948 protein-coding genes, 1 other RNA gene, 23 pseudogenes, 2 CRISPR repeat arrays, 15 riboswitches and 4 other annotated features (2 of these 993 only partly in view) are annotated in these 922746 nt (G+C 39.7%); of the genes and pseudogenes, 370 read left to right on the forward strand and 602 right to left on the reverse strand.

Annotated features, from left to right (window positions below; genetic code table 11):
• From pgsA to ACSVDJ_RS07380, 17 genes are all read left to right on the forward strand, one after another.
• Nucleotides 1–208, forward strand: the 3' end of a protein-coding gene (gene pgsA / locus ACSVDJ_RS07300; RefSeq protein ID WP_439169164.1) for a CDP-diacylglycerol--glycerol-3-phosphate 3-phosphatidyltransferase. The gene continues 371 nt to the left of window position 1, outside the view; the window shows 208 of its 579 coding nt (coding positions 372–579); its start codon lies off the left edge, out of view; the stop codon is at nucleotides 206–208.
• Nucleotides 209–343: 135 nt separating this feature from the next.
• Nucleotides 344–1588 carry a competence/damage-inducible protein A gene (locus ACSVDJ_RS07305; RefSeq protein ID WP_439169163.1) on the forward strand — a complete coding sequence of 415 codons (1245 nt, stop codon included), beginning with the start codon at nucleotides 344–346 and terminating at the stop codon, nucleotides 1586–1588.
• An 88-nt stretch (nucleotides 1589–1676) separates the two neighbouring features.
• Nucleotides 1677–1788, forward strand: a riboswitch (SAM riboswitch).
• 98 nt (nucleotides 1789–1886) lie between these two features.
• Nucleotides 1887–3185 (forward strand): O-acetylhomoserine aminocarboxypropyltransferase/cysteine synthase family protein, encoded by a 1299-nt coding sequence (locus tag ACSVDJ_RS07310; protein ID WP_439169162.1) that lies wholly within the window; start codon nucleotides 1887–1889, stop codon nucleotides 3183–3185.
• A 392-nt stretch (nucleotides 3186–3577) separates the two neighbouring features.
• A complete protein-coding gene (gene recA, locus ACSVDJ_RS07315; RefSeq protein ID WP_439169161.1) occupies nucleotides 3578–4624 on the forward strand; it encodes a recombinase RecA in 1047 nt (348 codons plus the stop codon).
• Nucleotides 4625–4863: 239 nt separating this feature from the next.
• Entirely contained in the window at nucleotides 4864–6423 is a 1560-nt protein-coding gene (gene rny / locus ACSVDJ_RS07320) for a ribonuclease Y (RefSeq protein WP_439169159.1), read from the forward strand.
• A 65-nt stretch (nucleotides 6424–6488) separates the two neighbouring features.
• On the forward strand, nucleotides 6489–7289 hold the full coding sequence (locus ACSVDJ_RS07325; protein ID WP_439169158.1) for a TIGR00282 family metallophosphoesterase: 801 nt from the start codon (nucleotides 6489–6491) through the stop codon (nucleotides 7287–7289).
• Nucleotides 7290–7421: 132 nt separating this feature from the next.
• Nucleotides 7422–7682, forward strand: a complete 261-nt coding sequence (gene spoVS / locus ACSVDJ_RS07330) for a stage V sporulation protein SpoVS (RefSeq protein ID WP_094835567.1) — start codon at nucleotides 7422–7424, stop codon at nucleotides 7680–7682.
• Nucleotides 7683–7854: 172 nt separating this feature from the next.
• Nucleotides 7855–8775 carry a dipeptidase gene (locus ACSVDJ_RS07335; RefSeq protein ID WP_439169157.1) on the forward strand — a complete coding sequence of 307 codons (921 nt, stop codon included), beginning with the start codon at nucleotides 7855–7857 and terminating at the stop codon, nucleotides 8773–8775.
• A gap of 89 nt (nucleotides 8776–8864) precedes the next feature.
• Nucleotides 8865–10601 carry a 2-oxoacid:acceptor oxidoreductase subunit alpha gene (locus ACSVDJ_RS07340; protein WP_439169156.1) on the forward strand — a complete coding sequence of 579 codons (1737 nt, stop codon included), beginning with the start codon at nucleotides 8865–8867 and terminating at the stop codon, nucleotides 10599–10601.
• Entirely contained in the window at nucleotides 10602–11468 is an 867-nt protein-coding gene (locus ACSVDJ_RS07345; protein WP_439169155.1) for a 2-oxoacid:ferredoxin oxidoreductase subunit beta, read from the forward strand. It abuts the gene before it with no gap.
• Nucleotides 11469–11702: 234 nt separating this feature from the next.
• The gene (gene miaB / locus ACSVDJ_RS07350; RefSeq protein WP_439169154.1) at nucleotides 11703–13247 is read left to right on the forward strand and encodes a tRNA (N6-isopentenyl adenosine(37)-C2)-methylthiotransferase MiaB; all 1545 of its coding nucleotides are present in this window, start codon (nucleotides 11703–11705) and stop codon (nucleotides 13245–13247) included.
• 1 nt (nucleotide 13248) lies between these two features.
• Nucleotides 13249–13680, forward strand: a complete 432-nt coding sequence (locus ACSVDJ_RS07355) for a YlbF/YmcA family competence regulator (RefSeq protein WP_439169153.1) — start codon at nucleotides 13249–13251, stop codon at nucleotides 13678–13680.
• Nucleotides 13681–13821: 141 nt separating this feature from the next.
• Entirely contained in the window at nucleotides 13822–14361 is a 540-nt protein-coding gene (locus ACSVDJ_RS07360; RefSeq protein ID WP_439169152.1) for an outer spore coat protein CotE, read from the forward strand.
• 115 nt (nucleotides 14362–14476) lie between these two features.
• Nucleotides 14477–17083, forward strand: coding sequence for a DNA mismatch repair protein MutS (gene mutS / locus ACSVDJ_RS07365; RefSeq protein ID WP_439169151.1), 2607 nt, complete (start codon nucleotides 14477–14479; stop codon nucleotides 17081–17083).
• A 22-nt stretch (nucleotides 17084–17105) separates the two neighbouring features.
• The gene (gene mutL, locus ACSVDJ_RS07370; protein ID WP_439169150.1) at nucleotides 17106–18977 is read left to right on the forward strand and encodes a DNA mismatch repair endonuclease MutL; all 1872 of its coding nucleotides are present in this window, start codon (nucleotides 17106–17108) and stop codon (nucleotides 18975–18977) included.
• A 310-nt stretch (nucleotides 18978–19287) separates the two neighbouring features.
• On the forward strand, nucleotides 19288–19452 hold the full coding sequence (locus ACSVDJ_RS07375; RefSeq protein WP_439169149.1) for a hypothetical protein: 165 nt from the start codon (nucleotides 19288–19290) through the stop codon (nucleotides 19450–19452).
• 142 nt (nucleotides 19453–19594) lie between these two features.
• Nucleotides 19595–20167, forward strand: a complete 573-nt coding sequence (locus ACSVDJ_RS07380; protein WP_439169148.1) for a YdcF family protein — start codon at nucleotides 19595–19597, stop codon at nucleotides 20165–20167.
• Between the two features lie 36 nt (nucleotides 20168–20203).
• Here the strand turns inward: ACSVDJ_RS07380 and ACSVDJ_RS07385 are convergent, their stop codons facing one another.
• Nucleotides 20204–21940, reverse strand: coding sequence for an ABC transporter ATP-binding protein (locus ACSVDJ_RS07385; RefSeq protein ID WP_439169146.1), 1737 nt, complete (start codon nucleotides 21938–21940; stop codon nucleotides 20204–20206).
• Nucleotides 21927–22682, reverse strand: a complete 756-nt coding sequence (locus ACSVDJ_RS07390; RefSeq protein WP_439169145.1) for a MerR family transcriptional regulator — start codon at nucleotides 22680–22682, stop codon at nucleotides 21927–21929. Before ACSVDJ_RS07390 ends, ACSVDJ_RS07385 begins: the two co-directional genes overlap by 14 nt.
• A 158-nt stretch (nucleotides 22683–22840) precedes the next feature.
• Here ACSVDJ_RS07390 and ACSVDJ_RS07395 point away from each other — a divergent pair, with 158 nt between their 5' ends.
• Both ACSVDJ_RS07395 and ACSVDJ_RS07400 read left to right on the forward strand, forming a co-directional pair.
• Complete coding sequence (locus tag ACSVDJ_RS07395; RefSeq protein ID WP_439169144.1) at nucleotides 22841–24028, forward strand: MFS transporter; 1188 nt, start codon at nucleotides 22841–22843, stop codon at nucleotides 24026–24028.
• Between the two features lie 16 nt (nucleotides 24029–24044).
• The gene (locus ACSVDJ_RS07400; RefSeq protein ID WP_439169143.1) at nucleotides 24045–24599 is read left to right on the forward strand and encodes a glycerol-3-phosphate responsive antiterminator; all 555 of its coding nucleotides are present in this window, start codon (nucleotides 24045–24047) and stop codon (nucleotides 24597–24599) included.
• Between the two features lie 55 nt (nucleotides 24600–24654).
• Here ACSVDJ_RS07400 and ACSVDJ_RS07405 read toward each other — a convergent pair whose 3' ends face one another.
• Nucleotides 24655–25413, reverse strand: a complete 759-nt coding sequence (locus tag ACSVDJ_RS07405; protein ID WP_439169142.1) for a polyphosphate kinase 2 family protein — start codon at nucleotides 25411–25413, stop codon at nucleotides 24655–24657.
• 237 nt (nucleotides 25414–25650) lie between these two features.
• On the opposite strand from ACSVDJ_RS07405, the pseudogene ACSVDJ_RS07410 reads away from it, so the two are divergent.
• The 17 genes and pseudogenes from ACSVDJ_RS07410 to ACSVDJ_RS07490 all read left to right on the forward strand — a co-directional run bounded on the left by ACSVDJ_RS07410 (nucleotide 25651) and on the right by ACSVDJ_RS07490 (nucleotide 43607).
• A pseudogene (locus ACSVDJ_RS07410) lies at nucleotides 25651–26482 on the forward strand (MIP/aquaporin family protein).
• A gap of 20 nt (nucleotides 26483–26502) precedes the next feature.
• On the forward strand, nucleotides 26503–27996 hold the full coding sequence (gene glpK / locus ACSVDJ_RS07415; protein ID WP_439169141.1) for a glycerol kinase GlpK: 1494 nt from the start codon (nucleotides 26503–26505) through the stop codon (nucleotides 27994–27996).
• 137 nt (nucleotides 27997–28133) lie between these two features.
• Nucleotides 28134–29786 carry a glycerol-3-phosphate dehydrogenase/oxidase gene (locus ACSVDJ_RS07420; RefSeq protein WP_439169140.1) on the forward strand — a complete coding sequence of 551 codons (1653 nt, stop codon included), beginning with the start codon at nucleotides 28134–28136 and terminating at the stop codon, nucleotides 29784–29786.
• 166 nt (nucleotides 29787–29952) lie between these two features.
• Complete coding sequence (gene miaA / locus ACSVDJ_RS07425) at nucleotides 29953–30897, forward strand: tRNA (adenosine(37)-N6)-dimethylallyltransferase MiaA (RefSeq protein ID WP_439169138.1); 945 nt, start codon at nucleotides 29953–29955, stop codon at nucleotides 30895–30897.
• A 39-nt stretch (nucleotides 30898–30936) separates the two neighbouring features.
• Nucleotides 30937–31170 carry an RNA chaperone Hfq gene (gene hfq / locus ACSVDJ_RS07430; RefSeq protein WP_094835547.1) on the forward strand — a complete coding sequence of 78 codons (234 nt, stop codon included), beginning with the start codon at nucleotides 30937–30939 and terminating at the stop codon, nucleotides 31168–31170.
• Between the two features lie 95 nt (nucleotides 31171–31265).
• Nucleotides 31266–32591, forward strand: coding sequence for an alanine/glycine:cation symporter family protein (locus tag ACSVDJ_RS07435; RefSeq protein WP_439169137.1), 1326 nt, complete (start codon nucleotides 31266–31268; stop codon nucleotides 32589–32591).
• A gap of 140 nt (nucleotides 32592–32731) precedes the next feature.
• Complete coding sequence (spoVK, locus tag ACSVDJ_RS07440; protein WP_439169135.1) at nucleotides 32732–33667, forward strand: stage V sporulation protein K; 936 nt, start codon at nucleotides 32732–32734, stop codon at nucleotides 33665–33667.
• A 189-nt stretch (nucleotides 33668–33856) separates the two neighbouring features.
• Nucleotides 33857–34492 carry a TetR/AcrR family transcriptional regulator gene (locus tag ACSVDJ_RS07445; protein ID WP_439169134.1) on the forward strand — a complete coding sequence of 212 codons (636 nt, stop codon included), beginning with the start codon at nucleotides 33857–33859 and terminating at the stop codon, nucleotides 34490–34492.
• A 78-nt stretch (nucleotides 34493–34570) separates the two neighbouring features.
• Nucleotides 34571–35713: an acyl-CoA dehydrogenase gene (locus tag ACSVDJ_RS07450; protein WP_439169133.1), complete on the forward strand. Its 1143-nt coding sequence runs from the start codon at nucleotides 34571–34573 to the stop codon at nucleotides 35711–35713.
• A 23-nt stretch (nucleotides 35714–35736) separates the two neighbouring features.
• A complete protein-coding gene (locus ACSVDJ_RS07455; protein WP_439169131.1) occupies nucleotides 35737–37371 on the forward strand; it encodes an AMP-binding protein in 1635 nt (544 codons plus the stop codon).
• Nucleotides 37372–37388: 17 nt separating this feature from the next.
• Nucleotides 37389–38747 carry an acetyl-CoA carboxylase biotin carboxylase subunit gene (locus ACSVDJ_RS07460; protein WP_439169130.1) on the forward strand — a complete coding sequence of 453 codons (1359 nt, stop codon included), beginning with the start codon at nucleotides 37389–37391 and terminating at the stop codon, nucleotides 38745–38747.
• Between the two features lie 13 nt (nucleotides 38748–38760).
• Entirely contained in the window at nucleotides 38761–38973 is a 213-nt protein-coding gene (locus tag ACSVDJ_RS07465) for an acetyl-CoA carboxylase biotin carboxyl carrier protein subunit (RefSeq protein WP_439169129.1), read from the forward strand.
• 12 nt (nucleotides 38974–38985) lie between these two features.
• On the forward strand, nucleotides 38986–39885 hold the full coding sequence (locus ACSVDJ_RS07470) for a hydroxymethylglutaryl-CoA lyase (RefSeq protein ID WP_439169127.1): 900 nt from the start codon (nucleotides 38986–38988) through the stop codon (nucleotides 39883–39885).
• Nucleotides 39886–39899: 14 nt separating this feature from the next.
• A complete protein-coding gene (locus ACSVDJ_RS07475; protein ID WP_439169125.1) occupies nucleotides 39900–40682 on the forward strand; it encodes an enoyl-CoA hydratase in 783 nt (260 codons plus the stop codon).
• A gap of 27 nt (nucleotides 40683–40709) precedes the next feature.
• Nucleotides 40710–42233: an acyl-CoA carboxylase subunit beta gene (locus ACSVDJ_RS07480; protein WP_439169310.1), complete on the forward strand. Its 1524-nt coding sequence runs from the start codon at nucleotides 40710–40712 to the stop codon at nucleotides 42231–42233.
• Nucleotides 42234–42251: 18 nt separating this feature from the next.
• A complete protein-coding gene (locus ACSVDJ_RS07485; RefSeq protein ID WP_439169124.1) occupies nucleotides 42252–42941 on the forward strand; it encodes a CoA transferase subunit A in 690 nt (229 codons plus the stop codon).
• Nucleotides 42942–42953: 12 nt separating this feature from the next.
• Nucleotides 42954–43607, forward strand: a complete 654-nt coding sequence (locus tag ACSVDJ_RS07490; protein ID WP_439169123.1) for a CoA transferase subunit B — start codon at nucleotides 42954–42956, stop codon at nucleotides 43605–43607.
• 46 nt (nucleotides 43608–43653) lie between these two features.
• Here ACSVDJ_RS07490 and ACSVDJ_RS07495 read toward each other — a convergent pair whose 3' ends face one another.
• On the reverse strand, nucleotides 43654–44256 hold the full coding sequence (locus ACSVDJ_RS07495; protein WP_439169309.1) for a trimeric intracellular cation channel family protein: 603 nt from the start codon (nucleotides 44254–44256) through the stop codon (nucleotides 43654–43656).
• A gap of 155 nt (nucleotides 44257–44411) precedes the next feature.
• On the opposite strand from ACSVDJ_RS07495, the gene hflX reads away from it, so the two are divergent.
• From hflX to ACSVDJ_RS07530, 7 genes are all read left to right on the forward strand, one after another.
• A complete protein-coding gene (hflX, locus tag ACSVDJ_RS07500) occupies nucleotides 44412–45692 on the forward strand; it encodes a GTPase HflX (RefSeq protein WP_439169122.1) in 1281 nt (426 codons plus the stop codon).
• Between the two features lie 11 nt (nucleotides 45693–45703).
• Entirely contained in the window at nucleotides 45704–46966 is a 1263-nt protein-coding gene (locus ACSVDJ_RS07505) for a methionine gamma-lyase family protein (protein WP_439169120.1), read from the forward strand.
• Between the two features lie 140 nt (nucleotides 46967–47106).
• The gene (locus ACSVDJ_RS07510) at nucleotides 47107–47511 is read left to right on the forward strand and encodes a MerR family transcriptional regulator (protein WP_439169119.1); all 405 of its coding nucleotides are present in this window, start codon (nucleotides 47107–47109) and stop codon (nucleotides 47509–47511) included.
• Nucleotides 47512–47558: 47 nt separating this feature from the next.
• Nucleotides 47559–48893 carry a type I glutamate--ammonia ligase gene (glnA, locus tag ACSVDJ_RS07515; protein WP_094835534.1) on the forward strand — a complete coding sequence of 445 codons (1335 nt, stop codon included), beginning with the start codon at nucleotides 47559–47561 and terminating at the stop codon, nucleotides 48891–48893.
• Nucleotides 48894–50115: 1222 nt separating this feature from the next.
• Nucleotides 50116–50697 carry an MptD family putative ECF transporter S component gene (locus ACSVDJ_RS07520; protein ID WP_439169117.1) on the forward strand — a complete coding sequence of 194 codons (582 nt, stop codon included), beginning with the start codon at nucleotides 50116–50118 and terminating at the stop codon, nucleotides 50695–50697.
• The gene (locus ACSVDJ_RS07525; protein WP_439169116.1) at nucleotides 50694–51386 is read left to right on the forward strand and encodes an energy-coupling factor transporter transmembrane component T family protein; all 693 of its coding nucleotides are present in this window, start codon (nucleotides 50694–50696) and stop codon (nucleotides 51384–51386) included. Before ACSVDJ_RS07520 ends, ACSVDJ_RS07525 begins: the two co-directional genes overlap by 4 nt.
• The gene (locus ACSVDJ_RS07530; RefSeq protein WP_439169114.1) at nucleotides 51371–51607 is read left to right on the forward strand and encodes an ATP-binding cassette domain-containing protein; all 237 of its coding nucleotides are present in this window, start codon (nucleotides 51371–51373) and stop codon (nucleotides 51605–51607) included. The genes ACSVDJ_RS07525 and ACSVDJ_RS07530 overlap by 16 nt, the downstream gene beginning before the upstream one ends.
• Here ACSVDJ_RS07530 and istB (ACSVDJ_RS07535) read toward each other — a convergent pair.
• The gene (gene istB, locus ACSVDJ_RS07535; RefSeq protein ID WP_439171295.1) at nucleotides 51562–52326 is read right to left on the reverse strand and encodes an IS21-like element IS643 family helper ATPase IstB; all 765 of its coding nucleotides are present in this window, start codon (nucleotides 52324–52326) and stop codon (nucleotides 51562–51564) included. The two genes, ACSVDJ_RS07530 and istB (ACSVDJ_RS07535), sit on opposite strands and share 46 nt — an antisense overlap.
• Nucleotides 52326–53870, reverse strand: a complete 1545-nt coding sequence (gene istA, locus ACSVDJ_RS07540; protein ID WP_439171296.1) for an IS21 family transposase — start codon at nucleotides 53868–53870, stop codon at nucleotides 52326–52328. Before istA (ACSVDJ_RS07540) ends, istB (ACSVDJ_RS07535) begins: the two co-directional genes overlap by 1 nt.
• A 140-nt stretch (nucleotides 53871–54010) precedes the next feature.
• Here istA (ACSVDJ_RS07540) and ACSVDJ_RS07545 point away from each other — a divergent pair, with 140 nt between their 5' ends.
• On the forward strand, nucleotides 54011–55309 hold the full coding sequence (locus ACSVDJ_RS07545; protein ID WP_518620371.1) for an ATP-binding cassette domain-containing protein: 1299 nt from the start codon (nucleotides 54011–54013) through the stop codon (nucleotides 55307–55309).
• Between the two features lie 493 nt (nucleotides 55310–55802).
• Here the strand turns inward: ACSVDJ_RS07545 and asnB are convergent, their stop codons facing one another.
• Both asnB and lexA read right to left on the reverse strand, forming a co-directional pair.
• Complete coding sequence (asnB, locus tag ACSVDJ_RS07550) at nucleotides 55803–57677, reverse strand: asparagine synthase (glutamine-hydrolyzing) (protein ID WP_439170887.1); 1875 nt, start codon at nucleotides 57675–57677, stop codon at nucleotides 55803–55805.
• Nucleotides 57678–57867: 190 nt separating this feature from the next.
• Entirely contained in the window at nucleotides 57868–58485 is a 618-nt protein-coding gene (lexA, locus tag ACSVDJ_RS07555) for a transcriptional repressor LexA (protein ID WP_439170889.1), read from the reverse strand.
• A gap of 155 nt (nucleotides 58486–58640) precedes the next feature.
• Here lexA and yneA point away from each other — a divergent pair, with 155 nt between their 5' ends.
• The 6 genes from yneA (at nucleotide 58641) to ACSVDJ_RS07585 (ending at nucleotide 62974) form a co-directional block, all read left to right on the forward strand.
• Complete coding sequence (gene yneA / locus ACSVDJ_RS07560; RefSeq protein ID WP_439170890.1) at nucleotides 58641–58964, forward strand: cell division suppressor protein YneA; 324 nt, start codon at nucleotides 58641–58643, stop codon at nucleotides 58962–58964.
• 6 nt (nucleotides 58965–58970) lie between these two features.
• On the forward strand, nucleotides 58971–59627 hold the full coding sequence (locus ACSVDJ_RS07565; protein ID WP_439170891.1) for a YneB family resolvase-like protein: 657 nt from the start codon (nucleotides 58971–58973) through the stop codon (nucleotides 59625–59627).
• A 71-nt stretch (nucleotides 59628–59698) separates the two neighbouring features.
• The gene (locus ACSVDJ_RS07570) at nucleotides 59699–59932 is read left to right on the forward strand and encodes a DUF896 domain-containing protein (protein ID WP_439170893.1); all 234 of its coding nucleotides are present in this window, start codon (nucleotides 59699–59701) and stop codon (nucleotides 59930–59932) included.
• A gap of 129 nt (nucleotides 59933–60061) precedes the next feature.
• Nucleotides 60062–62071, forward strand: coding sequence for a transketolase (tkt, locus tag ACSVDJ_RS07575; RefSeq protein WP_439170895.1), 2010 nt, complete (start codon nucleotides 60062–60064; stop codon nucleotides 62069–62071).
• Nucleotides 62072–62231: 160 nt separating this feature from the next.
• Nucleotides 62232–62678 (forward strand): sporulation inhibitor of replication protein SirA, encoded by a 447-nt coding sequence (gene sirA, locus ACSVDJ_RS07580; protein WP_439170896.1) that lies wholly within the window; start codon nucleotides 62232–62234, stop codon nucleotides 62676–62678.
• A gap of 80 nt (nucleotides 62679–62758) precedes the next feature.
• Nucleotides 62759–62974: a YneF family protein gene (locus ACSVDJ_RS07585; protein WP_439170898.1), complete on the forward strand. Its 216-nt coding sequence runs from the start codon at nucleotides 62759–62761 to the stop codon at nucleotides 62972–62974.
• Between the two features lie 246 nt (nucleotides 62975–63220).
• On the opposite strand, the gene ACSVDJ_RS07590 is transcribed toward ACSVDJ_RS07585, so the two are convergent.
• Nucleotides 63221–63424, reverse strand: a complete 204-nt coding sequence (locus ACSVDJ_RS07590; protein ID WP_439170899.1) for a Spo0E family sporulation regulatory protein-aspartic acid phosphatase — start codon at nucleotides 63422–63424, stop codon at nucleotides 63221–63223.
• Nucleotides 63425–63627: 203 nt separating this feature from the next.
• Between ACSVDJ_RS07590 and ACSVDJ_RS07595 the strand changes: the two genes are divergently transcribed.
• The 3 genes from ACSVDJ_RS07595 to ACSVDJ_RS07605 are packed head-to-tail and all read left to right on the forward strand — an operon-like array spanning nucleotide 63628 to nucleotide 65255.
• Nucleotides 63628–64335, forward strand: a complete 708-nt coding sequence (locus ACSVDJ_RS07595; RefSeq protein ID WP_439170900.1) for a cytochrome c biogenesis CcdA family protein — start codon at nucleotides 63628–63630, stop codon at nucleotides 64333–64335.
• Between the two features lie 43 nt (nucleotides 64336–64378).
• Nucleotides 64379–64738 (forward strand): response regulator, encoded by a 360-nt coding sequence (locus ACSVDJ_RS07600; RefSeq protein WP_439170901.1) that lies wholly within the window; start codon nucleotides 64379–64381, stop codon nucleotides 64736–64738.
• A gap of 52 nt (nucleotides 64739–64790) precedes the next feature.
• Complete coding sequence (locus tag ACSVDJ_RS07605; protein ID WP_439170946.1) at nucleotides 64791–65255, forward strand: CcdC family protein; 465 nt, start codon at nucleotides 64791–64793, stop codon at nucleotides 65253–65255.
• 63 nt (nucleotides 65256–65318) lie between these two features.
• Here ACSVDJ_RS07605 and ACSVDJ_RS07610 read toward each other — a convergent pair whose 3' ends face one another.
• Together ACSVDJ_RS07610 and ACSVDJ_RS07615 are read right to left on the reverse strand one after the other, a co-directional pair.
• The gene (locus tag ACSVDJ_RS07610; RefSeq protein ID WP_439170902.1) at nucleotides 65319–65744 is read right to left on the reverse strand and encodes a DUF2621 domain-containing protein; all 426 of its coding nucleotides are present in this window, start codon (nucleotides 65742–65744) and stop codon (nucleotides 65319–65321) included.
• A gap of 111 nt (nucleotides 65745–65855) precedes the next feature.
• On the reverse strand, nucleotides 65856–66941 hold the full coding sequence (locus ACSVDJ_RS07615) for an ion channel (protein WP_518620380.1): 1086 nt from the start codon (nucleotides 66939–66941) through the stop codon (nucleotides 65856–65858).
• Nucleotides 66942–67033: 92 nt separating this feature from the next.
• Here ACSVDJ_RS07615 and ACSVDJ_RS07620 point away from each other — a divergent pair, with 92 nt between their 5' ends.
• The 9 genes from ACSVDJ_RS07620 (at nucleotide 67034) to ACSVDJ_RS07660 (ending at nucleotide 78460) form a co-directional block, all read left to right on the forward strand.
• Nucleotides 67034–68179: an exonuclease SbcCD subunit D gene (locus tag ACSVDJ_RS07620; protein ID WP_439170947.1), complete on the forward strand. Its 1146-nt coding sequence runs from the start codon at nucleotides 67034–67036 to the stop codon at nucleotides 68177–68179.
• Complete coding sequence (locus ACSVDJ_RS07625) at nucleotides 68176–71292, forward strand: AAA family ATPase (protein ID WP_439170905.1); 3117 nt, start codon at nucleotides 68176–68178, stop codon at nucleotides 71290–71292. The genes ACSVDJ_RS07620 and ACSVDJ_RS07625 overlap by 4 nt, the downstream gene beginning before the upstream one ends.
• Before the next feature lie 146 nt (nucleotides 71293–71438).
• Nucleotides 71439–73538 (forward strand): heavy metal translocating P-type ATPase, encoded by a 2100-nt coding sequence (locus ACSVDJ_RS07630; protein WP_439170906.1) that lies wholly within the window; start codon nucleotides 71439–71441, stop codon nucleotides 73536–73538.
• 151 nt (nucleotides 73539–73689) lie between these two features.
• Entirely contained in the window at nucleotides 73690–74277 is a 588-nt protein-coding gene (locus ACSVDJ_RS07635) for an SCO family protein (protein WP_439170908.1), read from the forward strand.
• A gap of 183 nt (nucleotides 74278–74460) precedes the next feature.
• Nucleotides 74461–74640, forward strand: coding sequence for a hypothetical protein (locus ACSVDJ_RS07640; protein WP_094835296.1), 180 nt, complete (start codon nucleotides 74461–74463; stop codon nucleotides 74638–74640).
• Between the two features lie 186 nt (nucleotides 74641–74826).
• Nucleotides 74827–75252 carry a DUF1284 domain-containing protein gene (locus tag ACSVDJ_RS07645; protein WP_439170910.1) on the forward strand — a complete coding sequence of 142 codons (426 nt, stop codon included), beginning with the start codon at nucleotides 74827–74829 and terminating at the stop codon, nucleotides 75250–75252.
• A gap of 59 nt (nucleotides 75253–75311) precedes the next feature.
• Nucleotides 75312–76550, forward strand: coding sequence for a PucR family transcriptional regulator (locus ACSVDJ_RS07650; protein ID WP_439170911.1), 1239 nt, complete (start codon nucleotides 75312–75314; stop codon nucleotides 76548–76550).
• A 103-nt stretch (nucleotides 76551–76653) separates the two neighbouring features.
• The gene (gene ald / locus ACSVDJ_RS07655) at nucleotides 76654–77766 is read left to right on the forward strand and encodes an alanine dehydrogenase (protein ID WP_439170912.1); all 1113 of its coding nucleotides are present in this window, start codon (nucleotides 76654–76656) and stop codon (nucleotides 77764–77766) included.
• Nucleotides 77767–77962: 196 nt separating this feature from the next.
• On the forward strand, nucleotides 77963–78460 hold the full coding sequence (locus ACSVDJ_RS07660) for a hypothetical protein (protein ID WP_439170914.1): 498 nt from the start codon (nucleotides 77963–77965) through the stop codon (nucleotides 78458–78460).
• A 55-nt stretch (nucleotides 78461–78515) separates the two neighbouring features.
• Here the strand turns inward: ACSVDJ_RS07660 and ACSVDJ_RS07665 are convergent, their stop codons facing one another.
• Nucleotides 78516–80045: a solute symporter family protein gene (locus tag ACSVDJ_RS07665; protein WP_439170915.1), complete on the reverse strand. Its 1530-nt coding sequence runs from the start codon at nucleotides 80043–80045 to the stop codon at nucleotides 78516–78518.
• Nucleotides 80042–80398 carry a DUF485 domain-containing protein gene (locus ACSVDJ_RS07670; RefSeq protein WP_439170916.1) on the reverse strand — a complete coding sequence of 119 codons (357 nt, stop codon included), beginning with the start codon at nucleotides 80396–80398 and terminating at the stop codon, nucleotides 80042–80044. The genes ACSVDJ_RS07665 and ACSVDJ_RS07670 overlap by 4 nt, the downstream gene beginning before the upstream one ends.
• Nucleotides 80399–80614: 216 nt before the next feature.
• On the opposite strand from ACSVDJ_RS07670, the gene ACSVDJ_RS07675 reads away from it, so the two are divergent.
• The 6 genes from ACSVDJ_RS07675 (at nucleotide 80615) to ACSVDJ_RS07700 (ending at nucleotide 86210) form a co-directional block, all read left to right on the forward strand.
• Complete coding sequence (locus ACSVDJ_RS07675) at nucleotides 80615–82171, forward strand: hypothetical protein (protein ID WP_439170918.1); 1557 nt, start codon at nucleotides 80615–80617, stop codon at nucleotides 82169–82171.
• Nucleotides 82172–82351: 180 nt separating this feature from the next.
• Nucleotides 82352–83869 carry a glycine betaine uptake BCCT transporter gene (locus ACSVDJ_RS07680; protein ID WP_439170919.1) on the forward strand — a complete coding sequence of 506 codons (1518 nt, stop codon included), beginning with the start codon at nucleotides 82352–82354 and terminating at the stop codon, nucleotides 83867–83869.
• 130 nt (nucleotides 83870–83999) lie between these two features.
• Nucleotides 84000–84590 carry a lytic transglycosylase domain-containing protein gene (locus tag ACSVDJ_RS07685; RefSeq protein ID WP_439170920.1) on the forward strand — a complete coding sequence of 197 codons (591 nt, stop codon included), beginning with the start codon at nucleotides 84000–84002 and terminating at the stop codon, nucleotides 84588–84590.
• A 14-nt stretch (nucleotides 84591–84604) separates the two neighbouring features.
• The gene (locus ACSVDJ_RS07690; protein ID WP_439170921.1) at nucleotides 84605–85369 is read left to right on the forward strand and encodes a thermonuclease family protein; all 765 of its coding nucleotides are present in this window, start codon (nucleotides 84605–84607) and stop codon (nucleotides 85367–85369) included.
• Between the two features lie 70 nt (nucleotides 85370–85439).
• On the forward strand, nucleotides 85440–85571 hold the full coding sequence (locus ACSVDJ_RS07695) for a hypothetical protein (protein ID WP_439170922.1): 132 nt from the start codon (nucleotides 85440–85442) through the stop codon (nucleotides 85569–85571).
• Between the two features lie 183 nt (nucleotides 85572–85754).
• Nucleotides 85755–86210, forward strand: coding sequence for an OsmC family protein (locus ACSVDJ_RS07700; protein ID WP_439170923.1), 456 nt, complete (start codon nucleotides 85755–85757; stop codon nucleotides 86208–86210).
• 81 nt (nucleotides 86211–86291) lie between these two features.
• On the opposite strand, the gene yppF is transcribed toward ACSVDJ_RS07700, so the two are convergent.
• Nucleotides 86292–86513 carry a YppF family protein gene (gene yppF / locus ACSVDJ_RS07705; protein ID WP_439170925.1) on the reverse strand — a complete coding sequence of 74 codons (222 nt, stop codon included), beginning with the start codon at nucleotides 86511–86513 and terminating at the stop codon, nucleotides 86292–86294.
• Nucleotides 86514–86674: 161 nt separating this feature from the next.
• Between yppF and tlp the strand changes: the two genes are divergently transcribed.
• The 11 genes from tlp to ACSVDJ_RS07760 all read left to right on the forward strand — a co-directional run bounded on the left by tlp (nucleotide 86675) and on the right by ACSVDJ_RS07760 (nucleotide 98288).
• Entirely contained in the window at nucleotides 86675–86911 is a 237-nt protein-coding gene (gene tlp / locus ACSVDJ_RS07710) for a small acid-soluble spore protein Tlp (protein ID WP_439170926.1), read from the forward strand.
• A gap of 187 nt (nucleotides 86912–87098) precedes the next feature.
• Entirely contained in the window at nucleotides 87099–89252 is a 2154-nt protein-coding gene (locus ACSVDJ_RS07715) for a DNA topoisomerase III (protein ID WP_439170928.1), read from the forward strand.
• Between the two features lie 22 nt (nucleotides 89253–89274).
• The gene (ynzI, locus tag ACSVDJ_RS07720; RefSeq protein ID WP_439170929.1) at nucleotides 89275–89475 is read left to right on the forward strand and encodes a small membrane protein YnzI; all 201 of its coding nucleotides are present in this window, start codon (nucleotides 89275–89277) and stop codon (nucleotides 89473–89475) included.
• 53 nt (nucleotides 89476–89528) lie between these two features.
• A complete protein-coding gene (gene dhaK / locus ACSVDJ_RS07725) occupies nucleotides 89529–90521 on the forward strand; it encodes a dihydroxyacetone kinase subunit DhaK (protein WP_439170930.1) in 993 nt (330 codons plus the stop codon).
• Nucleotides 90522–90539: 18 nt separating this feature from the next.
• Complete coding sequence (gene dhaL, locus ACSVDJ_RS07730; RefSeq protein WP_439170931.1) at nucleotides 90540–91163, forward strand: dihydroxyacetone kinase subunit DhaL; 624 nt, start codon at nucleotides 90540–90542, stop codon at nucleotides 91161–91163.
• Complete coding sequence (gene dhaM / locus ACSVDJ_RS07735) at nucleotides 91160–91537, forward strand: dihydroxyacetone kinase phosphoryl donor subunit DhaM (protein WP_439170932.1); 378 nt, start codon at nucleotides 91160–91162, stop codon at nucleotides 91535–91537. Before dhaL ends, dhaM begins: the two co-directional genes overlap by 4 nt.
• Before the next feature lie 22 nt (nucleotides 91538–91559).
• Nucleotides 91560–94085 carry an AAA domain-containing protein gene (locus ACSVDJ_RS07740; RefSeq protein WP_439170933.1) on the forward strand — a complete coding sequence of 842 codons (2526 nt, stop codon included), beginning with the start codon at nucleotides 91560–91562 and terminating at the stop codon, nucleotides 94083–94085.
• 190 nt (nucleotides 94086–94275) lie between these two features.
• Nucleotides 94276–96996 (forward strand): aconitate hydratase AcnA, encoded by a 2721-nt coding sequence (gene acnA / locus ACSVDJ_RS07745; RefSeq protein ID WP_439170934.1) that lies wholly within the window; start codon nucleotides 94276–94278, stop codon nucleotides 96994–96996.
• A gap of 154 nt (nucleotides 96997–97150) precedes the next feature.
• Entirely contained in the window at nucleotides 97151–97294 is a 144-nt protein-coding gene (locus ACSVDJ_RS07750) for an FbpB family small basic protein (RefSeq protein ID WP_439170935.1), read from the forward strand.
• A gap of 251 nt (nucleotides 97295–97545) precedes the next feature.
• Nucleotides 97546–97986: an acyl-CoA thioesterase gene (locus ACSVDJ_RS07755; RefSeq protein WP_439170936.1), complete on the forward strand. Its 441-nt coding sequence runs from the start codon at nucleotides 97546–97548 to the stop codon at nucleotides 97984–97986.
• Nucleotides 97986–98288, forward strand: a complete 303-nt coding sequence (locus tag ACSVDJ_RS07760) for a hypothetical protein (RefSeq protein ID WP_439170937.1) — start codon at nucleotides 97986–97988, stop codon at nucleotides 98286–98288. Before ACSVDJ_RS07755 ends, ACSVDJ_RS07760 begins: the two co-directional genes overlap by 1 nt.
• 34 nt (nucleotides 98289–98322) lie before the next feature.
• On the opposite strand, the gene ACSVDJ_RS07765 is transcribed toward ACSVDJ_RS07760, so the two are convergent.
• Nucleotides 98323–98619: a HesB/YadR/YfhF family protein gene (locus ACSVDJ_RS07765; RefSeq protein WP_439170939.1), complete on the reverse strand. Its 297-nt coding sequence runs from the start codon at nucleotides 98617–98619 to the stop codon at nucleotides 98323–98325.
• Nucleotides 98620–98765: 146 nt separating this feature from the next.
• On the opposite strand from ACSVDJ_RS07765, the gene ACSVDJ_RS07770 reads away from it, so the two are divergent.
• A complete protein-coding gene (locus tag ACSVDJ_RS07770) occupies nucleotides 98766–100727 on the forward strand; it encodes a flagellar assembly protein A (RefSeq protein WP_439170940.1) in 1962 nt (653 codons plus the stop codon).
• A 52-nt stretch (nucleotides 100728–100779) separates the two neighbouring features.
• Here ACSVDJ_RS07770 and plsY read toward each other — a convergent pair whose 3' ends face one another.
• Entirely contained in the window at nucleotides 100780–101361 is a 582-nt protein-coding gene (gene plsY, locus ACSVDJ_RS07775) for a glycerol-3-phosphate 1-O-acyltransferase PlsY (RefSeq protein WP_439170941.1), read from the reverse strand.
• Between the two features lie 170 nt (nucleotides 101362–101531).
• Between plsY and ACSVDJ_RS07780 the strand changes: the two genes are divergently transcribed.
• On the forward strand, nucleotides 101532–102839 hold the full coding sequence (locus ACSVDJ_RS07780) for a purine/pyrimidine permease (protein WP_439170942.1): 1308 nt from the start codon (nucleotides 101532–101534) through the stop codon (nucleotides 102837–102839).
• 39 nt (nucleotides 102840–102878) lie between these two features.
• On the forward strand, nucleotides 102879–103289 hold the full coding sequence (locus ACSVDJ_RS07785) for a CoA-binding protein (RefSeq protein WP_439170943.1): 411 nt from the start codon (nucleotides 102879–102881) through the stop codon (nucleotides 103287–103289).
• Between the two features lie 1022 nt (nucleotides 103290–104311).
• Here the strand turns inward: ACSVDJ_RS07785 and ACSVDJ_RS07790 are convergent.
• Nucleotides 104312–106000 (reverse strand): GmrSD restriction endonuclease domain-containing protein, encoded by a 1689-nt coding sequence (locus ACSVDJ_RS07790; protein ID WP_518620394.1) that lies wholly within the window; start codon nucleotides 105998–106000, stop codon nucleotides 104312–104314.
• 322 nt (nucleotides 106001–106322) lie between these two features.
• On the opposite strand from ACSVDJ_RS07790, the gene istA (ACSVDJ_RS07795) reads away from it, so the two are divergent.
• Nucleotides 106323–107867, forward strand: coding sequence for an IS21 family transposase (istA, locus tag ACSVDJ_RS07795; protein WP_439171296.1), 1545 nt, complete (start codon nucleotides 106323–106325; stop codon nucleotides 107865–107867).
• On the forward strand, nucleotides 107867–108631 hold the full coding sequence (istB, locus tag ACSVDJ_RS07800; RefSeq protein ID WP_439171295.1) for an IS21-like element IS643 family helper ATPase IstB: 765 nt from the start codon (nucleotides 107867–107869) through the stop codon (nucleotides 108629–108631). Before istA (ACSVDJ_RS07795) ends, istB (ACSVDJ_RS07800) begins: the two co-directional genes overlap by 1 nt.
• A gap of 594 nt (nucleotides 108632–109225) precedes the next feature.
• Here istB (ACSVDJ_RS07800) and ACSVDJ_RS07805 read toward each other — a convergent pair.
• Complete coding sequence (locus ACSVDJ_RS07805) at nucleotides 109226–109435, reverse strand: hypothetical protein (protein ID WP_439170566.1); 210 nt, start codon at nucleotides 109433–109435, stop codon at nucleotides 109226–109228.
• 352 nt (nucleotides 109436–109787) lie between these two features.
• Here ACSVDJ_RS07805 and parE point away from each other — a divergent pair, with 352 nt between their 5' ends.
• From parE to ACSVDJ_RS07845, 8 genes are all read left to right on the forward strand, one after another.
• The gene (gene parE / locus ACSVDJ_RS07810) at nucleotides 109788–111740 is read left to right on the forward strand and encodes a DNA topoisomerase IV subunit B (RefSeq protein ID WP_439170574.1); all 1953 of its coding nucleotides are present in this window, start codon (nucleotides 109788–109790) and stop codon (nucleotides 111738–111740) included.
• A gap of 4 nt (nucleotides 111741–111744) precedes the next feature.
• Nucleotides 111745–114171, forward strand: a complete 2427-nt coding sequence (gene parC, locus ACSVDJ_RS07815; protein ID WP_439170565.1) for a DNA topoisomerase IV subunit A — start codon at nucleotides 111745–111747, stop codon at nucleotides 114169–114171.
• Nucleotides 114172–114319: 148 nt separating this feature from the next.
• Nucleotides 114320–115738, forward strand: coding sequence for an alanine/glycine:cation symporter family protein (locus ACSVDJ_RS07820; RefSeq protein ID WP_439170564.1), 1419 nt, complete (start codon nucleotides 114320–114322; stop codon nucleotides 115736–115738).
• Nucleotides 115739–115925: 187 nt separating this feature from the next.
• Nucleotides 115926–118133: a PAS domain S-box protein gene (locus ACSVDJ_RS07825; RefSeq protein ID WP_439170563.1), complete on the forward strand. Its 2208-nt coding sequence runs from the start codon at nucleotides 115926–115928 to the stop codon at nucleotides 118131–118133.
• On the forward strand, nucleotides 118130–118279 hold the full coding sequence (locus ACSVDJ_RS07830) for a hypothetical protein (protein ID WP_439170562.1): 150 nt from the start codon (nucleotides 118130–118132) through the stop codon (nucleotides 118277–118279). The genes ACSVDJ_RS07825 and ACSVDJ_RS07830 overlap by 4 nt, the downstream gene beginning before the upstream one ends.
• Nucleotides 118280–118557: 278 nt before the next feature.
• Nucleotides 118558–118941: a large conductance mechanosensitive channel protein MscL gene (mscL, locus tag ACSVDJ_RS07835; RefSeq protein WP_439170561.1), complete on the forward strand. Its 384-nt coding sequence runs from the start codon at nucleotides 118558–118560 to the stop codon at nucleotides 118939–118941.
• Nucleotides 118942–119129: 188 nt separating this feature from the next.
• The gene (locus tag ACSVDJ_RS07840; RefSeq protein ID WP_439170560.1) at nucleotides 119130–120998 is read left to right on the forward strand and encodes a sigma-54-dependent Fis family transcriptional regulator; all 1869 of its coding nucleotides are present in this window, start codon (nucleotides 119130–119132) and stop codon (nucleotides 120996–120998) included.
• A 199-nt stretch (nucleotides 120999–121197) separates the two neighbouring features.
• A complete protein-coding gene (locus ACSVDJ_RS07845) occupies nucleotides 121198–122682 on the forward strand; it encodes an aldehyde dehydrogenase family protein (protein WP_439170559.1) in 1485 nt (494 codons plus the stop codon).
• Nucleotides 122683–122730: 48 nt separating this feature from the next.
• On the opposite strand, the gene ACSVDJ_RS07850 is transcribed toward ACSVDJ_RS07845, so the two are convergent.
• A complete protein-coding gene (locus ACSVDJ_RS07850; protein ID WP_439170558.1) occupies nucleotides 122731–123471 on the reverse strand; it encodes a YwaF family protein in 741 nt (246 codons plus the stop codon).
• Between the two features lie 203 nt (nucleotides 123472–123674).
• Here ACSVDJ_RS07850 and ACSVDJ_RS07855 point away from each other — a divergent pair, with 203 nt between their 5' ends.
• The gene (locus tag ACSVDJ_RS07855; RefSeq protein ID WP_439170557.1) at nucleotides 123675–124313 is read left to right on the forward strand and encodes an HAD-IA family hydrolase; all 639 of its coding nucleotides are present in this window, start codon (nucleotides 123675–123677) and stop codon (nucleotides 124311–124313) included.
• A 47-nt stretch (nucleotides 124314–124360) separates the two neighbouring features.
• Here the strand turns inward: ACSVDJ_RS07855 and ACSVDJ_RS07860 are convergent, their stop codons facing one another.
• Entirely contained in the window at nucleotides 124361–125035 is a 675-nt protein-coding gene (locus ACSVDJ_RS07860) for a family 16 glycosylhydrolase (protein WP_518620402.1), read from the reverse strand.
• Between the two features lie 125 nt (nucleotides 125036–125160).
• Here ACSVDJ_RS07860 and map point away from each other — a divergent pair, with 125 nt between their 5' ends.
• From map to ACSVDJ_RS07880, 4 genes are all read left to right on the forward strand, one after another.
• The gene (gene map, locus ACSVDJ_RS07865) at nucleotides 125161–125904 is read left to right on the forward strand and encodes a type I methionyl aminopeptidase (RefSeq protein WP_439170555.1); all 744 of its coding nucleotides are present in this window, start codon (nucleotides 125161–125163) and stop codon (nucleotides 125902–125904) included.
• Nucleotides 125905–126020: 116 nt separating this feature from the next.
• Nucleotides 126021–126815, forward strand: coding sequence for an alpha/beta fold hydrolase (locus ACSVDJ_RS07870; protein ID WP_439170554.1), 795 nt, complete (start codon nucleotides 126021–126023; stop codon nucleotides 126813–126815).
• Nucleotides 126816–126954: 139 nt separating this feature from the next.
• Nucleotides 126955–127947 (forward strand): metal ABC transporter solute-binding protein, Zn/Mn family, encoded by a 993-nt coding sequence (locus ACSVDJ_RS07875; protein ID WP_439170553.1) that lies wholly within the window; start codon nucleotides 126955–126957, stop codon nucleotides 127945–127947.
• A gap of 129 nt (nucleotides 127948–128076) precedes the next feature.
• The gene (locus ACSVDJ_RS07880; RefSeq protein WP_439170552.1) at nucleotides 128077–129573 is read left to right on the forward strand and encodes an FAD-dependent oxidoreductase; all 1497 of its coding nucleotides are present in this window, start codon (nucleotides 128077–128079) and stop codon (nucleotides 129571–129573) included.
• 40 nt (nucleotides 129574–129613) lie between these two features.
• Here ACSVDJ_RS07880 and ACSVDJ_RS07885 read toward each other — a convergent pair whose 3' ends face one another.
• Nucleotides 129614–130951, reverse strand: a complete 1338-nt coding sequence (locus ACSVDJ_RS07885; RefSeq protein ID WP_439170550.1) for a sodium-dependent transporter — start codon at nucleotides 130949–130951, stop codon at nucleotides 129614–129616.
• A gap of 161 nt (nucleotides 130952–131112) precedes the next feature.
• On the opposite strand from ACSVDJ_RS07885, the gene ACSVDJ_RS07890 reads away from it, so the two are divergent.
• Both ACSVDJ_RS07890 and ACSVDJ_RS07895 read left to right on the forward strand, forming a co-directional pair.
• On the forward strand, nucleotides 131113–132495 hold the full coding sequence (locus ACSVDJ_RS07890) for an aldehyde dehydrogenase (RefSeq protein WP_439170549.1): 1383 nt from the start codon (nucleotides 131113–131115) through the stop codon (nucleotides 132493–132495).
• Nucleotides 132496–132516: 21 nt separating this feature from the next.
• Nucleotides 132517–133044: a hypothetical protein gene (locus ACSVDJ_RS07895; protein ID WP_518620407.1), complete on the forward strand. Its 528-nt coding sequence runs from the start codon at nucleotides 132517–132519 to the stop codon at nucleotides 133042–133044.
• A gap of 72 nt (nucleotides 133045–133116) precedes the next feature.
• Here ACSVDJ_RS07895 and yhfH read toward each other — a convergent pair whose 3' ends face one another.
• The gene (gene yhfH / locus ACSVDJ_RS07900) at nucleotides 133117–133248 is read right to left on the reverse strand and encodes a protein YhfH (protein ID WP_094834265.1); all 132 of its coding nucleotides are present in this window, start codon (nucleotides 133246–133248) and stop codon (nucleotides 133117–133119) included.
• Between the two features lie 354 nt (nucleotides 133249–133602).
• Here yhfH and cspD (ACSVDJ_RS07905) point away from each other — a divergent pair, with 354 nt between their 5' ends.
• The 10 genes from cspD (ACSVDJ_RS07905) (at nucleotide 133603) to ACSVDJ_RS07950 (ending at nucleotide 142176) form a co-directional block, all read left to right on the forward strand.
• Complete coding sequence (gene cspD / locus ACSVDJ_RS07905; protein WP_094834266.1) at nucleotides 133603–133803, forward strand: cold-shock protein CspD; 201 nt, start codon at nucleotides 133603–133605, stop codon at nucleotides 133801–133803.
• 206 nt (nucleotides 133804–134009) lie between these two features.
• Complete coding sequence (locus ACSVDJ_RS07910; RefSeq protein ID WP_439170545.1) at nucleotides 134010–134543, forward strand: DUF8052 family protein; 534 nt, start codon at nucleotides 134010–134012, stop codon at nucleotides 134541–134543.
• Nucleotides 134540–136153: a carbon starvation CstA family protein gene (locus tag ACSVDJ_RS07915; RefSeq protein ID WP_439170544.1), complete on the forward strand. Its 1614-nt coding sequence runs from the start codon at nucleotides 134540–134542 to the stop codon at nucleotides 136151–136153. Before ACSVDJ_RS07910 ends, ACSVDJ_RS07915 begins: the two co-directional genes overlap by 4 nt.
• Before the next feature lie 130 nt (nucleotides 136154–136283).
• Nucleotides 136284–137411, forward strand: a complete 1128-nt coding sequence (locus tag ACSVDJ_RS07920) for a pyridoxal-phosphate-dependent aminotransferase family protein (protein ID WP_439170542.1) — start codon at nucleotides 136284–136286, stop codon at nucleotides 137409–137411.
• 115 nt (nucleotides 137412–137526) lie between these two features.
• Nucleotides 137527–137832 (forward strand): hypothetical protein, encoded by a 306-nt coding sequence (locus ACSVDJ_RS07925; RefSeq protein ID WP_439170540.1) that lies wholly within the window; start codon nucleotides 137527–137529, stop codon nucleotides 137830–137832.
• A gap of 115 nt (nucleotides 137833–137947) precedes the next feature.
• Nucleotides 137948–138871, forward strand: a complete 924-nt coding sequence (locus tag ACSVDJ_RS07930) for a DMT family transporter (RefSeq protein WP_439170539.1) — start codon at nucleotides 137948–137950, stop codon at nucleotides 138869–138871.
• Nucleotides 138872–138960: 89 nt separating this feature from the next.
• On the forward strand, nucleotides 138961–139590 hold the full coding sequence (locus ACSVDJ_RS07935) for a metal-dependent hydrolase (RefSeq protein WP_439170538.1): 630 nt from the start codon (nucleotides 138961–138963) through the stop codon (nucleotides 139588–139590).
• 340 nt (nucleotides 139591–139930) lie between these two features.
• Nucleotides 139931–140338 carry a sporulation protein gene (locus ACSVDJ_RS07940; protein WP_439170537.1) on the forward strand — a complete coding sequence of 136 codons (408 nt, stop codon included), beginning with the start codon at nucleotides 139931–139933 and terminating at the stop codon, nucleotides 140336–140338.
• Between the two features lie 173 nt (nucleotides 140339–140511).
• Nucleotides 140512–141795, forward strand: coding sequence for an acetyl-CoA hydrolase/transferase family protein (locus ACSVDJ_RS07945; protein WP_439170535.1), 1284 nt, complete (start codon nucleotides 140512–140514; stop codon nucleotides 141793–141795).
• Nucleotides 141796–142038: 243 nt separating this feature from the next.
• Nucleotides 142039–142176, forward strand: coding sequence for a hypothetical protein (locus ACSVDJ_RS07950; RefSeq protein WP_176450823.1), 138 nt, complete (start codon nucleotides 142039–142041; stop codon nucleotides 142174–142176).
• A 100-nt stretch (nucleotides 142177–142276) separates the two neighbouring features.
• Here the strand turns inward: ACSVDJ_RS07950 and ACSVDJ_RS07955 are convergent, their stop codons facing one another.
• Complete coding sequence (locus ACSVDJ_RS07955) at nucleotides 142277–142576, reverse strand: DUF6509 family protein (RefSeq protein ID WP_439170533.1); 300 nt, start codon at nucleotides 142574–142576, stop codon at nucleotides 142277–142279.
• Between the two features lie 210 nt (nucleotides 142577–142786).
• Here ACSVDJ_RS07955 and ACSVDJ_RS07960 point away from each other — a divergent pair, with 210 nt between their 5' ends.
• From ACSVDJ_RS07960 to ACSVDJ_RS08030, 15 genes are all read left to right on the forward strand, one after another.
• Nucleotides 142787–143605, forward strand: a complete 819-nt coding sequence (locus ACSVDJ_RS07960; protein ID WP_439170532.1) for a GDSL-type esterase/lipase family protein — start codon at nucleotides 142787–142789, stop codon at nucleotides 143603–143605.
• A 211-nt stretch (nucleotides 143606–143816) separates the two neighbouring features.
• Nucleotides 143817–144806 (forward strand): helix-turn-helix domain-containing protein, encoded by a 990-nt coding sequence (locus tag ACSVDJ_RS07965; RefSeq protein WP_439170531.1) that lies wholly within the window; start codon nucleotides 143817–143819, stop codon nucleotides 144804–144806.
• Between the two features lie 132 nt (nucleotides 144807–144938).
• Complete coding sequence (locus tag ACSVDJ_RS07970) at nucleotides 144939–146684, forward strand: ABC transporter ATP-binding protein (RefSeq protein ID WP_439170529.1); 1746 nt, start codon at nucleotides 144939–144941, stop codon at nucleotides 146682–146684.
• Nucleotide 146685: 1 nt separating this feature from the next.
• Entirely contained in the window at nucleotides 146686–148410 is a 1725-nt protein-coding gene (locus ACSVDJ_RS07975) for an ABC transporter ATP-binding protein (RefSeq protein ID WP_439170528.1), read from the forward strand.
• A 216-nt stretch (nucleotides 148411–148626) separates the two neighbouring features.
• Nucleotides 148627–149262 (forward strand): transcriptional regulator CcpN, encoded by a 636-nt coding sequence (gene ccpN / locus ACSVDJ_RS07980; protein WP_439170527.1) that lies wholly within the window; start codon nucleotides 148627–148629, stop codon nucleotides 149260–149262.
• A 24-nt stretch (nucleotides 149263–149286) separates the two neighbouring features.
• Nucleotides 149287–150102: a pyruvate, water dikinase regulatory protein gene (locus ACSVDJ_RS07985; RefSeq protein ID WP_439170525.1), complete on the forward strand. Its 816-nt coding sequence runs from the start codon at nucleotides 149287–149289 to the stop codon at nucleotides 150100–150102.
• A 2-nt stretch (nucleotides 150103–150104) separates the two neighbouring features.
• Nucleotides 150105–152747: a pyruvate, phosphate dikinase gene (gene ppdK, locus ACSVDJ_RS07990; RefSeq protein WP_439170573.1), complete on the forward strand. Its 2643-nt coding sequence runs from the start codon at nucleotides 150105–150107 to the stop codon at nucleotides 152745–152747.
• A gap of 247 nt (nucleotides 152748–152994) precedes the next feature.
• Nucleotides 152995–156465, forward strand: coding sequence for a DUF4132 domain-containing protein (locus ACSVDJ_RS07995; protein WP_439170524.1), 3471 nt, complete (start codon nucleotides 152995–152997; stop codon nucleotides 156463–156465).
• 81 nt (nucleotides 156466–156546) lie between these two features.
• Nucleotides 156547–157665 carry an ATP-binding protein gene (locus ACSVDJ_RS08000; RefSeq protein WP_439170522.1) on the forward strand — a complete coding sequence of 373 codons (1119 nt, stop codon included), beginning with the start codon at nucleotides 156547–156549 and terminating at the stop codon, nucleotides 157663–157665.
• Complete coding sequence (locus ACSVDJ_RS08005) at nucleotides 157626–160031, forward strand: DUF5682 family protein (RefSeq protein ID WP_439170521.1); 2406 nt, start codon at nucleotides 157626–157628, stop codon at nucleotides 160029–160031. The genes ACSVDJ_RS08000 and ACSVDJ_RS08005 overlap by 40 nt, the downstream gene beginning before the upstream one ends.
• Before the next feature lie 11 nt (nucleotides 160032–160042).
• The gene (locus ACSVDJ_RS08010) at nucleotides 160043–161167 is read left to right on the forward strand and encodes a VWA domain-containing protein (protein ID WP_439170520.1); all 1125 of its coding nucleotides are present in this window, start codon (nucleotides 160043–160045) and stop codon (nucleotides 161165–161167) included.
• Entirely contained in the window at nucleotides 161143–162828 is a 1686-nt protein-coding gene (locus ACSVDJ_RS08015; protein ID WP_439170518.1) for a hypothetical protein, read from the forward strand. Before ACSVDJ_RS08010 ends, ACSVDJ_RS08015 begins: the two co-directional genes overlap by 25 nt.
• 12 nt (nucleotides 162829–162840) lie before the next feature.
• The gene (locus ACSVDJ_RS08020; protein WP_439170517.1) at nucleotides 162841–163125 is read left to right on the forward strand and encodes a hypothetical protein; all 285 of its coding nucleotides are present in this window, start codon (nucleotides 162841–162843) and stop codon (nucleotides 163123–163125) included.
• Between the two features lie 245 nt (nucleotides 163126–163370).
• A CRISPR array of direct repeats spans nucleotides 163371–163928; the repeat unit is 32 nt; unit sequence GTCGCACTCTATATGGGTGCGTGGATTGAAAT.
• 134 nt (nucleotides 163929–164062) lie between these two features.
• Entirely contained in the window at nucleotides 164063–164332 is a 270-nt protein-coding gene (locus ACSVDJ_RS08025; protein ID WP_439170516.1) for a hypothetical protein, read from the forward strand.
• 258 nt (nucleotides 164333–164590) lie between these two features.
• On the forward strand, nucleotides 164591–165706 hold the full coding sequence (locus ACSVDJ_RS08030; RefSeq protein WP_439170515.1) for an RNA-guided endonuclease InsQ/TnpB family protein: 1116 nt from the start codon (nucleotides 164591–164593) through the stop codon (nucleotides 165704–165706).
• A 221-nt stretch (nucleotides 165707–165927) separates the two neighbouring features.
• Here ACSVDJ_RS08030 and ACSVDJ_RS08035 read toward each other — a convergent pair whose 3' ends face one another.
• Nucleotides 165928–166200 carry a YgaP family membrane protein gene (locus ACSVDJ_RS08035; protein ID WP_439170514.1) on the reverse strand — a complete coding sequence of 91 codons (273 nt, stop codon included), beginning with the start codon at nucleotides 166198–166200 and terminating at the stop codon, nucleotides 165928–165930.
• Between the two features lie 127 nt (nucleotides 166201–166327).
• Nucleotides 166328–166873: a GNAT family N-acetyltransferase gene (locus ACSVDJ_RS08040; protein ID WP_439170513.1), complete on the reverse strand. Its 546-nt coding sequence runs from the start codon at nucleotides 166871–166873 to the stop codon at nucleotides 166328–166330.
• 301 nt (nucleotides 166874–167174) lie between these two features.
• Between ACSVDJ_RS08040 and ACSVDJ_RS08045 the strand changes: the two genes are divergently transcribed.
• The 9 genes and pseudogenes from ACSVDJ_RS08045 to ACSVDJ_RS08085 all read left to right on the forward strand — a co-directional run bounded on the left by ACSVDJ_RS08045 (nucleotide 167175) and on the right by ACSVDJ_RS08085 (nucleotide 175390).
• A complete protein-coding gene (locus ACSVDJ_RS08045; RefSeq protein ID WP_439170572.1) occupies nucleotides 167175–167489 on the forward strand; it encodes a DUF3870 domain-containing protein in 315 nt (104 codons plus the stop codon).
• A gap of 107 nt (nucleotides 167490–167596) precedes the next feature.
• Complete coding sequence (locus ACSVDJ_RS08050; RefSeq protein WP_439170512.1) at nucleotides 167597–168760, forward strand: DUF819 family protein; 1164 nt, start codon at nucleotides 167597–167599, stop codon at nucleotides 168758–168760.
• Between the two features lie 15 nt (nucleotides 168761–168775).
• A complete protein-coding gene (locus ACSVDJ_RS08055) occupies nucleotides 168776–169843 on the forward strand; it encodes a mandelate racemase/muconate lactonizing enzyme family protein (RefSeq protein ID WP_439170511.1) in 1068 nt (355 codons plus the stop codon).
• A gap of 49 nt (nucleotides 169844–169892) precedes the next feature.
• Nucleotides 169893–170300: pseudogene (locus ACSVDJ_RS08060) on the forward strand (C40 family peptidase); the annotation flags it as partial.
• Nucleotides 170301–170401: 101 nt separating this feature from the next.
• Nucleotides 170402–170779 carry a VOC family protein gene (locus tag ACSVDJ_RS08065; RefSeq protein ID WP_439170509.1) on the forward strand — a complete coding sequence of 126 codons (378 nt, stop codon included), beginning with the start codon at nucleotides 170402–170404 and terminating at the stop codon, nucleotides 170777–170779.
• On the forward strand, nucleotides 170776–171330 hold the full coding sequence (locus tag ACSVDJ_RS08070; protein ID WP_439170571.1) for a DinB family protein: 555 nt from the start codon (nucleotides 170776–170778) through the stop codon (nucleotides 171328–171330). Before ACSVDJ_RS08065 ends, ACSVDJ_RS08070 begins: the two co-directional genes overlap by 4 nt.
• Before the next feature lie 62 nt (nucleotides 171331–171392).
• Complete coding sequence (locus ACSVDJ_RS08075; RefSeq protein WP_439170507.1) at nucleotides 171393–173528, forward strand: ATP-dependent helicase; 2136 nt, start codon at nucleotides 171393–171395, stop codon at nucleotides 173526–173528.
• A 117-nt stretch (nucleotides 173529–173645) separates the two neighbouring features.
• Nucleotides 173646–173990, forward strand: a pseudogene (locus ACSVDJ_RS08080) (anti sigma factor C-terminal domain-containing protein); the annotation flags it as partial.
• A gap of 227 nt (nucleotides 173991–174217) precedes the next feature.
• A riboswitch (cyclic di-GMP riboswitch) is annotated at nucleotides 174218–174302 on the forward strand.
• A gap of 119 nt (nucleotides 174303–174421) precedes the next feature.
• A complete protein-coding gene (locus ACSVDJ_RS08085; protein WP_439170506.1) occupies nucleotides 174422–175390 on the forward strand; it encodes a sensor domain-containing diguanylate cyclase in 969 nt (322 codons plus the stop codon).
• A 151-nt stretch (nucleotides 175391–175541) separates the two neighbouring features.
• Here the strand turns inward: ACSVDJ_RS08085 and ACSVDJ_RS08090 are convergent, their stop codons facing one another.
• Nucleotides 175542–176612 (reverse strand): DUF3900 domain-containing protein, encoded by a 1071-nt coding sequence (locus tag ACSVDJ_RS08090; protein WP_439170505.1) that lies wholly within the window; start codon nucleotides 176610–176612, stop codon nucleotides 175542–175544.
• A 15-nt stretch (nucleotides 176613–176627) separates the two neighbouring features.
• Entirely contained in the window at nucleotides 176628–178043 is a 1416-nt protein-coding gene (gene pdxR, locus ACSVDJ_RS08095; RefSeq protein WP_439170504.1) for a MocR-like pyridoxine biosynthesis transcription factor PdxR, read from the reverse strand.
• A 207-nt stretch (nucleotides 178044–178250) separates the two neighbouring features.
• On the opposite strand from pdxR (ACSVDJ_RS08095), the gene ytvI reads away from it, so the two are divergent.
• The 5 genes and pseudogenes from ytvI to ACSVDJ_RS08120 all read left to right on the forward strand — a co-directional run bounded on the left by ytvI (nucleotide 178251) and on the right by ACSVDJ_RS08120 (nucleotide 183120).
• On the forward strand, nucleotides 178251–179282 hold the full coding sequence (gene ytvI, locus ACSVDJ_RS08100) for a sporulation integral membrane protein YtvI (protein ID WP_439170502.1): 1032 nt from the start codon (nucleotides 178251–178253) through the stop codon (nucleotides 179280–179282).
• 283 nt (nucleotides 179283–179565) lie between these two features.
• The gene (locus ACSVDJ_RS08105) at nucleotides 179566–180498 is read left to right on the forward strand and encodes a metal ABC transporter solute-binding protein, Zn/Mn family (RefSeq protein ID WP_439170501.1); all 933 of its coding nucleotides are present in this window, start codon (nucleotides 179566–179568) and stop codon (nucleotides 180496–180498) included.
• Nucleotides 180499–180517: 19 nt separating this feature from the next.
• On the forward strand, nucleotides 180518–181279 hold the full coding sequence (locus tag ACSVDJ_RS08110; protein WP_439170500.1) for a metal ABC transporter ATP-binding protein: 762 nt from the start codon (nucleotides 180518–180520) through the stop codon (nucleotides 181277–181279).
• A 1-nt stretch (nucleotide 181280) separates the two neighbouring features.
• Nucleotides 181281–182210 (forward strand): annotated as a pseudogene (locus ACSVDJ_RS08115) (metal ABC transporter permease); the annotation flags it as partial.
• A gap of 10 nt (nucleotides 182211–182220) precedes the next feature.
• Nucleotides 182221–183120: a metal ABC transporter permease gene (locus ACSVDJ_RS08120; RefSeq protein WP_439170499.1), complete on the forward strand. Its 900-nt coding sequence runs from the start codon at nucleotides 182221–182223 to the stop codon at nucleotides 183118–183120.
• Between the two features lie 39 nt (nucleotides 183121–183159).
• Here the strand turns inward: ACSVDJ_RS08120 and yfkAB are convergent, their stop codons facing one another.
• Nucleotides 183160–184266, reverse strand: coding sequence for a radical SAM/CxCxxxxC motif protein YfkAB (gene yfkAB, locus ACSVDJ_RS08125; RefSeq protein ID WP_439170497.1), 1107 nt, complete (start codon nucleotides 184264–184266; stop codon nucleotides 183160–183162).
• Between the two features lie 233 nt (nucleotides 184267–184499).
• Here yfkAB and ACSVDJ_RS08130 point away from each other — a divergent pair, with 233 nt between their 5' ends.
• Complete coding sequence (locus ACSVDJ_RS08130; RefSeq protein ID WP_439170496.1) at nucleotides 184500–185216, forward strand: LytA/YqiH family protein; 717 nt, start codon at nucleotides 184500–184502, stop codon at nucleotides 185214–185216.
• Nucleotides 185217–185442: 226 nt separating this feature from the next.
• On the opposite strand, the gene ACSVDJ_RS08135 is transcribed toward ACSVDJ_RS08130, so the two are convergent.
• The 5 genes from ACSVDJ_RS08135 to thiC all read right to left on the reverse strand — a co-directional run bounded on the left by ACSVDJ_RS08135 (nucleotide 185443) and on the right by thiC (nucleotide 190851).
• Entirely contained in the window at nucleotides 185443–186684 is a 1242-nt protein-coding gene (locus ACSVDJ_RS08135) for a glutamate-5-semialdehyde dehydrogenase (RefSeq protein WP_439170495.1), read from the reverse strand.
• A gap of 20 nt (nucleotides 186685–186704) precedes the next feature.
• Nucleotides 186705–187820 (reverse strand): glutamate 5-kinase, encoded by a 1116-nt coding sequence (gene proB / locus ACSVDJ_RS08140; protein WP_439170494.1) that lies wholly within the window; start codon nucleotides 187818–187820, stop codon nucleotides 186705–186707.
• 338 nt (nucleotides 187821–188158) lie between these two features.
• Nucleotides 188159–188776, reverse strand: coding sequence for an NUDIX hydrolase (locus ACSVDJ_RS08145; protein ID WP_439170493.1), 618 nt, complete (start codon nucleotides 188774–188776; stop codon nucleotides 188159–188161).
• Nucleotides 188777–188932: 156 nt separating this feature from the next.
• Nucleotides 188933–189109, reverse strand: a complete 177-nt coding sequence (locus ACSVDJ_RS08150; protein ID WP_439170491.1) for a serine protease — start codon at nucleotides 189107–189109, stop codon at nucleotides 188933–188935.
• Nucleotides 189106–190851 carry a phosphomethylpyrimidine synthase ThiC gene (gene thiC / locus ACSVDJ_RS08155; protein ID WP_439170490.1) on the reverse strand — a complete coding sequence of 582 codons (1746 nt, stop codon included), beginning with the start codon at nucleotides 190849–190851 and terminating at the stop codon, nucleotides 189106–189108. Before thiC ends, ACSVDJ_RS08150 begins: the two co-directional genes overlap by 4 nt.
• Nucleotides 190852–190974: 123 nt before the next feature.
• A riboswitch (TPP riboswitch) is annotated at nucleotides 190975–191090 on the reverse strand.
• Nucleotides 191091–191192: 102 nt separating this feature from the next.
• Between thiC and ACSVDJ_RS08160 the strand changes: the two genes are divergently transcribed.
• The 3 genes from ACSVDJ_RS08160 to ACSVDJ_RS08170 all read left to right on the forward strand — a co-directional run bounded on the left by ACSVDJ_RS08160 (nucleotide 191193) and on the right by ACSVDJ_RS08170 (nucleotide 195056).
• The gene (locus ACSVDJ_RS08160) at nucleotides 191193–191759 is read left to right on the forward strand and encodes a GNAT family N-acetyltransferase (protein WP_439170488.1); all 567 of its coding nucleotides are present in this window, start codon (nucleotides 191193–191195) and stop codon (nucleotides 191757–191759) included.
• A 19-nt stretch (nucleotides 191760–191778) separates the two neighbouring features.
• Nucleotides 191779–193704, forward strand: a complete 1926-nt coding sequence (locus tag ACSVDJ_RS08165; protein ID WP_518620439.1) for a PAS domain S-box protein — start codon at nucleotides 191779–191781, stop codon at nucleotides 193702–193704.
• 260 nt (nucleotides 193705–193964) lie between these two features.
• Nucleotides 193965–195056, forward strand: a complete 1092-nt coding sequence (locus ACSVDJ_RS08170; protein ID WP_439170487.1) for a branched-chain amino acid aminotransferase — start codon at nucleotides 193965–193967, stop codon at nucleotides 195054–195056.
• A gap of 47 nt (nucleotides 195057–195103) precedes the next feature.
• Here the strand turns inward: ACSVDJ_RS08170 and ACSVDJ_RS08175 are convergent, their stop codons facing one another.
• Together ACSVDJ_RS08175 and ACSVDJ_RS08180 are read right to left on the reverse strand one after the other, a co-directional pair.
• Nucleotides 195104–195598, reverse strand: a complete 495-nt coding sequence (locus ACSVDJ_RS08175) for a L,D-transpeptidase family protein (protein WP_439170569.1) — start codon at nucleotides 195596–195598, stop codon at nucleotides 195104–195106.
• Nucleotides 195599–195737: 139 nt separating this feature from the next.
• Complete coding sequence (locus tag ACSVDJ_RS08180) at nucleotides 195738–196661, reverse strand: LysR family transcriptional regulator (protein WP_439170486.1); 924 nt, start codon at nucleotides 196659–196661, stop codon at nucleotides 195738–195740.
• 133 nt (nucleotides 196662–196794) lie between these two features.
• Between ACSVDJ_RS08180 and gltS the strand changes: the two genes are divergently transcribed.
• The 27 genes and pseudogenes from gltS to ACSVDJ_RS08315 all read left to right on the forward strand — a co-directional run bounded on the left by gltS (nucleotide 196795) and on the right by ACSVDJ_RS08315 (nucleotide 218746).
• Nucleotides 196795–197985, forward strand: a complete 1191-nt coding sequence (gltS, locus tag ACSVDJ_RS08185; RefSeq protein ID WP_439170485.1) for a sodium/glutamate symporter — start codon at nucleotides 196795–196797, stop codon at nucleotides 197983–197985.
• 118 nt (nucleotides 197986–198103) lie between these two features.
• Nucleotides 198104–198204: riboswitch (TPP riboswitch) on the forward strand.
• Nucleotides 198205–198276: 72 nt separating this feature from the next.
• On the forward strand, nucleotides 198277–198849 hold the full coding sequence (gene thiT / locus ACSVDJ_RS08190) for an energy-coupled thiamine transporter ThiT (RefSeq protein WP_439170484.1): 573 nt from the start codon (nucleotides 198277–198279) through the stop codon (nucleotides 198847–198849).
• A 212-nt stretch (nucleotides 198850–199061) separates the two neighbouring features.
• A complete protein-coding gene (locus ACSVDJ_RS08195) occupies nucleotides 199062–200165 on the forward strand; it encodes an ABC transporter substrate-binding protein (RefSeq protein WP_439170482.1) in 1104 nt (367 codons plus the stop codon).
• The gene (locus ACSVDJ_RS08200) at nucleotides 200155–200985 is read left to right on the forward strand and encodes an alkaline phosphatase family protein (RefSeq protein ID WP_439170481.1); all 831 of its coding nucleotides are present in this window, start codon (nucleotides 200155–200157) and stop codon (nucleotides 200983–200985) included. The genes ACSVDJ_RS08195 and ACSVDJ_RS08200 overlap by 11 nt, the downstream gene beginning before the upstream one ends.
• Nucleotides 200986–201017: 32 nt before the next feature.
• The gene (locus ACSVDJ_RS08205; RefSeq protein WP_439170480.1) at nucleotides 201018–201863 is read left to right on the forward strand and encodes an ABC transporter permease; all 846 of its coding nucleotides are present in this window, start codon (nucleotides 201018–201020) and stop codon (nucleotides 201861–201863) included.
• Complete coding sequence (locus tag ACSVDJ_RS08210; protein ID WP_439170479.1) at nucleotides 201860–202639, forward strand: ABC transporter permease; 780 nt, start codon at nucleotides 201860–201862, stop codon at nucleotides 202637–202639. Before ACSVDJ_RS08205 ends, ACSVDJ_RS08210 begins: the two co-directional genes overlap by 4 nt.
• Before the next feature lie 3 nt (nucleotides 202640–202642).
• Nucleotides 202643–203647, forward strand: coding sequence for an ABC transporter ATP-binding protein (locus ACSVDJ_RS08215; protein WP_439170477.1), 1005 nt, complete (start codon nucleotides 202643–202645; stop codon nucleotides 203645–203647).
• The gene (locus tag ACSVDJ_RS08220; RefSeq protein ID WP_439170476.1) at nucleotides 203644–204441 is read left to right on the forward strand and encodes a DeoR/GlpR family DNA-binding transcription regulator; all 798 of its coding nucleotides are present in this window, start codon (nucleotides 203644–203646) and stop codon (nucleotides 204439–204441) included. Before ACSVDJ_RS08215 ends, ACSVDJ_RS08220 begins: the two co-directional genes overlap by 4 nt.
• On the forward strand, nucleotides 204438–205439 hold the full coding sequence (locus ACSVDJ_RS08225) for a histidinol phosphate phosphatase domain-containing protein (RefSeq protein ID WP_439170475.1): 1002 nt from the start codon (nucleotides 204438–204440) through the stop codon (nucleotides 205437–205439). Before ACSVDJ_RS08220 ends, ACSVDJ_RS08225 begins: the two co-directional genes overlap by 4 nt.
• Nucleotides 205440–205541: 102 nt before the next feature.
• Nucleotides 205542–206294, forward strand: a complete 753-nt coding sequence (locus tag ACSVDJ_RS08230) for an exodeoxyribonuclease III (protein ID WP_439170568.1) — start codon at nucleotides 205542–205544, stop codon at nucleotides 206292–206294.
• A gap of 178 nt (nucleotides 206295–206472) precedes the next feature.
• The gene (locus ACSVDJ_RS08235) at nucleotides 206473–206658 is read left to right on the forward strand and encodes a hypothetical protein (RefSeq protein WP_439170473.1); all 186 of its coding nucleotides are present in this window, start codon (nucleotides 206473–206475) and stop codon (nucleotides 206656–206658) included.
• A 131-nt stretch (nucleotides 206659–206789) separates the two neighbouring features.
• Nucleotides 206790–206880, forward strand: a riboswitch (cyclic di-GMP riboswitch).
• 22 nt (nucleotides 206881–206902) lie between these two features.
• Nucleotides 206903–207283, forward strand: a pseudogene (locus ACSVDJ_RS08240) (PAS domain-containing protein); the annotation flags it as partial.
• 57 nt (nucleotides 207284–207340) lie between these two features.
• Complete coding sequence (locus tag ACSVDJ_RS08245; protein WP_518620626.1) at nucleotides 207341–207721, forward strand: methyl-accepting chemotaxis protein; 381 nt, start codon at nucleotides 207341–207343, stop codon at nucleotides 207719–207721.
• 112 nt (nucleotides 207722–207833) lie between these two features.
• Nucleotides 207834–208331: a phage baseplate assembly protein V gene (locus ACSVDJ_RS08250; protein ID WP_439170472.1), complete on the forward strand. Its 498-nt coding sequence runs from the start codon at nucleotides 207834–207836 to the stop codon at nucleotides 208329–208331.
• Nucleotides 208332–208402: 71 nt separating this feature from the next.
• Nucleotides 208403–209526 (forward strand): IS3 family transposase gene (locus ACSVDJ_RS08255; RefSeq protein ID WP_518619624.1). Its coding sequence is split into 2 segments (ribosomal slippage): nucleotides 208403–208682 and nucleotides 208682–209526, totalling 1125 coding nucleotides; the frame shifts between segments, so codons are not numbered across the junction.
• Nucleotides 209527–209625: 99 nt separating this feature from the next.
• Complete coding sequence (locus tag ACSVDJ_RS08260; protein ID WP_518620447.1) at nucleotides 209626–209973, forward strand: hypothetical protein; 348 nt, start codon at nucleotides 209626–209628, stop codon at nucleotides 209971–209973.
• A gap of 135 nt (nucleotides 209974–210108) precedes the next feature.
• A complete protein-coding gene (locus tag ACSVDJ_RS08265) occupies nucleotides 210109–211260 on the forward strand; it encodes a pre-toxin TG domain-containing protein (protein WP_439171284.1) in 1152 nt (383 codons plus the stop codon).
• Complete coding sequence (locus ACSVDJ_RS08270) at nucleotides 211253–211729, forward strand: hypothetical protein (RefSeq protein WP_439171285.1); 477 nt, start codon at nucleotides 211253–211255, stop codon at nucleotides 211727–211729. The genes ACSVDJ_RS08265 and ACSVDJ_RS08270 overlap by 8 nt, the downstream gene beginning before the upstream one ends.
• A 401-nt stretch (nucleotides 211730–212130) precedes the next feature.
• A complete protein-coding gene (locus ACSVDJ_RS08275) occupies nucleotides 212131–213042 on the forward strand; it encodes a pre-toxin TG domain-containing protein (RefSeq protein WP_439171287.1) in 912 nt (303 codons plus the stop codon).
• A gap of 19 nt (nucleotides 213043–213061) precedes the next feature.
• Complete coding sequence (locus ACSVDJ_RS08280) at nucleotides 213062–213418, forward strand: hypothetical protein (protein ID WP_000041340.1); 357 nt, start codon at nucleotides 213062–213064, stop codon at nucleotides 213416–213418.
• A 300-nt stretch (nucleotides 213419–213718) separates the two neighbouring features.
• A complete protein-coding gene (locus ACSVDJ_RS08285) occupies nucleotides 213719–213925 on the forward strand; it encodes a hypothetical protein (RefSeq protein ID WP_098148070.1) in 207 nt (68 codons plus the stop codon).
• Nucleotides 213926–214126: 201 nt separating this feature from the next.
• Nucleotides 214127–214549, forward strand: a pseudogene (locus ACSVDJ_RS08290) (recombinase family protein); the annotation flags it as partial.
• Nucleotides 214550–214629: 80 nt separating this feature from the next.
• A protein-coding gene (locus tag ACSVDJ_RS08295) for an IS3 family transposase (protein ID WP_518619624.1) occupies nucleotides 214630–215753 on the forward strand; the annotation gives its coding sequence in 2 pieces (ribosomal slippage) (nucleotides 214630–214909 and nucleotides 214909–215753; 1125 coding nt in all).
• Nucleotides 215754–215768: 15 nt separating this feature from the next.
• Nucleotides 215769–216143: pseudogene (locus ACSVDJ_RS08300) on the forward strand (recombinase family protein); the annotation flags it as partial.
• A 158-nt stretch (nucleotides 216144–216301) separates the two neighbouring features.
• A pseudogene (locus ACSVDJ_RS08305) lies at nucleotides 216302–217474 on the forward strand (IS110 family RNA-guided transposase).
• Nucleotides 217475–217660: 186 nt separating this feature from the next.
• Complete coding sequence (locus ACSVDJ_RS08310) at nucleotides 217661–218026, forward strand: hypothetical protein (RefSeq protein ID WP_439171289.1); 366 nt, start codon at nucleotides 217661–217663, stop codon at nucleotides 218024–218026.
• Nucleotides 218027–218044: 18 nt separating this feature from the next.
• Entirely contained in the window at nucleotides 218045–218746 is a 702-nt protein-coding gene (locus ACSVDJ_RS08315) for an SMI1/KNR4 family protein (RefSeq protein ID WP_439171288.1), read from the forward strand.
• A 356-nt stretch (nucleotides 218747–219102) separates the two neighbouring features.
• Here the strand turns inward: ACSVDJ_RS08315 and ACSVDJ_RS08320 are convergent.
• A protein-coding gene (locus ACSVDJ_RS08320) for an IS3 family transposase (protein WP_518619624.1) occupies nucleotides 219103–220226 on the reverse strand; the annotation gives its coding sequence in 2 pieces (ribosomal slippage) (nucleotides 219103–219947 and nucleotides 219947–220226; 1125 coding nt in all).
• A gap of 181 nt (nucleotides 220227–220407) precedes the next feature.
• Here ACSVDJ_RS08320 and ACSVDJ_RS08325 point away from each other — a divergent pair.
• Entirely contained in the window at nucleotides 220408–220692 is a 285-nt protein-coding gene (locus ACSVDJ_RS08325) for a hypothetical protein (protein WP_439167965.1), read from the forward strand.
• A 52-nt stretch (nucleotides 220693–220744) separates the two neighbouring features.
• On the opposite strand, the gene ACSVDJ_RS08330 is transcribed toward ACSVDJ_RS08325, so the two are convergent.
• The 3 genes from ACSVDJ_RS08330 to fdhF are packed head-to-tail and all read right to left on the reverse strand — an operon-like array spanning nucleotide 220745 to nucleotide 225228.
• Complete coding sequence (locus tag ACSVDJ_RS08330; RefSeq protein WP_439167967.1) at nucleotides 220745–221791, reverse strand: P-loop NTPase; 1047 nt, start codon at nucleotides 221789–221791, stop codon at nucleotides 220745–220747.
• A gap of 15 nt (nucleotides 221792–221806) precedes the next feature.
• Nucleotides 221807–222283 carry a helical membrane plugin domain-containing protein gene (locus ACSVDJ_RS08335; RefSeq protein WP_439167969.1) on the reverse strand — a complete coding sequence of 159 codons (477 nt, stop codon included), beginning with the start codon at nucleotides 222281–222283 and terminating at the stop codon, nucleotides 221807–221809.
• Nucleotides 222284–222300: 17 nt separating this feature from the next.
• Nucleotides 222301–225228 carry a formate dehydrogenase subunit alpha gene (fdhF, locus tag ACSVDJ_RS08340; protein WP_439167971.1) on the reverse strand — a complete coding sequence of 976 codons (2928 nt, stop codon included), beginning with the start codon at nucleotides 225226–225228 and terminating at the stop codon, nucleotides 222301–222303.
• A gap of 371 nt (nucleotides 225229–225599) precedes the next feature.
• Here fdhF and ACSVDJ_RS08345 point away from each other — a divergent pair, with 371 nt between their 5' ends.
• From ACSVDJ_RS08345 to ACSVDJ_RS08360, 4 genes are read left to right on the forward strand one after another with little or no spacing between them, the layout of a single operon-like run.
• On the forward strand, nucleotides 225600–225944 hold the full coding sequence (locus tag ACSVDJ_RS08345; protein WP_439167973.1) for a Na-translocating system protein MpsC family protein: 345 nt from the start codon (nucleotides 225600–225602) through the stop codon (nucleotides 225942–225944).
• 10 nt (nucleotides 225945–225954) lie between these two features.
• On the forward strand, nucleotides 225955–226752 hold the full coding sequence (fdhD, locus tag ACSVDJ_RS08350) for a formate dehydrogenase accessory sulfurtransferase FdhD (protein WP_439167974.1): 798 nt from the start codon (nucleotides 225955–225957) through the stop codon (nucleotides 226750–226752).
• A gap of 55 nt (nucleotides 226753–226807) precedes the next feature.
• Nucleotides 226808–227824, forward strand: coding sequence for a GTP 3',8-cyclase MoaA (moaA, locus tag ACSVDJ_RS08355; protein WP_439167976.1), 1017 nt, complete (start codon nucleotides 226808–226810; stop codon nucleotides 227822–227824).
• A 43-nt stretch (nucleotides 227825–227867) separates the two neighbouring features.
• Nucleotides 227868–228668 carry a formate/nitrite transporter family protein gene (locus tag ACSVDJ_RS08360; RefSeq protein WP_439167977.1) on the forward strand — a complete coding sequence of 267 codons (801 nt, stop codon included), beginning with the start codon at nucleotides 227868–227870 and terminating at the stop codon, nucleotides 228666–228668.
• A 119-nt stretch (nucleotides 228669–228787) separates the two neighbouring features.
• Here ACSVDJ_RS08360 and moaC read toward each other — a convergent pair whose 3' ends face one another.
• From moaC to ACSVDJ_RS08375, 3 genes are read right to left on the reverse strand one after another with little or no spacing between them, the layout of a single operon-like run.
• The gene (gene moaC, locus ACSVDJ_RS08365) at nucleotides 228788–229276 is read right to left on the reverse strand and encodes a cyclic pyranopterin monophosphate synthase MoaC (RefSeq protein WP_439167979.1); all 489 of its coding nucleotides are present in this window, start codon (nucleotides 229274–229276) and stop codon (nucleotides 228788–228790) included.
• Nucleotides 229277–229297: 21 nt separating this feature from the next.
• Nucleotides 229298–229864 carry a molybdenum cofactor guanylyltransferase gene (gene mobA / locus ACSVDJ_RS08370; RefSeq protein WP_439167980.1) on the reverse strand — a complete coding sequence of 189 codons (567 nt, stop codon included), beginning with the start codon at nucleotides 229862–229864 and terminating at the stop codon, nucleotides 229298–229300.
• On the reverse strand, nucleotides 229861–230355 hold the full coding sequence (locus ACSVDJ_RS08375; protein WP_439167982.1) for a MogA/MoaB family molybdenum cofactor biosynthesis protein: 495 nt from the start codon (nucleotides 230353–230355) through the stop codon (nucleotides 229861–229863). The genes mobA and ACSVDJ_RS08375 overlap by 4 nt, the downstream gene beginning before the upstream one ends.
• Before the next feature lie 102 nt (nucleotides 230356–230457).
• On the opposite strand from ACSVDJ_RS08375, the gene ACSVDJ_RS08380 reads away from it, so the two are divergent.
• From ACSVDJ_RS08380 to ACSVDJ_RS08415, 8 genes are all read left to right on the forward strand, one after another.
• Nucleotides 230458–231474 (forward strand): thiazole biosynthesis adenylyltransferase ThiF, encoded by a 1017-nt coding sequence (locus ACSVDJ_RS08380; protein ID WP_439167984.1) that lies wholly within the window; start codon nucleotides 230458–230460, stop codon nucleotides 231472–231474.
• A gap of 14 nt (nucleotides 231475–231488) precedes the next feature.
• Complete coding sequence (locus ACSVDJ_RS08385; protein WP_439167986.1) at nucleotides 231489–232778, forward strand: molybdopterin molybdotransferase MoeA; 1290 nt, start codon at nucleotides 231489–231491, stop codon at nucleotides 232776–232778.
• On the forward strand, nucleotides 232742–233284 hold the full coding sequence (mobB, locus tag ACSVDJ_RS08390; RefSeq protein ID WP_439167987.1) for a molybdopterin-guanine dinucleotide biosynthesis protein B: 543 nt from the start codon (nucleotides 232742–232744) through the stop codon (nucleotides 233282–233284). The genes ACSVDJ_RS08385 and mobB overlap by 37 nt, the downstream gene beginning before the upstream one ends.
• On the forward strand, nucleotides 233265–233738 hold the full coding sequence (locus ACSVDJ_RS08395; RefSeq protein WP_439167988.1) for a molybdenum cofactor biosynthesis protein MoaE: 474 nt from the start codon (nucleotides 233265–233267) through the stop codon (nucleotides 233736–233738). The genes mobB and ACSVDJ_RS08395 overlap by 20 nt, the downstream gene beginning before the upstream one ends.
• Complete coding sequence (gene moaD / locus ACSVDJ_RS08400; protein WP_439167989.1) at nucleotides 233735–233968, forward strand: molybdopterin converting factor subunit 1; 234 nt, start codon at nucleotides 233735–233737, stop codon at nucleotides 233966–233968. The genes ACSVDJ_RS08395 and moaD overlap by 4 nt, the downstream gene beginning before the upstream one ends.
• 244 nt (nucleotides 233969–234212) lie before the next feature.
• The gene (locus ACSVDJ_RS08405) at nucleotides 234213–235298 is read left to right on the forward strand and encodes an SDR family oxidoreductase (protein ID WP_439167990.1); all 1086 of its coding nucleotides are present in this window, start codon (nucleotides 234213–234215) and stop codon (nucleotides 235296–235298) included.
• A gap of 409 nt (nucleotides 235299–235707) precedes the next feature.
• Nucleotides 235708–236415: a DNA alkylation repair protein gene (locus tag ACSVDJ_RS08410; RefSeq protein ID WP_439169047.1), complete on the forward strand. Its 708-nt coding sequence runs from the start codon at nucleotides 235708–235710 to the stop codon at nucleotides 236413–236415.
• Between the two features lie 95 nt (nucleotides 236416–236510).
• A complete protein-coding gene (locus tag ACSVDJ_RS08415) occupies nucleotides 236511–239075 on the forward strand; it encodes a helicase-related protein (RefSeq protein WP_439167992.1) in 2565 nt (854 codons plus the stop codon).
• Nucleotides 239076–239133: 58 nt separating this feature from the next.
• Here the strand turns inward: ACSVDJ_RS08415 and yxiS are convergent, their stop codons facing one another.
• Complete coding sequence (gene yxiS, locus ACSVDJ_RS08420) at nucleotides 239134–239439, reverse strand: protein YxiS (protein WP_439169048.1); 306 nt, start codon at nucleotides 239437–239439, stop codon at nucleotides 239134–239136.
• Nucleotides 239440–239563: 124 nt separating this feature from the next.
• Between yxiS and ACSVDJ_RS08425 the strand changes: the two genes are divergently transcribed.
• Nucleotides 239564–240046 (forward strand): DUF456 domain-containing protein, encoded by a 483-nt coding sequence (locus tag ACSVDJ_RS08425; protein ID WP_439167994.1) that lies wholly within the window; start codon nucleotides 239564–239566, stop codon nucleotides 240044–240046.
• A 46-nt stretch (nucleotides 240047–240092) separates the two neighbouring features.
• Here ACSVDJ_RS08425 and ACSVDJ_RS08430 read toward each other — a convergent pair whose 3' ends face one another.
• Nucleotides 240093–241019 carry a helix-turn-helix transcriptional regulator gene (locus ACSVDJ_RS08430; RefSeq protein ID WP_439167996.1) on the reverse strand — a complete coding sequence of 309 codons (927 nt, stop codon included), beginning with the start codon at nucleotides 241017–241019 and terminating at the stop codon, nucleotides 240093–240095.
• A 141-nt stretch (nucleotides 241020–241160) separates the two neighbouring features.
• Between ACSVDJ_RS08430 and modA the strand changes: the two genes are divergently transcribed.
• The 6 genes from modA (at nucleotide 241161) to ACSVDJ_RS08460 (ending at nucleotide 246713) form a co-directional block, all read left to right on the forward strand.
• Nucleotides 241161–241958 carry a molybdate ABC transporter substrate-binding protein gene (modA, locus tag ACSVDJ_RS08435; protein ID WP_439167998.1) on the forward strand — a complete coding sequence of 266 codons (798 nt, stop codon included), beginning with the start codon at nucleotides 241161–241163 and terminating at the stop codon, nucleotides 241956–241958.
• Between the two features lie 4 nt (nucleotides 241959–241962).
• Nucleotides 241963–242619, forward strand: coding sequence for a molybdate ABC transporter permease subunit (modB, locus tag ACSVDJ_RS08440; protein ID WP_439168000.1), 657 nt, complete (start codon nucleotides 241963–241965; stop codon nucleotides 242617–242619).
• 124 nt (nucleotides 242620–242743) lie between these two features.
• A complete protein-coding gene (locus ACSVDJ_RS08445; RefSeq protein ID WP_439168001.1) occupies nucleotides 242744–243481 on the forward strand; it encodes a MerR family transcriptional regulator in 738 nt (245 codons plus the stop codon).
• 313 nt (nucleotides 243482–243794) lie between these two features.
• Complete coding sequence (desA, locus tag ACSVDJ_RS08450; RefSeq protein WP_439168003.1) at nucleotides 243795–244835, forward strand: Delta(5) desaturase DesA; 1041 nt, start codon at nucleotides 243795–243797, stop codon at nucleotides 244833–244835.
• A gap of 145 nt (nucleotides 244836–244980) precedes the next feature.
• A complete protein-coding gene (locus ACSVDJ_RS08455; RefSeq protein ID WP_439168004.1) occupies nucleotides 244981–246117 on the forward strand; it encodes a sensor histidine kinase in 1137 nt (378 codons plus the stop codon).
• Complete coding sequence (locus tag ACSVDJ_RS08460) at nucleotides 246114–246713, forward strand: response regulator (RefSeq protein WP_439168006.1); 600 nt, start codon at nucleotides 246114–246116, stop codon at nucleotides 246711–246713. The genes ACSVDJ_RS08455 and ACSVDJ_RS08460 overlap by 4 nt, the downstream gene beginning before the upstream one ends.
• A 34-nt stretch (nucleotides 246714–246747) precedes the next feature.
• Here the strand turns inward: ACSVDJ_RS08460 and ACSVDJ_RS08465 are convergent, their stop codons facing one another.
• From ACSVDJ_RS08465 to ACSVDJ_RS08475, 3 genes are read right to left on the reverse strand one after another with little or no spacing between them, the layout of a single operon-like run.
• Nucleotides 246748–246873 (reverse strand): small acid-soluble spore protein P, encoded by a 126-nt coding sequence (locus tag ACSVDJ_RS08465; RefSeq protein WP_439168008.1) that lies wholly within the window; start codon nucleotides 246871–246873, stop codon nucleotides 246748–246750.
• Nucleotides 246874–246888: 15 nt separating this feature from the next.
• A complete protein-coding gene (locus ACSVDJ_RS08470; RefSeq protein ID WP_439168010.1) occupies nucleotides 246889–247086 on the reverse strand; it encodes a DUF3813 domain-containing protein in 198 nt (65 codons plus the stop codon).
• Nucleotides 247087–247251, reverse strand: coding sequence for a hypothetical protein (locus tag ACSVDJ_RS08475; RefSeq protein WP_198508054.1), 165 nt, complete (start codon nucleotides 247249–247251; stop codon nucleotides 247087–247089).
• Between the two features lie 661 nt (nucleotides 247252–247912).
• Here ACSVDJ_RS08475 and ACSVDJ_RS08480 point away from each other — a divergent pair.
• Together ACSVDJ_RS08480 and ACSVDJ_RS08485 are read left to right on the forward strand one after the other, a co-directional pair.
• Nucleotides 247913–248251, forward strand: a complete 339-nt coding sequence (locus ACSVDJ_RS08480; protein WP_439168011.1) for an ASCH domain-containing protein — start codon at nucleotides 247913–247915, stop codon at nucleotides 248249–248251.
• Nucleotides 248252–248257: 6 nt separating this feature from the next.
• A complete protein-coding gene (locus ACSVDJ_RS08485) occupies nucleotides 248258–248692 on the forward strand; it encodes a hypothetical protein (protein ID WP_439168013.1) in 435 nt (144 codons plus the stop codon).
• A 40-nt stretch (nucleotides 248693–248732) separates the two neighbouring features.
• Here ACSVDJ_RS08485 and ACSVDJ_RS08490 read toward each other — a convergent pair whose 3' ends face one another.
• Nucleotides 248733–249890, reverse strand: coding sequence for an MFS transporter (locus ACSVDJ_RS08490; RefSeq protein WP_439168014.1), 1158 nt, complete (start codon nucleotides 249888–249890; stop codon nucleotides 248733–248735).
• A 233-nt stretch (nucleotides 249891–250123) separates the two neighbouring features.
• Nucleotides 250124–250362: a binding site (T-box leader), on the forward strand.
• Nucleotides 250363–250416: 54 nt separating this feature from the next.
• Here ACSVDJ_RS08490 and ileS point away from each other — a divergent pair.
• A complete protein-coding gene (ileS, locus tag ACSVDJ_RS08495) occupies nucleotides 250417–253506 on the forward strand; it encodes an isoleucine--tRNA ligase (protein ID WP_439168015.1) in 3090 nt (1029 codons plus the stop codon).
• Between the two features lie 39 nt (nucleotides 253507–253545).
• Here the strand turns inward: ileS and ACSVDJ_RS08500 are convergent, their stop codons facing one another.
• From ACSVDJ_RS08500 to ACSVDJ_RS08520, 5 genes are all read right to left on the reverse strand, one after another.
• Nucleotides 253546–254322 (reverse strand): ABC transporter ATP-binding protein, encoded by a 777-nt coding sequence (locus tag ACSVDJ_RS08500; RefSeq protein ID WP_439168017.1) that lies wholly within the window; start codon nucleotides 254320–254322, stop codon nucleotides 253546–253548.
• Nucleotides 254323–254350: 28 nt separating this feature from the next.
• Entirely contained in the window at nucleotides 254351–255373 is a 1023-nt protein-coding gene (locus ACSVDJ_RS08505; RefSeq protein WP_439168019.1) for an ABC transporter substrate-binding protein, read from the reverse strand.
• A 16-nt stretch (nucleotides 255374–255389) separates the two neighbouring features.
• Nucleotides 255390–256199 (reverse strand): ABC transporter permease, encoded by an 810-nt coding sequence (locus tag ACSVDJ_RS08510; RefSeq protein ID WP_439168021.1) that lies wholly within the window; start codon nucleotides 256197–256199, stop codon nucleotides 255390–255392.
• The gene (locus ACSVDJ_RS08515; protein WP_439168023.1) at nucleotides 256171–256461 is read right to left on the reverse strand and encodes a thiamine-binding protein; all 291 of its coding nucleotides are present in this window, start codon (nucleotides 256459–256461) and stop codon (nucleotides 256171–256173) included. Before ACSVDJ_RS08515 ends, ACSVDJ_RS08510 begins: the two co-directional genes overlap by 29 nt.
• Before the next feature lie 104 nt (nucleotides 256462–256565).
• Nucleotides 256566–256675: riboswitch (TPP riboswitch) on the reverse strand.
• A gap of 68 nt (nucleotides 256676–256743) precedes the next feature.
• Entirely contained in the window at nucleotides 256744–257862 is a 1119-nt protein-coding gene (locus tag ACSVDJ_RS08520; protein ID WP_439168024.1) for a tyrosine-type recombinase/integrase, read from the reverse strand.
• Between the two features lie 308 nt (nucleotides 257863–258170).
• Between ACSVDJ_RS08520 and ACSVDJ_RS08525 the strand changes: the two genes are divergently transcribed.
• The 3 genes from ACSVDJ_RS08525 (at nucleotide 258171) to ACSVDJ_RS08535 (ending at nucleotide 261157) form a co-directional block, all read left to right on the forward strand.
• Complete coding sequence (locus tag ACSVDJ_RS08525) at nucleotides 258171–258890, forward strand: 3-ketoacyl-ACP reductase (RefSeq protein WP_439168025.1); 720 nt, start codon at nucleotides 258171–258173, stop codon at nucleotides 258888–258890.
• Nucleotides 258891–259039: 149 nt separating this feature from the next.
• On the forward strand, nucleotides 259040–260308 hold the full coding sequence (locus tag ACSVDJ_RS08530; RefSeq protein ID WP_439168027.1) for an ATP-binding protein: 1269 nt from the start codon (nucleotides 259040–259042) through the stop codon (nucleotides 260306–260308).
• A 72-nt stretch (nucleotides 260309–260380) separates the two neighbouring features.
• Nucleotides 260381–261157 carry a DUF3959 family protein gene (locus tag ACSVDJ_RS08535; RefSeq protein ID WP_439168028.1) on the forward strand — a complete coding sequence of 259 codons (777 nt, stop codon included), beginning with the start codon at nucleotides 260381–260383 and terminating at the stop codon, nucleotides 261155–261157.
• 71 nt (nucleotides 261158–261228) lie between these two features.
• On the opposite strand, the gene ACSVDJ_RS08540 is transcribed toward ACSVDJ_RS08535, so the two are convergent.
• The gene (locus ACSVDJ_RS08540; protein ID WP_439168030.1) at nucleotides 261229–261582 is read right to left on the reverse strand and encodes a YxeA family protein; all 354 of its coding nucleotides are present in this window, start codon (nucleotides 261580–261582) and stop codon (nucleotides 261229–261231) included.
• Nucleotides 261583–261759: 177 nt separating this feature from the next.
• On the opposite strand from ACSVDJ_RS08540, the gene ACSVDJ_RS08545 reads away from it, so the two are divergent.
• From ACSVDJ_RS08545 to ACSVDJ_RS08565, 5 genes are all read left to right on the forward strand, one after another.
• On the forward strand, nucleotides 261760–261888 hold the full coding sequence (locus ACSVDJ_RS08545) for a YuzL family protein (RefSeq protein ID WP_439168031.1): 129 nt from the start codon (nucleotides 261760–261762) through the stop codon (nucleotides 261886–261888).
• A 257-nt stretch (nucleotides 261889–262145) separates the two neighbouring features.
• The gene (locus tag ACSVDJ_RS08550; protein ID WP_439168032.1) at nucleotides 262146–262841 is read left to right on the forward strand and encodes a GNAT family N-acetyltransferase; all 696 of its coding nucleotides are present in this window, start codon (nucleotides 262146–262148) and stop codon (nucleotides 262839–262841) included.
• A complete protein-coding gene (locus ACSVDJ_RS08555) occupies nucleotides 262819–263238 on the forward strand; it encodes a helix-turn-helix domain-containing protein (RefSeq protein WP_518620483.1) in 420 nt (139 codons plus the stop codon). Before ACSVDJ_RS08550 ends, ACSVDJ_RS08555 begins: the two co-directional genes overlap by 23 nt.
• 42 nt (nucleotides 263239–263280) lie before the next feature.
• The gene (locus ACSVDJ_RS08560; RefSeq protein WP_439168036.1) at nucleotides 263281–263769 is read left to right on the forward strand and encodes an AraC family transcriptional regulator; all 489 of its coding nucleotides are present in this window, start codon (nucleotides 263281–263283) and stop codon (nucleotides 263767–263769) included.
• Between the two features lie 195 nt (nucleotides 263770–263964).
• Nucleotides 263965–264273, forward strand: a complete 309-nt coding sequence (locus ACSVDJ_RS08565; protein WP_439168037.1) for a hypothetical protein — start codon at nucleotides 263965–263967, stop codon at nucleotides 264271–264273.
• Between the two features lie 49 nt (nucleotides 264274–264322).
• Here ACSVDJ_RS08565 and ACSVDJ_RS08570 read toward each other — a convergent pair whose 3' ends face one another.
• Both ACSVDJ_RS08570 and ACSVDJ_RS08575 read right to left on the reverse strand, forming a co-directional pair.
• A complete protein-coding gene (locus tag ACSVDJ_RS08570) occupies nucleotides 264323–265483 on the reverse strand; it encodes an ISL3 family transposase (protein ID WP_439168039.1) in 1161 nt (386 codons plus the stop codon).
• A gap of 172 nt (nucleotides 265484–265655) precedes the next feature.
• A pseudogene (locus ACSVDJ_RS08575) lies at nucleotides 265656–265889 on the reverse strand (transposase family protein); the annotation flags it as partial.
• A gap of 611 nt (nucleotides 265890–266500) precedes the next feature.
• On the opposite strand from ACSVDJ_RS08575, the gene ACSVDJ_RS08580 reads away from it, so the two are divergent.
• Complete coding sequence (locus tag ACSVDJ_RS08580; protein WP_439168043.1) at nucleotides 266501–268261, forward strand: hypothetical protein; 1761 nt, start codon at nucleotides 266501–266503, stop codon at nucleotides 268259–268261.
• 186 nt (nucleotides 268262–268447) lie between these two features.
• On the opposite strand, the gene ACSVDJ_RS08585 is transcribed toward ACSVDJ_RS08580, so the two are convergent.
• Complete coding sequence (locus ACSVDJ_RS08585; RefSeq protein ID WP_439168045.1) at nucleotides 268448–268657, reverse strand: hypothetical protein; 210 nt, start codon at nucleotides 268655–268657, stop codon at nucleotides 268448–268450.
• 399 nt (nucleotides 268658–269056) lie between these two features.
• On the opposite strand from ACSVDJ_RS08585, the gene cas9 reads away from it, so the two are divergent.
• The 12 genes from cas9 (at nucleotide 269057) to ACSVDJ_RS08645 (ending at nucleotide 291352) form a co-directional block, all read left to right on the forward strand.
• Nucleotides 269057–272290 carry a type II CRISPR RNA-guided endonuclease Cas9 gene (gene cas9, locus ACSVDJ_RS08590; protein ID WP_439168047.1) on the forward strand — a complete coding sequence of 1078 codons (3234 nt, stop codon included), beginning with the start codon at nucleotides 269057–269059 and terminating at the stop codon, nucleotides 272288–272290.
• Nucleotides 272280–273182 carry a type II CRISPR-associated endonuclease Cas1 gene (gene cas1 / locus ACSVDJ_RS08595; protein WP_439168049.1) on the forward strand — a complete coding sequence of 301 codons (903 nt, stop codon included), beginning with the start codon at nucleotides 272280–272282 and terminating at the stop codon, nucleotides 273180–273182. Before cas9 ends, cas1 begins: the two co-directional genes overlap by 11 nt.
• A gap of 4 nt (nucleotides 273183–273186) precedes the next feature.
• A complete protein-coding gene (gene cas2, locus ACSVDJ_RS08600; RefSeq protein WP_439168051.1) occupies nucleotides 273187–273495 on the forward strand; it encodes a CRISPR-associated endonuclease Cas2 in 309 nt (102 codons plus the stop codon).
• Nucleotides 273496–273649: 154 nt separating this feature from the next.
• A CRISPR array of direct repeats spans nucleotides 273650–275995; the repeat unit is 36 nt; unit sequence ATCATACCATACCAAGATTTATAGAGGAATTATGGC.
• A gap of 273 nt (nucleotides 275996–276268) precedes the next feature.
• Entirely contained in the window at nucleotides 276269–276871 is a 603-nt protein-coding gene (gene brxA, locus ACSVDJ_RS08605) for a BREX-1 system RNA-binding protein BrxA (protein ID WP_439168053.1), read from the forward strand.
• Nucleotides 276872–276873: 2 nt separating this feature from the next.
• The gene (brxB, locus tag ACSVDJ_RS08610; RefSeq protein WP_439168055.1) at nucleotides 276874–277452 is read left to right on the forward strand and encodes a BREX-1 system protein BrxB; all 579 of its coding nucleotides are present in this window, start codon (nucleotides 276874–276876) and stop codon (nucleotides 277450–277452) included.
• A gap of 27 nt (nucleotides 277453–277479) precedes the next feature.
• Entirely contained in the window at nucleotides 277480–281049 is a 3570-nt protein-coding gene (gene brxC / locus ACSVDJ_RS08615; protein WP_439168056.1) for a BREX system P-loop protein BrxC, read from the forward strand.
• 92 nt (nucleotides 281050–281141) lie between these two features.
• Nucleotides 281142–284708 (forward strand): BREX-1 system adenine-specific DNA-methyltransferase PglX, encoded by a 3567-nt coding sequence (pglX, locus tag ACSVDJ_RS08620; protein ID WP_439168057.1) that lies wholly within the window; start codon nucleotides 281142–281144, stop codon nucleotides 284706–284708.
• Between the two features lie 179 nt (nucleotides 284709–284887).
• Nucleotides 284888–285124 carry a hypothetical protein gene (locus tag ACSVDJ_RS08625; RefSeq protein WP_439168059.1) on the forward strand — a complete coding sequence of 79 codons (237 nt, stop codon included), beginning with the start codon at nucleotides 284888–284890 and terminating at the stop codon, nucleotides 285122–285124.
• 118 nt (nucleotides 285125–285242) lie between these two features.
• Nucleotides 285243–287801, forward strand: coding sequence for a BREX-1 system phosphatase PglZ type A (gene pglZ / locus ACSVDJ_RS08630; RefSeq protein ID WP_439168060.1), 2559 nt, complete (start codon nucleotides 285243–285245; stop codon nucleotides 287799–287801).
• A gap of 200 nt (nucleotides 287802–288001) precedes the next feature.
• A complete protein-coding gene (locus ACSVDJ_RS08635; RefSeq protein ID WP_439168062.1) occupies nucleotides 288002–288781 on the forward strand; it encodes an LAGLIDADG family homing endonuclease in 780 nt (259 codons plus the stop codon).
• A gap of 25 nt (nucleotides 288782–288806) precedes the next feature.
• Nucleotides 288807–289178 (forward strand): rRNA methyltransferase, encoded by a 372-nt coding sequence (locus ACSVDJ_RS08640; RefSeq protein WP_439168064.1) that lies wholly within the window; start codon nucleotides 288807–288809, stop codon nucleotides 289176–289178.
• A gap of 551 nt (nucleotides 289179–289729) precedes the next feature.
• Nucleotides 289730–291352 carry a DUF2339 domain-containing protein gene (locus ACSVDJ_RS08645; protein ID WP_439168066.1) on the forward strand — a complete coding sequence of 541 codons (1623 nt, stop codon included), beginning with the start codon at nucleotides 289730–289732 and terminating at the stop codon, nucleotides 291350–291352.
• Nucleotides 291353–291375: 23 nt separating this feature from the next.
• On the opposite strand, the gene ACSVDJ_RS08650 is transcribed toward ACSVDJ_RS08645, so the two are convergent.
• The 8 genes from ACSVDJ_RS08650 to ACSVDJ_RS08685 are packed head-to-tail and all read right to left on the reverse strand — an operon-like array spanning nucleotide 291376 to nucleotide 298214.
• Nucleotides 291376–292272, reverse strand: a complete 897-nt coding sequence (locus tag ACSVDJ_RS08650) for a sulfite exporter TauE/SafE family protein (RefSeq protein WP_439168067.1) — start codon at nucleotides 292270–292272, stop codon at nucleotides 291376–291378.
• Between the two features lie 30 nt (nucleotides 292273–292302).
• Nucleotides 292303–293052, reverse strand: coding sequence for a sirohydrochlorin chelatase (locus ACSVDJ_RS08655; RefSeq protein ID WP_439168069.1), 750 nt, complete (start codon nucleotides 293050–293052; stop codon nucleotides 292303–292305).
• The gene (gene cobA, locus ACSVDJ_RS08660) at nucleotides 293049–293825 is read right to left on the reverse strand and encodes a uroporphyrinogen-III C-methyltransferase (RefSeq protein WP_439168071.1); all 777 of its coding nucleotides are present in this window, start codon (nucleotides 293823–293825) and stop codon (nucleotides 293049–293051) included. The genes ACSVDJ_RS08655 and cobA (ACSVDJ_RS08660) overlap by 4 nt, the downstream gene beginning before the upstream one ends.
• A gap of 16 nt (nucleotides 293826–293841) precedes the next feature.
• On the reverse strand, nucleotides 293842–294051 hold the full coding sequence (locus tag ACSVDJ_RS08665) for a DUF3906 family protein (protein ID WP_439168072.1): 210 nt from the start codon (nucleotides 294049–294051) through the stop codon (nucleotides 293842–293844).
• A gap of 15 nt (nucleotides 294052–294066) precedes the next feature.
• Entirely contained in the window at nucleotides 294067–295689 is a 1623-nt protein-coding gene (locus tag ACSVDJ_RS08670; RefSeq protein ID WP_439168073.1) for a nitrite/sulfite reductase, read from the reverse strand.
• Nucleotides 295679–296293 (reverse strand): adenylyl-sulfate kinase, encoded by a 615-nt coding sequence (gene cysC, locus ACSVDJ_RS08675; RefSeq protein WP_439168075.1) that lies wholly within the window; start codon nucleotides 296291–296293, stop codon nucleotides 295679–295681. Before cysC ends, ACSVDJ_RS08670 begins: the two co-directional genes overlap by 11 nt.
• Before the next feature lie 11 nt (nucleotides 296294–296304).
• Nucleotides 296305–297447: a sulfate adenylyltransferase gene (gene sat / locus ACSVDJ_RS08680; RefSeq protein ID WP_439169050.1), complete on the reverse strand. Its 1143-nt coding sequence runs from the start codon at nucleotides 297445–297447 to the stop codon at nucleotides 296305–296307.
• Between the two features lie 59 nt (nucleotides 297448–297506).
• Nucleotides 297507–298214 carry a phosphoadenylyl-sulfate reductase gene (locus ACSVDJ_RS08685; protein WP_439168076.1) on the reverse strand — a complete coding sequence of 236 codons (708 nt, stop codon included), beginning with the start codon at nucleotides 298212–298214 and terminating at the stop codon, nucleotides 297507–297509.
• A gap of 233 nt (nucleotides 298215–298447) precedes the next feature.
• Here ACSVDJ_RS08685 and ACSVDJ_RS08690 point away from each other — a divergent pair, with 233 nt between their 5' ends.
• The 3 genes from ACSVDJ_RS08690 to ACSVDJ_RS08700 all read left to right on the forward strand — a co-directional run bounded on the left by ACSVDJ_RS08690 (nucleotide 298448) and on the right by ACSVDJ_RS08700 (nucleotide 300551).
• A complete protein-coding gene (locus tag ACSVDJ_RS08690) occupies nucleotides 298448–298624 on the forward strand; it encodes a hypothetical protein (protein WP_439168077.1) in 177 nt (58 codons plus the stop codon).
• Between the two features lie 15 nt (nucleotides 298625–298639).
• Nucleotides 298640–298801: a hypothetical protein gene (locus tag ACSVDJ_RS08695; protein ID WP_439168078.1), complete on the forward strand. Its 162-nt coding sequence runs from the start codon at nucleotides 298640–298642 to the stop codon at nucleotides 298799–298801.
• Nucleotides 298802–298922: 121 nt separating this feature from the next.
• Entirely contained in the window at nucleotides 298923–300551 is a 1629-nt protein-coding gene (locus ACSVDJ_RS08700) for an ABC-F family ATP-binding cassette domain-containing protein (RefSeq protein ID WP_439168079.1), read from the forward strand.
• A gap of 35 nt (nucleotides 300552–300586) precedes the next feature.
• Here ACSVDJ_RS08700 and ACSVDJ_RS08705 read toward each other — a convergent pair whose 3' ends face one another.
• The 3 genes and pseudogenes from ACSVDJ_RS08705 to ACSVDJ_RS08715 all read right to left on the reverse strand — a co-directional run bounded on the left by ACSVDJ_RS08705 (nucleotide 300587) and on the right by ACSVDJ_RS08715 (nucleotide 302122).
• Nucleotides 300587–300862: a hypothetical protein gene (locus tag ACSVDJ_RS08705; protein ID WP_100402768.1), complete on the reverse strand. Its 276-nt coding sequence runs from the start codon at nucleotides 300860–300862 to the stop codon at nucleotides 300587–300589.
• A gap of 102 nt (nucleotides 300863–300964) precedes the next feature.
• Nucleotides 300965–301072: pseudogene (locus tag ACSVDJ_RS08710) on the reverse strand (GrpB family protein); the annotation flags it as partial.
• A gap of 51 nt (nucleotides 301073–301123) precedes the next feature.
• On the reverse strand, nucleotides 301124–302122 hold the full coding sequence (locus ACSVDJ_RS08715) for an NADP-dependent oxidoreductase (RefSeq protein WP_439169051.1): 999 nt from the start codon (nucleotides 302120–302122) through the stop codon (nucleotides 301124–301126).
• Nucleotides 302123–302298: 176 nt separating this feature from the next.
• On the opposite strand from ACSVDJ_RS08715, the gene ACSVDJ_RS08720 reads away from it, so the two are divergent.
• The gene (locus tag ACSVDJ_RS08720) at nucleotides 302299–302661 is read left to right on the forward strand and encodes an ArsR/SmtB family transcription factor (RefSeq protein WP_439168080.1); all 363 of its coding nucleotides are present in this window, start codon (nucleotides 302299–302301) and stop codon (nucleotides 302659–302661) included.
• Nucleotides 302633–303307, forward strand: a complete 675-nt coding sequence (locus ACSVDJ_RS08725) for a type 1 glutamine amidotransferase domain-containing protein (RefSeq protein ID WP_439168081.1) — start codon at nucleotides 302633–302635, stop codon at nucleotides 303305–303307. Before ACSVDJ_RS08720 ends, ACSVDJ_RS08725 begins: the two co-directional genes overlap by 29 nt.
• Before the next feature lie 131 nt (nucleotides 303308–303438).
• Here the strand turns inward: ACSVDJ_RS08725 and ACSVDJ_RS08730 are convergent, their stop codons facing one another.
• The 6 genes from ACSVDJ_RS08730 to ACSVDJ_RS08755 all read right to left on the reverse strand — a co-directional run bounded on the left by ACSVDJ_RS08730 (nucleotide 303439) and on the right by ACSVDJ_RS08755 (nucleotide 307809).
• Nucleotides 303439–304374: an SDR family NAD(P)-dependent oxidoreductase gene (locus tag ACSVDJ_RS08730; protein WP_439168082.1), complete on the reverse strand. Its 936-nt coding sequence runs from the start codon at nucleotides 304372–304374 to the stop codon at nucleotides 303439–303441.
• Nucleotides 304375–304425: 51 nt separating this feature from the next.
• Nucleotides 304426–305001, reverse strand: coding sequence for a TetR/AcrR family transcriptional regulator (locus tag ACSVDJ_RS08735; protein ID WP_439168083.1), 576 nt, complete (start codon nucleotides 304999–305001; stop codon nucleotides 304426–304428).
• Nucleotides 305002–305122: 121 nt separating this feature from the next.
• Nucleotides 305123–306262, reverse strand: a complete 1140-nt coding sequence (locus tag ACSVDJ_RS08740; protein ID WP_439168085.1) for an FAD-dependent oxidoreductase — start codon at nucleotides 306260–306262, stop codon at nucleotides 305123–305125.
• A 3-nt stretch (nucleotides 306263–306265) separates the two neighbouring features.
• Nucleotides 306266–306688 carry a DUF3995 domain-containing protein gene (locus ACSVDJ_RS08745; RefSeq protein ID WP_439169052.1) on the reverse strand — a complete coding sequence of 141 codons (423 nt, stop codon included), beginning with the start codon at nucleotides 306686–306688 and terminating at the stop codon, nucleotides 306266–306268.
• A gap of 13 nt (nucleotides 306689–306701) precedes the next feature.
• Nucleotides 306702–307292, reverse strand: a complete 591-nt coding sequence (locus tag ACSVDJ_RS08750; protein ID WP_439168087.1) for a TetR/AcrR family transcriptional regulator — start codon at nucleotides 307290–307292, stop codon at nucleotides 306702–306704.
• A 94-nt stretch (nucleotides 307293–307386) separates the two neighbouring features.
• On the reverse strand, nucleotides 307387–307809 hold the full coding sequence (locus tag ACSVDJ_RS08755) for a DUF2935 domain-containing protein (RefSeq protein WP_439168088.1): 423 nt from the start codon (nucleotides 307807–307809) through the stop codon (nucleotides 307387–307389).
• 133 nt (nucleotides 307810–307942) lie between these two features.
• Between ACSVDJ_RS08755 and ACSVDJ_RS08760 the strand changes: the two genes are divergently transcribed.
• Complete coding sequence (locus ACSVDJ_RS08760) at nucleotides 307943–308113, forward strand: DUF4025 domain-containing protein (protein ID WP_439168090.1); 171 nt, start codon at nucleotides 307943–307945, stop codon at nucleotides 308111–308113.
• Nucleotides 308114–308274: 161 nt separating this feature from the next.
• Here the strand turns inward: ACSVDJ_RS08760 and ACSVDJ_RS08765 are convergent, their stop codons facing one another.
• Nucleotides 308275–308619 carry a hypothetical protein gene (locus ACSVDJ_RS08765; RefSeq protein ID WP_518620507.1) on the reverse strand — a complete coding sequence of 115 codons (345 nt, stop codon included), beginning with the start codon at nucleotides 308617–308619 and terminating at the stop codon, nucleotides 308275–308277.
• Between the two features lie 255 nt (nucleotides 308620–308874).
• On the opposite strand from ACSVDJ_RS08765, the gene trhA reads away from it, so the two are divergent.
• Nucleotides 308875–309519: a PAQR family membrane homeostasis protein TrhA gene (trhA, locus tag ACSVDJ_RS08770; protein ID WP_439168094.1), complete on the forward strand. Its 645-nt coding sequence runs from the start codon at nucleotides 308875–308877 to the stop codon at nucleotides 309517–309519.
• Nucleotides 309520–309557: 38 nt separating this feature from the next.
• On the opposite strand, the gene relB is transcribed toward trhA, so the two are convergent.
• The gene (gene relB / locus ACSVDJ_RS08775; protein ID WP_439168096.1) at nucleotides 309558–310112 is read right to left on the reverse strand and encodes a type II toxin-antitoxin system RelB family anti-toxin; all 555 of its coding nucleotides are present in this window, start codon (nucleotides 310110–310112) and stop codon (nucleotides 309558–309560) included.
• Nucleotides 310113–310189: 77 nt separating this feature from the next.
• Between relB and ACSVDJ_RS08780 the strand changes: the two genes are divergently transcribed.
• From ACSVDJ_RS08780 to ACSVDJ_RS08795, 4 genes are all read left to right on the forward strand, one after another.
• On the forward strand, nucleotides 310190–310900 hold the full coding sequence (locus tag ACSVDJ_RS08780; RefSeq protein WP_439168098.1) for an AzlC family ABC transporter permease: 711 nt from the start codon (nucleotides 310190–310192) through the stop codon (nucleotides 310898–310900).
• Nucleotides 310897–311223, forward strand: a complete 327-nt coding sequence (locus ACSVDJ_RS08785) for a branched-chain amino acid transport AzlD family protein (protein WP_439168100.1) — start codon at nucleotides 310897–310899, stop codon at nucleotides 311221–311223. The genes ACSVDJ_RS08780 and ACSVDJ_RS08785 overlap by 4 nt, the downstream gene beginning before the upstream one ends.
• An 18-nt stretch (nucleotides 311224–311241) precedes the next feature.
• Nucleotides 311242–312534, forward strand: a complete 1293-nt coding sequence (locus ACSVDJ_RS08790; RefSeq protein WP_439168102.1) for an MFS transporter — start codon at nucleotides 311242–311244, stop codon at nucleotides 312532–312534.
• Between the two features lie 137 nt (nucleotides 312535–312671).
• The gene (locus ACSVDJ_RS08795) at nucleotides 312672–313892 is read left to right on the forward strand and encodes an MFS transporter (protein ID WP_439168104.1); all 1221 of its coding nucleotides are present in this window, start codon (nucleotides 312672–312674) and stop codon (nucleotides 313890–313892) included.
• Here the strand turns inward: ACSVDJ_RS08795 and ACSVDJ_RS08800 are convergent.
• Nucleotides 313889–314806, reverse strand: coding sequence for an AraC family transcriptional regulator (locus tag ACSVDJ_RS08800; protein ID WP_439168106.1), 918 nt, complete (start codon nucleotides 314804–314806; stop codon nucleotides 313889–313891). The genes ACSVDJ_RS08795 and ACSVDJ_RS08800 overlap by 4 nt on opposite strands.
• Before the next feature lie 232 nt (nucleotides 314807–315038).
• Here ACSVDJ_RS08800 and ACSVDJ_RS08805 point away from each other — a divergent pair, with 232 nt between their 5' ends.
• Nucleotides 315039–315608: a nucleotidyltransferase domain-containing protein gene (locus ACSVDJ_RS08805; RefSeq protein WP_439168108.1), complete on the forward strand. Its 570-nt coding sequence runs from the start codon at nucleotides 315039–315041 to the stop codon at nucleotides 315606–315608.
• Between the two features lie 96 nt (nucleotides 315609–315704).
• On the opposite strand, the gene ACSVDJ_RS08810 is transcribed toward ACSVDJ_RS08805, so the two are convergent.
• The 8 genes and pseudogenes from ACSVDJ_RS08810 to ACSVDJ_RS08845 all read right to left on the reverse strand — a co-directional run.
• Entirely contained in the window at nucleotides 315705–316814 is a 1110-nt protein-coding gene (locus ACSVDJ_RS08810; protein ID WP_439168110.1) for a mandelate racemase/muconate lactonizing enzyme family protein, read from the reverse strand.
• Nucleotides 316805–317971: a M20 metallopeptidase family protein gene (locus ACSVDJ_RS08815; RefSeq protein WP_439168112.1), complete on the reverse strand. Its 1167-nt coding sequence runs from the start codon at nucleotides 317969–317971 to the stop codon at nucleotides 316805–316807. The genes ACSVDJ_RS08810 and ACSVDJ_RS08815 overlap by 10 nt, the downstream gene beginning before the upstream one ends.
• 20 nt (nucleotides 317972–317991) lie before the next feature.
• Nucleotides 317992–319410, reverse strand: a complete 1419-nt coding sequence (locus tag ACSVDJ_RS08820) for a YfcC family protein (RefSeq protein WP_439168113.1) — start codon at nucleotides 319408–319410, stop codon at nucleotides 317992–317994.
• A 242-nt stretch (nucleotides 319411–319652) separates the two neighbouring features.
• A complete protein-coding gene (locus ACSVDJ_RS08825) occupies nucleotides 319653–320933 on the reverse strand; it encodes a hypothetical protein (protein ID WP_439168115.1) in 1281 nt (426 codons plus the stop codon).
• Nucleotides 320934–321033: 100 nt separating this feature from the next.
• Nucleotides 321034–321444: a GNAT family N-acetyltransferase gene (locus ACSVDJ_RS08830; RefSeq protein ID WP_439168117.1), complete on the reverse strand. Its 411-nt coding sequence runs from the start codon at nucleotides 321442–321444 to the stop codon at nucleotides 321034–321036.
• Between the two features lie 11 nt (nucleotides 321445–321455).
• A complete protein-coding gene (locus ACSVDJ_RS08835) occupies nucleotides 321456–322016 on the reverse strand; it encodes a cysteine hydrolase family protein (RefSeq protein WP_439168119.1) in 561 nt (186 codons plus the stop codon).
• Nucleotides 322017–322174: 158 nt separating this feature from the next.
• Nucleotides 322175–322807, reverse strand: a complete 633-nt coding sequence (locus ACSVDJ_RS08840; RefSeq protein WP_439168121.1) for a LysE family transporter — start codon at nucleotides 322805–322807, stop codon at nucleotides 322175–322177.
• A gap of 42 nt (nucleotides 322808–322849) precedes the next feature.
• Nucleotides 322850–323266 (reverse strand): annotated as a pseudogene (locus ACSVDJ_RS08845) (helix-turn-helix transcriptional regulator); the annotation flags it as partial.
• A 241-nt stretch (nucleotides 323267–323507) separates the two neighbouring features.
• On the opposite strand from ACSVDJ_RS08845, the gene ACSVDJ_RS08850 reads away from it, so the two are divergent.
• Nucleotides 323508–324698: an RNA-guided endonuclease InsQ/TnpB family protein gene (locus tag ACSVDJ_RS08850; RefSeq protein ID WP_439168123.1), complete on the forward strand. Its 1191-nt coding sequence runs from the start codon at nucleotides 323508–323510 to the stop codon at nucleotides 324696–324698.
• A gap of 398 nt (nucleotides 324699–325096) precedes the next feature.
• Here ACSVDJ_RS08850 and ACSVDJ_RS08855 read toward each other — a convergent pair whose 3' ends face one another.
• From ACSVDJ_RS08855 to ACSVDJ_RS08865, 3 genes are read right to left on the reverse strand one after another with little or no spacing between them, the layout of a single operon-like run.
• Complete coding sequence (locus ACSVDJ_RS08855) at nucleotides 325097–326362, reverse strand: erythromycin esterase family protein (protein ID WP_439168125.1); 1266 nt, start codon at nucleotides 326360–326362, stop codon at nucleotides 325097–325099.
• 16 nt (nucleotides 326363–326378) lie between these two features.
• A complete protein-coding gene (locus ACSVDJ_RS08860; protein ID WP_439168127.1) occupies nucleotides 326379–326948 on the reverse strand; it encodes a DUF2812 domain-containing protein in 570 nt (189 codons plus the stop codon).
• A complete protein-coding gene (locus tag ACSVDJ_RS08865; RefSeq protein ID WP_439168129.1) occupies nucleotides 326935–327252 on the reverse strand; it encodes a PadR family transcriptional regulator in 318 nt (105 codons plus the stop codon). The genes ACSVDJ_RS08860 and ACSVDJ_RS08865 overlap by 14 nt, the downstream gene beginning before the upstream one ends.
• Nucleotides 327253–327748: 496 nt before the next feature.
• On the opposite strand from ACSVDJ_RS08865, the gene ACSVDJ_RS08870 reads away from it, so the two are divergent.
• From ACSVDJ_RS08870 to ACSVDJ_RS08880, 3 genes are read left to right on the forward strand one after another with little or no spacing between them, the layout of a single operon-like run.
• Nucleotides 327749–328231 carry a DUF2975 domain-containing protein gene (locus tag ACSVDJ_RS08870; protein WP_439168131.1) on the forward strand — a complete coding sequence of 161 codons (483 nt, stop codon included), beginning with the start codon at nucleotides 327749–327751 and terminating at the stop codon, nucleotides 328229–328231.
• Nucleotides 328232–328242: 11 nt separating this feature from the next.
• Nucleotides 328243–328458, forward strand: a complete 216-nt coding sequence (locus ACSVDJ_RS08875) for a helix-turn-helix domain-containing protein (RefSeq protein ID WP_017153334.1) — start codon at nucleotides 328243–328245, stop codon at nucleotides 328456–328458.
• Between the two features lie 19 nt (nucleotides 328459–328477).
• Nucleotides 328478–329728 (forward strand): DUF4153 domain-containing protein, encoded by a 1251-nt coding sequence (locus tag ACSVDJ_RS08880; RefSeq protein ID WP_439168134.1) that lies wholly within the window; start codon nucleotides 328478–328480, stop codon nucleotides 329726–329728.
• Nucleotides 329729–329886: 158 nt separating this feature from the next.
• Here ACSVDJ_RS08880 and ACSVDJ_RS08885 read toward each other — a convergent pair whose 3' ends face one another.
• On the reverse strand, nucleotides 329887–330507 hold the full coding sequence (locus tag ACSVDJ_RS08885; RefSeq protein WP_439168135.1) for an FMN-binding negative transcriptional regulator: 621 nt from the start codon (nucleotides 330505–330507) through the stop codon (nucleotides 329887–329889).
• Between the two features lie 177 nt (nucleotides 330508–330684).
• Here ACSVDJ_RS08885 and pdxR (ACSVDJ_RS08890) point away from each other — a divergent pair, with 177 nt between their 5' ends.
• Nucleotides 330685–332064 (forward strand): MocR-like pyridoxine biosynthesis transcription factor PdxR, encoded by a 1380-nt coding sequence (gene pdxR / locus ACSVDJ_RS08890; protein ID WP_439168137.1) that lies wholly within the window; start codon nucleotides 330685–330687, stop codon nucleotides 332062–332064.
• A gap of 211 nt (nucleotides 332065–332275) precedes the next feature.
• On the opposite strand, the gene ACSVDJ_RS08895 is transcribed toward pdxR (ACSVDJ_RS08890), so the two are convergent.
• Nucleotides 332276–333493: an MFS transporter gene (locus ACSVDJ_RS08895; protein WP_439169053.1), complete on the reverse strand. Its 1218-nt coding sequence runs from the start codon at nucleotides 333491–333493 to the stop codon at nucleotides 332276–332278.
• 138 nt (nucleotides 333494–333631) lie between these two features.
• Here ACSVDJ_RS08895 and ACSVDJ_RS08900 point away from each other — a divergent pair, with 138 nt between their 5' ends.
• The 4 genes from ACSVDJ_RS08900 to ccmA are packed head-to-tail and all read left to right on the forward strand — an operon-like array spanning nucleotide 333632 to nucleotide 336895.
• Nucleotides 333632–334933, forward strand: coding sequence for a right-handed parallel beta-helix repeat-containing protein (locus ACSVDJ_RS08900; RefSeq protein WP_439168139.1), 1302 nt, complete (start codon nucleotides 333632–333634; stop codon nucleotides 334931–334933).
• Entirely contained in the window at nucleotides 334930–335385 is a 456-nt protein-coding gene (locus ACSVDJ_RS08905) for a nitrous oxide reductase accessory protein NosL (protein ID WP_439168140.1), read from the forward strand. Before ACSVDJ_RS08900 ends, ACSVDJ_RS08905 begins: the two co-directional genes overlap by 4 nt.
• Nucleotides 335382–336200 carry an ABC transporter permease gene (locus ACSVDJ_RS08910; RefSeq protein WP_439168142.1) on the forward strand — a complete coding sequence of 273 codons (819 nt, stop codon included), beginning with the start codon at nucleotides 335382–335384 and terminating at the stop codon, nucleotides 336198–336200. The genes ACSVDJ_RS08905 and ACSVDJ_RS08910 overlap by 4 nt, the downstream gene beginning before the upstream one ends.
• Nucleotides 336197–336895 (forward strand): heme ABC exporter ATP-binding protein CcmA, encoded by a 699-nt coding sequence (ccmA, locus tag ACSVDJ_RS08915; protein WP_439168144.1) that lies wholly within the window; start codon nucleotides 336197–336199, stop codon nucleotides 336893–336895. Before ACSVDJ_RS08910 ends, ccmA begins: the two co-directional genes overlap by 4 nt.
• A 35-nt stretch (nucleotides 336896–336930) precedes the next feature.
• Here ccmA and ACSVDJ_RS08920 read toward each other — a convergent pair whose 3' ends face one another.
• From ACSVDJ_RS08920 to ACSVDJ_RS08975, 12 genes are all read right to left on the reverse strand, one after another.
• Entirely contained in the window at nucleotides 336931–337560 is a 630-nt protein-coding gene (locus ACSVDJ_RS08920; RefSeq protein WP_439168146.1) for a nitrous oxide reductase accessory protein NosL, read from the reverse strand.
• A gap of 262 nt (nucleotides 337561–337822) precedes the next feature.
• Nucleotides 337823–337966: a YrzI family small protein gene (locus ACSVDJ_RS08925; protein WP_439168147.1), complete on the reverse strand. Its 144-nt coding sequence runs from the start codon at nucleotides 337964–337966 to the stop codon at nucleotides 337823–337825.
• 205 nt (nucleotides 337967–338171) lie between these two features.
• Entirely contained in the window at nucleotides 338172–340124 is a 1953-nt protein-coding gene (locus ACSVDJ_RS08930) for a DUF6449 domain-containing protein (protein WP_439168149.1), read from the reverse strand.
• Entirely contained in the window at nucleotides 340099–340998 is a 900-nt protein-coding gene (locus tag ACSVDJ_RS08935; protein WP_439168151.1) for an ABC transporter ATP-binding protein, read from the reverse strand. The genes ACSVDJ_RS08930 and ACSVDJ_RS08935 overlap by 26 nt, the downstream gene beginning before the upstream one ends.
• The gene (locus tag ACSVDJ_RS08940) at nucleotides 340991–341380 is read right to left on the reverse strand and encodes a GntR family transcriptional regulator (protein ID WP_094836892.1); all 390 of its coding nucleotides are present in this window, start codon (nucleotides 341378–341380) and stop codon (nucleotides 340991–340993) included. Before ACSVDJ_RS08940 ends, ACSVDJ_RS08935 begins: the two co-directional genes overlap by 8 nt.
• A gap of 212 nt (nucleotides 341381–341592) precedes the next feature.
• Nucleotides 341593–342603 carry an adenosine deaminase gene (add, locus tag ACSVDJ_RS08945; protein ID WP_439168153.1) on the reverse strand — a complete coding sequence of 337 codons (1011 nt, stop codon included), beginning with the start codon at nucleotides 342601–342603 and terminating at the stop codon, nucleotides 341593–341595.
• A gap of 68 nt (nucleotides 342604–342671) precedes the next feature.
• Nucleotides 342672–342771, reverse strand: a riboswitch (purine riboswitch).
• A gap of 97 nt (nucleotides 342772–342868) precedes the next feature.
• On the reverse strand, nucleotides 342869–343243 hold the full coding sequence (locus ACSVDJ_RS08950; protein WP_094836890.1) for a PH domain-containing protein: 375 nt from the start codon (nucleotides 343241–343243) through the stop codon (nucleotides 342869–342871).
• Between the two features lie 11 nt (nucleotides 343244–343254).
• Entirely contained in the window at nucleotides 343255–343614 is a 360-nt protein-coding gene (locus ACSVDJ_RS08955) for a replication termination protein (RefSeq protein ID WP_094836889.1), read from the reverse strand.
• 149 nt (nucleotides 343615–343763) lie between these two features.
• Entirely contained in the window at nucleotides 343764–344624 is an 861-nt protein-coding gene (locus ACSVDJ_RS08960) for a DUF421 domain-containing protein (protein ID WP_439168155.1), read from the reverse strand.
• Between the two features lie 17 nt (nucleotides 344625–344641).
• The gene (locus tag ACSVDJ_RS08965) at nucleotides 344642–344848 is read right to left on the reverse strand and encodes a DUF1657 domain-containing protein (protein WP_439168156.1); all 207 of its coding nucleotides are present in this window, start codon (nucleotides 344846–344848) and stop codon (nucleotides 344642–344644) included.
• A gap of 14 nt (nucleotides 344849–344862) precedes the next feature.
• Nucleotides 344863–345867, reverse strand: a complete 1005-nt coding sequence (gene spoVAD, locus ACSVDJ_RS08970; protein ID WP_439168158.1) for a stage V sporulation protein AD — start codon at nucleotides 345865–345867, stop codon at nucleotides 344863–344865.
• Between the two features lie 42 nt (nucleotides 345868–345909).
• Nucleotides 345910–346116, reverse strand: coding sequence for a DUF1657 domain-containing protein (locus tag ACSVDJ_RS08975; RefSeq protein WP_100402729.1), 207 nt, complete (start codon nucleotides 346114–346116; stop codon nucleotides 345910–345912).
• A 161-nt stretch (nucleotides 346117–346277) separates the two neighbouring features.
• On the opposite strand from ACSVDJ_RS08975, the gene ACSVDJ_RS08980 reads away from it, so the two are divergent.
• Nucleotides 346278–347456 (forward strand): LL-diaminopimelate aminotransferase, encoded by a 1179-nt coding sequence (locus ACSVDJ_RS08980; protein ID WP_439168159.1) that lies wholly within the window; start codon nucleotides 346278–346280, stop codon nucleotides 347454–347456.
• Between the two features lie 153 nt (nucleotides 347457–347609).
• Nucleotides 347610–348965, forward strand: coding sequence for a TrkH family potassium uptake protein (locus ACSVDJ_RS08985; RefSeq protein WP_439168160.1), 1356 nt, complete (start codon nucleotides 347610–347612; stop codon nucleotides 348963–348965).
• Between the two features lie 48 nt (nucleotides 348966–349013).
• On the opposite strand, the gene ACSVDJ_RS08990 is transcribed toward ACSVDJ_RS08985, so the two are convergent.
• The 6 genes from ACSVDJ_RS08990 to ACSVDJ_RS09015 form a co-directional block, all read right to left on the reverse strand.
• Complete coding sequence (locus tag ACSVDJ_RS08990; RefSeq protein WP_439168161.1) at nucleotides 349014–349694, reverse strand: LrgB family protein; 681 nt, start codon at nucleotides 349692–349694, stop codon at nucleotides 349014–349016.
• Complete coding sequence (locus tag ACSVDJ_RS08995; protein ID WP_439168163.1) at nucleotides 349672–350067, reverse strand: CidA/LrgA family protein; 396 nt, start codon at nucleotides 350065–350067, stop codon at nucleotides 349672–349674. Before ACSVDJ_RS08995 ends, ACSVDJ_RS08990 begins: the two co-directional genes overlap by 23 nt.
• A 27-nt stretch (nucleotides 350068–350094) precedes the next feature.
• A complete protein-coding gene (locus ACSVDJ_RS09000; RefSeq protein ID WP_439168165.1) occupies nucleotides 350095–351141 on the reverse strand; it encodes a CaiB/BaiF CoA transferase family protein in 1047 nt (348 codons plus the stop codon).
• A gap of 120 nt (nucleotides 351142–351261) precedes the next feature.
• Nucleotides 351262–352854 carry a long-chain-fatty-acid--CoA ligase gene (locus ACSVDJ_RS09005; RefSeq protein WP_439168166.1) on the reverse strand — a complete coding sequence of 531 codons (1593 nt, stop codon included), beginning with the start codon at nucleotides 352852–352854 and terminating at the stop codon, nucleotides 351262–351264.
• Nucleotides 352855–353008: 154 nt separating this feature from the next.
• Nucleotides 353009–354007 (reverse strand): biotin synthase BioB, encoded by a 999-nt coding sequence (bioB, locus tag ACSVDJ_RS09010; protein ID WP_439168167.1) that lies wholly within the window; start codon nucleotides 354005–354007, stop codon nucleotides 353009–353011.
• Between the two features lie 178 nt (nucleotides 354008–354185).
• Nucleotides 354186–354998, reverse strand: coding sequence for a GNAT family N-acetyltransferase (locus ACSVDJ_RS09015; RefSeq protein WP_439168168.1), 813 nt, complete (start codon nucleotides 354996–354998; stop codon nucleotides 354186–354188).
• Nucleotides 354999–355191: 193 nt separating this feature from the next.
• Here ACSVDJ_RS09015 and yidC point away from each other — a divergent pair, with 193 nt between their 5' ends.
• The 4 genes from yidC to ACSVDJ_RS09035 all read left to right on the forward strand — a co-directional run bounded on the left by yidC (nucleotide 355192) and on the right by ACSVDJ_RS09035 (nucleotide 359833).
• Nucleotides 355192–355953: a membrane protein insertase YidC gene (gene yidC, locus ACSVDJ_RS09020; RefSeq protein ID WP_439168170.1), complete on the forward strand. Its 762-nt coding sequence runs from the start codon at nucleotides 355192–355194 to the stop codon at nucleotides 355951–355953.
• A 176-nt stretch (nucleotides 355954–356129) separates the two neighbouring features.
• Nucleotides 356130–357845, forward strand: a complete 1716-nt coding sequence (locus ACSVDJ_RS09025; protein ID WP_439168171.1) for a methyl-accepting chemotaxis protein — start codon at nucleotides 356130–356132, stop codon at nucleotides 357843–357845.
• A gap of 150 nt (nucleotides 357846–357995) precedes the next feature.
• A complete protein-coding gene (locus tag ACSVDJ_RS09030; protein ID WP_439168173.1) occupies nucleotides 357996–358646 on the forward strand; it encodes a 5-bromo-4-chloroindolyl phosphate hydrolysis family protein in 651 nt (216 codons plus the stop codon).
• A 2-nt stretch (nucleotides 358647–358648) separates the two neighbouring features.
• Complete coding sequence (locus ACSVDJ_RS09035; protein WP_439168174.1) at nucleotides 358649–359833, forward strand: toxic anion resistance protein; 1185 nt, start codon at nucleotides 358649–358651, stop codon at nucleotides 359831–359833.
• 33 nt (nucleotides 359834–359866) lie between these two features.
• On the opposite strand, the gene brnQ is transcribed toward ACSVDJ_RS09035, so the two are convergent.
• The 6 genes from brnQ to ACSVDJ_RS09065 all read right to left on the reverse strand — a co-directional run bounded on the left by brnQ (nucleotide 359867) and on the right by ACSVDJ_RS09065 (nucleotide 365400).
• Nucleotides 359867–361162, reverse strand: coding sequence for a branched-chain amino acid transport system II carrier protein (gene brnQ, locus ACSVDJ_RS09040; protein ID WP_439169054.1), 1296 nt, complete (start codon nucleotides 361160–361162; stop codon nucleotides 359867–359869).
• A gap of 233 nt (nucleotides 361163–361395) precedes the next feature.
• Complete coding sequence (locus ACSVDJ_RS09045) at nucleotides 361396–363315, reverse strand: vWA domain-containing protein (RefSeq protein WP_439168176.1); 1920 nt, start codon at nucleotides 363313–363315, stop codon at nucleotides 361396–361398.
• Between the two features lie 9 nt (nucleotides 363316–363324).
• Nucleotides 363325–364197 carry an ATP-binding protein gene (locus ACSVDJ_RS09050; RefSeq protein ID WP_439168178.1) on the reverse strand — a complete coding sequence of 291 codons (873 nt, stop codon included), beginning with the start codon at nucleotides 364195–364197 and terminating at the stop codon, nucleotides 363325–363327.
• Nucleotides 364198–364311: 114 nt separating this feature from the next.
• A complete protein-coding gene (locus tag ACSVDJ_RS09055) occupies nucleotides 364312–364731 on the reverse strand; it encodes a Rok-like winged helix domain-containing protein (protein WP_439168179.1) in 420 nt (139 codons plus the stop codon).
• A gap of 223 nt (nucleotides 364732–364954) precedes the next feature.
• The gene (locus ACSVDJ_RS09060) at nucleotides 364955–365158 is read right to left on the reverse strand and encodes a DUF6501 family protein (protein ID WP_100402716.1); all 204 of its coding nucleotides are present in this window, start codon (nucleotides 365156–365158) and stop codon (nucleotides 364955–364957) included.
• Between the two features lie 65 nt (nucleotides 365159–365223).
• On the reverse strand, nucleotides 365224–365400 hold the full coding sequence (locus tag ACSVDJ_RS09065) for an NAD(P)H-hydrate dehydratase (protein WP_439168182.1): 177 nt from the start codon (nucleotides 365398–365400) through the stop codon (nucleotides 365224–365226).
• A 243-nt stretch (nucleotides 365401–365643) separates the two neighbouring features.
• Here ACSVDJ_RS09065 and sda point away from each other — a divergent pair, with 243 nt between their 5' ends.
• Complete coding sequence (gene sda / locus ACSVDJ_RS09070) at nucleotides 365644–365772, forward strand: sporulation histidine kinase inhibitor Sda (protein WP_094836103.1); 129 nt, start codon at nucleotides 365644–365646, stop codon at nucleotides 365770–365772.
• An 82-nt stretch (nucleotides 365773–365854) separates the two neighbouring features.
• Here sda and odhB read toward each other — a convergent pair whose 3' ends face one another.
• From odhB to trpE, 9 genes are all read right to left on the reverse strand, one after another.
• A complete protein-coding gene (odhB, locus tag ACSVDJ_RS09075; protein ID WP_439168184.1) occupies nucleotides 365855–367084 on the reverse strand; it encodes a 2-oxoglutarate dehydrogenase complex dihydrolipoyllysine-residue succinyltransferase in 1230 nt (409 codons plus the stop codon).
• Nucleotides 367085–367173: 89 nt separating this feature from the next.
• Nucleotides 367174–369993 (reverse strand): 2-oxoglutarate dehydrogenase E1 component, encoded by a 2820-nt coding sequence (locus ACSVDJ_RS09080; protein ID WP_439168186.1) that lies wholly within the window; start codon nucleotides 369991–369993, stop codon nucleotides 367174–367176.
• 565 nt (nucleotides 369994–370558) lie between these two features.
• On the reverse strand, nucleotides 370559–373012 hold the full coding sequence (locus ACSVDJ_RS09085; RefSeq protein ID WP_439168188.1) for an FAD-dependent oxidoreductase: 2454 nt from the start codon (nucleotides 373010–373012) through the stop codon (nucleotides 370559–370561).
• A 741-nt stretch (nucleotides 373013–373753) separates the two neighbouring features.
• On the reverse strand, nucleotides 373754–374542 hold the full coding sequence (gene trpA / locus ACSVDJ_RS09090) for a tryptophan synthase subunit alpha (RefSeq protein ID WP_439168189.1): 789 nt from the start codon (nucleotides 374540–374542) through the stop codon (nucleotides 373754–373756).
• Nucleotides 374535–375743, reverse strand: a complete 1209-nt coding sequence (trpB, locus tag ACSVDJ_RS09095) for a tryptophan synthase subunit beta (RefSeq protein WP_439168190.1) — start codon at nucleotides 375741–375743, stop codon at nucleotides 374535–374537. The genes trpA and trpB overlap by 8 nt, the downstream gene beginning before the upstream one ends.
• Nucleotides 375740–376351 (reverse strand): phosphoribosylanthranilate isomerase, encoded by a 612-nt coding sequence (locus ACSVDJ_RS09100; RefSeq protein ID WP_439168191.1) that lies wholly within the window; start codon nucleotides 376349–376351, stop codon nucleotides 375740–375742. Before ACSVDJ_RS09100 ends, trpB begins: the two co-directional genes overlap by 4 nt.
• Nucleotides 376352–376361: 10 nt before the next feature.
• Entirely contained in the window at nucleotides 376362–377141 is a 780-nt protein-coding gene (trpC, locus tag ACSVDJ_RS09105; protein WP_439168192.1) for an indole-3-glycerol phosphate synthase TrpC, read from the reverse strand.
• Nucleotides 377138–378751, reverse strand: a complete 1614-nt coding sequence (locus tag ACSVDJ_RS09110) for a bifunctional anthranilate synthase component II/anthranilate phosphoribosyltransferase (protein WP_439168193.1) — start codon at nucleotides 378749–378751, stop codon at nucleotides 377138–377140. Before ACSVDJ_RS09110 ends, trpC begins: the two co-directional genes overlap by 4 nt.
• Nucleotides 378748–380127 (reverse strand): anthranilate synthase component I, encoded by a 1380-nt coding sequence (gene trpE, locus ACSVDJ_RS09115; RefSeq protein ID WP_439168194.1) that lies wholly within the window; start codon nucleotides 380125–380127, stop codon nucleotides 378748–378750. The genes ACSVDJ_RS09110 and trpE overlap by 4 nt, the downstream gene beginning before the upstream one ends.
• 62 nt (nucleotides 380128–380189) lie before the next feature.
• Nucleotides 380190–380395: a binding site (T-box leader), on the reverse strand.
• Nucleotides 380396–380429: 34 nt separating this feature from the next.
• Nucleotides 380430–380677 (reverse strand) — a binding site (T-box leader).
• 173 nt (nucleotides 380678–380850) lie between these two features.
• On the opposite strand from trpE, the gene ACSVDJ_RS09120 reads away from it, so the two are divergent.
• Nucleotides 380851–382074 (forward strand): EAL and HDOD domain-containing protein, encoded by a 1224-nt coding sequence (locus tag ACSVDJ_RS09120; RefSeq protein WP_439168195.1) that lies wholly within the window; start codon nucleotides 380851–380853, stop codon nucleotides 382072–382074.
• Nucleotides 382075–382076: 2 nt separating this feature from the next.
• Here ACSVDJ_RS09120 and panF read toward each other — a convergent pair whose 3' ends face one another.
• From panF to ACSVDJ_RS09150, 6 genes are all read right to left on the reverse strand, one after another.
• Nucleotides 382077–383516 (reverse strand): sodium/pantothenate symporter, encoded by a 1440-nt coding sequence (gene panF, locus ACSVDJ_RS09125; RefSeq protein ID WP_439168197.1) that lies wholly within the window; start codon nucleotides 383514–383516, stop codon nucleotides 382077–382079.
• The gene (locus ACSVDJ_RS09130) at nucleotides 383513–383785 is read right to left on the reverse strand and encodes a YhdT family protein (protein WP_439168199.1); all 273 of its coding nucleotides are present in this window, start codon (nucleotides 383783–383785) and stop codon (nucleotides 383513–383515) included. Before ACSVDJ_RS09130 ends, panF begins: the two co-directional genes overlap by 4 nt.
• A 110-nt stretch (nucleotides 383786–383895) precedes the next feature.
• Nucleotides 383896–384654, reverse strand: a complete 759-nt coding sequence (locus ACSVDJ_RS09135; RefSeq protein ID WP_439168200.1) for an alpha/beta fold hydrolase — start codon at nucleotides 384652–384654, stop codon at nucleotides 383896–383898.
• A gap of 89 nt (nucleotides 384655–384743) precedes the next feature.
• Entirely contained in the window at nucleotides 384744–385637 is an 894-nt protein-coding gene (thrB, locus tag ACSVDJ_RS09140) for a homoserine kinase (protein ID WP_439168201.1), read from the reverse strand.
• Complete coding sequence (gene thrC / locus ACSVDJ_RS09145; protein ID WP_439169056.1) at nucleotides 385634–386692, reverse strand: threonine synthase; 1059 nt, start codon at nucleotides 386690–386692, stop codon at nucleotides 385634–385636. Before thrC ends, thrB begins: the two co-directional genes overlap by 4 nt.
• Nucleotides 386692–387993: a homoserine dehydrogenase gene (locus ACSVDJ_RS09150; protein ID WP_439168202.1), complete on the reverse strand. Its 1302-nt coding sequence runs from the start codon at nucleotides 387991–387993 to the stop codon at nucleotides 386692–386694. Before ACSVDJ_RS09150 ends, thrC begins: the two co-directional genes overlap by 1 nt.
• A gap of 292 nt (nucleotides 387994–388285) precedes the next feature.
• Here ACSVDJ_RS09150 and ACSVDJ_RS09155 point away from each other — a divergent pair, with 292 nt between their 5' ends.
• The 3 genes from ACSVDJ_RS09155 (at nucleotide 388286) to ACSVDJ_RS09165 (ending at nucleotide 391810) form a co-directional block, all read left to right on the forward strand.
• On the forward strand, nucleotides 388286–388510 hold the full coding sequence (locus tag ACSVDJ_RS09155; RefSeq protein ID WP_439168203.1) for a hypothetical protein: 225 nt from the start codon (nucleotides 388286–388288) through the stop codon (nucleotides 388508–388510).
• 392 nt (nucleotides 388511–388902) lie between these two features.
• Complete coding sequence (locus tag ACSVDJ_RS09160; protein WP_439168205.1) at nucleotides 388903–390453, forward strand: AbgT family transporter; 1551 nt, start codon at nucleotides 388903–388905, stop codon at nucleotides 390451–390453.
• Between the two features lie 184 nt (nucleotides 390454–390637).
• Nucleotides 390638–391810 (forward strand): M20 family metallopeptidase, encoded by a 1173-nt coding sequence (locus tag ACSVDJ_RS09165; RefSeq protein WP_439168207.1) that lies wholly within the window; start codon nucleotides 390638–390640, stop codon nucleotides 391808–391810.
• Nucleotides 391811–391858: 48 nt separating this feature from the next.
• Here ACSVDJ_RS09165 and ACSVDJ_RS09170 read toward each other — a convergent pair whose 3' ends face one another.
• On the reverse strand, nucleotides 391859–393631 hold the full coding sequence (locus ACSVDJ_RS09170) for a helix-turn-helix domain-containing protein (RefSeq protein ID WP_439168208.1): 1773 nt from the start codon (nucleotides 393629–393631) through the stop codon (nucleotides 391859–391861).
• Nucleotides 393632–393735: 104 nt separating this feature from the next.
• A complete protein-coding gene (locus ACSVDJ_RS09175; RefSeq protein ID WP_439168209.1) occupies nucleotides 393736–395175 on the reverse strand; it encodes an N-acetylmuramoyl-L-alanine amidase in 1440 nt (479 codons plus the stop codon).
• A 202-nt stretch (nucleotides 395176–395377) separates the two neighbouring features.
• On the opposite strand from ACSVDJ_RS09175, the gene ACSVDJ_RS09180 reads away from it, so the two are divergent.
• Nucleotides 395378–395557 carry a small acid-soluble spore protein H gene (locus tag ACSVDJ_RS09180; protein WP_439168210.1) on the forward strand — a complete coding sequence of 60 codons (180 nt, stop codon included), beginning with the start codon at nucleotides 395378–395380 and terminating at the stop codon, nucleotides 395555–395557.
• 52 nt (nucleotides 395558–395609) lie between these two features.
• Here ACSVDJ_RS09180 and ACSVDJ_RS09185 read toward each other — a convergent pair whose 3' ends face one another.
• Nucleotides 395610–396365, reverse strand: coding sequence for an ABC transporter permease (locus tag ACSVDJ_RS09185; RefSeq protein WP_439169058.1), 756 nt, complete (start codon nucleotides 396363–396365; stop codon nucleotides 395610–395612).
• Between the two features lie 25 nt (nucleotides 396366–396390).
• Entirely contained in the window at nucleotides 396391–397170 is a 780-nt protein-coding gene (locus tag ACSVDJ_RS09190; RefSeq protein WP_439168211.1) for an ABC transporter ATP-binding protein, read from the reverse strand.
• A gap of 128 nt (nucleotides 397171–397298) precedes the next feature.
• Here ACSVDJ_RS09190 and ACSVDJ_RS09195 point away from each other — a divergent pair, with 128 nt between their 5' ends.
• A complete protein-coding gene (locus tag ACSVDJ_RS09195; RefSeq protein WP_439168212.1) occupies nucleotides 397299–398306 on the forward strand; it encodes an ABC transporter substrate-binding protein in 1008 nt (335 codons plus the stop codon).
• A 54-nt stretch (nucleotides 398307–398360) separates the two neighbouring features.
• Here the strand turns inward: ACSVDJ_RS09195 and ACSVDJ_RS09200 are convergent, their stop codons facing one another.
• The 3 genes from ACSVDJ_RS09200 to ACSVDJ_RS09210 all read right to left on the reverse strand — a co-directional run bounded on the left by ACSVDJ_RS09200 (nucleotide 398361) and on the right by ACSVDJ_RS09210 (nucleotide 400741).
• Complete coding sequence (locus ACSVDJ_RS09200; protein WP_439168214.1) at nucleotides 398361–399089, reverse strand: YqcI/YcgG family protein; 729 nt, start codon at nucleotides 399087–399089, stop codon at nucleotides 398361–398363.
• A 142-nt stretch (nucleotides 399090–399231) separates the two neighbouring features.
• On the reverse strand, nucleotides 399232–400365 hold the full coding sequence (locus ACSVDJ_RS09205; protein WP_439168216.1) for a CapA family protein: 1134 nt from the start codon (nucleotides 400363–400365) through the stop codon (nucleotides 399232–399234).
• A 112-nt stretch (nucleotides 400366–400477) separates the two neighbouring features.
• The gene (locus tag ACSVDJ_RS09210; protein WP_439168218.1) at nucleotides 400478–400741 is read right to left on the reverse strand and encodes a transporter suffix domain-containing protein; all 264 of its coding nucleotides are present in this window, start codon (nucleotides 400739–400741) and stop codon (nucleotides 400478–400480) included.
• A gap of 366 nt (nucleotides 400742–401107) precedes the next feature.
• On the opposite strand from ACSVDJ_RS09210, the gene ACSVDJ_RS09215 reads away from it, so the two are divergent.
• On the forward strand, nucleotides 401108–402100 hold the full coding sequence (locus ACSVDJ_RS09215) for a polysaccharide deacetylase family protein (protein WP_439168219.1): 993 nt from the start codon (nucleotides 401108–401110) through the stop codon (nucleotides 402098–402100).
• A gap of 77 nt (nucleotides 402101–402177) precedes the next feature.
• Here ACSVDJ_RS09215 and ACSVDJ_RS09220 read toward each other — a convergent pair whose 3' ends face one another.
• On the reverse strand, nucleotides 402178–403845 hold the full coding sequence (locus ACSVDJ_RS09220; protein WP_439168220.1) for a glycosyl hydrolase family 28-related protein: 1668 nt from the start codon (nucleotides 403843–403845) through the stop codon (nucleotides 402178–402180).
• Between the two features lie 77 nt (nucleotides 403846–403922).
• Between ACSVDJ_RS09220 and ACSVDJ_RS09225 the strand changes: the two genes are divergently transcribed.
• The 4 genes from ACSVDJ_RS09225 (at nucleotide 403923) to ACSVDJ_RS09240 (ending at nucleotide 408858) form a co-directional block, all read left to right on the forward strand.
• Complete coding sequence (locus ACSVDJ_RS09225) at nucleotides 403923–404909, forward strand: glycosyltransferase family 2 protein (protein ID WP_439168222.1); 987 nt, start codon at nucleotides 403923–403925, stop codon at nucleotides 404907–404909.
• Nucleotides 404857–405246 carry a GtrA family protein gene (locus tag ACSVDJ_RS09230; RefSeq protein ID WP_439168223.1) on the forward strand — a complete coding sequence of 130 codons (390 nt, stop codon included), beginning with the start codon at nucleotides 404857–404859 and terminating at the stop codon, nucleotides 405244–405246. The genes ACSVDJ_RS09225 and ACSVDJ_RS09230 overlap by 53 nt, the downstream gene beginning before the upstream one ends.
• Entirely contained in the window at nucleotides 405243–407825 is a 2583-nt protein-coding gene (locus ACSVDJ_RS09235) for a YfhO family protein (RefSeq protein ID WP_439168225.1), read from the forward strand. The genes ACSVDJ_RS09230 and ACSVDJ_RS09235 overlap by 4 nt, the downstream gene beginning before the upstream one ends.
• Nucleotides 407826–408138: 313 nt before the next feature.
• Nucleotides 408139–408858 (forward strand): CBS domain-containing protein, encoded by a 720-nt coding sequence (locus ACSVDJ_RS09240; RefSeq protein WP_439168227.1) that lies wholly within the window; start codon nucleotides 408139–408141, stop codon nucleotides 408856–408858.
• Between the two features lie 63 nt (nucleotides 408859–408921).
• Here the strand turns inward: ACSVDJ_RS09240 and ACSVDJ_RS09245 are convergent, their stop codons facing one another.
• The 19 genes from ACSVDJ_RS09245 to ACSVDJ_RS09335 form a co-directional block, all read right to left on the reverse strand.
• Nucleotides 408922–409548 carry a hypothetical protein gene (locus ACSVDJ_RS09245; protein ID WP_439168228.1) on the reverse strand — a complete coding sequence of 209 codons (627 nt, stop codon included), beginning with the start codon at nucleotides 409546–409548 and terminating at the stop codon, nucleotides 408922–408924.
• 104 nt (nucleotides 409549–409652) lie between these two features.
• Entirely contained in the window at nucleotides 409653–410468 is an 816-nt protein-coding gene (locus tag ACSVDJ_RS09250; RefSeq protein WP_439168229.1) for an energy-coupling factor ABC transporter ATP-binding protein, read from the reverse strand.
• Between the two features lie 16 nt (nucleotides 410469–410484).
• Complete coding sequence (gene cbiQ / locus ACSVDJ_RS09255) at nucleotides 410485–411258, reverse strand: cobalt ECF transporter T component CbiQ (protein WP_439168230.1); 774 nt, start codon at nucleotides 411256–411258, stop codon at nucleotides 410485–410487.
• A complete protein-coding gene (locus tag ACSVDJ_RS09260; protein ID WP_439168231.1) occupies nucleotides 411258–411548 on the reverse strand; it encodes an energy-coupling factor ABC transporter substrate-binding protein in 291 nt (96 codons plus the stop codon). Before ACSVDJ_RS09260 ends, cbiQ begins: the two co-directional genes overlap by 1 nt.
• 2 nt (nucleotides 411549–411550) lie before the next feature.
• Nucleotides 411551–412273: an energy-coupling factor ABC transporter permease gene (locus tag ACSVDJ_RS09265; RefSeq protein WP_439169059.1), complete on the reverse strand. Its 723-nt coding sequence runs from the start codon at nucleotides 412271–412273 to the stop codon at nucleotides 411551–411553.
• A gap of 34 nt (nucleotides 412274–412307) precedes the next feature.
• Entirely contained in the window at nucleotides 412308–413093 is a 786-nt protein-coding gene (gene cobA / locus ACSVDJ_RS09270) for a uroporphyrinogen-III C-methyltransferase (RefSeq protein ID WP_439169060.1), read from the reverse strand.
• Between the two features lie 2 nt (nucleotides 413094–413095).
• Nucleotides 413096–413725 carry a siroheme synthase domain-containing protein gene (locus ACSVDJ_RS09275; RefSeq protein ID WP_518618679.1) on the reverse strand — a complete coding sequence of 210 codons (630 nt, stop codon included), beginning with the start codon at nucleotides 413723–413725 and terminating at the stop codon, nucleotides 413096–413098.
• A complete protein-coding gene (locus tag ACSVDJ_RS09280) occupies nucleotides 413703–415106 on the reverse strand; it encodes a cobyrinic acid a,c-diamide synthase CobB (RefSeq protein ID WP_439168234.1) in 1404 nt (467 codons plus the stop codon). Before ACSVDJ_RS09280 ends, ACSVDJ_RS09275 begins: the two co-directional genes overlap by 23 nt.
• A gap of 12 nt (nucleotides 415107–415118) precedes the next feature.
• Nucleotides 415119–416246 carry a cobalt-precorrin 5A hydrolase gene (locus tag ACSVDJ_RS09285; RefSeq protein WP_439168235.1) on the reverse strand — a complete coding sequence of 376 codons (1128 nt, stop codon included), beginning with the start codon at nucleotides 416244–416246 and terminating at the stop codon, nucleotides 415119–415121.
• Nucleotides 416243–417016 carry a precorrin-4 C(11)-methyltransferase gene (gene cobM, locus ACSVDJ_RS09290; RefSeq protein WP_439168237.1) on the reverse strand — a complete coding sequence of 258 codons (774 nt, stop codon included), beginning with the start codon at nucleotides 417014–417016 and terminating at the stop codon, nucleotides 416243–416245. Before cobM ends, ACSVDJ_RS09285 begins: the two co-directional genes overlap by 4 nt.
• Nucleotides 417013–417714: a precorrin-2 C(20)-methyltransferase gene (gene cobI, locus ACSVDJ_RS09295; RefSeq protein WP_439168239.1), complete on the reverse strand. Its 702-nt coding sequence runs from the start codon at nucleotides 417712–417714 to the stop codon at nucleotides 417013–417015. The genes cobM and cobI overlap by 4 nt, the downstream gene beginning before the upstream one ends.
• Nucleotides 417711–418919, reverse strand: coding sequence for a precorrin-6y C5,15-methyltransferase (decarboxylating) subunit CbiE (gene cbiE / locus ACSVDJ_RS09300; protein WP_439168241.1), 1209 nt, complete (start codon nucleotides 418917–418919; stop codon nucleotides 417711–417713). Before cbiE ends, cobI begins: the two co-directional genes overlap by 4 nt.
• Nucleotides 418912–420015, reverse strand: a complete 1104-nt coding sequence (locus tag ACSVDJ_RS09305; RefSeq protein ID WP_439169061.1) for a cobalt-precorrin-5B (C(1))-methyltransferase — start codon at nucleotides 420013–420015, stop codon at nucleotides 418912–418914. Before ACSVDJ_RS09305 ends, cbiE begins: the two co-directional genes overlap by 8 nt.
• Nucleotides 420016–420017: 2 nt before the next feature.
• The gene (locus tag ACSVDJ_RS09310; RefSeq protein WP_439168243.1) at nucleotides 420018–420665 is read right to left on the reverse strand and encodes a precorrin-8X methylmutase; all 648 of its coding nucleotides are present in this window, start codon (nucleotides 420663–420665) and stop codon (nucleotides 420018–420020) included.
• Between the two features lie 15 nt (nucleotides 420666–420680).
• On the reverse strand, nucleotides 420681–421448 hold the full coding sequence (gene cobK / locus ACSVDJ_RS09315) for a precorrin-6A reductase (RefSeq protein ID WP_439168245.1): 768 nt from the start codon (nucleotides 421446–421448) through the stop codon (nucleotides 420681–420683).
• The gene (locus tag ACSVDJ_RS09320; RefSeq protein WP_439168247.1) at nucleotides 421445–422311 is read right to left on the reverse strand and encodes a sirohydrochlorin chelatase; all 867 of its coding nucleotides are present in this window, start codon (nucleotides 422309–422311) and stop codon (nucleotides 421445–421447) included. The genes cobK and ACSVDJ_RS09320 overlap by 4 nt, the downstream gene beginning before the upstream one ends.
• A gap of 15 nt (nucleotides 422312–422326) precedes the next feature.
• Nucleotides 422327–423913, reverse strand: coding sequence for a precorrin-3B C(17)-methyltransferase (cobJ, locus tag ACSVDJ_RS09325; RefSeq protein ID WP_439168249.1), 1587 nt, complete (start codon nucleotides 423911–423913; stop codon nucleotides 422327–422329).
• 12 nt (nucleotides 423914–423925) lie between these two features.
• The gene (locus tag ACSVDJ_RS09330) at nucleotides 423926–424312 is read right to left on the reverse strand and encodes a (2Fe-2S) ferredoxin domain-containing protein (RefSeq protein WP_439168251.1); all 387 of its coding nucleotides are present in this window, start codon (nucleotides 424310–424312) and stop codon (nucleotides 423926–423928) included.
• A 131-nt stretch (nucleotides 424313–424443) separates the two neighbouring features.
• Nucleotides 424444–424638: riboswitch (cobalamin riboswitch) on the reverse strand.
• A 78-nt stretch (nucleotides 424639–424716) separates the two neighbouring features.
• Nucleotides 424717–425559 (reverse strand): GHMP family kinase ATP-binding protein, encoded by an 843-nt coding sequence (locus ACSVDJ_RS09335; protein WP_439168253.1) that lies wholly within the window; start codon nucleotides 425557–425559, stop codon nucleotides 424717–424719.
• 262 nt (nucleotides 425560–425821) lie between these two features.
• Here ACSVDJ_RS09335 and ACSVDJ_RS09340 point away from each other — a divergent pair, with 262 nt between their 5' ends.
• Entirely contained in the window at nucleotides 425822–426391 is a 570-nt protein-coding gene (locus ACSVDJ_RS09340; protein WP_439168255.1) for a biotin transporter BioY, read from the forward strand.
• Between the two features lie 14 nt (nucleotides 426392–426405).
• Here ACSVDJ_RS09340 and ACSVDJ_RS09345 read toward each other — a convergent pair whose 3' ends face one another.
• Nucleotides 426406–427194: an NRDE family protein gene (locus ACSVDJ_RS09345; protein ID WP_439168257.1), complete on the reverse strand. Its 789-nt coding sequence runs from the start codon at nucleotides 427192–427194 to the stop codon at nucleotides 426406–426408.
• A gap of 99 nt (nucleotides 427195–427293) precedes the next feature.
• On the opposite strand from ACSVDJ_RS09345, the gene ACSVDJ_RS09350 reads away from it, so the two are divergent.
• Genes ACSVDJ_RS09350 through ACSVDJ_RS09365 form a run of 4 tightly spaced genes read left to right on the forward strand, consistent with a single transcriptional unit; the run spans nucleotide 427294 to nucleotide 431548 of the window.
• Complete coding sequence (locus tag ACSVDJ_RS09350) at nucleotides 427294–428436, forward strand: iron-containing alcohol dehydrogenase (RefSeq protein WP_439168259.1); 1143 nt, start codon at nucleotides 427294–427296, stop codon at nucleotides 428434–428436.
• Between the two features lie 16 nt (nucleotides 428437–428452).
• Nucleotides 428453–430087: a sensor histidine kinase gene (locus ACSVDJ_RS09355; protein WP_439168261.1), complete on the forward strand. Its 1635-nt coding sequence runs from the start codon at nucleotides 428453–428455 to the stop codon at nucleotides 430085–430087.
• Nucleotides 430088–430120: 33 nt separating this feature from the next.
• Nucleotides 430121–431176, forward strand: a complete 1056-nt coding sequence (locus ACSVDJ_RS09360; RefSeq protein WP_439168263.1) for a sigma-54-dependent transcriptional regulator — start codon at nucleotides 430121–430123, stop codon at nucleotides 431174–431176.
• A gap of 48 nt (nucleotides 431177–431224) precedes the next feature.
• Nucleotides 431225–431548 (forward strand): helix-turn-helix domain-containing protein, encoded by a 324-nt coding sequence (locus ACSVDJ_RS09365; protein ID WP_439168265.1) that lies wholly within the window; start codon nucleotides 431225–431227, stop codon nucleotides 431546–431548.
• Nucleotides 431549–431621: 73 nt separating this feature from the next.
• On the opposite strand, the gene ACSVDJ_RS09370 is transcribed toward ACSVDJ_RS09365, so the two are convergent.
• On the reverse strand, nucleotides 431622–432224 hold the full coding sequence (locus ACSVDJ_RS09370; RefSeq protein WP_439168267.1) for a uracil-DNA glycosylase family protein: 603 nt from the start codon (nucleotides 432222–432224) through the stop codon (nucleotides 431622–431624).
• Between the two features lie 171 nt (nucleotides 432225–432395).
• Nucleotides 432396–432776: a VOC family protein gene (locus tag ACSVDJ_RS09375; RefSeq protein WP_439168268.1), complete on the reverse strand. Its 381-nt coding sequence runs from the start codon at nucleotides 432774–432776 to the stop codon at nucleotides 432396–432398.
• Nucleotides 432777–433091: 315 nt separating this feature from the next.
• Between ACSVDJ_RS09375 and ACSVDJ_RS09380 the strand changes: the two genes are divergently transcribed.
• Entirely contained in the window at nucleotides 433092–434132 is a 1041-nt protein-coding gene (locus tag ACSVDJ_RS09380) for a DUF2332 domain-containing protein (protein ID WP_439168270.1), read from the forward strand.
• The gene (locus ACSVDJ_RS09385; protein WP_439168272.1) at nucleotides 434122–434256 is read left to right on the forward strand and encodes a hypothetical protein; all 135 of its coding nucleotides are present in this window, start codon (nucleotides 434122–434124) and stop codon (nucleotides 434254–434256) included. Before ACSVDJ_RS09380 ends, ACSVDJ_RS09385 begins: the two co-directional genes overlap by 11 nt.
• A 190-nt stretch (nucleotides 434257–434446) precedes the next feature.
• On the opposite strand, the gene ACSVDJ_RS09390 is transcribed toward ACSVDJ_RS09385, so the two are convergent.
• The 8 genes from ACSVDJ_RS09390 to adhP form a co-directional block, all read right to left on the reverse strand.
• Nucleotides 434447–434785 (reverse strand): DUF4870 domain-containing protein, encoded by a 339-nt coding sequence (locus tag ACSVDJ_RS09390; protein WP_439168274.1) that lies wholly within the window; start codon nucleotides 434783–434785, stop codon nucleotides 434447–434449.
• A 107-nt stretch (nucleotides 434786–434892) separates the two neighbouring features.
• On the reverse strand, nucleotides 434893–435879 hold the full coding sequence (locus ACSVDJ_RS09395; protein ID WP_439168276.1) for an ABC transporter substrate-binding protein: 987 nt from the start codon (nucleotides 435877–435879) through the stop codon (nucleotides 434893–434895).
• Nucleotides 435880–435897: 18 nt separating this feature from the next.
• Nucleotides 435898–436929, reverse strand: a complete 1032-nt coding sequence (locus ACSVDJ_RS09400; RefSeq protein WP_439168278.1) for a methyltransferase domain-containing protein — start codon at nucleotides 436927–436929, stop codon at nucleotides 435898–435900.
• On the reverse strand, nucleotides 436929–437726 hold the full coding sequence (locus ACSVDJ_RS09405; protein ID WP_439168280.1) for an ABC transporter ATP-binding protein: 798 nt from the start codon (nucleotides 437724–437726) through the stop codon (nucleotides 436929–436931). The genes ACSVDJ_RS09400 and ACSVDJ_RS09405 overlap by 1 nt, the downstream gene beginning before the upstream one ends.
• A 1-nt stretch (nucleotide 437727) precedes the next feature.
• Nucleotides 437728–438762, reverse strand: coding sequence for an iron chelate uptake ABC transporter family permease subunit (locus ACSVDJ_RS09410; protein WP_518620635.1), 1035 nt, complete (start codon nucleotides 438760–438762; stop codon nucleotides 437728–437730).
• Nucleotides 438763–438982: 220 nt separating this feature from the next.
• Nucleotides 438983–439174, reverse strand: a riboswitch (cobalamin riboswitch).
• 136 nt (nucleotides 439175–439310) lie between these two features.
• On the reverse strand, nucleotides 439311–439667 hold the full coding sequence (locus tag ACSVDJ_RS09415; protein WP_439169062.1) for a DUF779 domain-containing protein: 357 nt from the start codon (nucleotides 439665–439667) through the stop codon (nucleotides 439311–439313).
• Between the two features lie 19 nt (nucleotides 439668–439686).
• Nucleotides 439687–441204, reverse strand: coding sequence for an aldehyde dehydrogenase (adh, locus tag ACSVDJ_RS09420; RefSeq protein ID WP_439168283.1), 1518 nt, complete (start codon nucleotides 441202–441204; stop codon nucleotides 439687–439689).
• Between the two features lie 59 nt (nucleotides 441205–441263).
• On the reverse strand, nucleotides 441264–442274 hold the full coding sequence (gene adhP / locus ACSVDJ_RS09425) for an alcohol dehydrogenase AdhP (protein WP_439168285.1): 1011 nt from the start codon (nucleotides 442272–442274) through the stop codon (nucleotides 441264–441266).
• A gap of 321 nt (nucleotides 442275–442595) precedes the next feature.
• On the opposite strand from adhP, the gene ACSVDJ_RS09430 reads away from it, so the two are divergent.
• Nucleotides 442596–443213, forward strand: a complete 618-nt coding sequence (locus ACSVDJ_RS09430) for a YkwD family sporulation-associated protein (RefSeq protein ID WP_439168287.1) — start codon at nucleotides 442596–442598, stop codon at nucleotides 443211–443213.
• A 55-nt stretch (nucleotides 443214–443268) separates the two neighbouring features.
• Here ACSVDJ_RS09430 and ACSVDJ_RS09435 read toward each other — a convergent pair whose 3' ends face one another.
• From ACSVDJ_RS09435 to ACSVDJ_RS09445, 3 genes are all read right to left on the reverse strand, one after another.
• Complete coding sequence (locus tag ACSVDJ_RS09435; protein WP_439168289.1) at nucleotides 443269–443955, reverse strand: phosphatase PAP2 family protein; 687 nt, start codon at nucleotides 443953–443955, stop codon at nucleotides 443269–443271.
• Nucleotides 443956–444012: 57 nt separating this feature from the next.
• Nucleotides 444013–445005 (reverse strand): diaminopimelate epimerase, encoded by a 993-nt coding sequence (dapF, locus tag ACSVDJ_RS09440; RefSeq protein WP_439168291.1) that lies wholly within the window; start codon nucleotides 445003–445005, stop codon nucleotides 444013–444015.
• Between the two features lie 125 nt (nucleotides 445006–445130).
• On the reverse strand, nucleotides 445131–446417 hold the full coding sequence (locus ACSVDJ_RS09445; protein ID WP_439168292.1) for an NCS2 family permease: 1287 nt from the start codon (nucleotides 446415–446417) through the stop codon (nucleotides 445131–445133).
• A gap of 270 nt (nucleotides 446418–446687) precedes the next feature.
• On the opposite strand from ACSVDJ_RS09445, the gene ACSVDJ_RS09450 reads away from it, so the two are divergent.
• Together ACSVDJ_RS09450 and ACSVDJ_RS09455 are read left to right on the forward strand one after the other, a co-directional pair.
• A complete protein-coding gene (locus tag ACSVDJ_RS09450; protein ID WP_439168294.1) occupies nucleotides 446688–447563 on the forward strand; it encodes a polysaccharide deacetylase family protein in 876 nt (291 codons plus the stop codon).
• 234 nt (nucleotides 447564–447797) lie between these two features.
• Entirely contained in the window at nucleotides 447798–448265 is a 468-nt protein-coding gene (locus ACSVDJ_RS09455) for a hypothetical protein (protein WP_439168296.1), read from the forward strand.
• Between the two features lie 121 nt (nucleotides 448266–448386).
• On the opposite strand, the gene ACSVDJ_RS09460 is transcribed toward ACSVDJ_RS09455, so the two are convergent.
• From ACSVDJ_RS09460 to ACSVDJ_RS09540, 17 genes and pseudogenes are all read right to left on the reverse strand, one after another.
• Entirely contained in the window at nucleotides 448387–449100 is a 714-nt protein-coding gene (locus ACSVDJ_RS09460; protein WP_439168298.1) for a hypothetical protein, read from the reverse strand.
• A 75-nt stretch (nucleotides 449101–449175) separates the two neighbouring features.
• Nucleotides 449176–452823 carry a copper oxidase gene (locus ACSVDJ_RS09465; RefSeq protein ID WP_439168300.1) on the reverse strand — a complete coding sequence of 1216 codons (3648 nt, stop codon included), beginning with the start codon at nucleotides 452821–452823 and terminating at the stop codon, nucleotides 449176–449178.
• 18 nt (nucleotides 452824–452841) lie between these two features.
• On the reverse strand, nucleotides 452842–453144 hold the full coding sequence (locus ACSVDJ_RS09470) for a hypothetical protein (RefSeq protein WP_439168302.1): 303 nt from the start codon (nucleotides 453142–453144) through the stop codon (nucleotides 452842–452844).
• An 18-nt stretch (nucleotides 453145–453162) separates the two neighbouring features.
• Nucleotides 453163–453453, reverse strand: coding sequence for a hypothetical protein (locus ACSVDJ_RS09475; protein ID WP_439168304.1), 291 nt, complete (start codon nucleotides 453451–453453; stop codon nucleotides 453163–453165).
• A 23-nt stretch (nucleotides 453454–453476) separates the two neighbouring features.
• Complete coding sequence (locus ACSVDJ_RS09480) at nucleotides 453477–454196, reverse strand: hypothetical protein (protein ID WP_439168306.1); 720 nt, start codon at nucleotides 454194–454196, stop codon at nucleotides 453477–453479.
• A 109-nt stretch (nucleotides 454197–454305) separates the two neighbouring features.
• Complete coding sequence (locus ACSVDJ_RS09485; RefSeq protein WP_439168308.1) at nucleotides 454306–454884, reverse strand: SCO family protein; 579 nt, start codon at nucleotides 454882–454884, stop codon at nucleotides 454306–454308.
• 30 nt (nucleotides 454885–454914) lie between these two features.
• Entirely contained in the window at nucleotides 454915–455316 is a 402-nt protein-coding gene (locus ACSVDJ_RS09490; protein ID WP_518618701.1) for a hypothetical protein, read from the reverse strand.
• Between the two features lie 66 nt (nucleotides 455317–455382).
• Entirely contained in the window at nucleotides 455383–455802 is a 420-nt protein-coding gene (locus ACSVDJ_RS09495) for a hypothetical protein (protein ID WP_439168312.1), read from the reverse strand.
• A 165-nt stretch (nucleotides 455803–455967) separates the two neighbouring features.
• Complete coding sequence (gene ribH / locus ACSVDJ_RS09500; RefSeq protein WP_439168313.1) at nucleotides 455968–456438, reverse strand: 6,7-dimethyl-8-ribityllumazine synthase; 471 nt, start codon at nucleotides 456436–456438, stop codon at nucleotides 455968–455970.
• Between the two features lie 150 nt (nucleotides 456439–456588).
• Nucleotides 456589–457791: a bifunctional 3,4-dihydroxy-2-butanone-4-phosphate synthase/GTP cyclohydrolase II gene (locus ACSVDJ_RS09505; RefSeq protein WP_439168315.1), complete on the reverse strand. Its 1203-nt coding sequence runs from the start codon at nucleotides 457789–457791 to the stop codon at nucleotides 456589–456591.
• 21 nt (nucleotides 457792–457812) lie between these two features.
• Nucleotides 457813–458460: a riboflavin synthase gene (ribE, locus tag ACSVDJ_RS09510; protein WP_439168317.1), complete on the reverse strand. Its 648-nt coding sequence runs from the start codon at nucleotides 458458–458460 to the stop codon at nucleotides 457813–457815.
• Nucleotides 458442–459557 carry a bifunctional diaminohydroxyphosphoribosylaminopyrimidine deaminase/5-amino-6-(5-phosphoribosylamino)uracil reductase RibD gene (gene ribD / locus ACSVDJ_RS09515; RefSeq protein ID WP_439169063.1) on the reverse strand — a complete coding sequence of 372 codons (1116 nt, stop codon included), beginning with the start codon at nucleotides 459555–459557 and terminating at the stop codon, nucleotides 458442–458444. The genes ribE and ribD overlap by 19 nt, the downstream gene beginning before the upstream one ends.
• Nucleotides 459558–459711: 154 nt before the next feature.
• Nucleotides 459712–459855, reverse strand: a riboswitch (FMN riboswitch).
• Nucleotides 459856–460038: 183 nt separating this feature from the next.
• On the reverse strand, nucleotides 460039–460269 hold the full coding sequence (locus tag ACSVDJ_RS09520; RefSeq protein ID WP_439168319.1) for a hypothetical protein: 231 nt from the start codon (nucleotides 460267–460269) through the stop codon (nucleotides 460039–460041).
• Nucleotides 460270–460333: 64 nt separating this feature from the next.
• Nucleotides 460334–461284, reverse strand: coding sequence for an AlbA family DNA-binding domain-containing protein (locus tag ACSVDJ_RS09525; RefSeq protein ID WP_439168320.1), 951 nt, complete (start codon nucleotides 461282–461284; stop codon nucleotides 460334–460336).
• A 679-nt stretch (nucleotides 461285–461963) separates the two neighbouring features.
• The gene (locus ACSVDJ_RS09530) at nucleotides 461964–462608 is read right to left on the reverse strand and encodes a hypothetical protein (protein ID WP_439168322.1); all 645 of its coding nucleotides are present in this window, start codon (nucleotides 462606–462608) and stop codon (nucleotides 461964–461966) included.
• Nucleotides 462609–462819: 211 nt separating this feature from the next.
• Nucleotides 462820–463599 carry a hypothetical protein gene (locus ACSVDJ_RS09535; RefSeq protein ID WP_439168324.1) on the reverse strand — a complete coding sequence of 260 codons (780 nt, stop codon included), beginning with the start codon at nucleotides 463597–463599 and terminating at the stop codon, nucleotides 462820–462822.
• Nucleotides 463596–463761, reverse strand: a pseudogene (locus ACSVDJ_RS09540) (XtrA/YqaO family protein). The gene ACSVDJ_RS09535 and the pseudogene ACSVDJ_RS09540 overlap by 4 nt, the downstream one beginning before the upstream one ends.
• 585 nt (nucleotides 463762–464346) lie before the next feature.
• Here ACSVDJ_RS09540 and ACSVDJ_RS09545 point away from each other — a divergent pair.
• Complete coding sequence (locus tag ACSVDJ_RS09545) at nucleotides 464347–464535, forward strand: hypothetical protein (RefSeq protein WP_439168326.1); 189 nt, start codon at nucleotides 464347–464349, stop codon at nucleotides 464533–464535.
• Between the two features lie 138 nt (nucleotides 464536–464673).
• Nucleotides 464674–464907, forward strand: a complete 234-nt coding sequence (locus ACSVDJ_RS09550; protein WP_439168327.1) for a hypothetical protein — start codon at nucleotides 464674–464676, stop codon at nucleotides 464905–464907.
• 376 nt (nucleotides 464908–465283) lie between these two features.
• Here the strand turns inward: ACSVDJ_RS09550 and ACSVDJ_RS09555 are convergent, their stop codons facing one another.
• The 3 genes and pseudogenes from ACSVDJ_RS09555 to ACSVDJ_RS09565 form a co-directional block, all read right to left on the reverse strand.
• Complete coding sequence (locus tag ACSVDJ_RS09555; RefSeq protein ID WP_439168328.1) at nucleotides 465284–466474, reverse strand: RNA-guided endonuclease InsQ/TnpB family protein; 1191 nt, start codon at nucleotides 466472–466474, stop codon at nucleotides 465284–465286.
• A gap of 206 nt (nucleotides 466475–466680) precedes the next feature.
• Nucleotides 466681–466857, reverse strand: a pseudogene (locus tag ACSVDJ_RS09560) (MFS transporter); the annotation flags it as partial.
• Between the two features lie 62 nt (nucleotides 466858–466919).
• Complete coding sequence (locus ACSVDJ_RS09565; RefSeq protein ID WP_439168330.1) at nucleotides 466920–467516, reverse strand: TetR/AcrR family transcriptional regulator; 597 nt, start codon at nucleotides 467514–467516, stop codon at nucleotides 466920–466922.
• A gap of 147 nt (nucleotides 467517–467663) precedes the next feature.
• Here ACSVDJ_RS09565 and ACSVDJ_RS09570 point away from each other — a divergent pair, with 147 nt between their 5' ends.
• Nucleotides 467664–468023 (forward strand): hypothetical protein, encoded by a 360-nt coding sequence (locus tag ACSVDJ_RS09570; protein WP_439168331.1) that lies wholly within the window; start codon nucleotides 467664–467666, stop codon nucleotides 468021–468023.
• A gap of 708 nt (nucleotides 468024–468731) precedes the next feature.
• Here the strand turns inward: ACSVDJ_RS09570 and ACSVDJ_RS09575 are convergent.
• Entirely contained in the window at nucleotides 468732–468872 is a 141-nt protein-coding gene (locus ACSVDJ_RS09575; protein ID WP_439168332.1) for a hypothetical protein, read from the reverse strand.
• A 272-nt stretch (nucleotides 468873–469144) separates the two neighbouring features.
• On the opposite strand from ACSVDJ_RS09575, the gene ACSVDJ_RS09580 reads away from it, so the two are divergent.
• Entirely contained in the window at nucleotides 469145–469411 is a 267-nt protein-coding gene (locus ACSVDJ_RS09580; RefSeq protein WP_439168334.1) for a hypothetical protein, read from the forward strand.
• Between the two features lie 171 nt (nucleotides 469412–469582).
• On the opposite strand, the gene ACSVDJ_RS09585 is transcribed toward ACSVDJ_RS09580, so the two are convergent.
• Nucleotides 469583–470467: a LysR family transcriptional regulator gene (locus tag ACSVDJ_RS09585; protein ID WP_439168336.1), complete on the reverse strand. Its 885-nt coding sequence runs from the start codon at nucleotides 470465–470467 to the stop codon at nucleotides 469583–469585.
• Nucleotides 470468–470578: 111 nt separating this feature from the next.
• On the opposite strand from ACSVDJ_RS09585, the gene ACSVDJ_RS09590 reads away from it, so the two are divergent.
• From ACSVDJ_RS09590 to ACSVDJ_RS09615, 6 genes are all read left to right on the forward strand, one after another.
• The gene (locus ACSVDJ_RS09590) at nucleotides 470579–471769 is read left to right on the forward strand and encodes a coenzyme F420-0:L-glutamate ligase (protein WP_439168338.1); all 1191 of its coding nucleotides are present in this window, start codon (nucleotides 470579–470581) and stop codon (nucleotides 471767–471769) included.
• Nucleotides 471770–471979: 210 nt separating this feature from the next.
• Nucleotides 471980–472249, forward strand: a complete 270-nt coding sequence (locus ACSVDJ_RS09595) for a hypothetical protein (RefSeq protein ID WP_439168340.1) — start codon at nucleotides 471980–471982, stop codon at nucleotides 472247–472249.
• 441 nt (nucleotides 472250–472690) lie between these two features.
• A complete protein-coding gene (locus ACSVDJ_RS09600; RefSeq protein WP_439168342.1) occupies nucleotides 472691–473194 on the forward strand; it encodes an HXXEE domain-containing protein in 504 nt (167 codons plus the stop codon).
• Entirely contained in the window at nucleotides 473191–474003 is an 813-nt protein-coding gene (locus ACSVDJ_RS09605; protein ID WP_439168344.1) for a nucleotidyltransferase domain-containing protein, read from the forward strand. The genes ACSVDJ_RS09600 and ACSVDJ_RS09605 overlap by 4 nt, the downstream gene beginning before the upstream one ends.
• A 71-nt stretch (nucleotides 474004–474074) precedes the next feature.
• Nucleotides 474075–474764 (forward strand): ankyrin repeat domain-containing protein, encoded by a 690-nt coding sequence (locus ACSVDJ_RS09610; protein ID WP_439168346.1) that lies wholly within the window; start codon nucleotides 474075–474077, stop codon nucleotides 474762–474764.
• Nucleotides 474761–476104, forward strand: a complete 1344-nt coding sequence (locus ACSVDJ_RS09615; RefSeq protein WP_439168348.1) for an SMI1/KNR4 family protein — start codon at nucleotides 474761–474763, stop codon at nucleotides 476102–476104. The genes ACSVDJ_RS09610 and ACSVDJ_RS09615 overlap by 4 nt, the downstream gene beginning before the upstream one ends.
• 52 nt (nucleotides 476105–476156) lie before the next feature.
• On the opposite strand, the gene ACSVDJ_RS09620 is transcribed toward ACSVDJ_RS09615, so the two are convergent.
• Nucleotides 476157–476402, reverse strand: coding sequence for a hypothetical protein (locus tag ACSVDJ_RS09620; protein WP_439168350.1), 246 nt, complete (start codon nucleotides 476400–476402; stop codon nucleotides 476157–476159).
• Nucleotides 476403–476623: 221 nt separating this feature from the next.
• Here ACSVDJ_RS09620 and ACSVDJ_RS09625 point away from each other — a divergent pair, with 221 nt between their 5' ends.
• The 5 genes from ACSVDJ_RS09625 (at nucleotide 476624) to ACSVDJ_RS09645 (ending at nucleotide 482811) form a co-directional block, all read left to right on the forward strand.
• Nucleotides 476624–476872, forward strand: coding sequence for a hypothetical protein (locus ACSVDJ_RS09625; RefSeq protein ID WP_439168352.1), 249 nt, complete (start codon nucleotides 476624–476626; stop codon nucleotides 476870–476872).
• A gap of 466 nt (nucleotides 476873–477338) precedes the next feature.
• Complete coding sequence (locus ACSVDJ_RS09630) at nucleotides 477339–477851, forward strand: DUF3231 family protein (protein ID WP_439168354.1); 513 nt, start codon at nucleotides 477339–477341, stop codon at nucleotides 477849–477851.
• A 246-nt stretch (nucleotides 477852–478097) separates the two neighbouring features.
• Nucleotides 478098–479504: a sigma-54 interaction domain-containing protein gene (locus ACSVDJ_RS09635; protein ID WP_439168356.1), complete on the forward strand. Its 1407-nt coding sequence runs from the start codon at nucleotides 478098–478100 to the stop codon at nucleotides 479502–479504.
• 216 nt (nucleotides 479505–479720) lie between these two features.
• A complete protein-coding gene (locus tag ACSVDJ_RS09640) occupies nucleotides 479721–481226 on the forward strand; it encodes an aminotransferase class I/II-fold pyridoxal phosphate-dependent enzyme (protein WP_439168358.1) in 1506 nt (501 codons plus the stop codon).
• 91 nt (nucleotides 481227–481317) lie between these two features.
• Complete coding sequence (locus ACSVDJ_RS09645; protein WP_439168360.1) at nucleotides 481318–482811, forward strand: amino acid permease; 1494 nt, start codon at nucleotides 481318–481320, stop codon at nucleotides 482809–482811.
• A 234-nt stretch (nucleotides 482812–483045) separates the two neighbouring features.
• Here ACSVDJ_RS09645 and ACSVDJ_RS09650 read toward each other — a convergent pair whose 3' ends face one another.
• Complete coding sequence (locus ACSVDJ_RS09650) at nucleotides 483046–483489, reverse strand: hypothetical protein (RefSeq protein WP_439168361.1); 444 nt, start codon at nucleotides 483487–483489, stop codon at nucleotides 483046–483048.
• The gene (locus ACSVDJ_RS09655) at nucleotides 483486–483791 is read right to left on the reverse strand and encodes a PadR family transcriptional regulator (protein WP_439168363.1); all 306 of its coding nucleotides are present in this window, start codon (nucleotides 483789–483791) and stop codon (nucleotides 483486–483488) included. The genes ACSVDJ_RS09650 and ACSVDJ_RS09655 overlap by 4 nt, the downstream gene beginning before the upstream one ends.
• Before the next feature lie 151 nt (nucleotides 483792–483942).
• Between ACSVDJ_RS09655 and ACSVDJ_RS09660 the strand changes: the two genes are divergently transcribed.
• Nucleotides 483943–484080, forward strand: a complete 138-nt coding sequence (locus ACSVDJ_RS09660; RefSeq protein ID WP_439168364.1) for a hypothetical protein — start codon at nucleotides 483943–483945, stop codon at nucleotides 484078–484080.
• Nucleotides 484081–484170: 90 nt separating this feature from the next.
• Here the strand turns inward: ACSVDJ_RS09660 and ACSVDJ_RS09665 are convergent, their stop codons facing one another.
• The 4 genes from ACSVDJ_RS09665 to ACSVDJ_RS09680 all read right to left on the reverse strand — a co-directional run bounded on the left by ACSVDJ_RS09665 (nucleotide 484171) and on the right by ACSVDJ_RS09680 (nucleotide 486243).
• The gene (locus tag ACSVDJ_RS09665) at nucleotides 484171–484488 is read right to left on the reverse strand and encodes a hypothetical protein (protein ID WP_439168365.1); all 318 of its coding nucleotides are present in this window, start codon (nucleotides 484486–484488) and stop codon (nucleotides 484171–484173) included.
• Nucleotides 484489–484554: 66 nt separating this feature from the next.
• Entirely contained in the window at nucleotides 484555–484887 is a 333-nt protein-coding gene (locus ACSVDJ_RS09670; RefSeq protein WP_439168367.1) for a hypothetical protein, read from the reverse strand.
• Nucleotides 484888–484984: 97 nt separating this feature from the next.
• Entirely contained in the window at nucleotides 484985–485641 is a 657-nt protein-coding gene (locus tag ACSVDJ_RS09675) for a CPBP family intramembrane glutamic endopeptidase (protein ID WP_439168369.1), read from the reverse strand.
• A gap of 2 nt (nucleotides 485642–485643) precedes the next feature.
• Entirely contained in the window at nucleotides 485644–486243 is a 600-nt protein-coding gene (locus tag ACSVDJ_RS09680) for a TetR/AcrR family transcriptional regulator (RefSeq protein ID WP_439168370.1), read from the reverse strand.
• 215 nt (nucleotides 486244–486458) lie between these two features.
• On the opposite strand from ACSVDJ_RS09680, the gene ACSVDJ_RS09685 reads away from it, so the two are divergent.
• The gene (locus ACSVDJ_RS09685) at nucleotides 486459–486884 is read left to right on the forward strand and encodes a hypothetical protein (protein WP_439168372.1); all 426 of its coding nucleotides are present in this window, start codon (nucleotides 486459–486461) and stop codon (nucleotides 486882–486884) included.
• A 99-nt stretch (nucleotides 486885–486983) separates the two neighbouring features.
• On the opposite strand, the gene bluB is transcribed toward ACSVDJ_RS09685, so the two are convergent.
• Nucleotides 486984–487628, reverse strand: coding sequence for a 5,6-dimethylbenzimidazole synthase (bluB, locus tag ACSVDJ_RS09690; protein WP_439168374.1), 645 nt, complete (start codon nucleotides 487626–487628; stop codon nucleotides 486984–486986).
• A 75-nt stretch (nucleotides 487629–487703) separates the two neighbouring features.
• Entirely contained in the window at nucleotides 487704–487979 is a 276-nt protein-coding gene (locus tag ACSVDJ_RS09695; RefSeq protein WP_439168376.1) for a hypothetical protein, read from the reverse strand.
• A 172-nt stretch (nucleotides 487980–488151) separates the two neighbouring features.
• Between ACSVDJ_RS09695 and ACSVDJ_RS09700 the strand changes: the two genes are divergently transcribed.
• Entirely contained in the window at nucleotides 488152–488358 is a 207-nt protein-coding gene (locus ACSVDJ_RS09700; RefSeq protein ID WP_439168378.1) for a hypothetical protein, read from the forward strand.
• A 146-nt stretch (nucleotides 488359–488504) separates the two neighbouring features.
• Here the strand turns inward: ACSVDJ_RS09700 and ACSVDJ_RS09705 are convergent, their stop codons facing one another.
• From ACSVDJ_RS09705 to ACSVDJ_RS09720, 4 genes and pseudogenes are all read right to left on the reverse strand, one after another.
• Nucleotides 488505–489230 (reverse strand): N-acetylmuramoyl-L-alanine amidase, encoded by a 726-nt coding sequence (locus ACSVDJ_RS09705; RefSeq protein WP_439168379.1) that lies wholly within the window; start codon nucleotides 489228–489230, stop codon nucleotides 488505–488507.
• Between the two features lie 196 nt (nucleotides 489231–489426).
• Entirely contained in the window at nucleotides 489427–490374 is a 948-nt protein-coding gene (locus ACSVDJ_RS09710; protein WP_439169064.1) for a methyl-accepting chemotaxis protein, read from the reverse strand.
• A pseudogene (locus ACSVDJ_RS09715) lies at nucleotides 490369–491388 on the reverse strand (HAMP domain-containing protein); the annotation flags it as partial. The gene ACSVDJ_RS09710 and the pseudogene ACSVDJ_RS09715, both read right to left, overlap by 6 nt.
• An 84-nt stretch (nucleotides 491389–491472) precedes the next feature.
• Nucleotides 491473–491715 (reverse strand): hypothetical protein, encoded by a 243-nt coding sequence (locus tag ACSVDJ_RS09720; protein ID WP_439168381.1) that lies wholly within the window; start codon nucleotides 491713–491715, stop codon nucleotides 491473–491475.
• Between the two features lie 118 nt (nucleotides 491716–491833).
• On the opposite strand from ACSVDJ_RS09720, the gene ACSVDJ_RS09725 reads away from it, so the two are divergent.
• Nucleotides 491834–492703, forward strand: a complete 870-nt coding sequence (locus ACSVDJ_RS09725) for a YitT family protein (RefSeq protein ID WP_439168383.1) — start codon at nucleotides 491834–491836, stop codon at nucleotides 492701–492703.
• A 76-nt stretch (nucleotides 492704–492779) separates the two neighbouring features.
• Here ACSVDJ_RS09725 and ACSVDJ_RS09730 read toward each other — a convergent pair whose 3' ends face one another.
• The 5 genes and pseudogenes from ACSVDJ_RS09730 to ACSVDJ_RS09750 all read right to left on the reverse strand — a co-directional run bounded on the left by ACSVDJ_RS09730 (nucleotide 492780) and on the right by ACSVDJ_RS09750 (nucleotide 497353).
• Nucleotides 492780–493325 carry a GNAT family N-acetyltransferase gene (locus tag ACSVDJ_RS09730; RefSeq protein WP_439168384.1) on the reverse strand — a complete coding sequence of 182 codons (546 nt, stop codon included), beginning with the start codon at nucleotides 493323–493325 and terminating at the stop codon, nucleotides 492780–492782.
• 81 nt (nucleotides 493326–493406) lie between these two features.
• Nucleotides 493407–494354 carry a methyl-accepting chemotaxis protein gene (locus ACSVDJ_RS09735; RefSeq protein ID WP_439169066.1) on the reverse strand — a complete coding sequence of 316 codons (948 nt, stop codon included), beginning with the start codon at nucleotides 494352–494354 and terminating at the stop codon, nucleotides 493407–493409.
• Nucleotides 494349–495371 (reverse strand): annotated as a pseudogene (locus tag ACSVDJ_RS09740) (HAMP domain-containing protein); the annotation flags it as partial. The pseudogene ACSVDJ_RS09740 and the gene ACSVDJ_RS09735, both read right to left, overlap by 6 nt.
• Before the next feature lie 130 nt (nucleotides 495372–495501).
• Complete coding sequence (locus tag ACSVDJ_RS09745; RefSeq protein WP_439168386.1) at nucleotides 495502–496647, reverse strand: ABC transporter permease; 1146 nt, start codon at nucleotides 496645–496647, stop codon at nucleotides 495502–495504.
• Nucleotides 496640–497353, reverse strand: coding sequence for an ABC transporter ATP-binding protein (locus tag ACSVDJ_RS09750; RefSeq protein ID WP_439168388.1), 714 nt, complete (start codon nucleotides 497351–497353; stop codon nucleotides 496640–496642). The genes ACSVDJ_RS09745 and ACSVDJ_RS09750 overlap by 8 nt, the downstream gene beginning before the upstream one ends.
• 144 nt (nucleotides 497354–497497) lie before the next feature.
• On the opposite strand from ACSVDJ_RS09750, the gene ACSVDJ_RS09755 reads away from it, so the two are divergent.
• From ACSVDJ_RS09755 to ACSVDJ_RS09775, 5 genes are all read left to right on the forward strand, one after another.
• The gene (locus ACSVDJ_RS09755; protein WP_439168390.1) at nucleotides 497498–498097 is read left to right on the forward strand and encodes a TetR/AcrR family transcriptional regulator; all 600 of its coding nucleotides are present in this window, start codon (nucleotides 497498–497500) and stop codon (nucleotides 498095–498097) included.
• Nucleotides 498094–498948: an ABC transporter ATP-binding protein gene (locus tag ACSVDJ_RS09760; RefSeq protein ID WP_439168392.1), complete on the forward strand. Its 855-nt coding sequence runs from the start codon at nucleotides 498094–498096 to the stop codon at nucleotides 498946–498948. The genes ACSVDJ_RS09755 and ACSVDJ_RS09760 overlap by 4 nt, the downstream gene beginning before the upstream one ends.
• Nucleotides 498945–499646 carry a fluoroquinolone export ABC transporter permease subunit gene (locus ACSVDJ_RS09765; RefSeq protein ID WP_439168394.1) on the forward strand — a complete coding sequence of 234 codons (702 nt, stop codon included), beginning with the start codon at nucleotides 498945–498947 and terminating at the stop codon, nucleotides 499644–499646. Before ACSVDJ_RS09760 ends, ACSVDJ_RS09765 begins: the two co-directional genes overlap by 4 nt.
• A 2-nt stretch (nucleotides 499647–499648) precedes the next feature.
• Nucleotides 499649–500377, forward strand: a complete 729-nt coding sequence (locus ACSVDJ_RS09770; protein WP_439168396.1) for an Rv2686c family ABC transporter permease subunit — start codon at nucleotides 499649–499651, stop codon at nucleotides 500375–500377.
• Between the two features lie 69 nt (nucleotides 500378–500446).
• Nucleotides 500447–500764: a DUF3784 domain-containing protein gene (locus ACSVDJ_RS09775; protein ID WP_439168398.1), complete on the forward strand. Its 318-nt coding sequence runs from the start codon at nucleotides 500447–500449 to the stop codon at nucleotides 500762–500764.
• Between the two features lie 285 nt (nucleotides 500765–501049).
• On the opposite strand, the gene ACSVDJ_RS09780 is transcribed toward ACSVDJ_RS09775, so the two are convergent.
• On the reverse strand, nucleotides 501050–501478 hold the full coding sequence (locus ACSVDJ_RS09780; RefSeq protein WP_439168400.1) for a hypothetical protein: 429 nt from the start codon (nucleotides 501476–501478) through the stop codon (nucleotides 501050–501052).
• A gap of 288 nt (nucleotides 501479–501766) precedes the next feature.
• Here ACSVDJ_RS09780 and ACSVDJ_RS09785 point away from each other — a divergent pair, with 288 nt between their 5' ends.
• From ACSVDJ_RS09785 to ACSVDJ_RS09795, 3 genes are read left to right on the forward strand one after another with little or no spacing between them, the layout of a single operon-like run.
• A complete protein-coding gene (locus tag ACSVDJ_RS09785; protein ID WP_439168402.1) occupies nucleotides 501767–502216 on the forward strand; it encodes an AraC family transcriptional regulator in 450 nt (149 codons plus the stop codon).
• Between the two features lie 17 nt (nucleotides 502217–502233).
• Nucleotides 502234–503706: a M20 family metallopeptidase gene (locus ACSVDJ_RS09790; RefSeq protein WP_439168404.1), complete on the forward strand. Its 1473-nt coding sequence runs from the start codon at nucleotides 502234–502236 to the stop codon at nucleotides 503704–503706.
• Nucleotides 503707–503745: 39 nt separating this feature from the next.
• Nucleotides 503746–504177, forward strand: a complete 432-nt coding sequence (locus tag ACSVDJ_RS09795) for an oligosaccharide flippase family protein (RefSeq protein WP_439168405.1) — start codon at nucleotides 503746–503748, stop codon at nucleotides 504175–504177.
• A 250-nt stretch (nucleotides 504178–504427) separates the two neighbouring features.
• Here ACSVDJ_RS09795 and ACSVDJ_RS09800 read toward each other — a convergent pair whose 3' ends face one another.
• The 7 genes from ACSVDJ_RS09800 to ACSVDJ_RS09830 all read right to left on the reverse strand — a co-directional run bounded on the left by ACSVDJ_RS09800 (nucleotide 504428) and on the right by ACSVDJ_RS09830 (nucleotide 511611).
• The gene (locus tag ACSVDJ_RS09800; RefSeq protein ID WP_518618726.1) at nucleotides 504428–504688 is read right to left on the reverse strand and encodes a hypothetical protein; all 261 of its coding nucleotides are present in this window, start codon (nucleotides 504686–504688) and stop codon (nucleotides 504428–504430) included.
• A gap of 265 nt (nucleotides 504689–504953) precedes the next feature.
• On the reverse strand, nucleotides 504954–505523 hold the full coding sequence (locus tag ACSVDJ_RS09805; protein WP_439168409.1) for a maltose acetyltransferase domain-containing protein: 570 nt from the start codon (nucleotides 505521–505523) through the stop codon (nucleotides 504954–504956).
• 153 nt (nucleotides 505524–505676) lie between these two features.
• A complete protein-coding gene (locus tag ACSVDJ_RS09810) occupies nucleotides 505677–505952 on the reverse strand; it encodes an FmdB family zinc ribbon protein (protein WP_439168411.1) in 276 nt (91 codons plus the stop codon).
• A gap of 20 nt (nucleotides 505953–505972) precedes the next feature.
• Complete coding sequence (fmdA, locus tag ACSVDJ_RS09815; RefSeq protein ID WP_439168413.1) at nucleotides 505973–507151, reverse strand: formamidase; 1179 nt, start codon at nucleotides 507149–507151, stop codon at nucleotides 505973–505975.
• A gap of 362 nt (nucleotides 507152–507513) precedes the next feature.
• Nucleotides 507514–509007: a serine hydrolase domain-containing protein gene (locus ACSVDJ_RS09820; protein WP_439168414.1), complete on the reverse strand. Its 1494-nt coding sequence runs from the start codon at nucleotides 509005–509007 to the stop codon at nucleotides 507514–507516.
• 212 nt (nucleotides 509008–509219) lie between these two features.
• Nucleotides 509220–509978 carry a hypothetical protein gene (locus ACSVDJ_RS09825; RefSeq protein WP_439168415.1) on the reverse strand — a complete coding sequence of 253 codons (759 nt, stop codon included), beginning with the start codon at nucleotides 509976–509978 and terminating at the stop codon, nucleotides 509220–509222.
• 724 nt (nucleotides 509979–510702) lie between these two features.
• Nucleotides 510703–511611 (reverse strand): ABC transporter ATP-binding protein, encoded by a 909-nt coding sequence (locus ACSVDJ_RS09830; protein WP_439168417.1) that lies wholly within the window; start codon nucleotides 511609–511611, stop codon nucleotides 510703–510705.
• A gap of 465 nt (nucleotides 511612–512076) precedes the next feature.
• Between ACSVDJ_RS09830 and ACSVDJ_RS09835 the strand changes: the two genes are divergently transcribed.
• Complete coding sequence (locus ACSVDJ_RS09835) at nucleotides 512077–512889, forward strand: nucleotidyltransferase domain-containing protein (RefSeq protein ID WP_439168419.1); 813 nt, start codon at nucleotides 512077–512079, stop codon at nucleotides 512887–512889.
• Nucleotides 512890–513061: 172 nt separating this feature from the next.
• Here the strand turns inward: ACSVDJ_RS09835 and gerQ are convergent, their stop codons facing one another.
• The 4 genes from gerQ to ACSVDJ_RS09855 all read right to left on the reverse strand — a co-directional run bounded on the left by gerQ (nucleotide 513062) and on the right by ACSVDJ_RS09855 (nucleotide 515019).
• Nucleotides 513062–513529, reverse strand: coding sequence for a spore coat protein GerQ (gerQ, locus tag ACSVDJ_RS09840; protein WP_439168420.1), 468 nt, complete (start codon nucleotides 513527–513529; stop codon nucleotides 513062–513064).
• A gap of 23 nt (nucleotides 513530–513552) precedes the next feature.
• On the reverse strand, nucleotides 513553–514029 hold the full coding sequence (locus ACSVDJ_RS09845) for a cell wall hydrolase (RefSeq protein ID WP_439168422.1): 477 nt from the start codon (nucleotides 514027–514029) through the stop codon (nucleotides 513553–513555).
• Nucleotides 514030–514140: 111 nt separating this feature from the next.
• Nucleotides 514141–514581, reverse strand: a complete 441-nt coding sequence (locus ACSVDJ_RS09850; RefSeq protein ID WP_439168424.1) for a YhfM domain-containing protein — start codon at nucleotides 514579–514581, stop codon at nucleotides 514141–514143.
• A 339-nt stretch (nucleotides 514582–514920) separates the two neighbouring features.
• Nucleotides 514921–515019 (reverse strand): putative holin-like toxin, encoded by a 99-nt coding sequence (locus ACSVDJ_RS09855; protein ID WP_439168426.1) that lies wholly within the window; start codon nucleotides 515017–515019, stop codon nucleotides 514921–514923.
• A 457-nt stretch (nucleotides 515020–515476) separates the two neighbouring features.
• Here ACSVDJ_RS09855 and ACSVDJ_RS09860 point away from each other — a divergent pair, with 457 nt between their 5' ends.
• Nucleotides 515477–515953, forward strand: coding sequence for a DUF4306 domain-containing protein (locus ACSVDJ_RS09860; protein ID WP_439168427.1), 477 nt, complete (start codon nucleotides 515477–515479; stop codon nucleotides 515951–515953).
• Nucleotides 515954–516080: 127 nt separating this feature from the next.
• Here the strand turns inward: ACSVDJ_RS09860 and ACSVDJ_RS09865 are convergent, their stop codons facing one another.
• Nucleotides 516081–516587: an SMI1/KNR4 family protein gene (locus ACSVDJ_RS09865; RefSeq protein WP_439168429.1), complete on the reverse strand. Its 507-nt coding sequence runs from the start codon at nucleotides 516585–516587 to the stop codon at nucleotides 516081–516083.
• 177 nt (nucleotides 516588–516764) lie between these two features.
• Here ACSVDJ_RS09865 and ACSVDJ_RS09870 point away from each other — a divergent pair, with 177 nt between their 5' ends.
• Both ACSVDJ_RS09870 and ACSVDJ_RS09875 read left to right on the forward strand, forming a co-directional pair.
• Entirely contained in the window at nucleotides 516765–516974 is a 210-nt protein-coding gene (locus tag ACSVDJ_RS09870) for a helix-turn-helix transcriptional regulator (protein ID WP_095480659.1), read from the forward strand.
• Nucleotides 516967–517269 (forward strand): hypothetical protein, encoded by a 303-nt coding sequence (locus ACSVDJ_RS09875; RefSeq protein ID WP_439168431.1) that lies wholly within the window; start codon nucleotides 516967–516969, stop codon nucleotides 517267–517269. The genes ACSVDJ_RS09870 and ACSVDJ_RS09875 overlap by 8 nt, the downstream gene beginning before the upstream one ends.
• Nucleotides 517270–517317: 48 nt before the next feature.
• Here ACSVDJ_RS09875 and ltaS read toward each other — a convergent pair whose 3' ends face one another.
• The 3 genes from ltaS to thrS all read right to left on the reverse strand — a co-directional run bounded on the left by ltaS (nucleotide 517318) and on the right by thrS (nucleotide 521914).
• Nucleotides 517318–519258: a lipoteichoic acid synthase gene (gene ltaS / locus ACSVDJ_RS09880; RefSeq protein WP_439168432.1), complete on the reverse strand. Its 1941-nt coding sequence runs from the start codon at nucleotides 519256–519258 to the stop codon at nucleotides 517318–517320.
• A gap of 255 nt (nucleotides 519259–519513) precedes the next feature.
• Nucleotides 519514–519840, reverse strand: a complete 327-nt coding sequence (locus tag ACSVDJ_RS09885) for a hypothetical protein (RefSeq protein WP_439168433.1) — start codon at nucleotides 519838–519840, stop codon at nucleotides 519514–519516.
• A 157-nt stretch (nucleotides 519841–519997) separates the two neighbouring features.
• On the reverse strand, nucleotides 519998–521914 hold the full coding sequence (gene thrS, locus ACSVDJ_RS09890) for a threonine--tRNA ligase (RefSeq protein ID WP_439168434.1): 1917 nt from the start codon (nucleotides 521912–521914) through the stop codon (nucleotides 519998–520000).
• Nucleotides 521915–521967: 53 nt separating this feature from the next.
• Nucleotides 521968–522195: a binding site (T-box leader), on the reverse strand.
• Between the two features lie 502 nt (nucleotides 522196–522697).
• On the opposite strand from thrS, the gene ACSVDJ_RS09895 reads away from it, so the two are divergent.
• Complete coding sequence (locus tag ACSVDJ_RS09895; RefSeq protein ID WP_439168436.1) at nucleotides 522698–523204, forward strand: ferritin; 507 nt, start codon at nucleotides 522698–522700, stop codon at nucleotides 523202–523204.
• Nucleotides 523205–523264: 60 nt separating this feature from the next.
• On the opposite strand, the gene arsC is transcribed toward ACSVDJ_RS09895, so the two are convergent.
• The 7 genes from arsC to ACSVDJ_RS09930 all read right to left on the reverse strand — a co-directional run bounded on the left by arsC (nucleotide 523265) and on the right by ACSVDJ_RS09930 (nucleotide 529994).
• Nucleotides 523265–523681, reverse strand: coding sequence for an arsenate reductase (thioredoxin) (gene arsC / locus ACSVDJ_RS09900; protein ID WP_439168437.1), 417 nt, complete (start codon nucleotides 523679–523681; stop codon nucleotides 523265–523267).
• Nucleotides 523682–523696: 15 nt separating this feature from the next.
• Nucleotides 523697–524992 carry an arsenic transporter gene (locus tag ACSVDJ_RS09905; protein ID WP_439168438.1) on the reverse strand — a complete coding sequence of 432 codons (1296 nt, stop codon included), beginning with the start codon at nucleotides 524990–524992 and terminating at the stop codon, nucleotides 523697–523699.
• A 14-nt stretch (nucleotides 524993–525006) separates the two neighbouring features.
• A complete protein-coding gene (locus tag ACSVDJ_RS09910) occupies nucleotides 525007–525351 on the reverse strand; it encodes an ArsR/SmtB family transcription factor (protein WP_439168440.1) in 345 nt (114 codons plus the stop codon).
• 440 nt (nucleotides 525352–525791) lie between these two features.
• On the reverse strand, nucleotides 525792–526982 hold the full coding sequence (locus ACSVDJ_RS09915) for an RNA-guided endonuclease InsQ/TnpB family protein (RefSeq protein WP_439168442.1): 1191 nt from the start codon (nucleotides 526980–526982) through the stop codon (nucleotides 525792–525794).
• 361 nt (nucleotides 526983–527343) lie between these two features.
• Nucleotides 527344–527544, reverse strand: coding sequence for a hypothetical protein (locus tag ACSVDJ_RS09920; RefSeq protein WP_439168443.1), 201 nt, complete (start codon nucleotides 527542–527544; stop codon nucleotides 527344–527346).
• A gap of 132 nt (nucleotides 527545–527676) precedes the next feature.
• Entirely contained in the window at nucleotides 527677–527901 is a 225-nt protein-coding gene (locus tag ACSVDJ_RS09925) for a hypothetical protein (RefSeq protein WP_439168444.1), read from the reverse strand.
• A 113-nt stretch (nucleotides 527902–528014) separates the two neighbouring features.
• Nucleotides 528015–529994 (reverse strand): methyl-accepting chemotaxis protein, encoded by a 1980-nt coding sequence (locus ACSVDJ_RS09930; protein WP_439168446.1) that lies wholly within the window; start codon nucleotides 529992–529994, stop codon nucleotides 528015–528017.
• Between the two features lie 312 nt (nucleotides 529995–530306).
• Here ACSVDJ_RS09930 and ACSVDJ_RS09935 point away from each other — a divergent pair, with 312 nt between their 5' ends.
• A complete protein-coding gene (locus ACSVDJ_RS09935; protein WP_439168448.1) occupies nucleotides 530307–531440 on the forward strand; it encodes an FIST signal transduction protein in 1134 nt (377 codons plus the stop codon).
• Between the two features lie 382 nt (nucleotides 531441–531822).
• Nucleotides 531823–532470 carry a methyl-accepting chemotaxis protein gene (locus tag ACSVDJ_RS09940; protein WP_439169067.1) on the forward strand — a complete coding sequence of 216 codons (648 nt, stop codon included), beginning with the start codon at nucleotides 531823–531825 and terminating at the stop codon, nucleotides 532468–532470.
• Nucleotides 532471–532516: 46 nt separating this feature from the next.
• On the opposite strand, the gene ACSVDJ_RS09945 is transcribed toward ACSVDJ_RS09940, so the two are convergent.
• The 6 genes and pseudogenes from ACSVDJ_RS09945 to ACSVDJ_RS09970 form a co-directional block, all read right to left on the reverse strand.
• Nucleotides 532517–533080 carry a hypothetical protein gene (locus ACSVDJ_RS09945; protein WP_439168450.1) on the reverse strand — a complete coding sequence of 188 codons (564 nt, stop codon included), beginning with the start codon at nucleotides 533078–533080 and terminating at the stop codon, nucleotides 532517–532519.
• Between the two features lie 353 nt (nucleotides 533081–533433).
• Nucleotides 533434–534057: a hypothetical protein gene (locus ACSVDJ_RS09950; protein ID WP_439168451.1), complete on the reverse strand. Its 624-nt coding sequence runs from the start codon at nucleotides 534055–534057 to the stop codon at nucleotides 533434–533436.
• Nucleotides 534058–534123: 66 nt separating this feature from the next.
• Nucleotides 534124–534327 (reverse strand): annotated as a pseudogene (locus tag ACSVDJ_RS09955) (hypothetical protein); the annotation flags it as partial.
• Between the two features lie 40 nt (nucleotides 534328–534367).
• Nucleotides 534368–534943, reverse strand: coding sequence for a GNAT family N-acetyltransferase (locus ACSVDJ_RS09960; RefSeq protein WP_439168453.1), 576 nt, complete (start codon nucleotides 534941–534943; stop codon nucleotides 534368–534370).
• Between the two features lie 124 nt (nucleotides 534944–535067).
• A riboswitch (cobalamin riboswitch) is annotated at nucleotides 535068–535251 on the reverse strand.
• Between the two features lie 75 nt (nucleotides 535252–535326).
• Nucleotides 535327–535995: a DUF975 family protein gene (locus tag ACSVDJ_RS09965; protein ID WP_439168455.1), complete on the reverse strand. Its 669-nt coding sequence runs from the start codon at nucleotides 535993–535995 to the stop codon at nucleotides 535327–535329.
• 79 nt (nucleotides 535996–536074) lie between these two features.
• Nucleotides 536075–536806, reverse strand: a complete 732-nt coding sequence (locus ACSVDJ_RS09970) for a YybI family spore inner coat protein (RefSeq protein ID WP_439168457.1) — start codon at nucleotides 536804–536806, stop codon at nucleotides 536075–536077.
• 114 nt (nucleotides 536807–536920) lie between these two features.
• Between ACSVDJ_RS09970 and ACSVDJ_RS09975 the strand changes: the two genes are divergently transcribed.
• The gene (locus ACSVDJ_RS09975; protein ID WP_439168458.1) at nucleotides 536921–538021 is read left to right on the forward strand and encodes an NAD(P)/FAD-dependent oxidoreductase; all 1101 of its coding nucleotides are present in this window, start codon (nucleotides 536921–536923) and stop codon (nucleotides 538019–538021) included.
• Nucleotides 538022–538154: 133 nt separating this feature from the next.
• On the opposite strand, the gene ACSVDJ_RS09980 is transcribed toward ACSVDJ_RS09975, so the two are convergent.
• From ACSVDJ_RS09980 to ACSVDJ_RS10025, 10 genes are all read right to left on the reverse strand, one after another.
• A complete protein-coding gene (locus ACSVDJ_RS09980) occupies nucleotides 538155–538763 on the reverse strand; it encodes a DedA family protein (protein ID WP_439168460.1) in 609 nt (202 codons plus the stop codon).
• Nucleotides 538764–538889: 126 nt separating this feature from the next.
• Nucleotides 538890–539111 carry a hypothetical protein gene (locus ACSVDJ_RS09985; RefSeq protein ID WP_439168462.1) on the reverse strand — a complete coding sequence of 74 codons (222 nt, stop codon included), beginning with the start codon at nucleotides 539109–539111 and terminating at the stop codon, nucleotides 538890–538892.
• Between the two features lie 265 nt (nucleotides 539112–539376).
• Nucleotides 539377–541374, reverse strand: coding sequence for an ABC transporter ATP-binding protein (locus ACSVDJ_RS09990; RefSeq protein ID WP_439168463.1), 1998 nt, complete (start codon nucleotides 541372–541374; stop codon nucleotides 539377–539379).
• Nucleotides 541375–541386: 12 nt separating this feature from the next.
• Entirely contained in the window at nucleotides 541387–543126 is a 1740-nt protein-coding gene (locus tag ACSVDJ_RS09995) for an ABC transporter ATP-binding protein (RefSeq protein WP_439168464.1), read from the reverse strand.
• 316 nt (nucleotides 543127–543442) lie between these two features.
• Nucleotides 543443–543850, reverse strand: a complete 408-nt coding sequence (locus ACSVDJ_RS10000; protein ID WP_439168466.1) for a DUF3139 domain-containing protein — start codon at nucleotides 543848–543850, stop codon at nucleotides 543443–543445.
• 126 nt (nucleotides 543851–543976) lie between these two features.
• Nucleotides 543977–545596, reverse strand: coding sequence for a long-chain fatty acid--CoA ligase (locus ACSVDJ_RS10005; RefSeq protein ID WP_439168467.1), 1620 nt, complete (start codon nucleotides 545594–545596; stop codon nucleotides 543977–543979).
• 23 nt (nucleotides 545597–545619) lie between these two features.
• Complete coding sequence (locus ACSVDJ_RS10010) at nucleotides 545620–547179, reverse strand: fatty acid--CoA ligase (protein WP_439168469.1); 1560 nt, start codon at nucleotides 547177–547179, stop codon at nucleotides 545620–545622.
• Between the two features lie 29 nt (nucleotides 547180–547208).
• Nucleotides 547209–548723 (reverse strand): class I adenylate-forming enzyme family protein, encoded by a 1515-nt coding sequence (locus ACSVDJ_RS10015; RefSeq protein WP_439168470.1) that lies wholly within the window; start codon nucleotides 548721–548723, stop codon nucleotides 547209–547211.
• Nucleotides 548702–548824: a hypothetical protein gene (locus ACSVDJ_RS10020; protein ID WP_439168472.1), complete on the reverse strand. Its 123-nt coding sequence runs from the start codon at nucleotides 548822–548824 to the stop codon at nucleotides 548702–548704. Before ACSVDJ_RS10020 ends, ACSVDJ_RS10015 begins: the two co-directional genes overlap by 22 nt.
• Nucleotides 548825–548866: 42 nt before the next feature.
• Entirely contained in the window at nucleotides 548867–550579 is a 1713-nt protein-coding gene (locus ACSVDJ_RS10025) for a sigma 54-interacting transcriptional regulator (protein ID WP_439168473.1), read from the reverse strand.
• A gap of 235 nt (nucleotides 550580–550814) precedes the next feature.
• On the opposite strand from ACSVDJ_RS10025, the gene ACSVDJ_RS10030 reads away from it, so the two are divergent.
• The 3 genes from ACSVDJ_RS10030 to ACSVDJ_RS10040 all read left to right on the forward strand — a co-directional run bounded on the left by ACSVDJ_RS10030 (nucleotide 550815) and on the right by ACSVDJ_RS10040 (nucleotide 551513).
• On the forward strand, nucleotides 550815–550994 hold the full coding sequence (locus ACSVDJ_RS10030) for an aspartyl-phosphate phosphatase Spo0E family protein (protein WP_094835525.1): 180 nt from the start codon (nucleotides 550815–550817) through the stop codon (nucleotides 550992–550994).
• Between the two features lie 124 nt (nucleotides 550995–551118).
• Nucleotides 551119–551322 carry a cold-shock protein gene (locus tag ACSVDJ_RS10035; RefSeq protein ID WP_095480622.1) on the forward strand — a complete coding sequence of 68 codons (204 nt, stop codon included), beginning with the start codon at nucleotides 551119–551121 and terminating at the stop codon, nucleotides 551320–551322.
• Between the two features lie 68 nt (nucleotides 551323–551390).
• Nucleotides 551391–551513 (forward strand): hypothetical protein, encoded by a 123-nt coding sequence (locus ACSVDJ_RS10040; RefSeq protein WP_439168476.1) that lies wholly within the window; start codon nucleotides 551391–551393, stop codon nucleotides 551511–551513.
• 284 nt (nucleotides 551514–551797) lie between these two features.
• On the opposite strand, the gene ACSVDJ_RS10045 is transcribed toward ACSVDJ_RS10040, so the two are convergent.
• Complete coding sequence (locus ACSVDJ_RS10045; protein WP_439168478.1) at nucleotides 551798–552811, reverse strand: helix-turn-helix transcriptional regulator; 1014 nt, start codon at nucleotides 552809–552811, stop codon at nucleotides 551798–551800.
• A gap of 324 nt (nucleotides 552812–553135) precedes the next feature.
• On the opposite strand from ACSVDJ_RS10045, the gene ACSVDJ_RS10050 reads away from it, so the two are divergent.
• Nucleotides 553136–553693 (forward strand): GNAT family N-acetyltransferase, encoded by a 558-nt coding sequence (locus ACSVDJ_RS10050; RefSeq protein ID WP_439168480.1) that lies wholly within the window; start codon nucleotides 553136–553138, stop codon nucleotides 553691–553693.
• Nucleotides 553694–553799: 106 nt separating this feature from the next.
• Here ACSVDJ_RS10050 and ACSVDJ_RS10055 read toward each other — a convergent pair whose 3' ends face one another.
• Nucleotides 553800–554603: an ABC transporter permease subunit gene (locus tag ACSVDJ_RS10055; RefSeq protein WP_439168481.1), complete on the reverse strand. Its 804-nt coding sequence runs from the start codon at nucleotides 554601–554603 to the stop codon at nucleotides 553800–553802.
• Nucleotides 554600–555484: an ABC transporter ATP-binding protein gene (locus ACSVDJ_RS10060; RefSeq protein ID WP_439168482.1), complete on the reverse strand. Its 885-nt coding sequence runs from the start codon at nucleotides 555482–555484 to the stop codon at nucleotides 554600–554602. The genes ACSVDJ_RS10055 and ACSVDJ_RS10060 overlap by 4 nt, the downstream gene beginning before the upstream one ends.
• A 190-nt stretch (nucleotides 555485–555674) precedes the next feature.
• Here ACSVDJ_RS10060 and ACSVDJ_RS10065 point away from each other — a divergent pair, with 190 nt between their 5' ends.
• Together ACSVDJ_RS10065 and ACSVDJ_RS10070 are read left to right on the forward strand one after the other, a co-directional pair.
• Entirely contained in the window at nucleotides 555675–556241 is a 567-nt protein-coding gene (locus tag ACSVDJ_RS10065) for a TetR family transcriptional regulator (RefSeq protein ID WP_518618756.1), read from the forward strand.
• Nucleotides 556242–556315: 74 nt separating this feature from the next.
• Nucleotides 556316–557689 carry an MATE family efflux transporter gene (locus tag ACSVDJ_RS10070; RefSeq protein ID WP_439168486.1) on the forward strand — a complete coding sequence of 458 codons (1374 nt, stop codon included), beginning with the start codon at nucleotides 556316–556318 and terminating at the stop codon, nucleotides 557687–557689.
• A gap of 16 nt (nucleotides 557690–557705) precedes the next feature.
• Here ACSVDJ_RS10070 and ACSVDJ_RS10075 read toward each other — a convergent pair whose 3' ends face one another.
• From ACSVDJ_RS10075 to ACSVDJ_RS10130, 12 genes are all read right to left on the reverse strand, one after another.
• On the reverse strand, nucleotides 557706–559019 hold the full coding sequence (locus ACSVDJ_RS10075) for a TrkH family potassium uptake protein (protein WP_439168487.1): 1314 nt from the start codon (nucleotides 559017–559019) through the stop codon (nucleotides 557706–557708).
• A 35-nt stretch (nucleotides 559020–559054) separates the two neighbouring features.
• Complete coding sequence (locus ACSVDJ_RS10080) at nucleotides 559055–559831, reverse strand: SDR family oxidoreductase (RefSeq protein ID WP_439168489.1); 777 nt, start codon at nucleotides 559829–559831, stop codon at nucleotides 559055–559057.
• 114 nt (nucleotides 559832–559945) lie between these two features.
• Nucleotides 559946–560665, reverse strand: coding sequence for a YkwD family sporulation-associated protein (locus ACSVDJ_RS10085; protein ID WP_439168491.1), 720 nt, complete (start codon nucleotides 560663–560665; stop codon nucleotides 559946–559948).
• A gap of 307 nt (nucleotides 560666–560972) precedes the next feature.
• Complete coding sequence (locus ACSVDJ_RS10090) at nucleotides 560973–561305, reverse strand: hypothetical protein (RefSeq protein ID WP_439168493.1); 333 nt, start codon at nucleotides 561303–561305, stop codon at nucleotides 560973–560975.
• 68 nt (nucleotides 561306–561373) lie between these two features.
• Nucleotides 561374–562285: a CobW family GTP-binding protein gene (locus ACSVDJ_RS10095; protein ID WP_439168495.1), complete on the reverse strand. Its 912-nt coding sequence runs from the start codon at nucleotides 562283–562285 to the stop codon at nucleotides 561374–561376.
• 87 nt (nucleotides 562286–562372) lie between these two features.
• Nucleotides 562373–563845, reverse strand: a complete 1473-nt coding sequence (locus tag ACSVDJ_RS10100; RefSeq protein ID WP_439169068.1) for a lmo1851 family serine protease — start codon at nucleotides 563843–563845, stop codon at nucleotides 562373–562375.
• Nucleotides 563846–564002: 157 nt separating this feature from the next.
• Nucleotides 564003–564794: a M15 family metallopeptidase gene (locus ACSVDJ_RS10105; protein ID WP_439168496.1), complete on the reverse strand. Its 792-nt coding sequence runs from the start codon at nucleotides 564792–564794 to the stop codon at nucleotides 564003–564005.
• Between the two features lie 58 nt (nucleotides 564795–564852).
• On the reverse strand, nucleotides 564853–565557 hold the full coding sequence (gene deoD, locus ACSVDJ_RS10110) for a purine-nucleoside phosphorylase (protein WP_439168497.1): 705 nt from the start codon (nucleotides 565555–565557) through the stop codon (nucleotides 564853–564855).
• A gap of 68 nt (nucleotides 565558–565625) precedes the next feature.
• Nucleotides 565626–566396, reverse strand: coding sequence for a sporulation protein (locus ACSVDJ_RS10115; RefSeq protein WP_439168499.1), 771 nt, complete (start codon nucleotides 566394–566396; stop codon nucleotides 565626–565628).
• A 67-nt stretch (nucleotides 566397–566463) separates the two neighbouring features.
• Nucleotides 566464–566688 (reverse strand): YozE family protein, encoded by a 225-nt coding sequence (locus ACSVDJ_RS10120; RefSeq protein WP_439168500.1) that lies wholly within the window; start codon nucleotides 566686–566688, stop codon nucleotides 566464–566466.
• 82 nt (nucleotides 566689–566770) lie between these two features.
• Nucleotides 566771–567376, reverse strand: coding sequence for a YpmS family protein (locus ACSVDJ_RS10125; protein WP_439168501.1), 606 nt, complete (start codon nucleotides 567374–567376; stop codon nucleotides 566771–566773).
• Nucleotides 567373–568155 carry an SGNH/GDSL hydrolase family protein gene (locus tag ACSVDJ_RS10130; RefSeq protein ID WP_439168502.1) on the reverse strand — a complete coding sequence of 261 codons (783 nt, stop codon included), beginning with the start codon at nucleotides 568153–568155 and terminating at the stop codon, nucleotides 567373–567375. The genes ACSVDJ_RS10125 and ACSVDJ_RS10130 overlap by 4 nt, the downstream gene beginning before the upstream one ends.
• A gap of 132 nt (nucleotides 568156–568287) precedes the next feature.
• Here ACSVDJ_RS10130 and ACSVDJ_RS10135 point away from each other — a divergent pair, with 132 nt between their 5' ends.
• Together ACSVDJ_RS10135 and ACSVDJ_RS10140 are read left to right on the forward strand one after the other, a co-directional pair.
• The gene (locus ACSVDJ_RS10135) at nucleotides 568288–568803 is read left to right on the forward strand and encodes a PCYCGC motif-containing (lipo)protein (protein WP_439168504.1); all 516 of its coding nucleotides are present in this window, start codon (nucleotides 568288–568290) and stop codon (nucleotides 568801–568803) included.
• Between the two features lie 31 nt (nucleotides 568804–568834).
• The gene (locus ACSVDJ_RS10140; RefSeq protein ID WP_439168506.1) at nucleotides 568835–569008 is read left to right on the forward strand and encodes a hypothetical protein; all 174 of its coding nucleotides are present in this window, start codon (nucleotides 568835–568837) and stop codon (nucleotides 569006–569008) included.
• 393 nt (nucleotides 569009–569401) lie between these two features.
• On the opposite strand, the gene ACSVDJ_RS10145 is transcribed toward ACSVDJ_RS10140, so the two are convergent.
• Nucleotides 569402–569530, reverse strand: coding sequence for a hypothetical protein (locus ACSVDJ_RS10145; RefSeq protein WP_518618767.1), 129 nt, complete (start codon nucleotides 569528–569530; stop codon nucleotides 569402–569404).
• Nucleotides 569531–569619: 89 nt separating this feature from the next.
• Between ACSVDJ_RS10145 and ACSVDJ_RS10150 the strand changes: the two genes are divergently transcribed.
• Together ACSVDJ_RS10150 and ACSVDJ_RS10155 are read left to right on the forward strand one after the other, a co-directional pair.
• On the forward strand, nucleotides 569620–570024 hold the full coding sequence (locus ACSVDJ_RS10150; protein ID WP_439168508.1) for a hypothetical protein: 405 nt from the start codon (nucleotides 569620–569622) through the stop codon (nucleotides 570022–570024).
• 71 nt (nucleotides 570025–570095) lie between these two features.
• Nucleotides 570096–570824 (forward strand): hypothetical protein, encoded by a 729-nt coding sequence (locus tag ACSVDJ_RS10155; protein ID WP_439168509.1) that lies wholly within the window; start codon nucleotides 570096–570098, stop codon nucleotides 570822–570824.
• Between the two features lie 376 nt (nucleotides 570825–571200).
• Here the strand turns inward: ACSVDJ_RS10155 and ACSVDJ_RS10160 are convergent, their stop codons facing one another.
• From ACSVDJ_RS10160 to fakB, 3 genes are all read right to left on the reverse strand, one after another.
• Nucleotides 571201–571482 (reverse strand): hypothetical protein, encoded by a 282-nt coding sequence (locus ACSVDJ_RS10160; RefSeq protein WP_518618769.1) that lies wholly within the window; start codon nucleotides 571480–571482, stop codon nucleotides 571201–571203.
• A 4-nt stretch (nucleotides 571483–571486) separates the two neighbouring features.
• A complete protein-coding gene (locus ACSVDJ_RS10165) occupies nucleotides 571487–571960 on the reverse strand; it encodes an 8-oxo-dGTP diphosphatase (RefSeq protein ID WP_439168513.1) in 474 nt (157 codons plus the stop codon).
• A 317-nt stretch (nucleotides 571961–572277) separates the two neighbouring features.
• Nucleotides 572278–573120, reverse strand: coding sequence for a fatty acid kinase binding subunit FakB (fakB, locus tag ACSVDJ_RS10170; protein WP_439168514.1), 843 nt, complete (start codon nucleotides 573118–573120; stop codon nucleotides 572278–572280).
• A gap of 173 nt (nucleotides 573121–573293) precedes the next feature.
• Between fakB and ACSVDJ_RS10175 the strand changes: the two genes are divergently transcribed.
• Entirely contained in the window at nucleotides 573294–574019 is a 726-nt protein-coding gene (locus ACSVDJ_RS10175) for an ABC transporter ATP-binding protein (RefSeq protein WP_439169070.1), read from the forward strand.
• Nucleotides 574019–574774, forward strand: a complete 756-nt coding sequence (locus ACSVDJ_RS10180; RefSeq protein ID WP_439168516.1) for an ABC transporter permease — start codon at nucleotides 574019–574021, stop codon at nucleotides 574772–574774. The genes ACSVDJ_RS10175 and ACSVDJ_RS10180 overlap by 1 nt, the downstream gene beginning before the upstream one ends.
• Before the next feature lie 37 nt (nucleotides 574775–574811).
• Here ACSVDJ_RS10180 and ACSVDJ_RS10185 read toward each other — a convergent pair whose 3' ends face one another.
• The 14 genes from ACSVDJ_RS10185 to mntR form a co-directional block, all read right to left on the reverse strand.
• Nucleotides 574812–575606, reverse strand: a complete 795-nt coding sequence (locus ACSVDJ_RS10185; RefSeq protein WP_439168518.1) for an ABC transporter ATP-binding protein — start codon at nucleotides 575604–575606, stop codon at nucleotides 574812–574814.
• A complete protein-coding gene (locus ACSVDJ_RS10190) occupies nucleotides 575581–576561 on the reverse strand; it encodes an ABC transporter permease (RefSeq protein ID WP_439168519.1) in 981 nt (326 codons plus the stop codon). Before ACSVDJ_RS10190 ends, ACSVDJ_RS10185 begins: the two co-directional genes overlap by 26 nt.
• 57 nt (nucleotides 576562–576618) lie before the next feature.
• Nucleotides 576619–577638, reverse strand: coding sequence for an ABC transporter substrate-binding protein (locus ACSVDJ_RS10195; RefSeq protein ID WP_439169071.1), 1020 nt, complete (start codon nucleotides 577636–577638; stop codon nucleotides 576619–576621).
• Nucleotides 577639–577776: 138 nt separating this feature from the next.
• The gene (locus ACSVDJ_RS10200; protein ID WP_439168521.1) at nucleotides 577777–578505 is read right to left on the reverse strand and encodes a lysophospholipid acyltransferase family protein; all 729 of its coding nucleotides are present in this window, start codon (nucleotides 578503–578505) and stop codon (nucleotides 577777–577779) included.
• Between the two features lie 44 nt (nucleotides 578506–578549).
• A complete protein-coding gene (locus tag ACSVDJ_RS10205) occupies nucleotides 578550–579038 on the reverse strand; it encodes a dihydrofolate reductase (protein ID WP_439168523.1) in 489 nt (162 codons plus the stop codon).
• 21 nt (nucleotides 579039–579059) lie between these two features.
• The gene (locus ACSVDJ_RS10210; RefSeq protein ID WP_439168525.1) at nucleotides 579060–580016 is read right to left on the reverse strand and encodes a thymidylate synthase; all 957 of its coding nucleotides are present in this window, start codon (nucleotides 580014–580016) and stop codon (nucleotides 579060–579062) included.
• Between the two features lie 34 nt (nucleotides 580017–580050).
• Nucleotides 580051–580830, reverse strand: a complete 780-nt coding sequence (locus ACSVDJ_RS10215; RefSeq protein WP_439168526.1) for a class I SAM-dependent methyltransferase — start codon at nucleotides 580828–580830, stop codon at nucleotides 580051–580053.
• 64 nt (nucleotides 580831–580894) lie between these two features.
• Entirely contained in the window at nucleotides 580895–581329 is a 435-nt protein-coding gene (locus tag ACSVDJ_RS10220) for a BrxA/BrxB family bacilliredoxin (protein ID WP_439168528.1), read from the reverse strand.
• A complete protein-coding gene (locus ACSVDJ_RS10225; protein WP_439168530.1) occupies nucleotides 581326–582462 on the reverse strand; it encodes a conserved virulence factor C family protein in 1137 nt (378 codons plus the stop codon). Before ACSVDJ_RS10225 ends, ACSVDJ_RS10220 begins: the two co-directional genes overlap by 4 nt.
• 78 nt (nucleotides 582463–582540) lie before the next feature.
• Nucleotides 582541–584418, reverse strand: coding sequence for an ABC-F family ATP-binding cassette domain-containing protein (locus ACSVDJ_RS10230; protein ID WP_439168532.1), 1878 nt, complete (start codon nucleotides 584416–584418; stop codon nucleotides 582541–582543).
• A gap of 40 nt (nucleotides 584419–584458) precedes the next feature.
• Nucleotides 584459–584950, reverse strand: a complete 492-nt coding sequence (locus ACSVDJ_RS10235; protein WP_439168534.1) for a hypothetical protein — start codon at nucleotides 584948–584950, stop codon at nucleotides 584459–584461.
• 12 nt (nucleotides 584951–584962) lie between these two features.
• Entirely contained in the window at nucleotides 584963–586651 is a 1689-nt protein-coding gene (locus ACSVDJ_RS10240; protein ID WP_439168536.1) for a formate--tetrahydrofolate ligase, read from the reverse strand.
• Between the two features lie 35 nt (nucleotides 586652–586686).
• Nucleotides 586687–587364 (reverse strand): class I SAM-dependent methyltransferase, encoded by a 678-nt coding sequence (locus ACSVDJ_RS10245; RefSeq protein ID WP_439168538.1) that lies wholly within the window; start codon nucleotides 587362–587364, stop codon nucleotides 586687–586689.
• Nucleotides 587365–587463: 99 nt separating this feature from the next.
• On the reverse strand, nucleotides 587464–587880 hold the full coding sequence (gene mntR, locus ACSVDJ_RS10250) for a transcriptional regulator MntR (protein ID WP_439168540.1): 417 nt from the start codon (nucleotides 587878–587880) through the stop codon (nucleotides 587464–587466).
• A 269-nt stretch (nucleotides 587881–588149) separates the two neighbouring features.
• Here mntR and cspD (ACSVDJ_RS10255) point away from each other — a divergent pair, with 269 nt between their 5' ends.
• Complete coding sequence (cspD, locus tag ACSVDJ_RS10255) at nucleotides 588150–588350, forward strand: cold-shock protein CspD (protein ID WP_094835484.1); 201 nt, start codon at nucleotides 588150–588152, stop codon at nucleotides 588348–588350.
• Between the two features lie 43 nt (nucleotides 588351–588393).
• On the opposite strand, the gene ACSVDJ_RS10260 is transcribed toward cspD (ACSVDJ_RS10255), so the two are convergent.
• Complete coding sequence (locus ACSVDJ_RS10260) at nucleotides 588394–588576, reverse strand: zinc-finger domain-containing protein (RefSeq protein ID WP_439169072.1); 183 nt, start codon at nucleotides 588574–588576, stop codon at nucleotides 588394–588396.
• Between the two features lie 27 nt (nucleotides 588577–588603).
• Nucleotides 588604–589371 carry a reverse transcriptase-like protein gene (locus ACSVDJ_RS10265; RefSeq protein WP_518618780.1) on the reverse strand — a complete coding sequence of 256 codons (768 nt, stop codon included), beginning with the start codon at nucleotides 589369–589371 and terminating at the stop codon, nucleotides 588604–588606.
• On the opposite strand from ACSVDJ_RS10265, the gene ACSVDJ_RS10270 reads away from it, so the two are divergent.
• The 3 genes from ACSVDJ_RS10270 (at nucleotide 589364) to ACSVDJ_RS10280 (ending at nucleotide 591459) form a co-directional block, all read left to right on the forward strand.
• Nucleotides 589364–590035, forward strand: a complete 672-nt coding sequence (locus ACSVDJ_RS10270; RefSeq protein ID WP_439168544.1) for a queuosine precursor transporter — start codon at nucleotides 589364–589366, stop codon at nucleotides 590033–590035. The genes ACSVDJ_RS10265 and ACSVDJ_RS10270 overlap by 8 nt on opposite strands.
• A 120-nt stretch (nucleotides 590036–590155) precedes the next feature.
• Nucleotides 590156–590554: a ribonuclease HI family protein gene (locus ACSVDJ_RS10275; RefSeq protein ID WP_439168546.1), complete on the forward strand. Its 399-nt coding sequence runs from the start codon at nucleotides 590156–590158 to the stop codon at nucleotides 590552–590554.
• Complete coding sequence (locus ACSVDJ_RS10280) at nucleotides 590554–591459, forward strand: DMT family transporter (protein ID WP_439168548.1); 906 nt, start codon at nucleotides 590554–590556, stop codon at nucleotides 591457–591459. The genes ACSVDJ_RS10275 and ACSVDJ_RS10280 overlap by 1 nt, the downstream gene beginning before the upstream one ends.
• A 70-nt stretch (nucleotides 591460–591529) precedes the next feature.
• Here ACSVDJ_RS10280 and ACSVDJ_RS10285 read toward each other — a convergent pair whose 3' ends face one another.
• The 8 genes from ACSVDJ_RS10285 to ACSVDJ_RS10320 form a co-directional block, all read right to left on the reverse strand.
• Nucleotides 591530–591991, reverse strand: coding sequence for a hypothetical protein (locus ACSVDJ_RS10285; RefSeq protein WP_439168550.1), 462 nt, complete (start codon nucleotides 591989–591991; stop codon nucleotides 591530–591532).
• A 96-nt stretch (nucleotides 591992–592087) separates the two neighbouring features.
• On the reverse strand, nucleotides 592088–592366 hold the full coding sequence (locus tag ACSVDJ_RS10290) for a DUF6123 family protein (RefSeq protein WP_439168552.1): 279 nt from the start codon (nucleotides 592364–592366) through the stop codon (nucleotides 592088–592090).
• Complete coding sequence (locus tag ACSVDJ_RS10295; RefSeq protein WP_439168553.1) at nucleotides 592366–593256, reverse strand: 5'-3' exonuclease; 891 nt, start codon at nucleotides 593254–593256, stop codon at nucleotides 592366–592368. Before ACSVDJ_RS10295 ends, ACSVDJ_RS10290 begins: the two co-directional genes overlap by 1 nt.
• Nucleotides 593257–593336: 80 nt before the next feature.
• Nucleotides 593337–594173, reverse strand: a complete 837-nt coding sequence (locus ACSVDJ_RS10300) for a sulfurtransferase (protein WP_439168555.1) — start codon at nucleotides 594171–594173, stop codon at nucleotides 593337–593339.
• The gene (locus ACSVDJ_RS10305) at nucleotides 594170–594400 is read right to left on the reverse strand and encodes a hypothetical protein (protein WP_439168557.1); all 231 of its coding nucleotides are present in this window, start codon (nucleotides 594398–594400) and stop codon (nucleotides 594170–594172) included. The genes ACSVDJ_RS10300 and ACSVDJ_RS10305 overlap by 4 nt, the downstream gene beginning before the upstream one ends.
• Nucleotides 594381–598010: a dynamin family protein gene (locus tag ACSVDJ_RS10310; protein WP_439168558.1), complete on the reverse strand. Its 3630-nt coding sequence runs from the start codon at nucleotides 598008–598010 to the stop codon at nucleotides 594381–594383. Before ACSVDJ_RS10310 ends, ACSVDJ_RS10305 begins: the two co-directional genes overlap by 20 nt.
• Before the next feature lie 708 nt (nucleotides 598011–598718).
• Nucleotides 598719–599249: an isoprenylcysteine carboxyl methyltransferase family protein gene (locus ACSVDJ_RS10315; RefSeq protein WP_439168560.1), complete on the reverse strand. Its 531-nt coding sequence runs from the start codon at nucleotides 599247–599249 to the stop codon at nucleotides 598719–598721.
• Nucleotides 599249–600319: a type III polyketide synthase gene (locus ACSVDJ_RS10320; protein WP_439168562.1), complete on the reverse strand. Its 1071-nt coding sequence runs from the start codon at nucleotides 600317–600319 to the stop codon at nucleotides 599249–599251. Before ACSVDJ_RS10320 ends, ACSVDJ_RS10315 begins: the two co-directional genes overlap by 1 nt.
• Nucleotides 600320–600448: 129 nt before the next feature.
• Here ACSVDJ_RS10320 and ACSVDJ_RS10325 point away from each other — a divergent pair, with 129 nt between their 5' ends.
• The 4 genes from ACSVDJ_RS10325 (at nucleotide 600449) to ACSVDJ_RS10340 (ending at nucleotide 602964) form a co-directional block, all read left to right on the forward strand.
• Nucleotides 600449–600868 (forward strand): hypothetical protein, encoded by a 420-nt coding sequence (locus tag ACSVDJ_RS10325; protein ID WP_439168564.1) that lies wholly within the window; start codon nucleotides 600449–600451, stop codon nucleotides 600866–600868.
• A gap of 381 nt (nucleotides 600869–601249) precedes the next feature.
• A complete protein-coding gene (locus tag ACSVDJ_RS10330) occupies nucleotides 601250–601792 on the forward strand; it encodes a YgaN family protein (RefSeq protein WP_439168566.1) in 543 nt (180 codons plus the stop codon).
• Nucleotides 601793–602046: 254 nt separating this feature from the next.
• On the forward strand, nucleotides 602047–602325 hold the full coding sequence (locus ACSVDJ_RS10335) for an autorepressor SdpR family transcription factor (RefSeq protein ID WP_439168568.1): 279 nt from the start codon (nucleotides 602047–602049) through the stop codon (nucleotides 602323–602325).
• Between the two features lie 144 nt (nucleotides 602326–602469).
• On the forward strand, nucleotides 602470–602964 hold the full coding sequence (locus ACSVDJ_RS10340) for a hypothetical protein (protein WP_439168570.1): 495 nt from the start codon (nucleotides 602470–602472) through the stop codon (nucleotides 602962–602964).
• 276 nt (nucleotides 602965–603240) lie between these two features.
• Here ACSVDJ_RS10340 and ACSVDJ_RS10345 read toward each other — a convergent pair whose 3' ends face one another.
• Nucleotides 603241–604548, reverse strand: a complete 1308-nt coding sequence (locus ACSVDJ_RS10345) for a nucleobase:cation symporter-2 family protein (protein ID WP_439168571.1) — start codon at nucleotides 604546–604548, stop codon at nucleotides 603241–603243.
• The gene (locus tag ACSVDJ_RS10350; RefSeq protein ID WP_439168572.1) at nucleotides 604545–605129 is read right to left on the reverse strand and encodes a xanthine phosphoribosyltransferase; all 585 of its coding nucleotides are present in this window, start codon (nucleotides 605127–605129) and stop codon (nucleotides 604545–604547) included. Before ACSVDJ_RS10350 ends, ACSVDJ_RS10345 begins: the two co-directional genes overlap by 4 nt.
• 113 nt (nucleotides 605130–605242) lie before the next feature.
• A riboswitch (purine riboswitch) is annotated at nucleotides 605243–605344 on the reverse strand.
• A 260-nt stretch (nucleotides 605345–605604) separates the two neighbouring features.
• Here ACSVDJ_RS10350 and ACSVDJ_RS10355 point away from each other — a divergent pair.
• The 4 genes from ACSVDJ_RS10355 to ACSVDJ_RS10370 all read left to right on the forward strand — a co-directional run bounded on the left by ACSVDJ_RS10355 (nucleotide 605605) and on the right by ACSVDJ_RS10370 (nucleotide 608122).
• A complete protein-coding gene (locus tag ACSVDJ_RS10355) occupies nucleotides 605605–605769 on the forward strand; it encodes a cytochrome c oxidase subunit 2A (RefSeq protein WP_439168574.1) in 165 nt (54 codons plus the stop codon).
• Nucleotides 605770–605786: 17 nt separating this feature from the next.
• Nucleotides 605787–606269, forward strand: a complete 483-nt coding sequence (locus ACSVDJ_RS10360) for a cytochrome c oxidase subunit II (RefSeq protein ID WP_439168575.1) — start codon at nucleotides 605787–605789, stop codon at nucleotides 606267–606269.
• Nucleotides 606266–607915 (forward strand): b(o/a)3-type cytochrome-c oxidase subunit 1, encoded by a 1650-nt coding sequence (locus tag ACSVDJ_RS10365; RefSeq protein WP_439168577.1) that lies wholly within the window; start codon nucleotides 606266–606268, stop codon nucleotides 607913–607915. The genes ACSVDJ_RS10360 and ACSVDJ_RS10365 overlap by 4 nt, the downstream gene beginning before the upstream one ends.
• Before the next feature lie 72 nt (nucleotides 607916–607987).
• Entirely contained in the window at nucleotides 607988–608122 is a 135-nt protein-coding gene (locus tag ACSVDJ_RS10370) for a hypothetical protein (protein WP_518618794.1), read from the forward strand.
• Between the two features lie 595 nt (nucleotides 608123–608717).
• On the opposite strand, the gene ACSVDJ_RS10375 is transcribed toward ACSVDJ_RS10370, so the two are convergent.
• The 14 genes from ACSVDJ_RS10375 to ACSVDJ_RS10440 form a co-directional block, all read right to left on the reverse strand.
• Nucleotides 608718–609551, reverse strand: a complete 834-nt coding sequence (locus ACSVDJ_RS10375) for a cytochrome c oxidase assembly protein (RefSeq protein WP_439168578.1) — start codon at nucleotides 609549–609551, stop codon at nucleotides 608718–608720.
• A 155-nt stretch (nucleotides 609552–609706) separates the two neighbouring features.
• Nucleotides 609707–610849: a THUMP domain-containing class I SAM-dependent RNA methyltransferase gene (locus ACSVDJ_RS10380; RefSeq protein WP_439169073.1), complete on the reverse strand. Its 1143-nt coding sequence runs from the start codon at nucleotides 610847–610849 to the stop codon at nucleotides 609707–609709.
• Between the two features lie 146 nt (nucleotides 610850–610995).
• Nucleotides 610996–611393: RNase P RNA component class B (gene rnpB / locus ACSVDJ_RS10385), an RNA gene on the reverse strand.
• A gap of 78 nt (nucleotides 611394–611471) precedes the next feature.
• Nucleotides 611472–611789, reverse strand: coding sequence for a cell division regulator GpsB (gene gpsB, locus ACSVDJ_RS10390; RefSeq protein ID WP_439169074.1), 318 nt, complete (start codon nucleotides 611787–611789; stop codon nucleotides 611472–611474).
• 79 nt (nucleotides 611790–611868) lie between these two features.
• On the reverse strand, nucleotides 611869–612429 hold the full coding sequence (locus ACSVDJ_RS10395) for an SLOG family protein (RefSeq protein ID WP_439168580.1): 561 nt from the start codon (nucleotides 612427–612429) through the stop codon (nucleotides 611869–611871).
• A gap of 57 nt (nucleotides 612430–612486) precedes the next feature.
• On the reverse strand, nucleotides 612487–612726 hold the full coding sequence (locus ACSVDJ_RS10400; protein ID WP_439168581.1) for a CotD family spore coat protein: 240 nt from the start codon (nucleotides 612724–612726) through the stop codon (nucleotides 612487–612489).
• 339 nt (nucleotides 612727–613065) lie between these two features.
• The gene (locus tag ACSVDJ_RS10405; RefSeq protein ID WP_439168583.1) at nucleotides 613066–614271 is read right to left on the reverse strand and encodes a ribonuclease H-like domain-containing protein; all 1206 of its coding nucleotides are present in this window, start codon (nucleotides 614269–614271) and stop codon (nucleotides 613066–613068) included.
• Nucleotides 614272–614308: 37 nt separating this feature from the next.
• Complete coding sequence (locus ACSVDJ_RS10410) at nucleotides 614309–616555, reverse strand: DEAD/DEAH box helicase (protein ID WP_439169075.1); 2247 nt, start codon at nucleotides 616553–616555, stop codon at nucleotides 614309–614311.
• 202 nt (nucleotides 616556–616757) lie between these two features.
• Nucleotides 616758–617375, reverse strand: a complete 618-nt coding sequence (locus ACSVDJ_RS10415) for a putative bacteriocin export ABC transporter (protein WP_439168585.1) — start codon at nucleotides 617373–617375, stop codon at nucleotides 616758–616760.
• 2 nt (nucleotides 617376–617377) lie between these two features.
• Nucleotides 617378–619531 carry a DUF1430 domain-containing protein gene (locus ACSVDJ_RS10420; RefSeq protein WP_439168587.1) on the reverse strand — a complete coding sequence of 718 codons (2154 nt, stop codon included), beginning with the start codon at nucleotides 619529–619531 and terminating at the stop codon, nucleotides 617378–617380.
• A gap of 173 nt (nucleotides 619532–619704) precedes the next feature.
• Nucleotides 619705–620028, reverse strand: coding sequence for a lactococcin 972 family bacteriocin (locus ACSVDJ_RS10425; protein WP_439168588.1), 324 nt, complete (start codon nucleotides 620026–620028; stop codon nucleotides 619705–619707).
• Between the two features lie 445 nt (nucleotides 620029–620473).
• Nucleotides 620474–620842, reverse strand: a complete 369-nt coding sequence (locus tag ACSVDJ_RS10430; protein WP_439168589.1) for a YppG family protein — start codon at nucleotides 620840–620842, stop codon at nucleotides 620474–620476.
• Nucleotides 620843–620909: 67 nt separating this feature from the next.
• Nucleotides 620910–621260 carry a DUF1798 family protein gene (locus tag ACSVDJ_RS10435; RefSeq protein ID WP_439168590.1) on the reverse strand — a complete coding sequence of 117 codons (351 nt, stop codon included), beginning with the start codon at nucleotides 621258–621260 and terminating at the stop codon, nucleotides 620910–620912.
• Between the two features lie 83 nt (nucleotides 621261–621343).
• Nucleotides 621344–621586: a hypothetical protein gene (locus tag ACSVDJ_RS10440; RefSeq protein WP_094835449.1), complete on the reverse strand. Its 243-nt coding sequence runs from the start codon at nucleotides 621584–621586 to the stop codon at nucleotides 621344–621346.
• Between the two features lie 329 nt (nucleotides 621587–621915).
• Between ACSVDJ_RS10440 and recU the strand changes: the two genes are divergently transcribed.
• Both recU and ACSVDJ_RS10450 read left to right on the forward strand, forming a co-directional pair.
• Entirely contained in the window at nucleotides 621916–622521 is a 606-nt protein-coding gene (gene recU, locus ACSVDJ_RS10445) for a Holliday junction resolvase RecU (protein WP_439168592.1), read from the forward strand.
• Between the two features lie 62 nt (nucleotides 622522–622583).
• Nucleotides 622584–625340, forward strand: a complete 2757-nt coding sequence (locus tag ACSVDJ_RS10450; protein WP_439168593.1) for a PBP1A family penicillin-binding protein — start codon at nucleotides 622584–622586, stop codon at nucleotides 625338–625340.
• 38 nt (nucleotides 625341–625378) lie between these two features.
• Here the strand turns inward: ACSVDJ_RS10450 and ACSVDJ_RS10455 are convergent, their stop codons facing one another.
• From ACSVDJ_RS10455 to panB, 13 genes are all read right to left on the reverse strand, one after another.
• Nucleotides 625379–625855 carry a YpoC family protein gene (locus ACSVDJ_RS10455; RefSeq protein ID WP_439168595.1) on the reverse strand — a complete coding sequence of 159 codons (477 nt, stop codon included), beginning with the start codon at nucleotides 625853–625855 and terminating at the stop codon, nucleotides 625379–625381.
• Nucleotides 625855–626508, reverse strand: a complete 654-nt coding sequence (gene nth / locus ACSVDJ_RS10460; RefSeq protein ID WP_439168596.1) for an endonuclease III — start codon at nucleotides 626506–626508, stop codon at nucleotides 625855–625857. Before nth ends, ACSVDJ_RS10455 begins: the two co-directional genes overlap by 1 nt.
• Nucleotides 626509–626525: 17 nt before the next feature.
• Nucleotides 626526–627215: a DnaD domain-containing protein gene (locus tag ACSVDJ_RS10465; RefSeq protein WP_439168598.1), complete on the reverse strand. Its 690-nt coding sequence runs from the start codon at nucleotides 627213–627215 to the stop codon at nucleotides 626526–626528.
• Between the two features lie 287 nt (nucleotides 627216–627502).
• Nucleotides 627503–628795: an asparagine--tRNA ligase gene (gene asnS, locus ACSVDJ_RS10470; protein ID WP_439168600.1), complete on the reverse strand. Its 1293-nt coding sequence runs from the start codon at nucleotides 628793–628795 to the stop codon at nucleotides 627503–627505.
• A 123-nt stretch (nucleotides 628796–628918) separates the two neighbouring features.
• Entirely contained in the window at nucleotides 628919–630100 is a 1182-nt protein-coding gene (locus ACSVDJ_RS10475) for a pyridoxal phosphate-dependent aminotransferase (protein WP_439169076.1), read from the reverse strand.
• A gap of 23 nt (nucleotides 630101–630123) precedes the next feature.
• A complete protein-coding gene (locus ACSVDJ_RS10480; protein ID WP_439168602.1) occupies nucleotides 630124–630609 on the reverse strand; it encodes a cell wall elongation regulator TseB-like domain-containing protein in 486 nt (161 codons plus the stop codon).
• An 8-nt stretch (nucleotides 630610–630617) separates the two neighbouring features.
• Nucleotides 630618–630788: a YpmA family protein gene (locus ACSVDJ_RS10485; protein WP_094835440.1), complete on the reverse strand. Its 171-nt coding sequence runs from the start codon at nucleotides 630786–630788 to the stop codon at nucleotides 630618–630620.
• Between the two features lie 82 nt (nucleotides 630789–630870).
• Entirely contained in the window at nucleotides 630871–631629 is a 759-nt protein-coding gene (locus ACSVDJ_RS10490; RefSeq protein ID WP_439168604.1) for a hypothetical protein, read from the reverse strand.
• Between the two features lie 59 nt (nucleotides 631630–631688).
• Entirely contained in the window at nucleotides 631689–634493 is a 2805-nt protein-coding gene (gene dinG, locus ACSVDJ_RS10495; protein WP_439168606.1) for an ATP-dependent DNA helicase DinG, 3'-5' exoribonuclease type, read from the reverse strand.
• A gap of 279 nt (nucleotides 634494–634772) precedes the next feature.
• On the reverse strand, nucleotides 634773–635618 hold the full coding sequence (locus tag ACSVDJ_RS10500) for a pentapeptide repeat-containing protein (protein WP_439168607.1): 846 nt from the start codon (nucleotides 635616–635618) through the stop codon (nucleotides 634773–634775).
• A 92-nt stretch (nucleotides 635619–635710) separates the two neighbouring features.
• Nucleotides 635711–636094, reverse strand: coding sequence for an aspartate 1-decarboxylase (gene panD / locus ACSVDJ_RS10505; protein WP_439168609.1), 384 nt, complete (start codon nucleotides 636092–636094; stop codon nucleotides 635711–635713).
• Between the two features lie 13 nt (nucleotides 636095–636107).
• Nucleotides 636108–636956, reverse strand: coding sequence for a pantoate--beta-alanine ligase (panC, locus tag ACSVDJ_RS10510; protein ID WP_439168611.1), 849 nt, complete (start codon nucleotides 636954–636956; stop codon nucleotides 636108–636110).
• Entirely contained in the window at nucleotides 636953–637792 is an 840-nt protein-coding gene (panB, locus tag ACSVDJ_RS10515; RefSeq protein WP_439168613.1) for a 3-methyl-2-oxobutanoate hydroxymethyltransferase, read from the reverse strand. Before panB ends, panC begins: the two co-directional genes overlap by 4 nt.
• A 303-nt stretch (nucleotides 637793–638095) precedes the next feature.
• Here panB and ACSVDJ_RS10520 point away from each other — a divergent pair, with 303 nt between their 5' ends.
• Nucleotides 638096–639160, forward strand: coding sequence for a PQQ-dependent sugar dehydrogenase (locus ACSVDJ_RS10520; protein ID WP_439168614.1), 1065 nt, complete (start codon nucleotides 638096–638098; stop codon nucleotides 639158–639160).
• A 149-nt stretch (nucleotides 639161–639309) separates the two neighbouring features.
• On the opposite strand, the gene ACSVDJ_RS10525 is transcribed toward ACSVDJ_RS10520, so the two are convergent.
• Genes ACSVDJ_RS10525 through ACSVDJ_RS10555 form a run of 7 tightly spaced genes read right to left on the reverse strand, consistent with a single transcriptional unit; the run spans nucleotide 639310 to nucleotide 644877 of the window.
• On the reverse strand, nucleotides 639310–640296 hold the full coding sequence (locus ACSVDJ_RS10525; protein ID WP_439168616.1) for a biotin--[acetyl-CoA-carboxylase] ligase: 987 nt from the start codon (nucleotides 640294–640296) through the stop codon (nucleotides 639310–639312).
• Nucleotides 640281–641474: a CCA tRNA nucleotidyltransferase gene (locus ACSVDJ_RS10530; protein ID WP_439168618.1), complete on the reverse strand. Its 1194-nt coding sequence runs from the start codon at nucleotides 641472–641474 to the stop codon at nucleotides 640281–640283. The genes ACSVDJ_RS10525 and ACSVDJ_RS10530 overlap by 16 nt, the downstream gene beginning before the upstream one ends.
• Nucleotides 641464–642618, reverse strand: coding sequence for an N-acetyl-alpha-D-glucosaminyl L-malate synthase BshA (bshA, locus tag ACSVDJ_RS10535; protein WP_439168620.1), 1155 nt, complete (start codon nucleotides 642616–642618; stop codon nucleotides 641464–641466). The genes ACSVDJ_RS10530 and bshA overlap by 11 nt, the downstream gene beginning before the upstream one ends.
• A gap of 1 nt (nucleotide 642619) precedes the next feature.
• Nucleotides 642620–643327: a bacillithiol biosynthesis deacetylase BshB1 gene (bshB1, locus tag ACSVDJ_RS10540; RefSeq protein ID WP_439169077.1), complete on the reverse strand. Its 708-nt coding sequence runs from the start codon at nucleotides 643325–643327 to the stop codon at nucleotides 642620–642622.
• Nucleotides 643317–643730, reverse strand: coding sequence for a methylglyoxal synthase (gene mgsA, locus ACSVDJ_RS10545; RefSeq protein WP_439168621.1), 414 nt, complete (start codon nucleotides 643728–643730; stop codon nucleotides 643317–643319). Before mgsA ends, bshB1 begins: the two co-directional genes overlap by 11 nt.
• A 14-nt stretch (nucleotides 643731–643744) precedes the next feature.
• Nucleotides 643745–644545 carry a 4-hydroxy-tetrahydrodipicolinate reductase gene (dapB, locus tag ACSVDJ_RS10550; protein WP_439168623.1) on the reverse strand — a complete coding sequence of 267 codons (801 nt, stop codon included), beginning with the start codon at nucleotides 644543–644545 and terminating at the stop codon, nucleotides 643745–643747.
• Entirely contained in the window at nucleotides 644545–644877 is a 333-nt protein-coding gene (locus ACSVDJ_RS10555) for a nucleotide pyrophosphohydrolase (protein ID WP_439168624.1), read from the reverse strand. Before ACSVDJ_RS10555 ends, dapB begins: the two co-directional genes overlap by 1 nt.
• Before the next feature lie 169 nt (nucleotides 644878–645046).
• Here ACSVDJ_RS10555 and ACSVDJ_RS10560 point away from each other — a divergent pair, with 169 nt between their 5' ends.
• The 3 genes from ACSVDJ_RS10560 to ACSVDJ_RS10570 are packed head-to-tail and all read left to right on the forward strand — an operon-like array spanning nucleotide 645047 to nucleotide 646144.
• Complete coding sequence (locus ACSVDJ_RS10560) at nucleotides 645047–645919, forward strand: YitT family protein (protein ID WP_439168626.1); 873 nt, start codon at nucleotides 645047–645049, stop codon at nucleotides 645917–645919.
• Nucleotides 645891–646013 (forward strand): hypothetical protein, encoded by a 123-nt coding sequence (locus ACSVDJ_RS10565; RefSeq protein WP_518618807.1) that lies wholly within the window; start codon nucleotides 645891–645893, stop codon nucleotides 646011–646013. Before ACSVDJ_RS10560 ends, ACSVDJ_RS10565 begins: the two co-directional genes overlap by 29 nt.
• Nucleotides 646007–646144 (forward strand): hypothetical protein, encoded by a 138-nt coding sequence (locus tag ACSVDJ_RS10570; RefSeq protein ID WP_439168628.1) that lies wholly within the window; start codon nucleotides 646007–646009, stop codon nucleotides 646142–646144. Before ACSVDJ_RS10565 ends, ACSVDJ_RS10570 begins: the two co-directional genes overlap by 7 nt.
• A gap of 120 nt (nucleotides 646145–646264) precedes the next feature.
• Here ACSVDJ_RS10570 and ACSVDJ_RS10575 read toward each other — a convergent pair whose 3' ends face one another.
• Together ACSVDJ_RS10575 and ACSVDJ_RS10580 are read right to left on the reverse strand one after the other, a co-directional pair.
• Entirely contained in the window at nucleotides 646265–646942 is a 678-nt protein-coding gene (locus ACSVDJ_RS10575) for a zinc metallopeptidase (protein WP_439168630.1), read from the reverse strand.
• A gap of 69 nt (nucleotides 646943–647011) precedes the next feature.
• Nucleotides 647012–647803, reverse strand: coding sequence for a sporulation protein YpjB (locus ACSVDJ_RS10580; RefSeq protein ID WP_439168632.1), 792 nt, complete (start codon nucleotides 647801–647803; stop codon nucleotides 647012–647014).
• A 31-nt stretch (nucleotides 647804–647834) separates the two neighbouring features.
• Between ACSVDJ_RS10580 and ACSVDJ_RS10585 the strand changes: the two genes are divergently transcribed.
• Nucleotides 647835–648023 carry a hypothetical protein gene (locus ACSVDJ_RS10585; protein WP_439168634.1) on the forward strand — a complete coding sequence of 63 codons (189 nt, stop codon included), beginning with the start codon at nucleotides 647835–647837 and terminating at the stop codon, nucleotides 648021–648023.
• Here ACSVDJ_RS10585 and lhaT read toward each other — a convergent pair.
• The 34 genes from lhaT to prsW form a co-directional block, all read right to left on the reverse strand.
• Nucleotides 648020–648628 carry a lipoprotein heptaprenylglyceryl N-acetyltransferase LhaT gene (gene lhaT, locus ACSVDJ_RS10590; RefSeq protein ID WP_439168636.1) on the reverse strand — a complete coding sequence of 203 codons (609 nt, stop codon included), beginning with the start codon at nucleotides 648626–648628 and terminating at the stop codon, nucleotides 648020–648022. The two genes, ACSVDJ_RS10585 and lhaT, sit on opposite strands and share 4 nt — an antisense overlap.
• 69 nt (nucleotides 648629–648697) lie before the next feature.
• Nucleotides 648698–649465, reverse strand: coding sequence for a c-type cytochrome (locus tag ACSVDJ_RS10595; protein WP_439168638.1), 768 nt, complete (start codon nucleotides 649463–649465; stop codon nucleotides 648698–648700).
• A gap of 53 nt (nucleotides 649466–649518) precedes the next feature.
• Nucleotides 649519–650193, reverse strand: coding sequence for a menaquinol-cytochrome c reductase cytochrome b subunit (qcrB, locus tag ACSVDJ_RS10600; RefSeq protein ID WP_094835422.1), 675 nt, complete (start codon nucleotides 650191–650193; stop codon nucleotides 649519–649521).
• Nucleotides 650194–650207: 14 nt separating this feature from the next.
• Entirely contained in the window at nucleotides 650208–650711 is a 504-nt protein-coding gene (locus ACSVDJ_RS10605; protein ID WP_439168639.1) for a Rieske (2Fe-2S) protein, read from the reverse strand.
• Between the two features lie 159 nt (nucleotides 650712–650870).
• Nucleotides 650871–651335 carry a YpiF family protein gene (locus tag ACSVDJ_RS10610; protein ID WP_439168640.1) on the reverse strand — a complete coding sequence of 155 codons (465 nt, stop codon included), beginning with the start codon at nucleotides 651333–651335 and terminating at the stop codon, nucleotides 650871–650873.
• 91 nt (nucleotides 651336–651426) lie between these two features.
• Nucleotides 651427–651966 carry a ReoY family proteolytic degradation factor gene (locus tag ACSVDJ_RS10615; RefSeq protein WP_439169078.1) on the reverse strand — a complete coding sequence of 180 codons (540 nt, stop codon included), beginning with the start codon at nucleotides 651964–651966 and terminating at the stop codon, nucleotides 651427–651429.
• A gap of 38 nt (nucleotides 651967–652004) precedes the next feature.
• Nucleotides 652005–653264 carry a tetratricopeptide repeat protein gene (locus ACSVDJ_RS10620; protein ID WP_439168642.1) on the reverse strand — a complete coding sequence of 420 codons (1260 nt, stop codon included), beginning with the start codon at nucleotides 653262–653264 and terminating at the stop codon, nucleotides 652005–652007.
• Nucleotides 653265–653420: 156 nt separating this feature from the next.
• Complete coding sequence (gene aroA, locus ACSVDJ_RS10625; protein WP_439168644.1) at nucleotides 653421–654707, reverse strand: 3-phosphoshikimate 1-carboxyvinyltransferase; 1287 nt, start codon at nucleotides 654705–654707, stop codon at nucleotides 653421–653423.
• A 15-nt stretch (nucleotides 654708–654722) separates the two neighbouring features.
• Nucleotides 654723–655826, reverse strand: a complete 1104-nt coding sequence (locus tag ACSVDJ_RS10630; protein WP_439168646.1) for a prephenate dehydrogenase — start codon at nucleotides 655824–655826, stop codon at nucleotides 654723–654725.
• Nucleotides 655827–655838: 12 nt separating this feature from the next.
• Nucleotides 655839–656936, reverse strand: a complete 1098-nt coding sequence (hisC, locus tag ACSVDJ_RS10635; RefSeq protein ID WP_439168648.1) for a histidinol-phosphate transaminase — start codon at nucleotides 656934–656936, stop codon at nucleotides 655839–655841.
• Nucleotides 656937–656954: 18 nt separating this feature from the next.
• The gene (gene aroH, locus ACSVDJ_RS10640; RefSeq protein WP_439168649.1) at nucleotides 656955–657326 is read right to left on the reverse strand and encodes a chorismate mutase; all 372 of its coding nucleotides are present in this window, start codon (nucleotides 657324–657326) and stop codon (nucleotides 656955–656957) included.
• Nucleotides 657323–658414 carry a 3-dehydroquinate synthase gene (gene aroB / locus ACSVDJ_RS10645; protein WP_439168651.1) on the reverse strand — a complete coding sequence of 364 codons (1092 nt, stop codon included), beginning with the start codon at nucleotides 658412–658414 and terminating at the stop codon, nucleotides 657323–657325. Before aroB ends, aroH begins: the two co-directional genes overlap by 4 nt.
• A gap of 2 nt (nucleotides 658415–658416) precedes the next feature.
• Nucleotides 658417–659589: a chorismate synthase gene (gene aroC / locus ACSVDJ_RS10650; protein ID WP_439168653.1), complete on the reverse strand. Its 1173-nt coding sequence runs from the start codon at nucleotides 659587–659589 to the stop codon at nucleotides 658417–658419.
• 196 nt (nucleotides 659590–659785) lie between these two features.
• Entirely contained in the window at nucleotides 659786–660574 is a 789-nt protein-coding gene (locus ACSVDJ_RS10655) for a CheR family methyltransferase (RefSeq protein WP_439168654.1), read from the reverse strand.
• Nucleotides 660575–660869: 295 nt separating this feature from the next.
• A complete protein-coding gene (ndk, locus tag ACSVDJ_RS10660) occupies nucleotides 660870–661316 on the reverse strand; it encodes a nucleoside-diphosphate kinase (protein WP_095478090.1) in 447 nt (148 codons plus the stop codon).
• A 99-nt stretch (nucleotides 661317–661415) separates the two neighbouring features.
• Nucleotides 661416–662378 carry a heptaprenyl diphosphate synthase component II gene (gene hepT / locus ACSVDJ_RS10665; RefSeq protein WP_439168656.1) on the reverse strand — a complete coding sequence of 321 codons (963 nt, stop codon included), beginning with the start codon at nucleotides 662376–662378 and terminating at the stop codon, nucleotides 661416–661418.
• A gap of 17 nt (nucleotides 662379–662395) precedes the next feature.
• A complete protein-coding gene (locus ACSVDJ_RS10670; protein ID WP_439168657.1) occupies nucleotides 662396–663103 on the reverse strand; it encodes a demethylmenaquinone methyltransferase in 708 nt (235 codons plus the stop codon).
• 3 nt (nucleotides 663104–663106) lie between these two features.
• Nucleotides 663107–663907 (reverse strand): heptaprenyl diphosphate synthase component 1, encoded by an 801-nt coding sequence (locus ACSVDJ_RS10675; protein ID WP_439168659.1) that lies wholly within the window; start codon nucleotides 663905–663907, stop codon nucleotides 663107–663109.
• Nucleotides 663908–664152: 245 nt separating this feature from the next.
• Complete coding sequence (mtrB, locus tag ACSVDJ_RS10680; protein WP_094835406.1) at nucleotides 664153–664383, reverse strand: trp RNA-binding attenuation protein MtrB; 231 nt, start codon at nucleotides 664381–664383, stop codon at nucleotides 664153–664155.
• Between the two features lie 22 nt (nucleotides 664384–664405).
• Nucleotides 664406–664972 (reverse strand): GTP cyclohydrolase I FolE, encoded by a 567-nt coding sequence (gene folE / locus ACSVDJ_RS10685; RefSeq protein WP_439169079.1) that lies wholly within the window; start codon nucleotides 664970–664972, stop codon nucleotides 664406–664408.
• Between the two features lie 172 nt (nucleotides 664973–665144).
• Complete coding sequence (gene hbs, locus ACSVDJ_RS10690; RefSeq protein ID WP_439168661.1) at nucleotides 665145–665417, reverse strand: non-specific DNA-binding protein Hbs; 273 nt, start codon at nucleotides 665415–665417, stop codon at nucleotides 665145–665147.
• A 268-nt stretch (nucleotides 665418–665685) separates the two neighbouring features.
• On the reverse strand, nucleotides 665686–667164 hold the full coding sequence (gene spoIVA, locus ACSVDJ_RS10695; protein ID WP_439168662.1) for a stage IV sporulation protein A: 1479 nt from the start codon (nucleotides 667162–667164) through the stop codon (nucleotides 665686–665688).
• Between the two features lie 154 nt (nucleotides 667165–667318).
• Entirely contained in the window at nucleotides 667319–668026 is a 708-nt protein-coding gene (locus tag ACSVDJ_RS10700) for a YphF family lipoprotein (RefSeq protein WP_439168664.1), read from the reverse strand.
• Nucleotides 668027–668040: 14 nt separating this feature from the next.
• Nucleotides 668041–668244 (reverse strand): DUF2768 domain-containing protein, encoded by a 204-nt coding sequence (locus ACSVDJ_RS10705; RefSeq protein ID WP_439168666.1) that lies wholly within the window; start codon nucleotides 668242–668244, stop codon nucleotides 668041–668043.
• Between the two features lie 239 nt (nucleotides 668245–668483).
• Nucleotides 668484–669539, reverse strand: coding sequence for an NAD(P)H-dependent glycerol-3-phosphate dehydrogenase (locus ACSVDJ_RS10710; RefSeq protein ID WP_439168668.1), 1056 nt, complete (start codon nucleotides 669537–669539; stop codon nucleotides 668484–668486).
• Nucleotides 669540–669560: 21 nt separating this feature from the next.
• Nucleotides 669561–670871, reverse strand: a complete 1311-nt coding sequence (gene der / locus ACSVDJ_RS10715) for a ribosome biogenesis GTPase Der (RefSeq protein WP_439168669.1) — start codon at nucleotides 670869–670871, stop codon at nucleotides 669561–669563.
• A 188-nt stretch (nucleotides 670872–671059) separates the two neighbouring features.
• Nucleotides 671060–672115 (reverse strand): type 2 isopentenyl-diphosphate Delta-isomerase, encoded by a 1056-nt coding sequence (gene fni, locus ACSVDJ_RS10720; protein ID WP_439169080.1) that lies wholly within the window; start codon nucleotides 672113–672115, stop codon nucleotides 671060–671062.
• 39 nt (nucleotides 672116–672154) lie between these two features.
• Nucleotides 672155–673303 carry a 30S ribosomal protein S1 gene (gene rpsA / locus ACSVDJ_RS10725; RefSeq protein WP_439168671.1) on the reverse strand — a complete coding sequence of 383 codons (1149 nt, stop codon included), beginning with the start codon at nucleotides 673301–673303 and terminating at the stop codon, nucleotides 672155–672157.
• A gap of 99 nt (nucleotides 673304–673402) precedes the next feature.
• Nucleotides 673403–673987 carry a lysophospholipid acyltransferase family protein gene (locus tag ACSVDJ_RS10730; protein WP_439168672.1) on the reverse strand — a complete coding sequence of 195 codons (585 nt, stop codon included), beginning with the start codon at nucleotides 673985–673987 and terminating at the stop codon, nucleotides 673403–673405.
• Nucleotides 673984–674661: a (d)CMP kinase gene (cmk, locus tag ACSVDJ_RS10735; protein ID WP_439169081.1), complete on the reverse strand. Its 678-nt coding sequence runs from the start codon at nucleotides 674659–674661 to the stop codon at nucleotides 673984–673986. Before cmk ends, ACSVDJ_RS10730 begins: the two co-directional genes overlap by 4 nt.
• A gap of 87 nt (nucleotides 674662–674748) precedes the next feature.
• Nucleotides 674749–675417: a flagellar brake protein gene (locus tag ACSVDJ_RS10740; RefSeq protein WP_439168674.1), complete on the reverse strand. Its 669-nt coding sequence runs from the start codon at nucleotides 675415–675417 to the stop codon at nucleotides 674749–674751.
• 160 nt (nucleotides 675418–675577) lie between these two features.
• Nucleotides 675578–676927 carry a germination protein YpeB gene (ypeB, locus tag ACSVDJ_RS10745; RefSeq protein ID WP_439168676.1) on the reverse strand — a complete coding sequence of 450 codons (1350 nt, stop codon included), beginning with the start codon at nucleotides 676925–676927 and terminating at the stop codon, nucleotides 675578–675580.
• A gap of 15 nt (nucleotides 676928–676942) precedes the next feature.
• Nucleotides 676943–677707, reverse strand: a complete 765-nt coding sequence (sleB, locus tag ACSVDJ_RS10750) for a spore cortex-lytic enzyme (protein WP_439168677.1) — start codon at nucleotides 677705–677707, stop codon at nucleotides 676943–676945.
• A gap of 137 nt (nucleotides 677708–677844) precedes the next feature.
• Nucleotides 677845–678528: a glutamic-type intramembrane protease PrsW gene (gene prsW, locus ACSVDJ_RS10755; protein ID WP_094835393.1), complete on the reverse strand. Its 684-nt coding sequence runs from the start codon at nucleotides 678526–678528 to the stop codon at nucleotides 677845–677847.
• Nucleotides 678529–678624: 96 nt separating this feature from the next.
• Here prsW and ACSVDJ_RS10760 point away from each other — a divergent pair, with 96 nt between their 5' ends.
• A complete protein-coding gene (locus ACSVDJ_RS10760) occupies nucleotides 678625–679599 on the forward strand; it encodes an asparaginase (protein WP_439168678.1) in 975 nt (324 codons plus the stop codon).
• Between the two features lie 51 nt (nucleotides 679600–679650).
• On the opposite strand, the gene ACSVDJ_RS10765 is transcribed toward ACSVDJ_RS10760, so the two are convergent.
• The 3 genes from ACSVDJ_RS10765 to ACSVDJ_RS10775 form a co-directional block, all read right to left on the reverse strand.
• On the reverse strand, nucleotides 679651–680619 hold the full coding sequence (locus tag ACSVDJ_RS10765; RefSeq protein ID WP_439168680.1) for a YpdA family putative bacillithiol disulfide reductase: 969 nt from the start codon (nucleotides 680617–680619) through the stop codon (nucleotides 679651–679653).
• Between the two features lie 95 nt (nucleotides 680620–680714).
• The gene (locus ACSVDJ_RS10770; RefSeq protein ID WP_439168681.1) at nucleotides 680715–681299 is read right to left on the reverse strand and encodes an adaptor protein MecA; all 585 of its coding nucleotides are present in this window, start codon (nucleotides 681297–681299) and stop codon (nucleotides 680715–680717) included.
• A gap of 88 nt (nucleotides 681300–681387) precedes the next feature.
• Entirely contained in the window at nucleotides 681388–682155 is a 768-nt protein-coding gene (locus tag ACSVDJ_RS10775) for a metallophosphoesterase (RefSeq protein WP_439168682.1), read from the reverse strand.
• Nucleotides 682156–682272: 117 nt separating this feature from the next.
• Here ACSVDJ_RS10775 and ACSVDJ_RS10780 point away from each other — a divergent pair, with 117 nt between their 5' ends.
• The 3 genes from ACSVDJ_RS10780 to ACSVDJ_RS10790 are packed head-to-tail and all read left to right on the forward strand — an operon-like array spanning nucleotide 682273 to nucleotide 683351.
• The gene (locus ACSVDJ_RS10780; RefSeq protein ID WP_439168684.1) at nucleotides 682273–682506 is read left to right on the forward strand and encodes a spore coat associated protein CotJA; all 234 of its coding nucleotides are present in this window, start codon (nucleotides 682273–682275) and stop codon (nucleotides 682504–682506) included.
• Nucleotides 682503–682763 carry a spore coat protein CotJB gene (locus ACSVDJ_RS10785; RefSeq protein ID WP_095478132.1) on the forward strand — a complete coding sequence of 87 codons (261 nt, stop codon included), beginning with the start codon at nucleotides 682503–682505 and terminating at the stop codon, nucleotides 682761–682763. Before ACSVDJ_RS10780 ends, ACSVDJ_RS10785 begins: the two co-directional genes overlap by 4 nt.
• An 18-nt stretch (nucleotides 682764–682781) precedes the next feature.
• Nucleotides 682782–683351 carry a manganese catalase family protein gene (locus ACSVDJ_RS10790; RefSeq protein WP_439168685.1) on the forward strand — a complete coding sequence of 190 codons (570 nt, stop codon included), beginning with the start codon at nucleotides 682782–682784 and terminating at the stop codon, nucleotides 683349–683351.
• A gap of 47 nt (nucleotides 683352–683398) precedes the next feature.
• On the opposite strand, the gene ACSVDJ_RS10795 is transcribed toward ACSVDJ_RS10790, so the two are convergent.
• Genes ACSVDJ_RS10795 through ACSVDJ_RS10810 form a run of 4 tightly spaced genes read right to left on the reverse strand, consistent with a single transcriptional unit; the run spans nucleotide 683399 to nucleotide 686773 of the window.
• A complete protein-coding gene (locus tag ACSVDJ_RS10795; protein WP_439168686.1) occupies nucleotides 683399–683665 on the reverse strand; it encodes a hypothetical protein in 267 nt (88 codons plus the stop codon).
• The gene (locus tag ACSVDJ_RS10800) at nucleotides 683662–684276 is read right to left on the reverse strand and encodes a CPBP family intramembrane glutamic endopeptidase (RefSeq protein WP_439168688.1); all 615 of its coding nucleotides are present in this window, start codon (nucleotides 684274–684276) and stop codon (nucleotides 683662–683664) included. The genes ACSVDJ_RS10795 and ACSVDJ_RS10800 overlap by 4 nt, the downstream gene beginning before the upstream one ends.
• A gap of 12 nt (nucleotides 684277–684288) precedes the next feature.
• The gene (locus ACSVDJ_RS10805) at nucleotides 684289–685755 is read right to left on the reverse strand and encodes a RecQ family ATP-dependent DNA helicase (protein ID WP_439168690.1); all 1467 of its coding nucleotides are present in this window, start codon (nucleotides 685753–685755) and stop codon (nucleotides 684289–684291) included.
• 4 nt (nucleotides 685756–685759) lie between these two features.
• Entirely contained in the window at nucleotides 685760–686773 is a 1014-nt protein-coding gene (locus tag ACSVDJ_RS10810; RefSeq protein WP_518620643.1) for a helix-turn-helix domain-containing protein, read from the reverse strand.
• 248 nt (nucleotides 686774–687021) lie between these two features.
• Between ACSVDJ_RS10810 and ACSVDJ_RS10815 the strand changes: the two genes are divergently transcribed.
• Complete coding sequence (locus ACSVDJ_RS10815) at nucleotides 687022–687270, forward strand: ferredoxin (protein WP_439168693.1); 249 nt, start codon at nucleotides 687022–687024, stop codon at nucleotides 687268–687270.
• Nucleotides 687271–687304: 34 nt separating this feature from the next.
• Here ACSVDJ_RS10815 and ACSVDJ_RS10820 read toward each other — a convergent pair whose 3' ends face one another.
• From ACSVDJ_RS10820 to ACSVDJ_RS10885, 14 genes are all read right to left on the reverse strand, one after another.
• A complete protein-coding gene (locus tag ACSVDJ_RS10820; RefSeq protein ID WP_439168694.1) occupies nucleotides 687305–690334 on the reverse strand; it encodes an efflux RND transporter permease subunit in 3030 nt (1009 codons plus the stop codon).
• Nucleotides 690335–690468: 134 nt separating this feature from the next.
• Nucleotides 690469–691050, reverse strand: a complete 582-nt coding sequence (locus tag ACSVDJ_RS10825; protein ID WP_439168696.1) for an ECF transporter S component — start codon at nucleotides 691048–691050, stop codon at nucleotides 690469–690471.
• Between the two features lie 141 nt (nucleotides 691051–691191).
• A riboswitch (FMN riboswitch) is annotated at nucleotides 691192–691322 on the reverse strand.
• Nucleotides 691323–691343: 21 nt separating this feature from the next.
• Nucleotides 691344–691532 carry a hypothetical protein gene (locus tag ACSVDJ_RS10830; RefSeq protein ID WP_518618837.1) on the reverse strand — a complete coding sequence of 63 codons (189 nt, stop codon included), beginning with the start codon at nucleotides 691530–691532 and terminating at the stop codon, nucleotides 691344–691346.
• A 125-nt stretch (nucleotides 691533–691657) separates the two neighbouring features.
• The gene (locus ACSVDJ_RS10835; protein WP_439168699.1) at nucleotides 691658–693433 is read right to left on the reverse strand and encodes an ATP-binding protein; all 1776 of its coding nucleotides are present in this window, start codon (nucleotides 693431–693433) and stop codon (nucleotides 691658–691660) included.
• Nucleotides 693430–694146 (reverse strand): response regulator transcription factor, encoded by a 717-nt coding sequence (locus ACSVDJ_RS10840; protein WP_439168700.1) that lies wholly within the window; start codon nucleotides 694144–694146, stop codon nucleotides 693430–693432. The genes ACSVDJ_RS10835 and ACSVDJ_RS10840 overlap by 4 nt, the downstream gene beginning before the upstream one ends.
• A gap of 142 nt (nucleotides 694147–694288) precedes the next feature.
• Entirely contained in the window at nucleotides 694289–695482 is a 1194-nt protein-coding gene (gene ccsB / locus ACSVDJ_RS10845) for a c-type cytochrome biogenesis protein CcsB (protein ID WP_439168702.1), read from the reverse strand.
• Nucleotides 695483–695499: 17 nt separating this feature from the next.
• The gene (resB, locus tag ACSVDJ_RS10850) at nucleotides 695500–697116 is read right to left on the reverse strand and encodes a cytochrome c biogenesis protein ResB (RefSeq protein ID WP_439168703.1); all 1617 of its coding nucleotides are present in this window, start codon (nucleotides 697114–697116) and stop codon (nucleotides 695500–695502) included.
• Nucleotides 697117–697133: 17 nt separating this feature from the next.
• Nucleotides 697134–697667, reverse strand: a complete 534-nt coding sequence (gene resA, locus ACSVDJ_RS10855; RefSeq protein WP_439168704.1) for a thiol-disulfide oxidoreductase ResA — start codon at nucleotides 697665–697667, stop codon at nucleotides 697134–697136.
• A 123-nt stretch (nucleotides 697668–697790) separates the two neighbouring features.
• Nucleotides 697791–698522, reverse strand: a complete 732-nt coding sequence (locus tag ACSVDJ_RS10860) for a pseudouridine synthase (RefSeq protein WP_439169082.1) — start codon at nucleotides 698520–698522, stop codon at nucleotides 697791–697793.
• A 130-nt stretch (nucleotides 698523–698652) separates the two neighbouring features.
• The gene (locus ACSVDJ_RS10865) at nucleotides 698653–699183 is read right to left on the reverse strand and encodes a spore maturation protein (protein ID WP_439168705.1); all 531 of its coding nucleotides are present in this window, start codon (nucleotides 699181–699183) and stop codon (nucleotides 698653–698655) included.
• Entirely contained in the window at nucleotides 699184–699777 is a 594-nt protein-coding gene (locus ACSVDJ_RS10870; protein WP_439168707.1) for a nucleoside recognition domain-containing protein, read from the reverse strand.
• 21 nt (nucleotides 699778–699798) lie between these two features.
• Nucleotides 699799–700905 carry a D-alanyl-D-alanine carboxypeptidase family protein gene (locus ACSVDJ_RS10875; RefSeq protein WP_439168709.1) on the reverse strand — a complete coding sequence of 369 codons (1107 nt, stop codon included), beginning with the start codon at nucleotides 700903–700905 and terminating at the stop codon, nucleotides 699799–699801.
• Between the two features lie 91 nt (nucleotides 700906–700996).
• On the reverse strand, nucleotides 700997–701584 hold the full coding sequence (gene scpB, locus ACSVDJ_RS10880; RefSeq protein WP_439168711.1) for an SMC-Scp complex subunit ScpB: 588 nt from the start codon (nucleotides 701582–701584) through the stop codon (nucleotides 700997–700999).
• Complete coding sequence (locus tag ACSVDJ_RS10885) at nucleotides 701571–702320, reverse strand: segregation/condensation protein A (protein ID WP_439168713.1); 750 nt, start codon at nucleotides 702318–702320, stop codon at nucleotides 701571–701573. Before ACSVDJ_RS10885 ends, scpB begins: the two co-directional genes overlap by 14 nt.
• Before the next feature lie 155 nt (nucleotides 702321–702475).
• On the opposite strand from ACSVDJ_RS10885, the gene ACSVDJ_RS10890 reads away from it, so the two are divergent.
• Nucleotides 702476–703018: a DUF309 domain-containing protein gene (locus tag ACSVDJ_RS10890; RefSeq protein ID WP_439168715.1), complete on the forward strand. Its 543-nt coding sequence runs from the start codon at nucleotides 702476–702478 to the stop codon at nucleotides 703016–703018.
• A 14-nt stretch (nucleotides 703019–703032) separates the two neighbouring features.
• Here ACSVDJ_RS10890 and ACSVDJ_RS10895 read toward each other — a convergent pair whose 3' ends face one another.
• The 17 genes from ACSVDJ_RS10895 to ACSVDJ_RS10975 form a co-directional block, all read right to left on the reverse strand.
• Nucleotides 703033–703389: a GNAT family N-acetyltransferase gene (locus ACSVDJ_RS10895; RefSeq protein WP_439168716.1), complete on the reverse strand. Its 357-nt coding sequence runs from the start codon at nucleotides 703387–703389 to the stop codon at nucleotides 703033–703035.
• A 205-nt stretch (nucleotides 703390–703594) separates the two neighbouring features.
• Nucleotides 703595–704917, reverse strand: coding sequence for a diaminopimelate decarboxylase (lysA, locus tag ACSVDJ_RS10900; RefSeq protein ID WP_439168718.1), 1323 nt, complete (start codon nucleotides 704915–704917; stop codon nucleotides 703595–703597).
• Between the two features lie 155 nt (nucleotides 704918–705072).
• On the reverse strand, nucleotides 705073–706503 hold the full coding sequence (locus ACSVDJ_RS10905) for a spore germination protein (RefSeq protein WP_439169083.1): 1431 nt from the start codon (nucleotides 706501–706503) through the stop codon (nucleotides 705073–705075).
• A 76-nt stretch (nucleotides 706504–706579) separates the two neighbouring features.
• Complete coding sequence (locus ACSVDJ_RS10910) at nucleotides 706580–706999, reverse strand: stage V sporulation protein AB (protein WP_439169084.1); 420 nt, start codon at nucleotides 706997–706999, stop codon at nucleotides 706580–706582.
• On the reverse strand, nucleotides 706989–707612 hold the full coding sequence (locus ACSVDJ_RS10915) for a stage V sporulation protein AA (RefSeq protein WP_439168719.1): 624 nt from the start codon (nucleotides 707610–707612) through the stop codon (nucleotides 706989–706991). Before ACSVDJ_RS10915 ends, ACSVDJ_RS10910 begins: the two co-directional genes overlap by 11 nt.
• Before the next feature lie 115 nt (nucleotides 707613–707727).
• Nucleotides 707728–708486 (reverse strand): RNA polymerase sporulation sigma factor SigF, encoded by a 759-nt coding sequence (gene sigF, locus ACSVDJ_RS10920; protein WP_439168721.1) that lies wholly within the window; start codon nucleotides 708484–708486, stop codon nucleotides 707728–707730.
• A gap of 11 nt (nucleotides 708487–708497) precedes the next feature.
• A complete protein-coding gene (gene spoIIAB / locus ACSVDJ_RS10925; RefSeq protein ID WP_439168723.1) occupies nucleotides 708498–708938 on the reverse strand; it encodes an anti-sigma F factor in 441 nt (146 codons plus the stop codon).
• Nucleotide 708939: 1 nt separating this feature from the next.
• Complete coding sequence (spoIIAA, locus tag ACSVDJ_RS10930) at nucleotides 708940–709290, reverse strand: anti-sigma F factor antagonist (RefSeq protein WP_439168724.1); 351 nt, start codon at nucleotides 709288–709290, stop codon at nucleotides 708940–708942.
• 110 nt (nucleotides 709291–709400) lie between these two features.
• The gene (locus tag ACSVDJ_RS10935) at nucleotides 709401–710573 is read right to left on the reverse strand and encodes a D-alanyl-D-alanine carboxypeptidase family protein (protein WP_439169085.1); all 1173 of its coding nucleotides are present in this window, start codon (nucleotides 710571–710573) and stop codon (nucleotides 709401–709403) included.
• Nucleotides 710574–710692: 119 nt separating this feature from the next.
• The gene (locus ACSVDJ_RS10940) at nucleotides 710693–711997 is read right to left on the reverse strand and encodes a pyrimidine-nucleoside phosphorylase (RefSeq protein WP_439168725.1); all 1305 of its coding nucleotides are present in this window, start codon (nucleotides 711995–711997) and stop codon (nucleotides 710693–710695) included.
• A gap of 19 nt (nucleotides 711998–712016) precedes the next feature.
• A complete protein-coding gene (locus tag ACSVDJ_RS10945) occupies nucleotides 712017–712832 on the reverse strand; it encodes a purine-nucleoside phosphorylase (protein ID WP_439168726.1) in 816 nt (271 codons plus the stop codon).
• A 13-nt stretch (nucleotides 712833–712845) separates the two neighbouring features.
• The gene (gene deoB / locus ACSVDJ_RS10950) at nucleotides 712846–714030 is read right to left on the reverse strand and encodes a phosphopentomutase (RefSeq protein ID WP_439168728.1); all 1185 of its coding nucleotides are present in this window, start codon (nucleotides 714028–714030) and stop codon (nucleotides 712846–712848) included.
• 204 nt (nucleotides 714031–714234) lie between these two features.
• Nucleotides 714235–715128 carry a site-specific tyrosine recombinase XerD gene (xerD, locus tag ACSVDJ_RS10955; RefSeq protein ID WP_439168730.1) on the reverse strand — a complete coding sequence of 298 codons (894 nt, stop codon included), beginning with the start codon at nucleotides 715126–715128 and terminating at the stop codon, nucleotides 714235–714237.
• A 4-nt stretch (nucleotides 715129–715132) separates the two neighbouring features.
• A complete protein-coding gene (locus ACSVDJ_RS10960) occupies nucleotides 715133–715363 on the reverse strand; it encodes a DUF4227 family protein (RefSeq protein ID WP_439168731.1) in 231 nt (76 codons plus the stop codon).
• Nucleotides 715364–715555: 192 nt separating this feature from the next.
• Nucleotides 715556–716035 (reverse strand): ferric iron uptake transcriptional regulator, encoded by a 480-nt coding sequence (fur, locus tag ACSVDJ_RS10965; RefSeq protein WP_439169086.1) that lies wholly within the window; start codon nucleotides 716033–716035, stop codon nucleotides 715556–715558.
• 113 nt (nucleotides 716036–716148) lie between these two features.
• Nucleotides 716149–716781 (reverse strand): stage II sporulation protein M, encoded by a 633-nt coding sequence (gene spoIIM, locus ACSVDJ_RS10970; protein WP_439168733.1) that lies wholly within the window; start codon nucleotides 716779–716781, stop codon nucleotides 716149–716151.
• 66 nt (nucleotides 716782–716847) lie between these two features.
• Nucleotides 716848–717399 (reverse strand): NUDIX hydrolase, encoded by a 552-nt coding sequence (locus ACSVDJ_RS10975; protein ID WP_439168735.1) that lies wholly within the window; start codon nucleotides 717397–717399, stop codon nucleotides 716848–716850.
• 103 nt (nucleotides 717400–717502) lie between these two features.
• Here ACSVDJ_RS10975 and ACSVDJ_RS10980 point away from each other — a divergent pair, with 103 nt between their 5' ends.
• Together ACSVDJ_RS10980 and ACSVDJ_RS10985 are read left to right on the forward strand one after the other, a co-directional pair.
• Nucleotides 717503–718414 (forward strand): aldo/keto reductase, encoded by a 912-nt coding sequence (locus ACSVDJ_RS10980; RefSeq protein WP_439168737.1) that lies wholly within the window; start codon nucleotides 717503–717505, stop codon nucleotides 718412–718414.
• Nucleotides 718415–718468: 54 nt separating this feature from the next.
• Nucleotides 718469–719113, forward strand: coding sequence for an SIMPL domain-containing protein (locus ACSVDJ_RS10985; protein WP_439168739.1), 645 nt, complete (start codon nucleotides 718469–718471; stop codon nucleotides 719111–719113).
• A 57-nt stretch (nucleotides 719114–719170) separates the two neighbouring features.
• Here ACSVDJ_RS10985 and ACSVDJ_RS10990 read toward each other — a convergent pair.
• Nucleotides 719171–719296 (reverse strand): annotated as a pseudogene (locus ACSVDJ_RS10990) (DUF3886 domain-containing protein); the annotation flags it as partial.
• Nucleotides 719297–719554: 258 nt separating this feature from the next.
• Here ACSVDJ_RS10990 and ACSVDJ_RS10995 point away from each other — a divergent pair.
• Together ACSVDJ_RS10995 and ACSVDJ_RS11000 are read left to right on the forward strand one after the other, a co-directional pair.
• Entirely contained in the window at nucleotides 719555–720463 is a 909-nt protein-coding gene (locus ACSVDJ_RS10995) for an alpha/beta hydrolase (RefSeq protein ID WP_439168741.1), read from the forward strand.
• 144 nt (nucleotides 720464–720607) lie between these two features.
• Nucleotides 720608–720805, forward strand: coding sequence for a YqzH family protein (locus ACSVDJ_RS11000; protein ID WP_439168743.1), 198 nt, complete (start codon nucleotides 720608–720610; stop codon nucleotides 720803–720805).
• Between the two features lie 60 nt (nucleotides 720806–720865).
• On the opposite strand, the gene ACSVDJ_RS11005 is transcribed toward ACSVDJ_RS11000, so the two are convergent.
• Entirely contained in the window at nucleotides 720866–721636 is a 771-nt protein-coding gene (locus ACSVDJ_RS11005; protein WP_439169087.1) for an SDR family NAD(P)-dependent oxidoreductase, read from the reverse strand.
• A 36-nt stretch (nucleotides 721637–721672) separates the two neighbouring features.
• Nucleotides 721673–722644 carry an MBL fold metallo-hydrolase gene (locus tag ACSVDJ_RS11010; protein WP_439169088.1) on the reverse strand — a complete coding sequence of 324 codons (972 nt, stop codon included), beginning with the start codon at nucleotides 722642–722644 and terminating at the stop codon, nucleotides 721673–721675.
• A 482-nt stretch (nucleotides 722645–723126) separates the two neighbouring features.
• On the opposite strand from ACSVDJ_RS11010, the gene proC reads away from it, so the two are divergent.
• Nucleotides 723127–723948, forward strand: a complete 822-nt coding sequence (gene proC, locus ACSVDJ_RS11015) for a pyrroline-5-carboxylate reductase (protein ID WP_439168745.1) — start codon at nucleotides 723127–723129, stop codon at nucleotides 723946–723948.
• Between the two features lie 75 nt (nucleotides 723949–724023).
• Complete coding sequence (gene namA, locus ACSVDJ_RS11020) at nucleotides 724024–725040, forward strand: NADPH dehydrogenase NamA (RefSeq protein ID WP_439168747.1); 1017 nt, start codon at nucleotides 724024–724026, stop codon at nucleotides 725038–725040.
• 50 nt (nucleotides 725041–725090) lie between these two features.
• On the opposite strand, the gene rnz is transcribed toward namA, so the two are convergent.
• The gene (rnz, locus tag ACSVDJ_RS11025; RefSeq protein WP_439168749.1) at nucleotides 725091–726005 is read right to left on the reverse strand and encodes a ribonuclease Z; all 915 of its coding nucleotides are present in this window, start codon (nucleotides 726003–726005) and stop codon (nucleotides 725091–725093) included.
• A gap of 175 nt (nucleotides 726006–726180) precedes the next feature.
• Here rnz and zwf point away from each other — a divergent pair, with 175 nt between their 5' ends.
• A complete protein-coding gene (gene zwf, locus ACSVDJ_RS11030) occupies nucleotides 726181–727683 on the forward strand; it encodes a glucose-6-phosphate dehydrogenase (protein ID WP_439168751.1) in 1503 nt (500 codons plus the stop codon).
• Nucleotides 727684–727700: 17 nt separating this feature from the next.
• Nucleotides 727701–728318, forward strand: coding sequence for a cyclase family protein (locus ACSVDJ_RS11035; RefSeq protein WP_439168752.1), 618 nt, complete (start codon nucleotides 727701–727703; stop codon nucleotides 728316–728318).
• Between the two features lie 28 nt (nucleotides 728319–728346).
• Here the strand turns inward: ACSVDJ_RS11035 and gnd are convergent, their stop codons facing one another.
• Nucleotides 728347–729756, reverse strand: coding sequence for an NADP-dependent phosphogluconate dehydrogenase (gene gnd, locus ACSVDJ_RS11040; protein WP_439169089.1), 1410 nt, complete (start codon nucleotides 729754–729756; stop codon nucleotides 728347–728349).
• Nucleotides 729757–730283: 527 nt separating this feature from the next.
• On the opposite strand from gnd, the gene ACSVDJ_RS11045 reads away from it, so the two are divergent.
• Nucleotides 730284–731687 (forward strand): APC family permease, encoded by a 1404-nt coding sequence (locus ACSVDJ_RS11045; RefSeq protein WP_439168754.1) that lies wholly within the window; start codon nucleotides 730284–730286, stop codon nucleotides 731685–731687.
• A 59-nt stretch (nucleotides 731688–731746) separates the two neighbouring features.
• Here ACSVDJ_RS11045 and ACSVDJ_RS11050 read toward each other — a convergent pair whose 3' ends face one another.
• From ACSVDJ_RS11050 to mce, 4 genes are all read right to left on the reverse strand, one after another.
• Nucleotides 731747–732223, reverse strand: a complete 477-nt coding sequence (locus ACSVDJ_RS11050; RefSeq protein WP_439168756.1) for a chemotaxis protein CheW — start codon at nucleotides 732221–732223, stop codon at nucleotides 731747–731749.
• A 100-nt stretch (nucleotides 732224–732323) separates the two neighbouring features.
• Nucleotides 732324–733445 (reverse strand): tripeptidase T, encoded by a 1122-nt coding sequence (locus tag ACSVDJ_RS11055; protein WP_439168757.1) that lies wholly within the window; start codon nucleotides 733443–733445, stop codon nucleotides 732324–732326.
• A 131-nt stretch (nucleotides 733446–733576) separates the two neighbouring features.
• Nucleotides 733577–735136 carry an acyl-CoA carboxylase subunit beta gene (locus ACSVDJ_RS11060; RefSeq protein ID WP_439168759.1) on the reverse strand — a complete coding sequence of 520 codons (1560 nt, stop codon included), beginning with the start codon at nucleotides 735134–735136 and terminating at the stop codon, nucleotides 733577–733579.
• A 7-nt stretch (nucleotides 735137–735143) separates the two neighbouring features.
• Nucleotides 735144–735560, reverse strand: a complete 417-nt coding sequence (mce, locus tag ACSVDJ_RS11065) for a methylmalonyl-CoA epimerase (protein WP_439168761.1) — start codon at nucleotides 735558–735560, stop codon at nucleotides 735144–735146.
• 173 nt (nucleotides 735561–735733) lie between these two features.
• Between mce and prli42 the strand changes: the two genes are divergently transcribed.
• Nucleotides 735734–735829 carry a stressosome-associated protein Prli42 gene (gene prli42 / locus ACSVDJ_RS11070; protein WP_439168763.1) on the forward strand — a complete coding sequence of 32 codons (96 nt, stop codon included), beginning with the start codon at nucleotides 735734–735736 and terminating at the stop codon, nucleotides 735827–735829.
• A gap of 36 nt (nucleotides 735830–735865) precedes the next feature.
• On the opposite strand, the gene ACSVDJ_RS11075 is transcribed toward prli42, so the two are convergent.
• The 5 genes from ACSVDJ_RS11075 to ACSVDJ_RS11095 all read right to left on the reverse strand — a co-directional run bounded on the left by ACSVDJ_RS11075 (nucleotide 735866) and on the right by ACSVDJ_RS11095 (nucleotide 742786).
• Nucleotides 735866–736855, reverse strand: a complete 990-nt coding sequence (locus ACSVDJ_RS11075; protein WP_439168765.1) for an aromatic acid exporter family protein — start codon at nucleotides 736853–736855, stop codon at nucleotides 735866–735868.
• A gap of 133 nt (nucleotides 736856–736988) precedes the next feature.
• Entirely contained in the window at nucleotides 736989–737426 is a 438-nt protein-coding gene (locus ACSVDJ_RS11080) for a BrxA/BrxB family bacilliredoxin (RefSeq protein ID WP_439168767.1), read from the reverse strand.
• Nucleotides 737427–737545: 119 nt separating this feature from the next.
• A complete protein-coding gene (gene meaB / locus ACSVDJ_RS11085; protein WP_439168769.1) occupies nucleotides 737546–738664 on the reverse strand; it encodes a methylmalonyl Co-A mutase-associated GTPase MeaB in 1119 nt (372 codons plus the stop codon).
• A complete protein-coding gene (gene scpA / locus ACSVDJ_RS11090; RefSeq protein WP_439168771.1) occupies nucleotides 738664–740856 on the reverse strand; it encodes a methylmalonyl-CoA mutase in 2193 nt (730 codons plus the stop codon). Before scpA ends, meaB begins: the two co-directional genes overlap by 1 nt.
• The gene (locus ACSVDJ_RS11095) at nucleotides 740849–742786 is read right to left on the reverse strand and encodes a methylmalonyl-CoA mutase family protein (RefSeq protein WP_439168772.1); all 1938 of its coding nucleotides are present in this window, start codon (nucleotides 742784–742786) and stop codon (nucleotides 740849–740851) included. The genes scpA and ACSVDJ_RS11095 overlap by 8 nt, the downstream gene beginning before the upstream one ends.
• 244 nt (nucleotides 742787–743030) lie before the next feature.
• On the opposite strand from ACSVDJ_RS11095, the gene ACSVDJ_RS11100 reads away from it, so the two are divergent.
• Both ACSVDJ_RS11100 and ACSVDJ_RS11105 read left to right on the forward strand, forming a co-directional pair.
• Complete coding sequence (locus ACSVDJ_RS11100) at nucleotides 743031–743891, forward strand: DUF1002 domain-containing protein (RefSeq protein WP_439168773.1); 861 nt, start codon at nucleotides 743031–743033, stop codon at nucleotides 743889–743891.
• Between the two features lie 120 nt (nucleotides 743892–744011).
• Entirely contained in the window at nucleotides 744012–744911 is a 900-nt protein-coding gene (locus ACSVDJ_RS11105) for a helix-turn-helix transcriptional regulator (RefSeq protein ID WP_439168774.1), read from the forward strand.
• A 236-nt stretch (nucleotides 744912–745147) separates the two neighbouring features.
• Here the strand turns inward: ACSVDJ_RS11105 and ACSVDJ_RS11110 are convergent, their stop codons facing one another.
• The 7 genes from ACSVDJ_RS11110 to ACSVDJ_RS11140 all read right to left on the reverse strand — a co-directional run bounded on the left by ACSVDJ_RS11110 (nucleotide 745148) and on the right by ACSVDJ_RS11140 (nucleotide 753345).
• The gene (locus ACSVDJ_RS11110) at nucleotides 745148–746428 is read right to left on the reverse strand and encodes a dihydrolipoamide acetyltransferase family protein (protein ID WP_439168775.1); all 1281 of its coding nucleotides are present in this window, start codon (nucleotides 746426–746428) and stop codon (nucleotides 745148–745150) included.
• A gap of 23 nt (nucleotides 746429–746451) precedes the next feature.
• A complete protein-coding gene (locus tag ACSVDJ_RS11115; protein WP_439168776.1) occupies nucleotides 746452–747435 on the reverse strand; it encodes an alpha-ketoacid dehydrogenase subunit beta in 984 nt (327 codons plus the stop codon).
• A 17-nt stretch (nucleotides 747436–747452) separates the two neighbouring features.
• On the reverse strand, nucleotides 747453–748448 hold the full coding sequence (locus ACSVDJ_RS11120; protein WP_439168777.1) for a thiamine pyrophosphate-dependent dehydrogenase E1 component subunit alpha: 996 nt from the start codon (nucleotides 748446–748448) through the stop codon (nucleotides 747453–747455).
• A 26-nt stretch (nucleotides 748449–748474) separates the two neighbouring features.
• Complete coding sequence (gene lpdA, locus ACSVDJ_RS11125) at nucleotides 748475–749899, reverse strand: dihydrolipoyl dehydrogenase (RefSeq protein WP_439168778.1); 1425 nt, start codon at nucleotides 749897–749899, stop codon at nucleotides 748475–748477.
• A gap of 19 nt (nucleotides 749900–749918) precedes the next feature.
• The gene (locus ACSVDJ_RS11130; protein WP_439168779.1) at nucleotides 749919–750347 is read right to left on the reverse strand and encodes a hypothetical protein; all 429 of its coding nucleotides are present in this window, start codon (nucleotides 750345–750347) and stop codon (nucleotides 749919–749921) included.
• A gap of 42 nt (nucleotides 750348–750389) precedes the next feature.
• Nucleotides 750390–751484, reverse strand: coding sequence for a branched-chain amino acid dehydrogenase (gene bcd / locus ACSVDJ_RS11135; protein WP_439168780.1), 1095 nt, complete (start codon nucleotides 751482–751484; stop codon nucleotides 750390–750392).
• Nucleotides 751485–751635: 151 nt separating this feature from the next.
• Nucleotides 751636–753345 (reverse strand): sigma-54 interaction domain-containing protein, encoded by a 1710-nt coding sequence (locus ACSVDJ_RS11140; protein WP_439168782.1) that lies wholly within the window; start codon nucleotides 753343–753345, stop codon nucleotides 751636–751638.
• A 119-nt stretch (nucleotides 753346–753464) separates the two neighbouring features.
• Between ACSVDJ_RS11140 and ACSVDJ_RS11145 the strand changes: the two genes are divergently transcribed.
• Nucleotides 753465–753701 carry a DUF2627 domain-containing protein gene (locus ACSVDJ_RS11145; protein ID WP_094835210.1) on the forward strand — a complete coding sequence of 79 codons (237 nt, stop codon included), beginning with the start codon at nucleotides 753465–753467 and terminating at the stop codon, nucleotides 753699–753701.
• A gap of 52 nt (nucleotides 753702–753753) precedes the next feature.
• On the opposite strand, the gene ACSVDJ_RS11150 is transcribed toward ACSVDJ_RS11145, so the two are convergent.
• From ACSVDJ_RS11150 to ACSVDJ_RS11380, 47 genes and pseudogenes are all read right to left on the reverse strand, one after another.
• Entirely contained in the window at nucleotides 753754–754488 is a 735-nt protein-coding gene (locus ACSVDJ_RS11150; RefSeq protein ID WP_439168783.1) for a glycerophosphodiester phosphodiesterase, read from the reverse strand.
• Nucleotides 754489–754594: 106 nt separating this feature from the next.
• Nucleotides 754595–754657, reverse strand: a pseudogene (locus tag ACSVDJ_RS11155) (hypothetical protein); the annotation flags it as partial.
• 177 nt (nucleotides 754658–754834) lie between these two features.
• A complete protein-coding gene (locus tag ACSVDJ_RS11160) occupies nucleotides 754835–755419 on the reverse strand; it encodes a hypothetical protein (RefSeq protein WP_439168784.1) in 585 nt (194 codons plus the stop codon).
• A gap of 133 nt (nucleotides 755420–755552) precedes the next feature.
• On the reverse strand, nucleotides 755553–755894 hold the full coding sequence (locus ACSVDJ_RS11165; protein ID WP_439168785.1) for a hypothetical protein: 342 nt from the start codon (nucleotides 755892–755894) through the stop codon (nucleotides 755553–755555).
• Between the two features lie 91 nt (nucleotides 755895–755985).
• Nucleotides 755986–756282: a DUF3102 domain-containing protein gene (locus ACSVDJ_RS11170; protein ID WP_439168787.1), complete on the reverse strand. Its 297-nt coding sequence runs from the start codon at nucleotides 756280–756282 to the stop codon at nucleotides 755986–755988.
• 704 nt (nucleotides 756283–756986) lie between these two features.
• On the reverse strand, nucleotides 756987–758303 hold the full coding sequence (locus ACSVDJ_RS11175) for a phage portal protein (protein ID WP_439168788.1): 1317 nt from the start codon (nucleotides 758301–758303) through the stop codon (nucleotides 756987–756989).
• A gap of 171 nt (nucleotides 758304–758474) precedes the next feature.
• Nucleotides 758475–760082 (reverse strand): terminase large subunit domain-containing protein, encoded by a 1608-nt coding sequence (locus tag ACSVDJ_RS11180; RefSeq protein WP_439168790.1) that lies wholly within the window; start codon nucleotides 760080–760082, stop codon nucleotides 758475–758477.
• A gap of 201 nt (nucleotides 760083–760283) precedes the next feature.
• Nucleotides 760284–760676 carry a hypothetical protein gene (locus ACSVDJ_RS11185; protein ID WP_439168792.1) on the reverse strand — a complete coding sequence of 131 codons (393 nt, stop codon included), beginning with the start codon at nucleotides 760674–760676 and terminating at the stop codon, nucleotides 760284–760286.
• On the reverse strand, nucleotides 760666–760944 hold the full coding sequence (locus ACSVDJ_RS11190; RefSeq protein ID WP_439168794.1) for a hypothetical protein: 279 nt from the start codon (nucleotides 760942–760944) through the stop codon (nucleotides 760666–760668). Before ACSVDJ_RS11190 ends, ACSVDJ_RS11185 begins: the two co-directional genes overlap by 11 nt.
• A 417-nt stretch (nucleotides 760945–761361) precedes the next feature.
• Nucleotides 761362–762456: a hypothetical protein gene (locus tag ACSVDJ_RS11195; protein WP_439168796.1), complete on the reverse strand. Its 1095-nt coding sequence runs from the start codon at nucleotides 762454–762456 to the stop codon at nucleotides 761362–761364.
• A 62-nt stretch (nucleotides 762457–762518) separates the two neighbouring features.
• Nucleotides 762519–762698, reverse strand: coding sequence for a hypothetical protein (locus tag ACSVDJ_RS11200; protein ID WP_439168798.1), 180 nt, complete (start codon nucleotides 762696–762698; stop codon nucleotides 762519–762521).
• Between the two features lie 2 nt (nucleotides 762699–762700).
• Nucleotides 762701–763531: a hypothetical protein gene (locus ACSVDJ_RS11205; protein ID WP_439168799.1), complete on the reverse strand. Its 831-nt coding sequence runs from the start codon at nucleotides 763529–763531 to the stop codon at nucleotides 762701–762703.
• A 240-nt stretch (nucleotides 763532–763771) separates the two neighbouring features.
• Nucleotides 763772–763945, reverse strand: coding sequence for a helix-turn-helix domain-containing protein (locus ACSVDJ_RS11210; protein ID WP_439168800.1), 174 nt, complete (start codon nucleotides 763943–763945; stop codon nucleotides 763772–763774).
• A gap of 92 nt (nucleotides 763946–764037) precedes the next feature.
• A complete protein-coding gene (locus tag ACSVDJ_RS11215) occupies nucleotides 764038–764898 on the reverse strand; it encodes an SU10 major capsid protein (RefSeq protein ID WP_439168802.1) in 861 nt (286 codons plus the stop codon).
• 57 nt (nucleotides 764899–764955) lie between these two features.
• On the reverse strand, nucleotides 764956–765372 hold the full coding sequence (locus tag ACSVDJ_RS11220) for a hypothetical protein (RefSeq protein WP_439168803.1): 417 nt from the start codon (nucleotides 765370–765372) through the stop codon (nucleotides 764956–764958).
• Nucleotides 765373–765387: 15 nt separating this feature from the next.
• Entirely contained in the window at nucleotides 765388–765663 is a 276-nt protein-coding gene (locus ACSVDJ_RS11225) for a hypothetical protein (RefSeq protein WP_439168805.1), read from the reverse strand.
• Complete coding sequence (locus tag ACSVDJ_RS11230; RefSeq protein ID WP_439168807.1) at nucleotides 765664–766887, reverse strand: GLUG motif-containing protein; 1224 nt, start codon at nucleotides 766885–766887, stop codon at nucleotides 765664–765666. It lies immediately after the preceding gene.
• A 13-nt stretch (nucleotides 766888–766900) separates the two neighbouring features.
• Complete coding sequence (locus tag ACSVDJ_RS11235; protein WP_439168809.1) at nucleotides 766901–767239, reverse strand: hypothetical protein; 339 nt, start codon at nucleotides 767237–767239, stop codon at nucleotides 766901–766903.
• 2283 nt (nucleotides 767240–769522) lie between these two features.
• Nucleotides 769523–769771 (reverse strand): hypothetical protein, encoded by a 249-nt coding sequence (locus ACSVDJ_RS11240; RefSeq protein WP_439168810.1) that lies wholly within the window; start codon nucleotides 769769–769771, stop codon nucleotides 769523–769525.
• A gap of 82 nt (nucleotides 769772–769853) precedes the next feature.
• Nucleotides 769854–770051 carry a hypothetical protein gene (locus tag ACSVDJ_RS11245; protein WP_439168811.1) on the reverse strand — a complete coding sequence of 66 codons (198 nt, stop codon included), beginning with the start codon at nucleotides 770049–770051 and terminating at the stop codon, nucleotides 769854–769856.
• 13 nt (nucleotides 770052–770064) lie between these two features.
• Entirely contained in the window at nucleotides 770065–771036 is a 972-nt protein-coding gene (locus ACSVDJ_RS11250) for a tyrosine-type recombinase/integrase (RefSeq protein WP_439169090.1), read from the reverse strand.
• A gap of 176 nt (nucleotides 771037–771212) precedes the next feature.
• Complete coding sequence (gene spo0A, locus ACSVDJ_RS11255; protein WP_439168812.1) at nucleotides 771213–772001, reverse strand: sporulation transcription factor Spo0A; 789 nt, start codon at nucleotides 771999–772001, stop codon at nucleotides 771213–771215.
• A gap of 174 nt (nucleotides 772002–772175) precedes the next feature.
• Complete coding sequence (spoIVB, locus tag ACSVDJ_RS11260; RefSeq protein WP_439168813.1) at nucleotides 772176–773369, reverse strand: SpoIVB peptidase; 1194 nt, start codon at nucleotides 773367–773369, stop codon at nucleotides 772176–772178.
• Between the two features lie 163 nt (nucleotides 773370–773532).
• The gene (recN, locus tag ACSVDJ_RS11265; protein WP_439168815.1) at nucleotides 773533–775242 is read right to left on the reverse strand and encodes a DNA repair protein RecN; all 1710 of its coding nucleotides are present in this window, start codon (nucleotides 775240–775242) and stop codon (nucleotides 773533–773535) included.
• 16 nt (nucleotides 775243–775258) lie between these two features.
• A complete protein-coding gene (gene ahrC, locus ACSVDJ_RS11270) occupies nucleotides 775259–775708 on the reverse strand; it encodes a transcriptional regulator AhrC/ArgR (protein WP_439168817.1) in 450 nt (149 codons plus the stop codon).
• Nucleotides 775709–775873: 165 nt separating this feature from the next.
• On the reverse strand, nucleotides 775874–776713 hold the full coding sequence (locus tag ACSVDJ_RS11275) for a TlyA family RNA methyltransferase (RefSeq protein ID WP_439168819.1): 840 nt from the start codon (nucleotides 776711–776713) through the stop codon (nucleotides 775874–775876).
• A gap of 2 nt (nucleotides 776714–776715) precedes the next feature.
• Nucleotides 776716–778608, reverse strand: a complete 1893-nt coding sequence (dxs, locus tag ACSVDJ_RS11280; protein ID WP_439168821.1) for a 1-deoxy-D-xylulose-5-phosphate synthase — start codon at nucleotides 778606–778608, stop codon at nucleotides 776716–776718.
• A 196-nt stretch (nucleotides 778609–778804) separates the two neighbouring features.
• Nucleotides 778805–779677: a polyprenyl synthetase family protein gene (locus tag ACSVDJ_RS11285; protein ID WP_439169092.1), complete on the reverse strand. Its 873-nt coding sequence runs from the start codon at nucleotides 779675–779677 to the stop codon at nucleotides 778805–778807.
• Nucleotides 779678–779690: 13 nt separating this feature from the next.
• Nucleotides 779691–779918 carry an exodeoxyribonuclease VII small subunit gene (locus ACSVDJ_RS11290; protein ID WP_439168823.1) on the reverse strand — a complete coding sequence of 76 codons (228 nt, stop codon included), beginning with the start codon at nucleotides 779916–779918 and terminating at the stop codon, nucleotides 779691–779693.
• Nucleotides 779908–781263: an exodeoxyribonuclease VII large subunit gene (xseA, locus tag ACSVDJ_RS11295; RefSeq protein ID WP_439168824.1), complete on the reverse strand. Its 1356-nt coding sequence runs from the start codon at nucleotides 781261–781263 to the stop codon at nucleotides 779908–779910. The genes ACSVDJ_RS11290 and xseA overlap by 11 nt, the downstream gene beginning before the upstream one ends.
• Nucleotides 781264–781349: 86 nt before the next feature.
• A complete protein-coding gene (gene folD, locus ACSVDJ_RS11300) occupies nucleotides 781350–782216 on the reverse strand; it encodes a bifunctional methylenetetrahydrofolate dehydrogenase/methenyltetrahydrofolate cyclohydrolase FolD (protein WP_439168825.1) in 867 nt (288 codons plus the stop codon).
• A gap of 30 nt (nucleotides 782217–782246) precedes the next feature.
• Nucleotides 782247–782633 (reverse strand): transcription antitermination factor NusB, encoded by a 387-nt coding sequence (nusB, locus tag ACSVDJ_RS11305; RefSeq protein ID WP_439168826.1) that lies wholly within the window; start codon nucleotides 782631–782633, stop codon nucleotides 782247–782249.
• A gap of 199 nt (nucleotides 782634–782832) precedes the next feature.
• On the reverse strand, nucleotides 782833–783252 hold the full coding sequence (gene yqhY / locus ACSVDJ_RS11310) for a lipid-modulating alkaline shock protein YqhY (RefSeq protein WP_439168827.1): 420 nt from the start codon (nucleotides 783250–783252) through the stop codon (nucleotides 782833–782835).
• A gap of 26 nt (nucleotides 783253–783278) precedes the next feature.
• A complete protein-coding gene (accC, locus tag ACSVDJ_RS11315; protein WP_439168829.1) occupies nucleotides 783279–784631 on the reverse strand; it encodes an acetyl-CoA carboxylase biotin carboxylase subunit in 1353 nt (450 codons plus the stop codon).
• 13 nt (nucleotides 784632–784644) lie between these two features.
• Nucleotides 784645–785142: an acetyl-CoA carboxylase biotin carboxyl carrier protein gene (gene accB / locus ACSVDJ_RS11320; RefSeq protein ID WP_439168830.1), complete on the reverse strand. Its 498-nt coding sequence runs from the start codon at nucleotides 785140–785142 to the stop codon at nucleotides 784645–784647.
• Between the two features lie 266 nt (nucleotides 785143–785408).
• Complete coding sequence (locus ACSVDJ_RS11325) at nucleotides 785409–785975, reverse strand: SpoIIIAH-like family protein (RefSeq protein WP_439168831.1); 567 nt, start codon at nucleotides 785973–785975, stop codon at nucleotides 785409–785411.
• A gap of 1 nt (nucleotide 785976) precedes the next feature.
• On the reverse strand, nucleotides 785977–786627 hold the full coding sequence (spoIIIAG, locus tag ACSVDJ_RS11330; RefSeq protein ID WP_439168832.1) for a stage III sporulation protein AG: 651 nt from the start codon (nucleotides 786625–786627) through the stop codon (nucleotides 785977–785979).
• Complete coding sequence (spoIIIAF, locus tag ACSVDJ_RS11335; protein WP_439168834.1) at nucleotides 786620–787231, reverse strand: stage III sporulation protein AF; 612 nt, start codon at nucleotides 787229–787231, stop codon at nucleotides 786620–786622. Before spoIIIAF ends, spoIIIAG begins: the two co-directional genes overlap by 8 nt.
• A gap of 17 nt (nucleotides 787232–787248) precedes the next feature.
• Nucleotides 787249–788433: a stage III sporulation protein AE gene (gene spoIIIAE, locus ACSVDJ_RS11340; protein WP_439168836.1), complete on the reverse strand. Its 1185-nt coding sequence runs from the start codon at nucleotides 788431–788433 to the stop codon at nucleotides 787249–787251.
• A gap of 30 nt (nucleotides 788434–788463) precedes the next feature.
• Nucleotides 788464–788844, reverse strand: a complete 381-nt coding sequence (spoIIIAD, locus tag ACSVDJ_RS11345; protein ID WP_439169093.1) for a stage III sporulation protein AD — start codon at nucleotides 788842–788844, stop codon at nucleotides 788464–788466.
• 24 nt (nucleotides 788845–788868) lie between these two features.
• Nucleotides 788869–789054 carry a stage III sporulation protein AC gene (gene spoIIIAC, locus ACSVDJ_RS11350; RefSeq protein ID WP_439169094.1) on the reverse strand — a complete coding sequence of 62 codons (186 nt, stop codon included), beginning with the start codon at nucleotides 789052–789054 and terminating at the stop codon, nucleotides 788869–788871.
• 37 nt (nucleotides 789055–789091) lie between these two features.
• A complete protein-coding gene (spoIIIAB, locus tag ACSVDJ_RS11355; protein ID WP_439168838.1) occupies nucleotides 789092–789604 on the reverse strand; it encodes a stage III sporulation protein SpoIIIAB in 513 nt (170 codons plus the stop codon).
• Nucleotides 789601–790521 carry a stage III sporulation protein AA gene (gene spoIIIAA, locus ACSVDJ_RS11360; protein WP_439169095.1) on the reverse strand — a complete coding sequence of 307 codons (921 nt, stop codon included), beginning with the start codon at nucleotides 790519–790521 and terminating at the stop codon, nucleotides 789601–789603. The genes spoIIIAB and spoIIIAA overlap by 4 nt, the downstream gene beginning before the upstream one ends.
• Before the next feature lie 199 nt (nucleotides 790522–790720).
• Nucleotides 790721–791278 carry an elongation factor P gene (gene efp, locus ACSVDJ_RS11365; protein ID WP_439168840.1) on the reverse strand — a complete coding sequence of 186 codons (558 nt, stop codon included), beginning with the start codon at nucleotides 791276–791278 and terminating at the stop codon, nucleotides 790721–790723.
• Nucleotides 791279–791299: 21 nt separating this feature from the next.
• Nucleotides 791300–792361 carry a M24 family metallopeptidase gene (locus ACSVDJ_RS11370; RefSeq protein WP_439168842.1) on the reverse strand — a complete coding sequence of 354 codons (1062 nt, stop codon included), beginning with the start codon at nucleotides 792359–792361 and terminating at the stop codon, nucleotides 791300–791302.
• Nucleotides 792358–792807 (reverse strand): type II 3-dehydroquinate dehydratase, encoded by a 450-nt coding sequence (aroQ, locus tag ACSVDJ_RS11375; RefSeq protein WP_439168843.1) that lies wholly within the window; start codon nucleotides 792805–792807, stop codon nucleotides 792358–792360. Before aroQ ends, ACSVDJ_RS11370 begins: the two co-directional genes overlap by 4 nt.
• A gap of 64 nt (nucleotides 792808–792871) precedes the next feature.
• Entirely contained in the window at nucleotides 792872–793372 is a 501-nt protein-coding gene (locus tag ACSVDJ_RS11380; protein WP_439168844.1) for a YqhR family membrane protein, read from the reverse strand.
• 132 nt (nucleotides 793373–793504) lie between these two features.
• Between ACSVDJ_RS11380 and ACSVDJ_RS11385 the strand changes: the two genes are divergently transcribed.
• Both ACSVDJ_RS11385 and ACSVDJ_RS11390 read left to right on the forward strand, forming a co-directional pair.
• The gene (locus ACSVDJ_RS11385; RefSeq protein ID WP_439168845.1) at nucleotides 793505–794446 is read left to right on the forward strand and encodes a DUF1385 domain-containing protein; all 942 of its coding nucleotides are present in this window, start codon (nucleotides 793505–793507) and stop codon (nucleotides 794444–794446) included.
• Nucleotides 794447–794480: 34 nt separating this feature from the next.
• Complete coding sequence (locus ACSVDJ_RS11390) at nucleotides 794481–794840, forward strand: SA1362 family protein (protein WP_439168846.1); 360 nt, start codon at nucleotides 794481–794483, stop codon at nucleotides 794838–794840.
• A gap of 10 nt (nucleotides 794841–794850) precedes the next feature.
• Here ACSVDJ_RS11390 and ACSVDJ_RS11395 read toward each other — a convergent pair whose 3' ends face one another.
• The 8 genes and pseudogenes from ACSVDJ_RS11395 to lipM form a co-directional block, all read right to left on the reverse strand.
• A complete protein-coding gene (locus ACSVDJ_RS11395; protein WP_439169096.1) occupies nucleotides 794851–795717 on the reverse strand; it encodes a patatin-like phospholipase family protein in 867 nt (288 codons plus the stop codon).
• 145 nt (nucleotides 795718–795862) lie between these two features.
• Nucleotides 795863–796465 (reverse strand): annotated as a pseudogene (locus ACSVDJ_RS11400) (ribonucleotide reductase barrel domain-containing protein); the annotation flags it as partial.
• Between the two features lie 84 nt (nucleotides 796466–796549).
• Nucleotides 796550–797350 carry an HNH endonuclease gene (locus tag ACSVDJ_RS11405; RefSeq protein ID WP_439168848.1) on the reverse strand — a complete coding sequence of 267 codons (801 nt, stop codon included), beginning with the start codon at nucleotides 797348–797350 and terminating at the stop codon, nucleotides 796550–796552.
• Nucleotides 797351–797615: 265 nt separating this feature from the next.
• Nucleotides 797616–798131, reverse strand: a pseudogene (locus ACSVDJ_RS11410) (ribonucleotide reductase barrel domain-containing protein); the annotation flags it as partial.
• A gap of 166 nt (nucleotides 798132–798297) precedes the next feature.
• Nucleotides 798298–798885, reverse strand: a complete 588-nt coding sequence (locus ACSVDJ_RS11415) for a GIY-YIG nuclease family protein (RefSeq protein WP_439168849.1) — start codon at nucleotides 798883–798885, stop codon at nucleotides 798298–798300.
• 138 nt (nucleotides 798886–799023) lie between these two features.
• A pseudogene (locus tag ACSVDJ_RS11420) lies at nucleotides 799024–799647 on the reverse strand (ribonucleotide reductase barrel domain-containing protein); the annotation flags it as partial.
• A gap of 845 nt (nucleotides 799648–800492) precedes the next feature.
• Nucleotides 800493–801281, reverse strand: a pseudogene (locus tag ACSVDJ_RS11425) (ribonucleotide reductase barrel domain-containing protein); the annotation flags it as partial.
• Nucleotides 801282–801576: 295 nt separating this feature from the next.
• Nucleotides 801577–802413, reverse strand: coding sequence for an octanoyltransferase LipM (lipM, locus tag ACSVDJ_RS11430; protein ID WP_439168850.1), 837 nt, complete (start codon nucleotides 802411–802413; stop codon nucleotides 801577–801579).
• A 227-nt stretch (nucleotides 802414–802640) separates the two neighbouring features.
• Between lipM and ACSVDJ_RS11435 the strand changes: the two genes are divergently transcribed.
• Nucleotides 802641–802964, forward strand: coding sequence for a rhodanese-like domain-containing protein (locus ACSVDJ_RS11435; RefSeq protein WP_439169097.1), 324 nt, complete (start codon nucleotides 802641–802643; stop codon nucleotides 802962–802964).
• 34 nt (nucleotides 802965–802998) lie between these two features.
• Here the strand turns inward: ACSVDJ_RS11435 and gcvPB are convergent, their stop codons facing one another.
• Genes gcvPB through gcvT form a run of 3 tightly spaced genes read right to left on the reverse strand, consistent with a single transcriptional unit; the run spans nucleotide 802999 to nucleotide 806938 of the window.
• Nucleotides 802999–804471, reverse strand: a complete 1473-nt coding sequence (gcvPB, locus tag ACSVDJ_RS11440) for an aminomethyl-transferring glycine dehydrogenase subunit GcvPB (RefSeq protein ID WP_439168851.1) — start codon at nucleotides 804469–804471, stop codon at nucleotides 802999–803001.
• Nucleotides 804464–805810, reverse strand: a complete 1347-nt coding sequence (gene gcvPA, locus ACSVDJ_RS11445) for an aminomethyl-transferring glycine dehydrogenase subunit GcvPA (RefSeq protein WP_439168852.1) — start codon at nucleotides 805808–805810, stop codon at nucleotides 804464–804466. Before gcvPA ends, gcvPB begins: the two co-directional genes overlap by 8 nt.
• A gap of 24 nt (nucleotides 805811–805834) precedes the next feature.
• Nucleotides 805835–806938: a glycine cleavage system aminomethyltransferase GcvT gene (gene gcvT / locus ACSVDJ_RS11450; RefSeq protein WP_439168853.1), complete on the reverse strand. Its 1104-nt coding sequence runs from the start codon at nucleotides 806936–806938 to the stop codon at nucleotides 805835–805837.
• Nucleotides 806939–807045: 107 nt separating this feature from the next.
• Nucleotides 807046–807127: riboswitch (glycine riboswitch) on the reverse strand.
• Between the two features lie 3 nt (nucleotides 807128–807130).
• Nucleotides 807131–807221, reverse strand: a riboswitch (glycine riboswitch).
• 157 nt (nucleotides 807222–807378) lie between these two features.
• Here gcvT and ACSVDJ_RS11455 point away from each other — a divergent pair.
• Together ACSVDJ_RS11455 and ACSVDJ_RS11460 are read left to right on the forward strand one after the other, a co-directional pair.
• Nucleotides 807379–809070, forward strand: coding sequence for a DEAD/DEAH box helicase (locus tag ACSVDJ_RS11455; protein ID WP_439168854.1), 1692 nt, complete (start codon nucleotides 807379–807381; stop codon nucleotides 809068–809070).
• Nucleotides 809039–809827: a YqhG family protein gene (locus ACSVDJ_RS11460; protein ID WP_439168855.1), complete on the forward strand. Its 789-nt coding sequence runs from the start codon at nucleotides 809039–809041 to the stop codon at nucleotides 809825–809827. Before ACSVDJ_RS11455 ends, ACSVDJ_RS11460 begins: the two co-directional genes overlap by 32 nt.
• Here the strand turns inward: ACSVDJ_RS11460 and ACSVDJ_RS11465 are convergent, their stop codons facing one another.
• Genes ACSVDJ_RS11465 through comGA form a run of 9 tightly spaced genes read right to left on the reverse strand, consistent with a single transcriptional unit; the run spans nucleotide 809828 to nucleotide 814549 of the window.
• Complete coding sequence (locus ACSVDJ_RS11465) at nucleotides 809828–810007, reverse strand: YqzE family protein (RefSeq protein ID WP_439168857.1); 180 nt, start codon at nucleotides 810005–810007, stop codon at nucleotides 809828–809830.
• A gap of 17 nt (nucleotides 810008–810024) precedes the next feature.
• Entirely contained in the window at nucleotides 810025–810555 is a 531-nt protein-coding gene (locus tag ACSVDJ_RS11470; protein WP_439168858.1) for a shikimate kinase, read from the reverse strand.
• A gap of 49 nt (nucleotides 810556–810604) precedes the next feature.
• On the reverse strand, nucleotides 810605–810985 hold the full coding sequence (locus ACSVDJ_RS11475; protein WP_439168859.1) for a hypothetical protein: 381 nt from the start codon (nucleotides 810983–810985) through the stop codon (nucleotides 810605–810607).
• Nucleotides 810982–811440, reverse strand: coding sequence for a competence type IV pilus minor pilin ComGF (gene comGF / locus ACSVDJ_RS11480; RefSeq protein WP_518618870.1), 459 nt, complete (start codon nucleotides 811438–811440; stop codon nucleotides 810982–810984). The genes ACSVDJ_RS11475 and comGF overlap by 4 nt, the downstream gene beginning before the upstream one ends.
• Nucleotides 811397–811702 (reverse strand): hypothetical protein, encoded by a 306-nt coding sequence (locus tag ACSVDJ_RS11485; RefSeq protein ID WP_439168861.1) that lies wholly within the window; start codon nucleotides 811700–811702, stop codon nucleotides 811397–811399. The genes comGF and ACSVDJ_RS11485 overlap by 44 nt, the downstream gene beginning before the upstream one ends.
• Complete coding sequence (comGD, locus tag ACSVDJ_RS11490; protein WP_439168862.1) at nucleotides 811686–812147, reverse strand: competence type IV pilus minor pilin ComGD; 462 nt, start codon at nucleotides 812145–812147, stop codon at nucleotides 811686–811688. Before comGD ends, ACSVDJ_RS11485 begins: the two co-directional genes overlap by 17 nt.
• Nucleotides 812137–812454: a competence type IV pilus major pilin ComGC gene (comGC, locus tag ACSVDJ_RS11495; protein ID WP_439168863.1), complete on the reverse strand. Its 318-nt coding sequence runs from the start codon at nucleotides 812452–812454 to the stop codon at nucleotides 812137–812139. Before comGC ends, comGD begins: the two co-directional genes overlap by 11 nt.
• 15 nt (nucleotides 812455–812469) lie before the next feature.
• Entirely contained in the window at nucleotides 812470–813498 is a 1029-nt protein-coding gene (gene comGB, locus ACSVDJ_RS11500; protein ID WP_439168864.1) for a competence type IV pilus assembly protein ComGB, read from the reverse strand.
• On the reverse strand, nucleotides 813464–814549 hold the full coding sequence (comGA, locus tag ACSVDJ_RS11505; protein WP_439168865.1) for a competence type IV pilus ATPase ComGA: 1086 nt from the start codon (nucleotides 814547–814549) through the stop codon (nucleotides 813464–813466). Before comGA ends, comGB begins: the two co-directional genes overlap by 35 nt.
• A gap of 266 nt (nucleotides 814550–814815) precedes the next feature.
• On the opposite strand from comGA, the gene ACSVDJ_RS11510 reads away from it, so the two are divergent.
• Both ACSVDJ_RS11510 and ACSVDJ_RS11515 read left to right on the forward strand, forming a co-directional pair.
• Entirely contained in the window at nucleotides 814816–815505 is a 690-nt protein-coding gene (locus tag ACSVDJ_RS11510; protein WP_439168866.1) for a helix-turn-helix transcriptional regulator, read from the forward strand.
• 79 nt (nucleotides 815506–815584) lie between these two features.
• Complete coding sequence (locus ACSVDJ_RS11515; protein WP_094834092.1) at nucleotides 815585–815827, forward strand: DUF2626 domain-containing protein; 243 nt, start codon at nucleotides 815585–815587, stop codon at nucleotides 815825–815827.
• A 44-nt stretch (nucleotides 815828–815871) separates the two neighbouring features.
• Here ACSVDJ_RS11515 and ACSVDJ_RS11520 read toward each other — a convergent pair whose 3' ends face one another.
• The gene (locus tag ACSVDJ_RS11520) at nucleotides 815872–816504 is read right to left on the reverse strand and encodes an MBL fold metallo-hydrolase (protein WP_439168867.1); all 633 of its coding nucleotides are present in this window, start codon (nucleotides 816502–816504) and stop codon (nucleotides 815872–815874) included.
• A gap of 189 nt (nucleotides 816505–816693) precedes the next feature.
• On the opposite strand from ACSVDJ_RS11520, the gene ACSVDJ_RS11525 reads away from it, so the two are divergent.
• Nucleotides 816694–816870 carry a DUF2759 domain-containing protein gene (locus ACSVDJ_RS11525; protein WP_439168868.1) on the forward strand — a complete coding sequence of 59 codons (177 nt, stop codon included), beginning with the start codon at nucleotides 816694–816696 and terminating at the stop codon, nucleotides 816868–816870.
• A 104-nt stretch (nucleotides 816871–816974) separates the two neighbouring features.
• Here ACSVDJ_RS11525 and ACSVDJ_RS11530 read toward each other — a convergent pair whose 3' ends face one another.
• The 10 genes from ACSVDJ_RS11530 to ACSVDJ_RS11575 all read right to left on the reverse strand — a co-directional run bounded on the left by ACSVDJ_RS11530 (nucleotide 816975) and on the right by ACSVDJ_RS11575 (nucleotide 827240).
• On the reverse strand, nucleotides 816975–817859 hold the full coding sequence (locus ACSVDJ_RS11530) for a M14 family metallopeptidase (protein WP_439168869.1): 885 nt from the start codon (nucleotides 817857–817859) through the stop codon (nucleotides 816975–816977).
• Nucleotides 817860–817955: 96 nt separating this feature from the next.
• Nucleotides 817956–819830, reverse strand: a complete 1875-nt coding sequence (locus ACSVDJ_RS11535; protein ID WP_439168870.1) for an LTA synthase family protein — start codon at nucleotides 819828–819830, stop codon at nucleotides 817956–817958.
• A 223-nt stretch (nucleotides 819831–820053) separates the two neighbouring features.
• Entirely contained in the window at nucleotides 820054–821016 is a 963-nt protein-coding gene (locus tag ACSVDJ_RS11540; protein ID WP_439168871.1) for an ROK family glucokinase, read from the reverse strand.
• A 5-nt stretch (nucleotides 821017–821021) separates the two neighbouring features.
• Nucleotides 821022–821231, reverse strand: coding sequence for a YqgQ family protein (locus ACSVDJ_RS11545; RefSeq protein WP_439168872.1), 210 nt, complete (start codon nucleotides 821229–821231; stop codon nucleotides 821022–821024).
• A gap of 36 nt (nucleotides 821232–821267) precedes the next feature.
• Nucleotides 821268–822458, reverse strand: a complete 1191-nt coding sequence (locus ACSVDJ_RS11550; RefSeq protein WP_439168873.1) for a rhomboid family intramembrane serine protease — start codon at nucleotides 822456–822458, stop codon at nucleotides 821268–821270.
• A 67-nt stretch (nucleotides 822459–822525) separates the two neighbouring features.
• Nucleotides 822526–823095: a 5-formyltetrahydrofolate cyclo-ligase gene (locus ACSVDJ_RS11555; RefSeq protein WP_439168875.1), complete on the reverse strand. Its 570-nt coding sequence runs from the start codon at nucleotides 823093–823095 to the stop codon at nucleotides 822526–822528.
• 59 nt (nucleotides 823096–823154) lie between these two features.
• Nucleotides 823155–823304 (reverse strand): 50S ribosomal protein L33, encoded by a 150-nt coding sequence (rpmG, locus tag ACSVDJ_RS11560; RefSeq protein ID WP_203361751.1) that lies wholly within the window; start codon nucleotides 823302–823304, stop codon nucleotides 823155–823157.
• A gap of 93 nt (nucleotides 823305–823397) precedes the next feature.
• On the reverse strand, nucleotides 823398–824255 hold the full coding sequence (locus ACSVDJ_RS11565) for a nucleotidyltransferase family protein (RefSeq protein WP_439168876.1): 858 nt from the start codon (nucleotides 824253–824255) through the stop codon (nucleotides 823398–823400).
• Nucleotides 824252–826567, reverse strand: coding sequence for a glycosyltransferase (locus ACSVDJ_RS11570; RefSeq protein ID WP_439168877.1), 2316 nt, complete (start codon nucleotides 826565–826567; stop codon nucleotides 824252–824254). The genes ACSVDJ_RS11565 and ACSVDJ_RS11570 overlap by 4 nt, the downstream gene beginning before the upstream one ends.
• Nucleotides 826560–827240 (reverse strand): DUF4912 domain-containing protein, encoded by a 681-nt coding sequence (locus tag ACSVDJ_RS11575; RefSeq protein WP_439168878.1) that lies wholly within the window; start codon nucleotides 827238–827240, stop codon nucleotides 826560–826562. Before ACSVDJ_RS11575 ends, ACSVDJ_RS11570 begins: the two co-directional genes overlap by 8 nt.
• A 147-nt stretch (nucleotides 827241–827387) precedes the next feature.
• Here ACSVDJ_RS11575 and ACSVDJ_RS11580 point away from each other — a divergent pair, with 147 nt between their 5' ends.
• Complete coding sequence (locus ACSVDJ_RS11580; protein ID WP_439168879.1) at nucleotides 827388–827741, forward strand: hypothetical protein; 354 nt, start codon at nucleotides 827388–827390, stop codon at nucleotides 827739–827741.
• A gap of 4 nt (nucleotides 827742–827745) precedes the next feature.
• A complete protein-coding gene (locus ACSVDJ_RS11585) occupies nucleotides 827746–828219 on the forward strand; it encodes an endolytic transglycosylase MltG (RefSeq protein WP_439168881.1) in 474 nt (157 codons plus the stop codon).
• Nucleotides 828220–828276: 57 nt separating this feature from the next.
• On the opposite strand, the gene pstB is transcribed toward ACSVDJ_RS11585, so the two are convergent.
• The 8 genes from pstB to ACSVDJ_RS11625 form a co-directional block, all read right to left on the reverse strand.
• Nucleotides 828277–829077, reverse strand: a complete 801-nt coding sequence (pstB, locus tag ACSVDJ_RS11590) for a phosphate ABC transporter ATP-binding protein PstB (protein WP_439168882.1) — start codon at nucleotides 829075–829077, stop codon at nucleotides 828277–828279.
• 36 nt (nucleotides 829078–829113) lie between these two features.
• Nucleotides 829114–829968, reverse strand: a complete 855-nt coding sequence (gene pstA, locus ACSVDJ_RS11595) for a phosphate ABC transporter permease PstA (RefSeq protein ID WP_439169098.1) — start codon at nucleotides 829966–829968, stop codon at nucleotides 829114–829116.
• Between the two features lie 36 nt (nucleotides 829969–830004).
• On the reverse strand, nucleotides 830005–830973 hold the full coding sequence (gene pstC / locus ACSVDJ_RS11600) for a phosphate ABC transporter permease subunit PstC (protein ID WP_439168883.1): 969 nt from the start codon (nucleotides 830971–830973) through the stop codon (nucleotides 830005–830007).
• Between the two features lie 64 nt (nucleotides 830974–831037).
• On the reverse strand, nucleotides 831038–832018 hold the full coding sequence (locus tag ACSVDJ_RS11605) for a PstS family phosphate ABC transporter substrate-binding protein (protein WP_439168884.1): 981 nt from the start codon (nucleotides 832016–832018) through the stop codon (nucleotides 831038–831040).
• 163 nt (nucleotides 832019–832181) lie between these two features.
• Complete coding sequence (locus ACSVDJ_RS11610; protein WP_439169099.1) at nucleotides 832182–834305, reverse strand: peptidoglycan D,D-transpeptidase FtsI family protein; 2124 nt, start codon at nucleotides 834303–834305, stop codon at nucleotides 832182–832184.
• 194 nt (nucleotides 834306–834499) lie between these two features.
• On the reverse strand, nucleotides 834500–835732 hold the full coding sequence (locus tag ACSVDJ_RS11615; RefSeq protein ID WP_439169100.1) for an MFS transporter: 1233 nt from the start codon (nucleotides 835730–835732) through the stop codon (nucleotides 834500–834502).
• A gap of 106 nt (nucleotides 835733–835838) precedes the next feature.
• A complete protein-coding gene (gene sodA, locus ACSVDJ_RS11620) occupies nucleotides 835839–836447 on the reverse strand; it encodes a superoxide dismutase SodA (RefSeq protein ID WP_439168886.1) in 609 nt (202 codons plus the stop codon).
• Between the two features lie 184 nt (nucleotides 836448–836631).
• The gene (locus tag ACSVDJ_RS11625) at nucleotides 836632–838266 is read right to left on the reverse strand and encodes a Na/Pi cotransporter family protein (RefSeq protein WP_439168887.1); all 1635 of its coding nucleotides are present in this window, start codon (nucleotides 838264–838266) and stop codon (nucleotides 836632–836634) included.
• Between the two features lie 258 nt (nucleotides 838267–838524).
• On the opposite strand from ACSVDJ_RS11625, the gene ACSVDJ_RS11630 reads away from it, so the two are divergent.
• From ACSVDJ_RS11630 to ispG, 3 genes are all read left to right on the forward strand, one after another.
• Nucleotides 838525–839295, forward strand: a complete 771-nt coding sequence (locus tag ACSVDJ_RS11630; RefSeq protein WP_439168889.1) for a DUF1189 domain-containing protein — start codon at nucleotides 838525–838527, stop codon at nucleotides 839293–839295.
• Between the two features lie 96 nt (nucleotides 839296–839391).
• Nucleotides 839392–839715, forward strand: coding sequence for a protein YqfZ (gene yqfZ / locus ACSVDJ_RS11635; RefSeq protein WP_439168890.1), 324 nt, complete (start codon nucleotides 839392–839394; stop codon nucleotides 839713–839715).
• A gap of 111 nt (nucleotides 839716–839826) precedes the next feature.
• Nucleotides 839827–840912, forward strand: coding sequence for a flavodoxin-dependent (E)-4-hydroxy-3-methylbut-2-enyl-diphosphate synthase (gene ispG / locus ACSVDJ_RS11640; protein ID WP_439169101.1), 1086 nt, complete (start codon nucleotides 839827–839829; stop codon nucleotides 840910–840912).
• 69 nt (nucleotides 840913–840981) lie between these two features.
• On the opposite strand, the gene ACSVDJ_RS11645 is transcribed toward ispG, so the two are convergent.
• Nucleotides 840982–841329, reverse strand: coding sequence for a DUF4190 domain-containing protein (locus tag ACSVDJ_RS11645; protein ID WP_439169102.1), 348 nt, complete (start codon nucleotides 841327–841329; stop codon nucleotides 840982–840984).
• 156 nt (nucleotides 841330–841485) lie between these two features.
• Here ACSVDJ_RS11645 and ACSVDJ_RS11650 point away from each other — a divergent pair, with 156 nt between their 5' ends.
• On the forward strand, nucleotides 841486–842067 hold the full coding sequence (locus ACSVDJ_RS11650) for a 5' nucleotidase, NT5C type (RefSeq protein WP_439168891.1): 582 nt from the start codon (nucleotides 841486–841488) through the stop codon (nucleotides 842065–842067).
• A gap of 64 nt (nucleotides 842068–842131) precedes the next feature.
• Here ACSVDJ_RS11650 and ACSVDJ_RS11655 read toward each other — a convergent pair whose 3' ends face one another.
• From ACSVDJ_RS11655 to ACSVDJ_RS11670, 4 genes are all read right to left on the reverse strand, one after another.
• Nucleotides 842132–842545: a Fur family transcriptional regulator gene (locus ACSVDJ_RS11655; protein ID WP_439168892.1), complete on the reverse strand. Its 414-nt coding sequence runs from the start codon at nucleotides 842543–842545 to the stop codon at nucleotides 842132–842134.
• A 15-nt stretch (nucleotides 842546–842560) separates the two neighbouring features.
• Nucleotides 842561–843394, reverse strand: coding sequence for a metal ABC transporter permease (locus tag ACSVDJ_RS11660; protein WP_439168893.1), 834 nt, complete (start codon nucleotides 843392–843394; stop codon nucleotides 842561–842563).
• Nucleotides 843394–844176 carry a metal ABC transporter ATP-binding protein gene (locus ACSVDJ_RS11665; RefSeq protein ID WP_439168894.1) on the reverse strand — a complete coding sequence of 261 codons (783 nt, stop codon included), beginning with the start codon at nucleotides 844174–844176 and terminating at the stop codon, nucleotides 843394–843396. The genes ACSVDJ_RS11660 and ACSVDJ_RS11665 overlap by 1 nt, the downstream gene beginning before the upstream one ends.
• Before the next feature lie 112 nt (nucleotides 844177–844288).
• A complete protein-coding gene (locus ACSVDJ_RS11670) occupies nucleotides 844289–845161 on the reverse strand; it encodes a YitT family protein (RefSeq protein ID WP_439168895.1) in 873 nt (290 codons plus the stop codon).
• Nucleotides 845162–845255: 94 nt separating this feature from the next.
• On the opposite strand from ACSVDJ_RS11670, the gene ACSVDJ_RS11675 reads away from it, so the two are divergent.
• Nucleotides 845256–845510 carry a DUF2624 domain-containing protein gene (locus ACSVDJ_RS11675; protein WP_439168896.1) on the forward strand — a complete coding sequence of 85 codons (255 nt, stop codon included), beginning with the start codon at nucleotides 845256–845258 and terminating at the stop codon, nucleotides 845508–845510.
• Between the two features lie 63 nt (nucleotides 845511–845573).
• On the opposite strand, the gene ACSVDJ_RS11680 is transcribed toward ACSVDJ_RS11675, so the two are convergent.
• Nucleotides 845574–846467 carry a deoxyribonuclease IV gene (locus ACSVDJ_RS11680; protein WP_439168897.1) on the reverse strand — a complete coding sequence of 298 codons (894 nt, stop codon included), beginning with the start codon at nucleotides 846465–846467 and terminating at the stop codon, nucleotides 845574–845576.
• Between the two features lie 93 nt (nucleotides 846468–846560).
• A complete protein-coding gene (locus tag ACSVDJ_RS11685) occupies nucleotides 846561–847883 on the reverse strand; it encodes a DEAD/DEAH box helicase (RefSeq protein WP_439168899.1) in 1323 nt (440 codons plus the stop codon).
• 285 nt (nucleotides 847884–848168) lie between these two features.
• Between ACSVDJ_RS11685 and vrrA the strand changes: the two genes are divergently transcribed.
• A complete protein-coding gene (gene vrrA / locus ACSVDJ_RS11690; protein ID WP_439168900.1) occupies nucleotides 848169–848597 on the forward strand; it encodes a VrrA/YqfQ family protein in 429 nt (142 codons plus the stop codon).
• Nucleotides 848598–848690: 93 nt separating this feature from the next.
• Nucleotides 848691–849647 (forward strand): 4-hydroxy-3-methylbut-2-enyl diphosphate reductase, encoded by a 957-nt coding sequence (locus tag ACSVDJ_RS11695; protein ID WP_439168901.1) that lies wholly within the window; start codon nucleotides 848691–848693, stop codon nucleotides 849645–849647.
• 72 nt (nucleotides 849648–849719) lie between these two features.
• Here the strand turns inward: ACSVDJ_RS11695 and ACSVDJ_RS11700 are convergent, their stop codons facing one another.
• From ACSVDJ_RS11700 to hemW, 34 genes are all read right to left on the reverse strand, one after another.
• On the reverse strand, nucleotides 849720–850838 hold the full coding sequence (locus tag ACSVDJ_RS11700; RefSeq protein WP_439168902.1) for a Nif3-like dinuclear metal center hexameric protein: 1119 nt from the start codon (nucleotides 850836–850838) through the stop codon (nucleotides 849720–849722).
• Nucleotides 850835–851542, reverse strand: a complete 708-nt coding sequence (locus tag ACSVDJ_RS11705) for a tRNA (adenine(22)-N(1))-methyltransferase (protein WP_439168904.1) — start codon at nucleotides 851540–851542, stop codon at nucleotides 850835–850837. Before ACSVDJ_RS11705 ends, ACSVDJ_RS11700 begins: the two co-directional genes overlap by 4 nt.
• A 94-nt stretch (nucleotides 851543–851636) precedes the next feature.
• Nucleotides 851637–852005 carry a cytochrome c550 gene (cccA, locus tag ACSVDJ_RS11710; RefSeq protein WP_439168906.1) on the reverse strand — a complete coding sequence of 123 codons (369 nt, stop codon included), beginning with the start codon at nucleotides 852003–852005 and terminating at the stop codon, nucleotides 851637–851639.
• 199 nt (nucleotides 852006–852204) lie between these two features.
• Nucleotides 852205–852735 (reverse strand): hypothetical protein, encoded by a 531-nt coding sequence (locus ACSVDJ_RS11715; RefSeq protein ID WP_439168907.1) that lies wholly within the window; start codon nucleotides 852733–852735, stop codon nucleotides 852205–852207.
• A gap of 148 nt (nucleotides 852736–852883) precedes the next feature.
• Complete coding sequence (gene rpoD, locus ACSVDJ_RS11720) at nucleotides 852884–854005, reverse strand: RNA polymerase sigma factor RpoD (RefSeq protein ID WP_439168908.1); 1122 nt, start codon at nucleotides 854003–854005, stop codon at nucleotides 852884–852886.
• 37 nt (nucleotides 854006–854042) lie between these two features.
• Nucleotides 854043–855851 carry a DNA primase gene (gene dnaG / locus ACSVDJ_RS11725; RefSeq protein WP_439168909.1) on the reverse strand — a complete coding sequence of 603 codons (1809 nt, stop codon included), beginning with the start codon at nucleotides 855849–855851 and terminating at the stop codon, nucleotides 854043–854045.
• Between the two features lie 441 nt (nucleotides 855852–856292).
• Nucleotides 856293–857102: a pyruvate, water dikinase regulatory protein gene (locus tag ACSVDJ_RS11730; protein WP_439168911.1), complete on the reverse strand. Its 810-nt coding sequence runs from the start codon at nucleotides 857100–857102 to the stop codon at nucleotides 856293–856295.
• 29 nt (nucleotides 857103–857131) lie between these two features.
• The gene (gene ccpN / locus ACSVDJ_RS11735) at nucleotides 857132–857764 is read right to left on the reverse strand and encodes a transcriptional regulator CcpN (protein ID WP_439169103.1); all 633 of its coding nucleotides are present in this window, start codon (nucleotides 857762–857764) and stop codon (nucleotides 857132–857134) included.
• Nucleotides 857765–858043: 279 nt separating this feature from the next.
• Entirely contained in the window at nucleotides 858044–860116 is a 2073-nt protein-coding gene (glyS, locus tag ACSVDJ_RS11740; protein ID WP_439168912.1) for a glycine--tRNA ligase subunit beta, read from the reverse strand.
• Nucleotides 860109–860999 carry a glycine--tRNA ligase subunit alpha gene (glyQ, locus tag ACSVDJ_RS11745; protein WP_439168913.1) on the reverse strand — a complete coding sequence of 297 codons (891 nt, stop codon included), beginning with the start codon at nucleotides 860997–860999 and terminating at the stop codon, nucleotides 860109–860111. Before glyQ ends, glyS begins: the two co-directional genes overlap by 8 nt.
• A gap of 288 nt (nucleotides 861000–861287) precedes the next feature.
• Nucleotides 861288–862061, reverse strand: coding sequence for a DNA repair protein RecO (recO, locus tag ACSVDJ_RS11750; protein WP_439168914.1), 774 nt, complete (start codon nucleotides 862059–862061; stop codon nucleotides 861288–861290).
• Between the two features lie 24 nt (nucleotides 862062–862085).
• The gene (locus tag ACSVDJ_RS11755) at nucleotides 862086–862241 is read right to left on the reverse strand and encodes a YqzL family protein (protein WP_094835765.1); all 156 of its coding nucleotides are present in this window, start codon (nucleotides 862239–862241) and stop codon (nucleotides 862086–862088) included.
• 109 nt (nucleotides 862242–862350) lie between these two features.
• Nucleotides 862351–863268, reverse strand: a complete 918-nt coding sequence (gene era, locus ACSVDJ_RS11760; protein WP_439168915.1) for a GTPase Era — start codon at nucleotides 863266–863268, stop codon at nucleotides 862351–862353.
• Nucleotides 863261–863665, reverse strand: coding sequence for a cytidine deaminase (locus ACSVDJ_RS11765; protein ID WP_518618899.1), 405 nt, complete (start codon nucleotides 863663–863665; stop codon nucleotides 863261–863263). The genes era and ACSVDJ_RS11765 overlap by 8 nt, the downstream gene beginning before the upstream one ends.
• Before the next feature lie 71 nt (nucleotides 863666–863736).
• Nucleotides 863737–864129, reverse strand: coding sequence for a diacylglycerol kinase family protein (locus ACSVDJ_RS11770; protein WP_439168916.1), 393 nt, complete (start codon nucleotides 864127–864129; stop codon nucleotides 863737–863739).
• Complete coding sequence (gene ybeY, locus ACSVDJ_RS11775) at nucleotides 864113–864586, reverse strand: rRNA maturation RNase YbeY (RefSeq protein ID WP_439168917.1); 474 nt, start codon at nucleotides 864584–864586, stop codon at nucleotides 864113–864115. The genes ACSVDJ_RS11770 and ybeY overlap by 17 nt, the downstream gene beginning before the upstream one ends.
• Nucleotides 864587–864604: 18 nt before the next feature.
• Nucleotides 864605–866728 (reverse strand): HD family phosphohydrolase, encoded by a 2124-nt coding sequence (locus tag ACSVDJ_RS11780; RefSeq protein WP_439168918.1) that lies wholly within the window; start codon nucleotides 866726–866728, stop codon nucleotides 864605–864607.
• Between the two features lie 136 nt (nucleotides 866729–866864).
• Nucleotides 866865–867827: a PhoH family protein gene (locus ACSVDJ_RS11785; RefSeq protein WP_439168919.1), complete on the reverse strand. Its 963-nt coding sequence runs from the start codon at nucleotides 867825–867827 to the stop codon at nucleotides 866865–866867.
• Complete coding sequence (gene yqfD / locus ACSVDJ_RS11790; RefSeq protein ID WP_439168921.1) at nucleotides 867790–869019, reverse strand: sporulation protein YqfD; 1230 nt, start codon at nucleotides 869017–869019, stop codon at nucleotides 867790–867792. Before yqfD ends, ACSVDJ_RS11785 begins: the two co-directional genes overlap by 38 nt.
• 11 nt (nucleotides 869020–869030) lie before the next feature.
• On the reverse strand, nucleotides 869031–869315 hold the full coding sequence (yqfC, locus tag ACSVDJ_RS11795; RefSeq protein ID WP_338750192.1) for a sporulation protein YqfC: 285 nt from the start codon (nucleotides 869313–869315) through the stop codon (nucleotides 869031–869033).
• A gap of 58 nt (nucleotides 869316–869373) precedes the next feature.
• Complete coding sequence (locus ACSVDJ_RS11800; protein WP_518620653.1) at nucleotides 869374–869718, reverse strand: hypothetical protein; 345 nt, start codon at nucleotides 869716–869718, stop codon at nucleotides 869374–869376.
• Between the two features lie 34 nt (nucleotides 869719–869752).
• On the reverse strand, nucleotides 869753–870733 hold the full coding sequence (floA, locus tag ACSVDJ_RS11805) for a flotillin-like protein FloA (RefSeq protein WP_439169105.1): 981 nt from the start codon (nucleotides 870731–870733) through the stop codon (nucleotides 869753–869755).
• Between the two features lie 31 nt (nucleotides 870734–870764).
• Nucleotides 870765–872081, reverse strand: coding sequence for an NfeD family protein (locus ACSVDJ_RS11810; protein WP_439169106.1), 1317 nt, complete (start codon nucleotides 872079–872081; stop codon nucleotides 870765–870767).
• A gap of 199 nt (nucleotides 872082–872280) precedes the next feature.
• On the reverse strand, nucleotides 872281–872724 hold the full coding sequence (locus tag ACSVDJ_RS11815; RefSeq protein WP_439168924.1) for a GatB/YqeY domain-containing protein: 444 nt from the start codon (nucleotides 872722–872724) through the stop codon (nucleotides 872281–872283).
• A 19-nt stretch (nucleotides 872725–872743) separates the two neighbouring features.
• Complete coding sequence (gene rpsU, locus ACSVDJ_RS11820) at nucleotides 872744–872917, reverse strand: 30S ribosomal protein S21 (RefSeq protein WP_094836917.1); 174 nt, start codon at nucleotides 872915–872917, stop codon at nucleotides 872744–872746.
• A 124-nt stretch (nucleotides 872918–873041) separates the two neighbouring features.
• Nucleotides 873042–873722: a deoxyribose-phosphate aldolase gene (gene deoC, locus ACSVDJ_RS11825; protein ID WP_439168925.1), complete on the reverse strand. Its 681-nt coding sequence runs from the start codon at nucleotides 873720–873722 to the stop codon at nucleotides 873042–873044.
• Between the two features lie 149 nt (nucleotides 873723–873871).
• Complete coding sequence (gene mtaB / locus ACSVDJ_RS11830) at nucleotides 873872–875212, reverse strand: tRNA (N(6)-L-threonylcarbamoyladenosine(37)-C(2))-methylthiotransferase MtaB (RefSeq protein WP_439168927.1); 1341 nt, start codon at nucleotides 875210–875212, stop codon at nucleotides 873872–873874.
• Nucleotides 875213–875217: 5 nt separating this feature from the next.
• Nucleotides 875218–875970, reverse strand: a complete 753-nt coding sequence (locus ACSVDJ_RS11835; protein ID WP_439169108.1) for a 16S rRNA (uracil(1498)-N(3))-methyltransferase — start codon at nucleotides 875968–875970, stop codon at nucleotides 875218–875220.
• Nucleotides 875971–876039: 69 nt separating this feature from the next.
• On the reverse strand, nucleotides 876040–876978 hold the full coding sequence (gene prmA / locus ACSVDJ_RS11840; protein ID WP_439168928.1) for a 50S ribosomal protein L11 methyltransferase: 939 nt from the start codon (nucleotides 876976–876978) through the stop codon (nucleotides 876040–876042).
• 23 nt (nucleotides 876979–877001) lie between these two features.
• Nucleotides 877002–878123, reverse strand: coding sequence for a molecular chaperone DnaJ (gene dnaJ, locus ACSVDJ_RS11845; RefSeq protein ID WP_439168929.1), 1122 nt, complete (start codon nucleotides 878121–878123; stop codon nucleotides 877002–877004).
• Between the two features lie 171 nt (nucleotides 878124–878294).
• Nucleotides 878295–880121: a molecular chaperone DnaK gene (dnaK, locus tag ACSVDJ_RS11850; protein WP_439168931.1), complete on the reverse strand. Its 1827-nt coding sequence runs from the start codon at nucleotides 880119–880121 to the stop codon at nucleotides 878295–878297.
• A gap of 35 nt (nucleotides 880122–880156) precedes the next feature.
• Entirely contained in the window at nucleotides 880157–880714 is a 558-nt protein-coding gene (gene grpE / locus ACSVDJ_RS11855; RefSeq protein WP_439168932.1) for a nucleotide exchange factor GrpE, read from the reverse strand.
• A gap of 99 nt (nucleotides 880715–880813) precedes the next feature.
• The gene (gene hrcA, locus ACSVDJ_RS11860; RefSeq protein WP_439169109.1) at nucleotides 880814–881842 is read right to left on the reverse strand and encodes a heat-inducible transcriptional repressor HrcA; all 1029 of its coding nucleotides are present in this window, start codon (nucleotides 881840–881842) and stop codon (nucleotides 880814–880816) included.
• A 105-nt stretch (nucleotides 881843–881947) separates the two neighbouring features.
• Nucleotides 881948–883090, reverse strand: a complete 1143-nt coding sequence (gene hemW, locus ACSVDJ_RS11865; protein ID WP_439168934.1) for a radical SAM family heme chaperone HemW — start codon at nucleotides 883088–883090, stop codon at nucleotides 881948–881950.
• Between the two features lie 398 nt (nucleotides 883091–883488).
• On the opposite strand from hemW, the gene ACSVDJ_RS11870 reads away from it, so the two are divergent.
• Nucleotides 883489–884100 (forward strand): hypothetical protein, encoded by a 612-nt coding sequence (locus ACSVDJ_RS11870; protein ID WP_439168935.1) that lies wholly within the window; start codon nucleotides 883489–883491, stop codon nucleotides 884098–884100.
• 282 nt (nucleotides 884101–884382) lie between these two features.
• Here the strand turns inward: ACSVDJ_RS11870 and ACSVDJ_RS11875 are convergent.
• The 45 genes and pseudogenes from ACSVDJ_RS11875 to ACSVDJ_RS12095 form a co-directional block, all read right to left on the reverse strand.
• Nucleotides 884383–884860: pseudogene (locus tag ACSVDJ_RS11875) on the reverse strand (peptidoglycan recognition protein family protein); the annotation flags it as partial.
• Nucleotides 884860–885327, reverse strand: a complete 468-nt coding sequence (locus ACSVDJ_RS11880) for a phage holin family protein (protein ID WP_439168936.1) — start codon at nucleotides 885325–885327, stop codon at nucleotides 884860–884862. The gene ACSVDJ_RS11880 and the pseudogene ACSVDJ_RS11875, both read right to left, overlap by 1 nt.
• Before the next feature lie 67 nt (nucleotides 885328–885394).
• Nucleotides 885395–885577, reverse strand: coding sequence for a hypothetical protein (locus tag ACSVDJ_RS11885; protein ID WP_439168937.1), 183 nt, complete (start codon nucleotides 885575–885577; stop codon nucleotides 885395–885397).
• A 15-nt stretch (nucleotides 885578–885592) separates the two neighbouring features.
• The gene (locus ACSVDJ_RS11890; protein WP_439168938.1) at nucleotides 885593–887251 is read right to left on the reverse strand and encodes a phage tail protein; all 1659 of its coding nucleotides are present in this window, start codon (nucleotides 887249–887251) and stop codon (nucleotides 885593–885595) included.
• Between the two features lie 35 nt (nucleotides 887252–887286).
• Nucleotides 887287–887427, reverse strand: coding sequence for a hypothetical protein (locus tag ACSVDJ_RS11895; protein WP_439168939.1), 141 nt, complete (start codon nucleotides 887425–887427; stop codon nucleotides 887287–887289).
• Between the two features lie 36 nt (nucleotides 887428–887463).
• Nucleotides 887464–887748 (reverse strand): hypothetical protein, encoded by a 285-nt coding sequence (locus tag ACSVDJ_RS11900; protein ID WP_439168940.1) that lies wholly within the window; start codon nucleotides 887746–887748, stop codon nucleotides 887464–887466.
• 16 nt (nucleotides 887749–887764) lie between these two features.
• Nucleotides 887765–889564 carry a coiled-coil domain-containing protein gene (locus ACSVDJ_RS11905; RefSeq protein ID WP_439168942.1) on the reverse strand — a complete coding sequence of 600 codons (1800 nt, stop codon included), beginning with the start codon at nucleotides 889562–889564 and terminating at the stop codon, nucleotides 887765–887767.
• Between the two features lie 14 nt (nucleotides 889565–889578).
• Nucleotides 889579–890388: a phage tail family protein gene (locus tag ACSVDJ_RS11910; protein ID WP_439168943.1), complete on the reverse strand. Its 810-nt coding sequence runs from the start codon at nucleotides 890386–890388 to the stop codon at nucleotides 889579–889581.
• Between the two features lie 13 nt (nucleotides 890389–890401).
• Complete coding sequence (locus ACSVDJ_RS11915) at nucleotides 890402–896179, reverse strand: phage tail tape measure protein (RefSeq protein ID WP_439168944.1); 5778 nt, start codon at nucleotides 896177–896179, stop codon at nucleotides 890402–890404.
• 18 nt (nucleotides 896180–896197) lie between these two features.
• Nucleotides 896198–896335: a hypothetical protein gene (locus ACSVDJ_RS11920; RefSeq protein WP_518618913.1), complete on the reverse strand. Its 138-nt coding sequence runs from the start codon at nucleotides 896333–896335 to the stop codon at nucleotides 896198–896200.
• Between the two features lie 47 nt (nucleotides 896336–896382).
• On the reverse strand, nucleotides 896383–896685 hold the full coding sequence (gene gpG / locus ACSVDJ_RS11925) for a phage tail assembly chaperone G (RefSeq protein WP_439168945.1): 303 nt from the start codon (nucleotides 896683–896685) through the stop codon (nucleotides 896383–896385).
• A 66-nt stretch (nucleotides 896686–896751) separates the two neighbouring features.
• Nucleotides 896752–897594 carry a major tail protein gene (locus tag ACSVDJ_RS11930; protein ID WP_439168946.1) on the reverse strand — a complete coding sequence of 281 codons (843 nt, stop codon included), beginning with the start codon at nucleotides 897592–897594 and terminating at the stop codon, nucleotides 896752–896754.
• Nucleotides 897595–897632: 38 nt separating this feature from the next.
• A complete protein-coding gene (gene gp17 / locus ACSVDJ_RS11935; protein WP_439168947.1) occupies nucleotides 897633–897959 on the reverse strand; it encodes a tail completion protein gp17 in 327 nt (108 codons plus the stop codon).
• Nucleotides 897956–898312, reverse strand: a complete 357-nt coding sequence (locus tag ACSVDJ_RS11940; protein WP_439168948.1) for an HK97-gp10 family putative phage morphogenesis protein — start codon at nucleotides 898310–898312, stop codon at nucleotides 897956–897958. Before ACSVDJ_RS11940 ends, gp17 begins: the two co-directional genes overlap by 4 nt.
• Nucleotides 898312–898623, reverse strand: a complete 312-nt coding sequence (locus tag ACSVDJ_RS11945; protein ID WP_439168949.1) for a phage head closure protein — start codon at nucleotides 898621–898623, stop codon at nucleotides 898312–898314. Before ACSVDJ_RS11945 ends, ACSVDJ_RS11940 begins: the two co-directional genes overlap by 1 nt.
• Complete coding sequence (locus ACSVDJ_RS11950; protein ID WP_439169110.1) at nucleotides 898607–898891, reverse strand: head-tail connector protein; 285 nt, start codon at nucleotides 898889–898891, stop codon at nucleotides 898607–898609. The genes ACSVDJ_RS11945 and ACSVDJ_RS11950 overlap by 17 nt, the downstream gene beginning before the upstream one ends.
• Nucleotides 898892–898893: 2 nt before the next feature.
• Complete coding sequence (locus ACSVDJ_RS11955) at nucleotides 898894–899055, reverse strand: hypothetical protein (protein ID WP_439168950.1); 162 nt, start codon at nucleotides 899053–899055, stop codon at nucleotides 898894–898896.
• Nucleotides 899056–899068: 13 nt separating this feature from the next.
• On the reverse strand, nucleotides 899069–900289 hold the full coding sequence (locus ACSVDJ_RS11960; RefSeq protein ID WP_439168951.1) for a phage major capsid protein: 1221 nt from the start codon (nucleotides 900287–900289) through the stop codon (nucleotides 899069–899071).
• A 15-nt stretch (nucleotides 900290–900304) separates the two neighbouring features.
• Nucleotides 900305–900889: an HK97 family phage prohead protease gene (locus tag ACSVDJ_RS11965; protein WP_439168952.1), complete on the reverse strand. Its 585-nt coding sequence runs from the start codon at nucleotides 900887–900889 to the stop codon at nucleotides 900305–900307.
• Nucleotides 900846–902075: a phage portal protein gene (locus ACSVDJ_RS11970; protein WP_439168953.1), complete on the reverse strand. Its 1230-nt coding sequence runs from the start codon at nucleotides 902073–902075 to the stop codon at nucleotides 900846–900848. Before ACSVDJ_RS11970 ends, ACSVDJ_RS11965 begins: the two co-directional genes overlap by 44 nt.
• A 13-nt stretch (nucleotides 902076–902088) precedes the next feature.
• Complete coding sequence (locus tag ACSVDJ_RS11975) at nucleotides 902089–903777, reverse strand: terminase large subunit (protein ID WP_439168954.1); 1689 nt, start codon at nucleotides 903775–903777, stop codon at nucleotides 902089–902091.
• Nucleotides 903774–904181: a hypothetical protein gene (locus ACSVDJ_RS11980; protein WP_439168955.1), complete on the reverse strand. Its 408-nt coding sequence runs from the start codon at nucleotides 904179–904181 to the stop codon at nucleotides 903774–903776. Before ACSVDJ_RS11980 ends, ACSVDJ_RS11975 begins: the two co-directional genes overlap by 4 nt.
• A gap of 123 nt (nucleotides 904182–904304) precedes the next feature.
• Nucleotides 904305–904646, reverse strand: a complete 342-nt coding sequence (locus ACSVDJ_RS11985) for a hypothetical protein (RefSeq protein ID WP_439168956.1) — start codon at nucleotides 904644–904646, stop codon at nucleotides 904305–904307.
• Complete coding sequence (locus ACSVDJ_RS11990) at nucleotides 904643–904897, reverse strand: hypothetical protein (RefSeq protein ID WP_439168957.1); 255 nt, start codon at nucleotides 904895–904897, stop codon at nucleotides 904643–904645. Before ACSVDJ_RS11990 ends, ACSVDJ_RS11985 begins: the two co-directional genes overlap by 4 nt.
• Nucleotides 904898–904903: 6 nt before the next feature.
• Entirely contained in the window at nucleotides 904904–905203 is a 300-nt protein-coding gene (locus tag ACSVDJ_RS11995) for an HNH endonuclease (protein WP_439168958.1), read from the reverse strand.
• Between the two features lie 65 nt (nucleotides 905204–905268).
• Nucleotides 905269–905760: a sigma-70 family RNA polymerase sigma factor gene (locus tag ACSVDJ_RS12000; RefSeq protein WP_439168959.1), complete on the reverse strand. Its 492-nt coding sequence runs from the start codon at nucleotides 905758–905760 to the stop codon at nucleotides 905269–905271.
• A gap of 94 nt (nucleotides 905761–905854) precedes the next feature.
• Nucleotides 905855–906073 carry a hypothetical protein gene (locus tag ACSVDJ_RS12005; protein WP_439168961.1) on the reverse strand — a complete coding sequence of 73 codons (219 nt, stop codon included), beginning with the start codon at nucleotides 906071–906073 and terminating at the stop codon, nucleotides 905855–905857.
• Nucleotides 906074–906469: a hypothetical protein gene (locus ACSVDJ_RS12010; protein WP_439168962.1), complete on the reverse strand. Its 396-nt coding sequence runs from the start codon at nucleotides 906467–906469 to the stop codon at nucleotides 906074–906076.
• A 58-nt stretch (nucleotides 906470–906527) separates the two neighbouring features.
• The gene (locus tag ACSVDJ_RS12015) at nucleotides 906528–906746 is read right to left on the reverse strand and encodes a hypothetical protein (protein WP_439168963.1); all 219 of its coding nucleotides are present in this window, start codon (nucleotides 906744–906746) and stop codon (nucleotides 906528–906530) included.
• On the reverse strand, nucleotides 906743–907012 hold the full coding sequence (locus tag ACSVDJ_RS12020) for a hypothetical protein (protein WP_439168964.1): 270 nt from the start codon (nucleotides 907010–907012) through the stop codon (nucleotides 906743–906745). Before ACSVDJ_RS12020 ends, ACSVDJ_RS12015 begins: the two co-directional genes overlap by 4 nt.
• Before the next feature lie 64 nt (nucleotides 907013–907076).
• Nucleotides 907077–907289 (reverse strand): hypothetical protein, encoded by a 213-nt coding sequence (locus ACSVDJ_RS12025; RefSeq protein WP_439168965.1) that lies wholly within the window; start codon nucleotides 907287–907289, stop codon nucleotides 907077–907079.
• A gap of 135 nt (nucleotides 907290–907424) precedes the next feature.
• A complete protein-coding gene (locus ACSVDJ_RS12030) occupies nucleotides 907425–907760 on the reverse strand; it encodes a hypothetical protein (protein ID WP_439168966.1) in 336 nt (111 codons plus the stop codon).
• The gene (locus ACSVDJ_RS12035; RefSeq protein ID WP_439168967.1) at nucleotides 907757–907933 is read right to left on the reverse strand and encodes a hypothetical protein; all 177 of its coding nucleotides are present in this window, start codon (nucleotides 907931–907933) and stop codon (nucleotides 907757–907759) included. Before ACSVDJ_RS12035 ends, ACSVDJ_RS12030 begins: the two co-directional genes overlap by 4 nt.
• Before the next feature lie 108 nt (nucleotides 907934–908041).
• A complete protein-coding gene (locus tag ACSVDJ_RS12040; RefSeq protein ID WP_439168968.1) occupies nucleotides 908042–908437 on the reverse strand; it encodes a YopX family phage-derived protein in 396 nt (131 codons plus the stop codon).
• 61 nt (nucleotides 908438–908498) lie between these two features.
• A complete protein-coding gene (locus tag ACSVDJ_RS12045; protein WP_439168969.1) occupies nucleotides 908499–908858 on the reverse strand; it encodes a replication terminator protein in 360 nt (119 codons plus the stop codon).
• A gap of 22 nt (nucleotides 908859–908880) precedes the next feature.
• Nucleotides 908881–909369 (reverse strand): Holliday junction resolvase RecU, encoded by a 489-nt coding sequence (locus tag ACSVDJ_RS12050; protein ID WP_439168971.1) that lies wholly within the window; start codon nucleotides 909367–909369, stop codon nucleotides 908881–908883.
• 42 nt (nucleotides 909370–909411) lie between these two features.
• Complete coding sequence (locus ACSVDJ_RS12055) at nucleotides 909412–909642, reverse strand: hypothetical protein (RefSeq protein WP_439168972.1); 231 nt, start codon at nucleotides 909640–909642, stop codon at nucleotides 909412–909414.
• 12 nt (nucleotides 909643–909654) lie between these two features.
• Nucleotides 909655–910314 carry a dUTP diphosphatase gene (locus ACSVDJ_RS12060; protein ID WP_439168973.1) on the reverse strand — a complete coding sequence of 220 codons (660 nt, stop codon included), beginning with the start codon at nucleotides 910312–910314 and terminating at the stop codon, nucleotides 909655–909657.
• A complete protein-coding gene (locus ACSVDJ_RS12065) occupies nucleotides 910311–910583 on the reverse strand; it encodes a hypothetical protein (RefSeq protein WP_439168975.1) in 273 nt (90 codons plus the stop codon). The genes ACSVDJ_RS12060 and ACSVDJ_RS12065 overlap by 4 nt, the downstream gene beginning before the upstream one ends.
• The gene (locus ACSVDJ_RS12070; protein WP_439168976.1) at nucleotides 910580–910783 is read right to left on the reverse strand and encodes a hypothetical protein; all 204 of its coding nucleotides are present in this window, start codon (nucleotides 910781–910783) and stop codon (nucleotides 910580–910582) included. The genes ACSVDJ_RS12065 and ACSVDJ_RS12070 overlap by 4 nt, the downstream gene beginning before the upstream one ends.
• 89 nt (nucleotides 910784–910872) lie before the next feature.
• Nucleotides 910873–911820, reverse strand: a complete 948-nt coding sequence (locus ACSVDJ_RS12075) for a DnaD domain-containing protein (RefSeq protein ID WP_439168978.1) — start codon at nucleotides 911818–911820, stop codon at nucleotides 910873–910875.
• 4 nt (nucleotides 911821–911824) lie between these two features.
• A complete protein-coding gene (locus ACSVDJ_RS12080) occupies nucleotides 911825–911992 on the reverse strand; it encodes a hypothetical protein (protein WP_439168979.1) in 168 nt (55 codons plus the stop codon).
• Nucleotides 911993–912155: 163 nt separating this feature from the next.
• Nucleotides 912156–912434, reverse strand: coding sequence for a hypothetical protein (locus ACSVDJ_RS12085; protein ID WP_518618928.1), 279 nt, complete (start codon nucleotides 912432–912434; stop codon nucleotides 912156–912158).
• A gap of 13 nt (nucleotides 912435–912447) precedes the next feature.
• The gene (locus tag ACSVDJ_RS12090; RefSeq protein WP_439168981.1) at nucleotides 912448–913359 is read right to left on the reverse strand and encodes a Rha family transcriptional regulator; all 912 of its coding nucleotides are present in this window, start codon (nucleotides 913357–913359) and stop codon (nucleotides 912448–912450) included.
• Between the two features lie 2 nt (nucleotides 913360–913361).
• Entirely contained in the window at nucleotides 913362–913580 is a 219-nt protein-coding gene (locus ACSVDJ_RS12095) for a helix-turn-helix domain-containing protein (protein ID WP_439168982.1), read from the reverse strand.
• A gap of 56 nt (nucleotides 913581–913636) precedes the next feature.
• On the opposite strand from ACSVDJ_RS12095, the gene ACSVDJ_RS12100 reads away from it, so the two are divergent.
• Nucleotides 913637–913948, forward strand: coding sequence for a hypothetical protein (locus ACSVDJ_RS12100; protein WP_439168983.1), 312 nt, complete (start codon nucleotides 913637–913639; stop codon nucleotides 913946–913948).
• Here the strand turns inward: ACSVDJ_RS12100 and ACSVDJ_RS12105 are convergent.
• Both ACSVDJ_RS12105 and ACSVDJ_RS12110 read right to left on the reverse strand, forming a co-directional pair.
• Entirely contained in the window at nucleotides 913935–914225 is a 291-nt protein-coding gene (locus ACSVDJ_RS12105; RefSeq protein ID WP_439168984.1) for a hypothetical protein, read from the reverse strand. The genes ACSVDJ_RS12100 and ACSVDJ_RS12105 overlap by 14 nt on opposite strands.
• 79 nt (nucleotides 914226–914304) lie before the next feature.
• Nucleotides 914305–914508: a helix-turn-helix transcriptional regulator gene (locus ACSVDJ_RS12110; protein WP_439168985.1), complete on the reverse strand. Its 204-nt coding sequence runs from the start codon at nucleotides 914506–914508 to the stop codon at nucleotides 914305–914307.
• A gap of 161 nt (nucleotides 914509–914669) precedes the next feature.
• On the opposite strand from ACSVDJ_RS12110, the gene ACSVDJ_RS12115 reads away from it, so the two are divergent.
• Both ACSVDJ_RS12115 and ACSVDJ_RS12120 read left to right on the forward strand, forming a co-directional pair.
• Complete coding sequence (locus ACSVDJ_RS12115; RefSeq protein ID WP_439168986.1) at nucleotides 914670–915302, forward strand: LexA family protein; 633 nt, start codon at nucleotides 914670–914672, stop codon at nucleotides 915300–915302.
• Nucleotides 915303–915411: 109 nt separating this feature from the next.
• Nucleotides 915412–916557: a tyrosine-type recombinase/integrase gene (locus tag ACSVDJ_RS12120; protein ID WP_439168987.1), complete on the forward strand. Its 1146-nt coding sequence runs from the start codon at nucleotides 915412–915414 to the stop codon at nucleotides 916555–916557.
• A gap of 89 nt (nucleotides 916558–916646) precedes the next feature.
• On the opposite strand, the gene lepA is transcribed toward ACSVDJ_RS12120, so the two are convergent.
• Entirely contained in the window at nucleotides 916647–918476 is a 1830-nt protein-coding gene (lepA, locus tag ACSVDJ_RS12125) for a translation elongation factor 4 (protein ID WP_439168988.1), read from the reverse strand.
• A gap of 366 nt (nucleotides 918477–918842) precedes the next feature.
• Between lepA and ACSVDJ_RS12130 the strand changes: the two genes are divergently transcribed.
• Entirely contained in the window at nucleotides 918843–919355 is a 513-nt protein-coding gene (locus tag ACSVDJ_RS12130) for a DUF3189 family protein (RefSeq protein WP_439168989.1), read from the forward strand.
• Between the two features lie 141 nt (nucleotides 919356–919496).
• Here the strand turns inward: ACSVDJ_RS12130 and ACSVDJ_RS12135 are convergent, their stop codons facing one another.
• From ACSVDJ_RS12135 to gpr, 3 genes are all read right to left on the reverse strand, one after another.
• The gene (locus tag ACSVDJ_RS12135) at nucleotides 919497–919784 is read right to left on the reverse strand and encodes a DUF3679 domain-containing protein (protein ID WP_439168991.1); all 288 of its coding nucleotides are present in this window, start codon (nucleotides 919782–919784) and stop codon (nucleotides 919497–919499) included.
• Nucleotides 919785–919796: 12 nt separating this feature from the next.
• Nucleotides 919797–920981 (reverse strand): stage II sporulation protein P, encoded by a 1185-nt coding sequence (locus ACSVDJ_RS12140; RefSeq protein ID WP_439168992.1) that lies wholly within the window; start codon nucleotides 920979–920981, stop codon nucleotides 919797–919799.
• Nucleotides 920982–921050: 69 nt separating this feature from the next.
• Nucleotides 921051–922157: a GPR endopeptidase gene (gene gpr, locus ACSVDJ_RS12145; protein WP_439168993.1), complete on the reverse strand. Its 1107-nt coding sequence runs from the start codon at nucleotides 922155–922157 to the stop codon at nucleotides 921051–921053.
• 188 nt (nucleotides 922158–922345) lie between these two features.
• Between gpr and rpsT the strand changes: the two genes are divergently transcribed.
• Nucleotides 922346–922600, forward strand: a complete 255-nt coding sequence (gene rpsT / locus ACSVDJ_RS12150) for a 30S ribosomal protein S20 (RefSeq protein ID WP_094834018.1) — start codon at nucleotides 922346–922348, stop codon at nucleotides 922598–922600.
• Between the two features lie 41 nt (nucleotides 922601–922641).
• Here rpsT and holA read toward each other — a convergent pair whose 3' ends face one another.
• A protein-coding gene (gene holA, locus ACSVDJ_RS12155; protein WP_439168995.1) for a DNA polymerase III subunit delta crosses the window boundary here: on the reverse strand, nucleotides 922642–922746 show its final stretch. 927 nt of this gene lie beyond the right edge of the window; 105 of the gene's 1032 nt are visible here — the last part of the coding sequence; the start codon falls outside the window, past its right edge; the stop codon is at nucleotides 922642–922644.

The raw sequence follows: 922746 nt of genomic DNA on the forward strand, positions 1-922746 counted from the left end.
CGAAGTGGTCGCTGCGAATATGCTTGGCAAAATCAAAACATGGACGCAAATTATTGCGATTTCCGCTCTATTGCTCCATAATGCGCCATTTGAAAGCTTGTCGATCCCATTTGCTGATATCTCACTATGGGTAGCGACATTCTTTACGATATGGTCCGGTTGGGATTATTTCTATCTCAATCGTCACGTATTTAAACATTCAAAATAATAGATAGGAGGCTGACTTAAGCAAAGAATCAGACACACTCTTACTATCATATAGTTGTTATAGTGGATACTATATGAGCGCTAAGGGCAGTCATTCAATGTTTTTGTCAGCTTTTTTAGAAGTAGGGGTGTTAGTATGAACGCTGAAATTATTGCTGTAGGATCTGAGTTGTTACTAGGACAAATTACCAATACGAATGCACAGTTTCTTTCTCATCATTTAGCCGAAATCGGCATTAATGTATACTATCATACAGTTGTGGGAGATAATCCGACACGACTGGTTGATGTGGTGAAAGAAGCGGAGAAGCGTGCCGATCTGTTAATTTTCACAGGCGGACTTGGACCGACAAAGGATGATTTGACGAAGGAAGCGCTTGCCAAACATATTGGGTGTGAACTTGAATATAATGAAGTCGCCTTGAAAAGTATAGAAGCGTATTTTGTCAAAGTGAACCGAACAATGACTGAAAATAATAAGAAACAAGCTTTAGTGATGAGCGGAAGTACAGTATTACCAAATGATTATGGCATGGCTCCGGGGATGTTACTTAAAGCAAGTGGAAAACAGTATATGTTATTGCCTGGACCACCGAAAGAAATGCAACCGATGTTTTTAAACTATGGAAAAAATGAGTTGATCCAACTGTTAGAGAAAGTCGAGCGAATCGAGTCTCGGGTATTGAGGTTTTTCGGAATTGGTGAATCGGCTCTTGAGGTTGAAGTGGAAGACTTGTTACTCAATCAAAAGAATCCAACGATTGCCCCATTAGCAGGAGATGGAGAGGTCACGCTTCGAATTACAGCGAAGCATGAATCAGAAGAAGAAGCTATTGGCATGATTCAGGAAGTAGAAGCTGAAATTCTCCGACGTGTCGGTCCATATTTTTATGGGTATGACCAAACAACGATTGTGGAAGAGTTGGCGGAATTACTGAAGGAAAGAAATTTATCGATTGCAGCTGCTGAGAGTTTAACAGGTGGTCTTTTCCAAAGTGAATTGACAGCTGTCGAAGGTGTGAGTGCGATCTTTAAAGGCGGGATCGTTTGTTACTCCAATGATGCGAAGAAGCAACTTGTTAATGTGAAAAAAGAGACTATTGATACATATGGAGCTGTCAGTGAACAATGTGCACTTGAACTAGCAGAAAATACAAGAGCGATTTTCGATAGTGATTTTGCTATTAGTTTTACTGGAGTGGCTGGTCCTGATGAAATGGATGGCCAAGCCCCTGGCACTGTTTGGATTGGCCTGGCCGAACGTTCTCAAGAGACGAAAGTTTATCAGCTTAACCTTGTGGGAAGTCGAGCGGGGATTCGTAAGCGTTCAGTTAAATATGGCTGCCATTATTTACTTCACGCTCTCGATCAAAATAAATAAAAATATTCAAAATATTATTGACCATTCTGATTGGATTATTATATAATCTTTTTAAGAGTTTACTGGCTTATTGAATTTAATATTGACACTCTTATTACGAGCGGCGGAGGGATTAGGCCCTATGAAGCCCGGCAACCTTCAGGCGATATTGTCTGAAACGGTGCTAATTCCTACAGACTTTTTTGTCTGGAAGATAAGAGGAGGACCTAATCATTAAACCCTCTTCTTTTTGATAAGAAGAGGGGTTTTTTATCTTCCTCTAGAACATCATAAACATTCATTTAGGAGGGGTTTACACATGACAAAAGAAAATTGGGATCAAGAGACATTGTTATTACACGGAGGCCAGGTGCCAGATCCAGTGACAGGAGCTCGTGCTGTACCGATTTATGAAACAACTTCGTACGTATTTGAAGATACAGATCATGCGAACGCTTTATTCGCGCTACAAAAGCCTGGAAATATTTACACCCGTATTACGAATCCAACGGTTGATGTATTTGAAAAACGAGTGGCATTGCTTGAAGAAGGAGCTGCCGCAGTAGCATTATCTTCCGGAATGGCAGCCATCGCTTTTTCTATATTGAATTTAGCACATGCGGGCGATGAAATCGTGGCAGCGAGTAATTTATATGGTGGTACATATAATTTATTTGCTAACACGCTTCCGAAGTATGGCATCACCGTTAAATTTGTTGATTCGACGGATCCTGAGAACTACCGAAAAGCGATTACACCGAAAACGAAGGCTCTTTTTGGAGAAATTATCGGAAATCCATCTCTAAATGTGTTGGATGTGGAGAAAGTGGCAGATATCGCTCATGCGAATGGTATCCCGCTAATTATCGATAGCACATTCGCATCACCGTATGTTTGCAAGCCGCTTACTTGGGGGGCAGATATCGTCGTCCATTCTGCGACGAAATGGATTAGTGGCCACGGTACAGTGATTGGTGGTGTCGTAGTAGATGGTGGGAAGTTCAATTGGGACAGCGAGAAATTCCCTGGTTTTACAGAGCCTGACGAATCTTATCATGGGTTGAAATATGCTGACATTGAAGGATCAGCATTTGCTGTGAAGCTACGAGTGCAGCTGTTAAGAGATTTTGGTCCGGCTTTAAGTGCCAATAGTGCTTTTTTATTGCTGCAAGGACTGGAGACGCTTCATTTGCGAATTCAACGTCATCACGAAAATACATTAGAAATCGTGAACTATTTAAACAATCACCCTGGTGTGGAATGGGTTTCCCATCCGAGTTTACCAGAACATCCATCACATGATTTAGCTAAAAAATATTTGAACAATAGCAACGGATCGATCGTCGTTTTCGGTATTAAAGGTGGTCGAGAAGCAGGGAAAACAGTAATTGATAATGTGCAATTATGGTCACATGTTGCCAATGTCGGGGATGGAAAGTCATTGATCATTCACCCGGCTACAACGACGCACCAACAGTTAAATAAAGAGGAGTTAGAAAAGTCTGGAGTGAAAGAAGAGTTAATTCGTTTATCGATCGGACTAGAATCTACAAAGGACTTAATTGTTGATTTGAATCAAGCGATTGAAAAAGCAACAGGAGTTACCGTAGAGGCATAAAAGAAAAAACAAAAGACTGGCGCTTAGATGGAATATCTATACGGTATAGGTTAGTTACTGTATATTCCATTTTAGCGTCGGTCTTTTTATGATGAAAATAGCGTATAAGTTGATTGAAATCAGTCATTAAAGATACCCTTCTTGATAAAGTCTGTGGTAATATAGATAGGCGGATGCTTATCAGTTTTTTCCTCCAACTTTTCTCCAAACGATGTCCTTCTTCAGATTGTGTGGTCTTTTTTCTCAAAACATGTAAATATTAAAAAAGCGAATAAATGTTCGCTTTTCACTTGAAATTGTCTCATAAAAAGGGTATAGTAATGATAGATTTTGAAACAGGAAATTCAATAATTAATTTTTTAATAGATTTGTTATTTTAAGGAGGAATTTGAATGAACGATCGTCAAGCAGCATTAGATATGGCTTTAAAGCAAATTGAAAAGCAATTCGGTAAAGGGTCGATTATGAAGCTAGGTGAGCAAACTGATCGCAAAATCTCAACGATCCCAAGTGGATCCCTTGCTCTTGATGCAGCGCTTGGAGTAGGTGGCTATCCACGTGGGCGTATTATTGAAATATATGGTCCAGAGAGTTCTGGTAAGACGACGGTGGCTCTTCATGCGATTGCTGAAGTACAAGCAAGTGGTGGTCAGGCAGCGTTTATTGATGCGGAGCACGCGCTCGATCCAGTATACGCTCAAAAGCTAGGGGTCAATATTGACGAACTTTTACTATCTCAACCAGATACAGGGGAACAAGCATTAGAAATTGCGGAAGCACTTGTGCGAAGCGGTGCGATCGACATTCTTGTCATTGACTCAGTCGCAGCTTTAGTACCGAAAGCAGAGATTGAGGGTGAAATGGGTGATGCGCACGTTGGTTTACAAGCGCGTCTTATGTCACAGGCGTTGCGTAAGCTTTCAGGAGCGATTAATAAATCGAAAACGATCGCCATCTTCATTAACCAAATTCGTGAGAAAGTAGGTGTCATGTTCGGGAATCCTGAGACAACACCAGGTGGACGTGCGCTTAAATTCTACAGCTCTGTGCGTTTAGAAGTTCGTCGTGCAGAAACGTTGAAGCAAGGAAATGAAATGGTCGGTAATAAAACGAAAATAAAAGTAGTGAAAAACAAAGTAGCTCCTCCTTTCCGCGTGGCAGAAGTGGATATCATGTACGGAGAAGGTATCTCTAAAGAAGGAGAAATCATTGATTTAGGCTCAGATGAAGACATTATTCAAAAGAGCGGTGCTTGGTACTCTTACAATGAAGAACGCTTAGGACAAGGGCGTGAAAATGCTAAGCAATTTTTAAAAGAGAACCCGGATATTTCGCAAGAGATCATGCTGAAGATTCGAAAGCAATATGGGTTAGATGAAGATGTAACGGAACCTGTAGAAGAAGGTACATCAGACGAATTTAATCTACTAGATGAATAAAATCTGTTGAAGCAGTGTTTTGTTACACTGCTTCTTTTGTATATATGAAAGAATTAATACGGTGTCTAAGATGAAAGGCTTGACAACGAATTTCTGCACCTATAAAATTAGTATGTATATTTTACATTTTTTTCTCTTAAAAGTGGAAGAATTGATGCTGTATATTGAAATGTTGAAACAATGTATCAGCCGACATGTTAAAAACATGACAACAGATCATAGCAAGGGGAGGTGAAATCATGGATGCTATTACAATCATCTCCATTTTGCTTGGCCTAATCGTCGGTGTAGTTGTTGGCTATTTTGTTAGGAAATCCATTGCGGAGTCGAAAATTGCAGGGGCAAAAGATGCGGCAGAACAAATTATTGAAGATGCCAATCGAGAAGCGGAAGCGCTGAAAAAAGAAGCCCTGCTTGAAGCAAAGGATGAAATTCATAAACTTCGTACAGACACTGAATTAGAGCTTCGTGAACGAAGAAACGAATTGCAAAAACAAGAGAATCGTTTATTACAAAAAGAAGAGAACCTTGATCGTAAAGATGAGCAATTAGATAAACGTGAGGCTCAGCTTGAGCAGAAAGAGGAAGCTCTGACTAAGAGACAACAACATATTGAAGAGATGGACAGCAAAGTGGAAGAGATGGTGAAAGTACAGAAAGCTGAACTGGAACGAATCTCAAGTCTCACTCGTGATGAAGCTCGTGCGATCATTTTAGAACGCGTCGAACAAGAACTTGCACATGATATCGCTGTGATGACAAAAGAGCAAGAGAATCGCGCGAAAGAAGAGGCCGACAAGAAGGCGAAAAATATTCTTTCTCTAGCTGTTCAGCGCTGTGCAGCAGACCATGTGGCAGAAACAACGGTTTCAGTTGTAAACTTGCCAAATGATGAAATGAAAGGCCGTATCATTGGTCGTGAAGGACGAAACATTCGAACACTTGAAACGCTTACAGGTATTGATTTAATTATCGATGATACACCAGAAGCGGTCATTCTTTCAGGCTTTGATCCAATCCGTCGTGAAACGGCTCGAATTGCACTTGAGAAGCTTGTTCAAGATGGACGAATCCATCCAGCTCGCATTGAGGAAATGGTTGATAAAGCTAGAAGAGAAGTGGATGAATACATCCGCGAAGTGGGTGAACAAACTACATTTGAAGTTGGTATTCATGGACTTCACCCGGATTTAATCAAGATATTAGGACGTTTGAAATTCCGTACGAGCTACGGTCAGAACGTGTTAAAACATTCAATGGAAGTAGCCTTTCTTACAGGACTTCTGGCTGCTGAGCTTGGTGAAGATGAAACCCTTGCTCGCCGCGCCGGACTACTTCACGATATCGGAAAAGCGGTAGATCACGAAGTAGAAGGAAGCCATGTGGAGATCGGTGTAGAGCTTGCGACGAAGTATAAAGAACACCCAATTGTTATTAATAGTATTGCGTCGCATCATGGAGATACAGAACCGACATCCATTATTGCTGTGCTTGTGGCCGCTGCAGATGCTCTTTCTGCTGCTAGACCAGGTGCTCGTAGCGAAACGCTCGAAAACTATATACGCCGTCTTGAAAAGCTGGAAGAAATTTCAGAATCCTATGATGGAGTAGAGAAGTCATTTGCGATTCAAGCAGGACGTGAAGTACGTATTATGGTGAAACCTGATCAAATCGATGATCTTCACGCTCATCGATTAGCACGCGACATTCGAAAACGGATTGAAGGGGAACTGGATTATCCAGGCCATATTAAAGTGACAGTGATAAGAGAAACACGAGCTGTGGAATATGCGAAATAAAGCGGTGTGAGTCCTTCACACCGCTTTCCCTTTGTAAAAAAACAAATGACGGAAAGGAAAGAACGATGAAAATATTATTTGTAGGCGATGTGGTTGGCTCACTAGGCCGAGAAATGGTTAGTGAATATTTACCGATGCTTAAAAAGAAATACCGACCTGAATGCACAATTGTCAACGGTGAAAATGCAGCTGCTGGACGAGGAATTACCGAGAAAATCTATCGTCAGTTTTTAAATGATGGAGCGGACGCCGTTACATTAGGGAATCATGCTTGGGATAATAAAGAGATATTTGAATTTATCGATGAAGCGAAGCAACTTGTGCGACCAGCAAATTTCCCAGAAGGTACACCTGGAAAGGGCTTGATCTTCGTGAAGCAAGCAGGGGTAGAAGTTGCGGTTATTAATATTCAAGGTCGTACATTTATGCCGCCGTTAGATTGCCCGTTTACCGAGGTCGAAAAATTGGCGGAAGAAGCGAGAAAACGAACGCCGTTTATCTTTGTCGATGTCCATGCAGAAGCGACTAGTGAAAAGCAGGCGATCGGTTGGTTTTTAGATGGGAAAGTATCGGCCGTGGTTGGTACACATACCCACGTTCAGACGGCTGATCATCGCGTGTTGCCAAAAGGAACCGCTTATTTATCCGATGTTGGAATGACGGGACCTTATGACGGCATTTTAGGAATGGAAAAAGAAGCGGTGTTAAAAAAATTTCTAACGAGCTTACCGGTTAGATTTGAAGTACCGAAAAGCGGCCGTACTCAGCTGAGTGGCTGCCTGATTGAATTAGATCGAAAAACAGGTTTAGCAAAAAAAATTGATCCAATTTTAATCAACGACGATCATCCATTTATTGCAGAATAATAACCAGCCCCTTTTGTTAAATAGACAAGTAATACGCGAGCCATTCCGCGAATATAGTAACAATGGAAGACTAGCGAAAACTGTGTTTGATGGAATGAGCATTCGGTATAGTTTAATAAAGGGGGCCATGAAATGGAAGTATTAAAAGTTTCGGCAAAATCCAATCCTAATTCTGTAGCTGGTGCACTTGCCGGTGTTCTGCGTGAAAGAGGTGCTGCTGAAATTCAGGCTATTGGGGCTGGAGCGCTTAATCAGGCAGTAAAAGCAGTCGCCATTGCCAGAGGGTTTGTTGCTCCTAGTGGAGTCGATTTAATTTGCATTCCCGCTTTTACCGACATCTTGATCGATGGAGAAGAACGAACCGCGATCAAATTGATTGTCGAACCAAGATAGAACCAATTGTGAAAGTCAGACTCAAGCACTGAAAAGGGAGTAGCATTTTGCTCTGCTCGGTGTCGGAGGCTGACTTTTTATTTAAATAAAAAATATTTGCAATTTTTCGTTAGATCAAATATAGTAAATATATTAATCCGACTAAAATAATCGGTTTTAAGGAGGAGGTCAGATGATTTTTGATGCTCATTGTGATGTCCTATATCGACTTCAAAATGAAATGGGTGTAAGCTTTCAACATAACCAAAATTTGCATATTACGTATGAACAGTTAAAGAAAGCGGGAGGCAAAGTACAATGCTTTGCTATTTTTATCTCTCCTACACTAAAACCATTTGAACGATTTCGAGCAGCATTAGAGCAGATTGATTTATTCTATGAGAAAATCATCAAGCCTTATCCAGATATAAAAGTAGTTAAATCAAGGAAAGATATATTTCGTTTAGCTAAGGGAGAAATAGGCGTCGTATTAACGCTCGAAGGCTGTGAAGCAATTGAAGAAGATGTTCTCAAGCTAAAGATTCTTTACTACCTTGGCGTTCGCTCTGTTGGATTAACTTGGAACAATGCCAATGCGGTAGCAGATGGAGCTTTAGAAAAGAGAGGGGCTGGCTTGTCCGCTTTTGGTCGGCAAGTAGTTGAGCAGCTCAATGATCTTGGCATATGGACAGATGTTTCTCATCTATGTGAACGAGCATTTTGGGACGTCATAGACATGGCTCACCTCCCGATAGCGAGCCACTCCAATTGTTATCAGCTTTGCCCTCATCCGAGAAATTTAAAGGATGACCAGCTCAAGGCAATCATTGAAAAAGATGGGGTGATCGGCCTGACATTTGTTCCTTTTTTTGTGAAGAAAGAAGGGAAAGTCACTATCAATGATGTATTAAAGCATGTAGAGCATCTATGTGAGCTCGGGGGAGAAGATCACCTTGGGTTCGGGTCAGACTTTGATGGGATTGATGAAACGATTTCAGGATTAGATTGTTATCAAGCGTATGAACAATGGGGTGAATGGCTGAATAAGCATTATTCATCTCTTCAAACAGAAAAGTTTCTTTATTACAATTTCGCGCGTCGGTTTCCGAACTAAATCAGCAAGTATAAAGTTAGTGATTTAGCCTCAAAAGTGATACACTAGTTGAGTGGAGAAAGAAGCGTATTAAAGGAGTGTAATGGTCAATGATAGAGCAGCTTTCTTGGAAAGTTGGAGGACAACAAGGAGAAGGGATTGAAAGTACAGGAGAGATTTTCTCTATGGCTTTGAATCGCTTAGGCTATTTTTTATATGGATATCGCCATTTTTCATCAAGAATTAAAGGCGGACATACGAACAATAAAATTCGCGTAAGCACGACACCTGTTCGTGCGGTAGCGGATGATCTAGATATATTGGTGGCATTTGATCAGGAGACCATTGATGTGAACTATAAGGAATTACACGATAAAGGTATGATTTTGGCGGATGCGAAATTTAATCCAGTCAAACCGGACGATACAAAGGCGGAGTTGTATATCGTGCCGTTTACAGAAATGGCAACGGAACTAGGAACATCGCTAATGAAAAACATGGTGGCTGTAGGAGCGACTTGCGCCGTCATTAATCTCGATGTTCAAGTGTTTACAGGAGTCGTTCAAGAGATCTTTGGACGTAAAGGTGAAGCGGTCGTTCAAAAAAATATGGAAGCTATTCAAGCAGGCTACGGTTATATGCTTGATCAATTAGAGGGCAAAGCAGATGCACTGGAGCTTCAAGCAGCGGATGGCAAACAGCGGATGTTTATGATCGGTAACGATGCGATCGCTCTAGGAGCACTCGCAGGCGGTGTTCGTTTAATGGCGGCTTATCCGATTACACCGGCTTCTGAAATTATGGAATATTTAATTGAAAAATTACCAGACGTCGGTGGAACGGTTATTCAAACGGAGGATGAAATCGCAGCGGCCACGATGGCCATCGGGGCAAACTATGGAGGTATTCGTTCATTTACTGCCTCTTCAGGACCTGGTCTTTCCTTAATGATGGAGGCGATCGGCCTTGCGGGTATGACGGAAACGCCACTCGTTATCATTGATACACAGCGTGGAGGCCCGTCAACGGGATTGCCGACGAAACAGGAACAATCTGATTTAATGGCGATGATTTATGGAACGCATGGAGAAATTCCAAAGATTGTTCTTGCACCAAGCACAGTGGAAGAAGCTTTTTTTGATACGGTAGAGGCTTTTAACTTGGCAGAGGAGTACCAATGCCCAGTCATTATTTTGTCTGACTTACAATTATCATTAGGAAAACAAACGGTTGAGCCGCTCGATTATAGCAAAGTGGAAATTCGTCGCGGGAAGTTGCTTCAAGATGAACTGCCTGAAACAGAAGCGAAGGCGTATTTTAAACGCTATGCAGTGACGGGAGATGGTGTCTCTCCTCGTGTGATTCCTGGCATGAAGCACGGTATTCACCATGTAACAGGTGTGGAGCATGATGAAACAGGTAAACCATCAGAGTCTCCATCTAATCGTCAAGCGCAAATGGATAAGCGGATGCGGAAGTTGAATGACTTGCCGTTTAACACGCCAGTTTATAAAAATGCGAAACATGAACAAGCGGATTTGCTGCTCATCGGATTTAACTCGACTCGCGGGGCGATTGAGGAAGCGATCAATCGACTAGAGCAAGAAGGAGTGAAAGTGAATCATGCGCATATTCGACTGATTCACCCGTTCCCGACAGAAGAAATTTTGCCATTGATTGAATCAACAAAGAATGTGTTAGTGGTAGAAAACAATGCAACAGGTCAATTAGCTAATATCATTAAAATGAACGTAGGCCACCCGCAAAAAATTAAAAGTTTGTGTAAATATGACGGAAACCCGTTCCAGCCACATCATATTTATACAAGTAGCAAGGAGTTGTTTTAAATGGCAACGTTTAAAGATTTTCGAAATAATGTAAAACCAAACTGGTGCCCAGGTTGCGGTGACTTTTCCGTACAGGCGGCGATTCAGCGTGCGGCAGCGAATGTCGGCTTAACACCTGAGAAGCTCGCGGTTATTTCGGGAATTGGATGTTCTGGTCGTATTTCGGGATATATCAATTCTTATGGCCTCCATGGTATTCATGGTCGAGCTCTTCCGATTGCCCAAGGGGTGAAAATGGCCAATAAAGATTTAACAGTCATCGCTTCGGGTGGAGATGGTGACGGCTTTGCCATCGGTATGGGTCACACGATTCATGCGATGCGCCGTAATATTGATTTAACCTATATCGTTATGGATAATCAAATTTATGGCTTAACGAAAGGGCAAACATCGCCGCGTTCTGCGGAAGGCTTTAAAACGAAATCGACGCCAAAAGGGGCGATTGAAAGCGCGCTTTCACCGATGGAGTTAGCGATCACAAGCGGAGCAACATTTGTTGCCCAAAGCTTTTCAACCGATCTGAAAGAGTTAACAGCAATCATTGAAGCAGGGATCGCGCATAAAGGCTTCTCTATTATCAATGTATTCAGCCCATGTGTCACTTATAATAAAATTAATACGTATGACTGGTTTAAAGAGCATTTAACGAAATTATCAACGGTTGAAGAGTATGACTCTTCTGATCGTGAATTAGCGATGAATACGTTAATGAAGTATGACAGCCTTGTCACGGGGATCATTTATCAAAATAAAGAGAAACCGTCCTATCAAGAGCTTGTATACGGCTATTCTGATGAGCCGCTAACTGTCCAAGATTTGAAACTAGAAGATGCTTATTTTGATAAGCTTGTGAAAGAATTTATGTAATGAAATGACCAAGAGGATGACGCTTAAAAACGACTTTTTAAGTGTCATTCTCTTTTTATGTATAAAGAGAAGTTAAATAACAAAGATGAACCTTTTCCGATAAAATCTGGGCGTATTTTTGACATATGGTCTATTTTATTGTTTAGTGTAATTAAACGGTTTATAATGAATAGTTGTATATCTAAATTAAGCAATATATTTTGTTTTCTTTTTATAAAAAGAGAGGGGATTTCAATGAACGAAGAACAACGAAAGCATGGACAACAAGTGAACGAAAATAATCCAACGGACAAAAAATCCGAAAAGGATTATAGTAAATATTTTGAATCAGTGTATCAGCCACCATCCTTAAAAGATGCCAAAAAGCGCGGAAAAGAAGAAATCAACTATCATAACGATTTCAAAATTGATGAGAGGTTTCGTGGATTGGGTGAAGGTCGCAAATTCTATATCCGCACATATGGCTGCCAAATGAATGAGCATGACACAGAAGTCATGGCGGGGATCTTTTTAGCATTAGGCTATGAAGCTACAGACTCTGTGGACGACGCCCATGTCGTTTTATTAAACACATGTGCCATTCGTGAAAATGCCGAAAATAAAGTGTTTGGCGAATTAGGCCATTTTAAAGCTTTAAAGCAAAAGCGACCAGATTTATTATTAGGTGTTTGTGGATGTATGTCTCAAGAGGAATCAGTTGTAAATAAAATTTTAAAAACGTATCACCATGTCGATATGATCTTTGGTACGCATAATATTCATCGTTTGCCACAAATTTTGGACGAAGCTTATAAATCGAAAGAAATGGTCGTTGAAGTGTGGTCTAAAGAGGGAGATGTCATTGAAAATCTTCCGAAAGTGCGCCGAGGCAATATTAAAGCTTGGGTGAATATTATGTACGGCTGTGATAAGTTTTGTACGTATTGTATCGTCCCTTATACACGAGGAAAAGAAAGAAGCCGTCGTCCAGAGGAAATTATTCAAGAAGTGCGTCTTTTAGCGGCTCAAGGTTATCAAGAAATTACATTGCTTGGTCAAAACGTCAATGCGTACGGTAAAGATTTTGACGATATTCAATACGGCTTAGGTGATTTAATGGACGAAATCCGCAAAATTGATATTCCACGTATTCGTTTTACAACAAGCCATCCGCGTGACTTTGATGATCATTTAATTGAAGTATTAGCGAAGAGAGGCAATTTAATGGATCACATTCATTTGCCAGTACAATCCGGTTCTTCGGAAGTATTGAAGATCATGGCGCGTAAATACAATCGTGAGCAGTTTTTAGAGCTTGTTCGTAAAATTAAAGTGGCGATTCCAGATGTCACATTAACAACCGATATTATCGTTGGTTACCCAAATGAAACAGACGAACAATTTGAAGAAACGTTATCGCTTTATCGAGAAGTAGGCTTTGAAGCGGCCTATACGTTCATTTACTCTCCGCGTGAAGGAACGCCAGCGGCAAAAATGAAAGACAATGTTCCGATGGAAGTGAAAAAAGAGCGTCTACAACGATTGAATGCGTTAGTGAATGCGTCATCAGCTGAAGCGATGAAATCGTATAAAGGTCAAATTGTTGAAGTATTAGTAGAAGGTGAGAGTAAGAACAACCCTGACATTCTCGCTGGTTATACGAATAAAAGTAAACTTGTGAACTTTAAAGGGCCAAAAACAGCGATCGGAAAAATTGTTAAAGTGAAGGTTACTGAAACAAAAACATGGTCTTTAAATGGTGAAATGGTAGAAGAACATACAATGGCAGAGGTGAACTAAGATGGCGTCATATACGAAAGACGATATTTTGGCACGTGCGAAAGAGTTAGCTCACATGATTTCTGAAACAGAGGAAGTAGCCTTCTTTAAGGAAGCTGAAGCGAAAATTCATGAAAGTCAAAAGGTGCGCGAAAAAATCGCTAGTCTAAAAAGCTTGCAAAAACAAGCAGTGAACTTTCAACATTATGGAAAAACCGAAGCCTTAAAAATGGTAGAAGAAAAAATTCAAAAAATCGAACAGGAATTAGATGAAATTCCTGTTGTTCAACAATTTAAAGAATCACAAGTAGAAGTAAATGAGATTTTACAAATTGTCGCATCTGCTATTTCTAATACAGTGACAGATCATATTATTGAATCAACGGATGGAGACCTACTTCGCGGAGAGACGGGTGCTCAAGTGAAAAATAGCCAGCCTGGAAGTTGTAGTTAAATAGCGGAAACAATGGAAAAAGAGACTTGTTGCTAAAAAGCAAAGTCTCTTTTTCGTTTAAATAATTTTTATTTTCACTAGGCACATGTCTTGCTTTTAGTGCATAGGATAAATGGAGAACAAGCGAGGAGGTACGCTCGAATGGCAGAATATAGGGAGATTATAACGAAGTCGGTCGTTGCCAAAGGCCGTAAGTTTACACAGTCTCATCACACGATTTGTCCGCCGCATCATCCATCGAGCATTTTAGGCTGTTGGATCATTAACCATGAGTATAAAGCCAAAAAGGTCGGGAAAACAGTAGAAGTGCACGGCACGTATGACATTAATGTCTGGTATTCTCATCACGATAATACAAAAACGTCAGTTGTCACAGAGAAGGTCGACTATAAAGATGTGATTAAACTGAAGTATCGTGATGAAGATTGCTTTGATGATGATGAGGTCATAGCGAGAGTATTGCAGCAGCCAAATTGCTGTGAAGCTGTCATTTCGAAGCACGGAAACAAAATCGTGGTGCACGTAGAAAGAGAGTTTTTAGTTGAAGTGGTTGGCGAGACGAAAATTTGTGTAGCCGTTCATCCGCATGGCTGTGATGACGACTGGGATTGCGATTTCGATGATGAGGATGACTATGAAGAACTGGATACATCATTTCTTGATGATGGACATCACCATTAATCATCCGTGCGGGCCGAAAGAAATGGCCGGCACTTTTTTTCTGCTTCCACATAAGGGGTATGATATAATTATAATTTGAAAATAGATAGGCAATGTGGAAAGGGATTGGAATGTAATGAAGCAATATACCCCAATGATCCAACAATATTTAAAAGTCAAGGCAGAGTATCAAGATGCCTTTTTATTTTTCCGTTTAGGTGATTTTTATGAACTGTTTTTTGAAGATGCGACGAAGGCGAGTCAACTGCTTGAAATCACGTTAACGAGCAGGGAGGGAGGGGGAGCAGAAAAGATCCCCATGTGCGGCGTTCCTTACCATTCAGCAGCAGGCTACATCGAACGGCTAATCGAGCTAGGTCATAAAGTGGCTATTTGCGAGCAAACAGAAGATCCGAAACAAGCGAAGGGTGTCGTCAGACGTGAAGTCGTCCAGCTGATTACTCCTGGAACGGTCATGGAAGGCAAAGGGCTTCAAGATAAAGAAAATAACTATTTAGCTGCGTTATGCTCGTTCGATAACGGAGCGTATGGATTAGCAGCTAGTGATTTATCAACAGGAGAAAATAAAGTCACGTCTTTAGCTTCATTAGATGAAGTAATGAATGAATTAGCTACTTTACAAGTGAAAGAAGTCGTCATTGAAGCAAATCTTGATGGGGCAATTCAACGTCAACTGACAGAGCGGTTATCCGTGACGCTGTCTACAGAAGAGGGAAGCGTTGAACAAGAAGTTTTTCTTCCACTGATGCAACAGGTGAATCAATCAGAGCTTAGACAAGTCGTTTCTTTACTATTCTCGTATTTACATCGGACACAAAAGAGAAGCTTAGATCATTTGCAGCCAGTTGAGCCATATCACGTCCATCAGTTTATGAGAATTGATCAATATTCAAAGCGCAATTTGGAATTAACGGAAACGATTCGATCGAAAGGCAAGAAAGGCTCACTGCTTTGGCTTCTGGACGAGACGATGACAGCGATGGGCGGACGACTATTAAAGCAATGGATCGACCGACCACTTATCCAAAAAGATCAAATTGAGCGGCGCTTAACGATGGTGCAAACGCTCATTTCCTCCTTTTTTGAGCGCCAGGAACTTCGCGAGCAGTTAAAGGAAGTATATGATTTAGAGCGTTTAGCTGGAAGAGTGGCTTTTGGCAATGTGAATGGGCGCGATCTCGTTCAATTAAAAAAATCGTTACAGCAAATTCCGGTATTAAAGCAAATTCTTTCGCAAATCAATAGCGAAGAAATCCGGAAGTTAATGAACAACATCGATCCTTGTGAGGAACTGACTGATCTGTTAGAAAGAGCGTTAATTGACCATCCTCCATTGACGATTAAAGAAGGCGGCATGATTCAGGAAGGCTTTCATGCAGAGCTAGACACGTATCGTGATGCTAGTCGCAACGGAAAAACATGGATTGCCAACTTAGAACGTGAAGAAAAAGAGCGGACAGGCATTAAGTCTTTAAAAATCGGCTACAATCGTATTTTTGGCTATTATATTGAGATTACAAAAGCGAATCTACACGCATTAGATGACAGTAGATACGAAAGAAAACAGACGTTAGCGAACTGTGAACGGTTCATCACGCCCGAGTTAAAAGAAAAAGAAGCGATGATTTTACAGGCGAACGAAAAAATGGTGGAGCTAGAGTACACACTATTTTTAGAGCTAAGAGAAAGTGTCAAAGAGTATATTCCACGTTTGCAGCAACTTTCGCATTTAGTTAGTGAGCTAGACGTTCTGCAATGCTTTGCGACGGTGAGTGAAATGCGTCATTACGTCCGTCCAACGTTAACGAATGGACGAGAATTAGTTCTTGAAGATGGCCGCCATCCCGTCGTTGAGAAAGTGATGGATTCGCAACAATATGTGCCGAACGATTGTCAGATGAACGAAGAAAGAGAAGTGTTGCTGATTACGGGACCGAATATGTCCGGGAAAAGCACGTACATGAGACAGGTGGCGTTAACAGCGATTTTAGCGCAAATTGGCTGTTTCGTGCCAGCTACGAAAGCCGAGCTTCCTATTTTTGATCAAGTCTTTACGAGAATCGGAGCGGCTGATGATTTGATTTCCGGACAAAGTACGTTTATGGTCGAAATGCTAGAAGCAAAAAATGCCATTACCCACGCCACGAATCAATCGTTAATTTTATTTGATGAAATCGGGCGCGGAACATCTACGTATGATGGAATGGCACTTGCTCAAGCGATCATTGAGCACATTCACGATAAAATTGGCGCAAAAACATTGTTTTCAACACACTATCACGAACTGACCGTGCTAGCAGAAGAGTTAACTCAATTAACCAATGTCCATGTTCAAGCCGTTGAACAAAACGGAAGAGTCGTCTTTTTGCATAAAATCAAAGAAGGAGCGGCCGATAAAAGCTACGGAATTCACGTAGCCGAGTTAGCTGAGCTTCCGAAAGAGTTAATCAAACGAGCGAATGAAATTTTAACAGGATTAGAAGAGAAGGGACAGCAAGAAAGTAAACCGGCTAATCATCAAGTAAAAGAAGAACAGGCAACGGTTAAAGTAGAAAAAACAGCGGCTCAATTGTCACTTTTCCAAGAGGAAGAAGTGGAACCTAAGCCTTCAGCAAAAGAAAGCAAGATCATTGATGAGTTGAAGAAATTTGATTTGCTAGAAATGACGCCGTTAGATGCGATGAATGCTCTTTATGCCTTGCAGAAAAAAGTCAAAAAATAACCGATGAGAGAGGGTGACGAAGATGGCGAAAATCATGTTGTTAGATGACTTGCTATCCAATAAAATCGCGGCTGGAGAAGTGGTCGAGCGCCCGGCTTCTGTTGTAAAAGAACTAGTAGAAAACTCAATTGATGCCAATAGCACAGTGATTGAAATCGATGTCGAGGAAGCAGGACTTGAAAGTATTCGAATCGTTGATAACGGTAGCGGTGTTGAGCCGGAAGATGTACTCACCGCTTTTGCCCGTCACGCCACGAGTAAAATTAAAGACGAAAATGATCTGTTCCGTATTCGCACCCTCGGCTTTCGGGGAGAGGCTTTACCGAGTATCGCTTCGGTTTCAGAGCTCGAAATGACGACGAGCACTGGGGAGGGAGCAGGTTCAAAAATCATTCTTTCAGGTGGCGTAGTACAGGAGCATATTCAAGCGAACAGCCGTCAAGGAACAGATATTAAAGTATCGGGGTTATTTTTTAACACACCTGCCCGATTAAAATATATGAAAACGATTCATACTGAGCTTGGAAATATTACCGATGTTGTCAATCGATTAGCGTTAGCTCATCCGGAGGTGTCTATTCGTCTGCGACATAATGGCCGCGAGCTATTGCATACAACGGGAAGCGGCGATGTCAGACAAGTATTAGCCGCCATTTATGGAGTCAATATCGCAAAAAAAATGGTTCCGTTAAATGCGTCTTCCCTAGATTTTGAAATCGACGGTTGGCTCGCTCTTCCGGAAATCACAAGAGCTTCAAGAAATTATATGTCATTGATGGTGAATGGTCGTTTCATTAAAAACTATGGGTTAGTGCGAGCGGTGTTAGAGGGGTATCATACCCTTCTTCCGATTGGCCGTTATCCGATTGCCCTCGTTAATATTAACATGGACCCGCTGTTAGTTGATGTCAATGTTCACCCGTCTAAATTAGAGGTTCGCTTTAGTAAGGAGCAGCAGTTAATCGAATTAATTACTTCGGCTGTCCAACAAGCCTTTAAAAAGGAAACGTTAATTCCGAGTGCCGCTCCGATCCAAAAAAAGGTGCGAGTTGAATCCGAACAGCAAACGTTGACACTCGATCATCTGGCCCCATCTCCACCACCACAAATAGAAAAAACGAAACCTAACTTTTCGTTTGTAGAAGAGCGAAATTGGCCGGAAAATGAGGCGGTGGATTCATTGAATCAAGAGCAAACAGCGAGTGTAGCTCCGCTTGTAATAGAGGAAGAACCTAGCTTTTTGATTCCTGATCACGGGGATGAAATAGAGGAAGTGGAGGAGGTGGGAGTAGAAAGCAAGCCCATCGACAGTCGCATTCCGCCGCTTTATCCAATCGGTCAAATGCATGGAACATATATTTTCGCTCAAAACGAAAAGGGGCTATATATGATCGACCAGCATGCCGCTCAAGAAAGACTTAAATACGAGTATTTCAAAGAAAAAGTAGGACGAGTCGAAAAAGAACTGCAAGACATGCTGATGCCACTGACATTAGAATATTCCGCGGATGATTGTATCAAAATTTCACAGTATACGGAGCAGTTAGAGGAAGTCGGCATTTTCCTAGAGTCGTTTGGAGACCGGGCGTTCATTGTTCGCTCTCATCCGCAATGGTTCCCAAAAGGAGAAGAGCAAACGATCATCGAAGAAATGATCGAGCAGCTATTAGCGATGAAACAAGTCGATATTAAAAAATTGCGGGAAGAAGCGGCAATTATGATGAGCTGCAAAGCATCGATCAAAGCGAACCATCACTTAAGGCAAGATGAAATTCAACAATTGCTCGATGACTTAAGAAAAAGTTCTGATCCGTTTACATGTCCGCATGGTCGCCCGATTCTTGTTCATTACTCTACTTATGAGCTGGAAAAAATGTTTAAGCGGATTATGTGAGTTAAATTTATTTTTAATGAAACTCCAAAAAATCATGAATTTTATAATTACGTAAAAACAAGTCCTGGTATGATGTGGTTTGAACCGACCCACTATTATTACGGGACTGGCACAATGGTATGTACAATTAAAGCAACTGGATATCCAGATACTATCGTAACATTTGTAGTGCAGTAACAATAACGTTTAGAGCATCCAATAGGGTGCTCTTTTTCTTATTGACGCATTCGGACGATAATACACCACAGTAAGCATCAAAGGGTTCTCCTCCCAGATGTCGAATGATAAATGAGGGGGAGGAGATTCTACGATGAACAGAAACGTGATGAAAACAATCTTAACAGCCATTGCGTTAGGAATGGGTGTAAGCACATTTGTTTTAAGTGTATTAGGGGAAATAACTGTGAATAGTGCAATAAGTTTACTATCAATTGGTGTTATATGTTTAGCAATATTAAAGCTACAAGAAAAGTAAATGCTTTTTACATAGGCGTCCTTCTGGGCGTTCTTTTTATCTTGTTTCCTCATAATTAATGCCACACTTTACTCCATTAATAGTAAATACATATGTTAAAATATAGAATGATTACATATAAAATAAGCAAAGAGGAGAAATCATGATTATTCGAAAGCTATGGTTCATCAGCAGTGTGCTCGTATTAGTAGTACCGATCGGCTTATGCATCTATTACTATCAGCAAATGAAAGCAACCGCTGCTGAAAAGCCTCCAGCCAATGTGGGACATGTTATTGTACTAGGGGCGAAAGTAAACGGGATAGAAATGTCATTAAGTCTGCAATATCGTGTGAGTAAGGCACTAGATTATTTGAAGGAAAATCCGGAAGCGAAAGTGATTGTATCTGGCGGGCAAGGCTCTGGAGAAGATATAACAGAAGCGGAAGCGATGAAACAGTTTTTTATTGAAAATGGAATACCGCAAGACCACATATTAGTAGAAGACGAATCGACATCGACCTATGAAAATATCATTTTTTCCAAACAGAAATTTAAGATCAAGGAAGCGGTTATCGTCACAAATGATTTCCATCTATATCGAGCTAAAAAGCTAGCAGAAAAACAAGGGATCAAAATATATCCGCTTGCCGCTCCTACACCGGAGATCACGAAAGTGCAAGCATACATAAGAGAGTTTGCCGCGATTACGAAAATGTTTCTGACAGGAAAATAACAGCTAAAACGCAGTGGGGACTCTCCCCACTGCGTTTTAGCTATTAAATTGTTGATTCGCTAATTTGCGATAAAGCGGGTGCTGATCGTGTAGTGTATCATGTGTACCTGTTCCGGTGATTTGCCCGTTTTCGATAACGACAATTTGATCGGCATTAACGATCGTCGATAGGCGGTGAGCGATGACAAGTGTTGTTCGTCCGCTCATCAATTGATCCAACGCTTTTTGTACAAGCCGTTCAGAGGCGCTATCTAGGTTGGAGGTCGCTTCATCAAGAAGCAAAATTTTCGGGTTTCTCATAAAGGCGCGAGCGATAGCAATTCTTTGCCGTTGACCGCCTGACAGCTTCATCCCACGCTCGCCTACTTCCGTATCATATTGATCGGGCAAGCGTTCAATGAATTCATCAGCATTGGCGAGCTGCGCCGCTCGTTTCGCCTCTTCTAACGACACGTTATTTTCCATCCCATAGCAAATATTTTCAAGAATCGTTCCTGACATAATCGGGCTTTCTTGTGATACATAGCCGATTTGATTTCGCCAATCTGCTAGTTGAAACTCATCGATTGGGTCCTCTCCTAGTAGAATTTGTCCGTCATCTGGATGATAAAACTGTTCTAACAAAGCAAATAGCGTCGTTTTCCCACTTCCGCTCGGTCCGACAAAAGCCGTTGTTTTCCCAGCAGGTATATGAAGGTTAAAGCGCTTTAACACTGGCTTATCTCCACTATAACTAAATGACAAATCTTTCAGCACGAGATCCGTTGAAGCCTCTTTTACCGGACGGCCTGCATCTTCTGTTTCCGTCGGTAAAGATAAAATTTCTTGGATTCTCTCCGTTGCGCCCATCGCTTTTTGAAACGAAGTAAAGAAAGAAGCCATTTGACTAAATGGGATGATGATTTGAAACATGTAAATGATGATGGCGACAAGCGACCCAGCCGATAGCTCTCCAGAAGCCACTCGAACGCCACCGTAGCCAATTAAGACAACGAGAACAAGCATCATAATGACCGTCATGAAAGGGGAAATGATCGCTTGAATTCGCGCTTCTTTTAAGCCGAATTGAAATAAACCTTGGATGCGATTCGATCCTTTTCTTTTTTCAATCGGCTCAGCGTTGTAAGCTTTCACTAGACGAATATCGGAGAGGACTCGCCCAAGATCTCCTGAAAATCCAGCCATTTCTTCTTGCGTATTTTTAGAAATGCGATACATTTTTTGCCCTAATGGAACAATCATTAAGATGGCAAGCGGAACGGCGAGTAACATGATCACCGTCATTTTCCAATCGATGAATAATAGAATGCCAACGGCTCCAATCACCGAGATGATCCCTGTGACAAAAGAGACGAGATGCTGTGTAATTAACGTTTTGACAATGTTTGTATCCTGTGTGATTCGGCTCATCGTCTCGCCCGATTCATGCTGATCAAAATAATCAACAGGAAGAGTGAGTACTTGATTCCATAAGCGCTCTCTAATCGAGGAAACGACGTATTCGCCAATATAACTCATCAAATAAAAAGAAAATCCACCTGAAATGGTTTGCAATAAAAAGCTACCGGCTAAAAAAACGATCACAGATGGCGGCAGTTGGTTTTGGGCGAGCCCATCTACTAAATTGCGGGTAAACAAAGGAACAACTAATCCGGCAGCGGTTTCGATGATGCTTAAAGTAATCGCGACAACAATTAGCCATTTCGGTATGTTGCTCTGTATGAATAATTGAAAAAAGGTTTTCCATTGTTTCGTATCGTTATTCTTCGGCATGATTTTTCTCCTCTTTTTCCATGTAGTAAGTCATCACTTGCTCTAACCATTTCTCTTCTTCAGGTGAAAACGGGTTAGAAAACAGCCAAGGGTCTAACGGGATATCTTCGACTGGTAATGTTTCTAGTGATGAAAGGTTTTCCCCCGTTAATTCTGTTGCCATGGCAAGTAATTCATGAACGAGCTTTTCCACTTGAGGATTCGGAAAATCAGAAAACATGATTTCTTTAAATCGAGAAAAAAGATCCATCATTTTTTTCTCATACTCCTCTTGATCTTCTTTCACTCTGTCATAAATCTGTTCAACAAATTCTTCGGGCCAATAAGATTTCATCCATTCTTTATGCTCTTCTTCCATTTGGACACTGTTAATAATGGAAGTGAAAACTTGTGGGTCGAGCTTGTAGTTATGATCAATTCGTTCGATCGCTAAATTCAATAATCGAATGGAATCATCTAACTGTTCTCGTTTTTTCTTCATCATATCTCGTTGAAAGACAAGGGAATCCTTCATATCCCAATTTTCATTGCGAAGATACTTGGCTGTTTCATCAAGGGAAAACCCTAAAAACTTTAGAGAAATAACTTTTTGGAGCGTAAAAAAGTCTTGCTCCGTATAGGAGCGATGTCCAGCTGCGGTTCGCTCTGCTTTTAGTAGACCGATTTCATCATAGTATTGTAACGTCCGAGCGGATGTACCTGTCAGTTTACCAAATTCTCCAATCGTATATTTTTTCATCATTGATCTCTCCTTCAAAGTAATTATTCTTATCATAAAACATCACGTAACGTGAAGAGCAAGAAGAAAGTGAAAAATAGGCTACAAAAAGTATTCTGTACGAAAGCGTCTCGTTCACTTACAATGGTGAGTAAACAATTGGAAAAGTAGTGAGGGTACAGATGATACAAGTAAAGGAACGATATCGCTTTTGGATATTAGTTAGTATCGTGGCGATCTCTGGATTTAGTCAAGGAATGTTACTTCCGGTCATTTCTATAATTTTCGAGCAAGAAGGAGTGTCTTCGTCTTTAAACGGCTTGCATGCGTCGGCTCTTTATATTGGGATTTTATTCGTTTCTCCTTTTATGGAAAAGCCGTTAAGACAATATGGCTATAAGCCGGTCATTATTAGTGGCGGGTTGCTCGTGATCATTTCTTTATTATGCTTTCCACTATGGAAGTCTTATTGGTTTTGGTTTTTGTTAAGATTGTTGATTGGGATAGGCGATCATACGCTTCATTTCGGTACACAAACGTGGATTACCTCGTTTTCACCAGCACATCGCCGTGGGAGGAACATTTCCTTATATGGTTTATTTTTCGGTGTTGGCTTTGCGCTAGGTCCGCTAATGACGAGCTTCATCAAGTTTAATGAAGCCTTGCCTTTTATCGTGTCGAGTATACTTTGCTTATGTTGTTGGGGATTTTTATTTTTGTTGAAAAATGATTTCCCAGAGCAGTCCATTCAAACGAATTCATTTATGGAGACGTTGAAACGTTTTCGAGAAGCTTCTCGTTACGGCTGGATCGCTTTTTTGCCGACTTTCGGGTATGGATTTCTTGAATCTTCGTTGAATGGTATATTTCCGATATATGGTGTTCGTAATGATTTATCGATTCAGCAAATATCTGTTTTGCTAATGACCTTTGCTCTTGGAGGGATTATTTTTCAATTTCCGCTCGGAATGATGAGTGATAAATATGGGAGAAAGCGAGTGTTAGGAGTGATCTTAGCAGTAGGATGCGGTTTGTTTTTCGTATCTAGTTTGATTATGGAGCATTATTATGTTCTTCTCTTCATGTTGTTCGTTACAGGTATGGTCGTCGGTTCTACCTTTAGTACTGGAATTAGCTTTATGACGGATCTAACACCGAAACACTTGCTTCCGACAGGGAACTTATTATGCGGTATGAGTTTTAGTGTCGGTAGTTTAACAGGCCCATATGCAGGAGGATTAATGCTGCAAATGTTTGAGGAAATCAACTTTTTTATGATGATCAGCGTCATGTTTTTCTTTTTGGCGGCGATATTTATGATGTATAATCTTCAACAGACAGAAAAGAAAACAATAGGCACATCAGAATAAAGGAGGGAGGGAAAGAATGAATTTTCATGGTCAAAAAATTTTGCCTGCTGTGCGAACGATGAAGGATTTTGATAAGATGCTAGATACTCCATTTGAGTATGGAGTGTTCCTTGATCTTCATGTCGGTATGGTCAAAAGTGTATTTGAATATGCCCAACAACAAGGGAAAAAGATGTTTCTGCACTTAGATTTAATTCATGGGCTAACGACCGATGAGCATGCGGTTGAATTTATTGCGCAGTATGTGAAACCATATGGAATTATTTCAACGAAAGGAAATGCACTCATTAAAGCGAAGCAAAAAGGCTTATATGCGACGCAAAGAGCCTTTATTATTGACTCTAGCGCATTGAACCGCAGCATTAAGTTGATTGAAAAAACAGATCCAGACTATATTGAAGTCTTGCCAGGTGTTGTGCCGAAAGTCATTAAAACGTTGCATGAGCAAACAGGCAAACCGATCTTTGCCGGCGGGTTAATTGAGAAACAAGAAGAAGTAGAAATGGCGCTTGAGGCAGGAGCGTGTGCGATCACGACCTCTAATCGAGAGCTGTGGAAGCTTTATTATTAAGCATATATAAATAAGCCTGTCCCTTTATTCGGGGGACAGGCTTATTAGCAGTTAATTATTCAAATAATGAGTAGTCTGGTAGTTTAATACCTCTAGCGGTTAAATTATTTTCGATATCTTCGACGATTTGCTTTGCGACAGCGACTCTTGCATATTTTTTATCATTACCAGGGATGATATGCCATGGCGCCGATTCGACACCTGTTTTTTCAAACATGTCTTCAGCCGCTTTTTCATACTCCTCCCATTTTTCACGATTACGCCAATCTTCATCGGTAATCTTCCAGCGCTTCAGCGGGTTTTGTTGTCTTTCAGCAAAGCGGTTCGCTTGTTCATCCTTACTAATATGGATCCAAAACTTCGATACAATATAACGGTCATCTGTTAATTCTTGTTCAAAATGATTGATTTCTTCGTAAGCTCTTTTCCATTCGGCTTTTGTCGCAAAGCCTTCGATTCTTTCTACTAGGACTCTTCCATACCATGAGCGGTCGAAAATCGCAATTTGCCCATACTGAGGAAGTTTTCTCCAAAAGCGTTGCAAATAGTGGTAGCGCAGTTCGTGCGGAGCAGGTGCAGCAATAGGGTGTACTTGAAGACCACGAGGATCTAGTTTTTCAGTAGCGCGCTTAATTGCTCCGCCTTTCCCAGCCGCATCCCAGCCTTCCATGACAAGGATTAAGCCAATCTTTTCTTTGAAAATTAGCTGTTGTAAGCTTAATAAACGTTGCTGATATCGCTTTAACTGCTCTTTGTATTCCTTCTTATTTTCTATCTTTTTTGTTAAATCTACTGCAGTAAAATATGTATTCATCTATCTTCTCTCCTTCTTTAATCATAGGAATATTATAACATTCTCAAAAGAGAAGTTCAAAAAAGTCCTTTTTTGTTAAAAAAATGTTGACAACGCTTTCAATGCAATTTAATATAAAGCCAAGTTAATAATTTGTGAGAGAGAACATTGAGAATCACAACTGAATCCTGCAATTGGGGAGAGTTGTGTTTTTTTGTTCTCTTTTTTTTCATTTCATTGAAAAGGGGAGGTATTGCCATGACTCCATTTATGGGGGAATTTATTGGAACGGCTCTATTAATTATTTTAGGAGCTGGGGTTAACGCGAGCGTTAACTTAAAGAAATCGTATGCTTTCGGTTCAGGTTGGATTGTGATTGCTTGGGGATGGGGTCTTGCTGTAGCGATGGCTGTTTATGCTGTTGGCCAGTTCAGCGGAGCTCATTTGAATCCCGCTGTTACGATTGGTCTCGCGTTTACAGGAGACTTTGCTTGGAGTGATGTCCCATCATACATTTTAGCGCAAATGATTGGAGCAATCATTGGAGCGATGATTGTTTATCTGCATTTCTTACCTCATTGGAAAGCAACAGATGATCCGGGAGTGAAGCTTGAAGCTTGGTGTGTTTGCGACAGGTCCAGCGATCAAGCATTCATTTTCAAATTTAATGAGTGAAATCATTGGAACGTTTATTTTAGTCGTTGGTATTTTATCGATTGGAGCAAATGAGTTTACGGAAGGCTTAAATCCCTTTATTGTAGGATTATTAATTGTAGCCATTGGTTTATCCCTCGGTGGAACGACAGGTTATGCGATTAATCCGGCGAGAGATCTCGGCCCACGAATTGCTCATTTTTTATTACCGATTCCAGGGAAAGGCCCATCAAACTGGGGGTATTCATGGATTCCTGTGTTAGGACCTGCTTTAGGAGGCTCATTAGGAGGGCTTTTCTATAAAGGAGCTTTTCAAGGGGAGTTTGGTCTCGCTTTTTGGGTTGTATGTTCGGTAATTGCCATTATTTTATTAGCGGCTTTGCTGTTAGATAAGGAAAAACAGGTAGGAGCAAGCCAACTCGATGTGAGTAAATAAACATAAATGGAGGGGTTATAATGGAAAAATATATTTTGTCTTTAGATCAAGGAACAACGAGTTCAAGAGCGATTCTTTTTAATAAACAAGGGGAAATTGTTCATGCTGCTCAAAAGGAGTTCACGCAGCATTTTCCGCATCCAGGCTGGGTGGAGCATAATGCCAACGAAATTTGGGGAACGATCCTTGCTTGTATGGCGACTGTGCTTTCTGAAAATGGAGTGAGCCCTGAACAAATCGCTGGAATCGGCATTACGAATCAGCGTGAAACAACACTCGTTTGGGAGAAAGAGACGGGGCGCCCGATTTACAACGCAATCGTGTGGCAATCTCGCCAAACGGCAGAAATTTGCGAAGAATTGAAAGCTCAAGGGCATGATTCTTTATTCCGTGAGAAAACGGGATTGTTGATTGACGCTTACTTCTCCGGTACGAAAGTTAAATGGATTTTGGACAATGTAGAAGGAGCACGAGAGAAAGCGGAAAGAGGAGAACTTCTTTTTGGTACGATCGATACGTGGTTGATTTGGAAATTGTCTGGAGGGAAAGCTCACGTCACAGATTATTCCAATGCGTCACGAACATTAATGTACAACATTCATAATTTACAATGGGATGATGAAATTCTCAACATTTTAAACATTCCAAAAGCGATGCTTCCAGAAGTGAGACCTTCTTCTGAAGTGTATAGCTTAACAGCTCCACATCATTTCTTCGGTCATGAAGTTCCGATTGCAGGAGCAGCTGGAGATCAGCAAGCGGCATTGTTTGGACAAGCTTGTTATGAAGAAGGAATGGCGAAAAATACGTATGGAACAGGCTGTTTCATGTTAATGAATACAGGTGAAAAAGCGGTAGCTTCGCAAAATGGCTTGTTAACGACTATTGCGTGGGGCATTGATGGAAAAGTAGAGTATGCACTAGAAGGAAGTATCTTTGTCGCAGGCTCGGCGATTCAATGGCTTCGAGATGGGATGAGAATGATTAAGCAATCTCCTGATAGTGAAGAGTATGCGAAAAAGGTCGAGTCAACGGAAGGAGTCTATGTCGTCCCTGCCTTTGTTGGACTTGGAACGCCTTATTGGGATAGTGAAGTACGTGGTTCCGTGTTCGGATTGACGAGAGGAACAACGAAAGAACATTTTATTCGTGCGACGCTTGAGTCATTAGCTTACCAAACGAAAGATGTGCTCGATGCGATGGAAATAGATTCGGGCATTTCTTTAAAAGCGCTTCGTGTCGATGGGGGAGCGGTGAAAAACGATTTCTTAATGCAATTCCAAAGTGATATTTTGCAAGTACCGGTCGATCGCCCAATTATTAATGAAACGACAGCGCTTGGTGCAGCTTATTTAGCCGGATTAGCTGTCGGCTTCTGGAAGGATCGCAGTGAAATTTCTGCTCAATGGAAGATCGAGGAGAAATTCCAGCCGGATATGGAGTTAAGCCAACGAGATCGCCTCTATCATGGCTGGAAAAAAGCGATTGAAGCAACTTTAGCTTTTAAAATATAAATAAGTATAGTATAATAGAGACAAGTTAATAAATTGTCTAGAGAATGAGAGAGACCTGTCTTCATAGCATCTGTTTTGCTATGTTTCGATAGGTCTCTTTTTGCGTTTTTATCGTCAAATAATGGAGGGAAATCATCATGAATTTTTCAAATGTACAGAGAAAAGAAATGTTGCATCATTTACAATCAACAACCTATGATTTAGTGGTGATCGGTGGAGGGATTACAGGTTCAGGGATCGCGTTAGATGCGGCGACACGCGGCATGAAAGTAGCGGTAGTGGAAATGCAAGATTTTGCAGCTGGGACATCTAGTCGCTCAACGAAGCTCGTGCATGGTGGTCTTCGTTATTTAAAACAATTTGAAGTGAAAATGGTAGCTGAAGTCGGAAAAGAGCGAGCGGTTGTGTACGAAAATGGCCCGCATGTGACGACGCCAGAATGGATGTTGCTTCCATTACATAAGGGAGGCACGTTCGGCAAATTTTCAACGGGTATTGGTTTGCGAGTGTATGACTTTTTAGCAGGAGTAAAGAAGTCAGAAAGAAGAACGATGTTATCAACTAATGAAACATTAAATAAAGAGCCGCTAGTGAAAAAGGATGGGCTAGTAGGTGGCGGCTATTATGTAGAATATCGCACGGATGATGCGCGACTCACGATTGAGGTCATGAAAAAAGCGGTAGCGGAAGGCGCGCTTGCCATCAACTATATGAAAGCGGAAGACTTCATTTACGATCAGAAGAAAATCGTTGGGATTCAAGCGAAAGATTTATTGACAGGCGAAATGATCGACATTCATGCGAAGAAAGTTGTCAATGCGGCAGGACCGTGGGTAGATGCGGTTCGGAAAAAAGACTACTCGACTAATAATAAAAACTTACGATTAACAAAAGGTGTGCATATTGTCATTGATCAGTCGAAGTTTCCGCTTCGTCAAGCGGTCTACTTCGATACGCCAGATGGTCGAATGATTTTTGCGATTCCGCGTGACGGCAAAGCGTATGTAGGCACAACAGATACGTTTTTTGATAAAGATACGACTAGTCCTAAAATGTTAGCTGAGGATAGAGACTACATTTTACAGGCGATCCGTTACATGTTCCCAGAAGTAAAAGTAGAAGCAAGTGATGTAGAGTCCAGTTGGGCAGGAGTTCGCCCTCTTATTTATGAAGAAGGGAAAGATCCTTCTGAAATTTCCCGTAAAGATGAGATTTGGGAAGGAGATAGCGGACTCATCACGATTGCTGGTGGGAAGCTAACAGGATATCGTAAAATGGCGGAAATGGTCGTTGATCTAGTGGCTCGACAATTAACAGCGGAAGCAGGGAAATCCTTCAAAGCTGTTCAAACGCTCCATATGCCGATTTCAGGAGGAGACGTGGGCGGTGCTAGTAATTTTGAATTTTTCATTCATAAAAAAGAAAATGAAGCAATTTCCTTTGGTTTAACGAAAGAACAAGGAAGAAAATTAGCTCAAATGTACGGCTCTAACGTAGATGAATTGTTCAAGATTGCCGCTACTAACGAGCAACAAGCATTGCCGACAGATATTTATGCCCAAATTGTGTATGCAATCAAGCATGAGATGGTCGCGAAACCAGTAGACTTTTTCATTCGTCGTACGGGTGCTGTGTTCTTCAATATTGAATGGGCGAAAACATATAAAAAGGACATCATTCAACTAATGGCGGAATGGCTTAGTTGGGATGAACAAACAGCGGCTCGTTATGAAACAGAGTTAGATCAAGAAATTAAAGATGCTGAGACACCTGTAGAAGTACAACCATAATGACGTAAATAAAAAGAACGATCGAATGGAGTGAGTGATACTTTATTTTTGGATCGTTCTTTTTGATGTTTAGAAGTGAAAAAAGTGGTGAGAATGAATTATTATCCTCAACAAGTATCCAAACATATGATACGATAAGAAAAAAGCATAAAAGGCAGTGAAGAGATTGCAACATCGAGAAAAATTGATCGTGCTGATCGGTCCAACGGCCGTTGGCAAGACCGCTCTCAGCATCGAGTTAGCCCACCGCTTTAATGGAGAAATTATTAGTGGGGACTCCATGCAAATCTATCGTGGAATGGATATTGGTACCGCCAAGATTAAAGAAGCTGAAATGGAAGGGATTCCTCACCATTTGTTAAATATTAAAGATCCAGACGAATCTTTTTCAACGGCTGAGTTTCAAACGATTGTGCGAGAGAAAATTGCAGATATTTCATCAAAGGACAAGCTGCCAATGATCGTTGGAGGAACGGGTCTTTATATACAATCGGTTATTTATGATTACCATTTTTCTGATAAAGGAAAGGACGATCAGCTTCGCTTAGATTTGGAGAAGGAAGCGGACAGTCGTGGTAAACAAGCGCTGTATGACGAGTTATTATCAGTCGATCCGGAGGCCGCTAGTCATATTCATCCTAATAATGTTCGGCGGGTCATTCGCGCGCTGGAAATTTATCGGACAACCGGGAAGAAAATGTCGGAGTATCAGGCCGAACAACAGCCAGATCTTTTATACGATATCGTCATTATCGGCTTAACGATAGATCGAGCGCTTTTATACGAGCGAATTAATGATAGAATTGATCAAATGATGGATGAAGGCTTGCTTGAAGAAGTCAAAGGCTTGTGGGATAAAGGGATTAGAGAAGGACAAGCGGTTCAAGCGATCGGTTATAAAGAGCTATTTAGCTACTTTCGCAATGAAGTAACGTTGGAAGAAGCCATCGAGCAGTTGAAGCAAAATTCAAGACGATATGCGAAGCGTCAATTAACTTGGTTTCGCAATAAAATGAATGTCCATTGGTTTGATCTGTCGGAAGAGGAAAGCAGATCAAAAAAAATTAACGAAATTTCGGATTTCATAGCAGGAAAGCTGCATTTGAAATAGAATTATACTAAAGTATAGATAGAAAGAGGAGGATTGAACATGAAACAAGGCATCAATATCCAAGATCAAATATTAAACCAATTAAGAAAAGACGCTACAATGGTGACCGTATTTTTGTTAAATGGATTTCAATTGCGTGGGTATATAAAGGGCTTTGATAATTTTACGGTATTATTTGAATCAGATGGTAAGCAACAATTAGTGTATAAGCATGCGATTTCTACTTTTGCTCCTCAAAGAAACGTACAAATTTCTTTAGATGATCAAGAATAAACAAATAGAGGCGTGTACATTTACTATGTACACGTTTTTTATTTGGTCAAAATCATGTAAAATAGATAGACAACTATGGTAAGGAGCAGATTACATTGGATTTGTTTAAAGCAGTATCAGTTATTAATGAATTTTTATGGGGATGGGTATTAATCATCTCTCTACTCGGAACAGGCGTCTATTATACGATCAAATTGAATTTCATTCAGCTGACGCAAATTTCCCGTGCGTTTAAAGTCGTGTTTAAAAAAAATACGAAGAATGAAAAAGGGATTTCCTCGTTTCAAGCTCTATCAACGGCAGTAGCTGGACAAGTAGGAACAGGAAACCTTGCTGGTGTGGCAACCGCGATTGCAGCCGGTGGTCCGGGAGCGATCTTTTGGATGTGGGTGAGTTCCTTTTTAGGAATGGCGACGATCTTTGCTGAAGCCGTGCTTTCCCAAAAATATCGTGAAGAACGAAATGGAGAGTACCTCGGTGGTCCGGCTTATTATTTAGATAAGGGAGTCGGCAGCAAAAAACTGGCGGTCTTATTCGCTATTTTTATCATATTGGCATTGGGTTTTATTGGGAACATGGTGCAATCGAATTCCATTGCGGCAGGATTTAAAGATGTGTTACCGATCCCATCTATTTATATTGGGATTATTGTCGCTTTGTTCGTTGGTTTCGTTTTATTCGGCGGAATTAAAAGAATAGCTGCTTTTGCCGAGAAAACGGTACCTATTATGGCGCTCCTATACATTATCGGGAGCATTATTCTACTATTTCAATTTAAACATGAAATTATCCCAGTGTTTGAACTGATCTTTAAATCGGCCTTTCAATTAGAGGCAGCAGGTGGCGGAGTGCTTGGAGCGACGATTAAGGAAGCGATCCGTTACGGGGTAGCAAGAGGGCTGTTTTCTAACGAAGCTGGGATGGGGTCCACTCCTCATGCTCATGCGGCAGCGAATGTTCGTCATCCAGCAGAGCAAGGTTTAGTAGCAATTTTAGGAGTACTCATTGACACGATCATTATTTGTACAGTTACAGCGTTAGTGATTTTAGCTTCGGGTGCTTATCAAACAGGAGAAACAGGCGTTGCTTTAACGCAACAAAGCTTTATCACCAGCTTCGGTACGACTGGACAAGTATTTATTGCGATTTGTTTATTGTTTTTCGCTTTCACAACGATTCTTGGCTGGGCGTATTTCGGAGAACTAAATATCAAATACTTGTGGAAAGATAAAGGTGTCGTACCTTATCGGGTGATCGTATTATTATTTATTGTGATTGGATCAGCCATTCACCAAGTGGACTTAGTTTGGGAGTTGGCCGACTTTTTCAATGGTCTAATGATTATTCCGAACTTAATTGCCCTATGGTATTTGCGCAAAACCGTTCAACAATCCTTATTAGAGTATAGAAAGCTATATTAATGAAAAGACAGCTTCGGCTGTCTTTTATGTATGGTTTGCATTTTTCATGAATAGAATGGGGAGAGGGAAGTTATTTCTCGGGAAAGCGCAAATTATGACGTATTTCGACGGATTACGTCAAAGTGTATGGGGTGGTCAAGATGAAGCAGCCAATACGAATGAAAGAGAACGGGCAAATTAAGGTTGTGCTGCATACAAAAAACGATCGTATCGAACAACAACCAACGCGCCAAGAAAAACCGTTTGAATGGTCGAATTCTCATGAACATGCCGTCTTAAAAAGTATTGAAAATGAATTGGATGCCTTAATAGGGCTTGATGAGTTGAAGAAAATGATTAGAGAAATATATGCCTGGATTTATATTAATAGAAAAAGGGAAGCGAGCGGCTTAAAGTCTGGAAGCCAAGTGCTTCATATGATGTTTAAAGGCAATCCAGGTACAGGAAAAACAACAGTCGCTCGCATTATTGGCCGCTTGTTTTTCGAAATGAAAGTGCTATCTAAAGGTCATTTAATTGAAGCGGAACGAGCGGATTTAGTAGGTGAATATATCGGGCATACGGCACAGAAAACAAGAGATTTAATCAAAAAGGCAATGGGAGGCATTTTATTTATCGATGAAGCTTATTCGTTAGGAAGAGGTGGAGAGAAAGATTTTGGGAAAGAGGCGATTGATACGCTTGTGAAGCATATGGAGGATAAACAAAATGATTTCATTCTCATTTTAGCTGGTTATCCAAAAGAAATGGATCATTTTTTCACCTTAAACCCAGGATTAGAATCTCGTTTCCCATTTGTCTTTCCATTTCCTGATTATGAGCCGGATCAACTGATGGAAATTGCCGAGAAAATGACAGCAGAAAAACAATATCAATTAAGTCCCGAAGCCAAAATCAAAATGCGAGAACACTTTATGTTTATTAAAGAAAAAAAACCGTCTTCTTTTTCAAACGGAAGGTACGTCCGAAATTTGATAGAAAAAGCGGTACGCTCACAAGCCGTACGATTACTAAAAGAAAGCAATTATCATTACCAGGACCTCATGTTAATTCGTTCTTGTGATATTAGCTATTGATTAGTGAAAAAGGTCTGGCTTCATCCGTTCTATCGGTACGGTCAGACCTTTTATGTTCTGAAAGAAAAATAAATAGATAGATAGTAGGATAAAAGTATAGGCTTAATCACTTATTATTTTTTATTTTCTGATAAATAGTTTGTCAGTAATATGACGACTATGGTAATATACAGTTAAAGGATGGTCTTTATGCCAAAAAAAACTTTGAAACAAAGAATTGTTGATACTTCTCTCGTCATGTTTGAGAAGCATGGGTATCATGGAGTAACAGTAGATCAAATTGTGGAAGAATGTGGAACATCGAAAGGGGGATTTTATCACAATTTCAAATCGAAAGATGAATTGTTGTATCACATTCATGATGTTTTTATTTCTTATGTGTTAGATCGAGCGAAAGAAGCATATGATAATTACAACACGCCTGTTTCTAGGTTATGTGCAATCATTATGTCTTTTACGAAAGTATTTGATCTTTATAAGCCACATATCACTGTTTTCTATCAAGAGAGTACGTATTTAAAAGGGGATTTTGAACAACAGATTAACGAAAAACGCGATGCATATCGCCAAGTGATTTTGCAAGTGATCCGAGAAGGGCAAGAAAGCGGCGATTTTCGTACCGAAGTGTCTGCAGAAATATCGACGATGGCGATCATCGGTATGGTGAATTGGACATATAAATGGTTTAAGAAAGACGGAAAGTTAACAATGGAGCAAATTGGGGAAATGTTTAACGATTTACTGATTCATGCTTTAATGACAGAACAAGGAATGAATGATCCAAATATTAAAAAATACTTACTTAAAAGTCAGCCGGTGAATTGAAGCTGGCTATTCATTCGACAAAAAAAGACCGACTAGTCTGTACGATTTTTCATTGTGAAAAACAAAGGGGGAGCAATTATGAACTTTGAATTAACGAAAGAACAACAAATGTTAAAAGAAATGGTGAAGGACTTTGCTGAAAAGGAAATTAAGCCTCATGCTCAACATTTGGATGAAACATCAGAATTTCGCTATGAAACATTTCAAAAAATGGCTGAGCTTGGATTGCTAGGTATTCCATTTCCTGAAGAATATGGTGGAGTAGGCGGAGATACTATATCATACGCAATTGCTGTCGAAGAGATTGGTAAAGCTTGTGGCGGAACAGGTTTAAGTTACGCAGCAGCTATTAGTCTTGGAGCGAGCCCAATCTATTATTTTGGAACGGAAGAACAAAAGCAGGAATGGCTCGTACCGATGGCGAAAGGAGAAACATTAGGTTCTTTCGGATTAACGGAGCCTAACGCTGGTTCAGATGCTGGCGGAACTAGAACGAAAGCGGTTCTAGAGGGGGATGAATACGTCATTAATGGCGAAAAGTGTTGGATTACGAACGCTGGTTACGCTCGTCAAATTATTGTAACAGCGGTTACAGGCAAGAGAGAAGATGGGAAAAACATCGTATCTGCTGTCATCGTTCCGACGGATACACCAGGAGTTACGATCTCTTGTAATTATGACAAAATGGGGGTTCGAGGGTCCAATACTTGTGAAATTGTTTTGGAAAATGTCCGTGTGCCAAAGGAAAACTTATTAGGTGATAGCAAAAAGGGATTTAGCCAATTTTTGTTTACACTAGATGGCGGTCGTATTTCCATTGCAGCTCTTGCGGTAGGTATTGCTCAAGCAGCTTTTGAGAAAGCGTTGCAATATTCAAAAGAAAGAGTGCAGTTTGGCCAATCAATCTCTAAATTTCAAGCGATTCAATTTAAGCTTGCTGATATGGCTACTGAAATTGAACTAGCTCGTACGCTTGTACATAAGGCAGCTTGGTTGAAAGATCAAGGAAAACCGTTTGGTAAGGAAGCAGCGATGGCTAAGCTTTTTGCCTCAGAAACTAGCTTCCGTGCAAGTAATCAAGCGATTCAAATTCATGGCGGATATGGCTACATGCGTGAATATGACGTTGAAAGATATTTGCGTGATGCTAAACTGCTTGAAATCGGAGAAGGCACTTCGGAAATTCAACGATTAGTCATTGCTCGTCACCTAGGCTGCTAATTGAAAAGAGGGGGAAGGATGTTATGGCGGAATTGATTCACCAAACTGTAGGGGAATTATTGACTGAAAGAGCAAAACAACTTCCACACCATGAAGCGCTTGTGTACTCTGATCGTAATCTGCGCTATACGTACAGTGAATTTGATGAGTTGTGTAAAAAAGTAGCAAAAGGATTAATGGCTCTTGGTATTGAAAAAGGAGAGCATATGGCTATTTGGGCGACGAATGTGCCTGAATGGGTGACACTTCAGTTTGCTACAGGCAAAATGGGGGCTGTTCTTGTCACTGTGAATACGAACTATCGAACAGCAGAGCTTGAGTATTTACTCAATCAATCCGAGAGTAATACATTAATTTTAATTGAAGAATATCGTGGGAATTCTTATGTGGATACCATTTATGAACTTTGTCCAGAGCTTCATACTTGTGAACCTGGAAAGCTACAATCGAAGCGGTTACCATTGTTGAAAAACGTCGTCATTTTAAGTGAGCAAGAGTACAACGGTGCTTTTAATTGGACAGATATTTTAAATATGGCTGATCAAGTAAGTGAGGGTGAGTTGGACGAACGAACGAAATCTCTTGATCCTCATGACGTCATTAACATGCAGTATACGTCAGGAACGACAGGTTTTCCTAAGGGAGTCATGCTGACGCATAGCAATTTAATTAATAACGCCTTTAATATTGCTAGTTGTATGGAGTTAACGAAAGAGGATCGTCTTTGTATTCCTGTGCCGTTTTTCCATTGCTTCGGCTGTGTAATCGGGACGCTTGCCTGTGTGACGGTAGGGGCGACGATGGTTCCTGTTCAAGAGTTTGATCCAGAAGTTGTTTTGCGAACAGTAGAGCAAGAAAATTGTACCGCACTTCACGGGGTGCCAACGATGTTTATTGCTGAGTTGAATCATCCGAATTTTCAAAATTACAACTTATCTCATCTGCGAACAGGAGTCATGGCTGGTTCCAACTGTCCGGTAGAAGTTATGAAATCAGTGATGGATCAAATGAATATGACACAGATTACTATTTGTTATGGACAAACGGAATCTTCACCAGTGATCACACAAACACGTGTGAATGACCCAGTTGAGCTTCGAGTAGAAACAGTTGGTCGTGCGCTTTCGGATGTCGAAGTAAAGATTGTTGACCCAACGACCAATCAAGCAGTTGCTCCGATGGTACAAGGAGAATTGTGCACGAGAGGCTACCATGTAATGAAAGGCTATTATAATAATCCTGATGCTACTTATGAGGCCATTGATGAGGAAGGTTGGCTTCATACGGGAGATTTGGCAGTCATGGATGAAACGGGATACGTTCGAATTACTGGCCGTTTAAAAGATATGATTATTCGTGGAGGAGAAAACATTTATCCACGTGAAATAGAAGAATTTTTATACACACACCCAAAAGTTCTTGATGCACAAGTTATTGGTGTTCCTGATATGAAGTATGGTGAAGAAGTGATGGCGTGGATCATTTTGAAAGAAGGCGAAGCAGCGGATGCGGATGAGATTAAAGAATATTTCAAAGGAAAGATCTCGCGCTACAAAATTCCAAAGCATATTGTGTTTACGAAAGAATATCCAATGACAGCATCAGGGAAAATCCAAAAGTTTAAGCTGCGAGAAGAATCACTTAGCTTATTATCGTAGGGGAAGGGGCGGTTTAGATGTTTTCAAAAATTATTATTGCTAATCGTGGTGAAATTGCACTTCGAGTGATTCGTACTTGTCAAAAGCTTGGCATTCAAACGGTGGCTGTTTATTCAGAAGCAGACGCAGACTCTTTATTTGTTCGACAAGCAGATGAAGCGTTTTGCATCGGAAAGCCCCCGGTTAATCAAAGTTACTTAAATGCTGATGAAATCATTCGTGTAGCGAAAGAAAGTGGAGCGGAAGCTGTTCATCCTGGCTATGGACTACTTTCTGAAAACGCCACATTTGCAACAAAATGCATCGAAGAGGGTTTGACTTTTATCGGTCCCTCACCAAAGATTATCGCTTCTATGGGAAGCAAAATCGAAGCTCGTAAAACGATGAAAGAAGCAGGTGTTCCGATCATTGAAGGTGTAGACGTTCCGCTTGAAAACGAAGAGGAGGCAAAAACGGCAGCAGAAAGAATTGGCTATCCGTTAATGTTAAAGGCTTCTGCAGGCGGAGGCGGGATTGGTATGCAACTGATTCATTCTCCAGATGAGCTTGGGAAAGCGTTTGAAGGCAACAAAAAGCGTGCTGAATCTTTCTTCGGTGACGGAGCGATGTTTTTAGAGAAGTATATACAAGAGCCTCATCATATTGAAGTGCAAATTCTCGCTGATTCACATGGACATATTATTCCTTTATGGGAAAGAGAATGTTCAATTCAACGACGAAATCAAAAAGTAGTTGAAGAAGCGCCGTCTCCGTTTATTAGCGAAGAAACGCGTGAGAAAATGCTAGATGCTGCCGTTAAAGCGGCTGAGCATATTGGCTATACAAATGCTGGAACGATTGAGTTTTTAGTAGATAAAGAACAGAACTTTTATTTCCTTGAGATGAATACAAGATTGCAAGTGGAGCATCCAGTAACAGAAGAAATCACCGGCTTAGACCTTGTTGAAGAGCAATTGAAGGTGGCAGCTGGAGAAAAGCTTTCTCTTACTAGGGAAGAGGTAAAGCGAAAAGGTCATGCGATTGAAGTACGAATTTATGCGGAGGACCCAAAAACCTTCTTTCCTTCTCCAGGAAAAATTACGACTTTTAAGCTTCCAGAAGGGGAAGGGATTCGTAATGAATGTGCCATCGAACAAGGTTCACAAGTTACACCGTTTTATGACCCAATGATCGGCAAATTAATCGCTTGGGGTGAAACGCGGCAAGAAGCTTGTGAACGTTTAAAGCAGGCGCTTGAAGACTATGTGATCGAAGGGATCAAAACAAATATTCCGATGCTCATTCAAACGATCAGTCATGAGCAATTTTTAACGGGATATACAACAACTCAATTTGTGAATGAATATTATTTGCCAGAGTTAACATCAGCAAAATAAGGGGGAGTTTTATATGACAACAATCCAGGCAAGTATGGCAGGGAATGTATGGAAAGTATTAGTGAGCGAAGGCGATGAGGTAAAAGTTGGGCAGGATGTCGTTATTTTAGAATCAATGAAAATGGAGATTCCGATCGCTGCTGAAGAAGATGGAAAGGTTCAGAAAGTTCACATCCAAGAAGGAGATTTCGTGAACGAGGCAGACGGACTAGTCGATATTGAATAGGAGGCGGATCATTTGAAACTGCCGAACAAAGTAACGATCAAAGAGGTTGGACCGCGTGATGGGCTTCAAAATGAACCCCATCACGTGAGTACAGAAAATAAAGTTGCATGGCTGAATCAATTGTCAGAAAGTGGTCTTTCTTATATTGAAGTCACTTCTTTCGTTCATCCGAAATGGATTCCGCAGCTGGCAGATGCTTCTGACATATTATCGGCTATTAAGAGAAAATCTAGTGTTACATATGCGGCGTTAGTTCCTAATATGAAAGGACTAGAAGCCGCCCTGAAAGTTGAAGTGGATGAAGTCAGTGTATTTATGTCGGCGAGCGAATCTCATAATAAAAATAATATTAACAAAACTATTGATGAAACGTTTCCTGTGCTAGAAGAAGTCGTCAATGAAGCGAAGGCAGCAGGAAAAACGGTTCGTGGCTACTTATCGACTGTTATTGCTTGTCCTTATGAAGGTTTGGTGAATCCAGACCAAGTCGTTAAGGTAGCGGATCGACTATTTTCAATGGGGATCGATGAATTATCTCTAGGCGACACTATTGGAGTGGGAGTACCAACTCAAGTTGAAAGATTACTAGAAACGATGTTGCCTATTTTTCCAGCAGAGAAATTAGCGATGCACTTTCATGATACGCGTGGAACGGCTTTAGCCAATGTTCTTAAATCGTTAGAGATGGGGATTACGACATTTGATAGTGCGCTAGGTGGGCTTGGTGGTTGCCCATACGCTAAAGGTGCTTCTGGAAATGTAGCGACAGAAGATCTTCTCTATATGCTTAATGGAATGAACATTGAAACAGGAGTGAACATGGAAGCGCTATTACGTGCTGGACAGTTATTAGAAAACATATTAATGCGTCCGCTTAATAGTAAACAAATGGATATTTGCAGAAAATCGTGAAAGGGGTGAGCCGTTTGGGTGAAACGATTGGATTTGAAAAAAGAGACGACGGAATTGCGATCGTTACGTTGAATCGACCAAATGCAGCCAATGCCTTGTCTAAGCAGCTTTTATACGATCTACATGATACTTTGCATCAAATTAAGCATGATCGTGATGTTCGTGCCGTCATCATCACAGGTGTGGGAGAAAAGGCATTTTGTGCTGGTGCTGACTTAAAAGAACGAAAAGGTATGTCCGATTCAGAAGTGAAACAAACGGTTGCTCTAATTGGGTCGACGGTGAGTGAAGTCGAAGCGTTACCGCAGCCGGTCATTGCTGCTATGAATGGCGTCGCTTTTGGTGGAGGCCTGGAATTAGCATTAGCTTGTGATGTTCGTGTTGTGTCAAAGGATGCGAAGCTAGGGTTAACCGAAACGTCACTCGCGATTATTCCTGGAGCAGGTGGTACTCAAAGGTTGCCAAGATTAATTGGTCTTGGGAAAGCAAAAGAACTGATCTTTACGGCGAAGCGTCTCACAGCTGACCAAGCTGAGCAAATTGGATTAGTGGAATATGCTGTACAATCAGCCGATGTGATGGAATGGTCGTTAAACTTAGCGAAACAAATGGTCAAAAATGCCCCACTTGCTTTAATCCAAGCGAAAACGGCGATCAATAACGGTATGCAAGTGGGACTTGCGACTGGACTAGAAATCGAAAAGCTTGCTTATAACTCGTTAATACCTACGGAGGATCGTTTGGAAGGGCTGCGAGCTTTTGCTGAAAAACGTCCACCAGTATATCAAGGAAAGTGAGGAGAAGCAGTGATGAATGAAACAGAAATGAAAACACCTTATGAGGAAAGAAAAGAATCCGTCTTAAAAGGTGGATTAGAGAAATACCATGAGAAAAATAAAGAGCAAGGCAAATTATTTGTTCGTGATCGTCTTCGGTTATTGTTTGATGATGATCTGCAAGTAGAAGATGGCATGTTTGCCAATGTCATGGCCGGCGACTTGCCAGCAGATGGTGTAGTAACAGGTATCGGTAAGATCAACGGTCGTACCGTTTGCGTCATGGCTAATGATTCAACCGTGAAAGCGGGATCATGGGGCAAGCGTACAGTAGAAAAGATCATTCGTATTCAAGAGACAGCTGAAAAGCTTCGTTGCCCAATGCTGTATCTTGTCGATTCAGCGGGTGCGCGTATTACTGATCAAATTGAAATGTTCCCAGGAAGACGAGGAGCAGGCCGAATCTTTTATAATCAAGTGAAAATGTCTGGAAAAGTTCCTCAAGTCTGTTTATTGTTCGGTCCATCCGCCGCTGGAGGCGCTTATATCCCGGCCTTTTGTGATATCGTTGTTATGGTGGAAGGAAATGCGTCAATGTACTTAGGGTCTCCACGGATGGCTGAAATGGTCATCGGAGAAAAGGTTACACTTGAACAAATGGGCGGTGCAAAAATGCATTGTTCGGTTTCTGGCTGTGGAGACGTATTAGCCAAAACAGAAGAAGAAGCGATTGAGTATGCTCGTAAATATTTAGCTTATTTCCCAGAAAATTATACACAAAAGCCAGTTCCGGCTTCACCGAAAGCTCCCGCGGCTTTTGAAAAGACCATTGAAGAGCTTATTCCCAAAAATCAAAATGCGCCTTTCGATATGTATCAGCTGATTGATCGCTTAATTGATGAAGATAGTTTTTGTGAAATCAAGAAATTATTTGCGTCCGAACTGATTACAGGATTAGGCCGAATCAATGGTCAGCCGGTCGGCATTATTGCCAATCAACCACGTGTAAAAGGTGGCGTATTATTCCATGATTCTGCCGATAAAGCAGCTAAATTTATTAGTTTATGTGATGCTTTCCATATTCCATTATTGTTCCTTGCCGACGTCCCAGGATTTATGATCGGTACGAATGTGGAAAAAGCGGGGATCATCCGTCACGGAGCAAAAATGATCTTTGCGATGAGTGAAGCAACAGTGCCTAAAATGACCGTTGTTGTTAGAAAAGCATACGGTGCCGGACTTTACGCAATGGCGGGTCCAGCCTTTGAGCCGGATTGCTGTATTGCGTTGCCGACTGCACAAATTGCCGTCATGGGTCCAGAGGCAGCGGTGAACGCCGTATATGCGAATAAGATTGCGGCTCTTCCGGAAGAAGAACGTGCGGCCTTTATTAATGAAAAACGTGAAGAGTATAGAAAAGACATTGATATTTATCATTTGGCATCAGAATTGATCATTGATGATATCGTCGAACCGAATCAGCTTCGAGATGAGCTATCTGTTAGATTAGAAGCTTACATGTCGAAATATTTAAACTTTACTGATCGCAAGCATGGGGTCAACCCAGTATAAGAAAAGGGGGGATAAGGCGTGAAGAAAATCTACACAGATGCGAATGAAGCGGTTTCTGAAATTAAAGATGGAATGACGTTAATGGTTGGTGGTTTTGGATTATGCGGCATTCCTGAACACTTAATTCAAGCTCTTGCTCGTTCAGGAGCCAAGGATTTAACGGTAATTTCTAATAACTGTGGTGTTGATGATTGGGGGCTTGGACTGCTGTTAAGAAATAAGCAGATTAAGAAAATCATCGGCTCCTACGTTGGAGAAAATAAAGAGTTTGAACGGCAAATGCTTGCAGGTGAAATTGAAGTCGTATTAACACCGCAAGGAACTTTAGCGGAAAAAATACGTGCCGGTGGAGCGGGCATTCCAGCATTTTTCACTCCAGCTGGTGTTGGAACACCGATCGCTGAAGGGAAAGAAGTGCGCGAGTTTAATGGAAAAGAATATTTACTAGAAGAAGCTTTAGTGGCGGATGTAAGCTTAGTCCGCGCTTATAAAGCTGATCGCATGGGAAACCTTATTTATAATAAAACAGCTCGTAACTTTAATCCGATGATTGCCGCAGCTGGTAAGGTGACGATTGCGGAAGTGGAGGGAATTGTGGAAACAGGTGATCTAGATCCTGATTCGATTCATACTCCTGGTGTTTATGTCCAAGCGCTTATTCAAGGAGAGCAAGAAAAACGAATTGAAAAAAGAACCGTTCGTACGTAAGGAGGGGCAAACATGAACAGTAGAGAAAAAATTGCAAGGCGTGCCGAAAAAGAAATTGAAGATGGCAACTATGTAAATTTAGGGATCGGGATACCAACTCTTGTCGCTAACTATATTTCTGATGATAAACAAGTCGTTTTGCAATCAGAAAATGGTCTGCTGGGTATTGGCCCTTATCCTGAAGAAGGACAGATAGATCCCGATTTAATTAACGCCGGTAAAGAAACAGTAACGGCGATACCAGGGTCATCATTTTTTGATAGTGCTGAATCCTTTGCGATGATTCGTGGCGGACATATTGATGTAGCCATTCTTGGTGGGATGGAAGTCTCTCAAACTGGCGATCTAGCTAACTGGATGATTCCGGGCAAAATGGTCAAAGGAATGGGTGGTGCGATGGATCTTGTTCATGGTGCAAGGAAGATTATTGTCATTATGGATCATGTCAATAAGCATGGGGAATCTAAAATCCTTAAAAAATGTACACTTCCGCTTACCGGAAAAGGTGTCGTTCAACGCATCATTACCGACCGTGCCGTTATGGACGTAGAAGGATCGCATTTGAAGTTAGTCGAAGTGGCTAGCGGTTACTCAGTTGAGGATATTTTAAACTGTACAGAAGCAGAAATATCCGTGGCTAGTGATGTTATATTAAATGCCTACTAAAAATAAATGTAAACAGTAAAAAAAAGAGGGGATTCCCCTCTTTTTTTTACTGGCGAATAGCTCTTGTGGGCAGCTTCCATTGAAACTTATAAGACGCTACGCGCAGACAAGTGATGAAAATAAACAATGTAATTAAGCTAGCTGGAGAATTTGTCACGTTTAATCCGATGAAAACACCAGCTAAAGCAGCCCATACACCATATATTTCATTATGTAATAGCGCTGGATTTCGTCTTGCTAATATGTCACGGACGAGCCCGCCTCCACTTCCAGTTAACACCGCCGCAACAATAACGGCACTTAGCGGATGAGACATATTAGCTGCGTATAAAGCCCCTTGAATGGCAAAAGCAGATAAGCCAATTGCATCAAAGAAATTACCCCAAATATGCCAATGTTTTAATAAATTGTTAGGAAATAAGATCACAGCTGTAATGGATAATAAAGCGACTTGAAAAAAGTCTCCTTGCTCCCAGAGAGCGGATACAGGTATGTCAATTAATAAATTACGAATAGCTCCTCCGCCAAAAGCGGTGATCATCCCTAGTATATATACCCCAAATAAATCATATTTCTCTTCCATCGCTACAATCGCTCCCGAAATAGCAAACGCAATCGTACCGATAATAGTGAAAACATCCCATGTCATCCCCATTGTCTAGCTCCTTTACACGGAAGTGATTTTACTAATAATTCATTATATTATGAATATGGATTAAATGCTAGTTCTTATCAAACGGCTTTTCTTTTTCTCTGCATAGTTTTTTGATGGTATTTTTGTTAAGATGAAGGATAGAACATTTGATGAAAGTAGGAAAATCATTGAAAAAAAATGAACTAGAAAAAGTGATCCTTGTCGGCTGTCAGCTAAATAATAGCGATGACATTCATTTTTTTTACTCCATGGATGAATTAGAGTCGCTGACAGGAACAGCTCAAGGGAAACCGGTTGCTACATTGACACAAAAAAGAGAGCGGATTCACCCGAGTACATATATAGGAAAAGGCAAGGTGGAGGAGCTTCATCGATTAGAAGAGGAGTTTGAGCCGGACTTAATTATTTTTAATGACGAATTATCTCCTAGCCAAATTCGGAATTTATCTGCCCAATTAGATGCGCGCGTTATCGACCGGACACAATTAATTCTCGATATTTTTGCGAGACGAGCCCGTTCAAAAGAAGGGAAGCTACAAGTGGAATTAGCTCAACTTCAATATTTGCTTCCGAGGCTTGTAGGTCAAGGGATTGCACTTTCGCGCTTAGGTGGAGGGATTGGGACAAGGGGTCCTGGTGAAACAAAATTGGAAACCGATCGTCGGCATATTCGAAGACGGATTGATGAAATTAAACGACAGTTAAAGATTATCGTTGAGCATCGAGAACGATATCGAGGTCGTCGCAAGAAAAACAAAACGTTTCAAATCGCTCTAGTAGGATACACAAATGCGGGTAAATCGACGCTGTTTAATCGATTAACTGCCGCTGATTCTTTAGAGGAAAATCAATTGTTTGCTACGCTTGATCCGATGACGAGGAAGTTTATTTTACCGAGTGGCTATCAAGTGATATTAACGGATACGGTCGGGTTTATTCAAGATTTGCCGACGACTTTAGTGGCGGCGTTTCGTTCAACTTTAGAGGAAGTAAGAGAAGCGGATTTGCTTCTTCATGTCGTTGATAGTTCTAACCCTGACTATACACAACATCAAACAACAGTAAGAGAGTTGTTGAAACAATTAGAGATGGATCATTTGCCGGAATTAACGGTATATAACAAAAAGGATATGGTTCATCCAGAATTTGTCCCTTCTTCGCACGCGAAGCATTTATTGATCAGTGCTTTAAGCCTTCAAGATCAAGAGGAATTGAAGAAGCAAATAGAAGAAGTGGTCAAACAGCAAATGAGTATGTACTACGCTCGCATCCCTTCTTATGAAGGAAAGCTGTTGGCTCAGTTAAAAACGGAGACCGTGTTAGAGGAGACAAGCTTTGAGGAAGAGGACCAAAAATACGTAGTAAAAGGTTATTCGTTTGTTGATCATCCGATTTTTGGAGAGATCCGTCAATACACATTACACAATTAAGGGAGAGTATTATGTTTGACTTATTAAAGCATGGACAGCAAATACAACCAATGGTAGAGGAGGTAGAACGTCAAGTTCGTGAGGTTCATTACGCCATTGAACAGCAGGCGGAAAGCAATCAGTTCCGTGTGCTACGAAGCTTTCAAAATCACCAAGTGAGCGACTTTCATTTCACGCCTTCTACAGGCTATGGGTATGATGACACAGGTAGAGATACGCTTGAAAACATCTATGCGGAAGTGTTTGGTGGGGAAAGTGCTCTTGTTAGACCACAAATCATTTCGGGTACTCATGCAATTTCAATTGCGTTGTTCGGTGTATTAAGACCCGGAGATGAACTGCTTTATATTACGGGAAATCCATATGACACACTTGAGGAAATTGTCGGCATTCGCGGGAATGGAAATGGCTCGTTGAAAGAATTTGGCATCAGTTATAACAGTGTACCGCTATTAGATGATGGCTACCCGAATTATGACGCGATTAAAGCGGCCATCCAACCAAATACAAAAATGATCGGCATTCAGCGTTCGAAAGGGTATGCCGTTCGTCCTTCCTTTACGATCGATGAAATAGCAGAGATGATTCGTTTTGTGAAAGAAATAAACCCGGAAATCATCGTGTTTGTCGATAACTGTTACGGTGAATTCACCGAGGATCGTGAGCCTTGTCATGTCGGCGCCGACTTAATCGCAGGTTCTTTAATTAAAAATCCAGGCGGCGGCTTAGCGAAAACAGGCGGTTATCTGGTGGGGAAAAAAGAAGCGGTAGAAAGCTGCTCATATCGCATGACCTCCCCGGGGATTGGAGCGGAAGCGGGGGCAAGTCTGTATAGTTTGCAGGAAATGTATCAAGGTTTCTTTTTAGCTCCTCACATCGTGGCACAAAGCTTAAAAGGGGCAGTGTTTACAGCTGCTATGCTTGAAAAGCTCGGGATGAAGACGATGCCGAAATGGAATGCAAAAAGAACAGACTTAATTCAAGCGGTAGAGTTTCATGATCGTGATAAAATGGTTGCGTTTTGCCAAGCGATTCAATTTGCTTCGCCTATCAATTCTCATGTCACACCTTATCCGAGCTACATGCCCGGGTATGAAGATGACGTCATTATGGCAGCTGGTGCCTTTGTACAAGGTGCGAGTATTGAATTATCGGCGGATGGGCCATTGCGTCCTCCGTATGCAGCTTATGTACAAGGTGGATTAACGTACGCTCATGTAAAAATAGCTATATGCAGTGCGATCGATCATTTAATGGAGAAAAACTTAATATAGTCCATCAGTAGGCTAACCTCAACAGATGTGTTTTGAGGTTAGCTTTTTTTAAAAAGTTCATGTAAGAAAACCTAACATCTGTTTGACAACTAATATAACATCATATATAATTTTCAACAGAAAGAGAAAGGGGGATCAAGATGAGTAGTCATATTAGGCGTTCGATGCCGCTTTTTCCAATAGGGACAGTGATGAAATTGACAGATTTGTCCGCTAGGCAAATTCGCTATTATGAAGAACATCAATTGATTCAACCAGAACGAACAGATGGGAATCGTCGTCTCTTTTCTTTGTATGATATTGATCGCTTATTAGAGATTAAAGATTTAATTGACGAAGGGATTAATATGGCAGGAATAAAGAAAATTCTGCTAGATGAAAAACAGTTTGAACCACATCAGGATTCAAAAGAGCAAGGAGAAGAGCAGAAAAAGAATTTCACAGATGAGGAGCTAAGAAAATTGTTGCGTAAAGAGTTAATTAATGCGGGACGTTTTCATCGAAATGGACATCCTTATAGTGAGAGGAATCGCTTTTTTCATTAATCTTTTGATATACACTTGTAGTTAAAAATGAGGAGGAATTATTTTTTATGGGAAAGTATACTCGTGAAGACATTATGAACTTGGCAAAAGAAGAAAATGTTAAATTTATTCGTTTGCAGTTCACAGACATTTTAGGGACAATCAAAAACGTGGAAATCCCTGTTAGTCAGTTGGAAAAAGCTCTGGATAATAAAATGATGTTTGACGGATCTTCTATTGAGGGATTTGTACGAATTGAAGAATCTGATATGAATCTTTATCCGGATCTTGATACATGGGTAGTCTTCCCTTGGACGGCAGAAAAAGGAAAAGTGGCTCGCCTCATTTGTGATATTTACAAGCCTGATGGAACTCCATTCGAAGGAGATCCACGAAATAATCTAAAAAGAATTTTAAATGAGATGAAAGAATTAGGGTTTTCTAATTTCAATCTAGGACCAGAACCGGAATTTTTCTTGTTTAAACTAGATGCGAATGGTGAACCAACTCTTGAATTAAATGATAACGGTGGTTATTTTGACTTAGCTCCGACAGATCTTGGTGAAAACTGCCGTCGTGATATTGTATTAGAATTAGAAGAAATGGGATTTGAAATTGAAGCGTCTCACCATGAAGTAGCTCCAGGTCAGCATGAAATTGACTTCAAATATGCAGATGCTGTAACGGCATGTGATCACATTCAAACGTTCAAGCTAGTTGTTAAGACGATCGCTCGTAAACATGGCTTGCACGCGACATTTATGCCGAAACCATTATTCGGAGTAAGTGGTTCGGGTATGCACTGTAATATGTCTTTATTCACAGAAGGAAAAAATGCCTTCTTTGATGAAAACGGCGAGCGCCAATTAAGTGAAACGGCGTACCAATTTATTGCGGGTACAATTAAGCACGCGAAAGGATTTACAGCAGTTACAAACCCAACAGTGAACTCTTATAAGCGTCTTGTTCCTGGTTATGAAGCACCTTGTTACGTCGCTTGGTCTGGTCAAAACCGTAGTCCACTTATTCGTATTCCAGCTTCTCGTGGTATGAGTACACGTGTGGAAGTGCGTAGCGTAGACCCAGCAGCGAATCCGTATTTAGCGATGGCGGTTCTTTTACAGGCTGGTTTAGATGGTATTAAAAATAAAATGACACCACCTCCAGCGGTTGATCGTAACATTTATGCGATGAACCAAGAAGAGCGTGCACAAGAAGGTGTAGAAGACTTACCGTCAACACTTGCGGAAGCTCTACAACTTCTGAAGAAAGATGAAGTGATTCAATCAGCTCTTGGTGCCCACATTTTAGAGCATTTCATCGAAGCGAAAGAGATTGAGTGGGACATGTTCCGTACACAAGTACATCCTTGGGAGCGCGAGCAGTATATTCAAATGTATTAATTAAAAAAGTCAGGGTTGTCCCAAAAGTCATTGAAATGACTTTTGGTGGCAGCCTTGTTTTCGTTGGTTTATTAGAAGTTTTATTTGATATTTTTTATGAGCAATCCAAAGATTACTACTAACCGTTATAACACGCAAATGAATTTTCCTCTAGAGATAAAAGAAGAAACTTCTGTTTCCAAGCGAACGCTTTCTCCCACATTTAAACCGTATTATTCCTCTCGAAGCTAAGCGATCTTTGATGAGCAATTGTTTGCCTATTATTCAGGTGGAGGTTGACGCTCGTACCATCCGAAAATAATGTTAAAAGTGAGTTTTATATGGATATTCCCAAAAGGTGTACTCGTTTCGTGGCATTGAAAAGCTCACCGAAAGTGAGTTCGATCACATCAAGGATAATCGGTCGTTCCGCAGATTTTCCTTGCGGGGGATCGACAAGGTGCACGTGGAATTACAGATTCCACAACCTCCTGAAAGTAGCCGGCATCCGCTAGCTACTTTCGGAAACATATAAGAAACTTATAAAAAGAGGTAGAGAAAAAAGATTCGTTTTTCTCTACCTCTTTTATTTTAGGGACTTATTGGACAGCCCCTAGTGATGGTAAGCGAACATGATTATCATAGTCAAGTTGATGGGGATAATTGTATTAATTTTATGCATATATTCGTAGAGGGAAAATTCTGAAATGGAATACTATTGTTTCTTTAGGTAAATATTGGGTTGACAATGATAATCATTTTCGTTTATTATTAATTTGAATGAAAATGATTATCAATAAGGAGGTTGTGAGTACGAAGGGGTTAGTGGATACATAAGTGGATTTGAAAAAGTGTTCAAGAAAGTGCGCGAAATAAGAAGTAAATATTAATTAGCCGTATGATGCTTGAGTGTCAACCTCATTGACCTATACATCTACAAAGGGACTATCTTATGAATTCTAGTACGAATCAAAAATTAATCCAGCTTCTGAAAATACATTAGTCATCGCGATCGATATTACCAAGCATAAACATTACGCTTGTGCGATTGATGAACGAGGAGGTGTGCTCCAAAAATCATTTCCTATCGGACAAGCGCCTGCTGGATATACAGCGTTTTACAAGCAGCTCTTAGCGAGGGAGGAATTCTAAAATGATTGTAGTATAAACATTCTCTAAAATAAGATTGGTGTTCAGAAATCAAAGATAATTAGAAATAAGAATTATAAGTAGGAGGAAGAAAATGAAGTTAAAAGATGTTGTTCAAATTGCAGTGTTAACGGTTATTGGATTTGCTATAGGAATGGTAATTTCTATGTTTACTGGAACTATGGGATCAATCGCTCTATATGTGTCAGCGGGACTTGCAGCGTTCGTGGTAGGACCAGTATTTGTCATAATGGCAAAAAGGGTTAAAAAAAGAGGCGCGGCTTTTTTGTTTTGGATTATATATGGTCTTCTATATGCAGCTATGGGTTATTGGATAATGATTCCGATTTGTTTAGTTTCGGGAATATTAGCAGAGTTAATTATTGGCGATTATACAAAGAATTCAAAAGTTTCAATAGCTTTTGCTGTTGCGATGTTTTTAGTTGCAATGCATCCAATCCTATTTGTTAAACTGCTTGGTACCGAAGGAATTACCAAATTCGCTTCGTCCATCACACCAGAACAAGCACTGAGTATGGTAGAGTTTTATACAGGGACAGCCATTACTATAGCTGTTATAGCCAATATTATTTTGGAATTGTTAGCAGGGCAGTTTGGAGTTTATATTAATAATAAATTTTTTGATAAAAGAAAAGAAAAAGGGATATTGCAATGACTTCAACAAGAAAAGATCAAGAAGGAATGGTAAATCCAATAACTCTTTTCATCTTAATCATAATTATCTCCTTCTTGATTTTTCTTGCAGATGAAAAAGTATACTATGCACTTTTAGGAATGAGCTTTCTGGTAGTCTTTTATTTCTCATACTTAGAGTGTATAAAAAGAGTTGTGGTTTATATTATCATGTTACTTTTGGTTAAAGCACTCGCATATATGGACCTAGGTATTACAACGGGGGCAATTATAGGATTAATTGCCTTAATATTAAAATTATATCCTATTTTTAATATTGGCAGAGTTCTTATCCTTACGAGTCCGCTAAAAATCATGAGTGCATTAAGGTATGTCAAAGCTCCAAACACTATAAGTATTGCTCTTGTTACGGCTTTAAGATATCTAGGAGAATTAAATCTAAGAATGAAAGAAATTAAAAGCGGCATGAAAGTAAGAGGACTAAAGAGCAGTCTATTTCATCCTATCAGGACTTTTGAATTACACTTAATTCCCCTCGTCTATAAGTGTTTACATGTTAGTGAAACTTTAACCTCTTCAATTATATCGAGAGGTATTGAGTATGAAGGAGAAAAAACAAGTTATAAACCGATTTATTTTCAATTAAAAGATGTTCTATTAATTGGAGTTACTTTTATTTTGTTGGTGGTGGTTATATGGAAGAAATTTTAAATGTTAAAATTAACAACTTTCGATACGAAGATAGTGACGTGATTTTAAAAAACATTAATTTAAGTATAAAACAAGGGGAAATAATAGTTTTAACAGGATTATCAGGATGCGGAAAAACAACTTTGACAAGATGTAGACGTCAAGTCGATTTTTACACTTTTTGCTCGTTTCCTTTTTACACTTCTGCTGAAAAAATGCTTTTCCGATTTTTCATCCGATGACTGTCCTCATCTTCCGCACCACGTATAACTTCCACACGATGAAGTAAGCGATCTAAAATAGCTGTGGTGATTCCTTGATCTCCAATTAAATTACCCCATTCATCTGGACTTTTATTTGAAGTTAGGATAATCGAACTTCGTTCGTATAAATGATTAATCAAATGAAAAAATAAGTTTGCTTCTCGCTGATCCATCGCCATATACATTAAATCATCGATAATCACGAGATCGGCATTCCTAATCCGTTTGAGCTGAACTTTGGATTTATTCAGATATTCTTCTGTCTTTAAAAGCTGCACAAGCTCGCCCATTGTAGCGAAGTAAACATTGAATCCTCTGTATACGGCTTCGAGTCCCAGTCCAATGGCGATATACGTTTTCCCAATGCCAGGAGGACCTAGGAGAATTAAATTGTACTGTTGCTCTAGCCAACTTAATTCTCTAAGTTGAGTAAGTTGACGGGCCGTCAGAACGTTTTGACCTTTCAGTTCGAATTCATCTAATGACTTCACGAAAGGGAAGCGTGCCCATTTCATTCTTTTTTCAAGGCTTTTCGCTTCACGTTTTCCTAATTCATATCGTGTTATAGATGCTAAGAATTCTAAGTAGGTCCACGATGCTTTTTCCGCTTCGCGAAGAAGCTGTGGCAGCTCCTCCGCAGTCTCTGATAAGCGTAACTGACGAAATTGATCTTGTAATTCATGCACAGTCCTGTTCATTATGCCCGACCTCCTAAAATACTGGTATACGCATTTAAAGAACGGGTGGAAGCCTTAATATGAGAATGTTTTGGCGAATTATTATGAAAAGATTGTACTTCTTTCATCGCTTCATCATGCAATGTATCAAGGTGGTGAGCGATATCACGAAAATCATTCGCATTGTATAGTTTCTCTGTCATGCATTTAGTCAACACGGTATCAATTAATACTGGATACTGTTGAATCACCTTCTGGATGATCGCAAACTGGTCTCGACGATACCTCGGGTATCTTTGGCTGATCTTATTAAAATAAGCAGCTGCCTGTGTCGGATCTTCAAAGTAAGAGATTAGACGTTGCTTAAGTTCTTCAATCCCTTTCGAACGATCACGGGTATGATGGCGGTTTTGAATAAGTTTTCCTTTTTCTGAGCTAATAATGTGTTCGGCAATGATTTTACCATTTGCTTCTTTTCGTATCACGAGTGTTTGTTGCTCGTCGCCTATCACTTCAACCCATACAAGATTTTCAGTCATTGTTTGATAAGTCCCAAGTGGGACGGAATAACGGTTTGACTTATAACGAATCGTGTTGTCCTTACTTACACTTCTTGTTATACTTTGTTTGTTGCTACTTTCATATGAAAGTAACGAAGGGACTGGCTGTAAGTGTTGCTTTTCGAGGAGAAACACTTCTACTGGTCTTTTTTTCGTTGTTTGGTGAACCTGATGGTTCCCGGTACGTTGAAGCCACTGTAATGCTCGATCATTCCAATCTTCTATGTTGCTAAACACCCGACTGTCTGCGAAATTGCCTTTTATGTATTTCACTACATTTTCAATCATCCCTTTAGATTCCGGATCGGCTCTTCTGCACAAGTAGATTTTGAATTTTCGTTCATTCACATAACTTTGAAACTCAGCTGTTAAAAGTAGCTGTCCTGCATTTTCACTCACTGTGATTAAATGATCCTGATCATAGACGATTTCTTCTGTTCGTCCTCCGTAAAACTGGAATGCATTTTCATGACATCGAATCGCATCTCTTGTGGTAAATGGACGTGCCTGCCATTCCATATATTTATGCCTGGAATGAGCGAGTACAAAGGCAATAAAGTACAGTTTGATTTCTTTGTTGTCCATTGTCTTCTGTTTTGTTTCGCCCCAGTCTACTTGAAGTTGTTTTCCCATTGGTTGTTCAGGAACTGCTTCATATTGACGTACAATAACCTTTTTCTCAATCTGATAAAATTCACGAATGTCTTTCACATAAGATCTCACAGTACTTCCACCGACCAATAGGTCGGGATATCTCTCCAAAAGCCAATCATGAATTTGAGCACTACTCAGGTGAGGATACTCTTCTAGCCAGGCAAGTATCCAGTCTTTATAGGGATCTAGTTTTTTCTTCTTCCCCAAAAGTTGTTCAGTGTAAACTCTTGCCTCATCAAATGTCATTTCTAAATATTTATAAACAGTTGGTCTTGAGATCTTAAGCTCCTTAGCGATTTGTGCTACTTTAAATTTTCTTCTATGCAGTTCATGAATCTTTATATACAACACTAACTTCTCCTCCAAAACCCTAACCTCCAGTAAAATAGCGTTAACATCTATTTTACTAAAGTAATAGGTTGATAGAGCAAAAGTGTAAAATCCTATCAAGCGAAAACTGTCAACTTTATTCTAGCGTTTACACAAGAATTATGAATGGCTTAATTCCATATCATTATGAAGGAAAATTAGAAGGTCAAGTTAGATTGTTTGGCAAAGATTTGTTGAATTACAAGAAAGGAGACATTGCCAAATATATAAGTAATGTCTTTCAAAACCCTTCAGATCAATTTTTTGCAACTATAGCAGAAGATGAAGTTGCTTTGGTTGGAGAAAACTTAGGAATGGATTATGAAGTTCTTGTATCTAGAGTGGAGAATGCTTTTGAAATGATGGATATAAAAGATTTGAGAAAAAGAAAGCTCAATGAATTATCTGGAGGACAAAAGCAAAAAGTAGCAATAGCTTCTACACTTATCTACGATACAAATATTATTTTTTTTGATGAACCTTCAGCTAGCCTAGACTACGAAGGCATTATGCAGTTTAAGAAGACGCTCAAACAATTAAAAGAAATGGGAAAGACCCTAATTATAGCAGAACATAGGTTGTTTTTTTTAAAAGATCTTTACGATCGAATGATTTTTATGGAAAAAGGTGGGATCAAAAAAATCTTTGAAAAAAATGAGTTGACGGAAACAAAGTGTAAAGAGTTAGGATTGCGAACTATAACCTATGACAATTTACAAACTGAAAATACAATTAATTTAAAAGAAACAACTGAAGAAGTACGCAATGTGGATATAAAAATCGGTTCATTAAAACTAATTAAAAACCTTAGTTTTGATTTGCATCGTGAAGAAATTATGGCTATTATAGGCGTTAATGGAGTGGGGAAAAGTACTTTAGGAAGAGTTTTAACCGGATTATTAGGTGGGAGAGAACAAATTTCTTTTGGGGAAACTAAAAGAAAGAGACTTAAAAACTCTTACTATATGATGCAAGACGTAGACTATCAAATATTTTTTGATACGGTGGAAAATGAAATGATACCTGCTATAAAAAAATCAGATGCAGAATTTTTAAATCGTGTTAAAGAGATTCTTTTTAAAATAGATTTATGGGAAAATCGTCTGCAACATCCACAAGAATTATCTGGTGGACAAAAACAAAGACTTGCTTTAGCTAATGCGTTTTTAAACGATCGAAGAGTCATTGAATTAGATGAGCCAACTTCAGGGCTCGATTTTAAACGTATGGAAAAAATCGCTGAGTTAATAAAATTATATGCTGAAAAACGTCCAGTAATTATTATAACTCACGACTTAGAATTAATATTTAAAATTTGCAATACAGCTTTATTGGTTGATCATTCTGGATATGAAAAAATATTTTTAAAAGGTAACGAAAAGAAATTATTGAATTTTATGACAGATAAAATTAAGATTTGAGTCAATTTCATAATTCTTTGAGACGTGTGTACTTAAGTATTTTGTAATGTAGTGTTGAAAGTTGAACACGTTCATGAATTCCTTTTATACGAAATGTTCATACTTCGGCAGAAGGCGTCAATCAACGCCTTTGTAACCTGTATCGTGCAGGTCCGAAATAATCCGGCATTTATGGGCTGTTGATCTCCTACCTACACGTCTGCGCTTTTTCTCCCGTGTTGAGGTGGGAGATTAACAGCTTGTTAACTCAGGATGAATATGGAGATAAGTCTCAACAGAGGCTTATTTAGTCGTGCGTAAAAATAAAATTTATCAAAGTGTGTTTACATGAAAGAAAGCATCTGTCCTTCTTTTTTTACAAAGAATGGACAGATGCTTATCTAAAGTTGCTGGCTATGGGGAGGTTCCTCGGTCTACTTGTTGTAATATCTTTGTTAAAACATGAAAAGCCACCAAGAGAGCGTTGGAGGTTAGTCACCTCCTCCTACTCGATTTATGCTCCAACTAGTTGCCGATCATATAGCTTTTCGACGAACACAGCGTGCCAAATCATGAAGATGAGAACCGTCCAGATTTTGCGACTGTAATCTCCTTTGCCTTGGCAATGGTCATCTAATAATTGTAGAACATATTGCTTATTGATCAGGTGATCAGTTCCGCTCGTCTTAATGATCTGAACCGCCCAATCATGCATTTCATCTTTTAACCAATGTCTAATTGGAACAGGGAACCCTAATTTCTTTCTATTTAACACATGGTCTGGCACAACCCCTTCAGCCGCTTTACGTAAAATATATTTAGTTGTACCGTTAGCGGTTTTCAATTCGGTAGGGATTTGGGAAGCCACTTCAAATACACGTTTATCTAGAAAAGGTACTCTCAACTCCAACGAATGCGCCATCGTCATTCGATCAGCCTTTAATAAAATGTCACCGCGCATCCACGTATGGATATCGATATATTGCATGCGATCTACATCGTCATAACCAATCGTTTCGTCATAGAATGGTTGGGTAATGCTCGTATAATTCATACCAGATTGATAGTTTGGTAGTAAAATTTGTTTCTCTTGCTCCTCGAACATTTTGGCGTTTCCGATATAGCGCTCTTCCATCGGAGTAACTCCACGTTCAATAAAGCTCTTTCCTTTCATTCCCTCAGGCATCATTTGTGATACTTTCTTAAGAAGCGCTTTAAACATAGAAGGTACATAGTTAAAGAGCTTTAATGATTGAGGTTCGCGATAAATGTTATAGCCACCGAATAATTCATCTGCACCTTCGCCAGACAACACAACCGTGACGTGCTTTCTCGCTTCTCTAGCGACGAAGTAGAGCGGAACACAAGCAGGGTCAGCCAATGGATCGCCCATATGCCAAATGATTTTAGGAAGTTCCTTCATATATTCCTCAGGAGAGATAACATAACTAATATTTTCTAGTCCTAATTTTTCAGCGGTTTCTTTAGCCACATCGATCTCGCTAAAACCATTATGTTCAAAACCGACAGAGAACGTCTTAATATTAGGGTGATACGTTTTGGCAATCGCCGCAATAATGGAGGAATCGATACCTCCTGATAAAAACGAACCAACCGGTACGTCGCTTCGCATATGAACATTAACAGAATCGAACAGCACATCTTGAACCATTTTTACATAATCGGTTTCAGAGCGTAAGACAGGAGAAAAAGCAGCTTTCCAGTAAGGTTGAACCTGCATTTTTTCTCCGATTTTCTTCGTGAAATAATGACCAGGCTCCAATTTGTATATATCACGATCCATCGTTTCCGGTTCAGGTACATACTGGTAAGTTAAATAATGCTGTAAGGCATCATTATTTAACCCGGTATCGGACATCGCCTGTAAAATACTTTTCTTTTCAGAAGCAAAATATGTTCGATTTCCGTCTTGTTTATAGAAAAAGGGCTTGATGCCGAAAGGATCTCGTGCGCCGAAAAGCTCCTTACGTTTCTTATCCCAAATAACGAAGGCGAACATTCCTCGTAGTTTGTCCACAGTTTTCTCTTTGATGCGACTATATAAAGCGATAATTGTTTCTGTATCTGAAGACGTATTAAACGTTACGCCCTCTTGTTCTAACTCTTCTCTCAGCTCTACATAATTGTAAATTTCACCATTAAAAATAATCCAATAATTTTCATTTTCAAAAGATAACGGTTGAGTACCGCTCTCGATATCGATAATGCTTAGTCGTCTAAAGCCAAACTGAACATAATCGTCTTGATAATAACCTTCTTCATCTGGACCTCGATGATAAATAATATCATTCATATTTTTAAATTGCTGATCTGATAATCGATTGACAACGTTTATTTCATCGTAGGCACAGCCTATAAAACCACACATATTTTTCACCTTTCCATTTTTAATCGTTAAAGCTTTAAGTTGAAGCTTTTGGAATAAATTAGCTCCTTATTTAAGGTAACATAGTTGCATACAAACTGGAAATGATATGTATGCAGTTTTTTAAATTTGTTATAGAAATAAAAAAGCTTGCTCACAAGAGGGACGCCTTTCATGAGCAAGCTTTAAGTTTCTAATGAACTTGGCGGAAGACACCAATTACTTTTCCAAGAATGGTTACTTTTTTTAAGATGATCGGTGCCATTGTAGAGTTTTCCGGTTGTAATCGAATGTAATCTTCTTCTTTAAAGAAACGTTTAACTGTCGCTTCATCTTCCTCGGTCATAGCGACAACGATATCGCCGTTTTTCGCTGTCTGTTGTTGGCGAACAACTACATAATCGCCATTTAAGATGCCGGCTTCGATCATGCTATCACCCACGATTTCTAGCATAAACACATGCTCATCCCCTGAGGCAAGTCTTTCAGGCAAAGGAAAGTATTCTTCTACATTTTCAATCGCTGTGATTGGAAGTCCTGCTGTTACCTTCCCTATTAACGGTACGTTAATTACATTTTGTTTCGGGACTGCTTCATCAATTTCAAGTACTTCAATGGCTCGTGGCTTTGTAGGGTCTCTGCGAATATACCCTTTACCTTCAAGACGTGCAAGATGTCCATGCACAGTTGAACTGGAGGCAAGGCCAACCGCCTCTCCGATTTCTCTGACGGAAGGGGGATATCCTTTAGCTCTTACTTCTTGCCTAATAAAATCTAAAATATCTTGTTGCCTTTTCGAAATTTTCGTCATCGTTTACACCTCTTTAATTCGACTTTTTTCTTTATTATACCATGTTTGAAAATCAGGTACAAACATAAGTTCGAAAATACACTTGACACAAACGGATGTTCTTAATAAAATAAAAATGAGATTACGAACAAATATTCGGTTAAGGGGTTGTTCCAATGCAAACTTTCATAAAAAATTATTCTATTGTGTTATTATTTATTGTTATTACGATAGTCGCAGGTACTATATTGATTTTTAGTCTTGACGAAGAAAGCAACCAATATTTAGAGGTCGTTGTACAAGAGGGAGATTCATTATGGACGATCGCTGAAAAATATCATAAGATGAACGGCATGAAGCAAGAGGATTTTATTCTTTGGGTTCAAACTGAAAATCAACTGAATACTGCGATGATTCAAGTTGGGGACGTTTTGGTCCTTCCGCTGAATTCAGCTGATCCGGCCTATTCCGATAATCAATTAGCTTTTAGAAAGGATTAATGATGTATGAAAGCAATTATTTATTGCAGAGTGAGTACAAAGAAAGACTCACAAGAAACGTCGCTTGAAAGACAAGAAGAGGAATTGTTGAAGCTAGCGACAACATATGGATATGAAGTAGAAGCGGTGATCAAGGATCAAGCTAGCGGCTATGAACTTGATAGAGAAGGTGTATTACAACTATTGGATAGTGTAAAAGAGGGACTGGCTGAAGTTGTACTTATTCAAGATGAGACGCGGATTGGGCGTGGTAACGCTAAGATTGCTCTTTTGCATTCTTTATTTAAAGAAGGGGCGAAAGTATATACGATCGCCGATGAAGGGGAATTGCAGTTATCTGAATCTGACTCAATGGTCATTAATATTGTTAGTATGGTGGAAGAATATCAAAGGAAGATACATAATTTAAAAATAAAACGAGGCATGAAGCGTGCTGTAGAAAATGGATATCAACCGGAAAAAAACTTAAAAAACCGAGGGAACCTTTCTGGCCGCGATCGTAAAGAAATACCTATAGAAGAGATTGTTCAATTGCGCCATAACCAGCTAACGTTCGGTGAGATTGCAGCCACATTAAGAGGGTTTGGTTTCGATGTTTCAAAAGCGACTGTGCATCGACGGTATAAGGAGTATATGGAGAGCCAACAAGAGATGAATGAGTAACATCTCGCTTGTTTGACAGCTGTTTCTTTAGTAGAATAGTGTGCGAAGTTGTCAGGAAAAGAGGGAATAGCATGCTGTCTGCAGAAAAAATCGCTAGAATTAATGAATTGTCTAAAAAGTCCAAGGCACAAGGGCTAACCGATGATGAAAAACAAGAACAAATGAATTTACGCCAAGAATATTTAAAAGCGTTTCGTAGTTCTATGAAAAATACGGTTGAAACGGTTAGGGTTTTTGACCCGGAAGGCAATGAAGTGACACCTAAGAAAGTTAAAGATATACAAAACCAAAAAAGAATGCACTAAGGCTGGGATTCCCAGCTTTTTGTGGTTATACAAGAAAAGTAAAGAGGAATTCAGCTACTTCTTGTATATTTGGACAAAGACCTATAATATTAAGGATGACTATTATGCGTGGAAGAAAGGATGTTTGTGATGTTTGATAAAGTAGATCAATTAGCAGTAAATACGATTCGCACACTTTCAATTGATGCAATTGAAAAAGCTAACTCTGGTCACCCTGGTTTACCGATGGGGGCTGCTCCTATGGCATACACTCTTTGGAGCCGTTTTTTGAATCATAACCCTAAAAATTCAAAGTGGTTTAATCGCGATCGCTTTGTGTTGTCAGCTGGTCACGGGTCGATGTTATTATACAGCTTGCTTCATTTATCCGGTTATGATCTTTCAATGGAAGAAGTCAAAAATTTCCGTCAATGGGGAAGCAAGACACCTGGACATCCGGAATACGGTCATACAGACGGAGTAGAAGCAACGACAGGACCTCTTGGACAAGGAATTGCAATGGCGGTAGGAATGGCGATGGCTGAACGCCACTTAGCAGCCGTTTATAATAAAGAGGACATCGAGGTTATTAATCATTATACATATACATTATGTGGAGATGGCGATTTAATGGAAGGTGTTGCAGCGGAGGCGGCATCTCTAGCAGGTCACTTGAAACTAGGACGTTTAGTCGTGCTTTATGATTCCAATGATATTTCTCTTGATGGCGACCTTGATAAATCGTTCTCTGAAAGCGTAAAGGGCCGTTTTGAGTCATACGGCTGGCAATACTTGCGTGTAGAAGATGGAAATGACATGGAGGAGATTGCGAGAGCGATTGAAGCGGCACAAAAAGATACAGATCGCCCAACTATGATTGAAGTAAAAACCGTTATCGGTTACGGTTCACCAAATAAATCAGGTAAATCGGATGTTCACGGTGCCCCACTAGGTGCGGATGAGCGGAAATTAACGAAAGAAGCTTACGAATGGACATTTGAAGAAGATTTCTATGTGCCTGATGAAGTATATGCTCGTTTTGAAGAAGCGATCATTCAACCAGGACAAACGAAAGAAAACGAGTGGAATCAATCATTTGCCCAATATAAACAACAATATCCTGAACTTGGTGATCAGCTTGAGCTTGCTATTAAAGGAGAATTAGCTGAAGGATGGGAAAAGGATATTCCTGCTTATGAAGAAGGTAAAAGCATTGCTAGTCGCTCGTCTTCAAGTGAGATTATTAACGCGATTGCTAACAACCTTCCAACATTTATTGGTGGGTCTGCCGATCTTGCTGGCTCCAATAAAACGATGATTAAAAATGCTGAAGATTTTTCAGCGTCAGCTTATGAAGGTCGTAATATTTGGTTCGGTGTTCGTGAATTTGCGATGGGAGCGGCGATGAATGGAATGGCGCTTCATGGAGGCCTTCAAGTGTTTGGTGGAACATTCTTTGTTTTCTCTGATTACTTACGTCCAGCGATCCGTTTAGCAGCTTTAATGGGTCTGCCTGTTACTTACGTCTTCACTCACGATAGCATTGCAGTAGGAGAAGATGGACCGACGCATGAACCGATTGAACAATTATCTGCCTTGCGTTCCATTCCTAACTTGAATGTATTACGTCCGGCAGATGGAAATGAAACAGCGGCTGCTTGGAAATTAGCCATTACATCTAAAGTGACTCCGTCTGTATTAGTGCTTACTCGTCAAAACTTGCCAACAATTCAAGGAACGACTCAAACAGCGGAAGAAGGAGTGGCAAAAGGAGCGTATATCATCTCTGCTTCTGAGAAAGAAACACCAGACCTTCTTCTCCTTGCAACAGGTTCTGAAGTTGGCTTAGCTGTGGAAGCGCAACAAGCTCTACTTCAAGATGGCATTCATGCATCGGTTGTGAGCATGCCTTCGTGGGAACTATTTGAACAGCAAACAGAAGAGTACAAGCGCTCTGTCCTTCCGAAATCTGTGAAGAAGCGACTTGCTATTGAAATGGGAGCTTCTTTAGGTTGGGAGCGTTATACGGGTGATGAAGGAGATGTGATTGCCATTGATCAGTTCGGTGCTTCAGCTCCAGGTGAATTAGTAATGAAAGAATACGGATTTACGGTAGACAATGTAGTCTCACGTGCTAAATTATTATTAGAAAATGTGTAAGACCGATCAGCCAGCTTCTCTAAGGAGCTGGCTTTTTGATGATTTTTCACATTGATTAGCCTAATCGACAAAACTAGTGGTGTTTTTTTTCAAGCTTCAACAAGCTTACGTTTATCTATTGACTATAATAAAATGAAAAGGCTTACAGGAGGGTCAATAGATGAGAAGTTATCAAATATACTGGATCACGGAAGAGTTTGCTCACTATTTTTATGGACGAGAACAAAACTTTTTTCAACTATTTTTTGAAAGCTCCTGTGGGGAAAGCGAACAGCAAGGAATTATTGAAAAGCAAATTCAATACATTACAAACAAGTTTTTTATTTCTCAAGTGAGGGAAATGCTTTGTGAAGCATTATCCGCAAGAAGTTGGTTTAATATACAAAATGACCATTTATTTCAAATCGAACTTCCGAATAATAAAGGACAAGCCGAATTGTTGGCCGATGAGCAATGCTTATATTTAAAGGCTTCTGGAAGTTATGAATCGGAAGCGATTTTTTTCCACGCCTTAAAGAAAATGAAGGCTTACCTGTTTGCTGTTGACTTTAAACGAAAAAATTATGGCTGGCTTGAACCGATAAAAAAAGAAATCTTGTTTAGATAAAGAAAATTTTTCTTTCATGTTGTATAATGACTTGTGGTTTAGTAAACTTTTAGTAGACAACATGAAGGAGGAAGTATTTTATGTGGTATGTGCTAGTCGGAATTCTAGCTCTAATAGCTGGAGTTGCACTTGGGTTTTTCATTGCTCGTAAGTACATGATGGATTACTTGAAGAAAAATCCACCAATTAATGAACAAATGCTACGCATGATGATGATGCAAATGGGAATGAAACCATCCCAGAAGAAGATAAATCAAATGATGGCGCAAATGAACAAACAAATGGATGGGAAGTAAGAATCGTTCCAAGGCTTCATCTACATTTGAACGGAAGTGATGTTTGCCTTCTGTGTGGTTCGTCAAGCCTTGTAGCGATTGTCTACTGATCTAACGAATGGAACCCACTTATTTCTGTTGAAAAGAACAGATGTAAATAAGTGGGTTTTATGCTACGTAAGTATTTTCAATCAGCTGTTTCTCGGGAGTAGAGACGTTTCTTACAAAACAAAAAGTAAACAGGATTGGTTGAGCTTCCTGTTCGTATTAGTTGAGCATTTTATTTTTATAAACTAATGGTTGAATATAATGGCGATCGTAATCGTTTAATAACGCGTCTAACTCTTGGCTATATTGAATAGCTAAAGGAGAATTTAATCCCTTCATGGTTACTACTTCAAATAACTCTAATCGCTTTTTTTCAATCGTATCTAATAATTTCTCTTTAGACACATCAATAGTTCCTTTCACGCTTTTTATTTATTAGGCTAATGATAGTATACCCAATTTTTTTCTTTTTTTCAAAATACTTTTTTTGATCCATGCCTCATTTATATAAGCGTGAGTACTCAGACAGAGGTCAAGTTTCGTTTTGTCACAAAGTATTCATATAATATTTTTTCGCTAAACTTTAAAAACTTTGTTACAATAGCAAAAGAAAGGCAGGGATCTCTATGGGTGATGTCAATATTTTTCTCGCATTTGGAGCTGGCTTTTTAAGCTTTATTTCACCTTGCTGTTTACCGCTTTATCCGGCATTTTTATCATACATAACAGGAATGAGTGTCAATGAATTAAAAAATGACAATGCGATGCTGCAAAGAAGGAGCATGCTTCACACTCTTTTCTTTTTGCTAGGCTTCTCTATCATATTTATTGCGCTTGGGTTTACGAGTTCGTTTGTAGGGAACTTTCTTTTCCAATACCAAGATCTAATTCGCCAAATAGGGGCGATTTTTATTGTCTTTTTCGGTTTGGTTGTTACAGGTATCCTTCAACCTAAATTTATGATGACAGATCGTCGGATTGAGTTTAAAAATCGTCCAAGCGGTTATCTTGGTTCGATGTTAATCGGACTCGCATTTGCGGCAGGGTGGACGCCTTGTACAGGGCCAATATTGCTATCTGTCTTCGCCCTTGCTTCCTCGAATCCAGGGTCAGGGCTGATATATATGATCGCTTATACGCTCGGTTTTGCGATTCCTTTTTTTGTGCTTTCTTTCTTTATTGGCCGTATGAAGTGGATTCGCACACATAGTGCGAAGATTGTGAAAATTGGTGGCTATGTTATGATTCTTATGGGGATTGTTCTATTTTTTGACTGGATGACGAAAATTATTTCGTTGTTAAGTCCCATTTTTGGAGATTTCACTGGATTCTAACATGCATAGCGATAAACAGAAGGTAGAATAAGGAGGAGCTTAAGTGGCAAGGGTTTTGATTGTGGATGATGCAAAGTTTATGAGAGCGACTTTAACGGATATGCTAATAAAATTAAATCATGAAGTAGTCGGTGAAGCTGAAAACGGGGAACAGGCCATTGAACTATATCGAACGTTTCAACCGGATGTCGTGACAATGGATATTACAATGCCTGTGATGAACGGCATAGAAGCAACAAGTGAAATTAAAGCTGAATTCCCTGAAGCAAGCATCATTATCTGTTCCGCTATGGGACAACAAAAAGTGGTGATGGAAGCAATTGAGGCGGGAGCGAAGGACTTTGTGACCAAACCATTTGATGAAGCGCGCGTAGATGAAGCGTTAAGACGCTTGCTAGGCTAAAGTGTTTTTAAGTGGTTTATGAAAATTTATTTTAAGATAAGGATTGATGAAGATGCTGTATATAGCTTCATCTGTTTTTGCTATTTTGATGGGGATCGGTGTGATTTTCATCCGAATGAAAGCTTCAAAGAAACCAACGTCAGTGAAAAAGATTATTTTGCCTCCTTTTTTTATGAGTACTGGAGCATTGATGTTTATTATTCCTGAATTCAGGATTAGTTTAATGGAATTATTAGAAGCGATGACTGTCGGGATGTTATTTTCTATTTTATTAATTAAAACGTCTAATTTTGAGATTCGGGATGAACATATTTATTTAAAACGTTCGAAGGCCTTTCCGATTATTTTAATCAGTTTACTTATTGTCCGAATTATCGGTAAAGGGATTTTGAGTTCTTCCATTGATCTTGGTGAACTTAGCGGCATGTTTTTTATTCTCGCATTTTCAATGATTGTTCCTTGGCGGATTGCGATGTATATCAAATATCGAAAATTAAGTCAAGAAATGATCAAATAGGTAATGTATGATTAAAAAAGAGGCACCCATATTAAATTGGGTTAGCCTCTTTTTAGTCATGTATTAAAATAAATGTTCATATGGAGTCATATCAATGTTCATTTCGGTTAGCTTCTTTCGTAAAAACTTATGGTCGCGTTTCGGTGTAGCGATGATGTACCCGCGGATGACTAAGTCTTGTGTTACTACTTTGGCGTTTTCCTTTAATGTGATTTCACCGATTTTTCCAGCAATTTTATGGCGAGCCACATCGCGGAATAGTTCAGGTACCGGGCTTACGAGTTCTTCGAGTAAATCTTTCTCTTGTTGCTTCCATAGATGTCTCGTTTGTTCGACATAGTATTCTTCCCAGTCCATATCAGAACGACCATCTTCTTTTGGAAAGCGTTTCAAAAACTTTCTAAACATAAAGAAGCCTCCAATAGCAAAGCTTCCCATTAAGATAACGACCCAGAATAAAATGAAATAAGAAAACCAACCTTCTAGCATTATGTAACCCCCAGCCATCACTTACTTTCGTTACTATTATAGACAATTGATGGAGGTGAAACAATAGATAAACTAGCAGAGATCGTTTTCTAGTAGGTTCTATGAAAAGTATTATGGAAGACGAGTTTTCATTTTCGTCATTTCTGTGAGGATTTGTTCATAATGATCATCGTCACATGAAAATAATAAGCAGGCGGAATCAGGGATTCTATCATTTCGTTTTTGAATCACACTCATATCTCCTCGATCAGAAATGAGATTCGCTCCTCGTATTTCTAACCATTCATTGACTTCTCCATAAGTAGCCCAAAGGTTTTCCGGTCGAATTTGTCGTAAATCATGCCCCGCTTGATCGTTTAACAATTGGAAAAATAGCTGATTGGATCCTTCTACGACAGCCGCTTTTGCCATCATGCGAGCGATTGATTCGGTAGAGAGAACAATTTCATCAATATTTGCTTTTTCAAAACTTGCTCGATGACTTTCTTTCCGCATTTCCGCAATTGTATATAGTTCGATGCCATGTTTAACCGAAAATGCCTCGATGCTAGCTGCAATCAATAGTGTATGACCATCAGCTAATGTGGAATCATGAATGTGAGAAGGGGAGAAAATAGAGATGCGACGGCAATGCCGAATATTGGCTTTGTCTAGCGTACTTTCTTCCGTTAAATTGCCTTGAATATAATGGAGACGTTCATGAGCGATTGGGCACTTCTCTAGCGTGTCAATAAGCACGATTTCAGCTTCTGGATAGTCAAATAAGACCGATGAAATCGCCTCTTTTGATTTCTCTTCGCACCAGCCGATAAAAATGTAATGTCCTTTTTTATGATAGCTCAACTTTCCTTCCTCCTTATATTGTTGGTAAAGAGAAAAAAACTGAACAATTTTTCCGATTACCATCCCTAATATGCCGATGCCTAGTAAATATAGAAAAATAATGGCGAACAATCGTCCACCCGTTGTTTCGGGAGAATAATCACCATATCCAACTGTTGTTACGGTCGTCATTACGTACCAGAAACTATCAAACACAGTTGGAAAAGTATCCGGTTCTAACCATCTCATGACGAAAGCGGAGAGAAAAAGCAATCCGCCCGCCCAAAAAAAGAGATGACGAAATCTCGTTTTTTGAACCATTCCTAACATTTTTAAAAAGAATTGCATGTAATCACCTTCTTTTAAAGGATTCATTCTTTTCAGTATACTATATTATTGTTTGACGTTTGCATTCATATAAGAATTCGTTACTATTAAATATATAGACTATGACAGAGGTGAGAGCAGTGAAGTTTATTCATACAGCAGACTGGCATTTAGGAAAGCTCGTTCATGGAGTATATATGACAGCTGAACAGAGGGAGGTACTTCGGCAATTTGTCGAAATGGTTAAACAAGAAAAACCGGATGCGGTCGTGATCGCAGGGGATTTGTATGACCGTTCGGTTCCGCCTACAGAAGCTGTTGAGCTACTAAATGAGGTGATGTTTCAAATCAATGTCGAGCTTGAGACGCCGATTGTCGCGATTGCTGGAAATCATGACAGTGCAGAACGGTTATCTTTCGGTGCTTCATGGTTTAAGCAGAGCAACTTTTATTTAAAAGGAAAGCTCGATCAAGACTTCACACCTGTATCAATTAACGGTGTAAATTTCTACTGTGTTCCTTATGTAGAGCCTGGAGTCGTTCGCGAGCTATTAGGCGATGAGTCGATTCATTCTCATCAAGAGGCAATGAAAGCGATCATCGGAAAAATAGAAGAAGAGATGAATCAAGATGAGATCAACGTATTTGTTGGGCATGCGTTTGTTCTTGGCGGTCAAACGAGTGATTCCGAACGAACGTTATCGGTCGGCGGCTCAGGCTGTGTAAGTATTGATTTGTTTGAGCCTTTTGATTATACAGCTCTTGGGCATTTACATAGTCCTGATGCGATTCGCCATGACGCCGTCCGCTATTCAGGGTCGCTATTAAAATACTCTTTCTCTGAAGCGAAACAGCGGAAAAGTATTTCGATTGTTGAGATTACAGATGATGGAAAAGTGACGATTGAAGAACGAACGCTCATTCCAACAAGAGATATGCGTGAAATAGAAGGGACGCTTGAAGAATTACTAGATCCAAGTCGCATTCAAACAGAACAAGTAGAAGACTATTTAAAAGTTACTTTGCTCGACAAAGGTGCACTCATTGATCCGATGAATAAATTAAGACAAGTATATCCGAATGTGTTACATCTTGATCGAAAAATCGAACTTACGGATCAAAAAAAGAAACAAAATTATACGTCAGTACGTGATGAGAAGAAAACCGAACTGGATCTCTTCTCGGACTTTTACACACAAATGACGACGGAGCCATTTACGTTAGATAAGAAAGAAGTAATGGAGAAAACGATCCAAGAGGTCAAATTGGAGGTCGAGCAAAAATGAAGCCGTTAAAATTAACGATGCAAGCATTTGGTCCGTATGCCCAAACAGAAGTCATCGATTTTGGTCAGCTAGAAAATCATACGATGTTTGTGATTTCTGGTCGAACAGGATCGGGAAAGACGACGATCTTTGACGGGATCAGCTTTGCGATTTATGGGCGAGCGAGTGGGGAGGGGCGCACAGGTTCCGAACTTCGCAGCCATTTTGCTAGCGATGACATGTTAACAGAAGTGAAGCTTCAATTTTCGTTAAAGGGTCATACATATGAAATTCATCGTTCCCCTCAACAAGAAAAAAAGAAAGAACGTGGGGATGGTTATCGAACGGTAACGGCAAAAGCAGAGCTGTATGAATGGACAAATAATGGAGAAAAAAAGCTTCTAGCAGCCAACGTACGAGACGTCGATGAAAGAATTAAAGAAATCGTTCAATTAGACGCCAATCAGTTTCGCCAAATATTAATGATTCCTCAAGGAGAGTTTAGAAAATTACTCGTTTCTGATAGCAAAGATAAAGAACAAATACTGCAACGATTATTCCACACACAATTTTACAAAAAGATTGAAGAGAAGCTAAAGATAGAAGCAAATGCTTTAAAACAGCAAGTGCAATCGGGTGCTGAGGAACGAACGCAGCTATTAAAAAGTATTCAATCACCTTCCGAAGAAATGGTTCAATTACTTGAAGCGTCACCTTTAAATGAAGCAGCTGTACTTACTCAGCTTGCAAAAGACATCGAAGACTTGACGGCTCAATCGGAGCATATTCAACAGACTCTTTCGAAGCAGAGCGATTTACGTGATGAATGGAACAAAAAGCTCGATCAAGCTGAGCGAATCATGATTCAAATCGAGAAAAAAGAGCAGTTGGATAAACAACTGCAACAATTGCAGGCTAGACAAGAGGAGATTTTACATAAACAAGCGGAAATCACTTGGGCCGAAAAAGCAACGAAGCTTGAGCAACAGGAAAAAGAGTGTAAGACGTTAAAGAGTGAACTTGATCGGCTTCATGACAGAATGGAACAGACGAAAAAGGATTTAGCTTTAAAGCAGGAAGCTTACATTCAAGCGGAAAAGGTATGGGAAGCAGAGAAGTCAAAAGAAGACGAACGACATCAGGCGACTGAGGAAGTCAGTAAATTACATGCGATGAAGGCAGCTGTTTATTCACTAGATGATGAGCAACAACAGCTAAAACAATGGGAGAAACAAACGGAGCAATTAGAAGATCGTCGTTTGCAATTATCTGATCATTACGAGAAAGTTGAGCATCAAATCGATCAAGTCGAGACAGAACTCTCTTCTTTAGATCATTGGCAAAGTCAGCTGTATCAAGAAGAAACGAAGCTAACAAAAGTAAACAGCCATATTCAGCTGAGTCATGACATAGCAACGAAACGAACGGACATTTCGCTACTTCAACAACAGCATCGTGAGTGCAAAGAGCAAGAGAAAGAAAAAGGTGAACAGCTTCTTCAAGTTCGAACTACACTAGCGGCGTTAGAGTCAGGGTGGAATAAGCATCAAGCGGGGGTACTAGCTGCGACATTAATACATGGAGAAGCTTGTTCGGTTTGTGGTTCTACCCATCATCCACACCCAGCTTCAGAAGTGTTAGAAGGACCTGCGAAAGAGGAAATTCAATTAGCGAAAGCGGAGCTAGAGAGGCTAGAACAGGAGCACCGTACAATAGAAAAGAGCAAACTCGAGAAGCAGACCCGTCTTGAACTTAATATAGAAGCGTTAGAGAAGCTGGAGCAAGAAGCGAAAGCGAGTGGTTTAGACAATGACTTCTCAGCTCAAGAACTCTGGAAGCAAAAGCAAGCGAGTGAAGCGATCATTCAAGAAGCGCAGGAAAGACTGAAATTAAAAACAAAATGGATGGAAACGAAGGAAGAGTTGAAACGATCGAAACAGAAACTGCAACAAGAGATCAATGAGCTGAATACGAAGATAAGTCACTCTCAAGAACGATTTTTCACAAAGCGCGCAGACGTGGAGCAATTATTGAAAAATATTCCGGTTGCTATTCAGCAGAAACTAGCTTTTGATCAAGCACTCCAACAAGCTGAAAAAAGGAAACAACAACTGCTTGATCAATTCGACCAAGCAGTGCAGCAAAAACAGTTACACGAAAACAATGTCGCGACAGTAGCCGCCACTCTTCAAGAAGTGGAATACATGCATCAAGGGAAACAGGAGCAACTAGCAAAAGAGCGTAACGTGTTTCTAGAGTTAATGGATCAGTATCAGTTTAAAGATTATAAGCAATATGAAAGCAGCAAGCGATCGGAAGCGGCCGTTAAGCAACTACAGCAAGAGATTATGAGCTATAACGAGGATTTACGATCCGTCTCAGATAGAAGGCAAGAACTCATCCAACTGTTAGAGGATGTTGAAAAGCCGGATGTGGAGCGAATCAAGCAGGAATTAGCATCGATCACGGAGCAAATGACCGCCGAGCAGGAGAGATGGGCTGTGACATCCGCCCTCATTCGTGATTGTCAGCGAATTAAAGAACGAGCAGAGGGACTAAACGAAGATTTAAAGGAACTAGAGGAAAAATATCGATTAATTGGGCATCTGTATGACATGGCACACGGAAACAATGTTCATAAGTTAACTTTTGAAAGATACGTACTCGCTTCATTTTTAGATGATATTTTAATGGTCGCCAATGAGCGTCTCATCAAAATGACCGCAGGGCGTTATTATTTACTTCGAAAAACAGATCGAGCGAAAGGCAATGCACAAAGTGGTCTTGAATTATTAGTGTTTGATCAATATACAGGACAAGAGCGCCACGTCAAAACATTATCTGGTGGAGAAAGCTTTAAAGCCTCTTTAGCGTTAGCGCTCGGCTTAGCAGAAGTCGTTCAACAATATGCGGGGGGTGTATCGTTAGAAACGATGTTTATTGATGAAGGTTTTGGTACGCTCGATCAAGAATCACTCGACCAAGCGATTGAAGCATTGATGGATATTCAAAGCAGTGGTCGATTAGTGGGAGTGATTTCTCACGTTCCAGAATTGAAAGAAAGAATAGAAGCGCGCTTAGAAGTGATTTCTACTCAAAGCGGTAGCTACACGGAGTTTCAGTTTTTTGGATAATATGATTTGAAATTGGGGGCGTTGCTAAATGGCACGCCCCTTGCGATTGGCACATATTTTCTAATATGAGCATATAATCATATACAGAACTTAGAAAATATGTTACCATCAACTCAAATGATATTAAAGAAAAGGGGTGGCCTTGTATGGCGGAGTATCGATTGAAAGGCCTTTCATGTGCGAATTGTGCTCGTGAAATGGAAGAAGAAATTCAAAAGCTCCCAAATGGAGAGGAAGCTAGAATATACTATAATTCAGGTAAGTTGGCTGTACCTGAAGGCGTCGATTTGCCTAATGTTGAAAAAATATTAGCAAAAGATGGCGCAGTTATCATTAAAGAACAGGACGGCTCTGATGAAGAGGGACATCATCATGCGGAAGCCCATAGCGGTCCTAATTGGAAAATGTTGATTTCTATTTCGACGATCTTGTTTGCTTCTGCTTTCCTGCTTGAAGATTATCTGTCTATGGCTGTAATCATATCTATGTACGTTGCTGCAACAGCAATTAGTGGTTATCAGACGTTTATTAAAGGGATGAAAAATCTTTTTCGTCTTAAGTTCAATATCGACACGTTAATGACGGTTGCTTTAATTGGTGCGTTCGGTATTGGTGAATGGCGTGAAGGAACGCTAGTAGCAATTCTTTTTGGATTAAATGAATATTTAGAAGGATTGGGTATGGAAAAGGCTAGGAAGTCGATGGCTACTCTACTTCAAGTCGCTCCAAAAGAAGCTGTCTTGATTAGTGGAGGCCATGAAAGAGTAGTTCCCATCTCTGCTTTGGAAATTGGAGATATTGTTCTTGTTAAGGCGGGAGAAAAAATTCCTTCTGATGGAAAAGTAATCGAAGGGAAAAGCTCAGTTAATGAAGCGGCGATTACAGGAGAATCGATGCCTGCCGATAAACAAGTAGGAGACGATGTATTTGGCGGTAGTGTCAATAATGAAGGTCTATTAAAAGTTGAGATCATGAAAGCTTACGAGGATTCTTCATTAGCTAAAATTTTACATCTCGTCGAAGAAGCTCAAGAAACGAAAACACCTACTGAATTATTCATTAATCACTTTGCTAAATACTACACGCCTGTGATCATGCTGATTGCAGCTATCGTTATGGTAGCACCACCACTCATCTTTGGAGCGGATTGGGGAACTTGGTTTTATCAAGGGCTCGCTGTATTAATTGTTGGTTGTCCGTGTGCGTTAATCTTATCTTCTCCGATCGCAATTGTATCAGGAATTACGAGAAATGCTAGAAATGGTATTCTTGTAAAAGGTGGAGTCCATTTAGAGCAATTAGGAAAAATAAAGACAATTGCTTTTGATAAAACAGGGACGTTAACAAAAGGTGAACCTCATGTGGAACAAACGATTGTCTATGAACCGAATTTTTATCAAGTTGCTGGGGCTATCGAGAAAAATTCTTCCCATCCATTAGCAGTTGCTGTTGTAAAAGAAGTAGAAAAAAGTGTATCTCAAATAGCAGATGCAGCTGATGTTCAAACAATTGTGGGTCAGGGAGTGTCTGCACAAGTTGATGACAAAATGTACTTTTTAGGAAATGAAAACAGTTTGGCACATCTGACATTGCCGAATAAAGTGAAAGAGGATATCGCACAACTAAAAGGAAGTGGGTACACGTTAGTAGCGGTAGCGGATGAAGACAAAGTACTTGGCTTGTTCGGTATTTCCGATCAAATTCGTCCAGAAGCTCATCAGCTAATGAAACGCCTTCAAGAAAATGGGATCAAACAAACGGTCATGCTGACGGGCGATCATCACAAATCCGCTGAAAAAGTCGCAACAGCCATTGGTTTAACGGACTATTATGCAGGGTTACTTCCGGATGAAAAAGTGAAAAAAATCAAAGAATTAACGGAAACGTCTGCGACAGCAATGGTAGGTGACGGTATTAATGATGCCCCCGCACTAGCGACAGCGAACCTTGGTATTGCGATGGGGAAAGGAACGGATAGCGCGATTGAAACAGCGGATATTGTGTTAATGCAAGATCATTTAGGCAAGCTTCCTTCCGCTATTTCCATTAGCCAAAGGGTGAACCGAATTATCAAGGTGAATATTGCTTTAGCTCTTGGTTTAAAATTAATTGCGTTATTGTTAACGATTCCGGGCTTGCTTACTCTTTGGATTGCGATTTTGTCTGATATGGGGGCAACGATCATCGTCACGCTCATTAGCTTAACGATTTTGATTGAAAAGAAACAAGAAAAAGTTGATATATGAAAAACACTTAAAGAAATGGAGATTTCCTTGCCTCTTCTTCATATATGTTCATAAATTGTTCAGATTCATTCACTCTATTTAGTTGAGAAATTGAATGAGATACCATACCATTGAATTATCACAGCTTACATACATGTAGGAGGGGACTTAGTTGAAGTTATCTCGTTTAATCGTACTTATGATCATCACATCACTCATATTGATCACAGGATGTAGCAACAGCGACTTCCAAGGCAATATGAATGTAGAGCTGCAAGATTTCACTCATATCAATCAAGATAATAAAGAAGTAAGCCTTAAAGATTTAAAGGGTACCGTGTGGATTGCTGACTTCATCTTTACTAACTGTACAACGGTTTGTCAGCCGATGACAAAGAATATGTCTGACCTACAAAAGATGCTGCAAGAAGAAGGCATAGAAGATTATCGCATCGTTTCTTTTAGTGTCGATCCTAAAAATGATACACCTGAAAAAATGAAAGAATATATTTCTTATTTTAACGTTGATGAAAGTAAATGGGACTTATTAACAGGTTATGATGATGAATACATTAAAAAATTTGCAGAGAAAAACTTTCAAACTTTAGCGATTCCAGAACCTGATTCCGATCAAATTTTGCACGGAACAAGCTTTTATTTAATTAATAAAGAAGGCACCGTTGTGAAAAGCTATAGTGGCAATGAAGACGTGCCGTTTGATGAAATGGTGCTAGATATGAAACAACTAATTAAGGAATAAAAAAGTGGCTGTCTAACGATGCTATGTTTAGACAGCCACTTTTTCTTTGTAAAATAAAAACAAGACTTGACTTTGATAAAAAATTAACAAAAAATTCACACATTTAAATTGAAATTCCTGCTTGTATTGTGTAATATTAGACTACGGAAAATATTCTGAAAATTTATTTGAGAGGTGAATGTTATGAATTATGGTGTATATAAGTTTGGTTCTTTTAACAAAATTAAGTGTGATTGTGGATGGGAAGGTGTTCGTGCCGATTTACGAAAAGCGTTAGTCGTTCTTGAGCAAACAAAATGTGGAACGATCTTCGATGCAGAAGATGTATATGTTTGCCCGAATTGTGATTCTAGAAAATATTAACTACCTCTTATAGCCTTCTAAATTTTTTCCTGCTTGCCTACAGTCAATTTTGCTCGTCTGCAAATTTTAAAACCTTTCAGCTAATTTATAAAACCAAAAAGGAAGTGTCCGAGTTAAAGCGGATACTTCCTTTTGTTTAGCTTTGTTAAACAATGATGTTGTATAATAAATACATAATGGAGGGGAATGATGATGAAACAAATGAGAGGCCATCATCTTCTATGCGTTCATGGATTTAGAGGGATGGGATATAGTAAAGAATTTATTGAGACGATGACAGAAATTGTCAAGGATATAAGAAATGAACAAAAAGATTTCATGATTCGAGTGGTGGTCGGATTTGATGAAGCTTGTTTTTCTTGCCCTAATAAAGGAGACACGATATGTGAAGCATCACCCACATCACAACAGCATGTGACAACTCTTGATCAAAAGGTTATTCGCCATTTAGAGTTGAAAGAAAATCAGGTATATCGAAAGTCTGATATAATAAAACGAACAGCGGAAAGGGTAGACCCAGAAGATCTAGATTTTCTTTGTGAGGGATGTTCTTGGCTCAGTGCGGGTGTATGTAAAGAAGGAGTTCGTCAGTTGAAGGAGAAAAATGAGTGATTTCAGTAAGGATGACAACAATATTTCGTGCATGAAATTAATGGAGGAACAACGTTTATATGGCAAATGCAACAGGGAATTATTTTGCGAATGATTATGAATCAATTGAAGTGTTAGCTGATCGAATTAGTGAAGAGCTAGAATGTCCGATTACGATAGAAGATGCGAGTCATCGCATTATTGCTTATAGTAAACATGAAGATGAAGTCGATTCGGTGAGAATTGCGACGATTATGGCGCGGCGAGTGCCAGAGCATGTCATCAATAGTTTATGGAAAAGTGGCGCGATTCCGAAGTTGTTTGAAACAGAAGAACCTGTCATTATTTCACGGATTGAACAAGTATCATTAGGGGAGCGAGTAGCCATTTCTGTCCGTAAACAAAATCAAGTAGTTGGCTTTATTTGGGCGCACCCTAAAAAAAGCTTTACCGATGAAAAATTAATGATTTTACAAGAAGCTGCCAAGGCAGTGAAAAATCAGCTGCTTCAACATCAAAAAAAGAAAAAAGAAACAGAGAAAAGCTATCAAGAATTTTTTTGGAAGCTATTGACGGGCCACTTTTCAAAATTAAAAGAAATAGAAGCGATGAATCAGCATCATCATTTACAGTTAAAAGGTCCATTTGCGGTGATTATTTTTGATTTTCCTCAACCGATCAATCCATCCGTTGAGCGACAAACGGATTATTTAGTAGAAACGATTCAACAACTTCCGATCGTAGCGAGAACGTTTGATAATACCCAATTAATTTTATTGGCGAAAATATCTGAAAAAGATCATATGAGTAGTTTAGAGGCCTTTATTTACAGTTTTATTTCGAAAATCAATGAGCGTCAACAAATTGAAGGGATCACGGTAGCCGTCGGTGCTGTAGCCGATCAACCATTACATATTTGTCGAAGCTACCAGGAAGCACTATTTGTATTAAAAATTAAAAATCAATTCCCCAAGGTCACAAAATCGATTTGTTGTTATGAAAAGTTAGGGGTGTTTCAGTTTATTGAAGATTTAGCAGCTATTCGAAAGCAAACTGGATTTCAAAATCCGATGATTATGAAACTAATGAAATATGATCGCGATCATCATTCGAATATGCAAGAGACGATATTTGTCTTTTTGCAGCATGATGGCAATATGAACGAAGCGGCGAAAGCGTTGCATATACATGCGAATACATTAGCCTATCGGTTAAAAAGAATATCAGAAATAGCTGACATCAACTTGAAAGATGCGAATCAAAAGATTACGCTCTATTTAGATTTGTTGATTGAAAAGTTAGAAGAGGCTGATTTGTAAGAATTCACAAAAAACTCTCCCTGTTTTTTTTATTTGTAATGATGAAATGTTTTGAAAATTGTCATACTATAGACATATAATAAAAAACAGGGAGATGGTCATCGTGATTATTGGGATTCCTAAAGAAATTAAAAATAATGAAAATCGTGTAGCAATTACTCCTGCAGGCGTTAGCGCATTGGTTCGTGCGGGTCATAAAGTGTTAGTAGAGAAAGACGCAGGAATTGGAAGCGGTTTCAAAGATGGGGAGTATCAAGCATTCGGAGCAGAAATTATTGATTCAGCTGCTAATGTTTGGGGACAAGCAGAAATGGTCATTAAAGTTAAAGAGCCGATTGAATCAGAATATCAATATTTCCGTAAAGATTTGCTTCTTTTCACTTATTTACATTTAGCGGCAGAGCCTGCTCTTACAAAAGCTCTTGTTGATCATGGAGTGACAGGAATTGCTTATGAAACGGTTTCAGTGAATCGTACGCTCCCTCTTCTTTCGCCAATGAGCGAAGTCGCAGGTCGTATGGCTACTCAAATTGGTGCTCAATTTTTAGAGAAGAATAAAGGTGGCAAAGGCGTTCTTCTTGGAGGAGTACCTGGCGTAAGAAAAAGTAAAGTCACTGTTATTGGTGGTGGAATGGTAGGAACAAACGCGGCCAAGATCGCTTCTGGATTAGGGGCAGATGTCACAATTATTGACTTGAGTGCGGATCGTTTACGTCAATTAGAAGATGTTTTTGGGTCAAGCGTGCAAACATTAATGTCTAATCCATTTAATATTGCTGAAGCAGTGAAAGAATCAGATCTTGTGATTGGAGCGGTATTAATTCCAGGAGCAAAAGCACCGAAGCTTGTTACCGAAGAAATGGTGAAAACGATGTCACCGGGATCTGTCGTTGTTGATGTAGCGGTTGACCAAGGCGGTATTTTTGAAACGGTTGATCATATTACAACGCATGATCATCCAACATATGAAAAACACGGTGTTGTTCATTACGCTGTTGCCAACATGCCAGGGGCTGTTCCACGTACATCAACAGTTGCTTTAACGAATGTGACGATTCCATACGCCCTCCAAATTGCTAATAAAGGATTTGAAAAGGCAATAGCTGATAATTCAGCTCTAAAGCTAGGTGTAAATACACTAAAGGGCTTCGTTACTTATGAAGCTGTAGCCACTGATTTAGGTTACGAGTTTAAATCAGTGGATGAGTTAATCTAAATGATAAATAGGAATGTCAGAAAGACCAGGTATTTTCCATATCGGAAAGACCTGGTTTTTTTGCTTTCACTTATATTTTGTGAAAATCACAAAACTTTTTTACTTATTCAAACGTATATATAAGCGAGTGATGAAATGCGTATGAAAGCTCAAATACATATGTTTACGCATATAGTGAGGACGGGTAAAGAAACCTATGAACAAATCTACCTTACAGTTAATACGTTTATTAATGATTTTAGTCGGTTGCTTATTTTTGTTAGCTGGAGGCTTCTTTTATCAACAGCATAAGCAACAAAAGGAGAAAGTGACATACGCAAGAAAAATGCAGAAAATTTATCTGTTGATGAAGGACCATTCAATAGCTGCGCAAAAAATGGTGGCAAATCAGTCCGAATGGCGAGCTACCTTAAGTGTTCAAAAGGAAGACGCTGTTAAGAACATGGAGAACGAAATGGAAATATGTCAGGTGATGCTGGCTGAATTGCCTGCTCCACCGGAGTCGATGCTTAAGGAATATTCCGCCTTACTGGATATCCACATTGCTTACAAACAGTACATGAATTTAGCCATTGGTCTGCAAGAGGTGTCTAGTTCTTTTGCTAATAAAGAAAAGAAGTTAAAAAACGAACTGAACACTCGTTTAAGCGATTTTGATGAAATGACCGATCAGCAACGGGAGAAGAAGGGCTAAAACGATCAAACTTCTCCACTGACCATTAGTTAGCGGAGAAGCGAAAAGAATCGATTTAGCCTTTATATCCTGTATTTGCTTTGACAGTTACTTCAGCAAACTTACGGGTATCGGCTTTTGCAGAAGACAGTACAGTGGCGAGATATCCAGCAATGAAACCAGCAGGAACGGACACAATTGCTGGATTGGTTAATGGAAAGAGTGGTTCACCAACGAAAATAGCTGTACCTTCAGGGTCGAGAACATTTGGACTGATGGATACAAGTATTAAAGCAGAAGCAAGGCCTGTAATCATTGCAGCTAATGCTCCAGTCGTATTAAAGCGCTTCCAGTAAATTGTATAAATGATCACCGGTAGATTGGCGCTGGCGGCTACACAGAAGGCAAGTGAGACTAAGAAGGCAACATTCATCTTCTGAGCAAAAAGTGCGAGTACGATGGAAAACACAGCGACAGATATCGATGCATAGCGAGCAGCGAGCATTTGCTGTTTTTCTGTGATCTTTCCTTTCTTAATAATTTCTCCGTAAATATCATGAGCAAATGCTGATGCGCCTGATAACACGAGCCCGGCTACAACAGCGAGGATGGTTGCAAAAGCTACAGCAGATACAAAGGACATCAGCATGTCTCCACCGAGTGCTTGAGCGAGTAGAGGAGCGGCCATATTCCCTGCTGCGTTGGCTGCAATAATATTATCAGAACCGACAAAAGCGGCAGCTCCAAACCCTAAGAAGATCGTTAAAATATAGAAAATCCCGACAATCCAAGTAGCTACTACGACAGAGCTTCTAGCTGTTTTCGCATCTTTTACTGTAAAGAAACGCATCAATATATGTGGCAATCCTGCCGTGCCGAGAACGAGAGCAATCGTGATCGACATCGTGTCGATTGGATTTTTATATTTTACTCCGGGGTGTAAAAAGCTTTCGCCTAGTGGGGTAGCGGTTTTCATCTGTGAAAACATCTCAAAGATATTAAAGTTGAATTTAGCTAAAACGAGAAAAGAAATAATCACCGTTCCGATCATCAGTAGCACAGCCTTCACAATTTGCACCCAGCTAGTGGCCGTCATTCCCCCAAAAAGAACATACACGGTCATCATTACACCTACGATCAATACCGCAATCCAATAATCAATCCCCAATAATAATTGAATGAGTGCTCCTGCTCCAACCAATTGAGCAATCATGTAAAAAATAACGATGGTGATCGTGCTCATCGCCGCTGTGGCGCGAATCTTTTTTTGATCGAAGCGAGCGTTAATCATATCAGCTAGTGTGTATTTACCGAGGTTGCGCAGTGGCTCAGCCACGATATATAAAACGACTAAATAAGCAACGAGGTAGCCGATACTAAAAAAGAAACCATCAAATCCATTTAAAGCAATGGCTCCTGCAATTCCGAGAAAGGAAGCTGCTGATAAATAGTCTCCAGCAATTGCTAACCCGTTTTGCCAGCCAGTCAGTCCTCCGCCAGCTGTATAAAATTCACTAGCAGAATTCGTTCGTTTGGCAGCCCAATACGTGATTACAAGTGTTAAGCCGACAATGACAACAAAGAAGGATAAACCTAGTATACTCATAAGCTATTTTCTCCTTTACTTTGTTGATTTACATCGTCTAAGATTTCATTTGCCATATGATCAAACTGGTTTGCTTTTTTAACATAGAGCATACATAGTACCCACGTCATAATAAATTGAGCAAAAGCAAATAACCAAACCCAGGAAATGGAGCCGATCGCAGAGGTGTTTAAAATAGTTGTGTAGGAAGTTAAGAGTGGCAATGAAAAGTAAAAAATTAAGAAAAAAACCGAAACTGGAACAATAAACTTGTTTTTTGCTTGGATTAAATGCTTGAAATCACGTCTTTCTGCAATTTTTTCATATTTCGTTTTTGGCCCTGGTGATGTGGAATGTAAAAGTGGGTTTTCCATACAACATCCTCCTTTTTATTTCTTAAAAGTTGTCAATTTTAAGAATTATATGTCAATTCTATGGAATCGATAGAGATTTCGCAATAAAAAGTTCATAAAATTGTCAGGAAAATTTCAGACATGTTTCGACAAACCGATCGTAATAGGAAATTTTTATCTTTCTATGTTTTGATATATAATAGAATCATAGAGATTAAGTAGATTGGACGGATGAGAATGAAGGAAGGAAAACAATTAGCGCAATCACTCGTTTTCTTAACGGGAAGACATTTGCGTTTTGTCTATGTTTTGCTTAATGATGTGAATCTTTGGGACATTATATCTTCAAAAACGAAGGATGTTGTTTCTAAGGAGCGTTCAGCTCATTTTTATACATGGCTAAGTAAAGAAGCAGAAAAGTTAAATGGAGTGAGTGATCGAGAGCTTCAGCTAGATTTGTTGTTGCATTTGAGCAAAACGTTGAAATTACCTGGAAGCTTATACAATGAATTCTATGAAATTGAAAAGCAATGTGCCAATATTGTGGAAGAAGTATTCAGCATGTCACAAAAAAAATACAAGCAATTTTCCAATGTGTATGATCAATTTTCTAATAAAAATAAATTGGAGTTTTTAATTCATTGGGAACTAGCTGAAATGTACACTCACTTAGATGAACAAAATCAAGGTGAAGAGCGATCAACTATGCTTTGGACAGAGGAAATCGTAGCGTTTCTACAAGCTATGCCTAATTATCAACAAGAGCAAGTGAGACAGCAGCTCAGTTTACATGCGTGTACAGTGAATGAATTATCGGGGGCTCTACAAAAGGATGTATTTGCTGTGTTTACAGCGATATGCGAACGAGCGGGCTTTCGTTTTTATCAAGAACTTCTCCAAAGCTTCTCAAGAAAAGAAGCGGTGAGCGTTCACGATGTTGCTTATTTTTCTTGGATGACTCATCCTAGTTTATTGCTATCGTTAATTTTTAAAGGGGGAGGCATCCTTTATCGGTACCAGCATTTATTGTTTAATAAAGGGTTACTGCCGATCGTTCTTCTGCAAACGGCATTGCCATTTCTTTCTGAAGGAATAGAAAAACAAAATGATTTATCGCCGTTGTCAACAGCTTGGCAACAGCGTTTTGAACATTATTGCTCTCTATTAAGATCAGTGAATGAACTGGTGAAAAAACGAAATGACGGTCAAACGGCTTTAGATATTCTTTATCAAGAACAAAAAACGCTAGAAGGGACAAGTGGCCAAACGACTAATTATTACGAGCAAATGCTTCAGAAACTCACTCAACTTTTGAAGCAAGATCCATCGAGACCTTATTTTGGAGAATTAAGTGTAAAACAAAATCGCTTGCAAGAGAATTTAAGAAAAGTCGATGAGAAAATCGAGGCTCAGCAAGCGCCGACAGGAGGAGTGCTTGGTAAAGTCTCTTCGTTTGTGAAGTCGAGCTATTATGGAACTGAAAAGGCGCAATTAGAAAAGAAACTAGAGAAGGTGTTCAGCGAGATCACAGAAACGGTATTAGAAAAATATCCTGATTATGCACCTGAAATCACGCAAGAAATTATTCTTTTAAGAGAACGGCTAGCTGTGAATGAGCAAAAGTCGATAGGAATAAAGAAGAAAATTCATGAGCTAGAAGAAAATTTGCTACATTTAAAAAATAATGAAAAGGAAGAACGAGAAAAAATAGCCATTGCTGAAAAACGGACATATGGTTTGACAGAAATGTATAAACTAGTGATGGAAAAAGAAAATAGGCAGTCGATTCATTAAATAAACCTCCGCCAAAAACGGAGGTTTTTGAGTGAAATAAAAGTATGGAGTTTCAATTCCTTGATTGTGGGGTAGATATTTGTTAGGGTTATATAGAGCTTCCTAATCACTCCCAGTGCAAGTTGATACTACCCATTCCCATGTGCACTAATTAGCAATTCAACTAGAGAGGAGAATTTTGTGAGGAGAATTTCTAACGTATTTTGGTATGCAGCTGCACTTGTTTTAGTAGCTGTCATCTTTGGTGTCGTTGCACCAGAGTCATTTGAAACAGTAACAGCTAATCTTCAATCATTTTTTACATCAACATTTGGATGGTATTATTTAATTTTAGTCTCTGTGATCGTTCTGTTTTGTTTATTGTTAATATTTAGTCCAGTAGGAGCGATCAAATTAGGCAAACCTGATGAGAAGCCGGAATATTCTACACCGACATGGTTTGCTATGCTATTTAGTGCAGGTATGGGAATAGGTTTAGTATTCTGGGGTGCTGCTGAACCATTGAGTCACTTTGCGAAAAGCCCCCCTTTAGCAGAAGCGGGTTCGAATGCAGCTTTAAAGGACGCCATGAGGTATTCGTTCTTTCATTGGGGCATTCATGCTTGGGCTATTTACGCTCTCGTGGCGTTAGTATTGGCTTATTATAAATTCAGAAAAGGCGAACCAGGGTTAATTAGTGCGACATTAACCCCTATTTTAGGGCGTGCAGCTAGAGGGCCATTAGGTACTTTTATCGACGTCATTGCCGTATTTGCTACCCTTGTAGGGGTTGCGACAACACTCGGGTTTGGAGCAGCGCAAATTAATGGAGGCCTTTCTTATTTACTTGGTATTCCAATTAACTTTAATGTTCAGTTAATCATCATTGTTGTTGCGACAATTTTATTTATTATATCAGCGATGAGCGGATTAGGTAAAGGAATTAAAATTTTAAGTAATACAAATATGGTTCTTGCTGTTGTATTGCTCGGGCTAATGCTCATTATTGGACCGACGTTATTGATCTTTAATATGTTTACAGATACGATTGGATCATATTTTCAAAACTTAATTACAATGAGCTTTCAAATTGCTCCGTTAAATGATGAACATCGCTCTTGGATCAACAGCTGGACGATTTTCTATTGGGCATGGTTTCTTTCATGGTCTCCTTTTGTCGGGATCTTTATTGCTCGAGTTTCGAAAGGGCGAACGATACGGGAGTTTTTAATCGGTACGCTTTTAATGCCAGCTATCGTAAGCTTTCTATGGTTTTCTGTGTTCGGTGTATCGGCGATGGACTTGCAAATGTCGGGGGCAGTGGATTTAACGAACAATGCAACCGAGACAGTTTTGTTCGCAGTCTTTAATGAGTTTCCTTGGTCGTCTGTACTATCAATCATTGCGATTATTTTAATCAGTACGTTCTTTATTACCTCTGCGGATTCTGCGACGTTTGTGTTAGGAATGCAAACAACTTATGGCTCGTTAATGCCACCGAATCGTGTCAAATTAACTTGGGGAATCGCTCAATCGCTGATCGCTATTGTTTTATTGTATAGCGGCGGATTGCAAGCGCTACAAAATGCATTAATTATCGCGGCACTCCCATTTTCTTTTATTATAATTTTAATGATGTTGTCTTTATATAGATCTTTATCGATAGAAAGAAGACAATTATTAAAAATGTTAAGACCTCAGAAAACGACTAAAAAATAATACAATAGTCGGACCACCTTTTCAAACAAAAGGTGGTTCTTTTAGTGATAGGAACTAGTTTTACTTGCAGTTTTGAGCAAGCTTATCTAATATAGATTCGAACCTATTTTTTATACTCGAGGAGATTAATATGGCTAGAAGAAGGTTAAAAAAATCAGTGAAACGAGCATTATTTTTGATTCCGTTATTCGGTTTTGCTCTCTATATGTTTATCATTCAAGATCAATCTCAATGGAAGGTGATTTCAAATACTTCTATTCCAGAGGAGTTTATTCCAATATATAAAGCAGCAGAAAAAGAGTATGGTGTACCATGGGAGCTTCTCGCTGCGCATCATCGTGTCGAAACGAAATTTTCTCAAATGGACACGTTAATTTCTCCGGCAGGAGCAGAGGGCCATCTTCAATTTATGCCATGCTCATTTGTCGGTTGGGAGCATCCAACTTGCTCAGGTCTTGGAAAAGGAGATATTCCTGAAAAAGACAAAACGAACCCTGAAGTCATTGGGAAATATGGCGGTTATGGGGTGGATGCCAATGGAGACGGGGTTGCTGATCCCTTTGATATAGAAGATGCGATCTTTAGTGCTGCTTACTATTTGCAGAAGCATGGAGCGGCAGAGGGAGAATTGGAAAAGGCGATTTTTTCCTATAACCATAGCGATAAATATGTGGATGATGTCATGTATTATTTACAAGAATATAAATCGAATAAACAATAAAAGGAAACAAATATATGTGGTTGAAAATAAAAATTAGTTTATTGATGACGGGGATTCTTTTGCTCGGTGGTTGTTCAGTTGAAGAAGAAAGCCACGATGCAAAGAAAGAACAGACAGTTAATAGTGAAAACAATAGTCATACGGGAGAGTCGTCTGCTGAACATGAGAAAGTGAAGGGGACGGTGTCTTATGTAGTGGATGGCGATACGATGGATGTTTTGTTACCGGATAATACTACAGAACGTGTGCGGATGATTCTTGTGGATACGCCGGAGACGAAGCATCCTCGTTTAGGTGTTCAGCCGTTTGGACCTGAAGCATCAGCTTATACAAAAGAGTTATTAACGAGCAAAGAAGTAGAATTAGAAGTGGATGTTCAGGAACGTGATCGATATGGAAGAATGCTTGCTTATGTTTGGTTAGATGGACAATTAGTGAATGAACAATTAATTGCTGAAGGATTAGCTCGAGTAGCGATTTTTCCGCCTAATACGAAATATGTAGATCGCTTTGAAAAGGTTCAAACAGAAGCTCAGCAGCAAAGAAAGGGCATTTGGTCAATAGAGGATTATGTGACCGATCGAGGATACAATACCGATTCTCAATCAGAGCCTACGGAATCGAATGCTGAATGTGAAATAAAGGGGAATATCTCAAGTTCAGGCGAGAAGATTTATCACGTGCCTGGTGGTCAGTCCTATAAGGCAACGAAAGCGGAAGAAATGTTTTGTACAAAAGAAGCGGCAGAAGCAGCTGGTTATCGGGCAGCGAAACGGTAAGAAGAGGAACTTTTCTTAATGGTGTGCATAAAATATGGTGTCAACCATTATGGGAAAGGAGTTTCTGCTCATGGATAATGAAAAGCAACCAGAAAAAAGAAGGGAAATGACAGAGGCAGAACGTGAAGAAATGATGAGACGTCGTCATGAATTTTGGTGGGGGAAGCCTCGTCCGAACCGAGACGAAACAGAAAAAAAATAAACCAGCGTCGCATGGTCGATCCATGCAAAAAAACGATCCCTTTGTGTCGGATCGTTTTTTTGTATTGGAAATATTTTTATTGAATTTTCTGAAAACACTTTACATTATAGTTCGCTTGTTATATGTTTATTCCTATAAAACAAAGTTTAACTATCGGAATTATAATATGAGGAGTGAAGAAAAATGACTGATGTGAAATCACTAGTAAAGTTGACAACGAAAGGTGTTTGGAATGAAGGAATGAAGACATCTGTTGATATTAGAGACTTTGCACCGATTATTATGGATGAATCTGAAAGTTTAGGCGGGACGAATCAAGGAGCAAACCCAATGGAATATGTGCTTGCGGCATTAACAGGTTGCGCATCCTTTATGATTTCGATTATTTCAAAAGAAAAGAATTTTCAATATAGTGGAATGGAATTTGAGAACAGCGGCGTGTTAGATGTAAGAGGTCTGATGGGAGTTCTGGATGTGTCTCCACATTTTCAAAGAGTTCGCTATCGTGTTCAATTAACAACTGAAGAAAGCATTGAGCGGGTGGAAGAGCTGAGGCAAGAAGTTGAAAGAAGGTGCCCCGTATATAATATGCTGAAGGACTCTGGAATACAAATGGACTCAATTTGGGAGATTAAATAATACAAAAACACACGTGAAAGAGAACCACTCTCTTTGCGTGTGTTTTATTTTTACCGAGTCAAGATGATTGGAAAGTGGTTTTTATTGAGCTTGGGGTTGGATGACGAAGCTATATTGGTCCATATAATAAATCGGTTTTTGAGCTTGACGTTGATCGAGTTCATAAAAAAGCCTTTTATATTCTTTTATAGTTAAATCTCCATTTAAATAATTTGTTTGGATAAAGTCCAGCAATTCGTTCGCATGAGCCGGTTGACGTTTCTTTAGTAAAATAAATTGATAAATTAATTCTTTCATGACCATATCTTCCCCTCCCGATAGTTGTTGTATAAAAAATGATAACATATATATCCGGTTTGATTCCTTGGAATCGTTCAACATTTTCCACCAAATTTCTTATGATTATTTTTTTAGAAAAAGGGGAGGATAAATGTTGTTCGAATGATGATAAGGAGGAGTATCATATGCCAAATCAACCAAAGCCAGATGATCGTGCTGATAATGTGGAAAAGCTACAGGATATGATCGAAAACACAGAAGGAAATATTGAAAGAGCGAAAGAAACGATGATGAATGTCGAAGGGGAAGAGCGCGCAGCTATTGAAGCGAAAAATCAACGTCGCGAAAACAGCATTGCAGCTTTTCGTGAAGAAATGCAGGATGAAGCGCATGCACGGGAAAATGGATATTTAAATCAATAGAACGAGAAAGGGACGTGAGACAATACGTCCCTTTTCTTATGAGAAAATGATAAAATAGTATGATGTATCATTCTTGTTGTTATGTCAATTGTAAAGCTTTATAAAAGATTGCTGTAGTATAACACCGCTCAATGAGAACGGTGTTATACTGTTTTAAGTAATACATGCAACGATAGGGAGAGGTAGAATGAAGATTATCATTGCGGAGAAGCCAGACCAAGGCCGTACGCTCGCTTCACCATTTCAAGTGAAGAAGAGAGACGGTTATTTAGAGATTGAACCGAACCAGCTATTTCCTAAAGGAGCGTATGTCACTTGGGCTATTGGTCATTTAACTCAGCTTTGTCCACCAGAAACGTATGAAGCATCTTGGAAAAAGTGGGCACTGGATACTTTGCCGATCATTCCAGAGAAATTTCAATACGAAATCGCTAAGTCCAAATTTAAACAGTTCAACCTTGTGAAGAAGCTGTTGAGAAGTCCGGAAGTTACCGAAATTATTCATGCCGGTGATGCTGGACGTGAAGGGGAATTAATTATTCGCAACATTATTCATTTAAGTGGAGTTAATAAGCCGATGAAACGATTGTGGATTTCTTCGTTAACGAAAAAAGCAATTGAAACAGGTTTTGAACACTTATTGGATGGAGAAAATACGAAGAATTTATACTTTGAAGCTTACACAAGAGCTTGTGCGGATTGGCTCGTTGGTATGAACGCATCGAGAGCTTATAGTATTTTATTGAAAAAGCATGGAATCAATGATGTCTTCTCGGCAGGTAGAGTGCAAACTCCTACCCTTGCCTTGATCGTGAAACGTGAACATGAAATTGAGAAGTTTCGTTCAGAACCATTTTGGGAAGTGATCGCTCAATTTAATATCGATGGAAAGCGATACGAAGGCAAGTGGGAAAAAGATGGCGAGTCTCGCTTAAATCAACAGGAGCTTGCTCAAAAGATTGCTGCTTTTTGTCAAGGTAAACGCGCGGAAGTAACAGAATTAAAGAAAGAAAGAAAAGTGTTTCAGCCCCCGCTTCTATTCAATCTTTCCTCCCTTCAAGCGACCGCTAACAAAGCCTATAAGTATTCTCCTAAAAAAACGCTTGATCTTGCTCAATCACTGTATCAAAAGGGAATCATTTCTTATCCTCGTTCAGATTCTACTTATGTTACTCAAGGGGAAGCAGATACGTTTCCAGAAATATTAAAGAAGCTCGCTACGTTTTCAGCATATGAGCAGTTTTTCCCAACACCTCATGCTTCGATTGCTTCTAATAAACGATTTGTCAATGAAGAAAAGGTATCTGATCACTATGCGATTATTCCGACGGAGCAGGTGAAAGACCCCGATAAGCTGTCGGCAGATGAAAGAAATATTTATGATTTAATTGTGCGGCGCTTAATTGCGGCTCATTACGATCCAGCGATTTTTGACTATACGACAGTGCAAACGAAAGTAGACGGGCGAGCGGATTTTATCTCAAAAGGGAAACAGCAAATTCAAGAAGGGTATCGTAAAGTGATCTTTCAAAAGGATGAGGACAAGGACGTGATTTTGCCGCCTCTTGTTGAAGGAGAATCAGGAATTGTAGAAGAAGTAACAGTGAAGGAAGGAAAAACGCAACCGCCAAAGCGTTACACAGAAGGTCAATTAATTACATTAATGAAAACAGCAGGCAAGTATTTAGAGAATGATGAGCTAGAAAAAGTACTCAAAAAAACAGAAGGTCTTGGAACGGAAGCGACACGAGCAGGTATTATTACGATGCTGAAGGATAGAAAATATATCGATGTCAACAAAAATCAAGTGTATGCAACCGATAAAGGAAAAGTGCTAATTAAAGCAATCGGTGATAAAATTTTAGCATCTCCAGAAATGACAGCGAAGTGGGAACAGCGATTAGCGGAAATTGGCGAAGGACAAGCCTCTCCTGCTGTTTTTATGGAGCAGACGAAAAAGCTAACAGCGAAAATCATTTCTGATGCTATTGAAACTTCCGACAATTGGACATTCGAAGAGTTCGATACAAGCTCGATTCAGCGAAAAACTAGCAAGCGATCTGTCGGGAAGCCGGTAGGGAAATGTCCGAAATGCGGAGGACAAGTCGTTGATAAGAGCACTTTTTACGGGTGTGGCAATTACGCCAAAACGAAATGCGATTTCACCCTTTCGAAAAAGATCCTTGGCAAAACGATTTCACAAGCGAACGCCAAGAAGCTCTTAGAAGGCGGCAAAACAAGCGTCATCAAAGGCTTCAAAAAAGGGGATAAAACATTTCAGGCAGCTCTTGAATATAAGAGCGAGGAGAACAAAATTAATTTCATTTTTGAAAATGACTGAGTCAAGTTTTGGAGGGGTTCCTGTGAAACTAGATTTTAAAAAGAAAAAGGTGCAAATCAAGTATAGGGAAAAATTACGAGAGAAGCATGATCGGAATTTTAAGAAAGAAATCCTCATTGTTTCGATCATGTCAGTTATTATTCTACTTTCGTATCTTTTGTTTAAGGATACTTTATTTAAACCGCAGCAAGATCCTTTAATTAAAATAGAAAAGGTCAAATAAGGTGTAATTGAAGTTGATGAAATCAATGATCAGATTAAAAGGGGAAAAGACGAGTGAAAAAGATGATAAATAACCCGGAACATGCAGTAAAAGAGATGTTAGAAGGGTTTGCTGTAGCCTATCCTGATGAGGTTGAGCTTTTGGCTGATTGGTCTGTCATTAAGCGCAAACATTTGAAAAGAGGGAAGGTAGCCATTATTAGTGGTGGGGGAAGCGGACACGAACCGGCTCATGCTGGCTATGTAGGCGAAGGTATGTTGGATGCGGCAGTAGCAGGTGAAGTGTTCACTTCTCCTGCTCCAGATCAAATTTTAGCAGCTATGAAAGCGGTTGACACAGGGGCGGGCGTGTTATTAATTATTAAAAACTATAGCGGCGATGTGATGAATTTTGAGATGGCTGCTGAACTAGCTGAAATGGAAGGTATTTCAGTAGAAACAGTGATTGTGAATGATGATGTCGCAGTAGAGGATAGTCTTTTTACGACGGGACGAAGAGGGGTCGCTGGAACGGTATTTGTACATAAGATTGCCGGTGCTCTCGCTGAACGAGGAGCTTCTCTTTCGGATATTAAACAGGCTTGCGAGCGAGTGATTGAACGGATTCGCTCGATGGGCATGGCATTATCTCCTTGTGTGATTCCGATGAGTGGGAAACCGAGCTTTTCGATCAGTGACAATGAAATGGAGCTAGGAATGGGCATTCATGGAGAGCCTGGTTTAGAACAAGAGCCATTAAAATCCGCTGCGGAGATTGCTGAAGCGTTAGTGGAAGCTGTGTTACAGGAAAAGGTCTTTCAAGCGGGGGAGGAGCTAGCGGTGATGATCAATGGGCTTGGAGCGACGCCGATGATGGAGCTTTATATCGTGAATCGCACCGTTCAGCAATTGCTGACAGATAAGGGGTTTCAAATCGTAAAGACCTTTGTCGGTGAATATATGACATCACTGGAAATGGCCGGTTGTTCACTTACTTTATTTCAGTTAGACAAGGAATTAAAGGAATTGTTACTAGCGTCTAGTGATGCGCCAGCATTTAAATGCTAAAGGGAAGGGGGGCCTAGGATGACATTAACAACAGACTCGGTTATTTTGTGGATGAAACAAGCAAATGATGCGATTCAAGAAAATCACGAGTATTTAACAGATCTTGATCAAATGATCGGTGATGGCGATCATGGAATTAATATGGCACGCGGTTTTCGAGCAGCTATTGAGCAGGTGGATAGCCGAACATACGAAACACCTGGAGCGGTATTAAAGGATGTAGCGATGGTGCTTTTATCGAAAATTGGCGGAGCGGCTGGTCCGTTATACGCGTCTGCCCTATTAAAAATGGCTACAGCGATGGCAGATGAAAAAGTGATTCCCTTTTCCCTGTTTCAGCAAGCAGTCAATGAAGCGGTCAAGGCCTTACAGCATCGGGGAAAATCGACCGAAAATGAAAAGACATTGATTGATGTCTGGGCCCCGTTTGCTCGTTACTTGTCAGCTCAAACAGATTGGAACGTGGAAGAGTGGTCTGATGTATTAACCGAAGCGAAAAACAAAACAAAGACGATGCAGGCCACAAAAGGAAGAGCCGCTTACTATAAAGAGAAGTCGATCGGTCATCTAGATGCAGGAGCGACTTCCTCTTACTATCTTTTGATGGCGTTGACTGATGTGTTAAAGGAGCAAGCGATATGAGCAAAGTAGGCATTGTGTTAATTTCACATAGCAAGCAAATTGTAGATGGTTTATATGAATTGATTCGACAAGTAGAAAAAGAGGTCGTCGTTGCTTGCGCGGGCGGAACAGAGGATGGAAGAATTGGCACAAGCTTAGAGAAAATACAACAGGCGATTGCGGAGGCAAACAGTGAAGCAGGGGTTTTAATGTTTTATGACCTCGGTTCAGCAAAAATGAACGGCGAGCTAGCGGTAGAACTTAGTGGCGTTTCCAATGTGTATCTTGTAGATGCTCCGCTAATTGAAGGTAGCTATATCGCGGCTGTAGAAGCGGGCTTAGGAAAACGAGCAGTAGCCATTAAAGAAGAAATTGAAAGTTATTATTTACGTTAAGTATTAGTACTGGAGTGACAACATGAATTTTCAAAAGGTAGTAGAGGAATGGGGCGATGCCCTATCACTAGAGATAAAAGAATTAAAAAAACAAGGGGGAAGAGGTATTCCCTTAATGGAGGGAGAGTGCATCGAAAGTTCTTCAGACAAGGCAATTTATCACTTTAAAAGTCTGTTAGATATGCGATTGCCAGAAGGAGTGCCGGTTCGAATAGAAACGGCCAATGAACAAATAAAAGGAACCGTCATTGCTTGTTACGGGAAGGAAATCACGATCGAATTACAAGCCTTTCTCACTGACAACATTGAAGAGGCAGAGTTATTTAGTGAGCCATGGGAATTGTTACAGAGGCTATCTGACCGCTTACAGGAAGCAAGTGAAACTGTAAAGGGTGTTTCTCGTATGAAACAACTGCTTCACCCATCAATGCCTGATCAGCATCCGAAAGAAAAGGTGAAGAACTCGGTCCATGAAGCGGCTTTACGGGCGCAGTATAACCCTGTTACTTACATATGGGGCCCACCTGGTACTGGAAAAACGTTCACACTAGCAAGAATTGCCGCTAGACATTATGTGAATAAAAAGAAAGTGCTCATTGTTTCACATAGCAACGCCGCTGTGGATGTCGTTTTAATCGAGCTGATGCATTTTTTGAAAAGTAGAAATAAATGGCATGCAGGAGATATTATTCGTTATAGCCATACAAGTGCATCGCAAGCCACTGAATTAAATGAAATGCTTCCAGATAAATTAGTAGAAGAGCGACACCCTACTTTGTATGGACAATATGTACAGCAAAAAATGAGCAACCGAATGCGTCACAATGAAACCGGCGAAAGAGATCAGAAGCAAGCGATCAAAGAGTGGCAGGAAAAGCGTGAACAAACGATTGAGAGAGCTGCTGTGATTGGTGTGACGTTGTCTAAAGCAGCGATTGATCCGTTTATTTATGAAAATGACTTCGACCTCGTCATTATCGATGAAGCGAGTATGGCGTTTACACCGCAGCTTGCCTTTGCTGCTACGCTTGGACAACATACCGTTGTTTGTGGAGATTTTAAACAGCTACCTCCCATTGCCGTAAGCTCGCATCCACTCGTGCGTAAGTGGTTAAGGCACGATATTTTTTATCATTCCGGCATTGAAAAAAGCTCGACTTCTAGCCAAGGGCATCCCCATTTATTTATGTTGAACGTTCAACGGCGCATGCATCCTGATATTTCAGCCTTTACGAATAAAGAGTTTTATAATGGGAAAGTTAAAGATGCTCCTTCCTTAGAAATAGAAAGACAATCGATCACCTTGAAAGCGCCATTTCCAGGAGAATCGATCGCTTTTGTTGATACGAGTCGCTCATGGCCAACGGCTTTAAAAGAAGAGTATTCTACATCGAAATACAATCTCACCTCGTTATTCATCGCCCTTCAACTATTTGCAGAAGCTAAGGCCTCAGGAATTCAAACGATTGGATTTATTTCCCCTTATCGTATACAAACTCAATTAATGAATGCTTGTTTAGCAGAGCTCTTTAGTGAGGAATGGGCCGATCAATCATTCACAGCTGCTACTGTTCATAAATTTCAAGGCTCTGAACGGGAAATGATTATTTTTGATGCGGTAGATGCTCCTCCCCAGCTCATTTCAGGAGGATTGCTTAGAGGAGAAGAGAGTGAGAGATTAATGAATGTGGCGATGACGCGAGCGAAAGGGAAATTTATTTTATTAGCCAATCAAGCCTTTTTTCAAAAAACGATGGCTCCTCATGAAAAGTTAAGAAGACTCATTCACTACCTTAAAGCGACAAAACAACCGTGTCAGCCCGAGCAATTGTTTAATAAGCGACATGAAGTCATTACGCAGGCATTAAATAACGAGGATGCCCTTTGGCTAAAAGATATGCTGAAGGCAAAAAGATCGATTGTTATTGGATTGCCACCGAAGTCCAAACCGGATAAACAGTTTTGGAGCGTCATTAAGAAGCAACAATCCAAATGTTCCATAAAAATAATGTGCAAGCTAAAAAAAGTACCCTTTTCCAATGTAGAGCTAGTTGCAGAAGCCGTTCCTTTCCCTTTCATGATCATTGACTCCAACATTTTTTGGCTAGGGGCTCCCCTAAGGAAAGAACAGACACCCAATATCCGTTTACAATGTCAATCCTTTATTCAGCATTTTTTAAAAGTTTTTAGTATGAAAAATAATCGTTCGGAGTTAAAAAATTTATTCCGATCAACAAAAGAACGGTCATTTATGTTAGCGAAAGAACAATCATTAAATGAGTATATCGATCTATATACTCGTTGTTCTATCTGTTCAAATAAATGGACGCTTCGAACGACGAAGAAGAAATATATTAGGGTTGAGTGCAGTCAGTGTGAACACGGAGAGTTTCTTTCTAAACAGATGCTGCAAGCTTATTTGTCAGCGGTTGACGCCAAGTGTAACACTTGTCAATCATTGCTTCGTGCGGAGTGGACTGGAGAGAAAATAGCAGCGGTTTGTGCAGTGTGTGATCAAGCGATTCTTCCTTTTCAATTTTTGGAGTAATCGACAGACTGATAAGAAATATCACTGTTTCCTTTAATTTGATATAAGTAAAACTTATCAATTCTGATTCAATTCTTGTTATTTACTTATGTAAATGATTGTATTATGATGAAATTGTGTGAAAAGTTTTGACTTTACGCTAAACTTTTCTACCATTGTCTACATATTTGAGAAAAGAGGGGGAATCGGGATGACAAAAAATGATGTGTTCAATGCCCGTTCTAGTTTTGAGCTTGAAGGAAAGCGTTACAACTACTATCGCTTAGCTGCTTTAGAAGAAGCTGGTGTGGCGAAAGTTTCTCGCCTGCCTTATTCAGTGAAAGTCCTTTTAGAATCAGTACTTCGCCAACATGATGGCTATGTAATTAAAGATGAGCACGTTAAAAATTTAGCAAACTGGGGCTCTGCCGATGTGCAAGAAGCAGAAGTGCCATTCAAGCCTTCACGCGTAATCTTACAAGATTTCACTGGTGTTCCAGTTGTTGTTGACCTTGCTTCTTTACGTAAAGCAATGGCCGACATGGGTGGCAATCCAGACGTCATTAACCCAGAAATCGGCGTGGATTTAGTTATTGATCACTCCGTTCAAGTTGATACTTATGGTACACCTGAAGCATTAGATAAAAACATGGAGCTTGAGTTTGAGCGTAATGCCGAGCGTTACGAATTTTTAAGCTGGGCTCAAAAAGCATTTGATAACTATCGTGCGGTTCCACCAGCAACGGGTATCGTTCATCAAGTCAACCTTGAGTATTTAGCGAACGTTGTCCATGCGGTAGAAACAGCGAACGGTGAATTTGAAGCGTATCCAGATACGTTAGTAGGAACAGACTCTCATACAACAATGATCAACGGAATCGGTGTTCTTGGTTGGGGTGTTGGTGGAATTGAAGCGGAAGCAGGTATGCTTGGTCAGCCTTCATATTTCCCAATTCCTGAAGTCATCGGAGTGAAATTAATCGGGGAGCTTCCAAACGGAGCAACTGCGACAGACTTAGCGCTTAAAGTGACTCAAGTGCTTCGTCAAAAAGGCGTAGTTGGTAAATTCGTTGAATTCTTCGGCCCTGGTGTTTCTCAGCTTCCATTAGCTGACCGTGCGACAATCGCCAACATGGCACCAGAATACGGAGCAACTTGTGGTTTCTTCCCAATTGACTCTGAATCATTAAGTTATATGCGTCTAACAGGTCGCGAAGAAAGTCATATTAAAGTTGTAGAGCAATATTTGAAAGAAAATGGTATGTTCTTCACAGCTGATAATGAAGAGCCTGTTTACACAGATGTTGTCGAATTAAACCTTGCTGAAATTGAGCCGAACTTATCTGGCCCGAAACGTCCACAAGATTTAATCCCACTATCCGGTATGCAAAAGGCATTCCAAGAAGCTGTAAGTGGTCCAGCTGGCAACCACGGTTTCGGATTATCTGCAGATGAATTGGATAAACAAGCAGCAGTGAAGTTTGCTGACGGTGAAGAAGTGGAAATGAAAACAGGTGCGGTGGCAATTGCGGCGATCACATCTTGTACAAATACCTCAAATCCTTACGTATTACTTGCTGCTGGTTTAGTAGCGAAAAAAGCTGTTGAATTAGGTCTTGAAGTGCCTAAATATGTAAAAACGTCTTTAGCTCCTGGTTCTAAAGTTGTAACTGGCTATTTACGTGATGCTGGACTATTAGGATACATGGAGAAAATCGGATTCAACCTAGTTGGTTACGGCTGTACGACATGTATCGGTAACTCAGGTCCGTTGAAAGACGAAATCGAAAAAGCGATTTCTGATTCAGATCTTCTAGTAACATCTGTTCTTTCAGGTAACCGTAACTTTGAAGGACGTATTCATCCACTAGTAAAAGCGAACTACTTGGCTTCTCCGCCATTAGTTGTTGCTTACGCATTAGCTGGTACAGTGAATATCGACTTTGCTAAAGATCCGATTGGCAAAGATAAAGAGGGCAATGATGTCTTCTTTAAAGATATCTGGCCTGAAACATCAGCAGTGAAAGAAGTTGTTCAACGTGCGGTTACTCCTGAAGTATTCCGTAAAGAGTATGAGCGTGTATTCGACAGCAACCCAAGCTGGAACAAAATTCAAACAAGCAATGAAGCTTTATATAGCTGGAATGATGATTCCACATATATTCAAAATCCTCCATTCTTTGAAGGATTGTCTGCTGTACCTGAAAAAATCCAACCACTTACAGGTTTGCGTGTAATGGGTAAATTCGGTGATTCCGTCACAACAGACCATATTTCTCCTGCGGGGGCAATTGGTAAAGATACACCTGCTGGTAAATACTTACGCTCAAAAGGTGTAGAACCTCGTGACTTTAACTCTTATGGTTCTCGTCGTGGAAACCATGAAGTGATGATGCGTGGTACATTTGCCAACATCCGTATTCGTAACCAAGTGGCACCTGGTACAGAAGGTGGATTCACTACGTACTGGCCTACTGATGAGATCATGCCAATTTATGATGCGTGCATGAAGTATCAAGCAGATGGTACAGGTCTTGCTGTTTTAGCTGGTAAAGACTACGGAATGGGATCTTCTCGTGACTGGGCGGCGAAAGGTACGAACCTTCTTGGCGTAAAAACAGTCATCGCAGAAAGCTATGAGCGTATTCACCGTTCAAACTTAGTGATGATGGGTGTGCTACCACTTCAATTTAAAGCAGGCGAAAATGCGGAAACTCTAGGCTTAACAGGTAAAGAAGTGATCGAAGTTAATTTAACAGATGATGTGAAACCTCGTGATATCGTTACTGTTACAGCTACAGATGCGGAAGGCAACAAGAAAGAATTCCAAGCACTTGCTCGCTTTGATTCAGATGTAGAGGTAGATTACTACCGTCACGGTGGTATTTTACAAATGGTACTTCGCGGAAAATTACAAAATATTAACGCATAATTGTCTATAGCAACACAAGAGATCAGTATATATACTGGTCTCTTGTGTTTGCATATGTAAATTTTTTATTAAAATTATTTGAAAATTCCGTATAAATCCTTGCGTTTTAGGTTAAAATGCTCATAATAGGACTTGGGAAGGAGGTGTGCCGTCTATGAGAAAAGCGAGAAAAATGACGTTTGCTGACTTAGTGAAAGAAAACAAACGTGAGCTGATGAGCAATCCAGAAGCGATGAAAGCGATTGAAGACAGACTAGCAGAAAAACACGAAAGAAAGCTATTGTCACGAGCTAAATAATACGATATCAAACCGAGTGATTTTGTTACATACATAAAAAAGACCAGCAGGCTGCTCTAGCGATGTCTAGTAATTACTAGTACATTACATAGGGCAGCCTTTGTGCGGGAGCTAAGTGAACTCCCCCGTACATGCCTAATTTGTTCGAGCTGGAACGCGGCAAGTTTACTTTATTTTAATACGGCACTCAGATATACTGAGGATGCAGAGTGTTTACAGCTTCCAAACAAAGAGAAAAGGGAGATAATGAGATGTTAATATCTAAAAAAGAAATACAGGTGCGCTATGCAGAAACGGATGCGATGCAAGTCGTATATCATGGCCAATATGTCGTTTGGTTCGAACTTGGGCGGACTCAATTAATTGAAGATTTAGGATTTAACTATGCAGAGATGGAAAAAGAGGGATACGTATCTCCGGTGCTTGATATTCAGCTTTCATATAAGAAGCCTTTTAAATACGGTGATTACGCATGGGTGTATACATGGATTGAAGAATATTCAGGCGTCCGTACAACTTATGGTTATGAAATCAAAAATGATCAAGGGGAAATATGTGTGACAGGAAAGAGTATACATACGATCGTCAAAAAAGATACCTTTAGGCCCGTTTCCATGAAAAAAGTATTCCTAGATTGGCATCAAGCTTATGAGGCTAATCAAAAGAAGAATACGTGTGAAGAGAAGAAATAATGGCGTTTGGTATAACAAGGCAAGACGTATTAGAGTGGAAGCGAGCGATTGATCGGGGAGAACTTGCGTTTCTAACTCATTACTGGCTAGATGATCGCTTTCCGGATTGCAAAACAGTCACCAAAGTTGGCTGTCGCAATGTGAATCAGCTAGCTGAGTGGGGAAAGCAATACGGACTTTCAAAAGAGTGGATTGATAATCGAAAAGCGAATTATCCCCACTATGATCTATTAGGAGAGCGTCAAAAAATCATATTAGAAAAAGAAGGATTAAAAGATCATATTACTAAGTTTCAATTATAAAGCGAAAAGGAGTATCGTATCCTTTTCGCTTTTTTCATTCAGGCTTCACGTATGTATATTCGGGCTCATCTAGCTGCTCGTTATAATGTACATGAAGGTCATGCTCGTCAAAAAACCAAAGATCTTTTTGTTCAATGAAAAAGGTAACACCATCATATTCTTGCTTCGCTCCAACCTCTATAGGTTCTTCTTTCGTTAAACCTAATGAAAAACTATCATGGAGTGGACTTGAGCCTCCATATCGAACGAAAAAGCGAATAAATTCTCCTGATTGGACTTCTACTTCCTGTTTAAACCAAGACAGCGCTTGTGAATCGATAAAGATGTTCATAATCATTTCACCTCAAGTTTTAGTTTATCACGTTGAGAAGAAATTTGATTATTATTTTATAGTTATAAAGTAGTGTTTTGAAAATTATAACTAATACGATGGACACAGATGCCGATATAAATAATAATAAGCTGAAGAGGTGTATTATGTTAAAAACGATCAAGAAAAAGGCAAACACAGTAGAAGAAGCCATTCAATTAGCTTTAGCTGAATTACATGTATCAAGAGAGCAAGTAACAGTAGAAGTGTTGCAGCAACCTACTTCTAAATTATTTGGATTAAAGCAACAACAAGCCATTGTTAATGTGACGGTTCGAGAAGAAACAGCGGTGACAGAAGAACAGCCATTACAAAGGTCTTTAGCGGGCATTGAAAATGAACAATTTGTCATTCATTCTTCAGGGTCTGAAGATCTCGTGCTCGTTCCTCATCCGAAACTGCAAGTATACATAAATGATGAATTAATTGAGAATACGGCCATTGTTTTGTCAACCGATCAAGTGACGATCAAGTCGATTGTTGAAAAGAAGGCCCCTGTGTATAAGTTTACAGTCGACAATGACAAAATGAAGGCAAGGGTTCTCATAGAGCCTGGAGAACAAGTTATATATAAAGTTAACGATCACTCACCGAGTTCGACAGTTCGTTTATCGGTCTATGAGGAGGTCAGCTATTTTAATGAATTAACGAAAGAAATGATTACTCATGAATTAGAGCACCAAGGCATTACGGTCGGTGTGAACGAAGAAAATATATTGTATGCGATAGACGTATTGACCGACGAGGAGGTTATATTAGCAACAGGAGAGAAACCGACAGAGGGGACAGACGGTCAAGTAGATTTCTATGTTGATTATAAGATTGGTATGATGCCGCCTGAAATTGATCAGCTTGGAAAGGTTGACTTCCGTGAAACGCGATCGATTCCACAAGTGAGAGTGGATCAGTGCGTAGCTACGATCTTGCCACCCAAGCCAGGTACACCTGGAATGGATGTAAAGGGAAATGTTATACAACCTAAGCCTGTGCATGAAGTATCTGTCCACCTTGGTAATGGGATGTATCAGCAGGAACAAGATATTTATTCTTCTATGTCTGGACGCTTACATGTAGAAACAAGAGGAATGACAGTCAAAATGGAAGTGTTAGATCGCCTTTTGCATGAAGGTGATGTTAATATTTCTAGTGGAAATTTGCGTTTTCAAGGAGATATCGAAATTTCTGGAAAGATTGAAGAGAAAATGAAAGTGGAAGCAGCAGGAGATATTGAAGTGCAAGGGCAAGTATCTGGAGCTTCTCTATTTGCAAATAAATCGACAATTATTCAAAAGAATGTATTTGCAGCGGTTGTGAACTCGGGAAATACTCATCTCATGGCCGAGGTCTTATTACAACAGCTTGAAGAAGTTGTGGAGCAGCTAATTGTTTTTGATACGGCGGTACAAGCGGTTTTACTAAGGCTCAAGCAAGTATCTAAAGAAGCTAATGAAGAAGCTATTCATCAAGCCGTTCAATTACTAATCGAGAATAATTTCAAACAGCTACCTATAGCGATTAAAGGGTTTGTTCGAGAGACTTCGAAGCATCAAAATGCGCTTTCTAAAGATTGGATTCAGTTAGCCAATCAATTATATCTTACTTTCATGACGAAAAATATGAAGAACATGTCTCCTCATCGAATGAAACAAGTGACTAAAGAAGCGGAACATTTACTTCATTATTATTCTACGCCGACAGAGGAGAATGTATTTATTTCTATTCCTTATGCGATTAACAGCCAAATATCCTGTAGTGGAGATATTAAGATTTGGGGGCAAGGTGTATACAATTCCACGTTAAAATCAGGTGGAGATATAAATATTACTGGTTATATTAAAGGGGGAATGGTTGAAGCCGAGAATATTGTACAAGCAAAAGAAGCAGGTTCGGAGTCTGGTGTGCCTACCGTCATCAAGGTTTCTGAAAAAGGTCGGATTATTTTAAATATTGCTCATATCGATACAGTGATTTATGTAGGGAAGAAAAAGCATATATTTTTAAAGAAAACGAGTCTAGTCAATGCTCATTTAGATGAAGAAGGAGAGCTAAAGATAGGGATAAACTATTAAAAAAACTGCACCAAAAGGATCTGTTTCCTACCTTTGGTGCAGTTTTTTTATGTTACATCCATTTAATTTTAGGTTCCGTTTTGTTGATGATTCGTTTAATGTTTGCTCGATGTCTGAAAATAACAAAAAATGCTAGTGTGGCAACGATTATAATTAGTAATGTATTCCCTAGAATCAAGGAATAGATAATAGCTGTAATAGCTGCAATAATCGATGATAACGAGACATATTTTGAAAAATATAAAGTACTAAAAAAAGAAAAGACTAATACTAAAAACATTATAGGCTGAAGGGCAAGCAGAATTCCTCCTGATGTGGCAACCGCCTTTCCACCTCTAAACCCTGCGAAAATAGGAAACATATGCCCAACGACGGCAATAGTACCTGCAATAAGCGGATCTAATGTAGATCCTAGCCATAAAGGCAACAACGTAGCGACCGTTCCTTTTAAAATATCCGCGAAAGTGACAATCAGTCCGGCTTTGACACCTAATGTGCGAAAAGAATTTGTCGCACCGAGGTTTCCGCTTCCATGTTCCCGAATATCGATTCCGAAAAAACGTTTGCCGATAATTAATCCTGATGGGATGGAACCGAGCAGATAAGATAGTATAATAATCATTCCGGTAAGCATAGATCTACCCCTTTTAAACACTTATCATGATAAAAAGTAACACATGTGCTTTTTATTTTACCATGCATGCAGGCAGAATAGGAGAACTTTTCGTTGCTTGATTGAAAAATATGGCGTACCCTTAATAATTGAATAGGTTGTTACTGTTAATTTTTTTAGAAATAGGTGGAATGATGAGATTATTAGTTAGTGGATTACAATGGGCGGCCTTTATGCTGGCTAGTTCCCTCGTCGCACCGATCGCCATTGCGGGATTGTTCGGTTTCTCTGAAGTCGATACGGCGATGTTTGTGCAAAGAACGATGTTCGTGCTAGGCGTTTCGGGGTTGATTCAAGCGTTATTTGGACATCGCTTGCCGATTAGTGAGGGACCAGCTGGGCTTTGGTGGGGCGTATTTGCAATTTATGCCGGCTTTGCAGGCACCATCTATGCATCTGATACAGAGGCATTACGAAGTTTAGAAGGCGGGATGATCGTCTCAGGTATTTTCTTTATTGTGCTGGCAGCATTCGGTCTTTTAAACCGGATGGCCACTTTATTTACACCGACCGTTACGTTTGTGTATTTGTTTTTGCTCATTTTGCAATTAAGCGGTTCGTTTATGAAGGGGATGCTCGGTTTGCCGAATGAAACTGGTGTCATTCAACCGATGGTCATGGTGGGAAGCTTGATTACGCTTGTGCTCGCGTATTATTTTTCTGCTCATAAGCTTAGTTGGATACGGCAATATTCCGTCATTGTGTCTTTCGCTTCTGGGTGGCTGATCTTTATTGCATTAGGGCAAGCTCCTGCTATTACAGATTATGGACAAGGTTGGATTCAACTTCCGCAATTCTTTGTTTTCGGCTCACCTTTATTTGATTCAGGAACGATTGTCACGGCTTTGTTTATTACGTTATTATTGACAGCAAATATGATTGCCTCCATCAGGGTGATGGAAGAAGTAATCACACAAGTGACAGGAGCCAAGCAAAAAGCAAGCTATCGCGGCGCTGGTTTTGCCGCTGGCGTGAATCAGCTTATCGGCGGAAGCTTATCTGCTATTGGCTCGGTTCCAATCTCAGGAGCAGCCGGCTTTGTGGCTCAAACGAGAAATGCCTCGATTCAGCCGTTTTTAGTTGGTTCCTTATTTATCGCTCTATTAAGTATTTGTCCGCCAGCGATGAATGTTCTCGCCTCATTACCAGCACCTGTCGGCTATGCGGTTACCTTCGTTATTTTTTCGAAAATGGCCGGCTTTGCCTTTGCTGAATTAGATAAGGCAAAAAACAAAGAACGCTCAAGAATGATCAGCGGTATTGCTTTATTAACTGGTGTAGGTGCGATGTTCGTTCCCGCCGCTGCATTTACGGAATTTCCTGTAGCTGTGACCTCCGTTCTAAACAATGGTCTTATCTTCGGGACACTTGTCGCCATCATTGTTGAACAGTGGTTAATCTTTTTTCATAGAAAACAATCGAAAGCAGGAAATGAATAGAGAAATAAAGAAATATGTCATTATAGGGAGGGGAATTACATGATTGAAAATCCATCAAGAGCAGAAATGGGACAGTTGTTGAAACAAGCAAAAACCATTGCAGTAGTAGGATTAAGTAACAACCCAGAAAGAACAAGCTACATGGTATCTGAAGCAATGCAAAAGGCAGGCTACAAAATCATTCCGGTCAACCCAAGCATAGACACGGTACTCGGTGAAAAAGCCGTCAGCTCACTGAAAGACATCACAGAAAAAGTCGACATTGTTAATGTCTTCCGCCGTTCAGAATTTCTGTTTGACATCGCGAAGGAATTTGTTGAAATCGATTGCGATATCTTTTGGGCTCAGCTTGGTGTAGAAGATGAGAGAACATATGAGTTTTTGAAGGAAAAAGGGAAGACGGTTATCATGGATCGGTGTATAAAAGTTGAACATGCATTAACAAAATAAATTTGAAAAACAACAAGAAAAGGCTCGCCTTTGGAAAGAGGTGGCCTTTTTCTTGTTGCTTTTCAATTGGCATCAATTTATCATCGTAAAATCGGATCGTCGATAAATACTCATATACATACTGTAGACGTCAAGTCGAATTGGCTCTTACACTTTTTTTGTGATAACTTCACCACTATCCTTCTAACAATTGGTTTTATTTTTTTAATATAACTTATAATCCCGATAAGGCTCGAATTCTTAAAAGAGGAAACTTTGCTCGGCCATACATCATTCGTTTGATAGTTTTTTAGCGATTCACATGTCCTTCGGTCACACCATTGCTTGAGGGTTCCTGAATATTGTTTGAAATAGCCGGAAGGTCTTTCTTCAGTTCCTCTATGAAAGAGCAGATCAATGGAAACTTGCTTTTTTTCATGTTGATGGATCCATTCCATCAAGAATTGTGGGTCCTTAGAGTAGAAAAGCTGACGAAAAAAAGAAACGATTTTATCCAAAAGCAGAATGTCTGGAAAAGCCGACAATAATTTCGAATGAATGTGCTTAAAGCAGTCTTCATGGGGAGGACCATGAAAATTCCATATTATGTGAAGTAGCCTTTGATGGAGAAACAACGGCTTGTTCCCATTATTTTTGCTGTTTCTTCCTTCCCTGGCAATCATCGTGTTCAATGTAGAAACCGAACCGTCATATCCCCTTTCACGACAGACTTCTTCAATCTGTTTCGCCGTCTGCTGTTTTTGAATCAGAGAGCGAATTAGCGAACGATAATCATAAAAACGCATATGAGTGGGGGAAGAGTAGAACTGGACTATTGACGAATCGTCCATAGTCTAGTTCTACACAACACCTTTGATAACACCTATTGATATCATCAAGGACTAGAAAGTCTATATACCAGTTACACTCAATTGCGTCAAAATTAATCTGAGCCGCCGTATACGGCACCGTACGTACGGTGGTGTGAGAGGTCGGAGGTTAGTCACCTCCCCTACTCGATTAACTAACAGACAGTGATCTAATTACTTGTTATTACAGCAATTGTGTATCTTCTTATCATTTTTATTTCCATCTATGAATCCTCCGCAAGCCATACAACGCGGAATTTCTGAGATGAATGCGCTATAGTTTTTTTGAATAGTTTTTTCTTTGGAAGTAAGGTGTTTATTCTCATCAAAATCTAAGTAATTATATCTTGATTTAAAATCAGAGAAATCGTCATTTTTACATGATATTAAAAGTGTTTCATAATAACGACTCACTTCTTCATATGCTTTTTTAGCTTGTCTCTTTTTACGGGCTATAGTTTGTATATGTCTCTCGTTATTAACTAAAAACTCTTCAAAATTTTTTCTGTTTTTAATAAATATATCTTTTAAATATGAGTCTTCATTTAATTTAACTGCAAAGCGTATGAATCCATAGAGCGAGTTAGTTTTAAATTGCTTTGTAGCTCCATAAAAGTAAGCTTTTTGACTAATATTTAAATAATCTTGAACAAAAGTTAGAAGGCTAATTGCTTTGTCTTCTAACAAATTAATGTCTAATTTCTCATTATCGTCTATAATTTTAACTACATTATAGACTTTAGAAATTACAAAATCTTGATTTAACGATCCGCATAAAGGATAATTATTTAGTTGATGAGATAGAAAAGGCATAAAAAATCGATTGAAAAGGAGCCGCGTTCTTTCATTTTGATTTTTAGAAACCTGTCCTAAACCCTGTCCCAATATTGCGCGACTTAACTGTGATGTAGGTAATTGATCATTTTCAATCAATTCTTTTTCGTCTTCTGTTATTTCCACACCTTGTTCATTTATTCTTATAAATGACTCTTTGACTTTATCATAATCTCCAGTCACCCATTGAACAGCGATAGAACGTTTAGCAATTATTTGTTTAGAACGTTTATACTTTTCATCAGTAGAACTTTTTATTTCTGAGTAACTTCCGATTTGTTGATTAATGTATGATTCTATTGCTTTGTGATTACTATCATTAATTTCGTTTTTTTTACCGTAGTCAGAGTTAACCCAAGCTATTAGAGAGCTAATTCTGTGGGCGCCATCTATGATGTAAATATTTCCTTCTGTATCTTCCCATAGGATGATAGCTGGAATTAAGCCATCATCTAAAAAGGTATTAATTAATTTTTCTACCCGTTCAACAGTCCATTGATTTGTATCTCTTTGGAAAATAGGTTTTTTTAACTGTTGGTAAAAAAACTGTCCTTTTTCTAAGTCGGTTAAGTTAAAGCTACTTCTTCTGTCAGATTGAGAACTAATGTATGGATTATCCGAATCATCAATATTACTTCTAGGTATCAAATGTTCTAGGTTGCATTTTAAATTAGTTTTAAACACTTTCTTTTTCACCTCGTAGTAAATTATGTGTCTAAACTCTTCAGGAGTTATTTCTTTTTCTAAATATAATATTTGGGAGTCTTGGATTGTAATAATGTCTTTAATTGCAAATGTTGTGAACTTGTGAATCAAGTCAATAAAGAGATTTAAAGCTGTCCGTTTATTACCATCATCAAATGCATGAATATTATGATGAGAAATAAAAAGGTTAACGATGAACTCCAATTCAGAATTATAGTATCCTTTTTTTGCAAAGGAAGATTCATAGGCGTTTCTTTCCGCGAATCGCCCAGGATTGAAATCAGAGTGTTTTTGATTCAATATTTGAGCGTAGTCAATGTACATATCTATTTCTTTTTGTGTAATCTCAAGCGCTTTAGGTCTGTATTTGGGTATTATCAAATCTGTACTTAGTATTTTTTTTATTTTTTTCTCACTCTTAATATTATAGGTTCCACTGTCATATGATTTTAGATTCTTATACGCTTGCTTTTCAGCGGGAGTTGTCGTTCTATTGAATGTTGATGTTTCCAGGTGTAAACGCTAGAATAAAGTTGACAGTTTTCGCTTGATAGGATTTTACACTTTTGCTCTATCAACCTATTACTTTAGTAAAATAGATGTTAACGCTATTTTACTGGAGGTTAGGGTTTTGGAGGAGAAGTTAGTGTTGTATATAAAGATTCATGAACTGCATAGAAGAAAATTTAAAGTAGCACAAATCGCTAAGGAGCTTAAGATCTCAAGACCAACTGTTTATAAATATTTAGAAATGACATTTGATGAGGCAAGAGTTTACACTGAACAACTTTTGGGGAAGAAGAAAAAACTAGATCCCTATAAAGACTGGATACTTGCCTGGCTAGAAGAGTATCCTCACCTGAGTAGTGCTCAAATTCATGATTGGCTTTTGGAGAGATATCCCGACCTATTGGTCGGTGGAAGTACTGTGAGATCTTATGTGAAAGACATTCGTGAATTTTATCAGATTGAGAAAAAGGTTATTGTACGTCAATATGAAGCAGTTCCTGAACAACCAATGGGAAAACAACTTCAAGTAGACTGGGGCGAAACAAAACAGAAGACAATGGACAACAAAGAAATCAAACTGTACTTTATTGCCTTTGTACTCGCTCATTCCAGGCATAAATATATGGAATGGCAGGCACGTCCATTTACCACAAGAGATGCGATTCGATGTCATGAAAATGCATTCCAGTTTTACGGAGGACGAACAGAAGAAATCGTCTATGATCAGGATCATTTAATCACAGTGAGTGAAAATGCAGGACAGCTACTTTTAACAGCTGAGTTTCAAAGTTATGTGAATGAACGAAAATTCAAAATCTACTTGTGCAGAAGAGCCGATCCGGAATCTAAAGGGATGATTGAAAATGTAGTGAAATACATAAAAGGCAATTTCGCAGACAGTCGGGTGTTTAGCAACATAGAAGATTGGAATGATCGAGCATTACAGTGGCTTCAACGTACCGGGAACCATCAGGTTCACCAAACAACGAAAAAAAGACCAGTAGAAGTGTTTCTCCTCGAAAAGCAACACTTACAGCCAGTCCCTTCGTTACTTTCATATGAAAGTAGCAACAAACAAAGTATAACAAGAAGTGTAAGTAAGGACAACACGATTCGTTATAAGTCAAACCGTTATTCCGTCCCACTTGGGACTTATCAAACAATGACTGAAAATCTTGTATGGGTTGAAGTGATAGGCGACGAGCAACAAACACTCGTGATACGAAAAGAAGCAAATGGTAAAATCATTGCCGAACACATTATTAGCTCAGAAAAAGGAAAACTTATTCAAAACCGCCATCATACCCGTGATCGTTCGAAAGGGATTGAAGAACTTAAGCAACGTCTAATCTCTTACTTTGAAGATCCGACACAGGCAGCTGCTTATTTTAATAAGATCAGCCAAAGATACCCGAGGTATCGTCGAGACCAGTTTGCGATCATCCAGAAGGTGATTCAACAGTATCCAGTATTAATTGATACCGTGTTGACTAAATGCATGACAGAGAAACTATACAATGCGAATGATTTTCGTGATATCGCTCACCACCTTGATACATTGCATGATGAAGCGATGAAAGAAGTACAATCTTTTCATAATAATTCGCCAAAACATTCTCATATTAAGGCTTCCACCCGTTCTTTAAATGCGTATACCAGTATTTTAGGAGGTCGGGCATAATGAACAGGACTGTGCATGAATTACAAGATCAATTTCGTCAGTTACGCTTATCAGAGACTGCGGAGGAGCTGCCACAGCTTCTTCGCGAAGCGGAAAAAGCATCGTGGACCTACTTAGAATTCTTAGCATCTATAACACGATATGAATTAGGAAAACGTGAAGCGAAAAGCCTTGAAAAAAGAATGAAATGGGCACGCTTCCCTTTCGTGAAGTCATTAGATGAATTCGAACTGAAAGGTCAAAACGTTCTGACGGCCCGTCAACTTACTCAACTTAGAGAATTAAGTTGGCTAGAGCAACAGTACAATTTAATTCTCCTAGGTCCTCCTGGCATTGGGAAAACGTATATCGCCATTGGACTGGGACTCGAAGCCGTATACAGAGGATTCAATGTTTACTTCGCTACAATGGGCGAGCTTGTGCAGCTTTTAAAGACAGAAGAATATCTGAATAAATCCAAAGTTCAGCTCAAACGGATTAGGAATGCCGATCTCGTGATTATCGATGATTTAATGTATATGGCGATGGATCAGCGAGAAGCAAACTTATTTTTTCATTTGATTAATCATTTATACGAACGAAGTTCGATTATCCTAACTTCAAATAAAAGTCCAGATGAATGGGGTAATTTAATTGGAGATCAAGGAATCACCACAGCTATTTTAGATCGCTTACTTCATCGTGTGGAAGTTATACGTGGTGCGGAAGATGAGGACAGTCATCGGATGAAAAATCGGAAAAGCATTTTTTCAGCAGAAGTGTAAAAAGGAAACGAGCAAAAAGTGTAAAAATCGACTTGACGTCTACACCAGGTTTTTCATAGCTACCTCCTTGATTGTTATAATATTTATTAAGATAAGAAAAATAACCAACTAACTCAAAAAGCCTATTTTATAAAAGTAGAAGTTGTTTAACTAAATTGGTGGTGTAACTTCTTGCAAATAACAAACTTCAAGAGGCCGATCTGTACTCACGTAATTCATCTGAACACTTTTGTATTTTCGGCGATTTAGCTATCTATCCAGACATTGGTTCGTTATCATTAAATTAGGTTATATTTCCTAATTCAAAGATTATCAGTTTTGGATATTGATTGTAAATAGCTAAATCAATACCAAGTATGAGGACCTTCACATGCAGCCGATTATCTCCTATACTATAAGAATGTTTCTTTGAAAAATTAATTACTTACTATGATAAAAATTCACATGATACAAGAAGAAGCTATCTCGATTGAAGGAATTTTTGGTTATTCGTGGTATTGTTTTTATTATAGAAGAAAAGGGTCGCCTATGAAAAAGGCGGCCCAGTAATTTTTATGTATATAGCCTGGTTGTATTCATTTGTCTGTACGTAAGTCAATTGAAAAATTTTGTTTCATTAAAATATTCATCAGAATCGACTTGTCGAGCATTTGGTTGATTGGTAAAAGAACCGTTTCGTTTAGCATGAGGTACGTGCTGTTCTGCTTCGAAAGCTGTAGTTGTAAGTTGTGTTCGATTTGTATGCAAGTTATACGATTTTCGAACGGCCATTGCTCCTTGAAAGGTAATGTAGCTTTTCATCATATGGATTACCTCCAACAATTCATTTCCTTATACCTAATTATACCATGTTTTTTTGCTTCACATTTGTAAAAAAGATGTGATATTTTTTTGTCTTTTAAAAAAATGGGTCACTTTTCAAAAGCGGCTCATTTTTTCGATTTTATTTTTTATTGCAATGTAATTGATTTAAATCGGCGCTAAACATACAATAAGTCATAGTTATTTTACATAAAAAGCGCGCCGGTTCAACGTGTGTTAATCTGATATGTCCTTTTTATGAAAAATATGATAAGATAAAAACGAACATTTGTTTGTTTTGCTTTTCCCCATGGAAAGGCTAGAAAGGGGAATATTTGTGTCAAGAAAAAAAACAATGATTGAATATAATGATGATGCTATTCAAGTTCTTGAAGGGCTTGAGGCTGTGAGAAAGCGTCCAGGAATGTATATTGGTTCTACGGATGCAAGAGGGTTACACCATTTAGTTTATGAAATTGTCGATAATTCAGTCGATGAAGTACTCGCTGGATATGGCAATGAAATCAATATTACGATTCATAAAGATCAATCGGTTAGTGTACAAGATCATGGGCGAGGAATGCCTACTGGAATGCATAAGATGGGTAAGCCGACACCAGAAGTGATTTTAACGGTTCTCCATGCTGGCGGGAAGTTTGGCCAAGGTGGCTATAAAACGAGTGGGGGGCTTCACGGAGTGGGTGCGTCCGTCGTGAATGCTCTATCTGAATGGTTAACAGTGACGATTCATCGTGATGGTTTCATTTACGAACAACGTTTTGAAAAAGGTGGAACGCCCGTTACGACGTTAGAGAAAATAGGGAAGACAAAGAAAACAGGTACGATTATTCATTTCAAACCGGACGCAACGATTTTCAGTACGATTAATTATAATTTTAATACGCTCGGTGAACGGTTACGAGAATCTGCTTTTTTATTAAAAGGGATGAAAATCACGTTACGTGATCAGCGTCATGGAGAAGAAGAGATTTTCCACTATGAAAACGGGATTGAAGAGTTCGTTAAATATTTAAATGAAGAAAAGGACACGTTGCATCCAGTTGCTTCATTCGATGGAGAGCAAAGTGGTATTGAAGTCGAGTTTGCTTTTCAATTTAATGACGGTTTTTCAGAAAATATTTTGTCATTTGTCAATAATGTTCGCACAAAGGACGGGGGGACTCATGAAGCGGGTACTCGTACAGCGATGACGAGAATGTTTAATGAGTATGCTCGCAAAGTGAGTTTATTGAAGGAAAAAGACAAGAATCTGGAAGGTACCGATATTAGAGAAGGTCTATCAGCGATTATCTCTGTTAGAATTCCTGAAGAGCTTTTACAATTTGAGGGGCAGACGAAAGGGAAGCTAGGGACGAGCGAGGCTCGTTCGGCTGTGGATCAAGTGGTCTCTGCTCAGCTGTCTTATTTTCTTGAAGAAAACCCTGATATTAGCTCTCTCTTAATTAAAAAGGCGGTAAAAGCCGCTCAAGCGAGAGAAGCGGCCCGTAAAGCGAGAGAAGATGCCCGCAACGGCAAGAAACGCAAAAAAAATGAAGCGGTTCTCTCAGGGAAATTGACGCCGGCGCAATCAAGAAATCCTCAAAAAAATGAATTGTACTTAGTTGAGGGAGATTCGGCAGGTGGTTCGGCGAAGCAAGGTCGTGACCGTCGTTTTCAGGCGGTGTTGCCACTTCGAGGGAAAGTGATCAACACAGAAAAAGCGAAACTCGCTGATATTTTTAAAAATGAAGAAATCAACACGATCATTCATGCGATTGGCGCCGGAGTTGGGCCAGAATTTGCGGTGGAAGATGCCAATTACGATAAAGTGATCATTATGACCGATGCCGATACAGATGGCGCCCATATTCAAGTGTTGCTGTTAACGTTCTTTTACCGTTATATGAAACCTTTGATCGAAGCGGGGAAAGTGTATATTGCCCTTCCGCCACTTTATAAAGTAAGTAAAGGAAGCGGCAAAAAAGAAGTCGTTGAATATGCATGGACTGATGATGAACTAGATGAAACGATGAAAAAAGTAGGCAGAGGCTACATGCTTCAGCGTTATAAAGGTTTAGGTGAGATGAATGCCGATCAACTATGGGAGACGACGATGAACCCTGAAACGAGAACGCTGATTCGTGTCTTAATTGATGATGCCGCTAGAGCTGAACGTCGGATCACTACGTTGATGGGTGATAAAGTAGAACCGCGCCGCAAGTGGATTGAATCGAATGTTGCGTTTGGCATGGAAGAGGACGGCAATATTTTAGAAAACGAGAATCTTTCAGTCGGCGAGGAGGAATAACTAAATGGAGAAAGAAAAGTTTCAAGATTTACCATTAGAAGAAGTGTTAGGTGATCGTTTCGGTCGCTACAGTAAATATATTATTCAAGAGCGTGCCTTACCGGATGCTCGCGATGGATTAAAGCCGGTTCAACGCCGGATTTTATATGCGATGTATGCAGAAGGAAACACGCAGGAAAAAGGATTTAGAAAATCTGCGAAGACGGTTGGTAATGTCATCGGTAATTACCATCCGCATGGCGATATATCTGTCTATGATGCGATGGTGCGTCTTAGTCAAGATTGGAAAGTGAGGAAATTACTCGTTGAAATGCATGGAAACAACGGATCGATCGATGGCGATCCTCCAGCGGCGATGCGTTACACGGAGGCGAGACTTTCTTCCATCGCGGGTGAATTGTTAAAAGATATTGATAAACGAACGGTTGATTTTATCCCAAACTTTGATGATACGACCGAAGAGCCGACTGTGCTGCCATCAAGGTATCCCAATTTGTTAGTGAATGGAGCGACGGGAATTTCTGCTGGGTATGCAACAGAAATTCCTCCTCACCAACTTGGAGAAGTCATTGATGCGGCTATTTTAAGAATGGACAAGCCGAATTGTACAGTAGAGGAGTTAATGACGGTTATAAAAGGCCCGGATTTTCCGACTGGAGGAATTATTCAAGGGATTGATGGCATTGAAAAAGCGTATAAAACAGGTAAGGGAAAAGTAGTCGTGCGCGGCAAAGCTGACATCGAAGAGGTTCGAGGCGGTCGCAAGCAAATTGTGATCACGGAAATTCCCTATGAAGTGAATAAAGCGAATCTCGTCAAGAAAATAGATGAGCTCCGCTTAGATCGTAAAGTAGAGGGCATCTCAGAAATTCGCGATGAAACGGATCGAACAGGGTTAAGAATTGTCATCGAGTTGAAAAAAGATGGTGATGCACAAGGAATCCTTAATTACTTATATAAGGCGAGTGATCTGCAAGTTAGCTACAATTTTAATATGGTCGCTATCCATAATCGTCGTCCTACGTTAATGGGGCTTACTCAGTTGCTCGATGCCTACATTAGCCATCAAAAAGAAGTGGTGACGAAACGTTCTGAATTTGAATTGGCAAAGGCAAAAGCGAGAGCGCATATTGTCGACGGTTTAATAAAGGCATTGTCTATTTTAGATGAAGTGATTGCAACGATCCGAGCATCTAAGGATAAGAAAGATGCGAAACAAAATTTAATGCAATCGTTTGATTTTACCGAGCCACAAGCGGAAGCGATTGTTAATTTGCAGCTCTATCGATTAACGAATACTGATATTACAGCTTTACGAACAGAAGCCGAGGAGCTAGCTGCTTTAATTGATCAGCTAACGGCTATTTTAGCTAGCGAGAAAAAATTAGCAGCTGTCATTAAAACGGAGCTTCGAGCCATCAAGAAAAGTTACAACGATGAGCGCCGAACGGTTATTGAAAAAGAAATCGAAGAAATTAAAGTGAATTTAGAAGTGATGATCCCTAGTGAAGATGTGATGGTGACGGTCACAAAGGATGGTTATATGAAGAGAACGAGCTTGCGTTCTTATTCAGCTTCTGGTGGGGCGGACCTTGGCATGAAAGAAACAGATCATTTGCTTTATCAAGCGGAAGTGAACACAACCGACGTCTTGTTAGTGTTTACGAATAAAGGGAACTACTTGTATGTGCCAGTTCATGAATTGCCAGATATTCGTTGGAAAGACTTAGGGCAGCATATTGCGAGTCTTGTATCGATTGATAAAGAGGAAGAGGTTATTTCTGTATTCTCGGTGAAGGATTTTAATCAGCCGCTCTTCTTGTTATTTATGACGAAAAACGGGATGGTTAAGAAAACAGAGATGTCACAGTATAAAGTTCAGCGTTATTCGCGTGCATTAGTCGCGATCAATTTAAAGGCGGATGATGAAGTCGTTGATGTTCATTTGACGGATGGAGAAGGCCATGTGTTCATTGCGACACATTTTGGTTACGGTTTATTATTTACTGAACAAGAAGTGAATATCTTCGGTCCACGAGCAGCGGGAGTCAAAGGGATTAATTTAAAAGAAGGCGATTTTGTTGTTGCTGGTCAAGCAATGAAAGAGTCATCCGGTCAAGCGATCGTTTTAGTTACGCAACGAGGAGCTGTCAAGAAGATGGACATGTCTGTATTTGAAGTGGCTACTCGAGCTACTCGGGGAGTCGTTATGCTTCGCGAGTTAAAAGCGAACCCTCATCGCGTCGTCGGAGTGGAATTGGTCGAGTCCATAGAAAAAATGGTGTTACAAACAGAAAAAGGTCAAACCGAAACATTTGATTTTCACTCGTTAAAAAAGAGTGATCGTTATTCTAACGGGTCCTTTGTTGTCGATGAAAAAGAAAGTGGTGTAGTCACAAGAGTGTGGCCGTTGATTGATCCACAACAATAAAAGAGTTCCACAGGAGGGCTGTGTATGATTATGCAGCCCTATTTCTCAATGGTGTTTAAAAAATCCATTTGATTGGAATCTATCTTTTTGATAAGGTAGTATAAGTTAATTTTAAGTTGAATGCAGGTGAAAGGGAGGGTGATTTTATATGGAGTTTTTAGATGTTATTAATCAATATGTATTGACAATTAATGATTATTTGTACACCTATTTAATGATTGCTATGTTGATAGGTTTAGGTCTATTTTTCTCATATAAAAGCAAGTTTGTTCAGTTTCGTTATTTCGGGGAAATGTTTCGTGTAATTTTTGAAAAATCAACAATCTCAACCGATGGAAAAAAAGGGATCTCTTCCTTCCAAGCGTTTACGATTAGTGCGGCTTCACGAGTAGGAACAGGAAACCTTGCTGGAGTTGCAACAGCGATTGCAACAGGTGGACCAGGAGCTGTTTTCTGGATGTGGGTCATTGCTTTTATTGGAGCGGCGTCGAGCTTTGTTGAGAGTACACTTGCTCAAGTGTATAAGGTAAAAGATAAAAACGGCTTCCGTGGAGGTCCTGCCTATTATATGGAGAGAGGACTTAATAAAAGATGGATGGGAATTATCTTTGCGATTACCATCACTTTTTGCTTCGGATTAGTTTTTAACGCCGTTCAATCGAATACCATTTCAAATGCGGTTAATCAAGGATTTGACGTATCTACTTCTACGATTGGACTGATTCTTGCGGGATTAACAGCTGTCGTTATTTTCGGTGGAATTAAAAGAATTGCCCATGTGACACAAATTCTCGTCCCGGTGATGGCCATTATTTATTTAATTTTAGCGATCGCTATTGTATTCATGAATATTACGGAAGTGCCGGCGATGTTTATGTTAATTTTTAAGAGCGCTTTCGGTTTGCAAGAGGCAGCCGGAGGAGCATTAGGGGCTGCAGTGATGAACGGAGTGAAGCGAGGACTCTATTCAAACGAAGCAGGTATGGGTTCCGCTCCAAATGCCGCCGCAGCAGCAGATGTCAGTCATCCGGTGAAGCAAGGGTTCATTCAAACATTAGGTGTATTCGTCGATACAATCTTAATTTGTTCGGCCACGGCTTTCATCATTCTCTTATCTGGTGAGTATACAAAAGAAGGACTTACTTCTATTAATTTAACCCAATCAGCACTTAGTGTTCATATCGGTGATTGGGCGAGTATTTTCATTGCTGTAGCCATTTTTCTATTTGCCTTTAGTTCGGTTATCGGAAATTATTATTATGGAGAAACAAATATCGAATTTATTAAAAATTCACCGACAGCATTATTTGTATATCGCGTAGCTGTCGTTGGAATGGTTTACTTTGGAGCAGTCGCTAAAATCAGTTTAGTCTGGAACTTAGCAGACTTATTTATGGCGATTATGGCCTTTATTAACTTAGTGGCGATTGCGATGTTATATAAAATTGCCATGGCGGTTCTTAGCGATTATCAAAAGCAACGAAAAGCAGGAAAAGAACCTGTTTTCTATGCCGATTCTATTAAAGGGATCAATGGAGTTGAATGTTGGGAACGAAAAGCAGAATAACTAAGAAAAGCTCATGACGTACTCGTCATGGGTTTTTTTGTGAATTCGCATAGAGATTTAGTAAAGAAACCGGTACATTCCTACTCTTTTCTCGTATTATCTAGTCATTTCATATGCAAAAGTGTTAATCTTGAATTAATTCTAATTTTTATGGGATAAAAATTCGTTTTTTAAAGAGGTATAGAAAATGGCGAATAATTTTTTTAATTCTGCACTTGTTTCTCCTAAAGAGGTCGAGTGGTTTATACAAATGAAAAAAGAAATGTTTGCAGCTACGGATCATGATGGAATTATTCAATTTGTTAACCCGGCATTAACCTCGGCGTTAGGTTATGATGAGAAAGAACTTATTGGAAAGAATTTCTTAGATTACATTCACCCATCCGACCTTGAAAATACAAGAGATAAATTTGAAGAGGTTATACAATGTAGCAAATTAGTAACGGTTGAAAACCGGAGTCTTTGCAAAGATCGTAATTACATTTGGATGTCTTGGAGTGGGGCTTCAATGGCTTCGCAAAAAATGGTTTTAATGGTTGGACGAGATATGAGCCGACAAAAGCGATTAGAAAGTGAACTTATTCAATCGAATCAATGTTTCCAATCGTTTTGGGAGAATACAGATGACGCAGTTGATATTATAGACTTAGAAGGAAATATGATTGCTGTCAATAGAGCTTTTGAGAAGATTTTTGGATGGACGAATGAAGAAGTAAAAGGGCGAAAGCTACCTGTTATTCCAGACTCTTTTTACAGTGAATTTCAACAACTCAAGGCAAGAGTGTTGTCTGGCCAAAAAATGGTCAACTATGAAACGATGAGATTGTGCAAAGATGGGTCGATGATTCCTGTGAGCATCACTGCTTCACCGATCCGAAATGAAGCAGGAGAAATCGTAGCGTTCTCCGGTATTAGTAGAGATAATTCTCTGCTTGTGGAGGCACAGAGAGAGCTTATTAATCAGAAAAAGGAATTGAAAAAAGCAAATGAGCGTCTAGAGAGTATATTACAGAGTATTATTGAAGCGTTTTTCTTTGTAGATAACAAGTGGAATATTGTCTATGTCAATGATGTGTTTGCAAGTATGTGGGAGCAAAAACAAGAAGAGCTTGTCGGCAAGAATTTATGGGATACGTTCCCTGAAGTGAGAGGGACGATTTATGAATATTATTATAAGCAGTCTATGAATACGCAAGAACCCCAACGTTTTCAAGTATATAGTCATCTTTACAAAGGCTATTTTGAAATTTGTACGTTTCCATCCTCAACAGGGCTTGCGGTAAATATACGTGACATTACAGACTATCAAATAAGTTTACAAAAATTAAAGGAAAGCGAAAAACAAATAAGAGAGATTACTGAAAACATTAATGAAGTATTTTGCGTGCATAATGTAGAGGGATTTGAACTGCTTTATGTAAGCGCTGCATTTGAGAAAGTATGGCAACGTTCTATATCTGATTTATATCAAAATCACTTTCAATATATTGAAACGATTCATGAAGAGGACCGTGAATATTTCATGTATCAAATTACTCATTATAAGGAAGCACCTGATGAATTTGAGTTTCGTATCATTCGACCGAGTGGTGAAATTCGTTGGATCAGATCAAGACAAACCGTCATTTATAATAAAGCAAAACAGCCGAAGCGAATCATTAGTGTGTTGGAAGATATTACTGAATTGAAGGAGAAAGATATTTTAATTCGTAAAGGTGATAAGCTTGGGGCTGTCGGACAATTAGCGGCTGGGATCGCTCATGAAATTCGCAATCCATTAACGACGATTAAAGGGTTTGTTCAGCTTTGGGGAAAGGAAAGTCAAACGAAGTATAGCGACATTATTTTGTCTGAACTACAACGAATTGAATTTATTATGAATGAATTTTTAATGCTGGCGAAGCCTCATCAAGAATTACAAATGGAAAAACTTAATTTGAATAAAATACTAAATGAAGTGATTATTTTTATGCAGCCTGAAGCGTTACTTCATAATGCGAACATCGTTAGTACACTTGATCCTTATTTACCAGCAATATTTGGAGAAATGAAACAAATTAAACAAGTCGTTATTAATTTAATTAAGAATGCTTTAGAAGCAATGCCTAATGGCGGTGTTATTACTATGATAACGAAGCATGACAATAAGCGAGTGATCATGGAATTGATAGATGAAGGGATTGGTATTCAAAAGGATCGGATTGCTAGACTTGGTGAACCGTTCTATTCTAATAAAGAAAAGGGGACGGGTCTTGGCTTAATGGTCAGCTTTAAAATTATTCAAAATCATAAAGGAACGATTTCTTTTGAAAGTGAGGAAGGAAAAGGGACAAAGGTGACGATTTCTTTGCCTATATATGAAAAAGAAAAGGCTAAAGGGAGTGGGCAAAAATGAATATAGTGAGTAGTTTGATGCAATTATTTGTGTTTGCTATACCCGTTTTTTTTATCGCTCTATTGACAGGGTTGTTTTTTTCAGAGAAAAAACGCAATGAAAAATTTAGAAGAATAGAAGAGAGAATGAAACAAAATCATGAATGAAAGCAGGATGACGTCTGCTTTTTTACTTTGCTGCACATAGAGAATTTTTAATAAAGTGAACCTTCAATCTGTGGGGGTTTTCTTCATCCCCCACAGATTGTTAGGTGAACAGATCGGGCTTTTACGGGCTGTTGATCTCCCACCTACATGCCTGCGCTCTTTCTGTCATGTTGAGGTGGGAGTCTTACAGCCCGTTAATGCGGGATAAATATTTTTCTTTACCTTTCATTATTTTTTGTTATAGTTAGAGAGAAATTATTATTGAATGGAGGGGCTTTATGCTAAAGGAATTTAAAGAATTTGCGATGCGTGGGAATGTTATCGACCTAGCAGTCGGAGTGATTATTGGTGGAGCTTTTGGTAAGATCGTAACATCGCTTGTTGAAGATGTAATTATGCCGTTAGTTGGATTACTTTTAGGAGGAGTCAATTTTACGGATTTAGCCTTTACCTATGGAAAGGCGACGATTAAATATGGGGCGTTTATTCAAACGATTGTGGACTTTTTAATTATTGCTTTTTCTATTTTTCTTTTTATTAAGCTGTTTAATAAACTAACCACTAAGCGAGAAAAAGTCGAGGAGCCAGTAGCACCGCCAGAGCCTTCTAAAGAGGAAGTACTATTAGCGGAAATTCGAGACTTATTAAAAACACAAAAATAATTGGACTTGGATCATTGGGATATAGGAGCGGGGAAAAGCGATTTTTCCTGCTCCTTTTTAATGAATAGCGGAAAACTTGTCTTTTATAGTATTTGTTTGTCGTATTAATTGACGGAATATTTCGAATAAGATACCCTTTATGTAAGTACATAGCATGAAAAAGGAATGATAAGAGGAGGGCATTTAGAATGAGGAATCATCATTTTCGTTTAGTTAATCAAGAGGTACCGCAAACGATTATGGAGTCTTGGAAAAGAAGTCGAAAAAGCAAAGTATTAGAAACCCTTAATTCTGCACCTCTTGTGTTAAGCGAGGAAGATGTAAACAAAATCAAACAACGTGATCATCTTTATCAATCTTTTTCAACAGTCTATTCTCGCATGGAGAAGGAGATTGAGGACTGCTATGCTTTTGGATTAGCGGATGAATGTGGCAGAATGATTGGTGTGAGGATGAAAGGGAAGTTGCATGACCAACTACGAGAAGCCAACTTTTATCCGGGAGCGAATTGGCATGAAGAAGTGACAGGAACGAATGCGATCGGCACAGCGTTAGCTGCAAAACAGCCGGTGACGATTCATACAGCGGAGCATTTTTGTGACGCTTGGAAAGTGTTTTCCTGCGCAGGTGTGCCTATTGTTCATCCTGTTAAAAAGAAATTAATAGGCGTCCTTGACTTGACGAGCAACGATGAACATTTCCATAAACAAAGCTTGCTACTAACAAAGGCGATTGCGGAGGGGATTCATTTAGATATGTTAAATCGTGTTCATAGAAAAACAAGTATATTGAAAGAAGTTTTCATGAAGAAAAAGCGTGAGATACAACAAGACTGGTTACTTGCGATCGATGAGGATGGGGACATGCTTGCTTCTAATCACTCATCTAAATCTTTTCATTATATATGGAAACCTGCTTTTGATTGGAGTTCATACTTCCAGCAGCTACAGAATAAGAAAAGGACAGTTAGCGAGAGTGCGTCCTTGCCTTTTTTACACGGGCAACCTGAAGGAAAAGTGCATCAGGTTATTGATAACGAGCAAATCATCGGCATCATCGTCCAACTCCCTAAACATTCATCTCAGCAACCTACTACAAAGATGTCCACTCAAACCTCACAACTTGAAGATGGAGTAATCGGACAAAGCGCTCCGTTCCTATCTTTCTTTTCAAAAATCAAAAAGGTGGCCCCAAGTCATGTACCTGTATTGCTAACTGGAGAGAGCGGCACGGGAAAGGAGGTGTTCAGTCAAACGATTTATCGATTAAGTGATAGAAGTGAGAAGCCTTTTGTTACATTTAATTGTTCTTCTCTTAACCATGAGCTCGCAGCAAGTGAATTGTTTGGCTATGCACCAGGCTCTTTTACAGGAGGATTAAAAGAAGGAAAGAAAGGGTTATTTGAAGCAGCGAATGGCGGTGTATTGTTTTTAGATGAAATTGGGGAAATTCCGCTAACCGTTCAACCATTGCTACTGCGAGTGTTACAAGAAAAAGAAGTGCTTAGAGTAGGGGAATATAAACCGAGAAAAGTCGATGTTCGAATTATTGCAGCGACAAACCGTGATTTAAAACAGATGATTCAAGAAGGCACTTTCCGGGAAGACCTTTATTATCGATTAAGTGTGATTAACTTACCGATTCCTCCGCTTAGAGAAAGAAAAGAAGATATTCTTCCATTAGCCCATTATTTTTTAGAGCAGTGCCAGCTGGCTGGACGTATTCAATTTAGTGAACAGGTCGTACAATTACTGCAAACGTATGACTGGCCAGGCAATATTAGGGAGCTTCGTAATACGATTGAATATAGTGTATTATTCGTGGATGAAGACATCATCGAAATCCATCACTTACCCGATTGTTTACAAGAGCTTAGATCTCCTCCATTTGTGTTAGTGAATAATTTACTAGACATCGGAACGGAGAAACATGAACGAGAAAATATTATTCAAATGTTAAAGAAAACTAATTTTAATGTAACAAAAGCTGCTAAGATGCTCGGCTTTTCGCGAGGTACATTGTATAATCGTCTCAAAAAATACAATATCTCCTACTGAAAATAAACAAACTGTTCAATTGCCGTTGAACAGTTTGTTTATTTTTTTGAACAACTGAACAGTTTTCTAGTCAGAAAATATATAATAGTATGTGTTTTTATCTTGGCATCAAATTTGCATTTATATAGGTAAGCTCATAGACATTTAAGGATTCGCTTCTAGTAGATGAGTTTTCAAAAAACTTGAGGAGGAGATTTAAATGGAAAAAACAATCAATATCTCACCACGTATAGAGGAATTTCTAAGAGGGACGAAAAAGCTTTTCATTAATGGAAAATGGGTCGAGTCTGCTTCAGGAAAAACGTTTGAAACGTACAATCCAGCAACAGGTGAAGTGCTTGCTGTTGTCAGTGAAGCGATGGAGCAAGACATTGAACAAGCTGTTCAAGCCGCAAGACGCGCATTTGACAGTGGTCCGTGGTCAAAGATGAGTGCAGCTGAACGAAGTCGTCTCATTTATTTATTGGCGGACAAGATGGAGGAGCATAAAGAAGAATTAGCGCAACTCGATACGTTAGATGGCGGGAAACCAATTCGTGAATCCGCAGCAGCAGATGTGCCGCTTGCGATTGAACATTTTCGTTATTTTGCTGGATGGGCGACGAAGATTATGGGACAAACAATTCCGGTTACTGGCAATTATTTAAACTACACTCGTCATGAGCCGGTAGGGGTAGTCGGACAAATAATTCCTTGGAATTTCCCATTATTGATGGCGGCTTGGAAATTAGGAGCGGCATTAGCAACAGGCTGTACAGTCGTCTTAAAGCCGGCAGAACAAACGCCGTTATCAGCTCTTTATTTAGCTCAGCTTGCTCAAGAAATCGGGTTTCCTGATGGTGTCATCAACGTCGTTCCTGGCTTTGGAGAAACAGCAGGAGCGCCATTAGTAAACCATCCGCAAGTCGATAAAATTGCTTTCACTGGTTCGACACCAGTTGGAAAATCGATTATGAGACAAGCATCAGAAACATTGAAACGAGTCACGCTTGAGTTAGGAGGGAAATCACCGAATATTATTTTACCAGATGCCGACCTTAGTAAAGCGGTACCAGGAGCTTTATTCGGTATCATGTTTAACCAAGGTCAAGTGTGCTGTGCCGGTTCTCGACTGTTTATTCAGAAGAAGAAATACGATAATTTCCTAGCGGATATGGTGAGTCATGCGGAAAAAATTCAGCAAGGTCAAGGGATCAACCCAACAACAGAAATGGGCCCACTCGTTTCAGATGAACAGCAAAAACGTGTCATGTCCTATATTCAAAAGGGACAAGAAGAAGGAGCGGAAATTTTGACAGGTGGAAAAGTGCCGTTTGATCAAGGGTACTTCGTTCAACCGACTATTTTCGCTGATGTAAACGATTCCATGACCATTGCTAAAGAAGAAATCTTTGGCCCAGTTGTTTCTGCTTTACCATTTGACGACTTAGATGATTTAGTAGAGCGTGCAAACAACACGAATTTTGGATTAGCGGCAGGCGTATGGACAGAAAACTTAAAAAGTGCTCATTATTTAGCTCAGCGAATTAAAGCCGGAACAGTTTGGGTCAATTGCTATAACGCACTTGACGCAGCGAGTCCATTCGGTGGCTTTAAGCAATCTGGCTTAGGAAGAGAAATGGGGTCTTACGCCTTGAATGCTTATACAGAAGTAAAAAGTGTATGGGTGGACTTAAACGAATAATTTAGAAAAAAAGAGCACCTTTCTTTGCAACAGGTGCTCTTTCTTGATCTACACTTCTCGCTGAAAGGTCTCTTTTACCTTGACTGTTCGTCTCTTTTCCCTAAATACAAGCCAAATGATTACACTTAATCCGAGAGTGAGAAGTTCTAAGGAGACGATATACCAAGGATAAGGACCTAATAGGTCGAGTAGGCTCGTCCCTTTTGGTTTATGATGTAAGTATAAATAATTGCCATCGACGATCTCGTTCAGAATCATAATAAAAGGCATGAGTATATTTAAAAAGATCAACATTTTGAAAACGGAATAAATGGTCGGTCGATAGTCTTTAACCCATGTAAAGTAAAGCGGCGTACAAAAAATCAACATATGTGTGATGAAGAAATGGAAAAAACGGAAATGCGGAAAATCAAATGTTAAGAAAGGAGTTAGCAATGCTTGTGACGCCCCTAGTAAACCAGTAAATAATAAGATTTCATAGGCGATTTTTTTCTTAGTGATTAATAACCAAATGGTTAAAAGTAAACTAATGCTGCATAATTCTAAAGGAATGGAATGGCTAAGTTCCCAGCTATCGGTTGTAAGCATCCAAACATGATAAATGATTTCTAATGCTAACAAAAAAAGTGCGACTCCAATTTCAACGTACTGTAGCTGCAGTGTTTTTAAGTAGTTTTTAAACATATACATAAAAATGACGCCAAAAAGTACAATAAGTAAAATAGCTATATGACTAGTTGAAAACATTTGAAAAGGAAATTGTTCATTATTCCCACCGAACCAATCCATATTGTTCTCCCCCCCTACGGCAATAGTTTAACATATTTTGTTAAGGTTGTTGTTGAATAAACTGTCTGTATGTGAGTGTTAATACGCGAAGGTTCAACACATTTGTTAATTGATTGTTAATTAACAGTGGAATCACTGTGCATGTGCTGAAATATTGATATAATTGAGGAAAAGTGAAGTAATCTAACAAGGAGGGGTGACGGATGCCGAAGTATGTTGTATTTGATTTTGATGGAACATTAGCGAACTCGTTAACGCTTTTTATTGAAGCTTATAATGAAATGGCTGCGCAGGAAGGGTATCGAATGGTGCAAGAATCAGATTTAGAACCTTTGAGTAAGATGTCTATTCCGGAAAGATGTAAATATTTGAATTTTCCTTTACGAAACATCCCATTTGCCGCTCCGAAGCTTTATCGTTACGTGAGGGAGTCAGGTGTTGGTTTTCAGTTTTTTCCAGGTATTAAAGAGCTTTTAGATGAATTAAAAGAAGAAGGATATCGACTAGCGATCATTTCCTCGAATGCCAAAGATATTATTAGTCAATCGCTAAAAGCACATCAAGTAGACTATTTTGATGAAATTTTATGCTCTAAATTTATTTTTAGCAAAGATAAAATGATTAAAAAGCTGTTGAATAAGTATAAGCTGACACCGGCTGACGCATTGTACGTCGGTGACGAAGAGCGGGATATTACCGCTTGTAATAAAGCGGGCATTAAAGTAGTTTGGGCTGGATGGGGCTATGACGATGCGGAAGTGGCCTTAAAGGCTAACCCGGATTATATTGCTGAAAAGCCGACAGAAGTATTACCGATTGTTTCTAAGTTGAGTGTGAATTGAATCATTTTAATCAAGGAAAAAAGGATACTCATTCAATGGGTATCCTTTTAATAACTCACTTGTTTAATGATTGTTTTCGGCTCGTTTGCGGGCTGTTTCTTCAACCAAGTAGGGTACCAGCTGTTGATCATTAGCTGCATCTCCTTTGAACTAAATTGTCCTTTCCATGATTGTACTTCTTCCCCATCAATATAGAAGCTTAATTTATTTGGTAGCACATCGAACCGATAGCGGTGTACACCTTTTGTTGGATCAAAAGGTAATTGATGAGTCGCTTGTTTCGCTTGTTTTCCATCTTTATAAACAGTAAATAACACCTTTCCGCTAGAGTCGTTCCATATTTCGATGTCAATTTCATGGTAAAGGTCAGGTGGGGCATAAAGAAAAAAACCGGTGATTGACCCTGGAGCATCGGCTACTTGAATGTCGGCTTCAAACCGGCCATACTGAAAGGTTTCTCTCGTGCGAATCTCCCCGCCATTTCCCTCTTGATCAGCAAGTGATAAAATGACTTTTCCACGTTCGTGGTTCACTTGATCAGCTAATAATAAGCCATGACCGAGCGGAAACTCTTTTCTTATTTCCCACTTGTCATGATCAAAAGTATCAAATTTGTCCACTGTTCGATTAAAAGTGTGAAGAAGGCCAGTATTTTTGATCCAATAAGAGCTGATGGTAATACTAGTGATAATTAATAGAATAAGCAATAACTTGGATTTCATGATCATCCCTAACTGTAAAATGTATTTTCAGTAAATATAATATAACGGTAAACACTTTTCAAGCTGATCCTGTTTCTGTATAGTAATATAAAAGAGACATTAAAAAAGAAGGAAGAGTTTTATTTATGATTATTAAAAATGATGAAGAGCTTCAAGCACTAAAAAAAATTGGCAAGATTGTGGCTGAAATACGAGATGAAATGCGTGCAGCGACAAAGCCAGGTGTAACGACAAAACAACTAGATGTATTAGGTGGAGAACTATTTGCTAAGCACGGAGCCATTTCTGGTCCAAAGGGTGAGTATGATTTTCCTGGCTTCACTTGCATTAGTGTGAATGATGAGGTGGCCCATGGAATTCCGGGAGAACGAGTCATTCAAGAAGGAGATCTTGTGAACATCGATGTTTCGGGTTCTTATGATGGCTATTTCGCAGACACGGGTATTTCTTTCGTTGTAGGTGAAGGGGACCCTGTTTTAACAAAATTATGCCAAGCGGCTGAAATGGCCTTTGAACATGGATTAACGAAAGCGAAGGCGGGCTCTAAGCAAAATCAAATCGGAAAAGCGGTTATGAATACTGCTCGTCGAGAAGGATTTACAGTTATTAAAAATCTAACAGGGCACGGAATTGGACGCTCCCTTCATGAAGCACCGGATCATATTTTAAATTATTTTGATCCGTGGGATAATGCGCTATTAAAAGAAGGCATGGTCATTGCTTTTGAGCCGTTCGTTTCAACGAAAGCAGATATGATTGTCGAAAGTGGAGATGGGTGGACGTACAAAACTCCTGATGGCAGTCTAGTAGCCCAAATTGAACATACGATTGTGATTACAAAAGGCGAACCACTAATTTTAACAAAATAATGAAAAGAGCTGAATCTGACACATATTAGATTCAGCTTTTTTATTGTAGCGAGTAATAAAATAATGTATTCTTAAAGGAATCGACGGCTTTTCATTTAGTAAAGGAGTTAAACGTATTGTTAGATTATAAGTTATATGAACATGCGAATTCGGATAAATATGTAGTGCTTATTCATGGTATAGGTGGGAATTCTAGCATCTTTTATAGCAACCTTAAATCTTTAAAAAGACATTTTAATATACTCGCTGTCCATCTTCACGGTCATGGAAAAAGTCCGAGTGTAGAGGAGGAAAAGAACTTTAGTATTGATGTGGCCGCCAAAGAAGTGCTGCATTTACTCGATCACCTGTTTATTAAAAAAGCTCATTTTATCGGCATTTCTTTAGGGACAATTGTGATTCATTCGATCTTTAAAATAGCGCCGAAACGGGTGTATTCAGCAGTGATGGCTGGAGCGATCACGCATTTCAACCTCTTCTCAAAGCTTTTAATTAGAGTGGGAAAGGCGATTAAATCATTCACTCCTTTTCTATGGATTTATAAGATTAGTGCTTATATCATTATGCCAGGGAAAATGAACCGAAAATCACGTTCCTTATTTATTAGCCAGGCGACAAAAATGAAGAGATCGGATTTTCTCGCTTGGTTCAGCTTAGTAGATACGGTAGAAGCGGTGTATAGAGGGGTGTCGGAAAGTTCAAAAGGTGTGCCTAAGCTATACATCTCTGGAGCGGAAGACCATTTGTTTATTAAGCAGCTTCAAAAAGATATTGCAGAAGACCCATATGCGACACTTACGTTAATTAATGACTGTGGTCACGTATGCAATGTCGAAAAGAGCAAAGAGTTCAATGAGATTTCGGTTGACTTTTTACTGAATAGTGGAAAAGAAATTAAGGAAGCGCAATAATAAAATAAATGTAGAGCTTCTTCACAAAGGTGGAGGAGCTTTCGTTTTTTTATTAAATCGTAACAATTACTATTTACAAAACGGAATCATTTCGATATAATTTCATACAGTTAGCAGTAGAAATTGAGGAGGAGAATGGATGAAACGAATATTTTCAATGATCGTCATGCTATCAGCGATCATACTTATTATAGCTGGATGTTCAACTGAAAAAGCGGAGGAACCGAAGCGAGATAGTAATCAATTACAAGTGTATACAACGATCTATCCTTTAACGTTCTTTACGGAGGAAATCGGCAAAGAGTTTGTTGAGGTGGAAAGTGTGTTACCTGCTGGGGTAGATGCTCATACATATGAGCCGACACCGAAAACGATGATTGATATTGCGCAATCCGATTTATTTATGTATAACGGCCTTGGACTAGAGCCTTTTGGAGGTAAAATACAAGAGTCGATGAAAAATGAAAAAGTCAAAGTGATTGAGGTTGCTAAAACCCTCGACCTAGATGCTCATCAACAAATGCATGCTCATGAAGAAGAAGTAGCACATGAGGATCACGGCACGCATGAGCATGAAGAGCATCGTCATGATGATGGTCATAATCATGGAGATATCGACCCTCACGTATGGATTGATCCAACGTTAGCGATACAAATGGCAGAAGTAGTGAAGAATCAGTTAGTAGAGCTTCAACCTAAACATCAGTCCGAGTTTGAAAATAATTTTGATGAGTTAAAACAAAAATTATCGACGTTAGATGAACAATTTCATGAAATGGCCGATCAAGCTAAGCGTAAAGAATTCCTTGTGTCCCACTCAGCTTTTGGCTATTGGGAAGCTAACTATGGGTTAAAGCAAATTAGTGTAGCCGGTTTATCCCCAACGAATGAGCCTTCACAGAAGCAATTAAAAGAAATGGTGGAAACGGCGAAAGAGCATCAGATTAAATATGTAATTTTCGAACAAAATGTGACGCCGAAAGTGGCTAAAGTCGTACAAAATGAATTAAATGCCGAAGCGTTACAAATTCATAATTTGGCGGTATTAGCAAAAGAAGATGAAGCGAATAAAGACAACTACATCACTTTAATGGAAAAAAATATTGAAACATTGAAAAAAGCAACAGAATAAAAATTAGAGCTTTGCCTCGAAAAGAGGTGAGGCTTTTTATTATGTAAAAAATCTCCCTTATTGTTTGGCATACTTTTCCTCGGAATTTGGCATGATAATAGATAGCCAAACGGAATAGGGGGAATCACATTGACTAGAAAAGCATTATGGGAACAAGAGGTGAAGCTACCTTCATTTCCAGCTCTCAATCAGCCGGTATTTGCAGATACCGTCATTGTCGGTGGTGGTATTACAGGGATTGTCACTGCTTATTTATTAACAAAAGCAAAGAAAAAAGTCGTTTTAATCGAAGGGTCACAGCTCGTAAACGGAACGACAGGCCATACAACCGCTAAAATGACGGCTCAGCATCAGTTAATTTATTATGAACTGCTGCAAAACGTTGGCAAAGAGCAGGCGAAGCTATATTATGAAGCGAATCAAGAAGCGATTGCTTGGGTGAAACAAACGATCGAGGAAGAAGCGATCGTTTGCGACTGGCTGGATGAAACAGCTTACGTATATACGAACGCAGAGAAAGAAGTAGAAGCGGTGAAGCAAGAGGCACAAAGCTATGAAGCGCTAGGGATCGATGGCTCGATAGCAATGACGTTACCTTGGAAGACCCCTTTTAAACAAGCGGTGCAAATGAACGGTCAAGGCCAGTTTCATCCACTTAAATTTTTGCTTCCATTAATACAGTTTATTAAAGAGCATGGAGGAGAAATTTATGAGCATACCGTGGCGAAAGATATAGAAAAAGGAGAAAGGCCCACTGTCATTACGACCGAGGGAGTGAAAGTGGTAGGCAATGAAGTGGTGATTGCGAGCCATTTTCCCTTTTATGATAGCGGTTTTTATTTTACGAAAATGCATGCGGAACGTTCTTATATTATTGCGATCAAGCCACAAAAAGCAGTTCCAGGCGGGATGTATATAACGGCTGAAAAACCGATCCGTTCTGTGAGAAGTGCGCTGTATCATGGAGAGGAAGTATTGCTCATCGGTGGAGAAGGACATAAAACAGGGAAAGGACAGCCAACAGAAGCGCGGTATCAAGCATTAATTGATTTCGCAGAAAAAGAGTTCGGAGTGAAAGAATTATTATTTACTTGGTCGACACAAGATTTAATGACGCTAGATAACCTTCCTTACATTGGTAAGGTGAATAATGCCGAACATATTTACACCGCCACTGGCTTTAAAAAATGGGGGATGACCTCAAGTGTTGTTTCGTCGTTGCTCATTTCAGATTTAATTTTAAATAAGCAAAATCGCTATCAAGAATTATTTTCTCCACAACGATTTAAAGCGGCTTCTAGTTTGGGGGAGTTTGTGAAGCAAAATAGCGATGTAGCCGCTCAATTTGTCAAAGGCAAGCTTGATTATTTTCTACAAAATAATGAGGAGTTACCCGCTAATACAGGCGTAGTGATCAATTGGAATGGAACGAGAGCAGGGGCATTTAAAGAAGAAGATGGGACAGTCCATCTTGTCGATACGACATGCACGCATTTAGGCTGTGAATGTGAATGGAATGATGCTGAAAAAACATGGGATTGCCCATGCCATGGCTCGCGGTTTTCTGTATCAGGAGAAGTGATTGAAGGGCCAGCGATCGAGCCATTAAAGAAGTTGAAGGAATGAAAAAAAATCGTCCTCTGTATGAAGGACGATTTTTTTACTATTAAATAAGGCCAATGACATCAAGAAAGACGATGATAATGATGATCGGTACAACAAAACGTAATAGTAGTAGCCATAAAGCGAACCAACTTTTTACGTTTCCTGCGCCTTTAGATAACTCTTCAATGAGCAGTTGTTTATCCATCTTCAACGGGACAAAGATCGCGATTAAAAAAGCACCTAAAGGCATTAAAATATTACTAACTAAAAAGTCTGCTGCATCAAAAATGCTTTTATTAAAGAAGGTGATCTCACTAAGGACACCGAATGATAGAGCGGAAGGAATACCAGCGATAAAGATCAATAATCCAATGATCCAAGAAAGGTTCTTTCGTTTCGTTGAATCTCCTTTGGCGATCGAAGCAACGATAATTTCGAGCATCGAAAAAGCAGATGTCAGTGTAGCGAATAAAAACAGCGCTAAAAATAAGATTAAAAACACTGAGCCGAAAGGGATTTGCTGGAAAATGGAGGGCAAGACGATAAATAATAGTCCTGGTCCTGCTGCTGGTTCCACATCTAATGCAAACACAGCTGGGAAAATTGCTAATCCAGCAAGTAAAGAAATAACGATATTTAAACTAACGATAGAAACAGCTGATTTAGGTAAATTTTGTGTTTTATCTAAATAAGAGCTGTACGTTACCATGACCGAGACCCCCACACTTAAGGAGAAGAATGATTGCCCCATAGCAAACAGTACACCTTCAGAGGTAAGCTTTGTAAAGTCTGGTTTTAAGAAAAATTCCACTCCGCTCATCGCTCCATCTAATGTTAATGAGCGAATGATGATCGCAATAAAGATGACGAAAAGAGCGGGCATTAAATATTTGTTTGCTGCTTCAATTCCATTTTGAATACCACGTGAGACAACGGTGACCGTAATGAGTAAAAACGCTAATTGAGCGCCTATTGACCAAAGCGGGGATGAGATCGTTTCTCCAAACAGCGCAGCAAAGTCGCTCGTTGCTTGAAGTTTACCAGTTGCACCAAATAATAAATACTGTAAGATCCAACCACCAACGACACTATAAAAGGATAAAAGGATAAAGCATGTAATCACGCCAATATATCCAGTCACTGACCAAAACGATTTAGGAGCAATATGCTCATAAGCCCGAATCGCTTCTTTTTGCGTGCTTCGACCAATGACGAACTCCCCAAGTAACAAAGGAAGCCCCACTAATGCAGTAAACAAAAGAAAGAGAAGGAAGAAAGCTCCACCGCCACTCGTGCCAGCTACATAAGGGAGCTTCCAAATTGCTCCAATACCAATAGCAGAACCGGCCGAGGCTAGAATAAAGCCAATCTTTGATGTCCATTGTTCGGTTTGATTCATTGTTAAATCTCCATTTCTCTTCTTAATATTTAATCATCATATACTACTTTAATTAAATAGAAAAGAACATAATCGAATTTTTAGAAAAAACCTTGCACTCATATCATTGGGAAAAATAAAAGGAAAAAGGTAAAGTGATAGTAGGTGAGGGAGGTAATTTTATGAACGAACAACAAATTTATGAGACAATTAATAGCCAAAAACAGTTTTTTCATACAGGAGAAACGAAAGATCTTGCTTTTCGATTAAAGGTACTTCAGCAATTAAAGGAAATAATTGTACAATATGAACCGCGAATTATGGAGGCGCTTTATCAAGATTTACGAAAGAGTGAATTTGAAGCGTATGCAACAGAAGTCGGCTTAGTATTAGATAGCATTAACTATGTATTAAAGAATCTAAAAAAATGGGCGGCGCCAGTGAAAGTAAAAACACCTGTCCATCAATTGCCGGCCAAGAGCTGGATTCAGTCAGAGCCGTATGGTGTTGCTTTAATTATCGGTCCGTTTAATTATCCGTTTCAGCTTGTGATTGAACCATTAATTGGAGCGATTGCAGCTGGTAACTGTGCGGTCATTAAGCCGTCCGAACATACACCTTACACATCTGCTTTAGTGAAAGAAATGATTGAGCTTACATTCGAATCAAACTATATTCAAGTGATTGAGGGAGAGAAAGAAACGACATCTACGCTTATTCATGCTCCATTTGATTATATTTTTTTCACAGGGAGTGTACCAGTAGGGAAAATTGTGATGGAAGCCGCAAGTCGAAACCTCGTCCCATTAACGCTTGAGCTTGGGGGGAAAAGCCCCGCTGTGATTGATCGGACTGCTGACTTACAAACAGCAGCGAAACGAATTGTTTGGGGAAAGTTTGTCAATGCCGGACAAACTTGTGTTGCACCTGACTATTTACTCGTTCACCACAATATTAAAGAAGAATTTCTAAAACAATTGAAGAAAGAAATCATTGATTTTTATGGGAAGAACACTCAAGAAAGTCCAGATTACGGTCGCATCGTGAACGGAAAACAGTTTGATCGTTTAGTGGAGATCCTCGAAAAAGATCAATCTAAAATATTTTACGGTGGTGAGTTTGATCGAAACGATTTATTTATCGCACCAACGATTTTGGATTCGGTTGATTGGACGGATGCTGCGATGCATGATGAAATCTTTGGACCGATCTTGCCGGTGTTGAGCTATCAAGAGCTAGATGACGTCATTACCGAAGTGAATAAACATCCGAAACCGTTGGCGTTATATGTATTTACGGAAAATGAAGCGGTAGAGGAGAAAATTTTATCTGCGATTTCCTTTGGGGGAGGGTGTGTGAATGACACCTTGTCTCATGTAGGAAGTCCGTATTTACCGTTTGGTGGAGTGGGGCCTTCAGGTATGAACAGCTACCACGGAAAGCATAGCTTTGACACCTTTTCTCATCAAAAAAGCGTAATGAAAAAAAGCACGAAACTCAGTCATTCGATCGTTTTTCCGCCATATGGAGATAAAGTAAAATGGCTGAAAAAAATTATGAAATAAAGATTAGTTAAAGGGAAAATATTGTCCACGTCGAATGACATTAATAAAGACAAGACTTTAACTGAGGTGAAGAACATGCCGGTGAGCATAGCGGATTTAAAAGTGCCAGATGAATGTATACTGAATCAAGAAGAAGTGATTGTAGCAGCGGCGGATTATTTTGAGCAAATGGGTTGGCAAGTGGAACACGCCCTCTCACCAACGGAGCCGGATGTAGTGGCAAAAAAAGATCATTGGACTATCGTTGTCAAAGCAAAAGGATCAAAAAGTAAAAAGCAAAAAGCGGACGTTGTCTTCGATAATAGTCAGCTAAGAACTCACGTGGCTGATCAAATGGAAAAGCTGATGCGGTTTCAACAAACAGCAACAGCCCCAACTATTTTTATTATGGCAAATCCTAACGTTTATCGAATCAAATCCATTACGAATCAAGTATCATTAAGCTTGGATAAGCTCGATATTGTTAGGATGTGGATTAATCCGGGTGAAACACCTGATTTTGATATCCCGAAGCATCTGTATGCGATTGTTGAACAAGTTGGTTTATAGAAAAACAAGGGTTGACTCTTTTAAGTGTCCTTAACACTTAAGAGTCAACCCTTGTTTCGTGTAATAGAAATATTATTCATCCCTTTTAGATAGACAACGATCGCACTCCATCAAGTAAGATTCGGCTTGCTCATGCATATGCTCACCGCACTCTGGGCACATTTTTTGAGGCATTGTTCTAAAAAATTCTACTGGATTCATCATTTCACTCTCTCCTTTTATAATACAGTATTTTTAATTATCCTTGTGTTATAATACAGTATACGTACGGTTGTTAGTTTTGTAAACAATTAATTTAAATTTTCTGAAAATTAGTCCGATAGTACTGCTTTATTGATGATCTAATCTTTAATATATTCAGTGCGATCTTAAGCAGGGATCATTAGAAAATCAATGATATAGAACAATTCTCCTTGCTTTATTCTATGCGAGGTGTTATTATTGAATCAGTTGTTTAAGTTCGTTTCAAAAGAGAGCATTGTTTCAAATTGTTTTCGTCTTGAAATAGCAATAAACAGCAAGAAATGAATGAGCGCATTTGCGCGAGGAGGAAATTACATGTTACAAGGTAAAGTAAAATGGTTTAATGCAGAAAAAGGTTTCGGATTCATCGAAGTTGAAGGACAAGACGATGTATTCGTACATTTCTCAGCTATTCAAGGCGAAGGCTATAAATCTTTAGAAGAAGGTCAAAGCGTATCTTTCGAAGTTGTTGAAGGACCACGTGGACCACAAGCTGCTAACGTAGAAAAACAATAATAAATGCATACAGAAAGAGGCTGATCCTTTGGGTAGCCTCTTTTTTGTGTGTTTTCAAAAAAAGACTAATTATTTGGAAAATTATATATATTTTTCGGGTTTTATCTTATATAATGTAATTATTATGAAAATATCTAAAATGGAGGGGAGGATTTGGAGTTTGTTGTTAGTAAAAAAGCAAAAAAGGTTTTAGCGAGGTGTCAGTCATGAAGGGAACAAAGGATGTCCAGAAGGTCGTGCATGAATTAGCTAATATATATGTTCCTTTTTTTGATGTGGAACGAGGAGGGAAGGTTGGTAGCACGGAAATCGCCTTTTCAGCTGTTTATAATCGAAGAGATGAGCGTTATATGTTTACGAAGAAAATCAAAGTGTGGGGAGTGGATAATCAACAAGTTGTTTTTGTGACAGCTCCTAATTTACAAGTAAGTGAAGGATACATTGATCAGATGATGAACGATATGATCGATTGTATACAGGAGTATGTGAAACCGCATGGAGAACATATGTCTACTGTGTTTACAGGCGTTATTATTACCGATCAGCCTGTTACATCAGAAGTCATTCATGCGATTGAAAAAGTCAGAAAATTAAAATTTTTGAAATTTGGTACTCAAGGTTGGACGGAACTGTATATAGCAATTCTCGATCTTAGTAAAAAAGAACTTTATATGCATAAGAAAGGAAAATCATTTATCGAGCCTTTATATCATTATTTGAAGGAGGTAGAAGAGAAATGAGTTTATTAACATTGTTAGCTATTGCAGGTATCATTTTTATCATTGCCTACTTTACGTATGGGAAATTTCTTGACAAGAAATTTGGCGTAGATCCGAATCGGCCAACACCAGCGATTACAATGGCCGATGGCGTTGATTATGTGGCGGCACGAAAACCGGTATTGCTAGGCCATCATTTTGCAACGATTGCTGGAGGAGGCCCGATTGTCGGTCCAATCACGGCCGTTGTTTTCGGATGGATTCCAGCTGTTATTTGGATCATTATTGGTAGTATTTTTATCGGTGGGGTTCATGACTATGCTTCATTGCAAGCTTCTTTGCGTCATCGAGCGGAATCCATTGGCTCGATTATTAAAGAATACATGGGGAAAAGAGGACAAACTTTATTTTTGGCCTTTTCGATTGCGACATTAATCTTAATTGTTGGCGTGTTTATTATTCTTGTAAAAGATACATTTGTCGCCGTCCCGCAAGCAGCTACTGCCTCGGTTTTATTTATCGGAATTGCCATGGTTTTCGGATTTTTAGTCAATCAACTACGAATGAATTTCGTACTTGCTAGTATTTTAGGTGTTGCGGCCATGTTTTTTAGTATTTGGGCGGGAATCAATTATCCACTTGAGTTAAGCGGTGGAGCTTGGGTTGCTATTCTGCTTCTATATGCATATGTTGCTTCTGTTATGCCGGTTTGGATGCTCTTGCAGCCTCGAGATTATCTTAATTCCTTCTTATTATATGGAATGATTGGTGGAGCGGCGTTAGGAATTATTTTAGCGAACCCAGAAATCAAATTGGCTGGTTACACAGGCTTCTATAATGAAACATTAGGATTTTTATTCCCTATTCTCTTTATTACGATTGCGTGTGGAGCAGTTTCGGGGTTCCATTCTCTCGTTTCATCAGGGACAACGGCCAAACAATTAGATAATGAAAAGAATGGACGATTTATCACGTATGGAAGCATGCTGCTGGAAGGGTTTTTAGCCATCATTGCGATTGGAGCAGTGGCGTATTTATCACAAGCAGAGTTTACGGCTAGAATGGCTGAGCTTGGAGGGCCTATTGGTACCTTCTCGGCTGGTGTCGGTTTCTTTATGTCTCATTGGGGGATTCCTGAGGTGACAGCCACTACATTTACAGCTCTAACGGCTTCCGCCTTTTTAATGACGACGTTGGATTCAGCAACCCGCCTTGGAAAATATGCGGTGCAGGAGTTTGCAGAAAGTCGATCGGCCGTTTTTACTAACAATCATGTCGCAACCATTGTAGTGGTCGTCGGAGCAGGCGCTCTCGCTTTATCAGGTACTTGGAGTGCGGTGTGGCCTTTGTTTGGTTCAGCGAATCAAATGCTTGGAGCGATCGCCTTGCTTGCGGTGAGCGTTTGGTTAATTAAAGCGGGTGTGAAGGCTTGGTTCATTATTGTGCCGATGATTTTTATGTTTGTTGTCACGTTGGCCGCTCTGATCGTGCTAATGCAGAAAAACTTCATAAGTGGTAACTATCTTTTAGCCTCCGCTTCATTTGCTTTATTCGTACTTTGCATCGTCCTTGTAATTGAAGCTTGGCGATCCTTAACGACGGTGAGTGATGATACTTCGGTGAAAATTTAAACAGAAGTCCCCTTTGCAATAAAAAGGGGGCTTCGCTATCAAATTAATTTATAGTGTATTTTTCTATATTTAGATTCTTTTGTTTTTTAGTAAATAACATACTATAATAAGTGGAAAAGGAGGAATACTGATGATTAATGAACTTTTACCACCGAAACGGATTTTAATGGGACCTGGTCCAAGCGATGTTCATCCGCACGTATTAAAGTCGATGGTTACACCGTTACTAGGGCATTTAGATCCGGCATTTTTAACGATTATGGATGAAACGATGGATTTGTTGCGCCAAGTCTATCAAACAAATAATAAAGCAACGATGGCGATGTCTGGAACGGGAAGCGCCGGGATGGAAACGGTGTTTGTTAATTTAATAGAGCCTGGCGACAAAGTCGTTGTTGGGGTAAATGGACTTTTTGGAGAGAGAATGGTCGATGTAGCTGAGCGTTGTGGGGCAGAAGTCATTCAAGTTAAGGCACCATGGGGACAAATCATTGATCCTGAGCAAATAAAAGAAACGTTGCAACAGCATAAAAATATTAAAGTAGTTGCTGTCGTTCACGCGGAAACTTCTACTGGTGTGAGACAGCCTTTAGAAGAGATTAGTCAAATCGTTCATGAACATGAAGCATTATTCGTATGTGATATGGTGACAAGTCTTGGAGGTTGCCCGACGGATATTGATCGTGTGGGTGTGGATGCTGCTTATAGTGGAACACAAAAATGTTTGAGTGCACCTCCGGGATTAGCTCCTGTTACGTTCAGTACCCGTGCAGTTGATGCTATGGCGAAACGGACACAAAAGGTACAAAGTTGGTATTTAGATTTATCGATGATTCAAGCATATTGGAGTGAGGATAGTGAGCGTTTCTATCATCATACAGCTCCGATTACGATGATCTACTCTTTACGTGAAGCGTTAAGATTAATCGTGAATGAAGGGGTAGAAAATGTATTCGCTCGTCATAAGCGGTATGGGGATTCCCTTCATGAGGGCCTTGAAGCGATGGGCTTAAGTCTTCTTGTCGATAAAGAGCATCGATTATCGCAATTAACTTCGGTCAATATTCCAGAAGGTGTAGATGACTTAGCTGTTCGTAAGCGACTGTTGGAGAAATACAGCTTAGAAATCGGTGGAGGTCTAGGTGAATTGAAAGGGAAGATATGGCGAATTGGCTTGATGGGTTACAATGCTCGCCAAGAAAATGTTACATACATGCTAGCGGCTTTAGCGGATGTGTTAAAGGAACAAAAATTGTAATACTTATTGATAGACAAAAGATTATATTTTCTTGACAAATAGTCTTATTTACAAAAGGATTGAAAGCTGATACCGTAGAGTTGTCAAAACACTTACCGAATAAAGGGGTATTCAAATGGCGATTTTTACGGATGAAGAGAAAGCTTTAGAATGTACCGTGACAGATACAGAATGTTCATGGAAAAAGAATGTGATTAAGATTGAGAACGGATATGTAGTAAGTAAGGGATTAGTGACAAATGTTCGAATTCCATTACATCATATTGATACAGTCGTCTATTCTATGAATCCTAAAAAACCAGCGCTTGCACCGGGTTTAAAGATTGTTGGAAAAGGTGTGATTTTAGCTGAAATGGACATTTCTGTCGAGTATATTGAAACGGTGCAAGATTGGCTTCTTCAAGTAGTTGAAAAGAAATAATGATTGTCAGGCTTCTCCGTAGTTCTTCATCGTTTCTTGGGAGAGTTTGCGGAGGTAGAGCCTGGCTTTCTGTTCATTAAATACTGAATATTCATTTTTTTGAAGGGGTGATTGAATGAAGCGGCCTTCTCCCTATCTTCTCCTCGTATTGGCTACTCTTTTATGGGGAGGCAACTTTGTCATTGGTCGAGCAGTCGCGAGCAATGTGCCGCCATATACGCTCTCTTTCTTGCGTTGGTGCACAGCCTTTCTCGTTTTTTATCCTTTTGTCAGGAAGAACTTGCCGGCAGATTGGCTCGTTATAAAGCGGCATTGGAAAATCGTGATCGTAATGGCTGTAACAGGCATCACGGGTTTTAACACTTTAGTATACATATCGCTCCATTATACGACATCGATTAATGCATCGTTAGTGAATTCATCTACTCCCATTATCATTTTTATGTTGTCTTTTGTCTTTTTTAAAGAGCGGCTTCATCGCAATCAATTGATAGGAACGCTTATTTCTCTTTCTGGTATCCTTTTTATTTTATCGAAGGGTGATTGGACGAATTTGTTGTCGTTCTCATTTAATCAAGGCGATTTGCTCGTAATCGTGGCTGTCCTCTTTTGGAGTGTTTATTCCGTTTTAGTGAAGCAATATGCGAATAAGCTACCTGGGTATAGTACGTTTTTTGTAGCGATCGGTCTTGGTCTCATCGTTTTATTTCCTTTTTCGTTAGTGGAGTTATTGATCTATAAAGAAACGGTGAGCTGGGACATCACATCAATAAGTGCAATCGCTTATATTGGCATTTTTGCTTCGATTGTTGCTTTCACTTCATGGAATACAGCGGTTGCTGCGATTGGTGCTAATAAAGCTGGCATCTTCTTAAATTTCATTCCCGTGTTTGCTTCTTTATTTGCGATTATATTTCTTGGAGAAACTATGACCTCGTATCAAATGATTGGCGGATTATTTGTTGTTCTCGGTGTGTATTTATCAACGAAAGTACCGAAAAAATCTCATTTCATTAGTAGAAAGAATGCTGTCTCTTGAAAAATTGAGAGATAGCTTTTTTTTGATAGAAAAGAGAACGTTTGTTTGTTATAATGAGTCGAAATGATAAAAGAAGGGAAGGATCTTTCATGAATGGATCAGCTCATTTAGCCATTGGAGGGGCTACAGGGTTAGTAACAGCACTCTATTTACAAACGGATCCGCTCTCAACAGCGTCGCTTATTAGTATTGGAGCAGTTGTGGGGCTTGCACCAGACCTTGATGTAAATGGTAAGTTAGCTAATCGAATTACCATTTCGAAAAAATGGCTTATTTTATTTTTTGCTGTATGTGGCATGCTATTAATCGGCTATAGTTATGTTCAGTTAGTTGGATTGATGAAGTTAGCTGGCTTTGGGATCGGGATCGGGTTGTTATTGCTTCCGAGATTGTTTATTAAGCAGCGAACGATGTTATTTCTTACGGGAGCGATATTAGCTTATGTCGGTTGGCATACTAATATTTATTGGGTCATGCTTTTAAGTGGCTTCATTATGATTTCTTCCTTTTTAGCGCATCGCTCATTAACTCACTCGATCATCGGTGTCGTTTACTTCGGTTATATTGCTTGGCATTTTGAGCAATCGGTCGCATTAGAAGGAAGCTTCATGGCAGCGGTACTCGCTTATGTGAGTCATCTAGTCGCTGATATGAAAATGTGGTCCTTTAACAAAAAAGGAGTCAAATGGTTCCAACCAATATTTAACAAAGAATTTTGAGTAATTTTTACAAAGATCACTATGTGCAAAATTCAAAATTAAATGTTTAAAAGGATTACACTCCTTACATACGAAAAAAGCATAGTAAATTCCATGAAGCGTTGCTAAATATAGTGCAAAAGGTAATAAGGGAAAGGTATGATAAAGTGAAACTTCAATCAGTAGGGTTTTCTTCATCCCTCACTGATTGTTAGTTGAACCGATCGGGCTTTTACGGGCTGTTGATCCCCCACCTGAACGTCTGTGTTTTTTCTGTTATGTTGAGGTGAGGGTCTTACAGCCCGTTAATGCGGGATATAACGGAAAAGTCATTACTCATGTGTGAAAGGGATGGGAAAGAATGTGGAAAGAATTTTTATCTAGTATAGGAATTGGCAGTGTAAAGGTTGATACTGTTCTTGAAAAAGGCCAGTTTACACTTGGAGAAGTGGTTGAAGGGAAGGTAGTCGTTACGGGCGGGAAGGTAACGGTTCCTATTCAGTCCATCATGTTGCAGCTTGTGTATCAATTTGAAGAGGTTCGTGATGATAGCGATTTCTCAAGTCATGAGAAGGAAATGGATCGCTTAATAGTGGACATAGATAGAGAAATTCTTCCTGGAGAAACACAAGATTTCCCGTTTGAAATAACTTTGAGCAAAACTCATCCTGTAACGGAGGATAAAAAGCAAACATTTTTAAGAACGACGGTGATCATTCCACAATCGGTTGATGCAACGGACCAAGACGAGATTATTATAAAAGGATAACTCATCACTTATGAACATGATCACCCTAATTGTTAGTGGGTGTGGTTTTTTATGGAACTATTGACAAGATATTTTCAACGTATATGATAAAAGAAGGGGAGAATACCTCTCTTAATAGAACAGACTTATCTCATATAAGTCAGTAAACAGTCGAACAAAGGGGTTGTCATTTTGTGGATCAGACAAAACATTACAGTCAGCTATTAACAACTGCTGAACAAGCAGTTGCTTGTATTGAAGCAGGAGAGGATATTATCGTTCCTCTTTTGCCTGGTGAACCACCAAGTTTATTAGCAGCTTTAGAGAAGCGAACAGATTTGGAAAGAAATCGACTTTTTCAGTTATTGACAGCTAGACCTGCGATCAAGAAGCATCCAGATGAATTAAAGGTCATCTCTATGTTTTTATCAGGGGGAGATCGCAAGGCGTTTCATGAAGGGGATATCGATTTATTGCCTAATCATTTCTCAGATGTACCAGCGCTATTAGAGGAAATAACGAATGAGCGTGTCATTATGGCAACGGTTTCGCCGATGGATGAGAATGGTTATTTCTCATTAGGGACGAACTGCGATTATACTGCACCGCTAGCGAAACAAGCGAAGAAAATCTTGCTTGAAGTAAACGAATATATGCCTAGAACATACGGCATAAATCAAATTCATATTTCCGAAGTGACGGCACTGATTGAAAACCATCAACCGCTTCTTGAAGGCCCGACGCCGGAAGTAACGGAAAAGGATAAGAAGATCGGAAGCTATATTGCCGACTTAATTAGCGATGGTGATAGCTTGCAAATTGGCTTCGGAGCGATTCCTAATGCTGTGATGGACTCATTAACGAACCATCGTGATTTAAATATATTTACAGAAATGATTCCTGATAAGCTCGTAGATTTAGTGAAAAGCGGGGCAGTGTCGAATATCGGAAGAAGCGATTATCCTGGAAAGACGACGGCTACTTTTGCTTTTGGCACACAAAAGCTCTATGATTTCTTGCATGAAAACGAGGAAGTCTATATGCTACCCGTCGATCAAACAAATGATATGACTCTTATTTCTGAAATTGATCAGATGATTGCTATTAACGCTACGATTGAAGTCGATTTTTTAGGACAGTGTAATTCTGAAAAAGTTGGTTCACTTTATTGGTCTTCTACAGGAGGACAAGCAGAATTCGGTATTGGAGCAAGAAGGTCTAAAGGTGGAAAAGGTATCATTTGTCTACACTCAACAACGAAAGACGGCAAAATATCGAAAATTGTCCCAACATTAGCACCGGGCATTCCAGTCACCACTTCCAAAAATGATGTTGATTACATCGTCACTGAATTTGGAGTAGCGAAACTGCGTGGCAAGACGATTCGTGAGCGGACAGCTGCACTCATTGATATTGCTCATCCAGATTTTAGAGAAGAATTAACGATACAAGCGAAAGAAATGGGTTATCTTATCTAAATGATTAAATAGGACTAGTCTAAGCGACAGCTTAATTTCTATCATTAAGTATAGTATTCATGATCCATGAGAATACTATACTTAATGAAGAAGGTTGTTCGTGAAGACTAGTCTTTTTTTATATGGTTATATTTCAGAAAATTTTATTTTTTCGTTGTATTATATGATTGACATAGGGGAAAAACTGTTATATATTATGTTTAATAAATTAATTTTGTTATATAACAGAAGGGGGAGCAAACAATGGAAATGTATCGTATCGCTTATCAATATTATATGGAGACTTGTGAGAATTATGGAATGGAGTCGATCAACTTTCACCACTTTATTAAGCATTTAACAGAAGAGCAATTGCAGGAGTATATGAAAAAAGCCAATTAACGAAAGGGTGTGTTGATCACGGAGGCTCAAGCAGATCATCATAAAGACTAACCCCGCTTAAGTAACAGAAAAACTGTTCATAGGCGGGGTTTTTGTGTGCTTATGACTCTTGATCAGCTTCACGGTAATGATCACGGCAATAAACAGAGATCATTTCCACTTCATCATCTTCTAATTCAAAATCGAGCACTTCGTCTGTTGCCCGGTCATAGAGATGGTGGTGAATGACTTTTTGCTGTTCACCATCTACCATATATAGAACACGAATGTAAAAGCCGGACTCAGAATACAATTCATCCTCTTCATCTACTTCCGCGTACAAACGAAATTCGTACCGATCACCTGATAATAGCCCAAATGGATCTTTCAGCCATTCTACTGTATGTTTAGTTATATTCATTTCTACGACCATCCTTTTAAGAAATATCTTTCTTATTTTAACACAACTGAAGAATGAACGAAAAAAGTAGAGAGAAAAAATTATTTTTCGTATGTTTCTTTAGAAAATCGTACAAAATAGTCTAATAATACTTTGGCTGATCACTTCATTAATTTGAGAAATGATTCGTTTTCAATATAATGAAGTTAGCGTTATATAAAGGAGGCTCGTATGAAGAAATTTTTCCTGTCGCTATTAGCTCTTCTAGTTAGTGTCGTCGTTGGATTCTCTATATGGATTTATTATCCAAAATATAAAATTAATCAAATACAAGAACAGTCAGTTACAGTAGCTTCACAACAAGAGCTTACCTACATTGATCATTTCCGTATGCTTGACCAAACCTATTTAAACCATTTAGCGATTGGTGATTCGATTATTACTGGCATTGGTGCGGAAGGAGAAGAGAATTTGGTTGATCACTTTTCAAAACAGTTAGAGCAGCAAACGAATAAACATGTCGTTACTCAAAATGAAGGAATTCCTGGTGCGAATAGTTCGCAGCTACATGCTGTCGTGCAAAAAGGAACGTTTGATCAACAAATAAAAGATGCAGATTTAATTACCATTAATGTAGGTGGGAATGATATTTTGCAAACGATGGAAGGGCTAGACTATAATAAAGTATTTCAATCGTTTGACTCGATGCAATCAACTTTTATTAATAATTTGACCGAGATTTCTAGAAAAATTAGAGAAACGAACAAGGACGCTACTATCGTGTTTTTAGAAATGTATAACCCTCTTGAACAAGAGCATGAGTTTTATGAGATTGCCGATCAATTGCTGCCAAAATGGAACGTGAAAATTTACGAATTAGCCAGTAGCTTAGATTATTCACTAGTGATGCAGACAACGAAAGTTATTAATAGTAACCATCAGCAATACTTATCAGCAGATGGGGTTCACCCGAATTCATTAGGCTACGTAGCACTTTCGAAACAAATGCTTGAGCAATTAAGGAAGAAGCCATTTGTGAAGTCGGCTTAAGATAAAGCAGCAAGAAGTTGTCAAGGATTAATTAGATGCTTGGCGGTTTCTTGCCGCTTTTTTATGGAAGAAAAAAAAGTGAATAAACTGAAGTTGTTTTTCAGTCGTTACCAAGAGTTGAAGAAAACGCTGCTCAAATAAATGATAATCAATCTCATTTATGTTACACTAGTTTATAGATCCTTTACAATTTTAGAAAGGACAGGAAGAAATGATGAGTAAATTAGTGGATGATTTTTATAATTATATTGAAGACCATTATTGTTTAGCTACAATGGACGAACTATTAGGGAAGAAGTATGTGATTGGCAAACAAAAAATGATAGGAAGTCTATCAAGAATGATTATAGAAGAGGGAGTGGAGATAGCGAAATCTCAATTTCAGGGGAATATGATGTTAGATTTTGATAATCGTCAAGTAGTCGATGATATTTTTGAAATCGGATTTTGTTATAAAGGTACGTTAAATATTCTAGCATTACCTGAGCATGAAGAATACAAACTATCACCAGGTGATCTGTTCATTTATAAAACAATGAATGATGTTCAACAATTTCAGTTTGATTATCGAGAGTGTGAAATACTGTCTGTTCATATTAATTTTAATGTGATCAAAGGCGCTTTTCATCCTATTTTGGGGGAAAAGCTTTTGGCGGACTGGCAGAAACGCTTAAATTATATCTTCAAAGAACAGGTCCTCATTATTGAAAAGGCCAACTATCAACTAGAGAAAATCGCCCATGATATTGCCGATATTTCCGTTGATGATGTGATGGCGTATATTAAACTAAAGCAAAAGACGATCGAATTTTTAGTGACGTATTTTGAAGATATGTATAAAGAGAAAATCATAATGAATAAAGGCAATGAAGAAAAAGAAAGAGTGAAGAAGGCGAAAGATTTAATTGTCGGAAATTTGGGGAATCCTCCATCAGTAGCGGCTTTAGCGGCGCAATTAAATGTGACGATTTATAAATTGCAACAAGCTTTTAAAAAACATACAGGCAGCACCGTGTATGGATTTATTAAACGAATGAAGATGGATAAGGCTAAATCTTTATTAGAACATACAAATATGTCAGTTATGGAAATCGCCAATGAAATCGGCTATGATAATCCGAGTAAGTTTGCGTCTACATTTAAACAAATCTATTTTTTTACTCCCCTTCAATATCGAAAACAGCAACGAGATCTTTCATAGAGTTTAAACGAACAATGCTCCAATAAAAACAAACAGTGTTTTGTTTTTTGGAGCATTTTTTGTGTGTTATCGGAGTGGATGGTGAGAATGATTGTCAATTATAATGATTTCAATAAAGAAAGGATGGTTTTTATGGAACAAAAGTCAAACTTGCGTTTTCTTTTAGACGTATCTGGGCGTGAGAAGTTCAAGCTGTACTTATCAGCGGTATTAAGTGTGATTAGTTCTTTGCTTGCGATGATACCGTATATTTTGATGTATTACATCATATTAGAGCTTTTTCAAGAATCGGTTGATTTTGAAAAAGTGAAATCGTTAGTCATTGCTGTAAGTATAATGGTAGCGGTGCGGATGGTCGTCTTGATCGCTTCAGCCGTTTTTTCACATGTTGCCGCATTTACAATTCTGTATGAGTTGAGAATGAAGGCGATTCGCCATATGTCCAAGCTTCAGATGGGATTTTTTAAAGAGCGTACGATTGGGAATATGAAAAAGACGATTAATGAAGATATCGAGAAATTGGAGAATTTCTTGGCGCATCAAATACCGGATCTAGCGTCAGCGATTGTGACACCGCTCTTTATTTTAGCTTATTTGATTTATTTAGATTGGAAATTGGCGCTCGTTTTATTTATTCCGATCATTTTAGGCATTATAGTACAGTCAGTCGTTTTTAAAGATATGAAGCACAGAATGGCTAAATATCACCAATTACTGAACAATCTTAACTCGACGATTATTCAGTACATAAATGGAATGAATGTGATGAAAGCATTTAACCTGTCTGCTAAATCGTTCAAAAATTATAAAGAAACGACGAAAGAATATGCCGATTATTGGGTAGGAATCACGAGGAAAAATGCCCCAGCTTATAGTGTGTTTTTATCTTTGGTCGATTCAGGACTGCTATTTATTATTCCAATTGGCGGTGTTTTATTTTTAAGTGGAAGTATCGATGCCTCCGTCTATGTGTTATTTCTAATTTTAAGTGCGAATTTTCTTGCGTCTTTCAAAACGGTGTTGGAATTTGGAGGAGAATTCTCGATGTTACTAGAAGGGGCGGGGGAAGTAAGGAAAATCATTGAACATGAGACACAAGTAGATGGGGATTTGACGTTTACAGGGGATGTAAAAGGAAAAATTGAATTTCAAAATGTGTATTTCAAGTATGGCAAAAATGAAGTCTTTCATAATCTATCATTAACGATTGAGCCACAGTCGACGGTAGCACTCGTTGGACCATCCGGGTCAGGAAAAACGACATTAGGTCTACTTCTCGGACGATTCTGGGATATTAATAACGGAAAAATTTCCATTGATGACATCGATATAAAGGATCTTCAAATGAAAGAGCTGATGGATAAAGTGTCATTTGTCTTTCAAGACGCATTCATGCTCAATGACAGCATACTAGAAAATATTAAAATGGGTTCGACTAAAAGTATAGATGAAGTTATGGAGGCGAGTAAAAAAGCACAAATCCATGATTTTATTATGAGCTTGCCAGATGGCTACGATACGTTACTTGGGGAAGATGGTATTAAGCTGAGTGGAGGAGAAAAGCAAAGAATTTCCATTGCAAGAGCGATCTTAAAAAATAGCCCCATTGTTGTTCTTGATGAAGTGACCTCCTATTCTGATATTGAGAATGAGAGTAAAATCCAAGAGGCGCTTAGAAGTTTATTGAAAGGCAAAACAGCGATTATTATTGCCCACAGATTGTATACGATCAAAAATGCCGACCAAATTGTCGTTTTAAAAGAAGGAGAGATCGTTGAGAAAGGGGATCATTACTCGCTCATGAAAAAAGAGGGGTTATATCAAACGCTTTGGGATATGTATGAATACGAAATGGCTGAAGAAGGGAGGGGGGCTTAAGGTGCTGACTAATATTAAATTGTTATTAGGTGACGAGCGAAAAAAACTTAGAAAGCCGATTCTTTTATTAAGTGTCGATACGATCTTTCAAATGTTTTTCTATGCGATGCTATTTTTCGTGTTGTTAGATTTAATTAAAGAGCAGTTAACGATGTCGAAAATAATGACTTATACGAGTGTGATGGTTGTCGTTTTTATTTTAAGAATTATCGTCAACGTAAAAGGGTATACGGGTATACAGGAAGAAGGAGCGAGAGCGATCGAAAAGATGCGTATCTCTTTAGGAGATCACCTGAGTAAATTGAATCTAGGTTATTTTAATAAGAATAGTATCGGTACACTCTCGAACATTATGACGAACGATCTACAGGATTTTGAGAAAGTACTGACCCACTCGACGAGCGACTTAATCAAAGCGGTTTTTCTAAGTGTTTATCTTTTAGCTATTACTTTCTTCGTTGATGTTCAGTTGGCATTTATTCAGCTGATCGTGATCTTACTAGCTTTACCGATTATTTATGTGGGCGGCTTGAAAGTGGCGAAAATAGGGAACGAAAAGAAGCAAGTCATGAGTGAAGTCATCTCACGAATGGTCGAATATCTTCATGGAATTCAAGTGTTTAAGGCTTATAACATCGCAGGAGATAAGTTTGATCGATTGGAACGATCATTTCGAGACTTAAAGAAAGAAAGTATACGAACAGAAGTATCAATTGTTCCTTATGTGCTTATTTTTCAGATAATTGTTGATGTCAGTTTTCCGATTTTATTATTGATCGCAACAGTTAGGCTGAGTGGAGGAAGTATTGATAAAGTTGAATACTTAACGTTTATGATCATCAGCATTGCATTGACGAATGTGTTAAGAGCGTTTTCAGTGCAATATGGAAGCTTCAAATATTTAAAGCTAGCTTCTGAAAAATTAATTCAAACGCATAATCAGCGACCGATGCCATATACACATGAAGAAACAGATTTTGAACATTATGATATCGAATTTGATCATGTTAGTTTCGAATATGTTGAAGGAGAGCAAACGCTTAATGAAGTGACATTTAAAGCGAAAGAAGGAACAATGACAGCTTTAATTGGCCCTTCAGGTTCAGGGAAATCAACGATTATTAGTTTGATGGCACGATTTTGGGATGTGAAAACAGGAGCGATCAAAATCGGTGGCAAAGATATCCGAGCAACGAACCCAGAATCATTGCTGAAACATATTAGTATGGTCTTTCAAGATGTCTATTTATTAAATGATACAATCTACAACAACATTCAAATTGGCAATCCAAATGCGACGAAGGAACAAGTGATTGAAGCGGCTAAATTAGCGAATTGTCATGAATTTATCGAGCAATTGGAGCAGAAGTATGACAGCATGATCGGAGAAGGTGGTTCCACTTTGTCCGGTGGAGAAAAGCAGCGGATTTCTATTGCTCGTGCGATCTTAAAAGATGCTCCTATTATTTTACTAGATGAGGCAACGGCTTCTCTTGATGCGGATAACGAATTAGAAATTAGAAAAGCGATCAAAAAACTGACTGCCAATAAAACAGTATTCGTTATTGCTCATCGATTAAATACGATTAAAGACGCCGATCAAATTGTTGTCTTAAACGAGGGAATGATCGAAGAGATTGGTACACATCATGAATTAATAGAAAATCAACAAAGATATTATCATATGTATAACGAAATGGAAAAAGCGAAGCAGTGGGCGATTTAAAGAAGCCATGTAGAAAGGTATCCAAATGCCTTTTTACATGGCTTTTCTCTTTACTTTAATCAATAGTCGAAATTTTTAGTTGATATTTTTTTGTATATTGTCAAATTTTCTTTTTATTATTTTTGATAAATGTGTTACATTATATAAAAATAAGTATAACACTTTGTGGAATGTGTTATACAATATAGCACACTTATTGCTAGAAAGAGGGTGGTAATGATTAAACTATCCAATCGTCAAGATGAGATTCTTCAAATTGTAAAGAATAGCGGCCCGATCACAGGGAGTGAAATTGCGAAGAAACTTTCTGTTTCAAGAGCAGCGTTAAGGTCCGATCTGGCGGTTTTAACGAGTTCAGGCAATTTGGATGCAAGGCCGCGAGTAGGCTATTTTTATAATGAAGAATATAAAATGATGCGCCAGGCAGAGCCGTTTATTCAACAAAAGGTGAATGATTTCAAAGCAAACCCAATTGTTGTTGAGAAGTCATCTTCTGTATATGATGCCATCGTTCAATTATTTTTAGAGGATGTCGGCACGCTTTATGCAGTAGATTCAGAGGGCTATTTGGACGGAGTGATTTCACGAAAGGATTTATTAAGAGCTTCACTTGGAAATAAAGATCTCCAAGAATTGCCGATTAGTGTGATTATGACGAGGATGCCTAATGTTACGACGATTCGCCCTGAAGATACTTTGTTAGAGGCGGCTAAAAAAATGATCAGCCTACATATTGATTCTTTGCCTGTTGTGAAAGAAGTAGTAGGAAAGAAAAATAAGTATTCTCTACTAGGCCGAATCACGAAAACGACGATTACAAGAGCCTATTTAGAAATTATAGAAGGACGATAACATTTAAGGGGAGTTGCTGAAGTATTGGAAAGAAAAGAAGTGGTCTATGTTGTTTCTGACTCCGTTGGAGAAACGGCTGAGTTTGTCGTAAAAGCCGTAGCAACGCAGTTTAACGGCAGTAGAGTAGACATCCGTAGAAGTTCATATGTAGATGACATTGAAGACATTGAAGATATCATTATGTTAGCTCGTAAAGAAGTTTCAATCATTGCTTATACGATTGTGATTCCTGCTTTAAAAGAGTATTTAGACCGAAGAGCAAATGAAGAAGGAATTATTGCCATCGATTTACTTCATCCATTAATGAATGCTTTTCAGACACAGTTCAATAAAGAACCTCATCATAGTCCAGGAGAGATGAGAAAGTTAGACGAAGAGTATTTTCGGAGAATTGAAGCAATTGAATTCGCCGTTAAATATGATGATGGCCGAGATCCAAGAGGCATTTTGCAAGCGGACATTGTGTTAATTGGTGTGTCACGTACATCGAAAACACCGCTATCGATGTATTTAGCACATAAACGGTTTAAAGTGGCCAATGTCCCACTGGTTCCCGAAGTATCTCCGCCGGATGAGTTATTCGAAATTCCAAGAAAAAATTGTATTGGTTTGATTATTTCTCCGGGTCAATTAAATGAAATACGCAAGGAGCGGCTCAAGGCATTAGGTCTAGGGTCAAAAGCGAATTACGCAAGCTTTGAGCGGATTCTTGGTGAACTAGATTATGCTGAAAAAATTATGAAGCGTGTCGGTTGTCCGATCATCAATGTATCCAATAAAGCAGTAGAAGAGACAGCAGGATTAATTTTAGATGTGTTGAAAAAAGAGAGGAGCTTTTAATGATGGAGAAGTTTGTATACTTATTTAATGAAGGTCAAGGAAATATGAAGGAATTACTAGGAGGAAAAGGAGCTAATTTAGCGGAAATGACAAGTATCGGTTTGCCCGTTCCGTTTGGCTTTACGATTACAACAGAAGCTTGTAATGCTTACTATGAATTTGGTAAAGCGATTCCTTCAGTTGTAGAAGAGCAAACACTAGAAGCTCTCAATCATTTAGAAGAGAAAATGGAGAAAAAGCTTGGAGATGCTGAGAATCCATTGCTTGTTTCTGTCCGTTCTGGTTCTGTGTTCTCGATGCCAGGCATGATGGATACAGTTTTAAATCTTGGGATGAATGATGAAACGGTCGTCGGCGTGGCAAAATTAACGAATAATCCGCGCTTTGCTTATGACTCTTATCGTCGTTTCATTCAAATGTTCAGCAATGTTGTGCTTGAAATTGATACTTACTACTTCGAACAGCTATTAGAAGAAACACGTGAACAAAAAGGCTACTCCTCTGATCCAGAATTAACAGCGGAAGATTGGAAAGAAGTCATTGCTGGCTACAAAGACATTGTGAAAAAGCATACGAAAAAAGCGTTCCCGCAAGATCCAAAAGAACAGCTCTTCCTTGCAATCAATGCAGTGTTCAATTCTTGGAACAATCAGCGCGCGATTATTTACCGTCGTCTGAACAAAATTCCAGATCATCTTGGAACAGCGGTGAATATTCAAAGCATGGTATTTGGAAACATGGGAGATGACTCTGGTACGGGAGTTGCTTTCACAAGAAATCCATCCACAGGTGAAGCGATTCTTTACGGTGAATATTTAATCAATGCTCAAGGAGAAGACGTTGTTGCGGGAATTCGTACCCCACAGCCGATCGCTACTTTAGAGCAAGAAATGCCAGATGTGTATAAGCAATTTACAGCGACATGCCATCAATTAGAGCAGCATTATCAAGAAATGCAAGATATCGAGTTTACGGTAGAGCGTGGAAAACTATTTATCTTACAAACACGTAACGGAAAGCGTACGGCACAAGCAGCCATTCGTATAGCTGTGGAAATGGAACAAGAAGGAATTATTGATAAAAATACAGCTCTTCTTCGAGTGGACCCTGATCAATTAAATCAGCTACTTCACCGTCGAATTGATGACTCAATCAAGAAAGAAGTATTAGCTAAAGGATTACCAGCCTCTCCAGGTGCGGCGACAGGTCAAGTTGTTTTCGATGCGGATGAGGCAGAGCAATTAGCTAGTCAAGGAGAAAAAGTGATTCTTGTTCGTCCTGAAACGACGCCAGATGATATTCACGGCATTGTCACAGCACAAGCGATTATTACAAGCCGTGGCGGAATGACGAGTCATGCTGCTGTTGTTGCAAGAGGCATGGGAAAAGCGTGTATTTGTGGCTGTGAAGAATTAAAAATCGATTTAAAAGCAAAGCAATTTGTTGTAGGTGACAAAGTTGTCTACTATGGAGAGATCATCACAATTGATGGGGCAACGGGTGAAATCATGCTTGGAGAAGTACCGATGATTGATCCGGAGCTATCCGAGGAGTTTCAGCAATTGCTTACTTGGGCAGACGAAGTACGTCAAATGAACGTTCGCGCTAATGCTGATACACCAGAAGATGCGAAGAAAGCTTTTGAATTTGGAGCGGAAGGGATTGGCCTATGCCGTACAGAGCATATGTTTATGGATAGTAAACGCATCCCAATTGTGCAAGAAATGATTTTAGCGGAAAACTCAAAAGAGAGACAGTCAGCACTTGAACAATTATTACCGATGCAACAAAGTGATTTTGAGGGTATTTTTGAAGCAATGCAAGGTCATCCGGTCACCGTTCGTCTACTAGACCCACCACTTCATGAGTTCTTACCTAATAAAGAAGAACTTCTAGTAGAGGTCACTAAGCTACAAATGGTCGACCCTAAATCGGAAGAACTAAAAGAAAAAGAGCAGTTGCTGAAAAAAGTACGCCAATTAGATGAACACAACCCGATGCTCGGTCTTCGTGGCTGCCGTTTAGGAATGATGTATCCTGAAATTTATGACATGCAAGCGAAAGCAATTTTCTATGCGATCGCTCAATTAGCTGAAAAAGGCATTCCAGCTCAGCCAGAAGTGATGATTCCACTTGTTGGACATGTGAATGAGCTTAAAGAAATGCGCCAAGTTGTCATTGATGCGGCTAATGCGGTTCAAGAAGAAACAGGACAAACGATTACGTACACGATCGGTACAATGATTGAAATTCCTCGTGCCGCTTTAACAGCCGATGAAATTGCTGAGGAAGCAGACTTCTTCTCCTTCGGTACGAATGATTTAACGCAAACTACATTCGGCTATAGTCGTGATGATGCAGAAGGGAAGTTCCTACAGGCGTACATTGAAAATAAAGTACTTCCAGAAAATCCGTTTGCTGTGCTTGATCAAAACGGCGTTGGGAAATTAGTCGAAACAGGCGTGAAGCTAGGACGTGCAACAAAAGCTAAGCTGAAAACAGGTGTATGTGGAGAACATGGTGGAGAAAAAAGCTCCGTTGACTTCTTCCATAAAACCGGTTTAGATTACGTTAGCTGTTCCCCATACCGTGTACCGCTAGCTCGTTTAGCAGCGGCTCAGGCGACAATTCGTCATAATCAATAAGAATATACAGTATAATTTTAACTAGAGAGCTGTTCCATAAGTCTGATTGGACTATGGGGCAGCTTTCCTATTTTTATGAAATAGTACTAGTTATTACTTGAACTATAATTTTATTACTATTACAATAAAACGAGAACGTACATTCTTGTTTGTCGTAGTGTTGAATGAATGCTGGAAAGGTCTGTTAACCTTTAAATTTCGCTTTCATATCTCGATAGATAAAAATTAGACAAAGGTAGTGATAAACATGCAAACATCCGAAAGACTGATTGATAAATTAGTAGAAGCGTTACAAGTTTTCAAATTACAACAGCCCATCATCGACTTATTGGAAGACTATTTACTTGGCGAGCGAAATGATGCAGAGATTGAAAAAGTATTAAACGAGCTAAAAGAAGAGAAGGAGTATGACATAGAAGATTATAGCTCTTCATTTCGTCAAGCATTTTATGCACTAGATGATTATGAAGGAGAGGAGATCTATAATCGATTTCTAAAGATTTGTCTTTCAATTGGAGGAGAGAGCGTATTAAACATTTGGCCATTTCGAACTTGGATGAGAAGAGATTATAAAAAGACATTTGCCTACTTCAAGCAAGCTGACATCCCATTTGAATATTACATATTAAATTATGGGAATCAGATGATGGGATGGGATGAAATAGGTGACCAAAAGTATTTAAATCGTTTAGAAAATTTATGTGATCTAGATGGTGATGCGATGAGCAGAGCCTTTGAAAAAGCTGACCATGCACCGAAAATTCTTATCGGAGCTGTTTTATGGAAAAAAGGAATGAAAATAGATGGGCTAGAAGAGTGGGTCGTGTCTTGCATCACGCATAACTTGTCTATTTTTCTTAAAGATGAAATGCAGTTTACAGAACAACAATTAAAACAGGTTACAGATTGGTTACAAGAGGAAGAGCTCACTTCTTTATCTATACATAAAAAATGTGTGGAGAGTTTTACCTTTCAATTCTTAATTAGTTTGAACTACTATATGAAAGATGATTGCACGTTAAGTTCACGTGTGTTGAAGTTGTTGCTGGAACTTGATAGTATTGCAAGCATTCATCGTTTATTTGATTATTTTGAAAGAACATTCGAATATCGTTCGGTCCCACCAGTAGGGTTTTTCCAAGAACTAGAGCGTTTAGTGAACGATCTTCACATACCGAAAGAATATTATGTCGCTTGGTTGGCCGAGCAAACGTTACATTCGGATTATGAATTATTTTCGAAACGACTTCGTTTATTTCGACAAAGTCCGGACATTTTTGTTAAAGCATTACAATTACCTGATCCTCAGAGCAAAGCTGTGTTAGCTTCTTTGCTTTGTGAGTGCGGACAATCAGAGACATATTTACCTATATTAGAAGATGAAGTGCAAACTTTAATGATTACGGAATTAAAAGATGATGACATGAGTGAGGAACAACTACTTTCGTTTGTTCACTATATTGAAGGAAAAGTGGAAAGGCCAATTGTTCCAAAGCTTGAATGGTTGCGATTATCGGGCCATTTGATTCGAAGCATTTTGCTTTTAAAGGGAAAATCGCCATTGTTTGAGAAGTATGTCCATTGTGTGACTGTACTTAGTAGTAGTGATCCTTATATTTTTAGAAGTTTCACTCGATATTATGAAGAACTAACGAACGGTACATTACAGGAGATTATCAATATATTAGACAAGCTGCAAGTAGAGGCGACAGTAACAGTACCTGCGATCGCGAATATTGGTAATTATGATGATAAATACGAGCCAATTGTTCGTGCGTATATTGAGGAGCATATTGAGGAAGTCATGGAAGGTATTTCAGCTTGTGACGTTGATGGTAGAGAATTAATTTTAACTGAAGCGAAAGAAATACAATGGGAGGCGGATCAGTTTGATGTGTTGCTCATTCAGTTAATGGGAGACTCATCGAAGCGAATTCGTCAACTAGTCATCGACTTATTAAATGAACGTCCAAACAACAAACAATTAGTACTCCCATTGTTGCAACATAAAAAAGCTGTCGTACGTGAGCAAGCAGTCATTCTACTGTCTAACCACACCGACCAGAAAGTGGTACATGCACTCGAAGAAATGTTTGAGAAAGAGCGTTCGCATAAGGTGAAGGAGCTTATTTCAAAAGCAATCCATGTAGAAGAATTAGAAGAAGAGCAAGATATCACTTCATTAGCTAAATATTGTGAGAAACATTTAAATAAACGAAAAAAAGCGAAAGTAGAGTGGGTGACTCCAGAGACTCTTCCGGCTTTAATGGTGAAAGACCCTACAGAGGATTTGACAGACGATGTCGTTTATTTACTTTTAACGATGTTTGCTGATACGGATGAAGTTACTTTAAATAGCTTTGCAAGAAAGCTAGTGGAATGGATTGAAGAGAAAAGCTTACATGATATCGCATATGAAGTATTATTGCGCTGGGTTGCTGACGGGGCACAAGCGAAGCGCAAATGGGTGTTATCATTAGCGGCTCAATTTGGTGACAGTCGAGTCATTCATGAACTTTCATCGTTAATTGCTGATTGGGTGAAATCTTCTAGAGGAGCTATTGCCAGCTTAGCTGTGAAGGCATTAGCCTTGCAAGGAAGTGACGAGGCGTTACTAATAACTGATGGAATCGCGCAAAAGATTAAACATAAGCAAGTAAAGCGAGCAGCATCTGAAGCATTAGAAGCGGCAGCAAAAGAGTTTGGCATTACGCCGGAAGAATTAGCGGATCGTCTCATTCCAACTTTAGGATTCGATCAAGAAGGAAAACGAGTGTTTGATTATGGTCCGCGTTCCTTTACGGTGGAGGTGACACCAGAACAAACGTTACAAATCTTTAAAGAAGACGGCAAGAGTGTGAAAAATTTACCTCAAGTTGCTAAGAGTGATGATGAACAAAAAGCAACTGATGCGAGAGAGCAGTTCAAGTTACTGAAGAAGCAATTGAAAACAGTCGTGACGAATCAAAAAACGAGACTAGAAGCTGCGTTGTCAAAAAACCGCACGTGGGAAGCAGAGAAATGGGAGAAGTTATTTGTTGACAATGTGATTATGCAGTCATTTGCCATTGGCTTAATTTGGGGTGTGTATGAGGAAGGTGAGCTTGTCCAAAGTTTTCGCTATATGGATGATGGCACATTTAATACGATTGATGAAGACGAATACGAGCTTCCAGAAGGAGCAAACATCGGGCTCGTTCATCCACTCGATTTAGAAGCAGACGAAATTGAGCAATGGAAAGAACAGCTTGAAGATTATGAAATCATCCAGCCGATTGCTCAGCTCGATCGCCCAATTTTTATCATTACAGAAGAGGAGAAGAATCAAAAAGAGATCATTCGCTTTGCTGGTAGACAAATGAGTGATTTAGCTCTGCTCGGTCGAATCGATAAAGCGGGATGGAGTAAAGGCTCCGTTCAGGATGCTGGTGGCTTCTATGAGTTTTATAAAGAGATTGGAGAGTACGGTGCGGAACTGCATATGACAGGTATGTATGTAGGCGGCGGAATGGATGACGTTGTTGTGAAAGAAGTTATTTTTTATAAAGCTGGAACGGTGGAACGAGGAAGCTACGTGTATGATGAAGTAACGGACAAAAATCGAATCATGCCGAATAAGGTACCAGAAAGAATATTTAGCGAGCTCTTATTGGACGTTTCCAAAGCAACAGAAAAGTACGATAAGCTGATTGAAAAGTGGCGAGAAGCTAGCTGGTAAGTATGACTAATTAAAAAGATGAGTCGAATAAACGATATAGTTTGACTCATCTTTTTTACTCAGAAGCAGAGAGGACTGGAAATGATGACGAATCAAAATATGTTGAAATTACCTCCAGAGCGTCAATATGAAAAAGAATTGTTAGCTTTGAAGGAGAATGACCAAGGTGCGAAGCCTGAAAACTGGGAGATGTCGCCTAAATCTGTGCGTGCGTTTATTTTAGGGAGCGACAAGCCTTTACATTATAACGGTGAAGAAGTAACGATCCAGAAGAAATTCTTTGGGGATGATGCTTTAATTGAGCGTTGTATTATTACGTTAGCGGGAAATCGCGGATTGTTACTGGCGGGAGAGCCAGGTACAGCAAAGACGATGCTTAGTGAGTTGTTAGCCACAGCCATTTCCGGAACGAGTACAAACACTGTGCAAGGTACAGCAGGGACGACAGAGGATATGATCAAATACTCTTGGAATTATGCGCTGTTGTTAGCGAAAGGGCCGTCCGAAGAGGCACTTGTCCCTTCCCCTCTTTACACTGGAATGGAAAAAGGCAGAATCACGAGAGTAGAAGAAATTACTCGCTGTCCGTCTGAAGTACAAGATAGTCTCATTAGTATGATGAGTGATAAAGTGTTAACCATTCCTGAATTAGGAGAAGAAGGGGTGTTATTTGCTACACCAGGTTTTAATATTATCGCTACTGCCAACATTCGCGATAAAGGCGTAAATGAGATGAGTAGCGCTTTAAAGCGCCGCTTTAACTTTGAAATTGTTTCTCCTATTAAAGAATTAGCGTTAGAAGTTCAAATTATTGAGAAGGAAGTTGAAAAATTAATTGCGCAAACGAATATAGATGTTGAACTGGATCGTGATTCGGCGCACTTATTAGCGACCACTTTTCATGAATTGCGTGAAGGTCAAACAGCGGACGGCAAGCGTATGGACCAAATGGAAGCAGTGATGAGTACGGCAGAAGCGGTATCGGTCTATTTCCAAAGTGTGATGAGTGCGTATTATTATGACGATGGTTATTTAACGATGGATCGAGTCGTGCAAAACATGTTAGGTACGGTCATCAAGGATCATGATGAAGACCGGAAGAAACTAAAAAACTATTTCTCTACGATTGTGAAAGATCGCAGTATGAAAGAGGGCGGATTATGGAACGAGTATTACCAAGCCAAGAAATGGATCAAATAAATGCTCTATATGAGCAAGCGTTAAATTACAATCAGCAAACGATCTATTTTCCTGTACGCCACCATAGTCCAGCTTGCTCCTATCACCTGCAAAAAGTGATCGAAACGTACCAACCTGAAGTGATCTTAATTGAAGGGCCGACGAATGCGAATGAATTGCTTCCTTATCTTGTTCATGAAAACAATCAAGCCCCTTTTGCGGTTTATTATTCCTATGCCGATCAAGCGGCATTATTGGATGAGGACAAAGGAAAATATACGTGCTATTATCCGTTTTTAGATTATTCACCGGAGCTAGTAGCGTTGCGACAAGCGCATAAGCTCGATATCGAAGCGAAATTTATTGATTTACCGTATGAACAAATTTTATTGAATAGCGAACGTGGGAAAGGCCTGCATGAAAAGGATCGTAAAAAAAATTACAATGATGACTATTTATTAGATCGCAGTCGATTTATCCAATCACTATGCCAAAAAGAAAACTGTCGCAGTTTCAACGAACTTTGGGAAAAATTATATGAAATCGATGGGCTTTACCAGTCAACAGAAGTATTTGTGAAAAATATGCTCGCCTATTGTTATTTATCGCGCTATGACTACACGGAAGATATGCTAAAAGCGGAAGGCTGCTTAGCTCGGGAGCAATTTATGGCGCAGGAAATTCAACAAGCGATGAAGCAATATGAAAGAATTCTCGTTGTAACGGGTGGCTTTCATACTTCAGGCCTGATTGGATTACAGTCTGAATCACTGCCTAAGCTCTCATTGCCAAAAGTGAAGGAAAAAGACACAGGGACATACTTAATGGCTTATACATATAAGGAATGCCATCAGCTTAATGGCTATGCAAGTGGTATGCCTTACCCGTCCTATTATCAAACGGTTTGGAAAAACATATTGAAAAGAACGAAGCAACCACTTGAGGCATCAGTTCAATATTATATAGCGAAGTTTGGTAAGAGACTAAGAGAAACAGAAGACGGTGTTTCAACCGCCGATTCCATTGAAGCGATGCGGATGGCGATTGGTTTAGCTGGATTACGAGACAAGCTAGAATGTAGCCTTTATGAGCTAACGGACGGGGTGAAAAGTGCTTTTACGAAAAATGAGCATTCCCGCTTGTTACAAATGTTAGATCAGTTATTAATAGGCGACCAGGTCGGTCTCGTTAAAGAAACGCTTCATATGCCTCCGATTGTTAATGATTTTCACTCGATATGTAAAAAATATAAGCTGTCTATTCAAACGGTGCAAAAGCAAGAGAAAGTGCTAGATTTGCTAAAAACAAAATCTCATCGTGAAATCAGTCGCTTCTTTCACGCGATGAATTATTTAAATACGGACTTCTGCGTCAAGAAAAAGGGTCCGAATTATGTGAAACGTATCGATACAAATTTAGTACGAGAAACGTGGGAATACCGCTGGAATCCGCATGTGGAAACGGAATTGATTCAGCATTCTGTCTATGGAGGAACGATTAGCGAAGCGGTATCTGAAATGATTATGGAAAGAATAAAAAAAAGTTCAAGTGAGAGCCACGTGGCGTGTGAGCAACTCGTCTATGCTGCATTAATCGGGCTTGAACCGCTAATGAAACAGGTTTTACCAACAGTTGAACAAATTATTCAACAAGATGGAGATTTCTACTCTCTCGTAGATGCTTGTCATCATCTTCATTTTCTCGTAAAAGAACCGTATTTATTTCATATCGAACAAAGTCCATATATCAAATCGTTGCTGATTCAAGCATTTCAAAAGGCTGTATCTTTAATGACGGCCGTAGCTAACGTCCCTAAAGACGATGAAAATCGCGCGGTAGAAGCGATGAAACAGTTCTATACGCTAATCATTGATCGTGAGTTATCGGTACATACAGAATTATTTATTGTGCAGTTGAAGGAAATCTTAGCCGCCAAAGAACAAAACCCGGCGATAGCCGGTGCGGTGGTTAGCATGCTTATCGGATTAGAAGAATGGACGGAAGAACAAGGTGTAGAAAAAGCGATGTCGTATTTGTTTGCGACGGGAGAAGCTGTGACAGAAGCGGCCGCCTTTTTAAAAGGGTTGCTGACGGTTTCGAGAGAGATGATGTTGTCTAATCAAACGTTATTAGACGGAATTCAACAAATGCTTAGTGACATTAGCTATGAGACGTTTTTGCAAGTGTTGCCTGAGCTTCGATATGCCTTTAGCTCATTCACTCCATTAGAAATTAACATGATTGCGAAACGAGTGGCTCATTGGCACGACACAAAAGTGGATTCCGTATTGGAGCTGCCTGCCATTGATGAAGCGGTCATTCGTCAGGCTAAAAATTTGGATGAGGAAGCTCGACGACAATTGCTTGATTGGGCGATATTGAAGTAAGGGGAGGCATTATGACTACAAATAGAGAAACGTTGAATCGTTGGCGTCTTGTACTAGGAAAGTTTGCTGAAGAGCAATTGCCACTTGAAGGTAACCATGCTGAATTCAAAGAAGTAGATGATGTACTCGACTTTTTATATCATCGTGAGTATGGTGAAGACGGTGAAGTTCGGCAAAGACAAGCTGGTCAAGGTTCGTCCGTTTTAACGGTGCCGGCATGGATTACCAAAATACGCGAGCTGTTTCCGAAAGAGACAGTGGAAATTTTAGAAAAGCAGGCATTAGATGAATACGGTTTAGTAGAATTACTAACCGATAAGGAAACGTTAGAGAAGCTTGAGCCTAATATGCAATTGCTGAAAAGTGTTCTTCAATGTAAACATTTATTAAAAGGAGAAACATTAGAAACAGCAAAGCAAATTGTCAAGCAAGTGGCGGAAGAGATTCAAAAAAAGCTTGAATCCGACGTGAAAGCAAGCCTCGTCGGTAAATTAAATCGTCATCAGCGTGGCTATGTGAAGTCTATTCGCAATTTAGACGTCAAACGAACGATTCAACTAAATTTGAAAAATTATGATCAAGAACATAAACGATTGGTGATTGATCAACTATATTTTAATTCAAGAGTGAGGACGTTTAATAAATGGCGTGTCATTATTGCTGTAGATGAAAGTGGAAGTATGCTAGATTCGGTCATTCATAGTGCGATTATGGCAGGGATTTTTGCGAAGCTACCGATGTTAAAAACGAACTTGATCATTTTTGATACAGAAGTGGTTGATTTATCTCATGATTTGGATGATCCTGTCCAAACGTTAATGAGCATTCAGCTTGGTGGAGGGACCCATATTGCGAAAGCGCTTCGTTATTGTCGCGGTTTAATAGAAGAACCTTACCGGACGATCGTCGTTTGTGTCACAGATCTCATGGAAGGATACGGGAAACATTCGATGTATGCTGAAGCGAAAGAAATTCTCGATACGGGTGCGAAACTAATTGTATTGCCTGCTTTAGATTATCAAGCTGTACCTGTTTACGATAAAGAAGCGGCTCAACAGTTGAAAAATATGGGAGCAAATGTCGCTTTACTTACACCGGAGGGATTGTCTAAATGGATAGCAACGGTCATATCGTAAATGAATGGAAAGAATTCATTCAATCCTGTGATGAAATTTTTCTAACTAACAAAGCGAATAAAGGATTATATAAAAGGGCGTTAAAAGATATTGATAACGGAGTCACTGTTACAGCTGAACAGCAAAAAGAAGAACTTATTTGTCGCCTTTCAGATGAAACTGTTTGTTCTTTTACGCTGGGGTTAACCGATTTCACATGCAGCTGTCCCTCGAAGAAAATATGTAAACATGTGTTGATAGCGATTATTAGTTTGCGGCAAGAGAGATCAGATGAGGGCGCCGAAAAAGCTGAAGAAGCAGTGGGTGATTTCACCTGGGTATTGGAATGTGACTTGGAGGAACTTCGAAAAAAACTGACGGATAAACAATTCCATGACATCGTGTTTCGAGCGAAATTTGGCATTCAAGCAACGATAGAAGAACAAGAAAACTTGACGATCGATTTTGGTGAGATGAACGAAAATATTCGCTTTTCATCTAATCCATCATGGAGCTGGACTGTGTGCAGTTGCAAAGAACAAGAGTTTTGTATACATCGTGCCGAGGCGGTCATTCATTATCAATTATTTAAAGATGTGTTGAATGTTCAACAGTTAGAACAGTCTCGAACTAGAAAGGTTTCTAATAGTGCGATCCGAGAAGTGCAAGAGTTATTGCAAGAAATCGCTGTGACGGGCCTGACGAAGCTACCAGTCACAATCAGTGATCGTATCGAGCGTTTAGCGGTCTTTTGCCATAGCGAGCAAATGCCTAGATTAGAAAAACAATTGCGAAGTTTAAGTACGCTTTTATCGAAATATTTATTAAAAAATGCACCGGTCTCCCAACGAACGATTCGTCAATTAATGACGAAAATCTATTTAATGACGCAAGCACTTCAGCATTCTGTGTCCCAATCATTAAAAGAAAAGTTGATCGGTGAGCACCAAACGACTTATACAGATATCCAAAACCTACATTTAATCGGTGTCGGAGCAAAACGTTGGCAAACTAGTTCTGGTTACGAAGGGATTACAGCTTATTTTTTCAATGAGCCGAAGCAATGCTGGTTCACGTATTCAGCGATGCAGCCTACATATTATAGTAGTCAAGCTTCGCTCAAAAGCGTTCAGTCATTTTATAAGACAAAAGTCAATTGGGATATGAATGCTTCTTTAGAAGACCTTTCAAGGCATACGTTTACGTTGCAACGATGCAAAGTCAATGAGCAATATCGTCTTTCCTCTTCTGAACAAACGACGGGTACAATAGATGCCCGTACGAATGTGAGCGATATTCGTTTTGACAGCTGTTCCTTCGACCATTGGGAGGCATTACGGAACTTCTATGAAACTCATCACTCGTACCAATTAGTAGAAGACAATCAAGAAGGGAACCTGTTCTTTTTTGCCGTTCATGCCTGGGGAGACAGTGAGTTTAATGACGTGACCCAAACACTACGTATTCCGATTTACGATAAAAATGAAGATCGATTGATCGTCTCGATTGCTTACAATCAAGAAACAAAGTATCTTATTAAAGTATTTGAGCGGTTAACGAGAAAAAATCGTTTACACCACGCTTTATTAGGTAAATTGTATAAAACAGATGGAGAGTATCGAGTAGAACCAATCACACTGTACAGCCCTGATGGCGAAATAACGAATATCACATTAGACTAGGAGGGGAAAAGAATGAGTCAAATGACCATTGAGTCCGTAGTGATGGAACTAGAAGAATTTCTAGATGACGTTTGCTTAAGCGGCTGTCATTCAATGCCTTCCTACCGTATGGCTAATATGAAAAGCTTAGCAAGCTCCTGTCAAGAATTAGGTTTGCAGCTAGCAGAACAAACGTTACACAACATGATCGATGAAATGGCGAAAAAGAATAATCAGCTGCAGTTTAATTATGAAGCTTTCATTCACCACTATTTTACTTTGAGTGGATATGTAGAGATTATTAAAAATAGATTATGATGGTAGATGAACAAAAAACACTTCTGGTATAATAAGAAAATAATGTAAGAGATATGAACTACCTATAGTTTTTTGGGTGCGAATGTATAGCTCACATGAAATCCTTGGGATATTCGCACCGATATTCCAGCTTTTTATTTACTATTTTTGTAATTTTTATCGATTTGTTCTTTATTTTATAAAGAAAATGGCGTGTTTTTAGTCTATAATCGCTCTATTTTAAGGGGTTTTTACTAAAAATCGCTGTCGCACTCTATATGGGTGCGTGGATTGAAATATAAAAGGTGAAGCATACCGAATGATGGAGTATACGTCGCACTCTATATGGGTGCGTGGATTGAAATCCAGATGTGCATGATTATAGTTATGTTACTAGCGCGTCGCACTCTATATGGGTGCGTGGATTGAAATATCTTTCGCTGGACCAAACATGCCCATTACTTCGGTCGCACTCTATATGGGTGCGTGGATTGAAATATTACGATGTGCAAGAGATCGAAGGGATGGAGAGTCGCACTCTATATGGGTGCGTGGATTGAAATCAAACTCACCTGGAAGGCGGCGCTTTTCTTTTCAGTCGCACTCTATATGGGTGCGTGGATTGAAATCGTGAAGCTCAAAAGTGGGTGAAGGAGAACGGCGTCGCACTCTATATGGGTGCGTGGATTGAAATAGTGTACAAAGTCAACGATATGTCCGTATGGGTGTCGCACTCTATATGGGTGCGTGGATTGAAATTAGTAAAAGATGCAGCCATTAAACAATTGCAAGGTCGCACTCTATATGGGTGCGTGGATTGAAATATAATTTGTCTTCTACACGACTCACTAAATCGTTGTCACATCAATTCAGGAATAATAAAGTTGTTGAAAATAGTGGAATTGTATTCTCGTATCATAATTTATTTTTATCTTCCTAAAATAAGGAGATGTTTTAGATGGATTTCATTAAGCAGTTTCTTGATTCAGAAATAATGGATTTAGAAACTTACAAGGTGATTTATGATTTTATTGCATTAGGTAATTTTCGCTATGGTGAATACGAAGGGAACCAATATGTGATTAGAAAAATAAATAATAACCACGTGCAAATTGAAGATGAGGCAGCAACGAAACATACGGGCATTCCTCGTTTAGAAATATATCGTCGAGGGAAGCTTCTGCATATTTTAGAAAATTATAAAGATACGATTGAGGAAGATGAATGACATATACGAAATAAATACAACCGCTAATTCATCTAAAATCGGCAAGGATACCCCTTCTTCAATCGTGTGAAGGGCGATAGCCCAACGATAAGTGGGGGGGGAATTGCCGTCAGATACGGTATGGTATGTTAAAATCGTAAGGTTTCATACCATATCAAGTATCTGACCCTTCCACCTTGCCACCTCCTTTCTCTGTTTAAGTTGTTTACTTTCACTAAAAATTTGGTATAATCTAGTTAGTGAAAGGTGGTGAGGATAATGACTACGATTACTGCAAAAATACAGATATATGTTTCCGATAATCAAGCTGAAAGTCTAAAGATAACAACTAATGCTTATCGTAAAGCTTGCAATTGGCTATCAAAACATGTTTTCGAAACAAAAATACTGAATCAAGCAAACCTTAATGACTTGTATTATTCTGATTTACGAAATCAATTTGGACTAAAAAGCCAAATGGCTCAATCCGTGATGAAAACTGTCATCGCTCGTTACAAGTCAGCTAAATCAAATGGACATGAATGGTCTTTAATTGAGTTCAAACTTGCAGAATATGATTTAGTCTGGAATCGAGATTACTCGCTAACCCAAAGCCAATTTAGTGTAAACACGCTTGAAGGTCGTCTAAAACTAAATTATGAGCGTAAGGCTATGAAAAAATACTTTAATAATACTTGGAAATTCGGTACAGCTAAATTAGTGCATAAGCACAAGAAATGGTTCTTACACATCCCTATGACAAAAGAATACCAAGAGTTAGACTTTGCCGATGTAAATCATATTGTCGGCATTGATTTAGGAATCAACTTCCTTGCGACCACTTATGACAGTAAAGGTAAAACCACTTTCTACAACGGAAACGTTGTTAAACATAAGCGTGGTAAATTTAAAGCTACTCGTAAACAGTTACAAATGCGACAAACACCCTCTGCTCGTAAGAAACTAAAACAAATTGGCTCAAGAGAAAACCGTTATGTAACTGATGTAAACCATCAAATTACAAAGGCACTCGTTGACAAATACCCTAGAGGTACTATGTTTGTTTTAGAAGATTTAACAGGTGTCCGCTCCGCAACTGAAAAAGTACGAGTGAAAAACCGCTATGTTTCTGTTTCTTGGGCTTTCTACCAATTCCGTCAAATGCTTGAATATAAAGCTGAATTGAATGGGCAGAAGGTAATTGTCGTAGACCCAAAATATACTTCTCAAACTTGTCCTAAATGTGGGCATATTGAGAAAGCCAATCGAAACAAAAAACTACACATCTTTAAGTGTAAAAATTGCCAATACGAATCAAATGATGACCGTATTGGTGCAATGAACCTACACCGTAAAGGCATTGAACATATTGGTGTGGTTACTACAGGAGCATGACTCTTGTAGTAAGGGCGAAGTCAACCGTCCTTATGTTCCACCACTCTAAGGTAGGAGGTCTCAACAACCGTTCGCACTACTGGGTAGGAACAAGCGTAGTTACCGTCTATGAGGGTAGAGGTACTGTCGAACTTTGGCAGACGCAAGCCCCCGCTTCAAACAGACCGTAAGGTTGTTAAGTGGTGGGTTGTTGACTGAAAGAGTTAGCGGTTTTTAATTCTTTATTGGTAATTAAAAGGGGTTTCTTGTTCTGTTGTCTTTTCTTTAGCAAAATTATAAACGAGCATTTCTTGTCTTTTATTGAACAAGGCTGTTAATGGGCAAAAGCGCAGAATGCCTTCACCTATTTTCATTCCACCCAACATGGCCATGACTAGATAGGAATTTCTCCAAGGGTGATTGATGAGCTTTGAAGTGCCCCAAGCAAAAATAGTAAAACCGGCCGTGATCCGAATTAACGCGTTAATGATCCCGATGTTTGATGTGACTTTCATTTAGCTCGCTCCTTTAAAAAGATGTTATTACAGCGTTATAATCTCCATTCGTTTGCATCTTATGCATAAAAAAGGCTATCCACAAGCCGAAATATCGACTTGTGGATAGCCCCGAGAAGGATTTGAATTAATCTGTTTGTAACAATGAGTACATATTGATGTCATTAAACGTTCCTTTTGACTTTTCGTACTGTCTTAATGTTCCCTCAAAAGTGAAGTTTAATTTTTCGAGAAGTCTTATAGAATTCGAGTTTTCTGGTTCTACTTTTGCTTCAATTCGATTGAGCTTCAAAGTTTTAAAAGCATAATCTAACAAAGAATGGATGGCTTCTTGAGCGTATCCTTTACCCCAAAATGCTTTCGCTAACTCATACCCTATTTCAGCTTTCACATGTTCAAAGTCAAGGGAATTAAATCCACAAGAACCAATAATTTTTTGAGATTCTAATTCGATGATAGTGAAACGAGTAGCTTTGTTATTTTGATCTAAATCATTCAAAAACTCGATCATTTCTTTTGCTTGATTTTCATCGGTAAAATTAGTGATGTTCATAAATTTAGTAACGTCAGGGTCCGACCAAATGTGAAACAAGCTAGAAGAATCAGATACTTTCATTTTTCTTAAACGTAATCTTTCGGTGTGTAGATCTGTAGTCAATATTTTTACCTCCATTATTGTTTTGGTAACTGGATTAAAAATATCGCCATCTGTGCATAGTTCAGTCCCTTCATGTTCGTATGTGCTTATTATACAGAGGTTAGGTGTCAGAGGAAATAGCTTTTATGTAATAATCGAAAGAGGGACCTGGAAAAAACTTTATAAACTTCTTTTGTTTGATGAAAAAAGTAAAAAAATCTTGTCAAAAGTATGGAGAGTATAATAATATTGGATTAACCATTCTTATTATTTTGAATATACGCAAATATTATTGTGTATACCCCTTATAATATCAGTAATGGCAGGAGGAATTTTAGTGTTTCACAATGATACTATATATGTGATAGGGGATTCCAAGACAGCATCCAATAATCCTATTACACAACAATTTAATTCTTTTTTTATTGGTCTTGTGATTGATCGTAATACTCATGAGATCATTGATGCTGACTGTTCAGCTACTATTTCACTAACCTCTCGTTTTGTACATTCTTTACTTGTAGGAAAATCTATTCTACAAATAGAAGAAATTGTGTATGGAATTGAAAACCGTTATTTTGGTTCTTCACAAAAGGCTCTTATTGTTGCATTGAAGAATGCAAGTATTAAATATCATCAAATAAATAATTAGCTGCTTCTTTTGTTAAACGCAATTGAAATCCGGCTGTTAGAGAACGTTTCTTATTCTCTGGCGGTCGGTTTTTTATTTGATATATTCATTCAAAGGGGGAACAATAAATGATTCAAGATGGTGTTATGTTTATTTGCTTTTTGCTAGCGTTTACTGCAGTAATAGCACTCGCGGAGAAGAGAATAGGAGGAAAGTTTTTTCAGTATGTTCCAGGAATCGTGTTGATTTACCTTGGGGCAGCTTTAATGAAGACATTCGGTGTGTTCTCTAGTAGTGAATCTATTGAAAACGCTTACTCAACGGTTAGGGGATTATTACTGCCAGCAATGCTAATGTTGATGTTGTTACAATGTGACTTAAAGAAAATTATGAAACTTGGACCTAAAATGTTGTTAACTTTTTTAGCTGCGTCTTTAAGCATTGTTGGTGGGTTTGCGATTACCTACGCTTTGTTAAATCACTTTTACGTAGAAGGTACATGGAAGGCATTTGCCGCTTTAAATGCTAGTTGGACAGGTGGTTCAGCTAACATGGTAATCTTACAGGATATTTTAGATGTACCAGAAAACATTTTCGGTTATGTCTTAATTATGGATACAGTAAATTATTCTTTTTGGGTGATGTTGTTATTCTGGCTAGTTCCGTTTGCTACTAAGTTTAATAAATGGACAAAACCAGATACATCTTATATTGATCAAATGACCGCTGAACTAGAAACGGGTAATGGTCAAAATAAAAAAGAATTCGGCTTTGTAGAATTAATCGGGTTTTTAGGGCTTAGTTTAATGGTATCGGCACTCGCTATTAAAGCAGGGGAGAAGTTGCCTGAACTTGGAACAGCGGTAAATGCGACAACATGGACGATTATAATTGCTTCTGTTGTAGGATTAATATTAGCGATGACGAAAGTTGGGCGTATGCCCGGATCGATGGAAATTTCTAAAGTCATGCTATACATCATTATTGGATTAATCGCTTCTCATGCAGATTTCTCACAATTATTTCAAGCACCTGTATATATCATATCCGGCTTTATGATCCTTTTATTCCATGGATTAATTATGGTGATATTGGCAAAAGTATTTAAGTTAGATTTATTTACAATGGGCATTGCTTCTCTTTCGAATATTGGTGGAGTAGCTTCCGCGCCGATTTTGGCTGGTTCCTTTCACAAGGAGCTCATTCCAATCGGGATTCTAATGGCTGTACTGGGAAGTTTGTTAGGGACTTATTTCGGGATTTTATCATCATATATTTTACAAGTATTATAAGAAAAGGGTGTCGTTGTGAAAATTCAAGAAATGATTGTATCAGTAAAGAAATTGCCTTTAATTAAACCATTTAAGACAGCATTAAGGACAGCGGTCGAGATAGAAAATATATATGTATCTATTGTTTTAGAAGATGGAACAACAGGAATTGGTGCAGCGGCTCCTACAATTGCGATTACGGGTGATTCATTGACAAGTATTACAGGGATTATTAAAGAAGTAATAAGGCCACAATTGATAGGGAAAGAAATTTTTCAGATCAATGAGTTATCCTTAGCTATTCAGAGATCGTGCGTAGGAAATACTAGTGCAAAAGCTGCTGTGGAGATTGCTTTGTATGATGCAGTTTGTCGCTGTTTAAACCTCCCTTTATACCAATTACTTGGAGGGAAAACAAATAGATTGCAAAATGATATGACTGTCAGTGTAGGAGAACCACAAGAAATGGTTCAAGATGCTCTTAAAATTGTCGATGATGGATTTTCTATTGTAAAAGTGAAGGTAGGAAAAGAGTGGAGAAAAGATATTGATAGAATTGCCTCTATTCGTGAAGCTATTGGAGAACAGATGCTGATTAGAGTGGATGCTAATCAAGGATGGACACCAAAACAAGCTATTTATATCATTCATGAACTTGAGAATCGAAAGCTTAACATTGAGTTAATTGAACAACCGGTTCAAGCAAATGATATTGAAGGGTTAAAAGAAGTGAAGAACCAGGTGAATACACCTATTATGGCAGATGAAAGTCTATTCTCTCCTTATGATGCTCTGCACCTACTATCAGAACGGGCTGTGGACTATTTAAATATTAAGTTGATGAAAACAGGAGGCATTCGTCGTGCATTACAGGTTGCCGATATGGCTGAAGCAGCCGGAGTGGAGTGTATGATTGGTAGTATGATGGAATCTTCTATTAGTGTAGCGGCGGCGGTTCATTTAGCAATCGCTCATCCAAATATTACAAAAGTTGATTTGGATGCTCCCCTTTGGATTAAAGATGAACCGGTTTCAGGAATTCGCTACGAAAAAGACCAAATTACTATTTCTAATAAACCGGGTCTTGGTATTGAAATAAAATAATAGTGAAAGGAATGTTTCTATTGAAAAAAACTTTATTTTGTTGGTCGATATTTACAATGATGAAACTAATATACCGACACCGACTGGACAAAATATTTTAAATGATGGAAAGAAGTTTTTAGGACTTCCGTATTTATGGGCTGGTATGTCTGGATTTGGGTTTGATTGTTCAGGATTTACCTATACAATGTATCATGCCAATGGAATTACTATTCCAAGAGATTCATCCGTTCAAGCTAAGCATGGGACGCCGGTAGAGAAAAAAGATCTCCAAATTGGAGATTTAGTATTCTTTGCCTATGATCAAGGAAAAGGCAAAGTACATCATGTAGGCATATATGCTGGAAATGGAACAATGATTCATTCACCAAATACATCAACTCATGTCCGTATTGATAATATTGACGCATCTGGCTATGGAGAAGAATATGCCGGTGCTAGACGTTACATTCAATAGAAAAGCATTTTAGTTTTGGTAACATAGAACTTATTCTCGGTTTTATGTTACCATATTTTATATAAGGAAATTTTAAACAAATTAAATGGGGAGATGGTCGAATGACTTTTCACATTGAGACAATTGATCACATTCAACTGGCAGCACCTAAGGGGAGCGAGGAAGAAGCAAGAAAGTTTTTTAGAGATATTTTACGATTTAAAGAAATCGAAAAGCCGGCTGAGTTGCGAAAACGAGGCGGGGTCTGGTTTGAGTGTGGCAAAATCCAACTACATATTGGCATTGAGGAGCCTTTTTCTCCAGCGAAAAAAGCACATCCTGCGTTCGAAGTGAAAAATATTACCGAATTGATGGAGCACTTAGTTTCGTGTCAGGTTGTTATTACTGAAGATGATAAGTTACCAGGAGCAAAGCGTTTTTACACTTTTGATCCGTTTGGAAACCGCTTAGAATTTTTAGAATGGATAGAATCCAGGTGAAATCTGAGAGTATCGAGCTTCATTTCAATACTCTTGAACAACAGAGAGAATTCCTGTTTCCGACATTCGAATCTTTGACAATGCATCAACTGTGGGAAAGACCTAGTGAAGATAAATGGTCTATTGGTGAGTCAGTTTATCATTTATATTTAATGATGAAGGTGCTACGAGTAGCAGCAAATATAACGATTCCGTGTACAAAGTTATACGCGAAAAGTGTAAGGAAGAAATCCTATGCTACGTCTATTCATGACATCTATCAAGAATATGGAAACAAACGCAAAAAGAGTATGAAAGCACCGTTTGTATTAAATCCACCTAATAATATTCGGCTCAATTTAACATTTGATGATATAAATGATTTATTAGTTAACGAAACTAGACGAGTCAAAAAGCTTGTTGAAGAAATTGATGAGGAGACTGCTGGACATATCATCTTTTTAGACCCAGTAGCAAACCACCCTAATCTCATTCAAGCGATTCAATTATTAGCTATTCATGAAGCACACCATTTTCGAATTATGAAACGAGATTTGGGAGAGTTCAAGTGAATGAGTCTCCGTTTGATGTTATACTGAAAGAAATATTCGAACGGTTGAAAGGGTAATCTGAAATGACGGTAAAAGAAGATTTTTTTGTTCGCAAGAAAAGTGAATTAGGTGTTTCTTTAAATCAAATGCAACGACAAGCGGTGCTTCAAACGGAAGGACCGCTGTTGCTGTTGGCTTCTCCAGGATCGGGAAAAACAACAACAATGATTATGCGGATCGGTTATTTAATTGAGGAAAAGAGGATAGCTCCGGCGCGGATTAAGGCGATTACGTTCAGTCGGGCAGCGGCTCACGATATGAAGTTGCGTTTCGAACGTTTTTTTCCTCACCTTCCAGTCGTTGATTTTTCTACGATTCATGGCTTGGCCTTTGAAGTTGTGCGCGAGCATTTTCGTGAAACGAGAACACCATATCAAATGATTGAGGGTGATAAAAGCCCATTGCATAAAAAGATCATCTTACGAAATTTATTCAAGTCGATTGTCGGTGAGCATATTACTGAAGATCAAATGGACGAGCTGACGACGTATATTAGTTTTATGAAAAACAAGATGATTCCTGAGGACAAATGGTCAACCATTAAAGTCGATGTTCCAGAAGCTGAGCGGATTTTTCGCGAGTATGAGTCCTACAAGAAAACAGGCACGCATCAACTGTTACTTGATTATGATGATATGCTGACGATTGCTAATGAAGTGTTTGAAGAGAATCGCGAGCTTCTTAAGCGGTACCAACGTCGATATGATTATGTATTGACAGACGAGAGTCAAGATACGTCGATGGTGCAGCATGCGATGATTGAAAAGCTCGTCCAACAGCATAAAAACCTTTGTGTGGTTGCAGATGATGATCAAGCGATTTATAGTTGGCGAGGAGCCGAGCCATCATATTTGTTGAATTTTAGGCAAGTCTATCCGAGTGCTACCGTTCTGTTTATGGAGCAAAATTATCGCTCATCTCAAGAGATCGTTGATGTAGCAAATCAATTTATTAAACGAAACAAGCAGCGCTACGATAAAAATATGTTTACAGCCAATCCCTCCGCTGAGCCGATTAAAGTGAAGGATTTAACAGATTACAAGTATCAAGCGAAATATTTAGTAAAAGAAATGAAGAAAACGGAACAGCTTGCTGGAGTGGCCATTCTATATCGCAATCATTCTTCTTCCATTATGTTAATGAATGAGTTTGACCGTGCTGGGATTCCTTTTTATATGAAGGATGCGGACAATCGCTTTTTCTCACATTGGGTCGTGGAAGATATTTTAAACTTCATGCGGATGACGTTTACCGATAAGCGCCCCGATATTTTAGAAAAAATTCACCTGAAGTTTAATGGCTATATTAGTAAACAGCAAATGGCCGCACTGAAGCAAATTCGTAATAACGAATCGGTTTTTGATAACTTATTGAATCATGTTCAACTAAAAGACTATCAAGTGAAACAATTAAAAGCATGCAAAGAAACGTTCCAGCAAATGAGCGGCATGCCGCCATTGCATGCGATCCGTGTGATTAGAGATCGGTTAGGTTATGAGAAAGCATTGGAGAAGACGTGTGAACAACTGGGTTTTCGTAAGGAATATTTATTTGGTATTTTGAACACACTTGAAGAAATTGCCGACACGTTAGAAACGATGGAGGAGTTTGCAGGGCGGCTCAAGCATTTAGCATCTGTTCTAAAAACGGCTAAAACAAGAAAAGGGCAAAATGCCGTCACTTTTTCGACGTTTCACAGTGCGAAGGGGCTAGAATTTGAACATGTGTATATGATTGATGTAGTGGAAGGCGTGATTCCATCCTCTGATGACGACAAAAGAGGGGCAGAAGAGAAAATGGAAGAGGCCACTCGCCTGTTTTACGTCGGAATGACACGAGCAAAACGCCATTTAGAGCTGATTCATTATAGAGTGCGTGATGGGAAAAGGACAATCGAATCTCGTTTCGTCACGGACGTTAAAAAAATAATCAGTCCGAAAGAGGAAAAATCTCATGAGAAAGCGCTCGTGCAAAACCCGAATGCAATCCGAAGCAGAAGTGACTTAGCAGTAGGAAAATTGGTGAAGCATCGAGTGTTTGGGAATGGGGAAATTGTTCAACTTACCGAAGAGATGATTGAAATTCAGTTTCGAGAAGGGGTTAAAAAGCTGGCTGTGGCTACTTGTTTAGAGATGGGCTTATTAGAGAAAGTTAAATAAATCAATCAAAACCGCTCAAAGTGAAGAAGCTTTAGAGCGGTTTTGATTTTGGTGCTTTTTATTATGTGTAGCAATAATAAAGGGATTCACCTCGGGAAGCGAATCGTTAATTTTTTTCATTTAAACATTGTATGGTTGTATATGGCATCCCCAATTGTAGACGAAAGTAAGGGATCTTCTGGCATGCCGATTTATGGATTTGATCCGTCTGATTCGCCAAAAGAAGCGTACGATAGCTTCATTGATGCACTTAAACAATATGATGCAAATGGTAATCACCAAGCAATCCAGGAGTTTTTCAAATTAAATAAAAATAAACAGTTTGATGAAGTGAAAATTTTAGGAGTCATGCTGACTGGCCAAACCTAAAATTTCAAAGCTTTAGAAAATCAAGATTTTATTCGAGGTGCTTCTGTAGGAGCTACTGCACCAATCGTCCCTTATATTAAACCGGAGAAATAATAAGCAAGGGGCCGTCCAAAAAATAGTGACGTTATATTCAATAGCATGCGTTGGTAGAGAAGATAGAAGCTTTTCTCGCCAGCGCATTTTGTTTTAGAATGTATTTAATACGTAAGGTATCATTTATTATGTTATTATTCCTAGGTATATTGACATGGTTTCATTAGATATGTATAATTTTAAATAGAATACAATAAATTTTTATATTTAAAATGTTCGAAAAATAAAAATGGTAAAGGCAAACTCATCGAAAGGTGAAGGCGCAAAACTATAGGGGCTAAAGTCGTGAGATTATGTCAGCCAGTTGCCGATTTATCTTGATCAACAGTAGGCTAATTGGTATAAAATAGCCTATTTTTTATGGGGACAAAGTTAAAATGGTATCTTTATAAAAGTAGATGAGGTCGCTCATAATAAAAGGGGAATTGCTAATGGGGTTTATTCACTTTTTGCTAGGTTTCATTTTAGGAATTATAGTTTTCAGAATATACTTAATATCCAAAAAGAGGAGTCGGAAAGCAGAATTTGAAAATAAAAATCGGATATTTCAATTAGTGGAAAATTCAAAGGATGTTATTTATTACTACGAAGTAAAGCCAGAGTTCAAACATAGGTATACAAGTCCTTCGGTTGAATATTTTTTAGGAGAAGGAACGTTAGAGGCGCTCAACAATAGTTCACAAACACCTTTTGAAATGATTCATCCAGATGATTATGAAATTATGCTTAACAAAGTAAGCAGTAACATTGATTACAGTAAACCAATCATTCAACGACTTAAAGATAGGCAAGGGAATTATAAATGGTTTGAAGAGTATACGACGCCTATTTATGAAAATGGTGAATTAATAGCAGTTCAGGGAATTATGAGGAATATCGACGACAAAATAAAATTACAACAAAGTCTGGAATATAGAATTACTCATGATGCTTTGACTAATATTTATAATCGAGAATTTTTTGAACAGAGTATGGAGAAGTATAATAGACATATAGATGCATCTGTCGGTATGCTCTTATGTGATTTGGACGATTTGAAATATTTGAATGATCATTATGGTCATAAAAAAGGTGATATTTTACTTCAAGAATTTGCTAAACTATTAAATCAATATTTTTCAGGAAATGCGATTGTTTCAAGGATTGGTGGAGATGAATTTGTTATCATTATCATAAATACAGGTAAAACATACGTAGAATCCTTGTGTGAAAAACTTTCTGAAGAAATTAGCGAGTATAATAGAAACAGTGAGGACTTAAAGATCAATATGTCAATGGGATATGCTTTTAATAAGCATTCCATAGGAAGAATGGAAAGTCTATTTGCTGAAGCTGATAAAAAGATGTATCAAAATAAAAGAGAGAAGAAGGGCCAACATTTAATGCAAGTGAGTCGATGACGACAGAAAGTTTGGGTCATACCAGTATCATCATCTTAAAGTATGTTAAAAAATTCGACATGGACTGTTTGTCCGTGTCGAATTTTCGTTTGATGTTGATCATTAGAGGTAGTAGGAGAGCACATTAATCAAGATAATTATATACTTGTACTTACTCTCTCCCATTCTTCCGTTCAATCTTCTCAATCACCTCATGCAGTTCATCCGGCTTATGAAACTCAATCGGCGAAAAGCCTTTTTCAAACACAATCGAGTCCGCTTCCATTAATAAAACATAACGGTCGCCTAGTTTAGCTAAGTGGACCGACTCACCGAAGTCAGAAAGCATAGCGTTAACGCTCATATGATCGAGCTTCATCTTCAGCTCTAGTTCAGGCGTATGCTCAACCATGCGAGCGGAGGCTTCGACAACTTCATCGGTCGTAAAGCGTTCTTGCAGTTCTCGCTTCGGACTGTCTGCCCATACTTCCATCGCTTCTTCAAATTGTTGAAATTCTGGGCTTTCTTCTTCTAGTTCTTCAATTGTGTATTCTCGTACCATATCAATGACTTGGGTCTTGACGATTTCCGGCATCGATTGTTCGTAGCCGACGTATTTTAAGAAGTCCTCGAAATAGCGAGCGTGGGAGGCTTGGTGAATTTTTAGTTCGCCTTCTTCAACGATGCCTTCTTCGGGCATGTATGGGTATTGGATCGACTTCATGTTTTTCGTTGTGATCGCTAGTTCGACATGTTGGATGAGCGAAGAAGCGTCCGTAATGGTCGCTACTTTTGGCTCGAAGTCGCATTTTAATAGGAAGACGAAGGCGTCATCAAAGTATTTTTTAATCTGCGCTTTAGCGACGATGAATACGCCGCCTCTAACGGCGCTTGTTTGTGTATAGAGTGTAGCGAATTGCTCGCTTGCTTCTTGGAATTCTAGTACCGAGTAGGCAGCACGTGCTTTGGCGAACAAGTTGTAGTTCGGATTAGACGTTAAATCATGTCCGGGTTCAGCGGTGAAGTAACCGATTTTTGTTGGGACTTGTTCAGCTTTCGGGTGCCGGTCGGCCTTTCGTTTAGCAATCTTGGTGAATTCACCATCTAAGAAGTCTTTGAGTGGATTGTTTTCGTACTCTTCTTCACCGAGCGTTTGATAATGCTGGGCACGTTTCACAGCATCGTCACCTTTGCCGTCCACATGAACGACAAAGAACGATAAATAATTGATTGTAAAATCCAATGAACATCACCTTTTTTAACTATTTTCTAACATAATTTCTCGTAATTGTTTGATGCCTTTTTCAAAATCCTTCATCGACGCGTAGCCGTAAGAGAGGCGGATAGCCTGAGTTGATTCTTCTGTATAAATAGTGCCGGGATTTAACAGAATACCTTGTTGGTAGGCTTTTGTATATAGCTCTTTGTATGGGATTTTCACTTTTAATTTGAGCCATATTAAGAAGCCGCCTGATGGTACGTCCCATTCTGCAAGGTCAGACATATATTGATCAAGAATATGCAAGGTTGTTGCTCGGCGCTCCTTTAGTTGTTCGCGTACGAAAGATAGGTGGGTTTCGTAAAGGCCGCTTGAAATCCATTCCGCTGCTACTCTTTGAGACAAGGAACTTGAACCATAGTCGGTTTGCTGTTTAATTTCAGCTAATCGATCAATGACTTGTTCTGACCCTGCAATCCAGCCGATGCGAAGGCCTGGACTTAATGTTTTGGACAGGCTACCTAAATAAAGCACATGACCATATGGATCTAATGATTTTAATGAAGGAGGTGGGGGGGTGTCAATCCAAAGCTCCCGATAAATATCATCTTCAATCACAGGTAATCGCAATTGTTCGCACACATCGAGTAATTCTTTTCGCCGTTGTTCGGTCATTAGAGTTCCCGTCGGATTGTGAAAGCAAGGAATCGTGTAAACAATGGATCGTTCGCTTTCGTAATGCTTTTTAATGGCTGCTGCATGTAGCCCTTCCCGATCCATCGGTAATCCACATAGCTTCATTCCAGCTGATTGAAATACTTGCAGGGAATACAAATAGGAAGGCTTCTCTAATAAAATAGTTGACCCTCTATGTAAGAGCCCAGCTGAAATCAATTGCAGTCCTTGTAAGGCACCGGATACAATTAAAATAGAGGACGGAGACACTTCCGTTCCTTGTCGACTCATATATTCGCTAATGGCTTCTCTTAAAGGTAAAAATCCTTTCGGTTCCTCGTAACCAAATGGTTCTAAATTATCTGCAAGTCGCATCATCACTTGTTGCATATGATCAGTAGGGAAGATGTCTTGTGCGAGTTCGCCTTTGCTTAGTTGAATAAAATGATCTTCGTTTTCAGTTGCTCCTTCTACACTAGAAGATGAGTGAGCTTTCAACCAGTTAGAAGCGGTGGTTTCATTCCAATCAGCAGGGGGAGAGGTAGCGAGTAACGTCCAAGTGTTATTGACCACAATCGTTCCTTTGCCCATTACCCCTTCTAGTAGCCCGTCTGCTTTTAGTTCTTCAAGAGCTGTGACAATTGTGCTGCGGTTGACACCGAATAGTTCAGCTAATTTGCGTTGACTCGGGATTTTGCTGCCAATTGGCCATTCGCCATTAAAAATATTTCTTTTTATGTAATTAATTACCTTTTCGTATTTTGCTTGATTTTGCATCATTGCTTATTTTCTACTCCCTATATTCATGCTTTGCCTATTATCGTTTATTATTATTATAAACGATAAATAGCAACGGTTCATGTGAAAAAGAAAAAGGTGTGATGAGATTTCGTAATTTAACGAAAATAAAGTGACTTTATTGGCGAGAATAGTTTATTATAGTAGTTAGAATTTTCGAGTCATGAAAGAAGGGCAGTTGATGTTTTTTTGTTAAAGAAATGGATTTTACCTGTAGCGATTTTACTAATTATTATATTTTTGATCCCATATTCGCTACCTTTTATACTTGCCTTAGTGACTGCTATTTTATTAGAGAACTCTGTAAAATGGTTTATAACGCGATTTAGATGGCAACGGTTTAGAGCGGTTCTTGTGACTTTTATTTTGTACCTAGTATTTATCGCTCTATTTGTATGGTTTGTTGTCAATCTCGTGATCGATCAAATCGTGACGTTAGCGCAAAAAGGGCCGTCATTTGTGACGAACTTCTATAAGGAATCATTGATTCAGTTCGTGGATCAGTTCCAGCATTATTTTAAGTCGTTACCACCAGATGTGATTCGCTCCTTTGAACAAACACTTGAAAACTCAATTGATTCTGTGACTCAAATGGCTCAATCGATACTCGAATGGTTATTTAGCTTAGCAACCGCTATACCGGGATTTTTAATAGAGTTTTTAGTATATTTAATCGCCGTCTTTTTGTTCAGTCTTGAACTCTCTCGATTGAAAGTAAAAACGGATCGGCATTTAAAGGACGCAACAAAAGAGAAACTATATTTAATTACTGGTCAATTAAATAAAGCAGGGATTGGCTTTATTAAAGCGCAAATTTTCTTAAGTGCGATTACTTTTTTCATGGCGTTTATCGGCTTATCTATTTTACAAGTACCGTATGCCGTGTTACTTTCGATATTAATCGTTTTCGTTGACGTGTTACCGATTTTAGGAACAGGGTCGGTACTTGTTCCATGGGCGATCATTTCCTTTTTCCAAGACAAACAATTTCTTGGCATTGGGCTCATTCTTTTGTTTATTGTAATTACAGTTGTGCGCCGCATTATAGAGCCGAAAGTCTTTTCATCCAACATGGGAATTTCTCCATTGGCCGCTTTAATTAGTTTATTTGTCGGCTTTAAAATATTAGGGTTTATCGGCTTATTCGTTGGGCCAGCGATCGTCATTGTTTACGATACGCTACGAGAAGCGGGCATTTTGAAAAGTAGATGGAAAATTTAACAGTGTCAGCCTTCTAATAGAGGGCTGATTTTTTTATTGGAAACGAGTGTAATAAATGTTGTGTTGATACAGTAGTATGTAACAAAATATGAAAAAGAATGAAAATCATTCTTGACTAAAGTTTCTCTATGTTATATTTTTTGTATATAGGCAACTTAATTAGTTCTGGGCATAAAACATTTCTTATGTTCATACATAGCATAGAAAAGGAAAGGAGTTTTTTTAGGTTAAAAGTTGCGTTTGGGCAAAAAAATAGCATAGAACAAAAAGGGAGGATCATAAAATGAAAAAAATGTATGTCATGTTTACACTTATACTAGCGATGATGTTAACGGCTTGTTCGTCATCTAATAGTGAAGGGGCAGCAAAAGAGGAGAAGGATCAATTAGTGGTCACGACAACGATTGCTCAAATTGGTGATATCGTTAAAAATGTAGGTGGAGAGCATGTGAAAGTGGAAAGCTTAATGGGACCAGGAACAGACCCCCATCTATACAAAGCGACTCAAGGAGACATTGCAAAGTTAAGTAAAGCAGATATCATTTTTTATAATGGCCTACATTTAGAAGGAAAAATGAATGATATATTTGAAAAAATGAGAAAAGAAAAGCCAACATATGCCGTTGCAGAAAATATTCCAGAGGAAAAATTACAAGCGGATAGTGAAGATAAAACGATTGTTGACCCTCATGTGTGGTTCAATGCTCAACTTTGGAAGTATGCGGTTGAAGAAGTAGAAGCTGGATTAATCGAACAAGATCCAGCTCATAAAGAAGACTATGAAAAAAATGCTAAAGAATATATTGCGATGCTTGAAGAATTAGATGCTTATGGAAAAGAGCAAGTTCAAACGATTCCAGAAGAAAGTCGAGTATTAGTCACGGCTCATGATGCGTTCGGTTATTTCGGTACTGCCTATGGTTTTGAAGTAATGGGCTTACAAGGGTTAAGCACAGATTCAGAATACGGACTAAGAGATGTTCAAGCATTAGTAGATACTCTCGTTCAAAAGAATATTAAAGCTGTTTTTATTGAAAGTTCGATTTCAGATCGCTCCATTAATGCGGTAGTAGAAGGGGCAAAGAAGAAAGGGCATGAAGTACAGATTGGCGGGGAATTATTTTCAGATGCTATGGGAGAAGAGGGGACACCTGAAAGTACGTATGAAGGAATGTTTAAGCATAACATCGATACCGTTGTATCTTCATTAAAATAAACAAGCAGGAGGTAGTAACATGAATCCGTTAAAAGTAGATAATCTGACGGTTGCTTATCAAAAGAAGCCCGTTTTGAAAGAGGTAAGCTTTAAAGTACCTGAAGGAAAGTTAATCGGTATTATCGGCCCGAATGGAGCTGGAAAATCAACATTGATTAAAGGAATTCTAGGTCTAATACCGAAAGCTTCTGGAGAAGTTAGCATATATGATAAACCATATAATAAGCAACGAAAGCTGGTCGGTTATGTTCCACAACGTGGATCGGTAGATTGGGATTTTCCAACGAATGCCATTGATGTTGTCTTGATGGGACGATATGGGCATATCGGATGGGTGAAGCGTCCGAAAAAAGAAGATATTGAATTTGCTTATAGCTGTCTTGAAAAGGTTGGAATGAAAGAGTTTGCTAATAGACAAATTAGTCAGCTTTCTGGTGGTCAGCAACAACGGGTCTTTTTAGCTAGAGCTCTTGCTCAAGATGCTACTGTTTATTTTATGGATGAACCGTTCGTTGGAGTTGATGCCGCTACCGAAAAAGCGATTATCTCGTTGTTAAATGAGTTGAAAGCGCGGGGGAAAACAGTACTTGTTGTTCATCACGATCTCCAAACTGTGAAAGAATATTTCGATTGGGTCATGTTATTGAATGTGAAATTAATTGAAATTGGACCGGCAAATTTAGTGTTTACTTTAGATAATCTTCAAAAAACATATGGTGGACGATTAGCTTTTTTAGAAAAAGGAGCTTTTCTCACCGAAAGCCAAACGAGGGAAGAGTAACATGGAACATCTTATAATTATGCTGAAAGATGCAAACACTCAATGGGTATTACTAGGGTCTCTTCTTTTAGGTGCCGCGAGTGGGGTACTTGGTAGCTTTGCTTTACTTAAAAAGCAAAGCTTGATCGGCGATGCAATGGCTCATGCTGCTTTGCCTGGCGTGTGTATCGCTTTTTTACTTACAGGAGAAAAGTCGTTACCTTGGCTATTGTTAGGAGCTACGATAACAGGATTGCTTGCGACTTATTGTATTCAAGCAATTACAAGACACTCGCGTTTAAAAACTGATACAGCTATTGGTTTAGTATTATCTGTCTTCTTTGGTATTGGGATTGTACTATTAACAAAGGCCGCACAAACTAGTACTGGAAATAAAAGTGGATTAGATGATTTTATTTTTGGGCAGGCAGCATCAATGGTTGGGCAAGATGTGAAAATTATAACATCTGTTTCTGCCCTACTGGTTTTTATTATCTTTCTATTCTTTAAAGAGTTTAAAGTATTAACGTTTGATCCTGATTTTGCTCAAGGGATCGGCTTTCCATCTAAAACATTAAACTTATTGTTAATGACATTAATAACAGGAGCTGTTGTTATTGGTATTCAAGCTGTCGGTGTTGTATTAATGGCTGCGATGCTTATAACTCCTGCTATTTCTGCTAGATATTGGACGGAAGATCTAGGGCATATGGTTGTGATTGCCGGAGTGATCGGTGCATTTTCAGGAGTGACGGGAACTTTAATTAGTACGATGGCTGTCGGTTTGCCGACAGGCCCTCTTATTGTTTTAGCTGCTACGTCTACTTTCGTTGTTTCATTGTTGTTCTCACCGAAGCGAGGCTTATTAATGAAATTGATCAAGCTATATCGTTTACGCAAATCGGTGGCTAATGAACAATCACTAAATACTCTTGTAAGAAAGCACGAGAGGGGGTAGACGGATGAGTTATGAAGCTTGGATTATTCTAACAGGCTCTTTAGTAGGGATTACTTGTGGTGTTACTGGTTGTTTTTTGATCTTAAGAAAAATGGCGATGTTGGCTGATGCTATTAGCCATACAGTATTGCTTGGGATTGTACTCGCATTTTTAGTTACTCATAGTCTTGATGGGGTTTACATGTTTATTGGAGCAACCATTGTCGGACTATTGACCGCTTTTTTTGTTCAATTATTAGACTCGAGTGGCGTGCAGTCAGATGCGGCAATCGGGGTCGTTTTCACTTCTTTATTCGCAGTAGGAGTCATATTGATCTCGTTGTTTGCTGGAAATACTCATTTAGACGTCGATCATGCGTTAATGGGTGAAATTACGTTCATCCCTTGGGATACAGTGGATCTTTTTGGTATGACGAGTGTTCCGAAGGCCGTTTGGATGCTTGGAGCGGTTCTTATATTTAACTTAACGGTTATTACGTTATTTTATAAAGAGCTAAAAATCAGTTCTTTCGATCCAGCCTTAGCATCCGCAATTGGTATACCGGTTCTTTTTATTCACTATTTATTAATGGGGATGGTGTCAGTTACCACTGTTGCTTCTTTTGATAGCGTTGGAGCGATTTTAGTCGTTGCGATGTTAATTGTTCCGGGAGCGACCGCTTATTTATTAACCGATAAACTAAGTGTGATGCTCATTTTAAGCGGTGTGATCGGTGTAGTATCGGCCGTTAGCGGTTACTATGCGGCGACGTTTTTAAATGTTTCCATTTCTGGAGCGATGGCGACAATGCTTGGATTAATCTTTGTGGTAGTATTCGTCTTATCTCCAAGTCATGGTTTGTTATCAAAGTGGATTATGAGAAGGAAGTATATTCAATCGAAGAAACAGCTCCAACAGTCATAATAAAAAAGCCAGGATGCCCTGGCTTTTTTATTATGGTCATTAAACGATTTCTGCCTTCTTTATAAAGTCTTCTTGTTCATAATAGGCATGCTTGACTAAAATATTCGGTCCGAGACATTGGACGCTTGGGCAGTGGCAGTTTAATTGAGAAGCGAGGGAGGAGTTCATCCAAGTTTGATACGCTTCTTGCAAAGTATTCGTTTGAATATTTCCTAATGATGGAGCATCTCCAAAGTCTGTCACAATAATCTCTCCATTAAAAATATTAATATTGAGTCTAGAACGTCCATCTGGGTCATTTCTCACTGTGACCATATGTTCGTTTTGCAGTCGTTTTAATAATTTTTGATCCTCTTCTTCTTGACTGCATGAATAAAACGGAAGGGTCCCGAACAGCATCCAAATGTTTGGGTCACGAACATCAAGTAAATGATGAATCGCTTCCCGCATTTCTTGTAAAGAAAGGGATTCTAATGCACTAGCGAAATCACTGGGGTACATAGGATGAACTTCGTGGCGAGCACAGCCCATTTCATCGATGATTTGGCGATGAATTTTTTCTAAATAGGGAAGTGTTTTTTTATTTAACATCGTTTCCGCTGAGACCATAACGCCCATTTGCGACAATGCTTTGCTATTATCGATCATTCTTTGGAAAAGAGCTTCTCTTTGGGCAATCGTTGGTTTTCGTCCCATGTTTGCGAACCCGGTTTCCACAAATTCTTCTGTTGTTCCCCAATTATGTGAGATATGCAGTACATCTAAATAAGGGGCGATTTCTTCATAACGAGACAATTCAATCGTTAAGTTTGAATTGATTTGTGTGTATACATCGCGTTCATGGGCATATTTTAACAGTGGTAGTACATAATTACGAACGGAAGATTTAGATAGCATTGGTTCTCCACCTGTAATACTAAGTGCTCGTAAGTCGGGCACTTCCTCTAGCCTGCGAATGAGCAGATCAAGCGGCAAGGCTTTAGGGTCTTTTGTTTGCAATGTATAGCCAACTGCACAATGCTCACAACGCATATTACATAATGTTGTTGTCGTAAACTCAACATTTGATAGCTGCATGCGACCTGCTGTTTGGATATCCAAATAAGATTCCCATGGGTCAAATTGTGGATGAATCACTTGTTTCATTGTAAAACCTCTTTTCTATAGACATTAATATTATACCTCTTTTAGAAAAGAAATGGCTAGGAAAAAAACGGATTTAAGCCAACCATCTCTTCGTTTTTATTTGATAAAATGTGACATTTATAGTATCAATCTTGAGACCTATTTTTCTATTTTTTAGTGTCATTCCTTTGGAAACAATTTCACGTGTGATACAATGTAGGCATGTTAATTAGTAGTTGGAGGGAGAGATACATATGAAAAAAATGACAACTGTCATGGGAGCCGTATTATTAGCTGGGGGCGTATTAGCTGCGTGCTCGGATACAGATACGACGAAAAGTGAAGAGACTCCTGAGAATGAAGAGGTAAAGCAAGCAGCGGATTCAGCGGTAGAACCTGAACAAAATACAGAGGCTGAAACGTCTGAGCCTGTAGAGGAAGCCGAAGAAAGCGAAGTGACAGTGGAAGAAGTAGAAGCTAAAGGCATTTACAACGGCATGGCTGACCTTCATACGGTTGAGATTAATGTAGATGGGGAAGACAAAGCGTTTCAAATTGATCCTGCTGGCGAAGAAGTGAAGAAATTTGAAGAGTTAGAAGAAGGATCAGAAGTGACGTTTGTTTATCAAGTAGAAGGCGAACAAATGACGATCACGCAAGTAAAAGCAATGGAACCTAAGCAAGAAGTTGAAAGCGAAACGACAGAACCTACGGAACCTACAAAGGAACCTACAGAAGAATCTACGGAAAATGAAACAGCAGCAGTAGAAGAAGTAGAAGCAACAGGTATTTATAATGGCATGGCTGATCTTCATACAGTTGAACTGAATGTAGATGGGGAAGACCGAGCGTTTCAAATCGCCCCTGATGGTGAAGAAGTGAAGAAATTTGAAGAATTAGAAGAAGGATCAGAAGTGACATTTGTTTATAAAACAGAAGGCGAACAAATGACAATCACGCAAGTAAAATAAATGAAATAACGGAACGAAAGAGAGAAATTTATCTTTCGTTCCGTTTTTTTTATTTAGCTGTTTATCCCGCATTAACGGGCTGTAAGACTCCCACCTCAACAGGGCAGAAAAAGCGCAGGCGTGTAGGTGGAAGATCAACAGCCCGTAAAAGCCCGATTGGTTCAACTAACAATCAGTGGGGATGAAGAAAACCCCCACTGATTGAAGTTTCACTTTATCTTGCTATTTATGAGCGGATTTGTCCATCTCCCTTTACTAATGATTTAGTCGTTGTAATGGCTTTAAGTCCCATTGGCCCGCGAGCATGAAGTTTTTGTGTACTAATGCCAATTTCAGCACCAAGTCCGAATTGCTCACCGTCCGTAAAGCGAGTAGAGGCGTTATGATAAAGAACAGCTGCATCAATGGCTCGGAAAAACCAATCGACGTTTTCCTTTGTTTCTGAAACGATAGCTTCTGAATGTTTGGTACCAAACGTACTGATATGAATGACGGCTTCTTTCACATTCGCTACCGTTTTTACAGCGATAATAGGTGCTAAATATTCAGTGTCCCAGTCTTCATCCGTTGCTTCCTTCACAAAAGCAAATTCGTTTGCTAACACTTGATCTCCTCGAAGCTCTACCCCTTGATTGTGTAAAGCATGCAAAATAGCCGATCGATGAGGCCAGTCTTGGTGGATTAGTAATGTTTCTGCTGCATTACAAACCGATGGTCGATGGGTTTTGGCATTGACAGCAATGTCGATGGCCATTTGTTCTTTGGCACTTTCGTCAATATATACGTGACAATTTCCGACTCCAGTTTCAAGTACAGGAACTGTAGCTTGACGAATGACCGTTTGAATAAGCCCAGCGCCACCGCGTGGAATTAATACGTCTAAGTATTCATTTAACTGAAACATTTTAGAAGCTGTTTCCCGACTCGTATCTTCTAATAGTTGGAGAGCATCCGTTGGAATAGGGGACTGCTGTAAGGCTGTCTTCATCACCTTTACTAACGCTTGATTGGAATAAGCGGCGGAGGAACTTCCTCGTAATAGCACGGCATTTCCTGCTTTTAAGCATAAAGCAGCAGCATCTACGGTCACATTCGGACGAGCTTCATAGACCATACCGATCACGCCAAGCGGCACACGAACGGTTTCAATTTTTAAGCCGTTATCAAGTGCCCATTCATCGGTCACTTCTCCAACTGGATCTTTTAATTGAATCAGTTGGCGGACACCAGCAGCGATTTGTTGAATGCGTTCCTCTGTCAACTGCAAGCGATCTAAAATGTTAGGAGAGAATCCTGCCTTCACTCCATTTTCGATATCCTTCGCATTTTCTTGCAAAATAAAGTCGGATTGTTGCACAAGGGCATCAGCCATTTTTTCTAATCCTTGATTCTTTTCATTTTCACACAGCAGACTCATTTGAAGAGAGGCTGCCTTTAGTAGTTTGGCTTTTTCAATTAACTCACTCATGTTTTTATTCTCCCATCTTATTATTTAATGAAGTTCGTAGTTACCCAATTGTCGCGATGAATGACTTCGGCTCGCTCATTAATCGAGTACACTTTTGCTTCTGAACTAGATAAACCTTTTATTTTTTCAAGATCTACAGAGGAATAGAATACTTGACCTCTGCCAATCACCTCTCGTGTTTGATTAATGACATTGACGACATCCATTGGATCAAATACACCTTCTACTGAGATGACGCCGGCCGGAAGCAAGCTTTTTCCTTTTGATAAAATAGCTACTTCAGCTCCTTCGTCAATCATCACGTTTCCTGAGATTTTTGCGTGATGAGCAATCCATTGTTTCTTCATTTGCATATGAGATTTAAAAGGAGAGCCGATATACGTTCCACTTCCTTTTCCAGCGAGTGTATCTAGTAATTTATCTGTCCCTTTCCCAGTGCCGACAAATACAGGAACGCCAAGAGATAATGCTTTTTCAGCGGCAATTAGCTTAGATTTCATCCCGCCAGTTCCAATCGATGAGCCACTGTCACCTGCATAACTAAGCATTTCTTCTGTGACTTCCGGAATAAAATGAAATCGCTTCGCTTCAGGGTTTGTTTTCGGGTTACTGTCATACAATCCGTCAATATCCGTTAAAATAATTAGGGCATCAGCTTGAACAAAGCCGCTCACTAGGGCAGAGAGCATATCGTTGTCTCCATACGTTAGCTCTTCAATCGAAATGCAATCATTTTCGTTAATAATCGGGATCGCACCGGCTCTTAATAGCTCTGACATCGCCGTATAAAAATTTTGAAAGCGTCCGCGATTGTAAAAGTCTTCTCGGGTTAAGAGCATTTGTGCGACCGCTAGCTGAAAAGGGGCAAACAGCGAAATATACTTTTGAATGAGCAGACTTTGACCTACTGCGGCGGCGGCTTGTTTGGCAGCGACTGTTTTTGGCCTTGATGTATAGCCTAATGATTGAAATCCTGCCGCCACAGCACCAGAAGAAACGATGATGACTTCATGGCCTTTTTGTTTCATTTTGGCAATCGCCTGAACGTGATCCCATACTTTTTCTTCGACAATATTTCCTTGTTCATCCGTTAATGAACTGCTTCCAATTTTCACAACTACTCGGTATTTTTTCACAACAAATCATCCTTTTATTAAATTAAAAAAAGCATGCCCCTCCTATCCGTAAAAGGACGAAGGGCATGCTAATCCGCGGTACCACCTTTTTTGGCGCAAATTGCGCCCGCTCAATCCCGTAACGAGGGAGACGGCTTATGTTTCCATAAGCGATATTACAAAGGGCAGGTTCAACCGCTTCCTGTGAGGAGCCTTACAGCCGATGGACTCCATTCTCTGACACACTTCACGAATTTACTAATCCCTTTATCGTTCAATTATTCATAATTATTACAATTATCTATATATATTCTAATTTGTCAAGACTAAATAAGTTAAATGTTTTTCAAATGGGCGGGTTAGCTTTTAATTAAGTCGAGAAAATGCTTTAAAACTCTTGCGGTTAACCCCCAAATAATTTTGTCTTCATAAAGATAAAAATACTCATCCATTTTTCGTGTTTGCCAATTGTAGTTTTCTCCTCCAACGATTAAATCGAAGGGGAAATTTTCTTCCGGCTCTACTTTAAAATGAATGTCATATTTTTTCGGAGAGTAGTGAAGTAAATAATCAAGCGGCACAGTAAATATTTGTTCTACTTCATCACGGTTCGGTAACAGTTTATCTTCTGATGGTAAAGAGCCAACGAACGGATAAATGATCGTGCCAAACGGAGAGACGATAAAGTCCAGTGGGAAGGTTTGTGTAATGTCTGATTGCTGGATGCCTAGTTCTTCCGATGTTTCACGAATGGCTGTATGCAACTCATTTTTATCCAATTCCTCAATTCTCCCACCTGGAAAACAAACTTCACCTGGCTGCTTTCTCATTTGAAAGGAGCGTACTTGAAACAATAGATGGATCTCGTTCTCTTTTTCTATTAGTGGAAGGAGAATAGCGTATTTAGAGAAATGTTCATTGCCTAATATAGCTGAGGTTCGATCGTGAAATTGATGAAATAATTGGTCTCTTCTCATAAACTCCCTCTTTTCTTTAACCATTTTTCCTATTATAAAGCAATGGCGGGAATTTGTGAAAAAGAATCGGTGTAAATAGAATAAAAGAGAGGGGGAAAACAAAAAAGCTAGAGAGTTAACATCTCTAGCTTTTTGTCAATCGTTTGTAAGAAATTTTTACCATAAGGTGCTGTCGGAGTAGCCGCAGTTTTGGCAGACTCGAACAAAAGTTTTTCTTTCAAACTGGTGATCACAGTTTTGTTGTAGTGAAGAAAGTTCTTGTTTCAATTCTGTGAGCCTTTTTTCTAATGTCATAATTTCACTTTTTAATTTGCTCACTTGTTCAATTCTCATTGGTAAATCATAGCTCCTGTTTGACGGAATTCATCGGCTTTTTCTTTTAACCCTTTTTCCACTTCCATTTCACGAATGTTATGGGAAATTTTCATACTACAAAACTTAGGTCCGCACATCGAGCAAAAGTGAGCCGTTTTCGCTCCCTCTGCTGGAAGGGTTTCATCATGATATTCAAGTGCTCGCTCAGGATCAAGTGAAAGGTTAAATTGATCATGCCAGCGGAATTCAAACCGAGCTTTAGAAAGGGCATCGTCACGCAAGGAAGCTCGTGGATGACCTTTGGCTAGATCGGCTGCGTGGGCGGCAATTTTATAGGCAATGACTCCTTCACGCACATCTTCTTTATTCGGAAGCCCTAAATGTTCTTTCGGTGTGACGTAACAAAGCATCGCCGTTCCATAGGAAGCAATCATCGCTGCTCCGATGGCAGAGGTGATATGATCATACCCTGGTGCGATATCGGTTGTTAAAGGACCAAGCGTGTAAAAAGGAGCTTCCATGCATATATCTAATTGCTTATCCATGTTTTCTTTAATTTTATGCATCGGCACATGTCCCGGGCCTTCGATCATCACTTGTACATCATGTTTCCAAGCGATTTTCGTTAATTCTCCTAACGTTTCTAATTCAGCAAATTGTGATTCATCATTGGCGTCTGCAATCGAGCCAGGGCGCAATCCATCTCCTAGTGAAAAAGCAACATCATACGTTTTCATAATTTCACAGATTTCTTCAAAATGCGTATATAAAAAGTTTTCTTGATGGTGAGCGAGACACCATTGAGCCATAATCGAGCCTCCGCGCGAAACGATGCCTGTCATTCGTTTAGCTGTCAGCGGAATGTACGGAAGGCGAACACCGGCATGAATCGTAAAGTAATCAACGCCTTGTTCTGCTTGCTCAATTAACGTATCGCGGAACACTTCCCAAGTTAAGTCTTCGGCAACACCATTCACTTTTTCTAGCGCCTGATAGATCGGAACGGTACCAACAGGAACAGGACAATTACGAATGATCCATTCTCTTGTCGTGTGAATGTTTTTTCCGGTAGAGAGATCCATCATCGTATCGGAGCCCCAACGAATCGCCCATGTCATCTTTTCGACTTCTTCATAAATCGAAGAAGTAACGGCTGAATTCCCGATATTGGCATTAATTTTCACATGAAAGGCGCGACCGATAATCATCGGTTCACTTTCAGGGTGATTAATGTTAGCGGGAATAACCGCCCGACCTTCTGCTACTTCTTTGCGAACAAATTCGGCATCCATTCCTTCTCTTATGGCGATGAATTCCATTTCCGGTGTAATGATTCCTTGACGAGCGTAATGAAGCTGAGTCACATTTCGCCCTTTCTTTGCTTTTAGAGGTTGTCTTTTTAACCCTTGAAAAACGAGCTCCTCATTCACTGGTTTCTTTTTATACCCATTGTCTTCAGGGCGGATCGTACGACCTGTATATTCTTCTGTGTCCCCACGCTCATGTATCCATTGATGACGAACGGTTCGTAGTCCATTTTCAATATCAATGTCTACTTGATCATCCGTATAATAGCCGCTCGTATCATATACACGAAGAGGAGCGTTTGGCTCTTCATGTAAAGAGGTGATGGTAGGAGACAGTTCAATTTCGCGAAAAGGCACCTTTATATCCGCTCTAGAACCCTCTACATACACTTTTTTACTGTTTGGAAAATTACGGACTAAATTCAGTTTTTCATCTGGTCTTTGTTCTTTCATTGTTTTTTCCTCCTTTGTCAATGAAAGGACGAAACCCGATTCTACCATTGCATGAAAAAAACCGAGCCATATAAACATACGGACCCGGTTAATGATCAGTTAAGTAGCATAAAAAATACGCTAATAAACAGATATAAACTTCCCCACGCTGGTATGAACCAGATCAGGTCCTGAGGGTTAAGAAACTTCGTTGCGCTTCTCTCTCAGCCCAAGCTTGCTGGACACCCCTAGTTTGAAAAATATTCAATTCACTCTTCCACTTTATACTAATTTAGTTAGAGTGTAAACAAAAAAATCTAATTAACTGTTATAATGTTCTGTAATATTCGGAGGTGTTTTGATTGAATCCACTATTAATTGATTTTCCAACAGAAATTTTCACTGAAAGATTGCATATTCGCATGCCTTTACCGGGAGATGGGGTAGCTGTGTATAAGGCAATCCAGTCCTCGTTGAATGAACTGAAACCATGGCTTCCATTTGTTCATTATGAACAATCACTTGAGGGAGCAGAAGCGAATGTCCGAGAAGCTTATGCCAAATTTATGACGCGTGAGGATTTAAGGCTACATATTTTTCATAAAGAGACAGGAGAATTTATCGGATCTTCCGGTTTGCATCGGATGGATTGGAAAATTCGTAAATTTGAAATCGGCTATTGGTTAGATAGTAAATTTTCTGGCTATGGTTATATGACAGAAGCGGTGCAGGCGATTACTAGCTTTGCCTTTGAGCAGTTAACAGCTAACCGAGTGGAAATCAGGTGTGATCCTGATAATCAAAGGAGTCGTGCTATTGCAGAGAAATTAGGTTTTGCTCTTGAAGGCATACTAAGAAATGATCAATTATCTGCTGATGGTAGTCAAATTAGAGATACGTGTATCTATGCACGGATAACAAATGAATAAAGGTATTATTTCTTTTTAGATGCAAAATTTTTTAAGACGAAATTCTTTTTCTTACCTAAATTATTGTCGGAAAAACTCATCATTTGTTGAACGGTTTTTGCTGAAAAAATATGAATATTTCGACATAGTAGAAAGGGGGAGAGGATTTTTGGTGAACAATAAAGCGATAATGAATACGATTAATGATAGACATATAGAATGGTTTTGGGAAAACAGCTCGGATCTAGTTTGTTCAATGAATTTAAAAGGTGTTATTTTGAAGGGGAATCCTGTATTTATTAACGTGATAGGATTAGATCCAAAAGAGGAAACGATTTCAATATTTGATATTTGGAGCAGTAAATCATATAAAGAAGTAATTGAACTGATAAAACGAACGATAGAGAGTTCAAATTCTATTGTGACTACTGAAAAAACTAGGCATAAAAATGGCGCTTTGGTCATCTGTAAATGGAGCATTATGTACGATCCGCACTATATGCTGTTTTATTTAATTGGGAAAAAGGAAACTACTAGTTGTTTAGGGTGGTGTGAGGCATTTTTGTCCACTACTAATGATCCCGTCTATATTTTAAATCATGAAGGAAAAATTATAAATGTAAATGAGGCGTTTGCGAAGGTTTATGGATGGAGTTTAGATGAATTGCTAGGGACAGAACTGCCAACTATTCCTCATCATTTGAGAGGGGAACGCACAATATTCTCGGAAATACTTCAATTAGGTAGTAGGGTCCGTAATTATAAAACAATTCGTCAAAAGAAAGATGGATCTCTCATACATGCGATCATATCAGTTACACCTGTTAAGGATAGCAACGGAAAGGTTGTTGCTATTGTAGGAGTTACTAGAAATATTACTGATAAAGTTGAAGCAGCCTTATTATTAGACCGAAAAGTAAAAGAATTAAAAGAGCATGAAGTAAAATTTTTGGAAATATCCGAAAATATAAATGAAATATTTTGTGTGTTTGATTTTTCAATGAATGAAGTCGTGTACGTTAGCCCATCTTACGAGAGAATTCTCGGTCATTCTAAAGAGGCCTTTTATAAAAACTTTCACATTATTTATCAATTAGTTCATGAAGAGGATCTAGAAGCATTTAAACATTTTTTAAAATCGACGGATACCGATTCAGAAATAGAATATCGAATTTTTCATAAAAATGGTAACATCAAGTGGTTAAGGTCAAGAAAAACACCGATAAAGGATAAAAAGTATCTTCATCGTGTAGCGACAGTGACACAGGACATTTCTAGTCTAAAGGAAAAAGAGCTATTACTAAATAAACAAGATAAGTTAGGAGCGATTGGTCAATTAGCCGCTGGAATCGCCCATGAAGTGAGAAACCCTTTAACGGCTATTAAAGGGTTTGCACAATTGTGGGGACAAGAAACTCACAATAAATACAGCGAGATTATCTTATCTGAGCTTGAGCGAATTGAATCGATTATGCAAGAGTTTTTAATATTAGCTAAACCTAATCAAGAAACAAAGTTCGAAGTGCATGATATCAATCGATTAGTCAATGAAACCATCGATTTTATGCATCCGGAAGCCTTGCTTCATAAGGTTGAACTGATGACAGATATCACTCAAGAGTTGCCACTTGTCAAGTTAGAGAAAAAGCAAATAAAACAAGTAATGCTTAATTTGATTAAAAATGCGATTGATTCCATGCCAAATGGAGGGCACTTATTAGTTAAAACAAAACATTTAGGCGAAGAATATATATGTATCGAAGTAATTGATGAGGGAATCGGCATAGCTCAAGATCGCATCCCTCGACTAGGAGAACCTTTTTACTCTAATAAAGAAAAAGGGACTGGTTTGGGCCTCATGGTCAGCTTTAAAATCATTGAACACCATAAAGGGAAGATCATATTTGAGAGCGAAGAAGCAAAGGGGACGAAAGTACAAGTTCGATTACCTATTAATGTAAATTAAGCATAGCGATGAAGCAGGGTCTGCTGGATTTACTAGCAGGCTCTATTTCTGTTCAATTTTATAAAAATACATTATGTGCAAAATTCAAATTATAATATTAAAATCAAATAGCATTTAAAATAAATATACTTATAAAATTTTATTTTTTTTAAAATAACTATTGTGTAAAGATTCTAAAAAATTGTAATATAATAAGTATACATTTATTCATTGGGGAAATTTTCTAAACCAAATATTTATTCAGCAAGGAGTTATGCGAAATGTCAGAAAAAACAATTCAAGTCAACTTAAGTTCCGAAAGAAAGCCAAAACCAGAATCTAATCAATTAGAATTTGGAAAGATCTTTACTGATCACATGTTTGTGATGGATTATACAGAAGGGAAGGGATGGCATGATCCTCGTGTTGTTCCGTATCAGCCACTTACGTTAGACCCTGCTGCAATGATTTTTCACTATGGACAAACAGTTTTTGAAGGAATGAAGGCTTATTTAACAAAAGATCAACGAATTTTATTATTCCGTCCAGAAAGAAACATGCAAAGGTTAAATCACTCAAATGATCGATTATGTATTCCGAATATTGATGAAGAATTAGCTTTAGAAGCATTGAAAAAATTGATTTTAGTCGAAAAAGAATGGATTCCTACAGCGGAAGGAACATCGCTGTATATTCGTCCATTCATTATTGCAACAGAGCCTTTCCTTGGAGTTCATGCGTCAAGCAGCTATAAATTCATTATTATTCTTTCTCCGGTAGGTTCGTATTATAAAGAAGGAATCCAACCAGTAAAAATTCTTGTCGAGAGCGATTATGTTCGTGCGGTAGCGGGAGGAACGGGTGAAGCTAAGACAGCAGGCAACTATGCTTCTAGCTTGAAAGCGCAAGAGGTGGCGATCCAAAAAGAGTACTCTCAAGTTTTATGGTTGGACGGAGTAGAAAAGAAATATATTGAAGAAGTCGGTAGCATGAATGTCTTCTTTAAAATCGATGGAGAAGTTGTTACACCAGCATTGAACGGCAGCATTCTTGAAGGGGTAACGCGCAATTCTGTTATTCAATTATTGAAGTATTGGGGAGTACCAGTTTCAGAACGAAAAATCTCCATGCAAGAAGTATATGATGCGTATCAAGCTGGAAAGTTAGAAGAAGCGTTCGGTACCGGAACAGCTGCCGTCATTTCACCGATTGGCGAGTTTTTCTGGAAAGATGAAAAACTTGTCATTAATGAAGGAGAAACAGGAGAAATTTCTAAACAACTATATGAAACGATTACGGGGATTCAAAATGGAACAGAACCAGATCCATTTGATTGGCTAATGGAAATCAATCAAGAGCCTGTAACAAAATAAATAAAAAGACGTCTGCCAATTGAGGCAGGCGTCTTCATAGTAAAAAACTAATAATGAATGTTTACTGCGGTGCCAATGGGAACTGTTCTGGCCAATTGTTCGACATCATGATTGTACATTCGAATACAGCCTTTTGATACATATTTTCCAATCGAGGAAGGGTTATTTGTCCCATGGATTCCATATGATTTTTTCGATAAACTCATCCACATCGTACCATACGGACCGCCGGGATTCGGCGCTTTATTAATAATCACAAAAGTGCCAGCCGGTGTTTGAGTGAGCATTTTACCGACACCTACTGGATAAACGTGTACGACTCTTCCTTGATATGTTAATGTCAATGTTCTAGCAGATAGAGAAACGGAAATTTTGTAAGGAATTGTTTCAGGAGCAGGTAATCCTGGAATGACAATCTTTTGACCAACATAAATGAGATTTGGTTGAATTCCAGGGTTAGCTTTGATCAGCTTTGATAAGGAGATCCGATAATCTTCAGAGATAGACGTTAGCGTTTCACCTGACTTCACCGTATGGATAATGGTGATCACCACCTTTGCATAGAAGGCAAGTTTCATTAATAAATTGTATGCCCACCTGTAATGAATATGTTAGTTAGCAATAGAAAAAGTCGATGAATTAATCAAAAAGGGGGAAAGCCCTTTTTGATTTGAAAAATAATTAAACGTAGGAGTCAATCATCCAACTATGCTCCACTAAGCTATCATTTTCTGTTGTTAGTAAAAGCTGAATAAACTCCTCTACGACAGGGGGAAGATATCGATTTTTGATGGTCATTAAATTAATGGTTCGGAAAATGGACTCATCTTCAATCGGTTTGTAAATAATGTCATCGTTTCGGTAGCTTTTAATTGAATTAATGGGGAGCAAGGCAATTCCAACATTATATTCAATTAGACGGCAAGCCATTTCAAACCGTTCGATTTCAAATTGAATTTTTAGAGATAAATTGTGACGTTGAAACATTTGAATTAAATTCTGTCTCGTTTGCAACCCGTGTGTACTGACAATGAAAGGTTCTGTAGCAAGATCCTCTAAATACAGCCGTTGGTAATTAGCTAATGGATGATGTCTATTCATCGCCACAACGAGAGGCTCCGAGTACAATTCTTGCACGTGAATTACATCTGATTTGATTTGGTGATTTGAAATAACGAAATGAACATCTGAACGATTTAATGCTTGAATAATCCCCTCTAATGTTAACATCTCTTTCAATTCCACTTTTAATTTCGGGTGTTGCTTCGTATAGTCCGCAACCATTTTAGGAAGCCAATTTCGAACGGACTCAATTAAGCCGATTGATAATTTCCCTTCTCCCATTTGTTGAATTTCTTCAATTTCCATTTCTACATTGTGTACATGCTCTAGTATTTCTAACGCGCGATTATAAAAACGTTTTCCCGGCTCTGTTAACTCTATGCCTTTGGCTGTTCTTTCAAACAACAAAAATTTTAATTCTCCCTCTAGTTTTTTGATCGAATGGCTCAAGGAAGGCTGTGAAATATGGAGAAGAACAGCTGCTTTTGAAATACTCTGTTCTTGTGCGGTTACGACAAAATATTGCAATTTACGAAAGTCCATGAGATACTCCTTTTTATTATGTATAGAAAAAAACTATATCAGTATCGAAATGTAATATTAGTATATATACATTATATTTTGTATACTATACTATGGCAAACGCTTACAGCAAGAATAACTAAGGAGTGTTTATATGGAGTTTAATCAAGTAACAAGTTTGTTTTTAGCCGTATTTGTATTTATGGTCGGTTCTTTTTTAATTAAAAAAATCTCATTTTTCGATAGATTTTGCATACCAGCCCCGGTTGTTGGTGGGTTGTTCTTTGCTATTATCGTGACTCTTTTAAATAAATTTAACATCGTTGAGATTACAATTGATACGTCACTGCAAAGTTTGTTTATGTTAGCATTCTTCACGACAGTTGGTTTAGGAGCCAGTACAACTTTAATCAAAATCGGTGGGAAATTATTACTCATTTATTGGGGAATGTGTACGGTATTAGCATTTATGCAAAATGCTATCGGGATTTCTTTAGCTAAAATAATGAACATCGACCCATTAATCGGTATTTTGACGGGAGCAGTTTCCATGTCAGGTGGTCACGGAGGAGCGGCTGCTTACGGTGGCACGATTGAGCAACTCGGACTGACAACGGCAACTACGATCGGATTAGCCGCGGCTACATTAGGTTTGGTTTGTGGTGGATTAGTTGGTGGACCAACAGCAGGATACTTAATGAAAAAGTACAATTTAGCATCAAACGACAGCAAAGTAAATAAATTAGAAGAACCGAAAAAAGAACATCTCGTTCGACTAAGCGATGAGAAAACTTGGATGCGTCAAATGTTTTTAGTTACATTCTGTATGGCGCTAGGATCATATTTCAGTGAATGGTTTGCAAGTACAACAGGTTTAACATTACCTGGTTACGTTGGTGGGATGATTGTAGCTGTCATTGCTCGTTTCATCATTGACAAAGTAAATGAAGATTTCATTAACATGCCAACTGTTCAAATCATCGGTGATATTTCTTTAAATATCTTCCTAGCTATGGCATTAATGAGCATTAAACTATGGGAAATTGCAGACCTTGCGTTACCAATGCTACTCATTATTGCAGTACAAGTTATATTCGTCATGCTGTTCAGCGTGTTTGTTGTTTTCCGAGTACTTGGGAAAAATTACGATGCGGCAGTGATGATCAGTGGAATGTTAGGTCATGGTCTTGGAGCGACTCCAAATGCGATGGCGAATATGTCTGCTGTGACTGCAAAATATGGTCTGTCTAGAAATGCCTTTTTAATCGTACCGATCGCTGGTTCATTTTTAATTGACATTGTAGCTATGCCAATCATTTTAACAAGTATCGAATTATTTAAGTAATAATAAAAGAAAAACAGCCGGCGAATGATCATTCGCCGGCTGTTTTTCTTGTTATATGTTCATATTTATACCAATCACACTGTTGTAATAGGAAAAAATATGATATATTAAAATAATACAAGTCCACTAGGGGTGTCGATTGACTGAGAGAGGAATATTCCTCAACTCTTTGAACCTGAACTGGGTCATACCAGCGTAGGGAAGTGCGGATATGTACCATTATTTGAGATGCTTTTCTTACTCAAATGTCGGTACTTACACCCCCTGGATAAAAAGAAAGGGGATTTTTTTATGGATAGAAACAAGCTAGTGACGATGATTGAAATCGCGGTCATGGCTGGGTTAGCACAGATTTTAAGTCTATTTGAATTTGGAGCGTTGTGGGCATATGGAGGCTCCGTTTCTCTTGTGATGGTTCCAATCTTTTTAATGGCTTTCCGTCGCGGTTTAAAAGCAGGAGTTTTGACAGGGCTCATTGTTGGGCTATTGGGATTGGTTTTAGGTGGTACAATCGTTCATCCTGTGCAGCTAGTGCTTGATTATCCATTAGCATATGCTGTGCTTGGCTTAGCAGGAGTGATGTCCGTTGCATCAGAAATGAATGTCAGTCGAATTATAAGTGGATTGATGCTTGGTACACTTCTACGATTAGCCTGTCATTTTATTTCTGGAGTTGTTTGGTTCGGTCAATATACTCCAGATGACTGGCCAGTTGCTTGGTACTCAATCGTTTATAATGCATCCTACTTAATTCCAGAAATGTTGATTACAACGCTTGTTCTAGTGTTTCTTTATAAAACATCACCAAGCTTTTTTAAACAATCAACTTCGTCGGTACAAAGTGTCACTAGTGTGAAAATATAATCGTAAAAGGTCTAGATCATAACAGATGGTCTAGACCTTTTTGTGTTGTAAAAAAACAATGCGGGTTTTGTTTGCTAAAAATCCTCTTGATTTGTTTACAAATAATTAAAAATACAGAAAGCAGATTTTACATTTGATTAATATTGGCTTTATTTTTGAATTCTATAATTCTATTTGTAAAACAAAACGAAACAAAAATCAGGAGGATCAACATGCGTGTAAATTTGTCGGTTTTTAAATTATCTTGTGTTGGGCTATTATCTATTCCTTTAATGTTTGGATGCTCAGGTGAATCAGAGAAAGCTGCTAAATCGGAAACGAATTACAATGACTTATCTGTAGAAGAAGTGGAACAAAAGGCGAAAGAAGAAGGAGAAGTAAATTCAGTCGGAATGCCAGACACATGGGCAAACTGGGTAGGGACTTGGGAAGATTTAAACACAAAATATGGTTTGAAACATACGGATACAGATATGTCAAGCGCCGAGGAATTAGCGAAATTTGAATCGGAAAAGGAAAATGCCACAGCGGATATTGGAGATGTTGGCGTAGCATTTGGTCCGATCGCAGAAGAGAAAGAACTGACGATACCGTATAAAACTTCTTATTGGGATGAGATTCCTGAATGGGCGAAGGATGATGATGGGGATTGGATCGTGGGATATACAGGAACGATTGCCTTCATTAGTGATAAAACAAAAGTAAAGGAAATTCCGAAATCATGGAAAGAGCTTAAAGAAAGCAAGTATTCCGTAACAATCAGTGACGTACCAACAGCAAATCAAGGACAATTTTCTGTATTAGCTGCTGCTTATGCGAATGGTGGAGATGAAAAGAACATTGAGCCAGGCTTAAATTATTTTGCTGATTTAGCGAAGGAAGGAAGAATCGGCGGTGGTGATGTGAGTGTGGCTTCTTTAGAAAAAGGTGAAGTAGAAGTCGCTATCGTATGGGATTTTAATGCATTAAACTATCGTGATCAAATCGATCCAGAACGTTTTGAGGTTATTATTCCAGAAGAAACATCTGTTATGTCAGGGTATGCGACGGTCATTAACAAGTATGCGAAACATCCTCATGCCGCAATGTTAGCGCGCGAATATATTTTATCCGATGAAGGTCAAATGAACTTAGCAGAAGGGTATGCCCGTCCGATTCGTGAGAAAGCTGAACTTTCGGAAGAGGTAGAAGCAAAATTATTACCTGATGCAATGTACAAAAATGTTCGCCCAGTCGAAGATGATAAAGCTTGGGAGGAAACAACGAAACAATTACCGCAATTATGGGAAGAAAAGGTGTTAGTACATGCAAAATAAATTGATTTTTATTACGATTGACGGCCTAAGATTTGATACGGCCGTCTCGCAAATGGGATATATTAATCACCTTGTTGAAAAAGGGAAGGCAGCGCGATATAAAGTACAATCAGAACTTCCAAGCATGTCTCGTCCATTGTATGAAGTGTTGTTAACAGGAACACCTGCTTATCAAAATGGGATTACGCATAATGGAGTCGTTCGATTATCTCATGAAAAAAGCTTATTTCATTTAACGAAGGAACAAGGTAGAACGAATGCGACTGCTTCGTATTATTGGGTTAGTGAGTTGTATAGTCGTGCACCCTTTCTTCCAGAACGAGATCGTTTCCAGTTTGAAGGTACTCATGCGATCGAAAAAGGGATTTTCTATTGGGAAGATCATTATCCTGATAACCATTTATTTGCTGATGCGAATCATTTATTACATACGTACAAACCGGATTTTCTTTATATCCATTCGATGAATGTCGATGACGATGGCCATAAATTTACGTCTGATTCCAAACAGTATCGAGGCAGAGCTATTGGTGCAGATATCATTTTAGCGCATGCTTTACCACAATGGCTCAAAGAAGGTTATCAAGTGATCGTTACCGCTGATCACGGGATGAATACAGATGGAATGCATGGAGGAACGACGTTTGAGGAACGCTCTGTGCCGTTGTATATCATCAGTGAAAAAGTAAAGCCGCAAATTGTAGAGGAAGAAATCCCACAACTTCAATTGGCTCCTTTAGCTTGTCATTTATTAAATATTCAACCTTCATCAGCGATGCAGCCGTTAACAATTCCAGGTATAGTTGGGGCGTCTGAATAAGACGCCTTTTTGTAAGAAAGGAGCTGGTTAGTTTGAAGCGTATAAATGGAATGGTCATCGCTAGTCTTGTTCCATTCTGTCTATTGATTGTCTGTTTTTTATTTATTCCCTTTGTCTCGATGATCATGGCGAGCTTTCAAAGTGGCACAGGGGATGGATTGACTCTTGATCAATATAAAGAAGTGTTCGCTAGTGTGTATTATCATAAAGCCTTTAAAAATAGTATATTGATTTCGTTTGTCTCTAGCTTAGTTGCGATTGCTGTTGGTGTGTTTGCTTCGTATGCTATCACGTTATTTTCTTCCAAAATCCAAGAAAGAATTTTAGTCATTACGAACCTTACATCTAATTTTGCAGGTGTTCCGTTAGCCTTTGCGTTTATCGTTCTGATCGGCAATAGCGGAGTGTTTACTTTACTTTTACATAAGTACGGAATCAATTTATTAGAAACATTTCATCTTTATTCATGGTCTGGGCTCGTTTTAATTTATATTTATTTTCAGCTACCGCTTTGTGTGATGTTTTTATACCCGGTGTTTTCGGGCATTCAAGTGCAATGGAAGGAAGCAGCTTCTTTGCTTGGCGCGTCAACGGCCCAATTTTGGTGGAAGGTCGGCTTGCCTTTTATGCTACCAAGTTTAGCAGGAACCTTTAGTATTTTATTTGCGAATGCGATGGGCGCCTATGCTTCTGTTTTTGCTTTAACAGGTAGTTCATATAATTTAGTGACGATTCGAATCGGTGCTCTTGTGTCAGGTGATATTTTTGCGCGTCCAGAGCTTGGAAGTGCCTTAGCGGTCATCTTAGGGTTGATTCTTGTCGTTGCGATGTTGATCAATGAGTGGTTAACTCGAAAAGTTCGGAGGGATTTATCGTGAGAAAGCCGCTTCTTCCTATGATTATGGCCGGCATTGCGGCGATTTATTTAGTGCTACCATTGTTCGCTACTTTGCTGTACTCTTTCGCTACCGATTGGAACGCAACAGTTTTACCAGAGGGGTATACGTTAGAGTGGTACAAGACACTGTTTCAAGATTCACGATTTTTTGAAGCGTTAGGCCGTTCCTTATCGTTATCACTTATTTCTACGCTTCTCGGTTTGGTCATTATTGTTCCAACGGTATTTAGTATCGTCGTCTATGCACCGAGGTTAGAAAAGTTTATCCAAGTATTAGTCGTTATGACGTATGCGATGCCAGGTGTCATTCTTGCTGTTGGATTAATTAGAGCGTATGCGGATACGAATCTATCGATGACTTTAGTGGTGATCGGTGCCTATTTTGTTGGGATTCTACCGTTTATGTACCAAGGAACGCGAAATAGCTTACGAACGATTCATGCGGTTTCATTAATGGAAGCAGCTGAGTTATTAGGGGCCAGTCGTTGGACTGCTTTTCGATCGGTCATTATACCGAATATATTATCAGGGTTATTAGTTTCTTCCTTACTATCATTTTCGATTTTGTTTGGAGAGTTTGTTCTCATTAATTTAGTTCTTGGTGGCCGATTTGAGACTGTTCAAATCTTTCTATATCAACAGTTAAGTAAGAGTGGTCATATAGCGAGTGCGATTGTCGTTTGTTATTTCTTGTTGATGTGCATCGTCTCGTTCATCATTATCCAACTCACCAAAGTGAAAAAGGAGCACGTGTAGCATATGAGTTATATTACCATTCAAAATATAAATAAGTCATTTCATGATAAAGCAGTTCTGCAATCACTCAACCTTTCTTTAGAAGAAGGAGAATTTGTGACTTTACTGGGACCGAGCGGATGCGGAAAAAGTACGTTACTACGAATACTCGCTGGATTAACTACTCCAGATGCAGGGAGCATTATGATGGATGGGAAAGAGATCACAAATGTAAAAGCGAAAGAAAGAAATGTTGGAATGATCTTTCAATCTTACGCTCTATTTCCTAACATGACGGTCGAGGAAAATATCTCATTCGGTTTGAAAATGAAAAAGGTCAACAAAGATACTATGAAGCAAAAAGTTCAGCAGCTCATTAAAATGGTTGGTCTTGAAGGAAAGGAAATATCGTATCCGAGGGAATTATCAGGAGGTCAGCAGCAAAGAGTCGCCTTGGCTCGTGCCTTAATTGTAGAACCGAAAGTGCTTTTACTAGACGAACCTTTAAGTGCCTTAGATGCTCAAATACGAAAAAGTTTGCAAAAGCTACTTCGACGCATTCAACAAGAATTGAACATGACGACGATTCTTGTGACACATGATCAAGAAGAAGCGATGGCTATGAGCGATCGAATCTTTTTATTAAATAACGGGCAAATTGTGCAAAGTGGGACTCCTCATTCGATCTATACAAAGCCGAAAAATGAATTCGCTGCTCAATTTATCGGTAATTATAATATTTTAACCGGACAACAGTTAAATACATTGATGAAAGAGGAGCATTTTTCTTCCAACAAAAAATATGCGATTCGACCTGAAGCATTTTCTTCGATTCCAATGGAAGGTGGGTTCGTTATTGCTGGAAAAGTGAAGGATGTGCAGTTGCTTGGAAATATTGCTCGCTATGAGCTAAAGCATCATCAAATCACCTATTTCGCTGATTTTCTGCATCAATCAAATGAACTTGAGCGCCTAAATGAAGTCGTCACTTTATATGTACAGAAAGAGGATGTCATTGAGCTATCATGAGTACATTACAGAAGGAACGATACGTCTATATTTTGAAAGAAATTGAAAGTGTCGGGAAGATCATGGTCGCGGAGATGGCTCATCAATTACAAGTGACGCCAGAGACGATTAGGAAAGACTTAGATGTATTAGAGAAAGAGAAAAAGTTAAAAAGAGTCCATGGTGGAGCGGTGAAATATGGACAAACACAGAAAGAAGCACATTTTAATAAAAAAATGAATGATCAATACTACCAAAAAAGAGAAATTGGCAAAAAAGCAGCGGAAATCATCGAAGACAATGACACGATCATGATTGACGTCGGCACAACGACCGTTCATATTCCTGAACATATCGTTGGCGTGCAACGATTGACGGTTGTGACCAACTCTTTAGCGGCTGCGGATCTATTGAATAAACAAATTGAGAATCGTTTTTTTGACGGCAAAGTGATTGTGCTTGGTGGCGTGGCTAACCCTGAACAAAAATCGGTTGCGGGCACATTAACATGCAATATGTTAAAGCATTTTCAATTTGATAAAGCATTTATTTCTTGTGGAGGCATTACAACTCAAGATATTAGTGATTTTGATCTAGAAGAATCGATCGTTTCTGCTCAAATGATCAAGCAAACGAATGAAGTCGTTTTGTTAGCTGATTGTTCCAAGTTAGGAAATAAATCATTTTATAAGATTTGTCCTACGAAAGAGGTTCATTCTATTATTTGTGATCAAGCGATGCCAGCCGAGTGGAAACAACATAAAAATTTACAACATATCAAATGGATTGAAGCTAAAGGTAGGGGAGCAATATGAAAATAGATTATCATGTTCACTTAGAAGAAGGACCATATTCATTGCGATGGTTAGACCGAACGAATCAAGCGATCTCACATTTTAAAAAAGAGGCACCGATGAAACATACGAAAGCATGGCTTGCTCATAGTATGGATCAGTTGAGTTTGAGACTATCAGCCAGCGCTTATTCAAAGGAATGGCTTCGCTTTTACTTAAAGAAAGCAAAAGAACTAGGGATTCAAGAAGTAGGAATTGTCGATCATCTGTATCGATTTACAGATACTCGCCCTTACTTTGAAACCTATATGACAATGGATGAAACGGAATTAGGGAAGAAGCAACGGTTTTGGCTAGATCAAGTCATGACGGAACATATTGAAGAGTTTGTACATACGATTGAAGAAGCGAAAGTAGAGTGGGAGCAAGAAGGTGTCGCTTTAAGACTAGGAATTGAAGCGGATTATTTTCCAGGAGGAGAAAAGTGGTTAAAGGCCTATTTAGATCGTTATTCATGGGATTATATTATCGGCTCCACTCACTTTGTGGAAGGATGGGGATTTGATAATCCAGACACGAAAGAAAAGTTTAATGAATACCATTTACTAGAGTTGTATGAACGATTCTTTGGAGCGGTAGAGCAATCGATTCGCTCTCGTCTATTTGATTTTGTCGCTCATTTAGATAATTTAAAAGTGTTTAACCATCGTCCACATGAAAGTGAATTGCTTTCATTTTATGAACGAATCGCTCAAGCGTTAGCGGAGACCGATACAGCGACAGAGATCAATTCCGGCTTATATTATCGCTACCCCGTAAAGGAAATGTGCCCGAGTCCGACCTTTCTATCTATTTTGATTCAGCATGGAGTGAAATTTACGACTTCATCGGATTCTCACTTTCCAGATGATGTAGGCTCTTATATTGACGAAGGGAAGAAGATGCTTGCCCAATATGGGGTGAAGGAACTGTGTACGTTTAAGCAACGTCAAAGAATCATGAAACCAATTATTGAATAAAGTGAGCCTCTGGATGTATGTGGCATCTAGAGGTTCTTTGCTTTTCTGAAAAATGATATAATGAAAGACTATCTAACAGGGTAAGGAGACGAATAAAATTTGATGAAATTAGTTTCTTGGAATGTCAATGGCTTGCGAGCTTGTGTGAAAAAAGGGTTTTTAGATTACTTTCATGAAGTCGATGCGGATATTTTCTGCCTGCAGGAAACGAAATTGCAGGAGGGACAAATAGATTTAGAGCTTGAAGGGTATGAACAGTATTGGAATTATGCAGAGAAGAAAGGGTATTCGGGAACAGCGGTATTTACGAAACAACGCCCTTTGTCTGTTTCATATGGTATAGGGAGTAATGAAGATGAAGTGGAAGGCAGAATTATTACGTTAGAATTTGAAGAATTTTATCTCGTGAATGTCTATACACCTAATGCGAAGCGCGATCTTTCACGTTTAGCTGAAAGACTAGAGTGGGAAGATGAGCTACGCGCGTATTTAAAACAATTAGATAAGGTAAAGCCTGTCATCTTATGTGGGGATTTAAACGTTGCTCATCAAGAAATCGATTTGAAAAATGACAAAACAAACCGAGGAAATTCTGGATTTACAGATGAAGAACGAGGGAAGATGACTAGACTACTTGAAGCTGGCTTTGTTGATAGTTTTCGCTATCTTTATCCAGATACGACAGATGCCTATAGTTGGTGGTCGTATATGAATAAAGTAAGGGAACGAAACATCGGCTGGCGGATTGATTATTTTATCGTGTCAGAGCGATTGACATCTAGGTTGCAGGAGGCTTCGATTCATGCTCATATACTCGGAAGCGATCACTGCCCGGTGGTTTTGGAGCTTCAGTGAAATCATCTCCTTTCCTTGCAGAAGATAGTTAATGTTGAGGAAAAGTAAAAAGAAAATTAAAAATTATAAGATAATGTAAATGATTTGTTAAAAAAAGGAATGATCACTTCTATTTTTCTCTAAATCTAGTATGATTAGTTATGTAATATTGATTGCTACTTTAAAGGAGGAAAAGAGAATGAAAAGTTTAAAACAATGGTTTATGTTATTATTAGCTTCTCTAATGATCCTAGGTGTTGCTACAGGTTGTAGTGACGACGCAACCAATGAAGAAGATACGAACACAGAGGAAACGGAAACTGAAGAAACAGAAGATACAAACACTGAAGATACTGAAGAAGAAACAGAAGAAGAAGGTCAATAATAATTGTGAAAAGCCTAAGTCCATTTGGATTTAGGTTTTTTAGTTTCTGAATTAATAATGTATTTTTGTTTTACTAAGTTCTGCTTGTACAATTTTTAGATGTAGAGTAATATTTTTATTGCAAAAAATATATGTGTGAAAAGCAAACTAATTGAAAGATTAGGACGCAAAGCCAACAGGTCTAAGATTAAGTAAATGGATTATGATAGCTGGGCTGCCTCAAAAATGAGGAATAAACTAAATGATGAATGTAAGCACTCAAGTATTAGACGAAACATCTGTCTTATCTGCGTTAGAATCAAATCTAGCAATGGTAGAGTTCAATCTAGATAGAAAAGTTATTTGGGCAAATGAAAACTTTGCAAAAACTTTAGGCTATACAGTGAATGAACTGAAAAACATGCGCCATGAACAGTTCTGCACGATGGAATTTAGAAACAGTGAAAAATATACAGATCTATGGAGTAATCTGATTAAAGGCCATAAGTTTCAAGAAAAAATTCAAAGGCTTGATAAAGGCAATCATATAGTTTGGCTTGAAGCTACCTATATTCCAGTCCGAAATGAACAAGGAAAAGTGAATGCCATTCTTAAAATTGCGACCGATATTACAGAACGTGAAAATAATACGAGAAAAATTATCTCTCAATTAAAAGATGTGCCTGTAGAATTAGTAAATATCGTGGTTGTAAATTCTACTGAAAAAATACAAGCGATTGAATCGTTAAAAAAACAAATTGATTTAATTAATGAAATATCTAAAATGATACGTAATATTTCTTCTCAAACGAATATGTTAGCTTTAAATGCAGCTATTGAGGCTGCTCGTGTAGGAGAACATGGACGAGGTTTTAAAGTCGTAGCGGATGAAGTTCGAAAATTGGCAGGTAACGCTGAAAATGCAATTAAAAATGTGAATTCAAACGTAGAAAATATTAAATACGAAGTAGAAAGAGTTAGCAAAATAACAGATCACTTACAAGAAACAATTATAGAAACTCAACATCAATTCAATAAGAATATTGAAGAATTTGAGCTTGCTACTAGTGTTTTAAAGTATTAGATCGTCAAGCAGTAATTCCTGTGAAAAGGAATTACTGCTTTTTCGTATTATGGGGAATATCGGCCCTCGAATTTTAACATCCCACATAAATTTTGGATATGTCTTCACTTATATGAACACAACAAAGAATGGCTATGCAAACCATTTGGTAGAAAATGATTTTCTTACTTATGTAATAGAATCTCATCATCATTTGAATCTTGGCGATCGAGTAAAGATCAAGGGGATGGAGCTTGTAGTGGCTGAATCAATTGCCACAATGAAACAAGGTATACTAACTTATAGTTATCTTTTAACCTTGGAAGAAGGTATTCGACAAGAGCCGATTTACCCTGCCTTCCTTGCTGGAGCAGCGTTGGAAGGGAAAATAATTGATGTCCACAAGACTATGGTTCGAGTTCACCTAGTTATTGATGAAGAACAAAGCAAAGAAGAGGCAACTTGGTTTCCATGTAATTCATTGTATACTGGAGAAGGGCACACTGGCTTCTACTGTATGCCAGAAATAGGGGATACCGTTCACCTTTTCTTTCTTAATTCTAAGGAAGAAGAAGCGGTCGTTTATCGTGGATGGCGTAAAAGTGGGGAGACGAACTCGAAGACTGGATAGGCTACACTAAGTTAGACAACTCTTATAAGGGGTAGTACACTAAAAGGACTAACCTTAAGGAGCGGGTCAAAATGAGAAGAGAACGTCGAACGTTTACAGCCGAATTTAAACGGCAAATGGTGAAGCTCTATGAAAACGGAAAATCGCGAGCGGATATTGCGAGAGAATATGAGATTACGCCTTCTTCATTAGATCGTTGGATTAAAAATCATCAGGAAACAGGATCTTTCAAGGCAGAAGACAATCGTACGACAGAAGAAACAGAATTGCTTGAACTACGCAAAGAAGTGCAACGCCTACGAATGGAAAATGATATTTTAAAGCAAGCCGCGCTGATCATGGGACGAAAATAGATGTGATTCGTAACAACGCTCACAAATATTCGGTATCAGCCATGTGTGACGTCCTACAAATTCCAAGAAGTACTTACTACTATCACCTTCACAAGCGTGAAGATGACGAAAAACAAGCGGAGGAAGCAGACTTACAAGAGCGTATTTATACGATTTTTAAGCAAAGCCGCAATAACTATGGGACACGTAAAATTAAGAAAGAATTAGAGAAACAAGACCTGACGGTTTCTAGACGACGTATAGGTGGAATCATGAAGGATTTAGGTCTTGTCTCGAATTACACGGTTGCTTATTACAGACCACAAAAGAAACAAAGTAACGAGACGGCAATCGCCAACGTATTAAATCGTGAATTCCAACAAGAGAAGGAATTATCGGTATTAGTTAGTGATTTAACGTACGTGCGTGTCGGGAAAAAATGGCACTATGTGTGCTTGTTTGTCGATCTTTTTAATCGTGAATTAGTCGGTGCCAGTGCAGGTCCAAGTAAAGACGCAGCACTTGTCTACCAAGCTTTAAGTAACATTAAAGGTAACCTGACAAACGTACAATTATTCCACACAGACCGTGGCTCAGAATTCGATAATCAACTAATGGCCGAAGCAACAGAAGCATTTGGCATCCAGCGTTCACTTAGTGCAAAAGGATGTCCGTATGATAATGCCGTGGCCGAAGCGACATACAAGAGCTTTAAGATCGAATTTGTGTACCAACGCACTTTCCATTCCCTTGAACAACTAGATCTTGAACTACGGGATTATGTGAACTGGTTTAATCACATTCGAATTCATCAAACACTAGGATATCTGACACCAACTGAATTTAAGCAGCAGTCCTTATAAAGATTGTTCAGGTTAGTGTTGACATTCCAGACATCTAACCCTGCCATCAAGTATTGGGGGACCCCTCATCGAAAAGAGATAAAGTTCAGCACTAACGATATGGTCGTTACAGCTAAAGAAGGATCTATTTTCCTTAAACTTCATGAGGAAGAAGGTATTGAACTGCATAGTGAGCAGGCCCTTGCTTGCCAAGCAGAAAAAAACTTATCCTTTTCCAGCAGACAAAACTTAACCATCCAAGCAGAAAAATCGATCTTTTTTACATGCGATTCCAGTAGCCTTGTGATGGATGGAATTACCGATATTCAAGGTTCACAAGTAAAGATGAGAGGTTCTGTCAAAGCGCCTGTGTCTGTGGCAAATGAAGAAGAAGGAATCGATGAATTTCAATTAGGCCTAGACGTCACTGGTATGATCCCTATTTCAGGGGGTGGCTACGATGGCTAAAAAGAAAAAAAGAAGAAGAAAAAAGGCATATTTTCTCGTCTGTTAGGGAGTATTCCCTTTGCTGGATCGGTTCGTCGACGTGCGAGGAAAGTCAGAAGAAAAGCCAAAAGAGCCAAAAGACGCTTTAAAAGAAGAGTGAGAAGAAGCAAACGAAGATTATCCACTCGTCTCCGTAGAACGAGAAGAAGGCTGAGGCGAAAAGTCAGGCGAAGGATTGGAAAAGTCTACACAAAAGCAAGACGACTCAAAAATAATTTATCGAAAAGAAAATTAGCAAAAAAATATAAAAAAATTATAAAGAAAACCGTCGTTCGCGCCAAAAAAGTCGTTAAAAAAACGGTGGCGGCTGCTAAAAAAGTAACAAAGAAAACAATTTCAACGGCTAAAAAAGTAAGACAAAAAGTCCACAATGTCAAAAAGACGGCCGTCAAAAAAGCCATAATCTTAGCAAAAAAGACCACCTGGAAAGATGTGGCTTCATTGACGCTGGATTGCATCCCTATTATAGGAAATGCTAAAGCTGCCTATGAAGCAACAACCGGAAAAGATCCAATCACTGGCCGGAAACTAGCAGATTGGGAACGCTCATTAACAGCTGCCGCTATACTGGCAGGCCCTGTAGCTAAGGTTGGGGCACGAGGAGTCAAGTTGGCTGGCAAAGGCACGAACGAGCTAGTTACCTCTTTGAAAAAAGTCGCTTCCCGTGTGAAGAATATCAAAATCCCATCTATTCATTTAGGCGAAGAGCTTGCTACTTTAGGTCCTGCGGTGGGCAATGAACCTACGAGACTTGGTGATTTATTTAGCAAGATTAAGGTTAAGGGGAAAGATACGAAGAATAAGAAAGATAATAAGGCTGATAAGGGTGCGAATACCGAAATTACTATTAAGTATGATAAACAAATGCCAAAACGTGAATTTGAGAGAAAAGCTAATAAATTAAAAGAGTTAGGTGATAAGGGCTTATTATATAAAGCACAAAATCCAGTACCAAGAAACCCAGCAGTTACAAGAGCCTATAGGCAAGACATGATAAAAAGAATTTGGAATCAGTATGGAAAAATAAATCCTGAATTTGGAAAGAAATTAATTCACAGGGTAACTAAACGTATGCAACCTGATCATGTTTGGGAATTACAATTAGGTGGACCAGATTCAGCTGAAAATTTAAAATTCCTTGATTCCTTTACTAACTGGAATATTGGTACTCGGCAGATTAGACCACAAATTAGAAAGCTACCCACTGGTACAAAGATTAAGGTTGATTGGGGGAATATAGATGAATGAGTTATTAAAATCAATAGTAGAGAAAGTAAAAGAAGATTTGATATCTGAACCTGATAGTATAATTTATGGTGAATTAAATGATGGGAACAAAAATATAAACTCAGACGATAACCACCTTAAAGAACATTATGACTTCTTAAGAATTTGTGATGGAGCAAGATGTGGAGCAATTGATTTATGGTCATATGATGAGTTATCTTTACATCAGTCTCGTGTTTCTAATTTTTTGGGAGGAACAGAAAAATGGGTTGAAGTTGGACAGGTCTTATATGAACCTTTAGTAATTGAAAAGGAATCAGGTTTAATCTATTGTTTTCATCAAGGCCATCCAGCAAAAATAGGACAAACTCTAGGGAGTTTTAACTATTTCATGCTCAATTATGTTTTTGGTAAAAAGTATGAAGAGTTGATTCCTGATTCTCATTTAGAAGATTGGTACCAGTATCTCAAAAGAATTGGTTTAGCTTGATTTTTTAAGTAGTTTGAAAATCGACAACTCATGGCAATACTGAAGTAGGACGAAAAGAGCAAGAATTAGAGAGATGACATTTTACTAGGCAAGGAAAAGGCATAAGTAACAAACTAACGAGAGCGAACAAGCTCATAGGTTTAAACTTAACACCTGTCAATAAGTAAAAAAGATGTCATACTGTCGATATACAAAATGTTAAAATTACAGCTAACAGCTTAAAGGTATTAATAAATTTAAAGCACTTGATTGTCTACTTTTAGGCAACAAGTGCTTTTTGTGTTATAGCATGGATATCGAAAAATGCGTCATGATTTCATAAGTGTTAAAATCAAAAAATATCATCTTTTTACTAAGTCATAGATTTAGTAAAAGCGACAACCTGGAAAGATGCGGCTTCATTGACACTGGATTTGATTCCTATTATAGGAAATGCTAAAGCTGTCTATGAAGCAACAATCGGGAAAGATCCAATCACTGGCTGGAAACTAGCAGATTGGGAACGATCATTAGCAGCTGCCGCCATATTGGCAGGCCCTGTAGCTAAGGTTGGTGCACGAGGAGTCAAGTTGGCTGGCAAAGGCATGAACGAGCTAGTCACCTCTTTGAAAAAAGTCGCTTCTCGCGTGAAGAATATCAAAATCCCATCTATTCATTTAGGTGAAGAGCTTGCTACTTTAGGTCCTGCGGTGGGCAATGAACCTACGAGACTTGGTGATTTATTTAGCAAGATTAAGGTTAAGGGGAAAGATAGAAAGAATAAGAAAGATAGTAAGGCTGATAAGGGTACGGGTGAAGCTCTGGGTAATAAAGAAGTAGCAGTAGGAGAAGAGATTATTGCCCAAAGGGTACTGAAAGCAGAACTTGATTTAACACCAAAACTTACACCATACAAATCTTTAAGTAGGGATCAGCAGAAAAAAATAAAAGAAAAGATTGAAAATCGTACAGTAACAAAAGAAGAATATAAAAGATATCAATGGGATAAAAGATTTTCAAAAAGAAGAGCTGCAGGGGTTAATGAATTTTGGAAGCAAGAAAAGAAAAGGATTTTAGATGGAGAACCTACAACAAGGGATTGGACTAATGAACAGATACAAGAGATTTTAAGAGGAAAAAAACCTCAATATAATGGGCAATCAATAATTGGACATCATACTTACAATGCTATGAATTACCCACATATATGTAATAGAGGAGAATTAATTTATCCTGTAACTAGCAGGGAACATTTAAGGGGTTGGCATGGCGGAAGCTATAGTAAAAATGCACCTGGTAGACCTGTTAATCCAAATTATTTAGAAGAATTTTAATGGAAAGGAGAATATATAGATGAGTAAAATGGCAATTACAATAAGCTCTAATGGTCCATTTAGTAAATGTGTAGTACCATTAAGAAAGTACACTGGTTTAGGAATTACAGAGATAAAAAATAAAATTGAAAACAAAGATTTTTTTGCCGAAACAGATGCAAATGATATTGATGATATGGAAAATTTAAAGGGATTAGTTGATAACTTGTTGAAGTTAGGTGCGGAAGTGAAAATATTTGATAGTGATGAATACGGTGAAGGGATTTTCGATTACCAAGAAATTTCTTACGGCGAATTTATAAATAATATTGACCGGTTAAAAGAAATTATGGAAGAATTACAGGATTACGATGATGCTTTGTCTGACGAAGTTTAATTGGTCTTAATAATTATTATTTTAAAAATATATGTTAAGAGCTTGTGTTAGTAAAGCAACATAAGCGAGTGATAAAGCTCATGGTTCTAAAACGATAAATACAAAAGCACATAAGAAAAATTGATGAAAAAGAATGTATTTTTGAAGTGGATAGAAAAATATATGGTGTTTGAAAATATATACTCCATGATGGTTGTACCATCATGGGGTACTGTGTGCAATGATAGAATAGAAAACGAAGTACGAGCTTAGGCGAAATGACATTTTACATGGCGGTGAATATAAACACATGGAATGGGCATGAAACTAACGAACTCGTACAAACTCGTAAGTTTTAACGTAGTAGTTGTCATGACATACAAAAGGTGTCATACTGTTACTACAAAACTTACAAATTTATGCTACTTAAAAACATATGAACTTAAAGCACTTGATTGTCAATTAAAGGCAACAAGTGCTTTTTTGCGTTTTAGGATAGAAATGAGTAGACACATTATAATTTTATAAGTGCGCTAAGTGTTAAATTTTTATAGATTGTAATGGCTATGTACAGTGTACGACGATAGTAGAGGGGAAAATAAAGGGTTGTGTTATTTTTTGAAGTCATCGTAAAGTACGTTTTAACGGATGGACGTTATGCATACGTTATCCGCAAAAACGGGTAAACGTTACAGGGACTTTAATTGCTGTAACGGGAAGGGACTCAATATGGAAGAGAAAGTAGTTGGTTATGTACGAGTTTCAACAGAAGGACAAGTACGTGAAGGGTATAGCCTAACGTATCAAGTAGAAGAAATTGAACGGTACTGCATTGAAAATAAACTACAGCTGCTTCACATATACGAAGATAAAGGAATTAGCGGAGCGACAGTAGATGAAGATGGATTAACAGTTGAACGTGAAGGCTTACAAGAATTACTGTCAGATATGACGTGTCATCAAGTAAGCAAAGTTATTGTACTAAATACATCTAGGTTATGGCGCTCTGATATGGCAAAAGTGTTAATACAAAGAGAACTAAAGAAACATGAGGTTGATGTAAAAGCAATTGAACAACCGAATTACAGTATATATACACATGATCCCAATGACTTTTTAGTAAATGGCATGTTAGAGCTATTAGACCAATATCATGGATAGGCTACACTAAGTTAGACAACTCTTATAAGGGGTAGTACACTAAAAGGACTAACCTTAAGGAGCGGGTCAAAATGAGAAGAGAACGTCGAACGTTTACAGCCGAATTTAAACGGCAAATGGTGAAGCTCTATGAAAACGGAAAATCGCGAGCGGATATTGCGAGAGAATATGAGATTACGCCTTCTTCATTAGATCGTTGGATTAAAAATCATCAGGAAACAGGATCTTTCAAGGCAGAAGACAATCGTACGACAGAAGAAACAGAATTGCTTGAACTACGCAAAGAAGTGCAACGCCTACGAATGGAAAATGATATTTTAAAGCAAGCCGCGCTGATCATGGGACGAAAATAGATGTGATTCGTAACAACGCTCACAAATATTCGGTATCAGCCATGTGTGACGTCCTACAAATTCCAAGAAGTACTTACTACTATCACCTTCACAAGCGTGAAGATGACGAAAAACAAGCGGAGGAAGCAGACTTACAAGAGCGTATTTATACGATTTTTAAGCAAAGCCGCAATAACTATGGGACACGTAAAATTAAGAAAGAATTAGAGAAACAAGACCTGACGGTTTCTAGACGACGTATAGGTGGAATCATGAAGGATTTAGGTCTTGTCTCGAATTACACGGTTGCTTATTACAGACCACAAAAGAAACAAAGTAACGAGACGGCAATCGCCAACGTATTAAATCGTGAATTCCAACAAGAGAAGGAATTATCGGTATTAGTTAGTGATTTAACGTACGTGCGTGTCGGGAAAAAATGGCACTATGTGTGCTTGTTTGTCGATCTTTTTAATCGTGAATTAGTCGGTGCCAGTGCAGGTCCAAGTAAAGACGCAGCACTTGTCTACCAAGCTTTAAGTAACATTAAAGGTAACCTGACAAACGTACAATTATTCCACACAGACCGTGGCTCAGAATTCGATAATCAACTAATGGCCGAAGCAACAGAAGCATTTGGCATCCAGCGTTCACTTAGTGCAAAAGGATGTCCGTATGATAATGCCGTGGCCGAAGCGACATACAAGAGCTTTAAGATCGAATTTGTGTACCAACGCACTTTCCATTCCCTTGAACAACTAGATCTTGAACTACGGGATTATGTGAACTGGTTTAATCACATTCGAATTCATCAAACACTAGGATATCTGACACCAACTGAATTTAAGCAGCAGTCCTTATAAAGATTGTTCAGGTTAGTGTTGACATTCCATCAACGTCTTGAAATTGCATTAAAGCTAAGTAGAGGCAGAAAGAAGAAAGCGGAACAAGGTGGATATGCAGGTGGCGGTGTGATGTTTGGTTACACGGCAAAGAAAGGTCAAAAAGTACTAGAAGTAGATGCGGAAAAAGCAATGATTGTACGTAGGCTATTTGAGTTACGACACTTTTTTAGGCATTGGTCACTTGCTCAATTAGCGGAACGACTTAATGTAGAGGGCTATCGTACAGAGAAAGGAAAGCTGTTTACGAAAGTACAAGTGAAACGCATGTTAGACCGAGAAAACTTTTATCGAGGGGTATATACATACGGGCAAATACAAACAAACGGTAAACATTCAGCAATTTTATAACAGTCGTACTTAAAAAAATCGCTCATTTTACTATATGTACTTATGAAGTTACGAAAATGGATAGGCTTGCGTACCTATGCGCATCGGAAGATGAACGCTCGAACTAAGGTTGCCGACATTTTTATATATGACTAAATTATTGAATAGAGGGATGAGTTATGCATAATAGGCAGAACTATTTGTATGTAGGAGTAGATTTACATAAGGAGCATCATACGGCTGTTATAATTAATTGTTGGCAAGAGAAACTAGGAGAAATACAATTTGAGAATAAACCATCTGCATTTTCGAAGTTCTTATTAGAAGTAGAGACATATGTGTGTGATGGGATAACTGTTGTATTTGGTTTAGAAGATGTTGGTGGTTATGGAAGAGCATTAGCGAAATATTTAGTAGACCATGAACGAGTTGTGAAAGAAGTAAATCCAGCTTTATCATTTTTAGAACGAAAAAGCCAAATGATGATACAAAAAAATGATAGTTGGGATGCAGAATGTGTAGCACGCATATTGGTAAACAAATTTAATCAATTGCCAGATGCAAAGCCAAACGATTTATTTTGGTCGATACAACAACTAGTATCAAGAAGGAATGCATTAGTAAAAGCACAAAGTGCGTTAAAGAATCAACTACATATTCAATTAAACCATCATTATCCAAGCTATAAAAAGTTTTTCTCAGAGTTAGATGGGAAAACAGCATTAGCGTTTTGGCAGCAATATCCGTCACCCTCTTGTTTAGAGGGGGCGAATATAAAGTAATTAACAGCTTTTTTATTAGATGTTAGCAACAATACATGTTCAGTAAAGAAAGCAAGTGACATATTAAAACTTGTAAAAAAAGATGGACAAACAATGAAAGAGTATCAAGAAATGCGAAACTTTTTAGTAAGAAGTATTGTACGGGAGATTGAGTTTAAAAAAAAGGAAATGAAATACATCGAAAGAGAATTAAAACAGTTAGTAAATCTACTAGATTATCAATTAGAGACGATGCCGGGAATAGAACTTGTGACGGCATCAGCATTAATTGCAGAAATTGGGGATGTAAGACGATTTCCAAATGCCAATAAATTAGCACGATTTGCGGGGATTGCGCCTGTTTACTTTGGTTCTGGTGGGAAAGGTAAGACACACAAAAGCAAACAAGGAAACAGGGCGCTACACGCTTTATTTTATAATTTAGCAGTACAGCAAGTGCAAGTAGCAAAAGGAAGTAAGAAGCCACGGAATCCAGTGTTTCATGCGTACTACCAAAAGAAATTAAAAGAAGGAAAAACAAAAGGACAAGCATTGGTATGTATTATGAGAAGGCTTGTAAATATTGTATAAGAAGTAGTTTAATAAGGTTTTACATGGTTTGTTTTTTTATTGTGAGGGTTTAAGATTACAACATAGGGTACGGGTGATATTGGAACACCTCCACGTTATGGTGAGAGAAGGATTTCTCAGAATTTATATAATAAATTAAGAGATAAATCGCCAACAGATGCTATAAGAAAAGAAATTAATAAAGATTTGAAGGATAAATTAGGACAGCCCGATCCTGCTCTTCCTGGTAAGTATATTATAGATACACTTCACGCTGATCATATCGTGTCTATGAAAAACATTGCACGGATGGAGAATTTTGATAAACTTACAGAAGAACAACAACTAAAGGTTTTAAATAATCCAGAAAATTTTATAGGACTAAGTGAAACAGCCAATAAATCTAAAGGCTCTAAAACTTATGCTGATTGGACAATTTTTAAGAAAGAAAATATTAAAGTTGATTCTAAATTTAGGGAGGAAATGATGGAGAAGGAAAAGGAATTAGAAATGAAGTTACAAAAACAAATTGACGATTTTATTGAAAAAGATAATACAAATATAGATAAATGAGGGGGTTAATATAATAGTATGGAACAAAAACTTGATTTTTTAAGACAATACTTCAGTGATAATATAAAACTTATTTCTCACAGTGAAATTAATAATATTAATAATGAAATAATGCCTAGTTTATGGTTTAAACTGTTTAGTGAAAAAAATGTAGAGAAGAGAATTGATTTTATTTTATCAATATGGAAAGAATATGTAGGGGAAGAATTAAGGAACACTATCTCTTATTTATCTGAGCATCTAGAAGAAGTAGAATTAATGGATATAGATGGTAGATACTCGATTTTATATACTATTAAAACAGATAGCGGAAAAACTTTATTCTATGAAGGAAGAAATCCAAAGGGTGTATTTAACAATGAAGTATTAGAAAGTTCTTGGAGTAAAATTCCTTCATCAATACGAATTTTTTATCAAAATATTCACAATGGTTTTTATTATTATGCAAGTCGATCTATGGGCTTAGTTCCACTGGAAAATGTCACATATTTTGATGATGATGAGTGGGGGATTATTGAGGAGCTAGAAGAACCTATACAAATTAATTTAAAAACTACTTTTGGTTTCTTTAAAAGTGGCATGGGTGGTTATGTTGCAATAGATTATGATAATTGTGACAATGATAATGCAACTTTATGGTGGACGAATGAAGAGCCTACATATAATATTAATTTTTGGGACGTAGTTGACGAATGGATAGTAATTGGTTTTGAGGTTTAATTTAGATATTAGTAGAACTGGATAAACTGCATTAATTTAAGCAACTCTTATAAGGGGTAGTATATATAAAACTAACCTTTCGGAGCGGTACAAAATGAGAAAAGAATGTCGAGTTTTGTAAATTTAAGCTACAAATGGTGAAACACTAGGAAAACGGCTGCCCTCTCGAATTTAGATAGGTTAAAGCCTTTACAGTATAGACAGAAGCTGTTATAGCTATTGAACTGAATTCCGAATAAGTCCACTTTTTTAAGTGTCTACTATTTAGAGTTCAGTTCATAGTGGTTTATTCACCCCTTTTTATTATAGTTCTAGCACTTGGAGCACTGGAATGTCAACACTAACCTGAACAATCTTTATAAGGACTGCTGCTTAAATTCAGTTGGTGTCAGATATCCTAGTGTTTGATGAATTCGAATGTGATTAAACCAGTTCACATAATCCCGTAGTTCAAGATCTAGTTGTTCAAGGGAATGGAAAGTGCGTTGGTACACAAATTCGATCTTAAAGCTCTTGTATGTCGCTTCGGCCACGGCATTATCATACGGACATCCTTTTGCACTAAGTGAACGCTGGATGCCAAATGCTTCTGTTGCTTCGGCCATTAGTTGATTATCGAATTCTGAGCCACGGTCTGTGTGGAATAATTGTACGTTTGTCAGGTTACCTTTAATGTTACTTAAAGCTTGGTAGACAAGTGCTGCGTCTTTACTTGGACCTGCACTGGCACCGACTAATTCACGATTAAAAAGATCGACAAACAAGCACACATAGTGCCATTTTTTCCCGACACGCACGTACGTTAAATCACTAACTAATACCGATAATTCCTTCTCTTGTTGGAATTCACGATTTAATACGTTGGCGATTGCCGTCTCGTTACTTTGTTTCTTTTGTGGTCTGTAATAAGCAACCGTGTAATTCGAGACAAGACCTAAATCCTTCATGATTCCACCTATACGTCGTCTAGAAACCGTCAGGTCTTGTTTCTCTAATTCTTTCTTAATTTTACGTGTCCCATAGTTATTGCGGCTTTGCTTAAAAATCGTATAAATACGCTCTTGTAAGTCTGCTTCCTCCGCTTGTTTTTCGTCATCTTCACGCTTGTGAAGGTGATAGTAGTAAGTACTTCTTGGAATTTGTAGGACGTCACACATGGCTGATACCGAATATTTGTGAGCGTTGTTACGAATCACATCTATTTTCGTCCCATGATCAGCGCGGCTTGCTTTAAAATATCATTTTCCATTCGTAGGCGTTGCACTTCTTTGCGTAGTTCAAGCAATTCTGTTTCTTCTGTCGTACGATTGTCTTCTGCCTTGAAAGATCCTGTTTCCTGATGATTTTTAATCCAACGATCTAATGAAGAAGGCGTAATCTCATATTCTCTCGCAATATCCGCTCGCGATTTTCCGTTTTCATAGAGCTTCACCATTTGCCGTTTAAATTCGGCTGTAAACGTTCGACGTTCTCTTCTCATTTTGACCCGCTCCTTAAGGTTAGTCCTTTTAGTGTACTACCCCTTATAAGAGTTGTCTAACTTAGTGTAGCCTATCCACACCCAAAGCTATACTCACTAACAACAAATAATTTCCTTCCTCATAATTTGTATATATAATAGAAGAAACTGATCATTTTTCATAGATTGGAGTCGTTATACAATGGAAGAAAACATCGAGTTTTGGATTGAACGTTATCAGCAAGAAGGTGATGAGGAAGCGTTGGAGCAGTTGAAGGTTGCTTGTTGGCCGATGATCGAGCCGCTTATTGAGGAGTTAACGAAAAAGCATGGAGCGGAAGTAGGGGAGCTTCTTCGTGAAAAGGGGCTGGAGCGCTTTGCGTTTATCTTTAGCAAATATCAGTTAAATGTGCAGCTTCCGTTAGAGACGTTTGTTGCGAATACATATCGGTTTTATTTTATGCAAGTATTGAAAGAACAGGCATAAGAAAAAGGTATCCGAACAAGTTTTGTACTTGTCTAGGATACCTTTTTTAGGATTAATGATAATGAATAATATCTTCTGCTAAGCTAGTAAAGGCTTCACCGACGATTGATTCTTCATCATATACAGAAGTGCCGGTATTTTCTTCTGGTTGAGCGAATGGTACTTGGGCAATGACGGCTGTTTGTAGTTGTTCAGCTAGCGTATCACCGCCACCTTGGCCAAATAAATATTTTCTTTCGCCGTTTTCTTCGTAGTAAGCCATGTTTTCGACGACACCCATAATGTGATGTTTCGTATGTTTAGCCATCACGCCTGCTCTTGATGCTACATGAGAAGCAGCATTGTGAGGGGTCGTAACGATAATTTCTTTCGCATGAGGGATCATTGCGGCTACATCGATCGCCACATCACCTGTCCCTGGAGGAAGGTCTAAGAGAAGGTAATCCAACTCTCCCCAATGCGTATTGACTAAGAAGTTGCGAATCCATTTGTTTAACATCGGCCCACGCCACATGACCGGTTGGTTATCCTTAGAGTAAAAGCCCATCGACATTACTTTTACGCCGTGGCTAGTAGAAGGAATCGCCGTTTGATCAATCATCGTTGGCTGTTGCTCAATTTGCATCATCGCTGGAATGCTGAATCCGTAAATATCTGCATCTAAAATGCCTACGCGTTTTCCTAAGCGAGCAAGGGCAGCCGCTAAGTTGATTGTTACTGTTGATTTACCAACGCCGCCTTTACCGCTCGTTACCGCAATAAATTTAACTCCGGAATCTGGACGTAACATTTTTGGCATGCCCGTTTCCGTTACAGCTTCTGCTTTCAGTGATTTCGTTAACGCTTGACGTTCTTCATCAGTCATCGCACCGAAAGTTAAAGAGACACTTACAGCACCGATATGTCTAAGGGCGTCCTCAATATCTTGTTGGATTTTTGCTTTGAGAGGACAGCCTTGAATCGTTAATACGACTTCTAGTTGCACATGACCATCTTGAATTTGGATGTTTTTTACCATGTTTAATTCAACAATACTTTTATGAAGCTCTGGATCATTGACTTTCTCCAGAGCTTGTAATACTTGTTCGTTTGTTAGCATCGTGTTTATCCCTGCCTATTCTTTCAATCCTTTGCCGAGACCTTTCAAGAAGTGAATACCGAAGTTCACTGCACGGTTCACGTCTGGGTCCTTCAATACTTTCATTAAGTCGAACACACCGACTTTTTCGTCGTTATTGATCTGTTTCGCTTCATCCATTCCAGAATTTAAACTACTCACAAGTTTTTTCGTCATTTCAGGGTCCATAGCAGTGAGTACACCTGCGACACCCAAAAAGTGATTGATTAAATTCGTGACTGGTTCACGAGAGACTTGATGCAGAACAATGCCTGCTACTTCTTCTTTCGCTTGAAGCAGCTTCGTCGCTGCTTCAAGTGCTCCTACTTTATTTAGTTCTCCGACAATCGAAAAGATTTGATTTAACGCTTCTTCATTTTCTGAAAGGAGCGTTTTTAAATCTTCTAGTTTTTGTTCTTTCATTTGTTCTTCTGTTAATTGTTGTTTTTGAATCGTTGTAATAGGTGCTGCCATCGATTACACTCCTTCCATTATTTCGTTGTTAAGTGAACGTAGCCTGGACGTTTCCATTTACGGTCTGCTTCGACACCATTTTGTGGGTGACGTTTTTTGTAACGTGGATTTGTTTTTGGTAATGGCGCTTTTCCACCATCGGCTTTTAATACTTCTACACGTATTTTCGTTTGTTTATAAGCAGGTGTAAATGTACAACGGTCAACGGCTGGACCTGTTAAGAAGTTAATCGCCGAGTCTTTGCTTACAGAGTTCATCGGTAAGAATAGTTCATTCTTTTGGACGCGATCCGTTACTAATGCACTTAATTTTAACGCACCATATGGAGAGATTAAGCGAACGAGGGACCCATCTTTGATTCCACGTTCCTTCGCTAACTCTGGTGATACTTCTACGTAAATTTCTGGTACTTTGGATTGGATACCTTCTGATTTATTTGTCAGGTTTCCTTCATGGAAGTGCTCAAGTACACGACCGTTGTTAATATGACAATCGTATTCTTCAGGGAATTCCACTGGCTCTACCCAATCATATAACGAGAAACGAGCTTTTTTATCTGGGAAGTTAAAGCCATCTACGTATAAAAGCGGTGTGCTCTTACCGTCAAGGCTACCCCAGAAAAAGCTATTCCAGCCTTCAAGAACTTTATAGTTTGCTTCTCCGAAAATAGGGGAGAGGCTAGCCATTTCATCGTAAATTTCACTTGGATGGCTGTAATTCCAATTCGCACCAAAACGGTTCGCCACATCTCGAAGGATTCTCCAGTCTGGTTTGGCATCTTCAAGTGGTGGTAATACTTCATATAGTCTTTGAACACGACGTTCTGTATTTGTAAATGTTCCATCTTTTTCAAGAGAAGGAGCACCAGGTAACACAACATCGGCATATTGAGCCGTTCTAGAAAGGAAAATATCTTGAACGACTAAGAAGTCAAGTTGAGATAAAACATCATGTACATGGTTGGCGTTACAGTCGACTAAAGCCATATCTTCTCCGACAATATACATCGCTTTCATTTTACCTTCTTCCACGGCTTGAAGCATTTGAATATTATTTAAACCTGGTTCTGGTTTGATTTTCACACCGTAAGCTTTTTCAAACTTCGCGCGTGCTTCATCATTTGCAACACTTTGGTAACCAGGAAGTAGGTTTGGTAGTGTACCCATGTCACAAGCACCTTGTACGTTATTATGACCACGAAGCGGGTAAGCACCAGCACCCGGACGACGGTAGTTTCCTGTTGCTAACAATAAGTTAGAAATCGCAGCGGATGTATCAGAACCACCAGTGTTTTGAGTGACACCCATTCCCCAAAGGATACAAGTACCATCTGCATCACGGATCATTTTCGCTACTTCAATTAGTGTTTCTTTAGAAATACCTGTGTGTTCCTCTGCATACTCTAACGTGTATTTTTGAAGCACAGCTTTGAAGTCTTCATAGAAGTTGACGTTTTCTAGAATGAATTTCTCATCATGCCAACCTTGGTCGATCATGTATTTCGTTACAGCCATTAACCAAACTTGGTCTGTTCCTTGCTTCGGTCGCATAAAGATATCAGAACGCTCAGCCATTTCATGCTTACGAATATCTGCCACTATTAGTTTTTGACCATGTAATTTATGCGCACGTTTGACACGAGTAGCTAATACAGGGTGTCCTTCCGCTGGGTTAGCTCCGACAATAATAACAAGACCTGATTTGGCGATATCTTTGATTGTTCCAGCATCTCCACCCATACCAACTGTACGGAATAGACCGTCCGTTGCAGGGGATTGGCAATAACGTGAACAGTTGTCGACATCATTTGTTTCAAAGACTTGTCTAGCTAGTTTTTGAATTAAATAGTTTTCTTCATTGGTAATTTTAGAAGAAGAGATAAAACCTGTTGATCCTGAACCGAATTCTTTTTGAATCGCACCTAATTTAGAAGCGATTAAGTCAAGTGCTTCATCCCAAGAAGATTCAACGAATGCACCATCTTTACGAATTAGTGGTTTCGTTAAGCGCTCTTTTGAATTGACGAAGTCCCAACCGAATTTTCCTTTTACGCAAGTAGAGATTGCGTTTACTGGTCCTTCAGATGGCTGAACTTTCAAGATTTTACGATCTTTCGTCCAAACTTCAAATGAACATCCGACACCGCAGAACGTACATACTGTTTTTGTCTTTTTCGTACGTTTGTCACGCATGGCTGCTTCTACTTCCGATACAGCCATAATCCCGCTGTAGCCTGGTTCTACTTCTTTAATTAGGTCGATCATTGGGTCAAGCATATCTTGCTTTAGGCCTGTCATAAATCCAGCTTCGCCTAACATAGATTTTTCCATTAAGGCATTACATGGGCAGACAGTGACACATTGGCCACAGCCGACACAAGAAGAATCATTGATCGCAACGCCTTCGTCCCAAATAACACGTGGACGTTCTGCTTCCCAATCAAGTGATAATGTTTCGTTGACTTGTAAGTTTTGACACACTTCTACACATTGACCACAAGCGATACATTGGTTCGGATCATAACGGTAGAACGGGTGAGACATGTCGACTTCTGTTGGATCTACTTTTGGTTCATACGGATACTTTTGATGCTCAATGCCCATCATTTCTACTGTATTATGCAACGTACAGTTCCCGTTGTTGTTATCACAAACTGTACAATAAAGTAAATGATTTTCTAATAAACGATCCATCGCTTCCGTTTGCGCTTCTTTCGCTTTAGGGGAAGCTAGTTGAATGTTCATGCCATTTTCCGCTTTTGTTGAACAAGAACGGACTAACTTTCCGTCGATTTCAACAATACAAGTATCACAGGTTTGAAGCGGATCGACTTCTGGCACGTAACACACTTGTGGATGTGCAATTTTGTTTTCGTTAATGACTTCTAGAATCGTTTGTTCTGACTTCGCTGAGTATTCTTTTCCGTTGATTTTAATTTCAGTCATTTTTGTTTACCTCCCTTTTAAACACACAAAAAAATCCACCACGAATCGACATGTTGACTAAACATGTAAAAAATTCATGGTGGATAAGCTTCTTAGCAGATCTTACTAAAAGACCAATCCAATTTTTATTTAATAAATCGATAGACCTAAAACATTAGAAAATATCTCGGACCCATCTATACCACCGCTTATTATAGCTCTTTCCCCAAAAAGACACAATATAAACTATAAAATTTCTTTAATGAGAATGATTATCAAAAAACTTCTCCTTTAAATTTTGACAAAGTTGATTTATCATTAACAAATTGTAAGGGTGAAATCGCTTTATCGAAAATAACGATAGTATATTTTACGATGGGAGAATGTCCATTATGTCGAAAAAAATTCATGAATTTAATGACATCATTCGAAAACTTCGCAAAGATTTATTTGGGAAAGGCCCAGAACGAATTCATACGGTGTTCGTCGAAAAAATGGCTGTATCCACACTTTATGGGAACTTAACGCCGACAGAAAAATTCATTGCTAGCACGTCAGAAGGAGTAGCAATGGTTCATGCAGCTAGAACGAGAATGATTCAAGAGGTGTATTCGAAAGCGACTCCTGATGGTATGGAAGAATTAATGGATGCGAAATTAGTCCATTTATTTTCCGATATCAAGATCGAAGAAGATATGGCGGTTTCCGTATTTATTTTTGATAAAAATATAGATTAGGAGGTCAAAAATGAGGGAAGCGGAAGTAAAGAGAGAGATTATTCGTGTAGACAATGGCCAAGTGAAAACGATAGAAGATGTGATTGTGACAGAGTACCCAGTTACTGTGAAAATTAACCAAGAAGAATTCGTCACAATGGTTTGTACCCCTGAGCATATTGAAGATATGGTGATTGGATATCTTGCTTCGGAAAATATTATCCGCAAATTTGAAGATATTGAAGATATATCGGTTCAAGAAAAAGATGGTTTTGTTCATGTAAAAACAAAGAGAGTAAACCCTTACTATCAAAAGTTTCAAAACAAGCGATATATCACGTCATGCTGTGGAATGAGTAGACAAGGGTTTGTGTTTGTTAACGATGCGCTAACAGCGAAAAAAATGGATCAAGTCCGTGTGGAAATCACGCCAGATGATTGTTTCCGTTTAATGAATGACATGCAAAACTCAGCCGTCACGTTTCAACAAACAGGCGGGGTTCACAATGCCTCTCTATGTGACGTAAATGGAGCGATCTTGAGCAGAATGGATATTGGTAGGCATAATGCGCTCGATAAAATATACGGATATTGCTTAAGAAATGACATTTCCATAGGGGATAAAGTATTAGTTTTTAGTGGGCGAATGTCATCAGAAATCTTGTTGAAAGTGGCAAAAATCGGATGTGAAATCGTACTTTCGAAGTCAGCTCCAACAGAATTAGCTTTACAACTAGCGGAACAATTAGGTATAACAACTGTTGGGTTCGTTCGCCAGCAATCGCTAAATATTTACACTTGTCCTGAAAGAATTAAACTGAACTCATAACTTGAAAAAATAGCTAACGATGAAAACCACTAATTGAGGAAAAGAGGTGAAGAAGATGAATACGGAAATACAGGACAAGCTACATCGCCCTTTAAGAGATTTACGAATATCGGTTACTGATCGTTGTAATTTTCGCTGTCGATATTGTATGCCTGAAGAAATGTTTGGACCCGATTATTCTTTTTTACCTTCTGATAAAATTTTATCCTTTGATGAAATGGAAAGATTGACCAAAATCTTTGTTTCTTTTGGTGTGAAAAAGATACGAATTACCGGTGGAGAACCGCTATTAAGAAGGAATCTGCCAGAACTAATTGAACGGATCAGTCAAATTGACGGAGTAGACGACATTGCTTTAACAACGAATGGATCGCTGTTGAAGAAGCATGCGGCTAACTTAGCAAACGCGGGTTTATCGCGCGTGTCTGTTAGTTTGGATTCCTTGAACGAAGAGCGTTTTTTAGCGATGAATGGTAACAGAGGAAAAGTGAAGACGGTGTTAGAAGGCATTGAAAAAGCAGCAGAAGTAGGGATGAAAGTCAAAGTAAATATGGTCGTACAAAAAGGAAAAAACGACCAAGATATCATTCCGATGGCTCGCTTTTTTAAAGAAAAAGAGCATACTCTTCGCTTTATTGAGTACATGGATGTAGGTAATTCGAATGGATGGCGTTTAGATGATGTGACGTCTAAGCAAGAAATATTGAATCAAGTGAATCAATTTTCACCCATCGAACCGATGGCACCTAATTACCGTGGAGAAGTAGCGACTCGTTATCGCTACGTCGATAGCGATCAAGAAATTGGGATCATCTCATCGGTAACCGATTCATTTTGCTCCACTTGTACAAGAGCGCGGATTTCTGCTGAAGGAAAGCTGTATACGTGTTTGTTTGCTACAACTGGAACCGACCTTCGAGAACTGCTTCGTTCCGGACAAAGTGATGGCGCTATTGCCGAAACGATCGAAAGCATTTGGAGTAACCGAGGCGATCGTTACTCTGATGAACGGGCACATCAGACTCGCCCACGGACAAATGCAAAAATAGAAATGTCTCATATCGGTGGATAACAAGAAGAAAAGATAACAAGAGGTAAATTGGGGGAATATAGTTATGGCTTTTAATAAACCAGATAAAATTACAGAAATAGCCATTGAAGCAGGGGTTGGTAAGGTGAAACTGCCGATAGTACCGATGCTTATACTTGGGTTTTTAGGAGGAGCTTTCATTGCGTTAGGGTTTCTACTTGATATTCGAGTGATAGGAAGTATGCCGCCAGAGTGGGGGAGTTTTGCCGGCTTTTTAGGAGCAGCGGTTTTCCCATTGGGTCTCATTTTAGTCATTCTCGCTGGTGCAGAATTAATTACTGGAAACATGATGTCTGTATCGATGGCTCTTTATGCTCGGAAAATTTCAGTAGCAGATGTAGCTCGTAACTGGTTTTGGGTAACGTTAGCGAATCTAATTGGCGCTTTATTTGTCGCTTACTTTTTCGGTCATATTGTCGGTTTAACAGAAACAGGACCATTTTTAGATAAAACGGTAGCGATCGCTGAGGCAAAAGTTGCTGATTCGTTTATGCAAACGTTTATTTCTGCGATTGGTTGTAACTGGCTTGTTTGTCTAGCCGTTTGGCTAGCTTACGGAGCGAATGATTTTGCTGGGAAAATCATCGGTATTTGGTTCCCAGTTATGGCGTTTGTTGCGATTGGATTCCAGCACGTTGTTGCCAATATGTTTGTTATTCCAGCTGCCATCTTTGCGGGACATGTAACATGGGGCGAGTTTTTAGGAAATGTTGTTCCTGCATTTTTAGGAAATGTTGTTGGAGGAGCTGTATTTGTTGGGATGGCTTACTTCACGTCTTTCCAAAAACAACAAGTGCAACAAACTAAGTTACAAAAAATTTCTTAATCCGAAAGCGGAGCCGACTGTTTTGGAGCTAGACGATCCGAAAGCTCGAAAGCGGAAGGCGCTCGTTGAACGATTTCATAACGGACAAATCATAAAAAACCCAGCAAATGCCGGGTTTTTTATGTACGTTCGTGGAAGAAGTCACCGTTTTTTCCACCAGTTTTTTGGACTAAATGAGTTTCTTTAATGACCATCGATTTGTCAACGGCTTTGCACATGTCATAAAACGTCAGAGCAGCGACAGATACAGCTGTTAAAGCCTCCATTTCAACGCCGGTGTTTCCTTGACATTTGACGGTTACTTGCATATGTAATTCATAGCCTTCAGCCGTTTGTTCGTAATCAAAGGTAAAATCGGTCCCTTGAAGCATGATTGGATGACACATCGGAATGAGATCAGCCGTCTTTTTCGCTGCCATAATTCCTGCGATTTGAGCGACTTGTGTTGGATCACCTTTTTTGATCAGTCCTTGTTGAATGGCTTCGTATAATTCATTCGACATAGCGATCGTGCTTTTAGCGATGGCCGTCCGTTTCGTGACGTCCTTTTGTGAGATATCGACCATCTTCGGTCGACCGTCTTGATTCCAATGGGTAAAGTTACTCATAATATCCTCCTGAAGTATGTATTATTTAGGCCAATCTTCTTTCGAGTTGATGTTAATAAACTCCTGTTGATCATTGGCGAAAGGTACGTAACGTACAGTTAATTGATCTAATAACGCTTGCATGCTTTTTTTGTTTTTTTGTAAAAGCTGTTCAGCTTTGTTTAGACTTCTTCGGTGATACAGTGCCGAAAGCGGTTGAATTCGATCCGACTGGGTGGGTACGATTGCATCATATTGATCTTCTGTGAAAGACATCATCGTTTCGACGAAAGCAGAAGTCATAAAAGGTAAATCACTAGCGAGGACAAAAAACCATTCGCTATCTGGCACTGAAGACATGATATAGTGCAAGGCGAATAATGGCCCTTGATAATTTTGTTCTTCTTCAATGACAAAACGGACGTCATTTTGTTGAAATTGTGGCAGTAAGTTTCTGTTGGTGGAAATAACCAAAGGATGAAGCGCGTGGTCTCTTAATGCATCTAAGCTATATTCATATAAGCATTTTCCTTCGTATAATTCAAACATTTTCGGTTTGCCATAACGAGAGGATTTGCCACCTGCTAACACAACACCGGCTATCGTCATTGTCTGTTTAACTCCCCGATAAAATGCTGGACAGTGGGGATAATGAGTTGATTCATTCCTAATTTGACGGCATTGGTAGACCCTGGCAAAGCGTAAATAGCTGTTTGGTTTTTACAGCCAGCAACCGCACGACTGAACATCGCTCGTGGGCCAATTTCCGTATAACTCAAGGAGCGAAATAATTCTCCGAAGCCTGGCATTTCTTTTTCAAATAGGGATGTGAGCGCTTCATAGGTAACATCCCTTGGAGTAAAACCGGTTCCGCCGGTGACGATAATCGTATTGATGCTTGGGTCCTCACACCAGGCTTGAACTTGATCCGTAATAGCTATTTGTTCATCCTTCACAATGCGATGTTGAACAACCTGGAATGTGGCGGCTTCGAGCAATGATTGAATCTGTTGACCGCTTTGATCATTTTCTACGGTTCTCGTGTCGCTAACGGTTAAGATCGCCGCAGAGACCGATGTACTTGAATGAGTTGGATGCATCCATATTCCTCCTTTTCATAGTCATAAAATCAATGACTCAATTATAATAGCAAAAATAAAAACGTCAAATGAAAAGTTACATAGAGAAAGGAAGGTCGTTCCATGAGCGAAAGATATTCAAGACAGCAGTTATTCCAGCCAATCGGAAACTTAGGGCAGGAAAATATCCAAAAGAAGCACGTGTTAATTGTAGGGGCAGGGGCTTTAGGAAGTGCTAGTGCAGAAGCGGTCGTCCGGGCTGGCATTGGTAAGCTGACGATTATTGATCGAGATTACGTGGAGTGGAGCAATTTACAGCGCCAGCAGCTCTATAGCGAGCAGGATGCAAAAGATCAATTGCCAAAAGCAGTTGCGGCAAAAAATCGATTAGAGAACGTTAACTCTGATGTCGACATCCAAGGACTAGTTATGGATGCGCGAGCTGATACGCTAGAGCCATTACTGACAGACGTCGATGTGATGATAGACGGGACGGATAACTTTGATATTCGTTTCATAATCAATGACTTGTCGCAAAAGCATCATATTCCATGGGTATATGGCTCTTGTGTAGGGAGCTATGGAGCGACCTATACGATTATCCCAGGACAAACGCCTTGTCTTCACTGTCTCCTTCAAAAGGTGCCTACTACAGGAGCTACTTGTGATACAGTCGGTATTATTAGCCCAGCCGTTCAAATGGTCGCTGCGTATCAAGTGGCAGAAGCTTTAAAGATTTTAGTTGGAGATATTCAAGCTGTCAGAGAGACGTATTTAACGTTTGATTTATGGAAAAATCAGCACTATGCGGTAAAATTAGATAAAGTAAAAGATACCCATTGTCCATCTTGCGGAGAAGCTCCAATGTATCCGTATTTAGCTTATGAAAACCAAACGAAAACGGATGTTTTATGTGGGCGTAATACGGTGCAAATTCGGCCGGCGAACGAAATGAACTATGATTTCGATCGTTTAGAGAAACAGTTAAGACATCATGGAGCGATTCAACGAAACCCGTATTTGCTTTCTTGTCAATTAGACGATTATCGCCTCGTCATTTTTCAAGGTGGCCGCGTATTGATTCATGGAACAAATGATATTCAGCAAGCTAGAAGTCTTTATTATCGTTTATTAGGATAAAAGGAGTGGTTGACGTGTTACAAAAAAGAACCCCAATCGCCGTAGAAGAAGCGGTGCGTAGAGTAATGGAATTTGCCCAACAAGGAAAAAAAGAATTCGTGTCCCTACCTTCAGCATACGGTCGTTTTTTAGCGGAAGATTTGATAGCTGATCATGATGTTCCATCCTTTGATCGCTCGCCTTATGATGGATTTGCGATTCGAGCGGAAGACAGTATTTCAGCGAGTGCAGAACAGCCAATTTCGTTTGAAGTAGTTGGAGAAATTGGCGCTGGATTTGTTTTTAGTGAGCAAGTGAAAGAGAGACAAGCGGTAAGAATCATGACAGGCGCTCAAATTCCGCAAGGCTGTAATGCTGTCGTTATGCTTGAGTTGGCTCGGGCCTATGAAGAGAACGGTAAAAAATATATGGAGATTAAACGTCCTTATCAAAGCGGCGACAATATTTCTTTTCAAGGGGAAGATATGAAAAAAGGAGCCGTCTTAGTCGAGAAGGGAACGTACATCAATCCAGGTGTTTCGGCATTGCTTGCGACATTCGGCTATCACGAAGTACCAGTCATGAAGAAGCCTGTAATCGGTGTGTTAGCTACAGGTAGTGAACTGTTAGATGCTAATGAACCGCTGCAACCAGGAAAAATCCGTAATAGCAATGCTTATATGATTCTTTCACAAATTGAAAGAGCAGGTGGAGAAGCGCGTTACTTCGGTAAATTCAGCGATGATTTGGATACTTGTGTGACCGCTGTCAAAGAAGCGATCGAGGAAGTCGATTTTCTGATTACGACTGGTGGCGTATCGGTTGGAGACTATGATTATTTGCCGGAAATCTATGAACAATTAGGGGCAAACGTATTATTTAATAAAATTGCGATGCGACCAGGCAGCGTCACGACGGTTGCTCAGTTAAATAACCAATTATTATTCGGACTTTCTGGTAATCCATCTGCTTGTTATGTCGGCTTTGAATTGTTTGTGCGCCCGATCATTCGTACTTTCTCATGGAATTCCTCGCCTCATTTACGCAGAGAGCAGGCCATTTTAGGAGAAGATTTCAAAAAGCCGAACCCTTTTACGAGATTTGTACGCGCGAGTCTATCCTTTAATGATGGTCAACTAGTTGCGTCGCCATCCGGCTTTAATAAATCCAGTGCGGTTTCATCGCTGGCGGAAGCCAATGCCTTCATCGTGCTCCCAGGAGGAACAAGAGGGTACGAAAAAGGAATGGTCGTTGATGTGCTGTTATTAGAAGACCTTCAAGGAAGTGAGTGGCCTTGGCACGAGATTGTTCCATCCTACAGGTAGTCGGCTTTCAAAATAGCGGAAAAACAACGTTAATGGAAAAATTGATTCACCGTGCAGCAAGTGAAGATCTTCTCGCCGCTTCTATTAAGCATCACGGTCATGGGGGAGCTCCTCTGAACGAATCAGCATCGAAGGATAGTATGAGGCATCATCGAGCGGGGGCAGTCGTTGCGGGCGTAGAAGGAGCTGGTGTGCTGTCTTTAACGGTTCAACGAGAAAAATGGAGTTTACAACAATTGCTGACGTTGTATCAAGCCTTTGACATCGATGTGATTTTTGTGGAAGGCTATAAGCGAGAAAGCTATCCAAAAGTCGTTTTATTACGTAGTGCTGAAGATATTCCATTGCTTCATTCGTTATCTAATATTCAATGTGTAATCTATTGGGAGGCCTGTCATTTACCCGCTGACCTACCGTATCCGGCTTTTCCGATAGTAGATGACAAGCCATATATTGATTTTTTAATAAGAATAGTGAGGGAACAAGATGGAACAAACGTTATTTGAAATTACCGATCAACCGATTGTGACAGAGGAAGTGACGAAGAAAGTCGCTAGCAGAAATGCGGGAGCGACGACCGTTTTTATCGGCACTGTTCGTGAGTTAACGAAAGGGAAGAAAACGCTCCAGTTAGAATACCAAGCCTATCCTTCAATGGCCGTGAAAATGCTAGCTCAAATTGCCGAAGAAATAAAGGAGAAATGGCCAGATGCAAAAATTGCGATTACTCATCGTACAGGACGATTAGACATTTCCGATATTGCTGTTGTGATCGCGGTCTCATCGCCTCATCGCAAAACAGCCTATGAAGCGAATGAATATGCGATTGAAAGAATTAAACAAATTGTCCCAATCTGGAAAAAAGAGTTTTGGGAAGATGGAACGGAATGGGTTGGCGATCAGCTTGAAAATGTTCCTTATCCAGATGGCAAACCAGAAAAAGAAGGAGGATTTCAATGATTACTGTTCTATTATTTGCTCATTTACAAGAAGAAATTGGAGAGAGTCAATTAACGATTGAAGCATCAGAAATGACAGTTTCGCAAGTGAAGAAGTGGATAGAAAAGCGTTATCAAGTTTCTTCTTTACATCAAGTCATGGCCGCTGTGAATGAAAACTTTGCCACGGATGAAACGGTAGTCAAAGAAGGAGATACGATTGCTTTTATTCCGCCGGTGAGTGGTGGGTGAATACGACTGTCAACCGCTTCAATGCCTTGGTGCATTGGAGCGGTTTTTTATTACTGTCAATCAACAACAGAGTAGGAGCTTTAAAATCATTTCATACTAATTTCGTGTACTGGCAGTTGATTCATGTTAAACTGAGGAGTGGCGAATTTTCAACATTCCCATGATAGAAACAACGTACAGGATGAGATGAATACTTCACTCATTCTCTCTATAGAAGTTTGAATTAGTGAAAGGAAGAGGACGTTTGAATATTTTTATTACAGGTGGAACGGGTTTTCTCGGTTCTAATTTAATTAAAAGATTAGTAGAACAGGGGCATCATATTTATGCTTTAGTACGAAATGTAAAGAAGTTTAATGCGCTTGTGCAAGCATTAAAAGTCGAGCATCAAGCAAATGTGCATCCGATAGAAGGAGAATTAACGAAAGCGCTTTTAGGGATCGAAACATCCAAGCTGCAATCATTGATCGGACAAATCGATGCGGTGTATCATACAGCGGCTCTTCTTTCTTTTGATGAAAATGATCGCGAGGCATCCTTTGAAATGAATGTAGAAGGAACGAAGCGGGTGCTAGATTTTGCTGAGCTCGTTCAAGCAAAGACATTCTTTCACGTCAGTACGGCCTACACATTAGGGAATCGGACAGAAGGAAGAGAATCTCTTTATCCCCTTCAATCGACGTTTATTAATTCTTATGAAGAAAGCAAATGCCACGCCGAGCATCTAGTTATGTCGGCTAGCGATCGTTTCAACGTGATGATTATGCGTCCAGCGATCATCATTGGTGATTCAGAGACAGGGGAAGCGGAAACGACATTTGGCCTTTATGGCATTTTACGCACGATTGAATTATTAAAGAAAAAAGCGAAAAGAAAGCCAGATCAAGAACAAGAAATCTTCCATTTGTTAATGGAAGAGGACGCTGTTTCCAACATTGTGCCTGTTGACTACGTCACGAAAGTATTGGCATTAGGTTTAGTTTACGGAAAAAATAATACGATCTACAATATTACAAATCCCGCACCACCAGCCAATAAAGAAGTGTTAGACACAGTCAAAGAAGCTTTTGACTTTTATTCGGTTGAAATCACTCCGTATGAGCAAAAGGATTGTCTGTCGAGTCGAGAACAAAAAATGAATGAGCCGTTAGAAGTATTTAAAGACTATTTAAATCGTTCAATTGTTTTCCAGGATGACAATACGAGAGAGTTGCTACAACAAGGCGAAGAAGAGCATCTTCGCATGGATAAAGATATGCTTTTACGAATCATTCACGGTTTTCAAACACGCAAGGAACCGTCAGTGAATCAAGTAGTAGTTAACCAGTAGTTGAAACGAGGCGCCTCCGCAAGTGAAGGAGGCGTTTTTGTATTTCTTATAAGAAGGGTGTAAAGTAACAATCAAGTCGTTTCTGTAGTTTTTAACGCAGTTCGGGACATTCTTGTCGAAAGAAAAAAAGGATAAATTTTTCTATTTGATCTTGATAAGAACATACATTCGTTTTATAATGATAACAAGAAAGAAGATCTCATGTATCTTACGTTGAAAACGAGCTTTACGGCCTCTCAGCTAACTCTTCAATAGTTGTTTCACTGCAGATGTCTCTCGGTATTATTACCGGATTCATGGCGCTTGAGTCAATAAAAGCGAGATTCATTGGTAAGATTGAGAAGTACGGAGGACTCGATAAAGAATACAAATAAGTTAGTTGTTATAATAAGGAAGGAAGTGCGGAATGATGGATGTCGAAACAGTTATGCAGGAGCTTGAAGCCCTCGGTAAAGAACGGTCTAAAAAAATGTATATATCTAACGGTGCACATGAGCCGGTTTTTGGTGTGGCTACAGGTGCTATGAAACCAATCGCAAAGAACATCAAAAAAGATCAATGTTTAGCGGAAGAACTTTATGCCACAGGTAATTATGATGCCATGTACTTTGCGGGCATTATTGCAGATCCAAAAGCGATGACTGAATCGGATTTTGATCGTTGGATGGATGGAGCGTATTTTTATATGCTGTCTGATTACGTGGTGGCAGTCACTTTATCCGAGTCAGATATTGCACAAGACGTTGCTGATAAATGGGTGGCAAGCGGTGAAGAGCTGAGAATGTCAGCGGGCTGGAGTTGCTACTGCTGGCTGTTAGGGAATCGCAAAGACAATGAGTTTTCCGAAAACAAGATTTCCGATATGCTTGATATCGTGAAAAATACGATTCATGATTCACCAGAACGAACAAAATCGGCTATGAATAATTTTTTATATACCGTGGGGATTTCCTATTTACCGCTACATGAAAAGGCAGTTGAGACCGCCAAGGCAGTAGGTACAGTAGAAGTCAAACGGGACAAGAAAAAAAGCAGTTTCCTCAATGCTTACGAAAGCATTCAAAAAGAAATAGATAGAGGAAGACTTGGTTTCAAACGAAAATATGTAAGATGTTAGTTGCGTGTCGGGGTGTTGATCTGAGAAGGATTGACGCTCTTTTTGTTGAAATTACTTCAATGAGGAACGTGACAAGATAAAAAAGGAGAGACAAAATGGCTAAATGGATTGAACTATATGAAAAAGCGGTGAAGTTAACGAAAAATAAAGTTCGTGAAGATATCAATCAGTATATTGGCAGAGAAGAAACACCTCTAACCTTCGAAGAATATTTACTAGAAAGAGGGGTATTTGTCGAACAAATCTGGCTGAATGTCTGGGTTAGTAAAGCATCGAATGAGATATCGAGAAAAGAAAAAAGAAAATATTTAAACGAAAAAGGGATCGTTGTTGAAGAAGGGAATCGCCAGCTAGTGAATCAGCTATTTCGCGCAGAGATTAGAAATCGCGAGCCTTTTGATGTGATCAGCTGGTTGAAGCATGAGTTTGAGAACGAACATACATGGTCCACTACATACGATAAAGCGAGAACAGCCTATTTAAAACAGCAACAAAAATTGCGTCAACAAAGAAAACAACGAGAAATGCTTCAACAAATGGCGCCCATCATCGAACGTATTTTAGACGAACAGGAAGGTTATTTATATTTAAGCTTTCGACATCTATTTGCTAAGCAATTAGCTAAAGATTTGCAAGAAACAAAATATAACCTTGTGGAGATTTATCCTTTTGAACAGGAACTAGTGGAAGATGGTCACTTTGATTCAGAAAAGTATTCAAGCTTAGAAGAATTTTCGTATGAATGTACGGGTAAATTTCAACGAACATTCGATTGGGGAAGAGAGGAGATTGAATACGAAACGTATAATGACCGCTATATTGAATTTTTTGAACAGGAGTGGATTGATCGCGCATTAGAGCTGATGATAGAGCATATCCCGACTTCTGTAAAAACAGAATATGCAGAGGTATTCCAACAATCGCTAACAGAAAAAGCATTACTAGATTATTATGACCATCCGTTGGTTGATAGTGGAACGCTCGCTTTTGACCGACTATTAGAAGAATACGTGGTAGATTTGTTAAGTATTGCGGATCTGCCATTTGATGAGCAAATTCATCAAGAAATATATGAACGACATGTCCAAGAAAGAGAAGAACGAGAAGCATTTGAACGAGCAGAACTTGAGCGGAAAAAAGCAGAAGAAGAGCGGTTGCTGTCAGAGCTTTTTGGTCAGGAATATCAGCCTTCCGTCGAGAGAAATGTTCGGTATGTGCTACATATTGGTGAGACAAATACAGGGAAAACACATAGGGCCTTACAAAGGATGAAACAAGCGAGCAGTGGCCTTTATTTAGCTCCGCTTCGTCTATTAGCTTTAGAAGTGTACGATAAATTAAACAAGGACGGAATCCCTTGTTCTTTGAAAACCGGTGAAGAGGAGAAAAGTCCACCTTCTGCCCACCATGCTTCTTGTACAGTTGAAATGTTCCATGAAAAAGATGTTTATGAGCTAATCGTTATCGATGAAGCACAAATGTTGGCCGATAAAGATCGCGGATTTTCTTGGTATAAAGCGATTACGAAAGCGAATGCGAAAGAAGTTCATATTATTGGTAGTAAAAACATTAAAGAGATGCTCATTCAGCTTTTAGGAGAGAGTGAGTATGAATTGATTGAATACGAGCGTGAGCTTCCGCTTCAAGTGGAAGCCAAGCCATTTAAGCTTTCTAAAGTGGAGCCTGGCGATGCTCTCGTTTGTTTTTCGCGAAGAGAAGTGTTGGAAACAGCGGCTAGTCTAAAAAGAAATAAGCATGCGGTTAGTATGATTTATGGAAGCATGCCACCGGAAACGAGAAAGAAGCAAATGCAGCAGTTTATCGATGGAAAAACGAATGTAATTGTGTCTACGGATGCGATTGGCATGGGCGTGAATTTACCGATTCGCCGCATTGTCTTTTTAAAAAATGAAAAATTTGACGGGACGAGAAGAAGGAGATTAATGTCACAAGAAGTGAAACAAATTGCTGGTCGGGCAGGTCGTAAAGGAATGTATCCTGTCGGAAAAGTGGCCTTTACTTCGGATATTAAAAAAATGATGAGTCTTTTAGAAAAACAAGATATTCCTGTTAGTTCGTTTGCTATCGCTCCAACACCGAGCGTGTTTGATCGATTTCAAACGTACGATCGCCATTTAGGTACGTTTTTTGAACTATGGGAAAAATTCAAAAGCCCAAAAGGAACGAAAAAATCGGCGTTGACACAGGAGAAAGAGCTATATTCATTAGTGGCTGGGAGTGACATTGAAGCGAGGCTTTCGATGACGGATTTATATAGCTTTTTGCATTTGCCATTTTCAACAAAAGATGCCGGTTTAACGAAGCAATGGCTAATGACGATGAAGGCGATTGTGGAAGGAGTGGAACTTCCTGAGCCGAAATGGACAACGAACAGCTTAGAAGAATTGGAGCTTGCTTATAAAGCGATTGGTCTGCATTTACTGTTCTTATACAAATTAAATAAGCCAACAGAAGCGATTTATTGGGAGCGAATGCGAGAAGAAATTAGTGAGCGAGTGCATGAGAAGCTACAAACAGAAGTGAAACATATTCATAAAACATGTCGGAAATGTCAAAGAAAGTTGCCGGCAGATTTCAAATTTCCAATATGTGATTCATGTCATCAAAGCAGGCAAGAACAATATTGGGGTAGGTGGTAATTCAATAAGCAGGCTGTCTCAAAAATAAATCATCTTTTTATGAGACAGCCGCTGTATGTTAGCTCTTTTTTTGTCGAGCAGCGATTTCCTCAGTGACAATAAACGCAAGCTCCTCGTTTCCGTATAGCGAAAGAACATTTAGTAAAGTGTCATCGTGAATGTCGCCCGCTTCTTCTTTCGGTACGGTTAAATCGATGGCTTGTTGTAAGGCTGGATTAGCCGTTTGTTGTGGGTAAGCACGCCCATATAACTCTTCCGGGTTAAGATCATGGTTTACACACCATTGAGCAAATACTAAGATCATCATTTGCTCATCTCGTTGATAATTTTCTATGATTTGTTTTTCTAATTCTTTTTGATTCATCATTAAATCTCCTCAATCCTTTATTTTTTTATTTTAAAGGGAACCATTATAGATGTCCATCCGTATATAAGGATAGAACTAGTCATTCAACGTGTTCTATGATGAAGTAGAAAGGGGAAATTTTATGTCTATCGCTATTTGGATCGGCATTGTCGTATTATTTATTGCAAGCTTTGTTGGGTTGATTTTCCCGATCATTCCATCTGTTTTAGTCATATGGGGAGGGTTCCTTCTCTATCATTTCGGGATCAATAATGATGAGCTGTCCATCTTGTTTTGGATTGCGATGGCGGTATTTACAGCACTAATATTTGTAGCGGATATGCTCGCCAACAGTTATTTTGTCAAAAAATATGGGGGTTCCAAATGGGGCGAAGGGGTTGCAGCCGTCGCCGTCATCGTTGGATCGTTTGTTATACCGCCTTTTGGCATTCTAATTGTTCCGTTTGTAGCTGTATTTGTGACGGAATACATCATTTTAAAAGATGTCAAACAAGCATTCTTTGTAGGGTATGCAACATTCGTCGGCTTTTTAAGCGGCACCCTTGCAAAAGCGTTAATTCAAGGGATCATGATTATTTGGTTTGTGATTGAAGTAATTATTTAATCATAATAAAAACGTCCTCCATAAGAAGGACGTTTTTATTATGATTCTAGAAAGTTTCATAAATGATCGAGCCTGTTTGGGAAAGGTCATAATCTCCAAGTGATTGGATTTCTGCATGAAAAGATGTAGAGGTAAGTATCTCCTTCACTTGATCAATGAGCTGTTTGTTTTCCGGTGTTTTTAAGATGACGATATCATACCGTTCAGTAATCAATGGTACAAAATCGACACCGACGATTTTAGCGGCTTTTTCAATCCCTACTCCGACATCAGCCGCGCCTGTTGCTACAGCAGAAGCAATACCGATATGATTCGTTTCTTCCTTATCATATCCCCTAATCTCTGACGGAGAGATTTGCTGGATGCGAAGCTGTTCATCTAGCAGAATTCTTGCGCCTGACCCTTTTTCTCTATTGATAATCGTCACATGCTCTTGATTTAAGTCAGCCCAAGTTTTGATGTTTAAAGGGTTCCCTTTTTGAACGTAAAGACCAGCTTTTCGCGAAACTAAATTCAATAAAATATAAGGGTGACTGACTAATATCTTTTTTACGTAAGGTAGGTTATATTCACCAGAATCTCCATCAAACATATGTAAACTAACGATATCGCATTCTCCATTGTACATCGAGATCAAGCTGTTGAAGCTGCCAGTATTCGAGCGCAGTGTTTTATCATGCGAATTTTTTTCAATATATTTTCCTAATAAATCAAGCACGAGGTCTTGTCCACTAATGACGATCGCTGCAGTTTCTTTCGTTGGTGGTTTAGGAGACGTCATCGCAGGACTAGGAGATGATCCAGTTTTCTGTTTTTTAATGTACATCTCCAAGTCGTTCGCATCCATCCGCATTTGTCTACCGACACGGAATACAGGTAATTCTCCTTTTTTAACAAGATCATATATTGTCAATTTTGATACCTTTAATAATTGTGCAACTTCCTCAATCGTATAGGAAAGCTCTTTTGGCATATCCATCCCTCCATCCTTCTATCATATCTCATTCGTCCGTGCTTTGTCACAAATCATTTCTTATTAAGCCTTTCCTTTTTCGTTATAAATAATTATAATTAGTTATGTCTTATTATGATTAGTTTAGGAAGGAAGAAAAAAATGAAAAAGTTTTATAGTGTAATTGTTTTAATGATGCTCACGCTTAGCATCATATCCGGATGTTCTTCTCCGGAAGAGAACAAAACGGAAGAAAAAGTGAAGCAAGAATCAGTCGAATTAACGATTTCTGCAGCTGCTAGCTTACAAAACGCATTAAATGATATTAAGGCTGCTTACGAAAAGGAACATCCAAACGTGAAGATTATTTACAATTTTGGAGGTTCAGGTGCCTTGCAACAACAAATTTCTCAAGGAGCACCGGTCGATCTCTTTTTCTCAGCAGCAGAGGATAAGTACGATCAGTTAGTGGAAGAAGGAATGATTGAGAAGGATAAGGGAACAGACCTTCTTGCGAATGAACTAGTATTAATTGTGCCAAAAGAGACAGAGAACAACATTCAAACATTTGAAGATTTGAAAGAAGTAGAGAAACTGTCGATCGGTACACCGGAATCCGTACCTGCTGGAAAGTATGCAAAGGAATCGTTAGAAAACTTACAAGTATGGAAAGACGTTGAACAGAAGATCGTTTACGCCAAAGATGTTCGCCAAGTGCTTACATATGTGGAAACGGAAAATGTAGAAGCTGGAATTGTTTATAAAACAGATGCGATGGTTTCAACGAAAGTGGATCTCGCAGCTACAGCTAAAGAAGAAACACATACACCGATTATTTATCCAGTGGGAGTGATTAAAGATAGTGCTCATCAAGAAGAAGCACAAAACTTTTACGAATATCTACAAAACTCAGCCTCCATGGAAACATTTGAAAAGTATGGTTTTAAAGGGGTAAATTAATTCAATGGCCACCGATTTTTGGTCACCGGTCAAGCTCTCTATTGAAATTGCCGTCGTTTCAGGCTTCATTGTATTAGTGACCGGCATTTTATTGGGAAAGATCATGGCGAATCGCTCATTTAAAGGCAAGGTGGTCTTGGAAACCATTTTGCTATTGCCTTTAGTGCTACCACCTACTGTCGTCGGTTTTTTATTAATTATTGTGTTCGGAAAAAATAGCGTTATCGGACAAGCGATCGAATGGTTATTTCATCAGCCTGTCATGTTTACTTGGTGGGCAGCTGTCATTGCTTCGACTGTCGTTGCGTTTCCGCTCATGTACCAATCGGCCAAAACTGGATTTGAAGCAGTCGACCATGATATAGAAGATGCTGCCCGTGTAGACGGGGCAAGTGAATGGAAAATTCTATTTTTCATCTCGATTCCACTCGCTTTAAAAGCGATCATTTCGGGTGGAATCTTAAGTTTTACTAGAGCACTGGGAGAGTTTGGCGCGACGTTAATGTTCGCCGGAAATCTCCCAGGAAAAACGCAAACCACACCGTTAGCTATCTACATTGCAATTGATTCTGGCAATATGGAGATGGCTTGGACGTGGGTGATTTGTATGGTGAGCCTTTCGTTTTTGCTGTTGCTTTCTGTGCATTTAATGAAATCATGAAAAAAGTCGTTTCGGTGAAGGACATCGAAGCGGCTTTTTTATTGACTAAAAAATTTAGTTATTTCAGTTGACTCTAACGTTACGTCATACTTTATTGTTAATGGTGAAGGGAGGTCAATAAGGAATGCGAGTCAAAGAAGTATCTGATTTAGTTGGGGTTAGTGTGCGCACACTACATCATTATGATGAGATCGGATTATTGGTTCCTGACGAGGTGACCGAAGCGGGATATCGCGTGTATTCCAATGATAATCTGGAGACGTTGCAACAGATTTTATTTTTCAGAGAGCTAGATTTTCCTTTGAAAAAGATTAAAGAAGTGATTAACAGCCCTTCATTTGATCGAGAAGAGGCTCTTCGGCTGCATCGAAAAATGTTGCTGGAGAAGCGTCAGAGAATTGATCAAATGCTTGGGACGATTGATCAAACGATTCAACATATGAAAGGGGAAATTAAGATGTCTAACAAAGATAAATTTGCAGGGTTTGATTTTAGCGATAATCCATACGAACAGGAAGCAAGGGAACGCTGGGGCGATCAAGCGGTGGATGAATCTAAAAAGAAAATAGGGAATATGACAAAGGATGAACAAAAAGAAATGTCTAAGGAATGGGATGCCATCTATAAAAAACTAGCCGCTCTTCGTCATCATTCTCCAGCAACTCAGGAAGCACAAGAAGCAATTAAAGAATGGTATGACTTTTTGAATAAAATGGGGAACTACTCGCTTGAAGCTTTTAAAGGATTGGGACAAATGTATGTCGATGACGAGCGCTTTACGAAGAATATTGATCAATATGGAGAAGGATTAGCTCGATTTATGCGAGATGCGATGGCTGTGTATGCAGATAATAATAAGTAAACGATAATTTTATTATGTAAACTTATTGAAACAGTGATATCCCAAAAGTCTATGGAAAAAAGGACTTTTGGGATATTCTCTTTGTTCTAAAGATCTTTTAAATGAGTTACTTCACCAATTGACGAAGCGAATGCTCATATAAAAGATGAATCTTTTTGAAAAATAACACTTAAATCATCCGTTTAAACCCGCGTCCAGTCTAGCTTTTTCAGTGGGACATGACATTTATCATACTCCCTATATGACGGGTGCTACTTCAAAGAATTATTTTCCTTCTTTACAATGATGGTATCAAGGAAAGAAGGGGAAAGACATGACGATTCAACAACAAAAACAATTAAGAAAACAAATGGCTCCGTTTGAGAAGTCGAGTACGAAAGATAGTGTACGACAGTTGTTTAACACGATCGTTCCTTTTATTCTCATGTGGATTTTGGCTTACCAAAGTCTCGAGATTTCATATTTACTCACTTTAGTTTTTGCTACACTTGGCGCTTTTTTGATGACAAGAATCTTTATCATTTTTCATGATTGCACCCACAATTCATTCTTTAAAAATCGCAAAGCGAATCAAATTGTTGGTACGATTACCGGTATCTTGACGTTCTTCCCGTTTTATCAATGGCAGCATAGCCATTCTGTCCATCATGCGACAAGCAGTAACTTAGATAAACGAGGAGTGGGTGATATTTGGATGTTAACGGTGGACGAATATTTAGAAGCTCCACTATGGCGTCGTATTGCGTATCGTTTGTATCGTAATCCAATTGTGATGTTTGGGATTGGGCCGACGTATGTATTCTTGATTACGAATCGTTTTAACCGAAAAGGTGCAAGAAAGAAAGAAAGATTAAATGTATACTTAACGAATGTCGCACTTGTGGCGATCATTGCTTTACTTTGCTGGACGTTAGGTTGGCAAGCGTTTCTATTAGTACAAGCGCCCATCTTTTTAATCGCTGGTGCGGTCGGTGTATGGCTGTTTTATGTACAACATACATTTGAAGATTCTTACTTTGAAGAAGATGAACATTGGGATTACGTGAAAGCGGCGGTAGAGGGAAGTTCTTTCTACAAGCTTCCGAAACCACTGCAATGGTTGACAGGGAATATCGGTTTCCATCATGTTCATCATTTAAGTCCAAGAATTCCGAATTATAAGCTGGAAGATGCTCATAATCAAACTGAGCCTTTGAAAAATGTCCCAACGGTTACGTTAGCGACGAGCTTAACCTCGTTGAAATTCCGTTTATGGGATGACAAAACTGATGAATTTATCGGTTTTAAAGAATTAAAACAATATGCTAAAAATCGAAAGAACAAACAGGCATACGTTCCTGCAAAACAAAAATAAACACTTTATCTATAAAAACCATGTGTCTTTCCTCTTTTACAACATTTCGTTATAGTGAGGATACATGGTTTTTCTGCTATTAGCTAGGAAGATATGGTAAAATAATAACTGAAATGATGTGAAGTGATTGAATGAGGGGTTAAGTATGTTGAAACGATTGAAGATTTTTCAAAAAGGCTCTGGAACGTCCCCTTATATATGGAGTATTTTGAGCTTTCTTCCTTTTTATTTTATTTTTCAATCTTCTTCTACGGTTGAAATTATTGTTGGAATTATTTTAACGGTTTTGTTTTTTGTGTCTTTACGGTTTGCGTTTATTTCGAATAATTGGCCTGTTTATTTGTGGTCCTGTATTCTGATCACGATATCAATCACGATGACGATTCTGTTTCAATTTGTCTATTTTGCATTTTATATTGCTTATTATAATGGACATATCAAGAAGCGCGGTGCTTTTATTACACTATATGTGATTCATCTAGTCGCCACGACGATTTCGATTAATTATAATATCGTTCTGCAAGATGAATTATTTTTAACACAGCTGCCGTTTATTATTATTATTTGGATTAGTGTCATTCTCCTTCCATTCAATATTTATAATAAGAAAAAGCAGGAAGAGCTTGAAGTGAAGTTAAAGGATGCCAATGATCGAATTTCAGAGCTGGTTAAACAGGAAGAGCGCCAACGAATTGCGCGAGATTTGCATGACACATTGGGACAAAAGCTGTCATTAATTGGACTGAAAAGCGACTTAGCTCAAAAATTAGTGTTTAAAAATCCAGAGCAAGCTCGCAATGAAATGACAGATGTGCAACAAACGGCTCGAACTGCATTAAAAGAAGTGAGAAAAATGGTGTCTTCGATGCGTGGTACTCGCTTATCAGAGGAAATGGTTCTTGTGAGACAAATTTTAAAGGCGGCTCAAATTGAATTAATTAGTGAATCAGAATTGAAATTAACGAATGTATCTTTGTTCTTAGAAAATATATTAAGTATGTGTATGAAAGAAGCGGTGACGAATATTGTGAAGCATAGCCATGCCTCTACTTGTCACATTCGTGTGGAACAAACAGCCGATCATGTTCGATTGCTTATTCAAGATGATGGTGTCGGTCTTGTGGAAGAAAGTAGTGTCGGTAAAGGTAGCGGGTTGTTAGGGATGAGAGAGCGGCTAGAGTTTGTGAACGGGACATTAGAAATTGTAAAGGATCATGGAACGACTCTAATTATGAAAATCCCTAATCACATTCGGCAGAGAGAGAAGGAGGAACTGAAATGATTCGAATAGTGATTGCTGAAGATCAGCGGATGCTGTTAGGGGCCTTAGGTTCCTTGCTCAACTTAGAAGATGATATGGAAGTGATCGGACAAGCGGCGAATGGGGAAGAGGCGATCACTCTTGTGCAGCAATTAAAGCCAGATGTCTGCATGATGGATATTGAAATGCCAGGGAAAAGTGGGTTAGAAGCAGCAGAAGAGCTGAAAGGGCTTGACTGTAAGGTAATCATATTAACGACATTCGCCCGTACAGGATATTTTCAACGAGCGTTAAAAGCGAAGGTGAGCGGCTATTTATTAAAGGATAGTCCGAGCGAAGAGTTAGCTAGCTCGATTCGCAGCATTATGGCAGGCAGTCGAATCTACGCTCCGGAGTTAATGGATGACTTTTATAGTGAAGAGAATCCTTTAACAGAGAGAGAAAAGGATGTATTGGCTCTTGTGGCTGATGGAAAAAGCACAAAAGAAATTGCGACAGAGCTTTATATTACGACAGGAACGGTTCGGAATTATATTTCCACTATTTTCGATAAGCTGGAAGTGAAAAACCGAATTGAAGCGATCTCCCAATCAAAGGAGAAGGGCTGGTTTAAATAAAAAAAGGGACGGTATGTGCATACCGTCCCTTTTTTTACATATCGTGGCTACTGTGCTTCTTCTGGCGGGAGTGATTTTTGTTTTTCACTTTGTGAGAGCCACTTAACGGTTGAGGTTGAGTGGTTTCCGTTTTTTCTGATTTTGAGGCACTTTTTGTCATGATTCCTTCGCCCCTTTACATAGTTTGGTGATTGTCATGTTCAACTTGTCTTAGTTGTTCTTGCATTTCGCTTAACTGTTCTTGCTGAGCCAATGTAGAATTGGCAAAAGCGGAGACGAGACTATTTTTCGCTGTTGCGATATTTTCTTCTGTTGAGTCCGTCCGTGCTTGATTAACAAATCGCCTCGCTTCTCGAAAAAGCTTTTGTCCCATTTAAAATCCTCCAAGTGTTAGATCAGGATTTTCTTCTGTCTGTTCATTTGTATAACGAGCCTCTGATTCCGAGAAGGTTGTCCGATAAGGGAAGCGTTCATCATGCTTAGAAACAGCATCCTTTCCTTGTTGGACAAAACGTTTCGATTTGCTGTTTTTTCCCATTATGAATCCCTCCGAATAATGAGTTCACAGAAGATATCTGTGTCCTTATTATTGTGACTTTAAATCAATGGATTATGAACAAAAAAATTTTTGTTTTTCATGTATAAATGTTCAATCGAGTGGCTATTATAAATAAGGCAAGGGACGAAAAACTCCAAATGGGGTGATGGCTTTGGACAAATATTGTGCTAACCCAGATTCGGGAATCTCGCTATACATCATCATGTAAATGAGGTGTTTGTCGGAGAGCAGGTACATGTTGTAGAAACCATTTGAATTTCTTGCATAATGACGGTGCGCCGAGTGGCGTGCCGTTATTTTTTAACAAAAAAAAGACTAAAACCACCCTTGAGTTTTGGCCAGCTCAGGCGGTTTTAGTTCGTCTTTGTGCCGATCCCCGATAGGGAACCCGCTATTGTATCGCCGTTTCCGATGTTACAGCATCGAAGCGGCTTTTTTAATATATGGTTATTTGTTTTTATTATACCTGAAAATGAGGGGTTTGAAAACATAATACAATAGAGTTTTAAACCTTTCACTTTGTCGCTGTTATTATAATGTAAGAAAGGATATAATAAGGAAGAAATTTATGCTGCTTCAACTAGAAGGCAACATCTGTTGTTGATTGCAGTTGTACTTTATCGTAAAGGTGGTTTTTGCATTGACGAATAAACATGAAGGTTTGCCTCCAAAGACTTGTACGATTGAACGCCTTGTGACGATCAAAGAAGATGTAGAAAAGGTGCTGAATGGACAAAAAACAGCTACACGTCGTAATGGGAGATATGCGGACGTTGGAGAGATCATGACGTTAGAGAATGTTGATTTTGTTGTTGAGCGTGTGTATCATCAGACGCTAGGCGAGTTGACGGATGAGCATGCTAATCAAGAAGGGTATGCAAACGTTGAGGAATATAAACAATCAATTTTAGCGATTCATCCTAAGATGCCGTGGCTTCCGCATATGAAAGTATGGGTTCATGAATTTCGCCAAGTGTAACTTCAGATGATGTATCAGCTTCTCGTATATGTCCATGTTTTTAGTGCCATTTTGTCGATTGGTCCGTTTTTCGTTTTATTCCCTCTTTTGAAAAAATTACGTCTAGCAACACTTGAGACTGAACAAGCCTGTATCGATGTCTTTCAATCCGCGATTCGCCTTGTTAAGCATGCTGGTCATGTGTTAGTCGGATCGGGGATCTTATTGATGCTGATAGGCCCGTGGCCATGGACTACTTCATGGGTCGTGATGACGATTGTGGTCATGGTCAGTTCGATCTTTTTCTTAGCACGAGCCTTTACGCCCACATTAAAACAGTTTAATGAGCCGTCAGCCAACAAGCGGCAACTTGTTGATAAGCTTTATCGCTCTCTCTGGATTTATATTTTCTTATTAACTATTATGCTATGGTTTATGGTTGTTAAGCCGGTACTATGGTAACAGTTCAATGAAAAAAGCAGGCATGTATCGCCTGCTTTTTTCATTGAACTTGTTTTTCTTTCATCACAGGTGGCTCAATTAAAAGACTGCCAGCCGCTGCAATGATTAATAAAACACCAGTAAAGAGAAAGCCTTGCAATGGAGTGAAAGCGAATAAGCCTGTCAATCCTGAGCCAACCACGACACCTAAAGAGAAAAAGGCATAGAAGTAGCCGTACGCTTTGCCTCGGTGAGCGGGAGTAATCGCTTGAACGAGTAATGAATTGAGCGACGGAAAGAGAAAAGCAAATCCAACGCCATACAGGATCATACATGCGTATAGAAGAGAAGTATGATCTAGCTGACTTAGTAAAATCAAGCTCAGTCCCATCGCACTCATACCGAACGCTAACGTTGATGTCGGTTTAATTAGATCAAATAACCGATTGGTTGGTAATAGGAAAACAAGGATCGCTGTTATACCAAACGTACTTAATAGCATCCCACTTGTTCGAGCATCGAATCCTAGATGGATCACTTTCAGCGGTAACATATAAGCGAGAACACCTTGAGAGAACATCAGTAAAAAAGCGCCAATAAAAGCTTTTACCACGTTTGTTTGTTGGAAAAAAGCACGTATAGGCATCGCTTGCTTTTCTTCTCTTTCTTCAAGGGAAGTAGGGACATTGTTTCGCAAAAGAAAGAGGGAAACAATAGCTAAAAGAAGCATACAAGCAGCGGTTACTGTTAATACCGTTACTTCGTTTGTTTTGCTAGCAACAATCCCACTAAACGCAGGCCCGATGACAGCGGCCAATCCAACGAAAGCTCCAGAGATTGCGGAGCTTTTTCCTTTTTTCTCTTCTGTCGCTACATTTGCTAAATAAGTAAACGCAGCAGGAACAATCAATCCAGCAAGAAAACCATGTAAAAACCGAATAGCTAGTAAAGACCAAGCATCAACCGCCAATCGATAAAATAAAAGCGAAACACCTGTTAAGATTAAACCGATCACTAAAATTCGAAAGGCTCCTTTTCTATCCGTGAGAAACCCAGAGATCACATTTCCAATCGTATTAGAAAAGGAATAGGTGCCAACGACCAAGCCGGTTAATAAAGGTGTGGCCCCTAGCGATTCCGCAAACGGACTCATAATCGGTAGCTGAGTAAACAAATCAAAAAATGAAAAAAATACAATGATATAAACAAATATTCTCATGAGGAAATACAGCCTCCATCTAGTTGTCTTGCTTTCTATTGTTCTTTTTATTGAAGCATTTGTCAACGACGATTTGGTGAATAATCATTGACGCCTATGTGTCTAGGAGGAAAGAAGACGAGCCACTTTATTTAGTGATGTAATAACAGATAGAAAACTAATTACCTTGATTATTTTCTAACTAGTTTGACATGTGATTTTATTCAAGTTATAATTATTTCCAATTAAAGCACACAAATTCGATGACGAGAAAAAGTAATTTATGTGGCTGTTCCACAGAGAGCCGGTGGTTGCTGAAATCCGGTGTTTAGTTCATAAGTGAAAATCATCTCTGAGAAGTTAAGCTGAACATTAGTAGGCTTGAACGGGTGTCTACCGTTAAAAGGAACGCGTATGATTGTACGTGGCTAAGTGCTATTGAGAAGTTTTTCAATAGAATTAGGGTGGTATCGCGGTTAAACCCGTCCCTTTCTTCAGGGGCGGGTTTTTGTGTGCTTTAATAAAAACTATTAGGAGCGATATCATTATGAAAAAAGAACAAACAAAAGAATCGGTTCGTCAACGTGAAGAGCGGATTCGAGAACAATGGTTACACAATCACACCTTTCAACAATCGATGACAAACAGAGAAGGTAGTCCTTCATTTGTCTTTTATGAAGGTCCACCGACAGCTAACGGATTGCCTCATGTCGGTCATGTATTAGGCCGAACCATTAAAGATGTGGTCGCAAGATATAAAACGATGACTGGACATCAAGTCATTCGCAAAGCCGGCTGGGATACGCATGGTTTACCTGTAGAACTCGGAGTAGAAAAGCAATTAGGGATATCTGGGAAAAGTGAGATTGAGAACTATGGTGTAGAAGCTTTTATTGAGAAGTGTCGTGAAAGTGTGTTTATATATGAAAAACAGTGGCGAGAGTTTACAGAGCAGCTAGGTTATTGGGTAGATATGGATGACCCTTATGTTACATTAAATAATTCGTATATTGAAAGTGTATGGCACATCCTTGGTACGATTCATGAAAAGGGATTACTCAATAAAGGTCATCGTGTGTCTCCTTATTGTCCGAGTTGCCAAACATCTCTTAGTTCACATGAAGTGGCTCAAGGGTATAAAATGGTGAAAGATTTGTCTGTCACAGCAAAATTCAAAGTTCAAGACCGTGACAATGAATATTTTCTTGGATGGACGACAACACCTTGGACATTACCTGCGAATGTGGCGTTAGCTGTTCACCCAGAGATGACATATGTGCGCGCAAAGCAAGGAGAAGAAATCTTTGTTGTAGCTGAATCATTAGTGGAGGCTGTTTTACAGACGGATTACGAAATTTTGTCTGTTCATCAAGGTGCGGATTTGATTGGTCTCTCTTATGTGCCTGTATTTGATTTTGTGGATGTGAAAATAGGTCATCAAGTGATAGCAGCCGATTATGTAACAGACAATAGTGGAACAGGGATCGTGCATATCGCACCAGCATATGGTGAAGATGATTATAAAGTTGCACAAGAAAATGGTTTGTCGTTTGTCAATGTCGTCAATGAAAAGGGAGAATATACAGCAGAAGTTCCACTATTTCAAGGGCGCTTCGTCAAAGATTGTGATATCGATATTATTCGTGCGCTTGCTGAAAAAGAATTATTGTATAGTAAAGAAAAATACGAACATAATTATCCTCACTGTTGGCGTTGCGATTCACCGCTTTTGTATTATGCAAATGAAAGTTGGTTTATTAAAACAACTGCATTGAAAGAACAATTCATCAAACATAATGAAGAAGTTACTTGGTATCCAGATCATATTAAGCATGGTCGCTTCGGCAATTTTTTAGAGAATATGGTTGATTGGAACATTAGCCGCAAACGCTATTGGGGCACGCCGCTGAATGTATGGCAATGTGACACATGCAGTCATCAACATGCACCAAAAAGCATAGCTGAATTAAAGCAATCGTCTATCCATCCAATGAATGAGGGCCTCGAATTGCATAAACCTTATGTGGATCGAGTGAAACTTCGTTGTTCTCAATGTGAAGGAACGATGACACGAACACCAGAAGTGATTGATGTTTGGTTTGATAGCGGCTCGATGCCATTTGCTCAGTATCATTATCCATTTGAAAATCATGAGGTTTTTTCAAAACAATTTCCAGCGGATGTTGTCATCGAAGGAATTGATCAAACGCGTGGCTGGTTTTACAGCCTGCTTGCCGTATCAACGTTATACACAGGAAAAGCACCATATAAACGGGTGTTATCCCTTGGGCATGTGTTAGATGAAAAAGGACAAAAAATGTCTAAAAGTAAAGGGAACGCATTAGATCCAATGGATTTAATGCAAAAATACGGGGCAGATGCGTTGCGATGGGCGCTATTAGTGGATAGCTCTCCATGGAACCCAAAACGTTTCTCGGAACGAGTGGTGCAAGAGGCTAAGTCGAAGCTAGTCGATACGTTTATGAACGTCCATAGCTTTTACCATCTTTACGCCGAGTTAGACGGTTTTGATCCAAAGCAAGAGTACACTAGCAAGAGAAACAAATTAGATGAATGGATTCTTTCTAGATTAAACAGTACGGTGAAAGTAGCGAAAGTTCATTTAGAAGATTACCAATTGACGAATGCTACGAGAGAAATTGCTAAATTAGTTGAAGAGGTGAGTAACTGGTACGTTAGACGCTCTCGAGAACGTTTTTGGTCGAGCGGCATGAATGAAGATAAGGTAGCTGCTTATCAAACTCTGTACGATGTACTAACAACTATTAGTCAATTATTAGCTCCATTCACTCCTTTCGTTGCGGAAGAGGTCTATCATCATTTAATGGGAGAAAGTGTACACTTGGCAGACTATCCAACTTATGATGAAAAAATGATCAACGTACAACTAGAAAAAGAAATGGGAGCGGTCTTACAGGTGGTGGAATTAGGGAGAAGTATTCGAAATACGACTTCTTTGAAGGTGAAACAACCGTTATCCAGTCTTTTCTTGTTAAGTACAGGTGAAGAAATCAATTGGTCTCTTTATCAAGACATTATTTTAGATGAATTAAATGTGAAGCAGTTTCAAGAGGTGGAGAAAGAAGAGCAATTTTCAATAATTAAACTAAAATTAGACTTTAAAAAATCAGCGGCTAAGTTTGGGAAACAAGCAAATGTAGTGAATACATGGCTCCAGCAATTAACCGATGAAGAGTCGAAGCAATTTTTAACAGTAGGTAGTGGGGAAATATCCCATGAAAACATTCAAGTAATGACGGATGATGTGATCGTCGAAAAAACGACGAAAGAAGGGTACGCTTCCGCCACAAATGGCGAATATACGGTCACTTTAGATATCTCTTTAACGGAAGAACTTGTACAAGAAGGAATGGCGCGAGAGTTCGTTCGGGCGATACAAGATTACCGGAAGAAACTGAACTTATCTGTTAACATGCGCGTCGATATTGCAGTCAGTACGGATGAAGAGTTAAATCAAGTACTTCAGGCGCATCAAGCGATGATACAAGAAAACTTGTTGATGCGAAACTTACACTTACAAGCGGATGTTTCAGAAGGGGCAGAGGTGAAGATAGGAGCTCATGTAGCAACTGTCCAACTTGTACCGGCAACTTAAATAGGTGAAATAAAATAAGGAGGCCAGCTCCCCAGTTCGTTAAGAAACTGGAGAGTTGGCCTCTTGAAGATGTTGAAACAATGTTCGTTTCATTTCGTTAAATGTTTGTGTGGTCATGACTTCAGGATCTCTCGGTCGTGGCAAATCGACGGTTAATTCATAAATGATTTGGCCTGGTCTGCTAGACATGACGTAAATGCGATCAGATAATAGTAACGCTTCATCGACATCATGTGTGACGAGTACAACTGAACGCTGAAATTGCTGCCAAATCGAAAGCAACCATTGTTGTAATTGCCTTCTCGTCAATGCATCCAATTTGCCAAATGGTTCATCTAATAGCATGACTTCCTTGTGACAAAGGTGGGTGCGTAAAAATGCTGCTCGTTGACGCATCCCACCTGAAAGCGTATGCGGATACGAATCCGCAAAACTTTCAAGTCCGAATAATGTGAGCAATGATTGGGCTTGCTCGCGAGCTTCTTTTTTATTTACACCGGCCACCTCTAGCGGGACAATGACGTTATCTAGTATCGTCCGCCAAGGGAACAGCACATCACTTTGCGGCATATAACTGACATGCCCTTTTTGATTCGTAATGTCCGTGCCATTCAACGATACCGTTCCTTCATCAGGGTTCGTTAATCCAGCGGCGATATCTAAAATGGTACTTTTCCCACAGCCACTTGGTCCGATCAGTGAAATAAATTCCCCATCTTTTACTTCAATACTCGCCGTGCGAACAGCCTCAATTGTATTTTTAGTTGTATAAAACGTTTTTGAGACATTGCTTACGAGCAACTTGGCTGTTTCCATCACACAATCTCCCTTATAGAGGTGTTTTTTATTTCTTTGGCAAAAATTCGTTCGTAAAAGCATCCTCTGTCTTTAGTTCTTTATCGATCAATTTTTGTTCATACATCCAATCAGCAAAACGTTGCCATACGTCTTCTTTTTGTACACCCCATTGTGTAGCATCTGCTTGATATTGTTCACTTACCCATTTCTGACTCGCTTTCACTAGATCAGCATTCAGTTCAGGTGCGTGTTTTAATAAAATATCTGCCGCTTCTTCATGGTTTTCGATCGCAAATTCATAACCTTTTGTTGTAGCGGCCATGAATTTTTTGACCATTTCATTCTGATCAGCTATGTGCTTTTCATTCGTGACAATCACAGGTGTGTAATAATCTAACGCTGGATCAAGATCCTTTAACATCATATAATTTACGTCCATGTTACGACGCTCTGCTTCCACACCGTCCCAACCGTAATACACCCATTCAAAATCAGCATCTTTTCCGATAGAAGTGAAGAAGTCCGTTTGACCTAACGTAATGTTTTCCACTTTGTTATAATCCGCATCATTTTTCTTCATGACGGCTTTAATGACAGCCTCTTCAATTGGCGCGCCCCAACCACCGTAACGCTTGCCTTCAAAATCTTTCGGTGTGCTAATGTTCGCTTCTTTTAATGAAGCAAGAGCGGATGTGTTATGCTGAATCACTGCTCCGATCGATACGAGCGGGATATCACTGACTCTTGCATAGGTCACACCTTCTTGATAACTCACACCAAAATCAGCTTTTCCTGATGCCACTAATTGATCAGCCGTCGATCCTTCACCTGGTTGAACAATTTCAACATCTAAACCTTGTTCTTCATAAAAGCCATTTTCTTTTGCTACATAAAAGCCAGTATGATTCGTATTCGGGAACCAATCAAGCATTAGTGTCACTTTTTCTAATTCTTTATTGGCTGTATCTTTCGTTTGTTTATTGTCTGTTGTTTCTTCTTGCTGTTGGTTGCAGCCGACTAGCAAGATGAGCAATAGCATAGATATGATTGGCCATTTTACCCATTTCATATAGTTGATTCACTCCTTAAGATTCTTGTTGATAGTGCCAGGAAATTAGTAGCCTTGCGATCACTTCAATGAGGAAATATAACAACAAACTAAGTATGATCACAACAAAGATCGTGGCGAATACTTGAGCCGTTAAAAATGATTGCGTCGATCTCGTCATTAATATTCCTAATCCTTTGCTCGCTCCTAGCCATTCACCGATCACAGCACCCATGACACTATATGTACCCGCAATTCGTAACCCAGAAAAGAAAAAGGGAAGTGCTCCTGGAAGCTTTACCATGCGAAAAATTTGTCGTTTCTTTGCTCCCATCGATTCCATCAATCGAATCATATCGCGATCAACTAAACGATAACCGTCAGCTAAGTTGACGGTTATCGGAAAGAAGCAAACGAGAGCAACAACGATCACTTTCGGTAACAATCCGTAGCCGAACCACATCATAAATAAGGGGGCAACGGCAATGATCGGTACGGTTTGCGAAATAATAAGCAGCGGGTAGACCGATTTTCGTAGCCAGTCGTTGAGATCAATGACCGTAGCAATCATTACACTTACGATGACCGCTACACTAAAGCCGATCACCGTCTCATAAATCGTTTGACCAGCATGCATCCAAATCAGTTCTCGTGCGTCCCATAGCGCCTGCATGACAGCGGAAGGACTCGGCAAAATCCACTGCTCAATTTGGGAGATGCGAACACCAACTTCCCATAAAAGCAGAAGGATGACGAGTGTAAGCGCAGGAAGAAATAAAGATGACCATCGCTTGAAGAAAACGGTCACGCCTGCTCGCTTATTTTCTGTATTTTGCTGTTTTTTCATCCATTGTTACTCCTTCAGGTCGGTAATGGATTTTAATATTTGTTAACACTTCAATCGCTCCAGCATCAAGACAGGCTTGCTGTGCTTTTTTGACGATGTCTAACAGCTCGTCTAATTGACCTTCCATTACAGTTTCCAACGGACCGACTTCATACTTCACACCTGATTGTTGAACGACTTCAATCGCCTTATCAACTAATTCATATGTATTTCGCTCCGTTGACTTAGGGATGACTTGAAACCCGACATTTGTTATGGACATACTTGTTCCTCCTCCTATGTAATGGTGTGATGAGTGGTGAGTGACGCTATGAAAAACGAAAAAAGCTGCCTATTTTGGTAGGCAGCGAGTTTTTAGCTAGCGTCATTCATCTTTCACTCATTCCCTACGCTGGCATTACCCAGATCAGGTTCAATGGTCGATGCGTTTGAGGCATCCTCTCAGCCGGACGGACCCAGCTCCCATATACACTATTAAAATTTAAATACTTATTCTACTATAGCAAATAAATGACGGAAAAGTAAATAAAAATACGGGCAGAAGTTATCTAAAAAGATTCACTTTCTGCAGATGAACATGCGTGTTGTCTTGGTTAATTCGCTCTAAATACATATTCGTCGTCGAAATATCAGAATGCCCGGCCCAGTCTTTCACAACGGCAAGCGGCACATCATTTTCTAGCAGCATCGTCACAAATGTATGCCGAAACCAGTGAGGGGAGACGAGCGAATTTTTCCCAGCTAACTGAACGGCTTCTTTTACTATTTTATAAAGGCTCGGATACGTTAATCTTTTTTTATTCACATACGGCTCTTTCTTATTGTATAGAGCGAAGAAGAGTGGAGTCGTATCATCCGGATCGATCTCCGTGGACTCTCCAAGACATTTTCTATAATCAAATAATAATTCACTCGTTTCTTCTCTGACCGGAATCGTTCGTGCTTTTCCACCTTTCCCGATAACATCAGCAAATAGAAACCCTTGACGGTTGTAACGAAAGCTTCCCCAGTTCAAACTAAGCAACTCATTCGCTCGAAGCCCTGTCGTATAGAGGAGGTAGCCAATCAATAGATTACGTTTTTGCAGCTGTTCGCGATTTCGCTCGGCCTTGACGATTTTAGGAAAGCAAGCAAGAAGGTTTTCGGCATCTCTCTGATTTAATTCTCTTACTTGGACTCGTGTTTGTCTTGATTCTTGACGAGTTTCTTCTATTATATAGTGTCCTTTTTTCGCTGTTGGTTTCGAGATCCACGTTGAAAGATGAGCTTTGTAAAATTGCGTTTCATACCCGAAGTCTAATAAGCGACGAAAAAACTCCAATTTTCGGATGGCTGACTTAGAGGCATATTTGTCTTTAATATATTTATTGTACGCTTTCACCTCTGGAAAACCGATGTCTCGAAAGGAAAGAGAATGCTCCATTAAAAAGGTGAGCAGTGTTTTGGCATCTGAACGATAAGCTTTCAACGTATGCGGAGAAAGCTCACGATCCGCCGAAAAAATTTTCTCAAGAAAAAACACTTCGATAAATTCTTGCTCGGAACAATCTGCTAAGGAAAGGTTGCGATGTTCATCCAAAAGCTGGCGTTGTTCTAATTCTGTTTTTAATTGCGATAAATATTGTTCACTCGTTATCTGATTCAAAAGGGTCAAATCATTCATTAGGAAGCACCTCTATTAGTTTAAAATAATATTATTATGTATAGTAAAGATAAGTGCTAATTATCTTTACTTCTATTCTATCATAGAATACTTGTTCTATATAGTGGGATGGAAGATAAAATTATAGCTGTGTCGGGGTGCTTCTGAGAACCTCTGTGGCGCATTTAACTTTCTTTTCGTGTATGATGGTTCATTCGATTTGTTGTAGAGGCTATTTCGAATGAAGGGCTAAATGTAAGCATTTTAATTGTCTTTTCAATGAAATCTAGCTATAATAATCATCATCAAATAGATGAGGAGTGTTCAATTTGGCACAATCATTACAAGGGAAAAATGCAATTATCACTGGAGCAGGAAGAGGTATTGGTCGTGCGATTGCGATCGCTCTAGCGAAAGAAGGAGTAAACGTCGGTTTATTAGGACGTTCTGAAGAAAACTTAAAAAAAGTAGCGAAAGAAGTAGAAGCAGAAGGTGTGAAAGTAGCTGTTGCTACAGCGGATGTCGCTTCTAACGAAGACGTCGTGACGGCTGTTGCTACATTAACGAACGACTTAGGTTCAGTAGATGTGTTAATCAATAATGCAGGGATTGCAGCGTTCGGTAAATTTTTAGAATTAGATGTTAACGAATGGGAACAAATGATTAAAGTTAATTTAATGGGTGTTTATTATGTGACACGTGCTGCGTTACCTGGCATGATTGAACAACAATCTGGAGACATCATTAATATCTCATCAACAGCTGGTCAAAAGGGAGCGCCAGTGACAAGTGCTTACAGTGCATCTAAATTCGGTGTTATTGGTTTAACAGAATCGTTAGCGTTAGAAGTACGTAAACATAATATTCGCGTGAGCGCGTTAACGCCAAGCACTGTTGCTACAGACTTAGCGATCGATGGTGGTTTAACAGATGGCAATCCAGAAAAAGTGATGCAAGCGGAAGATATCGCAGAATTTATTGTCGCACAACTAAAATTAAATAGACGTACCTTTATTAAGTCAGCCGGATTATGGTCGACTAACCCATAAAGTGAACATAGCGGATAGACGTTCTCAAAAAGAGCGGATGTCCGCTATTTTTTTGTTGTAACATAGTAAGAGAATAGTAAATGTATTATAATTTGATGATACGATACAACATGTATAAGGATTATTTTGTTTGAAAGTCGGGTGAGTGCATGGGATTTGCATCAAAAGAATTGCTGATTAACTTTTTGTTCGTCCTGCTTCCGCTATTCTTTGTTCAAATGTTTTATTTAGTAAAATATACACGCCGATCTAAGAAATTAAAACATTGGATGGTTGCGATCTTTCCGATCATTTCTCTCGTGTTATGTATGTTATTCCCGGCGCCGCTAATGAATGGATTTGTGATGGATTTTAGGCGAATTCCTCTTGTTTTAGGAGTATTATACGGAGGACCTTGGTTCGGATTGCTACTATTAGCTCTCATTTTAGTGATTCGTTTTTTTCAAGGGGGTGACGGCTTTATGATTACGTCGATCATGTATCCGTTATTCACAGTCATTCTCATTTACTTATCTAAGTCGTATCATATGATGTCAATAAAAAAACGACTGCTAGTGATTGGACTTGTGTTGCCAGCCAGTGAAGCGGCTTTATTATTTACGATCACTCAATTATGTTCGATCAAGATCCCTGGCATGATACAATTGCAGCTCATTCTTCTGAATATGACCGCGGTCTTTATTGCCATGGTCATTTGGGAAATCATTCGTCAAAATTTTGAGTTGATGCGGAAAGTCGCAAAAGCAGAAAAGCTGGAAGTAGTGAGTCATTTAGCCGCAAGTATGTCTCATGAGGTGCGGAATCCTTTAACCGTTACAAAAGGATTTATGCAGTTGCTATATGAGGATTTACCTAAGGATAAACGGAAGGATTATTTAGACCTAGCGATTAGAGAGTTAGATCACTCAGTTGAAATTATTAATGACTATTTAATGTTTGCTCGACCGTCCGTTGAAACAATGGAAAAAATAGATATATGTCTCGAGACACAAAACTCGCTGAACATCATGACTCCCCATGCGAATATGCATGGGATTACAATCGTGTCTTTTATCCCACCCGCACCTATGTATGTAATGGGAAAAACATCTCAATTCGAACAATGCCTTGTGAATATCGTCAAAAATGCGATTGAAGCTATGCCTGACGGTGGTGAAATAAAGGTCACGATCCAAAGCGATCGCTCAACGGTTTCTGTAATGATAGAAGATAGTGGAGAAGGGATGACGACTGAGCAAATTAACCGCTTAGGCGAACCTTATTTCACGACAAAAAGTAAGGGAACTGGCCTTGGAATGATGGTTTCTTACAGTATCGTTCAAGGCATGAATGGTGAGATGGCGGTCAAAAGTGTCAAAGGAAAAGGAAGTTGCTTTACGATCACCTTGCCGATTTGTTATGAAAGAGAGAATTCTTGACTTTTAAGAAACGAAGAGTATGATAAATAGAAACATAGCAATGCTACAAAAAGCTGAAAGGAATAAATAATAATGAAGAAACTAGATGTACTACTAATGGTACTAAGTTGTCTCTTCCCGGTTGCTGGTGTGATGAAGTACATGTCTCTAGAACTGTCTTTATTCATGGGCGGCTTGTTATTTTTAACGAGTGTAGGAAGTTATTATGCTAAGCGATGGCACTCACGAATATTCAGCTGGATCGCATACACGGCATTTATCACCTTTTTGCTCGCGATTTGGGAGCAATACGCTACGATGAGTTCTATAGTAGCAAATGTAAAAATAGCGGCGTGTGTGGCGATCATTCCGCTCGTACTTCGATTTCGCACCTATGCAATTACAACGGGGTTACTTGGATTATGGGGAATACTGTTGTGGGATATAAAAGAAATGCAATCACTAGCAGTTCTGCCACGGATAATGAATGTATTTAAAACAGAACCATTATATTTCATCATTTTTGCAGCGGCATTCCTACTGGGCGGATGGTTAGCGAGTGCATTTCATCGGGGGAAGAACAAGGAAAAACAAGAGAAAGCGAACCTATTTGAGCAAAAAAAGAAACGGTTCAAGCCGACATTTAAATTGCCTATACCGCGCTTACCAAAATTAAAACTGAAGATGTTAAACTTCCGCAAGAAATCTTCAGAGACAAACGAACAACGTCGATACGAACCAATTCAAGAAGAACAGACAACTACTTTTTATCCAAACTTAGAGCCACAACATCATGAAATGGACTCCAAACCAGAAGCAATACAAGGCGAAACGAGAATGGAGCGGCGAAGAAATCGTTTGAAGGCATAGAGAAGATCGAAAAACCAGCAAAACTCTTATCCATTAGATAAAGATGCTTTGCTGGTTTTAGTTTGTGTCATTCAGTTCATTTTATCCCGAACAGCAGCGGGCATCTCATCCACTTGAACTTCTTCCCACGATTTCACGTAAGTTCTTTTTGTAGTAAGTTTTAAATAGGCGCCCTCACGCAGCTCTTTACTTGCTGTAAACGTGACTGTTGTTTCTTCGCCGTCTTCATTCACTCCTTGCAATGTGTATTCGAATGTACTTGCATCAACCTTTTCTCCCGGTTCGTCAATTTCAACAAAAACATCTTTTTTAGGAATGAAAGGGTTTAACATATCTGCTAGTTCGTTTTTCACGAAAAAGGTGAAAGAACAGACGATGATGGCGGCAACTATGACAGTCCCCATCGCTAATTTGAATACTTTCATTATTTTACTCCTCCTTATTTGCTTCTCTAGTATTCATTCTATAAGGAGCGGCCAGTGAAATCCCTCGATTAAGATGACAAATGAAACAGCGAACGTGACAATATTGTCACGTTCACTATATTTTGCTTTTATGTATAAATAGGTGGCGATTGGTCATATTAACATCGAGGTGATAGGATGAGTAAACGTAAAAAAGATCCATCAAAGGCGGGCTTAGGTTCATCAGAAGTAAAGGGTCAAGGCACAACGAATATAGAAACAGGAGAGAAAGCAATCTCTTCCGCACGGCATAAAAAACGGAAATAAAGTATGCATATTTTATTCGGATGTCGCCCTTTTAACAGGGGCGATTTTTTGTTCCTGAGATTATTAATGAAATTGCGGGACAAATTGATTTCATGTAGGAATCTTAGTCTAGTCACCTATTTTTTGTAGAAATGTGGAATAGAAGTTTGGTATGATATGAAAAAATAACCATAGAAATAGAAGTTTGGGCAGATCGACAATAGTATAGGAACCGATTTTAGCTTATTACAAATAAAACTAAGGTGAGGGGGAAGTCTATGACTATTACATGGGATGAAATTACATTTGATAATGTGAGTAATTTAGAAAAAACTTTAAAAATTTTTGATCAAGCATTTCCTGTCGAAGTGAGAGAATCACATGATATATTCTTAAAAAGTTTAAACTATGCAAAAACAAATAAACCAAATAATTTCCGATTCTTAATTGGTGTTGAAGGAGAGAAAATAGTATCTTTTGCAACAGGGCATTATTTAGCAGCTGTAAATGTAGGGTTTATCGTTTATATTGTTACCGACCCTTTTGTGAGAAGTAAAGGATTAGGAGCAAAAACATTATTGAAATTAGAAGAATTATTAGTTCAAGATGCTTCTCTTGCCGGAAACACCTCGCTGAAAGCAGTGATTTTAGAAACAGAAACACAAGAAGTGGTACATACAGAAACAGAAAAGCAAGATTGTATTAGAAGAAATAAATTCTTCGAAAGAAACGATTATAAACAATATAAAAATATAGATTACTTGCAACCACCTTTACATTTTGGAGCGAGCAATATACCTTTAAACTTATTTATTAAAAATATGCAATCAACTGGCGTTAACAAGGAAGAAATTAATCATATCATCAGAATTATTTTTAAAGAAAAATATTATATTGTGAATGAAATTGATAGAGATATTCTAAAGAATTGTCTTCAAACGATGGGGATCAATGGTGAATTCTTATTCAATTAATGGTTGTCCCATAGTATTTGTTATAATGAATAAAAGACTTGATTGGCGTGAAGACATGGATGAATACATTCGATTGGTGAACAAAACCGAAGATTATATTGAAAGCCATCTGAGCGAAAAAATCTCACTAGATGACTTAGCAAATCATGCAAATATGTCTAAATATCATTTCCATCGTATATTTAGTAAGTACAGTGACGAGACGGTGAAACAGTTTGTTACTAGAATAAAAGTGGAGCGAGCAGGGATATTCCTCGCAGTCCGCAATGATTTGAGCATCACAGATATTGCGCTCCAATATGGCTACAATGATGCGAGTACCTTCAACAAAGCTTTTAAGAAGTATTTTAGAATGTCTCCATTAGAATACAGGAAAGCAAGAAACGACAAGAAATAGCCGATCATCTTCCTTATACTTAAGTTAAGGGAGATGATATTAATGGAAAAACCAACGATCACAGTAGAAAATATTGAAATGAAAGTAATCTATGTACGCTTCAAAGGAAATTATGTCGAGTATAGAAAAAATAGTCGTAAGATGTTCGATGAACTATTCAAATTCGCAAAAAAATATGATCTTATCAAAGATAATGTTACAAAGGTAATGACTATATACCATGATAATCCTTTCGTAACTGATTCAGAAAATTTACGAACTAGCGTAGCAATGACGGTTCCATCAGATACTGCAATTGAAGAAGAAGGACAAATCGGTACGATGACTTTTGGCGGAAAATACGCAGTACTACATTATGATCTAACACTAGGTGAGTATGAAGAAGCTTGGAAATATGCTTATTCTGATTGGTTACTGAGTAAAGGTGAATACACACCGAGAGATTCATTCCCATTTGAATTATACGTTACTGAGCCACCAAAAAACTTCAAAGCTAAGAGTAAGACAGATATTTATATTCCGATTGAGTAAATTTAAGGCTTTAGGAGTAGAGTAATGAAAAGCGGCTGACCTAAAAGAGTGTTAAAACACAGCTTTAGGTCAGCTTTTTTGTCTATTGATGACACCAAGTGAATGTTTTCCAAATATATCATAGAACAAATGTTCCTTTTTGGGGTATAATAAAGCTAAATGGATGAATCATGTTATTATTTGGAGGGAGCTTGTATGCCAAGAGATCCGGGAATAACAGATGAAATGATTATTAAGCTGTACAAGGAGGGGGTATCTTATAAGGAAATGCTGCCTATCGTCGGTCTTTCTGATCGAGCGATTCGCAATGTGCTTTATAAGCATGGTAATGGGCAAATCAATCTAGTATTTGAAAGCACTGTTAATTTAAAAGAATTTATAAATAATCCTAAGTGGGATTATAAATTTATTTCTAAAAAACACGACATTTATTTTACTAATACGACTACATCCGAAAAGCCTGTGAATGCCGGTGTTAAATTGGTTCTTACGCATAGTTGGTGATTGTTTCTGTACTGGTTATACTAATTAATTCGTTGTTATTTCAATATAGTTACCAACGGAAAAGCAAACGGTTTCGTATGACTTCAAAACTGCCGCGACCGTACATCATACGCTTGATCATTTTCAAGCGGTTCACCTGTCCTTCTACAGGTCCGTTAGACCATGGGAGGATCGTTGCGTGCCATGTCGCTTTCAAATCACTCTTGATTCCTCTAATAAAAGATTGGAGATGAACGAAGTCCGTATTCCTATGTTTAATAAGCCATTTCCTTAAGCCAGAGCGTTCCTTCAAAACAAAGAGTTGCCGGAAATCTGAGACAAATGCGCGTAGTTCCAACAACTCCGGAAACCTCTGTGGCAATTTAGGATGAAGAGCGACCAAAGCGTCTTCAAACTTTTCATCTGAATTTTCCCAAATCGCGAGGAGTGCCTTTTGTCGAAGTGACAGGACAATCGTCTCCGACTTTTCCATGTTTCGCTTTTCATCCGAGATCAGATGACTCAATGTCGAATGCGAACCAGTGAATCCTTCACTTTGACATATCTCTGTGATCCTCCTCCCTGATAGCTTCTTCGTCAATAGGTTCCTTATCCTTGGCCGCCACTTATCATATTTCGAATGCCGTCGGTGCGAAGGTTTAGATGTAGTGTTCAGGTCAGCATAGACCGTTTTCCGGTCGATTTGGAGTTCATTCGCAATACTTTGTATGGAGGCACCTTCTGCACGCATCTTTTGAACGATTTGGATACGCTGCCATCTCTTCTCCTCGTTTGCTTTTCTATATCTATCTCTTTTGGAGAGTGGGCTTGTAACTGTATTATTCTTGCATGACCTGACCGGGCTTGTTTTCCATTTCGCAGGGAGAAGCAGGGGTAGTTGTTTCTTGATCGCTTCGAAAAGCTGGTGGAGAATATGCCAACGGTCTCCCACCTGAATAGCTTTCGGAATGGCATCTGAAGCTGCTCTTGCATAAGATGGTGAACCGTCACGACTAATGATTTGAATTTCTGGATGAGAGTGTAGCCACTCTGTCACTTTTATTCGATCTCTTGTAGGCAATATATCGATCGGCTGATGGGTAATCAAGTCAACGAAGATCGTGCCGTATCGGAAACGTTTCTTGAACGCGAAATCATCGATACCTACGAAAGGGATATGTGCCAAAGACATTAAAGCGCTCACGCTTAATTCTGCGTAAGATCGTATCATGGCTGATCGAGATATTCATGGAACGACAGACCTTTTCGGCAATGATACAGTTCGTTGCAAAGCCGATAGAGCGTATAATGGATTCTAGCCGCTCTGTCTTCCGTCCGTATGGTCGCAGCCAGTCTAGTCTTTCTGTGAAGACCTTGGTTAGGCAGCGTTGGTTTTCGCAGAACCACTTATGCAAATGAACATCTAGGTGGACTTGGTGTCCAGCGAGTGGCAAGTCATCAACTTTGCGGATATATGTACTGTGCTTCCGGTGGGTACAAGTTTGGCAGGCGGGGCAGGTTGCGTGACTAGAGTGAACATCAAGTACGAAAAATAACTTGTTTTCTCTGATAGATTGGTGGACAATTTTAACCTGATTGCCGAAGCTGAGAATACACTCTGTGACAGAGTTGGACATGATGAACACCACCTTTGGTATATTTAATTTTACTATACCCGGAAATGATCAATTTCTATCCTTCACCAACTATGCGTAAGAACCAATTTTACGCCAGTATTGACAAAGCCATTAGAATCTTTAAAATATGAATTTAAATTGCTAGTTAGGAAATCTTCATCCAATCAGTATAATTTAGATCACACTGTTTATCTCTTAGAGAAACGGATATTACAAAAACTCGAATCGTTCACCAATAAAATGATTATAGACAAAATTGGCCAAGTTTTATCTTTAGAACTATCAAAACAATATAGAGGTCGATTATATGCTTCACTTGAATTAAATAGGTTGGAGGCCTAAAAATGGGTTTCTTGTACATTCTATTGATAAGGTAAAAGGCTTAGAGTGGGAAAGGTGTTTATTCATTTTAACAACGGACCTTGCTGATTATCTTTTTAAAATTAAAACGGATCATAATAAAATGATGAATTATTTATATGTAGCTTTAACAAGATTCAAACACGAGTTAATTATTTTAATTACAAAAGAAGTAGAAAATAAATACGGGTCTGCCCTTATCTCTAGTTGGTATAGTGAAAATATTCTTAATAAATCTACGGAGGAGTGTAATGAAAAATTATAATAGTCCAGTAATTGAAAAAATAGCAGCAACAACTGTTATATCCTTGGCAGCATCTTTAAATACTTGCTTAGATCCCAATATTAATATGGGTGATAAAGGAATTTCTTATGACGGTACTATAGATATTTATAGTGTGCCTAATCTTATTAAAAAGAACTTAATAGGTTCAGTGCCTGTCCAGGTAAAGGGTAAAACTATTGATAGAGAGCAGCTTAATCGATGTAGTTACCCCGTTGATATGGATGATTTAGATATTTATTACGCTCAGAGTGGTGTCTTGTTTTTTGTCGTTTTAATTACTCCAAGTAACCAAAAAAGGATTTTTTATAGAATGTTACTCCCATTAGAATTAAAAGAGGTTGTTAAAAGAAAGTCGAGAAAGGCTACAAAAACCTTTAAATTTAACTATATAGATACATTGGACCATTTGACAAGAATTTGCCGTATATTTTTAGAAGAATCAAAAAAACAATCATTATCTCTAATTGAACATGAATATAAATTAGAGGAATTCCAAGATTTTAAACTAACTTTCCTTGATTTAGTCGAAGAAGATATTGATAAAATTAATGATTTTAAAAATATTCTTGGAAGTTCTGCATTTGTATATGGAGAAGAAAAGGGACGTGTATATCCAATTAACTCCATAACTATTTCGAGTGTTTTAGAAGAGGGCGTTATACAGAGAAATATAGGTAATGAAAGCATCAGTTTTACTTATTCACTAACAAGAAATTCATCAGAAACAATTATAAAAATTGAGGACCTCATTCTTATTAGCTGCAAAGACAATCGAAAAAGAAGTAATCTTCAGATTGAAGAACTAACCAACTTGTATGATATTAAGCGTTCTAGACAATTCTTGTCGTCTTTAAACGATGAGCAACAACCGTTTTACATAGGTGAAAAGTTATTTGAAAAGCCGAGTAAAAAAATACAGGAGAATGTAGAAAATCAATTAAAAACCGTTTTTCAATTAGAAAAACTATTTTCTATATTAGGTATACCATTGAAATATGAATTTAAGAATGAAGCTTTTGTAGATAAATTTTTAGAGTTACTTTTTATATTTAACAATGAAAGATATGAGCTGCTACAAATCCCAAAAGAAATTAAAGGGAACGGTTTGATATCCTTAAAAGTATTTGATAATTACGAAGTGTATCTTTACTTTAATTCTACTCAAAAAGAAAAGCTTACAAATATCTTTTCGGCAGAAATATCAAATAAAATATCAATGGGCCTAAAGGATAAATTAAACGAAACTAAAATTAGTTTATTTTTATCGATTCCTATTCAGGAATTATTGAATTATATTAACTATAATCAGACTATAGTAATTAGTTCATTATCAACCTCCAAAATGGATTATAATCATTTTACATTCGGGTATATAAATAACTATGCTTTGGATTGCTTAAAACTCTTCGATGAAACAGGAGATGCAAGGCTACTCGAGATTGCCTCAACTTTACTTAGCAATTGTTTATTAGTTGAAGATGAAAGGTCAATTGCATTTATTAATTTGTGTCAAACTAAGATGAGACAAGGTAAAAGGTTGAGTGAACAGGAACTGAATGAAATTATTAAAATAAAAAGAGCTGCAGTAATGGCTTCTAATACGTTATTAGAACTGTGTGCGAATCTAATGTTGAACAATAAATCAGAAGCAAAAGCTAATTTCAAATCTTTAGATCCTGAACAAAAGGAACAATTTTCGGCTTTTCCTATCAGAAAATTCCTTTAATAGAATTTAAAAATTTAAGTTCTTGTATATTGAAAAGATATAATACCGTTTACTGCGTATGAAAAAAAGAGCTGCGATGATGAGTAATGTTTCATTTTCTATAAATATACCAACTGATTCCGATGGTTATTTTAATTTATGTTGTCCTTATCAATGAAGCATGACACGGATTCCTTCTCTTGTCATCTAAACGCCAAATTGCTCAATAACGTATGTTGAGACACTTTGACGGTGAATATTCAACCTGGCGGCGACGTCAATCGCTTTATAACCTTCCATTACAAGATGAACAGCAGTAAGACGTGTACGGTCACCAGCTTCTTTTGTACGCTTTTCCATTTGGTGCAAATGATCTGTCGTTAACCCGTGAGTTTTTGTTATTTGTAAAGTTTTCATCTCATATCTCTCCTTTTTTCTACTAGGGGCAGTATGGGCACCTGAGATAATGTTTAAACATGTTGAATAGCTATCTTGGATTTATATATCTAGACTATGATGAAAAATGTGCAATTTCTCATCATGGTTCTAAGGTCCTATTAAAAAATAAATAGAAAAATGAGATTTCCTCTTTACTTTTTTCTATAAAAGTAATATATTGTATATAGTGGTTTGAGGAAGCCACTGTATCATATCATACCAAGATTTAATAGAGTTATTATGGTAAGGCTTTATGCCGTGGCGTTGGGGATCGCCTAACTCCGATTTTATCGGATTTCCCTATAAAAAAATGACTAACTTTGTTTAGTCATTTTTTTATACCCAAAACCCTGAATTTTCAAAAAGAGGTGCTGGCAGATGAAGTATAGTATTGGACTCGATATAGGAATAGCATCAGTTGGTTGGGCAGTCATTAATGAGGATATAGAACGAATTGAAGACATGGGAGTCCGCATATTTGATGCAGCGGAACATCCTAAAGATGGTTCTCCTCTATCTACTCCAAGAAGAGAAGCGCGTTCTACTCGGAAGCGATTAAGACGAAGACGTCACCGCGTTGAACGTATTCGACAGCTGATGATTCAAAAAGGTCTTTTGACACAAGTTCAAATGGAACAGTTATATGACTGGAAGGCGGAAGATTTAGATATTTGGCTTATAAGAGTGAATGGCTTAGAAAGAAAACTAACGGATCGTGAGTTTGCTCGCATATTAATTCATTTAGCTAAAAATCGAGGGTTCAAATCGAATCGTAAAAGCGAATTAAAAGAGGGAGATAATGGAGTGGTACTATCGGCTGTTCAAGAAAATAAGCAGCTGATGGAGGAGAAAGGCTACCAGACCATTGCCGAAATGCTCCTTTTTGATGAGAAGTTTGAGGGACGTAAAAGGAATAAAGAAGGCGACTATTCACATGTTATTGCAAGAAGTGACTTAGAACGGGAAATTCATCTTATTTTTGAAAAGCAAAGGGAGTATGGTCATGCTTTTGCGACGCTAGAAAACGAGAAAGCCTATATAAATATTTGGGCTTCACAAAGACCTTTTGCGACGAAAGATGATATCGCTAAAAAAATAGGATATTGTACATTTGAATCGAAAGAAAAAAGAGCCCCGAAAAGTACATATACGTTTGAACGTTTTCGAGCGATGGATAAATTAAATCGCTTAAGAATCCTATCAGTAACCGCTTCTTCAAGATCGCTGACACAAGAAGAACGGGATACGATATTAAATTCTCTCTTTTCTAAAAAAGAAGTGAAATATAAAGAGCTACGTAAATTATTGAAATTAACGGATGACCAACGTTTTAATGAAATTTATTACGACCCCAATGAATCAAACGAAAAAAATGAAAACAGAACATTCCTTTCATTAGAAAGTCAGTATAAAATCAGAACGATTATTAAAAAAGTAGAAGGAAAAAATATCAACGATTCATATCGGCCCGTTGATTTAGACACAATTGCATACGCTTTAACCGTATTTAAAGACGATCAAGATATTCGAGATTATTTACAAAATCGCTATGTATCTAGTAACGGAAAAAAGGTGTTGAATTTAGCTAATCGAGAATATACAGAAGAATTGACTGAAGAACTGCTCCAGCTTTCTTTTGCTAAATTTGGTCATCTGTCTTTAAAAGCACTTAAAAATATTTTGCCACACATGGAGCAAGGAATGCCTTATCATCAAGCTTGTGCGGAAGCGGGATATGCTTTTAATCAAAGGATAAATAAAGAAAAACAATATTTTTTACCTGTGATCCCAACGAAAGATATTGCTAATCCAGTCGTTGTTCGTTCTTTGTCACAAGTAAGGAAAGTTATTAATGGAATTATACGAAAATACGGATCCCCTTCTGCCATCTATATTGAGCTGGCGCGAGAAATGGGAAGAGTGTATAAAGAACGGAAAGAACTTGAAAAACAATATAACAAAAATCGAGAAATGAATGAAGGGACAAAAAGGCATATAGCAGAGTTAGGTTTATTAAAAGGCGATCCAAGAGGTCATGATATTTTAAAGTATAAACTTTGGAAAGAGCAAAATGAACGTTGTGCGTATTCATTTAAACCTATTTCAGTAGAACGACTATTTGATATTGGTTATTCCGAAGTAGATCATATCATTCCATATAGCCGCAGTTTCGATGACAGTAACAACAATAAGGTTCTTGTTCTTGCTGCTGAAAATCAAAATAAGCAAAATCGCACACCTTATGAATGGTTCGATCATGATGAAATGAAATGGCAACGATTTATGTCTTTTGTCACTACAATGAAAGTATCCAAAAAGAAAAAAAGCTTGCTGTTGAAAAAGGATTTTGATGACGAGCAAGCTGAAGAGTTCCGCTCTAGACACTTAAATGATACTCGTTATATTACTCGTTACATCAAATCATTTATTGAAGATCGTTTGAAATTTCGTACAGAAGAAGACAGAAAGCAATATGTACATACGGTAAACGGTGCATATACGTCATTGATGAGAAAGCGTTGGGGTTTTAATAAAAACCGAAATGAAAATGATTTACATCATGCACTAGATGCAGTTATTGTTGCAGTGAGTTTACCATTTAAACATAGAGTGAGTGCTTATTTCAAACGCCGCGAAGAGCATACGCATAATCAGTTAAAACGCGAACGTGAATTCTTCCCAGAGCCTTGGCCAGGATTTATTCATGAACTAGAAATAAGAATGATGCAAGATCCTGAAAAGCTGAAACTAGCCATGGAAAGTTTAAACTTAGAAACCTATGATGAATCATTCATAGAAGAACTGAAACCTATTTTTGTTTCGCGAATGCCAAAACTATCAATAAAAGGACAGATTCACGAAGAAACATTAAAACGGGTTCGGGGCTATACTGAAGATGGCTATATCCGTACAGTTAAAAAAGTCCGTTTAGATCAAATTCCGTTTGATAAAAATGGTGATTTCCCGATGTTCGGAAAAGAAACAGATAGGAAAACATATGAAGCGATTAAAAATAGATATTTAGAATATGGTAAAGATAAGAAAAAAGCTTTTCACACGCCGCTATATAAACCAGCGAAAAATCCAGCAAGCGCACCGATTATTCGCTCTGTGAAGATCGAGGATAAGGCGAATCGCGTCGTGATGTTAGATGAGAAAACAGCTGCTGATCATGCGAGTATTGCAAGGACAGAAGTGTTTCGGCATAAAGAAACGGGGAGATTTTTCTTGACGCCTGTTTATGTAGCAGATGTTTTAAGTAAGAGAGTTCCGGAGCGTTTTATTACGCCCGGAAAGCCATATAGTGAATGGAAAAAAATCACGGATGACTATGAATTTCTTTTTTCCTTGTATCCTAATGATTTAATTAAAGTTAAAATGCCTAAAGAAAAAGAAACGAAAACATACATGAAAGAAAAGTATGTATGGCAAGAGAGTTTGATGTATTTTAAAGGAGTGCATTCAGGCACTGCAGCGGTTAAATTAATAGATCATATGAATAGTTTTGAAGATGAGATAGGTACGCAAAGATTAGTAACATTCGAGAAATATCAAGTAGATCCATTAGGTAATGTGACTAAAGTACATGGAGAAAAGCGCCATGGCATTTAGACACATTGTTATTCGCAAACCAAGTAAGCTTTCAACGCGTGATGAACAATTACTGATCCAGCAAGAAGAGACAGCTCGCATTCCTTTAGAGGATATTTGTACAATTACAATAGAAGATCCGACAATTACTATTACAACGGCTTTATTAAGTAAATGTGTAGAATATCATGTGGAGTTAATTATTTGTGATCGGAAAAGGCTGCCTGCAGGAATTTTGCAGCCTTTCCATCGGCATTCTCGCCAAAAAGCGGTATTAGATGTTCAACTAAACTTATCAAAACCATTTAAAAAGAGAATTTGGCAACAAATTGTGATTCGCAAACTCGAAAATCAGGCCCGCTGTCTAGAGTTGATCAACAAAGGAGAAGAGGCGCAAAAACTATATGCAATTAGCAGAAGTGTAGAGTCAGGGGATCGAACAAATCGAGAAGCCTATGGAGCCAAAGTATATTTCACCGCATTATTTGGCCCTAACTTTTATCGCAGACAAGAGGACGTCCGTAATATTTCGTTAAACTATGGTTACAGTTTGGTTCGCTCGTTAACCGCTCGTGCACTTGTACGTTATGGCTTCACTCCAAGTATTGGTGTTTTTCATGACAGTCAAACGAATGCGTTTAACCTAGCAGATGACTTTATGGAAGTGCTAAGGCCATTTGTCGATGTGATCGTTGCGTTAAATGTATCAGATGAAACGGAATGGGATTCTACAATTAGAGAACAACTCTTTTCCGTGTTAAACATTGAGGCTATATGGAAAGAAGAAAGACAAAGTCTGACAAACGGTGTAGAGCAAATGGTAAAAAGTTATGTATCGGCATGCCGGCAAAACGATGCATCACTATTAGTATTACCAGAACTTATTACGTTAAGATCACACACATATGAGTAAATTTATGAGAATACTTGTTTTCTTTGACTTGCCGGTCATGACCAAATTAGAAAGAAGAGCCTATACCCGTTTCCGCAAATTTTTATTAAAAGATGGATATACGATGCTACAGTTTTCTGTTTACACAAGAATTTGCAATGGAGAAGAAGGAGCACAGAAGCATTTAAGAAGACTTAAACAAAATATTCCTAGTGTGAATGGAGCGATACGAGCGCTAAAAGTAACAGAAAAACAATTTGAAAGCATGGATATTTTGTTAGGGGTTCAAACGATTGATGAGCAACTAGGATCAAATAAAACGGACTTTTTCTAATGAAAAGTACTTGCAATTCTTGCAGGTGCTTTTTATTTTGGAGAAGTATTGAGAAAATTCAATGTGAAAGCCCGAAAAACAGCATATTTGAGAACGTTTTTTTGAAAAAAGAAACCCCGTGATATGAGGAGTATCAAGGGGTTTCGGGCCACGTATCATACCATACCAAGATTTATAGAGGAATTATGGCAAAGCTCCTTCTGCAATTTCTTCTACAAAGATCATACCATACCAAGATTTATAGAGGAATTATGGCCTTCAAGTAGCGCGCCACGGGATGCAGAATATCATACCATACCAAGATTTATAGAGGAATTATGGCGTCGAAAGCCCGTTTTCCATCTTCATCACAATCATACCATACCAAGATTTATAGAGGAATTATGGCCGTCTCGTTGGTACTCATCTCGTAGCTCTTATCATACCATACCAAGATTTATAGAGGAATTATGGCGCACTCTACGCGGGCATTTCCCCTTGTCCTATCATACCATACCAAGATTTATAGAGGAATTATGGCGACATGGGGAGCAGTGTCTATGACTGCAATATCATACCATACCAAGATTTATAGAGGAATTATGGCATATCATTAAACATTGAAAGTTGTTTAGCGATCATACCATACCAAGATTTATAGAGGAATTATGGCTCGAGGCGGCACGTTGATGATCAACACTTCATCATACCATACCAAGATTTATAGAGGAATTATGGCTGATTCTCCAGAAGTCATAATCGCTTGCGTATCATACCATACCAAGATTTATAGAGGAATTATGGCGATACTTATGGTCTCCTCTTAAAAATACGAATCATACCATACCAAGATTTATAGAGGAATTATGGCCCAAGTTCACCATATCTAATGTGATTGACAATCATACCATACCAAGATTTATAGAGGAATTATGGCGGCGTTTATACATGGTATCACCATCCCTTAATCATACCATACCAAGATTTATAGAGGAATTATGGCTCGAAGTCAGACTTATCAATTTGATCTAACATCATACCATACCAAGATTTATAGAGGAATTATGGCTGAACCCTTCATGGGATTCTTGGATTATGCATCATACCATACCAAGATTTATAGAGGAATTATGGCATGTAAGTGATCTTGTCCTCATAACCGATTATCATACCATACCAAGATTTATAGAGGAATTATGGCCAGTGTAGGGATGGAATTTAAGACAGCGGGATCATACCATACCAAGATTTATAGAGGAATTATGGCGATCCCCAACGTGTAATTTTCTTTTTTAGAATCATACCATACCAAGATTTATAGAGGAATTATGGCGTTTCATCAACTGATCTTGTGTTTCGCCTTATCATACCATACCAAGATTTATAGAGGAATTATGGCAATTCAGCTTCAGATAAATCGTTATCAGATATCATACCATACCAAGATTTATAGAGGAATTATGGCATCATGAGGAAAGTAGACATCCCGCTGTTTATCATACCATACCAAGATTTATAGAGGAATTATGGCAAAATCATCATTACAATCACAAGTAGTATAATCATACCATACCAAGATTTATAGAGGAATTATGGCGACATAGTAAATCCCTCCTATTATATTTACATCATACCATACCAAGATTTATAGAGGAATTATGGCCAGACAAATTATACGACATTGGACGGAGTTATCATACCATACCAAGATTTATAGAGGAATTATGGCGCGATGCAAACAGCAACAGTTATGATCGGCATCATACCATACCAAGATTTATAGAGGAATTATGGCTTCAAGTAGCGGAACTTCTCCGTTGCCGATATCATACCATACCAAGATTTATAGAGGAATTATGGCAACTCTTTACACTGTTTTTCATCAAGCATAATCATACCATACCAAGATTTATAGAGGAATTATGGCAGATCAGGATGAACCTCATCGCTTTCTATTATCATACCATACCAAGATTTATAGAGGAATTATGGCGATAGAGAGTTAACAGTTCTTAATTGTATGATCATACCATACCAAGATTTATAGAGGAATTATGGCGCGAGTGTAGCAGGAACCAGTCCGGCTGTCATCATACCATACCAAGATTTATAGAGGAATTATGGCGTTCCTTTGACTGTTAAATTTCGTTTCGCTATCATACCATACCAAGATTTATAGAGGAATTATGGCTCTTGCGTTGTAGGTGATGCGCTTGTTCTTATCATACCATACCAAGATTTATAGAGGAATTATGGCAAGTAGTTCCATACTTTCATTACACCTTCTATCATACCATACCAAGATTTATAGAGGAATTATGGCATTTTCATGTGTATTTCCCCTTTCACACTGATCATACCATACCAAGATTTATAGAGGAATTATGGCAGATCAATTACAAGGATACATCGAGAACGTATCATACCATACCAAGATTTATAGAGGAATTATGGCTTAAATTGCGATTCATTACTGTTTGTGTCAATCATACCATACCAAGATTTATAGAGGAATTATGGCCTTCACCTTAACTGTATGTTCCTTGACTAAATCATACCATACCAAGATTTATAATCGTTGTTTTGTTCATAGTCGATCATACTCCAACAACATTTAAAGAAAATTTATTCTGTTCGACATTTCTTCTTGCTTTCTAAGTTGGACAAGTAATAAAAACCAGCAATGTTTTCAAAATATTGCTGGTTTTTCTGTTTGTAGAGAAATTCCTTTTATTTGTAACCTTAAAGGGTTACAATAAAATCATCAAAAAGTGGACCAAAGGAATGTTGAAAAATGGTAAAAAAACAAGAGTATAAGTCTACAATTAAGTCCAGGCCCTTTCTTTTTTTAGAAACAAAAAAGGTCGCAAGCCTTTTATATCAAGGGTTAAAAGAATTTGAAGTGAAAGAGAAAGCAGTTGTAGAAAATATCTTTCAAGTGAATACAGAAGCGCGAAAAAAGGAAATTGCATCAATTATATTGGCTCGGTTAAAGGTGTTAGATGATTATTTAATTGACAAAGTCGCACATGGAGATGTTGAATCGGGCAAAGTGATTGTGCTGTATGCCATCATGAAAACCGATCGTTTATTTTTTGAATTTATGAATGAAGTGTTTAAAGAAAAATTTATGTTTCGAGAGACATATTTGACAGATAAAGACTTTAATGTGTTTTTTGAGTATAAACAGCAACAAAGTGATAAAATTGTCTCGTGGAATGAGTATACCTTTTATAAATTAAAACAAGTGTATATTAGGATTTTATTTGAGGCGGGTTTCCTGAAAAGTCAAAAAGGAGACAGAGAAATTCAAAGGCCGCTTGTTGATATGGAAACCGTACAACATATTCGAGATCTCGGTGATCACATATATATGGACATTTTAGTAGGTGAATAAATATGAGAACAATTCAGGATCGATTAGATGAGATTTTACCAAAGGTTATGAATCCGTCCTTTCGTGAAAATAAAGGATTAGGGAATGAGATTGGTTTTTATATTTTTGATTATCATCCAAAGGATGAAATGCTTGTGAGAGAGCATATTTCGTATATGAAAGAGCGGTTAAGTGGCGATCAGTCCATGACGATCCGCGAATTTGATTTATATGAAATTATGTTAGAACTACTGGATAGTAAAGGCTATCTTCAAAAAAACATTGATATGGAGCAGAAAAAAGGCAGTGAGTTCATTTTAAACGCGACAAGAAAAGCATTGCGTCTGACTAGTACTAATGACTTAGTCGTTAAGTATATTATAGAAAGAGTGCAACCGAATGACATTGTCTTTTTAACAGGTGTAGGTAAAGCGTTTCCGATTATCCGCTCTCATACAATCTTGAATAATTTACATAAAGCGATCGAGGACGTTCCATTAGTCATGTTTTTTCCTGGGACCTATGATGGACTGGAACTTGTCTTATTTGGAGAAATCAAGGATGATAATTATTACAGAGCCTTTCAACTGATTGATAAATAGAAAAGACGGTTTGGAGGAGAAATAGATATGCAAATTCAAAAGATGTTTGAAAAAGCGATTCATCGTGATATTAAAGGAGTTATTAAAGTTGGCCAAGATGATGAACAAAACGTTTATCAAGAATTAGACGAATATGTAGTGACGAATGAATTGCTACATCATATGGGTGAATTCTTTCAATCCTACAAAAAGGGAATCACTGGCCATACAGATAAAATGGGTGTGTGGATTTCGGGCTTTTTTGGATCAGGTAAATCGCACTTTTTGAAAATTCTTTCTTATTTATTAGAGAATAAAAAAGTAAAAGACAAAGAAGCTCTTTCTTTCTTTGACAAGAAAGTATTAGACCCAACGGTTTTGGCAGATATGAAACTAGCTGGGAACACAACTACGGATGTCATCCTATTTAATATCGATTCCAAAAGCGAGTCGGATTCAAAGTCGGATAAAAATGCGATTGTGAAAGTGTTTAACAAAGTATTTAACGAAATGCAGGGGTTTTGCGGCTCTATTCCTTGGGTGGCAGATTTAGAACGCCAAATGGTCAAGGATGGGTGCTATGAAGAATTTAAAGCAGCCTTTGAAGAATTGTCCGGCAATACATGGGAACAAGCACGTGAAGACTTTTATTATGAAGAAGACTCGATTATTGAAGCGTTAGCCAAAACAACGAAAATGAGCGAAGAGGCTGCGCGCAATTGGTATGAACGAGCTGAAGTCGATTACTTCATTAGTATTGACCGCTTTGCGAAGAGGGTACGTGAATATGTTGAATCGAAAGGGAGTAATCACCACGTTGTTTTCTTAATCGATGAATTAGGTCAATATATCGGGAATGACTCACAGCTCATGCTCAACCTTCAAACGGTGGTAGAGGATATTGGAACGCAGTGCGGTGGAAAGGTATGGGTACTCGTCACCAGCCAGCAAGACATTGATTCCGTTATCAATGTGAACGGAAATGACTTTTCGAAAATCCAAGGCCGGTTTGATACACGTTTAAGCTTGTCTAGCGCCCACGTAGATGAAGTCATTAAAAAACGGATCTTATTAAAAAATGAAGCAGGCAAGCAGACGCTAAAATTGTTGCACCAAGACAACAGTTCCATTTTAAAGAACTTAATTACATTCTCAGGTGATACAGCTGAGATGAAGACGTTTAATAATGAAGAGGATTTTGTGGATGTGTATCCATTCATTCCGTATCAATTTAACTTGCTGCAAAAAGTATTTACTGGCATCCGTATTCATGGGGCATCGGGCAAACACTTAGCGGAAGGAGAACGTTCTTTATTAAGTGCCTTCCAAGAATCAGCGATGAAATATGCTGAAAATGACACAGGTACACTCATTCCGTTTTCAGCTTTCTATGCAACGATTGAAGCCTTTTTGGATTCCAGCATTCGTACCGTCATTATTCATGCGCAAAATAACGATCGATTAACAGAATATGATGTAGAAGTGTTGAAACTGTTATTTCTAATCAAATATGTGAAAGAATTACCGGCGAATTTAGAGAACATCGCCACTCTAATGATCCAACATATCAGTGATGACAAAATTGAACTGAAAAAGCAAATTGAAAGCTCGTTAATTCGACTAAGTAAAGAAACGCTCATCCAAAAAAACGGACAAGAATACATCTTTTTAACGAATGATGAGCAAGATATTAACCGAGAAATTAAAAATATGCACGTCGATACAGCAGAAGTGATTCAAAAAATTGGCGATGAAATTTTTAATGGCGTTTATCAAGATAAAAAATATCGCTATTCATCGAAACATCACTTCAGCTTTAATACAGTGATTGATGATCGGCCGATTGGTATGCAGACGCATGATATTGGCTTAAAAATCATTACACCGTACTTCGATGCGGCAACAGAATTAAATGACGCCGCCTTAAAAATGATGTCAATGCGCGAAAATCATGTCATTTTAAAATTGCCACATGACACTTCTTACTTAGATGAAATGACAGAGATTTTAAAAATCCAAGCGTATTTAAAAATTAAGAGCGGCACTGCGGTCTCCCAAGCGATCGAAGACATTAAAGTACGCAAATCTAGAGAAGTGACAGAACGGAAAGAACGCGTACGGACGTATGTGACGGAAGCGTTAAAACAGGCGGATATTTTCGTCAATTCGCAGCTGCTTGATGTGAAAGAAAAGAATCCAGTTGATCGGATCAATGATGCGTTTAAAGTATTAATTGATACGTTATACAACAAGCTTCATTATGTGAAATCATTTATTGATACGGCTAAGCAATTAAATGAACTGCTAGCTGAACAGCCAAAACAGTTAACGTTAATGGATGAAGAAGACCCGAACGCTCTAGCCTTACAAGAAGTGAATACATATATTGAACGCCTATCGAACCGCAACCAGTCCATGACGGTCAAAAGCATAACAGCACACTTTGCTAAACAGCCGTACGGATGGAACGAACTAGATACCGTGGCACTCATGATCAAGCTATTCAAAGGGCAAGAAATTAAATTACAGCTCAACAGCAGCTATTTAACAACTGAAGAACGGGACTTAGTCAATTATTTAACGAAACGCGATTATGTCGAACGCGTGATTGTGAAAAACCGCGAACGCATTGCGCCATCGTTAATAAAAATAGTAAAAGATTTATGTAAAGAACTGTTTGAAATTACCGCATTACCAGCGGATGAAGACGGTTTAATGAATCGCTTTAGGGAACTGTTAACTGCCGAACAAAACAAAATGAACGTATTGCTGGCAAACTACCGAAACACCTTTTATCCTGGACAAGAGGTGTTACAGGATGAGAAAGATGCGATCGAACAACTATTAAATATCTCAGACACAGCGAGCTTCTACAATAAAGCGAAACAACTACAAGATGATTTCTTAGATTACGCGGAAGACGTCGAACAAGTGAAAGCGTTCTTTGAAACGCAGCGAGATATTTATGACGATGCCGTCAAGCGGTTAGATATTTTTGAAAAGAACCAAACCTATGTAACGGATCAGAAAGTCACAGGGGTGATTGACCGCATTTCTAAAATCGTCAAACATAAAGAGCCGTACAAAAATATTCATCAGTTACCTAACTTAATTAACGAGTTCAATGACTTATTTATTGAGCTGTTAGAAAAAGAATGCGAACCAATCAAAGAAGCAATTGAAGCGGATTATCACATTGTTTTAGAAGAATTAAATAAACACGAAGAGATTAAAAATGTGCTCTTCAATAAATTTAAAACAAGCTTTGATCGGTTGAAAGATCGCCTCAGTCAAGTGAATAACTTCTACGAAGCGATTGCGATGCAAACAGAAAGTGACCGTTTGAAAGTCCGTTGCATTGATGAAATCAGCCATGAACTAGAAAGAAGAAAACCGCCAGTCACATCACCACCTGTAACCAATCCTGGAACGGGCGGAACGACTGTCGTTGAGCCGAAAGAGAAATATGTGCCAAAAAAGAAAACCCTCAGCAAAAACACGCTCATTCGTGGGACGAAAACAATTGAAAGCGAAGAAGATATCGAAGCATTTTTAGATGAAATTCGCAAACAGTTGCAGCGGGAATTAGAGGATGTGGCAGTGATTAAACTCGTGTAAATAAAGAGGGAGGACCGCTCCTCCCTTTCAATATATAGCGACAGGCGTTGTAGTGCCTTTTGCTTTTCGATTAGTAAACGGAGGAAAACGAAATGAATAAAACAGCCATTAAAAACTTTGCCGTATCCGCTCGTACAAAATTAATCGATGCAGTCGAACAAAAAGCATACGAGCTCGGTATTACTAGAGATGAAATCAAACAACCGGAAACATACGAAGGTGGTTTTCGTATCAATGAAAAGTTCTTTAAAAGCTACGAACTAGAGCAACGTAATAAACTTATTCAAAAAATCGAGGAAAAAGGCTTCGATCAAGTGATGGAAGAAGTCGCTTACACATGGTTTAACCGCTTCATCGCCATTCGTTTTATGGAAGTGAATGAATACCTTCCGACGGGCGTACGTGTGCTTTCTTCTGTTCAAGAAGGGAAACATGAGCCGGATGCCATCGCAGAAGTCACAAACTTGGCAGATGAACTAGACTTAAACGTAGATATCGTGTATCGCCGGCAAGATGAAAGCAACACAGAAGATTTATTTAAATATATTTTAGTCAAACAATGCAACAAACTTGGCGAAATCATGCCGATGATGTTTGAGCAGATTCAAGACTATACAGAATTATTGCTACCGGATCAACTGCTTGCGGAAGGGTCAGTGATTCGTGATTTAGTTTCCGACATTGATGAAGATGATTGGAAAGAGCAAGTTGAGATTATTGGATGGTTGTATCAATACTACATTTCTGAGAAAAAAGATAAAGTATTTGCCGATTTAAAGAAAAACAAAAAAATCACAAAAGAAAACATCCCAGCCGCTACACAGCTCTTCACACCAAAATGGATTGTCAAATACATGGTTGAAAACTCACTAGGACGTCTATGGCTAGAATCGCATCCAAACGAAGAACTACAACAGCAGTGGAAATATTACTTAGAAGAAGCGGAACAAGAACCAGAAGTGCAAGAGCAATTAGAAAAATTAAAAAATAAAGAACTAAGTCCAGAAGACATTACTGTATTAGATCCATGTATGGGTTCAGGTCATATTCTTGTATATGCGTTTGATGTCCTCTACAGCATCTATCAGCAAGCTGGATATGCCGAACGAGACATCCCGCAGCTGATTTTAGAGAAAAACTTATATGGGCTAGATATTGACGACCGTGCCGCTCAACTTGCTTACTTTGCGTTAATGATGAAAGCGCGTAGTTACAACAGGCGTATCTTTCGTAAGTCAGTTGAATTGAATGTGTGCTCGATCCAAGAGAGTAATGGGATTCCGCAAGAGGCGATTGATTATTTCGTTGGGGATACGCTGGATCGAGAAGAAGTGGAGTATTTGATCGATATGTTTAAGGATGCGAAGGAGTTTGGGTCGATTCTTGATGTGAAAGCGGTTGACTTTGAGGTTTTACAAAAAAAAATAGTACAACTTCACGAATTTCAAGAGAATGGGGAGGTTAGTGATGTGTTCTTCTATCAGCATGAAGATTCGTTATTTAAGCAGATACCTTCTCTAATTAAGCAAGCAAAGATAATGAGTAAGAAATTTGATGTAGTGCTAACTAACCCTCCTTATATGGGTAATTCCAACATGAATAATAATCTGGACGGATATATAAAAAAATACTATCCAGCATCAAAATTAGACTTATATACTGTATTCATGGAAAAATGTATAGGGTATACCAAAGAAGGTAAATTACTATCAATGATAACTCAACACTCTTGGATGTTTGTGGTTAGATTTGAAAAATTAAGAAAAAAATTATTGCAGTATGTCAGTGTGAATTCTATGCTACATCTTGGTACAAGAGCTTTTGAAGAAATTGGGGGAGAGGTTGTACAATCTACTGCTTTTGTATTATCAAACAAACAAAATAGTAATTATTATGCTAATTATATAAGGTTAGTTAATTTTGAGAATGCCCATTTAAAAGAGAAAGAATATTTCAATAAGAGTAACCGATTTATATCTAATATGGATACTTTTCGGAAGATACCGGGATTAACTTTTGCATATTGGGTTGGACATAAAATACTTTCTTTATATGAAAAAAAAGAATTTTTGGGTGATCATGCTAAACCTAGAATTGGAATGGTCACAGGAGATAACAATCGCTTTTTAAGATTGTGGCATGAAGTTGATATAAACCTGTTAAATTTTAATGCCATTGATAGAGAAGAATTAAAAACAAGCTTAAAAAAATGGTACCCATATCAAAAAGGGGGTACTTATAGAAAGTGGTACGGAAATATAGAGTACGTTGTTAATTGGGAAAAAGATGGATATGAAATTATTAATGACAATTCAATTAATGGGAGAGTTAGGTCTCATAATTATAATTTAGATTTCAGTTTTAAAGAAGGAATAACATGGACTAAAATTACGTCAGGAGATTTTGCTGGAAGATACAGTCCAAAAGGTTTTCTCTTTGATGATGCAGGACCGATATGTTTGGTTTCTGAAAAAGAAAAGTTATTTTATATTTTAGGTATGTTATCCTCAAAAGTTGGTAGTTACTTTTTAAAATTAACTAACCCAACAATGAATTATTATCCAGGGGATATGATTAGTATACCTGTACCTAGTGAAATTTTTCAGATAGAAGAAATTGAGGAGATTGTTAAAGAGTGTATAACCATTTCGAAAGTTGAGTGGGAAAGCTATGAAACATCGTGGGTTTTTTCGAAAATATCATTTTTAAATCCTAATTTTTTTGAAAAAAAATTTAGTTGTGCATTTCAGAAGTGGAATAATTATACTAATGAGCAGTTTGAAAAAATTAAAGAAAAAGAGGAAAGACTGAATGAAATTTTTATTAAGATATATGAATTAGAAGGAGAAATAGTTTCACAAGTAGATGAAAAAGAAGTTACAATCCGTTTAGCCGATAAAGAACGAGACATTAAATCCTTCATCTCCTACGCAGTCGGCTGCATGCTCGGCCGCTATTCTTTAGATCAAGAAGGTCTTGTATTTGCAGGCGGCGAGTTTGATGAGAGTAAATATACAACGTTTAAAGCAGATATTGATAATGTCATTCCAATTACGGATGATGAGTATTTTGAAGATGATATCGTTAGCCGCTTTATTGACTTTGTTCGTGTGACGTTTAGTGAGGAAACGTTGGAAGAGAATCTAGACTTTATCGCAGAAGCGTTAAGTAAGAAAGCGAATGAGACGTCTCGTCAATGCATCCGCCGTTATTTCTTAAAAGATTTTTACAAAGATCATGTGAGAACGTACCAGAAACGGCCGATTTACTGGCTGTTTGATAGCGGCAAAAACGATGGCTTTAAGGCGCTGATTTATATGCATCGTTATGATGTAGGAGCGGTAGCGAAAGTGCGGACGGATTATCTTCATACGTTGCAGCGGAAGTATGAAGCGGAAATGGTTCGGCTCGATGTGCTATTAGAGTCGGATGTTTCTGCTCAAGAGAAGACGCGTGCGAAGAAAGCGAAGGAAAAGCTGCAGAAGCAGTTGCTGGAGTGCCAGCAATATGATCAAGTGATTGCTCATGTTGCCAATCAAAAGATGGCGATTGATCTGGATGATGGCGTAAAGGTGAATTATGCCAAATTCCAAGATGTTGAGATTCCTCAAGGAGAAGGGAAAAAGCCGTTGAAGGCGAATTTATTAGCTAAAATATGATGTTGTCTAATAGACTTATCTATCTTCTTGCCGCATGGTAAGTGTAAATCATCCCTACCTATTTTTACGGGTGGGGATGATTCGGGTTTACCTTTTATTGACTTATATGAGTGTGGCATGCTAACTTCATTTTATAAGTTATCGGATATGAAAAAATATACCAAAAGCAGGTGTTATACATGGCTATCAGCAAAGAAGAGTTATATCGGCTGATTGATCGTCTTGATCAGCAAGATGAAAAAGCGGCTTTTGACTTTTTAGAATTTCTTGTTCAACGTTCAAAAAAGCAAATGACAGGTTGGGAAAAGATTGATATGGCAGATCAGGATCATGAACCATTGTCTAGAGAAGAACTAGAACAGTTAAATAGTGAAGAAGGCTATGTGTCTGATTTACCACAGCATTTTAATCGCTAAAATGTGAGAGAGATATGATAAAATGGATTCATGTATCGGCAGTAGCGCCAAAGAATAAATAAGCTTAAAAATGGTTTAGTCTTCTTGGGCTAAACCATTTTTGCAAGAGGTGGTATAGATGAATACGAAAGAAATGAAGCGTGTCTTACAGGAGACATTTGCTCAAGAGTTAATAGAGGGAAAGAAACGACATATTGTCTTTTGGTATGATGAAGCGGGTGAATTTACCGAGGAAGTGGCTGAATTAGCGTTAGAAGGTGTGCGAGTTTGGAAGCTTACGACGCATAATATGTTTGCGACGAAGTATGAGTTAGAGAAAGTAGATACAACGTCTCATTTTTTGATCTATGCGAATATGGCTAAGCCTCCAACACGAGAAGATTGGCTATTAGATATTTATAAATATAGCCAAGAGTTTGCGACAGATAAGATGACGGTGATGATGCGTGATTTAGGTGTGACGAATGATGCGGTGTTACGGGATGTATTTAAGAAGTATACGAAGTTTTTTAATAATAAAGAGCGGTATGCGGCGTTTAAAGCGTATAACTTACAGGCGTATACGGAAGAGCAAGTCGATTTGGCTGTGTTAGCTGTTTTATGTAAATGTAGCGTAGTGAGCTTAGATGAAGTATTAAAAGCGTTGTTTCGTGAGCAACGGCAAGAAACGAAAAAATGCTGGGATAGCATTCAAAAGTTTGGCGATGAAGAGACGTTTTGGCAGCTTGTGGAGACAGCTTACGGCTATCGTTTACCAGACCGGTCAATTGAAACGTTGTTTATTTTCTTTCTGTTAACTTATACAGCGGAAACATTAGGCGGGGAGCTTCCGATGCCATGGCGGCCTTATATTTCCGCCAAGCCGACGAATTGTATCGTATTAATGGATCAGTTTATGAATCATAGCGCAGACGTTTTGATTTATAACGAGTTAGCAGACCAGGTTGAAGTGCGTGTGAAAGTTAGAGAGCATATGGAGAGTAAAGAAATGGCTGATTACATAACATCAGATACATTCCGTTACTTTGATGAAAGCATTATCAACTATATTACAAAGCAATTGTTAGCTGATATTCATGATTACGAGGCGTATACAGAGTTAATTACGGCTAGAAGAACGCTGCATTGGTTTCGTGCCTTGCAACATGAGTATGGAGCATTATATCAAGCGGTGCAGTTATTTCAACAGGCACATGAGCTTCATTACTCGATTGATGAGGCGCAATCATTGGACTTATTCCAAGGGTATGTGAGCAAATATTATCAGATTGATACCGCCTATCGGAAGTTTTATGTGGCGTTTGATCAAATAGAGAACAAAGAGCCGCTGATCGCGCTTCGGGAGAAAGTAGAGAATACGTATACGAATGGGTACATGAATGAATTAGCCATTAAGTGGTCGGATGCGATTGGAAGTGAAATGGAGTGGCCGATTGCTGGGGTGGACTCGCAGCACACGTTTTACCGCTCGTTTGTGCAACCGTTTGTGAATAAAGAAGAGCGAGTATTTGTGGTCGTTTCAGATGCCCTTCGTTATGAAGCGGCAAAGGAGTTATGTGATGTGTTAAATGTGGAACGAAAAGCTTCAACGGACATTGTCGCTCTGCAAGGGGTTCTTCCTTCGTATACAGATTTAGGGATGGCCGCTCTGCTTCCGCATCAAACGATTACTTTTAATGAGCAGACAGACGTGTGTGTGAATGGATATAAAGCATCTAGTACGGACAGCCGTCGTTTGATCCTTGCTGAACGTTGTAAAGATTCGATGGCGATCCAATATAAAGAGTTAGCTACCATGAACCGTCAACAATTCCGCCAAGCTTTTTCTGGAAAGAAAGTCGTTTATATTTATCATAATGTGATTGATGCTAGGGGGGATCATGCGGCAACTGAGCATGAAGTGTTTCAAGCGGTTGAACAAGCATTGAAAGAGATTCGTTTATTAGTGAATCAGCTGATCAATACGGTGAGTGCTTCGAATATGCTCATTACAGCGGATCATGGTTTTATTTATCATCGTGATCCGCTGCAAGCAAGTGATAAAGTAAGGAAAGAAGCGGTGGAGGATGGTATTCAGAAACGGCGATTTATTCTTTCAAATACAGCTCAGTCGTTAGAAGGAACAATGAGCTTTTCAATGGATGGTGTGTTAGGGGAAGGCTCGAATATGTATGTCACTGTACCAAGAGGAGCGAATCGTTTTGCTGTGCAAGGCGCAGGAGCGAATTATGTTCACGGTGGGGCGATGCTACAAGAAATTGTCGTACCTGTGATTAAGTTTAAAAATGATCGCAGTAAATCCAGCAAAAATGATGTAAAGAAAGTAGAAGTCAAATTAACAAGCTTAACCAGAAAAATAACGAACAGTATGACTTATTTAGAGTTCTTCCAAACGGAAAAGCTTGAGGATAAGAAGAAGCCTCTACGTTTAAATGTGTATGTCATTGACGAAGAGGGAAATCGAATTTCGAATGAGAATATTATCATCGCCGACAGTCCATCTTCTAAACCAGAAGATCGCACGTTTAAAGAAAAATTTGTCTTAAAAAGTATGACGTATGATAAAACAAAGAAATATTACTTAGTATTAGAAGATGAAGAAGAAACGGCTGAAAATATTTATGAAAAAATAGCTTTTACGATTGATATAGCGATTACCAATGATTTTGGTTTTTAGGATAGAATGACGAAAAGCGGCTGACCTAAAAGGGTGTTAAAACACAGCTTTAGGTCAGTTTTTTTGTCTATTGATGACATCGAGTGAGCGTTTTTTTTTTTTTTTTTGAATATTCTTTACTTTCATATAGAACAAACGTTCTTTTTAGGGTATAATAAAGCTAAATGGATGAATCATGTTATTATTTGGAGGGAACTTGTATGCCGAGAAATCCGGGAATAACAGATGAAATGATTATTAAGCTATATAAGGAGGGGGTATCCTATAAGGAGATGCTGCCTATCGTCGGTCTTTCTGATCGAGCGATTCGTAATGTGTTGCATAAACATGGAGTCAAAGTAAAATCCTCAGGGCAGCCTCGTAAGCATAAGGTCAATGAAGACTTCTTTAAAGTATGGACTCAAGAAATGGCATGGGTATTAGGGTTGTTTGCGACAGATGGGACAATTCATAGTAACACTCACAGCATTTCACTTACCCAAAAAGATGAAAGAATTCTCCGTCTAGTAGCAACGTGTATGGAAGCAGACTACGTACTGGCACCAGTAGCTCCAACAAGATCTACTCCAACTTTGATTATTAATTCCAAAGAAATAAAACAAGATCTAAAAAAAATGGGTATTACCCCAAATAAGTCATTAACTGTTCCATTTCCTCATGTGCCAAATGAATTTTTACCGTCTTTTATTAGAGGAGTTGTTGATGGAGACGGTTGGGTACAAAAAACTGGATATGTTATGAATATAACAACCGGAAGTAAACATTTTGCTGAAGGGCTTAATGATGTATTTAAGAAATGGAATTTGAATACCGAAACTACTTTAACAGTTAGTCAAACTGGAAAAACTATATATCGTGTATGGGTCAAAGGAAAATATGAACTTCCTAAACTAGCAGAAATCGTATATGCTAATGCTGGTGATCATTACGTCATATATAAACGAGAACGCATGATACAGCATGTGTTTAAAAATGAATAACTAAAAGCAAGGAGCGGTTTTTTATATGTGGAAATTATACAATGATAGATCCGTACACACGACGGACCCATCAAGAATCAAGTTTCGGACGAATATTAGCCAGTCGTTATTGGAGCGGCTCAGTGAATTAGCTGACGAGCATGATACCCATGTGAACTATTTGCTGGAGAGCGGCTTGGAAAATCTGTTGGCTGAAGGTGTAATTACTTTTGATAAAAAAACGAGGCCGAAAGATCGAGTTCAATATAAAACAACATACGATGAAGAGTTGCTAAATGATGTGAAAGAGTTTGCGAAGGAGCATGGTTTGTTTATTAATGATGTTATTGAATACAGCGTTCAATTTATTGACTTAGAGTCGATTAAAAATAAAAGCTATCGACATCGAATAGAGTAGAGTGTAAGTACTCTATTTTGTTTTTTAAAACAACGCCCCCGACATAATATAGATTATGAGAAGTTAATTAAAATATCATCATTCCGTCTCAATATAGAAGAATACTACTAATAATGAGACAGAATGAAAATTTTAAGTATGGATTCATTTAAATCAATTATTTCACGAATTTCATAATCAGTTCATGATTAATGATCTTAGCGTGTTTATACAAAAATTCCAGCAAGATATTTTTCATATATAAATTTACTGATTAATTTCATGAAAATGTTAAATTTGAGAACACGACTAATATTTGAATATTTATCCGTACATTATTCTATAAACACTGTATTTTTTGGAACAATATTATTTTTCATGAATAAAAATTCTTCATCTCCATATTTTGTGTACTAGATCATTCTAATGTTTTTTGAAAAAAACTATATTTCATTACCTCTATTCCCTTATAATGAGTATTAGTGGAAATTTAAGTTAGTATTTAGGAGGTGTTTTGTCTGGAGTCATCTAAGCATCCTTTAGAGGAAAAGGTTCTTCAGTTAGAATCGCAAATGAAAGAGCTGCAAGCCCGCATTGATGTATTAGAGAACAATAACACTGTGACGCAGCCGCTCCCGATCGAAACAAAAACAACAACAAATAAAAAAGTGGTTACTACTTCCCCATCACCAGCTACCGATCAAAATAAAGATGTTGATTCGGTCGATTGGGAAAAACTTTTATTTCAAATATGGCTGCCTCGCGTATTTATTTTTGTGTTTATTATCGGGGTTTTATGGGGATTTAAAGCCGCTTCCGACTATGGCTTAATGAATGAAACGGTGAAAGTGACGTTAGGCTTTATCGTCTCTTCCCTTCTGTTATTAATTGGTCAGCAACAAATGGAAAATAATCGTGAAAAACTAGGCTATGTATTGTTGGGCGGCTCCGTGCCATTACTGATGTTGACGACGTTTGCGATGCATGTTTTGTATAATATGGTGGGTCCTTCGCTCGCCTTTGTATTGAATGTGTCTTGGATCGCGGTTGGTCTATGGCTGACGAAAAAGCATCGATCAGAAGTGCTGGGCTTTATTAGTATGGTCGGTGGCGTATTAGTTCCTTTCTTAATTGAAAGTGAAACGCCAAATATGTATGTCTTTTTAGGCTATGAAACGCTGTTATACGTCCTGTTTTTGTTTCTATCTGTGAAGTTTCAGTTTAAATTCATTTATTACGGTTCCACGATTTTATTAAATCTTGCTTTATTTGTATTCTATGTTTCTAGTTATGTATTTGTGGAAGGTAAGTTTGCGGCTGAGTATTATGTCGCCTTCCCTATTTTAATCCAACATGGGTGTTTGCTGTATATTTATATAAAGGAAAAAAAACAAATCGATCTGCACGCAAGTATGGTGTTTGCTAGTTTGCTTGTGACATCGGCTTGGGTCTACTCTACTTTTTCTGAGCATTGGATTTCATTATTTTTTGTGATGATTGTGGTGATGTATGTTCTATTATTGAGCAAGTATCAGCAAGATGTAAAGAAGCGCCCGATATTTTTAACGAGTGTCATCATTGCACTCACTTTCTTAATTTTGCATGCGGTCAATGAAGATTTGCAAATGAGTTTCTTGTTAATTGAAGGGCTTGCCGCTTATTATGTCTCTTTAAAATATGGAAATGATTTGAGTAAAGGAATCGCGATCTTTATTTATGTCTTTACTGGTTTAGTGCTGATTGCTAATGAGGTTATCACTACTCCTTTATCTAATGAAACCGTCAATTGGCTCATTTTCTTAACGACTTTTGTTTTAGGGATGAGCATGACATATCAGCTTCACGCATCAGTGAGAGAGCGAACATTGAAATATGGCAGTGTCTTGTTGACGATATTAGTGCTTATATTCTCTACGGAATTGACGATGGCTGTCGTTGAAGGTTGGCCAGATAATAAGCAACGATTAGCGGTCAATGTCGTTTGGATCAGCTTAGCCGTTACAACGATTGCGATTGGTTTAAAGAAAACATTCAATTATGCAAAATATATAGGGGTTTCACTCTTAATTTTAACGTTATTGAAAATGGTTCTTTACGATATGCCGTATATTCCACTGGCCATTCGAGCGGGTCTCTTTATTGCTCTAGGTTTCGTTGGTCTAGTTGTTTCAAGAACATTTTATAAGAAGAAATAAACGAAAACATCCTGATGCCACTGTCAGGATGTTTTTCTTGACTTTAGCTGTTGAACTGACAGTTTCAATTGCTTCTCCTTTTGAATAGTAAGAAGAGCAATGTATCCCCAAATGAGGGCGATCATGACATAGATGATTGTCGTTATGTGACTTTGAAGCGTCGTATAACTGAAGATCGCTCTAACATTTGTAAAAATCAACATGCCACTCACGATCACCGCTAACACTTTTGTCGGCAAGCTTTTGACGATCCAAGCAGCGATGGGAGCGGCAATAACTCCACCAGCCATGATCGCTCCGACCCATAACCAGTGAATTTGAGAGGGACCTAAAGAAATCATAAATCCGATTGTAGCAGATAAGGCAACCGCAAATTCACTCGTATTGACCGTACCAATGACTTTTCGGGGAACCATTCCTTTTTGTGAAAGTAGAGTAGGTGTCGCAATCGGTCCCCACCCTCCTCCACCGCTGGCATCAAAGAAGCCAGCAACAAAGCCCAGTGGGACATAAAATCGATTGGAAAGCGCCTTATTTTCTTGTTTTCTTGCATCTTTCAGCCAAAGAAAGCGAAATAAAATATAGAGACCGAGCACAACTAAGAAAATCGATACATATAACCGGACGTGTTCTCCTGTTAAATGACTTAAAAAGGTCGCACCAGAGAACGCGCCGATTGAACCAGGGATAATCAGTCGTTTCAGCATTTGTTGATCGACGTTTCCGAATTTGATGTGGGAAGCACCTGATGCTGCGGTGGTGACTACTTCCGCCATGTGAACAGAAGCGGAAGCAACAGCTGGGGCGATGCCTGCTGTCAATAATAAAGTAGTAGATGTTAATCCATACCCCATGCCAAGTGCTCCATCTACAAGCTGTGCGGCTAATCCAACGAGCATTAAAATGATAAAGCGTTCCATTGTTGCTTCCCTCCATTTTTCATCATCCTATCAAGCATGGCGCCACCCTTTTTTTTCCTCCGCTTCTTGAATGCGGACCGCCATAATATCGCGTAATCGCGGATGATAACCGAGGTACTTGCATAAATAAATACGTTCGGCCGTTCGTAACGATTGAATTTCTTTTTCCATCGACTGCATTAAAATACCGGTGAATAATAGATAAGGAAGCACCCATAATTGGGACGGCTTTTTATTTGCTAGCCGCTTTAATTCCATTGGAAATTTAGGTGTTGCTGCTGCCAAATAGCATATATTCACATCGTTTAACTTGGTTTTAGAGCGGAACAGTTGTACAATTCGTGTGAAATCGGCCTTTGTTTGTGGATCGCTACTTCCTCGTCCGACAATTAGCACGGTTGCATCGGGTTCAATGGGCAACTGCTTTTCTTTCATCCGCTCGATTAAAATATCAACAATGGCTTCATGGACACCTAGCGGATCAGCGTAATGTATTCGCACTTGCGGAAACTGAGTCTGAATCCTATTTAGCTCCAACGGAATATCTTTTTTCGCGTGTCCCGCTGCCAGTAGCAAAAAGGGAAAAACAATGATTTCGGTGGCACCTTGCATTACGCAACGAGCAAATCCTTGCTCCATCGTCGGCTCCGCTAGTTCTAAAAAGCAAGCTTCTTGTATCGGTATATCGATCAACGGCTTTGATTGTTCAATAAAGGCAAGTGCTTCCTCTCTTCCTTTTTTGACCCGACTTCCATGACAAATATAGAGAACGGCTTTCATTGGACTGCACCTAAAGAGCCGGAAGTATTGTCAAACTCTTGAAACCATTGAATTTTCTCTCGTAGTTTGACGACATCGCCAATAATAATCATGCTTGGATTCGTCATTTCCGCTTTTTGAGCGACCTCATGGATCGTTCCAAGTGTACCAATTACTGTTCGCTGAATCGTAGTCGTCCCCCAATGAATCAGTGCCGCTGGTGTGTCGGTTGATTTACCATTAGAAAGCAGTTGTTCCTGAATGTACGGCAAATTTTTGACTCCCATATAAATGGCGAGCGTATCAATGCCTTTCGCTAATGCCGACCATTTGAGTTCTTCTTGTTCTCCTTCTTGGCGGTGACCCGTCACGATCGCAAAGGAAGCACTGTGATCGCGGTGAGTGACGGGGATTCCTGCGTAAGCGGAAGCAGCAATGCCCGATGTAATCCCAGGAACGATTTCAAAAGGAATATGATGTTTCGCTAAAAACTCTGCCTCCTCCCCACCTCGGCCAAATACAAACGGGTCGCCTCCTTTTAAACGCGTCACTTTTTTTCCTTTTTTGGCATGTAAAACGAGTAAGTGATGAATCGTTTCTTGTTGCAGGTGATGATGCTTCGGTTGTTTTCCACAAAAAATCAATTCCGCTCCTTTTTTCGCCTGTCGCAACAGTTCTTCATTGATGAGGCGATCGTATAAAATGACATCCGCTTCTTGAAGCGCTCGCAAGCCTTTCACCGTAATCAAATCCGGATCACCTGGCCCCGCTCCTACTAGCCAAACCTTCCCCATTTCTTTCGCCTCCTATTTATTTAGAAAAAGCGGGCACGACATACCCGTTACCATTTCCAATCCGTTTCTTCTCAAATAATACGATTTCTTCATAATCAGGCAAGACTAAAAAATATTTTTCTAATTCAATATCCACCTGTTCAAACGCTTGGTGATCATCTTTTGCTACGACGATGACAGGCGTCGTTTTTTCTTGATCTATCACTTCAAATCGATATAAATACAAAAGAGTCCCACCTTTCTATACAGAGGATTGAGCGGCCAGCCATTGATCGAGTTGCTGTTGGAGATGCTCAGTTCCTGTTCGGCTAATATAGTCATAAAACGTTTCCGCTGGTAATTTCGTTGCTTTAAAATACTCAAGAAATTGCTTTAAGATGATTGGAAGATCGTCACCCGGCACTTTTCCTTTTAACTTTTGATTAAACATGCCGTCATTCAGTAGTGTCCCACCTACATTGATCTCAAAAGCCTGCACCATTTTTTTGTCTTTATTTCGCACCATCACACCTTGTAAACCAATATCGGCAATTTGGCGCTGGCCGCAGGAATTCGGGCAGCCGACCATATGGATGCGAATCGGCACATCGATTTCCACTTCTTCATCAAGATACTCAGCAATTCGCTTCATTCGCTCCTTTGTTTCCGTCAAGGCAAGATTGCAATATTCGATGCCTGTGCAGGACACCGAATAAGCAGTAAACTTCGGTGCATCGACGCGAAGCCGCTTGAGAATCGGTTCGTTTAACACCGTCTCGACAAACTCTGTTTTTACATTCGGAATGATTAAGTTTTGTGAGCCACACGTACGAATCTCGCCATTGCCGTATGCTTTCGCAATGCGGGCAATATCCAACACTTCTTCTGCTTGGAGTCGACCGACCGGCACATTGACGCCGATATAATGAAGCCCTTTCTGGATTTGTGGCTTGACGCCATAAAAGTAGCCTGCATTCCAGCCCTTTGTTAAATCGGTTCCTGCTTCTGGTAGCGGTCCCGTGTATTCAAGCAGCTTTTCTTTAAACCTTTCTACGCCCCAGTCCTCTACTAAAAATTTCAAACGAGCGCGATGGCGTTTTTCACGATAGCCGAAGTCGCGGAAAATCGTTGCCACAGCGATGGTGACGTTTAATACTTCTTCCGGCAAGATGAAAACATCTAATTTTTGTGCCAACTTTGGCGCAGAGGACAATCCACCACCTACTTTTAAATGAAAGCCAATTTGTTTCTCCCCATCGATTTCTTTCGAAGCAGGTAGGAAAGCAACATCATTAATTTCGGCATTTCCGGCATTGTAAACATTGGCGTTCACCGACAGTTTAAATTTGCGAGGCAAGTTAGAAAAGTCACGATTACTTGTGAAAAAGTTGTCGATTTCTTTCACAAGTGATCGAGTATCGTATATTTCATCTGGATCAATACCAGCAAGCGCATTGCCGATGACGTTTCGCGGCACATCGCCACAAGCATTCGTAGACGATAAGCCGACCCGCTCTAATCGTTCAAAAATATCAGGGATTTGTTCAATCGTTAACCAATGAAACTGAACCGCTTGTCGCGTCGTAATATCAAACACGTTTCTGCCATAATCTCTTGAGATTTCTGCTAGTGTGATTAGCTGTTCATTCGTTAAAATACCTGTTGGAACCTTGACTCGCATCATAAAATAGCCGTCTTCTTTCGGTCGCTGCAAATAAAGACCCGCCCATTTAAATCCGTCCCATTCTTCCTTTGGGATCGAAGCAAAACCATTCGCTGCATAGTGAGGGATGTCATTGAAAATATCGAGGCCATCCTTCACTAATTTCTTTTTTTCTTGCTTGCTTAATTTGGGGTTGTCAGCCCAGCCTTTTTCATAGGTCATTTTTATGCTCCTCCTTTAGCCAATGTTTCTTTTTAATAAATGCTACTAGCTGTTCAACACATTCATCGACGGTATATTGCTCCGTTAGCAACATGAGTTCAGGTGCTTTCGGTGCCTCATAAGGGGAAGTTATGCCAGTGAATTGTGGGATATCTCCGCTCCGAGCTTTTTCATATAGTCCTTTCGGATCGCGTGCTGCACACTCATCAATCGGGCAGTTGACGAACACTTCCACAAATTCATCTGGCTGCAAAAGCGAGCGAACGATATCTCGATCTTCTTGAAAAGGCGAAATAAAGGCGGTAAAGACTAGTTGACCACTATCGACAAACAGTTTCGCTACCTCTCCAATCCGGCGAATGTTCTCTTTGCGATCTTGATCGGAGAAACCAAGGTCTTGATTTAAGCCATGACGAATATTATCGCCATCTAGGACATACGTTTGAACGCCTAACTCATATAGTTTTTGTGCCGCCGCATTAGCAATAGTTGACTTTCCAGAACCGGAAAGTCCGGTAAACCAAAAGACGGCGCTATGATGGTTATTTTTGTGCCGCCGTTGCTCTTTTGTTAATGATTGATCATGCCAAACGATATTCCCCATGTAAGTTCCTCCTATTGAACCGTTTCTTTTAATCCACGAATTAACACTTCGATCACTTCTTTGCGGCTAAAGGTGGAAGGCGGTATGTCTCCTGATCGCAACATTTCCCGCACCTTTGTTCCTGAAAGAATGACATGATGTTCCTTCTCATGCGGGCACGTTTTTGACGAAGCCATTCCTTCGCATTTTGTGCAGTAGAAGCTATGTTCAAAGAAAAGTAAGGTGATCCCGATGTCTTCTTCAGTAAATTGGTCAAATATTTTTTGTGCCTCATACGTGCCGTAATAATTGCCAACTCCTGCATGATCCCGACCGACGATAAAGTGCGTGCATCCATAATTTTTACGGACAATCGCATGAAAGACTGCTTCTCTCGGTCCGGCATAACGCATCGCTGCTGGAAAGACGGCAAGCTGGACTCGGTCGCCTGGATAATAATCTTTCAACAATACTTGATAACTTTCCATGCGCACATCCGCTGGGATATCATCGGCTTTCGTTTCTCCGACGAGCGGATTTAACAGCAGGCCATCGACGATTTCTAAGGCTGTTTTCTGTATGTACTCGTGCGCACGATGTACAGGGTTTCTCGTTTGGAAGCCAACGATCTTCCTCCAGCCTTTTTCTTGAAACAATTGTCTCGTTTCTGTTGGGTCAAAATAAAAATCGGCAAATTGTGTCCGTTCAATCCGACGAATAAGTCGAATTGGTCCGCCTAAGTAGACAGAACCTCGCTGTAATAGCTTCTGTACTCCTGGATGAGCGGCATTCGTCGTTTTATATACTTTTTGTGCTTCTTTTTGTTGATCTGGTCGGTACATATCCTCAATCGTTAAGACGCCATAAGCGACATTGTTATGAGTTAATACAACGGTTTCACCGATGGAATAACGAGTGGCTTCCTCTTCGTGTAACGGGAGCGTGATCGGCAAACTCCAAACCGTTCCATTTGCGAGTCGCATATGAGCAACGACGTTATCGTAATCATTTTGAGTTAAGAAGCCGGTGAGTGGACTATACGCTCCCGTAGCAATAAGCTCTAAATCGCTTAAAGTGGTTAAGTCGATCGAAAGTTGTTTTTGAATCGTTGTGAAATCGAAGTCGGGTTGATATAAATCAATGAGTGTACCCCCATGTGGCAAGATTGTAGACATCATAAAAACCCCCTAGTTTATTATTCATATATAATTACTTGGTTTTATTGATAAAAAAATTAGTCGCCGTGTAGGCCACACTCGGTCTTTCCAGAGCCAGACCATCTGCCGGAACGTAAGTCCTCGATCGAAATCGCTGGCTTTGTGCAAGGCTCACAACCGATGCTTGGATAGCCTTGATCGTGAAGTATATGATAGTCGAGCTGCTGCTTCGTGACGTAACGCCATACTTCTTTCCACGTCCAATGAATTAATGGACAAATTTTGATCTTTTTAAATTTATGATCTTGGTTGATGTAATCGGTATGCTTTCTCGTGTCAGACTGTTCTCGACGCAAGCCAGAAATCCATGCGATTGCGGGTTCGAGAGCTTCTTCTAACGGGATCATTTTTCTTAGTTGGCAGCACATATTCGGGTTATGCTTCCAGAGATCTTCTCCGTATGTTTCTGTTTGCTCCTCGATCGTAAGTGCAGGCTGCTGCAAATGAATGTGAAGCGCCGGATATCGTTTTTTTACTTTGTCAATGATGTCATACGTTTCTTGAAAGTGATAACCGGTATCGAGAAACACAATCGAAGCATCTGGACGAATGCTTGCAATCAAATCGATGAGAACGATCCCTTCGATCCCAAAGCTACAAGCATACATAAGCTGATCACCATAATGATCATATGCCCAGTACAACGTTTCTTTTGCCCCCTTCGTCTCGCTCGTCGATAAAATGTTTGGCAATGGATGTTGTTCCCATTGGTCATACGTCAGCACATCTAAAACCCACTTTCCAGATAGGAATTAATAATGTTTTATATTTTATCAGAAAATTCCTTTAAGTCAATCTTATTTTCCAGATAGGAATAGTTAAAATATATGCAAATGTTCTCTTATATGTGAGGAAAAGAACAGATCATGTTAATTTTTTACTCATTTACGATTGAATTCACTTCTTTATGGGTATATTAAAATAAAGTGTGTCTAAAAAGAAGAAAAGGAGGAATGGAATGGCCTATAGACGTATTTGCGAAGATTGTCATGGTCTAGGAAGAGTTCCTCTCATTCGAGGCATTCGTATGGAAAAAGTGTGCAAGCATTGCCATGGAACGGGAAGTCAGTTTAGTTATCGGCTACAAGACTTTCGGATCATCTGGGAGATTGGAGAAGAATTGATTTTTAAATAAAGAGGGGAATTTAACATGAAGGAACAGGATGTTATTTTATACAATGACAAAGAATATCAAATTATTCGCATGGATCAGGCTGGCTATTGTGATATTCAACAAATCGCTCCTCCTCACCAAGTGGAATTGACTCACGTCAAACATATAAAAGATTGTCCGACTATTTCTCGAACATAAATGAACCAGACGCCTCACGTCAATGGTTCTTTTTTTATGAAGTTCGCGGTTGTCCCTCCCTTTTCTTATTGTGAAATGGTATAATCAAAGGCGATTATGTATATATGGAGGACTGTGCACATTGATTACAGTACAAGACGTTAGCTTACGTTTCGGCGATAAAAAGCTGTTTGAAGACATTAACATTAAATTTACACCAGGTAATTGCTACGGATTAATCGGAGCAAATGGTGCAGGGAAATCTACTTTCTTGAAAATTTTATCAGGAGATCTTGAAGCGCAAACAGGTCATGTGTCCATGACACCTGGGGCGCGTATGGCTGTGTTAAAGCAGAACCACTTCGAGTATGAAGAGCATGAAGTGTTAAAAACGGTTATCATGGGTCACGCTCGCCTTTATGAAGTGATGCAGGAAAAAGATGCGATCTACATGAAAGAGGACTTCTCCGATGAAGATGGCATGAGAGCCGCTGAACTTGAAGGTGAATTTGCGGAATTAAATGGTTGGGAATCGGAATCAGAAGCCGCGATTCTTTTAAAAGGTCTTGGTGTATCAGAAGACCTTCATACGAAGAAAATGGCGGAGTTAACCGGTTCGGAAAAAGTGAAAGTGTTGCTTGCTCAAGCTCTATTCGGTAAGCCAGATGTATTACTTCTCGATGAGCCGACCAACCACTTGGACATTCAAGCAATTCAATGGTTAGAAGAATTTTTGATCAACTTTGAGAATACGGTCATCGTTGTTTCCCATGACCGTCACTTCTTAAACAAAGTATGTACGCACATTGCTGACCTTGATTTCGGAAAAATCCAAGTTTATGTTGGTAACTACGACTTCTGGTATGAGTCTAGCCAATTGGCGCTAAAAATGGCGCAAGATGCGAACAAGAAAAAAGAAGAAAAGATTAAAGAATTGCAAGCCTTCGTCGCTCGCTTTAGTGCGAATGCATCGAAATCAAAGCAAGCAACTTCTCGTAAAAAGTCATTGGAAAAAATTACGCTCGATGATATTAAACCTTCTTCCCGTAAATATCCATACGTTCATTTTAAACCAGAACGTGAAATCGGAAACGATCTTCTACGCGTAGACGGCTTAACGAAAACAATCGATGGTGTGAAAGTTTTGGATGACGTTAGCTTTATTATGAACAAAGATGATAAAATCGCTCTTGTTGGTACGAACGAATTAGCGAAATCAACGTTGTTTAAAATTTTAGCTGGTGAAATGGAGCCAGATAGCGGTACGTACAAATGGGGCGTAACAACAAGTCAGTCTTATTTCCCGAAAGACAACAACGAATACTTTGAAGGGTCAGAATTGAACCTTGTCGAATGGTTACGTCAATATTCTCCTGAAGATGAAAGTGAAAGCTTCCTACGCGGCTTCTTAGGACGCATGCTCTTCTCTGGTGAAGAAGCGTTGAAAAAAGCAAACGTGTTATCCGGAGGCGAAAAAGTTCGCTGTATGCTATCGAAAATGATGTTATCAGGTGCGAACGTTCTTCTTTTAGATGAACCGACGAACCACTTAGACCTTGAATCGATTACGGCTGTGAATAATGGATTAGACAACTTCAAAGGGTCGATGATCTTTGCTTCTCATGACCATCAATTCATTCAAACGATCGCTAACCGCATTATGGACCTTACACCAAGCGGTTTAGTTGATAAAGAAATGACGTATGATGAGTATTTAGAAGATACGGAGCTGCAAAAGCAAGTGAAGGAAATGTATCAAGTAGCGAAGTAAAATAAAACCGCTGGAGAGCCGATTCTCCAGCGTTTTTATTTTATCTGCTTATAAGCATCGATAAAATGGCTTGGGCTTGTGGTAATGATATAAGAAAATACCCCGCGAATCGTATGCAAATAGAAAAATCCATAATTAGCAGACAACAAGCGATACGACATATCGTGAACTTCTGTAATCGTGAACTCATAGGAAGCACAGGTCACTTTATCTTGATATAAATGGAGGTATTCTTCTGTTTGTGAAATCTTTTGCTGCTCCCATTCGATTTTTCGACTAGTGACAATGTATGGTTGAATTGCGTGAAGCATGAGTCCCTCCTTTTGAGTTTCCGTTTTTTAAACAGTGTAACAGAAGGTGGAGGAAAGGGACAAATAAAATTTAAATATTGTATGGGATCTCTTATCAATTAATATTTGATGTGTTCTCGGTTCACCTTTATTAAAGTAATATCTTTCGGGGAGTACTCCCTCTCTATACTCATAGTTTAGTTGTTCTAACCCTACAATACATTTCAAACCATCATCAATAAGAATTATTATCGTATACAAAGTGTTTATCTATATCAGCTATCACTTTATTTTCACAATAATTTTCCCCTTAGCTCTACCAGACTCAGCATATTCAAAAGCCTTTTGAATATCATCCATTAATACTATGCGATCAATAATAGGTACAATTTTTTTTGCTTCAATAAACTCTCGGATAACTTCTAATTGTATTCCACTCGGCTTCATAAATAGAAAATGATATTCTACTTGATACTGCTTTTCCAGAGCTGTCAGTTTTCTAGTAGCAAATTTGAATAGTAATGATTTCCAGTAATTCAAACCAGATGCTTTGGCAAAGCGATAGTTAGGTGTACCTGAAAGAGATACGATTTTTCCACCAGGTTTAAGAATTTTAAACGAATTTTTTAATACTTCTCCGCCTAATGTATCGTAAACATAATCATAATCGGACAATATATCTTCAAAATTTTCGTTTCTATAATTGATAACCTTATCCGCACCTAAACGTTTAACTAGTGCTTCGTTTTTACTGCTCGTAGTGGTTGCTACGTATGCTCCCATTAACTTTGCTAATTGAATAGCAAATGTCCCAACACCACCTGAACCAGCGTGAATAAGTACTTTATCATTCGGTTTTAATTGCATAATATCATGAAATGCTTGATAAGTGGCTAAGCCGACTAATGGTACCGCTGCCGCTTCTTCAAAACTTAAATTTTTCGGTTTTATAGCAATATCATCTTTATGAATGGCAATGTATTCTGCAAATGTTCCAATTCTAGACTTTCTTGGTCGATCATATATTTCATCACCTACCTGGAATTCAGTCACATTCTCCCCCATTTTTACAATAACTCCAGAAAAGTCGTTACCTAAAACTAGTGGCATTTTATAATTTAACAGCATCTTTACTTTACCATCACGCACTTTATAATCAATGGGATTTATACTTGCTGCATGGATCTCTACTAATACATCATCAGAAGAAATCTTTGGAATTTCTATTTTTGTTAATTCTAAATTTTTTTGACCATAGTGATTGATTACTGCGGCATTCATATATTTATTCATTGTTGTAACCTCCACATTCGGTTTAATCGTTTAATTATTTAAACTAACGAACATGTTACGGTGGAATATTTAAATTGTCAACCATAACATCATCTACTGATTTGTTGACAATAATAAAGAACGATGGTTTAATGGTTTAAAAATACAAACCAAGGAGAGTTTTTATGGAAGGTTTAGAACAATTAAAAAAAGAATTTAACGATATTAGTGATTTTCTGATTGCTTTAGGTGATGAGAAACGTCAATCTATTATCATTACGCTTTTACAACATAATTCATGTAAAGGGCTACGTGTCATCGATTTAACTGATGCGACTCAATTATCTCGACCAGCAGTGTCACATCATTTAAAAATTTTAAAACAAGTTGGGCTTATCGAAATGCGCAGTGAAGGAACTAAAAATTATTATTTTCTATCGCATAAAACTACTGAAATTGATAAATTAAAAAAATTATTAAATCACGTTACAACTATTATTGAAAAAAGTGAGGGGAAAAATGAAGAAAATTTTAGTAGTTTTAACTAATGTAGCGAGATACGAAAATACAACTGAGGCTACAGGATTATGGATTGGTGAAGCTACAGAATTTGTTGAGGAAGTAACCAAAAGTGGATTTGAAGTAGATTATGTCAGTCCTAGGGGAGGATTTGTACCTATTGATCCACGTAGTATGAAATATGTTGACGAATCTACTTTTTCTATCTATGAAAGTGAAGATTTTCAAAATCGAGCATTAAGAAATTCTATGCAACCTTCAGATATTAATCCCAATGATTATATTGCAGTTTATTATACTGGTGGTCATGGGGTTATGTGGGATTTCCCTAATAATTCTGAATTACAACAACTTAGCTTAGCTATTTATAATAACGGTGGTTATATTGTATCAGTTTGTCATGGTATAGCAGGTTTATTAAATATTAAAGATAAGAATGGTGATTATCTTATTAGAGATAAGAAGATTACAGGCTTTACTACAACTGAGGAAATTTTAAGTACTAAAAAATCTATTGTACCATTTTTAAACAAAGATATAGCTATAAAACATGGAGCGATTTTCCAGAAAGCTAGAGCCTTTCGTTCTTTTGTAGTGCAAGATGGCAAACTAATAACTGGTCAAAATCCTTTTTCCACTAGGGAAGTTGCTGAGAAGTTGCTAACTAATTTATAAATTAAGTGTCGAATATTTTTGTGTAAATGACTTTAAGACCTTTTCAAGCAGATTGTCACTTTGATATTCGATTGAACTTTTTCTGAAAATCAATTTCCAAAATAGGGATAAATCCTGAACACTCTATATGCTCAGGATTCTTTCATCATAAATTGAATAGTTTCAGTTAAGCCTTCTTCATAAGGGGTTTGTGGCAAGGGACCGATTTCTTTTTCGTATGTTTCCCCGGATACAATAACAGGGTCTTCATATAAATACATCATTTCGACCACTTCTCGCATATTGCGGCTAAATAAAGATAGGAAGCGGATCATTCCTTTGTTCACTTGGGAGAAGGAATGCGGACGATCCGTGATTTGTTCGAGTAACTGTTTTAATTGTTGACCGCTGAGTGTTCCAGCCCCTGGAATATTCCAATGTTTATGATAAGCATGGTCAAGAGTAGATAATTCGATTAATGCTTTCGCGCCATCTGGCGTATAAATAAATTCACGTTGTTTGCGAATGTCTCCCACATACATCGCTTTTTTTCCTTTAATAATATTTTGAAGCGTCGTATGCATCACTGTACTCGTTGCATTTGGACCATAAAAGTCAGGAAAATGAGCTTGGACAGTCGGCACTCCCGAATGAGTATATAATTCTTCGAGCTGAAGACGGATTTTTCCTTTTTTCGTATGTGGATGTTTTGGAGTCATCTCGGTGATTTTATGCCCAGGATTTCGTCCGTAGGCGTAAATATTATCAACGACAGCTAGCTTGCAATCATTCGTTTTCGCTGCCTCTATAATATGTTTATTCAGCATCACGAGCTTTTCTTCCCATAACTCATAAGGGATATTGACCGCATGATAAATAATATCTACTCCGTTGGCCGCTTTTTTCAACTCCTCTAGGTGAAAAATGTCACCTGCTATAATGTGGACGTTTGGTAATGCCTCAAATAATTGATCCAACTTAGCTTTCGTTCTAGCAAAGGCAATCGTTTCAATCCCTCTTCTACTAAGCTCTTTGACAATCGCATACCCCATTCCACCTGTTGCCCCTACTACTAAAGCTTTCTCCATATTCTCCACCTCCGAATTAATTAACCACTGTTCAATAAAAGGGTAAAAAAATTAGTTTGATTGGATTCCTTTTAATAAAAACTGTATATGAGCTTCTGCTAGTTCTCGGACATCTGCCATCGTTTGTCCGCTGCGGCAATACATCGTCACAAATCCATGAAGGCTAAGAAATAGTAACCAAGTTTCTTTCAGAGTAATTTGTCCAGGATATAGCTCCATAATGACAGAAGCAAATCGCTCATAGCTGACATCTGGCGCATTTTCTCTGTAGCTTTTTAATTCTTCGTCCTTGATCAAAAACATGATTTCATAATCACTTTGATTGTTCATACCATACTCGATAAAGCCAAGCAGTACTTTTTCTAGTTTTTCCTCTGGAGAAAGTGAAGAAGCGATTACCTCTTCAAGTACTTTATTCAGTTTAGAAAAATTAGCTTTCACTAAGGCAAAGAATAATTCTGCTTTGTTTTTAAAGTGATAATAAATTGCCCCGTGACTGTAATTTAGTTTTTTCGCGATTTGTCGCATGGAAGTATGTTGGTAGCCATTCTCTACAAACAAATCGCTAGCAGCTTCCATAATCATTTCGCGTGTCAATTCATTCTCCACGGCTTTTCTTGGTGTCATCTATACGTCTCCTTTCTTTTATTGACCACTGGTTAATAAAAGTATATATAATTATTTCATGCTCGTCAATCAGAAACTAGCTAATTAAGGCTATCTTATCAAGATGAGATAGCCTTAATGCTTAATACCACCCTTGAAACTGATACAACGCATGCGCTTGTCGTAAATACATCGCTTGTGGCGTATATTTCATGAATCGATTTCTTAGTGTAACTAAGAGCGGGTTGTCTAGTTGAGCCACTTTACCAAACATCCATGACTGATTAGATATTTTTTCAATTCTTTTTCTTCTCTTAGCTTCATATGCGACAAAGGCTTGATGGAAGTCTGAATGATGTTGCATACATTCTGCAATAATTCTAGCATCTTCAATCGATTGACAGGCCCCTTGTCCCATATTAGGAGTGATCGCATGAGCAGCATCCCCAATAAATAAAGTACGCTGGACAAAAAATTTCTTCAGCGGAACAATGTCTACAATATCACGGTGAATCATTTGATGATCCTTTGTAGTTTTTAATAGACTAGGGATCGGATCATGATAATCTTTGAAATGATGGTATAAGTCTGCCGCTGTATAACGAGAGTAATGCGTATCGTTTGCAGCTGCATTCACTAAAGCATACCAATAAATTTGATTATGAGGAAGTGGCACGATACCGAAGCGACCTTTCGTTCCCCATGTTTCTATGAAATCATTCATGTTTGAAAGGTTTTCAGCGGAAACAACACCTCGCCAGCATGTATACCCTGCAAAACGATAATCATCATTTTGAAATAGCTGTTTGCGAATGACCGAATGGATGCCATCAGCTGAAATTAGAATGTCTCCCGTTGTTTCACTGCCATCACTAAACTGAATGTGGACACCACTGTCATCTTGCTTAACCTGTGTGCAGTGTTTTCCCCATTCGACAGTACCAGGATGAAGGACAGAAAGTAATAAATGGTGCAAATCTTTTCTATGTATGGAATACATTTTTTGATATTTTTCTGGAACAGGTAATTGGTTAATAGCTTTCCCTTGATCTGTTAACAATCGAAAACCGTTACTTTGCTTTCCGCTACGGATTAATTGATCCGAGATTCCGTACGGCTTAAGAGCTTGTAATGCATTCGGCGCAATAATAATTCCGGCACCAGCAACTGTTGGCTCTTCATTTCTTTCGTATACTTTTACATCGATCCCTATTTTTTGAAGTCCAATAGCTGCACAAAGACCTGCAATTCCACCACCGATAACGATCACTTTATGTTTCATAATTTACCCTCCATATATAATCGCTACAATAAAAGCTAAAGATAAAAAAGCACAAAGTGGGATATAAAAATACGTATCCATCATCGAGAATTTTGTTTTTCTCTTTTTCTTACTGATTCCAAAGTAATTAAAATCACCAACGACTCTAAGAGCAAAAACAATCGCACAAACCGAAGCACCTACTTGAACAATCAAATACGTTTCAGATAAGTGAATGTGATTAGCTTGCAGAAGGAGAATAAATGCTGCCGCGCTTAACAAAAAGGCGACAACAAGAGTAATAATGACACTCGGAGAAAAGGTTCGTTCCCCCTCTTGTTCTGGGAGAACAGCGGCGATTCCCCACTTTCCACCAAATGCCCAAAAAACGTGAAGCAAGCTAACAGCAAACAATATACATGCAGCTAATAAAGTGATTGTCATCATCATGTTTTCTCTCCTATTCTTTATTAATTCCTTCCCATACGACATCCAAATGCTGTTGAAATAGGTCTCTAATATCGGATGTTTGAGGTTGTAATAACGACCATGACATCATTGTGTGGAAATAGGTGCCCATGATGGTAGAAGCAATGATATCCGTATCCCATTTACTTTCTAGTTGTCCATTTTGCTTTGCGTGATCGATGATGGAAGTGATCGTTTCTTGTAACTGATGGACACTTTTTGATTCGTTCTCAACTACATAAGCTGATTTTACGATTTCCACTAACACATGTTTCATTAGCTCCCCTTGTTCGATGTATCTAAACAATAAATCGTTTAGAATACATTGAATTTTTTCTTTAGGATGTTGAAGATGTTGGTGCTTTTCCATGCTGTCCTGTAATAACTCGATTTGTGAATCCCCTAAATACAATAAAATCTGTTCTTTCTTTGCAAAATAATTAAAAAATGTGCCTTTAGCAATGCCACATGCAGAAGCAATTTCTTGAACCGTTACCTTTTCATAGCCCTTTTCTTTAAATAGTTGGACGGCTCGCAGAAAAATTTGTTCTTTTAGTTCTTTTTTTCGACTTTCTCTAAGCATACGATCGACTCCTAACCGAAAATGACCTTGGTCATGTATTGACTAAGGTCATTTTAAAGTATATTTTCTTTTCTGTCAATTGAGGTGTTTATACTCAAATAGAAAGTAACGCTTTCGCAATACCAATGAAGTATTCAGATTCGCGGATGATATGATTAATGACGGTTTTAGCTACGGGATTTTTTTGAACAGCGGCACTGTTCTCTTTAATTTGTCGGCACAACTCAATGAATTGTTCGCTTTGCTTTAGGCAAAATTCGGTTAGCTTTAACACTTCTTGATAAAGTATCGCTGGAATATAGCTAGTTGAGCGGTTGATGGCTTCGATTACTCTGACGATCTTTTGATGTGTTGCTGATAAGGAGGCTTCCCATTTCTTTAAGGCTTCTACGTATTCTTTCTCTAAGTCTGGCAATAGTTCTCGAATGACGACGGTATGTTCTTCTTCTTGATGCTTCCAAAATTCAGCCTCGTCTAATATGCGTAGCGGCATTTGCGGGCCGTAATAAAATTGCACAAAATTCACCCTTCCATCACTTGTTTAGTACATGCTATGACTGCGAGTAAAGAAGTATGAGTAACTTACCCGCATACTTTATGCAAAGGCGGTCAGACTAACAGGGAATGTTGTTGAAAGGAGAATGATGCTGATGAAGCAGAAAAAAGAGCAAGGCATGGGATCTAGACTGATGAATGAAGAAGAAGCGATTCAAGCTGTACAGAAAGCGGACAGTACGGATAATGGGATGAGTATTACTCAGGAGCAAATAAACGACGTGTATAATGAAGGAACGATTGATCAGAGGCAAGAACGACGATAGGAAAAGAGGTTTTTTCCTCTTTTCCTATTTGCAGTGAAAATATTTCCACAAAAATTATTTCCCCGGCAAGCGCAGGATTTGACAAGAAGTTCTATTGTTTTTGAATAGTGTTCTTTTTATCATCGACAAAATTACGAATAGTATTTAAGTAAACCACTGTATTAATTTCTCATAATTTGTTCTTTTACTTCATTAATTATCCTATTTCTATTCTCAATTTCTTTAGGATTAATTCCTTGGTCTAACCAAATTGTTGGTAGATTACCCCTTTCTGTATATTTCAAGGCTGTTTCAAAAATATACTGAGAAGAACCACCTAAATCTAAAAGAACTTCAGCTATCAAAATGAAGAAGGTCATTTCCATTTCTTCTGACTTACTTCTACTATTTGAATAATAGTCTATCAGAAAGTGAGCACAGTCTTCTAATCCATTAGTATTATTGAGTGAAAAATCTTCCTTTAATTCTTCTCTTAAATTGAAAAATGAATAAAATTCTTTTTTCATGTCGTTCAAAATTTATTTAACCCCCTTCTCGATCCATGGATTATATTTATCTTTATTATAAAGACTGATCACTTACCAATCGAGTCAAATAGTATTGGTCATCCATTATATTGATGGGCATCTTTATGAGTACTTGATACTGTCTCAGCTTGCCGCTCTAACGTGTATGTTAGCCACCCTCTAATTCCCAAAATGATTTTCTTCATCATAGTATGGTAAGATAAAGGTAGATTTTTTGTACGGAGGAGAGGTTTGATGGCAAATACTCATATTTTTACCCGTGGTGAGGAGATTGCGAATTCGATTACTCATGGGGTTGGGGCCGTTCTTAGTATTGCTGCATTAACGTTATTAATTGTTTTTTCAGTTCTTTTTGGGGATGTGTGGCATATCGTGAGTTTTACGATTTTTGGGGTGACGATGCTGCTGCTTTATTTATCCTCTACGTTAGTGCACAGTTTTCCTCAAGGGAAAGTGAAGGATTTATTTGAGATTTTTGATCACGCATCCATCTATCTTTTCATTGCTGGGACGTATACACCCTTTCTATTTTTAGCGGTAAAAGGAACGCTTGGCTGGACGTTGTTTGCTGTCGTGTGGGGATTAGCAATTGCTGGTACAGTGTTTAAATGTTTCTTTGTGAAAAGGTTTTTGAAAACCTCCACCTTTTTATATGTGGTCATGGGCTGGTTAATTGTATTTGCATGGGATACTTTAGTGCAAAATATTTCGATGACTAGTTTAGTCCTGCTCGTTACTGGGGGCATTTTATATACGTTAGGTGCCATTTTTTACGTATGGCGAGGGTTTAAATTTCATCATATGGTGTGGCATTTGTTTGTGCTCGCTGGAAGTGTCAGTCACTTCTTTTCTGTGCTTTATTTATTGCCAAGTCACTAAAAAAATCGGAAGAGGCCTGTTACAGCCCTTCCGATTTTTCATTCTGAATAATAAATCACCACAAAAAAAGTCGTGATCCGCTCCGTCGTGTTTTTATATAAATGCCTGTCTTTTGCTTGAAAATGTAGGGCTTCGCCTTGATGCAATGAATATTCCTCTCCCTTGACTTCCACCGTAAGCTCGCCTTCGCTCACTAAAACATACTCTTCGCAAATAGGATGATGTTGATCTGCTTCATGGGTAAACCCTGGCTCTAGTTCAACAAAAAAGATTTCGAATTTTTTATCAGGATGAAAGGGGAAAAGCGAGTAAACTAAGTAATTTCCTTGGTCATCTATGAGTGGCTGGAGCTGGTCCTTCTTAATTTGAGTCACCTGTGCCGCTTTTTCCTTCATAAAAGTAGAAAACGAAACGTTGAGCCCATTCGCTATCTTCCAAAGCGTTGTCACAGTAGGGTTCGTGTTGCCTTTTTCGATTTGAGCAAGCATGGCTTTACTGACCCCTGTCAGTTCAGCTGTTTGATCTAAACTTAACCCTCGCTTCTTTCGAATTTCGGCCAAATTTTTTCCGATGATCTGCTGTAGAGAATTCATATTCATCCTCCTCTATTTTTCTTATTGATGATTATATCATACAAATGTATAATATATTAAACAAAAAAGGAGGGGTTATGTTGGAAGTCGCCCAAGAAGAACAGTTAACGTTTGTACAAGGAGTGAAAGATTGTGTCCCAACGTTATTAGGGTATATCAGCATTGGATTTGCGGCAGGAGTTGTCGGCGTGGCTTCGGGGCTAAGCGTTATGGAAATAGCTTTAATGTCTATGCTTGTTTATGCGGGAGCGTCACAATTTATTATTTGTGGTATGCTAGCGACAGCTAGTCCCCCGTCGGCGATTATTTTTACCACATTTATTGTGAACTTACGTCATTTTTTATTAAGTGCCACGTTGGCTCCTCATTTTTCGCAATATTCTTTACTGAAAAACACAGGCATTGGAGCGCTTGTGACCGACGAATCATTCGGTGTGGCTGCCAGCAGAATTTTCAGCTCTAAACCAGTCAATGACCGTTGGATGAATGGGCTGAATTTGACGGCCTATGTCACATGGATCGCCGCTTGTGTCGTCGGAGCCATTCTCGGAAAGTGGGTGTCTGATCCTGAAAAGTTCGGATTGGATTTTGCATTGACAGCAATGTTTGTCGCTTTACTCGTATTGCAGATTGATAGTTTAAAACGTTCACAGTTAATGCATTATTTATTTTTAATTTTGATGATGGTCGCTTGTATGTATGTGTTATCTTTTTTTCTATCGATTGATCTAGCAGTCATCTTATCGACTGTCATTGTCGCAACAATTGGGGTGGTGACGAGCAAATGAGTGTGAATTTAACGGTCTTACTTGTCATTATCGGCTGTGCCATCGTGACGTTCATTCCTCGGGTAGCTCCCTTCCTCATTGTTAGGAATGTAAAGCTACCTGAACCGGCGATGAAATGGTTATCTTTTATCCCGGTTTGTATTTTGACGGCGCTTGTTGTTGGCAGTGTCATCGAAGGCGAACCCGGTCAGTTGCCTCGTTTAAACAGTGAAGTCCTCATGGCGTTAATACCAACCCTTCTATTGGCCATTTGGACGAAAAGCTTGTTAGTGACGGTCATTGCTGGGGTCGTGTTGATGGCTTTTATTCGGGCATTTATGTAAAGGGGGTTTCATGAAATAATGGATTCACGAGCATTAAAAAGTGAGCCTACATGGCTACAAAGCTATATAGATTCTCCAGAAAAGCAAAAGCAGCTTTACCGACGGACGTTACTCATTGTGGTCATGTCGCAAATTTTTGGTGGAGCGGGACTGGCCGCTGGTGTGACAGTTGGTGCTCTTCTTGCGGAAGAGATGCTCGGCACTAACAGTTTAGCTGGGATGCCGGCTGCCCTCTTCACCCTTGGCTCTGCGTTAGCTGCCTGGCTTGTTGGGAGATTCTCTCAACGCTATGGCCGCCGCTTCGGTCTTGCGGCAGGATTCATCACTGGTGGGATCGGAGCGATTGGGGTCGTGACAGCCGCTGCCTTTGATCAGATCTTTCTGCTTTTTGCTTCATTGTTCATCTATGGCGCAGGCACAGCCACAAACCTGCAAGCTCGCTATGCAGGTACAGACTTAGCGGCGCCAACACAACGGGCCACTGCTATTAGTGTCGCGATGGTCTCGACCACTTTCGGTGCGGTGGCTGGGCCTAACTTAGTCAGTGTCATGGGCGAGTTTGCTACCTTTATTGGCATTCCAGCTCTAGCCGGTCCTTTTATTTTAGCGGCTGTCGCCTTTATTTTAGCTGGGCTCGTGTTATTGATTTTTCTCCGTCCTGATCCGCTCATTGTAGCAAAAGCACTGGCTGATGCGAAGATTTCGGACGATAGTAAGCAGTCAGTGCAAAAGGTTGAAGCAACAGCGATTCACAAACGAGGCATGATGGTTGGAGCGACGGTCATGGTGTTAACTCAAATTATGATGGTTGCCATTATGACGATGACACCTGTACATATGAAACATCATGGTCATGGATTAAGTGAAGTGGGAATGGTGATTGGTATTCACATTGCCGCCATGTACCTTCCCTCTCTTGTCACTGGTTTTCTCGTAGACAAAGTGGGGCGAACGATCATGGCGATTGCTTCTGGTGTCACTTTGTTATCAGCCGGTTTGCTAGCCGCTTTCGCCCCGACCGATTCTATGCTCGGATTGACGACTGCGCTCGCTCTACTTGGGCTTGGCTGGAACTTCGGCTTGATTAGTGGGACAGCACTGATTATCGACTCCACTTCCCCCTCTACTCGTGCAAAAACACAAGGAACCGTTGATGTTTTGGTCGCTTTAGCCGGGGCCTCTGGGGGTGCGATGTCTGGCATGGTAGTCGCTCACTCCAGTTACGCTACCCTCTCACTGGCAGGAGGAGTTCTTGCACTGCTTCTTGTTCCAGTGGTCATTTGGTCGAGGCGAAAAGTCAATACAGAGTAATATTTATAAAAAGCTCAATTTCTCAGTGTTAGAATGGAGAAATTGAGCTTGTTCGTTTATTTCAAACGATAGCAATTTTGGAATAGTTATCGCTTGACCATTTAGATTAAGCTAAGTTGTGAGAGGAGTTGTTTGATATGACGAGACATAAGCGGCCAGCTTTGCTATATTTATCCCAATCTTTTGCATCGCAGTTATTCTTTTGGATGGTTTTTACTGTGAATCTTTTATATTATGTACAAGTTGTAGAAATGAATGCTTTGCAATTGGTACTCGTGGGAACAGTATTAGAAATAACGGTTTTAATATGTGAAATTCCTACGGGTCTCATTGCTGACTATAAAGGGAGAAAATTCTCTATTGTTCTAGGTTATTCATTAATCGGACTGGGGTTTCTTATTGAAGGTTTATTCCCTACATTCACTGCCATTTTGATTGCACAAGTCGTTTGGGGGGGTGGATATACTTGCATAAGTGGTGCATTACAAGCATGGGTCACAGATGAAGTGGGGTTAAACAAAGTAGATAAAGTATTTATAAATAGTACAAAATACGAAAATGTAGGTAATTTATTCGGTATTTTACTAGCAGTAGTCATTGGATATATTTCGGTACAAGCTTCTATACTTATTGGCGCCATTGGCTTCTTACTTTTATCTCTTTATTTATGGAGAACTATGACTGAAACAAAAGTGATCGATGAAAAGAAAAAAGAGTCTCTTTCTTTTATACAAAATATAAAATCAATAGTATCTAGCGTCTTTTCTTCATTTAAAGCGAACATTATATTGCGTTATGTTCTTTTAATTGCTTGTATTGTAGGTATTTACAGTGAAGGATTTGATCGCCTGTGGATCTCACATATAGCCGACATAATAGAAGGAACTTTATCAGAAAAGCATATGATTTTCGTTGTTGGCGGTGTGCAATTTGTTACATCTATTTTTACGATTATTGTTTTTCAGTTTTTAAATCGAATGTCGGAGAAAATACAATTTAAAAGCCTATATAAAGGTTTACGATTAAGTTATTTTATCCTGATTCTAGCGTTAATTTGTTTTGCTTTTTCAACAAACTTAATCGGCTTAATTTGCTTTTTCATCATCATTCAAGTCATTCGAGAGGTAACGTCTACTTTTGAAAATATATGGTTTAATCAATTAATTACAGATTCTTCAAAAAGAGCAACCTTCTTTTCAGTCAAAGGACAGGTAGATGCTATTGGTCAAATTGGAGGAGGTCCTGTAGCTGGTTTGATCAGTCAATATACATCCATTAAAATTGGTTTAGCTGCAAGCGCCCTTCTACTATCACCTGTTCTATTTATCTATCAAAAATTGTTAAAAACGAGAGACTAGCTTTGTCTCTCGCTTTTTCTGCGAATCGGAATGTAGATCTCCATCATAACTAGGTGATGTTCCCACGGATGACATCTTTCATCATAAAATTCAAAATCATAGCTGGTCTCATCAATCTCATAACCAGACATCGGAAACCAATAGTTTAATATATAGTTCCAAGTACCTTTAACAGAATTAACAAAATCATTAGGCGGAACTAAAGGTGTACTAAAAACGGCAAAGGTAGAAGCTGGAATGGTTATTCTTTGGAAATCTTCTAATAAAGGTTTATCTACTTTTTCGTCTAATACTCCGAAAAAATAAGTGAATTTGGACCAATCATTTGTATGAGCGATATTCAAACAAAATTCTCCATGTGTGGAAGGTGAAAATGTGTCATAAAGTGTTCTCTCAATTTCACCATCAGTGAGCTTGTTATCATACCAATAAGTTGGTGCATCTTTTGTCGTTCTTACATCTTTCATTTCGATATTATAGGCTCTTCCGACAATTACGAATGAATCCTTTACAATCATTTTTGGCTGATAGATCATCCCACCCGTTTTATTTAACTTTAATTCTTCTAAATGAATGGCAGGTGGTTCTGCGTTTGGACAATGCATACGATAAGTAGCAGGTGATACGCCAAGCACTTTTTTAAATGCTTTGGAGAATCCTGCGTACGATTCATAGCCATAGTTAAAGGCAATATCATTCATACTTGTCTGTTTACTCATATCTTTCAAGGCAAATTGTAGTTTTCGCTTCGTCACATATTCCATCGGTGTTTCACCTACAACTTCTTTGAAAATTCTCGAAAAATGAAATGGTGAATAACCAATATGTTTGGCTAAGTCCTGTATCGATATTACTTCATGAATATGCTGATCGATGTAATCAATCACTTTTTGAAAAGTTATTATGTATTCCATATCGTCACCTAGTATTATTTAATTCATCATTTAGTAAACACTTATTATATCAAAAAAATACCATTATCACCCCTAGTGGGTCATCTTTTGTTTTTGTGATATATTTACACATTAATAGAAAGGTGTTATATACTAAAGGATGTTGCGATGATCGCCACAGAATTTAATCGATCAGCGAGATTTTTAACATAATCAAAGGACTGCTTTTCGCTATCCTTTTGGGGGGATATATATGTCATTTGAGCAATGCCAACGTATTAATTCGCTAATGGCTGGTTTTGATAGAACTTGGTTTTTTGTTGGCGGATGGGCTATTGACCTTTTTGTCGGTAAAGAAACAAGAAAACATCAAGATATAGAGTTTGCCATTTTTAGAAAGGACCAAATTTATTTAAAAAATTATCTCAAAGGATGGAAGTATAAAAAGGTCATTAAAGGTGAGTTTCATGCCTGGGGAAATGAGTTTTTAGAATTACCAATTCACGAAATACATGCTTCAAATGGTTTGAACGATGAAAACATAGAAATACTACTTAATGAAACGAAAGAAGATAATTGGACATTCCGACGAGATTTAAGAATTTCCTACCCAATAAATTCTGTTTGGAATATTACTAAAACAGGAATTCCATACTTAAAACCGGAAATTGTACTTTTATATAAAGCGAAAAACACAAGAGAAAAAGATTATCAAGACTTTGTTGCCGTAAAGGATTATCTTGAAGACGATCAAAAAAAATGGCTTCGAGATGCATTAGAAATACATGAACCAGAACATAGCTGGATTCAATTTCTGAGTTGAATGTTGGTTGACTTTAAGAACGTTTTTCACCAATCCACACAAAATCCCGTCGCAAAGCTGACAAACCAACTTTGCGACGGGATTCTCTTTTTCACTTTATTTAATTTCTATCTTTCTGCATGTAATCTCTTCCAATGCTTCCTTATCAATTTCAATTCCCAGCCCAGGCCTATCTGATAAGGTAATTGAATTTTTTGTAAATGGAAGTTGTGAAACATCCTTTGAAAACATCAAAGGCCCAACAAGCTCATGGCTTTGAATCGCTTTTTTTGCAGTGGCTAAGTGAAATCCTGCTGCACTTGCAATTGAGGATTCGACCATGGATCCGACCTGGCAGGTGATTCCGGCCATTTCCGCAATATGAACAAGCTGGCTTCCCTTGTATAATCCACAACATTTCATTAGCTTAATATTGATTTTATCGGCAGCTCTTTTCGTGATGACTTCGCGTATTTCCTTTAAACTGTGAAATCCCTCATCAATCATCACTGGAATCGTGGTTTTCGCTCTTACTTCCGCTAAGGCGTCGATATCATGAGCGACAACAGGCTGCTCCATCCAGTCGATCTCACAATCCTCTATTTTCCGAATAACCGAAAGTGCCTCTGATGCGGTTTGCCATCCTTGGTTGGCATCAACACGGAGAGGGAAATCAGGACCGATGGCTAAACGTACCGCTTGAATCCGTTCAACATCTTTTCTGGCATTGGTTCCAACCTTTAGTTTAATCGAGGAATACCCCGCATCCTTGGCTTCCTTTGCTTGCCTTGCCATTTCTTTCGGCTCTAAAATGCTTAACACTTTTGGTATATCCAGCTGTTCGTGATATCTTCCGCCTAATAGATTGAAAACAGGCAAACCTGCTTTTTTCCCCATCAAATCATAACAGGCAATGTCAACAGCTGCTTTTGCCGAAGGATTGCCTAACAGAAGCTTATCCATTTTTTCATGAATTACTTCAATGCGAAATGGGTCTTCGCCGATGAGGGCTGGTACTAGAAACTCTGTTAACGCAGAAATTGTGCTATCAAAGGTTTCGCCTGTCACATGCTCATCAGGTGTCGCCTCCCCATACCCGGTGATTCCCTCATCGGTATGGAATTCTAGAATCACAGACGGCATATTTTCATACGTGTGATAACTAATAATAAATGGCTCAGCAAAGGGGAGTTGGATCCCATATACTTTAGCAGATGTTATTCGCATGACTCTTCCTCCTTATGTAAAAATTCAATAACAGCTTCTGACAGCAATTGTACCGCCGGAACCATCATTGTTTCGTCAATATCAAACTTTGGATGATGATGGCCATATGGGGTGTCCTCTTTTCCTACCCCGATAAAGGTGTACATCCCGGGAATGCAGTTTGTATAATAGGAGAAATCCTCACTGCCAAGTTGTTGTTTAATTTCCACAATCTTCTCTCTGCCGAATAGCTTGGCCGCTTTTTCTTTCATTAACGAATACAACTCGGTATCATTCACAACAGCAGGATCGCCGTATGTATAGTCTAATTCATATTCTGCACTGTAAGAGGCCGAGAGCCCATGTAAGATTTCATCCAACCGTTTATGTACCTGCATCGAAACTTCTGTACTGAATTGCCGTACCGTTCCGGATAAGGTGGCACTGTCAGGAATGACATTATAGGTCGTGCCTGATTTCAGCTCTCCAATGCTGACAACGGCCTGTTCTAATGGATGCAGGGACCGGCTGATGATCGTGTGAATTTGGATGATTGCAAGCGATGCGATCAAGGTAGGGTCAATCGTTTCATTTGGCATCGAACCATGGCCACCTTTTCCGATAATCCGGATGGTGAATTTATCTGTACCGGCCATGACCGGACCTTGTTTAACACCGATCGTCCCTAGCGGAAGCGGCTGCCAAAGGTGGTAGCCAAAAATGCCATCCACCCCTGCAAGTCCCTGATTTGCGACAATTTCATTGGCACCGCCCGGAACGGTTTCTTCCGCATGCTGAAAAATAAACCGGATGGTTCCGTTTATTTTGTGCTGATGTTTTTTGAAAAAGTGAATCAGACCAAGTAAAATAGCCATATGCCCGTCATGTCCACAGGCATGCATCGTTCCTTTGCTTTTTGAAGCAAACGGTAGGCCTGTTTCCTCCTCCAGTGGCAGTGCATCCATATCTGCCCGGATGGCGGCTACTCTTCCCGGATTTGCTCCTTGAAGGTCAACCACTACATCTTTTCCCGTAAAGGAAAATGGCTTTAATCCTAATGATTTCAGTTCTCTTCTGATAAACTCCCGCGTTTTCACTTCTTCATGGGACATCTCGGGATATTGATGGAAATGGCGGCGGTAACTCACCATTTGTTCCTCTAAAATAGACCAATTCATATTGTTCCCTCCTTTGTACATCAATGAAAGCCAATCAAATGGGCTATCGATACAAAGATCGCACCCAGAATATAATTAATGAGAATCAGCGGCCAAATCCACTTCATCCATTTAATCCAAGAAACACCTGCAAGTGCTAACCCTGCCATGAAATAACCCGATGTTGGAGTGAAAACATTGGAAATACCGTCACCAAATTGAAACGCTAATACGGCTGTTTGTCTTGTCACGCCCACTAAATCCGACAGTGGTGCCATAATCGGCATTGTTAAAGCAGCCTGGCCGCTTCCAGATGGCACAATAAAGTTAATGAAACATTGGACAACATACATTCCAAGAGCAGTTAACTGTGATGGCAATGCCCCCACTACACCAGCAAGTGAATGAAGTATGGTATCCATGACCTTACCATCCTGCAGAATGACGAGAATCCCGTAAGCCACACCGACAACCAGAGCTCCTAAGACAAGGACGGAACAGCCATCAACAAAGGACTCCGCCATTTTGCTGAATGACATTTTCGCTACTATCCCTATGGCAATTCCCATGATAATAAATAGGCCTGATATCTCTGGTAGATACCAGCCGAACTTAATAACTCCGACCGCAAGTGTAATCAGTGAAAGAAGTAGGATGGCAAATGCTACTTTATGGGCGCGAGTGAATTCTATTTTTTCCTGTGTCCCCAGGTTTCTTAGCACTTTTCTACTTTCTTCATGTACAAGACTAATTTCTGGATTTTTCTTTACCTTTTTCGCATAGCGCATGACATACCAAATGTTGATGGCTAAGAAGATCGCCCAAAAAACAATTCGTAATGAAAGGCCTGAGAATATCGGTAGCTCGGCAATTCCTTGGGCCACACCGACTGTAAAGGGATTCATGAAGGCCGCAGTAAAGCCAGCTGATGTTCCTAAGAGCACAATCGCCGCTCCTACCATAGAATCAAAGCCAAGCATAATGACTAACGGCACAATGATAGTTATATATGGAATTGTCTCCTCCGCAAGACCCAGCATAGCGCCACCAAGTGCGAAGAATATCATCAATACTGGAATCAGGAAATGTTCCTTCCCCTCTAGTTTTTCGGAAATGGAATGCACCGCCCCTTCAATTGCTCCAGTTGCCCTTAAGATGCCGAATGTCCCGCCAACAATAAAAATATAAAAAATGATGCTGGCAGAGGACACCATCCCCTTATGAATCGATTCAAAGATGGCCAGAAAGGATGTAGGAGAACTGTTGACAATATGGTAACTACCATCGACTACAATCGTTCTACCGTCCTGTTCCACCCGATCGTACTCACCTGCTGGAATAAAATAAGTACTGATCGCTGCAATAATGATAACGGCAAATAAAATGACAAATACATGTGGGAACTTCCACTTTTTTTGCTGTTGGATCCCTGGTGTTACAGTTTCTACCTTGGATAACATGTGGCTCTCTCCTTTTTTATTGGCTGGGATTTTTGTGAAATGTCGGTAATGCGTCGGTTTAAGGAATGGGGAATTGCTTGTTTGTCGCCAATATGTCGCTTTTAGTTAGTTGAACTCCTTTCTACACCCATTTAGAACTTTCTTTGTGGGTTTGTTTTTGAATATTGAGAATTTTAAAATTATTATAAGTCTACATTTATGCTCTGTCAATATAAAAAAATAGCATCCTGCTGAATAGGATGCTATTTTAGTTGAAATGTATAAATGGACCGGGGCCTTCCATGCTCGTACAGCTGCTCTTCTCCGATTTTAAAAACTAAGTGTTGTTCTATTAGCTTTTTTAACAGTCTTTCAGCTGAACGCCTTGTCACCGAAAAGCTCTCTGCTAGATCTTCTGTTGTAAACTGATTGATAGGCAGGCTATCGACAAAGGACATGAATTGATTGAACTTCGCAACACTCATTCCCGCTTTTTTTGCCAAGTTCTGAATATTTTTATCATAGCTGTTTAAACGATATTCTTTGCTCTCCTTTTCCCCTAACGGTCCAATGATTGTTTCATTATCCGTTACAATGAACGCAATGTTCAGGTCAGCATACTTTTCCGTTCTCGATAATGCCACTTTGGCATTGCGCTTTGCTTCATTGGAAGTAAGACCAAATCCGATGCCCAGCTTGATGTTCTTTTTCAAAGAATGTTTGATCGGGAATAGCTTAAAGTGGTTCGTTGTCCGCTCAATTCTCCCTCTTGTATTATAAAAAATACATAACCCGTCATCAAGATATTGGGTAGAACACTTAAACTCGGCATCTACATCATTCACAATCTTCTGGATGATATCGGTGGTGAGATCAGTTGACTCTAGCAAAATATAGCCTACCGCCATCTGGGACTGCTTTGTTTGATAGATGTTTGATTGGACCACTGCTTCTTCAATTGCTTCTAAAATATTCTTTTTTGGGTCAGTCATTTTCCTGCAAGGAAGCCCCTTTTCCTGCAGGGCATCATAGACCGCATGAATACTGGTTAAGGTGATATCCACCCTCTTTTTACGATGAAGTTCCTCATGATAGTTCAAAATCTTACTAGTCGAAAAATGAGGTGTTTCCTTGTTGAAAATAAAGGGATAATCAATGATGGACACATTCTTGGGACTAAGTTGAATATCATCCAAACATTGCAGCAGGATGGACTGATCCGGCAAATCAATCGAAATCCGATCAAGCGGGTATCCCTCATTGTACAGTAATTGGAAAATAGAAATCGTCAGCATATATTCATTAATAGGGATATAAACACATGGCTTTTTGTAAGACTTTAATGGATCCTGCGCGAAATAATAAGGCAGCAATCCTGAAAAAAGCAGTACATCACAAAAGAAGGCCTGATCAAGGTGATAAATGACTTCTTCCGGTTTTTGATAAATAAATGGTGTAATCAAAATATCCGTCAAGTCTTTTGTAGATTCCTGCACTTGCTTCACCATAGCTGCAGAACCAAAAAATGCAATTTGTGTCGGCATTGTGCTATCCCCCCTTAGTTAGTGGAAATTTACAACTTAATTCCATACTCCATTCGTTTCGCTGTCTCTACAGCTACATCTTTCCCATACAATCGATATATCAGATGAAATGACATACAATGTCTTTCGTCATCCCAACCGTAAACTTTCGAAATCCAGCTGCCTCATAATAAGGTGTTAACTCGTTTGCACACATAAGCTGTGGAATGACACGATGCTTCTCACAATGCTCCATAATACGGTGCAGCAACTCTTTTCCGATTCCCTTTGACTGATAGTTTGGCGATACACAAAGACCACAAATAATACCTGTAATCACACCATCAGAAACAACGCGCCCCATGCCAATAAGCTCTCTTTCATGAAAAGCATATAAAGCGTACCAACTTTGGCTGCACATTTTTTCTAAATCATGCGCAGTTAAGCCGAGTGAATTCCAACCTAATGATTCATATAAATCACTTAACTGTTCAAACGTTCTTGGTGGTTCTGTTGTATAGACAATAGACATAGAAATAACTCCTATTTTATAAAATCGTTAATTAATTGCTCTGTTGTAAGTATTGTGGCAAATTCATCATGCAATGTAGCTAGAGATAGATTGTGTATAGTTTCTGCATCATAATATCTATCGTTTTGGTCTTTCAAACCAAATGCTGCGGTAGCATCTGAAATCAGGTATGTACTGAAACCTAAATTACCACTCATTCTTGCTGTTGTTGATACACAATGAGGTGTAGTCAATCCAGTGATTACAACGGTAGATATTTTACTTGCTTTTAATTGCTCTTCTAAATCAGTACCAATAAAGCTACTATTTACCTTCTTTGTAATAATAACTTCACCCTCCATAGGTGCCACGATCTCTTTAATCGCAAAGCCCTTATTCATCGGATGAAATACCGAATGAGGATTATCAGAAGTGTGTTGTATGTAGATGACTAACCACCCCTTTTTCCTCCAACATTGTAGTATCTTGCTGATATTTTCTTCTGCATTTAGGTTATTTCTCTCTCCCCATTTTTTATCATCGAAAGCCTTTTGTACATCAACTAAAATTAAAGCTTTTTTCGTTTCATTCATCAGATTTCCTCCAAATATGTTTTAAGGCCCTATCGATACCTATAACCCCATTTTATATGCCGATCATACTTTTGTACAAGTGTAGTATTCCCTCCTCCAACTTGCATCAACAGTATCGGGTGTCAACGCTGAAGCCCATCTATTAACATGAAAGGAATTTAAATGACCGTTTTTACTCCAAACCCTATTAACATTACTCCAGTAGATGTTTGAAATGCTTTTTGAAATTTAGGTTTTTTCAACCACTTTTTCACATGATCTAAAAGATAAACCAAGATCAAAAACCATCCCACTGCTATTATAGTAAGGATCAATCCTAGTCCAATCAGTTGTTGATTTGTGTTTCCAGTAAGATCAATGAATTGAGGCATAAAAGTTATGTAGACCAAAATAGTCTTAGGGTTAAGAATATTACTGATGGCCCCTTGTAAATAGGACTCTTTATAATGATGACGCAATGACTTATCCATCGAATGTTGACATTCAGCTTGAACAGCTTCCAATGAAAATGTATTTTTAGTAAAAAACACCCTTACACCTAAATAAAATAAGTATGCAGCTCCTAAATACTTGATCGCATTGAAAAGAAACACTGACTGGGTAATGACAACTGATAAACCGAGAACGGCAATAACAGTCCAAAAAGTAAGCCCTGTCGCCATCCCGAGTATCGTATAGCGTCCGGCTTTCGCTCCATAGTTAAGCGTATTTTTCATAATAAGCACCGTATCTGTACCGGGCAACATAGACATCATAAGGGCCATTAAGATATATGCAAGCAAGTTATCCATCTTACTCCTCCTCGTTTTTTATCTATTGTTCAAATCGGCTACCTATGTTTCTCCTTCACTTTCAAAAATTCTCATATACTGTTTTGGTGTTAAGCCAACGAGTCTTTTAAAGAATTTAGTCAAGTGGCTTTGATCACTAAACCCTGTTAAAAATGTCACTTCGATGGGCTTTACACCTTGTTCCAAAAGCTTTTTTGCATGATTTACTCGAATTGTTTCTAGGTAACTGTAAGGAGAGATTCCCTTTTGTTTTGTGAAGGATCTTAGTAAGTGATACTTGCTCCATCCCGTTAAGTTACTTAAATCATTAAGTGTAACCGTTTTTTCATAATTTTCCTCCAAATAGTTACACACTGTTTGGATTTCGTAAGTGGTTTCAGAAGCTGGTGAAAGGATTGTAAGGTCAGAATGCTTCTGAATGAGCTCTTCTAATAAATATAAAAATAACTCCTCCTTCATGAACTCACTCTCATTCTGCGAAATTTTTAACATAATCCGAGAGAAGTCCTCTTCCTCAAAGAACGCGAAGGGCAGAGCCCAGCGAGTAGGGAGGGGATGAATCTCGGTTCGGCACAGCCGAAAAGCGTTTCGTTAGATGACCTCCCGAACTTTGTCGAAAGAAAAAAGGATGGAATTTTCCATTTGCTCTTGATGGGAACGTGTATTCTATTTTATAATGATGACAAAGGAGGGGGATCTCATGTATCGCACGTTGAAAACGGGCTTTAGAGCGCCACAGTCCACGCTTCAACAGTTGTTTCACCTACGTCGGATCTGCGGAACAATTTGGAATGACTGCGTGCAGTTGGCTCGGTATTATTACCGGATTCACGGCAAGTGGATCAACAAAAACGACCTTCAAGCTGAATTAAAAGGCTTGTATCCTCTTCACAGTCAGACGATCCAAGCGGTGTGCCACAAGTTTTTGCGTGCCCGAGAAGGGGTTCGCCAAGCAAGAAAAATAAATAAGTCCATCCGGTATCCATACAAAGAAAAGTTCGTGTTCCATCCTAAATGGGTGGACAAATCCTTCGTGTTAGAAGGAAGGAAACTGATACTTAGCTTAGGAAGATGGCAAGGAAAACAACAGGCACCTCTCGTGTTGACGCTTGCCTCGGTTCCAACTGGTGTGGTTAAAGAAGTAGAACTCGTCTACGACGGTCGGTGGCATGCTTGTTTGTCGTATGAAGACGGTGTTAACCCTGTACCAATTCAAGACGGGCATACAGCCGCGATTGATCCAGGTGAGATTCATACGATCGCCGCCGTCAATACAAGTGGACAAGCACTGGTGATTTCGGGCAGAAAGATGCGCAGCATTCACCGATTGCGAAACAAAAAAGTGAGAGAGCTACAAATTCTCATGAGTCGATGTCAAAAAGGGTCGAGAAAATGGCGCCAATACAACCGGGCAAAAAAGTACATTCTCTCCAAAAGCGAACGACAGCTAGGGGATCTCCTGCATAAGACGACTCGTGTTTTTGTGAACTGGTGCGTGGAACAAAAGATCGGACATGTCGCTCTTGGCGATGTGGAAGGCGTCCAGCGACACACAAGCAAGCGAAACAAAAAACGAAAACATACCCGTTCCAAACAAATGAACCAAAAACTCAGCAACTGGAGCTTTGGAAAACTAACCAAGCAGTTGGCCTATAAATTAGAAGCGACTGGCGTCTCCTTATCAAAAGAAAACGAAGCCTATACGACGCAAGCATGCCCTGCTTGCGGAAAACGAAACAAAGTCCGTTCACGAAACTACCAATGCTCCTGCGGTTATGAACAGCATCGGGATGTCCACGGTGCAGCGAATATCTTATCCCAATATTTGCACGGGAAGTTTCGAGAAGTGATGCTGACTAACATCACGTATCTACGTCCTGTACAGGCGTAGTAGATGGGCAGAACCGCCCCAGAGGGAATGTTCTCTCTGTTGCTTACGGTGGCAGCAAGCCGTCGAGAGACATCTTGCGTCAAGACCACTGCTTCCGTATGGGAGCGTCAGTCCCCGAGAAAGACGAGGGTGTCGTGTACACCTATGGACATTGTCCAGCTTCTGATATCGAGGGGATCGACAAGAAACCCCCACCTCAAGTGCGAAGCAATAGGCGGGGGAGGTTCATCATCCAGCTGTCCTCCTATACTGTAATGACAATTATAAAAATATCATTTACTATAAAATTTTTCTTGTATGATATTGCGCTTGAGGTAGTAATTCCGTTGCCCTGAAATATACCAGTCACTAAAAAGTCGAATTCCTGCATGCTAAGGAATCGACTTTTTAAAATAGTGCTATTCTATGACATTTGTTGGTGTTGCTACCTTTACAATAATCATACTGTCATATGCTTTGTTAGGTGTCATTTCAATCGTGTAAAACATTTTTAAAGTCTTGTACCACCACCGGAAATCGTCCCCAATATTCGCCATTTTTTGTTCCCTCGAGATGATATCCAATAACTCATTCGACTTACTTGCTTTTTCAAAATCAACATAGAAAACATTTGGCTCCACTTCACTGAATGCATCAACTAAATCATTGTGATTCTCCAGTGTATGAATTTTTCGTTCACCAGAGCCATCATTTTTCGCCTGAAACTCGCTGCTAATAAAATCAGTACCAATTGCAAAGTATTCTTCACCATATAACTCATCTAAATAATTTCCCATCGATTTGTAACCAGCTAACGATGCAGACGTTTTTTCAATGTGCCCATTATGTCCGGTAATGAATATGTTATCGTGACCTTGCTCTGCTTCAAATTCAACAATCCATTGTAAATTATCCGCCAAATATTGATCACGAAGTTTCATATAATCTCCGTCGTTTAACAATAACTGTGTACGCTGTTTCATGATTTGTGCATATTGTAAAGCAAAGAGATAGGCTTCAGTAGACGATTGTTCCACATAAATCACTTCATTTGTTTGCAGGTCTAAAATGATATTTTCTATTGTTTCATCGATTTCGTTCAATTGCTCCGTCGTTAACTCATGCATTTTATCATTTGAAACATGTTCCAGCTGTAATGCATATTTTTTGAATGCATCTGCACTAACAACTTTATAATAGTCAAGCACGCCTTTCTTACTATAGTCATAGCGTTGCATATCATTTCCATAAAAATAAACTTTCTCGTCCTCGCTCACCGTCGCGTTATAATCATGCATCCATTGAACAAGATCAATCATTTGTTCTGTTTTATAAATACTATAATCAAGGGTGTTTACTACCTCTTCTGCAGTACCAGTGCCATTTAAAATGAATTGATTAATTTTCTGTCCGCCTCCAAAATCACCTTCTAAGACGAAAACACGGACATTTTCATTTTTCACCAATACTTCAAAAACGTCTTTTTTCAACTCTTGAAATTCAATATTCCCATGTGTTGCCTCACCCAATCCGATTATCTTTATATCGTCTGGAATATCGATTTGTTCAATGGTTGATATGTATTGATCTGCTTTATCAACTGTTTCACCAGTCCCGCATCCGGACAATAAAATAAATAAAGAAATTGCTACAAACAATAAAGAACTTTTTTTAAAAAAAGGCATAATTAACCCCCTCGTATTATTTTTCTTTTAACATTGAATACTTTTGATAGGCTTTATAGAAACTGCTACCAAAGAAAACACCCATAAGGACGGGAAGCAACCTCAAAAGGACAAACGAAGTCTCGAATAAAAATGCTTTCCAAAATAATGCACCTTTCATACTCCAAAGACCTTCCGTTAAATATAAACCTGAATCCTTGTAAAACATATAAGAAAAAAACAAGAACAGTATGCCTAAACCAGATGAATAACCCATTAATCTTTTATAATAATTACTCTTTGATTGGCGATCCGAAAAGATTTGATTTTGATCGTCATCTTCTTTTTGCCAATATTGAATTCCACCAAGCCAGGAGCCTTTTATATAATTCCAACCGAAGTCTTCATATATCTCTGTGTAATCTTTGAACTTTTTCTTTGGTAAATAATCTTGATAATCTAATCGCATCACATATCGCTTGTCAGTTTTTTCGAAAGTGTATATTCCTAATCCACTAATATTTGTACAACGGTAGCCTTTTTGTAATTGTTCGTTCAGCCATTTCTCCTCTTTTTCAATATCAAAAAACATTTTAAATTTCTTCATTCGATTCACTTCCTTCGTACAGGGATAAAATATGCAATAACCTGTTTTGTTCCATTTTCAAAATGGCGTTTCCTTCCGCAGTTATCATATAAACTTTTCTCCGACCTGACTCTCCAACAGGTTTAATCCAACCGTGCTTATTCAAGTTTTCAATCGCACCGTATAATGTACCAGCTGCTAAAATAACAGTACCATTACTTATTTTTTCTATCTTCTGCATTACGGCATAGCCGTGGAGTGGCTCACGTAGAGCTAATAAAATATAATGCATGGTTTCAGACAACGGCAATAATTTATGTTTCATATTCTCAACCCCTATTCAGTCTGACTATATAGTTCAACTTAATAATAACGTAATACAGTTCAACTGAATAGTCAACAACATTTTCAAAATCAGTCAAAGGAACTTAAAGTAGAAATCTTGATAACAAGGGAAAAATCAATCTAAAAAGCCGCTTTTCCTTACGTAAGGAAAAGCGGCTTTTTGTGTAGTCTTATTCAATTAGATGGCCCGTTTGTTCAGTAAGCACAATTTAAAAATACTGTATAAATGTTGATACTATACTGCGATCAATTAAAGGCGAGAAACATGCTAGATGTTATTCTCCCATTTCGGAGGATGTGCAAAAAAAGGGCCAGTCACATGCTCACCAAGCTAAAGAAACAAATCTCCCTAAAATTATTTTTACTTAAAACAAAAAAATACAATAAAAAATTCATCTAATTTAATAAAAATTTATTGTAAAACGATAAATTATATACTAAAATCAAAATCAGAATAAATAGGTGAGGTGCTTTTTATGGAAAAAGTAACAACGTTGTTTTTAAAATTTGCTGTTATTCTTTTAGGAATTCCAGTTCTTGCTCTATGCATCTTTTTGGTGCCTGAGATGGCGAATTTTGCAGCAAAATTGCTTCCAGAGTTTGCTTTTGTAAAATATCTCGTTTTCATCGCTTTTGATGCATCGACGCTCCCTTTTTACTTTGCTTTGTATCAGGCTTTCAAACTCTTACGTTATATTGACAAAAATAAAGCTTTCTCCGATTTATCTGTAAAAGCTTTAAAGAAAATCAAATACTGTGCAATCACCATTAGTATTTTGCATATGCTAGTTTGGCCGCTCTTCTATATCTTTGCAGAAGTAGACGACGCACCGGGAGTGATCTTTATCGGATTGGTTGTTCCTTTTGCTTCGATGGTTATCGCAGTCTTTGCGGCTGTTCTCCAAAAGCTTTTACAAGAAGCAATTGATATCAAATCAGAAAATGATTTAACGGTATGAGGTGAATAACAATGGCAATTATAATCAATATTGATGTGATGTTAGCGAAAAGGAAAATGAGCGTAACAGAACTTTCAGAGAAGGTTGGAATAACAATGGCGAACCTTTCTATATTGAAAAATGGAAAGGCAAAAGCGATTCGATTATCCACTTTAGAGGCAATTTGTAAAGCTTTAGAATGTCAGCCTGGAGATATTTTAGAATACAAAAGTGACGAAGACAGCTAAATATTGTGGAGGTATAACTATGGACAGTAACAATTTCATTATTGAAAATATCGCTACTCCTCATGAGCTGGAGAGAATGTATAGAAAAGATCCGAAAGCTTTTAAAAAGGCATTCTCACACGCATGGGAACAAAATCCTGATTCTCAGATTCTTGGCGTTTGGTATGAAAGATTACATTTCAAGGAGACAGCAAATACAGAAAAATCTTCCTTGTTTCAAAAAGGTTTTGGTTTTTTATTCATGGGCATTTTAGCCATTCTATCCGGGATAAGCACCAGGGGCATTTTCCATTTTGTCGAACAGGGAGCAATTGCTCCAATTAATCTGGTTTTTGGTATAATTCCCTTTATTGCTGCTTATTTTGTTTACAATAATATTCCGAAAAAAAGTGTTATTTATTCCCTTGCAGCGTTGTTCCTAATTTCCGGGTTGTATCTTAATATGCTGCCATTAGATTATAAAGACAGTATGATCCTTGCTTATTTACACCTTCCCATATTCTTATGGGTATTGGTAGGGCTTGCATTTACAGGAAATGAATATTCACAAGGCAGTGCAAGATTATCTTATATTAAATTTAATTTGGAATATTGTATTCTCTACGCCAGCATGGCAGTTAGCGGAATGATACTAGCAGCATTAACGATGCAGTTATTTAGCTTTGTTGGCTTGGATATAGGAGCCTTCTATTTTAGTAATATCGTTTTATTTGGTGCTGCCGCTCTCGCTATTGTGGCTGCCTATCTGGTATCAATGAATCTTAAACTTGCTAAAAATATTACACCATATATAGCTAAAATTTTCAGTCCTCTTGTCCTGATCACATTGGTGGTCTATCTTATAACGGTTATATCGGTCGGAAAAAATCCATTCTTGGACCGCAATTTCCTGATAGCCTTCAACGGAATACTCCTTGGTGTATTGGCCGTTACGATATTCTCTATTACTGAGAGCGATTCAGACAAGAAAAAGAACATTTCAGATTATATAAATGTTGCCTTAATTGCTCTTGCGCTTATCATTGACAGTGTAGCTTTGTCAGCTATCGTGTTCAGGCTTTCTTCTTATGGGATTACGCCTAATAGACTTGCTGTTTTAGGAGTAAATATACTTATCTGGGCAAATCTAATTTGGATTATGTTCTCCTATATGCGTTTTCTACAAAACAAATCCGGACCTTCAACTATCCAAGATGCTGTTACTAAATATTTGCCGGTCTACGGACTTTGGGCAGCTTTCGTTATATTTACTTTTCCTATCATTTTTTAATTAGAAAGGCTCTGTTAATGTAACGAAAAGCTAATCTTCTATAACGTATCAAATCCTTCAAGCCGATATTATGCAGCTTTTTATACAGAGTTGCATAGTATCGGCTTATTTCATTAGCTTACCCCTCAACTTTCAATGAGTGATCAGCCCCTAATTATTTATAATCTTTTCACATTCTCTTTCATCACCTCTGCTATTTGTTGAGAATTTAGATTTTCTTCCTCGTATAACTTATCAACGATGTTATAATAGTCCTCTTTATCACGGTTTTGACTTAATTTATAGGCGGCTTGAATTTCTTGTACTTTAATCTTAAATCCAACAACACCTTTTAGTTCTTTTTCTAATAATTGAGGAGAAAGATTGTCCCATAAAACTGGATTCCTACGATGTTTTTCATACTTTTGTAGCATTATTGTAAGATCTTGTTTTAATTCTTGTTCATTCAAAATGCTGGCTGTTCCATATACATGTATGGCCTGATAATTCCATGTTGGAACATTTTCATGCTGGTACCATGAAGAAGAAATATAAGCATGTGGCCCCTGGTATATAACTAGTACCTCTTCACGAGTTTCCAGTTCTCTCCATTGGGGGTTTCCATAAGCCATGTGCCCGGTTATATAGTAGTCTTCTCCTTTTTTAGTTAATCCAAAAGGTAAATGAGTAGCTATTGGCCTACCCTGTTTGGTTGTGACAAGCGTGCCAAATGAATATTTTTGAATAAACTCTTCAATTTCATGGATAGAAGTTACTTTAAAATACTTAGGAATATACATGATCGATCTTCTCCTTGTCTAAGTTAATTGAAAATAAAAGTAGTCATAAACTCCTGTTCAACTCACACGTAAATTTTTTAAATAGTAGTAAATCTCCGTTTGAAAAATAATATTATACAAACTGACATTTAAAAAGGTACAATATCAAACAAGTGTACATGTCAGAGGAGATCATAAATGAAAAACACCATTTTTACTTTTAAGGGTGATTCCCCAAAATATAAACAAATCTATGAGCAATTTAAAGTATTTATTGAGCAAGGTGATATACTTGCAAATGAGCAATTGCCTTCTATTCGCCAACTTGCAGATTCCCTTCAAGTAAGTCGCAATACGACATTAATAGCGTATGAACAGCTTGTAGCTGAAGGATATATTCGCGGAGAAGGACGGAAAGGGTATTTCGCAAATGAATTAGAGCCTATTTTATTTCACGAGGAGCTAATCCCCCAGGAAAAAAAGCAAACAGGATCAGAAGCATCTGTCCTCGTTAATTTCCGAGCAGACGCTGTAGATCAAACACATTTCCCTTTAAAAGTGTGGAGGAGGATAGCCAATCAAGTATTAACATTACAGGAGAGCTTTCTATACGGAGATCCTTTCGGAGAAGTACTTTTGCGGGAACAAATTGCTGCATACTTACTCCAATCACGTGGAGTAAAAGCAGACGCAAATGCTATTATTATCGGCAGCAGTACTCAGCAAATGCTCATATACCTTGGATATATACTGAAAGAGGATTTTCAACATATTATAGTAGAAGATCCTGGATATGATGGTGCTAGGGAAGCTTTTCAATTTCATCGCTTTGTACTTGAAACTTTACCAGTTTCTGAAACCGGTACTAATTTTTCAAAATTAGAACAAATGAGATCACGATTAAGCTATGTTACTCCTTCTCATCAAAGTCCAATGGGGGTAAGCATGTCTATCCAACAGCGACAAACGCTTATTCATTGGGTTAATAAAATAGAGGGGTATATTATCGAAGACGATTATGACAGTGAATTCCGTTACACACAACGACCATTTCCAGCTCTCGCTTCCATTGATTCCACAAGAGTGATTTATCTAGGAAACTTTTCGAAATGTTTCCTCCCTGGAATCCGTTTAAGCTATATGGTGTTGCCGCAGCCACTATTAAATCGTTATAAAAATCAATTTCGTCATTTCGAGAGTACTACTTCACTTCTTAATCAGCTTACAATGGCTAAATTTATGGAAGAAGGAGAATGGAATCGTCATATTAAGCGCATGCGCCTTGTGTATAAAAGAAAAATGCAGCATTTAGTATCTGCATTAAAAGACGAATTCAAGCAAAATATATCCATTATCGGTGAGCAGTCTGGTTTGTACTTATTAGTCAAAGTGCATATGAAGCATTCTGAGGAATGGCTCATTCAACAAGCCTCTTTTTATGGTATTAAAGTGTATCCTACTTCACTCTATGTTGTAAAAAACTATTCTGAACAACCAATCATTAAACTTGGCTTTAGTAATCTTTCTTGTGATGAAATTCAACTGGGTGTGAAGTTGTTAAAAAAAGCTTGGTCATAAAAAATACCCCGTAATTGTTAGTAGGGCCATTTTCCCTTATACTCTTGAATGTAAAAAGGTTGAGCACCTTTTAGACACTCAACCTTTTTGATTGACTCAGAGTTTTGTTTTAATCTGCAATATTTGCTACGTTATTTGGAATATCATTTAGGTGCTTATTAGTCGAAATTGGGATTTTTCTATTGGAATGCCTTATATATCCTGTTTCTCCTTATCCTCTATTTAATTTTTTCACCTTCTGATCCCCTGGCAACGCTAATGCACTCACGCCTAATAGCGGCAATAGACTAGCAAGAATCATCATAAATTTTAAGCTATAGTGATCGGCTAAAACGCCAAAAAATACAGAGCCAATTGCCCCCATTCCGAAGGCCAGCCCGACGATTAAGCCGGATACCGTCCCCACTTTTTCCGGTAGTAATTCTTGAGCGTATACAACGGATACACTGAAGCTAGAAAGTAAGATAAAACCAATTAGAAAGAATAGCGGCAATACGAAAGCGAGCGGTACATAAGGCAAGGCTGCGGCTAATGGAGCGGCTCCGAGCATCGAAAAGACGAGTAGGTTTTTACGGCCGAAGCGATCAGCTAATGGTCCACCAAGAAACGTACCCGCGACACCAGCAGCCATGTACACAAATAAGTATAGCTGTGCTTCTTTAATTGATAGTCCGTAATCTTCAATTAAGTAAAATTGATAGAAGTTTGTAATAGCGGCTGCGTACCATGAGCGTGCAAAGACAAAGAAGATTAATAGAATCATAGCCCATTTCACGCTTTTATGTAGTTTTTTCTTGATCGCCGCACGCTTATTTTTCCTTGCTCGTTCGTTCATTTGTAGTTGGTGCTTATACCAAGTAGAGACTCGATAAAGCAAAAGAACACCAATGGCGGTGATCACCGAAAATAACAACGCTCCTTTTTGACCTAATGGGACAAAGATAAAGGCTGTAAAAATCGGAGCAAGTGATTGTCCAGCGTTTCCTCCCATTTGATAGATCGATTGCGCGAGCCCTCTTTTTTGTCCAGCGGCCATAAAAGCGACACGTGAGCCTTCTGGATGAAAAACCGCTGAACCAAGCCCGATAAATAAAACCGCGAATAACAGTGTGTAAAAATTAGGTGACAAACCAAAGCCGATGACGCCTAACATCGAAAGCCCCATACCAATTGGCAATAAATATGGCTGTGGCTTCCGATCAGCAACGGCGCCAAACACAGGTTGCATTAACGAAGACGTAATATTCAGAACGAAAGCAATCCAGCCAAGCTGTGCGTAAGAAAGTGCAAGCGACTTCTCTAAAATCGGAAACATCGCTGGAACGACTGCTTGAATGGAGTCGTTAATTAAATGTCCACCGCTAATCGCAAATAAGATGCTATAGGTGGTCGCTTGACCGACAGATGATTGTTTGGCTGCCACTGACATGCTCTCCACTCCCTTCTTCTCTATTTCATCCATTATAGTCGATTTGCCACAAAAAAACAGATTTCATAGAAGTTTCGCTCACACTTCTTTAATATTTCACAATTATGTAGTACAAAAAGAAGGAAAGGATGTGGACCAATGAAAAAAGTGGTGGCACTGACTAGTTGGCTGTTCCTCCTCCCTTTTAGCTCTAGTATCGTGAAAGCGGACACAATAACCGATCTTCAATCGCTAATCGATCAAACTCCACCGAATTCGGAAATCCACTTAGAACGCGGAGTATATGAAGGTCCTGTCGTTATTGATAAGCCGCTAACAATCAAAGGAGGGCAAGGAGCGATCATTGACGGCGGAAAAAGTGATAACGTCGTCACGATTCAAGCAGATGATGTCACAATCCGTGGTGTGACCATTCAGCATTCGGGAAAAGGAGCGCAACAAGCAGGGATTTTATTAGATAAAGTAAAAGCAGCCACAGTCAGTGAGAGTACATTGACGAACGTTCATTATGGCATCTTAGTTCGAGGTGGCGGCTCTCATACGATTTCACGTAATCATTTTTCTAGTTACCCGGGGCATTTTTCTACTCGTGGAAATGGGATTCATTTATTAGCTACGAAAAATAACCGTCTAATTGAAAATGAGATGACGAACGTGCAAGATGGGATTTATTTAGATGAGTCCTCTAATAATGAGATGAACGGTAATACGATTAGTGAAGCAAGATATGCGACTCATTTTATGTTTTCTACGAATAATTCAGTAAAAGATAATCATTTTTTCGGCAATATTAATGGGATTATGGCGATGAATTCGAAAGGCATTGCCATTGAAGAGAACACTTTTGAAAAACAGTTGAACTACCGAGGGTTCGGCGTATTAATTTATGAAACAGAAGATGTTCAACTTGAGGATAATGAATTGCTTTATAATCACAATGGCTTATCGCTTCAATCTTCAAATAAGATTTTGATAAAGAATAATCTCGTCGCCGGTAATTATATCGGTCTGATCACAGAGGGAAAAAATAGCGACGTTCAAATGAGTGAGAATCGTTTAGAAGGAAATATTATTCAAACGAAGCTGACAGGTACGGCTTTCTCTCTTGATGATGGCGAAGTCGGCAACTATTGGGATGATTATCATTCTTATGATTTGAATGGAGATAGCATCGGAGAAATTGCTTATCATGGTGGATCTAGTTATAGCTCCCTTCTTCACCAGTATCCGCATTTGCAATTTTATTTTGAAAGTCCAGCGATGACGGTTTGGCAGTCCGTTGAGAAAATGTTCTCGCTTCAAAGCGATGAAGGAAATACGGATCGGTTTCCATTAGTCAAACAGGGGAAGCCACTCGATGTATCGTATGTATTCATAGTGCTGATTCCTCTAGGAGCAGTGCTGTACTTATGGATGAGAAAAAGGAGAGAATTAGAATGAAACGGATATTTGTTGGATTGGCGGCTTCTGTGATGCTGTTGGCCGCTTGTGGAAAAGAACAGACGTATGAACCGGTAGAAATTAATCCCGATATTGATGTATGTGAGGTTTGCAATATGAGTATTACCGAGCCTCAATATGCGACAGAGGTGATTCTAAAGGATGGCTCGGTTGAAACTTTTGATGATATCGGCTGTATGGTCGGATATTTACATAAGCAAGACGAAAAGGAGATTGGTGAGAAATATGTTCGTGATGCCCTAAGTGCTGATTGGGTAAAATTGAAGGAAGCGACGTTTGTATATAACAAAGACTATTGGACGCCGATGGTTTATGGTGTCGTCTCTTTTTCGGATCAGTCCTCCGCTGAAGACTATATGAAAAAAGAAGGCAAAGGGGAAATGATGACGTTAGATGAAGTTATGACGCATGATTGGGGTGGCCACCAGTGACAGCTTGGACGATTGCTCGTCATGAAATGAAGTTAGCTTTCAGAAGTAAATGGCTTCTTGTGTTTGCTGGATTGTTTACGTTGCTTGCAGGCATCATTATTTTCTTTACTGGACAAGCGAGCGGAGAATTTGATGGATTTACGCGAAGTACAGCTAGTCTCTTGAATCTTTCGCTATTTTTACTTCCGTTATTAACGCTACTTGTAGGTAGTTTACTTATTGCTGGTGAAAAAGAAGACGGTCGTTTAGGTTTACTGCTTACGTATCCCTTGTCTTCGATGGCTGTAATTGCTGGGAAATACATTGGTCTTGCGACATCATTGATTTTTATTTTAGTGCTTGGTTATGGCGTATCAGTCTTGTTATTTCTCCAATCATCCGGAAGTGATTTTTCGTTATTATTTGTCTTCTTCGGGATTTCAGTGTTATTAGTTTTGATGTTTTTATCTTTAGCAATATTCACCGGAATTATAGCAACAGGAAGGCTACAAGCATTAGGCATCGGATTATTTTTATGGGCGTTTTTTGTTCTTTTCTATGAATTTATCATCATGGCGGCAACGATGATCGCTGGACCGACTATGGTTTTACCGATTCTTACCGTCTCTGTTTTTCTGAACCCCGTGGAGCTCATTCGAGTCTTTACCGTTTTATTTCTCGGGAGCGGCACGATCTTCGGCCCTTCTGTCTATGATTTTACCGTTTGGGCAGAAGGCAGTGCTGGTGTCGTCATGTTCGTGACGGCTTGTCTTATTTGGACGGTCGCACCGCTATTGCTTGCTAACGTTCTCATGAATCGAGGGAAAACATTATGATTACCTTTCGTGAAGTCAGTAAATCTTTTCAAAAAAAACAAGTGATTCATCCGTTGTCATTTTCCGTTGATGCTGGAGAATGTATCGCTCTCTGCGGCGGCAATGGAGCCGGGAAAAGTACGATCATTAAAATGATGACCGGCATTTATACGCCTGATGCGGGAGAGATTCTGTTAAATGGTCATCGTTCAAGAGATAAAAAAGCGGATTTTCGCTCGCAGTTTGCTTATATGCCTGATGACTTATCTGCGCCTCCGTTATTAACGGGGCGGGAAACGTTAACATATTTTGCCGATTTACAAAAGGCGGATCGTCAACAAGTGAATGAATTGCTTGCGCTTGTTGGATTAAGCGAGCATGCCGATAAAAAAGTGAAATCTTATTCAAAAGGAATGCAACAGCGACTATCGTTTGCACAAAGCTTACTGTCGCAAGCTCCTATTTTAATCCTTGATGAGCCAACGAATGGACTTGATCCATATTGGGTGCATCGAATGAAGGAAATTATCGTAGAGAAAAAGAACGAAGGACAAACGGTTCTGTTTACGACGCATATTTTATCGGTCGTGGAGGAACTTGCGGATACGCTTGCCTTTTTACAGGATGGTCGTTTACTCGTTCATGAAAAGGTAGAGACACTTCTGCAGCAACATACTTCGCTTGATGAAGCTTTATTTAAAGAATACAGTAAATGAAAAAATCCGGTCAATTAAGCCGGATTTTTTACCATTTAATGAGCCTCGTTTTGCATTCCTTCCTCTTGTTTCATCTCGCCCTCTTGCTCTTGCATTTGTTTCTTTTTCATATAGCGTTCATGAGCGATATGATCGATATCTTCTACTGTTGCTGGTGTGGCATTTTGATGTTTGGTTGTAAATGTATTTAGACTTTCCTCATCTTTGAAAAAAGCGTATCCGTAGTTCATCGGTGTCTTCACGTCTGTTTTCATAATTTTTGCTTCATCAAATGACAGCCAATCTAATCCATTAAAGTCGCGAACAAAACGCTCTTTTGCGGGTTTTTCTGTATCGCGCTCATAGTTCAGCATACAACCGATATCGTCAAAGAAAAGTGTTTCTCCCTCTTCGGTTACCATTTTGGCAGTAAATTGCCCCATATCTTCACTCTTCATATACACTTTCATATCACAAAAAGCACAAGTTGCTTCCGCAGTAGGCTCGCCTTCCTCATGTTGATGAGTTGCTTCTTGTTTTACTTCTTCTGTTTTTGTTGTATCCGCTTGTTGTTCTGTTGCGGCTTTTTCTTCTGCCGGCTTTGACTCCTCTGCTTTTTCATTGCTAGAGCAAGCGGCTAAACTTAATGCTGCCGCAGCCGTTAAGATGTACAATTGTTTTTTCATTTTGTTTCCCCCTATAGTTTCTATACGTTCAGTATAAGAAGGAATTGTGATAAAAGAATGAAGAAAATGAGAGAATTCAATGAAATGGTAAAAATAAAAACCCTCAACGGTCATTTCCGTTGAAGGTTGTGTGCATAACTATGATCACTGGTCAGTTTCACTAGGCAGAGTCTTTCCTAATATAAAGTGCAGCTCGCCATTTAGATTGGATTGGTTGTAATTTTCTCATAAAACATTCTCCTCTCTTCCTTTCATATTTGGATTAAAACAAGTGATTCATTCTTTCGTGTTGCTTGTTTCGCATTTCGTCATAGATTTCTTCTACACGTTGTTCATGGATATACTCTTCCACGTTTTTCTCGCGTCGTTTAATCGTAATAATGACAAAAATAAGATTAATCGTCATTCCTTCTCACCTCCTCTCAGAGAGCAATAAAAGCTTCTGCCTCGGAAGTATGTGAAAGCTGACCAGTTCCAGAACACGTGTCTTTCCAAAATTGAAAACGAAATGGCTAGACAATTCTTACCTTTCTAATTATATCCAAACGATCATTAAAACTCCATTATTTTTTAAAAAAAGTTAGAGAGGGCTTTTTTGCCCTCTCTTCACTTTACTTCGATAATTGGTCTTTTATGAATGATGGAGCTTCTTCTTTGCTGATTTGCTCAATGGTAGGGTGATTTTGATTTTTCACATAATAAGCGATAGCGTAGGAGCTATCTTCTTCTCCTGTATGAGCAATCGGAAGTAATTGTTCAATTTGCTCTTTATCTTTTATTTTTATTTGTTTGATGGATGAGTTGATTTGGCCATACTCGTCAAGCGTATCATAAAGATCAGGATTACCTGCTGTTTCAAATACAATAGCGTAACTAATATCATGTGGCATCACTTTCACTTGTTCTAGTAATCCTTCATCGTCAAGCCACTTTTCTACCGATTGATACGTCTTTTGCCAAGGCGCATAGATCACTTTTTCATCTTCAAAGTAGATATCAATACTCCCCCAGCTATTTGTACTCTTTGTCAAATCTTCTTTTTCCATGTTTTCTTTTAGCAATGCGACTAGTTGTTTCATTTGTTTCGGATTGGTTAGCCTAAGTTGCTTGTTTTGAGCAGTATGTGAGTACAAAGTAATATTCTCAATATTTGTGTCATCCATAGTTAATAAAGGATATTGATTGTATTTGAACTCTTCTGAACTAGCAAGCTCATTGATCCATTGCTCGTATTGTTTAATAGGAATGTTGTATTCTCGTACTAAATTCTTTCCGTTATCTAGTTTATAGGCAAAGACAATTGGAGTAACGTTTTTCGTTTGCTGTGATTTGTTGTTGATCACTTGCTGATGCCATTCAGTGACTTTCTTTACATTCACTGGGTCCTTATAAAAGTGGGAAGAAGGAATTTCGTTCATGTTTCCAGAGTCGATATTATGATATCCATATATCCCATCAGAGAAATAAACTTCTTCTATTGTTGCGATAGCCGGTACTTTCTTTTCATACATGCCATCTAAAGTATGAATGGACAGACCTAGTAGAAGAATGCCTCCAATAAACGATACGTACCCTTTCCAATACATAAATACTCTCGTTGTTTTTTCCACAATCATTCTAGCAACAAAATAGCTCAAAAATGAGAAGATAAGTAGTCCAAACACAATCCAAGGTACGGTACGTTGGACACTACCAAAGTACAGACCACCAAATAACATCGCCAAAAACGTACAGCTGTAAACGAATAATGGACGAAGTTTCGGAAAAGCTAGAGCGAGTGTCGCTGTTTCAGTTGGCCGACGCTTATAGGCTACTAATGCGAGAAATAAGAATACAAGTGAAATAACACTATAAGTTAACCACTCCCACCAAAGAAGCGAAACTTCCATTGCAGAATAAATGCGAGAAAAGATAATAAAACGTTCAAGATTGAAATTTAAATAGTAGTTGGCTGGAAAACCATGTAGCAAAAATTCAATATTATAAACAGCTAACATGAGGAATCCAATAGGCAAAAGGAACAAGGCATAAGTGAATAAGATTTGCATAACGGATATCCCTGTGAGCATACCTGAGAACACGGCGGCTGCGTAAATCACAACGTTCCAAAATAGGGTAAAGCCGATCCAAATCAATATGTCAGAAGCTGAGAAATAGTGGACATCAAGCAGCCATTGACTCCCTGTGATGACTAGGGCAGTTGCGACAAGCGGAATCATCATGAAAATGAATCCACATACTGTATACTGGTAAAACAATGTCGACCGCGAAACCGGTAAGCTATGCATAAAGTCAGCAGCGGCTTTCACGTGTAAATAACGGAAAGCAAAGACAGCAAACCCAACTGGAACGGTCAAAATCAGCATTAATTGGATATCCGCTGATAATTGAAATACGGATGGAATGTCTCGAATAAACTGCCCTTCGTGATTCGAATGGTCCATGATCATCCGCAAAGGAACGATGAAGAACAAGAGAAGAAAATAAAGTAGACTGAGCCAGCCTAATACTTTCGCCTTCTGTCTCCAAATTCCTTGATTAAAAAACAAAATTGCCGACACCATATCCTGCTTCCTCCATTTCATATGAGAATATTTCCTCAAGCGTGATCGGTAGCACATCTAACAACAATGGCTGAAAAGCAGAAACATCAGCATGAATTTTTTTCTCTTTTCCTTTGACGATGAAAATATGGATGCTACCACGTTGTTCATGATGAATGATATTGAGCTTAGCCAAAAATTGTGAAGGAATCTCTCCGCGAAAAGCGACTTGAATTTTGTGTAAACTACTTTTCAATTCATCTAGTTCTCGTTCTAATAAAACATTTCCCCCATGCAAAATGGCTACATGATCACAAATATCTTCAATCTCTCGTAAATTATGAGAAGAGATGACGATCGTCATATTCCGCTCGGCGACGTCCTCCATTAATAACTGCTTAATTTTCTTTCTCATCACAATGTCTAACCCATCTAGCGGTTCATCTAATAGTAAATAATCGGGCATACAACATAAAGCGAACCAAAAAGCAGCTTGGCGTTGTTTTCCTTTTGATAATTGATGTAACCTCATATTCAAAGGAAGATCAAACACATGGCTTAGTTGTTCAAAGCGATGCTGATTCCATTTTTGATACACTTGTTGATAAAAGTAGGCCATTTGTTTAATTGTATGTTGAGCAAAAAAGTAAGGGATATCTGGTAGAAATAAAACTTCCTGCTTTAATTCCGGATGCTTATCTATTTCATTTCCATTTACACACACTTTTCCGCTGTCAGGCTTCATAATGCCTGCTATCGCTTTTAACAATGTAGTCTTCCCTGCTCCATTGGATCCAAGCAACCCGAAAATGGAGCCTTTATGCACAGTTAAGTTTACTCGAGTTAAAGCCTCTGAATCTTTAAAGACTTTTGTTAAATCACGAACTTTAATCAATTCCTTTCCCCCCTTTAACACTCTGTTCTGCCTTCTCGGCCAATTCTGTGATTTCTTTTTTACTAATGCCTAAATATAAAGCTTCTGAAATTAAGGCTAATAATTCGTTTTTCAATTGCTCCACCCTCTGTTTATTTGCCATACTCGTTTGTTCTTTAACAAAGCTTCCTTTTCCAGGAAGAGAATATATGAATCCTTCCCGTTCTAATTCTCGATAAGCCTTTTGAATCGTATTCGGATTAATAGCCAGCTCACCTGCCAGTTGCCGAACAGAAGGAAGTTGCTCGTCTGGCTGGAACACATCATGCATAATCAATTCCTTTATTTTCTCTGTCAGCTGTTCATAGATTGGTTTTCGACTTTTAATATCAAGAACAATCACACTCAAATGCCTCCTTTCACTGTATCAACTATATTAATTTAAATAATACACTTAATACACTGTGTTTTTCAATCCTTTTTTTAATTTAGGTGGAAAATTTTAAAAATAATTGGTCGTTGAGTTCTGAAAAGCTCACTGAAGATAAAAGAAAGAATGGGCTACCTAATTTCTCGGTAACCCATTCTTTCTTTTGGTGCAAAAACTATATTCTATTATAACGAGGAAGTATCTTTTATATACTTTTCCAACATGTTTTTTGTCTCTAAATCAGCAAAAGATGCTTCGACACTATTAAAATAAATTTGTTTATAATCCTCAAAACTAATATTGAATTCCTTGAATACAATATGACATTCATTTTCCATATTTGTAGCTGATACTGTTCTGTTATCTGTATTAATTGTTACTTTGATTCCATCCTGATGAAAATGATAGATCGGATGTTCATGATAATTGTTTACCGCTTTTGTTTGAACGTTACTTGTCGGACACATTTCAAGCACAACTTGTTGTTCCTTAACTATTTTGTATGCTTCATCGCAATCCTTAATAAATACTCCATGTCCTATCCTTTCAGCACCTAAAAGTTTAATGGCTTCTAGTACATTTTTACCTATGCCCGTTTCACCAGCATGAACCGTTACTCGATAGCCATATTCTCTAGCTAATTTTATCGGTTCGATGAATTTTTCACAAAATCCTTCCTCTTCAGAAGCACATAAATCTATAGCAACAACACCCTTTTTAAGGAATGTAGCTCCTCTTTCGACGACCTCAAAGGCACTCTTTACAGACATCGTTCTCATACATGAAAGTATTAAATTTCCTTTTATATCGTATTTAGCTTCTGCTTCCTTAATCCCATTTAAAACACTTTGTACTATTTCTTCTACACTCAAACCTTTCTGGGTGTGAAGTAAAGGAGCAAACCTGACTTCCATATATTTCACGTTTTCCTTTGCAGCATCTTCAAAAAGCTCAAAGGAAATTCTTCTTAGGCTTTCCTTTGACTGCATGACTAAATTAGGAATTGAAAATTTTTCTAAATATTCATCAAGAGATTCACATTCTAATGGTGCTGTAATTTCTCTCTGAATCTCTTCAATATCATAAGACGGTATATTAATATTTTCTCTCTTTGCGATGTCAATTATTGTTTCAGGTCTAAGACTTCCATCTAAATGGCAATGAAGTTCGATTTTAGGTAACGCTACAAAATTCATAAATTCCTCCTAGTTTTATATTATTTGAAAAATAAAAACAAAAAAATTCCTGATTACGAAGAAAATACAAGTACATGTACCTTCTTCGTAATCAGGAATTATTGGTTCCTGGTAGAAACCTCCAAACCATATTATTGGAGTTATACGAAAAGTTTTTTATTCGATTTCGTAAAAGGATAATTGAATTTATTTATATTGTCAAGTAAGGCTACGAACTTAACGAAGAATTTTATTAAATGTACAATCCCCTTATTTTTTCTTCACGTTAAAGAATATATGTAGCCAGCGCTCGCTGGACATCGAAAATGCTGTCGTCCTTCCTAAACTGTTTGGCGATCGGGTTCTCATTACCAGCAATCCAAATCAGTAATTCCGCTTCTAAGTCAAACGTTCCTGCTGTTTGTATGCTGAAAAGAGTAATACTTCGATACGGGATCGAAAGGTACTCCACTTTCTTTCCTGTTACTCCTTGCTTATTAATGAATAGTAGACGCTTGTTACTGAATACCATTAAGTCTTTTGAAAGTTCAAATGCCTTTTCAATAGACTCTCCTTCAGCGACGATGAGCTTTAGTGTTTTTTCTACGGTTTTCACATCCGCTTCTGTCGCATTACCAATTAAACCATCAAATAATCCCATATCCACACTCCTTAATACACATCTTCTAATGCTTTGCGAAGCAGTCCCATACTTCGATCTAAATCTGTCTTTACTTGTTTTTTATACAACTTGGCTTTTTCATAGTCATCAAACTGGTAAATGACGACTTCTTTGTATTTCGCTCCTTCTTGTAGCTTCTTATGCCTTTTTAAGATCCCATCATCGATTAACTCATGTAGTGAGCGATAAATCTCCGAATGGTTCGGTTCATAGCCGTACTGTTTAAAGGTCGCTTTTAATTCATCCATCGCTTGCATGCCATATAAACGATTTTCTTCGACGAACTTAATCATAAATAATTTTAAAAAAGCACGCTGTTTAATAAGGAACTTCCCTTCTCCTCTAGGCACTTTGCTCACCTCACTTATTTTAATTGCTTGGTTATTTACTTATTATTTATTTTAGCAAATTTATTGGTATAGAACGAATGTTTTATTTTAATTTGAATTTTGCACATAATGTAGTATTAAAATAACAGGCACCTGTTCAAAGGTACCTGTTACGCTTGTAAATATGGTTTTGTGTTTTTAATGATCGTTTGAATGGCTTTTGCGTTTGTTTCGTACATTTTTTTCGTTTTCGGACATTCAGTAGCAAGAGCAAATGATTCCATGTCGGCGACGAACTTTTTCAAATTAGCTAATAGTAATGGCCGTTCTTGCGGAGTAGCTGGCTGAAGAAGATCATCGAATAAATCAACGTGTAGCTCTCCATAAGAATTAATCTGGCCGATGAACACATTTTCAAGCGATACACCGGCTATTTCAAGCTGCTCATTTAACCATTCTTTCGTTTTCCCACTCTCAGCTAGCCTGTCATACAGCAATCGTCCATCCATAATAATGGTATGAGGTTCCTTTTCATTGATTGCTGTTAATTGCAAGTCACTTCTTGTCAGTGGGCGTTTATCTTTCTTTAATAAAGCATTTAAGCTACCATCTTGTTCTAGGACGGCATATTCTACATCAGCAATTGAAAAAATATTTTCTTTTCGTAATAAAGATAAGAGCTCATCAATCGTATACTTTTCTTTTTTCAAATTATCTTCTAATACTTTGCCATCTTTAATAAAGATCGTTGATTTTCCTTCGATGATACCTCGGATCGCCTTACTTTTTAATGCTAAATATCCAGCTAACAAAGGAATTAATCCCCAAACGCTAATAGAGATTAATCCATCGACGATCGATCTTTCTCTCACCGTTGATACTTCGGCTGCAATACTACCGATGGTAATACCGGTAATGTATTCAAAGAAGGATAACTGAGAAATTTGCCTTTTTCCAATGATTTTTGTGATGGCGAATAAGACAATAAGAAATACAAAGGATCGAATGGTAACATCTAACCATGGGGGCAAGGCAATCACTCCTTTTGTTAAAATCCTTGATATTGCGGTTCATGATTTTCAAGCTCATAAATGCGTTTGTTCATTTGCTCAATTACTTCATGAAGCGACATCATGCTTTCATGAAAAATTTCTTTAGATGTTAGATCATTTGACACTAGAGCCAACTTACTAAACACAGCCTCAGCATGCTTCAGACCAGCTGTGCAAGTCTTCACATCGGATGCGACGGTCATATTTCGCAGCTCCTTTACTGTATATATTCGATTGAAACGGCATGAGCGATACAAGGAATCGACTCATTTTGTTGGAAAGAAAGCGGGGAAAGCAGCGCCCCGGTTGCTACTAGTAGCATTCTTTTGAATTCGCCTCTTTTCATTCGCTTCAATAAATGACCGTAACCGACAACAGCTGAGCATCCAGCTCCGCTTGCTCCTGAAAAAACAGGTTGCGAATCTTTATAAATCATTAAGCCGCAGTCTTGCAATTGTTGATCGGTGATCGCAATCCCACGATCAGTCAGCATCTCTAGGACAATATTACGTCCAATCGCCCCTAAATCTCCGGTGACAATTAAATCATAGTAAGACGGATCGAGCTGTAATGACGTCAAATGAGCGATAATCGTATCAACAGCTGCTGGCGCCATTGCTCCCCCCATATTAAAGGGATCGGTTAACCCCATGTCGATCACTTTACCGATCGTAGCCGATACAACGACAGGTCCTTCTCCTTCTTGAGCGATTACGGCGGCTCCGGCTCCCGTTACCGTCCATTGCGCCGTTGGAGGCTTTTGCCCACCATATTCCGTCGGATAACGAAACTGCTTTTCAACCGCTGCGTTATGACTGGATGCCGCGGTTAAAATGTAATTCGCCCCTTTGCTGTTGACAATAAAGGAGCTTAAAGCAAGTCCCTCCATGGAGGTAGAGCAAGCGCCGAATAATCCCATATAAGGAATGCCTAATTGTCGAGCTCCAAAGCTTGTCGGGGTAATTTGATTAATTAAATCTCCCCCAAGAAAAAATTCAATATCCTCTTTTTGTAAACGGCTTTTTTCGATGGCTCGAAAGCAAGCTTCTTCCAGTAATTTACGATGTGCTTTCTCATACGTTTCCTGCCCAATCCATAAATCTCCGTGAAGAATATCGAAGTCATCGGCTATTTTTCCGTTGCTCTCAAAAGGGCCTCCAACGACACCAGTAGATAAGATGACAGGTTTATTTGAAAAGACCCATGTTCGCTGCTTTTCCACGTTTTCACCTCCTATTTAATTTGAATTTTGCACATAATGTTTTTAACTATTTTTATACTGCGGCTCTTCTTGCTCTACTTCTTGAATCCGTGGCTCGATCGAATCAATCACTACTTGCGTTTGAGTAGCCGCTGTTTGGTACAACTGCTTCGCTTGCTGATTGTCTGTCGCTAAACTAAAGCTTTCTAAGCTTGCTTGGGCGCTTTTTAATCCTGCTAATGTCGTTTTCAAATCATTAATAACAGTCATTTGTGTTTCCTCCCTTTAGTTAAATTCTTTACTAGCATGAGCTTCTTTTCAAAAAATATTTTTGGAAATTGTTACTACAACGCCGGAATTTTCGAATAATTCATCTATTCTGTATGTTAAAATAATGAATAAAAACTACATACATAGGGGGAAGATTTATCATGGAATTTCATCTTGCGAAAAGAATGGAAGCATTTGGTCCATCTATTTTCAGTGAATTAAAAGCTTATAAATTACAAAAACAAGCAGAAGGACAAAAGATCATCGATTTAAGCTTAGGCAGTCCCGACTTGCCACCAGCTTCTTTTGTTAGAGAAACGCTTGCCACATTGGCATCCGAGCCGGATCAATACGGCTACACTTTATCGGGTACGCAACCATTTTACGAGGCTGTGGCGAACTATTACCATCGGGCATATGGTGTAGAGCTTGACGCCTCAACAGAAATTGTTCATGCGATGGGCTCTCAAGAAGGGCTCGTTCATTTACCGCTCGTCTTTGCTGATCCTGGTGATATCATTCTTGTGACGGACCCTGGTTATCCTGCTTATGAAGCAGGATTAGCTGTCGCAGGAGCCAAACCGTACTACATGCCGCTCGTAAAAGAAAACCACTTTTTACCTGACTTACAGGCAATTCCTGCTGACATTGCCAATCAAGCACGGATGATGATTTTAAATTATCCGGGTAACCCTGTTCCAGGGCTAGCGACTGAGCCATTTTTCAGTAAAGTGATTGAATTTGCCAAAAAGCATCAGATTGTTGTCTTGCATGATGCGGCTTATTCGGAATTTTATTTCGATGATCAACAGCCGCTAAGCTTTCTAGCTGTTCCAGGTGCTAAAGACGTTGGAATGGAAATTAATTCTTTATCGAAAAGCTTTAGCTTAGCGGGTGCTAGAATTGCTTACATTGCTGGTAATAAAGAGATGATTCAAAAAGTGGCTCAATTGAAATCGAACTTAGACTATGGGGTGTTTGCTCCCATTCAAGCAGCCGGAATAGCCGCTCTTGATCGTGCAGAGGAGATTGGCCAGCTCGTTCGAACTATTTACGAAAGTCGTCGCGATGCGTTGATTGCAGCGTTAGAGAACATTGGCTGGATCGTCGATAAGCCAGCCGGCGGCATGTTTATCTGGGCGAAGATTCCGGAAGGCTGGATGTCGAAAGAATTTTGCTTTGCCTGCATTGACAAAGCAGGTGTCGTCATGGTTCCTGGACCGGCATTCGGAAAAAATGGCGAAGGATATGTTAGAATTGCCCTCGTTCATTCGGAAGAAATATTACAAGAAGCCGCTGAAAGGTTACGATCTGTGATTGAGATTTCAAAACTTTCCTAAAAACGATGCCCCTCATGATGGATTAAGATCATGAGGGGCATCTCATTCGAAGCGTTTAGCTGTTTTCTTTCAAATGTCTTGTCTATATAATATAAAACATGTATATTCGGATTACCGAATAGTGATTATGTGTAATGAGTAATGAGGGATGATATGAGAGAAACAACTAAATTAAAATCTTTAAAGCTGTCCACTTTTCAGCTGATTGTTGTACTTTATTTTGCAGGGGCACTATTATCTACCGCTTTGTTACTTCTTCCTGTAGCTCATAAACCAGGTGTGGACCTACCTTTTATTGACGCCTTATTTATTGCGGTTAGTGCTCTTAGTGTCACCGGATTGACGACAGTTGGCACTGTAGATACGTTTAGTACAGTCGGCTATTTTTTTATTCTCTTTATTTTGCAAGTTGGCGGCGTCGGCATTATGACGCTCAGTTCGATTATTTGGTTGCTCGTCGGTAAACGAATTGGGATGCGTGAGCGTCAACTGATTATGGCGGATCAAAACCGGACAGATTTATCGGGACTCGTCAAGTTGATGAGAGAAATATTTGTGCTCATTCTTTGTATTGAAGCCATCGGTGCGATTATTTTAGGAACGTATTTTCTACAATTTTATCCGACCGTCTCTGAAGCTTTTCTTCATGGACTATTTGCGGCCATTAGCGCAACAACAAATGGAGGGTTTGATATTACAGGGCAATCCCTCATTGTATATGCGAATGATTACTTCGTTCAGTTCATTAATATGATATTAATCGTTCTCGGCGCGATCGGCTTCCCCGTATTAGTGGAAGTGAAGGATTATTTAACGTATCGTGGTTCTCATAAATTTTCCTTCTCACTTTTTACAAAACTGACAACGACAGTATATGCCATACTAGCGGTCGTTGGAGCAATTGGGATTTACCTATTAGATCGCCATCATTTCTTTGTCGATAAATCTTGGCACGAATCACTGTTTTACGCTAGCTTTCAGTCGATTGCAGCCAGGAGCGCCGGGCTAACATCCATGGATTTAAATGAATTTTCAACTGCGACTTTGTTGTTGATTTCGACGTTAATGTTTATCGGAGCCTCCCCTAGCAGTGTCGGGGGCGGGTTGAGAACGACCACCTTTGCGATTGCCATGTTAAGCGTGTACTTTTTCGCTCGTGGTAAAAACACGTTAAAGATTTTTAATCGCGAAGTTCACCCCATTGATATTCAACGTTCATTTGTCGTGATCACGACTGGATTTTTTATTTGGGGCGGGTCGATTATTGTTCTTTCGTTTTTAGAGCCTAGCTTGCCAATTGTGAAAGTCGTCTTTGAAGTATCCTCGGCCTTTGGTACGACAGGGTCTTCATTAGGTATCACTCCAGACTTGAGTACACCAGCCAAACTATTATTAATTTCCTTAATGTTTATCGGTCGAATCGGGCTATTCTCGTTATTGTTCGTCATTCGTGGCCGTGAAATTAAAGAATCGTATCACTACCCGAAAGAACGTATTTTAATAGGGTAACTGAAAAACCAAGTGCTATTCCTCATAAGGAGCGGCACTTGGTTTTTATTATAGTAATGGAAATAGCCAAGGTAAAATAATCGATGTAACAATTCCAGCAAACCCCATCGCAGCTCCTGAAACCGCTCCTTGAAGTCGTCCTTCCATCACCGCCTGTGCCGTCCCAATACCATGAGCAACTGTTCCCATGGATAATCCTCTTGAAAACGGATCGGTTATTTTCGTAACATTTAAAATGAATGGCCCGAAAATAGCCCCAAACATGCCAGCAACCATGACAAAAGCAGCGGCAAGAGCTGGATCACCACCGATCACTTTGGCAACTTCGATCGCGACAGGCGTTGTGACTGCTTTCGTTGCTGCGGTGGCAGCAATTGTTTTTGATAAGCCAAATGCTTTCACAAGCCAAACCGCTGAAGCGATCGTTGAAATCGTTCCAATCGTTAAACCGATAAAAGCTGGAACGAGCCGAGACATAAACACCGCTCGATTATGATACAACGGAACCGCAAGTGCAACAGTCGCTGGTCCAAGCAAATACGTCATCATGTCTTTTGCTGGCGTATATTCTTCATAAGAAATTCCACTAAGTAACAAAACGACAATAATAACTGTTGTACTAACAAATACAGGGGTCGTAAATGGTGATGGGAAACGGAAGGATAACTTTCTAGATAGTAAATAAACAGCCACCGTCAAGAAGACACTAAATAATGTGATGCTGTTCATGACCTCTCTCCTCCCCTTTACTTGTTGCAGACAAAGCTTGAGTCACTCCACCTGTGATGACTAGCCCGATCGCTGAACTGCCAAAGATCACAACAGCAAGCATCCATCCACTAGCTTGAATCAAGCCACCAAACATCATCAAACCGACCGCAATCGGAACGAAAAAGAAAGACAGATGCTTATTTAAAAAAGAAGCCCCCCTTTCAACCCAATCGATTCGAATCACACCGGTGACAAGAAGAAAAAAGAGCAAGATCATACCAAACACATTCCCTGGTATCGGCACATTCAAAAAGTCCACTATATAATCGCTCACTTCATTAATGAGCCATAATAAAGCTATTTGCAGAATAAAAGTCATTCCATCTCTCATCGCTGTCCCTCTTTTCTTCCATCCACACTACTTTTGATTCAATATAGAACTATTTAAATGAGGTGGTGCTTGTAACGTATTCGGCTTAGCTGCCGTGAACACTTGAAGATCATTCCAAGGTGACTGAACAATCATTCGCCGTTGCTGATTATAAAGAGAATCCTTTAATTCACTGATTTCATAAATCGGCGCTAGACAACAATCAGTTTTCTCACTAAATTCGACCCAATCAGCAAATGACCTCGACTGAAATAATTGACGGACCTCTTCGTACATTGAATTTCCCTTTTCGGCCTTTTCCAAATGATAAGGGAGCCATTCTTGCTTTTGAACAGCTTCGCAAAAGTTCGACCAAAATTTCGGCTCAAGTGCCGCTAAGCTCACAAACCGCCGATCTTTCGTTTCATAAATATGGTAGGAGATAATATGTCCAGCTAATTCAGGTACACCGTTACCTTTAGGATACTGCATATGAGTCGTTAATAAGCTCATCACCGCATCTGTAATCGCTAAGTCAATATAGCTTCCCTCGCCCTCTCTTTCTCTTTTTAATAAGGCCGCAATGATCGCTTCAGAAGCTGCTAAACTGCCAATTAAATCAGCGAAAGTGAGCGTTGGATGAATGGGGCGCCCATTTTCATCCTTCAGTTGTGATAACATCCCACTCAATGCCATGTAATTTAAATCATGACTGCCAAGCGGACTCAGCTCCCCTGTTTGACCGTAGCCAGTAAGAGAACAATAAACAAGCTGAGGATGCAAGTGTTTCAACTCTTCATAACCGAATCCAAGGTTAGCCATAACTCCCGGACGAAAGCTTTCTACTAGTACATCAGCTGAGCGAATAAGCTTCCTCACTTTTTGTTGATCGTTTGGATGTTTCAAATCGAAAGCTAGGCTCCCCTTATTGCGATTGTTCCCTTGAAACACTTTCCCACCTGATAGCTCACGAGCTGGGTCTCCTTGTGGTCGCTCGATTTTGATCACTTCTGCCCCTAAATCACTTAACCGCAGAGTCGCATATGGTCCAGGGAGATATTGAGTAAAATCCAATACTTTTATTCCACTAAGCATAATTTTCTCCTCCTATTCAAATGAAAAAGAAGCTGTCCTGTAGGCAAGAAACCTCCCTCAAAGCAAGAGGAGGATCACGAACTAGCGGACAGCTGAATTTTGCGATTGATTTATAGCCTTTTAATTAACAAATCGCCCCGTTTTTCCTTTCTCTTTCCAATAGTCGTTACGAAGATGGATTTTTTGTATTTTACCTGACGCTGTTTTCGGCAACTCATCGACAAATGTCACACCTGTAATCGCTTTAAAGTGGGCTAAATGACTTCTTGAAAACTGAATTAAATCCTTCTCATTCACATCGGAAGCTTCACGTTTAACGATAAAAGCATGCGGTGTTTCTCCCCATTTTTCATGCGGAACAGCGATAACTGCAGCTTCTAACACATCTGGGTGTTCATATAACACACCTTCTACCTCAATGGAAGAAATGTTTTCACCACCACTAATAATTACGTCTTTTTTGCGGTCGACAATGTCAATATGACCATGCTCGTCAACTGTGCCCATATCTCCTGTATGCAACCAACCACTTTTTAAAGCTTGCATTGTTGCCTCTTCATTTTTCCAATAACCCTTCATCACACCATGGCTACGTACAATGACTTCACCAATGGAAATTCCATTTTTCGGAACCTCTTCCCCATTTTCATCAACAACTTTCACCTGACTGCCAATCATCGCATATCCAGCTTTTGCCTTCATTCGATATTGATCCTTTAACGGTACATCGACGAACGGTGAGCGAATGGATGAATATAAGCTTAACGGAGAGGATTCAGTCATGCCGTATACTTGGATAAACTCCCAACCTAATTCTTTCTCTACGCGAGCCACAAAGGATGGTGGTGGAGCTGATCCTGCAATGACGACACGAACACCTTTTCCGATCGATGGGACATTTTCTTCATAATATTGTAATAGGCTATTTAAAACGGTCGGTGCCATATGCATCACCGTTACGTGATCGTTGACTACCGCATCAAAAATGGCTTTTGGACTTATTTTTCTGAGGCAAATATGAGTCGTTCCATTCGCTGTGTAGTAGAAAGGAGAGCCCCAGCCATTGACGTGAAACATCGGTAAAATATGCAAATAAACATCTCGATCGGATACACGAAGTGCATGCATCGAAGACATAGCGTGTAAATAATTGTTGCGATGCGTCAGCATTACCCCTTTTGGATTACCCGTCGTTCCGCTTGTGTATAAAAGACTTGCAATATCGTCTTCTTCAAGCTCGACACGATCGAAAGCAAGTTCAGAGAAACGACTAAGCCAATGATCGTAACCGATTTCATTTGTTTCACTATTTTTATAATGAACAACAATTTGTTCAACCGTTGTTAATTGATCCTTAATTTCCTCTATGAGTGGATATAAATCTTGATCCACAAATAAAACTTTTGATTCGCTATGATTTAAAATAAATAAATAGTCATTTGGTTTTAAACGAATATTAAGCGGTACCATGATCGCTCCCACTTGATAAATTCCATAAAACCCTTCAAGCATCTCTAAGGAATTTGGTGCGAGATAGGCCACTTTGTCCCCTTTGTGTACGCCTAAGTCTATTAATCCCCTTGATAATTGATTCACACGAGCATTTAATTGGTTATATGTAAATTGACGATCTTCAGAAATTACGGCCGTTTTTTCCCCATAATATGTGACAGCACGATCTAAAAATTGCGTTAATAGTAATGGTACATTCATTTTCCATTCCCCCTTGTAGCCCTCTTTTTATTTTTTAAATTTTCTAACAATAAAATAGTACCACGAGACTGAGGGGTCATTCAATATATTTGTATGAATTTTGGAAAAAGTCACACTAAAAAGACTGACCAATTTCTTAGCCAGCCTTCGTGTTTTATACTACTTGTTCTTGTTTTTTATCAGCAAACTCTACTTCAAATCCCATCTCTTCAATCATTTGATGATCAGCTGTTGTTTCCTGACCAGCTGTTGTTAAATAATCGCCGACGAAAATGGAATTCGCTGCGTATAAGCCAAGTGGCTGCAAGGAACCTAAGTTCACTTCACGTCCTCCAGAAATGCGAATTTCTTTCGTTGGATTAATAAAACGGAATAAACAAAGCACTTTTAAGCAGTAGCGTGGATTGAGTTCATCTGTTCCTTCAAGAGGCGTGCCGTCAATTGCATGCAAGAAATTGACTGGAATTGAATCTGCATCCAATGCTTTTAAACTACGCGCCATCATCACGACATCTTCTTTCTTCTCTCTCATGCCAACAATTACACCAGAGCATGGGGAAATACCTTGATCTTTCACCTTTTCAATCGTGGCTACGCGATCATCGTATGTATGAGTCGTCGTAATTTGCTCGTGATGCTTAGCTGACGTATTAATGTTATGATTGTAACGATCGACACCAGCTTCTTTTAACTTTTCCGCTTGACCCGGCTTTAATAAACCAAGGCAAGCACAAATTTTCAATTGATACTTATCTTTAATTTCTTTTACCGCTTCAGTTACATTTTCTAGTTCTTTCTCACTTGGCCCTCGACCACTAGCAACAATACAATACGTGCCAGCCTGTAGATCATAAGCTTGCTTTGCTCCTTGAATAATAGAATCCTTATCCATCATGCGATATTTTTCAATCGGTGCCGAGGAACGAGTAGACTGAGAGCAATAACCACAGTTTTCCGGACAGATGCCAGACTTCGTGTTGATGATCATATTTAACTTTACTTTGTTGCCGTAGTAATGATGACGAATTTTATACGTTGCATTTAGTAAGGCAAGTAACTCATCATCTGGACAGTTTAAAATCGAAAGCGCTTCCGCATCTCCAATTTCATGCCCCTCAAGAACTACATCCGCTAATTCATCCCATTTTTTCACTGTATAACTCCCCCTGCTCTTTTTTCCATACTTTATCAATACTTCTATACTAAAGATAAAAGAAGAAAGGGTTTTTAGTCAACTTATTTTTAATTAAAGTTTACTAATATATATTTTTTTGTATAAAAAAGAGGCCTCTCCCTATGAGAATGACCTCTTTAACTCCATGTCTATACAATTAAAATGGCAATTGGTCTTGCTTCACTAATAAATAATAGTTAACATACTCTTCTTCCGCTTTAATTAGTTTAACTGCTACGTACCCTGCATCAAATAATTGATTAAATAATTTTCGATACGTCTTCTTCCACTGCAAAGCAACTTCTGGATTCGTTTTTCTAATTTCTTGGAAGCTTTTCGGCACAGGTACTAACCATTTTTCTCCCTCTAGTTGACTATTTAGCTCATCAATGAAAAGGGTGCCATCTTCATTCACTCCCCAAGAAGCAGCCATCTTCGCTCCTTCTTCACTCCACTCGTTCGGCTGATCTAAATAATCTTCTTTAATATGCCACTCGATCATAAATCGATCGGTTGGCATCCCTTCACTGAAGCTGTCCGGCATATCACCATAGCAATCTTCAATATATGTTCGACAAATTCCATTTAATTTAGATAGATTTAAATAGCCGTTAACACTTTCTAATGGATCGTACGTCCAAGTAATTAACGAATAGCCTAAGTTGATCGCTTCTTGGCGTTGCGCCTTTTTCAGCGCATCTCCTATTCCTTGCTTTTGATAGTCTGGATGAATTCCTAAGTTATGTGAGCATAAATAACTATGACCATTGCGAAAACCAGCAAAGCTATAACTAAACCCAATTAGCTGGTCACCTTGAAATGCCCCTAATGCTAACCCACCATTTTTGTGAGCAATCATCGTCTGATTTTCTGGAATCGGCTCAATTCCCCAAATCAATCTTTCAAGGTCGGCCATTTTCTTAAAATCTTCGTACGTTTCGAATAAACGAATTGTGTATGTATGGGACATGTCCTTCTCCTCTCGCTGTTGAACTCTAGGCTATTATATAAAAAATAATGTGAAATTTCAATTAGTGGGACAACTCTACATAAGCTAGTATTTCTTAAATTTTGAATGTTTGAACTCACCGACGTTTTAGGATATACTTTTTTTAGTTTTAAAAGCAATTTGCTTGTCGTTAAGGCAAATAGGAGGAACGACGTTGAAAAAATCATCTATTTTCATTTCTTTAATGGTCGCCGTGGTGTTTGTTTTATCAGGGTGCCAAAGCGCTGAACAAGAAGGGTACTTTTTTCATGATTATTTAGTCAACCCTTTTGTCCAGCTTATTCATACGCTAGGTCAATTTTTAGGTAACTATGGATTTGCTATTATTGTCATTACTTTAGCTGTGCGTTTAATTTTGTTACCACTCATGATGAATTCAATGAAAAAGCAACAAGTCATGAGAGACAAGATGGAAGTCGTTAAGCCAGAAATGGAAAAGATTCAAAAACGACTGAAAGAAGCAAAAAATCCAGAGGAACAGAAAAAAGTTCAGCAAGAAATGATGCAGTTGTATCAGCAGCATAATATCAATCCATTTGCGATGGGTTGCTTACCGGTCTTCATACAGATTCCGATCTGGATGGGTCTATACTATGCAATCCGTATTTCAGAAGATATTCAAACCGCTAATTTCTTATGGTTTAAATTAGGGCAGCCAGATATCACGATGGCAATCATCGCGGGAATTATGTATTTCTTCCAATTCAAAGTATCGATGATCAATGTGCCTGAACAACAAAAGCAGCAAATGAAGCTGATCGGTATGCTATCACCGATTATGATCTTATTCTTCTCTTTCACCACCCCTGCCGCGCTACCACTTTATTGGGCAGTAAGTGGATTGTTCCTCATCGGACAAACTTGGTTAAGCAAAAAATGGTATTCTACACATCCAGTAAAAGAAAGTAATGAATAAAAAGTAGGGAGCTGAGATAGCTCCCTACTTTTTATTTGCTATTTTATTAAATTTTTACATTAATCATCTTGTCTTTTACACTTCTTCTAGTACAATTACCTTCAATAAGACTTTTTTACTTATTACAATATACCGATATTTCTTATCCACTTATTGGTTTTTCAGGAGGTTGTTTTATGCTAAAAAATATGAGACCAAGAGCAACGACTTCTATGCTCACTCAATTTGGAACAGATTCTACTATACAAGGACGCTTTAGCAACACACTAGCTTACAATCATTTTAATGAATCAGATTTTATTCGAATTAAAGAAATATATGAAAGGCTAACTTTTTTAGAAACGGAAATGATAGAACTATTCCAAACATATCTTGCTAAATGTCGCGAACCGCATTCGAAAGAAATCCCACAGCAAGAGATCGTCAACTATCTTCGTAACTTCTTCACGAACAAACGTGATACTGACTATGTAACAAATACTTTATCCTTTTTCTATTTGCTAAGAAGTAGCCATTATAATTTAGGCAAATTAATTGTCATGTTTAATCAATTTAACTTTTATGTAATCACGAACACCCTTCACTTTCTCGGATTGAAACCATCCACGTGCATTACGTATATGCACTCCATCCAAAAAGCGATCAACATTGATCAAGAATTGCTCACTGAATGTTTTTCAGAGCAAATGATGGAACAAGTGATTCAAGAAATTGGTCAATTAATGGATGAAACAACAAAAATTATGTTTATTAAAGATTTAGTTCAACTACTCGATAACCAAAATGCTCAAGTGCAAACGTCGACTGTCGCAACGGATGAAATGAGAGCATCGATTAATGCCGTCGCTGAGTCATCATCTACTGTGTCTGAAAAAACAGGTATCTTAGTTGATCGAACTAACTATGGCCATCAAATTATTTCTGACGCTTTAGATGAAATTTTTAATACAGAAACGACTTTTTCAGATATTGTAGAGAAATTCTCTCGGTTGCAGTCGTACGTGTCAACCATTGAAAATGTTGTTCAATTAATTAATGATATTGCCGACCAAACTAATTTACTCGCTCTCAACGCATCAATTGAAGCAGCTCGTGCAGGAGAGCACGGCAAAGGATTTGCTATTGTTGCACAAGAAGTACGTAAACTAGCAGAAAACACGGTATCCTCCTTGCAAAAAGTCAATGAAAACGTCACAAATTTAAAGTCCTTTTCTCAAGACGTTTCTATTTCTATCGGAGATACAGCCTCTGTTATTAAAAAAGCGGTATCTGAAGCGAAGAACTCCTTGCCAGTGTTAACAGAAATTGTGGAAACAATTAGTGACATTAACGAAGATATTAACAGTACAGCAGCTGTGACCGAGGAACAGTCGGCTACGATGGATGAAATGGCCAATCAAATGCAACAGATTGCCATCCTTACAGATAACATACGCTCGTTAGGGGACGATACGGGTGCTGCGATCCATGGGCTTGGAAAACAAATAAATACATTCCGGTTAAACGTGATTGAAAAAAATACCATTGTTTTATCAACCAAAGCTTTACTAATGCTATCAAAAACCGATCATTATATTTGGAAATGGAGAATTTACAATATGTTTCTCGGCTTAGAGGATATCAACCCTCAAGATATTTCTTCTCATATAGACTGTCGACTTGGAAAATGGTACTACGAACCACAAACGAAACAGCGCTTTGGTCAATTTGATAGCTATAGAAAACTTGAAGCTGTTCATAAAATGGTGCATGAACAAGCGAAAGAAGCAGCAATTTACTTCCAACAAAATGAGCTTCAACAGGCGGAAGAGGCATTGGTACGCTTAGAAGAAGCATCTGAACAAGTTGTTCAATATATTGATGACATTTTATCTTCTTTGCCAACGAGATAATGAATGAGCAGAAGCCTTCTGGTTTCTGCTTTTTATTTGCATATATGTCCCATTCGCTTTAAAGTAAAGAGAGAGAAAAAATGCGATAAAATGAAACTTTTTTAACTATTCTTACGTAGAACAAGTAAAATCCTAAATGGAGTGAATCATATGAGAAACGCCAGCTTTATTCTATGGCGCGCATTGGTAGCGATCCCTATCGCTGCAGGAGGAGGCATTTTCGTTAGTAATCAGTGGGGCTTTTCTCCCCTTATTACTGGTATTGCGAGCTTGACATTAGGAATACTCCTTTTTTATAGCTTAGGACGCATAGCCGATGCCCGTCTGTACAAAAAATATGGACTTGCTAGAAAAGAGTATTACTTTATTCTCGACAACTTAAAAGATGCGCGTGAAAAATTAAGTCGATTGCAAAAAGGGTTTATTAAAGTTCGAAGCATCAGCTCTTTTAAACAGATGATTGAACTGAATCGGTTAGTGCGACGAATTTTTTCGATCGTAAAGAAGGAACCGAAACGCTTTTATGAAGCTGAAGCCTTCTTCTACTCGCATCTTGATTCAGTCGTCGAGTTATCCGAAAAACATGCTCATCTGAATGGGCATAAAATCAAAAATGAATCCGTCAAGCAATCATTACTTGAAACACAAGAAACATTAGATGATTTAACGAAAACGTTAGAAGAAGATTTGCATAAAGTACTGGCAAAAGATATTGAACATTTATCTTTTGAGCTCGATGTAGCCAAGCATTCATTAACAAAACAGAATTTGATTGACCCTAACGACAAAAGGAGATTGTGATCATGACAAACGAATCAAACGAAAAACAGCCTACTCTCTTTAAAGATCCTGTCAATGAACTTGACGACTTACTGTCAAGCCCATTCGGAGACAATTTAGCTCAACCTGCCGCCTCTTCCACACCAACGAATGCACAAGTGGAAAAGAAACTAATTGATGTACTCCCTGAAGAACACCAACTAAAAGCGAAAGAACTAGCCAAACAAATTGACCCAACCAATCATCAAGCGATTATTAGCTATGGTACTTCTGCTCAGACACAGTTATCTAGCTTCTCACACTCAATGCTAGATCATGTCCAACAAAAAGATATCGGCAGTGTCGGCGATATTTTGAACGACTTAATGAAAAGGCTACAAGAAGTCAACCCGGATGAATTGCAGCCTGAAAAGAAAAACATGTTTAGCCGACTATTTAATCGCGTGTCTAGTTCCATTCAAGAAGTTTTGTCTAAATATCAAAAGGTTGGCAGTCAAATTGACCGCATCAGCATTAAATTAGACCATTCGAAACAACTCTTACTTGAAGACATCGTCATGCTAGAACAGCTATATGAGAAAAATAAAGAATATTTTCAAGCGCTTAATATTTTCATCGCTGCTGGAGAACTGAAGTTAGAAGAATTACAAACTGAAACCATCCCGGCTCTTCGTCAAAAAGCAGAACAATCCGGTGATCAAATGGCGTATCAAGACGTCAATGATATGGTACAATTTGCTGATCGTTTAGAAAAGCGTCTTCATGATTTAAAATTAAGCCGCCAAATTACGATTCAAAGTGCTCCACAAATTCGAATGATTCAAAACATGAACCAAGCATTAGCTGAAAAAATCCAGTCATCGATTCTAACGGCGATTCCATTATGGAAAAATCAAATTGCCATCGCTTTAACACTCGTTCGACAAAAGAAAGCGATGGAGTCTCAAAAGCAAGTTTCACAAACGACCAATGACTTATTATTAAAAAATGCCGAAATGCTGAAAACGAATACGATCGAAACGGCGAAAGAAAATGAACGCGGTCTTGTTGATATTGAAACATTGAAGAAAACGCAATCGAACTTGATCTCTACATTAGAAGAAACGATGCGCATTCAGCAAGAAGGTCGAACGAAGCGCCAGCAAGCTGAGCAAGAACTATCTGCTATGGAAAACGAACTAAAACAAAAGCTATTACATTTAAAATAAAAAAACGGTGGGCTTCAGCGCCCCACCGTTTTTTTATTTTCTTTCTCCAATTTTACTAACGATCCATCCTACCATTCCACCAGCAATCGCTGGAAGTAACCATCCAAGCCCCGACGAAAAGAATGGGACCCAAGAAATTGCTTGATGTAAAGCTTCTATTTCTACTCCAAATGCCGTTAACCCATCATTTAGACTAAAGAGTGCAGTCGTCACAATCGCTCCGATATATAAGCCTCTGGGGCTATGAACGAAGCGTGTAACAAAGGATAAAAGCACTAGTACGATGGCAAAAGGATAAATCATAATTAACACAGGAACGGATATGTTAATTATTTGCGTAAGACCTAAATTAGCAATGGTAAAGCTAATAATAATTAATACTCGCACAAAGTTTTTATAGGAAATTGTTGGCCATCGTTCGTTAAAGTATTGAGCACAAGCAGAGGTTAGACCGATACAAGTCGTTAAACAAGCTAAAGCCACGATCGTTCCGAGCAATACTTGCCCTCCATCACCAAACAATAAGTAAGCGGCCTCCGTTAAAAGTGCTCCCCCGTTCTCATAACTTCCTGTCATCGTCATTTTCGTGCCAATCCAACCAATTGAAATATATACGGTCGCTAAACCGACACCAGCAATGATCCCTGCACTAATCGTTGCTTTAGTCAGACTTCCTCGATCGGTAACTCCTCGCTCAGCAAAAGCGGAAATAACTACAATCCCGAACGCTAACGCCGCAATCGTATCCATCGTCAAATATCCTTCAATAAAGCCAGCAATAAATGGCGACTGCGCATATTTTTCTGTCGGTGCTGTGAGCGGGGCATCAAATTTGAAGAAAGCCGCTACACATAGACCGGCAATCGATAGCAACAAAGCAGGTGTTAACCATTGACCGATCCGGTCGACGAGCTTTGATGGATTCAAACTAAGTAAATAGACTAATAGAAAAAAGCCTGTCATAAAAACAAAAAGTGAACCCTTACTAGATGCTTCTAAAAATGGCTGTATCCCCATTTCATATGCAACACTTGCCCCTCTAGGAATACCAAAAAATGGACCGATTGCTAAATAGACAATGATCGCAAATGCCATTCCAAATAATGGATGAACTCGACTTCCAATCGCAGCGACTCCCCCTCTAGTAAAAGAAATGGCCACTACCGCAAGAATCGGCAAGCTAACACCTGTAATGACAAACCCAATAATCGCAGGCCAAAACGAGCGACCAGCTTCCATTCCTAAAAAAGGTGGGAAAATTAAATTCCCTGCTCCAAAGAAAAGAGCGAAAAGCATAAGCCCCGTAAATAATATATCTTTCTTCTTCATGATGATCTCCTCTCCAACTGCCAGCAATAAACCAGATGATCTGATTAGTATCATTCACTGATTTGATAACCATTTTCATTTAATGTTTATTCCGAATAATATTCTACGCAATTTGACGAAAAATGTCAATTGAATTTTTAGAATATTTTATTTTTAAAGATAACACTTCGTTTGAAAAATTCGATGTATTCTGAAAAAACAAGAAATAAGAAGAAGCGGAGATACCCTTCCCCTTATGTCATACTTTTATATAATAATTTTTTCAAAAGCGGAAATAAAATAGCAGGTAATTCCTCAATAGCTGAGACAAACAGGCTATATTTCCCGTATATATTTTGAATCGTTTTTCTTTGAGCTTCCTCTATCTCTTCATTGGCTAAAAAGACATTGATCACTTCAACCCCTTGCTTTCTAGCTAGCAATACCGCCTCGTGTGTATCGATGACTCCTTGACGATCGTAATCATAAGCAGCTGGTTCACCATCTGAAAAGACGAGTAGAAACTTTTGTTTTTCTCTCCTTCGAAGGAGTTTTTCCGTTATGATTCGTATTGCAAAGCCATCACGATTATCTTCTTCCGGTTGCAACTGCAAAATTTCTGGCCCGCTTCTTTTTTGTAAAGAGCTGTGATAATTGACGACCGTTTGAAAATGATTCGGTTGATACGTCTCCGTCGCGTCATTCGTATCTTCCCAAAAGCCAATAATTTCATGAGGAACCTTGACAGATTTTAACGCCTCGTGAAACAGAACGATCCCTAGCTTCGTTTCTTCCATTTTATCTTGCATCGAAGCCGAACAATCCACGAGTAAAGTGAACACAGCATCAATTTCAACAGAAGGCTCCTGTTTTTTATAAAATAAGCGTGGTTGCTCTTCTAAGAAAAAACGCAATAGCTTTTTGTTTAACCGCCCTGCCTGAAGATCATTTCGTGGTCGAATTTTTTTGTGCTCTAATGTTTGTTCAATCATATTCGTTAATTTCTTTCGTAACGGAGCAATCCGAGCTTGTTTTTCTTTGTAATTCCTTATTTGCTCATGGCGAGGAGGCTGAATGACATCAAAAATAGGCATCGCAAAACGGTTCTCTTTGCCATATTTCGCTTCATGTCCGCCTTTATTGATCTCTTTTTTCAGTTGTTCCACTTGCAGGTTCGTAAAGTCGTTTCTGTTTGTTTTCTTTGCAGATCCTTGCACCATCGCTAGCGCTTGATCGCCTTCATCTCCTTCTCTTGCACCTTCGCCCATTATTTCTGTTTTAGAACCTTGATCGAGATCAAATTGCAAAAAGCTTTTACCTAATTCACTCGTTTCTCGATGCCACGTGCGAAACTCTTCATCTAATACTTCTTCCTCACCCGTTTTCTTCTCTTCTAATTGATCGTCATTCGCTAAAGGGTCTTGTCTCTTCATGTCTTGAAACGTTTCCTCTTCACCACTGAACCAATTTGTTACATCAGGTAAATGAACGTATTCATTTAACATATCTTTTGACAATAGTTCATCTAATACGTCTATCAGCAGTTCACAAATTCGAACGGTTTCTTTCGTCGATGTTGTTTCAAACAAGCGAAGCACAGATGATTGAATAAAGGGCATCGCTCGATCTAATTCTGCATTTATTGAAGGTGGCTCGATCGGTGCCTCCGCATTTAATAACAAAAATAAATAGTTAAATAAAGCGTCTGTATGAAGGCTCTTGACTAAATTTACATTTAGTTGTGTTTGAAAATATTGACGCAACATTCTTCTTCTTACGGCAAAGGCCTTCTTCGTACCCGGTCGCTCGAATTTAATGTTTTCTTCTATTCTTACATCTTCTGCGGTCACCAATAATTGTTTCGCAAAAGAAGGAATCGTCGTTTTCATAACCCTATCAACAAACGTCTTAACCTCATATTCGTCGACATATCGAAAATGACCGATAGCTCGTAAGAACACATCGGATTGATAGCCATTCCATGTGTCATCCGCTGAACGATGATGCCAAAAGTGACTGACGTAGATGATATGTTCTTGTTTATTAACGTAAGAATGCGGTCCATACTCTACTTCCATTTCTGGATTTTTCGTTAACGTTTTTGCTAAATCAGATAGCTGCATAAATAAAAAGGAATCAACCATTTCATCATTAAATTGGATAAATCTCTCCATAAAATCTCCTCATTCAAACATAGTTTCTGCGATGTTTTTGACAGCTGCTTGTTCCCTTTCATCTTCTAGCTTATCGATGATCGCCCGCTGAATCGCTCGTAGTGGAGGCATATAAGTCGCTAAATCACAAGCATCAATTAATGCTCTGACAGAAGCGGCTTCTTCTGATACTTGTCCATTTCTGACTTGTACAATTAAATCTTGTGATAAAGTAGTGAAACGATCAATCATTGTCGCATCGGTCAGACGGCTTTCCTTTAAAAGAATGGCTTTTAATGTGGCTCCTTTTACGTAGGACACTTCAATGACGATAAAGCGATTTTTTAACGCTTCATTCATCGGAACCGTTCCAACATAGCCTTCATTAATCGCCGCAATGACACCGAAAGTAGGGGCTGCTTTAATTACTTCATTCGTAAATGGATTAGTGATCGTACGGCGATAATCTAACACCCCGTTTAAAATCGGCAATGTTTCTGGCTTAGCCATATTAATTTCATCAATATAAAGCAAGTGACCTGTTCTCATCGCTTGAACGACAGGTCCAGGAACAAATTCAATATAGTTCTTTCCAGCTTTCTCGGAGATCGTTTTATAGCCAAGCATCGCTTCAGCATCAAGGTCCACGGAACAATTAATGCTATGCATCGGCTGTGCAAACATCGCTGATAACGTTTCAGCGAGCTTCGTCTTTCCAGAACCAGTAGGACCTTTTAATAAGATGTTTTTTCCCATCGATAAAGCAACTACCGCATCAAGTATAACTTCTTGCTCCTCCGGCTGGTATCCTGATTGACCGATCAAATCGCTTGCCGGATCATGAATAAATTGCTGTTTACGTTCTTCTATCTGTTGTCGGACGACAGCAGGTAATTCCGTCATTATCACTAACATCTTTCCTTTCCATTCGTTTTCTACCTGCTTTCTATCATACCTGTCCTGTTCGTTTTAGTACAACAATATGAAGCAGAAAAAAAACTGATTGCAAACGAACAATCAGCCTTCATAATCATATATGTATAATCCTCTTCCTAATTTACGGACACGCTGATTTTCACGTTCAAGCGCTACCATAAACGTCGTCATATTGGCAATTTTCTTCCCTGTGTTCTCTTCAATTTGACGTTGCAATTCCACTCCGCGAATGGGCGTGTTTTGAGTTTTCAAGACCGAAATCGCTGTGTTTCTCAATTCATCTAGGTTCTCACTTCGCCGTCCTCGCTTTTTCTTGTCTGGCAAACTAGTGATTGGTATTATTTCCTTTGGCATCTCCCTATTGCCAATAGCAGCAGCGTCTAACTCTTTTAATCGCTGAAAAATGACTTCACGTTCACGATTAAATTCACGAATGATCTTGAACTCAGAATCAGCAAGTTGTTCTAGCCTGATTTTCAATGCTACTCTCTCATCAAACACCTGTACTCCCCCTAAGTAAACATAGAAACTATTTTATATGTATGAAGATATTTGAAGGATTATGATACTATAGTCCCCAAAAACATCCTTCCTTGCCCATAATATTAACAAAAAAAGAGTAAAAAAACTAGTAAATATTCAAATTTATTAATTTATGCAATAATTCAAAGGAAAGGCTGTATATAGAGGAGTGAACTCCTCTATATACAGCCTTTTAATCAAATTATGCATCTTTAAAATAATCTTTATAGAAGCCGGAAATACTTCCTTTATTGTCGACAACAAAATAAAACTCTTCCGTTTCATTTTTAACATCGTATGTTTGACCAGCCGTTAATCGGTTATTCACCATATATTTCGCTGCATTTGTGTGTACGCATTCTACTTGCTTCACTGTTTCTTTCTTCGTCCATGTAAGATGATTCATAATATCCTCCTTTGGCGGTTCCACCTATGATTTTTTTCAAAGCGAACGGAAGTAGATGATTGATATCATCGATTGCCTACTGGTTTCCACCCATATATCCGCAACATGCTCGCTAATATCATTCCTGTCAACGTATCACCTGTTCTATCTTTAGCTAATGCTTCATTTCCGCTCATATTAATTATACCTGTCCCGTCAGGAAAGGCAATCACTGAATATGGTCCTTTTAACCTAACGATCACTCACTCTTTTTGTTTACATAATATTTTTATAATCAATAACCTTCATCTATTCAGCCCTTTTTCATGTGATAAACAAGCTTCCTTTTAATAGCGTTTACTTCCTGCGCACGACTTTAGATGGATTTCAATCATTATACTTTAAAACACGTTAATAAACATGTATAATACACAGCAAATAAAGAATACTCTTTATTTCTAACTTGCCTTATGCTCTAAGTAACCGAAAACAAAGGAGGATGTTTCATGAAAATTATGAGTAATGAAATGCTAGTCGCTGCTTATCGGGATGCAAAGAAGAAAGGTCAAGATCGAGATTGGATTCGCTTACTGCGAATGGAAGTACAAAAACGGGGCTTAATGATAAATAAATAGTTTAGAAAAAAAGGTGTGCCAGCTAAGGCACACCTTTACATATGATCTTTTGTGCTAAGAGCTGTCGAACTTACTCCTCGTATTAGCCTTCTAGTAAAAGATCTTCTGGGTTTTCAATTAATTCTTTAACAGTTTTCAAGAAGCCAACTGCCTCTTTTCCATCGATAATTCTGTGGTCATAAGATAATGCCACATACATCATCGGACGGTTTTCAATTGTATCTTTATCAATTGCTACCGGACGAGTTTGGATTGTATGCATACCAAGGATACCCGCTTGACGACCATTTAAAATTGGAGTGGACATTAATGAACCGAATACGCCACCATTTGTAATTGTGAATGATCCACCCTGAAGGTCGCTTAATGCTAATTTATTGTCACGAGCTTTTAAAGCTAAGCCTAAAATATCGCTTTCGATTTCAGCAAAGTTTTTGCGATCACAGTCACGTACAACTGGTACAACTAAGCCGTCTTCCGTTGATACAGCCACACCGATATCGTAGAATTTTTTCAAAACAAATTCATTGCCATCGATTTCTGAGTTCACATATGGATATTTCTTCAATGCAGCTACACAAGCTTTCGTGAAGAAAGACATAAAGCCAAGACGAACATCATGATCTTCGAAGAATTTGTCTTTTTTGCGTTTACGAAGATCCATAATCGCGCTCATATCAATCTCATTGAACGTAGTAAGCATCGCAGCTGTGTGCTGAACGTCTACTAATGTTTTCGCGATTGTTTGACGACGACGTGTCATGCGAACGCGCTCAACTGGTTTACCATCATCTTGCTTAGGAGCTGCTGCTTGTGGAGCTTTAGCTGCTTGTTGCGGTGCAGATGGTGCTGGTTGGTTAGAGAATGATGCTACATCTTGCTTGCGTACGCGCCCCATTGGATCTACTGTTGGTACTTCCGTTAGATCAATGCCTTTTTCACGTGCAAGCTTACGTGCTGCTGGAGAAGCAATTGGGCGTTGTTTTGACTCTTCTTGAGCAGGTTCAGCTTGTGGCGCTTCTTCTTGTTTAGCTTCTGCTTGAGGTGCTGCTTCAGCTACAGGGGCAGCTGCTGATCCACTTGCTCCTACTACCGCAATAACTTGACCAACTTCTACTGTGTCCCCTTCTTCTGCTTTTAATTCTGTGATAACGCCTGCTTCTTCAGAAATCACTTCAACGTTGACTTTATCTGTTTCTAATTCAACGATGAATTCTCCTTTTTCTACTTGATCTCCTGGTTGTTTCAACCATTGAGCAATTGTACCTTCTGTAATCGATTCTGCCAGCTCTGGAACTCTAATTTCAGCCACTTTCGTGTCCTCCTCTAATGTCTCATCAAATTTAAATGTAGTTTATTATTTAGAAGTGAGCGGAAAATTTAATCCGCCCACTCAGCTACTTACTTCGTTAATACTTCATTAAGAATACGTTCTTGTTCTTTCTTATGAACAATAGCATCCCCTACTGAAGGGCTTGAACGACGGCGACGACCGACGTAACGAACAGCTGTACCTTCTGGAGCCACATCGCGAAGTCTTGGATCAATATACGTCCAAGAACCCATATTTTGTGGTTCTTCTTGTAGCCATACTAACTCTTTCACATTTGTAAAGCGTGATAATAGAGCCGTGATTTCTTCTTTAGGGAATGGATAGATTTCTTCCACTCGAAGCACATGTAACCAATCAAGTCCTTCTGTTTTGCTAATTTGCTCAGCTAAATCGATAGAGACTTTTCCGCTACATAGAACGATTCTTTCTACCTTCTCTGGATTGCTTCCCAGTCTCGGCTCTTCCACTACTGGTTTAAATGAACCATTTGTGAATTCAGAAGCTTGAGACGCAGCTAAAGGATGACGTAGCAAGCTCTTAGGCGTCATAATGACTAACGGTCGCACTTCCTCTTTTTGAAGAATAGAAGCTTGACGACGAAGAATGTGGAAATATTGAGCAGTAGAAGAAAGATTCGCTACTGTCCAGTTGTTTTCCGCTGCACTTTGCAGGAAGCGCTCCATTCTTCCGCTTGAATGCTCTGGACCTTGTCCTTCATATCCATGCGGTAATAGCATAACAAGACCTGATTTTTGTCCCCATTTCGCACGACCTGATGAAACGAATTGGTCAAACATCACTTGTGCCATGTTAGCGAAGTCACCAAATTGTGCTTCCCAAAGAACTAACGTCTCTGGAGAGAAGACATTATATCCGTATTCATAGCCGACAACAGCTGTTTCTGTTAGCGGGCTGTTAATAACAACAAAGGATGAGTCCACACCTTCTAAATGATGAAGTGGTACATACTCTTCTCCTGATTTCTCATCATGTAAAACAAGGTTTCGATGAGCAAATGTACCGCGTTGAGCATCTTGTCCTGTTAAACGGATCGGCGTACCTTCTTTTAAAATCGAAGCAAAGGCTAACGTTTCCGCATGACCCCAATCGATATTTCCGTCTTTTTCAAATACATCTTCACGACGTTTTAAAATACGCTCTAGCTTTTTAAAGACATTTAAATCCTCTGGCCAAGTCAATAATTCATTGTTGACTTTATTTAGAGATTCTGTACTAACAGCTGTATCGCCTGTTGGAAGCTCTTTTTCAACGAATTTTGGCGGATTCATAATGATATCTGGATTTTCATCTTTTTTCGGAACCGTTTCGAATAAACCTTTTAATTTATTCTCGTTATCAATATTTAATTGATCGGCTTGCTCCTTCGTTAACACACCACGATCGATCAATTTATTTGCATAAATTTCTCTAGCAGTTGGGTGCTGACGAACCATTTGATACATCAGTGGGTTCGTTGTCATCGGCTCATCCATTTCGTTATGACCGAAACGACGGTAACCAATTAAATCAATCACAAAATCTTTTCCGAAGCGATTGCGGTAATCTACCGCCATAAGAGCAGCTGCTAAACAAGCTTCTGGATCATCTGCATTGACGTGTACAATTGGCACTTCGAATCCTTTCGCTAAGTCAGAAGCATAGCGAGTAGAACGTGAATCATAGCTTTCTGTCGTAAAGCCGATCATATTGTTGGCAATGATATGAATCGAACCGCCTGTTTGATAGCCAGGGATTCTACTCATATTGAACGTTTCACTGACGATTCCTTGTCCTGGGAATGCCGCATCACCATGGATAAGTACCGCAAGTGCTAGTTCAGTATTTTGCTCAGGTACACCGTTCTTTGTGCGCTCCTCTTGAGCAGCACGAGTGTATCCTGTAACTACCGGACTGACTACTTCTAAGTGAGAAGGATTGTTAGCCAACGTCACACGTGTAACAGAAGCATCTTCTTTATAATTGTGGTCTGCACCTAAGTGATATTTAACATCACCAGTCCAGCCATATGTAGTCATTTTCGTTGATCCTTCTGGAAGAAGATTTTTGCTTGGCGCATGCTGGAATTCAGCAAAGATCATCTCATAAGGTTTACCTAAAATATGCGCAAGTACATTTAGACGTCCACGGTGAGCCATTCCGATATTAATCGTCTTTGTTCCGTTCGCCGCAGAGGCGCGAACTACTTCATCAAGAAGAGGAACCATTGCGTCTAACCCTTCAATCGAGAAGCGCTTTTGTCCTACAAACGTTTTATGGATAAATTTCTCAAATCCTTCAACTTCAGTTAAACGATTTAACAACTGAACTTTTTGATCATTAGAGAATTTAGGATAATATTTTGTTGATTCAATTTGGTTTCTCAACCATTGCTTTTCTTCTAAGTCATGGACTTGGGCTAATTCAAAAGCTAGCTTATCTGTGTAGACTTTTTTCAAATGTTGGATTGCTTCTAATCCATTTGTCACATGTGCAGGCGCATCTGGACATAAGTATTTAACAGGGACATTTTTCAACTCTTCTTCTGTTAAATCGTATGTGCTTAATTCAATTCGCCGCGTGTCTTTGTTACGGTCATTTAATGGATTAATATCTGCCGCTAAGTGCCCAAAAATACGAATGCTATCCGCTAGTTTAATTGCGTTAAATAGCGTGTTTAAATCTCCTTGTGATGCAGGTACAGCTGTTTGACCACCTTCTGCCACTTGCTCATTAGCTACAGGTGCTCCCCATTCATCAAACATTTGTTTCAGCTCTGGATCCACTGATGTTGGATCCTCTAAATACTGTTCATATACTTCCATCACATATCCAAGGTTTGGTCCAAAGAATTTACTCCATGGATTCCCTTGGGCTGTCTGCATTTTCATTCTAAAAAACCTCCAACCATTTCGCCCATTAATTTTTACATTGAATAATTTTTTGTTCAGTTATTTTCTATGAATGAAGTGGCAGTAGAAAATAACGTTAAAGAAGTGAAAATAAAACCGCTTACAAGGACATCTTACCACTGAAGACTCATAAGTTAAAGTATTAACGCATAATTCAGCAATTTTTTATGAGATTTTCACACATACAAAAAATAGTGTCGAATTAAATATATTTACGAAACATTCGTTATATTAATATACTTTCTAATCCTACTGTTTTTTTGCTATTTCCCCGTATTTATAGAGCGGCATCTTTTTTTCATGTACCATCTTACTACTGTTGCTTAGAAATTCCAATCCTTTTTTATAAAAATCTTAAATTAAATCAGTAAGTTTTCATTTAGCTTGATTTTACCTGCTTTAAGGACGTTTTTTTCTGCTTTATACTCTTCACTCTATTCTTACTAATTTCCATATTTTCTAAACGTTTTCGTAAACAGCGAGACTTCTATTCATTAACTAAAAAAGAAGCTGCTCTAGAAAAGAGGACAACTTCTCTTTACAACTAAATAAACAAGTTGACGTTGGAATCTTCGGCTTGGCCGAGGTAAGCAGCGACACCGCCAATTTGAACGCCATCAATTAACTCATGTTCTCGAATTCCCATCACGTCCATACTCATCGCACAAGCTGTAATTTCAACTCCAAGTTCCATTGCTGTTGCCATTAGCTTCTCTAGACTGTCGACGTTTTTCTTCTCCATTACTGTACGAATCATTTTTGAACCCATTCCGCCCATGTTCATATTAGAAATCGGTAGCTGTTTCGGCCCGCGTGGCATCATTTTACTGAACATTTTTTCAATGAAGTCTTTTCCTTCTTGAGAAACCGCTTCTTCTCGGCGTAAAATATTTAATCCCCAGAAAGTAAAGAACATCGTGACTTTCTTGCCCATTGCTGCTGCGCCTGTAGCAATAATAAAGGAAGCAATCGCTTTATCAAGGTCTTGGTCAAATACCACAAGTGTCGCTCCTTTAGGACCGCTAGCTACTGATGGAATATTCGCTGTTTGCTCTTGATGAGCCGCTCCTTTTTGGACATATACGACAGTTGCTCCGTCCACCGTTTCATTTTTTAAGAAGGTGTTCCCTGTTTTACTACACCATGCTTTAATATCTGTAATGAAGCCTGGATCGGTTACTTTTACTTCTAACACTTCACGATCGTTCATTTTGTTCATCGTTTGGAACACTTGACTAATCGGTCCTGGACATTGAAGCCCCATACAATTTAATTGGACATCTACTTTAACATCACCTGTCATTGGCTGATTAGTTTGGGCCATCGGTTGTTGTTCACCTACTACTTTCGTTTGAATTGGTTGTTGCCGCTCTTCTTGATCGCGTTTCATGCTTGCATACATTTTATAGCCGCCGCTGACGTTATACACATCAAATCCATTTTCTTTTAATAGATTGGATGCTAAATATCCTCTTTGTCCTACTTGGCAGGAAACATACACAGGCTGATCTTTCGGAATTTCAATTAATCTCGTTTTCAACTCACCGAGCGAAATATTTTCACTTCCTTCTATATAACCCATTTCACGCTCTAACGGTTCACGAACGTCGATTACCGTTCCTTCTTTTGCAATAATCTCATCTACTTGCAGCACATGAGCAGGCTTTGCTTCTCCCTCTACAATATTGCCGGCTACATAACCGAGCATATTCACTGGATCTTTCGGCGTAGAGAAGGCAGGTGCAGAAATCAGCTCAAGGTCCTGTAGATCAAACACATTCATTTTTGCCTTAATCGCTGTCGCAATGACATCAATTCTTTTGTCCACGCCCGTTAATCCGATCGCTTGCGCACCGTAAATTTCTCCTGTTTCTGGATGGAACGTCATCTTCAATGTAATCGGGCTGCCCCCGATATAGTATCCTGCTTGAGAAGCTGGGTGAATATGCACCGCTTCATATGGAACATTTAGTGCTTGCAACGTCTTTTCGTTTCTACCTGTCGCAGCAACAGTTAAATCAAATAGCTTCGTTGCTATCGTGCCGATCGAGCCGCTATATGGCACGTTCTTTCCATAAATATGATCCGCTACAGCTCTTCCTTGACGATTCGTGAAAGAAGCAGACGGCAACTCACTAGCTTCAACCACATCACCAATGGCATAAATTACTGAATCCGTCGTTTGTAAGTGAGCGTTAACGTTCACTCCGCCATGTTCTCCTATTTCTAGTCCTGCTCGTTTCGCTAATTCACTTTCAGAGGTGAAGCCGATAGCGACGATCGTCATATCACTTGTTAGAACACTTCCATCCTGTAACGTTAATTGTTGCCCTTCATTGTCCATATGCTGAACTCGTTGACCTAAGACGACATTAATGTCTTGATCACGTAATTTTTGGTGTACAAGTGCGGCTATTTCTTCATCGAGAAATGATGCCAACTGCGAATGAGCTTCAACGACCGTCACTTGTAACCCACGCTTTTGTAAGTTTTCAGCGAGTTCAATTGCAGTCAAGCTTCCACCGAGAACGACAGCTTGAGTTGGTTCTTTTTCCTTCATCCAATTTTTAATCGCGTCCGCGTCGGGAATTGTCTTCAATGTAAATACATTGTTCGCTTGATCGATACCTGAAATATTAGGAACAATCGGAGTAGCACCTGTCGCTAAAATGAGCACATCATATGTTTCTTCATACTGCTTCCCCGTTTTCACATGTTTGGCCGTAATCGTTTGATTTGGGCGATCAATGTTTGTTACTTCTGTTTCAATACGAATGTCTAAATGATATCTTTTCGTCATTCCTTCTACGGTTTGGACCAGTAAGGAATCACGTTGTGGGACCATGTCACCAATATAATAAGGCAAGCCACAGCTCGCATAGGAAATGTATTCTCCTTTTTCAAACAAGATAATTTCTGCTTGTGGATCAATTCGACGCAAGCGTGCTGCCGCTGTTGCACCTCCAGCTGCTCCACCGATAATCACAATTTTCTTCATGTACGATTCCTCCATCCCTTTTATACATATAGGGGTATTTTAAATAACAAAAAAATTTCCCCTCACTTATTTTCTAATTGTATGTTAAACGCTTTTTTTGTTTTTGTCAAATACCCCATTGAGTATTTTTGTTTACAGATGTAACCTCGAAATAAATAAAAAGAATCCATTTCGAAAAAATCTTTGATCAAAATGGATTCTTCCCCAACAGATTTAAGTTTAGTTTTTATAAAAAAATTTGATTATTTCTATCTATGTTGTTCAACAATCACGCCCGATTATTGAAAGTACTCTAATGTAATCTATATGTTACCCATTATTGTTTTTTCTCTTCATAATTTCCCTTATGAAAAGTATTATAAATACAATGTACAAACAAATAGAAATTACACTAAACCAAGACCAATGGAGCAAAAAGTTATTTACGATGTCTAATACTATTAAAACTATAAATGCCTTTACAAACAATTTTTGATTCTTACTTTGACTGCTAGCTTTTTCAAAAAATAAGCCTATTATTACTCACCTCGATTTCTTCCCCTTACAAAAAGGTAGTCCCCAAACATTTGTGAAGTACAGACTTTCATAATCCTATCCCAACTTTAACATAAATATCTAATTTATTCTAAAACTACTATTCAATATTTTTACAAAATGGACCTTTCATCTTTTAAATAAAAAATGGAATTGGAGGGTAATCTCTTATATACAGCCACCCTCCAAATTCCATTTTAGATGAGATCATTCGCGCGCATACAAAGTCGGTTCCGGCAATAGTTTAGCAATCTCCTCTCGTCGCCCTTCATGAAATAGCTGAACAATTTGACTGCCAACAATTACTCCATCACCATGTTGCCCTAGCTCCTGCGCTTGCTCTTTTGAAGAAATACCAAATCCAGCAAGAACAGGTACTTTCGCTTCTACTTTAATGCGCTGCAAAAATTGATACACCTCCTCTTGAAAATTAGATCTTACCCCTGTAATTCCTTTAACCGTGACAGCATAAATAAATCCTTCTGCCCCTTCTGTGATGCGCTTGATTCGCTCAATTGGACTTGTTAAAGTCACTAAACGAATCAGGGCAAGATCATGTTGATCCAATGAAGGTTTTACTTCCTCCTCTTCTTCTAGCGGCACATCCGGAATAATTACACCGGATACTCCCGCCGATGCCGCATCATAAGCAAATTGTTCGACTCCATATCGGTAGACAGGATTGAAATACGTCATTAACACAAACGGAATGTGGAGATCATTTTTTATATTTCGTAGTTCATCTAATACTTTTTTCAAGGTCACTTGTTGCTGCAGGGCCCGTTTTCCAGCTTCTTGAATCACAGGGCCATCTGCTACTGGGTCTGAAAAAGGAATGCCTACTTCAATCAATGTGACTCCAATCTGTTGCAAATAAAGCATTTGATTCTTCAATTGATGTAAGCCGCCATCACCTGCCATAATATAAGCAACAAAGGCTTTTTTATTTCGTTCATTTAGCGTTTGAAAAGCGAATTTTATTTTTTCTTTACTCATTATATGATCCTCCTAATCTCTCTTGAATCGCTGCCACATCTTTATCTCCACGTCCCGATAAACAAATGACCACTGTCTCTTCTTTTGACATTGAAGCTACAAGCTTAACAGCATAAGCGACGGCATGAGAGCTTTCTAGCGCAGGGATAATGCCTTCTGTTTGCGTTAATAACTTAAAGCCATCTAGTGCTTCTTCATCAGCCACCGCTTCATAATTCACTCGGCCGATTTCCTTTAACAAGCTATGCTCAGGACCGACTCCTGGGTAATCTAATCCCGCCGAAATGGAATGCGCTTCTTGAATTTGACCAGCTTCATCTTGCAATACATACATTTTGCTGCCATGCAATACTCCGACAGAACCTTTCGTTAAGGACGCGGCATGTTGATCGGTTTCGATTCCACTCCCAGCAGCTTCCACTCCATATAATTGAACTTCTTTATCATCAATAAACGGGTAAAACATGCCCATCGCGTTACTTCCTCCACCGATACATGCGACGACCGCATTCGGAAGTCCATCTTCTTTTTCCAGCATTTGCGCTTTCGTTTCTTTTCCGATGACACTTTGAAAATCACGAACCATTTGCGGAAACGGATGCGGGCCAAGGACAGACCCCATAATATAATGGGTATCTTCCACATGAGAAACCCAATAGCGCAGAGCTTCATTCACTGCATCTTTCAACGTCCCGCTCCCTTGACTCACGCCAATCACTTTCGCTCCTAATAGCTCCATTCGGAACACGTTTAACTGTTGCCGTTTCATATCTTCTTCTCCCATAAAAATCACACATTCAAGATTCAGTAATGCACAGATCGTCGCTGTCGCCACTCCATGCTGGCCAGCGCCCGTTTCTGCTACGACTTTTCTTTTGCCCATTCGAAGCGCAAGCAACCCTTGGCCAATCGTATTATTAATTTTATGAGCCCCTGTATGATTCAAATCTTCGCGCTTTAAATAAATCTTCGCACCACCGATTCTTTTCGTTAAATTCCGTGCAAAATATAACGGATTTTCTCGGCCGACATAGTCTTTTAAGTAGCCGTTTAATTCTTCAACGAATGATGGATCTTGCTTCGCTTGTTCATACGCTTCTTCTAACTCAATCACTGCTTTCATTAATGTTTCTGGTACGTACCTTCCTCCAAATATTCCGAACTTCCCCTTTGAATCGGGTTGTGTATATACAGTCATCATTGACCTACTCCTTTCGCTTGATCGATAAATGCTTTCATTTTTGTCCAATCTTTCACACCGTTTGTTTCAACACCACTTGAGACATCAACCACCGCTGGATGAATCATTGTCATCGCTTCTTGTACATTATCAGGATGAAGACCACCTGCTAAAATGAGCCTTGTGCGATCAAAAGTTTCACTTGCAAGCAAACTCCAATTAAATGTCGTTCCATTTCCTCCTCGATACGGGCCTTTAGCGCTATCTAGCAATATTAAATCTGCTGGGTAAGCAAGCACCTCTTTCATTGAAAGCTGTGGTGAATAACTAAACGCTTTTATGACTGGACGCGTTAATTTTCTGGCGTATGCTGGTGACTCATCTCCATGTAGCTGAATGATATCGAGAGAAGCAGCCTCAGCGATTTCTTCTACTCGTTTGACATCCTCATTGACAAACACGCCTACTTTTAACGGTCCTTTGTATAAATGATTGGATATGGCAGCTGTTCGTTCAACAGACACTTGTCGCTTGCTTTCGGCAAAGACGAATCCAATATAATCCGCCCCTATTTGTTGGGCGTATATTGCGGTGTCCACGTCTTGAATCCCACAAATTTTCACCTTCACCTCACTCACCTCACAACCTAATTTTCAACTCATCGATCGTATGAGGAATGTCACTGCTTTTCATCAATGTTTCACCAACTAAAATCGCTCTTGCCCCTGCATCTCGAACACGCTCGACATCTTCCTTCGTTTGAATCCCACTTTCTGATACAAACACGATGTCTGGCTGATCATAAGCTTGAAGCAAGCGTTCAGTCGTCGCTAAATCGACTTGAAATGTATTTAAATCTCGATTATTAATGCCAATGATCTTGGCGTTGATGGCTAGTGCTCTTTCCATTTCTTCCTCATTATGCACTTCAAGCAGAACATCCAGCGCTCTTTCCTTCGCATACTCATATAGCTCCTGAAGTTGTTGTTGCTGAAGAGCTGCCGCAATCAATAAAATAACGTTCGCACCTGCTTGTTCCGCTCGATCGATTTGAATCGGATCGATAATAAAGTCTTTACAAAGAATCGGTCCATTCACCTTCTCACGAACGCTTCGCAAATCGTCCATCGTTCCTTTAAAAAACGGTTCATCGGTTAAAACGGAAATGGCATCTGCTCCACTACTTTCATACAACTGTGCCTGTTGTTGTGGATTAACATTTAAATTGATCGCTCCTTTAGAAGGAGAAGCTCGTTTAATTTCAGCAATCAGATTCATTGTGGTAGATTGCATACACGCTTCATACAAGGAAGCCTTTCTTCTATTTGAAGAGTTCACTTGTTTTTGAACATTCCCTTTCAACTGCTCAACTTCCTCTTTCTTTTTTGCTAATATTCTGTCTAATATAGTGATCGTCATCCTGTAATCCCTACTTTCTGCTGACGTTTTGAATGCTCAATTAAAAAGTGTAATTTCGATAAAGCCGCTCCTGAATCTATGCTTTCCTTCGCGAGCTGAATACCTTTTTGAATCGTTGATGCCTTTCCGTTCGCAAACAATCCAATACCTGCATTTAATAATACGGTATCGCGCGCAGCTCCTTTTTCCCCTTCTAGCACTCGTTTTAAAATATCCGCATTTTCTTTTGCTTCGCCGCCTCGAATCGCTTCTAAGTTGTATGTTGGTAATCCTACGTCTTCTGGAGTAATAATCATTTTTTTCGTTTTCCCTTCTTCCAACAACATCAGGTGGTTTTCACCAGCGAGGGAGGCTTCATCCATAAACCCTGCTCCATTAATGACCACTGCTCTTTTCCGCCCTAATCGATCGAGAACACTCGCCATCATATCAAGCATATCCCGGCGATAGATGCCGAGTAATTGCGTATCGAGCTCGACTGGATTCGTTAACGGCCCAATCAAATTAAAAATGGTTGGGATTTTCAAATCTCGCCGCACTTTCATCACTCGCTTTAACTTCGGATGAACATGAGGAGCGAACAAAAAGGCGATCCCATTTTCCTCTAATAAGTAATCAGTCTCTCCTTCTAAATAATCGAGGGAAATTCCTAAATGCTCGAGCACATCGGCACTCCCAGTTTTACTAGAGACGCTGCGGTTTCCGTGCTTCGCGACTTTCACTCCTGCCCCCGCAAGGACGAACGCCGATGTTGTGCTAATATTAAAGCTTTGTGAACCATCGCCTCCCGTTCCACAATTGTCCATCACATTCATGAACCGTTTGCTCGTTCCAAGCGAATTTTTTCTAAGGACGTTAACTAAAGAAGCGATTTCATCGACTGTTTCGCCCTTTGATTTTAACGCGACTAGAAAAGCGGCGATTTCTCCTTCCGTTGCCTCATCTTGTAAAATCTCTTCGATCGCATTCATCATTTCTTCTTCCTTAAGCGCTTGTTGATCGGCCAATTTGAGCAAATAGTTCTTCATATTTTTCTCCTTTCTGTACTGTTGAAAAAATTGCTGAACGAGCTCGCTGCCTGCTTTTGTCCCGATCGATTCTGGGTGGAATTGCAGTCCATACACCGGATACTCCTTATGACGAATCGCCATGATTTCTTCATCATCGGTAGAAACGGCCAACACCTCTAACTTTTGCGGTAAGGTCGCTTGATCGATAGACAAGGAATGATAGCGCATTACTGATAGCGGGCCATTAAAAGAGGAGAAAAGATCTTTCCCTTCGTGTTTAATCAATGACACTTTCCCGTGCTTGATCGTTTTCGCTTGCACGATATCCGCTCCAAACGCAGCCGCAATCGCTTGATGTCCAAGACAAATGCCTAAGATCGGAATGCGATGATAGAAGCTGCGAACGACTTCCATACAAATCCCCGCTTCTTTCGGCGTGCCAGGACCTGGTGAAAGCACAATCGCTTCCGGCGCCATTTTTTCAATCTCTTCAAGCGTACATTCATCATTGCGAATCACCCGTACATGCTTCCCTAAAGAAGCGATTTGTTGGTATAAGTTATACGTAAAAGAGTCGTAGTTATCGATTAATAAAATCATGATTTAACCTCCAATAATGCTTTCGCTTTATGCATCGTTTCTTCATACTCGGCTTTTGGGATCGAATCATACACAATCCCTGCGCCCGCTTGGACATACGCTTTATTTTCTTTGACAATCATCGTCCGGATCGCAAGGGCGAAGTCTAAATCGCCATTGGATGAAATATAACCGACCGCTCCGGCATATAATCCACGTTTCACACCTTCAAGTTCATTGATGATTTGCATCGCGCGAATTTTCGGAGCTCCTGATACTGTGCCAGCCGGTAAACAAGAGGATAGCGCTTCAACTGGGTGAATCTCTGCTTGAAGCGTGCCACTTACTTCTGACACGATATGCATCACATGTTTATATTTTTCAATCTTCTGATATTTCGTCAAATGAACGCTTCCGATTTCGCATACTTTCCCAAGATCATTTCGACTTAGATCTACGAGCATACGATGTTCAGCTATTTCTTTTTCATCATTGAGAAGCTCGGTTTCAAGCAATTGATCCTCCTGCTCGTTCGTCCCTCTTCGTCTTGTACCGGCGATTGGATTCGTGATCACCTTTTGACCTCTCACACTTATTAAACTTTCCGGAGAAGCGCCAAGTACTGTATAGTCTTTAAAATCTACGAAAAACATGTACGGAGAAGGATTCGACGTTCTTAGCTTTCGATACAAAGAAAAAGGATTGCCGGTAAATTCAGACGATAATCTTTGTGATAACACCACTTGAAAAATATCGCCGCGAATAATATGATCTTTCGCTTTGTTCACCATTTCGCTAAATTGTTGCTTCGTCAAATTGCCTTGGAACTGCAACGACTCGATTACCTCTACGGAAGGAGGGTTGGCCTGTATGCTGATCATTTGTTCATACTCAATGATCTCTTCTTCTAGTTCTGCTTCACTGCGATTACCGAAAAGATCAACGGCGACAATCGTCACTTTTTGCAGAAGATGGTCATACACCAAAAAAGTCGAATAAAACATAAAATGAACATCTGGCATCTGTAGCTCATCTTCCAATACATCACCAATCACTTCATCGAGAAACATGACATCATAACCGATATAACCGACTGCTCCGCCGAAAAAAGGAAAGGGTTGCGCTTCGTTTTGCACTTGTAGCATCTCTTTTAGCTGTTTCAAGCTATGGCCTTGGAATGGTTCGACCGTTTCTGATTGATGGTCAATCACCTCGATCGCTGTCCCTATCGCTCGATATTCTTTCGTTGGATTCATCCCTAAAAAAGAATAGCGCCCACTTTGTTCATGCTTATAAGAGCTTTCTAGTAAAAACTTTTTCTCCCCTTTCATTTGATGATAGAGCATAATCGGAGTTAACATATCTCCTTCAAGTTCTTTTAATTTATAATTCATCATCTTTCACCTCATTAATATTTGAAAATAAAAAAGTCCTCCATAGTCATGACATTTTCATAACTATGGAGGACGATCATACCGCGGTGCCACCTCACATTGGAGCGATATTGCTCCCTCTTTTACATCCCTGTTAACGGTGGAAACCGGGTAGTCATTTCCTTCTACCACTCACAAGTCCATTCAGTTAGCTTTCGCGTACCGGCTCTCACCTCTTCCGGCTCTCTGTTACGCATCTACCTAACTTACTCTTCTTGATCATCGAGTTATTATATTTATTAAAAAAACACAAAAAGACCCCCATCGCAAAGGACGGGAGCCGTGGTGCCACCTTTATTGATTGTTTACACAATCCACTCCATCTGCATCGAAGCTAAACGCTTATAATGCATGTCTTTTGTAACGATAAGACGTTCGCTAGAGCCTACTGCCAATACAGGGTTCGGTCTAGAAGCTCGGAAGGCCATTCACTATCACTCCTGCGCTGGTTCTCACCAACCACCAGCTCTCTGAAGCATTCATGATAACTACTCTTCTTCGTCAATGCTCATTTCATGTACGATCAAATTGTTGAAATAATCATATTACATAAACATTTAGGAAGTCAACTGTTTTTTCTAAAAAAATTATTCGAAATTATTCTTTTTTCGTGATTTTCTACAAAAAATGTATATCCTTAATACAAAATTAATAGTAAAATACACCTTATATAAGCGAGGTGTTTATATGACAGTTTATGTCGCTAGGCAACCAATATTTAATAACAATGAAGAAACGGTCGCCTATGAATTACTTTACCGCAATCAAAAGGGACAAGCATTTGCAAATATCACAAACGGTGATCAAGCCACATTAGAATTATTAAAAAACAGCTTACTCAATATTGGAATTGATCGATTATCTGAGGGCAAGATGCTGTTTATTAACTTTACCGAAAATTTATTGTTGATTGACCCGCCTTCATTTTTAGAAAAACGTAAAATTGTTATCGAGATTTTAGAGGATGTTGAATCTTCCGAAAAACTGATCCGATCTTGTCAGAAACTAAAAGAAAAGGGCTACACACTCGCCCTTGATGATTATGTTTTACATAAAAAAAACAAACAATTAGTTCCACTCGTTCATATTATCAAAGTCGACTTTTTGCAAACACCGAAACATGAGCGCCAACGAATGATGAAAGAATTGCAATCATATAATGTTCGTTGGCTGGCTGAAAAAGTAGAGACGAGAGAACAGTTTCAACAAGCAATAGAAGAAGGCTTCTCTTTATTTCAAGGATTTTTCTTTTCCAAACCCGCTTTACTTAGCGGAGATCCAATACCGGAATTTTATAATAATTACGCAGTAATTTTAAATGAAATGACTACGATTTCACCAGATATCAAAAAAATCGCTCAGCTCATTGAAGGAAATTTATCGCTGTCTTATCAGCTGCTCAAGCTATTAAATAAAACAGCCTTCATTCAAAGGGAAAAAGTCAAAACGATTCATCAAGCGATTATGCTCATCGGGTTAGACGAATTAAAAAAGTGGATTACTTTTATCATGATGAATGCGAATAAACAAATGTGTTCCGAAGAGGTGATGCGAACCTCTCTCGTTCGAGCAAAAACACTTGAACAATTAGCCAGGAATTATTTTCTAGATCAACCTGCTTCACAGTTTTTCCTGCTCGGTATGTTCTCCATGATCGATGCACTTTTAGGGAAACCGATGGAAAATATTTTAGCCGAATTACCGATCGACCTTGAGATAAAAGAAGCTTTATTGTTAAAAGAAAACCACTTTTCTAAAGCTCTACAGTTGATTAAATCTGTAGAAACAGGCAACTGGTTAGTAGCAAGTGACTTTTGCTCACAGCTACAATGGGAAGAAGATGTACTGTTCACCTGTTACAACGAAGCGATCCGATGGAGTGATCAACTATTAGAAAAAACACCAAGCTGAAATTAAGCTCGGTGTTTTTCTCGTTTCGTTGTCGTAAAAAATGTCACTAGAACAAATACAATGAATGAAATGAGGATAGGTAAGACGACCGTATGCATTCCTAACGCATTTGGATAAAAAGAATGGAATAAAATATAAGATAACATCCCTGAAATCATCGAAGCGACCGCACCTGCTCCATTGGCTCTCTTCCAATACAACGCAAAAATTATCGACCAAATAAAGACCGCCTCTAATCCACCAAATGAAAATAAATTTAACCAAATGATCAAATTCGGTGGATTCAAGGCCACAACAAAGACGATGATACCAATGATGGCTGTGACCCACAAACTAAGCGTTTTAATCTTCTTTTCCTCTGCGTGTTTATTGATAAAATGTAAGTATAAATCTTTAATAATCGCTGAAGAAACGAGCAAAAGCAAAGAATCAACTGTTGACATAATCGCCGCCATCGGAGCGGCAAGTACAATCCCCGCTAACCAATCGGGCATAATCGTCATCGCAAGCTCCGGCATGACTTTGTCACCGACTGTAATTCCTGGAACGATCGCTCGGGCCATCACTCCGATCAAATGCATCCCTAACATAATGACACCAACGACAACCGTTCCGATGATCACCGCTCGATGCATCGCCTTGGCATTTTTATAACTCATCGCTCGAACGGCCACTTGTGGGAGACCAACGACCCCAACACCGACTAAAATCCAAAATGAGGAGATAAACAATGGCGTTAAACTTTGATCATGTCCATACGGAGTAAGTAAATTCGGATTCTCCTCTCGAAGCGTCCCCATAATGTTCTCCATACCTCCACCTGCTTTTAAAGCCGCAATGAATAAAATGAACGTTCCTACAACCATGATGATTCCTTGAACCATGTCCGTAATCGCTACCGCTCGAAAGCCACCGATAATGACATAAATTAAGACCGAAACCGCAAAAATGATTAACGCGGTCGTATACGAAAGGCCTGTCATCGACTCGACTAACCGAGCACCACCAATCCATTGAGCCGCCATCGCCGAAAATAAAAAGATAATAATACTAACAGCCGCCAACACAACAACAAGTTGGCTTTTATAGCGAGCATAGAGAAAATCGACCAATGTAATCGCCTCATATTGCCGGGCCATAATCGCAAACTTCTTCCCTAAAATCATCAGCACAAAATAGCCAGTCGCTACTTGACTCATCGCAAGAAGCACCCAGGCTAATCCGTAGTTATAAGCCGCACCTGGACCACTTAAAAAACTAGAGGCACTTCCATACGTCGCTGCCATCGTCATCGCCAAAATAAATCCTCCGAGCTCCCTGCTTCCTAGAAAATATTCCTGAACAAACGAAGACGAGCTTTGCACATACTTCGACGCATAGATGCCAATGCAAAAGATAATAATTAAAAATAATAATAAAGGCAAAATGACCGCCATGTTCACAGTCGATCACCATCCTCATCAAAAGGCACTTCTTTAAAGAATACCTTTACAACAACCGTAACGAGCACCACCATTAGCACAAGTCCGACGACACAGCTATAAAAAAACCAAGCTGGTAATCCTAATACATATGTATACTCCTCCACTGGCGCTGCCCCAAGCCCAAACGCAAAGCCATACCACCAAATGAAGTTAATGATCACTAAAACGATCCCAATCCAAGCCTCTTTTTTAGCGATCACAAAACGTGGATCTTGTCTATTCTTCAATCCGTTTTCCCCCTTTTTCTCTCTAAAACAGTATGAATGACAGCCCTTTGTTTACCTTACGATAAGGATTTGTAGGATGCAATACAGTTTTTTGGAAACAGGGGAAAAATTCATCTCCATTGCTCGACAAATTCTGTAAGTAACGGATTGACTTCTGTCGAAAATTTCGATGGTAGCTGGTGAGTGGCTTGTTCAATGAACACGACCTGGCTGTTTGGCATCGTTCGATAGTAGCGACTGTACTTATTAACAACCGGTGATTTCCCTCCATACAATGATAATACAGGTAGCTGCCAAGAGGACAATTGACTCGTAAAGTCACTATGTAAAGACAATTGATAAAATCGTTTCCATAGATGACGATCCGCTTTCATCATCGCTTGATGCATCAACTTCTTCTCCTCTTTCCTCTCAAAATGGCTGCTTGAAATCATTTTTGCGAGTATTGAAGGAGCCTTTTCTGCAAGTTGAATACCGACTCGATGCTCCGCTTTAAATAAAAAATCAGCCACTTTTGGATATCCACTAGCAAGGATCAGCCCCTTCACTTTATTCGGATAAGCAAGGGCATACTGTTGAACGATCGTGCCTCCTGCTGAATAACCAAATAAAAAGATTTTTTCTTCTTTCACCGCCGATTGAACGGCTGAAATGTCTTGTACAAAGCTGTTCATATCGCCTAATACAGAGGATTCACTATGGCCATGCCCGTTTAAATCGATCAAGATCAACTTCATTTTCTCCTTTAAAGGATACTGTTTACAAAAAACGAACTGACTCATACCTGGTGGGTGAACGAAAAGAACCGCAGGCCCCTCCCCTGCTGTCTCATAGTAAATTCGGCGATTTTCGATTTCAGCATAAGGCATATAAAACACACCCTTTCCTTTTCTCTTAGTATGAACATTGCTTACTAGACGATACAAAAAAGGAAAAGCCCCTCATGGACTTTTCCTTTTTATACGTATTGAATGCCGTTCTTTTCAATTTGTAATTGTTGAACATCACAATCTTGAAACACCTGGCGAAAGATGTCAGCGACCTTTTTTCCTTTGCCGACTGGAGCAAAAGTTAAAATCGTCGGACCTGCTCCACTAATCACAGTGGCATAAGCCCCGGCTTCTTTCGCTAGCTTTCTAGCGTCTGTAAACTCTTTGATGAGCACTGTCCGATAAGGCTCATGAAAAAGATCTTTTTCCATCATTTGACCAGCCAATGGGTAGTTTTTAACAGATAAGGCTGCTAGCAATACATTAGCGACTGCACTTGCCTCCACAGCTTGCATTCTTGTAAAGGCATCGGGAAGCACCCGACGAGCATCCTCTGTTTTTAATTCATATGGAGGTATAATGACGACAAGATCCATTTCTGGTGCAGGAAGATGAACGATCTCTGCTTCCTCGCTAATGGATACACCTGCCACCATTCCACCAAATATAGAGGCACCGATATTATCTGGATGCCCTTCGAATCGATTGCCGATTTTTAATTTCTCTTCTTTTGACAGCTGCAAGTTCGCGTAACAATCAGCAATTTCAATGCCCGCTGCAATCGCTGCAGCACTGCTTCCTAACCCGCGAGCGAGTGGGATTTCACTCTCCATCACGATCTGTAACGGCGGTAAATCCGCACCATATGTATCAGCTGTTTGTTTCGCCACTTGATACACTAAATGACTTTCGTCGTTTGGAAGGCCCGCTAAAATCTCGGATCGATGTTCAAACGACCATGATTCTGCTGGAGTGATATGAAGGGTTAAATAAAGATTAAAAGCAAGGCCGAGGGAATCGAACCCCGGCCCTAAGTTAGCCGTGCTAGCCGGCACCTTCATCGTTACAGGTGCTACACTCATGCACGAACCACTCCTTCAATATAATCAAACACAGCTTTCTCATCGTTCGGAAGGACAACTGGCTTTTTCGTAATGCGCTCGATCGCTGTTTGTGGGTCCTTTAAGCCGTTTCCAGTTAACACGGCCGCAATCGTTGCGCCAGCTGGAATGTCGCCTGATTTACGATGCTTAATGATGCCGGCAATCGATGCACAAGAAGCCGGCTCTGCAAAGATTCCTTCTTCTTTCGTGATCATTTCAAACGCTTCTAAAATTTCTGCATCCGTCACTAAATCAATTTTTCCGCCAGACTCATCGCGCGCTGCTACTGCTTTATCCCAGCTCGCAGGGTTTCCGATACGAATCGCTGTGGCAATCGTTTCTGGTTGCTCAATCACCATGTCCTTCACGATCGCTGCTGCCCCTTCTGCTTCAAAGCCGTGCATTTTCGGAAGACCTGTGCCAAATTTTTCGTGATATTCTTTGAAGCCTTTCCAGTAAGCCGTAATGTTCCCTGCATTTCCGACTGGAATCGCTAAAATATCAGGCGCTTTTCCTAATTGGTCACAAATTTCAAATGCCGCTGTTTTTTGCCCTTCAATCCGATAAGGATTCACAGAATTTACTAGTGTAATCGGCGAATTTTCGCTAATTTGACGCACCATTTTTAATGCTTCATCAAAGTTTCCTTCAATCGAAACAATCTCCGCTCCATACATCATCGCTTGAGCGAGCTTACCCATCGCAATTTTCCTTTCAGGAATGACGATAATCGCACGCATACCGGCACGAGCAGCATAAGCGGCTGCCGCTGCTGATGTATTTCCTGTTGAGGCACAAATGACCGTATTGCTACCTTCTTCCTTCGCCTTCGCAACCGCCATCACCATCCCACGGTCTTTAAAGGAGCCTGTCGGATTCGTACCTTCTGTTTTTACATAAATGTTAACATCTAATTTTTTTGAAATATTCACTAGCGGAATTAATGGTGTATTTCCTTCCATTAAAGATAACGCTGGTGTATTTTCTGTTACAGGTAAAAATTCTTTATACTTTTTAATTAAGCCTTCCCACATCATTTTGCACCGTTCCCTTCGACTCTGTAAAAGCTCTCAAGTGATTGTACTACACCTAAATCCTTCATTTGATCTAATACGTTTTGATAGTTTTCCATAGAAGCTTTATGCGTAACAATCACAATTTCTGCCAAACCTTCTTCCTCAAGCGGTAATTGAAGAATTTTCTCAAAACTGATGGAGTTAGAAGAGAATAGCTTCGTTAATTCTGAAAAAGCCCCGACTTCATCACGCACATGTAAACGAATGAAATACTTTGCAAATCGTTCATTCGATGTTTTCAATTGTTTTTCAAATTGCGGTGCTAACGCACTATGTCCATTCACACCGAGACGCATATTTTTCACAACAGCAACGACGTCACTAACGATAGAAGTCGCTGTCGGAAGACTTCCAGCACCCGGTCCGTAAAACATCGTTTCGCCAACAGCTTCTCCATATACGTATACGGCATTATACTCATCATTGACAGAAGCAAGTGGATGATCATTTGATAAAAATGTTGGCTGTACACTAACTTCTGCGCGAGATTGATCTTGATCAGCGTAACCAATCAGTTTCATCGTATAACCAAGTGTATTTCCGTATTTTAAATCTTCCTTGGACACACTAGAAATACCGCTCACTGATACATCATCAAGCTCAATATTCATCGAGAAGGCTAAGCGAGCTAAAATCGCCATTTTACGAGCGGCATCTAGCCCTTCGACGTCAGACGTCGGGTCCGCTTCGGCAAAGCCTAAATCTTGAGCATCTTTTAACGCTGTCTCGTACGCTAAACCGTCTTTCGTCATTTTCGTTAAAATATAGTTTGTCGTTCCGTTGACGATTCCCATAATTTTTTGGATTTTATCTGATGCCAAACCATCAGCCAATCCTTTAATAATCGGAACGCCACCAGCGACACTCGCTTCATAAAATAAGTCGCAGCCATTTTCTGCGGCTACTTTTTGCAATTCAGAACCGTAAAGAGCAATTAAATCTTTGTTTGCCGTTACGACTTGCTTCTTCGCATTTAACGCATCGATGATATATTGGCGAGTTTCTTCCACTCCACCCATAACTTCTACGATTACATCGATCTCTGAATCATTAATTACTTCATATGGATCAGTTGTGAGGAGAGTTTGAGCTAATTCCACATCACGAGATTTTCCGATGTTTTTGACTAATACTTTTTTAATGGATACAGGGCATCCTACTTGATGAACAAGCTGCTCTTGGTGATGCTGAATCATCTTTACTACCCCTGTTCCAACCGTACCTAATCCTAATAAGCCTACCTTTACGTTGTCTTTCACTATTCCTCACCTCTGTGTATTTTTAAAGTGTACATTTGTTTTTCTATAGTAGACATTATATATGGATTACTTACCTTTGACAACCTATTATTTCAGTAAAATATAATATTTTGCTTTTTTCTAAATTTTATAGAAAAAACATTGGAGATTCAAGTGATTTCTAGCTAGTTTGATCACGTTTTTCACATGATGTTGATGATTCTTTTTTCCCTCAAAATGGATTTAATAAAATAGCGGCGCATAGACAATATAAAAGCGTACCATGACTACTTTCAAAAAGGGGAAATGACAAATGCCACAACAGCAAGCACAAATCGATATTAATCAATTGAAGCAAGCGAAAGCGAATGCCGCACTAACACAAGAATTACTGACACAAGCAATTGAAAAATCCTCCTCTGACGAAATATTAGCCCAAGAAGCGCTAAAACAGGCCGCTACTGAAATTGCTCAAGCTCAAACGACCATCAGCCAAGTACAAAGTGCCTTGTTAACTCAGGCAAATTCAAAATCTTAATGCTCTCTAGGCTGTCTAAAAAGTCCAATCTCGACTAATAAACACACAAATTAAACCTCAAGGATGTTGATTTAACAGTATTCTTGGGGTTTAGCTTCTTCACTTTTTGGGCTAAATCATCCCTTTTCGGACAGCCCCATCTTTTTTCCACTTTCAATCCTCTAACTTTTAGATCGCCCTTATCAAATTATTGATAAAGAGCAAACAAACATCGAACCCACATTGATAATCAAATAAAGCCTGAAGTAAGAAATTGAGTACAAAAAATATATTTTTGTGTATTATTACTAAAAAACATCTGTATTTTTGTACAGATTTCTATAGAATCGAAAAAGTTGTAGATTTATAATTTAAAAAATTCGCAAAATTTAAATATCATAGGAGGTTATGCGATGAATATTCTAGAAAAAGATAGGCAAGAGGTTACGTTAGTAGAAGGAAAGAAAAAGTTATCTGATCGGTTCTTAGATGCCATTGAACGATCAGGCAATAAACTTCCTGATCCAGTTACATTGTTTGTCATCATGTCTTTCATCATTTTAGTTGCTTCTTATTTTTTATCGAAATTAGGCGTTTCTGCTGTTACTCCTGGTAGTGGTGAAGTGATTGAAGCGGTGAATTTATTAAATCGCGAGGGACTTATTCAAATACTAACTAACATGGTTGGAAACTTCACATCTTTCCCGCCTTTAGGTTTAGTGATTGTCATTATGCTTGGCGTTGGACTCGCTGAATCAACTGGACTTATTTCTGCCTTAATGAAAAGAACCGTACTAAGTGCCCCTCCTTCTCTTATTTTACCGGTCATTGTATTTACAGGGATGATTGGTAATATTGCTGTAGATGCTGCGTTTATCGTTCTTCCTCCGATCGCTGCCTTGATCTTTATGAGCGTTGGCAGAAACCCGATCGTTGGACTAGTTGTCACATACGCTTCTGTAGCTGGTGGATATAGCGCTAATTTGTTAATTAACTCCCTTGATGTTTTACTAGCAGGATTAACCGAACAAGCAGCTAAAATGGTTGACCCTACTTATGTAGGCAATGCTACGATGAACTATTATTTCTTAATTGCCTCTAGTTTCTTCTTAGTCATTATAGCTACATGGGTGACCGTTAAATTCGTGGAACCTCGGTTTGGAAAATTTGCAGGAACTGTAGAAAAGCTTGAAGAAATTACTTCGGCAGAAAAGCGCGGTTTAAGATTGGCAAGTATTTCGTTTATTGTATATATCGGTCTGATATTAGTTTTAATCATTCCGGAAAATGGATGGCTCCGTGACGCGGAAACGGGCTCACTGCTAAATTCACCGTTTATGTCATCGCTTGTGCCAATTATGTTGTTCTTCTTCTTTATTCCAGCGTTAGCTTATGGCATTGGGGCAAAGACATTAAAAAGTGATAAAGATGTCGCAGAAAAAATGTTTAAATCCATTGCTGATTTAGCTCCTTTTATCGTACTAGCCTTTGTCGCGGCTCAAATGATTGCTTTCTTTAGTTGGAGTAATTTAGGACCGATCATTGCTATTAAAGGCGCGGAGCTTCTACAAGCGATGAATTTTACAGGTTTACCTATGATTATCGGTTTTATTATTATTTGCGCATTTATTAATCTACTTATTGCCAGCGCTTCTGCTAAATGGGCTTTGTTAGGACCTATTTTCGTGCCAATGTTTATGTATTTAGGCTATAGCCCGGCATTTACCCAAATGGCTTATCGAATTGGTGATTCTGTTACTAACCCGATTACGCCTATGCTAGCCTATTTTGCCATTTTACTAGCATTCGCACGAAAATTCGATAAATCGATTGGCATGGGAACGTTAATCTCCGCCTTATTACCGTACTCTTTTTTCTTTGCTATTGGCTGGATCATCATGTTTGCCGCTTGGTACTTTTTAGGACTACCAGTAGGACCAGGAGACCCAATTTTCTTAAAATAAAAATGATAAAGTGAACCTTCAATCTGTGGGGGGGTTCTTCATCCCCCACAGATTGTTAGGTGAACAAATCGGGCTTTTACGGGCTGTTGATCTCCCACCTACATGTCTGCGCTCTTTCTGCCCTGTTGAGGTGGGAGTCTTACAGCCCGTTAATGCGGGATAAATGAATGAAAGAGGGATTATAATGGAAAAATTAACTTTGTTATTAGAACAATACTATGAAGAAATGGTCTCTATTCGCCGTTATTTGCACGAAAATCCAGAACTATCTTTTCAAGAAGTGAAAACACCTGCTTATATCGCTGAGTATCATCGCCAATTAGGTCATGAAATGAGAACAGAAGTAGGCGGCCGAGGAGTCGTTGCGACCCTTCGCGGAGGAAAACCAGGGAAAACAGTTGCTTTACGGGCAGATTTTGATGCCCTTGCTATTCAAGAAGCAACTGACGTTCCATATAAATCTAAAGTTGACGGTGTCATGCATGCGTGCGGTCATGACGGTCACACCGCTACTTTATTAGTACTAGCCAAGGCACTTAACCAATTGAAAGAAGAGCTTGAAGGTACGATTGTGTTTATTCATCAGCATGCGGAAGAACTTGCCCCAGGTGGAGCAATTGCTATGATCGAGGATGGCTGCTTAGAGGGCGTCGATGTGATCTTCGGCACCCATTTATGGGCAACGGAACCAACAGGGAATATCATGGTCAAAAGTGGACCGATTATGGCAGCCGCAGATGGATTTGAAGTAACCATTCAAGGGAAAGGTGGCCATGGATCGGAACCACATTTAACAAAGGATGCCGTCGTTATCGGTTCTCAGTTTGTCACAAGTGCTCAACAAATTGTGTCACGACGGGTCAACCCTCTACACCCAGCTGTCGTATCCATCGGACACTTCGAGGCATTAAACCCTTTCAATGTGATCGCAGATACAGCTTATTTAAAAGGAACGGTTCGCACATTTGATGAGGAAGCAAGAAGTCTCATTGAACAGGAACTTGAGAAAGTATTACAAGCCGCTTGTTTGGCGCTGGGTGCGACTTTCGATTTCCATTATAAACGCGGGTATCCTGCTGTCGTGAATCATCAAGAAGAGACGGACTTTTTAATGGAAATAGCCAAAGATGTCGCTGAAGTAAAAGAAGTTCGTGTATGTGAGCCTTTAATGGGAGGAGAAGATTTTGCTTATTACTTACAGCATGTCAAAGGAACGTTTTTCTTTACAGGTGCTTGTGATCCACAATGGAAAGAAATCTACCCTCACCATCATCCGAAATTTAATATTGACGAACAAGCGATGCTCATTGCAGCTAAAACATTAAGTTTAGCAACCGTGCAATATTTAACAACCTAATGATTCAAGCGACCAATCCTAATTAGACAAAGGATGGTCGCTTTTCTATTATGAATTGTCGGTCATGTTTTTCCATTCAAGTAGAAAGAGTGCGGCTTGAATGTTAGTTAAGTCATTTAAGTTATCAAAACTACAATTTAATTTATCTTGTAATTGTTGCAAACGATAGTAAACTGTATTTTGGTGCAAATGTAAACGCTCGGCAGTAAGAGCAACATTTTTATGACACTTGAAGTAATTACGCAAAGTATTCAATAACTCATTCTGTACTTCATGCTCTGAATCCGGCAAAACCGGACCGAGAGTATCTTCTATAAAATAGTCTCTACTTTCTTCGTTTAAAGTCATTAAATAACGCTTAAGGCCTAGCTCCTTAAAAGTTCTTATTTGTACTTGTTCTTTTTTATAACTCTCTTCCATCACTAACAACTCAGCATCTTTATGGGAAATAAACACATGTTGCAACGTATGAACGGATCGACCAATAAATAATTGAGAATTTGGATAAACAAGGAGCAATCGATCCGCTAACAAAGTGATCGGATCAAGCCGATCCATTCCTTCTTCATTTTTTGCTCCAAGAAGAACAAATATCGCTTGATCATGAGGAAAAGTAACAACATAATAATCTTTAGAAAAAATCTCCGTCATTACTTGTTCAAAAGCGGCTATATGATGAACGTCTTCAACCCCAATATTTTTGTTTTTAACGGCTAAAAAACAATATGAATGCGCTTTTAAAATACCAAATTTCCTCAACGAGAATTGGACTTCTGATGTTAAATTTTGTTGGAGCAACTCAACTAGTAATTTCCCTTTCTCCTCCTTCTCATGTTTAAAATGTTCCTGAAATTTCATTTGCTCAATCGCAATAATAGAAGCGGCATGCTTAATTGTAAGCTCCTTTACTATATCTAAAGATAAGGTACGACTATCGATCACTAAGTATCCAATCGTACCAAACGAAGATTGAATCGATAAGGCATAGCCTCTTTTTTGCTCATCGCTGACAATCGGGAAAAGGTGTTGGGAAGTATTGAGCACCTCACTATACTCACGAAGCCACTCTTGAAAGAAAGGAACATCCTCATTCGAACGAGAGTAAGCTAGTTCTATTCGAAACAATGGATCAAAGTAGTAAATACGACTTTGTACAATTTTAGCTAACCGTTCGACTAGAGATTTTAATCCGTTGCCTTTCAGAGCCGCTTCATTTAATTGATTGTGAAGAGTCAAAGTCGTTTCTAACTGCTTTGTTCGAACCTGCTTTTCATAAAACGTTCGAGCATTTACGATAGAAATGGCAATTTGACTGCCAATCGCTTCAAGGAAGCTCAAATCATCTTGAGAGAAGAAGCCATTATTATGAAAATTATCAATCGTTAACACACCAATGTCTTTCTGTTGATGAATCAGCGGAACAGAAACACAACTCTTAGGGATATATGCATGAACAGTTGATTTTAAGTAGTACTGAAACGTTTTATTTCGCATATTTGACATGGCCGCTTGAATGTTACTTTCCCCATTAATTAATAAGCTCTTTCCTGTCGCAAATACCGTTCCACTAATGCCCTCACCAGAAAGCAGTTTGTTATTTAAATACATCTCTTCTTTAAAATTAACAGCCGCTTCAATATTTAATACTTGTGCTTCCTCATCCCATAAAAGCAAAAAACCGGCATCTGCTTTGTCGATCGCTTCAATGACCTCTTCAATAATCTCTTGGATTAACTGTGCTAAACTGCGATTGTTGGTAATGTTTTTAGACACTTGGATGAATGTATGTAGCTGACGTTCTAAATTGTTACTATTGTTCATTTTTCAAGCCTTTCCAAGTTAGTTTACTATCATTATATCTTTACGCAAAAAAAACAGAAAGACCAATATCGTCTTTCTGTTACTTTTACACTTTATTTCCCTACTTAGTAAAGAGCCTTTACATCATAGCCTTTCGCCGCGTAGTAATCTAATATACCATCATACATCGCTTTCGCCATAATATCTTGCCAGTAATCAGACTTTAACATATCATTTTCTTTCTTATTTGTGATAAAGCCGAGTTCTACTAAAGTAGCTGGCATTCTATTATTAGTCAAGACACCTAAATTTCTTCCTAGTTGTTCAGTACTCTTAATTTTACGATCTCTCGTTTTCAATGCCTTGATTAAACGGTTTTGAATTTTGGATGCTAACAGCTTACTATCAGCCACATAAGGGTTACCTCTTGTCGCATGATAAATCGTTTCTGTTCCATTTGCTGAAGGACTTGCAGCATTCGCATGAATGCTCACAAATGTGTTGCCTTTATTTTTAATCGCATACGATACACGATTATTAATTTTAATGTAACGGTCATCTGAGCGAGTCATTTTCACTTTAAATGGTGTTTGTTTAAATAATTGATTCAACTTCAAGCTAGTTGATAATACGACATCTTTTTCTTTTAGTCCAAATCCGATCGCTCCTGGATCATGACCACCGTGCCCAGGATCAAGAATAATCGTTTGATTTTTCAAACGAGCATCAACATTGCCTTGATCTGGTTTTTCTTTATCTTCGTCTGAATTATTACTTCCCGCAGCCGCGCTGTCTTTTAAATAATTCGTGCTGACGAAACCGACAGTATTACCAGATTTGATGTATGTCCAGCCACCGACTTCATGGGCAGCAAGCACTTTGTCATTAGCTTGAATTTTCCCTTTAATCGAGTAAGCCATTGACGGACCGGAACGAACGTTTAAGTTATTCGCTTTAGACCAACGCGTGTCATTGAATTGCATAGACGTGTGTAAACGAAATTCCGGTTGAATAGCACGAGCAAGAAATACAGCGAAATCTGCGCGGCTAAGAATCTTATCAGAACCGAACGTACCATCGAGCATACCATTGGCGATCCCACGAGACATTAACGCTTGTTCTGCTCCTCGTAAGGAACCATCAAATGAATAACCAAATGCCTTCGTAATCATCAAAGCCATTTCACCACGAGTAACGGCTTTATACGGTAAAAACAGACCATTGCCTTTTCCTGAGGTAATTCCTTTGTCTACAACCGACTGGATATACCCAGACGAAAAGCTGTTAGCATGTACGTCTTTAAAGTCTGTTGACCGCTTCTTCCCGTTTAGCTGTAGCGCTCGTCCGATAAAAACCGCAGCCTCAGCCCGGTTCACAGTTCTATTTGCACCGAACTTAGTTGGAGAAGAACCTTTAGCGATTCCCCCTTCAGCTAAAAAGTTAACTTCCTTTAATGCTCGACTTGGCACATCAGTAAAACCCGCCGCTTGAGCAGATGCCTTTACTCCAAACAAAGAAACGATTAAAGAAAATGCTAAAGCGACAATAAATGAACTTCTTTTCACTACTCTTCCTCCGTTCTCAACAAATAACTAACTTTCTAGACTTATACATTCATTATTTTACATCTATTTTTTTACTTTTCTACATTTTTTCTTCTTTTGTAATATTTCTGTTACATTCGTCATCTAATGAAATATACAATCGTGAATGACTTTCTTCTTATTGGTCATAATAAAAAGTGTTGATACAAAAGGAGGAAGAACCATGAATTCACAACGAGCCAAAGAAATTACTGCTTCACCAGAAATGATTCACGTCACATACAACGGCGTACCAATCTATATTCAAAATGTAGATGCCAAAAATGAAACGGCACGAATTTATCCGCTCGACCACCCGAATCAAGAGCAAACGGTTCCGCTACAAAGCCTGTCGGAACAATAGCATACCAAAGAGACCAAGTGTAGCAACCAACCACTTCGGTCTCTTTGGCATATTATTTCTCTCGGATCAGTTTTCGTTCTAATAAATCAACAAGTTGGTACATAATAGTTGCTAAGGCGGCAATTATGACAAGGCTGAGAAGAACAAGTGTGAAATTAAAGACTTGGAAGCCGTAAATGATCATATAGCCAAGCCCTTGCTTCGAAACGAGAAATTCCCCGACAATCACCCCGACCCATGCCAGCCCGACATTGACTTTTAACGTCGAAATAATCGTCGGAAAGCTCGCAGGCAACACCGCTTCTTTAAAGCAGTGAAATTTTGATCCACCAAATGTTTGAATGACTTTCACATAGTTAGGCTCGACATTTTTAAAGGCGGAATAAATGACAATCGTTGTAATGATGACGGTAATTAACACACCCATGCCTAAAATCGATTTAAAGTTTGGGCCAAGTGTGACAATTAAGATTGGACCAAGAGCGATTTTTGGCATCGCATTTAAAATGACTAAGTAAGGGTCTAACACTTTAGAAAGAAAGACATTCCACCATAATAAAGCGGCAAGTAATGTACCGAATAAAGTGCCTAGTAAAAAACCGAAGACTGTTTCAACTAGCGTGATGCCAACATGGGCAAATAGACTGCCATCCCTTACTTTTTCGATAAATAAATCCGTTATTTGTTGAGGAGAGCTGAATAATAACGGATTGATCCATTCTTGGTTCGAAGCTATTTCCCATAGAACGAGAAAGGCAACGAACATCAATAATTGCACGGCTCTTACATGGCGTTTTTCTGTTTTCATTTGCTGAAGATATTCTTCATGTGACTTATTTACTTTCCTTTTGTTCAATGCGCTCCAACTCCTCCCATATTTGTTGGAACAACACCGAGTATTCTGGATGTTGTCTAGCGGCAAACGGATGAAGGTTCCTCAATGTTTTCGGTACGAGAAAGATCCGTTCAATACGCCCTGGATTTTTTGAAAAAAGAATGATTTTTTCACTCATCGCAATCGCTTCACCGATATCATGTGTCACGAGAATAGCCGTTTTGTTTCGTTCAAGCAGCATTTTAGACACCAAATTTTCAAGCTTCAGCTTCGTCTTATAATCTAGTGCGGAAAATGGTTCATCTAGCAATAAGATTTTCGGATCAGTGGCCAACGTACGAACAAAGGCTACACGTTGTCGCATTCCTCCTGACAGTTGACTTGGGTATTGATTGATCACATGATCTAACCCTACTTCTTTCAATAGTGCCAACGTATATGTTTTATACTCTTCTTCTTTCATACCTCTTAGTTTTAATCCGAGAAAGATGTTTTCTTTCACCGTTTTCCACGGAAATAAATAGTCTTGCTGTAGCATATAGCCAACTTTCGGATGGGGCCCCTCAATCGGCTCTCCATTTAAAGTGACGATGCCTTTTGTTGGGGGTAACAATCCGGAAATGATCGATAACATCGTCGTTTTTCCGCAGCCACTGGGGCCAAGAAAAGAAAGAAACTCCCCTTCTTCTACAGTTAAATGAATATTTTGTAATGCCTTTGTCGCTGATTGCTTCGAAAAGTACGTTTGACTGACAGACTGCAACTTTAAAAGGACCACAACAAACCCCTCCCTTATTTATTCAATATATTGTAGAAAGAAAAAAAGGTGAATTGGGTGGACAAAACAATTTATGATTCTTTCTTTCATATATATAGAAAGATGAAAATCCGTTCTTCGAGGAGGGAATGAGGATGAAAAAGGTATCCTTTGTATTAATTGCTTTAGTCGTAGCGGCTGTAGGCTTTTTCATTGGGTGCTCCCCTGCAAAAGAGCCTGAAAAAATGGAAACCGTTCGCGTTGCCGAAGTCACCCGGTCTATTTTTTATGCCCCACAATATGTAGCGATTGAAAAAGGCTTTTTTGAAGAAGAAGGCATTAAGATTGATTTAAAAACGACTTGGGGCGGCGACAAAACGATGACGAATTTATTATCCGATAGTGCTGATGTCGCTCTCGTCGGCAGTGAAACGTCCATTTACGTAGAAGCGCAAGGAGCGAAAGATCGCGTCATTAATTTTGCGCAGCTCACTCAAACAGATGGAACCTTTCTCGTGGCAAGAAAGAAACCTGAATTTTTTGCATGGGAACAGTTAAAAGGAAGTACCTTTTTAGGGCAAAGAAAAGGTGGCATGCCACAAATGGCGGGAGAGTTCGCGTTAAAGAAGCACGGGATTGACCCACACAAAGATTTAAACCTTATTCAAAATATTGATTTTGCCAACCTTCCAAGTGCTTTCGCCTCTGGTTCAGGAGATTACGTCCAGTTGTTTGAACCACAAGCGAGTCTCTTTGAAAAAGAAGGGATTGGACACATCGTTGCCTCTTTCGGGAAAGAATCGGGGAAACTTCCATATACCACTTTTATGGCGAAAGAAAGCTATATTAAAAACAATAACGAAACACTCGAACGCTTCACAAAAGCCATCTACAAAGGACAGCTATTTGTCGATACGCATTCAGCAGAAGAAATAGCAAAAATAATTGCTCCTTATTTTGATGATACGCCTGAAGAGCTGATCGCGACTGTCGTTGATCGTTATAAATCGCAAAATACCTATGCGACAAACCCTTTATTAGATGAAGAAGAATGGGAGAACTTGCAAGCGGTGATGAAAAGTGCCGGTGAACTTCCCCAAACAGTTGATTATTCGCTATTAGTCAATACTGATCTAGCAACGAAAGCGATGAAATAACAAATCAAAGGCTTTCCGCTGGCAGATGATTGCCCTTTGGAAAGCCTTTGATGATTATTTTGGTTGAAATGGACACTTTCCCGTAATCGGTACGATGTCATCTCCAATAAAATATTGCTTCCACTCCCGATGATCCGGGTCACCGTAATGACTAACGTTCGGATGCTTCGGCAGTCGATCCCATTTTTCTACACGGGCTCGTACTTTTTCTCTCGATAATTGCCCATTCATCGACGTTCCTTCTAGGCCGTCAAAGATTCGTCTTGGCTGAAATCCAAGCACAAGGCTATTGCCTAAATCTCGCGTTTTCCTTTGCTTATAAGCAGGAGCATTGCCGAAAACGAAAAATGGCTCTCCAGCAAAAGAAAAGGCCCATAACGGATGATCCGGATCTTTTGGATAATTCGCTGGCCACGATTTTGGATCAACCTCATGTAAATACTGCAACAGCGCCCAAAAATAATGGCGGTAATACGTGAGCGACTTTTCTTCCTCTTCTGGTTCGACAAATAGGAAAAATCCGTGACGAATAAAAGGCTTGTCAGGATCAAATAACGCAATAAACGATGCCAACGCTTGTGGCAGGCCCGACCAATCATCATGCGTAATATAGGAGTAGCGCAACTCTCCTTTTCTCTCCGCCGTTAAGCCAAATGTACACGGGAACGTTCGATCCGTTACCACTTGGTGAAAGTGTTGATATTCATCCCTGACCCACTGCGGTACAAATTGTTCATTCGCCATCTCTTCTTGAGTGAATAAATGCTGCGTAGAAACACGCATGTCTCTCACCTCCAACAAATGAGATCAAGTGCTGCTCTTTCATATCTATTAATGAAAGGGAAGAAACATGCAAATAAATCTTTATCTGGCAACATTCAGCTAAAAAAGACGTTTCCACCGGATTGCGAAACGTCTTTTTCGATTATTCCACTTCATATTTTGTCCAGTCAGATTCTTTAATCTGATTCGATACATCGATAATTTTATTTTTGACTCTTACCGCTTCGTCTCCAGTTAATAATTTAGGCTGATAATTATTTCTCTCGGAAACAGAAGAAATCGAAAATGGAACGACTTTAATTTCTTTTTTATCGGTTAATTGGCCGTCTGTTAAATGAAAAGTTTGTTGGAATACGTAGGTGTCCTTATCATTTGGGTTTCTATTTCCGCCAAACATAAAGTTACCAAGGCTGTAGACGATAAACTTGCCATTGTATTCTTCAATTCCTTGGACGACATGTGGATGGTGACCAAGGACTAAGTCGGCTCCGCTATCGATCGTAAAACGTGCTAACGTTTGCTGGGACGAGGTTGGCACATATTGACGTTCAATTCCCCAGTGGAAATGAACGAGAACTATTTCTGCCCCTTGACTCTTCACCTCTTCAATTCCAGCCTTCACCTTCGCTCGTGTTTCCTCGGTATCATCCCAGCCCTCATAGCCGATCACACCGACTTTCACGTCTTTAATTGTTGTCACATATGTATGTTCATAGCCAAAGTAACCAACCTTATTCTCTTTTAATGTAGCGATCGTATCATCATATCCCTTTTGCAAGTAATCAAATGTATGATTATTCGCTAAATTGACGGATTCAATGCCTGCGTATTGTAAAATTTGCACATAAGAAGGATCTCCCTTAAAGCGAAACTTCTTCACCGCTTTTTCAGTCGCATTCGTCAAGGTTGTTTCTAAATTGACAGTAGATAAATCATCTTGCTTGAACACATCGCCAAGCTCAGCCGCGAAATAAGGTAGTCCATTTTTCTGTGCTTCATCGGGAAATGACCCTGCATATGTAAAATTCTCATCCGTTCCTAACGTGAAATCTCCCGCAGCACTAATTTTGATCGTTGTTTGTAGCGGCTCTTTTTTAGGAGCATCTACCTGTTGAGCCCTTTGTTTATGTTCGGTCTCTTTCGTGTATGTTTTATCTGGTTTGATCGTCAAATTATAAGAAACAAGCCCTACAATTAACACGCAGAAAATAATGAGCACATTTCGAACAGGCTTTTTCAATCGCCTACGCTTCTTTCTTTCTAGTCGGCTAGTCATGTTCCTCCCCCCTCACCTATTCATTACAAATATTACATTTATATTACTATGAAGTTACTTTACAGTCAATCTACCAAAAAAAGAAAAACTGCCTCCACATGAGACAGTCTCTTTACTCTTTGTTTCTTTTCCACCTTCGAACATTCCTTGACGACCGGAACTTCATCGCCGCTTCTTTCCCAACGAGCAACAACCCTAGCCAAAAAACGATTTCTGCACAGATGAGTGAACTGGTGATCAGTACGGCTTTCATTTTCGTCGTGAACTCTAGAAAAGGGACAATAAACGGAAAAATCCAAAAGATGGACGAGCCGATAATAAGGCCCATACCTATTTTATAGAGAAGCGGATATGTTGGTTTCTTTAATTTACTCATAATACCCTCCTCAAAAAGTGATTTTACACACGAATTTGTAACACAGAGTTTTTTCTCCTCATTATAACTTCTACTACTAATACCTCACAATATGAAAATAATAAATTAGAACTACCTCCCACCAATTATATCCCTAACTTCCAATAATTACTTTACAAATACAAGGATTTGATGTAACATAATCCCTGTATTGGTTTTAAATTGGATGATTGTATTCAAGAAGACAATTTCTAATGGTGTTTTATTGTAGTAGATTAATTGCTTTTTAATGCTATAGTCGCTCGTTTAACAATAGCAGCATTATCTTGAAAATCATGTTTTATAAACCATCAATACTTTTATTATGCTGAAAAGAGGAGTTCAAACTTGAAGAAAAAAGCAATCATAGGTATTTTGAGCGGAACTACTATTGCTCTATTACTATTATTTTCAACGGTTCTAGCAAATAATAGTCAATTAGTAGAAAAGCAAGGGGCCGAAACTAAAAATATCGATAACAAAATCAATAGTCAATCTGATCATCGTGCAGAAAACTCTAGAAACACTAATATTCATTCGAACCAGAATCCACAACTCAATAATGATGCTAACGCAAACACTCTAATGCCGAAAATCCCTGTGCTCATGTATCACCATTTCGATAAAAACAAAAACATACAAAACGGGATCATTGGAGATCCAACCGTATTTGAAGAACAAATGAGACTTTTACAGGAAAATGGATACACGACATTAACTACACAAGATGTCATCGATATAAAAAATGGAAAATCAACTATGCCAGCAAAGCCGATTATGATTACGTTAGATGATGGATATGAAAGCAATTATAATTATGTGTTTCCTGTTCTCCAAAAATATAATATGAAAGCTACGATATTTATTATCACTGATTATATTGAAAACCCACAAAATCATCCTAGTGAATACCCTAAAATGACTTGGGAACAAATGAAAGAAATGAGCGATAGCGGATTAGTCTTATTCCAAGCTCACACCGATATCCTTCATACAAAATATGCTAGTTTAACGAGACCAATCACGGTAGACGGTAAAGTAGAGACGGCTCAACAGTATGAAGATCGTGTACATAATGACATAATTAAAAATAAACAAATTTTAGAAACTCGTCTTGGAAAACCTGTAAATGCTTTTTCTTATCCAAATGGACTCTACAGTTCAAGTTCAGAAGAAATCATCAAACAAGCAGGTTATGAAATGACGTTGACTACTGATCCAGGACTACTAGATTTGCAAACAAATGACCCATTGTATTTAGTCAAGCGTATAAATATTCACGGAAAAGCGTCAGCAGATTCTATTCTGCAAAAGATCGCTGAACTGGAAGCTAAAGAGTGATAGAAATTTTTAATACATTTATACATAATCGTATAGTAAAAGCAGCTGTTTCTTCGAGAATCAGCTGCTTTTTTTAGTCAATTATCTTTTATGGCATATGCTTGGTCGTATCCTGTTGCCATAAATTTTTCTAGTTTAATATTCTCGCTCGCTACACTACAGCCACAAGTTCCATGAACATTCATAGCTACAACATGGCGAATGAATAAGTGTTGAATACCAGTTCCAATTACTAAGCCATTAGCAGCTGAATTCTTAATATATACGTGACAAATTTGCACATCGTCTGCTCGTTGCTCTCCACCAAAAATTTTAATATCACTGCCTGCCGTTCGAAAGCCCTGCAGGTTCACATGATGTAACAACACATTTCGTGAACGATATTGCACAGCGATAACAGGTTGGCGTCGATAATCATACTCCGGATCGCCAATAACACGAAACTGGTTAATGACCACATTTTTATAGGCAGAGACGACTAGTGCTCGCGGAGTAGAGTCGCGATATAAATCCGTTCGAACAGGAGCAATCGCTACGATTCGTGAAGCCGTAATATTATACGCCGTTTTTGATTCGGGGTCCTGTTTCTGATGATGACCAATATGGCGAAAATTGAAGGAACGATTGTCATTAACCGATAGATGACCAACAATATGAACATTGGTCGCTGCTGAAGAATTATGATGTGCCTTCACTTCCACTCCACCAAAACAGCGTGCCGTTGAATTATTGACGAGCAATACATTTTGCGATCCGTCATCTACTTCAATACCATTCGAGTTGGAAAATCCTTTTTTGTGAGCTTTCCCACTAGGATCACACATATGAGAATTGGAGATCCATATGTAATCACTATGATGAGTCGTAATGCCGTCATCCCCGAATCCATAGCCATTTAAGCCATCGAGCCAAATATATTGACTGCCCCCGCGTGCCCGGTAGCCATCACCCGAGTAGTTGTACAGCGTCGAGGATATATCGAAGCAATGAAGCCCAGGGTTGATCGCTTCGACATTCCTCACCCAACCGTAAGTAACGTTTGCATACGTTAAACAGCTTGAACGATTACCGCCTACACTCGTTCTCTCCACCTCTCCTAGTCGTTCCACATGCCAATCTAGACTCATCTCTTCTACAAACAAATGATGATTTCCTTTCTTATGATCGCTATTCGTCACTAACCAGCTGCTTTTAGGCGCATCTGGATGCAATTTCAATATCGTTTTCCCCTTGCCTTCACCAACGAGCCAAGTCCAGGACGGCAATTGAAGTTCTTGAACGATATACGTACCTGCTGGGATGATTACTTTTACCTTTCCGTTTCCGATTGCTCGTTGAAATGCTTTCGTACAATCCGTTTTCCCATCTCCTACAGCGCCAAATTCAGTTACTTGTACTTCGTGAACGTTCTTCTGGAGCTGAAAAAATTGCTGTTCCAATCGCTCCTTCCAATCCGGGCAGACCATTCCTTGCTCATCTACTGTAATAGCTACATCCCTTGGTGATTTTCCTTGTTTCTTTGGCATAAATACCCCGATCAAAAAAGACTTTATTTGCTCTAATAAATAAGTGAATGACCAAGGGTAACGCTTTTCTTTAATATTCGGTCGAGGATACCGCTGCTTATGCTCATTGAACAGAGCGAGCGTTTCTTCGACGACTTTGTTGGTTGGCCGCTCGAAAAATGAGTCAATCAGCTTCTCATTTTGCTGCGGATTGTGTTGATCGCTTAATTCGATTTTCAATGTTTATTCGCTCCTCTCTCTGACTACAATAGAATGAAAGCCCTGCTTTAAATACGCTCAAGAAGGTGTTCATCCAGATGAAGAAAATCTCTATCATCATTCCTTCCTTTAATGAAGAAGAAAATATTACATTAATTTATGAAAGTATAAAAAAAGAATTCGCACATCTTGCCTATGATTTTGAAATTGTATTTGTGAACGATGCTAGTACAGATCGAACGTTACAGCAAATCAAATTGCTTTCAGCTAAATCAACGAAAGTTAAATATATTTCATTCTCTCGCAACTTTGGCAAGGAAGCAGCGATCTTCGCTGGCTTGCAGCATGTAAACGGACAAGCCTGCATCATTATCGATGCCGATTTGCAGCACCCTCCTCATTTAATCCCTTCACTCATTCAAGGATGGGAAGAAGGCTATGATCAAGTAATTGCTCGCCGTAATCGGAAAGGAGAGCAGCGCCTTCGAACGGTTTTCTCCTGCATGTATTACCGTCTGATAAATAAAGTTGTCGATGTGAAGCTTGAAGATGGAGTTGGCGACTTCCGTTTGCTTAGTGAACGCGCGGTGATAGCTGTCTTGTCATTAAATGAAGGGCAACGTTTTTCCAAAGGATTATTTTCCTGGATTGGTATGGAGCAAAAAATCATTGATTATGAAAATGTTCTGCGTAAAAATGGTCAAACGAAATGGTCCTTCACTAAATTAATGAATTATGGTCTAGATGGACTAGTCTCCTTTAACAATCGGCCACTCCGTCTATGCTTTTATTCAGGTGCATTGATTCTTTCTCTGTCTGTTTTATATAGTATCATCACATGTATACAAATCATAAAGAATGGGATTGCTGTTCCCGGCTATTTCACGATCATTACAGCTATTCTACTTCTTGGAGGAATCCAGCTAGTAAGTCTTGGTGTAATCGGTGAATATATTGGCCGTATTTACTATGAAACAAAAAAGCGGCCTGCATTCTTAATTCAAGAAACCAATATTCGAAATGGGGTCACTTATGAGAAAAACCGGCCAAGAATTTATCAAGTTCGCCATCATCGGGGGAATTAATACCTTTCATTACTATGCTGTTTACTTCCTGCTTCATTCTTTATTGCACCAAAATTATATGCTGGCACATATAGTAGCTTTCATGATGAGCTTAGTCGTCTCTTTCTTCTTAAATTGTTATTTTACCTTTCAAGTGAAACCGACGTTATCGAAGTTTTTCACCTTTCCCTTGTCGCAATTATTTAACTTTTTTCTCACCTCCTTGTTCATGTATATATTGATTGAATATTTACATATTAGTAGTACTGTTGCACCGATTATTGTTCTATTTTTATCAGTGCCAGTGACATTTGTCGTGACAGGAAAAATATTAAAAAAAGAGAGTGTTCGTGCATGAGCAAAAAATCAATCAGGCTTCTTATCTTTAGCAGTCTACTCGTGTCGGCAGCTGCTCACTTTTTTTTCTTTCAAGAATGGTTAGACGAAAAATACATGCTGGGGCCAAATGATGGCTTGTCGCAAATGCTGCCGTTTAAGCAATTTATTTATGATCATTACACGGAAGGTAACTTCTTCTATTCTTTTCGCTTCGGCTTAGGAGGAGGATTTTATAGTCAGCTTGCTTATTATTTCTCAACATCTATTATCTTCTTACTGACAATCATCGTTGTGTATATGCTTGAAGTGCTTCAAGTCATACATTCACCTAATGTACAGTTTTGGGCGGATATCGCTATATGGGTGAGTATCATCCGGTTAAGTTTGATCTTATTTGTCACCACTTGGGCGTTTCGTTATTTGCACATTGAAAAGACAGCGGCGTTTACTGGCGCCGTCGTCTACGGCTTATCCGTCATGTATTTTCGCCACGTCGTTTTTTGGGAATTTTTTTCAGATGCGATGATCTGGATTCCACTGCTTGTGATAGCTACGGAAAAAATTATCCGCGAAGGTGCGCCTACGTGGTTCATCATTACTGTTGCGCTTATGCTATTTAATAACTTTTATTTTTCCTACATTAATCTTGTGTTCTTAGCGATGTATATCATTGGTCGCTCGTTCATCCCTTTAACGACCAATGAACGAGGAAAACTTGAACAGTGCAAGCTATTTATTACTTCTGGCTTGATTAGCTTTTGTCTGAGTGCCGTCTCTTTTATTCCGGCGGCGTATGGCTTTTTTAATAATTATCGTCCACCTTATGAAGTAGATCTTCCTTTGTTTTCTGTAGTTGATCAGCCATTATTCGCCAGTCGTTATATTATTGTTCCAGCTATATTTATTTTATTTATATGGACGAAATCACTTTACAACCACTCCTTGTTTCGCCTGTTTGCGTTTCTTAGCTTTAGCTTAATCGTTCTCCACTATAGTCCGGTTGCTGGCAGTGCATTCAATGGCTTTTCCGCTCCGCAATACCGCTTTGAATATTTATTATCATTTACTATCGCCGGCTGTGTTGCAATTGGCTTGCACCATGTAAAACACGTCTATTTGAAAGAAATGGTACTCGCAGTGATCGCTTCACTGACGATTTACTCGATTAGCTCGGCTTTCCTTGATCCCACAATGTCAGTTGCGATCATCAAAAAGGTCGGCTTCACGCTATTATTGATCACTGCGTTACTACCTGTGCTTTATCGCCAGAAAACATCCGTCGTACTTCTACGTTGTTTACAAGGGTGGCTAATCTTCTCTAGTTTACTAGTCGTCAATCTCTATCAGTGGACTTTATCGGAGCATGCTGGCGTAAAAACCGTAACGAAAGAATTTCTCGAAAGTGCTTCCTATAATAGTATTGAACAACAACAACTGATCGAACAAATTCAAGCAGAAACGAACGAACCGTTTGAAAGAATCGACTGGATGGTATCGATTCGCAATAATACTCCTATCGTGCAACGTTTTCATGGCACGAGTTTGTATTCTAGTATTTTTAATCAGCAACTATTGTTTTTTTATTGGGATGATTTACAAGTAGATATGCGGAGAGAAAGTGTGAGCCGCTATGCAACATTAGGCAATCGAACAAATTTGCATAGTTTATTGCAAGCGAATATTTGGGTGCGACCGAAAGAACAGCAAGCGAACGTCCCTTATGGGTTTAAAAAATTTCTAGAAACTAAAAACTATATCGCTTATCAAAATTCACTGCCTCTTCCTTTTGTTCGCACAACGAAGAAGGCCTTTAGTGAAAAAGAGTTACAACAAGGCTCTGTACTAGATCGTGAGCATGCGATGCTTCAAGGCATTGTGTTAAAAGCTGAAACGATTCCTTATCAATCTTGGGATACTCTCGTTAACAACCGAATCAATCAAGCAGAAATGAACCCGATTGGAGGGACGTATCAACATGACAAACTAACCATTAAAGAAAAAGTTGGAGGGATTAATATCATCCCTAACAAACCGAATAAAAACAGCGCTGATTATTACCTCGGCTTTCATATCGAAAATATCGATGGCTTACCTTTTAAATTAACCGTCAATGATTACAAAACAACTCGTAAAGCGTTCAAGTCTATCTACAAAACAAATGTCAATGATTTGATGATTCGAGTGCCAAAGAATGAAAAAATATCCATTCGAGTGCCAAAAGGAAATTATGTAGTGAAATCGATCACTTTATTGGAAGAAGATTATCAAGTATTGAAAGCAGTCGCCGCTAAAGAAAAACACGCTCCAAACATCAGTATAAAAAGAAATAAAGTAACGATCGATTACAACAATCAAACGGGCGAACGATGGATGGCCTTACCGATTCCTTTTGAAAAAGGCTGGCAGCTACGAATCAACGGAGAAAAACAGCCAATCTATGAAGCAAACTATGCATTTATGGGGCTCTCTTTGCAACAAGGAAGGAACCAAATTGAATTGACGTATACGCCCCCCTTCTTTTTCCTTTCGTTCATCCTACTTATCATTGGTTTAGTTAGTTTGTATTATCTATGGCATACAAAAAGAGGCTGTCATTAAGGAATACTCCTTATGACAGCCTCTTTTTTGACGTATTTGCGGCGAAAAACCATCTGGCCACATCCAGATGTTTAACCTCTAACGGCATGTGATTCGACTTACGCAAATTAGCTCATCGCTTGATTAATATAACATATAACTTTGCAAAAGAAAACATATTTTTCATTTCTTTTTTAAAAGTTGTCCAGAAATTTGCTCATCCCTTTCTAAATTGAACCCTCCCCCACCTATTCATTGGGCTGGGATTCTTCTCGCCTAAAAAAATAAAATATAAATAAGTAGGGTAAACTTAACAAAAGGGAGGTACATATGAATGATCCAAAAAAATGAGAGATCCTTGCGATTCGAAGTAGCATTTAACCGCATCCATCAGCAGTTAAAACAACTTATCCCCAAACAGGCTCAACATTCCTTTATTGAAATACTCCATACTTGCGCTCAACATCATGCATCCGTCCGCACACACTTAGACGAATTAAAGCAATTTGCCAAGCTAAGGAATGCGATTGTTCATCAGAAAACGGATACTCATTCTTATATTGCCGAGCCACATGAGGAAATCGTCGAACGAATAGAACAAATTGATGCGCTCATCTCCAAACCGGCAGATGCGCTTTCCATTGCTTCTAAACCTGTATGTACAGTGGAACTCCATACCTCTTTAATCGAAGTGTTGCAAATGATGAAGCAATTCTCCTATTCCGAATACCCCGTATTTGACAAAGGTGTTTGCCAAGGAATTCTTACCGGAAAAGACATTCTAAAATGGATGGCTCATCAACAAACAGATGGTTCCATCACCTTATTTGAAGTCACCGTTCAAGACCTTTTGTCTGAACAAAGTGAATCTAAACTAGCTTTCATCAAAAAAGACGCCAATATCTTTGACGTAGAATACTTATTTGAAGACTATCAACACAGCAATAAAAAACTAGAAGCCATTCTTATTACTCCAAACGGAACATCGAAAGAGTTACCCATTGGTATCATTACCTCCTGGGATTTAACGAAAACGAATGATCAAATCATTTAAAAAGCGAACAGGGATCAATCCTTGTTCGCCTCCTTTCAAAACTAGCTAATGACCGCTCTCTTTCTATTCTACAAAATCAAATTCACTTAATTGGTCAACATGACTAGCAATCATCGCTATAATCGTATTGGCTTCCTCTTTACTAAAGACAAAATTCGTAACATCCTCTAGCATCTCTTCGTCAATCGTTTGAATACGATTCGTTCGTCTCAACACCCCATCTCCAGTTTCCTGAACGACACCGAATTGATAAGTAACTTCCAATTCATCCTGATAGGCATAGGCCGTCACTTCTGGTGTTGTCCATTCCACGTCTATTTCCTCATAATCGTCATCATCAGGTTGGAAATTATCCATCACAAAAGAGTGATCGTCGATTCCTTCAATAAATTCATGGAAGCTTTCATGCACCTCATCAACGATATCTTCCATATCCGGCAAGATCGTTTTAGACATATAATCGACATCCAACTCAAACGTTTTTACATAAAACTCTTCATTGTACGGATCGAAAAATAAAGAACAGAAATATTCTCCTTCATTTTCATCCGTTTCGACAAAAAACTCTATTTTAGGATGCTTAGATGCTCGATCTACTGTCATATGGCCAATTTGATCATATTTTTCACAGATCGCCTCTAAATGTTCCTGCAATTCTCCACTGACTCGGTCAAACCATTCCAAAGACATCTTGCATCCCTTCCTTTCGAATAATCAACTTTTATTATGTCTTATTAGCGGTTAATTATGCTATTTTTCAACTTTATCTAAAATTTTCGTACACTCTCTTTCCACTATTGAATCATTTGCAGTAATTGTTCTTTTGTTTTTGGCATAGAGGCTGATTGATCCGAATGAGCCGCTTGCCATGCAGCAAACACCTCTACGATCCACGGTTGCTCTAAATGACATTTCTTTAACAGATCTGTTTGTCTAAATAACTCCTCTGGTGACCCAACTGCTTGTAATCTCCCATTATAAAGAATAATGATTTCATCCGCCCACTCATAAGCAAGATTGACATCATGAGTTGATAAAAGAATCGTTTGTCCTTCTGTTTGAAGCTCTGACACAAAGGCCATCATTTTTTTCGCATACAAAGGATCGAGCCCCGCGGTTGGCTCATCTAAAATAAGTAGCTTTGGATTCATGACGACAACTCCGGCAATCGCTACTCGCTTTTTTTGTCCCAAACTTAAAAAATGAGGCGGTTTATTTTTCAATTCCATTAGTTCCGTCGCTTCAAGTGTGGCTAATGCTGCTTGCTTTGCTTCTTGTTTAGAATAGCCTAATTGCAACGGGCCGTACATCACATCCTCTAGCACCGTTGGAGAAAAAAGCTGAGCATCTGGATGTTGAAACACAATCCCCACTTGTCTTCGCAATTCTTTCAGCTCTTTTCGTTTATAACTGAGCGGCTTGCCTTGAAAGCGAATCTCTCCCTCTGTCGGCTGAAGCAATCCGTTGAGATGAAGAAAAAGTGACGATTTCCCTGCGCCGTTATTGCCGAGAATCGCGATTTTGCGTCCGGATTGGATCGTTAACGTCAGCTGATCCAAAGCCTTTGTTCCATCAGGATACACGTAACTCACATTATTCACTTCTAACATGTTCGTCGCCTCCCTCCTAAAAAACATATACGACCACACATGAAATCAAAAAACACATAGTGATCGCCCCCCATAAATCTCGACGAGTTGGGTAAGAAATCATTTGTCCCGCTTCAACCTCACTCCCCCCTCGGGCATCGATCGCCATTTGTACCTGCTTCGCCTCGCGCATCGTTTGAACAAATAAATTGGCGACAAGCATCGAGATAGAGGAGAAGGTCGAACGAAGGCCACTGTAACCTGCGCGTGACCGTTGGGCGTTGTACGTTTCTGCCGCTTTTTCAATAAAGACGAAAATAAAACGATACGTTACGGCGGTTAGCTCAACAAACACTTCTGGTAATCGCAGCAGCCGAAGCAACGTAGCCATCCCGTGAAACGGCGTCGTTAAAATAAAGAAGTACATGCAACTAACCGCCGCATAAGCGGAAACACATAATAGAATGGCCTGCTGCAACGATGAATACGAAACATACATAAACCACCCTGCGACGCTTGTCGTTTGCACAAGGGCATCTACTTCTGTTCCTTCACGTGCAAACGACAGCAATAATGGAAACAGACTGAACAGTAAAAAAATCAGCGGCAACAATAACAACTTTCGATACGTTCGAAAGGGAATGTTCGCATACCACACGGACACAACACCCATTAACAGAAACACGTAGATGGACAAGACGATCTCTTTTGTGACCAGAACTAACAATAAATGCGAAAAAGCAAAAGCGGCTTTTTCACCTGGATGCAAGTGAGAAAGCCGGCTATGGTTGGCATAATAATCGATGATCATTAGCTTTTGTTGCTATATTTCTCTTCTAATTTTTTTCTCGCACGTCCTGCTCCAACAAAGTAGCCGATAAACAATGCTCCGCCAGCGGCTTGTAAAGCAAATAATAAGCTTTCCACTTCTCCACTTGGCGGCTCCCAAATGACATCAAACCACGGTTGATAATCTGGACTAATCTCCGTAATTGCTTCCTCTGCTTGACCGTCTGCTCCGAGAAATTCAGCATCTTTATTGATCACAAGTGGTACAACTGCAAGCAACACGACAATCGCAAATAATAGTACATTCTTCACGTTTACGCCTCCTTCACAGCTACACTTAATTGATTTAATTCATTTTTGTTATATTTCACAAGCCAATTCATGACGATCACGGTTAAAATTCCTTCTGCAATCGCTAAGGAAATTTGTGTCACAGAGAAAATACCAGCAAATTTCGCAAATGAAGCCATCACGCCACCTGTTTCTGCTGGGAAAGCAAGTGCTAATTGAAAAGAAGTGACTGTATATGTAGCTAAATCACCGATAAATGCAGCGAAAAAGACAGCTAAAATAAAAGAAAGTTTCATTTTTCTTCCAAGCTTATACACCGCATACGTCATCAACGGGCCGACAACCGCCATCGAAAACGCATTCGCGCCTAATGTCGTTAAGCCACCATGAGCTAATAATAACGCTTGGAACAGCAACACAATCGTGCCTAACACGGCCATCACGAACGGACCAAACAAAATCGTTCCAAGACCGACACCTGTTGGATGAGAGCTACTTCCTGTAACCGATGGAATTTTGAGAGCCGATAATACGAAAGCAAACGCCCCTGCTAAACCAAGCATCATTTTCGTTTCAGGATGCTCTTTAATCGTTTTTTGAATCGAGCGAATCCCAACCGCAATAAACGGAATCGTTAACGCCCACCAAAGAATGGCCCATTTAAGCGGCAAGAACCCTTCCATAATATGCATCGCAGCGGCCGGTTGAAATGAATTGATCCAGAAAAAACAAGCGAGTGCCAACATCACGACTGTTGTTCTTTTCAAAATGAACATAATTTCATCCTTCCACGTTTATTAATGTAGAAATATGTGGGTCCTGATCAAACCATCTAATCTTCTCTCGCTGTCCAACAACTTCTCCAACAAGTACAATCGCTGGATTAGAAATATGATAATCGCGTGCCTGTTGTTCAATAGAGGCAAGGTCGGCTGTAATCGTACGTTGGTTGTTTGTCGTGCCCCATTCAATGATCGCAACCGGTGTAGTGGCAGCCTTACCGTGTGCCATCAATTCTCCACAAATATGTCCCAGATTGCCTACACCCATATAAAAGGCAATCGTGTCTATCCCTTGAGCTAACGCTTGCCAATTCACAAAGTCTTGACCTTTTTCCGCTCGACCATGGGCTGTCACAATCGCAAAAGTGGTCGCATGATCACGGTGAGTTACCGGAATCCCCGCATAGGCAGGGGCGGCAATCCCTGCTGTAATTCCGGGAATGATTTCAAAGGGGATATCGGCGTTAGCTAACTGCTCCGCTTCTTCTCCGACACGACCGAATACACAAGGGTCTCCCCCTTTTAATCGAGTAACGATCAAACCTTGCTCTGCTTTTTCGACTAGCAGCTGGTTAATTTGCTCTTGAATGAGCGCATGTTTCCCTGGAAGCTTTCCACAGAAAATTAGCTCAGCTCCTTGTTTAGCATGTTGAAGCAACTCTTTATTAACTAGTCGATCATAGGCAATCACGTCGGCCTGCTGAATACATTCTAACCCTTTGACGGTGATAAGCTTTGGATCACCAGGTCCGGCTCCAACTAAATATACTTTGCCTTTCTTCACATTCATCCCCTCGAATCTATTAAGTTGTTAAACAAAGTGATTCGTTCTTGATCATCCGCATCTCTCATTTGTTCATATAGATCGGATTGAATCAGCTCTGTTAATAATTGTTTTCTTTTTACAGGGTCACTCCCTCGACTTTTTATTTGCTCACGACACTCCGCTAAAAAGTCTAGAAAACTAATAAACTGATCGTCATATTGATGGGTTAGTTCTTGAATAATTTTTTTGCTAAGTCCCGGGCTTCCCCCGCTTGTACTCACCGCAATCGCGAGCTTTCCTTTTTTCAAAGAGGCTGGCACAAAGAAGTTACTAGCATGAGGATCATCGACAATATTGACGAGCTGTTGATCGGAAGCACATTGCCCAATATATTCATTGACTTTCCGATCATTTGTTGCCGCAAAGACGACGAACGCTGCCTCTACATCTTGCTTTTGAAATGATTTCTGTTGCCAGTCAATCGGATGATGAGCAATTAATTCTGCCATTTCGGAACTTACTTCAGGGCTCACCACTTGAACGACCGCTTTTGCTTCAACTAAAGAAGCAACTTTACGAGCTGCGACTTTTCCGCCACCGATCACGACGACCTGCTTCCCTGCTAATTTAAGCATCGCTGGATAAAGCATGATTAGAAATCCTCTCTGCTTTATATTGCTCGGCCGCTTTCACAAAGCGATGAGCTAACGCTAAGTCGGAAGCAAAGTGAAAATGAGCGTAGCCAGCTACGACATGCGGCAATATAAATCCTTGTTCCTTCGTTCCGAAGCGTCCCTTTGTTTCATATGCGGCTACGATTGGTTCATTCGCTGTAAACTTAGAATAATGGAATTCATGTCCTCTCGCTTTCGCTCCTGTTGGCAACAAAAAATTAGGTGCTAAACCGGTAAGCTCACGATAACCAAGAGCGGCTAATTTTTTTTGCATCGTCGCTACGCCAGGAATGACCCCAACCATCGGATAAACCTCACCATTTGTATCTTCAATCGATTGTGTTAAATACATAAAGCCGCCGCATTCCGCTAATGTCGGTAATCCAGCTTCAATCGCTTGCTGAATCGACTGTTTCACTCGGTCATTCCTCGCTAATGTGGAGGCAAACTCTTCTGGAAAACCGCCGCCTAAATAAAGGGCAGAAGCGCCTTCAGGTAGCGGCTCATTGTTTAGCGGAGAGAAAAATTGCAGTTCCGCCCCATTTGCTCGAAGCAACTGTAAGTTTTCTTCATAGTAAAAGTTAAACGCCGCATCTTTGGCGACAGCGATCGTTACGGTCGCTTCTTTCGTTTCGGCAAACATTGAATGTTCGGACTCTTGAATCACCGCTGCCTCCGCTAGCTTCCAAATCGCTTCTACATCGACAGTAGCGGAAATCAATTGACCTAGTGTATCAAAAAAGCCGTCGAGCTCGCCTCTTTCAACAGAAGGAATTAATCCTAAGTGGCGTTCTGGGATGGAAATATCGTTCTCTTTCTTCAAATAACCAACGACCGGAATGCCACATTCTTGTTCAATCGCCGATTTGACAATGTTGAAATGACTTTCACTGCCGACGCGGTTAGCGATGACGCCGACAATTCTGCCGCTTGTCGCCATTGATTGAAAGCCTTTAACAATGGCCGCCGCACTTCTAGCCATGCTGGCACAATTAACGACGAGTAAAACCGGGCAATCAAGAATATCACTTAAGTCGGCAGAGCTACCGTCATTTTCCAACGGGTCTTTACCATCAAAGTAACCCATGACGCCTTCAATAATGGAAAGATCCGCATCCTTCGCTCCTCTTGCGTAAATCTCCTTCACCGTCTCTCGTCCCGTCATCCAGCTATCTAAATTTCTCGATGGTCGGCCGGTGACCGCCGTATGATAGGTCGGATCAATATAATCAGGCCCACATTTAAACCCTTGAACGCTCGCGCCTCGTTCTTTAAAGGCGGCCATGAGTCCAATGGTGACCGTTGTTTTTCCTGCACCGCTTCCGGTCCCCGCAATCATGATTCTTCTTTGGCTCATCTGCGTCCCTCCTCATTTATATGAAATCAGTCCAACAGATATCGTGACGTTACCTGATTTCTTCTTCACAAGCAGCAACTCATCATTTCCACTCGCTAGCATCGCCGCTGGTTCACTGACGCCATAAGCACTAGTGAATTTATAAACGGTATCAGACGGCTGGACTAACGTTTTCGTATTGAGTTCAGCTGGCGGGTAATATATAAACTCCCATTGATGTTTGCGGACGACTTCAAGCAAGCCAACCTCATCTTTTTTCAAGTCAATCGTCGCCACTGTTTTGACACTTTTTTTGCTAATTTTCAGCTCTTTTAACGTTTCTTCTATCACTTGTTCAATTTCCTCTGCGGCTGTTCCTCGATTACAGCCGATCCCAAGAACGATCACTTTCGGACGATATAACACACCGTTTGTTAAAATCGCCTCCTCTTGTGATTCAAGTAGGCGATGAGTCACAACGAGTGCCCCATCCGGTTGGAGCATCAATCCTTCGTCAATAGCGGAGCATAGATGAATATTCGCTGGCATCGCCGTCTCATGCATCCACCAATTACGCTCGCCTGACTCTTGCACAACGACCACTTTTTCTTCATTAACAACAGATGCGCTGACGGGCGTTAACTTTTCATCCGATTCCCATTCCCAGCCGAAGCGGCGACCAAATAAGTCAACAGGAATCGTTTTTTGTACATCGGAAGCGGTCGTTACCACCGGGTAGGCATTGAGCAAAGCAGCCACTTCTCTCGTCAGTTCGTTCGCTCCTCCGAGATGTCCTGATAATACACTAATGACGTGTTCCCCGCGATCATCAACGACAACGACAGCCGGGTCCGTTTTCTTATCCTTTAAAATCGGAGCAATCATGCGGACAACCGCCCCTAATGAAATAATGACAATCAACCCTTGATAATGAGTAAACAGGCTTGGAAGCAATATACGAACGGAGCCTTCAAACAACGTAATGCCCCGTTCCTCTTCATCACCTTGTTCGTGTTTCTTCATATAATAAAGGTCGCTATCAGGAAAGAGCTTAGCGATTTTTCTCGCCAGCTGTGTGCCATGCTTCGTAATCGCTACGACCGCATATTTGCCCTTAACGGTAAACTCCGGTGTAACATGCTCTTGTAACTGAATACTCATTGTTTCACCCCGCGACGGAACCCGTGAGTGAACTCTTTATCGTACAATTTCGAGCGAAAGTCTTTTTCGTGAATGTTTGGATCTAACGCCCAGCCAGCTAATATCATCGCCTGCTTGCGAATACCGTTAACGCGCATATCTTCATCCAATTTCTCGATCGTCGTGCGCACAATTTTTTCATCAGGCCATGTCGCTTTATAGACGACGGTGACAGGCGTTTCCGGTGACCAGCCAGCACTGACTAATTCTTTCATCACTTTTTTCGTTAATGTGGCACTAAGGAAGAAAGCGATCGTGCAATGATGCTCAGCTAGCTTTGCTAATTGCTCGCGTTCTGGCACTGGTGTTCTTCCTTCTGCTCTCGTTAAAATTACCGTTTGCGTTAAATCAGGAATCGTTAATTCAGCTTGCGCACTAGCCGCAGCGGCAAAGACCGAACTAACGCCCGGCACGATCTCAATCTCGACACCTGCTTCTTTTAATAACGCCATTTGCTCCATAATCGCTCCGTATACAGCAGGGTCTCCCGTATGAAGACGAACGACTTTTTTTCCTTCTGCTAGGCGTTGCTTCATCACGTCGACCATTTCTTCTAAGTGCATACCCGCTGTTTTTAAAATTTCAGCTCCGGGCTTTGCGATGTTAAAATGCTCTTCACTCACTAGCGAGTCGGCATATAAAATAACGTCCGCTTCTTGCAATAGTTGATGTCCTCTAACCGTAATTAAGTCCGGTGCCCCTGGACCTGCTCCGACGATATATAGCTTCATTTTCTCACCACCATTAACGTTAAATATTCCGGTTCTGCACCTTCAAGCTCCTCCATCGACCAGACAATTTCCTCTTCCGATGTGACTTTTGTGACAACCGATGCTTTATCTGTCAAATTCAATTCTTTTAAAATTTGCAGCATGAGGTCGATCACTTTGGCGACTTTAATAAAAATGACGCAAGCATGCTGTTCAATCGCTTGTTTCATCGCTTCGTAATTGTCATTGGCTGGCACAATGGCAACGATATCATCCCCATCAGCTAACGGTAAAGACAGTCTGGCAGCCGCCCCGTTAATCGAAGAAATTCCCGGTATAATCTTCATCGGCACATCGCCATAACGCTCCTTCATCACGTTCATCATATGTATAAATGTGCTGTACAGTAGCGGGTCACCTTCTGTAATAAAAGCCACATCTTTGCCTTCTTGTAGCTTCTCCCATACTAAATCAGCGGTATTCGACCATTCCCGTTCTAAAATAACAGGGTCTTTCGTCATTGGAAAGACGAGCCCAAGCATCTCTTTCTCTGCTGGATTAACATACGCATCAATAATTTTTCTTGCATAACTTTTACTGCCTTTTCTTTTTTTCGGATACGCAATTACCGGACATTCTTGTAAAGCGCGAAATGCTTTTACTGTAATTAACTCTGGGTCCCCTGGGCCAGCGCCCACACCGTATAAAATCCCTGTCATTCTTTTCCCTCCGCTCGCTTCGCTGTAATAATATAAACGGGGTTTAACCCTTCCATTCTCGTTAAATGTAAAATCGGTTTACTTCTTGCGATTTGGGCTAATGTAAGCTCGGTTTCAAAGCCTCTCTGCTTCAATGCTTGCACCGCTTCATATAAATTTTCAATCGTGACGACATTCATAACAATCATTCCATTCTCTTTCAAACGGGAACAGCATTCATCAAAAATGCCGGCGATATTGCCTGCTGTGCCGCCGATAAACACCGCATCTGGCGCAGGAAAGTCCGCTAAGCCGTCTGGCGCTTTTCCTTGAATCGCCGTGACATCTGTACGGAATTTAATAAAATTTTCGCGAGCATTTTCGAGATCCGCCTCATTTTTTTCAATTGCAAAAACGGCTCCATCGGTCGCTATTTTCGCCGCTTCAATCGCAATTGAGCCGGTGCACGTGCCAATATCCCAAACGACACTCTCTTTCTGAAGATTCATTTGCCCTAGCGTGAGCACACGAATTTCCTTTTTCGTTAATAGCCCTTTATCTGGCTTACGTTGAACAAATTCCTCATCTGGAATACCGAGCGACCACAACTTTGTATCGATCTCGCTTTTTAAAATGACGACGTTTAAAGCCGAGCATTCTGCTTGCTCCATCTCATCTAATGACAGCAAGCGACAGCGCTCATTTTCACCACCGAGATTTTCAGCGACAAATGCTTTATATTCCGTCATGCCAAATGTTTTTAAATATGTCGCAATGGCAGCGGGTGTATTCGTGACATCCGTTAATAACGCGACCAACTTGTTCCCATCGATTCGTTGGGCAAGTCCTGTCATTGGCCGACCATGCAAACTAATAATCGTGGCGTTTTGCCAAGCTTCTCCCATTCGAGCAAACGCTAGTTGTACAGAACTTGGTTGCGGGTAAATTTCCGCTTCCACCGACTTTGATAAATAACTGCCGATACCATAAAAGAGGGGGTCTCCTGAAGCGAGCACGACCGCTTTTTCTGGTTGTTCACTTAATCGCTCTTTCAACTGGCGTAAATTCCCTTTAATCGTGAACGTCTCGCCTTGATAATCGGGGAAAAAAGCGAGTTGGCGCTCACCCCCAGCAAGAAATTGCGATTGTTGAATCCATTGTTGATAGATTGGCAACAGCCCATTGCGGCCTTCATCGCCAATTCCAATAATTTTCACTTTAGCCATGACGCTCCGCCTTTCCTAAACATTCACCTTTTAACGTATATAAAGTCATATCAACGGTGAGCCCACCGTTAACTTCTTCGATCGCATGCTGACAGCAACTAGCACATAACCGATCAAAAAACGAATGATGACCGGCAGCAAGCATCATATCTGCAGCATGAGAAGCGGTGTTAGCGGACTTAATTTCTTCCACTAATTCTTCTGAAGCCCCTGAAAGACGGGCCGTTTCTGCTAAAAAGCCGAAATCGACCGGCGCACTTTTCGAATGAACCATCATCACCCCTTGAGCCACTTTCGAAAATTTGCCCATCATGCCGACCATCGATATTTTTTTAATGCCGAGCCGTTTGCAATGCTTTAACGTAAAGCCGACAAAGTCGCCCATTTCGATAAAAGCCTCCTCCTTCAAATGAGGAAGCTGCTTCATCGCATACTTTTCACTACGTCCACCGGTTGTGATAGCGACATGATCACAGCCACCTGCAATCGCCACACGAATCGCTTGAATGATGCTCGCTTTATAAGCGGCAGTTGAAAACGGCATCACAATTCCGCGCGTCCCTAGAATCGAAATTCCCCCAAGAATTCCGAGGCGAGCGTTTAACGTCTTCTTCGCCATTTCCTCGCCTCCTGGGACAGAAATAACGATTCTCACACCTTCTGTCCGCTGAAAATCCGCTAAAATTTTCTCTGCTTCTGACAAAATCATCTTTCGGGGAACAGGATTGATCGCCGCTTGACCAACTTCCACCTCTAAACCAGGTTTCGTCGCTCGACCCACTCCTTCGCCGCCATCCAGTTCAATCCCAGGCTCGACTTTTAACGTAACCTCTGCATAAATGATCGCTCCATGTGTGACATCCGGGTCGTCACCCGCGTCCTTTTTGATCGCTGCAATCGCTCGGCTCTCATCCACTTCACAATGCTCTACGGTAAAAGTCGCAAACACTTTTGCCGGAAGATAAATGGTCGCTTCTTCCTGTCTTTCTCCCGTTAATAAAGAGATCAAGGCCGCTTGAACAGCAGCCGTCGCACATGCACCTGTTGTATATCCTTTTCTGAGCGGTTTGTCTTGCTTGGTGTCCTGTGCTTTCATCATTATTCTTTTTCTGCAAGCAGAGAAAGGGCATTTAGAGCCGCAACAGTGACCGTACTACCACCTTTTCTGCCGATGTTTGTAATATAAGGAATATCTAATTTCGCTAACTCTTCTTTTGATTCCGCCGCCGAAACAAATCCAACAGGTAGGCCGATGACAAGGCTCGGCTTCGCAATTCCTTCTTTCACAAGACGGATCAATTCAAGTAGAGCGGTTGGAGCGTTCCCGATGCAATAAATACCGCCATCTGCTTCAGCTACCGCTTTTCGCATCGAAATAATCGCTCTTGTAGTGTTCAGCTTTTTCGCTTCTTCCATCACATCTGCATCAGAAATATACACATGGATGCTACCGCCATACTTTTCGATGCGCCCTTTACTAATACCGACTTGCACCATCTGTACATCACAAATGATTCGTTCGCCATTTTTAATCGCTCGAATACCCGACTCAATCGCTTTCGGATGGAGCAGCATACTTCTTCCGAGTTCAAAATCCGCTGATGCATGAATGACACGTTGAACGACTTTATATTCTTCATGAGAAAGATCATGCTCACCGAATTCTTCGGTAATCATTTCAAAGCTACGACCTTCAATTTCCATCGGTTGAACGGTTTCTGGCTTAAACTCTGTTTTAAAATCCATGTTTGATTCGCTCCTTTAAAGGTTAAATGTATGTAAATAATCAATGACTTCCTCGAAACTTGAGCACCGATTTTGATACTCCATTTCCGGGCGCTCGATCACAATCGTTTCGATTCCTAATTCCTTAGCGGCCTCTAGCTTTTGATCAACAGATCCGCGGGCACCGCTCGCTTTCGTGACCATACAAGTCACTCCGTATTGCTGATACAACGCTTGATCAAAAGCGGTTGTAAACGGCCCTTGGATCGCCACAATGTTTTTTTGTGGCAAGCCAAGCTGCTCGCATTTTTCCATATTATCCTTTCGCGGAAGCATTCTCGCGACTAAGCGAATGTCTGAACGAGACAATAATTTTTCGGTGAAAATAGCTAACGTTTTACTACCAGTCGTTAACATCACTGTCCCTTTTCTTTTGGCCGCTGCTTCCGCTGCTTCCTCATACGTCGATACATAAGTGATCAATGAAGAGTCTTCAAAGCTTTGTTCTTTTCTTTCAAATCGAATGTAAGGAATGTTAGCGGTAGCGGCCGCTAACATCGCATTTTTCGAGGCTTCTTCAGCAAATGGATGACTCGCATCAACGATTCCCTTTACACCCTGTTCCTTCATAAAGGCTTGCATTTGCTCGGCATCCATGCGACCAGCAACCGCTTTGATCCCCGCTTGAGTTAACTCCTTCAATGCATTTTCTGTCACCACGGTAGCGATTAACTCTCTTCCTTGCTCTTGAAGTGCGATCGCAAGCTCTCTCGCATCGCTTGTTCCGGCAATGAATAAAATCATTTCGTCGTTGTCACTTCCTCTTCATGATGATGATGGTCATGATGGTGATGATGATCAATATGCTCCATCGCCTCAAACCGATATTGACACGTATCACAGTTCATATACACTTCTCCGCCTAACGCTTCAGCTATCCGATCTTGAATGACCAATTCTAGCTTCGGATGGAAGCCGAAATATTCAGCCAATGCAAATTCGACTCCTGGATAAGCTGACTGAAATTGAGTCATCATTCCTTCTAAGCGCTTAATTAAAATGCCCGTAAAGAGGAAATACGGCAGTACAATCACTTTTTTGGCACCGAGACGAATCGTTTTTTCCACCGCCTCTTCTAACCTTGGAGAAGTCACACCGATAAAAGCAGGTTCTAAAATTGAGTAAGAAGCTTTTTCCCATAGTAATCTCGCAATCTTGTAAAGGTCACTGTTCGCATCTGGATCACTGCCTCCGCGTCCGAGTAAAATGACCGCTGTTCCTTCTTGTGGCTCGGCGGCATTCTCCCCTGTTTCTTCGATTCGATTTTTGCAAATTTCAATCGCTTCATGATGAATGCCGATCGGCTTTCCATACGTGAATTCAACAGTAGGATACTTTTCTTTCGCTTCATCAATCGCCGCTGGAATATGAATTTTTGAGTGCCCTGCTTGAAGAAGCATTAGCGGAATTAAAGCAACGGATGTTGCTCCTCTTGCGACACAAGCATCGATGCCTTTAGCAATATCTGGACGTTCAAATTCTAGAAAACAAGTTTCAATAATTAATTGATCATCTAGCTTAGGCGTTAATTGATTAACAAATATTCTAATTTGTTCATTACCTTCTGGGTCACGGCTGCCATGACCAACAAATAATACAGCTTTCATATTCGATCGTCTCCTTTAATCCCCGCACGGTGCAGGTTCAATCATAATTTTCGGTTCCATGTTGCGATACTCAAAGCCTTGAATATGTTTCACACGTTTGAAAAACTTGAACAAGCGCTCGTTCGGATGACCTTTTTCCTTATACTCAGCAACAATCCGTTCGATCAGTGGCACAATTTGATTTGGTTCAACGCCTTCCGCCACAGGCTGACCGGCATGAGCCGTTCTTCCAACTGGTTTCGCACCGAGGAATAAATCAAATTTTCCTTTTCTGAATACAAGCCCGATATCGTCATTGACCGCTTGATAACAAGCCATGCCACAGCCGTTGACACCGATATTCAGCGCTTTAGGCATCTCCATTCCACCGAGCTTTTGTTGCAGCTCTTCTGCGTATGGAATCGCATCCTTCTTTTCACCATCACAAAAGTCACATGCTTTAATCGCTAACACATCTCCAACCGGAGAAATGATAAAGCCAGCCTGTTGCAGTTGCTCTGTTAATTGTTGTGGCTCTTCCGTTGATACGCGTAAAATAATTTGGTGATGAGGCGTGTATTCAACAGAGCCTTCCTCTCCGGCAACAGCTGATAGTACAAGCAATTGCTGTGCAGAAAACTTTTTATTCGCTACCCCCGGACTAACAGCGACTTCAAAAATGGATTGGATCGGTGTGGGAAATACGACTTCTTTTGTCGGAAGCTCTTTGTTTTGATCGAGTAATTGCAACGCCTTCATGCCGAGTTCTAATAAAGGCGGAGCTTCTGCCTTCCCTTCATGAAGCGCCCACGGTTCGTTTTCACGCTTCAATCGTTCATGCGGCTTCAATGGTTGCTTCTCAGAAGTCAACGTATACTTTCGCTGATAGCCTCGTGGTGTGATCATTTTATTGTCATAAATAAACGTGGTAGAATTCCCGATCATAACCGTTGTCAACATCCCAATGTCATGCTCAAGCATGTCCGCTAACGTCGTTAAAATAACTTGTTCTCTATCCCGGTACGCACTTTTCACAAGCCCGACAGGTGTGTCAGGAGAACGATATTTTAATAGAATGCGCTGCGCCTCAACAATTTGTCTTGTGCGCTTTCCGCTTTTCGGATTATAAAGAGCAATAACGAAATCCGCTTGTCCTGCCGCGTCAATTCGCTTTTCAATTAACTCCCATGGCGTTAAGTGATCACTTAAACTGATCGTACAAGCATCGTGCATAACAGGCGCCCCGAGTAAAGAGGCACACGAATTAATCGCTGAAATACCGGGAATAATTTCTACTTCAACTCCATCCGCCTCTCTCCAGCCTTTTTCGACAAGCACCTCATAGACAAGACCTGCCATGCCATACACACCAGCATCTCCGCTCGAAATGACCGCCACTTTCTTTCCCTGTTCGGCATACTTCACCGCTGCCTGTGCACGACTCACTTCCTCGGACATTCCTGTACTGATCACCTCTTTGCCCTCGATAAAATTAGCGATCAATTCAACATACGTTTTATAACCGATAATGCAATCGCTTTCTTGGAGCGCTTCTTTCGCTCGTTCGGTAATATGCTTCTCACTGCCTGGACCGAAGCCAACTAGTAGTAATTTCCCTTTCATTGGACACCCTCCTCACTGAACAGCCTTTTTGACTTCACGATCTTTTTCAATCCCTTTTATGCGATCGTTCATAAGCTCCATTCCACTTCCATTATATGTATAAGTTAACGCTTCTTGCACAGGTTGACCGTTTTGTAAATGCTGATGGACAATCCTTTTGGCCATGAGCTCGTCCACCTCGTGATACCAAGCTCCTTCTGGATACACAACGACGACACAAGCATCTTTACAACGACCATTACATTTCGTTCTTGACGTATGCACACGAACATCGAGCTCTCGTTCTTTAATTTCCTCCCGAATCGCTTGCGTCACTTCTTCGCCGCCCTTTCGCATACAACTCGACCCATTACAAATCAACACGTGATGATTCATTTCTTTCAAATTCCAAGTCGTCATATGATCGCTCCTTTTCTATCAAAAAATCCTTAACTCCAAAAGAAGTTAAGGATTTTGTGTAATGATCCGTACGCTGCTCATGTGCAGCTCGTCCGCTCGATACAGCTATCCTACTCTTCCCTCCGAAGAATGATGAAAAAAAGGTAGAAGCAGGTCTCCTGGCTTACGGGTCTCTTTACTCTTGTCCCTTCCCAGCGCAACAAGCACCAGTGGTTATTGACAATTTCATCGCCGTTTACAGTAACGGGGGCTGCATCGGACTTGCACCGATTTCCCTATTATCCCTTGTGAATCAACAAAAGGGCACTCTTACCTTATTATTTAATTTAAATATGTCATTTATTTGAACAACTGCTTTAAGATTATCAGTAAACGCCTCATGTTGACAAGAATTTTTTTTATTTTTAGAAAATTATTAATGGATTCCACCCGGTTTCTATGCGAACCTGTTCAATGGCTTTTTGTCGCTTTTGTAAAAGAAAAGGGTCTTGTCGATCAAACAACAACCCGATCACAGTCCCGCTATGCCCAATAATTACTCCTCCCTGTAACTCGGTTGCCAAATCTACAAACAAACGAATCTTTGGCTTCGGTAAAAAACGTTCATTCACTTGCGAACTAGCTGTGGCAGCTCGCAAAATTTGTTCAACATTTCCGTCTGTAAGCCCTACTGTCATTTCGTAAAAAATCTGTTCTAATAATTGTTTTTCTGCTTCATTGTAATCCTTTTTATTACGGTGAAAAGCTCGCGTATTCACTCTTCCGCCACTATCAAAGCCGATGCAAACAAGCTCAGGCACGTGAGGAAATTCGTGCAAAAGCTCGCCTGTTTGCTGATTGATTGCTGTAATCCCTCGATGCATCACCCCATCTGTCGGCTCGATGTTCGCCGCGATCATCGCTTCCTCTTTCGCTGACAATGTAGCGCCGACACTTGCAGTGACCGCTCGAATCGTAGCGACGATATCGGCAGAACTGCTCGCCATCCCCTTTCCTACTGGAATAGATGAGGTAATAGACAAATATCCGCTTGGCGAGCGGCCCAACATTCGCAGCGTCTGTTCTGCGGCCATTAACGCTAATTTCTTTCCTTTCGTCTCTCCAATTAACGAACCTACTTGTGCAGGTGTAAATCTCGCTTCACTATATAAAGGACTAGGAAAGGTAAATAAAAATGGCTGCCCATCGATCTCCCCTTGCGCTAGCTCTCCAAATGTCCCAAAGCATTTCCCTATCCCTACTCGCATGTACAAACCTCTTTTCTACGCTGTCGATTGGCTAATATTTATAACAATTTATTATAATCTTATTCTTTTTTTCTTCCAAGCGGTTGTGATTTTGTCTCTTAATGACGAAATTTTAATTATTTTTATTTTGAATTTTGCACATAATGAAATAAGCGTGGTCAACCATAATAATATTTGGTTGACAACTTATGTTACCATTCATTAAAATAACGTTAACATTTGTTTTTATTTTATTGATTTGTTATTATAGGAGGTTGGAAAAATGAGTAAACAGCACGAGAAATTAAGAATGTTGATGACGACCGCTCTATTTGCGGCGATTATTGGTATTATGGCGCAAATTACGATTCCGCTGCCGTTAGTTCCGATCACAGGGCAAACGTTAGCTGTCGGTTTGGCTGCTACAATTTTAGGTTCACGATACGGCGCGTTATCAGCGATTGTCTATATGTTCATCGGCGCAGTTGGTGTTCCTGTATTCTCTGGTATGAGCGCTGGAATGGGCGTCATTTTCGGTCCGACGGGTGGGTATATTGTTAGCTTTATTTTTTCCGCTTTTATTATCGGTTTGTATATCGAAAAAACGTCGGCCACTGTAACACAAGCATTTATTGCGAATATCATTGGGATGTTAGTTAACTTAGCCATTGGAACCGCTTGGCTGAAAGTAATGGCGAACCTTTCTTGGATGGAAGCATTCGTCGGCGGATTTGCCCCATTTATTATCGGGGGGATCATCAAAGCGATCTTGGCGGCTTGGATCGGTATTCTCGCTCGCAAACGATTGCAATCAGCTCGCCTTTTACCGTCATCCGCGAACGCATCTATTTAATACAAAAATGAGGCTCATCCAAAAGGATTGGCCTCATTTTTTTCGATCGCAAACTGAAATGGTTCTTCCGCTGTATATCGTCCGTTCGTATACGTTCGCTCAATAAACTGCACGCGGTCATTGCGGTCAATCGTCAGCACCGTAGAAGAGCGTGTGCCATACTGCTCACTGTTAATAAACATCGAAGACAGCAAGCGTTCCCACTGTAAAGAAACACCGGTTTGCGGAAGTTCTTCATCCGCCGCTTGTTCCTCAGATTGTAAGGAAGCAAATAAACAATCTGTTTCAACGATCATTTTATTACGTACACACGCCTCTAAACTCTGTTTTCCTCGCTCCGTTTTTGGCCACGATGTGTTTAAAAAAGCGTTACTTAAGCTGTGGGTACCTCGCGTAACCTGAGTGACTTCATCTTGCCGATTATTATAGTACCATAGCGAATCAGCCGTTCCGACGATCACATTAAAGCTCGGATAGTTCTCCTTATCCTCACTTAACCGCTGCAAAAATACCTCCTCCTCCATTCGTCCAGTTAAAAACGAACGAACAATGTCTCCCCGCGACCACTTCCCTTCCGTTGATTCTGTCGGATCACGGAAATTGGTTAATGCGGCAAACCTCCCGGATGTCGTCACACCAAGCCATGTGCCCATTTTTTCTAAGTCTCGCCCCGCTAATATTTGAGGCTCATCTTCCCAAAAATGAGCTCGCTTTGTCGGACGTGCGAAAAATTCATCACGGTTAGCAGCAACGATTAATTTATAATTCGGATGCTGTTGAAACTGAAAATTAATTAAACACATATCATCATCCCCTAAAATAACTCGAATTTTATCAAAAACATAAAGGAATTTCGGTGATTATAGCGAATAAACAACGAATAAAAGGTAGGTGCTGCTAAGATGAACAAATTTGTGATGCCTGAAGTTATTTTTGGCAATGGCGCGATTCATCAAGCCGGAGAATGCTGCTCTCGTCTAGGCGCAAAAAAAGTGTTAATCGTCGCTGATGAAGGCGTTATTCAAGCCGGATGGCTAGAAATTGTCATTAAAAGCTGTGTTGATGCTGGTTTGAGCTATGCATGTTATCAAGATATTACCATTAATCCGAAAGACTTTGAAGCAGAAAAAGGAGCAAATGTTTATATACACAATGAATGTGACGCCCTTATTGGCGTCGGTGGCGGAAGCGTCATTGATGTCGCCAAAGCCGTAGCCATCTTAGTTTCAAATGGAGGGACTATTTCCGATTATGAAGGAGTCGACCGCATCGAACTTCCCCTTCCCCCGCTTGTGATGGTTCCAACAACTGCTGGGTCTGGGTCGGAAGTATCTCAATTTTCCGTGATCGTTGATTCAGAAAAAGAAAAAAAGATGACGATCGTTTCTAAATCACTAGTGCCGGATATCGCCTTGATCGACCCTGAAACATTAACAACGAAAAATGCCAAATTAACGGCTTCTACTGGACTTGATGTGTTGACACACGCGATGGAATCATTCGTTAGTTTAGCGGCGACGCCATTGACCGATGTGCAAGCAAAAAATGCGATGATCCTTGTCGCTCAGTATTTACGTCCTTCCGTTGCGTCTCAATACAATAAAGAAGCGAAGGAAAAAATGGCGATGGCTAGCTTGCAGGCGGGGCTCGCTTTTTCCAATGCTATTTTAGGAGCAGTACATGCCATGTCCCATGCGATTGGCGGGAAATACCCGATGCTGCATGGCGATGTGAATTCCGTCTTACTCCCATATGTGATGGAATTTAACTTCCTGGCTGCTCCAAAAAAATTTATGGAAATCGCTCAGTTATTAGGTGAAGACATCCGGGGATTGTCAGCTGAAGAGGCAGGAAGAAAAGCGATTGCTCATGTGAAACGGCTCTCTTTAGATATTGGCGCTCCTCAACGTTTATCAGATATGGGATTTGAAGAATCAGCTATCGAAACGATGGCGAAGGTGGCTTTACAGGATGCTTGTATGATTACGAACCCTCGGGATATTGATGCGAAACAAGTCGAGGAATTGTTAAAAAAAGGGTTTTAGGGAGGACACCTTGAACATGAACAGAAAAGAAATGATCGACTTACTGACGGGCGTTCAGTCCTCGAAAAAAAGCTATTATACCGAACTGAAAAAAACGGTCAATGAACTACAAAAGAAGAATATGCAGCTTGAGATCATTAACGATGTGACGAAGAGCTTTAATATCGATATGTCGATGGATGAGATGTTAAAGCATATTATGGATAAACTGCAAACGATCTTTCCTATCAAACGAGTCAGTCTGTCATTGTATAACGGCAATGACTTAGTGTTATCTAATGTGTATCCTGCTGATTCTGTCGTACTATCCCCCGATAGCATTTTACCAAAAAGCGACTCGCTGTATTGGTTAGCCCTAAAAAGCGGTCAACCTTGCTATTACGAAATAGACAACAGAAACGGTACTTATTTTGAAGAAGAAGCCTTGTCTTTATTACAGGTCGCTGGCGTTTGGGTATTCCCTTTAATTAGCAAAGGACATATTATTGGCGTGTTAACTTTAGGAGGAAAAGAAAAAAGATGGAATGACTCATCCGATCAAGGGTTTTTCGAACAGCTTTCTGACCAAATCGCAGTTTGTATTGAAAATGCTAGGCTTTACAACGAAGTACTTAGTAGTCATCAACAATGGGAAGAAACGTTCCGAGCCGTATCAGACGTCATTTTTGTTGTTGATTTAACGGGGCGAATTTTACAGTACAATCAATCGGCTAAGCAATTCTTTCAAGAAACATCGTTCAAGCAGCACTCGATTGAAGAGCTACTGTTCCCTTTCACAGACAGCAATTTTTTTAAACAATGCATAGAAAGTGGTGCTCCCGTCGACGGCGAGTTCACTTTACATGAAAAGATCATGGCATGCTCCTGCTTTCCCATTTTCAATGATTCTGGCTCCCTTTACGCTGTGATTATTTACTTGAAAGATTTCACCGAAAAACGTCGCTTTGAAGCACAATTGCTTCATTCAGGAAAATTAGCCGCTCTTGGCGAGATGGCCGCTGGAGTGGCTCACGAATTAAACAATCCGCTAACCGCTATTTTAGGCAATGCTCAGCTGCTGTTACGAAAGCAATCGGAAAATGATCGAACGTATCACCTGTTGACAGATATTCATCAATGCGGGATTCGCTGTCGAAATATTATTCGCAGCTTGCTCACCTTCTCTAGGCAAGATGAACTGCTGTTTGAACAATGCTCGGTAAATGAAGCGGTGGAACAAGCATTAAGCCTTGTCGGCAATCAAATTAGAAAAGAAAATATTTGGATTCAAACAAGACTACAACAAAAGTTGCCATTCATTGAAGGAAGTGTGCAGCAAATTGGACAAATTATCTTAAACCTTTTACTTAATGCGAAAGATGCATTCTCAGAAATAGAAAGCGAAAAAAGAATTCTCATTGAAACGAAGTTAACAGAACATGAAGGAAAACAGTGGATCTCATTGATGGTCAAGGATAACGGCTGCGGCATCAATCCGACGCAAATGACCGAGATATTCAATCCTTTTTTCACAACGAAATCAGCGGTTCATGGTACAGGCCTTGGCTTATCTGTCAGCCTCGGCATTGCAGAAGCTCATGGTGGAACATTGACGGTCACGAGTGAACTTGGGATTGGCAGTCGTTTTCAACTATTGCTTCCATGTACATAATCCCTTCTCATCTTTAGAAAAGCAGGTGAAACGATGGCACAGATTTTAATTATTGATGACGAAATAGAAGTAGGTCGCTTTCTCACTCATTTGTTCGAGGACAAAGGGCATGAAGTCACCCATGGAGTGAGCGGCAAACAATTTGATCAATTGATCATCGAGCGACGTTTTGATCTAGCCTTTATTGATGTTCGTTTGCCCGACCGAAATGGGTTAGATATTTTACGTACATTAAAGACGGCTCAGCCTCATTGTCAGTCTGTCATTATGACCGGATATAGCACCGTCAAAATGGCGGTCGAAGCGATTCAAATTGGAGCGAGTGATTTTATTGAGAAGCCATTTGAGGAGATTGAGGATATTGAGCGGCTAACCGAGCAATTAATCAACACTCAGCTTCCCTCCTCTCATCAAGATGCCCTATATATCGCGAACGAGCTAAACTGCTTTGTTGGAAATAATCCACAAATGAGACAGCTATTTATGCTCGCTTATAAATTCGCCCAGAAAAACATGACCGTACTCATTCAAGGAGAAACAGGCACCGGGAAAGAAGTGCTTGCTCATTTTATCCATGAGGCGAGCAAACGAGCGAAGGAACACTTTGTTGGCATTAACTGTGGCGCCATTTCCGAGCATTTATTAGAAAGCGAATTGTTTGGACATACGAAAGGTGCCTTTACAGGAGCGTTAAAAGATCGGAAAGGTTATTTTGAGCTCTCCTCCAAAGGAACGTTATTTCTTGATGAAATTGGTGAGGCCTCCTCTTCCGTCCAAGTAAAGTTATTGCGTGTATTAGAAACAGGTGAGTATATGAAAGTCGGAAGCGAAGTGACCGAGCGGACGCACACTCGTTTAATTGCCGCCACACATGTCGATTTACATGAAGCGGTTCAAGAAAAAAGATTCCGGGAAGACTTGCTCTATCGGCTAGACGTCATTAAATTGACGATTCCTCCACTAAGAGAAAGGATCGACGACCTCCCTAAGTTTATTGATTTTTATTTCACACAAGCGAAAGTTCCCTTCCGCTTTTCCGAAGAAGCAATGGCCATCCTTTGTGACTATGACTGGCCGGGAAATATTTGAGAGCTTGTAAATGTTCTCAAACGAACGATCGCCTTAGCAGATGAAGAAATGACGATCATTCCACCAGAACTGCTTCCGGAAAAATTGCTTTGCCGCCCAGTAGCTGCTTCTACTTCTATCCCACTGCCTACACCAAGCTTTGAAAGCTATGTGCAAACATGGCAGCAACAGCTATTAGACGCTTGGAACAGCCCGCAAGAAACAAAACTTGATGAAATCCAGCAGAAAATCAAACAGTTGGAAAGCGAAGCTATGAAAGCCTTTATTACGAAATCACTAAAAGACACACTCGGCAATCGAAAAGAAGCGGCGAAACGACTAGGGATCAGTACGAGGCAGTTGAGGTATTTGTTGAATGAGCGGAAGAAGTAGGCGGAGCATTCCGAAACTATGTTTTTTTACAGTATTATTGAGCTAGCAGAAAAACAATAATGAATCCTGCCCATTATTGTTTTTCTGCACGGTTTCTTAGCTCATTAATTAGTTCTTGAGCCACTACTCGCAAACGCTTCCCTGTATTTTCAACGCCCATTTGCTTTAACTCTTTCGTTGAAGATCCAGCTTTTTTCGCTTCATCGATTAACATAATGGGATGACCATTTATATCTTCCTTAATTTGATTCAGCGATCGCAAGCCTAAATGTCTAATCTTCACAACTTGAACAGAGGGATTCAATGCTCCTTCATTAGCTAATGTGAAAACGGCTGTCACTGCACGCTGGCCAGAGCAAATGATCGCCGTTTTCACATCTTTAATTTCTTCGGATAAGCGGCGAAGATTTTCTGCTGAAAGAACTTCTTTCACCGTTGCTTCCGTTCTTCCACTAAGTGCTTTGTATTCAACATGACTCCAAGCATTCGTGATTGTAATATCATTTCTTGTCCAGTTGATGGCTTGTCCGTATTCTTGATTTAAAATGGACAGCAAGCGCTCCAGATTCTTTCCTGTTCGTCCAGCAGCAGGCCTTCCTTCCATTTCTTCAATAGCTCCTGGACAAGAAAAGACAAAGGCGATATCGTCTTGTTTTCCTTTTTCATAATGGTACATGGCGAAATTCTCCGATCTTTATTTCGATGGTGTTGTTTTATCTTTCTCTTTTGGAGCACTTTTTAATAACCACCACCACAAAGCACGTTAACAAGTGACGAAGATGGAAAATACATTTTTGAAAGTGATTGAGTCATATACTTCATTAATATTTTTTCATTCATTTGATATTTATTTTTTTTCCATGACTGCAAAATAATTCCCTTCACTATCTGCGAAGTTAAATACTCTACCAGAAGGCATATTTACAATTTCTCCGACTGTAACATTTTTATTTGATAAATCGTTATATAATTTATCGAGATTTTTTGAGAAGAACATTAAAGAAGGTGTACCAACATTTAGTTCAGGTTCCATTTTAGAAATTAACTCCTTATTATGGAGTATTATACTTGTTTCAACATCATTTGTTGGAGCGATTTCAATCCATCTCATTCCTTGACCGTTATCTTCTTCAGAAATTATACTAAACCCTACTTTTTCAGTCCAAAAATTAACTGCCTCATCTTGATCATTTACATACAACATAATTTGACCGACTATATGAATCATTTATTTCACTCCTTTATATTTTGTATTTAAATTATATCACTTTAAAACTGTCGCAAAAACACTAAACACACGGGGTGTTCAGTATGCTTCCAATACATTGAGTTCTTCTATAATTCCAAGAGGATACAGTAACACTTGATTATCATACGCCTAATGTCAGACCTTAGCCTTAGTTTGTACTAATGTTTTTAGTCGAGCATCATATTAATTGCTTATTCAACTAATAAAAGAGGTAAAAGTACCATAGGAAATTACATAATAATTGTCGAAATAAGCAAAAGGATTGATTAGGTCATATTAGTTGGAGGAGATTTTATGCTGAGTAAAGAAGTGTTATCTCAAAAATTTACGACTTTTGGCGAATATGAATGTAGAGGCTCTAGCGAATTGTACGAATTTTTAGCATTAGAAATTGCACAAGATGATGAACTATTAGAGCTGTGCACGAACGCACGTAATGAACAACCTGTTCCAAACCTACTTTTTGGTGCAGTACAGTACCTCCTGTTCAAAGGAAATGAACACAAATTAAAAGCATTCTACTCTAGTATAGTAGTTGAAGCTAAACCACCTAATGATTCGTTTGAATACTTTAAGGAATTTTGCTTAATAAACAAGAAGGAAATTCTACATCTGTTACAAACAAAACTTGTTCAAACAAACGAGGTACGAAGATGTGCTTACCTTTACCCCACTTTTAGTTTTATTTATGAGAAAACGAAAAAGCCATTGGCACTTATCGAAATTGGAACTAGTGCAGGATTACAATTGTTATGGGATAAGTATGCCTATTCATATAACACAGATAAAATTGTTGGAAACAAACATTCAAGACTGCATATAACATCAGAGCTAAAAGGTGACATAACACCATTTCTACTCTCAACACCACCACCAGTATCAACAAGAGTAGGAGTTGATTTAAATACAGTTAATGTAACAGATGAGGAAGAAAATTTATGGCTGAAATCGTTAATATGGCCTGAACATAAAGAAAGACTGATCATGTTCGAAAAAGCTGCTAGTTATATTAATGAATATCCAATTCAATTGGTTGAAGGAGATGGAGTGTCTTTATTAACAGAGTTTGTTGAAAACACACCAAAGGATCATACAGTTTGTATTTTTCATACCCATGTTGCAAACCAAATGCCACTAGAAATCAAACAATTACTCTTACACCATGTAGAGTCAATAGGATTGAAACGAGATGTTTTTCATATTTACAATAATATTCAAGATAGAAATTTACATCTGGATTACTATTTAAATGGGGTTGAACATAAGCAAACCATCGCTGAAACAGACGGTCACGGTAGATGGTTTAAATGGTTGGTTCCATGGAATGCAAATTGAAACAATGAACGGATCGATGGCTTTAACTACATTTTATGATTATCAAGATAAGATTTGTAAAGACGTGATGAAAGGAATGAATTCTAAATTGAATCAATCAAATGAACAAAGTAGATTTGATTGATTCACAGAAAATGTGGTTGAGGTGTCAGGGCCATCTGCTCCAGCAGGCGCTGAAAAACTATATATCAGGAAGTCTATTTTCATACAAAATGAAGAAAACAAACCCCAGAATGCCGTAAAATGAACATTCTGGGGTTTAAATTTGAATACTTATTAGTCGACATAGGGCTTTTTAGACAATCCCCTTAAGATCAACGAATAATTCTAATGACAAATGGAATTCGATATCTTTTTCCTTCATAAGCTCGAATAGCCGCAATGATTGTGAAAACTAGTACGAGTATACCTAATATCCATAGAAACAAGGCACCAATTAAGATAATCACTAAAATAGAGCTGATGAAGGCATAAATTCCGTATGAAATAAGAAAGTTAAAATATTCTTTCCCATGGTAGTCCACAAATGATGACTGGTCTTTTTTAATCAACCAAATCACTAACGGACCAATAAAAACTGTAAATAAGCTCGATACATAAATCGCTGCTGCCAAAAGTCTTTCATCATTAGATGGCATTTTCAATCCTTCCACTTTCATCCTCTCCAATCACTAATAAATAATAAAATAATTTCACCTACTATTATTATGTACGTATGAGAGAGGATAATGTTTCAGATTATTTTACTAATCTTTTTCTGTTAAAATTTCTCTGGATAAAAAGCCTTAGCTAGCGTTTCAATGGCGGTTGGCCCTCTAACACCTTCCGCTCCCGCCGATAATGGCAAAGTGACGAAACGTTCGTTTTTAATGGCTTCGACGTCCTGTAATGCCGGTTGGTTTAATAAAAATTCTTTTTTCTGCTCGACCGTTGTATCACCGTAATCAATGATCGCAATGATTTCTGGGTTGCGGTTGACCACTTCTTCCCAAGAAGCGGTTGCCCACCCCTTTTCAATATCGTTAAAAATATTTGAGCCCCCGGCTAATGTAATCAGCTCATTTAAGAAGTTTTGCCCAGCTGTCATCGGTTCTTTTTCTCCGCCATCATAAACGAATACGCTAATAGGGTCTTCCACGTCTTTCACCTTTTCATGAACGGCAGTCATTCCTTCTTTCATGTTTTGAACTAACGTTTCCGCTCGATCTTCTACTCTAAAGATGCGTCCGATGTTTAAAATGTCTGTAAATACATCGGCCATCGTTGGACCTGACATACTCGAAGATTGTTGTGAATAAGATTTCACGCCGAATTGTTCAAGCTGTTCTACTGTTCCTAACGCCTTGTCTGTAAAGGCGCTTTGCCAGCCAGCATACGCAAAATCTGGTTCTACCCCTAAAAATACTTCTTGGCTCGGGTATTGATCAGATAGCACTTTGATTTTCTCATAAGCTTCTTTATACTCTGGCAAAATTTCGTCATCTAAATAGGCCGTGCCTACCATTGAATCTTCTAAACCGAGAGCAAGCATAATTTCTGTTGTGTGTTGATTTAACGTGACAGCTCGTTTAGGTGCTTCTTCAAAGGTCAGCGTTCGATCCATATTTTCAATCGTAACTGGCCCGGTTACTTCGGTATTCTTATCAGCTGGTTTCTCTGTTGGTAATGCGGATTGGTTACATGCTGTTGTGATTAATAACAATAAAGCGACCATACTCGCAAATATACTTTGTTTTAACTTTTTCATTTTTTTCTCCTTTTATTCTTATTTTTTAGCAATAATCGTCCAATATTCAACGGGAGCTGCATGTTTTTCTTCGATTAGCCCGCTGAATGGATATCCTCCATTGCTCCACACACTCTCTTTAAACTCGTGAACCTCTTCTTGTAAGCTTTCATTTGTTTTTAATAAAGGATAAGATGATTGCCACCCTTGTATATGATGAGATTGATAGTTATTCACCATCTTCACCACCTTAAATCCTTGGCTCTCTAATAAAAGCGCCGCTTCTTTAGGGAGCATGAGACTTAGCTCACGGTCCACTCGATATCGCTCTTTGCTTTGGCCTTGAACAAACTTTTCAAAGGTGGCTTCATAGCGGTAAATTTGCCTCGTCAAAGAGGTTTCTCCTTGAATGTCTACATGTATTTCTTGCTGATTCATTAATTTTTTTCGGTGACGAAACGTCCATTCTTTGCTTACGGGCGGTAAAATAATGTCTATAGCTATCATTCCATCTTGCCTTAAATGGGTATGTATTTTTTGTAAAATAGCCACTTGTTCACTCATGACAGTAAAATGCTGGAGTACACCATCAGGCAAAATAATATGTGAAAAGGGTTGATTAAGCTCTAGCTGCTGAACGTCCATTTGGATTAATTCAAGTAAATCGGGCTGATGTTTCAGAAACGCTTTCGCTTTTTTATTAGCGACCTTTAACATGTCACCACTATGATCGATGCCTGTTACGGGTATCCCTTTTCGGCAAAGTTCTACGGCAATTCGCCCTGTACCAACCCCTATTTCTAACACTTGTTGCTGAGGATCACCGTTTGCAAGGAAGTCGCAATAAAAGGAGACTCCTGACTTCCCTGCAAATTGATCATAATAATCTGCTTCCATGTTTTCATAAACAGCAGTTGGCTCTTTCAAATGCCTTTCTCCTTGCAGCCCGCATCTATTACACAAGCTGCCAGCCAACTCATATAAGGATGTCCCTTTAGGAACGCCATTTTTTGTATCTCCCGCCCATTCATCGTAAATAAATCCGCATACTTGACATGTGGTGATGGACATTAAATCACCTCTCTTTCCGACTGCTGGATCATCCCTTCCGATAAATAAGTAATATGGATTTTGTTCGTCAAAGGATGGACGATAATATCGGCTTCCACTCGAAAAACTTCCTTGAGCATGTCCGTTGTCAGCACTTCAGCTGGTGTACCCGATATAATCATTTCGCCGTTGTCAATGACATAGATACGATCGCAATAAGCCGCCGCTAAATTTAAATCATGTAAAGCGGCGAAGACCGTCATGTTCAGCTTGCGAACAAGGTCTAGTAGTTGGAGCTGATGATGAATGTCTAAATGATTCGTCGGTTCGTCTAATACTAGCACTTGTGCTTCTTGAGCGAGGGCACGGGCGATCATCACTCTTTGCTTCTCTCCACCTGATAAGGAGGAGAACGGTGTATGGATGAAATCCGTCATTCCCACCTTTTGAAGACAATGATCCATCACTTGATGATCCTTTTTTGAATCCGCTTCCAGAAACTTTTTATGTGGAGAGCGCCCCATCGAGACAATTTCAGCTACGGTAAAATCAAATAACGACGGTGTTTCTTGACTAACGACCGCTAATTTTTGGGCCACATTGCGCGAGGAAAGCTTGAAAATATTTTCGTCATCTAATGTGATCATTCCCGCATCAGGCTTGAGCACGCGATAGATGTTTTTCAAAAGGGTTGATTTGCCACTTCCGTTCGGTCCTATGAGACCAACAAACTCTCCTGAAGCAATATCCGCATGAACGTTTTTCAACAATGGTTTCTTTTCAATACTTGAGCTTATATTTTGTACAGAGATGTTCACCCTACTTCTCCCCTCCAAAAGCGTAATGGCTTCTTCTTAGCATCCATAGAAAGAATGGTCCACCGCAAAGTGCTGTCACAATCCCAATCGGCATTTCTTCTGGAGCAATCACTTGTTTGGCAACTATATCTGCCCACACGAGGAAGATCGCTCCGATTAAAGCGCTAATCGGTAACACTTTTTGATGATCCGATCCGACCATTAAACGAACAATGTGAGGCACCATTAGGCCAAGAAAGCCGATGGAACCGCATACAGATACGAGCACGCCTGTCATTAAAGCAGTAGTGACAATCAGAACTTTTCTAAACGTTTCAACATTCACTCCTAACGTGACCGCTGCCTCTTCCCCCATTAACAAAATGTTCAACGCCCGATATTGAGACCATAAAAATAGAAACCCTAAACATATGACAAGGGCGGGAATAGGAATATACTCCCACTTAGCACCTGCCAGGCTCCCCATCATCCAAAACATCGCATCTCTTATTCCTTCTTCTTTCGGTGCTGATATCACAATAAAGCTGGTAATAGCAGAAAGCACCATGGAAATAGCGATCCCCGCTAATAATAATCTCACTGTTGAAATCTTTCCGCCCACTTGAGCTAGAAAATACACAAGAATAATAGAAAGCAAGGAGCCGATAAAGGCAGCCGTGATTAGCGCATACTGTCCGAATATGGAAAAGGCCCCAAATATAATCACTAACGTAGCACCAACTGATGCGCCAGAAGATACACCTAATATGTACGGATCGGCTAATGAGTTGCGAACAAGCGCTTGAACGGATGTTCCGTTGATCGCTAAGCCAGCTCCAGCAATGACAGCTAATATCACTCTCGGAAACCTTAAATTCCAAACAATATTTTCTTGAGCGGCTGACCAGTCTTTTGTGATCACATGCTCAAGAGAAAAGGCTTTTGACAGAGCAATCTTCCATACAGTCAGCGGATGAATCGATACAGGCCCTACCATAATCGCGATCGTAATAGAAACAACAAGAACGCTAATTAAAAAAAAGATAAAAAAAGACAGCTTATAATTGACGCTCGATTTCTTTCTTTTTTCGATGGAAATTGTTTGTACTTGCTCGATTGGTAACTCCCCCTTCACATCAATGTCATATGTTTTTCTGACAAATAAAAAGAGCATTTAAACCCGTCGAGTTTAAATGCTCACAAAAAAGATTGTCTATGCATAAAACTAGCACAACGATCATACTTTCCGTCAACACCCCCTATATCCCGTAGGTTATTTCGTATTTACTAAACGGGCAGGTCTCCTGACTCATCTTCTACACTCCCTGAGCCTTCCCGTTATTCACAGTGGCATGTTTCAGGTCGCTCTGACTTACAGTGGCGGGAACCGTGCCGGACTTTCACCGAACTTCCCTTTTAAGCTATACATATTTTCGAGTAAATATAGCACCTGTCTAATAATAAATATGAACTTTTCTAAATATTACTACATTAAAGCTAAAAATGTCTACCATTATCAAAATAGTGGAAAGTTTAATATTTTGTCGCACTTAGTTCTTTCAAGTCAAAACCCCCTGCAGAGAACTTCTCCACAAGGGGGTGATATTACTGATTCAATTCTGCTCGTTCTTCTTCGGTAAAAACACGTGATCTAGTAAGAAAACGCTTACCTTCTCGTCCTTCTAATGAAAACATTCCACCTTGACCATCAACAACATCGATGATTAGCTGGGTATGCTTCCAATAGTCAAATTGAGCGGCATTCATGTAAAAAGGACAACCACCAATTTCCCCTAATAAGACATCGCTTCGGCCAGTTAAAAAATCTCCTTCTGGATAGCACATCGGCGAGCTGCCATCACAGCACCCACCGGACTGATGAAACATTAAAGGCCCATGTCTTTCCTTTAACTTCTCAATTAATTGTAAGGCTGCTGCTGTTGCGGTTACGCGTTCAACGATTGAAAATCCCTCCTTCTATTTAGAAGAATCCAAGAGCATCCTCGCTATAGCTGACGAGCAAGTTTTTCGTTTGTTGGTAGTGAGACAGCATCATTAAGTGATTTTCGCGTCCGATTCCTGACATTTTGTAACCACCGAACGCCGCATGAGCTGGGTACGCATGATAACAGTTCGTCCACACACGTCCGGCTTGAATACCGCGCCCCATTTCATAAGCAAGATTCATATTTCTTGACCAAACACCGGCACCAAGTCCATATAACGTATCATTGGCGATTTGCAGTGCTTCTTTTTCATCTTTAAACGTAGTGACAGACACGACAGGGCCAAAAATTTCTTCTTGGAAAATACGCATACTGTTATCTCCTTTAAAGACGGTTGGCTTCATGTAGTAGCCGTTTTCAAAACCGGCGAATTGATTGCGCTCGCCACCTGTTAAGCAAGCGGCTCCTTCTTGTTTACCGATATCAACATAGGAAAGAATTTTCTCCATTTGTTCATTAGAAGCTTGAGCCCCCATCATCGTTTCCGTATCTAGTGGATTGCCTGTTTTGATTTGCTTCACGCGTTCTAATGCTCGCTCCATAAATTGATCATAGATCGATTCTTGAATGAGCGCTCGTGATGGACATGTACATACTTCCCCTTGATTTAAAGCAAATAGAACAAATCCTTCAACCGCTTTATTTAAGTACGCATCATCTTGAGCCATGACATCTTCAAAGAAAACATTCGGTGATTTACCACCAAGCTCAAGTGTGACAGGAATAATATTTTGTGATGCATATTGCATAATTAAGCGGCCCGTCGTTGTTTCTCCAGTGAACGCAACTTTCGCAATTCGTGGGCTAGTGGCTAGTGGCTTACCGCATTCTAAGCCGAAGCCGTTGACAATATTCACGACTCCTGGAGGTAAAATATCACCAATCAGCTCCATTAATACTAGAATCGAGGCAGGTGTTTGCTCGGCTGGTTTAAGTACAACACAGTTTCCGGCTGCTAAAGCAGGAGCCAGCTTCCAAACTGCCATCAAGAGCGGGAAGTTCCATGGAATGATTTGACCGACAACTCCAAGCGGCTCTTGGAAATGGTAGGCGACTGTTTTTTCATCAATTTGACTTAAAGACCCTTCTTGAGCTCGAATTGCTCCGGCAAAATAACGGAAGTGATCAATCGCTAGCGGCAGATCCGCATTTAAAGTTTCACGAACTGCTTTGCCGTTATCCCATGTTTCAGCGACGGCAAGCATTTCTAAGTTCTCTTCCATACGATCAGCGATTTTGTTTAAGATAATCGCGCGCTCTGTTGGAGAAGTTTTTCCCCATGCTTCTTTCGCCGCATGAGCAGCGTCTAAAGCTCTTTCAACATCTTCTTCTTGAGAACGAGCGACTTCACAGAACGCCCCTCCCGTAACAGGTGTGACGTTGGAGAAATATTCCCCATTGACTGGAGGTGTCCATTCGCCATTAATCCAGTTGTCATATCTCTTCTTAAAGCTTACCTTCGCATCAGCTTGTCCTGGTTGAGCATAAATCATATGATTACCTCCCCTGTTCGTTCATACACTACACACATTTCGATCAAGCGGTTACAAAACTACATAGTTAGCACGATTCGACCATTAATTTTTCCTTGTTCCATTTGGTCAAATACGTCATTGATCGCATCTAATGGAGCCGATTCAATAATCGCACGAACTTTTCCGCGAGCAGCGAAATCGAGTGCTTCTTGCATATCTTTTCTCGTTCCAACAATTGAACCTTTCACAGCTACACCATTTAACACCGTATCAAAGATTGGAATCGGAAGTTCATCATTCGGTAAGCCAACAACGACTAAGCTACCGCCACGCTTTACGGATTGATAGGCTTGTTCGAACGCTTTTTTCGTCACCGCTACACTGATCGCTGCTTGTACACCGCCAACCGCTTTTTGAATCGCTTCTACCGGGTCCGTTTCCATACCGTTCACTGTATAATCTGCACCTAGCTTAGTTGCTAATTCTAGTTTTTCCTTTTGAATATCGACTGCTACGACGTTGAATCCCATCGCTTTAGCATATTGAAGAGCAATATGTCCAAGACCACCAATTCCATAAATCGCGACCCAATCTCCAGGCTTGGCTTCCGATACTTTTAATGCTTTATATGTCGTCACTCCGGCACAAAGGATAGGGGCAACTTCAACTGGATCTAATCCATCAGGAATTTTTGCCACGTAAGCAGCTGGCGCTTTACAATATTCTGCATAGCCACCGTCAACAGAGTAACCACCGTTTAATTGATCAGGACAAAGCGTTTCTCTACCACTTAAACAATATTCACAATCACCACAAGCAGAATATAACCATGGAATTCCCACTCGATCTCCAACTTTAACCGACTGAACATCACTCGCTACTTCTTCAATAATCCCAACACCTTCATGGCCAGGAATTAATGGTAGCTTCGGTTTGACCGGCCAATCACCGTGAGCCGCATGTAAATCAGTATGACAAACGCCACATGCTTCTATTTTCACGAGAACCTCTCCCGCATTTAATGTTGGTTTCGGTACCTCTTTCACCTCTAATTGTTGATTGAACTCATTGACAACAGCTGCTTTCATGTTTCATTCCTCCTTAATAGTAGTCATTCTCTATATGCAAGGAGTGTGCCAACGAAAAAAAAGCGTGAAATATTCAAAATATAATATTTTTTCTTAATATAACGCCGAAAAATCGGCTAACACATCCATTTTTTCGGCAAAATAGGACTATTTTTTGGCTTTGTGACATAAAACGTAATTATTACGATTTAATTATTAATCTATTTATTTTTGAATGATATGTCAAGATGTTTTGAATATAATTCATTCACTATATTGGGTGTATAGCTTCGCTCGCTTTTTTGCATACTAACATCGTTATTTAAAGAAAGGAGCGATTACATGAAAAAGATTATTTTGCTAACGATTTTAGCTTTTTCCCTAGTCTTCCCAAGTCTGTCGCACGCCCAAAGTAATTACCAATCGTATACGGTAAAGCCAGGTGACAGCATGTGGCGCATCTCCGTAAAGTTCCAGATTGGTTTACAAGAGATTATTAACGCGAACCCACAAGTGAAAACGCCTAGTTTAATTTATCCAAATCAAGTACTGAAAATACCGCGCTTAACAGGTGTGAAAAATTTCGAACAAGAGGTCATCCGATTAACGAACGCCGAACGGCAGAAGAACGGTCTAGCGCCATTGACAACCGATTGGGAACTATCTCGCGTTGCCCGTTACAAATCAGCAGATATGGCGAACAAAGGCTACTTCTCCCATACGAGTCCGACATACGGTTCGCCGTTTGATATGATGAAAAAATTCGGGATTAGCTACCGATCAGCCGGAGAGAATATCGCTGCCGGGCAACGAACCCCGCAAGCCGTTGTTAATGCGTGGATGAATAGTTCCGGTCATCGAGCGAACATCCTCAGCAAAGATTTTACACATATCGGCGTCGGCTATCATAAAGGTGGCAGCCAAGGAATTTACTGGACCCAAATGTTTATCCGCAAATAATGATGACAAAAAAAACGACGAGCCCCTACTACGTTATAGGTTCTCGTCGTTTCTTTCATGACGATTCACGAATGCCCGCCTGCCTCGCAAGATGAATCCGATCTTGATAATAATGAAAAGCGGCAATAGAGAAAATCAACCAAGCCGCTCCAATCGTAAAGCCGCCAATAACATCACTCGGGTAATGGACGCCTAAGTAAATTCGCGTGAGTCCGATGAGAAGAATGAGACCAAAAGCGGCCACTGTTCCCACTACTTTAGCCCAACGATGACGTAGCAGTTCAAATAATAAAAATGCGATCGCTCCGTAAAAAATAAACGAGCCCATTGAATGCCCGCTCGGAAAGCTGTATCCACCTTGCTCGATCAAGCGTAAAATCTCTGGTCGTTGCCGCCTAAATGCCTCTTTTAACAAACTGTTAAACGCTCCACCTAACGCCACCGTTAATATGAAAAATAAGGCGTAGCTAAATCTTCTTTTCACGAAAAGAATCGCCGCCACCAAAACCGTTCCTACTGTCATCCAAGAAACAGAGCCTAGGTCGGTAATGAAGATCATCTTTCTCGTTCGTTCCTCATTGATCCACGACTGCACCTCGTGAATAATCGCTAAATCAAACGCTTCAACTTTATCGGCTTTTAACGCAGCAACAATTTCGATAAACCCCCATGTAAAAAAAGCTAATAAAGCAAGCAGTAGCGCATAATACATCGTCGTTCGCTGTTTCTCTTGTTGATTCAAGCGCACTTCTCCTTCCTAATTCAAACATGAAAAAGAGGCTTACGGCCCCTCTTTCCATTAAATAATTCCTTTTTCACTTAACAGCCCCTTCACTGACTGTCCAAGCTTTTCATATTGAGCTTGCTCGTTGCGATCGCGCTTCTCTCCAATCGTAAAAGCTGTTGGATTGTTCACATCGACTGTGACATCGACATCATAAAGGTAAGTCGCATTGCCGATTAAATCGATATAAAATTCATCTCCGCCTTTTGGATGAGCGACACAGCGAACTTGCCCGCCGTTATTATAGACGTCAATCGGTTCGTCAAATTGATTAAAGCCTAATAAACAAGTCACTAAACTAGAAGCTGACATCGCTGTTCCGCATGCATTCGTGAATCCAACCCCACGCTCAAACGTACGAACATAAATTTGACCTTCTTCCATAAAATGAACAAAGCTAACATTGACCCCATCCGGACAAATCTCATTCGGACCATTCAATTTTTCACTTATTGTTTTTTGAACGTCAGAAGCTAGCTCCTCTCGATCGACCATCGCAATCAAATGTGGATTCGGCACAGCTGCTGCAGAAAACGGAATCGAATCAGATAATTCATGCACATATTCATTTAATAACGTCGTCTTCCCTTCTACCTTCATCGGTAAATGCTCCAATTCAAACAGCACAGGCGAAATTTCCACTCGATACGTCGGCACATTCTCATACAGCTCTTCTTCACGATTCACCCGCAAATCCGCCTTCATCGTCTCAACAACAATTTCATCTTTCCCAAGCAACTCACACACGTAACGGCCTAAACAACGAAGCCCATTACCGCACATCGACGCTTCCGACCCATCCGCATTAAAAATCCGCATCTTCGCGTCGGCATGATCGCTCTCCATCACAAACAAAATCCCGTCCGCTCCAAGACTTGACGATCGATCACATAACGCCAGTGACAACTCTCTTCTCTCTTCCTCTGTAAAAGAATACCCATATGTCCACTCATTTATTAATAAAAAATCGTTGCTTGACCCGTGACATTTCGTTACTTTAATCTCCATTTTTCTCTCTCTCCTTCGTTTGGCAAAAACTTTTTTATAGCATACCAAATGTAGAGGGTGATGGTCTATGAAAGAGATCAAATGTGACAAAAAAAAGTGGCGGAGTTTCCCCCACCACTTTCTACTTATATATAATGCAGCACGAAATTAAGAAAGAACAAGATCGCAATAACATACAATAGCCACGACACTTCTTTTCCTTTACCGGTGATGACTTTCAACAACGGATATAAGATGAATCCGATCGCCATACCGTCAGCGATGCTATACGTAAACGGAATCATCACGATAATGAAAATCGCCGGGAAGGCTTCGGTTAATTCCGCCAAGTCCAAATGACGAATATTTTGCACCATCAACCCGCCAATAATGATGAGGACAGGAGCAATCGCCATATCCGGAATCCATTTCATATAAGGAATCGCTAAGATCGACAATAGAAATAGAACTCCCGTCGTCAAAGGTGTCAAGCCTGTTCGACCTCCAGCAGCAATCGCCGCTGATGTCTCCACTGTCGCTACGGTTGGGCTCGTCCCGAATAAACCTGAAGTGAACGTAGAAGCGGCTGTCGCTTGAAGGCCGCGCTTGAACTTTTCAGGATGACCAGCAAATTCGTTATGTCCGTGCACAAGGCCGATGTTTTCAAACACAAGCACCATCGTTAGTGAAAAGACAGCTGTCCAAAACGGTATTTCCATCCAGCGACTGAATGAAAACGCACCGAATACGTCCTTATAGGTTGTAAAGGAAATAGATGTTTCACCGGCTTCCGGGAGCAAGCCACATACAGCCGTTAACAACGTACCGAACAGAATGCTCCATAAGAAGCCACCTTGTAAGCCTTTAATAAATACGAACAAGGCAAACAGTAACGTCACTAGCGTAATGATGACAGATAAGTCACTCAAATCTCCTAACGCTACGATGGCATTTTCGCCGCGAACGATCAAACCGCCTTTTTCTAACCCAATCAGCATTAAAAACAAGCCCAATCCTACTGAAATGGCTTCCTTTAATGTCGTTGGAATCGCCGCATTTAGCCAGTCCGCCATTTTCGTCAAAGACACAAGCATAAAAATAAGCCCTGATATCACAACTACTCCGAGTGCTTCCTGCCAGCTCAAGCCCATTGACTGAACGAACGTATACGCGAACATCGCATTGATTCCCATGCCCGGCACTAATAAAATCGGTGCATTCGCCCAAAAAGCCATCATCAAACAGCCAAAAAAGGCGCTCAAAATCGTGGCAACGACTGCTCCTTCAAACGGAATCCCCGCCTCCGACAAAATGAGAGAATTGACCGCCACGATATAAATGATCGTGAAAAAACCAATCGCTCCCGCTGTCACCTCTCTTTTGACCGTCGTGCCGTGCTCAACTAATTGAAAAAATCCTCCATTCTTCTTCATCTACATGTACCTCTCGTACAGCGCCCTCTCCCTACCCGCTATTTGCCTGCGCAAACAGCCACAAACTGTATTTTAACAAAGACATTCATGAAGAACAACGACGTTTTCTACCAATACAATTATCAGAAAAATAGTTTTTTTGTAATCTTCCATAGATTGCTATTTTAACAATAAAAAATATGTTAATATATACAGGATAAGTTATTTGTATCACACAAGGTAATCTGTACCATTACATAGCATTAAAACAGGAAAGTGGAGTGAGTTTCATTGAAAGCAAAAGAGAAAAGAAAGAATGGCAATATTCGATTGTTGATGGTGATCACTGGGTTATTATTTATATCTTTTAGCTTAGTAACTTATCAACTCATCCAAAAGAAACAAGCGGTTGCTTTAGCTCACCAAAAAGAGGTTGAGAAAAAAGAGCAAGTTCAAAAAGAGAAAGAAGAGGCGAAGCAAGCAGCAGTGGCCGCTCAGAAAAAGAAGGAAGAAGAGGCGCGAAAGCAATTCCCGCAAATCGCACCAGTTCCTGTCATTCCACCGGAAGAAAAAACCGTCTATTTAACATTTGATGATGGCCCTTTCCCTGTCTCGATGAAGCTACTAGATATTCTTGACCAATATAACGCAAAAGCTACCTTCTTCATGATGGAGCCAAATATTCGCAAGCATCCAGAAGCAGTAAAAGAAATGGTCAAAAGAGGTCATGCAGTCGGGATGCACGGCGTAACACATGATGTGAAACAAGTGTACCGCAACGCTCAAGCCGTTGTGGATGAAATGACAGCCGGTCAACAAGCGATTAAAGAAATTACGGGATATGAAACACATTTAATTCGGACACCTTACGGATCATTCCCTCATATGACACCAGAATATAAACAAAAGTCGAATGAAGCGGGCTTTAAGCTATGGGATTGGACAGTGGATAGTCTCGACTGGAAATTCCGCAGCCCCTCCTACGTCAATCATGTGGTAAACCATTTAAGCCCAGAGAGAGCGCAAGGCAATGGAGAAATCATCTTATTACACGAAAAACCAACAACCGCTCAATCTTTGCCTAATTTGCTAAAGTGCTTACAAGAAAAAGGCTACACGATGCGAGCGTTAAATGAGAATATGAAGCCTTATCAATTACGTCCATAACAAGTTTCACCCACCTATCGAAATCTAGATAAGTGGGTGAGACTTTTTTGCTTTCTATGTAACTATTTGTTTCGAATAGGGAGACATACTATACCATTCATTGACACCTTACATAAGATAATATATGCCAAACGGTTGGCATTTCCCCCTTAAATAATGGATAGATGAAAGGAGAAATGAGCATTGGGAATAAGTGATTTTTGGAAATTTAAGTTTTTTCGCAAAGAAAGTGATATGACCAGGGAACATTGTAATAACCATCCCCCTGATAAAGAAGCGAAAGAATCCTGTTGTGAAAATGAGAAAGAGCACGGTTGTAGCCATCAATCTCACAAAGAGCATTGCAACTGTAAACGCAATACGTGTCGAAAGAATCTTTGCGACAAGAATTTTAGCATTCGATTAGCAGGCTTACAAGATGGACTTAACTTTCGTTTGCGGCAGCTGTTAGGCTGTGAAGTGATGGTTGAACTAGATAATGAGGATCAAGTGAATGGCATCATTTGTCTAGTCGGATCTAACTTCGTTGAAATGTTAGTCAAAGACCCTTCACAACCAACAAGTAAAGAAAAAGAAACTCTCTGCCATATGTGTGACAAAAAGAAACTTCCTAAAAGTCATACATGGATTTTTTCTACCGATAAAATTGCCAATCTTCAAACGACAGATTCTTGTCCTCTTTATTGCACTTGTCATCATTAAGAACGATCTGTTTCTTCATTTGACTGCTCTTTTTTTCAATGTAATCGAGTGAATGATTCGCAAAATATTTGTACAAACTACAAACAAAGTCAGCTCCCCATCGAGCTGACTTTGCTTTTTATCACTTCATTGTAATTAATAAAACTTTATTAATCGGTATGATTTTACACTCTTCTCCAACTTCTAGTACGATCGTGTCTTTATCAACCTCTTTCATAACACCTTCATTCGTTGCTCCTTCGGTTTGAATCTCGATTCGTCTCCCTTCTAAAGTGAACAAATAGATATTTAATCGTATTGTGAAGAATATGTGGAGTAATTGGGGCGAAGATGAAACGATTTGACCGAAATGGAAAGTGAGCTCTCGTCGACAACAAAGTTCGATATCTATTAATTCCGGTTCATGATCAGGCTCTTCCAAACGGTCACAAGACGTAATGAATTGCACCTGCTCATAAGGTAAAATGAATTCTGTTTGTCCATTACAAAGACTGACAAAATCAAACCCAACGATCGCAACCTCTCCTTTGATCCTTTCTCCCGATTGCGTCGTCACCTCGACTTGTATATCTATTAACCCTTCAAACGCTTGTTGAAATATTTCATGGGGTGGTCGATGATCGGATAATGCTAGATCAAGTAAAAATTGATTTGTTTTGCGAATATCATCCGTTACTTGTGCTTGAAGTTTTTTTGGCAAGCAGCTAGATGGAGATGGGAATTGAGGAGAAGGAAAGCGATCTGGACAACACTCTTCAGGAATACAAAAATCATCGATTTGCTCTCTAACTGGTATATGTGTTGGACAACAGAATTTCTCATGTTTTTTTGTCATGTTTTCACCTCCTTTCATTTCAGAATGGTTATGTACAATGAGAAGAAAAGAAGACTCTTTTCTTCTCATGCTCAGTTATTGTTCTAACGGTGGCAAATGTGGCTGTGGCTGAGAATGCACTCTCATAATCCCCCACATGCCTTGCTCAATATCCCATTGAATATTACCGGAACGATACATAAAGTCGCCAGAATAGCCTCCAAACGCTCCCGCACCGCCAAAAAGCTCTAAATTGCGCTTCGCACCAGCCACATTGGAACCGACAAAGGACTCTACTCGCGAGTTAATATCCTTCACATCAAATCGAAAGCGATGTCCATGAAGATGGAAAGTGTGCGATCTTCGTCTTTCGGCTGGTGTGACAAGCCGGATCGTTACTGGATCTCCTACATAGCTTTCAAATAGCGGAGTTGCCGGATCTCCGAAAACAGTTGAATCAAACAGCTTCTGCAGTTCAGGACACTTTCGATAGCGATTAATTAGTCGTTCGCTTCGATAATTAAATCCCCTTGATCCTTCATCATACGTATCCACTTCATCTTCATTCACATCAGGTGGCGGCAATAAAATGCCCGCAATCGGATCGACAATCAACTGATCTTGATCATCTAACAACCTGCCCCCATCATGCATAATCATCACAAACTCTCTAATATTAGGTAAAAATGGGTTACGTAGTATAACATTCGCTCCCGTACATACCGGCGTGATCGTATAAGGATCTAAATACTCTGTTCCTCGAGGTTCAGCAATAAATGCCCCAAAAGCTCCCTGTGATTTATGATTACGGATGTCGGCCATATCCCACATACCACAAGCGCCTACTTGAGAATCTACATACCAACGATACGTTCTCGTTTCCCCTGGTCCAACGGTTTGATCTCCATTAAATCCAACCGTTTCCCCCGCGGAGGTATTGACATCATATTGAAGCAATTGAGGATGTAAAGAAATACGCAAAGACGGTGGATAAAAGGCTTGTTCTTTTACTTTTGGATACGGATAAATGCCATCTTTAAACGGAAACAATTCTAACTTCAACATGCTTGTTAGCGTCACTTCCACCGTCTGACCTACGTTGGCTCGAATAATTAACGGCTCTGGTTTTTTTGTTCCTTTTAGTAAGTCATCCATATCTTTCCTAAGAGCAAAGATAATCCCATGCGGATCATGATCGTCAAAATCGTTGTAAACGATCGGGAGTTGAAAGGCAACAATATCAAAATAGCGGACAGGTCCATCTTCAATAGGGACACTGCTTGGATCTTCCGCTGGCGGTGGTATCGCTTTGCTGCTCGGCTCTGGCAGTGGCTTCGTTCTTTTCAACGGCGCAGGTCTGTCAGATAGGGGAATCAAATCAGGTACACGTTCATCAAATGCACGAATCAGCCCCCAAAGGCCGTTCCACAGATCTTCTTCTGTTTCAAATGCCCATAAATAATCCCCAGCTTTCAGGATATTCGTTTCAAACGTGAATGATTCGGAAATGCCGATATGCTGCTGGTCTTCCAGTTTAGAATTTAAATCCCCTCGTTCCTTTAACCACCTCAATCCGTGGAGGTTAAAACTGTGAGATTCTTCTTGTGCTCCTTGAAGCAATCTAATCCGAATCGGGTCTCCTTCATACGCTTTGAAAATAGGTGTAATAGGATCTCCCTTGACAAAAGAGCTAAAAGTAAACGCTGGATCGCAGTCAGGACCTAAGCGAAATTGTAACGGTTCATTTTTATAATTGACCCCAAACAGACCTGGGTCATCTTGAGAGCCAGAAAACTTCGGCGGATTAAGCGGCTTTCCATCTTTATCAAACAGCAAGGTGAAGTCCTGGACAAATAACGCATAATCACGATAGTCAGGAATTAAAGGATTCTTTGTCGTGATTTCCGTTCCATAATCGACTGTCTCTCCTGTCTTTGAGTCTAAAAATTCTGTAAACCGAGGGTGAATCACCCCTGAAGCGAACACACCGTGCTGCTGATGATTAACCGGAAATAGATGATCATGAAAAAACCATGCTTTTAACTCCACGTCAGCATAATAGGAATAGCGGATCGTTTCATTCGGCAAAATACCCGAATCATAGTTCCAGCCAACATTCGCCCCGTCATTCACCAGCACATCAAATTTGACGAAATGAATATGCATTCCAGCTTCATACGTTCTTGTCACTAGTTGAAATGCATCCCCATCCAATATATGTGGCAAGCGATTCGTAAAATTAATCTCCAAACAAGTGTGGGCAGGGGCATGGATCACGAGTGGCTCCGGTTCTTTTCTCCCTGAACATACATCTTCTAGATCTTCATCAAGGACATAAATTCGTCCTTTCGGATCATGCCAACCTTGTTTGTTGTAAACGAGCGGCAACTCAATTAATGAAATATTAAATTCCTTTACGTTTGCATTATCGATACACGGATCTACAAACACCGCCCCTGGCCTTGGATTCTTAATAGCAGCATGTTTTTCTAATTCGGTCATTCCTCTGCCACCGACAATGCCAAGCGGCGGTCTTGGCGCTTTGCATCCTACTTTTCCTGGAATAAAATTAGGGAATCCTGGTTTTAACTTCGTTGGCTTTGGAGGTGCTACTCTGTCTGGCAATGGCTGCAACGGCTTGATTGAAACGCCGTTTGGATAGCATTGACTGCCATCTTGTAGCGTATCAAATATCCGATTCATTCCCCACATCCCCGCCATAAAATGAGGATACAGATGGCAATGAATAACGGCATCGCCCATGGCACCTTGTAAACTTCCTAACCCGTAGAGCGGTTCAATGTCATAGTGGGATTGGGGACTGATCGCTTGTGAATCAAAAATGTCCGAGTCGAGATTTTTCGGATCACTGAACCATTGATGAACATGATAGTGAAAGACATGCGTTTCTTTCACTCCTCCATGAACGAGTCGAATTCTCGCTGGATCACCCACATAGCCTCTCAAAATCGGTGTGGACGGATCTCCATAGACCCATGAATCATGATGGACCTCTTCTCCTTCACAATCCGGGCAAACCACTCCTTCTTCAATAAGCTGTTGCCGGCGATTCATCGGTTCATAACGATAATTGATTCCATGAAAGGATTCTTCTTCTTGATTAGTAAAATGATTAATGGGTCGGTTACCTGTTAAATCATCGACTTCCATTTCATCATGAAAGATCCACGCATATTCACGGAAAGATGGCAACAGCGGATGATGAATATCTGCAAATACACCGCTATTCATTTCTTCACCCGTTTCCGGATGCGTCCACCAGGAAAATCGTTTTTCTACAAATAAAGCACCGAATAGTCCATTAGAATTCGAACCATTCTCACCGCTAGATGGATTGCCTAAATCTGAAAAATGGTAAATCCCTTCTTTCACCGCAAAGATGTGATACGAAATCGAATCCCCTGGTGCGACGGTCGTGTCTTTATTGAAACCGACCTTCGCTCCATCTGATTGACAGACATCATACTCTGCTTCCTGAAAATGCATGCCCGTATGAAAGGGTAACTTGTTTTCAAATAAAATCTCCACTTCCTCGCCTTCATTCGCTCGAATCACTAACGGTTCTACAAGCTCAACAGGTGAGAATGGATTTTTTTTCACTAATGCTTTTACTTTCTCTTCATTTTCTTTTAACACATACATCATCGCATTAGGATTGTGATCGCCAAAAGTGTTTAAGACCATCCTGATTGGGATGGCAACCACATGGTAACATCTCTTCATGGAGTCTCCTCTTTTCCCTCAATCTTTTAAATCAGGTATTTTGGGGCCTTGCTCTGTTTCAATATAAAAAGTCTCGATCGAATGGATATGCACAAGCCATTCTTTATCTTCTAATGCTGGAATGGATGTCGTTTTGACTTTCAATACCGCCACATCATCAATGACATCTTTAATCTTTCCAATAAACATAAATGGAAATGCTTCCATTAATAGAAAGACTTTTTTTCCAATATTCGCTTGGAAATAATTCACTAAGCCTTCATCATGAATATCATTGATCAATAAGCCTTTTACGTTGTTCGTCTTCTTGTTATTCTTCACCTATATGACCTCCTTTGATTAGATTAATGGAAACACTTTGTCACACGGCACTTCCGTTGTAAAAGCTGCCACCCGTTCAAGAGGAATGTTAAGCGGAAACGGAAATTGATGAAACGGAGCATTAACCATTTTAATAATGACCGGTGAAAGGGTAAGATGCCCTAGTTGAACATCCGCCACTGTTCCACAAAAAATCGGACGAAACACTTGCCCAAGCAAATCAAGCTGTGTGGCTTGGGTAATCACCAATATCTCTTCTCCTTGTAACATCTTTAATTCACGGAATAAATGGTCATCAGTTTTCGACATAATCCTTTCCTCACTCTCTGCCTTTAATTTTTTAATAGCATCATTTTCATGATTTTTTTCCAAAGGGACACAAACCGAATGGTAGAAACATAACGAATATCGTTTAATGGAATAAGATGATCGGTGTTGAAGAATTGAAGGAACACTTCTTTATTCGTCGTTTGAGCGATCTTTCCAAAAAACGAGTGATCGGCTGTTTTCACCTCTATCCATATCCCTTTCCATGAATGAAGATTCGTTCGCAACGATTCTTCAAAAAACTGTTGAATGAGTGTGTCTTTTTTCGATACAGTTTCCCCGAATCGAAGGAGGAGTTTTTGCTGTAATTGATTATCGTATATATGGTGTTGATGAGGGTTGGAGTAGGTAGGGTATCCAAAGGGAATTGTAGCGGAATCAATGGATGAATAAGGAATCCAAATCCGCTCTTTTAAATTCGTTAGCATCACAAAATCTCTTCCAATAGCGGTGACCTTTCCTTCTGTCGTAATGACGGCATCATGATCAACGAAAGATGAAACCACTACTTGTTGATTTCGTTTCATTTTAAAAAACTTTTTCAATATTAATGGCTTCTTCCTTTTTTCATCTTGTTGCGTAATGTTAAATAAATTTTGTTGACTGATATATTCGGATAGAATTTTCGTTTCTTCCAAAGAAACAGCACTTGTCGGCGAAGAAAATGACGGAGATAGGTCCAGCATGTGTTCATTTTCTTCTGATGGCGGAAACCCTTCCTTCATAGTGACCCTCCTTCAACTATTCAATCTCTTTTAGACTATGAAAGTGGATATAATTGATGTAGTTGTTTTTACCAATAAATATCCATATTTTCATTTTAACCGCTAGAATTTAATCAATCAATTGAATGAGATGATCAGATACCGCCTCAATATTGACCTGTTTATCACCAACTGCCATATTATGATGAGCTCTTATTTGCTGATTGGAGTCCACGATATACATGCTCGTAGAATGAGTCACATATCCATCTTCATTTCTCTCATAAAACATGCTAAAATGATCGGCAAACTTTTTTGTTTCTTGATCAGACCCTCGTAAAAACAACCAATTGGAGCTAGAAATCTGAAACGCCTCTTTATACTGTAAGATTCGCTCTTTCGTGTCATAGTTCGGATCTAATGTGATCGCTACAATGAGATACTGATCTTCTGACACCCCTTTTTCTTTCAGTAGCTGTTGTAATTCCTTTACATCAGACATAGTGGTGGGACATATATCTGGACATTTTGTGTAAAAGAACATAATCAACTTCGGCTTTCCTGTAAAGGATTGCTCTTTTCCGCTTACTTCTGTGAGCACCGGCTCATGCACCTCTCCAAGCTTTGGAAAATCTACTGACTTGGGCCATAACCACCACACTAAAACAAAACCAAACGCAAATAAAATGCCAATGGTGAATACTTTCATCTCATCTCTCTCCTTCTTTGATGTGAATCGCTACACTCGAAACGAATAACGAATCATCACCATCGTTAACGTATGAAGAATTGTTGTGAAAAGAGCTAGACTGTATATGTTTGTTGTAAGCATGGCTTCTGAATCAATCGGGATATTGCACAGAGCGGGATTTTTCAGAACAGCAGCGAGCATCGTTCCCATAATCGCTCCCATCGCGCTGTTGTAAATGCTAATTAATTTCGCTGGATTCCTCATCATACCACCGAAATGCCAGCCAATAAATATCGACAGCAAGATGGGGATAAAATATAGGAAAGAACCCACCGAAGGCAACGACAGTTCAAAATGAAGGGCTAAAATAAAAGAAGAAGTCATCGTAATAGCCATACACATCGTCATCGAAAATCGTTCATCCAATAATAATTGTTTCTTTTTAAGCATACGATAAACGGAGTAAAGGGCGACAGCATTCCAAATAAATAACAGGATGAGCAACATGATTTCAGTTCACGACCTTTTAATGGAAATATGAACAAACAATAAGCTCACAACAAATAAACCGTGAATAAACCAGATAAACAGATGAGGTACTTCTAACACGCTTCCGATCATTGGAGCCATCAAGCCAATGACTAGACCATTCGTAAAACCAGTCACAAATGTTTGATAATCAAATAACAACCCAAATAACGCACCAACCGCTGCCCCTACTAATGTTGAAATCATAGTGATCAGCGTATAGTGAAACGGATATTGCAAAATAAGCAAAATGCCAAAAAGTAAGGCAGCCATCCCTCCCATTAAAATGCTAATATTCATCCCTAGTTGAAAACCAATGAGTTTCTTCCTCCGAAACACATAAAGATAAACCCCAAGACCGATACAAGCATCCGCATAAATGAGAAATAAAATGGTATATGGTGACATAAGCGCTCCTTTAAAGAATTGATGAAATCCGCTAATTACACATCTTCAACAATGTATGCACTGACCGAATCATTCATGAATGCCCAAAACGAAATGTCTCTTCAGCTTACAAATTGACTCTCATCGCATAAAAAAGAAGGTGGCCCTCGCCACCTTCTTTCTCTTTTACCCTTCGATTGACTTCACAAGATTTGCCATTTCAATCGCCGTAGCCGCTGCTTCCCAGCCTTTATTGCCAGCTTTCGTTCCGGCACGCTCAATCGCTTGCTCAATCGTATCGGTCGTTAATACGCCGAAGATCACTGGCACACCCGATTGCATCGCCGCTTGAGCCACTCCTTTCGTCGCTTCATTACTCACGTATTCAAAATGAGCAGTAGAACCACGAATGACCGTTCCTAACGTCACCACTGCATCGTACTTGCCGCTATCCGCCATCTTTTTCGCAATTAACGGAATTTCAAACGCGCCTGGCACCCAAGCAATCTCGACATCCTCTTCATCGACACCATGACGGCGTAACGCATCCTCTGCCCCGCTCAACAGCTTGCCCGTAATAAATTCATTAAAACGCGCAACAACGATTCCAACTTTTAACCCTGTACCAATTAAATTTCCTTCATATGTTCTGCTCATCTCAAAATCTCTCCCTTATTGTAAAGTGAAACTTCAATCAGTAGGGGCTTCATTCCCCACTGATTGTTAGTTGAACTAACCGGGCATTTATGGGTTGTTGATCACCCACCTACCTACAGCTACCATGTTGAGGTGGGGTCTTACAGCCCGTTAATGCGGGGTAAATGTAAGCATATGCCCAAGCTTCGATATTTTCGTCTCTAAATATTGCCGATTTTCCGCTTTTGGCGGCATTTCGATCGGTGCGCGCTCTACGACTTCAAGTCCATAGCCTTTTAATCCGGAAATTTTGCGCGGATTATTCGTCAACAGTCGCATCTCCTTCACTCCGAGATTGCGTAAAATTTGAGCGCCAATGCCGTAATCTCGCAAGTCATCCGCAAAGCCTAATTTTTCGTTCGCTTCGACCGTATCTAACCCTTGTTCCTGCAATTTATACGCCTTTAACTTATTCATCAGCCCAATGCCGCGACCTTCTTGACGCATATACAGTAAAATCCCTCGGCCCTCGACTTCAATTTGCCGTAACGCCGCCGCCAGCTGAGGACCGCAATCACAGCGGCAAGACCCGAACACATCTCCCGTTAAACATTCGGAATGGACGCGAACGAGCACTGCCTCGCCATCATTCACATTTCCTTTCACTAGCGCGACATGCTCTTTGCCAGACAGCTTTTCGGTAAAACCGACCGCTTGAAAATGACCAAAGTCCGTCGGTAAGTCGATCTCCACTTCACGAGTAATTAACTCTTCCTTTTTACGACGATACTCAATTAAATGTTGAATCGTAATTAGCTTTAAGCCTAGCTCCTCAGCCATCGTCACTAAATCCGGCAGCCGCGCCATCGAACCGTCCTCTTTCATAATTTCACAAATGACGCCTGCGCCTTTCGCTCCCGCAAGATGAGCCAAATCGACCGCTGCTTCTGTATGTCCCGCGCGCTTCAATACGCCGCCTTTTTTAGCGACGAGCGGAAAAATATGACCCGGTTGCTTGAAATCCTCTGGTACAGCTTTATCGTTTAACATTTCTTGAATCGTCGTCGCCCGCTCAAACGCACTAATGCCGGTATGCGTTGATTGGTGATCAATACTGACGGTAAAAGCGGTGCCGTGACTATCCGTATTGTTCGTCACCATCATTTGCAAGCCAAGCTTTTCAGCGATTTCTTCCTCCACAGGCACGCAAATCAAGCCACGTCCCATTTTCGCCATGAAATTAACCATTTCCGCATCGGCAAACTGAGCTAAACCGATAAAATCACCTTCATTTTCCCGATCCTCATCGTCGACAACGATCACGACTTTCCCTTGCCTTAAATCCGCTAATGCTTCTTCGATTGTGGCAAACATGTCCTTTTCCCCCTGTCTGTATTATGCAAATCCGTGCTTCGCTAATAAATCCATCGTAATCGTAGAAGTCTTCTCTTCTTTTTTATGACCAAGCATTCGCTCAATATACTTTGCCAATAAATCGCACTCAATATTGACCGGATCACCGATATTTTTCTCGGCTAAAATCGTTTCCTCCTGCGTATGCGGAATAAGCGAAATCGTCAACTTCTTATCATCCACCGCAAAAATCGTTAACGACGTACCATCTAACGAGACTGAGCCTTTGTGTAAAAAATAGTGGGCATACTCTTCAGAAAATTCAATGTCGATATATAGTGCGTTTTCTACTCTTTTTTTACTGACAATCGTGCCGACACCATCAATATGACCAGAGACGAAATGCCCACCGAAGCGACCATTTGCTGCCATCGCTCGCTCTAAATTCACTTTCGACCCACGAGCTAACACACGTAGTGACGTCGCATGAAACGTTTCTGGCATCACATCAGCGGTAAAATGAGTAGCGGTAAAACTCGTCACTGTCAAACAAACACCGTTGACGGCGATACTGTCACCGAGCTTCACATCTTCAAGCACCGTGTTCGCTTTGATCGCTAACTCTAGCGACTGAGCACCCGCTTTCAGACTTTCCACTGTGCCGATTTCTTCTATAATTCCTGTGAACAACTCGTTTCACATCCTTCTTTTGGCGACGCGGTTATTTTGATATCTTGTCCAATGATTTCAACTTTTTCGAACGTTAATGGCACCGCTTCATCCATGATCGCAAACCCTTGACCACCAACCGCTGTTGGCGCCAGCTTCCCGCCGATCACTTTCGGCGCGACATAAATTAACATCTGTTGAAACGCTCGTTTTTCAATAAAAGACGCATTGACTTCGCTTCCGCCTTCTACGAGAAGCGTCATAATGCCGATATCACCTAGCTTTTTCAATAAAAGTGGAATATCAATCTCTCGCGTTTGTAAGCGAATCACTTTCACCTCTTGTTCAATTAATTGCAGCTCTTTGGACTGAAGTGCCTCTTGGCCACAAACAACGATCGTTTCCGCTTGTTTATTTTTCACAACATGGGCGGTGAGCGGAATCCGCAAATGCGTATCTAATACAACTCGAATGGGGTGTTTACCTCCCTGGGGCAGACGGGTGGTTAAGATGGGGTTATCTTGTAAAACGGTATTGATGCCAACTAAAATCGCATCTTGCTGATGGCGAATATAGTGCACATCCTCTCTTGCTTGCTCACTCGTAATCCAGCGACTATGTCCGGTATACGCAGCAGTTTTGCCATCGGCTGTTATGGCTGTTTTCATCGTGACGTATGGTGTTTTCGTTTGAATAAAATGAAAAAATGGCGCTAATAATTCCGAAGCTTCCTGCTCGCAAATCCCGGTCTCCACTTCAATCCCGGCCGCTCGCAACCTGTCAATCCCTCTTCCAGCCACCGCCGGATTCGGGTCCTTAACAGCGATATACACTTTCTTAATCCCTCTCGCAATCGTCAAATCCGCACAAGGAGGCGTCTTCCCATAATGAGAACAAGGCTCAAGCGTCACATACAACTCCGCTCCCCTTGCCTCCTCACCAGCAGCGGCCAAAGCATGCACCTCCGCATGGCCCTCTCCCGCTTTCATATGGGCACCCATGCCAATCACACGACCATCCTTCACCACAACAGCTCCCACCGGTGGATTCGGCGACGTCTGACCTCGAACTCCTTCAGCGAGCGACAACGCAATCTTCATATAATGTTCTCGTAACATCGTCCCTAGCCATCGCTCCTCTCTTCTCCAACTCGTCCAATGAAACACATCAATTGACAGCCCATCAATCGACAAAAGCCCCTTATTTATAAAAAATAAGGGGCATAAATGGCATAACCAAATAAGCGTCTAAAAATCCAAGTTTTAAAAACGCCTCATCCTTTTCCCATCCAGACTATCACTGTCGGCTTCGGAATTTCACCGAATCCACCGCAAACGAAACCGCATGCGGGTCACGGACTAAGAGCATGAGCTCATCACCGCCGGTGGGGAATTTCGCCCCGCCCCAAAGGATCAATATTCAAGTTAATTCTTATTATTACCTTTGGAGTGTGATTGTGTCAAGGGTTTGGGTGTTTGTTGTTCGATTAATTTTGGTTGAAAATTAGAGCACCTACCTCCTCTAAATGTTTTTCGAAAGGTTCTACATCACCACCACCTCCGTAATTGAGTTGTTTTGGACATAGAAAAAAGCACCCATTTATTGAGTGCTTGAAATCCCTGGTATGTACCCATTTAAAAATGAGTAATATGCAGCAAGTAATAAAACTGCTGTTGCCAATAAATCAGCTATCATTTTAGGAATCTTAAACAAATTTAATATTATGCGAGTACCTACATAAGCAGCCGCACATATTAATGCAAAAATAAATAATTGAAATGCAAAATTACTTAAAGTTTCTTTTAAAGGATCTAAATTGATACTTTTCATAAAAACCCCATCTCAAGGATGGCGAAATTGTCCTTCTCATATATACGGCAGGAGTACGACAAAATTATTTAAAAAGTGCTGGTTCTCTATCAATAACATTTAGAAAAACATTTTTTATTTCTATTTTTTTCATGGTTGGAAACATTTTTTCTAAATCTGCAACTATACTATTTAACTTGCGGTCATTGAGATATATTTTGGGTTTTGGTGATGTGTTTAGGATGTCGTAAATAACCTCTTCTAGTATTTCTGTTTTTTGTTTTTCATATGTACTTTCTAATTTAACATTGTTCAATAAATCATTTACTTTCGACTCAATTCTTGGAATTCGAAAAACCATATTTCTAGTCACGCTCCACACATCGTCAACAGCAGATTCAATATCATCCACCCTGCTCTCTATATTACTCGAACTTGATTCAACATTATCTGCAATATCTCCGACTAAATCTACTCTATATCTCAAGTCTGATTCAAGCTCTTTAATATCTTCCACTATTTTTTTAGTTTGGATACTCAAATCATTCTTTAAATTTAATAATGTATCTTCCAATTCGATTGTAGCTTCTTTAAACTTCTCAATGAATTTTTCTCTTTCATTTTCCATAAATAAGCTAAGAAGCTGGTTTGGAGTAAGTGATTGATTCTGACCATCTCCTCTAATTTTATAGGTTCCACTTTTGGTACAGTAAGGTTTAAATAGACCAGTTGGTACATGTATTTTATAAACCTCTTTATCGGATAATTGAACTACTTCTACATTAACGTTAACTGGAGGTATACAGCTCTGTGCTTTATCCAAAATAGATAATTTAATTCCATCGTTAATCTTACACCCGACCACACGCCCCACTTGTTTTCCTTCTTGATTTTTCGCTTCTTCAACCCCCAAATAAATACAACCTCCATACTGAGAGTTTGCAAAAGAAACTAAATCTTCTGCGTCCAAACCTTTTACATTTAATTTATATTCCACATCAAAACTTTCTTCTTCAATGTATACTTCTTTAGACATGATTCCCTCCTAGAAAAACACTCTACTTTTTCATAATTATACATCAACATGAACTTTACAATCTTCAATTTTCCGCTCCGCTTGCTCTAAATAGATTTGAACAGACGACTAAGTGATCCTAAGTAACTCTGCTGTATACTCGAATGACAACCCTTCAGCTCTCACGAGAGTAAAACATCTTTCTCCCGCTTCGTTAAATCAGCTAGAACATTATCCACTGAATAGCATACTCCACATCACTAATCATACTGTTGATCATCGATTTGTCTTGTTGGTTTAACTCCGTCAATTCCTCTTTGTCTTCAATAGCGGTCTTCATTTTCTTCAGCTCTATTAATGATTATTTATATTCAAAAATTAGTTTTCGCATATTGATCCTCCTTATCGCTGTCAGACAAAGCCTCTGACTTCCTGGCAGACTGTTTCTTCCACTTCTTGATGCTGCTGTTTCCATTCCCTTAACTGTTCTTTCAAGCTTGGATTCGCCTTGATCACTCCTTAATTGCAGAATTAAAGAAAAATTGTATTTTAGTTGCAATGACACGAATAGTTGCCAAAATTATTGATTTTAGGTACTTTCGTTGCCTACTGAAAATATGGAAATAAAAAGGACACCAAGCTCTAAAAAAGCTGTAAAGCCACTCTAAAGTTTTGGTGTCCTCCAGTTGGCTGGTAGAACTTATTTTTTCTCGTTAATACATTCCTCAATTATGGCCTCTATTAACCTGACCCTTTTATTCCCTAAATATGTAAGATTAATTATAAATATCAAAAATATTATCACGGAGATAAATAACTCTACTGGAGAAAAAACGAGTAACCTTTTTAGAATTGGATTCACAAAAAGAGACTCCGGCGACCTTATGTAAAATAAGGTCAGTCCAACCAAAAAGCTAATCAATATTTTAAAGTACGTTTCTTTTTCCTTCTCTTCTTTAAAAACTAAAAAATAAGCCTTGAGTAAACGTAAATTATTCAAATCATGTTGAGTATAGACTAAGATCTTATTTTTAGCATTTTTTAGGTTTAACAATAAATTTTTTTCCACTTTTATTTCAGAAAGTAATTCGTGAATTAATAAATGTCCTCCATTTAAATCATTAAACCATTGATAAAGAGAGTTATATTTTTCTTTCTCAAACCTTAGCATATCTTTATTTTCTTTTCTTGTTTGGAGTCCAAAAGTCAGTAATAAACTTGACGAAACGAATATAACTCTAAAAATCTTTCCAATCGGAGATTCAAAGAAGTAGGTCATCATGAACATACTCAAAATAATAATTACTATGACTATTACTATTGGGCTAAAAATCTTCTCCCTCATCCCACTTCACCCTTTTCACCTTTCCGTTACAAATGACAATTGCTTTATTATTCATATTAATTATATCCAATTCCAGTAACATTGTACTAGTATTTATTTCTAATTTTTCAATCTCACAAAGTGGATTTCATCTACTTCACCACCTTCATAAAAAAGACACCAAACAGCGCTTAACGCGTCATTCAGTGTCCTTCAGATGGCTGAGAGAAGATCAAATTCTATTTAGATGAAAATATAGAGTTGTGCTTCCCAATAAATCATGACCTGGGCTTCTTTTTGCTATTATGAAAGAATCATCAGAAATAGAAAGTAAGTAGTTAAAATTATGAGCATTCCCTGCAAGATCCTTACACATAATTTTTATTTTAAAACATGGGGAAATAGCACTTGATTTTGATCCAAATATCTTACAATACATATATACATTACCTAACGCCATAAATACAGGTGGAAATTTTATTGTGAAAGCCGAATCATCACCTTCACCAGAAATATACAATGTTTCCTGCTGCGGAAAATCGGTTACTTGATAAGTACCAGCATTACCTTCAGTACATACCGTTATCATTTCTTTATTCGCACCCCACAGGTCCTCTCCTAATTTTATATGTATTTTTTCGTTTAGTTCACTGTCTGTTATATATTTTATTATCTTCTTATAATTTGTGAACTCTAAATTAATTTTCACTTCTTTAGCAATCCCTTTTGAAACATTCACTAAAGGCAGTTTAAACTCTTGTTCTTCAAGATCTGTATCTTGAGTTATCCAATTAAAAAAATGAAAACTAGGCTTCATATAATCAAGAGTGAATGTGTAATTTTTCATTTTGGGAACAATTAAAGGTTCAAGGCTTTTTTTGTATTGATCTTCCTGTCTCTCAATTGACTTTCTAGCTAGATACGCAGAATAAAAAGCAGCCCCTGCTGCTCCTACTGTGGCCATCATCCCAAATAAAGCTATTAATATGTCTACCATATCTTTGATTGTCAAAACTCTTCCCCTTCCTCCCGTCTCATCCGCTTCACTTTCCCCTGATGCGTGACAATTTTGTATTCACCATATGGTGGCAGCTCTCTGAGTTTGGCTTTGCCGTCACAGATCCACCACCACACAGCTATTTGGTAATTCCATTATATCCAATTCCAGTTTCATTGTGGAAGGATCGATCACAATTTCTTTAATAGTAGAGAAGTCCCCGATCTATTAAAATAATATTGTCAATAGTATTTAAAAGGACTGTAGCTTTCTCGGTTTTTTTGCATAGTTTTTTCTATAATGGGAAAACTTTTTATTAGGCGAAACCTCCTTTTTTTCATACAGTTGATGTGCAACCACTTAAGTCAGGAGCGATCCTGGCTTTTTTGATGTAATCCATTAACCCAAAAATGTGACAAAGTTACATGAGCGTAATCTCTCCACTTTTTAAAGACCACAGTATGGACCAATATGGAGCATGATTCTACTGGTGTCGTAGGAGAACCAACTCCTTTAGTGCTTGGATCACTACTTTTATGAATTGCGGCCAATCGAATGATAAGTCATTGTGTGTTACTAGTGTTCCTCCAAGAGAGCTAGCGAAATCACTCGGATATATCGGATGAACCTCATGGCAAGCGCAATTCATTTGTTGCCGCATTTTCAACGAAATGCGTAATAAATAACAAATCAAAAGTTGAAAAAATAAATTCTGTCTGTTAGCATTTAACAAAAAAAGTTTACATATAAAGAGGTGAAAGAATGTCTCCTAAAGTCCGCTTGTATATATCCGGCATAACTGCATTGTTATTTGTCATTCTAGTATTCATGAACTTTATTGGCTATTGGCAAGCTAATCCGACGATACAAATTCTTTTCTTTTTTATTATGGTCATCTCAATTTTTAATACAGGTATGGAAGCCGGTAAAGATTCAAAAATCAAGAGCTGATTGGTAGATTCCGATCGGCTTTTTTTGTTGAATAATCAACCTATTTTTTTATAAAAATAGTAAAACTTTGTACTCTTGTCCATTCAATATTTAAATACCAGCATACTTTATAGTAAAAGGGGGAAGGAGGGAATTTGAATGTTTAATGACAGAAAACGCCGTGATCGATTCGATGATGATGTAGCAGGTATTTTTGATCGTGATGATAGAAAAATAGTTCTTGATGTTGATAAAGTGATTATCCGCGCAGACGATGTAGTTATTGTGAAAAAAGATGACAGAAGACGTCGTGATCGATTCGATAATGATGTAGCAGATATTTTTGATCGCAACGATAGAAGAGATCATAAAAGAAAACGTTGTTGGTTTTAACCTCTTTCAGTGTCTATAAGTTCACTTAGAAATTTCAATCAGTGGGGGTTTTCTTCATCCCCCACTGATTAAAATAGGTACATAGAGGGTTGATACAATCACAAACGAATTCATGGACGTATCGGATATTTAACACTAGATACCTATGAACCTCCCCCACCTATCGCCTTCGCACTTGAGGTAGGGGTTTCTTGTCGATCCCCTTGATATCAGAAGCTGGACAATGTCCATAGGTGTACACGACACCCTCGTCTTTCTCGGGGACTGACGCTCCCATATGGAAGCAGTGGTCTTGACGCAAGGTATCTTCTCGACAGCTTGCTGCCACCGTAAGCAACAGAGAGAACATTCCCTCTGGGGCGGTTCTGCCCATCTACTACGCCTGTACAGGACGTAGATACGTGATGTTAGTCAGCATCACTTCTCGAAACTTCCCGTACAAATATTGGGATAAGATATTCGCTGCACCGTGGACATCCCGATGCTGTTCATAGCCGCAGGAGCATTGGTAGTTTCGTGAACGGACTTTGTTTCGTTTTCCGCAAGCAGGGCATGCTTGCGTCGTATAGGCTTCGTTTTCTTTTGATAAGGAGACGCCAGTCGCTTCTAATTTATAGGCCAACTGCTTGGTTAGTTTTCCAAAGCTCCAGTTGCTGAGTTTTTGGTTCACTTGTTTGGAACGGAGGCGTTTTCTTTTTTTGTTTCGTTTGCTTGTGTGCCGCTGAACGCCTTCCACATCGCCAAGAGCGACATGCCCGACTTCTTGTTCCACACACCAGTTCACAAAGGCTCGGGTCGTCTTATGCAGGAGATCTCCTAGCTGCCGTTCGCTTTTGGAGAGAATGTACTTCTTTGCCCGGTTGTATTGGCGCCATTTTCTCGACCCTTTTTGACACCGGCTCATGAGAATTTGTAGCTCTCTCACTTTTTTATTTCGCAACCGGTGAATGCTGCGCATCTTCCTGCCCGAAATCACTAGCGCTTGTCCGCTCGTACTGACGGCGGCAATCGTATGAATCTCACCTGGATCAATCGCGGCTGTATGACCATCTGAAATCGGTACAGGCTCGATGCCATCTTCATACGACAAACAGGCATGCCACCGACCGTCGTAGACGAGTTCTACTTCTTTGACTAGACCATTGGGGACGGACGAAAGCTTCAATACGAGAGGTGTCTGTTGTTTTCCCTTCCATCTTCCTAAGCTAAGTATCAGTTTACGTCCTTCTAACACGAAGGATTTGTCCACCCATTTAGGATGAAACACGAATTTTTCTTTGTATGGATACCGGATAGACTTGTTCGTTTTTCGCGCTTGACGAACGCCTTCTCGGGCATGCAAAAACTTATGGCATACCGCTTGGATCGTCTGACTGTGAAGAGGATATAAGCCTTTGAGTTCAGCTTGAAGGTTGCTTTTGTTAATCCACTTGCCGTGAATCCGGTAATAATACCGAGCCAACTGCACGCAGTCATTCCAAATTGTTCCGCAGATCCGACGTAGGTGAAATAACTGTTGAAGCGTGGACTGTGGCGCTGAAAAGCCCGTTTTCAACGTTCGATACATGAGATCCCCTCCTTTGTCATCATTATAAAACGAATATATGTTCCTATCAAGAACAAATGGAAACTTTCATCCTTTTTTCTTTCGACAAAGTTCGGGAGGTCCTCAACGAAACGCTTTTCGGCTGTGCCGAACCGAGATTCATCCCCTCCCTACTCGCTGGTCTGTGCCCTTCACGCTCCTTGAGGAAGAGGACTTCTCTCGGATTATGTTAAAATGGGGCCTCCTACCACCATTGCTCCTGCATAAGCTGTAATTAAATATCCAATAGATGAGACAGAAACCTGAAAAGCAAGAGCAAGTTCGTTCATCATACCTGCAACCATAAATTCTGATGTAGTCATACAAAAGATAGCTAAAGCTAGCAAATAAATCATCGATGGCATAAAAACACTCCTTATTTATTATTGTAATGATTGGTACAAAAATAGCGAGAAAAAAGAGCGCACTAAGCGCCGAAAATGGACTCCATTGTTCCTTTGATAACCTGTTCAGCCAACGTCCGATTTTGCATCGATACATTAAGAACACGGAACCCGTAATAACTGCTCAAAAAAAGACTAGCTAATTCCTCGGTTGATAGATTCTTTGAAATTTCACCCGTTCGCAATCCTTCCTCCATCACCTTTTCAATAGCTTGTTTAAGAAGCTCAACATGCCTTGAGAAAACTTCTTGAACCATTAAATCATTATTAGCTCGTTCCACGCTGGCATTGATCAATAAGCATCCTTTTTGATCAATATTCTCAAAGTCTTCCTTCAATGCCCATTCAAAAAAATTATTTAACCGTTCTTTAACTGGAATTGGAGCATTTAGCAGTTTCTTTTGTTCCCTAATCCCATTTTCATGATAGCGTTCTAATACTTGTTTATACAGTTCATGTTTGCTACCAAAAGTATTGTATAAACTTCCTTTCCCAAGGCCTGTATCACTGCATAAATCTTGTGTAGAGCACCCCTCATATCCTCTTGTCCAAAATGTTTTCATTGCAACATCTACAATTGAGGAATGATCAAACTCTCGGGGTCTGCCGCGTTTATTCAATTTTATCCTCCTCTCATTTTAAAGATCACATTAATAAAATATATTTTTTGTACCGATCAGTCAATAAAATTATATTGTATAAAAATTAACAAACTGAACAAGATGATAAAAGCAATAAAAAACAACATTGAAAGAGAGGAAACGAAAATGACTAAGAAGTGGTTACGTATACTACCTGTGTTTTTATTATTAGCGATGGTGCTGATAGGCTGTAATAATAATGATCCGGTAGAAGAAAATGATACGCAGCAAACACCTGACAACAACAATATGAATGAGAACAATGGAGACAATGATATCCTTCCTGATGATGACAATAATACAGACAGAGATAATGATATCGTTCCTGACGATGGCAATGATACAGACGGAAATAATGATATCATCCCTGATGGTGACAATGACATGAATGAGAATAATGATATGACGCCAGGTAACGATGAAAATAATGAAGATATAATTGAAGATAATCAAGATATACAAGATCCTGATAATAAAGATGAATAAAGTGAAAATTCGATTGGCTATGGTCTTGCAGGCTAAACACCTGCATTACTAAAAGGGCTATTTTCAATCTATCTGAATAAAAAACAATGCACAACAAAAAAGGAGCTATCTTAATGTATACCCTTCTAAGATAGTTCCTTTTATTTACTATTTCTTACCTGAACCTTTTCAAACTAACAGGACAGTATATTACTTCCCCCATAACCTTTGAAGATCTAATGGTACGTATACTTCACTTCCATGAATTTGTCTATGTATTAATGGATTCAAAAATTGTTCTGCCTGATGTGTTTCTTCTTTACTACGACAAAATTTTAAAAAGTGCAGGTGCTTTCATTGCAATTATCACCTAGAATATATCATTCATTTGTTCGACCAAAATGGTTCACAAAGGTTTATATCCAAGGAGAAGATGCTTATTTAAATTATTTTGTGGAGGAAAATTTTCGTTGTAACGTATTGAAAAGATTTAAAAAATGCTTTTTTTACAATGAACTTTATTTTACAGCCTTTCTTTAATTTTCGAGCCTGCTTGTAAGTAACTTGGAGAATTGTGATTGCCTGTCTCTCCATTCACTCTAAAATATCTTGCTTAATAAGCGTTTCTTCGTAAAACAGTTAAAAGAGCGAATTCAATTCATCTAAGATTGAATTTAAGGGAACTTCGGAAATGGAGGTTCCCTTAAATTTTCCCGCTTTAAATTCACCTTAATACTCAATCTCTTCGTAATCTTTAGGCTGCGGATGTGGCTGTCCTTCCTCATGCTTGGCAAACTCATTGATAAGTTGCTGTGCCTCTATTGGGTTACTTTTAGGCTTTTCATTACGCTGATCTTGCTTTTTCAACATGACATTCCCCTTTCAAGTGGTCTAACATTAATATGCTCACTTTTAAGGGAATCAACCAACCTCATCTGGCTTAATAAGAATCTATCCAGTATGCTTTATAAGTTCAGACGTTTTCGCATTTCCAACAGAATGTGCAATTAATTTCTAATGGTGATTTCTTTATTTTTCAGTCATATCCCAAGCAACATTACAAAAGAATGTATTACTTCAAAACCTCGAGCATAAGTTTAATGTGAATCTTCCTAACAATGTCAGAGGAAGGAGAAGATTATATGAATAACACCGATTCAAAGTCAGAACAAAATGAACAATCGCCAATAAGTTCTAGCCTCAGACTTGCTCTAATAGCTGCAATTCTTACTACTATTGCAGATGGGATGGCAGCGATAGCGGCTATATCGGCTATAGATGAGGAAATCATTAATGCAGAAAAAGAAAAACAAGAACAAAAAGAATTAGATGAGAAGCTTGAACAGATGCAAAAGCAAATTGACAAATTGACAAATGAATTAACAAAAATAAAATCCTCAAGATTTTAAATTATGCCTTATGGAATGTCCTCTCTTTTGATATTGAGAATACAGTACTTCTTTAGAAATGTTACTGTACATTTTACACCTAACCGAACATCGATTGAATAAGCATTTTCACCTCCCACACAAGACCTCTAATTTCCCTATCTTATTCCTGCAACACTCTCAAAGCAGACATTACTCACCCCCAATCAACTCCACAAATTTAGTGGAAGCTGGAGAGAGCGGCACACTTTTCAAAAAGCAGACGCCTACCTCTCTCTTTGGAATGTCTTCTGTTAATTTCGCTTCGTATAACAGTCCTTTACTTAAATAGTCTTTGGAAAATTCTCTCGTGACACAGGCGATGCCTAAGTTGATTTTGGCGAATTCGAGTAATAAATCATGGGAGCCTAGTTCGAATTCTGGTGAAAGTTTGACGCCTTTTGATAATAAATAATCCTCGACGTATTTTCTGGAATTGGATTTTTGTTCAAGGAAAATGAGCGGTAATTTTAATAATTCTTCGATGCTGACTCGTTTCGATAATAGCTTCTTAAATTTTTCACCGTACACGAAGATGTCTTGAACTTCAAAGCAAGGTCGTAATTCTAACGTAGAGTCGTCAATGGGAAAATTACAAAACACGATATCGACTCCGCCCGATTTTAAAACCGCAATGAGTTCATCGGTTGTTCCGTTCACTATTGTCAGCTTAATATTTGGATATTTATTATGAAAAGTTTCTAAGTAAGGCAGTAAAAAATATTTAGAAATCGTATCCCCTACCCCGATCTTTAGTTCGCCGGTCGTTAAATTTTTAAACTCTAACATTTTCTCTTCTCCGGCATCAATTAAATGAATGGCCGATTGAACATATTCAAATAGAAGACTTCCTTCATTTGTGAAGGAGACGCCTTTAGGTGTGCGATTAAACAGCCGAGTGTCTAGCTCCCGCTCTAATTGCATGATCGCTTGACTAACAGCAGGCTGCGTCATATATAACTCTTTAGCGGCCTTAGAGAAACTGGCACTTTTCCCTACGACACAAAATACTTTGTATAAGTCTAATTTACTTATCACATAACCACTCCTTATACCCATTATTAGATATATTAATTTTACTTATATCACAATTCCAATGTATAGTAAAAGTATCAATTCATTTACATAGTTAGTAAGGAGCGATTTAATTTGGAAAGAGTAGTAGGAACGGTTGTAAGAGGTCTGCGTGGCCCGATCATCAATCAAGGAGATAGCATTGAACAAATTGTCGTAGACAGCGTATTGAAAGCTGCTGAAGTGGAAGGTTTTCAAATTAATGATAAAGACATCGTAACGATCACTGAATCGATCGTGGCACGCGCTCAAGGGAACTATGCAACGATCGATCATATTGCAACAGACGTTCGTTCTAAATTCGGAGATGATACGATTGGCGTGATCTTCCCGATTTTAAGCCGTAATCGCTTTGCGAACTGTCTTCACGGGATTGCCAAAGGCGCGAAAAAAATTGTCTTAATGCTTAGCTATCCTTCTGATGAAGTCGGCAACCATTTAGTGGACATCGACAGACTAGATGAAAAAGGTGTGAACCCTTGGGTCGATGTGTTAACTGAACAACAATTCCGTGAGCATTTCGGCGATAACAAACATACCTTTACAGGTGTTGACTACATTGAATACTACAAATCCATTGTTGCGGAGCACGGTGCTGAATGTGAGGTCATCTTCTCGAACAATGCGAAAACGATTTTAGACTACACAAAGAGTGTGCTCACTTGCGATATCCATTCAAGATTCCGTACGAAACGAATCTTGAAAGAACATGGCGGCGAGAAAATTTATAACCTCGACGACATTTTATCTGAATCCATTGATGGCAGCGGCTATAACGAAGAATACGGTCTGCTTGGCTCTAATAAAGCAACAGAAGACAGCGTGAAATTATTCCCGCATACTTGCCAGCCGATCGTCGATAAAATCCAGCAAATGCTGAAAGAAAAAACAGGAAAAACAGTAGAAGTAATGATTTATGGCGATGGCGCGTTCAAAGATCCAGTCGGAAAGATTTGGGAACTTGCTGATCCGGTCGTCTCCCCTGCTTACACAGCTGGGCTTAACGGCACGCCAAATGAAGTCAAATTAAAATACTTAGCTGACAATAACTTCGCTGACTTACAAGGTGAAGAGCTAAAATCAGCGATCTCTGAATTTATTAACAATAAAAATGAAGACCTTGTTGGATCAATGGAAGCACAAGGGACAACACCGAGAAAATTGACAGACTTAATCGGCTCTTTATCTGATTTAACTTCAGGTAGCGGCGATAAAGGAACACCAATGATCTTTATCCAAGGTTATTTCGATAACTATACTCATTAATTTGAAAGACTCGCAGGAGATAATCTTCTGCGCGTCTTTTATTGTTTCTTTCACTTCATCTCAATAAACAACAAACAGAAAGAGTGTTAGCTGTTTGCATTATATTTTATTCCTATTCCTTCCTTGCGTATTCAGCAAAAAACAAACTCACCTTTTGGATAATATGAACATAGCCTAAAATGGATAAACTTAATAAAAGGAGTTGCTTTTATGAATAGTAATTCTTATCAATGGTATTCAAACCTTGGTCATTGGAATCAAGCCCCCTCCTATCACTATCAACAACAATTGAAACAACATACTCTTTCGACTGTCGAACCTATTGTTCAATACGGTCTTAAAGAAGCTCAAGTGACCTCTTATCAGCACGCAATGAGAGAGGTGGCAGCTATAAGTTATTTAATCGGAAGAGGATATGACTCACAAACTGCTCACCGAATTGTTGAATCCTGGGAAGTAAATGAAATGTTTTACCCCTAAGAATAAACATAAGGTTAATTAGATACCTATAAAGTGAACCTTCAATCAGTGGAGGTTTTCTTCATCCTCTACTGATAAAAAGAGGAACAAAGGCTAACGTCGCAACGTCCTGTTGCAACGCCTTTGCAACCTGCATCGTGCAGGCCCGAACGGATCGGGCATTTACGGGCTGCTGATCTCCCACCTGCACATCTGCGCTTTTTCTGCCCTGTTGAAGTGGGAGTCTTACAGCCCGTTAATGCGGGGAAAATTGAAAGGCAGGGGAAGATTTTCTCTGTCTTTTATTATTTTTATAAATAAATTCACTTTGTCTTTCAGTTGCTCAGTTTCATCAACACCTTAATTATCCAGAATAGTCCAGCACTCAAATAACTGGTATAATTAGGATTAACAAGATATCAATAAATGAACTAGTCAGTCCACCCAAATGGAGGATTTCCTATGAACAAAGATCGGTTTTATCAAGTGCTATGGGCACTCCCAATTATTTTTGCGATACATAATGTCGAAGAACTTCCCCAATTAGGAAACTGGGCGAATGAACATTTAACGGGCGAGTCTTTTATATTTTTACGAGAGTTATATTCTTTTCACTCGTTAACGTTTGCGATGATCTTATTAACAGTAGTTGTGACGGTAGTCGTTATTCTCGAATATCGATTTAGAAATAAGTTGACCTTCACTTTAACAACGCTAAGCACCTGTTTATTACTGATCAATGGATTGACCCACATCGTTCAATCGGTGATTTTTCAAAGCTATGTGCCTGGATTAATATCTGCCGTTTTGTTATTAATTCCATATATGTCCTTTGTATTGTACCTTTCACTGAAAGCGAATCGTATTCGATTAAAAATGATCGGTGTATATGTTGGGATAAGTATAATCGGGATGGTGCCGATTATTTTTGTTTTTCTAATTCTATCAAGGTGGGTCATGGGATGAATGAAAATGTAAATATACCAAACGAAGTAAATTCATTATTACTAGATTATACGAACTTGCTGGAGACTGAATTTTCTAATGTTATCTATGGTATTTACTTGTACGGTTCGATCGCTCTATCAGCATTTGATGAAAGAAAGAGTGATGTTGATTTTATAACGATTTTAAAAAGAAGTTTAACAAATACAGAGTTAGGTCGTTTAAGTAAACTTCATCAGAAAATGAAAAAAATGAATCCTCTTGCCGAGAGATTAGATGGAATGTACATCCATTTGGCGGACATCGGTAAAGAAAATAACGATTTACAGCCTTACCCTTGTTGTGCGAGTGGAACATTTAAGAAATCTCAATACTGGGATATGAATCATGTGACATGGTGGACATTAAAACATCATGGTATATCAGTAACAGGTGTCCATTTGGATGAACTAAAGATTCTTACAAGTTGGTGCGATGTTGAAAAGACAATGAGCTATAACTTAAATAAATATTGGGCTAATAAAGCCAAGAGCGGCTGGTATTTCCTGTTAGATGATTGGGTTGAGGATGCAGTATTAACGATGTGTCGAATCTATTGTTCGTTAAAGTATAAGAAGATTATTCCGAAAGAGAAAGCCGTCGAATATGCGCTACAAACGCTCCCAAACAAATGGAGTTTACTGTTTAAAGAAACTTTGCGATTACGACATGGAGACCATACGAGCTCGTTCTTTTCATCAAGGTGGAAAAGAGCGAAAGAAACAAAGAAATTTCTACTGTATATGATTAATGACTGTAACTTGAAATATATAAACAATAAAGTAAAGTAATAAGCTTTAATTTTGCATTTTTACAAGACTAAAAATGGAGCTTTTTTATTTACTAGAAAGGAAGAATGCAATTGTCTATTTTCGAAGCGATTAAAACAAAAGATTTGGAAAAAGTAATCGAGCTAGCAAAAGGTGAAGAGCGAAATGCTCAAGATACTTCTTGGCGTACGCCGCTGCATGTGATGATTACCCACAAATGTCCGGCGAATTGGATAGAAGCCTATCTTCAGCTGGAGCCTAACCTTGAAATAAAAGATAAACTTGGTGAGACAGTTCTTAGTAAAGCGATTAAGTTTAGAAATAGCGAGGTAGTCGAACTGCTCATTCAATATGGAGCGCAGTTAAATCATCCGAAAGGTATTCGTTATACCCCATGGTACCAAGCGCGCTATGATAAAAAGATAGCTGATCTTTTAATCGAGACAGAAGATGCCTTTCGATTAACTTTAACAAAACAAGAACAATCCTTGATTGATGAACTGCTATATGAGGAATCAGCGGAGATTCTTATGAGGAAATTAAAGTATTTGAATTCACCGGAGCTTATTCATGCTTATGTGACACAGTTTAATTGGGATGATGACTTATGGCCACTGAAATGGTTACTACATAACCGAACGGTTCACCTTGTGACAACGATGGAAATGTATGATCTTCTCGGAGTGAGTGAAATTTTAGAAAATACTGCTTACCGGTCAGAGGAAGCTTACCAGCTCGCTCTTAAAATCATAGACCAGCTTCCAAGGGGTGAAATAGGATGAGCATATGGGTAAAAGAGTGCCTGCAACAAATCGACGACATGGTGTTAGCGATGAAAGATGCAGGAATGGACATTGTTCGTTACGAAAAAGCGGAAGGAATGAGTGACAGTGAGCTGACAGAACTAGAACAACAGCTTGGAGTCACCTTGCCTCAACAGTTATGGGAGCTATTGCAAAGCTGTCGCCATCTCACTTATTTTTGGGATTTGCCAGACTCTATGATGGAACCGGATGCTTTACCAGCTATGAGTGGAGAAATGGGCTGGAGCTCCGTCGAAGTCGGCTGGTTTGAAGACCCTACAGATATGGAATGTGTGGGAGAATTGGATGATCGACGGTACCTTTCCTTCAGCAGCTCCAGAGCGGGTAACCCAGTGATGTTGGACGTAAAGAACGATTTTTCTGTTGTTTGTTTTTTACATGAAGAAGCTGAAATCGTCACTTTAGCACCGAATGTAGAAGCCTTTATTCAAACGATTATTCAACTGTATGGAGCTTGGATTTGGGAATGGACAAATGTAACAAATGAACATGGCATTGACTTAGAATGTGAAGCGCTGCAACAGTGGCGAATTTGGATAACTCGCTTTCTTACCATTTCATTAGAAGCAGCGACAAGCTTAGAGGAATTAATTGAGTACACGGTTTATCATGGCATTGAATTAGAGAAGGTTCAACAGGCGTATAAAATTTATGATCGATTCGACATTTTCAAAGCTTGGTATGATCGAATCGTGTGTGATCCTCCCCATTTCTCCTATTGGACAAAAATGATGGGAGCCACCGCAAAGGAAGGTGCTGCAGATTGGGTTCGAGCGTTATGGGAACCGGACGTGTTTGACATGTACTTAAATGCCGAGGCTCCATTTGTTCAAACGGAAGATGAATTAAGAAGCATTCGAGCTCGTTTAAGTTATGATGCTTTACCAGAGAAAGAAGCGCTTGATCGTATTTTTCAAGATTTAGAACTTCAAGCTTCAAAATATAACCAAAAGATCGATGGGTTTGACACGAACGCCCAATTAGCTAAATTTCATTCTCAGCGAGTCATTGCATGGATGAAACATTGGGTGCGAAATCCAATTGATGGTTGGGATTCTTTATTTGCCAGCTCGAAACCTACCTTAGCTCTATTGCTGGAATGGCTAGACGAGTCAGAAATCTGTGAAAAAGTTGCAATTAACGGCTTACTTATTATGTTAAAAAAAGATGACCTACCTACTATGAATGAAATAGAGAAAGAAGCACTAAAAACGAAATTAACTGCTATTCAAGACCAATCCATCTTACATACATATAAGCGGAAAATTGAGGAGATCGTCCAACATCTTTCTCATTAATTAAAAAAAGGACCCGAAGAAGATCACATTCCGCGGGTCCTTTATTTTTTCTCTATTCCTCTTGAACAAATTTCACCTCATCATACCCACAATGGTTACAGTACATTAAATGAGGACAAATCTGATCTTTAGTGGTATTCGGATAGCCGTCCCCCATTTTCACTGTTTCTTCATCGTTATAATGACCATAAGGGTCTAAAAAATCGGATACTTTACCTGTGTCGTCTAATCGGGAATTGCATTCTGGACAATGTACTTTCAACTCCTTAAATGCGTTACATAAAGGACAGATACTCATTCGGGTCACCTCTTTTTATTTTGTCTTCATTATTAGCATGACTATTACATAGATAAATTAAGAAGCATTCCATTTGTCCACACAAAATAAGAGAAAAATGAATAAAATAAAGTAAAGATGGATATCTTAATAAAAATGTCAAGAAGATTGAATAAAAATATTTTTAAAATTGACAATTTTGTGAATTTAGTGAATAATATAATTAAAGGAGGATGAGCGACATGAAATCTAAAGCGACTATTCTAAATGCTGTAAAAAATGTTAGTGGTGTAGTACTTTCAATGGGAATCATTACTTTTTTACTCGGATTTTTTGGAAGCGGTTTCAACTTTTTAACTCCAATTGGTATCGGGGCAGTTGTTGGTGCTGTATTCGTCTTTCTAATGGGAATCTTCTTTGTAGCAACAGAAGAAATGATCGATAAAACTTATAAAGGAATTAACGTAATTCCAATAAAAACGAAAATATGAATAGAAGTGTTTAGTTTGCACCGCATATGGACTTCGCCTTCTAGAATAAAAAACTCCATATTAAGAAATGAAAAAAACAGAACATAAAAAAACAAGACCGAAACGCTCGCTGGTCTTGTTTTTTTATGTTGTCATTATTTGATGAAAAGTGAATATAGAATTTCAAGTTAATTTGTAGGATGTGGATATTCTAGATCATCTTTACTGAAATCATTAATACTTTATTTCTTCTTGCAAAAGCCCTGATAATCCTTTAATTTCAATCAACTAGCCTACTACTTGAACCTAGAGGCTTAATTATTATAGGTTTTCTCTTTCGAATTTATTCAAAGGATATACTCTCACCCATTTCGAATAGAAAATCATGCTTTAACAAATACTGATATTGTATGAACTCCTTTGAGTGAAAAACTCGACAAGGAGCGTGATTCCAATGAATTTCACTAATAGGATAAGGAGCGTGTTTATGGGTATTTTAAGTGGCAACCCTCAAACAGAACCGATGCATTATGGAGAAGTATTTGCGACTTGGTCTTATTTGTTAACTGCGAAAGGGGCAGTAGCTGGCTTTCAAACACATCTGAATCATGTTGGGGATGAAGATTTAAAGAAACTGCTTCAGGAAAAGATTGAACAAGCCCAACAAGAAATTCAACAGCTGGAAACTTTATTAAAAGAAAATGGTGTTGGACTTCCACCAACCCCTCCAGAACGTCCTAACGCATGCCTAGAAGATATTCCAATTGGCGCAAGATTTACGGATCCAGAAATTACGGCTGGTCTATCGATGGCAATCTCTGCTGGATTAGTGGCTTGCAGTCAAGCGATGGGACAATGTATTCGCGAAGATATTGCGATGATGTTTGGTCAATTTCATATGCAAAAAGCGGCTCTCGGAGGAAAAGTGTTAAGACTGAATAAGGAAAAGGGCTGGCTTATTCCGCCTCCATTACATCACCATAAATCTGAAGACTGTTAATTGGACAAGTGCCTCTCGCGGGGCACTTGTCTTTTTTTGTTTTCAAAAGAAAAATCTCTCAAAAAATGATTGAAAACTTCTCTCAACTCCCTCATGATAAGATTGAATACTTCTGAATAGTTTATTAATTCACATCTTTCCCTATCAGAATATGTAATAATCTCTCTATTCGCCGAAAAACCGGCACCTAAATGACAAAAATTCAGCACTTATTGAACAATCAGCGTAAAAAGGAGAAAGTGAGATATGCTTGTAAATGTAACGGATGCAAAAGAAATGTTTGAAGCGATTTTAAGCACGATCGATGAAGGGATTCATGCGGTCGATGCAAATGGCATGACCATTTTCTATAACCATGTTGCGGCCAAACATGATGGATTAGAGGGTGAAGAAGTGCTCGGTAAACATTTGTTAGAGGTGTTCCCCTCTTTATCTATTGAAACGAGTACGTTGATGAGGGTGTGTCAAACGGGCGAGCCGATTTATAATCAGCATCAATCGTACCATAACATTCGTGGTGTATTAATCGATACAGTGAATACGACGCTCCCGATCAAAGTAGCTGACAAACTAGTCGGTGCTGTTGAAATAGCTAAAAATTTTACGAAGATTAAACAGCTGTCGGAAAAACTACTGGATTTGCAGGCAAAGGTCGAAACGACAAAACATCCAAAAAAGCCTATGAGTGACCACACCGGAGCAAGCTTTCAAATGACAGATATCATCACGAATGACGCAGCATTTAATCACTTAAAAGAGAAAGCGTTAAAGGTAGCCGCTACTACCTCGCCTATTTTGATTTATGGTGAAACAGGTACGGGAAAGGAATTGCTTGTGCAATCTATTCATAACGCCTCTCCCCGTCAAGCTCAGCCCTTTATTGCTCAAAACTGTGCAGCTATCCCTTCCTCTCTGCTCGAAAGCATTTTATTTGGAACCGCGAAAGGAAGTTACACAGGGGCGATGGATCGACCAGGTTTGTTCGAGCTAGCAGATGGTGGAACGCTGTTTTTAGATGAATTAAATTCTATGCCACTTGATGTTCAAGCTAAGCTGCTACGAGTGCTGCAAAATGGAGTCATCCGCAGAGTCGGTGGAACAAAGGAATTTGCAGTGAATGTACGGATTATTGCGGCGTTAAACGAACCAGCAGAACAATGTGTACAGGAAAAAACGTTGCGTTCGGACCTTTATTATCGTCTAAATGTCATTCACTTTCATCTTCCACCGCTGAAAAATCGAAAAGGCGATATTCATTTACTGATGGATCATTTTATTCAAAAGTATAATTTCCGCTTCGGTAAACTTGTGACGAAAACAACGGAGGAAGTGAAGGCGATCCTAACCGACTATCAATGGCCTGGCAATGTTCGTGAGTTGGAGCATGCGATTGAATCAGCGATGAACTTAGTAGATAGTGACACGATACGGAAAGAGCATCTTCCCTACCACATAGTTGAAAGCGATCTCAACATCATCAATGCCGGAACCTGCTCTGTACAGCCTTTACGACAAGCTTTAGCCGAAACCGAGGAACAGTTAATTCAGCGGGCGTTAGCCGAAACGAATGGAAACATTCAGCAAGCCGCTAAACTATTAGAAATCCCGCGACAAACGCTACAATATAAGCTAGCTAAATTCAAATCCTCTTAATAAACCGCCGAAAATCCGGCGGTTTATTTACTTTTCTGCTTACATTTTGTTGAAATCCCCTCTCGTTTGACATGATCACTACATCTCTTTCAGTTTTTTTCCGCGTCAGGACAAGCTTTTCTCCATTTGTGTCTAAATGATGGCATACAACTTGCTATTGAAAAATACGAAAATACTTATTCCAAATATTATTTAAGAAGGATACAGGAGGAAAAAATGATGAATAGTACATTAACTCTATTAAACCAAACCACTCGTTCGACATTAGACCATACGACAGCACCACTTTATGACGCACTTTGTTTATATGAGAAAAGTCAACGTACTTCTTTACACGTACCAGGTCATAAGGATGGTCGTGTGTTTGATGAAGAAGCACTGAAACGTTTTGCAAGTATTTTAACGATTGATGCAACGGAATCAAAAGGTATTGATGACCTGCATCATCCGACTGATTTTATTAAAGATGCACAAATATTAGCTGCCGATGCCTTTGGAGCAGACCACACCTTTTTTCTTGTCGGCGGCAGTACAATCGGCAATATTGGTGTCGCTCTTACTTTATGTAGCCCTGGTGATAAAATCCTTGTTCAGCGTAATATGCATAAATCTGTCTTTCACGGGCTAATGCTAGCAGGTGCTCAACCAATTTTTATCGCTCCAGCCATTGAATCAACTACAAAAGTCGCTAAAGTATCTGAGCTTGATTTTATTGAAAAAGCATTGCAGGACAATCCAGATGTGAAAGGCGTATGGGTAACCAACCCTAACTATTATGGAATGAGCCAAGACATCTCTCGTTTAGCCGACACCTGTCATCAAGCAGGGGTGCCATTAGTTGTCGATGAAGCTCATGGTGCTCATTTCGGCCAAGCCGATCTAGTCCCGCCTTCCGCTCTTTCAAAAGGAGCTGATATCGTCGTGCAATCCACTCACAAAATGTTAACAGCAATGACGATGGCCTCGATGCTTCATGTAAAAGGTCATCTAGTATCTCGCGAACGACTGGCGCAAGTGCTAGGCATGATTCAATCGACAAGTCCCTCCTACCCGCTTTTAGCTTCTTTAGATCTAGCTAGACGTTATTTAGTCACTACTGGTCGGACAAAGCTAAAAGAAACGATCGATCGCTTAGAAAAAAGACGGATGGAGCTAAACCCTGAATTGAAAACGCTTTCTATTTGGGGAGGCAGTGATGAAGTCGATTATCGCGATCCGCTCAAGTGGATTATTTCTAGTCATCATGAAGCGATCTCTGGTTACCAACTGCTCGACTTATTTTATGAACAAGGCTGTACCGCAGAAATTAGTGATCCACGCAATATCGTTTTCTTATTTTCTTTAAATGAAACGGAGGAAGATATTGAGAAAGTCGTCACGGCCATTCAAGCGATTGATGAAAAGCTACAACAATGCGCACAGACTGAACAATCAGAAACAGGAGAAGCGGTGTTGTTTGCGGAAGAAGGTACGCTTTACAAGCCGGAAATTTCATTGCGAGATGCCTTCCATATGCCTCGTAAAAAAGTAGCGCTGCAAGATGCGGTCGGTTCTCTTTGTGGGGAAATGATTCTTCCTTACCCTCCAGGTATTCCGTTACTGACACCTGGAGAACGAATCACCGCCACTCATGTCGAGACAATTAGCCAGTTAAAAGAAATGGGGGCCTATTTCCAAAGCCCTTCTGATGACACAATGAAATCCATTTATGTTTTACGCTAATTGGCGTATTCGATGAGACGATACATTAATCGGGGGATAGCTGCTAAGCAATGTGAAAGCTTTAGTTGAAATGAATAAGGGGGAGCAAAATATGCCAAGTAACGCCTCGCAATCAACGGCTTTAGTTTCAAATGAAACACACAACGAGATTAGCACCCAGACACCACAGGAATTAAAACGGCATTTAAAATCGAGACATTTAACGATGATCGCCCTTGGTGGGACGATTGGGACGGGGTTATTTCTTGCCAGTGGCAGTGCCATTCATACGGCTGGGCCAGGTGGAGCCCTTCTTGCTTATGCGGTTATTGGGTTTATGGTCTATTTTGTCATGACAAGTTTAGCGGAAATGGCCGCCTTTTTACCCGTATCTGGTTCATTTAGCACCTATGCGACACGTTTTGTTGATCCAGCACTTGGATTTGCTCTCGGCTGGAATTATTGGTATAACTGGGCGATCACGATTGCTTCTGAGCTAGCTGCTGTGGCGTTGCTGATGAAGTTTTGGTTTCCAGACAGCCCTTCTATTCTTTGGAGCGGACTATGTTTAATGATTATCTTTCTATTAAATTACTTGTCTGTGAAAGGGTTTGGAGAATCAGAATATTGGTTTGCGATGATTAAAGTAGTCACCGTTATCGTTTTTCTAGTGATGGGTGTGATGATGATTTTTGGCATCATCGGGGGCGAATACGTCGGCTTTAAAAACTTTACCATTGACGACGCCCCATTTCACGGTGGATTTATGGCGATTCTTGGGATCTTTATGGCCGCTGGCTACTCCTTCCAAGGGACAGAATTATTCGGAGTGGCAGCGGGTGAAACAGATAACCCGGGTCAATCAATTCCAAAAGCTGTTCGACAAGTGTTCTGGCGTATTTTGTTATTCTATATTTTCGCAATTTTGGTGATCGGTTTGCTAATTCCATATATGACACCAAGCCTTGCTAGTGACAATGTGACGATGAGCCCTTTCACACTCGTATTTGAACAAGCCGGGATCGCCTTTGCTGCCTCTGTCATGAATGCGATTATTTTAACCTCCGTTCTTTCAGCTGGAAGCTCTGGCTTGTATGCCGCTGCAAGGATGCTACGGGAATTAGCAAAGGAAAGAAAAGCACCGAAATTTTTAGCAAAACTCGATCACCGCGGTGTCCCTGTGCGCGCCTTGGTCATCACTTCGCTCGTTGGAACATTGGCTTTTCTCGCATCTTTCTTCGGAGATGGAGCCGTTTACATTTGGTTATTAAATGCATCCGGTATGTCCGGCTTCATCGCCTGGCTTGGTATTTCCATTAGTCATTACCGTTTTCGTAAAGCTTATATAATCCAAGGACGAGACTTTAGTGAACTTCCTTACAAAGCAAAATGGTTCCCATTCGGCCCCATCTTTGCTTTCGGGCTCTGTTTCATCGTCATTCTTGGGCAAAATTACAGTGCTTTCACTAGTGGAGCCATCGATTGGAACGGAGCCCTTATTTCCTACATCGGTCTTCCATTGTTCTTAATCGTGTGGCTTGGCTATAAATTTACGAAGAAAACAAAAGTTATTCCTCTAATCCAATGTGATTTTAAACGGGAATAACATGAAACAGGCTGCTCCAAAAGAATGAACTTTTGAGCAGCCTATTTTAATTGGGTAATCGGAAAATAGTGTGGAAAGAGGGTTAAAAAGAACCCTCTTTCATAGCCTTAATCAAATCCTCAAAATTGGATTCATAGATGTCAAAGAATTTCTCTTTCAACTCCATACTTGTCTGTGAAGGAAAGAACCATACAGCTCTTTAGTAACGCAATATTTGATTAACTATATTTTTAATTAATTTGCTAACACTAAAAATGCTACAAAAAAGATTGCATAAGACCCCATTAAACCAACTGATATTTTAGCTAATCTCGTTTTACTTGAAAAGGCTGGTATAACTCCAACTTTAAACATATTCACTATTAAAACAACAACTGCTAAGAAAAAAGATAACATAGCGACTATCAACGCAATTTGTTCCAACAAAATAACCTCCCTTAATGATATCAATTTCGAAATAATAAGGACATTAATTAAGCTAATTAAAGCCAATACCTGACTCAGTCGAAATCCATAGATTTCCTTTTCACTAAGTTCTATGTGCCAAGCATCAATTATACCTAAGAGCAAGTCAAATATTGTTTTGAATGACCTATCTGTTTGTTTTAATACCTCAATTAACTCATTGCCATATCGTCTTCTCCAACTTTTAGGATACAGGTAAATAAACCACTTCATACTAAACCAAGCCTTTTCATACCAAGTGAAGTAACTTTTTGAATTTCTTTAATTTGCTCAGTTAAAAATATTTGCCCTTCCTCTGTCAGCTTGTAAGGTTTTTTACGATCTTGTGATTCAAGGACACTTATATACCCTGCTTTCTCTAAACGTGAAATGGCTCCATATAATGTACCTGGACCTAGTTTAATGTCATAATTTTTTTCAATGTCCTCCATAATTGCATAGCCATGACGTTCTTTTTCAGCAAGACTTATTAGAATTAACAATGAGGGCTCTGAAAATTTACCTTTTTTAACCATAAATTCACTCCCTTACAGCAATTATTACGCTTTACGTTATATCGTATAACGTAATAATAAACTATATTTGGGATACGGTCAATAAAACAAAGTGAATTCATGTAGAGTCATCGGGATAATCTGTTAAAATAAGTGTCACGGAGGTGTACATATGGGGTTCTTTATAGGCATCATTTTACTCATCTTTTTATTTGACTTTACAAAGATTAGACAGCAAAACAAGACTATGATCGAACAAAATGAAAAGATCATTTCTCTTTTAGAGGAGATTAAAAATAAGCAAAATTAGCTTTTGAAAATCCACATATTTAGGAAAAAACAAGCACCACCATTCCAATTTGATCATATATGTAAAGTGGGAAAGCAACGATAATATATATTATCGATGATCTTCCCAGCCGTTTTGATTAAATAACTTCACTCTTGATGAAGGATCGTTCTTTTTCTCAATTCTTCTCCTTTTATCTTTGTCTATTAGCTTCTGTAACCTTTCTAAAGCTTCTTCAAATTCTTCCGTTGTCAGTTGTTTAGTCGCTAATAATGAACAGAGCATAGCATAAGCAACTGGCTTCGTATCCACTTCTACGTCTATATGGATATCTACATCTGAATTTCCGCTATGTCCAACCTTTGCTATTTCATGTTCCTGATCAAAGTTTTCTCTTCTGCCGAAAGGAAATCGCTGCAAAGATCCCATTCACGTTCCTCGTTTCTATTATTTTTTGAGGGAAAAGACGAAAAACCGCCCTTTCCCTCATCGGTTTTAAAAATCAAAATCCTGATCTTGATTTTGTTCCTGATCTTGATCCTGATCTTGATCTGAATTCGCTCTTGAGCGTACTCTCGCAACGGAATCTGAATCCACATCAATATCAAGGTGAATTTTCGCATTTCCACTGCGAATGACTTTAGCAATATTTATATTTTTATCGATGTTTTTCAATTCGTTGTCATTGTCGTTATCGTTGTCATTGCGTACATCAACGTCAACTTCATCATCAATATCTACTCTTACATCATTGTCGAAATTTGATCTTGAACGATCATTATCATCTCTGCGTCTTCTGTTTCTACCTGGAAACCACACATCGCCCATTGTTAGCCCCCCTTTCTCATGTCTTAATGTAGTGTATTCAAATCTATTCTATTTGTACGGACAAACACCACAGGACATTTTCTTTATTTATTTCCGATTATACACTAGGGGGTACATACAAGTTTAAAAAAACGGGTACAGTCATTATCCCTATATCGACAAAAAAGTGTGAAAGCATCACCCATCTTAAACTTTGCGTTTGAAAATAAGTATAAGACCAAACCACACCCAATATCGTTAAATAAATAAACACATGGTAATGAGCATTAGCAATAGAAAATACGCCCCACATCAAGGGATGACTAAGTACAAAGAAAATCGTTGAATATGCCACAGCAATCCATTTCGGAAACAGTTTCATAGCAGCATCTAATAGTAGACCTCTCCAATACAATTCTTCAAAAAATGGATTGATGATGGCAAACAATAGCCAAAGAGCGACTAGCCAGGTAGAGTTAAATAACTCATAGTTCGTCATAATCACAGACATCGGGAACAAGCCCAGAAGAAGGGTAAAAAACACGATAATTTTTGATGATTGCGGTTTTTTTAGCCAATCTTTAACTTGTTTATCTCCTTTAAAACACTTTATACATATACTAAGTGAACCCCAGTAAACGATAGCAAGTGGCACCCACGCCCATTCATCGATTACCTTTGAACATATTGTTGCTGTGATGAAGCCTAGTAAAATGACCACAATCGGTGAGATTAGAATGAAGTTCCTCTTCCTATTTGTAATGTTTAAAATCACTTTTACTCTCCCCTTTTTCGGAAAATGTTGATAATCATCATTGGATCAGGCATGGGGCATTCCTGCCATTGAATTTTATTAATCGCTAACCCTTGGATCAAAGCATAATAAGTAACAGCTAATTGTATTGGATCAGCTTGGATGATTTCTCCCTCTTTCTGTCCCGCAACAATTAAAGGAGCAGTTGCTTCCACTGGCGAGGATATTTTTAATATTTCTTTCACTTCTTCCGGAACCACATCTGACGTACTAGCTTGAATCATAATTAGGAAAAGAAGAACTTCCTCGCCGCTCCCAATACTTTCTATCATTCGTTCAGTCATCCGTTGTAACTTTTGTAAAGGCGTCCCTTCGTGTTGATTCGCTTGCTGAATGATACCTATTGAACTTTCCGATGCTTTTTTAACTAAAGTCGTAAAGATCTCTTCTTTTGATTTAAAATAATGATAAACAAGCCCATGACTTAAACCAGCTTCTTTGGCAATATCACTAATTTTTGTTGCGACCATCCCTCTGCGAGCAAATACTTGAGCCGCTGCTTGTAAAATTTGTTCACTTCTAGCGTCTCGAATTTGTTTATTTTGTTGATCCTGTCTTGGCATTATGCACATCCCCTTTTTTGATTGATTAATCAGTCAATACTATTTCTACGTATAATGATAAGCTAAATATTTCCTAAGTCAATCTTTTTAAGGAGTAGACTTTTTAAATGATAGGATCAATTGTAAAATATAAATGATCATCTAATCATTTTCCATGCGATCTTTCGGACGAGCCTTATCGAGTGTTTATCATTTACTGAAAAGGAGAGGAAACGATGAGCGAAAAGCTGCTGAATCAAATTCTAGATGCCGTGACTAAGGTGCAAAGTGATGTTTCTGATATTAGAGATGAAATGACTCATGTAAAAAATGATGTGTCAGACTTAAAAAACGATGTACTTACATTAAAAGGCGATGTGTCGGAGCTGAAGAACGATGTGTTTACGTTAAAAAGTGACGTGTCCCAGTTAAAGTCTGACATGCAAGGAGTAAAAGAAGAGCTCCACCAAACCAATTTATGTGTCGATCAATTAACCGAAAATATGAATACTCAGCTAGGGCAGATCAAGCAAGATACGGATATTATTAGAACACAAACCGCTCACAACAGCGAACAGACCCCTACTTTAGATAGTGTCATTATTAGAGTGAACAACTTAGAAACAGATATTCGCGTGATCAAAAAAGCAATTTCTTCTTAATCCCCTAAGCCAATCCTTCATGAAAACAAATCCATTTGACCGCATCACAATCGCTCCTGATTTAGCACCAGGAGCGATTGTTTTAAGTTCATCTCTTTGTCAGGATTGATTCCCCCATCGCTCTTTAAAAATCAACTCATCTATCGAGCGTCTTTTTTCCCATTTCGCGGTCTCAAGAATAGGCTGATCAGGGTAGTGATCGGTATAGCCGATGGACATTAACGCCACCGGATCAATATGAGGGGGAATGTCTAAAATATCACGAATATCGTTTTTCTTGTAAAAACTGACCCATCCCATCGCTAAGCCTTCTGCACAGGCAGCGAGCCACATATTTTGAATGGCGCAAGCAGTGGACAAAACATCTGTTTCGGGAATGGAATTACGCCCTAACACATGCGAGCCTCCTCTTGTCGGATCACATGTCACACAAATCGTAATCGGCGCTTCTTTCAGCCCTTCTACTTTCAAGCTTAGAAATTTATTTTCCTTTTCACCTTCATAATGAACGGCAAGCGCCCTTCTCTCTTTATCAGCCGCCCACGCTAATTGCTCCTTCACCTGTGGAGAAGAAATAATAATAAAGTTCCACGGCTGCATAAACCCAACTGATGGCGCATGATGAGCGGCTTCTAGTATGTTATGAATCAATTCAGTTGGAATCGGTGTTGGTAAAAAGCTTCTAATGTCTCTTCGTTTATAGATTACTTTATAAATAGCTTCCTTTTCTTCTTTCGTAAACATCTTTCTCTCCCCCTTTGTTTTGCTTTATTTCAATAGTAGCACAAAAAAGAGAAAGCGCTTATTAGAACTAAACGATCAAACGGTGTTCCAGTCAACAATTTTTACGATCGTGCTTGGCGATATACCGTGGTCCAACATGACATCCATTTTAAACATGATGGATTGATCCTTAATGATATAAAAAAAGTAAAGAAATTCTCCTTGACGCCATTTCCTCCACTGCTTTTCTGTAAAGCTAAATATGCTAGCAGACTCCGAGATTGAATACAGATGCTCATCCACTTCTTTGAGAGTGAGCGATTTCATATGTACCTCATCTAATTCACTACACACCCTATCCATGACTGCCATAGATACTCCCCCTTAAATACGACGATTCTATTGTCTTTAAGGGTATCAGCTCCACCTTTACAAAAACTAAACATTTACACTATCGGTATGATACATTCGTTTTATTGTTGAAATAAATCACACTTTTTCAAAAAATCTAATACGCTAATACAAGAAAGAAGGGATAATCGAAATGAATGAAGACCATATAATTGATTCCGCCATCACTTTATTGGATATTTTTGTTATTATACTTATTGAAGATAATCCAGTTCTGGGGATCGTTTTAGTAGCGCTTTTAAAAATAGTAACAGAAGACCGCCTCATACGAATTTTATTCATTTTGCTCATTATCGTTTTAAGTGAAGTTGTCAAAGAGCCAAGTGAGTCTTGCAAGTGAGAGCTACTTTTTTAATCTTCATACAAACAAAAGGGGGCTGATCACCGAAAAGTAATATCTATATGTAGATATCCTTATAGGTCTCATCCCCTTCTCTTATTTTACATTTTAAAGTACTGAATAGATTGATGTTCTGATTTTTCTTCTTACTTTTTCATCACCTTATTCGCCCGATAAATCATTTCCCACACTTCTTCTCTTGTCGCTGGTCGAAACGGATCTGTACCATCACTTATTCCCTGTTGCTTCACCCATTGTTGAGCCGCTTGAAATCGTGGACTAGCAAGGTCTGCTTTCTCATATAATTCTTGTTCTTTTCGTCCTAAGCCTGCTCCTTTAGCAATCCCTTCTGCATACGCTTGCGCTACTCCTGATAAAAACGATTGATCTTTCAGCAACTTAGCTTCTTCCGGACTACTAATGAATAGATTTTCCCCTAGAACCGCTGACATATTCGTCTCTCGTAATACAGCAAAATTCGATTCTTTCATTTGCCGATCTTTTATACCGTGGGACTTCATGAATGACATGACGGCTTCGTGAATAGCTGATTGAAGCTGTAATGTTTTTCCTTGTGTACCTGGATAGCGATACGATTCAAAACCATTTGCAGACGAATTTGTACTACTATTCACATGAAATGAAATAAAATAATCAGCTCCTGCCTCGTTAGCCATCGTCGCACGGTCTGAAAGCTCTACGAATGTATCTGTTGTGCGACTATAGCTCACCTTACATATATAATGATCAACTAAATACTTGCCTGTCCATAATGCGAGAGTTAAAGCAAATTCCTTTTCTAATGCTCCATTTCCGACAGCCCCAGCATCTCGTCCGCCATGTCCAGCATCTAGCCAAATATGAACCATCATATCCCCTCTTTTCTTTTATTTATCATATGTTTCAAATCACCATTTACATTCGCTACTAAAAATCCCCTCCTCCTAAAATAGTATATTCACGACTTGTTTACTAGAAACGGCATATTTATTAAATTTTCAACAAGTATTTCTCTAAATTATATTCGCTCTCTAAAGAAAAAGCCCTAGGAAAACCTAGAGCTTTTTTTTACATTTTAAAACGCTGTACAGACTGTTGTAGCGTTAACGCTAACTCACTTAATTGTTCAATCGCTTTCGTATTATCTTGTGAGGATTGTAATTGCTGTTCAGATAGTCGAACGACTTCGCTTGTCGCATTGGCTGCTTCTTTTGAAATATCCGCCATTTCTCCTACAGAAGCCGTCACCTCTTCGGAACTCGCTGACATTTCTTCTGCTGTCGCTGATACTTCTTGAATTTGCGCCGCTACCTGTTCAACCGAATGCAGAATGTGTATGAATGCTTCTTCTGCTTCAACTGTCAATTGAATGCCGCTTTCAACTTCGGTTTCGCTTTTTTCAATAACTGAAGCTGAGCGAGCAGTCGCCTGTTGCATCGTTGTAATGAGACTAGCGATTTGGTCAGCCGATTGCTTCGACTCTTCCGCTAGCTTACGCACCTCTTCCGCTACAACAGCAAAGCCTTTTCCATGCTCTCCTGCTCTTGCTGCTTCAATCGCTGCATTTAACGCTAGTAAATTCGTTTGCTCGGAAATTTGGGTAATGACCACAATAATTTGACCGATCTCGACGGAATGCCCGTTTAAATTTTTAATTTCACTGACGCCATCTTGAACGGATGTCCGAATAGAGTTCATTTGTGAAATAACGTTCTCTAACATGTCTCGTCCTTGTTGCGCTTCCTTCGTCGCCTGGACAGACATTTCTGATACATCGGCTGAACTTTCTGCGACACGCTGTATACCGCTTGAAATTTCCTCCATCGCTCGGGCTGTTTCTTCGGAGCTTTCCATCTGTCTATCTGAACCATTAGCAACATGATCCATTCGATGCGCTACTTCCGTTGTCGATTGTTCCGCTTGTTCAGAATGAGCGGTCATTTGTTCACTTGCTGCGGCTAAATGATTGGAGCCTTCACTAATATGACGCAATAATGTTTGCAAGGAATCCGTCATCTTATTAAAACTATTCGCTAAATCCGCAATTTCATCTTTTGAAGTAACCTCCACAGACTCCGTCAAATCACCTTCACTTACTTTTTGCGCAGCATGTATTAGCTTTCTTAATGGAACGGTAATGCTTCTTATAATGAACAACACGATGGTTCCACCAATGAGGATAGAAATGACGACTACGAGTAACGTAATATTGAAGATAGGCTTTGCTTGCTCATCGACTTCAGATAACGCATATGTACCTACGACTTTCCATCCTGTTGCTTCATTCGATTCAAAAACAAACTGTTGATCCTCTCTGTTTTCCGCTGCGGTAAAACTCCCCTTTGTGCCCGTTAACTGATTAGTTATTTTCTCATGTAACGAGTAGCGATCCTCTGTTTGCTCTGGGTGAAATAACACTTCGTTATTGGCATCTGTTATAAATAAGTAGCCTTTCTCACCAATCTGTTGGTTCAATACTTCTTCTTTTAAGTGATCTACCTTATAATCGAAGGCAATGACTCCACTGCCGTCTTCTAAAGAGTGAGCTATTGAAACGACCGTCACTTTAGACATCGCATCCTCATAGGGTGGCGTGACAATCGTTTCCCCCTTATGTTTCATCGCTTCTTTATACCACGGCCGTTCCGTTGTTACATAATCAGCCGGAATCTCTTCCTTCGGCTCACCGTGATACACTCCTGTCTCAAACCCAACAAAAGCTGACATAATATTAGGGTTTGACTTCTTGAACCTCGTTAATTGCGTTTGTAATTGTGCCGTAGCCTTTGTATTCCCCATTGACTTAGAGACAATTTTACTCAAAAAGCTCACTTTCTCTTTTTCTTTCAAAAATACTTGATTAATCAGTTCATTCGCCAGTTTCATTTGTGAATGGGCTTGCTTAGTCATTTGATCTTCCATTTGATTTTTGGCAGATAGAAAGGAAAAAACACCAATACTAATACTTGGTATGAGTAAAATAACAGTTGCAAAAATAATCAATTTTTTTCGAATAGACAATCGGGTCATCCAGTCATTCCTCCTAGTAGTAAATGTCTATTAATTAATAGTACTGAAGATCACCCGAGCTTACAATATTAAAAATTTATTCAATTATTCTTCTTTTCTTTTTTCTAGCATATTTTTAGAGCTGCTGTACAAACCAGAAGCTGACAACCCTAGCACCAAACCGATGAGGATTCCTTGTTTCATTCCTTGATCAAGATAAAAAACGCCAAATAATATTCCAAAAAATACGGCTACGATCGGGCTATATTTCTTAGGCAACCCGATTATTTTGAATAACTCCACCACACCTAAAATCAGTGGAATGATCATCACATTATATATGTCCAATATTTCTCACCTCCTAACATAGTTTATGCGTCGCTTAGTTAGGAGTAACGGCGTTTCCATTGCCCGATTTTATGGTAAAATACAATGTAAACGAATACATAAAGGATAGGGAAAACATATGACTAATCAAACACCAAGGAAGAAGCTTTTTATCGAATATGCATACATTGTGATCGGCTCCGTTTTAGTCGGTTTGTCGTATAATATGTTTCTGTTGCCGGCTAAATTAGCAGCGGGCGGCGTCTCCGGTATTAGTACGATTTTATATGAGGTCTACCAATTTAATCCTGCCTACGTCCAATGGATCATTAATCTCCCCCTATTTCTGTTAGGCATTCTCCTATTAGGAAAGGACTTCAGCTTTAAGACGTTAGTTGGCACTTTTTTCGTACCGTTCACAATTTGGCTCAGCACCGATATTCCGTTTAAAATTGACAATCCTCTCCTAGCGGCCATCTACGGCGGTATAATGTTGGGTGTTGGACTTGGAATTGTGTATCGCGGGAAAGGATCGACCGGAGGAACAGCGACACTTGCTCAGCTATTGAAAAAGTATACCGGTTTATCAAGCGGCTACTCACAGCTCATAGTCGATGGCTTCGTCGTAGCTGCCTCTGCGATCGTCTTTAACTTAGAACTCGCCTTATATGCAATGATGTCGATTTATGTCACAAGTAAAGTGATCGACTTCGTCCAGCTACAATCCTCTTCCTCTAAGCTCGTTCTCATCATTACCGAGCAAGAGGAATTAATTCAATCGATGATTAAAGATGAAGTGGATCGAGGCTTTACGAAAATTCATTCGTTTGGAGGATATTCCAACAAAGAGAAAGCATTAATTCTCTCCGTCATGGAACAGCAAGAAGCAATTTACTTAAAGAAATTATTACAAGAGCAAGAACCAACCTCCTTTGTCGTCTTCCTCAACGCCTCCGAAATTTTAGGGCGAGGATTCTCTTTATCTAAGATTTATGAATCTGGACAGTAACATCCAAACAAAAAACGCCGAGACACTCCAACTAGTGGTGACTCAGCGTTTTTTTCATCGTTTATAAAGAAATGATTTAGGTGGAATAATCGGAATAATATAGTTCAAACTCCTGTTTCGTCATTCCGTAACAAATCCCATCAAAGTAGGTTCCTTTCGTAAAGATAATATTTCTTAACTGCCCTTCTTTCACAAAACGCAATTTTTCATGTAAACAAATAGATGGTTGATTAAAAGAATAAACAGTTGTATTGACTTTTTGGTAGGCGAGTTCGGAAAAGTAATGCCCAATGACTAAGAGGATCATCTCCCTTGCATATCCTTTCCCTCGATAAGGTTCAAACACAGCCAAATAATAATCGAACGTACCATTTTTTCTGTCACAATCAAATGTTTCAATCATACCCACTATGTTATTTTGCTGATCAACAGCAATAAAACGAAATGCATCCTCTTCTAACTGTTCCTCCACCCATTCCTGCATTTGGGCCATTGATCGTGGAAAGTGAAGTGAATCCATATTTCTTAAAATATCATCATCTAATAAATCAAAAATGACTATATCATCAGGTTGAACAGCCCGCAGCGTTATATTCTTGCTTGTCCAGTATGCCATCGTCATATTTATATTTCTCTCCTCTCTTTATCACCATACCCCATTTTTAACCAAACAAAAAGTCCTAGGAAACCCTAGGACTTCATCTTATACTTTAAAGCGATGCACAGATTGCTGTAATTGTAATGCTAATTCACTTAATTGCTCAATCGCTTTCGTATTGTCTTTCGAGGATTGCAGCTGCTGTTCAGATAATCGGACTACTTCATCTGTAGTTTGCGCTGCTTCTTTTGAGATATCCGCCATTTCTCCAACGGACGCCGTCACTTCTTCAGAGCTAGCTGACATTTCTTCTGCCGTCGCTGAAACTTCTTGAATTTGCGCCGCTACCTGTTCAATAGCATCAAGAATATGAATAAACGCTTCTCCTGCATCCGTTGTCAATTGAATACCACCTTCTACTTCTTGTGCGCTCGTTTCAATGATAGAAGTAGAATGAGCCGTTGCCTGCTGCATCGTTGTAATCACACTTGTGATTTGGTCCGCTGATCGTTTCGATTCCTCCGCTAGCTTGCGCACCTCGTCCGCTACAACAGCAAACCCTTTTCCGTGCTCTCCTGCTCTTGCCGCTTCAATCGCCGCATTTAACGCCAATAAATTCGTTTGCTCAGAAATTTGAGTAATGACCGCAATGATTTGTCCGATTTCAACAGAGTGATTGTTTAAGTTTTTAATTTCACTCACACCCTCTTGAACAGACGTCTGAATCGAATGCATTTGCTCAATCACATCATCAAGCATTTCTCGTCCTTTTTTCGCTTCTTTTGTCGCTTGAACAGACATTTCTGATACATCCGCTGAGCTTTCTGCGACGCGTTGAACACCGATCGAAATCTCTTCCATCGCTCGTGCTGTTTCTTCGGAGCTTTGCATTTGTCGATCGGACCCACTAGCAACATGACCCATTCGACGCGTCACTTCCATCGTCGATTGTTCTGATTGTTCAGAGTGAGCAGCCATTTGTTCACTCGCTGACGCTAAGTGATCCGAGCTTTCGCCAATATGCCGCAATAGTGTTCGCAAGGAGTCCGTCATCGAGTTAAAGCTATTCGCTAAATCCGCAATTTCATCTTTAGACGTGATCGTAACAGACTCTGTCAAGTCCCCTTCACTCACTCTTTGCGCAGCCTGCATCAGCTTTTTCAACGGTGTGATAATACTTCTAACGAGAAAGAATACGATCATTCCACCAACAATGACCGAAATCACAACGACGAGTAACGTCATATCGAAAATCGGCTTTGCTTGTTCGTCCACTTCAGATAATGCATAAGTACCGACGATTTTCCAGCCTGTTGCTTCATTCGTTTCGAGAATAAATCGTTTTTCTTCTCCTTGTTCAGCAGCAACAAATGAGCCCTTCTCATGCTTTTTTAACTCGCTTTGCAACTCGCTGCTTAACGTATATCCATCTTCCCCCCAGTGCGGATGGAACAACACTTCATTATCCTTGTTAACGACAAATAAATACCCTTTTTTTCCAACCGTATTTTTTAGAATTTTCTCTTTCAAATGTTCAACTTGATAGTCAAAGGCAATAACGCCACTACCATCGGCTAACATATGAGCCACAGTCACGACTGTAGACTGAGTAAGTGCGTCAACATACGGTGGTGTAATAATACTTTGTCCTTTATTTTTCACGGCTTCTTTGTACCATGAGCGTTCCTTTGGTATAAATCCAGCAGGAGTTGCCTGCCTTGGTTCATTTCGATAAAAGCCGCTATCAAACCCGACAAATACCGCTAAAATATCAGGGGTAGACGCTTTAAATTTTTGCAAGTTCGCCTGAAGTTGTGCAGCTCCTTTTTCACTTCCCATCGACTTTTGAACAATTTCACTTAGAAATTTCGCTTTCTCTTTTTCTTGTAAAAAAGTTTGATCTAGCAACTGATTCGACAGATGGACTTGTGATTGCGCTTGATCTTTCATTTGCGAATCCATTTGTTTCTTTGCAGTTGAAAAAGAAAATACCCCAATACTACAGCTTGGAATCAATAAAATAATAACCGCAAATAGAATTAATTTCTTGCGAATCGTCAGTCGATTCATGATGCCACCCCTCCTAGTATAACCATTAGTAATTTGATACTACTGGAGGTCACCTAAGTTGACAATATAATAGATGGAAGTTCCTTAATTAAGTATATTCAGAACTTTCCAACACAAAATAAGAGACTCGTTAAACTATGTTGACAACTAACAGAGTCAGTAAAAAGCACACCGCAGGAATCGTACTATACAAGCTCACTTTTTTGCGCGCGTGATAAAAAGTGGGCTTCGTTTCATATTTCTTACTAATAGGATGAGAGAAGATGACTTGATCCCATAGGCTAATCATCCAGCCGCGAATAAAGAAGCTAAAGCCAATAAGGATCAGCACTTTAAATAAGACAGGTGGAACAACGACGATCGCCGCTCCCGTTACAGAAACTAAGCGAAAATAACCAGTTAAATAGGTAAAATTACGAATCAATATTTTAATGAAAAGCTCCATAAAGCCATGCTCTTCTGTTCGCTGCTTAAAGATGCGCTTGGAGCGACGGAATAGAAACGGCTTTTTCCGTTTGATCACTTTCGGCTTCTCCATATCGGGTGACAGTTGAAAAATAGAATTCATCATTTTCGAGCGTAATTCATTTTCCTTCCTAACTTCCTCATGAAAATAGGTAGTTGTCCTCGCTCTCGGCAATAAAAACGCCAACGCCACACCGATCAACAAAAGCGCTACGGCAATCGAATACATCGGTTGATAGATGATCATAGGAAAAATCGATAAATACCCAAACAGCAACACGATAAAAATAAGCACTCGATAAACCTTTTGCTTCCATCCTCCCTCTTTCAAAAAGAACACCGTTTGAATCGCCATAATGAAGGCAGTCCCTCCAATTAATAAAAGCAAAAAACCAACGATTTCACTTGTCGCTAGTGAGAAATGAAACGATAAAAAAGGCAGTAAAATGAGTGTCAACAGCAAGCTTTTTAGCACCGCTTGACCAACTGAATAAACCAACGCCCACTGCTTCATCCGCATAAACTTCTGCCGATGCTTCAGCAAAAACAGTCCATCGGCTTCTTGCACATATGTACGATTTTGCCCAAACCAGCAAAAGGTATAAGCGAGAAAATTTAAGAAAAAAAGGTTAAATTGATCACTCCATTCTGGTAGTTCGACCCACCATGAATGATAAATGATCCCGCCTGCGACCATAGCTGGAATGGCGATATACAGTAGCACCGTCCAATCCAAAATCGATTTCCACATTTTATACTTAGATCTACTATTTCTTTTGATCCGATCGAGCAACAGCTGCCAACTATACATGCCGCTCACCTGCAATCAGCTCATGGTAGCACTCAAATAAAGACGCTTCTGACTGCTTGCTCGTCGCTTGCAGCTGTGCTAATGTTCCAGTCGCTAACAGCTCCCCTGAATTAATTAATAAAAAGCGATCACATACTTTTTCCGCTGTGTCTAGAACGTGGGTACACATCAAAATCCCTGCCCCTCGCTCTTTTTCTTGTTGAATGAGCTCTAATAATATTTTCGTCGCGATCGGATCTAATCCGATGAAAGGTTCGTCAATAATCAAAAAATCGGGCTTCGTCATAAACGCTAAGACAATCATCGCCTTTTGCTGCATCCCTTTTGAATAAGTATTCGGTAGCTCATGAAGATGCGGGCTCATATGAAACAGCTCCAACAACGGCGTCACCCTCTCCGCTATCACGTCATCGGTCAACTGCTCCATCGCCGCAATAAAGTCAATATGCTCCTGCAACGTACATTCATCATAAAAGATTGGTTGCTCCGGCAAATAAGATATACTCATCTCCTCTTCTTTCACAATTTCCCCTTCAAAAAAAGGCATCAACCCAAGTATGCTTTTAATCGTCGTACTTTTCCCCGCCCCATTCGCACCAATCAGTCCGACTAACTCTCCTTGACCAATTGAGAACTGAACATCAGCAACCTTCGTTTCATTCGGTTCATAACCTGCTTGTTTAATATGTATTGATAATAATGACATGCTTACTCCACCTTTACTGCTTACTCTTCCACCTTATATACGGAAAATATTGATAAAAGTTTCTATTTTTTTCATATCCCTTTGCTATTTTCATGAATAAATGATAAATTTATTCATAAGTTCATAAAAAGGAGCTGTTAAACATTGGCGAAGTTCACAGAAGAGGAAAAAGAAAAAATATTTTATTCATTAATGGAACATGGAAGACAGTTATTTTCTACCCACGGTTTGAAGAAAACGAGTATTGGCGATTTAACGAAAGCCGTCGGAATTGCTCAAGGATCTTATTATTTATTTTTCCAATCGAAAGAGGAGCTTTATTTCGCGGTGTTAGGGCAGGAAGAAGAAGCGATTCGCACGTATTTGGTAGAGAAATATTTTGCTTCAGGAACATTTACTAAAGAACAATTTCGAGAATTTTTGCGGGAATCGTTTGCGATTATGGAGGAAAATCCGTTTATCCAGCAATTGCATCAAGATGGCTTATTAGAAACCTTATTCCGCAAGCTTCCTGCTGACAAGCTAGAACAGCATTTTGCTGATGACTCGGCGTTTTTATTGCCGTTTATTGAGAAGGCACAAGCGAAAGGCATGCTCATACAAACAGAGCCTGAAACGATTGTCAGCCTCATCCGCTCAATTGTGTTGCTTTCGTTGCAAAAAGAAAAAATCGGGGTCGATCACTACGAAGAAACGATTGAGTTACTGATTGAACTCGTAACGAATGGACTGATGAATAAATGATTCACGTTCAACAATTAACTTTTGCGTATCCAGGGAAAAAAGAGCTGACGATTAAGGGAATTGATTTTCAAATTGGAACAGGAGAAATCTTTGGCTTTTTAGGGCCTTCTGGCGCCGGGAAAAGCACGATCCAAAAGATTTTGATTGGCCTCTTGAAAAATTATCAAGGGCAGGTAACCGTTTTAGGAGAGGAATTGCGGGAAACAAAACATGATTATTACGAACAGATTGGTGTCGCTTTTGAATTTCCGAACTTTTACAGTCGGTTGACAGCCATTGAAAACCTATCTCTGTTCGCTTCCTTATATAGAAAGAAAACAGCCGATCCGCTTGAGTTATTGGGTCAAGTCGGTTTATTACAAGACGCCCATACAAAAGTAAGTGATTTTTCTAAAGGAATGAAAATGCGATTAAATTTGTGCCGAGCTTTACTGAATCAGCCGGACATTTTATTCCTAGATGAACCGACATCTGGTCTTGACCCGGTGAACGCCAAAGTGGTGAAAAACATTCTATTTCAATGGAAAGCCGCTAATAAAACAGTGATTTTGACGACTCATAATATGAGCGCTGCTGAAGAGCTTTGCGATCGAACAGCCTTTATTGTCGATGGGCACATTCGTCTCATTGACTCACCGCAAGCGTTGAAAATACAGTATGGGAAAAAGAGTGTTCGCGTAGGATACCGAGAAGAAAACGAACAAAAGATCAGCGAATTTTCGCTTGATCACCTCGGCTATAACCAAGCATTTTTACAGTTGTTGAATAGCCGTACGATCGAAACAATGCATACGATTGAACCGTCTTTAGAGGAGATTTTCATTCAAGTGACTGGGAGGGAGTTAACGTGAGGCTCGCTTCAGCCTTATTTTATGATGTGAAATTGCAATTCCGCCACGGGTTGTATATCGCTTATTTTCTTATTAGCCATTTCTACATTCTTTTATTATTTCAATTGCCTGCTTCCTATCGAGAAACAGCTAACGTGTTACTGACATTCTCGGACCCTAGCATGCTTGGCTTTTTCTTTATTGGCGGGCTTGTGCTATTAGAAAAAGGACAGCATATTCATGATCCATTGTTTGTCACACCGTATAAACCGGAGGAGTATCTTCTGGCAAAAACGATGTCGTTGATGATACTATCGGTCGTTTCTTCTTTGTATATTCACATCGTTACCTTTGGATTTTCGAGTTCATTATTTTTATTTACGCTCGGTGTTCTGTTGACTTCTATGATCTTTACTTTACTCGGATTAGCAGTGGCTATACGGTGTGAAACGGTCAATCAATTTTTCTTGCGATCTGTTCTCTACACAGTCGTGTTCTGTTTGCCACTTCTTTCTTATGTAGGAATATGGGAGGCTAACTGGATGATATGGCTACCTACCTATGCCTCCCTTCTATTATTGCGTTCGGCCTTTGAACCGATTAGTGTTTCTACCATTTTATACGGTGTCGTCACCTTATCGGGGTGGCTGGCCTTCTCGTTTTGGTTAGCCCGACGATCTTTTTATCAATCAATTATTCTAAAAATCGGAAAGGAGTGAACATGATGACCGCTATTAAATCGTTATTGCGCATGGACGCGAAGCAAATGTACCGCGATCCGATGTTTATGTTGATTTTCTTTGCTCCTTGCTTGCTGATTATGTTTACTCGCTTTGGCGTACCTTTCATCAATAAAGCATTGGGGCAACAGTTCAATTGGGAGCTAACTAATTTCTACCCATTGATTGTGAGCTTTACGATGCTGCTCATTCCATTTATAATTGGAGTCATAACAGGCTTTATGATGCTTGATGAACGAGATGAATCGATTATTCATTATTTCGCCGTCACTCCGCTCACGAAAACAGGCTATTTTCAATACCGTTTAGCGATCCCTATCACGTTAACGATCCTATTTAGTACACTGTTGCTTTTCTTTTCGTCGCTCGATGCACCGAACATCACCGTTATTTTGTTTCTCATTCCAATGCTCGCTTTAGAAGCGGCGATCATTACGTTATGTCAAGCCGCTTTTGCTGCGAATAAAATTGAAGGATTGGCTTTATCAAAAGGAATCGGCTTAATCGTTTTCGCTCCCTTTATTGCTTATTTTCTAGCGCTTCCGTGGCAGTTGATCGGCAGTCTCATTCCCACCTTCTGGCCAGCGAAGCTATACTTAATTGGGGTTGACCATTTGCCAACGTTTCTTCCGCTGTGGCTGATTGGTATGGTGTATCATGGTTTTCTTTTTCGGTTATTGATGAAGAAGTTTTTAATTCGGGTGGATTAAGAAGAGGAATGACTGAAAGGAATTTTGCGGATATTTGTTGAAATAATGTATAGAAAGGTGTGACTTCAATTGAGTGGAGCTATCGTACATTTAGTAATTGTAATCCCATTTTTCCTATTTGCGATCGTCTTGTCAAAAGGAAAAGGAGCCTTTCTCATAGCTGGATACAACACTATGCCAGAACATGAAAAAGAAAAATATAATGAAGAGAAACTTTGCCAGTTTATGAGCAAAATTATGTACGGCATTTGCTTTAGCCTATTGCTATGGGCATTCAGCGAATTATTCAATCAGCCATTTCTGTTTATCATCGGCCTGATTTTATTTATTAGCCTGATTGTGTTTACCCTAGTGTACGCTAATACGGGGAATCGGTTTGAAAAATAGATGGGGGACATTGAGTTTGAAGGTCAAGCCGAGGAGAAGAAGGATAAAATTGGAACGTTAAAAAATTATTAATTATTTTTTTGTATTTGTTTAGGAACTTTATTTGGTTATTCTGGCATCCCTTTAAGTTTTACGGCGGGCAAATCGCTCTAGACATCCAACAAGGAACAGGTCACGCTAAAGAAGGAATCATTTCTTTCTATCATGGGAAGAGAAAAAGAAGGAAACGTGCTTTAGGAAAAATAAAACAAAAGGACAAGGTACCTGTTCCTTCGTCCCATAAAGTTAATCTTTTTCAACTGTATATCTAACCTGTTTAAAGGTTACTATATCTCCATTTTCAGTATCATCTACAGTTTGCAAAAGTTGAACTTTTGGCTCGTAGTCCGTCCTATGAGCATCTTTAATACCCATAATGTTAAGTTTGTAGGATTCATCATTCTTTATTTTTTGTTCAAACACTTTTTTATTGGCAACAAAAATAAAGGTCACTTTATTTTCATCAATTCCCTCAGCCATAAATTCTAATTGATTATCTTTTGTTGTAATCGTTGGTGTTAATAAGTCAATACTTCCGTCGCCTGTTTCTTGTTTAGTAGCAATTTCATAATCAGCTTTATCACTTGAATCTAAAGAATTTTCTATTACACCTGAACATCCGAATAATGTGATACTAGCAAATAGAATTGAACTTAATCCAATTATCTTTTTCAAAAATAACCCTCCTTTTTTAGGTTATTATAACATAAATGGGATAATGAAGTAGTTCATAAATAGTGTGAGGGAGCTTCCATTTTTATGGAACCTCTATTTTTCGAATTAAAATTTAACAAAGCCTTCGAGAATAAAGTAACAGCAGTTTATTTTCACTTAGCCCCATGCGCAATGTAACAAGTCGCACATGGGGCATTTTTGTATTTTAAAAAAACAAATGCTTATATTTTTATTTCATGATAGCATTGAAAATGTAGTAAATATTGGTACAGAAAGGAAAATGAGAATATGAGTATTAAGATCGAAACCCTTCCAACATACCGTCTCGCATACGTGCGCCAAGTTGGGCCATATGGTTCGGCCAACATTCAAACGATGCAAAAATTAAAGCAATGGGCTGCAGCGAAAAATCTGTTCTCTCAAGCATCAATAATCGTTGGGATTTCACATGATAACCCAGAAACAACTCTCCCTGAAAACTGCCGCTATGATGCTGGCATCGTTATTTCAAACGATGCTCAAATCGATGAATTCGTCAGCGAAAGCGAACTTCCAGGCGGAAAATATGCCATTTACAAAGTTCAGCACACAGCAGAAGACCTGCAAAAAGCATGGAGCGAAATTTTTTATGAATTGTCACACCGTGGTTATCAGATAGACGAGCGACCAATTTTTGAAAGATACATTGGAGAGATGATTTCCAATCATTATTGCGAAATCTGTGTGCCTATCAAATAATTAATGGAGTGGTGAAAATGGAAAACACATTAACTATCAGTGATGAAATCTCAGAAATCATTGAAAAGAAAAGAGATAAATATATTCATATCGCTAACGAGATTTGGGATTATGCCGAATTACGGTTTGATGAACATCAGTCGTCAGCTCTTCTTATAGAAAGCTTGAAAGCAGAAGGCTTTGATATTGAAACGAATATCAGTGGATTGGATACTGCGTTTATTGGTTCTTGGGGAAAAGGCCATCCTGTTATTGCTTTTTTAGGTGAGTATGATGCATTATCTGGTCTTGATCAAGAAGGTGGTATAACGGAGAAAAAATCTGAAAATCCAAATGGAAATGGACACGGATGTGGACACAATCTGTTAGGAACAGGATCATTAGCTGCTGCAGTCGCTACAAAAGAATATATGGAACAGCATAATATAAGTGGAACTGTTCGATATTATGGCTGCCCTGCCGAAGAAGGTGGTTCTGGTAAAACATTTATCGTGAGGGCTGGAGCTTTTCAGGACGTAGATATCGCTTTATGCTGGCATCCTGCAGATGTGAATGTTATGTTGGCTTCAAGTTCACTGGCAAACATTCAAGCTACATTCAAATTTAAAGGAAAAGCTTCTCACGCAGCTACTGCCCCACATTTAGGCCGTAGTGCATTGGATGCCGTTGAGCTAATGAATGTTGGTACCAACTATTTAAGAGAACATATTATTCCAGAGGCTCGCATACATTATGCAATTACAAATTCAGGCGGCATTTCTCCAAATATCGTTCAACAAGACGCAACTGTCCTATATTTAATTCGAGCACCAAAAACAAATCAAGTGAATGAACTATATGAACGAATTTGCAAAGTTGCACAAGGAGCAGCTTTAATGACGGAAACAGAAATGGAAATTATATTTGAAAAAGCTTGCTCAAATATTGTGCCAAATCATCTAGTTCAACAAGTAATGTATGAACAATTTATTAAACTAGGTACCCCTTCTTATAATAAAGATGAAATAAAATTTGCTGACCAGATCCGTCATACTTTGTCTGTACAAGAGAAAAGTGGAGGTATGTATGCAGCCATTCCGTTATTTAAAGAAACTCTCGAAAAGGAAAGAAATCATGCATTAACAACGTCTTTATTTCCTTATCAAAAAGAGTTAACTAACGTTGTCATGCCGGGCTCTACAGACGTTGGGGATGTGAGTTGGGTTGTCCCAACAGCTCAGTGTACAATAACATGTTTTCCACAAGGAACACAATTGCATTCATGGCAAGTAGTTGCAACTGGCTGTACATCTATTGCACATAAAGGGATGTTACACGCTGGGAAAGTATTAGCTGCAACAGCCATTCAGCTTTTCACTCAACCAAAGTTAATTGAACATGCATCTTTAGAATTAAAAAACAGAATAGAAAACAATGCATATCAAAACCCTATTCCAAATCATATACAACCTCAACACATTCAAAATCAAATTACTGATTTAGAAATGTAAAGTAAACAAAAAGGTGACAATCAGATCAATGGAATGGTGATGGCTAGGGCGTTAGGAAGTGAAGGTGTCGGCTTAATGATGATGGTGGTGCCGATTGCTGGATTTTTAATAGCTATCACCACTTTGGGGCTTGACGTTGCCGTATCAAAATTAGTGGCAGAGCAGGATTTAAAGGGAAATAACAGAATGATCAAACGGATTTTAATTATTTCTTTGACGACAACTAGTGTATTAGCCATTTTATTAACAGCTAGTACACTAAGTTTCTCTAAAGTCTTGTCTTCTCTTATCCTTACTGATCAAAGAGCTTACTATGCGCTCATCTGCTCTGTATTAATTGTGCCGACCGTTGCGGTATCTGCTGTGATCAAGGGCTATTTCCGTGGCAAACAATATATGACTCCCATTGCTCTATCTCAAGTCATTGAACAAATGGTTCGAATTAGTTCAATATTTATTTTGGTACAGTGACTCTTACCGTACGGAATTGAGTTTGCCGTTGCTGGAGCCATTATAGGTGGGGTTTTAGGAGAAGTGGTTTCCTTATCCTTCCTTGGAATCCTCTTTAAAAAAATGAAGAGAACAAGCTTTACGTTGCACCGCTCTGTATGGAAAGAAATACAAAACGGAAAAAACACTTTAGTTGAGCTATTCCAGATTAGCCTCCCCATTACCGGAAACAACATTATCCGTGCCATTACACTTGTCCTTCAACCGATCATTATTGTACATAGCTTACATTTAGCAGGAATGGAAACACCGGAGCATTTATCAAAATGTTAGCACCTTTATTCCTTTTACAATATCTTCGTATTCCCTTTAGTTCCATTATTATTGGCTTAGGAAAAGCAAAAATCATCATGTTTAATAATATATTTTCCTCTTTCATTTTTCTGCTGGCGATACCGTTATTCTCATCTAATCTAAAGCTCGGAATATCAGGCGTTATTATAGCCTTAAATTTAGAAATTGTTCTAGCCACCTCTTTACATTACTTCACGATTGTTAAACTAACCAGCTTTCAAATGAATGTTTCCGATTTATTAAAAATTGTTACAGCCAGTTGTATCATGGTCACAGGATCAATTAATATATATCACTACTTATCCATTCAACATCTGAACAATATAATCGTCTTAATTATTTTGCTAACTCTTTCATGTTTAATTTATCTGTTGTTTCTTTTCATGTTCAAGATTTTCCCTATTTTAACGTCTGAATAAATGTTACAGTTTGTAGCTTCCCCCCTACTTTTTAGAAAATTCAATTCGTTTAATTACCTTTGCAGGGTTGCCACCTACAACTACATTATCAGGCACATCTTTTACTACGACTGCTCCTGAAGCAATAACTACATTGTTTCCTATAGTAACTCCAGGGTTTATTACCGCTCTTCCACCAATCCATACGTTGTTACCAATAGTTACTGGTTTGCCGTACTCCACTCCTGAATTACGCTCGAATGGATCTAATGGATGTGTTGCTGTATAGATATGTACACCTGGAGCCATAAAGCAGTTATCGCCTATTCGCACTTCACAAACATCTAAAATGACACAATCAAAATTCGCATAAAAGTTTTCCCCTACATGAATATTGTAGCCATAGTCGCAGCGGATATTTGGTTCCACGAATAAGTTTTCTCTAGTGGAACCGAAAAGCTCTTTTAAAAGTTTGGTGCGTTTGTCAATTTCATTTTCTAAAGTTTGATTGTAAACCCGAGTTTTTCTACGCGCCTCTTCTCGTTCTTTTACTAATTCCGAATCAGCAGCATAATATAGTTCCCCACTCAACATTTTTTCTTTTTCGCTTTTCATTTTATATCTCCCTCAACATAAAAAGATTAAGATTCGGAAGTGCTACACAAATCTATTTCATTGAATTCAATTAATCAAACAATTATAACATTCATGCTATAATTCCCTAAAAAAATTACAAAAAAAATCGAGCTACCCTTCAAAAAAAGTAGCTCAATTCCCCACCTGCCACGGTCGATTGGCTGTTTGTGGCTTTTTCTTCGTTTGCTTCGGCCCAAGTTGTTCGCGTGTCATCCTTTGCGGCTCCATTCCACGTTCAATGCGATTCATTAGCTCCTTTGAAGATGTGGATACTAAAGGAGGAGCATAGACACGCACCGATTCGTTTTCGCACTCTGGACAATCGGCTTGTCCTTTACTGCCGCTCATCGATTTAAAAAACAAAGTGAAATCTCCGCACGCTTGGCATCGAAAAGTGTAACTAGGCATGCTCCTCCCTCCATCCGCTTTTATTTCGGCAAAATATTTTTCTCAAAAATTTGAGTTGGAATCGCAACAGTACAGCACGCATTCGGAATGTCGACAATGCCGTTAATTCGTCCCTCGACCGGAGCAGAACTTAAAATCATATACGCCTGTTCGCCTGTGTAGCCAAGTGTTTTCATATATTCAATCGCGTTCAAACACGCCCGACGATACGCTAAAGTTGCATCTAAGTAGTGCTGCTTGCCGTTCTTTTCATCGACAGAAATCCCTTCAAATACTAAAAAATCATTGTAGTTCGGTTCAACTGGCCCCGGCTTAAACACTGGGTTTTCGGTAATATTATACTTCTCCATTCCCCCTTTGATCACATCTACCTTCAAGTCGATCCAGCCAGCCATTTCGATACCGCCGCAAAAAGTGATTTCGCCATCCCCTTGCGAGAAGTGAAGATCACCAACTGATAACTTTGCTCCGTCCACAAATACCGGGAAGAAAATTCGCGAGCCTTTTGATAGATTTTTAATATCGCAGTTGCCGCCGTTTTCCCTTGGCGGAACAGTTCTCGCCCCTTCCTTAGCCACCCGATCAAACTCGGCTCCTTTCAACGACCCTAACACCGCTCGCTCAGGATTCGGCAAATTAGCCAGCGTTGGCACTCGATCTGGCTCCGTCTCCAGTAGCTCTTTTTCCCGTTCATTCCATTTATTTAATAGCTCCATCGAAGGGGCTACACCAATTAACCCCGGATGAATGATTCCTGCGAACTTCACACCCGGCACATGTCGGGATGTCGTATAAATCCCTTCAAAGTCCCAAATGGATTTCGCCGCTTCTGGATAATGATCTGTTAAGAAGCTTCCTCCGTTTTCTTTAGAGAAAATGCCATTAAAGCCCCATTCTTCTCCTTGAAATGCCCCGATGTCCAAAATATCTACAACTAATAAATCACCCGGTTCCGCTCCATTGACATAGACAGGGCCACTCAACACATGTACCCGCGACAAATTGACATCACGAATATCGCTCGGATCATCGTTATTGCTAATCTGTCCATCTGTCCAATCTTTACAGTCCATTCGAAATGCTGTCCCTGGCTCTACCGAAAATGCAGCTGGAATATCCGGATGCCAGCGATTATGTCCTGGATGCGCTTGCTCCTCCATCGGCTTACTTAAGTCTAACTGGAACATCGTTTTTGGCATAACCATTCTCCCTTCGACTTATTTATTCATCAAAGTTGCTCATGGTAGCAGAATATGTATGCGCTTTCATTTTATCCAGAAAATTAATTATTGTCAATATATTCTGATATTATCAGTGATCGACCTTGGCGAAAAATGTGATGTGATTGAGCTACCGATTGATGATCTACTTAATATGGGTAGATGAGTTCAATGATATTATTGAATTAACGAAACGAATGATTAATCATTATCGAGTCTTTTGACAAATGTATAAAGCGCCAATAAAGTTATTTAGTTCTTAAAATCTCAAACAAGCATACCCCCCTCCTAAAATTAGAATGGAGTTATGCTTGTTTAATTTTTTGATATCTGTTTCGTCTTTAATTCAATTTCATTTTCTTGGTGAAAACAAGCAGTAATCCAAACAAATAATAAATAACGCTTACCACTATGACAATATAAAGAAACGCTGGGATCGTCGTTGGAGCCCATACTTTAATAAATCCCCAAGACAGCCCTAAAATTTTCGGAAGCATGATCATAAGTGTCAAGATCGCAGCTACAATCAATGTATGAATGGCTAATAGTAAGATTCTCTTGGCGTTTAATGATGTCCGAATTCGTTGTTTTCTAGCAATCTTCCTCATTGTTCTTAACGATAGTAGGACAACAAATAAACCAAAACAACCAACTACGGTATACAAGATCGTCACAATTCTATCTAAATTTTGATAGTTATCGGAATGATTATTAGTAACACTGTTTCCCTCCCATAGATCCATCACGCCTTGACCGATAGTGGTCGTAAAGCTGGTATTCATATTGGACAGAATTGCGACCCCTAATTGTTCATCAGGCTGCATGATAAAATACGAGGTAAATGTTGGGTTCTGTCCGGAATGAAGAATATATTGTTTTTCATGGTTTTTCATAACTATCCATCCGTTGGCATAATAGGTGTCCTTATCGAAAGGCTCCACTGACTGATCAGGGATATGCGATTCTTGAATGAGCTGCTTGTCGATTGCATTGTTCGAATCGTTTCCTAATTGTAATTTCATCCATTTCGCTATATCATTCGTATTGCTAATAAGATATCCAGCTGGTATGTTTCCTCGATAAATGGGTGGCGTGTAAGACTGCTCTTTCATAAATCCTATTTTATAACCGGAAGCCATCTCAGAGGACTGAACTTGATGCAGCCCAACGAATGAGTCTTTCATACCGATCGGCTCTAATATCTGCTTTTTCATATATGTATCATAGGGTTGCTTCGTTACGTTCTCGATAACGAGTGCTAGTACATCATAATTGATTGTCGCGTATTCATAAGAGCTGCCTGGCTTTCGATTTAATTGCTGATTCAGCAATTTTCTTACGGTCAACTCAAGAGCGTTAACTGCATTACTTTCAGGAATTTGTACTATAGAATTAGAAGCTATCCCACTAGTATGGTAAATCAGTTGATTCAAAGTAATCTCTTGCGACTCTCCATTATATGTTAACTTCAACCATGGAATATACTGCTGCACATTATCTGATCGTTTTAACAGCCCTTCCTTTTCTAATTGTAGAATAGCTAGGCCTGTAAATGCTTTCGTTGTCGATCCAATTTCAAATAGTGTATTAGAAGTCACGGGTGTTTTCGCCTTTACATCAGCGTATCCGAAGCCTTTTTGATAAACAGTCTTCCCCTTCTCTACAACAACTAACGATATCCCTGGAATTTTACTAATGCTTTTTTGCTTTTCAACAAACTGTTCGATCTTTCCAATTTTTTCACTTGAATCGGCGTTAGCTATTTTGGGTGTAAAACTACTAACCGCCAAAAATAGTATAATCATTAACAAGCACATTTTTGCCGATGGTTTCATGACGGATTCCCCTTGGTCAAATTTATACTTTTTATTTTGAACGTCCTCAACTGTACACGAAATATGAACATGACAAACAACATTTGCCTTGATGACTTGCTTGATATGAGCAGATCGTGTTATTCAAATAGCGAAACAACCGATTGATCATCATCGAACCTGTTAACAAATGAACATAAACGCTTAACAGAGAGTAAATATAACCGAATGCTTTACTGAATATCGATCTTCTCTAGCCTATACAATGAATAACTTAAAATGATAAGACACATTAATAAGAACTGTATATATTCTGATAAGGAATAATGTAAATAGGAAAAGCCATTATATAATTGATAAAATACAAAATATTGAGCAACTACTCCATCACTCGCTAACTCACCAGCATTAATAGAACCTGTTATAAGTTGTCCAAGGATAATAATGAGAAAAAAATTCACAAAAAAACTTGCGATTTGCCCAAAATTAAAACTCATTAGTAAAAACGAAAGAGATAGGACCACTAAGCTATACAGAATATAAATAGAGTCAATTATTACAAACGAATAGACAACATCCTTCCAATCGATTAGGATATGATTGAAATGAAATGCAATCCATCCACTCAAAACACTAATAAAAGAAAATAGGGTACAAATCACAATCCCAGTCACAATTTTAGAAAAATTGATTTTCATCCAAGATTTATAGTCTCCATACAAAAGATTCATCGTTTTTAATCGTTTTTCTTTGCCAAGAATTGTTGATGATATGTATAGAAGAAAAATTTGAAGATATAAGAGGGATAAGCCTATATTAATACTTACGATAAATCTTCCCTCTGAATACTTTATAGCGTATTCCTCCAAACCGCCCATAAATATCAAATAATCGATTACAGTAAAAAGTAAAAAGAGCACTATTAGCCCTAAAGTCATTATATTAATAAGTTTAAGTAGCTCACTTTTAATTATTTGGAAAAATGCCATCATTTTGTCCCCTCACTTTATATCCATGTTGTCAATCTTAATCATAGTAAATAATAATAGAAACAACGAGGAACTTATTATAATAAGCAGCGAGCCTACATCATAATCATTATATTGATAAATTTTAACTATTAAAGATAAAGGGTTTAACTCATATATTTTGTTAATCAAATCCCAGTGAAAATATTGAAGTATCGCTACAATGTTCCGTTCAAAAATAAAGGACACAAGAATAATTATTAATGTAAATAATTTATTCCATAGAAACAAAGCAATAAGCAAAGCAAATAACAAAATAAAAATGGAGAATAAACTACATCTGATCCATATACCACCAAAAAAAGAAGGGTGTAAATTAACTACTTTACCGAACTCAATCCATTCAACCAATACATTTGAAAAGTAGAGGAACAAACTCAAAAATAAACTATAGACGACGATTGTGATCAATTTTGTATAGATTAATACTCTTCTATTTTTCAAACTTGACAGTATAACCCCCATTGTTTTCCATGATATTTCCATCGTAGCTATATAAACACTTATCAAAATAATCGAATATTGATACAAAAAGTTAAAATATTTTACAACACTTTTAGAAAAATTAAGCTCTTCCTCAGAGAAAGCTTTACTTGTTATTAAAATCGTCGTGAAAATAATCGGAAGAAAAATAGATAAGAAAAACAAACGTGATGTAAATAATTTTTTGACATCTACTATGGCGAATTTATACATTATTTTCACCTTGTGCCCATTCGACAAATTGCTCCTCTAAAGATTGTCTTTTTATATAAATTTCTATAATAATAAGGTTTTCGTGAATAAAAGCTTGCAAAACTGACATTAAATCACTAGGCTTCAAATTAAATTCTAGCACTTCCTTAGATTTTATCTGTACATTTTTTACATAGGGCAATGTTTTTAATAATTGCTCTCCTTCAAATGCATGAGATGTAACACAAGTATATGTCGTTCTGTCTTCACTCAATTCATTTTTAACGTTCTTTATATCCTTTATTTCCCCTTGAGACATGAATAGAATTCGGTCACACATTTTTTCAATTTCTGATAAAATGTGACTAGAAATTAAAATAGACATATTAAAATCTTCCGAAATTTCTTTCAGTAACTCTCTCATTTCCATTACTCCATGCGGATCTAGACCATTCATAGGCTCATCTAAAATTAAAATAGACGGATGGTTGAGAAGGGCTTGTCCAATTCCTAGTCGTTGACGCATACCTAATGAGTAAGACTTTACTTTTTGATGAATATACCCTTCCATTTTAAGTCTCTTGACAATACTCTTTATTTCTGATTGATTGATGCCACCAGAAATCGCAGCGAAATACTCCAAATTCTTCTGCCCAGTCATGTCATTATAAAAATTGGGTGTTTCGATCATGCTTCCTATCAAACGGGTTATTTTACTGTCATAGTTATGGATGGTTACTTCTCCCGAATACTTTTTTGTAAGCCCAATTAACACTCTCATCAAACTTGTTTTTCCGGCTCCATTCGGTCCGATTAAACCGATAACTTCCCCTTCAAACATTTGCAAAGATATATTTGAAAGAATCTGCTTTTGTTTGATTTCTTTACTAAGCTGTTTAGTTTCTAAAACCAATCTTTTCATTCTTCATATCCTTCTTTCATCAAAATATAAAAATATAGATTGCTTGTTTTTCTGCTTGAAGATTATTTAGAATTTCCTTTCACTTGTAGTATCTAGCGAACTTGCTGCTTCATTTTTTACACATAATTCTTTTTTTGTAAAAAATAATCCAAACTATACAAAAACATATCATGCAACTAGGTCTTTTTCAACACATATTTTCATTTACAAAAAAATTGCAGTACTTTTAACCTACTCACCTTTTGATTTCTACACATTTAAAAATTTAATTATTCATAATATAACAGCAGAACAATTACTCACAACTGATTAGCCGACTTCTAATCCTCTGAGTTATCAGCCACTTATTAATTTTGGTCTGACAATCTTTCCGTGAGGTGTCTTTTAACTTTTTTCAGGATAATAAAGGAATTCTTAATGATTTCATGAATACCTACTTTAACATAAATATAAGGAGACGATAAAATGAAAGAAAGAATCTTATCAGCTATCAATGATATTGAAAAAGAGCATCACGTAAAAATATTATATGCGTGCGAATCCGGCAGTCGAGCTTGGGGCTCCCCTTCGAAAGACAGCGATTATGATGTGCGATTTATTTATGTACATAAGAAGGAGCATTATTTGAGCATTGATCCCGTTGGTGTTGGTAAAAAACGAGATGTGATTGAGCTACCGATTGATGATCTGCTCGATATGAGCGGCTGGGAGCTGACGAAAGCATTGAAGCTGTTTCGCAAATCGAATCCGCCGCTTTTGGAGTGGCTACACTCACCGATCGTTTACTACACTGCTTTTTCAACAGTAGAGCGCATGAAAGAACTTGAGAACGATGTATTTGCGCCGCACTCCTGTATGTATCATTATTTAAATATGGCGCGTAAAAATTACCGCGAGTATTTGCAGCGTGATCAAGTGAAGCTGAAAAAGTATTTTTATGCCCTTCGCCCCGTTCTCGCTACCAAATGGATCGAACAATTCAATGAATTTCCGCCGCTGGAGTTTCCAACATTACTGGAGAAAATGCTCCCCGAAAGCCAGATCAAGAACGAAGTAGAGACGTTGCTACAAAGAAAAATGGCTGGTGATGAACTCGATAAAGAACCGCCCAACTTATTGATTAATGAGTTTCTTAGTACGGAAATTGCTCAGCTTGAAGCGTACGCTAAAACGATGAACAGCGCTCTTTCCGATCCGACGGAAAAATTAGATGAGTTATTTAGGGAAGCATTGGATGAAGTGTGGGAAATTAAAAGTTCATCACGATTTTTTCTCTAAAAAGTAAAAGAAATACTAAACAAGACTGATTGGGAAAATAGCGAACTAAGTATGTCTCGTCCATAGAAAAATTATCAAACATCTTAACTTGCACCTTATGAACATTCATCCGAACTAAAAACCCGCTTATTTTCCAAAAAGAAAGTAAGCGGGCTTTTAGCGTTCTACAAACTCACTCCGATGTCGTCATGGACGCCTGAACATCTGGATTAATTTCCTGTTGAGGATAGTTAATTTGTTCCCCGAATTCTACCCAGTCGAGATTTGACATCAGCAGCAAGTAACGTTTGCCGTTGGCTGGGTCACTGATAATAATGTGGTCACGACCAGCTGTTTCTACGCGCCCGCGGTAAACCATTGCATTCCATTTGTCGTTACCTTGGTAAGTAAAGTAGAATGTACCGATCTTACCTTTATTGAAGCGTAGAATATTTTCAATAAATGATTCTTCCATCGCGCCTGTCGGAAATTGCTGCCCAGTACCTAGCGGGACCACTGGGACGGAAAACGAGGGGCCAGAATGCATATCCGCTGGGAAGCCGCCGCTAGGTTGCTGTGCGACACTGCTCCTCATCATGGAAGCTTGATGAAAAACAGGATAATAATTCATTGGATAATAATTAGAGTTTCCACAAGTCATAAGAAAATTCTCTCCTTTTTAATTTACCTATAAAACTCTGTGCAGTAGTCCGGTACAGCGACATAAAAACAATGATTCTTATGCGAAAAATCAAACTTTGTCATGGGGGATCTTGGCATCGTGGCAGTACAAGGTGCTCGGTATTTTTTCCCTGGACTTGGGTTAAAAAACCACAAATTCATTCTGGCCCGAGGGTCCCTATCTCCATGCAACAAATTCCTAGCCCTCTGGAGGTCAGCTTCTCTGGGACGTTGTGTATACAATGCTCCATTTAAGACGGGCTCGAAGTGAGGAATTCCAGTTCCAGGTATGGTTTGATAGATCGCATGCCTAATATTGCGCAACCCTTTAAAGTCAGGAGCACAGTCAGCCTCGACCCGATTGGCCACAACCGTTCCCACCATGTTCATCCCTTGGGCTCCCTCACCGATCGCTTCCGCCATCATGAGCCTCGCTAATTCCTCCACGTCACGTGAAGTATGTTTGATTCGTCTACCCATTTCCTCACCCCTTCAGCTTATACAAGTAACATATTGCCTGAAGCTCGTTTTGGTAACTTGCCCATCAGCCCAAAATTTGAAAAACGTGGTCAGTCCCCATTGGTGCTCCTCCTAACTTTTTTCAGTTAATAACTTCGCAATCATTTGTACACTCTCTTCACTCAACAAATAAGTTGGCTCATTCTCAGATTCTTTTTGAATTCTTCCAGCATTTCTCTCAGGGTATAGCCATAAGTGAAATGTCTGAAAAGATTCCTGCTGAGAAAAAAAGGTTAGGTTAAAATTGGCGCTTTCCGCAGTCATTGGGCCCGAATGAGCTGAAGAATCCTGTATAGCCTTTACGAACACTTCAATTTCTTCGGTTTGATCAAAAACAATCTCCCTATCCTCTAATTCCTTCGCATCTGAAAAAAACTGTTCCAATCCATTACCTGTGACTACGATTTTGCTACTATCATTTAGAGAATTCCAATCTGCTTTCTCTTCTGGATTACAACCGAATAAAACCATATTCAAAAGGAATATAACGGATAATACAAAAGTTTTTTTCACTTAAAAGCCTCCTCGAAAAAATAAACGTTTTATTTGATTTCATTACTCCACCTTCGGAATTTGAGTTACTTGCTCAACAGTGTTAAAAATATTTGTGTAAACACCTTGAACATCATGACCAAAACAGTTTTCTTCATTTAAAAATTCCCTCACTTTATTTTGGAATCCTTGCTTTTCTTTACAAATAAACCAGCCATGCATATAATAAAGATATACAGCAAGAATAAAGAAGGGACACTAGCTGGTAACTAGCATCCCTAATATACAAGCTACACTGCAAGAAGTGCAGCGACCCAACGGTGAAATAATCCTCCGCTTACTGGTCTAGGGCAGGGAGGGTTATTTCTTTTTATTTAGAGAAATAACAACGGCGATCACTGATACGATTAGGCTTGAAAACATAATCATCAAGACTATTGCTTCGTAAAAAGTCACCATTTAGCGTCACCTCCTCTCTATGAGGAAGTGGTCGCTACCCACCCTGCTTATGTAGCTGTACATCCTTATTATACCATAATCAATGTATAGCTAAATCCAAAAAAACACTTAATGACGACCTCTATTTTACAGATTCAAAAAGATACATAGAAACAATTACACAGATGGTTAAAAAACTAACCATTAACATTTGCTCTTACATAATGACTACTCCAACCATAATAAAAGACAAGCCGACCATTGCCACAAATCCTTTGACATATCGCCAAGGAAGTTTGCCGATCGCTTTCACGACTAACTCTATCTCCAAAAAGCCGCTCGCACCAAAGATTCCTTGATCGTTATAACCCTCTTTTTACAATTTAAAGAGTGGAATTGATGAACTTCTCAATATTTATTGTATAAATATGGTTTATATGTAAAAATAAAATTTCATAAAAAAGAAAGAGTGATACATGTGAATCAGCGTCTTTTGAAAGTAATTGTTTTTCTATTAGCATGTTTAACTTTCCTAAGTTCAATGTTTTTTTCTTGGTATGAAGGAAGTAATCTTATTGAAGATACGTTCGAGTGGGAATATACAGCGATTATCTCAAATTATTTAGGAGTAGTTAAAACTCCACACGATATTAACCAACTGGACTTCTTCATCTATGCAGCCAAATTTAAACCTTTTTTCCCCACTGTAATGATACTGAGCTTGTATATCCTTTTACTTTTTGTTATTGGTCGCTTATTTAAAGAAAAGAGATATATTAGTCATCTATTTTTAGGATTAATTTTATTGATGTCCAGTCTTTCTTTACTGTACGGAACTACAGAGGGTAGCACTGTATTTAGTGTGTTGTTTTTCATAATGGGTACTGCAAGCTTAATCATCTCTTACATGGCATATCAGAAAAGAAAGGTGATACCTTTCAAATTGATAACTTAATCACTATAAAAATTACTTTTGTATACATGAAACACCTTTGAGTTCAAAACGATTGTGCGACTTAAAGGTGTTTTTTGGCTTTATTCATTTTTATTCTTCTCTTTCAACACAAACATTTTGAACAGACTCACTCATCAAACTCCTCCTCACTAACTAATCCGCCCACAAACGTCTCAAAGTCTTTAGCCACAACCGTAATCGTTGGTTCATCAGCCCCTTCGACATCTACATGAATCACTCTCGGTTCGCCATTTTTTCCGCAAAGACTGTAATCAAGCATGACGGCATCATGGCCAGCTGATGGACAGTCACATATGACAAATCCAATGTCAATTGGATAGCCCCACTCCTCATCCGTACTTCTTTCATCTTCAGAATCGATTCCTCTATTTCCTCCGATTCCGCGAATGCCATCAATAGCGATATGATCTTCTGCCCAAGAAGTGGCGGCGGTCGTTAGATAACAAGTATGTACAGGGCTTCCCCCATTTTTCATCTTTATTAATTCAATATAAGAGTTTGGAAGTTTATAACCTAATGTTTGCTCTGCTTCACCAATCATCTCTTTCGTCACTTGAATTGGCAGGGTAAAATAATCCGATTCGTCCCAAAAACCTTGTACATAGCTTTTCATTTCTTTTCTCCCTCCTTATGTAAAAAACAATATGACAATTATAACCTTTTATTAGAGAAAGCTACATCTCTAATCTCCTACTAAGTTGACAGTTTTTTTGTAAAGCAAACTTGACATCCGCCCTTCATGTAAAGTATACTTTACGTAAAGTTACCTTTACAAAAAGGGAGTGATGGATTGGAAAATCGAATTAAGGAGTTGCGAGCAGCTCATCATTTAACCCAAGATGAATTGGCTGACCGTTTAGATGTCTCACGGCAAACGATCATTTCGTTAGAAAAAGGAAGGTACAATCCTTCGATTATGCTCGCGTATAAAATTTCGCGCGTGTTTCATTGCACGATTGAAGAAGTCTTTTTATTTGAGGAGGAAGAAAAAAATGAATGAGTTTATTATTAATGTATTCATGTGGCTAGCCATTGGCTTGTTTACGTTAGCTATTATTTTCTTGAACCGTCACTACTTAAAGAAAAAGAAAATGGTCGATGAACGCTTTGAAAAGATTCACCATATAGGAAGGAGCTATGCTTGGATCGCTTCCGCCGTCATCATTTTTATCGTTTGGTTCATCTCGCTTGCTATTTTCGAATCTAAGCTGGCATTTTTCCTTATTACCGCCATATGGGTTGGGCATAATATCTCCTACATGGTTGGTGCCGCTATTGCCCAAAGCAAAAACTAGTTTCATGCAAAAAAAGCTGCCGAGATGATGATCTCAGGCAGCTTTTGATTATTTCTTCTCTTCATCCGAACGACGATTGTAATCATAGTCGGACGGATCAACTGGCGTAAAGTCCTTTGGTTGATGGAAGCGCAACAAGTCTTTCGTTACGATCGCATCTGACATTTCTAAGCGCTTATCAACGGCTTCTTTCATTCGTTTGATTTCTTCCGTTTCTTCGATTAGTTCCCCAGTCGCTGTGTTGTAATACTTTCCTTTAATGCCCGTCACGTCTTTGCTTACGAAATCGCCATTACGGAATGGAACGATCGGATCATGATTTTTAGATAATAAATCTGTTCCTACATGAAGATAATCTTTCGTATCGACGCCAAGCAGGTGCATTAATGTTGGCATTAAGTCCACTTGACCACCATATTGATGCTGCACGCCACCTTTGACCCCTGGTACGTGAATCAATAATGGTACACGTTGTAGCTGTGTATTTTCAAACGAGCCAACCTCTTTATCTAATACAGTAGACATCGCTTTATTATGGTTATCAGAAATTCCGTAGTGATCGCCATACATCACAATCACTGAGTTCTCATATAAACCGGATTCCTTTAAATAAGTGAAAAATTGTTCCACAGATTCATCCAAATATCTCGCCGTTTGGAAGTAACCATCGACGGAAGCATCTCCTGTATGATGCTTTTCAATCGTCGCTTCCTGTTGATCCATCGGATACGGGAAGTGGTTCGATAACGTGATAAATTTCGTATAGAACGGCTGCGGCAACGTTTCTAACATTGGAATCGACTCTTCAAAAAACGGCTTATCCTTCAATCCGTAGTTCATGACATCGTCTTCATTCATATCGTAATAGCTAGAATCGAAAAATTGGTTCATTCCGAAAGCTTTATAGATTTCGTCACGATTCCAGAATGACTTAGTATTGCCATGGAAAGTCGCTGACGTATAGCCTTGCTGTCCTAAAATAGCTGGAGCAGCTTGATACGTATTTTGTCCTTTCATTGAAAAAGCTGATCCTTTTGGTAACCCAAACAATGAGTTTTCTAACATAAATTCTGCATCAGACGTTTTTCCTTGTGCCGTTTGATGGAAGAAGTTATCGAAATAGAACATATTCGGATCATGAGCTAATGAATTTAAAAACGGCGTCACTTCTTTGCCATTTAACTTATAATCTATTATAAAACTTTGTAAAGATTCTAAGTGAACATAAATGACGTTCTTTCCTTTTGCCTTCCCAAAATACTCTGGATTCGGCTCAGCATAGATCGATTTAGTATAGTTCTCGACCTCTACGGCATCACTGCTGTCCGCTAACACTCGCTGCGTTGATGCTTTCGTACTTTGAACCGCATCATAAATCGCGAAATTATACATTCCTAAATATTTCACAATATAATTTCGATCGAACGTTCTCGTTAATAACTGTGGACGATCGATTTCAGCTAGGGTTAAATTCACTGTAAACATCACAATCGCAGTTAAAAATACGGCCGCTCTTTGACGGCGCTTGATTTTCATCGGTTCTGGATTTACCTTTTTCGATAAAAATAGCACAAGCAAAATCAATGTATCTGCAAAATAAAGCACGTCATATGGCCTAAACAAAGCTCCCATACTATTACCGATACTGCTTACATTCGCTGTTTGCGTCAGTGTTGGCAACGTAATGAAATCGGTAAAGAAACGATAGTAGGCAATATTAGAATACAATAATACGGATAATAGAAAGTGAATTCTCACCATCCATTTAAATGCTTTTCTTCCTTTAGCAAATAAAGCGAACCCAATAAACAAAACGGCCGAGCTTATCGGATTGATAAATAACAAGAACTTCTGCATCGTATTTTCAATACCTAGTTCAAATTCTACCTGATAAGCGATATACGTTTTGATCCAAAGAAGTACGACTGCTAATGAGAAGAAAATGAGCGGCTTGCTAAGAAGCGAATTCTTCTTGGCTTCCTTCTTCATTTTACTTTCCCTCCTAAATTTTTTTACAATTATTATATAATCTTTACAAAAAAACAATATAGAAATAATAAATTCTTAGCAATCAAAAGTCAACTAAAATCATTTGGGAACGAATCTTTTACTCTAACATAGACGTTTCCATAAAGAAATCCCCTTTTTCAGAAAAAGGGGATTTCTTTAAACATTCGCTGCCTGTTTTTTCATGACAAATGCGATATGTTATCTTCTGTCATTGCTTATTTATTCATATGTACTTTAAGGTGCGAAAGGAACAAAATACCTAAACATAAATCCCATAAATGAAATACCTGAAATCGTACAAATGCAAATGAAATGCAGAACGATAAAAAGAAACTTAATAGGCCCCTTCATAAAAAAAGAATAGATGAAACCAACAACAGGAACCACAATTAAAAAAGGCAAAGCAACAGCAATAAAAACATTGGCAAACATATGTAAAAATTCGACATCATACTCAGGTAACCAGAACAATGCCTGTAAAGCAACGAATACAACAATCGTAGCAATCAAAGAAGCTACTGAAACTTTTTTAGCATCTCGGAAAAAATGCTTAATAGGCATAAATCCTCCTCCTTCCTATCACTATACTAAAAACACTTATAAATACACCACAATACATAATATACCATATAAGTTAAATTTGGAGGGTTTAATATGTATCTAAATAAAGTAACGAATCCCCCAACAACAAGCATTGGGAGATTATCATTCTATCTTTTTAAAGCTCTCTATTTACCACAGTCTGCTTTAAATGAGCGATAAACTCTTCTAATCCCAGTTCATAGGAAGCCGCTTGCCCATGTTTCCTCACGCTCACCGATTGATGTTCTCGTTCTTGATCTCCTACGACAAGAATGTATGGAATCTTCTTCATTTGTGCTTCTCGAATTTTGTAGCCTAGCTTCTCTTCACGTAAATCTAGTTCTACTCGCAAATTTTCTTGTTTCATCCGTTTGCCGATCTCTTCTACATACTCTTTATGAACGTCATTAGATACACCGATCACTTTCACTTGGACAGGTGCGAGCCATAAAGGAAACACACCGCCAAAATGTTCTATTAAAATACCAAGAAAACGATCAATCGATCCAAACACGGCTCGATGGATGACCACTGGACGAACTTTATTGTTGCTCTCATCGATATATGTGAGGTCAAACTTTTCAGGCATTTGAAAATCTAATTGAATCGTTGCACATTGGTGACTTCTCTTCAGAGCATCTTTAATATGAATGTCAATTTTCGGTCCATAAAAGGCGCCATCTCCTTCATTAATTTTGTATTCATAATTAAGGTTCTCTAATACGTTCTTTAAAGCTCCTTCTGCTTGATCCCATAATGCGTCTTCTCCCATATAATCATCCGGTCTTGTCGACAGCTCAATTTCATATTGAAAGCCAAATGTGCGGTACACTTCTTCAATAAGCTTTAATGCCGACCTAATTTCATCTTCAATTTGATTCGGTGTCACAAAAATATGGGCATCATCTTGGCAAAATGTCCGAACTCGCAACAAGCCATTTAAAGCCCCGCTAAATTCATGACGATGAACCTGCCCAAACTCCGCCATCCGAAGCGGAAGGTCGCGATAGGAGTGAAGCTTATTTCTAAAGATCAGCATATGCCCCGGGCAATTCATCGGCTTTAAGGCGAACTTTTGATGTTCCACTTCAGAGAAATACATATTCTCTTTATAGTAATCCCAATGCCCTGATTGCTCCCACAGCTGTTGGTTCATCATCATCGGTGTACGGACTTCCTGATAATCATGGATATGTTGCAACTCTCTTAAAAAGGACTCTAATTCTGTACGAATCACTTGTCCGTTAGCTAAATAAAATGGCATGCCCGGTGCCTCTTCAGAAAACATAAATAGTTCTAACTCGTTGCCTAATTTCCGGTGATTGCGCTTTTGAGCCTCCTCGATAAAATGAAAATAATCATCTAACTCTTGTTTGGAAGCAAAAGCAACACCGTAAATACGCTGCAATACTTGGTTATTACTATCTCCTCGCCAATAGGCTCCTGAAATATGAGTTAATTTAAACACTTTAATATGCCGAGTAGAGGGTAAATGCGGACCCCGGCACAAGTCAAAAAATTCCCCTTGACGATAAATTGTCACCACGTCTTCAGCTGGAATCTGTTCTAGCAATTCCAGCTTAAACGGATCGTGAGCAAACAGCTCTTGTGCTTTTTCTCGTGACACTTCCTCACGTGTAATTTCAAGATTTTCAGCGATAATTTTATTCATTTCTTTTTCGATCTTTGGCAGCTCATGAACAGCTAAGTGATGTTCCATGTCAATGTCATAGTAAAAACCATTTTCAACGACAGGACCGACACCTAAATAAACGTCTCCATATAGACGCTTGACGGCTTGAGCTAACACATGGGCCGTTGTATGCCTCATGACCTCTAGCCCTTCTGCCGAATGAAGATCATACAGTTCAACCTCTGCACTCTCTTCAATACGACGTGTTACATCATATAATGCTCCGTTCACCTGACCAGCAATAGACTTCTTTTTTAAACTCGGACTAATTGACTGCGCAATCTCTGCTAAAGATACCCCTTTTGCATACTTCTTTTCCTTTCCATCTGGAAACTTGATGACCACTTCATTTGCACTCATGTTCTTAACACCTCTTATCATTTTTTGCACAAAAAAACACACGCCTCCCTAAAGAAAGGGACGAGCGTGTGTTAGACCCGTGGTTCCACCCAGATTCCCATCATATTCCTTGCTATGATGGCTCCTTTGGCTGTATCGTAGCCGCTACGGTATTGATTACTATTCGTTCACCAATACAGCTCTAAGGGGGTAAGTCATTTTTTCGTGTTAGGAAGCTTTCACCCTGGGCTTCCCTCTCTGTGAACCGTAAAAAACGCTCATGTCCTTTTCAACGCTTATCTTTATAAAAATAAAAAAACACACATTCATCCCTAAAAAGGGACGAGCGTGTGTTAGACCCGTGGTTCCACCCAGATTCCCATCATGTTCCTTGCCATGATGGCTCCTTTGGCTGTATCGTAGCCGCTACGGTATTGATTACTATTCGTTCACCAATACAGCTCTAAGGGGGTAAGTCATTTTTTCGTGTTAGGAAGCTCTCAACCTTGGCTTCCCTCTCTGTGAACCGTAAAAAACGCTCATGTCCTTTTCAACGCCTCTTGTATATTGTTAATTACTATAACGGCTTTGGTAATTCTAGTCAATCAAAAGTTGAAATTTTCTTTTTGTTGGATTAATTTCCTCTAAAGCTAATTTTTCAGTCTCAACTATTGTCACCCCTAGAAAAATTGATTATGATTGATAACTAGACAGAACCAAATTTTTTCATTACAATGTAATTGATATTTATTCTCAATAAACGACGAGAACGTTATCACATTACATACAAAGGAGTTTTTACCTATGTTATCTACGACTTTACGAGATGCACTAATCGATCAAATGAATTTTGAGTTTTATTCGGCTCATACGTACATGGCAATGGCTGCTTATTGTACGGCTGAAAGCTACGATGGCTTCGCTAACTTTTTCCTTGTGCAAGCGGAAGAAGAGCGTTTCCATGCAATGAAGCTATACAATTATATTAACGACCGTGGCGAAAGAGCGATCGTGTCTGGATTCAAAGATCCAAGCAACGATTATGGTTCGATCCTTGAAGCTTTCCAAGTTGGGTATGAGCATGAGAGAGAAGTGACGAAGCGTTTCTATCACCTGTCAGACTTGGCGATGGATGAGCGCGAGCATGCGACAATGGCCTTTTTGAAATGGTTCATTGATGAGCAAGTGGAAGAAGAGGCTACATTTGATACGCTTATTAACAAGATTAAGCGCATTGAGAACGACTCCAATGCCCTATTTATGTTAGACAATGAGTTAGCTGCTCGTACATTTGTAGCACCAGCAGAATAAGCTTTTCTGTGAAAACAGCCGATGATTTCCCTCTTAGGAATCATCGGCTGTTTGAGTTTATTATCCAATTTCTGAAAAGCGTTGGATTCTGGCTTCAATTTCATCACGGACACGCTGGAAGAACGCCCATTTTTCTTCGTCGGTTCCTTCCGCTTTGGCTGGATCATCAAATCCCCAATGCTCACGCTTCACATGCGGTGGCGTGATCGGGCATTTATCAGCCGCATCTCCACATAATGTCACAACTAAATCCGCATTATTTAAAGTGTCAGGGTCAATGACGTCAGACGTTTGATTGGAAATATCAATATTTGCTTCCTCCATTGCTTTTACCGCATGAGGATTCAATCCATGCGCCTCAATACCAGCACTATAAACGTCCCATTCCTCGCCTAAATATTTCTTCGCCCACCCTTCTGCCATTTGGCTTCTGCAAGAGTTTCCTGTGCATAAAAAATAAATCGATTTTTTAGACATGACCTAGTTCTCCTTTTAGTAAAGTATTAATGTTACATATAGACCTAGTAACGTGATAAATAAAATCGGAATCGTTAAAATAATCCCCGTTTTAACATACGTTCCCCATGAAATCTTCACCCCTTTTTGCGATAACACATGGAGCCATACTAACGTCGCTAATGAGCCAATCGGGGTAATTTTTGGTCCTAAGTCTGATCCAATCACATTGGCATAAATCAGCGCCTCACGAATCGCACCCGACGTATTTGTTTCAGCAATCGCCAAAGCATCGATCATAACAGTTGGCATATTATTCATCACAGACGATAAGAAAGCGGCAATAAAGCCCATTCCAATCGTCGCCGCAAATAATCCTTGTTCAGCAACGGATTGGATCACGCTAGCTAATGAATGTGTGAGCCAAGCATTTCCTAAACCATAAACAACGACGTACATGCCGATAGAGAAAAAGACGATATTCCACGGAGCGCCTTTCATTACAGCTTTCGTATTCACCGCCTGACTTCTTCTTGCCATGAATAAGAAGAAAAGAGCGATCAAGCCGGCAACAATGGAAACAGGAACTTGAATGAACTCGCTGGCAAAGTAACCGATCAATAATACCCCAAGAACATACCAGGAGAGACGAAACATTTTTTGATCTTTAATCGCTTCTACGGGTTGCTTTAATTTAGATAAATCATACGTTTGTGGAATGCTTTTTCTAAAATAAATCAATAATACGGTAATCGTTGCGATCAATGAAAACAGATTGGGAATGATCATTCGTGAAGCATATTCGACGAATCCAATGTGAAAGAAATCGGCAGAAACTATGTTCACTAAGTTACTGACAACAAAGGGTAAAGAAGTGGTGTCCGCAATAAACCCACTGGCCATAATAAATGGAAAGATCATCTTTTCTTTGAACTCCAAGTGGCGCACCATTGCTAATACGATCGGCGTCAATATTAAAGCCGCGCCATCATTCGCAAATAGCGCGGCGACGATCGCACCTAACATACTCACATACACGAACATTTTGATGCCGTTTCCTTTGGCTGCTCTTGCCATATGTAAAGCTGCCCATTCGAATAATCCAATCTCATCTAATATTAAAGAGATCAGGATAATGGCAATAAATGATAATGTCGCATTCCATGTAATGTCGATCACATCAAGCACATCATCAAAGCCAACCACTCCTACTAAAAGAGCAAGAGCTGCTCCCCCACAGGCAGACCAGCCGATATTCAAGCCCTTAGGTTGCCAGATGACGAAAATTAGTGTTACTAAAAAGATGGCAGATGCCAATATTACTGTTGTCAATGTACATACCTCCATTAGTCACAAGAAATGCGAAGTCCTTGTTCTTCTAGTTGTTTTAATTGAAAATCTTGGCTCGGAAGATGCGAAAGCAAACTGTGAACGAAAGGATAATAAGTATTCTCTTTATTTAATGAATAAATCATCCATTGTCCTCTTCTCGTTTCCTGAACTAATTCCGCATCTCTCAACTTGCGAAGATGTTGACTAATAGCTGGCTGGCTCATGTTAAAAATCGCCACAAATTCACAAACACAATAATCATTCGTGTCCAACATTTTGACCATCGTTAGCCTTGTTTTATCACCTAATAACTTTAAGATCGCTGCGGCTTTTCCTATTTCAACCGTTGATTCTTGCATATAAACACCCCCTATACTCTGATTTACATTAATATATAATCATTTGCTTATATAATAGTATACTTATATCTGGATGGCAATAAAAAACCGCCGCTTCTTTCATGTAGGAATCGGCGGTTTTCTTTTCAGATTGCTTTTCTCTCCTCATCTAAGTAGTCGTTGAACAGCAGCAAACCTGCTACTACATCTTCTTCTATGAACCTCCCCCACCTATTGCTTCGCACTTGAGGTGGAGGTTTCTTGTCGATCCCCTTGACATCAGAAGCTGAACAATGTCCATAGGTGTACGCGACACCCTCGTCTTTCTCAGGGACTGACGCTCCCACACGGAAGCAGTGGTCTTGACGCAAGATATCTCTCGACAGCTTGCTGCCACCGTAAGCAACAGAGAGAGAATCGAAGACACGGTCATCTCTCTCTGGGGCGGTTCTACCCATCTACTACGCCTGTACAGGACGTAGATACGTGATGTCAGTTAGCATCACTTCTCGAAACTTCCCATGCAAGTACTGGGATAAGATATTCCCTGCACCATGGACATCCCGATGCCGTTCATAGCCGCAAGAACATTGGTAGTTTCGCGAACGGACTTTGTTTCGTTTGCCACAAGCAGGGCATGCTTGCGTCGTGTAGGCTTCGTTTTCTTTTGATAAGGAGACACCAGCCGCTTCTAATTTATAAACCAACTGTTTTGCGAGTTTCCCAAACCTCCAGTTGCTGAGTTTTTGGTTCACTTGTTTGGAACGGAGCCGTTTTCGTTTTTTGTTTCGTTTGCTTGTGTGTCGCTGGACGCCTTCCACATCGCCAAGAGCGACATGCCCGATCTTTTGTTCCACGCACCAGTTCACAAAGGCTCGGGTCGTCTTATGTAGGAGATCCCCTAGCTGCCGTTCGCTTTTGGAGAGAATGTACTTCTTCGCCCGGTTGTATTGCCGCCATTTTCTCGATCCTTTTTGACACCGACTCATGAGAATTTGCAGCTCTCTCACTTTTTTGTTTCTCAACCGATGAACACTGCGCATCTTCCTCCCCGAAATCACCAGTGCTTGTCCGCTCGTACTGACGGCGGCAATCGTATGAATCTCACCTGGATCAACCGCGGCTGTATGACCGTCTTGAATCGATACAGGGTTAATGCCGTCTTCATACGACAAACAGGCATGCCATCGGCCGTCATAGACGAGTTCTGCTTCTTTGATCACGCCAGTCGGAATCGAAGCAAGCGTCAACACGAGAGGTGTTTGCTGCTTTCCCTGCCATCTTCCTAAGCTAAGTATCAGTTTCCGTCCTTCTAACACAAAGGATTTGTCGACCCATTTAGGATGGAACACGAACTTTTCTTTGTATGGATACCGGATAGACTTGTTCGTTTTTCTTGCTTGGCGAACTCCTTCTCGGGCACGCAAAAACTTGTGGCACACCGCTTGGATCGTCTGACTGTGAAGAGGATACAAGCCTTTTAATTCAGCTTGAAGGTCACTTTTGTTGATCCACTTGCCGTGAATCCGGTAATAATACCGAGCCAGCTGCACACAGTCATTCCAAATCGTTCCGCAAATTCGACGTAGATGAAACAACTGTTGCAGCGTGGACTGTGGCGCTCTAAAGCCCGTTTTCAACGTTCGATACATGAGATCCCCCTCCTTTGTCATCATTATAAACAGAATGTACGTTCCCATCAAGAGCAAATGGAAAATTCCATCCTTTTTTCTTTCGACAAAGTTCGGGAGGTCCTCAACGAAACGCTTTTCGGCTGTGCCGAACCGAGATTCATCCCCTCCCTACTCGCTGGGCTGTGCCCTTCATGCTCCTTGAGGAAGAGGACTTCTCTCGGATTATGTTAAACTTTAATGCAATCTCACGCATAAACACTTGACCTCGCATCACTTTTCCTGTCTTCATATAGTAAACTTTCATCTGATGTAGCACTTCATAGGTATCTACCATTTTGTATCCTCCAATCTTTTATTGGGCTGGGAGCTTTCTTCGACCTTATTTGGTATTTCTTTGACTTTCTCGCACTTTCTTCAACCTTGCATGGTACTTCTTCGACTTTCCTGCGCTTTCTTTGATCTTACACGGCATTTCTTCCACTTTCCCGCGCTTTCTTTGACCTTTTACTGCATTTTTATAAAATTTATTATGCCCCATTCCTTGTACAATTATTTCGGCAATCTGTTGACCAACTGGCACTTTACCTATTCACCATCTATATAGAAAAAAAGCACAAAGAAAGACACCCCACTTGAAAATTTTTCATAAAAAAATAAAAGGTCTGACTAAAGTGGCTGTCAGACCTTGATAAGCACATTTCTTAGCGAAACATTATTCAGTTGACTTGTCTCTTTCTATTTCCTCTAGTTTGAAGAAGCTTACTAAACCGAACAACAAAGAAAATAATACGATGACCTTTAGTACACGGACGGGGTCCACACTCATTTGAGAGCTTAGCATAGCAGGAATGTTCGTGTTCATTAACACAACCGACAGTAGACCTAGTAAGATAGAACCCCACATCACTTTTCTTATATTCGATTGCGACAAAACCATTCACCCTCCTTCATTTATAATATTCTGAACATTACTGAGAATACCTGCTCTTTTTTCAATTCACAAAAAATAGGCTAATATACAAACGTCACCTGTATATTAACCTATCAATTTTATAATTTAAATTTGCTTACTTGATGGTACAGCTGCTCCGCAAGTAACGATAAAGAATGAGCGCTTTCTGCAATTTCTTCTACAGATGTCGCTGTTTGTTGGACGGAGGCAGATGTTTGTTCAGCCCCTGCGGCTGCTTGCTCTGATACAGATACAATCGTTTCAATTGAAGCGTTCATTCCCTTGGAGTTTTCTGACATACTCGCTAATCTTCGTGAAACCCTCCCTATTTTTTCGACAGTTATCGTAACCGCTTCATTGATTTTCTCGAACGTTTCTCCGGTTACTTGAATTTGACTTGAACCTTCTTCCACTTGTCTGTAGCCTGTTTCTAATGAATGGACCATTTCCTTTGCCTCATTTTGAATATTACCGACGATCGTCGTAATATCGGTGACAGATGCTGAAACTTGTTCAGCAAGCTTCCGCACCTCATCAGCCACGACCGCAAAGCCTTTACCATGTTCGCCAGCTCTTGCTGCTTCGATCTCGGCATTTAAAGCGAGTAAATTCGTTTGTTGGGCAATATCTTGAATTACATCGACGAGTTTCGACACTTCTTGTGACTGCTTATCGAACCCCTGTACTTTTTCGACAGATTCCTTCACAAGCGAATGGATAGAACCCATTTGTTGAATCGAACTCTCCATGAAATGACGTCCCTTGCTTGTCATTTCTAACACTTCATTAGATGCCTCGGCCACTTGCTCTCCTGCTTCATTCGCTTGCTCCATTTTAATAATAAAATCTTCCATGACTTGATCGAGATCATGCGCTATATTCGCTTGAGTGTCTGCCCCTCGAGCTAATTCCTCCATCGTCACAGCGACTTGCCCACTTCCTTCTTTCACTTCATCAGACGCTTGCGTTAGCTCTTCACTCCGACTAGATACTTCTCCAGCTGCATGAGAAACGTTTTGAAGCGTATGCCGCAGATGGTCGCTCGTTTGATTAATTGCGTGAACGAGTGCTCCGACTTCATCCTGTGATGTCGCTACCATGTTCTCAGCACTCAAATCACCTTTAGCCACCGCTTGTAACCTTGTCACGACGTTAGAAATCGGTCTAGTAATGCTATTCGCTAAATAAAACGAAACGACAATCGCAACGACAATCGTTCCAAGTATAATGATGATCGTTTCGACAAACAGGTTTTTCTCCATCTCCCGGATCGGTGTTACATCTTGTGAAATTTGGATCATCCCTTGTACTTGATCTCCTAAGGGGTTGTAGAGAGGATGATAAAAGTGGATGTGCTCTTCTTCCATCACTTTCACTTCTTGACCAGCTAACACTTTATTTGCAATGGAATCATCTTGAATCGGTTGACCCATTTCGCTCAGTTCTTCTTTTACTGTAGTTAACGCTAGTTTATCGTTCTCATAGAGTGAGATATTTCCAGCAATTGAATGACGAATATCGTTTAGCATCGTGTCTGTAAAGCCGAAGCCCACTTGAAACGTACCTATGACCTTGTTCCCATCCTTTACGGGCACAAACGCTCGCACAGCTAACCCTGATTGACCGAAAGAAAACCCTTTCACTTCTTCTCCTGATAAAGCAGTGGCAATGTCTTTACTATCACTCTTGTCATCACCAAATTCCGCTAAATTATGAGCGCGCGTAATGACTTTGCCTTTTTCATCACCGAATTCAAAAATGGAAAGGCCTTTTTCCTCCTTTAACATCTTGTATACCGGGATCATTTTTTGATTTAACTTCTCTCTATTTTTTTGTTTGAAAATAGAAATAATTTCCTCGTCATTTGCATAACGTTTCGCAACGACTAATGCTTCATTCGCTTTTTGTTCGAAATAATAATCTGATACCGTTTTCGCATGTTGGATATTCTCATCAATCATCCCATCTAATCCAGCGATCGACTGCTGATAAAGCAACGTCGAGCTGACCAACAACGGGATAGCAGATATTAAAAGGAGAATCGTAACTAGTTTTGTTTTTAAAGATTTTTTCAGCATATTTATAAACCTCTCCACAAATTTAAGATGACTCGCAAAAATAATAACTATTAATAGCTAATGTTCGTCTATATAAAATCAACCGAATCGCCCCCTTCTCTGCTCAAAAAAACAACACTTCGCAATAGGTTTTTATACCTATAACATTATAATGAATTTCCGACTGGAATACCAACTCATCCCGATCATTTTTACATTTATTTAACATTGACTAGTAAAATATCAATATTTTATTAACAATTTTTTGTTAATAAAAAAGATTAAGTGGTATTATTAATATAGTAATTATTTCTGACAAAGGAGTCGAAAGTAGTGGTTAAAGCTATTCTATCAAGCTATTGTCATACATCTAACTTAGATTCTGTCGCCTCACAATTTCAACAGGAGCTTCACGACAAGCCAACACTTGTCTTATTCTTTGCCAGTACAACTTATGACTTCGCCTCATTGTCTCATCTGCTACATGAGATGTTTCCACAAAGTGAAGTGATTGGAGTCACAACTGTGGGGGAGATTTCAGCGACTGGCTTTCAATCAAATGGTGTCGTCGCAATGTCGTTTAATCAGCAATTTCAAGCAAAAGCAGTACTAGTTGACGATATTGAACGCTTTCCGATTTATTCAAGAAAGCATTTAATAGAGGCAGCGAATAGCTTAAATATTTCGTTGCATTCTCCCCATCCTGAGAAGGAAGGATTAGGCCTAATATTTCCGAATGGTTTAGTAGCTGGGGAAGAAAAGATGCTTTCGATTGTCAACTCCTTATTTGAGCATGAAGGCTTTCCGATTTTCGGTGGAACAGCCGGAGATGATGCTAAATTCACCGAGACATTTGTCTCTGTCAATGGAGTCGTGTCTTCTAAAGGAGGCGCCTTTGTTTTTATCAAAACATCATTGGATTTCATGATCCAAAAAGAGAATATTTTCCGCCCAACCGGTAAGGTAATGGAGATGACGCGTGTCAATACCGAAGAGCGGATCGTCTATGAAATGAACAATAAACGAGCCGCTTCCGAATATGCACGACTTCTCGGAATTAGCGAGCAGCAGCTCCCTTCCTACTTTATGAAGAACCCTCTTGGTCGAACAGTGAATGGACAAGTGTATATCGCTTCCCCTTTTCAAGTGCTAAAAGATGGGTCGATTCAGTTTTATTGTCAAATTTTTCAGCATCAAAAAGTGGCCATGTTAGAGCCAAAAGATCCGGTTTCCACATTGCAGGAAAGCATTGCTCAATTAACCGCTTCATTTCATACAATCGAAGGAGTACTAGCTATTAACTGTATTTTGCGTAAGCTACAGTTTGAACAAGAGAAATTAATTCCAGCCTTAAATCAACAGTTGGCTGCTCTTCCTTCATTAGCTGGATTCAGTAGCTACGGGGAGCAATTAAATAAAACGCAGTTAAATCAAACACTCGTCATGCTATCTTTCGGAAAAAAATAACGATAGAAAGAAAGGAATTATCATGTGGGGAAAACGAAAACCATCAGTGAATGTGAGCGCAGAGCTCAAGGAGTTTCTAGCCTTAGACGAGCAAGAACAACGAAGAGTCATTGAAGCGATGGAAGAGCTTACGCAATTATTACGAAAAACAAGTGAGAAAAACTCGAAGCGAGACGCTGAAGTGACCGAGCATATTTCTCATATTCAAGAGAGCATTCATCAGCAAAATGATATTTTAAATGAATCACAAACGAACATTCGAGAAATTGTTCACTTAACCGACCAAGTACATACGCATACGAACCAAATAGAAACATCTGCTCATCACAATTTAGCCTTAATTGATCGTGGCTACGTACAAATTGATGAGCTGATCGAGCAAATGAACCATGTGCGAACACTCTTCTTTCAAATTAGCGACACGATTCAAAGCTTTCAAAATGATGTAAGAGATATTTCCAATTTTGCAGAAGTGATTCAAGGGATTGCCGATCAAACGAATTTATTAGCGTTAAATGCTTCGATTGAAGCGGCAAGAGCCGGAGAACACGGAAAAGGCTTTGCCGTTGTGGCGGAAGAAGTTCGAAAGCTCGCCGATCAAAGTAAACAGGCACTACAAGTGATCGATCAAAAAGTAGAGGAAATCATCAGCAAAGTCGGCGAAGTGTCAGCGAATGTTCATTCCAAAACGAAGGACATCGAAGTCGTTGAATCATTAACGCAAAACACAAAAGAAATGTTCGATGAAGTCGCATCCGCTGAAAAAATGTTATTCTCTCTCATTACCGACATTCGATCATCGACGAACACAACCGTCACTAAATTACAGTCTTTCACAGCCGACTTAGACCAATTTTATGAAAAAAACTCTGATAACCGCGAGCATATTGATCGGCTTTATCAATTTTCAGAAGAAAAATTCGCCCTATCCACCGACATTTACGCATTCATTAGCCAGCTCTCTCACCTAATTGCTGACTTTGAAAACAGAGGGAAGCATGTGAAGACGTGGGTGGAGAACAGAGAGTAGATTCATATAATTCCTCGCTCTAATGGCGAGGAATTGTATCTCCTGTTCATTTCTCCTCTATAGGAATCACTTTTTTCTGTGAATCTAAGAAAAATAACTCATCCATCGTGCTGCCCTCACCAAGTAAATAGGAATACCATAACTTCACATCTTGCAGCTCCGGATCATCAAAGTAGTCCTTTAATGAGAAAACTTTCATAGCGTTGTCATTGAGCTCTTTTGGTGTCTGCAAATACGATTCGTCAGCCACCACATATGCTACGTGTTCATTTTTAATGAGCCTACACGTTACCCCTTCTGTTTTCGGTACATGGGCATAGGCTATTTCATTTTCTTTTTTTACATCATTTATATTTAAATCGATAGGGTGAATAGCAAAGTCTTTATACCATCCAAAGGGATATATTATTTTACTAGAAGCAACCGACACACGCCCATCTTTCGCAATGACAAAGGCTAATGTAGAATCAGACAACGGAAGAATGTCCCCTTCCGTTTCTTCTCCTAACTCCTCTAGCGCTCCTTGGATCGTGCGATGATAATTTTGCCAAATGAAGCTAACAAGGGCTACAAAAAAGATAGCCATTATAATCATTGCTTTTTTCATCATACACCTCCAAATAAAAAGCGACTGCCTTCACAAAATGATGGCAGTCGCTCGTTGTATGTAGCCTAGTTAGCTAGTCAGCCATGCGGCAATCAAAACGGTCGATGAACAACCACCGTATAAGCCGAGCTCATGGATTTGATCGAACTTGTAAACTTGTAAGTCTTGAGCTTTGAATGATAAGAGTCTTGATTCTTGAGCTCTGAATGCTGAACGTTGAGCTTTAAGCTTTTATCCCATTTATCTCGTATTTCACTAAACGATTAGATTATGATAAAAGTTGGAGCGGCTGTAAGGTCAAAGCCGCGAGCACCTGTTCAGTTGCCTTGATTTTCGACTAATTAACTAGTATTCATTTATTCAGGGACTTCAATTTCTGTCAACGTATTGGACGTGGACAGAACGAAATCAACTTCTGTTAAAAACTCATCAATCTTTTTTTCTAACTGTTCGTATTCGTCACGTAACTTCAAAGGATCAACGATTTTTGCTTCGTGTTTTTCACGATAGCTTTTCGTCAACTCGTTGCTTTCTTCGACTTTCAATTTCGCTTCCCTGCCGTATAGCACTTCTAATTGGCGGTCTAGCTGTTCCTTAACCTCTGCATTAATCGCTTCCACATCATCTGTCACCGATGAGAACTCATGCTTCATTTTTTGTAGAAGCTCCTGCTCATATTGGATCGATGTTTTGCGTTCGATCGCTTCAGCAACTGTATATGTATGACCGGCAATTTCAACGTTCGTTTTCGCATTCGATAAAACAATCGCTGATTTAATCGCATTTCGGCGTTTAATTAAAGCTAACGTCGATTGATAGCTGGCACGCGCTTTCTCTTCAAATTCCTTCACAGAAGCAAAGCCACTGACCGGTTTATTACCGACATGGTATTGAATCAATGGAGTGGAATTCATCGTCGAATGAATCCGTTTATCTAATAGTTTCAACTCCGCTAAAGCTCTCGTAATTGATATTTTCATCTATAAATACCTCCATTTTTTATAACTATACCATAATAGTTTAATACATACATAGTTGGAAGACTTTTATACCTTTTTTTGAAGCTGCTTTTTCAATATTCGGATTTGGCCTCGATGATTGATCTCATCCTCCATCACGTGATACCAAAGATAGTAGTAATTATGAACAACACCATTAGACCAACGCTTCTCCTCATATAGCCACTGATCGTTTCTAGTTTTCAGCTGCTTCAATGTATCTTTTCTGACATCAGATAACACAGACAGATAACGTATTATGATAAAATAAAATTGAGCATTTCTCTTTATGCTAAACAAACGCATCCGGATCAGCTAGTTTCATAAACTGATATAGCTCCTCGCTCGTAATCTCTTTTCCAATCCGCCCCATCATAAAATTGTACGGATAGCCTGCGATGTCAGGTTCATTCGTTTGGATGTCCTCAAAGCGGCTCGCCTGCAACATGCGTTTTAGCAACTGTTTATATGCGTAAGCATTTCCATTCGTTATTTGTAAATCCCAATGCCAATAATATTCTAGTGAAATAATGATTTTACTTTCTAATATAGGGTTGGCGGTCACTGTTTGGACTAACTGCTTCGCCAGTCCTCTCCCTCTGAAATTTGGAGCGACCTCGACTACGCCTAGCGCACGAACGAAAGGTAGCTTGCTCCATCTTTCTTCTTTCTCAGGCGGCAATACGACAGTATAGCCGATAATCGTATCACAATCAATGGCTAAAGACATCGTTACTTCCTCATTCAGTGCCGCTCGCAACGTCGCTTGCTGACGATCAGGCTCACGAAATCGATTGAGCAAGGAATGAAATGTAAGCCTTTTCATATTGTTTTGAACTTGCTCTTGATTGGAAATAATTTTCATCATCTACATCCTCCATTCTCTTTTTTCCAAAACAAAAAACTCTTTCTTCTACGAAAGAGCTGAAAACGGCAGAAAATGGCCTAGGAAAGATCACTGCCGCTTCAATTTCTCACTCCCCGAAGAAATGAAACTTACGAAATGTATGGCAGGTCTCCTGACTCGTGCTTCGTTTTACTCTGAGCCTTCCCGTATAAGCAAGCTTACACAGTGGTCTTCTCATTTCATCCACACTTACAGTTGCGGGGACAGCTTTGGCTTCGAACCAAATTCCCTATTAAGTCGATATCGACACCGTTAATTCCGAATATTCTGTTATCATTTTATTATACAGGAAAAACAAAGCAAAATCAAAAGGCTGCCTTCTTAAAGACAGCCTTTTGATCTCTTTACACTTCCTGCTGTTGATTAGCGATATGTTTATCGTAAAAAGCAGCCATTGACGCTTGCACGTACGGAGCTAACCATAGATAACCGATTCCGAGTGTGAATAATGCTAAAAACGCCCAGCCGATAAAGCTTAAATATAATACAAAATAACTCCACTTATAACCCTTCATACGGCGTTTACTTTCCGTAATCGCTTCAAGCATCGATAGTTCAGGGTGATCTTTCATAATAAAATACGTTTGCGAATAAGACAGACTTTTAATAATTCCAGGAATAATCAACAATAATGACCATAAAAAGACGAAAATCCCGATTAAGATAGAAACAACAATTGTCTTAAACGCTAAACCGATATTGGCATAAATAGAAAATACATCCCCAACACTTTGACGCTTTCCTCGAACTAAATGTAAAAAGAACCAATACATTGCTGAAATAGAAAAAGGAATCATAACAAAGCTAATGAATAAACTAAAAAGGTCCCCTTCCATAGATGTACCCGTTTGATACACCCAATTCTCGAATCCTCCGACAGCTATAACATCAAAAATCATCGGTACGATCCCTGCGAAGACAAACATAATTAGCATTAGAACAACAGCAATGCCCCAATTCCCAGCTAAAGCATCTCTCGCATCTTTCTTAATGCTTGCAATACGAACATTCATTTTATTTTCTCCTTTCTTTTTATGGTTAAAGTGTAACATAAATATCTATTTTGGAAATTATTTTTTATAAATAAAATAATTAAGACAAAGAGATATTTTCTCCAAGAATTTCCACTGTTTGACGTAACGGGACAAGTTTCTGTCCATCCCATCCCCAGATATTGTTCACATACCCGAGCCGATCAGCATTATACTGACCTGCGATATTTTGAAACAAGACAAGTTCATAAGTTCCATCTCGATCAAAATCGGTTGGATAAATGCCTGCCAATGGCGAGACGAAACCTTGAATCGGTTGTTTTAATGTTCCATCAGCGTTATAAATGGCGGTTAAATAATCCTCTCCCCTATCTTTTAAACTGAGCGTGTAGCGTTTGGACGGACGAGAACTAATCACTTCTGCGACATATTGATCGCGATAATTCACTTCATATTGACTACTATTATTAAATACGTCTGAATCGAAAATAAGTTTCATTTTTCCTTGAATAAATGAATAAATGTACGCATAGACGATACCGCCGCTCCCTCCCGAATCAATAACGATCAGCACATCATCAACCTGATCTCCCGTCATATCACCTAAGAAGATCGTTGGATGATACCCTGAATTCTCTTGCAAACGAATTGTCGCCACTGACTGATCGCCATATTCAACGACCAACGTAATGTTTTGAACGTACGGGCTGTCTTCTCGTTTCGTTCCAACTAAATACACGGTATCCACTTGCCCATCTCCTGTAACGTCTCCTTGCTTAACATCGAGTATACGATCATCTCGCGGTAAAAAGGACTGCATTTGTTTGGTCATCTCACACCCCCTTATTCCAATTTATGCAAACGGTCTGTCCAACAATTCTTATATTGTATGTGAAAAAAGAAAACTGCTATGATAGACAAGAAAATGAAAAAAAGGGTGTCCATAATGAACAAATATTGTGTAATCGGCGCAGGCATTTTAGGCGCTTCTACTGCTTATCACCTCGCTAAAGCAGGAGCTCACGTAACGATCATCGACCGCAAAGACGAAGGTCAAGCAACAGATGCGGCGGCAGGAATTATTTGTCCGTGGCTATCACAGCGACGAAATAAAGCTTGGTACCGGCTCGCTAAAAGCGGGGCTCGCTTTTACCCTGACTTAATCGCTGAATTGGAGCAACTAGGTGAAACCGATACAGGTTATGCTAAGGTCGGAGCTTTAAGCTTACATGAAGACGAAGAAAAATTAGTGAAAATGAAAGAGCGTGCTTTAAAACGGCGAGAAGAGGCGCCAGAAATTGGCGAAGTGACGATTGTAAGTCCTGCGGAAGCGAAAGCTTTATTTCCGCTGCTTCGAGATGGTTATGGGGCGGTGCATGTGAGTGGAGCGGCTCGTGTAGATGGTCGAGCGCTTCGTGACGCCTTATTAAGAGCGGCTAAGAAATTAGGGGCCACTTTTATTGAGGGAAATGCCGAATGGACGAACAACCGCGAAATCACCGTCAATGAGCAAACCCTTACCTTTGATCAAACCATTATTACAGCAGGGGCTTGGGCGAAACCTCTACTCGCCTCATTAGACGTTCAAGTAACTGTCGAACCGCAAAAAGCACAAATTATTCATTTCGTGCTGCCGAACGCTACGACTAACGAATGGCCGGTCATTATGCCGCCGAACGATCAATACATGTTAGCGTTTGATGATCGTATCGTAGCGGGGGCAACTCATGAAAATGAAGTTGGCTTTGATACGCGCGTGACAGCCAGCGGGGTCCATGAAGTATTAAATAAGGCATTGCACATCGCCCCTGGATTGGCAGATGCCACGATCCTCGAAACGCGAGTCGGCTTCAGACCTTTTACTCCCGGATTCTTGCCGGTATTCGGCTCACTTCCTGGGCATGAAAACGTGCTTTTTGCTAATGGGCTTGGCGCATCCGGCTTAACGATGGGACCTTTTATCGGAGCTGAGCTTGCTAAGCTTGCTTTAGGAAAAGAAACGGACGTGCCACTTGAGGATTATGATGTTGCTAGCGCGTTGAGTTAAAAAAAAGAGGAAGAGCGAACAGGTATTACAATGACTCGTGTGAAGGAAATTGCCGAGCAATTATACAATCAACATGAAGAAATCTAAAATGACAAAGAGCATTGAATGTTGTCTTCAATGCTCTTTTGTTTATCTAAGCCGCTTTCCTCTTTTTCATATACCAATACAATACGTAAATAGCGACTAAGCCAATAAATACGTAGATCACATCGGAGTAAATTCCCATGTAGTAAAGGATAATATCCCATGATTGTCCTAATTTTGCACCGGCGTACACAAGAAGCGTATTCCAAATGAGGGTGCCGCTCGTTGTTAACAATAGAAATAACCACAATTTCATATTAGACATCCCGGCAGGAATCGAAATTAAGCTACGTATTAAAGGAATCATCCGGCAAAAGAAGACGGTCCAATAGCCTTTCTGATCAAACCAGTTATCCGCTTTTTGCACATCTTCTTGTTTGATTTTCAATAGATGTCCCCATCTGTCAATGATTTTCATTATTTTTTCCACATCGACAAGTAGACCAATGCCATACAAAATTAGCGCCCCTAACACAGAGCCTGCCGTGGCGGATAAGATGACACCGCCTACTGTTAATGTCGTGGTCGTCGTCATAAAGCCTCCGAATGGCAAAATCAACTCAGAAGGAATCGGGGGAAACACATTTTCTAAGCACATCAGCAAAAAAATACCGACATAACCAAACTGTTCTACTACTTGCTCTATCCATTGTTGCATCACAAGCCTCCATCAAAATAGTTACTTCATTGATATATATTTTTGAAAAAACTTCAATATTCTTCGTATTTTATAATAATTTTTTCAATAAATCCACAAAAAAACACCTGCTGTTACGCAAGTGTTTTAATTGATTCCACTTACTTTTATAAACTCCCATAAGTCTTCGATCGGACAGATTCCGTGGCGAGGCACATCTTTAAACTCATAAAAGGCATAGTCTTTCCACGAATGCACATCTACTTTAATCTCCATTTGTTCATCTTCTTTCCAAACAAACTGGCAATTTCCATTTAATAGGCTAAGCAACTCCACACTAGTTTTTACTATGTGCGATGTATCTGTCATTCTCTTTTCCCTCCTATTATTCACCCTCTTTTAACTTCTTCTTATTATACATTTTTTCCTCCTTAAACATTCATATTTTTTGAAAAGTTTAAATAAAGTGAAATTTTAATCAGTGGGGGTTTTCTCCATCCCCCACTGATTATTAGTTGAACCAATCGGGCTTTTACGGGCAGTTGACCCCTCACCTAATTTCTTCGCTTTCGCTGAATCTTGAGGTAGGGGTCTTACTGCCCGTTAATACGGGACAAATAGATTCAATAGTTTTTCACCCTTGTTGGAGTTGATACATCTGATAGTAGCGCCCTTGTTGGAGCATTAACTCCTCATGGTTGCCCTGTTCGACAATTTCGCCTTGATCTAAGACGAGAATTTGGTCAGCGTTTTTAATGGTCGATAGTCGATGAGCAATCATAAAAGTCGTCCGTCCTTTTTTGAGCACTTCCATCGCTTCTTGAATAATAGCCTCCGTTTCAGTATCGATAGAGGAAGTCGCTTCATCTAAAATCAAAATCGCCGGATCAAAAGCAAGTGCGCGCGCAAAAGAGATGAGCTGCCTTTGTCCCGATGATAGGGTGCTTCCTTTTTCAATAACAGGTTCATCGTAGCCGTTTTCTAAATGCTGAAATACTTGATCCGCTCCAACCGCTCGCAATGCCGCTTCCACTTTTTCTCTAGAAATACGTTCATCCTGCAAGCTAACATTCGAAGCAATCGTCCCGGTAAAAAGATATGGATCTTGCAGAACGATGCCCATATGCTCTCTGACCGTTTGATGAGCGATCGTCTGAATCTCTTTTCCATCAATCAGAATTTCCCCCTTGTTCGCATCGTAAAACCGAAAGAGCAAATTCATAATCGAGCTTTTTCCGGAGCCTGTATGACCGACGAGTGCTACTGTTTCCCCTTGCTTTGCTTCAAAGGAAATGTTTCTTAATACATATTCGCCTTCCTGATAACCAAAGTAAACGGAACGAAAGCTGACATCCCCACGATAGCGTTCGATTCGTTCGTCATTGACAAGCGTACCCGGCTCATCTAATAATTCAAACACACGCTCCCCCGCCACAAGGGCTTGCTCTAAACTGGCGAGCTGATTCACCATATTCGCAACCGGTTCAAATAGACGGTTAATATAATCGACGAACGCATACAAAAGCCCGAGGGAAACGATTGAACCGACGCCGAGAGAGCCGCCACCGAAGTACCAAATAAAAGCCACAAACGCTAAATTTTTAACCACGTCGACCAAATTATATGAAGTGAGGGCATTTAAATTTAGCATTTTCTTTTGAAACGTAAAATGAGCTTCGTTTAACTGATCAAATTGTTGAGTCACTTCCTTTTCTCGGCGAAAAGCTTGAATGATCGTCATCCCTTGAATGCTTTCATTGATCATCGCATTGATCTCACTTAATTTTGAGCGAATCCCGCGATTGTACGTCGAAGCAAACTTATGATATACCCACATCCAGCCAATTAAAATTGGAAGTAACAGTAAACAAATAGTTGCGAGCTTTGCATCTAAAATAAATAGCGCAATAAAAATTCCTGAAATATAGATGATACTTCTAACAAAAGTGGCAAGTACCGTCACATATAGCTCACGAATCGCTTCTGTATCATTCGTAATGCGTGAGACGACTTTCCCTGCTGGTAATTGATCAAAATACTTAATCGGCAATCGCTGAATATGCGCAAATACATCCGTTCGCATCCGTTGAATAATTCGATTGGCGGCTTTCTGTAGATAAAATGCTTCTCCATATTGAAAGATCGCACTAATGACTAGCAACCCAAAGTAACCGGCAAGTAACATCATGATTTTCGGGATTTCCGGCTCGTAAAAAGAGATCATCTTGTTAGCAGGAATGATGGTTGCTTGATAGCTTTTCACTTCATTTTCCTTTTCGATCGTCAACCGCCCAGCTTCATATGTTCTTACCCCATCTATGGCAATCGGTTCTGGAACAAAGATAAACGAACGGTCCACTTGCAAAATCCGAACTTCTTTTCCTTTTTGTTCATTGTCATCAAAATAGTCACTTCTTTTATACCAATGACCTTCGAAGAAAACGGCGTCTTTTCCTTCAACCGTTTCATACCATTTAGACTCAATCCCTAAAATATGATCATCAATCATCTTTTTCGCCACAAATGGTCCAGCTAACTCCGTCCCAACAGCAATCGTCAACATCGCTAATGCGATAAAAATCATTTTTTTATATAGTAAGGCATAGCGCCAAAGTCGTTTTCCGACACTCATTGAAACACCTCCTTAATCAACCTCTTGAAGTTGCTGGCGTTCATATTGCTCTTTATACCAGCCTTCTATCTGTATTAACTCATCGTGAACGCCTTCTTGAATGATGCGCCCATCCTCAAATACAATGATCCAATCGGCATGCTGAACCGCCGAAAGTCGATGCGAGGCGATCATCGTCGTTTTATCTTTGCGTTCCGTTCGAATATTTTCAATGATTTGTGCCTCTGTCTTGGCATCCACAGCGGAGAGAGAATCATCTAAAATTAAAATGTCAGGCTGTTTGATTAACGCTCTCGCAATCGAAATCCGCTGCTTTTGTCCTCCTGAAAGCGCGACCCCTTTTTCACCGACTAATGTATGTAATCCGTCAGGCAAAGTGGCGAGGTCTTTGCGTAAAGCGGCGAGATCAATCACCTTCTCCAGCTCCGCCTCTGTCGCATCTGGCTCACCGAATAAAATATTTTCACGAACCGTTCTCGAAAACAGCACATGATCTTGTGGGACATAGCCGATCCATTGCAAGACTTGCCCCTTCGCTTGCTCTTGAATATCAACACTACTAATGGCAAGCTGGCCGTCTGGGTGTGGATATTGCCGCAATAATTGCTTAATAAACGTCGTTTTTCCACTTCCCGTTTTGCCTACAATCCCGAGCGTCTCACCTTTTTTCAACTGAACATTGACCTTCTGTAAATTGTTCACTTGCGAAGAAGGGTATTGAAAGCTCACTTCGTCAAATTGGATCGATGACGGATCATCGACACTGATCGGCTGGATAGGATCGACAACATCCGCTTTGTAGCGAAGCGTCTCCTGTACACGATCAAGCGACGCATTTCCCCTTTGCATCATGTTCATTAGCTCACCAAAGGCAAACATCGGCCAAATGAGCATTCCTAAATACACATTAAAGCTCACTAGTTCACCGAGTGTCACCTCTTGTTGAAACACCAAATACGCCCCGTACCCTAGTCCAATTAAATAGCTTAACCCTACAAAAATTTTGATCGTCGGTTCAAACAAGGCATCGATTTTGGCGACCGCTATATTTTTTTCATACACATCGTTCGTCATTTGCTGAAAACGGCGCTCGTCCGCTCGCTCTTGTACATACGCACGAATGACACGAACGCCGCCAACCGTTTCAAGCACTCGGTCGTTCATCTCGCCAAAGGCATCTTGAGCTTTCGTAAAACGGTCATGAATCTTTTCACCATAGATGGTCATCAGCACCGCCATAATAGGTAGTGGCAAAACGGCTGCTAGTGTTAATTTCCAACTAATGAGAAAGCCCATCGTCAATAAAATCATCAGCATATAGATGGTGGAATCAACTAATGTTAACACCCCAAACCCCGCTGTCATCGACACGGCCTTTAAATCATTGGTCGCCCGAGCCATTAAATCGCCCGTACGGTTACGCTCATAAAAGGTCGGTGTCATCTTCATAAAATGAGCCATTAAATTGAGCCGCAGCTTCCTCTCCAAAATGAACGCACCGCCAAACAATAAATGCATCCAAACATACGTCAATCCATAGGACAACAACGTCACACCTAATAAAACCAAAATATATTGCCAAAGTGCGCTACTCGTTAAATTGGCCATATGAATATCATCAATGACGCTCCCAACGATTTTCGGTGGAATGATCACGAGCGCACTCGCCACAAGTAAAAACACAATCGCCACCGTATAACGCTGTCGATATTCTTTAAAAAACCAACGAAGCTTCCGTAACACGCTAAACACAAGCACTCCTCCTTTTCAGAAATAGCTAAAAAACAAAAAAACGCACTGTGCAAGGACAGTACGTCTCCAAAAGACAACGAAGGCACAGGGAGTCACTTCCCCCTGCGCCAACAGTTTAGCTTTATATCATAAATATAGGCAGGCTAAGTGATGAATATGAAAAAATTGAACATTTCCTGTTACTCGAATCATCAGTAGCCCCTCCTTTTTTAACCTTTAATAAGTTTCATTATATTACCATTTCATAGAGATGAAGTCAATTGTTTATTCGAATAGTAGTGTCTGCTTTTTCAATAATAGTTTTCCCTCTATAAACCTACCTCTTTTCCGATTCGATTATATTACCTTCTTTATCAAAATACACATCCATTAACGGATACTTCGCCTTTTTATTGGCTAAATCTAAGCTCATATTTTTATACGAAGCAAATACTCTCACTTCACTGGATGATTTTATATAGCTATAGTCATACTCGATCTCAGGGTCATCACTAAAGTAAATAAATTTGACCCAACACCCATTTTTGCTATCATACCCATCTACCGTCACCTTTCCATTATTTAATTTTGCTCCTTGAAAATCGATGACTTTTTCAATTCGATCATCCGCTAGCTTTTTGTAATGAGCAAAATATAATTTTTTTCCTATAATGCCGACTGTTATGATCAAAACCATCACAAGTAGTATGATCATCACCTTTTTTATTTTGGATGTTCTCTCCATCTCTACTCCTCCTTAATAACTCTTGTTTCATTTAGTGTAATTTTACACTAAATGAAACAAGACCTCAAGAAAATTTAACCAAAACTGAAAAACCCGCCCATCAAGATAGGCGGGTTCAATCTTTTATTAGCTCTGTTTCATAAAGTAATCTTCTAATTGGTCACGCAACGCTCGCTTTAAAAACTTGCCGACCGATGTTTTCGGGATTTCCTCCATAAAAACGATATCGTCCGGTAGCCACCATTTCGCAAATTGTGGGGCTAAATACTCGATTAATTCTTGTTTCATGATGGTTTGATCGAAGCCATCTTTTAACACCACACAGGCGACTGGTCGCTCTTGCCACTCTGGATGAGGGACGGCGATGACACTAGCTTCAAACACAGCGTCATGTCCCATTAATGCGTTTTCCAAATCTACAGAGGAAATCCACTCCCCACCACTTTTAATTAAATCTTTCGTGCGATCAACGAGCTTAATGACCCCTTCTTCATCGACCGTGGCGACATCACCTGTATAGAGCCAACCATCTCGAAATGCTTGTTCCGTGCGATCATCGCGATAATATTCATCCGCAATCCACGGGCCACGAATGAGCAACTCGCCCATATCCACTCCGTCCCAACTGACTTCGCCGCGATCGTTAATCACTTTCATTTCCAGACCGGGTACGATGATCCCTTGCTTAGCACGCTGATCCAATTTTTCTTCTTCTGACAAATCGGATTGATAGCTTTTTAGCCGAGCTAATGTCGCCAATGGACTTGTTTCCGTCATTCCAAAGGCATGGAGAAAAGGAACGTTAAATTTCGTTTCAAACGCACGAATCATTCCAGCCGGAGCAGCTGATCCACCACAAAGAACGGCTCGTAAGCTCGACGTGTCATAATCTCCTGCTTCTAGCTCTTTTAATAAACCGAGCCAGATCGTCGGCACACCGGCTGTGACGGTGACCCCTTCTTCAACAATTAGCTCTGCTAGCACTTTTGGCGTAAACTGCGGCCCTGGTAACACTTGTGTCGAACCGAACCAAGTATTCGCAAACGGCATCCCCCAGGCGTTTGCATGAAACATCGGCACAACTGGCATCGCGACATCGGATTCCGAAAGAGCCGCCGTATCCGCTAACCCGAGGGCGTAGCTATGTAACACAATCCCTCGATGAGAGTACACGACCCCTTTCGGATTTCCTGTTGTCGCTGATGTGTAGCACATGCCCGCTGGATCATTTTCATCAATGTCCTCGATAAAAGCCTCCTCGGGATTCCCTTCCTCAAGCAGCTGTTCATACGAATACACTGGCTGTAGCGTCGTTTTCGGAAGCTCTGCTTGATCCGTCATGATAATAAATGCTTTCACTTTCGGTAGTTGATCTGCAATTTTTTCCACGAGTGGAACGATATCTTCATCAATAAACAGCACTTGATCTTCGGCATGATTAATAATGTAGACGATATGCTCCGGTGACAAACGAATATTAATCGTATGCAGCACCGCATGCATCCCCGGAATGGCGAAATACGTTTCTAAATGACGGTGATGATTCCACGCCAATGTGCCGGCACGCTCCCCTGTTTGCAGACCGAGCTTTTTCATTGCGCTCATTAAGCGACGTGTACGCTCCCCGATTTCTTTATAAGTGAACCGTTGAATACCAGCATGCGTTCTCGATACGACCGTTTTCTTCGGAAAATATTTTTCAGCACGCTCTAATAATGACCCGACAGTTAATGGCACATTCATCATTTGGACATATCCCCTTTGTTTTTTTATTTTTTCGCCTGTTCTTCTAATTGTTGACGCAAAATAAATTTCTGGATTTTCCCACTGGCGTTTCTCGGAAGTGCTTCAACAAACATATACGCTCGCGGTCGCTTATAGTCAGCGAGTTTCGGGCTGTTTTTGCATAATTGCTCCAGCTCCTCTGCTGTGACAGCTTCCTCCTTCTTGACGACAAAGGCAATTACTTTCTCTCCCCATGTTTCATCCGGCTCCCCGATGACAGCTACATCTAACACACCAGCATGTTCAAACAGCACATCCTCCACTTCACGAGGGTAAATATTCTCACCTCCACTGATGATCATGTCATCGACGCGATCTGCAATCCATAGGTAGCCATCCGGATCAAAATAGCCGATGTCTCCCGAATGGTACCAACCTTGATTAAGTACGCGTTCCGTCACTTCTGGACGATTAAAATAGCCCGCCATCATACTCGGCCCACGCACAATAATTTCACCCGGTTCAAAAGGAGCGGCCAGATCATTTGGATCAGATGGTTGCCCTTCCTTCGTTCTGACAATTCGAATCTCATGGTTGATCAATGGACGCCCTGCTGAACCCGCCTTTGTGATTTGTTCATCTTCTGTTAAAAATGTAATCGCTGGTCCCATTTCCGTCATCCCGTACGCTTGGACAAACTGGACACCGACGCGCTCTTGGCAAGCTCGAACTAACGCAGGAGCCATCGGTGCGGCACCGTACAATCCGAGCGTTAAAGAGGACGTATCATATTGACTTAAATCTTCTTGCAAAAGCATATTCCACATCGTTGGTGCAGCGAAAAACTTTGTGATGTTTTCTTGTTGAATCAATGAAAGCACTTGTTGAGGGTGAAACTGATGAAGGATGACATTGCTTCCACCGGCATGAATGCGCGGTAAAAAAGCACAATGAAGTTCGGCGCAGTGAAACATCGGTGCGGTCACAAGTCCGCGATCGCGATCAGTTAGCTTCGTCGCGTGAATGAGCGCTTGTGATTGCTCAATCATATCGCGATGCTTATGCATCACTCCTTTAGGACGACCAGTCGTGCCACTCGTATACATAATCGCGTATAAATCATTTTCATCGACCTCTGCCACTGGCTTTTTCGCTGATTGATACTCGATTTTCTCTTGATAACTCACCGCATAGCTCGGAGTGTCCGCATCTGTATACCAAAACGCCATTTGTGGAAAACGTGACTCGATCGCTGTAATTTGATCCTGCAAAGCCTGTTCAAATAGCACAATTTTTGGCTTAGCGTCGTTTAAAATATAGGCCGTTTCCTCTGCCATTAGCCGAAAGTTAATTGGATTAAATACCGCACCGATTTTACAACAAGCAAAGTAAGCGGTTGCTAGTTCTTCGCGGTTATATAAATAGGTAGAAACAATATCTCCTTTTTGAACTCCTTCATGTAGAAAGGCATTCGCTAGCTTATTCACTTCCTCGTTCCACTCTCGATACGTATAGCGATTGCCGCTCCTCGCATCATACAACGCCTCTTTATCGGGATATTGATGAACCGTTAATTCAAACACATCACCAATTGTTACATACATATTGAGTCCCCCCTTTTTTTAGAAAACGGTTACATTTTTTGATGAAATTTTTCTCGCAACTGATATTTTAATATTTTTCCAGACGTATTTCTCGGAAGCTCGTCAACAACAATCACTTGACGTGGCACTTTATAGCCAGCGAGCTTTTGCCGGCAAAAACCACGAAACTCTTCTTCATCAAATGTTGCATTAGGCTTTAAGACAACAATAGCTGTCACCCTTTCTCCCCATACTTCATCCGGTAGACCAATAGTTGCCGCTTCTAAAATACTCGGGTGCTCATACATTACTTGCTCGACTTCAATCGAATACACATTTTCTCCGCCGCTAATGATCATGTCCTTTTTGCGATCCACAAGCGTCATATATCCTTCCTCATCAGCGACTGCTAAATCACCGGTATACAACCAGCCAGCCTGTAACGAACGCTTCGTTTCTTCCGGCTTCTTATAATATTCCTTCATCACCGTCTCTCCACGAATGACAAATTCACCGATCATCCCAGGAGGCGTCTCTTTTCCTTCTGAATCAACCACTTTCGCCTCTGTTAAAAAAATTGGCTTCCCGCCTTTACCGAGATGATACTTATGCCCTTCAGGATCGAGAATGATTCCACCTGGCCCCGCTTCAGTTAACCCGCATAAATTATAAAACTGATCTGTTTGAAAGAATGTCATGCTTTGTTTCACAATTTCAGGTGGCATCGGCGCCGCTCCGTATCCACATCTTTTAATTGAAGAAAGGTCGTACGCTTCCTTATTCGGCACTTGTAAAATGAAATTGTACATCGCCGGCACCCCGAAAAAATGGGTAATTCGCTCATCTTCAATCGCTTGTAACGTTTGAACAGGATGGAATTCACGGTGAATCACATGAGTAGCTCCTAAAACCACGCCAGCGACTAAAAATAAATTGAGCTGAGCCGAGTGAAACAAAGGAGCGAGATGAAGAAAACGGTCATTCGAGTTGATCCCCATCCCGACCATCATCGTCAAGCCTACGTTAAAAATACGACGATGATCGAATAGCGCTCCCTTTGGCTGCCCTGTCGTCCCAGAGGTGTACAAAATTTCAAGGTCATCACTCTCTAATACAACAACCTCTGGCTCGTCCTTCTTGTCAGAAAGAAGCGATTGAAAACTTACATGACTCGTCGTTTCTCCCACAACGATCACGACTTTCACAGCTGTTTGCTTCTTCGCCACTTGAATGATCGCTTCATATTCTTGATCACAAAAGATAAACTGGGTATCCGATTGGTCCAAAATGTAATGAACTTCAGGGACAGTGAGACGAAAATTGATGGGGACAACGACAGCCCCGATTTTCGCACTAGCAAAATAAGCAAATACAAAATAATCGGAGTTTTTCATCATGAGAGCGATTTTATCTCCTTTTTCTACACCTAGGTTTAACAGCCCATGAGCGAGCCGATTCACTTGCTCATTAAACGTCTCATACGTGTACTCTCTCCCCTCACAATGAATCGCTCGTTTCATCGGGGAATTTCTTGCATTTAACGTTAAATAGTAGCCAATGTCCATTTACTCCCCTCCTTTGTCGTTTCATCTATTACTAATGCAGTATTTGTGCCAACGACAAAAGAGCGTACTTGGGTAGAAATTTCAATCAATGACTGTCTCATTCATGAACAAACCGACGACAGCTGTACAAAAAATGGACAGTTTTACAGCTGATATCTTTTCAGCTTTTCATACAAGCCCGACCGACTAATCCCTAGCAACCTAGCCGCTTTCGCTTTGTTGCCATTCACCTCCTCCATCACCTTTTGAATCGCCGACATTTCAGCTTGTTCCGTTAATGAATAAGTCTGCTCATGAGATAACGAAGCCGTTTTTACTTTCGCTGTCATATATTCCGGCAAATCTTCCATTTGAATATTACCCGTTTCCGCAAATGTCATCGCCCGCTCTAAAATATTTTTCAACTCGCGAACATTCCCCGGCCAATCATAATGCAATAAACACCGAAAAGCATCGGCTTCGATCCCGGTGACGCTTGTACTAAGCACTCGGTTCAATTGTTTCATTATATGGTTGAATAATAGTTTCACATCTCCTCTTCGCTCTCTTAAAGGAGGAATATGTAGCGAAATCACATTCAACCGATAGTACAAGTCCTCGCGAAATTCGCCATTTTTGACCATCTCCTCTAACGGTCGATTCGTCGCCGCCACGATTCGCACATCGACATGCATCCGCTCCGTTCCTCCCACCCGGTAAAATTCTCGATCTTGAATCACTCGCAAAAGCTTTGCTTGTAACACTAACGACATATCCCCGACTTCATCTAAAAACAGTGTCCCACCATTCGCTAAATCGAACTTGCCAATTTTTCCTTTGCGATTCGCTCCGGTGAACGCTCCTTCCTCATAGCCGAAAAACTCGGATTCTAGCAATTGTTCGGGAATCGCGGCGCAATTCACTTCGACAAAAGGTCCGTCCTTTCGTGCGCTGCTGGCATGAATCGCATGAGCAAATAGTTCCTTCCCGGTGCCAGACTCTCCCCGAACTAAAATCGTTGAGCGACCTTTCGCAGCTTTGGCGGCACTTTTCTTCAATTTATCTACATAGCGATCCTCCGTAATAATTTGCTCCCACGTAAATCTAGCTTGCTCTGATTTTTTCAATTCATTTAAATAATAAGCGGCCTTGCTTTCTGCTTTTTCAAGTTTTTTAAACAAAATGCTGACTTCATTTAATTGGCGATACATTACTTTTCCGAGCACACCGATCACTTTTTGACCTTGAAGAATTGGAATCCGGTGGACAATATACTTAATGCCGTTCACTTCCATAAAGTCACTGAACTCCGCCTCCTCTGTGTGAAGCGCTTTCGATAGATGAAAATGAGGAAATACTCGATCGACAGGCTGATACAATACATCTTGCTGCTTTAAGTTAAATAGCTCTAGTAAAGAAGGGTTGACCATTTCAATGTTGGACTGCTCGTCGATCATAATAATGCCATCGTACGCATGCTCAATCGCCGTATCCAATTTCCGTTTGAACATCAATGCCCTCACGATATCCGTTTTCGTGGCAAGACCAACCACCTTCTCCTCTTGATCAAGCACAATCCCCGTTCCTACTTTACTTACTTTGACGACTTCTGCTACCTCTTCAAAGGGCATATTCTCTGGAAGTGTCACTGGCTGATCAATCACATAATCCTTTATGCTCGTCGACAAAGACTGCTCATTTAATACCATTCGATATAAAGAGCTCCGAGTAAATACACCGATCAATTGTCGATCGTCATTCGTGACAGGTAAGGTATTCCATTTATTTTCCTTCATCATCACGAGCGCCTCTTGTAACGTAGATGTTTCACGTAACGTTTCTGTGATAGGTGTCATAATATCTTTTATATGGGTCAAGGCGATGCTCCTTTCGTTGTGAATTTTCACAATATTTCAACTTCATATTAGCATGATTTGTTTGTCGAAGATACTTTTAGACAAAGGCTTTTATAGGCAAAATTCGTGTATGCCATGTTTTTTTGTAATTTTCCTAGAAGTTTTGTCGAACATCTTTCATTTTCTTAATAAAGTGGGCATAATACATACTGTTGTGTGGATTAAAATATGAATGAAAAATTAGGAGACTGAAAAAATGGAAAAAATGGAACCAGATTTAGTGACAGAGATTATGTGCAAACGTCATTTGATGATCCAGACGGGGATGACGAAGGGATTAGGTCATAGAGAGACGATTAAGTATAGCCAAGAATTGGACAAGCTCATTGCGAAATATCAAACGATCAGCAAAAGTTTCCACTCATTCAACGACTAATGTGAAATGAAACACAACACGAAAAGACAAGTCTTTCAAACAAAATAAACAGAAACTTATGAAATTGCATAAAAGTATGAGATAATAGCAATGAACGAAAATATGCAAATTAGGAAGTGACGAAATGTCTTACTACAATAACAGACGTACAGAACCTTTACCGAGTGAAGATGTTGCTACATGGGAATGCGTAGCAGACGACTGTAACGGCTGGATGAGAAAAGACTTTGCAACAACAGACGCCCCAACGTGTCCATTTTGCGGGTCAGAAATGAAAACCGGAACACGCCACATCACCGCCCTCAAAAACAACAATTTACATAAGTAACGAAAAGCGGAAGGCGCCGTCTAGCGACGTATGAACTGGAATGGGCCGATCGAGATAAAGGAAACACGATGAACGTTAGTGAATCGATGTTGACTTATCGCAAGGAGGAACATGGAAGTTCACTAGTCGCTGGCGCCTGGAGCTGGACAGCGAAAAGCGGAGCCGACTGTTTAGACACGACAAGCAAATGACAGAATGACGAAATGGCGTTCTTCAGCCATGTAGTCAGACTGGCATTTGACTCGAGTGTCTAGGAGGCGGAGCTGGACAACGAAAAGCGGAAGGCGCTTGATCATCGGCGACAAGCAAAAGCCGATAGCGCCTGCAACTGGACAATCGAAAAGCGGAAGGCATCGGTCAGCCATAAGTCTGGCCGATGCAACTACCGAACCGGGGAGGCGGTCTTTAGCATTCAACAGCAAGCCTGAAAATCGACATGATCTCAAAAAGCAATCAAAGGAGAGGCGGCTTAGATTTAATCCACCGCCTTCTCCTTCTCTGCTATGTACAAATGATACATCTTCTCTACTTCTTGTTGCACTCGATCTCTTAATGCATTCGGTTGCACAACTTCCGCTTGAGATCCGAAGTTGAGAATCCAATTAACTAATCCAGTACTGACGATCGCTTTAGTCGAAAGGATAAAATACTCTTCTCCATCTTTTTGAATATCTACCCCATGCCCAAACTTATCAATGATCACGTTGACTAGCTCGTTTTTAAAGCGAATTTTGATCCAATCAGCCTGCCCGGCAAACATATTGAATGTTGATTGCACATATTTGCCGACATCGAAAGCTTCATACGTGAACGACTCTTCAGTTGCTTGCACATTTCTCATTCGATCGATGCGATAATGTCTAATTTCATCTGCCTCAAAATAATAAGCAATCAAATAATAAAAATCATGTGCCCACGTTAAAGCGAGTGGCTTCACTTTATAGAGCGCTCCATCATGACTTAACATAAACTGTTTATCGAGATTATATCGTCCATATTGAAACGTCACGATTCGCTTCTCCGTAATCGCTTCGTGCAAATCATTAATCGCTAGCCGAACTGATCTGCTTTCACTTTTGATAGATGTATCAATTAAAAGTTCATTTTGCAGTCGTTTCGCTTGCGGCTGACTCGTTAATGTTTGGATTTTTCGTGTGAGACCTTTCGTTTCTTCTTTCGTAATGAACCTAGCTGAAACGACCGCGTCAATGAGCATCCTCAGCTCATAAGGCTCAAACAGTCGATATTGATGACTATAGTATTTCGGCATTCCTTCTTTTTCCTGATTAATCGTAATATCAAAATTGGCCTCTATTAAATTCTCAATATCATCTTTTAAAGAATTTTTATTCGGTTTATATTCTTCACCATAAAATACTTGAAATTTGCTAATGATGTCATCGATCGTCCACTCGTTACTTTCATCCGTCTCCTCTCGAAACCATTCCATCAACTTTAACAACCTTTGTTTATTGTTAACTTTAACCATGAACTAACTCCCACTCCTTCCTACTTTTATTGTATCAAAAAAATAGAAATCAACGCCTATTTATCGCGCCTATTTTCCTAAAAAAAAAATTAAAAAATATACAAAAAAACAGTTTCCAAACAAATTTTTTTTTTGTATGATAGTAGCAGAAAAGCAGATAATTTATGGTGATTTAGGGAAGGCAAATGGTGCGCCACCAGCTTCTTTAGCTGGTTCTAGTGGGTTCGATTCCCACCCCGAAATTTTTTATGAAAGCTATGAAAAATTTCGAGGGTGGAATTCGGGCGCGATAGGACCGAACTGCCCTCATTTGGAGGGATTATCATGTTAAAGAAGCGCGATGTACATGACAGCCATGTACTATTTGATTTGATGACGCACCCTGAAGTCTTCCCTTTCGTGCGTCAAAAAGCTCACTCCTACGAAGAGTTTGTCTTCGTTTCGAAACAAACAATCGAGGCGGAAGAGCGTGGGGAATTAATTTCACGAACGATTGTCGATGAGTGGGGTAATCCGATTGGAACGATTAATTTGTATGACATTAATGAACAGGCTGGTTTTCTTGGCACTTGGCTAGGCAAGCCCTATCATGGAAAAGGGTACAACGCCCCAGCAAAGGAAGCCTTCTTTCAAGAATTATTTTATGAGCTAGACATTGAGGCCGTCTTTATGCGAATTCGCAAAGTTAATACGCGATCGTTAAAAGCCGCTCAAAAACTGCCATATGCCATCTTAGCAAACGACACACGACCATCCATTTACGCACAAATCAATAAGCAGGAAGATGTGTATGATCTCTTTGAAATTTCTAAAGACTTATTCACTCTTTACATGATGCGTCAAATGAACGAAACAGCAGATGATCAAGCAATGGAAGCATAAAAATTTCCCCTCTGCCAAATTCATTATAAAAAAACGATTCTCATATCCTCTATTATGAGCTAACAAACAGGACCCTTCAGCATCCCGCTGAAGGGTTTTCCAATGGTTATACACTTAAATCCTTTTTCGTAAAAACACGAACAGCTAATGCAAATAGGATCGTTCCCGCTATTGCAAGACCAAACACAACCGAACCGAAAGCATAATCGGGTGTAATAATCTCAACCGGATTAAACACAGTAAAGATCGTCACATATTGTAGCCAATCTAGCTGATCACTAATCTTCGCTACTAAATCTAGCACATAAAACAGCAACACCAAACTAGCTGAATAAGCTAAAGCCTTCTTCTCGTCATTCATGATCGCTGAAAATAGAAAGGCGATGCCGCTAATGACATAAAAGAACAACAAAGCGATCAAATTCAATTTCGCAAAATCTCCGAACGCAAAGGGTTCATCCTTAATAAACAGAGCTGCTCCAATCATTCCGCCCAGCATCGTACAGCCGATGATGATCACAAGCCCTGATAACAGCACAAGCATTTGCGTTCTAGCAATCGCCGCTCTTGATACCGGCATCGACAGTAAATAAGCAATCGCCCCACGGTCGACTAAGCGAGCCATTAACTGTGAAGCGGTCATCATACAATACACCGCTAATATAATGACAAACAATACCCCATAAAATTTTCCGCTCATAAAATCAAGTAGCGTGCCCATTCCTTGATCTAAGTTAAACGCATCAATGAGCCCTTGTGGCATTTGTTCAATGAGCTGATCCATCTCCGCCCCTGAAACAGAAGGATAGACACTAATAATAAGCAGTAAGTAAAGAGCCGCTCCGATCCCATAGCTGAACATCGCTTTCGCATGAACCTTCATCATTTTTTGATACAACGCCCCATTCATGAACGTTCACCTCTTCGATCATAATAGTCCATAAAAATATCCTCTAAGCTCTGAGCATGCACATCCAAATTCAGCACATGATAATCCGCAAGAGTATGAATGAGCGAATCGAAGTCGCCTTTTACCGTCACACGAACTCGGTTTCCACCTGTGCGTTCCCCGCTCAATGCTTGCTGAAGTTGGTCTGCTTCCGTTTCATTTGCCACAGTAATCTCCATCACTTTCCGCTGGAGCGTTTGCCATTGATACACATCTTTTTCAGCGACGAGATACCCATCCTTAATGATCGCCGCTCGATCACACGTCCGCTCAATCTCTTGAAAGCTATGAGAAGAAAAGAGAAATGTCGTTCCTCTTTTCTTCTCTTCATTAACAAGATTAATAAACAGCTGTTGCATGAGTGGATCAAGTCCTGACGTCGGCTCATCCAAAATGATAACAGCAGGTCGATGCATGAAGGTGGCGGTGATCGCGACTTTTTGTTTCATTCCTTTAGACATTTTTCGAATGGGTGTAGTTGGGTCAAATTGGAGTCTTTCAATCAGTTCATTTTTTAAAGAATGATCCTTCATCCCTCGCATATCCGCTAATAATTGGAGAAACTCTTGGCCTGTCATCCCTTCAATAAAAGCAATCTCCCCTGGCAAATAGCCGGTAAATGTTTGAATAGCGGCGGCCTCTTTCCAGCAGTCTAGCCGTCGAATCGTCGCTTGCCCTTGATCCGCTTGAATAAAGCCCATCAATAATCGAATCGTCGTCGACTTCCCGGCTCCATTCGGACCAAGAAAACCAAACGCTTCTCCCTCTGCAATCGAAAAAGAAAGATCAAATACGCCTCGCCCATTGGAAAACTGCTTCGTCCATCCATTGACATCGATCACCTTGCCCACCTCCAATAAGTTTTGAAATGATAATAATTAAATATTTCATTTTTATTGTATGCCATCCTTTTTCTCAATACAATGATTTTTTTAACTATTCATTCTCTTTTATTTCAAAACATGGCATAATAGAAGGAAAACGAACGGAAATTAGGTGATTCTCGTGAATGGCTTTAATAAACGAACGGAAATGAAAAAACAACAAATTAAAGAAGCGACTTTGATATTATTGAAAACAAACAGAGCAAAAGCGATCACGATTAAAGATATTGCAAAACTTGCTCAAGTATCGCAAGTAACCATTTACAATTATTTCGAAAACAAGGATTCATTAATACGAGAAGTGATGAAAGAATACTTCATCAAGCAAGTACAGCAATCAAAAGAGCTCTTTCATAGTGAGATCCCTTTAAAAGAGAAAATCGAAGCGATTCTTTTTCAAAAAAAAGCAGTGATTCAAGAAATTGAACCAGCCAACTTTCAACAGCTATTGGCAGATGACGAGGAGCTACAACAATTCGCCGAATCCATCTATCAAAATGACATCATGCCTTTATTTATCAAGATGGTGGAACAAGCCCAAGCTAGAAACGAAATCGATCCAAACCTCTCCATTCAAGCAATTTTATTTCACTTACATACGTGGAAACAAGCAAATGACAAGCTGACTTACGAGCACTTCTCTCGCGAGGAGCTCGCTCTGTTTACGGAGGAATTGATTCAATTATTCTTTTATGGCTTATCTCCAAAAGACTAAAAGAACCCCTTTCTTATAAGAAAATATGTTATAATGCTTTCATTCTGCCAATTAGCAGCGAAAGGAAGAGTGGCATGAAACAGACCTTTACGAAGAAAGAAAAACTGAAGCAGCTTTTTTACATTATGCTTCCAATCTTGATCACCCAACTTGGAATGGTCTCGATGAACTTTTTCGATATTTTAATGTCGAGCCGCTATTCCGCAGACGATATCGCTGGTGTCGCAATCGGTTCTTCTCTTTGGGTGCCCGTATTTACTGGGCTAAGTGGGATTTTGCTGGCGATTACTCCGATCGTCGCCCAGCTTGTTGGAGCGGAGCGGAAAGAAGATGTGCCTTTTTCAGTGATGCAAGGGATCTATGCGTCCATTGCCCTAGCCTTGATCGTATTTGCGATCGGTAGCGTCACCTTGAATCCTTTGTTACAGCTAATGAAGCTTGAAGGCAATGTTCATCATATCGCTAAAGATTATGTGACGGCATTAGCTTTTGGAATCATTCCTGTCTTTGTCTTTACGGTGCTGCGTTGCTTTATCGACGCCCTCGGCAAGACGAGAACGTCGATGCTCATTACGTTAATTGCTTTGCCGTTAAATGTGCTATTTAACTATGTACTCATTTTTGGGAAATGGGGATTTCCTGCTTTTGGAGGCGTTGGAGCCGGCTATGCTTCAGCACTTACTTACTGGATCATCGCCTTCATTGCCGCATGGATTATCCACCGGGAACGACCATTTTCCGACTATAAAATTTTTCACTCCTTTCCAGCTATCTCTTTTCCTAAATGGAAGGAAATTTTGTTGATTGGGGTTCCGATCGGCTTATCGATCTTTTTTGAAACAAGTATTTTTTCCGCAGTGACGTTATTGATGAGTGAATACAGTACGAACGTCATTGCCGCTCATCAAATCGCTCTTAACTTTTCATCGATGCTCTATATGGTTCCGATGAGTATGTCGATGACCTTAACGATTGTCGTTGGCTTTGAAATCGGGGCGCAACGATGGAAGGATGCGAAAATCTATAGCTGGTTTGGCGTAGCGATCACTGTTTTTGTCTCCTTCCTTGCGACGATTTTATTATTTTTATTCCGAGATCAAATTGCTGGCATTTATACATCGCATCCGGAAGTGCTCAAGCTTGCGAGTCAGTTTCTGCTCTTTGCTGCTTTATTCCAATTATCTGACGCCATTCAAGCGCCTGTTCAAGGAGCATTGCGCGGCTATAAAGATGTCAACGTCACCTTTTTCATGACAATGATTAGCTATTGGGTGATCGGCTTGCCACTTGGCTATTATTTAGCGAATGAAACAGGGCTTGAAGCATTTGGCTATTGGATCGGCTTAATTTCTGGATTAACAGCCGGAGCACTCACCCTTTCTGCTCGACTTCTTATTATTCAACGGAAAAAATTTCAACAGACGACAACAACCCACGCCGCTTCCTGAGGCGTGGGTTGTTATCTTAACCGGTTAAAATATCTTCCGTTGGATATTTATATTTTTGCTCCTGCTTACGGGCTAGGAGATAAACTAAAGAAAGTGGCCCCACTTTCCCTGTAATCATAATCGCAATAATGACGAGCTTGCCAATAAGCGATAAAGAAGCCGTAACCCCCATCGATAAACCGACTGTGCCGAAAGCGGACACCACTTCAAACATTAACGGCAAAAATGGCAATGGCTCGGTAATATTGATGATCAGCACACCTGCTACAACAACAAATGTACTCACCATCGTAATCGACAATACCCGAAGAAGATGATCGGTGCGAACCGTTCGCTCAAACAGGTGGATATCTTTTCGCCCTTGTACATAGGTCAGCATCGTTACCAGCATGATGACAAACGTTGAAAGCTTAATCCCTCCTGCGGTCGACCCACTCCCTGCACCGATAAACATGAAAATCATGATCAAAAAAGCTGTAGAATTTTCCATCCCGCTTAAATCGACCGTATTAAATCCAGCTGTTCGTGTCGTGATCGATTGAAAGTAAGAAGCCCAAAGCTGATCGGACAGCGGCAATGCCCCCATCGTCTTCATATTGCCGGACTCTAAGAAGAAAAAGAACAATAAACCAATAATATTAATCGCCAGAGTCGCAACAAGCATCACTTTCGTATGTAAGGAAAATGTTCTCCACTTCCGCTTTTGCCACACGTCAACAATCACCGTAAAGCCTATTCCACCTAAAATGATTAAGGACGTAATCGTCAAATTGACAAGCGGACTCCCTACATAGCTTGATAAGTTGTCAGACCATAAAGAAAAACCGGCATTGTTAAAAGCGGACACCGCATGAAAAAAGGAGTAAAATAGCCCATCCTTCCAGCCAAGCTCCGGCACCCATTTCATCGCTAAAAAAGCGGTAGCTATCAATTCAATCGTTATGGAGAAAATAAACAAATATTTAACGAGTCGAATGACCCCTCCTACGTGTACATAATTGAGGACTTCCTGCATCATTACTCGCTTTTTCAAACCGATTTTTTTACCAAGAATCATAAAGATCAAGATCCCAAATGACATGATTCCTAAGCCACCTACTTGGATGAGGCTCATAATAATGAATTGACCGACTGTCGTGAAATGAGTTCCTGTATCGACGACTCCTAAGCCTGTCACCGTCATGGCTGAAGCGGAAGTGAACAACGCATCGATCCAGCGAATCGGCTCATTCGTTGCTATCGGAAGCTTCAATAAACAAGCACCTACAACGATAAAAAAACCATAGACGGACAAAAGCAAAGTAGATGGCGCCATTTTGATCCTTTTCATCTGACCAACCTTCTTTTCAGTCATATTTACATCCGTTATGATTTCAAATGAAATACTTTTCCTAAAACATCTTGTCCACCTGTGACAGGTATGATGCTTCCGGTAATAAAGCTAGATGGCTCAGATACGAGAAAAGTAATGACGCGAGCTAAGTCTTCTCCGGTTCCGTTACGACCGACTGGTGCCAGTGTATCTGTCTTCACAGCATCAACAATATTTTTTTCTTTCCACTCACCAACGATATCGCCGGGACATACCATATTCGCGGTGATGCCATGTTTAGCTTCTTCGATGGAAATCGTTCTTGTTAAGGAAGCAAGACCGGTTTTCGCCGCAGCAAAGGCCGAACGATAAATCCAGCCGGGAGCGGTTTCGACTCGATCAAAGCCGAATGTAATGATACGTCCCCAGCCATTCTGACGCATAAACGGTAAAGTGAGTTTCGTTAAGTAGAAGACGCTGTTTAAATTGCCATCCATCATGTACGTCCACTCATCCCATGTATACTCATCTAACGTTTTTCTCTCTTTTACGTAAGGGCCAGCGTTATGAATAAAAATATCAATGCCACCAAATTGCTTCAATGCCTGTTCAATCAGATCATCACAATCTTCTTTTTTCGAAATATCTCCTTGAATCGCGATGGCTTGTATAGCATAGTCTGTTGAGAGTTGTTCCGCAAATTGAACCGCCTCGTTTTTGCTAGAACGGTAATTAATGACAAGATCGAATCCATTCTCTGCTAAAGCGATAGCTGTCCTTTTGCCAATTCCGCGCGAGCCGCCTGTAATAAGCGCTGTCTTTGTCTTCATGACATCCTCTCCATTAATCAATAGTTATATTATCATATTAAGCATCTTGGTGTTATTATGCAATTATAAGTAGTCAAATAGAAAAAACACCGTGTTGCCACGGTGTTTCAGGAATTATTTTTTAATAAATTGTTGTGTCCAAATGGAGCCATTTTCTACATAGCCAACACCAATATGAGTGAAATCTTTGCTTAAAATATTAGCTTTATGCCCTGGGCTATTCATCCAAGCTTTGACTACTTCTTCCGGCGTACGTTGACCTTTAGCGATGTTTTCTCCAGCTGAGCGATAGGTAATGCCAAATTGCTTCATCATATCAAATGGAGAACCGTACGTTGGGCTTGTATGAGAAAAATAGTTGTTGGCTAACATATCTTCCGACTTTTTGCGAGCAACTTTACTTAATTGACTATCAATCTGCAAAGCTGGCAACCCTACTTTTGTACGTTCTTTATTCGTTAAAGTGACTACTTGCTGTTCAAAAGCCTTTAATGCAGAAGTATTCGGATCAACAGCTGGTTTTTGTTCAGGTGTTGGTTTTACCTCTGGTTTTGGTTGTGGCGTCGGCTTTGGTTTCACTTCCGGCTTTGGCTGTTGTGTCGGCTTTGATGAAGGCTTTTGACTAACGTTGCCGAACTGCTTAGTAAATTTCTCTAAGTCTTTCTTTCCTTGTAGTTGCTTCCATCCATCTTGAGAAAGAGTATATGTTTTATATTGACATGACGATTGATTCGCTACTTGTGTATTGTTAGTAGCTGCTTCTGACTTTGTTGCAAATGGGGCAGCCAAAAGGGTAAATGATGTAGCTAATGATACGATGACTTTTTTATTCATTGCTCGTTTTCCTCCTGGTTGTTTGATTTGACAACTACATCGTAACATGATTTTGTTGTCATAATAGAGGGAAATAGAAGCAAAAAAGCCAGTTGTCTCAATTGAGATCCACTGGCTTTTATTTTTTCGATATAAAATTCGATAACACTTGACCTTATCAGCGTTTAAAAGAAGTTCCCTTAACTTCCAATAAATTCCATAACCATCTAAACTATCACACGCTATCAAAAAATTGGCATGAATATTAGCTAGATTAGCGGAATAGACGCTCAACTAATGTAACAATTATGACAAATAACGAACAAAATTAACAGGCACTATTCATGCAAATACAGCCTTTGACTTCAATATCAAATCGTTTCAACAGCCGAACAGCAAAGTTACACTCCACCGTATTTCCAGCAGCGATATAGACCACCTTTTCATTCAAATTAGGGGCGTAACGCGGAATATAGCCACAAGGTATTTGGATCGCTTCCTGTACAGGTACTTGGTTCGCCTCCTGATAGTCTCTAACATCAATAATAGGATAAGATTTCACCTCGTCCAATTGAATTTTCTCGACTGAAACTGGCCAATAGCGATAAGAAATCCCGATGAAAATGAATGAGAATAATAATAACATAAGCACTATGAACATGATAACAACCCCCTTTCCGATTGTTATTTTATACTATAAGGGGTATGTGAAGCAAGGATAAAGCTTTTTTATTTTTCCAACGCCTTTAGTTCGGAAATGATCGCCTCTTGATTTAGGCCTTCGCCGATGATGACAACATTTGTCGGCATATTCATTTCTTCTGGCATCCATAAGGGCATACCATAAGAATATTGAAACAGCATCGGATATTGCCTATTGCTGACAGGTACGTATCCCTTCATTCGGTACAGTTGCTCGCTCGTCCCTCGTAACCATTGCTCAAATGCTTCGATATCGACACTGCCATGAAAGGTATGGCTAAAAACCGTTAAATGTAAGTGCTGATGAGCATGAACAGCCATTCTTTCACCTTTAGGGGACATGTTCATTTCACTTAACTGCTTCATTGAAACTTTAGCATTTGTCGTTAAACAAATCGATGCATTTCCATTAATTTGTTGAATATCATAGGTGATCATTCCCTGATCCATTTCAGAGACAAGATCGATTTTATTAATGACTAATAAGTCGGCATGCTTAATTTGTTCGTACATCAATTGCAGCACGGCTGGTGATAGGTTCGCCCGGTTTTTCCACGCAAGGCAATCAACGATCGTAATAATCCCTTTCCATTGTAGCTGTTCCGCAAACAATGGGGACATAATGGCGTCAATTGCTTCTACCGGATGCGCCGCTCCCGTCGTCTCAATAATTAAGTCATCGAATTCTTCTGTTACTAACAACTCCTGTAACTGCGCTTCTAGCTTGTCTTGAATCGTACAACAAATGCAACCGTTTAAGAGTTCTTTTAATGGCGTTTCTTCGTCAACTTCATCGGAATCAATCGAAATGTCTCCTAGTTCATTCATTAATACGGCCGGTCGGCGATCATTTGACTTTAAATGCTGTAATAACTGCTTTAGTAACGTCGTTTTGCCACTTCCTAAAAACCCTGACAGCACATATACTTGTTTTTTCATCCTGCTCACCCTTTTTTATATAGTTGCTCAACAGAAAAGGCTGCTTTCAAAGAGAAGAGACTCTCTTTGAAACAGCCTTTTTTTGCATTAGGAAGCAGCTGGAGCTTTCTGCTTCGTTAAAATCTCGATGGCTTTTTGTTTTTGTGTATCATTTTGTTCAATTTGCTCTCTTAGTTTCGCCATGAGTTCAAGTGATGTTTTACCTTCAATAATACCGGTTGTTTCAAGCCCGGTTCGTTCTTGGAATTGTTTCACAGCTGCTTCTGTTTGTTCATCAAAAAAGCCGTCCACTTTTCCAGGGCTGATACCGATCGCCTCTAGCATCTTCTCAGCATTCTTTACTTCATCTGATAATTGATCTAACTTCAATGGTTGATCTGGATTTAAGAAAGCTAAGTTGGCATAGCTCGGTAATTTCACGACTGTATCCGGTGTGACACCTTTCTTATGAATCCAGTTTCCGTTCGGTGTTAACCATTTCGCTGTTGTAAATTTCATATTAGAGCCGTCCTTGAATTCTGCGGATGTTTGAACGGTTCCTTTCCCGAATGTTTTCTCACCGATAATCGGAATACCAGCTGATTCTTTCATCGCTGCGGCAAAAATTTCCGATGCACTAGCGCTTCCTTCGTCGACAAGTACAGCGACTGGAAGATCAAACTTTGGCTTACCGTCAGACACAAACTTCTTACGTTTTCCTGCGTGGTCTTCCACTTGGAATAACACTTTGCCTTCTGGGACAAACATGCTCGTAATTTCTACTGCTTGGTCCAATAACCCTCCAGGATTTTGGCGTAAATCAAGAATCATCGATGTCATCCCTTGGGATTCCATATCTTTTATTGCTTTTTTCAATTCTTCTGCCGTATGATCGGAAAAGCTCGTAATTTGAATATGAGCGACTTTGTGATCATCCATTGTCGCATAAACTGTTTCGACTGGAATTTCATCACGTACAATCGTCATTTCGATTGGTTTCGCTGTTCCTGCACGTTGAATTTTCAATTTGACTTTCGTTCCTTTTTCGCCGCGAATCAACATGACCGCTTCAGAAGACCCCATGCCTTGAACGCTTTTGCCATCCACCGAAAGGACTTTATCATTCGGTTTAATGCCGGCCTTTTCCGCTGGTGATCCTTTAATTGGCGAAACAATCATAATCGCTCCATCTTCTTCTCTAATTTCAGCCCCAATTCCTTCAAAGGATGCTGAAACACTTTCATGAAAGCTTTTTGCTTCTTTTTGATCCATATAATCTGAATATGGATCATCTAGTGAGTCCAACATCCCATTAATTGCACCATCTATGAGCTGATCTTTATTTAAGTCCTTGTAATAGTTATTTTGTAGCTTGTCATATGCTTCATATAACTTGGTAAACTCATTACGAGGCGTCACGCCCACTTCCGCTGCTTTTTCATCGCCGAAAGCTAGAGCAATTGTAGTAATAGCTGCTGAGACAAAGACGAGAAAGAATACAAGCATAACGAAATGAAACTTCTTTAATCGAATATAATGGGTCTGCTTGTCACCAGATTGTTCTGATTGATTTTCTTCCATGTTGCTCACCGCTTTCCATCCTTTAATACAGTTATTTTTTCAACTCTTCCATTCTAACAGTTTTTCAAATAATAAAAAAGAAAAAACTCCCCATTTCGTGGAATGGGAAGTTTTTCACTTATTCTACATCATATCCTTGGTCTTCTCCTAGATTATGTTAAATTTTCTCTACATTGTTAAAATATTCTTCAAGCGTCCAGCCCTTTTCAAACATGTCCTTCGCCGCATCCTTTCCAACATAGCGGAAATGCCACGGCTCATACATATATTGTGTCACATCTTCCTTGTTTTTCGGATAGCGCAAAATGAATCCGAATTGGTGAGCGTTTTGCTCTAACCATTGACCTTCTGGTGTCGTTTCAAACGATTGCACGAGATCAAATTGTACACTTTCTGCGGAAATATCCATCGTCAAGCCCGTTTGATGCTCACTCGAACCCGGTGGAGCCACCGCTTCTAATGCTTTCTCTTCTCCTACTTTAGCGATTTGATTCGCCAAAATTTGTTGCTGCCGTTCATACGAGCGATAGCCAGAAACAGCAAATAAATAAATGCCATCTTGCTCTGCCGCTTGGAACATTTCTTCCATCGCTTCCGCCGCTTCTTTTCTCATATAGCTTTTTTCAATGTCTTGATTGCCAAAGGAAAAGGGCACGTTCGGACGCACTAAATCGGCCGGCTTATACTCTCCCGGCAAAGTAAATTCCTTATTAACTAACGCTAGCACATTCTCTGGATTGGCAATTACAGCTTGACCATCCACCTGTTTCACTTCATTGAAAAAAACAGCTTCAAGCTGTGGGCCAGATGGCTGGCTCACCTTCTTCTCTTCTTGAGTCGTTTCTTTCTCTACTTTCTTCTCTTCATCCGCTGACTGACAACCGCCTAATAATAATACGGCTGACAATAACAACCCGGTCTTCTTCATTTCGTCACCTGATTTCCCCATAATTTCATTTCACATAGGAAAGCCAGCCTTTTTTTATGCTAGGCTGGCCTTCTCGTGATTACTCTTGAATCGCTGCTTCTAAAGCGACTTCGATCATTTCATTGAATGTCGTTTGGCGCTCGTCCGCTGTCGTTTCTTCTCCTGTAATAATGTGATCACTCACTGTTAATACAGAAAGCGCTTTGCGACCGAATTTCGCTGCCAGTGTATAAAGAGCAGACGTTTCCATCTCAATCGCTAACATGCCGTAGTCAGCCCATTTTTGATGCTCGGCATTGTCGTTGTAAAACATATCTGCGGTAAATACGTTCCCTACTTTTAAATGAAGGCCTTTTTCCGTACCAGCATCATAAGCCTTCTTCAATAAATCCCAGTTCGCTGTCGGGGCATAATCAACACCATTAAAGGTGAAGCGATTCATTTGCGAATCCGTCGACGCACTCATCGCTAAAATGACGTCGCGTACTTTCACATCTTTTTGAAGCGCACCACAAGTGCCTACGCGAATTAAGTTTTGGACATTGTAGCTTTGCATTAATTCATTAATATAAATCGAAATGGATGGAACGCCCATTCCAGTACCTTGAACAGATACTCTTTTCCCTTTATAAGTACCCGTATAGCCGAACATATTGCGGACTTCGTTGTAGCACACTGGATTGTCTAAAAACGTTTCAGCGATATACTTTGCTCTTAATGGATCTCCTGGTAAAAGGACTGTTTCAGCAATTTCATGTTCCTTTGCTCCAATATGAATGCTCATCATCAAACCTCCAGTAGGATAGCTATTGCACCATTTATTGTAATGTTTTTATTTAGTCGTTGCAATTGTTACATATGAGCGGAAATGATTTGTGTAAGCTTCTCTCTTAGTTGTGGCAAGTCTTGCGCCGTCACACGAACATTGATCAAACTTTCGTCCATTTCAAGCGCCTCCGCAAGAAAACCACCTAATCCTCTCGCTTTGCGGTCGACTTCAATTAATAGTTGAGCGGACTGCTCTGCTTGGGAAATAAACATGAGTTCCAATTCGTCGAGGCGACCACGGAATACTCCTGTCGTTGGAACAAACTCAAATTCCTGAACGAACGGATAACGGCTTGCAATTTTTAATGAAGCCTGTTCACAATCGACTTTGCGTAAGCGAAAACCAAGTAGCTCGATTTCTTCCAAAATCTTCGTCGCAAGCGGCGTCGGACGCACTTCTATGTAGTCTTTATCCTCTGGGTCGACCGCATTTTTAATATCTAAACCCGTTTCGACCCATACGCGCGTCTTGCCATAAGTGATCGGTGTGTCCAGCGGCAATTCCAATTCAAACGGGATCACTTTCGTCTCTCCCGCCCCAATCGTAAATGGCTCATTTAACTTCTGCTTCTTCACTGCCGCATAATCAGTATATTTATGATCATCGGTTTCGCGTGTGTACGTTGTGTTTACCTTTAAGTAAATCGAGTCAATGTTTTGAGGAACATTCCCTCCGTAAATTTCCACCTTACCACGCATCAGCTCTCCAGCCGTATATTCCGAACGCTCTAGTTTCGTATCGACTCTCGCTCCACCTACACCAAAGCTCGCTAAAACTTTACCGAAAAATGACATAAAAAACTCCCCCTAAATTTTTTTGTTACCTAATGATACGCAAATGAAAAGCAAAAGGTTTCATTTTTTAATCTTTTTCTTCTTCGATGTATTTTTCCCACGCTTCATCAAAAACGGCCATGCTTCGTAAATAGAGTCCGTTCAGCTCTAAGTATCGGCTTAATTCATCATAGCTTGCTTCATGCTTCGGAAAGCTATGATCTTTAAACGCATGATTGGCAAAGTCCGCAATCTCATCGCGTGGAGGTTCTTCTCGATGTTTCATTAAATAATGAAAAAATGATTTTCGCACATGTTCTCCTCCTTTTTTTCCTCAATATAAAGGAGAATGATAGAAAATGTAAAGAAATTTCTACATAAAACAAGCCGCTCGATTACTGTTGAGCGGCTTCGTTGCTTCCTTCTTCTTCTAAAAGCATTAACGTAAATTGAATATCATCTTTTTTCAAATCAACGCGATCGGCACGCACTTTCATCTCGCTTTTCAACTCTAGCTCATTCAATGACAAATAGATCATTTGATCGTTCGGCATGAATTTCACCCACTTCGGAAATGGATAAGCATCTCGAGCCGTTTTCATCACATATGAAACAGGGAGATCTACTCGTCCCATCTTCATTTCTTTTTGCTTTAACACAATGTCGCCATTCTCTAATGCTTTCGGTTCAAACGTCAGCTTATAGTCAATCCCACTTGAAAACACCGGTATTTGTCCATACATGATCACTTCATCTTTTAAGTACATGTTCAATTCTATCGGACTATTTTTCGCTTCTTTTTCAATATAGGATTGTATCATTCTATTTAAATCCTCTTTGTTCGACTTCACTTGAAATTCAGCTACCCCTTCTAGAGGCGCATCCGTCGGCATCGCATCGTCCTTCATCGGAGAAAACAACATGACAGCGATCGCGATTAACACACATACGTTCACCACTACAATTCCGATACACGCATATTTCCAAAAATTCTTCATCATTCTTCCTCTTTTACATACATAATTTTCTTATTCGTCAATTCTTCTAGCTCTTCACCTTTAATTGTGTCAAAAATACGCTCGCCCATCAACTGATAACCTCGATCATTCGGATGAAATTGATCGACATATAACAATTCCTCTGTCGGATTAGTAAATAGGTCTTCTACCGATACAAAGGTCGTTCGATCGTATTTCTCTACTGTTTGCTTGCTCGTTCCATTCCATTCATTCAAAATCAATTCCACTTCCTGAACATCATGAAGCATATCTAAAAATGGGTTATACAATCCCACTAAGACGATTCCCGCTTCTTCATTGCTTCGCCTTACTTTTTGAATAATTTCATTTAAGCGCTTTTCATACTGCTCTCTTCCATCATCAAACTGATTGACCTTTAACTCGGTAAAATTTTCCCTCAACACTTTCATAATATCATTTCCGCCAATCGTAATGATAACAAAGTCCGCCTGCTCAATCGACTGCTTCACTTGTTGCTCATCTAACCGTTTAAGAAGCTGATCCGTTCGATTCCCTTTAATTCCATAGTTCGTGAAGGTGGCATCTTTCACTTCTTCTAGCTCCACTAGCTTGTTTTGTAAATAAGGGATATAGCCACCTGTTTTCGTGCTATCGCCCACACCTTCTGTTAAGGAATCCCCTATAGAAACCACACGTAAATCTTGTGGCACGACCTCTACCTTTTCTTCTTGAGCGGCACAAGCAGATAAGCTAAACACGAAAGCAACGACAAGAAGCCATGCTTTCTTCAAATCTCTCACCTCTCTGTCTAAACTACTGACATTATAGCATATTCATATGTAAGAAAAAGGATCACTCACTCCATAACTCCCATTGGTTTCACCCACATTGTTCATGTATAATAAATCATTATACAGAAAAGGAGATTTACAATGCGAGTATTAACTTACTTTGCCGTTCTTAGTAGTTTACTTTTGCTTATTGTCGGTTGCTCTTCTGTGTCTAAAGAAGAGAGTGAAGGGCATAAAGCTAGTGAATCCGAATCCCATACGGATCATATGCATACCCAGCCAAACGGTGACCTCCAAGAAGAAACCGCTTCCGTCAATGAAATACCAAACTTTTTACAAGATAAAGATGATCAAATGAAAACCATCTATTTAGCAGCAGCCGAAAATCCAGAAGTACTAGAATCGATGCCTTGCTACTGCGGCTGCGGCGATTCAGCCGGTCATAAAAGCAACTTAAACTGCTTCGTCGCTGACATCAACGAAGAAAAAGTCGTATGGGACGACCACGGCACACGCTGCGGCGTCTGCCTCGAAATCGCAGCCGAATCCGTCCTCATGCACAAAGAAGGCAAATCATTAAAAGAAATCCGTGACTACATTGATAACAAATATAATGAAGGCTATGCTGAGCCGACTCCAACGCCGATGCCTGCGTAATAGAAAAGCGGAAGGTGCCGTTTAGCGACGTATGGACTGGAGCCAACCGCATGAGATAAAGGAAAATGAAATGCGGAGCCAACTTGATCAGCCGCGACAAGCAAAAGACGAGCCGGCTGAAAGGTTGTTTTTTAACCTTTTGGACGGATTGGCTTTTGACCTCGAGCGGCTAGTTGGCGCAGCTAGACAACACGATGAACGATAGTGAATCGATGTTGACTTATCGCAAGGAGGAGGGCGGAAGTACACTAGTCGCTAGTGCCTGGAGCTGGACAACACGAAAAGCGGAGCCGACTGCCTAGATACGACAAGCAAATGTTCTGGCGCTGGAAAGACGACAGTCTTGTAAGCGACAGGTTATTTGACTCGAGTGTCTAGGAGGCGGAGCTGGACAAGAGAAAAGCGGAAGGCGCTGCTCAGCGACGTATGGACTGGAGCCATCCGCACGAGATAAAGGAAACACGATGAACGATAGTGAATCGATGTTGACTTATCGCAAGGAGGAGGGCGGAAGTACACTAGTCGTTGGCACCTGGAGCTGGACAAAGTGAAAAGCAAGTCCCAGTCCGACAACATAACATAGAGTCGGGCTGGGATTTTATTTATTAGGTGTATCCAATTGGTATAAATCATTCACAATTATTTCTTTTAACTCTTTATACAAAGTATTCAGTTCGACTGCTGACCCAATTAGTTTTACATTCCAATTAACACTAACCCTCTTCATTTACCAATCCCGAAACACTTCCACCTTCTATAACCCTGTTTTTAAATTTCTCATAACGTCTTTTAGAATTCATAGAAAGTGGTGAAGAAATGTATAGTACCAAACGTTATACCATTTTGGGATTCCTCTTCTTAATTTTGTTTGGTTTTGGTTTTTGGTTATTAGAAAGAATAGAAGGAAATAAAATTACAACGACTGAACATGTTGACTTTGGCCTGAATTTAATCTGGATTGGCGCTTTATATGGTTTTTTAATTTATATTTTATTGATACTACCACTTACAATTCTGATCGAAAGGTTCTTTAATAAATCTTTGTTTAAACTCTTTATTTTTACTTTTATTGGATTCTTCACAGGAAAAATAATTTTTGAAAAATTATTTTCTTTTTTCATTGAGAGATACAATTTAACTGATTTATCATCTATTGCAATATTTACAATCATTAGCTTGCTTTATGGAATTGCTGATATCTATACAAAAAGACTGCAATAACAAATTTTTGGCTCTTCGCTATTTGGCTAATTATTTGACGTTTATTATGGCAATGAATGCGAGGTAAGGTTATGAATTTAGAAGATTTTTTAGAAAACGAAAGCTACAATTACGATTTTAAGAATGAATCACCTACGGATAGAGTTAAGAATGAGGATAATCCAATAAAGAAATTTTTTGAATTCAAACTTGATTTCTCACAATCTAGTTTTGATTGTGATCGCTGTGAACTTGCAAAAGAAATATATGAAAAACTGTGGAGTTTGAGTGCTAAAGAATTAAACTTTTATGATTGCGATACAATGAATTCATTTTATAGAGTATACAGATTATTACTGAAATCTTATGATAGTGACTATTGGGAAAAGGCAGGAATTAATAATTATCCTACTCGGTACAAATGGTTACTGAAAGATGAAGTTTATGAACATTATAAAACAATCAATGAAAATGAAAGTGTAAAAAAGTTTGCTAAATTAACGCACTCAATTGGAAATTTCACTTTGGTTCCAAAAGGTTTCAATAAAAAACGAAATACCTTATTACATGACTATTGGGATTTAACTTTACAGTATTTTAAAAATTTTCTAGGAGAGACTGCTTTTGTTTCTTTAGTAGAAAAGTATTATTACGGAGATTACCTAAACGGGCTAAATGTTAATTTTTATTGGGATGACCATTCTTTGATTAAAAGAGCACTGCCAACACACTTATCCTATGAAAATATCATTTCTATCATTGGAAATATTAACAAATTAATTGAAGCTCGTGGAGAGAACATGCTGAACAGTCTGAAATAAAAATTGTGAGTGAGGTTGGGCAACTACCTCGCTCATTTTTGTGTTCCAAATATAAGGAAGTAAATAACAGTATAAATATTCCTATGGATTGTGAGATATCATATTCTCCTGTTATGCGGAGCCAACTTGATCAGCCACGACAAACAAAAGGCGAGCCGACGGAAAGGTTAAAGAGCAACCTTTCAGCCGACTTGTCTTTTAACTTTGAGAGAACCGTTTGTTAGGGTTAACCATTTCGTTTCTGACAGTTATTTTTGGAATAATCATTTTTTCATCTCTTTGCTATACGATTCATAGAATTCACGAAATGACAACAAGCGATCCTTATACATATTTTCAGCTAATTTTATTATACTGTTGGCTACATCTTCTTTTTTTATCGAAGTAGTAGCCAATCGTTTAATCTCATGTTCACCAACACAGACACTTTCAAGTGCATACTGAAATAATGAAGCATCATTTTGGTCATTTCCAAATGCAAAGTAAACAAAATAATTTTAGCCACGCATGTTAAATCATTTAAAGGTTTATTTTGAGCACCATGTTCTGTATTAATTCGTTCAAAAATCGGATGTGCTTCATCTCCTGTATAACTATAATGCCAATCACTATCCACTAAATAATTTAAAAAGGAGCAGAAACCTGCTCCTTTTATCATATATTTAGGTTTTCTTTATGGTAACTTGCCCCTCTTGGTTTTTCTCATTATCCCATTCAACCTGAATCTCAAAAGTTCCATCTTCAAAAAACAAAGGAAATCTTCTTCTTATTGAACCCTGCATAGGAAGATTAGGGATTTCATTGATATTAACCCAAACAGGTTTACCTTCGGGTGAGTCTTCCAACAATGTCCCACTAAAACAGTTAGTTATATAGTTGAAAATCATATACCTGTCATTTTTTTCTGGATTAACGTACTCATAAAGTCCTTTATAAACAAGGTTGCTTACTTCTAAACCTGTTTCTTCCTTAACCTCTCTAATGGCTGCTTCCGTAAAACTTTCGGGAAACTCCACTTTTCCCCCTGGAGGTATAAATCCCTTAAAATTATCGTGCTGTCTATTTAATAGCAGTACATAATCTCCTTTTTGAACCAAACAAACAGTCCAAAATTTATAATTAACACTCTCACTCATCTTTTTCCCCCTCAAAATATTGATATACCAATAAAGTGAACCTTCAATCTGTGGGGGGGTTCTTCATCCCTCACAGATTGTTAGGTGAACAGATTGGGCTTTTACGGGCTGTTGATCTCCCACCTACATGCCTACGCTCTTTCTGCCATGTTGAGGTGGGAGTCTTACAGCCCGTTAATGCGGGATAAATAATGGGAGTCCAATTCATATGTGAATTGGACTCCCATTTATATTACCTTTTTACATTTTATCCTCAACAACCGAACCCGTTATTTTTCTACACCGCTTTTATTTTAGGAACTTAGTTGAAAAATTTTCTATTTCGCCCAATACATAATCGCCAATGCGCCAATGCCGGTATGCGTGGAGATGATCGGTGTTGTTGTATCGATTTCAATATCTTCAAAGCCAGTCAATTCAATCACTTTGTCTGTTAGCTTACGAGCAAGGTCTTGTCCATCTGCGTGAGCAAGGCCTACTTTGATTAGCTCTTTGCCTTTGAGCTCTTCCGCTAGCTGCTTCGATAAAAATTTCACAACTTGTGCATGGCTACGAACTTTCGTCACTGGACTTAGTTCAGCAAGGTCCAAATTCAAAATCGGCTTAATATTTAATAAAGAGCCGATAAATCCAGTGGCTTTTCCGATGCGACCACCTTTAATTAAATTTTCTAGCGTATCAACAACAATATACAGCTTCGTTTGCGAGCGGATTTCCGCTAATTTCGCGACGATCTCGTCCATCGTGCGACCTTCCTCTGCCATTTTCGCTGCTTCGATTACTTGAAAAGATAAAGCTTTCGAAATATAGCCAGAGTCTAACACCGTCACTTTCGACTCACTCATTTCAGCAGCTTGCTGAGCAGAACGAACAGTTCCGCTCATCTTCCCAGTCATATGAATCGATAGAATCTCACTGCCATCCTTACCAAGCTCATCATATACTTCTAAAAAACGGCCAACAGGCGGCTGCGAGCTTTTCGGCAATTCTTTCGCTTGCTGCATTTTCACTAAAAATTCATCCGGTGCAAGTTCCACTCCATCTAAATAAGATTCACCGTCTATTAAAATCGTTAATGGAACTCTAGTAATTCCGTATTTCTCTAAATCGGCTTCCCTAATATCTCCGGTAGAATCGGTCACTATTTTGATTTTTTTCATACTTACACATCCTAACTATACAGTCAATCTCTTGTCATTATACCGCTAAATGCAAGGAAGTTAAACAATATTTACTTATTTCGACCGGCTTCAAACTTGAAAACGAGAGGTCTAATTTAGGATAATAGCTAATACACGTCAATATTTCAAATGGAATAGGTGGTTTATTATTGATGACAGATTATGCAGTAACATTTAAGCAAGTAGACAAATATTTTCAGAACGGTACACAAAAGGTTCTTCACCAAATGACTGCCGAAGTTCCTCAAGGCGTCATTTTAACGTTAGTCGGTCCTTCCGGCTCTGGAAAAAGCACGCTTTTATCTCTTTGCAATCTGATGCTGACGCCTGATCACGGAGAAGTGTTCATCGATGGCAAAGAAGTACGTAAATGGAACGTGAACGAGTTACGAAAATATGTCGGTCTTGCGTTTCAAACACCAACGATGCTTCCAGGAACGGTGGAAGACAACCTCATGTTGGCGGCTCGACTTCATCAAGTAGAGCTTCAAGATGCGGAGAAAAAATTAGAGTATGTCGGCTTGCCAACGAGCTTATTGACACGTAATGCCGCTGAACTTTCCGGTGGGCAAAAACAGCGAGTCGCTCTCGCCCGAACGCTCGTCAATCCAACGTCGATCTTATTATTAGATGAAGTCACTTCAGCTCTCGATATGTCTTCTGCACGTGAAATTGAACAATTGATTGTCAACATTCAAAAGCAAGAGAAAAAAACGATCCTATGGGTGACTCATGATTTAGAACAAGCGAAACGAGTCGGAGATGTCACATGGTTGTTAGTCGACGGTGAGGTTGTGGAAGCAACGGACACAGCTTCTTTTTTTCAACAGCCTAAGAACGAAATTACTCGCCGTTTTTTGAAGGGAGAATGGTCATAATGAGTTTACTCACTTTGTCTTCTGCCCTCGTCTTTGTCTTTTTAGCGATTATTTTATCCAAAAGTTTAAAGCTCGGTCTAGAAAAGGACCTATTAATATCAGCTTTTAGGGCGACCGTTCAACTTTTAATTATCGGCTATGTCCTCTCATTTATTTTTTCCGCCGATCATCCATTGTTTATCCTTCTCATGATTTCACTAATGATTGGTGTAGCCGCGCAAAATGTCGTGAAAAAAGGACATGGATTTCCTAACATTCATCTGCGCGTGCTTGCTACTTTAGTCATCATTGAAATCATTGCGATGACCTTTCTACTAGGGTTGAACATCATCCCACCCACTCCTAGATATGTCATTCCAATTAGCGGAATGATCATCGGAAGCTCGATGGTGATTTGTAGTTTACTGCTTAACCGGTTAAAAGCAGAGCTTCAATCAAGAAAGGCAGAAGTGCTTGTCATCTTGTCATTAGGAGGCTCGCCAAAACAAGCGATACAATCGATCTTAAAAGATACGATTCGTGCCAGCCTCATTCCAACAATCGATGGAACGAAAACGATCGGACTCGTTCAGCTTCCCGGCATGATGACCGGTCAAATTATCGCCGGTGCCGACCCCATCCAAGCGGTTCGTTATCAATTGATCATTGTGTTCTCCCTGTTAGCGATGGCCTCATTAACGAGCATTATTTTAGGATTACTACTTTATCCAAGTTTATTTAATCGACGTCAGCAATTAATTTTTGAAGAAACATGAAAAAGCTTGTAGAGAGGCGAGTCTCTACAAGCTTTTTCTATGCGAGCAACGAACGGTCGTTTAACATCGCTTCGCCACGAATTCGCTGGAATTCTGATAACAATTTCTCTACCGTTAAGTTCGGCTTTTCCTTTTCATTCGCTTCAAAAATAATTTGCCCTTTATCCATCATAATGAGACGGTTCCCAAGGTCGATCGCTTGCTGCATATTATGTGTCACCATGAGCGTCGTTAACTCGAATTTAGCAACAATTTCTTTCGTTAACTTCGTAATTAATTCCGCGCGTGCTGGATCAAGCGCCGCTGTATGTTCGTCAAGCAATAAAATATTTGGCTTCGTGAACGTCGCCATTAAGAGCGACAATGCTTGCCGTTCTCCTCCCGACAACAAACCAACCTTTGCTGATAGACGATTTTCTAAACCGAGGTGAAGCATTTCTAACTGCTCACGGAAAAAATCGCGCTTGCTTTTCGTCACACCAAAGGTTAACGTTCTCGTTTTCGTCCGATTGTAAGCAAGTGCTAAATTTTCTTCAATCGTCATCGTCGGTGCCGTCCCAGCGAGCGGATCTTGGAATACGCGGCCAATTTTTTTCGCCCGTTTATGTTCTGGTAACATCGACATATTCGTCCCATCAATCGTAACTGATCCCACATCAGGAAATAATTTGCCGGAGACAATATTCATTAACGTCGATTTCCCCGCCCCGTTACTGCCGATCACCGTCACGAAATCGCCTGGATTAAGCTGTAAGTTCACTTGATTGAGGGCGATCTTTTCATCGGGTGTTCCCTCATAGAACACTTTATAAATTTGGTTTAATTGAAGCAATCGACTCACCTCTTTTCTCGACAGCCGCTTCTAATTGAGCCGCTCGTTTCTTTTTGCGCAACGCTGACTTTTGTTTATCAATCAGCTTCGGCACAACCAAGGCAATAATGACGATCACCGCTGTAATTAATTTCATATCGCCAGTTTCTAAAAATTCGACTCGTAAAGCCAATGTCACAATGATGCGATACAAAATAGCTCCGATTAAAACAGCTAACGTCGCTCGCGCAATAGAAGAGCTTCCAATCACCGCTTCACCGATAATGACAGATGCCAAGCCGATAATAATCATTCCAATGCCCATGCCGGCATCACTAAAGCCGTTATATTGAGCAACTAACGCACCAGAGAAAGCGACTAACGCATTCGACAGGCCAAGCCCTAGCACTTTTAGCCAATCGGTATTCGCCGAGAAACTGCGAACCATGCCATCGTTATCACCAACCGCCCGTAAGCCTAAGCCGATTTCCGTCTTTAAAAACAGATCGAGCATCAGCTTAATGATAAATGCTAACAGGAACATCGAAAGTAAGATTTCCCAAGTGGCCCCTTCAAACAGACTAATGCCTAGTCCTTGCCACCAAGCTGAAATTTTCGTCAGTACCGTTTCTTCTGATAATAAGGGAACATTCGGCTTTCCCATAATCCGTAAATTAATGGAATAAAGAGCAATCATCATTAAAATACCAGAAAGCAACGGATTAATTTTCCCTTTCGTATGAAGAATTCCGGTTAAGCATCCAGCGATAAAGCCAGCTAAAAACCCGGCCCCTGTCGCCAAAAATGGATTGACTCCTGAAACAATTAACACAGAAGCGGTGGCCCCTCCTGTCACAAAACTTCCATCTACCGTTAAATCAGGAAAATCAAGAATTCGGAAGGATAAATACACGCCAAGTGCCATAATCGCATAAATCATTCCTACTTCAACTGATCCAAACAAAGCTGTCAACATCTTATTCCCCTCCTGTGTGACAAAAAGGAGCTTCTCGCCGAAAAGCTCCTTTTTCCATCACTTCACAAATTCCGCTTGTTCTTTCCATTCTTCTTTTATTTCAATATTCATTTCTTTCGCTGCTTTTTCGTTAATGAGTAACTTCAAGTTTTGTGGCGGTTGAACCGGTAAATCGCCTGGCTTTTCGCCGTCTTTCAAAATTTGTACCGCCATTTGACCAGCTTCATAGCCAATGTCGTAATATTCAAAGCCAAAGGCCGCAAATCCTCCACGTTTTACAGAATCAAGCTCGCCGACAAACATCGGAATATCCTCTTTATTTGCCACTTGAATGACTGATTCCAACGCGGATACGACCGTGTTATCTGTGACGATATAGATCATATCAGCTTTTCCAACGAGTGACTCTGCTGCTTGCTTCACTTCAGAAGATGTTGACACCGTCACCGGAACAATCTTCAATCCATTTTCCTTCATCACTTTTTCTACCGCTTCCACTTGTGCGACGGAATTTTGCTCACCGGCATTGTAAATGACACCGACGTTTTTCCCGTCAAATTCTGTCGCCATAAATTCAATCGTTTTCGGAATCGCTTCTGGGTGAAGGTCCGTTGTTCCGGTAATGTTTCCACCTGGACTGTTCGGGTCTTTCACTAAGCCACCAGCGACGGCATCTGTCACCGAAGTAAAGACAATTGGAATCTCCTTTGTCGCATTTAATGCGCTGGCTGCACTCGGTGTAGAGTTCGCAAAAATTAAATCGACTTTATCACTGACAAAATTATTAGCGATCGTCTGGTTATTATTTTGATCACCTTGAGCGATTTGCACATCATAATCGGCTTCCATGCCCGCATCTTCTAGCGCTTGTTGAAATCCTTTGTACGCATTGTCTAATGACGGGTGCTCAACAAGTTGAGTAACCCCAATTTTGACCGCATCTTCCTTTGCTGGACCTGCTTCTTCTTTTTTCTCTTCTTCGCCGCTATTGCCGCAGCCTGCTAGCATCAGCATGCTCGTCATGCCAATCGCTGCCATTCCTTTTACCCACTTTTTCACAATGACTCCCCCTAACATTTCACTCACTTGGTTTACCGCTGTACTCCATTAAAATAATAACATTATTATGCGATACTAATAACAGAAAAGCAAGTATTTTCAGAAAATTATTTTTTGTTAAAAACAAACGGAGCCACTTATACGCGGCTCCGCCCATTATGTATTCATTTGATCTAGCGCACCTTGAATCTTCTCCTGCACGATTTCCGCTACATCTTTCAACTCGTACTCTTCAAATATATTAAAAGAAATCGCTGGTAAGATTTCTATTTGTATCTGACCAGATGTCACCTTTTTACGGTTATTCTTCTCAAACATGTCGGATGTTCCTTTAATCGCTACTGGAACGATCGGTACGTTCGCATCTTTGGCGATTCGAAAGCCGCCTGATTTAAAGGGTTTCATCTCTCCCCCTAAGCTTCTCGTTCCTTCCGGGAAGATTAATAGTGAATGACCCGCTTTTAGTTTTCCCGCTCCCTCTCGAAGCATTTTCACCGCATCACGACGATCGTTACGATTAATATAAATGCAGCCGATCACATCCATCCAATCGCGCACGACCGGCACTTTCTTCACTTCCACTTTGGAAATAAATCCAAACGGCTTCTCAATATGTCCGAGTAAAGCCGGTACATCAAAGTCGCCTTCATGATTACAAATGAAGAGAGCCGGACCATTCGGAATATGTTCCTGACCTTTAATATCGACAGTTGAACCGGTCGATTTCACAACCGCTCGCGCCCATCGTTTCGGTAGCTGATGAGCTTGTTGATCACGCTCGGCAACCGTCAGCCCCTCATTCACTTTTTTATTTTTTCGCAATGTGGGCAAGCTCCCGATTAACGTCACGACTAAAAATAAGACAAAATACAGTAAGCGAAACATCTTTCTCCTCCTAAAAACAGAAAGAAAATAGCAGAGACTACCTGCTATTTCTTCTTTTCGTATATGCAAAATTGATAATCATACGGGTTTTTCTCATTTTTCACGCCTGGCGTGGCAGAAACCATCTCCCATTCGTTCCAATCCAGCTCTTTCGGGAAATAAGTATCTCCGTCAAACGATTCCTCAATGACCGTCACATACAAGCGATCCACAAACGAGAGCATTAAACGAAAAATTTCCGCTCCACCCGTAATAAATAACTGTTCTTCGTTTTCCGCTTTCTTGACTAATTCGTCCACGGAATAAACAACGGTACAGCCTTCTGCTTCATACTGGCGGTCGCGAGTTAAAATCACATTTTCTCGCCCTGGCAACGGCTTGCCGATCGATTCAAACGTCTTTCTCCCCATCACAATCGGATGGCCCATCGTCGTTTCTTTAAAAAATTTCAAGTCCTCCGGCAGTCGCCATGGCAGTTGATTATTTTTGCCGATAACACCGTTTTGATCCATCGCCCAAATAAATGAAATCATCGAATCACTTCTTTCCTTTATTTACACCGCTACTGGTGCTTTAATCGCCGGATGCGGCTCGTAGCCCTCTACTGCGATATCTTCCATATCAAAATCAAAGATATTCGTTTTCTCTTTATTTAACACTAATGTCGGAAGCGCTTTTGGCTCACGTTGTAATTGTGTCTTGACTTGCTCCAAATGGTTGATATAAATATGAGCATCACCAATCGTATGAACAAATTCACCTGGCTCTAATCCACACTCATGAGCAATTAAGCAAGTGAGTAAGGCGTAGCTCGCAATATTAAATGGCACACCTAAAAAGACATCGCCAGAACGCTGGTACAATTGACAAGATAGCTTGCCTTCTGCAACGTAAAATTGAAACATCGTATGGCATGGTGGCAAAGCCATTGAAGGAATATCTTCTGGATTCCAAGCAGACACAAGCATGCGGCGAGAATCGGGATTGTTCTTAACCAGATTAATTACGTCTTGCAGCTGATCAATCGTCTCTCCTTGCGTCGTTTTCCATGCGCGCCATTGGCTACCGTACACATCGCCCAGTTTGCCATAGTTGGCGGAAAAGTCGTCGTCCGTTAACACTTTCTCTTTAAACAGCGCCATTTGCTGGTCATATTCTTGTTTGAATGCCTCGTCTTCTAACGCCTGCAAACCAAAGTTAGTCATATCTGGTCCATGATAGTCTGCGCTTTCGACCCAATTTTTAAAAGCCCATTCATTCCAAATATTATTATTATGCTGCAATAAATAACGAATGTTCGTATCGCCCTTCATAAACCATAAAAGTTCACTGACAATTAAGCGAAACGGAATACGCTTCGTCGTCAGCAACGGAAACCCTTCTTGCAAATTAAAGCGCATTTGATGCCCGAATACAGAGATCGTTCCTGTTCCGGTACGATCTTCTTTCTTTACGCCTTCTTGCAAAATATGGCGACAAAGATTTAAATATTGTTGTTCATTTTGACTCATGTTGCCCCACTCCTTATTTCATACGCTACTTATCTTAACATAAGACTTCTATCGTCCCAAAGTGAAACGCCGATGTTTTGCGAATATGCTGTTTGAACCCAAGACGCTCGAACCGATCCGAGCGAAAATGATCCTTTAACACGACTCGCTGTTTCGCCACTCTCATCGCCTGTTCGATCGTCTCCCTCTCTAGCTCATCATAAATGGCAACATGCCGCAGTCCAGCGACCCCTTCTGACGTCTCGACTGTTTCTGTAAACATCGGATCAAAATACACGACATCAAAGGAGCGATCAGCAAACGTCGATAACAGTTGTTGATAGCGGCCTAACTTCACTTCAATTCTCTCCATCGCGGCCTGTAACTCCGGCAGTGGTGTTTGCCATTCCTTTAATCCTTGCTTCACGATATAGCCAAGTACCGGATTACCTTCCATGCCGGTCACTTGACCTGTTGGACCCGTTACAAAGCTTGCGACAATACTATCAGACGCCAGTCCAAGCGTGCAGTCTAATACAGACATTCCTGATTCTAGCTTAGCCGCTGACACAAACGGATCTTCTTCTCCGCGCATGAGCCGCTTCACGCGAAAGGAAGCGGAATTCGGATGAAAAAAGAAAGGTTCGTTTTCGTGAAGCGGATAGAGTTCCAATCGTTCTCTCTTCACAATTAAGCAATCGGATTCATGCTGTTTTTGCAAATCAGCAACGGAGCGCTTTCGTCTAGCGACATACGGAAACCCTAATTCTTTAGCCGCTTGCTTTGCCTTTTGTTCTAATGGTGGATTCACTCTACTTGCGGTTGAAATAATCATCTTTTTTCCTCGCTAACAAATAAATGCGGGATAAAAAGGATGTCGCGAGCGACATCCTTCTCTCTTATTTACAATATTGCTCAAAAGCCGTCGTTAAATTCGTAATGATCGAACCGATATCTTGTCCTTCAATTTGCTCACGCGGAATGAAGTGTACCACTTCTTTTCCTTTTAATACCGCCATGGAAGGCGAAGATGGCTCGTATCCATCAAAATAAATGCGCATTTGCGCCGTTGCTTCCTTATCTTGTCCAGCGAATACCGTCACGAAATGATCAGGTGCCGCATCATGCATCGATGCTTGCGTAGCCGCTGGTCGAGCAAGACCGGCCGCACAGCCACATACCGAATTGACAACGACTAGCGTTGTTCCTTCTACCTGTTCCATAAATTCCGTTACTTCTTCAGCTGTTTTTAACTCCTTAAAGCCTGCATTCGTTAATTCAGCACGCATCGGTAATACCATTTGGCGCATATATTCTTCATAAGCATTTGTCATATTGTTTCCTCCTCATTCTTCGCTCGCGCTTCGGTCATTTGCTTCCACACCGAGCCTTTCGCTTCCTCGCCATCTTCAATTCGTTCAATGGCCATTTTCACTTGCATTTGCACTTCAAATTCTGGATCATCGACCACCGCTTTTAAAGCAGGTAGTGCCGTTTCATCGCCCACCTCGTATAAAAACATCGCCGCTCGCCAACGAACGATTTTGCTTTTATCGTTAAGCGCCTCACACATCGCCGGGGCCGCTTCTTTAAATCCTAAATCAGACAAGCAGTCACCGGCTGTGCGGCGAACGGTCACGGTTGAATCCTTCAGCGCTTGCGTTAATAACGGCAATACTTGCACATCTTCAATCATGCCGATATAAACAACAGCCAATCGGCGAATCGCTGGCTTGCTATCTGCTAGTGCCAGCGTTAATACCGGAAGATCTTCAAGCGCTGGGTCGGCTAGTCCTTCTAGCCACTCATAGCGCTTCCGCCAATCATCCTCCGCTTGCCACATCGCTTCCGTCAGCTTCACTTGTGGGCGTTTCTCGACGAGTTGACCACTCGCTCCGCTTTCCGCTAAAGCGGCCAGCCTTTCTTTCGGATAAGCAGCGATCAGCTCTTCCACTGTCTCTTTGCCGATTTCCTCTAAATCACCGTAACGAATGCCAAAGTCCTGCCACTTTCTTTGCAGTACGTAATTATCGTCGCTAGACTGCGCCTGTTGAAACGCTTGTAAAAACTCATCCGGCAACGCAAAACGCTTCTCTTCGGTCGCTGACATTAATTTCAACTGAATCGGAATGCCTTTAAACACTTGAATTTGTGCTTGTACTTCTCCAAACGCCTCGTCCATCGAAGCATCGGCATCCTCCGTCCCTGTCGCTTCTCCAAATACTTGGCGAACTTGCGGCAAAATGATTTGCCAATCATATTTCCCGTTTCGCTCCACCGCAAGAAAATCGGCAACATGGTAAATGCCTTTCACGCCTTCGATCTGTAACAGTGATCGCAGCGGCTCGGATACTTCTTCTGCTTGCGCCGCTTTATAATTATTGCTTTTGCCAGCCGGAAGCTCCTCGTCTAACAACACTTTCATCGTGTTCGGACTAGGTGTTGGCTCGATTTTAATAATTTTCAATTTCCGTTTCTCCTTTCCTGTTGAGTCGTTGCTGTCATTGTAACATAGAAGAAACTTTTCCACGTGCTCTCCTGCTCATCACACAAACTCAGATAAATAACTCCATCGTTCAATTAAATGCTCCAATTCTTCATTCAATGTTTCTAACTCTTCGCTCAAACGCTGTGCTTTTTCAAAGTCGCTTCCTACTTGATCAAGCTCCTGCTGGGCCTCTGCGATGCGATCTTCCACTTGAGCCATTTTCGCTTCAAGTCCGTCCCATTCTCGTTGCTCGTTATAGCTTAATTTTTTCTTCGTTTTTTCTTGTGGCTTTTCTTGAACGACCTTTTTCACCGGAGCGGCTTCTAGCTTCTCCCGTGCCGCTTGTTGATCCAAATAGTCGCTGTATGAACCGTAATACGAATCAATCACACCATTTCCTTCAAACACGAGCAATTGAGTCGCTGTTTTATCAAGGAAATAACGGTCATGGGACACGGTGACAACGACACCTGGAAAATCCTCTAAATAATCTTCCAAAACCGTTAACGTCGCCGTATCTAAATCATTCGTCGGCTCATCGAGTAACAGCACATTCGGCTGAGACATTAACAATTTTAACAAATAGAGGCGGCGTTTCTCTCCACCAGATAATTTATAAATCGGTGTTCCATGGGCATGCATCGGAAATAAAAATCGTTCAAGCATTTGAGCGGCAGACAATTGCTCGCCATCCTTTGTCGTCACGACTTCGGCTGATTCTCGAATGTAGGCGATCATCCGCATTTTTTCATCCATATCGGTCCGTTCTTGCGTATAGTAAGCAATTTTCACCGTTTGTCCTGTGATCATTTCGCCTTGATCGAACGGAAGCTTTCCAGCTAACAGGTTCATAAACGTCGATTTTCCACTGCCGTTTTTGCCGACAATCCCTAACCGATCACCTGGTTTCACAAGCAAATTAAAATCTTGTAAAATCACTTTTCCATCAAACGATTTCGCCACATCTTTCAGTTCAAATACTTGCTTGCCGAGTCGGCTTCCCTTGACGGCTAAGTCGACTTGCTCTTTTTTCGGTCCTTGGCCAAGCGCACCTTCTAATTGCTCAAAGCGGTCAATTCTCGCTTTTTGCTTCGTCGTCCGTGCTTTCGCTCCTCGTCTCATCCACGCGAGCTCGCGGCGATATAAATTCCGACGTTTATCTTCAGCAGCCGCTTGTTGCTCCTCGCGCTCCGCCTTCTGCTCAATATAGCTTTGATAATTGCCTTTATACGTGTAAATATTGCCGCCTTCTAGCTCAAACATTCGATTCGTTACTCGATCAAGAAAATAACGATCATGCGTCACAAGCAACACAGCACCCACATATTTACTTAAATACTCTTCAAGCCAGCCGATCGTTTCATAATCGAGATGGTTCGTCGGCTCGTCTAAAATTAACAAATCTGGCGTTTCAATTAACACTTGCGCCAGCGCAACACGCTTTTTCTGTCCACCGGAAAGCTCGCCCATTTTGCGACTGAAATCAGAAATGCCTAGCTTCATTAAAATCGCTTCCGCATTCGTATTCGCTTCCCACGCATCAAGTGCATCCATTCTTTTTTGCAGTTCAAACAACTCTTCCGTCACCGCTTGATTATTCGGCTCCTGCTCTAGCTGCCTTAACGTTTGCTCATATTTTTTTAACAATTGAATGACCGGTGCTTCACTTAAAAATAGCTGATCCATCACAGACAGCTCCGGGTCTAGCTCCGGCTCTTGGGCTAAATAAGTAATCGAATAATCATTCGGCGCAATCATCTCTCCGCTATCAGGCAAATCTTTGCCTGCGACAATTTTCAACAGGCTCGATTTCCCTGTTCCATTGACGCCGATTAAACCGATGCGCTCTTTCTCACTAATTGAAAACGTTAAGTTGTTAAATAACTCTTTTTCTCCGTACGTTTTAGTCATTTCATTTACTGTTAACACTCTCATTCGTCGTTACCACTCCCGCGTTCCTCTATATGTCGCCTAGCTACTTAGTCATTGCTTGTAGCGTATCCACGATAAAACCGACTAGATCGGTCATTTCTTCGATCATATCTTCTGTAATCGTTCGCTGAAAGTCAAGCCGCCATTCATGCACCAGCTCTTGGCGATCCGATTCAATTTTTCTTCGTTCCACGAGACGTCCTTCGCCCCAAAGTCGGTCGAGTGTATCCATCATTTCCTCGGTGAAGTGCGGTGCCTCTCCCGAATAAATCACTTCAAGTAAGACACCTGGTTCAGCCTTAGGCAGCTGCATTAGTTCACCTGCTAATTGATGGATCGTCGACCGAATGCTGATCGCGACTTTCCTGTCTGTTTGCTCTACGAGAGAAAAGACGATCGAGGACTCCCGCTGCAAACTCGCTAAATCGACCAAGTCTTTGCGATCGTGGATATGCAGAAGTCCAGCTAAATCGCGGTCATACACTTCCGCTTGAACGATAAATTTAATATTGTCAAAAGCCGTTGGATCAAACAATCAAACTCCCCCTCAAAATAACCCTTGCGCTCTCCCTTGCGCATCAACATCCATCGCAATAGCAGCCGGCTTTTTCGGTAGTCCCGGCATCGTCATCACATCACCTGTTAAAGCAACGATAAAGCCAGCGCCAATTTTCGGGATCAGCTCACGAATATGGATCGTAAAGTCTTGCGGTCTTCCGATTTTTGCCGGGTTATCACTTAAAGAGTATTGCGTTTTCGCCATACAAACCGGCAAATTACTCCACCCATGCTGGTCGAATTCTTTTAGCTGCTTCAGCGCCTTCGCAGAAAATTCTACACCCTTGCCTCCATAGACTTGTTGCACAATCACGTTCATTTTTTCTTCTAATGATTGACTAAGCTCATATAACGACTTAAAACGAGATGGGGATTGGTTAATGGTTTGCACGACTTTTTGCGCCAAATCTGTGCCGCCTTTTCCGCCTTTTTCCCATACTTCTGTTAAGGAGACTTCGACGCCCTCTTGCTGACACCATTGTGCAAGTTCTTCAACTTCCGCTTTCGTATCGGTCACAAAGCGATTGATGGCCACGACAGCAGGGACCCCGAAGGCTTGAACCGTTTCGATATGTTTCTTTAAATTTTTCAATCCTTCGCGCAATGCTTTAACATCTTCTTGCTTTAGATCGGCTTTAGATTGGCCGCCGTGCATTTTCAGCGCACGGATCGTCGCCACAATCACGACCGCATCCGGATCGATTTGAGCCATTCTCGCTTTAATATTGAGGAACTTCTCCGCCCCAAGATCAGCGCCAAAGCCCGCCTCGGTCACGACATAATCGGCTAGCTTTCTCGCTGCTTTCGTTGCGATGATACTATTACAGCCGTGGGCGATATTGGCAAATGGACCGCCGTGAACGAGCACCGGTGTATGCTCAATCGTTTGCACTAAATTCGGCTTTAACGCATCCTTTAACAGCAAAGTAAGCGCACCTTCTACTCCAAGGTCGCCACAAGTGACTGGTTGCTTGTCGTAATTGTACGCAACAATCATGCGAGAAAGACGGCTTTTTAAATCAGCTAAACTATCGGCTAAACAAAGCACCGCCATAATTTCAGAAGCGACCGTAATGTCAAAGCCATCCTCACGTGGTACCCCTTGTATCGGTCCACCAAGTCCGACAATCACTTGGCGAAGAGCCCGATCATTTAAATCGAGCGCCCGCTTCCAAACAATTCGCCGCGGGTCGATGTTCAGCTCATTACCTTGATGAAGATGATTATCTAAAAAAGCAGCGAGGGCATTATTCGCTGTCGTAATCGCATGAATATCACCAGTGAAATGCAAATTAATGTCTTCCATTGGGAGCACTTGGGCATAGCCGCCTCCTGTGGCGCCGCCCTTGATCCCCATCGTCGGTCCGAGCGATGGTTCGCGTAAAGCCGCCATCGCCTTGACACCAATTTGATTAAAGGCATCCGCTAATCCGACCGCAACCGTTGATTTCCCTTCCCCAGCAGGCGTCGGGTTGATCGCTGTCACAAGCACGACTTTTCCATCTGGTTTTGTTGCTAATGTTTCTAGCGTTTCATACGTGAGCTTCGCTTTGTTTTTGCCATAGAGCTCTAGATTTTCTTCTGTTAATCCAACCTTTGCAGCAACCTCTACAATCGGCTTAATGATCGATTCTTGGGCAATTTCAATATCACTTTTCACAGATGTATGTACACTCATGATAGGTTCCTCCGCTCTTTTCAATATCAACCAACTTATCGTTTCTCTAGCATAAAAACCGTCATAAACGTTAATGCTTGCTTTAGTTCATTCGGCAGTGAAGCGACGTGTTCATCACGCACTCCCTCCTTATATACATAATACTCATCGATGATCGTAAAGCCTTGCCAGACAGCAAGCTGACTAAACTCCCACGGCATCATCGTATTCATCACTACATCTTTTCCGGTTAAGCGTGGGTAGCTATGCGCTCTTGGACCTGCCGTCGGGCCTAGGATCGCCACACATACTTTTCCCTTAGGTGCTAACACTCGCATTACTTCCGTCAGCACCTCGGCTGGCGACTCTGTCCATTCCAACGAATTAATCGCCACGACCGCTTGGATCGATTCATCTTGAAATGGAAGCTGTGTGAGGTCTCCTTGATGAAAGGTTAATCCCTCTTGTTTAAGTCCTTTCGCTAACTCCACCATTTTATCCGATAGATCGACTCCGATGACTTCATACCCCTTTTCATGAAGCTTGAAGCTCCCATATCCGTCACCACAGCCTAAATCAGCCACAATTGCCGGCTGCTTCACGTAAGTAGCCACAAAAGAAACGAGACCCTTTCGACTCCCCGTCTCCCACATTTCCTTACTTTTAGCATGCCAACCATCGGCTTTCTCATTCCATTGATCCTGCGCTTGAACGCTCCAATTCATCTTCTCCACCCCATCCCTGTTTTCTATTTAATTGTAAGGGAATAGAACTAGTTGGGGCAATGAAAAAAACCGCCCCTCACACAGAACGGTTTCTCCTTAAAGAGCAGCCTATTCTTCTTTTTTCTGAACAGCTTGCAAATCAGATCGGCGCGTTGGATTTTCGTTAAAGTACTCAATTAAATCGGCAATTCGATCGATTGAATTCCAACTTAAGTGATGTTCGATCCCCTCAACATCTTCGTAAATAAATTCCTCATTCACCCCGATCATTCGCAGGAATTCCTCTAACAGATCATGACGTTCGACAAGGCGCTTCCCCATCTTCTTTCCTTTCTCCGTCAAAATCAACCCTCTGTATCTCTCATATATTAAATATTCATCCCGATCTAGTTTTTGCACCATTTTCGTCACAGATGACGGATGAACCGAGAGCGCCTCGGCAATATCAGACACACGGGCATAACCTTTTTTATCTATTAATAAAAATATTTGTTCTATGTAATCTTCCATACTAGGTGTAGGCATAAGAGAACCTCCTGATCTTTGCTCATTCTCTAAAGTTTACTATAATTACTAGCGAAGTACAAGGTAAAGGAAAACCCCTACTTTTGTAGAAATATCAGTTTATTTGACGAAATAATTTTGACTTTTCGATCCTTTCCGACCTTGACTAATATATGGAGTTATTGGTATATTAGAGACATTACGAACAGTAAATCTGGGCGTGATGAATAATTTGATTTGAGCACATCATAGATATAATGTGTTTCGAAGATTTAGGAGGATTCATTATTATGCAAAACGGTAAAGTAAAATGGTTCAACAATGAAAAAGGCTTTGGATTCATCGAAGTTGAAGGTGGAGACGATGTATTCGTACACTTCACAGCAATCGAAGGTGACGGTTACAAATCTTTAGAAGAAGGTCAAGAAGTTTCATTCGAAATCGTTGAAGGAAACCGCGGACCTCAAGCTGCTAACGTTAACAAGCTATAATTCCATCAACATGTAATAAAGCCGGCATCTTTTTGCCGGCTTTTTATGCGTTTGATAACTGTTCGCCGTATTTTTTCAACCGTTCCCCCACGGTACATTTCGTAATACAAAATTTATGAGCGTACGCTTTGCCATGCTCTTTTCTAAAGGTTGCTTTAATTAAACAACCTTCACAGTACGTTTGTAACACTTCCTCTACTTCTGCAAAAAGCTGTTTTCGATCCAAATCTGCCACATCCTTCTCCTAACAAGTTTATTCATCCATGAGCGAATGGCTATTCACAACTACTTCCTGTAACGCTTGATTCGCTAGTTTATCCGCTTCTTTATTTTTCCTGCGATCAAGCGGTTGATAAACAGGCTCAATACCTAAGTCATTCATTTTCTGTTCGATTCGATCGAGCCATCGGTTGAAGCTCTCCTCAAAGCATGGCCACTCGCCTGACAGCTGCTTTAACACCACTTGAGAGTCTCCATGAACAATTACTGGTACATGATGCACACCCAACTCCTCAAGAGCGATGATCGCTTGAAATAAAGCGGCATATTCTGCTTCATTATTCGATTCGAGCTGCATGAGGCGTTCATTCCTTCTCAGCCGCCAATGCTGCCCATTTTTCTTGTAGTAAATGACAACACCAATACCAGCTATTTGAGTATGACGATCGTAGCCGCCATCGAAATACACTTCGACTTCTCCTGGCTCCTCGTCTAGCTGTTGATCGAGCTTCTTAAATTCTTTCACCGTCCATTCATTCAATAATTCATCCATCACAACAACAGATTTCATCCGACCTCCTTTTTGCAAGTCTTCAATAATCGGCAGCACCTGTTCTTTTATAAGCCAATCGGATTCAAACTCCGCTTTTCTCCCTTTATATTCATATTGCCATCTGATCTTCATTTTCATTCGAATCCCTTCTTTCTCTTGACCAATTGACTGGTTTTTGTATAATGTACGTTGGGCAAAATCATCTGATGACTTGCTTGACAACTTAGGAGGATCTTTTTTTATGTTCAATGAATGGTTTGGCTTTTTATTTGTACTCATTAACTTTACTATATTTTTGGCGATGTATCGACTATTTGGACGAACAGGATTATTTGTATGGGTCGGGATTTCCACGATTTTAGCGAATTTACAAGTCGTCAAGACAATTGAAATATTCGGACTGACCGCGACATTAGGCAACACGATGTACGGAACCGCTTTTTTAGCGACAGACTTGTTAAATGAACGCTATGGAAAGAAAGAAGCGAAAAAAGCAGTATGGCTCGGCTTTTTCACGTTATTATTAATGACGGTGCTCATGCAGCTCGTATTGCTGTTTGAACCGGGACCAACCGATTTCGCTCAGAAACCGATGGAAGAATTGTTTGGCTTATTGCCGCGAATTGCAGTCGGAAGCTTAGCCGCTTACATGGTCAGTCAATTCGCCGATGTCTATATCTTCTCCTTTTTACAGAAAAAATTTCCGAAAGACTCACAATTTTGGATTCGAAACAACGGAAGCACGATGATCAGTCAACTATTGGACACACTCGTCTTTACGAGCATCGCCTTTCTTGGTGTATTTCCGATGGACGTCTGGTGGCAAATCTTCCTCTCCACCTACGCGCTCAAATGGATCGTCGCTGTGATGGACACGCCGTTTGGCTATATCGCAAAACGCTTTCCGAAATAATGAAAAGAAGCGGCTTGACCCGGCATAGTTTGGGTCAGGCCGCTTTTTCTCAATTTTGTTATTGCTAATCGTTTCATTATTCAGTAAAATTTACTTTTACGAGAGAAAGGAGGAATTAGTTTGGTAGAGTTATACACAGATGGCGCAAGTACAGGGGACCCTGGATGGGCGGGTGCTGGTATCTTTATTAAACGAGAGGGGAAAGTAGACAGACATAAAATTCCACTCGGCTTGTGTGACACGCATGAAGCGGAGTTTTTGGCGGTGTTAAAGGCACTTGAACTCGTTCAAGCGCATCAATCGGAATTGATCTCGCTTCGAAGTGACTCCCAAACCGTTGTTCACGCCATCGAGAAAGAATATATACATAAAGAAAAATATAAACCGTTATTACAGCAAATTTTAGAGTTGGCTAAAGACTATCCACTCTTCTTTGTCAAATGGATTCCTCGGAAAGAAAATCGGGCGGACGGATTAGCCCGTGAAGCGATTCGAATGAATGATCGGGAGGAAAAATAATGAAATGGCTCGCTGATGTCTCCTTATTATTAGTCGCGCTCATTTGGGGCGTCACATTTGTGATTGTACAAAACGCCATCGAGTTTTTGCCTCCGCTACTATTTAACGGTGTTCGCTTTTTCCTCGCCTTTTTGCTTTTATTGATCGTCCTTCTACTCCGTAAAGAACTTCGAGAATTGAATAGGAAGACGTGGAGAAACGGGCTCATTCTCGGCCTTTGTTTAGCGGTTGGCTATGCCTTCCAAACGATCGGCTTATTATACACAACCGTATCAAAAACAGGCTTTATTACCGGCTTAAGTGTTGTACTTGTGCCGACTTTATCCCTATTTATTTTAAAAAAGCGACCAACACCGATTGCAATTATCGGGTCATTCATAGCCGCAACCGGTCTTTATTTACTGACAGCCGGCGGTGAAGGCGGCTGGAACATCGGCGATTTCTTTGTCTTGATTGGAGCGTTCGGCTTTGCCTTCCACATTATTTTCACCGATGCTTTTACCCATCAATCATCGGCCGTCGCCTTAACAAGCGTGCAAATTTTAACTGTTTCCGTTCTTTGTAGCTTAGGCGGCTTCTTCATGGAAGATTGGCGATCAACATTAACAGCGGCAAATTTACTACAAACTAGTGTGTGGAGCGCCTTACTAATTACCGCCTTTGCGGCGACGGCACTAGCCTTTTTCATCCAAACATCCGCCCAAAAATTCACGACACCAACACGAGTCGCTTTACTATTAGCGATGGAGCCCGTTTTTGCGGCCATCACTGCTTTCTTCTGGCTGGACGAACGACTAGCCGCCGCTGGTTTAACGGGTTGCCTGCTCATTTTCTTCGGCATGATTTTAGCGGAAATGCCAGTGCATAAATTTTGGTCGGGTCATGCGGTGCAGAAGGAGAAATGATTTATTTTCAGCTTAAGTAAAGAGAACAGCCCTCTGTTCTCTCTTTTTAGGCGCTTTATCAACTTCCCTTCTAATGAAAAAAATGACTTACCAAATACAACAAAGGGATTGCTGCTAATGGAGAAATAATCAATATTTTTCGCAGTATTATAGAATTCAATGATGTTTTGATCATATAAAACATCATTGACCCAACTGTCGTTAAAGTGGTTAAAATGGTAAAAAAATAAACAAAATCATAATTGATATAAACTAAAGAAAAAGTTCCTCCGCTAAGTACTCCAATCAAAAAGTAAAAAATAACGCTTAATTGTTTTTTGTTTTTCAACAAAAACATTTCAAACAAATGGGCTGCTAGACATAAAAAAGTGACGAGAAAAATGACCCAAAATGTAGTTAATACATAAGCAACAATACTTGGATCGGAGTCGGGGTGAAAACCTCCTAACAAAAATAATTCTGAATAAATTAAGGCGAATACTATAGTCGCTCCCAGTGCGGAATATAAATTTAATTGTTTTTTATCCTCCATTCAATCAATTCCCCTTCCGAATTAAAGATTACGTGCAACTAATCTTTTCCATTATCTCACAAACAAAAAAATAAGGGTCAAGCAAATTGCTCGACCCTACCCCATTATTCCTCGTTCCTTCGCAAACTCCAACGCCATGTTCCGAGAAGTAATCTTTTTCTCCTTCAATCGCTCCAACAACGACAGATAGAAGCTCCCATCAAATGTTTTTTGTGCCTTCAATGTGATTTCAATCGCCGCTGTCACTAGGTGATCAGACGCATCCGTCGATCTCTGTCCGAAATAAATGAAGGCGATTTGATCATCTGAAAATTTAAATCCCTTGTCCTCTAGTCGCAATAAATAACTCGCTACAGATGAACGGTTTTTCATCATCAAGTCCACGGGTTGCTAGAAGCGATCTCGGCCAAATGGCGGCGAAGAACTTTTAATTCTAGCTGCTCGACTGCTTGTTCCGCTTCTGTAGAAATGCCTGTCCAATTTGCTTCTTGAACGTTCCACTCTAGCGGCACGTCGCAATTAATTTGAGCGAGCTTGTGAGAAAGATAGAGCATATCAACATCATCAGTCATCTTCTTCCGTTGCGAAGGTGTCAGTTTGTCGATATTGTTCATAATCTCTTCCACCGAACCGAATTCTTTCACTAGCTTAAAGGCGGTTTTTTCACCGATGCCTTTCACCCCTGGATAGCCGTCACTCGTATCGCCCATTAATGCCTTCACATCGATAAATTGCTGTGGAGTAATGCCATATAGCTCAGAAAAACTAGCGACTGTATGCGTTAAATAATTGCCGTAGCCTTTTTGCAGTAGCATCACATCCACTTGGTCATCTAGTAGTTGCAGTAAATCCTTGTCTCCGCTTAAAATCGTCACTTTTCGCTCTTCTTGTTTCGCAATCGTTCCAATGCAATCGTCCGCTTCATAGCCAACAACACCGATATTCGGAAGTAAAAAAGAACTAGCAACTTCTTTCGCTAAGTCAAATTGCGGAATTAACTCCTCTGGTGGAGCGGATCGATTCGCTTTATACCCTGAATACAGCTCATTTCTAAACGTTTGACTGCCCATATCCCAGCACACCGCCACATGGGTCGGACTTGTGTGATCGACGGCCAGCAATAAATGCTTCATAAATCCTTGGACGCCGTTTGTCGGCACTCCCTTTGAATTGTACATAAATTGACCGCTCACCGCTGTCGCGTAAAAAGCACGAAATAATAAAGCCATTCCATCGATAAGCAAAATATGCTCTTGTTTGTTCATGTTGTCACCTCAACTGCTATTCTATCATATTCACAAAAAACGCTTTAGAAAAATCATTTCCAAAGCGTTTCATTATTGTATTAATGTTTATCTGTTTTTTCAATAGGTAAATCCTCGTACGAAGACCAGTCGCTATAGCTTCCAGCGTATAATTTCACATGACGAAAGCCCGCTTCTTTTAAAGCGATAATATTCGGGGTCGCCGATACGCCAGAGCCGCAGTACACAATGACTGGCTGATCCGTATCTAGCTCACGAAAACGTTCAAGTTGCTGCTTCTGATCTTTCCAGCTTGCCCCTTCTAACCCTTCTTGGAAGAAATAATTGACCGCAGTCGGAATATGACCAGGTACGCGATCGAGCGGTTCTACTTCACCGTTGTAGCGTGCTGCTGCACGTGAGTCGATCAGTACTGACGTTCCACTCGCCACTGCTTCTTTCACCTCTTCAATAGAAACGAGCCAATCAGCTTGAATATTTACCGGGAAATAACTAGGCGTCGCTGTTGGAATCTCCTTTGTCACCGGAAGTTGACGGTTCGTCCATTCTTGAAAGCCGCCATTAAGCACATACACTTGCGAATGACCGAGGTAAGACAGTAGCCACCAGCACCTGCTGGCAAACATCGCTTCTCCTTGATCATACACAACGACGGTCGTCTCTTCGGTAATTCCGAAAGACCCGAACACCTTTTGAGCATCTTCTACGTTCGGCAGTGGATGTCTGCCACCATGCTGTTGCTTTTCTCCCGACAGATGGCGATCCAAATGAGCGTAAAAAGCACCTGGAATATGCCCTTCCATATAAGCTTTCTCTCCCGCCTCAGCATCCGCTAAACTAAAACGGCAGTCGATCACACAAACATTCGGATCGTCTAAACGCTCGACTAGCCAGTCAATCGATTGAACAAACTTCATCCTTCTTCCCCCTTTTCTTCCGCTTCCTTCAACCTTTTTTCCATCAGCTGTTTCACTTGTTCCTTAGGGTCCCAACAATCAAATGTATAGCCGGGCTTTGTCGCAAACCCTAGCCGGCTACACAGATAATTCATTCCTGATTCCCCTTTGATCGCTCGGAAATGACGACAAGTCGCACATGTATGAAAACGGCGAACGATCTCCTGTTTACGCTCGTTGAAGCTCAACTAAAACGCGCTCCCATTCGTCGATATTTTCAGCATGATCGAGCACATCGAGCCAAGCAGTAAATTGCTCTTTCGCATCGGACTCAACCGTTGTTTTCATTAACGTCATACCCGCATCAAGCTCATGATAAGCCCATGTCCATAATTTTTCTTTTTCCGTTTCTAAATACACATCGGCAAGCGTGGACAGCTTCTCTTCTAGCTGCTCTTGCATCTGTTGCTTTTCATTTTTTTCAAAGAACGATTTTGCATTTTTAAACAAGGACAGCGCTTGGCTAAACGTCGACAATGGTTCATTTGTAAACGCCGTTGGAAACTCTGGCGTTTCTTGCGATGACCACTCTAATGGCGTAAACGACAGCTGCGACTGAATCGTTTGATAATGTAGCTGCAAGTTCGCATACTTTTCCGTTAAAAGCTCATGCACATGGTTTTCCGTACGCAAGCTTGTTGCTCGCATTTCTTGAGCCAAGTCATATCCGACCGCTTCAAGAAGCTCTTTTAACGCGTCGTTTAATGCCGCTTTTATTTGATTATTGGTGAGCGTCGCTGGGTTAAATGACTCTTTAAAGAAATCAGAAAAACGGTAAAACACGCGCTGTTTTAAATAGTAAACAAGCTCATTAATTTCTTGTGACAATCGCTTTTCTAACAGTTGAGACGTTTCATTCGTTAAATGAGTCACCACTTGCTGTTGCTGATCGTTTAATTGCTGCTGCTTTTGCTCGCGGTTGTCGCGATTTTCTTTCGCTGTCGCAATTAATTGACGCAATCTTTCTACTCCACGCTCCCATTCCGCCTCTGCCGATTGCACCGCCATTTGTGCTAAATCGCCATCGAGGAACTGATGAAACGATTGTTTAAACGGTACAATATTGGAGTTTGGATGATCCGTCTCTCCACGCTCAATCTCTTGAATCGCCTGCAAACTAGAAACGCCAAATAATCTCGGGAAGCGAATACCGTATTGTAATAACTGCTCCGTTACGTAGTTTTTCACTTCCTGTACTTCTTCTTCATCTTTCGCTAAATCAATCGCATTCACGATGAAGAACATTTTATCAAGCTCAAAGGCATCCTTTACACGGCCAAGCTGAATTAAAAATTCACGATCCGCTTTCGAAAAGGCATGATTATAATACGTCACAAACAGAATCGCATCGGAATTTTTAATATACTCAAACGCCACGCCTGTATGACGCGCATTAATCGAATCAGCCCCTGGTGTATCAACAAGCGTAACCCCTTGACGTGTGAAATCACAATCATAGTACAAGTCAATCGATTCAACGAAACAACTTTGTTTCTCATTCGCCACAAAGCCTTGGAACGCTTGTAAGTCGACTAATAACGTCGTACCGAGCTGCTCCTTGTATTCATTAAATCCATCATGGAACGCTTTCAAGAAAGATAAATGAATCTTTTCACGACCTTCTCCTTCATTCGCTGTTAACAATTCTGGAATCACTTGATTCGCTTCGACTAACGATGTGACCGACCGATCAAATAATTGTAGAGAATGCTGAATATCTAATAATAAATCTTGTTCTGTCTTTAAATGAACCGCCGCTGTTCGATGCGGATGCTGTTCATCAGGGGGATGAATGCGGTTCACCGCCGCCGTTGTTGGGTTCGGTGAAACTGGAAGCACCTTTTCACCGAGCATCGCATTCGCGAATGATGATTTCCCGGCACTAAACGCCCCGAATAGTGCAATCGTATATTTACGCTGCTCTAAACGATCCGCTTTTTGACGAAGTCCATCGATAAAGCGCTGGAACCCAGGAATGCCATCTAGCTGACGGTTCATATTTTTCAGCTTCGAAACGGTGTCGTTAACGGCCACTGTTGCTCCACTAGACACGACCCTTTCCGCTTTTTGTTCCACTTTTTCGACCTTTGTCGCCGCTTCTTCTTCCCACTCTCCGCTAAAAATATCCACCTGTTCCTTCTCTTTTTTCCATTCTTGCACAAATTGATCGAAGCTCTCTGGTACATCGGAGAACGAACGAATCATGAGCTCGTGCAAGCCGCTTCGATGTTCTTCCATCGTCGTATCTAAGTCCGTTACTTGCTGAATCGCCGTTAATTTTTGATGCCATACTTGCCATTTCTCTTTCAGACCCGCTTGCTCAGAGGCAAATTGGATCGCCATTTCTTGTGATGCACGCGTCTTTAGCTCATCTGTCACCATCCGAGCTTTTTTCTTTAGTTGGTTAGCGACGTCATCACAATAATTAAGAACATAATCCCCTGTCACTTGCGCCCCTGTTTTAATCGTATCCTTCAATAACGATTCATCAAAAGGAATCGCTAACTCCTCGGCTTCTAGCTGCAATGAGTCACTGATCAATCCGCTTGATTTTAACCAAGAAGCGAATAATTGACGAAGATGCCACTCCAGCTGAGCTTCCGTTTTCTCCTTCAAATCCACCATCAATACATCCAGTCGGCGCTGCCTTTCTTCTTCTGTTTTCTTTTTGCTAAAGAATAGACCGACTTTAAATTCCGGCTGCATCGCTTCTAAAAAATCCTTCGCTAATTGACGTGTAGAAGCCGGCATTAAATAAGCATTTTGCAGCACTTTTTCGCGGCCTTCCTCAACGGATTTCACTAAAGCGTTTGCATCGCGCTTATCGAGTTCCGCCTTTGTTTTTTGTTCATTGGCGATGATTTCTTCCATCTTCCAACCTTCACCAAGAACCGCCTGTAGCTGTTCTCTCACTTCTTCTTGCCCAGCTTGTAGCCATTGTAGGTGCTCACTGACAAGAAGACTCATCATCGTTTCCACTGAACGGAGCGTTAACTGTTCCCGATTGGCCATGCTTTGATGAATTAGCTCTTTCACTTCAGCGAAATCATTATATGGAAGATCCGGCTCCCGCAAGCTCGTGAAATAAAACTTTTCTGGATGCACATTCCAAGAGGCAAACGAGTCGTATACCGATTGCTTAAAGGCATCAAAGGAAAGTTCCTCATCACGATGCTTGTCAATTTGATTAATGATCAAGTTCAATTTCACACCGTGAGAAAGCAAATCTTTCGTATAAATAAAGTTCAATTCCGATTGCACATGGTTGTAATCCATAACATAAAACACCATATCAGCTAAATGAAGCGCCGATTCAGTGGAAATTCGATGGGCATCGTCTGTGGAATCTACCCCTGGTGTATCCATCACCGTCACTTCTGGTGGCAAGCTAGATTCACTATGACCAATTTCAATTGCTTCTACTTCTTCCCCGTTTTTACAATATTCCTTCACCTTTTCAAAGCGGTACGGTGCTTGAAACAGGAGCGGTTGGCGATCTTTATAATACACTTTCGCAAAATCCTCAGGGGCCTTATGAATTTTCACTAAGTTGGCGCTCGTCGGAATCGGGCTCGACGGCAATAGCTTTTCACCTGTCAACTCATTGATCATCGTCGACTTCCCTGCCGAGAAATGTCCGCAAAACGCCACAATGAATTCTTCGTCATGCAACTTCCTTAAAAACAATTTCGCCTTTCTCGCCCGTTCTTCATCCCCATATTGCTCAAATAAATCATGGAGCCAGGCCGTTCTAGCAATCGTTTCTGATAATGTTTGCTGCTGTGTTTCTAATGGCATCTTCACATAACTCCTTAATATACACTTTCCTTACGTTAGGAAGCGGATTCTTTTTTTCTATTGTATCTGATTTCCGCTTTATTGCCCATCATGAAAAAGAAAAAAGAAGGCTTTATATCAGCCTTCTTTCAAAATTATGCTTGCGCTTTATTTACGTGATCGATCACATATTTCATGACTCCACCATACACTGCGACTGTCGCACCAACAAATATCCATACCATGATCTTCACACCGCCCTTGTTTTGTTCAGTTCATATATGTTTATCCTTTTATCGATAATAACATTTAGCTTCATTTATACTTTATCATGAGCGATAATGATTTTCAATAGCATTTACAATTACTTGCTTTTCTTTTCTGCATTAGCAAGTGGACAATTTTTGCATTTTCCGCAACCTGTTGTTTTGCACATCTTTCATTCCTCCAATTTTTTTATGATGGGTAAGGGAAACGAAAAGAGCCAGTGATACCCACTCCAAATAAGGAAGGTACCACTGGCTCGATCTGCGCACAGGTCTCTTTCTCTAGAGATTTTAGCAGATTTGACAGTTTCGGTTTATCTCTAGCAGCATGCCTTTTTCACTTGATCAAAAAGAGGAAATCTTTAAGGAAGTGACTTTGCATATCCGCTTCATATCTTATTGATATTGAATATTATTATAATCCTCTCTAAATTTTCTGTCAATTGATTTCATTGAAAAAATATCACCTTTTCGCAAATGCCTCTTGATAATTTGTTAATTGCTCTAGCGCTTTCTCTTCTTCATTCAACCGAATCATTAAAATAAGCTGGTTCAAAAAGAAATAAATAACCAATGTCCAATAAGCTTGAAACATCAGTGGAATGACAATTAGTTCAGTTGTCACAACGAAATAATTAGGATGTTTTAAAAAGCGGAATGGACCTTTAACAACGACTTCCTCACCTTTTAACACAATAATTTTTGTATTCCAGTAGCGGCCGAGTGTACGAATCGTCCATAGCCGCATCCACTGCAAGCCAAGAAAAAGAATGAGTAAAACAGGCCATAACGAATGAGGCATTGGCTGTTTTATGCTCACTTCCACCATTAACGCAATAAAAAACGTCGTATGTATCAGCACCATAAACGGATAATGCCCTTGCCCGAATTCCTCCGCTCCCTTTGCCTTCATCCACTTTTCATTTCGCTTCGCATGGACAAGCTCCACTAAACGCTGTGCCGCCACTAGTATAATAAACACATAAAAGAACACTACTCCCACCTCATTAACAACATTTCTGAACTAAACCCCGGCCCAAGAGCCAGCATCAAACCTAAATCATTTGTATGTATATCTTTTTGTACATATTGTTCCAACACAAACAGCACCGTAGCGGACGACATATTGCCGTATTGGCTCAACACGCTCCTTGATACATTCAATTGATCCGGCGCTAGCCGTAAACTCTGTTCATACGCTTCTAATACTTTTTTGCCGCCCGGATGAGCGATAATATGACCGATTTCTTCTATTGTTATTTGCTGGCTCATTAAAAACTCTGTCACTTGCGGCTCCAACCACTGATGGACAATCGCAGGAATATCTTTTGAAAAAATCACATAAAAGCCGTTGTCCTTGATATCCCACCCCATCACTTCTTCGGAATCTTCCATCAAAACAGTTTCGGTTTGCTGAATCACCGGGAGCGGGCATGATCCCCTTTTAAACAACGAACTTTCCTTACCAGCAACAAGCACACAAGCCGCTCCATCGGCAAATAAAGACGTGCCGATTAAATTACTTTTTGATAAGTCTTCCACTTGAAACGTAAGACTGCATAACTCTACCGCTACGACTAACACATTCGCTGTCGGATGAGCTAAACAATAATCATGCGCCCTGGCAAGCCCCGACGCTCCTCCCCCACAGCCCAATCCCCAAATCGGTAGCCTTGTCACCTTTTTGGAAAAAGGAAGACGGTTAATCCATCGTGCTTCTAAGCTAGGTGCAGCAAGACCGGTCGTACAAACAGTAATCATCGCATCCACGTCTTCATATCGTGCTCCAGCTCGATCTAAGCATCCCCTAATTGCCTCTTCTCCCAGCTTAATCGCCTCATCTAAAAACAATCGGTTTTTCTCTTCAAAGCTATGCTTCTCTTGATACCACTCAAGCTGTTTCGCCAAATATCTCGTATCGATTCCTCCATTATCAAACACTGACAATAACCGTTCAATTTTCGGGTAGGTAGAGTGAAATAGCTGATGGATCATCTCCTTCGCCGCTTGCTGCTGAACCACATGACGAGGTAAGGCCGTTTGAACCGCAATAATTTTTGACATAGTCAACTCTCCACTTTCATTGATAGGATTATTTTACCTATTTCTCCATCAACTTATTCATATGAAAAACAGACATAAAAATAAAGTTTAAAGGCAAGATAAAACAGAAATTATATGAGGAGGTATTACATGAAAACTCTACTATCATATTCATTCACCGTGCTTATCTGTTTGTTTTTGATAAACCATACAGCAGCCACCGAATCGCAAAAGGTAGAAGACAATAAAGCTCCTTTACAAGTGAAAGAAAAAGTAGATGAAAGAAAAATCGTGTTTGAATTTAAAACAGACTTTGCTTCCATGGCTAAATTTTTCAAACTGAGCGTAAAAGAATTCCACCAATTGCGTGAGAAAAAAAGCATGGTAGAAATCGCTCAAATGCAAGGAATAAACCGAAATGAATTGTTTAATTACTTAGTGGCTGAGCATTATAAACATTTAAAGTTAGCATACAAAAAGAAACAAATCGATTTAGAATTTATCATGGATTATACTCTGCATTTGAAAGAAGATATTATTTGGGAAATGCATGCTAAGAAAAGTGAATAAAGTAGGAAAAAGAAGTTCCTGTTCTAACAGAGTGGCTCATTTATTTTTATAAGAACCACTCAAATTGAACAGGGCTTCTTTATGTGTAGCTGCACCACCAGATCATCAACTTTTACAACAAAATAACAATTCCATCCATGTTTAGAGTATAATTCTATATAAAGTGAACCTTCAATCTGTGGGGGTTTTCTTCATCCCCCACAGATTGTTAGGTGAACAGATCGGGCTTTTACGGGCTGTTGATCTCCCACCTACATGCCTGCGCTCTTTCTGCCATGTTAAGGTGGGAGTCTTACAGCCCGTTAATGCGGGATAAAACACCAATTAGTTAGGAGAAAAATGATGAGGAAAATACTATTTTTCACACTGTTAGCATCGCTTATGTTTTCTTTAGTGGCTTGTAGTAACGATAACACCATTTCTGAAACTACGCTGACGGAAAGAGAGGAAGCGATTCTTACAAATACAGCTAATCAAGCTTTTATATTTGATTTCAATGTAGATGATAAATATAAGAATGTAAACTTATCGGTTGAAAAATATGAATCTGGCAAGTTAGTAGGAGAAGTAAACAATATTTCTACTAAGATCAAAGGTAAAGGAACCATTATCTTCACCACATCGCAAACGATGGAAGAAAGTAATCAAGCTCTTTTTGCCGTTAGTGTTCATAATGACGGTAGTACAAGCACAATCTGGAACCCAGAAACCACTCCAAAAGGTGAACTTAGCACTGTGTGGGGGAGTCATCCGTTAGACAATACACCCATTACCGATCAAATGGTCTTGGCCAGTATTTGTTATTCAAGTAGCCAAGATGGGGTCAGCGCTCTTTCCAAGGACTTTTATGATGATGCGGACAAACATATGAATGAGTTAAAAGACTATGAGGTAGTCTATTTGCTTAGAGGTGAATTCAAGTGATTACTGGATTTCATTTTACAAATAAAGTGACTACGGTTTGGCCAAAATCCGCTTGGGTTTCCACAAACTTCTCGAATGAGTTAAGGGACGAGGTACCTGACCCTTTGTCCCTTGTCCCTCTGTCCCCTTGATTGCTTCACAAAATTAATTGACAAGAAGAAAATACCAATATAAACTGTAATTAAGTATTTACTTAATTACTTTATCGCATGCTTTTAGCAGCTTAGTTTCTAATAAAAGGAGGTACAAAAATTGTGTCGTTAGGTAAGGTTTTTAAAGCTCTCTCAGATGACAATAGAAGAAAAATATTAGATCTATTAAAAGAGGGCGATATGACATCAGGCGAAATTGCCAATCATTTCAACATGAGTAAACCCGGCATCTCGCAGCATTTGAACATCTTGAAAAACTCTGAACTGGTCGTTTCAAATAAACAGGGACAGTATGTTTATTACTCTCTGAACACGACTGTATTACAAGATATTATGAAGTGGGCGATTGATATGAAAAATACGCAAGGAGGAAAAGAATAAATGATAAGGAAATTATTCGTTTGGTTGTTCGTTGCTCTTGCTCTTGGATTAAGTTTTTATTTTTACAAGGAATTACCGAATGAAATGCCTAGTAAATTTGCTAATCTCTAAGGATCACCAACCGCGTATGCTTCCAAGAACCTCATGTTGTTTATCATCCCATTTGTCATGATCATTAACAGCCTTTCTCTTTCTGCACTTTCTTTTATGCATAAGCAAAGAGTAACCTATAAACGATTAGCAAAAATTCTAGCCACTATTGCAATCGCAGTAAATATTGTTCTACTCGTTCTCCATTGTGCGATTATTTACATCGGTTTAGGGAACGAAGTAAACATTCTTCTGTTATTGCCTATCATTGTTGGAATTATTTTTGTTGTAACAGGTAACTTACTTCCACGTGTTCAAGTAAAAGATACGCAAAAGAATGCACTTAAACAAGCTTCATATGGGATATGGCACCAAGTGTCTAGAACCGTTTCCTACGCCTTATTCTTTTGGGGATTGATTATGATTTTTTCAATACTTCTCCCTCAAAATTTAATTTTAACAAGCTTCTTTGTGATACTTGCCTTAACCGTTGTATCTGCTTTCTTCTTTTCTTACATTCGCTATACGCGTTCTGTAAAAATAAACTAGGGAAATACAGTGAAACTTCGATCAGCAGGACTTTCTTCATCCCCCACTGTTATGATTAAATCGGGATATCCAGATCGAAAGAATAAAATAAAAACACTCCAAAACATTGATACATCAATGTTTTGGAGTGTTTTGACGTTTTTTAATTGAATATCTAATTTCGTTCTCGTTTATTTTAAAAAACAAGATGATAATACTTATTTAATCTATTTAGACAAAAAATCTCAAACAAACATCAATGAATTTCTACTATGTTTAACTTCTTTTAACCCTCAATTACGACACCTTCGCCCCACTCAATGCCACTACTTGCTTGCGTTTACTGCCAATTTCATTAAATAAAATATTCAAAACGATTGCCGTCATGCTACCAGCCACAATGCCGTTTCCTGTTAAAATTTTTAGGCCTTTTGGCAAGTTCGCAAATAAATCCGGCACAACGGTTACACCAAGTCCCATTCCAACTGCACAAGCGATAATTAATAAGTTCTCTTGCTTTGCCATATCGACTTGGCCTAACATTTTAATTCCTTGAGCAACCACCATCCCAAACATGGCAACCATCGCTCCGCCTAAAACGGATAGCGGAATAATCGTTGTAAATGCCGCAATTTTTGGTACGAGTCCGAGTACGACTAAAAAGCCTGCTGTATAATAAATCACTTTCTTCGATTTCACGCCTGATAACTGCATTAAACCGACGTTTTGCGAGAAAGCGGTGTAAGGAAAGGCATTAAAGAGACCGCCTAGTATAATCGCAAATCCTTCTGCGCGATAGCCTTTAGCAATATCTTTTTCCGTAATGCGCTCGTCGCATATATCACTTACCGCAAAGTAAACGCCTGTTGATTCTACAAGGCTAACCATCGCGACTAAAATCATCGTTAAGATCGCCGTCCATTCAAAGGTAGGCGTACCGAAATAAAACGGCTGCACCATATGGAAATAAGACGCTTCTTGCACTGGCGAAAAATCGACCTTGCCCATAAAGAAAGCAATGACTGTTCCAACGAGCAAGCTAATCAATACGGAAATCGAGCGAACGAACCCGGTGAAAAAACGGTACAACACAATGATTAATAATAAGGTCATTCCGCCAAGAGCAAGATTCGATAACGAGCCGAAATCTTCACTGCCGACGCCCCCACCCATGTTGTTCATCGCTACTGGAATTAACGTGACTCCAATAATCGTTACGACAGAACCTGTCACTACAGGCGGAAAGAAACGAACAAATTTACTAAAGAAAGAAGATACGAGTAAAACAAAAATACCTGAAGCAATAATCGCTCCATATACGGCAGAAATACCGAACGAGCCGCCGATGGCAATCATCGGACCAACAGCGGTGAAGGTACAGCCTAGCACCACTGGCAAGCCTATTCCTAAGAAACGTCCCTTCCACACTTGTAAAAAGGTCGCGATCCCGCACATGAAAATATCAATCGCTACTAAATATGTGAGCTGCTCCGCTGTTAATCCTAATGCTCCACCAACAATCAATGGAACAATGACCGCTCCCGCATACATCGCTAATACATGCTGCAAGCCTAGTGAAGCGGTTTTTAGCACCGATGTTTTCATACGCGAGCCTCCTCGACAAAGGTCACTTCGCCATTTTCAAGCGATTGTACACGAGCAAGCGACTCCACGCGGACATTCTTTTCTTCTAGTAGCTTTCTTCCATCTTGGAACGACTTCTCAATGACAATTCCAATACCAGCCACATGCACACCCGCTTGCTCGGCAATGTTTAATAATCCTAAAGCCGCTTGTCCGTTCGCTAGAAAATCATCAATAATCAAGACGCGATCTTCTTTATTTAAAAAGGCACTAGAAACCGCAATGCGATTCGATTGTTGCTTCGTAAATGAATACACATCCGCTGTTAATAATCCTTCTGTTAACGTCAACGATTGACGCTTTCTAGCAAAGATCACCGGTACACCCATCTCTAGTCCAGCCATCACACTTGGCGCAATCCCACTAGATTCAATCGTTAAAATTTTCGTAATGCCCTCTTCTGCAAATAAGCGAGCAAATTCTTGTCCCATTTCTTTCATTAATACTGGGTCAATTTGGTGATTTAAAAAGGCATCTACTTTTAATACTTCATTTGAAAGCACTTTGCCTTCTTCGATAATTTTTTGTTTTAAACGATCCATCTCTATTTCCCCCTCAACAATAGTTGATCTTTGGGGCATAAAAAAGCCCAAAGATCATTACATTCCTCAAAAAAAGAGTGAAGCAATGCCCTCTGGGTTCTTTCGCTGCATTCATACAGCCACTGCTCACTCATAGTCAGACGATTTACGGTCATCCGGTAGAAACTTGCAGGCCCTATCCCCGCGATTATATGAGCGAATGATATTTTTTAATGTATTCACATTATATCAGCAAAACAAAGAAATTCAAGTTTATTTACGAACATTAAGAGTTTTTTCATAAAAATTATTCGTAAAATGAACTTTTTTTCCATTCCTACTCCTCATTCATTTGACCTTTTCTTTACATATCCTTCATACATTCTTCACATTTATTTCACAAATCCACTTCTGTTTTGTGATAATTCTCACAGAAGAAATCCATTCCCACTCTTATGATGATGGTAACGAAAGATATTCGATAGGAGAAGAAGGAGTGAGATCCGTGGCAAAGCTTGAAACGAAAGAAATGACAGAAGTGAAAGTAAATCCAGAAGATTCTTCATCGTTGAAAGGTACGTTGTACGCTGTATTTGGCATAGGAATATTTCTTGTCATCACTTGGCTTATCGTTTTTTCCATTTTCTTAGAACGCAATTAGGAGAGGAGTTATAAATTATGCATCTTCATCGTTATGAAAAATGGTGGTTAACCTTTGGGATTGCATCTTTAGTCGTCTTTCTTGTTATTTTAGGAATTAGCGCTTTCCATCAAGGTCATCAACCTCCTAGTGCGAATGCTGTTATCAATCATGAAAAAGTAGAACAAATTAAGCCGTTTGATCAACCAGGCTTAACGAAAGTGGAAGGAAAAGATTGGGATTACGAATTAGTCGTACTTGCATCCGCATTCTTTTATGATCCCGGTGAAGTCGAAATTCCAGTAGGTTCAACAGTAAAAGTGATTGCGACAACAAAAGATGTCGTGCATGGTTTTGAAGTAGCTGGCACGAATATTAACATGATGCTTGTTCCAGGTCACGTGAACGAATTAGTCACAACTTTTGATAAAGCTGGCGAATATCTCGTTGTTTGTAATGAATACTGTGGTACTGGTCACCACACAATGAAATCGATGTTTAAGGTGGTGGAAGAACAATGAAAAACCCATTGACAAAAGTCGATCGCCGCGATGCTAAATTAGCAATGGCTCATATGTATGTTGCGTTCGCAGCTCTTGCTCTCGGAGGGCTTGCTGGTTTACTTCAAGTATTAGTTCGCTCTGGACGCTTTGAGTTACCATTAAATATCGGCTATTATCAAGTATTAACGACACATGGTGTATTACTCGGACTCGTTTTAACTACTTTCTTTATTCTTGGCTTTCAAACAGCAGGTGTCAGTCGTACAGCTGGTACATTATCTAACAAGCAACGTCTAACAGGATGGATTGGCTTTTGGGTGATGTTAATCGGTACAACGATGGCTGCAACTATGATTCTATTAAATGAAGCAACTGTTCTTTATACATTTTATGCCCCATTAAAAGCTCACTGGATTTTCTATCTTGGATTAACATTCGTTGTTGTTGGTAGCTGGTTAGTTGGATTTGCACAAGTAGCGAAATACATCTCTTGGCGCAAAGAAAACCCTGGCCAACCTGGACCGCTCTTTACGTTTATGGCTGTCATCAATATCGTTCTCTGGTTCGTGGCAACAATCGGTGTAGCAACAGAAGTTATCTTCCAATTACTTCCTTGGTCTTTAGGCTTAGTCGATCGTGTAGACGTACTCATTAGCCGTACACTATTCTGGTATTTCGGACATCCGCTCGTTTACTTCTGGTTACTTCCAGCATATATGTGTTGGTATGTCATCATTCCGAAAATCGTCGGCGGAAAAATCTTCTCTGACTCCCTAGCAAGACTGTCCTTTATCTTATTCTTATTATTCTCTGTGCCGGTCGGTTTTCACCATCAGTTAACAGAGCCCGGAATTAGCCCATTCTGGAAATTCCTTCAGGTCGTATTAACGATGATGGTCGTTATTCCATCGTTAATGACAGCGTTTAGCTTATTTGCGACATTTGAGTTATACGGTCGTTCTCGTGATGCGAAAGGGTTATTTGACTGGTTTAAAATGCTTCCTTGGAAAGATGCGCGCTTTGTCGTTCCATTTATCGGAATGGTCGCTTTCATCCCGGCTGGAGCTGGCGGAATCATTAATGCTTCCAACCAAATGAACCAAGTTGTTCATAATACGATTTGGGTAACAGGCCATTTCCACTTAACACTAGCAACATCTGTCGTGTTAACATTCTTTGGTATCGCTTACTGGCTCATCCCTCATTTAACGGGACGTGTACTAACACCAGCAATGAATACATTAGCGATCATTCAAGCCTTTACATGGGCTTTAGGTATGGCAATTATGTCCGCGGCGATGCACTGGGCGGGCTTACTAGGAGCGCCACGTCGTTCATCATTTTCTACTTACGGTGATGCGCCACAGGCACTAGAATGGATTCCATATCAAATCGCTCAAGCTGTCGGCGGAACGATTCTATTCCTAGGTATTATTTTAGTATTGATCATCTTCATTAACCTTGCTTGGTTCGCACCAAAAGGCGAAGAAGAATTTCCGATTGGCGAAGTGGCTGAAGGTGCCGAACAAACACCAATGGTTCTTGAAAACTGGAAAATTTGGATTACAGTCACTGTCGCTTTAATCCTAATTGCTTACACCATCCCGGTCATGGACATGTTCCAATATGGCCCAATCGGATCGAAAGGTTACAAACTGTGGTAAAATTCAAAAGCGGAAGGCGGCGATTAGCGACGTATGAACTGGAACGATCCGCACGAGATAAAGGAAAACGAAATGCGGAGCCAACTTGGTCAGCCGCGACAAGCAAAAGACGAGCCGACTGAAAGGTTGTTCTTTAACCTTTTGGACGGATTGGCTTTTGACCTCGAGCGGCTAGTTGGCGAAGCTAGACAACACGATGAACGTTAGTGAATCGATGTTGACTTATCGCAAGGAGGAGCGTGGAAGTTCACTAGTCGCTGGCGCCTGAAGCTAGACGGTACAAAAAGCGGAAGGCGACGATTAGCGACGTATGAACTGGAACGATCCACACGAGATAAAGGAAACACGATGAACGTTAGTGAATCGATGTTGACTTATCGCAAGGAGGAGCGTGGAAGTTCACTAGTCGCTGGCGCCTGGAGCTAGACGGTACAAAAAGCGGAAGGCGGCGATTAGCGACGTATGGACTGGAGCGATCCGATCGAGATAAAGGAAACACGATGAACGTTAGTGAATCGATGTTGACTTATCGCAAGGAGGAGCGTGGAAGTTCACTAGTCGCTGGCGCCTGGAGCTAGACGGTACAAAAAGCGGAAGGCGACGATTAGCTCCCTTCAACTTTAAGTAAACACTAAAGCCTATGCTACTCATTTGGTAGTATAGGCTTTTTCTTTTTCATAAATATATAACTACACAAACTCTCATTCACTTTAATCAAATACCGTTAATTTATGACCCGTTAGTTCAAAAACGATATAATCAGAACCGTTCTTTTTTAGATAAAAATAGAGCGCTTCATCGTCTATTTCTTTTTATAAGGCACACCTAACGACTCTCTCGCATAGTACGGATAATCATCATCAGGCTCTTCTTCCTTTTTCGCCCACCTTGACATAATGATGAATAAAGCAATGCCGTATGTCGTCAGCTGAACCCCCTTCAGAAAGCCGCCGCCTAACTGTTGATCCCCTAGCGCTGATAAGTTAGGCAGAACTTGTTGCCCTGCTTGATATAACATGTAATGCGGATTGCCTGTCGCTAGAAGAAAAATACCGATCGGCAACAGCAACAACGAGGCTAGAAAGATGTAAAGAACGCGCACCTGCTCGGAAAGTTTCGTCATTTCTGGAAGTGGCGTAATGATTGTCCACCACATAATAAAAGCAAACAACAGCAAAAGCGTTTGAAGGCTCAGGAGTAATAACGAATGACTGATTGCCACATTAAAAACAGGTGGAGCAAAATAAACGGATAATGAAATATTAAATAGTAAAGCAGATGGAAATGGATGAGTGAGCCATTTCATCACTCTTCTTTTCTGATAAGACCAAAAGTAAGAACGCAAAAAATCAACTGGTAAACTCATAATGTATAATGGCGGAACAATAAAGAGCATCACCATCAATTGCAACACATGAGCACTAAATAATTGATCGCCACTCACTAAAGCGATCGGACTTCCTTTAAAGAGATAAAACAAAACAACCGCCGTGAAAAAAAACAATTTTTGCTTACTCGTTACTTTATATTTCCTCATTAATTTCATATATAACAACGATAGCAATACGAGCATAACAAAAACGCCAACTCCCCAAAACTTAAACGAGCCATAATGAGAAATTAGATTGCCGCTCACTGTGAACGTAACCCCCTTCATGAAGAAATAATCGATTCATCTTCCTAATTATTTACTATAACAAAATATTCTAACTTTTTCACGTGTAGGCAGATTGATCAAGACAGAAAACACTAAGAGCGGAGACGACTTGTCGCTCCGCTCAAAAACTTGCCTTATTTTTCTTTTCTCGGTGGACGTTTTCCCCAATATTGATAATAGTCCGTTCGAATAAAGCCGTTAAATAGTTTGCGCTTTTTCGTTGCGGGCTTGCCATAAAATTGCTCAAATTCTTCATGCGACGTCATCATGTAGACAGACCAAGTATCGTATGGCGTTAAAGCCGCACCCATCGCTTTATACATTTGCTCGACTTCCGGACGATCTCCAAGGCGCTCACCGTAAGGAGGATTCCCTACAATCACACCATACTCTTTCTTCGTCGTAAAGTCAGCTACGTTCATTTGCTTAAATTCAATTAAATCGCCAAGCCCTGCTTCAAACGCATTTTCTTTAGCAATCTCGACCATGCGATGATCGATATCATAGCCTGCGATATCTAGCGGTTGATCATAGTTCGCCACATCTTCCACTTCAACTCTCGCTTTGTCCCATACCGCTTTTGTCATCCATGGCCAGTTTTCAGAGACGAAATCTCGATTAAAACCAGGGGCGATGTTTTGCCCAATTAAAGCCGCCTCAATCGGAATCGTTCCTGAACCGCAAAACGGATCGACAAACGGACGATCCGGGTGCCAGTTCGTTAATTGAACGAGTGCCGCAGCCAACGTTTCCTTCAAAGGAGCTCCCCCTTGAGCCACCCGATAGCCACGTTTATGTAAGCCAGCACCGCTCGCATCAATCGTTAACGTTGCTTTATCTTTCAATAAAGCCACTTCAATTTTAAATAGTGGCCCAGACTCTTGTAGCCACGTTTGCACTTTATACTTTGACCGCAATCGTTCGACAATCGCTTTCTTCACGATTGCCTGGCAATCAGACACGCTAAACAGCGTCGATTTCACAGACTTTCCTTGCACCGGAAATTCAGCATCGACTGGCAAATATTCTTCCCAAGGCAATGCTTTCGTCGATTCGAACAATTGATCAAAGGTTGTTGCCTTAAATTCACCGACGACCACTTTTAAGCGATCCGCCGTGCGCAACCATAAGTTACAGCGAGCAATCGCTTCTTCGTCCCCTTGAAAAATCACTTTCCCATTCTCTGTTCGACCTTCATACCCAAGCTTTTTTACTTCGTCCGCTACGAGCGATTCAAGTCCCATCGCTGCCGTCGCAATTAATGTATATGTCGTCATCATTTCACCTGCACTTTTTATTTTCTGTACATAGTCCGTTATGTATTAACATGTTCATGAATAAAATGAATTAAAAATTATTACAAATAGAATAAAAGCCCTCCTATAATAGGAGAGCATGTGAAGTTAGTTTCCCAACAATAACGTTCTGTAAGCCATGTTTTGTTCCATCGTACTGCAAGCGATCTGGGAGATCTTGTACTCCGGTGGTAATCATCTATCTCCGGATGCTTTTGTTAGCATCCGCCCTTCTTATCGTTCATTTCCTTAAAGAAGGTGCCCCTACCTAAATTTGGGTTGCTCACTCGTGGGGTTTACCTCGTTCCACCTTTATAATTTCTTATAAAGCTCCGTCACTGTGGCACTTTCAAGATACTCATACCATATCTAAGCGACTTAGGTATTTTCTCTGCCGTCAATCGGACTTTCACCGAACTGCCCTAGCTTATTTATTCACTAGGCACGAACACTACGGGCATCTCAGCACCGTGTGAGCATGGACTTTCCTCTACAACCTCAAAAGTTGCAGCGATTACCCGAACGTTATTATGATCACCTGAACCATTATAGAGGAAAATAGACCTGATTGCAATGGTTCATTTCAATTCCCTCATTTGCCAGATTATTCATTGTATAACTTATCACCAAACACATGTCTTTCAAGGTTAGATAAGCGTTTTAAAATATCAAAATTAGTCGATCCTGCCGCCGTTTGTGCAGAAGCAGTGGATTGTGAACGCGTCATCGTAGCTTCGCTTTGCTTTTTCAAGCGCAAGTTTTCCTGTTGAAGCTTTTCAATCTCTTGCTGAAACGCTTTATAATCTTTGATAATTAGGTCAAGAAACTGATCAACCTCATCTGGATGATAGCCTCTCATCGATGTTTTAAATTCTTTCTCTAAAATTTCTTCTGTCGTTAATTGTATTTTATCAGATAACATTTTCGTCATCACCTCAATATAGTGCACTTGTTTTATTTATTTTTTCAAAAATAGCTTGTTTTGTCAATCAAAATAGCCTTTATTCCCAATCCAAATTGTTTAATTGCTCCTCTTCAACAATAAGCTGTAGATCATAAAAACCGATTTGTCGAATGTCATAAGGTTGCTGCTCTTGCCATTGCTTGGCCATTTGATATAAATATTGTGGCGAGCCTTCCTTTTCTTCATCATATAACACGAGAAGCCCGACCGATTTTTGTAGCATGAATTGATTTTTGTTTCTAAATTGCTGCGGACTCGTATACGACTGATTGGAGACAGAGGCGACAAAATCTGCTTGGCTCACGATCATTTCATAGTATGTACGTGTTTCTTCTTTCCAATTATCCTCTTGCTGAAGGAAAGGAGTAAGCACGGCTAGCTTGATAGCATAACCTTCATCTCGCAAAGCAAATACCACTTCCGCTGACCAGCATTCCACCCCTAACTGTCCGCTAATGAGTACCCATTCAAGTCCTTCGTCTACAAGCTGAAGAAGCTGTTGTCTAAGCGCTTTTTTAATATAATCAATGGCTGGGTCCTGTTGTTTAAACAGCCCCAGTTCATGAGGCTTATAACCAGTTACCGCCCAAACTGACATAAACATCCCCCTGTACAATATAAAAAGTAAGGGTTTCCCCTTACTTTTTATTTATGATTAGTAACCAAAAGGCGGTCTCGGACGACCTCCACACATTTGTTGCTGATATTGAGCATTTTGAACAAAAGACTGTGTTTGTGGAAAATAATGCTGATGCTCAAACATTTGATGATGCACGTTTGTCGTATGAGTTGGATGAATATGTGGGACAATAATATTTTCAAACGTGTGATTCTCACAGCATTTTGTCGGATGAACAACAGCAGGCATCACTCTAGGTGGTCTACAAGGAAACATCTGGATTCCCCCTTTCCTTTTCCTGTTTACATAAGCAGTTTATGAAAGGACAAGGGAACATGTACTATTACAAATACCTATTTTACATAAAGCCATAAAAACTCGTTTTTAAATTCGTCATCACTAAGGCCGTCAAACCAATAAATACAAAAAACAAGACAAATATCGCTCGATACACTGTCAATCCACCCCAAAAGTATTTTTCATAATATTTCTACATGATTCTACATTCTACAACCTTTTTAATCATTATACAATCAATATACAGTTGGAATTTGGGGGATTTACTAAGAAAATGCGCATTTTTTGTATAGAAACAAACACCCAGGGGAATATTGGTTAATTTCCTAATTTCCTCTTAATACGATTCAGTCGTTTGCTAATCATTTCATTCGTTTCCGCTAACAACTCCGCTGCGTATTGAGCATGCGTTAAGGCTAGTGGATAATCTTTCGCTTGATGTTCATAGTATTTGCTTAATTCCAGATGGGCTTCTTTCTTATAGCGATCCGAGCCATTCTCACAAACTTCTCCCCATAATTGGATGGCTTCTTGCCATTGTTTCTTTCTTTTATAATGAAATGCAAGAGCGTGTTTCGCTTCTACCCCGACGATTGACGAATCATTCTCAGCAATTTGCTGATAGGCTTGTGTCGATTTCTCCTTCTCTCCAATGTAATCAAGCCATTTTGCGACTTCGATTCGCTCCCGGTCTGTGCTGTCTTGATTCTTTTGAAGAATATGATGACTCAAATGTGTGTAAAGGGTAATCAATGTTAAAATATCCTTTTCATTATGCTCCATCACTTTCAATATACCTTCAGGGTCCTGTCTCTCTAAATAATCAAAATAAATCATCGGTGCTAAAAATCCAGGAACATCTTCTTGGCGCTCAATGCCGAGAATGTCTTTTTCTACATTGACTAGCTTCACTGATTCCATCGTATGCTTCCACATTCGTCTAGATGCATGAAATAAATCAAAATGACCAAACGTCGGCAGCTTAGGTACGTGATCGCGAACGAGCGTATGTCTCGTTTTCACTTGCGGCCAATCGAACGCCTTTCCATTATATGTTACTAATGTCGTATAATCGACTTGTTCTAAGAAGCTGGCGTATAACGCTACTTCATTCCCAGGCGCCGGCAAGAAATGCTGCCTCACGATCACTTGATCCGCTAGCATGCGCGCATAGCCTAGCAGAAAAATGGTGTTACCCACTCCTCCGCCAAGCCCTGTCGTTTCCGTATCGAAGAAAAACAAATCATTCGTTTTCATTCCTTTAGCAGAAAGCGGATGTTGCCCATCCCAATCATTCCAAGCGTCCACTGCTTCCTTTATCTCCAAAAACGAGTGGCGCCCGTGCTGATAGTCAAGTGGATAGCTCACCTCTCGAATGAAGCAATGCTGATCACCAAGCACATAAGGAATCACGTGAGCATCACCCCATCCTGCGATAGCGAGTGTCTCCTTCTCCGCTTTCACCGTCTGTTCTTCCTTTATAATATGAGACTTCATTCGCTTCAGTTTGTTAGATAGGCTCATTTTCCTCACTCCTTCCACACCACTATTAAACATCAACTTAGCATTGATTAAGTAATTGTATACTTCGTTGTTTCGCTTCGATTCCTTTTATTTCGGTTCCAATACATGAAGGGCAGCCGTCTTCACAAGGACAATGCTGAATTAAATGAATCGCCGCTTCTTTCATCGAATGAAAGCGTTTATATACGTCTTCCGCTAGTCCGATGCCACCGGGATAATGATCGTACAAAAAGATCGTCGGCAATCCAGAATGCGTTGCTTTCACTTGCGATACGACGTGAATATCTTTACGATCACACATCACATAGACCGGAACAACATGCTGCAAAACATTCGCCACACCTAACAGCAATTGCTCAAGCGTTTGCTCCCTAATCGTCGGGTCTACTTCCGTTAATTCGATCCACATCGCACTCGTATGCAATTCTTCTTCTGGCAGATGAATCGGACCAGAGCCAATATTCTCAAACGTGCTTAATTTGATTTTCTTAAAAATGCTCGGGAGTATATTAATCGTCACATCTCCATAGTGAACCGCAGCCCGCTCTCTCTTTTTCGTTTGATCGATTTCTAACACTTTTAGCTGTACCGCTAAATTGGCATCTGTGAAATATTCGACATCCACTTCTCTGACATACGCCTTTTTATGCTCCCAATCTAATTTTTCAACCTGATATTGGACGCCTTCATGTAAATAAATCGCTTCGTCGTGTAATAAGGTCATTGCACTAAAACGGTCCATTTCACCAATAATTTTTACATTCGCTGTTTCTGACTGGTCAATAATGACGACATTCTCCTGCGAAGCTGACCGCAAGCTAATGCCTCCTGCCGGGAACGATTGATTCGCCCAATAATAGGTGCTACCGTTTTGGTGAATGACTCGTTCTTCGACCAAAAATCCGAGTACATCTTGTACATCGAGCGCTCCAAATTGTTCTCCCTCTTTAAACGGTAGCTCATAGGCCGCGCATTTTAAATGATCGACTAAAATAATTAAATTGTCAGGATTAATTCTCGCTGATTCAGGAGAGCGATCGAAAAAGTAAGCGGGATGTTGGACGATATATTGATCGATTGGCGTGGAACTCGCGACCATTACAATCAATGCTTCGCCGTGCCGTCTCCCTGCTCTTCCTGCTTGTTGCCATGTACTCGCAACACTTCCTGGGTAGCCTGTCATGATGCACACTTGTAGCTGACCAATATCTACCCCAAGCTCTAACGCATTTGTGCTCACTACCCCTAAAATGTCCCCTTCACGTAAGCCTTTTTCAATCTCTCGCCGCTGCTTCGGCAAATAACCACCGCGATATCCTCTAATCGATTTCGTGGCAATTTGATCTTTCACAAGCTCTTGAATATGACTTAAAATAATTTCCACTCGCACCCGACTTCGAGCGAATACGATCGTTTGAATTTTATTTTTAAGGAATTCCTTCGCTAGCTGATTGACTTCGACAGTAGCACTTTTACGAATATTTAATGGCTTATTTACAATAGGCGGATTATAAAAAACAAAATGTTTTCTTCCCCTTGGCGCTCCGTTATCATCTATTAGGCGCATCGGGTTTCCTGTTAGCTGCTCGGCTAGCTCTTTCGGATTGGCAATCGTCGCCGATGTACAAATAAAGATCGGATCACTTCCGTAAAATCGGCAAATTCTTTTTAAGCGGCGGATCACATTGGCGACATGACTCCCAAACACTCCACGGTATGTGTGCAGTTCATCAATGACTACATATTTTAAGTTTTCAAACAGACTGACCCATTTCGTATGATGAGGTAAAACCGCTGAATGGAGCATATCTGGGTTGGTAATGACAATATGCCCTGCTTTTCTCACGACTTGCCGAATCGCAGGTGACGTGTCCCCATCGTATGTGTAACTCTTAATATCGATTCCTATTTCATCAATTAGCTCGTTCATTTCACTTTTTTGATCTTGCGCTAACGCTTTCGTTGGAAAAATATAAAGCGCCCGACTCGTCTCATTCTCGACAATAGATTGTAAGACTGGCAAGTTATAACATAATGTTTTCCCCGAAGCCGTCGGCGTAACGGCCACGATACTTTCTCCTTTTCGTACCGTTTCAAAAGCCGTCAGCTGATGGCTATACAATTCGCCAATCCCACGTTTTTGTAAGGCGTGCTTAATACGAATATCTACATGATCTGGCATTGGCTTCGTTTTCGCTTCTTGTGGTTCGACCTCATGCCAGTTGATAATATTTTCATTATTTCTTAACTCTTGAATGAGGTCTGAAAGTGATTTTTTACCGATCATTTACGTCGCCCCCTTATTGATATGTACTAGTTTATCGAATAAACGTTTGGTTTGCTAGTTGGAATTTAAGGTCTTCATTTATTTGTCTAAGTTCATTAAGAATGCACAAACAAAGCTCTATCCATAATCGGATGGGGCTTTGTTTGTGTTTTAAATATTGATTGACAAACATTCTTAATATGTACTGTCAAAAGCTATTTTACAATTCTATTTTATTTTTTGCACGATCAGCTAACTCCAAATCATGAGTGACGTAAACTACAGCTTTTCCTTCATGATTTAGAGCTTGGAGAAGATTAAATACGGTACTTGTATTTTTCTGATCGAGATTTCCTGTTGGTTCATCTGCTAAAATATAATCACACTTTTTCAATATTACTCTCGCCAAGGCTACTCTTTGTTGTTCTCCCCCACTTAATTCAAAAACCTTTCTTTTTTCATAACCAGGAAGCCCCACAGCAGCCAATGCTTCTTGAATCTCTTTTTTTCTATTTAGATTTTTTCTATAGGCAAGAGCAATTAATAAATTTTTTTCTACTGTTTCATTATCAATCAATGCATAATTTTGGAATAAATATCCGAATTTCTCCCTTTGCATGAGAAGAATTTGCTTGTTAGAAGGATTCTTAATACCATCAACAATTATTTCACCATCATCAGGTTTTTCTAAAAGACCGATTATATTTAAAAGAGTTGTTTTTCCTGTACCACTTTCTCCAACGATAGAAATGAAATCACCTTTCTCTATCCTTAAGTCGAATCGATCGAGAATCTTTTTTTCATGATATTGTTTAGAAATATCCACTAATTGTATCAACTTTAATGTTCTCCTTTAATAATCGAATTAAATGTATGACGAGCAATCTTGTTTTCTATCACTATAGCAACAAAAAGTTCAAATAAGATGATAAACAAACCAATCAACAGTAAATCTCCTCCAAACATCACGAACATAAATAGAGTTGGAAATAAATTAATAGTTACTAACAAGAAAAACATTATCCAATTTCTTCTTATTAAACTGTGACCAAATAACTTTTTAATATATAACTTCATTTTATTTTTTTGATAATGACTAGCAATGATATTAAATGTCACAATAACATTTGACATAATTAATATTAAAATAATCACCCTATTCATCAATTTTTTATCCTTCAATGATTTTATTTCTCGAGCATGTAAATCATAAATAGATTCAACTTGTTGAATCGAAGACTCTACCTTATTTTTCATAATAGACGGCATTAATTCAGTGAAAGGATCGTCGCTTTCTGAATAAAAATAGAATGAGTTAGACAGATAATGCAGATAAGCTGCCTCCGCAACATTTCCAGTTTCAATGATTGCTATAGGGTCAGTAATGAAATAACCTGCTTCGCCACCATCCTCATTAAACGTAAAGTAATGCTGATTATCTTCAACATAAATGATATTAACAGATAACTCGTCTTCCTTAGTCGCATCCTTCTCTTTTTTCACTTCCTCATTATAAATATTAGCAACCTCTACTTTTTCGAAATAAAAATGACTTTTATAGTTTTTAATTATCTCATCCTTAAATGGTTTCAATCTATGAGGAACTAACAGGTTTCGCGTATGATTATTATCTATTAATTGCTCTTCTACCGAGCGATCTATCGTTTTTATTTTGTTATATTTTAAATAATTCATGTTTATTGTAATGCTCTTTCCCTGTGGAGAAAGAGAAGGGTCTTCACCCTTTGTATTTAAATCATATACAAACTGACCATCCATTGTTGAATAGTTATCGGCATCTATTAAAAACCCATGATGCCTTTGCTCTAACTCTTCGTAAAAACGTTTTAACTTTATATTATTATAATACTCAGATTTCAAGTCTTTCATCGCATTGCTGTACGTTACTCTCGTAGCATATAGATTTTGTGTTTTTTCCCATATCTCTAAATTAGCAGATTTCTTTTCTAATTCCGCTGTATTCACCATTAATTTGTATGCAGACAGCAACAGAAAAAAGATGAAAATCAGTTTCAAACAATAATTAATAATGGTTATAAAAAAGTAAGGCTTTCTTCCTTTGATAGATGATGTTGTTTTAAGATTTTTTGAAATAACGAACAGAGAAAGAGTGATAACTAGCAGATAAAAAAACAATAACGCCAAGAAACAAAGGAAGAATAAAAAGCTAAGTTCAATAAAATAATCCATGCGATAAACGATTCCATAGTACATAGCACATACGATGTAAGCTAGAATAGTAGCTAAGAGTATAGGTTTTAAAATATCCTTTATTACATACAAAACCGTCTTCTGCAAACTAAAACCGTTTATCCGTAAAATAGACATTGCTTTCAAACTATCAATCAAATAATAAATAAACGCAACTACTATACAAAGAGCAACAATCCCCACACTTATCAACAATGTCGAATTGTTCATTGAAATCGGAATATTGTACTTTTCCAATATACTAACTGTCGCTGCATCTTTGTTTAAATCTGATAAAATTTGTTGTAATTTCATATCATTTTGAGTTTTGATGTAGTAAACTCCATCTTCACCAAATGTTTTCACTTGATTCAGATTTTTAATGGTGATATTAAACTCATTTTTTACTCGTTTCATCGTTCCGACTTGATTCTCATACTCTGTATTAAGCGTAGATATGAATTCATTAGATTGTAGCTGCGGGTAATCCCCGCTTTTTAAGTCCACATCGTTATTCAATTTTGTATCAGTTGTAAAAATAATCAGATCATTTTCTTCTTGGAAAACGTATTTCGATATCGTCACTTCATATTTTTTTGCTATTTTCTGCAAATAGTTTAAAAAGGTTTTAGTTTCACGTTTTTCTTTCTCAAATCCAACTAAAACACTTGTAGTATCCTCATAAAGCAGTTGATTCGTTTTATAAGAATCGTATTCAGTGAATAAAAGTACAGACAACAAAATCAATTGAATAAAAATTAAAAACATTATTATTTTCTTCATTCTTACCTATTCACCTCAATAATTAAATAGAAGCACATGGAATACCCTCTCATTTCTCCTACCATCGTTCGGCTTTTTCACTTTAAACTATGCCCATGTCCCTCCCAATATGAATAGGGATCCTATAAGAAATAAGACCCCTATTTTTCACTTACTTTTATTCTTAATTATCCTCATTTACTGTCGTAATAAGCTTTATTAGTACCTGTGAGCGTCCATATTTGTTTTGCTCTACTAAATTGATTTTTAGGTTTCCATTTTCCGCTGTCATATCTCCCTTTACCATTAACCACACTAGCTCTCCCTTGTTTTTTATAATGTTTAAATTTTGAAACAAGTAAACTACCATCTTTTCCTCGAATCCAATAGCCACCGGCATATGGACCCGTTGTCACTTTTCTTGTAAATGTACTTTTTGCAACAACATCTTTATTGCTCTTTATATTATTGTCATAAATGACTTGAAAACCTCTCAAAACAAGACGCATTTCAATCATTAAGCTGTTTTAACTACTAAATCGATAGCTATCAAACTAGTTATGGAAAAATTCGTCATTTTTGTTTCGAGCGCTCACTTAATACCTTAACACATAAATACAGAGCTGCCACCGTAAACCCATTGCGGTATACCGCAAATCTATTGTGGTACACCACAAAAAATGCACCCCTTCACTAGATGTGATTAGTAGTTTCCACAATGGGACTCAAAGGAACACTCGGATATTTTGAATTGCAACAAATCATTTTAATCATAAACATCAACATATTAAACATTCTATCGTGCACTAATTAAACTTTAATTGATGAGCCCCCCTTAAATAAACCTGTATTTTGTCAAAACAAAACTACTGGCGAATCGTTGTAATTTGACTTACGAAATGGTATACACAAAAAAGACCGTAAAAGGTAGATAGTCCCTTTACGGTCAATCATTAATCTACTTCACACTTTCAACCATCCGCTCACACCTTTGACAATGCTCCCTAGCTGTGAAACTGTATTCATCATCATTCCTGCTGTATCTAATGCTTTATTCACATTAAACGAGCCATCTTCATTTTTAAACGATTGGATAAACATATTACCTGTGTTTTTTTGTGGTAATTGGTTAGGATATGGGACAAGGGGCATTTGCGAATAAAAGGGCTGCTTTTGTTCCGGCATTTGCATGTGATATAACGGGTGGTCAAACAACTGGCCAGCAAATGAAGAATACTCTTGAGCTTGTGAGTGAAAAGCAGGATAAGAAGGGCTATACGGATGATACATATAATACTCAGGCCGTGGTGGCATCGCTTCCCAAGGATTCATTCTTTCTCCCCCTACTTGTCTGTTTATTCATAATTATCGTATGAAAAAGCAGGGGAAAAAGTGAGCATCATTTCAACTCGTTCAGCAAGCTATTTAATAAGAAACTTGTTGATTCTATATAGTTTTTAAAGCGCGTGTAGCTTGTGTCTGGAAAGAAGGCTTGGACAGATACTAACTCGATATTTTCCACTAGTGCCTTCACTTGCGGTCGATGGATATATTTAAATCCCCTTTGCTGTAACTGTTCGTCTATTTCTTTTTTCCAGCGGGTGGACACGTCCTTTGCTCGATCAGCAAACGGCTTAACCTCTTCGTAGAAGTCCCCTTTTTCGTTCGTCTTTCTTTTCTCATGGTAAATTTCATTGGCTTCTTTGACGATTACCAATAGTTCAGTCGTTAGTTTTTGAAGTTCGTTCATCTGACATTCTCCTCTGGTGGCAACAATTCCTGATAAGATGTTCACATTCTATAAGTTTTTCTGTCATACTTCAAGCAAAGGAATTATAAAGGCTCGTATGTCACTTTGAATGATTGAACCATTTTGTAAGAAGAAGGAGCGGCAAGAAGATAGTCTGCACCTTCTTCAAGGTGTTCTATTCGTTCTAAGATGAGTTCTTTTTTTCTCCAGAGGCGATTGCAATGAGCTTTATGCAAAATAGCTACACGTTTTTGCATTTCTCTTTCGATTTGTCCGACGGTCTTTTCAATCTCCATCAATGTGCGTAATACCTCTTCTCTTGTCACGTTCACCACTCCTTTTTCTTATAGTTCTTTCCTCGCTTTATATTGTTTTCGGTCTGTCATAGTTGATCTCCTTCACGTCTGACAAAACTAGTAGCTATTCGTCAAAGAAAGCAGAGAGTTGCGACTAGTGTCACTCATTTCGACAAAGCCCAAATACCTATTTTTTCAAAAAATGCAGAATACGAAAGAAGAGGGTATAATAGAATTAATGGGTGTATCTGTTTCCGTTCATCAGCCTCTCTTTTCACGATTTACAAAAACAGATATTTTTCACACCCCATAAATAAATTTTTCTGTTATGATATGTATTATCTTGTGAGGTGTATTCAATGGTGATAAAATATCCAAATGGAAAAAAGTATGCTCCACAATCAAAGGCATTATCCACGCCGCCCCAATTGAAACAGCAAAACTATAGCAACAGAGGAATGACACTTGAGGAGGATCTAAACGAGACAAATAAGTATTATTTAGAGCGTGGGATCGCGGTGATTCACAAAAAGCCCACCCCCGTCCAAATTGTTCAAGTGGATTACCCTAAAAGGAGCGCAGCTGTCATTAAAGAAGCTTACTTCAAACAAGCTTCGACAACGGATTACAATGGGGTGTATAGGGGAAAATATTTGGATTTTGAAGCAAAGGAAACAAGGAATTCCACTTCTTTTCCACTCCAAAATTTTCATGAGCATCAAATTGAGCATATGAAAATGGTGGAACAGCAAAACGGTATTAGCTTTGTCATTCTCCGTTTTGCCACATTAGAAGAAATATTTTATCTTCCGGCTACTCACTTGTTTGATTTTTGGGACCGGATGAAAAATGGAGGTAGAAAATCGATTACCAAATCTGAAATAGAACATGTCGCATTTCAAATTCCATTAGGACTTCATCCACGGATTCCCTATTTATCTATTATTAATCAATTGCACTTTTAATATTAGATAAAGATTAATTTAGGAGTGTACTTACTCCTTTTGAAAGCGAGGATATTAGACAAATGTCTGATCAATACAGTTCACGTACAGAAAGACGAAAACAACAGAAAAAAAGACCTGCGAAAAAATCGGCAACGACCAAAGCAAAAAGTAACAAACGATCGATCGTCAAAAAAGTATTTCTTACCCTTGTCGTTCTCATGTTCCTTTCTCTTGCGGCTGGTGTAGGTACGTTTGCCTTTATGGTTAAAGGTACTCCTGATTTAGACGCGGCATTATTAAGAGACCCGATCTCTTCAAAAATCTATGATAAAGATGGTGAATATATCACCTCCATCGGTTCAGAAAATCGGGAATATGTCAAATACGAAGATATCCCCCCAATGGTTAAAGACGCGATTTTAGCTACAGAAGATGTTCGCTTTTTTGACCATCACGGGATCGATATTTTGCGTATCGGCTCAGCCGCTATTGGCAACATCACTCAAGGCTTCGGTTCTCAAGGAGCCAGTACGATTACACAGCAAGTAGTGAAAATGTCGTTTTTAACACCTGAAAAGACGTTAAAGCGAAAAGCACAAGAAGCTTGGCTCGCTTTTCAGCTCGAACGACAGTATTCTAAAGAAGAAATTTTTGAAATGTATGTCAACAAAGCATTCATGTCAGGGAATATGTCTGGAGGTATTCACGGCATAAAAACGGCAGCTGGCTATTATTTTGATAAAGAGCTGGATGAGCTCACACTTAATGAAGCCGCCTTGCTTGCTGGTATGCCACAAAGTCCAAACAATTACAATCCTTTTAAACATCCTGACCGTGCCGATAAGCGAAAAAATGTCGTTTTATCTTTAATGGAACAACATGGAAAAATCACAAGCACAGAAATGGCAGCAGCAAAACAAGAATCGATCACAGCTTATTTAACAGAGCCAAAAGAAACAGAGAACAAAAAATACAACGCATTCATTGATATGGTTGTAGAAGAAGTACAAGAAATGGGAGAATACAATCCGTATTCTGATGGCTTAAAAATTTATACGACACTCGATCGTAGTGCGCAAGATTACATGGATAAATTATTAAATACAGAAGAAATTATTAATTATCCAAGTGAGGAATTCCAAGCAGGGGTTGCTCTTACAGATACGAAAACAGGTGAAGTTCGAGCGATCGGAGGCGGACGCAACCAAAAAGTGGAACGAGGATACAATTACGCAGTTGACTTAAAACAACGCCAACCAGGTTCAGTCATTAAACCTTTAGTTGATTACGGCCCTGCCATTGAATACTTAAAATGGTCCACTCACCAGCAACTAGATGATCGTCCTTACTCTTATTCAAACGGATCACCTATTCGTAACGCTGGCGGCTCTTATATGGGACCACTGTCTATGAGATCAGCTCTTGTCTACTCTCGCAACATTCCGGCCTTGCAAACATACCAAGAAGTCGGTCATGAAAAAGCGAATGAATTTTTAAACAATGTCGGCATTCAACTGAGTAAAGAGGAATCTGAAAACGAATCAAATTCCATCGGTGCAATGAGTGGCATCTCTCCGCTTGACTTAGCGGGTGCCTATGCGGCCTTCGGAAATGAAGGACAATATAATAAGCCTCACACAGTGAAGAAAATTGTGTTGTCTGATGGAGATACAGAAATTAAAAATGACATTAAGCCGAAAGCGGCAATGAGCGATTATACCGCTTATATGATTTCAGATGTGCTGAAGGATGTCATGGATGAAGGAACAGGAAGAAGAGCCAACATCCCAGGTCTCCACGTTGCCGGAAAAACAGGAACGACGAACTATACTGAAAAGGAAAAAAGAGAGTTCGGCATCCCTAATAGCGGCTCGCCCGATTCTTGGTTTGTCGGCTATACAACGAACTATACAGCCGCAATCTGGACAGGATATGCGAGTAAAAAAGAATATTTATCGAAAGAAAGTCAACAAATTTCGAAAAAATTGTTTAAAAACTTAATGGAAGAAGTCTCTTCCGACGTCGAAACGAAAAACTTCAAACGTCCGAAAAGCGTTGTTGAATTACCTGTTATCAAAGGCTCTAATCCAACAGCTATCGCTGGAAAAAATGTACCTAAGAGCGAAATAACATATGAGCTATTCGTCAAAGGAGAAGAGCCGAAAAAGGTGTTTAATGACTTTAAGAAAGAAGAAAAGGAGAAAGAAGAGTCTAAAGATGGCATTACAGGCTTAAGCGCAGCTTATGATGCAGCTTCTCAAAGCATTTCTGTCTCCTGGTCCTTCAATGGAGAAGGCTCGCCAAGCTTTACCGTTTCTTCTAATGGCGCTTCACAAGCGGTTAGCGGCACGTCAACGGTCATTAGCAATGTACAGCCAGGCCAAACATATAATATTACCGTCACTGCAACTGTAAATGGAGCAGCAGCTGGTACAGCCTCCACTTCGGTCACAGTCCCAGGTGAAGCAACACCGGAAGAACCTGAAACTCCACCTGTTGATCCAGAAAATCCAGATGGAGAGAATCCAGACGGGAATGGTGACAATAACGGCGGTGGTACACCTCCTCCTAATGGTGGTGGTGACAACAACGGTGGTGGCACTCCTCCTAATAACGGCGGTGGTGACAACAATGGTGGTGGCACTCCTCCTCCTGATAACGGTGGTGGTGACAACAACGGTGGTGGCACTCCTCCTCCTGATAACGGCGGTGGTGACAACAATGGTGGTGGCACTCCTCCTCCTGATAACGGCGGTGGTACTCCACCAGATGGCGGCGGCACACCTTCAACTGGTGGCGGCGGCAATAGCCAACAAGGAAAACCAACGGAAACATGAGCAAAGGGATGGCCAACTGGCCATCCCTTTACTTTTGATCATTTTAGTAAGCTATGCTTCGCAAATTGCTTCTGTTGTTCAGTCATCAACGTATCTATTTGACGATAGGCTTGGTAAGAAAACGGACGTGCAAGAACAAATGACAGCCTGTCTTCTACATTCAGTGGCTTAACATTAAACAGAGCGGCCTTTTCTTTCCAACCATTCAATACCACTGGCTCGTGATTGCCCCAAAACAAACTCATGAAAAACAAGGCAATCACCGCCTTCATTAGCGGCTCAACCTCTGCCCCTTCTTCCTTAAAGCATATCTCAATCAATGCTTGCCTCGATTGATAAGCCTCCTGAACCATTTTTAACCCACAAGAGGGATTTTCCCAAGGAGTTTCCTTTCCTTGAAGCTCATAGATAAAATAAGGAGCGTTCATCAAGCTAGATGGTGTGACAAGCTTAACGGTTTCCTCTTGAAAGAACAAAGGGTGCTTTAAGCTATCCGGTACAACGATCTCTATCATTAACTAGCCTTCCTTTTCATCCGCTTCTTCCCTTCACGACATAAGTCTAATAACGGACATTCTTCACATTTAGGCGACTGCGCCTTGCAATGATAGCGCCCGAAGAAAATGAGGCGATGATGAGTGACCGACCATTCTTCTTTCGGGATTTTTTTCATCAACGTTTCTTCTACTTCTGTAACGGAATCCTTCCAGCGACAAATCCCTAACCGTTTACTCACTCGCTCGACATGTGTATCCACCGCAATGGCTGGTACACCGAAAGCAACAGACGCAACGACATTAGCCGTTTTTCGTCCGACACCTGGTAGCTTCACTAGCTCATTTTGTGTTTGTGGAACTTCCCCATTCATGTCTTCAATCAGCATCTTGCTTAATTTTTGAATATTTTTCGCTTTGTTGCGATATAGTCCAATCGAGCGAATATCTTGTTGTAATTCTTCTAGTGGAACCGCCAAATAATCTTCCGGTGTTTTATATTTTTGAAATAAACCCTTCGTCACTTTGTTCACTAAAGCATCCGTACATTGGGCAGATAATGCAACGGCGATGACGAGTTCAAATGGATTGTCGTGTCGCAGTTCACAATGTGCATCAGGAAACATCTTGGCCATTTCGTCTAGACAATAGCGAATTTGTTGTTTATTTAACAACGTGCTTCTCCTCCTTTCTATTGCTCCAGCCAGTTATAAAAATGAACCGCTTTTTTCGAGCGCTGTACTTGTTCAGGAGAAGATTGTTGCTTGCGAAATCGTTGACCATAATCTCTCGCTTGTTCAAGTGTTTCAATCCCTTGCTTTTTCCATTCAAAAAGAATTCGATCGATATAGCGAAAGTTCATTTTCCCAGAAATGACTGCTTCTCTCAGTGCTGCTTTAATAATAACCGGGTCATGATGATCTTGATCAATCCAAATCGCCAACGTTTCACATTCAAGCGGAGACAGAGGTCGACCAAATTCCTGCTCAAACACCGAATATAAATCTTGCTCCTCGCTCATCGCTTGCTGCAAAGCTGATTGTCTCGACTGTTGCAACATATATTCGGCTAACTTTTTCCATAGAGGCTTTAACGAATAGCTCTCATATCCTGTGGAATCTCCTTGCTCAATCGTAATTAATTGCTGCTGCATCAACTTTTTAACAAGGACGGCGCAGTCGCTTGCAGAAATCGTCATTTGACTGGCTAATTCCTCAAATGTAGGAAAGTGACGGCCTTTTTGTTTAAAAGAAAAAATTTGTAGTAACAATACTAATTCAACTTCAGATACATGTAATTGACGATAATGCATAAATAGCACTTGAGGTACGCTAATCATCCCCTCGTCCATCCATTGCATGACTAATTCTTTTTGTTCCATTGTGTACACCTCATAGTTAGTATATCACGACCCTTTCATAAAAATGAGAATTGACATTTCAGAGCGAAGAAATACCGCGCTTCATGAGCGCGGTATTTGTTTCCTTTATCTCGATCGGCCCGTTCCAGTCCATACGTCGCTGATCAGCGCCTTCCGCTTTTCTTTTTTGTCCAGCTCTGCCTCCTAGACACTCGAGTCAAATAACCTGTCGCTTTCAAGACTGTCGTCTTTTCAGCGCCAGAACATTTGCTTGTCGTGTCTAAACAGTCGGCTCCGCTTTTCTTTATTTACGGATATAGTCTGTTTAACAAGCGTGGGAATGGGATGGTTTCGCGGACGTGTTCGACGCCGCTGATCCAGGCGACGGTACGCTCTAGGCCGAGACCGAAGCCAGAGTGAGGAACGGAGCCGTATTGGCGAAGTTCGGCATACCATTTATACGCTTCAGGGTCTAATTGATGTTCTTTAATTCTTTCACTTAATAAGTCAAGATCGTGAATACGCTCAGAACCACCGATGATTTCTCCATAGCCTTCTGGCGCAATTAAGTCGGCACATAACACCACTTCTTCGCGATCCTTCGCTGGCTGCATATAAAATGGCTTTAATGTCGTTGGATAATGCGTAATGAATACTGGTTTATCATAACTTTCAGCAATCGCTGTTTCGTGTGGAGCACCAAAGTCATCTCCCCACTGAATGTCCGTAAAGCCTTTTTCATGAAGGAATTTAATCGCTTCATCGTACGTAATACGCGGGAATGGTGCTTGGATATTTTCAAGCTTCGACGTATCGCGTCCGAGACGATCTAGTTCCAAACGGCAATTTTTCAAGACAGATTGCACAACATGAGAAACATATTGCTCTTGTACTTGTAAATTCTCTTCAAATTCACAAAAAGCCATCTCCGGTTCAATCATCCAAAATTCGATTAAATGACGGCGTGTTTTCGACTTTTCTGCACGAAACGTAGGACCGAAAGAGAACACCTTTCCAAGCGCCATCGCTGCTGCTTCCATATATAGCTGACCGCTTTGAGATAAGTAAGCATCCTCATCAAAATAGCGCGTATGGAACAATTCAGACGTTCCTTCCGGCGCACTTCCCGTTAAAATCGGAGGGTCCACTTTCGTAAATCCATTCTCATTAAAAAACTCATACGTCGCACGAATAATTTCATTACGAATTTTCATGACCGCATGTTGACGACGAGAGCGTAACCATAAATGACGATGGTCCATTAGAAACTCTGTGCCGTGTTCTTTCGGCGTAATTGGATAATCAACAGCTTCTGAAATCACTTGAAGTCCAGTGACTGTTAACTCATATCCAAAAGGTGAGCGACTATCCTCTTGCACAATACCCGTTACATATAGCGAAGACTCTTGCGTTAATGATTTCGCTTGCTGAAATAGTTCTTCCCCCACTTCGCTTTTCACTACCACACCTTGAATAAAGCCTGTTCCATCACGAAGCTGTAAAAAAGCAATTTTTCCACTTGAACGTTTATTCGCCAGCCAAGTACCAATCGTGACTTCTTGACCAACAAATTTGCCTACTTCTGCAATTGTTGTTTTCATATGAGCTATCCCCTCCAAAAACTTTCCTCTACTAATCGTCTAATATTATACCTGTCTTTTGTAAATAAGTGCAAGAAAGGAAACACCTTGACGATTGTCAAGGTGTTAAAAAGATATGTTCGCTTACATATGTTCCTTTACATAAGTATCCATGCGCTCAACCGCCGCTTCAAGTGCCTCTAAAGAAGTCGCATAAGAAAGGCGAATGTTATCAGGAGAACCAAAGCCGCTGCCTGGAATCACAGCTACTCTCGCTTCTTCAAGTAAAGCTTTTACAAAGGCATCCACATCTGCAAAGCCTGTTAATGCCGCTGCTTCTTTCACGTTCGGGAATAAGTAGAACGCACCTTGTGGCTTCAAGCAGGAGAAGCCTGGAATCTCATTTAATTTCGCGTGAATCACATTTAAACGCTTTTCAAACGCTTCTTTCATTTCTGCTACTGGCTCTTGTGTTCCTTCATATGCCGCAATTGAGCCATATTGAGAAGGAGCTGTTGGGTTGGATGTAGAATGACTCGCTAAATCCGTCATCGCTTTAATCACTTGCTCATTTCCAGCCGCATAACCGATGCGCCAGCCCGTCATAGAATGAGATTTCGATACACCATTAATGATAATTGTTTGTTCTTTCAACTCAGGGGAAAGCTCCGCAATCGATACGTGTTTATGGTCACCGTATACAAGCTTTTCATAAATTTCATCAGAAATGATCCAAATGTTTTTACGAAGAGCGACTTCCCCTAATGCTTGTAGCTCTTCTGCTGTATAAAGCATGCCTGTTGGGTTGCTTGGTGAGTTAATAATAACCGCCTTTGTTTTCTCTGTGATGGCTGTTTCAAGCTGCTCTGGAGAAATTTTAAATTGGTTTTCTTCCTTGCCTTCGATATAAACAGGCTTTCCGTCCGCTAGTTTCACTTGCTCTGGATAGCTGACCCAGTAAGGAGTTGGGATGATCACTTCATCATCTTTATCTAAAATTACTTGGAATAACGTATATAAAGCATGCTTCGCTCCGATAGTGACGATAATTTCACTTCGTTTATATGTAATGCCTTGATCCTTTTCAAACTTCGCAATGATCGCATCTTTTAATTGAGGTAATCCACCAGCTGGCGTATATTTCGTTTGCCCTTTTTTCATCGACTCGTAAGCCGCCTCAATAATATGTTCTGGTGTATTAAAATCAGGCTCTCCAGCACCAAGACCAATGACATCAATGCCTTGTGCTTTCATTTCTTTCGCTTTCGCTGTAATCGCTAACGTTGTTGAAGGAGTTAATGCCTTCACTCTTTGCGCTAATTGGATATCCATCGATAATTCCTCCACTCTTAAATGTTCTTAATTTTCTTCAACCATTCTCCGCTGTTTACTTGAAGATAATAGTAATTGATCTGATCATTTTTATCTAAAAAGACGAGTTCCCATACTGGGTCGGATTTTTCAATTCCAAGACGAGCACCCAATAACTTCTCGATAGATTCATCGTTTTGAAGCTTTTTGACGGCCTCTTCCTTTGAAATCCCTTTCGTAATATCTTTAGTAATTGGCTGTTTCTTTTTTTCTTTTGGGACAAAGACAGCTAGCTGCTTTTTCTTATCTGTCTGTCCTAAGACCGCATAATAACTTTCTTCGCTATTATATATATTAAAATCTGTCACCGAGGTGATGGCACTTTCTTGCTTGGCAATCGAGATCGCATACTCTTTCGCCTTTTCATGCGGTTTCTGCGCATGGTTATACACATTTAAACATGCCGTACAAATCAGCAGGAGCGAAACTGCTATAACTGTTAGCCATATCCATTTCTTCTTCATCTTCTACCCTATGTACGATAGATCGTAAAGACAGCTTTATTTTGATCTTCTTGATCTAATGCCAGCCCAAACATTAAATCTTCCCGTTTTAACGTGCGGTTTAGCGCATCGACGATTTTATACAAATCAGCGTGATTGTCAACCGTAACGGTGGATAATACTTCAATTTTACTTTCCATATATTACGCCTCCTGTCCTCATTTATTATACCAAGAAATTGTTTGTTCGCATCAATTAATTTGTTGAAAAATGCGAATTCTTTTAGTCACTAATCGTTAAAACTTCATAGCCAACTTTGTTATATTTAATCATAATTAACCCGTGCTGCTTTGTATAATAGATATCAATCCACATTTGATGAAGCATTTCCATCAATTCTCCTCCCGGGAGATTTTCCTTTTTCGTAAAAATAATTGCCGTTTGCGGATCAATATGTGTCAATAAACTATAAGACATACTGTCGTTTCGAGCAAATTTCGGGGTCTTGACGATATTAATATCTTTCAGTTCTTCCTTTAACAAATGCTTCTCCGCTCGCACTGACGCCGAGGACAGCCATAAAAACCGAGAATCAAAATACTTGATCGAGAAATCAATGCCCTCTTTCCATTTGATGCCATTATACAAAATTTCTAGCTCCACCCCTGGTTGGAGCTGTTTCATTTCATCAGCTTTCATGTCCGTTCCATACACCTGAGACAGTTGATACTCCTTTTTTAACCGAGCGATAAATGGAGCTAGCTCTTCTTGTCTTTCTGTAATTACTAATCCGGACAGCTTGTCAATTGAAAATTTTTTCATATATGAGAAAATTTGCGAACGGCTCTCTTTCGTGCCTGTATTAATTAAATAATGTTGCCCATCTGCTGTATGCAAAAAAGCCGCCTCTCCATCAGACAACGGCAAAAACGTCATGGCCAATTCATTCTCTTTCAAGTTCAAATCAATCGTTTCCGCTACCACATAAAAGCTGTTTAGCAAAATACAGATTGACAAACAAACAGCGAATAACATTCTCATATCGGCTTCCCCTTTCTTTACCGTTAGCGTATGTTATTCGCTGTTAAATTAATCAACCATTACAACCAGTTTTCAATGAGTGAAACCGTCTCGCTAAGTGATGCTTCCTCAACTGTCACTTTTGGAATCGACGTTAAAAAAGTTTTGCCGTAGGCACTCGTTTGAATACGGCGATCAAATACGAGGACAATTCCTCGATCTCGATTACTTCGAATTAAGCGGCCAAAGCCTTGCTTGAAACGCAACACGGCTTGTGGAAGAGAGTAAGTAGAAAAAGCATTTTTCCCTATTTTCGCATACTGCTCCTTTTTCGCCTGAGTAAATGGCTCATCTGGCGGAGAAAATGGCAAGCGAACAATCACTAAGCAGGAAAGATCCTCCCCAGGAATATCAATGCCCTCCCAAAAGCTATTTGTCCCAAACAAAATCGCTTTATCAAATTTTTGAAAGTTCCTCGTTAGTCGCGCCCGGCTCCCATTCGTAATGCCTTGTGCTAACAACACATAGTCATCTAACAGGCCGCTATCTTTCATTAAGTCATGCGTTTTCTTCATCATGTCATACGACGTAAACAAGACGAGCATGCGCCCTTTCGCTGCCTCAGCCACCGCCATTAAATGATTCGCTAACGCCTCCGTATATTCGTCTACCTTTACCTCTGTAATTTCAGGCACATCATTCGGGATGATCATCCGGCAATTCTTTTCATAATCAAAAGGAGATGGGAGCATCACTTCTTCATATGCTTGCGTCGCTAAGCCAACTTCTTCCGCAAAAAAACGAAATGAGCGATTCACAGTTAATGTCGCTGAAGTAAAGACTACTTGCTTTTGATCTAATAGCCTTTCTTTGATCAGTTCTCCACTCGCAACTGGATGAGACTTGATCACAAACGTATTGGCAAAGGAACGATGATCCCCTTCCATCCAAATCACTTCATCCGCTTCCGGGCGAAAAATGATTCGGTCAAGGCTATCTAAAAACTCTTCCCATTGAGCCATTAATGATTGTAAGTCATCTAGCTTCAGCTGATCTTTCGCAGCCATTTGTTCTCGATAAGATGCCATGTCCGTCAATCGTTGTTGCAGCAGTTGACGAAGCATCATCATCAGCTCATAAAGCCGTTCTGCTCCGTATTCGACCGCTTGCCAAAGCTTGAACTCTCGAACTTTTTCTGTAATCCGCAGCTGCCTACGATGACTGTTTCCCGACCATTTTTTCGTATGTTGCTCAAAGAACGGATGAAGCACCTTAAACCATTCGTCCCCCTCTAACAATAGCTCATTGAAGGTACGATGAATGTTTTCTCGCGAATGATCCTGTTGATTTTCGACGAATTTATCATACAGCTGTTCACATTTTCGAAATAAGCCGTCTGATTGATCACATGCCAATTTTGAGACTAAATATTTGAAATTCGATAAATCAATCGAACTCCCCATTCGATCTCTTGCGGCATTTTCAAAATGATGAGCCTCATCAATAATCGCATGAGTATAAGACGGCAGCAACGGAGCATTGGCCATTAAATCGGCCACTAGCAACGAGTGGTTCGTAATGATGAGATCCGCTTCTTTCGCTTGCTTTTTCGCAAACAGATAAAAATCTTTATCGAGCCACGCTTTTCGGCCTTTATTCATGTAGTCGCCATCTTGCTTGACGTCATTCCAAAACAAGGAGCCGCCAGATGATAAGTTTAATTCATCCACATCGCCGGTTTCCGTCTCTAATAACCACGTCAGTATTTGCATTTTCGCTAATGCAAAATCATAATTATCGGTCGTCTCTCTTAAACTTTGAAAAAACTTAAACAAGTCTAAATAATGGTTTCTTCCCTTTAACACGGTAACGGACAATGGGAACGGCAGCATCATTTGCAATTGCTTAATTTCTTTATTTAAGAGCTGCTGTTGCAAAACGATCGTATGTGTACTGACAATCACCGGTTCGCCTAGCTGTTTACTTCGATATACTGCTGGAAGTAAATAGCCGAGTGACTTCCCGGTCCCCGTGCCTGCTTCAATCGCTAAGTGAATCGATTGCTCCATCGACTGGTACACTTGATCCATCATGCTCATTTGCCCTTCTCTTCGTTCAAAGTGAGGCAATTGGGCTAAAAGCTGAATTTTCTCTTCATCGCTCACTGGATAAGATACTTGATTGTTGTCAATCCATCTTTTTTGAATCGCTTTCTTTCGTAACCCAAGTCCGCGGTATACCTCTATTTGTTCAGGAAGCTGTTCGATATGATGCTGTTTCTCTTCAACGACCGCTTGGATTAAAAAGTAAATATCACTTTTTAAATTCGTTGCTACTTTCGCTAAACTTTCTAACGTCACGAGCGGCATCGTTTTTAATTTATCAATCATCTTTAATAAGAGCTGTGCGGTCACATACGCATCGCTATCCGCTTGATGAGGTCGCTCGTGCTCAAAACCAAGACTTGTCGTCAAATCAAACAGCTTATAGCTATCTGATGTAGGAAATAAAATACGAGCCAATTCGACTGTATCAATCGCTAAACCCGAAAAAGGCAAATACCCTGCTTCTTCTAGTTCGGCTTGTAAAAACTGAAGATCGAATTGAACATTATGGGCAACAAATACCGCCTCATCTAACAACGGCAAAATTTTCGGTGCCACTTCATGAAAAAAAGGTGCGTCCTTCACCATTTCATCATCAATTCCCGTTAATTCCTCAATAAACACCGGAATAGAACGTTCAGGATTAATAAACGTCGTATATTGGTCAATAATTTGATTATTTTCTATTATTACAAATGAAGCTTGTATCATCCGATCTCCGCTTTTCGCAGCATGACCGGTCGTTTCTAAGTCAGTAACGACAAAACGTGGATATGTCATAACGGCTTACACCCTTTTTCTCGTAAAATCTCTATCAAGTGTACCATACCACCTTCCTGCACCGCTAGATGTGAACGAAAAGCGGAAGGTCCCGTTTAGCGACGTATGGACTGGAGCACTCCGCACAAGATAAAGGAAACACGAAAAGCGGAGCCGACTGCCCAGACACGACAAGCAAATGTTCTGGCGCTGGAAAGACGACAGTCTTGTAGGCGGCAGGTTATTTGACTCGAGTGTCTAGGAGGCGGAGCTGGACAATAAAATGCGAAAGACCCTCAATCAGTTCATCCAATGGGAGGGCCGTTGTAAATGAGAAGGTAATATCGTTTGATCGTTACCTTTAGCTGAATTTATTTGCATTTGCGTTAAAAACATACCGGTAGACAGGTTGGCTCCATTTAAATTAGCATCACGCAAATCAGCTCCAATAAAATCCACACCTCGTAGATCGGCGTTTCGTAAATCCGCAGCAATTAAATATGCTCCTCGTAAATCAGTCGTTCTTAAATCTTTTCCTTTTAAATTTTTTCCCACCCAATCAACCCCTCTGCATGTCTTGCCTTTCTTAATAGCAAAAACTTTCGAACTTAACTCACTTCGCACATATTCACTTGTTTCCAAAAGCAATTCATTGACAGGAAATCGACACATGATCATGTCTAACGACAATAAGCGATCCACCTCCATATCCGTCATACTTTGTATATGCTCTAATTGTTTATTTAATCTATCACGCAATGAGTTTGACACCTCATAAGTTAAAGCTTCAGCAAGAAATGCCATCATTTCATACAATTGCTCCATAACAGGAAATACTTGAAACATCTTTTCGGCAATTTCAGGATGCTCTCGCCAGCTTTGTCCTTTGAAAGTGACTTGAGACACTTGTTGACCAGCGCCTAAACAATCAAATACTGTACACCCTTTAAACCCTTGTTCTCTTAGATTTTTGTGGATTTTACAGCGGAAATCTTCCTGCAAATTAGGACAAGGTGTCCCAGCCGCTTTATTTATCGCAAAATCATTGGACGCCGCAATATTCAATGCTGTACAGCAAAGTCCAAAACAATTCGTACAATCAGCTATTAAAAGCTCTCGCATATTTTTAGCTGTTTCATTATACACTTTTATCTCCTCTTACAACATTTTTCCTTTTATTGTACATGAATGAGAAAAATTAAAAAAGACTGTCCTTATCTCAAGGACAGTCCCACCCATTACATAATCGTTCCCGCAGGCTCGTGATGAAGCAATTGTTCAATTTTATTATTCTCTCCAGCGATAACAACTTTTGGCTGATGATCTTTCACCTTTTCTTCAGGTACCATCACATACGAGATAATAATGACAACATCTCCAGGCTGCACGAGTCTCGCCGCCGCTCCGTTTAAACAAACGACACCGCTTCCCCGCTCTCCTGGAATGATATACGTTTCTAATCTAGCTCCGTTGTTATTATTAACGATCTGCACTTTTTCATTAACCGCCATACCACCCGCATCGATTAAATCTTCATCAATCGTAATACTGCCGACATAATTTAAATTCGTTTCTGTCACCGTTGCTCGGTGAATTTTTCCGTTCATCATCGTTCGAAACATATAACTCTCCCCTTTATTCACATTCAAAAATGACATTATCGATTAATCGTGCATTGGAATATTTCACAGCCGCAGCTAGAATGACTTGACCCTTCACCGTTTCAATAGGTGTTAAGTCTGGGAACGATAATAATTCCACATAATCAATCTCAGCCTTCGCATGCTCGTTTAAATAAGCGATCATTTCATCAACCACTTTCGTCGGGTCTTTTTCCCCTCGTTCCGCAAGATCTTTCCCAGCCTTTAACGCTCGATACATATGAGGAGCTAACTGCCGCTCAGTTGCTGTCAAATACACATTACGTGAGCTTTTCGCTAAGCCATCCTCTTCTCTGACCGTTTCGACCCCAATCACTTCAAGCGGGAAGTTAAGTGATTCGACAAGCCCATTAATCACCGCCACTTGCTGGGCATCTTTTAACCCGAAATACGCTCGATCCGGCTGCGCCAAATGAAACAGCTTCGTCACGACTGTCACGACGCCGTCAAAATGACCAGGGCGTTTCTCCCCGCATAATCGATCCGTTCGTTCGATTACGCTCATAACAATCATTGAAGGTTTTGGGTACATTTCTTCCGGTTCTGGAGCGAATAAAATATCCACACCAGCTTCTTCTGCTAATTGGTGATCGCGCGCAAAATCACGAGGATAGCTTTCTAAATCTTCGTTTGGACCAAATTGAAGCGGATTGACAAAAATACTCATGATGACCACATCATTTTCGGCTCTTGCTTTTCTTGCCAATGTTAAATGTCCTTCATGAAGATAGCCCATCGTCGGCACGAGCCCGATCGACAGTCCTGCTTTTTTCTTTTCACTGACAATAGCTGTTAGTTCTTTTACTTGTTTAACGACAATCATGAACGTGTTCCTCCATATAGCTGAAGTCGTTCTTCTTCTTTCATCGAAAAAGTATGCTCCACACTTGGAAACTGCCCTGCTTTCACTTCTCGAACATAAGAATGAATCGCTGAGGCAATGACTTCACTTACATCTCCATAGGTTTTGACAAACTTCGGGGTGCGCTCGACACCGTATTGAATCAGATCATGATAAACAAGAACTTGTCCATCTGTATCAACGCCTGCACCGATACCAATCACAGGAATTGTCAACACACGAGACACTTCCGCAGCCAATTGATGCGGCACACATTCTAACACAAGCATGCAAGCTCCTGCCTCTTCCACTTGCTTCGCTTCCTGCAGCAGTTTCGTCGCCGCTGATGCCGTTTTTCCTTGAACTTTATAGCCACCTAATACACCGACGGACTGTGGCGTGAGACCTAAATGGGCCACAGTCGGTACGCCTGCTTGTGTTAACGCGCGAATCGTCTCGATCACTTCGCCGCCGCCCTCTAGCTTCACTGCATGAGCGCCTGCTTCTTGAAGCAGTTTTTGGGCCGCTTTCATCGCCTCTTCTTTACTAATGTGGTACGTCATAAACGGCAGATCCGTCACGATAAACGTATCTTTTGCCCCGCGCTTCACCGCTTTCGTATGATGAACCATGTCCTCAAGCGTTACAGGCACGGTTGAGTCATAGCCAAGCACGACCATCCCTAAAGAATCACCGACTAAAATGACATCTACTTCCGTCTCCTCAGCGTACTTGGCAGAAGGATAATCGTAAGCCGTCAGCATCACAATTTTCTCGCCATTTGCCTTCATGTTCAAAAAATGACTCGTTTGCTTCATTTCCGCTTCCTCCTTTTTTCATCAGAGGAGACGAAACAATATTCAATAAAAAAAGGGTCCTCTAGACAGAAGGACCCGATTTATCATCAGTAGTTGTTTCGACCCTCTGTCCCTGTCCATTGCGGATCAAGGCAGACTTTCGCATATTCAATTCACCATAAGCTAAATAAACATCAACAAGGTGCAGCTCCATTTGATACTGCCCGCATCCATTATAACAAGCTAATTGTTTTTTGACTATTGAAAATAACGAAAATAAGGTACAATCGAGATAGTAAATTGAATTTTTTGGTAGGTGATAACTTGAAAAAGATCGGTTTAGCATTCGTACTACTGTTACATGGTTGCGGACAATCTGACACCTCACCAATGACTAACAACAAGAGAGAACAACAGACGGTTTCTAATACTGAAATATTAGCTTCAAATTTACGTATTCCATGGGATGTAGCAAAGAAAGACGACGTGTTTTATGTAAGTGAACGGAATGGGCAAATCATTAAAGTACAGAAAAACGGCGAGAAAACGAAGATGAAATTGACACTTACAAAAGACATTTCTCATGAAGGAGAGGGCGGCTTGCTTGGTTTCGAGCTCGATCCACAGTTCCAAACCAATGCCTTCGCCTATATGTATCACACGTATACTGAAGATGAAACACTATATAACCGTATCGTTCAAGTCGAAATGCGGAACAACGAATGGGTGGAAAAAAGAGAGCTATTAGGGAGGATACCAGGTGGACGTACACATAACGGCGGACGGCTAGCGATCGGTCCTGACCAAACGCTATATGCTACAGCTGGCGATGCTGGCATCCAAGAAAGTGCGCAAAACTTACATGTGTTGTCAGGGAAAATTTTACGATTGAACCTAGACGGAACGATTCCAAATGATAACCCCTTTCCACAATCTTATGTCTATTCATGGGGCCATCGTAATCCACAAGGTCTTGCATGGAGTGAAAATGGAACGATGTTTGCTACTGAACATGGACAAAGCGCACACGATGAAATCAATTTAATCCGTCCTGGCAAAAATTATGGCTGGCCGATCATTGAAGGCGATGAAAAACAAGCAGGAATGGAAACACCGCTCTTTCATTCTGGAGATGAAACGTGGGCTCCATCTGGCATGGCGTACGATAAAGGTCGCCTATACGTTGCCGCTCTTGCCGGGCAAAAACTACTTACCTTCGATTTAAAAAGCAGACAAGTAACGGCATTAAAAGAAAAAACGGGCAGACTTCGTGATGTAATGATTGAAAATGATCATTTATATTTTCTGACGAATAACACAGATGGTAGAGGCACTCCCGGTCCAGACGATGACCATTTGATGAAAATCAATCTCCACAAAGACAAATAAAGTGAAACTTCAATCAGTGGGGGTTTTCTTCATCCCCCACTGATTGTTAGTTGAACCAATCGGGCTTTTACGGGCTGTTGATCCTCCATCTACACGGCTACGCTTCTTCTGCCATGTTGAGATGGGGGTATGCGGGGTAAAACAGCGGGCTACTCCGCTGTTTTATTAATCTCAATATCGGCTGAATAAATATCGTGAATCGTTCCTTCATCATCAAGCAGCTTTAGCACACCTTCTTCGGTGATGCCAAGCGCTTTTCCTTTAATCGTCGCTGTCACGGTGCGAGCCGTGATTTGCTTGCCAATCGAAACGGCATATCTTTCCCAGCGCTTTTTAATATCGGTAAAGCCATCCTTCATATACATATGATAGTAGGTTTCGATATTTTTTAATATTTCTTGAACTAACTGCGAACGCGAGACAGACTCACCTTTTTCAATTGCAAGTGAAGTCGCAATCTCCGCTAACTCCTCTGGGAACTCTTTCTGATTGGCATTCAAACCGATCCCAATAATAATCGAATGAATTTGATCCGCATCGGCCTGTAACTCTGTTAAAATACCAGTAATTTTTTTACCGTTTAACAAAATATCATTCGGCCATTTGATCTCAGGCTGTAATGCTGTCACTTCCATAATCGCTTCTACGATCGCTACGGCTGTAATCAAGGTGAACTGCGGAGCCTTATATGGCGGAAGGGTCGGCTTTAAAATGACACTCATCCAAACGCCTGTGTACTTCGGTGAATGCCACTCTCTCGCCATCCGTCCGCGACCCGCTGTTTGCTCCTCAGCGATGACGACCGTCCCTTCTTTAAACGGCTCCTGCGCTAATCGATGCGCTTCCTTTTGCGTAGATTCCGTCGTTTCTTGAAACACAATTTCTTTTCCAAGCCATTCCGTTTGCAAGCCGATTAATAATTCATTTTCGGTCACTTTATCGGGCTTGTGAATAATGCGATACCCTTTTTTACGAACCGCCTCTAGCTCAAAGCCTTCACTTCTTAGCGCTTCAATATGCTTCCAAATTGCTGTTCGTGAACAACCAGCGATTTCCGCTAACGCTTGGCCAGAAACAAATTCCCCATCCGCTTCTGAAAAAGCTTCTAATAATCTTTGTTTCACAGAAGATTGCAAGATTCGAGCCACTCCTTTATCTTTTCTTTCGAATTCTCTACTTTTTTTTCGACGACCGCACATTCAATTTCCGCTAAGTATTGCTTCATCCACGGTCCACCCTTTTCTTGTTTCCAAGCAAGCAAATCTTTCCCGGAAACAGCCAGCTCACTCAACTGTTTAATCGGTAGTTCGGCATACTGTTCTCTCAACTTCTCTACCTCAGCTTCTCGTCCATGAAGAAGAGCATGCACGATTTCTACATCCATAGCGGACTCTATGCCTGCTTCATATAAGAAAAAAGCAGACCAAGGCTGCGTGTCGCGTTTGACTAACAGTTGAAGCGCTCTCGTTACATATTTCATTTTTTGTGCAGGCAGGCGCCATTCAGATAAAAACGCTTTTGGAGCCGGATGATTTAATAATCGCAGCAGCAACAGCCACATTTGATTGGAGGATAAGTGATCAATGGAGAAAGAAAGAAGTTTCTCAATCGCCGCCTCTTGATCAACAAGCCCCGGCAAATAAGCAAGTAATCCTGCTTCCATCAGTACTTTCATGCCGTTATGTTTATTAGCTCCTGCGAACAGCTTTTCGATTTCATTCAATTTACGTTCAATCGCAATATGCTGTAGGAGAGGAGCATGCTTTTTTAAAGCAGCAGCGGTGTCGACATGTAGCTCGAAACCAAGCTGACTAACAAAACGAGCCGCTCTCATCATTCTTAGCGCATCCTCGGAAAACCGTTCACTCGCCTCGCCGACCGTTTGAATTTGCTTGTTCGCTAACGCTCCTTGACCATTGAATGGATCGATGATGCGTCCTAATCGATCCATAGCAATCGCATTCATCGTAAAATCGCGTCGTTGGAGATCTTCTGTTAACGACCGAACGAACGACACCGTTTCTGGATGGCGGTAATCTTTATAATCCGACTCCGTTCGAAATGTCGTCATTTCATAGCCATCGCCTTTCCAAAGAACGAGCACCGTTCCATGCTCAATCCCAACGTCCACCGTTTTAGCAAATACGTTTTTCACTTCTTCAGGAGTAGCGGACGTCGCAATATCAACATCACCGATCGGCCGCTTGAGCAAATAATCCCTAACAGCTCCTCCTACATAATACGCCTCGAACCCTGCTTGCTCTAGCTTTTCTAGCAAAGGAGCGGATTGTCCAAACACCTCTTCATTTTTCATCTTTCTCACCTGTATCATGAAGCAATTGATAGTAAAGCTGCTCGTACTGACCGACAACTTGTTCCGAATGAAAACGATTCGGCACCGTTTCAAGCGCTTTTTCTTGCAAACTTTTATACAACACTTCATCCGTTAGGAGCTTGATAGCTTGTTGACTCATGTCTTCAATGTTACCTACTTCAGACAAAAACCCATTAACTCCATGCTCGATCACTTCAGGAATGCCGCCAATATTCGTTCCGATACAAGGCACACCACAAGCCATCGCTTCAAGCAAGACAAGTCCAAAGCTTTCCTTTTCAGATAAAAGCAAGAAAAGATCGCTAATGGAATAAAGCTCTTCTAAATTATCTTGTTTGCCAAGAAATAAAACGCGATCACGCAACCCTAGTTCAGCTACTAAACTACAGGCAACGGTCATTTCCGGGCCATCACCGACTAGCAATAGTTTTGCAGGAAGCTCTTGCTGAATACGAGCAAACACACGAATGACATCCGGCACGCGTTTCACACTACGGAAATTGGACACATGCATTATCACTTTTTCCTCTGGAAGAATCTCATATTCCTGACGAAGTCTTTCGGCAGAATCCATCCGACGATACACGCGTTCATCAATGAAGTTGTAGATCGTTTCGATCGTTTGTTGCGGCTTAATCATCTCCATCGTTTGTTTCGCTAATGATTCTGATACCGCCGTCACCGCATCAGATTGTTCAATGCCAAATCGAATCGAGCCCGTCAGAGAAGGATCTTCCCCTAACACCGTAATATCGGTACCATGCAACGTAGTAACGATTTTAATATCGGAATGGGCCATCTGTTTACCGAGAATCGCACACACCGCATGTGGCATCGCATAATGTACATGAATGATATCTAACTGTTCTCTCGTAATGATTTCCGCAATTTTATTCGCTAATGCAATATCATACGGAGGATATTGAAAAACAGAATATTGATTGACATCGACTTGATGAAAGTAAATGTTATGATACATTCGGTTTAATCGAAACGGTACGCCTGAAGTGATGAAATGAATTTCATGTCCCTTTTCCGCTAGTAGCTTCCCTAGCTCGGTTGCTACTACCCCCGATCCTCCAACCGTTGGGTAGCAAGTAATTCCTATTTTTAACTTTCTCATATTAATCTCCAATGACATCATTTTCTAATAATAGCGGCTTTAACACTTTAAATCCCTCTGCATAGGGCACGCCTACCTCTTTGCCCATCATTCGCTCTCTCGCTTCGACTGCTTCAATGTAGCCATTCGTTAACGGCGTCTCTACTGCCCCTTCACCGAGTTGGAATTGACTGCGATAAGCGAGCAGGCTACGTTTCTTTGCCTCGATGTAATCGCTAATATCGACACAAAAATCTGGCGTATGAAAACCATTAATCATATAAAAATAGACATGGTTGACTTTATGAGCAGGCAAGTCATTCGCCGTTGTATACTTTCTAATTCCGGCAGAAAACACTGCTTCCTGCACGAGACGAGAGCATTGGCCATGATCGGGGTGACGATCTTTTTCATACGGAGCAAAAATCACTTTCGGTCGAAAACGACGAATCACTTCCGCTACTTTTCGAATCGCTTCATCCGTAACAAATAAGCCTCGATCAGGAAGGCCAAGGTTGACACGAGTGGTCACTCCTAATATTTCAGCCGCTTCTTTTGCTTCCTGATGTCGCGTTTCAACGGTTCCATTCGAAGAAAGATCTGCTTCCGTTAACTCACAAAAGACGATGCTTTTGCCTTGTGCGGCATATTTAGCGATTGTTCCCGCCATGCCGATCTCAATATCATCGGCATGGGCACCAAACGCTAAAATATCCACGTCATTCTCCATCATAGCTCAACCTCTTTCCTTCCAAATAGCTTAAATCGCCTCGTTCCATTCCTTTAATGAGCATCGTCGCTGTCCCGATATTCGTCGCTAGTGGAACAGCATAGACATCACATAAACGAACGAGAGCGGAAACATCCGGCTCATGAGGCTGAGAGGTCAGTGGATCGCGAAAGAAAAAAACAATGTCCATTTCTTTACGAGCAATGCTGGCCCCAATTTCTTGATCTCCACCAAGGGGGCCTGATTGAAAACAGTGGATCGTTAAGCCGGTTCTTTCGGCGATTTTCCGCCCCGTCGTCCCTGTCGCAAACAAATCATATTGCTCAAACACTTGGTGGTGATCAGCTACAAATTCAATCAGATCGTCTTTTTTCTTATCATGCGCAATTAATGCAACTTTCATAAATACCCTCCCAATTAATCAATAATATGTTCCATTCCGTAAATAAGCGTCTGGACATTCATCACCGTCTCTACACACACTTTCACACCAGACATAAAAGATGCACGGTTGAAGGAATCATGGCGAATCGTTAACGTTTGACCATCTGCTCCAAACATTACTTGCTGATGAGCAATTAATCCTGGCAAACGAACGCTATGAATATGCATCCCATCCATGTTAGCCCCGCGAGCACCTGGCATCGTTTCCTTTTCATCTGGATGTCCTTGCTGTTTCGCTTGTCTTACTTGACTCATCATTTGTGCCGTTTTTAACGCTGTTCCTGATGGCGCATCTAATTTTTGATCATGATGCAACTCGATAATTTCCACGTCTTGAAAATATTTCGCCGCCATTTCTGAAAACTTCATCATTAAAATCGCACCGATCGCAAAGTTTGGTGCAATAATACAGCCAAGCCCTTTTTCTTCTGCTAATTCTGTTAACTCTTTCAGCTGTTCATCAGTAAATCCTGTCGTTCCTACAACGGGGCGAATATTGTTTTGTAATGCTTTTTTCGTATGTACATAACCTGTTTCTGGCGTTGTTAAATCAATTAATACATCCGCCTGCTTTTCGCTAAAGCATTGGTCAATATCGATATAAACAGGAACATCTACCCCTTGAAATCCTTCGATCTCGCTTAATAATTGCCCGTCATATTTACGGTCAAGTACCGCCACGAGTTGAAAGTGCTCTGTCTCTTGAACCATTTTCACTGCTTCTTTCCCCATTCTTCCACGCGGGCCTGCAATTATTACTTTAATTGTTTCCATTATTGTTCCTCCTCTTTCTTCGTCCAACGATCTTTATCTCTCGTATTAAATTTCTCCATCACTCGTTCATGAGCCGTTTGTAAGTCAATATTTAACGAATTGGCTAAACAAGTAATGACAAACTGTACATCACCTAGCTCTTCCTCAATCGTTTTCGGCTGCTCGGTCGCTTTTTTCGGCTTTTCTCCGTAATGATGATTGATTTCGCGAGCGAGTTCTCCGAGTTCTTCTGTCAACCTCGCCATCATCGCCAGCGGACTGAAATATCCTTCCTTAAATTGACCGATATAGTCATCGACCTCTTTTTGCATCTCTTTTAACGTCTTGTCCATCTGCTTCCCTGCTTTCTATATACTCTTTTTTATGTTAGCTAATTCTGCCCTTCCTGACAATGAATTTATCCGCTTGAATAGGCGAGATATTGTCGAAAAGCTAGCCGTTCTATATAATGACAAGTACCGGCATGAAATAACAGAGTTTTCACACAAAGGGGGACACACGATGTTGTTTGGGATGAAATTGAAAAATATTTTCTTTATTTTATTAGGAAGTGCGATCTTCGCCTTCGGACTCGTTCATTTTAATATGCAAAACAATTTAGCAGAAGGTGGATTAACAGGGATCACATTATTATTATACAGCTTGTATGGCATTGATCCTTCCTATTCGAACTTACTTTTGAATATTCCTTTGTTTTTTATCGGATGGAAGCTATTAGGGCGCACTCCGTTTTTATACACACTAATCGGAACAGTAAGCCTTTCTATCTTTTTATGGATTTTTCAAAAAGTCCAATACCCGATCCCTCTTCATGATGATCTATTTTTAGTAGCTCTTTTCGCGGGAGCCTTTATCGGGGTAGGGCTTGGCATCATCTTCCGTTACGGTGGAACAACGGGAGGCGTGGATATTATCGCTCGACTGGCTCATAAATATTTTCATATCAGCATGGGAAAAACGATGTTTGCCTTTGATGCAATCGTTATTACGGCATCGTTATTAACTTATATTGATTACCGAGAAGCGATGTACACTTTAGTTGCCGTCTTCGTTGGGGCCAGAGTCATTGATTTCATGCAAGAAGGCGCCTATTCGGCAAGAGGAGCGATGATTATCTCCAACCATCACGACGAAATTGCGGACAAAATTTTAAAAGAAATGGAACGAGGCGTTACGGTGTTACAAGGTCACGGCTCTTTCACGAAAGAAAAGCGCCCAGTGCTATACTGCGTCGTTGCCAAAAACGAACTCGTTCGCTTAAAAAACATTATTGCATCCGTTGACCCCCATGCCTTCGTCTCCGTCACCACCGTCCACGACGTATTCGGAGAAGGCTTCACACTAGATGAAAACAAACAACCGATTGAAGTGTGAAACGAAAGGCGGAAGGCGCTGGTCAGCGACGTATGAACTGGAACGAGCCGATCGAGATAAAGGAAACACGGTGAATGTAGTGAATCGATGTTGACTTATCGCAAGGAGGATCGTGGAAGTTCACTAGTCGCTAGCGCCTGTAGCTGGACAATATCGAAAGGCGGAGCCGACTGCCCAGACACGACAAGCAAATGTTCTGACGCTGGAAAGACGACAGTCTTGTAAGCGACAGGCTATTTGACTCGAGTGTCTAGGAGGCAGAGCTGGACAAGAAGAAAGGCGGAAGGCGCTGGTCTAGGAGCAAAAATAAAGCAGTCAACCTCCTCGGCTGACTGCTTTTATTTATTAATCATCATTTTGCATGCCTGTATATACGAGTACTAGGCGAACTAATTCCAGCACGGCTACGGCTGTAGCTGCTACGTATGTCATCGCTGCGGCGTTTAATACTTTGCGCGCTTCTCTCTCTTCGTCATTACGAATGATACCAGAAGAAACGATTTGATCCATCGCTCGCGAGGAGGCGTTAAATTCCACTGGGAGCGTCACAACTTGGAACAGCACCCCGAAAGCCATTAACACAATACCTAATAGCATCATACCAGATAAATTGGCAAAAATTCCGATCATAATGAAAATCCAAGACATATTCGATCCGATGTTCGCAACAGGAACTAACGCATGGCGGAAACGAAGAAAAGCATAGCTCTCTGCATCTTGAATTGCGTGACCAACTTCATGAGCAGCGACAGCCGCCCCAGCAATTGAATGATCATGGTAGTTATGAGAAGACAAATGTACCGTCTTTGTCATCGGGTTATAATGATCACTTAAAAACCCTCTTGTTTCGACTACTTGCACATGATACAGACCGTTATCATCTAAAATTTTTCTAGCGGCTTGCGCACCATTGATCCCAGTGGATACTGGTACTTTTGAATACTTGTTGTACGTTCTTTTCACTTTTATTTGCGCCCAAATCGGTACAAGAATCAATAGTAAAAAGTAAAAGATATAGCCCATAGTGTAATGATTACCCCCATAAGTAAATGAATGATGTTTATTCTATTTTATCTGGAATGTTCGTTTTTTTCAATGATTAGGCTTATTTCGTGTTTCTTCTTTTTGTCCCTTATATTTTCTCCAGCCAACATAAGATAATGTAGTAATAATAATTCCACCTGTCATACTAATCACCCAGCCTAGTGACGGTTGGATCACTTCTTCCTTCGTTTTTTCATAAAAGATCGCTTGTACTTCCTTCTCCAACTGTTCAATCTCCTCCGTTTCTGATCGAGTAGCTAAAATATCATCTCGGTAGTGATCGACATAGCGAACTCGTTCGTCTAACAGCTGTAATTGAGTAGCAGCTACGTCTACTTGTAAGCTCGGTTTCAGCATCTCATAATTGGATAAAAACACATTTAACGTTTCATGAAATTGCGTCACGTCTAACTGAGAGGTGGATTGCTTTAACGCTTGCAAGGAAGACATGACCGGCTCCTCCATTTGCGTCCACAATGGCGTGTCGGTTGAACTGATTGCGTTCACTGCTAAGCGAAAAGAAGTCATTGCTGCTAAGCTTTGTTGCTCCTTTCCGTCCGGTTGTTCAACCAGCGCGAGTGCTTCAGCAAACACACTCTCAATAACGAACCATTCTTCCGATGATGCCAAACGATCATCTTCTTGAAGAACGCGATATTCTTTTTCAAATTGGCGCATCAATGCGTGAGCTTGCTCGTAACGACCTGCTTTTGTAAATTGTAAAGCTTGCTCAGCGATCTTATCTAACGTAAGAAGGCTAGAATTCATCATTTCTGCCTGAGTAGAAATAGGTAATATAAAAAGGAAAAAAAATATGAACAGTCGTCCCAATTTCTTCATCTCTCTCCCTCCTCAATCCTGCTTATAATATATGCAAGCAAATAAGAAACGAGAAGAGAAGAATCGAGATGTCAAATTTTATCCCGCATTAACGGGCAGTAAGATCCCTCCTCAAAATTCAGCGAAAACAAAGAAGTTAGGTGAGGGATCAACTGCCCGTAAAAGCCCGATTGGTTCAATTAATAATCAGTGGGGGATGAAGAAAACCCCCACTGATTAAAGTTTCACTTTACCGGGAAATTCCCATTTCAAGCGTTGTGCTCTTACTCCAACATACCAAGCGATGAAAATAGAAAGAACACTCAACCAAAATGTAAAATAGCCGATTTCTTGAATGTACAAGTTCAATTGAGAATAAATAGGATATTGCATAAAGACATAATCGATGATTTCGTTATGTAACGTCCAAACAGCTGCAACAACTAATTGCCACCATTTGATGCGATAAAATGGAGCATATAATAATCCCTGAATGGCCATGCCAAGATGAGAAGCCATTAACATATACCCTTCCCAAGGCAAATCCCCACTTACTTTTAGCGTCAATATATTCATAATGACCGCCCAAATCCCATATTTAAACAAAGTAATGATCGCCAATGCTTGAAACAGGCCCCAATGCTTTTTGACTAAAAATCCAACTAAAACGATCACAAAAAATAAACTAGCTGTTGGACTATCTGGAACGAAAGGAATGAAATACCATTCTGTTTGTGCAAGTTGTGACCCATACCAAATATACCCGTAGATTGTACCAACAATGTTAATGAGCAATAATATCGACAAAAACAATTTATTCGTTAATATTCCGTATAAATTTTGCAAATCTTCACCTCCACAGCTTATTATATACGAAAAAAAGATGCCCCGTACAATACGGAACATCTTCGTTCATTACTTCGCTTCTAAAGTAGAAATGAATTCAGCCATTTTCGCTAAATCTTCATCATTTCCTTTATACATACCAGCTGGCATAGCGCCACGACCTTCTTTAGCGATTTTAGAAACCTCTTCAGGGCTCAATCCTGTTCCAACCAATGTTGGTCCAGCCGCTCCACCTGCCATCGTATCTCCATGACAGTTAATACAGCCATTTTCTTGATAAATCGTATAGCCTTCCGCTGTTTTATCAATATCAGCTTCTGCTTTAATTTCCCCTTGAGCTTTCGCTGCTTCCCAGTCGTGGTTTACAACTGACTCCCAAGTTAAGAACACGATTGATGCTAAAGCTAATAACATGAAACCTGTCGCAAATGGACGCTTTAACGGACGACGTTCTGGTCCACGGTCAATAAATGGAGCTAGTAATAGTCCTCCGAAGGCAAGACCTGGAATAACGAAGGCACCAATTACGTTGTATGGTCCAGATGCATACGTGTATTTTAATAATTGATAAAGAAACAAGAAATACCAGTCTGGAAGTGGAATATATCCTGTGTCCGTTGGATCGGCAACCCGTTCAAGCGGAGACGGATGCGCGACTGTTAAACATAAATAACCAATTAAGAAAACAGCACCTACCATCCACTCTTTTAATAAAAAGTTCGGCCAAAATGCTTCTGTTTTTCCAGGGTATTCCGAATAATCTTTCGGAATATTCGGTTTTCGTTCAGCCGGGATACGCGAATCGCCAACGAACTTCATCCCTTTTCCACGATGCATAGCGTTCCCCTCCTTTTATAATGATATAAATCAAATCGATTATTTATTGAATTTTACAATGGGCCAGAGATCCCTTGTTTACGAATCATAACGAAGTGAGCTCCCATTAACGCAAGCAATGCTGCCGGTAAGAAGAACACGTGAATCGCAAAGAAACGAGTAAGCGTCTGTGCGCCGATAATATCAGGATGACCAGCAAGTAACGTCTTCACTTGCTCTCCAATAAACGGTGTTGCCGCCGCAATTTCAATACCTACTTTTGTCGCAAATAGCGCTTTCATATCCCACGGTAATAAATAGCCTGTGAAACCTAAGCCAAGCATGACGAAGAAAATTAATACTCCGACCACCCAGTTTAACTCACGAGGCTTTTTGTATGCACCTTGGAAGAACACGCGTAACGTATGTAAGAAAATCATAACGATTACTAAACTCGCACCCCAATGATGCATACCGCGAACGATCATTCCGAAAGCAACTTCATTTTGTAAATAATATACAGATTCCCAAGCATTTTTAATATCAGGTACATAATACATTGTTAAAAACATACCTGACAGAATTTGAATAACAGTTACGAAAAACGTTAACCCACCAAAACAGTAAACGAACGCCGAGAAGTGATGCGCAGGGTTTACGTGCTCAGGCACTTCATGATCAGCGATATCGCGCCACATTGGCGTAATATCTAAACGCTCATCCACCCAATCATAAATTTTGTTAAGCATGTATTACGCCTCCTTTACACGATATTATTTGGTTTCGGTTTACCAATCTGAAGGAAACCGTCTTTCACTTTTGTTGGATAAACATCCAACGGTTTAGTCGGTGGAGTTCCTGGTACGTTGTCACCATTCTTCTTATATAGCCCATTATGGCATGGGCAGAAGAATTGATTCTTGTGATCGTTACCTTCCCAGTTCACCGTACAACCTAAATGTTTACATACTGGTGAAAGAGCGACGATTTCTCCCTTATCATCTTTGTAAACCCAAGCTGTTTGTGTTACTTCAGATACATACCATGCATCTTTTTGTTCGTAAGAGAAGTCGACACGCGTTGGAGTTTTACTTAATTCATCCACCTTTTGCTTTGTTGCACGGTATTCGCCTTTGGCGCCGCCCTCCAATACTGGATCGACTGCAAAACGCACCATCGGCATTAGCATACCCGCCGCCATAAAACCTCCTACTCCCGTGAGAGTGTAGTTAAGGAATTGACGTCTTGATACCCTTTGTTTGCTCATCCTTTTCCCCCCTCTGTTATAAGGTTTGTCCATTATGGACAAAAAATAATCGCACAAACCATAAACTAGGACATAATCATGATAATCTAAACTTGATTGCTGGTCAATATGGCAGAGCTTTAAAAACGTCGAACAATGTGAAAAATTTCTGAAATTTCATTAAACTCGTTGCCATTTCTGCACAATGATATTAACAAATTGCTTCACTTGCTCTTCTATTAAAGAATACTTATAAGCGTCCTCCATATGCTCTAGCGGCACAGACGGCACCCAAATGAGCGTTCCTTCTATTTGCTCTTCTACGAGCTTCCAATCGCTATCAGACGTGAAGAAAAAGGTATGCTTGAAGCCTGCATGGTCAAATTCATTCGCCCATTCATTGATCGCTACTACTTTCTCTTCTTCATTTTGCTTTTTCATATAAGAAAATGGTGGAACAAGAAGAATCCTTCCTTTAAACTGCTTTTCTAATAATATTGTCAATAACTGAATAAATTCATACTGAGAAGCGACCTGCTTCATATCTGACTCAAAAGAAATCGGGACAAGTGGCATAATAACTGTGTCAATGTATTCTTTTTGCTGTTGAAACAATTCCGTGTCTTTCCCATTCCAATTCATCATCCTTCACCTCACTTTCCATCATATCATGACGGCTAGTATGAGAGCCACCTCTCTCAAGCGAAAACAACCCTTTGCCCGGGTGAGCAAAAGGTTATTTTAGTTGATTTAATCTCGCTGTTAGCTGTAGAAATCTCTCTTTATCTTGCGCATCAAGCGCCTCGTCAATCTCTTGAAGAAGCCGCTCTTTTTGAAAGTGATAAATACTATCTTTCAGAAATTTCTCAGCTAATGCTTTATCCTTCTCCGTAATTCGCAAATTTCTCGGCATAAACGGATTTTCTTCTAATACGGCTGCATATTGATGAGAAGTGTTAGACCCTCTAAATTTCAATTCAATATATATATTCTCTTCTTTGTTCAAGCGAATATCATGAAAGGATTTCTCAGCATCAGTGGTCATAATATTTTCTTTAAAAAATCGAAATGGCGCGCTATCTACGCAATGAGTGGACATCACCATTCCCCTTGGGCAATATTGGGCATCATCGACGAAATGAACCTTCTCCATTAACTGGTCATGGCTCATTAAATAATTCAAAATCCAAACAGACTCTCTTCTCTTTAACTGATAATGATTTAAAAACCAACGGATAAAATCTTTTTTTTCATGAACAGATACAGGGGTAGCCATCGATAAATCCCTCCTCTGCAAACGATAATAGTAGCCTGTTAATCCCTCAACCGTTCGATTAGTGACAGCCATTCTTCATTCGTCGGGTCCGTCTTTAACAGTTCAGTAAACACCTGCCACGCTTCCTTACGCCTTCCTTCTTCCATTAGGAAATAACCATACTCCTCCAAAAACAAATGATTGGTGTTAAAGAAATTATATGCTTCTTCATAACATTTTAATGCCTGATCATAGTGTTCCATGCCATGATACGCTTTCGCTTCATCCCAAATAAACTGAGGGTCTGCTTCCCCTTCTTTTTTCAGCAGAGTTGCTATTTCTAACACTTCTTCATAGCGCTCTTGATGTAATAATAGTTTATTTAATGTTAACCCAGCCTCTGAATACTCTGGGTCTAGCGCCAACGCTTCTCGGAAATAGTCCTCCGCTTCTTGCTCTTTAGCAAGCTTTAAGCTTAGCTTTCCAGCGATAAAGAATAGCTCTTTATGAAACTCATCGTGACTAATTCCCTCTTTCGCTGCTTCCAGCCCTTTTTCAAGCTCTTCCTCTCGCTCATACGCTCTTGCTAAATATAGATAAATCGAATGATAATCCGGGTCTAAAGCCTTTACTTCATTAAACTTCTCAATCGCTGTTCGATCATGTCCTGCCTGAAATGCGGTAAATGCATATTCAAATAACGTGTTAATCTCTATTTTGTGATCAAGTGCTCGTTCATAGTGGTAGAGGCTGTCCTCAAATGCTCCACCAGCACTCAACGCTTCCGCTAATCGTTGGTGAATGGAAACAGCTGCGATCACCTCTTCCCCGCGAACGAGCAATTCACGATAGCTCTTAACCGCTTCAAGAAACTTCCCTTGTTCAAGGTACAATTCGGCTAACGCAAATTGAATCACCGGCTCATCAGGAAGCATTCGTTTGGCCTTTAGTAGCTTTTGTTCACTGACTTCATACAAACCTTGCATTTGATATAAGTCCGCTAACAGCAACAACGACCGTGGGAAAAACTCGTCTGATTCATCCATTTGATCTAATTGAAGCATCGCCTCTTCTTCTTCATCCATCTCGACAAGCACTTCAGCTAACAATACCCGCAGTTCTCCTTCACTTGGATATTTCTTTAGCAATCCTTCATACAATTCCTTCGTCTCATGGAGAAATCCTAAATGGTATAGCTCTTCAGCGAGACTATATTTCTCGTCATCCGATGAAAAAGTAAGTACCTTTTTAAATAGCGATTGAGCTTGTTGCTCATTTCCTTGTTGTAAACAATCTATCATTTGTTGTGCATAAGACATATATTCGAACCCTTTCTTTCCTTCAGCCTTTCATCCTTTTTACAAGATAAGCAGCAACTTGTTTTCTTTTCTATGATACATAAATTCTCCACATTAATAAAATTTCCTTCTTCATCACGAAAAGGAGCTGATAAATTCATATTCAGCTCCCCACCTTTATTGAATTAAACTCGCTAGATCCTCAAAAAACTGTGGATAAGAGACGGCAATAGCCTCAATGTTTTCAATTGTGACTGAACCGGAAGCGATCAGCGAGGCAACAGCGAGCATCATCCCGATTCGATGATCACCGTAAGACGTAACTTGACCACCTGTTAACGACTGGTTACCGTGAATAATCATCCCGTCCTCCGTCGCTTCGACCTTTGCTCCGAGCTTCGTTAGTTCATTAACGACCGCGTCAATCCGGTTCGTTTCTTTCACTTTTAGCTCTTCTGCATCTTTAATAATCGTCTTGCCTGATGCTTGAGTCGCCAGCAAAGCGATAATCGGAATTTCATCAATTAATCTAGGAATTAAGTCGCCGCCAATTTCCACTCCGTGTAGATCAGAAGTGCGAATAATGACCGTCCCAATTTCCTCACCTTTGGATTCCGCTACTATCACTTCCATGTTGGCCCCCATTTTCTCCATCACGTCAATAATACCGGTTCTCGTAGGGTTTAAGCCAACATTTTTTAATATAATTTCACTGTTTGGCGCAATCGCTCCAGCAACGAGGAAGAAGGCCGCTGAAGAAATATCTCCTGGCACATAAATATCTGTTCCTTTAAACGTTTGACCACCTGTGACGATAATCTCATTGCCACGTCTTGTAATCTTTCCGCCAAATTGCTCAATCATTTTCTCTGTATGATCGCGAGTCGGAAGTGGTTCGGTAATGACCGTCTCCCCTGTTGCTTGCAAAGCGGCAAAAATAATCGCGGACTTCACTTGAGCGCTAGCCATCGGCAACTCATAACGCATCGCTGTTAACGTTGTCCCTTGCACCGCTAAAGGAGTGAATCGTCCATCTTTCCGCCCAGAAATTTGTGCCCCCATATCTTTCAACGGAACAACCACTCGATCCATCGGACGTTTCGCAATCGATTCATCACCAATTAACACCGAATGAAACGGTCTACCCGCTAAAATACCTAGTAGCAATCTAGTTGTGGTACCGGAATTCCCAGCATCCAAAATATCAACCGGTTCTTTCAACCCATCCCAGCCGTTTCCATGAACAATGATTTCTTCTTCCGTTTCCTCAATTTGAACGCCAAGCTTGCGGAAAATATCAATTGTACTTAAACAATCCGCTCCCTTTAAAAAGTGGCGAATCGTTGTTGTCCCTTCTGCTAGCGCACCAAACATCACAGAGCGATGAGAGACGGATTTATCTCCCGGCACTTCTAATGTTCCTTGTAGCACAGAGTTCGTTAACTTCAACTCGATCTCTTTCATCTATACCACACCCTTTTAGGCTAAATATAAGTCGTAATTGGTCTGCTTTTCAATACAGCTCATCGCCCGCAGACGATCTTTATCACTTTGAAAGCTAATCACAAGCACCCCAAATACATCTTCACGCGTTTCTAAAATACGAATGTTCGTAATGCTAATTCGTTGCTCTGCTAAGTAAGCCGTTATCTCCGAAATAATCCCCGGATAATCAGGAACATCGACATATAAGTCATAAAAGGCTGGAATCGCCCCTAATGATTGAGTAGGCAGCTGATCGCGAAATTCCTTCGCTTGATGGAAATAATCGAATAAATCCGTTGCCTTTTCTTCCTTCAGCATGTCGATCACTTTATTCATTTCTACTTGCCAATGTTCTAACAGCTCCAGCAAAACTTCCTTATTATGTAAAGAAATATCTTTCCACATTTCTGGATTAGATGAAGCAATGCGCGTAATATCTTTAAATCCACCTGCTGCTAGTCTTGAAACAAGCGCGTTCTGATCATTATAACTTTCCGCCTGATGAACGAGCGATGCCGCTACAACATGAGGAAAATGGCTAACGACACCCGTTAATTCATCATGATCCTCCGCTGATAATTCAATGATTTTCGCCTTCGTTCCTTCTAGCCATTTCTTTAAAATCGCTAATTGTTTTTCATTCGCATCCGCACTTGGTGTCAATAAATAAAAGGCATTTTCAAATAAATGCTCCTTCGCTGCGGTGACACCACTTTTATGAGAACCAGCCATCGGATGTCCACCGATAAAGGTAATCCCTTGATTTAGTAGCACTTGAGCACAGGTCATAATTTTCCGCTTCGTGCTACCTGTATCGGTAACGATCACATGCTCTTTCAAGCGAAAGTTCATCAATTCACGAATCATTTCTTCTGTTTGAATGACAGGAGCGGATAAAATAATTAAATCGGCCTGTTCTGCTCCTTCTTGAAACGATGAGGCGCTTTGATCAATAACATGAAGCGCCTCTGCTAGCCCTATTTCTTGAGGACGGATATCAAAGCCGATAATCGTTGCTTGCGGATGAGACTTTTTGATGCTTTTCGCAAGAGAGCCACCAATCAGTCCTAAACCGGCAATAAACACGTTTCCTCTCATAATTTACACCTACTATCTGGCAACTGTTTCGGTTAGAAAACTTTTCATCGCTTGCATAATGCCTTCATTTTCTTCCTCCGAACCGACGGTCACTCTCACAAATGTCGGGAATCCGAGTGCTTGACCGGAACGAACAATATACCCTTTTTTCATTAAGTATTCAAATAATACATCACTGTCACATTGGAAGTCGATTAAGATAAAATTCCCTTGGGAAGGATAATAAAATAGACCTTCCTCTTGGCAAAATTGATAAAACTTCTCCAATCCTTTGCGGTTCTCCGCTCGACATGTGTCGATAAATGCTTGATCCGACAGCGCGGCCACCGCAGCTCCTTGTGCCAATGTATTGACATTAAACGGCTCGCGCACAGGCTCCAATCGTTTCATCAGTTCTTCAGAGCCAAACCCATAGCCGACACGGAAGCTAGCTAAACCGTACGCTTTTGAAAACGTTCTAGTCACTAACACATTCGAATAACGTTGAATGATGTCTAAAGCATCATAATAATCATCCGCTACTACATATTCATAATACGCTTCATCTAATACGACCAACACATCTTCAGGCACTTGATCTAAAAAGTTGATGAGCGCTTCTTTCGTCAAATGAACACCTGTCGGATTGTTAATGCTACAGAGCCAAACGACAGCTGTTTGATCATCCATCGCCGCTCTCATCGCTGCTAAATCGTGAGCGCCGTCCACAAGTGGAATTTCTCTTACTTCCGCTCCATCCACAATAGCATTATGACGGTACTGAGAAAACGTCGGATTCGCCATCACCGTGTTTTTCCCAGGCTCTAGCAAAGAACGAGAAACGATTTGAAGAATTTCATCCGATCCATTTCCGAAAATGAATTGCTTTTCATTCAACCCTAGCTGCTCACTAAGCGCTGTTCGTAACATCGTCGTATAGCCATCCGGATAAATCGCAAAAGACTTCGCATACGATTGTACCCATTCTTGCACTTTGCTTGATGAACCAAAGGGATTCTCATTCGAAGCTAATTTAACAATTTTCTCTAAACCGAACTGTTTTTTCACTTCGTCGGCAGAACGCCCGGGCTGATACGCTTTTAAATGAACGATTTGCTCTTTCCACTTCATAACTACCCCTCCGCTATGTTAATGATTTTGCTTTTGTAAGTCAGGGCGCAAACTGATGGCCTGCTCTAAATAAATATGCTTCACTTCTGATTGAGTCAGTTTCGTATTCACATGCATCATCACGCGTATGCATTTTGCTAAACTTCCCGGCACCGGAATTTCCTTCATGCACATCACCGGTACATAGCTCCAACCATCCAAGCGCCTTAACGCTTTAGCCGGAAACACGGCGGCAAGATCTTCCGTCACTGAGATGAAAACAGAACATACATCATCCGCTTGTATTTCATTCTCGTCAATCATTTCTTGTAACAACTTTTCTGTTGCATCGATCATTTCTGTTTCATCATTCGCTGTTACTGTTGTAGCTCCCCTTATCCCCCTAATCATCTCATCATTTCCTTCCTTACTAATTGATCCGTTTCTCGTAATTCGATCGTGCTTATTTCACAAATCACCGGTTTTCCGACCGTTTCTAACAAAACGAAGCGAATATGTTCACCGATCGTCTTCTTGTCTCTTTTCATTAAATGATGAAGCTCCTCAAATGAAAATGGTGCATTTAAATCTAAGCGATAGCCAAGATTTTTTAACCATTGGCAAAACTCTTCTAAACGAAACGCGAAATTCATCTTTTTTTGGCTAAGAGAAAGAGCGTACACCATTCCAGCTGCCACGGCCTCTCCATGAGTGACCTTCCCATAACCTAAAGCCGCCTCTAGGGCATGACCATACGTATGGCCAAAGTTTAAATAAGCGCGAATGCCTTGTTCTCTCTCATCTTCCCCAACAATCTTTCCTTTAATTTCAATGCCTCTTTCTAAACAATAAGCAAGAAAATCGGCTGTCAAATCATCTAGATGTGTCACTTTCGTCATGATCTCATGTAAAAATGTCGGATCAGCGATTAACGCATGCTTAATGACTTCAGCAAAACCCGAGCGCACCTCATGCTCAGGCAACGTCTGTAAAAATGGTGTATCATAGAGGACTGCTTCTGGCTGATGAAAGTGGCCGATCATATTTTTACCTAACGGGTGATTGATCGCTACCTTTCCGCCAACCGCACTGTCATGAGCTAAAATCGTTGTTGGAATTTGCACAAAGCGAATGCCGCGCATAAAGCTTGCTGCTACATAGCCAGCTAAGTCGCCTGCTGCTCCTCCACCAAAAGCAAGAATACAAGATTTTCGATCTAACCCTTTTTCAAGCGCGAACGTTAAACACGCCTCGAAGGTGGCAAATGATTTCGCCGCTTCTCCTTTAGGAACGGTTAACCATTCGTAAGGGATATTTGACGGGATCGACTTCTTTAATGCTTCTCCATGAAGATCAGCGACATGTTCATCTGCAATGACCAAAATTTTTGTCGTTCCTTGGAGCGGCCCTTGAAACAATTCTACTAACTTAGTTAATGCCCCTTCTCCGACATAGACAGGATACGTCTTATTTGGCATTTCGATCATTAATTGCCGCATGCTCAAAACTCCTTTGCATAGCGTTTTGATTCTTCGACAGAAGCAATGAGCGTCTCCATACGATCACTATAAAATTGGCTAACAAGTGCCGAAGCTAATTCCCAAGCAACAGCCGCTTCTGCTACAACAGCTGCTGCTGGCACCGCACAGCTATCAGAACGCTCAATACTTGCCGTGAATGGCTCTTTCGTATCAATGTCGACACTTTCTAACGGTTTATAAAGCGTTGGGATTGGCTTCATTACTCCCCGGACGACAATCGGCATCCCGTTTGTCATGCCACCTTCAAAGCCGCCTAATCGATTCGTTTTGCGGTAGTAGCCCTTCTCTTTCGTCCACGCAATCTCATCATGCACGTCACTACCAAATCGTTCAGCTGCTTCAAAGCCGATGCCAAATTCCACCCCTTTAAAGGCGTTAATGCTGACAATCGCACCGGCAATTTTAGCATCTAACTTTTGATCATAATGAGCGTAGCTTCCAACACCGATCGGCATCCCTTCGACAATCACTTCCACAATTCCTCCAATGGAATCGCCATTTTTCTTCGCATCGTCAATCGCCTGCATCATTTGCTTTTCCGCTTCAGAATCGAGACAACGAACTGGTGAGGCTTCACTCTGTTGTTGAATTTGCTCCATCGTTTCTACATCCGTTGGCTTTGCTTTAATTCCTCCAATTTCAACGACGTGAGAAGCAATTTCGATCCCTAGTAGCTTTAATAGCTTCTTAGCTACTGCTCCAGCCGCTACTCTCACTGTCGTTTCACGTGCAGACGATCGCTCTAGCACATTTCTCATATCGCGATGGCCATACTTAATGCCACCATTTAAATCCGCATGTCCAGGGCGCGGACGAGTAATTTGCCGTTTCACTTCTTCCGCTTCATTTTCATCTAGCGGCTCCATCCCCATAATTTTCGTCCAATGCTTCCAGTCATCATTTTCCACTACTAACGAAACTGGTGAGCCGAGTGTGTAGCCATGACGCACTCCACTTTTAATGCTGACTACATCTTTCTCAATTTGCATTCTACGGCCACGTCCATGACCTTTCTGACGACGGCTTAGCTCAATGTTAATATCCTCTGCTAAAAGTGGCATCCCGGCAGGTAGCCCTTCTATAATTGTTGTTAACTGTGGTCCGTGTGATTCCCCGGCTGTTAAATATCTCATTTCACTTTCTCCCTTCAACTCGTTAAAGCGGTTATGTAACACTATAACACATTTTTTGAAAATTTCCATACACTTATGTACTTTTTGAGATTTTAACATAACTACTGATAATTTTGTCGCAATTCATGATATTTTCAAAAAAACTATTCATATATAAGAATAGAGACCTAAAGATGCAGGCCTCTATGATACAATATTAAACTTTCATAGCATGCTGTGATCGTTGGTAAAAGAACGTATCCTCTACTTCAAATCCGTATTCATTCGGGTTGAAAATTTGCTCTGTGCTTCCAACAAACAGCACTCCGCTAGGCTTTAATGCTTGATTAAACTTATGATATAGCTGATCTTTTGCTTCTTCCGTAAAATAAATCATGACATTGCGACAAATAATTAAATCGAAGTTGGAATCGAAGCGATCAGACAATAAATTTTGTTGTTTAAATGTCACCGTGCGCTTTATTTCATCCGTCACTTTAAAAAAGCTACCTTCTTGCGTGAAATATTTCTCTTTCATTTCTCTCGGAACTTCCGCAAGTGATCGCTCGGAATAGACGCCGATTTTTGCTTTTTGAATCGCATTTTGATCCAAATCTGTCGCCAAAATCGAGATTTGTGATAACGGCATAAACTTCGATAGCACCATCGCTGTAGTGTATGGCTCTTCCCCTGTCGAACAAGCCGCACTCCATACTTTTAGCTTTTTATTGGAGGCAAGTAAACGCGGAAAAACCTTCTTTTCCAACACTTCCCACCGCTTCGCATTGCGGTAAAATTCGGAGACATTGATCGTCATTCGATCTAAAAATTCATTAAAAATTTCTTGATCCCGATTCATCGCTTCAAAAAACTCTTTAAAGGAGCGAAATCCTCTTTTTTCGTATAAGGAGGTTAATCGTCTCTTCATTTGCGCCTCTTTATACAAGCTGAGATCAATGCCTGTTTTCCGATTGATTTGCTGAATAAACTCTTGGTAGTCGCCCATCTCCTATTTCCTCTCCCTATTGAATAATTGGCATAAAGTGAAACTTCAATCAGTGGGGGTTTTCTTCATCCTCCACTGATTATTAGTTGAACCAATCGGGCATTTACGGGCTGTTGATCTCCCACCTACATGTCTGCGCTTTTTCTGCTCTGCTGAGGTGGGAGTCTTACAGCCCGTTAATGCGGGATAAATTGTAGTTCTTTTGTCTTATTATATCGCAACAACGAAGTAGCACAATAGTTGTTTTGGACAAAATATAAAAAACACTGCCCGTAGACAGTGTTTTCAATAACAATTAGTAAATCCACTCATTTACTGGTTTGCTGTAAGTCGTTAATTCTTCTTCTTTGAAGAAAATCGCGATTTCTCTCTCTGCGCTTTCTGGAGAGTCAGAACCGTGGATGATGTTTTTACCAACAGTGATGCCGAAGTCGCCACGGATTGTTCCTGGAGCTGCATCTTTCGGGTTTGTTGCACCCATCATTTGACGAGCTGTCGCAATCACGTTTTCACCTTCCCAAACCATTGCAAATACTGGGCTTGAAGTGATGAAGTCCACTAGTTCACCGAAGAAAGGACGCTCTTTATGCTCTGCATAATGTTGTTCAGCTGTTTCTTTAGAAACGCTCATTAATTTCGCACCAACTAGTTGGAAACCTTTTTGCTCAAAACGAGCAACGATCTCACCGATTAATCCTCTTTGTACGCCGTCTGGCTTAACCATTAAATATGTTTTTTCCATTATAGTCACTCCTAGTTTATGTAAGTTTTTAAAAAAAATAATGAATCCTTCAAAATAGTAACATTGATTGCTCAACTTGACAATATTTTCGTCAAAAAACTAGTATTTTCGCTTGCCGATATATTTGGCAATATCGCGTAGTGCTTTTTTATTGCGATTCGAAGGTAATTCCTTCAAAATGTCTAACGCTCGCTGTAAATAGCGCTGACTCAATGCATGCGAACGTTCAATTGCATCACTTTGCTTCAATAATGCGATGATTTCATTCATTTCGGCTTTCGTCGTCTGTTCGTTCACTCGAATAATTTTTTCCTTCAGCTGTTCATCCTGCATCGCATACAGAACGGGCAAGGTAATATTCCCTTGCCATAAATCGCTTCCCGCTGGTTTTCCAAGTTGGGCTTCCGTTGCGGTAAAGTCAAGGATATCATCCGTTATTTGAAACGCCATTCCGACGTTATAACCAAATTGATACAGCTTTTGATGAACCTCTTTCGGAACATTGGCAGCAATAGCTCCTAGTTGGCAGCTAGCTGCAATTAACAGCGCCGTTTTGCGTTTAATTCTCCGTAAATAATCCCGTAAATTTTGCTCATATCGATATTTGTCTTTAATTTGGACAATTTCACCTACGCACACTTCCACAATCGTCCTCGACAAAATTCGATGAGCTTCAATATTTTCGATACTTGTAATATATTCAAGCGAACGAGCAAAGATGTAATCGCCTGTATACATCGCAAAACGATTGTCCCATTCAGCCTTCACAGTCGGTTGCCCTCTTCTAAGCTCGGCATTATCAATGACGTCATCATGAACAAGTGACGCCATATGAATGAGTTCTAAAGCCACAGCGACATTTTTTACTTTCTCCATCTCATACTGACCAAATTTAGCAGAAAGTAAAACAAAGACTGGGCGAATACGCTTGCCACCCGCTTGCAATAAATGCAGAGAAGCATCGCGTAATGATGGCGACTGAGCAGAGATCGCCTGTTCTAGTTCTTTTTCAATTAAATCAATATCCGCCTTTAAAAACGAATATAGCATATTTAACTTCATGTTTTCACCCAACTTATTTACTTTTGTTTATAGCCAATATGGGTTGCTGCTACTCCACCTGTATGAGGCTTGTAGCTCACATTGACCAATCCTGCCTGTTCAAACATACGAGCTAGCTCCTTCATACCAGGGAAGTCGCGCGCAGATTCTTGCAACCAAGAATATTCTTGATAACTTTTCGCAAATAACTTGCCGAACACCGGCATAATAAAGCGGAAATATAAAAAGTATAGTTGGCGATAGCCAATCATCGTCGGCTGTGAAGTTTCCAAACATACCGCCATGCCACCTGGCTTTAACACTCGATTCATTTCTTGCAAAACCTGCATGTAATCTGGTACATTGCGCAATCCAAAGCCGATCGTCACATAATCAAATGTATTGTCCTCAAACGGAAGCTCCATCGCATTCCCTTGGATCATATCCACTTGAGATAAACGAGCCGCTTTCACTTTTTCGCGACCAACTTCTAGCATATTATGACTGAAATCAAGCCCAACGACTTTCCCTTCTTCTCCGACAGCCTCAGCAAGTGCCATCGTCCAATCTCCCGTGCCGCAACATACATCCAGAGCTGCTGTTCCTTTTTTAACAGCCATCCGTTTCATCGTATCATTTCTCCAGCGTTTATGCTGTTGAAAGCTGATTACAGAATTCATATGGTCATAATTACTCGAAATCTTCTCAAAGACCCCATGTACTCTTTCTTCCTTCGATTGTTGCATCGTTTACCCTTCTTCCACATAAGTTTTATTGTCAAAAAACTCGATTGTCATTCTTTCAAAAAGATGAAGGATCGGTTCATGAACAAACTCTGTATTCAATGTTTGTTCGACAGCTACTTGTGCTTTCATGATATATTCTTCGCAAATTTGCAAAAGACTTTGCTGCTGTTCCATCGAAAGCGACCCTTTAACTTCAGGATACTTCAGCTGTTTAAGGGAATCCATAATAATGGCCTTTTCACCCACAAGAAAAGCTTGCTTGTCTTTCAACAGTCTTTTCACAAACAGCACATGCGAAACTCCTGAAAAAAGATGTTGAACATTGAAAAATCGATAAAATCTCTCGACAATTTCGGTCTCTATTTTATAAACGCTCTCCATGATAGATGCCACGGAATGCCGTTCGTTTTGATATAAAGCAATTTTATTTTCATTAATACTTTTTACTGCATCCGCAAGCGTTCGAATCATATGTACATCATTCAAATCAGCAAGAATTTGATAATACAAACCACTGAAATAATCCCCAGCTAATACAGTTAGTTGTTGTTCTTTCAGAATATCACTTGAAGAAACTGTCACTTTTTCATGGGTATCAAGAGCGATTTGAATCAGCGTGGCAGTTGTAATATATTGCTTTGTTTCAGAGGTCGACAAGCATTCTCTATTAAATGGAAACATTAAGGCCATTAAACGAGTTTCGTCAATATCCGGCTTATCGATATACTTTCGCAAATAAGGAAAGGAAAGCTTATATTGCACCTCTTGTTCAATTAATGATTTTTGTTCTAGCCATTCATTCATCGTCTTAACCCCTTAATCCCGTTTCTTTTTATTATGTATCATTATCATTTCATCATGCTATAAAACAAGCAATATTATATCACACTTACTGGCTAAATACGAACGGATGTCAGTAAATTAAACAGATAAATATAAAAGAGCCAGCCTTCTCTATCGTCTAATATAGCCTAAATACTAAGAGAACACTATATGTTGACGTTAAGTAGAGAAGCCCGGCATGATCATGACCTTTTGCTTGTCCTAGTCTATTCTTTCACACTTCCGCTTTCCATTTGTCCAAAACTTGTCACAATTTCAGCTTTGCCACGAACTTTAATGGCAGAAGTATGCTCTGTAAACTGAGCAACCATCACTTCGCCTCGGTCTAGCTTTTCCGAGTGATGAAAGCGTGTATCTGACCCTCTTGTTAATCCGATCACATTCACACCATCTTCAAGCGCGCGAATCATGATGTAATCCGCTTGATTTAGCTTCATGCTTCCCCACACCTTCCTCTTCTTAAGCTTTGATTAATTGTAACAATTCAGAACGAGCATGCACATCATCCGCATACTGCCCTCTTGCAGCTGTCGTTACCGTTTTTGACCCAGGTTTTTTCACTCCGCGCATCGCCATGCACATATGTTCCGCTTCAACGACAACCATCACACCATGCGGCTCAAGCGTTTCCATGATCGCATCAGCCACTTCAGAAGTAATACGCTCCTGTAATTGCGGACGTCTAGCGACCGTTTCCACCGCGCGAGCTAATTTACTTAACCCCGTCACCTTGCCGTTTTTAGGGAAATAAGCCACATGAGCATGACCAAAGAAAGGCACAAGATGATGCTCACACATCGAATAAAAAGGGATGTCTTTCACTAAGACCAATTCCTCGTAATCTTCTCCAAAAACCGTTTCAAAATACTCTTTCGGATCTTTATTTAAACCAGAAAAGACCTCTTCATACATCTTCGCTACCCGCTTAGGCGTATCTAACAACCCTTCACGATTCGGATCTTCTCCTACTGCTTCTAATATTAATCTAACTGCTTCTTCAATTTGAGCGCGATTTACTTCAGCCATATCTATACAACCCTCTCCATCCACTTTAAATAAAATATTCATTTACACTATAACAATATAAATATTAGCACAACCCAACAACCACATCAAAGAGATTAGCGACATATGAATTGAAGCCTACTGAAAAAGGGAGACCTTTGTGAGGTCTCCCATTAGCCAATAGGCTATGTAATTATTTTACCGCATCTTTCAATGCTTTACCTGGTTTAAACGCAGGCACTTTGCTAGCAGCGATTTCAATTTCCTCACCTGTTTGAGGATTGCGTCCTTTACGAGCAGAACGTTCACGTACTTCAAAGTTACCGAAACCGATTAATTGAACTTTATCACCGTTTGCTAACGTGTTTTGGATGGCATCAAAAACGGCGTCAACCGCTTTAGTCGCATCTTTTTTAGAAAGTTCAGCTGCTTCTGCAACTTGATTAATTAAATCTGTTTTATTCATGCCATTCACCTCCTCCCAAGGGGATATTAAACGAAAGTTTTGTATTTAAACCCATTACTTTCATTAGTAAGCTATTTTTTCTAATTCTATACATAAAACTAAAAAAAAGCTATCAAATCAATGTTTCTACATTAATTCTGTTAAAAGATTATCACATAAGAAATAGCTTATCAAGCAGAATCCCTTAAGTTTTAAGCTTTCTTTCAGCTTTAGTTAAAAAATACAAAACAGACCCTCCTGTAGTAGAGAGTCTGGGGCATCAATATATTTATAAAATAATAGCGATCATCCCCCCTGAACCTTCGTTAATGATTCGCTCTAACGTTTCTTTCAATTTATACCTTGCGTTCTCCGGCATTAACGCTAATTTCCCTTGAATTCCTTCTCTCACAATTGAACTTAAATTTCGACCGAAGATATCGGAATTCCAAATGGATAATGGGTCATCTTCAAAATCTTGCATTAAATAGCGAACAAGCTCTTCGCTTTGTTTCTCCGTTCCAATGATAGGTGAAAACTCGGACTCTACATCGACTTTAATCATATGAATAGATGGAGCAACTGCTTTTAATCGAACCCCAAATCGAGATCCTTGACGAATGATTTCCGGCTCGTCGAGGCTCATATCCTCAAGGGAAGGCGCAGCCACGCCATATCCAGTCTGTTTTACCATTCTTAACGCATCAGACACTTGATCATATTCCCTTTTAGCATTCGCAAAATCTTGCATCAATTCAAGCAAGTGATCCTTTCCACGAATATCGACTCCCACGATTTCTTTTAATACTTGATCATACAGTTCATCCGGGGCAAATAAATCAATCTCCGCAACACCTTGCCCCATATCCATCCCCGCTAACCCCGCGCTTTCAATAAACTCATAGTCATCGAATTGCTGAACAATGCGATCCACATCGCGAAGGCGCTTAATATCCTGCACCGTTTCTTTAATGGCCTCTTGATAATGCCCTCGAAGCCAATGTTGATCTTTTAATACCATAACCCAACCTGGTAAGTTCACATTCACTTCATGGACTGGAAATTCAAACAACGCTTCCCTAAGCACATTAATCACATCAGTTTCCCTCATACTTTCGACAGACATCGACAACACTGGAATATCATATTTTTCTATTAAGCTGTCTCTTAATTGGTCTGTTTCTGGATGAAATGGTCTAGCGGAGTTGACGATCATAATAAATGGCTTTCCAACTTCCTTTAATTCCTCGATAATTTTCTCTTCTGCCTCTAAATAATTCTCTCTAGGAATCTCTCCGACCGTACCATCTGTCGTGATCACTACACCAATCGTTGAATGCTCCTGAATCACCTTACGCGTGCCTATTTCTGCCGCTTCATGAAATGGAATCGGCTCTTCAAACCAAGGAGTGTTAATCATTCTAGGCCCATTTTCATCCTCATATCCCTTTGCTTCTGGGATCACATACCCTACACAATCAACGAGACGAATATTGACATCAAGGCCATCATCTACTTGAATAGAGATCGCCTGGTTTGGCACAAATTTAGGTTCAGTCGTCATGATTGTTTTTCCCGCTGCACTTTGCGGCAGTTCATCAAGTGCACGAGCTCGTTCTGCTTCGTTTTCTATTTTCGGAAGCACTAGCTGCTCCATAAATTTCTTAATGAACGTTGATTTTCCTGTTCGAACAGCTCCTACAACACCTAAATATATATCTCCTCCTGTGCGTTCCGCTATATCTTTAAAAACATCTGTTTTTTCCACTCGATTCCCTCCCTGCTTTATTGCTTACGCTTCCAATTAGCCCGTTTCTCATACATTAAATTGTATGATGTTGTCCCTCTTTTATATGACTGAAAATGATAAGCAGAAAAAAAGAGCCTCCAATTTATCACATTGGAGACTCTTTTCTATACGATTATTTCGCCATAAACACAGGCTCATTATTTTTATCTACTGTATAGGGAAGAGAAAAACCTGGAGCGATAACAGAGTCCTGATAAAGTAGGGGACGAATATCTTCTCCTTGTTTGAACTTCTCTTTAGATTTCTGTAGCACAGCATATAGCTCACTGCTATAATCGACATACACTCGACCATCGCCGGAAATTACGAGCGATAAATTATTATTAGAATAAGGGCTAACTACATAAGGTTCTTCTCCATAACCTAGTTCATCATATTTCAACGAATACACATTCGCTGCGATTTCTTGATCATATGGTGGGTACTTATGCGATTTAATCCGCAATTGAATATCACGAAGCTGCTCCGCCATTCTTAAATCAATGAGTTTAACCGTTGGATTTTCCTCCACATCTACTAGAACGTATTGAAAGATCCCTCCGGATTCAAAGGCATTTCCTGGTGGCTCGGCCATGAATTGCGGCGCCAATTTTTTGAAATCAATCGGATATTTTTCATACAGCGGTGTATCCGCTTCCTTATTTTTAATCGGTAACAGCCCATCATTTTGCTCTTTAAATTGATTGACCGCTGTTTGCACAGATTGCACTTGGTCTTCATATGGCGTTTGATTAGCTGCTAACCGATCCTCAGGAAACATACAGCCGCTCATAATAGAAGAAACAAGAATTAATAAAATGATGGTAAAATATTTTTTCATTATCTCTCCTCCCCCTAAGCTCCTGTTGGACCACTAAATACGATATAAACCATAATCATTCCACCGATAATTAAACAAGCATAAGCCAACGTAGCAGAGATAAATTTAAAAAAGCTATTCTTTATTTTATAACGACTCAAATAAATCATCATGACGGCTAGAATCATAAGTCCCATACCGACAAAAGAAATCCACATATTTAACATTGCTGTTGACATCTGGCACTACCCCTTTCAGTTATCGACCTGATTATACCATAACGTTCCGCTAAATTGGGCTGTGAACACGCTAAAAGCCATCTTCAATCGGGCTTGTCCATTTAAGATCCGGCCCTTTTAAAAAAAGCTGAAGCAGATTGTTTCACTGCCTCAGCTGATTCGACCGCCATTTCCTAGCATAGCTGGCTTTCTCACCATATTATATGGAACGCTTCTTACTTTTGACTCAGCGAACGTCTCTATATTTCATCACATTGACGATCTTCATATACATTCACTAAATCTTCCATCTCATGTGTTTTCATACGAGCCATTAATTCATCAACAGCTGATTTTGCGTCCTGCCCTTCGAATAATATGCGATGAAGAGCTTCTGTGATCGGCATATCCACTCCATACTTTGCCGATAATTGCCGAGCGGCTTTCGTCGTCCGAACTCCTTCAACGACCATTCCCATATTAGCTAGCACTTCTTCTAACTTTTTCCCTTGACCGAGCATATTTCCTGCTCGCCAATTACGAGAATGAACGCTTGTACAAGTGACAATTAAATCACCAATACCCGTAAGCCCTGAAAACGTCAACGGCTTTGCCCCCATTTTTGTTCCTAAGCGAGCAATTTCAGCTAATCCACGCGTAATTAAAGCCGCTTTCGCATTGTCACCGTAGCCTAAACCATCAGAAATTCCAGCAGCTAAAGCGATAATATTTTTTAACGCTCCACCAATTTCTACTCCAACGATGTCAGAGTTTGTGTATACGCGAAAATGTTGATTCATAAAGAGGTCTTGAACCTTGTTGGCCACCTCCATGCTTTTAGAGGAGACTGTCACCGTTGTTGGATGACGCAAGCTCACTTCTTCTGCATGGCTAGGTCCGGATAAAACGACCACTGCTTCACAAAGCTCTTTCGCCATCTCTTCTTCAATCATTTCGGAGATGCGTAATAATGTATCCGGTTCAATCCCTTTACTGACATGAACAATAGTTAGCGATTGCTTTTGGTGTTGTTGGATCACTTGTAGTACTTCACGAATCGCTTTTGTTGGGACTGCGAGTACAATCAGATCAATCTCATCAAGCACCTCTGCCATGGAATGATAGCCAACAATGTTAGTTGGAAGGTCAACACCAGGCAAATACTGATGATTCGTATGTTGCTCATTAATTTCTTGAATGCGCGCTGGATTATGAGCCCATAGTCGAACGTCATGGCCATTATCCGCAAGCACAAGAGCTAAAGCAGTTCCCCAGCTTCCAGCTCCAATAACAGCTATTTGCTCTTTTTTCTCCATGTTTAATTCACCAGCTTTTCTTTATTTTCGGGCACGAGAAAGAATTCGAATTGGCGTTCCTTCAAAGCCAAACGCCTCGCGAATTCGATTTTGCAAGAAGCGTTCATAAGAAAAGTGCATAAGCTCCGGCTCATTCACAAAAACAACAAAAGTAGGCGGCTTCACGGCTACCTGTGTCGCATAATAAATTCTTAATCGCTTTCCTTTATCTGACGGTGTAGGGTTCATCGCTACCGCATCCATAATTACATCATTGAGTACACTTGATTGTACACGCATGGAGTGATTTTCACTCGCTTGATTAATGACTGGTAGTAACGTATGAACTCTTTTCTTTGTTTTAGCAGATAAGAAGACGATTGGTGCATAATCTAAAAATAAGAAGTGACTACGAATTTTTTGCTCAAATTCTTTCATCGTTTTCTCATCTTTTTCAATCGCGTCCCACTTATTGACGACGATAATGACCGCACGTCCGGCTTCATGAGCGTAACCAGCAATATGCTTATCTTGCTCTCGAATACCTTCTTCCGCATTGATGACGACTAAAACAACATCTGATCGTTCAATCGCTCTCAATGCACGGAGCACGCTATACTTCTCAGTCGTTTCGTATACTTTTCCTTTTTTCCTCATGCCGGCTGTGTCAATAATGACATATTCTTGACCATCATACGTATAGGGAGAATCGGTCGCATCTCTCGTTGTTCCGGCAACATCACTAACAATGACACGATCTTCCCCTAATAAGGCATTCACTAAAGACGATTTCCCTACATTAGGACGACCGATTAAAGAAAACTTAATGACATCGGAATCATATTCCTCTTCATCCGCCTGAGGAAAATGATCGATGACAGCATCTAGCATATCCCCTAAACCAATTCCGTGCGCACCGGAGATTGGAAATGGTTCTCCAAAGCCTAACGAATAAAAATCATAAATTTGGCCACGCATTTCTGGATTATCTACTTTATTGACAGCGAGAACAACTGGCTTTTTGGAGCGATATAAAATTTTCGCCACTTCTTCATCCGCTGACGTCACACCTTCTCTTCCACTTGCTAACAAGATGATGACATCCGCTTCTTCAATCGCAATTTCCGCTTGCTGGCGAATTTGCTCTAAAAACGGCTCATCTCCTAAATCAATTCCACCGGTATCAATAAGGTTAAACTCTTGATTTAACCATTCTCCTGAACTATAAATTCGATCTCTCGTTACACCAGGAATATCTTCGACGATTGAGATTCTTTCGCCGACAATTCGGTTGAAAATGGTTGATTTCCCTACATTCGGGCGCCCTACAATGGCGACTACTGGTTTCACCATTTCATTCATCCTTTCCACACTTGCATTCTATTTTGCTTATTTATCATTATTATCTACGTCCGTATAAATAAAACCCTTCTGACGTAGAAGGGTTTTATGAACCTATACATTTTATCAATATTCTCCTGAGCAAGCAACTAAAACCACGAAACAGTTCTGTTTCGATCACATTTCAGACCATTTTCATGTCATGATCTCCTACTGAAAAGAGCAGGTTCAAAGCCGCGCGCATCTAACCAATGATAAGTCTCTCCCTTAATGACAACGGTCGACCGCTGTAGCTCTTCAATTGATGTGGCCCCAAGAGCACACATCATCATATGTAAATCTTCATGCAATTCTTTTATCTCTGTCAACAATGAATCAAAGCCGTCCTGCAACAAGGTTTTCAACAAGAAGCCAGCCATTCCAACGGCGTCAGCTCCAAGGATCAACGCTTTGCACACATCCAGGCTAGTTTGTATACCACCGGATGCCACCACACTCATGTTGTTCGCTGCTGTTTGTTTCACTTCTACAATCGATGCAGCCGTAGAGATTCCCCAGTTATTAAAGTAGGCAAGCCCTTTGTTTCTGCGAGCATTTTCAATCGCCGCAAAATTGGTTCCACCAAAACCACCAACATCAACAGCGGCTAATGGAATAGCGGATAGTTTCTCAACTGCTTCTTTGCTAAGTCCAAATCCTGTCTCTTTCACAATCACTGGTACAGGCAATGATTCCGCCATCGCTTGAATTCGCTCACAAGCTCCTGAGAAATCGCGATCTCCCTCAGGCATAGCGAGCTCTTGTATTACGTTTAAATGGATTTGGAGCGCATCTGCTTCTAACATCTCAACAGCGGCTTGCGCTTGCTCAACTGTAGCTTCACTGCCAATATTCGCCCAGATTATTCCTTTAGGATTCATTTGGCGAACAATGCGAAAAGTTTGTCTTTCTGACGGATTTTTAATCGCCGACATTTGTGAACCGACTGCCATCGCTAAGTCTAATTCTCTTGCCGCTATCGCTAGGCTTTCGTTAATTTCTTCCGTTTCTCTACCTCCGCCACCAGTCATCGCATTGATGAAAATTGGCGAACTTAAAATAAGTTCGCCAATTTTGGTTTGAATTGAGACATCATTCAAAGCGATGTTCGGAAGGCTTTGATGAACGATATCGACATCATCAAAGCCAGTCACACGACTTTGACCCGTTGAGAGCGCATATTGAATATGTTCTCTTTTTCTTTGTTCTCTCGTCACCATTCATCACCATTTTCTCATTCAAATAGCATTGCTTAATTAATTATCGTTTTTTAAGCCTTTTAGTTTGTCTCCAATCATTTCTCCAAGTTGGAAACCTGTGCTTTCTTCAGGCATTTCATACGATTCTACTTCTTGTTCAACTTCCGCTTCTTCTAATTGCTTCATGCTTAAAGATAGACGATTTTCTTCCTCGTTCACATCAAGAACTTTTACTTGCACTTCTTGACCTTCTTCTAGCACCTCATGTGGCGTACCAATATGTTTATTAGAAATTTGTGAAATGTGAACAAGCCCTTCTACACCTGGGAATACTTCCACAAATGCTCCGTAAGACACGAGACGCTTCACGTTTCCAGTTAGCTCAGATCCGATTGGTGCCTTCTCCGCAATATTCGTCCACGGTCCAGGTAATGTTTCTTTAATCGATAAAGAAATTCTTTCGCTATCTCGATCAACGGATAGTACCTTTACTTGAACTTCTTGCCCTTCTTTAATAACATCAGACGGCTTATCTACATGCTCGTGGGATAGTTGAGAGATATGAACAAGTCCATCTACACCACCAATATCAACAAAAGCACCAAATTCTGTTAGTCGCTGTACTTTACCATCTAACACATCGCCTGCTTGAATTTCCGAAAGGATTTTCTTCTTATTTTCTGATTTCATTAGATCAAGAACCGCACGATGAGATAAAATCAATCGGTTCTTCTCTTGCTCTAATTCAACAATTTTCAAGCTTAACGTTTTGCCTTTATAATCTTCAAAGTCTTCTACGTAGTGATCTTCCACTAATGAAGCAGGAATGAAGCCACGAATACCAAGGTCAACGACAAGTCCACCCTTCACTACTTCCTTAATTTCAGCTTCGAACACTTCACCAGCTTCAAAACGTTTGTTCATCTCTTCCCACGCTTTATCAGCATCTGCTTTGCGCTTCGAAAGAACGTAAAGATCATCTTCTTCTTTTGTTACGAGCAGTTCAAGCTTGTCGCCCTCATTTACTACATCCGTAGCTTTTTCTACATGCAGGCTGGATAGTTCACTGATTGGGATGATACCGTCTTTTTTGCTTCCTTCAATTTCAACTTGCACTTGCTTCTCTTCCACTTTCACCACTGTTGCTTGGACTTTGTCGCCTACTGCATAGTTGTTCACTTCTACTTGGTTCATATCCTCTGTCATATGTACTCCTCCTTAATACAAAACTGCTAACATTTATTTAAATAAATATTCTTTCTATTAACTTCTAACAATTACAGCCATTTGTCAAGCAAGAAGCTTTTATTTATGGCGATCATGCAACTGACGAATATGATTCATTATAATTTCCGTCACTTCGTCCGCACTCGCTTTTCTCTCGCGAAGCTCGGACATATCAATCGGTGGACCATAGATCACTTTCAGCTTACGAAAAGGTTTGTATGGACCGACAATCGCACACGGAACAACATACGCATCTGTGCGGAGAGCAAAGAAACCAGCTCCAGCTAACCCTTTCCCTACCTCACCTGTTTTCGAGCGAGTGCCTTCAGGGAAGAGTCCCAATACTTTTCCCTCTTTTAAAAAGTTTAATCCTTTTCGTAACGCTTCTCTGTCACTCATCCCCCTTTTCACCGGAAATGCATGTAAATTAGAGATCATCTTTCCAAGAATCGGTACGTTAAATAATTCTTCCTTGGCCATAAACGATACCGGTCTTGGCGCTGTAATTCCGACGACAGGAGGGTCTAAATTATCAATATGATTGGCACAAAGAAGAACGCCTTTATCCTTTGGAAAATGCTCTCTTCCGTGAACTTCGATTCGATACATCGGCGTTAAAATCGTTTTCACTACCGTCTTGGCAATCGAATAAAAGGTGCTCATTTTCCCTTCTCCTCTTTCACTACCGCCATAATGTTTTCAACGACATCACTAATCGTTAAAGACGTCGTATCCAATTCTATCGCATCGTCTGCCTTTTTCAGCGGAGCAGCGGCTCTTTCGGAATCAATTTGATCACGAAGAGTGATCTCTTCTTTTAATTTCTCTAAATCTGAAGGAATTCCTTTCGAAATATTTTCATTATACCTTCTTTTTGCACGTTCCTCCGTACTTGCCTTGAGAAAGATTTTTATTTCGGCATTCGGCAAGACGTGGGTGCCGATATCACGACCATCCATGACCACCCCTCCAGCTTCTGCAAAAACTTGCTGGCGCTTCACCATTTCCTTGCGCACTAACGGATGCTTAGCGACGAAAGAAACGGTGTTCGTGACCTCGTTCGTTCGAATCTCATTCGTTACATCGTTGTCATCAACAAACACTTGCTGACCGCTTTCTCCAGGCTTTAAAACGATTTCTAACAACTGAAGTAGTTGAAGTAAATCATGTTCACTTTCAGGGTCCACCTGTTGTTGTAAAGCTTTATAAGTAAGTGCTCTATACATCGCACCTGTATCAATATAAACGTATGATAATTTCTCAGCAATTATTTTAGCTACAGTGCTTTTTCCAGCTGCAGCAGGTCCATCGATCGCAATTTGAATTCGTTTCGTCATCATTTCACCTTCTAATTAATTTATCTTCTCATTTTATCATACGATGAAAAGATATTCTTCAAAAAAAAACTCGTTAAAGGCGAACCTTTACACGAGTCCTTTTCTTTTCAGAATAATTTGGCGTTCAAAACAAAAACGCATCAATAGTTGCTGTTCGATTCCAGAAAGATCATTTATTTCCAAAGAAGCGATAGTTCTGTTGCTTTTCTCTTCCTCATGTACCCTGACCACTTTACTTGTCACTTCAAAATAATGATGATCTCCTGACTGGAATGGAATGGATAGGAACACCTTCCCTTGATCACCTTGCTTAATGTTCATTCCATGTGGAACAGAAACAGCCAATCCACCAGCGCTTAAATCAACCGTCGTCGCAGCAAAAGGCGAATGGTCTTCTAAATGAACAGCCGCATCAACAGCCGTAGGCACACGTACAAATTTACGACGCTGAATTCGCTGATATTTGTCTACACCTGGATCTTGTAAAACTAACATTGGAATCGATTGCTTCACACGACCAATGACTTTTGTACTAAATAGATAAACAGCAGAAGATGCTGTCGGGTCAATAAATTCCACCATCAACTCAGTCTCATCCATTAATAACGTGGTACGATTCGACTTGATATTTACAGGGTGATCAATAAACACTTGACCATCTTTCACATCAACCACCTTACAACGATACGATTCTTTTTCCTCTTCGTCTGATACATGTAATGGCTCAAGCATTAAATCTATTCCTACTTTAAGCATTCAAATCCCTCACCCTAATTTCTGACTGCCCATAGTTCATTTTTACTATAATGGGTATAATCCAAATTATAGAGGGTGATGTCTAAAAATGCAATGTAAGAATCTCTTTATCGGGTCGTTTCCCTCATATTAATAAGCTGTAAAACCACCTTATTTCACTTTACAATACGTTATCATAGATCGGTTCTGCATTGCGTAATCTTTCAACCTGCTCTTCTCGACCATCTTTCGCATTAATTAAAACTCTATATGTGTCTTCTCCTAACGTGCCGAAAAACTCGTAGCAAAGCACTTCTTGATTCAATTCATTTTGAATCATAGCTAATCGTTTTTCTTCCACTTTTACTTTTGGATTAATAAAACTTTCGGCTTTTTGTTCAGATATAGCTGGTTTCGCTATCTTTCTTTTATGATGATTTTCTAAGTATTCATTAGCGGTCACCCCAATAATTTGACCGTTATCTAGCGCCACTTTTACTTTCACCACATCTGGATAAATTCGTACACCATCTTGTTTTCCAACGAAAGTAAACACTCCGACATGATCATATTGCGTACTATCATCGAGTTCTAAATCTGTAAATTGATGATTCTTTAAAAAAGCCATCGCTTTATTGTTTGCTTCGTTTAAACCAATTGTCGGCTTCTTCACCTCTCTGTTAATAATAAACCAAAGAGGATGCCCTCCTTTTCTCGTTAAATCAATACTTGCCTCCGCTCCATTTTTATTTTTCATATTGACGCTATAGAAAGAGAAGTCAGAGCCTTTCCCACTTTTCGTTACTTTCACTTGTTCCGCTGAATCTATATTCGTAAACGCCTTCGCTTTTTTCACCGCTTCTTGCTTTGAGATCGGCGCCTCTTTCAATTCTTTTAAACGATGATTATTCAGTTGATCCGCTTGGCCAGGTAAGCTATTGACATTAGATTCACTAAAGCCCTCTGCTTTCTTCTCAACCGTTTTAAAACCATCAATAATAGTGTTATCTGCATTTTCTTTTTCCGTCGCTAAAGCAAGCTCTACGTCCATCCAACGCAAATTATTTTTCAACACCATATGTTGTACCTTTCTCAACTCATTTTGAATATCAGCTGATTGCTTATACAAATTTTTCAAATGGTTATATTCTTGATCCGTTAATGGTTCTTTCTCTAAATCTCTTACGGCTGCCTTATAGCTAAATTGACCGATATTTCCTAGAAATTCTTCCGTTTTGTTAAATGGCAATAAAGTTAGCGGCAATTGACCGACATTGCTATGAGCTTCAGACGTTAATCGCCACACATCGGCTAAAGCAGGTGAAAGGGAGTGTCGTGTATTCATCGCTAGCGTCGCTCCAATTTGATCATGAATTTTATCCACTTCATAAGTTAAGTCATGGAACGCCCGCTGATAACTGTTTTCTGCATTAATTAATACGGCATTTTTTTCACGATGCTCCTGATATCCCCAAAGCCCTACACCTACTACTGCTAATGACAAAAAAACAATTCCTATTGTTCGAAACATCAGTACTTCCCTCCTTTATTCGCAGAAAATATGTTTACCGATTCGTTTAATTTGCGGCCTCGTCCAAATCCACTTGCTCGTCGCTGTATCCGGGTTAAAATAATATAAAGCATCACCGGTAGGGTCCCAGCCATTAATCGCATCAATCACCGCTCGTTTAGACGTCTCATTCGGTGTCAGCCAAATTTGGCCATCAGCGACTGCTGTGAAGGCTCTCGGTTCAAAAATAACACCCGAAACCGTGTTAGGAAAATTTTGACTAGCGATTCGATTTAAAATCACGGCCGCTACCGCCACTTGCCCTTCATATGGCTCACCACGCGCTTCTCCGTGAACAGCATTGGCCATTAAGCTAATATCATTTTGGGAAAAGCCACCTGGTACACTTGCCGCCGTTGCCTTTTGGTTAGAATTTGATTTCTTCCCATTCCTAATCTGATTTTTTACGGAACTCTTATCATATTTAGATGCTTTAATCAGTTTATTCTTCGTTGTTTGGCCGACAAGCCCATCAATCGGTAATCCAAATGCGTTTTGAAAGTTCCTTACCGCCCAATACGTCCCCCACCCGTAAACACCATCAATTTTGCCCTTATAATAACCAATGTATTTCAGCCTAGCCTGCAGTTCAATGACATCGTCTCCAGAGGCTCCCTTTTGAATCACTTGTCCTGAAAAGGCAGCTGTATGTAACGGTGAAATTGATAGATGACCTATCATCAAGCTCAGTAGTAGAACGAAAGCAACTACTGTTTTTTTGACCCTTGCACCAATTCTCATTTTTTTACCCTCCACATAAAGTATGATGTGTATTCGTAGTTTTCGCTGCCGGCCTTTTTTTATTCAGCAAACTTTCATAATCAAGGAGCTTTTCATCTTAAAAGTCACACAGACAAATAAAAAAGAAGCCCTTTTCATTAAGAGCTTCTTTCTCGAAATAATCCGCGATGATGTTGTTCGGTTAAAATATGGGCTTGCTTTACTTTCCTTAACGCAAACCACCATAAAAAAAACATAAAAGGAACGATGTAATAGATCCAAACCGTCTCTAAATATAAAATATAATCAAAAAGCCCGTGAAGTAAAAACGGAATGAGCAACGCTAAGAGCAAATATGTTTTCTCTTTTCCATCGCGATTAAACTTCGCCTTTCCAAAATAAAAGCCCATCACAACGCCAAACAACGCATGACTTGATACAGGCAAAAGCGCCCTTAAAAAAGCGTGTTCTACACCGTGAGCGACTAAATATAGAATGTTTTCAATCGTAGCAAAGCCTAAAGACACACTTGTCGCATAGACAATTCCATCATATGGCTCGTCAAAGTCGACATGCTGGTAGATTAAATAAAACAAACTAAACCATTTAACAAATTCTTCAAGAAAGCCAACAACAACAAGCGCCTCAATGAGAGCCGAAAACGTCATCCCTTCCTCTGCTAGCACGTATTGAATAAACATCGTTGGAAAGGTCAATAGCGCTCCATAAATAAAGGCTCTCGCTACGGAAGTGACAGGCTCTGTTTCGTATTTATCTCGAAGATAAAAGTAACATAATAGCGCAAGCCCTGGTGCAATACCTGCCGAAAAGATTGCCAGCATTCATCTGTCCTCTTTTCTTTCTGTTTCCTTCATCGTATCATTAATAAAAGCGATTGAGAATACAAAAATTGCAAAAAGTCTTAGGAGGTTTTTCTTTTGTCTAAAAAACATATTTTCGTTATACATACAGGTGGAACCATTTCCATGATGGAAGATAAGCAATCAGGTGCTGTTACACCTGGGGAGAAGAATCCTTTACTTACATCAACTAACTTATTCAACGAAACGGCTCACATTACGACAGTCGAACCATTTCATCTTCCTTCTCCTCATATCACGCCGAAAGAAATGCTCCATCTGAAACAATTAATTGAAGAACACTTTCAGAAGGAACCTTTTGACGGGGTCGTAATTACGCACGGAACTGATACTCTTGAAGAAACCGCTTATTTCCTTGATGTAACGTTAACAATTGATATACCGGTCGTTGTGACAGGTGCGATGCGGTCAAGCAATGAACTCGGGGCCGATGGACTATACAATTTATTAAGTGCTGTACGAGTAGCTGCCTGTGATTCTGCTAAAGGAAAAGGAGTATTAGTCGTTCTGAATGATGAAATTCACTCGGCAGAAAACGTAACGAAAACCCACACGAGTAATATCTCGACTTTTCAAAGCCCACAATATGGACCAATCGGTATTGTCACGAAGCGAAAAATCGTCTTTCATCATGCCCCAACAGAGCGACAACAACTCGCCGTCACAACGATCGACCAAAGAGTTGCTCTAATTAAAACTTACGCCGGAATGGATGCTTCCCTTTTATCCGCTTTAAAAGATTTAAACTATGATGGAGTGGTCATTGAAGCTCTTGGCCAAGGAAATCTTCCTCCTGCTGCTGTAACAGGAATAAAGGCATTAGTCGATCAACAAATTCCCATCGTCCTCGTTTCACGCTGCTTTAATGGCATCGTTCAAGACGTTTACGGTTATGATGGCGGAGGAAAACAATTAAAAGAGCTTGGAGTGATTTTCTCTAACGGTTTAAACGGGCAAAAAGCACGAATTAAATTATTAATCGCCTTATCCGCTAAGCACGAGCTCTCGTCTCTCGAACAAATATTTGAATAAACCTCAAAAAAAGCGGAGCATTGATCCCAGCGCTCCGCTTTTTCTTTACTTCTATCCTTCACGAGTCGCAATCGCCTTGGCAATGTCTCCCCCGTGAAAACGACCATTTTCGATAAAGATTTCATTAGCATTATTGCCAGCTGCAATGACACCTGCAATAAAAATTCCTGGCACGTTCGTTTCCATCGTCTCTACATCATAATGAGGACGACCGCTCTCACGATTAATCTCTACACCCATTTTCTTTAAAAATTCCTGATCTGGATGGTAGCCAGTCATTGCAAATACAAAATCATTTTTCACTCGTTTCGTCTCGCCATTTTGTTGATAAATGACTGCTTCTTCCGTAATTTCATCCACGACCGCCTGAAATTCCATTTTGATTTCCTCATTTTTTACTAACGCCTCAAATTCCGGAAGAATCCACGGTTTAATGCTTGAGGAATATTCGCTCCCTCGATAAAGAACCGTCACTCTAGCACCTGCTTTATGTAGCTCTAACGCTGCATCGACAGAAGAATTCTTACCGCCAATGACGACGACATCCAGATCAAAATAAGGATGTGCTTCTTTAAAGTAATGGAATACTTTATCCAACTGCTCTCCTTTAATATTCATTTCATTCGGATGATCGTAGTAACCCGTCGCAATCACCACATAAGGGGTTTCATACTGCCCTTTGGACGTATGAACATGAAACAAACCATCCTCCTGCTTTTCCACTTTATACACCAGTTCATAGCGATTAATACGAATATCCTTTAATTTCACTACTTCCCGATAATAAGTGAGTGCTTGATTCCGCTTCGGCTTTCTTCCTTCAATAATAAACGGTACATCACCAATCGCCAGCTTTTCACTAGAACTGAAAAACGTTTGGTGCGTCGGGTAATTATAAATCGAATGAACGATATTCCCTTTTTCAATCACCAGTGGGCTTTTGCCAATCTCCATTAACTCAATCGCAGCAGAAAGCCCACATGGTCCGCCACCTACAATGATACAATCTTCCTTTTGCATCTCATTCGCTCCTTGTTTCACAAACCTTTTCTAAAAAAAACTCCTATTCATATAAATGATAGGAGAAAAGACAACTAATTTCAATGATTTCAACTTTACACTTGCTTAACGAAATACTGATAAAGCTTTCGCATCGCATCAGACGGAATGATCGTCAATGCATATTCTTTTAACATTTCTTCTGGTAAACTCGAATACATACCATATTCCATCAGTATCGCTTCAAACGCATCAAACTGACTATCCAAATCAAACGAGAAGCTTACATAGTAAGCTCCCTTAAAATAAAATAGTGAGCTTTGTATCGAACGAATTCTTTTATCATCGTGTACTAAACCAATAATATCTTCAATATCAATAAACTTAATCGTTTGTGCAAAGCCATATTCATCACTTTTTCCGCCTGAGGCGTCATCCAACTTATTGAAAAAATCTAACTGGTCAATCGTTAAAATAAGCACTAGCTCATCCCCCGCCATCGAATGTACTTCAATAGCGATCATTCCTTCAGTATCCATATTCAACTGTTCTTCAATCGCATCTAACATTTCGTCAAAAATCTCATGCCAAATAAAAGAATCCTCCAAAATGTGCTTCTTTAAACAACCTCTTTTTCTTAACTCATCATAAGTAACGGAAAGCTTCACTTGATTGTCTGATAACCTTTCTATCCTCATCATCTGCTGCCCCCTGCTGAAAGGACCTCTTTAACACATATTATGATAAGAAGCGCAGATGGTGAGTTATAAAAAGCATTATTGTACTCGTTTATATATCCGAAACAATAGTGATCAAGTGCGTCTCTGCTTTCGCACCTAGTCGAAGAGGAAGAGCGCTCGTTCCATAGCCATTGCTAACGAGCACCGCCATCTGTCCTCGCCATTCCCAACCACCTTGTTTATATAAGCCCATTCCGAACAGCCGAATCTGCCCTCCGTGTGTATGACCACTCAAAAAAAGAGCGACTTGATCTTTTTCAACCATTCGTTTCATCAACAAAGGGTTGTGACTTAGGAAAATCTTAAATCCTTCATTTGGTACATGTTCACATGCACCTTTTTTATCGCTATGGCCTTTACCTAAATCATCCACACCTAGCAAATACACCTCTGTTCCATCTGCTGTTTGAAAACAAAAAGAATCATTGCGCAACATCACTACGTCATGAGCAGTTAGTAATTGTTCAAACGGTTGTTTAGGCAGTTCATAATCATTATTGCCCCAAACAAAAAAAACAGGAGCAACCTCCCTTAACAATTGCAGATTATGAGCGATGCGCTCAAAGCTTACACCTTTTTCCGCTAAATCTCCACCAATGATCACAAGTTCTGCTCTGCCTTTAATCTTGTCGATGATCGATGGATGAATCACTCTTCTATGAATATCAGAAATAAAAAAGAAGGTGAACGGCTGTTTTCCCGGATAGCTATCTAAGGAAATCGTCTCTTCTTTGACGTCATTCCCGTGAGCCTCTTTCCACATATATAACAGTAAAGTCACTCCCAATAAAACAAACACCACTAATAACCATATCATATACATTACATCCTCTAATACAAATGTTATTTTACTCCATCATTCAAAAGTAAATAATATCTCAACTCAATCCTCCATACAATAGATTGAAGAATAGACAATATAAGGAGGATTGGAATGGATAAAAACCAATGGTATCGCACGTACCGACCTTTCATAAGCCCGATGGACCCTTGTCCGCCGATTCGAATAAAAAGATATTCAACCGGACCCCAATTATTCATGGGATTTCAACCACCAGGATTAGAGCAATTTCCCCCTTTAGTTGCTTTAAGAAAAGGAACGCTGTGGAAAGCTTTCTTTGACCCTTATTTTCCATTTAAAGAACAGACGGAGGGGGCGAAAAAATGAAGTCGCTTTCCGAAGACTATTACCGTGAACTTGAACAAATTCAAGCGGCCGACTTTGTGATCGTAGACTTAGCCCTTTATTTGCATACTCACCCAGATGACCTTCAAGCGATACAACAATACAATCAAATGGTGAAATCGAGCAAAACGCTAAAAAAAGCATTTGAGAAAAAATATGGCGCGATGACAAGCTTTGGCTACAGCTATTCACGCCACCCTTTTGACTATAAAGAAGAACCGTGGCCTTGGCAAGTATAAACAGGAGAGGAGAACGATATGTGGGTTTATGAAAAAAAACTGCAATATCCAGTGAAAGTAAGCGAGTGTAATCCGACGTTAGCGAAATATTTAATTGAACAGTACGGTGGTGCGGATGGAGAGCTAGCGGCTGCTTTACGCTACATGAACCAACGTTATACGATTCCTGGTTCTGTTGTTGGATTATTAACCGACATCGCCACAGAAGAATTGGGCCATTTGGAAATGATCGCCACGATGGTCTATAAGCTCACAAAAGATGCCACTCCTGAACAAATGAAAGCCGCTGGATTAGGTGCTCATTACGTCAATCACGATCGCGCCTTATTTTATGAAAATGCAGGTGGATCTCCGTTCACAGCGACATATATCCAAGCGAAGGGTGATCCAATTGCCGATTTGTATGAAGATATTGCTGCGGAAGAAAAAGCGCGGGCTACTTATCAATGGATCATTGACGTCAGTGACGACCCCGATTTAAATGACAGCCTGCGTTTCTTAAGAGAAAGAGAAATTATTCATTCACAACGATTCCGGGAAGCAGTAGAAGTTTTAAAAGAGGAACGCGACCGCAAAAAAATCTTTTAACCTGTAGCTATAGAAGAATGGCGGAAACTGTTTGCTTCCGCCCATTCTTACTGATCAGCTTTCTCTATTACTTCTAAATTAGATGGCTCTTTCTTACTTTGTTCATGTGAGTACCACGCCCCTGTTAAAATCGGAATTAAAATAAAAGAAACTAAAAGGATCGTTAACAATGGATTTCGGCGAGGTTTCTCTTCTTCTCGCCTTTTGGTACGCGAATGGTCGTCTGTTTCATTCGATTCCAGCTTCTCCACATGAACTTTTTGTATTTCTTGACGATTCTTTTTAGCTAATTCACGATAAGGATCTACTGTCATTCTTTCTTTTCCCCTCTCTCACTACTTGCCTTTTCCTTCGCTTGTCTCCGAATAGCTAAACCAAGGAAGAAATCGATCACAAAATGCATCATGATCGTAGCGGCTAAATTGTTCGTCCACTCAAACAACCAACCGATGGCAAAGCTTAAAAGCACAACATTCAGCGTTAAATACCATTGCGATAAATAGCGAATATGAATCAAAGCAAAAATCAAGCTAGTAGCAACAAGTCCTAGAGAGGTTTGTAACATTCCTCGAAAAAATATTTCTTCAGAAACGGCCACTAACGCTGCGATCAAAAAGATTTCTCCAACGGAGCGCTTAGCGAACAGCCGCTCATTAATCCCACCATCATCATAATATTTATCCGGTAGCCACTTCATGAAGCAAAGATCCAGGATGACAACTGCGATTCCTGCTCCTGCCCCTACGATGACGATTTCAAATAACGACCATTGAAATAGCTCGTAAAATGATGAAAAATCTGAGAACAAAAAAAGACCAACAATAACTGAAAGCAACAATAAAGCAAATTGCGTCATATATAATGATTTCAAAATTTCCTCATCTGTTAACCGTTTGATGAGTTCTGACTGTTTATTTTTTTTCATTCGAAAACGTAATCATCCTTTAATATTTAATAGCGATGCTAGCAAAGTTTCCCAATCGGGACGTTCTTCCATTTCAGCCTGCTTTGTCTGTCCATAAAAATCACTCGCATGGATGCCACAAATGTCACAGCAATAATCAGGCACTAGTTGAACACTTTCATTAAAAAAATGCAATATTCCCTCACGCCGACATTGCTCTGACCATACCCACTGTAGCATAGAACGGAGCTTTTGTTTTTTATACTCCAACCTATCGTCCCGCCGCTCCATAATCAAACGCATTTTGTCCTCTTGATGATCACTCTCCACCTCTCTAGCGTAGTGATGGATAAAACGATATTGGACATCACTTAAACCGACCATCTTCATAAGTTCTTCTTGCGAATGATGAGGCTGATACAGAAAATAATTTTTTATTTGCCAGTCCGTCGGAAACTCCCCTTCCATGATCAGGGCATGAACTTCCTCATCTCCGGGCGTATAAAGCAACACCGCAAGTGAACGGTTACCATCCCTTCCCGCACGACCAATTTCCTGCAAATAAGATTCTAGCTGTGCCGGCGGCTGATGGTGAATGACAAAGCGAATATTCTCCTTATTGACTCCCATCCCAAATGCACTAGTGGCACAAATTACTTCTAACTCATCATGTAGAAATTGTTGCTGAATTAAGATGCGATCCTCCTGCACCATTCCCCCATGATAAAAAGCCGTTCGCTGAATGCCTTGTTGCTTCAACCATTCCGCTCCCTCTTCAGCTCCGCGACGACTGGAAAAATAAACAATTCCCGGTTTTTCTAAGCCAACCACTAACTCAGCTAGCCGCTCTAGTTTTTCCACTCTAGAAGAACATGGTTCAACGACCATCGCGATATTCGGACGATCCACCGAGAAAACCCATTCCTTCGCTTCTTCAATATGTAAATAACGAAGGATATCTTTCCTCACCTCCGCTGTAGCCGTAGCCGTCAAAGCTAACGTTAACGGGTGGCCTAGTTTGGCTCTCGCTTGACCGAGCAAGCGATAATCAGGGCGAAAATCGTACCCCCACTGAGAAATACAGTGAGCCTCATCAACAACAAATAAAGCGATATCGAGCTTCTGTAACGCTCGAATGACCATCTCATTCATCAACATTTCAGGAGATAAAAAAATAAAGCGATAATATGCTAAACGGTTAAACACATTGTTCTTCTCCGTAAAAGTTAAAAAAGAGTTAATCGCAATCACTCGTTTTTCTCCACGCATCTTTAACTGCTCCACTTGATCTTGCATTAATGACAAAAGCGGAGAAACGATAATGACACTCCCTCGTAATATATAGGCAGGGAGCTGATAACATAGTGATTTCCCTGTCCCTGTCGGCAGCATCGCTAATGTATGTTGCCCTTGCAGTAAGGAGTCAATCACCTCTTTTTGCCCCATACGAAAATGAGTATAACCAAATTGTTCGAATAGAATGTTCTCTATATTTCCCATGCTTTCACCTGCTATGTCTAGCTAAAACTAGTCGAATTTGAAAATATGTGACATCTGGAATCTCGTCTTTAATCGGTTTTAGTTTTTTATGCTGTTGCTTCAAAGCTACAGCTAGAATTTTCTTTGCTTGTGGATCACTCACATACAATTCGAGTGGAAAATTCGTCATATTTAAAGCTAATTCCACGATATGATCTTCTACTGTACTCATTTTCAGCCTTCGTTGCTGAGCGATTTCAGCAAGGGAATAGCCTTTGTTCAATAATTCTGCTGTCTTTTTCGTTGATTGAGTAAAGTTCACTGATTCGTATATATCCTTTAACATCTCGTATAGCAACGGAAATTGTGAGGCATGCTGATAAATGTACTCGATTAAAAAATGAAGCAAATTTAAAAACCGATACCAATATTCGGTTTCTTCCATATGAACAAGTTCCGCCGTTTGTGCGACCGTTTTTCCTGTTTGGTTTTTTCCAGACAAACGAAGCACAAGTATAAGCGGGTCTTCAAAGCTTTGACTTTTCAAACTATGTATGAGTTCATCGTGCAAAGCTTGAGCTAACGCCTCTTTCGATAGCTTTTGCTGAGATAGAAACATTTTCATCCAAAACTGAATCGATTCATCTCTTGTAATCGGCTGATAGTCCTTTTTCTCATATACGAGATGAGAAGTCACTTGCACAAGTAACGTCAGTCTTTTCCAAAACAACAAGCAGCAATCTTGTAGCTTAAAGCCTTGTATATGTTGAAGAATAGCTAACGTGTCACTAAACTGAGCAAGCCATCGCTCGCCTGTCTCCGTCACTAACAGGCTATTTTGATCTCCTACTATATAGCCTTTCTCTAGCAACAGTTGGACTTGCTTGTCATACACCTTTCTATCGAGAAATGGTGCGGTTTGAAACCAACGATCTAATCGAAATAAACGAGCATCCTGTATCGTTTGAGAAGACTTTTTTCCTTTTAATAAATGATAAATGGACGAGGCTGTTCTCTCGCCGTTTAATTGCTTAAACATCAATAGCATAACCGCCTGAATGAACAACTTTCTCGTCTCCTTTTGGGCTTTTGTTCATTCTATCACGAAATACGTCAAATGTTTGTGAAAGAGTATCGATAATTCATGAAAGCCCTATCATTTTTTCCAAGAGAACTTTTTATTGAAAAGTAAATACATCACATATACAATAAAATATAGAAGTTTTCCAAGGATTTAAGATTGGCTTAATCCATTGAGGATTTGCTATACACTAAGGAGGTTTCATAATGCCAAAATATACAATTGTTGATAAAGACACATGTATTGCTTGCGGTGCTTGCGGAGCAGCTGCACCAGACATTTACGATTACGATGATGAAGGAATTGCGTTCGTTATTTTAGACGATAACGAAGGAACAGCCATCATTCCAGATGTTCTTGAAGAAGATATGCAAGATGCGTTTGAAGGTTGCCCAACAGACTCCATTAAAATCGCAGATACCCCGTTTGATGGCGATGCTCTAAAATACGAATAAAACAGTTAGAAACCCGCCTATTGGCGGGTTTCTGCTATTTTGATTGCTCTTGTTTTACGATGCGGTAGAAAAACAGTTCATAGAGCACAGGAATAAGAATTAACGTTAACACAGTAGATGAAGTTAATCCTCCAATGACAGTGATCGCCAATCCTTTAGAAATTAACGTGCCAGATGACGTCGTGAGCGCTAACGGAATTAATGCTGTAATCGTCGCAAAAGCCGTCATTAAAATCGGACGCAATCTCGTTTTTCCGGCTTCCATTAACGCCTCACGAATATCCATGCCTTTTTTCCCCCTGTTTTGACCAATTCGATCAACTAGCACGATCGCATTCGTTGTGACGATACCGATCAACATAAGCAATCCGATCATCACACTTACAGATAACGGTTCATGAGCAATTGTAAGTCCTAATAGAGAACCAATTGGCACAAAAATTAAAGACGAAAGAACGATAAAAGGGATGCGTGCGTGACCAAAAGTAATTAGCATCGTAATGTATACGAGCCCAATAGCAATCAGCATCGCCAACCCTAATGCTTGGAACGTTTCAACGGTTTCATCGCTTCCGCCTCCCCCTTCAAAGCTCACTTCTTTCGGCAAATTCAAGTCTTGTTTAACACCTGTAATCACTTGTTCAGATACAGTTCGGATATCATCGCCTTTAATTTGGGCAGAGATTTGAGCAAACACTTTGCCGTCTAGCTTTTGGATCGAAGTAAAGGCTTCTTCCTCTTTGATCTCTGCTACGCCTGTAATCGGTAAGGGGCCTTTTGCCGTAAACAGCTGAATGTTTTTTATATCATCGATCGAATTAGCGTGTTCTGTGTAGGCAAGACGCACAGCTTTTTCTGTTCCATCTAACTTTAGCTGACCAACATCAACCGGCTCCGTTTGATCGGCAATCGCCCCGAGAATTTGAAAACTAGATACTCCCGCTTTCGCCGCCTTCTCAGAATCAACTTTCACCATCAGCTGTGTTTGCTTTTCACTAAAATTATTGGACACGTATTTCAGATCGTCTTGCTTTTTCATATATTTCTCCACCACTTGAGCGGCTTTTTGTAATTGATCTAAATTGTTCGAGTACAAATTGATGTTGACATTATTATTCGAAGGCGGGCCACCTGTTTGTTGCTCTTGAACGCCGAGAACAGCTTTTGGTTCCGCAGTTAAAACAAGCTCCTCCATTTCACGTTCAAGTGTCTGAATATAAGACGCCACATTAACATCCTCTTTAAGCGAAATGAAATAATTCGCTTGGTTCGCTCGTTTTAGACCTGATTGGAAATCTCTCGTTCCAATCCCAGTTGTCACATTTTCCACTTCTTTAGAGCTCGCTAAATACTTTTCTAACTGTAAAGATAATTCATTTGTTTTCTCTAAAGGTGTAGAGGAAGGCAAGCGAAACGTTGCCGCTAATAGCTTTTGCTCTTCATTAGGAATAAACGTAAATCCTAGCCTTGAAGCGAAGGCGAAAGAACTAAATAATGTAGCTAAAGATAGGACAAGCACGAGCACTTTATGATTCAATGACCATTCAATTACACGTACATACCCTGTTTGCAGTCGTCCTTCTTTCTCTTCTTGCGGCACCTGCTTAAAGGAGAGCTTCGCCAAAATCGGCACAATCGTAATGGATACAAGCAAGGATGTCAGAAGAGCAATAACAATCGTCACCGCAAACGGAAGAAAGAACTCTCCAGTAATGCCACCAACAAGGCCAAGCGGCAAAAAGACAACAACGGTCGTAATCGTCGAGGAAGTGATCGCTTTTAAAATTTCTCTCGTTGACTGAATAATTAACTCATTCGTCATCCCTTCCCCTGATTTACGTATACGCCTAAAGATGTTTTCAATCACCACGATACTATCATCAACTACTCGCCCAACAGCAACAGCCATACCACCAAGCGTCATAATATTTAATGAAATATCTAGCTGATATAAGAAGATTGATGTAACAAGCAACGATAACGGAATCGAAATAATGGCGATCATCGTCGCACGCACATTTCGTAAAAATAATAAAACCGCTAATGAAGCAAATAACGCACCTAATAGCCCTTCTTTTACTAATGTACGAACTGATTTTTCAATTCCCTCTGCTGAATCAAATCCGACGGCGTAAGCAAACTCTCCCTCGTATTTGTCCATAATACTAATGACTTTCTTCGCGACCTCTACTGTATTGGCATCCTGCTTCTTCGTTACCGCCATCGATAGCGCATCTTTTTCGTTATAACGTGTAATTTCCGCGCGATCTTTTACTTCTTCAATCGTCGCAATTTCTTTTAGAGCAACAGGTTGAGCGTTAGGAACAAACGCAGCTGGCGTAATGATCAAGTTTTCTAACTGCGCTTTCGTTTCTACCTTTTCTTGCACACGAACAGGCACTTGAATTTGATCGCCTTCAATCGTTCCAGCTGGAAACGATAAATCTCGCTCATTCATTTGATCTTTAATTTGCGAAAGCGATAAACCATATGAACGTGCTTTATTTGGATCGACAGTGACTTGCAGCCATTCTTCCTTCAAGCCACCGACAGATACGCTGTTCAATCCATTGATTGTATTCAATTCGGGTATAACTTCCTCATCAAGTAACGTTTGTAAGTCGATTCCCTCTTTAGCGAATAGAGATAAGTTAAAGATCGGAAAGCTTCCAAAAGAAAAGCGGTTAATTTCCGTTTTCGTTTGCTCAGGCAAGCCCGTTTCTTGAATGAAATTATTCACTTGCTGCTCGATTTCATCCATATCCGTATTAAAAGGGAATTCCATACTAATGACCGATAATGTTTCAAATGTGGAGCTTTGGACTTTTTTCACTCCTTCTAGCCCTTTAAACTGCTCTTCAAGCTTCGAAGTCACTTGCTCATTTAAATCTTGTGGAGAAGCCCCCGGATAGACAATTTCAACACTTAATTGCGGAAACTCAATATTCGGCAATAGATCCATCTTTAACTTAGTAAATGAATATAATCCTCCTAAAATAAATAAAAAAGAAATGATAAAAACAGCAAAGGCATTCTTCAAGCTAAACCTCGTTAAGAAATTCATACATCTCCCTCATTTCTATTCAAAGAATCATTTACGCTTATCATAATTTATTTTTATTCTGCCTGCATTTATTAAATGTTCTTCTAAAAAAAGATCCCTACTATTCGTTTAGTAGAGATCTCATCGATTTATTATTAAGCGTTTTGTGCAATGGTTTGTTTTTTCATCCACACTTGAATACGGGAGTAGATTAATAAAAAGACAGCCGTCATCAGTAACCCTTTCACGAAATTAAAAGGTAAGATAGCCGAAATGATCAGTTGCTTCGTTTCCGGTGCTGACATAGCTGGTGCATTTAAAAAGAGCGTATAAGCCGGTAAAATCACATAATAATTTAACACACTCATCATTACAGCCATTACCGTCGTGCCAGCAATAAGAGCAGCGACCATTCCTTTTTTCGATTCAAATTTCTTGTACACATAATACACAGGAAGGATAAACGTCACCCCTGCGATAAAATTAGCGAAATGACCGACAGGAACTCCTGTTGGACTACCTGCGACAAAGAAGTTCAACACATTTTTAATAAACTCTACCATAATTCCAGCAAGCGGACCGAAAACAATAGCGGCAATTAATGCAGGAATTTCACTAAAGTCAACCATTAAAAACCCTGGAAATGGTGGGACCGGAAAGTTAAGTAGCATTAATAAATACGATAATGTACTTAATAAACCAACAGACGTTAACACTCGAATATTCTTCTTTCTCACAAAACTCTCTCCTTCTTCTCATCCATCCTACACAAGAAGAAAGGCTGCCAACTAAATAATCCCTCAAGCAAAAGGCTTAAGGGAGTTTGAAGTCATACTTAAATAGACGTTCAAAACTATACTTTTTGAACGCTGGCAGACCTTCACCTTCTCCCATCCAGACTATACTGTCGGCTTTGGATTCTCACCAAATCTGCCTTTCGGCTCGCGGGCTCAGAAACTAACGCTTCTATACCGCCGGTCGGGAATCACACCCTGCCCCGAAGATGAAATGATATTTATTTTAGACCCTATTATACATAATATGAGCGATTATGTGAAGTATTTAATTTGTATGTAATCACCTCTAAGCTTCTCCCGTCAGAAATACTCGTTTTTTTCGGCTCCTTCCCTTGATAAATCATTCCTCCAGCAAGAATAAGTAAACTGATACATAAAGCCATCGCTAACACAACAAAAAACCTCCTTGCATAATCCGTCATATCGATCCGCCTCCTTGCGATCACTTTATCCTCTGCCTTTCTAGTTGTATGCACGAAAGCGTTTTCAATATGACTTAAAAAAAGAGGAAGCTACTAAACAATAGCTCCCCCAGCTTTTAGATGATTTATTTTTTTCGCGGTAAATAAAAGGTAAAGGTTGTGCCTTCGCCTAATCGACTTTGCACTTTAATACTTCCTTGATGCGCTTTGATCATATTTTTAGCAATAGATAACCCAAGCCCGGTACCTGCTTTGCCTCTTGTTCTTGCTTTATCTCCTTTATAAAACCGCTCAAATACAAATGGCAAGTCTTCTTCGCTAATACCGACACCAGAATCTTGAACATGCACTTCATAGCCATCCACTTTTCGTTCTAGTTTCACTTCCACAAAGCCGTTTTCTTGTGTGTGACGAAGAGCATTATCAATTAAATTCGTCAACACTTGCTCAATCCGATCTGGATCGATATCGAGATAGCTATTTTCATCAGGAATCGTTAATTTCAACTCAACTTGCTTTTCTTTCGCTAAACCGTGAAATTTATTCGCCACTCGTTTAATAAACGAGGACAGCTCTACCTCTTCTAACTCTAAAGTAATATGACCGGCTTCCATTCGCGCTAAATCCAACAATTCATTCACAAGACGTCCCATTCGTAACGATTCTTCATGAATAATTTTGGCGATCTCTCTCTTTTCCTCTTCCGTCCCGGCGATATCGTCTACAATCGCTTCACTGTAGCCTTGTAACATCGCAATCGGTGTTCTAAGTTCATGAGAAACATTCGCAATGAAATCTTTTCTGAGCTTGTCTAATCGCCGCTCTTCTGACATATCACGAACGACCGCCACCGCTCCACGAACGGATTTATCATTGTAAAGTGGGCTGACGATGACGACATAAGAACGATCCTTCAAGGGCAGTTCGCCAACTTGCTCGGTCTCTGTTTCAATTGCCTTTCTCAGCAGCTCAGCTACTAAAGTAGGCATCGTTTCATTATGATGAGTATTTCCCATTTCATAATACCAATTTTGCAAAAAACGCTCCGCTGGTGGGTTGGTAATTAAGATCGTCCCGTCTCGATTAAAAGTAATGACTCCATCTGCCATACTGCTTAAAATGCTTGCCAATTGCTCTTTTTCTTGGTTCAGTGCATGGATGTTGTAATTTAGTTGCTTAGCCATTTGATTAAAGGATGTAGCGAGTGCCCCAATCTCATCCGTCGTTAAAATCGGCACTTTTGTATCAAATTTTCCTTTCGCCACTTCTGTTGCGGCTTCTCTCATTTTCCTTAAAGGAGCCGTAATTCTTGTCGACAGGAAAAAGGCAAAAATAGTCGTTAGCACAATCGCAGTGCCAGCCGCTAACAAGATCAGCCTCGTTGTTTGCTGAGACGTTTCTTTAATGACTTCAAGTGATTGGTAAATGATGACAGCTCCGTTTTCATCAGCCTTCATATGTAGCGGAACAGCAATCACAATCGAGTTTTCATGTCGATTCGAATGGCTTCCCCCTTGAATAGGTAGCTCTGTCTGTACTTTCTTATTCTTTGTAAACACTTGAGATAACACGGGGTCATTGATCACTTTCGATTGTTCTAAAACTTTACTCAAATCATCATCTGGTGAATAATGAAAACGCTCTTGATTCTCCGCAATAATGAGATGAACTGGCTCATCGACTAAATCCCAAGCCACCTGCATACCAGTTTGTTTATCTTCATGGTCAGAAAGCACTTTTGAAATCTTTGTTGCTGTATCAGACAATTCCTTTTCGACTTCTCTCGCATGATAATTCTCGAAAAACTCTAATTGTAGAATCGTTAAGAAAAACAAAACAAACGATACGAGTAAAAGAATCGTCATCCACAGCTTTCCTACAACACTTCTCCAAAGCTTCATTCATTCACAACCTCAAATTTGTAGCCAACTCCCCAAACAGTGACAATCATTTTGGCCGCCTTCTCTGATACTTTATTTAGCTTTTCACGAAGGCGCTTCACATGTGTATCGACTGTTCGTAAATCTCCGAAAAATTCATAGTGCCACACTTCTTTTAATAAATGCTCACGGTCAAATACTTTATCTGGCGCTTTCGCTAAAAAGTATAGCAATTCATATTCCTTCGGTGTTAAATTGACCTCTTCTCCATCCGCTGTCACTCGATGAGCGTCATTATCGATGGTTAAATGTGGATATACAATTAAGTCTTTAGATTTCGTATCCGTTTGTAAATAGGACGTTGGAGAAGAACGTCTTAATAATGCTTTTACGCGAAGAACGACTTCTCGCGGACTAAACGGCTTCACAATATAGTCATCCGTTCCGACTTCAAAGCCTTGGACGCGATTCGCTTCCTCACCTTTTGCCGTTAACATAATAACAGGCGTTGCTTTCTTCTCTCTCAGTTCCCTGCACACTTCAATTCCATCTTTCCCTGGCATCATCAAGTCCAATAAAATACAATCATATTCTTCGCTTAAAGCCATCTCAAGAGCCATTTCCCCATTTTCAGCTTCATCGATTATATAATTTTCTCTTTCTAAATACATTCGCAACAAACGGCGAATTCTTTCCTCATCATCCACGATTAAAACCTTTAATTCATTTTCCAACGTAACAGCCTCCTAATCATCCAATAAATCATACTTTTTATTGATTACTTTCATTATTAACTAATCCGTATTTTTTTTCAATTTATCTCGCATTAACGATCTGTATAGAAAAAGCCTCCGCGCAGAAGCGGAGGTTTCCGATTTACGGCGTTGCATACGAGTGAAGACCTGCTATTACTAAGTTCACCGCTACTAAGTTGAACATAATAATGACAAAACCGATCACAGCAAGCCAGGCTGACTTTTCCCCATGCCAACCTTTCGATAACCGAAGATGTAAAAAGGCCGCATAAAATAACCATGTAATAAGAGCCCATACTTCTTTCGGGTCCCACCCCCAAAATCTAGACCAAGCAATTTGCGCCCAGATCATCGCAAAGATCAATCCTCCGAGAGTAAAGACAGGAAACCCAATTAAGACCGCACGATAACTGATTTCATCCATTAAATCTGAATTTACATTTTTCACAAAAGGCTGTACAAGTGCGCCAAATCGTTTGCGAGTCACAAGGCGAATAACTAAATAAAGCAGGAGCCCAGCCACTAGTGACCAAACAAGAGTATTTAGCTTTTTCGCATTAATAAAGCCAGGGACTTCTACGATTGGCTCAAACTTGCTATCCGTCATTAATTGTCCTTCATTTGGACCGATGATCGCCGGCATGAGAAATGTTTCCTGCGCCGGATTCCCATCTTTATTAATATAGTCAAATTCTGCTTCATATCCAGCCAGATTAAACGATGTTGTAACAATAACAAAACCGATCGTTGCGACAAGACTAAATATCACTACTTCTAACCAAATCGTTTGCTTGCTTCTTTTCGATTGATCAATATTTTTTACTAAATAAATGAATCCTGCAACGAAGCTAATCGCCAAAATTCCTTCTGCAGCCGCGACCGTTGTTACGTGAATAGCTAGCCATTGACTTTGAAGCGCCGGAATCAGCGGGCTGATATCGCTCGGAAACATGCTCGCATAGGCAATGATGATCGTCGCCACTGGCAAAGCAAACAAGCCGAGCACCGGTAGACGGTACATTAAATAAATAATAATGAATGCTCCAACTAACATCATCGCAAAGAAGGTCACAAATTCAAACAAGTTGCTGACAGGTGCATGGCCTGAAGCGATCCACCTCGTAATAAAATAACCTAGTTGAGCAATAAAGCCGACCGCCGTGACCGCAAACCCTAACTTTCCCCAACGGTTTTCCTCTTGTTTTTGCTGATCTTTCTTTTGGCGAACGGCTCCTCCGAATAGAATTGTCGCCACTAAGTATAATATAAATGCGGCATAAAGAAGATTTCCGCTCCATTGAACTAAGCTAGACATCTCCATTCCCCTTTCTATTACGACTTTTGCTGATCCTCTAACACCGGTACTCTCGTTGAACCGATTGCAGCATCAATTTCTCGCTTCAACCCATGCCAGTTTTTATTCGTATGGGCAGCCACGTATACTTCGTTATCGATTTGGCGAATCCATAGACGACGATGATTCCAATAAGCACCTTGGACAACACCAATCATAAAGATCGCTCCACCTATAGCTAAAATCCATAACGTTAAATCTTTCCGTACTGTCAGCACAGAAATGTTTCGTGTCTCAACCCCTTTGAACTCCATTTTATAATCAGTTTCTCCGAGCGGCTCAAGCGTTTGACGAATCGCAACGAAACTAACTTCTCCTTTCGGATGCTCTGGGGAAATCATTCTAAAGAAAAAAGCAGGATTGTTTGGGTTAGGCGACTTAGTCGTCGGTTCTCCTTCTTCAGAAAAACCATCATAGTCCGGAAAGTACCCAATTAATTTAACTTCGTATCCATTCCCAAGGTCGTACACTTTTTCAGGGTTTAACAAGTCAACTTTGATCTTTCCAACTTCTTCTTCGGTCGCTTTATTCGTTAAACCAAACTCCATCGATTTTAATTCGTCTTTAGTGAAACTGTCTTGATAAAGGGCGTAATTATCAAATTTAAATGGTTCATTTACGCGAATTTCTCCAGATTTCACCTTCGTTAGCTTCGGTTCTGCACCAGGTAGTCCTTGATTTTCATCTCGATAAAGGACGGCATTTGTTTGATACGTCTTCACTACCCCATTTGATTTTTCCAACGCTTGATTAAACACTTCAGGATCTTTGTCTTTATCATAGTTTTCGACGATAAATTTTTCATTTTTTAAATAATATTCGCCGTTCGTCCCTGGAATTTCTAAAGTAGCTCCTTCACGAACAAACAATGTTTCATCGACATACATACCGTCCATCGAACGAAGCATCGCACCAAATAGAAAAATAATAAGACCGACGTGATTCACGTAAGGACCCCAACGAGAAAAGCGATTTTTTTCGGCGAGTAAGCTACCTTCTTCTTCTCGAAGCTTATAGCGCTTACTAGCTAATTGCTTCTTCACCTCATTCCATTCTTCTTCACTCAATTTCACTTCTTGCTTCGTGAAAAAACGTTGTTTATTCATAAACGAGACGTGACGAGCGACTCGTTGATTTTTTAACGCGCGATAAAGAGGAATTACACGGTCAAGGCTACAAATGACAAGAGATACACCGATAGATGCAATTAAAGCGATAAACCAAGCAGAATTATATAAATCATAAAAGCCAAACAGATAATATAGTTTCCCCGCAAAGCCATACACCTCTTCATAATATTGCTCAGGTGGTATATTTTGAGGAATAAATAGCTTTTGCGGAAAAATGGTTCCAATGGATGATGCAACAAGTGTTAAAACGATTAGCCAAACCCCAACCTTTACGGAAGAAAAGAAGTTCCACACCTTATCAACGATTGTTTTTTGATACGTTTGTGATCGGCGAGCACTGCCTTCATAGCGCATATCATGTAGCTTTTCTTGTTTCGCTTCTTCCGTTAGCGCTCTTCCACAGGATTCACATAAAATTGTTCCGTGAGGATTGACATGGCCACATTCACATTTCACGTTCTCCATTTCAAAACTCCTTAAAATTATGGTTTCACTTTTTCAAATAAAGCTCTCACCTGTTCTTCTTTCACGAGGCCACCAACAACGATCTCTTCCACTTTTCCTTCTGCATTAATCATATATGTAGCTGGAAGTCTGCTCACTCCATACGCCTTTTCTACTTCTTTTGTTGTATCGATCGCAATCGGAAACGTTAAGCCATATTGTTCAGCGAAATTCTTCGTTTGTAATTCCGAATCGCCAACGTTCACAGCCAAAACTTCTACCCCTTGATCTTTAAATTCTTTTGACACCGTTTCCATATGAGGCATTTCTTCTTTACATGGAGCACACCATGTTCCCCAGAAATTAAGGAATACACCTTTTCCTTTATAATCCGACAACTGATGCTTCTCTCCTGAAAGATCAGTTAACACGAAATCAGGGGCCTCTTCCCCAACTTGCAAAGTCCCACGAGCCTCTTTTGTCAAATTCGTATAAAGCGTGTAGCCGACAGCTATCGCTAAAATAGCTAAAATGACAGAACGCATCATAAACCGTTGTTTTCTTTTATCCAAGAAGTGATCCCCTCCCGATGGAACATAACATTGTTATATTTTACAGATTGAACCTTCACACCAATTATACCACTTCCGTCTTTCCCCTAAAAAGGGGGAAAAGGGATGTGTGACAATTTCTTGTCAGCGCAACATCCCAGTTTCAGCTAATGTACGTAGTTGCTTCACTTCATGAGCTGTTAACTCGCGAAACTCCCCTGCGTTCAATCCTTTTAACGTTAAAAATGCGTATCTTTCACGCTTTAACTTTTGAACCTCGAAGCCGATCGCTTCAAACATACGACGCACTTGTCGATTACGTCCTTCATGAATCGTAATTTCAATGTTTGCTCTCTGCTTCTTTTTATCGGCAGACAGCTCTTTCACCTTTGCTGGCGCTGTTTTTCCATCCTCTAGCTTGATGCCTGAAGCTAGCTGCTTTAACATATAGCGCTGCGGAATGCCATTGAGGCGCGCCACATAGGTTTTATCAATTTCATAACGTGGATGTGTCAACAAATTAGCAAACTCACCATCATTCGTTAACAGTAGCAACCCTGATGTGTCATAATCAAGCCGTCCGACCGGAAAAATTCTTTGTTCAATAAACGGAAAATAATCCGTTACAACTTTACGATTTTTATCATCAGAAACTGCTGAAATGACGCCACGCGGTTTATAAAACAAGAAGTAAACCTTCTCTTGTCCTTCAACTGGAACACCGCTCACTTCTACTTTATCAGAAGGTGACACTTTCGTTCCGAGCTCTGTTACCACTTTCCCGTTCACTGTTACTTTTCCTTCTATTATTAGTTGCTCTGCTTTACGTCTTGACGCAAATCCAGCTTGTGCGATCACTTTTTGTAGTCGCTCCATTCCATCACCTCTAAATTCTTCAATATGTGTCATTATGCATTATTACACATTGATTGAAATAAGAAAAGCCGCAGATGTTATTCACAAAAGGCAAATCTATTAAAAAAACTGCTCCGCAACGGAACAGTTTTTAGGAAAACATCCATGAAACGATAAAAATAGCGGCTATAAACCCGGCCAAATCGGCCAGCAAGCCGACTTTTAAGGCATCACCCATTTGCTTAATGCCAACCGCTCCAAAATAAATCGTCAATACGTAAAAGGTCGTATCTGTACTACCTTGCATGACAGAAGCTAAACGGCCAATATACGAATCCGGCCCATGAGTTGCAATTAAATCACTCACCATTCCTAAAGCGGCCGTCCCTGAAATTGGACGAATTAAGGCAAGTGGAAACACTTCAGGTGCTAGACCGATCGATAATAAAAGCGGTCGCAGCCAATCTACGACCACTTCAAGAGCACCAGAAGCTCGAAAAATAGCAATCGACACCATCATTCCGACTAAATAAGGGATAATCGAGATGGCAATATGAATGCCTTCCTTTCCCCCTTCAACAAACGTTTCATATGTGGGGACTTTTTTGAACGTACCGTAAAGTAAAATGAAGCCGATAATGACAGGGATGATCCAAATAGAAATGATCGAGAGCCAAGCCATTTATCCCCCTCCCTTTTTGATGCGACGAGAATGAAAATAGCGGTCGATCAAGATCGCAAACATCGTAGAACAAGCCGTTGCAAACAAGGTAGGGGCCACAATTTCCGCTGGCGAAGCGGATTCATAAGAAAAACGGATCGCTAAGATCGTCGTTGGAATAATCGTAAGGCTCGATGTATTGATCGCTAAAAAAGTAATCATGGAGCGACTCGCTTCACTTTTCCCCCCGTTTAATCGCTTTAATTCTTCCATCGCTTTAATCCCAAAAGGCGTCGCTGCGTTCCCGAGCCCAAACATATTGGCCGTCATATTCGACAAAATGTAGCCCATCGCTGGATGATCATTCGGGATATCCGGAAATAATCGTTTCGCCATCGGCTTGAACAAACGAGCGAGTTGCTTGAGCATGCCAGCTTTCTCCGCTATTTTCATAATGCCAAGCCAAAACACAAGCACGCTAATTAATCCGATACAAATGGTCACCGCTTCTCCGGAGGCTTCAAATACTGCTTTATTCACCTCATCCATTTTGCCGTTGATCGCTGCAAAAATCAGTCCAATCAAGGTCATCCCTACCCAAATATAATTAACCATGATTCATTTCACCATCGTTGATCATGACCACCATTCCTTCCACTTCTCCCATAGAGAGTTCTGCTCATCGTTTTTCTCCTGCTTATAATAAATAGGGATTGTAAATACTTTTTCTTTATTTAAAAAAGCTTCAGCTTGTCCGACCACTTCAGGTACCTTCCCATGCTTCCAGCTTTTTTTCGGCCTTAGCAATTTATAATGAATGGACAGTTGTTCTTCCTCTTCTTTTGTGAGCGGGAATAGTACATCCCTTTTTAAATAGATATGACCGTCATAAAAAGAATTGTTTATCTTCATTGCTTTTTTATGCAAAATCACTTTAGGATCATATTTCTCAAAGCTCGATTCGTACATATAAATGTGGTCATTCCAATCATCAGATGCATCCAATGTCACTGCAATTAAATCCATATCTCCTTTCGTCGCTGTTGTTACTAACGTCCGATGAGCTTTTTTCGTATAACCCGTTTTTCCCCCTGTGCAATATTCATATTTTTCTGTCAATAAACGGTTTTTATTATGCCAGATACGATCCCACTCGCCACTCGGATCTTTAACTCGATATTTTTCCGTTCCAGCTATTTCACGATATTTAGCATTTTTCATCGCGTATCTCGTCAAAAGTGCCATATCATAAGCGGTGGAACGATGCTTCTCACTATCATCTAAGCCGTGCGGATTAGCAAAGTGAGTATTTTTCATACCAATTTCCTTTGCCTTTTCATTCATTAAAAATACAAACCCCTCTTTGCTTCCTCCTACATGTTCAGCGATAGCGACAGCCGCATCATTTCCTGAGCGTAGCATTAAGCCGTATACTAAATCTTCTAACGAAATCTTCTCGCCTTTTTTTAAATACAGTGACGATCCTTCTGTTAGCACCGCTCGCTTGCTCACCTTTACTTTTTCCTCAAGCTTGTCTGACTCAATCGCAATAATCGCTGTCATAATTTTTGTAATACTAGCAATGCGCATCACCTCATGTGGATCTTTCGCATATAGCACTCGTCCACTTTGTTGCTCCATAACGATCGCACTAACAGCACTTGTATTCGCTTGTGCTGGTGAGTTTATTGACAGTAAGAACAGTAGGAAAGCCAGGATGACAACTGGCACTTTTTTATTCATCCGCCGATCTCTCCCTCGCTTATTTGTACAACTATATGCAAAATAAGCTTCTAACATGACGAACAAAAAAAAGCGGCCTCAGCCGCTTAATCTACTCTTCATTATTTAATACTTGTTCAAATCGCTCAAAAAATAAATCTGCTTCTTCTTGTTCATTGTCTTCGATTTCTGACAATGGCGGAAGCTCTGAAATCTCCTTTAATCCGAAGCAATCTAAAAACTCTTTCGTTGTGCCATACAAAATCGGTCTTCCCGGTCCTTCTGCTCGTCCATATTCCTTAATTAAGCCTTTCGCTACGAGGTTTTGTAGCGCTCGATCTGCTTTCACCCCACGAATTTCTTCAATCTCCGCTCTTGTGATCGTCTGTTTGTAAGCGATAATCGCTAACGTTTCAAGAGCTGCTTGAGAAAGCGTGTGTGAATGACTGTTTTCTACTAGCTTTTTAATATAGGGAGCGTATTCTTTCTTTGTCGCTAGCTGATAGGTTCCTGCGAGTTCAATTAATAGAATGCCCCGATCTGGATCTTGTTCATAGCGTTCCTTTAATTCATTTATAATACCTTTTGCTTCATGCTCTTCTACTTCAAGCACTTGAGTAATTTGCTTTAACGACAACCCCTCATCACCGGCAGCGAAAAGTAGACTTTCTGTAATGCTCATCCAATTAATAACCTTCATTAGTTGTCCCTCCTTTCGCCGTCACAAATAGATCAGAAAAATTGTTCTGCTGCTCAACGACAATTTCATTTCGCTTCATTAATTCTAATACCGCTAAAAAGCTAACGACCATATGTCCTTTATCCTCGTATGGAAAAAGGTCAACAAAACGAGTTGGTTGTTTGCAACTAGCTAATGTGGACAAAATTTGATCCATTCGTTTTTCTAGTGAAACCTCTTGCTTTTTTACTTTTTTCGTCATTGGGCGCTGCAATTTTTTACGGCGCAGAAGCTTATGAAATGCCCCTAGCATATCATATACAGTAACGCGTAAATCCTGTGCTGTCGGCTGATTGCTTTCAAAAGCTGTTAAGTCACTCGGCGCTTTCGTAAAAAGCTGCCCTCGTTCTTCTTCTTTCTCTTTCAAACGCTCGGCTGCTTCTTTATACTTTTTATACTCAACTAGTCGTTCTACTAACTCTTCTCGCGGATCTTCTTCTACCCAATCGACTTCCTCCTCTTCTTCGTGTGAAGGGAGCAACGTTTTACTTTTAATCGCTAATAACGTTGCAGCCATGACTAAATATTCACTGGCGACATCCAACTCTAATTCCTTCATCGTATGAATGAATAATAAATACTGCTCTGTAATATCAGCCATCGGAATATCATATATGTCAATCTCTAATCGTTGAATTAAATGTAGCAACAAATCGAGGGGCCCTTCGAAAGCATCAACTTTTACTTTATATTGCATATTTTATCACCAATTCTTTTCAGTTCACTCAAAAAAAAGCTCAACTTTTAGTATAGAGGATTCCGCGGTACTGTCCACTACTATTTTCGGAATTTGATCAACAGTTTTCAGCATGTTAAGATGTGTGTAACGCAATTTAGTGTAGGGGGACGTTCATGTATTCTTATCCGTTGTCTTATTTAACCTTTCTCGTTCATTTTCATGACCATCAGGATTATTTTGAATGCCACGAGGTGTTAGAAGAATATTGGAAAGAACAGACGAACCAAGCTCGCGATTCCGTCTGGGTCGGCCTTATTCAAACAGCTGTTGTCCTTTATCACCATCGCCGCGGCAATGTTGTCGGGGCGAGGAAACTAGCAACAAAAGCCCTCAACATTCTACAGCAACGTCAAAAAGAGCTTGCTGAACTAGGAATTGACAGCGAAGCTTTTTTAGAAGCTTTATCTGCTCATCTTCAAGATTTACATCATCAACGACCATTCACCCCTATGTCTATTCCTATGCATCATGCAGAGCTTAAGAAACAATATGAGCTTGTAAAACAATCTTGCTTTCTTCCGATTGTAAAGGAGTCAGCAGATTATCTATATCATAAACACTCTTTACGAGACCGTTCAGATGTAATTACTGCTCGTAAACGATCATTGCAGGCAAAACAACAGGCTAGAAAAACAGTCCAAAATATGAGTCAATAAGAAGAGACCCGCACTTAGTTAGTCGGGTCTTCTTCTTTACACTTATGAAAAAATTTAGAGGTAGATGAGTTAGGAACAACCTTCTTGCCTACGTGCATCTCTTGTAACTCTTTCACCATTTTTTTGCCGATCCCTTCCTTGCGATAGGAAGGATTGACAGAGATATGTTGAATTTCAATTACATCTCCTTTTTCCTTTGTTCCTATCACCCCGATTACCTCTTCATCTTTCCATAAATACAATTGCCAATGCTTTTTTTCTTCGTAGGACTTTATCGTTTCCTGCAATTTTTTTATTTCCTTTTCTTGAGGCATAAACGACAGTAAACCCATAGCAACTTTTTCAAATGACTTTTTATAACGAATTAACATGTGAAATCCCTCTTCAATTTTATGGTCATTATGCAAGTAACCCTCTTTTAATAATTACCATTTTAACAAAACAATGGAAAATATTCAACTTTACTTAAGCGATGAACAACCAATAATATAACCCCCAGCCACATGCAATTAACATAAAAATGATAAAAAGTATGGCATTACTTCTATTCATACTTCACCTCGAATAGTTCGTTATTCACTTATGACCTATCTTATTTGTCAAAGGAAGATCTAGCTTAATAATATCTTCATAGCTTTCTCTTTTTATAATTAAGTCAGCATGTCCATTCTCGACAAAGACAACAGGAGGTCTCGGAATACGATTGTAGTTATTAGCCATAGAGTAGCCGTAAGCACCTGTACAAAACACCGCTAAAATATCTCCAGACTCCGCTTTTGGAAGCGGCAAATCCCATATAAGCATATCGCCTGATTCACAGCACTTCCCAGCAATCGATACTGTTTCTTCTACAGGATCGTTCACTCGATTCGCTAACACTGCTTCATATTTCGCTTCATACAAAGCAGGACGAATATTATCATTCATGCCCCCATCAATCGCAATATACTTTCTCACATTCGGGACATGCTTTTCCGATCCTGTTTGATATAGCGTAATACCCGCATCTCCAACGAGAGAACGACCGGGCTCAATCCAAATTTCTGGCATCGCCATTCCATAAGTAGCTGTCTGATCTTGCACTTCTTTAATAATTTCTTCCACATATTGCGAAGGCTCTAGTGGATCATCTTCTTCAGTATAGCGAATTCCGAAGCCGCCGCCAAGGTTTAATACGTCGGATTCAAACTGATAACGTTCTTTCCAGTCGGCTAGCTTTTCAATAATTTTTCGAGCCGCTAACGTAAAGCCCGTCGTTTCAAATATTTGTGATCCGATATGACAATGGACTCCTAGCAGCTTGATTCCTGTCATTTGCAAAGCTAATTGCATAGCTTCTTCCGCTTGACCGTTATTTAAATCAAAACCGAACTTCGAATCTTCTTGTCCCGTCGTAATATAATCATGCGTATGAGCCTCTACTCCAGGAGTTACCCTAAGTAAAATATTCATTGCTTTTCCTTGCTGCTCACAAAGAGATTGTAGCATATTCAGCTCATAAAAATTATCGACAACAACACAACCAATGTCACTTTCAATCGCCATCGCAAGCTCTTCTTCACTTTTATTGTTTCCATGAAAATGGATTCTCTCCACCGGAAAGTTGGCTTTCAAAGCTGTATAAAGTTCGCCTCCCGATACAACATCTAAAGACAGTCCTTCTTCTTCTATTAATTGAATCATGCCGATGGCTGAGAACGCTTTGCTAGCATACGCCACTTGCGCGCTCACTCCAAGCTTTTCAAACGTTTCTTTAAACCCTCTTGCTCTTTCTCGTATTAACGCGACATCATAAATATACAAAGGTGTGCCATATGTATTAGCTAAACTAACACAATCGACTCCACCCACTTCTAAATGCCCAAATTGATTTACACGTGCCGTTCCATATGTATGCATATATTCTCCTCTATTCTTTGAGTTTCTTTTTTCTCAAATGTCAATATTCAGATAATAAAAAAAGAAGAAATAGACAGTCGTCGACGTGACAAACTGTCTAAAAACTAAAAAGATTAAAAGTAATATACCATACATCCGTTAGCGACTCAACATCGTTATTCATTCACCGGTTGCCTAATTGAATCTCGTGGATTGACAATCGATGGTCGCAATTTGGATGTCGGAACTGTCTTCCGAATAAATATTTGCCAAAATGCTTGAGGATCAAAAGGAAGAATCGGCCATAAATAAGGCGTGTTTAAGGCGCGCATGTGAGCTAAAAAGATAATAATGAACGTAGCGGCAATCATAAATCCTGGTACTTTAAACAGTGCAACAGCTACAAGCAAACATAGTCTAGATAGTTTATTAGCGATGCTTAATTCATAGCTAGGAGTGGCATACGTCCCAATAGCCGCAATCGCTACATATAAAATCACTTCGGGTACGAATAAACCGACGTCAATCGCAATTTGTCCAATAAGAACAGCGGCAATTAAACCCATAGCTGTTGATAATGGCGTCGGTGTATGAATGGCTGCGATTCTTAAAAATTCAATTCCAATATCAGCGATGAAAATTTGCAACACTAGAGGAATATTCGTTTCCTTACTAGGACCGATAAATTCCAACGTTTTCGGTAACAGTTGAGGCTCAAGTGAAAACAGCAATAATAACGGCAATAAAAATAACGAAGCAAGAATAGCAAAAAAGCGAAGCCAGCGAATAAACGTCCCGACCGCAGCCGATTGTCGATATTCTTCTGCGTGCTGTAAGTGATGAACATAAGTGGCTGGCAAAATAATCACACTTGGTGACGTATCAACAAACAAGAGAACGTGACCTTCTAACAAATGAACGGCACCAATATCTGCTCTTTCCGTGTATCTCACAATTGGATAAGGGTTATAACCTTGTTTAACGATAAACTCTTCAATCGTCTTATCCGCCATTGGAATACCATCAATATCAATGTCATCCAACTCCTGCCTCACAATGGACACTAAATCTGGATCAGCTATCCCATCAATGTAAGCGATCGCTACATCTGTTTTAGATCGTTGTCCAACCTTCGTCATTTCAAATCGAAGACGACCATCCCTAATTCGCCTTCTTGTTAACCCGGTATTAACGATAATATTTTCTACATATCCATCGCGGGAGCCACGTACTACTTTTTCTGTATCAGGCTCTTCCGGTTGTCTCCCTGGATAGCTACGAACATCAACAATAAATGCTTGTTCTTCATTTTCAATAACGATGGCTATTAATCCAGACAATACTTGATCCATTACTTGATCGACTGTATCAACTTTTTCTACAGACTGATGAGCGATTCGATTCCCAATAATCTTTCCAATGTGCATACTTCTTTTTTCATGATCATTAATTTGTGTTAATTCCGCCAGTATTTCGATAATAAAAAGCGTATCACATAATCCATTGACATAGTAAATATGCACTTTCTTCCCTAAAACGACGAACTCACGAACACCGACATCAAAGCTTTTGCCTAAGCCAATTTTTCGCTTCATTAATTCGTTCATTTTTACTGGATCTTTTGGAATATTTATCTCTTTTATTTCTTGCACATATAAACCTCCTTATCATCCTCCGATATGATTATCGATGCACAAAATACAACCATTGGAATAATGAACCCGTTATTTTTCCAAGGACGATCGCCATGATCAACACTAAAATATGTTCATGAACACCCATTCGCTTAGCGATAATCGGAAATACATTTAACACTTCTGTCAAGGCTGCCGCTAACATACCGATAAACATTCCACTTAGTAATCCAATCGACAAGAGCCACATTTCTGATACGAAGAGCCGAGAGGGATGTATGCTCGCCGTTGTTCCAGCAAGCACGCCTAAAATAACAGCCCATTCGTATCCCCTAACTTTGTTAAATGTTCTCGTCATTTGCATCATTCTTGGAATAACACCAAGAACAGTAATAAATGCTACGTACCCAACACCCACTGATAAACCACCAGCTAAACCGAGAAAAGCTAGCAACAGATTATGAACGATACCCACTGTTCGCCCTACTTTCCTTATACTCGTTTAACACAATATATTGATTTAAATCTTGTTGATATTTAAATATCTCCACTTCAAGCGGACTCGGTTCTTCATTGAATTTCTTTTTAAATAAATGGTTGAAGAATAAGATCATGCCCACCCCTAAACCAATGGAATATGGTATTTGTAAAATGAGCGGATGCTCTTTCTTTTCACCGGTAATAATCTCATACAACTTCACATGAACAGCTTGCATACTCACATCTTCATGAAAATTCATGATCGTTAATGCAGCTCCCGTAAATAATAAACACCAGATGAAAAGAAAAAGAAAAAAGGAGCTTTTCTTCCGAGTTGGGGCTGTATCAATAATCGTTTCTGTCGGTCCGATGAACTGGATATCGACTTCCGGCCATTGATGAAGTACCATTTTCACAATCGTCATCGCTTCAATAACGACAATTTGCTGATCCTCTCGTTTAATTTGATATAGATCCATATGAAGCAGACTCGGTAGCAATTGTTCAGGGGCAATGATTTGAGCTATGTCTTTTAGCTTTACTTTCGCATTCACATGTAGGTGAATACGAGGAATTAAGCGAATAAAAATGGAAGTTTCCATCACTCTCCCACCCTGCTGTCTCATTATAGTCATTAATATGAGCAAAAACAGATGCACTTATGCGGTCAATGGCATGAAAAAAGTCGGCCAACTATCGTTGAACCGACTCGAATCTTTACGTAGATGTCATATTATCTTTCATTTGTAGCAAAATTCTTTTCTCTAATCGCGACACTTGAACTTGAGAAATGCCTAGTCGATTAGCGACTTCCGCTTGCGTCTGATCTTTATAGTAACGCAAGTAAACAATCAATCGTTCTCTCTCCTCCAGCCCTCTAATGGCTTCTTTTAAAGCGATTTGGTCAAACCATTGCTGGTCATTTTTATCAGCCATTTGATCTAAAAGAGTGATCGGGTCTCCATCATTTTCATATACCGTTTCATGAATCGAGGAAGGTGATCGCGAAGCTTCCTGAGCCATCACCGCTTCCTCAGGAGGAATATCTAAATGAGTAGCAATTTCTTGAATCGTTGGTGTTCGGCCGTATTTTTTTAACAGCTCTTCTCTTGCTCTACGAACTTTATTGCCTGTTTCCTTTAAGGAGCGGCTGACTTTGACCGTTCCATCATCACGAATAAAACGTTGAATTTCCCCGATAATCATCGGTACAGCGTAAGTCGAAAACTTGACGTCATAGCTTAAATCAAATTTATCCACCGATTTTAATAAGCCAATACAGCCAATTTGAAATAAATCATCCTGGTCATATCCTCTGTTCAAAAAACGTTGAACGACGGACCAGACAAGTCTCATGTTCTTCTCAACAATCGTGTCTCGTGCTTGTTGATTGCCTTCTTGACTTTCTTTAATTAATTTTTTGAGCTGAGCATCTGACAAAATAGCCGGCTTATTTTTTTTGATTTCAACATCCATGGCTTGGCCCCTTAATTACAATATGCTTTTTTATTAGCGATCTGCTTCTTCAAACGAATTACGGTGCCTGATCCTTGATGTGAGGTAACTTCTACTTCGTCCATGAAATTTTCCATAATCGTAAATCCCATACCTGACCGTTCTAATTCTGGCTTTGTTGTAAATAGCGGCTGTCTCGCTTCCTCGACATTGTCCATGCCAACTCCTTCATCTCGAATGACGAGATCAATGAGACCATCATCAATGACGACCGATATATACACCATTCCTGCTGGATTTCCTTCATAGCCGTGAATAATGGCATTCGTCACCGCTTCCGAAACAACGGTCTTCACTTCTGTTAATTCATCCATTGTGGGGTCTAGCTGAGCGATAAAAGCAGCAACTGTCACTCGCGCAAATGACTCGTTTTGACTAATTGCACTAAATTGAACATTCATTTCGTTTTTCATCTTAAGCCGCCCCCAATCGTTCAAGTGCTCGTTGTTCCGACGTTTCCATTCGAACAATTTTAAACAAGCCAGATAACTCAAACAGCCTTTTCACTGATGGAGAAATGGCACATACAACCATCTCACCACTTGTTTGCTGAATTTTTTTGTATCTCCCTAATACGACACCGAGTCCTGAGCTGTCCATAAATGTTAGCTCCTCAAGGTTTAATATAATATGGCGAACTCCTTGTCGATCAATCGCTTCATCTGCTTGCTTCCTGAGTGATTCGGCGGTATGGTGATCGAGCTCTCCGATTAAGCGAAGGCAAAGAACTTGATCAACCACTTCCATGTCTACTGTTAAGCTCATAAGTAAGCCCCCTTTTTTCAGTAATAGGAAGCATTTCGACAGCACCCCTTACCAATCCTTCTGCCTGACAAAACTAGTACGTATTCGCTAAAAGAATCGTTGCTTCGTCACTATGCATCGCTCGTTTTCGTAAAGTAATGAAACACTTTTTTGTAAAATTGCCACCAGCTTGCCCTATCAATATCTTCTTTGGCGATGAGCGGTGTTTTCGAAATGACCTTTCCCTCTCTTTTAATGCGTAATTCTCCAAGCTTTGTTCCTTTTTTGATAGGTGCTTGAATGTTTTTTTGCAAGTGGAGCTGTTGCTTCATTTTGACTTGTTTGTCTCCTTTGCGAGCAATGACGGATACGTTTTCTCCTGTTTCTAAAGCCACTTTATTTTTATGACCTTTCACTACATTTAAATTGGTGATTTCTCTCCCTTTTTCATAAAGAGGCGTGAGGGCGTAGTGATGAAATCCATAATCCATCATTTTCGTAATTTGAGCGTTGCGATCTTTCGGCGTTGGCGCTCCAAACACGACGGCAACAAGGCGCATCTTCCCTTTTTGGGCAGTTGTCGTTAAGCAATATTTCGCTTCGTTCGTAAACCCCGTTTTCAGCCCATCTACTCCCGGGTAAAATTTCAGTAAACGGTTCGTATTGACAAGCCAAAACTTTTTATCTGTTCCATTTCGTAAATAGGCTTCATATGTTCCAGTGAATTCGGTAATTCGCTCATGATTTAATAATTCTTTCGCCATGATTGCCATATCGTAGGCAGAGCTATAATGACCTTTCTCAGGAAGTCCCGTCGCATTTTTAAATTGCGTTTGTTTTAAATCTAGTTCTTTCGCTTTTTTGTTCATCATTTGAACGAATGCTTCTTCACTACCTCCAATTCGTTCCGCCATCGCAACAGAGGCATCATTGGCCGATCCAATCGCAATTGCTTGGAGCATTTCCTTGACCGTCATTTCTTCTCCAGGCTCTAAAAATATTTGTGATCCTCCCATCGAAGCAGCAAGATCACTCGTCCTCACCGGATCTTCCCATGATATTTTTTTACTTTCGATCGCTTCCATAATGAGCAGCATCGTCATAACTTTAGTCATAGAGGCTGGTGGTAGCGGTTTATGGCTATCTTTCTCAAACAGCACAGTCCCGGTATCTTTTTCAATCAAAATAGCGGACTTGGCACTTTCAGCTATTTGTAGCTGATCATCGACTTCATTCGCTGAGGAAAGAGGGGGTATACTATGCCAAATGAGCAAAAAGGCAAGGAATAATACAAACTTTCGCATCATGATTAAATAACCTCCATTGTTGTGAACTATTCATACGATATAACCCCATCTTTTCCAATATCTCTATTTTTATACAAAAAAAGAAGCACCCTTTTTCAGGATGCTTCCATCTCAGTCTATTTCATCATTTCTTCATGCACGAGTATAGGTGGAGCAATTTTTTCTTCAGAAAGAAGAATGCTCTTGTACAGCTCTTCTTTCACTTGTTCTACCTCTTCGGTATTACTGTGTATAGTAACTAACGATTCGCCCACTTCAACTTTGTCGCCGATTTTTTTATTCAACATTAAACCGACGGCGAGATCGATGTCAGATTCCTTTGTCGCTCGACCAGCACCAAGCCACATCGCGGCTGTTCCGACATGGTCGGCAATAATTTCTGACACATAACCTTCTTCTTTTGCTACTAATTCAATTTGATAAGCCGCTTGAGGAAGCTTCGTCGGATCATCTACAATCGATCCATCTCCACCTTGAGCTTCAATGAAAACTTTGAATTTCGCTAACGCTTGACCATTTTCAATAACTTCTATCAGTTTTTGACGGGCTTCTTCAAGAGAAGATGCTTTTCCTGACGCATACACCATATGGCTACCAAGGACTAAGCAAAGCTCCGTTAAATCCTCAGGACCTTCCCCCTTTAATGTGTCGATCGCTTCTTGTACTTCGAGTGCATTACCAATCGCAAACCCTAATGGCTGGCTCATATCTGAAATCACCGCCATCGTCTTTCGACCGACATGATTGCCGATATTGACCATCGCTTGAGCGAGGTCACGTGAGTCTTCAAGTGTCTTCATAAACGCGCCTGCGCCTGTTTTAACATCTAACACAATCGCATCGGCGCCCGCGGCGATTTTTTTGCTCATAATCGAGCTAGCGATCAACGGAATGTTGTTCACCGTACCAGTCACATCACGAAGAGCGTATAGCTTTTTGTCTGCTGGTGTTAAGTTACCGCTTTGCCCAATAACCGCAATTTTATTTTTATTCACAAGCTCGATAAACTGTTCATTCGTTATTTCTACATGAAAACCTTCTGCTGCTTCTAGCTTATCGATCGTTCCACCAGTATGTCCAAGTCCGCGACCACTCATTTTGGCGACGGGTACACCAACCGCTGCAACTAGCGGGCCAAGCACTAAAGTCGTTGTATCTCCTACACCGCCAGTAGAATGCTTATCGACCTTGATACCTTCGATGGCGGACAGATCAATTTGATCGCCAGAATTGACCATTGCCATCGTTAAATCCGCTCGCTCTTGTTCAGTCATTCCTTGAAAGTAAATCGCCATTAATAAAGCACTAATTTGATAATCAGGTATCGTTCCTTTTGTATAACCGTCGATGATAAAGTTAATTTCTGTCGTTGTTAATGGATGCCCATCACGTTTTTTTTCAATTAAATCTACCATTCTCATCTGATGATCGCGCCTCTCTTTACATGGATTTAATAATTTCTTTTACATACAACAAAAAGTCAGCTCGAACTTTTTCTGTCGTTTCAATGACTTCATCATGAGCTAGCGGTTGATCCAACATACCAGCCGCCATATTAGAAATACAAGAAATTCCAAGCACCTTCATCTCACTGTGACGAGCAACAATTACTTCTGGTACGGTAGACATACCGACAGCGTCACCGCCAAGTGTTCTTGCCATCCGCACTTCAGCCGGCGTTTCATACACTGGTCCGGTATTTCCGACATAGACCCCTTCTTGAACAGACAGGTTGATCTTTTCGGCAATCTCTTTCGCCAGTTTTTGAAGTTCTCTGTTGTAAGCTTCCGACATATCAGGGAAACGAACACCGAGACGATTGTCATTTGGACCAATTAGTGGATTACCACCCATCATATTAATGTGGTCCGTAATGATCATTAAATCTCCCGGTTCAAACGCTTCGTTAACGCCTCCAGCTGCGTTCGTCACAATCACTGTTTCTACGCCCAACGCTTTCATTACACGTACGGGGAAGGTCACTTGATCAAACGAATACCCTTCATAATAATGAAAACGACCTTGCATAGCCACCACTTCTTTACCAGATAGCGTACCGAATACAAGTTGCCCAGCATGTCCTTCGACTGTAGACACTGGAAAGTCAGGAATCTCACTATAAGGAATTTTAACTGCATTCTCAATTTCATCAGCAAGTACGCCAAGACCAGAACCTAAAATCAAACCAATTTCCGGACTTTTTTGGCTCACTTTTGTTAAATATTGTTTCGCTTGTTCTATTGTTTCTACATTCATTATTTTTTCTCCCCTACTTTAAGTCGTTTAAAAAGCTTTCGCCATAGTTAGGCATCTTGACGCCGAAATTGTCTGCTACTGCGGCACCGATATCAGCGAAAGTCTTTCTGATCGGCAATTCCTTGCCAGATTGGAAACGTGGTGAATAGACAATTAATGGAACGTACTCACGCGTATGGTCAGTCCCATGATGGATCGGATCGTTTCCGTGATCTGCAGTAATGATCAATAAGTCGTCAGTTGTCATTTTCTCAAATACTTCTGGAAGTCTAGCATCAAACTCTTCTAATGCCTTGCCATAACCAAGCGGATCGCGACGATGTCCAAATAACGCATCGAAGTCGACGAGATTGACAAAGCTTAAACCAGTAAACTCTTGATCAAATGCTTGAATAAACTTGTCCATACCATCCATATTTGATACTGTTCGTACCGCTTGTGTCACTCCTTCTCCGTCGTAAATATCGGAAATTTTTCCGATCGCAATGACGTCGTACTCGGCATCTTTCATTTCGTTCATCACCGTGCGTTCAAATGGCTTTAGTGCATAGTCATGACGATTCGAAGTACGCGTAAAAGCTCCTGGCTCACCGATAAACGGACGAGCAATTACACGACCCACCATATATTTTTCATTGAGAGTGAGTTCTCTGGCAATTTCACAAATTTGGTAGAGCTCGTTTAAAGGAACGACTTCTTCATGCGCCGCAATTTGCAACACAGAATCAGCGGACGTATACACAATCAATGCCCCTGTTTCCATATGTTCTTTGCCAAGCTCATCTAAAATGGCTGTTCCGCTTGCTGGTTTATTGCCAATCACTTTTCTTCCTGTTCTTTGCTCTAACTCATCAATTAATTCATCAGGAAATCCATCAGGAAACACTTGGAAAGGCGTTTGAATATTTAACCCCATAATCTCCCAATGGCCAGTCATTGTATCTTTCCCGTTAGAAGCTTCTTCCATTCTCGTATAATAGGCAAGAGGTTCATTCGCTCTTTCAAGTCCTTGAATGTCTCGAATGTTCGCAAGCCCAAGCTTTGCCATATGCGGCATATGTAATCCGTTCATTTTTTCTGCGATATGACCTAATGTATCTGACCCTAAGTCATTGAATTTTTCGGCATCTGGTGCCTCGCCAATCCCTACTGAATCCATCACTAGTAAATGAATTCGTTTAAATGTAGACGCTGCCATTTTATGTCCTCCTTTTTCTCTCTTCTACTGAACATATTACCCTAATTTTATTCGAATAATCATCTACTAAATCGTCAGAAGTCTGACAACCTTATTTCCTTTTATTTTACCCGATTTTATCGCTTTTGTACAAGTAAAAGGAGAAGGCCATCCCATGAAAAGGTGCGAATGACACACCTTTCCACTAGACAGCCTGTTCGATGATTAAGCTCGCGGATGAAATTGTGTATATACGTCTTTCATTCTTGTTTTCGTCACATGGGTATAGATCTGTGTCGTTGAAATGTCAGCATGGCCAAGCATTTCTTGCACCGCGCGTAAATCGGCCCCATTTTCTAATAAGTGCGTAGCGAAAGAGTGGCGTAATGTATGCGGCGTTAACTCTTTTTCAATATCCGCTTTTTGAGCGAGCCCCTTTAATATTTTCCAAAACCCTTGTCGCGTTAACCGGTTGCCATGGTGATTTAAAAACAAAGCTTCTGTTGTGCGTTTAGCTGACTTCAATTTCGGTCTTCCGTCTTGAAGATAGGCTTCAATCACGCCAATTGCTGTTTGGCCAATCGGGATGATTCTTTCTTTATTTCCTTTACCGAAACAGCGGACAAATCCCATTGTTAAGTGAATATCTTCTAGATTTAACGAGGTTAACTCACTTACTCGGATGCCTGTCGCATACAATAGCTCTAGCATCGCTTGATCTCGCAGGCCAAACGGTGTCGACGTGTCCGGTGCCGCCATTAACGCCTCCACTTCAGACAAATTGAGCACTTTCGGTAATTTCTTCTCCGTTTGTGGTGTTTCGATATGGACAGAAGGATCTTGATCAACTGCCTTTTCACGAAGCAGAAATTGATGAAAAGATCGAACCGATGCGATGTGCCGTGCGATCGTTTTCGATGATTTCCCCTCTGTTTTTAACTCATTTAGAAATTGAATAATATGAACACGTGTCACGTCATTTAATGAAGGCAACTGCTCCACTTTCTCAATATACAATAAGTAACGTTTTAAATCGCGCTCGTAAGCTGCAATTGTATTTTTAGCTAGCCCTTTCTCAACGACCATATAATGAATGAAATCTTGTAATTGATCCTTCATTGAATTACTCCCCATCTAAATAAAAAAGCAGCAGGCGCTTCAGCCAGCGCACATCTACATCTTCTACTTGAACAGCAACTTTCATTGCTGCTCCTTCTGGCTCATCATACCGATGCTTTTTCTCATATTCCTGTTGAAGCCAAACAATTCCACTATAAAATAAAAGCGTTAAACTAGTAAATAAAAAAAACACTCCACTCGCTCGCCGTACAGCTTTTCCCCATTCTCGTATCATCTCTTCCCCCTACTCGCTATCATAATTTATATAGCTTATGCTAGCTGAGTGGAGATGTAGAACTGGATATAAGACAAATATAAAAGACTGTCCCTTAAGCGCTTCACTTCTTCACTAGCGTATCAGTATGTTTACATCGATACTACTTATCATTGTGAAGACATTTGCTTTTCTCTTTAGGACAGCCCTTTATTAGTCTACATGCTGCTTTTCATTTTCTTCTTGTTGTTCCGCTTTCTCCTGACAACGCCAACAAATTCCATGAAAAGTTAAACGATGGTCTTTCACTTTAAATTTCCAATCACGTTCAACGATGACCTCTACGTCTTCGAGAAGGTCTTCCTGAATTTCATCGACCGCTCCACATTCAATGCAGACAAGATGATGATGAAAATGAGCGGCGCCTTCTTGACGCAGATCATAACGAGAAACACCGTCCCCGAAATTTATCTTATCTACTACTTTCAATTCATTCAGCAATTCCAACGTTCGATAGACGGTAGCCAATCCAATTTCAGGCGCTTTTTCTTTCACTAGGAGGTATACATCTTCTGCGCTTAAATGATCTTCTTCATGCTCAAGTAGCACCCGTACAGTAGCTTCGCGCTGAGGAGTTAATTTATAACTCGCAGAATGCAACTGTTTCTTAATTCTTTCTATCCGACTCTCCATCATAAGTCCCCTCCCACGCTGATGTATTCTTTATTATAACAAATTGGGAGGAGGTTGCAAAATAAAATCATTACAATATCCTCTTAATAATTATTTTTCGTTGATAATTATTATCATATAACCATTTTCATTAGTAACGGTGAAATATAGGCTTCAACTCCAGCCGCCATCGCCGCTGCTGCGATAGCGATGAAAAAAAACAAGATGTATCGCAAAAGGAAAGGGCCGATATAAAATTGATTCCCTTGCTTCATAAATATCTTTTTAATAAGTTGCAATGAGAATGCCGTTGAAACTGCGGCAACAAATAAGAAAATCGGTATAATAATTAAATTTTGCGGTAGCACCGTCGTCATCGATAAGAAGAAGCCTTTCCAGCTCATTTGCTGAACAAGAAAGCCTACGGAAAAACCGATGACGATCCCCTTCATAAATAAGAAGATAAAAATGAGTGGTAAACCGATAATCGAAATGCCAAACAGCCAAATAGAACCTAAATACTTTACATTATGAATAAAGCTTTGCCAAAATATATCTTGTGAGACTGCGATTTGACCATCCGATACTTGTCCAAAAAATTGCTGTAAATAATAAGCTAAATCTTCTTTTTGATTAAGCGACAGACTATTGACGACAACCGCTCCAAATACGACTCCCATAAAAAAAAGCACAGCGACAAATACGTAGATGGAGGCATTCGCCTGAACGTGTTGACCAATTAAAATCGACGAGATCTTTTTCCGCATATAAGCTCCCCCTTTTACTATTAGTTCACTTTATGTATAAGGAGAGCTGAATATGCGTTCGCTTATTTAGTTATTCAGTTGCTGCTGAAGCTGTAAATATTGAATCGCGTAGACTGTTTTCGCATCGAAAATTCGTTGCTCCTTAATGAGCTGCTCCGCGTCTGTTAACGTCACTTCCATCACCTCAACAAACTCATCTTCATCCAATGATAACGCATCCTCTTTCTTGACTAACCCTTCTGCAATAAATACGTGAACAAGCTCATCCGCAAAGCCTGGTGACGTATAAAACGATTGTAGCAATGTCATACTTTCACAATCATAGCCCGTTTCCTCTTCTAGCTCTCGACGTGCACACACTTCCGGCTCTTCTCCTGCCTCTAGCTTGCCCGCTGGAATTTCTATTAATGAACGCTCTAACGCTTTACGGTACTGTTCCACTAAAACAATCTTTCCTTCCGCTGTCAAAGCAAGTACAGCTACAGCACCAGGATGCTTAATAATTTCTCGCTTCCCTGTTTTCCCGTCTGGTAACATAATATCATCGACTTGTAGCCGAATAATTCTCCCTTCAAAAATCGGCTCAGTGTGGATCGTCTTCTCTTCAAATTTTTTCACCTTGATCACTCCTTTTTCTCTTTCTCATTTTACCACAGCTAGACAGAACATTTGTCTCAAAGCACTTCTCTTCGTTATGATGAAGAAAAGGAGTGAAGAAGAAATGAAAAAGCAACAACTTGGACATTCCCATTTACAAGCAAGTGAACTCGCCCTCGGCTGCATGTCGCTAGGAACAGATGAAAAAATAGCACACGCTATCATTGAGGCTGCACTCGAAGAAGGGATCAACTATTTTGATACAGCCGACTTATATGATTTTGGCGTTAACGAACGTCTCGTTGGACAAGCGTTAAAATCGGTTCGTGAGGAAGTACTTATCGCCACAAAAGTGGGAAATCGTTGGCAAGAAGGAAAAGATGGCTGGACATGGGACCCATCGAAAGCCTACATTAAGGAGGCCGTCAAAGATAGCTTGCAACGCTTACAGCTTGACTATATCGACTTATACCAACTTCATGGTGGAACAATTGACGACCCGATTGAAGAAACGATTGAAGCCTTTGAAGAATTGAAAAAAGAAGGTTTCATCCGCGCCTATGGAATCTCTTCGATTCGTCCAAATGTCATTCGTGAATTCGTGAAGCATTCTTCCATCGACAGCGTGATGATGCAATACAGCTTACTCGACCGCCGTCCTGAAGAAGCGATATTGCCACTACTCCGAGAACATGGCATTAGTGTCGTTGCACGCGGGCCGCTTGCTAAAGGGTTATTAAGTGACCATTGGAGAAAGAAAGTAAAAGAGCAAGGATACCTTGATTATTCAGCACACGAATTAAACGAGCTGCTCGAAAAACTAGAACAACGAACAACAAATGAACACTCATTAAACGGTCTCGCACTTCGCTATCTTTTACAACATGAGTCTGTCACTTCCGTCGTCACTGGCGCAAGCTCTGTCCAACAGCTAAAGGAAAATGTTCGTGCGCTAAAGGAAGCCTCGCTGTCAACGAAAGAGTATGAGCTATTGCAATCACTTACAAAAGAAGCGCGTTATAGCCAACATCGATGAACAGGTGGTAACTCCCTTTTTGGAGACATATATAAAAACCAAGGAGGGAGAAAAATGAAATATGATAAGTCTGATTCCCCTACAATGATCGTTGAGGGGAAAGCAACCGTCACGACCGCACCAGATCAAGCGGTGATCACGATTGGAGTCGTAAGTGAAGCAAAACAGGTGATCGATGCTCAACAGCAAAATAGCTCTGTTTCCAATCAAATCATCCAAGCGTTAAATAAAAGTGGGATTCCTTCAAGTGATATTAAAACAAAGCAATACTCCATTCGACCTGTATATCAATATACAGAAGGACAATCGATCTTAACTGGATACGAGGTTCGGCATTTATTAGAAGTGCAAGTGAATCAATTACAACAAATCGGAACCATTTTAGCGGTCGCTACCGAAAACGGGGCCAATATTATCGAAGACATTACCTTCAAAACGTCCGCTCCTCATGCCGCTTATCGTCAAGCGTTACAGCTCGCTACTTTAGATGCAGTGGGCAAAGCGAAAGAATTAGCAAAGACGCTCCATGTTCAACTCAATCAAACACCGATAAAGCTAGTAGAAAGTAGTGCTCACATCCAATCAAGGCCAATGGAGAAAATGGTATTATCCGCCTCGACTGAATCCGTTCCGATTGAACCAGGAGAACTGACCTTTTCGGCTGCTGTCGAGGCTACGTTTGCTTATACTAACTTTTAATACGAAAAAAGCTGTTCATAAGTCACGCATTCCGTACTTACGAACAGCCTTTTCGTCTTATTTAAATTTCGTCCAGTCCATAGAGCTATCATTTAACAGTTCTTCAAAGCTTTTGTTTTTCTCTCGTTGACGTCTTTCCTCTTTCTTGCGCTTTTCCTCTGCTTCTTTTTGCTGTTGCTCCTGTTCCTTTAATTCTTATTGTTTTATTTTTAACTGTTCAAGTACACCTGCATTTAATGTGTCTTTTAACGTTAATCCATCTTCCTTGGCGGACGTTGATGGATGCTTCATTGATTGTTTTTTCTTTTTCATCGTTTCTGCCCCTTCCTTTTCATGCGTATCGTATATTTTACCTCAGAATGAACGCGAGGTGAACCACATGATCTTTCTTATTTGAAATGGTACACTTAATGCAGAATGTGACTAATTTGAGGTGAGAATATGAAAAAGTGGTGGACCGTTCTCGGGACAACAGCTGCAGTGACTGCTGCTGTTGGTATGTATGTATCTAACCGAGTGTTGTACATGAAGAAAAAAGATGAACAGCTCATTTATAAACGAGAGGTCGAAGCGAAACGACTAGATATCGAAGCGTATGAACAGCTCCCGAAAGAAGACGTATGGATTCAATCGCCCTTCGGCTACCGATTGAAAGCTGTCTTTGTTACCCCTTACCCGGGTCGTCCATATGTGATTTTCTGCCATGGCGTTACTGAAAACAAAACGAACTCGATTAAATATATGAATTTATTTATTAAACGAGGCTTTAATGGCATTATTTACGATCATCGTCGTCACGGCGAATCGGAAGGAATAACGACTAGTTACGGGCATTATGAGAAATACGATTTACAAGCAGTCGTCAATGAATTAATTCGCCGCGAAGGGGAACACATCTCTTTCGGTATCCATGGAGAATCGATGGGAGCCGCCACTTTGCTGTTATATGCAGGAACGGTTGAGGATCGGGCTAGTTTTTATATTGCTGATTGTCCGTTCTCTGATTTTAGAGAGCAAATGGCTCATCAAATGAAGCGAGAAATCAAGGTTGCGCCACAAGCTCTTGTTCACTTAGCCGAATGGATGGTGGCCTGGCGAGATCGTTTTCGTCTATCAGAGGTCTCCCCTCTTACAGCCGTCGAAAACATAAAAAAACCGATCCTTTTCATTCATAGTGAAGACGATGAATTTATTCTCCCTGATATGACAAAAGAGCTCTTCCGCCGAAAAAAAGGACCAAAAGAGCTATATTTAGCACCAAATGGCGCACACGCCCAATCGTTCAATGAAAACCCGGAGCAATACGAACAAGTCATCGATCATTTTCTCAAGCATTTTGATCTACACTAAAGGTCTTTCTCGATGCCGGGCATAAAGGAAAGTTCCAATCATGCGTGCGCGTAGAAAAGTATTGGACGAAGAGTAAGACAGAGCGGACAGTCGATATGGCTGTCCGTTATTCATGAACAAACAACCATCTGGGGAGCGATGAGATTGCCACAACCATTTATTCAAAAGAGAATCGAACAAAGCTTAGCCAAATATGATTATGAGCCTGATTGGCAGCAAGAGAAAGAGCTATTACTCCATCTCATTAGCCGTATAGAGAAACGTTGTGCCAATGAAGGAGAAGATCTCTACGAAGTCATTGAAGATGAAATCTACTCATTTGTTACTGGAAATAATGAATAAAGAAAAAGCTAGGCATCTCCACATATTTATGGTAGCGAAGCCTAGCTCTTTAGTAACCGGTTATTTTTTAAAAAACGCTTTTCTTCCTAAGCGCTCAACGACACGGGGAAATAATGTATAAAAAATACTACCTGTGTTCATCCATTTCGGCAAATTAATTTCTCTTTTATTCGTACCGATGGCTTTGATAATCGCCCTTGCTACTTTTTCCGGCTGCAGCATCCATCGGCCTACATTTTCAACGTAAGCACCTGATGGATCAGCAGTGGTGAAGAAATCTGTCGCAATCGGCCCCGGATTGACAGCCGTCACATGCACGTTGTCACGAGCTAGCTCCATTCGCAAGCTGTTCGTATAACCAAGCACCGCATGTTTCGTCGCTGCATATATGCTCGATTTCGGTGTAGCCATTTTCCCCGCTTGCGAAGCAATATTCATAATATGGCCGCTTTTTCTTATCTGCATATCCTTCATCACCATTTCCGTACAAGCGATCACCCCTAACACATTGACCTGAAACATCGCCTCAGTATCCTCCCATTTCGCTTCATGAGCATAATCAAACACGCCAAAACCAGCGTTATTGATTAATACATCAATGGAACCAAAACGAGTAAAGATCTCCGCAAATACCTTTTCAACCTCCGTCCTTTTGCTCACATCCATCGAATAAACAAAGACATCCTTTGTAGCAAAATCCTGTTCTATTTTCTGCTTCAGTAGCTCTAAGCGATCGAGACGGCGCGCTAACAAAACGAGCTGAGCCCCTTCCTTCGCCGCTAGCTTTGCTATTTCATAACCAAGGCCGCTAGAGGCTCCTGTAATCACCATCGTTTTCCCTTTCAGACGCACATCCTCCACTCCTTTTTACACAGGGAAATAATACAAAATCCCTTCATCATTCATTTGAGCTTCTATCTGTCCGTTATTCTGCAAATAATCAAGCTGGCCAACAGTTTCTGATAATGTGAGTGCGGTTTCTTTTAGATAAATAGCTGGAAACAGTTGTTGACAGACTTGAAAAGCGGTCAGCGGTTTTTCTTTTATCATCTCGTATACGGACATCGCTCGCTCATGTTGGCGTTGTAGGCGACGAGCAATAAGTTCATGACTATTTTTCACTTCCGTTCCGTGACCTGTGTAAGCAATATGAATCGGTAGTTCGAGCATTTTTCTCAATGAATGGTTGTATTGAACTTGTGGTTTCGGGCGTTCTTCCGTCATCACTAAAGGTGGTTCTAGTAAAGGGTTAGAGGATACCTTCGCTAACAGATGATCCCCCGCTAATAGAGTCCCATCCTTCTCTCGGAAAAAGACTAAGTGACTTTGCGAATGTCCCGGCGTTTCATACACCATCCACTCATGCATACCGAACAAGCGCTCACCTTCTCGCACCTCTTGTGTCAGTTTTCCGTGTTCACAGGCAAATTTCAATGGCGCACCTATTTGCTCCGGACGAAATTCCAACTCTTTCGGTAAGCCCAATTGAACATATAACGCACGTAAAAAATCAACATATTCCTTCATAAGCGCTTCATCCCTTGATAGCCAATTAGCACAATAACGATGACCGATCACATCAATTTCATCCGGGAGAAAATCCAACAAACCGACATGATCCGGATGATGATGCGTTAATACCACTTGCTCTAAATCTTCAGGGGTATATCCAAGCTGAGATAATCCATACACGAAAGCCTCCCAGGAAGCCTTTGTTTTCACCCCAGCATCCACTAGCGTCAAACGATCTCCCTTCACAACATAGACATTCACATCTCCGACAGGAAAAGGAGTAGGCAATGTAATTTTAGCAATATCTCCAAACTGCTCTACATTCATCATTTCCGCACACCACCTCATAAATATTCATTTTAAATATTGAAGCACCATTCATTAATTTTATATGTTCCTATTGGAAAAGTCATTATTTTCTTTATACGAACCATGAAAAAAATCGATTATTTTTCAATTTACACCTTGACAAAACGGCATATAATTATGCATAATCACATATAAATCAGTGAGCATTTAATAGAAAATTCTAAAAATAAAAGCGATGACAAAGGCCAGTAAATAAAAAAAGGTGCAAGAGAGTGAAGCTCGTCGGCTGAAAGGCTTCATCACCCACTTTTTTATCGAACCTACCTTATGAGCTGTTAGGAAAACCTAAACGCCTCCCCAGCGTTAACGGGAAGAGAAGTGTGCGGCCGTTGTTCGGCTCGTAAACAAAGGTGGTACCACGGAAGCTAACACCCTTTCGTCCTTTTTCAAGAGGATGAAAGGGTGTTTTTTATGTTAACAAACAAAAGGAGGGCTTTCCTATGAAAACCGTATTTATTGGGGCTGGGTCCATGGCAGAGGCAATGATTTCTGGTGCGATTTCAAGCGGAGCGCTAAAGCATACAGATATTTATGCCACGAATCGAGCGAATGAAACGAGACTGAAGGAACTAAAAGACCAATATAACATTCACACTAGTTATCAAATAGACGAAATGTTCGAGAACAGCAAAATCATCGTCTTAGCGATGAAGCCGAAAGACGCAAAAACAGCTTTAGAAACGATCAAACCGTTTATTTCCCCTACTTCATTGATTATTACGTTAATGGCGGGTGTCACGATTGACTTTATCGAAAGAGAGTTGAACGAACCATGTGGTGTCATCCGCTCGATGCCTAACACATCAGCAGCTGTAGGAAAATCCGCAACGGCGATCGCTTTAAACCAACATGTATCGGAAGAACAGAAGCAAAAAGCGATTAGCCTCTTTTCTTCGATTGGCATGACTAAAATTGTAAAAGAAGAGCAGCTCGATGCTGTCACTGGGCTTTCTGGAAGCGGTCCTGCATATATTTATTATGTCGTTGAAGCGATGGAGCAAGCAGCTGAAGCGATCGGTCTAGAAAAAGAAATTTCTAAACCACTGATTATTCAAACTTTGCTTGGAGCTGCAGAAATGTTATCTGTCTCTGACGGCAAAGCGGAACAATTAAGAAAGGCTGTCACAAGTCCAGGAGGAACGACCGAAGCTGGCATTCGCCTATTAGAAAATCAACAAGTAAAAGAAGCGTTTGTGAACTGCATTCAAGAAGCAACAGCCCAGTCTAAACGACTTGGTTTGCCTTATCAAATTCACAACTAAACGTAACAGCTATTATTTGGGCTGCCTGACAAACCTTGCTATAATGAAAAAGAACCATTATAAGGGGGAGAGATCATGGCAGCTAAATTGTTTGAACCATACAAAATTAAAAATATCACGTTAAATAACCGTATCGTCATGTCTCCGATGTGCATGTATTCCGCTGAAGGTGACGGAAAAGTGACCGATTGGCATTTCGTTCACTATCCTACACGTGCAATCGGACAGGTCGGCTTAATTATGGTCGAAGCAACAGCTGTGACGCCTGAAGGACGTATTTCCGAACGAGATCTTGGAATTTGGAGCGATGACCATCTTGAAGGGCTATCGAAGCTAGTGTCTATGATCAACGTACATGGAGCAAAAACAGCGATTCAACTCGCTCACGCTGGACGCAAATCAACAGTTAATGGCGAAATTATTGCGCCTTCTCCACTTTCGTTTAATAAAAATATGAAGACGCCGAAAGAAATGACAAGCGAGGAGATTGACGAGACGATCAAAGCTTTTGCTGAAGGTGCCAGACGTGCCAAAATTGCCGGCTTTGATATCATTGAACTTCATGGAGCACATGGATATTTAATGAATGAATTTTTGTCGCCATTAACGAACCAACGTGAAGATCAATATGGTGGTAGCGTTGACAACCGTTTTCGTTTTTTACAGAGAGTCATTGAAGCCGTTCAAAAAGAATGGGATGGTCCTTTATTCGTTCGGATTTCAGCGACTGATTATCATCAACACGGATTAGATGTAGAGGATTATATTGAAATCGCTCGGAGAATGAAAGATTTAGGAGTCGATTTAATTGATGTAAGCTCTGGAGCGGTCGTCCCAGCACGAATCAATGTCTTTCCAGGCTATCAAGTTAAGCTGGCTGAAACCGTGAAGCACGGCGCAAACATCCCTGTCGGCTCTGTCGGTATGATCACATCCGGTCTACAGGCGGAGGAAATCTTGCAAAACGACCGAGCCGATTTAATTTTTGTAGGGCGTGAACTGTTGCGCGATCCTTACTGGCCACGAACAGCAGCGAGAGAATTACATGTAGAAATAGAAGCCCCTGTACAGTATCAACGAGGCTGGAATTGATCAAAGCTACATATTATGTAAATGGGGCTGAAATCTACAGCCCTGCTTTTTTATATCGGTAGTTCTAGAAAATCATACGCGATCTTTACCGGTGAAAATACAGATGTAGCTTCCGCTTGTAACCCTTTCGCCTCTTCCTTCGTATAACGTGAACTAATATGCGTTAAGCAAAGAGCTTTCACTCCCGCCTCACGCGCAATTTCCGCTGCTTGTTGTGTTGTTGAATGAAAATAATCACGAGCCATTTGTGGTTGATCCGCCGCAAATGTCGCTTCATGCACAAGTAAGTCCGCTTCTTTTGCAAGCTTCACCGCCGCTTCGCATGGTCGAGTATCTCCTAAAATTGTGAGCACTTTCCCTTTTTGCGGCGGCCCTACATACGGATCTGGATCGATGCATCGTCCATCCGCTAATTGAATTGTGCGCCCTGCTTTAAGTTCTTTGTAATACGGACCTGGTGGAATACCATCTGCTTGTAACCGGTCAACTAGTAACACTCCTGGTTTATCCTTCTCACAAATACGATACCCGTAAGATGCTATTCCATGGTCTAGCAACCGAACCTCTACTTTCATCGTTTCATCTTCAAACATGATGCCTTCTTCGATCTCGACAACATTTAACTCATACTGTAGCCTTGTACAACTCACGCGCAAACTAACATCAATAAACTCTTTAATTCCAGGCGGCCCATACACGGTCAACGGCAGATCTCCGCCTTGAAAGGAACGGCTTCCTAAAAACCCTGGTAACCCAAAAATGTGATCACCATGCAAATGAGTAATAAATATTTTTTCCACCCGTCTTGGCTTCAATGAAGTATGCAAAATTTGATGCTGAGTCGCTTCACCACAATCAAACAACCAGACCGCTCCCCGTTCATTTAACATCTTCAATGCTACCGAGCTGACGTTTCGCATTTTTGCCGGCATGCCAGCGCCCGTTCCTAAAAATAATAATTCCAATATATCCACTTCCTTGTGAGTCAACTATTCCCTTTTTTAGCTATCCTTATATTTTGTCATATTCTATTCAAAGATGCCACCTTTCTAATGACAAATAGTACTTGTATGAAAGCGGATTTTATGGAAAAATGCTATAGAGAACAGTTCTATACATTATAAAGTGAGGTCTTACAGTGTGAATTCAACAGAAACCACTTCAGCATTAATCTTATTATTCGGAGCCACCGGCGACTTAGCGAAGAGAAAGTTATTTCCTTCTTTGTACCGACTCTATAAAAAAGGCAACTTGAACGAGCAGTTTGCGGTGATCGGAACCGCTCGCCGTGATTGGACAAACGAGACATTTCAACAGCATGTGAAGGAATCCGTTATGGCCTCTACTAATCAATGCGAGAAGCTAGATGAGTTTGTTTCCCATTTCTATTATCAAGCTCATGACGTTTCAGATTCAAGCTCTTATCGCACGTTAAAAACGCTTGCCGATCAATTAGATGAAAAGTATCATCTACAAGGAAACCGCTTATTTTATTTAGCGATGGCTCCTGAATTCTTTGGTACGATTGCCGATCATGTCAAAGCAGATGGATTGACAGACACGAAAGGCTATCACCGCCTTGTCATTGAAAAGCCATTCGGTCATGACTTACCTTCAGCGGAAAAGCTTAATCAGCAAATTCGCCAATCCTTTGAGGAAAATGAAATTTATCGAATCGATCATTACCTAGGAAAAGAAATGGTACAAAATATTGAAGCAATCCGTTTTGCGAACGCTCTATTTGAGCCACTTTGGAATAATCGTTACATCTCTAACATCCAAGTGACATCTAGTGAAACGCTTGGTGTGGAAGAACGCGGACGCTACTATGAAACAAGCGGCGCCTTAAAGGATATGGTCCAAAACCATTTAATGCAAATGGTTGCCTTGCTTGCCATGGAGCCGCCGATTAAACTATCAACGGATGAAATTCGTAGCGAGAAAGTAAAAGTTTTACGTGCCTTGCGTCCAATTACAGAGGAAAATGCCGATGACTATTTCGTACGTGGTCAATATGGACCAGGGGAACTAGACAACGAGCATTTACAAGGATATCGTGAAGAAATGAATGTCGACCCTGACTCTAATACAGAAACATTCGTTGCTGGAAAGTTAATGATTGATAATTTTCGCTGGGCAGGTGTTCCTTTTTACATAAGAACAGGAAAAAGAATGCCAACAAAATCAACGAAAATCGTCGTTCAATTTAAAGATATTCCAATGAACTTATATTATCAGCCAGACCAGCCGCTCGCGCCCAATTTGCTTGTGATCCATATTCAACCGGAAGAAGGAATTACCCTTCATCTAAATGCGAAACGAACAGGCCAGCAATTGTTAACAAACCCTGTAAAGCTTAGCTATGCTAATAACAGCATCGACGGTATGAATACACCAGAAGCGTATGAAAAGCTCTTACATGACGCTTTACGCGGAGATGCAACCAACTTCACCCACTGGGATGAAGTCGCACTATCTTGGCGCTTTGTCGATGTCATTTCAGATTATTGGGAAGAAAAGAAAGCGGCGTTTCCTAACTACGAAGCTGGATCTACAGGACCTAAAGCAGCGGATGAACTGTTAGAAAAAGACGGTTTCTTCTGGTGGCCACTATCAACGCTTGAAGTGGATGTTTGTAATTAAGAAAGGACGTGTCCAAATTGAAAATTTATGATATTACTGCTCCTATTTTTCCTGGTATGCCTGTTTATAAAAACAAGCCAGAAAAGCAACCAACGATTGATACGAAAACGAACGGACATGTAACGGAATCGCGTATTGCGATGGATGTTCATACAGGTACTCACGTCGATGCCCCGCTTCATATGATGAACGAAGGAGCAACGATTGAAACGATCGCGATTGAGCAGCTCGTCCGTCCTTGTAAAGTAATCGATGTGACAAGTGCTACTGAAAAAGTGACAAAAGCGGATCTTGAATCGCTGTCGATTGAAAAAGACGATTTTATTTTATTAAAAACGAAAAATTCGTTTGACACAGAATTTAATTTTGACTTTATTTATGTAGCTGAAGATGCGGCTGAATACTTAGCGAACATCGGCATCGCCGGCGTCGGCATTGATGCACTTGGTATTGAGCGCGCACAAGAAGGCCATCCGACCCACCGCACATTAATGGGACAAGGTGTGATCATCATCGAAGGATTAGCGCTGAAAGATGTAGAAGCAGGAAACTATTTCATGATGGCCGCTCCGCTTAAAATTTCTGGAACGGACGCTTCACCAGCACGAGTGTTACTGTTAGACAACTTAAAGTAAAAAAAAGCGGGCTCATCGCCCGCTTTTTTTATTTCATCCACTCTGTGTGGAAAATACCTTCTTTATCGATGCGCTCATACGTATGAGCACCGAAGTAATCTCGTTGTGCTTGAATTAAATTCGCCGGTAAAGAAGCTGTACGATAGCTATCATAATAAGATAGTGCTGCTGATAACGTCGGTACTGGAATACCCGCCTTCACCGCAGTTGCTAACACGTCACGAAGCGCTTCTTGATAATTTTCAACGATATCTTTGAAATATGGGTCAAGAAGTAAATTCGTTAAGCCTGGCTCACGATCATACGCTTCTTTAATTTTTTGTAAAAATTGAGCACGAATAATACAGCCACCACGGAAGATCATCGCAATATCTCCGTAACGAAGATCCCAGCCATACTCTTCAGATGCTGCTTTCATTTGCGCAAAACCTTGGGCATAGGAACAAATTTTACTCATATATAACGCTTTACGTACCGCTTCAATAAATTCTTCACGGTTACCAGCAAATTCTTTTGCTTCTGGACCTTTTAACAATTTACTCGCGTGTACACGCTCTTCTTTTAAAGCAGAAATAAAGCGAGCGAATACGGATTCTGTAATCAATGGAAGTGGAACTCCAAGGTCTAATGCGCTTTGGCTCGTCCATTTACCCGTTCCTTTTTGACCTGCTTTATCTAAAATGACATCAACAAGTGGTTTGCCTGTTTCTTCATCGACTTTCGTAAAAATATCAGCCGTAATTTCAATTAAATAGCTATCTAGCTCGCCCTTATTCCACTCGGAGAACACTTCATGAAGCTCCGTCGCTGTCAAACCGACAACATGCTTTAATAAAAAGTACGCTTCTGAAATCAGCTGCATATCTCCGTACTCAATTCCGTTATGGACCATTTTGACATAATGACCTGCACCATCTGGACCGATATAAGTACAGCAAGCTTCTTCATCCACTTTTGCAGAAATATCCTTAAAAATTGGAGCAACAAGTTCATACGCTTCTTTCTGTCCACCTGGCATGATCGACGGTCCTGTCAAGGCGCCTTCTTCTCCACCGGAAACGCCTGTACCAATGAAGTGAATGCCACTGCTACTTAACTCCTTATTGCGGCGTTGTGTATCTTCAAAGAACGTATTTCCACCATCAATTAAAATATCGCCAGGTGATAAAAACGGCTTCAACTGCTCGATCGTCGCATCCGTTGCTGCGCCCGCTTTCACCATTAACAAAATTTTTCGTGGCGTCTCTAACGACTGAATAAATTCCTCAACACTATATGTACCAACAATTTGCTTTCCTTCACTTTGAAGAAGCATTTCGTCTGTTTTTTCTCGTGAGCGGTTAAACACAGAAACCGTATATCCTCGACTTTCAATATTCCAAGCAAGATTTTTGCCCATTACTGCTAATCCAATCACACCAATTTGTTGTGGCATGATTTCACATCCTCTCAACTATAAAATTTACTTTTATATTATAACAATCTCTGCGCATCAAAACAGCATTTGAAAGTACTTTTTATTGTATTTTATTGCAATCCACCTGTAAAAAAATTAATTTCATGTTTACAAAGTTTTCACAATATTGTAAACTATCATTAAATCAAACCAAATAGTTTTAGATTTTTTTTGCAATTTAGCAACAAACCATCCAATATTAAGTAACTGTTAAGTCTACTCGCTTTTCCAGCCAGATTAGTTTCAGTAGACGTATAGCCAGTTTATTTCATCCTCCAGTGTTTTACTGTAGGCGGAAATAGGCTGGCTTTTTTATTGTTTGAAAGGAGTGTGGAAACAACCGGCATAAATAACAAACTAAGTTTTTAATGACACGAGCCGGCTTTTATCACCCATTTGTTATAAGTATAACAAAGTTGAAAAGTGCACGGTCAACAGAGGTATAATATTCTTAATATTAAAAATAATTTCGGATAATAGCGGTTCCATCTGAAATATTGGAGGTTATAATGGAAAAGAAGCAAGATTTTAACAAAGTGTTGTCGCGTTTTGATGTATTGGTATTAGCTTTTGGAGCTATGATTGGTTGGGGATGGGTTGTCCTTTCTGGAAACTGGATTTTAGAAGCAGGGTCCCTTGGTTCAATTATTGCCTTTTTGCTCGGTGGTATTTTAGTTATTTTTGTCGGTTTAACATACGCTGAGCTTACGACAGTCTTTCCGAAAACAGGTGGTGCCTATCACTTTGTTAAAGAAACCCTCGGTGTGAAAGCAGCCTTTATCGTCTCTTGGGCCTTATTATTAGGATATATTACCGTAGTTGCCTTTGAAGCAGTAGCGCTTCCAACTGTTATTGAATATATTTTCCCTAATTATAAAACGGGTTATTTGTGGACATTAGCTGATTATGAAGTGTATGCTTCATGGGCAGCGATTGGGATGGTTGGTTCAATTATTGTCACTATTATCAACTGGAAAGGTGTTAAACAGGCTGCCTTTCTTCAAATTGTATTAACCTCATTATTAACAGTGATTGGATTAATGCTAGTATTCGGTTCGATTTTTGGCGGCGGAGAAATGAAAAACATGGAGCCTCTTTTCGTTGGCGGTATGGGCGGAATGATGGCGGTCATGATTATGACTCCATTCTTATTCGTTGGATTTGACGTCATCCCTCAAGTAGCAGAAGAAATGAATATTCCAATGAAAGCAATCGGAAGAATTTTACTTCTATCTGTAAGCTTTGCAGTTCTATGGTATATACTTATTATCTTTGGCGTTTCATTAAGTCTTGTACCAGAAGAGTTAGCGAATAGTAGTTTAGCTACAGCAGACGCGATGGGAGCTGCCTTTGGTTCTCCGGTCTTTGCTAAAATTTTAATCCTTGGTGGAATCGCCGGTATTTTAACAAGCTGGAATGCCTTTATTATCGGTGGTAGCCGTATTATGTATGCGATGGCGCAAGATGGTGTGTTACCTGCTTGGTTTGGAAAGATCCATCCAAAGTATAAAACACCTGCGAATGCCATTTTATTCATTGGTACTTTATCTACTTTAAGTCCTTTACTAGGTCGCCCAGCACTTGTTTGGTTTGTAGACGCTGGTGGTTTAGCTATTGTAATCGCTTACTTCATGGTTTCTTGGGCATTCCTTACTCTACGTAAAAACCAGCCAGATCTTGAAAGACCGTTTCGCGCAGGAAAAAGCTCATTCATTGGTTGGATGTCTTTCATTTTAACATTTGGCTTTATCATTTTATACATGCCTGGTATGCCATCTGCGTTAATCTGGCCATACGAGTGGGCAATTACTCTCGCTTGGTGGGTCCTTGGATTCCTCTTCCTATTTAAAATGAATTCACGCTCAAAGGGAGTAGCCAAGGTGCAAAATAATACAGTAAGACAAGCAAAATAAAGTGAAACTTTAAAAAGAAAACAGCACTGTTTGAACAGACGCTGTTTTCTTTTTATCCTTTATTGATCATCCTTCGCTTCTATCATAAAATCTTTCACTGCGTCTATTCCTTCTAGTGAAGAAACTAACACATCCATATCAATGATCGTAATTAGCCGATCGCCAATCGTCGCTACCCCGGAGAAAAATCTTGTACTTTCATAAGATATTAAATTCACTTGTCGAACACTCTCTTCAGGGAACTCAATGATTTCCTTCGCTTCCTTTACCAATAAGCCTACTGGTAACGAATTAGTCTGAACGATTAGGAGTCGAGCCTCTTCTAAACTAGGTAGCATCCGCTTATACAACACGTACTCAAAATCAATCACAGGCAAAAGCTCTTCCCTAATCTTCGTTACCCCTTTTAAATAAAGAGGTAAGTGAGGAATCGGATTGATGAAATTTACCTTTTCAATAGAGATAACCGCTTGAATCGGAACTGCATATTCTTCATTTCCAGACTCAAAAATGACCGCTTTATTGATCGATTGCATAACTTTCCTCCTTCATTTTCTCCTCTTAATGTACCATATTAAAAAGAAAAATAGATAGAAAGAATGACAAAAAATTATTTCTATGAGAACAAAATCCCTATTAATTTTCCGAAACAACCGCCACGATCGCCACTGCCATTTCAGCTAACTTCACTAGCTCTTCAATCGGCATTCTTTCGCTCGTTGTATGAATTTCTTCATAGCCAACAGCTAAGTTAACAGTTGGTATCCCGAAGCCCGCGATTACGTTGGCATCACTTCCGCCTCCGCTCGTTAACAATTGACTCGGACGGCCGATACGTGCAGCTGCTTGCTTAGCCACTTCCACTACATGATCACCTTCTCCGTATTTAAAGCCGGGATACATCACTTCCACATCGACTTTCGCACGCCCGTTCATTTCTGCTGCTGCCTTGTCAAACGCATCTTTCATTTTCGCCACTTGTGCTTCCATTTTTTCCGAAACAAGTGAGCGAGCCTCAGCTAAAATATGAACATAATCGCAGACGATGTTCGTGGCACGTCCTCCTTCAAAGCGACCGATATTCGCTGTCGTTTCATCATCGATTCGACCGAGTGGCATATTAGAAATCGCTTTGGCAGCGATGTTGATCGCCGATATACCTTTTTCAGGTGCGACTCCCGCATGAGCCGTCTTCCCATAAATTTCAGCTTTAATTTTGGCCTGTGTCGGCGCTGCTACAATGATATTTCCAACTTGACCATCACTATCTAGCGCATAACCAAATTTAGCTTTCACTAAAGATCGATCTAACGCTTTCGCTCCAACAAGGCCCGACTCTTCCCCTACGGTAATGATAAATTGAATCATGCCATGATCATAATTTTGTTCCTTTAATACTCTTACTAATTCAAGCATCGCTGCTAGACCTACTTTGTCATCTGCTCCAAGAATCGTCGTGCCATCCGTGACGACATAGCCGTCTTCAATGCTAGGCTTCACTCCTACCCCCGGAACGACCGTATCCATATGAGACGTGAAATAAATCGGATCTACCCCGTCCTTCGTTGCTTCAAGTGTACAAATTAAATTACCGGCCCCATGTCCCGTTTGAGCCGTCGTATCATCCTCATATACATGTACTCCGAGCTCCTCAAATTTCTTCGTTAACACTTTTGCAATCGTCGCTTCGTTTTTCGTTTCTGAATCGATTTGAACAAGTTCTAGAAATTCATTTAATAAACGGTCTTGATTAATCATTCGTCAATTACCTCCAAATTAAAATGGTTCTATTTCCAAGTATACTCTTCTACAGTAGTGAAGCCAAATAATTAAAAGGGTCTGACTGCGATGTCAGACCCTTTATAAGACATCCCCTCGCAAAAAAAGAATTATAGAGGGATATTTCCATGTTTTTTATGCGGTCGCGTTTCTTTCTTCGTCCGCATCATTTCTAGTCCTTGAATTAATTTGATTCTCGTTTCGCGTGGATCAATAACGTCATCGACCATCCCGCGTGCAGCCGCTACATATGGATTCGCAAATTTTTCGCGATATTCCTCAATCTTCTTCGCACGCGTCTCTTCTGGATTCTCACTGTTGGCAATCTCTTTAGCAAAAATAATATTCGCAGCCCCTTGAGGTCCCATTACTGCAATCTCAGCATTCGGCCATGAATAAACGAGATCCGCTCCGATCGATTTACTATTTAAAGCGACATATGCCCCACCATATGCTTTACGCAAAATCACCGTAATCTTTGGCACCGTCGCCTCAGAATACGCGTATAAAATTTTTGCCCCGTGACGAATAATTCCACCTAGCTCTTGCTTAACGCCTGGGAAGAAACCAGACACATCCTCAAACGTGATAATTGGAATATTAAAAGAATCACAAAAACGAATGAAGCGAGCCGCTTTATCCGAAGAATCGATATCTAAACCACCCGCCATAAATTTCGGCTGATTACAAACAAGCCCAACTACTTCCCCTTTAATGCGAGCAAAACCAATCACAATATTTTTCGCAAACTCTTTTTGAACTTCCATAAAAGAGTCAGCATCGACGACGTGCTCCAACACTTTTCGCACATCATACGGGCGCAATCCATCAAACGGAACGACATCGGTAATATCCTTGCGATAATCATCCTCTTCGGAACATTCCTTGATGGCTACCTTTTCTTCATTATTTTGTGGAAGATAGCTTAATAAGGTACGGACCATTTCTAGCACTTCTTCTTCTGAGCTTCCACGAAAATGTGCATTTCCACTAATCGTGTTATGTACTTTTGAACCACCGAGATCCTCGGAAGAAATTTTCTCACCTGTGACCGTTTCAATGACTTTTGGACCTGTAATAAACATTTGACTCGTTTGATCGACCATAAATACAAAATCCGTAATCGCTGGAGAATAAACCGCTCCACCTGCGCACGGCCCCATAATTACAGAAATTTGCGGAATAACTCCTGAATAAATCGCGTTTCGATAAAAGATATGACCGTACCCATCAAGTGAGACGACCCCTTCTTGAATGCGCGCTCCACCCGAATCATTTAACCCAACAAACGGCGCTCCATTTTTCGCAGCCAAATCCATCACATTGGCAATTTTCTTCGCATGCATTTCACCAAGCGCTCCACCAAAAACTGTGAAATCTTGGGAAAATAAATAAATCGGATGACCATGTACTTTCCCATAGCCTGTTACAACACCGTCTCCAGGTCCCTTTACTCCATCTAGTCCAAAATCATTACAGCGATGTTCAATAAATGGGTTGATTTCTACAAATGTACCCGGGTCTACTAATAATTCAATGCGCTCTCTCGCGGTTAATTTCCCTTTTTCATGTTGCTTTTCAATCCGAGCGTCTCCACCGCCAAGCTCGACTTCGCGGCGTTTGTCATATAATTCATTAATGCTTGTGAAAATATCTTGGTGAGTTGTCATAGTTTCGTTATTCCCCCTTCGTCTTGCTTTTATCGCAAAGCTCGAATAATACACCATGAGTTGATTTCGGATGCATAAATGCTACCTGTGCTCCCCCAGCTCCCGGCTTAGATGTATCGTGAATCATTTGAATACCACGTTCTTTTATTTCACGAATCCGATCTTCAATCTCAATGACACCGAACGCCACATGATGAATTCCTTGTCCGCGCTTCTCAATAAATTTGGCAATAGGACTATCCTCACTCGTTGGTTCAAGCAATTCCAGCTTTACATTGCCGGCATCGATAAAAGCGACTCTCACTTTCTCCGAGTCCACTTCTTCTATTTTTTGCAGAGGCAATCCGAGTTGCTCTGTATAGAATGGTACGGTTTCATCAAGTGAACGGACCGCAATTCCGATATGATTAATGTTCTGAATCATTCCCTTTCCCCCTGTCCCCAAAAATCTATAACATTTAAAATATTCGATATAATCCGCCAAATTCCTGCCTATTCATCAGGAGAATCTAAAATAAATCAACTTGTCGTTTCTATAAAAAACAGCTATCATTAAAAAGAAAAACATGTAGCATAAAAGGAGTGTCTATTCTTTCTATGAGAAACAAAAACGTACAAAAAGCCGTCATTTATGTCTTGCTCATTACAATGTTAGTCTCTACTTTGTTCATGGGGTTATCCATGTTTATCTAAAAATCTGTCTAATACAAAGCCCGAACCTGAATCGATTCAGGCTCGGGCTTTTCTTGTATAGACCGTCTTTTTCCTTTTTTTCAGCCCTTTAAAAGAGCTTTTAATCAATAAATACTGCTCCATTTCTTGCACGAATTGAAACAGTGCTGCTCTCGTTTCAAATTCTTCACGCGTAGTCGGTAAGTCCATCTGTTCAAACTCGCTCTTCATTTTTTTCAGCTTTTGCAACGAAAACTTCGCTGTATTACCCGGATGAATATTCGTACTTAAATCTTCCATAAAATCAGCAATAATATGAGCTTGTTGCACTTGATGGGAAAGCGAAGTGACAATCCATAAAATATGCTCGATTTTTTCAAACTGCTTTTCTCTCATACTGAAATAAGTATAAAATAACTTCTCTTCTCTTAAAAAATGATTTTCAATGTCTTGATAAGCAAGCCGCTTTCCTTCTTTCAATAAGTTCGCTGTCTCCGTAATTTCCTTCCCATCCCAAATATGATCATTGTCGCGTAAATAGAGGGTAATTTCATAAAAAATCTTATAAAAATTTTCCTCTATCTGCTCCTGTAACTGATACAGTTTCTTTTCTAAGCTTGGCATATACAAATTCATAAATAAAGCTACGCCAATCCCGATTGAAATAATACCGAACTCATTGAGAATGTTTGTTGTAGAAATATGTCCATCCGAAAAGATATGTAAAATAATTACACTACTAGTCACAATTCCTTCTTTCAATCCAAGCGAAACGGTCGTCGGAATAAAGAACAACAACAATAAACCGATCATCAGTGGATGATAAGCAATTCCTTCAAAAAACACCCAACAAAAAAACATGGCAACCGTACAAGCAAGAAAGCGACTCCAAGCCGCTCGAAGGGACTTTTTCTTCGTGTTTTGAATACATAAAATCGTAATAATTCCAGCAGAAACAAAGTTTTCGAGACCAACCCACTGAGCAAGAATAATCGCTAAAGAGGTTCCGATTGCTGTCTTAATGGTTCGATAACCAATTTTAAACATAATGCACTCCTCAAAATTGATAATGAAAAGAAAGAGGTTAACCGCTCATCCCCTTTTTTAAGCATCCACTGTACATAATAGCAGTTACTTTTATATGTGGGATCAGCAAAGTCAACCTCTTTCACAAAAAGAATTATACTTCCTCACAATATTGATCGAATGTCGCTTGTAGCTTTTGAACAACGGACATTGGATCATGGCCTTCAATTTCATGACGCTCGACCATTGCGCAAATTTCTCCATCCTTTAATAAAGCAAATGATGGAGAAGATGGCGGATAGCCTTCAAAATAACTGCGAGCTTTCGCTGTCGCTTCCTTATCTTGACCAGCAAATACCGTCACTAATTGATTGGGACGCTTGTCATAGTGAACGGAATGAGCCGCCGCTGGACGAGCAATTCCTCCTGCACAACCACAAACGGAATTGATCATTACAAGTGTCGTTCCTTCTTTAGTAAATGCCGCTTCTACGTCTTCTACTGTTTGAAGCTGCGTATACCCTGCCGCCGTAATTTCTTCACGTGCTTGACGAACGACATCATTCATTAAAAAGTTAAAATCCATGTTCATTGACTCTTCTCCTTTTTCCTTCATAGTGTACTACTATGATAAGCTAATTGCCGACCGTTTTCAAATACTACAAGTTGATTTCTTATATAAAAAAACAACGGGAGCGAACCCCCGCTGTTTTATTCGTTCGTTTTAGGATACACATGAGCAAATAAAGCCTCCACCGCTTGCGAAGGCGTTACTTCTCCCTTCATCGCCTGAATCTCCATCTCTTTCATATGCTCTTTTACATAAGAATGCTGATAAAAGCTTGCTTTCAGCTGTTCTAGAATTAATGTATGCATCCATTCTTTCGTCTGACTGCTTCGGCGCTCTTGAAACACACCGCTTTCTTTCGTCGCTTTCTCGAACGCTTGAATCATTTCCCAAATCTCAACGATTCCTCGCTGTTCGATCGATGAGCACGTATATGCTTTCGATTGCCAGCCTTTTGTAGCTGGTTGTAGCATATGAAGAATTTGATTAAACTCTCGTTGTGTCTTTTTCGCTAAAGGCTCGTTTTCTCCGTCAGCTTTATTCACGACAATCGCATCGGCCAGCTCCATAATGCCTTTTTTCATGCCTTGAAGCTCATCGCCAGCTCCTGTTAAGGCAAGTAAGAGAAAGAGATCAACCATGCCACGAACGAGAAATTCACTTTGACCGACCCCGACCGTTTCCACTAACACGATGTCAAAGCCAGCCGCTTCACAAAGTAACATCGTCTCACGTGTTTTCCGATGTACCCCCCCAAGCGTTCCACTAGAAGGAGAAGGACGGATAAAGGCATTAGGGTGCTTCGACAATAATTCCATCCTAGTTTTATCACCGAGAATACTGCCCCCGCTAATCGAAGAGCTCGGGTCAATCGCCAGTACGGCTGTTTTAAATCCACGGTCACATAACATTTTTCCGAACGCTTCAATGAAAGTGCTTTTCCCCGCTCCCGGTACACCCGTAATACCGATGCGAATCGACTTTCCTGTTTGCGGCAATAAACGCTGTAACAATTCCTGTCCAAACTGATAATGTTCAAGTGCATTACTTTCAATGAAGGTAATGGCTTTCGCTAAATCTTTTCTTGACCCGGAGCGCACACCAGTAACAAGTTCGTCGATATTCGGCAAGCTCTTCACTTTTTTTTGAAATCTTTTCTTTTTAGAAGACGTGAAACCATCATGTATTGACGCAATCCCTTTCATCACATGAAGAGCGGAATCCCCGCTCTCTTTTAGGTTCGGATCTTGTTTCTCATCCATTATTCACTCACTTCCTCGTAACCGAGGCTCTTATAAATTTCTTCTAGAATCTTTTGGGCCGATACTGGAATCACTGTTCCAGGTCCAAAAATGGCCGCTGCTCCATTCGCACGGAGGAAATCATAATCTTGCGCCGGAATGACTCCACCAATGAACACGATAATGTCTTCACGCTCCAGCTTTTTCAATTCCGCAATTAATGCCGGAAGCAATGTTTTATGACCAGCAGCTAGTGAACTAACCCCGATTGAATGAACATCATTTTCCACTGCTTGTAAAGCTGTCTCTTCTGGTGTTTGGAACAATGGACCGATATCAACGTCAAACCCTAAATCCGCATAAGCAGTCGCGACCACTTTCGCTCCACGGTCATGGCCATCCTGTCCCATTTTTGCGATTAGAATTCGTGGTCTACGCCCTTCCTGCTCATGAAATTCATCTGTCATTCGTTTCACTTCTTCAATTTGCTCTTCATCCGAGAAGTTCGAGCTGTATACACCACTCACCGAGCGGATCACTGCCTTATGTCTACCGCTAATAATTTCAATCGCATCGGAGATTTCACCTAATGTCGCTCTCGCTCTCGCTGCCTCTACAGCTAATGCTAACAAATTGCCTTCTCCCGTTTTCGCCGCTTCTGTAATCGCTTGGAGCGCATCGGCCACTTTTTCTTCATCACGTACTTCCTTCATTTGTTGAATCCGTTCAATTTGCTTTAAACGAACCGCTGTATTATCAATATCTAAAATATCGATCGGGTCCTCTTGCTCCAAGCGATAACGGTTGACTCCAATAATCGTTTCCGTTCCCGAATCGATTTGAGCTTGACGTCTAGCGGACGCTTCTTCAATTCTCATTTTCGGAAGACCTGTCTCAATCGCTTTCGTCATTCCACCGAGCTCTTCGATTTCCTCAATATGCTTCCATGCTCGCTCCATTAATTCGTTCGTCAATGCTTCCACATAATACGAACCGCCCCATGGATCAATCACCTTTGTAATGCCCGTTTCTTCTTGTAAATACAGCTGCGTATTACGAGCAATACGAGCAGAAAAGTCCGTCGGCAACGCGATCGCCTCATCAAGTGCATTTGTATGAAGAGATTGCGTATGCCCCATTGTAGCCGCATGTGCTTCAATTAATGTTCTTGTCACATTGTTGAATGGATCTTGCTCCGTTAAGCTCCAACCAGATGTTTGCGAATGCGTTCTCAGCGCCATTGATTTGCTGTTTTTCGGGCCAAACGGCTTCATGAGCTGAGCCCAAATACGGCGAGCGGCCCGCATTTTTGCCACTTCCATAAAATAGTTCATGCCAATCGCCCAGAAGAAAGATAAACGCGGCGCAAAGGAATCGATATCAATTCCTGCTTGTAATCCTGTGCGAACGTATTCAAGGCCATCCGCTAACGTATAAGCGAGCTCAATATCAGCTGGTGCGCCCGCTTCTTGCATATGATAGCCCGAAATACTGATACTGTTAAACTTCGGCATATGTTTAGATGTGTATTCAAAAATATCGGCAATGATCCGCATCGATGCCTCTGGAGGATAAATATACGTATTACGTACCATATACTCTTTTAAAATATCATTCTGGATCGTTCCTGATAATTTTTCTTGAGAAACGCCTTGCTCTTCTGCTGTGACGATGTAAAAAGCCATAATCGGTAACACCGCTCCATTCATTGTCATGGAAACAGACATTTGGTCAAGTGGAATACCCGAAAATAAAATTTTCATATCCTCAACCGAGTCGATCGCTACACCTGCTTTTCCAACATCTCCAACGACTCGTGGATGATCAGAATCATAGCCGCGGTGGGTCGGCAAATCAAATGCAACCGATAATCCTTTTTGCCCCATAGCTAAGTTACGACGATAAAAGGCATTACTTTCTTCGGCCGTTGAGAAGCCAGCATATTGGCGAACCGTCCACGGTCTGTTCACATACATCGTCGGATAAGGGCCCCTCGTGTACGGAACAACTCCTGGCATATCATCTGTATGCGACAGCTCTTTCGTGTCCTCCTGCGTATAAAGAGGATGTAAAGAGATAAATTCATTCGTTTCAAAAGAAAGCTCTTCAAAAGATTGTTTCACTTCAGTCTCTAATGACTGCTTCCATTCTGCTAATGAACACTCTTTCTCCGCAACAAATGGATCGACCTTTTTAAAATTAGGTTTACTCATGAATAGCTCCCCTTTCCCATAATGCTAACAAAGATGACAGCTTATCTAATAGATTTTGGCCAACAAATACATGGCCATCTAGTCCTGCCGCCAGCCACTCTGCTTGCTCCGCTTCTGGAAGCTTGCCAGCAAGGTCTACTTGACCTACTGCTTGAATTCGCTTCAGCTCAGTCATTAAATTAGGGCCAAACTCTTTGTACGCTTCATCTTTTCCACAAATACAGTAGTAAGGGAATTGAGTATTCTGGACGAACTGCACCACTTCTTCTACTGAATGACACTCATTACTGACTTGAACGGAAATCCCACCAGTAGAAAGTACGCCTGTTACATAATCTGCTCGCAGTTTAAAGTCCTTTAGCTTCCCTAAGCAAATAAGACCCGCTTGAACCGTTTTTCCACTCGCTTGAATGCCGACTGCCCGTTCTCTTAATTGTTCAAAAGGCTCAGCTAACCGTTGAGGTTTCACCGGGATCACCGGTTCTCCACTATCTCTTACATGAAGCTCAGCCAACGTCCGCTCTTCACTTACTTGATTAAGCAATTCTTTATAGGAAGAAACTGCTCTATCGGCTAATAACACTTCCATTCCCTCATACTCACTAAAGAATGTTTCATTCAAATCGGCGTAAATATTTGTGCCGATCATTGATTTTTTACGAACGGCTAAATCGGCAATCCGTTGCTCTAGCACTTGAGCTAGCTCTTGTTGTAACGTTCCTGCTTTCAACACGGGTAACAAGCCGCCGCTTTCTTCTATTTGTAAAAACTTCTCCCACGCAGCTTGAGCAAGTTCATTCGTTAAAGACTCAATGAAATAAGAACCACCTGCTGGGTCTACTACTTTCGTCAGATGAGACTCACTTTGTAAAATTAATGGAATATTTTTTGCGACACGTTCCGCTACAGTAGATGTCTTACCATTAAATTGATCAAAAGGTGTCACTTGTAAATATTCGACTCCCCCAAGCATAGCAGCAAATGCTTCGCTACCTGTCCGCAAAATGTTGACATGACGGTCTAGCTTAGAAAGAGTGAATTCAGATGTTTCCGCACCAATCGTGACTTTCACCGCTTCTCCTTCTATTTCATAAGATTCACATAATGCCGTCCATAATTTACGAAAAGCGCGTAGTTTAGCCACTTCCATGAAAAATTGTGAACCTACGGCGAAGTGAAAGTTAAATAATTGAACGGCCTCTAATGGCGTCCATCCTTTCCCTTTAAGATATTCTATATAGAAAACAGCCTCAGACAAGGCAATAGCAATTTCTTGAATGGCATTTGCCCCTGCTAAATGATAAGGGACGGTATTGACCACAATTGTTTTCACTTTCGGATAACGCTGCTTCATTTCTGTTAACGCCTCAACATGAAGAGCGAGCGCTTGCTCATCCGGAACTAACCCCATTGTCACGAAATGAGAGAGCAAATCCGTTCCTACTACACCTTGTAATTCAGCGACATCCGCTTTTACAAGAAAGGCTGAGAACGCTAAAAAATGATCTTTTGTGTTTATGTATAACGGATGTGAAGCTGCTAACCATGCGGAACATTCACGAAAAGTCATTCTCGCCTGTTCCTCGATAGAAAAAGAGAAAGCACCCTGCCCGGCTTCGATCGCCACTGATAGCTTCGTTTGAAGATCAGTGGCTGAATGGGCTTTTAAGCGATGAGCCGTTTTTAATGGCTGTTCTACATAGCCACCTTTATAAAATCCACGAGTATACGCAGGGACCCCCGGAAACTGTTCTTCTTCTACATGTTCTAGATCCGCTTTTAAATAAAGAGGTTTTAATATCAATTGTTCATACGTTTCGGTATGTAATTTATTTAACGACTTCCCTTTTAATGAAGCTTCCGCCGTCTTTTTCCATTCCTCTAAAGACACATGAGCAAAACTTTGGGCTTTCATCTCTTCCATCTTCATCCCCTTTTCCCCCTTCGTTTTGTAATCGATTACAATTCAAGGTACAAAAATTCTAAATATTATACCTATTTTTATTTTATATGAAGCTTTCCTATCAAGCAATGAGGGAAACAGAAAAACAAAAATCTTCACTTCCTTTTTTTAGGTATGAACAGCAAGCATTTCGTGAAAAAAGTTTAAGAACATGCTATTCTATTAGTACCCTCTTACATAAAAGAGGAAATCCAAGTTAGGGGAGAACATAATGAAACGAATTATCGCATGGTTAGGAGTATTATTCCTAAGCTTTGGGACGATCGCTCAAGCAGATAGCGTCGTCGGAGATGTGATTGTTACTCTCGGCGAGAACTTAACACCCGCCCAAAAAGAACAAGTGCTTGAACAAATGGACGTTCCTAAAGACGTCACGACCGTAACGGTATCAAATGAAGAAGAACATAAATATTTAGGAAACTATATCCCGAAAGCGCAAATCGGATCAAGAGCGATTTCATCAAGTAAAATTACGATGAAAGAAAAAGGGTATGGCATTAACGTCCAAACGAATAACATTTCATGGGTTTCAAAAGAAATGTACACAAATGCCTTATCTACTGCGGGAGTTAAAGATGCAGATGTCCTTGTCACTGCTCCGTTTGAAGTGTCCGGAACGGCTGGTTTGACTGGACTCATTAAAGCCTATGAAACATCAACAGGCGAGAAGATTCCAGAAGACCAAAAGCAAGTAGCCAATGAAGAAATGGTCACAACAGCTAAGCTTGGCGATCAAATCGGACAACAGGAAGCAACAGATTTAATGCAAGGAATTAAGGAAGAAATTGCAAAACAAAATCCACAAACGATTCAAGACATTCAAATTATCATTAACAACGTATCAAATGAGCTAAACATTCAACTGACGCAAGAACAAATAGATCAGCTAGCTGCTCTATTTGACCGGATGAAAGACTTGAACATTAACTGGGATCAAGTAACAAATCAGCTAGACAAAGCGAAGGATCGCTGGAATGATTTCAAAAACTCTGAAGAAGGGCAAGGCTTCTTTCAATCCATTATCGACTTCTTCCAATCCATCATCGACTGGATTGCCGGTCTCTTTAAATAATTAACTCAAAAACTGCTGGGAGCTCCCCGGCAGTTTTTTGTGATGGGCGTAAAAACAGCAAAAAAAATCAAGAATCTCGACTTGCTCTTTAGTATTCTGTAATTGAAGGGAGGGCCTAGCATGAATTACCAACCCGTTTTACAAAAAACGATCGATTATATCGAAAATCATCTACATGACACATTGACTTCAGAAAAAGTAGCCGCACAGGCTGGTTTTTCCCCGTTCCACTTTCACCGGATTTTTCAGAAAGAAACAGGAATGACAGCCACCGATTATATTCGCCGCAGACGTCTAACGAACGCGGCATTGATGCTACTGTATACAGATGAAACGATTATTCAGATTGCTTATCATTTTCATTTCAACACACAGGAATCGTTTACGAGAGCGTTTAAAAAAGTATATCAAATGCCACCAGGACAGTATCGAAAAATCATAAGTACGATTATACACTCAAATGGAGGGAATCAAATGGACAATCAACAAAATGTTAAAGGCTGGTTTTTAAGCGGCAGTCATCCTCACAATTATCAAATGGGAAGAGATCAAAAAGTGATTCATCAAGGACGCTACTCTGGTTATTTGAAATCTGTATCCGTTCAAGAAGAAGGGGAATTCGCGACAATGATGCAGCAATTTAAAGCGGGAAAATTTATTGGAAAACGAATAAAACTATCTGCTTTTATTAAGACGGAAAAGGTACAGCCGTTTTGCGGTATGTGGATGCGAGTTGATAATACAGCTGGTGATGTTTTGCAATTTGATAATATGTACAATCGACCGATTCAAAATGATACCAACTGGAACCTCTATTCGATCGTGTTAGACATCCCTAATAATAGCTCAATCATTTCTTTCGGTGTATTGCTATCTGGAACTGGTCATGTGTGGATGGATGGGTTTAAGTTTGAAGAGGTCGATCAAAGCGTGCCAATCACTCATGTAGAGGTTTCACAAGAATTTTTGGATGAACCGATCAACTTATCGTTTGAAGAGGATGTGCTCACTGGTGAATAAATTCTCCTTATATGTTCGAGCTGTGATCGTTAGCACTATCACCGCTCTGCTTATTTTAGGAATTAACATGGGACTTCAATATGGTGCACATCTTTTATTTGAAACGGGTAGAAGATCTTTATTTTCAAAAGGCTCTCTCTTCATTTTTATTATGATATTTTTGGGTAGCTTCACTTACACGGTTACTGGAGGAAAAAATAGAAAGAGACTGACTTAAAGGGTCAGTCTCTTTCTGATTAATAAACCGATGTTTGCTCGGATATATTTTCAAGAATCTCTTTCACGCGTTTTAAGAAGCGGCCGCAAACGAGCCCATCAAGCACACGATGATCCAGTGATAAACACAGATTAACCATATCACGAACAGCAATCATTCCATTGTCCATCACGACTGGACGTTTCACAATCGATTCTACTTGCAAGATCGCTGCTTGCGGGTAATTAATAATTCCCATCGATTGTACAGAACCAAATGATCCCGTATTATTGATCGTAAATGTGCCACCTTGCATCTCGTCTGCTTTTAATGTGCCTGTACGAACTTTGCCTGCTAATTCGTAAATTTCACGGCCGATGCCTTTGATTGTTTTTTCGTCGGCTTGTTTAATAACCGGAACAAATAATGCATCATCCGTTGCCACAGCAATCGATAAATTAATATCTTTCTTTTGAATGATTTGGTCACCTGCCCACATGGAATTAATTTGTGGGAATTCTTTCAGTGCTTGAGCGACCGCTTTGACGAAGAAAGCGAAGTACGTTAAGTTAAAGCCTTCTTTTTGTTTAAACTCTTTCTTAATGGAATCGCGATAGGCAACGAGATTCGTTACATCGACTTCCATCATCGTCCACGCATGAGGCACTTCCTGCTTGCTGCGTACCATATTAGCAGCAATCGCTTTGCGAACACCATTCACAGGAATGCTCACATCACCCGGAAGAGGAGTCACGCTTGGCTTCGCCGTCTTCGGAGCCGCTTTCTCTTCATATACAGGGGCTTGAATTGGCGCTTGTTGTTCACGAGTTTCATTTGCAGATGATTCATTTGCCTGTGGAATGACGCCCGATTCGACGATTGTCAAAATATCTTTACGAGTAATTCGACCGCCTTTTCCAGAGCCTTTCACTTGTGCTAAATCGATGCCATGCTCTTGCGATAATTTCAATACAGCAGGTGAATAACGAGCTTTATTTTCGCTTCCTGCCGTTGTTTGCTCAACGGATGACTCTGCTTGTTCTTGCTGCGGTGCTTCTGCTTCCGCAGTTCCGCCTGCTCCTTGCACGTCCATTAAACAAATCACTTCGCCCACTTCTAACGTATCTCCTTCAGCCGCCGTTAATTCTTTAATGACACCGGTAAAAGAAGATGGCACCTCCGCATTGACTTTGTCCGTCATTACTTCCGCAATCGGATCGTATTTATTCACTTGATCCCCTACGCTCACCAGCCATTTACTAATCGTTCCTTCAGTCACACTTTCTCCAAGTTGAGGCATCGTTACCTTTTCTACACCCATTCAAACTCCTCCTTCCTTTATGATTAAAACTCCGCTAATTCTCTCATCGCTTTTTCGACTTTATCTGGGTTCACCATGAAATACTTTTCCATCGTTGGTGCATACGGCATCGCTGGAACATCAGGACCCGCTAATCGTTTAATTGGGGCATCAAGATCAAACAAGCAATTTTCTGCAATAATCGCTGATACTTCACTCATGATGCTACCTTCTTTATTGTCTTCCGTTAATAGCAGTACTTTCCCCGTTTTGCTAGCCGCTTCAACGATCGCTTCTTTATCTAATGGATAAACGGTACGTAAATCAACAATTTCCGCTTCAATTCCGTCTTTAGATAGCTTCTCTGCTGCTTGCATCGCAAAATGAACACATAACCCGTACGTAATGACGGTTAAGTCGTCTCCTTTACGTTTAATATCTGCTTTACCAATCGGCAACACGTAATCGTCTGTCGGTACTTCCCCTTTAATTAAGCGATATGCTCGTTTATGCTCAAAAAACAATACAGGATCTTCATCACGAATCGCTGCTTTTAATAATCCTTTCACATCATACGGAGTGGAAGGCATGACGATTTTCAATCCCGGCTGATTAGCAAACACCGCTTCAACGGATTGTGAATGATACAACGCTCCGTGAACACCTCCACCGTAAGGTGCACGAATAACCATTGGACAGCTCCAATCATTGTTAGAACGATAGCGAATGCGCGCTGCTTCTGAAATAATTTGGTTTACAGCGGGCATAATAAAGTCAGCAAATTGCATTTCCGCAATTGGTCGCATCCCATACATCGCCGCACCAATGCCAACTCCAGCAATAGCTGATTCCGCAAGCGGCGTATCAATCACTCGCTCCTCGCCAAATTGATCATACAGCCCTTGCGTCGCTTTAAATACGCCACCTTTTTTCCCAACGTCTTCTCCTAACACAAATACTTTCGGATCGCGTTCCATTTCTTCGCGAATCGCCATCGTTACCGCATCAATATAAGAAATTACTGGCATGATTGTCTCCCCCCTTATTACTTTTGTGCATAGACAAATGTCAATGCATCTTCTGGATTTGGATAAGGTGCATTTTCCGCATAATCTGTCGCTTCGTTTACTTGAATCATAATGCGATCATTGATTTCTTTTTCGAGTGCATCCGTCATGGCACCCGTTTCTTTCAAATACGTACCGAATGTAATGATCGGATCATTTGTTTTCGCTTTTTGTACCTCGTCTGGCGAACGATAGCTGCGATCATCGTCATCCGAAGAGTGAGGAGTTAGACGGTAAGAAATTGTTTCAATTAACGTTGGGCCTTCGCCACGACGGCCGCGTTCAGCTGCTTCTTTCACATATTTGTACACTTCAATCGGATCATTTCCATCGATCGTGAAGCCTGGCATACCGTACCCAATAGCACGATCCGATACATTTTCACAAGCTAATTGCTTTTCTACTGGAACAGAAATCGCGTATTTATTATTTTCACACATAAAAATGACTGGAAGTTTATGAACGCCCGCAAAGTTCGCTCCTTCATGGAAATCCCCTTGGTTCGATGAGCCTTCCCCAAACGTCACAAACGTGACTAAGTCTTGCTTCTCCATTTTTCCTGCTAGAGCGATTCCCACCGCATGTGGCACTTGTGTCGTGACTGGAGAAGAACCTGTGACAATATGATTTTCCTTTTGTCCGAAATGTCCAGGCATTTGGCGACCGCCAGAGTTCGGGTCTTCTGCTTTGGCAAAGCCAGATAACATAATTTCCTTCGCGGTCATTCCGAACGTCAACACAACACCTAAGTCACGATAATAAGGAAGAACATAATCCTTCTCTTGGTCTAAAGCGAATGCTGCTCCTACTTGCGCTGCCTCTTGACCTTGGCAGGAAATTACAAACGGAATTTTTCCTGAGCGGTTTAATAACCACATCCGCTCGTCTAAACGGCGGGCAAGCAACATCATTTCGTACATTTCTAATACTTTTTCATCACTTAATCCTAATGCTGCGTGACGATTTTCAGCCATATTTATTCCTCCTTGATTCACCTATTTTAAGAATGAATTGCTTTACCATCGACAGCTAAAGCAGCTTCGCCAATTGCCTCACTCAATGTTGGGTGTGGATGAATCGTATGAGCCACTTCCCATGAAGCGGCATCTAGCACACGAGCCAATCCTGCTTCTGAAATCATGTCAGTCACATGAGGACCAATCATATGAACACCTAGCAAATCATCTGTTTTTTTGTCAGCTACGATTTTGACAAAACCATCGCTTTCTCCATAAACGAGCGCCTTTCCAATTGCTCGGAAAGAAAATTTACCCGTTTTCACGTCATAGCCTTTCTCTTTCGCTTCTTGCTCTGTTAAACCGACGCTCGCTGCTTCAGGACTAGAGTAAATGCATTTAGAAACCGTTGTATAATCGATTGGGTCCGCTGCTTCACCTGCTATATGTTCCACAGCTGTCAATCCTTCATGCGATGCAACATGTGCAAGTTGAAGGCCACCAATGACATCGCCGATCGCATAAATATGGGATTCTTTCGTTTGATAAAATTCATTCGTAGCAATAAACCCTTTTTCTACCACAATATCCGTATTTTCAAGACCGATGCCTTCCACGTTCGCTTGTCGTCCAACTGATACGAGTAATTTCTCTGCGGTAAACGAACGCTTTTCATCATTCACTTCAGCTTGAATCGTCACTTGTCCCTCTTGTTTTTCTACTGTTTCCGCTAATACTTTCGCGTTCGTGACAACCTCAATGCCACGCTTTTTCAATAAACGCTCCATTTCTTTAGAAATGTCAGCATCCTCTGTCGGAATGATTCGGTTCGCATATTCTAAAACCGTCACTTTTGCTCCGAAATCAGCTAACATCGATGCCCATTCAATCCCGATGACGCCTCCACCGACGATCACAATCGATTGAGGCACTTCTTTTAACTCAAGCGCTTCGTCAGAGGAAAGAATGTACTCACCATCAAAGTCTAGACCTGGTAACGTTCTTGGACGCGATCCTGTTGCAACAATGACATTTTTAGGAATAAGCATTTCGTTTTCGCTTCCGTTATTCATTTCGACAGAGATCGTTCCTGGAAGTGGTGAGAAAATCGATGGACCTAACATCCGACCGATGCCTTCAAACACATCGATCTTCCCTTTTTTCATCAATCCAACGACGCCGTTGTGAAGACCGTTTACGATGTTTTGCTTTCGCTCTTGCACCTTTTGGAAATTCAATGAAACGGCTCCTGTCACTACCCCGAATTCCTCACTTTTTTCAGCGGTTTTCAAAACTTCCGCGCTTCGAAGTAACGCTTTACTTGGAATACAGCCTTTATGTAAGCAGGTGCCGCCTAGCTTACTCTTTTCAACGATCGCCGTCTTTAATCCGAGCTGTGATGCTCGAATAGCCGCTACATATCCACCTGTTCCTCCACCGAGAATGACTAGATCATATTCTTCAGCCATTGATTCTCCTCCTCTATTCTTACTTTTTCGTTGATGACCTTTGCAATAATGCTTGTTGGGCCAGCGAAAGCAGCAACGGATCACCATCATAAGCTACCTGCTTGCTGCTTTCTTTTCCCCATATGTTTGTATGCACGAAGAAAACAGGAATACGTAACCGTTCAGCAATAACATCAGCGATTTTTATGCCCACCAATAGGTTAGGTTTGGGCATCTCATTTGCAGCACTTGGGACACAAATCGCTTGCAGCTTTGACATATTCATGCCTTCCTCATCAAGAGAAGCTAATAGTTTTTCTGAATAAGTATTAATCATTCGAACAGATGGCGGCTCTTTTTCCAAAGGCAGAGTTCGTTCAAATACAGCTATTTCATTGTCAAATATCCCTGCATTGACCGAATGACTGTCCGCATACATCACAAGCATTCGGTATGGTTTCATCTGCATAGCCGCACCTCCATTCATCTCGTTAAATAACTAAACAATCTTTTAACGTCTTGATAAAATATGGTGACCATTTAATAAAAATTGACTGCGAGACCCACGCATCTTCGCAATTCTTTCTTCAGCCATACGATCGGCCGCTTGATACGTTGGGATTCCGTCACGCTTAGAAATTTCGATTGCTTTTTCAATATTATTGTATATTTGTTCTACTTTTCTCATCGCACGTTCACGGTTATATCCATGAAGCTCGTCCGCCACGTTAATCACGCCACCCGCATTAATAACATAGTCTGGTGCATAAATAATGCCGCGTTCATGCAACTCATCTCCATGACGATTTTCTTTTAATTGGTTGTTAGCAGATCCTGCGACCACTTTTACTTTCAATTGCGGAATGGTATCCGAATTGATGATCGCTCCAAGGGCACACGGTGCGAAAATATCTGCTTCTACTCCATAAATCTCGTCTGGATTCACTGCTTGAGCACCAAAGTCAGCCACTGCTCGCTGAACAGCTTCTTTATTAATATCTGTAACGATTAGTTTCGCTCCTGCTTCGTGAAGATGACGGCAAAGGTGATAAGAAACATTGCCCACCCCTTGAACAGACACCGTCAACCCTTCTAATGAATCGGTACCAAATGCTTCTTTTACCGCTGCTTTCATACCGACAAAGCAACCGTAAGCCGTCACTGGAGATGGATTCCCTGAAGATCCAAAGGCTGGCGAAATCCCTGTTACATAATCCGTTTCTTCATGAATTAAATCCATATCCTCTACTGTTGTTCCTACATCTTCAGCCGTAATGTAGCGACCGTTTAAACCTTGAATGAAACGGCCGAACGCTCGGAACATTTCTTCATTCTTATCTTTTCGAGGATCGCCGATAATCACCGTTTTTCCTCCACCAAGATTAAGCCCTGCCGCTGCGTTTTTATATGTCATCCCTTTAGCTAAACGAAGGGCATCCTCAATGGCCTCTTCTTCGGATGCATACGTCCACATTCTCGTTCCACCAAGTGCTGGCCCAAGTGTCGTATCATGAATCGCAATAATCGCTTTTAATCCTGATGTTTTATCTTGACAAAAAACCAGTTGCTCGTAATCATATGTCTCCATATATTTAAAAATTTCCATTGTAAATCCCCCTCGTTTAAAATAAATGATTTTATATCTCCATTTTTAATAATGCAATTACTATGCCAATTCCTCTTAACATTGAAAACGCTTTATTTCCCATTTAGATATATGCAAGTAATTGCAAATAGCGCATTTTTTTGCATGCAACTTAATTCAAGTTATACTTTTCTAATTTATAATACAGACTTCGAATGGATATATCTAGTTTTTTGGCTGTGGCCGTTTTGTTGCCATTGTTTTTCTCCAGCACCTCTTGAATGACTATTTTTTCATAGTTGTCCATCATTTCTTGAAGAGTATCAAAAGATTCGTGTTTATTCGGCTCTTTTTGTTCATGAACTGCCCTTTTCTGCTGTCCTTCAATGACATGTAATGCATCCGTATCAATGAAGGTTTCCGTATAAGTCGAAAAAATCATCGCTCGACCTAAAATGTTTTCTAGTTCACGGACATTTCCCGGCCAATGATAATTCGTTAACTTCTGCAAAGCAGCTGGCGTCAGCCCCTTTACATTTCGTCCATAATCTTGATTTAACTTAATAATTAAACGATCACATAATAACGGAATATCAGCTTTCCTGTTTCGAAGCGGCGGGATATGTATCGGCATTCGATTCAGGCGATAATACAGGTCCTCACGAAAGCTGCCGTCAATCATCGCTTTTTCTAAATGGACATTCGTCGCTGAAATAATGCGAACATTGATTGGAATCGATTTCGTCCCACCTACACGAACAATTTCTTGTTCTTGTAGAACCCGTAACAGTTTCGCCTGAGTGTTCGCGCTTAATTCACCAATCTCATCAAGAAAAATGCTACCGTTATTCGCTTCTTCAAAAAGTCCTCTTTTACCACCACGACGGGCCCCTGAAAAGGCCCCTTCTTCATAGCCAAACAGTTCACTTTCTAGCAAAGATTCAGAGAGAGCAGCGCAATTAACCCGAATAAACTTATTGTAACGACGGTCACTTGCGTTATGAATCGCATGAGCAAACAGCTCTTTTCCAGTTCCCGATTCTCCCCTTAAAAGAACAGTGGCTGGTGTACTTGCCCCTATTTTCGCTTGTTCAATCGCTATCGTCATTTCTTCCGAGCGGCCGACAATATCTTCAAACGTATATTTTGCTTCTAGCGTTCGAATAATTTGTCTCGCTCTATTTAATTGTTTCGTCAATGACTGAATTTCTGTCAAATCATGAATGACGCCTACACTTCCCTTTAATTGTCCATCAACGATAATTGGAGCGACATTGACAACGACTTCTCGTTTTTTGGCGCCCACATTCATTTTCACCCCGCGCACAGGCTGTTTCGTTTCTAGTACTTGAAGATGAACGCTTTCTCCTTCCGATATATCCGTCGTAGCCGGCTGGCCGATCACTTCTTCTTTGCTGAATCCTGTTAATCTTGTGTAGGCTGGATTAATTAATAATCCTCTTCCCTGTTCGTCCACGACAGAAATCGCATCATCGCTTGAATAAATAATTGCTTCAAGCATCGTTTGTACTTCTTTTAAATTGGTAATTTCATTAGCTAAATTCATCACTTCGGTAATATCCTTAAACACAGAAAAAGCGCCAATCACTTCTCCTTCATCGGTAATCATCGGAATTCGGGAAGTGATAATTTTTGAATTTGTTGAAAGCTGATGCTCTTGATTAATTTCCGCTTTCTTTTCCTTCATCACTTCAGGAAGCCGACTAGTTGGAATGACAGTTCTAATATGTTGACCGACTGCTTGCTGTTTATCTACCCCAATAATCCGTTCCGCACTTTTGTTATACAAAATAATTTCCTCAGAGTGATCGACAACAATCATCCCTTCATCAATTGACTCAAAAATAAGATCATATTGCATGAACCCACCCCCACCTGCAGATTTTTGCACACTTCTATTGTAAGCAAACTAACTGTCGCTTGACAAATTTATCTAGTAGGATATGATTTTTTTGAGGAATAATTAAAGGAGCACAATAAATGGTTCGATTTATCGCATTATTAATATTAGTCATTCCAGGTTTTCTTGCAGGATTAGGCATTAAATTAATGAGAGATATGCTGTTTGGTATTTCACATCCGCTATTTCCGTTTCTATGGTTACAATTTATCGTCGGTTTGCTTTTATTTATTGGCGGATTAAGTTTTATCGCTGGCTTTATTCTTCGGCGCGACCGCAAAAATAACAAAGTACAAGATCGTTTCAAAAAATCATGAAAAAGGCTTTGCTACAATGGTTATACAAACATTGCAGCAAAGCCTTTTATTTTTACTGTCCTAGAATTGACTTTCGAATGGTGATCGCTTTTTGAGGATCATCTGTGAACATCGCGGAACACCCTTGTGTAATGAGCCATTCCATTTGCTTCTCTTTATTAACGGTATAAGGGCGAACAGCCACACCATGTTCCATCGAGGATTGGATGATGGCGCTATTGACTGTGCGAAGATTGGGATGAATCGCATTAGCCCCAATGGCTAAGGCATATTTCCATGGCATATACAAATGAGAGGAATACAAAATAGCCGTTTGAATATCGGGAGCAAGGCGGTGAAAATGAGCCAAGGAATAATGATTAAAGGAGGAAATAATTACTCGATCTTCATATTGATATTGACGGATGAGCTGAAGAACCTTTTCCTCCATCCCTTGATATAGAAATTCGTTATTTTTCAACTCGATATTACATAATAAACGGTTAGTTTTCATCCAATTAAATACCTCAATAAGCAAAGGTATCGTCGGTGCAGGTTGGATGTTTGGGTATTTGTACGAGGCTTGCAAATGCTTCATCTCGCTCCAAGTCCAATCCTTCACATAGCCCTGGCCATTCGTTGTGCGCTCTAGCTTCTCATCATGAATGACAACTAAGCACCCATCCTTTGTCATTTGAACGTCTAACTCAATCCCATCTGCTCCAGCGTCTTCAGCCGCTTGAAACGCTATCATCGTATTTTCTGGTGCTATAGCTGAATAGCCTCGGTGGGCAAAAATCAACGTCATGATACGTAATCTCCCTTTCCTACTTGTCTGAAAATAAAAAACAAGAGGTAACGATCACTCCGTTCCTCTTTATACATTGATCTAACGTATGATACTTCTAACTCTTTCAAGAAGCCTTATGTTCTAGGCGTAACTTATCTGCTACCATCGCAATAAATTCTGAATTGGTGACAAGTAAGATGAGTTAATAGGAGTATGAATGTTGATATATCAAGTCTCAAATAAATGCTTTATATTAAAATATTCTCTATTGATTGGTCATTGTTATAAGAGTTCATTGGTCAAATGTGTAACTCTTTCCTCAATCTTACTAGAAAATTTATCTATTTGTCAACGTGATATTTCATTAAATACTTTTTTCACAAGACAAAATTATTAATCCACTCTTTGTGAAATCACGATTAATCACTTTCCAATTGCTATCACCGTATTCAAACACGTAATCTAATGGAAATGTCTCTCTAGTCTTTTCATTATCTTGCAAGGTCAAAGTGATTAATCCAGTAGTTAAAATAAATTGCTGATAATTAATTCCCATTTTATCTTGATCAATAATACCGCTTATTTTAACAGGCGGCAACTCAACTTCAATAGGAATAGGTCTACCAAAATCATCAAGAATTAAATTACCATCCTCATCTCTCATATATTCTTCTTTGACTCCTCCTGGAATCTCCTTATTAAAATTACAGTGCTGCATGATAGCCTTATACTTGCTATGACGTTTAGTAATCGTTTCCGATGTAATTAAAAAAGAGACATCATCATATGTGACAACATCCCCTCTTTTCATTAAATCAAGCGTATGTATATGTCTCATTTCATTACTAGCAATTTTAGGATTAGTGATAATCCCTTTTCTATCTTCATCATTGATTTTAATATCAACCGCTGCCACAGAAAAAATTGAATCCATATCAACTTCAAACATCTAATTCCCTCCTTGCATAATTTATCCATTAAGGTTAAAATAGAATTGCCAATGATGGCTAATACTTATCAGTATCAAGCATCCATGCCTTCTTCTGGGCTGTCTCCTAGTTGAAGGTTTTTTATTGGCTTTTTTACTCAAATAAAATAAATACTTGTGATTGGCTGGCTTGCTGTTCATCCTTCTTTAACAAACGAATCTTCCTATCCAATTGATCAATTCGAGCCATGATAGAATCGGCAAAATCACTAATAGTCATATCGTCTAGTTTCAGTGAACGTAAATTGTTTGGATTGTTGGCGATGGATTCTAATATTGATAGAGCCGCTCCGTAAATAGCACGTTTATTGGCATCGCTTGAAGGATCATATTCATCTGTTGGATTCAGTCCGTTTTCTTGAAGGTATACTGATAATTCATTTTGTGATAATTTTGTTCCTGATACTTCCAATTCTAATCTTTGAAGGTTATTCATATTATCAATCTCCTTTTCTATAAGATATTCCAATTATTTTTAACTAAGATAGTTTGACTATCCCTGTTTAAACTGTGAGATAATCTCACTTTTAATCGGGACATTGTGTCCCTTTTATGCTATTTCCTGTTGATGGAATAATGTGTTGTTTTTCTCTTTGATCTTCTGATAATGTTGCTATTTCATATAAAGCTCTCGTACCCAAATGCGTGTATGTACTCGTATTCAACCTTTGATCAGAAGCAATTTTCATCATCTGCTGTGCTGTTCTATGGTTTATTTCTATTGAATCTAACCATTTACCAAATTCACCATGAACTAAATCATTCTCCTTAACGTGTTTTAACCTCCTTCCAATCTCAAATATCGTTTGTCCTGCTACGAACAATTTTCGTACCTGCTTTTTTTCGTGGGTGTGTAAAGGGATAAGATGCGGAACTCATTTTCATCATTAGGGTATCTGGTAGCGATAGTATCACCTTTAGCCGCTCCATAACTGAATATAGAAAAAGGTGGGCATAAGAACCATTATACACACATTGTAAATTAATGTAATACTTAATGAATATTTATTGATATTTATACATTATTTTAATTCCTACTAATTTTGTCAACTTCCGATAACATTGATTATGTAACTACTTATGTAAACTTCATAATTGACAAACCCTATTAAATCAACGTTTATGACACCATCTATTTTCATATACCCTCATATGTATTATAGTTATTTTTCACAATCTTTATACATAAACACCGATAAACACTATTATATCAATGATTACTGACTGCATAAAGATTGTGAACTGATTAACTGTTAAATTTCTTGATGACAAGGAATTCCCCATATTTGAGAGAATGAATGTATAAAATATGCTGGCTAAAAACGCTATATTTATGTAAAAATGAACCGTTATTCATTGATATATGAATGGTCGATCATATAACAGGTGCGTGGAAGTGGACATATACTGTAAAGCAAAAACACTTGACACATCAACATTTATCCTAAAATTTATCTAGCATTCTTCCTGGAAATTATTATAGGATTCATTTTACAACTTGGTCGGTTTGAGCGACCACAATAACACTTCACTCAACTAAAGGATTATCTTCACCTTTACCCAACAATCCCTCATCCTTCAATTTATCCAATTCTCCTGCCACATCTTGAATATACGGTGTTTTACTAATCACTGTCTCTGTTGAGATACTATTCATTTCTTTCAATGATTTCAAATTCTCAATAATCTCCTTATCATTTGAAGGCATAGCGTAATGATACACATGATTCAATGTGTTGAACTCATCGTCACCTAACACAATCCCTTTGTACTCCAACAATTTGCGAATCTTATCAAATCTATCCTCTATTCCCTCTCTCATAAATTGCTCATTCATGCCTGCTTTCACATTAGCCAACGAGAACAACAAACGAATACTCACCTCTGACAAGTTGCTTATATCCGTCTTATTCATACTAACACTAGGCGTACTACTAATATCTAGTAGCGATGATTGTAACGCTTTATATGTTGTCTCAAATGACTTAACATCTAACTGTGCTTGGAGATATTTCGCTTCCCCACCGTCATCAAGGTTAATCCCTTTACCAATAATATCGGCTGGCAATGTCTCTTTAATCGTTTGACCTACTGACAAGAATACTGGATCAAGAAACTTCTCTGTCGCTTCTGATTGCTTACTCAACAAGCTTTCCATGTTATCGAGAATAGAAATCCAATCCTCTAACTCGCTGCGACCTTCTGTTTCAGATAATTCATTCTCACTCTTATATACAACTGGTAATCCAGATAGATTAGCATATCTTCCTGTTAATCTCACCTTACCGCCTTTGTTATCGTATTGACTAACTACATCATCCTCATACACTGTGTAATAGTCAATGCCATCACTCATAAAGAACTGAACAAAGCCAATCATTTCATTGACTTCATTATACAAAGGGAATCCTTCATCGGCTCCGATAATCTTACTTTTAATAACTGCTTTGTCCATATACACATATTCAAAGCAATCCCCATACTTTAATACTTTGTCGAGGATTTTCATGTTCAAACGGTCATACTTACCTTGCTTGATGACCTTCTTATATTCCTTTACTACCTTCTCATCTCCAATCAATGTAATAGGAGTTTGAAGCAAGTAGGATTTCATAAACGATAAAATCGTCTTAGCATAATTCAACACAATCTTTCTTGCTTCATATTCCTTGCCATTATGTTTAAAATTTTGTCTATGTAAAATCTTATGGTTGCCTGAAAGATAACTTTTTAATCCCTCCACCTTATTTACTTTAGATTGATTGGTATATTCATTTACAAAATCAATAAACCACTCACTTGAACTATTATATTTCTCTTTAATATACTGTTGTAAATCCGTCATTCTCATTCCCTCTTTCTATTTTTGGCAGTGGGACATTTTGTCCTTCTGCCAAACTAATATATTGATTACCTCGGATTCCACCATTTTTTACACCCCAATACTCTTTCAAAAACTGTGCAATCCTCGCTTTCTTAATCGTTCTCTGCGACAGAGATACAATATGTCACTCTGTTAAATATCAACGTAATATTTCCCCTGTTTTATTGCCTGACAAGCCATCGCCGTACTAATCACTAAATCATCATGAAGCCCATTGCCACGCTTGTTACCCATTTTTCCCTTGTTATTTTGATAGATTTTCATTTCCTCCAACGTCTGGATACATTCTATATTAACTATGCCCATCTCAAAATATTCTTTTAAATCTTCAATTAAAATAGGCTTACTATTCTCATTTGTATGAAATCCTAATTTTACTTTTTTCCTACCTTTTTCATTAAAAACTTTATGTTTAAGAAGGTTCATATAAGAATGTTTTTTCCTTAATCGCTCTAATACAGTTATGCCTAAATTATTACGCTCCACACAAATGAAAGCATAATTAAAAAAGCGACCAATCTCATTGACCACTTTGGCAAACTCATATGTGGACACATCGTTCGCATAAAATGAAGCCATTTGTTGTCCATCTTCATTGAATATACTCATTGTACTGTTATCATTATCTCCACCACTACCACTAGCAACGTCAACTCCCGCATACATTTTCATTCCCTTTTTAGGCATATGATAAATGAATAGATTTTTATTTATGTATGGCTGCAAGGTGTCTGGTAACTCCGACATTATGTCGGCATAAGGGAATGGATCAATAACATATTGTAAACGTTCAATAATCTTCTTCGTATCGAATACGGCTTTATTTGACTCCATAAAAGCTTCATCTGGAGTAGTAGGAAATTCACGCATGAATATTTCAAGTGAATTTGATTCTATATAGTATCTCCTATACATCAATTGTCTAAAATTAGCACCGTATTTTTCATGCAGAACCTTCTCATCATGTTCCAGGTCTTTCTTGCTCATTCTTGCACCTTTGTTGTGTAACCTGAACCAATTTTCTGCTTCATCGAATGAGTGTTTAAATTGCTTTGAATACGCTTCAGCAAGCCAACTATAAAAATGTGCCTTCCACACACTCTCTTTACCTCTGTAAGCCTTCATAAACAACTCTTGATAGTAATTGTACCCCATCGCTGTGGACTCAATGATAATCTTACTATTAGGGTTCTTTGCTAACGCTGGTATGGCTGTTGCTATTAATTCCTCTTGTGCTTCTTGAGGATATTTTGCCATCTCACTAAAATGAATCAATTCAAATGTGTTACCAGAAATAGAATCCTCTCCACCTGCTGTTGCAACCATGATCCTAGAGCCATTACTCATATAAATCTCATCCCTATTGCTCAACTCTAATTTAGGAAACAAATGATTATATTTAGGATTGTCATGTGGCAATGAATTGTACATCTTCTTAATCTTTCTTAATAATGATTGAGTAACCTTATTGTGCTGCGTCATAATCATGTATGATGTATCTGGCTTTGTTATGGCTGAATAGAGCATATAAGCCAATGACCACGTTGTAAATCCGATCTGTCGTCCCTTTAAAATTACATTATATTTATCCATTGTTTTAGTAAATTCTTCTTGTTCAGGATTCAATATAAACGGTACACTTTCACCGTTGTTATCAATAATTTTAATAAAATTTTTACTGAACAATCTAAAATCACTCATAACTTTAGCGATTGCTTTATTTTTAATAGTTTTAATCATTTTTCCACCTCCAATATGTAAAGTTTGTGTATGCACTTTTTTGGATTCCCCATCTTGGGGATTCCTACTTCAATAACGAAAAAGGCAACTCATTCTTCGAGTACCCTTTGCAATATCGCCATTTTGACCTGATGTGCTTATTACTCACACGTTGAAAGGATATGCAAACTTTACATACCTTTCCCCATTTTGGCGAACCCTTTAACTTAAATCCAACTCATCCTCATCATCTTCTACTACTTCTTTAATCATTGCTTTATTAGCAAGTTTAGCGTTTGCCTGTATATCCTTTTGCATAGTTAGAAATAGACGAATTGACTTCTCATCGCCTTCCTTCGCCTTATCAACAACAATCTTATAAATATCCTCCATGTCATTGGCAACTTTCGATTCCAGCAATAGCAGCAATAAATTTTTATATTCACTTGTCCGTTCCCACTCAATAAATGAGTTTAATGTCTTCAGATCAACCATTCTTAAGAAGTCTTCTTTACTTTTTTTAGGCAACTGTTTCTGGTAGCGAATATCATGCTTCCATTTAAAATACTCGGCTTGCTTCCATGTCACACCCTTCAAAGCTTCCCTAATATTCATTTTTTGTCACCTCGTTTAACTTTAAGGAGTTTACTTTTATCTCCTGTAATCCTTTTAAAATTTCCTCGTTTAACCTCAACATTTCTTCATTATTTTTTTGGAATTGGTTAATATCTTGTCTTAAATCAGCCATATTCCTATCTAAATCAGCAAATACTGTCTTCATTTCATTAAAATTTTCATCTAATCTATCAACGTTGGATTTAATGGATTTTACATCCTTTTTAACATTTTCAATTTGATTTTTATAACGGAATAATTTAAACATTTACGATTCTCCTTTTATGATTAATTTGATTTTTTAAAAGGTTATAAATTTACACCATATATAAGGGGCTTAAACCAACTAGCCAACTTTATCCACTATCGTTCCTAAAGCCGTCTACCTAAGCCCACCCCTCTTGCTATCGCAATTCACCCGACTTAAATAAAATTTAAATATAATAGATAAAATAATAATTAATCTTCATGAGTCATGTACTTTATGACGAAATGAAAAGAGAAGGTTGCTTTTTACCTTCTCCATATACCTCCATTATTCAACTATTAAAAATTTGACACCTTTCAGATACCTATAGTAGTTATTAATATATAGGTAGTTGAAAAGTGTCGTTTTTTTATTTTGTAGCACATTTACGAAAAATCTATATATATAAATAAAAAGTAAAACTGCTACATTTCTATTTTACTTAAATAAATCCTCTACTTGATCCCAGTCGATTTCCTCGAATCTATTAGATACATCTGTTTCAGTGATTTGTGTCCGTAAATCAACTGTTTTATCATTAATAAGTAAATCAATGAGTTTTTTAATATCCTCTAGGTAATTGGGTTTTTTCCTCATCAATCTAATGAGTTCTTTCTTATTGATTAAAGACTTACCCCAATGATCTGGATTGTTTGCCTTGTAAATACGTTTCTCCGCATTGTGTAATAAATTTTCACAAACAGTTGTATTAAGATTCTTTTTATATTCTAAACATTTATCATCTTCGATAAGAAATTCCAATAATTTATCACGTTCTTTTTCTACAAACTCATCATTTACAATAATGTTATAAGCAAAATAATAATATTCAATGGAAGTTGTTTCATTAAGTAATTTCTTAACTTTACGCTTAAATTTTTTCCAATCAGCAGACATTCTGACTTGTGAAACAGTAGCATAGCCCATTTCATCTAATACCTGTGCTTCTTTTTTCATGATCAATTCTTTTTCTTCCTCGTTAGCTATATCACTAATTTCTCCTCTTTTAATTTTAGTGACTATTTCATACCAAATGACTCGTTTATCCATAAGAGCATTTAGAGCCGATTCAATCGCACTCTTAAAATTGCTATTGGTTGTATTGTAAAAGTCATAGATAATGTCATTATTTATATTGGCATATTCTGATAATTTCGTGACATTTTCCCCTGCATATCCGTAATTAATGTTGGTCATATTAATGACTTGTAAAAGTTGCCCTCGACTAATTGAAATACGATTATCTTTAACTCTTGCTAATAAATCAGCAATGAGTAATTGAATTACTTCACCATAAACATATCTACGGCTGCCTTCACTTTTACCACGATTATCAACTTTATCTTTTGGTGTTTCAAAGACTTGATCAATAAGAATGGAATGACCTGATTTTCTGTATGTACAAAATCTTTCTAATTCAATAAATTGATATTTCTTACTTTTGGTACTCTTTTTTACTTCAATTTCTAAAATCGAACACATTTCCTTATAATTTTTAAACTTTTGACCTGTATATAATTTTTCCACCTTCATAATAATTAGCTCCTCTGTTAAATTAAATTTTTAAATTAAATGGAGTGAAAAAGAGGACTAAATCAGCCCTCCAACTCCTTATACTCATCTAATGCCTTTTGCAGCGTTTCATTTTTAACATACATACTAAACATTGTTTTTGTTGCTGGATTTATTGCTCTCGTAATGTATTTGATTTCTTTATATGTTAAAAAATTTGACAACTTTTTTGAATAGCAAAAGAAAAAATCTTTTTCAGTCATGTTCATGCTCCTTCTTTGATTTTACTTGTAAAACTAGCGTAATTTTTACCCGTATAAGCCAATGACACCAATTCACTTCTATCTGGAAGTCGTTTATCTATGTATTGTCCACTTCTATTTAACTCTTTGTAATGGTTAAATTGCTTATCGGGCAACTCCAATTTAAAATCTATGTATTTTTGTAAATCATCAATTTTAATTATTGATTGAAGCTTCCCTTGATCATCCACACTTATTTTACCATTTAAATTAAATTCTTTCTGAATATCATAGAAATGTTTAGGATTATTTTCATCTAATCGGTCAATAAGAGCCGTATAGCCCATTTCTTCGAGCCATCCTGTATGTATGTCCTTAAAAAACTTATTCGAGTTGTAATGACCCTTAAATGATGAATCAACAGCAAGAATAATATCTTTACCTTTATCACTTTTAGGCAAGGGAATATCATACAATGCCATGATTAACATTAGAGTGCTAAATGGATATTTTTTATAATAATCCTTTGTTGCAGCGATTGTTTTCGTGAGATTAGGATTGATCATATGAGGATTATTTTTACTATACGGATATAGTCGGGTAACATGATTGTCGAAACACTTCACATTCTTCACAAATGCCATATCCACACCAACTAGATGATTACTGGATTCCTTGTGACGGTAAAAATCCTTGAAGTCATAAAAATAATTAACGTCCCAGTTATCACTAGTGATTTCTTTTAATAAGTTGCAAGATAATAGGGAATCGCTATCATCTCCCAATACTAAATCATTATTAAGCTCTATTTCTGTATACCATTTCGGAAACTTCTCTTTTAATACTTCTTTCATTACAATAGTGATGAGAAAAATTCTCCCACTAAACCTTTAAACTCGATAAAACTTTAAAACTCTATAAATATAAACGGTTAACTTACTAACTTTAGTTAACCTCTCCTTGTACTCGTGGCAATATTTTATTGACTATTTAATAAGATCAATAAGTGCCGATGAGTAAAGGAGTGGTAAAACGAATACTTCACTCACCAAACACCTCCTATATTTTATAATATTTTTGATTTTTTATTATTTTTATTTATTGTCTATGTAATTTTTATACTTATTGATACGTTCCTGTGACATATTGGATTTATTGTTTTCGTACATCGAGATGAGAGCATGGGAACATCCTAAAACACTCGCTAATTGAACTAATCTAATGTTTTTTCGTCTACGTTTCAGAAGGTATTCCTCTTTCTCTGTCATCGGTAATCACTCCTTTTTCTCATTTAAAAAATGTAAGTAAAAAATATAAAAGAGGATAGTTCGTGATGAACCACCCTCTAATTAGTTATGTATTATGCAATTTCAAATGATGCTGCGGCTTTACGGTTAAGCAACTTTAATCCTAGTTGTGTTTCAAGGTAAATAGATTGCTTTGAACCACTTACTGGCTCTTGTTTCCCATTGAATGGGATTAATACTGGTAACTCAAGATAATCGCCATTGACAACGAATAATTTATTAGCACCTAGTTTTTCACACAATACAAAGCGTACTTGACCGTATACAGATGTATATAAATCAGCGTCAAAGCCCAATTCTTTATCACGTGCCATAAAAGTGACATCATCAAAAGTATTTACAACTTGTTTAAGGCTTGCTGGCAAGAATACAGTCATATTATCGTTAACTCCAGCACTGTACATTTTCTCTAACATTTCGTTAAATTTAGCAGGAGTTAACGCTGTATCTGTTAATTGATTATCAGCATGAATTTGTTCAAGGATACCGCCTGTTGAGTATGTTTTAGAAGCCGAATCAAATCCTTTAGCACCATTGATTAACATATCTTCAATGTACATTTTAATAGCCTTTGTTTTATTTGCTACTTCCTTTGCCATTAGATCACTTACACCAACAGCATTACTTGCTTGAGCAGTATTGGAAACAGTAGCAGTAGCCGCCACAATCTCAAGATAGTTATTGAGCATTTCTGCGGAATCAGCAACATAATCTGGAGCGTTTCCACCTTCTGATTGTTTCTTAGCCGATAATAGATTAATACTTTCTTCAATCCATGAAACCTGAGGTGCTGTCGCCTTAACTGTCTTACCTAACATAAACGTACTGAATGGTGTTACGATTGGTGTTGTTTGAATAAGTACATCCTTTAAATCTACTGATTGACCCTCTAAAAATTTATCATGTGTAAACATATATATCATTCTCCTTTAATTTGTTTTTTGTGTAATATGTAATAAAAAACTATCCAATTAATTTAAACCGAATAGCGATTTAATCATTGTTTTTGTGTCACCTTTGTTTTTGGCAGCATTATAGACATCATCTTTCATGTGATCAACAGGGACGTATCCAGCCGATACTTTAATCTCATTGACAATCTTATTTAATGCTTCAATTGTTGTATTAAGTTCATCTGAATCATTCACTTTAATCACTGTTGTGAATTGCTCTAGGTTGTTTTCTTTTAATGTAAGAGCAACTTCCTTCTGGAACAATTCAACTTGTTTGGCTTCAATCGCTAATTCTGCTTCACTTTTTACCACTGGAAGTTTACCCTTTACTTCTTCCAATTCAGCCACCAACGAATCATAATCCTCTTTGCTAACTGTTTTGTCAGGTTCACGATGAACCTCTGTTTCTACTTGCTCATTTACTTCTGTTTCCATTTTTTGACCTCCTCCTTATACAAATTTTAATCTTACCGTATCCCTTACAAGAATCGGCTTATTATTTACACTGCCTACAAACTCGAAAATAAATTCGTTCAATTCATAGGCAGGTACATAGTCATAAAAATAGACACCTAACTTTTCTTTGTTGGTGTCATCTAAAATAAATTCTTCAATTTTTGTGTGATCATTTTTATAGATAGTTAATTTAACATCTTCTGGATCAATTGATTGCGATAAAGCATTTTTAAAATGCACCTTTAATCTTACCGTATCCCCTTTAAACATTTAAATCACCTCCACATAAGAAGGATTTTTAATCACTTGACTATTACTCATATTCTCAATTTTTATCGCTTCTGATTGGCTTGTGATAGCGTATGAATGAGCATATATAGGAATATCCCTAAATGGAGTAATCACGCTAGTATCACTATGTATAGGCTTTAAATACGATGTCAAGTTTTTAACCTTTACAGTATTCCTGTTAATTTTACTTGAAATGGGATTCATTTTAGAAATTATGTCAATTACCCTACTTCTAACTTGTCGATTGGAGTAATCAACTTTTCCAGTAATGGTTGAAATAAATGATATCGGTTCGATTGTTAACTTTTTATTTACCTCATTGGCTATATTATCCATATGAGATAGCGTATTTATTTCCTTTACTCTGCTAAAGTATATATCACTTACTAAATTTCCCATTACACTTATGACATCGACTATTTTCTTTTTAGCAACATTAGTAAAAATTTTTAAAAATGGATAATCAGAAAATCCCCAAATGTCAGTATCCCAATTAGTAAAATGTGAAGGATCAGCAAATTGTGACGTTGTTAATCCTTTTCCACCTGCCGAATCGGTACGTCCACTTTTATCAATATCCCAATAGCAATCTGTAAATGTCGCTTCATGTCCTGAATTGGTGTTAGTTCTGCCGATAAATCCTCCACCTGTATCGTTGTAATTAGTGACCAATCCAGTGGAATAACAATTTTTAAAAATGGATTTACTTGACTCATTTCCAACTAGTCCACCAATTATATATGCAGTAGACGATGATCTTACGCTTCCTGTTATTGTTGCAGTAGAGTAACAATTGCTTATAGTTGAGTTACTTGTACCGCCAATTAAACCACCGACCATATATGACCCTTTTAAGTCACCAGTTGTGTAACAATTATCCATTGTGGAGTTAGTAAAATAACCAACTAGACCACCGATAAGAGAATTGGTGCTTTCAATATTTACATTTTCAACGGCAACATTTCTTATACTTGCTCCATCTGTAAATCCGAATAAACCAATTCTATTATTGGCTGTTGTAATGGTTAAATTTAAAATTTTATAACCTTTACCATCAAATGTACCTTTGAATGGAGTCGTACTTTCTCCGATTGGATTCCACTTAAAATCAGATAAATCAATATCGTTTACTAACTCATAATTACCGCTTAAATCATTTCTAATATCGTGTAATTCTTGTGGTGTGCTGATTAATGTGACCATTTAAACCACATCCTTATAATTGTGGTACTTGGATTGTGTGATTGACTGTCAATTCATCCTCTGGTGCTTCAATTGTAAATGCTGTAAATGATTCTTCACTTAATGGAATACCGCCTGTTGACTCTTTAAAAATAACACTTTTAGCAAATGTTTTAGGTAGGGACAATTCACTTCCTTTAATGACGATAGTAATTTTTACATTATTTCCTTCGATGGTTGAAGTGACTCGATTGTCTGTTGAATCTAGTCTAATGATTGATGATCCTGTTTCGTCTTGTAATTCGATATACTTCCAATTGGATTGAATGTAGTTTCTTAAATCTTCATATGCTGCTTCTTTAATTTGTGCCATCGTAACATCCCCTTATATAAAATTTAATTTAAAATTGTAAGAAAAAAATAATAGAGAAGGAATCACCCTTCTCCAAATCAAAAAATATTAAAAAAATAGGAGGTCAGGGCTAAAGATTGTTTAGCCCATTGACAAGTTAATAAAAATACAAGAATTGTAAAACTATGTGTGAAGGAATAATCCTCCAATCATTGCCTATGGTGATCATAGATAATCATTGGAAAATTATTACGTTGTATCCATACTGATATATAAGTTTCTATTTGCTAACATTATTCATTCTTCTATCATTAACAACAAGTTTTTACATACGGCTTGAAAACTCAATAGTACCAATGGTTTTGACGTTTTTCTATTTTCTCGTTTTTAAATTTTCTCGATACTTTTTATCCGCAATTCTATCTTTTTCTTCCTTTGTAGAATATTAGGTAAAAACGACTAAAAGCCAATAACATCAACGTATTTCACGTTTAATGTGTCTTGGAATGTTGAGAAGGTGTTGATGTGTCAGTAGTTTATTTCGATTTCAATTGTCCACGTTTTATTCTATATTCTCTTTCTTTTTTTCTTTTATACTCTTTTCTTTTTTTAACAAAACACACTTGACAATATCTACTCTGATTATTAACAATTTCAATCCTTATTCCACAACATTCACATTGCTTCGTTCCTTTTAAATTTCGTTTTCTTCCTTTAGTAGACATTAAGGAAAATAGCCTAAAAGCCTTGTGCATCAACGGATTTCACGTTTAATGTGTCTTGAAATGTTGAGAAGGTGTTAATGTATCAATGGTTGGAATAGCTTCTAAACATGGACATTTATTTTATGTCTCTGCTTTCTCTTACTTCTTTTCCATATTTCTCTCTCTTTTTCTTTCCAGCATTCTTCACAATATTTAACTCTATTGTTTACTACTTCAATCCTTACTCCACAGCATTCACATTGCTTTGTTCCTTTTAAATTTCGTTTTCTTCCTTTAGTAGACATTAAGGAAAATAGCCTAAAAGCCTTGTATATTAACGGTTTTCACGTTTGCCATGCATCTAAATATTGCATCGATGTTGATGTGTCAATGGTTGATCACTGATTATTTTTATAACATTTTTTCTCATACGATACCTTCTATCATTAACAACAAACTTTTACACTGGTCATGAAAACTCAATAGTACCAATGGTTTTGACGTTTTCCTAAACCGTTACATTGTCTACTCCTATGTTTTTTTACCCTTTTTCTCAACCTTCCTATTAACAATTTTCAAAACGTTGATGTATCAATGATTTGAACGCTATTCATCTGAAAATAATTGCTGATTTTAACTATTTTCTCCCTTGAAGACTATTATCTTTTTTTACTCTATTTTTTTAAAATCCTTATGTATCAACGGGTTTTACGTTTGCTAGAATTATGAAGTATTTATCATCTATCAAAAATCCAATAGCACCAACTGTTCATCATCGTTTCTGCTTTTTCTACTATTTTTCCACTTTCTCTTTGATTCGAGTATATTTTCCCACTACCGCTGCTCGCTCCGAGACTTTGCCCCCCTAGATCACCAGAATCAATTATTTCTCTTATATTCTAAGTAATCACTTATAATCTCTAAATCCTAATATTGTCCTAGTGTATTAGGTTGCTCTGGGTTGCTATTGTTATTTTTATTGGTAATTTAATAGATTTAAGAGTGATTATGCTTGACTTGTGTTGTTCGTCCTTTTACTTTTGGTTGAGTGGTATGGACAACGGCTAGACAAGCAAAGTTGTTGCCTACGTTTCAAGATTAAAAAAAATAATCAAGAAACATAGAACAACGTCACTTTTGTATATCGGGTTATGGAATCCGTATAGCATAAGCCCTTGTTTGTCGGGGAATATTCTTCCCACCAATTCTACTCGTCTCAAATAGCCCTTGACGGTTTCACTAACTTAAATCGGTCGTCATCAAGTTAGTTACTTATGGATTGGCTTGCGAGCATATCTGCTCCTATCCTTCCTTCGATCAGCACTTTATGGCAGCCCTCTCCATTCAGCAACAACGAGAAACAAGGAACTCGCTATTTGTTGCCTATCCCCATTTTAAGCATTGGCTGGGTCGATACCTGACGTAATTTATTTACTTGTGTTTAACGGCAACCCACAAGGGATTCCCTGTCCTAAAAAAGACAATACTTAATACACCTTGCAATATCAAATTTTTTTCGATATTATAAGGACAGGGTATCCATATTTAATTGTATGGGTGAATATTTAAAACTTGTGGCTTAGAGATATTGGTCGTATCTTTAAGCCATTTTTCTTTTCATTAATTCCATCGTGTCGTCCCAATCATGAGCATCATCATCCAATCTAGGTGGCACATCCTCTACATGGAATCCACTATAATCATATTCAAAGCAACCCATAGCACTCTTTTTATCAACGTGAGGGAAATATGCTTCAAACGTGATAGGATCAAGATTTAAGACTTGTCCATTGAATTTTACGTTATACCAACCTACTAAAGTTTTCGTGAAAGAAACTTGTGTGATCATTTTAAAATCTCCTTTTTCGATTAATTTTTTAGATTAGTAGGGGATATTGGCTGACAACCTCACCCCTATATAGCAACCGCTGCTATTGGCGATTTACTTCTGAATATTTGTCCATTATCACGCTGTAAACATCCATTAAAGTACCGTATCTTTCGGACTTAACAGCATAGTCATCTTTATTAACGTCACATTCTTTTATGGCTTGCGATGTCATTTTCGTGATTTCTAGTAAAACCTCATCTAATACATTTTTGGCAGCAAACTTTTCATCTTTCGTCATTTGTTTGACCTCCTTAAATGTCCAAATTGTTTAACGGTGAATGCTTTTGATATTTCTTGCCGACTTCTCTATCGGTAAAATCTAAATAAGCTTTCATCGTCACATCAACACTAGAATGACCTAAAATTCTTGATAAAGTTGCAAAATCTCCACCGTTGATAAGATAATACTTTGCAAAATTATTTCTTAACTGGTGAGGATGGATAGCAACTCCTACCTTCCTTCCTGCTTCCCTAACACTCCGTTCAAAGTTACGGACATCCAATTTAGTACCTCTTGTTGTTGGAAAAAGATACTCACTGTCACAAAAACGGTCACGATACATAACCCAACGCTTCAAATCAGTTTTCATTTTATTACTGAAATAGACATATCTCTCCATGTGGTTTTTTGGATTGCGGATAAGTAAGGCGTTATGCTTAAAATCAATGTCCTCTGGTATCAACTCACAACACTCACCAGCACGAATCCCTGTATCAAGCGTTAGCCTACACATCATCCACGAACGATAACCGTAAAAAGTCGTAATATCCATTGTGCTTAACACTTTTTTTATCTCCTGTTCGGATAATAAAGGTTTTTTCTTACGTTGTGGCTTAATATTTTGGATATTTTCACAAGGGTTATCTTTGATGACTCTTTCTTCTTGTAAAAAGTTGAAGAATACTTTAATGTTTCTTAGATAATTGGCAACCGTTGTATCAGACAAAGGCTTACCATGATCATTCCTTCTATCTGGATAATTAATTGCATTTCCAGTTTCACTTCTTGTGACGGTGTACTTGCCACGTTCTCTTAAATGTTTAACGTAATTTCTAACATGACTAGCCTTCACTTTTTTTACATGACTCACATCATATTCTTTTTCCAAAAAGATAAAGAAAAGTTTTAGTGTTTGCTCATATGAGTGTAGTGTTTTTTTTGATAAATTTTTTGACTCACAATACAACATAAAATCATCTAACTCCAGATGTAAATTAGACAAATAAAAAACACCTCCAAAAAATTGGTTATAATCACCAATCAATTAGAGATGTTTTTTTAATGAAAATATAAAGATTTATTTATCGGTGTAAAAAAGAAGTTTATTGGCTGATACGTCACTATACCAATAATTTACACATCCTTGAAAACCTTGTTACATTAATACTTCTAACTCTTTCAAGAAGCCTTATGTTCTAGGCGTAACTTATCTGCTACCATCGCAATAAATTCTGAATTGGTCGGTTTTGCTTTCGACATAGATACCGTATAGCCAAACAAAGTAGAGATGGAATCGATATTCCCACGGCTCCAAGCCACTTCAATCGCATGACGAATCGCTCGTTCTACTCGACTAGCTGTTGTATTATATTTTTTGGCAATATCAGGATATAATACTTTCGTAATCGAGCCAAGCAACTCAATATCATTGTACACCATTGAAATCGCTTCCCGTAAATACAGATAACCTTTAATGTGAGCAGGTACTCCGATTTCGTGAATAATGCTTGTGATACTTGCGTCAAGATTGACCGGCTTTTTCTCTGTTTGTTTGATGACTGAATTTAGTGAGCGCTGAGATGCCGGATTTTCCGCACCGCTTACTTGACGAATATGGCTAACAAGGCTTTCCATGTCAAACGGTTTGAGCATGAAATAAGAGGCGCCAAGATCAACCGCTTTCTTTGTCACATCCTCTTGACCGAATGCGGTTAACATAATCACATTTGGCATTGGCGACAAATGAAGATCTCTCATTTTTTCAAGAACTGCTAAGCCGTCGACATGCGGCATAATAATGTCGAGAATCAATACATCGGCTTTCACCTCTGGCAACAGATTTAAACATTCTTGCCCGTTATTTGCCTTTGCTACCACTTCCATATCATTTTGAGAAGAGATATATTCTTCTAATAGCTTCACTAGCTCACGATTATCATCAACAATAGCTACTTTAATTTTTTTCAAAAATGCTCCCCCTCACACGTTTTTACTCCTACAATACATTCTAAATGATTTTTTCGACAAAGAGGAATGAAATCCTTTAATTTTTCCTTTTTTTTTATAATATATATTTTTTTCTTTACTTTTTTTTGATTTCGACGATTTTTTATGTAAAAAACAAGCGAAAACTTCGCTTGTTTAACTGACTTTTTCTTCTGCTAATGAAATGCCGGCTTCGTTGAGCATCCATTCGATATGAACACCATACCCCGATGTTGGGTCATTCACAAAAACGTGAGTCACCGCTCCGACTATTTTATTATTTTGAATAATTGGGCTACCGCTCATTCCTTGAACAATTCCTCCAGTGCGATCAAGCAGTTTCTGGTCGGTAATTTTGATGACCATCCCTTTTGTAGCTGGATGTTTTTGTGGGATCGTACTGACAATTTCGATATCGTACCACTCGACTTTTTTTCCGTTCACAACAGTTAAAATTTTAGCCGGACCTTCTTTTACTTCATGAGATAAGGCAACTGGATACGCTTTATTAATAAGCGGATGATGCATCGGCTTTTTTAATTGTCCAAAAACGCCATATGGACTATTATTCGTAATATTCCCCAGTCGATTTTGACTGTTAGAAAATCGGGCAAGTTTTTCACCTGGGTTCCCATAACGTCCCTTTTGAATAGACATGACTGTTGATTGAACAATTTCTCCATCTTGAACGATGATCGGTTTTTTTGTATCTACATCTGTAATTACATGACCAAGCGCCCCATATTTTTTTGATTTCGGCTCATAAAATGTTAGTGTGCCAATTCCAGCTGCTGAATCACGTATATAAAGACCTAGCTTATACGACTGTTCCTTTTGATCTTTAAGCGGTTTCAGCTTCGTTTCCAGCTGTTTATGATTTCTTTGAATCATGACGCTCATCGGTTGACTTCGGTCGACCCCTTGAAGAAATGCTCCTACATCTTGCATTTTTTCTATTTTCTTGCCGTTGATTTTCGTGATTAAGTCACCTACTTGGATACCAGCTTGCTCTCCTGGAGATTTCTTTCCTTGAGCCGTATCGACTAAGTGATGACCAACTACTAGTACGCCAATTGTATTCATTTTAATGCCGATGGACTGTCCACCTGGAATGACTTTTATTTCTTTTATCGCTGTCACTCTCTTATTAGTTAATGGAAATCCTGCTAATTCGAGCAATTCTTCCTTTTGGCCGATGTTTGTACCCAAGACGGCCGAAATGCTTTCTTCCTTTTGATCGTGTAGTCCTTTTGCATCGACCGGCTGAATAATAAACCAATTCAATAAACAAAATAAAACGGAAACAAGGAGAATTCCACCAGTGGTGTTGCTACATCGTTTGTTGTTCAACCCCTTCACTCTCCTCGCTTCTGAATGAGCCGCTTTGCTGGCTGTACATTTACTTTTTCCTTAGAACGAAGCAATTATTACGGAAAAATACTCCCATCATTGGATCGCTTAATGTTCACAAAAAAATGGCTGTCTCCCCTTTTTAGAGAGACAGCCATAGTGTTTAGCTATTTTTTAAAGTAGCGGCTAATTCAAGTAGCTCTTTTGCATGTTGTTTCGTTAAATCTGTCATTTCGACTCCAGAAATCATTCGTCCGATTTCTTTAATTTTCTCCTCATTTTCAAGTGATTCCACAGATGTTTTCGTTCGTCCGCCAGTCATTACTTTAGATATGTATAAATGTATATCAGCCATCGCAGCCACTTGTGGCAAATGGGAAATACAGAGGACTTGCGAATGAATGGCTACTTGATGAATTTTTTCTCCGATCGCTTGAGCAACTCGACCGCTCACTCCCGTATCCACTTCATCAAAAATAATAGAAGTCACTCCTTGATGCTTCGAGAAGATCGTCTTCATCGCTAGCATCATTCGTGATAATTCTCCTCCAGAAGCGACTTTAGATAGCGGCTTTAACGGTTCACCCGGATTGGTGGAGATATAAAATTCGACTTCATCTAGTCCGTCTTTTTTAAACGTGGGGGCTTGCTTCATCCCATTTTCACCATCGATAAGAAACTCGATCTTGAATACAGTTTTATCCATGTACAACTGCTTTAGCTCATGATGAATCGCATCTTCTAATTTTTCAGCTGCTTGTTTGCGCAAATGGCTAAGCTGCTTCCCTTCAAGCAATAAATCTTTTTCATACGCTAATCGATCCTTTTCTAGCTTTTCAATATGCGTTTCTCGATTCGTTAACGTTTCAATTTCCTCTTCAATCTTTCCACCGTATTCCATAATTTCTTCAATCGTGCTGCCATATTTTCTTTTTAGAACATTGATTTCATTAAGCCTTGTTTCAATCTCATTTAAGCGATTAGGATCAAACTCTAGCCCCTCAAGCGCTGAACTGATTTGGCGCGATACATCCTCAATCGCATAAAAGCTTTCGGACATCGCTTCATAGAGGGAACGATATTGTTCATCAATTTCGGCCGCTGTTTCTAGCTGACTCATTGCTAAACCGATCCAATCTAGCCCTTTTCCTTCTCCTTGCAGGGCATTGTAACTCGTCTGAGTCGATTCGTATAATTTCTCGAAATTGCTCAGCCTTCGTTTTTCTTCTGTTAGCTCTTCATCTTCCCGTAGCTTCAAATCTGCTTTTTGGATTTCATTTAGTTGAAATTGAATTAAGTCGAGACGATGAGCCATTTGCTGTTCGTTTTCGCTTAACTGGCGAATCGCTTTCATCGTTTGTTCATAGCGTTTGAAAATGTCTGTATAATTGGCTTTCGCTGCTAACACTTTACTTCCACCGAACTGATCGAGCAAGTGTAAATGTTGATTCGTATCCATCAGCTCTTGATGCTCATGTTGACCGTGAATATCGACGAGCGTCGAACCAATTTCGCGAAGGATAGCAATCGTCACAAGCTTGCCGTTGATGCGACAGACACTTTTTCCATTCGCAGAGATTTCTCTGCGAATGATCACCATCTCATCCTCCATCTCAATACCAAATTGCTGGGCTTTTTGGACAGATGGATGATTGGCTCCTTCTATACTAAACATTCCTTCAATTTCGGCTTTTTTCTCTCCGTGACGAACAAATTCCGATGAGCCACGTCCACCTGCTAGTAAGTGAACAGCATCGATAATAATGGATTTACCCGCCCCCGTTTCTCCGGTTAACACGGTCAATCCTTTTTCTAATGATAGGTTTAATTCTTCAATGATGGCAAAATTGCGTATGGACAATTCCTGTAGCAATGTCTATTCACCTCAATTAAAGCATTTCTAAAAAGCGTTCTGAAATAATCGATGTATGCTCAGGGGCTCGACAAATAATTAAACAAGTGTCATCTCCACAAATGGTTCCCATAATTTCGTCCCAATCAAGGTTGTCAATTAATGCACCGACGGCTTGAGCGTTTCCTGGCAAAGTTTTCATGACGACAAAGTGACCAGCGGCATCAATACTGACAAATGCATCCACTAAAGAACGTTTCAGCTTTTGTAACGGATTAAAGCGCTGATCAGCCGGAAGACTATATTTATAGCGCCCGTCCATCAATGGTACTTTCACTAAATGAAGCTCCTTAATATCTCTTGATACCGTTGCTTGCGTTACGTTATAGCCTAAAGTTTTTAAGCGATCGACAAGATCATCTTGTGTTTCGATTTCATTGTTAGCAATAATTTCTCTAATTTTTATATGACGTTGTCCTTTGTTCATCTTATCACCTCAAAAAGCGTATAAATATGCTGTAGTATTCACATTTTATCTTAATTCAATCCTGATGTATAGTCATTATGTCGCAGCTAGTACGCAAAAAGAGACTGCTTTCAAGACTTTCGTCTTTGAAACAGTCTCTTTTTGTGATCCTTTCAGTCAAACGCACTATTTGTTTGTTTTTTGCTTTAATTGTTCATGAGCATCATTGACAACAGCATCAACCGTCGTTAACAGCTGATTTTCTCCTGTTTCTTTCGGCTGCTTAGACCAATGTAAATGAATTAAAAACTCAATATTCCCGTCTCCCCCAGTAATAGGAGAATACGATAAATCCTTCACATCGTATCCAAGACCTAACGCTAAATCAATGATTTTAACGATCACTTCTTTATGAATTTTCGCTTCTCTTACAATCCCTTTTTTACCGACTTGCTCTTTGCCCGCTTCAAATTGCGGCTTAATTAAAGCAACGACATCACTTTCTGGAACGAGTAATGTTTTTAATACAGGTAAAATTAAGGATAACGAAATAAACGAGACATCAATCGTCGCAAAATCAGGCATTCCTTCTTGTAAGTCAACTGGTGTGACGTAACGGAAATTCGTTCGCTCCATGACGACGACTCGTTCATCTTGACGAAGCTTCCAAGCAAGTTGATTATAGCCAACATCTAGTGCATAAGAAAGCTTCGCCCCATTTTGTAGTGCACAATCGGTAAATCCACCCGTTGAAGAGCCGATATCAAGCATCGTTTTATCTTTCACATCCACCTGAAATTCTTCCAATGCCTTTTCAAGCTTTAATCCTCCGCGGCTTACATAACGTAGCGTATTTCCTTTAATTTGCAAAGGAGCGTCGGCAACAATTTTCTCTCCCGGTTTATCTAGACGCTCTTCATTGGAGTAAACAAGGCCAGCCATTACAGCGCGCTTTGCTTTTTCTCTCGTTTCTATTAATCCTCTTTCTACAAGAAGTACATCTATTCGTTCTTTCTTTATCTTCATGCTTACGCTCTTTTCTGTTTTTTCGGAATCATCGCACGCAACTTCGCAACAGCGGCTTCTTCCGTTAATTCAATTTCTTCTAACAACAAGTCGACGCTTCCATGCTCGATGAAACGATCAGGAATTCCCATGCGATCAATCACGTGATCATGATATCCGTGATCATGAGCGAATTCAAGAACTCCACTTCCGAAGCCTCCTTCAAGAACCGCTTCTTCAATCGTTAAAATCGGCATATCCGCATTTAATATCCGTAACAGCATCGCTTCATCCATCGGTTTAATAAAACGAGCGTTGACAACCTTCACGGAAATCCCTTGTTTTTCCGCCTGTTCTGCTGCTTTCATCGCCATTGGAATCGTTGTACCGAATGTTAAAATCGCGAGATCCTGCCCCTCTTTCAACACTTCCCAAGAACCAATCGGAATTTCCTTCAATTGTTCATCCATCGGCACACCGAGTCCATTGCCTCGCGGAAAGCGCATCGCAATCGGACCGTCGTTATATTGAAAAGCTGTGTACACGAGATGCTGTCCCTCATTCTCATCTTTTGGCATCATCAAGACCATATTAGGCAAATGACGTAAAAAAGCGATGTCAAATACTCCTTGATGCGTTTCACCGTCTGCACCTACGAGACCCGCCCGATCAATGCCGATAAACACATTTAAATTCGGTCGACAAATATCATGGACAACTTGATCGTAAGCTCGCTGTAAAAACGTCGAATAAATGGCAAGAAACGGTTTCATCCCCTGCGTCGCAAGCCCTGCGGCTACCGTTGCGGCATGCTGCTCGGCAATCCCTACATCATGCATCCGATCAGGAAACTCCTCGGCAAACCCTAACAGCTTAGAACCAACAGGCATTGCCGGTGTAATAGCAACGACACGGTCATCGGTACGGGCAATTTTGCGAGCCGTTTCACTCACAAGCGCACTCCAAGCAGGCGGCTGATTGACAGGCTTTATAATCGCTCCCGTTTCCATTTTATATGGACCGATTCCATGCCATGTTCCTTGCGTATCTAACTCAGCTGGACGATAGCCTTTTCCTTTCTTCGTCAACACATGAAGGATGACAGGTCCTTCTACTTTTTTTGCATATTGTAGCTGTTCTAACAAATCTTCAAAATTATGACCATCAATTGGGCCAAGATACGTAAATCCCATCTCTTCAAAAAACATACCTGATACAAATAAGTACTTTAAACTATCTTTTAATCGTTCCGCTGTATGAACCATTTTCCCACCAACAGCTGGAATTTTTTTCAGTAAGCTTTCAAGTTCATCTTTCACCCAGTTATATTTACCGGCTGTTCGCAAACGCCCCAACATTTGATGAAGCGCTCCAACGTTAGGAGCGATGGACATCTCATTATCGTTTAAAATCACAATCATATTCGTTTTCTCATGTCCAATATGATTCATCGCTTCAAGAGCCATTCCTCCGGTTAGGGCACCATCACCAATGACTGGAATAACATGAGACTTCTCTTTCTTTAAGTCTCTCGCAATCGCCATCCCCATCGCTGCGGATAAAGACGTGGAACTATGGCCGGTTTCCCATACATCATGCTCACTTTCCGAGCATTTAGGGAAACCGCACAATCCTTTGTACTGACGAAGAGTATCGAATTGTCCGGCACGCCCTGTTAATATTTTATGAACATACGACTGGTGTCCAACATCCCATAGAATTTTATCGATAGGGCTTTGAAAGCAACGATGCAAGGCAATCGTTAACTCTACTACCCCTAGGTTCGGCCCGATGTGACCTCCCGTTTTTGATAAATTTTCGATTAAAAATTGACGAATATCTGCGCTTAATTCATTTAATTCATCTATGGACATGTTTTTCAAAAAAGTAGGGTCTTTAATTGATAATAGATCCAATAGGATCACTCGCTTTCATTACTATGTCATTTGTCACTTTGACTTTATTATAACGTGCTTGATTTTTTCTACAACTTTTCGCTTTAGTGACTTTGAAAAAAGAGCCGCTAACACTATGACGTGATAACGGCTAGTTAATAAAAATGGTACTGATATTATATCACACGTCGCAAATTACAACAATTTTAGTCACTTTTCACTGATCTCGATGAGCAATTAAATGGGCAAGTTCCTTCAAAAGTTCAGCATCTGTATTCGTTTTTTCGATCGCTTGAAGCGCTTTTGTTAAATGCTCCTGAAGCTTGTCTTTCGCTCCCTCAAGCGTCAGTAAAGCTGGATACGTGCTCTTTTGTTTATTCACATCACTACCGACTCGTTTGCCGATTTTTTCTTCTGAGCCTTCCACATCTAATATATCGTCTTGAATTTGAAAAGCAAGGCCAATATGATTGGCGTATGTTTGAAAATGCTGTAATTGCTCTTCTGTCGCTCCTGATAAAAAGGCTCCTGCCATCACGCTAAACTCTAACAGCTTACCCGTTTTATGTTTATGAATATACTCAAGTTCTTCTAAAGTTAACTGTTTGTTTTCTCCCTCGATATCGGCCATTTGCCCCCCGACCATCCCACTAGGTCCAGCCGCTTGAGATAACCGATCAATCAACCATACTTTCTGGTCACTGGAATATTCCAGTGATTGAGTGATCACTTTAAAAGCATGAGTTAACAAGGCATCTCCCGCTAATATAGCCGTCGCTTCGCCAAACACTTTATGGTTAGTCGGCTTGCCCCGACGGAGATCATCATCATCCATGCTCGGTAAGTCATCATGAATTAAGGAATACGTATGAATCATTTCTAAAGCGGCGGCAGCTTCCATTCCAAGCGATGTTTTTTTGCGAAAAGCAGCGACCGTCGCAAACAATAACATCGGACGAAGTCTTTTTCCACCTGCTTGAAGAGAATAATCCATTGCTTGTATTAATATGTCTGGAGCTGTGATTGTAGAAATGATTGTGTGTAATTTTGTTTCGAGTTCTGTTTTATGTGCATCGATAAATCCTGACAATTGGCTCACTCTGTTATTCCCCCTCACGAACAACGAAGTCCTGCTCTCCATCTTCGGTCATTAATTTTGCTAATTGTTCTTCTGCACTCCCCAATCTTTCATGACAAAAAGCAGATAATTCCATTCCTTTTTGATAATAACTCAACGCTTCTTCTAACGGAACATCGCCTTCTTCGAGCTTTGTCACAATCGATTCTAGCTGATCCATCGCTTCTTCAAAACTAAGTTTTTTATTCTCCATTTTTATCCTCCTCCATCGATTGAATTTGACAATACAAGCTCCCATCGGACAATCGGACTCTCAGTTCCTCGCCCACTTTAGCATCTCTCGTTGATTTCACTAATTGATTATCAGCAGTATAAGTGAGGCTATATCCTCTTTCCATCACTTTTAACGGACTTAATGCTTGAAGTAAAGATACTTTTCGTTTAAATTCGTCTTCTTTACGGTTAAATACAGCTTGCATTTGTCGAGTCAATCTCATTTTTAATCGATCCACTTCGATCGTAGACTCATGAATTTTTTTCCCTGGATGACTTCTTTGTAAACGATTAGTCAGCTCATGAATTTGAGTATGAGTCTGTTTCAAATAAAGAGTCTGCTCTCTAACCAGTTTTTCCGTTAGTCGATCTAGTCGTTCCGCTTGTTGACGATATAGCGCCTCTGGGTTGCGCATAATATAGGAGCTTTTGACAGCTTCATATCGTTTTCTTTCCCGCCGAATTTTTTCTGACATCGCTCGAATTAATCGTGTTTTTTTTGCGGCTACTTTTTCGACAACTTCTTCGATATGCGGTACAGCAAGCTCAGCAGCCCCTGTAGGTGTCGGTGCTCTCATATCCGCAATAAAATCAGCGATGGTCACATCTGTTTCATGACCGACAGCTGAGATGGTCGGTATTTGTGAAGCACTAATTGCTAAAGCTACTTGTTCTTCATTAAAAGCCCAGAGTTCCTCAATCGAGCCGCCCCCACGTCCGATAATTAACACGTCTGCTTGACCATCAACATTCGCTTTTTCAATCGCTGATACAATCGAAGGAGCGGCGTTCTCTCCTTGAACAAGGGCTGGATAGACGAGCATTTGAGCGACTGGATAGCGCCTCTTGATCGTTGTGATGATATCTCTCACGGCTGCTCCTGTTGGTGAAGTAATGATACCAACCACTTTAGGATAGGGAGGCAGGGAGCGTTTTTTGGTAACATCAAACAGCCCTTCTTTTTCCAGACGTTTCTTTAGCTGCTCAAATGCTAGATAGAGCTCGCCGATACCATCTGGCTGCATCGCCTTCACATATATTTGATATTGACCGCCGGCTTCGTAAACAGTGATATCTCCCTTAATTAACACTTGCATTCCGTTTTCTGGCTTAAACTTTAACGATCGATTGGCAGAGGAAAACATAACCGCCAACATCCGCGCCTGATCATCTTTTAAAGTAAAGTACATATGTCCGCTAGAGTGCATTTTAAAGTTAGAGATTTCTCCTTTAACAAACACATTCGTTAAATGCGGATCAGCATCGAATTTTCGTTTTATGTATTTCGTTAACGCTTTAACTGTTAAATAGCGTTGTACATCCATCTTCCATCCCACCTTTTTGGGTCAAGCTAAAAAGCTGCCTCCCTATTATAACATGTTCGGGAGGCAGCTTTGACATTTCAAACTGCTTATTTAGATGCCGCCATCGCTACTTTTTGTTTTACCGATTGCACAGTATTAAACAATAACATCGTAATCGTCATCGGACCTACACCACCTGGAACTGGTGTAATCGCACCGGCTACTTCTTTCGCACTTTCAAAGTCAACGTCGCCACAAAGCTTGCCGTTTTCATCACGGTTCATCCCCACATCGATCACAACCGCTCCTGATTTGAAATCTTCCGCCTTTAAAAATTTCGCTTGACCGACAGCAGCGATCACTACATCTGCTTGCTTTGTAAAAGCAGACAAGTCTGTCGTTCTCGAATGACAAACGGTTACTGTTGCGCTCTCTTTTAAAGAAAGCAAAGCGGCTGGTTTACCAACGATGTTGCTGCGACCGACAACGACGACATGCTTGCCCTCTAAAGAAATATTTTCTTTTTCAAGCATTTTAATAATGCCATAAGGTGTACAAGAATAAAAAGCTTCCTTCCCGATCGACATTTTCCCTACATTGACTGGATGAAAGCCATCTACATCCTTTTCAGGAGCAATCGCATCGATCACTTTGTCTTCTGAAATATGAGAAGGTAATGGCAATTGAACAAGAATGCCGTGAATATTTTCATCCTCGTTCAACTCTTGCACTTTTTCAAGCAATTCTGCTTCTGTAAGATCTGCCGGATAACGATAGATTTCCGAATGGATTCCAACCTCTTCACAAGCTTTGTCTTTATTTCTTACATACGTTTGTGAAGCTTGATCTTCCCCAACTAAAATAACCGCTAAGCCTGGAGTGATTCCTTTTTGCTTTAGAGTTTCGATTTCTCCCTTTAATTCTTGGCGAATATCTTTCGCAATTTGTTTACCATCGATGATTGTTGCTGTCATGATTGTTTCCCCCTTGTTAGCCATTCGTTATTATATCGAATCTTTAATTCGTGATAATACACCATTAATAAACTTACTTGAACGCTCATCGCTAAAACTCTTAGCTAGCTCCACTGCTTCGTTAATCGCCACTTTGTCAGGCACATCCTCGGTATACTTCATTTCATATACCGCTAATCGTAAAATATTGCGATCGACTTTTGCTAAACGATCAAATGACCAATTCTCAAGATTCTCCTTAACGATTTGGTCAATCTCTTCTAAATGAGAAATCGTACCCATCACACTTTTTTGTAAATATTCATCGACCGGAGCATCCTCTAATACATTTTGGATCGCTTCTTCAGGGGTTGCTCCACTCATATCGATTTGATAAAGTGCCTGCAAGCTTTTCTCACGTGCTGTACGTCTTTTCATTCATTTAAACTCCTTTTGCTTTTTCATCATAAAATGATAATAGCATAAAATAAAAAAAATACACATGTTCTTGCAAAAAAGCTGTGTTTTTAAAATCTTTGTTAAAAATAAATAATGATCGACAAACAACAAAAAAAAGCTGACCCGTTAGGTAAGGCTTCATACGCCTTACCCATTTTGCTTAGGTCAGCCTTTCATTTTACGCTTCTGGTACTAAATCGCTTTCAGTGCTTTTTGTTTCAAACTGAATACCGACAACATGAATGTTTACTTCATCTACTTGAAGTGCCGTCATATTTAATAACGCTTGTCGGATATTATCTTGAATTTTTTGAGCGACTGCAGGAATCGATACACCAAATGCGATCACACAATACACATCAACTTTAATGCCGTCTTCTGCTAAGTGAACACGAACACCTTTACCGTGGTTTTTCTTACCGAGACGCTCCACGACACCTGATGCAAAGCTACCACGCATTTTCTCGACGCCATCGACTTCAGATGCAGCGATTCCTGCAATGACTTCAATTACTTCAGGAGCAATTTCAATCCGCCCCATACCATTGTCTCCATTACTCATTTCTAAAACTTGATTTCCTTGGCTATTTTCTGCCATCAATCAACACCCCCGTGTTAAATAGTTTATGAATTCATCACTTCGTACATTTCAAGGAATTTCGTGTTAAATTCTCCATCAACGAATTTCTCATGATCAAGCAACTGTAAGTGGAATGGAATAGTTGTATGGACTCCTTCGATGACAAATTCGCTTAACGCACGCTTCATTCGAGCAATCGCTTCCTCACGAGTCGCTCCAAACGTGATAAGTTTAGCAATCATGGAGTCATAAAATGGTGGAATCATATAACCTGGATAAGCAGCAGAATCTACCCGAACTCCAAAACCTCCAGGTGGCATATAAGCTGTAATACGACCAGGAGATGGCATAAAGTTCTTTTCTGGATTTTCTGCATTAATTCGGCACTCAATCGACCAGCCATTGAACTCTACCTCTTGTTGTGTAAGAGCCAATTCCTCGCCAGATGCTACACGAATCTGCTCTTTAATCAAGTCCACACCTGTTACCATTTCCGTTACAGGATGTTCTACTTGAATTCTTGTGTTCATTTCCATGAAATAGAACTGTTTATGATTATAATCATAAATAAATTCTACCGTTCCTGCACCTGTATAATCAACTGCTTTCGCTGCTTTCACTGCTGCATTTCCCATTTCTTCGCGAACTTTGGCATCAAGAGCCGGTGAAGGCGTTTCTTCAAGCAACTTTTGCATACGACGTTGGATAGTACAATCACGTTCACCTAAGTGAATCACATTTCCATGCGTATCTGCAAGTACTTGAATTTCAACATGGCGAAAATCTTCGATAAATTTTTCCAAATAGACACCTGGGTTACCAAACGCTGTGGCGGCTTCTTGCTGGGTCATGTTAATGCCTTTGACGAGTTCTTCTTCATCGCGAGCGACACGAATCCCTTTTCCACCACCGCCAGCTGTCGCTTTAATAATAACTGGGTATCCAATTCCCTCGGCAATCGCCATTCCTTCTTCGATCGATGGAATAATGCCATCAGAACCCGGTACGATTGGCACACCTGCTTTTTCCATCGTATCACGCGCTACATCTTTCGTTCCCATCTGAGTGATAGCTTCTGGAGATGGACCGACAAAGATGATATTGCATTCACGACAAATCTCTGCGAAGTTCGCATTCTCTGCCAAAAACCCATAACCCGGATGGATCGCATCACAATTCGTCAATTTAGCTACACTAATAATATTTGTGAAATTTAAATAGCTGTCTTTAGAAGCAGTAGGTCCAATACAGAAAGCTTCATCCGCTAATTGCACGTGGAGAGCTTCTTTATCTGCTTCGGAATAGACAGCCACCGTTTCTATATCAAGTTCTTTGCAAGCGCGAATAATACGCACAGCAATTTCCCCACGGTTGGCGATCAATAACTTTTTAATCATTCCCGATCTCTCCTTATAAAGGCTTTACTGAAAATAACGGTTGACCGTATTCAACTAATTGCCCGTCTTTCACAAGAATTTCGACAATTTCGCCTTCCACTTCCGCTTCAATTTCGTTAAACAATTTCATTGCTTCTACGATACAAACAACGGTTTCACTAGACACTTTTGATCCCGGCTTCACGTATGCCTCCGCGTCTGGAGATGGAGATTGATAGAACGTTCCTACCATCGGAGACGTGATTGTATGTAAATTTCCTGTGCTTTCTACTGCTTTTGGCGCTTCTGGCACTGGTACTTCTTGAACGACAGGCTTTACTTCCGGTTGTTCTGTTTGTACCGGAGCAGCTTCTACTTTCGGTGCTTCCTGTGGTACATCCTTCACTACAGAGTATGTCACGCCTGCGTTCTTTTTCATTTTGACTTTACTACCATCTGATTCAAATACAAACTCTTCAATATTGGATTGATCAACAAGTTTAATCAATTCTCTTATTTCCTGTACTTTCATCTCTGACACCCCTTGAAAAATTATGACTAGATAATAACATCTTACGATAACATCTAGTAAGAATTCAACTTTTAATTAAGGAAGAGAATTCTACCCATATATTTTATCGCTTCTCCAGTGAATATGATATGATAAATAAAAATTTTAAAAATATTTTTTTAATTGCCTCTATTAATCTGCAAACAAAAAAAGAGCGATCTTAAGATAAAAGGGACCTTCTAAAGGTGCTCCTTTTCAAGACAGCTCCTGACTTTTCATTTTGATCTTTATTTCACTGTTTGAAATTCCACCGCAACCGGTTGCTTTCCTAGCTCGTCCCGTGCCAGACGAATGATTTCATTCGCTGCGGTAGCGGAATGCTTTTCAGCTTTGACGGTGATTTTAATATTCGTTCCATCTGCACGAACGAGAGCATCTTTATACCCTTTTGATTTAATGAGTGTCTCTAACACACTTTCTTTCGTTGCTAATTCTGTTAATTTTTCCATTTCTTCATAAGCTTGATTTTTATCCTCAGCTGAAAGGTCTGATGAAGCGACTTTCGTTGTCAAATCCTCCTTCAGCTTATTTCTTTGATCCTCCATTTCTAATCGAAGAAGGTCAAATGCCTCATCTCCTGCCGTTTCTGTCACGACCTCTACTTGTTGATCACTCGCCGCTCCATTTGTTTCTTGAGGCATTTGTTCGGCTGACTCATTCGTCTCTCCTGCTTGATTTTTCGTCGAGGCGACGTCAGGTGAAAGCTGCTCTGGAGAAGTAATGTAGTAGACAGATAATACGACAACTAGACTGATCATCGTTAACAACCAAACGGTTTGTTTTTTCAATAGCATTTTAAGCTTCCTCCTTTGGTTTTTTCGGCATGACGGCTACGCGATGGCTCGGTACATGTAGCACTCTTGTAACCGACTCAATGACCCATTTCTTCACTTGAATATTTTCTACTCCCTCCGCCACGACCAACACTCCACGTATTTCCGGCTTCTTCATTTCTAATATGACGGGAGCGTCCCCATGCTCTTCTTTCATCATCACTAATTCCTCTTCTCTCGTTTGATCAATGACGGTCCGTTCTCCACCCTTCTTATCCATTTCTTTCGTTTCTTGTGATTTGACAGCTGTGTTTTTTTCTAGCACTCTTTGTTCACTGGCTTCTATATTGACTACAACTGTCACATTACTGACACCAGCCATTTCCTCAAGCGCAGATTGTAGTTTTTTTTCATATTCTTGCTCGTAGTCGCTTGTTGAGGATTGAATCGACGAATTTTTTTGTTCGGATGCTTCTTCACCATTAGTTTGATGCCCTTGATTGATCACAGGTATGTCTCCTCTTTCCTTCAAGTCACTAAACAACATCATGCCCATGCCTAGGATAGCGACAATCACCATCCATTTTGCCTTATTTGTTGATTTCTCCTCTCCGCTTTTTTTAGATGGAATTAAGGACTGAAGCCGTTCTAACAGATTTTTCCGATCACTCAAGGCTGTCCCCCTCCTCTACCATATGAATATTCAGTTGCTCGGTCGGAATATTCCACTTTTTCGAGAGAAAATCGATGAGTGACTCGTCTTCCTTCCGATCTACTTGTAATGTGGAAGGTGAATCGATCACGACTTCATCTACTGTCATAGCCGATGTATTCTTGTCCATAGAAGCCATATATACATCTACTTGTGCAATATCTTCAGGGGCATATTCTCCCCAATTGTGAACCTCAATATTTAAATCTATTATTTTCTTTTGAAATTGATTCTTTAATTCATCTTCCACTTGAGTACGTAGCTGCTGTTCAGCATTTTTCAATATATACAGTTGTTTCGTCGACTCTAAGCGACCTTGTTTGACCGTCAACTCCTGTTCTAGCTTTTCATCCGTTGTCTGCTGATCAATCCAGTCATACAGCTCTTGCTCCATGTCGATAGAAAACAATGTCCACATCGGCTGAAGCATCACTAGTAATAACAGCAAGCCCATCACGACCCTTGCGTATTTTTGAAATGAAGACGTAGGTAATAGCATGTCCACTACAGCAGCAAGGAGAATAAAAGCTAACACATTACCGAGCCAGTCCATTATATAAGCCATTCTTCTCGGTCCCTTCTTTAACGAATCATCATGGCTAAATTGCTTGCAGATACGAGAATGACAATGGATAAAAAGAACATGAAGGAGACAATCACGAGAGCGGCTAACACATAGGTCATATTTTTGCTGATGATGTCGAGACAATTGACGACCACTTTGTCTCCAAGCGGTTGTAGTATCGCTGCTGAGATTTTATAGATCATAATTAGGACAAAGATCTTTAAAGCTGGAAAAGCGATAATTAATAACAGCATTCCTGCTCCTGCAAGGCCGAGCGTATTTTTCAATAATAAGGAGGCGCTCATCACTGTATCCGCAGCTTCCGTAAACATCCTGCCAACGACAGGAATAAAATTTCCGGCAAGGAATTTGGCAGCTCGAATCGCTAGTCCGTCAGACACAGCGGCTGCTGTTCCTTGAATGGAAATAACCGCTAAATAAATCGCCATAAACACGCTGAGCAAACCGATACTAAAGCGCCGAAGTAGATCGGCAAGCTTCGTCGCTTGATAATATTCAGAAAAAAGACTTACTAAGCTAATAAGCGTGGCAAAAAACAACAGAGGCAACACGACTTTTTGAATTAATATCGCGCTAATATTCATTAAAAAAAGTAAAAATGGGTGAAACAGCGTAGCTGAAACTACTCCTCCAGTTGTGGCTAATAGAGCGAGAAGGATCGGAACAAGCGCGAGCAAAAATTGAATCATTCCATCCACTGCTTCGATGGCATAATCCATCGTTAAGCGAAAACTATTTAAAGCGATAATCATCAGCACCATTAACACGATGCCATAAGCCGTCTTACTAACTACTCCTTGCTCAAAGGCATTTTGGAGAATTTGCAGAAAGACAGAAAACACCGTTAACAAAATTAGAGTTCCGAGCAGTTTGCCATTAGCCGTCAATTCATGAAAGACGAAAGAAGCTAATCCTTTTACCCATTCACTTAACGAAACGGACTGTCCACCTTCTAATAGACTCGGTAATGGTCCTCGCTTTGCTTCCGGCAAATATTGTCCGTACGTTCTTACAATGTGATCCCATTGAGCGGACAGATCCTCTAGTCCTAAATGCTGTAATTGCTCTTTCGCCATTCCACCTAAATCAAGTGGCTCCTCCTCACCCTCTGCTTGTACACTATAAGAGGCTGATGCAATCAGAATGAAGAACAAAAGAGCGAACTTTAACCGTTGCTTCATACACATCCACCACCATCAGTCATGCTTTTGTTAATTCGGTAGCATCGACAAAATTGTTTCAATTAACAGGGTTAAAATCGGAACAGCCATCGATAAAATAATGACCTTGCCTGCTAGCTCCATCTTCGTTGCTAGTGCTTCTTGACCAGCATCCTTTGTCATTTGTGCAGCGAATTCGGCAATATAAGCAACACCAATAATTTTCAACATCGTTTCGACATACACAAGCTCCACTTCCGCACGAGCAGCCAGCTTCTTAATCATCAAAACCACCTCGGCGATTTGATCCGCTAAAAACAAAAATAGGCTACTGCCGACAAACAGTACGAGCACAAAAGTAAAGGCGGGCTGATGCTCTTCCAGTAACAGAGCAAAGAATACAGCAACAAGAACTATTGCGGCTATTTGAATAATTTCAATCGTATCCCTCTCCCGTCATTGAAATAAAAATACATCTTTAATTTTATTAAACAAATCCTCCACGACCGTCGCTACTAAAAATAAGACGTAAATAAACCCAAATAAAGTAACCCACTGAGCGTACTCTTTTTTTCCTACTTGCTCTAAAATCGTATGGAGGAAAGCCACGATCAAACCGACGCCGGCTATTTTGAATATCATTTCCACTTCAATGCCCAATTGTTCTCCTCCTTCTCTGCTATAAAAGTAGCAGAACGATAAATAAGCCACCGATAATACTTAAATTTCGATACAGCTTTCCATAACGTTTATATGCTTCAGCCGCCTCTTGCTCTTGACGTTCTAAATGAGTGAGCGTCAGCAAAATTTGCTTTTGTTCGGTTAGTCGATCATGTCGGCCCACCGTCTCCCCAAACTCCAATAAAATCGATCGTTCCTCCTCTTTTAATTCCATTCGTGACCAAATATCCTGTAAGCTTTTTCTCCAAGCCGCTTGCGCATCCATTTCAGTTGTTGTCAATAGTTGAGCAAAGGAGGAAAAGAGAGTAGCAATCGGCTGTGGCAAGCGCTCAGATAATTTTCTAGCTGACTCATATAAAGGGGTATGTCCATACACAATTTCTGCTTCTAACGATTGCAAAGCCGACTTTAACAATCGAATCTGTCGTGGTCGCTCACTTAGCTTCCGTCCTTGCTCCATCCCTATCCAGCAAGAGCCTAGTAAAATGAAAAGTGCTCCGATCCACTTCACAGGGCTTCCCCTACTCTCACGGCTAACTTCTTGCCATTTTGATCGAGAATATGAAATATCCGCTCCCCGTCTTGAAACGCTAGCTCAATAAACCGTTCAAAAGCACCATTTTGAATCATTTTTTCGATCATCGGCCTTTTAGCTACCTCTTTTAAGCTCATTCCATGGACGGTCGCCATTAAAGTAATACCAGCATTCACTGCTTCCGCAACGGCCTGTCCATCTTCTTCTCTTCCGATTTCGTCAGCAATCAATACATCCGGGCTCATTGAGCGAATCATCATCATCATTCCCTCTGCTTTCGGGCACGCATCAAGAACATCCGTGCGACTCCCTACATCCAGCTGAGGAATCCCTTTAACACAACCAGCAATTTCTGAACGTTCATCCACGATTCCCACTTTCACTGGAGATAAGTTCATTGCTTGCTCCCCGCTAGCGGCGACTCTTGCGATATCTCGAAGTAACGTTGTTTTCCCTGCTTGTGGGGCACCGATGATCAATGTACTTTTCCATCGATCTTTATAAAGAGCCGAAATGAACGGCTTAGCCACTCCAATTTTTTGGCGAGCGATCCGCAAGTTAAAAGACGAGAGATGACGAATCGCCTTCACTTTCCCTCGTTCTAAAATGACCTTTCCTGCGAGACCCACTCGATGACCGCCTTCGATTGTTAAATACCCACATCTCAATTCTTCATCTAGAGCATAAAAAGAGTGCTGACTCAGCTTATTCATCAAAGCTTGTCCTTCCTCTGTTGTCACAATATGAGGCAAAAAGAACACTTGTCGAGCAATGATTTCTAACGGCTGATTCATTCGGATTCTGATTTCTTCCATCTCATTTTTCACTTGGGACGGCAAGCATTGAATAACTTCCTTTAATGTCGGCGGCAAATAAGATAGAATCGTATCGATCATGATTTCCTCCTTCTCCTCCCTTTTTATTCAATGTATGTTTTTCCGCTCAAGTTATGCCGTTCACGCTAGCTAAAAAACAAAAAAAGACCGGCAGCAGCCAGTCATTCATGCTTATTCATTTCGATTCCATTTCTTGTTACTCCCTATTACACTACAAAAAAGCTGTCCCTACATAGAGGAACAGCCTTCTTAAAACTTATGCACGTGAAACGTAGCTTCCGTCATCCGTGTTCACGATTAATACATCGTCTTCGTTCACGAAGAAAGGAACTTGAACAACTAAGCCTGTTTCTACAGTTGCTGGCTTCGTACCACCTGAAGCAGTGTCACCTTTAATGCCTGGCTCTGTTTCAGTTACTTTTAGTTCAACTGTATTCGGTAATTCCACACCAAGTGTTTCTGTTTGATACATCATGATGGAAACTTCCATGTTTTCTTTCAAGAATTTCAATTCGTATTCGATTTGCTCAGCTGGTAGTTCGATTTGCTCGTATGATTCATTATCCATGAATACGTGCTGATCGCCATTTGCATATAAGTATTGCATTCTGCGATTGTCAATTTGAGCTTTCGCTACTTTTTCACCCGCACGGAATGTTTTTTCTTGAATGGCACCGTTACGAAGGTTACGAAGCTTAGAACGAACAAATGCCGCTCCTTTTCCTGGCTTTACATGTTGGAATTCAACGACGCGCCAAATGCCGCCGTCCACTTCAATTGTTAGTCCTGTGCGAAAATCATTTACTGAAATCATTTTGTAAATCCTCCATTATCATTAAAGAATGATTAAGTCTTTAGTAGAATGTGTGAGCGGTTCATTTCCATTTTCCGTGATGATCGTATCATCTTCAATACGCACACCGCCTACTCCCGGCAAATAAATTCCCGGCTCGACTGTCACAGCCATGCCCGGGGTTAATACCATTTCTGAACGGGAAGAAAGATTAGGTCCTTCGTGCACTTCAAGGCCGATCCCGTGACCGGTTGAATGCCCAAAATATTGGCCATATCCAGCTTTCGTTATATGATCACGCGTAATCGCATCCGCTGCTTTCCCCGTCATCCCCGCCTTGATTTCATTCATACCTTTCAACTGTGCTGCTAACACAATATGATAAATATCTTTCATCTGATCAGATGGTTCACCCACTGCAATGGTGCGAGTAATATCCGAAACATAGCCTTGATAATAGGCGCCATAGTCAAGTGTGACCATATCGCCTTTTTCAATCACCTTATCGCTCGCTACTCCATGAGGTAGAGCGGAACGTTTACCTGAGGCTACTATTGTATCAAAAGATGAAGATGTCGCGCCACACTTTCTCATAAAGAACTCGAGTTCATTGGAAACCTCAAGCTCTGTCTTCCCTGGTTGAATAAATTCAAGAATATGCTCGAATGCCGCATCGGCAATAGCGGCCGCTTCCTTTAATATCTTAATCTCTGATTCGCTCTTAATCAAGCGCAATTTTTCAACTAATTCACTAACAGGAACAATCTCTGTTTTGACGAGCCCTTGAAGGAGTTCATAAGACTGAAACGTCATGTACGCTTTTTCAAAACCGAGTCGATTCACCCCTAATTCTTTCGCTTGATTGGCGATTTCTTCATAAATGGTTCCTTCATGCTTCACAATCCGAAAGCCGTCTGCCTGCTTTTGCGCTTGTTCCACATAGCGGAAATCGGTAATAAACGCCGCTTGATCCATTGTGACTAACGCCGCTCCAGAAGAACCAGTAAAATCCGTTAAATAACGGCGATTGTATGGGCTCATCACGAGCAATCCATCAATCCCTTCTGCTTGCATCATAGTACGAAGCTGATTTAATTTGATCATTTTTCGCTCTCCCCCGTTTTATGTATTAACGCTTGTAAAGCCAGCTCATACCCGATCAATCCCAAACCTGCGATTTGCCCACTAGCGACTGGAGCAATCACCGATTGATGACGGAATGACTCCCGTGCATGAATGTTACTAATATGCACTTCAATGACTGGAATCGAAATGGACGCTACCGCATCGCGCAGTGCGTAGCTATAGTGCGTGAATGCTCCCGGATTAAAAATAATCCCGTCCACTCCTTCATCCGCAGCCAAATGAAGACGATCGATCAGCTCTCCCTCATGGTTCGATTGAAAAGTGGAAAGCGCTACGTCCGCTTCCTTCGCTTTAGAAATCAAGCGATTTTCAAGTTCCTCTAAAGTAACGGCTCCGTAAATATCCGGCTCTCTTTTTCCGAGTCGGTTTAGATTAGGCCCGTTTAATAATAGAATATTCTTCATACTTTCCCTGCCCCCGAATATAGTTACAAGAACATTCTAACATATTTATTTTACTAATAACTACTTACTCGGTCTCTTCTGCCTGAACATTCATCCGTTTATGATGTTCATAACCATAGGAGATGGAATAACCGATAAACAAACCATATAGAAGAAGAAGGCAAATCGTCGTGATTAATGTATCGTTGTTCATCGTTCTCCACCACGGGATCGCTGGATAAATCGAACGAAGCACGACAAAGAAGATCACCCATAAACTAGCACCGTACATCACTCCGACCCACATCGACTTCTTTCTTCGGAATAAGGCGTAATAAATGAAAGCTAGGATAAGCGAGCAAATGATATAAAATAAAATGCTCATCCCCACGTTTAAATACGTCTTTTTAAATTCTGTTACATGCATATATTTTAATACGGCGTTCGGATTGAAACTAATAAAATTAAAATAGGCAACAAATTGAGCGATCGCTCCCCAAAATAACCCTCCATAAAAACCAATAAGAATAACATTTTTCAGCGGAAAATGAATCTCTTTCGCTTGTTTCACGTCTTTTTCCATCATGCACCTCCACCTTCACGAATAACAAACTTTCAGAAAGCATTTTTGTTGAGTGATTCAGCTTTTATTTTTTCTAAATAACGGCTAAAATATGTATATAAGCTTTATCTTTAATTTAATGAAAGAAGGTATCCCATGAGTGAACAAAAGCCAGTTTATGGCGGTCAGGCAGTTGTAGAAGGCGTTATGTTTGGCGGAAAGCATCACACCGTGACCGCTGTCCGTAAAAAAGACCAATCGATCGCCTATTATCATTTACCGAGAAAAACAAATTCATCGCTTCGAATATTTAAAAAAATTCCATTTGTTCGAGGGATCTTTGCGATTTTAGATGCGGCGGCGAACGGATCGAAGCATTTAAATTTCTCTCAAGAACAATATGATTTTGACGCGGATGAAGCAGATGCTAAGAAAAATACAGAGCCATCTAAACTGGCTATGGTTCTAGGAGTAGCAGCCATTGGAATCCTCTCTTTTTTATTTGGGAAATTCGTCTTCACTTTAGTCCCTGTCTTTTTAGCGGAATCTACTCGCTCAATCTTTTCAAGTGATATGGAACAAATTGTAATCGAAGGTGTATTCAAACTTATTTTGCTATTAGTGTACATTTACTTAATTTCTTTAACACCAATGATTAAAAGAGTATTCCAGTATCATGGGGCTGAGCATAAAGTGATTAATGCGTATGAGAATAACCAAGCGTTAACAGTCGAAAATGTGCAAGCAGCTTCTCGTCTCCATTACCGTTGTGGCTCAAGTTTCATTTTATTTACAGTCATTGTCGGCATGTTTGTGTATACACTAGTGCCAACTGAACCATTATATGTGAGAGTACTCAATCGAATCGCTCTCATTCCTGTCGTTCTTGGTATCTCTTTTGAAGTGCTTCAGCTTACGAATAAACTGCGTGACGTTCCGGTATTACGTTTTCTCGGTTATCCTGGCTTGTGGTTGCAATTGCTAACAACGAAAGAACCGACAGATGATCAAGTCGAAGTAGCGATCGCCTCATTTGAAAAATTAATAAATTTTGAGGAAAACACACAAAAAGGATTAAACACCGAGGAAATTGTCTAATATGTAATTAACAGCTTGTTAGGAGGTGGCTTTATTGACAACTCGTACAGTCATTACCTTTTCATTAATTGCACTCGCTGCTATTGGGCTCGTTTCCATGTTGTTTAATGCCCCTGGAGCTCTAGCTCGGCAGCTGATTATCGCAGCAGTAACTGTAGCCGTTATTGTGTTAATCTATCGCCTCATCATGAGAAAGCGGTTAGGTGGCAATGGTGAAGATCGAGCGTTTGCAAAAGCCGCTAAACAATCGAAAAGACGATTGAAAAGCCGGCAAAAAACACCTCACCCCTCCACTCCAGCTACAAAAAAGAAACCTTTAAGACGAAAATCATCTGCTCATTTAACGGTGATCGAAGGAAAGAAAGGCAAAAAAAATAACCGGGCTTCTTCGTAAAACCCGGTTATTAATAACTCCAGCGCTTAAAAAACGCCTTAGCATGATCACGTCCTGTTTGAATAAGGACGTCTTTTTTTTCGTCTGTTAAGTTAAAGTCGGTAATCGCCGTTTCCTGCACTGGAATAAAGAGAATATTGCTTTCATGTCTCCTTGAAATATAGCGGGCATCGTGAGCATCTTTCATCGTATGAAACAAAGCGCCAAATAAATCGATTCCTGTTTTCACTTGTCGCGAGACTCCTGTTGTTTTCGTCATCAATTTCACGCCAAGGACCGGGCGCATCAGCTTTTTGTCTGCCTCATCAAACAGCCAAATAGGGAAGTTACTCAACACGCCACCATCGACCGTTAACGCTCGGCCATTTAATTTCACCGGCTGAAAAAAATACGGGATCGTACAGCTCATTCGAACAGCTCGTGCCACTGAAAATGCAAGTGGGTCTTTATTATAAGAAGGCAAATCATCCGGAATGACGAGCAAGCGACCATTGGTAATATCCGATGTCACAACACGTAACGCTTCTGGTGGAAGGTCCCCAAATGTTCGTATTCCTTTTTGTTCAAGTCTCGTCTCTAGCCACTGTTCAAGCTTCTTTCCTTTATATAAACCGAGCTGAAAATAAAGCTTCATCCACTTCAAAAAGGGGAAGTCAAACATGACATCATCCAATAACTGCTTTTCGTTTACTTCCATCACCATTCGCTTCAGTTCGTCACTGGAATAACCAGCGGCGATAAAAGCGGCAATAATCGCTCCTGCACTCGTACCGGCTAAACGAACAAAGGTTAAGCCTCTTTGCTCGATCTCCTCAAATGCACCGACTAGCGCAAACCCTTTAATTCCCCCACCCGAAAACACCCCATCGATCTTCATCACTCCCTCACCTCTCCCACTTACGCCTGATTGTTATATGTGTAAGCAAGGAAAAGTTGTCCTAGAAGTGGAAATTTGAGTGACTCAATCATTACGCAAAAAGTGGCCACCAATCCAAAGATTGATAGCCGCCTTCTTATCTATTTTACAAACCACATTTCAGCTGAGCGCCGCAATTTGTACACGTATTACAGCCGCCCATTTCTTCTACTGTTCCTTTGCGACAAACGGGACAAGTGTTGCCGACTTCACTACCGATCGTCACATTCGTTGAACGAATTTCTTGAATCGTGTCAACGAGAACAACATGGTTTTCATGTTCTTTTGTTTTCGTTTCTGTTTCCTCGAAATCATTTTCTTCTGCTTTTAGTGTAAGCACTTGGGAATCACGGCTTCCATCAACATATACCGTACCACCCTTTGCTCCGCCTTTATAAAGACGCTCATACACTTGCTCGACTTGTTCTACCGTGTAGCCGCGCGGTGCGTTCACTGTTTTGGAGATCGAACTATCGATCCAACGTTGAATCACGCATTGTACATCCGCATGTGCTTCTGGAGACAAGCTCATCGCCGTCACAAACCATTCAGGCAACTGATCAGAGTCTGCCTCTGGATGACGATCTAAATATTCTTTAACAATATCCGCTTTCACTTCAATAAACTTCCCTAAGCGACCGCTTCGGTAGTAAGTGAAAGAGAAGTATGGTTCTAAACCTGTTGACACGCCGACCATTGTTCCAGTACTCACGTTTGTTACTCTCCTTTATTTAGGAGGGTGGGGATTATTAGTACCCACTCCATACGTCGCCATATGGGTCAGACTATATCATCAACCGAATGTTTGATTAAATTTGCTAGGATGATTATCACCTGAATGAATCACTCGATGACATGGCTCACAAACACTGACTAAATTATTTAGTTTATTAGCCTCCATGTAATCATCGAATACAGAAAATGGGATGATATGGTGGACAGATAGTTCTTGTCCATATTCCATTTCAGGAATCCCGCATTTTTGACAGATAAATTCATCACGCTTCCTAGCTGCTCGCCTTTGCGCTAACCAATTGGCACCATAATATGTTATTTTACCGCCTCTCCAAGTACCACTTTTTTCTCCTGTAAAAAGCTTTTTCTCGGTATAGTATGTTGCCATACAATCAACGGTACAAAAATTTATTTTTTTTATGTTACTAGGCTTTTTTATAATTGGTTGTTCGCAATGCGCACACTTCACCGTTATTTTTTTTGAAAGTTTTTGTTTTGCTCTCTTACCATTAGCCTTACCTAAACAGCTTTTAGAACAATATTTCGCATTCTTTCTGCTGTTAATCACTTCAAATACTTCCTCACATTCCTCACATTTAAGAGGAATTCGGTCTCTTTTTGGTCCGGGTTTTTCAATTTCTCTTTTATAATGTGCATTACATTCCTTGTTGCAAAAAAAGTTTTTTTGTTTATCTATTTCACACTTTTTCCTAATTAAAGTAGATTTACAATAACTACACAGTACTTTTTCTTTTCTACTTAAATGTTGAAACGAAACCGGATTTTTACTTTGGTAAGCACCTTTACACTTTCTTGAGCAAAACTTTTTTCTTTCAAAACCACTTGGCTTAACTTTCATAACGGTTGAGCAGTTCAAACATTTTTTCTCCAGTCTAATTCACACCTTTACATCTTTATAATCCATGAATTAAGTAACTAGATTTATCGGTTGTCGTACGTTTAGTCGTTGAGGGGTCAGCCACGACTTCCCTGCGGATTGTCTGCATCTTTTGATTTTTACCTTTTCGTGGTGGCAAAGCACAGGTACAAAAGAATTCTCAGAGTTTCCCGCATATAGTACGATTTACACCATGTGATTACTCACACGGGGGGCAATATTATTTACCCGTTGGAGCAACAGTCAGTAAGTGCGAGTTGCGGATTCCGTTTTCAAGAATCGCTGCACGCACATCTTCAGGCATTTTTTTCATATAGCCTGTTTCAATAAAGGCTTGTCTTAAACGATTCGTTTCTTCTTCTGTTTCCCCTTGAAGGAATGGGAAACTTCCTTTTTCTTTCGCTAATTCAACGGATTCTTTATAAGCAGTAACCGCAATCGCTTCGAATACTTGATCCACTAGTTCATTACCTTCTGGTGAACCGTATTCTTTCTCACAATAGATCAGTAAATCCGCAAGCCCCATAACTCCTAGGCCGACACGACGCTCACCTAATGCTTGCTTTTTATTCTCATCAAGGAAGTATGGTGTCGCATCAATGACATTATCTTGCATGCGCACGCCCACAGCTACCGTTTGTTTTAGTTTTTCAAAGTTTACCGTTTTTGTTTCCTTATCTGCCATTTCCGCTAAGTTCACGGCAGCTAAATTACAGACAGAAAACGGTGCAAGTGGTTGTTCCAGTAGTTTGTTATCCTAAAGGCTTTTTATCCTCTAGTTCTTACAGTTCATCTTCCTGTAAGCTCAGCATACATTTTCATTACACTTGATTTTGTGTAATGTTGCGGTCTCGTGGGCACTTAAAAACTTTTAAGTGGTCAGATTCTTTCTGACAGCATTATATTCTTCAACAATAACCCCTGTATCTTCTTACACCTCTTTCGCTTCTATTCAACAGTATAGCTATTTCTTTTGTTGATAGTCCATCTCGATACAGTTGAGCAATTTTTGATTTTTCCTCTTCAGTAATAACAGGTTTATATTTGCTTCTTTTTATTGGTTGTATTTGATTTCTATTGAGTATAGTTTTAACCGTTGGATGTGTTACTCCCAATATTAAAGCAATTTCTCGTAAGGATTTCCCCTCATCTATCCATTTAAGAATTGACGTTTCTTTTTCTAACAACACTGGTTGGCGTTTTGCTTTTTGTCCGCCCTCAGACAAGTTATATCCATTTGGATATAGCGTATCAAGCTTTTGGATATAATCAATCTCTTTTTCATTTAATTTTTCTTCTGGAATATTGCTCTCCAAAATAGTAAATTCAAATGATTTTTCCCCATATTTTCTTATGGCTTTTGAAATTAATTGATTTTCATTGGTTTTTAAAAGCTTTAAGTGTTGTTTAAATCTATCTTCTGGATTTTGGATAGTCTGGCCAATATAACATTTTCCTGTTATAAAATTTCTAATTAAATAAATTGAACCTGTCATAGCTTTATGAAGAGGTTATTGTTGAAGTTTCAGCTCCTATGCGTTGCCCCTGACTAAAATTTTACCTTTAGCCTTCGGTTCGGATCAGCTTCTCAGCCTTCCCGCTTTATCCCGCAATGTTTTACGTGAGGCAAACTATTCACCACACGGATTTGTCGCAACAACTTGTTGCCCATATGCTTTCGCATTCGTCATTTCGTTCGCATTATCGATGAAGAAAATGCCTGGTTCAGCCGAGTATGTGGCACAAATATTGATCAAGTTCCAAAGTTCACGCGCTTTGATCTTTCGGTAAGTTCGCACCGCATGTCCTTGTTTTTTCCACTCGCGTACATCGCCAACTTTATGCCAGTTTTCGTTATAATATTGCATTTCCTCTTTATTGTACGTTTCTACAGCTGGGAAGCGCAATTCGTATTCTACATCTTGTTCCACTGCTTCCATAAAATCATTCGTTAAGCAGATGGAAATGTTCGCACCTGTTAAAAACTCTGGGTGGTGTACCGTGTACGTTCCACCTGTACGTAATTTTTCCTCAGCATCTGAAATGATTTCAGGGCTGAAACCGCCATAACCAGGAATGCTTTTGTAATTGACCACTCCTTGGTACATCGCTGATTCACGCTCAGACAATGGCTTAAAGTTCAGTTTTTCTTGCGCTGCTTTTTTAATTTGTTCGTCTTCTGTATTTTCAATTAAGAAGCGTAAAATACGCGGATTCTGCATTTTTGAAATAATGAATTCAACAATATCAGGGTGCCACAATTATACCGTCCTTTTCAGGATACTTTAACTCTGCTTATGCAGACGGAATAGACTATATCATCACCCTCAGCTTGATCTGTTAGGGGCCGGGCGCTTCGGAAAAAAATATTTCCCTACTCTACTTCCATTCCATTCGAATGTTTTCGATAGTCGTTGAACCTTCACCTATACGGCGCTTGGCTGCAGATTGTCCAATGCAATTAATTTTTTAGCATTCACGCTCACCGTTTCCAGTCACGTTGTAGCTTAATTGCCTCTCAGGATTTCCCTGCAATTCACCCGGTTTTCTAATCGTTCATTCTCTGAACAACGCGGACTAGCATTTGGATAAATTGTTCTTCTTTTCCGTATGTTCCCCAAAAGAACATTTGTTCCTAATTAGAGGATAACGGAAAAACAAACAACTTTCAACTTTTTAATCCGCCAACATAATCATCTGTGCTCCACGCTTTTTTGTTACTCTCTCTTTTTAAGAGGGCTAGGTCATTTCTGCCCAGCTCTCATGCTTTCACATGAGATCAGACTATATCATCAAAGAAGAAAATTTAAGCTCTTCTTTGTCTTGCGCCCCATAGCGACGTTGCCGTTTACTATGGTTTACTCCTTCCTTAGCTTTCACTTTCTTCACCAGCCAGTCTGTTGATTTTCACTTAAACCTTAGGAAGTTTCAATAGTCGTTGAACGTTGACCTTTGTTTCCAAAGATCCTTCGCTGCTGATCGCCCAATCCTTATTTTTTTTAACCTTCACGCTCATCGTTTCCGATCACGTTGTAGTAAATAAGGCTCTCAGGGTGTCCCAGCAATTCGCAAGATTTTACTCCCGCCGTTTGGAGACTGTTTAACGGGACCCACCTTGCTCCACAAGATGTGTAAGCTTAGCGATATCATCTAGCCAAGAGACTGATCCGGAAGATTTTCCGTTAACTCCTTTAGCTAGTGTGTTACGCGGGCGTAGTGTTGAACCGTTTGTTCCTACTCCACCGCCGCGGCTCATGATTTCCATTACTTGCTTGCGATGTTCGGAAATGCCTTCGCGTGAATCTTGAACGAACGGCATGACATAACAGTTGAAATAAGTTACGTCTGTCGCCGCACCCGCTCCATATAGAACTCGTCCCGCTGGAATAAAGTTCAAATGAACCAATTCATGGTAGAATTTCTCAAACCATTCTTTTTGCTTTTCCTCTGTTTTTTCAACGGAAGCCAGACCTGTCGCATTACGTTTAGCAATTTGCTCGTAGAAAATTTCCAACGGCTTTTCGATCACATCGAGAGAACGGCAAACAATACCTGTTTCTTGTTCTTGTGGATCATCAAGTGCGCTGCGGAATTCCTCATCAACTAGCACTTCTGCTTTCTTTTCTTCCCAGTCAATGCTTACGATGAAGCCAACACCTCGCGCGGGAAATTTCGGGTCTGCCTTAACTGTTAACACAACAAAATCGCCTTCTGTTAAAGTGACCTTTTCTGTATCTTTAAACGAATAGCGATCAATCATCACGAGGCGTGAAACCCCTTTATGCGTAATATTCATGTCAGAGGTCACAGGATGAACCTGCGGAAAAACGCTAATGTCTTTGTTTAATCTGTCAATGTTGATAGACATATTCTTTACAGACGTAACTGACATATCTACAACTCCTTTTCTATACTTTTTCTTGGTAGTTCTTAGTAGTTCTTAAATGTATACCCATATATTTTGATAAAAAACTAGAACAAACACAATATATTGTGTTTGTTCTAGTGATTTCATTACTACATATTGAGTTAAAAATATTTTTTTGTCAAGCGACAAAACGGCTGTATTCGCCGAAAAAAATGAGAGATCATCAGAAAAACAAGCGATAATCGGATGAAAAGAATAATTTTAAAGGTTGCATCAAAACAAAACCTTTGTTCGTATTCAAAAAATGCGACACCATTACTTATCTCCTGAAATTCCACTCATTTGACTCATAACGCTCTTTCGCTATTTTTTCGATAGAAGCGGACTGTTCATCCGTCAACTCAAGCGGCTCTAATTCAATGCCTAACCCATCTTCAAAGCCTTGTTTAAATGCAACACGAGCCATATCTAATGTAATGCTTTTTGGACTAATGCTGTTAATCGCTACCGCTTTATTTTTAAATGCGGTTTGCATTCTTTCTTTAACACGTTCATTCGGGTAGTTAAACAGACTAAATAGCTTATCTTCATCAAGGTCTAACAAGATCGAGCCATGCTGTAAAATAACACCCTTTTGCCTTGTTTGGGCGCTTCCAGCAATTTTCCGCCCTTCTACTACAAGCTCATACCAGCTCGGTGCATCAAAACAAACCGAAGAGCGCGGATTTTTCAAACCGTTTTTCTCCTCTGCCGTTTTAGGCACAGCGAAATAAGCTTCCAATCCAAGATGGTGGAACCCTTTTAATATCCCTTCAGAAATGACACGATAGGCCTCTGTCACACCCGTAGGCATGTTCGGATGCTCTTCAGAGACAATTACACTATACGTTAATTCGTGCTCGTGAAGAACGCCTCTGCCGCCTGTCGGACGACGCACAAAGTCAAGCCCGTGTGCCTTGACCGCTTCCATATTGATTTCTTTCTCCGCTTTTTGGAAATAACCAATTGATAATGCGGCTGGCTCCCAACCGTAAAAACGGATCAATGGTGGAATCTTTCCTTGACTATGCCAATCGAGTAATGCTTCATCCATCGCCATATTATAACTAGCAGAGCGACGGCCAGAATCAATAAACTTCCATACTTCTTTTTTCATTATCCATGCACGCCTTTTTCGTTTGTAAATTCCCTCATACAGTCTATCAAATACTGAGCAAAAAACAAAGACTTATTCAAAAATGAAACGGTTGCTTTCATTTCTTTTGATTCTTCATGAAGGCAAGTTTATAATAGATAATGTTGCAATTTTACTTGAAAGGGGTGTATACGTTGCTGTATACCATTGCTGCCATTTTAGGCGCCATTATTTTGTACACTTTATATATGTATTTTTCCCAGAAAAAAGCGGTCACACCACTTTCTCAGGAAGAGTTCATTAAAGGCTATCGTAAAGCTCAGTTGATTGATGTTCGTGAGCCAAATGAATTTGAAGCCGGCCATATTTTAGGCGCTCGTAATATTCCGATGAGCCAATTAAAGACGCGCATGGAAAACGAGATTCGTCCTGACAAACCGGTTTATCTTTATTGCCAAAGCGGAATGAGAAGTGGGCGCGCGGCCATGACATTACGCAAAAAAGGATACAAAAATATTAGCCATCTTGAAGGCGGCTTCAAGAAATGGACTGGAAAAATAAAGAGCAAATAAAAAACTGCCCTCCCGAGGCAGTTTTTTATTATAATTAAGCGTTTTGCAACGCTTTTTCATAGCGAAGAACCGGTTTGCGTGCCGCCATTGTTTCATCTAGGCGACCAATGACGGTCGTATGAGGCGATTCTTGCACAATTTCTGGATTTTCTTCTGCTTCTTTCGCAATTTGAATCATCGCATCAATAAAGGCATCTAACGTTTCCTTCGATTCTGTTTCCGTTGGCTCGATCATAATACATTCCTCTACATTCAACGGGAAATAGATCGTTGGTGGATGATAGCCAAAGTCAAGCAGACGCTTCGCAATATCGAGTGTTCTTACCCCAAGCTTTTTCTGACGTTTTCCGCTTAACACAAACTCATGCTTACAATGGCGATCAAACGGCAAGTCAAAATATGGAGCTAAACGACGCATCATATAATTGGCGTTTAATACGGCATATTCCGTGACCGCTTTTAATCCATCAGGACCCATTGAACGAATATACGTATACGCTCGAACGTTAATACCGAAGTTTCCGTAGTAAGGCTTCACGCGACCAATCGCTTGCGGACGATCGTAATCGAATTTGAATGTCTCGCCTTCTTTCACAAGCACAGGCTTTGGTAAAAACGGAATTAAGTCTTCCTTCACCCCAACAGGGCCTGAACCTGGGCCACCGCCACCATGAGGGCCAGTGAAGGTTTTATGAAGGTTTAAATGGACGACATCGAAGCCCATATCTCCAGGACGCGCCTTCGATAAAACGGCATTTAAATTGGCTCCATCATAATAGACTTTCCCGCCCACACTATGAATAATTTCAGTCATTTCTATAATATTTTCTTCAAATAATCCGAGCGTATTTGGATTCGTCAACATTAACGCGGCTGTTGTTTCATCGACGACACGCTTTAAATCTTCAATATCTACTAAACCGTCGTCGCCAGATTTTACAGTCACCGTTTCATAACCAGCTACGGTCGCAGATGCCGGGTTCGTTCCGTGAGCTGAATCTGGAACAATCACTTTCGTCCGTTGGAAGTCACCATTTGCTTCGTGGAACGCACGAATGAGCATTAGTCCCGTCCATTCTCCTTGCGCTCCGGCCGCTGGTTGTAACGTCACTTCATCCATTCCCGTAATTTCTTTCAAATGCTCTTGAAGATCATACATTAATTCAAGCGCACCTTGCACCGTCTCTTCTGCCTGAAGCGGGTGAATATGCGCAAAGCCGTCAAAACGAGCAACATCTTCATTAATTTTTGGGTTATATTTCATCGTACAAGAGCCAAGTGGATAAAATCCCGAGTCCACTCCATGGTTTCTTTTCGATAACGCTGTGTAATGACGCATAATATCAAGCTCAGACACTTCAGGAAGCTCCGGCTCTTCCTCACGCACATATCTAGCAGGTAAAAGATGGGATAGATCTTGTTCAGGTACATCTAATTCAGGTAAACTGTAGCCGATTCGGCCCGGTTGAGACATTTCAAAAATAAGCAATTGATCGTTGTTATTCATGGCTATCCCCCAATTCTTTTGCAAGTAATTCAATTTCTTCTCTCGTCCGCAATTCTGTCACCGCAATCAGCATGCAGTTTTCAAGACCTGGATACGTTAAACCAAGGTCATAACCGCCAATGATGCCTTTTTCAAATAAGCGCTGATTCACTTCTTTAATCGGTTGAGGCAAACGAACAACAAACTCGTTAAAAGTCGGTGCAGAAAACACAATCTCTACTCCGTGCTGTTTTAATGTATCTTTTGCAAAATGGGCTTTTTGTAAATTTTGGATCGCGATTTCTTTGATCCCCTTTTTCCCTAAAGCGGTCATCGCCACGCTTGCTGCTAGTGCATTCAATGCTTGATTCGAACAAATATTAGACGTTGCTTTATCACGGCGAATATGCTGCTCACGTGCCTGTAATGTCAGCACAAACCCACGGCGCCCTTCATCATCCTGTGTTTGCCCGACAAGACGCCCCGGCACTTTACGCATCAGTTTTTTCGTTACAGCGAAGTAACCACAGTGCGGTCCACCAAAGCTTGCAGGGATACCGAATGGTTGCGCATCACCGATGACAATATCAGCTCCAAACTTCCCAGGAGGTGTTAACGCACCGAGTGAAAGTGGATTAGCAGAGACGACAAATAATGCTTTATGTTCATGAGTGATTTTCTCTACATCAGGCAATGACTCAATCGCTCCGAAAAAGTTCGGATATTGGACAATCACGGCTGCCGTTTCATCATCAACAAGAGCTTGTAATTGATTAAGATCTGTCACTCCATCTTTATGAGGAATTTCTACTACTTCAATGTTTTGACCTTTCGCATATGTTCTCAACACGTCGCGAGATTCTGGATGAACCGTTTCCGATACAAGAACTTTCTTCCGCTTTGTCTGTCCAGCACTAAGCATCGCCGCTTCTGCTAACGCGGTGCCACCATCGTACATCGAAGAATTAGCCACATCCATACCCGTTAGTTCACAAATCATCGTTTGAAATTCAAAAATCGCCTGTAACTCCCCTTGAGAAATTTCCGGCTGATATGGTGTATAAGCTGTATAAAACTCTGAACGTGAAATGACATGATCAACAATGGACGGTGCGTAATGATCGTAGACACCGGCACCTAAAAAGGAAGCGTATTGTTTTGCGTGAGCGTTTTTGGCAGCGAGTGTGCTCAGCTCTTTTTTCAACGCAGGTTCAGCTTTTGCCTCTTTAATTTTGTATAGTCCTTGAAAGCGCACCTTTTCTGGAATATCTGCAAATAATTCATCAATCATCTTAACGCCAATCGTTGAAAGCATTTCCTTTTGATCAGCCTCTGTCATTGGTAAGTAACGATGCTTCATTATTTCATCCCCTCTCCTAATCCTTTAGTTTGAACGTTTATAAAATGGTGTCTTCACCGTTTTAGCTGCTAGCTTTTTGCCGCGAATTTCCACAAATACGTCTGTGTCGATGGACGTATATTCTGCTTTTAATAAAGCAACCCCGATATTTTTCTTTAATGTTGGTGATTGTGTACCTGTCGTGACAAAGCCAAGCTCTTCACCACTAGCGGAGTACACAGCATAACCGTGACGCGGAATCCCGCGGTCGATCATTTCAAGCCCGACGAGCTTACGAGCTGGACCGTTTTCTTTTTGAGCCGTTAATGCTTCGATTCCGATAAAAAAGTCTTTGTTCGTTTTCACTGCAAAGCCAAGGTTTGCTTCAATCGGTGAAATGTCTTGCGATAACTCCTGCCCATATAAAGCAAGGTTTGCTTCAAAACGAAGTGTGTCACGAGCACCTAATCCACAAGGGACGACACCATCTTCCTTCCCTACTTCAAGAATGTCCTGCCATAGTTTAGCAGCATGATCGCTTTCGCAATAAATTTCAAAGCCATCTTCTCCTGTATAGCCTGTGCGAGAAATGAGAGCTGATCCCCCTGAAATATTGACGGCTTGACGGAATTTGAAAAATGTAATGTCGCTTAAATCGGTTTCTTTTACAAGCTTTTGAAGTACCTTTTCTGCTAAAGGTCCTTGCAAGGCAAGCTGCGCCCAATCATTAGACACGTTTTTAAGCTCCACTTCTCCCTCTTCGTGCTGCTTCAACCACTCAAAATCTTTTTCTGTATTCGCGGCGTTCACAACAAGTAAATATTCTTCTTCATCTAGCATATAAACTAGCAAGTCATCTATCGTTCCGCCATTTTCATAGCACATTGCTGTATAGATCGCACCATTAGGCTTCAATTTGGAAAGGTCATTCGTCATCATTTTTTGAAGATACGCAAGTGCATCTTTTCCTTTAACCGTGATCTCTCCCATATGAGATACGTCAAACAATCCCGCTTTCGTTCGGACCGCTTCATGCTCTTCCTTAATACTTGAAAACTGAACTGGAAGCTCCCATCCACCGAAATCGATCGTTTTTCCACCATACGGCTTGTATGCTTCAAATAGTGGCGTACGTTTTAAGTCTCCCATTAACCTTCCTCCTTGATTATTGATTTTCGTGTGACACCCAGCGCTGTTTCCATCTTCATTTAGGATTTTCCATAAAAAAAGACAGAGAACAGCTTATAAAAGTTGTTCTCTGTCCTTGAACCTGAAAGTTTACCCTGAATGAACAGGCTGTCTTCTTTGGTGGTTTCGTTAACGAAACACTCTCCAGAGGTGCGTCCAGCAAGAGTTCTTTTGCCTGAGAGATTCACAAATGACTTGTTTGCTCCTTCGGCGCCGCGTATCCGGTCTCTCCCCTTGCTTTCATTCGCAATATTAAATTAAAAAATGGGCATACTATGAACACTCGCATATAAAAATCGACTATTGTTCGTCTTTTACAAAATGACATAATATTTTGTTCCCTTACATCCTACCATTAACGATGAGGTTTCCGCAATCATTTTTATAAAGGAGTTTTGTAGATGAGTGTAGATATATTGTTTAATAACGCTTGGGGTGAGGAGCTTGAGAAAAGATTCAATCAAGATGGACCATGGGGAAGCTGGCCACTCTTCCAATCAGCGTTCAAAATGGAAACACGAATGTTAATCAATGATTTCGAAGGATTGTTAGCCCCTGACTTTTTACCAGACCTGACTGCCTTGCCTCACCAGCTCGAAACGGCTAGAAAAGTGATTGAAGAAATGAATGGAAAAGCGATTTTAGCAGATGAAGTCGGTCTTGGAAAAACAATTGAAGCTGGGCTGATCCTTAAAGAGTATTTAATTCGTGGCTTGGTTAAAAAGGTATTAATTTTAACCCCCGCTTCCCTCGTCTCACAATGGGCAAGTGAAATGAATCATAAGTTTTATATTCCGGCCATTGCTCAAAAGAAATCCTATGCTTGGGATCAATACGATATTGTCATCTCCTCGATTGATATGGCTAAAAGAAGCCCTCATCAAGAGAAAATTTATGAGCAAGAATATGATTTAGTTATTATCGATGAGGCTCATAAATTAAAAAATCATAAAACGAAAAACTATCAATTTGTGCGGCATTTAAAAAAGAAGTTTTGTTTATTATTAACGGCTACGCCGATACAAAATCGCCTAGATGAAATGTTTCATCTCGTTTCTTTATTAAAACCCGGCCATTTAGGGAGTGAGACACAGTTTAGTGAACAGTTTAAAAAAGGCGATCGCCAAGTGCAGAATCACCGACAGTTAATGAAACTGATGGATAAAGTGATGGTTCGTCATCGCCGGCAAGATACAGGGGTCGAATGGACAGCAAGAAAAGTCGAGAACATTCAAGTGGAATTCACTCCACAGGAACGTGCTCTTTATGAATCCCTTGAGCATTTTGTCCGCGAACATCCAGAACAGATAGGAAGCGCATTTTCCTTGCTCACTTTACAGCGGGAAGCTTGCAGCAGTAAAGAAGCCGTATTCTATACATTAAAAAATATGGCTACGCAATGGGGAGATCAACTACCTGAAAGCTTTCATGGCATACTATCGGCTATTGAAGCTGTCTCTCAAAATTCCAAAGCCGTAAAAGCATTGGAGCTCGTACAATCGATCGATGATAAAGTCATTATTTTCACCGAGTACCGAGCGACGCAAATGTATTTACAGTGGTTTTTTAAACAGCATGGCATAAGCTCTGTCCCTTTTCGCGGTGGATTTAAACGCGGAAAAAAAGATTGGATGAAGGAGTTATTCCAAAATCATGCTCAAGTATTAATTGCAACAGAGGCCGGTGGTGAAGGACTCAATCTTCAGTTTTGCCATCACTTAATTAATTTTGATCTCCCGTGGAATCCGATGAGACTGGAACAACGAATTGGACGGATTCATCGCTTTGGTCAAACAAAAGATGTCCATATATACAATTTTTCGATTAAAGATACAATTGAAGATCGTATTATGCAGCTATTGTATGAGAAGATTCGTTTATTTGAGCAAGCGATCGGAGAGTTGGATGATATTTTAACAAAAATGGAGATCCCTAATATGCAAGAGCATTTAACAGATATTTTCCAACATTCGAAAACAGAAGGCGAGTTGCAAATTAAAATGAGAAATTTTGAGGCGGCCTTTGAACTGGCTAACGAGTGGAAAAAGGAGGAGGAAATCCGTGCAAACGAACGAAATTCATCAATTTCTTGAACAGTATTTTACAGTGGGAGAATGTTCGATCTTAGAGAAAACAGCTTGTTCACTAACGGTCAAGCTGACACCTGACTTGGACAAGGAGCTAATGAATCGTCCTTTTTATTGGCATTACATCGAGAAAACAGGCTTAGTCGGCGAACCGCTTTCTTTAACGCTCATTACTAATCAAAAAGAGGCTTCAAACGAATTGAAAGGAGAAGTCGTTCATTTCGGAGCGCCACGCCTGCAACAGATTTTTCAATCAGCTAAACAGCGCGCAGGATTTGTCCGCCTTTATGAACAGCAAACACCCCACCGTCAACAAGCTCTTCATCCTTGGCTATTAATTAATGTAAAAGTATGTTATGAGACGGATCGCAAGAAGGAGCAGTTCCATTCATTCGGACTTAATTTAATCAACGGACAAATTCAAGAGCAGTTCATGAACATACTGGAACGAAAATCTCTCTCAGGAAAAATTCCCGATTTCTCCTTTACCATTGCTCCTTTAATCAAGCCGTTAAGCGGGGTTCGACGAATTCATCAGTTTTTAGACGACCGCTTAAAAAATGAGGATCAGCAATGGGCACAGAAAGCAATCAATAGATGGGAAGAGGATTTGGCCTTGTTACATTCATTTTACGAGGAAGAAGAGGAAAAGCCTGAAGCGTTCTTCCTCGAAAAAGCCGCCTTAAAAAAGCGCTATGAACCGAAAATTAAAATAGACATTGTAAATGGCGGAATCATTTATTTGACTCCGCCACATAGTTGACTATGAACTTTTTCGAAACAGTTCACGCACCGCCCAAGGTAACACACCGAACCACCTAGATGCAAAGGCTGGTCGCTCCGTTTTCCTACGCTGACGCTTTTGTTTTCTCTCTTGTTTTGGTTCATTTAAATAAGATAGTGTGCTTTGCGTACAATAACGAATAACTTCATAGATAGACAAGCGACTAACACCTCCTATTAGATGGTGTTAGTTTCTCCGCTTTCTTCAAGCTTTAAACGTTGAATCACTTCGTCCGCTACTTGCTCGGCTGTTTGATCCGTCGCATGGATAATCAAGTTTGCCCCTTCCCTGTACAGCGGCAATCGGCTTTCATATAACTCTTGAATGCGGGCTTGTTCTTGATTTTGAATGAGCGGCCGACTCGTATCACCTTTCAACCGATCGAATATGACAGCTAAATCTACTTCTAAAAAAATGACAAACCCATGTTTTTTCATGAGCTGCCGGTTTTGTTCTTTCATAATAATACCGCCGCCAGTTGTAACAATTTTCTGTTCATTTGTACAGATCTGTTGAAGAGCCGCTGTTTCTGCTTCTCGAAAATACACTTCTCCTTTATCGCGGAAAATCTCAGAAATAGCTGCTCCTTCTCGTTGTTCAATATAAACATCTGTATCAATGACAGGAATTTGTAACTGCTCCGCTAATAATTGACCAATAGTCGTTTTGCCTGCTCCCATGAACCCTGTAATAAAAATCGTCGTCATCTTGCCTCTCCCCCTACCTAATGTTTCTATTATATCGACTGTGTAATCGTTAATCTATACGTTTAACAAATTGCTTAGTCGTTTGATCATACACCACATTTGATTGAAAACTCGTCCCGTCTTTCTTCGTTCTTAACTGAATCACATATTGATCTTTCTCTACTTCTGGAGAAACAGAATAACGCACCTCTCCCTTATTGGTGACAAACACCCCAGTTGTCACCACTCCTTCGGCAAGTTGTTGACCCAAATGTTGCAGGGTTAACAGCTCGATCACTTTTATTTCATAGTATTCAGTTAAATTCATTGCTGTTTTTTGCTTACTTACGAAAGTCTCCACACCTAAAACTGCCGTTGATGAAACGACGATAAAAAGTACTAACACATAAGGAAACAATACGCCACGTTCATTGAAAATCAACCTTTTCATAACGGTTCCTCAAGCAACGAATAAAACTGCGCCTGTTCCTCCTCCCCATTAGTAAAGATCACTTTAGCACATAGAGCTTCGTCCGCCCAATAAAATTGAATCGATTCCACCTCTTTCAGCATCATTTCATGGCCCATGCCGTTCACTCTCCTCCTTACACTGCGTTGATATTGTTCAATCGAGATTTTCTGTCCTTCCTGTTGATAAAAAAGCTTATTATTAGCTGGCGCCCATGATTGAGAACGATACATTTCTTTTCTTAGCTGAATAACAAATAGCTCCCACTCTGATTTTCTATCAGGTTCTAGTTGTTCATTGACTTGATATACCGTTCCATAAATCATCGGAAATAGAGCTGCAAGCATCATAAATACGATAAGGATAAGCAAGGATTCCACTAGAGTAAAGCCTTTATTGCTGCTGAATACAAAACTTCTTCTTAGATACTTCCACACACGCAGCCGATTTAGCCTCCCATGATATATGATATTCTTCACCCTCCTCTACATAAATATAAGAAAAACTCTCCCCTTCATGAAGCCGCTTCTCTCCCTCTTCAAATAACACTCTCATCGCTTTTTCTCTTTCCCATAATGCTTTCGATTGACCAATCATTTGCAAAAGCAAAGGCAAAATCAACATCACCAAGATCAGCACAGCCGAAAGCGACAGTAAGCTCTCAGCTAAAGAAAAACCTTTTTCATTGTTCCTCCACATAAAATCTCCCCTTGCCAATTTGAAACACGACTTTTATATATCGATCTTTATATTTAAACAGCATCGTACCAAAACGATTCGTATTACCATTCGGCAAAAACCAAATCTCCTGTAAAGAACCGTCCATATGTCGAATAGAATCGGGCAATTCTCTTTGAGTTAACATCTCAGAAGGAATGTTCACTGTTTTTACCCGATAGGAATCTCTTGTCGTCAAAAATTGAACGTTGACAATCTCTTGTTTTGATATCGCATAAGATTGGGCAAGGTAAAGATCCGCCTGCAATTGATCGATGAATTTCTCCTTCTCTATGCTATCTAACATTTTCGGAAAGGGAATCATCGCCGCCGACAAGATAATAAGAAAAACGGCTAGAACCATCAGCATCTCTAACATAGAAACACCTTGTTGGTTGCGAAGATGCTCGATCCACTTATTTAGCAACAGTTACTTCTCCATCCGCACTAATCGCTAACTTATCTCCATTTGGACAGCTCGTTTCATCCTTTTTCAAATATTCTTTATCCACCATTTCCTGAACGGTAGCAGGGTACTTCTTTTCCTCGATCCGAAATGCCTGTACCTGTCCTTCTACCATACGTTTAAAAGCATCGCAGCCTTTATTGTTAATATTTTTACTTTGCTTAGCGACGTTAGGAATGGCGATAAATAACAGCACCGAGATCACTAACAATACAATCATCATTTCAATTAGTGTGAAGCCTTGATTATCCTTGAGTATTTTTCTCATTGTGTTCCCTCCCATTTATACAGACCCGACCATTTGAAACATTGGTAACATGACGGATAAATAGATTGCGACAACGACGATACCCACAAATAGAAAAATAGACGGCTGCAAGATGGCTAACATTTTCTTCACTCTTTTTTCAATGATCTCCTCACAAAACTCACTAAAAATAAATAGCTCCTCCGCTAGTCGACCGTTCGCTTCCCCGTGACGAAGAAGCTTCGCCAATTGTTTTTCAAAGCAAGTGATTTGTTCAGCCGCTTCAGCAAACGAATGGCCAAGCAATAAAGTCGCATTCATCTCATGAGCGATATGTTTTAAAATCGGATGCATCATTTGTTGCTGTAAAATGAGCAACACTTCATTCACAGCAAAACCGCTTTTCAGTAAATAAGACACTTCCTTAGAAAATAAACGGGTAAAAAACAATGAAAAATAAGCAGAAACAACGGGTATTTTCATTAAAAGAGAGATTCTTTTTTGCGGAGTTTGTTTTTGATAATAGAGAAAAAGCATCGTGAAAATGATAAAGATGAGGAAGGTAACCGTCATAATCAATGGAGGAGCCACTTGTAAAAAGGCAATTAACGCAAATGTTCCTCCTTGTGGGGTAAAGCCAAGCGCAGCATAAAGTTCTTCAAAGCGAGGCATCAAAAAATGATTTAACAGAAACAACAACATAAATAACAGAAAAAGTAGAAATAATGGATATTGAAGCAATTTCGTTAATTTTTCTTTCGCTTTCTCTGTTTTTTTCCATTGGTCTCCAGCATGCTTTAACGTAGCAGGAAGATGTCCATGCTTTTCGGCAAAAAACACTTGTAGACAAATCGTTGAGGGAAATTGAAGCAATTGAAGGATTTCATTCAATGGAGTTCCCGCATTTAATTCTGAGCGAATTAAACGAATAGATTCATGATGATTTCGATCGAAGTTTAATAATAAAAATTCCAAGGCACTACCGATTGTAAAGCCTTGCTGCAACATTTCTCCGAGACGAAAAATAAATTCACCTTGGTACTTCGTCGCCTTTCTCTTCTTCAAATATCCAACGATGATATTCTTTTTGAGAGAGATATCCAAGGGCAATCCCCTTTCTTAATACATCTTTTAGTAGCGGATATTGATAACTTCCACTTTCTCCTTTCGCTTCCTTCAACACCTCTTGCAAATTAGCTCCACTTAAAATTTCATACACTGTCGCTTGCTTGCGTCTATTCCCTGAACGACAAGACAGAGAGCATACTTCACCACATTGAGGACATGTTAAATTGACTAATCGCTGAGCGGTCACCGCCACGAGCGTTTGCTGAATTTCATGCCACTTTAATCCAAACTCCAACAGACGAAACACGGCTCCTTTCGCATCCTTTGTATGCAGCGTTGTCAAAACTAAATGACCTGTTAATGCCGCTCGTATCGCAATTCTAGCGGTTTCTTCATCGCGAATCTCTCCCACCATGATCACGTCTGGATCATGACGCAAAATCGCTTTCAACCCTGTCGAATATGTGACACCTGCTTTTTCATTCACTTGCACTTGAAGCCAGCGATCATTTTGCTTTTCAACCGGATCTTCTAACGTGATCACGTTACGCTGATGCTGATTGGCACTATGCTGAATGAGCGAATAAAGAGTTGTCGTCTTACCACTCCCGGTCGGACCAGTAAAAATTATTAAGCCATGAGAATGAGATAACAACGCAAGTAATTTTTGAGCTGAGTTAGGAAATAGAGATAACTGAAACATATCAAGGACAGCTTGCTGAGGTAATAATCGAATGACGAGGCTTTCTTTCGAGAGGGCTGTAGGAAGAGTTGAAATACGCAAAGAGATAACAAAGCCTGACAATTCTAACTGAAAAGAACCACTTTGAGGCTTTCGTTTCTCACCAATATCCATCGAGGCCATAAACTTCACATGTGAAATTAATCGTTCTCCTTCTCGCAAAGAAAATTCGGTATGAGGAACTAATTGACCTGAGGAGCGGAACTGAACGGCATAGCCGTGTTGACGAGGGATAAAGTGGATATCAGTAGAACTGAGAGCTAACGCTTCACTCAATATCTCTTCGACCACCTTTTCAACTATCATGCACAAATTTCACCACCTTTCACTTTGACTCCCCAACTCATTTCGACGGCAATCTTGCAATTCCTTCTTTTTTTCGAAATTTTTTCATAAAAAGATAAAGAAGCATCATCTTCATGTGCTACTTATTATTTGTTAAGCCTCTTAATACTTCAGGATGATAACCCACAACAAGTTGATTTCCATTTTTTAATGTATGACTTTTATCATTTCGTCCTGATTGATTGTTGACTATAATGGGCATAATAAACAATATAGAGGTGTTTGAAATGGAACAAACATTAAAAATGACCGCCACACTAGCCGATTCCACCAGGTTTTCAATTTATCAGTATATGATCAAGTATCAAAAGGAAGTGTCGGTGCAAGATATTGCTGAACAATTTAATATTCATCCGAATGTCGCACGACTACATCTGTCTAAATTAGAGGATATCGAAGTAATTGATTCTTATTTACACAAATCTGGAAAAGGCGGCAGACCAGGAAAGTTGTACAAACCTTCCGATAAGTCGGTCCAGCTCTCTTTTCCACATAGAGATTTTCAACTACTTGCGAATATTGCCTTGTCAACCCTTGCCTCTATCGGCGAGCTAGGTATGACAGAAGCCAAAAAAGTCGCTTATTCCTTCGGTGAAAAAACGATGAGGCAAAAGTTAAACGTACAAAGAGCATTATCAAGTGAGGAAAAATTACAGCTGTTGCAGGAAATTTCCGCAATGACTGGATACATTCCAGCAGCGGAGGAAAAAGAAGATGGTCTGCATATTCATTTCACACTGTATAACTGCCCTTTTAAAGAATCGGTAGAACGACAAAGTGAACTCACCTGTCAAATACATATCGCTTTTTTAAAAGGAGCATTTGACAACTTGTTTGAACAGTTATCATTTCAACAAACCGCTAGCATGACAGACGGATGCAAAGACTGCACCTACCATGTAATCGTTATAAAGTAACGGAAAGAAGCGTTTACAACTGCATGATTGTTCCATTATAATAAGATTTGATGGAGAGTTGAATAAAGGGGGGTACGTAATGGATCGGATGTTTCGTGTTTTAGCTTTTTGGACAGGTATCTTTTCAGTCATGTTTTATCTTGGACACATGAATATTACTGCTCTAATCTTCTTAGGTCAAACGGGGTTTTTCTTATTATTGAGCTATTTAAAATTAACTGAACGAATGTATATTTATGTATTTGCAGGATACTTAACGGTATTCTTCGCAGGTTTCACGTACTGGACTACGTTTATGGTAACTCCAGGAGCTGGGCATTAAGTGCTCAGAAAAACCAGCCTACTTCTCAGTGGCTGGTTTTTTTGTTAGAATCCATTTAAAAAAGGGTTGCTTTCCATTTCTTCTACAATGCTTGTTGCCGGTCCATGTCCAGGTAAGACAATCGTTTCTTCTGGAAGAGATAGAAGGTGGCGATGAATGCTCTCAATTAATTGATCGTGATTTCCGTTAGGGAGATCTGTTCGTCCAATGCTTCCCCGAAAAAGAACGTCCCCTGAAAAAATCGCACGACCTTGTTCATAATAATAAGAAACACTTCCCGGAGAATGACCCGGCGTGTGAAATAATTTAAAATGAAAACTTCCGATCTTAATTTCCTCTTCATTCGTCAAAATTTGATCAGCCGAATTCGCATGAACGATTCCCATACGGAAAAATTCTGAACCGTTTAACGCAGGATTTGTTAACCAATCTTTTTCTTCAGCGTGGAGATAGACCGGGATATTAAATGCATTTCGTACATCATCTACAGCCCCGATATGATCAAAGTGAGCATGGGTTAATAAAATAGCTAACGGTGAAAGTTCATTGGCATTTAACCATTCTACTAGCCGATCTCCCTCTGCTCCTGGATCAAAAATAATACATTCATTTTCGCTATTTGAAAGTACATAGCAATTCGTTTTCAATGTCCCTAACGGCAATTGTGTCCAATTCATATTTTCGGCACACCTTTCTACTGGAATACTTTTATCGTACCAGTCATTCATCTTGATTTAAAGAACTATCCATCTTGCACCTCGACAAACATTGAAAAAAAATATAAAATGATGGTGTGTATGTACTTGTTTTACATAGTTATTATAAACTTTGTAAATATTAAGTAGAACAAGAAAGGGGTTGGGACAATGAACGGCTTAGTTATTATTTTCGGTCTCGTTGCAATTCTTGCCGTATTCAGTTCATGGGGTGCTTTAAAAAACAAAAATTTGCTAGGGATTATTTTTGGCCTTGGAACTGTCGGTGTGTTCGGATGGTTTACAATTATGACCTTTATTAGTTCTGGCTATCCTGGGGGGCACTAAAATCCTAAAAAGGATGATTGGATTGCCAAAGAGCTGTCTTAATAAAGCGCTTGCTTTTCTGATAAAGGAAGGGCTGAATGCTTTAAAGACAGCTCTTTTCTCGTTTACTCTAATAAAGCTGCTATACAAATACTTCTTGTAGCTTCATAAATAGCTGCTAATTGCGTAAGTGGCAGTGGATTACATCCCTTCCCAAGTTCGATTGTAAATCCTGGTTGCTCGTATTCTTGAATAAACCAATCTTTAAATCCCGCATGACTATCGATGAAACGAACCGCCTCATACCCACTGACTCGCTCAAACCGCTTAGCTAGCCGTTTCGACTCTTCTGGCTCTTTATCGTTATATCCCCAATAAAACTCTGCTCCTTGTGTATGAAAGGCAAGGACGCGATCAAATTGCTCCCTTATTTGCAATTCAGCCATAACGATAGCCTCCGGTTCACTTAATGGGCGACCTCCCGGATAATCACGTGAAGCTGGAGACTTAGGCAATTTTCTTTCTTTTTCAATTTCCCAACCGACAGGATACTGATTATTCAAATCCACTCCACGAATATTCGCTTTCCACCCTGAAAATTCAGTAGATCCACTATTAATCGCTAACACTTGTTGTTCATTTCTTAATGAAGGTCCGTTAATCACCAACTCTACTCCATCAGGATTAACCATCGGAACAATCGACAAACTATTTTCACTGAATAATAATTGTGATGAGACTCCCCCTATATCATCGCCTTTTGCAATCGCTTCTGCATACTCCTTAACAAAAGAAAGTAATACAGAAGAAGTAATCCATTCATTCGCATGAAATGATCCGTTAAAATGAACTTTTCTTTTCCCCTCCCCCATCTTGATTTCCCATATTGGTCGTCCCTCTACACTCTTTCCAATCTCGTATACACGAATAAATGAATAATTCCCCTTTAATTTACTGACATCTGTTAATAGCCGTTGAAAATCATAAGGTTGAAAACATAAAAACGACATGAAATCCCCCCTTTTTATACTATATGCAGCACAACCTGTCTACTTTTTAAACAAAAAAAGAAAAGCTCACCATAATAGGCAAGCTTTTCTTTCGCATTATTGAGCAGGTTTCTTGGCAGAATTCGGATCATAAAAACGAAGCAAATCGCCATAAATAATCTGATCTGAATAATTCAGTTCCGTTGAAGCCTTTTCCATAGCTGGTTCACAATATTTTTTCTCTGTTGGCTGTTCCGTCGTTTTATCCCAACATTTATTATCGGCATACACGTAATCTTTCGTAACGAAGCGTCCGTCACGGAAGACGGCTAAATCTTCATGATCAGGAGACAATAAATCTTGTCCGAGCTGCAAATCATCTTTTGTATTAATTCCAAGTAAATGAAGCAATGTCGGTCGAACATCGACTTGACCTCCAACACTGTCAATCACTCTTCCCTTAACACCTGGTATATGAACGATAAATGGAACTTTTTGCAACTGCGTAGAAACAAATGGCGTCACTTCTTTACCTAAGTATTCACTCATCGCTTCATCATGGTTCTCAGAAATACCATAGTGATCTCCATAAAGGACAATCACTGAGTTTTCGTACAAACCTGATGCTTTCAGTTGCTCCACAAAACGTTTCAATGCTTCATCTGTATAACGAACGGTCACAAAATAACGATTGACTGTGCCATCTTTAGAGGTAAATTCATCAATGAACTTATCTTCCTCATCATAATAAAACGGATGATGATTCGTTAACGTAATCATTTTCGAATAGAAAGGTTGCGACATTTCTTTCATATGCTCAACCGATTGTTCAAAGAACGGAATATCCTTCATACCCCAGTTTACGCTATTGTCTTCATTGACATCATAATCTCCTAATTCATAAAAGCGCTCATAATCTAGAGATTTGTACATGATGTCCCGATTCCAGAAGCTTTTATTATTGGCATGCATCGCGTTGGTGAAATATCCATTTTCACTTAATTTTTTAGCCATCGAGTTGTATTTGTTTCCTGAATGAGTGAAGAATACCGCACCACGGCTCAATGGGTACAAGGCGTTTTCAACTAAAAATTCACCATCAGATGTTTTTCCTTGTCCCGTTTGGTGATAGAAATTATTAAAATATAAACTTTCTTTAGCAAACTGGTTCATGAATGGGGTAATTTCTTGACCATTCACTGTATTATTCATAACAAATTCTTGCGTAGATTCTACTGATACAAGGATCACATTCTTCCCTTTAGCCGCACCAAACAACTCATCATTCGGTTTAGCATAATTCGCATCAGAATAGTTTTCAATATCCGCTAATTCACTACCATCAGCAAGCGCACGCTGAGCCGATGATTTCGACTGCAACATGACATCATAAATATGATAATTGAATGTCCCAATATTTTTAACGAGCATTTCTCTATCAAATGTTCTTGTTAAAAGCTGTGGACGCTCAATTTCAGACAAACCTAAGTTTAAAAACAACATCGCTAACGCTGTTAAAAAAAAGGCGCGGCGATTCGTCTTTGTCATCGAACGAAAGGCAATAAATTTCGGTTTCACTTTTAAAATGACTGCTAATAAAATTAAGTCTGCAAAGTAGAAAATATCGTACCATTTAAACTCTTCTGTTACACTGTTGCCAAGATCAGCAAAGTTGCTCGTTTGAAACAATAACGGCAACGTAATAAAGTCATTAAAAAAGCGATAGAATACTACATTCGCATAAAGCAAGATTGTTAAGAACAAGCTCGTAATCATCACGTAACGATTTCTTGCCTTATCGCTCTTAAACAATAGACCTACTCCGAGCACGAGCATAATAAAGCTCAATGGGTTAATAAATAAAATAATCTCTTGTAAAGTGTTTTCAATATCCATATGGAAGCTTGTTTTATAAGTAAAATATGTCTTCAACCACAAGAACAAAACAGCAACAGCAATTAATGTCACATTGTTGCGTAAGGTTCCTTTCATTAAATACCCTCCTTAGTACAGCCCTCACAGCTTACACTACTTGCTATATTTAGCAATTGTAAAAACATCATAGATAATCTTAATACTTTTTTTACAAAAAAGCAATCAAGATAAAACAGAGATTTTGTAGAATAGTAGTTTACGCTATAAAAAAACAAAGATAAAAAAACTCCATTTACAGGAAAATAGAGTTTTTTTATCTTAAATTTTTTCATGCTAATCTTCAAATGGAATCGTTCTTTTGTTTAATTAACCAAGCCGCGCCAATAACACCTGCTTCATTCCCAAGAGTAGCCAAATGAATACGGGTTGAATTTCGAACAGGAGTAAACGCAAACTCATTAAACGTTTGTCTAACCGATTGCAATAGTGGCTCTCCCGCTTTTGACACCCCGCCTCCTATTACAATCACATCAGGATTTAACGTGTTACCAAGATGAGATAACGCTAATCCAAGATAGAAGCTACAGCGATCAACAGCAAACTCAGCAATTTCATCTCCTTTCTTAGCAGCCTCAAACACATCCTTTGCGCTAAAACTTTGTTTCGTTCTTAAAAGAGAGGCCTTCGTTGTCGCCTCTATCTGTTGTGAGGCTAGTCGAACAACACCTGTTGCAGAAGCTACCGTTTCTAAACAGCCACTTTTTCCACAGTTACATATCAACCCATTCTCTGTCATCACCGTCATATGACCAATTTCTCCGGCCGCTCCATATGCCCCCCGAACAATTTGACCATTTGCGATCACTCCACCACCGACACCTGTTCCTAGCGTGACACACACTAAGTTTTTCGCTCCGCCACCAGCACCCTTCCACATTTCTCCTAGTGCTGCACAGTTAGCATCATTTTCTACCCTAACAGGAAGGTCAAGCTCTTGTTCAAGAAGAGCCTTTAAAGGATAATCGTTCTCCCAACCTAAATTAACGGCTGTATACATCACTCCATCCTCGGAAAAAGGCCCCGGCGCACCTACACCTACACCAAGAAGTTGCCCCTTCGACATCGACAACTCTAATAATTTTTTCTTTATTTCCTGGGCAATGTTTGTGATGATTCGCTTTCCATGATCCGAAACGTCTGTCGGTACTTGCCAACTAACTACAACGTCTCCATTCGTGTTAATAAACGCTATTTTTGTCATCGTTCCGCCAAGATCAACAGCAGCAATTAATGAAGTTCTCACATCGTTCACCTGTTCTTTACTTTATCTTTTTCTTTTTGAATCTCATGTCGCAGCAATAGTAAGGCCATTTGAAATTCTCTCGGTTCCACGAGTTGCGACTGATTTAGCTCTTTTAATTCTGCTTCCATTAGTTCTAAATCAGCCACTCGATCTCCTATATAAACAAACACACCAAACCTTTTTAACAACTGTTGAACATCCCAGATTGTATTCATTGACACCAACCCTTTAAACTAAATTTTCAACATCCATTAGTTAAAACCTATATATAAGGCACCAGCCGTTAGGACCATCGTCCCTACTAGAAAAACCAGTTGTCTACCGATCCGATTCTTTTTCGGTAGCTGTAGGATACCTGTCGCTAAAAAGCCGCCAATTAAACCGCCGATATGTCCGGCATTATCAATGCCAGGCATCGTAAATCCAAACACTAAGTTGATGAGAATAATAAAGATAATGTTCATTCCCATCGTGCGAACAAACTGTCTAGGATACACCGTACCAAAGTATAACAACGCACCAAAACAGCCAAATATCGCGCCGCTTGCGCCAGCTGATAAAGAATCATTCATTAAAAAACTCGCCAATGTTCCTGTAAAACCCGCAAACAAATAAATCAATAAAAAGCGAAGTCGTCCAAAAATCTTTTCTACCGCTGTCCCTAATAAATAAAGAGCCGCTGTATTCATCAACAAATGTAAAAAGCCAATATGTAAAAACATCGGTGTAACAAAGCGCCACCATTCGCCTTCAAGAATCAGTGGATTAAACTTTGCACCAAAACGAATGAGATTAGCTGAATTGGTACTCCCTCCACTTAACTCCATCAAAATGAAAACAAAGACTTGTACACCGATAAATAAAAAAGAAAAAAACGGAGTAGCATAATTAAATAGCTTTTGATCTTCTTCCGTTTTCTTTACAGAATAACTCAAAACCGCTCGTTGATACGCATACCCTTCCTCATCGGAGCAGCTATCAAAAAAAGAAGGATCGATTGCCTCTCGAAACAACCCATTCAGTTGATCTACTGTTTCCTTATGGCGCTCTTGACTGAATAAAATCGATGTCACCTTTGTTTTCTGACCTTTCGGATAATAAAAGGGCTCGCTCGTATAGCGTTCATAATCATCAAGCGGGGTATGAGAGGAGATATAAATATTAACTATATTTAACTGACGTTTTCCTAATTGCTTACGGATTCCTTCACCGATCGCAGACACGCGTTCAATATCTTTACGAAGACGATTCGACCAATCGACATCTGCACAGACTAATCGAATCACTTGAGCAGATTTATTCGTTATGTGCTCAAGTAGCATCTCCTGTCGATTGTCAACCATAGTCATGATTTGGTAATCTCTTTCCACAACAAAGAAATAAGCAAGCTTCCAAAACAGATTATTTTCATTCGATCCCATCTCATCACTGCCTTTGTTCATTTTGTTACTCTTTTACTATAACGAAACAATAAAGAGACTGCAAAGCCTAGGCTATTTCGCCTTCTATTTATTTAGAAAAACAAGTATGAATACCATTTTCCATTATCAATTGTTGGACAGGTAAATCGTATGCTTCTGTAGGAACTTCTGTTAATAGTTGCTGCGAAAACAAGAGAGAGACCGTTTCCCCTTCAAAGTTTTCCAGGAATCGATCGAAATATCCGCCACCAAAGCCAAGCCGATACCCCCTCTTATCAAAGGCAAGGCCAGGAACAATTAATAGATCGATCATCCTAGGGTCTACTTTATTCGTCTGAACAGGGTCAGGCTCATATAAGCCTGAATACACCGTTTCTAGCTCATGAAATGAAGTCAACTGAAAATATGTCATACTTCGATCAGTGGGATTACATTTCGGAACAACGACTGTTTTTCCCTCTTCCCAGCCTCTTGTGATCAAAGCCCACGTATCGACTTCAAAGTCTCGTGAAACGGTAACAGCTACAGTTTTTGCGCTTTGCCATAATGGTGACGAGCATAATCGTTGAACGATTTGAAAAGAGTATTGTTCATACTCAAGCTTACTCACATTTGCTAGTACTTCTTTCATATTCCGCCGTAACAGCTGCTTCTCCATCTTTCACACGCTCCCTGACTTTTTTATATAAAAAAACAGCAGGAAAAGGATCCTGCTGCTTACTTTGTTTCACGATGAGTAGTAACACGCTTTTCTCTTGAACAATATTTTTTCAATTCAAGACGATCAGGGTTGTTACGTTTGTTTTTCTTAGAAATATAGTTACGATCACCGCACTCAGTGCAAGCTAAAGTGATATTTACGCGCATCTTTTTCCCTCCAAACTTTACAATACATCATTTGTATCTTCTTTACGACTTTTCTATAATATCACTTTTTTTTTGTAAATGCTAGTCTGATTTTTATTGTTCGGTCGTTTTAATAGCCCATTGTCTATTATTTTTAACCGCCCAACTAGGTGAAAGGGTATTCCGGAAATGAAAGCGCTTCAAAAACTGTGTGGAATAGTGAGTGATTTGAGCAGTTAATGGTATAGGAGTGGAGATTATTCCCGAAATTCCACTTTTCAACCTTTTTTCTGCCAACCAATGCTGATAAGGGTTCCCAATATCTTGCCAATAAGCTTCTGAGCGATACACAAAAACTCTCTCACAATCTTTTAAAATGACAGGAAAAAGATCTTTCGCAAAATCGACTTTCCCACTAAAATGATAGCGCTCAAAAATTTCTGGTTCAATAATGTAAATGCCTGTATTCACGATATGGCTAAACACTTGTTCTTGCTCTGGTTTTTCGAGGAAGGACAATAATCGTCCTTCCTCATTGATTAAACAAATACCGAATTCTTCCGGCCTCTCTACTTCCACAGCAACTAACGTCAGAAGCGCTTGCTTCGACCGATGAAACTGAAGCGCTTCTTCCAATGAAATATTCGTCAACGCATCCCCACTCAAAACAACAAATGTTTCCTTAAAGCGGTCTGCATGCTGAAAAAGGCTACCTGCTGTTCCTAGCGGATTTTTTTCTTCAATATAAGTAACATTCACACCAAAACGGGAGCCATCTCCAATATGCTGCTTAATGCTCTCCTTTTTGTAACAGACGGTGAGGGTTACATCGGTAATCCCCTGCTTTTTGAAAAGTTCTAAGTTGTATTCTAACAGAGGTTTATTTAGTAATGGCACCATCGGCTTTGGCGACCAATCCGTTAAAGGCTTTAGCCTTTCTCCCCTACCTCCTGCTAAAATAACTCCTTTCATGAGCGCACACCTTCCATCTTTAAATTTACTATGGCCCGATCATACACTTGCTTCGTCTGTCCACTGATCTTCTCCCAACTATAAACCGTTTTCGCTAGATCATAGCCATTCATTCTCATACGATCCGCTAACTCTCGATCGTGTAAAAGCCGTTCTAATTGTAGCTGGAGACTTTGTTGATCTCCAGGAGTAAATAACAATCCCGTCTCTTCATGTTGCACAAATGACTTTAATCCACCCGTACGCGAAGCGACCACAGGCTTTTGAGCTGCCATCGCCTCTAAAGCGACGATACCAAACGGTTCATAAAGGCTTGGAAAAACAGCTATCTCACATCCCGTAAATAACTGCCATCGTTCTTCATCCGTCACAAATCCAACGAACTGAACCATACCCTCTAAATTCCGTTTTTCTACTTCTTTTCGAAAATAATCTAATAATGGTCCCTTACCTGCAATGATAAACTGAATATTGCACTTTTTCAACATATTCTCAGCCACTTCAATTAATAAATGAAAACCTTTTTCCTTTACCATTCGTCCAATGGAAAAAACGTAAGGAGATGAGTTTTTCCATCTCACCATGCCTTTTTGCTCACTTAAAAAGACGCCATTAGGAATGGTGAATATAGGCTTAGGTTTCTCTAAATAATACGTTTGAACCTCTTCTTTCATCGGCTGGCTACAAACGATTAAACAATCGGATTGATTAAACAATTGCTTTTCTATCTCACTAATCGCTAATTGCATATTAGAAAAATCTCCTTGGCTACGACCATATTCTGTCGCATGAACGGTCGTCACTAACGGAAGACGAAAATAATCTTTACAAACGAGAGCGGCGTGGCTAACAAGCCAATCGTGAGCATGAAGTAGTTGGATTCTTTTTTCTCCAATTAACTCCACTGCCTTCCGAAGCATGCACGCATTTAAGTCAGCTACCCATGTTAAAAAATTAGCTTCACCAGCATGTAATGGGCCAGTACGAAAAACATGAACCCCCTCATGACATTCATAATGGGGCGCATCTGCAGTAGCAGTCGTAACCACGTAAACATCAAGCCCTTGCTTCACAAGTGAAATCGACAGGTCATGTACGTGTCGAGATAAGCCCCCAACTATTCTAGGAGGATACTCCCAAGTAAATAAAAGTACTCCCTTTCTCTCTGCTGTTAAATGATGACTTGCATCTTCTTTTGTTTGAAAAGGTACATTTGCTTCCAACAACAATCGCTCATATCGCTGTTGGATAAAATCATAATCACAAAGATCCTGACAAATACCTTCATATATATAATCAAATGCATGATAATAGTTGACAAGCTCCTTTTCACAAGCTTCGTGAGCAATCGCGTATAAACAATGCATCCACTCTTGTATAAGCGCTTGCAACAAGAATTCTTCACTATGAGACAAACGTTTCTCTACTCTAGCAATCTTTCGTTCCATTTCAGAAGCTCGCATAAATCGCTCGATTGCATGATCATTCAACAAAGGGCGTTGACTAGCATGTAAATAGCTGAATGGAACATGAACGAGCTTCTCTTCAGCCATCCTCTCTTCTAAACGTGCTGATTGCATATAGTTCAATAGCTTGTGGAAGAGGGCAAAAGGAGACTGCGGCAATGAAAGATAGATGGCTATTCTTCCACCCATTTCCCATAGACTGTCACAGTCAACGGCACGAATCGGTTGCACTTCGACTCCATAGGCAGTCGTATACGTATATTTCTCCGCTCCCTCCGTTTGAGGAAGAGCATCATCGTCAAGAAATATGTACGTGATCCCAAATTGTTTGAACAATACATCCATTCCTGAAGTATATGCACATTTTGGTAGCCATAGACCGTTGGGTATACATTGAAAACAGGCTTGCCAAATTTGAATGGTTTGCTGCAACTGGTAGCTAATCGCCTCTGGCGTTTGCAAAAGCGTTAAAGGAAAATCACTCACCGTTGTCGGGTAGGCTGTTAAACGGCCACATTTCATATAATAGCGAAACGCTTCTAGCAATTCTCCACGCCACTCTATCCAATGCTCATATAATAATGAAGTCTTTTCATCATCTACACGCGAAAAATAATGTTCTACAGCTGCTTTAAAGCTAGATGTTTGAAACCAATTGATCATTAGTGGATTAAAAACAACACTAATATGTGCATCGATAGGTAGATTTTTCAATAAATCTACTAATCCTAAATACTCTTCAAGTACTTCTTGAAGATAGGACAACATCCCTTCTTGATTGGACAAAAGGAACGGACGAAAAGGGACAGACGGCTGTAAAATAACAGGAAACCTTTGTTCACTCATGCTCTTCCTCCAATGAACGTTCATAATAGGAATACGTGCTTATATGCTCGACCCAAAGTGGTTGTGCCAATTCATCATTTCGATAGCTTTCTAGTGTTGAGTATAGCGTCCATTGCTGATTAGCCTGTTCATAAGGAGTGTGGATCGGATTTGAACGAAGAAGCGGGAAGAAGTCTTGGTGCTGTGTCAACCATCCAATCTCACATACGTAGGAACGATTCCTTTGCAAGCCTTTCACAAACCAATAACTGCTGTTTGTTGGCACTTTAAAGCTATACATATGGTGAGCATTATTTCCATTAAACATAATGTCTGATATATCATACAATCTTAAGTCATAAGCTGATTGATTCATAGATAGTTGAAAAACATTTTGGATCCCTCGAATAAACCACTCTTCCAATGTCCATTGACAAACGACTCGGTTAGATGAAGTGAGCATAAGAGTGAGGCTCCCAGCTGTAAAACCGGCTATTTTTTCATCTTTAGACGGGAACACAAAGGGTTCGTCCTCTAACGGAGCTTTTTGTTTCTGGAACTTCTCCCATTGGTAACGAACCTTGCCAACCGAAATCCCTAATATATCAGCAATACTTTGGAATGATTTCCCTTCATTTTTCAACCTAATAATTTCCGCTTGCAACATTCTCACCCTATTCAGCATCATTTTCATTCTTCTTCTCATCCTAACATTGTCCGATAGGATCGACAATGTACACTATTGTCGCAATATGACTATTTTTCCCTAATGAAGCTAGTAGAAACTAACTAAATGTGATATAAATAACATGAGCAATCAAACATCGAGGTGACGATATAAATGGACGGATTAATCATCGGTCTTGCCGCTGCTGCAGCCGTTTTTTTCCTTTTCTCCTTTTTTCAAAAAGATCGCTATAAGCAGCTTTCTAAAGAAGTGGAAGAACTTTCTATGCAGCAATTGCAAGAGAACTATCAACTAAAACAAAAAATAAAAATATTAGAAGAGGAACTGTTTTTAGATGACGCTATCGAATTAAATAAAGAACAAACAAACATTAGTGCCATCATAAAAAACCAAGTGATCTCCTTATATTACCAAGGAGTTAGTATCGACGCTATCGCCAAACAATCTTCTCTGTCAACAAAACAGGTCCAACAACTACTGAAACCATATATGGACCAAAAGGGGTGACGGCATGGATAAACAAACGACAAGAGCTTTTGCAGCCGGACTATTCACTGCTTCGCTAGCCTTATTGGTCTATTCCCAAACGACCTCTCCTTCTGAAATAACAGATAAGAAGATCATCAACAAACTAGAAAAGAAAGATTATATTGTTTTATCTACAGCGGAATATGACCAACAAAAGAAAACAATTGACCAACTTCAAAAAAAGGTTGATGATCTTTCTAAAACGAACGAAACAAAAAAAGAAACCGTACCTAACGAAAAAAGCAATGAGTCTCATTATACATTACAAATTACTCCTGGTATGGCCTCTTCAGATATTGGTGAGACCCTTGAAAAAGCCGGAATCATTAAAAGCGCAGAAGAATTCAATAGCTTCCTGACTGACAATGACTACGCTAGAAAAATTCAAGTCGGTGAGTACAAACTTTACTCGTCCATGACGATGAAGCAAATCGCTGTCGTCTTAACGACTAAATAAAGTGAAGCTTCAATAAAAAAGGTTAGCAGACCAATGACTGCTAACCTTTTTTTATTCTTATCCGAATCTTCCTGAAATATAATCTTCCGTACGAGCGTCTTGAGGACTATTAAAAATAATCTCTGTATCGCTAAATTCGATAACTTCACCACTTAAGAAGAACGCCGTTTTGTCAGAAATACGAGCAGCTTGCTGCATATTGTGCGTCACAATAATAATCGAGTATTGCTCTTTTAATTCTTGGATTAGTTCTTCTACTTTTAATGTTGACACTGGGTCAAGAGCTGAAGTCGGCTCATCCATTAAAATAACATCTGGTTCTAATGCTAAACAACGCGCGATACATAAACGTTGCTGCTGACCTCCAGATAATCCGTAAGCTGGATCATGAAGACGATCTTTTACCTCATCCCATAAAGCTGCTCCACGTAAACTGCTCTCCACCGTTTCACTAACGATTTTCTTATCTGTAATACCATGAATACGCAAGCCGAAAGCGACATTATCATAAATTGATTTCGGAAATGGATTTGGCTTTTGGAATACCATTCCTACTCTCGTACGTAGCTCTTCTACAAGAAAATCCTTGCTGAAGATGTCACGTCCGCGATATTCAATAACGCCGGTAGTTTTCACACCTGGCACAAGGTCAATCATTCGATTGAGTGTTTTAATATACGTTGATTTCCCACAACCAGAAGGTCCGATAATCGCTGTAACTTCCTTCTCACTAATGTCTAAATTAATATTTTTCAAGGCATGATGATCTCCATACCAAAGATTACAATTTTTCGTACTGTACACAGCTTTGCTTTCATTAGCTGCTTTCTGTTTACCTTTCACTACCTCTAGTGCCATTGATTTTCCCTCCAATTAATTTTGCTTCAGTATGAGTTAATATCTTTGTTGATAACGATTTCGAATCCAAACGGCGACAGAATTCATCAAGATCAAAATGATGAGGAGAACGATAATACCAGCCGCAGCCAATAAATGGAATTCCTCTTGTGGTCTACTCGTCCAGTTATAAATTTGCATCGGCAACGCTGTGAACTGGTCAAAGACAGACTTAGGTAAAAAGGCAACAAATGTTGGAATTCCGATAACTACAAGCGGAGCTGTTTCTCCAATCGCTCTTGAGAAAGATAAGATACTTCCTGTTAAAATTCCCGGAAGAGCTGACGGAAGAACCACTCGTAAAATCGTTTGCCACTTTGTAGCACCAAGTCCAAAAGATGCTTCTTTCAACTCGTTTGGTACTGCCCGAATCGCCTCTTGTGAAGCAACAATAATTACTGGAAGAATCAGCAAACTCATTGTGAATCCTGCGGCTAATATACTGTTGCCAAGGAAAAACATACGGACAAAAATCGTCAATCCTAGTAAACCGAAAACAACAGATGGTACACCCGCAAGATTGGAAATGTTCATTTGAATCCATTTAGTCATGCGATTTTTCTTCGCATATTCCTCAAGATAGATAGCCGCACCTACACCTAATAAAGTAGACACAGGAACAACGACCGCCATCATCCAAAGCGTTCCGACTAATGCTGCTTTAATCCCAGCTTGTTCCGGGCGCCTTGAAGCGAAATTCGTCATGAAATCCCATGATAGATGAGCAGCTCCTTGCGAGAAAATTCGAACAAGAAGGACGACTAAAATAATGGATGTGAAAACTGTTGCTGCAAAGAAAATCCCTTTATACAAGTTATTCCTCATAAGACGTGTAGGAATATTCCCTACCATTTCATCTGTATTAATCCGTTTTTGGACGTTTTGCATTTAATATTCCTCCCTAAAACGCTTAGAGATGCGCTGAGCTAAAACATTCATAGCCAATGTGAAAATAAATAAAGTAAAACCGACAGCATAAATACTGTAATAAATCGTTGTACCAAATCCTGCGTCACCTGTGCTTACTTGAACAATGTAAGATGTCATTGTTTGTAAAGAAGCGGTCAAATCTAGTGAAGCAGTCGGAGTAGATCCTCCGGCAATGGTTACGATCATCGTTTCACCGATCGCACGAGAAATGGCTAATACAATGGAGGCAAGAATCCCTGATAAAGCAGCTGGCATTGCTACTCTCCAAGTCGTTTCCCACTTTGTTGATCCAAGCGCTAAAGCTCCTTGACGTACGGCTTGAGGAACAGATGAAAGGGCATCTTCTGAAAGAGATACAATCATCGGAATAATCATAATTCCTACAACAATCCCGGGACTAATCGCATTAAACATTTCCACTGAAGGGAACATCGATCGCAATAAAGGAGTGACAAATGTTAGGGCGAAGAAACCATAAACAATAGTAGGTACGCCTGCTAACACTTCTAAAACGGGCTTCATAACTTTTCTAACTGTGTCTGAAGCATACTCACTTAAATAAATGGCAACACCTAAACCAATCGGTACAGCTGTTAATGTAGCGATAGCTGTAATTTTTAGCGTTCCGATGACTAATGGCAAAATACCATATGTCGCTTCAGATGCAGAGAATGGATACCACTCTTTTGCAGTAAAGAACTCAACTAACGAAACTTCGCGAAAAAAAGTAAATGTTTCAAAAATCAATGTGAATATAATTCCAATAGTTGTTAATACCGATACAGCAGCCATAATAAATAGTATGACTGGAATAATCTTTTCACTTCTGTTCAAAAAACCGCTGTTATATTTTTTCTCAAGCAATTCTTGAACTGGGCTCATTTTCTTCTCGATTGTTTTCAAAATGAATACTCCCTTCAACCCCATAGTAAGGTGGAAAGCGGAGTCGCTTTCCACCTTACGGAATAATGATCCTTTATCCGCTGAACAATTATTTCTTTAATCCTTCTAATGTTTCTAATGCTTTTGTATATTCTTCATCTGGAAGCTTCACGTAACCAACTTCCTCTGATAATGCGCCTGCATTTTCAAGAGCAAATTTCACGTAGTTATATACTGCTTCATCTTCTGCTACAGCTTTATTAGATACATATGTGAATAGTGGACGAGATAATGGTGCATATTCTCCACTTTCAATCGTTTCGTTTGTCGGTTCAACCGCACCTTTACCTCCATCAACTGGAACTACTTTTAAGCTATCTTTATTTTCTAAGTAGTACGCATAACCGAAGTAACCAATCGCATTTTTATCTCCTGTTACACCTTGTACAAGTACGTTGTCATCTTCAGATAAAGTAGCCGCTTTATCGATTTGTTGCTCTTCTAAGATCACTTCATCAAAGTAATCAAATGTACCAGAATCTGTACCAGGAGAGTATAATTTGATTTCTTCTTCTGGCCATCCTTCACGGATATCAGACCATTTCTTCGCTTTGCCGTTATCTACCCACATTTTTTGTAGTTCTTCGATTGTTAGTTTATCTACCCAGTCGTTATCCTTGTTCACTACTATTGAAAGACCGTCAAACGCAAGCTTAAATTCAGTGAAATCAACTTTTTTCTCTTCCAAAGATGCTTTCTCTTCATCTTTAATTGGACGAGAAGCGTTAGTTAATTGAGTTTCTCCCGCGATGAATTTTTCAAATCCGCCACCAGTTCCAGAGAAACCAACAGTTACTTTTACATCAGGTTGCTCCATCATAAACTCTTCAGATACAGCTTCCATGATTGGATAAACAGTAGAAGATCCGTCAACTTGAACGTTACCTTGTAGCTGCTTATCTGTTTCGCCCGCTTGCTCAGTGTTTTCTTTTTTTGACTCTTCTCCACCTGTGCCGCCACTGTTACATGCACCTAATACTAAAGCAGATCCAAGCATAGCAGATACAGCAAGAACTTTTACTGGTTTCATTTCTAATTTCCCCCTAAAAAATGTTTGTTTTTGTTTTTTGCTACAGTACACAGATTAACGAAGGAGTATTAATTCCGTTTTAACGTAATGTTAAGCTTTTGTAAATGATCGACTTTTTATACAAAAAAACGCCCGATTTTTGGAAAAATCGGGCGTTTTTTTGCTATTCTTCTTCTGTATTTTTCTTGTCATTTTTCAACTGTATATCTTGTTCAACGACTACATCAGCTGTTTCGTTCTTCATTCTTTCTGCTTTCAACTCGAAATATTTGTCCAAAACTCTTTTACCGATTGTTTTACTGATTTGAGAAGTTCCTTTCCCCTCATATACCCACGGAACAACGACTGAAAAAGCGACTTCTGGGTTATCATAAGGCGCATAGCCAGCGAGAGTTACATTCCATGTCATTGGCAGTTGTTGACCATTTTTTATAAATTGTTCACCTTTTGGCCCATCATATACCCCTTCGGCTGTTCCTGTTTTCCCAGCAGGACTATATGGCTTAACAGCAAAATCCTTCGCTGTTCCTTGTGTCATCACCATTCGAAACCCTTGTTGTACACTTTTGAGCTCATTAGGAGTCACGTCGAGTCGATTCAACACTTCTGGTTGAATTTCCTTCACAATTGGACCAACTTTATTCGTTTCCTTCGCTGGTTCGCGAATTTCCTTCACAATATGCGGGCGCATCCGGTAGCCATCATTCGCAATCGTCGAAACATATTGAGCTAACTGCAATGGAGTATACGTATCAAATTGACCGATGGAAAAATCTAGTATTTTTCCAGGCTCAGAAAGGTTGATTTTCCCTTGAAAACCGACTTGTTCATTTGGTAAATCAATTCCTGTAGGCACGCCAAGACCGAATTGCCCAAAGTGGCGTCGCATCGTTGTAAATCCATCTTCTAAATTAAGCTTTAAGCTCGCATTGCGAATATATTTTCCGCCAGCGATCTCTATAGCCGTTTTAAACATGTAAACGTTAGAAGATTTCATTAACGCAGATTTTTCATCCATCCATATTTTCCCGCCATTTCGGTTAAACCAGGAGCTTTTCTTAGGTGTAGATTTCATGATTAACGGTTCATCAGCAATAGGATGGCCTAGTTGATTCACACCAGTCATAAACCCTGTTAACACCGTCGCCCCCTTCACTGACGACCCCATCGCATATGAGGTTGTCATATTGCCAAGCGCAAAATCAAGCATCTCCGTCTTGCCATTATTCGTTTCAATTTTCTTTCCAGACATCGCAAGGATTTCTCCTGTATTCGGATCCATCATCGTCACAAATGCGCGGTCAAGAAGGTAGCGACCATAGCCAGCTTTCTCCCTTCTTAATTCCTCTTCAACAATTTGATCGACGGCTTGTTGCAGTTCCATATCGATCGTTAATACTAAATCATTTCCGCGTTGCCCTTCACGAATGACTTCAGAGTCCAATACATTTCCAGACTTATCAGTAATGTTTTTCACTTTTGTTTTTTGGCCACGCAACATATCTTCATATTGATATTCAATGTAACTTTTTCCTACGCGGTCATTTCGACTGTAGCCTCTTGACGTATAATAGTCGACCATTTCTTTCGGCAATCCTTCCTTAGAAGAAGAAATATTACCAAGCACCGTCTTTAGTGTATTATCGTACACATAAGAACGTTCCCAATCAGTCGTTGTATTCACGCCAGGCAAGGAAGCTAAATTCTCACTAACGACCGCATATTCCTCTTCCGTCACATCTTTATTTTTGACAATTTGCGGCGTCATTGCGTATCCAGTAGTAAACTCACGGTAAATCGCCAATATTTCTAGCTCTTCATCCGTCAATTCTTTTAAATCGTCTTCGGTAATACGATCAATTTGCATTTGATAAATCTTCTTCTCTTCGATTTCGCCTTCTTTAAGTTGGGCCCATTCCTTTTCTGTAATTTTCGCTTTTCCTTCTTCTTCGTGCTTCATCAACCAAAAATCTTTTTTATCACGCTCTGTCACTTGATCCGTTTCTTTCTCAATCAGCTCGGCCAATTTCGTTGCTGTTTTGAGCATGTCTTTTTGTTTTGCACCTTTCGCTCGCGTGTACGTAATCGCATTTTGTGGCAAATTATCGACAACCACTTTTCCATCTCGATCAAACATCTTCCCTCTTGGCACGCTTGCATTCACGGTTACGTCTTCTGTCCGTTCAATTTTCCTTTGATAATCTTCCCCCTGGACAATTTGTACAATTCCCAGTCTGAAAATTAATAGAGAAAAAAGCAAAAAGACAACGAAGAACATCATGTTCATTCGCAAAGGGACATGCGTCTTCCTTTTTTTCTTTGTCTTTTTCAACTGTCACAACCCTCTCCTGATCATTCTTTTTGTACTCCTTATTTTAACGGAGTTTGTCTGTTTTTTCTACTGATAGCTACAGGAAACTTTTTTACATATATGAGGCCAAAATCAACAAAGCAAAGCCGTAAAAACGACTTCGCTCATTTTTACTGAACAACGACCTTCGTTGCATGGGAACGAACCCGTCGAATACAGAAATAGATCATGCTATGCCCCGCTCCTAGAACAACGAGGAGAATTGGGATGCTTTTTTGTTGATCAAAAAAGAGAATCGCTGCAATAAAGGAGAGAATAGACACAATTCTGCCGACATTAAGAAAGATCTCTCGCAAAACGATGTATTCAACTCGTCGTTCAGCCGCCTTCTCCCCTTGACCGATAACATCATACGTCATGGATACATACGGAACGAGGAGAAAAGGATACGCAATCGCAATGACAGCCGCATATATTAACAACCTTGCATAAGTCGGCTCAGGCATGATAATAAACAAGGAGAAAAAGAGTAACACACCACCGATCAAAATCACTCGCTTTCGATGCTCTTTCTTAATCACTTTCGAAGCTAATGTATAGCTGATAAATGAAATACCAGAGTACACGAGACCATATGTACCGAGGGCTAATTCACTATTGGTTGCCAAAAAAACAAACACAGAAATAATAAAAACGAATACCCCTTCTCGTAACCCTTGGAAAAAATGAGCGATCGTAATCCGACGCCAATCCGCATTCCACTTCCTCTCGTTCCAAACAGATAAAAGAAGAAAACGCCCTTTGGCACATCTTCTTTTTAAGAAAAGGCTGAAGACGACTGCGATCATAAAACCGCCAAGCGATAAACCAAATACGATGAAGTATCCCGTCATTGAAGCGAAACGACTAATAATAAAACCAGCTAGTATTGGACCAATCATTCCCCCCGCTGAAAGTAATGTCCCAAAAAAGCCGTTAAAAAAATCTCTTGTCTCAGGCTCTGTAATTTCAAATGTTAATACATTAAAGGCTAACCAATAAAAGCCATAGCCCGCGCCAAGCAGAAGACCTAATAAGATCAGCCAATTAGATGCTTGTTCCCCAAACGAAAGCACTGCTAAATAAAAAAGACCAAGGATCGTAATACCAATCCTTAACACAATGACACGATCCACCTTTTTCGCACATTTCCCAGCAATAAAAAAGGCTACTGGCTGAATCGCTACTACTGATAAATTATAAATGGCAAGATCGATAAATTGACCCGACTGCTTCCAAAGATAAATGTTAACAAACGTGTTCGATAAAGCAACGCTCAGGGAATACAAGCCACCAATAATAAGTAAAAGAAGTAAATCTTTCGTTACATCTAAATGACCGTACCATTTTTTGATCACCACAATATGTATCCCCCTTTCTCACTTATGTTTTGGAGAAAAGAGCGTAGTTATACAATAAAAAAAGACAAGCCATGATTACATGACCTGTCTTTTTTATTGTATAACATGATTATTTTGCTTCGTTGAAACGCTTCGCTACTTCATTCCAGTTTACGACATTCCAGAACGCTTGAATGTAATCTGGACGGCGGTTTTGGTAGTTCAAGTAGTACGCATGCTCCCAAACATCAAGACCAAGAATTGGTGTTTTCCCTTCCATTAATGGAGAGTCTTGGTTTGGTGTGCTTGTTACTTCTAACTCACCGTTATTTACAACAACCCATGCCCAACCAGAACCGAAGCGACCAGCTGCTGCTGCTGCAAATTCTTCTTTTAATTTATCTAAGCTACCGAATTTGCTGTTGATTGCCTCCGCTAATTCAGCTGTTGGCTCACCGCCACCATTTGCAGATAAAAGTTGCCAGAATAGAGAGTGGTTTGCATGTCCACCACCGTTGTTGCGCACAGCTGTACGAATTGCTTCAGGAAGCGCATCAATGTCAGCGATTAGTTCTTCAACGGATTTGCTTGCAAGATCATCATGACCTTGAAGTGCTTCATTTAATTTTGTTACATATGTGTTATGGTGCTTCGTATGGTGAATATTCATTGTTTCCTTGTCAATATGAGGTTCTAATGCGTCATATGCATAAGGTAATTCTGGTAATTGGAATGCCATAATAAATTCCTCCTATGTAGGTGATTTTTTTCTAGTCTTTCATTATTTAGATTACCAAAATTGCGAGGTTCTTTCAATTATTAAACCCTATTGATTTAGTAAAAATCATCAATCTACTCAAAAAAGAGAACTAACTCCTTATTGTCATACGACAAACAAAGGTTAGTCCCCTATAAATCAATACTTACAACCCTCTAATACCAAGAACTGCTTCAGCAACATTCACCGCATGATCGCCCATTCTCTCCAGATTGCTAATAATGTCAACAAAGACGATACCTGCTTGCGCCGTACAAGCACCTTCTGTCAAGCGTAAAATGTGCTGTTTACGTAGTTTTCGCTCCATTTTATCGATTAAATCTTCATTGGCTGCGACTTCACGAGCTAATTGTAAATTATTTTCATCAAGTGCTTGAATCGATTTGTTAACTGTATCAATCGTTAATTTAAACATTTCCTCAAGTTCAGACATTGCCTGGTCGGTAATCTTTACTTTATTTGTTTGTTGATAATCAACAAGTTCTAAAATATTCTCGAAATGGTCACCAATTCGTTCAATATCACGCACCGTATCCATTAACAAGGAATGTCTTTCTGATTCAGCATCAGATAGTGAAGCGCCTGATAAATCAATTAAATAATCGGTAATTTTCTTATCTAAAGCATTTAATGAATCTTCAATTTGAACCGCTCTTTCGGAATGTTTTTGTTGTTTTGTTTTTAAATATTCATGCGTCTCTTCCATCCCTTTAACAGCGATTTGCCCCATGTTAATAATTTCTTCTTTTGCTTGACCAAGAGCGATAGAAGGAGACTGCTCAATAAAAATAGGATCGAGATGTTTCGCCTTGTATTCAAAAATAGTATCTTCACCAGGAATTAATTTCGTGACAATCATAGCTAACAGACCAACGAATGGTAATTGAATCAGCGTATTCGTAATGTTAAATGTACCATGTGCAAAAGCAATCGTCATCTTCGGATCTAAACTAAGTGTCACACTTAAATACTCAATAAATTGTGTAAACAAAGGCAAAATGAGCAAGAAAACTGTCGCCCCGATTAAGTTAAATAGAACATGAGTAGCGGCTGCTCTTCTTGCCGCAACAGACGCCCCAATCGATGCTAAAACAGCAGTAATCGTTGTTCCGATATTGTCCCCAAATAAAACAGGCATAGCCGCTTTTAAATCGAGCAAGTTTTCTGCAAATAAACTTTGTAAAATCCCAATGGTTGCACTAGAACTTTGGACAATCACTGTAAAGACTGTACCTACAACTACTCCTAAAATAGGGTTTGTACTCATATTGAGCGTCAATTCGTGGAAAGTTTCTAACTCACGCAAAGGCTTCATTCCACTACTCATAAGCTCTAGTCCATAAAAGAGTGCTCCAAAGCCAAAGAAGATCATGCCAATATTGTGGATTCGTTTACTTTTAAAGAAGAAAATAAAAATAGATCCAAGTGCTAATATAGGTAAAGCGTACTCTCCGACATCAATCCCAATAATGAAGGCGGTAACCGTTGTCCCGATGTTCGCTCCCATAATAACACCAATCGCTTGCTTTAACGTCATGAACCCAGCACTTACAAGTCCAACGGTAATGACGGTAGTAGCTGAACTACTTTGAATCAAAATCGTTACTAATACCCCCGCTAAAACTCCCATAAACGGGTTCGTAGTGAAGCGATCCAGAATGTCTCGAAGTCGGTCCCCAGCCGATTGCTGTAGTCCGTCTCCCATTAACTTAATTCCGTACAAGAATATACCTAGTCCACCTAAAAACTGAAAGAGCATTTCTTGGACATTGATTTCCATTTCTCCAACTCCTAATTAATTTAATTCGACATAACTTGCTAACCCTCTACAATTATTAATAAATTATGAGTGAAATGTAAATAACCTAAACTTAAAATTTACAATTCGTTAACATAAGTACAGTTTTATTACAATCATGTTACAAGCAATGAATGATGGCTTTCTTCGCTAAGTTTCCATACAATAGATTTATCTCGCATTAACGGGCAGTAACATCCCCCACGGATTGAAGTTTCACTTTATAAGGAGGCCACCATCTTGAATATTTTTCAACAATTCATTAAAAGCTTATATTCACCTAAACATATTGGCTTTTTTCGTTTTCAAGGCATCGGGCAAACGATCAGCTATGTGTTTTTTGTCATGCTCATTTCTTGCTTACCCTTCATCGTTTATTTTACCCATATCGCGACAAGTGGATTAGGGGATTTACAAACAGCGATTAAAAAGGAACTCCCTCCGTTTGTCGTTGAAGATGGCATATTAACTTCTTCCGCAACGCCCAAAGTGGTTCAGAGCGGAAAGACCGACATCATTTTTTATCCTTTAAACACTAGCTCGGCCATCGACCTACAAAACAACGACCGGACAATCGCCCTGTTAAAAAATGAAATCATTCTATCCGTTAATGGGCAAACGCAATCTTTTCCTTATCTTTTTCCTACTAGTAAAAGGGTGACAAACGAGCAAATCGTTTCATACATGGACACACTGCAATCTTATTTAGTTATTTTCCTACCGATACTATTTATTATTTATTATTTATTTGTTTCAGCTGTTGGATTTATGAAAGTCTCGATCTTTGCCGCCTTAGGATCATGGATGAATAAAGGACTGAAAAGAAAAATCGAGTATCGCCACAGCTTTCGAATAGCTTCCTATGCGATTACACCATCCATCGTCATCATGATGATGATGGATTTCGCACACATCCAGTTTCCTTATAGCTTTTTACTCGACTGGCTGCTAACGATCGTCGTGATATATTTGGCGATTCGAACCATCCCACGTCCAAAATCTAAAACATAATAAAAACTGAGGTGATTCGCATAGGATCGCCTCAGTTTTTTATTATATTCATTTATTGCTAGGACAAGCATATATTGAGAATAAAGGAGGGAGAACATGAAGAATTTTATCTTTTTTATCATGTTACTAATGGTATTAGCTGGTACCTGGAATGATTTAACGCGAGGTTCCCTTCCGAAAAAAGACCAATCCGTCATTCATGAAAAAGAACATTCTCCTGTAAGCAGCACCTCTATTCCTTCTCAAACGGTCGAAATAAAGGGCGGCGACACCGTTCTGTCCATTCTAGAGGAAATACACAACGGAAAGCTACCGGTTGACATTGCTCAAGCCGTCAACGATTTCAGCCAATTAAACAAAGGAATCTCCCCTGAAAAAGTCCAAATCGGCCGATCCTATCAATTTCCGGTTTATAAATAAACATTTTGACTGGTCATTTTCTTGTCATCTATGTTCAAATGCTGTTACAATTACTTATTGAAAAAGCTTTTTATTAGATCTTATAAAAGGAGCGAATCACCCTTGAGTGAAATCACCCATCGTTCAAATACCCGTCCCGTTAAAGTTGGCGATTTAACTATTGGCGGAAGTAATGAACTATTTATTCAAAGTATGACGACAACAAAAACTCACGATGTCGAGGCCACAGTCAAGGAAATTCATCGCCTAGAAGAAGCAGGTTGTCAAGTCGTTCGCGTCGCTTGTCCAGATGAACGGGCGGCTGATGCCATTGCCGATATAAAAAGACAAATTAACATTCCGTTAGTAGCTGATATTCATTTCGATTATAAACTCGCATTAAAAGCGATTGAAGGCGGCGTGGATAAAATCCGGATCAACCCAGGTAATATCGGACGCCGAGAAAAAGTAGAAGCTGTTGTCAATGCGGCTAAAGCGAAAGGCATTCCGATTCGAATCGGTGTCAATGCCGGAAGTTTAGAACGTAAAATTTTAGAAAAATATGGTTATCCTACCGCAGATGGTATGGTAGAAAGCGCCTTGCACCATATTAAAATTTTGGAAGACCTAGACTTTCATGACATTATCGTTTCCATGAAAGCATCGGATGTAAATCTTGCCATTGAAGCGTATGAGAAAGCGGCTCGTGCATTCGATTACCCGCTTCACCTCGGCATTACTGAATCCGGTACGCTATTTGCGGGTACGGTCAAAAGTGCGGCTGGCCTCGGAGCGATTTTAAGTAAAGGCATCGGGAATACATTGCGTATTTCTTTAAGTGCTGACCCCGTTGAGGAAGTGAAAGTGGCAAGAGAGCTATTAAAATCGTTCGGACTATCTTCAAATGCAGCGACGTTAATTTCGTGCCCAACTTGTGGACGCATTGAAATTGATTTGATCAGCATTGCCAACGAAGTCGAAGAATATATCCAAAAGATTAAAGTGCCAATTAAAGTAGCCGTCCTAGGGTGCGCCGTAAACGGCCCAGGAGAAGCTCGTGAAGCCGATATCGGCATCGCTGGTGCACGAGGCGAAGGATTATTATTCCGCAAAGGAAAAACCGTTCGAAAAGTACCAGAGGAAACGATGGTCGAGGAATTGAAAAAGGAAATTGACAAAATCGCTGAAGAATATGTACAAAATCAAGAAGCGAAATAAGTGCAGAAAAGAGGCCGTCTCGACTACTTATGAGACGGCCCTTTTCTGCTCCTTTTTCAAACCATTTGCTTAGAAAAACGGAAGAATAAATAAACCAACTACAAGAGCGACAACACCGATTCCAATCGCCCATGCGCCAAGCCCTTCAGAACCCCTTCTTCTAGCCATGAAGCCTAACACGATACCCACAGCTCCAAATAATACGGGAATCATAAAGAGCGCAAGAATAGAGGAAATTAAGCCTGCGTAACCGAGGCCGCGCCCCCCCTCTTCTTCACCAACTTCTCTGTCTACTTCTTCAGAAACGTCATTTCGTCGAAAAGGAATAGGCTCAGCAAGTTCTGCAGCGGTTTCTTCTCGCATAGGCCTCATATCTGTGTCATTCACTAATCGATTCTTATCATTGGTTTCATCCATCACTGTTCATCCCCCACTTTCACAATTTGAAGGAGCACTGTTATTGTTTACAAGCAGCAAAAATTTATTCAAAACTGACCGTTAATGCAGGATAACAATCCTTACAAAAATATGTTACACTTTGAGGAACAGTGAACAAAGTAAGGAGCAAATACAATGAAACAAAAACGTTTTGGTATCGATATCGATGGAACGGTTACTTGTCCCACTAGCTTAGTTCCATTTATTAATCAAGATTTCTCCATGAATATAACGTTAAACGATATAAAAAAATATGATTTATCAGAGGCGCTTAATATTCCTGCCGACCGCTTTCGTCACTGGTTTGATGAGCGTGAACCAGTCATTTATGAAAGCTCGCCCATTGCACCAGGTGCCAAGGAAGTATTAGATAGCTGGAAGCAACAATTTGAATTATTCTTTATTAGTGCTAGAAGAAACCACCTGCAATATATTACAGAAAAATGGTTTCAAGAGCATCATCTTCAATACGATCATATTGAACTAATTGGTTCCCATGACAAGATTAAAGCGGCCAAAAAATATCAAGTCGATATTTTCTTTGAAGATAAGCATGATAATGCCGTAAATATTCATGAAGAACTCGGCATCCCCGTCATGCTATTCAATACCCCTTATAATCAAGATCCTATCCCAAAAGGCGTTATTCGAGTAGATAACTGGGCACAGGCACAGCAATGGGTGCAAAACTGGTATAATCATTCTCTAACCTATTGAAAAGACATAAAAGCCTGATTCTTCCACTTAATAGCGGAGGAATCAGGCTTTTTGATCATGAAAATTATGATGCCTTACAGCTTGGGCAAGTTCCATAAATTTCAAATTTATGCCCTGAAATATCATACTCATTTAATTCATTGATGTGATCCATCGGGCATAGATGAATCTCTTTTGTTTTCCCACATACCATGCAGATGAAATGATGGTGATGCTTCGCATGAGAGCAAGTAAAGCGAAAATGACGTTCTCCAGATAATTCGGTTTCTTCAAGAATTCCCATGCTCACAAACAAGGCCAGATTTCGATAAATCGTATCGAAGCTAAGCCCTGGATAATCAACTTTCATTTCCTCAAGCACATCTTTTGCGGTTAAATATTTATCCGCTCTAGCAAACAAAGAAAGCATCTCTTCTCGCTTCCCCGTCTGCTTATACCCCTTCGCCTTTAAAAGCTCCATTGCCTGAGTTAAATTCATTCTATTCACCCCATATTAAAATTGCTTGCTCAACTTTTTCAACGAAATGACCAGTAACAAAATCAATATTGAAGCAACAACAATAGTCCCTCCTGGTGCTAAATCTAAATAGTACGCACTAACAAGCCCTGACACAACCGCAATCTCTCCAAAAACAATTGAAAAGAAAATCGTCTGTTTAAATCCTCGAGCTACCCTCATACTCGCCGCTACAGGTAATGTCATTAAAGCGGATACTAATAGCACCCCAACAATTCGCATAGAAGCTGCGATCACGAGCGCCACAAGCACAATAAAGACAAAATGGATCGATTTAGCCGCGATCCCTGATGCCTTCGCATGCTCTTCATCAAAGGAAAGCAAAAATAGCTCTTTATACAATAAGAAGACCGTTGCAATGACAAACAAGCTAATCACAATAATAACGATTAAATCATTATGGCTAACGGCACTGACACTTCCAAATAAATAACTGAATAAATCAGTATTAAAGCCTTCAGCAAGCGAAATAAAAATAACACCAATCCCAATTCCACCAGATAAAATAATTGGAATCGCTAATTCTTGATAATGCCGATATACTGTACGAAGTCGCTCAATTAACAACGAACCGAACACGGAGAACACCATGCCGACATAAAGCGGGTTTAACCAAGTGAGGGCAAATTTTTGCCCAAAGTATAAGCCCGCTGCAATCCCAGCGAGCGTCACATGGCTAAGAGCATCGGCAATAAGCGATAGTCTTCTCACGACAATAAATGCGCCAAGCAAAGGAGCAATGATCCCGATAATGATTCCTGTAATAAAGGCATTTTGCAGAAAATCATATTGTAAAATAGCTTCAATCATTAGCTGCCCTCCTTATGGTCATGGTCGTGATGATGCTCTAATAAGTGAATCCCATGCCCATATAACTTAGACAGATCCGATTCATCTAAATGCTTAAATTGCGTCATGCTACCATGAAAATGAAGATACTTGTTTAAGCAAGCTACATGCGTCACTTGATCGCTAACAACCCCGATATCATGCGTCACAAGTAACAACGTAATCCCCATCTCCTTATTTAAATACGACAGCATTTCATAAAAAGAGTGTACATTTTTTGAATCAACCCCGACAGTCGGTTCATCAAGAATTAAAATTTCAGGCTTTGAGACAATCGCTCTAGCAATAAATACTCGCTGCTGCTGTCCACCTGAAAGCTCACCGATGTTGCGGTGTAAGAACGGCTCCATTCCCACCGCTTTAACCGCTTCAAATACTTCTTGCTTTTCTTTACTACCTGCCTTACGAAACAAGCCAAGCTTTTTGGTTAAACCACTTGCTACTACTTCAAATACAGTTGCAGGAAACCCTGTATTGAAAGAGTTCGCTTTTTGTGACACGAATCCGATCTTATCCCAGCTTTTAAACTGACGTTGAGGTGTATCGAAAAGAAAAATTTCTCCTTCTTTTACTTTTAACAGACCTAAAATTAATTTTAAAAGCGTCGATTTCCCGGAACCGTTTGGACCTACTAAACCTAAAAATGCCCCTCTAGGGACAGATAATTGAATATTTTCCAATACATTATCACGGTCATAGCTGTAGGATACGTCTTTTATTTCAATGATAGGTGATTGATTCATTGAAATTTCCCCTTTATTAAGAATGATTACGATTTAAGAACAAATTGAAGTATACAGGATTCCAGCGAAAAAGTAAACCGGAATCGCTTCGAAAAACGATTCCGGTTTATTTTTAATGAATGGCTGACTTAAAGCGAGCTCCATGCGTTTCTTGTGTATTCATAATCGTTAAAAAGGCATTTGGATCAATATCGGTAATGATATTTTTTAGCTTCATCACTTCAAGCCTAGTGACAACGACATAAATCACATCTTTATCGGCATCCGTGAAGCCACCTTTCCCTTTCAGCTTCGTCGTTCCGCGTCCCAATCGATGCAAAATCGCATCAGATACTTCGTCATAATGATCAGACACGATAATGCAGGCTTTCGTTTCTTCTAGCCCTTGCAGTACCGTATCAATCGCTTTAAACGCAATATAATACGTCATCACAGAATACATCGCATTTTCTGGTCCGAACACAAATGCTGCCCACGTAAAGATGAAAATATTAATAAACATGACAAATTCACCAACTGAAAACGGCAGCTTTTTCGTCATTAAAATCCCCAAAATTTCTGTTCCATCAAGCGTTCCACCATGTCGGATGACAAGCCCTACTCCTACTCCTAAAATCAACCCACCAAATACAGAAGCTAACACCGGTTCTGTCGTAAATGGATCAAAATGATGGAGCTGACTTTCGATCGCCGCAAGACAAACAATGGCAAATAGTGAAGAAAACATAAACGTTTTACCGATCTGTTTATAACCGAAATATAAGAACGGGATATTTAATACGACAACAAATGTGGAGAAGGAAAATAAAGGATGATCAATTAAGTAACTTAAGATCAGTGAAACCCCGATAATTCCCCCATCAATAATATTATTGGGGACAAGAAATAATTCGATAGAAATCGCCGCAAGTGCCGCTCCTAAAAAAACAAGTGCTAGGCGATAAATTAAGTGGGTCGGTTTCTCTTTTTTATGTTCTTTTGGCATATCATCATTCCTTTTATTATTATTTTTGTTACCAATTCACTCATCTCTTCTGTTGCTCATACATTTATAAAGAAGAGAAAAGGAGTGACGGACAGTGAAACTTGTTCACCATTTAATCAATCAAAGAGCTCAAACGATTACAGCAGATGAACTAATGAAATATGCAAGAGGGTTAAGTATTTCATTGAAACAAGAGGAAGCAGAGAAAATCGCTAGCCAACTGCGCAGGAAAAAGATTGATTTATTTAATGATGGAGAAAGAATTCAATTATTGAAGGAAATCGCTCGCATTACAAATGAACAAACAGCGCGAAAGGTTCATAGACTATTTTCTATGTTTCAACCATGAGCACGATGATCCATCCGGCAGCGTCTATCGTTGATTAGGCACTGCCGGATGTTCATCGTTGTCTTACGGAGCAATCATTTTGTCCCTTACTTCTGGATCGAATACTTTTGATCGTAGCATGTCAATTTCAAAACGATAAGGGGGTTTACTCGTCTTCTTGTCTTCACCAACATAAGGTGTTTCTAATATTTTAGGAACATCGATTAATTGTGGATGGTGAACGATATATTGAAGTGCATCAAATCCGATGTGTCCAAATCCAATGTTTTCATGGCGGTCTTTTCGTGCGCCTCGTTCATTTTTGCTATCGTTAATGTGAAGAACCTTTAATCGGTCAAGCCCCACGATACGATCAAATTGATTCAACACCCCATCGAAATCATTTACGATATCATAACCAGCATCATGCGTATGGCATGTATCAAAGCAAACGGATAACTTTTCATTTAAATGAACACCGTCTATAATCATCGCTAGTTCGTCAAAAGAAATCCCACATTCCGATCCTTTTCCAGCCATCGTCTCTAATGCAATTTGTACATCGTCGTCTTTCGTTAATACTTCGTTTAATCCCTCAACAATTTTTTGAATACCAGCTTCTGTGCCAGCACCAACGTGAGCGCCTGGGTGAAGAACAATTTGTTTAGCACCGAGCGCAGCGGTCCGATCGATTTCTGTGCGCAAAAAATTGACTCCTAATTCAAACGTATCAGGATTTTTTGTGTTAGCAATATTAATAATATAAGGAGCATGAACAACGATATCGACCATGCCATGCTCTTTCATATGGAACTGGCCTTTCTCAATGTTCAAGTCCTCTATTTTCTTTCTTCGCGTATTTTGCGGCGCCCCCGTATAAATCATAAAAGTGTTCGCTCCGTAAGAAGCGGCTTCCTCGCTTGCACCTAGCAACATTTTCTTACCGCTCATCGACACATGAGAACCAATTTTCAACATACGTACCTCTCCTTTACCCTAACTTTATTGTACTAAAGATTTCATGATTTATCAGCAAAAAAGGTCTGCAAAAGCAGACCTTTCCTTTTTAAACTACTTTTTGTTATTGCCTCGTTTTGATTCTAATCGGCGTTCACGCTTTTTAAATTGAGTCATTTCTCGTTGCATTTTCTTCTTATAGCCCGGCTTCACTTTCTTCGGCTTTCTAACGATCGATTTCGCTTTTTGATCAATGCTATCTTCTGTCTTTTCTCGTTTCTTTCGTTGGTTACGATCTTTCACTTCGATCCATTCGCCTTGACGAATATCAGCATGAGTGAAGGTAATACCGATTTTCTCTAAACGAACGAGTGCATCCTCATCACTCGGCGTGTAAATCGTCGCACAAATACCTGAGAAGCCTGCGCGAGCTGTTCGACCCGCACGGTGAACGTAAAAATCAAGATCGCGTGGAAGCTCGTAATTGATAACATGACTCACGCCTTCAATATCAATTCCTCTAGCCGCTAAATCTGTTGCCACGATGTATTGATAGTCGAGCTCACGAATTTGCTTCATTATTCTTTTGCGATCTCTCGGTGACATACCGCCATGAATGCGCCCAACTTTCAAGCCTTTTTCTATGAGAGCATTCGCCACTTCATCCGCTTTTTGCTTCGTATTCGTAAATACAACAGCTAAATAAGGGTTATAAGCGGTTAACATATCATGAAGCAAATCGATTTTTTCTCGGCTTTTCTTGGATACTAATACATGATTAATATTTTCAGCTGAAATATGCTTCGGTTGAATATGGACATATTCAGGATTCTCCATATATTTCTTTAAAAACGGCTTTAATTTCTCTGGAATCGTTGCTGAGAATACAAGTATTTGTAGCTGTTCAGGCATTCTACTTGCGACTTGATCAACGTCGACAATAAATCCCATATCGAGCATTAAATCCGCTTCATCGATGACAAGCATGGACGCACGATGAACAAATAACGCTTGCTCTTTAATCAAATCATTAATTCGCCCTGGTGTCCCAACGACAATTTGCGGCTGCGTCTTCAATTTATCAATGTCGCGTTGCTTATCCGTTCCACCCATATAGCAACGAGCAGTGATCTCCTCTTCAGAAAACTTTATCATTTTCAAAGTTTCTTTATAAATTTGATCAGCCAATTCTCTCGTTGGCGCTGTAATAACGGCTTGAACTTCTTTCTTTGCTGGATTGATCTTTTCAAGAATAGGCAGGATATAAGAATGAGTCTTCCCTGTTCCTGTTTGAGATTGTCCGATAGCACTTTCCCCTTTTAAAATAAGTGGGATCATTCTTTCTTGAATTTCAGTTGGCTCATAAAAACCTAATTCTTCAATTCCTTTATTTATAAACGGTCGAAAACCATATGATTCAAATCGTTGTTTTGTCAAAATTGACACTCCTTTTGGCTCAAAACAAGCCTTTTTCTCCATTTTGTATCTTATACTAAAAGCTCCGATAAATCAAAGCTTTGTCAAATATTTTTTCTATCCTCTTGACTATTAAACCTTTTCTAGTTTGTCTGCATACAATACAAAAGAATAAATAATTGCAATGAAAGGATTGAAAACTATATGCCTCCATTTCCACCTAGACCACCACAACAATCACCTTTCTTTTATGGATCACCAATGAGGCCTTATCCAACTAGTCGTGCCCCCCGCTCACCACAGAGAATGGGAGGAAGAGGAGGGCAAGGACTTCTTGGCCGCCTATTGAATCGACAAGGCCAATCCGGTATACCATTCACTGGCTTTGAACGCCAAGGAGGGACTAGAGCAGGAGCCTCGACCGCTCAACAACTGGCGAACCCTATGAACCTTCAGCAAATGCTCTCCAATACTCAGCAAGTGTTACAAACGGTGCAACAGGTGGGCCCGATTATCGAACAATACGGTCCATTTGTTAAAAATTTGCCAGCGATGTGGAAACTATACCGCGGCTTAAAATCACTGCCAGATGCTACATCTGAAAACGTCGAAGCTGCAAAAGATGCCCATCAAAAGGAAAGCAAAAACAAAGAAGTCATCACTCCCAAAGATGAAAAAATACAAGCAAGTGAACAACTAAAGGATAGCGCTTCTACACCGAAACTTTATATCTAACATAGCCCTTTCCTTTTCATGATAGACTTCCTCCTATATAATACAGTTGTAGTAGCTTTTACTCCGAAAAATATTATAGGAGGATTTTTCTTCATGGATATTATTAAGATTGCCCCGAGAGGATATTGTTATGGTGTTGTCGATGCGATGGTCATCGCCCGCAACGCTGCCTTAGATAAAAACTTGCCTCGTCCGATTTATATACTCGGAATGATCGTTCATAACCAGCATGTCACAGATGCGTTTGAGGAAGAAGGAATCATTACGATCGATGGGAAGAACCGTAAAGAAATTTTAGAGAAAGTCGATAAAGGCACCGTCATCTTTACTGCTCATGGGGTTTCTCCTGAAGTACGAGAACTCGCCAAGCAAAAAAGCTTAGTGACCATTGATGCCACTTGTCCAGATGTCACGAAAACACATGACTTGATCCGTGCCAAAAAAGCGGAAGGATATGCCGTCATCTATATCGGGAAAAAAGGGCATCCTGAGCCGGAAGGAGCGGTCGGTGTTGCTCCTGACATTGTCCACTTAGTAGAAAAGCCAGAAAATGTAGAAGACTTGGCTATCACGAATGAAAAAATCATTGTCACTAATCAGACGACGATGAGTCAATGGGACGTTGCCGATATTATGGACAAAATTAAAGAAAAATACCCTCATGCCGAAATGCATAAAGAAATTTGTTTAGCCACTCAAGTTCGCCAAGAAGCGGTCGCTGAGCAAGCAGGTGAAGCGGATTTATTACTAGTCGTAGGTGATCCGAAAAGCAATAACTCCAACCGCCTAGCTCAAGTATCAGAGGAAATTGCCGGAACAAAAGCTTTCCGTGTATCTGATGTGTCAGAAATCCAACTCGAATGGCTAAAGGATGTCGAGAAAGTCGCTATCACAGCAGGTGCCTCGACACCAACACCGATCGTCAAAGAAGTCATTCAATTCCTTGAAGGCTTTGACCCGAACGATGAAAGCACATGGACACGAGAGAAAAAAGTACCTTTAAACAAAATTCTACCAAAAGTGAAGCGCTCAACGTTAACATCACGCTAACAAGTATTTAATAACAAAAATCAGAGTCGTCGAGAAAGACGTATATATCTTTCTCGACGACTCTTTTTAAACTTACAAAAATGTAAACGGATCAGTATGAATGGAAGACGCGATAAATTCGACGTTCAGCCCTTTACGATCTGCTAGCTCCTTCATTTTTATCGCCGTCCCCTTCTTCATCACTTTCTCAACGTTATGCCCTGGGTCGACGACGTTCAGCCCGGCTGCCATCGCATCGTGAGCGATATGATAGTAGAAATCGCCTGTAACGTATACATCTGCGCCTTTAAATTTAGCTGCTTGGAAATATTTATTCCCATCTCCTCCTAGCACAGCGACTTTCTTCACTTGATCGGTTAACTCTCCGACAACCCGCACTCCGTTCACATCTAATTTTTCTTTGACAAATTCAGCAAATTGCCGAAGAGACATTGCCTCTTTCAGCTTTCCTACTCGTCCAAGTCCTAACGTCTCACCTTTATTTCCTAGTGGATAAATGTCATAAGCGACCTCTTCATAAGGATGGGCTTTTAACATTGCTGAAAGTACCTTTTTCTCCATGCTTTCAGGGTAAATCGTTTCAATCTTCACTTCGGCTACTTCTTCAAGTGTACCCGCTTGTCCGATATAAGGGGTCGCTTCGGCACTCGGCTGAAAACGTCCCGTCCCTTGCGAGGAAAAGGAACAATGACTATATTCGCCGATAAAACCGGCCCCAGCGGCTCCTAAAGCTTCTCTCACGGCGCTTTCATGAGTTACTGGTACAAACACCGCCAACTTCTTTAAACCGTCCTCAAACGTCGGGACAAGCACTTCTGTCTCCTGTAGCTCAAGCGCTTCGGCTAAAAGATCGTTTACTCCCCCTTTAGCAACATCTAGGTTCGTATGAGCGGCATACACGGCAATATCATGTTTGATTAGCTTTTCAATCACTCTTCCAGCAGGATCGCTCGTTACAATTGATTTCAACGGACGAAAAATGAGCGGATGATGAGCAATGATTAATTGTACGTCATTGGTGATCGCCTCATCCACCACATCCTCTAACACATCAAGTGCAACAAGAACTCGTTCAACCGGTTTATTTAATCGACCGATTTGCAAACCAATTTTATCGCCTTCCATCGCATACTTTTTCGGTGAAAATTGTTCAAATAACTGAATGATTTCATGACCATTGGCTGTTTTCATTCAAGTACCTCCTTAATCAAGTTCAATTCATGAAGAACTTGCTGTCGCTTGTCCGCCACGGCTTCTCCGTCTTCCGCCTTCTTTAAATTTTCTAAAACAAGTTCCAGCTGACTAGCTTCTCGCTGCCACTTCTTTAAAAACGACTCATTTTGTTCTTTCATCAAAAAAGGGCCTAACAATAGTTGCTGTGCTTGATTCGCTTCATAAGGTTTGAAGGGTTCACCTTTTTCTGCTGTTAACACCTCATATATTTTCCCGTCTTCTTCCATAATCATTTCAGCAATTAGTTCCCATTCGTTCGCCAGTAACCATTGGCGAATATTGATCGCACTAATATTCGGCTGAAGTACGAGGCGCTTAACCCCTTCCAGCTTCTCCTTGCCCTCTTCTAAAATAGAAGCGATCAAAGTGCCACCCATCCCGGCGATGGTGATACATTCCACTTCACCAGGAGCAATAACTTCAAGACCATTCCCTTTTCGAACATCAATCGATTGTTCTAACCCCGCTTCCTGCACTTGCTGTTTCGCCGCTTGAAAAGGCCCTTCTACGACCTCTCCCGCCACTGCTTTCGTGACGATCCCTGTTTTTACTGCATAGCAAGGTAAATACGCATGATCCGATCCAATATCCGCTAAAGTTGCTTCATTCGGAATTTGATTTACTACAGCTGTTAACCGTTTCGATAGTTGATTAATATTCATCACGTCACCACTTTACTTTTCTTTTCATATCTAGTGTAAACAAATTCTATTGATAAAAAAAGCTCTTTGCACTAGGCAAAGAGCTTTCTTAAAATTATTTAATTTCGCTTAGCCAATCAGCCATTGCATCCGCATTTTCAGCTGGAACAAGTCCTGGTGGCATTGATCCACGACCGTTAACTAAAACGTCTTTAAGTTCATCTTTAGATAATTTCTCGCCAACACCTTTTAGTGCTGGACCAGCTCCACCTTCATAATTGCCACCATGACACCCCATACATGATTGCTTGTAGTGGTTTTCAGCATCGAACTCTCCACCAGCAGTTTCTTCAGTTTTCTCTCCACCTTCTTTTTCTTTTGCCATTTCTTTAGAATTACCAAGACCGTCTAATGACAAGAAGAAAATTAGACCTAATCCAAATACCATAATTAATAAAAATGGAATAACCGGATTACGATTCATTTCTTACCCTCCCTTATGTATACGTATAACAATACAGAAAGTTCAAACACCTTTTATTTTACTTTAAAAACAGCAAGTCGGAAAGCCCTTACTATCAAGTTTTTTCATTTTTGTCTTAATTTAGACATATTTTATTTTTTAATCATTTAGAACACAACTAGGAACATCCCTTTTCAACTAAATTTCTCTATTTTTCACATTATATAAGTATAAAAATAATTAACACACCAAAACCTAACCAAGCAGAGATCGTAAAATAAATTAACTGTAGTTTTCTACCTGCCACCCACCATAATAAACAGTTGATAAAAAGAAGAGAGTTAAGGGAAAAGAAACCTTTCCCTTTCATTATTTCATGAAGCTCAACTGAATATACAAGTAATAAAATGGCAGCCGCAATATAAAACATCGGAAATAATAAACCTTTTTTAGAAAAATAAAAATCTAAACTTAAAAGCACTACGACAAAAAATACCAAAATCGCTGTTTGCAAAGGGAAAGACATTTCAGTAAAATATAGGACAAATAGTGAAACCATTAAAATGGATAACGACACTAATATACTTTTAAGTGGGAAGCTTTTGCTTTGTTTTGTTTGGATCGAAGACTCATCCCATTCTTCCCCTTGGCTGTATAAGGAAAGCAAATAATCACAATATTGTTCAGGAAGCATGTGATTTTCTTTCCACAATAATATTTCTTTCATAATGATCTTTTGTTTATCATCCAATTATCGTCACATCCTGATCGATACTTAGTTTGTCACAAACACACTTTCTCAAAAAATAAAGTGCCCGACCTCTCCAATAGTATTGATCATTTGAAAAATACTATATATTTGGAGAGACTAGGCACTTGTAGATTAGCTTGTTAACCGATTATTCAAGAAAATCCTTTAGGCGTTTACTTCTGCTTGGATGACGAAGCTTACGAAGTGCTTTCGCTTCAATTTGACGAATACGCTCACGAGTGACACCGAAAACCTTACCTACTTCTTCAAGTGTGCGTGTACGACCATCATCTAAGCCAAAGCGAAGACGAAGCACATTTTCTTCACGATCCGTTAATGTATCTAGTACATCCTCTAGCTGCTCTTTCAATAGCTCATAGGCAGCATGTTCAGATGGTGAAGTCGCCTCTTGATCTTCGATGAAATCGCCTAAATGAGAATCATCTTCCTCACCAATTGGTGTTTCGAGGGAGACCGGCTCCTGTGCTATTTTCAGGATTTCTCTTACTTTTTCAGGTGTTAAGTCCATTTCTTCAGCGATTTCTTCTGGAGATGGTTCACGACCTAAGTCTTGAAGTAACTGTCTTTGAACACGAATCAGCTTATTAATCGTTTCTACCATATGAACAGGAATTCGAATCGTTCTTGCTTGGTCGGCAATCGCACGAGTAATCGCTTGACGAATCCACCATGTCGCATACGTACTGAATTTAAAACCTTTACGATAGTCAAATTTCTCAACCGCTTTAATGAGACCCATATTCCCTTCTTGAATTAAGTCAAGAAAGAGCATTCCGCGTCCAACATAGCGTTTCGCAATACTAACAACTAGTCGTAAATTGGCTTCAGCTAGGCGACGTTTCGCCTCTTCGTCCCCTTCTTCAATACGAGTAGCAAGTTGAATTTCTTCATCTGCTGAAAGAAGGTCGACACGACCAATTTCTTTTAAATACATACGCACGGGGTCATTAATTTTCACACCAGGAGGAACACTTAAATCATTTAAATCAAACTCTTCACTTTCTTTTTCAAGCTCATGAATGTTTGGATCTTCCTCTTCCTCTTCATCATTGGTGATGTCAATTCCTTGCTCTCCAAGGTGCTCGTAGAATTCATCCATTTGATCAGATTCTACTTCAAATGGTGACAATTTATCAGCTACATAGTCATAGGATAGCTTCCCGCGCTTTTTCCCTATTTCTATAATTTGCTCTTTCGCTCTTTCTAATGTGACTTCAGTTTCTTTGGAACGTGTTGACTTTTCAGCCATATGTCCCCCTCCTTCCAACATCCTTACCTCATACTACTTACGCTTTTAACTCTTTTTTCAGCTTTACTATTTCCATCGCAAGTTGAGCGGCTGTTTGATGATCTTTCGCTTTTTCCGCTGCTATTTGCTGTTGTTTCTTTGCTTTGATGACTAGCTTTTTGCGGTACTTAAATACTTCTTTTATATAATCATGCACTTCCTCGTCATTTACATACTCACTTACCATCATCATTTCAATATCTGAAACGAGTCGGCGCAAGTTGGCGTCTGGAAGAAAGTTAATAAAGATACTTGAGTCTGGTTCATGCCCTTCTTCATAAAAACCAAGTAAATACGTGAAAATAGCTTGATGTTCATCGATATTAAATGCTTCACTCCCCATGAACCCCTTCACTTTGTAAGCAATATCCGCATCCTTTAACATATGAGCGATTAGCCTTCGCTCAGCTGTTTGATACGCTGGATAAAGTTTTTGGGGCGTCTGAGGTATTACCGGTAACGTCAACGCTTGTCGATGATCCGGTTGTTTTTTCCTCTCTTTGAAAAACACTTGTTTCTCTTGTTGCTTTAATGCATCTAGAGAAAGGGAAAACTGATCAGCTATTTGACGCAAATAATAATCGCGCTCAACGGCTTTTTGCAGTTTGGCAATTTCTTTTAACACTTCTTCGATATAAGTAAGCTTTTGTCCTTCATCTTGAAGGTTTTTTCCTTGCTTGAAATACTCCATTTTAAACGCCATTAGCGTCAAGGCAGTCCCGATTATATTATCACGAAACTTATCAGCTCCATGTTTCTTAATATAGTCATCAGGGTCCATCTTGTCAGGAATCATCGCCACTTTCACCTGACAGCCACTTTCACTTAGCATTTCTGATGCACGATAGGCCGCTTGAATACCAGCGGAGTCGCCATCATAGCAAATAACCACTTGATCAGTGATTCGCTTCATTTGTTGGACATGGGCATCCGTTAATGATGTCCCCATCGTGGCAATACCAGCTTCTACTCCTGCTGATGCAGCCGCAATTACATCAGCAAAGCCCTCGAAAAGAACGGCACCATGCTGTTTACGAATCGCTGACCTTGCTCGGTGAAAGTTGTATAGCAGACGGCTTTTATTAAAAATAGCGGTTTCTGGACTGTTTAAATACTTCGGCTTCTCTTCATGTAACGCTCGACCTGAAAAAGCAACAACCTTTCCTTTGTCATCATGAAGTGGAAACATAATCCTTCCCCGAAACCGATCAAAGTAAGAACCATCCTCTTTTTGAATGATCAGCCCTGCTCTTTCTAACTCCTCGACCAAAAAACCACGCTTTTGCAAAAAAGTAGTCGTAAAATCCCACTGAGGGAGTGACCAGCCGATTTGAAAAGCCTCTATTTCATTTTTGGTGAAGCCGCGTTCTTGCAAATACTCTAACGCTTCCTGACCTTCCTTTGTATTTACCAGCAAATGGTGGTAAAATTTCGTTAGAAGCTCATGAGCTTCGAGCATCCGATCCTCTTCTTTTGAAACCACTTGATCAGGACGTTCACCCGGAATTTGAATGTCAACAGCCATTCCCGCACGATCAGCAAGTTTACTGACCGCTTCTGGAAAAGAAACATTCTCTATTTCCGTAATAAAGGTAAACATATTCCCTCCGGCTCCACAGCCAAAACAATGATAGATCTGCTTATCAGGTGAAACGGAAAAGGAAGGAGAGTTCTCTCCGTGAAAAGGACATAGCCCAAAGTAATTTCGTCCTTGCTTTTTCAACTGAACATAATCGCCTATGATCTCAGTAATATCCAGCGACTGCTTAATCTGTTGAATCGTTTCTTCAGGAATCTTTCCTGCCACTTAAACATCACCAGCTATGCTATTGATCGATAATCATCTATTGTTTTCTACAACAGATCAAATGATTATCGACAAATACTTTCATTTTTTTCTTTCTTTCCTATGCTTTATTATTCTACAAGCTTGTTTAGAATCCTTCTGATATACGAAATAACATAAAAAATTTACGAACATTCCTCACTTTAAACTTCCCGTGGAGGATGGCTAAAGCACATAAATAGTTTATTCCTTTATTCAGACCTCTAAACCTGTTTTAAATACATTTTTATCACAATTTTTTATTATAGTATATCTTCTGTAAAAAGACTATTATTTTTTTATAACTTTCAAAAGAAAGTGAAAGAGGCTACCCTCTTATCACGAAGCTTCTCTTTTCAGCGACACATATAGTATGTTCACACTATAAATGGCGCAAAAGAAGCCGCAGCTTTCGGGCACCCTCTACGTTCTATTTCTAAATTTGCTCATAATAATATTGGCGGTTTCTTCGACTGCCTTATTAGTGACATCAATGATTTCACAGCCAACTTTACTCGTGACCTTTTCAAAATAAGCCATCTCTGTTTTAATCCGCTCCACATCGGCATAACTAGCCTGGTCATTTAATCCAAGTGAAATCAACCGTTCTCGCCGAATATGGTTCAGCTTTTCTGGGCTTATTTTCAAACCGTAACATTTTTCTGGTGGAATCGAAAATAATTCCTCTGGAGGGTCCACTTCAGGTACAAGTGGTACATTCGCCACCTTTAAACGTTTATGCGCCAAATACTGAGACAAAGGTGTTTTAGATGTTCTAGATACACCAATTAATACAATATCTGCTTTAAGTAGCCCCCTCGGATCTCGACCATCATCATATTTGACCGCGAATTCAATGGCTTCTACCTTCTTAAAATATTCCTCATCCAACTTACGAACAAGCCCCGGTTCAAGAAGTGGTTTCTTTCCATACATTGATTGTAATTGATCCATTAACGGGCCGATCAAATCAAAAATAACAATGTTTTCTTCAAGCGCTCGTTCTTTCATATATTTTCTAATTTCCGGTTTCACTAACGTGTAAACAATAATGCCACGCTCACCTTTGGCTAAATCGATCACTTCATCAATATGAAACTGATCTTCCACATAAGGGAATCGCTTAATGATCGCATGAGATCCATTAAACTGGCTAACGGCAGCTTTAGCCACTAGTTCAGCCGTTTCTCCTACCGAATCGGAAACAATATAAATAATTGGGTCATTTACCAAATATCAGCAACCTCCTTTTATTTCAGCACTCAATCGTCATCAGCGAGTGATACGAAGGCTTTCGCAATGTTTGTCTTTGTAATTCGTCCGGTCACTTCATAGCCTAAGTCTGTCTTTTTGACAACAGGAACGGAATCGATTTGTTTATCGATCAGATTCTTTGCTACATCCAGCAGTAGATCATCTTTTTGACAAACCGTAATATTAGGCATTCTCGTCATAATAATATTCACAGGAATCGCACTCAAATCCTGTTTCCCAATACTTGCTCGCAATAAATCTTTTCTTGATAACACACCCGCTAAACAAGAATGTTCATCCACAACAAACAACGTGCCAACATCTTCTAAAAACATAGTGACGACTGCATCATACACAGATACATTTTCTCTAACCACAACTGGAATCGCTTGATAATCTCGCACATAAATCTTCATTAAGTTTTCCGTAAGTAGCTGTGTACCCGTTTTCCCCGTATAAAAATAGCCAACTCTCGGTCTCGCATCTAAAAAGCCAGCCATCGTTAAGATCGCTAAGTCGGGCCTTAAAGTCGCTCTCGTTAAATTTAAGCGCTCAGCAATATTTTCACCAGTAATGGGGCCATTCTCTTTCACAATTTGCAATATTTGATCTTGTCGCTTATTTAGTTCCAATGTCCTCACCACCTAACACGCATTAAAGGCACCACATGTTTAGCTACAAGAACTTATGCCCTCCGTCGTAAAGGAGAGCAATATGGTCCGAACAACTAAACATGGATGCTTGAATGAACTAAAAGTGTTATACCATATAAGAAATATTATATACTATTTAACAAAAATGAACAGCATAGTTTATCCTTGTTTTTGTTTAAGACGGCCCTTGCAGTCGTCATTCATGAGGAGTGTCACTGAATAACCGATTATCAATAGAGCAAATCCATACGTAAACTACACCTGTATTCACTTGACTAAAATTGCGTTGAAATCAGCAAATTCCGTAATTATATGAGCAAGTGTTTTCATTTGTTGCAATCGGTTTGTCTTAATATTCGCCTCTTGCGCCATGACCATTGTATGTTCAAAATAACTTTCAATCATTGGTTGAAGACTAGCAAGTAACTGATACTTTTCTTCTACAGATTCAGTTGTTTGTAATCCTTCTTGTACTTGAGTTGTCGCTTGATACAATGCTTTCTCCTCATCATTGGCGAACAAACTTGGGTCAACATCACTTGTGCCTTCCGCTTTTTTCGCTATATTTAACACGCGGCTAAGTGACTCCATCACTTCTTTAAAGTTAGCATCCTCTTTATGAGTCATTAATACGCTAGCTTTTTCAAATAGCGCCGGTAATACGCCAACGCGACCTGCAAGAATAGCGTCAATGATATCATAACGCACCCCTTGCTCTTGTAGATTATATTTAATCCGCATTTTAAAGAAGGCCATTAGCTCTTCTAATAAAGTGTCCGCGTCTTTCTCGCCGATCTCATCCGCTTTTACAATCGCGATCGCTGCTTCTAATACTTGTTCTAACGAAACACTCCACTTTTTATCCGCTAAAATATGGACGATGCCCGCCGCTTGTCTTCTTAGTGCATAAGGATCTTGAGAGCCTGTTGGAATAATGTCGACAGCAAAGCAAGAAACGATCGTATCTAACTTATCCGCTAAGCTTACGAATGCACCTGTTAGTGTAGCCGGTGTATCATCTTCTGCATGGCGCGGCTGGTAATGCTCATTGATCGCCCGAGCGACTTCTTGATCTTCCCCTTTTTGCAACGCATATTTTTCTCCCATGATTCCTTGGAGCTCTGGGAATTCATATACCATTTGCGTCACTAGGTCAAATTTACAAATTTGTGCCGCGCGATCTGCCTTGCTCTTCGTGTCACTATTAGCATCCGTTAATTCAGCCAATGTTACTGCTGTTTTACGAATACGTGCCACCTTTTCTGCCAACGTGCCGATTTTTTCATGATAAACAATCGTTGTCAGTTTGTTTAAAAACGTATCGATCGCTGTTTTCTGGTCTTCTTTATAGAAAAAGTCCGCATCCGCTAGACGGGCACGAAGCACTTTTTCATTACCGTGAGCCACTTTATTTAACGCACGGCTGTCTCCATTACGAACGGTAATAAAGTAAGGCAGAAGCGTTCCATCTTGATCTTTTACCGGGAAATAGCGTTGATGCTCTTTCATCGAAGTAATCAACACTTCTTCTGGCAACTCAAGAAACTCTTGATTAAATGAGCCGTAAAGTGCCGTTGGGAATTCCACTAAGTTGTTGACCTCTTCAAGCAATGTTTCATCGACAGGAATTACCCATGATTGATCTTTTTCAATCGCTGTTAATTGTTCACGAATCATCGCTTTTCTTTTTTCTGGTTCAGCGACCACATATTGTTCTTCTAAACGTTGGACGTAAGTCGAAGCATCTGTGATTTCTACTTGTTCTCCGAGGAAACGATGGCCCATTGTTTGATTGCTTGTAGACACATTCGTGATACTAAACGGAATCACATCTTGACCAAATAAAGCGATGATCCATTTAATTGGACGAATGTAACGCAAGTCATTATCAGCCCAGCGCATATTTTTGCCGAAGTGTAAGCTTGTGATCACTTCGCGAAGTGCTGGCAACAATTCGATCGCTCGTTGACCTTTCACAAACTTATTAACGTGGGCATATTCAATCCCTTTGATTTCTTTAAAATAAATATCCTCGACTGTCATTCCTTGACCGCGCGTAAATCCGATCGCCGCTTTTGACCACTCTCCATCTTCTGAAAGAGCAATTTTCTTCGCTGGTCCTTTCGCCTCTTCTTCCACATCTTGTTGAGCTTCCGCTACATCTTTCACGATGACAGCTAGACGGCGAGGAGTTGAAAATAATTGAATCTCTCCATGCGCAATATTTTGTTCTGTTAGAAATGCGTCTACTTTTTGACCGAGCTGATTCATCGATTCAGTGACGAAACGTGCAGGCATTTCTTCTAAACCAATCTCTAGTAGTACATCTTTTTTATTCATGTTCTGTCTCTCCTTTCCCCTTTAAAATTGGGAATCCTAATTTCTCACGTTCCTCATAAAATGTCTTCGCGATTTGTCTCGCTAAACCACGCATACGACCTAAATAAGCGGTTCTTTCTGTGACAGAAATCGATCCCTTTGCATCTAACACGTTAAAAACATGGGAACATTTCAATACGTAATCATAGGCCGGATGAACAAGCCCTTCATCCATTTGACGCTTTGCTTCTTTTTCATAAATCGTAAATAAGTTAAATAGCATATCCGCATCACTAGTTTCAAACGTGTATTTAGAGTGTTCAAACTCCGGTTGATAGAAAATATCTCTAACTGTGAATCCATCCGTCCACTCTAAGTCAAACACATTTTCTTTTTCTTGAATATACGAAGCAAGACGCTCAATTCCGTATGTAATTTCCACTGAAACTGGTTTACACTCTAAGCCACCAACTTGTTGGAAGTACGTAAATTGCGTAATTTCCATACCATCAAGCCACACTTCCCAGCCAAGACCTGCACAGCCGAGGGAAGGATTTTCCCAGTTATCCTCTACAAAGCGGATATCATGCTCTAACGGATCGATCCCAAGAGCCTTTAATGAATCCAAGTACATTTCTTGAATATTATCTGGAGATGGCTTCATAATCACTTGAAATTGATGGTGCTGATACAAGCGGTTTGGATTTTCCCCATAGCGTCCATCAGCTGGACGACGGCTCGGCTCGACATAGGCGACATTCCAAGGCTCTGGACCAATCGCCCGTAAAAACGTATAAGGGCTCATCGTACCTGCTCCTTTTTCGACATCATAGGCTTGCATTAAAATACAGCCATGTTCAGACCAATGCTTTTGCAATGTTAAAATCATGTTTTGAATATTCATTGTTTAGCCTCTCTTTCTCCTTATGTTAAAAATAAAAAAACTCTCGTCGCTATGCACAAAATTGTACATAGGGACGAGAGTTATACCCGCGGTTCCACCCTACTTGCTATAGAAGATCTATAGCCTCTTTTCAATTAGTTGCTCCAGACTGCCTTCCTTGACGCTCTCTCCCCGGCTCGCACCGTCCCGGGTTCGCTTAAAGTAGAGGAAATCAAGTACTCTCTTCCTTCACTGCAACTTTTTATTATCAATTAAGTATTTAAAATTTAATCGATAATTGCTCTTTTGTCAATCCTCTTGCTTGCGCTCCGTAAAGATCGCTTCCATCTTTTCTAATTGATCGATGAATCTTCGTGACTTTAAAAACAGGCCTGAATATTCATCGTAATACATAGAAATGGCTGCTCGCAGCTCTTTTTTCGTCTCCGGCTTTACATTAATCATTCCAAGTCGCTCTAAGTCGATGTAATAAAATAATCGTAATAACCTGATCGTTGCTTGAGAAAGCGGCAACCGATGAGGGTCAATATTAAAGCAGCAATGACAAAGCAAGCCATTTTCGCGAATGGAAAAAGCGAAGCGACCTTCACTACTTTGACACTGAACACAACTTGACAGCTCCGGACGCAAGCCAATGACTTGCAACATTTTCATTTCAAAAATGTTCGTCAAAATTTCCGCGTCATACCCTTCATTTAAATAATACAGCGACTGCTTTAAAAATTCATATAAGTACGGATTCACCTGCTGATCCTCCGTACTTTTATCTAATAGCTCTACCATATAAGCAGCATAAGCTGTGATCATTAAATCTTCACGAATATGCCGCATCGAGGTAAGCATCTCTCCTTGCTGTAGCGTCCCGAGACCGCTGCCTAGCTGCACAAGAAATTGTCCATGCGTTAACGGCTGAGTGATGGCAGAAAGTCGACTGTTCGGTTTCCTCGCCCCTCTAGCCATAAAAGCTATCTTGCCTTTTTCTCTAGAAAATATGGTCACAATTTTATTTGTTTCACCATAATTGGTGGTACGAATAATGATTCCTTCAACTTTCTGAAGCATGAGAAGGCCATCCTTCCATCCTCCTCAAGTAGTCATCCCAGTCATCGGGAAGTCTAATTCCGCCAGCCTGTGCTCTTGTTCAAACGGGGATCCTTCGTTGTCATTTTTAATTTCCTTGTACAAAAGGTATGCTTCTACACTTCCTGTCTCCGAAAAGACTTTCCAGGTAAAATCCAACATGTTTTTCCCGCCTTTCTTAAAATTGAAACTGGCATTCACTTATGGCTTCTTGTCTTAGCTTCACCGATTCCTTATTGATTATGAGGAGCAAAAATTTCTAGTGTGCTCATTAATAATCGTCTGCACGAAATCCGAAGTCACGAAGATTGGATTGTTTGTTACGCCAATCCTTTTGCACCTTCACCCACAGCTCTAAAAACACTTGAGACCCGAGCAGGTTTTCAATATCGACCCGTGAACGCTTGCCGACTTCTTTCAATAAACTTCCGCGTTTACCGATAACGATTCCTTTTTGTGAATCCCGTTCCACAACGATCGTAGCCATCACATTAATAATCTCTTTATCCTCTCTGCGCTCCATCTTATCAATCACCACCGCAATTGAATGAGGAACCTCTTCTCTCGTTAAATGAAGAACCTTTTCACGAATAAGCTCAGACACAATAAATCGCTCCGGATGATCGGTCACTTGATCCGCTGGGTAATATTGAGGACCTTCTGGCAAAATCTCCTCGATTTGCATCAGCAATCGATCCACATTGTTGCCTTCGAGAGCAGAAATCGGAACAATTTCTTTAAACGGATACAAATCCTTATACTGCTCAATCAGCTCCATTAACTGATCAGGATGAATTTGATCGATTTTATTGAGGACAAGGAACACAGGGGTTTGGATGCCTTGCAGCTTGTCGATAATGAATTCATCTCCACGCCCATAGCCTTCCTCCGCATTAATCATAAACAGCACAAGGTCTACTTCTTTCAATGTATTGACCGCTACCTTCATCATAAAGTCCCCGAGCTTATGCTTCGGCTTATGAATCCCTGGTGTATCGATAAAGATCATTTGTGCATCCTCTTTCGTATAGACACCTTGCACTTTATTTCTTGTCGTTTGCGGCTTATCGCTCATAATAGCGATCTTTTGTCCGATCACTCGATTTAAAAACGTGGATTTGCCGACATTCGGACGGCCGATGATCGAAATGAAGCCTGATTTGTATCTTGTGTTCGTTTGATTATTCATGTAAGTCCTCCGGTGAAAATGCTCCTGGTAATAATTGTTTAACTGTATGTTCTTCTATATCTCCTTGAAGGTTGGTTAAAATAACTTTCATGTCAGGTGGACAAAGCTCGGAAATCACTTGGCGACAAGCCCCACATGGGGGCACAGGACGCTTCGTATCCGCTACAACCGCTAAGGCTGCATATTTAGTTGCTCCTTCCGACCACGCTTTAAACAAAGCGGTCCGCTCCGCACAATTGCACATACTGTAGGCAGCATTTTCAATATTGCACCCTTGAAAGACCTTTCCATCCGTGGTCAAAAGCGCCGCTCCTACTTTAAATTGGGAATAAGGAACATAGGCACGTTCTCTTGCCGCTTTTGCTTCTTGAATTAATTGATGAATATCCACATTCATGCTCCTTTGCTTTCTATTTTAATACAAAATCACTTATTTGTAATCCTTTATCAGTAAAAAATCTGAAAAATCTAACTTTTTAAAAATATTTCCATTAACTTAGGAACAAATAGGATCAATCCTACAATAACAGAAAGAAGCGCATATAACAAAACCGCCCCCGCTGCTAAATCCTTCGCCTGTTTCGCTAACGGATGATACTCTTCTGTCACTAAGTCCACTGTTTTTTCGATCGCTGTATTGATGATTTCTAATACAAACATGCCAAAGACTAAAAACAACACAACAACCCATTCCATGTTCGAAAGGGACAAACATATGCCCGCCCCAATAGCTACCACTGCCGCTGCCATATGAAAGCGAAAGTTCGGTTCATCCATCGCTAATCGAATGCCTTCTAATGCAAATCGATGAGAGGTGAGCAATCGTTTCCAATGAAAGGTTCGTTTATCTTTCGAGACCATACTCTGCTAAAATCTCTCTTTGTTTTGCAAACATCACTTTCTCTTCCTCTTCTGTCATATGGTCATAACCGAGCAAATGTAGCAAACCGTGCACGACAAGAAATCCTAGCTCTCGCTCAAAGCTATGATCATATTCTTCCGCCTGCTCTTTTGCTCGCGGAACAGAAATAATAATATCACCGAGAATACGCGGCAGATCGGTCGCTCCTGTAATCGCCACTTCTTCCTCGCCCATTTCTTCTAGCGCAAAGGAGATGACATCTGTCGGCTGATCTTTATCACGATAGTCGCGGTTAATCTCTTGAATCCTCTCATTGTCCGTCAACGTGATAGACACTTCACTGCCTACGTTTACTCCTTCTTTTTGCGCAGTGAGATTCAATATATCTATGATTAGTTGGCGCGCTTCTTCTCCTAGTTCTTCTACCTCGTCGATAATGTCGATCACTAAATCCATCTGATACCCTCCAATTGTTCAACTTTGCTTAGTAGGAGCTACTTCCTCGGCTCCTGGATATTTAATTCGGGAATGAAAGATTCCACTTAATGATTCACATAAAGTTTTCTTAACGATCTGTAATTCTTTTAACGAAATATCACATTCATCAAATTGACCATCATTCAGTCGGTCGGAAACGATTTGATTAACAAGCGTTTCAATTTGTTCCGCCGTCGGATGATCCATCGATCGAACAGCCGCCTCAACACTATCAGCTATACTGATGACAGCTAGCTCTTTCGTTTGAGGTTTAGGTCCTGCATAGCGAAAATCAGCTTCCTTGATATCAGGATCGGTTTTCTTCGCTTGATAATAAAAATATTTAACAAGTGTCGTCCCATGGTGCTGTTCAGCCACATCAATAATTTCTTGCGGGAGTTTATGCTCCTTTAACATCTTCACCCCGTCCGTCACGTGAGAGATAATAATATCCTTACTGACTTCAGGCGGAAGCTGATCGTGAGGATTCCCTAGACCACCTTGATTTTCAATATAAAACGGCGGATGCTTCGTCTTTCCAATATCATGATAATAACACCCAACTCGCGCTAACAGGCCATTTGCTCCAATTGCTTCACAGGCTGACTCTGATAAGTTAGCTACCATGACGCTATGATGATACGTTCCAGGCGTTTCTGTTAATAGCTTTTTTAGTAACGGCTGATTAGGACTCGATAATTCTATCAGCTTCATCTTTGACAGCATACCAAATGCCGCTTCAAAGAACGGCAACGTCCCCATCGTCAAAACAGCGGATAACAAGCCCGACAAAAAAGAGAATAACGTAAAATACAAAAACTCCGTCTGCGTATACTGGCCGCTGACAAGTAATTTCAAAAATAAAATCACAAAGACATTCACAAGAGAAACGAGCATTCCGGCACGCAATAAATTAATGTTTTTGCTTCCCATTAGGAATAAGATCCCCGCCAAGCCGCTAAATAAAGTATATAGCCCCATCTCCACATTCAATGCTCCATTTAAATGCGCATTAAAAATCATCGTACCACAGGCAGATAAAGCAATCGTAACCATAATAGCAAGCCGCTCATTAACAAGAACGGTTAACAGCATCGCAGCCAGTGCAGCTGGGTAAGCATACGTAAGCTCATAAAAATCACTATACGTTAGTATATCGGCAAGTTTCATCAAAAATAAAGAAACAAGAAAGACGATACTTGACAGCAATAAAGTGGATGTTTTCTTCTCCTTCTCTAAAAGGGAATAGTGAAAGTAATAGTAAAACAAAAATAAAATAACCGCAATAAAAATCAACAATCCGATCACAGGTTTATAAGACGGATCATCCTTTAACAAACCTAATAAGTCTAGCTGACGATATGTCTCTCGATCAATTAAGTGGCCTTCCTGCACAATCACTTGCCCTTGAAGAATGCGAACTGGCTCTACATTATCCATCGCCTGTTGTTTTCTTTCCTCTGTTAATTCCTTATCATGCACAGCTGTCGGTACAATAGCGTAGCGAGCAATGGCCGTTGAGGCATCTTGAAACGGCTCCGGAATCGAAGACGTTTCAATTTGATTCGCAATTTCCGCTTTCGCCGTAGCCACTCCTTCTGCTCGGATTCTATTTTCTAAAGATGACTGAACGAGGTCTGTCGTCTTTTCCTTCAATAAAGCAAGCTCTTTCGGTTCAGCCGCAAGCAAGGAGGACAATTCCTCATCACTAATCACTTTCGCTACATCCTCTGCTTCATTGGTGAAACTTTTCTTTAAAGATGATAGCTGCTCTTTCTCATCATCAGGGTATTTCGTTTTCGCTTCAAGAACAAAATCAAATAACGAGCCGACTAGTAACAATCGATTATTGACGATGTCACCTTTATAAACGTAAGCCTCATCTACTTCTATAGCCGCTCTGTTTCTTTCTTCTTCCGTTTTCTGTTCATCTACTATTGTGACTTGCGATCGAATCGTCCGATCTGAAACCGAAAAGAGTTCGATTTGATACGTTTCCGGTTTCACGTGAGGATACAACAGTACAAACATCAATATCGCCAATAAAGAAAACACAATCAATGCAAGCACTCGATCACTCACATAGGTGCGAATCCGGCAAATCATAGATTGTATATCCATTTCCGCCTCCTGCCAACACTTTAGTTTCACTTCTTAACATATGTAAAATGATAACAGCTTTTTCAAAAAAATTCATGTATCGTCTCGCTGAGCATGTTCAATCTTAAACAAAAAAAGACGGCTCGTCAGCCGCCTCTTATTCTTCTACTTCCTCATACGCTTGAATAATTTTGGCAACAAGCGGATGACGAACGACATCACTTTGCTCTAAATAAATAAATGAAACAGAAGCTACATTCTTTAATATATGCTCAGCTGAGACCAGTCCTGACTGTGCTCCTCTAGGCAAGTCAATTTGCGTCCGGTCGCCTGTAATGACCATTTTTGAGCCAAAGCCAAGACGGGTTAAAAACATTTTCATTTGTGCCTTTGTCGTATTTTGTGCTTCGTCTAAAATGACGAACGCATCATCAAGTGTTCGCCCCCTCATATAAGCAAGTGGAGCGATCTCGATCGTCCCTCGTTCAATCAGCCTTTGCGTATGTTCCGTTCCTAACACATCGTGTAAGGCATCATAAAGCGGACGTAAATACGGATCTACTTTTTCTTTCAAATCACCAGGAAGAAAGCCTAAACTCTCTCCTGCTTCCACCGCTGGACGCGTTAAAATAATTCGTTTGACTTGTCCTTTTTTCAGTGCATGAACAGCCATCACTACCGCTAAATACGTCTTACCCGTCCCCGCTGGACCAATCCCAAATACAAGGTCTTTATGGCGGATCGCACTAATATACTGCTGCTGACCTAACGTTTTAATACGAATGGATTTCCCTTGGGCATTTTTCGTGATTTCCTGCTCATATAGTTCTTCAAGGTATTCAATCGTCCCACGCTTAGCCATTTGTACCGCATTAATAATATCGCGCTCACTAATTTGAATCCCTTTGCGAATGACCATCAACAAGCGATAGATAATTTCCCTCACTAACACCGTTGCGTCTTCCATTCCGGCAATATGAATCGTCTCGCCTCTTGTAATGATCGAAACGTTGAATTCTTCTTCTAATATTGTTAAGTTTTTATCTGACACTCCTAATAAAGCTTGGGCCTCATTTGGATTATCAAGTTGAAGGTTCATTATGTTTTTTTCTTCTGGCATTCTCTATATCTCCTTGAGTAATTGATTGACCTACTGCGATATTTTCTAGCACTTGGAAGTGAACAATTAACTTAACTTTACCATTCTTAATCTGATTGTGTAAAACCTTTTCTCCAGTAATTTTTGCTTTTTCAGACAACTGCTCTTGTAAATCTTCTCTAGCCGCTTGCAAAGCTTGTACCTTCCCTTGCTCTTCTGTGTACACTCGCTGAATTCGCTCACTTTCATAATAGCTCTTCTCAACGTAATGAATCGGCAGCTTCATCCCTAAAAAAGAGATCGGGTGCTCCTTGTTCTCTAATTGCGTGTTCGCAAATGTAGGGTCTTTAAATCCCCACACTTGAAGCTTCATACGATCTACCTTTATATAATGCTTTCTTACATTCTCGCCTGTTAACGTATTGAAACGGGTCGTTAACGGTAGCTCTACCACCGTTTTATACCATGTTTCGCCATATACCTTCCCAGCTGCAGATACTTTTTTAGATTTCTTTTCATCCCCAATATACCCAGAAACTAATAGCTGTCCTTTTCGAACAAATTGGTTTCTTTTGATAACAGCTTGTCCTTTCTCGACGAATATCTGGACAATGACTGCATCTTTTTTTGCCACCAAGTGCTGCGATCCATCTGTTTGTTTTTCTTCCGGAGTAGTTTTTTCCACGACTCGAAAATGGTAGGTGCTTCCCCTCATTTCTACTCCAACCCATGTTAATCCATCCACCTCATGAAATAGTTTCTTCTGCACTGTCTCAGGATCATCTAATGAAAAGATAAATTTACCTTTTTGAACCCCCATTTGGTCTAACTCTTTACGAATTTTATGCTCCATTTCAGGGCTCGCTCCGTTAATATCAATTCGCCAGACAACATTTGATAGCAGCAATACCAACACTAAAAACGCGACCATCCCAAGGATAAATCCCGAGCTTTTGATCATTCTTTTCATCAAGAAAGGCAGCCCTTCTCCTTTTAAAAAAAAGACTTTTCCTTCAAAATCACGAGCATATTTTCTTAAATCTTGAACGTGATGAAGAGAAAGTGCAAATGTAATCGTCCCCATTTCTTGCCGTTTCACTTGCCAAAGAGGGATACGGGAACGAATCAGCTGATTGAGAAATCGTTCAGCTCCTGTTCCTGTAATTTTGACATGGACCACTCCTCTAAAGAAAATAAGCCACTGATTGTTCAACCTTCTCCCTCCTACCCTTCTAAATACATCAGCTTGACGATCTTCCCTTCAAGCAAGATCTCCTCTGGTAAAATCGTTTTAATCGTAAAAGAATGTCCTTGAATCAATAGCTGACCTTTTGTAAGCAACAACCGAACTTCCTTATCTGAAAAAGCAAGTAGACCTCTATGATTTTCGATATAAATATGCAGCTGACCGATGATCGTAATGCGGGGAAGGTCCATCATGACATCTTCGGGTAAGTTCATTGAATTAGCCAGCCAATTTTTCATTTGTTGGCCCCACTTTTTCGCCATAAAAAAGAACCCTCCTTTCCTTTCAAATGTATGAAAAGAAAAGAGGGTTCATGTCAGTTTATTTGCGACGGCGTGCCTTAGGCGGACTAAGTACTTGTGAAAAAATAATGCCCTTTAATAGATCGTCTTCTTCTATTTCATACGAAGAGGGCCTTTCTTCTTTCACTTTCAATCGTTCTTGTCTGACGCTGCCGATTCTTTGCTCTAGCTGTCTTGAAGGTGGAGCTATTTCTACTTTCACTTCTTCGACAGCTTGCTTTAACTCACTAACTGTTTTTTTCTTGTTCGTTTCAGGTAGACGAGCCACTGGTCCTGGTGATTTTTTGTCTTTTTCATTGTCGCTAAATCGGTTGAAAATGTTCACAATGATCCCAATCACAATCGCTACAATAATCGATTCAATCGCAAAGACCTCCCTTCAAGCCAAGACAGACGAGTTATTTCTCGTCGTCCTTTCTATCCTTTTTTCCACCAGCCATTTTGCCAATTGAACCACGCATATCTGTGTCCGCATCAATATTTTTATAATTCATATAATCCATGACACCGATATTGCCACTGCGTAACGCCTCAGCCATCGCTAAAGGTACGTCCGCTTCTGCTTCTACCACTTTCGCATGCATCTCTTGTACGCGCGCTTTCATTTCCTGCTCCGTCGCCACAGCCATTGCACGACGTTCTTCCGCTTTCGCCTGTGCAATATTTTTGTCCGCTTCCGCTTGCTCTGTTTGCAATTCAGCACCGATGTTTTTACCGATATCTACATCAGCAATATCAATCGATAAAATTTCAAACGCTGTTCCGGCATCTAGCCCTTTAGAAAGGACCGTTTGCGAAATCATATCTGGATTTTCAAGTACTTTTTTGTGATCATTACTAGAACCAATTGTACTAACAATTCCTTCACCGACACGAGCAACGACGGTTTCTTCACCGGCACCCCCGACGAGGCGGTCAATATTGGCACGCACCGTAATACGAGCTTTCGCTTTCACTTCAATCCCATCCATCGCAACCCCGGCAATAAACGGTGTTTCAATCACCTTTGGATTAACGCTCATTTGTACTGCTTCAAGCACATCACGACCAGCAAGATCAATCGCTGCACAGCGCTCAAACGTTAATTCAATGTTGGCACGATGCGCGGCAATCAAAGCATTGACGACACGGTCGACATTTCCTCCCGCTAAGTAGTGACTCTCTAATTGGTTCGTTGATACGTTAATTCCTGCTTTTGACGCTTTAATGAGGGGGTTAATCACTCGACTTGGAATAACACGACGAAGCCTCATCCCGATCAATGTCAAAATACTCACCTTTACTCCAGCAGCTAACGCTGAAATCCAGAGCATGACCGGTACAAACGTCAATAAAATTGATAACAAAATAATGCCGATGACAACGGCCACACCTACCATAATTAAACTAGTGTCCATTCTATTTCCTCCTTTATTCTTCCAATTCTCTTACAACAATGCGTGAACCTTCTACCTTAATAATTTTCACCGACTTTTCGGCATTAATAAAACCGCCTTCAGTGACCGCATCAAGCCGCTCTCCATCAACCATTACTGTACCCGCTGGTCGAAATGGCGTTTTCGTGATTCCTATTTTTCCAATTAGTTCCGAACGATTGACGTTAGATACGTAGCCGCTTTCTGTACTAGTCGAATCCTTTAAAATCATTCTCTTGAAAAATTTCATCTTTTTACCAAACACCTTTACCATTAAAATCATGCCAAGGGTCGCGATCACCATGGCAATTAATAACGAAATACCCATCCATTTGACATTATCACCGGCGAGTAAAATGCTACCGGTGACAGCTGAAATTCCAAGAAAGCCAGCAATACCACCTGGTAAAAACAACTCAGCGACAATTAATATGACACCGATAACAAACAATAATACCGATTCATATCCAGCTAAACCAGCAACAAGATGGCCATAGAAAAATAACAATAAAGAGGATAATCCGATCGAACCCGGCACACCAAACCCTGGAGAATACAACTCTAAAACGAGACCGAGGCTAGCAAGCGACAATAGAATAGGTACGACAATAGGGTTTGTCACAAATCGAGCAATTTTATCTGCCCAGCTCTCTTCCATCTGTTTGATCGGCGATTGTTCAACTTTTTCTTCCTTTAATACATCCGCTAACTGATCAACCGTCGCCTTTGAATAACCAGCTGCTAGCGCTTGCTTAGAGGTGAACGTTAACAATTCTCCTTTAGGCGCATCATATTGCGGCAAGTCGATGTTAGGGTCAGCCATAGCGATCGCATACTTAGGATCAAGCCCACGTTGTTCAGCCACACCCTTCATCGCTGAGCGCCAATAGCTTTGCGCTTTCTTATCAGCCATATTCCCTTGCTGATCAATAATGGCCGCTGCTCCCATTTGTGCGTTAGGCACCATATAGATCGCATCGGCATGAAGAGAAATATACGCTCCGGCTGACAATGCTTGATTGTTAATAAAGGCAACTGTCCGAATATCTGTTTCATCTAACAATTTTCCAATATCCCCTGCCGCATTGACAAGCCCACCAGGAGTATGCACTTCAAGTACAATTAACTCGGCCCCTTGCTCCTTCGCCTCCTCTATCCCACGCTGCATAAACCCATACAAGCCCTTCTCGACCTCATGATGCACTGGAATCACATAAACAGGCTTACTCTCAGCTTGCGAAACTGTCGGCAAACATATCCCCACAATCAATAATACCAAACTAAACAAAAAAAGCCCGTAATTTTTCACCACACTCACCACCTCACCTTCCTACTATACGAACAACCACACAAAAAAGTTTCAATTAAAACGAAAAGCGGAAAGCGCTGATCAGCGGCGTATGGACTGGAACGATCCGATCGAGATAAAGGAAACACGATGAACGACAGTGAATCGATGTTGACTTATCGCCAAGTATAAAAAAGAGATGGCAACAATCGCCATCTCTTTTTTATGATAATTTTGTCTGAACTAGCTTATTCACTGTTCCGCCGTCAGCTTTACCTTTGACTTTCGGCATGAGCGCACTCATTACTCTACCCATATCAGCTTTAGAGGAAGCATTCACTTCTACAATTGTTTCCTGAACAATCGCTTCTAATTCTTCTTCTGAAAGTTGCTCCGGCATGTATATGTTCACGTAAGTTAGTTCAGTTTGAATTTTTGAAACCAGATCTTCACGTCCTGCTTTCTCAAACTCATGGAGGGAGTCTTTGCGTTGTTTCACTTCGCGAGAAAGTACGGCTAATTCGTCATCTTCTGCCAACTCTTTGCCTGCTTTAATCGCTTCGTTTTGCAAGGAAGCTTTAAGCATGCGAATGACAGTCAATTTGTCTTTTTCTTTGTTTTTCATCGCTTGCTTCATATCATTATTTAAACGCTCGAGAAGACTCATTCTTACACCCTCTCTCTCTTTACCACTTACGTTTTCTAGCCGCTTCAGATTTCTTTTTACGCTTCACACTTGGCTTTTCGTAGAATTCACGCTTTCTAAATTCTTGTAAAGTTCCAGTTTTGGAAACAGAGCGTTTGAAACGACGTAGAGCCTCTTCAAGTGATTCGTTTTTACGAACAACTGTTCTTGACATTTCTCTTTCCCTCCCTCCGAACACTTACGATTACATGTTCCGTTATGGAAATTCCATGTACTAAATAATTATAATACAAGCAATTATAACGGTCAAGAAATTTTCTTTACAAAACGTCAGCTAATTAATAATCCGCGTCCGCTTGAAGTCCTTGAACGATCTTTACACCAGAACTAGCCCCAATTCTTGTTGCACCAGCTTTGATCATATTTTCCGCATCTTCTTTACTGCGGACACCGCCAGACGCCTTCACACCGATATCAGGCCCAACTGTTTGGCGCATTAGCGTAATATCCGCAACCGTCGCGCCGCCTGTTGAAAAGCCTGTCGATGTTTTCACATAGTCTGCTTCTGCTTGGACAGCGAGTTCACAAGCTTTTTGTTTCTCTTCATCTGTTAACAGGCAAGTCTCAATAATCACCTTCGTTAACGCTTGACCTTTAGCCGCAGATGTAACCGCTTGAATATCTTTCAATACTGTCTCATCATCTCCGTCTTTTAAGGCACCAATATTGATGACCATATCCACTTCTTCAGCACCGTTTTCAATGGCATTCTTCGTCTCAAACGCCTTTACTTCTGATGTCATAGCTCCTAGCGGAAAACCAATCACTGTACATACTTTTACTGGCGTTCCTTGTAACTGTTCACTTGCATAAGACACCCATGTTGGATTAATACAAACAGAAGCGAATTCATAGGTCTTTGCTTCTTCACAAAGTTTCCTTACCTCTTCTTTTGTTGCATCCGCTTTTAATAATGTATGGTCAATCATTTTTGCCACTTGTTCAAATTGATTTGTCATAAATGATGATCTCCCTTCAGACAAGTTGTCCGTACATCTCTATCTTACCATCGCCACTATAAAATTGCGAGAATGCACGATATTGTTTTTTACTTTCTAAAAATAAAAAAGCCTTTCATGCAATTAGTTATTGCACAAAAGGCGATAGATTAATTCACTGCATTTAATTCTTCTTCTAGCACTCGGACAAATTGGCCTTCATTGTATGGATAGCCAGCTTTCGTGATTTTCACTTTCACGATTTGACCAACCATTTCTTCTGTTGCTTCAAACACTACTTTTAAATAGTTGTCTGTATAGCCGACATATAAACCTTCTTTATCTCCTTCTTTAAAAGGCTCTTCCGGAATCACTTCAAGCACTTCTCCTTCAAAACGAGAAGCATATTCCTTCGCTAATTGATCAGAAAGCTCAATTAAACGGTGAACACGTTCGTTCTTCACTTCTTCATCGACTTGATCATCCATTCTCGCAGCTGGTGTACCTGTACGTTTGGAATAAGGGAAAACATGAAGCTCAGAAAACTTATGCTCTTTAATAAAATTATACGTTTCCATAAATTCTTCTTCTGTTTCACCAGGGAAACCTACAATGACATCAGACGTTACAGCCAATCCTGGTAATGCTTGCTTCAAGCGGTTCAAACGATCAGCGAAATGCTCCATCGTGTATTTACGACGCATTCTTTTCAACACGGTGTTTGAGCCAGATTGCAATGGAATATGCAGATGTCTCACTACAATGTTTGAACGATCAATCACATCAATCACTTCATCTGTCAATTGGCTTGCTTCAATTGACGAAATACGGATACGCTTTAAGCCGTTAACTTTTTCTAAATCAGCCAAAAGCATCGCTAAATTGTAATCCTTCATATCCGAACCGTATCCGCCTGTGTGAATACCTGTTAACACGATTTCCTTATAACCCGCATCTACAAGCTGCTGTGCTTGACGAAGCACTTCTTGCGGATCACGAGAACGCATTAAGCCGCGCGCCCACGGAATAATACAGAACGTACAAAAGTTATTGCAGCCCTCTTGAATTTTTAAAGAAGCACGTGTGCGGTCCGTGAAAGCCGGTACATCTAATTCTTCGTATACGCGGTTTTTCATAATGTTGCCGACGCCATTAATCGGTTGACGCTCTTGTTTAAATTGCTCAATATAGTCAATCATTTTCGTCCGGTCTTGTGTTCCGACAACAACGTCTACTCCGGGAATCGCCATAATTTCAGCTGGCGATGTTTGCGCATAACAACCAGTAACACAAATAACCCCGTCTGGATTTTTACGAACTGCTCGACGAATAACTTGACGACTTTTCTTGTCTCCTGTATTCGTCACAGTACATGTATTGATGACATAAACATCTGCTGTTGCTTCAAAATCAACTCTCTCGTAATTCTGGCTTTTAAACAGCTGCCAGATCGCTTCTGTTTCATAATGGTTTACTTTACATCCAAGTGTTTGGAATGCCACTGTTGACATTATCATCACCTCATTAGTTCAAAATGGTAGGAAATTGCAGATAAAGCATATAACGGAGCAGTCTCGGTTCGTAAAATTCTCGGGCCTAAGCCGCATGGAATATAGCCATGGCTCCGTAATTTTTCCGCTTCTTTCTCTGAAATTCCACCTTCAGGTCCAAAGACAATGAACAGTCGATCACCCGGCTGCATCTCAGCTAGCACTTGATGAAACGCCTGCTTCTCTCCTTGCTTCGCCTCTTCTTCATAAGCATATAATTTAAACGGATAGTCTTGTCCGATTTCAATCAATTGATCTATATTCACCGGCTTCATCACGCCTGGCACACGGTTACGATGAGATTGTTCAGCGGCTTCCTTGGCTATTTTCGACCAGCGTTCCGTCTTTTTCTCACCCTTTTTCTCATCCCACTTCACAATGGAGCGATCCGCATGAAAAGGGACAAACGAGTTAGCGCCTAGTTCTGTTCCCTTTTGAATGACGAGTTCTAATTTATCCCCTTTCGGCAAACCGCTCGCAATGGCGATATCAACCGGCAGCTCTTTCTTATCATGAATCCATTCCACAAGAAAGGCAAGTGCATAATCATTAGCAAGAAGCTCAATTTCTACCTCTGCTGTCTCTCCATTAGGAAATACAGCATAGACATGATCCCCGACTTCCATCCTCATCACTCGTGACAAATGATGAAAATCCTCTCCCTCGATTTTGATTGACTTGCCATCCTCTAATTGTTCATTTACAAAGTAGCGCTGCACGATTGTCACCCCGTCTATTTCATTTTCTTTGAAGCTGTCTCACAAACCTCTGAGACAGCTTTTCATTTATTATTTTTTCTTAGCAATAATAGCAACCCAGTCTTCCATTAACACCATTTCTTCAATATCAAAGCCTGCTGCAATGACAGCCTCTTTCACATCATCACGCTTTTGACTAATGATCCCTGAAGAAATAAAGTAGCCGCCTGGCTTCACGACTTGAGCCACCTCATCTGTGAAAGACATAATGACTTCCGCTAAAATATTGGCCACCACAACATCTACTTGTTCGTCAATGCCATCTAATAGGTTGTTTTTTGACACATTTACCGTTTCTTCGACATGATTGAGACGAACGTTCTCCTTCGCCGATTCCACAGCGACTTCATCTAAGTCTAGGGCAGTTACTGTTTTCGCACCGAGCAATGCTGCACCAATACTTAACACTCCTGAACCCGTGCCGACATCCACGACATGATCGTCTGATTGGACGTATCGTTCTAACGCTTGCAAACACATGACCGTTGTCGGGTGTGTACCTGTGCCGAAAGCCATACCCGGGTCCAGTTCAATGATTAACTCATCTGTACTGACAGGTGTATAGTCTTCCCACGTAGGAACAATCGTAAATTTTTCAGAGATCTTCACCGGATTATAATATTGCTTCCATGCGGTCGCCCAATCTTCTTCATTTACTTCCATCAATGTCATCACATTTTGACCGATGTCAATATTATATTCGACAAGATTCTTAATCGATTGTGCAATCCCTTCAGCAGTTTCAGCTAGAAAGCTGTTCACAGGTAAATACGCTTTAACGATTACACCCTCTTCAGGATAGTCATCGGGATTTAGCTGATAAATTTCACCAAATTGATCCTCACGCTCTCTCTTTAATTCAAAAGGATCTTCAATAACTACGCCACTTGCACCCGCTTCGTGCAAAATATTAGAAATAGCTTCTACTGCTTCATTTGTTGTTTGAACGCTAATCTCCGACCACTTCATCTGTTTGCCAGCTCCATTCTTTATTAGTCACGCTTGAGCGCGCGTTTTACTTTATCAAAAAAACCCGCCTCTTGTTCATCTAGCATTTCACCACTTACTTCCGCAAATTCTCGAAGCAAGTTTTTCTGCTTTTCATTTAATTTCGCTGGAGTCACGACTTTCACTTGAATATGTTGGTCTCCTGTACCGTAACCTCGAACATTAGGCACACCTTTTCCACGCAGACGGAATCTCGTACCTGTTTGTGTTCCTGCTGGCACCTTCAATTTAATCTTTCCATGAATGGTCGGTACTTCAATTTCATCACCAAGTGACGCTTGAACAAATGTGATAGGAATTTCACAATAAATATCGTCGCCATCTCGCTCAAACAATTCGTGTGGGAGAACGCGGAACACGATAAACAAATCACCCGCAGGACCGCCATTTACACCTGGCTCTCCTTGTCCAGATACGCGAAGCTGTTGACCATCATCAATTCCAGCTGGTATTTTCACATGAATTTTCTTCATTTTCGTTACTGTTCCATCACCGCTGCATGTCGAGCATTTCTCTTTAATCATCTTGCCTGTACCGCTACAATACGGACAAGCACGACGATTCACGATGCGACCAAACGGCGTGTTTTGCTCAACATTTAACTGACCTTCACCGTGACAATGCGAACAAGTTTCTGGGTTCGTACCAGGTTTTGCTCCCGTGCCTGTACAAGTTCCGCAAAGTTCCTCTTTCGGAATTTCGATGTCCGTCTCTTTTCCAAACACTGCTTCTTCAAATTTGATCGTCATTGTGTACTGCAAGTCTGCTCCTTGGCGCGGAGCATTTGGATCTCTCCTGCGACCACCGCCGCCACCGAAAAAGGTACTGAAAATATCTTCAAACCCTCCGAAGCCGCCACCAAAGTCAGCTCCACCAAACCCTTGATTTGGACCCGCATGACCAAATTGGTCATATTGTGCCCGTTTTTGATCATCGCTTAACACTTCGTAAGCGTCTTTTACTTCTTTAAATTTTTCATCGGCTCCCGCTTCTTTATTAATATCTGGATGATATTTTTTTGAAAGCTTGCGATATGCTTTTTTGATTTCCTCTTTAGATGCGCTTTTTTCGACGCCAAGTACGTCATAATAATCTCGTTTACTCATCACTTTCCACTCCCCGATTCCTTTCACATAAAGGCTATTTTAACATAGTTGCTCCTTAATAGTGAATAGTTAATCCTAATCGATTGTTTCAGCTCATCATGAAAAAAGTCAAAGTCAAGGAACCCCCTGACTTTGACTTTAGCTACCTAGCGAAAAGGCTCAAGCTTGCGATTATTTATCGTCTTTTACTTCTTCAAATTCAGCATCGACGACGTCATCGTCTTTTTGTCCACCTTGTGCTTGTCCTTCTTGCTGCTGAGCTTGCTTAGCTGCTTCTTCATACAGTTTCATGGACAAGTTTTGCACAATTTCAGATAGCTCATCTTTTTTCGCACGAATATCTTCAAGTTCATTTTTCTCAATAGCTGCTTTCAACGCTTCTTTCGCATCTTCTGCTTTTTTCACTTCTTCAGCGTCTACTTTGTCTTCAAGTTCTTTTAATGTTTTTTCTGTTGTGAAGACTAATTGATCGGCTTCATTACGAAGTTCTACTTCTTCTTTTAGCTTTTTGTCTGCTTCCGCATTTTCTTCTGCTTCTTTCACCATACGATCAACCTCTTCATCCGAAAGACCTGAAGATGATTTAATCGTGATGTTTTGTTCTTTACCTGTGCCCATATCTTTCGCACTAACATTCACGATACCGTTTTTGTCGATGTCAAAAGTTACTTCGACTTGTGGAATGCCACGTGGTGCTGGTGGGATATCCGCTAATTGGAAGCGACCTAACGTTTTGTTTGCAGACGCCATCGAGCGCTCCCCTTGAAGTACATGAATATCAACGGCTGTTTGATTGTCCGCAGCTGTAGAGAACACTTGTGATTTAGAAGTTGGAATCGTTGTATTACGATCGATTAACTTCGTAAACACGCCACCCATCGTTTCAATACCTAGAGATAGTGGAGTTACATCTAGAAGAACAACGTCTTTTACATCTCCTGTTAACACTCCGCCTTGAACAGCAGCTCCCATTGCTACTACTTCATCTGGGTTTACGCCTTTATGAGGGTCTTTGCCCGTTGCTTTGCGAATCGCTTCTTGAACAGCTGGAATACGAGTTGATCCACCAACTAAAATAACTTTATCAAGCTCAGAAGCAGACAGGTCTGCATCTTGAAGCGCTTGACGTACAGGGCCCATCGTACGCTCAACAAGGTTCACTGATAGCTCTTCAAACTTCGCACGGCTTAATGTTAATTCTAAGTGAAGTGGTCCAGCTTCACCTGCTGTAATGAACGGTAAAGAAATTTGTGTAGAAGTCACACCTGAAAGGTCTTTCTTCGCTTTTTCCGCCGCGTCTTTTAAACGTTGCATCGCCATTTTATCTTGAGATAAGTCGATGCCGTTTTCTTTTTTGAATTCTTGTACTAAGTAATCGATGATCACTTGGTCAAAGTCGTCTCCACCTAAACGATTATCACCCGCTGTAGAACGAACTTCGAACACACCATCACCAAGTTCTAAAATTGATACGTCAAATGTACCACCACCAAGATCGTATACAAGAACCGTTTGATCTTCATCCATTTTATCCATACCGTATGCAAGCGCTGCTGCTGTCGGTTCGTTAATAATACGCTCTACTTCAAGGCCAGCGATTTTACCAGCATCTTTAGTTGCTTGACGCTCAGCATCATTAAAGTAAGCAGGAACAGTAATAACGGCTTTTTCTACTTTCTCTCCTAAATATTCTTCTGCATAAGATTTCAAATGTTGAAGAATCATTGCTGAAATTTCTTGAGGAGAATACTCTTTCCCTTCAACTGTTTCTTTATGTGCTGTACCCATGTGACGCTTAACAGAAATAATTGTGTTTGGATTTGTAACCGCTTGACGCTTCGCTACTTCCCCTACTTGACGCTCACCATTTTTAAATGCAACTACAGATGGTGTTGTACGGTTACCTTCTGGATTAGGAATAACTTTTGCTTCTCCACCTTCAAGAACCGCCACACATGAGTTCGTTGTACCTAAGTCGATACCGATAATTTTGCTCATTTGTTCTTACCTCCCTGAAAAATATATGTAATGTTTTATTGATTAACTTTGACCATTGATGGACGAATGACACGGTCTTTTAGTTTATAGCCCTTTTGAAATTCTTCCACCACGATATTTGATCCGTAGTTTTCATCATTATCTGTCATAACTGCTTGATGAATATGTGGATCAAATTCATTGCCAACAGCTTCGATCGCTTCGACACCTTCATTTTCTAACGCCGTGAGCAACCCTTTATAGACCATCTCCATCCCTTGAAGAACGGATTCTGTCTGCTCATTTGTTGCTTCAACTTTCAATGCACGCTCGAAGTTGTCTAGTAATGGAAGCAAATCAGAAATTAAATTTTGTGCGCGATATTTATCGGCCGCTTCACGCTCGATTTGCGTGCGTCGACGGAAATTATCAAAATCAGCACGTAAACGCAAATAAGAACTTTCTGCTTCCTCTAATTTTTGCTCTAATTCATTTATTTTGTCAAAAGAAGCTTCTTCCTCAACAGTTTCTGTTTGTTCTGTTGCTTCTTCTGTTACTGGCTGTTCGTCAGTTTGTTCAAGCTGTTCTTCATGTAGTTGCTTCTCTTCTGCCATTGGTTTCACCTCCTTCAAATTATCTCCTAATTAGCTAACCTTTATATTATACACAGAAAGAGAAGGAAGTCAGCAACAACTTCCATGCTCTTACTACACCTAGCTTTCATATAGCCTCGTTAACGCTTTTGTCATATCATGACTTAAAAAATCGACGAGGCTGATCACTCGCGAGTATTCCATTCGCGTCGGCCCAAGGATCGCGATCGTTCCCACTTGCTCTTCTCCAACTGAGTAGGAAGCGGTAATTAAGCTGCAATGCTCCATCGCTTCATTATTATTTTCTTTGCCGATCTTGACTTGAATACCTGTTGGAATGCCGCTAATTAATTTATAGATGCCTTCTTCCTGATCAATCATATTCATCACTTGACGAATTTTCGCAATATCATGGAACTCAGGCTGATTGAGCATATTCGTTTTTCCACCGAAAAACAACTTTTCTGTTGCTGGCACATCAACAGCATCAGCAAACAGTGTTAACATTGATTCGTAATTATGGATATGTTGACGCATAAGAACAACAATTTCTTTATACAGCTTATCATGCAGATTAGAAAGCGGAACGCCGACGAGTCGTTCATTCAAAATATTTACCATTTTTTCGATATCGGAAGCGTCGACACTTTGAGGCAGTGTGAACGTTCGGTTCTCCACATGACCCGTATCTGTCACGATAATAGCAATCGCTGTATCTTTGCTTAGAGGAACAATTTGTAGCCTCTTTACTTTATTATCCTTAATTTCAGGTCCTAATACGATCGCTGTGTAATTCGTTAATTCTGATAAAATTTTTGCTGACTTTTGCACCACTTTTTCTAACTCATACATGCGTTCAGAAAAGATGGAGTGAATGGTCTGCACTTCGTTTCGATTGAGCTGCTCAGGATGCAACAGATGATCGACATAATAACGATATCCTTTTTCTGAAGGCACTCTACCTGAAGAGGTGTGAGTTTTTTCTAAATAACCAAGCTCCTCCAGTTCAGCCATTTCATTGCGAATCGTCGCTGAGCTGTAAGCGACTTTTTCTTTTTCCACTAAGCTCCGCGAACCGACCGGTTGTGCAGATTGAATAAAGTCATCAATGATTACTTGTAAAATGAAAAGCTGACGATCTGTTAACAACATTCATCACCTCTGTTAGCACTCTATCTTTATGAGTGCTAAATCTATAAATAAATTATCAAAATCAATGCTTATTGTCAACGGACATGCTCATGCTATTTTTGATCATTCAATCGATAATAAAAAGGACTGAAATACTTCGTTACCAAATAGTTTCCCTTCATCAGTCAAGCGAATCGTTTCATTGTTTTCAATCGTTAGAAGTCCTCTCGTTGTCATGTCTGCAAGCGGTTGTTCGAATAGCTCAAGCGGGGAACATTGATATTTTTGATAAAAACGTGGAACAGATACCCCTGCCATTTTGCGAAGTCCAAGAAACATTTCCTCTTCCATCTGTTCATTTTTCGACACTTGATGAGATGATAAAAGTGGAAGCTGCCTGCCCATTAACGGCTCGATATATTTTTTCAACGGACCATGATTGGCTGTTCTTATGCCATTTACATACCCATGCGCCCCAGCTCCGAAGCCGTAATATTGTTCATTGTTCCAATATACGAGATTATGACGACTTTCAAATCCAGGCTTAGCAAAGTTACTAATTTCATACTGCGTCAGTCCATGCATAGACATTTGTGCCATCAACTCTCGGTACATCGCCGCCTCTGTTTCCACTTTCGGAAGCGGCAAGCGATCTTTTCTCATTAAATTATAAAAGACCGTCTTCGGTTCAATAATGAGCGAATAGCCCGAATAATGCGGAAGACCTAAACTTAACGCGGTTTGTAATGTGTCACGAAAATTTTCTAGTGTTTGATTAGGTAAAGCATAAATTAAATCGATGCTAATATTTTCAAATCCAATGGCTTGGGCATGTTCAATCGTCGTAAATACATCGCGGCTTTTATGCGTGCGCCCGATAGAAGCTAACAATTCGTCATCGAAGGACTGAACACCGACACTTAAACGATTGACTCCATACTCTTTTAACACTTTTAATTTATCTTCTGTTAAATCTCCAGGATTCGCTTCAAAGGTGAACTCTCCATCTGTAAATGGGAGAATTTCTCGAATCGAACGACAAAAAGTGTCCAGCTGTTCAACACTTAAAGCCGTTGGAGTACCACCACCAACAAAAATCGTATCTAAATAAGCGGTCGGATGTTGTTCCTGCATCAATTTCATTTCAATGGCAAGCGCAGCTAAATACTCTTCTACCGGCTGATTTTTCATAAAGACTTTATTAAAATCGCAATAATGACAAATTTGATGACAAAAAGGGATATGGATATAAGCGGAACGAATCATAATAAAACTCCTCTAAATAGAACGAGAAAAAGGGTCAGCTATCACGCCTTCCCTTTCCCGTTAAAATTATTTATTCGAATCATCTATTTTCAAGACAGCCATAAACGCTTCTTGTAGAATAGACGTATCATTTTGTATTCTATCTTATTATTATTAATCCTACAATCATTATCACATTAAGCTTTTATTAGAACTTAAATATCTAAATGTATCTAACCGTATTTTTCAAAAACTTATAAAAATAATAGATAATGGTGGATGATCGGTGGATAAAACCATCTGTATTTTGACGAGAGCCTCTCGTCTTTTTTTATTATTTAAAAATCTGTTATTTTTCTATTGGATCCTCTTCTATCATAAAGGTAGAATATAGGTAAAAAGGGAAAGGTGGATTAATAATGAGAAAAATTCTATCGTTTATGCTTTTATCAACTATTACATTAAGTGGTTGCGGATCTACTGAAAAAGAAATCGCAAAAGTATCTAAAGAAGAATATAAGAAAATAAAAACTGGAATGACCTATGAAGAAGTGGAAGAAATTGTTGGCGGAGCTGCTAATAAAGAAAATAAGATTGATGATAATTTGATTGAATATACTTATTCAGCTGAAGATGGTATTGATAAAGATGCAAGTGTCTCTATTTTATTTAAAAATGATTCAGTTGATACTCTAACAGAGACTGGCCTTTTAAAAGAAGAGAGTGAAGATGATCGTAAACTTTTACATGATATAGACTATGAAGTAACAGAAGACAACGATAACCAAAAACAAAATGCAAAATACATACAAGTAAAGTTACCAGATACAAAAGAATATGTTTATACTTTTTCAGCAGAAGATGTTGCCAAATATATAATTGATAAATATAAAAATGATGGATATGATGCTATCTGGATTAATATCCATGCAGCTAATGATGAAAATATGATGTCTGCTAGATCAGCCTATACTCAAAAAGGGCTCGCTATGACTGGTGCGGATAAAGTCGAGCAAATTGTTACTGATTGATAAGAAAGAGCCCCTATCCAATCGGATAGGGGCTTTGCTGTTACTTGTTACCTTGAATTAATCCACGTTCAATCGCTACATAAATCATGCCGATAGCGTCTGAATCTGTAAGAGTTCCTTTTTCTAGGTTTTCACGATGAACTTTAGAAATTCCGTTTGGATCTTTTTCCTCTAATCGACGTAGTACAACAGCCGTTGAATTTTTAATTGCACTATTTGATGGTTGATACAATTTAGATTCCTCCTTTGTTTTTTCTTGTTTATTAGCGGCAGAAGCCCCTTTTAAAACAGTCTCAATTCGATTCTTAAATGATTGATCACGACCTTCATCCAAGATGCGGTGTGGACACTTCTTTCCAGACCAATCCCGATGGTAACGTACCTGATCGACGCCCCACCCACGCTCTTTGAGCATTTGGGCCACAAGTTGAACAGCATTTTCCTCAGCTTTTTTATATCGTTCTCCACCTGACTTTGAATAACAAATCTCAATGTGAATGGATGACCGATTACCTGGTCCATTTCCGTCACCTGCAGCCCAAGCATTACGATTAAGAGGAATACCCTGGATTGCCCATTTATCATCCACAGCGATGTGAAAGCTTGTAGCACTGTTGTTTCCGATCATATATTTCACTTCATTTTCGGCCGACGCATCGTTCCAAGTATTATGGATCGTAATTGTTCTTGGCTTCATTGAATTAGGACATTTTAATTTATGTTTAGAAGCTGACACTAAGTTTTGTTTTAATTGGACCATTACTGAACTCCCCTTTCATTTTTTCTCTTTTCGGATCTGCTAGCTTTAGCGTCTAGTTCTGACCCAACCCATTCCGTAATTTTTTCTAATGCGGCGATTGGAACCCAATCACACCAACCTGCTCTGATTGCATTTGCCGTCATCGACTGGAGTACATGATATAAAACTCCAAAACTTAATAAACCAAATAGGATGCTAGGCAATGATAATGCCATGTCTAGTAAATGACCGCCGGCTGGTAGCAAGGCAATAAAAAAAGTACGAAAGACACCGTCTAATCCGTACTTTGAAGCATAAGTATTATCTTTTTTAGCAGCTCTAATTCCGCTTAGCCAGTCCATCATAATGAAAAAGGCAACAGCAAGCATAATCGTTTTAACTGTTTCACCCTCACCATATAAATTTTCAAAAAGTGGAGTGAATAAAGCTCCCATAATTGCCGCATAAATTCGTTGTACTTGATCCATTCTTTCACCTCATATCTCAAATTAAAAAGACGAGCCGGAGCCCGTCAGACATAAAAAATAACGCCTACTATTCAGCAGCGTTTTGTACCGGAGTAATCAATTTAATCATATTTTTATTTAAAATCACGTCTCCGATCGCAACCATTAGGATACGATGATCGTTCATTTTTACAGCAAACTCTCCAGCGTTGTAGTCTTTAACAAATGCTTTCATTGTCGATCCATCATTTAAAAAAATTTGAATGTTCATGTGTATCTCTCCTTTTTATGAAAGTTCTACACTACCGATGTTTGATCCGTTTTTATAAACAACTAATCTACCAGTAGCATTATCAATATATAATTCTAAGTCTTGATTAAATCTGTCTATAACAGGTCTATGACTACCCCAAATGATGTTGTTAACATTTGAAAAATCCGCAGTGTGTCCTAAAAAATATAGATAAGAAGCATCTAGAGTTAGACCGAAATCCCCCTCAGAATAAATCCAAGCATCATGACCGTTAAACTTTATTGCTTTTGTTTGACCATTACCACTGTAACCTAATTCTAATGAATCATTTACTCTCACAATCCCTATTAAATCTATTTTACTAGCATTCATCGTTATGGTTGTCGCGGTCTGGTTGATGCGGGAAATCATTTCGTTTCCGTTATAATCCGTTTGACTGACTTTACTACTGATTTCTCCAGCATTGAATTGTACTTGTGTTTCAAGCGTATTCATGTCATCGTCAATTCTGTTTATGTCCAACCTGATCGATTCAGCCGTTTGAGTGATACGACTATTCGCCGCTACTAACTCACCATCTAATCTAGCCACTTCTATTGTTACGCGTTCTGCTTCTAGCTGTATACGTGAATAAGCATCTAATATTTCACCGTCCAGTCGCTCAACTTGAAGAGTAATTCGATCATTGACCTGTTCTATTTTTGATCGATACTCCTTCTTATTTTTGTCGAGTTCTACTTTCGTTTCGACTAAAACATCGCTAAAAGTCGGTTTAACATTGGATAGCGTGACGATCTCGCGGCCTTTTTTAAGTGGATTGTATTTTCGTTTCATGACTCGTGTCTGAAATTCCATGTCCATCTCTTCGTGTATTAACCAAACACGATCACCTAATCCAGCTTTACCCTTGTATCCATTTGCGTTCATTTCACTTACTTCCACATCAATAGAAATCCTTGGGACGGCACGATCACCTAACTGCTGCTTTATATGTTCAATTAAATCCGCTGCAACTGTGAAATTGTCATCATAGATTGGATCGGCATAAATGTCACCATATTTCTGAGCGCTAGGAGCCTTATATACAACTTCGAGTCCTTGTGAGCCGTAGCCTTTTATACACGTATACAAGTCCGTTGTATCAATTTCTTCTTTCAAACTCTTAATATTGTGCTTGTATCTAAACTGGTGATCTTCATCTTTGCCAATTTCTTTTGCAAAAATTAAGTGTTTGTTAGGCATGATCTGAACTTCGCATTTTAACGTCTCGCACATGGTGCGAATCAGAGCAACTGCATTATTATTACCAAAAGCATCAAGAAACAATTGTGGAGGAATATCGCCTTGCACTTCCCATGTCCATCCTGATCCATTAAGGATAAACGCTGCTTGCTCTTCTGCCGTCCTAGTACCGCCATGAATACCTTCCACATTATGACGGATCAAATCAAAGAAAATATGCTGCCCTCGAACCGGTTTGCCAGTTCGAACGCGTCCGATATTTTTCACACGAAATTCATGACCATCTACATCAATGTACGTTTCTTCCTGCAGTAGATCATAGCCAGGGTTATTTAAGGCAAAAGAAGTGAGCGAGAGCGTAAATCCCCCGTTCACTTCTTCTTCGATTTCACAGTTTTGTATGTTCGTAAGTGGTTCGCTGCTTCCAGTTAAATCGGTTATTGAGAGCAAATTATCACCTCTCTTTATTATGTCGCATTATCGTCCTACTCGGTCACTCCGTTAACTACATCTGTGACCACTTGTCTTAAATTAAAAAGAGCTGGAACTTGCTCAACTTTATATACGCCCACAAACACTAAACTTACCCAAACTTTTACTAGCCCACTATCTTTCGTGAATACCATTTTACATTCCTCCTAAATTTTTATATTAAAAAACACTTAGTTAGAAGTTGCTAACATAAGTGTTAATTCAGCTATTGCTTGTTTTTGTTCATTTACTTGTTGTTGTAATAATTGTGTTTCAGTTGGCGGTATATCCTCTAAAATCGCTTGGTGCGGAGTTGTAGACACGTCTACTCCGACACCATCAACTATTTTAATTCTCTTATTTTTTGGGACATCAACCCACAAGTAAGGTACACCGATTGGTTCTCTAAGCATAGATGTTCCACTTTTAATTGATAAAATATAACCACTTTCATCGTATACAACTAAAGTCTCCATAACTATTCTCTCCTTATCAAAGTTTAATGGCGATCCATTCAAAGGGAACAGAAACCACCGCAGACGTATGACGTTGATATATTTCTAAAGTTGCTGTTTCTCCATTTATACTAATTATTTCGGAATGACCTCCCCCCTCGGAAGTTCTACTATAATATGAATTATTATCGCCTAAGATATAAGTCGAATAACCAATAACATTGTTGTATGTTGCTTTTACATGTAGTATATCTGGCTCAAATCCAATATTTATAGTGACTTGAGGATAGTCTTGATTATACCCTGGTCGAACATTAACTCCGCTACCATTCGTGCGCTGTGACATGTTGATCATGTTTACTTTATCCGCTAGTGATTTTAAAGCTTCTGTTCCGTTCGCAGATACGCCTTTATTATTTAAATTTGTAGCTAAATTATTTTTTATAACTTGAGTCTTACTCTTTAATTGGACTGAGGTATCGGTTGCTAATAAAGGGTTGCCAATAACTTCAGCCCAATCAATTTTTAAGTTATTGGCATTTGTAAAAAGTTCATTTACTGCCGCTACAATTGTTGATTTATCAGTTGTTAGCAGCGTTGTTTTGTCTCCAATACCATGTGCCGCACCATCCGCCTGATGCATCGTAAGTTCTTCCCGAACATTATTTAAATCTTCAACTAAATATTCAGCTTGTTCATTTACATAATTAATTGCATTTTGTTCAGCAGTATTAGCTTTCTTTTGTGCTCCTGCTGGTGTCTCAGCTCCAATGTTTTGAGATGTTAAAATAACATTTCCGTTTTCATCCGGAGAAATATTATTTACTGTTGAAACAGCTCCAGTACCGTCCACCCCTCGTTGTGCTGCAAGTTTCCAGTAATCTGTGCTTGGTGGAGCGATACCGAGGGAAGCTTGAATAGCCATGTAAGATGATCCGTTCGAACTGACAAGGTTATTTTGTTCATACTGACGCTCTGGATCGTATTCGCCAAGATGAGCGGTATTATCAGCAATTTCCTGTGCAGCTTGAGTAGCATTGTTAGCGTTTGCGATTGCCTCTGTTGTGTCTGTTTGACGTTGCTGTTCAGCTTGTACACGTGTCGTCTCAGCTTGTTTCCTCGCCAATTCTGCATTTGTTCGTTCGATTTCTACGGATTCTCGTTCCGTTTCAGCAACCTGACGTGCCTGTTCATTATTATCTCGATCCATTTCACTTGAAACTCGTTCCGCTTCCGTTTCTTGCCGATCTAATTCAGCTTGTTCACGTTCTACTTCTGCTGTTTGGCGCGCCTGTTCATTTATGACACGTTCACTTTCAGCTAAAGTAACATCTTCATTTGTTTGATTCACTTGTAAAATAGCTTCATTTGTTTCATTTGCTTTTTCAAGAGCATAGTTTCCAGCATCCGTTACTGTGTTTACTACTTCGCCAACTTCGATAAAGAGTTCTTGTAAAATAGGATAGCCAGCGCCGTCTTTAAATTCGGCACCTAACGATTCACCAAAGTAAACCTTCAATCGTCTACTAGATAACAAGTTCTCCATATTGAAGAACTGTAGTGTGATTTCAGCATAACCTACAACACGCTGCTCTTCATTTCCGATGTTGTAAGTAATAATATTGCCGTCTGCTTGCAATAGTCGCTGTGTAATTATGCCGTCTGGACGTTTAGTGCTTACAACGATCTTATCCACATTAGACAAGTCAGCATCAGCACCATTGTCTTTTACAATAAACTTTAAAATATTAGAATCATATTGTGTATAGTGCGGCAATGGCACCGTTGTATTGTGTCTAAAATCGATGATGATCGTTTGTGTGTTTGTTAATTGCAATCGTCTCACCTCTCTTAAATATAATAAAAACGGAAGTCGAAGCTTATCGTAAAATCAGTCGCTCCTGATATCTCGAAGTAGTTCCATCCTGGGACCAAGCTAATGAGTTTTTTGTTTGTATCTTTAAAAATTGATTGGCCATTTTTAAGAGACCGAATGCCATCCAACTTAATCACGTCATCTTTAGCTGCAGATCCAGTCCAACTCCATTCGTCACCAGTTGTCGAGTTTATGATCGATGGATTAACAAGCATCCCTTTTAGTTCAATGACTATTTCTTTATTGCGTGGATCAATAGGAACATCGGAATCATTAAAAACCGCAAAGTTGTTAGTGCTGTGAATATACTGTACGACTGGATCACCTTCATCAATTTTCCCATCTCCAACTTGGTAGTAATGATAAAACGGTGGCATCTTTAAAGTAGTACCAGGAGATTCTGCATAGATACCATACATCTTAAATTCAACCGTTGTTGATGCAAGACGTTGGCTTGCTGCTTCCCAATCAGGAACATTCGCCAGTTTAACTCTGTATCGACGGTGTGGCTCTGCTTTAAATACAACAAAAAACTCTTCTTTTTGCGCGAAGAGTCGGTTGAATTTCGTTTTTAGTTTTCTCATATCCTCAATGGATTTTCCTTTTAAAGCAAGCTCGACGCGAATGGTACGATCTGAATAAAATGACTCAATAAACAGTCTGCCATCCATGCCATCGATCTGTTCCGTTACATCATCAGATGCAGGAGGTGGAACAAAGTATTTAAGACATCGCAAACCATAATCTTTAATATCGATCATTTCATTTTTAATAAACAGATACAATGCCTCACCTCCTTCATCTGATCCCTCTTGTGATCATTTTGTTTTTAGCACGCCAATTAAGTTCAGTGTCCACAATATCGGCCATGTGCATAGCATCTTCTTCACTTCCAGTACCGTTGTAATTCAAGTTCACGTTAATCTCGACTGGCGAAAAATAATCATAATTATTACGACCATATCCAGAAGACGTTGCAAACACCGATTCTGGAATTTCTGGAACTGGAACTACCTCTGTAAATAGATTACTTATTTCTTTCATTTTTGAAATGAGAGGGGACTTGATTTCATCTAATCCACCGATAAGGCCTAAACCGAAATACTTCGTTACTTCCTTTTTAGGTCTACGTGCCGGCGATTTGATTTCAAGAGATTTTTTCATTTCTTGAATCATCAAATCAGAAATCTCTTTCATTTTTTTAGAAAGAGGGCCAGTCATACTACTCATTCCATCCATGAGCCCCTTAATTGCATTTGTTCCAATGTCCTTCAACTGAGCACCAAACGGTTCAAACTCATTGATTGCACCAGTTCTAAGTTCAGTTACCTTCTGTGTGAACGTCTTATTTAGTTCATCCAATTCTTTTTCCGCGTCACGATGCAGCTGCTCGATTTGTTTCAATGTCTCCTGTTTCATGCCAGTTAATTCTTTTGTCGCTTGTAAACGAGCCGCTTCTGTCTTGTCCTTCCACAAACCTTCAAATTGAGAGAGCTGCGTATCCGTCATATCATTTAGCGCTTTGATCTCTGCTAATGCCTGAGGGCCCATTTCCTGCAACTCTTCCAGTAGAGCCTTATCGATCCCACGACTTGCTAGATGATCGAGATTCGTTCTCCAATTATTCAAAGCATAAACTTGACTGTGAAGATTATCGATAAGCTCTTGTGGGTCCATTTTATCTTCAGGCTTTTCAACCTTGTTGAACAATCCGGAAAAACTTTTTATTGTATTTGTACGATTTTCTAATGCTTGATTATATCCATCGTTTAAACGTTTTTCTTCATCGATCACACGTTTATTTACTTCTTTTACTTTAGCAAGGTAATCATCTTTAAGAGACTTCAGTTCATTATGCATTTGTACTTTCGTTTGATTTAATTTTTGTTCAGCTGCAAACCACTCTTGTGAGTTCTTCTTGTAGTAACGAAGAGATTCTCTATACACTTGAATTTCATCGTACAAAGACAGCTTGCCTGCCTCTTTTTTCCTCGCTACATATGCATCTATTTGCCTAAATCGTTCCTCGCTAGAATCTTTATATTTCTTACTCAAATATGCAATATCTTTTGCAACTTGTGAACGGTCATCTTTTTGTGGTTTGCTGATTCCACTATTGCTATTTTGACCTGTACCAATTGTTTTGGTTCCATATGTGATTTTTTGCCCAACACGAATTAAATTCTTATTTTGAATTTTATTTAACTTCACCAGTTGATCAACAGTCGTATTTAACTTCTTCGCTATAGCAGTAAGTGTATCCCCTTTTTTAACTTGATAGATTAAGTCACCTGTTCCATCTTTATAACGAGGGACATCGTTTAGTAAGCCTGCCTTTATTACCTCTTTTGTTTTCTCATGTTGCAGAACCTTTGTCCCGCGTGGAAGGTCAGCAAGGACATTTTTTCCCTTGAACATCCCGAAAGAACCACTAGGAAATTGAATCAATTCAGGTCCATTTCCGTCGTTAACCATGGCTAAACCACCAGGATGAAAGTTTGTTCCATTTTTATACGGCTTGTATCCGCCACCCTTCATCATAGACTTAATACCAGGGTGATTGTGGACGCCACCATACCTCCCATCCATATACCTGATGGCTGCCAATGCCGAATGGAGTGGGTTCCTACGATCGTTCATTCCAGGGTATTTCCAACGTTGGAATGTAGAATTAATAATTTGGAACATACCAACGCTCGGATCACCGCGACGAGCGTTAATGTCCCAATTGTTCACAGCATTTGGGTTAAACCCTGACTCCTTTTGCGCAATTGTCATCAAAGGTTTAAGTAACGACATCGGCTTATTAAGCATCTTTAACGCCTGAGTAATAGCAGCGCGAGCCATGTTCGCTCCACTACCTTTGAAGTTTCCGAAATCTCCTCCACCAAGCGTATCAGGGTCAATAGCCTTGCCATTCTGCCGAACCTCAAAGTGCACATGTGGCCCAGTGCTTTTCCCTGTTGATCCGACTAGACCTAAAATTTGCCCCTTCTTGACTGTATCGCCGGCCTTAACAAGATTCTTGCTGTTATGTCCGTATAGGTATGTCATGCCGCCACCACCATCGACAATGACTGCATTACCATATCCTCCGCGCACACCGGAAAATATTACTTTACCGCCAGTTTGAGATGGAATCGGCGTGCCTTGGGGAGCCGCCCAGTCCACCCCACCATGTCCCTTCCACACTTTGTCGATTGGATGAAAACGACGACCAAACCCAGATGTGCGACGGAACGGTGCGGGAAATGAGAAACCTGATCCTATATCGAAAGTGAAGAACTTTGTAATTTGTTCTTGCAAGTAATCGGCTGTGTTAGACATTGCTTTCTTTCCAACTGCTACCCCTATTTCAAGTGGTCCGCCGCCTAATTTCGGCAGTTTATCCATAAAATTACCGGATGCTTTTTTCAACATCCCCATAGGATCGCCAAGCATAGATAACCAATCCATAGCTCCCACACCATCTTTATAATGCGGAACACCTTTTGATTTCATGACTTTGTTTGTTTTATCACCACTTAATACTTTTGTTCCGCGTGGAAGATTAGCCAATACGTTTCTACCTTCAAACATCCCTACTTTCCCTGAAGGCATTTGGATTAATTCTTTATAATGTGGACCAACTCCATCATTAACCACAGCCAAACCGCCCGGATGACCTTCTGTACCTTTAGCATACTGAGGCACCCATTTTTTTATCTTCTTTTCGATACCTAAAGCACCCATTACTGTATTCAAACCGTGGATAGGACCATTTATGATTTTTTCAGCGTATCCGATCATGTCTTTCTTCAGCTTCTTCATGTCCTTGATTACGCCGTCCCAAATATCTTTTAAACCACCTTTAAAGTTTTCCCACTTCTTCAATCCCGCATCGACTGTATCGCCAACCCACTTTGTGAAATCTTTATATTGATCTTTTGCGCTTTTAATTACTGCGTCTTTTATTTCTTTCGATTTTTTTGAAACATCATCTTTCATTACTTGCCACTTTGATTTTACCTGTCCGGTTTCCCATTCTACTTCTTTAGCATGTTCGCCAGCTTGTGCTTTTGCTTCTTTTACGACCTTCTTATGCATATCTTCGGCATTTGAAACAGCGCCATCACGTTGTTTTTCCGCTTCAGAAATTAATTTTTTTGCTTGATCCGCTGAAATAACTCCTGTTTCATCACGCATCCTAATGATATTTGCAACTGTTTTTTTATATTGATCATTAGCTTGTTTAACTGTCTCATCTTTTTGTTTAACTGAATTGGCGACTACTTGTGCTGCTTGTTCAGCTGTAATTTTTGATGACTCTGTTTTTAAACGTGCCAAGATCGCTTTCTGTTCAACTTCACCTTTACTAAGTGTTTGGACAGCAGACACACGCATTTGATCTTGAATACTAGCAATCTCTGTTCGTTCCGTTTCGGAAATTGCTCGTTTCTCTTCTTTAGCCTGTGTCAAAATCGCTTTGATACGCTCTTGTCCTTCAATAATTTTAGTCTGATGATTTTCATTATTTTTTTGCAATCTCTCAACTGCTTTCACTTCTTCTTCATCCGAAAGCGCATTAGAGTGTGCGAAGAACTGTTGTGTCTGTTCCAGTTGCTTATTTTGTTTTTCTTGCATTGAAGTTAATATACGTTCGCCCATTTCATCATATTTAGAAACAAGAGAATCAACCATATTTGATGTAACTTCTTGCTGAGACCAAGCCATTTGGTTAAGCACTAAAGTAGCTTCTTCATCCATTTTTAAATATGATCCTACAACCTTTTGAGTTGACTCAGACACTTTTTCCGAAAACACTTCTGATTCTAGCGCAGGTTTCTTTAATTCTTCTGCTACTTTATATGAAGCAAACCCAAGCGCCGCTAAAGCAGCAACAGTTAAACCGACAGGTCCAGTTAATACTGTAAATGCAGTTCCTAAACCTGCTGTTATTCCAGCCATACCACCTAATCCAGCGACCGCTGGACCAATTACTCCAACTAAGCTTCCAATTCCACCAGCGATAAAACCGATGCCAGCAATCAATGGTCCTGCCGCTGCTGCAGCTATGCCGAAACCAACAGCTATTTTTTGACCTTCAGGGGAAAGTTTTTCAAACCAATTAGTTACAGTCTCAAGTGATTTACTAACTTTCGGGAGAATGTCTTCACCAATTCCGACAAGTACTTCCCCAACAGGAACTAAAGCTTCTTGCGTTTCACGCCATAACTTCTTCGTTCTTTCACCGAATGAATCTTGAATCGTCTTTGAAGCTTTAGCTGCTGCCCCTTCAAATCCTGTCATACCTTCGCCGACATCAGCAAAGAATGCTTGATATTGAGGGCCTAAATCCTCAATTGGTGTACCCATTAACTCGATGGCAAGAGCATTTCTTTTCGCTTCATCAGTTACACCAGCGATCGCCGTCATGATTACACCGAACGCGGCATTCGCTTTATCACCACCTGCGGCCATATCAGATTCGATTTGTTTGTAATCTAGCCCCAATTCACCGAGAGCTGAACGAGTGTTATCTGCACCATCAGTAATCTGTAAAAAGGACTCTTTTACAGTGTCAGCTAACTTATCGATCGAGAAAATGCCACTTTCCGCTCCACTAGCAAACATGCCCATCATTTGTTCAGCACTGAATCCCATATTGGCAAATTGAGTCGAGTATTCAGAGATACTATCTAGTAATTCATCTGAATAGTTACCACCACGTTGGAAAGCCACGGTGATCATGTCCATAGCTTTTGTCGAGTCAATACCAAATTGTTGCATTAACTGTCCTGCTGCTCTTGTTGTTTCGTTTACATCTGCATCAAAAGCTTTCGCTAGACTAAAAGCTGAAGCTGTAATTTTCTCCAGTTCTTTTTCAGGTAAATTACCCATTGTTTGATAAACTTTTGCTACTGCGTCAGATACTTCGGCCATACTTTCTCCGAAGCCTTGTTTCCATACATTTTGTGCCGTTTTATTTAGACTTTCTGCCTTTTCTTCTGTCAACCCTAATTGAGTACGTAACCTAGCTCCAGAATCTTCAACATCAGATGCTACTTTCATGGCCCCAAGACCAAAAGCCGTTAGTGGTGCAGTTATCGATGCGGTCATGCTAGAGCCTACATTCGCCATTCCTTCGCCGGCACTTTTCATCTTCTCGCCAGTTTCACGCACACTATTACCGAGCTGTTTCCATTTATTTGTTGCATCATCAATATTGTCGTTCACTTCTTCTAATGCTCTTGACGTTCGATTCACAGCAGCAAGCGCATTATTGTATCTAATCAATAAATTTTCAGTAGCTTTTGCATCTTTACCTTTCTCTCGAACCGATCGCTCGTATTCTTCTCGAAGTTGCTGGACTCGTTGCTGTTGCAACTGATAAGTGCCTGTTAGTTGTCTGCTTTTAGCACGCATACCATCTAACGTTTGCTCAAATTCTTTATTCCCAGCCGCTGCTGCATTAAATTCGCTGTTTAGCCCTTTGATCTTACGTGTAATATCTTGCATCGACTGCGTAAAAGAAGCTGATTCTAAGCCAAGAGATACACGTAAAGCACCGACTTCCACTCCGTTATTTTCCGCCATTTTACTTCACCACCTTAATTAAAACAATGCATCGATTTCTTCATCTGTTGCTGGACGTACATCATTCGACGAAGGATCTTCCATTTTTATTAATTCAAAAAAGAAGTGAATGTCCATAGCGTCGATCTCTGTCATGGACATCCCTTCTTTCATCATTTTTTTATATAATTTTTTTATTTGTTCATACGCCTCTTTCGGCGTTGTTACTTTCCCTTTTCTTGCGTGTTATCTTCATCATCTTTAGTACCATTAATAAACTGAATGAAATTCCAGATCGTTTCATTAACTTTCGGAGCATGTGTGCCTTCCCAAAATTCATCAATAGTAAATTTATTTTCATACGTATCACACATTAATGAAATAATTTCATCGATATCCGTTGGATCAGAAGTAGGGAAACGGCCATCAGCTTGTAACTTTAAAATTTTACGATAAACCAATCCAGATACAAACTTTGGTGTTGAAAAAATCATTTCTTTACCTTTTAAATTAAGCGTTAAATTCATTGTAATTCCTCCAATATAAATTAAATTGAAAAGGCGGGTCACCATAAGGAACCCGCTTCATGTGAATTATGCTGTTGTAGTAATTGTTGTCGCTGGTGACTTATTTCCCTCTCCGTGACTATTTACTGCTGCTACCTGGTATTCATATGATGTACTTGCAGTTAAGCCTGTGTCATCAAATAAATTAGCTGAGGGACTACCAACTTTTTCACCATCACGATATACCGCATAAGATGATGCTCCCGTAACAGCATCCCATGCAAGTGATACGTTGTCAGTTGATGGCGTTCCAGTTAGATTAGTAGGAGCAACTGGTGGTGCTGGAAGCTCTGTTGTCTTAATATCTGATTTAGACCAAACTAGTTTGAAGAAGTTTTCAACAACAAACGGATTCGCTTTCGCTTCGTTACTACGTAGAGTGTACTTCCAAGCATCATCAAAGTCGCGCTTAATGAAATTTGCTGTGAGTGTTGGCGTTTGGAACTCGATTGATTCGCCTTTTGTATTGTGCGTAGCTTCATTTTCGCGGAACATCCCTTTATATAGCCATACATAATGAGATTTACCATCATTTCGAGTAACCTCATATCCGATCGCAACATAAGGAGATTCATCAGTTGTTTTAGAGATGACCGCACCGTTTGCATCGATTTTATTTCCAAGCAAAAGAGATTGCTGCTCAGACGTTAAATCTTTAATGTTAATACTTAATTCAATTCCTGAAATTGTTGTCCCTGTTTCGCTTGGGCCATCGTCTGCATGCAGAACAGCACTTGAACTATTTGGAGATACTTGAACTGATAATGCAGGAGCTAAATATTCAGGTGCTTCATAAGTAGTGGGCATCCCTTTTTCATCTTTAAGCAACTTAGCAACGTGAACATTTTTTAAACCAATTGATACTGCCATTTATATCATTCTCCCTTTTTATTATAATTTAAAAACTGCTACACAATTTCTGTGCAACGGAACCTTAAAACCTTGTGATAAATTTTTGTGTCCTTTTCATATAGATCAGTAGCAAAAACCCTCATAAAACCTACTGATTTTAATGAATCTTTAACCGATTTTACTACCGATTTATAGTTTCCATTTGACCACACATCGACTTGTAAACTATAGCTAGTAGCCGCTTCTTCATCCTCAACGAACTCGGTACCCATTTCATTGTAGAAAAAGAACGTCACATATACCGGAACCGCTGGACCTGTATATTCCTGAAAAGCAACTGGCGCTCCTATATCTTTAAGCGCATCTAAAACTAATTTATTCATCTTAATGCCCGCCGAATTTCGGTAGCCATAATTTGTTTAGCTGTTTCGATTTCACGCTCAAACGTAGGAGCAACAACAGGTTCTGCTGACATTTTACTTGTTCCTAACTCCTTGAACATCATGTAAAAATGATCTGGAGCATAACCGATCAGCCGAGTATCACCAACTCTTTGAACAACTACATTATCCGCTGCGTGCTCCCCGCGACCCCTGTCAGATCGTTTGGTATTTTCAGCAATCTTTTGCCTTATATGCTCTGCTCCCTTATCAAGAGCCTGCTCTTTTACTGATTCTGAGTCCGCAACATTATTCAGTTGTCTTAATAGAGCTTCCATGCCATCAAGTTGTAACACTATACCACCGCCCCATCAAAAAGACGGCACACCAATTCAATGATGTCCGTCTTTTCATACGTTCGTTCAATCTTGTACTTTTTTTGGTTCCAGATCAAAACTTGTTCGTCGGTATAATCGGACACACGCACTTCAAAAACCGCTTCTAACTTAATACCATTCTGAGCTGCTTGGTAATGTTCAGAACTTCGAACCGACTTTCTATTTGCAAAAATGGCTGGTCCTATAACTTCTCCTTGAATAGGAAAACCATCCTCATCCTGTGTTTGGCCAACAGTAATAAACTTTATAACATCAGCCCACCGGCTCACGATAATCACCTGCTAAACTCAAATGTTGTTTGAGCATTTTATATGAATCACCGAAACGATCTGCCTCTGGATTATCATATCCAAAGTTAGCTTTGCAATAGGTTACAATTGCTCGTTTAATCAACGGATCTGTATCATTATTAGCTTTTTCAGACGAAATACCCGACAACATCAAATCATGTCGGGCTGCTTCGATTAAGTCTGTAATTTCGTCATCTAATTCAACATGAGACACGCGCAATGATTTTTTGACTGAAGTAAGCATTATGGTTATTCACCATCTTTCTCTTCTTCGATCTCATATTTTATAAAACCGCCTTTTTCTAGGGCTATGATTCTTTTGGAATCTTTACTGTAATAAAAAGACTCTTTCCGATGATACTCATTTGTATTTTTATCCACGAAATCGTTTAGCACCAAACACTTTTTCATGAATCATACCTCCTTAAACCGCTGGAACTTTCTTCACACGTAAGAAACCGTTATGTGCAGCAACGTTACCACCTACAAATACAGATCCACGATGAGCAATCATACCTTGCTTGAATTTAAAATCATCAGAACGACGAATATCTGTTGGCGAAAAAGTAGTTAGTTCATAGTTAGATAATGGACCATATGCCATCAAATAAGATCCGTCTGTAGTTGCTGGATCAGAGACAGATTTACAAGCACTATTAATAATATATGGCACACCATCAATCGTTCCTGTATTTCCGTTGGATTTAACTTCATATTGTTTTTTACCATCAGCATCACGTAACATAGCAAAAGCCTTTAAATCATTTTTATTAAGAATCAACACTGCTACGTCCTCAACGTCTTCATCTCCGCCATATGAGAAAATAATATTGTCTAATGTATCAGCATCAATTTTTGAAACACCTAAATCGGTAGAAGCTTGAATTGCAGTTGCTTGTGTAGAAAAGATCCCAACTAGATGACCAGCTGCGCCATCACCAATTAGAATTTCTCTAGTAATCTTTTTACGAAGAGCCTTATTTACTCCACCCACAATGATGCTACTATAGTTAGCGTTAGGAAGCTTTTGAACTTCTTCTGATTCTTCGCTGTACGCTGTGATTTTCGTTTTATTAATTGTTGCATACCCAAATTGCACATCAGCATCTTGGTAATCTGCTCCTTCTTGAGTATATCCACCTTCACCATGACTAATTTCGTATGCTCTCTCATAACTTTCTCCACCGTTTAAAGGAACATGAGATACGCGATCAATTAGGCTAGATACTTGATTAAATGTGCCTTTGATATCACTTGCTGTATGCTTCGGTAAAACTAGATCTCCACTAGCAACAGTAATAGAGCGATTTTCTTTTAAGTCCTGACCACGTTTTTCGATTTCTTTTTCTTCTCGTTGCTCTCCTTGGTCAGTGTTAAAAGTTTTGATGGTACGTGTTTCTGGAGCATCATCATTGTTAATTTCTTCAGCTTCTTTTAACAATCTTTGACGTGTTTCAATATCTTTTTGTTGTTGATCAAGATCACGCAATTCAGTTTCTAATGTAGCTAAATCAACTTGATCATCACTCTCTAACAAAGAGCGAATTTCAGCTTTGCGTTCTTGAATTTCCTTTAATGTTTTCCGACTAAAATGTTGAAGATTTCCCACTGTTAATAAGTTTTGTTTTCTCTTAAATGTTTTCATAAATTATATTCTCCTTTATAAAAAAGTTTTCAAAATGAGCTTTTTTCTTAAATTGTTCCGCTCTTGTTCTTCTGCATAATCTTTGTAAGGATCATACCCTCTAGCACTCACTTCGCTATCTGGATAAGCAGGAAAAGCAACAGCACTAACTTCTAACAATTTTGCTTTTGTAACAGTACGAAGCATTAAATCATCGTCAGGCTCTTCAATGTCTTGAGCAATCATATTAAAACCAAAACTAACCCCATCCACATCACCACGCTTAATAGATTCATAGGTGTCATTTCCAAGAGTTGTCTTAGGTAAATCTAATTCAAAACGCAAGCCAATTGAGTCTTCAACTAAACGTAGAGTATTATTTTTTGTTCTCCCCAATACTTTTGAAGTATCGTGAGACCACAAGAAACGCTGATCATCTTTTTGTAATGATTCAGTAAAGGCTCCTTGCCTAAATTGTTCACGAAATTTACGATAGTAGCCCATGACAACAGATTTCTTTTCCCATTTGACCGCATACCCTGTGAGAGTACGCGTTCCATTGTCATCTTCCCTAATCTCAATCGTTTGTGTCACTAGTTCCCTCGTCTCCGTCTTGTTCACCTTTATCACCCCCTTCACCTTTTACAACGTTACCTTTGTCCACCTCAGCTGTATCTAGGCGACGAACTGGTTTGTCGCCATTTTCGATTGGACCAAGAGATAAAATATAACGCCACTCGTTAGGAGTCATCGCTCCACGATCAACCATTTGAAGTAATGACATCTTAGTGGACATCGAAGCATATTGAAGACTGCTAGCTTCAAAGATAATCTTGTTGCCAAAACCTCTTTCGCGACGAGTAAAAAGCTTCCTGGTATATTCTCCAGCAAGCTGCATGGCCAACGGCTCTATTTCAGATTCATAATAAGCATTCCATTCATCCTCTGTGTATTTACTTTGAATGATTTTCTCATTCGTGTTAAAGAAGTTATAAATCCTTTGTGTTGTTTCTTGCATCTGCTTTGAATCAGGAACAAAGGCATCATTCTTCACTTGTTCTAATTCATAGCGTGGATCAGTAGCCGCTGCTCCTCCATTAGCATTATCAATACTTAGATAATTTTTAACAAAAGTGCTAACTTGCATATCCACATCTTCTTGTTTCAATACAGATTTAAATTTTAAAATCCATTTGATGATCGCACTATTTTTAATTGCTTTGACAATCCCCTGATCTGTGGTATTTACAACCTCCATGAGAGGAGCTAAAGCTTGCCCTGGATGCTCTCCAAAAAAGTCATCATCATTAAAGTCTTTGCGAAGGTGAATAACATCTATATAAGGAATAGTCATTCTTTTTCCATTCTTAAAATAAAATCGTAGAAAAATATCTCCTTGATTGTTTTCCACAACTTCTACTGAGAAACACGGAATCGGATAAATTTCTGCTACATATCCTAGATCATCGCGTTTAATATAAGCAAAAGCATTGTTATTTAATTCTAGTTGATTCGTTAATTTCTCTTGCATTACTTGCCCGGTCATCAAAGGATTCGGTTCCTCTAAAATGAAGCGTAGATAAGGATCTGGATTCACTTTAAATTCAGATGAATTGGCTCTAATATGTTTAGCAATTAACTTACCAACCGCTTTTGTTTTCGGACGAATACAAGAACGGATCACATCTGATTTATACAAATTACCGTCCCATGAATAAAAGCCACCACCGTCATCATTTATCATTCCATATCTAGTTGTAACGACTTCTTTCTCTTTTTTACCGAACATTTTTTCAAACAGCCCCAAGCTCTCACCTCCCTCAGATCATATTTAAGTAATCATTGCGTTTTTCTTGTAAAACAACATAAGCATTCAACAAAGCCGCTGTTCCATCGATACGACGCCGCTGATTATTAGTTTTATTCGGCTGGATATTAAGATTTTTGTCCACATCAATCGCTGTATTAGATAAGCACCATTTATCGATAGGATTATTGTTATAGTTAACAATTTTTGCTTCTAAATCTGCACCTAACAACTTCATAGGACTAGAAAGTGTTTGTTTACCTTGAGCGACTGGGATCATAGCTTCTGCGCCAAAGTGTCCTTGCATTTCTTCCACCCAATAGTTTGCTGACCACCTATCATATCCAATCCACGGAATATAAATGCCGAACTCATCGCGTATTTCTAAAAACCATTGGGTAACATATTTATAATGAACCGAATTGCCAGGTGTGGTCCTTAATAACTCCATTTCGTGCCATCGATTATATGGAATGTTATCCTCATTGCTCCGCTTTTCAAGAAGATCTTCTGGCAGCCAATACATTTGTTTGATATATATCGTAGGATCATCAGAAACCATAAAAATAACCTTCGCTGCGGTTAAATCGGTTGTAGATGATAAGTCACAACCGCCAATTCCGTAAGAAGGTTTTAGTTTTTCGACGTCAAATGTATCCATGTTATTTAATTGTTCGAATGTTAACCAAGCTTCACTCGATGTTTCACGAATATTAAAGTCTTTGGTTAGTAAATTTTTAACCAACAGTGGGTTCGCTTTTGCTTTATTTACTTTCGTTGCTAGTTGGTCCGTTTTTTTAATAGTACCTAGACCGGGGTTCGCTTTTGGCCAACTTGATTCATCCGTCCACTCTTTACGATCATCCAATTCATAAATAATCGGCAAGAATCGATCATCTTTATAGCCATCGGGATCATCAAATCCATTGATGAGCATTTCTGCTTCATCATATTTCATGTCGTACACCGATTCACGAATGGTTCCGGCTGTCGTAATCATAAAAATCATCGGTTGTTCACGTGAAGAAGTTCCATCTACAATTACATCGTATAAGTTCTTGTCTTTCCATGCGTGTATCTCATCCATCATTGCACCGTGAACATTTAATCCATCGAGCGTTTCTGAATCAGATCCTAGTGGCTTGAATGTACTGTCATTGAAATCTGCATTTAATTCACGAACTAACGGTTTTATTCGCTTCAACAAAACAGGAGACTTCTTAACCATCCGCTTTGCATCTAGCCACACCAACTTAGCTTGATCAAGTTTAGTAGCAACAGCATACACTTCTGCACCTGGTTCTCCATCAGCCACTTGTAAATACAGGCCAATTCCAGATGCGATGGTCGATTTACCATTTTTACGAGCTACAATAAGCAGTACTTCTCTATATTTACGAGTACCGTCAATTTTATGCACAAAACCAAAAGATGCTGCAATGAAAGCTTTCTGCCACAACTCAAGATCAATTGGCTTTCCGCCCCATTTACCTTTACTGTGCTTACAAAAGTTTTCAATAAATTCAATAGCGTGATTAGCTCGTTTTGCATCATACTCATAAACTGACTCAGTATCATAAATATCATCAACGAGCTTTTTATAGATTTTTTTTACTTTATTACCGACTGTAACTTTTCCGCTTTCGATCTGCTCGTAATATTCAATAATCGGATTATAGGATAACGGATATCGCTTTCTCATCGATCATTCACGAATGCATCGAACCCATCGTCATCCTTAGTATTTAATGTTTGTTTAGGAAGCAAATCTGTCAGTTGTTTCATGATAGCCATGTGATTTTTAATCATCGTATTATAGATTTCAACCTCTGGGCTTTTCTTAGTTCCCCATTGATTTTCTCCATTTTGATAAATACTTACTGCCCCATTACGATTAATTTCTTTCTGCAGATCTTCAAGAGTCACAATCATAAAAGCCGCATTCTCAATGAGAGATGCAGCCGTCTTTTTCATTTTGGTATCTAATTTTGTGAACTGTCGCCTAAGTATCCGCTTTTGTTGCTCAACTCGCGCCAGTTTCTCTTCCTCTTCCTTAGTCCGATCGCTTTCTGCCATTTCCCCATTATTTATAACATTTTTATTCACATCCTCACCTCAATTCACCTGATACCACACCCCCCTAAGGAGCGACCTATGTGTTACACGAAGCCCCTCCTTCGGTCCCAAAAAATATTTTTTTATTTTTTCGAAAGGGGGGGATTGAAAATTTTAAAATTTATTTTCAGAATTTTTTTTAATGACCGGAATTCGTTCGCCTTCTTCACATTCATAATATTCGATGCAGAAATCATGTTTCCCGTCAGGCTCATCTTCCGCTCCAATGGTTTTCCAACCATAAGAAACAGCAGCCTTTTTATCTACTATTTCACCTTTATATTTGACCACTGGTGCGCTGTCCAAATCCTGTACCTCAATTACCAGCAATGGTTTCTGAGGTTGCTCATCCAACACAACAACGCCATTCAAATCAATTTTATTAGCAGACAAAACAATCCGATCTTCTGTTTGATGAATAGCTGTACCGTTTATTTTAGAAATAATTTCACTCATTCAGATTCACCTTCTTTGGATTCAAAGTCCTCATAACCACATGACTGACATTTGATTTCCTTGAATTCCACAACTCCACAACCACTAAAAAGCTTAGTACTACCTAGCTGCCCTCCACATTGCGGACAGAAAGACTTTTCGATCTCATCTAGTTCTTCAGCCAACGCCTTCGCATGTTTAGCAATTGCTTTAAGCTTCTGAGAAAACTTAGAACTATTTATATCAATAGTAATACCACCACTACTCTTCATTACTTATCACTCCTTTATCAAATCACCATTCTCATCAAACCTTAACCCTTCACGTGTAACAGCCGCTTCACCGAAGTGCTCGCGGTTATGACAGGTCTGACACAATAGCTCAAGGTTCTCATGGTTAAGCGTTACACTTGGATCGTTTATATTCTGCGCATCAATATAAACTTTGTGATGAACAATGAGACCTGGTTGCGGGCACCGTTCACACAGTCCGTGTTGAAATACAAAATAAGCATCGCGACATTTACGCCATGCTTTCGATTTATAAAACTTCTTTGCTTCTTCTGTATGTTGAAGCATCCCTTTCTCCTTTCTATTACTCTCTCATATATACATGAAACGTAATGCAAGAAAGAGCCCCTCCGCTAAATAAGGAACAGGCTCTCTGACTTTCTCTTCTCTATTTTCTTTTCTGCTCTCTCCACATAAGACTGAGCGGCTCCCTTCGTTATGTCTAACAGTTCCGCTGCTTGTTCAAAGGATAACCCCTCAACCCTTACTAACATGAATACATCCCTTTCACGTTTCGACAGTGTACAAAGAGCGTCTTCAATAATATCATTTTCAAGAGTACTTAATTCTTTAGCTGCTACTTTATATGTTTCCGCTACTGGAAGTTTATCTAACACTTTAGGATCTGTAAGGTACACACCCCATTTATCTATACCACGACGAGCATCTGGATTGTGTCCACTCTTAATCCATTCAATAGCATATTCTAAATCTGCAATCATACTATTGATTAAAGACTTATCCATTTCCTCTCGTTCAGTTAGTACTTTTTTATTCTTGAGCGGCCGTAACATCTTTCGTGCCGCTCGCAATGATTGGAGATACTGATATAACAAGACTCTCATGTTCATATTCGCCTAGATGCCCCCGATCTGTTATAATTTGAATATCTCACGTTTAATTTAATGTAGCGAAAGGTCGGGAGCTCTCTCGGCTTTTTTATTTTTCTTTTCGTAAAATCTGCGATAAATCTACTTCTCTTAAATCTCCACGCAATAATTGATTGGCATGTATCCTTAGAATTGGCAAACCACCTTTACCCGCATACTGACATGCTCGGATGAATTGCTCATATCGTTCGACCTTCTCTTTCTCCGCCTTATACAGACACCACCAACATTGTTCTGGATCAAGATGACATGTACATGCACCGCTCATTCAATTTGCTCCTCTTCTACAATCATAAATAAACGACTCCATCTTTCTTTTATTGAATTGATATAATTTTTGGTTATCCAGAACCGGCCTTTCGATCAATAGTGCATTTTTCTTAATAGATAGATAGCCATTACTATCAAGCTGTCTATCGTAATACTCATCATAATCAGCAACCATACTATCCGCTTCTTTAGGGCTTAAACTAGGCCAACACTCGCAAGCAACAGTTTCGATATAATTAACTAATTCAATAAAACCTTCAGGTGAAAACTCAAACAAGAATTCAAATTCTTCACTGCTTGCTTCATCTTTATCTAATTCAAAAATGACAGCTGATTTTCGGTTTTTAATGATTAGCTCTAAGCCATTTATAGATTTAAATGTTTTGGTATTCATATCGACGTCTCCTTTCTTGTGATGTCACATTTTCATCGGAATGCGTAACTAAAAAGCATTAATTAAAGCCTAATATATCTGGAGGGCTTTCAGGATATGCAGTAGCCTCACTGTACCAACCACAGCGACACATATAAATCCAAGCATTTATGTGTATCACCCCTTTATCCCTTACAAGCCTTCCTGTTTTTACTGAATAATACCTTCTGACAACTTCTTCAACATCAATAAGTAGTTGTTTGTTACCACATTTAGGACATTTGTTATATTCTTTCATTTGTTATACCTATTCACGAAATATAAGAATACCTCTTCAATTTCCTTTATAGACTCTTCTATCTCACCTTCTGCATTTGAAATATAAGCTAAAGCTTCAGTTTGAGGATGTTCACTATACATTTCGCCATTAGCAACCAGATAATCATAGGGTACATTATACCTGTCTAATTCAACCATAATATCTATATGGATGGAGTTGGCTTTTCTAATTGCTTTATCATATTGCCTTAGTTTTTGCTTTAAAGTATAAGGCATAGCTTTCATATTTATCATCCTTTCACTTATTGTGTAGTGCACATCTAATGTATGTTGTCATCGGACTGTGACATTAATCGTCTTCATCTGTTAGAAGGCTATCAATAATTTCACAAGCCATTTGACCACCTTCATTGTCCGTTTCTCCTAAGCATTCATCGTCAATGAAAGCCATGAAGCCTGTCGGATATAAGGTAACGCAATCTGTATGATAAAGTTTTTCGTTAACGATTATGACATCATCATTCCACTTTAATTTATCCTCGCAAGCCATGCATTTAGGCATTTTATTTTCTCCTTTTGAGTCGCTTTCTGCGTCTACTCCGTCACTTCTTAGTAGCTCTCCCAGCCGCGAATCCCCCAACTGACAACACGCATCCAGCTACGATCAGTACTAGTGATTCAATCGTTGTAATGATTGTCATCGTTCTCCCTCCAATGCTTGTTTAACGTCTTCGTACCACTGATTACCTTCGTATTTTGAGAATCCTACAATCTCTTGCAATACTTTTTTATACCGCTCGATTTCCTGATGCTGTTGGTTCACAACTTTATCGACATTTACTTTTTGCAAAAACTCTGTGCAGAAAGCGCCGCTATAACCTTCTAACATAACAACTGCATAATCATGGTTTGGATGAAGCTTGAACTCATTAGAATTACATGTCCATATCTTTCCGAAGTTCTCTGGAGATTCATGCTCCATGCAAGTATGCATAACGACTTGATCTCCTTTTCTTAATACTTGATCGTTCATTCTTTCTCCCACCTTTTAATTTCTTCTTCAAATTGATCCATTTTCTTAATGATTGCTTTGGTATCATTTATTCTCATGTGGTCTTCAGCAGGAACGCGTAATTCAAGGTGGTCTTTATGATTTTCTAGCCGACTTTTCAATTCAAACCACGCACTTTTATAGTTATCTATCATTCCATTCCCTCCTCAATAGCTTCCATAAGACACTGACAACAAGGGCAAAGCTTCATCGGTATGACCGCCAGATGCAGCTCGTACACCTGACAGTCGTTACAACGGTACTCAATCACATTGGATCAGCTCTGGGTTATCAAAACGATTGCCGATCACTTCGATAGTAACGTTTCCATCCAACGATAATGCTTTACCTAAAATGCTTCGATACGAATGGCCAAAGGGTGTTTTCTCCTCAAAAGTGAAACAACCTTTTTCAAAACGAACATCGCTAATACTTTCAGCAGAACCGCCACCAGCATAAGTGAACTGAACAACATCACCCTCATAAATCTCCACACCGTTACGATCTTTAAGGCCTGTGTATTGCATGACCTCTACAGCTCCTGATGGCATCGGGAAGGTTTTTCCCCTTAGAAACCACTTACCTTGGCTGAAACCGTAAACCTCGTACATTTTGCGATCTGCTTTATGCCATGAGCGAAACTTCCTCTCTCTACTCATTCCGCATCCTCCTTAACAAATCAATTCCAACTAATAGTGTGTTTTATTTGAATGGGGCTAATTATTTAAACTTAATGATCTTTTCACCGGTGTCCGTGCTGATGTCGCCTTCTGGATCCATGTACGTTTGGCCTTTCGATCCGGATTTGAGCTCACCAGCGATCACTTTTCCATCACCGTCATAGTCTACTAGCAACTGCGTTTCAACATCTTTTGCCGCTGCTAATGTGCATTTCCCCTGCACAGCTACATTAATTAATTCGCGTTTGTTATTTGATTTAACACCGATCGTTAAGGTTACCTTTCTTACTTTTGTGGGATCTGTGTTTGGGTCCATAATATTTTCAATCACTTTCTGCATTTCTTGATTAAAGCGTTCGGCCATTGCACCGTCCGCGAAACTGTTTAAACAAAATTCCACTGTTACCACCCTTTTCGTTTTATTAACTGCAATATTTTAAATAATCAAGGGCAACACCCCTTTCAGATCGAATCCTTTCACAATACAAATCAATGTCTGTGATCGGTATCGATTTACGCCCGCCATTTCTGGCTGCTGTCCAGTATGTTTTGAAAAAGTCGAGCGGCATGAAGTAGGTTTTATTTAGCTTGGCGAATTCTACAATGAAAAACGAAAGGCCGCCCTGATCTTGAAAGCTGTTTAAATATTTCACTTGGTGCTCATGAACGTTGTCTAAAGGAAAGCGAGTTGTTTCCCTTGTGCTCTTCGCATCAAAGGCAAGTGCTCGACCGTGGGTAATACCGTAGTAATCGACGGTGCTCTTTTTCTCGTAAGCGATTTGACCACGAATATTTTTAGTGGGAGTCGGCACTTCATCAACGACTGCCCATCCTTTTAATCTGTAAATCTGATTTGTAAGGTTAATAACGTTTTGTAACGCTTTTCCTCGGTTCGCGTGACTGATTTTCAACTATTACACCCCCTTCCAAGTGGTCCACTGAATGATGAGCGGTTACCAGTGTTTGAACATGCTGGAGAATAGACTTTGTGGATATCGAGAAAGCTTTCCCTCCCACCCACGCTGTGCAAGAACCTCTTGATACTCGTCAAATCCTCTGTCTTTGCTAACGACAGTCACTAAATTGACTTGCATTCGATCAAACCTAGCTGAAATCCGATCTAGCGTGTAACAATCCTCGCATAGCACCTCTTTTGATTTTTCCACCGTGCCTGTTTTGATCATCTGAGTGACCTCCTAGTAGCCGATCTCTTGGCGCACATGGTTAATAGCATTCTTTTCTTTGTAAGCAGAAACGATCTGTTCTCGAGTGAACCCAAGCGCTTCACCAAGGAATAAAAACCTATTCAATGTGAACTCATAAATCTCTAAGCATGGCTCATCATATTTCCAATTGTGATAAAGAACGGATATACCACCGTGTAGTTCTAAAAATCGCACAGTAATTGGCTTTCCTGCATCAATGTCATTTTCGAATAAAAATATTGGCTGGAAGTCTAGCTCATTTCCGATGTACAACAAGAAACTAAAGCAATCTGCATATTCTTCAAGAAGTGGGTTTTTAGGTCCGCTAGAACCACTACCTCCACAACTTTCGCAATCTATATATTCATGACCGCCAACACCTTCTGCATCTTCTTGTATCGTCTCGTAATTAGAATCACCGGTTCCTTGACAAGTTTCGCAATCCACAAATATTTCAACTCTTGGCCCTTGGTCATCACTCCAATGTTTAAATCCGCGCCATTCATTTGCCATTTCACCAACTTCTGTGTACAAAGCTAGTAGCATATTCAGAAACAAATCTTGTCCTTCTAGCCCTTTGGTTTCGATGATCTTCTCATCCAGTTCATGCTGCATCGTTTGCAGTTTTTTTAACTCTTCAACAAAATTCATTCCACACACTCCTTCATGCGACTTGTCACTTCCATGAACCATTGCTTCTGATTCAGAGATAAAGCAAGATGAGCAAGGTCCTTGAGTTCATCGCCATTTAAATTGTCATCAAGTTTTTGTAATTCATAGTTTTGAAATCTATGAGTAATCCATTGACTGTCTTTCAAGAAAGTGATTTTGCTAACAAATTCTAAACAAAAGACTACAAAACCGACTTCACCATTTGGGCCTTTAACCCAATCACCAACCGCTATATGATTAACACTCATTCAAAGTACTCCTTTCCCAACGAGCTTTTGATTTTTTCTAAAGTCTTGGGGCCGATACCAGGTGTATTTGATAGATTGCTAAATTTGTATTTAAAAAAGTTCGTAGCCTTGTTGATCCCGTGCTCTCTTCCTAAAGCAAAGCCTTCTTCAAATGCTTTCTGAAATGCTGGATTCTTAAAACGAAATTTATTTACTCGCATAGGAATTCACTCTCCTTTGCAGTTCACGTAATGCAGCGGCTCTATATTGGGTATAGCGGGCAAGATAGTAAAGTTGACCAAGTGTTAAATCATTCACGTTTAAGCCCTTCTCGGCTGCCTTTTATTCTCGCTTCTAACTCGGCTCGTTTCTTCTCGATCTCCGCTTCGTTTTTTAACTGCGCTTCCACTTGTTCTTCTTTGAACTCTGCATATTCTGCTTTTTGTTGTTGATCATTTTGTTTGTTCAACCAATCCGGCACTTTTTCTTCACGAATTGGAGAACGGCGGTTATAACCTCGCGATTGTTTACTTTGAGACCGTTGCTGTTTAAATGCCAGTTGATCCGCTTTAACTTGAGCAACAGTCGTAAGTTTCTTTTGCGCCCAACTTCTAAGAATAGTCTCTACGTAAGTCCAATTCGTTTTTCCGTTTTCCACTGCCAGCTGCATTGCGTATATAACCATTTCATCCGAGAGGTCCTCACACCAAGAAATAATCTTTTGAGTAATTAAACTTCCAGGAGTTCCGAATCCGTTGTTTTCCCAAAAATCAAATGGATTGTTCACTGGGTCATGAACAGCTGCATCTTCTTCAACTTCTTTTTTAATATCTGAAGTACTCTTTGAAGTACTCTTTGGTAACGTTCTGTTCAATTTGAACACTCGGACTGTTCGTTTTGAACAAGTGGACTGCTCATTTTGAACAGATGAACTGTTCAACCCCTCCACTTTTTCAAAATCAATTGAATACCATTTCGTTTTATCGCTTTTTCGCTTATTAAAATTGCCAGCGATTAGTAACCCTGCATCTTCTAAACTTTTAATAGAGCGGCGAATTGTACTAATGGACCAAAACGGAAAGTGCTCTTGCCATTGTTCGTACGTGTTATAAACCCATTTGCGATCATCGTGTTTATGTTCACTACTTTGCAACCAGTAGTGGATCTGCTGCAAGATGATCGATTCATTAAGACCGACCTTTGTTGCCAAAGATGGAATAATAACTAAGGGCCTTTCATCTAAAAGTAACTTGCTCATAATCTCACCCGCTTCGTTTTACTAATACCGCTTTCTTCCCGACTACTTTTTTTAACTCTAGTCCTGGGTGTACCAAGCGAAAATGACTTTTAATCCGTTCAATGTAGTCATCTTTGTTTCTTGAAAGGATGACAACCTCATGCGGAATGTCATAATAAAATTCTTGTATCATACCTCGCACTCTCCGATGTAGATGTGATATGATTGACTTAATAATTTTTCTTTTAAGAGACTTTTTGCTTCTTCACGGCATTTTGTTACGGTGGTAGCGTAAATTAATGCCGTGAAGATTGTTTTTTGATGATCATTAACAAACTCAACCTCATACAACATAACTACTTCTTTTTAACCCTCGCGTATAATCCAGCAAATAGAGGCCATCCAGTTTCTGAGTCCATCGTTTCCAAAGCTTGCTTGATTGTAATAGCTTCATATTCGTCGCCATTACGAACTTCAATTTGTACTGAGTCAGATAAAACTAAATCCAATGTTTCTCCATCACTTTCAATTGCAAGTGATACCTGTTGCTTGTCCGTTTCTACAACCAATGTTCCAGTAACAAAACCATTCAGACGATCTAGGGTTTCTTTCAGGTGCTCACCTAAGAATTTCAATTTTTTCACTCCTTTAAATAGAACGAGATTCTGAAACTGTCCGATATAACATCATCAAGAATTTGTTTTTCTTTTCAAACTCCTCATTTCGGCACATCGGAATGTTATAGTTAGCTTCAAGATCTGACATGAAACAAGCCAATTGCACATCCTTACTCCGACCAGCATTGTTCTGAATATCCTTCAGTCGGTTCGTAAACTCCAACATTTCTCCAACTGTTAATTGCACGTTTCTCACCACTCTTTCGATTTTTATACCTTGCTGTTGCATTTCGAACACAAACTCTCTTAATCTTCCAGAACGACTTTTACGCCGCTCGCTATGTTTCTGCAACTTCCTGTTCAGAGTCGGAGCACCAAATCCATAATCTTTCGCAATTTGGCTAACAGATAACAATGATTTATTTTGTAGAACAAGATCGTAATAGGTTGCTTTCGGCTTCAATTCAGAAACCCGCTGCTCAAGAACTAGATTTTGAGTTTGCAATTTCTCATTCTCTTCAACACTCTCAACCAATTGAATAAGGGCTTCTTTATAAGTGGATGGAAGTTTAAAATTTTTTTGTAATTCTGCCTTCATCCTTTTAAACTCTTGAATGAATTTTATCTTTGTTTGAACAGCTTCTTTCGTGTTGTATCCAAAAACAACTAATGTGAAAGCTTCTTCTGTAAGGTTGAATTTTGGATATTGTTTCCCTCGAACTTCGTATTCTGATAGCTCAAAATTGAGCTGTGAAAAATCCTTCCCTGCATACTCGATTTGAGTATTGATATCACGCAATACATTTTTATGTTCTTTTCCAAACATTTCAGCAACAGTTAAGCTATCCGTTACCACTTCATCGTTTTCGATAAAAACTAATTTTCTTAATTGATCAATTCCTGTTTGTTGAATTGCACCAACGTTACCTGCATAAGCTCCCATCCCTAGTTCACCCTTTCTGGATATAACGGTTTAACGTCATTAAGGTCACTCAAATCTAACCCTGTATTTCTGTGCATGAAATCTTCTAACTCCATTGTCGATACTTTCATGCGGCCGAGCTTTAAACCCATTAGCCGACCGCTCTTGATCAATTCATAAACTTTGTTTTTATTACATTTCAGGAGTTTTGCGACTTCTGAAACTTCAAGAAGTTGATTCAAAATACCGTCTCCTTTCAGTATTTTGGTATAATCCTCCTAGAAGGGAGGTGTAATTGATGAATAAATTAGGAAAAATAGTCGATGTCCTTAACGAGCTAAGAACATCAGCTTCATTGATTAACTCTGAATCCACTTTAAAAGCAACAATGCAGAAATACGATATGCTTTTTATGGGTGAAAAGTTTAATAAAATAACTTCTCTAGAATTGCGACACTGTCTCATTAAAGTATTTGAATATGAAATTCCAGAAGATGAATTTATGAATCTGGTACCGATCGCTTGTGAATCTCTTAGCATGAAAACTGAAGCTATGGGACTTGCTAATGATCCAAGCAAATTAGCAGCTTATTTCATTACTCTTTTTTAAGCAATCCATCATATTGGGTTTGTATAGGTCTTAAGCCTGTTAAAATCCTAGCTTCATTTATTGAGATTCTTCCTTGTTCAAGAAGAGACGATATTAATTTTCTTTTTTGTGTCTCGTGATCTATTTCTAATGATTCGCAGCTCTGATGGTTCTTTTCACGTACAATCAGATTGATCTTTTCATTAGTTTGAATGATAGACGTTCGACCAAAATGTGATTCTTTTTGACAACCAGATGAAGTTTGTCGCTTCTCTGGTTGTTTTTCTTGACCTGACATTCTGTTTCACCTCCCTCTATTAACTTTTCAAAGAACAACCACGATCAACTAAACTTAAAGTTAAGTTGATGACAAAAAATTAAGCTGGCACTCTGATAGAACCTAAATCTACATTATAGAGCTTAGCCAAAGCATAAATCACAAGCTCTTTTGGTTTTACTCTACCATTTTCCCAAGCTATAACTGTTTGACGAGAAACCCCTAATCGATCAGCTACATCTTGTTGTGTCATTCCAGCATTAATACGTAAAGCATCAAGTGAGAATTGAGTAATTTTTGTCACTGTTCTTCACCTCACTTTCTTGATGTTTGATTTCATAATATCAAACTTAAAGTTAAGTTACAATACTTAGAGTTAATTTTTTTTACAAAATGTTAAAAAACTATTCCAATTTCTAAACTAAAAGTTTATTATAAGTATAGATAAGGAGGTGAATTAAAATTTTGAAAAGTCAAAGAGAAATTTTTTCAGAGAATCTTCAAAGAGTTTTAAATGAACGAAAAGTTGATCAGAGAGTTTTAGCAGATCACTTACAAGTCACAGAAGCATCTGTTAGCCAATGGGTACAAGGAAAAAAATATCCTAGAATTGATAAAATACAACGTATGGCTGATTTTCTTAACGTTTCTAAATCTGAATTAATTGAAGAAATAACTTCTGTACCTGCAAATCTAAAGTTTTCTTCTCCTAAACTAGTGAAAATTCCAATCCTTGGTACAATCGCTTGTGGGGATCCTATATTAGCAGAAGAGAATTTCAAGGGATGGCGTCATGAATCGGAAGAGTTCGTTCCAATTGGTAATGTAGCTTATCTAGAATGCCAGGGTAATTCTATGGAGCCGACAATTCCAGATGGTTCTCTAGTACTGATCAGGGAACAACCTGATGTAGAAAACGGTGAAATAGCGGCTGTTTTAGTTAATGGTGACACTGAAGCGACTTTAAAAAGAGTCAAAAAGCAAGATGGTATGGTCATACTTATGCCAGATAACCCGAGCCATCAACCATATATAATAACGGAATCAAATCCAGCTAGAATTATCGGTAAAGCAATGAAATTCACACAAGACTTATAATCGCTATTCAAGAAAACTTTTAAATTACTAACGTTAGCAATTTACCCAAAGAGGAGCGGCTCATTCGCTGCTCTTTCTTCATAAAAATGAAAGAAAGGTTGGATAAGTAATGAGAGGTGGAGTAAGAAAGCGCTACGGTTCCTGGTATTATTACTTTGATCTTGGGCTTGTAGATGGTAAAAGGAAAAAAATTGAGCGGAAAGCGGTTGGAGCAACAACGAAACCTGAAGCGGAACGCATCTTAAGAAAAGCAATAGCTGAATACGAAAATACAGGTTCTATTTTTGAAGCATCCGAAACAACGGTCCATGATTACATGAAGTTTTGGCTTGAAGAGTATGTCATGTTGAATTTAAAACATAATACGCAAGAAAATTACAGAGGTGTGATTAAAAATCATATTAATCCAGTACTCGGTAAGTTCAAATTAAAATCATTGAAACCAGACGTTTTACAAAAATTCTTTAATGACAAAAAACGGGATGGATTGTCACGGAAAACATTAACTGTCTTTTATACAGTTTTAAATACAGCTATAAAACAAGCTGTGTACCCGTACAAACTGATTAATGAAAATCCCATGCAATATGTCAAGTTACCTAAAGAAGAGCGTAAAAAGACCACCGAGAGCGATTTAAAGATACTCCCGATGGCGAACATTAAAAAAATCATTGAGTTCTTGGATGAATCTAATACATTTTATATCCCCTTCCACATCGGTCTACACACCGGTATGCGGGTTAGTGAAGTCTGTGGATTAACATGGGATCGTGTTAATCTATCAGCTCAAACAATAACAGTTGATCGTATTTTGGTCAATAAAGATAAAGAATGGATTTTCGGTACACCTAAAACCGCTTCTTCTTATCGCACGATCAACATTGGCGGTACCCTTGTAAACATTCTTGAAAAACATAAGAACCGCCAAAAAACGAATCGTATTAAATATGGCGAGCATTACATTTTAAACGATTTTGTTTGCACCAAAGAATCTGGAGAAAATGTCACTCCAGCTAGTTGCAAGTGGAGCGGCCGAAAGATTCGTAAAGAATTAAATATCGACTTTAACTTTCACTCGTTGCGACACACTCACGCAACTATGCTACTTGAACAAGGTGCAGAAATAATAGATATCCAAAAGCGACTCGGACATAGCCGCTCCGCAATAACGCTAGATACGTACTCGCATCTAACCGATAAAATGCGTAACAAAACAGTAGATATATTCGAAAACCTAATGAGTGATATGAAATGAGCGCCGCCACCAAAATACAAAGTCGGTGGGGCGAGGGTGGGGGAAAGTCATTTTGAGATACTATACAAAATGACAAACCCTTGACATATCTACTTATTCGTATCGTCTATTTTTAACACAGCCATAAACGCTTCCTGAGGGACTTCAACAGATCCAACTTGCTTCATCCGTTTCTTTCCTTCTTTCTGTTTCTCAAGCAACTTACGCTTACGAGAAATATCTCCACCGTAACATTTCGCCAATACATTTTTACCCATTGACTTGATCGTTGAACGGGCCACAATCTTTTGACCAATTGCCGCTTGAACAGGTACTTCAAACTGCTGTCTTGGAATTAATTCTTTTAATTTCTCTACAATCACTTTTCCACGCTCATAAGCGAAGTCACGATGTACGATAAAGCTCAACGCATCGACTTTTTCGCTATTTAATAAAATGTCCATTTTCACAAGCTTCGATGGCTTGTAGCCAATAAGTTCATAATCAAATGAAGCGTATCCTTTTGTATTAGACTTCAATTGATCAAAGAAATCATAGACAATTTCTGACAACGGAATTTCATAAATAACATTGACGCGAATATCGTCCATGTATTGCATATCGATGAAGATTCCTCGTTTTCCTTGCGCTAGCTCCATCACTGCTCCAACATAATCATTCGGCACCATAATAGACGCTTTAACATAAGGCTCTTCTACAGTATCGATTTTTTGTGGATCTGGCATATTCGACGGGTTATCAACATCTACTTCTTCACCATTTGTCATTTTCACTTTATAAATAACACTTGGTGCTGTCGTAATTAAATCAATTTTAAACTCACGCTCGATCCGTTCTTGAATGATTTCCATATGAAGCAAGCCTAAGAAACCACAACGGAAACCGAATCCTAAAGCTTGAGACGTTTCCGGCTCAAATTGTAGGGCAGAATCGTTTAACTCAAGCTTTTCAAGCGCTTCTCTTAAATCGTTAAATTTGGATGAGTCGATTGGATACAACCCACAGTATACCATCGGGTTCAGTTTTCGATATCCAGGTAACGCTTCAGCGGCAGATTTTCCAGCTGAAGTGATCGTGTCCCCAACACTTGTATCGCCGACATTTTTAATCGCTGCGGTTAAAAAGCCAACGTCTCCAACTGTTAGTTCATCACGAGGGGTTGTTTTCGGTGTAAACACTCCAACCTCTGTGACATCAAATTCTTTTCCAGTTGACATCATTTTAATGCGATCGCCTACTTTGACCGTTCCATCGACGATACGAATGTAAGCGACGACTCCACGATACGCATCAAACACCGAGTCAAAAATAAGCGCTTTTAATGGCGCAGATGGATCACCTTGTGGAGCTGGTACTTTCTCCACAACTTGCTCTAAAATTTCTTCAATCCCGATACCTGCTTTCGCAGAAGCAAGCACCGCCTCAGAAGCATCAAGGCCAATAACGTCCTCAACTTCTTGACGCACTCGCTCGGGCTCCGCTGCTGGCAAATCAATTTTGTTAATAACCGGAAGTATTTCCAAGTCATTATCTAAAGCAAGATACACATTCGCTAACGTTTGCGCTTCAATTCCTTGAGCGGCATCAACAACTAAAATCGCCCCTTCACAAGCAGCTAAACTTCGGGATACTTCATACGTAAAGTCGACGTGTCCCGGTGTATCGATTAAATGAAAAATATACTCTTCTCCATCTTTCGCCTTATATGTTAATTGAACAGCATTTAATTTAATCGTAATGCCACGCTCTCTCTCTAAATCCATCGAGTCAAGCAATTGGCTCTTCATCTCACGAGCAGTCAACGCCTGAGTTTTCTCTAAAATTCGGTCTGCTAACGTCGACTTCCCATGATCAATATGAGCAATAATCGAGAAATTTCGAATACGCTCCTGTCTATTTAATCTCTCTTCATGATTCATACTTTCACCTTCTCCTGTTAATCGGCACAATTACACTAGCATTGATTATATCAGCCCAAAAAGCAAATGACAACGAAAAGCGGAGCCGACTGTCCAGACACGACAAGCAAATGACAGAATGACGGAATGGCGTTCCTCAGCCATGTAGTCAGGCTGGCATTTGACTCGAGTGTCTAGGAGGCGGAGCTGGACACAACGAAAAGCAGAAGGCGCTGGTCAGCGACGTATGGACTGGAGCGATCCGATCGAGATAAAGGAAACACGATGAACGTTAGTGAATCGATGTTGACTTATCGCAAGGAGGAGCATTGATAATAAAATAAATGCCCATAATAAAAACAGATACATAATAGAGGAGGGTTTCCTATGATTTATATTTATAATGATTATGGCGGGACACATACTACAGCTTTGGCTGCCGCATATCATTTAAAACAATTACCTCAATCAGAAAGAACACTAACTTCGGAAGAAATATTAAATGTGAAATATTTCAATCAACTAACGAAAGAGGATTTTGGGAAACTCATTTTTCACGGAAACGATGAAGATGGCAACTCAGTGTATACAATCGGACGAAAAAGGAATAAACTCGTTGTCCCAGCATTAAAAGAATTGACTTTATTACTACAAAATAAATTTTATTTTAATGAAAAAATAGTTTTCTCCAATACATCGCCAACCGTTCCAATTGTTATGTCATTTGGAGGTTTTTTCTCGAGGGGGTTGAAAATTGACTTTATAGGTGTACCGTTATTAGTAAAAGGTGCAAAGCAATGCTGTGATAATATTTATCGGTTAGTTGAAAACACGAAACAAGTTGGTAAAACTCCTTTCAATGACAACGTGATTATTTTAGAAAATGAAATGTATAAATAATACAACAAAATAATTTGGCCAAAAAAAGATTTCCACAAAGGAAATCTCTTTTAAAATCTTATAATCAAAGCTTCCCTCAAGATGACCAAGACTAAAGATACTTTTGACTTTTTTATTCAACTTTCTTATCACTTAATACTTTTATCCGTCAAATATTGTCGTGGTCACCACGGTCACCGTTTCAGCAATGGATTGACCGACGGCGGAAAATAGATTAATCGCTCCTTCTTCTTCTAGCCTCGCTTGTTTTTCCGCTAAATCTTGTTGCGTGACATCTCGTTCAATCCAAGTTTGTGGGCGATCGACATGAATGGAAACTTCTCGCTCATAGCCAGACTCTTTTACCCCTTTGTTTTGAAAGATGCCTATCAACATTCCTAAAAAAAATACGGACATGACTAAATAAATTTTTAGCAAAAAAGCTTTCATTGTTCTTCCTTTCTAATCGGTAGAGCCTTTCGCTTGAACCGCTTCGGCTTGCCAATAATAATCCGCAAACACATCGGCAAAAGCATTCGCTGTCCGATTTAATTCTTCATAAGTATTGTCCACGCCACCAAATTCTACAAGCAGAGCATTGTTAGACAAATCTTGATTAAACTTTCCGTTTGTCTTTTTCCCTCGTTTTAAAATAACCCCTCTTGAGAGCCCTTTATATTTTTTTTCGAGAAGATGATGCAATTGAGTGGCGAGCTTCACGTTGCTTTCATAATTAGCATGTTCTCCTCCAACAACAAACGCCAACTTGGCATAGCTTTCTTCGTTAATCGTTGTGGTCGTCACCTGTTTCCGTTGCGAGTCGCGGTGAATATCAATAAAATATTGCAAATCTCGATTATTCGCTTGAGCAGACGCGACAATTTCACGCGCTTGTTGATAAGCTTGACCATAACCTCTTCCTGACTGTTCAAGCTTAGCGATGACATCTGTTTTATCAATTGCCGCTCCAATCCCTTTATGTTCAAGAGCCACTTTAACCATTTCCCCCACTTTCGTCACATTCAGCGAAGAATGCTGCGCTGAATCTGGAGAGGAAACCCCTTGAAGCAAAGGTAAGTAGGATTCTCTCGTATGAGTGAAATACATAAACACACGTTCTTTTCCATTCGTCGTCATCGTCGGTGGTGAACTTTGCGGATCTTTCTTAATCTCTTTCGGATTCTCTGCCACCGGTGCATCGTTACTCTGTTGTAGTGCGCCCGCTGGCGGCTCCGATTCAATCGGCATATTTGTGTAATTCGTTCCTTCTCCAGCTACCAAGATTTGTCCATCATAAATAGAAAACCCCGGCAACTCTCTACCTAAAAAGCTCCTTGGATCTTGGAAGCGAACATTGGTCGCGTACCTAAAAGCTAGTTCACTTAATAAAGGCGGCTTCACATTTTCAGGTGCATACGTCATGAACATTCGATTCTCTAACGTATACAAATAATAAAGAGCTTCACCTTTTACATGCTCGGTTGCTTCATTGACGGAATGAGAAGAAATTCGATAATTATAAGCTAGCGAAGTCAATAACCCGACAACGGCAAAAAGCGAAAGGAGAGAGATCGTTAACAGCATCATACCCTTTATGATCGTTGACAAATTGATAGATAAAATATAGTTCGACTGCGTCCCCTTCATTGCTCCACCCTTTCTACTAAAGTCTTGTACTATACGTATGACGATAGAGAAAGAAGCAGAACTAATAGTTTACTTCGTGAAAAAGCCAGTGTTTTGCTGATCGATTGCTGGATGAAGAGCGGCATTTAAGCTATTCGCCAACAAATTAGCGGTATCCGTCATAAATAAATCAACCTCTTTCGGTGTGACCATTAAATTATGACCTAACGGCGCTAGCACTTCATGAATCAACTGCCGCTTCTCATCCTCTTGCAACACACCGATCATTCCGAGAAAAGAACGTCGTTTTTCTTCATTCGGAAGATGTTCATCCGTTAACTTCTCCTTCTGCCCAAACGCAAAGCCCATCGGAGCAAGAGCACTAGATGGCCGTTCTCCCTCTGTCATTCCTTTTCCTAAATGCTTTAAAATATAGTCAATCGTATCACTCGTAATCGATACCGCATCTACAACTGTCGGCACTCCAATTGCGATCACTGGAATTCCTAACGTGTTTTCACTAATTTCTTTTCTTTTATTACCTACACCTGCCCCAGGATGGATGCCACTATCTGATACTTGTACGGTGGCATTGACGCGTTCAATAGAGCGGGAAGCAAGCGCATCAATCACAATAAGAAAATCCGGCTTGGACCGCTCCACGACCCCAAAGACGATATCGCTCGTTTCAATGCCCGTCATCCCCATTACACCAGGTACGAGGGCACTAACTGGCCGATAACCTTCCTCCACATGCTCAGGCTGCAACTCAAAGAGATGCCTCGTCACCATCACCGAGCCACAAACGAGCGGACCGAGAGCATCCGGGGTCACATCCCCGTTACCAAGTCCAACAACTAAACAACTTGCTCCTTCTTCAATTCCTTTCTTTTTTAAAAAAGCGGATAACTCCGCGGCTAACACTTTTTCTACTTCATGCTGATGAGTCGTATCATGACTTCGAATCCCTTGCGATTCTACCGTTAAATAAATGCCCGCTTTTTTCCCTGTTACCTCCTCCCCTTCTTCATCGATCGTCACATTGCTCACTTTAATGCCGTCCACTTGACGTTCTTCTGACACAACACCTCGCACTTCCTCTATTCCACCTTGGCGCTCTTTCGCCATCACCCTTGCTTCAACAGCTAAATCTGTTCGAACTTGATACACGTCTAAATTAATCGATTTCTCTTCCATTCAAGGCATCTCCCTTCAATTTCACGTTATTTTTCATTCTACCCGACTGTGTAAAAGTTCATTCCTTTACACAAAATCCGAATGTAAGTATTGCAATCTAGCTTCTCGTTTGATAGAATAACTTTTGTTCTTTAATTGTGAAAATCGAGCAATAAATAGAATCTCGATCGTTTTAGGAGGTGACAGGAATGCCAAATATTAAATCTGCCATCAAACGCGTAAAAACTACTGAAAAACGTACTGAGCAAAACTCTCAAGTAAAATCAGCTATGCGTACAGCTGTAAAGAAATTCGAAGTAGCTGTTGCTAACAACGAAGACAACGCAAAAGTACTTTTAACTGAAGCAGTAAGCCGCCTTGATAAAGCAGCTGCAAAAGGATTAATCCACAAAAACACTGCTAACCGTACAAAAGGCCGTCTTATGAAAAAGCTAAACGCTTAATAGTAAAAAATCCTTCAAGTCATCTTGAAGGATTTTTCTCGTTATGGCGTCTTTTTCATTATTCCTTGTAATTGAAATAAAAACATTTCAATAATCATTGTTTTAGCCATCCCGCTTGATTTCATTTGTAAATCACTATCCGCAAG

This window comes from Bacillus sp. Hm123, from assembly GCF_051842975.2.
GTDB lineage: Bacteria > Bacillota > Bacilli > Bacillales > Domibacillaceae > Bacillus_CE.

Excerpts from the sequence above, each read along its gene's own strand:
- ACSVDJ_RS07305 (WP_439169163.1), top strand. The coding sequence starts at position 344 with ATGAACGCTGAAATTATTGCTGTAGGATCTGAGTTGTTACTAGGACAA.
- ACSVDJ_RS07310 (WP_439169162.1), top strand. The coding sequence starts at position 1,887 with ATGACAAAAGAAAATTGGGATCAAGAGACATTGTTATTACACGGAGGC.
- recA (WP_439169161.1), top strand. The coding sequence starts at position 3,578 with ATGAACGATCGTCAAGCAGCATTAGATATGGCTTTAAAGCAAATTGAA.
- rny (WP_439169159.1), top strand. The coding sequence starts at position 4,864 with ATGGATGCTATTACAATCATCTCCATTTTGCTTGGCCTAATCGTCGGT.
- ACSVDJ_RS07325 (WP_439169158.1), top strand. The coding sequence starts at position 6,489 with ATGAAAATATTATTTGTAGGCGATGTGGTTGGCTCACTAGGCCGAGAA.
- spoVS (WP_094835567.1), top strand. The coding sequence starts at position 7,422 with ATGGAAGTATTAAAAGTTTCGGCAAAATCCAATCCTAATTCTGTAGCT.
- ACSVDJ_RS07335 (WP_439169157.1), top strand. The coding sequence starts at position 7,855 with ATGATTTTTGATGCTCATTGTGATGTCCTATATCGACTTCAAAATGAA.
- ACSVDJ_RS07340 (WP_439169156.1), top strand. The coding sequence starts at position 8,865 with ATGATAGAGCAGCTTTCTTGGAAAGTTGGAGGACAACAAGGAGAAGGG.
- ACSVDJ_RS07345 (WP_439169155.1), top strand. The coding sequence starts at position 10,602 with ATGGCAACGTTTAAAGATTTTCGAAATAATGTAAAACCAAACTGGTGC.
- miaB (WP_439169154.1), top strand. The coding sequence starts at position 11,703 with ATGAACGAAGAACAACGAAAGCATGGACAACAAGTGAACGAAAATAAT.
- ACSVDJ_RS07355 (WP_439169153.1), top strand. The coding sequence starts at position 13,249 with ATGGCGTCATATACGAAAGACGATATTTTGGCACGTGCGAAAGAGTTA.
- ACSVDJ_RS07360 (WP_439169152.1), top strand. The coding sequence starts at position 13,822 with ATGGCAGAATATAGGGAGATTATAACGAAGTCGGTCGTTGCCAAAGGC.
- mutS (WP_439169151.1), top strand. The coding sequence starts at position 14,477 with ATGAAGCAATATACCCCAATGATCCAACAATATTTAAAAGTCAAGGCA.
- mutL (WP_439169150.1), top strand. The coding sequence starts at position 17,106 with ATGGCGAAAATCATGTTGTTAGATGACTTGCTATCCAATAAAATCGCG.
- ACSVDJ_RS07375 (WP_439169149.1), top strand. The coding sequence starts at position 19,288 with ATGAACAGAAACGTGATGAAAACAATCTTAACAGCCATTGCGTTAGGA.
- ACSVDJ_RS07380 (WP_439169148.1), top strand. The coding sequence starts at position 19,595 with ATGATTATTCGAAAGCTATGGTTCATCAGCAGTGTGCTCGTATTAGTA.
- ACSVDJ_RS07385 (WP_439169146.1), bottom strand. The coding sequence starts at position 21,940 with ATGCCGAAGAATAACGATACGAAACAATGGAAAACCTTTTTTCAATTA.
- ACSVDJ_RS07390 (WP_439169145.1), bottom strand. The coding sequence starts at position 22,682 with ATGATGAAAAAATATACGATTGGAGAATTTGGTAAACTGACAGGTACA.
- ACSVDJ_RS07395 (WP_439169144.1), top strand. The coding sequence starts at position 22,841 with ATGATACAAGTAAAGGAACGATATCGCTTTTGGATATTAGTTAGTATC.
- ACSVDJ_RS07400 (WP_439169143.1), top strand. The coding sequence starts at position 24,045 with ATGAATTTTCATGGTCAAAAAATTTTGCCTGCTGTGCGAACGATGAAG.
- ACSVDJ_RS07405 (WP_439169142.1), bottom strand. The coding sequence starts at position 25,413 with ATGAATACATATTTTACTGCAGTAGATTTAACAAAAAAGATAGAAAAT.
- glpK (WP_439169141.1), top strand. The coding sequence starts at position 26,503 with ATGGAAAAATATATTTTGTCTTTAGATCAAGGAACAACGAGTTCAAGA.
- ACSVDJ_RS07420 (WP_439169140.1), top strand. The coding sequence starts at position 28,134 with ATGAATTTTTCAAATGTACAGAGAAAAGAAATGTTGCATCATTTACAA.
- hfq (WP_094835547.1), top strand. The coding sequence starts at position 30,937 with ATGAAACAAGGCATCAATATCCAAGATCAAATATTAAACCAATTAAGA.
- spoVK (WP_439169135.1), top strand. The coding sequence starts at position 32,732 with ATGAAGCAGCCAATACGAATGAAAGAGAACGGGCAAATTAAGGTTGTG.
- ACSVDJ_RS07445 (WP_439169134.1), top strand. The coding sequence starts at position 33,857 with ATGCCAAAAAAAACTTTGAAACAAAGAATTGTTGATACTTCTCTCGTC.
- ACSVDJ_RS07450 (WP_439169133.1), top strand. The coding sequence starts at position 34,571 with ATGAACTTTGAATTAACGAAAGAACAACAAATGTTAAAAGAAATGGTG.
- ACSVDJ_RS07455 (WP_439169131.1), top strand. The coding sequence starts at position 35,737 with ATGGCGGAATTGATTCACCAAACTGTAGGGGAATTATTGACTGAAAGA.
- ACSVDJ_RS07460 (WP_439169130.1), top strand. The coding sequence starts at position 37,389 with ATGTTTTCAAAAATTATTATTGCTAATCGTGGTGAAATTGCACTTCGA.
- ACSVDJ_RS07465 (WP_439169129.1), top strand. The coding sequence starts at position 38,761 with ATGACAACAATCCAGGCAAGTATGGCAGGGAATGTATGGAAAGTATTA.
- ACSVDJ_RS07480 (WP_439169310.1), top strand. The coding sequence starts at position 40,710 with ATGAAAACACCTTATGAGGAAAGAAAAGAATCCGTCTTAAAAGGTGGA.
- ACSVDJ_RS07490 (WP_439169123.1), top strand. The coding sequence starts at position 42,954 with ATGAACAGTAGAGAAAAAATTGCAAGGCGTGCCGAAAAAGAAATTGAA.
- ACSVDJ_RS07495 (WP_439169309.1), bottom strand. The coding sequence starts at position 44,256 with ATGACATGGGATGTTTTCACTATTATCGGTACGATTGCGTTTGCTATT.
- hflX (WP_439169122.1), top strand. The coding sequence starts at position 44,412 with ATGAAAGTAGGAAAATCATTGAAAAAAAATGAACTAGAAAAAGTGATC.
- ACSVDJ_RS07505 (WP_439169120.1), top strand. The coding sequence starts at position 45,704 with ATGTTTGACTTATTAAAGCATGGACAGCAAATACAACCAATGGTAGAG.
- ACSVDJ_RS07510 (WP_439169119.1), top strand. The coding sequence starts at position 47,107 with ATGAGTAGTCATATTAGGCGTTCGATGCCGCTTTTTCCAATAGGGACA.
- glnA (WP_094835534.1), top strand. The coding sequence starts at position 47,559 with ATGGGAAAGTATACTCGTGAAGACATTATGAACTTGGCAAAAGAAGAA.
- ACSVDJ_RS07520 (WP_439169117.1), top strand. The coding sequence starts at position 50,116 with ATGAAGTTAAAAGATGTTGTTCAAATTGCAGTGTTAACGGTTATTGGA.
- ACSVDJ_RS07525 (WP_439169116.1), top strand. The coding sequence starts at position 50,694 with ATGACTTCAACAAGAAAAGATCAAGAAGGAATGGTAAATCCAATAACT.
- ACSVDJ_RS07530 (WP_439169114.1), top strand. The coding sequence starts at position 51,371 with ATGGAAGAAATTTTAAATGTTAAAATTAACAACTTTCGATACGAAGAT.
- istB (WP_439171295.1), bottom strand. The coding sequence starts at position 52,326 with ATGAACAGGACTGTGCATGAATTACAAGATCAATTTCGTCAGTTACGC.
- ACSVDJ_RS07545 (WP_518620371.1), top strand. The coding sequence starts at position 54,011 with ATGAATGGCTTAATTCCATATCATTATGAAGGAAAATTAGAAGGTCAA.
- asnB (WP_439170887.1), bottom strand. The coding sequence starts at position 57,677 with ATGTGTGGTTTTATAGGCTGTGCCTACGATGAAATAAACGTTGTCAAT.
- lexA (WP_439170889.1), bottom strand. The coding sequence starts at position 58,485 with ATGACGAAAATTTCGAAAAGGCAACAAGATATTTTAGATTTTATTAGG.
- yneA (WP_439170890.1), top strand. The coding sequence starts at position 58,641 with ATGCAAACTTTCATAAAAAATTATTCTATTGTGTTATTATTTATTGTT.
- ACSVDJ_RS07565 (WP_439170891.1), top strand. The coding sequence starts at position 58,971 with ATGAAAGCAATTATTTATTGCAGAGTGAGTACAAAGAAAGACTCACAA.
- ACSVDJ_RS07570 (WP_439170893.1), top strand. The coding sequence starts at position 59,699 with ATGCTGTCTGCAGAAAAAATCGCTAGAATTAATGAATTGTCTAAAAAG.
- tkt (WP_439170895.1), top strand. The coding sequence starts at position 60,062 with ATGTTTGATAAAGTAGATCAATTAGCAGTAAATACGATTCGCACACTT.
- sirA (WP_439170896.1), top strand. The coding sequence starts at position 62,232 with ATGAGAAGTTATCAAATATACTGGATCACGGAAGAGTTTGCTCACTAT.
- ACSVDJ_RS07585 (WP_439170898.1), top strand. The coding sequence starts at position 62,759 with ATGTGGTATGTGCTAGTCGGAATTCTAGCTCTAATAGCTGGAGTTGCA.
- ACSVDJ_RS07595 (WP_439170900.1), top strand. The coding sequence starts at position 63,628 with ATGGGTGATGTCAATATTTTTCTCGCATTTGGAGCTGGCTTTTTAAGC.
- ACSVDJ_RS07605 (WP_439170946.1), top strand. The coding sequence starts at position 64,791 with ATGCTGTATATAGCTTCATCTGTTTTTGCTATTTTGATGGGGATCGGT.
- ACSVDJ_RS07610 (WP_439170902.1), bottom strand. The coding sequence starts at position 65,744 with ATGCTAGAAGGTTGGTTTTCTTATTTCATTTTATTCTGGGTCGTTATC.
- ACSVDJ_RS07615 (WP_518620380.1), bottom strand. The coding sequence starts at position 66,941 with ATGAATCCTTTAAAAGAAGGTGATTACATGCAATTCTTTTTAAAAATG.
- ACSVDJ_RS07625 (WP_439170905.1), top strand. The coding sequence starts at position 68,176 with ATGAAGCCGTTAAAATTAACGATGCAAGCATTTGGTCCGTATGCCCAA.
- ACSVDJ_RS07630 (WP_439170906.1), top strand. The coding sequence starts at position 71,439 with ATGGCGGAGTATCGATTGAAAGGCCTTTCATGTGCGAATTGTGCTCGT.
- ACSVDJ_RS07640 (WP_094835296.1), top strand. The coding sequence starts at position 74,461 with ATGAATTATGGTGTATATAAGTTTGGTTCTTTTAACAAAATTAAGTGT.
- ACSVDJ_RS07645 (WP_439170910.1), top strand. The coding sequence starts at position 74,827 with ATGATGATGAAACAAATGAGAGGCCATCATCTTCTATGCGTTCATGGA.
- ACSVDJ_RS07650 (WP_439170911.1), top strand. The coding sequence starts at position 75,312 with ATGGCAAATGCAACAGGGAATTATTTTGCGAATGATTATGAATCAATT.
- ACSVDJ_RS07660 (WP_439170914.1), top strand. The coding sequence starts at position 77,963 with ATGAACAAATCTACCTTACAGTTAATACGTTTATTAATGATTTTAGTC.
- ACSVDJ_RS07665 (WP_439170915.1), bottom strand. The coding sequence starts at position 80,045 with ATGAGTATACTAGGTTTATCCTTCTTTGTTGTCATTGTCGGCTTAACA.
- ACSVDJ_RS07670 (WP_439170916.1), bottom strand. The coding sequence starts at position 80,398 with ATGGAAAACCCACTTTTACATTCCACATCACCAGGGCCAAAAACGAAA.
- ACSVDJ_RS07675 (WP_439170918.1), top strand. The coding sequence starts at position 80,615 with ATGAAGGAAGGAAAACAATTAGCGCAATCACTCGTTTTCTTAACGGGA.
- ACSVDJ_RS07685 (WP_439170920.1), top strand. The coding sequence starts at position 84,000 with ATGGCTAGAAGAAGGTTAAAAAAATCAGTGAAACGAGCATTATTTTTG.
- ACSVDJ_RS07690 (WP_439170921.1), top strand. The coding sequence starts at position 84,605 with ATGTGGTTGAAAATAAAAATTAGTTTATTGATGACGGGGATTCTTTTG.
- ACSVDJ_RS07695 (WP_439170922.1), top strand. The coding sequence starts at position 85,440 with ATGGATAATGAAAAGCAACCAGAAAAAAGAAGGGAAATGACAGAGGCA.
- ACSVDJ_RS07700 (WP_439170923.1), top strand. The coding sequence starts at position 85,755 with ATGACTGATGTGAAATCACTAGTAAAGTTGACAACGAAAGGTGTTTGG.
- yppF (WP_439170925.1), bottom strand. The coding sequence starts at position 86,513 with ATGGTCATGAAAGAATTAATTTATCAATTTATTTTACTAAAGAAACGT.
- tlp (WP_439170926.1), top strand. The coding sequence starts at position 86,675 with ATGCCAAATCAACCAAAGCCAGATGATCGTGCTGATAATGTGGAAAAG.
- ACSVDJ_RS07715 (WP_439170928.1), top strand. The coding sequence starts at position 87,099 with ATGAAGATTATCATTGCGGAGAAGCCAGACCAAGGCCGTACGCTCGCT.
- dhaL (WP_439170931.1), top strand. The coding sequence starts at position 90,540 with ATGACATTAACAACAGACTCGGTTATTTTGTGGATGAAACAAGCAAAT.
- dhaM (WP_439170932.1), top strand. The coding sequence starts at position 91,160 with ATGAGCAAAGTAGGCATTGTGTTAATTTCACATAGCAAGCAAATTGTA.
- ACSVDJ_RS07740 (WP_439170933.1), top strand. The coding sequence starts at position 91,560 with ATGAATTTTCAAAAGGTAGTAGAGGAATGGGGCGATGCCCTATCACTA.
- acnA (WP_439170934.1), top strand. The coding sequence starts at position 94,276 with ATGACAAAAAATGATGTGTTCAATGCCCGTTCTAGTTTTGAGCTTGAA.
- ACSVDJ_RS07750 (WP_439170935.1), top strand. The coding sequence starts at position 97,151 with ATGAGAAAAGCGAGAAAAATGACGTTTGCTGACTTAGTGAAAGAAAAC.
- ACSVDJ_RS07755 (WP_439170936.1), top strand. The coding sequence starts at position 97,546 with ATGTTAATATCTAAAAAAGAAATACAGGTGCGCTATGCAGAAACGGAT.
- ACSVDJ_RS07760 (WP_439170937.1), top strand. The coding sequence starts at position 97,986 with ATGGCGTTTGGTATAACAAGGCAAGACGTATTAGAGTGGAAGCGAGCG.
- ACSVDJ_RS07765 (WP_439170939.1), bottom strand. The coding sequence starts at position 98,619 with ATGAACATCTTTATCGATTCACAAGCGCTGTCTTGGTTTAAACAGGAA.
- ACSVDJ_RS07770 (WP_439170940.1), top strand. The coding sequence starts at position 98,766 with ATGTTAAAAACGATCAAGAAAAAGGCAAACACAGTAGAAGAAGCCATT.
- plsY (WP_439170941.1), bottom strand. The coding sequence starts at position 101,361 with ATGCTTACCGGAATGATTATTATACTATCTTATCTGCTCGGTTCCATC.
- ACSVDJ_RS07780 (WP_439170942.1), top strand. The coding sequence starts at position 101,532 with ATGATGAGATTATTAGTTAGTGGATTACAATGGGCGGCCTTTATGCTG.
- ACSVDJ_RS07785 (WP_439170943.1), top strand. The coding sequence starts at position 102,879 with ATGATTGAAAATCCATCAAGAGCAGAAATGGGACAGTTGTTGAAACAA.
- ACSVDJ_RS07790 (WP_518620394.1), bottom strand. The coding sequence starts at position 106,000 with ATGTACATTGACTACGCTCAAATATTGAATCAAAAACACTCTGATTTC.
- istB (WP_439171295.1), top strand. The coding sequence starts at position 107,867 with ATGAACAGGACTGTGCATGAATTACAAGATCAATTTCGTCAGTTACGC.
- ACSVDJ_RS07805 (WP_439170566.1), bottom strand. The coding sequence starts at position 109,435 with ATGATGAAAAGCTACATTACCTTTCAAGGAGCAATGGCCGTTCGAAAA.
- parE (WP_439170574.1), top strand. The coding sequence starts at position 109,788 with ATGATTGAATATAATGATGATGCTATTCAAGTTCTTGAAGGGCTTGAG.
- parC (WP_439170565.1), top strand. The coding sequence starts at position 111,745 with ATGGAGAAAGAAAAGTTTCAAGATTTACCATTAGAAGAAGTGTTAGGT.
- ACSVDJ_RS07820 (WP_439170564.1), top strand. The coding sequence starts at position 114,320 with ATGGAGTTTTTAGATGTTATTAATCAATATGTATTGACAATTAATGAT.
- ACSVDJ_RS07825 (WP_439170563.1), top strand. The coding sequence starts at position 115,926 with ATGGCGAATAATTTTTTTAATTCTGCACTTGTTTCTCCTAAAGAGGTC.
- ACSVDJ_RS07830 (WP_439170562.1), top strand. The coding sequence starts at position 118,130 with ATGAATATAGTGAGTAGTTTGATGCAATTATTTGTGTTTGCTATACCC.
- mscL (WP_439170561.1), top strand. The coding sequence starts at position 118,558 with ATGCTAAAGGAATTTAAAGAATTTGCGATGCGTGGGAATGTTATCGAC.
- ACSVDJ_RS07840 (WP_439170560.1), top strand. The coding sequence starts at position 119,130 with ATGAGGAATCATCATTTTCGTTTAGTTAATCAAGAGGTACCGCAAACG.
- ACSVDJ_RS07845 (WP_439170559.1), top strand. The coding sequence starts at position 121,198 with ATGGAAAAAACAATCAATATCTCACCACGTATAGAGGAATTTCTAAGA.
- ACSVDJ_RS07850 (WP_439170558.1), bottom strand. The coding sequence starts at position 123,471 with ATGGATTGGTTCGGTGGGAATAATGAACAATTTCCTTTTCAAATGTTT.
- ACSVDJ_RS07855 (WP_439170557.1), top strand. The coding sequence starts at position 123,675 with ATGCCGAAGTATGTTGTATTTGATTTTGATGGAACATTAGCGAACTCG.
- ACSVDJ_RS07860 (WP_518620402.1), bottom strand. The coding sequence starts at position 125,035 with ATGAAATCCAAGTTATTGCTTATTCTATTAATTATCACTAGTATTACC.
- map (WP_439170555.1), top strand. The coding sequence starts at position 125,161 with ATGATTATTAAAAATGATGAAGAGCTTCAAGCACTAAAAAAAATTGGC.
- ACSVDJ_RS07875 (WP_439170553.1), top strand. The coding sequence starts at position 126,955 with ATGAAACGAATATTTTCAATGATCGTCATGCTATCAGCGATCATACTT.
- ACSVDJ_RS07885 (WP_439170550.1), bottom strand. The coding sequence starts at position 130,951 with ATGAATCAAACCGAACAATGGACATCAAAGATTGGCTTTATTCTAGCC.
- ACSVDJ_RS07890 (WP_439170549.1), top strand. The coding sequence starts at position 131,113 with ATGAACGAACAACAAATTTATGAGACAATTAATAGCCAAAAACAGTTT.
- yhfH (WP_094834265.1), bottom strand. The coding sequence starts at position 133,248 with ATGATGAATCCAGTAGAATTTTTTAGAACAATGCCTCAAAAAATGTGC.
- cspD (WP_094834266.1), top strand. The coding sequence starts at position 133,603 with ATGTTACAAGGTAAAGTAAAATGGTTTAATGCAGAAAAAGGTTTCGGA.
- ACSVDJ_RS07910 (WP_439170545.1), top strand. The coding sequence starts at position 134,010 with ATGAAGGGAACAAAGGATGTCCAGAAGGTCGTGCATGAATTAGCTAAT.
- ACSVDJ_RS07915 (WP_439170544.1), top strand. The coding sequence starts at position 134,540 with ATGAGTTTATTAACATTGTTAGCTATTGCAGGTATCATTTTTATCATT.
- ACSVDJ_RS07920 (WP_439170542.1), top strand. The coding sequence starts at position 136,284 with ATGATTAATGAACTTTTACCACCGAAACGGATTTTAATGGGACCTGGT.
- ACSVDJ_RS07925 (WP_439170540.1), top strand. The coding sequence starts at position 137,527 with ATGGCGATTTTTACGGATGAAGAGAAAGCTTTAGAATGTACCGTGACA.
- ACSVDJ_RS07930 (WP_439170539.1), top strand. The coding sequence starts at position 137,948 with ATGAAGCGGCCTTCTCCCTATCTTCTCCTCGTATTGGCTACTCTTTTA.
- ACSVDJ_RS07935 (WP_439170538.1), top strand. The coding sequence starts at position 138,961 with ATGAATGGATCAGCTCATTTAGCCATTGGAGGGGCTACAGGGTTAGTA.
- ACSVDJ_RS07940 (WP_439170537.1), top strand. The coding sequence starts at position 139,931 with ATGTGGAAAGAATTTTTATCTAGTATAGGAATTGGCAGTGTAAAGGTT.
- ACSVDJ_RS07950 (WP_176450823.1), top strand. The coding sequence starts at position 142,039 with ATGGAAATGTATCGTATCGCTTATCAATATTATATGGAGACTTGTGAG.
- ACSVDJ_RS07955 (WP_439170533.1), bottom strand. The coding sequence starts at position 142,576 with ATGAATATAACTAAACATACAGTAGAATGGCTGAAAGATCCATTTGGG.
- ACSVDJ_RS07960 (WP_439170532.1), top strand. The coding sequence starts at position 142,787 with ATGAAGAAATTTTTCCTGTCGCTATTAGCTCTTCTAGTTAGTGTCGTC.
- ACSVDJ_RS07965 (WP_439170531.1), top strand. The coding sequence starts at position 143,817 with ATGATGAGTAAATTAGTGGATGATTTTTATAATTATATTGAAGACCAT.
- ACSVDJ_RS07970 (WP_439170529.1), top strand. The coding sequence starts at position 144,939 with ATGGAACAAAAGTCAAACTTGCGTTTTCTTTTAGACGTATCTGGGCGT.
- ccpN (WP_439170527.1), top strand. The coding sequence starts at position 148,627 with ATGATTAAACTATCCAATCGTCAAGATGAGATTCTTCAAATTGTAAAG.
- ppdK (WP_439170573.1), top strand. The coding sequence starts at position 150,105 with ATGGAGAAGTTTGTATACTTATTTAATGAAGGTCAAGGAAATATGAAG.
- ACSVDJ_RS07995 (WP_439170524.1), top strand. The coding sequence starts at position 152,995 with ATGCAAACATCCGAAAGACTGATTGATAAATTAGTAGAAGCGTTACAA.
- ACSVDJ_RS08000 (WP_439170522.1), top strand. The coding sequence starts at position 156,547 with ATGATGACGAATCAAAATATGTTGAAATTACCTCCAGAGCGTCAATAT.
- ACSVDJ_RS08005 (WP_439170521.1), top strand. The coding sequence starts at position 157,626 with ATGGAACGAGTATTACCAAGCCAAGAAATGGATCAAATAAATGCTCTA.
- ACSVDJ_RS08010 (WP_439170520.1), top strand. The coding sequence starts at position 160,043 with ATGACTACAAATAGAGAAACGTTGAATCGTTGGCGTCTTGTACTAGGA.
- ACSVDJ_RS08015 (WP_439170518.1), top strand. The coding sequence starts at position 161,143 with ATGGATAGCAACGGTCATATCGTAAATGAATGGAAAGAATTCATTCAA.
- ACSVDJ_RS08020 (WP_439170517.1), top strand. The coding sequence starts at position 162,841 with ATGAGTCAAATGACCATTGAGTCCGTAGTGATGGAACTAGAAGAATTT.
- ACSVDJ_RS08025 (WP_439170516.1), top strand. The coding sequence starts at position 164,063 with ATGGATTTCATTAAGCAGTTTCTTGATTCAGAAATAATGGATTTAGAA.
- ACSVDJ_RS08030 (WP_439170515.1), top strand. The coding sequence starts at position 164,591 with ATGACTACGATTACTGCAAAAATACAGATATATGTTTCCGATAATCAA.
- ACSVDJ_RS08035 (WP_439170514.1), bottom strand. The coding sequence starts at position 166,200 with ATGAAAGTCACATCAAACATCGGGATCATTAACGCGTTAATTCGGATC.
- ACSVDJ_RS08040 (WP_439170513.1), bottom strand. The coding sequence starts at position 166,873 with ATGGAGGTAAAAATATTGACTACAGATCTACACACCGAAAGATTACGT.
- ACSVDJ_RS08050 (WP_439170512.1), top strand. The coding sequence starts at position 167,597 with ATGATTCAAGATGGTGTTATGTTTATTTGCTTTTTGCTAGCGTTTACT.
- ACSVDJ_RS08065 (WP_439170509.1), top strand. The coding sequence starts at position 170,402 with ATGACTTTTCACATTGAGACAATTGATCACATTCAACTGGCAGCACCT.
- ACSVDJ_RS08075 (WP_439170507.1), top strand. The coding sequence starts at position 171,393 with ATGACGGTAAAAGAAGATTTTTTTGTTCGCAAGAAAAGTGAATTAGGT.
- ACSVDJ_RS08085 (WP_439170506.1), top strand. The coding sequence starts at position 174,422 with ATGGGGTTTATTCACTTTTTGCTAGGTTTCATTTTAGGAATTATAGTT.
- pdxR (WP_439170504.1), bottom strand. The coding sequence starts at position 178,043 with ATGATGCAAAATCAAGCAAAATACGAAAAGGTAATTAATTACATAAAA.
- ACSVDJ_RS08105 (WP_439170501.1), top strand. The coding sequence starts at position 179,566 with ATGAAAAAAATGTATGTCATGTTTACACTTATACTAGCGATGATGTTA.
- ACSVDJ_RS08110 (WP_439170500.1), top strand. The coding sequence starts at position 180,518 with ATGAATCCGTTAAAAGTAGATAATCTGACGGTTGCTTATCAAAAGAAG.
- ACSVDJ_RS08120 (WP_439170499.1), top strand. The coding sequence starts at position 182,221 with ATGAGTTATGAAGCTTGGATTATTCTAACAGGCTCTTTAGTAGGGATT.
- yfkAB (WP_439170497.1), bottom strand. The coding sequence starts at position 184,266 with ATGAAACAAGTGATTCATCCACAATTTGACCCATGGGAATCTTATTTG.
- ACSVDJ_RS08130 (WP_439170496.1), top strand. The coding sequence starts at position 184,500 with ATGAAAAAAATGACAACTGTCATGGGAGCCGTATTATTAGCTGGGGGC.
- ACSVDJ_RS08135 (WP_439170495.1), bottom strand. The coding sequence starts at position 186,684 with ATGAGTGAGTTAATTGAAAAAGCCAAACTACTAAAGGCAGCCTCTCTT.
- ACSVDJ_RS08145 (WP_439170493.1), bottom strand. The coding sequence starts at position 188,776 with ATGAGAAGAGACCAATTATTTCATCAATTTCACGATCGAACCTCAGCT.
- ACSVDJ_RS08150 (WP_439170491.1), bottom strand. The coding sequence starts at position 189,109 with ATGAGAATTGAACAAGTGAGCAAATTAAAAAGTGAAATTATGACATTA.
- thiC (WP_439170490.1), bottom strand. The coding sequence starts at position 190,851 with ATGAAAGAACAAAGACCAGATGAAAAACTGAATTTAGTCCGTAATTTT.
- ACSVDJ_RS08165 (WP_518620439.1), top strand. The coding sequence starts at position 191,779 with ATGCAAAATTTTTTAAGACGAAATTCTTTTTCTTACCTAAATTATTGT.
- ACSVDJ_RS08170 (WP_439170487.1), top strand. The coding sequence starts at position 193,965 with ATGTCAGAAAAAACAATTCAAGTCAACTTAAGTTCCGAAAGAAAGCCA.
- ACSVDJ_RS08180 (WP_439170486.1), bottom strand. The coding sequence starts at position 196,661 with ATGGACTTTCGTAAATTGCAATATTTTGTCGTAACCGCACAAGAACAG.
- gltS (WP_439170485.1), top strand. The coding sequence starts at position 196,795 with ATGGAGTTTAATCAAGTAACAAGTTTGTTTTTAGCCGTATTTGTATTT.
- thiT (WP_439170484.1), top strand. The coding sequence starts at position 198,277 with ATGGATAGAAACAAGCTAGTGACGATGATTGAAATCGCGGTCATGGCT.
- ACSVDJ_RS08195 (WP_439170482.1), top strand. The coding sequence starts at position 199,062 with ATGCGTGTAAATTTGTCGGTTTTTAAATTATCTTGTGTTGGGCTATTA.
- ACSVDJ_RS08200 (WP_439170481.1), top strand. The coding sequence starts at position 200,155 with ATGCAAAATAAATTGATTTTTATTACGATTGACGGCCTAAGATTTGAT.
- ACSVDJ_RS08215 (WP_439170477.1), top strand. The coding sequence starts at position 202,643 with ATGAGTTATATTACCATTCAAAATATAAATAAGTCATTTCATGATAAA.
- ACSVDJ_RS08220 (WP_439170476.1), top strand. The coding sequence starts at position 203,644 with ATGAGTACATTACAGAAGGAACGATACGTCTATATTTTGAAAGAAATT.
- ACSVDJ_RS08225 (WP_439170475.1), top strand. The coding sequence starts at position 204,438 with ATGAAAATAGATTATCATGTTCACTTAGAAGAAGGACCATATTCATTG.
- ACSVDJ_RS08230 (WP_439170568.1), top strand. The coding sequence starts at position 205,542 with ATGAAATTAGTTTCTTGGAATGTCAATGGCTTGCGAGCTTGTGTGAAA.
- ACSVDJ_RS08235 (WP_439170473.1), top strand. The coding sequence starts at position 206,473 with ATGAAAAGTTTAAAACAATGGTTTATGTTATTATTAGCTTCTCTAATG.
- ACSVDJ_RS08250 (WP_439170472.1), top strand. The coding sequence starts at position 207,834 with ATGAACACAACAAAGAATGGCTATGCAAACCATTTGGTAGAAAATGAT.
- ACSVDJ_RS08260 (WP_518620447.1), top strand. The coding sequence starts at position 209,626 with ATGGTCGTTACAGCTAAAGAAGGATCTATTTTCCTTAAACTTCATGAG.
- ACSVDJ_RS08270 (WP_439171285.1), top strand. The coding sequence starts at position 211,253 with ATGAATGAGTTATTAAAATCAATAGTAGAGAAAGTAAAAGAAGATTTG.
- ACSVDJ_RS08280 (WP_000041340.1), top strand. The coding sequence starts at position 213,062 with ATGAGTAAAATGGCAATTACAATAAGCTCTAATGGTCCATTTAGTAAA.
- ACSVDJ_RS08285 (WP_098148070.1), top strand. The coding sequence starts at position 213,719 with ATGAAACTAACGAACTCGTACAAACTCGTAAGTTTTAACGTAGTAGTT.
- ACSVDJ_RS08315 (WP_439171288.1), top strand. The coding sequence starts at position 218,045 with ATGGAACAAAAACTTGATTTTTTAAGACAATACTTCAGTGATAATATA.
- ACSVDJ_RS08325 (WP_439167965.1), top strand. The coding sequence starts at position 220,408 with ATGGAAGAAAACATCGAGTTTTGGATTGAACGTTATCAGCAAGAAGGT.
- ACSVDJ_RS08330 (WP_439167967.1), bottom strand. The coding sequence starts at position 221,791 with ATGCTAACAAACGAACAAGTATTACAAGCTCTGGAGAAAGTCAATGAT.
- ACSVDJ_RS08335 (WP_439167969.1), bottom strand. The coding sequence starts at position 222,283 with ATGGCAGCACCTATTACAACGATTCAAAAACAACAATTAACAGAAGAA.
- fdhF (WP_439167971.1), bottom strand. The coding sequence starts at position 225,228 with ATGACTGAAATTAAAATCAACGGAAAAGAATACTCAGCGAAGTCAGAA.
- ACSVDJ_RS08345 (WP_439167973.1), top strand. The coding sequence starts at position 225,600 with ATGTCGAAAAAAATTCATGAATTTAATGACATCATTCGAAAACTTCGC.
- fdhD (WP_439167974.1), top strand. The coding sequence starts at position 225,955 with ATGAGGGAAGCGGAAGTAAAGAGAGAGATTATTCGTGTAGACAATGGC.
- moaA (WP_439167976.1), top strand. The coding sequence starts at position 226,808 with ATGAATACGGAAATACAGGACAAGCTACATCGCCCTTTAAGAGATTTA.
- ACSVDJ_RS08360 (WP_439167977.1), top strand. The coding sequence starts at position 227,868 with ATGGCTTTTAATAAACCAGATAAAATTACAGAAATAGCCATTGAAGCA.
- moaC (WP_439167979.1), bottom strand. The coding sequence starts at position 229,276 with ATGAGTAACTTTACCCATTGGAATCAAGACGGTCGACCGAAGATGGTC.
- mobA (WP_439167980.1), bottom strand. The coding sequence starts at position 229,864 with ATGACGATAGCCGGTGTTGTGTTAGCAGGTGGCAAATCCTCTCGTTAT.
- ACSVDJ_RS08375 (WP_439167982.1), bottom strand. The coding sequence starts at position 230,355 with ATGCATCCAACTCATTCAAGTACATCGGTCTCTGCGGCGATCTTAACC.
- ACSVDJ_RS08380 (WP_439167984.1), top strand. The coding sequence starts at position 230,458 with ATGAGCGAAAGATATTCAAGACAGCAGTTATTCCAGCCAATCGGAAAC.
- ACSVDJ_RS08395 (WP_439167988.1), top strand. The coding sequence starts at position 233,265 with ATGGAACAAACGTTATTTGAAATTACCGATCAACCGATTGTGACAGAG.
- moaD (WP_439167989.1), top strand. The coding sequence starts at position 233,735 with ATGATTACTGTTCTATTATTTGCTCATTTACAAGAAGAAATTGGAGAG.
- ACSVDJ_RS08410 (WP_439169047.1), top strand. The coding sequence starts at position 235,708 with ATGGATGTCGAAACAGTTATGCAGGAGCTTGAAGCCCTCGGTAAAGAA.
- ACSVDJ_RS08415 (WP_439167992.1), top strand. The coding sequence starts at position 236,511 with ATGGCTAAATGGATTGAACTATATGAAAAAGCGGTGAAGTTAACGAAA.
- yxiS (WP_439169048.1), bottom strand. The coding sequence starts at position 239,439 with ATGAATCAAAAAGAATTAGAAAAACAAATCATAGAAAATTATCAACGA.
- ACSVDJ_RS08425 (WP_439167994.1), top strand. The coding sequence starts at position 239,564 with ATGTCTATCGCTATTTGGATCGGCATTGTCGTATTATTTATTGCAAGC.
- ACSVDJ_RS08430 (WP_439167996.1), bottom strand. The coding sequence starts at position 241,019 with ATGCCAAAAGAGCTTTCCTATACGATTGAGGAAGTTGCACAATTATTA.
- modA (WP_439167998.1), top strand. The coding sequence starts at position 241,161 with ATGAAAAAGTTTTATAGTGTAATTGTTTTAATGATGCTCACGCTTAGC.
- modB (WP_439168000.1), top strand. The coding sequence starts at position 241,963 with ATGGCCACCGATTTTTGGTCACCGGTCAAGCTCTCTATTGAAATTGCC.
- ACSVDJ_RS08445 (WP_439168001.1), top strand. The coding sequence starts at position 242,744 with ATGCGAGTCAAAGAAGTATCTGATTTAGTTGGGGTTAGTGTGCGCACA.
- desA (WP_439168003.1), top strand. The coding sequence starts at position 243,795 with ATGACGATTCAACAACAAAAACAATTAAGAAAACAAATGGCTCCGTTT.
- ACSVDJ_RS08455 (WP_439168004.1), top strand. The coding sequence starts at position 244,981 with ATGTTGAAACGATTGAAGATTTTTCAAAAAGGCTCTGGAACGTCCCCT.
- ACSVDJ_RS08460 (WP_439168006.1), top strand. The coding sequence starts at position 246,114 with ATGATTCGAATAGTGATTGCTGAAGATCAGCGGATGCTGTTAGGGGCC.
- ACSVDJ_RS08465 (WP_439168008.1), bottom strand. The coding sequence starts at position 246,873 with ATGACAAAAAGTGCCTCAAAATCAGAAAAAACGGAAACCACTCAACCT.
- ACSVDJ_RS08470 (WP_439168010.1), bottom strand. The coding sequence starts at position 247,086 with ATGGGACAAAAGCTTTTTCGAGAAGCGAGGCGATTTGTTAATCAAGCA.
- ACSVDJ_RS08475 (WP_198508054.1), bottom strand. The coding sequence starts at position 247,251 with ATGGGAAAAAACAGCAAATCGAAACGTTTTGTCCAACAAGGAAAGGAT.
- ACSVDJ_RS08485 (WP_439168013.1), top strand. The coding sequence starts at position 248,258 with ATGATGTATCAGCTTCTCGTATATGTCCATGTTTTTAGTGCCATTTTG.
- ACSVDJ_RS08490 (WP_439168014.1), bottom strand. The coding sequence starts at position 249,890 with ATGAGAATATTTGTTTATATCATTGTATTTTTTTCATTTTTTGATTTG.
- ileS (WP_439168015.1), top strand. The coding sequence starts at position 250,417 with ATGAAAAAAGAACAAACAAAAGAATCGGTTCGTCAACGTGAAGAGCGG.
- ACSVDJ_RS08500 (WP_439168017.1), bottom strand. The coding sequence starts at position 254,322 with ATGGAAACAGCCAAGTTGCTCGTAAGCAATGTCTCAAAAACGTTTTAT.
- ACSVDJ_RS08505 (WP_439168019.1), bottom strand. The coding sequence starts at position 255,373 with ATGAAATGGGTAAAATGGCCAATCATATCTATGCTATTGCTCATCTTG.
- ACSVDJ_RS08510 (WP_439168021.1), bottom strand. The coding sequence starts at position 256,199 with ATGAAAAAACAGCAAAATACAGAAAATAAGCGAGCAGGCGTGACCGTT.
- ACSVDJ_RS08515 (WP_439168023.1), bottom strand. The coding sequence starts at position 256,461 with ATGTCCATAACAAATGTCGGGTTTCAAGTCATCCCTAAGTCAACGGAG.
- ACSVDJ_RS08520 (WP_439168024.1), bottom strand. The coding sequence starts at position 257,862 with ATGAATGATTTGACCCTTTTGAATCAGATAACGAGTGAACAATATTTA.
- ACSVDJ_RS08530 (WP_439168027.1), top strand. The coding sequence starts at position 259,040 with ATGGGATTTGCATCAAAAGAATTGCTGATTAACTTTTTGTTCGTCCTG.
- ACSVDJ_RS08535 (WP_439168028.1), top strand. The coding sequence starts at position 260,381 with ATGAAGAAACTAGATGTACTACTAATGGTACTAAGTTGTCTCTTCCCG.
- ACSVDJ_RS08540 (WP_439168030.1), bottom strand. The coding sequence starts at position 261,582 with ATGAAAGTATTCAAATTAGCGATGGGGACTGTCATAGTTGCCGCCATC.
- ACSVDJ_RS08545 (WP_439168031.1), top strand. The coding sequence starts at position 261,760 with ATGAGTAAACGTAAAAAAGATCCATCAAAGGCGGGCTTAGGTTCATCA.
- ACSVDJ_RS08550 (WP_439168032.1), top strand. The coding sequence starts at position 262,146 with ATGACTATTACATGGGATGAAATTACATTTGATAATGTGAGTAATTTA.
- ACSVDJ_RS08555 (WP_518620483.1), top strand. The coding sequence starts at position 262,819 with ATGGTGAATTCTTATTCAATTAATGGTTGTCCCATAGTATTTGTTATA.
- ACSVDJ_RS08560 (WP_439168036.1), top strand. The coding sequence starts at position 263,281 with ATGGAAAAACCAACGATCACAGTAGAAAATATTGAAATGAAAGTAATC.
- ACSVDJ_RS08565 (WP_439168037.1), top strand. The coding sequence starts at position 263,965 with ATGCCAAGAGATCCGGGAATAACAGATGAAATGATTATTAAGCTGTAC.
- ACSVDJ_RS08570 (WP_439168039.1), bottom strand. The coding sequence starts at position 265,483 with ATGATACGATCTTACGCAGAATTAAGCGTGAGCGCTTTAATGTCTTTG.
- ACSVDJ_RS08580 (WP_439168043.1), top strand. The coding sequence starts at position 266,501 with ATGAAAAATTATAATAGTCCAGTAATTGAAAAAATAGCAGCAACAACT.
- ACSVDJ_RS08585 (WP_439168045.1), bottom strand. The coding sequence starts at position 268,657 with ATGAAAACTTTACAAATAACAAAAACTCACGGGTTAACGACAGATCAT.
- cas9 (WP_439168047.1), top strand. The coding sequence starts at position 269,057 with ATGAAGTATAGTATTGGACTCGATATAGGAATAGCATCAGTTGGTTGG.
- cas1 (WP_439168049.1), top strand. The coding sequence starts at position 272,280 with ATGGCATTTAGACACATTGTTATTCGCAAACCAAGTAAGCTTTCAACG.
- cas2 (WP_439168051.1), top strand. The coding sequence starts at position 273,187 with ATGAGAATACTTGTTTTCTTTGACTTGCCGGTCATGACCAAATTAGAA.
- brxA (WP_439168053.1), top strand. The coding sequence starts at position 276,269 with ATGGTAAAAAAACAAGAGTATAAGTCTACAATTAAGTCCAGGCCCTTT.
- brxB (WP_439168055.1), top strand. The coding sequence starts at position 276,874 with ATGAGAACAATTCAGGATCGATTAGATGAGATTTTACCAAAGGTTATG.
- brxC (WP_439168056.1), top strand. The coding sequence starts at position 277,480 with ATGCAAATTCAAAAGATGTTTGAAAAAGCGATTCATCGTGATATTAAA.
- pglX (WP_439168057.1), top strand. The coding sequence starts at position 281,142 with ATGAATAAAACAGCCATTAAAAACTTTGCCGTATCCGCTCGTACAAAA.
- ACSVDJ_RS08625 (WP_439168059.1), top strand. The coding sequence starts at position 284,888 with ATGGCTATCAGCAAAGAAGAGTTATATCGGCTGATTGATCGTCTTGAT.
- pglZ (WP_439168060.1), top strand. The coding sequence starts at position 285,243 with ATGAATACGAAAGAAATGAAGCGTGTCTTACAGGAGACATTTGCTCAA.
- ACSVDJ_RS08635 (WP_439168062.1), top strand. The coding sequence starts at position 288,002 with ATGCCGAGAAATCCGGGAATAACAGATGAAATGATTATTAAGCTATAT.
- ACSVDJ_RS08640 (WP_439168064.1), top strand. The coding sequence starts at position 288,807 with ATGTGGAAATTATACAATGATAGATCCGTACACACGACGGACCCATCA.
- ACSVDJ_RS08645 (WP_439168066.1), top strand. The coding sequence starts at position 289,730 with ATGAAAGAGCTGCAAGCCCGCATTGATGTATTAGAGAACAATAACACT.
- ACSVDJ_RS08650 (WP_439168067.1), bottom strand. The coding sequence starts at position 292,272 with ATGGAACGCTTTATCATTTTAATGCTCGTTGGATTAGCCGCACAGCTT.
- ACSVDJ_RS08655 (WP_439168069.1), bottom strand. The coding sequence starts at position 293,052 with ATGAAAGCCGTTCTCTATATTTGTCATGGAAGTCGGGTCAAAAAAGGA.
- cobA (WP_439168071.1), bottom strand. The coding sequence starts at position 293,825 with ATGGGGAAGGTTTGGCTAGTAGGAGCGGGGCCAGGTGATCCGGATTTG.
- ACSVDJ_RS08670 (WP_439168073.1), bottom strand. The coding sequence starts at position 295,689 with ATGACCTATGAAAAAGGCTGGGCTGACAACCCCAAATTAAGCAAGCAA.
- cysC (WP_439168075.1), bottom strand. The coding sequence starts at position 296,293 with ATGGGGAATATCGTTTGGCATGATCAATCATTAACAAAAGAGCAACGG.
- sat (WP_439169050.1), bottom strand. The coding sequence starts at position 297,447 with ATGTCTACAATCTTGCCACATGGGGGTACACTCATTGATTTATATCAA.
- ACSVDJ_RS08690 (WP_439168077.1), top strand. The coding sequence starts at position 298,448 with ATGGCCTATAGACGTATTTGCGAAGATTGTCATGGTCTAGGAAGAGTT.
- ACSVDJ_RS08695 (WP_439168078.1), top strand. The coding sequence starts at position 298,640 with ATGAAGGAACAGGATGTTATTTTATACAATGACAAAGAATATCAAATT.
- ACSVDJ_RS08705 (WP_100402768.1), bottom strand. The coding sequence starts at position 300,862 with ATGCTTCACGCAATTCAACCATACATTGTCACTAGTCGAAAAATCGAA.
- ACSVDJ_RS08715 (WP_439169051.1), bottom strand. The coding sequence starts at position 302,122 with ATGAATGCCGCAGTAATCAATCACTATGGTCAAAAAAATTTAGAATTA.
- ACSVDJ_RS08720 (WP_439168080.1), top strand. The coding sequence starts at position 302,299 with ATGGAAGGTTTAGAACAATTAAAAAAAGAATTTAACGATATTAGTGAT.
- ACSVDJ_RS08725 (WP_439168081.1), top strand. The coding sequence starts at position 302,633 with ATGAAGAAAATTTTAGTAGTTTTAACTAATGTAGCGAGATACGAAAAT.
- ACSVDJ_RS08730 (WP_439168082.1), bottom strand. The coding sequence starts at position 304,374 with ATGGAGAAAGCTTTAGTAGTAGGGGCAACAGGTGGAATGGGGTATGCG.
- ACSVDJ_RS08735 (WP_439168083.1), bottom strand. The coding sequence starts at position 305,001 with ATGACACCAAGAAAAGCCGTGGAGAATGAATTGACACGCGAAATGATT.
- ACSVDJ_RS08740 (WP_439168085.1), bottom strand. The coding sequence starts at position 306,262 with ATGAAACATAAAGTGATCGTTATCGGTGGTGGAATTGCAGGTCTTTGT.
- ACSVDJ_RS08745 (WP_439169052.1), bottom strand. The coding sequence starts at position 306,688 with ATGATGACAATCACTTTATTAGCTGCATGTATATTGTTTGCTGTTAGC.
- ACSVDJ_RS08750 (WP_439168087.1), bottom strand. The coding sequence starts at position 307,292 with ATGCTTAGAGAAAGTCGAAAAAAAGAACTAAAAGAACAAATTTTTCTG.
- ACSVDJ_RS08760 (WP_439168090.1), top strand. The coding sequence starts at position 307,943 with ATGAAGCAGAAAAAAGAGCAAGGCATGGGATCTAGACTGATGAATGAA.
- ACSVDJ_RS08765 (WP_518620507.1), bottom strand. The coding sequence starts at position 308,619 with ATGAAAAAAGAATTTTATTCATTTTTCAATTTAAGAGAAGAATTAAAG.
- trhA (WP_439168094.1), top strand. The coding sequence starts at position 308,875 with ATGGCAAATACTCATATTTTTACCCGTGGTGAGGAGATTGCGAATTCG.
- relB (WP_439168096.1), bottom strand. The coding sequence starts at position 310,112 with ATGAATTCTCTACAGCAGATCATCGGAAAAAATTTGGCCGAAATTCGA.
- ACSVDJ_RS08780 (WP_439168098.1), top strand. The coding sequence starts at position 310,190 with ATGTTGGAAGTCGCCCAAGAAGAACAGTTAACGTTTGTACAAGGAGTG.
- ACSVDJ_RS08785 (WP_439168100.1), top strand. The coding sequence starts at position 310,897 with ATGAGTGTGAATTTAACGGTCTTACTTGTCATTATCGGCTGTGCCATC.
- ACSVDJ_RS08790 (WP_439168102.1), top strand. The coding sequence starts at position 311,242 with ATGGATTCACGAGCATTAAAAAGTGAGCCTACATGGCTACAAAGCTAT.
- ACSVDJ_RS08795 (WP_439168104.1), top strand. The coding sequence starts at position 312,672 with ATGACGAGACATAAGCGGCCAGCTTTGCTATATTTATCCCAATCTTTT.
- ACSVDJ_RS08800 (WP_439168106.1), bottom strand. The coding sequence starts at position 314,806 with ATGGAATACATAATAACTTTTCAAAAAGTGATTGATTACATCGATCAG.
- ACSVDJ_RS08805 (WP_439168108.1), top strand. The coding sequence starts at position 315,039 with ATGTCATTTGAGCAATGCCAACGTATTAATTCGCTAATGGCTGGTTTT.
- ACSVDJ_RS08810 (WP_439168110.1), bottom strand. The coding sequence starts at position 316,814 with ATGCGAATAACATCTGCTAAAGTATATGGGATCCAACTCCCCTTTGCT.
- ACSVDJ_RS08815 (WP_439168112.1), bottom strand. The coding sequence starts at position 317,971 with ATGAATTGGTCTATTTTAGAGGAACAAATGGTGAGTTACCGCCGCCAT.
- ACSVDJ_RS08820 (WP_439168113.1), bottom strand. The coding sequence starts at position 319,410 with ATGTTATCCAAGGTAGAAACTGTAACACCAGGGATCCAACAGCAAAAA.
- ACSVDJ_RS08825 (WP_439168115.1), bottom strand. The coding sequence starts at position 320,933 with ATGCCGACACAAATTGCATTTTTTGGTTCTGCAGCTATGGTGAAGCAA.
- ACSVDJ_RS08830 (WP_439168117.1), bottom strand. The coding sequence starts at position 321,444 with ATGTCTATTGTCTATACAACAGAACCACCAAGAACGTTTGAACAGTTA.
- ACSVDJ_RS08835 (WP_439168119.1), bottom strand. The coding sequence starts at position 322,016 with ATGAATGAAACGAAAAAAGCTTTAATTTTAGTTGATGTACAAAAGGCT.
- ACSVDJ_RS08840 (WP_439168121.1), bottom strand. The coding sequence starts at position 322,807 with ATGGATAACTTGCTTGCATATATCTTAATGGCCCTTATGATGTCTATG.
- ACSVDJ_RS08850 (WP_439168123.1), top strand. The coding sequence starts at position 323,508 with ATGTATCGCACGTTGAAAACGGGCTTTAGAGCGCCACAGTCCACGCTT.
- ACSVDJ_RS08855 (WP_439168125.1), bottom strand. The coding sequence starts at position 326,362 with ATGCCTTTTTTTAAAAAAAGTTCTTTATTGTTTGTAGCAATTTCTTTA.
- ACSVDJ_RS08860 (WP_439168127.1), bottom strand. The coding sequence starts at position 326,948 with ATGAAGAAATTTAAAATGTTTTTTGATATTGAAAAAGAGGAGAAATGG.
- ACSVDJ_RS08865 (WP_439168129.1), bottom strand. The coding sequence starts at position 327,252 with ATGAAACATAAATTATTGCCGTTGTCTGAAACCATGCATTATATTTTA.
- ACSVDJ_RS08870 (WP_439168131.1), top strand. The coding sequence starts at position 327,749 with ATGGAAAAAGTAACAACGTTGTTTTTAAAATTTGCTGTTATTCTTTTA.
- ACSVDJ_RS08875 (WP_017153334.1), top strand. The coding sequence starts at position 328,243 with ATGGCAATTATAATCAATATTGATGTGATGTTAGCGAAAAGGAAAATG.
- ACSVDJ_RS08880 (WP_439168134.1), top strand. The coding sequence starts at position 328,478 with ATGGACAGTAACAATTTCATTATTGAAAATATCGCTACTCCTCATGAG.
- ACSVDJ_RS08885 (WP_439168135.1), bottom strand. The coding sequence starts at position 330,507 with ATGTATATTCCTAAGTATTTTAAAGTAACTTCTATCCATGAAATTGAA.
- pdxR (WP_439168137.1), top strand. The coding sequence starts at position 330,685 with ATGAAAAACACCATTTTTACTTTTAAGGGTGATTCCCCAAAATATAAA.
- ACSVDJ_RS08895 (WP_439169053.1), bottom strand. The coding sequence starts at position 333,493 with ATGTCAGTGGCAGCCAAACAATCATCTGTCGGTCAAGCGACCACCTAT.
- ACSVDJ_RS08900 (WP_439168139.1), top strand. The coding sequence starts at position 333,632 with ATGAAAAAAGTGGTGGCACTGACTAGTTGGCTGTTCCTCCTCCCTTTT.
- ACSVDJ_RS08905 (WP_439168140.1), top strand. The coding sequence starts at position 334,930 with ATGAAACGGATATTTGTTGGATTGGCGGCTTCTGTGATGCTGTTGGCC.
- ccmA (WP_439168144.1), top strand. The coding sequence starts at position 336,197 with ATGATTACCTTTCGTGAAGTCAGTAAATCTTTTCAAAAAAAACAAGTG.
- ACSVDJ_RS08920 (WP_439168146.1), bottom strand. The coding sequence starts at position 337,560 with ATGAAAAAACAATTGTACATCTTAACGGCTGCGGCAGCATTAAGTTTA.
- ACSVDJ_RS08925 (WP_439168147.1), bottom strand. The coding sequence starts at position 337,966 with ATGACGATTAATCTTATTTTTGTCATTATTACGATTAAACGACGCGAG.
- ACSVDJ_RS08930 (WP_439168149.1), bottom strand. The coding sequence starts at position 340,124 with ATGGTGTCGGCAATTTTGTTTTTTAATCAAGGAATTTGGAGACAGAAG.
- add (WP_439168153.1), bottom strand. The coding sequence starts at position 342,603 with ATGAATTTTGTAGCGTTACCTAAAATCGAACTTCATTGCCATTTAGAT.
- ACSVDJ_RS08950 (WP_094836890.1), bottom strand. The coding sequence starts at position 343,243 with ATGGGATTATTTGATGGTTTAATTGGTAATGCGACAGAAGCGGATGTG.
- ACSVDJ_RS08965 (WP_439168156.1), bottom strand. The coding sequence starts at position 344,848 with ATGACCGTCGCATCCGATGTGAAGACTTGCACAGCTGGTCTGAAGCAT.
- ACSVDJ_RS08975 (WP_100402729.1), bottom strand. The coding sequence starts at position 346,116 with ATGACTGTTATTAATGATTTGAAAACGACATTAGCAGGATTAAAAAGC.
- ACSVDJ_RS08980 (WP_439168159.1), top strand. The coding sequence starts at position 346,278 with ATGGAATTTCATCTTGCGAAAAGAATGGAAGCATTTGGTCCATCTATT.
- ACSVDJ_RS08985 (WP_439168160.1), top strand. The coding sequence starts at position 347,610 with ATGAGAGAAACAACTAAATTAAAATCTTTAAAGCTGTCCACTTTTCAG.
- ACSVDJ_RS08990 (WP_439168161.1), bottom strand. The coding sequence starts at position 349,694 with ATGAACAGCATCACATTATTTAGTGTCTTCTTGACGGTGGCTGTTTAT.
- ACSVDJ_RS08995 (WP_439168163.1), bottom strand. The coding sequence starts at position 350,067 with ATGAGAGATGGAATGACTTTTATTCTGCAAATAGCTTTATTATGGCTC.
- ACSVDJ_RS09000 (WP_439168165.1), bottom strand. The coding sequence starts at position 351,141 with ATGCTTAGTGGAATAAAAGTATTGGATTTTACTCAATATCTCCCTGGA.
- ACSVDJ_RS09005 (WP_439168166.1), bottom strand. The coding sequence starts at position 352,854 with ATGAATGTACCATTACTATTAACGCAATTTTTAGATCGTGCTGTCACA.
- ACSVDJ_RS09015 (WP_439168168.1), bottom strand. The coding sequence starts at position 354,998 with ATGTCCCATACATACACAATTCGTTTATTCGAAACGTACGAAGATTTT.
- ACSVDJ_RS09025 (WP_439168171.1), top strand. The coding sequence starts at position 356,130 with ATGCTAAAAAATATGAGACCAAGAGCAACGACTTCTATGCTCACTCAA.
- ACSVDJ_RS09030 (WP_439168173.1), top strand. The coding sequence starts at position 357,996 with ATGAGAAACGCCAGCTTTATTCTATGGCGCGCATTGGTAGCGATCCCT.
- ACSVDJ_RS09035 (WP_439168174.1), top strand. The coding sequence starts at position 358,649 with ATGACAAACGAATCAAACGAAAAACAGCCTACTCTCTTTAAAGATCCT.
- brnQ (WP_439169054.1), bottom strand. The coding sequence starts at position 361,162 with ATGAAGAAGAAAGATATATTATTTACGGGGCTTATGCTTTTCGCTCTT.
- ACSVDJ_RS09045 (WP_439168176.1), bottom strand. The coding sequence starts at position 363,315 with ATGGAGAGATTTATCCAATTTAATGATGAAATGGTTGATTCCTTTTTA.
- ACSVDJ_RS09050 (WP_439168178.1), bottom strand. The coding sequence starts at position 364,197 with ATGACGGAATTACCTGCTGTCGTCCGACAACAGATAGAAGAACGTAAA.
- ACSVDJ_RS09060 (WP_100402716.1), bottom strand. The coding sequence starts at position 365,158 with ATGAATCATCTTACATGGACGAAGAAAGAAACAGTGAAGCAAGTAGAA.
- sda (WP_094836103.1), top strand. The coding sequence starts at position 365,644 with ATGAAAATTATGAGTAATGAAATGCTAGTCGCTGCTTATCGGGATGCA.
- ACSVDJ_RS09080 (WP_439168186.1), bottom strand. The coding sequence starts at position 369,993 with ATGAAAATGCAGACAGCCCAAGGGAATCCATGGAGTAAATTCTTTGGA.
- ACSVDJ_RS09085 (WP_439168188.1), bottom strand. The coding sequence starts at position 373,012 with ATGAAGAAAATTGTGATTATCGGTGGAGCAGCTGGAGGTGCAACAGCG.
- trpA (WP_439168189.1), bottom strand. The coding sequence starts at position 374,542 with ATGAGTAAAGAAAAAATAAAATTCGCTTTTCAAACGCTAAATGAACGA.
- trpB (WP_439168190.1), bottom strand. The coding sequence starts at position 375,743 with ATGATGACTGTATATACACAACCCGATTCAAAGGGGAAGTTCGGAATA.
- trpC (WP_439168192.1), bottom strand. The coding sequence starts at position 377,141 with ATGACGATCACTATATTAGACAGAATATTAGCAAAAAAGAAAGAGGAA.
- ACSVDJ_RS09110 (WP_439168193.1), bottom strand. The coding sequence starts at position 378,751 with ATGATTTTATTAATCGATAACTACGACTCTTTTACGTATAACTTATAC.
- trpE (WP_439168194.1), bottom strand. The coding sequence starts at position 380,127 with ATGATGAATTATAAATTAAAAGAACTTGAAGGAGATATGTTAACTCCG.
- ACSVDJ_RS09120 (WP_439168195.1), top strand. The coding sequence starts at position 380,851 with ATGACAGTTTATGTCGCTAGGCAACCAATATTTAATAACAATGAAGAA.
- ACSVDJ_RS09135 (WP_439168200.1), bottom strand. The coding sequence starts at position 384,654 with ATGCCTTATGCTGAAATCGAAAATCGCCGAATTTACTATGAGACAGCA.
- thrB (WP_439168201.1), bottom strand. The coding sequence starts at position 385,637 with ATGAGTGTAGCACCTGTAACGATGAAGGTGCCGGCTAGCACGGCTAAC.
- thrC (WP_439169056.1), bottom strand. The coding sequence starts at position 386,692 with ATGTGGGAAGGCTTAATTAAAAAGTATAAAGAATTTTTACCTGTAACA.
- ACSVDJ_RS09155 (WP_439168203.1), top strand. The coding sequence starts at position 388,286 with ATGCCACAACAGCAAGCACAAATCGATATTAATCAATTGAAGCAAGCG.
- ACSVDJ_RS09160 (WP_439168205.1), top strand. The coding sequence starts at position 388,903 with ATGAATATTCTAGAAAAAGATAGGCAAGAGGTTACGTTAGTAGAAGGA.
- ACSVDJ_RS09165 (WP_439168207.1), top strand. The coding sequence starts at position 390,638 with ATGGAAAAATTAACTTTGTTATTAGAACAATACTATGAAGAAATGGTC.
- ACSVDJ_RS09170 (WP_439168208.1), bottom strand. The coding sequence starts at position 393,631 with ATGAACAATAGTAACAATTTAGAACGTCAGCTACATACATTCATCCAA.
- ACSVDJ_RS09180 (WP_439168210.1), top strand. The coding sequence starts at position 395,378 with ATGAATTCACAACGAGCCAAAGAAATTACTGCTTCACCAGAAATGATT.
- ACSVDJ_RS09185 (WP_439169058.1), bottom strand. The coding sequence starts at position 396,365 with ATGAAAACAGAAAAACGCCATGTAAGAGCCGTGCAATTATTGATGTTC.
- ACSVDJ_RS09195 (WP_439168212.1), top strand. The coding sequence starts at position 397,299 with ATGAGGATGAAAAAGGTATCCTTTGTATTAATTGCTTTAGTCGTAGCG.
- ACSVDJ_RS09200 (WP_439168214.1), bottom strand. The coding sequence starts at position 399,089 with ATGCGTGTTTCTACGCAGCATTTATTCACTCAAGAAGAGATGGCGAAT.
- ACSVDJ_RS09205 (WP_439168216.1), bottom strand. The coding sequence starts at position 400,365 with ATGACTAGCCGACTAGAAAGAAAGAAGCGTAGGCGATTGAAAAAGCCT.
- ACSVDJ_RS09210 (WP_439168218.1), bottom strand. The coding sequence starts at position 400,741 with ATGAGTAAATTAAAGAAACCAACATATCCGCTTCTCTATAAAATAGGT.
- ACSVDJ_RS09225 (WP_439168222.1), top strand. The coding sequence starts at position 403,923 with ATGAAGAAAATCTCTATCATCATTCCTTCCTTTAATGAAGAAGAAAAT.
- ACSVDJ_RS09230 (WP_439168223.1), top strand. The coding sequence starts at position 404,857 with ATGAGAAAAACCGGCCAAGAATTTATCAAGTTCGCCATCATCGGGGGA.
- ACSVDJ_RS09235 (WP_439168225.1), top strand. The coding sequence starts at position 405,243 with ATGAGCAAAAAATCAATCAGGCTTCTTATCTTTAGCAGTCTACTCGTG.
- ACSVDJ_RS09240 (WP_439168227.1), top strand. The coding sequence starts at position 408,139 with ATGATCCAAAAAAATGAGAGATCCTTGCGATTCGAAGTAGCATTTAAC.
- ACSVDJ_RS09245 (WP_439168228.1), bottom strand. The coding sequence starts at position 409,548 with ATGTCTTTGGAATGGTTTGACCGAGTCAGTGGAGAATTGCAGGAACAT.
- ACSVDJ_RS09250 (WP_439168229.1), bottom strand. The coding sequence starts at position 410,468 with ATGTTAGAAGTGAATAATGTGAGTTACGTGTATCCTGATGGAACAAAG.
- cbiQ (WP_439168230.1), bottom strand. The coding sequence starts at position 411,258 with ATGATCATCGATTATTATGCCAACCATAGCCGGCTTTCTCACTTGCAT.
- ACSVDJ_RS09265 (WP_439169059.1), bottom strand. The coding sequence starts at position 412,273 with ATGTTGGCACTCGCTTGTTTTTTCTGGATCAATTCATTTCAACCGGCC.
- ACSVDJ_RS09275 (WP_518618679.1), bottom strand. The coding sequence starts at position 413,725 with ATGCTTTATCCAGCGATGCTTAAATTAGCAGGGAAGCAGGTCGTCGTG.
- ACSVDJ_RS09280 (WP_439168234.1), bottom strand. The coding sequence starts at position 415,106 with ATGAGCCAAAGAAGAATCATGATTGCGGGGACCGGAAGCGGTGCAGGA.
- ACSVDJ_RS09285 (WP_439168235.1), bottom strand. The coding sequence starts at position 416,246 with ATGAGTATTCAGTTACAAGAGCATGTTACACCGGAGTTTACCGTTAAG.
- cobM (WP_439168237.1), bottom strand. The coding sequence starts at position 417,016 with ATGAAGCTATATATCGTCGGAGCAGGTCCAGGGGCACCGGACTTAATT.
- cobI (WP_439168239.1), bottom strand. The coding sequence starts at position 417,714 with ATGACAGGGATTTTATACGGTGTGGGCGCTGGCCCAGGGGACCCAGAG.
- cbiE (WP_439168241.1), bottom strand. The coding sequence starts at position 418,919 with ATGGCTAAAGTGAAAATTATTGGAATTGGCGATGAAGGCCGCAATGGG.
- ACSVDJ_RS09305 (WP_439169061.1), bottom strand. The coding sequence starts at position 420,015 with ATGAAAGCACAGGACACCAAGCAAGACAAACCGCTCAGAAAAGGATAT.
- ACSVDJ_RS09310 (WP_439168243.1), bottom strand. The coding sequence starts at position 420,665 with ATGGATTTTAAAACAGAGTTTAAGCCAGAAACCGTTCAACCGATGGAA.
- cobK (WP_439168245.1), bottom strand. The coding sequence starts at position 421,448 with ATGATTTTATTCATTGCCGGAACAAGCGATGCGAGAGAGCTTGCGATC.
- ACSVDJ_RS09320 (WP_439168247.1), bottom strand. The coding sequence starts at position 422,311 with ATGAAAGCTGTATTATTTGTTGGTCATGGCAGCCGTGACCCAGAAGGT.
- cobJ (WP_439168249.1), bottom strand. The coding sequence starts at position 423,913 with ATGAAAGGGAAATTACTACTAGTTGGCTTCGGTCCAGGCAGTGAGAAG.
- ACSVDJ_RS09330 (WP_439168251.1), bottom strand. The coding sequence starts at position 424,312 with ATGACGACTTGGAATTTGAAAGAAATGAATCATCACGTGTTGATTTGT.
- ACSVDJ_RS09335 (WP_439168253.1), bottom strand. The coding sequence starts at position 425,559 with ATGCGAGTAGGGATAGGGAAATGCTTTGGGACATTTGGAGAGCTAGCG.
- ACSVDJ_RS09340 (WP_439168255.1), top strand. The coding sequence starts at position 425,822 with ATGAGTAAACAGCACGAGAAATTAAGAATGTTGATGACGACCGCTCTA.
- ACSVDJ_RS09345 (WP_439168257.1), bottom strand. The coding sequence starts at position 427,194 with ATGTGTTTAATTAATTTTCAGTTTCAACAGCATCCGAATTATAAATTA.
- ACSVDJ_RS09350 (WP_439168259.1), top strand. The coding sequence starts at position 427,294 with ATGAACAAATTTGTGATGCCTGAAGTTATTTTTGGCAATGGCGCGATT.
- ACSVDJ_RS09355 (WP_439168261.1), top strand. The coding sequence starts at position 428,453 with ATGAACAGAAAAGAAATGATCGACTTACTGACGGGCGTTCAGTCCTCG.
- ACSVDJ_RS09360 (WP_439168263.1), top strand. The coding sequence starts at position 430,121 with ATGGCACAGATTTTAATTATTGATGACGAAATAGAAGTAGGTCGCTTT.
- ACSVDJ_RS09365 (WP_439168265.1), top strand. The coding sequence starts at position 431,225 with ATGACGATCATTCCACCAGAACTGCTTCCGGAAAAATTGCTTTGCCGC.
- ACSVDJ_RS09370 (WP_439168267.1), bottom strand. The coding sequence starts at position 432,224 with ATGTACCATTATGAAAAAGGAAAACAAGACGATATCGCCTTTGTCTTT.
- ACSVDJ_RS09375 (WP_439168268.1), bottom strand. The coding sequence starts at position 432,776 with ATGATTCATATAGTCGGTCAAATTATGTTGTATGTAAATGATCAAGAT.
- ACSVDJ_RS09380 (WP_439168270.1), top strand. The coding sequence starts at position 433,092 with ATGCTGAGTAAAGAAGTGTTATCTCAAAAATTTACGACTTTTGGCGAA.
- ACSVDJ_RS09385 (WP_439168272.1), top strand. The coding sequence starts at position 434,122 with ATGCAAATTGAAACAATGAACGGATCGATGGCTTTAACTACATTTTAT.
- ACSVDJ_RS09395 (WP_439168276.1), bottom strand. The coding sequence starts at position 435,879 with ATGAAAAAGTTAAAACAAAGTATATTTGCGAGTATGGTCGCTTTATTG.
- ACSVDJ_RS09400 (WP_439168278.1), bottom strand. The coding sequence starts at position 436,929 with ATGTCCATCACCACATGTCAAGTATGCGGATTTATTTACGATGAATGG.
- adh (WP_439168283.1), bottom strand. The coding sequence starts at position 441,204 with ATGATTTATGCTCAACCAGGACAAGCTGATGCGAAGGTAAGCTTTAAG.
- adhP (WP_439168285.1), bottom strand. The coding sequence starts at position 442,274 with ATGAAAGCAGCTGTTGTCAATGAGTTCAATCAACAATTAGAGGTGAAA.
- ACSVDJ_RS09430 (WP_439168287.1), top strand. The coding sequence starts at position 442,596 with ATGAAAAAGATTATTTTGCTAACGATTTTAGCTTTTTCCCTAGTCTTC.
- dapF (WP_439168291.1), bottom strand. The coding sequence starts at position 445,005 with ATGGAGATTAAAGTAACGAAATGTCACGGGTCAAGCAACGATTTTTTA.
- ACSVDJ_RS09445 (WP_439168292.1), bottom strand. The coding sequence starts at position 446,417 with ATGAAGAAGAATGGAGGATTTTTTCAATTAGTTGAGCACGGCACGACG.
- ACSVDJ_RS09455 (WP_439168296.1), top strand. The coding sequence starts at position 447,798 with ATGACCAGGGAACATTGTAATAACCATCCCCCTGATAAAGAAGCGAAA.
- ACSVDJ_RS09460 (WP_439168298.1), bottom strand. The coding sequence starts at position 449,100 with ATGACAAAAAAACATGAGAAATTCTGTTGTCCAACACATATACCAGTT.
- ACSVDJ_RS09465 (WP_439168300.1), bottom strand. The coding sequence starts at position 452,823 with ATGAAGAGATGTTACCATGTGGTTGCCATCCCAATCAGGATGGTCTTA.
- ACSVDJ_RS09475 (WP_439168304.1), bottom strand. The coding sequence starts at position 453,453 with ATGTCGAAAACTGATGACCATTTATTCCGTGAATTAAAGATGTTACAA.
- ACSVDJ_RS09480 (WP_439168306.1), bottom strand. The coding sequence starts at position 454,196 with ATGAAGGAAGGGTTTCCGCCATCAGAAGAAAATGAACACATGCTGGAC.
- ACSVDJ_RS09485 (WP_439168308.1), bottom strand. The coding sequence starts at position 454,884 with ATGAAAGTATTCACCATTGGCATTTTATTTGCGTTTGGTTTTGTTTTA.
- ACSVDJ_RS09490 (WP_518618701.1), bottom strand. The coding sequence starts at position 455,316 with ATGCTTAAAAAGAAACAATTATTATTGGATGAACGATTTTCGATGACG.
- ACSVDJ_RS09495 (WP_439168312.1), bottom strand. The coding sequence starts at position 455,802 with ATGTCACCATATACCATTTTATTTCTCATTTATGCGGATGCTTGTATC.
- ribH (WP_439168313.1), bottom strand. The coding sequence starts at position 456,438 with ATGAGCAGAACATATGAAGGAAATTTAATTGGTACAGGGTTAAAAGTT.
- ACSVDJ_RS09505 (WP_439168315.1), bottom strand. The coding sequence starts at position 457,791 with ATGTTTGCCACAATCGAAGAAGCATTAGCGGATTTAAGGCAAGGGAAA.
- ribD (WP_439169063.1), bottom strand. The coding sequence starts at position 459,557 with ATGTTACGAGAACATTATATGAAGATTGCGTTGTCGCTCGCTGAAGGA.
- ACSVDJ_RS09520 (WP_439168319.1), bottom strand. The coding sequence starts at position 460,269 with ATGAAAAGTATCAATTTAGATCCTTTAAAAGAAACTTTAAGTAATTTT.
- ACSVDJ_RS09525 (WP_439168320.1), bottom strand. The coding sequence starts at position 461,284 with ATGTCTAAAGAAGTATACATTGAAGAAGAAAGTTTTGATGTGGAATAT.
- ACSVDJ_RS09530 (WP_439168322.1), bottom strand. The coding sequence starts at position 462,608 with ATGAGGGAGAAGATTTTTAGCCCAATAGTAATAGTCATAGTAATTATT.
- ACSVDJ_RS09545 (WP_439168326.1), top strand. The coding sequence starts at position 464,347 with ATGTCTCCTAAAGTCCGCTTGTATATATCCGGCATAACTGCATTGTTA.
- ACSVDJ_RS09550 (WP_439168327.1), top strand. The coding sequence starts at position 464,674 with ATGTTTAATGACAGAAAACGCCGTGATCGATTCGATGATGATGTAGCA.
- ACSVDJ_RS09555 (WP_439168328.1), bottom strand. The coding sequence starts at position 466,474 with ATGTATCGAACGTTGAAAACGGGCTTTTCAGCGCCACAGTCCACGCTT.
- ACSVDJ_RS09570 (WP_439168331.1), top strand. The coding sequence starts at position 467,664 with ATGACTAAGAAGTGGTTACGTATACTACCTGTGTTTTTATTATTAGCG.
- ACSVDJ_RS09575 (WP_439168332.1), bottom strand. The coding sequence starts at position 468,872 with ATGTTGAAAAAGCAAGATCAGCGTAATGAAAAGCCTAAAAGTAACCCA.
- ACSVDJ_RS09580 (WP_439168334.1), top strand. The coding sequence starts at position 469,145 with ATGAATAACACCGATTCAAAGTCAGAACAAAATGAACAATCGCCAATA.
- ACSVDJ_RS09595 (WP_439168340.1), top strand. The coding sequence starts at position 471,980 with ATGAATAGTAATTCTTATCAATGGTATTCAAACCTTGGTCATTGGAAT.
- ACSVDJ_RS09600 (WP_439168342.1), top strand. The coding sequence starts at position 472,691 with ATGAACAAAGATCGGTTTTATCAAGTGCTATGGGCACTCCCAATTATT.
- ACSVDJ_RS09605 (WP_439168344.1), top strand. The coding sequence starts at position 473,191 with ATGAATGAAAATGTAAATATACCAAACGAAGTAAATTCATTATTACTA.
- ACSVDJ_RS09615 (WP_439168348.1), top strand. The coding sequence starts at position 474,761 with ATGAGCATATGGGTAAAAGAGTGCCTGCAACAAATCGACGACATGGTG.
- ACSVDJ_RS09620 (WP_439168350.1), bottom strand. The coding sequence starts at position 476,402 with ATGAGTATCTGTCCTTTATGTAACGCATTTAAGGAGTTGAAAGTACAT.
- ACSVDJ_RS09625 (WP_439168352.1), top strand. The coding sequence starts at position 476,624 with ATGAAATCTAAAGCGACTATTCTAAATGCTGTAAAAAATGTTAGTGGT.
- ACSVDJ_RS09630 (WP_439168354.1), top strand. The coding sequence starts at position 477,339 with ATGGGTATTTTAAGTGGCAACCCTCAAACAGAACCGATGCATTATGGA.
- ACSVDJ_RS09635 (WP_439168356.1), top strand. The coding sequence starts at position 478,098 with ATGCTTGTAAATGTAACGGATGCAAAAGAAATGTTTGAAGCGATTTTA.
- ACSVDJ_RS09640 (WP_439168358.1), top strand. The coding sequence starts at position 479,721 with ATGATGAATAGTACATTAACTCTATTAAACCAAACCACTCGTTCGACA.
- ACSVDJ_RS09645 (WP_439168360.1), top strand. The coding sequence starts at position 481,318 with ATGCCAAGTAACGCCTCGCAATCAACGGCTTTAGTTTCAAATGAAACA.
- ACSVDJ_RS09650 (WP_439168361.1), bottom strand. The coding sequence starts at position 483,489 with ATGAAGTGGTTTATTTACCTGTATCCTAAAAGTTGGAGAAGACGATAT.
- ACSVDJ_RS09655 (WP_439168363.1), bottom strand. The coding sequence starts at position 483,791 with ATGGTTAAAAAAGGTAAATTTTCAGAGCCCTCATTGTTAATTCTAATA.
- ACSVDJ_RS09660 (WP_439168364.1), top strand. The coding sequence starts at position 483,943 with ATGGGGTTCTTTATAGGCATCATTTTACTCATCTTTTTATTTGACTTT.
- ACSVDJ_RS09665 (WP_439168365.1), bottom strand. The coding sequence starts at position 484,488 with ATGGGATCTTTGCAGCGATTTCCTTTCGGCAGAAGAGAAAACTTTGAT.
- ACSVDJ_RS09670 (WP_439168367.1), bottom strand. The coding sequence starts at position 484,887 with ATGGGCGATGTGTGGTTTCCAGGTAGAAACAGAAGACGCAGAGATGAT.
- ACSVDJ_RS09680 (WP_439168370.1), bottom strand. The coding sequence starts at position 486,243 with ATGCCAAGACAGGATCAACAAAATAAACAAATTCGAGACGCTAGAAGT.
- ACSVDJ_RS09685 (WP_439168372.1), top strand. The coding sequence starts at position 486,459 with ATGAGCGAAAAGCTGCTGAATCAAATTCTAGATGCCGTGACTAAGGTG.
- bluB (WP_439168374.1), bottom strand. The coding sequence starts at position 487,628 with ATGTTTACGAAAGAAGAAAAGGAAGCTATTTATAAAGTAATCTATAAA.
- ACSVDJ_RS09695 (WP_439168376.1), bottom strand. The coding sequence starts at position 487,979 with ATGGCAGTCATGGATAGGGTGTGTAGTGAATTAGATGAGGTACATATG.
- ACSVDJ_RS09700 (WP_439168378.1), top strand. The coding sequence starts at position 488,152 with ATGAATGAAGACCATATAATTGATTCCGCCATCACTTTATTGGATATT.
- ACSVDJ_RS09705 (WP_439168379.1), bottom strand. The coding sequence starts at position 489,230 with ATGATGGTTCATATTTGGCTAGATGCTGGACATGGCGGACGAGATGCT.
- ACSVDJ_RS09710 (WP_439169064.1), bottom strand. The coding sequence starts at position 490,374 with ATGACGGATTCCTTGCAAACATTATTGCGTCATATTAGTGAAGGCTCC.
- ACSVDJ_RS09725 (WP_439168383.1), top strand. The coding sequence starts at position 491,834 with ATGACTAATCAAACACCAAGGAAGAAGCTTTTTATCGAATATGCATAC.
- ACSVDJ_RS09730 (WP_439168384.1), bottom strand. The coding sequence starts at position 493,325 with ATGACGATGGCATACTGGACAAGCAAGAATATAACGCTGCGGGCTGTT.
- ACSVDJ_RS09735 (WP_439169066.1), bottom strand. The coding sequence starts at position 494,354 with ATGACGGACTCCTTGCGAACACTATTGCGGCATATTGGCGAAAGCTCG.
- ACSVDJ_RS09745 (WP_439168386.1), bottom strand. The coding sequence starts at position 496,647 with ATGTATAGTTGGCAGCTGTTGCTCGATCGGATCAAAAGAAATAGTAGA.
- ACSVDJ_RS09750 (WP_439168388.1), bottom strand. The coding sequence starts at position 497,353 with ATGTCATTATTATCAATACATATTAAACAAGCAGGTTATGAACCGAAT.
- ACSVDJ_RS09760 (WP_439168392.1), top strand. The coding sequence starts at position 498,094 with ATGATTCACGTTCAACAATTAACTTTTGCGTATCCAGGGAAAAAAGAG.
- ACSVDJ_RS09770 (WP_439168396.1), top strand. The coding sequence starts at position 499,649 with ATGATGACCGCTATTAAATCGTTATTGCGCATGGACGCGAAGCAAATG.
- ACSVDJ_RS09785 (WP_439168402.1), top strand. The coding sequence starts at position 501,767 with ATGAGTATTAAGATCGAAACCCTTCCAACATACCGTCTCGCATACGTG.
- ACSVDJ_RS09790 (WP_439168404.1), top strand. The coding sequence starts at position 502,234 with ATGGAAAACACATTAACTATCAGTGATGAAATCTCAGAAATCATTGAA.
- ACSVDJ_RS09795 (WP_439168405.1), top strand. The coding sequence starts at position 503,746 with ATGGCTAGGGCGTTAGGAAGTGAAGGTGTCGGCTTAATGATGATGGTG.
- ACSVDJ_RS09805 (WP_439168409.1), bottom strand. The coding sequence starts at position 505,523 with ATGAAAAGCGAAAAAGAAAAAATGTTGAGTGGGGAACTATATTATGCT.
- ACSVDJ_RS09810 (WP_439168411.1), bottom strand. The coding sequence starts at position 505,952 with ATGCCTAGTTACACTTTTCGATGCCAAGCGTGCGGAGATTTCACTTTG.
- fmdA (WP_439168413.1), bottom strand. The coding sequence starts at position 507,151 with ATGCCAAAAACGATGTTCCAGTTAGACTTAAGTAAGCCGATGGAGGAG.
- ACSVDJ_RS09820 (WP_439168414.1), bottom strand. The coding sequence starts at position 509,007 with ATGAAACCATCGGCAAAAATGTGCTTGTTAATGATTATACTATTTTTG.
- ACSVDJ_RS09825 (WP_439168415.1), bottom strand. The coding sequence starts at position 509,978 with ATGATGGCATTTTTCCAAATAATTAAAAGTGAGCTACTTAAACTTATT.
- ACSVDJ_RS09830 (WP_439168417.1), bottom strand. The coding sequence starts at position 511,611 with ATGAAAAGATTGGTTTTAGAAACTAAACAGCTTAGTAAAGAAATCAAA.
- ACSVDJ_RS09835 (WP_439168419.1), top strand. The coding sequence starts at position 512,077 with ATGAAAGAAAGAATCTTATCAGCTATCAATGATATTGAAAAAGAGCAT.
- gerQ (WP_439168420.1), bottom strand. The coding sequence starts at position 513,529 with ATGACTTGTGGAAACTCTAATTATTATCCAATGAATTATTATCCTGTT.
- ACSVDJ_RS09845 (WP_439168422.1), bottom strand. The coding sequence starts at position 514,029 with ATGGGTAGACGAATCAAACATACTTCACGTGACGTGGAGGAATTAGCG.
- ACSVDJ_RS09855 (WP_439168426.1), bottom strand. The coding sequence starts at position 515,019 with ATGGTGACTTTTTACGAAGCAATAGTCTTGATGATTATGTTTTCAAGC.
- ACSVDJ_RS09865 (WP_439168429.1), bottom strand. The coding sequence starts at position 516,587 with ATGAAAAGCTATGTACAAGGTTTTTGGGACGAATCGGATTATTTTACC.
- ACSVDJ_RS09875 (WP_439168431.1), top strand. The coding sequence starts at position 516,967 with ATGAATGAGTTTATTATTAATGTATTCATGTGGCTAGCCATTGGCTTG.
- ltaS (WP_439168432.1), bottom strand. The coding sequence starts at position 519,258 with ATGAAGAAGGAAGCCAAGAAGAATTCGCTTCTTAGCAAGCCGCTCATT.
- ACSVDJ_RS09885 (WP_439168433.1), bottom strand. The coding sequence starts at position 519,840 with ATGCCTATTAAGCATTTTTTCCGAGATGCTAAAAAAGTTTCAGTAGCT.
- thrS (WP_439168434.1), bottom strand. The coding sequence starts at position 521,914 with ATGAGTGCAAATGAAGTGGTCATCAAGTTTCCAGATGGAAAGGAAAAG.
- ACSVDJ_RS09895 (WP_439168436.1), top strand. The coding sequence starts at position 522,698 with ATGTTATCTACGACTTTACGAGATGCACTAATCGATCAAATGAATTTT.
- arsC (WP_439168437.1), bottom strand. The coding sequence starts at position 523,681 with ATGTCTAAAAAATCGATTTATTTTTTATGCACAGGAAACTCTTGCAGA.
- ACSVDJ_RS09910 (WP_439168440.1), bottom strand. The coding sequence starts at position 525,351 with ATGCAAGAATCAACGGTTGAAATAGGAAAAGCCGCAGCGATCTTAAAG.
- ACSVDJ_RS09915 (WP_439168442.1), bottom strand. The coding sequence starts at position 526,982 with ATGTATCGAACGTTGAAAACGGGCTTTAGAGCGCCACAGTCCACGCTG.
- ACSVDJ_RS09925 (WP_439168444.1), bottom strand. The coding sequence starts at position 527,901 with ATGGTTTTGTCGCAATCGAATATAAGAAAAGTGATGTGGGGTTCTATC.
- ACSVDJ_RS09930 (WP_439168446.1), bottom strand. The coding sequence starts at position 529,994 with ATGCTGAAAAAATCTTTAAAAACAAAACTAGTTACGATTCTCCTTTTA.
- ACSVDJ_RS09940 (WP_439169067.1), top strand. The coding sequence starts at position 531,823 with ATGAACCATGTGCGAACACTCTTCTTTCAAATTAGCGACACGATTCAA.
- ACSVDJ_RS09945 (WP_439168450.1), bottom strand. The coding sequence starts at position 533,080 with ATGATGAAAAAAGCAATGATTATAATGGCTATCTTTTTTGTAGCCCTT.
- ACSVDJ_RS09950 (WP_439168451.1), bottom strand. The coding sequence starts at position 534,057 with ATGAAAATATCAATTACGAGAGCTTTAGCGGAGTTGAAACTATTAGAT.
- ACSVDJ_RS09960 (WP_439168453.1), bottom strand. The coding sequence starts at position 534,943 with ATGATGAAAATTATTTCCAATCAAGAGCAAGTTCAAAACAATATGAAA.
- ACSVDJ_RS09965 (WP_439168455.1), bottom strand. The coding sequence starts at position 535,995 with ATGAATGTTCGTATTGCAAGCATTAAGAAAGATGCGAGAGATGCTTTA.
- ACSVDJ_RS09970 (WP_439168457.1), bottom strand. The coding sequence starts at position 536,806 with ATGACCAAACAAATGCAGTCCTTTTTACCGCGAGATGATCGTATACTC.
- ACSVDJ_RS09975 (WP_439168458.1), top strand. The coding sequence starts at position 536,921 with ATGAACAAATATTGTGTAATCGGCGCAGGCATTTTAGGCGCTTCTACT.
- ACSVDJ_RS09980 (WP_439168460.1), bottom strand. The coding sequence starts at position 538,763 with ATGCAACAATGGATAGAGCAAGTAGTAGAACAGTTTGGTTATGTCGGT.
- ACSVDJ_RS09985 (WP_439168462.1), bottom strand. The coding sequence starts at position 539,111 with ATGACAGATACATCGCACATAGTAAAAACTAGTGTGGAGTTGCTTAGC.
- ACSVDJ_RS09990 (WP_439168463.1), bottom strand. The coding sequence starts at position 541,374 with ATGAGTGTCGGAAAACGACTTTGGCGCTATGCCTTACTATATAAAAAA.
- ACSVDJ_RS10000 (WP_439168466.1), bottom strand. The coding sequence starts at position 543,850 with ATGGAGAGAACATCCAAAATAAAAAAGGTGATGATCATACTACTTGTG.
- ACSVDJ_RS10005 (WP_439168467.1), bottom strand. The coding sequence starts at position 545,596 with ATGATGAATGTGCCATTAACTGTCGGGTCATTATTAGAGCGTGCTGAA.
- ACSVDJ_RS10010 (WP_439168469.1), bottom strand. The coding sequence starts at position 547,179 with ATGTATGTAACAATTGGTGATGTGTTTGAATTAACGGTTCATCAATAT.
- ACSVDJ_RS10015 (WP_439168470.1), bottom strand. The coding sequence starts at position 548,723 with ATGGACATTGGCTACTATTTAACGTTAAATGCAAGAAATTCCCCGATG.
- ACSVDJ_RS10020 (WP_439168472.1), bottom strand. The coding sequence starts at position 548,824 with ATGAGACAGTCATTGATTGAAATTTCTACCCAAGTACGCTCTTTTGTC.
- ACSVDJ_RS10030 (WP_094835525.1), top strand. The coding sequence starts at position 550,815 with ATGGAAAAAATGGAACCAGATTTAGTGACAGAGATTATGTGCAAACGT.
- ACSVDJ_RS10035 (WP_095480622.1), top strand. The coding sequence starts at position 551,119 with ATGTCTTACTACAATAACAGACGTACAGAACCTTTACCGAGTGAAGAT.
- ACSVDJ_RS10040 (WP_439168476.1), top strand. The coding sequence starts at position 551,391 with ATGAACGTTAGTGAATCGATGTTGACTTATCGCAAGGAGGAACATGGA.
- ACSVDJ_RS10045 (WP_439168478.1), bottom strand. The coding sequence starts at position 552,811 with ATGGTTAAAGTTAACAATAAACAAAGGTTGTTAAAGTTGATGGAATGG.
- ACSVDJ_RS10050 (WP_439168480.1), top strand. The coding sequence starts at position 553,136 with ATGTTAAAGAAGCGCGATGTACATGACAGCCATGTACTATTTGATTTG.
- ACSVDJ_RS10055 (WP_439168481.1), bottom strand. The coding sequence starts at position 554,603 with ATGAATGGGGCGTTGTATCAAAAAATGATGAAGGTTCATGCGAAAGCG.
- ACSVDJ_RS10065 (WP_518618756.1), top strand. The coding sequence starts at position 555,675 with ATGAAAAAACAACAAATTAAAGAAGCGACTTTGATATTATTGAAAACA.
- ACSVDJ_RS10070 (WP_439168486.1), top strand. The coding sequence starts at position 556,316 with ATGAAACAGACCTTTACGAAGAAAGAAAAACTGAAGCAGCTTTTTTAC.
- ACSVDJ_RS10075 (WP_439168487.1), bottom strand. The coding sequence starts at position 559,019 with ATGAAAAGGATCAAAATGGCGCCATCTACTTTGCTTTTGTCCGTCTAT.
- ACSVDJ_RS10080 (WP_439168489.1), bottom strand. The coding sequence starts at position 559,831 with ATGAAGACAAAGACAGCGCTTATTACAGGCGGCTCGCGCGGAATTGGC.
- ACSVDJ_RS10085 (WP_439168491.1), bottom strand. The coding sequence starts at position 560,665 with ATGAATAAAAAAGTCATCGTATCATTAGCTACATCATTTACCCTTTTG.
- ACSVDJ_RS10090 (WP_439168493.1), bottom strand. The coding sequence starts at position 561,305 with ATGTTCATAGTGCTTATGTTATTATTATTCTCATTCATTTTCATCGGG.
- ACSVDJ_RS10095 (WP_439168495.1), bottom strand. The coding sequence starts at position 562,285 with ATGAAAAAACAAGTATATGTGCTGTCAGGGTTTTTAGGAAGTGGCAAA.
- ACSVDJ_RS10100 (WP_439169068.1), bottom strand. The coding sequence starts at position 563,845 with ATGGAAGAAAATCAATCAGAACAATCTGGTGACAAGCAGACCCATTAT.
- ACSVDJ_RS10105 (WP_439168496.1), bottom strand. The coding sequence starts at position 564,794 with ATGGGGAAATCAGGTGACGAAATGAAGAAGACCGGGTTGTTATTGTCA.
- deoD (WP_439168497.1), bottom strand. The coding sequence starts at position 565,557 with ATGAGCATTCATATTGGAGCAAAGGAACATGAAATTGCTGAAACAGTC.
- ACSVDJ_RS10115 (WP_439168499.1), bottom strand. The coding sequence starts at position 566,396 with ATGTCATTTTTCGGTAAAGTTTTAGCGAGCTTTGGTGTAGGTGGAGCG.
- ACSVDJ_RS10125 (WP_439168501.1), bottom strand. The coding sequence starts at position 567,376 with ATGATGAAGAATTTTTGGAAATATGCGTGTATCGGAATTGTAGTGGTG.
- ACSVDJ_RS10135 (WP_439168504.1), top strand. The coding sequence starts at position 568,288 with ATGCGAGTATTAACTTACTTTGCCGTTCTTAGTAGTTTACTTTTGCTT.
- ACSVDJ_RS10140 (WP_439168506.1), top strand. The coding sequence starts at position 568,835 with ATGGACTGGAGCCAACCGCATGAGATAAAGGAAAATGAAATGCGGAGC.
- ACSVDJ_RS10145 (WP_518618767.1), bottom strand. The coding sequence starts at position 569,530 with ATGAAGAGGGTTAGTGTTAATTGGAATGTAAAACTAATTGGGTCAGCA.
- ACSVDJ_RS10150 (WP_439168508.1), top strand. The coding sequence starts at position 569,620 with ATGTATAGTACCAAACGTTATACCATTTTGGGATTCCTCTTCTTAATT.
- ACSVDJ_RS10155 (WP_439168509.1), top strand. The coding sequence starts at position 570,096 with ATGAATTTAGAAGATTTTTTAGAAAACGAAAGCTACAATTACGATTTT.
- ACSVDJ_RS10160 (WP_518618769.1), bottom strand. The coding sequence starts at position 571,482 with ATGATAAAAGGAGCAGGTTTCTGCTCCTTTTTAAATTATTTAGTGGAT.
- ACSVDJ_RS10165 (WP_439168513.1), bottom strand. The coding sequence starts at position 571,960 with ATGAGTGAGAGTGTTAATTATAAATTTTGGACTGTTTGTTTGGTTCAA.
- fakB (WP_439168514.1), bottom strand. The coding sequence starts at position 573,120 with ATGAAAAAAATCAAAATAGTGACCGATTCTACCGGAGATATTAGGGAA.
- ACSVDJ_RS10175 (WP_439169070.1), top strand. The coding sequence starts at position 573,294 with ATGACAGATTATGCAGTAACATTTAAGCAAGTAGACAAATATTTTCAG.
- ACSVDJ_RS10180 (WP_439168516.1), top strand. The coding sequence starts at position 574,019 with ATGAGTTTACTCACTTTGTCTTCTGCCCTCGTCTTTGTCTTTTTAGCG.
- ACSVDJ_RS10190 (WP_439168519.1), bottom strand. The coding sequence starts at position 576,561 with ATGTTGACAGCTTTGTTTGGATCAGTTGAAGTAGGAATGATTTATGCG.
- ACSVDJ_RS10195 (WP_439169071.1), bottom strand. The coding sequence starts at position 577,638 with ATGTTAGGGGGAGTCATTGTGAAAAAGTGGGTAAAAGGAATGGCAGCG.
- ACSVDJ_RS10200 (WP_439168521.1), bottom strand. The coding sequence starts at position 578,505 with ATGTTTCGCTTACTGTATTTTGTCTTATTTTTAGTCGTGACGTTAATC.
- ACSVDJ_RS10205 (WP_439168523.1), bottom strand. The coding sequence starts at position 579,038 with ATGATTTCATTTATTTGGGCGATGGATCAAAACGGTGTTATCGGCAAA.
- ACSVDJ_RS10210 (WP_439168525.1), bottom strand. The coding sequence starts at position 580,016 with ATGAGTCAAAATGAACAACAATATTTAAATCTTTGTCGCCATATTTTG.
- ACSVDJ_RS10215 (WP_439168526.1), bottom strand. The coding sequence starts at position 580,830 with ATGATTATTTCAACCGCAAGTAGAGTGAATCCACCATTAGAACAAAAG.
- ACSVDJ_RS10220 (WP_439168528.1), bottom strand. The coding sequence starts at position 581,329 with ATGACAAATGCTTATGAAGAATATATGCGCCAAATGGTATTACCGATG.
- ACSVDJ_RS10230 (WP_439168532.1), bottom strand. The coding sequence starts at position 584,418 with ATGAGAGTGTTAACAGTAAATGAAATGACTAAAACGTACGGAGAAAAA.
- ACSVDJ_RS10240 (WP_439168536.1), bottom strand. The coding sequence starts at position 586,651 with ATGAGTGTACATACATCTGTGAAAAGTGATATTGAAATTGCCCAAGAA.
- mntR (WP_439168540.1), bottom strand. The coding sequence starts at position 587,880 with ATGCCTACACCTAGTATGGAAGATTACATAGAACAAATATTTTTATTA.
- cspD (WP_094835484.1), top strand. The coding sequence starts at position 588,150 with ATGCAAAACGGTAAAGTAAAATGGTTCAACAATGAAAAAGGCTTTGGA.
- ACSVDJ_RS10270 (WP_439168544.1), top strand. The coding sequence starts at position 589,364 with ATGTTCAATGAATGGTTTGGCTTTTTATTTGTACTCATTAACTTTACT.
- ACSVDJ_RS10280 (WP_439168548.1), top strand. The coding sequence starts at position 590,554 with ATGAAATGGCTCGCTGATGTCTCCTTATTATTAGTCGCGCTCATTTGG.
- ACSVDJ_RS10285 (WP_439168550.1), bottom strand. The coding sequence starts at position 591,991 with ATGGAGGATAAAAAACAATTAAATTTATATTCCGCACTGGGAGCGACT.
- ACSVDJ_RS10290 (WP_439168552.1), bottom strand. The coding sequence starts at position 592,366 with ATGATGAAAAACCGTTCATCTGTAGCGAGTTATTTATTGCGACTAGAG.
- ACSVDJ_RS10295 (WP_439168553.1), bottom strand. The coding sequence starts at position 593,256 with ATGAACAAACAAGAGCATATTTTGCTTATCGATGGAATGGCTTTATTA.
- ACSVDJ_RS10300 (WP_439168555.1), bottom strand. The coding sequence starts at position 594,173 with ATGAAGTTTGTTCAATCGATTGACTGGCTAGTCGAGCGTTTAGACGAT.
- ACSVDJ_RS10310 (WP_439168558.1), bottom strand. The coding sequence starts at position 598,010 with ATGCCATTAGAAACACAGCAGCAAACATTATCAGAAACGATTGCTAGA.
- ACSVDJ_RS10320 (WP_439168562.1), bottom strand. The coding sequence starts at position 600,319 with ATGTCAAAAATTATTGCGGTTCAAACGGCCTTACCTCGTCATGTGGTT.
- ACSVDJ_RS10325 (WP_439168564.1), top strand. The coding sequence starts at position 600,449 with ATGAAAACTCTACTATCATATTCATTCACCGTGCTTATCTGTTTGTTT.
- ACSVDJ_RS10330 (WP_439168566.1), top strand. The coding sequence starts at position 601,250 with ATGTTTTCTTTAGTGGCTTGTAGTAACGATAACACCATTTCTGAAACT.
- ACSVDJ_RS10340 (WP_439168570.1), top strand. The coding sequence starts at position 602,470 with ATGTTGTTTATCATCCCATTTGTCATGATCATTAACAGCCTTTCTCTT.
- ACSVDJ_RS10345 (WP_439168571.1), bottom strand. The coding sequence starts at position 604,548 with ATGAAAACATCGGTGCTAAAAACCGCTTCACTAGGCTTGCAGCATGTA.
- ACSVDJ_RS10350 (WP_439168572.1), bottom strand. The coding sequence starts at position 605,129 with ATGGATCGTTTAAAACAAAAAATTATCGAAGAAGGCAAAGTGCTTTCA.
- ACSVDJ_RS10360 (WP_439168575.1), top strand. The coding sequence starts at position 605,787 with ATGCATCTTCATCGTTATGAAAAATGGTGGTTAACCTTTGGGATTGCA.
- ACSVDJ_RS10365 (WP_439168577.1), top strand. The coding sequence starts at position 606,266 with ATGAAAAACCCATTGACAAAAGTCGATCGCCGCGATGCTAAATTAGCA.
- ACSVDJ_RS10370 (WP_518618794.1), top strand. The coding sequence starts at position 607,988 with ATGCGGAGCCAACTTGGTCAGCCGCGACAAGCAAAAGACGAGCCGACT.
- ACSVDJ_RS10380 (WP_439169073.1), bottom strand. The coding sequence starts at position 610,849 with ATGACGACATATACATTAATTGCGACGGCAGCGATGGGACTTGAATCG.
- gpsB (WP_439169074.1), bottom strand. The coding sequence starts at position 611,789 with ATGTTATCTGATAAAATACAATTAACGACAGAAGAAATTTTAGAGAAA.
- ACSVDJ_RS10395 (WP_439168580.1), bottom strand. The coding sequence starts at position 612,429 with ATGTCAGTTTGGGCGGTAACTGGTTATAAGCCTCATGAACTGGGGCTG.
- ACSVDJ_RS10400 (WP_439168581.1), bottom strand. The coding sequence starts at position 612,726 with ATGTTTCCTTGTAGACCACCTAGAGTGATGCCTGCTGTTGTTCATCCG.
- ACSVDJ_RS10405 (WP_439168583.1), bottom strand. The coding sequence starts at position 614,271 with ATGAGCCTATCTAACAAACTGAAGCGAATGAAGTCTCATATTATAAAG.
- ACSVDJ_RS10420 (WP_439168587.1), bottom strand. The coding sequence starts at position 619,531 with ATGAAGAAAATAATAATGTTTTTAATTTTTATTCAATTGATTTTGTTG.
- ACSVDJ_RS10425 (WP_439168588.1), bottom strand. The coding sequence starts at position 620,028 with ATGATTGAAATGCGTCTTGTTTTGAGAGGTTTTCAAGTCATTTATGAC.
- ACSVDJ_RS10430 (WP_439168589.1), bottom strand. The coding sequence starts at position 620,842 with ATGAATCCTTGGGAAGCGATGCCACCACGGCCTGAGTATTATATGTAT.
- ACSVDJ_RS10435 (WP_439168590.1), bottom strand. The coding sequence starts at position 621,260 with ATGAACGAACTTCAAAAACTAACGACTGAACTATTGGTAATCGTCAAA.
- recU (WP_439168592.1), top strand. The coding sequence starts at position 621,916 with ATGGTGATAAAATATCCAAATGGAAAAAAGTATGCTCCACAATCAAAG.
- ACSVDJ_RS10450 (WP_439168593.1), top strand. The coding sequence starts at position 622,584 with ATGTCTGATCAATACAGTTCACGTACAGAAAGACGAAAACAACAGAAA.
- ACSVDJ_RS10455 (WP_439168595.1), bottom strand. The coding sequence starts at position 625,855 with ATGATAGAGATCGTTGTACCGGATAGCTTAAAGCACCCTTTGTTCTTT.
- ACSVDJ_RS10465 (WP_439168598.1), bottom strand. The coding sequence starts at position 627,215 with ATGGAACAAAAAGAATTAGTCATGCAATGGATGGACGAGGGGATGATT.
- asnS (WP_439168600.1), bottom strand. The coding sequence starts at position 628,795 with ATGAAAACAACAATTGCAGAAGTAGGCAAATTTGTTGGTCAAGAAGTC.
- ACSVDJ_RS10480 (WP_439168602.1), bottom strand. The coding sequence starts at position 630,609 with ATGAAGAAGAAATGGATATGGCTAACAGTTATAGCAGTTTCGCTCCTG.
- ACSVDJ_RS10485 (WP_094835440.1), bottom strand. The coding sequence starts at position 630,788 with ATGGAAAGTAAAATTGAAGTATTATCCACCGTTACGGTTGACAATCAC.
- ACSVDJ_RS10490 (WP_439168604.1), bottom strand. The coding sequence starts at position 631,629 with ATGAGAATGTTATTCGCTGTTTGTTTGTCAATCTGTATTTTGCTAAAC.
- dinG (WP_439168606.1), bottom strand. The coding sequence starts at position 634,493 with ATGACATATCCACGTTTTGTCGTTACTGACTTAGAAACGACCGGTCAT.
- panD (WP_439168609.1), bottom strand. The coding sequence starts at position 636,094 with ATGTTTCGAACGATGATGAACGGAAAAATTCACCGAGCAACGGTGACA.
- panC (WP_439168611.1), bottom strand. The coding sequence starts at position 636,956 with ATGATTGTCGTTAAACAAGTAAAAGAACTAACAGCTATTGTCAGTGAA.
- panB (WP_439168613.1), bottom strand. The coding sequence starts at position 637,792 with ATGAAGCAAACGAGTCATTTTTTGAACATGAAGGCAAATGGCGAGAAA.
- ACSVDJ_RS10530 (WP_439168618.1), bottom strand. The coding sequence starts at position 641,474 with ATGAAAAATGAAGAGGTGTTTGGACAATCCGCTCCTTTGCTAGAAAAG.
- bshA (WP_439168620.1), bottom strand. The coding sequence starts at position 642,618 with ATGAGAAAGTTAAAAATAGGAATTACTTGCTACCCAACGGTTGGAGGA.
- bshB1 (WP_439169077.1), bottom strand. The coding sequence starts at position 643,327 with ATGGAGAATGACGTGGATATTTTAGCGTTTGGTGCCCATGCCGATGAT.
- mgsA (WP_439168621.1), bottom strand. The coding sequence starts at position 643,730 with ATGAAAGTTGCATTAATTGCGCATGATAAGAAAAAAGACGATCTGATT.
- dapB (WP_439168623.1), bottom strand. The coding sequence starts at position 644,545 with ATGGAAACAATTAAAGTAATAATTGCAGGCCCGCGTGGAAGAATGGGG.
- ACSVDJ_RS10555 (WP_439168624.1), bottom strand. The coding sequence starts at position 644,877 with ATGGACAAGACGTTAAAAGAGATGCAAAAAGAGGTCGATGACTATATC.
- ACSVDJ_RS10560 (WP_439168626.1), top strand. The coding sequence starts at position 645,047 with ATGTTGTTTGGGATGAAATTGAAAAATATTTTCTTTATTTTATTAGGA.
- ACSVDJ_RS10565 (WP_518618807.1), top strand. The coding sequence starts at position 645,891 with ATGAAAACAAACAACCGATTGAAGTGTGAAACGAAAGGCGGAAGGCGC.
- ACSVDJ_RS10570 (WP_439168628.1), top strand. The coding sequence starts at position 646,007 with ATGTTGACTTATCGCAAGGAGGATCGTGGAAGTTCACTAGTCGCTAGC.
- ACSVDJ_RS10575 (WP_439168630.1), bottom strand. The coding sequence starts at position 646,942 with ATGGGCTATATCTTTTACTTTTTACTATTGATTCTTGTACCGATTTGG.
- ACSVDJ_RS10580 (WP_439168632.1), bottom strand. The coding sequence starts at position 647,803 with ATGAAGAAATTGGGACGACTGTTCATATTTTTTTTCCTTTTTATATTA.
- ACSVDJ_RS10585 (WP_439168634.1), top strand. The coding sequence starts at position 647,835 with ATGCAAGCAAATAAGAAACGAGAAGAGAAGAATCGAGATGTCAAATTT.
- ACSVDJ_RS10595 (WP_439168638.1), bottom strand. The coding sequence starts at position 649,465 with ATGCATCGTGGAAAAGGGATGAAGTTCGTTGGCGATTCGCGTATCCCG.
- qcrB (WP_094835422.1), bottom strand. The coding sequence starts at position 650,193 with ATGCTTAACAAAATTTATGATTGGGTGGATGAGCGTTTAGATATTACG.
- ACSVDJ_RS10605 (WP_439168639.1), bottom strand. The coding sequence starts at position 650,711 with ATGAGCAAACAAAGGGTATCAAGACGTCAATTCCTTAACTACACTCTC.
- ACSVDJ_RS10610 (WP_439168640.1), bottom strand. The coding sequence starts at position 651,335 with ATGATGAATTGGAATGGGAAAGACACGGAATTGTTTCAACAGCAAAAA.
- ACSVDJ_RS10615 (WP_439169078.1), bottom strand. The coding sequence starts at position 651,966 with ATGGCTACCCCTGTATCTGTTCATGAAAAAAAAGATTTTATCCGTTGG.
- ACSVDJ_RS10620 (WP_439168642.1), bottom strand. The coding sequence starts at position 653,264 with ATGTCTTATGCACAACAAATGATAGATTGTTTACAACAAGGAAATGAG.
- aroA (WP_439168644.1), bottom strand. The coding sequence starts at position 654,707 with ATGAAAGAGATCGAGTTGAAGTTAACGAACTCTGTGCTACAAGGAACA.
- ACSVDJ_RS10630 (WP_439168646.1), bottom strand. The coding sequence starts at position 655,826 with ATGAGAGGAAACGTGTTTATTGCCGGTTTAGGACTGATTGGTGGCTCT.
- hisC (WP_439168648.1), bottom strand. The coding sequence starts at position 656,936 with ATGAAGTGGAAAGAGCAAATCGTTCATTTAAAAGCGTATCAGCCCGGG.
- aroH (WP_439168649.1), bottom strand. The coding sequence starts at position 657,326 with ATGATTAGGGGGATAAGGGGAGCTACAACAGTAACAGCGAATGATGAA.
- aroB (WP_439168651.1), bottom strand. The coding sequence starts at position 658,414 with ATGCGGCAATTAATGATCGAAATGCCAAATAAGACGTATCCTGTCTAT.
- aroC (WP_439168653.1), bottom strand. The coding sequence starts at position 659,589 with ATGAGATATTTAACAGCCGGGGAATCACACGGACCACAGTTAACAACA.
- ACSVDJ_RS10655 (WP_439168654.1), bottom strand. The coding sequence starts at position 660,574 with ATGGGCGACTACCAAGAGTTTATTCAGCAAATCAATCGGAAAACAGGC.
- ndk (WP_095478090.1), bottom strand. The coding sequence starts at position 661,316 with ATGGAAAAAACATATTTAATGGTTAAGCCAGACGGCGTACAAAGAGGA.
- hepT (WP_439168656.1), bottom strand. The coding sequence starts at position 662,378 with ATGAAGTTAAATATGCTATATTCGTTTTTAAAGGCGGATATTGATTTA.
- ACSVDJ_RS10670 (WP_439168657.1), bottom strand. The coding sequence starts at position 663,103 with ATGCAACAATCGAAGGAAGAAAGAGTACATGGGGTCTTTGAGAAGATT.
- ACSVDJ_RS10675 (WP_439168659.1), bottom strand. The coding sequence starts at position 663,907 with ATGAATGAATGGCTAGAACAAAAATCATTAATTGAACAAGAGGTGCAA.
- mtrB (WP_094835406.1), bottom strand. The coding sequence starts at position 664,383 with ATGAAGCTAAATCAAGCGGATTACATCATGATTCGCGCGCTTGAAGAT.
- folE (WP_439169079.1), bottom strand. The coding sequence starts at position 664,972 with ATGGCTGAAGTAAATCGCGCTCAAATTGAAGAAGCAGTTAGATTAATA.
- hbs (WP_439168661.1), bottom strand. The coding sequence starts at position 665,417 with ATGAATAAAACAGATTTAATTAATCAAGTTGCAGAAGCAGCTGAACTT.
- ACSVDJ_RS10700 (WP_439168664.1), bottom strand. The coding sequence starts at position 668,026 with ATGAAAAAATATTTTACCATCATTTTATTAATTCTTGTTTCTTCTATT.
- ACSVDJ_RS10705 (WP_439168666.1), bottom strand. The coding sequence starts at position 668,244 with ATGTCAACAGCAATGTTAAATATGTGGATTTCTTTTGTCGGTATGGGA.
- ACSVDJ_RS10710 (WP_439168668.1), bottom strand. The coding sequence starts at position 669,539 with ATGGAGAAAAAAGAGCAAATAGCTGTTATTGGAGCTGGAAGCTGGGGA.
- der (WP_439168669.1), bottom strand. The coding sequence starts at position 670,871 with ATGGTGAAACCAGTAGTCGCCATTGTAGGGCGCCCGAATGTAGGGAAA.
- rpsA (WP_439168671.1), bottom strand. The coding sequence starts at position 673,303 with ATGACAGAGGATATGAACCAAGTAGAAGTGAACAACTATGCAGTAGGC.
- ACSVDJ_RS10730 (WP_439168672.1), bottom strand. The coding sequence starts at position 673,987 with ATGAGCACCTTTTATTCGATTGCCAAGACGGTAGTGAAAACGATTTTA.
- cmk (WP_439169081.1), bottom strand. The coding sequence starts at position 674,661 with ATGACGAAACGAATTCAAATTGCGATCGATGGACCTGCTGCAGCTGGA.
- ACSVDJ_RS10740 (WP_439168674.1), bottom strand. The coding sequence starts at position 675,417 with ATGCTTAAAGTAGGAATAGATTTAATGCTTGAGCCATTACATGTATCA.
- ypeB (WP_439168676.1), bottom strand. The coding sequence starts at position 676,927 with ATGTTTCGAACAATAGGAATTGTTTTTTTGTCATTAGCAGTAGTAGGT.
- sleB (WP_439168677.1), bottom strand. The coding sequence starts at position 677,707 with ATGAGAATTGGTGCAAGGGTCAAAAAAACAGTAGTTGCTTTCGTTCTA.
- prsW (WP_094835393.1), bottom strand. The coding sequence starts at position 678,528 with ATGCTGGCAATCTTTTCGGCAGGTATTGCACCAGGGCTTGCGCTATTA.
- ACSVDJ_RS10765 (WP_439168680.1), bottom strand. The coding sequence starts at position 680,619 with ATGCAAAAGGAAGATTGTATCATTGTAGGTGGCGGACCATGTGGGCTT.
- ACSVDJ_RS10770 (WP_439168681.1), bottom strand. The coding sequence starts at position 681,299 with ATGATGAGGATAGAAAGGTTATCAGACAATCAAGTGAAGCTTTCCGTT.
- ACSVDJ_RS10775 (WP_439168682.1), bottom strand. The coding sequence starts at position 682,155 with ATGATATGGTTATTAGTGGTGTTTGTTTTATTGGGAGTGACTTTACTG.
- ACSVDJ_RS10780 (WP_439168684.1), top strand. The coding sequence starts at position 682,273 with ATGGATAAAAACCAATGGTATCGCACGTACCGACCTTTCATAAGCCCG.
- ACSVDJ_RS10785 (WP_095478132.1), top strand. The coding sequence starts at position 682,503 with ATGAAGTCGCTTTCCGAAGACTATTACCGTGAACTTGAACAAATTCAA.
- ACSVDJ_RS10790 (WP_439168685.1), top strand. The coding sequence starts at position 682,782 with ATGTGGGTTTATGAAAAAAAACTGCAATATCCAGTGAAAGTAAGCGAG.
- ACSVDJ_RS10795 (WP_439168686.1), bottom strand. The coding sequence starts at position 683,665 with ATGACAGTAGATCCTTATCGTGAATTAGCTAAAAAGAATCGTCAAGAA.
- ACSVDJ_RS10800 (WP_439168688.1), bottom strand. The coding sequence starts at position 684,276 with ATGAAAAAAAATAAACAGTCAGAACTCATCAAACGGTTAACAGATGAG.
- ACSVDJ_RS10805 (WP_439168690.1), bottom strand. The coding sequence starts at position 685,755 with ATGGGAAATATAGAGAACATTCTATTCGAACAATTTGGTTATACTCAT.
- ACSVDJ_RS10810 (WP_518620643.1), bottom strand. The coding sequence starts at position 686,773 with ATGTTTAAGCAATTAAACGGCGAGAGAACAGCCTCGTCCATTTATCAT.
- ACSVDJ_RS10815 (WP_439168693.1), top strand. The coding sequence starts at position 687,022 with ATGCCAAAATATACAATTGTTGATAAAGACACATGTATTGCTTGCGGT.
- ACSVDJ_RS10820 (WP_439168694.1), bottom strand. The coding sequence starts at position 690,334 with ATGAATTTCTTAACGAGGTTTAGCTTGAAGAATGCCTTTGCTGTTTTT.
- ACSVDJ_RS10830 (WP_518618837.1), bottom strand. The coding sequence starts at position 691,532 with ATGACGGATTATGCAAGGAGGTTTTTTGTTGTGTTAGCGATGGCTTTA.
- ACSVDJ_RS10835 (WP_439168699.1), bottom strand. The coding sequence starts at position 693,433 with ATGAAGCTTTGGAGAAGTGTTGTAGGAAAGCTGTGGATGACGATTCTT.
- ccsB (WP_439168702.1), bottom strand. The coding sequence starts at position 695,482 with ATGTCTAGCTTAGTTCAATGGAGCGGAAATCTTCTTTATGCCGCATTT.
- resB (WP_439168703.1), bottom strand. The coding sequence starts at position 697,116 with ATGGAGAACGTGAAATGTGAATGTGGCCATGTCAATCCTCACGGAACA.
- ACSVDJ_RS10860 (WP_439169082.1), bottom strand. The coding sequence starts at position 698,522 with ATGGAGCGACTACAAAAAGTGATCGCACAAGCTGGATTTGCGTCAAGA.
- ACSVDJ_RS10865 (WP_439168705.1), bottom strand. The coding sequence starts at position 699,183 with ATGGCTTGGCTCTCGATCATTTCTATTTGGATCATCCCTGTCATTATC.
- ACSVDJ_RS10870 (WP_439168707.1), bottom strand. The coding sequence starts at position 699,777 with ATGGTTAATTATATTTGGGTAGGGATGACCTTGATTGGACTGATTTTT.
- ACSVDJ_RS10875 (WP_439168709.1), bottom strand. The coding sequence starts at position 700,905 with ATGAATAAAAAAGTGCCAGTTGTCATCCTGGCTTTCCTACTGTTCTTA.
- scpB (WP_439168711.1), bottom strand. The coding sequence starts at position 701,584 with ATGAAGGTTATTAATTGGATGAGCATTACAGAAAGTCTACTTTTCGCT.
- ACSVDJ_RS10885 (WP_439168713.1), bottom strand. The coding sequence starts at position 702,320 with ATGCAATATAAAGTAAAAGTTGATGCTTTCGAAGGGCCCCTCGATTTG.
- ACSVDJ_RS10890 (WP_439168715.1), top strand. The coding sequence starts at position 702,476 with ATGTATTCTTATCCGTTGTCTTATTTAACCTTTCTCGTTCATTTTCAT.
- ACSVDJ_RS10895 (WP_439168716.1), bottom strand. The coding sequence starts at position 703,389 with ATGTTAATTCGTTATAAAAAGTCATTTGAAAAAGTTGCTATGGGTTTA.
- lysA (WP_439168718.1), bottom strand. The coding sequence starts at position 704,917 with ATGCATACATATGGAACGGCACGTGTAAATCAATTTGGGCATTTAGAA.
- ACSVDJ_RS10905 (WP_439169083.1), bottom strand. The coding sequence starts at position 706,503 with ATGAACGAATTAATGAAGCGAAAAATTGGCTTAGGCAAAAGCTTTGAT.
- ACSVDJ_RS10915 (WP_439168719.1), bottom strand. The coding sequence starts at position 707,612 with ATGGAAACTTCCATTTTTATTCGCTTAATTCCTCGTATTCACCTACAT.
- sigF (WP_439168721.1), bottom strand. The coding sequence starts at position 708,486 with ATGGATGTTGAAATCAAAAAAAATAAGCCGGCTATTTTGTCAGATGCT.
- spoIIAB (WP_439168723.1), bottom strand. The coding sequence starts at position 708,938 with ATGAAAAACGAAATGAATGTTCAATTTAGTGCAATTAGTCAAAACGAG.
- spoIIAA (WP_439168724.1), bottom strand. The coding sequence starts at position 709,290 with ATGAGCTTAACAGTAGACATGGAAGTGGTTGATCAAGTTCTTTGCCTT.
- ACSVDJ_RS10935 (WP_439169085.1), bottom strand. The coding sequence starts at position 710,573 with ATGCGAAAGTTTGTATTATTCCTTGCCTTTTTGCTCATTTGGCATAGT.
- ACSVDJ_RS10940 (WP_439168725.1), bottom strand. The coding sequence starts at position 711,997 with ATGAGAATGGTAGATTTAATTGAAAAAAAACGTGATGGGCATCCATTA.
- ACSVDJ_RS10945 (WP_439168726.1), bottom strand. The coding sequence starts at position 712,832 with ATGAATGTAGAAACAATAGAACAAGCGAAACAATATTTAACAAAAGTG.
- deoB (WP_439168728.1), bottom strand. The coding sequence starts at position 714,030 with ATGGCAGCGTCTACATTTAAACGAATTCATTTACTAGTGATGGATTCA.
- xerD (WP_439168730.1), bottom strand. The coding sequence starts at position 715,128 with ATGAAGGATCAATTACAAGATTTCATTCATTATATGGTCGTTGAGAAA.
- ACSVDJ_RS10960 (WP_439168731.1), bottom strand. The coding sequence starts at position 715,363 with ATGATACGAGAATGGGGAAAAGCTGTACGGCGAGCGAGTGGAGTGTTT.
- fur (WP_439169086.1), bottom strand. The coding sequence starts at position 716,035 with ATGGAGAGTCGGATAGAAAGAATTAAGAAACAGTTGCATTCTGCGAGT.
- spoIIM (WP_439168733.1), bottom strand. The coding sequence starts at position 716,781 with ATGCGGAAAAAGATCTCGTCGATTTTAATTGGTCAACACGTTCAGGCG.
- ACSVDJ_RS10980 (WP_439168737.1), top strand. The coding sequence starts at position 717,503 with ATGAAAAAGCAACAACTTGGACATTCCCATTTACAAGCAAGTGAACTC.
- ACSVDJ_RS10985 (WP_439168739.1), top strand. The coding sequence starts at position 718,469 with ATGAAATATGATAAGTCTGATTCCCCTACAATGATCGTTGAGGGGAAA.
- ACSVDJ_RS10995 (WP_439168741.1), top strand. The coding sequence starts at position 719,555 with ATGAAAAAGTGGTGGACCGTTCTCGGGACAACAGCTGCAGTGACTGCT.
- ACSVDJ_RS11005 (WP_439169087.1), bottom strand. The coding sequence starts at position 721,636 with ATGGTGATTACAGGAGCCTCTAGCGGCCTTGGTTATGAAATAGCAAAG.
- ACSVDJ_RS11010 (WP_439169088.1), bottom strand. The coding sequence starts at position 722,644 with ATGAATGTAGAGCAGTTTGGAGATATTGCTAAAATTACATTGCCTACT.
- proC (WP_439168745.1), top strand. The coding sequence starts at position 723,127 with ATGAAAACCGTATTTATTGGGGCTGGGTCCATGGCAGAGGCAATGATT.
- namA (WP_439168747.1), top strand. The coding sequence starts at position 724,024 with ATGGCAGCTAAATTGTTTGAACCATACAAAATTAAAAATATCACGTTA.
- ACSVDJ_RS11045 (WP_439168754.1), top strand. The coding sequence starts at position 730,284 with ATGGAAAAGAAGCAAGATTTTAACAAAGTGTTGTCGCGTTTTGATGTA.
- ACSVDJ_RS11050 (WP_439168756.1), bottom strand. The coding sequence starts at position 732,223 with ATGCAATCGATCAATAAAGCGGTCATTTTTGAGTCTGGAAATGAAGAA.
- ACSVDJ_RS11055 (WP_439168757.1), bottom strand. The coding sequence starts at position 733,445 with ATGATTAATCAAGACCGTTTATTAAATGAATTTCTAGAACTTGTTCAA.
- ACSVDJ_RS11060 (WP_439168759.1), bottom strand. The coding sequence starts at position 735,136 with ATGACAACTCACCAAGATATTTTCACAAGCATTAATGAATTATATGAC.
- mce (WP_439168761.1), bottom strand. The coding sequence starts at position 735,560 with ATGATTCAGAACATTAATCATATCGGAATTGCGGTCCGTTCACTTGAT.
- prli42 (WP_439168763.1), top strand. The coding sequence starts at position 735,734 with ATGAGAAACAAAAACGTACAAAAAGCCGTCATTTATGTCTTGCTCATT.
- ACSVDJ_RS11075 (WP_439168765.1), bottom strand. The coding sequence starts at position 736,855 with ATGTTTAAAATTGGTTATCGAACCATTAAGACAGCAATCGGAACCTCT.
- ACSVDJ_RS11080 (WP_439168767.1), bottom strand. The coding sequence starts at position 737,426 with ATGAACATGGATTTTAACTTTTTAATGAATGATGTCGTTCGTCAAGCA.
- meaB (WP_439168769.1), bottom strand. The coding sequence starts at position 738,664 with ATGGATGAGAAACAAGATCCGAACCTAAAAGAGAGCGGGGATTCCGCT.
- scpA (WP_439168771.1), bottom strand. The coding sequence starts at position 740,856 with ATGAGTAAACCTAATTTTAAAAAGGTCGATCCATTTGTTGCGGAGAAA.
- ACSVDJ_RS11095 (WP_439168772.1), bottom strand. The coding sequence starts at position 742,786 with ATGAAGATGGAAGAGATGAAAGCCCAAAGTTTTGCTCATGTGTCTTTA.
- ACSVDJ_RS11100 (WP_439168773.1), top strand. The coding sequence starts at position 743,031 with ATGAAACGAATTATCGCATGGTTAGGAGTATTATTCCTAAGCTTTGGG.
- ACSVDJ_RS11105 (WP_439168774.1), top strand. The coding sequence starts at position 744,012 with ATGAATTACCAACCCGTTTTACAAAAAACGATCGATTATATCGAAAAT.
- ACSVDJ_RS11110 (WP_439168775.1), bottom strand. The coding sequence starts at position 746,428 with ATGGGTGTAGAAAAGGTAACGATGCCTCAACTTGGAGAAAGTGTGACT.
- ACSVDJ_RS11115 (WP_439168776.1), bottom strand. The coding sequence starts at position 747,435 with ATGCCAGTAATTTCTTATATTGATGCGGTAACGATGGCGATTCGCGAA.
- ACSVDJ_RS11120 (WP_439168777.1), bottom strand. The coding sequence starts at position 748,448 with ATGGCTGAAAATCGTCACGCAGCATTAGGATTAAGTGATGAAAAAGTA.
- lpdA (WP_439168778.1), bottom strand. The coding sequence starts at position 749,899 with ATGGCTGAAGAATATGATCTAGTCATTCTCGGTGGAGGAACAGGTGGA.
- ACSVDJ_RS11130 (WP_439168779.1), bottom strand. The coding sequence starts at position 750,347 with ATGCAGATGAAACCATACCGAATGCTTGTGATGTATGCGGACAGTCAT.
- bcd (WP_439168780.1), bottom strand. The coding sequence starts at position 751,484 with ATGGAAATTTTTAAATATATGGAGACATATGATTACGAGCAACTGGTT.
- ACSVDJ_RS11140 (WP_439168782.1), bottom strand. The coding sequence starts at position 753,345 with ATGCAATATGATCTTATTTTTGAGTCAATTGATGAAGGGATGATTGTT.
- ACSVDJ_RS11145 (WP_094835210.1), top strand. The coding sequence starts at position 753,465 with ATGGTTCGATTTATCGCATTATTAATATTAGTCATTCCAGGTTTTCTT.
- ACSVDJ_RS11150 (WP_439168783.1), bottom strand. The coding sequence starts at position 754,488 with ATGACGTTGATTTTTGCCCACCGAGGCTATTCAGCTATAGCACCAGAA.
- ACSVDJ_RS11160 (WP_439168784.1), bottom strand. The coding sequence starts at position 755,419 with ATGTTTGAAGTTGATATGGATTCAATTTTTTCTGTGGCAGCGGTTGAT.
- ACSVDJ_RS11165 (WP_439168785.1), bottom strand. The coding sequence starts at position 755,894 with ATGAATAACCTTCAAAGATTAGAATTGGAAGTATCAGGAACAAAATTA.
- ACSVDJ_RS11175 (WP_439168788.1), bottom strand. The coding sequence starts at position 758,303 with ATGACGGATTTACAACAGTATATTAAAGAGAAATATAATAGTTCAAGT.
- ACSVDJ_RS11180 (WP_439168790.1), bottom strand. The coding sequence starts at position 760,082 with ATGATTAAAACTATTAAAAATAAAGCAATCGCTAAAGTTATGAGTGAT.
- ACSVDJ_RS11185 (WP_439168792.1), bottom strand. The coding sequence starts at position 760,676 with ATGAATATTAGGGAAGCTTTGAAGGGTGTGACATGGAAGCAAGCCGAG.
- ACSVDJ_RS11190 (WP_439168794.1), bottom strand. The coding sequence starts at position 760,944 with ATGTTTAAATTATTCCGTTATAAAAATCAAATTGAAAATGTTAAAAAG.
- ACSVDJ_RS11195 (WP_439168796.1), bottom strand. The coding sequence starts at position 762,456 with ATGAAGGTGGAAAAATTATATACAGGTCAAAAGTTTAAAAATTATAAG.
- ACSVDJ_RS11200 (WP_439168798.1), bottom strand. The coding sequence starts at position 762,698 with ATGACTGAAAAAGATTTTTTCTTTTGCTATTCAAAAAAGTTGTCAAAT.
- ACSVDJ_RS11205 (WP_439168799.1), bottom strand. The coding sequence starts at position 763,531 with ATGAAAGAAGTATTAAAAGAGAAGTTTCCGAAATGGTATACAGAAATA.
- ACSVDJ_RS11210 (WP_439168800.1), bottom strand. The coding sequence starts at position 763,945 with ATGACAGAGAAAGAGGAATACCTTCTGAAACGTAGACGAAAAAACATT.
- ACSVDJ_RS11215 (WP_439168802.1), bottom strand. The coding sequence starts at position 764,898 with ATGTTTACACATGATAAATTTTTAGAGGGTCAATCAGTAGATTTAAAG.
- ACSVDJ_RS11220 (WP_439168803.1), bottom strand. The coding sequence starts at position 765,372 with ATGGAAACAGAAGTAAATGAGCAAGTAGAAACAGAGGTTCATCGTGAA.
- ACSVDJ_RS11225 (WP_439168805.1), bottom strand. The coding sequence starts at position 765,663 with ATGTTTAAAGGGGATACGGTAAGATTAAAGGTGCATTTTAAAAATGCT.
- ACSVDJ_RS11230 (WP_439168807.1), bottom strand. The coding sequence starts at position 766,887 with ATGGTCACATTAATCAGCACACCACAAGAATTACACGATATTAGAAAT.
- ACSVDJ_RS11235 (WP_439168809.1), bottom strand. The coding sequence starts at position 767,239 with ATGGCACAAATTAAAGAAGCAGCATATGAAGATTTAAGAAACTACATT.
- ACSVDJ_RS11240 (WP_439168810.1), bottom strand. The coding sequence starts at position 769,771 with ATGATCACACAAGTTTCTTTCACGAAAACTTTAGTAGGTTGGTATAAC.
- ACSVDJ_RS11245 (WP_439168811.1), bottom strand. The coding sequence starts at position 770,051 with ATGACGAAAGATGAAAAGTTTGCTGCCAAAAATGTATTAGATGAGGTT.
- ahrC (WP_439168817.1), bottom strand. The coding sequence starts at position 775,708 with ATGAACAAAGGACAACGTCATATAAAAATTAGAGAAATTATTGCTAAC.
- ACSVDJ_RS11275 (WP_439168819.1), bottom strand. The coding sequence starts at position 776,713 with ATGAAGATAAAGAAAGAACGAATAGATGTACTTCTTGTAGAAAGAGGA.
- ACSVDJ_RS11290 (WP_439168823.1), bottom strand. The coding sequence starts at position 779,918 with ATGGAGAATAAAAAACTTAGTTTTGAAGAAGCGATGGATCAGCTAGAA.
- xseA (WP_439168824.1), bottom strand. The coding sequence starts at position 781,263 with ATGGATGTACAACGCTATTTAACAGTTAAAGCGTTAACGAAATACATA.
- folD (WP_439168825.1), bottom strand. The coding sequence starts at position 782,216 with ATGACAGCAACAATCATCGATGGTAAACAAATTGCGAAAGATATTCGC.
- nusB (WP_439168826.1), bottom strand. The coding sequence starts at position 782,633 with ATGAAAAGACGTACAGCACGTGAGAAAAGCTTGCAGGCACTTTATCAA.
- yqhY (WP_439168827.1), bottom strand. The coding sequence starts at position 783,252 with ATGGCAGAAAATAGCCAAGGAAATCAAGTTTTAGAAATGAGTAATGGA.
- accC (WP_439168829.1), bottom strand. The coding sequence starts at position 784,631 with ATGATTAAAAAGTTATTGATCGCCAACCGTGGGGAAATTGCTGTGCGT.
- accB (WP_439168830.1), bottom strand. The coding sequence starts at position 785,142 with ATGAAAGTACAGGAAATAAGAGAATTGATTAAACTTGTTGATCAATCC.
- ACSVDJ_RS11325 (WP_439168831.1), bottom strand. The coding sequence starts at position 785,975 with ATGCTATTGAAAAAACAAACCGTTTGGTTGTTAACGATGATCAGTCTA.
- spoIIIAF (WP_439168834.1), bottom strand. The coding sequence starts at position 787,231 with ATGGCTTATATAATGGACTGGCTCGGTAATGTGTTAGCTTTTATTCTC.
- spoIIIAE (WP_439168836.1), bottom strand. The coding sequence starts at position 788,433 with ATGAAGCAACGGTTAAAGTTCGCTCTTTTGTTCTTCATTCTGATTGCA.
- spoIIIAC (WP_439169094.1), bottom strand. The coding sequence starts at position 789,054 with ATGATATTCAAAATAGCCGGCGTCGGTTTGATCGTGGCTTTCCTCCAT.
- efp (WP_439168840.1), bottom strand. The coding sequence starts at position 791,278 with ATGATTTCAGTAAATGATTTTCGCACAGGACTAACAATTGAAGTGGAC.
- ACSVDJ_RS11370 (WP_439168842.1), bottom strand. The coding sequence starts at position 792,361 with ATGATCAAATTAAATCAGCTTCGTACTATGATGCAAGCAGAAGGGATT.
- aroQ (WP_439168843.1), bottom strand. The coding sequence starts at position 792,807 with ATGAAGAATATTCTATTATTAAACGGGCCTAATCTAAACCGACTCGGA.
- ACSVDJ_RS11380 (WP_439168844.1), bottom strand. The coding sequence starts at position 793,372 with ATGATGGAAAAAGACGTGAAACAAGCGAAAGAGATTCATTTTCCGCTG.
- ACSVDJ_RS11385 (WP_439168845.1), top strand. The coding sequence starts at position 793,505 with ATGAGTGAACAAAAGCCAGTTTATGGCGGTCAGGCAGTTGTAGAAGGC.
- ACSVDJ_RS11395 (WP_439169096.1), bottom strand. The coding sequence starts at position 795,717 with ATGAAGATCGATGGGGTGTTTTCGGGTGGGGGAATTAAAGGGTTTGCG.
- ACSVDJ_RS11405 (WP_439168848.1), bottom strand. The coding sequence starts at position 797,350 with ATGAAAGTTAAGCCAAGTGGTTTTGAAAGAAAAAAGTTTTGCTCAAGA.
- ACSVDJ_RS11415 (WP_439168849.1), bottom strand. The coding sequence starts at position 798,885 with ATGACAGGTTCAATTTATTTAATTAGAAATTTTATAACAGGAAAATGT.
- lipM (WP_439168850.1), bottom strand. The coding sequence starts at position 802,413 with ATGAAAAAAGAAGTATGGAAGTTTATTGATTCTGGCCGTCGCTCTGCT.
- ACSVDJ_RS11435 (WP_439169097.1), top strand. The coding sequence starts at position 802,641 with ATGTATTTTTCCCAGAAAAAAGCGGTCACACCACTTTCTCAGGAAGAG.
- gcvPB (WP_439168851.1), bottom strand. The coding sequence starts at position 804,471 with ATGAATAACAACGATCAATTGCTTATTTTTGAAATGTCTCAACCGGGC.
- gcvPA (WP_439168852.1), bottom strand. The coding sequence starts at position 805,810 with ATGAAGCATCGTTACTTACCAATGACAGAGGCTGATCAAAAGGAAATG.
- gcvT (WP_439168853.1), bottom strand. The coding sequence starts at position 806,938 with ATGGGAGACTTAAAACGTACGCCACTATTTGAAGCATACAAGCCGTAT.
- ACSVDJ_RS11455 (WP_439168854.1), top strand. The coding sequence starts at position 807,379 with ATGAGTGTAGATATATTGTTTAATAACGCTTGGGGTGAGGAGCTTGAG.
- ACSVDJ_RS11470 (WP_439168858.1), bottom strand. The coding sequence starts at position 810,555 with ATGACGACGATTTTTATTACAGGGTTCATGGGAGCAGGCAAAACGACT.
- ACSVDJ_RS11475 (WP_439168859.1), bottom strand. The coding sequence starts at position 810,985 with ATGAAAAGGTTGATTTTCAATGAACGTGGCGTATTGTTTCCTTATGTG.
- ACSVDJ_RS11485 (WP_439168861.1), bottom strand. The coding sequence starts at position 811,702 with ATGTGGAGGAACAATGAAAAAGGTTTTTCTTTAGCTGAGAGCTTACTG.
- comGC (WP_439168863.1), bottom strand. The coding sequence starts at position 812,454 with ATGAGAAAAATACTCAAGGATAATCAAGGCTTCACACTAATTGAAATG.
- comGA (WP_439168865.1), bottom strand. The coding sequence starts at position 814,549 with ATGATAGTTGAAAAGGTGGTCGAAGAGATATTGAGTGAAGCGTTAGCT.
- ACSVDJ_RS11510 (WP_439168866.1), top strand. The coding sequence starts at position 814,816 with ATGGAACAAACATTAAAAATGACCGCCACACTAGCCGATTCCACCAGG.
- ACSVDJ_RS11515 (WP_094834092.1), top strand. The coding sequence starts at position 815,585 with ATGGATCGGATGTTTCGTGTTTTAGCTTTTTGGACAGGTATCTTTTCA.
- ACSVDJ_RS11520 (WP_439168867.1), bottom strand. The coding sequence starts at position 816,504 with ATGAATTGGACACAATTGCCGTTAGGGACATTGAAAACGAATTGCTAT.
- ACSVDJ_RS11525 (WP_439168868.1), top strand. The coding sequence starts at position 816,694 with ATGAACGGCTTAGTTATTATTTTCGGTCTCGTTGCAATTCTTGCCGTA.
- ACSVDJ_RS11530 (WP_439168869.1), bottom strand. The coding sequence starts at position 817,859 with ATGTCGTTTTTATGTTTTCAACCTTATGATTTTCAACGGCTATTAACA.
- ACSVDJ_RS11535 (WP_439168870.1), bottom strand. The coding sequence starts at position 819,830 with ATGAAAGGAACCTTACGCAACAATGTGACATTAATTGCTGTTGCTGTT.
- ACSVDJ_RS11545 (WP_439168872.1), bottom strand. The coding sequence starts at position 821,231 with ATGAATACAATCTGGGATGTTCAACAGTTGTTAAAAAGGTTTGGTGTG.
- ACSVDJ_RS11550 (WP_439168873.1), bottom strand. The coding sequence starts at position 822,458 with ATGAACAAAGGCAGTGATGAGATGGGATCGAATGAAAATAATCTGTTT.
- ACSVDJ_RS11555 (WP_439168875.1), bottom strand. The coding sequence starts at position 823,095 with ATGGAGAAGCAGCTGTTACGGCGGAATATGAAAGAAGTACTAGCAAAT.
- rpmG (WP_203361751.1), bottom strand. The coding sequence starts at position 823,304 with ATGCGCGTAAATATCACTTTAGCTTGCACTGAGTGCGGTGATCGTAAC.
- ACSVDJ_RS11565 (WP_439168876.1), bottom strand. The coding sequence starts at position 824,255 with ATGAAAGGAGTTATTTTAGCAGGAGGTAGGGGAGAAAGGCTAAAGCCT.
- ACSVDJ_RS11570 (WP_439168877.1), bottom strand. The coding sequence starts at position 826,567 with ATGAGTGAACAAAGGTTTCCTGTTATTTTACAGCCGTCTGTCCCTTTT.
- ACSVDJ_RS11575 (WP_439168878.1), bottom strand. The coding sequence starts at position 827,240 with ATGAAAATGATGCTGAATAGGGTGAGAATGTTGCAAGCGGAAATTATT.
- ACSVDJ_RS11580 (WP_439168879.1), top strand. The coding sequence starts at position 827,388 with ATGGACGGATTAATCATCGGTCTTGCCGCTGCTGCAGCCGTTTTTTTC.
- ACSVDJ_RS11585 (WP_439168881.1), top strand. The coding sequence starts at position 827,746 with ATGGATAAACAAACGACAAGAGCTTTTGCAGCCGGACTATTCACTGCT.
- pstB (WP_439168882.1), bottom strand. The coding sequence starts at position 829,077 with ATGGCACTAGAGGTAGTGAAAGGTAAACAGAAAGCAGCTAATGAAAGC.
- pstA (WP_439169098.1), bottom strand. The coding sequence starts at position 829,968 with ATGGTAGGGAATATTCCTACACGTCTTATGAGGAATAACTTGTATAAA.
- pstC (WP_439168883.1), bottom strand. The coding sequence starts at position 830,973 with ATGGGGTTGAAGGGAGTATTCATTTTGAAAACAATCGAGAAGAAAATG.
- ACSVDJ_RS11605 (WP_439168884.1), bottom strand. The coding sequence starts at position 832,018 with ATGAAACCAGTAAAAGTTCTTGCTGTATCTGCTATGCTTGGATCTGCT.
- ACSVDJ_RS11610 (WP_439169099.1), bottom strand. The coding sequence starts at position 834,305 with ATGAACATGATGTTCTTCGTTGTCTTTTTGCTTTTTTCTCTATTAATT.
- sodA (WP_439168886.1), bottom strand. The coding sequence starts at position 836,447 with ATGGCATTCCAATTACCAGAATTACCTTATGCATATGACGCATTAGAA.
- ACSVDJ_RS11625 (WP_439168887.1), bottom strand. The coding sequence starts at position 838,266 with ATGGAAATCAATGTCCAAGAAATGCTCTTTCAGTTTTTAGGTGGACTA.
- yqfZ (WP_439168890.1), top strand. The coding sequence starts at position 839,392 with ATGAAGAATTTTATCTTTTTTATCATGTTACTAATGGTATTAGCTGGT.
- ACSVDJ_RS11645 (WP_439169102.1), bottom strand. The coding sequence starts at position 841,329 with ATGGATGAAACCAATGATAAGAATCGATTAGTGAATGACACAGATATG.
- ACSVDJ_RS11650 (WP_439168891.1), top strand. The coding sequence starts at position 841,486 with ATGAAACAAAAACGTTTTGGTATCGATATCGATGGAACGGTTACTTGT.
- ACSVDJ_RS11655 (WP_439168892.1), bottom strand. The coding sequence starts at position 842,545 with ATGAATTTAACTCAGGCAATGGAGCTTTTAAAGGCGAAGGGGTATAAG.
- ACSVDJ_RS11660 (WP_439168893.1), bottom strand. The coding sequence starts at position 843,394 with ATGATTGAAGCTATTTTACAATATGATTTTCTGCAAAATGCCTTTATT.
- ACSVDJ_RS11665 (WP_439168894.1), bottom strand. The coding sequence starts at position 844,176 with ATGAATCAATCACCTATCATTGAAATAAAAGACGTATCCTACAGCTAT.
- ACSVDJ_RS11670 (WP_439168895.1), bottom strand. The coding sequence starts at position 845,161 with ATGCCAAAAGAACATAAAAAAGAGAAACCGACCCACTTAATTTATCGC.
- ACSVDJ_RS11680 (WP_439168897.1), bottom strand. The coding sequence starts at position 846,467 with ATGTTGAAAATTGGTTCTCATGTGTCGATGAGCGGTAAGAAAATGTTG.
- vrrA (WP_439168900.1), top strand. The coding sequence starts at position 848,169 with ATGGGAGGAAGAGGAGGGCAAGGACTTCTTGGCCGCCTATTGAATCGA.
- ACSVDJ_RS11695 (WP_439168901.1), top strand. The coding sequence starts at position 848,691 with ATGGATATTATTAAGATTGCCCCGAGAGGATATTGTTATGGTGTTGTC.
- ACSVDJ_RS11700 (WP_439168902.1), bottom strand. The coding sequence starts at position 850,838 with ATGAAAACAGCCAATGGTCATGAAATCATTCAGTTATTTGAACAATTT.
- ACSVDJ_RS11705 (WP_439168904.1), bottom strand. The coding sequence starts at position 851,542 with ATGAATATTAATCAACTATCGAAACGGTTAACAGCTGTAGTAAATCAA.
- cccA (WP_439168906.1), bottom strand. The coding sequence starts at position 852,005 with ATGAATCGTAATCCGGTTATTCCATTTTTATTAATTATGGTATTTGGA.
- rpoD (WP_439168908.1), bottom strand. The coding sequence starts at position 854,005 with ATGGCTGAAAAGTCAACACGTTCCAAAGAAACTGAAGTCACATTAGAA.
- glyS (WP_439168912.1), bottom strand. The coding sequence starts at position 860,116 with ATGAATAAAAAAGATGTACTACTAGAGATTGGTTTAGAAGAAATGCCT.
- glyQ (WP_439168913.1), bottom strand. The coding sequence starts at position 860,999 with ATGAATATTCAAAACATGATTTTAACATTGCAAAAGCATTGGTCTGAA.
- recO (WP_439168914.1), bottom strand. The coding sequence starts at position 862,061 with ATGCTTCAGAAAGTTGAAGGAATCATTATTCGTACCACCAATTATGGT.
- ACSVDJ_RS11755 (WP_094835765.1), bottom strand. The coding sequence starts at position 862,241 with ATGTTGGATTTTACCTGGAAAGTCTTTTCGGAGACAGGAAGTGTAGAA.
- era (WP_439168915.1), bottom strand. The coding sequence starts at position 863,268 with ATGAATAATCAAACGAACACAAGATACAAATCAGGCTTCATTTCGATC.
- ACSVDJ_RS11765 (WP_518618899.1), bottom strand. The coding sequence starts at position 863,665 with ATGAATGTGGATATTCATCAATTAATTCAAGAAGCAAAAGCGGCAAGA.
- ACSVDJ_RS11770 (WP_439168916.1), bottom strand. The coding sequence starts at position 864,129 with ATGGTCTCGAAAGATAAACGAACCTTTCATTGGAAACGATTGCTCACC.
- ybeY (WP_439168917.1), bottom strand. The coding sequence starts at position 864,586 with ATGGATTTAGTGATCGACATTATCGACGAGGTAGAAGAACTAGGAGAA.
- ACSVDJ_RS11780 (WP_439168918.1), bottom strand. The coding sequence starts at position 866,728 with ATGGATATACAATCTATGATTTGCCGGATTCGCACCTATGTGAGTGAT.
- ACSVDJ_RS11785 (WP_439168919.1), bottom strand. The coding sequence starts at position 867,827 with ATGCCAGAAGAAAAAAACATAATGAACCTTCAACTTGATAATCCAAAT.
- yqfC (WP_338750192.1), bottom strand. The coding sequence starts at position 869,315 with ATGGCGAAAAAGTGGGGCCAACAAATGAAAAATTGGCTGGCTAATTCA.
- floA (WP_439169105.1), bottom strand. The coding sequence starts at position 870,733 with ATGGTAGGTGTGGCCGTTGTCATCGGCATTATTTTGTTATCAATTTTA.
- ACSVDJ_RS11815 (WP_439168924.1), bottom strand. The coding sequence starts at position 872,724 with ATGAGTCTTCTCGAGCGTTTAAATAATGATATGAAGCAAGCGATGAAA.
- rpsU (WP_094836917.1), bottom strand. The coding sequence starts at position 872,917 with ATGTCAAGAACAGTTGTTCGTAAAAACGAATCACTTGAAGAGGCTCTA.
- deoC (WP_439168925.1), bottom strand. The coding sequence starts at position 873,722 with ATGACAAATCAATTTGAACAAGTGGCAAAAATGATTGACCATACATTA.
- mtaB (WP_439168927.1), bottom strand. The coding sequence starts at position 875,212 with ATGTCAACAGTGGCATTCCAAACACTTGGATGTAAAGTAAACCATTAT.
- prmA (WP_439168928.1), bottom strand. The coding sequence starts at position 876,978 with ATGAAGTGGTCGGAGATTAGCGTTCAAACAACAAATGAAGCAGTAGAA.
- dnaJ (WP_439168929.1), bottom strand. The coding sequence starts at position 878,123 with ATGAGTAAACGAGATTATTATGACGTACTTGGCGTCGAAAAAAGCGCA.
- dnaK (WP_439168931.1), bottom strand. The coding sequence starts at position 880,121 with ATGAGCAAAATTATCGGTATCGACTTAGGTACAACGAACTCATGTGTG.
- grpE (WP_439168932.1), bottom strand. The coding sequence starts at position 880,714 with ATGGCAGAAGAGAAGCAACTACATGAAGAACAGCTTGAACAAACTGAC.
- hemW (WP_439168934.1), bottom strand. The coding sequence starts at position 883,090 with ATGATTCGTTCCGCTTATATCCATATCCCTTTTTGTCATCAAATTTGT.
- ACSVDJ_RS11870 (WP_439168935.1), top strand. The coding sequence starts at position 883,489 with ATGAGAAAAATTCTATCGTTTATGCTTTTATCAACTATTACATTAAGT.
- ACSVDJ_RS11880 (WP_439168936.1), bottom strand. The coding sequence starts at position 885,327 with ATGGATCAAGTACAACGAATTTATGCGGCAATTATGGGAGCTTTATTC.
- ACSVDJ_RS11885 (WP_439168937.1), bottom strand. The coding sequence starts at position 885,577 with ATGAACATTCAAATTTTTTTAAATGATGGATCGACAATGAAAGCATTT.
- ACSVDJ_RS11895 (WP_439168939.1), bottom strand. The coding sequence starts at position 887,427 with ATGGTATTCACGAAAGATAGTGGGCTAGTAAAAGTTTGGGTAAGTTTA.
- ACSVDJ_RS11900 (WP_439168940.1), bottom strand. The coding sequence starts at position 887,748 with ATGGAGACTTTAGTTGTATACGATGAAAGTGGTTATATTTTATCAATT.
- ACSVDJ_RS11915 (WP_439168944.1), bottom strand. The coding sequence starts at position 896,179 with ATGGCGGAAAATAACGGAGTGGAAGTCGGTGCTTTACGTGTATCTCTT.
- ACSVDJ_RS11920 (WP_518618913.1), bottom strand. The coding sequence starts at position 896,335 with ATGATGAAAGAAGGGATGTCCATGACAGAGATCGACGCTATGGACATT.
- gpG (WP_439168945.1), bottom strand. The coding sequence starts at position 896,685 with ATGAATTTAACGCTTAATTTAAAAGGTAAAGAAATGATTTTTTCAACA.
- ACSVDJ_RS11930 (WP_439168946.1), bottom strand. The coding sequence starts at position 897,594 with ATGGCAGTATCAATTGGTTTAAAAAATGTTCACGTTGCTAAGTTGCTT.
- gp17 (WP_439168947.1), bottom strand. The coding sequence starts at position 897,959 with ATGAATAAATTAGTTTTAGATGCGCTTAAAGATATAGGAGCGCCAGTT.
- ACSVDJ_RS11955 (WP_439168950.1), bottom strand. The coding sequence starts at position 899,055 with ATGAAAAAGTGTTTGGTGCTAAACGATTTCGTGGATAAAAATACAAAT.
- ACSVDJ_RS11960 (WP_439168951.1), bottom strand. The coding sequence starts at position 900,289 with ATGAAAACATTTAAGAGAAAACAAAACTTATTAACAGTGGGAAATCTT.
- ACSVDJ_RS11975 (WP_439168954.1), bottom strand. The coding sequence starts at position 903,777 with ATGAGAAAGCGATATCCGTTATCCTATAATCCGATTATTGAATATTAC.
- ACSVDJ_RS11985 (WP_439168956.1), bottom strand. The coding sequence starts at position 904,646 with ATGAGTGAAATTATTTCTAAAATAAACGGTACAGCTATTCATCAAACA.
- ACSVDJ_RS11990 (WP_439168957.1), bottom strand. The coding sequence starts at position 904,897 with ATGAAGAGTAGTGGTGGTATTACTATTGATATAAATAGTTCTAAGTTT.
- ACSVDJ_RS11995 (WP_439168958.1), bottom strand. The coding sequence starts at position 905,203 with ATGCTTCAACATACAGAAGAAGCAAAGAAGTTTTATAAATCGAAAGCA.
- ACSVDJ_RS12000 (WP_439168959.1), bottom strand. The coding sequence starts at position 905,760 with ATGAGAGTCTTGTTATATCAGTATCTCCAATCATTGCGAGCGGCACGA.
- ACSVDJ_RS12005 (WP_439168961.1), bottom strand. The coding sequence starts at position 906,073 with ATGAGCGGTGCATGTACATGTCATCTTGATCCAGAACAATGTTGGTGG.
- ACSVDJ_RS12010 (WP_439168962.1), bottom strand. The coding sequence starts at position 906,469 with ATGAATACCAAAACATTTAAATCTATAAATGGCTTAGAGCTAATCATT.
- ACSVDJ_RS12015 (WP_439168963.1), bottom strand. The coding sequence starts at position 906,746 with ATGAAAGAATATAACAAATGTCCTAAATGTGGTAACAAACAACTACTT.
- ACSVDJ_RS12020 (WP_439168964.1), bottom strand. The coding sequence starts at position 907,012 with ATGAAAGCTATGCCTTATACTTTAAAGCAAAAACTAAGGCAATATGAT.
- ACSVDJ_RS12025 (WP_439168965.1), bottom strand. The coding sequence starts at position 907,289 with ATGCCTAAATGCATGGCTTGCGAGGATAAATTAAAGTGGAATGATGAT.
- ACSVDJ_RS12030 (WP_439168966.1), bottom strand. The coding sequence starts at position 907,760 with ATGAACGATCAAGTATTAAGAAAAGGAGATCAAGTCGTTATGCATACT.
- ACSVDJ_RS12035 (WP_439168967.1), bottom strand. The coding sequence starts at position 907,933 with ATGATAGATAACTATAAAAGTGCGTGGTTTGAATTGAAAAGTCGGCTA.
- ACSVDJ_RS12040 (WP_439168968.1), bottom strand. The coding sequence starts at position 908,437 with ATGAGTAGAGAGAGGAAGTTTCGCTCATGGCATAAAGCAGATCGCAAA.
- ACSVDJ_RS12055 (WP_439168972.1), bottom strand. The coding sequence starts at position 909,642 with ATGATCAAAACAGGCACGGTGGAAAAATCAAAAGAGGTGCTATGCGAG.
- ACSVDJ_RS12060 (WP_439168973.1), bottom strand. The coding sequence starts at position 910,314 with ATGAATTTTGTTGAAGAGTTAAAAAAACTGCAAACGATGCAGCATGAA.
- ACSVDJ_RS12065 (WP_439168975.1), bottom strand. The coding sequence starts at position 910,583 with ATGAGTGTTAATCATATAGCGGTTGGTGATTGGGTTAAAGGCCCAAAT.
- ACSVDJ_RS12070 (WP_439168976.1), bottom strand. The coding sequence starts at position 910,783 with ATGCGAGTAAATAAATTTCGTTTTAAGAATCCAGCATTTCAGAAAGCA.
- ACSVDJ_RS12075 (WP_439168978.1), bottom strand. The coding sequence starts at position 911,820 with ATGAGCAAGTTACTTTTAGATGAAAGGCCCTTAGTTATTATTCCATCT.
- ACSVDJ_RS12080 (WP_439168979.1), bottom strand. The coding sequence starts at position 911,992 with ATGATACAAGAATTTTATTATGACATTCCGCATGAGGTTGTCATCCTT.
- ACSVDJ_RS12090 (WP_439168981.1), bottom strand. The coding sequence starts at position 913,359 with ATGGGAGCTTATGCAGGTAACGTTGGTGCAATTCAACAAACAGGAATT.
- ACSVDJ_RS12100 (WP_439168983.1), top strand. The coding sequence starts at position 913,637 with ATGAATAAATTAGGAAAAATAGTCGATGTCCTTAACGAGCTAAGAACA.
- ACSVDJ_RS12105 (WP_439168984.1), bottom strand. The coding sequence starts at position 914,225 with ATGTCAGGTCAAGAAAAACAACCAGAGAAGCGACAAACTTCATCTGGT.
- ACSVDJ_RS12120 (WP_439168987.1), top strand. The coding sequence starts at position 915,412 with ATGAGAGGTGGAGTAAGAAAGCGCTACGGTTCCTGGTATTATTACTTT.
- lepA (WP_439168988.1), bottom strand. The coding sequence starts at position 918,476 with ATGAATCATGAAGAGAGATTAAATAGACAGGAGCGTATTCGAAATTTC.
- ACSVDJ_RS12130 (WP_439168989.1), top strand. The coding sequence starts at position 918,843 with ATGATTTATATTTATAATGATTATGGCGGGACACATACTACAGCTTTG.
- ACSVDJ_RS12135 (WP_439168991.1), bottom strand. The coding sequence starts at position 919,784 with ATGAAAGCTTTTTTGCTAAAAATTTATTTAGTCATGTCCGTATTTTTT.
- ACSVDJ_RS12140 (WP_439168992.1), bottom strand. The coding sequence starts at position 920,981 with ATGAAGGGGACGCAGTCGAACTATATTTTATCTATCAATTTGTCAACG.
- gpr (WP_439168993.1), bottom strand. The coding sequence starts at position 922,157 with ATGGAAGAGAAATCGATTAATTTAGACGTGTATCAAGTTCGAACAGAT.
- rpsT (WP_094834018.1), top strand. The coding sequence starts at position 922,346 with ATGCCAAATATTAAATCTGCCATCAAACGCGTAAAAACTACTGAAAAA.